This is a genomic window from Sphingomonas panacisoli (genome assembly GCF_007859635.1).
In the GTDB taxonomy this organism is placed as follows: Bacteria; Pseudomonadota; Alphaproteobacteria; order Sphingomonadales; family Sphingomonadaceae; genus Sphingomonas; species Sphingomonas panacisoli.
Genome location: NZ_CP042306.1, coordinates 1,225,435 through 2,122,906, shown reverse-complemented (window position 1 = coordinate 2,122,906; position 897,472 = coordinate 1,225,435). Strand labels below are relative to the sequence as shown.

At 65.2% G+C, this 897,472-nt stretch carries 887 protein-coding genes, 15 tRNA genes, 2 other RNA genes and 21 pseudogenes (2 of these 925 running past the window's edge); 463 read left to right on the top strand and 462 right to left on the bottom strand.

Annotated elements, in window-relative coordinates:
* The 5 genes from FPZ24_RS10765 to FPZ24_RS10745 form a co-directional block, all read right to left on the bottom strand.
* A protein-coding gene (locus FPZ24_RS10765; protein WP_146571866.1) for a hypothetical protein crosses the window boundary here: on the bottom strand, positions 1-620 show its 5' portion. It extends 313 nt beyond the left edge of the window; only the first 620 of its 933 coding nucleotides appear in the window; it begins with the start codon at positions 618-620; its stop codon lies off the left edge, out of view.
* A 30-nt stretch (positions 621-650) separates the two neighbouring features.
* Positions 651-1,427 carry a DUF2334 domain-containing protein gene (locus FPZ24_RS10760; RefSeq protein WP_146571863.1) on the bottom strand — a complete coding sequence of 259 codons (777 nt, stop codon included), beginning with the start codon at positions 1,425-1,427 and terminating at the stop codon, positions 651-653.
* A gap of 53 nt (positions 1,428-1,480) precedes the next feature.
* Complete coding sequence (locus FPZ24_RS10755; protein WP_146571861.1) at positions 1,481-3,805, bottom strand: TonB-dependent receptor; 2,325 nt, start codon at positions 3,803-3,805, stop codon at positions 1,481-1,483.
* The gene (locus tag FPZ24_RS10750) at positions 3,771-4,721 is read right to left on the bottom strand and encodes a FecR family protein (protein WP_146571860.1); all 951 of its coding nucleotides are present in this window, start codon (positions 4,719-4,721) and stop codon (positions 3,771-3,773) included. Before FPZ24_RS10750 ends, FPZ24_RS10755 begins: the two co-directional genes overlap by 35 nt.
* A gap of 74 nt (positions 4,722-4,795) precedes the next feature.
* Complete coding sequence (locus tag FPZ24_RS10745; protein WP_240047424.1) at positions 4,796-5,236, bottom strand: RNA polymerase sigma factor; 441 nt, start codon at positions 5,234-5,236, stop codon at positions 4,796-4,798.
* Between the two features lie 238 nt (positions 5,237-5,474).
* Here FPZ24_RS10745 and FPZ24_RS10740 point away from each other — a divergent pair, with 238 nt between their 5' ends.
* Positions 5,475-6,641 (top strand): glycosyltransferase, encoded by a 1,167-nt coding sequence (locus FPZ24_RS10740; protein ID WP_146574391.1) that lies wholly within the window; start codon positions 5,475-5,477, stop codon positions 6,639-6,641.
* A gap of 1 nt (position 6,642) precedes the next feature.
* Here the strand turns inward: FPZ24_RS10740 and FPZ24_RS10735 are convergent, their stop codons facing one another.
* A complete protein-coding gene (locus FPZ24_RS10735) occupies positions 6,643-6,933 on the bottom strand; it encodes a hypothetical protein (RefSeq protein ID WP_186728755.1) in 291 nt (96 codons plus the stop codon).
* A gap of 47 nt (positions 6,934-6,980) precedes the next feature.
* Here FPZ24_RS10735 and FPZ24_RS10730 point away from each other — a divergent pair, with 47 nt between their 5' ends.
* Positions 6,981-7,796: a hypothetical protein gene (locus FPZ24_RS10730; protein WP_146571854.1), complete on the top strand. Its 816-nt coding sequence runs from the start codon at positions 6,981-6,983 to the stop codon at positions 7,794-7,796.
* A 122-nt stretch (positions 7,797-7,918) separates the two neighbouring features.
* Here FPZ24_RS10730 and paoC read toward each other — a convergent pair whose 3' ends face one another.
* From paoC to paoA, 3 genes are read right to left on the bottom strand one after another with little or no spacing between them, the layout of a single operon-like run.
* Positions 7,919-10,129: an aldehyde oxidoreductase molybdenum-binding subunit PaoC gene (gene paoC / locus FPZ24_RS10725; protein ID WP_146571851.1), complete on the bottom strand. Its 2,211-nt coding sequence runs from the start codon at positions 10,127-10,129 to the stop codon at positions 7,919-7,921.
* Positions 10,126-11,073, bottom strand: coding sequence for an FAD binding domain-containing protein (locus FPZ24_RS10720; protein WP_146571849.1), 948 nt, complete (start codon positions 11,071-11,073; stop codon positions 10,126-10,128). The genes paoC and FPZ24_RS10720 overlap by 4 nt, the downstream gene beginning before the upstream one ends.
* Positions 11,070-11,708, bottom strand: coding sequence for an aldehyde dehydrogenase iron-sulfur subunit PaoA (gene paoA, locus FPZ24_RS10715; protein WP_146571847.1), 639 nt, complete (start codon positions 11,706-11,708; stop codon positions 11,070-11,072). The genes FPZ24_RS10720 and paoA overlap by 4 nt, the downstream gene beginning before the upstream one ends.
* Positions 11,709-11,828: 120 nt before the next feature.
* On the opposite strand from paoA, the gene FPZ24_RS10710 reads away from it, so the two are divergent.
* The 3 genes from FPZ24_RS10710 (at position 11,829) to FPZ24_RS10700 (ending at position 14,421) form a co-directional block, all read left to right on the top strand.
* Positions 11,829-12,755, top strand: coding sequence for an XdhC family protein (locus FPZ24_RS10710; protein ID WP_146574389.1), 927 nt, complete (start codon positions 11,829-11,831; stop codon positions 12,753-12,755).
* The gene (locus tag FPZ24_RS10705) at positions 12,752-13,297 is read left to right on the top strand and encodes a nucleotidyltransferase family protein (RefSeq protein ID WP_146571845.1); all 546 of its coding nucleotides are present in this window, start codon (positions 12,752-12,754) and stop codon (positions 13,295-13,297) included. The genes FPZ24_RS10710 and FPZ24_RS10705 overlap by 4 nt, the downstream gene beginning before the upstream one ends.
* A gap of 269 nt (positions 13,298-13,566) precedes the next feature.
* Positions 13,567-14,421, top strand: a complete 855-nt coding sequence (locus tag FPZ24_RS10700; protein ID WP_240047423.1) for a DUF4861 family protein — start codon at positions 13,567-13,569, stop codon at positions 14,419-14,421.
* 8 nt (positions 14,422-14,429) lie between these two features.
* Here FPZ24_RS10700 and FPZ24_RS10695 read toward each other — a convergent pair whose 3' ends face one another.
* The 4 genes from FPZ24_RS10695 to FPZ24_RS10680 form a co-directional block, all read right to left on the bottom strand.
* Positions 14,430-15,482: an alginate lyase family protein gene (locus tag FPZ24_RS10695; RefSeq protein ID WP_146571841.1), complete on the bottom strand. Its 1,053-nt coding sequence runs from the start codon at positions 15,480-15,482 to the stop codon at positions 14,430-14,432.
* Positions 15,479-16,522, bottom strand: a complete 1,044-nt coding sequence (locus FPZ24_RS10690) for a LacI family DNA-binding transcriptional regulator (RefSeq protein WP_146571839.1) — start codon at positions 16,520-16,522, stop codon at positions 15,479-15,481. The genes FPZ24_RS10695 and FPZ24_RS10690 overlap by 4 nt, the downstream gene beginning before the upstream one ends.
* Before the next feature lie 4 nt (positions 16,523-16,526).
* Positions 16,527-17,738 carry a D-mannonate dehydratase ManD gene (gene manD / locus FPZ24_RS10685; protein ID WP_146571838.1) on the bottom strand — a complete coding sequence of 404 codons (1,212 nt, stop codon included), beginning with the start codon at positions 17,736-17,738 and terminating at the stop codon, positions 16,527-16,529.
* Between the two features lie 82 nt (positions 17,739-17,820).
* Positions 17,821-20,928, bottom strand: coding sequence for a TonB-dependent receptor (locus FPZ24_RS10680; RefSeq protein ID WP_146571836.1), 3,108 nt, complete (start codon positions 20,926-20,928; stop codon positions 17,821-17,823).
* A gap of 253 nt (positions 20,929-21,181) precedes the next feature.
* Here FPZ24_RS10680 and FPZ24_RS10675 point away from each other — a divergent pair, with 253 nt between their 5' ends.
* The 10 genes from FPZ24_RS10675 (at position 21,182) to FPZ24_RS10630 (ending at position 38,914) form a co-directional block, all read left to right on the top strand.
* Positions 21,182-22,315, top strand: coding sequence for a glycoside hydrolase family 88/105 protein (locus FPZ24_RS10675; RefSeq protein WP_146571834.1), 1,134 nt, complete (start codon positions 21,182-21,184; stop codon positions 22,313-22,315).
* Complete coding sequence (locus FPZ24_RS10670; protein WP_146571832.1) at positions 22,312-24,177, top strand: hypothetical protein; 1,866 nt, start codon at positions 22,312-22,314, stop codon at positions 24,175-24,177. The genes FPZ24_RS10675 and FPZ24_RS10670 overlap by 4 nt, the downstream gene beginning before the upstream one ends.
* Positions 24,177-25,445, top strand: a complete 1,269-nt coding sequence (locus FPZ24_RS10665; RefSeq protein WP_146571830.1) for an alginate lyase family protein — start codon at positions 24,177-24,179, stop codon at positions 25,443-25,445. The genes FPZ24_RS10670 and FPZ24_RS10665 overlap by 1 nt, the downstream gene beginning before the upstream one ends.
* A gap of 20 nt (positions 25,446-25,465) precedes the next feature.
* Complete coding sequence (locus tag FPZ24_RS10660) at positions 25,466-26,212, top strand: FadR/GntR family transcriptional regulator (protein ID WP_240047422.1); 747 nt, start codon at positions 25,466-25,468, stop codon at positions 26,210-26,212.
* 89 nt (positions 26,213-26,301) lie between these two features.
* Positions 26,302-27,711 carry a glycoside hydrolase family 28 protein gene (locus FPZ24_RS10655; protein WP_146571827.1) on the top strand — a complete coding sequence of 470 codons (1,410 nt, stop codon included), beginning with the start codon at positions 26,302-26,304 and terminating at the stop codon, positions 27,709-27,711.
* A 124-nt stretch (positions 27,712-27,835) separates the two neighbouring features.
* Entirely contained in the window at positions 27,836-31,666 is a 3,831-nt protein-coding gene (locus FPZ24_RS10650) for a LamG-like jellyroll fold domain-containing protein (protein ID WP_146571825.1), read from the top strand.
* On the top strand, positions 31,663-32,790 hold the full coding sequence (locus tag FPZ24_RS10645; protein WP_146571823.1) for a YncE family protein: 1,128 nt from the start codon (positions 31,663-31,665) through the stop codon (positions 32,788-32,790). The genes FPZ24_RS10650 and FPZ24_RS10645 overlap by 4 nt, the downstream gene beginning before the upstream one ends.
* The gene (locus FPZ24_RS10640; RefSeq protein ID WP_146571821.1) at positions 32,787-34,313 is read left to right on the top strand and encodes a DUF885 family protein; all 1,527 of its coding nucleotides are present in this window, start codon (positions 32,787-32,789) and stop codon (positions 34,311-34,313) included. Before FPZ24_RS10645 ends, FPZ24_RS10640 begins: the two co-directional genes overlap by 4 nt.
* A gap of 44 nt (positions 34,314-34,357) precedes the next feature.
* The gene (locus FPZ24_RS10635; protein ID WP_186728753.1) at positions 34,358-37,258 is read left to right on the top strand and encodes a TonB-dependent receptor; all 2,901 of its coding nucleotides are present in this window, start codon (positions 34,358-34,360) and stop codon (positions 37,256-37,258) included.
* Positions 37,259-37,327: 69 nt separating this feature from the next.
* Positions 37,328-38,914: a pectate lyase gene (locus FPZ24_RS10630; protein ID WP_205012828.1), complete on the top strand. Its 1,587-nt coding sequence runs from the start codon at positions 37,328-37,330 to the stop codon at positions 38,912-38,914.
* 3 nt (positions 38,915-38,917) lie between these two features.
* Here FPZ24_RS10630 and FPZ24_RS10625 read toward each other — a convergent pair whose 3' ends face one another.
* The 7 genes from FPZ24_RS10625 to FPZ24_RS10595 form a co-directional block, all read right to left on the bottom strand.
* Positions 38,918-39,916: an alpha/beta hydrolase gene (locus FPZ24_RS10625; RefSeq protein ID WP_146571817.1), complete on the bottom strand. Its 999-nt coding sequence runs from the start codon at positions 39,914-39,916 to the stop codon at positions 38,918-38,920.
* Position 39,917: 1 nt separating this feature from the next.
* Positions 39,918-41,504: a carboxylesterase/lipase family protein gene (locus FPZ24_RS10620; protein WP_146571815.1), complete on the bottom strand. Its 1,587-nt coding sequence runs from the start codon at positions 41,502-41,504 to the stop codon at positions 39,918-39,920.
* Positions 41,491-42,498: a sugar kinase gene (locus tag FPZ24_RS10615; RefSeq protein ID WP_146574381.1), complete on the bottom strand. Its 1,008-nt coding sequence runs from the start codon at positions 42,496-42,498 to the stop codon at positions 41,491-41,493. Before FPZ24_RS10615 ends, FPZ24_RS10620 begins: the two co-directional genes overlap by 14 nt.
* Positions 42,498-43,253: a 2-dehydro-3-deoxy-D-gluconate 5-dehydrogenase KduD gene (kduD, locus tag FPZ24_RS10610; RefSeq protein WP_146571812.1), complete on the bottom strand. Its 756-nt coding sequence runs from the start codon at positions 43,251-43,253 to the stop codon at positions 42,498-42,500. The genes FPZ24_RS10615 and kduD overlap by 1 nt, the downstream gene beginning before the upstream one ends.
* On the bottom strand, positions 43,253-44,092 hold the full coding sequence (kduI, locus tag FPZ24_RS10605; protein WP_146571810.1) for a 5-dehydro-4-deoxy-D-glucuronate isomerase: 840 nt from the start codon (positions 44,090-44,092) through the stop codon (positions 43,253-43,255). The genes kduD and kduI overlap by 1 nt, the downstream gene beginning before the upstream one ends.
* 10 nt (positions 44,093-44,102) lie before the next feature.
* Positions 44,103-45,572 (bottom strand): glucuronate isomerase, encoded by a 1,470-nt coding sequence (gene uxaC, locus FPZ24_RS10600; protein ID WP_146571808.1) that lies wholly within the window; start codon positions 45,570-45,572, stop codon positions 44,103-44,105.
* A gap of 66 nt (positions 45,573-45,638) precedes the next feature.
* Positions 45,639-46,670, bottom strand: a complete 1,032-nt coding sequence (locus FPZ24_RS10595) for a LacI family DNA-binding transcriptional regulator (RefSeq protein ID WP_146571805.1) — start codon at positions 46,668-46,670, stop codon at positions 45,639-45,641.
* Between the two features lie 96 nt (positions 46,671-46,766).
* On the opposite strand from FPZ24_RS10595, the gene FPZ24_RS10590 reads away from it, so the two are divergent.
* The 7 genes from FPZ24_RS10590 to FPZ24_RS10560 all read left to right on the top strand — a co-directional run bounded on the left by FPZ24_RS10590 (position 46,767) and on the right by FPZ24_RS10560 (position 57,943).
* Positions 46,767-48,245 carry a UxaA family hydrolase gene (locus FPZ24_RS10590; protein ID WP_146571803.1) on the top strand — a complete coding sequence of 493 codons (1,479 nt, stop codon included), beginning with the start codon at positions 46,767-46,769 and terminating at the stop codon, positions 48,243-48,245.
* Positions 48,242-49,678 (top strand): mannitol dehydrogenase family protein, encoded by a 1,437-nt coding sequence (locus tag FPZ24_RS10585; protein WP_146571801.1) that lies wholly within the window; start codon positions 48,242-48,244, stop codon positions 49,676-49,678. The genes FPZ24_RS10590 and FPZ24_RS10585 overlap by 4 nt, the downstream gene beginning before the upstream one ends.
* 80 nt (positions 49,679-49,758) lie before the next feature.
* On the top strand, positions 49,759-50,553 hold the full coding sequence (locus tag FPZ24_RS10580; RefSeq protein WP_146571799.1) for a 2-keto-4-pentenoate hydratase: 795 nt from the start codon (positions 49,759-49,761) through the stop codon (positions 50,551-50,553).
* 24 nt (positions 50,554-50,577) lie between these two features.
* Positions 50,578-51,891: an MFS transporter gene (locus tag FPZ24_RS10575; protein ID WP_146571797.1), complete on the top strand. Its 1,314-nt coding sequence runs from the start codon at positions 50,578-50,580 to the stop codon at positions 51,889-51,891.
* A 354-nt stretch (positions 51,892-52,245) separates the two neighbouring features.
* The gene (locus FPZ24_RS10570; protein ID WP_146571795.1) at positions 52,246-53,640 is read left to right on the top strand and encodes a M20/M25/M40 family metallo-hydrolase; all 1,395 of its coding nucleotides are present in this window, start codon (positions 52,246-52,248) and stop codon (positions 53,638-53,640) included.
* Positions 53,640-55,253, top strand: a complete 1,614-nt coding sequence (locus FPZ24_RS10565; protein WP_146571793.1) for a tetratricopeptide repeat-containing sulfotransferase family protein — start codon at positions 53,640-53,642, stop codon at positions 55,251-55,253. Before FPZ24_RS10570 ends, FPZ24_RS10565 begins: the two co-directional genes overlap by 1 nt.
* A gap of 104 nt (positions 55,254-55,357) precedes the next feature.
* Complete coding sequence (locus FPZ24_RS10560; RefSeq protein ID WP_146571791.1) at positions 55,358-57,943, top strand: TonB-dependent receptor; 2,586 nt, start codon at positions 55,358-55,360, stop codon at positions 57,941-57,943.
* Between the two features lie 220 nt (positions 57,944-58,163).
* Here FPZ24_RS10560 and FPZ24_RS10555 read toward each other — a convergent pair whose 3' ends face one another.
* Genes FPZ24_RS10555 through FPZ24_RS10545 form a run of 3 tightly spaced genes read right to left on the bottom strand, consistent with a single transcriptional unit; the run spans position 58,164 to position 60,431 of the window.
* Positions 58,164-59,699 carry a tryptophan halogenase family protein gene (locus FPZ24_RS10555; protein WP_146571790.1) on the bottom strand — a complete coding sequence of 512 codons (1,536 nt, stop codon included), beginning with the start codon at positions 59,697-59,699 and terminating at the stop codon, positions 58,164-58,166.
* Between the two features lie 19 nt (positions 59,700-59,718).
* Complete coding sequence (locus FPZ24_RS10550) at positions 59,719-60,219, bottom strand: PIN domain-containing protein (RefSeq protein WP_240047421.1); 501 nt, start codon at positions 60,217-60,219, stop codon at positions 59,719-59,721.
* The gene (locus FPZ24_RS10545) at positions 60,198-60,431 is read right to left on the bottom strand and encodes a type II toxin-antitoxin system Phd/YefM family antitoxin (protein ID WP_146571788.1); all 234 of its coding nucleotides are present in this window, start codon (positions 60,429-60,431) and stop codon (positions 60,198-60,200) included. The genes FPZ24_RS10550 and FPZ24_RS10545 overlap by 22 nt, the downstream gene beginning before the upstream one ends.
* A 185-nt stretch (positions 60,432-60,616) precedes the next feature.
* On the opposite strand from FPZ24_RS10545, the gene FPZ24_RS10540 reads away from it, so the two are divergent.
* Genes FPZ24_RS10540 through FPZ24_RS10530 form a run of 3 tightly spaced genes read left to right on the top strand, consistent with a single transcriptional unit; the run spans position 60,617 to position 63,713 of the window.
* Complete coding sequence (locus FPZ24_RS10540; RefSeq protein ID WP_146571786.1) at positions 60,617-61,990, top strand: cation:proton antiporter; 1,374 nt, start codon at positions 60,617-60,619, stop codon at positions 61,988-61,990.
* 5 nt (positions 61,991-61,995) lie between these two features.
* Positions 61,996-63,210, top strand: coding sequence for an alginate export family protein (locus FPZ24_RS10535; protein WP_338061650.1), 1,215 nt, complete (start codon positions 61,996-61,998; stop codon positions 63,208-63,210).
* Between the two features lie 53 nt (positions 63,211-63,263).
* Positions 63,264-63,713: a VOC family protein gene (locus FPZ24_RS10530; protein ID WP_240047420.1), complete on the top strand. Its 450-nt coding sequence runs from the start codon at positions 63,264-63,266 to the stop codon at positions 63,711-63,713.
* 217 nt (positions 63,714-63,930) lie between these two features.
* Here the strand turns inward: FPZ24_RS10530 and FPZ24_RS10525 are convergent, their stop codons facing one another.
* The 3 genes from FPZ24_RS10525 to FPZ24_RS10515 form a co-directional block, all read right to left on the bottom strand.
* Positions 63,931-64,899, bottom strand: coding sequence for a phosphatase PAP2 family protein (locus tag FPZ24_RS10525; RefSeq protein WP_146571784.1), 969 nt, complete (start codon positions 64,897-64,899; stop codon positions 63,931-63,933).
* 396 nt (positions 64,900-65,295) lie between these two features.
* A complete protein-coding gene (locus FPZ24_RS10520) occupies positions 65,296-66,132 on the bottom strand; it encodes an alpha/beta hydrolase (RefSeq protein WP_146571782.1) in 837 nt (278 codons plus the stop codon).
* Positions 66,133-66,160: 28 nt separating this feature from the next.
* On the bottom strand, positions 66,161-67,540 hold the full coding sequence (locus tag FPZ24_RS10515; RefSeq protein WP_146571779.1) for an alpha/beta fold hydrolase: 1,380 nt from the start codon (positions 67,538-67,540) through the stop codon (positions 66,161-66,163).
* A gap of 107 nt (positions 67,541-67,647) precedes the next feature.
* Here FPZ24_RS10515 and FPZ24_RS10510 point away from each other — a divergent pair, with 107 nt between their 5' ends.
* Positions 67,648-68,553, top strand: a complete 906-nt coding sequence (locus FPZ24_RS10510) for a LysR family transcriptional regulator (RefSeq protein WP_186728751.1) — start codon at positions 67,648-67,650, stop codon at positions 68,551-68,553.
* Between the two features lie 108 nt (positions 68,554-68,661).
* Positions 68,662-70,572 (top strand): alpha/beta hydrolase family protein, encoded by a 1,911-nt coding sequence (locus FPZ24_RS10505; protein WP_186728749.1) that lies wholly within the window; start codon positions 68,662-68,664, stop codon positions 70,570-70,572.
* A gap of 123 nt (positions 70,573-70,695) precedes the next feature.
* On the opposite strand, the gene FPZ24_RS10500 is transcribed toward FPZ24_RS10505, so the two are convergent.
* A complete protein-coding gene (locus tag FPZ24_RS10500; RefSeq protein ID WP_186728747.1) occupies positions 70,696-71,130 on the bottom strand; it encodes an FKBP-type peptidyl-prolyl cis-trans isomerase in 435 nt (144 codons plus the stop codon).
* 329 nt (positions 71,131-71,459) lie between these two features.
* Between FPZ24_RS10500 and FPZ24_RS10495 the strand changes: the two genes are divergently transcribed.
* The 6 genes from FPZ24_RS10495 (at position 71,460) to FPZ24_RS10470 (ending at position 80,183) form a co-directional block, all read left to right on the top strand.
* Positions 71,460-72,527, top strand: a complete 1,068-nt coding sequence (locus tag FPZ24_RS10495) for an alpha/beta hydrolase fold domain-containing protein (protein ID WP_186728745.1) — start codon at positions 71,460-71,462, stop codon at positions 72,525-72,527.
* A 146-nt stretch (positions 72,528-72,673) separates the two neighbouring features.
* Entirely contained in the window at positions 72,674-75,043 is a 2,370-nt protein-coding gene (locus FPZ24_RS10490; RefSeq protein WP_186728743.1) for a TonB-dependent receptor, read from the top strand.
* Positions 75,044-75,135: 92 nt separating this feature from the next.
* Complete coding sequence (locus FPZ24_RS10485) at positions 75,136-76,158, top strand: substrate-binding domain-containing protein (RefSeq protein ID WP_146571766.1); 1,023 nt, start codon at positions 75,136-75,138, stop codon at positions 76,156-76,158.
* Between the two features lie 217 nt (positions 76,159-76,375).
* Complete coding sequence (gene treF / locus FPZ24_RS10480; protein ID WP_240047419.1) at positions 76,376-77,875, top strand: alpha,alpha-trehalase TreF; 1,500 nt, start codon at positions 76,376-76,378, stop codon at positions 77,873-77,875.
* Between the two features lie 2 nt (positions 77,876-77,877).
* Positions 77,878-78,906: an alpha/beta hydrolase gene (locus FPZ24_RS10475; RefSeq protein WP_186728741.1), complete on the top strand. Its 1,029-nt coding sequence runs from the start codon at positions 77,878-77,880 to the stop codon at positions 78,904-78,906.
* 5 nt (positions 78,907-78,911) lie between these two features.
* Positions 78,912-80,183, top strand: coding sequence for an MFS transporter (locus FPZ24_RS10470; protein ID WP_146571760.1), 1,272 nt, complete (start codon positions 78,912-78,914; stop codon positions 80,181-80,183).
* Here the strand turns inward: FPZ24_RS10470 and FPZ24_RS10465 are convergent.
* From FPZ24_RS10465 to FPZ24_RS10440, 7 genes and pseudogenes are all read right to left on the bottom strand, one after another.
* Entirely contained in the window at positions 80,180-81,130 is a 951-nt protein-coding gene (locus tag FPZ24_RS10465; RefSeq protein ID WP_146571758.1) for a Gfo/Idh/MocA family protein, read from the bottom strand. The genes FPZ24_RS10470 and FPZ24_RS10465 overlap by 4 nt on opposite strands.
* A 40-nt stretch (positions 81,131-81,170) precedes the next feature.
* Positions 81,171-82,223 carry an MBL fold metallo-hydrolase gene (locus FPZ24_RS10460; RefSeq protein ID WP_146571756.1) on the bottom strand — a complete coding sequence of 351 codons (1,053 nt, stop codon included), beginning with the start codon at positions 82,221-82,223 and terminating at the stop codon, positions 81,171-81,173.
* A 102-nt stretch (positions 82,224-82,325) separates the two neighbouring features.
* The gene (locus FPZ24_RS10455) at positions 82,326-83,699 is read right to left on the bottom strand and encodes an APC family permease (protein WP_186728739.1); all 1,374 of its coding nucleotides are present in this window, start codon (positions 83,697-83,699) and stop codon (positions 82,326-82,328) included.
* Between the two features lies 1 nt (position 83,700).
* The gene (locus tag FPZ24_RS17190; RefSeq protein ID WP_186728737.1) at positions 83,701-83,916 is read right to left on the bottom strand and encodes a hypothetical protein; all 216 of its coding nucleotides are present in this window, start codon (positions 83,914-83,916) and stop codon (positions 83,701-83,703) included.
* 62 nt (positions 83,917-83,978) lie between these two features.
* The gene (locus tag FPZ24_RS10450) at positions 83,979-84,320 is read right to left on the bottom strand and encodes a hypothetical protein (RefSeq protein WP_146571752.1); all 342 of its coding nucleotides are present in this window, start codon (positions 84,318-84,320) and stop codon (positions 83,979-83,981) included.
* A 71-nt stretch (positions 84,321-84,391) separates the two neighbouring features.
* Positions 84,392-84,493: pseudogene (locus FPZ24_RS17950) on the bottom strand (PEPxxWA-CTERM sorting domain-containing protein); the annotation flags it as partial.
* A 185-nt stretch (positions 84,494-84,678) separates the two neighbouring features.
* Positions 84,679-88,785 (bottom strand): beta strand repeat-containing protein, encoded by a 4,107-nt coding sequence (locus tag FPZ24_RS10440; RefSeq protein WP_186728735.1) that lies wholly within the window; start codon positions 88,783-88,785, stop codon positions 84,679-84,681.
* 247 nt (positions 88,786-89,032) lie between these two features.
* On the opposite strand from FPZ24_RS10440, the gene FPZ24_RS10435 reads away from it, so the two are divergent.
* From FPZ24_RS10435 to FPZ24_RS10395, 9 genes are all read left to right on the top strand, one after another.
* On the top strand, positions 89,033-90,139 hold the full coding sequence (locus FPZ24_RS10435) for a helix-turn-helix transcriptional regulator (protein ID WP_146571746.1): 1,107 nt from the start codon (positions 89,033-89,035) through the stop codon (positions 90,137-90,139).
* Positions 90,140-90,188: 49 nt separating this feature from the next.
* On the top strand, positions 90,189-91,409 hold the full coding sequence (locus FPZ24_RS10430; protein ID WP_146571744.1) for an NAD(P)/FAD-dependent oxidoreductase: 1,221 nt from the start codon (positions 90,189-90,191) through the stop codon (positions 91,407-91,409).
* Between the two features lie 131 nt (positions 91,410-91,540).
* Positions 91,541-93,064: a carboxylesterase/lipase family protein gene (locus FPZ24_RS10425; protein WP_186728733.1), complete on the top strand. Its 1,524-nt coding sequence runs from the start codon at positions 91,541-91,543 to the stop codon at positions 93,062-93,064.
* 29 nt (positions 93,065-93,093) lie between these two features.
* Positions 93,094-94,410, top strand: a complete 1,317-nt coding sequence (locus FPZ24_RS10420; protein WP_240047418.1) for a glycoside hydrolase family 1 protein — start codon at positions 93,094-93,096, stop codon at positions 94,408-94,410.
* The gene (locus FPZ24_RS10415; RefSeq protein ID WP_146571740.1) at positions 94,407-95,564 is read left to right on the top strand and encodes a DUF3089 domain-containing protein; all 1,158 of its coding nucleotides are present in this window, start codon (positions 94,407-94,409) and stop codon (positions 95,562-95,564) included. The genes FPZ24_RS10420 and FPZ24_RS10415 overlap by 4 nt, the downstream gene beginning before the upstream one ends.
* An 18-nt stretch (positions 95,565-95,582) precedes the next feature.
* Positions 95,583-95,843, top strand: coding sequence for a CBU_0592 family membrane protein (locus tag FPZ24_RS10410; RefSeq protein WP_146571738.1), 261 nt, complete (start codon positions 95,583-95,585; stop codon positions 95,841-95,843).
* A 4-nt stretch (positions 95,844-95,847) separates the two neighbouring features.
* Positions 95,848-96,417: a hypothetical protein gene (locus FPZ24_RS10405; protein WP_146571736.1), complete on the top strand. Its 570-nt coding sequence runs from the start codon at positions 95,848-95,850 to the stop codon at positions 96,415-96,417.
* A 4-nt stretch (positions 96,418-96,421) separates the two neighbouring features.
* The gene (locus tag FPZ24_RS10400; protein ID WP_146571734.1) at positions 96,422-96,766 is read left to right on the top strand and encodes an ArsC family reductase; all 345 of its coding nucleotides are present in this window, start codon (positions 96,422-96,424) and stop codon (positions 96,764-96,766) included.
* A 61-nt stretch (positions 96,767-96,827) separates the two neighbouring features.
* Positions 96,828-97,268 (top strand): hypothetical protein, encoded by a 441-nt coding sequence (locus FPZ24_RS10395; RefSeq protein WP_146571731.1) that lies wholly within the window; start codon positions 96,828-96,830, stop codon positions 97,266-97,268.
* A 13-nt stretch (positions 97,269-97,281) separates the two neighbouring features.
* Here the strand turns inward: FPZ24_RS10395 and FPZ24_RS10390 are convergent, their stop codons facing one another.
* Together FPZ24_RS10390 and FPZ24_RS10385 are read right to left on the bottom strand one after the other, a co-directional pair.
* Positions 97,282-97,503 (bottom strand): helix-turn-helix transcriptional regulator, encoded by a 222-nt coding sequence (locus FPZ24_RS10390; RefSeq protein ID WP_146571729.1) that lies wholly within the window; start codon positions 97,501-97,503, stop codon positions 97,282-97,284.
* Positions 97,504-97,507: 4 nt separating this feature from the next.
* Positions 97,508-97,930, bottom strand: a complete 423-nt coding sequence (locus FPZ24_RS10385; RefSeq protein WP_146571727.1) for a hypothetical protein — start codon at positions 97,928-97,930, stop codon at positions 97,508-97,510.
* 123 nt (positions 97,931-98,053) lie between these two features.
* On the opposite strand from FPZ24_RS10385, the gene panB reads away from it, so the two are divergent.
* The 5 genes from panB to FPZ24_RS10360 all read left to right on the top strand — a co-directional run bounded on the left by panB (position 98,054) and on the right by FPZ24_RS10360 (position 102,991).
* Positions 98,054-98,926 carry a 3-methyl-2-oxobutanoate hydroxymethyltransferase gene (gene panB / locus FPZ24_RS10380; protein ID WP_146571725.1) on the top strand — a complete coding sequence of 291 codons (873 nt, stop codon included), beginning with the start codon at positions 98,054-98,056 and terminating at the stop codon, positions 98,924-98,926.
* Between the two features lie 78 nt (positions 98,927-99,004).
* Positions 99,005-99,688, top strand: a complete 684-nt coding sequence (locus tag FPZ24_RS10375; protein WP_240047700.1) for a tetratricopeptide repeat protein — start codon at positions 99,005-99,007, stop codon at positions 99,686-99,688.
* Between the two features lie 4 nt (positions 99,689-99,692).
* Positions 99,693-101,021, top strand: coding sequence for an outer membrane protein assembly factor BamB family protein (locus FPZ24_RS10370; protein WP_146571721.1), 1,329 nt, complete (start codon positions 99,693-99,695; stop codon positions 101,019-101,021).
* A 62-nt stretch (positions 101,022-101,083) separates the two neighbouring features.
* Positions 101,084-102,451: a ribosome biogenesis GTPase Der gene (gene der, locus FPZ24_RS10365; RefSeq protein WP_146574370.1), complete on the top strand. Its 1,368-nt coding sequence runs from the start codon at positions 101,084-101,086 to the stop codon at positions 102,449-102,451.
* Positions 102,452-102,589: 138 nt separating this feature from the next.
* Positions 102,590-102,991, top strand: coding sequence for an Hpt domain-containing protein (locus tag FPZ24_RS10360; protein ID WP_146574368.1), 402 nt, complete (start codon positions 102,590-102,592; stop codon positions 102,989-102,991).
* 100 nt (positions 102,992-103,091) lie between these two features.
* Here the strand turns inward: FPZ24_RS10360 and bfr are convergent, their stop codons facing one another.
* The 5 genes from bfr to purL form a co-directional block, all read right to left on the bottom strand.
* On the bottom strand, positions 103,092-103,577 hold the full coding sequence (bfr, locus tag FPZ24_RS10355; RefSeq protein ID WP_146571718.1) for a bacterioferritin: 486 nt from the start codon (positions 103,575-103,577) through the stop codon (positions 103,092-103,094).
* Between the two features lie 104 nt (positions 103,578-103,681).
* On the bottom strand, positions 103,682-103,852 hold the full coding sequence (locus tag FPZ24_RS10350) for a (2Fe-2S)-binding protein (RefSeq protein WP_146571715.1): 171 nt from the start codon (positions 103,850-103,852) through the stop codon (positions 103,682-103,684).
* Between the two features lie 63 nt (positions 103,853-103,915).
* The gene (locus tag FPZ24_RS10345) at positions 103,916-105,172 is read right to left on the bottom strand and encodes a DUF418 domain-containing protein (RefSeq protein WP_146571713.1); all 1,257 of its coding nucleotides are present in this window, start codon (positions 105,170-105,172) and stop codon (positions 103,916-103,918) included.
* Entirely contained in the window at positions 105,169-105,609 is a 441-nt protein-coding gene (locus FPZ24_RS10340; protein WP_146571711.1) for a hypothetical protein, read from the bottom strand. The genes FPZ24_RS10345 and FPZ24_RS10340 overlap by 4 nt, the downstream gene beginning before the upstream one ends.
* A 71-nt stretch (positions 105,610-105,680) precedes the next feature.
* Positions 105,681-107,894 (bottom strand): phosphoribosylformylglycinamidine synthase subunit PurL, encoded by a 2,214-nt coding sequence (gene purL / locus FPZ24_RS10335; protein ID WP_146571709.1) that lies wholly within the window; start codon positions 107,892-107,894, stop codon positions 105,681-105,683.
* Between the two features lie 80 nt (positions 107,895-107,974).
* Between purL and FPZ24_RS10330 the strand changes: the two genes are divergently transcribed.
* Together FPZ24_RS10330 and FPZ24_RS10325 are read left to right on the top strand one after the other, a co-directional pair.
* Positions 107,975-108,727, top strand: a complete 753-nt coding sequence (locus FPZ24_RS10330) for a TonB family protein (RefSeq protein WP_146571707.1) — start codon at positions 107,975-107,977, stop codon at positions 108,725-108,727.
* Between the two features lie 60 nt (positions 108,728-108,787).
* Complete coding sequence (locus FPZ24_RS10325) at positions 108,788-109,441, top strand: hypothetical protein (RefSeq protein WP_146571705.1); 654 nt, start codon at positions 108,788-108,790, stop codon at positions 109,439-109,441.
* Positions 109,442-109,462: 21 nt separating this feature from the next.
* Here FPZ24_RS10325 and FPZ24_RS10320 read toward each other — a convergent pair whose 3' ends face one another.
* The 6 genes from FPZ24_RS10320 to aroQ form a co-directional block, all read right to left on the bottom strand.
* A complete protein-coding gene (locus FPZ24_RS10320; RefSeq protein WP_205012827.1) occupies positions 109,463-109,942 on the bottom strand; it encodes a rhodanese-like domain-containing protein in 480 nt (159 codons plus the stop codon).
* A gap of 63 nt (positions 109,943-110,005) precedes the next feature.
* Positions 110,006-110,341, bottom strand: a complete 336-nt coding sequence (gene arsC, locus FPZ24_RS10315; RefSeq protein WP_146571701.1) for an arsenate reductase (glutaredoxin) — start codon at positions 110,339-110,341, stop codon at positions 110,006-110,008.
* Positions 110,338-111,564 carry an MFS transporter gene (locus FPZ24_RS10310; RefSeq protein WP_146571699.1) on the bottom strand — a complete coding sequence of 409 codons (1,227 nt, stop codon included), beginning with the start codon at positions 111,562-111,564 and terminating at the stop codon, positions 110,338-110,340. The genes arsC and FPZ24_RS10310 overlap by 4 nt, the downstream gene beginning before the upstream one ends.
* A gap of 62 nt (positions 111,565-111,626) precedes the next feature.
* Positions 111,627-112,994, bottom strand: coding sequence for an acetyl-CoA carboxylase biotin carboxylase subunit (gene accC / locus FPZ24_RS10305; protein ID WP_146571697.1), 1,368 nt, complete (start codon positions 112,992-112,994; stop codon positions 111,627-111,629).
* A gap of 5 nt (positions 112,995-112,999) precedes the next feature.
* Positions 113,000-113,482 carry an acetyl-CoA carboxylase biotin carboxyl carrier protein gene (gene accB, locus FPZ24_RS10300; RefSeq protein ID WP_146571695.1) on the bottom strand — a complete coding sequence of 161 codons (483 nt, stop codon included), beginning with the start codon at positions 113,480-113,482 and terminating at the stop codon, positions 113,000-113,002.
* 43 nt (positions 113,483-113,525) lie between these two features.
* Positions 113,526-113,960, bottom strand: a complete 435-nt coding sequence (gene aroQ / locus FPZ24_RS10295; RefSeq protein WP_146571693.1) for a type II 3-dehydroquinate dehydratase — start codon at positions 113,958-113,960, stop codon at positions 113,526-113,528.
* Positions 113,961-114,014: 54 nt separating this feature from the next.
* On the opposite strand from aroQ, the gene thiS reads away from it, so the two are divergent.
* The 7 genes from thiS (at position 114,015) to FPZ24_RS10260 (ending at position 118,130) form a co-directional block, all read left to right on the top strand.
* Entirely contained in the window at positions 114,015-114,242 is a 228-nt protein-coding gene (gene thiS, locus FPZ24_RS10290; protein WP_420853356.1) for a sulfur carrier protein ThiS, read from the top strand.
* 4 nt (positions 114,243-114,246) lie between these two features.
* A complete protein-coding gene (locus tag FPZ24_RS10285; RefSeq protein WP_146571691.1) occupies positions 114,247-114,522 on the top strand; it encodes a hypothetical protein in 276 nt (91 codons plus the stop codon).
* 30 nt (positions 114,523-114,552) lie between these two features.
* A complete protein-coding gene (locus FPZ24_RS10280; RefSeq protein WP_146571689.1) occupies positions 114,553-115,347 on the top strand; it encodes a bifunctional sulfur carrier protein/thiazole synthase protein in 795 nt (264 codons plus the stop codon).
* A gap of 11 nt (positions 115,348-115,358) precedes the next feature.
* Entirely contained in the window at positions 115,359-116,144 is a 786-nt protein-coding gene (locus FPZ24_RS10275; RefSeq protein ID WP_146571687.1) for an alpha/beta hydrolase, read from the top strand.
* Positions 116,145-116,217: 73 nt separating this feature from the next.
* On the top strand, positions 116,218-116,400 hold the full coding sequence (locus tag FPZ24_RS10270) for a CsbD family protein (protein WP_146571685.1): 183 nt from the start codon (positions 116,218-116,220) through the stop codon (positions 116,398-116,400).
* 156 nt (positions 116,401-116,556) lie between these two features.
* Complete coding sequence (locus tag FPZ24_RS10265; protein WP_420853355.1) at positions 116,557-117,477, top strand: SMP-30/gluconolactonase/LRE family protein; 921 nt, start codon at positions 116,557-116,559, stop codon at positions 117,475-117,477.
* Positions 117,474-118,130: an HAD-IA family hydrolase gene (locus FPZ24_RS10260; protein WP_146571683.1), complete on the top strand. Its 657-nt coding sequence runs from the start codon at positions 117,474-117,476 to the stop codon at positions 118,128-118,130. The genes FPZ24_RS10265 and FPZ24_RS10260 overlap by 4 nt, the downstream gene beginning before the upstream one ends.
* Before the next feature lie 39 nt (positions 118,131-118,169).
* Here FPZ24_RS10260 and FPZ24_RS10255 read toward each other — a convergent pair whose 3' ends face one another.
* Positions 118,170-118,742: an outer membrane protein gene (locus tag FPZ24_RS10255; RefSeq protein WP_146571681.1), complete on the bottom strand. Its 573-nt coding sequence runs from the start codon at positions 118,740-118,742 to the stop codon at positions 118,170-118,172.
* A gap of 284 nt (positions 118,743-119,026) precedes the next feature.
* On the opposite strand from FPZ24_RS10255, the gene FPZ24_RS10250 reads away from it, so the two are divergent.
* From FPZ24_RS10250 to FPZ24_RS10230, 5 genes are read left to right on the top strand one after another with little or no spacing between them, the layout of a single operon-like run.
* Positions 119,027-119,737 (top strand): CoA transferase subunit A, encoded by a 711-nt coding sequence (locus FPZ24_RS10250; RefSeq protein WP_146571679.1) that lies wholly within the window; start codon positions 119,027-119,029, stop codon positions 119,735-119,737.
* Positions 119,734-120,837, top strand: a complete 1,104-nt coding sequence (locus tag FPZ24_RS10245; protein WP_240047417.1) for an HAD family acid phosphatase — start codon at positions 119,734-119,736, stop codon at positions 120,835-120,837. The genes FPZ24_RS10250 and FPZ24_RS10245 overlap by 4 nt, the downstream gene beginning before the upstream one ends.
* Positions 120,834-121,154, top strand: coding sequence for a DUF5076 domain-containing protein (locus FPZ24_RS10240; RefSeq protein ID WP_146571677.1), 321 nt, complete (start codon positions 120,834-120,836; stop codon positions 121,152-121,154). The genes FPZ24_RS10245 and FPZ24_RS10240 overlap by 4 nt, the downstream gene beginning before the upstream one ends.
* A complete protein-coding gene (locus tag FPZ24_RS10235; protein ID WP_146571675.1) occupies positions 121,154-121,801 on the top strand; it encodes a 3-oxoacid CoA-transferase subunit B in 648 nt (215 codons plus the stop codon). Before FPZ24_RS10240 ends, FPZ24_RS10235 begins: the two co-directional genes overlap by 1 nt.
* On the top strand, positions 121,801-122,691 hold the full coding sequence (locus FPZ24_RS10230; RefSeq protein ID WP_240047699.1) for an alpha/beta hydrolase: 891 nt from the start codon (positions 121,801-121,803) through the stop codon (positions 122,689-122,691). The genes FPZ24_RS10235 and FPZ24_RS10230 overlap by 1 nt, the downstream gene beginning before the upstream one ends.
* Positions 122,692-122,694: 3 nt before the next feature.
* Here the strand turns inward: FPZ24_RS10230 and purC are convergent, their stop codons facing one another.
* The 4 genes from purC to FPZ24_RS10210 form a co-directional block, all read right to left on the bottom strand.
* Positions 122,695-123,474, bottom strand: coding sequence for a phosphoribosylaminoimidazolesuccinocarboxamide synthase (purC, locus tag FPZ24_RS10225; RefSeq protein WP_146571673.1), 780 nt, complete (start codon positions 123,472-123,474; stop codon positions 122,695-122,697).
* Positions 123,475-123,572: 98 nt separating this feature from the next.
* Positions 123,573-124,466 carry a DUF4349 domain-containing protein gene (locus tag FPZ24_RS10220; protein WP_146571671.1) on the bottom strand — a complete coding sequence of 298 codons (894 nt, stop codon included), beginning with the start codon at positions 124,464-124,466 and terminating at the stop codon, positions 123,573-123,575.
* A gap of 67 nt (positions 124,467-124,533) precedes the next feature.
* Complete coding sequence (locus FPZ24_RS10215) at positions 124,534-125,415, bottom strand: alpha/beta hydrolase (protein ID WP_240047416.1); 882 nt, start codon at positions 125,413-125,415, stop codon at positions 124,534-124,536.
* A gap of 59 nt (positions 125,416-125,474) precedes the next feature.
* Positions 125,475-125,660, bottom strand: coding sequence for a hypothetical protein (locus tag FPZ24_RS10210; protein ID WP_146571669.1), 186 nt, complete (start codon positions 125,658-125,660; stop codon positions 125,475-125,477).
* Positions 125,661-125,777: 117 nt separating this feature from the next.
* Between FPZ24_RS10210 and gcvA the strand changes: the two genes are divergently transcribed.
* The 3 genes from gcvA to FPZ24_RS10195 all read left to right on the top strand — a co-directional run bounded on the left by gcvA (position 125,778) and on the right by FPZ24_RS10195 (position 130,729).
* The gene (gene gcvA, locus FPZ24_RS10205; protein ID WP_146571666.1) at positions 125,778-126,674 is read left to right on the top strand and encodes a transcriptional regulator GcvA; all 897 of its coding nucleotides are present in this window, start codon (positions 125,778-125,780) and stop codon (positions 126,672-126,674) included.
* Between the two features lie 32 nt (positions 126,675-126,706).
* Positions 126,707-128,956, top strand: coding sequence for a DNA topoisomerase IV subunit A (parC, locus tag FPZ24_RS10200; protein WP_146571664.1), 2,250 nt, complete (start codon positions 126,707-126,709; stop codon positions 128,954-128,956).
* An 81-nt stretch (positions 128,957-129,037) separates the two neighbouring features.
* Complete coding sequence (locus FPZ24_RS10195) at positions 129,038-130,729, top strand: putative bifunctional diguanylate cyclase/phosphodiesterase (protein ID WP_420853354.1); 1,692 nt, start codon at positions 129,038-129,040, stop codon at positions 130,727-130,729.
* Here the strand turns inward: FPZ24_RS10195 and FPZ24_RS10190 are convergent.
* From FPZ24_RS10190 to FPZ24_RS10175, 4 genes are read right to left on the bottom strand one after another with little or no spacing between them, the layout of a single operon-like run.
* Positions 130,699-131,904, bottom strand: coding sequence for a CCA tRNA nucleotidyltransferase (locus FPZ24_RS10190; protein WP_146571660.1), 1,206 nt, complete (start codon positions 131,902-131,904; stop codon positions 130,699-130,701). The two genes, FPZ24_RS10195 and FPZ24_RS10190, sit on opposite strands and share 31 nt — an antisense overlap.
* Positions 131,892-132,482: a CoA pyrophosphatase gene (locus FPZ24_RS10185; protein ID WP_146571658.1), complete on the bottom strand. Its 591-nt coding sequence runs from the start codon at positions 132,480-132,482 to the stop codon at positions 131,892-131,894. Before FPZ24_RS10185 ends, FPZ24_RS10190 begins: the two co-directional genes overlap by 13 nt.
* Positions 132,479-133,045 carry a DUF1285 domain-containing protein gene (locus FPZ24_RS10180; RefSeq protein WP_146571656.1) on the bottom strand — a complete coding sequence of 189 codons (567 nt, stop codon included), beginning with the start codon at positions 133,043-133,045 and terminating at the stop codon, positions 132,479-132,481. Before FPZ24_RS10180 ends, FPZ24_RS10185 begins: the two co-directional genes overlap by 4 nt.
* A 24-nt stretch (positions 133,046-133,069) precedes the next feature.
* Entirely contained in the window at positions 133,070-133,582 is a 513-nt protein-coding gene (locus tag FPZ24_RS10175) for a GNAT family N-acetyltransferase (protein WP_146571654.1), read from the bottom strand.
* A 114-nt stretch (positions 133,583-133,696) separates the two neighbouring features.
* Between FPZ24_RS10175 and FPZ24_RS10170 the strand changes: the two genes are divergently transcribed.
* The gene (locus FPZ24_RS10170) at positions 133,697-134,068 is read left to right on the top strand and encodes a dihydroneopterin aldolase (RefSeq protein WP_146571652.1); all 372 of its coding nucleotides are present in this window, start codon (positions 133,697-133,699) and stop codon (positions 134,066-134,068) included.
* On the opposite strand, the gene FPZ24_RS10165 is transcribed toward FPZ24_RS10170, so the two are convergent.
* Positions 134,065-135,153: a hypothetical protein gene (locus FPZ24_RS10165; protein ID WP_240047415.1), complete on the bottom strand. Its 1,089-nt coding sequence runs from the start codon at positions 135,151-135,153 to the stop codon at positions 134,065-134,067. The genes FPZ24_RS10170 and FPZ24_RS10165 overlap by 4 nt on opposite strands.
* Between FPZ24_RS10165 and FPZ24_RS10160 the strand changes: the two genes are divergently transcribed.
* The 4 genes from FPZ24_RS10160 (at position 135,116) to FPZ24_RS10145 (ending at position 137,690) form a co-directional block, all read left to right on the top strand.
* Positions 135,116-135,784: an energy transducer TonB gene (locus FPZ24_RS10160; RefSeq protein ID WP_146571650.1), complete on the top strand. Its 669-nt coding sequence runs from the start codon at positions 135,116-135,118 to the stop codon at positions 135,782-135,784. The two genes, FPZ24_RS10165 and FPZ24_RS10160, sit on opposite strands and share 38 nt — an antisense overlap.
* A 73-nt stretch (positions 135,785-135,857) precedes the next feature.
* Positions 135,858-136,664 (top strand): MotA/TolQ/ExbB proton channel family protein, encoded by an 807-nt coding sequence (locus tag FPZ24_RS10155; protein ID WP_146571648.1) that lies wholly within the window; start codon positions 135,858-135,860, stop codon positions 136,662-136,664.
* An 83-nt stretch (positions 136,665-136,747) separates the two neighbouring features.
* Positions 136,748-137,230 carry an ExbD/TolR family protein gene (locus FPZ24_RS10150; RefSeq protein ID WP_146571646.1) on the top strand — a complete coding sequence of 161 codons (483 nt, stop codon included), beginning with the start codon at positions 136,748-136,750 and terminating at the stop codon, positions 137,228-137,230.
* Positions 137,231-137,261: 31 nt separating this feature from the next.
* A complete protein-coding gene (locus FPZ24_RS10145) occupies positions 137,262-137,690 on the top strand; it encodes an ExbD/TolR family protein (RefSeq protein WP_146571644.1) in 429 nt (142 codons plus the stop codon).
* 173 nt (positions 137,691-137,863) lie between these two features.
* Here FPZ24_RS10145 and dcd read toward each other — a convergent pair whose 3' ends face one another.
* Positions 137,864-138,418, bottom strand: coding sequence for a dCTP deaminase (gene dcd / locus FPZ24_RS10140; RefSeq protein ID WP_146571642.1), 555 nt, complete (start codon positions 138,416-138,418; stop codon positions 137,864-137,866).
* Positions 138,419-138,512: 94 nt separating this feature from the next.
* Here dcd and FPZ24_RS10135 point away from each other — a divergent pair, with 94 nt between their 5' ends.
* Positions 138,513-139,202 (top strand): hypothetical protein, encoded by a 690-nt coding sequence (locus FPZ24_RS10135; protein ID WP_146574357.1) that lies wholly within the window; start codon positions 138,513-138,515, stop codon positions 139,200-139,202.
* Here the strand turns inward: FPZ24_RS10135 and FPZ24_RS10130 are convergent.
* Genes FPZ24_RS10130 through FPZ24_RS10120 form a run of 3 tightly spaced genes read right to left on the bottom strand, consistent with a single transcriptional unit; the run spans position 139,194 to position 140,785 of the window.
* Entirely contained in the window at positions 139,194-139,628 is a 435-nt protein-coding gene (locus FPZ24_RS10130; protein ID WP_146571640.1) for a cytidine deaminase, read from the bottom strand. The two genes, FPZ24_RS10135 and FPZ24_RS10130, sit on opposite strands and share 9 nt — an antisense overlap.
* On the bottom strand, positions 139,625-140,299 hold the full coding sequence (locus FPZ24_RS10125) for a GH25 family lysozyme (protein ID WP_146571638.1): 675 nt from the start codon (positions 140,297-140,299) through the stop codon (positions 139,625-139,627). The genes FPZ24_RS10130 and FPZ24_RS10125 overlap by 4 nt, the downstream gene beginning before the upstream one ends.
* Before the next feature lie 3 nt (positions 140,300-140,302).
* Positions 140,303-140,785: a UPF0262 family protein gene (locus tag FPZ24_RS10120; protein WP_146571636.1), complete on the bottom strand. Its 483-nt coding sequence runs from the start codon at positions 140,783-140,785 to the stop codon at positions 140,303-140,305.
* Between the two features lie 74 nt (positions 140,786-140,859).
* On the opposite strand from FPZ24_RS10120, the gene FPZ24_RS10115 reads away from it, so the two are divergent.
* Positions 140,860-142,368 (top strand): replicative DNA helicase, encoded by a 1,509-nt coding sequence (locus tag FPZ24_RS10115; protein WP_146571634.1) that lies wholly within the window; start codon positions 140,860-140,862, stop codon positions 142,366-142,368.
* A gap of 3 nt (positions 142,369-142,371) precedes the next feature.
* Here FPZ24_RS10115 and FPZ24_RS10110 read toward each other — a convergent pair whose 3' ends face one another.
* From FPZ24_RS10110 to FPZ24_RS10060, 11 genes are all read right to left on the bottom strand, one after another.
* The gene (locus FPZ24_RS10110; RefSeq protein WP_146571632.1) at positions 142,372-143,130 is read right to left on the bottom strand and encodes a phosphoadenylyl-sulfate reductase; all 759 of its coding nucleotides are present in this window, start codon (positions 143,128-143,130) and stop codon (positions 142,372-142,374) included.
* On the bottom strand, positions 143,123-143,569 hold the full coding sequence (locus FPZ24_RS10105) for a DUF934 domain-containing protein (RefSeq protein ID WP_146571630.1): 447 nt from the start codon (positions 143,567-143,569) through the stop codon (positions 143,123-143,125). Before FPZ24_RS10105 ends, FPZ24_RS10110 begins: the two co-directional genes overlap by 8 nt.
* Positions 143,562-145,196 carry a nitrite/sulfite reductase gene (locus FPZ24_RS10100; protein ID WP_146571628.1) on the bottom strand — a complete coding sequence of 545 codons (1,635 nt, stop codon included), beginning with the start codon at positions 145,194-145,196 and terminating at the stop codon, positions 143,562-143,564. The genes FPZ24_RS10105 and FPZ24_RS10100 overlap by 8 nt, the downstream gene beginning before the upstream one ends.
* Positions 145,196-145,492, bottom strand: coding sequence for a DUF2849 domain-containing protein (locus tag FPZ24_RS10095; protein WP_146571626.1), 297 nt, complete (start codon positions 145,490-145,492; stop codon positions 145,196-145,198). The genes FPZ24_RS10100 and FPZ24_RS10095 overlap by 1 nt, the downstream gene beginning before the upstream one ends.
* Complete coding sequence (gene cobA, locus FPZ24_RS10090) at positions 145,489-146,277, bottom strand: uroporphyrinogen-III C-methyltransferase (RefSeq protein ID WP_146571624.1); 789 nt, start codon at positions 146,275-146,277, stop codon at positions 145,489-145,491. The genes FPZ24_RS10095 and cobA overlap by 4 nt, the downstream gene beginning before the upstream one ends.
* A gap of 61 nt (positions 146,278-146,338) precedes the next feature.
* On the bottom strand, positions 146,339-146,536 hold the full coding sequence (locus tag FPZ24_RS10085; RefSeq protein WP_146571622.1) for a hypothetical protein: 198 nt from the start codon (positions 146,534-146,536) through the stop codon (positions 146,339-146,341).
* A gap of 71 nt (positions 146,537-146,607) precedes the next feature.
* Positions 146,608-147,318 (bottom strand): Bax inhibitor-1/YccA family protein, encoded by a 711-nt coding sequence (locus tag FPZ24_RS10080; RefSeq protein WP_146571620.1) that lies wholly within the window; start codon positions 147,316-147,318, stop codon positions 146,608-146,610.
* A 16-nt stretch (positions 147,319-147,334) separates the two neighbouring features.
* Entirely contained in the window at positions 147,335-147,544 is a 210-nt protein-coding gene (locus FPZ24_RS10075) for an HP1242/YdcH family protein (RefSeq protein ID WP_240047414.1), read from the bottom strand.
* Between the two features lie 245 nt (positions 147,545-147,789).
* The gene (locus tag FPZ24_RS10070; protein WP_186728728.1) at positions 147,790-148,293 is read right to left on the bottom strand and encodes a hypothetical protein; all 504 of its coding nucleotides are present in this window, start codon (positions 148,291-148,293) and stop codon (positions 147,790-147,792) included.
* Positions 148,293-149,714 carry a succinylglutamate-semialdehyde dehydrogenase gene (gene astD / locus FPZ24_RS10065; RefSeq protein ID WP_146571614.1) on the bottom strand — a complete coding sequence of 474 codons (1,422 nt, stop codon included), beginning with the start codon at positions 149,712-149,714 and terminating at the stop codon, positions 148,293-148,295. The genes FPZ24_RS10070 and astD overlap by 1 nt, the downstream gene beginning before the upstream one ends.
* Positions 149,715-149,726: 12 nt before the next feature.
* Positions 149,727-151,109 carry a protein adenylyltransferase SelO gene (locus FPZ24_RS10060; protein WP_146571612.1) on the bottom strand — a complete coding sequence of 461 codons (1,383 nt, stop codon included), beginning with the start codon at positions 151,107-151,109 and terminating at the stop codon, positions 149,727-149,729.
* Between the two features lie 37 nt (positions 151,110-151,146).
* Here FPZ24_RS10060 and FPZ24_RS10055 point away from each other — a divergent pair, with 37 nt between their 5' ends.
* The 4 genes from FPZ24_RS10055 to FPZ24_RS10040 all read left to right on the top strand — a co-directional run bounded on the left by FPZ24_RS10055 (position 151,147) and on the right by FPZ24_RS10040 (position 155,441).
* Positions 151,147-152,022 (top strand): alpha/beta fold hydrolase, encoded by an 876-nt coding sequence (locus FPZ24_RS10055; protein WP_146574355.1) that lies wholly within the window; start codon positions 151,147-151,149, stop codon positions 152,020-152,022.
* A 43-nt stretch (positions 152,023-152,065) separates the two neighbouring features.
* Positions 152,066-153,202, top strand: a complete 1,137-nt coding sequence (locus tag FPZ24_RS10050; RefSeq protein ID WP_240047413.1) for a glycosyltransferase — start codon at positions 152,066-152,068, stop codon at positions 153,200-153,202.
* 67 nt (positions 153,203-153,269) lie between these two features.
* Entirely contained in the window at positions 153,270-154,673 is a 1,404-nt protein-coding gene (locus FPZ24_RS10045; RefSeq protein ID WP_146571610.1) for an NAD(P)H-dependent flavin oxidoreductase, read from the top strand.
* A gap of 72 nt (positions 154,674-154,745) precedes the next feature.
* Positions 154,746-155,441 (top strand): glutamine amidotransferase, encoded by a 696-nt coding sequence (locus FPZ24_RS10040; RefSeq protein WP_146571608.1) that lies wholly within the window; start codon positions 154,746-154,748, stop codon positions 155,439-155,441.
* Here FPZ24_RS10040 and FPZ24_RS10035 read toward each other — a convergent pair.
* Complete coding sequence (locus tag FPZ24_RS10035) at positions 155,438-156,430, bottom strand: 2-hydroxyacid dehydrogenase (RefSeq protein WP_146574351.1); 993 nt, start codon at positions 156,428-156,430, stop codon at positions 155,438-155,440. The two genes, FPZ24_RS10040 and FPZ24_RS10035, sit on opposite strands and share 4 nt — an antisense overlap.
* 99 nt (positions 156,431-156,529) lie before the next feature.
* Between FPZ24_RS10035 and FPZ24_RS10030 the strand changes: the two genes are divergently transcribed.
* Together FPZ24_RS10030 and FPZ24_RS10025 are read left to right on the top strand one after the other, a co-directional pair.
* Positions 156,530-157,030 carry an SH3 domain-containing protein gene (locus FPZ24_RS10030; protein ID WP_146571606.1) on the top strand — a complete coding sequence of 167 codons (501 nt, stop codon included), beginning with the start codon at positions 156,530-156,532 and terminating at the stop codon, positions 157,028-157,030.
* Positions 157,030-157,485 (top strand): GNAT family N-acetyltransferase, encoded by a 456-nt coding sequence (locus tag FPZ24_RS10025; protein WP_146571603.1) that lies wholly within the window; start codon positions 157,030-157,032, stop codon positions 157,483-157,485. Before FPZ24_RS10030 ends, FPZ24_RS10025 begins: the two co-directional genes overlap by 1 nt.
* Here FPZ24_RS10025 and FPZ24_RS10020 read toward each other — a convergent pair.
* A complete protein-coding gene (locus tag FPZ24_RS10020) occupies positions 157,482-158,666 on the bottom strand; it encodes an acetyl-CoA C-acyltransferase (RefSeq protein WP_146571601.1) in 1,185 nt (394 codons plus the stop codon). The two genes, FPZ24_RS10025 and FPZ24_RS10020, sit on opposite strands and share 4 nt — an antisense overlap.
* A 173-nt stretch (positions 158,667-158,839) precedes the next feature.
* Here FPZ24_RS10020 and FPZ24_RS10015 point away from each other — a divergent pair, with 173 nt between their 5' ends.
* From FPZ24_RS10015 to FPZ24_RS09995, 5 genes are read left to right on the top strand one after another with little or no spacing between them, the layout of a single operon-like run.
* Entirely contained in the window at positions 158,840-159,094 is a 255-nt protein-coding gene (locus tag FPZ24_RS10015; protein WP_146571599.1) for a hypothetical protein, read from the top strand.
* The gene (locus FPZ24_RS10010) at positions 159,087-159,836 is read left to right on the top strand and encodes a prepilin peptidase (protein WP_146571597.1); all 750 of its coding nucleotides are present in this window, start codon (positions 159,087-159,089) and stop codon (positions 159,834-159,836) included. The genes FPZ24_RS10015 and FPZ24_RS10010 overlap by 8 nt, the downstream gene beginning before the upstream one ends.
* The gene (locus FPZ24_RS10005) at positions 159,833-160,300 is read left to right on the top strand and encodes a hypothetical protein (protein WP_240047412.1); all 468 of its coding nucleotides are present in this window, start codon (positions 159,833-159,835) and stop codon (positions 160,298-160,300) included. Before FPZ24_RS10010 ends, FPZ24_RS10005 begins: the two co-directional genes overlap by 4 nt.
* Before the next feature lie 5 nt (positions 160,301-160,305).
* Complete coding sequence (locus FPZ24_RS10000; RefSeq protein ID WP_420853353.1) at positions 160,306-161,715, top strand: coniferyl aldehyde dehydrogenase; 1,410 nt, start codon at positions 160,306-160,308, stop codon at positions 161,713-161,715.
* A 32-nt stretch (positions 161,716-161,747) separates the two neighbouring features.
* Positions 161,748-162,134: a hypothetical protein gene (locus FPZ24_RS09995; protein ID WP_146571593.1), complete on the top strand. Its 387-nt coding sequence runs from the start codon at positions 161,748-161,750 to the stop codon at positions 162,132-162,134.
* A gap of 19 nt (positions 162,135-162,153) precedes the next feature.
* Here the strand turns inward: FPZ24_RS09995 and FPZ24_RS09990 are convergent, their stop codons facing one another.
* Complete coding sequence (locus FPZ24_RS09990; protein WP_205012826.1) at positions 162,154-163,365, bottom strand: RNA polymerase sigma factor; 1,212 nt, start codon at positions 163,363-163,365, stop codon at positions 162,154-162,156.
* Positions 163,365-163,715 carry a YciI family protein gene (locus FPZ24_RS09985; protein ID WP_146571589.1) on the bottom strand — a complete coding sequence of 117 codons (351 nt, stop codon included), beginning with the start codon at positions 163,713-163,715 and terminating at the stop codon, positions 163,365-163,367. Before FPZ24_RS09985 ends, FPZ24_RS09990 begins: the two co-directional genes overlap by 1 nt.
* A 141-nt stretch (positions 163,716-163,856) precedes the next feature.
* Between FPZ24_RS09985 and FPZ24_RS09980 the strand changes: the two genes are divergently transcribed.
* Complete coding sequence (locus tag FPZ24_RS09980) at positions 163,857-164,288, top strand: hypothetical protein (RefSeq protein ID WP_146571587.1); 432 nt, start codon at positions 163,857-163,859, stop codon at positions 164,286-164,288.
* Here FPZ24_RS09980 and hmgA read toward each other — a convergent pair.
* Positions 164,285-165,568, bottom strand: a complete 1,284-nt coding sequence (gene hmgA, locus FPZ24_RS09975) for a homogentisate 1,2-dioxygenase (protein ID WP_146571585.1) — start codon at positions 165,566-165,568, stop codon at positions 164,285-164,287. The genes FPZ24_RS09980 and hmgA overlap by 4 nt on opposite strands.
* 108 nt (positions 165,569-165,676) lie before the next feature.
* Complete coding sequence (gene hppD / locus FPZ24_RS09970; RefSeq protein ID WP_146571583.1) at positions 165,677-166,738, bottom strand: 4-hydroxyphenylpyruvate dioxygenase; 1,062 nt, start codon at positions 166,736-166,738, stop codon at positions 165,677-165,679.
* Between the two features lie 127 nt (positions 166,739-166,865).
* Between hppD and FPZ24_RS09965 the strand changes: the two genes are divergently transcribed.
* The 4 genes from FPZ24_RS09965 to FPZ24_RS09950 all read left to right on the top strand — a co-directional run bounded on the left by FPZ24_RS09965 (position 166,866) and on the right by FPZ24_RS09950 (position 175,462).
* Positions 166,866-167,321, top strand: a complete 456-nt coding sequence (locus FPZ24_RS09965) for a MarR family winged helix-turn-helix transcriptional regulator (protein WP_186728726.1) — start codon at positions 166,866-166,868, stop codon at positions 167,319-167,321.
* Positions 167,322-167,453: 132 nt separating this feature from the next.
* A complete protein-coding gene (locus FPZ24_RS09960) occupies positions 167,454-169,589 on the top strand; it encodes a BamA/TamA family outer membrane protein (protein WP_146574347.1) in 2,136 nt (711 codons plus the stop codon).
* Positions 169,589-173,794, top strand: a complete 4,206-nt coding sequence (locus FPZ24_RS09955) for a translocation/assembly module TamB domain-containing protein (protein ID WP_146571579.1) — start codon at positions 169,589-169,591, stop codon at positions 173,792-173,794. The genes FPZ24_RS09960 and FPZ24_RS09955 overlap by 1 nt, the downstream gene beginning before the upstream one ends.
* 204 nt (positions 173,795-173,998) lie before the next feature.
* A complete protein-coding gene (locus FPZ24_RS09950; RefSeq protein ID WP_146571576.1) occupies positions 173,999-175,462 on the top strand; it encodes a flavin-containing monooxygenase in 1,464 nt (487 codons plus the stop codon).
* A gap of 81 nt (positions 175,463-175,543) precedes the next feature.
* Here FPZ24_RS09950 and rsmD read toward each other — a convergent pair whose 3' ends face one another.
* Both rsmD and FPZ24_RS09940 read right to left on the bottom strand, forming a co-directional pair.
* The gene (gene rsmD, locus FPZ24_RS09945; protein WP_146571574.1) at positions 175,544-176,080 is read right to left on the bottom strand and encodes a 16S rRNA (guanine(966)-N(2))-methyltransferase RsmD; all 537 of its coding nucleotides are present in this window, start codon (positions 176,078-176,080) and stop codon (positions 175,544-175,546) included.
* A 344-nt stretch (positions 176,081-176,424) separates the two neighbouring features.
* Positions 176,425-177,276: pseudogene (locus tag FPZ24_RS09940) on the bottom strand (pseudouridine synthase); the annotation flags it as partial.
* Between FPZ24_RS09940 and FPZ24_RS09935 the strand changes: the two are divergent.
* The 8 genes from FPZ24_RS09935 to FPZ24_RS09900 all read left to right on the top strand — a co-directional run bounded on the left by FPZ24_RS09935 (position 177,276) and on the right by FPZ24_RS09900 (position 184,852).
* Complete coding sequence (locus tag FPZ24_RS09935) at positions 177,276-177,716, top strand: response regulator (RefSeq protein WP_146571572.1); 441 nt, start codon at positions 177,276-177,278, stop codon at positions 177,714-177,716. The pseudogene FPZ24_RS09940 and the gene FPZ24_RS09935 overlap by 1 nt on opposite strands.
* Positions 177,717-177,839: 123 nt before the next feature.
* On the top strand, positions 177,840-179,327 hold the full coding sequence (gatB, locus tag FPZ24_RS09930; protein WP_146571570.1) for an Asp-tRNA(Asn)/Glu-tRNA(Gln) amidotransferase subunit GatB: 1,488 nt from the start codon (positions 177,840-177,842) through the stop codon (positions 179,325-179,327).
* A 108-nt stretch (positions 179,328-179,435) separates the two neighbouring features.
* Positions 179,436-180,089, top strand: coding sequence for a peptidylprolyl isomerase (locus FPZ24_RS09925; protein ID WP_146571568.1), 654 nt, complete (start codon positions 179,436-179,438; stop codon positions 180,087-180,089).
* Positions 180,090-180,179: 90 nt separating this feature from the next.
* Complete coding sequence (locus tag FPZ24_RS09920) at positions 180,180-180,785, top strand: hypothetical protein (protein ID WP_186728724.1); 606 nt, start codon at positions 180,180-180,182, stop codon at positions 180,783-180,785.
* Positions 180,782-181,873 (top strand): hypothetical protein, encoded by a 1,092-nt coding sequence (locus FPZ24_RS09915; RefSeq protein WP_240047409.1) that lies wholly within the window; start codon positions 180,782-180,784, stop codon positions 181,871-181,873. Before FPZ24_RS09920 ends, FPZ24_RS09915 begins: the two co-directional genes overlap by 4 nt.
* A gap of 172 nt (positions 181,874-182,045) precedes the next feature.
* Positions 182,046-182,130 (top strand) — tRNA-Leu (locus tag FPZ24_RS09910).
* A gap of 58 nt (positions 182,131-182,188) precedes the next feature.
* Positions 182,189-183,793 (top strand): trigger factor, encoded by a 1,605-nt coding sequence (gene tig / locus FPZ24_RS09905; RefSeq protein ID WP_146571566.1) that lies wholly within the window; start codon positions 182,189-182,191, stop codon positions 183,791-183,793.
* Positions 183,794-183,922: 129 nt separating this feature from the next.
* Positions 183,923-184,852 carry a glycosyltransferase family 2 protein gene (locus tag FPZ24_RS09900; protein ID WP_146571563.1) on the top strand — a complete coding sequence of 310 codons (930 nt, stop codon included), beginning with the start codon at positions 183,923-183,925 and terminating at the stop codon, positions 184,850-184,852.
* Here FPZ24_RS09900 and FPZ24_RS09895 read toward each other — a convergent pair.
* A complete protein-coding gene (locus FPZ24_RS09895; RefSeq protein ID WP_240047408.1) occupies positions 184,849-185,241 on the bottom strand; it encodes a DOPA 4,5-dioxygenase family protein in 393 nt (130 codons plus the stop codon). The genes FPZ24_RS09900 and FPZ24_RS09895 overlap by 4 nt on opposite strands.
* 83 nt (positions 185,242-185,324) lie before the next feature.
* Complete coding sequence (locus tag FPZ24_RS09890) at positions 185,325-186,356, bottom strand: SDR family oxidoreductase (RefSeq protein WP_146571559.1); 1,032 nt, start codon at positions 186,354-186,356, stop codon at positions 185,325-185,327.
* 278 nt (positions 186,357-186,634) lie between these two features.
* On the opposite strand from FPZ24_RS09890, the gene clpP reads away from it, so the two are divergent.
* The 5 genes from clpP to FPZ24_RS09865 all read left to right on the top strand — a co-directional run bounded on the left by clpP (position 186,635) and on the right by FPZ24_RS09865 (position 189,886).
* Positions 186,635-187,312, top strand: coding sequence for an ATP-dependent Clp endopeptidase proteolytic subunit ClpP (clpP, locus tag FPZ24_RS09885; RefSeq protein WP_146571557.1), 678 nt, complete (start codon positions 186,635-186,637; stop codon positions 187,310-187,312).
* A 113-nt stretch (positions 187,313-187,425) separates the two neighbouring features.
* Positions 187,426-188,691, top strand: a complete 1,266-nt coding sequence (clpX, locus tag FPZ24_RS09880) for an ATP-dependent Clp protease ATP-binding subunit ClpX (RefSeq protein WP_146571555.1) — start codon at positions 187,426-187,428, stop codon at positions 188,689-188,691.
* A gap of 23 nt (positions 188,692-188,714) precedes the next feature.
* On the top strand, positions 188,715-188,960 hold the full coding sequence (locus FPZ24_RS09875; protein ID WP_146571553.1) for a DUF1272 domain-containing protein: 246 nt from the start codon (positions 188,715-188,717) through the stop codon (positions 188,958-188,960).
* Positions 188,957-189,538, top strand: coding sequence for a GNAT family N-acetyltransferase (locus tag FPZ24_RS09870; RefSeq protein ID WP_338061648.1), 582 nt, complete (start codon positions 188,957-188,959; stop codon positions 189,536-189,538). Before FPZ24_RS09875 ends, FPZ24_RS09870 begins: the two co-directional genes overlap by 4 nt.
* 30 nt (positions 189,539-189,568) lie before the next feature.
* The gene (locus tag FPZ24_RS09865; RefSeq protein WP_146571551.1) at positions 189,569-189,886 is read left to right on the top strand and encodes a hypothetical protein; all 318 of its coding nucleotides are present in this window, start codon (positions 189,569-189,571) and stop codon (positions 189,884-189,886) included.
* Here the strand turns inward: FPZ24_RS09865 and FPZ24_RS09860 are convergent.
* Positions 189,883-190,488 (bottom strand): methyltransferase family protein, encoded by a 606-nt coding sequence (locus tag FPZ24_RS09860; protein ID WP_146571550.1) that lies wholly within the window; start codon positions 190,486-190,488, stop codon positions 189,883-189,885. The genes FPZ24_RS09865 and FPZ24_RS09860 overlap by 4 nt on opposite strands.
* 9 nt (positions 190,489-190,497) lie before the next feature.
* A complete protein-coding gene (locus tag FPZ24_RS09855; RefSeq protein WP_240047407.1) occupies positions 190,498-192,177 on the bottom strand; it encodes a M1 family metallopeptidase in 1,680 nt (559 codons plus the stop codon).
* Positions 192,178-192,289: 112 nt separating this feature from the next.
* Here FPZ24_RS09855 and lon point away from each other — a divergent pair, with 112 nt between their 5' ends.
* The 3 genes from lon to FPZ24_RS09840 all read left to right on the top strand — a co-directional run bounded on the left by lon (position 192,290) and on the right by FPZ24_RS09840 (position 195,240).
* Positions 192,290-194,683, top strand: a complete 2,394-nt coding sequence (gene lon / locus FPZ24_RS09850) for an endopeptidase La (RefSeq protein WP_146571545.1) — start codon at positions 192,290-192,292, stop codon at positions 194,681-194,683.
* A 156-nt stretch (positions 194,684-194,839) separates the two neighbouring features.
* Positions 194,840-195,112 carry an HU family DNA-binding protein gene (locus FPZ24_RS09845; RefSeq protein WP_146571543.1) on the top strand — a complete coding sequence of 91 codons (273 nt, stop codon included), beginning with the start codon at positions 194,840-194,842 and terminating at the stop codon, positions 195,110-195,112.
* Positions 195,113-195,165: 53 nt separating this feature from the next.
* Positions 195,166-195,240: transfer RNA gene (locus FPZ24_RS09840), tRNA-Val, on the top strand.
* Positions 195,241-195,546: 306 nt separating this feature from the next.
* Here the strand turns inward: FPZ24_RS09840 and FPZ24_RS09835 are convergent.
* Positions 195,547-198,174: a TonB-dependent receptor gene (locus FPZ24_RS09835; RefSeq protein WP_146571541.1), complete on the bottom strand. Its 2,628-nt coding sequence runs from the start codon at positions 198,172-198,174 to the stop codon at positions 195,547-195,549.
* A 209-nt stretch (positions 198,175-198,383) separates the two neighbouring features.
* On the bottom strand, positions 198,384-199,070 hold the full coding sequence (locus FPZ24_RS09830) for a prolyl hydroxylase family protein (RefSeq protein ID WP_146571539.1): 687 nt from the start codon (positions 199,068-199,070) through the stop codon (positions 198,384-198,386).
* Between the two features lie 176 nt (positions 199,071-199,246).
* On the opposite strand from FPZ24_RS09830, the gene FPZ24_RS09825 reads away from it, so the two are divergent.
* The 21 genes and pseudogenes from FPZ24_RS09825 to FPZ24_RS09725 all read left to right on the top strand — a co-directional run bounded on the left by FPZ24_RS09825 (position 199,247) and on the right by FPZ24_RS09725 (position 216,437).
* Positions 199,247-200,038, top strand: coding sequence for a type II secretion system protein N (locus FPZ24_RS09825; protein WP_338061647.1), 792 nt, complete (start codon positions 199,247-199,249; stop codon positions 200,036-200,038).
* Entirely contained in the window at positions 200,035-202,236 is a 2,202-nt protein-coding gene (gene gspD / locus FPZ24_RS09820; protein ID WP_146571535.1) for a type II secretion system secretin GspD, read from the top strand. Before FPZ24_RS09825 ends, gspD begins: the two co-directional genes overlap by 4 nt.
* On the top strand, positions 202,233-203,789 hold the full coding sequence (locus FPZ24_RS09815; RefSeq protein WP_146571533.1) for a GspE/PulE family protein: 1,557 nt from the start codon (positions 202,233-202,235) through the stop codon (positions 203,787-203,789). The genes gspD and FPZ24_RS09815 overlap by 4 nt, the downstream gene beginning before the upstream one ends.
* Entirely contained in the window at positions 203,782-205,008 is a 1,227-nt protein-coding gene (gene gspF, locus FPZ24_RS09810) for a type II secretion system inner membrane protein GspF (protein ID WP_146571531.1), read from the top strand. The genes FPZ24_RS09815 and gspF overlap by 8 nt, the downstream gene beginning before the upstream one ends.
* A 7-nt stretch (positions 205,009-205,015) precedes the next feature.
* Positions 205,016-205,462 (top strand): type II secretion system major pseudopilin GspG, encoded by a 447-nt coding sequence (gspG, locus tag FPZ24_RS09805; protein WP_146571529.1) that lies wholly within the window; start codon positions 205,016-205,018, stop codon positions 205,460-205,462.
* Position 205,463: 1 nt separating this feature from the next.
* Positions 205,464-205,937, top strand: coding sequence for a GspH/FimT family pseudopilin (locus FPZ24_RS09800; RefSeq protein ID WP_240047406.1), 474 nt, complete (start codon positions 205,464-205,466; stop codon positions 205,935-205,937).
* 64 nt (positions 205,938-206,001) lie between these two features.
* Complete coding sequence (locus tag FPZ24_RS09795) at positions 206,002-206,376, top strand: type II secretion system protein GspI (RefSeq protein ID WP_146571525.1); 375 nt, start codon at positions 206,002-206,004, stop codon at positions 206,374-206,376.
* Positions 206,373-206,984 (top strand): type II secretion system minor pseudopilin GspJ, encoded by a 612-nt coding sequence (gspJ, locus tag FPZ24_RS09790; RefSeq protein ID WP_146571523.1) that lies wholly within the window; start codon positions 206,373-206,375, stop codon positions 206,982-206,984. Before FPZ24_RS09795 ends, gspJ begins: the two co-directional genes overlap by 4 nt.
* Entirely contained in the window at positions 206,974-207,951 is a 978-nt protein-coding gene (gene gspK, locus FPZ24_RS09785) for a type II secretion system minor pseudopilin GspK (protein WP_146571521.1), read from the top strand. The genes gspJ and gspK overlap by 11 nt, the downstream gene beginning before the upstream one ends.
* Positions 207,948-209,048: a type II secretion system protein GspL gene (gspL, locus tag FPZ24_RS09780; RefSeq protein ID WP_146571519.1), complete on the top strand. Its 1,101-nt coding sequence runs from the start codon at positions 207,948-207,950 to the stop codon at positions 209,046-209,048. The genes gspK and gspL overlap by 4 nt, the downstream gene beginning before the upstream one ends.
* The gene (gspM, locus tag FPZ24_RS09775; protein ID WP_146571517.1) at positions 209,045-209,518 is read left to right on the top strand and encodes a type II secretion system protein GspM; all 474 of its coding nucleotides are present in this window, start codon (positions 209,045-209,047) and stop codon (positions 209,516-209,518) included. The genes gspL and gspM overlap by 4 nt, the downstream gene beginning before the upstream one ends.
* Positions 209,515-210,234, top strand: a complete 720-nt coding sequence (locus FPZ24_RS09770; RefSeq protein WP_240047405.1) for a type II secretion system protein N — start codon at positions 209,515-209,517, stop codon at positions 210,232-210,234. The genes gspM and FPZ24_RS09770 overlap by 4 nt, the downstream gene beginning before the upstream one ends.
* A gap of 47 nt (positions 210,235-210,281) precedes the next feature.
* Positions 210,282-210,358, top strand: a tRNA-His gene (locus tag FPZ24_RS09765).
* Between the two features lie 93 nt (positions 210,359-210,451).
* Positions 210,452-211,503 (top strand): annotated as a pseudogene (locus FPZ24_RS09760) (Leu/Phe/Val dehydrogenase).
* 203 nt (positions 211,504-211,706) lie between these two features.
* Positions 211,707-212,429: a heme ABC transporter permease CcmC gene (gene ccmC, locus FPZ24_RS09755; RefSeq protein ID WP_146571515.1), complete on the top strand. Its 723-nt coding sequence runs from the start codon at positions 211,707-211,709 to the stop codon at positions 212,427-212,429.
* Entirely contained in the window at positions 212,426-212,539 is a 114-nt protein-coding gene (gene ccmD / locus FPZ24_RS09750; protein ID WP_146571513.1) for a heme exporter protein CcmD, read from the top strand. Before ccmC ends, ccmD begins: the two co-directional genes overlap by 4 nt.
* Complete coding sequence (gene ccmE / locus FPZ24_RS09745) at positions 212,536-212,970, top strand: cytochrome c maturation protein CcmE (RefSeq protein ID WP_146571511.1); 435 nt, start codon at positions 212,536-212,538, stop codon at positions 212,968-212,970. The genes ccmD and ccmE overlap by 4 nt, the downstream gene beginning before the upstream one ends.
* A complete protein-coding gene (locus FPZ24_RS09740) occupies positions 212,967-214,892 on the top strand; it encodes a heme lyase CcmF/NrfE family subunit (RefSeq protein ID WP_146571509.1) in 1,926 nt (641 codons plus the stop codon). Before ccmE ends, FPZ24_RS09740 begins: the two co-directional genes overlap by 4 nt.
* The gene (locus FPZ24_RS09735; RefSeq protein ID WP_146571506.1) at positions 214,889-215,416 is read left to right on the top strand and encodes a redoxin family protein; all 528 of its coding nucleotides are present in this window, start codon (positions 214,889-214,891) and stop codon (positions 215,414-215,416) included. Before FPZ24_RS09740 ends, FPZ24_RS09735 begins: the two co-directional genes overlap by 4 nt.
* Complete coding sequence (locus FPZ24_RS09730; RefSeq protein WP_146571504.1) at positions 215,398-215,805, top strand: cytochrome c-type biogenesis protein; 408 nt, start codon at positions 215,398-215,400, stop codon at positions 215,803-215,805. The genes FPZ24_RS09735 and FPZ24_RS09730 overlap by 19 nt, the downstream gene beginning before the upstream one ends.
* Positions 215,721-216,437, top strand: a complete 717-nt coding sequence (locus tag FPZ24_RS09725; protein ID WP_186728717.1) for a tetratricopeptide repeat protein — start codon at positions 215,721-215,723, stop codon at positions 216,435-216,437. The genes FPZ24_RS09730 and FPZ24_RS09725 overlap by 85 nt, the downstream gene beginning before the upstream one ends.
* A 1-nt stretch (position 216,438) precedes the next feature.
* Here the strand turns inward: FPZ24_RS09725 and FPZ24_RS09720 are convergent, their stop codons facing one another.
* Together FPZ24_RS09720 and ald are read right to left on the bottom strand one after the other, a co-directional pair.
* Positions 216,439-216,738: a hypothetical protein gene (locus tag FPZ24_RS09720; RefSeq protein WP_146571500.1), complete on the bottom strand. Its 300-nt coding sequence runs from the start codon at positions 216,736-216,738 to the stop codon at positions 216,439-216,441.
* Positions 216,739-216,786: 48 nt separating this feature from the next.
* On the bottom strand, positions 216,787-217,893 hold the full coding sequence (ald, locus tag FPZ24_RS09715) for an alanine dehydrogenase (protein WP_146571498.1): 1,107 nt from the start codon (positions 217,891-217,893) through the stop codon (positions 216,787-216,789).
* Between the two features lie 125 nt (positions 217,894-218,018).
* On the opposite strand from ald, the gene FPZ24_RS09710 reads away from it, so the two are divergent.
* From FPZ24_RS09710 to FPZ24_RS09695, 4 genes are all read left to right on the top strand, one after another.
* On the top strand, positions 218,019-218,462 hold the full coding sequence (locus FPZ24_RS09710) for an Lrp/AsnC family transcriptional regulator (RefSeq protein ID WP_146571496.1): 444 nt from the start codon (positions 218,019-218,021) through the stop codon (positions 218,460-218,462).
* A gap of 106 nt (positions 218,463-218,568) precedes the next feature.
* The gene (locus FPZ24_RS09705) at positions 218,569-220,509 is read left to right on the top strand and encodes a potassium transporter Kup (protein WP_146571494.1); all 1,941 of its coding nucleotides are present in this window, start codon (positions 218,569-218,571) and stop codon (positions 220,507-220,509) included.
* On the top strand, positions 220,506-221,012 hold the full coding sequence (locus FPZ24_RS09700) for a 2'-5' RNA ligase family protein (RefSeq protein WP_146571492.1): 507 nt from the start codon (positions 220,506-220,508) through the stop codon (positions 221,010-221,012). The genes FPZ24_RS09705 and FPZ24_RS09700 overlap by 4 nt, the downstream gene beginning before the upstream one ends.
* Positions 221,013-221,058: 46 nt before the next feature.
* Positions 221,059-221,135 (top strand) — tRNA-Met (locus tag FPZ24_RS09695).
* A gap of 26 nt (positions 221,136-221,161) precedes the next feature.
* On the opposite strand, the gene FPZ24_RS09690 is transcribed toward FPZ24_RS09695, so the two are convergent.
* Positions 221,162-222,190 (bottom strand): HpcH/HpaI aldolase/citrate lyase family protein, encoded by a 1,029-nt coding sequence (locus tag FPZ24_RS09690; protein WP_338061646.1) that lies wholly within the window; start codon positions 222,188-222,190, stop codon positions 221,162-221,164.
* Between FPZ24_RS09690 and FPZ24_RS09685 the strand changes: the two are divergent.
* Positions 222,092-223,287 (top strand): annotated as a pseudogene (locus FPZ24_RS09685) (acetyl-CoA C-acyltransferase). The gene FPZ24_RS09690 and the pseudogene FPZ24_RS09685 overlap by 99 nt on opposite strands.
* A 1,042-nt stretch (positions 223,288-224,329) precedes the next feature.
* Positions 224,330-225,298: a thioredoxin-disulfide reductase gene (gene trxB / locus FPZ24_RS09680; RefSeq protein WP_146571490.1), complete on the top strand. Its 969-nt coding sequence runs from the start codon at positions 224,330-224,332 to the stop codon at positions 225,296-225,298.
* A 1-nt stretch (position 225,299) separates the two neighbouring features.
* On the opposite strand, the gene FPZ24_RS09675 is transcribed toward trxB, so the two are convergent.
* The 3 genes from FPZ24_RS09675 to FPZ24_RS09665 are packed head-to-tail and all read right to left on the bottom strand — an operon-like array spanning position 225,300 to position 227,013.
* Positions 225,300-226,064, bottom strand: coding sequence for a hydrolase 1, exosortase A system-associated (locus FPZ24_RS09675; protein ID WP_146571488.1), 765 nt, complete (start codon positions 226,062-226,064; stop codon positions 225,300-225,302).
* Positions 226,052-226,744, bottom strand: a complete 693-nt coding sequence (locus FPZ24_RS09670) for a hypothetical protein (protein WP_240047404.1) — start codon at positions 226,742-226,744, stop codon at positions 226,052-226,054. The genes FPZ24_RS09675 and FPZ24_RS09670 overlap by 13 nt, the downstream gene beginning before the upstream one ends.
* Positions 226,741-227,013 (bottom strand): acyl carrier protein, encoded by a 273-nt coding sequence (locus FPZ24_RS09665; RefSeq protein WP_146571486.1) that lies wholly within the window; start codon positions 227,011-227,013, stop codon positions 226,741-226,743. The genes FPZ24_RS09670 and FPZ24_RS09665 overlap by 4 nt, the downstream gene beginning before the upstream one ends.
* 79 nt (positions 227,014-227,092) lie before the next feature.
* Between FPZ24_RS09665 and FPZ24_RS09660 the strand changes: the two genes are divergently transcribed.
* From FPZ24_RS09660 to FPZ24_RS09605, 13 genes are all read left to right on the top strand, one after another.
* Positions 227,093-228,580, top strand: coding sequence for an AMP-binding protein (locus FPZ24_RS09660; RefSeq protein WP_146571484.1), 1,488 nt, complete (start codon positions 227,093-227,095; stop codon positions 228,578-228,580).
* Positions 228,577-229,776, top strand: a complete 1,200-nt coding sequence (locus tag FPZ24_RS09655; protein ID WP_146571482.1) for a pyridoxal-dependent decarboxylase, exosortase A system-associated — start codon at positions 228,577-228,579, stop codon at positions 229,774-229,776. Before FPZ24_RS09660 ends, FPZ24_RS09655 begins: the two co-directional genes overlap by 4 nt.
* A gap of 107 nt (positions 229,777-229,883) precedes the next feature.
* Positions 229,884-230,534, top strand: a complete 651-nt coding sequence (locus tag FPZ24_RS09650) for an XrtA/PEP-CTERM system exopolysaccharide export protein (protein ID WP_146571480.1) — start codon at positions 229,884-229,886, stop codon at positions 230,532-230,534.
* Between the two features lie 15 nt (positions 230,535-230,549).
* The gene (locus tag FPZ24_RS09645) at positions 230,550-231,644 is read left to right on the top strand and encodes a Wzz/FepE/Etk N-terminal domain-containing protein (RefSeq protein WP_338061645.1); all 1,095 of its coding nucleotides are present in this window, start codon (positions 230,550-230,552) and stop codon (positions 231,642-231,644) included.
* Positions 231,572-232,060, top strand: a complete 489-nt coding sequence (locus tag FPZ24_RS17835; RefSeq protein ID WP_338061644.1) for a GNVR domain-containing protein — start codon at positions 231,572-231,574, stop codon at positions 232,058-232,060. The genes FPZ24_RS09645 and FPZ24_RS17835 overlap by 73 nt, the downstream gene beginning before the upstream one ends.
* Complete coding sequence (locus tag FPZ24_RS09640) at positions 232,057-232,989, top strand: AAA family ATPase (protein WP_146571478.1); 933 nt, start codon at positions 232,057-232,059, stop codon at positions 232,987-232,989. The genes FPZ24_RS17835 and FPZ24_RS09640 overlap by 4 nt, the downstream gene beginning before the upstream one ends.
* Positions 232,986-234,602, top strand: coding sequence for a hypothetical protein (locus tag FPZ24_RS09635; RefSeq protein WP_146571476.1), 1,617 nt, complete (start codon positions 232,986-232,988; stop codon positions 234,600-234,602). Before FPZ24_RS09640 ends, FPZ24_RS09635 begins: the two co-directional genes overlap by 4 nt.
* A gap of 12 nt (positions 234,603-234,614) precedes the next feature.
* Positions 234,615-235,625, top strand: a complete 1,011-nt coding sequence (locus FPZ24_RS09630; protein ID WP_146571474.1) for an ExeA family protein — start codon at positions 234,615-234,617, stop codon at positions 235,623-235,625.
* A gap of 12 nt (positions 235,626-235,637) precedes the next feature.
* A complete protein-coding gene (locus FPZ24_RS09625) occupies positions 235,638-236,477 on the top strand; it encodes an XrtA system polysaccharide deacetylase (protein ID WP_146571472.1) in 840 nt (279 codons plus the stop codon).
* Positions 236,474-237,547: a FemAB family XrtA/PEP-CTERM system-associated protein gene (locus FPZ24_RS09620; protein WP_146571470.1), complete on the top strand. Its 1,074-nt coding sequence runs from the start codon at positions 236,474-236,476 to the stop codon at positions 237,545-237,547. Before FPZ24_RS09625 ends, FPZ24_RS09620 begins: the two co-directional genes overlap by 4 nt.
* A complete protein-coding gene (locus FPZ24_RS09615; protein ID WP_146571468.1) occupies positions 237,547-238,743 on the top strand; it encodes a TIGR03087 family PEP-CTERM/XrtA system glycosyltransferase in 1,197 nt (398 codons plus the stop codon). The genes FPZ24_RS09620 and FPZ24_RS09615 overlap by 1 nt, the downstream gene beginning before the upstream one ends.
* Complete coding sequence (gene xrtA / locus FPZ24_RS09610) at positions 238,740-240,266, top strand: exosortase A (protein ID WP_420853351.1); 1,527 nt, start codon at positions 238,740-238,742, stop codon at positions 240,264-240,266. The genes FPZ24_RS09615 and xrtA overlap by 4 nt, the downstream gene beginning before the upstream one ends.
* 96 nt (positions 240,267-240,362) lie before the next feature.
* Positions 240,363-242,243: an XrtA/PEP-CTERM system amidotransferase gene (locus FPZ24_RS09605; protein WP_146571466.1), complete on the top strand. Its 1,881-nt coding sequence runs from the start codon at positions 240,363-240,365 to the stop codon at positions 242,241-242,243.
* Here the strand turns inward: FPZ24_RS09605 and FPZ24_RS09600 are convergent.
* Together FPZ24_RS09600 and FPZ24_RS09595 are read right to left on the bottom strand one after the other, a co-directional pair.
* A complete protein-coding gene (locus tag FPZ24_RS09600; protein ID WP_146571464.1) occupies positions 242,240-242,425 on the bottom strand; it encodes a hypothetical protein in 186 nt (61 codons plus the stop codon). The genes FPZ24_RS09605 and FPZ24_RS09600 overlap by 4 nt on opposite strands.
* Positions 242,418-242,849: an MAPEG family protein gene (locus tag FPZ24_RS09595; RefSeq protein WP_146571462.1), complete on the bottom strand. Its 432-nt coding sequence runs from the start codon at positions 242,847-242,849 to the stop codon at positions 242,418-242,420. The genes FPZ24_RS09600 and FPZ24_RS09595 overlap by 8 nt, the downstream gene beginning before the upstream one ends.
* Positions 242,850-242,983: 134 nt before the next feature.
* Between FPZ24_RS09595 and FPZ24_RS09590 the strand changes: the two genes are divergently transcribed.
* Positions 242,984-243,748 (top strand): SDR family oxidoreductase, encoded by a 765-nt coding sequence (locus FPZ24_RS09590; RefSeq protein WP_146571460.1) that lies wholly within the window; start codon positions 242,984-242,986, stop codon positions 243,746-243,748.
* A gap of 150 nt (positions 243,749-243,898) precedes the next feature.
* Here FPZ24_RS09590 and FPZ24_RS09585 read toward each other — a convergent pair whose 3' ends face one another.
* Both FPZ24_RS09585 and FPZ24_RS09580 read right to left on the bottom strand, forming a co-directional pair.
* Positions 243,899-244,978: a 1,9-bis(guanidino)-5-aza-nonane synthase gene (locus FPZ24_RS09585; protein WP_146571458.1), complete on the bottom strand. Its 1,080-nt coding sequence runs from the start codon at positions 244,976-244,978 to the stop codon at positions 243,899-243,901.
* Positions 244,979-245,149: 171 nt separating this feature from the next.
* Entirely contained in the window at positions 245,150-246,367 is a 1,218-nt protein-coding gene (locus FPZ24_RS09580; RefSeq protein ID WP_146571456.1) for a type III PLP-dependent enzyme, read from the bottom strand.
* 141 nt (positions 246,368-246,508) lie between these two features.
* Here FPZ24_RS09580 and FPZ24_RS09575 point away from each other — a divergent pair, with 141 nt between their 5' ends.
* The 3 genes from FPZ24_RS09575 (at position 246,509) to FPZ24_RS09570 (ending at position 249,014) form a co-directional block, all read left to right on the top strand.
* A complete protein-coding gene (locus tag FPZ24_RS09575; RefSeq protein ID WP_186729209.1) occupies positions 246,509-247,516 on the top strand; it encodes a threonine ammonia-lyase in 1,008 nt (335 codons plus the stop codon).
* Positions 247,513-247,680: a hypothetical protein gene (locus FPZ24_RS17175; RefSeq protein ID WP_186728715.1), complete on the top strand. Its 168-nt coding sequence runs from the start codon at positions 247,513-247,515 to the stop codon at positions 247,678-247,680. The genes FPZ24_RS09575 and FPZ24_RS17175 overlap by 4 nt, the downstream gene beginning before the upstream one ends.
* A gap of 197 nt (positions 247,681-247,877) precedes the next feature.
* A complete protein-coding gene (locus tag FPZ24_RS09570; RefSeq protein ID WP_240047403.1) occupies positions 247,878-249,014 on the top strand; it encodes a serine hydrolase domain-containing protein in 1,137 nt (378 codons plus the stop codon).
* Positions 249,015-249,021: 7 nt separating this feature from the next.
* Here the strand turns inward: FPZ24_RS09570 and FPZ24_RS09565 are convergent, their stop codons facing one another.
* Together FPZ24_RS09565 and FPZ24_RS09560 are read right to left on the bottom strand one after the other, a co-directional pair.
* Positions 249,022-249,639: a hypothetical protein gene (locus tag FPZ24_RS09565; RefSeq protein WP_146571451.1), complete on the bottom strand. Its 618-nt coding sequence runs from the start codon at positions 249,637-249,639 to the stop codon at positions 249,022-249,024.
* A gap of 186 nt (positions 249,640-249,825) precedes the next feature.
* On the bottom strand, positions 249,826-250,482 hold the full coding sequence (locus tag FPZ24_RS09560; protein WP_146571449.1) for an alpha/beta hydrolase: 657 nt from the start codon (positions 250,480-250,482) through the stop codon (positions 249,826-249,828).
* 101 nt (positions 250,483-250,583) lie between these two features.
* Here FPZ24_RS09560 and FPZ24_RS09555 point away from each other — a divergent pair, with 101 nt between their 5' ends.
* The 8 genes from FPZ24_RS09555 (at position 250,584) to FPZ24_RS09525 (ending at position 255,961) form a co-directional block, all read left to right on the top strand.
* Positions 250,584-251,657: a cysteine desulfurase family protein gene (locus FPZ24_RS09555; protein ID WP_146571447.1), complete on the top strand. Its 1,074-nt coding sequence runs from the start codon at positions 250,584-250,586 to the stop codon at positions 251,655-251,657.
* On the top strand, positions 251,654-252,733 hold the full coding sequence (locus FPZ24_RS09550; RefSeq protein ID WP_146571444.1) for a cysteine desulfurase family protein: 1,080 nt from the start codon (positions 251,654-251,656) through the stop codon (positions 252,731-252,733). The genes FPZ24_RS09555 and FPZ24_RS09550 overlap by 4 nt, the downstream gene beginning before the upstream one ends.
* Positions 252,730-253,059, top strand: coding sequence for a 2Fe-2S iron-sulfur cluster-binding protein (locus tag FPZ24_RS09545; protein WP_146571442.1), 330 nt, complete (start codon positions 252,730-252,732; stop codon positions 253,057-253,059). The genes FPZ24_RS09550 and FPZ24_RS09545 overlap by 4 nt, the downstream gene beginning before the upstream one ends.
* A 90-nt stretch (positions 253,060-253,149) precedes the next feature.
* Positions 253,150-253,326: a hypothetical protein gene (locus FPZ24_RS17170; protein WP_186728713.1), complete on the top strand. Its 177-nt coding sequence runs from the start codon at positions 253,150-253,152 to the stop codon at positions 253,324-253,326.
* 44 nt (positions 253,327-253,370) lie between these two features.
* Positions 253,371-253,468, top strand: an RNA gene (ffs, locus tag FPZ24_RS09540) — signal recognition particle sRNA small type.
* Positions 253,469-253,626: 158 nt separating this feature from the next.
* Positions 253,627-253,965 carry a hypothetical protein gene (locus FPZ24_RS09535; protein WP_146571440.1) on the top strand — a complete coding sequence of 113 codons (339 nt, stop codon included), beginning with the start codon at positions 253,627-253,629 and terminating at the stop codon, positions 253,963-253,965.
* Positions 253,966-254,015: 50 nt separating this feature from the next.
* Positions 254,016-255,641 carry a DNA polymerase III subunit gamma/tau gene (locus FPZ24_RS09530; protein ID WP_146571438.1) on the top strand — a complete coding sequence of 542 codons (1,626 nt, stop codon included), beginning with the start codon at positions 254,016-254,018 and terminating at the stop codon, positions 255,639-255,641.
* A complete protein-coding gene (locus FPZ24_RS09525; protein ID WP_146571436.1) occupies positions 255,638-255,961 on the top strand; it encodes a YbaB/EbfC family nucleoid-associated protein in 324 nt (107 codons plus the stop codon). The genes FPZ24_RS09530 and FPZ24_RS09525 overlap by 4 nt, the downstream gene beginning before the upstream one ends.
* A gap of 6 nt (positions 255,962-255,967) precedes the next feature.
* On the opposite strand, the gene mtgA is transcribed toward FPZ24_RS09525, so the two are convergent.
* From mtgA to FPZ24_RS09500, 5 genes and pseudogenes are all read right to left on the bottom strand, one after another.
* Complete coding sequence (gene mtgA / locus FPZ24_RS09520) at positions 255,968-256,678, bottom strand: monofunctional biosynthetic peptidoglycan transglycosylase (RefSeq protein ID WP_146574335.1); 711 nt, start codon at positions 256,676-256,678, stop codon at positions 255,968-255,970.
* A gap of 147 nt (positions 256,679-256,825) precedes the next feature.
* Positions 256,826-257,974: pseudogene (locus FPZ24_RS09515) on the bottom strand (flavin monoamine oxidase family protein); the annotation flags it as partial.
* Positions 257,975-257,980: 6 nt separating this feature from the next.
* A complete protein-coding gene (locus FPZ24_RS09510) occupies positions 257,981-258,472 on the bottom strand; it encodes a hypothetical protein (protein ID WP_146571434.1) in 492 nt (163 codons plus the stop codon).
* A gap of 69 nt (positions 258,473-258,541) precedes the next feature.
* Positions 258,542-259,444 carry an RNA polymerase sigma factor RpoH gene (gene rpoH, locus FPZ24_RS09505; RefSeq protein ID WP_146571432.1) on the bottom strand — a complete coding sequence of 301 codons (903 nt, stop codon included), beginning with the start codon at positions 259,442-259,444 and terminating at the stop codon, positions 258,542-258,544.
* Positions 259,445-259,512: 68 nt separating this feature from the next.
* Positions 259,513-260,463: an RluA family pseudouridine synthase gene (locus tag FPZ24_RS09500; RefSeq protein ID WP_146571430.1), complete on the bottom strand. Its 951-nt coding sequence runs from the start codon at positions 260,461-260,463 to the stop codon at positions 259,513-259,515.
* A gap of 18 nt (positions 260,464-260,481) precedes the next feature.
* On the opposite strand from FPZ24_RS09500, the gene FPZ24_RS09495 reads away from it, so the two are divergent.
* The 9 genes from FPZ24_RS09495 (at position 260,482) to rnpB (ending at position 267,936) form a co-directional block, all read left to right on the top strand.
* Positions 260,482-260,868 (top strand): M67 family metallopeptidase, encoded by a 387-nt coding sequence (locus FPZ24_RS09495; protein WP_146571428.1) that lies wholly within the window; start codon positions 260,482-260,484, stop codon positions 260,866-260,868.
* Positions 260,869-261,008: 140 nt separating this feature from the next.
* A complete protein-coding gene (locus FPZ24_RS09490; RefSeq protein WP_146571426.1) occupies positions 261,009-261,665 on the top strand; it encodes a histidine phosphotransferase family protein in 657 nt (218 codons plus the stop codon).
* A gap of 57 nt (positions 261,666-261,722) precedes the next feature.
* Positions 261,723-264,029 (top strand): chemotaxis protein CheA, encoded by a 2,307-nt coding sequence (locus FPZ24_RS09485; protein ID WP_146571424.1) that lies wholly within the window; start codon positions 261,723-261,725, stop codon positions 264,027-264,029.
* The gene (locus FPZ24_RS09480; RefSeq protein WP_146571423.1) at positions 264,026-264,469 is read left to right on the top strand and encodes a chemotaxis protein CheW; all 444 of its coding nucleotides are present in this window, start codon (positions 264,026-264,028) and stop codon (positions 264,467-264,469) included. Before FPZ24_RS09485 ends, FPZ24_RS09480 begins: the two co-directional genes overlap by 4 nt.
* 107 nt (positions 264,470-264,576) lie before the next feature.
* Positions 264,577-264,942, top strand: coding sequence for a response regulator (locus tag FPZ24_RS09475; RefSeq protein ID WP_146571421.1), 366 nt, complete (start codon positions 264,577-264,579; stop codon positions 264,940-264,942).
* A gap of 20 nt (positions 264,943-264,962) precedes the next feature.
* Entirely contained in the window at positions 264,963-266,027 is a 1,065-nt protein-coding gene (locus FPZ24_RS09470) for a chemotaxis protein CheB (RefSeq protein ID WP_420853398.1), read from the top strand.
* Positions 266,021-266,839 (top strand): CheR family methyltransferase, encoded by an 819-nt coding sequence (locus FPZ24_RS09465; RefSeq protein WP_146571418.1) that lies wholly within the window; start codon positions 266,021-266,023, stop codon positions 266,837-266,839. The genes FPZ24_RS09470 and FPZ24_RS09465 overlap by 7 nt, the downstream gene beginning before the upstream one ends.
* Positions 266,840-266,932: 93 nt before the next feature.
* Positions 266,933-267,565, top strand: coding sequence for an N-acetylmuramoyl-L-alanine amidase (locus tag FPZ24_RS09460; protein WP_146574331.1), 633 nt, complete (start codon positions 266,933-266,935; stop codon positions 267,563-267,565).
* 11 nt (positions 267,566-267,576) lie between these two features.
* Positions 267,577-267,936, top strand: an RNA gene (gene rnpB, locus FPZ24_RS09455) — RNase P RNA component class A.
* A 124-nt stretch (positions 267,937-268,060) separates the two neighbouring features.
* Here the strand turns inward: rnpB and FPZ24_RS09450 are convergent.
* The 3 genes from FPZ24_RS09450 to FPZ24_RS09440 are packed head-to-tail and all read right to left on the bottom strand — an operon-like array spanning position 268,061 to position 271,176.
* The gene (locus FPZ24_RS09450) at positions 268,061-269,644 is read right to left on the bottom strand and encodes a DHA2 family efflux MFS transporter permease subunit (protein WP_146571416.1); all 1,584 of its coding nucleotides are present in this window, start codon (positions 269,642-269,644) and stop codon (positions 268,061-268,063) included.
* Positions 269,637-270,731, bottom strand: a complete 1,095-nt coding sequence (locus FPZ24_RS09445; protein ID WP_146571415.1) for an HlyD family secretion protein — start codon at positions 270,729-270,731, stop codon at positions 269,637-269,639. Before FPZ24_RS09445 ends, FPZ24_RS09450 begins: the two co-directional genes overlap by 8 nt.
* Positions 270,724-271,176, bottom strand: coding sequence for a MarR family winged helix-turn-helix transcriptional regulator (locus FPZ24_RS09440; protein WP_146571413.1), 453 nt, complete (start codon positions 271,174-271,176; stop codon positions 270,724-270,726). The genes FPZ24_RS09445 and FPZ24_RS09440 overlap by 8 nt, the downstream gene beginning before the upstream one ends.
* A gap of 68 nt (positions 271,177-271,244) precedes the next feature.
* Between FPZ24_RS09440 and FPZ24_RS09435 the strand changes: the two genes are divergently transcribed.
* Genes FPZ24_RS09435 through FPZ24_RS09420 form a run of 4 tightly spaced genes read left to right on the top strand, consistent with a single transcriptional unit; the run spans position 271,245 to position 275,001 of the window.
* Positions 271,245-271,688, top strand: a complete 444-nt coding sequence (locus FPZ24_RS09435; protein WP_146571411.1) for a GFA family protein — start codon at positions 271,245-271,247, stop codon at positions 271,686-271,688.
* Positions 271,669-272,430 (top strand): alpha/beta fold hydrolase, encoded by a 762-nt coding sequence (locus FPZ24_RS09430; protein ID WP_146571409.1) that lies wholly within the window; start codon positions 271,669-271,671, stop codon positions 272,428-272,430. Before FPZ24_RS09435 ends, FPZ24_RS09430 begins: the two co-directional genes overlap by 20 nt.
* 52 nt (positions 272,431-272,482) lie before the next feature.
* Positions 272,483-274,309: a M2 family metallopeptidase gene (locus FPZ24_RS09425; RefSeq protein ID WP_146571407.1), complete on the top strand. Its 1,827-nt coding sequence runs from the start codon at positions 272,483-272,485 to the stop codon at positions 274,307-274,309.
* Positions 274,309-275,001: an SIMPL domain-containing protein gene (locus FPZ24_RS09420; protein ID WP_186728711.1), complete on the top strand. Its 693-nt coding sequence runs from the start codon at positions 274,309-274,311 to the stop codon at positions 274,999-275,001. The genes FPZ24_RS09425 and FPZ24_RS09420 overlap by 1 nt, the downstream gene beginning before the upstream one ends.
* Before the next feature lie 35 nt (positions 275,002-275,036).
* On the opposite strand, the gene FPZ24_RS09415 is transcribed toward FPZ24_RS09420, so the two are convergent.
* The 4 genes from FPZ24_RS09415 to FPZ24_RS09400 form a co-directional block, all read right to left on the bottom strand.
* Positions 275,037-275,738, bottom strand: a complete 702-nt coding sequence (locus FPZ24_RS09415) for a hypothetical protein (protein ID WP_146571403.1) — start codon at positions 275,736-275,738, stop codon at positions 275,037-275,039.
* Between the two features lie 75 nt (positions 275,739-275,813).
* Positions 275,814-277,250: an AMP nucleosidase gene (locus FPZ24_RS09410; protein WP_146571400.1), complete on the bottom strand. Its 1,437-nt coding sequence runs from the start codon at positions 277,248-277,250 to the stop codon at positions 275,814-275,816.
* Positions 277,251-277,295: 45 nt separating this feature from the next.
* On the bottom strand, positions 277,296-277,742 hold the full coding sequence (locus FPZ24_RS09405; protein WP_146571398.1) for a hypothetical protein: 447 nt from the start codon (positions 277,740-277,742) through the stop codon (positions 277,296-277,298).
* Between the two features lie 100 nt (positions 277,743-277,842).
* Positions 277,843-278,325, bottom strand: coding sequence for a peroxiredoxin (locus FPZ24_RS09400; protein WP_146571396.1), 483 nt, complete (start codon positions 278,323-278,325; stop codon positions 277,843-277,845).
* 95 nt (positions 278,326-278,420) lie between these two features.
* On the opposite strand from FPZ24_RS09400, the gene FPZ24_RS09395 reads away from it, so the two are divergent.
* From FPZ24_RS09395 to ahcY, 3 genes are all read left to right on the top strand, one after another.
* Positions 278,421-278,981, top strand: coding sequence for a YqgE/AlgH family protein (locus tag FPZ24_RS09395; protein ID WP_146571394.1), 561 nt, complete (start codon positions 278,421-278,423; stop codon positions 278,979-278,981).
* Positions 278,978-279,661, top strand: coding sequence for a GNAT family N-acetyltransferase (locus tag FPZ24_RS09390; protein WP_146571392.1), 684 nt, complete (start codon positions 278,978-278,980; stop codon positions 279,659-279,661). Before FPZ24_RS09395 ends, FPZ24_RS09390 begins: the two co-directional genes overlap by 4 nt.
* Positions 279,662-279,744: 83 nt before the next feature.
* A complete protein-coding gene (gene ahcY / locus FPZ24_RS09385) occupies positions 279,745-281,151 on the top strand; it encodes an adenosylhomocysteinase (RefSeq protein ID WP_146571390.1) in 1,407 nt (468 codons plus the stop codon).
* Positions 281,152-281,230: 79 nt separating this feature from the next.
* Here ahcY and FPZ24_RS09380 read toward each other — a convergent pair whose 3' ends face one another.
* The 3 genes from FPZ24_RS09380 to FPZ24_RS09370 are packed head-to-tail and all read right to left on the bottom strand — an operon-like array spanning position 281,231 to position 284,432.
* Positions 281,231-281,956: a TadE/TadG family type IV pilus assembly protein gene (locus FPZ24_RS09380; protein WP_146571388.1), complete on the bottom strand. Its 726-nt coding sequence runs from the start codon at positions 281,954-281,956 to the stop codon at positions 281,231-281,233.
* On the bottom strand, positions 281,953-282,540 hold the full coding sequence (locus tag FPZ24_RS09375) for a TadE/TadG family type IV pilus assembly protein (RefSeq protein WP_240047401.1): 588 nt from the start codon (positions 282,538-282,540) through the stop codon (positions 281,953-281,955). The genes FPZ24_RS09380 and FPZ24_RS09375 overlap by 4 nt, the downstream gene beginning before the upstream one ends.
* Positions 282,537-284,432: a TadE/TadG family type IV pilus assembly protein gene (locus tag FPZ24_RS09370; protein ID WP_146571386.1), complete on the bottom strand. Its 1,896-nt coding sequence runs from the start codon at positions 284,430-284,432 to the stop codon at positions 282,537-282,539. The genes FPZ24_RS09375 and FPZ24_RS09370 overlap by 4 nt, the downstream gene beginning before the upstream one ends.
* A 91-nt stretch (positions 284,433-284,523) precedes the next feature.
* On the opposite strand from FPZ24_RS09370, the gene FPZ24_RS09365 reads away from it, so the two are divergent.
* The gene (locus tag FPZ24_RS09365; RefSeq protein WP_146571384.1) at positions 284,524-285,165 is read left to right on the top strand and encodes a squalene/phytoene synthase family protein; all 642 of its coding nucleotides are present in this window, start codon (positions 284,524-284,526) and stop codon (positions 285,163-285,165) included.
* 51 nt (positions 285,166-285,216) lie between these two features.
* Entirely contained in the window at positions 285,217-285,696 is a 480-nt protein-coding gene (locus FPZ24_RS09360; RefSeq protein ID WP_146571381.1) for an EF-hand domain-containing protein, read from the top strand.
* Here the strand turns inward: FPZ24_RS09360 and trmFO are convergent.
* From trmFO to argJ, 3 genes are read right to left on the bottom strand one after another with little or no spacing between them, the layout of a single operon-like run.
* Positions 285,693-287,003, bottom strand: a complete 1,311-nt coding sequence (gene trmFO, locus FPZ24_RS09355) for a methylenetetrahydrofolate--tRNA-(uracil(54)-C(5))-methyltransferase (FADH(2)-oxidizing) TrmFO (protein ID WP_146571379.1) — start codon at positions 287,001-287,003, stop codon at positions 285,693-285,695. The genes FPZ24_RS09360 and trmFO overlap by 4 nt on opposite strands.
* Positions 287,004-287,042: 39 nt before the next feature.
* On the bottom strand, positions 287,043-288,149 hold the full coding sequence (locus tag FPZ24_RS09350) for a hypothetical protein (RefSeq protein ID WP_146571377.1): 1,107 nt from the start codon (positions 288,147-288,149) through the stop codon (positions 287,043-287,045).
* 52 nt (positions 288,150-288,201) lie between these two features.
* Positions 288,202-289,428: a bifunctional glutamate N-acetyltransferase/amino-acid acetyltransferase ArgJ gene (gene argJ, locus FPZ24_RS09345; RefSeq protein ID WP_146571375.1), complete on the bottom strand. Its 1,227-nt coding sequence runs from the start codon at positions 289,426-289,428 to the stop codon at positions 288,202-288,204.
* A gap of 75 nt (positions 289,429-289,503) precedes the next feature.
* Here argJ and FPZ24_RS09340 point away from each other — a divergent pair, with 75 nt between their 5' ends.
* The 3 genes from FPZ24_RS09340 to secA all read left to right on the top strand — a co-directional run bounded on the left by FPZ24_RS09340 (position 289,504) and on the right by secA (position 293,288).
* Positions 289,504-290,130 (top strand): energy transducer TonB, encoded by a 627-nt coding sequence (locus FPZ24_RS09340; RefSeq protein ID WP_186728709.1) that lies wholly within the window; start codon positions 289,504-289,506, stop codon positions 290,128-290,130.
* Between the two features lie 61 nt (positions 290,131-290,191).
* Positions 290,192-290,446 carry a hypothetical protein gene (locus tag FPZ24_RS09335; RefSeq protein WP_146571370.1) on the top strand — a complete coding sequence of 85 codons (255 nt, stop codon included), beginning with the start codon at positions 290,192-290,194 and terminating at the stop codon, positions 290,444-290,446.
* A 100-nt stretch (positions 290,447-290,546) separates the two neighbouring features.
* The gene (gene secA, locus FPZ24_RS09330) at positions 290,547-293,288 is read left to right on the top strand and encodes a preprotein translocase subunit SecA (protein WP_146571368.1); all 2,742 of its coding nucleotides are present in this window, start codon (positions 290,547-290,549) and stop codon (positions 293,286-293,288) included.
* A 60-nt stretch (positions 293,289-293,348) separates the two neighbouring features.
* Here the strand turns inward: secA and FPZ24_RS09325 are convergent, their stop codons facing one another.
* The 4 genes from FPZ24_RS09325 to moaA form a co-directional block, all read right to left on the bottom strand.
* Positions 293,349-293,930 (bottom strand): CC0125/CC1285 family lipoprotein, encoded by a 582-nt coding sequence (locus tag FPZ24_RS09325; RefSeq protein ID WP_146571366.1) that lies wholly within the window; start codon positions 293,928-293,930, stop codon positions 293,349-293,351.
* A 130-nt stretch (positions 293,931-294,060) separates the two neighbouring features.
* Positions 294,061-294,135 (bottom strand) — tRNA-Asn (locus tag FPZ24_RS09320).
* Positions 294,136-294,188: 53 nt separating this feature from the next.
* Positions 294,189-294,959 carry an NAD kinase gene (locus tag FPZ24_RS09315; protein WP_146571364.1) on the bottom strand — a complete coding sequence of 257 codons (771 nt, stop codon included), beginning with the start codon at positions 294,957-294,959 and terminating at the stop codon, positions 294,189-294,191.
* Entirely contained in the window at positions 294,956-295,954 is a 999-nt protein-coding gene (gene moaA / locus FPZ24_RS09310) for a GTP 3',8-cyclase MoaA (protein WP_146571362.1), read from the bottom strand. The genes FPZ24_RS09315 and moaA overlap by 4 nt, the downstream gene beginning before the upstream one ends.
* Before the next feature lie 78 nt (positions 295,955-296,032).
* Here moaA and FPZ24_RS09305 point away from each other — a divergent pair, with 78 nt between their 5' ends.
* Both FPZ24_RS09305 and FPZ24_RS09300 read left to right on the top strand, forming a co-directional pair.
* A complete protein-coding gene (locus FPZ24_RS09305) occupies positions 296,033-296,842 on the top strand; it encodes an EAL domain-containing protein (RefSeq protein ID WP_146571359.1) in 810 nt (269 codons plus the stop codon).
* Positions 296,839-297,243, top strand: coding sequence for a hypothetical protein (locus tag FPZ24_RS09300; RefSeq protein ID WP_146571357.1), 405 nt, complete (start codon positions 296,839-296,841; stop codon positions 297,241-297,243). The genes FPZ24_RS09305 and FPZ24_RS09300 overlap by 4 nt, the downstream gene beginning before the upstream one ends.
* Here the strand turns inward: FPZ24_RS09300 and FPZ24_RS09295 are convergent.
* From FPZ24_RS09295 to FPZ24_RS09285, 3 genes are all read right to left on the bottom strand, one after another.
* Positions 297,240-297,752, bottom strand: coding sequence for a GAF domain-containing protein (locus FPZ24_RS09295; RefSeq protein ID WP_146571355.1), 513 nt, complete (start codon positions 297,750-297,752; stop codon positions 297,240-297,242). The two genes, FPZ24_RS09300 and FPZ24_RS09295, sit on opposite strands and share 4 nt — an antisense overlap.
* Before the next feature lie 75 nt (positions 297,753-297,827).
* On the bottom strand, positions 297,828-301,280 hold the full coding sequence (mfd, locus tag FPZ24_RS09290; protein ID WP_146571353.1) for a transcription-repair coupling factor: 3,453 nt from the start codon (positions 301,278-301,280) through the stop codon (positions 297,828-297,830).
* Positions 301,277-301,552, bottom strand: coding sequence for an FAD assembly factor SdhE (locus tag FPZ24_RS09285; RefSeq protein WP_146571351.1), 276 nt, complete (start codon positions 301,550-301,552; stop codon positions 301,277-301,279). The genes mfd and FPZ24_RS09285 overlap by 4 nt, the downstream gene beginning before the upstream one ends.
* A gap of 75 nt (positions 301,553-301,627) precedes the next feature.
* Between FPZ24_RS09285 and recG the strand changes: the two genes are divergently transcribed.
* A complete protein-coding gene (gene recG, locus FPZ24_RS09280; protein ID WP_146571349.1) occupies positions 301,628-303,679 on the top strand; it encodes an ATP-dependent DNA helicase RecG in 2,052 nt (683 codons plus the stop codon).
* On the opposite strand, the gene FPZ24_RS09275 is transcribed toward recG, so the two are convergent.
* The 5 genes and pseudogenes from FPZ24_RS09275 to serS form a co-directional block, all read right to left on the bottom strand.
* Positions 303,676-303,996, bottom strand: a complete 321-nt coding sequence (locus FPZ24_RS09275) for a PilZ domain-containing protein (protein ID WP_146571347.1) — start codon at positions 303,994-303,996, stop codon at positions 303,676-303,678. The genes recG and FPZ24_RS09275 overlap by 4 nt on opposite strands.
* A gap of 91 nt (positions 303,997-304,087) precedes the next feature.
* Positions 304,088-305,314: a tyrosine--tRNA ligase gene (gene tyrS, locus FPZ24_RS09270; RefSeq protein ID WP_146571345.1), complete on the bottom strand. Its 1,227-nt coding sequence runs from the start codon at positions 305,312-305,314 to the stop codon at positions 304,088-304,090.
* A 58-nt stretch (positions 305,315-305,372) separates the two neighbouring features.
* Positions 305,373-307,552, bottom strand: a pseudogene (locus FPZ24_RS09265) (penicillin acylase family protein).
* A 183-nt stretch (positions 307,553-307,735) separates the two neighbouring features.
* Positions 307,736-308,833: a M23 family metallopeptidase gene (locus FPZ24_RS09260; protein WP_186728707.1), complete on the bottom strand. Its 1,098-nt coding sequence runs from the start codon at positions 308,831-308,833 to the stop codon at positions 307,736-307,738.
* 60 nt (positions 308,834-308,893) lie between these two features.
* Positions 308,894-310,171 carry a serine--tRNA ligase gene (serS, locus tag FPZ24_RS09255; RefSeq protein ID WP_146571340.1) on the bottom strand — a complete coding sequence of 426 codons (1,278 nt, stop codon included), beginning with the start codon at positions 310,169-310,171 and terminating at the stop codon, positions 308,894-308,896.
* Positions 310,172-310,257: 86 nt separating this feature from the next.
* On the opposite strand from serS, the pseudogene FPZ24_RS09250 reads away from it, so the two are divergent.
* A pseudogene (locus FPZ24_RS09250) lies at positions 310,258-310,697 on the top strand (host attachment family protein).
* Here FPZ24_RS09250 and FPZ24_RS17165 read toward each other — a convergent pair.
* A complete protein-coding gene (locus FPZ24_RS17165) occupies positions 310,694-311,608 on the bottom strand; it encodes a hypothetical protein (protein WP_240047400.1) in 915 nt (304 codons plus the stop codon). The pseudogene FPZ24_RS09250 and the gene FPZ24_RS17165 overlap by 4 nt on opposite strands.
* Before the next feature lie 439 nt (positions 311,609-312,047).
* On the opposite strand from FPZ24_RS17165, the gene dksA reads away from it, so the two are divergent.
* The 4 genes from dksA to FPZ24_RS09215 all read left to right on the top strand — a co-directional run bounded on the left by dksA (position 312,048) and on the right by FPZ24_RS09215 (position 314,032).
* Positions 312,048-312,509, top strand: a complete 462-nt coding sequence (gene dksA / locus FPZ24_RS09235; protein ID WP_146571334.1) for an RNA polymerase-binding protein DksA — start codon at positions 312,048-312,050, stop codon at positions 312,507-312,509.
* Positions 312,510-312,595: 86 nt separating this feature from the next.
* The gene (locus FPZ24_RS09230) at positions 312,596-312,964 is read left to right on the top strand and encodes a PilZ domain-containing protein (protein WP_146571333.1); all 369 of its coding nucleotides are present in this window, start codon (positions 312,596-312,598) and stop codon (positions 312,962-312,964) included.
* A 340-nt stretch (positions 312,965-313,304) separates the two neighbouring features.
* Positions 313,305-313,502, top strand: coding sequence for a YdcH family protein (locus FPZ24_RS09220; protein ID WP_146574327.1), 198 nt, complete (start codon positions 313,305-313,307; stop codon positions 313,500-313,502).
* 107 nt (positions 313,503-313,609) lie between these two features.
* A complete protein-coding gene (locus FPZ24_RS09215; RefSeq protein ID WP_240047399.1) occupies positions 313,610-314,032 on the top strand; it encodes a DUF1465 family protein in 423 nt (140 codons plus the stop codon).
* Between the two features lie 82 nt (positions 314,033-314,114).
* On the opposite strand, the gene FPZ24_RS09210 is transcribed toward FPZ24_RS09215, so the two are convergent.
* Complete coding sequence (locus FPZ24_RS09210) at positions 314,115-315,068, bottom strand: NAD(P)H-dependent flavin oxidoreductase (RefSeq protein WP_146571329.1); 954 nt, start codon at positions 315,066-315,068, stop codon at positions 314,115-314,117.
* A gap of 150 nt (positions 315,069-315,218) precedes the next feature.
* On the opposite strand from FPZ24_RS09210, the gene FPZ24_RS09205 reads away from it, so the two are divergent.
* A complete protein-coding gene (locus FPZ24_RS09205; RefSeq protein ID WP_146571327.1) occupies positions 315,219-317,807 on the top strand; it encodes a M1 family metallopeptidase in 2,589 nt (862 codons plus the stop codon).
* Positions 317,808-317,847: 40 nt separating this feature from the next.
* Here FPZ24_RS09205 and FPZ24_RS09200 read toward each other — a convergent pair whose 3' ends face one another.
* The 13 genes and pseudogenes from FPZ24_RS09200 to FPZ24_RS17945 form a co-directional block, all read right to left on the bottom strand.
* Entirely contained in the window at positions 317,848-318,372 is a 525-nt protein-coding gene (locus tag FPZ24_RS09200) for a gamma carbonic anhydrase family protein (protein WP_146571325.1), read from the bottom strand.
* A gap of 115 nt (positions 318,373-318,487) precedes the next feature.
* Positions 318,488-319,780, bottom strand: a complete 1,293-nt coding sequence (locus FPZ24_RS09195; protein ID WP_146571322.1) for an acyl-CoA dehydrogenase family protein — start codon at positions 319,778-319,780, stop codon at positions 318,488-318,490.
* A gap of 80 nt (positions 319,781-319,860) precedes the next feature.
* Positions 319,861-320,604: a 3'(2'),5'-bisphosphate nucleotidase CysQ gene (locus FPZ24_RS09190; protein WP_146571320.1), complete on the bottom strand. Its 744-nt coding sequence runs from the start codon at positions 320,602-320,604 to the stop codon at positions 319,861-319,863.
* The gene (gene cysN / locus FPZ24_RS09185; RefSeq protein WP_146571318.1) at positions 320,601-322,517 is read right to left on the bottom strand and encodes a sulfate adenylyltransferase subunit CysN; all 1,917 of its coding nucleotides are present in this window, start codon (positions 322,515-322,517) and stop codon (positions 320,601-320,603) included. The genes FPZ24_RS09190 and cysN overlap by 4 nt, the downstream gene beginning before the upstream one ends.
* 122 nt (positions 322,518-322,639) lie before the next feature.
* Positions 322,640-323,566: a sulfate adenylyltransferase subunit CysD gene (gene cysD / locus FPZ24_RS09180; protein WP_240047398.1), complete on the bottom strand. Its 927-nt coding sequence runs from the start codon at positions 323,564-323,566 to the stop codon at positions 322,640-322,642.
* A gap of 151 nt (positions 323,567-323,717) precedes the next feature.
* Positions 323,718-325,280 carry a DUF4139 domain-containing protein gene (locus FPZ24_RS09175; RefSeq protein ID WP_146571314.1) on the bottom strand — a complete coding sequence of 521 codons (1,563 nt, stop codon included), beginning with the start codon at positions 325,278-325,280 and terminating at the stop codon, positions 323,718-323,720.
* Between the two features lie 9 nt (positions 325,281-325,289).
* Positions 325,290-326,783 (bottom strand): DUF4139 domain-containing protein, encoded by a 1,494-nt coding sequence (locus FPZ24_RS09170; protein WP_146571312.1) that lies wholly within the window; start codon positions 326,781-326,783, stop codon positions 325,290-325,292.
* Positions 326,784-326,920: 137 nt separating this feature from the next.
* Complete coding sequence (locus FPZ24_RS09165) at positions 326,921-328,126, bottom strand: DUF1996 domain-containing protein (protein WP_146571310.1); 1,206 nt, start codon at positions 328,124-328,126, stop codon at positions 326,921-326,923.
* A 31-nt stretch (positions 328,127-328,157) separates the two neighbouring features.
* Entirely contained in the window at positions 328,158-329,279 is a 1,122-nt protein-coding gene (locus FPZ24_RS09160) for an acyltransferase family protein (RefSeq protein WP_146571308.1), read from the bottom strand.
* Positions 329,279-330,277, bottom strand: coding sequence for a DUF1839 family protein (locus FPZ24_RS09155; RefSeq protein WP_186728704.1), 999 nt, complete (start codon positions 330,275-330,277; stop codon positions 329,279-329,281). The genes FPZ24_RS09160 and FPZ24_RS09155 overlap by 1 nt, the downstream gene beginning before the upstream one ends.
* Positions 330,268-331,191, bottom strand: a complete 924-nt coding sequence (locus FPZ24_RS09150) for an amino acid--[acyl-carrier-protein] ligase (RefSeq protein ID WP_146571304.1) — start codon at positions 331,189-331,191, stop codon at positions 330,268-330,270. Before FPZ24_RS09150 ends, FPZ24_RS09155 begins: the two co-directional genes overlap by 10 nt.
* A 1-nt stretch (position 331,192) precedes the next feature.
* Positions 331,193-332,092 carry an acyl-CoA dehydrogenase family protein gene (locus tag FPZ24_RS09145; protein WP_240047397.1) on the bottom strand — a complete coding sequence of 300 codons (900 nt, stop codon included), beginning with the start codon at positions 332,090-332,092 and terminating at the stop codon, positions 331,193-331,195.
* 21 nt (positions 332,093-332,113) lie between these two features.
* A pseudogene (locus FPZ24_RS17945) lies at positions 332,114-332,317 on the bottom strand (acyl-CoA dehydrogenase family protein); the annotation flags it as partial.
* Between FPZ24_RS17945 and FPZ24_RS17780 the strand changes: the two are divergent.
* The 4 genes from FPZ24_RS17780 (at position 332,261) to FPZ24_RS09130 (ending at position 337,243) form a co-directional block, all read left to right on the top strand.
* Positions 332,261-332,389: a hypothetical protein gene (locus FPZ24_RS17780; RefSeq protein ID WP_275669345.1), complete on the top strand. Its 129-nt coding sequence runs from the start codon at positions 332,261-332,263 to the stop codon at positions 332,387-332,389. The pseudogene FPZ24_RS17945 and the gene FPZ24_RS17780 sit on opposite strands and share 57 nt — an antisense overlap.
* A gap of 285 nt (positions 332,390-332,674) precedes the next feature.
* Positions 332,675-332,935, top strand: coding sequence for an acyl carrier protein (locus FPZ24_RS09140; RefSeq protein ID WP_146571300.1), 261 nt, complete (start codon positions 332,675-332,677; stop codon positions 332,933-332,935).
* Between the two features lie 4 nt (positions 332,936-332,939).
* Positions 332,940-335,492, top strand: a complete 2,553-nt coding sequence (locus FPZ24_RS09135; protein WP_146571298.1) for a glycoside hydrolase family 2 protein — start codon at positions 332,940-332,942, stop codon at positions 335,490-335,492.
* Entirely contained in the window at positions 335,489-337,243 is a 1,755-nt protein-coding gene (locus FPZ24_RS09130; protein WP_146571296.1) for a hypothetical protein, read from the top strand. Before FPZ24_RS09135 ends, FPZ24_RS09130 begins: the two co-directional genes overlap by 4 nt.
* Positions 337,244-337,292: 49 nt before the next feature.
* Here the strand turns inward: FPZ24_RS09130 and FPZ24_RS09125 are convergent.
* The 6 genes from FPZ24_RS09125 to FPZ24_RS09100 all read right to left on the bottom strand — a co-directional run bounded on the left by FPZ24_RS09125 (position 337,293) and on the right by FPZ24_RS09100 (position 343,120).
* Positions 337,293-337,368, bottom strand: a tRNA-Lys gene (locus FPZ24_RS09125).
* An 82-nt stretch (positions 337,369-337,450) separates the two neighbouring features.
* A complete protein-coding gene (gene rodA / locus FPZ24_RS09120; RefSeq protein WP_146571293.1) occupies positions 337,451-338,578 on the bottom strand; it encodes a rod shape-determining protein RodA in 1,128 nt (375 codons plus the stop codon).
* Positions 338,575-340,647, bottom strand: a complete 2,073-nt coding sequence (mrdA, locus tag FPZ24_RS09115; RefSeq protein ID WP_146571290.1) for a penicillin-binding protein 2 — start codon at positions 340,645-340,647, stop codon at positions 338,575-338,577. Before mrdA ends, rodA begins: the two co-directional genes overlap by 4 nt.
* Positions 340,644-341,156: a rod shape-determining protein MreD gene (gene mreD / locus FPZ24_RS09110; RefSeq protein WP_240047396.1), complete on the bottom strand. Its 513-nt coding sequence runs from the start codon at positions 341,154-341,156 to the stop codon at positions 340,644-340,646. Before mreD ends, mrdA begins: the two co-directional genes overlap by 4 nt.
* Positions 341,153-342,028 carry a rod shape-determining protein MreC gene (locus tag FPZ24_RS09105; protein WP_146571287.1) on the bottom strand — a complete coding sequence of 292 codons (876 nt, stop codon included), beginning with the start codon at positions 342,026-342,028 and terminating at the stop codon, positions 341,153-341,155. The genes mreD and FPZ24_RS09105 overlap by 4 nt, the downstream gene beginning before the upstream one ends.
* 48 nt (positions 342,029-342,076) lie before the next feature.
* Positions 342,077-343,120 carry a rod shape-determining protein gene (locus tag FPZ24_RS09100; protein ID WP_146571285.1) on the bottom strand — a complete coding sequence of 348 codons (1,044 nt, stop codon included), beginning with the start codon at positions 343,118-343,120 and terminating at the stop codon, positions 342,077-342,079.
* 142 nt (positions 343,121-343,262) lie between these two features.
* Between FPZ24_RS09100 and mutL the strand changes: the two genes are divergently transcribed.
* Both mutL and FPZ24_RS17775 read left to right on the top strand, forming a co-directional pair.
* Positions 343,263-345,053 carry a DNA mismatch repair endonuclease MutL gene (gene mutL, locus FPZ24_RS09095; protein WP_146571283.1) on the top strand — a complete coding sequence of 597 codons (1,791 nt, stop codon included), beginning with the start codon at positions 343,263-343,265 and terminating at the stop codon, positions 345,051-345,053.
* Positions 345,054-345,130: 77 nt separating this feature from the next.
* Positions 345,131-345,265 carry a hypothetical protein gene (locus tag FPZ24_RS17775; protein WP_275669344.1) on the top strand — a complete coding sequence of 45 codons (135 nt, stop codon included), beginning with the start codon at positions 345,131-345,133 and terminating at the stop codon, positions 345,263-345,265.
* A gap of 119 nt (positions 345,266-345,384) precedes the next feature.
* Here the strand turns inward: FPZ24_RS17775 and rplI are convergent, their stop codons facing one another.
* The 4 genes from rplI to FPZ24_RS09075 all read right to left on the bottom strand — a co-directional run bounded on the left by rplI (position 345,385) and on the right by FPZ24_RS09075 (position 347,557).
* A complete protein-coding gene (gene rplI, locus FPZ24_RS09090) occupies positions 345,385-346,005 on the bottom strand; it encodes a 50S ribosomal protein L9 (protein WP_146571281.1) in 621 nt (206 codons plus the stop codon).
* A 12-nt stretch (positions 346,006-346,017) separates the two neighbouring features.
* Positions 346,018-346,242 (bottom strand): 30S ribosomal protein S18, encoded by a 225-nt coding sequence (rpsR, locus tag FPZ24_RS09085; RefSeq protein WP_066583513.1) that lies wholly within the window; start codon positions 346,240-346,242, stop codon positions 346,018-346,020.
* 12 nt (positions 346,243-346,254) lie between these two features.
* Positions 346,255-346,653: a 30S ribosomal protein S6 gene (rpsF, locus tag FPZ24_RS09080; RefSeq protein WP_146571279.1), complete on the bottom strand. Its 399-nt coding sequence runs from the start codon at positions 346,651-346,653 to the stop codon at positions 346,255-346,257.
* A 121-nt stretch (positions 346,654-346,774) separates the two neighbouring features.
* A complete protein-coding gene (locus FPZ24_RS09075; RefSeq protein ID WP_146571277.1) occupies positions 346,775-347,557 on the bottom strand; it encodes an acid phosphatase in 783 nt (260 codons plus the stop codon).
* Between the two features lie 82 nt (positions 347,558-347,639).
* Here FPZ24_RS09075 and fabD point away from each other — a divergent pair, with 82 nt between their 5' ends.
* Entirely contained in the window at positions 347,640-348,575 is a 936-nt protein-coding gene (gene fabD, locus FPZ24_RS09070) for an ACP S-malonyltransferase (protein WP_146571275.1), read from the top strand.
* Positions 348,576-348,579: 4 nt separating this feature from the next.
* Here the strand turns inward: fabD and FPZ24_RS09065 are convergent, their stop codons facing one another.
* Positions 348,580-348,969: a hypothetical protein gene (locus FPZ24_RS09065; protein ID WP_146571273.1), complete on the bottom strand. Its 390-nt coding sequence runs from the start codon at positions 348,967-348,969 to the stop codon at positions 348,580-348,582.
* A gap of 25 nt (positions 348,970-348,994) precedes the next feature.
* A complete protein-coding gene (locus FPZ24_RS09060; protein ID WP_146571271.1) occupies positions 348,995-349,393 on the bottom strand; it encodes a hypothetical protein in 399 nt (132 codons plus the stop codon).
* Between the two features lie 83 nt (positions 349,394-349,476).
* On the opposite strand from FPZ24_RS09060, the gene fabG reads away from it, so the two are divergent.
* The 5 genes from fabG (at position 349,477) to mltG (ending at position 353,395) form a co-directional block, all read left to right on the top strand.
* The gene (gene fabG, locus FPZ24_RS09055) at positions 349,477-350,217 is read left to right on the top strand and encodes a 3-oxoacyl-[acyl-carrier-protein] reductase (RefSeq protein WP_146571268.1); all 741 of its coding nucleotides are present in this window, start codon (positions 349,477-349,479) and stop codon (positions 350,215-350,217) included.
* Positions 350,214-350,729: a hypothetical protein gene (locus tag FPZ24_RS09050; protein WP_146571266.1), complete on the top strand. Its 516-nt coding sequence runs from the start codon at positions 350,214-350,216 to the stop codon at positions 350,727-350,729. Before fabG ends, FPZ24_RS09050 begins: the two co-directional genes overlap by 4 nt.
* A 90-nt stretch (positions 350,730-350,819) precedes the next feature.
* The gene (locus FPZ24_RS09045; protein ID WP_146571264.1) at positions 350,820-351,056 is read left to right on the top strand and encodes an acyl carrier protein; all 237 of its coding nucleotides are present in this window, start codon (positions 350,820-350,822) and stop codon (positions 351,054-351,056) included.
* A 112-nt stretch (positions 351,057-351,168) separates the two neighbouring features.
* Positions 351,169-352,425 (top strand): beta-ketoacyl-ACP synthase II, encoded by a 1,257-nt coding sequence (fabF, locus tag FPZ24_RS09040; protein ID WP_146571262.1) that lies wholly within the window; start codon positions 351,169-351,171, stop codon positions 352,423-352,425.
* Between the two features lie 10 nt (positions 352,426-352,435).
* Positions 352,436-353,395, top strand: a complete 960-nt coding sequence (gene mltG / locus FPZ24_RS09035; RefSeq protein ID WP_146571260.1) for an endolytic transglycosylase MltG — start codon at positions 352,436-352,438, stop codon at positions 353,393-353,395.
* Here mltG and eda read toward each other — a convergent pair whose 3' ends face one another.
* The 8 genes from eda to FPZ24_RS08995 form a co-directional block, all read right to left on the bottom strand.
* Positions 353,396-354,001 (bottom strand): bifunctional 4-hydroxy-2-oxoglutarate aldolase/2-dehydro-3-deoxy-phosphogluconate aldolase, encoded by a 606-nt coding sequence (gene eda, locus FPZ24_RS09030; protein ID WP_146571258.1) that lies wholly within the window; start codon positions 353,999-354,001, stop codon positions 353,396-353,398.
* Positions 353,998-354,966 (bottom strand): glucokinase, encoded by a 969-nt coding sequence (gene glk, locus FPZ24_RS09025; protein ID WP_146571256.1) that lies wholly within the window; start codon positions 354,964-354,966, stop codon positions 353,998-354,000. Before glk ends, eda begins: the two co-directional genes overlap by 4 nt.
* A complete protein-coding gene (edd, locus tag FPZ24_RS09020) occupies positions 354,966-356,774 on the bottom strand; it encodes a phosphogluconate dehydratase (RefSeq protein WP_146571254.1) in 1,809 nt (602 codons plus the stop codon). Before edd ends, glk begins: the two co-directional genes overlap by 1 nt.
* A gap of 86 nt (positions 356,775-356,860) precedes the next feature.
* On the bottom strand, positions 356,861-357,574 hold the full coding sequence (pgl, locus tag FPZ24_RS09015) for a 6-phosphogluconolactonase (protein WP_146571251.1): 714 nt from the start codon (positions 357,572-357,574) through the stop codon (positions 356,861-356,863).
* Positions 357,575-357,672: 98 nt separating this feature from the next.
* Entirely contained in the window at positions 357,673-359,142 is a 1,470-nt protein-coding gene (zwf, locus tag FPZ24_RS09010) for a glucose-6-phosphate dehydrogenase (RefSeq protein WP_146571249.1), read from the bottom strand.
* Between the two features lie 13 nt (positions 359,143-359,155).
* On the bottom strand, positions 359,156-360,085 hold the full coding sequence (argC, locus tag FPZ24_RS09005; protein WP_146571247.1) for an N-acetyl-gamma-glutamyl-phosphate reductase: 930 nt from the start codon (positions 360,083-360,085) through the stop codon (positions 359,156-359,158).
* Positions 360,082-360,456, bottom strand: a complete 375-nt coding sequence (locus FPZ24_RS17160; protein ID WP_240047395.1) for an SH3 domain-containing protein — start codon at positions 360,454-360,456, stop codon at positions 360,082-360,084. Before FPZ24_RS17160 ends, argC begins: the two co-directional genes overlap by 4 nt.
* A complete protein-coding gene (locus FPZ24_RS08995; protein ID WP_146571243.1) occupies positions 360,392-360,712 on the bottom strand; it encodes a MarR family transcriptional regulator in 321 nt (106 codons plus the stop codon). Before FPZ24_RS08995 ends, FPZ24_RS17160 begins: the two co-directional genes overlap by 65 nt.
* 245 nt (positions 360,713-360,957) lie before the next feature.
* Between FPZ24_RS08995 and secG the strand changes: the two genes are divergently transcribed.
* The 3 genes from secG to FPZ24_RS17570 all read left to right on the top strand — a co-directional run bounded on the left by secG (position 360,958) and on the right by FPZ24_RS17570 (position 364,046).
* On the top strand, positions 360,958-361,383 hold the full coding sequence (gene secG, locus FPZ24_RS08990; RefSeq protein ID WP_146574322.1) for a preprotein translocase subunit SecG: 426 nt from the start codon (positions 360,958-360,960) through the stop codon (positions 361,381-361,383).
* A 96-nt stretch (positions 361,384-361,479) separates the two neighbouring features.
* Complete coding sequence (locus FPZ24_RS08985; protein WP_146571241.1) at positions 361,480-363,114, top strand: CTP synthase; 1,635 nt, start codon at positions 361,480-361,482, stop codon at positions 363,112-363,114.
* Positions 363,115-363,248: 134 nt separating this feature from the next.
* On the top strand, positions 363,249-364,046 hold the full coding sequence (locus FPZ24_RS17570; protein ID WP_240047393.1) for a PEPxxWA-CTERM sorting domain-containing protein: 798 nt from the start codon (positions 363,249-363,251) through the stop codon (positions 364,044-364,046).
* A gap of 68 nt (positions 364,047-364,114) precedes the next feature.
* On the opposite strand, the gene FPZ24_RS08975 is transcribed toward FPZ24_RS17570, so the two are convergent.
* Both FPZ24_RS08975 and FPZ24_RS08970 read right to left on the bottom strand, forming a co-directional pair.
* The gene (locus tag FPZ24_RS08975; RefSeq protein ID WP_146571239.1) at positions 364,115-364,606 is read right to left on the bottom strand and encodes a hypothetical protein; all 492 of its coding nucleotides are present in this window, start codon (positions 364,604-364,606) and stop codon (positions 364,115-364,117) included.
* Positions 364,607-364,749: 143 nt separating this feature from the next.
* Positions 364,750-365,220, bottom strand: a complete 471-nt coding sequence (locus tag FPZ24_RS08970) for an Hsp20 family protein (RefSeq protein WP_146571237.1) — start codon at positions 365,218-365,220, stop codon at positions 364,750-364,752.
* Positions 365,221-365,454: 234 nt separating this feature from the next.
* Here FPZ24_RS08970 and FPZ24_RS08965 point away from each other — a divergent pair, with 234 nt between their 5' ends.
* The 6 genes from FPZ24_RS08965 to FPZ24_RS08940 all read left to right on the top strand — a co-directional run bounded on the left by FPZ24_RS08965 (position 365,455) and on the right by FPZ24_RS08940 (position 375,957).
* Positions 365,455-367,839 carry a TonB-dependent receptor gene (locus FPZ24_RS08965; protein ID WP_146571235.1) on the top strand — a complete coding sequence of 795 codons (2,385 nt, stop codon included), beginning with the start codon at positions 365,455-365,457 and terminating at the stop codon, positions 367,837-367,839.
* 502 nt (positions 367,840-368,341) lie between these two features.
* On the top strand, positions 368,342-369,595 hold the full coding sequence (locus FPZ24_RS08960; RefSeq protein WP_146574318.1) for a lipoprotein-releasing ABC transporter permease subunit: 1,254 nt from the start codon (positions 368,342-368,344) through the stop codon (positions 369,593-369,595).
* The gene (locus tag FPZ24_RS08955; protein ID WP_146571233.1) at positions 369,588-370,262 is read left to right on the top strand and encodes an ABC transporter ATP-binding protein; all 675 of its coding nucleotides are present in this window, start codon (positions 369,588-369,590) and stop codon (positions 370,260-370,262) included. The genes FPZ24_RS08960 and FPZ24_RS08955 overlap by 8 nt, the downstream gene beginning before the upstream one ends.
* Before the next feature lie 12 nt (positions 370,263-370,274).
* A complete protein-coding gene (locus FPZ24_RS08950) occupies positions 370,275-370,751 on the top strand; it encodes a glutathione peroxidase (protein WP_146571231.1) in 477 nt (158 codons plus the stop codon).
* 73 nt (positions 370,752-370,824) lie between these two features.
* Positions 370,825-374,316 (top strand): DNA polymerase III subunit alpha, encoded by a 3,492-nt coding sequence (gene dnaE, locus FPZ24_RS08945; RefSeq protein ID WP_146571229.1) that lies wholly within the window; start codon positions 370,825-370,827, stop codon positions 374,314-374,316.
* Positions 374,317-374,358: 42 nt separating this feature from the next.
* Positions 374,359-375,957: a long-chain fatty acid--CoA ligase gene (locus FPZ24_RS08940; RefSeq protein WP_146571227.1), complete on the top strand. Its 1,599-nt coding sequence runs from the start codon at positions 374,359-374,361 to the stop codon at positions 375,955-375,957.
* Positions 375,958-376,009: 52 nt separating this feature from the next.
* On the opposite strand, the gene FPZ24_RS17155 is transcribed toward FPZ24_RS08940, so the two are convergent.
* Positions 376,010-376,159, bottom strand: a complete 150-nt coding sequence (locus tag FPZ24_RS17155) for a hypothetical protein (protein WP_186728700.1) — start codon at positions 376,157-376,159, stop codon at positions 376,010-376,012.
* A gap of 186 nt (positions 376,160-376,345) precedes the next feature.
* Here FPZ24_RS17155 and rutB point away from each other — a divergent pair, with 186 nt between their 5' ends.
* The 4 genes from rutB to rutA are packed head-to-tail and all read left to right on the top strand — an operon-like array spanning position 376,346 to position 379,321.
* Positions 376,346-377,077, top strand: a complete 732-nt coding sequence (rutB, locus tag FPZ24_RS08935; protein WP_146574316.1) for a pyrimidine utilization protein B — start codon at positions 376,346-376,348, stop codon at positions 377,075-377,077.
* Positions 377,078-377,081: 4 nt separating this feature from the next.
* A complete protein-coding gene (gene rutC / locus FPZ24_RS08930) occupies positions 377,082-377,465 on the top strand; it encodes a pyrimidine utilization protein C (RefSeq protein ID WP_146571225.1) in 384 nt (127 codons plus the stop codon).
* A complete protein-coding gene (gene rutD / locus FPZ24_RS08925; protein WP_146571223.1) occupies positions 377,458-378,252 on the top strand; it encodes a pyrimidine utilization protein D in 795 nt (264 codons plus the stop codon). The genes rutC and rutD overlap by 8 nt, the downstream gene beginning before the upstream one ends.
* 4 nt (positions 378,253-378,256) lie before the next feature.
* Positions 378,257-379,321: a pyrimidine utilization protein A gene (gene rutA, locus FPZ24_RS08920; RefSeq protein WP_146571221.1), complete on the top strand. Its 1,065-nt coding sequence runs from the start codon at positions 378,257-378,259 to the stop codon at positions 379,319-379,321.
* Between the two features lie 342 nt (positions 379,322-379,663).
* Here the strand turns inward: rutA and FPZ24_RS08915 are convergent, their stop codons facing one another.
* Positions 379,664-380,734, bottom strand: a complete 1,071-nt coding sequence (locus FPZ24_RS08915) for a PA0069 family radical SAM protein (RefSeq protein WP_146571219.1) — start codon at positions 380,732-380,734, stop codon at positions 379,664-379,666.
* Positions 380,735-380,786: 52 nt separating this feature from the next.
* On the opposite strand from FPZ24_RS08915, the gene FPZ24_RS08910 reads away from it, so the two are divergent.
* Positions 380,787-381,122: a VOC family protein gene (locus tag FPZ24_RS08910; protein ID WP_146571217.1), complete on the top strand. Its 336-nt coding sequence runs from the start codon at positions 380,787-380,789 to the stop codon at positions 381,120-381,122.
* Positions 381,123-381,206: 84 nt separating this feature from the next.
* On the opposite strand, the gene moaB is transcribed toward FPZ24_RS08910, so the two are convergent.
* The 3 genes from moaB to FPZ24_RS08895 form a co-directional block, all read right to left on the bottom strand.
* Positions 381,207-381,734, bottom strand: a complete 528-nt coding sequence (gene moaB, locus FPZ24_RS08905) for a molybdenum cofactor biosynthesis protein B (protein ID WP_146571215.1) — start codon at positions 381,732-381,734, stop codon at positions 381,207-381,209.
* A 107-nt stretch (positions 381,735-381,841) separates the two neighbouring features.
* Positions 381,842-383,551: a lytic transglycosylase domain-containing protein gene (locus tag FPZ24_RS08900; protein ID WP_338061642.1), complete on the bottom strand. Its 1,710-nt coding sequence runs from the start codon at positions 383,549-383,551 to the stop codon at positions 381,842-381,844.
* Positions 383,548-384,273 carry a uracil-DNA glycosylase gene (locus FPZ24_RS08895; RefSeq protein WP_146571213.1) on the bottom strand — a complete coding sequence of 242 codons (726 nt, stop codon included), beginning with the start codon at positions 384,271-384,273 and terminating at the stop codon, positions 383,548-383,550. Before FPZ24_RS08895 ends, FPZ24_RS08900 begins: the two co-directional genes overlap by 4 nt.
* Before the next feature lie 105 nt (positions 384,274-384,378).
* Here FPZ24_RS08895 and FPZ24_RS08890 point away from each other — a divergent pair, with 105 nt between their 5' ends.
* The 6 genes from FPZ24_RS08890 to FPZ24_RS08865 all read left to right on the top strand — a co-directional run bounded on the left by FPZ24_RS08890 (position 384,379) and on the right by FPZ24_RS08865 (position 391,658).
* Positions 384,379-386,037 carry an electron transfer flavoprotein-ubiquinone oxidoreductase gene (locus FPZ24_RS08890; RefSeq protein ID WP_146571211.1) on the top strand — a complete coding sequence of 553 codons (1,659 nt, stop codon included), beginning with the start codon at positions 384,379-384,381 and terminating at the stop codon, positions 386,035-386,037.
* Positions 386,038-386,112: 75 nt separating this feature from the next.
* Positions 386,113-386,919: a 4-(cytidine 5'-diphospho)-2-C-methyl-D-erythritol kinase gene (locus FPZ24_RS08885; protein WP_146571208.1), complete on the top strand. Its 807-nt coding sequence runs from the start codon at positions 386,113-386,115 to the stop codon at positions 386,917-386,919.
* Between the two features lie 45 nt (positions 386,920-386,964).
* Entirely contained in the window at positions 386,965-388,686 is a 1,722-nt protein-coding gene (ilvD, locus tag FPZ24_RS08880) for a dihydroxy-acid dehydratase (protein WP_146571206.1), read from the top strand.
* Positions 388,673-389,071 (top strand): hypothetical protein, encoded by a 399-nt coding sequence (locus FPZ24_RS08875; protein WP_146571204.1) that lies wholly within the window; start codon positions 388,673-388,675, stop codon positions 389,069-389,071. The genes ilvD and FPZ24_RS08875 overlap by 14 nt, the downstream gene beginning before the upstream one ends.
* Entirely contained in the window at positions 389,068-390,480 is a 1,413-nt protein-coding gene (locus FPZ24_RS08870) for an NAD(P)H-hydrate dehydratase (protein ID WP_146571202.1), read from the top strand. The genes FPZ24_RS08875 and FPZ24_RS08870 overlap by 4 nt, the downstream gene beginning before the upstream one ends.
* Positions 390,477-391,658, top strand: coding sequence for a class I SAM-dependent RNA methyltransferase (locus FPZ24_RS08865; RefSeq protein ID WP_146571200.1), 1,182 nt, complete (start codon positions 390,477-390,479; stop codon positions 391,656-391,658). The genes FPZ24_RS08870 and FPZ24_RS08865 overlap by 4 nt, the downstream gene beginning before the upstream one ends.
* A 9-nt stretch (positions 391,659-391,667) precedes the next feature.
* On the opposite strand, the gene truA is transcribed toward FPZ24_RS08865, so the two are convergent.
* On the bottom strand, positions 391,668-392,408 hold the full coding sequence (gene truA / locus FPZ24_RS08860; protein ID WP_146571198.1) for a tRNA pseudouridine(38-40) synthase TruA: 741 nt from the start codon (positions 392,406-392,408) through the stop codon (positions 391,668-391,670).
* Positions 392,405-393,367, bottom strand: coding sequence for a methionyl-tRNA formyltransferase (fmt, locus tag FPZ24_RS08855; protein WP_146571196.1), 963 nt, complete (start codon positions 393,365-393,367; stop codon positions 392,405-392,407). Before fmt ends, truA begins: the two co-directional genes overlap by 4 nt.
* A 53-nt stretch (positions 393,368-393,420) precedes the next feature.
* On the opposite strand from fmt, the gene recR reads away from it, so the two are divergent.
* The 3 genes from recR to FPZ24_RS08840 are packed head-to-tail and all read left to right on the top strand — an operon-like array spanning position 393,421 to position 394,933.
* On the top strand, positions 393,421-394,017 hold the full coding sequence (gene recR / locus FPZ24_RS08850; RefSeq protein WP_146571193.1) for a recombination mediator RecR: 597 nt from the start codon (positions 393,421-393,423) through the stop codon (positions 394,015-394,017).
* Positions 394,018-394,061: 44 nt separating this feature from the next.
* Positions 394,062-394,586: a peptide deformylase gene (def, locus tag FPZ24_RS08845; RefSeq protein ID WP_146571191.1), complete on the top strand. Its 525-nt coding sequence runs from the start codon at positions 394,062-394,064 to the stop codon at positions 394,584-394,586.
* Positions 394,587-394,642: 56 nt separating this feature from the next.
* A complete protein-coding gene (locus FPZ24_RS08840) occupies positions 394,643-394,933 on the top strand; it encodes a GIY-YIG nuclease family protein (protein WP_146571189.1) in 291 nt (96 codons plus the stop codon).
* A 40-nt stretch (positions 394,934-394,973) separates the two neighbouring features.
* On the opposite strand, the gene FPZ24_RS08835 is transcribed toward FPZ24_RS08840, so the two are convergent.
* Complete coding sequence (locus FPZ24_RS08835) at positions 394,974-396,635, bottom strand: formate--tetrahydrofolate ligase (RefSeq protein WP_146571187.1); 1,662 nt, start codon at positions 396,633-396,635, stop codon at positions 394,974-394,976.
* Positions 396,636-396,961: 326 nt separating this feature from the next.
* Between FPZ24_RS08835 and FPZ24_RS08830 the strand changes: the two genes are divergently transcribed.
* Both FPZ24_RS08830 and FPZ24_RS08825 read left to right on the top strand, forming a co-directional pair.
* The gene (locus FPZ24_RS08830) at positions 396,962-398,317 is read left to right on the top strand and encodes a DNA recombination protein RmuC (protein WP_146571185.1); all 1,356 of its coding nucleotides are present in this window, start codon (positions 396,962-396,964) and stop codon (positions 398,315-398,317) included.
* Between the two features lie 31 nt (positions 398,318-398,348).
* Positions 398,349-399,179 (top strand): tetratricopeptide repeat protein, encoded by an 831-nt coding sequence (locus FPZ24_RS08825; protein ID WP_186728698.1) that lies wholly within the window; start codon positions 398,349-398,351, stop codon positions 399,177-399,179.
* A 3-nt stretch (positions 399,180-399,182) separates the two neighbouring features.
* On the opposite strand, the gene FPZ24_RS08820 is transcribed toward FPZ24_RS08825, so the two are convergent.
* The 8 genes from FPZ24_RS08820 to FPZ24_RS08785 all read right to left on the bottom strand — a co-directional run bounded on the left by FPZ24_RS08820 (position 399,183) and on the right by FPZ24_RS08785 (position 404,516).
* Positions 399,183-399,983 carry a TrmH family RNA methyltransferase gene (locus FPZ24_RS08820; protein WP_146571181.1) on the bottom strand — a complete coding sequence of 267 codons (801 nt, stop codon included), beginning with the start codon at positions 399,981-399,983 and terminating at the stop codon, positions 399,183-399,185.
* An 18-nt stretch (positions 399,984-400,001) separates the two neighbouring features.
* The gene (locus FPZ24_RS08815; protein ID WP_146571179.1) at positions 400,002-400,199 is read right to left on the bottom strand and encodes a hypothetical protein; all 198 of its coding nucleotides are present in this window, start codon (positions 400,197-400,199) and stop codon (positions 400,002-400,004) included.
* 11 nt (positions 400,200-400,210) lie between these two features.
* Entirely contained in the window at positions 400,211-400,480 is a 270-nt protein-coding gene (locus FPZ24_RS08810) for an HPr family phosphocarrier protein (protein WP_146571178.1), read from the bottom strand.
* Entirely contained in the window at positions 400,480-400,887 is a 408-nt protein-coding gene (locus FPZ24_RS08805) for a PTS sugar transporter subunit IIA (protein WP_146571176.1), read from the bottom strand. Before FPZ24_RS08805 ends, FPZ24_RS08810 begins: the two co-directional genes overlap by 1 nt.
* A 10-nt stretch (positions 400,888-400,897) precedes the next feature.
* A complete protein-coding gene (gene rapZ / locus FPZ24_RS08800) occupies positions 400,898-401,818 on the bottom strand; it encodes an RNase adapter RapZ (protein WP_146571174.1) in 921 nt (306 codons plus the stop codon).
* A complete protein-coding gene (locus FPZ24_RS08795) occupies positions 401,815-402,192 on the bottom strand; it encodes an HPr kinase/phosphorylase (RefSeq protein WP_420853350.1) in 378 nt (125 codons plus the stop codon). The genes rapZ and FPZ24_RS08795 overlap by 4 nt, the downstream gene beginning before the upstream one ends.
* A gap of 70 nt (positions 402,193-402,262) precedes the next feature.
* Positions 402,263-403,843, bottom strand: coding sequence for a sensor histidine kinase (locus FPZ24_RS08790; RefSeq protein WP_146571170.1), 1,581 nt, complete (start codon positions 403,841-403,843; stop codon positions 402,263-402,265).
* Positions 403,812-404,516, bottom strand: a complete 705-nt coding sequence (locus FPZ24_RS08785; RefSeq protein WP_146571168.1) for a response regulator transcription factor — start codon at positions 404,514-404,516, stop codon at positions 403,812-403,814. Before FPZ24_RS08785 ends, FPZ24_RS08790 begins: the two co-directional genes overlap by 32 nt.
* A gap of 135 nt (positions 404,517-404,651) precedes the next feature.
* On the opposite strand from FPZ24_RS08785, the gene FPZ24_RS08780 reads away from it, so the two are divergent.
* From FPZ24_RS08780 to FPZ24_RS08770, 3 genes are read left to right on the top strand one after another with little or no spacing between them, the layout of a single operon-like run.
* Complete coding sequence (locus tag FPZ24_RS08780) at positions 404,652-406,271, top strand: phosphoenolpyruvate carboxykinase (RefSeq protein ID WP_240047392.1); 1,620 nt, start codon at positions 404,652-404,654, stop codon at positions 406,269-406,271.
* 42 nt (positions 406,272-406,313) lie between these two features.
* Positions 406,314-406,754: a hypothetical protein gene (locus FPZ24_RS08775; protein WP_146571164.1), complete on the top strand. Its 441-nt coding sequence runs from the start codon at positions 406,314-406,316 to the stop codon at positions 406,752-406,754.
* A gap of 60 nt (positions 406,755-406,814) precedes the next feature.
* Positions 406,815-407,144 (top strand): hypothetical protein, encoded by a 330-nt coding sequence (locus FPZ24_RS08770; RefSeq protein WP_146571162.1) that lies wholly within the window; start codon positions 406,815-406,817, stop codon positions 407,142-407,144.
* Here the strand turns inward: FPZ24_RS08770 and FPZ24_RS08765 are convergent.
* Together FPZ24_RS08765 and FPZ24_RS08760 are read right to left on the bottom strand one after the other, a co-directional pair.
* The gene (locus FPZ24_RS08765; RefSeq protein WP_146571159.1) at positions 407,141-407,593 is read right to left on the bottom strand and encodes an NfeD family protein; all 453 of its coding nucleotides are present in this window, start codon (positions 407,591-407,593) and stop codon (positions 407,141-407,143) included. The two genes, FPZ24_RS08770 and FPZ24_RS08765, sit on opposite strands and share 4 nt — an antisense overlap.
* Positions 407,590-408,552, bottom strand: a complete 963-nt coding sequence (locus FPZ24_RS08760) for an SPFH domain-containing protein (protein WP_146571157.1) — start codon at positions 408,550-408,552, stop codon at positions 407,590-407,592. The genes FPZ24_RS08765 and FPZ24_RS08760 overlap by 4 nt, the downstream gene beginning before the upstream one ends.
* Before the next feature lie 155 nt (positions 408,553-408,707).
* Between FPZ24_RS08760 and guaB the strand changes: the two genes are divergently transcribed.
* From guaB to FPZ24_RS08740, 4 genes are read left to right on the top strand one after another with little or no spacing between them, the layout of a single operon-like run.
* Positions 408,708-410,165, top strand: coding sequence for an IMP dehydrogenase (guaB, locus tag FPZ24_RS08755; RefSeq protein ID WP_146571155.1), 1,458 nt, complete (start codon positions 408,708-408,710; stop codon positions 410,163-410,165).
* Positions 410,162-410,767 carry a hypothetical protein gene (locus FPZ24_RS08750; protein WP_146571153.1) on the top strand — a complete coding sequence of 202 codons (606 nt, stop codon included), beginning with the start codon at positions 410,162-410,164 and terminating at the stop codon, positions 410,765-410,767. Before guaB ends, FPZ24_RS08750 begins: the two co-directional genes overlap by 4 nt.
* Positions 410,764-411,948, top strand: coding sequence for an RsmB/NOP family class I SAM-dependent RNA methyltransferase (locus tag FPZ24_RS08745; RefSeq protein WP_146571151.1), 1,185 nt, complete (start codon positions 410,764-410,766; stop codon positions 411,946-411,948). The genes FPZ24_RS08750 and FPZ24_RS08745 overlap by 4 nt, the downstream gene beginning before the upstream one ends.
* Before the next feature lie 34 nt (positions 411,949-411,982).
* A complete protein-coding gene (locus FPZ24_RS08740; protein WP_146571149.1) occupies positions 411,983-412,489 on the top strand; it encodes a tetratricopeptide repeat protein in 507 nt (168 codons plus the stop codon).
* On the opposite strand, the gene rsmA is transcribed toward FPZ24_RS08740, so the two are convergent.
* The 4 genes from rsmA to FPZ24_RS08720 form a co-directional block, all read right to left on the bottom strand.
* Entirely contained in the window at positions 412,482-413,303 is an 822-nt protein-coding gene (gene rsmA, locus FPZ24_RS08735; RefSeq protein WP_146571147.1) for a 16S rRNA (adenine(1518)-N(6)/adenine(1519)-N(6))-dimethyltransferase RsmA, read from the bottom strand. The genes FPZ24_RS08740 and rsmA overlap by 8 nt on opposite strands.
* Positions 413,300-414,307, bottom strand: a complete 1,008-nt coding sequence (pdxA, locus tag FPZ24_RS08730; protein ID WP_146571145.1) for a 4-hydroxythreonine-4-phosphate dehydrogenase PdxA — start codon at positions 414,305-414,307, stop codon at positions 413,300-413,302. Before pdxA ends, rsmA begins: the two co-directional genes overlap by 4 nt.
* A gap of 13 nt (positions 414,308-414,320) precedes the next feature.
* Positions 414,321-415,622, bottom strand: coding sequence for a peptidylprolyl isomerase (locus FPZ24_RS08725; RefSeq protein WP_146574312.1), 1,302 nt, complete (start codon positions 415,620-415,622; stop codon positions 414,321-414,323).
* A 132-nt stretch (positions 415,623-415,754) separates the two neighbouring features.
* Positions 415,755-417,959: an LPS-assembly protein LptD gene (locus FPZ24_RS08720; protein WP_146574310.1), complete on the bottom strand. Its 2,205-nt coding sequence runs from the start codon at positions 417,957-417,959 to the stop codon at positions 415,755-415,757.
* Between the two features lie 205 nt (positions 417,960-418,164).
* Here FPZ24_RS08720 and FPZ24_RS08715 point away from each other — a divergent pair, with 205 nt between their 5' ends.
* From FPZ24_RS08715 to ndk, 3 genes are all read left to right on the top strand, one after another.
* Positions 418,165-419,622, top strand: coding sequence for a leucyl aminopeptidase (locus tag FPZ24_RS08715; protein ID WP_146571143.1), 1,458 nt, complete (start codon positions 418,165-418,167; stop codon positions 419,620-419,622).
* A 13-nt stretch (positions 419,623-419,635) separates the two neighbouring features.
* Positions 419,636-420,076, top strand: a complete 441-nt coding sequence (locus FPZ24_RS08710; RefSeq protein WP_146574308.1) for a DNA polymerase III subunit chi — start codon at positions 419,636-419,638, stop codon at positions 420,074-420,076.
* Between the two features lie 78 nt (positions 420,077-420,154).
* The gene (ndk, locus tag FPZ24_RS08705) at positions 420,155-420,577 is read left to right on the top strand and encodes a nucleoside-diphosphate kinase (protein WP_146571140.1); all 423 of its coding nucleotides are present in this window, start codon (positions 420,155-420,157) and stop codon (positions 420,575-420,577) included.
* A 125-nt stretch (positions 420,578-420,702) separates the two neighbouring features.
* Here ndk and FPZ24_RS08700 read toward each other — a convergent pair whose 3' ends face one another.
* Genes FPZ24_RS08700 through purM form a run of 4 tightly spaced genes read right to left on the bottom strand, consistent with a single transcriptional unit; the run spans position 420,703 to position 423,353 of the window.
* The gene (locus FPZ24_RS08700) at positions 420,703-421,326 is read right to left on the bottom strand and encodes a hypothetical protein (RefSeq protein ID WP_146571138.1); all 624 of its coding nucleotides are present in this window, start codon (positions 421,324-421,326) and stop codon (positions 420,703-420,705) included.
* Complete coding sequence (locus tag FPZ24_RS08695; protein WP_240047671.1) at positions 421,323-421,652, bottom strand: MmcQ/YjbR family DNA-binding protein; 330 nt, start codon at positions 421,650-421,652, stop codon at positions 421,323-421,325. The genes FPZ24_RS08700 and FPZ24_RS08695 overlap by 4 nt, the downstream gene beginning before the upstream one ends.
* A 44-nt stretch (positions 421,653-421,696) precedes the next feature.
* A complete protein-coding gene (gene purN / locus FPZ24_RS08690; RefSeq protein ID WP_146571134.1) occupies positions 421,697-422,254 on the bottom strand; it encodes a phosphoribosylglycinamide formyltransferase in 558 nt (185 codons plus the stop codon).
* Positions 422,247-423,353, bottom strand: a complete 1,107-nt coding sequence (gene purM, locus FPZ24_RS08685) for a phosphoribosylformylglycinamidine cyclo-ligase (protein WP_146571132.1) — start codon at positions 423,351-423,353, stop codon at positions 422,247-422,249. Before purM ends, purN begins: the two co-directional genes overlap by 8 nt.
* A 64-nt stretch (positions 423,354-423,417) precedes the next feature.
* Between purM and FPZ24_RS08680 the strand changes: the two genes are divergently transcribed.
* From FPZ24_RS08680 to FPZ24_RS08665, 4 genes and pseudogenes are all read left to right on the top strand, one after another.
* Entirely contained in the window at positions 423,418-424,659 is a 1,242-nt protein-coding gene (locus tag FPZ24_RS08680; protein WP_146571130.1) for a heavy-metal-associated domain-containing protein, read from the top strand.
* On the top strand, positions 424,656-425,282 hold the full coding sequence (locus tag FPZ24_RS08675) for a P-loop NTPase family protein (RefSeq protein ID WP_146571128.1): 627 nt from the start codon (positions 424,656-424,658) through the stop codon (positions 425,280-425,282). The genes FPZ24_RS08680 and FPZ24_RS08675 overlap by 4 nt, the downstream gene beginning before the upstream one ends.
* Positions 425,279-427,450 carry an RNA degradosome polyphosphate kinase gene (locus FPZ24_RS08670; protein WP_146571126.1) on the top strand — a complete coding sequence of 724 codons (2,172 nt, stop codon included), beginning with the start codon at positions 425,279-425,281 and terminating at the stop codon, positions 427,448-427,450. The genes FPZ24_RS08675 and FPZ24_RS08670 overlap by 4 nt, the downstream gene beginning before the upstream one ends.
* Before the next feature lie 8 nt (positions 427,451-427,458).
* Positions 427,459-428,963: pseudogene (locus tag FPZ24_RS08665) on the top strand (Ppx/GppA phosphatase family protein).
* On the opposite strand, the gene FPZ24_RS08660 reads toward FPZ24_RS08665, so the two are convergent.
* Together FPZ24_RS08660 and rnd are read right to left on the bottom strand one after the other, a co-directional pair.
* The gene (locus FPZ24_RS08660; protein ID WP_186729160.1) at positions 428,960-429,238 is read right to left on the bottom strand and encodes an I78 family peptidase inhibitor; all 279 of its coding nucleotides are present in this window, start codon (positions 429,236-429,238) and stop codon (positions 428,960-428,962) included. The pseudogene FPZ24_RS08665 and the gene FPZ24_RS08660 sit on opposite strands and share 4 nt — an antisense overlap.
* Positions 429,235-430,413 carry a ribonuclease D gene (gene rnd / locus FPZ24_RS08655; protein ID WP_146571121.1) on the bottom strand — a complete coding sequence of 393 codons (1,179 nt, stop codon included), beginning with the start codon at positions 430,411-430,413 and terminating at the stop codon, positions 429,235-429,237. The genes FPZ24_RS08660 and rnd overlap by 4 nt, the downstream gene beginning before the upstream one ends.
* 104 nt (positions 430,414-430,517) lie before the next feature.
* Between rnd and aspS the strand changes: the two genes are divergently transcribed.
* Genes aspS through FPZ24_RS08635 form a run of 4 tightly spaced genes read left to right on the top strand, consistent with a single transcriptional unit; the run spans position 430,518 to position 434,467 of the window.
* Positions 430,518-432,353 carry an aspartate--tRNA ligase gene (gene aspS / locus FPZ24_RS08650; protein ID WP_146571119.1) on the top strand — a complete coding sequence of 612 codons (1,836 nt, stop codon included), beginning with the start codon at positions 430,518-430,520 and terminating at the stop codon, positions 432,351-432,353.
* A 34-nt stretch (positions 432,354-432,387) separates the two neighbouring features.
* A complete protein-coding gene (locus tag FPZ24_RS08645; protein WP_146571117.1) occupies positions 432,388-432,795 on the top strand; it encodes a hypothetical protein in 408 nt (135 codons plus the stop codon).
* 48 nt (positions 432,796-432,843) lie between these two features.
* Positions 432,844-433,110: a DUF6356 family protein gene (locus FPZ24_RS08640; RefSeq protein ID WP_146571115.1), complete on the top strand. Its 267-nt coding sequence runs from the start codon at positions 432,844-432,846 to the stop codon at positions 433,108-433,110.
* A 4-nt stretch (positions 433,111-433,114) separates the two neighbouring features.
* On the top strand, positions 433,115-434,467 hold the full coding sequence (locus tag FPZ24_RS08635; RefSeq protein ID WP_146571112.1) for an FAD/NAD(P)-binding protein: 1,353 nt from the start codon (positions 433,115-433,117) through the stop codon (positions 434,465-434,467).
* Between the two features lie 127 nt (positions 434,468-434,594).
* Here the strand turns inward: FPZ24_RS08635 and FPZ24_RS08630 are convergent, their stop codons facing one another.
* Positions 434,595-435,224, bottom strand: coding sequence for a carbonic anhydrase (locus tag FPZ24_RS08630; RefSeq protein WP_146571110.1), 630 nt, complete (start codon positions 435,222-435,224; stop codon positions 434,595-434,597).
* Between the two features lie 65 nt (positions 435,225-435,289).
* Between FPZ24_RS08630 and lipA the strand changes: the two genes are divergently transcribed.
* Together lipA and FPZ24_RS08620 are read left to right on the top strand one after the other, a co-directional pair.
* Positions 435,290-436,213, top strand: a complete 924-nt coding sequence (gene lipA / locus FPZ24_RS08625; protein ID WP_146571108.1) for a lipoyl synthase — start codon at positions 435,290-435,292, stop codon at positions 436,211-436,213.
* Entirely contained in the window at positions 436,197-436,673 is a 477-nt protein-coding gene (locus FPZ24_RS08620; RefSeq protein WP_146571106.1) for a type II toxin-antitoxin system RatA family toxin, read from the top strand. Before lipA ends, FPZ24_RS08620 begins: the two co-directional genes overlap by 17 nt.
* Here the strand turns inward: FPZ24_RS08620 and FPZ24_RS08615 are convergent.
* The 3 genes from FPZ24_RS08615 to FPZ24_RS08605 are packed head-to-tail and all read right to left on the bottom strand — an operon-like array spanning position 436,616 to position 438,810.
* The gene (locus FPZ24_RS08615) at positions 436,616-437,137 is read right to left on the bottom strand and encodes a CinA family protein (protein WP_146571104.1); all 522 of its coding nucleotides are present in this window, start codon (positions 437,135-437,137) and stop codon (positions 436,616-436,618) included. The two genes, FPZ24_RS08620 and FPZ24_RS08615, sit on opposite strands and share 58 nt — an antisense overlap.
* The gene (locus tag FPZ24_RS08610) at positions 437,134-437,670 is read right to left on the bottom strand and encodes a hypothetical protein (protein ID WP_146571102.1); all 537 of its coding nucleotides are present in this window, start codon (positions 437,668-437,670) and stop codon (positions 437,134-437,136) included. The genes FPZ24_RS08615 and FPZ24_RS08610 overlap by 4 nt, the downstream gene beginning before the upstream one ends.
* A gap of 9 nt (positions 437,671-437,679) precedes the next feature.
* Positions 437,680-438,810 (bottom strand): bifunctional 2-C-methyl-D-erythritol 4-phosphate cytidylyltransferase/2-C-methyl-D-erythritol 2,4-cyclodiphosphate synthase, encoded by a 1,131-nt coding sequence (locus FPZ24_RS08605; protein ID WP_146571100.1) that lies wholly within the window; start codon positions 438,808-438,810, stop codon positions 437,680-437,682.
* A gap of 78 nt (positions 438,811-438,888) precedes the next feature.
* Here FPZ24_RS08605 and dusB point away from each other — a divergent pair, with 78 nt between their 5' ends.
* From dusB to hflX, 7 genes are all read left to right on the top strand, one after another.
* On the top strand, positions 438,889-439,887 hold the full coding sequence (dusB, locus tag FPZ24_RS08600) for a tRNA dihydrouridine synthase DusB (RefSeq protein ID WP_146571098.1): 999 nt from the start codon (positions 438,889-438,891) through the stop codon (positions 439,885-439,887).
* The gene (locus tag FPZ24_RS08595) at positions 439,856-440,932 is read left to right on the top strand and encodes a two-component system sensor histidine kinase NtrB (RefSeq protein ID WP_146571096.1); all 1,077 of its coding nucleotides are present in this window, start codon (positions 439,856-439,858) and stop codon (positions 440,930-440,932) included. The genes dusB and FPZ24_RS08595 overlap by 32 nt, the downstream gene beginning before the upstream one ends.
* Positions 440,929-442,359, top strand: a complete 1,431-nt coding sequence (gene ntrC, locus FPZ24_RS08590; protein ID WP_146571094.1) for a nitrogen regulation protein NR(I) — start codon at positions 440,929-440,931, stop codon at positions 442,357-442,359. The genes FPZ24_RS08595 and ntrC overlap by 4 nt, the downstream gene beginning before the upstream one ends.
* 104 nt (positions 442,360-442,463) lie before the next feature.
* Complete coding sequence (locus tag FPZ24_RS08585; protein ID WP_146571092.1) at positions 442,464-444,653, top strand: sensor histidine kinase NtrY-like; 2,190 nt, start codon at positions 442,464-442,466, stop codon at positions 444,651-444,653.
* A complete protein-coding gene (gene ntrX / locus FPZ24_RS08580; protein WP_146571090.1) occupies positions 444,650-446,020 on the top strand; it encodes a nitrogen assimilation response regulator NtrX in 1,371 nt (456 codons plus the stop codon). Before FPZ24_RS08585 ends, ntrX begins: the two co-directional genes overlap by 4 nt.
* A gap of 129 nt (positions 446,021-446,149) precedes the next feature.
* Positions 446,150-446,641, top strand: coding sequence for an RNA chaperone Hfq (gene hfq, locus FPZ24_RS08575; protein WP_146571088.1), 492 nt, complete (start codon positions 446,150-446,152; stop codon positions 446,639-446,641).
* Positions 446,638-447,924, top strand: coding sequence for a GTPase HflX (gene hflX / locus FPZ24_RS08570; protein WP_146571086.1), 1,287 nt, complete (start codon positions 446,638-446,640; stop codon positions 447,922-447,924). Before hfq ends, hflX begins: the two co-directional genes overlap by 4 nt.
* Before the next feature lie 28 nt (positions 447,925-447,952).
* Here the strand turns inward: hflX and mazG are convergent, their stop codons facing one another.
* The 10 genes and pseudogenes from mazG to FPZ24_RS08520 form a co-directional block, all read right to left on the bottom strand.
* Positions 447,953-448,711: a nucleoside triphosphate pyrophosphohydrolase gene (mazG, locus tag FPZ24_RS08565; RefSeq protein ID WP_146571084.1), complete on the bottom strand. Its 759-nt coding sequence runs from the start codon at positions 448,709-448,711 to the stop codon at positions 447,953-447,955.
* A 60-nt stretch (positions 448,712-448,771) separates the two neighbouring features.
* On the bottom strand, positions 448,772-449,374 hold the full coding sequence (locus tag FPZ24_RS08560; protein ID WP_146571082.1) for a retropepsin-like aspartic protease family protein: 603 nt from the start codon (positions 449,372-449,374) through the stop codon (positions 448,772-448,774).
* A pseudogene (locus tag FPZ24_RS08555) lies at positions 449,371-450,140 on the bottom strand (MBL fold metallo-hydrolase). Before FPZ24_RS08555 ends, FPZ24_RS08560 begins: the two are co-directional and overlap by 4 nt.
* The gene (locus tag FPZ24_RS08550; RefSeq protein WP_146571080.1) at positions 450,137-450,916 is read right to left on the bottom strand and encodes a TatD family hydrolase; all 780 of its coding nucleotides are present in this window, start codon (positions 450,914-450,916) and stop codon (positions 450,137-450,139) included. The pseudogene FPZ24_RS08555 and the gene FPZ24_RS08550 overlap by 4 nt, the downstream one beginning before the upstream one ends.
* The gene (gene metG, locus FPZ24_RS08545; RefSeq protein WP_146571077.1) at positions 450,913-452,436 is read right to left on the bottom strand and encodes a methionine--tRNA ligase; all 1,524 of its coding nucleotides are present in this window, start codon (positions 452,434-452,436) and stop codon (positions 450,913-450,915) included. Before metG ends, FPZ24_RS08550 begins: the two co-directional genes overlap by 4 nt.
* 18 nt (positions 452,437-452,454) lie before the next feature.
* The gene (locus FPZ24_RS08540) at positions 452,455-453,417 is read right to left on the bottom strand and encodes a DNA polymerase III subunit delta' (protein WP_146571075.1); all 963 of its coding nucleotides are present in this window, start codon (positions 453,415-453,417) and stop codon (positions 452,455-452,457) included.
* On the bottom strand, positions 453,414-454,040 hold the full coding sequence (gene tmk / locus FPZ24_RS08535) for a dTMP kinase (protein WP_146571073.1): 627 nt from the start codon (positions 454,038-454,040) through the stop codon (positions 453,414-453,416). The genes FPZ24_RS08540 and tmk overlap by 4 nt, the downstream gene beginning before the upstream one ends.
* A gap of 2 nt (positions 454,041-454,042) precedes the next feature.
* Positions 454,043-455,206: a D-alanyl-D-alanine carboxypeptidase family protein gene (locus tag FPZ24_RS08530; protein WP_146571071.1), complete on the bottom strand. Its 1,164-nt coding sequence runs from the start codon at positions 455,204-455,206 to the stop codon at positions 454,043-454,045.
* Positions 455,207-455,236: 30 nt separating this feature from the next.
* A complete protein-coding gene (locus tag FPZ24_RS08525; protein WP_186729158.1) occupies positions 455,237-456,058 on the bottom strand; it encodes a septal ring lytic transglycosylase RlpA family protein in 822 nt (273 codons plus the stop codon).
* A gap of 1 nt (position 456,059) precedes the next feature.
* Positions 456,060-457,094: a lytic murein transglycosylase gene (locus FPZ24_RS08520; RefSeq protein WP_146571067.1), complete on the bottom strand. Its 1,035-nt coding sequence runs from the start codon at positions 457,092-457,094 to the stop codon at positions 456,060-456,062.
* A gap of 93 nt (positions 457,095-457,187) precedes the next feature.
* Between FPZ24_RS08520 and FPZ24_RS08515 the strand changes: the two genes are divergently transcribed.
* Positions 457,188-457,277: transfer RNA gene (locus FPZ24_RS08515), tRNA-Ser, on the top strand.
* Positions 457,278-457,516: 239 nt separating this feature from the next.
* The gene (locus FPZ24_RS08510) at positions 457,517-460,231 is read left to right on the top strand and encodes a putative bifunctional diguanylate cyclase/phosphodiesterase (protein WP_146571065.1); all 2,715 of its coding nucleotides are present in this window, start codon (positions 457,517-457,519) and stop codon (positions 460,229-460,231) included.
* A gap of 14 nt (positions 460,232-460,245) precedes the next feature.
* Here the strand turns inward: FPZ24_RS08510 and FPZ24_RS08505 are convergent, their stop codons facing one another.
* The 16 genes from FPZ24_RS08505 to FPZ24_RS08430 form a co-directional block, all read right to left on the bottom strand.
* A complete protein-coding gene (locus FPZ24_RS08505) occupies positions 460,246-460,581 on the bottom strand; it encodes a PilZ domain-containing protein (RefSeq protein ID WP_146571063.1) in 336 nt (111 codons plus the stop codon).
* Positions 460,582-460,685: 104 nt separating this feature from the next.
* The gene (gene rpmE / locus FPZ24_RS08500; protein WP_146571061.1) at positions 460,686-460,916 is read right to left on the bottom strand and encodes a 50S ribosomal protein L31; all 231 of its coding nucleotides are present in this window, start codon (positions 460,914-460,916) and stop codon (positions 460,686-460,688) included.
* 94 nt (positions 460,917-461,010) lie between these two features.
* Positions 461,011-461,433: a 3-hydroxyacyl-ACP dehydratase FabZ gene (fabZ, locus tag FPZ24_RS08495; RefSeq protein WP_240047695.1), complete on the bottom strand. Its 423-nt coding sequence runs from the start codon at positions 461,431-461,433 to the stop codon at positions 461,011-461,013.
* A 50-nt stretch (positions 461,434-461,483) separates the two neighbouring features.
* The gene (locus tag FPZ24_RS08490; protein ID WP_146571058.1) at positions 461,484-462,140 is read right to left on the bottom strand and encodes an OmpH/Skp family outer membrane protein; all 657 of its coding nucleotides are present in this window, start codon (positions 462,138-462,140) and stop codon (positions 461,484-461,486) included.
* On the bottom strand, positions 462,140-464,902 hold the full coding sequence (gene bamA, locus FPZ24_RS08485; RefSeq protein WP_146571057.1) for an outer membrane protein assembly factor BamA: 2,763 nt from the start codon (positions 464,900-464,902) through the stop codon (positions 462,140-462,142). Before bamA ends, FPZ24_RS08490 begins: the two co-directional genes overlap by 1 nt.
* A 336-nt stretch (positions 464,903-465,238) precedes the next feature.
* Positions 465,239-466,369, bottom strand: a complete 1,131-nt coding sequence (rseP, locus tag FPZ24_RS08480) for an RIP metalloprotease RseP (RefSeq protein ID WP_146571055.1) — start codon at positions 466,367-466,369, stop codon at positions 465,239-465,241.
* On the bottom strand, positions 466,369-467,526 hold the full coding sequence (locus FPZ24_RS08475; protein ID WP_146571053.1) for a 1-deoxy-D-xylulose-5-phosphate reductoisomerase: 1,158 nt from the start codon (positions 467,524-467,526) through the stop codon (positions 466,369-466,371). The genes rseP and FPZ24_RS08475 overlap by 1 nt, the downstream gene beginning before the upstream one ends.
* Positions 467,523-468,329, bottom strand: coding sequence for a phosphatidate cytidylyltransferase (locus FPZ24_RS08470; RefSeq protein ID WP_146571051.1), 807 nt, complete (start codon positions 468,327-468,329; stop codon positions 467,523-467,525). Before FPZ24_RS08470 ends, FPZ24_RS08475 begins: the two co-directional genes overlap by 4 nt.
* Positions 468,326-469,060 (bottom strand): isoprenyl transferase, encoded by a 735-nt coding sequence (locus FPZ24_RS08465; protein WP_146574304.1) that lies wholly within the window; start codon positions 469,058-469,060, stop codon positions 468,326-468,328. Before FPZ24_RS08465 ends, FPZ24_RS08470 begins: the two co-directional genes overlap by 4 nt.
* A gap of 5 nt (positions 469,061-469,065) precedes the next feature.
* On the bottom strand, positions 469,066-469,623 hold the full coding sequence (gene frr, locus FPZ24_RS08460) for a ribosome recycling factor (RefSeq protein ID WP_146571048.1): 558 nt from the start codon (positions 469,621-469,623) through the stop codon (positions 469,066-469,068).
* A 3-nt stretch (positions 469,624-469,626) separates the two neighbouring features.
* Positions 469,627-470,355 carry a UMP kinase gene (gene pyrH / locus FPZ24_RS08455; protein WP_146571047.1) on the bottom strand — a complete coding sequence of 243 codons (729 nt, stop codon included), beginning with the start codon at positions 470,353-470,355 and terminating at the stop codon, positions 469,627-469,629.
* Between the two features lie 65 nt (positions 470,356-470,420).
* Positions 470,421-472,226 carry a tetratricopeptide repeat-containing sulfotransferase family protein gene (locus FPZ24_RS08450; protein WP_146571044.1) on the bottom strand — a complete coding sequence of 602 codons (1,806 nt, stop codon included), beginning with the start codon at positions 472,224-472,226 and terminating at the stop codon, positions 470,421-470,423.
* Positions 472,227-472,351: 125 nt separating this feature from the next.
* Positions 472,352-473,284, bottom strand: coding sequence for a translation elongation factor Ts (tsf, locus tag FPZ24_RS08445; RefSeq protein WP_146571042.1), 933 nt, complete (start codon positions 473,282-473,284; stop codon positions 472,352-472,354).
* Between the two features lie 84 nt (positions 473,285-473,368).
* Positions 473,369-474,283, bottom strand: a complete 915-nt coding sequence (rpsB, locus tag FPZ24_RS08440) for a 30S ribosomal protein S2 (protein WP_146571040.1) — start codon at positions 474,281-474,283, stop codon at positions 473,369-473,371.
* A gap of 596 nt (positions 474,284-474,879) precedes the next feature.
* The gene (locus FPZ24_RS08435) at positions 474,880-475,698 is read right to left on the bottom strand and encodes a CDP-alcohol phosphatidyltransferase family protein (RefSeq protein ID WP_146571038.1); all 819 of its coding nucleotides are present in this window, start codon (positions 475,696-475,698) and stop codon (positions 474,880-474,882) included.
* Positions 475,695-476,414, bottom strand: coding sequence for a phosphatidylserine decarboxylase (locus tag FPZ24_RS08430; protein WP_146571036.1), 720 nt, complete (start codon positions 476,412-476,414; stop codon positions 475,695-475,697). The genes FPZ24_RS08435 and FPZ24_RS08430 overlap by 4 nt, the downstream gene beginning before the upstream one ends.
* A gap of 234 nt (positions 476,415-476,648) precedes the next feature.
* On the opposite strand from FPZ24_RS08430, the gene FPZ24_RS08425 reads away from it, so the two are divergent.
* Positions 476,649-477,869, top strand: a complete 1,221-nt coding sequence (locus tag FPZ24_RS08425; RefSeq protein WP_146571034.1) for an NADP-dependent isocitrate dehydrogenase — start codon at positions 476,649-476,651, stop codon at positions 477,867-477,869.
* 82 nt (positions 477,870-477,951) lie between these two features.
* Here FPZ24_RS08425 and FPZ24_RS08420 read toward each other — a convergent pair whose 3' ends face one another.
* Entirely contained in the window at positions 477,952-479,154 is a 1,203-nt protein-coding gene (locus FPZ24_RS08420; RefSeq protein WP_146571032.1) for an FAD-dependent oxidoreductase, read from the bottom strand.
* A 38-nt stretch (positions 479,155-479,192) separates the two neighbouring features.
* On the opposite strand from FPZ24_RS08420, the gene FPZ24_RS08415 reads away from it, so the two are divergent.
* Complete coding sequence (locus FPZ24_RS08415) at positions 479,193-480,950, top strand: cation:proton antiporter domain-containing protein (RefSeq protein ID WP_146571030.1); 1,758 nt, start codon at positions 479,193-479,195, stop codon at positions 480,948-480,950.
* On the opposite strand, the gene alaS is transcribed toward FPZ24_RS08415, so the two are convergent.
* Positions 480,947-483,607 carry an alanine--tRNA ligase gene (gene alaS, locus FPZ24_RS08410; RefSeq protein WP_146571028.1) on the bottom strand — a complete coding sequence of 887 codons (2,661 nt, stop codon included), beginning with the start codon at positions 483,605-483,607 and terminating at the stop codon, positions 480,947-480,949. The two genes, FPZ24_RS08415 and alaS, sit on opposite strands and share 4 nt — an antisense overlap.
* Positions 483,608-483,652: 45 nt before the next feature.
* A complete protein-coding gene (locus FPZ24_RS08405) occupies positions 483,653-484,918 on the bottom strand; it encodes a M24 family metallopeptidase (RefSeq protein WP_146571026.1) in 1,266 nt (421 codons plus the stop codon).
* A 74-nt stretch (positions 484,919-484,992) separates the two neighbouring features.
* Between FPZ24_RS08405 and FPZ24_RS08400 the strand changes: the two genes are divergently transcribed.
* Positions 484,993-486,303, top strand: a complete 1,311-nt coding sequence (locus FPZ24_RS08400; protein WP_146571024.1) for a dicarboxylate/amino acid:cation symporter — start codon at positions 484,993-484,995, stop codon at positions 486,301-486,303.
* A 2-nt stretch (positions 486,304-486,305) separates the two neighbouring features.
* On the opposite strand, the gene FPZ24_RS08395 is transcribed toward FPZ24_RS08400, so the two are convergent.
* From FPZ24_RS08395 to recA, 3 genes are all read right to left on the bottom strand, one after another.
* Positions 486,306-486,932, bottom strand: coding sequence for a glutathione S-transferase family protein (locus FPZ24_RS08395; RefSeq protein WP_146571022.1), 627 nt, complete (start codon positions 486,930-486,932; stop codon positions 486,306-486,308).
* Complete coding sequence (locus FPZ24_RS08390; protein WP_146571020.1) at positions 486,929-487,762, bottom strand: class I SAM-dependent methyltransferase; 834 nt, start codon at positions 487,760-487,762, stop codon at positions 486,929-486,931. The genes FPZ24_RS08395 and FPZ24_RS08390 overlap by 4 nt, the downstream gene beginning before the upstream one ends.
* Before the next feature lie 291 nt (positions 487,763-488,053).
* Positions 488,054-489,139 carry a recombinase RecA gene (gene recA, locus FPZ24_RS08385; protein WP_186729156.1) on the bottom strand — a complete coding sequence of 362 codons (1,086 nt, stop codon included), beginning with the start codon at positions 489,137-489,139 and terminating at the stop codon, positions 488,054-488,056.
* A gap of 182 nt (positions 489,140-489,321) precedes the next feature.
* Here recA and FPZ24_RS08380 point away from each other — a divergent pair, with 182 nt between their 5' ends.
* A complete protein-coding gene (locus FPZ24_RS08380; protein WP_146571018.1) occupies positions 489,322-490,338 on the top strand; it encodes an adenosine deaminase in 1,017 nt (338 codons plus the stop codon).
* The gene (locus FPZ24_RS08375; RefSeq protein WP_146571016.1) at positions 490,338-490,853 is read left to right on the top strand and encodes a phosphoribosyltransferase; all 516 of its coding nucleotides are present in this window, start codon (positions 490,338-490,340) and stop codon (positions 490,851-490,853) included. Before FPZ24_RS08380 ends, FPZ24_RS08375 begins: the two co-directional genes overlap by 1 nt.
* On the opposite strand, the gene FPZ24_RS08370 is transcribed toward FPZ24_RS08375, so the two are convergent.
* The 5 genes from FPZ24_RS08370 to dapA all read right to left on the bottom strand — a co-directional run bounded on the left by FPZ24_RS08370 (position 490,850) and on the right by dapA (position 497,270).
* Positions 490,850-491,194: a response regulator gene (locus FPZ24_RS08370; RefSeq protein ID WP_146571014.1), complete on the bottom strand. Its 345-nt coding sequence runs from the start codon at positions 491,192-491,194 to the stop codon at positions 490,850-490,852. The genes FPZ24_RS08375 and FPZ24_RS08370 overlap by 4 nt on opposite strands.
* Before the next feature lie 12 nt (positions 491,195-491,206).
* Positions 491,207-493,609 carry a hybrid sensor histidine kinase/response regulator gene (locus tag FPZ24_RS08365; RefSeq protein WP_146571012.1) on the bottom strand — a complete coding sequence of 801 codons (2,403 nt, stop codon included), beginning with the start codon at positions 493,607-493,609 and terminating at the stop codon, positions 491,207-491,209.
* Positions 493,610-493,737: 128 nt separating this feature from the next.
* Entirely contained in the window at positions 493,738-495,765 is a 2,028-nt protein-coding gene (locus FPZ24_RS08360) for a M13 family metallopeptidase (protein ID WP_146571010.1), read from the bottom strand.
* Positions 495,766-495,868: 103 nt separating this feature from the next.
* Positions 495,869-496,354, bottom strand: coding sequence for an SsrA-binding protein SmpB (gene smpB / locus FPZ24_RS08355; protein ID WP_146571008.1), 486 nt, complete (start codon positions 496,352-496,354; stop codon positions 495,869-495,871).
* Between the two features lie 31 nt (positions 496,355-496,385).
* Positions 496,386-497,270 (bottom strand): 4-hydroxy-tetrahydrodipicolinate synthase, encoded by an 885-nt coding sequence (dapA, locus tag FPZ24_RS08350; protein ID WP_146571005.1) that lies wholly within the window; start codon positions 497,268-497,270, stop codon positions 496,386-496,388.
* Positions 497,271-497,348: 78 nt separating this feature from the next.
* Between dapA and FPZ24_RS08345 the strand changes: the two genes are divergently transcribed.
* The 3 genes from FPZ24_RS08345 to FPZ24_RS08335 all read left to right on the top strand — a co-directional run bounded on the left by FPZ24_RS08345 (position 497,349) and on the right by FPZ24_RS08335 (position 500,282).
* Positions 497,349-499,331 (top strand): lytic transglycosylase domain-containing protein, encoded by a 1,983-nt coding sequence (locus tag FPZ24_RS08345; protein WP_146571003.1) that lies wholly within the window; start codon positions 497,349-497,351, stop codon positions 499,329-499,331.
* A 3-nt stretch (positions 499,332-499,334) separates the two neighbouring features.
* Positions 499,335-499,820, top strand: coding sequence for a transcription elongation factor GreB (gene greB / locus FPZ24_RS08340; RefSeq protein WP_146571001.1), 486 nt, complete (start codon positions 499,335-499,337; stop codon positions 499,818-499,820).
* 78 nt (positions 499,821-499,898) lie between these two features.
* Positions 499,899-500,282 (top strand): DoxX family protein, encoded by a 384-nt coding sequence (locus tag FPZ24_RS08335; RefSeq protein WP_146570999.1) that lies wholly within the window; start codon positions 499,899-499,901, stop codon positions 500,280-500,282.
* Here the strand turns inward: FPZ24_RS08335 and FPZ24_RS08330 are convergent.
* Positions 500,279-501,226, bottom strand: coding sequence for a DUF2268 domain-containing putative Zn-dependent protease (locus tag FPZ24_RS08330; protein WP_146570997.1), 948 nt, complete (start codon positions 501,224-501,226; stop codon positions 500,279-500,281). The genes FPZ24_RS08335 and FPZ24_RS08330 overlap by 4 nt on opposite strands.
* A gap of 202 nt (positions 501,227-501,428) precedes the next feature.
* Between FPZ24_RS08330 and FPZ24_RS08325 the strand changes: the two genes are divergently transcribed.
* Positions 501,429-501,761, top strand: a complete 333-nt coding sequence (locus FPZ24_RS08325) for an acylphosphatase (RefSeq protein WP_240047670.1) — start codon at positions 501,429-501,431, stop codon at positions 501,759-501,761.
* Here FPZ24_RS08325 and FPZ24_RS08320 read toward each other — a convergent pair.
* Positions 501,751-502,506, bottom strand: coding sequence for a class I SAM-dependent methyltransferase (locus tag FPZ24_RS08320; RefSeq protein ID WP_146570995.1), 756 nt, complete (start codon positions 502,504-502,506; stop codon positions 501,751-501,753). The genes FPZ24_RS08325 and FPZ24_RS08320 overlap by 11 nt on opposite strands.
* Positions 502,507-502,574: 68 nt before the next feature.
* Positions 502,575-504,248 carry an energy-dependent translational throttle protein EttA gene (gene ettA / locus FPZ24_RS08315; protein ID WP_146570993.1) on the bottom strand — a complete coding sequence of 558 codons (1,674 nt, stop codon included), beginning with the start codon at positions 504,246-504,248 and terminating at the stop codon, positions 502,575-502,577.
* 157 nt (positions 504,249-504,405) lie between these two features.
* Here ettA and FPZ24_RS08310 point away from each other — a divergent pair, with 157 nt between their 5' ends.
* On the top strand, positions 504,406-505,809 hold the full coding sequence (locus tag FPZ24_RS08310) for a M20/M25/M40 family metallo-hydrolase (protein WP_146570991.1): 1,404 nt from the start codon (positions 504,406-504,408) through the stop codon (positions 505,807-505,809).
* Positions 505,810-505,863: 54 nt separating this feature from the next.
* Positions 505,864-506,121 carry a hypothetical protein gene (locus FPZ24_RS08305; protein WP_240047669.1) on the top strand — a complete coding sequence of 86 codons (258 nt, stop codon included), beginning with the start codon at positions 505,864-505,866 and terminating at the stop codon, positions 506,119-506,121.
* Positions 506,122-506,243: 122 nt separating this feature from the next.
* Here FPZ24_RS08305 and FPZ24_RS08300 read toward each other — a convergent pair whose 3' ends face one another.
* The 8 genes from FPZ24_RS08300 to FPZ24_RS08275 form a co-directional block, all read right to left on the bottom strand.
* Entirely contained in the window at positions 506,244-507,089 is an 846-nt protein-coding gene (locus FPZ24_RS08300) for a tyrosine-type recombinase/integrase (RefSeq protein WP_186729154.1), read from the bottom strand.
* Positions 507,090-507,178: 89 nt separating this feature from the next.
* Positions 507,179-507,505 carry a helix-turn-helix domain-containing protein gene (locus tag FPZ24_RS17150; RefSeq protein ID WP_186729151.1) on the bottom strand — a complete coding sequence of 109 codons (327 nt, stop codon included), beginning with the start codon at positions 507,503-507,505 and terminating at the stop codon, positions 507,179-507,181.
* A gap of 127 nt (positions 507,506-507,632) precedes the next feature.
* Positions 507,633-508,067 carry a hypothetical protein gene (locus FPZ24_RS17145; protein WP_186729149.1) on the bottom strand — a complete coding sequence of 145 codons (435 nt, stop codon included), beginning with the start codon at positions 508,065-508,067 and terminating at the stop codon, positions 507,633-507,635.
* Positions 508,068-508,151: 84 nt separating this feature from the next.
* Positions 508,152-508,418, bottom strand: a complete 267-nt coding sequence (locus FPZ24_RS08295) for a hypothetical protein (RefSeq protein ID WP_146570973.1) — start codon at positions 508,416-508,418, stop codon at positions 508,152-508,154.
* Positions 508,419-508,458: 40 nt separating this feature from the next.
* Complete coding sequence (locus FPZ24_RS08290) at positions 508,459-508,770, bottom strand: hypothetical protein (protein WP_146570971.1); 312 nt, start codon at positions 508,768-508,770, stop codon at positions 508,459-508,461.
* A 649-nt stretch (positions 508,771-509,419) separates the two neighbouring features.
* A complete protein-coding gene (locus tag FPZ24_RS08285) occupies positions 509,420-509,728 on the bottom strand; it encodes a hypothetical protein (RefSeq protein WP_146570969.1) in 309 nt (102 codons plus the stop codon).
* A gap of 73 nt (positions 509,729-509,801) precedes the next feature.
* Positions 509,802-510,026, bottom strand: coding sequence for a hypothetical protein (locus FPZ24_RS08280; protein WP_146570967.1), 225 nt, complete (start codon positions 510,024-510,026; stop codon positions 509,802-509,804).
* Between the two features lie 88 nt (positions 510,027-510,114).
* Positions 510,115-510,789, bottom strand: a complete 675-nt coding sequence (locus FPZ24_RS08275) for an XRE family transcriptional regulator (protein ID WP_186729147.1) — start codon at positions 510,787-510,789, stop codon at positions 510,115-510,117.
* A 91-nt stretch (positions 510,790-510,880) separates the two neighbouring features.
* Here FPZ24_RS08275 and FPZ24_RS08270 point away from each other — a divergent pair, with 91 nt between their 5' ends.
* The 27 genes from FPZ24_RS08270 (at position 510,881) to FPZ24_RS08160 (ending at position 530,558) form a co-directional block, all read left to right on the top strand.
* Entirely contained in the window at positions 510,881-511,090 is a 210-nt protein-coding gene (locus tag FPZ24_RS08270; RefSeq protein ID WP_146570963.1) for a helix-turn-helix domain-containing protein, read from the top strand.
* Positions 511,087-511,413 (top strand): hypothetical protein, encoded by a 327-nt coding sequence (locus tag FPZ24_RS08265; protein ID WP_146570961.1) that lies wholly within the window; start codon positions 511,087-511,089, stop codon positions 511,411-511,413. Before FPZ24_RS08270 ends, FPZ24_RS08265 begins: the two co-directional genes overlap by 4 nt.
* Positions 511,414-511,592: 179 nt before the next feature.
* Positions 511,593-511,955 carry a hypothetical protein gene (locus FPZ24_RS08260; RefSeq protein WP_146570959.1) on the top strand — a complete coding sequence of 121 codons (363 nt, stop codon included), beginning with the start codon at positions 511,593-511,595 and terminating at the stop codon, positions 511,953-511,955.
* Positions 511,956-512,125: 170 nt separating this feature from the next.
* Positions 512,126-512,299 carry a hypothetical protein gene (locus tag FPZ24_RS17140; protein ID WP_186729145.1) on the top strand — a complete coding sequence of 58 codons (174 nt, stop codon included), beginning with the start codon at positions 512,126-512,128 and terminating at the stop codon, positions 512,297-512,299.
* Positions 512,300-512,794, top strand: a complete 495-nt coding sequence (locus tag FPZ24_RS08255; protein ID WP_146570957.1) for a hypothetical protein — start codon at positions 512,300-512,302, stop codon at positions 512,792-512,794.
* The gene (locus FPZ24_RS17135) at positions 512,791-512,964 is read left to right on the top strand and encodes a hypothetical protein (protein ID WP_186729143.1); all 174 of its coding nucleotides are present in this window, start codon (positions 512,791-512,793) and stop codon (positions 512,962-512,964) included. Before FPZ24_RS08255 ends, FPZ24_RS17135 begins: the two co-directional genes overlap by 4 nt.
* Positions 512,961-513,131 (top strand): hypothetical protein, encoded by a 171-nt coding sequence (locus tag FPZ24_RS17130; protein ID WP_186729141.1) that lies wholly within the window; start codon positions 512,961-512,963, stop codon positions 513,129-513,131. Before FPZ24_RS17135 ends, FPZ24_RS17130 begins: the two co-directional genes overlap by 4 nt.
* Positions 513,128-513,523 carry a VRR-NUC domain-containing protein gene (locus FPZ24_RS08250; RefSeq protein ID WP_146570955.1) on the top strand — a complete coding sequence of 132 codons (396 nt, stop codon included), beginning with the start codon at positions 513,128-513,130 and terminating at the stop codon, positions 513,521-513,523. Before FPZ24_RS17130 ends, FPZ24_RS08250 begins: the two co-directional genes overlap by 4 nt.
* Complete coding sequence (locus FPZ24_RS08245) at positions 513,520-513,972, top strand: hypothetical protein (RefSeq protein WP_146570953.1); 453 nt, start codon at positions 513,520-513,522, stop codon at positions 513,970-513,972. Before FPZ24_RS08250 ends, FPZ24_RS08245 begins: the two co-directional genes overlap by 4 nt.
* A complete protein-coding gene (locus FPZ24_RS08240; RefSeq protein ID WP_146570951.1) occupies positions 513,969-514,313 on the top strand; it encodes a hypothetical protein in 345 nt (114 codons plus the stop codon). The genes FPZ24_RS08245 and FPZ24_RS08240 overlap by 4 nt, the downstream gene beginning before the upstream one ends.
* A 22-nt stretch (positions 514,314-514,335) precedes the next feature.
* Positions 514,336-515,016, top strand: a complete 681-nt coding sequence (locus tag FPZ24_RS08235; RefSeq protein WP_146570949.1) for a hypothetical protein — start codon at positions 514,336-514,338, stop codon at positions 515,014-515,016.
* Positions 515,017-515,079: 63 nt separating this feature from the next.
* Positions 515,080-517,605, top strand: a complete 2,526-nt coding sequence (locus FPZ24_RS08230) for a phage/plasmid primase, P4 family (RefSeq protein ID WP_146570946.1) — start codon at positions 515,080-515,082, stop codon at positions 517,603-517,605.
* Between the two features lie 252 nt (positions 517,606-517,857).
* Positions 517,858-518,394 (top strand): hypothetical protein, encoded by a 537-nt coding sequence (locus FPZ24_RS08225; protein WP_146570944.1) that lies wholly within the window; start codon positions 517,858-517,860, stop codon positions 518,392-518,394.
* A 103-nt stretch (positions 518,395-518,497) separates the two neighbouring features.
* Entirely contained in the window at positions 518,498-518,719 is a 222-nt protein-coding gene (locus tag FPZ24_RS08220; RefSeq protein WP_146570942.1) for a hypothetical protein, read from the top strand.
* A complete protein-coding gene (locus FPZ24_RS08215; protein ID WP_146570940.1) occupies positions 518,712-519,167 on the top strand; it encodes a terminase small subunit-like protein in 456 nt (151 codons plus the stop codon). The genes FPZ24_RS08220 and FPZ24_RS08215 overlap by 8 nt, the downstream gene beginning before the upstream one ends.
* Positions 519,151-520,377 carry a PBSX family phage terminase large subunit gene (locus FPZ24_RS08210; protein WP_146570939.1) on the top strand — a complete coding sequence of 409 codons (1,227 nt, stop codon included), beginning with the start codon at positions 519,151-519,153 and terminating at the stop codon, positions 520,375-520,377. The genes FPZ24_RS08215 and FPZ24_RS08210 overlap by 17 nt, the downstream gene beginning before the upstream one ends.
* Before the next feature lie 55 nt (positions 520,378-520,432).
* Positions 520,433-522,676, top strand: a complete 2,244-nt coding sequence (locus tag FPZ24_RS08205) for a portal protein (protein WP_146570937.1) — start codon at positions 520,433-520,435, stop codon at positions 522,674-522,676.
* A 40-nt stretch (positions 522,677-522,716) separates the two neighbouring features.
* Complete coding sequence (locus tag FPZ24_RS17125; RefSeq protein WP_186729140.1) at positions 522,717-522,872, top strand: hypothetical protein; 156 nt, start codon at positions 522,717-522,719, stop codon at positions 522,870-522,872.
* Complete coding sequence (locus FPZ24_RS08200; protein ID WP_146570935.1) at positions 522,865-523,665, top strand: hypothetical protein; 801 nt, start codon at positions 522,865-522,867, stop codon at positions 523,663-523,665. Before FPZ24_RS17125 ends, FPZ24_RS08200 begins: the two co-directional genes overlap by 8 nt.
* A 291-nt stretch (positions 523,666-523,956) precedes the next feature.
* Positions 523,957-525,243 (top strand): P22 phage major capsid protein family protein, encoded by a 1,287-nt coding sequence (locus tag FPZ24_RS08195; RefSeq protein ID WP_146570933.1) that lies wholly within the window; start codon positions 523,957-523,959, stop codon positions 525,241-525,243.
* Between the two features lie 43 nt (positions 525,244-525,286).
* The gene (locus tag FPZ24_RS08190) at positions 525,287-525,736 is read left to right on the top strand and encodes a hypothetical protein (RefSeq protein WP_146570931.1); all 450 of its coding nucleotides are present in this window, start codon (positions 525,287-525,289) and stop codon (positions 525,734-525,736) included.
* Entirely contained in the window at positions 525,729-525,959 is a 231-nt protein-coding gene (locus FPZ24_RS08185) for a hypothetical protein (protein ID WP_146570929.1), read from the top strand. The genes FPZ24_RS08190 and FPZ24_RS08185 overlap by 8 nt, the downstream gene beginning before the upstream one ends.
* A complete protein-coding gene (locus FPZ24_RS08180) occupies positions 525,959-526,417 on the top strand; it encodes a hypothetical protein (RefSeq protein ID WP_146570927.1) in 459 nt (152 codons plus the stop codon). The genes FPZ24_RS08185 and FPZ24_RS08180 overlap by 1 nt, the downstream gene beginning before the upstream one ends.
* A 179-nt stretch (positions 526,418-526,596) precedes the next feature.
* Positions 526,597-526,863 carry a hypothetical protein gene (locus FPZ24_RS17325; protein WP_146570925.1) on the top strand — a complete coding sequence of 89 codons (267 nt, stop codon included), beginning with the start codon at positions 526,597-526,599 and terminating at the stop codon, positions 526,861-526,863.
* Complete coding sequence (locus FPZ24_RS08170) at positions 526,860-527,330, top strand: hypothetical protein (RefSeq protein WP_146570923.1); 471 nt, start codon at positions 526,860-526,862, stop codon at positions 527,328-527,330. The genes FPZ24_RS17325 and FPZ24_RS08170 overlap by 4 nt, the downstream gene beginning before the upstream one ends.
* A 70-nt stretch (positions 527,331-527,400) precedes the next feature.
* On the top strand, positions 527,401-529,110 hold the full coding sequence (locus FPZ24_RS08165; protein WP_146570922.1) for a hypothetical protein: 1,710 nt from the start codon (positions 527,401-527,403) through the stop codon (positions 529,108-529,110).
* Entirely contained in the window at positions 529,107-530,558 is a 1,452-nt protein-coding gene (locus FPZ24_RS08160) for a DUF1996 domain-containing protein (RefSeq protein ID WP_146570920.1), read from the top strand. Before FPZ24_RS08165 ends, FPZ24_RS08160 begins: the two co-directional genes overlap by 4 nt.
* Here FPZ24_RS08160 and FPZ24_RS17565 read toward each other — a convergent pair.
* Complete coding sequence (locus tag FPZ24_RS17565) at positions 530,521-531,129, bottom strand: PEPxxWA-CTERM sorting domain-containing protein (RefSeq protein WP_240047668.1); 609 nt, start codon at positions 531,127-531,129, stop codon at positions 530,521-530,523. The two genes, FPZ24_RS08160 and FPZ24_RS17565, sit on opposite strands and share 38 nt — an antisense overlap.
* Before the next feature lie 151 nt (positions 531,130-531,280).
* On the opposite strand from FPZ24_RS17565, the gene FPZ24_RS08150 reads away from it, so the two are divergent.
* The 10 genes from FPZ24_RS08150 (at position 531,281) to FPZ24_RS08105 (ending at position 542,060) form a co-directional block, all read left to right on the top strand.
* Positions 531,281-532,681, top strand: coding sequence for a packaged DNA stabilization protein (locus tag FPZ24_RS08150; RefSeq protein ID WP_146570918.1), 1,401 nt, complete (start codon positions 531,281-531,283; stop codon positions 532,679-532,681).
* Positions 532,678-533,157 (top strand): hypothetical protein, encoded by a 480-nt coding sequence (locus FPZ24_RS08145; RefSeq protein WP_146570916.1) that lies wholly within the window; start codon positions 532,678-532,680, stop codon positions 533,155-533,157. Before FPZ24_RS08150 ends, FPZ24_RS08145 begins: the two co-directional genes overlap by 4 nt.
* Before the next feature lie 88 nt (positions 533,158-533,245).
* Positions 533,246-533,716, top strand: coding sequence for a hypothetical protein (locus FPZ24_RS08140; protein ID WP_146570914.1), 471 nt, complete (start codon positions 533,246-533,248; stop codon positions 533,714-533,716).
* On the top strand, positions 533,716-534,444 hold the full coding sequence (locus FPZ24_RS08135) for a hypothetical protein (RefSeq protein ID WP_146570912.1): 729 nt from the start codon (positions 533,716-533,718) through the stop codon (positions 534,442-534,444). The genes FPZ24_RS08140 and FPZ24_RS08135 overlap by 1 nt, the downstream gene beginning before the upstream one ends.
* Positions 534,444-536,147, top strand: coding sequence for a hypothetical protein (locus FPZ24_RS08130; protein WP_146570910.1), 1,704 nt, complete (start codon positions 534,444-534,446; stop codon positions 536,145-536,147). Before FPZ24_RS08135 ends, FPZ24_RS08130 begins: the two co-directional genes overlap by 1 nt.
* Positions 536,147-537,274 (top strand): hypothetical protein, encoded by a 1,128-nt coding sequence (locus FPZ24_RS08125; protein ID WP_146570907.1) that lies wholly within the window; start codon positions 536,147-536,149, stop codon positions 537,272-537,274. The genes FPZ24_RS08130 and FPZ24_RS08125 overlap by 1 nt, the downstream gene beginning before the upstream one ends.
* On the top strand, positions 537,261-538,958 hold the full coding sequence (locus FPZ24_RS08120; protein ID WP_146570905.1) for a hypothetical protein: 1,698 nt from the start codon (positions 537,261-537,263) through the stop codon (positions 538,956-538,958). Before FPZ24_RS08125 ends, FPZ24_RS08120 begins: the two co-directional genes overlap by 14 nt.
* Complete coding sequence (locus FPZ24_RS08115; RefSeq protein WP_146570903.1) at positions 538,958-539,560, top strand: hypothetical protein; 603 nt, start codon at positions 538,958-538,960, stop codon at positions 539,558-539,560. Before FPZ24_RS08120 ends, FPZ24_RS08115 begins: the two co-directional genes overlap by 1 nt.
* Positions 539,557-540,000 carry a hypothetical protein gene (locus tag FPZ24_RS08110; protein ID WP_146570901.1) on the top strand — a complete coding sequence of 148 codons (444 nt, stop codon included), beginning with the start codon at positions 539,557-539,559 and terminating at the stop codon, positions 539,998-540,000. Before FPZ24_RS08115 ends, FPZ24_RS08110 begins: the two co-directional genes overlap by 4 nt.
* Positions 540,001-540,002: 2 nt before the next feature.
* On the top strand, positions 540,003-542,060 hold the full coding sequence (locus FPZ24_RS08105) for a right-handed parallel beta-helix repeat-containing protein (protein WP_146570899.1): 2,058 nt from the start codon (positions 540,003-540,005) through the stop codon (positions 542,058-542,060).
* 5 nt (positions 542,061-542,065) lie between these two features.
* Here the strand turns inward: FPZ24_RS08105 and FPZ24_RS08100 are convergent, their stop codons facing one another.
* Positions 542,066-542,662, bottom strand: coding sequence for an acyltransferase (locus tag FPZ24_RS08100; protein WP_146570897.1), 597 nt, complete (start codon positions 542,660-542,662; stop codon positions 542,066-542,068).
* A 47-nt stretch (positions 542,663-542,709) separates the two neighbouring features.
* On the opposite strand from FPZ24_RS08100, the gene FPZ24_RS08095 reads away from it, so the two are divergent.
* From FPZ24_RS08095 to FPZ24_RS08070, 6 genes are all read left to right on the top strand, one after another.
* Positions 542,710-543,174, top strand: a complete 465-nt coding sequence (locus FPZ24_RS08095) for a hypothetical protein (RefSeq protein ID WP_146570896.1) — start codon at positions 542,710-542,712, stop codon at positions 543,172-543,174.
* Positions 543,161-543,496 (top strand): hypothetical protein, encoded by a 336-nt coding sequence (locus FPZ24_RS08090; protein ID WP_146570894.1) that lies wholly within the window; start codon positions 543,161-543,163, stop codon positions 543,494-543,496. The genes FPZ24_RS08095 and FPZ24_RS08090 overlap by 14 nt, the downstream gene beginning before the upstream one ends.
* Positions 543,493-544,074: a hypothetical protein gene (locus tag FPZ24_RS08085; RefSeq protein ID WP_146570892.1), complete on the top strand. Its 582-nt coding sequence runs from the start codon at positions 543,493-543,495 to the stop codon at positions 544,072-544,074. Before FPZ24_RS08090 ends, FPZ24_RS08085 begins: the two co-directional genes overlap by 4 nt.
* A complete protein-coding gene (locus FPZ24_RS08080) occupies positions 544,071-544,388 on the top strand; it encodes a hypothetical protein (protein ID WP_146570890.1) in 318 nt (105 codons plus the stop codon). Before FPZ24_RS08085 ends, FPZ24_RS08080 begins: the two co-directional genes overlap by 4 nt.
* A complete protein-coding gene (locus FPZ24_RS08075; protein WP_146570888.1) occupies positions 544,385-544,705 on the top strand; it encodes a hypothetical protein in 321 nt (106 codons plus the stop codon). Before FPZ24_RS08080 ends, FPZ24_RS08075 begins: the two co-directional genes overlap by 4 nt.
* 209 nt (positions 544,706-544,914) lie before the next feature.
* The gene (locus FPZ24_RS08070) at positions 544,915-545,181 is read left to right on the top strand and encodes a hypothetical protein (RefSeq protein WP_146570886.1); all 267 of its coding nucleotides are present in this window, start codon (positions 544,915-544,917) and stop codon (positions 545,179-545,181) included.
* Here the strand turns inward: FPZ24_RS08070 and FPZ24_RS08065 are convergent.
* The 9 genes from FPZ24_RS08065 to FPZ24_RS08025 all read right to left on the bottom strand — a co-directional run bounded on the left by FPZ24_RS08065 (position 545,178) and on the right by FPZ24_RS08025 (position 549,228).
* Positions 545,178-545,396, bottom strand: coding sequence for a hypothetical protein (locus FPZ24_RS08065; protein ID WP_146570884.1), 219 nt, complete (start codon positions 545,394-545,396; stop codon positions 545,178-545,180). The genes FPZ24_RS08070 and FPZ24_RS08065 overlap by 4 nt on opposite strands.
* A gap of 54 nt (positions 545,397-545,450) precedes the next feature.
* Entirely contained in the window at positions 545,451-545,669 is a 219-nt protein-coding gene (locus FPZ24_RS08060; RefSeq protein WP_146570882.1) for a hypothetical protein, read from the bottom strand.
* A 36-nt stretch (positions 545,670-545,705) separates the two neighbouring features.
* Positions 545,706-546,077, bottom strand: coding sequence for a hypothetical protein (locus tag FPZ24_RS08055; protein WP_146570880.1), 372 nt, complete (start codon positions 546,075-546,077; stop codon positions 545,706-545,708).
* A complete protein-coding gene (locus FPZ24_RS08050) occupies positions 546,074-546,256 on the bottom strand; it encodes a hypothetical protein (protein WP_146570878.1) in 183 nt (60 codons plus the stop codon). Before FPZ24_RS08050 ends, FPZ24_RS08055 begins: the two co-directional genes overlap by 4 nt.
* The gene (locus FPZ24_RS08045) at positions 546,249-546,566 is read right to left on the bottom strand and encodes a hypothetical protein (protein WP_146570876.1); all 318 of its coding nucleotides are present in this window, start codon (positions 546,564-546,566) and stop codon (positions 546,249-546,251) included. Before FPZ24_RS08045 ends, FPZ24_RS08050 begins: the two co-directional genes overlap by 8 nt.
* Before the next feature lie 257 nt (positions 546,567-546,823).
* The gene (locus tag FPZ24_RS08040) at positions 546,824-547,348 is read right to left on the bottom strand and encodes a hypothetical protein (RefSeq protein ID WP_146570874.1); all 525 of its coding nucleotides are present in this window, start codon (positions 547,346-547,348) and stop codon (positions 546,824-546,826) included.
* Positions 547,341-548,270 (bottom strand): hypothetical protein, encoded by a 930-nt coding sequence (locus FPZ24_RS08035; protein ID WP_146570872.1) that lies wholly within the window; start codon positions 548,268-548,270, stop codon positions 547,341-547,343. The genes FPZ24_RS08040 and FPZ24_RS08035 overlap by 8 nt, the downstream gene beginning before the upstream one ends.
* The gene (locus tag FPZ24_RS08030; RefSeq protein ID WP_146570870.1) at positions 548,267-548,572 is read right to left on the bottom strand and encodes a hypothetical protein; all 306 of its coding nucleotides are present in this window, start codon (positions 548,570-548,572) and stop codon (positions 548,267-548,269) included. Before FPZ24_RS08030 ends, FPZ24_RS08035 begins: the two co-directional genes overlap by 4 nt.
* Positions 548,573-548,601: 29 nt before the next feature.
* Complete coding sequence (locus tag FPZ24_RS08025) at positions 548,602-549,228, bottom strand: hypothetical protein (RefSeq protein ID WP_240047667.1); 627 nt, start codon at positions 549,226-549,228, stop codon at positions 548,602-548,604.
* A gap of 665 nt (positions 549,229-549,893) precedes the next feature.
* Between FPZ24_RS08025 and FPZ24_RS08020 the strand changes: the two genes are divergently transcribed.
* Positions 549,894-549,970 (top strand) — tRNA-Pro (locus FPZ24_RS08020).
* A 24-nt stretch (positions 549,971-549,994) separates the two neighbouring features.
* Here FPZ24_RS08020 and FPZ24_RS08015 read toward each other — a convergent pair.
* From FPZ24_RS08015 to FPZ24_RS08005, 3 genes are all read right to left on the bottom strand, one after another.
* A tRNA-Ile gene (locus FPZ24_RS08015) sits at positions 549,995-550,071 on the bottom strand.
* A 37-nt stretch (positions 550,072-550,108) separates the two neighbouring features.
* The gene (locus FPZ24_RS08010; RefSeq protein ID WP_146570866.1) at positions 550,109-551,110 is read right to left on the bottom strand and encodes a polysaccharide deacetylase family protein; all 1,002 of its coding nucleotides are present in this window, start codon (positions 551,108-551,110) and stop codon (positions 550,109-550,111) included.
* Position 551,111: 1 nt separating this feature from the next.
* A complete protein-coding gene (locus tag FPZ24_RS08005; protein ID WP_240047666.1) occupies positions 551,112-552,797 on the bottom strand; it encodes a sensor histidine kinase in 1,686 nt (561 codons plus the stop codon).
* Between the two features lie 141 nt (positions 552,798-552,938).
* Here FPZ24_RS08005 and FPZ24_RS08000 point away from each other — a divergent pair, with 141 nt between their 5' ends.
* Positions 552,939-553,406, top strand: a complete 468-nt coding sequence (locus tag FPZ24_RS08000; protein ID WP_146570864.1) for an Lrp/AsnC family transcriptional regulator — start codon at positions 552,939-552,941, stop codon at positions 553,404-553,406.
* 44 nt (positions 553,407-553,450) lie between these two features.
* Here FPZ24_RS08000 and FPZ24_RS07995 read toward each other — a convergent pair whose 3' ends face one another.
* Positions 553,451-554,731, bottom strand: a complete 1,281-nt coding sequence (locus FPZ24_RS07995; RefSeq protein ID WP_146570862.1) for a tetratricopeptide repeat protein — start codon at positions 554,729-554,731, stop codon at positions 553,451-553,453.
* A gap of 219 nt (positions 554,732-554,950) precedes the next feature.
* On the opposite strand from FPZ24_RS07995, the gene gyrA reads away from it, so the two are divergent.
* Complete coding sequence (gene gyrA / locus FPZ24_RS07990; RefSeq protein ID WP_146570860.1) at positions 554,951-557,710, top strand: DNA gyrase subunit A; 2,760 nt, start codon at positions 554,951-554,953, stop codon at positions 557,708-557,710.
* 41 nt (positions 557,711-557,751) lie between these two features.
* Positions 557,752-558,054, top strand: coding sequence for a DUF952 domain-containing protein (locus tag FPZ24_RS07985; protein ID WP_146574296.1), 303 nt, complete (start codon positions 557,752-557,754; stop codon positions 558,052-558,054).
* Here FPZ24_RS07985 and FPZ24_RS07980 read toward each other — a convergent pair.
* Positions 558,044-558,475, bottom strand: coding sequence for a DUF488 domain-containing protein (locus FPZ24_RS07980; protein WP_146570858.1), 432 nt, complete (start codon positions 558,473-558,475; stop codon positions 558,044-558,046). The genes FPZ24_RS07985 and FPZ24_RS07980 overlap by 11 nt on opposite strands.
* Positions 558,450-559,133 carry a lysoplasmalogenase family protein gene (locus FPZ24_RS07975; RefSeq protein ID WP_240047665.1) on the bottom strand — a complete coding sequence of 228 codons (684 nt, stop codon included), beginning with the start codon at positions 559,131-559,133 and terminating at the stop codon, positions 558,450-558,452. The genes FPZ24_RS07980 and FPZ24_RS07975 overlap by 26 nt, the downstream gene beginning before the upstream one ends.
* 85 nt (positions 559,134-559,218) lie before the next feature.
* Here FPZ24_RS07975 and FPZ24_RS07970 point away from each other — a divergent pair, with 85 nt between their 5' ends.
* The 3 genes from FPZ24_RS07970 to FPZ24_RS07960 are packed head-to-tail and all read left to right on the top strand — an operon-like array spanning position 559,219 to position 561,310.
* Positions 559,219-559,770: a GbsR/MarR family transcriptional regulator gene (locus tag FPZ24_RS07970; RefSeq protein ID WP_146570856.1), complete on the top strand. Its 552-nt coding sequence runs from the start codon at positions 559,219-559,221 to the stop codon at positions 559,768-559,770.
* Positions 559,771-559,781: 11 nt separating this feature from the next.
* Positions 559,782-560,315, top strand: a complete 534-nt coding sequence (locus FPZ24_RS07965) for a hypothetical protein (protein ID WP_146570854.1) — start codon at positions 559,782-559,784, stop codon at positions 560,313-560,315.
* The gene (locus FPZ24_RS07960) at positions 560,312-561,310 is read left to right on the top strand and encodes an acyl-CoA desaturase (protein WP_146570852.1); all 999 of its coding nucleotides are present in this window, start codon (positions 560,312-560,314) and stop codon (positions 561,308-561,310) included. Before FPZ24_RS07965 ends, FPZ24_RS07960 begins: the two co-directional genes overlap by 4 nt.
* A gap of 9 nt (positions 561,311-561,319) precedes the next feature.
* Here FPZ24_RS07960 and trxA read toward each other — a convergent pair whose 3' ends face one another.
* From trxA to pdhA, 11 genes are read right to left on the bottom strand one after another with little or no spacing between them, the layout of a single operon-like run.
* Positions 561,320-561,643, bottom strand: coding sequence for a thioredoxin TrxA (trxA, locus tag FPZ24_RS07955; protein WP_146570850.1), 324 nt, complete (start codon positions 561,641-561,643; stop codon positions 561,320-561,322).
* 56 nt (positions 561,644-561,699) lie between these two features.
* On the bottom strand, positions 561,700-565,119 hold the full coding sequence (gene addA / locus FPZ24_RS07950; RefSeq protein ID WP_146570848.1) for a double-strand break repair helicase AddA: 3,420 nt from the start codon (positions 565,117-565,119) through the stop codon (positions 561,700-561,702).
* Positions 565,112-568,075, bottom strand: coding sequence for a double-strand break repair protein AddB (gene addB, locus FPZ24_RS07945; protein WP_146570846.1), 2,964 nt, complete (start codon positions 568,073-568,075; stop codon positions 565,112-565,114). Before addB ends, addA begins: the two co-directional genes overlap by 8 nt.
* On the bottom strand, positions 568,068-568,829 hold the full coding sequence (locus FPZ24_RS07940; protein ID WP_146570844.1) for a nucleotidyltransferase family protein: 762 nt from the start codon (positions 568,827-568,829) through the stop codon (positions 568,068-568,070). The genes addB and FPZ24_RS07940 overlap by 8 nt, the downstream gene beginning before the upstream one ends.
* On the bottom strand, positions 568,826-569,797 hold the full coding sequence (locus FPZ24_RS07935) for an aminoglycoside phosphotransferase family protein (RefSeq protein WP_186729197.1): 972 nt from the start codon (positions 569,795-569,797) through the stop codon (positions 568,826-568,828). Before FPZ24_RS07935 ends, FPZ24_RS07940 begins: the two co-directional genes overlap by 4 nt.
* Positions 569,794-570,234 carry a tRNA (adenosine(37)-N6)-threonylcarbamoyltransferase complex ATPase subunit type 1 TsaE gene (gene tsaE / locus FPZ24_RS07930; protein ID WP_146570840.1) on the bottom strand — a complete coding sequence of 147 codons (441 nt, stop codon included), beginning with the start codon at positions 570,232-570,234 and terminating at the stop codon, positions 569,794-569,796. Before tsaE ends, FPZ24_RS07935 begins: the two co-directional genes overlap by 4 nt.
* Positions 570,234-570,518 (bottom strand): CcdB family protein, encoded by a 285-nt coding sequence (locus FPZ24_RS07925; RefSeq protein WP_240047664.1) that lies wholly within the window; start codon positions 570,516-570,518, stop codon positions 570,234-570,236. Before FPZ24_RS07925 ends, tsaE begins: the two co-directional genes overlap by 1 nt.
* A 14-nt stretch (positions 570,519-570,532) precedes the next feature.
* Complete coding sequence (locus FPZ24_RS07920; RefSeq protein ID WP_338061678.1) at positions 570,533-570,814, bottom strand: type II toxin-antitoxin system CcdA family antitoxin; 282 nt, start codon at positions 570,812-570,814, stop codon at positions 570,533-570,535.
* Positions 570,815-570,831: 17 nt separating this feature from the next.
* The gene (locus FPZ24_RS07915) at positions 570,832-573,129 is read right to left on the bottom strand and encodes a sensor histidine kinase (protein WP_240047663.1); all 2,298 of its coding nucleotides are present in this window, start codon (positions 573,127-573,129) and stop codon (positions 570,832-570,834) included.
* Positions 573,130-573,180: 51 nt separating this feature from the next.
* On the bottom strand, positions 573,181-574,587 hold the full coding sequence (locus FPZ24_RS07910) for a pyruvate dehydrogenase complex E1 component subunit beta (protein WP_146570834.1): 1,407 nt from the start codon (positions 574,585-574,587) through the stop codon (positions 573,181-573,183).
* The gene (gene pdhA / locus FPZ24_RS07905; protein WP_146570832.1) at positions 574,587-575,636 is read right to left on the bottom strand and encodes a pyruvate dehydrogenase (acetyl-transferring) E1 component subunit alpha; all 1,050 of its coding nucleotides are present in this window, start codon (positions 575,634-575,636) and stop codon (positions 574,587-574,589) included. The genes FPZ24_RS07910 and pdhA overlap by 1 nt, the downstream gene beginning before the upstream one ends.
* Before the next feature lie 152 nt (positions 575,637-575,788).
* Between pdhA and FPZ24_RS07900 the strand changes: the two genes are divergently transcribed.
* From FPZ24_RS07900 to FPZ24_RS07890, 3 genes are all read left to right on the top strand, one after another.
* Positions 575,789-577,069: an MFS transporter gene (locus FPZ24_RS07900; RefSeq protein ID WP_146570830.1), complete on the top strand. Its 1,281-nt coding sequence runs from the start codon at positions 575,789-575,791 to the stop codon at positions 577,067-577,069.
* Positions 577,066-577,986: a cysteine synthase A gene (gene cysK / locus FPZ24_RS07895; RefSeq protein ID WP_146570828.1), complete on the top strand. Its 921-nt coding sequence runs from the start codon at positions 577,066-577,068 to the stop codon at positions 577,984-577,986. The genes FPZ24_RS07900 and cysK overlap by 4 nt, the downstream gene beginning before the upstream one ends.
* Positions 577,987-578,216: 230 nt before the next feature.
* A complete protein-coding gene (locus FPZ24_RS07890) occupies positions 578,217-579,629 on the top strand; it encodes a cell wall hydrolase (RefSeq protein WP_240047693.1) in 1,413 nt (470 codons plus the stop codon).
* Here FPZ24_RS07890 and FPZ24_RS07885 read toward each other — a convergent pair.
* The 4 genes from FPZ24_RS07885 to hisI are packed head-to-tail and all read right to left on the bottom strand — an operon-like array spanning position 579,538 to position 582,663.
* Positions 579,538-581,340 carry an acyl-CoA dehydrogenase C-terminal domain-containing protein gene (locus FPZ24_RS07885; RefSeq protein ID WP_146570826.1) on the bottom strand — a complete coding sequence of 601 codons (1,803 nt, stop codon included), beginning with the start codon at positions 581,338-581,340 and terminating at the stop codon, positions 579,538-579,540. The genes FPZ24_RS07890 and FPZ24_RS07885 overlap by 92 nt on opposite strands.
* 2 nt (positions 581,341-581,342) lie before the next feature.
* A complete protein-coding gene (locus tag FPZ24_RS07880; RefSeq protein WP_146570824.1) occupies positions 581,343-581,765 on the bottom strand; it encodes a MerR family transcriptional regulator in 423 nt (140 codons plus the stop codon).
* Between the two features lie 38 nt (positions 581,766-581,803).
* On the bottom strand, positions 581,804-582,304 hold the full coding sequence (locus FPZ24_RS07875; RefSeq protein WP_146570822.1) for a hypothetical protein: 501 nt from the start codon (positions 582,302-582,304) through the stop codon (positions 581,804-581,806).
* Positions 582,301-582,663, bottom strand: coding sequence for a phosphoribosyl-AMP cyclohydrolase (gene hisI, locus FPZ24_RS07870; protein WP_146570820.1), 363 nt, complete (start codon positions 582,661-582,663; stop codon positions 582,301-582,303). The genes FPZ24_RS07875 and hisI overlap by 4 nt, the downstream gene beginning before the upstream one ends.
* A 118-nt stretch (positions 582,664-582,781) precedes the next feature.
* On the opposite strand from hisI, the gene purF reads away from it, so the two are divergent.
* Positions 582,782-584,227, top strand: a complete 1,446-nt coding sequence (purF, locus tag FPZ24_RS07865; protein ID WP_146570818.1) for an amidophosphoribosyltransferase — start codon at positions 582,782-582,784, stop codon at positions 584,225-584,227.
* Positions 584,228-584,935 (top strand): SDR family NAD(P)-dependent oxidoreductase, encoded by a 708-nt coding sequence (locus FPZ24_RS07860; protein WP_146570816.1) that lies wholly within the window; start codon positions 584,228-584,230, stop codon positions 584,933-584,935.
* On the opposite strand, the gene FPZ24_RS07855 is transcribed toward FPZ24_RS07860, so the two are convergent.
* A complete protein-coding gene (locus tag FPZ24_RS07855; protein WP_146570814.1) occupies positions 584,936-586,156 on the bottom strand; it encodes an SAM-dependent methyltransferase in 1,221 nt (406 codons plus the stop codon).
* 66 nt (positions 586,157-586,222) lie between these two features.
* On the opposite strand from FPZ24_RS07855, the gene FPZ24_RS07850 reads away from it, so the two are divergent.
* Complete coding sequence (locus FPZ24_RS07850) at positions 586,223-586,468, top strand: hypothetical protein (RefSeq protein WP_146570812.1); 246 nt, start codon at positions 586,223-586,225, stop codon at positions 586,466-586,468.
* A 166-nt stretch (positions 586,469-586,634) separates the two neighbouring features.
* Here FPZ24_RS07850 and FPZ24_RS07845 read toward each other — a convergent pair whose 3' ends face one another.
* The 4 genes from FPZ24_RS07845 to FPZ24_RS07830 all read right to left on the bottom strand — a co-directional run bounded on the left by FPZ24_RS07845 (position 586,635) and on the right by FPZ24_RS07830 (position 591,973).
* Positions 586,635-587,984: a cryptochrome/photolyase family protein gene (locus FPZ24_RS07845; protein WP_146570810.1), complete on the bottom strand. Its 1,350-nt coding sequence runs from the start codon at positions 587,982-587,984 to the stop codon at positions 586,635-586,637.
* Between the two features lie 33 nt (positions 587,985-588,017).
* A complete protein-coding gene (locus tag FPZ24_RS07840; RefSeq protein ID WP_146570808.1) occupies positions 588,018-589,049 on the bottom strand; it encodes a 2-oxoacid:ferredoxin oxidoreductase subunit beta in 1,032 nt (343 codons plus the stop codon).
* Entirely contained in the window at positions 589,046-590,980 is a 1,935-nt protein-coding gene (locus FPZ24_RS07835; RefSeq protein ID WP_146570806.1) for a 2-oxoacid:acceptor oxidoreductase subunit alpha, read from the bottom strand. Before FPZ24_RS07835 ends, FPZ24_RS07840 begins: the two co-directional genes overlap by 4 nt.
* Before the next feature lie 69 nt (positions 590,981-591,049).
* A complete protein-coding gene (locus FPZ24_RS07830; RefSeq protein ID WP_146570804.1) occupies positions 591,050-591,973 on the bottom strand; it encodes a histone deacetylase family protein in 924 nt (307 codons plus the stop codon).
* Positions 591,974-592,011: 38 nt separating this feature from the next.
* Here FPZ24_RS07830 and FPZ24_RS07825 point away from each other — a divergent pair, with 38 nt between their 5' ends.
* The 8 genes from FPZ24_RS07825 to FPZ24_RS07790 all read left to right on the top strand — a co-directional run bounded on the left by FPZ24_RS07825 (position 592,012) and on the right by FPZ24_RS07790 (position 598,862).
* Positions 592,012-592,986 (top strand): alpha/beta hydrolase, encoded by a 975-nt coding sequence (locus FPZ24_RS07825; RefSeq protein WP_146570801.1) that lies wholly within the window; start codon positions 592,012-592,014, stop codon positions 592,984-592,986.
* Positions 592,983-593,468 (top strand): RNA pyrophosphohydrolase, encoded by a 486-nt coding sequence (locus FPZ24_RS07820; RefSeq protein ID WP_146570799.1) that lies wholly within the window; start codon positions 592,983-592,985, stop codon positions 593,466-593,468. Before FPZ24_RS07825 ends, FPZ24_RS07820 begins: the two co-directional genes overlap by 4 nt.
* A gap of 59 nt (positions 593,469-593,527) precedes the next feature.
* Positions 593,528-594,007, top strand: a complete 480-nt coding sequence (locus FPZ24_RS07815) for a surface-adhesin E family protein (protein ID WP_146570797.1) — start codon at positions 593,528-593,530, stop codon at positions 594,005-594,007.
* Between the two features lie 52 nt (positions 594,008-594,059).
* A complete protein-coding gene (locus FPZ24_RS07810) occupies positions 594,060-595,262 on the top strand; it encodes a hydrolase (protein WP_146570795.1) in 1,203 nt (400 codons plus the stop codon).
* Complete coding sequence (locus FPZ24_RS07805; RefSeq protein WP_146570793.1) at positions 595,259-596,275, top strand: arginine N-succinyltransferase; 1,017 nt, start codon at positions 595,259-595,261, stop codon at positions 596,273-596,275. The genes FPZ24_RS07810 and FPZ24_RS07805 overlap by 4 nt, the downstream gene beginning before the upstream one ends.
* Complete coding sequence (locus tag FPZ24_RS07800) at positions 596,275-597,528, top strand: N-succinylarginine dihydrolase (RefSeq protein WP_146574289.1); 1,254 nt, start codon at positions 596,275-596,277, stop codon at positions 597,526-597,528. Before FPZ24_RS07805 ends, FPZ24_RS07800 begins: the two co-directional genes overlap by 1 nt.
* Before the next feature lie 65 nt (positions 597,529-597,593).
* Positions 597,594-597,812, top strand: a complete 219-nt coding sequence (locus FPZ24_RS07795; RefSeq protein WP_146570791.1) for a hypothetical protein — start codon at positions 597,594-597,596, stop codon at positions 597,810-597,812.
* A 42-nt stretch (positions 597,813-597,854) separates the two neighbouring features.
* Positions 597,855-598,862 (top strand): cupin-like domain-containing protein, encoded by a 1,008-nt coding sequence (locus tag FPZ24_RS07790; protein ID WP_146570789.1) that lies wholly within the window; start codon positions 597,855-597,857, stop codon positions 598,860-598,862.
* A 1-nt stretch (position 598,863) separates the two neighbouring features.
* Here the strand turns inward: FPZ24_RS07790 and gatA are convergent, their stop codons facing one another.
* Together gatA and gatC are read right to left on the bottom strand one after the other, a co-directional pair.
* Positions 598,864-600,348: an Asp-tRNA(Asn)/Glu-tRNA(Gln) amidotransferase subunit GatA gene (gene gatA, locus FPZ24_RS07785; RefSeq protein WP_146570786.1), complete on the bottom strand. Its 1,485-nt coding sequence runs from the start codon at positions 600,346-600,348 to the stop codon at positions 598,864-598,866.
* Entirely contained in the window at positions 600,348-600,650 is a 303-nt protein-coding gene (gene gatC / locus FPZ24_RS07780) for an Asp-tRNA(Asn)/Glu-tRNA(Gln) amidotransferase subunit GatC (protein ID WP_146570784.1), read from the bottom strand. The genes gatA and gatC overlap by 1 nt, the downstream gene beginning before the upstream one ends.
* 65 nt (positions 600,651-600,715) lie before the next feature.
* On the opposite strand from gatC, the gene FPZ24_RS07775 reads away from it, so the two are divergent.
* Positions 600,716-601,843, top strand: a complete 1,128-nt coding sequence (locus tag FPZ24_RS07775; protein ID WP_146570782.1) for a DUF3089 domain-containing protein — start codon at positions 600,716-600,718, stop codon at positions 601,841-601,843.
* Positions 601,840-602,301 carry a Holliday junction resolvase RuvX gene (ruvX, locus tag FPZ24_RS07770; RefSeq protein WP_146570780.1) on the top strand — a complete coding sequence of 154 codons (462 nt, stop codon included), beginning with the start codon at positions 601,840-601,842 and terminating at the stop codon, positions 602,299-602,301. Before FPZ24_RS07775 ends, ruvX begins: the two co-directional genes overlap by 4 nt.
* A gap of 3 nt (positions 602,302-602,304) precedes the next feature.
* Here ruvX and FPZ24_RS07765 read toward each other — a convergent pair whose 3' ends face one another.
* On the bottom strand, positions 602,305-603,186 hold the full coding sequence (locus FPZ24_RS07765) for an AraC family transcriptional regulator (RefSeq protein WP_186729136.1): 882 nt from the start codon (positions 603,184-603,186) through the stop codon (positions 602,305-602,307).
* A 122-nt stretch (positions 603,187-603,308) separates the two neighbouring features.
* Here FPZ24_RS07765 and FPZ24_RS07760 point away from each other — a divergent pair, with 122 nt between their 5' ends.
* Both FPZ24_RS07760 and FPZ24_RS07755 read left to right on the top strand, forming a co-directional pair.
* Positions 603,309-604,295, top strand: a complete 987-nt coding sequence (locus FPZ24_RS07760; protein WP_146570776.1) for an aspartate carbamoyltransferase catalytic subunit — start codon at positions 603,309-603,311, stop codon at positions 604,293-604,295.
* On the top strand, positions 604,292-605,491 hold the full coding sequence (locus FPZ24_RS07755; RefSeq protein WP_146570774.1) for a dihydroorotase: 1,200 nt from the start codon (positions 604,292-604,294) through the stop codon (positions 605,489-605,491). Before FPZ24_RS07760 ends, FPZ24_RS07755 begins: the two co-directional genes overlap by 4 nt.
* Before the next feature lies 1 nt (position 605,492).
* On the opposite strand, the gene FPZ24_RS07750 is transcribed toward FPZ24_RS07755, so the two are convergent.
* From FPZ24_RS07750 to FPZ24_RS07740, 3 genes are read right to left on the bottom strand one after another with little or no spacing between them, the layout of a single operon-like run.
* Positions 605,493-606,809, bottom strand: a complete 1,317-nt coding sequence (locus tag FPZ24_RS07750) for an SPOR domain-containing protein (protein WP_146570772.1) — start codon at positions 606,807-606,809, stop codon at positions 605,493-605,495.
* A gap of 15 nt (positions 606,810-606,824) precedes the next feature.
* Complete coding sequence (locus FPZ24_RS07745) at positions 606,825-607,421, bottom strand: hypothetical protein (protein ID WP_420853395.1); 597 nt, start codon at positions 607,419-607,421, stop codon at positions 606,825-606,827.
* A gap of 10 nt (positions 607,422-607,431) precedes the next feature.
* Entirely contained in the window at positions 607,432-608,154 is a 723-nt protein-coding gene (locus FPZ24_RS07740) for a ParA family protein (protein WP_146570770.1), read from the bottom strand.
* A gap of 180 nt (positions 608,155-608,334) precedes the next feature.
* On the opposite strand from FPZ24_RS07740, the gene FPZ24_RS17830 reads away from it, so the two are divergent.
* Both FPZ24_RS17830 and FPZ24_RS17825 read left to right on the top strand, forming a co-directional pair.
* Positions 608,335-608,886 (top strand): tetratricopeptide repeat protein, encoded by a 552-nt coding sequence (locus tag FPZ24_RS17830; RefSeq protein WP_338061677.1) that lies wholly within the window; start codon positions 608,335-608,337, stop codon positions 608,884-608,886.
* 76 nt (positions 608,887-608,962) lie between these two features.
* The gene (locus tag FPZ24_RS17825; RefSeq protein ID WP_338061676.1) at positions 608,963-609,361 is read left to right on the top strand and encodes an SPOR domain-containing protein; all 399 of its coding nucleotides are present in this window, start codon (positions 608,963-608,965) and stop codon (positions 609,359-609,361) included.
* On the opposite strand, the gene serB is transcribed toward FPZ24_RS17825, so the two are convergent.
* A complete protein-coding gene (gene serB, locus FPZ24_RS07730) occupies positions 609,358-610,230 on the bottom strand; it encodes a phosphoserine phosphatase SerB (RefSeq protein ID WP_146570768.1) in 873 nt (290 codons plus the stop codon). The genes FPZ24_RS17825 and serB overlap by 4 nt on opposite strands.
* Here serB and miaA point away from each other — a divergent pair.
* From miaA to FPZ24_RS07700, 6 genes are all read left to right on the top strand, one after another.
* Entirely contained in the window at positions 610,223-611,173 is a 951-nt protein-coding gene (gene miaA / locus FPZ24_RS07725) for a tRNA (adenosine(37)-N6)-dimethylallyltransferase MiaA (protein WP_146570766.1), read from the top strand. The genes serB and miaA overlap by 8 nt on opposite strands.
* 246 nt (positions 611,174-611,419) lie before the next feature.
* A complete protein-coding gene (locus FPZ24_RS07720) occupies positions 611,420-613,171 on the top strand; it encodes an acetolactate synthase 3 large subunit (RefSeq protein WP_146570764.1) in 1,752 nt (583 codons plus the stop codon).
* Positions 613,171-613,686 (top strand): acetolactate synthase small subunit, encoded by a 516-nt coding sequence (gene ilvN / locus FPZ24_RS07715; protein ID WP_146570761.1) that lies wholly within the window; start codon positions 613,171-613,173, stop codon positions 613,684-613,686. The genes FPZ24_RS07720 and ilvN overlap by 1 nt, the downstream gene beginning before the upstream one ends.
* Before the next feature lie 50 nt (positions 613,687-613,736).
* On the top strand, positions 613,737-614,756 hold the full coding sequence (ilvC, locus tag FPZ24_RS07710; RefSeq protein WP_146570759.1) for a ketol-acid reductoisomerase: 1,020 nt from the start codon (positions 613,737-613,739) through the stop codon (positions 614,754-614,756).
* Positions 614,757-614,887: 131 nt separating this feature from the next.
* The gene (locus FPZ24_RS07705; RefSeq protein ID WP_146570756.1) at positions 614,888-615,517 is read left to right on the top strand and encodes a YceI family protein; all 630 of its coding nucleotides are present in this window, start codon (positions 614,888-614,890) and stop codon (positions 615,515-615,517) included.
* Positions 615,514-616,122, top strand: a complete 609-nt coding sequence (locus FPZ24_RS07700) for a TMEM175 family protein (protein WP_146570755.1) — start codon at positions 615,514-615,516, stop codon at positions 616,120-616,122. The genes FPZ24_RS07705 and FPZ24_RS07700 overlap by 4 nt, the downstream gene beginning before the upstream one ends.
* On the opposite strand, the gene FPZ24_RS07695 is transcribed toward FPZ24_RS07700, so the two are convergent.
* Positions 616,119-616,511 (bottom strand): BLUF domain-containing protein, encoded by a 393-nt coding sequence (locus tag FPZ24_RS07695; protein ID WP_146570753.1) that lies wholly within the window; start codon positions 616,509-616,511, stop codon positions 616,119-616,121. The genes FPZ24_RS07700 and FPZ24_RS07695 overlap by 4 nt on opposite strands.
* Positions 616,512-616,759: 248 nt before the next feature.
* On the opposite strand from FPZ24_RS07695, the gene leuA reads away from it, so the two are divergent.
* Positions 616,760-618,427, top strand: a complete 1,668-nt coding sequence (gene leuA / locus FPZ24_RS07690; RefSeq protein ID WP_146570751.1) for a 2-isopropylmalate synthase — start codon at positions 616,760-616,762, stop codon at positions 618,425-618,427.
* On the opposite strand, the gene FPZ24_RS07685 is transcribed toward leuA, so the two are convergent.
* The 4 genes from FPZ24_RS07685 to folE are packed head-to-tail and all read right to left on the bottom strand — an operon-like array spanning position 618,424 to position 620,876.
* Entirely contained in the window at positions 618,424-619,116 is a 693-nt protein-coding gene (locus tag FPZ24_RS07685) for a VC0807 family protein (protein WP_240047662.1), read from the bottom strand. The genes leuA and FPZ24_RS07685 overlap by 4 nt on opposite strands.
* On the bottom strand, positions 619,113-619,475 hold the full coding sequence (locus FPZ24_RS07680) for a dihydroneopterin aldolase (RefSeq protein ID WP_146570749.1): 363 nt from the start codon (positions 619,473-619,475) through the stop codon (positions 619,113-619,115). The genes FPZ24_RS07685 and FPZ24_RS07680 overlap by 4 nt, the downstream gene beginning before the upstream one ends.
* The gene (locus tag FPZ24_RS07675; RefSeq protein WP_146574284.1) at positions 619,468-620,238 is read right to left on the bottom strand and encodes an SDR family oxidoreductase; all 771 of its coding nucleotides are present in this window, start codon (positions 620,236-620,238) and stop codon (positions 619,468-619,470) included. Before FPZ24_RS07675 ends, FPZ24_RS07680 begins: the two co-directional genes overlap by 8 nt.
* A 2-nt stretch (positions 620,239-620,240) precedes the next feature.
* Complete coding sequence (folE, locus tag FPZ24_RS07670; protein ID WP_240047661.1) at positions 620,241-620,876, bottom strand: GTP cyclohydrolase I FolE; 636 nt, start codon at positions 620,874-620,876, stop codon at positions 620,241-620,243.
* A 230-nt stretch (positions 620,877-621,106) separates the two neighbouring features.
* On the opposite strand from folE, the gene FPZ24_RS07665 reads away from it, so the two are divergent.
* Positions 621,107-624,016, top strand: a complete 2,910-nt coding sequence (locus tag FPZ24_RS07665) for a TonB-dependent receptor (RefSeq protein ID WP_146570747.1) — start codon at positions 621,107-621,109, stop codon at positions 624,014-624,016.
* Between the two features lie 309 nt (positions 624,017-624,325).
* On the top strand, positions 624,326-626,911 hold the full coding sequence (locus tag FPZ24_RS07660) for a TonB-dependent receptor (RefSeq protein WP_146570745.1): 2,586 nt from the start codon (positions 624,326-624,328) through the stop codon (positions 626,909-626,911).
* A gap of 65 nt (positions 626,912-626,976) precedes the next feature.
* Here the strand turns inward: FPZ24_RS07660 and fghA are convergent, their stop codons facing one another.
* The 4 genes from fghA to FPZ24_RS07640 are packed head-to-tail and all read right to left on the bottom strand — an operon-like array spanning position 626,977 to position 629,679.
* A complete protein-coding gene (gene fghA, locus FPZ24_RS07655; RefSeq protein ID WP_146570743.1) occupies positions 626,977-627,807 on the bottom strand; it encodes an S-formylglutathione hydrolase in 831 nt (276 codons plus the stop codon).
* Complete coding sequence (locus tag FPZ24_RS07650) at positions 627,807-628,163, bottom strand: cupin domain-containing protein (RefSeq protein ID WP_146570741.1); 357 nt, start codon at positions 628,161-628,163, stop codon at positions 627,807-627,809. Before FPZ24_RS07650 ends, fghA begins: the two co-directional genes overlap by 1 nt.
* Entirely contained in the window at positions 628,160-628,540 is a 381-nt protein-coding gene (locus tag FPZ24_RS07645; RefSeq protein ID WP_146570739.1) for a VOC family protein, read from the bottom strand. Before FPZ24_RS07645 ends, FPZ24_RS07650 begins: the two co-directional genes overlap by 4 nt.
* A gap of 26 nt (positions 628,541-628,566) precedes the next feature.
* A complete protein-coding gene (locus FPZ24_RS07640; RefSeq protein ID WP_146570737.1) occupies positions 628,567-629,679 on the bottom strand; it encodes an S-(hydroxymethyl)glutathione dehydrogenase/class III alcohol dehydrogenase in 1,113 nt (370 codons plus the stop codon).
* Positions 629,680-629,873: 194 nt separating this feature from the next.
* Between FPZ24_RS07640 and FPZ24_RS07635 the strand changes: the two genes are divergently transcribed.
* On the top strand, positions 629,874-630,134 hold the full coding sequence (locus FPZ24_RS07635; RefSeq protein WP_146570735.1) for an SWIB/MDM2 domain-containing protein: 261 nt from the start codon (positions 629,874-629,876) through the stop codon (positions 630,132-630,134).
* 63 nt (positions 630,135-630,197) lie between these two features.
* On the opposite strand, the gene FPZ24_RS07630 is transcribed toward FPZ24_RS07635, so the two are convergent.
* The 6 genes from FPZ24_RS07630 to FPZ24_RS07605 form a co-directional block, all read right to left on the bottom strand.
* The gene (locus FPZ24_RS07630; protein WP_240047660.1) at positions 630,198-630,995 is read right to left on the bottom strand and encodes a type 1 glutamine amidotransferase domain-containing protein; all 798 of its coding nucleotides are present in this window, start codon (positions 630,993-630,995) and stop codon (positions 630,198-630,200) included.
* A gap of 82 nt (positions 630,996-631,077) precedes the next feature.
* Positions 631,078-631,154, bottom strand: a tRNA-Arg gene (locus tag FPZ24_RS07625).
* A 36-nt stretch (positions 631,155-631,190) separates the two neighbouring features.
* Positions 631,191-631,619 (bottom strand): DUF1178 family protein, encoded by a 429-nt coding sequence (locus FPZ24_RS07620; RefSeq protein ID WP_146570731.1) that lies wholly within the window; start codon positions 631,617-631,619, stop codon positions 631,191-631,193.
* Positions 631,616-632,437: a carbon-nitrogen hydrolase family protein gene (locus FPZ24_RS07615; protein WP_146570729.1), complete on the bottom strand. Its 822-nt coding sequence runs from the start codon at positions 632,435-632,437 to the stop codon at positions 631,616-631,618. Before FPZ24_RS07615 ends, FPZ24_RS07620 begins: the two co-directional genes overlap by 4 nt.
* Positions 632,434-632,691 (bottom strand): glutaredoxin 3, encoded by a 258-nt coding sequence (grxC, locus tag FPZ24_RS07610; RefSeq protein ID WP_146570727.1) that lies wholly within the window; start codon positions 632,689-632,691, stop codon positions 632,434-632,436. The genes FPZ24_RS07615 and grxC overlap by 4 nt, the downstream gene beginning before the upstream one ends.
* 32 nt (positions 632,692-632,723) lie before the next feature.
* Positions 632,724-633,446, bottom strand: coding sequence for a ComF family protein (locus tag FPZ24_RS07605; RefSeq protein WP_146570725.1), 723 nt, complete (start codon positions 633,444-633,446; stop codon positions 632,724-632,726).
* Between the two features lie 42 nt (positions 633,447-633,488).
* Here FPZ24_RS07605 and FPZ24_RS07600 point away from each other — a divergent pair, with 42 nt between their 5' ends.
* Positions 633,489-634,319 carry a class I SAM-dependent methyltransferase gene (locus FPZ24_RS07600; RefSeq protein ID WP_186729134.1) on the top strand — a complete coding sequence of 277 codons (831 nt, stop codon included), beginning with the start codon at positions 633,489-633,491 and terminating at the stop codon, positions 634,317-634,319.
* On the opposite strand, the gene FPZ24_RS07595 is transcribed toward FPZ24_RS07600, so the two are convergent.
* On the bottom strand, positions 634,302-634,688 hold the full coding sequence (locus FPZ24_RS07595; RefSeq protein WP_146574280.1) for a (deoxy)nucleoside triphosphate pyrophosphohydrolase: 387 nt from the start codon (positions 634,686-634,688) through the stop codon (positions 634,302-634,304). The genes FPZ24_RS07600 and FPZ24_RS07595 overlap by 18 nt on opposite strands.
* 95 nt (positions 634,689-634,783) lie before the next feature.
* Here FPZ24_RS07595 and FPZ24_RS07590 point away from each other — a divergent pair, with 95 nt between their 5' ends.
* Both FPZ24_RS07590 and FPZ24_RS07585 read left to right on the top strand, forming a co-directional pair.
* On the top strand, positions 634,784-634,960 hold the full coding sequence (locus FPZ24_RS07590) for a Flp family type IVb pilin (RefSeq protein WP_146570721.1): 177 nt from the start codon (positions 634,784-634,786) through the stop codon (positions 634,958-634,960).
* Between the two features lie 135 nt (positions 634,961-635,095).
* Positions 635,096-635,263, top strand: a complete 168-nt coding sequence (locus FPZ24_RS07585) for a Flp family type IVb pilin (protein ID WP_146570719.1) — start codon at positions 635,096-635,098, stop codon at positions 635,261-635,263.
* A 63-nt stretch (positions 635,264-635,326) separates the two neighbouring features.
* Here FPZ24_RS07585 and FPZ24_RS07580 read toward each other — a convergent pair whose 3' ends face one another.
* Genes FPZ24_RS07580 through FPZ24_RS17115 form a run of 4 tightly spaced genes read right to left on the bottom strand, consistent with a single transcriptional unit; the run spans position 635,327 to position 639,118 of the window.
* Positions 635,327-636,274 carry an acetyl-CoA carboxylase carboxyltransferase subunit alpha gene (locus tag FPZ24_RS07580; protein WP_146570717.1) on the bottom strand — a complete coding sequence of 316 codons (948 nt, stop codon included), beginning with the start codon at positions 636,272-636,274 and terminating at the stop codon, positions 635,327-635,329.
* A 9-nt stretch (positions 636,275-636,283) separates the two neighbouring features.
* A complete protein-coding gene (locus FPZ24_RS07575; RefSeq protein WP_240047692.1) occupies positions 636,284-637,144 on the bottom strand; it encodes a tyrosine-type recombinase/integrase in 861 nt (286 codons plus the stop codon).
* A gap of 50 nt (positions 637,145-637,194) precedes the next feature.
* Positions 637,195-639,000 carry a hypothetical protein gene (locus FPZ24_RS07570; RefSeq protein ID WP_146570713.1) on the bottom strand — a complete coding sequence of 602 codons (1,806 nt, stop codon included), beginning with the start codon at positions 638,998-639,000 and terminating at the stop codon, positions 637,195-637,197.
* On the bottom strand, positions 638,981-639,118 hold the full coding sequence (locus tag FPZ24_RS17115) for a hypothetical protein (RefSeq protein ID WP_186729129.1): 138 nt from the start codon (positions 639,116-639,118) through the stop codon (positions 638,981-638,983). The genes FPZ24_RS07570 and FPZ24_RS17115 overlap by 20 nt, the downstream gene beginning before the upstream one ends.
* A gap of 86 nt (positions 639,119-639,204) precedes the next feature.
* On the opposite strand from FPZ24_RS17115, the gene FPZ24_RS07565 reads away from it, so the two are divergent.
* Genes FPZ24_RS07565 through FPZ24_RS07555 form a run of 3 tightly spaced genes read left to right on the top strand, consistent with a single transcriptional unit; the run spans position 639,205 to position 641,617 of the window.
* Positions 639,205-639,744, top strand: a complete 540-nt coding sequence (locus tag FPZ24_RS07565) for a shikimate kinase (RefSeq protein WP_146570711.1) — start codon at positions 639,205-639,207, stop codon at positions 639,742-639,744.
* On the top strand, positions 639,741-640,841 hold the full coding sequence (aroB, locus tag FPZ24_RS07560; protein ID WP_146570709.1) for a 3-dehydroquinate synthase: 1,101 nt from the start codon (positions 639,741-639,743) through the stop codon (positions 640,839-640,841). Before FPZ24_RS07565 ends, aroB begins: the two co-directional genes overlap by 4 nt.
* Before the next feature lie 14 nt (positions 640,842-640,855).
* Complete coding sequence (locus tag FPZ24_RS07555) at positions 640,856-641,617, top strand: TonB family protein (RefSeq protein WP_205012872.1); 762 nt, start codon at positions 640,856-640,858, stop codon at positions 641,615-641,617.
* On the opposite strand, the gene FPZ24_RS07550 is transcribed toward FPZ24_RS07555, so the two are convergent.
* The 6 genes from FPZ24_RS07550 to FPZ24_RS07525 form a co-directional block, all read right to left on the bottom strand.
* Positions 641,614-641,910, bottom strand: a complete 297-nt coding sequence (locus FPZ24_RS07550) for a DUF423 domain-containing protein (protein WP_146574278.1) — start codon at positions 641,908-641,910, stop codon at positions 641,614-641,616. The genes FPZ24_RS07555 and FPZ24_RS07550 overlap by 4 nt on opposite strands.
* Before the next feature lie 35 nt (positions 641,911-641,945).
* A complete protein-coding gene (locus tag FPZ24_RS07545) occupies positions 641,946-643,775 on the bottom strand; it encodes a cation:proton antiporter domain-containing protein (protein ID WP_146570705.1) in 1,830 nt (609 codons plus the stop codon).
* Positions 643,775-644,209 carry an iron-sulfur cluster assembly scaffold protein gene (locus FPZ24_RS07540; RefSeq protein ID WP_146570702.1) on the bottom strand — a complete coding sequence of 145 codons (435 nt, stop codon included), beginning with the start codon at positions 644,207-644,209 and terminating at the stop codon, positions 643,775-643,777. The genes FPZ24_RS07545 and FPZ24_RS07540 overlap by 1 nt, the downstream gene beginning before the upstream one ends.
* A gap of 77 nt (positions 644,210-644,286) precedes the next feature.
* The gene (locus FPZ24_RS07535) at positions 644,287-644,925 is read right to left on the bottom strand and encodes a CvpA family protein (protein WP_146570700.1); all 639 of its coding nucleotides are present in this window, start codon (positions 644,923-644,925) and stop codon (positions 644,287-644,289) included.
* Positions 644,926-644,936: 11 nt separating this feature from the next.
* Positions 644,937-646,304, bottom strand: a complete 1,368-nt coding sequence (gene radA, locus FPZ24_RS07530; protein ID WP_146570698.1) for a DNA repair protein RadA — start codon at positions 646,302-646,304, stop codon at positions 644,937-644,939.
* A gap of 41 nt (positions 646,305-646,345) precedes the next feature.
* Positions 646,346-647,053: a glutathione S-transferase family protein gene (locus tag FPZ24_RS07525; RefSeq protein ID WP_146570696.1), complete on the bottom strand. Its 708-nt coding sequence runs from the start codon at positions 647,051-647,053 to the stop codon at positions 646,346-646,348.
* 67 nt (positions 647,054-647,120) lie between these two features.
* Here FPZ24_RS07525 and FPZ24_RS07520 point away from each other — a divergent pair, with 67 nt between their 5' ends.
* A complete protein-coding gene (locus tag FPZ24_RS07520; RefSeq protein ID WP_146570694.1) occupies positions 647,121-648,272 on the top strand; it encodes a glycosyltransferase family 4 protein in 1,152 nt (383 codons plus the stop codon).
* Here FPZ24_RS07520 and FPZ24_RS07515 read toward each other — a convergent pair.
* The 4 genes from FPZ24_RS07515 to FPZ24_RS07500 form a co-directional block, all read right to left on the bottom strand.
* Positions 648,269-648,808 carry a J domain-containing protein gene (locus FPZ24_RS07515; protein WP_146570692.1) on the bottom strand — a complete coding sequence of 180 codons (540 nt, stop codon included), beginning with the start codon at positions 648,806-648,808 and terminating at the stop codon, positions 648,269-648,271. The two genes, FPZ24_RS07520 and FPZ24_RS07515, sit on opposite strands and share 4 nt — an antisense overlap.
* 41 nt (positions 648,809-648,849) lie before the next feature.
* The gene (locus FPZ24_RS07510; RefSeq protein WP_146570690.1) at positions 648,850-649,287 is read right to left on the bottom strand and encodes a GFA family protein; all 438 of its coding nucleotides are present in this window, start codon (positions 649,285-649,287) and stop codon (positions 648,850-648,852) included.
* Entirely contained in the window at positions 649,284-649,928 is a 645-nt protein-coding gene (locus tag FPZ24_RS07505; protein WP_146570688.1) for a 2-hydroxychromene-2-carboxylate isomerase, read from the bottom strand. The genes FPZ24_RS07510 and FPZ24_RS07505 overlap by 4 nt, the downstream gene beginning before the upstream one ends.
* A gap of 162 nt (positions 649,929-650,090) precedes the next feature.
* Complete coding sequence (locus tag FPZ24_RS07500; RefSeq protein ID WP_146570687.1) at positions 650,091-651,119, bottom strand: aspartate-semialdehyde dehydrogenase; 1,029 nt, start codon at positions 651,117-651,119, stop codon at positions 650,091-650,093.
* Positions 651,120-651,225: 106 nt separating this feature from the next.
* Here FPZ24_RS07500 and FPZ24_RS07495 point away from each other — a divergent pair, with 106 nt between their 5' ends.
* Positions 651,226-652,440, top strand: a complete 1,215-nt coding sequence (locus tag FPZ24_RS07495; RefSeq protein ID WP_146570685.1) for a cysteine desulfurase-like protein — start codon at positions 651,226-651,228, stop codon at positions 652,438-652,440.
* On the opposite strand, the gene FPZ24_RS07490 is transcribed toward FPZ24_RS07495, so the two are convergent.
* The 3 genes from FPZ24_RS07490 to trmD form a co-directional block, all read right to left on the bottom strand.
* Positions 652,437-654,668, bottom strand: a complete 2,232-nt coding sequence (locus tag FPZ24_RS07490; RefSeq protein WP_146570683.1) for a S9 family peptidase — start codon at positions 654,666-654,668, stop codon at positions 652,437-652,439. The two genes, FPZ24_RS07495 and FPZ24_RS07490, sit on opposite strands and share 4 nt — an antisense overlap.
* A gap of 288 nt (positions 654,669-654,956) precedes the next feature.
* Positions 654,957-655,349 (bottom strand): 50S ribosomal protein L19, encoded by a 393-nt coding sequence (gene rplS, locus FPZ24_RS07485; protein WP_146570680.1) that lies wholly within the window; start codon positions 655,347-655,349, stop codon positions 654,957-654,959.
* A gap of 1 nt (position 655,350) precedes the next feature.
* Positions 655,351-656,076 (bottom strand): tRNA (guanosine(37)-N1)-methyltransferase TrmD, encoded by a 726-nt coding sequence (gene trmD, locus FPZ24_RS07480; RefSeq protein WP_146570679.1) that lies wholly within the window; start codon positions 656,074-656,076, stop codon positions 655,351-655,353.
* Between the two features lie 44 nt (positions 656,077-656,120).
* On the opposite strand from trmD, the gene FPZ24_RS07475 reads away from it, so the two are divergent.
* Positions 656,121-657,032: an NAD(P)/FAD-dependent oxidoreductase gene (locus FPZ24_RS07475; protein ID WP_186729126.1), complete on the top strand. Its 912-nt coding sequence runs from the start codon at positions 656,121-656,123 to the stop codon at positions 657,030-657,032.
* Here the strand turns inward: FPZ24_RS07475 and rimM are convergent.
* The 4 genes and pseudogenes from rimM to FPZ24_RS07455 all read right to left on the bottom strand — a co-directional run bounded on the left by rimM (position 657,022) and on the right by FPZ24_RS07455 (position 659,996).
* Positions 657,022-657,501: a ribosome maturation factor RimM gene (rimM, locus tag FPZ24_RS07470; RefSeq protein WP_146570677.1), complete on the bottom strand. Its 480-nt coding sequence runs from the start codon at positions 657,499-657,501 to the stop codon at positions 657,022-657,024. The two genes, FPZ24_RS07475 and rimM, sit on opposite strands and share 11 nt — an antisense overlap.
* Positions 657,502-657,683: 182 nt before the next feature.
* A pseudogene (gene rpsP / locus FPZ24_RS07465) lies at positions 657,684-658,124 on the bottom strand (30S ribosomal protein S16); the annotation flags it as partial.
* 32 nt (positions 658,125-658,156) lie between these two features.
* Positions 658,157-659,647 carry a signal recognition particle protein gene (gene ffh, locus FPZ24_RS07460; protein ID WP_146570674.1) on the bottom strand — a complete coding sequence of 497 codons (1,491 nt, stop codon included), beginning with the start codon at positions 659,645-659,647 and terminating at the stop codon, positions 658,157-658,159.
* A 157-nt stretch (positions 659,648-659,804) separates the two neighbouring features.
* Positions 659,805-659,996, bottom strand: a complete 192-nt coding sequence (locus FPZ24_RS07455; protein WP_146570672.1) for a ribosome modulation factor — start codon at positions 659,994-659,996, stop codon at positions 659,805-659,807.
* A 106-nt stretch (positions 659,997-660,102) separates the two neighbouring features.
* On the opposite strand from FPZ24_RS07455, the gene FPZ24_RS07450 reads away from it, so the two are divergent.
* On the top strand, positions 660,103-661,704 hold the full coding sequence (locus tag FPZ24_RS07450; protein ID WP_146570670.1) for a putative bifunctional diguanylate cyclase/phosphodiesterase: 1,602 nt from the start codon (positions 660,103-660,105) through the stop codon (positions 661,702-661,704).
* On the opposite strand, the gene FPZ24_RS07445 is transcribed toward FPZ24_RS07450, so the two are convergent.
* On the bottom strand, positions 661,679-662,257 hold the full coding sequence (locus FPZ24_RS07445) for a DUF924 family protein (protein WP_146570668.1): 579 nt from the start codon (positions 662,255-662,257) through the stop codon (positions 661,679-661,681). The genes FPZ24_RS07450 and FPZ24_RS07445 overlap by 26 nt on opposite strands.
* Between FPZ24_RS07445 and mtaB the strand changes: the two are divergent.
* The 4 genes and pseudogenes from mtaB (at position 662,256) to FPZ24_RS07425 (ending at position 665,774) form a co-directional block, all read left to right on the top strand.
* Positions 662,256-663,480 (top strand): annotated as a pseudogene (mtaB, locus tag FPZ24_RS07440) (tRNA (N(6)-L-threonylcarbamoyladenosine(37)-C(2))-methylthiotransferase MtaB). The gene FPZ24_RS07445 and the pseudogene mtaB sit on opposite strands and share 2 nt — an antisense overlap.
* Positions 663,477-664,412 carry a signal recognition particle-docking protein FtsY gene (ftsY, locus tag FPZ24_RS07435; protein ID WP_146570666.1) on the top strand — a complete coding sequence of 312 codons (936 nt, stop codon included), beginning with the start codon at positions 663,477-663,479 and terminating at the stop codon, positions 664,410-664,412. Before mtaB ends, ftsY begins: the two are co-directional and overlap by 4 nt.
* Positions 664,409-665,119, top strand: coding sequence for an inner membrane-spanning protein YciB (locus FPZ24_RS07430; protein WP_146570664.1), 711 nt, complete (start codon positions 664,409-664,411; stop codon positions 665,117-665,119). The genes ftsY and FPZ24_RS07430 overlap by 4 nt, the downstream gene beginning before the upstream one ends.
* A gap of 307 nt (positions 665,120-665,426) precedes the next feature.
* Positions 665,427-665,774 carry an endonuclease domain-containing protein gene (locus tag FPZ24_RS07425; RefSeq protein WP_146570662.1) on the top strand — a complete coding sequence of 116 codons (348 nt, stop codon included), beginning with the start codon at positions 665,427-665,429 and terminating at the stop codon, positions 665,772-665,774.
* Between the two features lie 123 nt (positions 665,775-665,897).
* Here FPZ24_RS07425 and FPZ24_RS07420 read toward each other — a convergent pair whose 3' ends face one another.
* The 3 genes from FPZ24_RS07420 to pspF all read right to left on the bottom strand — a co-directional run bounded on the left by FPZ24_RS07420 (position 665,898) and on the right by pspF (position 668,261).
* Positions 665,898-666,509 carry a superoxide dismutase gene (locus tag FPZ24_RS07420; protein WP_146570660.1) on the bottom strand — a complete coding sequence of 204 codons (612 nt, stop codon included), beginning with the start codon at positions 666,507-666,509 and terminating at the stop codon, positions 665,898-665,900.
* 168 nt (positions 666,510-666,677) lie between these two features.
* A complete protein-coding gene (locus tag FPZ24_RS07415) occupies positions 666,678-667,172 on the bottom strand; it encodes a hypothetical protein (RefSeq protein ID WP_146570657.1) in 495 nt (164 codons plus the stop codon).
* 72 nt (positions 667,173-667,244) lie between these two features.
* A complete protein-coding gene (gene pspF / locus FPZ24_RS07410; protein WP_146570655.1) occupies positions 667,245-668,261 on the bottom strand; it encodes a phage shock protein operon transcriptional activator in 1,017 nt (338 codons plus the stop codon).
* A gap of 170 nt (positions 668,262-668,431) precedes the next feature.
* Between pspF and FPZ24_RS17110 the strand changes: the two genes are divergently transcribed.
* The 11 genes from FPZ24_RS17110 (at position 668,432) to FPZ24_RS07365 (ending at position 672,074) form a co-directional block, all read left to right on the top strand.
* The gene (locus FPZ24_RS17110) at positions 668,432-668,578 is read left to right on the top strand and encodes a hypothetical protein (protein WP_186729124.1); all 147 of its coding nucleotides are present in this window, start codon (positions 668,432-668,434) and stop codon (positions 668,576-668,578) included.
* Positions 668,579-668,664: 86 nt separating this feature from the next.
* A complete protein-coding gene (pspA, locus tag FPZ24_RS07405) occupies positions 668,665-669,333 on the top strand; it encodes a phage shock protein PspA (RefSeq protein WP_146570653.1) in 669 nt (222 codons plus the stop codon).
* Between the two features lies 1 nt (position 669,334).
* The gene (pspB, locus tag FPZ24_RS07400; RefSeq protein WP_146570651.1) at positions 669,335-669,604 is read left to right on the top strand and encodes an envelope stress response membrane protein PspB; all 270 of its coding nucleotides are present in this window, start codon (positions 669,335-669,337) and stop codon (positions 669,602-669,604) included.
* 1 nt (position 669,605) lies between these two features.
* The gene (gene pspC, locus FPZ24_RS07395) at positions 669,606-669,983 is read left to right on the top strand and encodes an envelope stress response membrane protein PspC (RefSeq protein ID WP_146570649.1); all 378 of its coding nucleotides are present in this window, start codon (positions 669,606-669,608) and stop codon (positions 669,981-669,983) included.
* A 65-nt stretch (positions 669,984-670,048) separates the two neighbouring features.
* A complete protein-coding gene (locus FPZ24_RS07390) occupies positions 670,049-670,324 on the top strand; it encodes a hypothetical protein (RefSeq protein ID WP_146574274.1) in 276 nt (91 codons plus the stop codon).
* Positions 670,325-670,339: 15 nt separating this feature from the next.
* The gene (locus FPZ24_RS07385; protein ID WP_146570646.1) at positions 670,340-670,609 is read left to right on the top strand and encodes a hypothetical protein; all 270 of its coding nucleotides are present in this window, start codon (positions 670,340-670,342) and stop codon (positions 670,607-670,609) included.
* 10 nt (positions 670,610-670,619) lie between these two features.
* Positions 670,620-670,745, top strand: coding sequence for a hypothetical protein (locus FPZ24_RS17770; RefSeq protein ID WP_275669363.1), 126 nt, complete (start codon positions 670,620-670,622; stop codon positions 670,743-670,745).
* 26 nt (positions 670,746-670,771) lie between these two features.
* Positions 670,772-671,038, top strand: a complete 267-nt coding sequence (locus tag FPZ24_RS07380) for a hypothetical protein (RefSeq protein ID WP_146570644.1) — start codon at positions 670,772-670,774, stop codon at positions 671,036-671,038.
* A gap of 32 nt (positions 671,039-671,070) precedes the next feature.
* Positions 671,071-671,319, top strand: coding sequence for a hypothetical protein (locus FPZ24_RS07375; RefSeq protein WP_146570642.1), 249 nt, complete (start codon positions 671,071-671,073; stop codon positions 671,317-671,319).
* A gap of 107 nt (positions 671,320-671,426) precedes the next feature.
* The gene (locus FPZ24_RS07370; protein ID WP_146570640.1) at positions 671,427-671,834 is read left to right on the top strand and encodes a SufE family protein; all 408 of its coding nucleotides are present in this window, start codon (positions 671,427-671,429) and stop codon (positions 671,832-671,834) included.
* Positions 671,835-671,894: 60 nt separating this feature from the next.
* The gene (locus FPZ24_RS07365) at positions 671,895-672,074 is read left to right on the top strand and encodes a hypothetical protein (RefSeq protein ID WP_146570638.1); all 180 of its coding nucleotides are present in this window, start codon (positions 671,895-671,897) and stop codon (positions 672,072-672,074) included.
* Positions 672,075-672,078: 4 nt separating this feature from the next.
* Here the strand turns inward: FPZ24_RS07365 and FPZ24_RS07360 are convergent, their stop codons facing one another.
* Positions 672,079-672,399 carry a DUF2218 domain-containing protein gene (locus FPZ24_RS07360; protein WP_146570636.1) on the bottom strand — a complete coding sequence of 107 codons (321 nt, stop codon included), beginning with the start codon at positions 672,397-672,399 and terminating at the stop codon, positions 672,079-672,081.
* Between the two features lie 151 nt (positions 672,400-672,550).
* Positions 672,551-673,147 (bottom strand): PadR family transcriptional regulator, encoded by a 597-nt coding sequence (locus FPZ24_RS07355; RefSeq protein ID WP_420853393.1) that lies wholly within the window; start codon positions 673,145-673,147, stop codon positions 672,551-672,553.
* A 228-nt stretch (positions 673,148-673,375) separates the two neighbouring features.
* Between FPZ24_RS07355 and FPZ24_RS07350 the strand changes: the two genes are divergently transcribed.
* The 4 genes from FPZ24_RS07350 to FPZ24_RS07335 all read left to right on the top strand — a co-directional run bounded on the left by FPZ24_RS07350 (position 673,376) and on the right by FPZ24_RS07335 (position 675,981).
* Positions 673,376-674,692, top strand: coding sequence for a replication-associated recombination protein A (locus FPZ24_RS07350; RefSeq protein ID WP_146570634.1), 1,317 nt, complete (start codon positions 673,376-673,378; stop codon positions 674,690-674,692).
* Positions 674,685-675,038 carry an MmcQ/YjbR family DNA-binding protein gene (locus tag FPZ24_RS07345; protein WP_146570632.1) on the top strand — a complete coding sequence of 118 codons (354 nt, stop codon included), beginning with the start codon at positions 674,685-674,687 and terminating at the stop codon, positions 675,036-675,038. The genes FPZ24_RS07350 and FPZ24_RS07345 overlap by 8 nt, the downstream gene beginning before the upstream one ends.
* On the top strand, positions 675,022-675,888 hold the full coding sequence (locus tag FPZ24_RS07340) for a hypothetical protein (RefSeq protein WP_146570630.1): 867 nt from the start codon (positions 675,022-675,024) through the stop codon (positions 675,886-675,888). The genes FPZ24_RS07345 and FPZ24_RS07340 overlap by 17 nt, the downstream gene beginning before the upstream one ends.
* Before the next feature lie 17 nt (positions 675,889-675,905).
* A tRNA-Thr gene (locus tag FPZ24_RS07335) sits at positions 675,906-675,981 on the top strand.
* On the opposite strand, the gene FPZ24_RS07330 is transcribed toward FPZ24_RS07335, so the two are convergent.
* The gene (locus FPZ24_RS07330) at positions 675,982-676,344 is read right to left on the bottom strand and encodes a ribose-phosphate pyrophosphokinase (protein ID WP_146570628.1); all 363 of its coding nucleotides are present in this window, start codon (positions 676,342-676,344) and stop codon (positions 675,982-675,984) included. It abuts the tRNA gene before it with no gap.
* Positions 676,345-676,409: 65 nt separating this feature from the next.
* Here FPZ24_RS07330 and FPZ24_RS07325 point away from each other — a divergent pair, with 65 nt between their 5' ends.
* Genes FPZ24_RS07325 through pyrF form a run of 4 tightly spaced genes read left to right on the top strand, consistent with a single transcriptional unit; the run spans position 676,410 to position 680,429 of the window.
* The gene (locus tag FPZ24_RS07325) at positions 676,410-677,105 is read left to right on the top strand and encodes an endonuclease/exonuclease/phosphatase family protein (protein ID WP_146570626.1); all 696 of its coding nucleotides are present in this window, start codon (positions 676,410-676,412) and stop codon (positions 677,103-677,105) included.
* Between the two features lie 20 nt (positions 677,106-677,125).
* Positions 677,126-679,387 (top strand): patatin-like protein, encoded by a 2,262-nt coding sequence (locus tag FPZ24_RS07320; RefSeq protein ID WP_186729193.1) that lies wholly within the window; start codon positions 677,126-677,128, stop codon positions 679,385-679,387.
* A gap of 38 nt (positions 679,388-679,425) precedes the next feature.
* Positions 679,426-679,758, top strand: coding sequence for a hypothetical protein (locus FPZ24_RS07315; RefSeq protein WP_146570622.1), 333 nt, complete (start codon positions 679,426-679,428; stop codon positions 679,756-679,758).
* Positions 679,755-680,429 carry an orotidine-5'-phosphate decarboxylase gene (pyrF, locus tag FPZ24_RS07310; RefSeq protein ID WP_146570619.1) on the top strand — a complete coding sequence of 225 codons (675 nt, stop codon included), beginning with the start codon at positions 679,755-679,757 and terminating at the stop codon, positions 680,427-680,429. The genes FPZ24_RS07315 and pyrF overlap by 4 nt, the downstream gene beginning before the upstream one ends.
* Here pyrF and FPZ24_RS07305 read toward each other — a convergent pair.
* Positions 680,426-680,821 (bottom strand): hypothetical protein, encoded by a 396-nt coding sequence (locus tag FPZ24_RS07305; protein WP_146570617.1) that lies wholly within the window; start codon positions 680,819-680,821, stop codon positions 680,426-680,428. The genes pyrF and FPZ24_RS07305 overlap by 4 nt on opposite strands.
* A gap of 54 nt (positions 680,822-680,875) precedes the next feature.
* Between FPZ24_RS07305 and FPZ24_RS07300 the strand changes: the two genes are divergently transcribed.
* The 6 genes from FPZ24_RS07300 to FPZ24_RS07275 all read left to right on the top strand — a co-directional run bounded on the left by FPZ24_RS07300 (position 680,876) and on the right by FPZ24_RS07275 (position 686,322).
* The gene (locus tag FPZ24_RS07300; RefSeq protein ID WP_146570615.1) at positions 680,876-681,508 is read left to right on the top strand and encodes a phosphoribosylanthranilate isomerase; all 633 of its coding nucleotides are present in this window, start codon (positions 680,876-680,878) and stop codon (positions 681,506-681,508) included.
* Positions 681,505-682,716, top strand: coding sequence for a tryptophan synthase subunit beta (gene trpB / locus FPZ24_RS07295; RefSeq protein ID WP_146570613.1), 1,212 nt, complete (start codon positions 681,505-681,507; stop codon positions 682,714-682,716). Before FPZ24_RS07300 ends, trpB begins: the two co-directional genes overlap by 4 nt.
* A 127-nt stretch (positions 682,717-682,843) precedes the next feature.
* Positions 682,844-683,635, top strand: coding sequence for a tryptophan synthase subunit alpha (gene trpA, locus FPZ24_RS07290; protein WP_146570611.1), 792 nt, complete (start codon positions 682,844-682,846; stop codon positions 683,633-683,635).
* Positions 683,632-684,486 (top strand): acetyl-CoA carboxylase, carboxyltransferase subunit beta, encoded by an 855-nt coding sequence (gene accD / locus FPZ24_RS07285; protein WP_146570608.1) that lies wholly within the window; start codon positions 683,632-683,634, stop codon positions 684,484-684,486. Before trpA ends, accD begins: the two co-directional genes overlap by 4 nt.
* A gap of 10 nt (positions 684,487-684,496) precedes the next feature.
* The gene (locus FPZ24_RS07280) at positions 684,497-685,810 is read left to right on the top strand and encodes a bifunctional folylpolyglutamate synthase/dihydrofolate synthase (RefSeq protein ID WP_146570606.1); all 1,314 of its coding nucleotides are present in this window, start codon (positions 684,497-684,499) and stop codon (positions 685,808-685,810) included.
* 68 nt (positions 685,811-685,878) lie between these two features.
* Positions 685,879-686,322 (top strand): DUF6628 family protein, encoded by a 444-nt coding sequence (locus tag FPZ24_RS07275; protein WP_146570604.1) that lies wholly within the window; start codon positions 685,879-685,881, stop codon positions 686,320-686,322.
* Here FPZ24_RS07275 and FPZ24_RS07270 read toward each other — a convergent pair.
* Both FPZ24_RS07270 and FPZ24_RS07265 read right to left on the bottom strand, forming a co-directional pair.
* Positions 686,319-687,080 carry a tetratricopeptide repeat protein gene (locus tag FPZ24_RS07270; RefSeq protein WP_186729122.1) on the bottom strand — a complete coding sequence of 254 codons (762 nt, stop codon included), beginning with the start codon at positions 687,078-687,080 and terminating at the stop codon, positions 686,319-686,321. The genes FPZ24_RS07275 and FPZ24_RS07270 overlap by 4 nt on opposite strands.
* A complete protein-coding gene (locus FPZ24_RS07265) occupies positions 687,077-688,765 on the bottom strand; it encodes an AmpG family muropeptide MFS transporter (protein ID WP_240047658.1) in 1,689 nt (562 codons plus the stop codon). The genes FPZ24_RS07270 and FPZ24_RS07265 overlap by 4 nt, the downstream gene beginning before the upstream one ends.
* Positions 688,766-688,827: 62 nt before the next feature.
* Between FPZ24_RS07265 and FPZ24_RS07260 the strand changes: the two genes are divergently transcribed.
* On the top strand, positions 688,828-689,970 hold the full coding sequence (locus tag FPZ24_RS07260; RefSeq protein WP_146570600.1) for an aromatic ring-hydroxylating oxygenase subunit alpha: 1,143 nt from the start codon (positions 688,828-688,830) through the stop codon (positions 689,968-689,970).
* Positions 689,971-690,128: 158 nt separating this feature from the next.
* Here the strand turns inward: FPZ24_RS07260 and FPZ24_RS07255 are convergent, their stop codons facing one another.
* The 8 genes from FPZ24_RS07255 to FPZ24_RS07220 all read right to left on the bottom strand — a co-directional run bounded on the left by FPZ24_RS07255 (position 690,129) and on the right by FPZ24_RS07220 (position 697,305).
* A complete protein-coding gene (locus tag FPZ24_RS07255; protein ID WP_146570598.1) occupies positions 690,129-690,881 on the bottom strand; it encodes an HAD-IIB family hydrolase in 753 nt (250 codons plus the stop codon).
* Complete coding sequence (locus tag FPZ24_RS07250) at positions 690,878-691,687, bottom strand: HAD family hydrolase (protein WP_146570596.1); 810 nt, start codon at positions 691,685-691,687, stop codon at positions 690,878-690,880. Before FPZ24_RS07250 ends, FPZ24_RS07255 begins: the two co-directional genes overlap by 4 nt.
* Positions 691,684-692,670, bottom strand: coding sequence for a phosphogluconate dehydrogenase (NAD(+)-dependent, decarboxylating) (gnd, locus tag FPZ24_RS07245; RefSeq protein ID WP_146570594.1), 987 nt, complete (start codon positions 692,668-692,670; stop codon positions 691,684-691,686). The genes FPZ24_RS07250 and gnd overlap by 4 nt, the downstream gene beginning before the upstream one ends.
* A gap of 92 nt (positions 692,671-692,762) precedes the next feature.
* On the bottom strand, positions 692,763-693,875 hold the full coding sequence (gene tal / locus FPZ24_RS07240) for a transaldolase (RefSeq protein WP_146570592.1): 1,113 nt from the start codon (positions 693,873-693,875) through the stop codon (positions 692,763-692,765).
* Positions 693,875-695,959, bottom strand: coding sequence for a transketolase (tkt, locus tag FPZ24_RS07235; RefSeq protein ID WP_146570590.1), 2,085 nt, complete (start codon positions 695,957-695,959; stop codon positions 693,875-693,877). The genes tal and tkt overlap by 1 nt, the downstream gene beginning before the upstream one ends.
* A gap of 85 nt (positions 695,960-696,044) precedes the next feature.
* The gene (gene rpiA / locus FPZ24_RS07230; protein WP_146570588.1) at positions 696,045-696,728 is read right to left on the bottom strand and encodes a ribose-5-phosphate isomerase RpiA; all 684 of its coding nucleotides are present in this window, start codon (positions 696,726-696,728) and stop codon (positions 696,045-696,047) included.
* Between the two features lie 86 nt (positions 696,729-696,814).
* On the bottom strand, positions 696,815-697,012 hold the full coding sequence (locus tag FPZ24_RS07225) for a circumsporozoite protein (protein ID WP_146570586.1): 198 nt from the start codon (positions 697,010-697,012) through the stop codon (positions 696,815-696,817).
* Between the two features lie 216 nt (positions 697,013-697,228).
* A tRNA-Arg gene (locus FPZ24_RS07220) sits at positions 697,229-697,305 on the bottom strand.
* An 84-nt stretch (positions 697,306-697,389) separates the two neighbouring features.
* On the opposite strand from FPZ24_RS07220, the gene FPZ24_RS07215 reads away from it, so the two are divergent.
* Positions 697,390-697,884 carry a hypothetical protein gene (locus FPZ24_RS07215; RefSeq protein WP_146570583.1) on the top strand — a complete coding sequence of 165 codons (495 nt, stop codon included), beginning with the start codon at positions 697,390-697,392 and terminating at the stop codon, positions 697,882-697,884.
* Here FPZ24_RS07215 and FPZ24_RS07210 read toward each other — a convergent pair.
* From FPZ24_RS07210 to FPZ24_RS07145, 14 genes are all read right to left on the bottom strand, one after another.
* Positions 697,859-698,410, bottom strand: a complete 552-nt coding sequence (locus tag FPZ24_RS07210) for a GNAT family N-acetyltransferase (RefSeq protein WP_146570580.1) — start codon at positions 698,408-698,410, stop codon at positions 697,859-697,861. The two genes, FPZ24_RS07215 and FPZ24_RS07210, sit on opposite strands and share 26 nt — an antisense overlap.
* The gene (locus tag FPZ24_RS07205; protein ID WP_146570578.1) at positions 698,407-698,940 is read right to left on the bottom strand and encodes a GNAT family N-acetyltransferase; all 534 of its coding nucleotides are present in this window, start codon (positions 698,938-698,940) and stop codon (positions 698,407-698,409) included. Before FPZ24_RS07205 ends, FPZ24_RS07210 begins: the two co-directional genes overlap by 4 nt.
* Positions 698,937-699,467 carry a GNAT family N-acetyltransferase gene (locus tag FPZ24_RS07200; protein WP_186729120.1) on the bottom strand — a complete coding sequence of 177 codons (531 nt, stop codon included), beginning with the start codon at positions 699,465-699,467 and terminating at the stop codon, positions 698,937-698,939. Before FPZ24_RS07200 ends, FPZ24_RS07205 begins: the two co-directional genes overlap by 4 nt.
* Positions 699,464-700,453 carry a porphobilinogen synthase gene (gene hemB, locus FPZ24_RS07195; RefSeq protein WP_146570575.1) on the bottom strand — a complete coding sequence of 330 codons (990 nt, stop codon included), beginning with the start codon at positions 700,451-700,453 and terminating at the stop codon, positions 699,464-699,466. Before hemB ends, FPZ24_RS07200 begins: the two co-directional genes overlap by 4 nt.
* 18 nt (positions 700,454-700,471) lie before the next feature.
* Positions 700,472-701,959 (bottom strand): MATE family efflux transporter, encoded by a 1,488-nt coding sequence (locus tag FPZ24_RS07190; RefSeq protein WP_146570573.1) that lies wholly within the window; start codon positions 701,957-701,959, stop codon positions 700,472-700,474.
* 93 nt (positions 701,960-702,052) lie between these two features.
* Complete coding sequence (locus tag FPZ24_RS07185) at positions 702,053-702,547, bottom strand: hypothetical protein (protein ID WP_146570571.1); 495 nt, start codon at positions 702,545-702,547, stop codon at positions 702,053-702,055.
* Entirely contained in the window at positions 702,544-705,198 is a 2,655-nt protein-coding gene (locus tag FPZ24_RS07180; protein WP_146570568.1) for a valine--tRNA ligase, read from the bottom strand. The genes FPZ24_RS07185 and FPZ24_RS07180 overlap by 4 nt, the downstream gene beginning before the upstream one ends.
* A gap of 44 nt (positions 705,199-705,242) precedes the next feature.
* Positions 705,243-705,755 (bottom strand): CAP domain-containing protein, encoded by a 513-nt coding sequence (locus tag FPZ24_RS07175; RefSeq protein WP_146570566.1) that lies wholly within the window; start codon positions 705,753-705,755, stop codon positions 705,243-705,245.
* A gap of 62 nt (positions 705,756-705,817) precedes the next feature.
* Positions 705,818-706,426, bottom strand: a complete 609-nt coding sequence (locus tag FPZ24_RS07170) for a L,D-transpeptidase family protein (protein ID WP_146570564.1) — start codon at positions 706,424-706,426, stop codon at positions 705,818-705,820.
* A 5-nt stretch (positions 706,427-706,431) separates the two neighbouring features.
* Entirely contained in the window at positions 706,432-707,139 is a 708-nt protein-coding gene (locus FPZ24_RS07165) for a PEP-CTERM sorting domain-containing protein (RefSeq protein WP_146570561.1), read from the bottom strand.
* A 171-nt stretch (positions 707,140-707,310) separates the two neighbouring features.
* Complete coding sequence (locus FPZ24_RS07160; protein ID WP_146574268.1) at positions 707,311-709,359, bottom strand: S9 family peptidase; 2,049 nt, start codon at positions 709,357-709,359, stop codon at positions 707,311-707,313.
* Between the two features lie 111 nt (positions 709,360-709,470).
* A complete protein-coding gene (locus FPZ24_RS07155) occupies positions 709,471-710,007 on the bottom strand; it encodes a DUF2497 domain-containing protein (RefSeq protein WP_146570559.1) in 537 nt (178 codons plus the stop codon).
* Positions 710,008-710,082: 75 nt separating this feature from the next.
* Positions 710,083-711,591 carry a TolC family outer membrane protein gene (locus FPZ24_RS07150; protein WP_146570557.1) on the bottom strand — a complete coding sequence of 503 codons (1,509 nt, stop codon included), beginning with the start codon at positions 711,589-711,591 and terminating at the stop codon, positions 710,083-710,085.
* Between the two features lie 15 nt (positions 711,592-711,606).
* Complete coding sequence (locus tag FPZ24_RS07145; protein WP_146570555.1) at positions 711,607-712,275, bottom strand: protein-L-isoaspartate O-methyltransferase family protein; 669 nt, start codon at positions 712,273-712,275, stop codon at positions 711,607-711,609.
* Between the two features lie 177 nt (positions 712,276-712,452).
* Here FPZ24_RS07145 and FPZ24_RS07140 point away from each other — a divergent pair.
* Positions 712,453-712,526, top strand: a tRNA-Cys gene (locus tag FPZ24_RS07140).
* Between the two features lie 6 nt (positions 712,527-712,532).
* Here FPZ24_RS07140 and FPZ24_RS07135 read toward each other — a convergent pair.
* The 8 genes and pseudogenes from FPZ24_RS07135 to FPZ24_RS17560 form a co-directional block, all read right to left on the bottom strand.
* Positions 712,533-713,364 (bottom strand): annotated as a pseudogene (locus FPZ24_RS07135) (aldo/keto reductase).
* A gap of 95 nt (positions 713,365-713,459) precedes the next feature.
* Positions 713,460-713,846, bottom strand: coding sequence for a response regulator (locus FPZ24_RS07130; RefSeq protein WP_146570553.1), 387 nt, complete (start codon positions 713,844-713,846; stop codon positions 713,460-713,462).
* Positions 713,847-713,912: 66 nt separating this feature from the next.
* Entirely contained in the window at positions 713,913-716,342 is a 2,430-nt protein-coding gene (locus FPZ24_RS07125; RefSeq protein WP_146570551.1) for an ATP-binding protein, read from the bottom strand.
* Between the two features lie 57 nt (positions 716,343-716,399).
* Positions 716,400-717,614 carry an EAL domain-containing protein gene (locus FPZ24_RS17105; RefSeq protein ID WP_240047657.1) on the bottom strand — a complete coding sequence of 405 codons (1,215 nt, stop codon included), beginning with the start codon at positions 717,612-717,614 and terminating at the stop codon, positions 716,400-716,402.
* 589 nt (positions 717,615-718,203) lie between these two features.
* Entirely contained in the window at positions 718,204-719,679 is a 1,476-nt protein-coding gene (locus tag FPZ24_RS07115) for an efflux transporter outer membrane subunit (RefSeq protein WP_146570549.1), read from the bottom strand.
* Between the two features lies 1 nt (position 719,680).
* A complete protein-coding gene (locus FPZ24_RS07110) occupies positions 719,681-721,183 on the bottom strand; it encodes a DHA2 family efflux MFS transporter permease subunit (protein WP_146570547.1) in 1,503 nt (500 codons plus the stop codon).
* Positions 721,184-721,324: 141 nt separating this feature from the next.
* The gene (locus FPZ24_RS07105) at positions 721,325-722,455 is read right to left on the bottom strand and encodes an HlyD family secretion protein (RefSeq protein WP_240047656.1); all 1,131 of its coding nucleotides are present in this window, start codon (positions 722,453-722,455) and stop codon (positions 721,325-721,327) included.
* Positions 722,452-723,087, bottom strand: coding sequence for a CerR family C-terminal domain-containing protein (locus tag FPZ24_RS17560; protein ID WP_240047655.1), 636 nt, complete (start codon positions 723,085-723,087; stop codon positions 722,452-722,454). The genes FPZ24_RS07105 and FPZ24_RS17560 overlap by 4 nt, the downstream gene beginning before the upstream one ends.
* Positions 723,088-723,261: 174 nt before the next feature.
* Between FPZ24_RS17560 and FPZ24_RS07095 the strand changes: the two genes are divergently transcribed.
* A complete protein-coding gene (locus FPZ24_RS07095) occupies positions 723,262-723,627 on the top strand; it encodes a hypothetical protein (RefSeq protein ID WP_146570541.1) in 366 nt (121 codons plus the stop codon).
* Between the two features lie 8 nt (positions 723,628-723,635).
* Positions 723,636-723,917 (top strand): hypothetical protein, encoded by a 282-nt coding sequence (locus FPZ24_RS07090; RefSeq protein WP_146570539.1) that lies wholly within the window; start codon positions 723,636-723,638, stop codon positions 723,915-723,917.
* Between the two features lie 179 nt (positions 723,918-724,096).
* Here the strand turns inward: FPZ24_RS07090 and FPZ24_RS07085 are convergent, their stop codons facing one another.
* A complete protein-coding gene (locus FPZ24_RS07085) occupies positions 724,097-725,218 on the bottom strand; it encodes a hypothetical protein (RefSeq protein WP_146570537.1) in 1,122 nt (373 codons plus the stop codon).
* Between the two features lie 149 nt (positions 725,219-725,367).
* On the opposite strand from FPZ24_RS07085, the gene FPZ24_RS07080 reads away from it, so the two are divergent.
* The 3 genes from FPZ24_RS07080 (at position 725,368) to FPZ24_RS07070 (ending at position 729,353) form a co-directional block, all read left to right on the top strand.
* Positions 725,368-727,677, top strand: a complete 2,310-nt coding sequence (locus FPZ24_RS07080; RefSeq protein WP_476749627.1) for an ATP-dependent helicase — start codon at positions 725,368-725,370, stop codon at positions 727,675-727,677.
* Positions 727,678-727,682: 5 nt separating this feature from the next.
* Complete coding sequence (locus FPZ24_RS07075; protein WP_186729116.1) at positions 727,683-728,630, top strand: HipA domain-containing protein; 948 nt, start codon at positions 727,683-727,685, stop codon at positions 728,628-728,630.
* Positions 728,631-728,732: 102 nt separating this feature from the next.
* Positions 728,733-729,353, top strand: a complete 621-nt coding sequence (locus tag FPZ24_RS07070; RefSeq protein ID WP_146570533.1) for a hypothetical protein — start codon at positions 728,733-728,735, stop codon at positions 729,351-729,353.
* A 253-nt stretch (positions 729,354-729,606) separates the two neighbouring features.
* Here the strand turns inward: FPZ24_RS07070 and FPZ24_RS07065 are convergent, their stop codons facing one another.
* Entirely contained in the window at positions 729,607-729,978 is a 372-nt protein-coding gene (locus FPZ24_RS07065; RefSeq protein ID WP_146570531.1) for a GFA family protein, read from the bottom strand.
* 158 nt (positions 729,979-730,136) lie between these two features.
* Between FPZ24_RS07065 and FPZ24_RS07060 the strand changes: the two genes are divergently transcribed.
* On the top strand, positions 730,137-730,415 hold the full coding sequence (locus tag FPZ24_RS07060; RefSeq protein ID WP_146570529.1) for a hypothetical protein: 279 nt from the start codon (positions 730,137-730,139) through the stop codon (positions 730,413-730,415).
* On the opposite strand, the gene FPZ24_RS07055 is transcribed toward FPZ24_RS07060, so the two are convergent.
* The 4 genes from FPZ24_RS07055 to FPZ24_RS07040 all read right to left on the bottom strand — a co-directional run bounded on the left by FPZ24_RS07055 (position 730,412) and on the right by FPZ24_RS07040 (position 734,685).
* Positions 730,412-731,119: a phosphatase PAP2 family protein gene (locus tag FPZ24_RS07055; protein ID WP_146570527.1), complete on the bottom strand. Its 708-nt coding sequence runs from the start codon at positions 731,117-731,119 to the stop codon at positions 730,412-730,414. The two genes, FPZ24_RS07060 and FPZ24_RS07055, sit on opposite strands and share 4 nt — an antisense overlap.
* A gap of 34 nt (positions 731,120-731,153) precedes the next feature.
* Entirely contained in the window at positions 731,154-731,489 is a 336-nt protein-coding gene (locus FPZ24_RS07050; RefSeq protein ID WP_146570525.1) for a WYL domain-containing protein, read from the bottom strand.
* Positions 731,490-731,530: 41 nt separating this feature from the next.
* The gene (locus tag FPZ24_RS07045) at positions 731,531-732,208 is read right to left on the bottom strand and encodes a DUF4893 domain-containing protein (RefSeq protein ID WP_146570523.1); all 678 of its coding nucleotides are present in this window, start codon (positions 732,206-732,208) and stop codon (positions 731,531-731,533) included.
* Between the two features lie 143 nt (positions 732,209-732,351).
* The gene (locus tag FPZ24_RS07040) at positions 732,352-734,685 is read right to left on the bottom strand and encodes a GH92 family glycosyl hydrolase (RefSeq protein ID WP_146570521.1); all 2,334 of its coding nucleotides are present in this window, start codon (positions 734,683-734,685) and stop codon (positions 732,352-732,354) included.
* Positions 734,686-734,946: 261 nt separating this feature from the next.
* On the opposite strand from FPZ24_RS07040, the gene FPZ24_RS07035 reads away from it, so the two are divergent.
* Positions 734,947-736,440 carry a tryptophan halogenase family protein gene (locus FPZ24_RS07035; RefSeq protein ID WP_146570519.1) on the top strand — a complete coding sequence of 498 codons (1,494 nt, stop codon included), beginning with the start codon at positions 734,947-734,949 and terminating at the stop codon, positions 736,438-736,440.
* Positions 736,437-737,834, top strand: a complete 1,398-nt coding sequence (locus FPZ24_RS07030) for an MFS transporter (RefSeq protein ID WP_146570517.1) — start codon at positions 736,437-736,439, stop codon at positions 737,832-737,834. The genes FPZ24_RS07035 and FPZ24_RS07030 overlap by 4 nt, the downstream gene beginning before the upstream one ends.
* A gap of 80 nt (positions 737,835-737,914) precedes the next feature.
* Here the strand turns inward: FPZ24_RS07030 and FPZ24_RS07025 are convergent, their stop codons facing one another.
* From FPZ24_RS07025 to eno, 3 genes are all read right to left on the bottom strand, one after another.
* A complete protein-coding gene (locus FPZ24_RS07025) occupies positions 737,915-739,660 on the bottom strand; it encodes a DUF885 domain-containing protein (protein WP_146570515.1) in 1,746 nt (581 codons plus the stop codon).
* A 62-nt stretch (positions 739,661-739,722) separates the two neighbouring features.
* Positions 739,723-740,037 carry an FtsB family cell division protein gene (locus tag FPZ24_RS07020; RefSeq protein ID WP_146570513.1) on the bottom strand — a complete coding sequence of 105 codons (315 nt, stop codon included), beginning with the start codon at positions 740,035-740,037 and terminating at the stop codon, positions 739,723-739,725.
* A gap of 106 nt (positions 740,038-740,143) precedes the next feature.
* Positions 740,144-741,427 (bottom strand): phosphopyruvate hydratase, encoded by a 1,284-nt coding sequence (gene eno / locus FPZ24_RS07015; protein ID WP_146570511.1) that lies wholly within the window; start codon positions 741,425-741,427, stop codon positions 740,144-740,146.
* Positions 741,428-741,570: 143 nt separating this feature from the next.
* Between eno and FPZ24_RS07010 the strand changes: the two genes are divergently transcribed.
* Genes FPZ24_RS07010 through FPZ24_RS06990 form a run of 5 tightly spaced genes read left to right on the top strand, consistent with a single transcriptional unit; the run spans position 741,571 to position 743,457 of the window.
* Positions 741,571-742,023: a hypothetical protein gene (locus tag FPZ24_RS07010; protein ID WP_146570509.1), complete on the top strand. Its 453-nt coding sequence runs from the start codon at positions 741,571-741,573 to the stop codon at positions 742,021-742,023.
* Between the two features lie 17 nt (positions 742,024-742,040).
* A complete protein-coding gene (locus FPZ24_RS07005; RefSeq protein ID WP_186729114.1) occupies positions 742,041-742,400 on the top strand; it encodes a phage holin family protein in 360 nt (119 codons plus the stop codon).
* Positions 742,397-742,684, top strand: coding sequence for a DUF3618 domain-containing protein (locus FPZ24_RS07000; RefSeq protein WP_146570504.1), 288 nt, complete (start codon positions 742,397-742,399; stop codon positions 742,682-742,684). The genes FPZ24_RS07005 and FPZ24_RS07000 overlap by 4 nt, the downstream gene beginning before the upstream one ends.
* Positions 742,685-742,719: 35 nt before the next feature.
* The gene (locus FPZ24_RS06995) at positions 742,720-743,190 is read left to right on the top strand and encodes a hypothetical protein (protein ID WP_146570502.1); all 471 of its coding nucleotides are present in this window, start codon (positions 742,720-742,722) and stop codon (positions 743,188-743,190) included.
* A 36-nt stretch (positions 743,191-743,226) separates the two neighbouring features.
* Entirely contained in the window at positions 743,227-743,457 is a 231-nt protein-coding gene (locus tag FPZ24_RS06990; protein ID WP_146570500.1) for a DUF4170 domain-containing protein, read from the top strand.
* Here FPZ24_RS06990 and FPZ24_RS06985 read toward each other — a convergent pair.
* The 6 genes from FPZ24_RS06985 to carA all read right to left on the bottom strand — a co-directional run bounded on the left by FPZ24_RS06985 (position 743,454) and on the right by carA (position 750,109).
* A complete protein-coding gene (locus FPZ24_RS06985) occupies positions 743,454-744,044 on the bottom strand; it encodes a rhomboid family intramembrane serine protease (RefSeq protein ID WP_338061675.1) in 591 nt (196 codons plus the stop codon). The two genes, FPZ24_RS06990 and FPZ24_RS06985, sit on opposite strands and share 4 nt — an antisense overlap.
* Before the next feature lie 50 nt (positions 744,045-744,094).
* Positions 744,095-744,571 carry a transcription elongation factor GreA gene (gene greA / locus FPZ24_RS06980; protein ID WP_146570498.1) on the bottom strand — a complete coding sequence of 159 codons (477 nt, stop codon included), beginning with the start codon at positions 744,569-744,571 and terminating at the stop codon, positions 744,095-744,097.
* Positions 744,572-744,648: 77 nt separating this feature from the next.
* Positions 744,649-747,972, bottom strand: coding sequence for a carbamoyl-phosphate synthase large subunit (carB, locus tag FPZ24_RS06975; protein ID WP_146570496.1), 3,324 nt, complete (start codon positions 747,970-747,972; stop codon positions 744,649-744,651).
* A gap of 1 nt (position 747,973) precedes the next feature.
* The gene (locus FPZ24_RS06970) at positions 747,974-748,384 is read right to left on the bottom strand and encodes a ribonuclease E inhibitor RraB (protein WP_146570494.1); all 411 of its coding nucleotides are present in this window, start codon (positions 748,382-748,384) and stop codon (positions 747,974-747,976) included.
* Positions 748,385-748,484: 100 nt separating this feature from the next.
* The gene (locus FPZ24_RS06965; protein ID WP_146570492.1) at positions 748,485-748,946 is read right to left on the bottom strand and encodes a hypothetical protein; all 462 of its coding nucleotides are present in this window, start codon (positions 748,944-748,946) and stop codon (positions 748,485-748,487) included.
* Positions 748,943-750,109, bottom strand: a complete 1,167-nt coding sequence (gene carA, locus FPZ24_RS06960; protein ID WP_146570490.1) for a glutamine-hydrolyzing carbamoyl-phosphate synthase small subunit — start codon at positions 750,107-750,109, stop codon at positions 748,943-748,945. Before carA ends, FPZ24_RS06965 begins: the two co-directional genes overlap by 4 nt.
* A 105-nt stretch (positions 750,110-750,214) precedes the next feature.
* Here carA and FPZ24_RS06955 point away from each other — a divergent pair, with 105 nt between their 5' ends.
* The 4 genes and pseudogenes from FPZ24_RS06955 (at position 750,215) to rpoD (ending at position 755,035) form a co-directional block, all read left to right on the top strand.
* Positions 750,215-750,667, top strand: coding sequence for a GatB/YqeY domain-containing protein (locus FPZ24_RS06955; RefSeq protein WP_146570488.1), 453 nt, complete (start codon positions 750,215-750,217; stop codon positions 750,665-750,667).
* A gap of 45 nt (positions 750,668-750,712) precedes the next feature.
* A complete protein-coding gene (locus FPZ24_RS06950; protein ID WP_146570486.1) occupies positions 750,713-751,084 on the top strand; it encodes an endonuclease domain-containing protein in 372 nt (123 codons plus the stop codon).
* Between the two features lie 42 nt (positions 751,085-751,126).
* Positions 751,127-752,999: pseudogene (gene dnaG / locus FPZ24_RS06945) on the top strand (DNA primase).
* Positions 752,999-755,035, top strand: coding sequence for an RNA polymerase sigma factor RpoD (gene rpoD, locus FPZ24_RS06940; protein WP_146570484.1), 2,037 nt, complete (start codon positions 752,999-753,001; stop codon positions 755,033-755,035). Before dnaG ends, rpoD begins: the two are co-directional and overlap by 1 nt.
* Positions 755,036-755,179: 144 nt before the next feature.
* Here rpoD and FPZ24_RS17100 read toward each other — a convergent pair whose 3' ends face one another.
* The 5 genes and pseudogenes from FPZ24_RS17100 to FPZ24_RS17095 form a co-directional block, all read right to left on the bottom strand.
* Positions 755,180-756,406 (bottom strand): NF038122 family metalloprotease, encoded by a 1,227-nt coding sequence (locus tag FPZ24_RS17100; RefSeq protein WP_240047653.1) that lies wholly within the window; start codon positions 756,404-756,406, stop codon positions 755,180-755,182.
* A 219-nt stretch (positions 756,407-756,625) separates the two neighbouring features.
* Positions 756,626-756,736, bottom strand: a pseudogene (locus FPZ24_RS17940) (PEPxxWA-CTERM sorting domain-containing protein); the annotation flags it as partial.
* A gap of 132 nt (positions 756,737-756,868) precedes the next feature.
* A pseudogene (locus tag FPZ24_RS17555) lies at positions 756,869-757,882 on the bottom strand (NF038122 family metalloprotease); the annotation flags it as partial.
* Between the two features lie 219 nt (positions 757,883-758,101).
* Positions 758,102-758,407, bottom strand: a complete 306-nt coding sequence (locus FPZ24_RS06925; protein WP_146570482.1) for a hypothetical protein — start codon at positions 758,405-758,407, stop codon at positions 758,102-758,104.
* A 3-nt stretch (positions 758,408-758,410) separates the two neighbouring features.
* The gene (locus FPZ24_RS17095; RefSeq protein ID WP_186729112.1) at positions 758,411-758,839 is read right to left on the bottom strand and encodes a hypothetical protein; all 429 of its coding nucleotides are present in this window, start codon (positions 758,837-758,839) and stop codon (positions 758,411-758,413) included.
* Positions 758,840-758,864: 25 nt separating this feature from the next.
* On the opposite strand from FPZ24_RS17095, the gene FPZ24_RS06915 reads away from it, so the two are divergent.
* On the top strand, positions 758,865-759,533 hold the full coding sequence (locus FPZ24_RS06915; protein ID WP_186729110.1) for a sulfotransferase family protein: 669 nt from the start codon (positions 758,865-758,867) through the stop codon (positions 759,531-759,533).
* A gap of 64 nt (positions 759,534-759,597) precedes the next feature.
* On the opposite strand, the gene FPZ24_RS17550 is transcribed toward FPZ24_RS06915, so the two are convergent.
* Both FPZ24_RS17550 and FPZ24_RS06905 read right to left on the bottom strand, forming a co-directional pair.
* Positions 759,598-760,311 (bottom strand): PEPxxWA-CTERM sorting domain-containing protein, encoded by a 714-nt coding sequence (locus tag FPZ24_RS17550; protein ID WP_240047651.1) that lies wholly within the window; start codon positions 760,309-760,311, stop codon positions 759,598-759,600.
* 203 nt (positions 760,312-760,514) lie between these two features.
* Positions 760,515-762,203, bottom strand: a complete 1,689-nt coding sequence (locus FPZ24_RS06905; RefSeq protein ID WP_240047650.1) for a M20/M25/M40 family metallo-hydrolase — start codon at positions 762,201-762,203, stop codon at positions 760,515-760,517.
* A gap of 118 nt (positions 762,204-762,321) precedes the next feature.
* Between FPZ24_RS06905 and FPZ24_RS06900 the strand changes: the two genes are divergently transcribed.
* Together FPZ24_RS06900 and FPZ24_RS06895 are read left to right on the top strand one after the other, a co-directional pair.
* The gene (locus FPZ24_RS06900; protein ID WP_146570476.1) at positions 762,322-762,864 is read left to right on the top strand and encodes a hypothetical protein; all 543 of its coding nucleotides are present in this window, start codon (positions 762,322-762,324) and stop codon (positions 762,862-762,864) included.
* A gap of 117 nt (positions 762,865-762,981) precedes the next feature.
* Positions 762,982-763,647 (top strand): DUF6975 family protein, encoded by a 666-nt coding sequence (locus tag FPZ24_RS06895; RefSeq protein WP_146570474.1) that lies wholly within the window; start codon positions 762,982-762,984, stop codon positions 763,645-763,647.
* A gap of 7 nt (positions 763,648-763,654) precedes the next feature.
* Here the strand turns inward: FPZ24_RS06895 and FPZ24_RS06890 are convergent, their stop codons facing one another.
* Positions 763,655-764,785 (bottom strand): lipase family protein, encoded by a 1,131-nt coding sequence (locus tag FPZ24_RS06890; RefSeq protein ID WP_146570472.1) that lies wholly within the window; start codon positions 764,783-764,785, stop codon positions 763,655-763,657.
* 108 nt (positions 764,786-764,893) lie between these two features.
* Between FPZ24_RS06890 and FPZ24_RS06885 the strand changes: the two genes are divergently transcribed.
* The 4 genes and pseudogenes from FPZ24_RS06885 to FPZ24_RS06870 all read left to right on the top strand — a co-directional run bounded on the left by FPZ24_RS06885 (position 764,894) and on the right by FPZ24_RS06870 (position 768,452).
* Positions 764,894-765,748, top strand: coding sequence for an AAA family ATPase (locus FPZ24_RS06885; RefSeq protein ID WP_146574253.1), 855 nt, complete (start codon positions 764,894-764,896; stop codon positions 765,746-765,748).
* 73 nt (positions 765,749-765,821) lie between these two features.
* Complete coding sequence (locus FPZ24_RS06880; RefSeq protein WP_146570470.1) at positions 765,822-766,373, top strand: CHAP domain-containing protein; 552 nt, start codon at positions 765,822-765,824, stop codon at positions 766,371-766,373.
* Positions 766,374-766,411: 38 nt separating this feature from the next.
* On the top strand, positions 766,412-767,149 hold the full coding sequence (locus FPZ24_RS06875) for a class I SAM-dependent methyltransferase (protein WP_205012871.1): 738 nt from the start codon (positions 766,412-766,414) through the stop codon (positions 767,147-767,149).
* 123 nt (positions 767,150-767,272) lie between these two features.
* A pseudogene (locus FPZ24_RS06870) lies at positions 767,273-768,452 on the top strand (vWA domain-containing protein).
* A gap of 3 nt (positions 768,453-768,455) precedes the next feature.
* On the opposite strand, the gene FPZ24_RS17090 reads toward FPZ24_RS06870, so the two are convergent.
* The 4 genes from FPZ24_RS17090 to FPZ24_RS06855 form a co-directional block, all read right to left on the bottom strand.
* Positions 768,456-768,599 (bottom strand): hypothetical protein, encoded by a 144-nt coding sequence (locus FPZ24_RS17090; RefSeq protein ID WP_186729108.1) that lies wholly within the window; start codon positions 768,597-768,599, stop codon positions 768,456-768,458.
* Positions 768,600-768,724: 125 nt separating this feature from the next.
* Positions 768,725-769,639 (bottom strand): hypothetical protein, encoded by a 915-nt coding sequence (locus tag FPZ24_RS06865; RefSeq protein ID WP_146570468.1) that lies wholly within the window; start codon positions 769,637-769,639, stop codon positions 768,725-768,727.
* A 14-nt stretch (positions 769,640-769,653) separates the two neighbouring features.
* Positions 769,654-770,850, bottom strand: a complete 1,197-nt coding sequence (locus FPZ24_RS06860; RefSeq protein ID WP_146570466.1) for an exo-beta-N-acetylmuramidase NamZ family protein — start codon at positions 770,848-770,850, stop codon at positions 769,654-769,656.
* Positions 770,847-771,398 carry a DOMON-like domain-containing protein gene (locus tag FPZ24_RS06855; RefSeq protein WP_146570464.1) on the bottom strand — a complete coding sequence of 184 codons (552 nt, stop codon included), beginning with the start codon at positions 771,396-771,398 and terminating at the stop codon, positions 770,847-770,849. Before FPZ24_RS06855 ends, FPZ24_RS06860 begins: the two co-directional genes overlap by 4 nt.
* Positions 771,399-771,530: 132 nt before the next feature.
* On the opposite strand from FPZ24_RS06855, the gene rimO reads away from it, so the two are divergent.
* From rimO to FPZ24_RS06835, 4 genes are all read left to right on the top strand, one after another.
* Positions 771,531-772,862 (top strand): 30S ribosomal protein S12 methylthiotransferase RimO, encoded by a 1,332-nt coding sequence (gene rimO / locus FPZ24_RS06850; RefSeq protein WP_146570462.1) that lies wholly within the window; start codon positions 771,531-771,533, stop codon positions 772,860-772,862.
* 150 nt (positions 772,863-773,012) lie between these two features.
* On the top strand, positions 773,013-773,984 hold the full coding sequence (locus tag FPZ24_RS06845; RefSeq protein WP_146570460.1) for a hypothetical protein: 972 nt from the start codon (positions 773,013-773,015) through the stop codon (positions 773,982-773,984).
* Positions 773,985-774,030: 46 nt separating this feature from the next.
* Positions 774,031-775,455 (top strand): serine hydrolase domain-containing protein, encoded by a 1,425-nt coding sequence (locus tag FPZ24_RS06840; protein WP_146570458.1) that lies wholly within the window; start codon positions 774,031-774,033, stop codon positions 775,453-775,455.
* Positions 775,452-776,834, top strand: a complete 1,383-nt coding sequence (locus FPZ24_RS06835; RefSeq protein WP_146570456.1) for a leucyl aminopeptidase family protein — start codon at positions 775,452-775,454, stop codon at positions 776,832-776,834. Before FPZ24_RS06840 ends, FPZ24_RS06835 begins: the two co-directional genes overlap by 4 nt.
* Here the strand turns inward: FPZ24_RS06835 and FPZ24_RS06830 are convergent.
* Together FPZ24_RS06830 and tpiA are read right to left on the bottom strand one after the other, a co-directional pair.
* Positions 776,831-777,370 carry a cupin domain-containing protein gene (locus FPZ24_RS06830; RefSeq protein ID WP_146570454.1) on the bottom strand — a complete coding sequence of 180 codons (540 nt, stop codon included), beginning with the start codon at positions 777,368-777,370 and terminating at the stop codon, positions 776,831-776,833. The two genes, FPZ24_RS06835 and FPZ24_RS06830, sit on opposite strands and share 4 nt — an antisense overlap.
* A 2-nt stretch (positions 777,371-777,372) precedes the next feature.
* Positions 777,373-778,125, bottom strand: coding sequence for a triose-phosphate isomerase (gene tpiA, locus FPZ24_RS06825; protein WP_146570452.1), 753 nt, complete (start codon positions 778,123-778,125; stop codon positions 777,373-777,375).
* Between the two features lie 119 nt (positions 778,126-778,244).
* On the opposite strand from tpiA, the gene FPZ24_RS06820 reads away from it, so the two are divergent.
* Positions 778,245-780,227, top strand: coding sequence for a peptidylprolyl isomerase (locus FPZ24_RS06820; protein ID WP_186729106.1), 1,983 nt, complete (start codon positions 778,245-778,247; stop codon positions 780,225-780,227).
* 5 nt (positions 780,228-780,232) lie between these two features.
* Entirely contained in the window at positions 780,233-781,741 is a 1,509-nt protein-coding gene (locus FPZ24_RS06815; protein WP_146570448.1) for an anthranilate synthase component I family protein, read from the top strand.
* An 85-nt stretch (positions 781,742-781,826) separates the two neighbouring features.
* Here FPZ24_RS06815 and FPZ24_RS06810 read toward each other — a convergent pair whose 3' ends face one another.
* Positions 781,827-782,249, bottom strand: coding sequence for a hypothetical protein (locus tag FPZ24_RS06810; protein WP_146570446.1), 423 nt, complete (start codon positions 782,247-782,249; stop codon positions 781,827-781,829).
* Positions 782,250-782,395: 146 nt separating this feature from the next.
* On the opposite strand from FPZ24_RS06810, the gene FPZ24_RS06805 reads away from it, so the two are divergent.
* From FPZ24_RS06805 to moaC, 4 genes are read left to right on the top strand one after another with little or no spacing between them, the layout of a single operon-like run.
* Positions 782,396-782,980 (top strand): anthranilate synthase component II, encoded by a 585-nt coding sequence (locus FPZ24_RS06805; RefSeq protein ID WP_146570444.1) that lies wholly within the window; start codon positions 782,396-782,398, stop codon positions 782,978-782,980.
* Positions 782,977-783,972, top strand: coding sequence for an anthranilate phosphoribosyltransferase (trpD, locus tag FPZ24_RS06800; RefSeq protein ID WP_146570442.1), 996 nt, complete (start codon positions 782,977-782,979; stop codon positions 783,970-783,972). Before FPZ24_RS06805 ends, trpD begins: the two co-directional genes overlap by 4 nt.
* Positions 783,969-784,757 (top strand): indole-3-glycerol phosphate synthase TrpC, encoded by a 789-nt coding sequence (trpC, locus tag FPZ24_RS06795; RefSeq protein WP_146570440.1) that lies wholly within the window; start codon positions 783,969-783,971, stop codon positions 784,755-784,757. Before trpD ends, trpC begins: the two co-directional genes overlap by 4 nt.
* Entirely contained in the window at positions 784,750-785,220 is a 471-nt protein-coding gene (moaC, locus tag FPZ24_RS06790; RefSeq protein WP_146570438.1) for a cyclic pyranopterin monophosphate synthase MoaC, read from the top strand. Before trpC ends, moaC begins: the two co-directional genes overlap by 8 nt.
* A 68-nt stretch (positions 785,221-785,288) precedes the next feature.
* On the opposite strand, the gene FPZ24_RS06785 is transcribed toward moaC, so the two are convergent.
* Positions 785,289-785,684, bottom strand: coding sequence for a (R)-mandelonitrile lyase (locus tag FPZ24_RS06785; RefSeq protein ID WP_146570436.1), 396 nt, complete (start codon positions 785,682-785,684; stop codon positions 785,289-785,291).
* Positions 785,685-785,781: 97 nt separating this feature from the next.
* On the opposite strand from FPZ24_RS06785, the gene FPZ24_RS06780 reads away from it, so the two are divergent.
* The 3 genes from FPZ24_RS06780 to FPZ24_RS06770 are packed head-to-tail and all read left to right on the top strand — an operon-like array spanning position 785,782 to position 788,128.
* Entirely contained in the window at positions 785,782-786,969 is a 1,188-nt protein-coding gene (locus tag FPZ24_RS06780; RefSeq protein ID WP_146570434.1) for a molybdopterin molybdotransferase MoeA, read from the top strand.
* Positions 786,970-787,024: 55 nt separating this feature from the next.
* Complete coding sequence (gene lexA, locus FPZ24_RS06775; protein ID WP_146570432.1) at positions 787,025-787,705, top strand: transcriptional repressor LexA; 681 nt, start codon at positions 787,025-787,027, stop codon at positions 787,703-787,705.
* Positions 787,706-788,128, top strand: coding sequence for a PaaI family thioesterase (locus tag FPZ24_RS06770; protein WP_146570430.1), 423 nt, complete (start codon positions 787,706-787,708; stop codon positions 788,126-788,128).
* Here the strand turns inward: FPZ24_RS06770 and FPZ24_RS06765 are convergent.
* Complete coding sequence (locus tag FPZ24_RS06765; protein WP_146570428.1) at positions 788,042-790,285, bottom strand: ComEC/Rec2 family competence protein; 2,244 nt, start codon at positions 790,283-790,285, stop codon at positions 788,042-788,044. The genes FPZ24_RS06770 and FPZ24_RS06765 overlap by 87 nt on opposite strands.
* A 28-nt stretch (positions 790,286-790,313) precedes the next feature.
* Between FPZ24_RS06765 and gltX the strand changes: the two are divergent.
* The 3 genes and pseudogenes from gltX to FPZ24_RS06750 all read left to right on the top strand — a co-directional run bounded on the left by gltX (position 790,314) and on the right by FPZ24_RS06750 (position 793,229).
* Positions 790,314-791,743 (top strand): annotated as a pseudogene (gltX, locus tag FPZ24_RS06760) (glutamate--tRNA ligase).
* Positions 791,744-791,763: 20 nt separating this feature from the next.
* Positions 791,764-793,041, top strand: a complete 1,278-nt coding sequence (locus tag FPZ24_RS06755; RefSeq protein ID WP_146570425.1) for a citrate synthase — start codon at positions 791,764-791,766, stop codon at positions 793,039-793,041.
* Entirely contained in the window at positions 793,041-793,229 is a 189-nt protein-coding gene (locus FPZ24_RS06750) for a hypothetical protein (protein ID WP_146570423.1), read from the top strand. The genes FPZ24_RS06755 and FPZ24_RS06750 overlap by 1 nt, the downstream gene beginning before the upstream one ends.
* A gap of 169 nt (positions 793,230-793,398) precedes the next feature.
* Here FPZ24_RS06750 and FPZ24_RS06745 read toward each other — a convergent pair whose 3' ends face one another.
* Genes FPZ24_RS06745 through FPZ24_RS06730 form a run of 4 tightly spaced genes read right to left on the bottom strand, consistent with a single transcriptional unit; the run spans position 793,399 to position 797,351 of the window.
* Positions 793,399-794,751, bottom strand: coding sequence for a sensor histidine kinase (locus FPZ24_RS06745; RefSeq protein ID WP_146570421.1), 1,353 nt, complete (start codon positions 794,749-794,751; stop codon positions 793,399-793,401).
* The gene (locus FPZ24_RS06740; RefSeq protein ID WP_146570418.1) at positions 794,748-795,791 is read right to left on the bottom strand and encodes a DUF2336 domain-containing protein; all 1,044 of its coding nucleotides are present in this window, start codon (positions 795,789-795,791) and stop codon (positions 794,748-794,750) included. Before FPZ24_RS06740 ends, FPZ24_RS06745 begins: the two co-directional genes overlap by 4 nt.
* Before the next feature lie 50 nt (positions 795,792-795,841).
* On the bottom strand, positions 795,842-797,020 hold the full coding sequence (locus tag FPZ24_RS06735) for a hypothetical protein (protein WP_146570416.1): 1,179 nt from the start codon (positions 797,018-797,020) through the stop codon (positions 795,842-795,844).
* A 40-nt stretch (positions 797,021-797,060) separates the two neighbouring features.
* Entirely contained in the window at positions 797,061-797,351 is a 291-nt protein-coding gene (locus FPZ24_RS06730; RefSeq protein WP_146570414.1) for an Hpt domain-containing protein, read from the bottom strand.
* A gap of 82 nt (positions 797,352-797,433) precedes the next feature.
* Here FPZ24_RS06730 and FPZ24_RS06725 point away from each other — a divergent pair, with 82 nt between their 5' ends.
* Complete coding sequence (locus tag FPZ24_RS06725) at positions 797,434-799,260, top strand: hypothetical protein (protein ID WP_146570412.1); 1,827 nt, start codon at positions 797,434-797,436, stop codon at positions 799,258-799,260.
* On the opposite strand, the gene FPZ24_RS06720 is transcribed toward FPZ24_RS06725, so the two are convergent.
* From FPZ24_RS06720 to FPZ24_RS06575, 31 genes and pseudogenes are all read right to left on the bottom strand, one after another.
* Positions 799,257-799,526, bottom strand: a complete 270-nt coding sequence (locus tag FPZ24_RS06720) for a DUF1467 family protein (RefSeq protein ID WP_146570410.1) — start codon at positions 799,524-799,526, stop codon at positions 799,257-799,259. The genes FPZ24_RS06725 and FPZ24_RS06720 overlap by 4 nt on opposite strands.
* A gap of 1 nt (position 799,527) precedes the next feature.
* The gene (locus tag FPZ24_RS06715) at positions 799,528-801,168 is read right to left on the bottom strand and encodes a ribonuclease J (RefSeq protein ID WP_146574249.1); all 1,641 of its coding nucleotides are present in this window, start codon (positions 801,166-801,168) and stop codon (positions 799,528-799,530) included.
* A 98-nt stretch (positions 801,169-801,266) separates the two neighbouring features.
* The gene (locus tag FPZ24_RS06710; protein WP_146570408.1) at positions 801,267-802,043 is read right to left on the bottom strand and encodes a type III pantothenate kinase; all 777 of its coding nucleotides are present in this window, start codon (positions 802,041-802,043) and stop codon (positions 801,267-801,269) included.
* Between the two features lie 13 nt (positions 802,044-802,056).
* The gene (locus tag FPZ24_RS06705; protein ID WP_240047648.1) at positions 802,057-802,713 is read right to left on the bottom strand and encodes a biotin--[acetyl-CoA-carboxylase] ligase; all 657 of its coding nucleotides are present in this window, start codon (positions 802,711-802,713) and stop codon (positions 802,057-802,059) included.
* Between the two features lie 59 nt (positions 802,714-802,772).
* Positions 802,773-804,221 carry an NADH-quinone oxidoreductase subunit NuoN gene (nuoN, locus tag FPZ24_RS06700; protein ID WP_146570406.1) on the bottom strand — a complete coding sequence of 483 codons (1,449 nt, stop codon included), beginning with the start codon at positions 804,219-804,221 and terminating at the stop codon, positions 802,773-802,775.
* Positions 804,221-805,744 carry an NADH-quinone oxidoreductase subunit M gene (locus FPZ24_RS06695; RefSeq protein WP_146570404.1) on the bottom strand — a complete coding sequence of 508 codons (1,524 nt, stop codon included), beginning with the start codon at positions 805,742-805,744 and terminating at the stop codon, positions 804,221-804,223. Before FPZ24_RS06695 ends, nuoN begins: the two co-directional genes overlap by 1 nt.
* The gene (nuoL, locus tag FPZ24_RS06690) at positions 805,741-807,810 is read right to left on the bottom strand and encodes an NADH-quinone oxidoreductase subunit L (protein ID WP_146570402.1); all 2,070 of its coding nucleotides are present in this window, start codon (positions 807,808-807,810) and stop codon (positions 805,741-805,743) included. The genes FPZ24_RS06695 and nuoL overlap by 4 nt, the downstream gene beginning before the upstream one ends.
* Before the next feature lie 106 nt (positions 807,811-807,916).
* Positions 807,917-808,222 carry an NADH-quinone oxidoreductase subunit NuoK gene (gene nuoK, locus FPZ24_RS06685; RefSeq protein WP_146570401.1) on the bottom strand — a complete coding sequence of 102 codons (306 nt, stop codon included), beginning with the start codon at positions 808,220-808,222 and terminating at the stop codon, positions 807,917-807,919.
* Positions 808,219-808,834 (bottom strand): annotated as a pseudogene (locus FPZ24_RS06680) (NADH-quinone oxidoreductase subunit J). The gene nuoK and the pseudogene FPZ24_RS06680 overlap by 4 nt, the downstream one beginning before the upstream one ends.
* A gap of 33 nt (positions 808,835-808,867) precedes the next feature.
* Entirely contained in the window at positions 808,868-809,353 is a 486-nt protein-coding gene (gene nuoI / locus FPZ24_RS06675) for an NADH-quinone oxidoreductase subunit NuoI (protein ID WP_146570399.1), read from the bottom strand.
* Entirely contained in the window at positions 809,350-810,402 is a 1,053-nt protein-coding gene (gene nuoH / locus FPZ24_RS06670; protein WP_146570396.1) for an NADH-quinone oxidoreductase subunit NuoH, read from the bottom strand. The genes nuoI and nuoH overlap by 4 nt, the downstream gene beginning before the upstream one ends.
* Positions 810,399-812,417, bottom strand: coding sequence for an NADH-quinone oxidoreductase subunit NuoG (gene nuoG, locus FPZ24_RS06665; RefSeq protein ID WP_146570394.1), 2,019 nt, complete (start codon positions 812,415-812,417; stop codon positions 810,399-810,401). The genes nuoH and nuoG overlap by 4 nt, the downstream gene beginning before the upstream one ends.
* 9 nt (positions 812,418-812,426) lie before the next feature.
* Positions 812,427-813,032 carry a hypothetical protein gene (locus FPZ24_RS06660; RefSeq protein ID WP_146570392.1) on the bottom strand — a complete coding sequence of 202 codons (606 nt, stop codon included), beginning with the start codon at positions 813,030-813,032 and terminating at the stop codon, positions 812,427-812,429.
* Between the two features lie 43 nt (positions 813,033-813,075).
* A complete protein-coding gene (locus FPZ24_RS06655) occupies positions 813,076-813,744 on the bottom strand; it encodes a hypothetical protein (RefSeq protein WP_146570390.1) in 669 nt (222 codons plus the stop codon).
* The gene (gene nuoF / locus FPZ24_RS06650; RefSeq protein WP_146570388.1) at positions 813,741-815,045 is read right to left on the bottom strand and encodes an NADH-quinone oxidoreductase subunit NuoF; all 1,305 of its coding nucleotides are present in this window, start codon (positions 815,043-815,045) and stop codon (positions 813,741-813,743) included. The genes FPZ24_RS06655 and nuoF overlap by 4 nt, the downstream gene beginning before the upstream one ends.
* Entirely contained in the window at positions 815,045-815,203 is a 159-nt protein-coding gene (locus FPZ24_RS17085) for a hypothetical protein (protein ID WP_186729104.1), read from the bottom strand. The genes nuoF and FPZ24_RS17085 overlap by 1 nt, the downstream gene beginning before the upstream one ends.
* An 8-nt stretch (positions 815,204-815,211) precedes the next feature.
* On the bottom strand, positions 815,212-815,877 hold the full coding sequence (locus tag FPZ24_RS06645; RefSeq protein ID WP_146570385.1) for a complex I 24 kDa subunit family protein: 666 nt from the start codon (positions 815,875-815,877) through the stop codon (positions 815,212-815,214).
* Entirely contained in the window at positions 815,870-816,184 is a 315-nt protein-coding gene (locus FPZ24_RS06640) for a hypothetical protein (RefSeq protein WP_146570383.1), read from the bottom strand. The genes FPZ24_RS06645 and FPZ24_RS06640 overlap by 8 nt, the downstream gene beginning before the upstream one ends.
* On the bottom strand, positions 816,181-817,416 hold the full coding sequence (locus FPZ24_RS06635) for an NADH-quinone oxidoreductase subunit D (protein ID WP_146570381.1): 1,236 nt from the start codon (positions 817,414-817,416) through the stop codon (positions 816,181-816,183). Before FPZ24_RS06635 ends, FPZ24_RS06640 begins: the two co-directional genes overlap by 4 nt.
* Complete coding sequence (locus FPZ24_RS06630; RefSeq protein WP_146570378.1) at positions 817,409-818,314, bottom strand: NADH-quinone oxidoreductase subunit C; 906 nt, start codon at positions 818,312-818,314, stop codon at positions 817,409-817,411. The genes FPZ24_RS06635 and FPZ24_RS06630 overlap by 8 nt, the downstream gene beginning before the upstream one ends.
* Positions 818,311-818,835: a NuoB/complex I 20 kDa subunit family protein gene (locus tag FPZ24_RS06625; protein WP_146574245.1), complete on the bottom strand. Its 525-nt coding sequence runs from the start codon at positions 818,833-818,835 to the stop codon at positions 818,311-818,313. The genes FPZ24_RS06630 and FPZ24_RS06625 overlap by 4 nt, the downstream gene beginning before the upstream one ends.
* A 41-nt stretch (positions 818,836-818,876) precedes the next feature.
* Positions 818,877-819,251 carry an NADH-quinone oxidoreductase subunit A gene (locus tag FPZ24_RS06620; RefSeq protein WP_146570376.1) on the bottom strand — a complete coding sequence of 125 codons (375 nt, stop codon included), beginning with the start codon at positions 819,249-819,251 and terminating at the stop codon, positions 818,877-818,879.
* A 111-nt stretch (positions 819,252-819,362) separates the two neighbouring features.
* Entirely contained in the window at positions 819,363-820,286 is a 924-nt protein-coding gene (locus FPZ24_RS06615; RefSeq protein ID WP_186729103.1) for a diguanylate cyclase, read from the bottom strand.
* Complete coding sequence (locus tag FPZ24_RS06610) at positions 820,286-820,555, bottom strand: hypothetical protein (protein ID WP_146570372.1); 270 nt, start codon at positions 820,553-820,555, stop codon at positions 820,286-820,288. The genes FPZ24_RS06615 and FPZ24_RS06610 overlap by 1 nt, the downstream gene beginning before the upstream one ends.
* Before the next feature lie 52 nt (positions 820,556-820,607).
* A complete protein-coding gene (locus tag FPZ24_RS06605) occupies positions 820,608-821,843 on the bottom strand; it encodes an SMP-30/gluconolactonase/LRE family protein (RefSeq protein ID WP_146570370.1) in 1,236 nt (411 codons plus the stop codon).
* Between the two features lie 21 nt (positions 821,844-821,864).
* Positions 821,865-822,683, bottom strand: coding sequence for an inositol monophosphatase family protein (locus FPZ24_RS06600; protein WP_146570368.1), 819 nt, complete (start codon positions 822,681-822,683; stop codon positions 821,865-821,867).
* 142 nt (positions 822,684-822,825) lie between these two features.
* A complete protein-coding gene (gene efp / locus FPZ24_RS06595) occupies positions 822,826-823,389 on the bottom strand; it encodes an elongation factor P (RefSeq protein ID WP_146570366.1) in 564 nt (187 codons plus the stop codon).
* Between the two features lie 33 nt (positions 823,390-823,422).
* Entirely contained in the window at positions 823,423-824,133 is a 711-nt protein-coding gene (gene thiE, locus FPZ24_RS06590) for a thiamine phosphate synthase (RefSeq protein WP_146570364.1), read from the bottom strand.
* A gap of 358 nt (positions 824,134-824,491) precedes the next feature.
* The gene (locus FPZ24_RS17545; protein ID WP_240047647.1) at positions 824,492-825,043 is read right to left on the bottom strand and encodes a PEPxxWA-CTERM sorting domain-containing protein; all 552 of its coding nucleotides are present in this window, start codon (positions 825,041-825,043) and stop codon (positions 824,492-824,494) included.
* Positions 825,044-825,263: 220 nt separating this feature from the next.
* Positions 825,264-825,935, bottom strand: a complete 672-nt coding sequence (locus tag FPZ24_RS06580; protein ID WP_146570362.1) for an O-methyltransferase — start codon at positions 825,933-825,935, stop codon at positions 825,264-825,266.
* A complete protein-coding gene (locus FPZ24_RS06575) occupies positions 825,935-826,840 on the bottom strand; it encodes a fructose bisphosphate aldolase (RefSeq protein WP_146570360.1) in 906 nt (301 codons plus the stop codon). The genes FPZ24_RS06580 and FPZ24_RS06575 overlap by 1 nt, the downstream gene beginning before the upstream one ends.
* A gap of 139 nt (positions 826,841-826,979) precedes the next feature.
* Between FPZ24_RS06575 and FPZ24_RS06570 the strand changes: the two genes are divergently transcribed.
* Positions 826,980-827,465 carry a TlpA family protein disulfide reductase gene (locus FPZ24_RS06570; protein ID WP_146570358.1) on the top strand — a complete coding sequence of 162 codons (486 nt, stop codon included), beginning with the start codon at positions 826,980-826,982 and terminating at the stop codon, positions 827,463-827,465.
* On the opposite strand, the gene FPZ24_RS06565 is transcribed toward FPZ24_RS06570, so the two are convergent.
* Positions 827,452-828,645 carry a phosphoglycerate kinase gene (locus FPZ24_RS06565; RefSeq protein WP_146570356.1) on the bottom strand — a complete coding sequence of 398 codons (1,194 nt, stop codon included), beginning with the start codon at positions 828,643-828,645 and terminating at the stop codon, positions 827,452-827,454. The genes FPZ24_RS06570 and FPZ24_RS06565 overlap by 14 nt on opposite strands.
* Before the next feature lie 89 nt (positions 828,646-828,734).
* Positions 828,735-829,743 (bottom strand): annotated as a pseudogene (gene gap / locus FPZ24_RS06560) (type I glyceraldehyde-3-phosphate dehydrogenase).
* A 140-nt stretch (positions 829,744-829,883) separates the two neighbouring features.
* On the opposite strand from gap, the gene FPZ24_RS17080 reads away from it, so the two are divergent.
* The 4 genes from FPZ24_RS17080 (at position 829,884) to FPZ24_RS06545 (ending at position 831,461) form a co-directional block, all read left to right on the top strand.
* Positions 829,884-830,057 (top strand): hypothetical protein, encoded by a 174-nt coding sequence (locus tag FPZ24_RS17080; RefSeq protein ID WP_186729102.1) that lies wholly within the window; start codon positions 829,884-829,886, stop codon positions 830,055-830,057.
* Positions 830,050-830,355: a cell division protein ZapA gene (locus FPZ24_RS06555; protein WP_146570354.1), complete on the top strand. Its 306-nt coding sequence runs from the start codon at positions 830,050-830,052 to the stop codon at positions 830,353-830,355. Before FPZ24_RS17080 ends, FPZ24_RS06555 begins: the two co-directional genes overlap by 8 nt.
* Before the next feature lie 333 nt (positions 830,356-830,688).
* Positions 830,689-831,231, top strand: a complete 543-nt coding sequence (locus FPZ24_RS06550) for a 5-formyltetrahydrofolate cyclo-ligase (RefSeq protein ID WP_146570352.1) — start codon at positions 830,689-830,691, stop codon at positions 831,229-831,231.
* Positions 831,228-831,461, top strand: coding sequence for a DUF2842 domain-containing protein (locus tag FPZ24_RS06545; protein ID WP_240047646.1), 234 nt, complete (start codon positions 831,228-831,230; stop codon positions 831,459-831,461). Before FPZ24_RS06550 ends, FPZ24_RS06545 begins: the two co-directional genes overlap by 4 nt.
* Before the next feature lie 160 nt (positions 831,462-831,621).
* Here the strand turns inward: FPZ24_RS06545 and FPZ24_RS06540 are convergent.
* Together FPZ24_RS06540 and FPZ24_RS06535 are read right to left on the bottom strand one after the other, a co-directional pair.
* Positions 831,622-831,698 (bottom strand) — tRNA-Asp (locus FPZ24_RS06540).
* A 62-nt stretch (positions 831,699-831,760) separates the two neighbouring features.
* Positions 831,761-833,002, bottom strand: a complete 1,242-nt coding sequence (locus FPZ24_RS06535; protein WP_146570348.1) for an AI-2E family transporter — start codon at positions 833,000-833,002, stop codon at positions 831,761-831,763.
* Positions 833,003-833,055: 53 nt separating this feature from the next.
* Between FPZ24_RS06535 and glpK the strand changes: the two genes are divergently transcribed.
* Positions 833,056-834,522 (top strand): glycerol kinase GlpK, encoded by a 1,467-nt coding sequence (gene glpK, locus FPZ24_RS06530; RefSeq protein WP_146570346.1) that lies wholly within the window; start codon positions 833,056-833,058, stop codon positions 834,520-834,522.
* Between the two features lie 91 nt (positions 834,523-834,613).
* Here glpK and FPZ24_RS06525 read toward each other — a convergent pair whose 3' ends face one another.
* Together FPZ24_RS06525 and FPZ24_RS06520 are read right to left on the bottom strand one after the other, a co-directional pair.
* Positions 834,614-835,339: a Crp/Fnr family transcriptional regulator gene (locus FPZ24_RS06525; RefSeq protein WP_146570344.1), complete on the bottom strand. Its 726-nt coding sequence runs from the start codon at positions 835,337-835,339 to the stop codon at positions 834,614-834,616.
* Between the two features lie 45 nt (positions 835,340-835,384).
* Positions 835,385-835,897 (bottom strand): GNAT family N-acetyltransferase, encoded by a 513-nt coding sequence (locus FPZ24_RS06520; protein WP_186729101.1) that lies wholly within the window; start codon positions 835,895-835,897, stop codon positions 835,385-835,387.
* A 76-nt stretch (positions 835,898-835,973) separates the two neighbouring features.
* Here FPZ24_RS06520 and FPZ24_RS06515 point away from each other — a divergent pair, with 76 nt between their 5' ends.
* The gene (locus FPZ24_RS06515; protein WP_186729100.1) at positions 835,974-837,242 is read left to right on the top strand and encodes an MFS transporter; all 1,269 of its coding nucleotides are present in this window, start codon (positions 835,974-835,976) and stop codon (positions 837,240-837,242) included.
* Here the strand turns inward: FPZ24_RS06515 and FPZ24_RS17765 are convergent.
* Positions 837,239-837,373, bottom strand: coding sequence for a hypothetical protein (locus FPZ24_RS17765; protein ID WP_275669362.1), 135 nt, complete (start codon positions 837,371-837,373; stop codon positions 837,239-837,241). The genes FPZ24_RS06515 and FPZ24_RS17765 overlap by 4 nt on opposite strands.
* A 72-nt stretch (positions 837,374-837,445) precedes the next feature.
* Positions 837,446-839,149 (bottom strand): class I adenylate-forming enzyme family protein, encoded by a 1,704-nt coding sequence (locus FPZ24_RS06510; RefSeq protein WP_146574241.1) that lies wholly within the window; start codon positions 839,147-839,149, stop codon positions 837,446-837,448.
* A 167-nt stretch (positions 839,150-839,316) separates the two neighbouring features.
* Here FPZ24_RS06510 and FPZ24_RS06505 point away from each other — a divergent pair, with 167 nt between their 5' ends.
* From FPZ24_RS06505 to FPZ24_RS06480, 6 genes are all read left to right on the top strand, one after another.
* Entirely contained in the window at positions 839,317-840,537 is a 1,221-nt protein-coding gene (locus FPZ24_RS06505; RefSeq protein WP_146570340.1) for a serine hydrolase domain-containing protein, read from the top strand.
* A 94-nt stretch (positions 840,538-840,631) separates the two neighbouring features.
* Positions 840,632-842,656 (top strand): 3-hydroxyacyl-CoA dehydrogenase NAD-binding domain-containing protein, encoded by a 2,025-nt coding sequence (locus FPZ24_RS06500; RefSeq protein WP_146570338.1) that lies wholly within the window; start codon positions 840,632-840,634, stop codon positions 842,654-842,656.
* A complete protein-coding gene (locus FPZ24_RS06495; protein ID WP_146570336.1) occupies positions 842,656-844,047 on the top strand; it encodes an amidase family protein in 1,392 nt (463 codons plus the stop codon). Before FPZ24_RS06500 ends, FPZ24_RS06495 begins: the two co-directional genes overlap by 1 nt.
* Positions 844,044-845,228: an acyl-CoA dehydrogenase family protein gene (locus tag FPZ24_RS06490; RefSeq protein WP_146570334.1), complete on the top strand. Its 1,185-nt coding sequence runs from the start codon at positions 844,044-844,046 to the stop codon at positions 845,226-845,228. Before FPZ24_RS06495 ends, FPZ24_RS06490 begins: the two co-directional genes overlap by 4 nt.
* Positions 845,229-845,320: 92 nt before the next feature.
* Complete coding sequence (locus tag FPZ24_RS06485; RefSeq protein WP_146570332.1) at positions 845,321-846,448, top strand: acyl-CoA dehydrogenase family protein; 1,128 nt, start codon at positions 845,321-845,323, stop codon at positions 846,446-846,448.
* Positions 846,448-847,353: an acyl-CoA thioesterase gene (locus FPZ24_RS06480; protein WP_146570330.1), complete on the top strand. Its 906-nt coding sequence runs from the start codon at positions 846,448-846,450 to the stop codon at positions 847,351-847,353. The genes FPZ24_RS06485 and FPZ24_RS06480 overlap by 1 nt, the downstream gene beginning before the upstream one ends.
* Before the next feature lie 3 nt (positions 847,354-847,356).
* Here the strand turns inward: FPZ24_RS06480 and FPZ24_RS06475 are convergent, their stop codons facing one another.
* The 8 genes from FPZ24_RS06475 to FPZ24_RS06440 form a co-directional block, all read right to left on the bottom strand.
* Positions 847,357-847,602 (bottom strand): hypothetical protein, encoded by a 246-nt coding sequence (locus FPZ24_RS06475; RefSeq protein ID WP_146570328.1) that lies wholly within the window; start codon positions 847,600-847,602, stop codon positions 847,357-847,359.
* 144 nt (positions 847,603-847,746) lie between these two features.
* A complete protein-coding gene (locus tag FPZ24_RS06470; protein WP_146570326.1) occupies positions 847,747-848,862 on the bottom strand; it encodes an energy transducer TonB in 1,116 nt (371 codons plus the stop codon).
* A 42-nt stretch (positions 848,863-848,904) separates the two neighbouring features.
* On the bottom strand, positions 848,905-849,192 hold the full coding sequence (locus tag FPZ24_RS06465; RefSeq protein ID WP_240047645.1) for a putative quinol monooxygenase: 288 nt from the start codon (positions 849,190-849,192) through the stop codon (positions 848,905-848,907).
* An 11-nt stretch (positions 849,193-849,203) separates the two neighbouring features.
* Complete coding sequence (locus FPZ24_RS06460) at positions 849,204-850,001, bottom strand: SDR family NAD(P)-dependent oxidoreductase (protein WP_146570322.1); 798 nt, start codon at positions 849,999-850,001, stop codon at positions 849,204-849,206.
* Positions 850,002-850,098: 97 nt separating this feature from the next.
* Positions 850,099-850,863, bottom strand: coding sequence for an SDR family oxidoreductase (locus FPZ24_RS06455; protein ID WP_146570320.1), 765 nt, complete (start codon positions 850,861-850,863; stop codon positions 850,099-850,101).
* Positions 850,864-850,877: 14 nt separating this feature from the next.
* Complete coding sequence (locus FPZ24_RS06450) at positions 850,878-851,942, bottom strand: phosphotransferase family protein (RefSeq protein WP_146570318.1); 1,065 nt, start codon at positions 851,940-851,942, stop codon at positions 850,878-850,880.
* Positions 851,942-853,024: a Zn-dependent alcohol dehydrogenase gene (locus FPZ24_RS06445; protein WP_146570316.1), complete on the bottom strand. Its 1,083-nt coding sequence runs from the start codon at positions 853,022-853,024 to the stop codon at positions 851,942-851,944. Before FPZ24_RS06445 ends, FPZ24_RS06450 begins: the two co-directional genes overlap by 1 nt.
* Positions 853,025-853,107: 83 nt before the next feature.
* Complete coding sequence (locus FPZ24_RS06440; protein ID WP_146570313.1) at positions 853,108-854,391, bottom strand: acyl-CoA dehydrogenase family protein; 1,284 nt, start codon at positions 854,389-854,391, stop codon at positions 853,108-853,110.
* Positions 854,392-854,553: 162 nt separating this feature from the next.
* Here FPZ24_RS06440 and FPZ24_RS06435 point away from each other — a divergent pair, with 162 nt between their 5' ends.
* Positions 854,554-855,798, top strand: coding sequence for a TetR/AcrR family transcriptional regulator (locus FPZ24_RS06435; protein WP_146570312.1), 1,245 nt, complete (start codon positions 854,554-854,556; stop codon positions 855,796-855,798).
* On the opposite strand, the gene FPZ24_RS06430 is transcribed toward FPZ24_RS06435, so the two are convergent.
* The 5 genes from FPZ24_RS06430 to FPZ24_RS06410 form a co-directional block, all read right to left on the bottom strand.
* Positions 855,795-857,102: a spinster family MFS transporter gene (locus FPZ24_RS06430; protein WP_146570304.1), complete on the bottom strand. Its 1,308-nt coding sequence runs from the start codon at positions 857,100-857,102 to the stop codon at positions 855,795-855,797. The two genes, FPZ24_RS06435 and FPZ24_RS06430, sit on opposite strands and share 4 nt — an antisense overlap.
* Positions 857,103-857,190: 88 nt before the next feature.
* The gene (locus FPZ24_RS06425) at positions 857,191-860,226 is read right to left on the bottom strand and encodes a TonB-dependent receptor domain-containing protein (RefSeq protein ID WP_146570302.1); all 3,036 of its coding nucleotides are present in this window, start codon (positions 860,224-860,226) and stop codon (positions 857,191-857,193) included.
* A 219-nt stretch (positions 860,227-860,445) separates the two neighbouring features.
* Positions 860,446-861,519, bottom strand: a complete 1,074-nt coding sequence (locus FPZ24_RS06420) for an acyl-CoA dehydrogenase family protein (protein WP_146570297.1) — start codon at positions 861,517-861,519, stop codon at positions 860,446-860,448.
* Positions 861,520-861,619: 100 nt separating this feature from the next.
* Positions 861,620-862,828: an acyl-CoA dehydrogenase family protein gene (locus tag FPZ24_RS06415; RefSeq protein ID WP_146570296.1), complete on the bottom strand. Its 1,209-nt coding sequence runs from the start codon at positions 862,826-862,828 to the stop codon at positions 861,620-861,622.
* 86 nt (positions 862,829-862,914) lie between these two features.
* On the bottom strand, positions 862,915-864,444 hold the full coding sequence (locus FPZ24_RS06410; protein WP_240047644.1) for an MFS transporter: 1,530 nt from the start codon (positions 864,442-864,444) through the stop codon (positions 862,915-862,917).
* Between the two features lie 109 nt (positions 864,445-864,553).
* On the opposite strand from FPZ24_RS06410, the gene FPZ24_RS06405 reads away from it, so the two are divergent.
* The gene (locus FPZ24_RS06405; protein ID WP_146570295.1) at positions 864,554-865,261 is read left to right on the top strand and encodes a DNA alkylation repair protein; all 708 of its coding nucleotides are present in this window, start codon (positions 864,554-864,556) and stop codon (positions 865,259-865,261) included.
* Positions 865,262-865,530: 269 nt separating this feature from the next.
* Positions 865,531-866,757: a TCR/Tet family MFS transporter gene (locus FPZ24_RS06400; RefSeq protein WP_186729099.1), complete on the top strand. Its 1,227-nt coding sequence runs from the start codon at positions 865,531-865,533 to the stop codon at positions 866,755-866,757.
* 7 nt (positions 866,758-866,764) lie between these two features.
* On the opposite strand, the gene FPZ24_RS06395 is transcribed toward FPZ24_RS06400, so the two are convergent.
* Together FPZ24_RS06395 and FPZ24_RS06390 are read right to left on the bottom strand one after the other, a co-directional pair.
* Positions 866,765-867,562, bottom strand: coding sequence for an SDR family NAD(P)-dependent oxidoreductase (locus FPZ24_RS06395; protein WP_146570294.1), 798 nt, complete (start codon positions 867,560-867,562; stop codon positions 866,765-866,767).
* On the bottom strand, positions 867,559-868,173 hold the full coding sequence (locus tag FPZ24_RS06390; RefSeq protein WP_146570290.1) for a glutathione S-transferase family protein: 615 nt from the start codon (positions 868,171-868,173) through the stop codon (positions 867,559-867,561). Before FPZ24_RS06390 ends, FPZ24_RS06395 begins: the two co-directional genes overlap by 4 nt.
* A gap of 73 nt (positions 868,174-868,246) precedes the next feature.
* Here FPZ24_RS06390 and FPZ24_RS06385 point away from each other — a divergent pair, with 73 nt between their 5' ends.
* The 5 genes from FPZ24_RS06385 to FPZ24_RS06365 all read left to right on the top strand — a co-directional run bounded on the left by FPZ24_RS06385 (position 868,247) and on the right by FPZ24_RS06365 (position 873,467).
* The gene (locus FPZ24_RS06385) at positions 868,247-869,779 is read left to right on the top strand and encodes a class I adenylate-forming enzyme family protein (RefSeq protein ID WP_146570288.1); all 1,533 of its coding nucleotides are present in this window, start codon (positions 868,247-868,249) and stop codon (positions 869,777-869,779) included.
* 9 nt (positions 869,780-869,788) lie between these two features.
* The gene (locus FPZ24_RS06380) at positions 869,789-870,565 is read left to right on the top strand and encodes a thioesterase family protein (RefSeq protein WP_146570287.1); all 777 of its coding nucleotides are present in this window, start codon (positions 869,789-869,791) and stop codon (positions 870,563-870,565) included.
* Positions 870,566-870,773: 208 nt separating this feature from the next.
* Positions 870,774-871,298: an EF-hand domain-containing protein gene (locus FPZ24_RS06375; RefSeq protein ID WP_240047643.1), complete on the top strand. Its 525-nt coding sequence runs from the start codon at positions 870,774-870,776 to the stop codon at positions 871,296-871,298.
* A 91-nt stretch (positions 871,299-871,389) separates the two neighbouring features.
* Complete coding sequence (locus tag FPZ24_RS06370; RefSeq protein ID WP_146570286.1) at positions 871,390-872,109, top strand: response regulator; 720 nt, start codon at positions 871,390-871,392, stop codon at positions 872,107-872,109.
* Positions 872,110-872,138: 29 nt separating this feature from the next.
* Entirely contained in the window at positions 872,139-873,467 is a 1,329-nt protein-coding gene (locus FPZ24_RS06365; RefSeq protein ID WP_146570284.1) for a sensor histidine kinase, read from the top strand.
* Here FPZ24_RS06365 and FPZ24_RS06360 read toward each other — a convergent pair.
* Together FPZ24_RS06360 and FPZ24_RS06355 are read right to left on the bottom strand one after the other, a co-directional pair.
* Positions 873,451-874,962, bottom strand: a complete 1,512-nt coding sequence (locus FPZ24_RS06360) for an MFS transporter (protein WP_146570282.1) — start codon at positions 874,960-874,962, stop codon at positions 873,451-873,453. The two genes, FPZ24_RS06365 and FPZ24_RS06360, sit on opposite strands and share 17 nt — an antisense overlap.
* Complete coding sequence (locus tag FPZ24_RS06355; protein ID WP_240047690.1) at positions 874,962-875,990, bottom strand: LacI family DNA-binding transcriptional regulator; 1,029 nt, start codon at positions 875,988-875,990, stop codon at positions 874,962-874,964. Before FPZ24_RS06355 ends, FPZ24_RS06360 begins: the two co-directional genes overlap by 1 nt.
* 257 nt (positions 875,991-876,247) lie before the next feature.
* Here FPZ24_RS06355 and FPZ24_RS06350 point away from each other — a divergent pair, with 257 nt between their 5' ends.
* The 7 genes from FPZ24_RS06350 to FPZ24_RS06325 all read left to right on the top strand — a co-directional run bounded on the left by FPZ24_RS06350 (position 876,248) and on the right by FPZ24_RS06325 (position 887,503).
* Entirely contained in the window at positions 876,248-877,627 is a 1,380-nt protein-coding gene (locus FPZ24_RS06350; RefSeq protein WP_146570278.1) for an alpha-amylase family glycosyl hydrolase, read from the top strand.
* A 163-nt stretch (positions 877,628-877,790) separates the two neighbouring features.
* Entirely contained in the window at positions 877,791-880,469 is a 2,679-nt protein-coding gene (locus FPZ24_RS06345; protein ID WP_146570275.1) for a TonB-dependent receptor, read from the top strand.
* A 59-nt stretch (positions 880,470-880,528) separates the two neighbouring features.
* Positions 880,529-881,608 carry a tryptophan halogenase family protein gene (locus FPZ24_RS06340; RefSeq protein ID WP_275669361.1) on the top strand — a complete coding sequence of 360 codons (1,080 nt, stop codon included), beginning with the start codon at positions 880,529-880,531 and terminating at the stop codon, positions 881,606-881,608.
* The gene (locus tag FPZ24_RS17760; RefSeq protein ID WP_275669370.1) at positions 881,595-882,038 is read left to right on the top strand and encodes a tryptophan 7-halogenase; all 444 of its coding nucleotides are present in this window, start codon (positions 881,595-881,597) and stop codon (positions 882,036-882,038) included. Before FPZ24_RS06340 ends, FPZ24_RS17760 begins: the two co-directional genes overlap by 14 nt.
* On the top strand, positions 882,035-883,834 hold the full coding sequence (locus FPZ24_RS06335; protein WP_146570273.1) for an alpha-amylase family glycosyl hydrolase: 1,800 nt from the start codon (positions 882,035-882,037) through the stop codon (positions 883,832-883,834). Before FPZ24_RS17760 ends, FPZ24_RS06335 begins: the two co-directional genes overlap by 4 nt.
* Positions 883,831-885,453, top strand: a complete 1,623-nt coding sequence (locus FPZ24_RS06330; protein WP_240047642.1) for an alpha-glucosidase — start codon at positions 883,831-883,833, stop codon at positions 885,451-885,453. Before FPZ24_RS06335 ends, FPZ24_RS06330 begins: the two co-directional genes overlap by 4 nt.
* Positions 885,454-885,460: 7 nt before the next feature.
* Positions 885,461-887,503, top strand: a complete 2,043-nt coding sequence (locus FPZ24_RS06325) for a glycoside hydrolase family 97 protein (RefSeq protein ID WP_146570271.1) — start codon at positions 885,461-885,463, stop codon at positions 887,501-887,503.
* 73 nt (positions 887,504-887,576) lie between these two features.
* Here the strand turns inward: FPZ24_RS06325 and FPZ24_RS06320 are convergent.
* The 3 genes and pseudogenes from FPZ24_RS06320 to FPZ24_RS06310 form a co-directional block, all read right to left on the bottom strand.
* Positions 887,577-887,661, bottom strand: a tRNA-Leu gene (locus FPZ24_RS06320).
* Between the two features lie 57 nt (positions 887,662-887,718).
* Positions 887,719-888,234, bottom strand: a complete 516-nt coding sequence (locus FPZ24_RS06315; RefSeq protein ID WP_146570269.1) for a DUF805 domain-containing protein — start codon at positions 888,232-888,234, stop codon at positions 887,719-887,721.
* Between the two features lie 221 nt (positions 888,235-888,455).
* Positions 888,456-889,965 (bottom strand): annotated as a pseudogene (locus tag FPZ24_RS06310) (YifB family Mg chelatase-like AAA ATPase).
* 238 nt (positions 889,966-890,203) lie between these two features.
* Between FPZ24_RS06310 and rpmH the strand changes: the two are divergent.
* The 8 genes from rpmH to FPZ24_RS06275 all read left to right on the top strand — a co-directional run bounded on the left by rpmH (position 890,204) and on the right by FPZ24_RS06275 (position 896,030).
* Entirely contained in the window at positions 890,204-890,338 is a 135-nt protein-coding gene (gene rpmH, locus FPZ24_RS06305) for a 50S ribosomal protein L34 (protein ID WP_066589281.1), read from the top strand.
* A 56-nt stretch (positions 890,339-890,394) separates the two neighbouring features.
* Positions 890,395-890,661, top strand: a complete 267-nt coding sequence (rnpA, locus tag FPZ24_RS06300; protein ID WP_240047641.1) for a ribonuclease P protein component — start codon at positions 890,395-890,397, stop codon at positions 890,659-890,661.
* Positions 890,658-890,882: a membrane protein insertion efficiency factor YidD gene (gene yidD, locus FPZ24_RS06295; protein ID WP_240047640.1), complete on the top strand. Its 225-nt coding sequence runs from the start codon at positions 890,658-890,660 to the stop codon at positions 890,880-890,882. The genes rnpA and yidD overlap by 4 nt, the downstream gene beginning before the upstream one ends.
* A 23-nt stretch (positions 890,883-890,905) precedes the next feature.
* Positions 890,906-892,609, top strand: a complete 1,704-nt coding sequence (gene yidC, locus FPZ24_RS06290; RefSeq protein ID WP_146570267.1) for a membrane protein insertase YidC — start codon at positions 890,906-890,908, stop codon at positions 892,607-892,609.
* Between the two features lies 1 nt (position 892,610).
* A complete protein-coding gene (gene yihA, locus FPZ24_RS06285; protein ID WP_186729098.1) occupies positions 892,611-893,249 on the top strand; it encodes a ribosome biogenesis GTP-binding protein YihA/YsxC in 639 nt (212 codons plus the stop codon).
* A 28-nt stretch (positions 893,250-893,277) separates the two neighbouring features.
* Complete coding sequence (locus tag FPZ24_RS06280; protein WP_146570266.1) at positions 893,278-894,615, top strand: M28 family metallopeptidase; 1,338 nt, start codon at positions 893,278-893,280, stop codon at positions 894,613-894,615.
* Positions 894,616-894,695: 80 nt separating this feature from the next.
* Positions 894,696-894,848: a hypothetical protein gene (locus FPZ24_RS17075; protein ID WP_186729097.1), complete on the top strand. Its 153-nt coding sequence runs from the start codon at positions 894,696-894,698 to the stop codon at positions 894,846-894,848.
* A gap of 69 nt (positions 894,849-894,917) precedes the next feature.
* Positions 894,918-896,030, top strand: coding sequence for a zinc-binding dehydrogenase (locus tag FPZ24_RS06275; protein WP_146570263.1), 1,113 nt, complete (start codon positions 894,918-894,920; stop codon positions 896,028-896,030).
* A gap of 6 nt (positions 896,031-896,036) precedes the next feature.
* Here FPZ24_RS06275 and FPZ24_RS06270 read toward each other — a convergent pair whose 3' ends face one another.
* Positions 896,037-896,660 (bottom strand): SH3 domain-containing protein, encoded by a 624-nt coding sequence (locus FPZ24_RS06270; RefSeq protein WP_146570262.1) that lies wholly within the window; start codon positions 896,658-896,660, stop codon positions 896,037-896,039.
* A gap of 120 nt (positions 896,661-896,780) precedes the next feature.
* Between FPZ24_RS06270 and FPZ24_RS17755 the strand changes: the two genes are divergently transcribed.
* Positions 896,781-896,909, top strand: a complete 129-nt coding sequence (locus FPZ24_RS17755; protein ID WP_275669360.1) for a hypothetical protein — start codon at positions 896,781-896,783, stop codon at positions 896,907-896,909.
* A 66-nt stretch (positions 896,910-896,975) separates the two neighbouring features.
* Positions 896,976-897,472: the 5' portion of a glutathione S-transferase family protein gene (locus tag FPZ24_RS06265; protein ID WP_146570260.1), read on the top strand. Its footprint extends 169 nt past the window's final position; the window shows 497 of its 666 coding nt (coding positions 1-497); the start codon lies at positions 896,976-896,978; its stop codon lies off the right edge, out of view.

Sequence of the window (897,472 nt, the reverse complement as noted above, 5' to 3'; positions counted from 1 at the left end):
ATCCGCAGCGCCGGCGCGGACAGCGAGAACAGGCGGCGACGAAAGACGAACGGCAACAACGAGAAGATGACGATCACCGCGACGGAAAGCTGGAACGTCGTCGCCAGCGGACCGGTCATGAATCCGGCGAGGGTCGGCGCCATGACGATCATGAGGAAGAGGGTCGCTACGTTGCCGGCGATCGCCGACATCACCGACACGTCCTTGATCGCGCCGAACGGCGACCCGGTCAGGCCGGCGTGCTGCCGCGCCCAGAAGTAGAAATGCGCTTCTCCCGAATAGCCAAACACGATCTCGTTCGCGACTTGCTTTCGCAGCAACGGGACGATCCCCCCGATGGGCAGGCCCCACAGACGTCGATAGATGACCCAGTGCGACAGCGGGACGAGCGCATAGAAACAAAGGAACGCCGGCCAGAATAATGACACACCCGGCGCGATCGACATGATCTTGACGAAATCGACGCCCTGAACGCGGATCGCGACGGCGGCGAGGATCGCGAGCGATACGACGACGCCCCCCCAATTGCGGATGATGTTGCGGCCGGTCGAGGGCGCTATCAGCATCGCGCCGATGTCACGTGGCGAGCGGTTTATGGGAACGTCGAGAGACTGCAGCATGGGGACTTTCGCGAGAGGAACCGTTTGGGGTCAGGCGGCGGAGCGCGTATCGTCGACGAGATCGGCGTATCGACTGATCGCGCGATGACGGCGGAGCGTATCGAGCGTCCTCGATATGCTCCGCCGGACGCGATCCGACCCGACATCGCCAGGATGCACGGCCAGACGCATCACGCGCGGTCCGGGGATCGACCGCACGATCGCCGCCACCGCAAGCGACGACTTTTGACGCACCGGCGTTCGCGTCGCCCAGGTTATCACCGGCGACCGTGCCAGCGTCCGGCCGCTGCCGGCGTCCCATACGCGCCAATGATCCTCGACGATGCCGATATCGGCGCTCTGCAACGCGTCGATCGCGCCTGGGCCGTACAACCATGCCGGCGCGACGAATCCCGCGACGGGCTGGCCGATAATGTCCTCGATCAGCGTGCGACCCATTGCGATACGCGTGGCCGCTTCGACACCGCTCAATCCCAGGAACTCGCCTTCCCCGGCGGTCATGTGATTGGCCTTGAGCCGTTTTATCCAACCGTCATGCCGCGACGTGTCGCGATGTTCCGATCCGTGCAGGAACATCTCGATGCCGCGATCGGCCCATTCGCGAAGACGCGTGGCAAACGGCGTGCCACGGACGATCGGCGCCTCGCCCCAGAAATTGGGGACGACCAGCATTGCCGGCGTGCGTGCGCCATGGCGTTCGAGCTGCTCCTGCAACCGATCGATCGCGCCCTCGTGGCGCGGCGATACGTCGTGGATCGACACGATCAGGCGGCGGACTTGGGGATTTTGAGAGGAGGCTTGGACCATCGCCCTTACGACGGCGCGAAAGTCGGGGACCGCAGTCCGCTGGCGGCAAATTCCTAGAAGCGTTTCGACAGCGATACGCTGAACGTCCTTGGCCGCAAGGGCGTGTATTGACGGATCGAGCCGATCGAGAACGGATTGCCGAACGCGAACGTATCCGCGCGGCCATCGAGCACGTTGTCCACATCGAGCCGAATGACCAGGCCGTCGCGATCGGCGGCGACCCCGGCCCGGCCGACGACATAGCCGGGGATGCGTCGGTCGAGCCCGGCATCGAAGCTCAGGCGCGACGCGCCGGTCAGATTGGCGGCGATCTGCGGAGAGACACGCCATTCGCCGATGCTGAAGTCGCGGCGAATATAGATGCGCGCGGCGACATCGGGCACCACCGGCAGGCGGCGGTCGGTGGGAAGGTCGCTACCATCGACGCCGCGGGTCAGCCGCGGCCGTTGCCAAGTCGCGCCGGCCTTCAGCCGCCAGCTGCCCGGTTGCCAATCCGCCGATATCTCGCCGCCGATGTTCGCCGCGGTTCCCGCGTTGCGGGTGGCGATCAGCCCCGTGGGCTCGAGATAGTCCGACTGGATATCGTGCCAGCTCGACGCGAATACGCCGCCGTCGAGCGAGAGTCGGCCGCCGTCGAGGCGCAGTCGCGTACCCAGATCGATACTCGTCACCTGATCCGCATCGTAGCGGCCTGTCTTGAGGTTGGCCTGGTCGATCCCGCCGGGGCGCAGGGCCGTGCCGACGCGCAGATATACGACGCGGTTGGCGGCGAACTGGTAGGACAGGGATGCGCTGGGCGTGACTCCCGGCAGCGATTTGCTGCGAACCGCCTGGCTGATGTCTTCCGTCCGTTCATCGTCGGTGGTGGCGCGGAAGACACGGACGCCGGTCGCGAGGCGCAGGCGTGAAGAGAGGTCGAACGATCCGTCGGCGAACAAGGCCGCTTCGGTGACCTTGCGATGGAGTTCGAAGAAGGGCGCAGCCGGCTGTGTAGCGCTGGAAAGGATCCCCGAGGCGCGCGTCACCGCGGCCAGATAGGAAGCGCCGACCACCCACGAAAAACGCGCGTCTGACGACGACGACAATCGCACTTCCTGATCGAACACGCGATAGGCGCGCAGGTCCCGATACGTGGTGGGACCGGTCGTGCCGAGAGCGGCGGCCGACACGGTCGCATCGAACAAATCGTCCTGATCCTGCCATGTTAAGCTGGTCGCGGCGGTCAGCTGCAATGTGCCGATTGGCCCGGCGATCGTGCCTTGCGTCATCCGTACGCGACCGACTCGCGGCTCGCGGATCGGAACGCTGCGGGTCAAGTCGTCGGCGTCGCGATCGACATATTGGCTGTCCCGGGCGCTCACCGATTGGAACAGGCCGGTCAGATCGACGGTCCATCCGTCGGCGGGTGCGATCCGCAGCATCGCGCGGCCGCCATAGGTCAGCGATCGGTTGGCATTGCGTTTCCCGCTAGCGTCGTCGATCCAGCCGCCGTCGGCCGCCGCATAGGCGACGACGCGCGCGGCGATCCTGTCGCTTACCAGCGGCACGTTGACCATCGCTTCGCTGTCGCCGCCCAGGCCCCCGGCGGACACCGAGGAAAAGCCGAGACTACCCTCGCCGATGGCAACGCCAAGCACCGGCCGGTTGGTAACGATCCGAAACACCCCTCCCAACGCGCCAGTCCCGTAGAGCGGGCCTTGCGGTCCCTTAAGCACTTCGACTCGCGCGATATCGACTAGTCGCAAACCGGGGTCCGGCGCGTCGTAGGTCGTGCGGCCGTCATCGACCTGGATGCTCACCGTCGATTGGCTGAACCCATTGAACGGGCTGTCCGCGATGCCGCGAATGAACAGACGGTCGCGGCCCGGCGTCGTGTTGGTCAGCGTCAGCCCCTCGGTGCCGGTAGCGACGGCGCGGCTACCGGTTTCGACGCCGGGGCGGCCATTGTCGTCGGGTACATAGACTGCGACGGGTGCTGCGACCTTCGACAGGGCTTCCGATTGTTTGCGCGCCGTGATGACGATGTCAGGTCCTACGGCATCGTCGGGCTCCGGCGCGCTGACGGTGCGAGCAAGATGCTTGCGGCGGACGATGCGATACGTCAGCTCGCCCGCCCGAACGGCGCGCAGGTCGCTACCCCGCAGCATGCGGTCGAGTGCTTCGCGCGCCGACATGCGGCCACGGACCGCGGCCGATCGCTGGCGTGGGATAGGACCATCGGTCGCGACCGAGATGCCCGTTTGCGCTGTCAGCGTTGCCAGCGCATCGGCCAGGTCGATCGCGCCGATACTGACCTGATAGCTGGTATCGCGGGCTTCGGCAGTCTGCGGGCAAAGCGCGACGCTAGCGGCCAGCGCCGCCGTCAAGCCGTATCGCATCGCGTTCCGTTCGCTTCCGCAAGTTCGCCAGTTCTGCCAAGGCGTTGGTCATCGCATCGCCACTGCCCGTCGCGAGTACGCCCGAGAAGCGCCGCTTGGCAATGGCGGGATCGATCGTCACCGGGCTGCCCGTGAACCGCGCGATATCGGCGACGACGAGACCCAGCGGGACGTCGTCATAGGTCATTCGGCCGTTGCGCCATCCGCTCGACGGACGCGCGCCGAGCGGCGCCAGCGTCGGCGCGGACTGGGGATCGACTGCCGTAAGCACGTTCCCGGCGGACACTTCGACCTCGCCACCGGCGGTCAACGAGCGAACCGCGACCCGCCCCTGGGTGACCGCGACGCGCAACATCCCACCGCTTGTCGAGACATCGAAGCGCGTGCCGATATCGCGGATCGCATAGCCACCAGCGCGGATCTCGACCGATCGCGTCGGGTCGTGGCGAATGTCGAACGTCGCATTGCCTTCCATCGCGATCGGATCGCCCGTCTTGGCGGGTATGCGCAACACGCTGCCCGGCGCCATCGCGGCCGACGATCCGTCGGCGAGCTGGACGTCGCGACCTTGTCCTTGGGCGGTTCGATAGACGGTCAGTGGCGGCGTGGAACCGTTGGACAGGAAGAAGAGGCCAGCCACTGCCGCCGCAGCGACCGCCGATCCGGCCGTCGCCCATCGCGCGGATCTGCGCCAACGTGGTCTAGCAGACTGAATTTCCACAGATTGCGGGCGCCGAAGGATGGGGAGGGCCGCGTCGATCCGCGCGTCCAGCAAAGCGATGGCGTCGTACGCGGTGCGATGGCGCGGGTCTTCCTCCAGCCAGCGCGTGAACCCGTCCCAGTCCATCGCGTCGTCATGCTGCGCCGCGTGCCAGCGCGCCGCCGCTTCGTCGATGTCGTCCGGTTCCTCGTTCATACCACATCCCCCGGTGCGCCTGCCCCGGCGAGCCGTCGCTGTTGTCTGCTATGACGGTACGCCATCGCCATACCTCAGTCCGCCATCGCGCGACGCAGGTGCGCCATCGCGACCGCGATATGCTTTTCGACACCGCTCCGGGTAATGCCGAGCCTTGACGCGATCTCGGCGTGCGGCATCCCGTCGAGCTTGTGCAGTCGGAATACCGCGCCAGCCTTGGCCGGCAGCGCGGCGATGGCGGCGGATAGTTTGACCGCATCCTCTCGCGCCAGCATCGCGGCTTCGGCATTGGGCATGAAATCGACCGGCTCGGCGAAAGACGGATCGCGCTGGGTCGCGGCCCATTCGCCATCGCGCCGCTGTCGGGACGCGCGGGCGCGAACCGCATCGAGCGCGAGATTCTGGGCGGCGCGGTAGAGATAGGCCCGGGGATTGGCGATCGGACCGCTGTCACCCGCGCTGGCGCGGATCCACAATTCCTGTAGCGCGTCTTCCGCCTCCGATACGTCGCCCAAGCGCGCGATCAGAAAGCGGCGTAGCTCTCCGCGGAGTTCGGCATAGACGCCGGTCAGTCCGGAAAGCTGATCTGTAACGGCATCGAATCCCGACAGGTTTGAAGTGCGCCTGTGCCTCGACCCGTATGCCTGCGCAATAGGCCGGTACGTAGGATTTTCGCGAAAATGCTGCGGTTTTGCCCGGACGCTCCGTCGTCGCAGTAGAGCGAAAAATTGTCGCCGGATCGGGAAGACATCGATGAGAATAGTGGACGTCTGCGCTTTTTACACGCCGGCCGGCGGAGGAGTGAAAACCTATATCGATCGCAAGTTGGCGATCGCGCCGCGCTTGGGTCACGAAACCATCGTGATCGCGCCTGGCGCCACCGATTCGGTGATCGAACATCGACCGGGCGCGATCGTCGCCACGATCGCGTCGCCGCGTTTTCCGCTCGACCGCCGCTATCGTTATTTTGCCGACGAGGAGAAATTACACCGGACGTTGTCGATGTGGCGGCCCGACGTCGTCGAAGCTTCGTCTCCCTGGTCGAGCGCTTCGATGGTGGGCCGGTGGCAGGGCTCGGCCACGCGTGCGCTCGTCATGCATTGCGACCCGCTGTCGGCATATGCGTATCGCTGGTTCGGCGGCGTCGCGGGCATCGCGACGATCGATCGCGGGTTCGACCGCTTCTGGCGGCACTTGCGCCAGCTCGATGCGCAGTTCGACGCCGTGATCTGCGCGAGCGACCAGCTGACGCACCGGCTGCGACAAGGCGGCGTCCATGGCGCACGAACGGTGCGAATGGGGGTGCAGGATGGTTTGTTTTCGCCGACGCGTCGCGACCTCGCCGTGCGACGGCGAACGCTCGAACTTTGTGGGCTGCGCTCCAACGCGATGCTGATGTTGGGCGTCGGTCGATATTCACCTGAGAAGCGTTGGGCGATGGTTATCGAGGCGGCGATTTCGGCAAGTACCGTCAAGCCGATCGGATTGCTGCTCGTCGGCGAGGGACGGAGCCGGAGCGCGCTGATCGCTGCCGCTTCCGGTTCTCCACATGTCGTGGTGGGGGCAAAAATTCGCGACCGATCAATTCTCGCAACGATACTGGCGAGTAGCGATGTACTGATCCATGGTTGTGAAGCCGAAACTTTCTGCATGGTGGCAGCAGAGGCGCGTGCCAGTGGCCTGCCCGTCATAGTTCCGGACCGCGGCGGCGCTTCCGATCACGGTGATGGCGCGCCGAACCTGCGATATCGCGCTGCGAACGTGGGTGCTCTGCGTGATGCTATGATTACTTTCGCCGGACGCGCTGGCATGGAAAATAACTCTCGGGAAACTCTGCCGATCCGAACTATGGACGATCACTTTGCGGAACTTTTCCGCCTGTATTGCGCCGCTGCGGAGCCCGTGCGGCTTGCTGCCTGATCTACGTCGTCCCGAAAGGCGGATATTCATCGATATCGCCGACGAAGGTCGGTATAGATAGCCGTTCCTTTGTGGCGAGCAAATCAGCATCGCTGCGCGTCGTCGCTCGTGTCATACTTTGCATGTTACGACTTTTGCGCTTTCGATTGTCTAAACGATGAAGTGGAGATTCGTCGTGAAATGCCAGCCGTTCGATTGTGAATGATTCGGATCTCACGGTGTCCAAGGCAAGCGGCGTTGCCTTTTCAAGGCGGCGTTGCCTTGCAGAGCGAACAGTCTCGTCGATAGACATCATCACGCTTAAATTATAGCGATCGCGAAAGGTGGTTTGGGGGAAGCATGCCGTATCGTCGCGCTTGGCTGTTTATCGTTGCGCTGATCGCAGCGACCGTGTTCGCGTTCTGGCGCAGTTATTTCGGAATATTTGCCCGCGCCCCCGCTGGGTTTCATATTCACGGCCTCACCGCTTCGCTGTGGATGCTTCTACTTCTTGCGCAAAGTTGGACCGTAGATCGACGCCAATTCGTCGCGCATCGGATCTTGGGGCGGGCTACGTTTGTGGCCATCCCATTGTTTGGCGCTGGCGCGATGGGTGTCATTCACTCGATGGCCGCCAGCACAGTCGATGGGGATCCGTTCTACGCTTTGTGGGGTGCTCGTCTCGGCCTCTTGGATCTGCTCGCATTTGGCGCTGTGTTGTACGCGGCAGGCATGGCGCTTCGGCACCGTCGTAACGTGCGCCTACACGCCGCTTACATGTTATCGACTGCGTTGCCGCTGGTCAGCCCGGTATTAGGCCGCGTGATCAATCAGACCGTGCCAGGGCTCGTCATCCATGGTCCACAAGACTTTCCTGTGTTTGGACTAGGAGCGCAGCTGGCCAACCTTATCGCTGGCGGCATCGCGCTATGGTTATGGCGGTGGAATCGATCGGCTGGCCGTCCGTGGGCAGTCGCATTCGGTGTAGTGGTCGCTCAGATTGTGAGCTTCGAAACGCTGGCGACCGGTGACGTTTGGCACGGAGCGTTTGAGGCGATTGGCTCGCTACCCCTTACCGTTCCTCTGGCGCTCGGGTTCGGAGCGGGGGTAGTTACAGTGCTCATTGGTTGGAATGCCCAGGCGGGGCGAAGGGCGGCACAGCCGGCGACGGCTTGAGGCGAGGTCTGGCCCCATGCCCGTCAGACAGCGTGCGAAGAGACCTCGTCGTAAGGTCCGAAACGCACCCCATAGTCAGTCGCTCCACGGGCTTTATCGGGTTGCCGAAAGCGGTCGTTGTGTCAGGCAGTCGGAGGCAGATTGTCTAGGTATTTGTCCAGGGTGACCGGATAGTCGCGCACGCGCACGCCGGTCGCGTTGTAGACGGCATTGGCCACGGCCGCGCCGACCCCGCACAGCCCGAGTTCGCCGACGCCCTTCGCCTTCATAGGCGACGCGATCGAATCCTCCTCGTCGAGGAAGATCACCTCCTGGTGCGGAACGTCGGCATGGACCGGGACTTCGTAACCGGCGAGGTCGTGGTTGACGAAGAAGCCAAAGCGCTTGTCGACCGCGAGTTCCTCCATCAGCGCCGCGCCGAGCCCCATCGTCATCGCCCCGATCACCTGGCTGCGCGCTGCCTTTGGGTTGAGGATGCGCCCGGCGGCGCACACCGCCAGCATCCGCCGCACGCGGATTTCGCCGGTCGCCGCGTCGACGGCGGCCTCGACGAAATGGCCGGCGAAGGTCGATTGCTGGTATTTCTTGTCGAGGTCGCCGAACTCGATCGCGTCCTCGCCGGTCAACGGGCCGTCCTTCGACGCGTCGGTGAGGGGGACGCTGCGATTGCCCGCGCGGACCTTGCCGCCGGCGAAGGTGCAATCGGTCGTGTTGAACCCGAGCTTCTGCGCCACCGCTTCGCGAAGTTTGACGCACGCCGCATAGACGCCCGAGGTCGAGTTGGCCGCGCCGAACTGGCCGCCCGATCCGCACGCGACCGGGAAGTCGCTGTCGCCGAGCCGGACATCGACACGGTCGAGCGGCACGCCCATCGTCTCCGCCGCGGTCTGTGCGATGATCGTGTAACTGCCGGTGCCGATATCGGTCATGTCGGTCTCGACCGTCAGCCGCCCGTCGCGTTCCAGCCGCACCCGCGCCGCCGACTTGAACGGAATGTGGTTGCGGATCGCCGCCGCCATGCCGAGCCCGACCAGCCAGCGCCCGTCGCGCACGGTAGCCGGCTTGGCCTTGCGCTTGTTCCAGCCGAATTTGTCGGCGCCGAGTTCCAGGCACTTGGCGAACTGGCGCTGAGAAAAGGGGCGGGTCGGCTTTTCGGGATCGACCTGGGTGTCGTTCTTGATGCGGAAGTCGACGGGATCCATGCCGAGCTTTTCGGCCATTTCGTCCATCGCGATTTCCAGCGCCATCAGCCCGGGCGCCTCGCCCGGCGCGCGCATCGCATTGCCTTCGGGCAGGTCGAGGACCGCGAGCCGCATCGCGGTCATTCGGTTGGCGCCGGCATAGAGCAAGCGCGTCTGGCCGACCGCGGTCTCGGGCGATCCGTTGGGTAAGTCTCCCGACCAGCTTTCATGCCCGATCGCGGTGATCGTGCCGTCTTTTGTCGCGCCGATCCGGATTCGCTGGATCGTCGCCGGGCGGTGCGTCGTGTTGTTGAACATCATCGGCCGAGTCAGCGCGACCTTGACCGGTCTGCCCACAGCTTTCGCGCCCAAGGCCGCCAGGATCGCGTCGGCGCGGACGAACAACTTACCGCCGAACCCGCCACCGACATAGGGCGACACGATCCGCACCTGGTCCTTCTTGAGGCCGAGCGTCTTGGCGACGTCGCCGCGGCTCCATGCGATCATCTGGTTGGAGGTGTAGATCGTCAGCTTGTCGCCTTCCCATAGAGCGGTGCTGGCGTGCGGCTCCATCATCGCATGGCCGTGATCGGGCGTTGTATAGGTCGCGTCGAGAGTGACCGGCGCGCTCGCGAAGGCGCCCACGAAATCGCCGACCTTGGTCTCGGGATCGCCGTTGAACCCGCCGCCGGGAGCGAGTGGTGCCGTATCCTTCGCCGCGGCGAGATCGAACGCGCCCTTGTCGCGTGTATAATCGATGCGAACCAGGGCAGCGGCGGCGCGCGCCTGTTCGAACGTGTCGGCGACGACCAGAGCGACCGCCTGGTGATAATGTTCGATCGTCGGCCCGCCGAGCAGATGCGCGGTGTTGAAATTGCCCTTGTCGAGCTTGCCGGCGCTGTCGGCGGTGACGATCGCGCGCACGCCTGGCGCGGCCTTGGCGGCGGTGAGGTCGATCGACGCGATCCGGCCCTTGGCGATCGCCGATCCGACGACGAAGCCATAGGCGGGATTCGGAACGACATCGTGCCACTCGTACGCATAAGGCGCGGTGCCGGTGGTCTTGAGCGGGCCCTCGATCCGGTCGGTGGCGCGGCCGACGATCTTGAGCTGGTCGATCGGGTTGGTGGCGACGGGCGTATCGTATTTCATGCCTTTGCCTCCGCCAGCACGCTGCCGAGCGTTCGTTCGACAAGCGTGAGCTTGAACCTGTTATCCGCTGTCGGGCGCGCGCCGGCGAGCAACTCGCCCGCCACCGCTTTCGCGCCCCTCGGCAGCGCTGCTTCGGCCGCCTCGACGCGCCAGGGCCGAGGCGCGACGCCGCCCACCGCGACGCGGCCGCAGCCTTCCTTGCCGACCACCGCCGCGACCGACACCAGCGCGAAGGCGTAGGACGCGCGGTCGCGGACCTTGTGGTAGATGTGCGTACCGCCGATCGGCCGGGGCAGGGTCACCGCGGTGATCAGCTCGCCGCGCTCGAGCGCGGTTTCGACTTGCGGCGTATCGCCGGGCAACCGGTAGAAATCGGCGATCGCGATCTTGCGCGCGGTGCCATCGGCGCGGACCGTCTCGACGTCGGCGTCGAGCACGCGCATCGCCACCGCCATGTCGCTGGGATGCGTCGCAATGCACGCGTCGCTGGTGCCGATCACGCCGAGCTGGCGGCTGAACCCGCCGATCGCCGCACAGCCCGATCCCGGCGAACGTTTGTTGCACGCCTGGTTGGTGTCGTAGAAATACGGGCAGCGCGTGCGCTGGAGCAGATTGCCCGCAGTCGTCGCCTTGTTGCGCAATTGTCCCGACGCGCCCGCCAGCAGCGCGCGCGACAGCACGGCGTAATCGCGTCGCACGCGCGCATCGGCGGCGAGCGCGGTATTGCGGACCAGCGCGCCGATGCGGAGACCGCCATCAGGGGTCGCTTCGATCTTATCGAAGCTCAGGCCGTTGACGTCGATCAGATGCGTCGGCGCCTCGATCTGTAGCTTCATCAGGTCGAGCAGGTTGGTGCCGCCGGCGATGAACTTTGCGCCGGGAGTTGTCGCTGCCTTGGCTGCGGCGGCGGGGGAAGCGGCCCGCTCGTAGCTGAACGCCTTCATGCCGCCCCTCCCGCGACGTCGGCCATCGCCTCGGCGATGTTCGAATAGGCGCCGCAGCGACAGATATTGCCGCTCATCCGCTCGCGCATTTCCATGTTGGTCGCTTTGGGCGGCTCGGTCAGGCTGGCGGATACGTGGCTGGGAATGCCGCGCTTGATTTCGTCGAGCACCGCCACCGCCGAACAGATCTGGCCCGGCGTGCAATAGCCGCACTGATAGCCGTCGTGGCGGACGAACGCGGCCTGCATCGGGTGGAGCTTGCCGGGCGTGCCGAGCCCCTCGATCGTCGTGATTTTGTCGCCGTCGTGCATCACCGCGAGCGTCAAGCACGAATTGATCCGCACCCCATCGACCAGCACGGTGCACGCCCCGCACTGGCCGTGGTCGCAGCCCTTCTTGGTGCCTGTCAGGTCGAGATGCTCGCGCAACGCATCCAGCAGGGTCGTGCGCGTGTCGAGCGTTAGCGAGCGCGGTTTGCCGTTCACCGTGAACGACACTTTTTCGGTATGTACCGGTGGGGACATGTTCACCTTCGCTTCGGCAGGGTTCGCGACGACGGAAGTCGCCACGGTGACCGCGGCGGCGCCGGCCAGCATCTCGCGACGCGAGGGATGGGGATCGGTGGAAACGTCCATGGCGACGCGCTCCTTGTCCTGCCTGTTTCCATCAGCGTAGCAGCGTCACCGGCGCGCCACCAAGCCCTATCGATGAAAGCATCGCTGGCGGGTTCGTTCCACGCCGCTTATCGTTGGCTCATGCAGGATCATCACAGCGTTCTGGCGGCGTATCGGGAGTGGCGCGGGGGTCCGATGGCGCTGGCGACGGTGGTATCGACCTGGGGATCGGCGCCGCGCCCGCGCGGCAGCCACATGCTCGTCCATGGCGACGGGCGCTTCGCCGGGTCGGTGTCGGGCGGCTGCGTCGAGGGCGATGTGCTGGCGCTGGCGGGCGAGGTGATCGCGAGTGGTCGGTTCGAGCGGCGCAGCTACGGCGTGTCCGACGCGTCGGCGTTCGACGCCGGATTGCCGTGCGGCGGGACGATTGAGGTGATGGTGCAACCGGTCGCTACGGGCGGATTTGCGCCGGCCTTGCTCGACCAGATCGTCGCGGGTCGGGCGGAGGGACGGACGATCGCCATCGCGACCGATCTGGCGACGGGCGAAAGCACGGTCGCCGCGTCCGACGATGGCGACGCGTTCGTCAATCGCTACACGCCGCAGCGGCGGCTGTTCATCGTCGGCGCGGTGCAGATCGCGCAGAGCCTGGCGGCGATCGCGCGCAGCCTCGATATCGTGCCGGTGGTGATCGATCCGCGCGGACGCTTTCTGACCGAACAGCGCTTTCCCGACACCGCGCTCGACGATCGCTGGCCCGACGAGGCGATCACGGCGGGCAAGCCCGATATGGCGAGCGCGGTCGTCACTCTCAGCCACGATCCCAAGATCGACGACCCCGCGCTGATCGCCGCGCTGGCGCATCCCACCGGCTATGTCGCGGCGTTGGGGTCGCGGCGTAGCCATGCCGCGCGGCGCGAGCGGCTGGCGGCGGCGGGCGTCGCGGCGGCCGACCTCGACCGGATCGAGGGGCCGGCTGGAATCGATATTGGCGCGATCGGCGCGGCGGAGATCGCGCTGTCCGTGGCCGCCGGGATGGTCGCGGCGTGGCACCGCCAGGCCGCATGAGCGTCGCCGCCGTCCTGCTCGCCGCCGGCCTTTCGCGTCGGTTCGGCGACGAGGACAAGCTACAGATGCTACTCGATGGCATGCCGCTGGGGCTGCACGCGGCGCGGACGTTGTCGGCGTTGCCGCTCGATCACCGGATCGTCGTCACCCGACAAAACTCGCTCGACTGGCCGGACTTTACGAGGGTGATCAACTATCAGCCCGAAATCGGCATGGGGCATTCGCTCGCACTGGGCGTGCGGTCGGCCTGTCAGATGGGCGCGGACGCCGTACTTGTGGCACTGGCCGATATGCCATTCGTCCCTCTGGAACATTTCGCGGCTCTGTTGGCACGCCATCGTGGTGCCGCCAGCGTCATCGCATCCAGCAGCGGCACCCAGCGCATGCCGCCAGCATTGTTCGGGAGGGACTGGTTCGAGCGGCTAGAAAGTCTGACAGGAGACGCCGGCGCCAGGACGTTGTTGACCGATGCAGATACAGTCGCCGCCAAGGGTGCAGAATTGGTCGATATCGACAGCGCGGGCGACCTAACGGGTCGCTAGGCCGGCACAGTGTAACCCTCTCTGGTAGCTGGATGAGCCGCAAGAAGGACGGCAGTTATCGGCTACCCAATGCCTCAGCCGCAGATCGCGCGACCACCATGCTGCCGTTTTGCGCTATCGCCAAAAGTTGTATTACAACAATGCATCTGCTAGCCGCGAGCGACAGGTTCGTGGAGGCAGCGGTGAAGCGCATCAACCTAGTGACATTCTCGCTTCTGTTGGCCGCGATTGGCAGTCCAGTTCGTTCGCAAGACAGCGCCACGCCTGCCATGCCCGCTGTCGTGGATCCGCTACCCGCACCGGTCGGCGCCGCCCGCGCCCCGCGCGCGACCGTCGCGCTGGCGCCGTATCGGTTCGACGATCTGCTGTTCGAAAACGACCGCATCGCGCATCGCATTTACGGCCGTGCGCTCGAAAAGGAGCAACCGCCATCGTCGTCGGGCATCGACGTCTGGGGGAAGAACGTGCGCTGGCCGTTCATGGAGCGCCAGCTACACGGCGGCGACCAGCATCGCTATCATGGCGAAGGGCTCGATTTCTTCGAAGTCGGCACGTCGCGCGGCGGCGGCGGGCTCGGCATCTGGTATGACAACAAGCTCTGGGTATCGCGCAACTATCGCAGCTATCGCATCCTCAAGAACGGGCCGGACGTCGCGTCGTTCGACGTCAACTACGCGGCTTGGCCGGTCGATACGGCGCGGACGGTGACCGAGACGCGGCGCTTCACGCTGCCGGTGGGGATGAACTTCACCCGGATGGTCTCGACGATGACGTCGAGCCGCCCCGGCGAACTGATCGTCGGGATCGGCATCAACAAGCATGCCGTATCGCTTACCGACATCGGGACCTTAGTGACCGATCGCGCGCGCGGTCGGATGACGTGGTGGAGCGGCGAGGAGCCCGACAAGGGCGCGATGGGCGTCGCGGTCATGGTCGATCCCGCAGCGATCGTCGGGTTCACGCAGGATTTCGACAACTACCTGGTGCTGGTGCGCGTCACACCGGGCAAGCCGTTCGTCTATTATACCGGCGGGGCGTGGAGCAGAGGGCTCGATTTCCACACCAAGGCCGAATGGCAAGCCTATGTGAATGCACAACAGCCGGACTTCGACCCGCGCCGGTGACGCTTACTTCAATATAGCGTGAGCCAGGCGGCCGGCAGCCGCTTGGCGTTCGCGGCGAGCGTGTTGGCCAATGGCGCGAACCGCCGATCGAGCAGCCGCGCGGTCCAGAACGTGTCTAGAGCGGCCTCGGGCTTCCACGGATGCGGCGCGTATTCGTCCTGCCCCGCGGCAGCGCGGTCGCGGTCGAACTGGACCTTGGAATTGGCGAACTCGATATGCGTGCGCGTGCCGTTCGCGAACTGGGCGAGCCAATCGAGCGATTTCGGCAGGCTGGCCCCGCTCGGCGCGGCCCAGCTATACCAATCCTCGCCATGCGCGTTGGCGGCGAGCGCGGCCATCATCAGCGGTTCGAGATCGTAGGTGACGTAGTGCAACGCGTCGCGTTCCTCGAAATCGAAGGTCGAGCCGTCGGCGCGCAGGTTTGCCGCGATCTGGTTGCGATAGGCGGCACGCGCGCGATCGATCAGTGCGCGGTCGCCGGTCTCGAACGCCGCCATCGTCGCCAGCTTCACGCGGTGGCTCTGCCAGTTGGTGTTGGCATGGCCGAGCGCGGGCGAGTCCATCGCCTCGAGATACCCTGTCGCCATCCGTCGCCAGAACGCATCGATCCGCGCGCGCTGGTCGGCGGGCAGATCGGCACGGCTTAGGTCGTAGGCCATCATCAGCGTGTCGAACCCGGTCTCGTCGATCGGATTGAGCGACACCTCATAGATGCTCGCCCAGGCATCGAGATAGCGGCCGGCCTGGGCGAGGAATGCGCGGTCGCCGGTCAGTCGCCACGCCATCGCCAGGTCGAGCACGATCGGCTGGTCGCGCTTGGCGACCAGGCTGATCTCGCGAATGCCCTTGCCAGGCAGCGTCCCCTCCGTGTGGAGCCTGGGGATCGCGCCGGGCGGCCGCGTGAGGGCGGCGTGAGCGCGAGCGATGATGGCGCGACCGACATCGCTGCCCGCCTTACCGGCCGCGAAGCGCGGGCCGAGCACGGCATAATCGGACGCGGCGGATGCCTGGACGGGTGCCACCACGGCGACACTGGCGAACAAGGCTGTCGTCCATCTCATCGTGGCGTTCCCACCGATCCGCGGCGAATGAGCGTCGACAGGAAAAGCGACGGCTCGTCCGCGCCGTCTTGGCTGCGCTCGAACACCAGCTTCAGCGCCGCCGATCGCGCCATCGAGGCGATCGGCCAGCGCACCGTCGTGATCGGCGGCCACATATGCGCGGCGATCGGATTGTCGTCGAACCCGATCACCGACAGGTCGCCTGGCACGTCCAGTCCCTGCGCGCGGGCGGCGTGGATCGCGCCGGCGGCCATTTCGTCGTTGCACGAGAAAATCGCGGTCGGTCGCGGCTCGAGCGCGAACAGTCGCTCGGCGGCGGCGACACCCGAACCGAACAGATAATCGCCTTCCGCCACCCAGGACGACGGCAGCGCAATCCCGGCATCGCCCAACGCTTGTTCGAACCCCATCCGGCGTTCGCGCGCCGATCGGAAACCCTGCGGACCGGCGATCAGCGCGATGCGGCGATGGCCGAGCCCGATCAGATAGTCGGTCGCCGTACGCACGCCTTCGCGGTCGTTGGAGGCGACCATGCGGTCGGGCGTGTCGAGCGCGGTCGACCCCATCCGCACATAGCGGCAACCGGCCTCCTCGCAGAGCCGCGCGAGCATGTCGTTCTCGCTGATCGGCGGCATCAGTACGACGCCGAACAGCCGCTGGCGCTCGATGAAGTCGCGGAACTCGTCGAGCATCGTCGGTGATCCGCGATCGAGCGGGCGGACAATCATTTCGAACTCGGTGTCGCGCAGCGCTTCCAATATGCCCTGCTGGACGCTCATCACCGTCTGCGCGTTTGGGTTGTCGTGGACCAGCCCGATCAGGAAGTTGCGACCCAGGGCAAGCGCGCGCGCCTGGGGGTTAGGCGTGTAGCCCAACATCGCGATCACGCCTTCGACATGCTCGCGGGTCCGCGCTTTGAGCTGCGTCTCGCGGTTGATGACGCGGCTGACGGTCTTCTTCGACACGCCGGCCACGCGCGCAACGTCGTTGATCGTCAGATTGCCGCGGGATCGCGCCGGTACAGGGGAGGGACCGCCCATCGCGTCACCAGCTCCACATCGTACCGTCTTCGAGCCGGTTCACCGGCAGATACGCGCGCTTGTATTCGTGCTTCGCGGCGAGATCCTCGTCGATCTCGACGCCCAGCCCGATCGCATCGCCCGGATGCATCATGCCGTTTTCGAACGTGTAGGCGTGGGGGAAGACCTGATCGGTCAATTCGGTGTGCCGCATATATTCCTGCACGCCGAAATTGGGCACCGACAGCCCGAAGTGCAGCGCTGCCGCCATGCACACCGGCGACAGGTCGGTCGCGCCGTGGCACCCGGTGCGAACCTGGTACAGATCGGCGAAGCTCGCGATGCGGCGCAGATGCGTGATCCCGCCGGCGTGGACGACTGTCGTGCGGATATAATCGATCAACTGTTCCTCGATCAGCTGCTTGGCGTCCCAGATCGAGTTGAATACTTCGCCCACTGCGAGCGGGGTGGTGGTGTGCTGGCGGATCAAGCGGAAGCCGTCGGGGTTCTCCGCGGGCGTCGCGTCCTCCAGCCAGAACGGGCGAAACGGTTCGAGCTCGCGTCCCAGTCGCCCGGCCTCGATCGGGGTCAGCCGATGGTGCGCGTCGTGGAGAAGGTGGACATCCCAGCCCAGCGCCTCGCGTGCCGCTTCGAACAACGGCGGGACCGAGCGGAGATATTTCTCGGTCGACCACACATTTTCATGCGGAGTGTTGCCATTGGCGGGCTCGTAGAAATAGCGGTCGTTCGACACGCCATAGGTCGATGCCAGTCCTGGCACGCCCGACTGCAGGCGGATCGCCTTGTATCCTTCGGCCTGATAGCGCCGCGCCGCCTCGACCGTCTCCTCGATCGTCGTGCCGTTTGCATGGCCGTAGACCATCACGCCCTCGCGCGATGCGCCGCCGAGCAACTGGTAGAGCGGTAGCCCGGCGACCTTGGCCTTGATATCCCACAGCGCGGTATCGACCGCCGCGATCGCGCTCATCGTCACCGGCCCGCGCCGCCAGTACGCGCCCTTGTAGAGATACTGCCAGATGTCCTCGATGCGGTGCGCGTCGCGGCCGATCAGGCAGGGGATGACATGATCAGTCAGGTAGCTGACGACCGACAGTTCGCGGCCGTTGAGCGTCGCGTCGCCCAGGCCGTAGACGCCGTCGCTCGTTTCGATCTTCAGCGTGACGAAGTTCCGCCCCGGGCAGCTGACAATCACTTTAGCCCCGGTGATCCTGAGCATCAAATTCCCCTTATACCTTCAACCTGTCCGTCACCGGCCGGACGACGATCGTCGCTCGGCCCGCTTGAGAACGGACGACGCGTCAGAACGATGCCCGTATCGTCGCCTGGAACGTCCGGCCGTCATAGTCGATACGCCGCGGCAGCATTGGGTCGCTCTCATATTCCGACCGAGTCGCATCGGTAAGGTTGAATGCATCGACCGACAGCGAGATCCACTTCGTGATGTTGAGCGTCGCGGAGGCGTCGAGCTGGCTGCGTGCCTTCACGGAGCGCGCATCGCCCACGAAGCTGTTGCCCGCGGCGAGGTCGTATTTGCCGCGACGGTTGAACACCACGCGCACGCCGAACAGCTTGGTTTCGTAGAAGCCGATCAGGTTGATGTTGTGCTTCGACACGCTCGGCAACGTGACCTTGTTGCCGTTCACGTCGGTCCCCGAGATCGTCGTGTAGGAATAGTTGGCGGCGGCACCGAAATCCTTGAGGAAGCCAGGCAGGAAATCGAAATTCTGCTGGATCGAGAATTCCAGACCGCGGACCCGGATCGGCGACTGGTTGATGTTGCCCGTGACGAGCACTACCGCGGTTTCCTGCGCGCCGGCCGGATTGATGAACGTGCGCGTGGTGCGGCAGTTGGGACCGACGACCTGTAGAGCGCCCAGGCCGTAGTCGATGCCGTTGAAACGGCCGTCGGCCGGACACAGCACGTTCTTGTCGGTGATCGGCCCGATATAGCCCTTCACGTTCTTCTGGTAGGCGGCGATCGCGATGATGCTGCCCGATCGGTTATACCATTCGAGCGAGGCGTCGAACGACGTCGCGGTATAGGGCTTGAGCGACGGCGCGCCGAGCGTGACGGTGTAGGAGGGCGACACCGTCGGCACGACCGATGGCGGGACGGGAGCAACGGGTTCCTGCACGAAGGTGATCGGCGTCGTGTCGCGCGGCTGCGGCCGGACATAGGTTTTGTAATAGGCACCACGCAGCACCAGCTTGCTCGTCAGCTCGGCTTTGAACATCGCCGAGGGCAGCCAGTAATCGTAGGTGCGATTGAACGTGCGTGTCAGCAGGCTGTGGTTGATCGGCAGCGGCGCGTTGGCGTTGGTCGAGCTGCAATTGGCGCAATCGAGCGCGTTGACCTGATTCTTGGTCCGTTCGTAACGCAGGCCGACATTGCCGCTGATCCGTACACTACCGAGCTTGAAGTCGAAATTGCCCATGCCGTAGAGCGACAGGATCTTGTTTTCGTTGTTGAAATTGTTGTTGTAATAGTTCGGATCCCAGTAATTGTTGACCAGGCCATAGGGCGTCAGGAAAACGCCCAGCTTCGGGTCGAACGCGAACTGCGCGGGCAGGCCGTTGGGATTGCTCGTCGATCGCGGCGCGGTGTTGACCGGGGTGATCGCGGCCAGCACCTGGTTGACGTCGAGCGTCCGCCAATTCGCGCTGTAGCCCGGCGCCTTGCCGCCGAAAAAGTCGCTGGCGTAGGACAATTGCTGCGACATCGCCTGCGTGATGGCGCCGGTGTTCGCCCCCAATGCGGTGTTGCGCGAACCTGTTGAGAGGTAGTTGAGGCGTTCGTAGCGGAACCCGATCTGCAGGCTGGAAAGGAACGGGTTGCCCTCGAACCGGCGCGTCAGGTCGATCTGGAACGCGTCGAGCTGGTTCTCGCTCATGCCGTTGGTGCCGGTCGCGCCGAACCGGTCGCCCAGCGTGCCAGCCGCGGTACCAGGCAGTTGCGCGCCGTTCTGGGTCGCCGCGTTGGCGGGCGCGGGCAGTGGATAGCCGCCGACCGGGATGTGCGACGCGTTCGGCGTGTTCAGGACGGCGGTGTAGCCCGACAGATCGGTGCCGCCGGTATAGACCGACGTGGTGATGCCGTTCAGCCCCGCCGCGTTCAGGTTGCGATACGGGTTCTGGACGATGTCGAGCTCGATCTGGTTGGAGACGACCTTGGCGCGCGAATAGGTGCCCTGGACGTTCAGCCGCCAGACGTCATTGTCGAATTCCACTTTGGGCGTGATCGAATAGGTGCGCTGCTTGCCCGGCTCCGACCGGATCGAGTCGAACGTGTTGATGTTCTCCGCCGAGAAACTGTTGATGTACGCACGCTGGCCGCTCGGCGACGTCGCGAGATAGGGCGTGCCGATCTGGGTTAGGTGCGAAACCGCCGAGGTCGCGGTCAGTGCGGTGTTGGTGTTGTTGCCCGGCCCCGCGTCGATATAGCGGAGGAAATTCAGCGACTTGTCGAGATTGCGCTGGGTGTAGAACCCCGTCGCGCCGATCTTGAGCGTGGGTGTGGGCTTCCATTCGAAGCCGGTTGCGCCGGTGAACAGGTTGCCCGAATTGAAGCGGACGAGCTGGCGCGTCTGGCTGGGGTAATAGATGCCGCCGGGATATTGCGCGATCAGCGCGTCATAGACCGGGTTGGATCCCGGCACGGCTTGGTTGCCGACCTGGATCGAGCCGAGCTTGTTGTTCCAGCTGTTCACGGTGATCGAATCGCGGCGGAACTTCTCCTGCTTGTAGGCGAACACGCCGAACACCGCGAAATTGTCGCTCAGGCGCCCATTATAGCCGATCGTCGTCGCGGGCGTGCCGAGCTTGCCGAGCGTGTTGTATTCATACGAAACCTTGATGAAGCCGCCTTCCTTGCGCGACAAAGCGGGAGCGATGCGCAGGTCGATATTGCCCGACAGCCCGCCCGCCAGATCGGCCGCCGTCGGCGACTTGATGACCGTGATCGACGTGAAGATATCCGAGTTGAATGCGCCGAGCGGCGTCGAGCCGTTGAGGATCGGATCGGCGAAGCCCGCGCCGTTCAGCGTCGTGCGCGCGAACGTGCCGGGCAGGCCGCGCAGGCTGATCGTCGCGGCGCGGCCGTCGGCCTCGCGGTTGATCTGCACGCCGGGGATGCGCTGGATCGCTTCGCCGACGTTGAGATCGGGGAAGCGACCGAGACCGTCCGACGAAATCGAATCGGTGATCTGCGCGGAGTCGCGCTTGGTGCGCAGGGCGTCGGCATAGGATTGGCGGAAGCCGGAGATGACGATGTCGCTGTCGGGCACCGCAGGAGCCTCCGCGCTCGGCGTCGCATTCGTCTGCGGTGCCGGTGCGTCTTGCGCCCAGGCCGGTGCCGCGATCAGCAACGCGCCAATCGCTACGCCACTGCGCAATCCAACTTTCGTCATCAGGTGCCTCCCTAAATCGCCCGGCATTCGCTCGACTCTTGCGAGAGCGTTGCTACCGGTGTCAGTCCCAGCATCGCCGAGATCGGCCCGATGTCAACTCAAAATCGGCAAATTTGTAATACAGCTTTTGATTTTTTGGTTCTAAGCGTTGCAATTCGAGCTGTCAGAACGATAGCTTCACGCTGAATTGACATACAACTCGGCCTGATCGACAGTGATGCATTAGGACCGCGTGGCAAGGGAGAAGGCGTCGATGATCGCGTTGGGTCTACCGTTGATGATCGTCGCCGCGGCCGACGCGCGGGCCACGATGCCGCGTCCGGCGGATATCTTGGCGGCGACCAGACGCGTCGCGGATTGGCAGATCGCGCATCGCGACACGGTGGGCGTTCCGCTCGCGGGCCGCGCGAGCGCGCGCAATCCGCGCGATTGGCAGCAGGCGACGTTCTGGGTGGCGCTGACCGCGCTTGCCGACCGCGATCCACGCTACCGCAAGACCTTGCTGGATTTGGGGCAGGGGCAGCAATGGCGGCTCGGCGACCGGCCCTTCCACGCCGACGATCAACTGATCGGGCAAGCGTGGTTGTGGGCGTCGCGCAACGGCGCGGGGGACGCCGCGATCGCGCCGATGCGCGCCTATTTCGACAATCTGCTGGCGAACCCGCCGCGTAACGCGCTGGCTTTCGTCCCGAACGAAGCCGGCGGCGATCCGCCGTGCACGACGCGCTGGTGCTGGTGCGACGCGCTGTTCATGGCGCCGCCCACGATGCTCAAACTGGCCAAGGCGACCGGCGACGATCGCTACGCCCGGTTCGCGCACGCGGAGTTCGCGGCGACCAAGGCGTATCTGTTCGATCCATCCGAGCATCTGTTCTTCCGCGACAGTCGGTTCTTCGATCGGCGCGACGCGGCGGGGCGCAAGCTGTTCTGGAGCCGTGGCAACGGCTGGGTGATGGCGGGACTGGTGCGGATCATCGAGACGCTCGACCCGCGCGACCCCGAGCGCGCAGGCTACGTCGCCTTGTTCCGCGAAATGGCGGCGCGCTTGCTCACGCTGCAGCGGCCCAACGGTTACTGGGCGCCGTCGCTGCTCGACAACGGTCCCGATGCGTTGCCCGAGACGAGCGGTACGGGGTTCTTCGTCTACGCCTTTGCGCGCGGCGTCGATCTCGGTCTGCTCGATCGCAAGACCTATCTGCCTGCCGCGATCAAGGGCTGGTCCGCGCTCGGCCAGGCGATCCAGCCCGACGGCATGCTCGGCTGGGTGCAGCAGGTCAGCGATCGGCCGGACGTGGTGGCGCGTACCGACACTCAATTCTATGGCGCGGGCGCGTTCGTGCTGGCCGGCACCGCGCTCTACGACCTGACTAAAAAGAACTGGCGATGAAGCGCCTCGCCGTCGCGCTGACGGCGCTGCCGTTGCTCGCTTCGTTCTCCACTGGCGGCCGTGCCGAGCAATCCGCGACGGTCTATGCCAACGTCGCGCCGATGAACGACACGGTCGAGGGCCGCATCATGCCGCAGACCAACGCCTTGCTCGATCGTTTGCTGCGCGAGCGCCGCGCGATGACGCTGGGCGGGGTCAAGGTCTTCGAAAGCGGCGACAAGTTCCTGCCGGGCAAGATCGCCGCGATGATGGCGTATCGCCTGCTCGACACGAAGCGCGACGACCCGATGCTCGCGCAGCGGCTGACCGAGTTCGCCGACATTGCCGATCTGACCGTGGACGATCCGAACGAGAGCTGGGGCATCTATTACTACGCGTCCGCGCTCAACAAGCTGCGCGAAGCCGGGCTGTTCGACCGCGCGGTTCGCCCCGCGACGCTCGCCAAATTGCGCATCTCGCTCGACTGGCGACGGTTCGTGCGCGCCGATCTGACGCTGATCGATCTGCCCAACAACTATTACGGCGTCGCCTTCTCAATCGCGCGGTTACGCTATCTGCTGGGCTGGGAGGATGCGACGTCGAGCGACGCGCTACTCGCTCGCATGATCGACCATTACCGGCGCTATTCGGGACAATACGGGTTCGCCGACGAAACCGAGGGGAAGGGGCGGTTCGATCGGTACAGTGTGCTGCTGATCGGCGAGATCGCGCAGCGGCTGATCGAAACCGACATGAAGCCGACGCCCGACGTGTTGCGCTGGTTGCGGCGGTCGGTCGATGTGATGCTGCCGCGATTCAACGAAACCGGCGAAGGTTTCGAATATGGCCGCAGCATCGGGCCGTACGGCGAAACCTGTTTCCTCGAAGTCCTGACTGCGGCGGCGCGGTTCAAGGTGCTGACGCCGACCGAGCAGGACATGGCCTATGCCTTTTCGAGCCGGATCGCCGCGCGCTATGCCGATTTCTGGACCGATCCGGCGACGGGGTCGGTCGATATGTGGGACGACGGCCGCCGCACCGACACGTATCGCGGCAAGCATCGCATCTTCGGCGAAAATCTCAGCCTGGCGCGGCAATATCTCTACACCAACGCGATCTGGAACGGCCTGGGCTATCGCGACCGGCCGCCGGTAACGGCCGCCGACTACCGACGCTGGCTGGACGCGCTGCCACGATCGACCACCACGTGGTTCGCGCGCGGTACGTACGATCGCGCGCTGGTGACGGTACGCGATCGCGGCACGGTGATCGGCCTGCCGACGATCGACGGGGCGGAGGGGCAGCATATGCACAATCCCTATTTCCCGATCCCGTTTTCGCCCGGGCTGCTACAAGGTGCGGCCGATACGAGCTTTCCGCAGCTTGTGCCGCGTATCACGCTGACCGACGGCACGGTGCTGATGCCGCTTGCCTGGTTCAAGGACATCCGCGTGTCGCGAACCGGCGCGACGACGACGATAACGTGGCGACAGGATGCACTCGACCGGATGGGTGGCAACGATGCGGTCGACGATCGGCGGGTGTCGATCGTCACGCGCTACGTACTGTCGCCAGGGCGGATCGCGCGCAGCGACACGATCAGCGTCGCGTCCGGCACGGCGATCGACCATATCGATCTGGAATTCGCGACGTTTTCCACTGCGCCGCGCGCGGTCTCGGCTGGTGCGGTAACGTTCGGTGAGGGACGAGTGACGGGTTTCGCCGCGAATGGGCTAGGATCGTGCAATGCGGGGGAGGCGGGGCCGACGTATCGCGCACCGAACGCGGCGTTTCGCACGGCCGTCAAATGTCGCCGCGACGGCCTCGCAGCCGGCCGATCGCTGCGGATGGGGTGGACGATCGACTATCGAGCGACGCCCTGATGTTTCGGTGTGTCGCCTTTCTCGCGCTGGCAGTTTCGATACCGCTGTCGGCGGCTGCCCAAACCGCGCCGCTCGCGCGATTGTCGGCCGGTTCGCAAACTTGCCGCGGTGTGGACGGCTATGCGGCGGCGTTTGGCGGGCGCCGGACCTTCTTCCTCAAGCCGGGCGAACTGACAGCGATCAAGGCGTCGCTCGCGACCGATCCGACTCTAAAAGCCGCGTACGCCGTGCTGATCCGTCGTGCCGACGCGGCCCTGACGCATCGACCCGGATCGGTGATGGACAAGACCGTTCTGCCGCCGTCGAGCGATCGCCACGACTATCGCAGCATCGCGCCCTATTGGTGGCCCGACCCGGCCAAGCCCGACGGCTTGCCCTATGTCCGCCGCGACGGTGAGATCAATCCGCAGCGCGACACGTCGGCGTTCGACCGTACCGCGATCGGCCGCATGAGCGACGATATGACGACGCTGTCGTTGGCCTATTTTTATTCCGGCGACCGCCGCTATGCGGTGAAGGCGGCGACGCTTGTCCGCACCTGGTTTCTCGATCCCGCGACGGCGATGAACCCCAACGCCCGCTTCGCGCAGGGCGTGCCGGGGCGCGAGGACGGGCGGGCGGAGGGCGTGCTCGACACCAGCGCGTTTCAGCCCGTCATCGACGCCATCGGCCTGATCGCGCCGTCGCACGTGCTGACCCGCGACGAGGGACGGCGGCTGGAGCAATGGTTCGGCCGCTATATCGACTGGATGATGACGAGCCCGACCGGCCGCGCGGAGGACGCCGCGACCAACAATCACGGCATCTGGTTCGACGATCAGCTCGCATATTACGCTTTGTTCGCCCGGCGGCCGGAGATCGCGCGGGCGGTCGTCGAAGCGTTTCCCGCCAAGCGCATCGCGGTGCAGTTCGACCCGTCGGGCAAGCTCCCCGCCGAGCTGACCCGCACGCGCAGCCTGCATTATTCGATCTACGCGCTGACGCCCGCCTTTGACGTGGCGGAGATCGCCGGGTGCCTTGGGTACGATTTGTGGAACTATCGCGATGCGGCGGGGCGTGGGCTACGGTCGGCAACCGACTTCCTTGCGGCCTATCGCGGCAACGTCGCCGCATGGCCGTACAAGGAAATTCGTCCAGAACCGGACGAGGTCGACGCGCTGCTGACGCGCGCCAATTGGGCGTGGGGGCGGGCGACCTACCCGCACAACGCGCCGCCGCCCGCGCTCGCGTTGCAATACCGTGCGCAGCCACGGTCGAATTCCCGATAGGACAGACCGGCTTCGATGCTATGACGACCATGATGACCGCCGCCAGCAACAGCGCCAAACTCGCCGACCAGCTCGTCATCGACCTCGAACGTCGCGTGCTGTCGGGCGAATTGCCGCCGGGATCGCGCTTTCCGAGCGAGAAAGCGGTGGTCGACAGCACCGGCGTCAGCCGCACCGTCGTGCGCGAGGCGTTCGCGCGGATGTCGGCCAAGGGACTGCTCGTCTCGCGTCGCGGGTCGGGCGCCTATGTCGCCGAAAGCGCGCGCTATCAGGCGTTCCAGATCACCCCCGACGAACTGAGCGAGATCGACGACGTCCATCGCCTGTTCGAAATGCGCACGCCGCTGGAGGAAGAGATGGCGGGCCTCGCCGCGGCTCGCCGCGACGACGGGGATCTCGATGCCATGGACGCGGCGATCGCAGCGCTGATCGCGTCGGAGAATGTCGATGTCGCGGTCAACGCCGACACCGCCTTTCACGCCGCGATCGCCGGCGCGACGCGCAACGACTATTTCGTTCGCTTCACGGAATTCCTCGGCGTTCGGCTGGTGCCGCCGCGCACCGTGTACCTGCGCAACAGCGACGGGGTGCCGCGCGAGGAATATATCCGCGCCATCGCCGACGACCATGCCGCGATCTTCGCGGCGATCAGGAAACGCGATCCCGCCGCCGCCCGCAACGCCGCGCGTGCGCACATGTACAAGAGCATGGAGCGCCACGAACTGATCCGCGGTGCGTTCGAAGCGGAGGATCGCACCCAAATCTAAATTGGAGCCGTAGTCTTCGCGTTTTACGGGCGGGTTGATGACACCGGTTTCCGTCGATAGATTGCACGCCGTACAACGGGGAGGGTGCGATGCGGTTCGATCGGCGTGAAGTCATCGCCAGTGGCGCAGTCGCTCTCGCGGCAGTGCCGGTTCGCGCCAGCGCGCTCGGCGGCGATCCGTGGGATCAGGCAAGGAAGATCGTCTGGCGCATCCGGCCGCCGCGGATTCCCGGGCGGTCGGCCAAGGTTACCGACTACGGCGCGAAGGGCGACGGGACCACGCTCAACGGTCGCGCCTTCGCGACCGCCATTGCCGATCTGTCGGCGCGGGGCGGCGGTCGCCTGATCGTTGCAGGCGGTCGGTTTCTTACGGGGCCGATCGAACTTCAGTCGAATGTCGAACTTCACGTCGCTGCGGGCGCGACGATCGCCTTCAGCACCGACCCGGCGGATTTCCCGACCGTCCTCACGCGCTTCGAAGGCGTCGAGATGATGGGGCTCGCGCCGCTGATCTATGCGCACGGTAAGCGCAACATCGCGATTACCGGCGCCGGCACGCTCGACGGCCAGGCGAGCGATCGGCACTGGTGGTCGTGGAAAGGGCCGTGGAAAGGCACGGTCGATAACGGCTGGCGCGACGGCATGCCCGATCAACGCGCGGCGCGGCGGCGGCTGTTCGAGATGGCGGAAGCCAGGACGCCGGTCGAGAAACGCGTGTTCGGCGCCCAGGACCTGCTCCGCCCCGCCTTTATCGAGCCGTACCTGTGCGAGAACGTCCTGATCGAGGGCGTCAAATTACGCGGTGCGCCGTTCTGGCAAGTCCACCCGGTGCTGTCGCGCAACGTCATCGTGCGGAATCTCGACATTTTGGGGCATGGTCCGAACAACGACGGCTGCGATCCGGAATCGTGTACCGACGTGCTGATCGATAATGTCACCTTCGATACCGGCGACGATTGCATCGCGATCAAGTCCGGCCGCAACGAAGATGGTCGCCGCGTTGCGATGCCGAGCCGCAACTTCGTCATCCGCCATTGCCGGATGCGCGAGGGACATGGCGGAATCACGATCGGCAGCGAGATTTCGGGCGGCGTCAGCAACGTCTTCGCCGAACGTTGCACGATGGACAGCCCCAATCTGGACTATGCGATCCGCTTCAAAAACAACGCGATGCGCGGCGGTGTTCTCGAAGGTTTTCACTATCGCGACATCGCGGTCGGCGAGGTCAAGCAAGCGGTGATTGCGTGCGACTTCAATTATGAGGAAGGCGCAAAAGGGGGCTTCGTGCCGGTGTTGCGCGACGTGACGGTCGATCGGTTGACGGCGCGGCGATCGGTGATGGCGCTCGACTCGCAGGGGCTGCCCGGCGCGCCGATCGAGCGCGTGCGGTTGCGCGATTGCGATTTCGACGGGGTGACGACGCCGAGCAAAATCGCCTTCACCAACGGCCTCTCGCTCGACCGCGTCCACGTCAACGGGGCGCCAGTCGCAAAGTTGTGAATGATCGGAGTGACAGCGCTTGCGACAATTTATCCGATAGACACCGGTGTCATAACTCGCTTATGACTCGCGTTGGGTAGAGAAGCCGCATCAGGCTCCGTCCCGTGAGAGAGGGTGGCTGGCGATGCGAATCCGGGCGGCGATGTGGTTGGCGATGGCCGGCGGGGCGAGCGCGATGCTCGGTGGCGCGACGCTGGCGCAGGATCAAGGACCGCACCTCCTCTTCCACGTTTCGGCCGACAAGAACCTGACCGCGGAGACGGCGGGGGGTGACGCCATCCCGAACTTCCAGTCGAAGGTCGCGATCGTCCCCACCGGCAAGGCGGGCGGCGCGATCGAATGGCAGGATGACGGCTATGTCGCGTGGAAAGCGCCGGGCAATATCTATGCGCGGCGCGGGACGCTATCGTTCTTCTGGCGCTCGCGCACGCCCGTCGGCGCGGCGCCGTTCGTGCTGTTCCGCACCGGGTTCGCCGACCATAGCAGCTGGGACATGGCGTTCCTGCGGATCGACTGGAACGGCCACGGCTTCGACGCCTTCGTCACCGACAACAATCTGGCGCGCGAGCGTGTGTCGTTCCGCATGGCGACGCTGCCGTCGCCGACCGACTGGCATCACATCGCCTTCGCCTGGGACGAAGCGGTCGGCGTGCGGCTGTTCGTCGACGGCAAGGAAGTCGCGCGCAAGGACGGCAAGGCGGTGCTCGACGCCGGGCTCGATCAGTTCGGGCTCGCGGGCCGCATCATCTCGCCGCACCAGGTTCAGAGTCGCTACAGCTTTATGCGCGGCAGCGATGTCGATGAAATCCGCGTTTACGACCAGATGCTCGACGCCGGCGCCGTCGCCGCGCTTGCCAACAACAGCGCACCGACAGGCAGCGCGCCCGTCACGACCGCGTTTGAACGCACGGCGTTCCTGCATCGCTACGGCTTCGACGGCGCGTCGCCGCCGCTACTCACCGCCGACGCGACCACGATCCGCAAGGTCGAGTTCGCTGACGCCAAGGATCTGAAGGAATGGATGTGGAAGGGCGTCGACGGCATCGCCGAGACGACCTGGCCCGGTGTCTACAACCGCTCGCGCCTGCCTGGCCGCGACGATTATTTCGAGCTCCCCGACTGGAATACCTATGTCGAAGGCGGGAAGGCGTATGAGCTGACGGTGCCGCAGGGCGAGACGGTCAACCGCGTCGAAATCCGCGGGGCGGCCTACGGCGCGCTCGACTATGCGGCGGACGGCGGCACGTTCGGCCTGATCGCCAAGCGCCCGCAAGGCGTCGAGAAGTCGATCGCCGCATTCGGTGACAAGACCGGCGGCAGACTGCGCTTCACCAACGTCGCGCAGGAAACGCCGATCCAGGAGATCTGGGCGTACGACGTCAAGAACGGGGCCGAGCCGAAAGGAACGCTAAAACTCAGCTACACGATCAACAGCAAGACCGCGCCGAGCTTTGCGAACCTCGCGCCGCTCAACAGCTATATTGCCGGTCGCTTCCCCGCGAACGAGCGCGCGACCGTCGTCGCACTGCCGGCCAGCGCCGGTGCGGCGGCACCGGGGGCGGGAAGCGCGACCGATGCGGCCGGCGCAGTCCGTGACGGCGACGAGGCGCCGCTCGTCCACATCCTCATCCCGTCGGATTTCGGTGACGCCTTTCCGGGCAAGCCGCTGGCGCGCGCATGGAACTATACCTGGGCCAATACGCGCGACGGGCTCGACGGCATCGCGCTCGACATTCCCGCGCTGAAGGCGACGCCGAACAAAGACGGCGTGATCCCGCTCAACATCCGGATCAAGGATCCGATCTGGCCCGACCGCGACATGATCGACGTGACCGTGTCGGTGAAGCCGGGCGAGAAGCGCACCGTCTGGCTCGACCTGCGCGACCGCATCCTGACCAACGACCCGTTCTACATCACCGTCGCCAGCGCTGCGGCCGATTTCGGTGCGTCGAGCCTCGACGGCATGAATGTTCGGCTGGTGTTCAAAGACCGCGACGAAGCCAAAAAGGAGCATATCGCCGACCGCTTCAACCAAGTGAAGGACAATTGGGGCTTCCTGGTCGAGGAGCATACCGCGTCAGGGCGCGAGGCTTTGTTCCGCCGCGTGAAGGGCGACATCACCGACCTGCTCCGTGTCGATCCCGACAATCTGGAGGGGCGCCGTTACTGGGCCGACATCAGCTACGGCGCGAGCGGGATGCCTGCCTTCACCCAGCCGACGCCGCCCGCCGGCGTACCGCTCTGGGCGTTCCGTCAGCTCGAGGATCTGAGGCTCACCAGCCGCTTCGTGAACTGGTGGATCGACAATCGCCAAGTGCCGTACGGCGACTTCGGCGGCGGGATTTCGGACGATGTCGATCTGACCGAGCAATGGCCCGGTCTCGCGCTGATGGGGGTCGAACCCGACAAGATCAACGCATCGCTGCGCGCGCTGTCGGACGCGGTCTACACCAACGGCATGCGGACCAACGGTTTGGGGACGATCACCACCGACGAGCTCCATGCCTATGAGGAGGGGCTCAATTCGGACGGCGAGCGGCTGTACCTCAACTGGGGCGAACCCAAGGCGATCGAGCGGCTGATGGCGACGGTCAAGGCGCTGTCGGAAAAGATCATCCTGAAGAATGCTGCCGGCCACCTGCACTTCGCGACCAACTGGTATGGCGGCCGCACCGTCTATCGCGAGGGGCCGTGGGAATGGCAGAAGCCGTACAGCTTCACCGTCATGCACGCGCCGATCCTGATGGGCGTGTTCAACGGCAACCCGGTCGCGACCGGCCTCGTCACCGGCGTGATCGACGGCTGGATGGCGCACGGCCAACAGGGCCCCGACGGCAGCTGGACCTATCCCAACGAGATCAACTGGCGCACCGATGCCGAGCGTGTCGGCGACGGCGGCGGGTTGCCGACGCCGTATCAGTCGGCCTGGGCGGCGTATCGCTTCACCGGCGACGCCAAGTATCTGACCCCGATCCTCAGTCGCGCGGCGCGGACCGGGCTGGGATCGCTGAGCGATCTCAACGAGAATGTCGTGGCGGTCCTGGGCAAGCCCAATTGGGGCAAGGCGCTCGCCGGCACGAAAAGCGACTTCGGCCGTGTCGCCGGCTGGGACTCGACGGGCGACCGCAAGCTGCTGGAGGATCAGGCCGCCGGCGCGATCACGTACAAGACGCAGCGCATGTATATGTACACCGAAGGGCATTGGTGGACCGACCGCGTCGACATGCCCAACGATCTGCTCCAGCGGCAACGGCTCGGCGGGATCGCGCTAGTGCGCAACCAGACCTATCCGGGCAACACCGTCAGCTGGCGTTTCGCCAAACCGGGTGCGTCGGAGATGGTCGCGATCCTGGTGCCGGGCGCGACACCGGGGCATTTCAAGGTCGTCGCCTACAACACCAGCGACGTGCCGCAGCCGGCGACGATGTCGACCTGGAACGTGACCGCGGGCAAGTGGCGGATGACAGCGGGAACCAGTGGTTCGGGCGGCGATACGGCGGACGGTACGCCGATGGCCAGCGAGGTGACGCTCGAACGCAGCGGATCGGTCGAGGTCAGCTTCGCGCCGCACACGACGACGGTGCTGGAATTCACGCTGGAGACGCCGGGCCTGCCGACCGAACGCCGCGCCGATCTGGGGATCGGGACGGACGATGTGGCGATCGTCGGGCGCACGGCGTCGGTCACCGTTCACAGCCTCGGCGCGGTCGCGGCCGCGGGCGGGCGGGTCGAGTTGGTCGATGCGTCCGGCAAGGTGGCCGCGACCGCGAATCTCCCCACGCTCGCCGCGCCGCTCGATCTGCTGCCCAAGACGGCGATCGTGCGGCTGCCGCTACCGGCGGGTGCGGGCGCAGGGTGGCGGATCCGCGTGGCTCTGCCGGGTGGTACGCCCGAAGTGACGATGCTCAACAATGTCGTCGCGCTGCCACCCGCGACGGCGCGCCGGAATAAATGACCGTTAGGCGGGTCTGGCTGCTGCTCGGCGCGATTGCGATGCCCGCCCAGGCCGACATCGCGGTGTCGGCGAGCGATGGCAAGCAAGTGCTGGCCGATGGGCGGCAGGTCGTGCCGTCACCGCTCGGTGGCGACAACGTGTCGGTGATCGACTTCGGCAATGGCAAGCTGCGCGTGGTTGCGACGATCGCCGCGCCGGCCAGCCTGATCGGGCCGCCGCGCAGCGTCGCGATCACGCCCGACGGCGCCTATGCGATCGTGACGTGCGCGCGGAAGGTGCGCGCGGACGGCACGGATATCGAACCCGACGACCGCGTCTCGGTGATCGATCTCCGGTCGATGACGTTGGTTTCGTCGATCCGTGCCGGCGCCGGAGCGTCGGGTGTCGCGATCGATCCGGCCGGGCGGCGCGTGCTGATCGCCAACCGCGCGGCGGGGACGCTGTCGCTGTTGGCTTTCGAGAAGGGCCGCCTGTCGCCAGTCGCGACGATAGCGGTCGGTCCGGCGACATCGTCGCCCGCGCAACCATTGTTCTACGACAATGGCCGCAAGGCGCTCGTCACGCGCGACGGCGATCACCGGATCAGCATCGTCACGGTGACCGAGAGCGGCTTGAGTTTAGACGAGACGAGCCTCGCCGGAGGGTTGCGGCCCTACGCGATCGACGCCGCCGGCCCACGATATGCGGTGGTCGGCAATATCGGCGGCGGCGGGCGCAACGTCGATACGATCAGCCTGATCGATCTGGCCGGGGAAACATCCGCCGTCGTCGACACCGTCGCCGTCGGGCTGACGCCCGAAGGCGTGAAGATGTCCCCCGACGGCCGCTTCGTCGCGGTGATCGTGCACAATGGATCGAACCTGCCACGCGGGGCGCGGCTTTGGTCGGACCATGGCTTGCTGCAGATCTGGCGGATCGCGGGTGATCGGCTGGTCAAGGTCACCGAAGCGCGGATGGGCGGTTGGGGGCAGGGGGCGGTCTGGTCGAAGGACGGCCGCCAGATCCTCGCCCAGGCCGCGCTCGATCACCGTATTCAGAGCTTCGATTTCGACGGTGCGCGGTTGCGGCGCGGACCCGAACTCACGTTATCCGCCGCGCCCGCGGCGATTGCGGGGCGGCCATGATCCGGCGCCGGTCGTTTCTCGCAGGCGCGGCTGCGCTGGCGGTGATCCCCAATATCGCGGAGGCCGCAGACGGCGATGCCGCGTTGCGAGCGACGCTCGACAGCCTCGCCAAGCTCGATACGCCGACCGCAAAACTGGCGAAACTGCGCGGCGTGCGGGAAGCTGGTCTTTCGGCCGGCGCGAAGCTCGACCTCGAAACGGCGCGCGAAGGGCTGGTGATCGACGCGCGGATCGCCGCGATCATGCCCTACGGTCGGCTCGGACGATCGCCCTATTCGGTGACGCCGACTAGCGGTGCCTGGCGCGATCTCGGCGCGCCCGATGCTGCTGATCGCATCGCCACCGATACGGCCGCGATCAAACGCGAAGCGGCGGCGGGGATCGTGTTGCCGCCCGATGCGCTCGATCGGACCGTCGCCGGGATGCTGACCGTTACCGATCGGGCTCCTGCGCAAACATTATCGGCGCTCGCCGAACAAGCGCGTGTGCTCGTCGCGCTGGCGCCGCAAGCCGGCGATGTCGGCATGGGACGATTGTCGAACGGCGCTGCCTATTACGACTTGCTGATCGATCGCCAATTCGGCGGTCGCGACGCGGCAACGATTCACCGCCGGATCGAGAAATTGGCCAGCGAGACCGCCGTTGAAGCCGACGACCTGCTGCGGCGCTTTGGATATCAGGGGCGCAACACCGGCGAGCGATTCCGCGCCGCATTCCGCGACCCGCAATTCCTCTACTCCGACAATGCCGAGGGGCGCGACCGGGCCGTCGCCGGCATGAATGGCTGGCTCGCGCGAGCGAAAGGCCGTTTGCCCGGCCTGTTCGGGTCCTTGCCGCCCGAATGCGTGAACGTCGCGGCGCGGCGAATGACACCGGTGGAAGAATTGGCGAAAAAGGGCGGATATCGCGTCGTTCCCGGCCAAAACGGGACGCCAGGAAGCTATTTCGTCGATCTTTCGGACATTCGCCGCCGACCCGATTGGAGCCTGGCGAGCGTCGTTCATCACGAGTTGCTTCCCGGCCACATGGTCCAGATGCCGCTCGACGCGCGTGCGGAGCCGCATGCCTTACGCCTTGAATATACGGCAGGATTCCAGGAGGGCTGGGCGATCTACGCCGAGCAGTTGATGGCCCGGCAAGGCGCGTTCGACGGCAACGATCGCGCTCGGCTTGGCTTCCTCCACTGGATGTTGTTCCGGCTATGCAGATCGCTGATTGACACCGGTGTCCATAGTGCGCGATGGTCCCTGCAGGAAGCGCGGGAGACGCTTGAGAGGATGCAAGGCGAGCCGGCCTTTTTCGCGACGTTCGATCAGGACATCCAACGGGTGTGCCTGGAGCCGGCCACACGCGTCGGTGAAGCGCTGGCCTGGCTGGCGCTGGCGGATCGCTGCGGGCGCGGCGCGTCGGCGACGCTGCCGGCGCAACATCGCGCCGCGATCGGCGACGGTCGGCTGCGTCTCTCGGCGCTGGAACGGCGGCTCGGTCCGGCGAGGCCATGGAATTCGATCGATCGACAATAAGGGTCGGCGGGCAAACCGCCGGCCGCATCTTCAGGGAGGAAGACATGCGCAAGGGCTTCAAATTCGATCTTCGGCGGGGCGGGGCGTCGCTGGCTGTACTGGCGATCGCGGTGACCGCGAGTGCGGCGAACGCGCAGACCGCGCCGGCAGCCGATCCGGCCGCCCCAGCACCCGCAGCCGATGCGCCCCAGGACGACCAGAGCGGCGGCACCGACATCATCATCACGGGTTTCCGCGGCAGCCTGGCGCGCGCGCTCGATCAGAAGAAGTCGTCGGCGGTCGCGATCGACTCGATCCTGGCCGAGGACATCGGCAAGTTCCCCGACCTCAACCTGTCGGAATCGATCCAGCGTATCCCCGGTGTCGCGCTGTCGCGTGACGGCGGCGAGGGCCGGTCGATCTCGGTCCGCGGCCTCGGCCCACAATTTACGCGCGTCCGCATCAACAGCATGGAAGCGATCGCGACCGCCGGCGGATCGGACGCGTCGGGCGGCACCAATCGTGGCCGCGGCTTCGACTTCAACGTGTTCGCCGCCGACCTGTTCAACGCGATCACGGTGCAGAAGACGCCCGATGCGGCGACCGAGGAAGGGTCGCTCGGCGCGACGGTCGATCTGCGCACCGCGCGGCCGTTCGACTACAAGTCCGGCTTCACCGTCGCGGCATCGGCGCAGGGCAGCTACAACGACCTCGCCGAAAAATTCTCGCCGCGCGCCGCGCTGATGGTGTCGTGGTCGAACCAGGACGGGACGTTCGGTGTGCTCGTGTCGGGCGCCTACACGAAGCGCAAGCTGGTCGAGAGTGGGTTCTCGACCGTGCGCTGGACGACCAACACCGCCGGCGCCGCCCCGGGGTTCCAAAGTTATCTTGGCACGACCTGCGCTTATCCGGCAACGCCGGCGAATGCGCCATCGACGACGCAGGCGTGTATCGACGCGAACAATCTCTTCCACCCGCGTTTCCCGCGCTACGATTTCTATATCGACGACCAGCAGCGCATCGGCCTGACCGGGTCGATCCAGTGGAAGCCGACGCCGAGCACGACGGTCAGCATCGACGGCCTCTACGCCGATTTCAAGGCGACGCGTGAGGAGCGCTATCTGGAGGCCAACGGCTTCTCGGTAGCGGGTGCTTGCACCGCCGCGAACCGCGCGACGACCTGCGGGGTGGCCGATATCGACGTGCTGACCGCGACGGTAAACAACGGTGCGCTGATTGCAGGCACCTTCAACGACGTCGATCTGCGCGTCGAGAACCGCTTCGATCGGCTCGACACCAAGTTCAAGCAGCTGACGATCAACCTCGACCAGAAATTCGGCGACCGCTTCTCGATGAACTTCGTCGCCGGCCATTCGGAATCGAACCACCAGAATCCGATCCAGAATACGGTGACGTTCGACCTCTACAACGTCCAGGGTTACGGTTACGACTATACCAATCGCCAGCGCCCGACGTTCAACTTCGGCAACGCCAATCTGGCGAACGGCACCGGCTGGGTTTTGAGCCAGCTGCGCCTGCGTTCCGCTTCGGCGAAGAACACGTACGAGACCGGCGCGTTCAGCTTCAAATGGGACGTGACCGACGATTTCACGGTGTCGGGCGGTGCGGCGTACAAGGGCTATGGTTTCGCCGCGACTGACTTGCGGCGTAGCAACGGCACGACCGCGGCGCAGGATACCAACCTCGCCTGCTGCACGCTGCCCGCCGACCGCGATCTCAACCAGTTCGGCCAGATCGTGACGATCGAAGGCCAGACCTTCTTCGACTCCGATTATTTCAAGGCGGCGCAATATTTCGGGCTCGAGGATCCGACCGCGCGCGGTGGGACCTTCAAGCTCGGCATCGAGCCGGGGCTTGCCGGCAACGTCCAAGTCGCCGAGCATGACAAGAGCGGCTTCCTGCAGTTCGATTTCAAGCGCGACTTCGGCGCGTTCAATCTGCGCGGCAATGCCGGCGTGCGTTACGTCCAGACCTTCCAACGCTCCCAGGGTTATTCGTTCATCGGCACCGCGGCGGTGCCGCTGACGGTGTCGCGGACATATGACGACTGGCTGCCGTCGGCGAACCTGGTGTTCGAATTCTCGCCCAAGTTCCAGATCCGTCTCGCCGCGGCGCGCGTCATGGCGCGGCCCGATCTGACCAGCCTGGCGCCGTCGGCGACGGTGTCGGTATCGGGCGCAAACCGGTCGGTATCGGTCGGCAACCCCAACCTCGACCCGTTCCGCGCGACCACGCTCGATGCGGCCGCGGAGTGGTATTACATGCCGGGCGCGCTGTTCTCCGTCGCGCTGTTCCAGAAGAACATCGGCAGTTTCGTCCAGACCGTGCAGTCGTCGGGCGCGTTCAGCAACAACCCGTTCGGCCTGCCCGACAGCCTGGCGGTCGCCGCGTGCGGCAGCCTCGACCCGGGCATCTGCAACCCGTCGCTGACGAACTGGGTGTTTTCGGCACCGCGCAACACGCCGGGCGGAAAGCTGCGCGGGATCGAGATCAATTTCCAGCAGCCGTTCAAGTTCCTGCCGGGCTTCCTGGGTAATTTCGGCGTGCTGCTGAACTACACCCACGTCACGTCGAGCATCAAATATCTGAGTTCGACCGGCGCGGTGGTGAAGGTCGGCGACCTGACCGGCTTGTCGCGCGACAGCGCGAACGCGACGCTCTACTATGAAGACAAGGTGCTCAGCGCCCGCGTCTCCGCGGCCTATCGTTCGCGGTATCTGAGCGATGCGGTCGGTACCCAGGGCATCGACAGTCAGGGTTACAACCGTACAGTCAATATCGACGCCTCGGCGCAGATCACCGTGACCAAGTGGATGAAGCTGACGTTCGAAGGGATCAACCTGACCGACCAGTATCAGGACCAGTTCAACGACGGCCGCGACTTGTTGTCGGTCTATCACCATACCGGTCGCGAATTCCTGGCCGGCGTACGCTTCAACTTCTGATCGAGTCCTCAACCTGCCGGTGCGGGGCTAGTCCTCCGCACCGGCTTCTTTTGGCCGAGGAGAATGCGTGTGCGTCGATTGATGGCTTCGGTCGGGGCAGCGGCTCTGATGGTGTTCGCGGTCCCCGCCGCTCAGGCCGCGACGCGCGCCGACATCTTGGCGACGATGAAGCGCGCGTCGCAGTTCATGGTCGATAAGGCATCGGTGCGCGGCGGCTATGTCTGGTCGTACCTGCCCGATATGTCGCGGCGCTGGGGCGAGATGGAGGCGTATCCGACGATGGTCTGGGTGCAGCCGCCCGGAACCGGGACGATGGGCCACCTGTTCCTCGATGCCTATCACGCGACCAGGGACGAATATTATTACCGAGCCGCCGAGAAGGCCGCCGCCGCGTTGATAGCCGGGCAGCAGCCTGCCGGTGGATGGCACTATTTCATCGATTTCGGCGGCAAGGCGTCGATCGCCAAATGGTATGCGACAATCGGCAAAAACGCCTGGCGGCTCGAGGAATTCCAGCACTTCTGGGACAATGCGACGTTCGACGACGCCGGCACGTCGGAGGCGATGCAGTTCCTGTTGCGACTCTACGCCGAGAAGCGCGATGCCAGGTATCTGCCGGCGCTGCACAAATCGATCGATTTCGTGCTCAAGAGCCAATATCCGAACGGCGGCTGGCCGCAGCGTTATCCGGCGACCAAGTTTCCGTATATCGATCACGGCAAGCCGGATTATACGAGCTTCATCACGTTCAACGACGATGTCGCGGGCGAGAATATCCGCTTCCTGATCCAGGTCTGGCAAGTACTCGGCGACAAGCGCGTACTCGGCGCGATCGATCGCGCGATGGACATCTACGTCCGCACGCAACAGCCGGCGCCGCAGGCGGGCTGGGGGCTGCAATACACGCTCGATCTCAAGCCGACCGGCGCGCGGACCTATGAGCCGACAGCCATCGTCACGCACACGACCTACGCCAATATCGAGCAGCTGCTGGCCTTCTATCGCCTGACGGGCGACCCGAAGTTCCTGAAGCGCGTGCCGGAGGCGCTCGACTGGCTGGACTCGGTCAAGTCGCCGCCCGAGCTCAACAAGGATGGCAAGACCTATCCGACCTTCCTGGAGATCGGCACCAATCGGCCGCTCTACGTCCATCGCCGTGGGTCGAACGTCGTCAACGGCGAATATTATGTCGACGACAATCCGCAGAACACGCTGGGCCATTACAGCTCGTTCCGGCACCTCGACGTGCCCAAGCTGCGCCGCGCGTACGACGCGTTGAAGGCGATGCAGCCGGGCGAGGTGGCGAAGGATTCACCAGTCAAATCGACCGTGCGCCGGCCGCTCGACCGCTATTACCTGGCGGAAATGGGCGCGGGATCGGATCGCAATGCCGATCTGTCGGCGAACACCCCCGATGCGCTGGTCGGCTCGCTCAATTCGTCGGGTTGGTGGCCGACTCAGATCAGGATGACGAGCAACCGCTATACGCGCGACGGATCGAAGACGCCGACACCCGGCGACTATTCGACGACGCGCGTCGGCGATGCGACCGATACCTCGCCCTATCTCGATCCCAAGCCGGTGGTCGGCATTTCGACGGGCACGTATATCGCGCACATGGAAACGCTGATCGCGGCGCTGGCCGACGCGAAATAGGCGCTAGAACCAGCCCTTGGTCTTGGCCCAGGCGAGGAACAGATCGGGCCAGGCCGATGCCGGTTTACCGATCACGCCGTGCAGACCGAAGCCGTGGCCGCCCTGATCGAACATGTGCAGTTCGACCGGCACCTTCGCGGCGCGCAACGCCGCGTGCAGCATCAACGTATTGTCGGGCGGCACCGTCGCATCGTCCGCCGCGGCGCAGAGGAAGCAGGGCGGCGTGTCCGCCGCAATATTGCGGTCGGGCGAATGCGCGCGGATCGCCTCCGGCGTCGGATCGTCGCCGAGCAGGGCCTTGCGCGAACCGGCATGCGCGAGCGACTGCGCCATCGACACCACCGGATAGATCGGTGCGGCGATCATAGGCCGCGCCGACAGCTGGTCGGCGGCGTCGACCGGTTCGTACGTCTTGGTCGCAAACCGCGCGGCGAGGTCGGCACATAAATGCCCGCCCGCCGAAAAACCCATCGTCGCGACACGCGCCGGGTCGAGGCCGTATTTCCCGGCATTCGCGCGGACCAACCGCATCGCACGCTGCGCATCCTGTATTGGTACGTTGGCGCGATCGGCCCAGCCTTCGCCCGGCAGGCGATAGAACAGCACGAACACCGTAAAACCCTTGGCGGCGAGCAGCCGGGCGACTTCGTACCCCTCTTTGTCGATCGCCATGCGGATATACCCGCCGCCGGGGAAGGCAATGAGCGATGCGCCGTTGGGCTTGGCCGGCCGGAACACCGCGAGCCGCGGCACCGACACGCCGACCACCGCGCGGTCGTTGCGCGCCGGATCCTTGCTGCGCTCGTTCGAGATTTCGACGGGCAGCGTCGTCGGTCGTCCGGGCGGATCCTTGGGCCAGAGGTCGATCGTCTCGCTGGGTTCGGACAGGATGATCGGCAGTCCGCCAGTCTTGACCGTCGGCGGCGCGGTCTGCGCGGCTACCTTGCCGGCGATCGCCGCGCCGAGCGTGGCGAGCATCGCGGTCCGGCGGTCGATCGTCATCTCAGGTGCCGGGCTGGATGTAGGGGATGCGCGCGAACAGCTCGCGCTGCCACCGGCGCGGGTTGTTCTCGATGCGGCTGTTCGTGTCGAAGATCATCGTCGCACGCTTCGCCAGGTCGTATTTCGGCCACAGCGCCATGCCGGCATGGTTGGGATCGCCCGTCCGCGCGAACGCGACATAGCTGTCCTGCACCGCCTTCGACGCCGCGCGGGCATCCGCGCCGGTCCCGGTCTGCGATCCCGGTGCGTCGAGCGTGCCGAACGACAGCGGAATGTCCATCGTGTGCATCGCCCCGCGGCGGGGTTCGGTGCGCGAGGCGAAATCGACTTGGTAGACCCAGGCCGGCGCGTTCGCCTTGGCGCGCTCCTCCGCCTCGATCACTTGCCCGCGCCAGCTGCGCCCGGCGGTCGTCGCATCGTACATCACCTGTTCGGGCGTCCATTGCGGATAGCGCGCGCGATATTCGGCGACGACCCATTCGGGCAGCGCGTCGATCCGCAACTGCGGCGCCATGCGCTCGGCGATATTGTCCCAGGCCAGCCCTTGGATCGTGGGGCTGTCGAGCGGGATGAACGCGCCGGTTTCCTGCCTGCAATTGCCCAGGATCATCGGGATCGACAGCCCGATCGGATTGGCGTCGGGATAGAAGGGGTGGCGGACCAGCCACTTCATGTCGAGCACCGGCCCCATGTAGAGCGCGCCGCCCAGGATCGGGTCGGGCACCGACAGGCCATCGACCAATTTCTCGACCGGCATGGCGAGCAATTGGTCGAAGCCCGGATTGCCGATCTTGCCGAGATACGCCTTCGCGCGCGCCGTCGCGTTCAGCGGTCCCGACGCGGTGACTTGCTGCCCGCTCATCGTGATCGCGCGGCTGAACAGCCCTTTGGCGGCGGGCATGCCGGTCATCGTCGCGATCTTCGCGCCGCCGCCGGATTGCCCGAACACCATAACGCGGCTCGGGTCACCGCCGAATGCCGCGATGTTCTGCTGCACCCATTTGAGCGCGAGGATGATGTCGAGCTGGCCGTTATTGCCGCTATCGGCGAAGCGCGGATCGAGCCGCGCGAGATAGAGATAGCCGAACACGTTGAGGCGGTGGTTGATCGTCACCACCACCATGTCGCGCTCGGCCAGCTGGCTGCCGTTGTACAGCGCGCTGGAGCCCGTTCCCGACGAATAGGCGCCGCCATGGATGTAGAACATCACCGGCTTGGGCTTGTCGGTCTTGCCCGTCGTCCAGATGTTGAGGACCAGGCAATCCTCGTTCGCCGCGATGCCCGCCGCGTCGCCGGTATAGCCCTTGCCGGCCTGCGGGCTCGACGGACCCCATTGTACGGCGCGGATCGGCGCGATGGCACGTGGTTCGGGCGTCGGCGCACGGAACCGCTCGGCTCGGCCGTAGCGAATGCCGCGGAAGTTCATCACGCCGCTGCCGGAGCGCTCGCCGATGAAGGTGCCAGCGGGGCAGGCGATATGCGCCGCGCCACCCGCCGACTGCGCGCGGGCGATGCCGGGCGTGGCGAGCGCGAGACCCGCAAGCCCGCTGCCGATCAACGTGCGGCGATCGATCTCAGCGCCGGACATCCAGACCCCCTTCGAGAAATGCGTCGATGTCGGCTTGCCGGAACAGGCTGGCGTCGCCCGGCAGCGAATGTTTGAGCGCGGTCAGCGCGAGGCCGGTGCGTGCGGCGTCGTCGCTGCTGCCGCCCGAGCGTAGCGCGTGAAGCACGCCCGCCGCGAACGCATCGCCCGCGCCGATCCGGTCGACGATGCCGGCAAGGGTGATCTCCTCGCTCTGCGCATGCCCGTCGCGCGTATCGATCCGTGCGGACAGGCGATGACGGTCGGCATCCTCGACGTGCCGCGCGGTCGAGGCGATCGTCTGGAGCTTGGGAAACGCGGCGAAGGCGGCTTCGGCGGCCTCGCGGCGGCGATCCTCGCCGTCGCCGGAAAAGGGTTTGTCGAGCAGCAACGCGATGTCGCGATGGTTGCCGAACATAAGGTCGGCGTGCGCGACGATCTTCGACAGGATCTCGCGCGGGTTGCCGTCCCAGCGCTCCCACAATTTGCCGCGCCAATTGCCGTCGAACGACACCGCGATTCCACGCGCGGCGGCCGCTTCGGCGGCGGCGATTGCGGCTTGGGCGGAGACGGAGCCGAGCGCCGGGGTGATACCGGACAGGTGCAGGCGATCGACACCTTTCAACAGCGTATTCCAGTCCCACGCGTCGGCGGGCGCGTCGGCGAAGCTCGAATGCGCGCGGTCGTAGATTACTTCGGTCGCGCGCATGCCGGCGCCCGAGGTCACGAAATACAGTCCCATCCGGTCGCCACGCCGCTGGATGCCGGATGTGTCGATCCCGTGTCCGCGCAGGGTCGCGACGGCGCTGTCGCCCAGATCGTTGTCTGGTACTGCGCTTACAAATCCGACGTCATGCCCGAGCCGGGCGAGGGCGGTCGCGACATTCGCTTCCGCTCCCGCAACCCAGACATCGAACTTCGGCGTCTGCAGGATCAGCTCGCGCCCTGGCGGCGACAGGCGGAGCATGATCTCTCCAAAGGCGAGGAACTTGCCCATCAGCGTGCCAGCCATCCGCCGTCGACGGCGAGGATGTGCCCCTGCACATAATCCGCCGCCCCGCTGGCGAGGAACACCGCCGCGCCGCCCAGGTCGCTCGGATTGCCCCAATGCCCGGCCGGGATACGGTCGAGGATCGCCTTGTTGCGCACCTCGTCGGCCTGCAGCGCGGCGGTATTGTTGGTCGCGATATAGCCTGGCGCTATCGCATTGACGTTGACGCCCTTCGTCGCCCATTCGTTCGCGAGCAGCTTGGTCAGCCCGCCGATCCCGCTCTTCGATGCGGTGTAGCTCGGCACGCGGATTCCGCCTTGGAAGGTCAGCATCGACGCGATGTTGATGATCTTGCCGCCGCCATTCGCGATCATATGCTTCCCCGCCGCCTGGCACAGGAAGAACACCGATTTGAGGTTGGTATCGACGACCGCGTCCCAATCCTCCTCGGTGAAATCGACCGCGTCGGCGCGGCGGATGATGCCGGCATTGTTGACCAGGATGTCGAGGCCGCCGAGCTTTTCCACAGCTTCGTCCACGATTCTCTGCACAGGCTCGATCGTCGACAGGTCGGCGGAGACGATCTCTGCCCTGCGACCCAGCGCGCGAACTTTGGCAACCGTTTCCTCGGCCGGTGTTCGCCCGACGCACGCGACGTCCGCGCCCGCTTCGGCCAGCGCCAGCGCGATCGCCTGGCCGATGCCGGTATTGGCGCCGGTGACGACCGCGACCTTGCCGGTCAGATCGAACGGGTTCGGCATCAGGCGAGCTGGCAGATGTCGAGGACGTTCATGTCGGTATAGTCCTGGTTCTCGCCCGCCATCGCCCAGATAAAGGCATAGGCCTTGGTTCCGGCGCCCATATGGATCGACCAGGGCGGCGAGATCACGACTTCCTCGTTCGCCATCACGATGTGCCGCATCGCCTCGCCCTCGCCCATGAAGTGCATGACGCGGTCGTTCGGGCCGTCGAGTTCGAAATAGCAATAGATCTCGCTGCGGCGCTCGTGGATGTGCGGCGGCATGGTGTTCCAGACCGACCCCGGCTTGAGCACCGTCAGCCCCATGACGAGTTGTGCGCTGTCGCAAATGCCCGGGATCACGAGTTGATAGATCGTGCGCTCGTTCGATTCCTCCAGGCTGCCGCGTTCGAGCGCGTTGGCGTCGGCGATGCCGAGCTTGCGCGTCTTGAATCCTTTATGCGCCGGGCACGAGGCGAGGTAGAAACGGGCGCCGGCGCCGGAGAATTCGACGTCAGTCGCGCCCATCGTGACGTACAGGCAATCCTTGTTGCCGAGCTCGAAGCTCTCGCCATCGACCGTTACGGTGCCCGCCGACTTGCCGATGTTCACGACGGCAAGTTCGCGGCGTTCGAGGAAGGGGTGACCCGCGGCAGAGGGCGGCTCGGTCTGCGCGGGCAGCTTCACCGGGGCGGATCCGACCGCGACGCCGCCGATCACGAAGCGGTCGGCGTGCGTGTAGTTGAGCACGCACTCGCCCTCGCGGAACAGGCCCTGGATGAGGTACCGGTCGCGCAATTCCTCGTTGGAAACGCACTCCATCATGTCGGGGTGCGTGGCGTAATACGTACGGTCGAACATCAGGCTCTCCTTAGGCTGCCTTGGCAGCAAGCGTTTCACGTTTGCCAGCGTCCGCCGGCGGGTGGTCGTCGATCTTGTAGGCGCGGCGGACGAGGCCGCTGGTCAGTTCCTGCGCGAGTTCGGCCGCTTCCCAGTCTGCGAGGCGATGCTCGGCGACGAGGCGCGCGAGGAAGCCACAATCGATCCGCCGCGCGACGTCGTGCCGCGCCGGGATCGACAGGAACGCGCGCGTGTCGTCGTTGAAGCCCACCGTGTTGTAGAACCCGGCGGTCTCGGTGGTCATCTCGCGGAAGCGACGCATCCCTTCGGGGCTGTCGTGAAACCACCAGGACGGGCCGAGCTTGAGGCACGGATAATGCCCGGCGAGCGGTGCGAGTTCGCGGGCATAGGTGCTCTCGTCGAGCGTGAAGAGGATGATCGACAGGTCGCGTTCGTTGCCGAACCGGTCGAGCAGCGGCTTCAGCGCGTGGACGTAATCGGTCCGCGTGGGGATATCGGCGCCCTTGTCGCGGCCGTGGCTCGCGAACAGTCCGGCATTGTGGTTGCGACAACTGCCGGGATGGATCTGCATCACCATCCCGTCCTCGACGCTCATCGCCGCCATCTCGGTCAGCATCTGCGCGCGGAACAGTTCGGCGTCGGCCGGGGTCCAGGTGCCGGTGACGATCGTGGCGAACAGCCGCTCGGCTTCGTCGGGCGACAGGTTGGCGGTGGCAGCGGTCGGGTGGCCGTGATCGGTCGCGGTAGCCCCCGCCGCGCGGAAATCGGCGCGGCGCTTGCGGTGCGCGGCGAGGTAGCCGCGCCAGCTATAGACGTCTTCGCCGGTCAGGTCGGCGAACCTCGCCATCGCCGGCTTGAACGCCTCATGCTCGACGTCGATTACCCCGTCGGGACGATAGGTCGTGACCACGCGGCCCGCCCAGCCGGAGCGATGAATCGCGTGGTGGGGCGACAGATCGTCCTCCGCGCCCTCGGTCGTGGCGAGGAAATCGATCCTGAACCGGTCGAACAAAGCGCGGGGACGAAACGCATCGGTCGCCAATGCCGAACCGATCGCGTCGAAATACTGGTCGGCCGTCGATACTTCGAGCCGCACGCCCATCCCGAATACCTCGGCAAAGACGTGGTCCAGCCACATCCGCGACGGCGTGCCGCGGAACAGGTGATAATTGCTCGCAAACAGCCGCCATGCCGCACGTGGATCGGTCGCTGGCGCGCCCGCCTTCGATGGAATCGCCAGCGCGTCGAGCGCAACCCCTTGGCTGTAGAGCATGCGGTAGAGATAATGGTCGGGCGCCAGCAGCAGGCTGGTCGCATCGGTCCAGTTCGCATCGGTCGCGAACCAGGCAGGATCGGTGTGACCGTGCGGGCTGACGATCGGCAAATCGGCAACGGTCGCGTAGAGCTCGCGAGCGATCGCGCGGGTGCCGGGATCGGCGGGCAGCAGGCGATCGGGGTGCAGTTCGAGCGATTCGGCCATCTCTCACCCCTCCTTTCGCTTCTGCCGAATAAAGCTTTGGTAACCGGTGTCAGTCCGCGACGCAACCTACTCCGTCGGCGACGAGACCGATGCGCGGCGGATCAGGGTCGATCGGAACATCGACGGCTCCTCGACCGCGCCGTCGTCGTTGTCGGCAGTGGTCGAGATGATCTTGAGCGCCGCGGACCGCGCCATCGACGCGATCGGCCAGCGGACCGTCGTCAGTGGCGGCCAAATGTGGCTGGCGATCGCGGTGTCGTCGAACCCGATCACCGACAGGTCGCGCGGCACCTCGAGCCCACGCTGGCGCGCGACATGGATGACGCCGGCCGCCATCTCGTCGTTGCAGGCGAAGATCGCGGTCGGGCGCGGCATCAGGTCGAGCAAGCGTTCGGCAGCGATGATCCCCGATTCGAAGCGATAGGTGCCGTCCGCCGACAGGCTGCGCGGGAAGGCGATCCCGGCTTCCGACAAGGCGCGTTCGAACCCTTCGCGCCGCTCGCGCGCCGAGCGGAAACCGTGCGGCCCGGCGACGAAGCCGATCCGGCGATGGCCCTGTTCGATCAGATGATTGACCGCGGCGGTCACCGCCTGGCTGTCGTTAGACGTCACCATGTGCGCGGGATCGTCGAGTTGCGCCGATCCCATCCGGACGTAGCGGCAGCCGATCGAGGTGCAGAGCTTCGCCAGCGTGTCGTTCTCGCTGATCGGCGGCAGCAGGACGACGCCGAACAGCCGCTGGCGCTCGAGGAAATGGCGGACGTCGTCGAGCATCGTCGCCGACCCGCGATCGACCGGGCGCACGACCAGTTCGAACTCGGTGCCGTGCAGCGCTTCCAAAATGCCCTGCTGCGCGTTCAACACCATCTGCGCGTTGGGATTGTCGTGGACCAGACCGATCAGGAAATTGCGCCGTAACGCCAGCGCGCGTGCCTGGGGGTTGGGGATATAGCCGAGTTGGCCGATCACGTCCTCGACCCGCTTGCGCGTATCGTCGTTGAGCAGGGGCGATCGGTTGATCACGCGGCTGACGGTCTTCTTCGACACGCCCGCGATGCGCGCCACGTCGTTGATCGTCGGCTGGCCGGTCTTCTCCATGGCGGACAGGCATAGCGGCAGCTTTCGTGGGCGGCTAGCCTTGCGCGAAACGGCGGCCCGGTGCACGTATGCCACCGGTTACCATGAAAGCGGGAAATGGCGGTCAGCGCGATCCGGATCGATAGCCGCGACACGGTGGCGACCTTGCTTGCCGACGGACAGGCGGGCGATGTCGTGCGCGTCGATTGCGCGACGGCCACGCTCGTCGAGGATGTCGCCCGCGGACACAAGGTGGCGCTCGATGCGATCGCGACGGGCGATGCGGTGATCAAATACGGCCATCCGATCGGTCGGGCGACGCGCGCGATCGCGGCCGGTGCACATGTCCATTCGCACAATCTCGGGACGGCGCTGAGTGGGGCGCACGATTATTCGTACGATGCCGCAGTGCCAGCCGCGCTGCCGGCCAGCGATGCCACGTTCATGGGCTATCGGCGCGCGGATGGACGGGTGGGAACACGGAACGAGATCTGGGTCCTGCCGACGGTCGGTTGCGTCGCGCGGACAGCGGAGCGGATTGCGGCGGGCGCAGTGGCCGGGGTGGCGGGGCAGGTCGATGGTGTCCACGCCTTCGCCCATCCGTTCGGCTGTTCGCAACTTGGCGAGGATCTGGACGGGACGCGCGCGATCCTGGCGTCGCTCGCCTGCCATCCCAATGCCGGCGGGGTGCTGATCGTCGGATTGGGGTGCGAGAACAACCAGATCGCGCGGCTGGTCGAGACTATCCCCGAGGCGCGCCGGCCCGCAATCCGTACGCTCGCGACGCAACTCGCCGGGGATGAGGTCGCGGAGGGTATCGCGTTGGTCGAGGAACTCGCCGCGGCGGCGGTCTGCGAACGGGTCCCGGCGAGTCTCGCCGACCTGGTACTCGGCGTGAAATGCGGCGGATCGGACGGGCTGTCGGGGCTGACCGCCAACCCGCTAGTCGGCCGGATCAGTGATCGCGTCGCCGGGGCGGGCGGCCGCGTCGTTTTTACCGAAATCCCCGAACTGTTCGGCGCCGAACAAATGCTGATGAACCGCGCCGAAGACGCACGAATTTTCAACAAGATCGTCAAAGTCGTCAACGGCTTCAAAAACTACTTCCTGGATCATGGCGAGCCGGTGTCCGAAAATCCCTCCCCCGGCAACGTCGCCGGCGGCATCACGACGCTGGAGGAAAAGTCGCTCGGCGCGGTGCAGAAAGCGGGCCGTGCGCCGGTCGCGGACGTCATCGGCTACGGCAATCGCGTTGTCGGTCAAGGGCTTACCTTACTCGAAGCACCCGGCAACGACGCCGTCTCCTCGACCGCGCTGGCGGCGGCAGGCGCGACCGCGATCCTGTTCACGACAGGGCGCGGCACGCCGCTCGGCTTCCCCGTCCCGACCATCAAGATCGCCTCCAATACCGACCTCGCCACCCGCAAGCCGGCCTGGATCGATTTCGACGCCGGCACCGTCATCGACACCGGCTTTCTTGAGGCGGAAATGGCTTTGTTTGAACGGGTTATGGTGATCGCGTCGGGTGCCGAGACCGCCGCCGAACGCAACGGCGAGCGCGAAATCGCGATCTGGAAACGAGGCGTGACGCTGTGAAGCGGCTGTCGAGAGCGGTGCTCGGTTCGCTTCCCGCGGCGATCGATGCACCACGAGAGCGGGGTCCGATCACAACCGGCATCGTGCATTTCGGGGCGAGCGCTTTCCACCGCGCGCACCAGGCGGACTATATCGATCGTCTGCTCGACCGTGATCCGCGCTGGGGGATCGCTGCCGTGTCGCTCCGCACGAGAGGGACGGTCGATGCGCTCGCAGCGCAGGATGGCCTCTACACGCTCGCCATCCGTGATGTGGAGCCGTCGCTGCGCGTGATCGGCGCGCACACGCAGTTCCTCGGGCCGGACGATGCAGACGCGACACGAGCCTTGCTCGCGGCGCCAGAAACGCGACTGATCACCACGACGGTGACCGAGAAAGGCTATTGCATGGCCGCCGACGGGACGCTCGATTTCGGGCATCCCGATATCATCCACGACCTCGCCAGACCGGCTGTCCCAGCGAGCGTCATCGGCTGGATCGCCGCCGGCCTCACCGCGCGACGCAGGGCAGGGGGCACGCCGTTCGTCGTCATGCCGTGCGACAATCTTGCCAGCAACGGCGCCAAGGTACGCGCGGCGATCGCCGCCTTCGCTCGCGAGCTCGAGCCGGCATTGGCCGACTGGATCGATGACACCTTGCGCGTTCCCGCGACGATGGTCGATTCGATTACCCCGTCGTCCGACGACCGGCTCTTCGGCGATGTCGCGGGTGCCCTCGGCGTCGAAGACCGCGCCGCCGTCCAGCGCGAGCGGTTCGCGCAGTGGGTAATCGAGGATGTCGGCGACATCGGACCCGATCTTGCGATTGTCGGCGCGACGGTGACCGGTGACGTCGGGGGCTACGAACGCGCAAAGCTGCGCATCCTCAACGGCGCGCATTCGACGCTCGCATATGCCGGGCTGTTGCGCGGCCATACGACCGTCGCCGAGGCAATGCGCGATGGCGAACTCGCTGGGTTCGTCGATGCGATGATCCGGCAGGACATCATTCCAACGTTGCCGCCGGTTCCCGGCCTCGACCTGCACACTTATGCGGACGACGTACTACGGCGGTTCGCCAATCCGGCAATCGTGCATCGGCTCGACCAGATCGCGCAGGACGGATCGCAAAAGCTGCCTTACCGGCTTGGTGATACGCTGATCGTCAACCGACGTAAGGGCAGGATGCCGCTATATGTGGTTCGCGCGCTCGGGAGTTGGGTAGCATTTCTCGTGAAGCGCGCGCGCGATAACGTGGAGGTTGTCGATCCTTTATCCAATCGACTCAGATCGTTAGCATCCGACGCCGATCCGGCTGCGCTGGCATTGCGGCTGGCCGCGTCGGGTATCGGGATCCCAGGCGAAATGGCGAACGATGCAACCTTTGTGGACGCGCTAGGGGCTGCGTCGAGCGAGGCGTTGCAAGGTGCCGCGCTACCGGAAGTGGCCATCTGAGCCGCAGCGGGCTTGCCAATGACACCGGTTTCCCATACGCCGGTAACAACGCCGATCATGGCGACCGGAGGGGTTCGGCGGTGAAGCCAGACAGTGACGTCGACAACATCGCCCAGATTGCCCGATCGTTCGTCGATGCCCGCCGTACCGGGCGGGCGCTGCTGGATTATCCAGGCGAAATGCCAGCGGCGCTCGACGATGCTTATGCCGTGCAGGATGCAGCGATCGAACTGACCAGCGCCGAAGTCGCCGGCTGGAAGGTCGGCCGCATCAACCCGCCGATCGACGGCAGCGATCGCCTGGCTGGCCCGATCTTCGCCGATCAAGTGATGACGACAGACGGCTCGACGATCGCCATGCCGGTGTTCGCGGATGGTTTCGCCGCCGCCGAATCCGAATTCCTGTTGCGGATCGGTGCGACGCCGGATCGAGCGAAGACCAGCTACACGATCGACGAGGCACGCGATCTGATCGACGCCGTCCATATCGGAATCGAGATCGCGAGTTCGCCGTTCCCGGGCATCAATCAAAACGGGCCGGGCGTTACGATTTCCGATTTCGGCAACAATAACGGCCTCGTCGTCGGCGACGGCGTTGCGCACTGGCGCGAGATCGATTTCGATGCCTGGCCCGTTCAACTGGCGATCAACGGAGCCCTTGTCGGTGAAGCGACGACGGCGACAATGCTGGACGGTCCGTTTGGCGCGGCCCGCTTTCTGTTCGAACTGATGGCGGCGCGCGGCATCGCGTTGACGCCGGGGCAATGGATTTCGACCGGCGCCGTTACCGGGGTACACCCGGTTGCCGTCGGCGATCGCGTCGAAGCGACGTTCGATGGACGGATGACGATCGGGTGCACGATCACGGCCCGTTAAGAGGCCGAATAAGGGAGAGAGGATATGGCGACGACCGGAATCCCGGACGCCGGACAAGTCGAAACGCGCGTCGGGCGCTATCGCTGGGTGATCGTCGGGCTGCTATTTGCAGCGACCGCGATCAACTATGTCGATCGCCAGATGATCGGCGTGCTCAAGCCGACCATCTCGACCGAGCTCGGCTGGAACGAGACGACCTATGCCGACGTCGTGACGTGGTTCCAGATCGCCTATGCGATCGGCTATCTGAGCTTCGGCAAGATCATGGACATGGTCGGCGCTCGTATCGGCTTTTCGATCGCATTCGTTATCTGGACGATCGGGCATACTTTGTGCGGTTTCGTCCACAACGCCTTCCAGTTTTCCGCCGCGCGGTTCGTGCTGGGGATCGGCGAATCGGGCAACTTCCCCGCCGGCATCAAGGCGGTGAGCGAGTGGTTTCCCGCCAAGGAGCGCGCTCTAGCGACAGGGCTGTTCAACGCGGGTTCCAACGTCGGCGCGATCATCACGCCGTTGGTCGTGCCCGCCATCACACTCGCTTACGGCTGGCGCATGGCGTTCATCGTGACTGGCGTCATCAGTTTGCTGTGGCTGGTCGCCTGGATCGGCGTCTATCGCCGCCCGCGCGAGGAAAAGAAACTGTCGGCGGCTGAGCTCGCCTATATCGAAAGCGATCCGGCGGATGCGGGTGAGAAGATCGGCTGGCTCAAGCTGCTCCGCTATCGCGAGACTTGGGCCTTTGCTCTCGGCAAGTTCCTGATCGACCCGATCTGGTGGCTGTTCCTGTTCTGGACGCCGGATTTCCTGGCCAAGACATACAATCTCGACCTCAAGACCTTCGGGCCGCCGCTGGTTGCGATCTACCTGATCTCCGATATCGGCAGTATCGCCGGCGGCTGGTCGTCGTCGACGCTGATGAAGCGCGGGTACAGCGCCAATGCGGCGCGCAAGATCACGATGCTGATCTGCGCGTTTCTGGTCATGCCGATCTTCTTTGCGCAATATGCTGCGAGCGTATGGCTGGCGGTCGCGATCGTCGGTCTCGCTACGGCGGCACACCAGGCCTTTTCGGCCAACCTCTATACGATACCGTCGGACATGTTCCCGCGTGCCGCGGTCGGATCGGTGGTCGGGATCGGCGGGACGATCGGCGCGATCGGCGGCATCTTCATGTCGCAATTCACCGGCTACGTCCTGCAGCAGACGCATAGTTATACGCTGATCTTCGCAGTGGCAGGGTGCGTCTATCTGATCGCAGTGACGGTCGTACACTTGCTGAGCCCCCGCCTTGAGCGGATCGATTTGGCGGGGCGACCGGGCAAGGCCCTCGCGAGCTAGGATTGGGTTAAAATCGAACGCTTAAGCGAGAGACATATTTGCATTGGACTGACAGCACCGCCAGTCGGTCTAACAGATAAAGCTCCAGCAACGGGTCTCGCGGGAAGCCGCGCAAAACCGTGCGCTACTATCCTGTAACGGCGCTGATCAAGCTGATGATCTACGCGATTGCGGTGAGATCGAGGAGCTGGTTTCTGCCCTAAGGGACGCCGACCCACAGGGAGCGCTATTGGTTGCATCCTAGTGTCTAGCAATCGAGACGCCGTCGCGGTTCAAGATGCGCAGACAGTGCGGCACAACCTTGCGCGGGACGAATTGTTGTTCGACAAAGCTTCGTCGCAAAAAGGATCGCGTGTGAAAAATATCGGCTGGATCGTGGCCACCGGACTGGTGCTGGCCACCGTTGCATCGGCGCAGTCGGCGCTGCCGCATCCAACCGCCGACGCTCAGGCGCTCGATCTGGCAAAGCGGGCGATCGCGCTGCGCTCGGTCGCGGGTCCCGGCAACAAAACGCCAGAGGTCGCCGCGCTCTACAAGGCCGCGCTGGTCGCGGGCGGGTTCGCCGATCGCGATGTCGAGATCACTGCGGTGGGCGACACTGCCTATCTGATCGGCACATGGCCTGGGACCGACCCCAGGCTCAAGCCGCTGGTTATTTCCGGCCACATGGACGTCGTCGAGGCGAAGCCGTCCGATTGGCAGCGCGATCCTTTCGTGCCGGTGGTCGAGAATGGCTACCTGTACGGCCGGGGCGCGACCGATATGAAGCTCGATGGGTCGATCGCCATAGCGGCGCTGACCGAGTTGCGGCGCCAGGGCTACAAGCCGCGCCGGACGATCGTCATCGAGTTTTCCGGCGACGAAGAGACCGCGATGAAAACCTCGGCGATCATCGCCGAGAAGTTGAAGAATGCCGACCTCGTGCTCAACATCGATGGCGGCGGCGGGGTGCTCGACGAGAAGACCGGCAAGCCGGAATATTTCACCTGGCAGGGCGCCGAGAAGACCTATGCCGATTTCGAGATCACCATCACCAATCCAGGCGGCCATTCGTCGGCGCCGCGAATCGTCAACGCGATCGTGCAAATGTCGCGCGCGCTGGAACGGATCGGCGCGTATCGCTTCAAACCCGAACTGAGCCCGCTGACCCGCACCGCGTTGACGGCGGCGGCACCCTATGAGGAGGTGGCGATCGGCAAGGCGATGCTGGCGTTCGTCGCCAACCCTGCCGACCAACAGGCGATCGCGACTCTCGTCGGCAATCCGAGCACGGTCGGCCGGATCGGCACGACCTGCGTTCCCACGATGGTCAGCGGCGGCCACGCGCTCAACGCGCTGCCGCAAAAAGTCGTCGCCAATATCAATTGTCGTATTTTTCCCGGACATAAGCCGGCCGATATCATGGCCGAGTTGCAGCGCGCGGCCGCCGAGCCCGCCGCCTCGTTCAAGGACGTCACCGAAGGATCCGTGCCCAACGATGCCTCGCCGATGCGCGCCGATTTCATCGCGGCGGTCGAAAAGGCGATGCACAAAATCTATCCCGGCTTGCCGGTTTTCCCGAGCCAGGCATCGGGTGCGAGCGACAGCATGTGGTTCCGCTATCACAACGTCCCGAGCTATGGCGCCAGCCCGACGTTCCTGAAGGAATCGGACGATTTCAGCCACGGCCTCAACGAACGCACCCCGGTGATGAACATCGCGCCGGGGATCACCTATTACCTGTCGCTGTTCGCCGACTTGTCGAAATAATGGCCGGCGGGACGGACGGCGGATCGTGGATGGCGGCGACGGGCCGCTATCCGCCGCGGCTGGTCGAGGCGGCGCTGGCGCTGAACGACAATCGGCTGAGCGACGCCGAGCCTTTGCTCAAGCGGCATCTTCACGATGATCCGTTCGACGTCGCCGCGATACGGATGCTGGCGGAACTCGCCGGGCGGATCGGGCGGTATCGCGACGCCGAATCGCTGTTGCGCCGCGCGGTCGAACTGGCGCCCGGCTTCATCGCCGCACGCTCCAATCTGGCGCTCGTCCTCTACCGTCTCAACCGCCCGGCCGAGGCGATCGCCGAACTCGAGCAGGTCATCGCCGACGATCCCGACAATATCGGTCACGCTAATCTTCAGGCAGCGGCTTATGGGCGCATCGGCGAATTCGACGAAGCGATCGCCTTGTATGACCGTGTGCTCAAGGAAGCGCCGAACCAGCCGCGCGTCTGGATGAGTTATGGTCATATGCTGAAGACTGTCGGGCGGCAGGCGGATGGCATCGCGGCGTATCGCCGTGCGATTGAGCTTATGCCGGCGTTGGGCGAAGCATGGTGGAGCCTCGCCAATTTAAAGACGGTCCGCTTCGACGATGCCGATATCGCCGCGATGCAGGCCGCGCTGACCGCGCCAGGCATTTCCGACGAGGATCGTTTCCATCTCGATTTTGCGTTGGGCAAGGCATTCGAGGACCGGAAGCAGCCGGAGCCGGCGTTCGAACATTATGCGGCGGGGAATGCGCTCAGAAAGACCAAACAAGCCTATGACGCCGACGAAACCGAGCGGTTCGTCGATCGCAGCATCGCGCTGTTCTCGTCCGCTTTTTTCGCTGCGGGTGCGGATCTGGGGTGCCAAGCGCCGGACCCGATCTTCATTCTCGGCATGCCTCGCGCCGGCTCGACTCTGATCGAGCAGATCCTGGCCAGCCACAGCCAGGTCGAAGGCACCACCGAATTGCCCGACATCCCCGCTCTGGCGCGGCGCGAAACGAACTATCCCGATGCCGTGGGTCATTTCACCGCCGACAAGCTGGCGGCACTTGGCGAGGAGTATCTTCGGCGCGTGAAGATCCAGCGCCGCACGGACAGGCCGTTCTTCATCGACAAGCTGCCCAACAACTGGGCGCACCTGCCGCTGATCCACCTGATCCTGCCCAACGCGAAGATCATCGACGCGCGACGCCACCCGCTCGGCTGTTGCTTTTCCAACTTCAAACAGCATTTCGCGCGCGGCCAGGCGTTCAGCTACGACCTGGCCGACATGGGCCGATATTATCGCGATTACGTCCGGCTGATGGCGCATATCGATCGCGTGCTGCCGGGCCGCGTCCACCGCGTGATCTACGAGGATATGGTCGACGATCCGGAGCGTGAAACTCGCGCGCTGCTCGACTATTGCGGGCTGGAGTTCGAACCGGCCTGCCTGTCGTTCCACGAAACGGAGCGTGCCGTGCGAACTGCGAGTTCTGAACAGGTCCGCCAACCGATCTTCCGCGATGCGACCGAGGCGTGGAAGCCGTTTGCCGCCTGGCTCGGCCCGCTCGAGGCCGCGTTGGGTGACGTCTTGCTTGCTTATCCAGCGGTTCCTGCCGCGTTGTAAACGAGCAACGCCCAGACAAGATTGTTACGCGAGCGACATCTGCCGCTTGACGTATATTGCACGTGCGAACACGCTGAGCCCATAAAGATACAAGGGGTTCCGCGATGTCGACTTTCGTTCGCCGTACCGGTCTGACCAGCTTGCTCGCATCGGCCGCATTCGTCGCGGTTCCGGCGCTCGCCCAGGACGCGGCCCCTGCGCCCGCCCCAGATACCGCCGCTGCGGTCACCGACGACATCGTCATCACCGCGACCAAGCGATCGGAAAGCCTGCAGAACGTACCGATTTCCGTGTCGGTTCTCACAACCAAGAAACTCGACGACCTGAACATCGCCAATTTCGCGCAATATGCGCAGATGCTGCCCTCGGTGTCCTTCCAGGCGCTGGGCGGCACGCCGGGTACCAACGTCGTCTATATGCGCGGCGTGGCGTCGGGCGGTGACGGCAACCATTCGGGCACGCTGCCGTCGGTCGGCGTCTATCTGGACGAACAGCCGGTGACGACGATCGGCGGCAACCTCGACGTCCACATCTATGACGTGGCCCGGATCGAGAGCCTGTCGGGGCCGCAGGGCACGCTGTACGGCGCCTCGTCGGAAGCGGGGACGATCCGCATCATCACCAACAAGCCCGATCTGTCTGGCACCTACGGCCGCATCGACTTGGAAGGAAACAAGGTCAGCAAGGGCGGTTACGGCGGGAAGGTCGAGGGGATGATCAACATCCCCCTGTCGGCCACGATCGCGTTCCGTGGCGTCGGCTATTACGAACGCGACGCCGGCTACATCGACAACGTCCCGGGCACGCGCACATTCGACGTTTCCGCGGCGCTCGCGCCGCTGGCGGCGGGCTATACCGGAACGATCACCAACAGTGCTTTCGTCAAGAAGAACTATAACGACACCGAAATCGCCGGCGGTCGCGCCGCGCTGAAGATCGACCTGGACAGCAATTGGACCGTCACGCCGAGCTTCATGTACCAGGATACTCGCAGCCACGGGTCGTATGGCTATGACCAGCGAGTCGGCGACCTCAAGGTCCAGCATTTCTTCCCGGAATTTCGCCGCGACCGGTTCTGGCAGGCAGGGCTCACGATCGAAGGCAAGCTGGGCAATTGGGACCTGACCTATGCCGGCGCGTATCTCGACCGCAAGGACTATCAGTCCACCGACTATACCGATTATGCCGAGGCGTACGACAACCTCTATTCGTCGGTCGGCGGGATCGCCGGTTACTTCTATTACCAGAACGCCGCCGGCAACACGATTGACCCGCGACAGCGCGTGATCGGCAGCGATCACTTCAAGAAGATGAGCCAGGAATTCCGCGTCGCATCGCCGTCGACCGACCGGTTCCGCATCGTCGCCGGCGCCTTCTATCAGCGCCAGTCGAACTTCATCCACCAGGACTATCAGATCGCCGGGCTTGCGCCGTTGCTCTCGGTCAACGGTTCGCCGGGGACGCTGTGGCTGACCCAGCAGCGGCGCGTTGACAAGGATTATGCGATGTTCGGCGAAGCAAGCTTCGACGTCACGCCGACGCTTACCGTCACCGCGGGCGGACGCGCTTTCATCTACGACAATACGCTCATCGGCTTTTTCGGGTTCGGGCGTAACCCGGCGTTCGATCAGCTGAACGGCGGCCCGCCGCCCAATGCGGCGTATTCGACGCGAACGGGTGTCGCGGGCTGCTTCACGACCACGGGCGAACGCCTGCGCGCCGCGCAGTTGGCGGGGCAGACCAACACGACGCTGTTGCCCGCCGTCGTGGCCGGCAGCCCGTGCACCAACCTCGCCATCTATTCCGGCGGCAACTTGTTGCCCGTCAAGGCTAGCGGTGAGGGCGTTACCTATCGCTTCAACGTGTCGTGGAAACCGATATCGGGCGTGATGGCCTATGCCACATGGTCGCGCGGGTTCCGGCCGGGCGGGATCAACCGGCGCAACGACATCCCGCCCTACGCCGCCGACTTCCTGACCAATTACGAGGCGGGGGTGAAGACGACGTGGCTGGGCGGTAAGCTCCGGTTCAACGCCGCCGTCTATCGCCAGGATTGGAAGAAATTCCAGTTCGCTTTCCTCGGCGCGAACAGCTTCACCGAAATCCACAACGGTCCCGATGCGCGAATTTGGGGTGCGGAGTTCGACAGCTCGCTCACGCTGGGGCGGCTCAACCTGACAGCCTCGGGATCGTATACCGATGCCAAGACGACCAGGAACCTCTGCCTGTTCGACGATCCGAGCTTTACCTGCACGCTGCCGAGTTCGGATGGCGTGACGAACATGATCTCGGCACCCAAGGGTACCCGGCTGCCGATCACGCCGCAGGTCAAGCTCAACGGCTCCGCGCGCTATACCGTTCCGGTGGGTAACGCGAAGGTCTATGCCCAGGCGGTCGGTTCGTACCAGAGCTCGGCGGCGTCCGACATTCGCAGCGCCGTCTATGAAACGTTCACCGGCAATGTCATCAGCCCGGCGGCGCAGTTCGGCCGGCTGAAGGCGTTCGAGACCGCCGATTTCTCGATCGGAGCCGAGTTCGGCAAGTTCACGTTCGAAGTCTATCTGCAAAACGCCTTCGACGCGCGCGGCCAATTATCCCGCTTCGTCGCATGCGGCAGTTGCGGTCAGCGGCCGTATATCGTGCCGATCACGCCACAGACGGTAGGCGTGCGGTTGGGGGCGAAATTCTAGCGGGGGTGGGTTGGGGATAACCAACACAGATACATGATTACCCCCAATCGATTTGCGCTCTGCACGGCTATCGATCGAACGTCGATAAGAGATGACAATTTTAGAATGGCTTATGCCTGCTCGCGGGTACGAAGCGGCCAGTCCACTGTCAGCTTCGATCTAAAGCGAGAGCATGACATAGTTCGCCGGATATGAGGATGACTCCGCCGAAGGCTCGACCTTATCGCGCGGCGTTGATCTGCTCGACGAGTTCGCGATGCGATGGGAGTTCGTGGACGGCCTGATCACCGAAACCACGAATGCGTTCGAACAGCGTTCCCGAACCAGCGGAGCCGGTGCCCTTTGCGGACCCAAAGATCGGCTCTGTATGGAAATCCATGCCATAGAGGATGTATTGGTAGTTGAAGAAGGCGAACGTCTCGACATCGATCAAGAAGTCGAACCGGCTCGGCGGGCGGTGGCGCCAGCGGTCGAGCAAGGCCCGCAGCGCCTCGGGAGTCGATGCGGGGTCGGCATTGTCGCGCCAGAACGGCTCGATACGCCGGCTGAGGCAGTAATGCAGCTTCAGGAAATTGACGAGATTATCGTAGCGCGCGGTCATCAGCGCATTGAACCGGTCGGCCGGCGCATCGACCGGGCCGTTGAACGGAAACAGCTCGGCGATCATCGCCGCGGCCGCTTCGATCACGACGATGCCCGTCGATTCGAGCGGCTCGACGAACCCGCCCGCCATCCCGACCGCGACGCAATTGCCGACCCATTGTCGCGCGCGCCAGCCCGGCTCGAACGTGATCAGCCGCGCATCGGCGCCGCGGTCGCCGACGCCAGGGTACGCGGCGAGAATGGTGCGCGCGCGATCCTCGTCGAGGTGCGCGCTGGAAAAGACGCAGCCGATTCCGCGCTTGTCGCGCAGGCCGATGTCCCACAGCCACCCGCCTTCATGCGCGGCGGCAACGGTGTAGCTTGGTAAGGGCGCGTCGGCACAATCGTACGGCACGCGGCAGGCGAGCGCCCTGTCGGTGAAGAGGTAGCTTTTGGCCGATACGAACGGCTCGTCGAGCGCGCCACCGAGCAGTTCGGCGCGCAGACCGGTGCAGTCGATATAAAGGTCGGCGGTCGCGTCCCCGCTGCGCTTGAACGACAGACGGTCGATCGTGCCGTCCGCGCCGACCGCGGCGGCGACTAGTTCGTCCTCGACATGCCGCACGCCGAGTTCGCGCCCGCGCCGGGCGAGCATCGCCGCGAGCGCGGCGGCGTCGAAATGATAGGCATAATTGAGCGGTGCCGCGAACCCGCCATCGGCGGCGGTCTTTGGTCCGCGCTGCTGCTCCGACACGCGATGCTGGATCGTCACTGCTTCGGCGAAGGGCGGCCGCGTCGCCGGGTCGCTCGCAAGCCAGTGGGACACCAGGCTCTCGTCATGCGCATAGAGCGGCGCTTCGAACGGGTGGATGAAGTGCGCGTGCCGGCCGTCGTGCGGGTTGCGCAGCCAATCGTCGAAGCGAATGCCCTGCTTGAACGTCGCCGACGTTTCCCGGATGAAATCATATTCGTCGATGCCGAGGAATTGCAGCGTGGTGCGGATCGTCGGGAACGCGCCTTCGCCAACGCCGACGATGCCGATATCGGGCGATTCGACGAGCGTGATCGACAGCGACGGATGGCGCGCGAGGTCGAAGAACTTCGCGAGGTAGCAAGCCGTCAGCCAGCCGGCCGTACCGCCGCCCACGATCAGAATGCTGCGCCTGGGCACCATGATCGTGACCCTAACCGTCCTAGCTGCGCACGAACAGGTTCTTGATCCAGGCCGGCGCGGCCTGCGCGGCCTGCCGCCAATCTTCGATCTGGGTGGAGGGGACAAAGCCGGTCGGGTCGAACGTCTTGACCCTGCTCGCCTTGAACGCGCGCGGGCGGAGCGTGGCAAGCGTCAGACGGTGTTCGAGCGCTGTCGCCGCCAGAAGGCCATCGCGAGCCCCGCCGCGTTCAAGCTGCCCAGCACGACGCACCACCGCGGCATCGACCGGCAGCACACGCCCATCGAACGCGCGCGTTACGTGATCGTCGATCCATGTCCGCCATTGCGCACGATCCTGGCGTGTCGTTCGCGCCTGCTCCTCGAGTTCGTGCAACGTGATCGCCGAGATGAACAAGCTTTCGCGGGGCAACGCCGATGCCCATGCGGTCAGGCCGGGCTCCGCTACCCCGGCGCGGGCGTTGCGCAGGGCGAGGACGATGGATGTGTCGAGCAAGTGCATCAGCCGCCAGGCCCGCGCCACAGATCGCCGGTGGGGGGCGGATCGGCAAGCCCGGGCATGGCGAGCAAATCAATGATCGTGTCGCCTTCTCCCGACAGGCGGCGGAACGCTTCGATGCTCATCAGCACGTGCGTCGGACGCCCCCGATCGGTGACGAAGACTGGTTCGATTCGCGCCGTGCGCTTCGCGTGACTGACGTCCTGGTTGAACTCACGACTCGAAATCGCCCGCATTTTCCGCTCCCGCGAACGTCAATAACGTAGGTATGTACCTACAATATGGTACTGCCGCAACACAATCGACGACCAAGGCGAAAATGCGATCGATCCGTTGATTTTGCCATTGATAACGTTCCCAACAACTTTTCTGCTCCGACGAACGCGGCGCAACATGTGCGGAGCCGTAATAGGGGAGTGGCATGCAAGGCATTGTCGATAGTTTGATTTCCACTGTGACCGGGATCCTCTCACCGCACGGGCCGGCCGTCGCCGGTGCAGCGAAAAGCTATGCCCCGGGCGATTTCAGCGTCCATTTCTTCCTGCAACTCGCCGTGATCCTGCTGGCCTGTCGCGTCGTCGGCTGGGCCGGAAAGAAGTTTCTCGGCCAGCCGCAAGTCGTCGGTGAGATGATCGCCGGCGTGGTGTTGGGGCCGTCTTTGCTCGGCCTGTTCTTCCCGGATCTTCAGCTCGCGATATTCCCCAAGGAAACGCGCAACGTGCTGTATGCCGGCGCGCAGCTTGGGGTCGGCCTCTACATGTTCATGGTCGGACTGACGCTGCGCCTCGACCATTTCCAATCGAAGGCAAAGAGCGCCGGGGCGGTTTCCGCGGCCGGCATTGCGGCGCCTTTCCTGCTTGCCGCGCTTATTACGCCGTGGCTGCTCGGGATCGACGGACTGTTTACGCCAGGGATCAGTCAGGCCAATGCGATGCTGTTCATGGGCGCCTGCATCGCGCTGACGGCTTTCCCGATGCTCGCGCGGATCATCAACGAGCGCGGTCTGGCCAATTCGTCGCTCGGCACGCTGTCGCTGACGGCGGGCGCGTTCGATGATGCCACGTCGTGGTGCGTGCTCGCGATCGTACTCGCGACCTTCGGCGGCGGCTCCGGCGTCGCGATACTCGCGATCGGTGGGGCGGTGATCTACGCTGCGTTCATGCTCATCTGGGGCCGCAAGCTGCTCGCCCCGCTCGGCCGCATCGTCGAAGCGCAGGGGGAGATGAGCGTCACCATCCTGGCGATCACGATGATGCTGTTCTGCATGTCGGCATTCGTCATGGACGCGATAGGAATCCACGCCATTTTCGGCGGTTTCCTGCTCGGTGCGTGCATGCCGCGGGGCAAGTTCGTCGAGGAGCTGAAGCTGAAGGTTGAGCCGCTCGCGGTTGTCCTGCTGCTGCCGATGTTCTTCACCTATTCGGGGCTCAACACGCGGATGGACATGGTCAATTCGCCAGAGCTGCTGCTGATCGCGTTCGGCGTGCTGGCGGTGTCGATCCTCGCCAAGTTCGGTGCGTGCTGGGCGGCGGCGCGGCTGTCGGGCGAGGACAATCGCACCGCACTCGGCATCGGTGCGCTGATGAACTCGCGCGGGCTGATGGAACTGATCATCATCAACATCGGGCTGCAGAAGGGCATTATCGGCCCGACGCTGTTTTCGATGCTGGTGCTGATGGCGATCGTGACGACGATGATGGCGGGGCCGGTGTTCGAACTGGTCTACGGACGCAAGGCGCGCGCGTCGGGTGAGCTCGACCAGCTCGATGGCGCGCTGGCTGGCACCGCGGCGTAACCGCCATGTCGCAGATGACGCAGGTGGCAGCGCTAGCGCTGCTGGCAGCGGGGGTGTGCGCCGATGCCGCCGCGGCTCAGGACATCAAGCTCACGCCGCTGATCGATGCCCGGCTGCGCTACGAGCATGTCGATCAGGAGGGCGTCGCCGACCAAGCCGACGCTGTGACCATGCGAATGCGAACGGGCATCCAAGCTAAGGCCGGACCGCTCACGGCTTTGGTCGAGGCCGAAGCGACTTTGAAGATCGCGGGCGCGTTCAACAACGGCCTCAACGGCCGCCCACTGCCGGTCATCCCCGACCCGAACGATGTCGAAATCAACCGCGTGCAGTTCGGTTATGAAAAGGATGGCCTCGCGTTGATCGCGGGACGGCAAGTGCTCGAGCTGGGCGACCAGCGGTTCGTCGGCTCGGCCAATTGGCGGCAGAACCAACAGACCTTCGACGCCGTCCGTGCCAAATGGACTCACGGCAAGCTCAGCGTGGACGCCGCTTATTCGTGGGACGTTCGGACAGTGAACGGCATTGATGGCAAGGGTGCGCGCCCGCGATCCGTGTCCGGAAACAATTGGTTCGGACAGATCGGCTACGCGACGCCGATCGGCACGCTTGGCGCCTTCGCATATCTCGTCGATCAGAACCTGTCCGCACTATCGGGTTATCGCCTGTCGAACCAGACCTATGGGCTGCGCCTCACCGGCGTGCGCCAGATCGCGAAGGGGTGGAAGCTCGCTTATGTCGCGAGCATCGCGCGGCAAAGCGACTATGCCCGCAACCCGAACCGTTATGCGGCGACCTACTATCTCGGTGAAGCGACCCTGAGCGGTCCGATCGTGTCGGCGACCGCCGGATATGAAGTGCTCGGAGCCGATAGAGGCGTTGCCTTGACCAGCATCCAGACCCCGCTCGCCTCTTTCTTCAAGTTCCAGGGCTGGGCGAGCAAATTTACTACGACACCGCCCGACGGGCTCCGCGACCTGTACGGCACCATCGGGGGCAGCTGGAAGAGCAAGGGTATGATCACCGGCTACGGCGTCGCCGGGACCTATCACCGGTTCGCCAGCGATCGGTTGGTGCGATTGTACGGGGATGAGATTGACGCGATCGGGTTCTTGAAGTTCAACCGCTACACGTTGGCGGCGCGATTAGCGCGATACGTTGCAAAAGGCTTCGCCACCGACACAACCAAGGTATTTTTGACGCTCGATTGGGTAATGTAAGTCGCGGCAACCGAGATCGTTGGCGGCAGCTACGCGCCCTAGAGGAGAGAGCGATGACGAGAACTGGCATTTTCGTAGCCGCCGGACTTCTTTTGGTCGGTTTGTCGCCGATGGTGCTTCATGCCCAGGAAGTCGGTCGAATAACGGGCGTTGGAGGGGTGTTCGTCGTTAGCAAGGATCCAGCGGCCTTGACGAAATGGTACCAAGAGGTGCTTGGCATCAACATCGAGCCGTGGGGTGGTGCCCTTCTACGATACGACGCTCCGCTCCATCCGCCGGTGGTGGTTTGGTCCGCCATGCGCGAGAACAGCAGCGAGATCGCGCCTTCCAAGCGCGATTTCATGATCAATTTCGCGGTAGACGACCTTGATGCGTTCATCGCCAAGCTCGAAACCAAAGGTATCAAAGTCCTCAACCGGCAAGCGGATCCGACCGGCAAGTTCGCCTCGATCCTCGACCCAGATGGAACGAAAATCGAGCTTTGGCAGGCTCCCTCCAAGTAGCACGCGGCGGTGTCGGGTCCGCGGATATCATCTTGCGCGATTGAATGGTGGACCGTGGTTCTGAGCCGACCACGATGTGCGTCGAAGCGTTGATCACGCACTGCGAGTTTCGATCGGTCCTCGCCGATCGGATGCGGCTGTCGAGCGACCAGCTTCCAAATTCCTTCTTTACGAGTATGAAATGGTCAACGAATGCTGGTCAGCGCGTATTGGACAGTTACGATATGGGGCTGCCTTGCTCGGGCCAAGAATGGGTGGCGGGTCGGCACAATCCGTGGCGGGGCTTACCAGTGCGCCGCGTTGTTACGATCGTCAGCGCGGCGACCGCGACGCCGCCCAGCGCATCGACGAAATAATGACTGCCGATCAGGGGAATGGTCGGCAGCATCAGGACATCAAGCGCCACGAACCCCCAACCGAACCAGGACGCGCGACGGAAGCTCCAGGCGAGCAGCATAGCGCCGGCAGCATGGAACGACGGAAAAGTGATCAGCCCGCTGGCAGTCCTGCTCGCCAGCACGTGGATTGTACCGTCGCGGACATGCATGATGATCTCGGCGGGACGCCAGCCGGCATTGACGGTCAGTGCCGGAACCTGGCTCGGCGTGATACCATAATAGACATAGGGTGTGACGGCGGGCGCAATCGCGAAAATTGCGACGCACAAAACCAATGTCAGCATCCAGGCGTGAACGAACCGCCAGATAACGTCCTCACGTCGAGCGAGAGCCAGCGCCACGATCAACACGAACGGCTGCCACAACAGCGTCGAATAGATCGAGCACATTATCTGCGTGAGGCGCGGATGGTGCGCGAGCGAGAGTGCCAAATCGCGCCACGACACGGCGGGCAACAGGATACGATCCGCCGCCGCCAGCCAAGCATCGGCAAGCGGCATCGAGTCGCTGGCGCATAACAGGCTGAGACACGCGACGGTCATCCCCGACGCCAGGATCAACGCCATCGCCTCCAATGCCGTCGCCAGCCGGCCAATGCCCAATCGGCGCAGCGCAAACCCGAAGCCGATCGCAAACGCGATCACCATCGCCACCGTGTTGATGTCGCGGCCGTCATAGCTGAACCCGGTCACGGCGATGAGCACGACTATCGTGGCAACCTGCGCCGCCATCAACGCAAAGGCTGGCAGCGAGCGGACATCGATCGGCGAAAGCGTCGTGCGCGACAAATGAAATACTTCCGTAGCGCAGCGACAAAAGACACTGAATTTGGATATCGAGCCGACACCTGATCGGCCGCGACCGGGTGCCTGATGCGCCCTTGTCCTGCCAGCCTGCCCACAAAAGCCAGCGACCGCAATGACTTGGATCAAGGTTGAAACTTTGCTTGGGCGTTAGCTATTCGTCGGCTCACGTCGTCCGCTTCGCTCGCGCCGAACGTGGGCAATCGCATCGATGTGTTCGATCAGGAGTGTATTGCGCCGGTCACAACTGCGGTCTCGACACGAAGTTAGAGATCCATGGACGTCGTCCTGATGAGATGAGTGACATCGGATGCGCTCGACCGGTTGCAACCGGTCGAGCGCACCTTGTGTAAACGCGTGGCTCTAATCGAACCGTTGCCGTCAGACGCGACCCGCGATCCAGTTGCCGATGTCGTTCGAGACGCGGTCGCGATCCACGTCGTTGAGCAAGTCGTGATAAAAACCTTTGTAGAGGTTCAGCGTCTTGTCGCTGGAACCGGCGGCATCGAGAAACGCCTGGCTGCCCTCCGACTTGGTCGCGTGGTCGGCCGTCCCGTGCAGGATAAGGACGGGCAGCGTGATGCGTCCGAACTCTCGAGCCAACCGTTCGTCGGCGCGGGCGAGGGCAGCCATCGTCTGGATCGGCTGAACCTCGTCCTTCACCAGTGGATCTGCTTCGAGATGTGCCACCCAGGCGGGATCGCGCGAGAAGTCGCTCATCTTCAGCCGCACCGCGTGGACGTGCGGTACGATGTGACTGGCCCCTTTCAGCAATGCGAGCGCGACATCGGGGGCAAAGACCCGAAACGCGAAGCTTTCGCTGATCAATCCGGCGATGCGATCCGCGTGATCGAGCGCATAGGTGACCGCCGTCACGCCGCCGGCGCTGTGGCCGAGCAGGTAGACGGGGAGTTGGGGGTGCAGCGACCGAGCCAAGTCGATGGCCTGCGACAGGTCGGCGACATAATCGTCGATGCTCTCCACGTAGAAACGCTCGCCGTCGGATCGACCCCGTCCGCGAAGGTCGAGCGCGGTGATGGCGATCCCGCGCTGCGCGAAGACTTCCGCCGCCCGGGCGTAGTGGCCGCTATGAGCATTGAAGCCGTGGCAGATGACCAGGGAAGCGGCGGGCTGGCCCTCGGCGGGCCAGTGGCGGACGAAGAGGCGGCCGGCGGCACCGTCGAGCCACTGTTCCTGTGCGATGATCGGGTCGGTCATGAAAAGTCTCCTAAGGTTAAAAGATAGATTAGCGGGCGATGGGAACCGCGACGAACGCAGTGTCGCTGGGTCCCATGCCGGTAATGCGGACGACCGCGGCTTCGTCGCGCGTGAATGCGAAGTGGGGGAGCTTACCGGGCTCGGTGTATAGCCCGCCTGCGGTCAGCGCCTTGACGCGCGCGGTCGCCGGGTTGGAGCCGAAGCCGAAATACCATGTGCCCGAAATCACCGTCGCGAAGCGATTGTCGCGATGCGTGTGAGCGGCGATCGCCGTGTTGGCCGGCACGCGGATTTCTAGCACATAGGGGCCGGGCTTGGCGGGATCGCCATAGAGCAGGACGGTCTTGATCCCCGCGACACCCGACGTGCCGGTCCCCGCGCCAGCGGTCGTCATCGACTGCGTTTGGTCGAGCGACAGCGCGGTAGGGGCAAGCCCGTCCTTGGCCGGACTAGCCGGCTGGGCATCGAGAAACTCACGGATCGCCGCGACCGTCGCGACGGGCTGTTCCTCCATCAGCCAATGGCCGGCGCCGGCAATGACGCGCTCTTGAACGTCGATCGCGCCGGCTCTCGCGTCGATAGCCATCATCGGACCGAACGACTTCTCGCCGCCGATCGCGAGGACGGGCATGGTCAGTTTGCCGTGCGCGGCGAGCCAGGCACGATTATCGACAGCGTCCTGATCGAACGCGGCGAACTGAGCGAAGCCGGCATGCATGCGGCCCGGCGCGGCGTAGAGCGCGGCGTAATGTTCGCGCTCGGCTTCCGGAAAGTTGGCCGGATTGGCGGAGAATTCGTTCCAGAAGCGGTCGAGATAGATTCGCTCGCGACCGGCGACCAGGCGTTCCATGTCGGGCCCGCCGAAGCGGAAATGCCAGAGCAGCGGCGTCTTGAGGATTTCCTCCCACGGTCCGATGCCGGGAATCGGCGCGTCCATCAGGACGAGCTTGGTAACGCGGTCGGCGTTCCGGGCGGCGAGTGCATAGGCGACCATGTTGCCGATATCGTGGGCGACGACGTCGGCGCGCTTGATACCCAGCGCATCCATCACGCCGATGATGTCGGCGGCCTCGTTGGCCTTTTCGAAGCCCTTGTCGGCGCGCGCCGACAGTCCCATCCCGCGCAGGTCGGGAACGATGACGGTGTGGTTGCGGGCGAGCTCCGCGACCAGCGGACCCCACATGTCGCCAGTGTCGCCATAACCGTGAAGCAGCACGACTGCCGGACCCGAACCGGCGATGCGGACGTGAAGCACGGTGCCGTTCGTCGCGATCTCCTGCAGTCGGACGGCGCTGGCTGGAGCCGTCGTCGTGGCTTTGCCTGTGGCGGCCGGAGCGTCGAGGCCGACGAGGCTCGTGGTAAGGGCTGCCGCGATGGCGACCCGGCGCGTGAAGGATATGATTTTCATTGACCGTCTCCTGTTCGACGCTTGAGTGCGTTAGGCAAAAGCTAGACAGGAACACTCCGCCTGATTAGCCGTGACGTACGCGAAGCATTTATGAACTGGAATCAAAGATGGCCGGGCTGGATCGAGCGAGGGATTTGGCCGTGTTCGCCGCCGTTGCATCGACCGGAAGTTTTTCCGCCGCCGGGCGACAGCTCGATCTGACACCCTCCGGCGTCAGCCGCACGATCGACCGGATCGAAGCGCGACTGGGTGCACGTCTGCTGTTGCGTTCGACACGCGCGCTAACGTTGACGGCGGAGGGGCGGACCTATCTCGGGGGTGCGCGACGCATCCTTTCGGACATCGACGAGGTGGAACAAGCGATCGCCGATCAGGGCGCGCCGCGCGGCCGCGTCCGCGTGAGCGCGTCGGTGGCGCACGGACGTGTTTGCATAGTGCCGCTGCTCAAGGGGTTCATCGAGCGATATCCGGGCATCGTCATCGACGTGAACCTGTCGGACGAGAAGGTCGACATCGCCCAAGGGCAGGCGGATGTCGCGATCCGTTCAGGACCGCTTGCCGACAGTCAGTTGATGGCAAGGCGGCTGGGCGACAACGGCCGGACGATCGTGGCCTCGCCAAAATATGTTGCCGCCCATGGCGCACCGCAAAGCCCCGAAGACTTGGCAGAGCATAACTGCCTGAACTTCAATTTTCGTCGCGTCGAACCGGTCTGGCCGTTCCGCCGCGACGGCGCGAATTTCCAGATGTCGGTGAGAGGGTCGGTTGAGGCCAATAGTGGCGAGACGCTCCTCCAGCTTGCGCTAGACGGCGTCGGAATCGCGCGCCTCGGCAATTTCGGGCTTGGTCGCGCGATTGCCGAAGGCCGGCTGGTCCCGTTGTTGGAACCGTTCAATCCTGGCGATCGCGAAGTGTTTCAGGCCGTGTTCGTCGGCGGTGCCAACTTGCCAGCACGCATCCGCCTTCTCGTCGATTATCTGGCCGATCATTATGGTGAGCGTACGGCTGGCTGAAACCAGCCGGAGATCGCATTCGTGCGTTTGGTCCTGCTGCTTGCGATTGGGTACCGATCGCATAGGGTGCTGATCAGCAAGGGGGAAACGATGCTGGATAAGGGGAGGGTGGCCCTCGTCGCCGTTGTGCTGGCGACGATGGCCGGCGCACCGCGCGCTTTGGCGGAGGCGCCAGCTGCGAGCACCGTACCGACGGCCGAAGACTTCGGCGCGCTGCCGTCGTTGCTTGCCCCGGTCATTTCGCCGGATGGCAAACGGCTCGTCGCGCGAAGCCAGGTCGAGGGTAAGCCCCGCTTGATCCTGTTCGACCTGATCACCAACAAACAGGAACCGTATTCGATTGCGTTGCCCGACGGACACGATCTGTCGTCGTATCGCTGGGTCGGGAACGACAAACTGCTGATCACCCTCAGCTCCAGCGCCAGCTTGCTGGGCGTGCCGATCCGGTTCTCGCAGATGATCGTCTACGACATCGCGACGCGCAAAGTGGTTCCGGTCGTGACGGGTCATGGTTTCGGCACCGATCTGACATATGTCGATCCCGCCGGGAAATTCGTGTTGGTGACCGCGCAGAAAACGGTGTTCACCTATCCGTCCGTTTTCCGGTTCGACTTTTCGACGAACGAAGCGACCGAGATAGTCAAACCCAGGGAGCGCGTCTGGAGCTGGTTCGCCGATACGTCGGGCACGATCCGCACCGGTATCGCGTCGGACGGCAAGAAGTGGTGGATCTATTACCGTCACGACGACCGCGTCGATTTTAGCAAATCGACCGGTCGCACGATCCGGGACGACAACAATCAGATCGATACGATGGCCGTCACGCCTGACAGCGACCAGGGATATGCCGTCGCGACCGGGGCGAGCGGTCGATTTGGCCTCTATCGCTACGACTTCGTCGCCGATCGCCTGGGTGAGCTGGTCTACGAAAACCCCAAGGTCGATGTCACGGATTTCGACCTGACCAAAAGCGGGCAGCTCGAATCCGTCAGTTACACCGATGACCGCGCGCGCATCCGGTGGTTCGACCCGGAGCTGAAGGGGGTTGAGGCCAAGCTCGAGAAAGCGCTGCCCGGCATGAGCATCCAGATCATTTCGATGAGCGATGATCGGTCCAAGCTCGTCGTGTGGTCGACGTCGGCAAGCAATCCGGGCGTCTATTATCTCTACGATCGCAAGGTGGGGCGGATGATGGTCATCGCCGCGCCGTTCGACCAACTGATCGGCAAGCAATTGGCCGACATGGAATCGGTCAGTTATACGGCCCGGGACGGGCTGGATATCCCCGCCTATCTGACGCTGCCGCCGGGGCGTGCGGCGAAGGATTTGCCGCTCGTCATCATGCCGCACGGCGGTCCGTTCGCGCGCGACGAATGGAGCTTCGACGTCTGGGCGCAATTTCTCGCGAGTCGCGGCTATGTCGTGCTCCAGCCCAATTTCCGCGGATCGACCGGTTACCGTCGCCAGTTCGTCGAAAAGGGCAACGGGCAATGGGGCCGCGGCATGCAGGACGACATCGACGACGGCGTCAAATGGCTCGTCGCGCGCGGCCTGGTCGATGCCAAACGCGTCTGCATCATGGGCGCCTCGTTCGGCGGCTATGCGGCCGAATGGGCCGCCGTACGAAACCCCGACATCTACCGCTGCGCCATCAGCCTCGCCGGGGTGTCGGATATCGCCGCACAGTTGAAATACGACCGGAAGAGCTTCGTTGCCGCGCGATATTATCGCAACTGGCGCGATCGCGTGCAGGGCGGCAATAGTGTCGATCTGGACGCGATTTCGCCGGCCAAGCGCGCTGTCGACCTGAAGGTGCCCATCCTGATTGCGCATGGCGACGCGGATACGAACGTGCCGCCCATCCAGTCTAAAATGCTGGCGGACGCGCTGACCAAGCTGGGCCGTCCGCCGGAATATTACGTCTACAAAGGCGAAGGCCACGGCTTTTCCAAGCCGGAAGATCAGATCGATTTCCTCAAGAAGGTCGAAGCGTTTCTGACAAAGTACAATCCTGCCTGACGCGCTCGATCGCGGCCGCGATGATCTCCGGGATAATGGCGACAGCCGGGACGCTCGTTTCCACGACGCTCGCTGCCTCGAATCAGCCGCCGTGAAGGTTCGCTAGATCTGGCTAGGGCTTGCCTATTTCTGCGGCTCAGCATCGTTACCCGTCGCAGGGTTGGTCGCTTCGCCCATACGAATGGTGGTCATTTCCGCCGCCGTTTTGATGTCGATCAGCTCGACTTGGAACACCAGATCGGAATTGGCGGGGATCGGACCCGTAGCCGTCGCACCGTACCCCAACGATGCCGGAATGCAGAGGCGGATAATGCCGGTTCGTGCCGCCATCTGCATTCCCTGCGAAAACCCCGAGATGACCTTGTCGACGGGTAGCGCAGATTGCATGCCCTGGTCGAAGACCGCTCCGTTCGCGGCGAGGTAACCGATATAGTTGATCATCACGGTGTCGGTCGCGCCCGGCTTCGCGCCCGCTCCTTCGCGGAGGATTGTGTATCCGAGACCAGATTTGGTTCGGCTCGCGCACAGGCGCTGAGCGGCCGGGATGATCGGCGCCAACGGCAACGGTATAATCCTGGTGTTCGGTGCGGCCTGCCTCGAGGCAGGCGGCGGCATCCTGCCCTTACGAACCGTCGCTTCGGTCAGCGAAGGCTGGAGAACAAGCCCTGCCAGAAGGAAGCATTGTGTCGAGAGGCGCAAGGTGCGTAGCGGCGAGTTCATAACTGCCAATCGCAGGGCGCGCGTTATCGATCAAGCTATGGATAGGTCCCGACCTGCGCGACGCGATCGCGCGTTCAGAAAGACATGATGCATTGTTATCGATGTCATCGTGCGATATCGATGCGCAAGCCGTCACGAAGATCGGCCATATGAAACAGGAGAGAACGATGGGCGGCAGGCAGCTCAAGGCAAGCGTGGCGGTCATAGCAGCCGGGTTGGCGCTGGCGGTGACGGCGGCGCACGGTCAATCGGCCGCACCGACCACCGGCCCCATCACGGTGCCGAGCTTCGTCCTGCCCTATTCGACGTATAACGCGCCGGAGACCGTTGCGCTGTTCGACCGGATGCGGGCGTTGCCGCAATTGCCGCCGAACGCTTCGATCCCGGAAATGCGGGCTTATTACGACGTCCAGAATACCGACCGCGTGAAGCGCATGCGGGCGATGTACGACGTCAAGGTCACCGATATCACTATCGGCGGCGTACACGTGCAGCGCGTCTTGCCCAGCGCGGGGGTGGCCGCGGCCAATCGCGGGCGTGTGCTGGTCAATCTGCACGGCGGCGCGTTCATGTGGGGCGCGAACAGCGGTGCGCTGGCGGAGGCGATCCCGATCGCGGCCGTGGGCCGCATCGAAGTGCTGACGGTGGATTATCGGCTGGGACCGGAGAACCGCTTCCCGGCCGCGACCGAGGACGTGATCGCGGTCTACAAGGCGCTGCTCGGCAAGTACCCTGCGCGGGCGATCGGCATCTACGGATGCTCCGCCGGCGGCGGGCTGACCGCGCAGTCGGTCGCGTGGATGATCGACAAGAAAATTCCGGTGCCGGGCGCGATCGGGACGTTTTGCGCTTCGTTGGTCGATCTGGGCGGCGACTCGGCATATTTCGCGGCAGCCGCGACGGGACAAGTGCCTAGTCCGGCGACCATGCCCAAGCTGATCTCGATACCGTATTTTGCCGGTGCACGGGCCGACGATCCGATGGTCTTTCCAGGCCTGTCGCCCGCGATCGTGAAACGATTTCCGCCGACCTTGCTGATCAGCGGCACGCGCGATTTCGCGCTGAGTTCGGTGCTGCACAGCAATGAGTTGTTGCGCGCCGCCGGTGTCAAAACGGAGCTGCGGGTATGGGACGGCATGCCGCATGCATTCTTCGTCGATCCGGAAGCCGCCGAGTCGAAGCAAGCGTATCAGGCGATCGTCGATTTCTTCGCCGCCAATCTAGTCGCGAAATAGCCGCCTTACGTTAGAAAGTTCTCTTGGATGACATCGATATCAATTTTCTGTTGTTATCGATGTCATCGCGACGTAATGAAGGGCTCACGCCGCGTGTCAGGGGCGCAATAACAATCGCCGGTGCGCCGGCGTTCGGGAGAGGAACCATGTCGAATCGCACCGCCGCGCTGCTCGTTGCAGCTTCGCTGATGGCGATGACCGCCGCCACCAACGCGCATGCGCAAGAGGCGCCGGACCAGAGCACGACTGCGGTGTCGGCCGACACGGTTTCTCCCGACCAAGAGGGCGAAATCGTCGTCACCGCACGTCGCGTGTCGGAAAATCAGCAGAACGTTCCGATGTCGCTGACCGCAGTGAGCGGCACCGAACTGCGCGAGAAGGACGTGCAGACGGTTACCGATCTGCAGAAGCTGGTGCCGTCGCTGACGGTCAACACCGGCCTCAATCGCAACAACACCAGTTTCGCCATTCGTGGCCAGCGCGGCGGATCGCTGACCGCCGGTCTGGGCGGCGGTCCGTCGGTCGTGCCGTATTTCGCCGAAGCGCCGGTCTATGCGTCGGGTCCGGGCCTGTTTTTCGATCTGCAGAATATCCAGGTACTCAACGGACCCCAGGGGACGCTGTTCGGCCAGAACACGACCGGCGGTGCGATCCTGTTCGAACCGGCCCGCCCGACCAACGAGTTCGGCGGCTATATGATGGGGACGTACGGCAGCTATAACCGGCTCGACGTCGAAGGCGTGATCAACCTGCCGATCGTCGCCGACAAACTGTTGTTCCGCGCCGGCATTCAGCGTCAGACGCGTGAGGGTTTCAGCCATGATGTCACCAGCAAGCGCGACTACGATAATCGCGATTCGACCGTCTATCGCGCCAGCCTGATCGCGCGCCCGTTCAGCTGGCTGGAGAACTACACGGTCGGGTCGCTCTACGTATCGAACGAGCAGGGTCCCGCGGTCGTTTTGCTCGCCGCGAACTACAATCCCGCCAACCCGGCAGACCCGACCAAGCCGCCGCTCGGTGCGCTGGTCTATTCGGCGTTGCAAGCGCGCGCCGGGCTCGACGTTCGCCATGTCTCGCTCGATGCGCAGACGCGCGATCGCTTGCGCTCGAGTTCGATCAACAACCGCACGACGATCGACATCACGAGCAACCTGAAGCTGACGAATATTCTCAGCTACGCCCGGTATCAGACCGACAGCGCGCGCGACGATGACGGCACGCTCTTTCCGATCCAGAATTCGAACGGCGCCTATGTTCCGGGCTCGTGGAATTCCGACATCATCCAGTTCACCGAAGAATTGCGGCTGACGGGCAATTTCGGCCCCCTTAGCGTTCAGACCGGCGGCTATTACGACCGTACGTCGCCGGGCGGCGTCAATTCCTATACGCAGGAGTTGCAGACCGTCGCGACCACCAATCAGACCGACGCGGCCCTGCGCGGGAAATCCCGCGCGCTGTTCGGGCAGCTCGGTCTCGACGTCGGCAAGATCGTCCCGGCGCTCGACGGACTGAACCTGACCGCCGGCTATCGCTATACGTGGAACGATTTCGCGGTCAGCATCGATCTGCTCGTCTATCCGGGCGTGATCTCGTTCCCGCCGCCGTCGCCCAAGCCGGGCGATCTGTGTCAGCTGCCGTTCGGCGCGGTCTATCCCAATTGCCACCTGTCGGCCGCCGGCTCGACGTCGGGCGACTCCTTCGCGTTCGGCGCGGACTATAAGGTGACCGACAAGATCCTGCTCTTCGCCAACTACAAGAAGGGCTACAAGCCGGGCGGCATCAATCCGATCCTGATCGGTCTGGGTGGCACGGTCGACAGCATCGGCTTCCTGTTCCGGCCGGAAACGGTCAAGACGACCGAAGTCGGCATCAAGACCGAATGGCGCGCCGGCGGTGTCCGCGGACATTTCAACGCCACGGGCTACATCAACAAGTATAACGACATTCAGGCCAACGTGCCGTTGCTGATCGGCGCACTGACGACGGGCGGCACCGGCAATGCCGCGAAGGCGACGATCAAAGGCGTCGAGCTGGAAGGCGACATTCGCTTCGGGCGACTGTTCTCGATCAACGCCGGCTATGCCTATACCGATGCGAAATACGATCGCTACGTCCTGCCGACGACGCCGCCGACCGACCTGACCAATCTGCCGTTCGTTTACACGCCGAAAAACCAGTTCAACGTCAGCGGCGTCCTGACGCTGCCGGTGCCGGATTCGTATGGCGAGATCAAACTGAGCGCGAACTACGCCTGGAAGGGGCGGACCTATGTCGGCGATACCGACCCGACGCAGCCGTTCAGCTTCGTCGATCCGTACGGCCTGCTCGGCGCGCGGATCGATTGGAACAACTTCCTCAACAACGGTCATGTCGATCTGTCGGTGTTTGCCACCAACCTGACCAACAAGACCTATCGCACCAACGTGATCCAGCAATACAACGCCACGGGGTACAGTACGGCGATCTTCGGTGAGCCGCGGATGTACGGCGTGTCGCTCCGCGCGCGCTTCTAGCATGTGACGGCCGCCGGGCGCGTGTCCCATGACGCGCGGCCGGTCGTTCTGCGCGCACTTGGCGGCGGGACGGATTTGGCTAGAACCACCTCATGACGAAACGCGTATCGGCCAGTGAGCTCGCAGGGACGGGCCGCCGCATGACGATGGATGACCTGGCCGAACTGGCGGGTGTGTCCAAGATCACGGTGTCGCGCGCGTTGAAGGACAGCGCGCTGGTTCGCGCGCCGGTGCGCGAACAGATCCAGCAATTGGCTCGGACGCACGGTTATCGGCTTAACACCGCGGCGCGCAATCTGCGGCTGCGGCGTAATCATAGCGTCACGGTGGTCATCAACATGACCCCGACCGCCGACCGCACGATGTCCGACCCGATCTTCTTGGGGCTGGTCGGTGGACTGCTGCAATGCCTGACGGCGGCGAATTACCGATTGGTTCTAACGACCGCGGATCAGGTGTTGGCATCGGGCGACCATGATTCCGACGGCATCATCTTTCTGGGGCAGGGGACTGACGATACACTGCTCGGCCAGGTCAGCGAAATGGGCCTGCCGTTCGTCGTCTGGGGTGCGCGGCGGGCGACCGACGGCGACTGGATCACGATCGGCAGCGACAATCGTCGGGGCGGCGCGTTGATCGGACAGCATCTTGCGGCGCTGGGTCGTCGCGACGTGCTGTTTCTGGGCGACCAGGAACATCAGGAAGTCGCCGACCGGTTGACCGGCCTCGAGCAGGGCGGTGGCGCAACGATGCGCGTGACCGCGCGCGCCTGCGAGTTCGGGATGCTCGCCGGGCGCGCCGCCGTGGATGCGGCGATCGAGGGCGGCTGGCGCGGCGATGCGATCGTCGGCGCAAGCGACATGATCGCGCTCGGCGCGATGGATGCGTTGATCGCGCGGAATATCGCGATCCCCGATGACATGGTGGTGATCGGCTATGACGGCATTCCGGCAGCGGCGAACGCCGCCATCCCGCTGACGACGGTCCGGCAGGATTGGCAGCGCGCCGGCGAGTTGTTGGGGGAGACGATGCTCGCGTGGGTCGAGGGTACCCAACCTAACCCCGAAACGCTGCCCGTCGAACTGATCGTTCGAGCTTCCACGCAAGCCGACTGACGCTTTATCAGTTCGTTGGTATCGATATCATTATCGCTCTTGTTATCGATGTCATTCGCGAGTAGCTCTGTCCCGTCATTGGCGAGCCGCACTGGCTGGCCGATGCAGGAGGGGCCGGTACCTTGCGCGTGACGCCGTCGATGTTCCGTTTCAGCGTCATCGTGACTTGCCTCGGAGCGGCGGCGCGATGAATCGTCACGTCCCTGTTGCTAATTCCGTGCCGCCCGGACCCGACGAACTCTTCGGCGATCTGTTCGTCGCGGTACAGCAGCGGCGGTTGTTCGGCGACGGCAAGACCTTTCCCGACATGGAGCCGCGCCGCGCGCCGGCCGACATCATGGCGGCATGGGACGCGCAACGGCCGCAAGGCGACGATGAACTTCGCGCGTTCGTCGAACGGAATTTCGATCCGCCACCACCACCTCGGCTCGATCCACCCGATGATCAGGCAAGCATCGGCGACCATATCGCCGCGTTGTGGGACGATCTCGTCGTCACCGCGCAACCGGGTGGGCCATGGTCGTCCGCGCTTCCGCTGCCGTCGCCGTACGTCATCCCCGGCGGGCGGTTTCGCGAGATATATTACTGGGACAGCTACTTTACGATGCTGGGGCTGGCGATCGACGGGCGGGATGCGCTGGTCGAGTCGATGCTCGACAATTTCGTGTCCCTGATCGAGCGGTACGGACATATCCCCAACGGCACGCGGTCGTATTTCCTGTCGCGATCGCAGCCGCCGTTCCTCGCGCTGATGACGCAACTGTCACGCGATCCGGCGCCCGACGTGCATCGCCGCCGTCTCGCGGCACTACGCCGCGAACATGACTATTGGATGCAAGGCGAGAACCATCTCGCCGCACCGGGTGCGAGCGCGCATGTGGTCCGGCTGTCCGATGACGCCGTGCTCAATCGATATTGGGACGCGTCCGACACGCCGCGGCCCGAGGCGTATGCCGAGGACGTCGCGGTCGCCGCCGGTGCCGATCGTCCGACCGCCGATGTGTATCGTGACCTGCGCGCCGCTGCCGAAAGCGGCTGGGACTTCAGTTCGCGCTGGCTGCGCGATGCTGCAAGTCTGGCGACGATCGATACCTGCGCGATCGTGCCGGTCGATCTCAATTGCCTGCTGTATCTCAGTGAACGCCACATCGCCGAAGAAAGTGCGGCGTTGGGCGACGCGACGACGGCCGCCGACTATCGTCGACGCGCCGATCAGCGGGCGGCGGCAATCCTGCATTATTGCTGGATCGCGGAAGAGCGCCGGTTCGGCGATTGGCATTGGATCGAACGGCGGCCGACCGCCGGCGCGACCGCTGCCGGACTATATCCGCTGTTCGCCGGTATTGCGACGCCCGAACAAGCAGCGGACGTCGCGCGCACGGCCGAGCGCGATCTGCTCGCACCGGGCGGTCTGCGGACGACCACGGTCGAAACGGCGCAGCAATGGGATGCTCCGAACGGCTGGGCGCCGCTGCAATGGATCGCGGTCGCCGGGCTTCGGCGTTACGGACACGATGCGCTGGCGGACATGATCGCCGATCGATGGCTATCGACGGTCGAAGCGTTTTACGACCAGACCGGCGCGCTGTTCGAGAAATACGATATCGAACACGGCCGCCCGGCCAGCGGCGGCGAATACCCCAACCAGCAAGGGTTTGGCTGGACCAACGGCGTGGTGAAGGCGTTGCTGGCCGAGCGCGACAAACAGAGGAGATGACGATGGCCAAGGCTTGGATTCGGCGCGCGGCGCCGTTGTTGCCGATGATCGCGATGTCGAGCTACGCCGTGGCGCAATCGACCGCGCCGGCAGCGCCCATCCCCATGCCGACGCCGGCGCCGACGATGCAGCCTTTGCCGGCAACGCTGTCCGAACAGGCGCGCACCGCGATCACGACCGGCAGCACGGACAATCCGAACAAGATGCCGTCGCTCGCCGATCAACGTAAGTTCATCGACCAGTATCAACAAACCTTCGGCGCGCTCCAGCGCAAGAAATATGCTGTCGATATCAGCGAATCGACGATGGGTGGGGTCAAGGTCCGCCTCATCCGCAAGGCGGGCACGCCCGCCACGTCGAAGCGCGTTTTCTTGAACCTCCACGGCGGCGGGTTCGTCACCGATTCCGGTTCGCTGACGGAGAATATCCCGATCGCGGCGCTGACCGGCGTGCCCGTCGTGGCTGTCCTCTATCGCCAAGCGCCGGAAAGCCCGTTTCCCGCCCAGGCCGACGATGCGCTGGCGGTCTATCGCGAGTTGCTCAAGACGCATGCGGCGAAGGATATCGGCATTTACGGGACGTCGGCCGGGGCGATCTTGGGGCCGGAACTGCTGATGCGAATCCGCGCCGCGAAGCTACCGATGCCGAGCGTCCTCGGGGTATTTTCGGGTGACCTCGATCTGTCGCGGCGCGGCGATTCGATATTGGCGAACAAAAGCTACGAGATGCTGGCCGGGCTACTCAATGCGTTTTACTTGCCCAAAGGCCAGTCGGCGGCGGACCCCATGGTCTCGCCGATCCTGGGCGACCTGAAGGGCTTTCCGCCTACCATGTGCATGACCAGCTCGCGCGATGTCTTCGTGAGCTCTACGTCGAACTTCTGCCTCGCGCTCGAGGAAGCGGGGGTCGAGAACAAGCTCGTGTCGTTCGACGGCCTGCCGCATGCGTTCTGGGCATATATCGACGCGCCCGAATCCGATCGCGCCTTCAAGATACAGGCGCGATTCCTGCTCGGCCACCTCGGTAGATAAGGCGAATGGACCGCCGCCACCTCCCCATCGTCGGCGCGATCACGCTGACCTTCTTCCTGTTCGCGATCCTGATGAACAGCGTCGGGGCGGTGATCCTGCAGTCGGTGCTGACGTTTCAGGTGCCCAAGACCCAGGCGGCGTTGCTGGAGGGGTGCAAGGATCTGTCGGCGGCAGCGGCGTCGTTCGTCGTCGTGCTATTGCTCGCGCGGTTGGGCTATCGGCGTGGGACGGCGCTCGGATTGCTGGCGGTCGCGGCGGCGTGCTTCGCCGTACCGCTGGCGCCGGCTTTCTGGCTGCTCGAACTGCAATTCGTCGTGGTCGGCGCGGCGTTCGCGATCGCCAAGACGTCGGTCTACGTCATCGTCGGGCTGATCACCGAGAGCCGCAAGCAGCATGCCAGCATGACCTCTGCCCTGGAGGGCATGTTCATGATCGGGGTGCTGTCGAGCTATTGGCTGTTCAGCGCGTTCATCGATTCCGCCGATCCGGCGCGGCCGACTTGGCTCGGCGTCTATTGGGTGCTGGGCATTGCCTCGCTCTTGGTCGCCGCGGCGATCGCGTTCGCGCCGCTCGACGAGCGTCTGGCGGAAAACGATACGCAGAGCCTCGGCGAGCAATGGCTTGCGATGCCGCGATTGTTGGCGCGGCCGTTCGTCGTCGCGTTCATCGTCTGCGCGTTTATCGACGTGCTGGTCGAACAGAGCATCGGCAGTTGGTTGCCGACCTTCAACCGTGAAGTCATGAACTTGCCGGCGGCGCTGGCGGTGCAGCTTGCCAGCCTGTGGGCGACTGGTCTCGCGGTCGGTCGGCTTGGAGCAGGGCTGGTGCTGCGACGCGTACCGTGGGTGTGGACCACGGGCGTGGGCATGACGCTGTCGGTCGTCATTCTGGCGGTCGTCGTGCCCCTGACGCAACCGAGCGCAGCGGGGCTGCGCGCCGGCTGGTTCGACCTGCCGCCGGCGGCGTTCGCCGTGCCGGTGGTCGGCCTGTTGCTCGCGCCGATCTACCCTGCGCTGTGTTCGTCGGTGCTGAGCGGCCTGCCGCAAAACCGGCATGCGGCGATGACCGGGCTGATCCTGATTTCGTCGGCGCTGGGCGGGACGATCGGGTCGTTCATTACCGGGCATATCTTCGCGGCGTTGAGCGGGAAGGCGGCATTCCTCGCGATCCTGCCGCCGCTTGCTTTGCTGCTGGTCGCGACGATCGTGTTCGAGCGCATGCTGCGCCGCACGCCGCTCGCGTCGATCGAACCGCTGTCGCCGGACCTCGTCGCCTAGGTGTGCGCAGCCGCGCGGCAGGCGTCGATCACCACCATGTTGGCGATCGCATCGGCGCCACCGGTCCTGGGCGCCTCTTCGTTGCGAAACACGCGGATCACATGGTCGAGTTGCGCGTCGTAGGTCGAGCGAGCGTCGCCTGGCTCGACGATCGTCCCCGCCGCCGTTTCGAGTACCAGCCGGCCGCCCCGGTGTGGCGCAATGAACAGGTCGAGCGTCAGGCGACCCGAGTTTCCTTCAAGCCGGAGCACGCGATCGGTGCCGCCCAGCATCGAGCAATGGACGGTCGCAGGTATGCCGGCGAAGTCCAGCTGCGCCGTCAAGGTGGCATCGACGCCGTGGCGGAATACACCTCCAGCGCTACGTATGGTCGGCTCGACACGGAGCAGGGACCGCAGCGCGTGGACGCAATAACAGCCCAGATCCATCATCCCGCCGCCGCCCTGTGCCGCGTCCCAGCGTAGCTGACCCGGCTCGTCCGGGATCGCGGCGTCGAACGAGGCCGTGGCGTTCACGACGGTACCGATCGCGCCATCGGCGACGAGCGACAGCGCGCGCTGGAATTGCGGGTGGAAGAAATAATGAAAGGCCTCGATCACCGGCAGCCCGGCGGCGTCCGCCATCGCGACGATCGCCCGCGCGTCGGCCGCGTGCATCGCATAGGGCTTTTCGAGCAGCACGGGCTTGCCCGCGTCGAGAGCGAGCTTCACCGCCGCCCGATGCGCGACAGGCGGCAACGCGCAATAGACGAGGTCGACGTCGTCGCGCGCGACCAGTGCCGCATAGTCGGCGGCGACGGCTGGAATGCCGTGCTCGGCTGCGTAGGCGCTCGCACGGTCGGGATCGCGCGCCGCGACCGTCGATACCGTCACGTCGTCGCGCCCCGACGCGGGACGGATCACGGCGTCAGGTGCAATCGCCGATGCGCCGAGCAGACCGATTCTCATGCGCCGTCCCTTCCCGGTCCGGAGCCGGCACGCAACCCGATCACGGACGGCCGAACATCAGCTTTCGATAATTGTCGGTGGCGAACGGCAGCGCCTGGACCTGAGTGTTGTCGGTCATGTTGAGCTCGACCTGCTGATAGCCCTTCAGCACGTCCATATAAGCGCGGTCGAGCACCATCGTGCCGTGCCCGGGCAGCAGCACGTCCCACCGTGTCGTGTTGGGATAGAGCCCGTAGAAAGCGAGCTTCTTGAGCGACGTGAAATAAGCCTGCGCGTCGGCGAAGCTCGGCAAATTGGCACCCAGCCGATAATCGAACAGGATCGTGTCGCCGCCGAACAGGATATTCTTTCCGTCGATCGTCAGCCAATAACAGGTCGAACCCGGCGTGTGCCCGGGCGTGGCGATCGCGACGAAGGTCTTGTTGCCGAGTTTGAGTTCCTCACCGTCGTCCACCGGCCAATCGACCTTCAGCGTCGGATAAACGCCCTTCGTCAGCGCGGGGAATGCGTATTTTCCGGTGACGTATGTGCCTTTCTCGACGGCAGCGACGTCGGGGCGTCCGACCAGGATCTTGGCACCGAGTTTCTGGAATGCGGCGTCGGCCATCGAATGGTCGAAATGCGCGTGGGTGTTGATCACCCATTTGATCTGGCTGGGCGAGAAGCCGAGCTTCTCCACGTTTTTGAGGATCGCCGGCACGGTCATGGTCAGTCCGGGATCGACCAGTACCAGACCATCGGCGCCGGCATCGATCAGATAGACCAGATTGGGCTCGGCATTGACCAGATACACGTCGGTCATGATGCGTGCGGGGAGGGGAAGGGTGGCCGGGATCGGTGGCGTGTCGAGCTTGTAGCGTTGCAGGGTCGCGCCGATCTTGAAATCGTCCGGCCACGGCTCGGTGACCGGCAGCCGCTTGTCGAGTTCGCGCCGTTGCCAAGTATAGCGATCGTAGATGACCGTCTGGCCTTCCTCGGTCGTTTGGGTCGCGAGCGTGGGGATGTCGGTCGCGGGGGCGGCGATGCCGCTGGTCCCGGCCGTCAGCGTGGTGACGGCTAGCGCAGCCAGGAAAAGCGTTCGCGATCTGCGCATCGTGTCATCCTCTCGGTGTAATTATGCAGAAACAAAGATAAATGACATCGATAACAATCGCAATCGTTTTCGATAGGGCCTCGGATGCGTCGCCCGAGGATATCAGGATCTGCGTGTGTTTATGCGGGCCTGGATAGCGTGGCCGGCGTAGCAGGCGATCGCGATGACGCCGAAACAGATCAGTGCGATCCGGCCGTGGTCGTGGTCGAGCCAGTTGAGCGTGAAATAGCAGGCGAGCACGGCGAGGATCAGAAGAGGCGTCAGTGGGAATAGCGGTGCTCTGAATGTCCCGACGCCCGTCAATCGCCGCCACCGGCCGACGATCACCGCCAGCGTGACCGAAAGCGGGCTGAAGAGTTCCGCCGTGAGCAGCGTAAGCAGATTGCGTTGGCCGATGACCAGCATCGCCGCCGCGACCAGCGATAGCGCAAGCACCGCATAGACGGGCGATCCCGACTGCGGATGCAAGGCGGACAGCCGTACGTTTAGTCCGTGCGGCCAGATCTGATCGACGCCGGACGAGAAGAGGAAGCGGCTGAACGCGAGCATTCCCGCGATCAAATTGTTGAAGATGGCGAGGACGACGACTGTGAGCGCCACGGGCGCGACACGCGGGCCGAGCGCGGCGGCCAGGTACGTCCCGATCGGGCTGTCCGAGCCGAGCGTGGCTGGAAGGTCGCTCGCGCCCATCGACACCGCGAGCACTGCGCCCGCGACCAGCATGACGGTCACCACACCGGTGATGACGACGAGCTTGCCGATCGCTTGCGCGGGTCCCTTCATGTCCTCCGCGAAATACAGCGCGAGGCCCGCGCCCGAGCAGGCATAGGCGCCCGACAGGGTGGCGATCAGCATGGTTGCCACGGGCGTGGCCATCAGCCCGCCGGCCTTGTCGGGCAATACCGGCGTCAGCAGCACGTCGCCTACGCCGCGCGCGTGATCGAACACGCCGATCGCGACTAGCGCGCCGACCGCGACGAGTTCGATCATCAGCAGGATCGTGGCCACGCGCATGCTCGTCTTCAGCTTGGTGGCGGCGATGAGCGCAGCGGCTACGATCAGCACGAGCGCGATGATCGGCTTGGGCCAGGTCGGCGCATAGATGCCGATATAATTGGCCAGGCCGAGGGAAATGAACGCCAGCAGAGCGGGCGAGGTCACCAGCGTCAGGACGATGACCGCGAGCGCCCATCCGCGGCCGAGGATCGCATCGATGCCGGGGTAGATGCCGCCTGCGCGCGGATAGGCCGAGCCCAATTCCGCGTAGATCAGCGAGGCGAGCACCGCAACGGCACCGCCGATCAGCACCGCGAGTGCCGCGCCGGTCCCGGCGAGCTTGAGAATCTCCGACCCCGTCACGTAGACCGACGCCGCAGGCGATAGCGCCGATAGCGTCAGCCCGACGACCATCGCGCCGCTGAGAATGCGCGGCAATCGTCGATTAGCGCGGTCGTCGGCGGCCGCGCCCGGCTCCATATTATTGCTTGGCGTTGATCTGGACGCCGTTGGCGGCGAGCTGATCGACGATCTTCTGCGCGTTGGCGTTCCCGCCCTGCGCCAGCCGTTGCGTCCCGCGAGCCAGCGAATCGAGCTGCGCGTTGATGCGCTTGATCGTCTCGTCATTGCCGGCTTGCTGGCTGATCGCCTGCGACAATTTGCCGTTGGCTGCCCAGAGTTGAACGAGCTCACTCACCAGTAATATCGCCAGCGCTAGCTGCGTCAGGAGGAGCCCCCAACGACGGTCGGACAGCATGCTCATTTCGCATCCTTCTTGGCGTCACCGCTCTTGTCGTCGGTCTTGGCGGCGGAATCGGGCGCCTTGGCATTCGATTTGAAGGTGATGCCGTTTTCGGTCAACAATGCCTTGATCGCGGCGTCGTTATTGTCGGCCGCGGCGCTGGCCAGCATTCGGATCAGCGTAGAATTGACGTTGCCCGCCGCCTGCGCGCTCGCGAGCTTGGCCTGGCCGTCGGCGACCTGCTGTTGAAGGCTGCGGTTTTGGCTGGCGACCACGACGGTCATCACGACGAGGACAAGCACGAGCAATCCGCCGATCGCCGTCGTGCGGTCGAGCCAGTTCGGTGTTTCGGTGGACATGGAAGACCCCCCCTTCAAAATGCCACGACGCAGGGTAGGCATGTTGCGCCTACCCTGCGCAAGGGACTGCCTTACGCGGCGGTGCGCTGCGCGGTGCGCCGACGCATCGACCCGCCGATCAGGCCTAAGCCGAGGATCATCATCGTCCAGGTCGCGGGCTCGGGTACCGCGCCGGGATCGACCGGGCCGGTACCGGTCACCGTCGCGCGGACGGTGATGGTGATCGGCGTCAGCGCGAAGTCGTTGAGGCCCGCATACTGGCTGCGGCCGCTGAAGGTCAGCGTGTTGTTGTAGATACCCGCACCCAGCCCGGTATAGTTGAAGGTCAGCAGGTTGTTCGTGTCGGTGCTGCCCCCGGTCAGGCCCGAGAACGGCGTGTCCGCGAAGGTGTAGCCGGTGCTACCCGACGAGGCGAACAGGCCGGCCAGCATTTCCGAATAGGACTGGCCCAGATTGGCGTTGCGCACCCCGAGGTCGGTCGAGACCGATCCCGCCCCCGCGGCGAACGAGCCGAGGTCGAGGATGTAGTTCTGCGCCGATCCACTGAGCGTTCCCGTACCCGCAGCCTTGGTGATTTCCGCGATCGCCAGTTCGGTGACGGTGCCGACATAGTTGACTTGCTGCGCGGCGAGGGCGACCGGCGCGAGATCGGGGTCGGTCGAGGTGAAGTTGTGCCCAGGCGAACGTTGCCGACGTTGAGCGTGTTGCCGCTCAAGCCTGGTCCCGACAGATCCATCGTCGCGCTGGCGGCGAGGATCAGCCCGCTGCCGCTGACGTTGGAGTGCGCGACGAACGCATTGCCCGATCCGAAGTTCGCATTCTGATAGTCGCTGGTGACGGTGACGCTCCGGGCGCCCAGCGTCAGATTGCCGTTGTTGGTCAGAAACCCGGTGGTCGAGTCCGCTGCACCGCCCGAAATGTCGAGCGTCCCGCCGGCGTTCGAGCGCATCGTGCCGGTCGTGCCGGTGATGGTCCGCGTCGCCAGCGTCCCGCCGGCCGCCTCTACGGTGCCACTGTTGGTGATGTTGAACCCGATCGACCCGAACCCGGTCATCAGGCCGGTGTTGGTGCCGGCCGACGCCGTCGAGGTCAGCGCGCCGCCGCCGAGTTGGACGATGCCGTTATTGGTCAGGCTGCCCGACCCGCCGACGACGTTGAAGTCGCGACCGCCCAGGATGTTCAAGCGACCCGAGCGAGCAACCGTGGTCAGCGTGCTGTCGAGCGTCGTGTTCACGCCGGTGTTGAAGTTGGTGACGTTGAACACTGAATTCGCGCCGGACAGCGTGACGATGGTGTCGGTCGTCGCACCACCCGTGCCGATCGTCTCGATGCTGTTGGCTCCCGTGCCGCGCAACGACAGCGTGCTCGCCGCGCCGGTCGTCGATGAGACGTAGTTGCCCAGGCTGAGGACGTTGCCCGCCTGCAGGTTCGCTAGGTTGGCGTCGTTGTTCATCACGAACTGGCTGTCCGCGCCGATCGCGCCGATCGTACCGGTTGCGCTATTTTCGTAAAGGCCACCCTGGACCGACATCGTCTTGCCGTTGGCGGCCTGGATGGTGCCGGTGTTGAACAATCCGGCAATGCCGCTGGTGCCGAGCCCGCCGCTCACGCCGCCGCTGCCGCCGGCGACGTCGAGGTTCATCCCCGTGCCGGCATCGGCGGAAATCAGTCCGTTGTTGGTCAGGATGGAATTGTTGAATCCGATCTCGCCTGACCCCTGAACGGTCAGCCCCGACCCGAAGGTGAAGGCGCCGCCGAATTCGCCGATACGCGAATAGCCGGCCGAGCTGTCGAGGATGACGTTGCCGGTGCCGTTGATCGTCACGGCACCCGCACCCTCGGCGCGCAACCGCGTCGAGCCCGCCGTCGTCAGCGTGCCGTTGACCGTCAGCGTCCCGTTGATGAGGAGGTCGGAAGCGGCCCCCATCGTCAAGTTGCTGCCCGCGGTCAGCGTCGTGTTCTGCAGGAAGTATTGGCCCGACGCGTTGGTGATCAGACCGCCGGTGTTGGATGTCAGCGAACCGCCGATGATGCGCGCGTCGTTCTGCAGGATGACGGTGCCGTTGCCGACCGCCCGGATGATGCCCGTCGCATTGTCATAGTCGCCGCCGCCGATCGACAGCGTACCGCTGTTGGTCGCTTGCAGAATGGCCTTATTGATGAACGATACCGTGCCGTTGCCGCCGGCCGGATCGATCGCGAGCGTCGCGCCGGACACGTCCGCCGAGATCAACGCGCTGTTGGTGAAGCTCGCATTGTTGAATCCGATCTCGCCTTGGCCGTGGATCGTCAGGCCTGACGCGAGCGTGAAATTGCCGCCGAATTCGCCGATGCGCGAATAGGAGCCGGGCGCGCTGTTATCGAGGATGATGTCGCCGGTGCCGTTCAGCGTGACGGCGCCGGCGCTCTCGGCGCGCAGCCGCGTGCTGGCCGCCATCCGGAACGTGCCGTTGGTCGTCAGCGTGCCGTTGACGAGAACATCCGTGTTCGCGCCCATGACGAGGTTGCTGCCCGCCGCTAGTGTCGCGTTCTGCAGGAAGGACGTTCCGGCCGTTGTGATAGTGCCGCCCGTCGCCGTGCTCAGCGTGCCGCCGACAATGCGCGCGTCGTTGTTGATCTCGACCGTGCCGCCGTTGATCGCGCGCATGACGCCGGTTTGGTTGTCGTACAGGCCGCCGAGAATATGGACCGAGCTATTGTCGGCCAGAATCGTCCCGTTGTTGAGGAACCCGGCGTTGCCGCCCGCGCCCAGTCCGCCGCTGACGCCGCCATTGCCGCCGGCGCCGTCGATGTTCACGTTACTGCCCGCCGCGAAGGTGAACAAATTGTTGTTGGCGATCAGCGCGTTGTTGAAGCCGATCTCGCCCGATCCGGATACGTTCTGGTTCGATCCGAAGATGAAGGTCCCGCCGAACTCCCCGATCCGCGAGTAGACGCCGGGACCCGCATTCATCACGATATTGCCGGTGCCGTTGATCGTCACGACGCCGCCGCCTTCGGCACGCAGGCGCGTGCTCGCGCCCATGTTCAGCGTGCCGTTGTTGGTCAGGGTGCCGTTGATGATGATGTCGGAGTTCGCCCCCATGTTGAGCGGCGTTCCCGCGCTCAATGTCACGTTCTGCAGGAAGGACGTACCGCTGGTCGTGATGGTACCGCCCGTATTACCCGTCAGGGTCCCACCGATAATCCGTGCGTCATTGTTGATCAGCACGATGCCGCTGTTGGTCGCGCGAATGACGCCGGCATTATTGTCGTAGGCCCCACCGTCGAACCGCAGCGTGCCGCCGCCGGTCGCCTGCATGATTGCGGTGTTGACGAACGACGTGCTGCCGTTGTTGCCAGCGCTATCGACGACAAGCGTTCGTCCCGACGCATCCGCCGACACCAGCCCGTTGTTCGTGAAGCTCGCGTTGTTGAAGCCGAGCTCGCCGGCGCCGTGCACCGTCAGGCCTGCCGCGATCGTGAAGTTGCCGCCGAATTCGCCGATGCGCGCATAGCTGACCGAATTGTCGAGCAGAATGTCGCCCGTGCCGTTGAGCGTGACGTTCGCCGTCTCGGCGCGCAGACGCGTGGCCGCCGCCGTCGTCAGGGTGCCGTTGATCGTCAGCGCGCCGTTGACCAGGATATCCGAATTCGCGCCCATGACGAGGTTGCTGCCCGACATAACGGTCACGTTCTGCAGATAGGATGTGTTGCCGGGTGCGGTCGTCAGCATGCCGCCGGTGCTATTGCTGAGCGTCCCGCCGATGATGCGGGCGTCGTTGGCGATCGCGACGGTGCCGCCGTTGATCGCGCGGATGGTGCCCGCGCTGTTGTCGTAGCCGCCGCCGTCGAACCTGAGGATGCCGCCGCCGGTCGCTTGCATGATGCCGGTGTTGACGAACGACGTCGACCCATTGCCCCCGGCGGTATCGACGACCAATGTCGCGCCCGAAATGTCGGCCGACACCAATCCGGCGTTGCTGAACGTGCCTTGGCCGAACCCGAGTTCGCCCTGGCCGCGGATCGTCTGGCCCGACCCGAAGTTGAACGTGCCGCCGAACTCGCCGATGCGGGCATAGCCTCCGCTATTGTCGAGCGCGATCGTGCCGGTGCCGTCGATGTTGAGCGTGCCACCCGAGCGGAACCGCGCGTTTCCGCCGAAGGTGATCGTGCCGTTGTTCGTCAGCGTGCTGCCGACGATGAGGTCGGTCCCCGAAACGTTGAGCGTGTTGCCGCTGCCGAGCGTCAGCGTCGACGCCTGTCCGACCGCGCCGGTCAAGCTGACCGTGCCCCCCGCAATGGTGATGACCACGTCATCCGCGCCCGTGGGTACGACGCCGCAGCTCCAATTGCCGGTGGTCGCCCAGTTGCCGGCGGCGGTCAGCCAGCTGCACGTGGCTGCGTGGGCGGCGGATGGGAGTCCGGCCACCATGGCGAGACTGGTCGAAGCGAGAGCCAAACGGCGAAGCGCGAGCGAAGACATGAACTACCCCCTCATGAACCATACAATCGCCGATCGCCCCCACCGACTCGGGGGCGCACCGGCTCTCGAAGTTAACGATTGGTTAGGGTCGCTCGTCGGGGGCTCGCATCAGCCGTTTGTACTAAACGTACGATATTTTTTCGCTTTGCCCCAGATCGGGACAGGGCCTCCAGAGCATTCGCGGGATTGGCCGAACGATACCATTGCTATATATAAAGTTATCCTTGGGGGAGGGGCGACGCCGGACATGGGGCAAGCGGCCGAACTGATCGACCTGATCTACGATGCGCCGTTCACGCCCGGTGCGTGGAACGTCGCCATCGAGCAGCTGTGCGACGCGATCGGCGCCGAAACCGCGGTGACGACCGAACTCGATATCGTAACCGGAGAAGGTGCCGGCCAGCCGGTGCGGCAGGATCCGGCGGTGATGGAGGAATATCTTTCGCGCTGGGCGGCGGACAACCCGCTCGCGATCGTCGACGACCCGGTCCAGTATATGCGCGGCTGGCTGCCGACGATCGTGCGTGACGCCGAATGGATGGATCGCGACGAACTGCGCAAGACGCCCTATTTCAACGAATTCCTCGCCCGGCTCGGCGCCGAACAGAGTATGTTCCTACGGCTCGGGCTCGACGGCACGATGGTCTCGTCGATCAGCATCGCACGGCAGGAGGATCGGGGTGCGTTCAGCAAGGACGAGATCGCGATCGCGCGGCGATATCAACCGCATCTGGTGCGCGCCTCGGCGATTACGCGGCGGCTGCGCGTCGAACAGAATGCGCGCGACGATCTCGACGCGATGCTCGACACGACCGATCAGCGGCTGCTGTTCGTCGATCGCGCCGGACGTGTGCAGCGGATGACCGCGGCAGCGCGGCGATTCGTGTCGGAAGAGGGTGCGCTGGACATTACCGGCGGCCAGCTGCGAACCATGGACGCGGCGAGTGATGCCCACCTCCAGCGACTCTACGCGGCGGTGTTGGCGGGGAAGGAAATGCCGCCGGCGTTGACGCTGGGCCGTACCGGATCGACGCGGCGGTTTGCCGTCACGGTGTCGCCGGTCGGTGCGCGCAGCCGGGCGATGCTGAGCAGCGAACCGCTGATGCTGGTGTCGGTCAACGACGCACAACCGCCCGCACTGGGCGCGGAACTCGACGCGCGCGCGCGGTTCAATCTTACCGCTGCCGAAGGGCGACTGGCGACCGCGATCGCCGAGGGTCAGAGCCTACGCGAGGCCGCCGACCGGATCGGGGTGTCGGTTCATACCGTCCGTGCTCAGCTCAGCGCCGTCTTCGCCAAGACCGGCACGCGCCGTCAGGCCGACCTGGTCCGTTTGCTGCTCCACCGCTCCTGAGGCGTCCGACCTATCGCGACGGTTGTGATCGCGATACGAAAGGCCGGAGATGAGCAGTTTCGACGTCCTTATCGTTGGCGGCGGCCATGGCGGCGCGCAGGCGGCTATTGCGCTGCGTCAGGGCGGCTATAGCGGATCGATCGCGATCGTCGGCGACGAGCCCGATCCGCCGTACGAGCGGCCGCCGCTGTCGAAGGAGTATCTGTCGGGCGAAAAAGGTTCGACCGCATCCTGCCTGCGGCCGCTGGCGTTCTGGGTCGAGCGCGATGTGACGCTGCTGGCCGGGCGGCGAGTGGTGACGGTCGATCCTGCCGCGCATCGGGTAACGACGGCGTACGGCGGGGAAATCGGCTACGGCAAATTGATCTGGGCGGCGGGCGGCACGCCTCGGCGATTGGCCTGCGCCGGACACGATTTGACCGGCATCCACACCATGCGCAACCGCGCCGATGCCGATCGTATGATCGCCGAATTGCCCGACGTCCGGCGCGCCGTCGTGATCGGCGGCGGCTATATCGGGCTGGAAGCCGCGGCCGTGCTGACCAAGGCGGGGAAGGAGGTCGTACTGATCGAAGCGCTCGATCGCGTGCTGGCCCGGGTCGCCGGCGAACCGCTGTCCCGGTTCTTCGAAAGGGAGCACCGCGCGCACGGCGTCGATATCCGGCTCGGCGCGGCGGTCGATCGCATCGAAGGCGAGGGCGGCCACGTCACCGGTGTGCACCTGACCGACGGCGCGGTGATCGCGGCCGACATGGTTGTGGTCGGGATCGGTATCCTGCCGGAGGTCTCGTCCTTGGCCGACGCTGGCGCGGTGACCGGCAACGGCGTGGTCGTCGACGATGCGTGTCGCACCACGCTGCCCGACATCTACGCGATCGGCGACTGCGCTGCGCATCCCAACGGCTACGCCCAAGGCGCGGTCATCCGCCTCGAATCGGTGCAGAATGCGCACGACCAGGCAAGCGTCGTCGCGAAACAGATACTCGGCGAGGATGTGCGCTACGACGCGGTGCCGTGGTTCTGGTCGAACCAATACGACCTCAAGCTCCAGACCATCGGTCTGTCCACCGGCCACGACCAAACGGTGGTCCGCGGCGACCCGGTGACGCGCAAGTTCAGCGTCGTCTATCTGCGCGACGGGCGCGTCATCGCGTTCGACTGCGTCAACATGGTTCGCGATTACGTCCAGGGACGCCGACTGGTCGTCGAGGGCCTGTCCGTCGATCCTGCAAAACTCGCGGACCCCGAGGTCGTTTTGAAGGACCTTTGACGCGCGCATCCTGTTGCTGCGGCGGGCATTCGACTGCTTCAGATATTGACTAGCGAATGAATTAATATCTTAATGGCTCTGAACGGATCGCGGGCACTGCTCGACGAACCGCGCCAAGGGAGATGAGCCTGATGCAGTTACGTTCGTTGCTCGCGATGTCGGTCGCGCTTGCCGCTGTCATGCCGGCGGCGGCGAAGGGGCCGTCGGCTCAGGTCAAGATCGATACCGGCACGCTGGCGGGTGCGGCCGAAGGCAAGTTGCTGGTGTTCAAGGGCATTCCCTATGCCGCGCCGCCGGTCGGTCCGTTGCGCTGGAAAGCGCCGCAGCCCGCGCCGAAATGGACCGGCGTTCGCGACGCGAACAAATTCGGTTTCGCCTGCCCGCAGGACGACGCGCATACGGAACCCTGGGCGCAGGTCGGGCCCAAGAGCGAGGACTGCCTGTTCCTCAACGTCTGGCGCCCGGCCAAGCCTGGCAAATATCCCGTCATGCTGTGGATTCATGGCGGCGGCTTCACGTACGGTGCGGCGGGCGTGCCGCTGTACGACGGCACGGCGCTGGCGAACCGCGGCGCGGTGATCGTTACGATCAATTATCGCATGGGCCGGCTCGGCTTCTTCGCGCATCCCGGGCTGACCAAGGAAGACCCGAACGGACTGCTCGGCAATTACGGGATCATGGACCAGATCGCGGCGTTGCAATGGGTGAAGCGCAACATTGCGAACTTCGGCGGCGACGCTGGTAACGTCACGATCTTCGGCGAGTCGGCAGGGGCGGGGTCGGTGCAGATCCTGATGAGCTCGCCGGCGTCGCGCGGACTGTTCCAGAAAGCGATTTCAGAATCCGGCGCCGGCGGCAGCGTGCTGCCCCCGATCCGCGGCGGCGCGATCAATGCCGAGATGCTGGGCACGATGTGGACCAACAGCCTGGGCCTGAAGGATGCGACCGCCGACCAGCTCCGCGCGATCCCGCTCGCCGATGTCATCAAGAACGGCCGCTCGTTCCCGTTCATCGACGGCAAGGTCGTGACGCGCAGTCCGGGCGACCCGTTCTACCGCGGCGAGCAGATGAAGATCCCGCTGATGATCGGCGGCAATTCGAACGAATCGAGCCTGGGCGGCATGACCGAGCCGGCGGCGAAGGGTTTGTTGGGCGAGCAATTCGGTCCGTTGCTCGACGGCTATATCGCAATGACGGGCAAGCCGCGCGACAAGGCGGTGATCGATCTTGCCGAGGATGTCGGCTTCGTGCTGCCGTCGTTCGCGATTGCCGACAAGCAGGCGGCGGTGAATCCCAACACGTACGTCTATTATTTCGATCAGGTGCCGGTCGATCAGCGCGCCGGCGCTGCGGGAACCGATCATGGCGGCGAGGTCGAATATGTGTTCGGGACCAAGCCGGTCGAGCACGCTTGGGACGCGCGCGACGCCGAAGTGTCGAAGCTGATGGGCGATTACTGGGTCAACTTCGCGCGCACCGGCAACCCGAACGGTGGGGGTGCACCGAACTGGCCCGCGGTCACGTCCCTGCCGACGACGTATCTCTACGTCGGCCCGAAGACGCAGCCGCGTCGACTCACCCCGATCCAGGAGCAGGCGAAGGCGGCGACGATGGCCTTTTCGGTCAGCAAATGGGCGACGATCACGGTTCGCTGATCCGCAACTCCACGCGATAGGAAAAGCACATGATCATCACTCCGACACGCCGCCAGGTCGTCGCCGGCGCCGCAGGATTGCTCGCCACCGGCGCCGCCGGAGCGATGCCGCTTCCCGCCCGACGCCGTGCGCCCAAGGGATTCCTGTGGGGTACCGCGATTTCCGCGCACCAGAGCGAGGGGGGCAATACGAACTCCGACAGCTGGCTGCTCGAAACCAACACGCCGACCGCGTTCAAGGACCCGTCGGGCGATGCGTGCGACAGCTACAATCGGTACAAGGAAGACCTGGATATCGCCGCGAGCCTGGGTCTCAATTGCTATCGCTTCGGGATCGAATGGGCACGGATCGAGCCCGCGCCCGGCATGTTCTCCGAGGCTGCGCTCGACCATTACGTTCAGGTGCTGGAGGCGTGCCACGCGCGCAAGCTGCTGCCGATGGTTACCTTCAACCACTTCACCGTGCCGTTGTGGTTCGCAATGCGCGGCGGGTTCGAAGTGGCGGACGGGGCCGATCTGTTCGCGCGCTTCTGTGGGCGCGCGACCGAAAAGCTGGGACCGCTGATCGGCATGGCGACCACGTTCAACGAAGCCAACATTCTTGGCCTGCGCCGGGTCCTGCCGCGCTTCGCGAGCGACGCAGCGGCGGAGAACGCTCGCAATATGATTGCGGCGGCGCGGCGGCGGACCAATTCGCCGCAATTCTCCTCGATGCTGTTCGGCGATCCGGACAAGATCGACCCGGTCATGCTCGATGCCCATGCCAAGGGCTATGCCGCGATCAAGGCGGCGCGTTCCGATTTGCCGGTCGGCGTCACGTTGTCGATGCAGGAGATCCAGGGCGTCGGCCCGAACAACCGCGCCAAGGAAGCCGAAGCGACGATGTACGGCGGCTGGATCGACGCGGCGCGCAAGTCGGACTTTATCGGCGTCCAGACCTATTCGCGGCTGCGGATCGGCGACAAGGGGCTGCTGCCGCCCGACGGTAGCGTCCCGGTGACCGATATGGGCTACGAGAACTACCCGCACGCCATCGGCGCCTGTCTGCGCTACGCCGCCGAGCATGTCGGCAAGCCGGTTTATCTGACCGAAACCGGCATCGGCACGACTGACGATGCGGCGCGGGTGAAGTTCATCGAGGCGACGATCGCCGAGGTCGCGAAGTGCATCGACGACGGCATCGACGTGAAGGGTTACCTCTATTGGTCGCTGCTCGATAATTTCGAGTGGACGTCAGGCTATGCGAAGAAATTCGGCCTGGTCGAAGTCGATCGCACGACATTCAAGCGGACGTTGAAACCCAGCGCGCGCTATTTCGCCTCGCGCGTGAAGGCTAACCTGTTGTGAAGCCGAAGCGGCGCTGGTGGCGGATCGCGCTGAAGTCGCTCGCGGCGATCCTGGTCGTCTTGATCGTCGCCTTCTGGGCGATCGGCGGGTTTGATCTGATCGCGAGCATGCATGGTCCATCGACGCCGTTCGCCGAAGCGAAGGCGCCGCCAGCACCGGACTATGCCAAGCCCGCCGCGTGGCTGGCGTTTCCCGGGCGCAACGGGCTCGAGCGCTCGACCCCGCCGGGCATGACACCGATCGATGAGGCTCAGGCGCCGGTCGACGTCTTCTTCGTGCATCCGACCACGTTCAAGGGCAGCGCGGTGTGGAACGCGCCGTTCGATGCGGACGACAAGGCCGCGCCGCTCAACCCACCGGTGCTGCTCGACCAGGTCAGCGTGTTCAACGGATGCTGCCGAATGTACGCGCCGCGCTATCGCCAGGCGTCGCTCGCGGCGCTGAAGGAACCCAAGGCGATGGCGATCGCGTTCGACGATGTCGTCGCGGCGTTCCGTTACTACATCAAATATCTCAACAAGGGCCGCCCGTTCATCATCGCCTCGCACAGCCAGGGGACGTTCCATGCGATTCATCTGCTGCAACAGGAAATCCTTAGTACGCCGCTCAAGTCACATCTTGTCGCGGCGTATCTGATCGGCGGCTACACGCCCGATACGTTCGGCGAACTGGGGCTGCCGATTTGCGATAACGCGACGCAGACGGGATGCGTCGTGTCCTACAATACCAGCCAGACCGGACGCAGCGGCGCGCGGATGATTGTCGATGGCAAGAATTATTGGTGGCGCGGCACGTTCGTGACCAACGGCAAGCCCAATTCGATTTGCGTGAACCCGCTCAACTGGAAGCAACAGGGCGCGGCACCGGCGAGTGCCAATGCCGGCAGCCTGCCGTTCCCGGTCGCGCCATTCGGGACCACGGCCAAGCCGCTGCCCACGCTGGCTCGCAACCTGAGCGGCGCGGAATGCAAGAACAGTCTGCTCGAAATCGATGTGCCGTGGGGCGCGCCATCGGGCTTCACCGACAAGCTCAGCTGGATCTTCGGCAGCTATCACCTCAACGACTACGGCATCTTCTACGACGCCCTTCGCCGCAACGCGATCGATCGAGCGAAGGCATGGATCGCGGCTAACCCGCCTATCGCGCCGCGCTGAAGCCTCTAAAACGACTCGATGACTAGCGAACGGATCGTCATCGAAATCATCGGTTGGGGCGGCATGCTGCTGATCCTCGCCGCCTATGTCCTGTTGTCGACCGGACGGATCGACGGGCGGTCACGCGCCTATCAGTGGATGAACGTGGTCGGTGCGGCCTGCTTCATCGTCAACAGCGGCTATAACGGCGCGATTCCGTCGGCGACGCTGAATGTGGCGTGGGCGGGGATCGGCCTATACACGTTGTGGCGCGTGCGACGGCGCGCGGTCGAGGAGTAGGGATATGAAGATTTTCGCGACAGCCGCCGCCATCGCCTGCGCGATCGCGTTGCCGACCGTATTCCTGTCCGTCGCCGAAGCGGCGATGGTCAAGACTTTCCCGGTTACGCTGGTCGCGAACGGGCTAATCGTCGCGGGGCCGGGCGGACAGGCGCCGCAGACCGCGCGGTTCGGCATGGTGCGCGCGGCGGCCATCAAGATCGTGTCGGCGGGGCTCGGCGCGCCGACCAAGACCGGCGTCTATCCCGAATGTGGCAGCGGTCACGCGATCGGCTACGCCAAGTTTCGCGGCGGCATCGAACTGTCGTTCGTCGGCGGCGAGCTCGTCGGCTGGACGCTCGAAGATGGCGGGAGCCAGAATTACCGGATGGCCAATGGCGTCGGGATCGGCACCAACGTGACGACGCTCCAGCGATTGCTGCCCAAGGTGTTCGTCGATCCCGGCAACGAAGAAGGGGGCGGGCTCGGGCCGGGGTTCACGCTGGACGACGGTCCGAACGGCTGGCTCGACGGGAACAAGCCGACGTCCAAGGTCACGTCGATGTATTCCGGTGAAACCTGCATCGTGGAGTGAGTGCGTGCTGACCTTTTACGGGATCCCCAATTGCGACACCGTCAAGAAGGCGCGAGCGTGGCTTGATGCGCGCGGTACGAGCTACGCGTTTCACGATTACAAAAAGGCGGGCGTGGACGAGGCGTCGCTGCGGCGATGGGTCGGGGCGCTAGGGTGGGAAACGGTACTCAACCGTGCCGGCACGACGTTCCGCAAGTTGTCCGACGCCGACCGCGCCGATCTGGATGCGGGCAAGGCGATTACGCTGATGTTGGCACAGCCGTCGATGATCAAGCGGCCGATCCTGGAAGGCGACGGGGTCCTGCTCGCGGGGTTCAAGCCCGACGCTTGGGAAGCGGCGCTCGGCTAGGCTTGCCATCGCTTTGTCCCCGGCGCAGTCTCGCGTCATCAATCGCTTGGGGAGGGGTGACATGGCGACAGGCGTAAAACCACCGGCCTGGTTCTGGATCGTGGCGATCGTGCTCGTGCTGTGGGGCGCGATGGGGTGTTGGGCATGGTATATGCAGTTCACGCTGGGCGCAGCCGCCATGGGGCCAGTCGATGACTGGTCGCTCAAATATTATGCCGCGCTGCCGAGCTGGTACAACTACGTCTATGCCGTGTCGGTATTCGGCGGTCTGTTGGGCGCGCTGGCGCTGTTGTTGAAAGAACGGCGGGCCATCATCCTGTTCTGGATATCGCTGCTCGGGGTTATCGTCATGTTCGGCTACGCCTTCGCGGCGACCGATTTGATTGCGCACAAGGGCGCCGCGGCCACCGTGCCGTTCCCGGCCTTCATTGCGGCGGTGGCGATATTCCAGATCTGGTTCGCCGGGATGGCTGCGCGCAAGGGCTGGATCGGCGCGCGCTAGGCCGGGAGTGGGGTCACCCCTCCCACCGGAACACCTCGTCGAGCGGTTTGCCGAACACCTGCGCGATGCGGAACGCGGCTTCCAGCGTCGGGGAGTATTTCCCCGCCTCGATCGCGGCGACCGTCTGGCGCGTCAGGCCGATCCGCTCGCCGAGTTCGGCCTGCGTCATCTCGCCGGCCATGAAGCGCAGCAGGCGGATCTGATTGACCACGCGGCCGGGGGGCGGCTTGGCCATGTCCTCAGCTCCCGGTCCGATAGCCGATCGCCTTCGTCCCGAAGCGCACCGCTTCTCCCAGGATGAAAACGCCGATGAGCGCGAAGATGACGTTCACGCCGCGCAGACCCACATGCATCCACACGATCACCGCGACGATCGCGAGCAAGACGACGAAATAGGCGACCCCGCTCGCGCGCTGGCCGAGCATCCGGTCGCGCTCGTCGGGCGGCGCTGCGGCGTCGCCGGGCGCCATTAACGCGGCAATCGCCGCCGTTGCCGCCATCATCGCGGCCTGCGCGACGGTCGCGGCGATGAACAGCCAGAACAGCAGCATGTCGTGAGTCGCGCTGACCGTCAGCTTGTAAATCACCACCGCGAAGTAGCTGCCCCATACCAGCAGCGTCGTCACGAACGCGGCCCACACGATCTTTTCCCGGAACGCCACAATCGTCTCCATGTGATGTTTAACAAACGCAATGTTAAAAATATCATACATTTAGTCAAGAGTGTTTTGCACTTGATCCGCTGTGTGCTGGCACGCGCCGATGTCCGGCGTTACAGCGCCCCTATGTCCACGACCTTCACCATCGACACGTCGACCAGCCGCGCCAACCCAACCCCGGCGCCGATGAAGCGGCTGACCGTGCCGGCGATCCAGCGGCGCAAGGTCGAGGGGAAGACCGAAGAGCCGCTGGTGATGCTGACCGCCTATACCGTGCGGATGGCGCAGTTGCTCGACCCGCACTGCGACATCCTGCTGGTCGGCGATTCGCTGGGGCAGGTGGTTTATGGCCTGCCGTCGACCCTGCCGGTGACGCTCGACATGATGGTCGCGCATGGCGCCGCCGTGGTTCGGGGCAGTTATCACGCGGTCGTGGTCGTCGATATGCCGTTCGGCACCTATGAAGGCTCGCCCGAACAGGCGTTCGCCAGCGCAAGCCGGCTGCTGGCCGAAACGGGCTGCGCCGCGATCAAGATGGAAGGCGGCGCGGCGATGGCGCCGACGATCAAGTTCCTGACCGAGCGCGGTGTCCCCGTGATGGCGCATGTCGGCCTGACCCCGCAGGCGATCAATGCGCTGGGCGGCTATGGCGCGCGCGGACGGGGCCAAGAGGAAGAGGCGAAGATCGCGTCCGACGCCAAGGCGGTCGCTGACGCCGGCGCGTTCGCGGTCGTCGTCGAAGGCGTGGTCGAACCACTCGCGCGCAAGATCACCGAGACCAGCGACATTCCCGTCATCGGCATCGGCGCGTCGGCGGCGTGCGACGGCCAGGTGCTGGTGGCCGAGGATATGCTGGGTCTGTTCGAGCGGACGCCACGGTTCGTGAAGCGTTTCGACGATATGGCCGGGCGGATCAGCGATGCCGCATCGCGTTACGCGGCAGAAGTTCGCGCGCGTACTTTTCCCGGCGAAGAACAGGTCTATTTGCCGAAGCCCTAAGCCTCGTTGCGTTTCGGGCGTGCGCCGCTAAGGTCCGCCACCAAATTCCCACCACAATCGGAGCCTACCACCTTGGCCGTGCCGCCGAAAACCGATGAAGCTTTCCTGCGTGAGGTCGATGAGGAGTTGCGCCGCGACCAGATCGTCGGCGTGTGGACGAACCATGGCCGCTTGATCCTGGGCGCGATCGGCGCCGGATTGCTGATCTTCGCCGCGGTGCTGGGCTGGCGCTATTGGAGCAATAGCAAGGCCGAAGGGCAGGCGGTCAAGCTGCAGACCGCGCTCGATTCGATCGCCGCGAACAAGCCGGCCGAAGCGTCGGCGGCGCTGACCGACCTCGATACGTCGGGCGCGCCCGGCTACAGCGCGGTTGCTCGGATGACCGAGGCCAACCAGCTGTTCAATGCCGGCAAGACCAAGGAGGCCGCGGCCAAGTTCGCCGCGATTGCCGGCGATACCGCGCTCGGCAAGCCGGCTCGCGACTATGCGTTGATCCGCCAGACCAGCATCGAGTTCGACGGTCTCGCCCCGCAGATCATCATCGACCGGCTCAAGCCCTTGGCGGCCGCGGACTCGGCGTGGCTGGGTAGCGCCGGCGAGATGGTGGCGATGGCGTATCTGCGCCTCAACAAACCGAACGAGGCCCGCGCGATGTTCAAGAAGATCGCCGGGACCGAAACCGTGCCCGAATCGATCCGTCAACGTGCGGTTCAAGGGATGGATGCTGTGGACGTCGGCACGACCGACCAGAAGGGCAAGTAGAAGCATGGCGAGCAAGTTGCGTGTGCCGATCGCGGTGCTGGCGTTGACCGCACTGGCGGGTTGCGGCGTGTTCAAGGGCGGCGGGAAGAAGACCCCGACGGTCGGCGAGCGCATCCCGATCCTGGTGTCCGAGAGCGACGCGAAACTCGACCCGGCGATTGCAGGCCTGCAGGTCCTGTTGCCCAATCCCGAAGTCAACGGCGAGTGGGCGCAATCGGGCGGCAACGCGGCCAAGTCGATGGGGCATCTGGCGCTGGCCGGAACGGTATCGCGCGCCTGGGGCGTGACGATCTCGGCGGGATCGAACCGCTCGCGGTTGGCGAGCGCGCCAGTCATTGCGGGCGGCAAACTCTACGTGGTCGATATCGACGCGCAGCTCCACGCATATGATGCGGCCAACGGCTCGCCGCTATGGAACGTGCCGATCGCCAAGGGCGACGAGAACAAGCCGGCGCGGTTCGGCGGCGGCGCGAGCGTCGATAGCGGACGCGTGTACGCGACCGACGGGCTGGGCGATGTCGTCGCGTTCGATGCCGGGACCGGCGCCGAAGTGTGGCGCGTCAAGCCGGGCGGACCGCTGCGTGGTGCACCGACCGTGGACGGCGATCAGCTCTACGTCCTGAGCCAGGACAACCAGCTGTTCGCGCTGGCGACCGCCGATGGCGCGCAAAAGTGGAATTCGTCGGGCAGCCTGGAAACGCAGGGCGTGTTCGGCGTCGCGGCACCGGCCTCGGCGCGCAGCACGATCGTCGCCGGCTTCTCGTCGGGCGAACTCAACGCCTATCGCTACGAGAACGGCCGCACGTTGTGGGGCGACGCGCTGTCGCGGACAAGCATCACGACCAGCGTGTCGAGCCTGTCGGACATCGACGCCGATCCGGTCATCGACGGCAATCAGGTCTACGCGCTCGGCCAAGGCGGTCGCATGATCGCCGCCGACCTCGCCAGCGGGCAGCGCATCTGGGAACAGAATTTCGCAGGCATCTCGACGCCGTGGCTCGCGGGCGAGTGGATTTTCGTCGTGACCGACGAGAGCAAGGTCTATTGCCTGCAGCGTTCGACCGGCAAGGTGCGCTGGATCAGCCAGCTCCGCGCATTTAAGGTCGAAAAGAAGAAAAAGAAGAAGGATCCGCTGACTTGGTACGGCCCGGTGCTGGCCGGCAACCGGCTGGTGCTGACCAATTCGCTCGGCGAAGTGACGTTCCTGTCGCCCGCCGACGGCGCGATCGGTCAGGTGATCGACAACAAGGAAGGCTTCGGCCTCGGCCCCGTGGTCGCCAACAACGTGCTCTACACCCTCGATGTGCGGGGGCGCTTGACCGCGTACCGCTGAGGACCATCGCTCGCTGACGGGGGGGGCGTGACGTCGTGTCCCGTCCCCGCTACACGCGGCCGATGCCCTTACCCACCGTTGCCATTATCGGCCGACCCAATGTCGGCAAGTCGACGCTGTTCAATCGCCTCGTCGGCAAGAAGCTGGCGCTGGTCGACGACCAGCCCGGGGTGACGCGCGATCGGCGCGAAGGCGATGCGTCGCTGATCGGGCTCGACTTCCGCGTCATCGATACGGCGGGGTACGAAGACCTCGACGCCGCGACCTTGCCCGGCCGGATGCGTCAACAGACCGAAGCCGCGGTGGCGATGGCGGATGTCGCGTTGTTCCTGTTCGATTCCCGCGCCGGGATCGTCCCGCTCGACGAAGAGATTGCGCGGTGGCTCCGCGGGTCGGCGACGCCGGTGATCCTGATCGCCAACAAAGCCGAGGGCAAAGCGGGGGAAGCGGGCATCCTCGATTCGCTGTCGCTCGGCTTCGGCGATCCGGTACAGATCTCGGCCGAACACGGCGAGGGCATGGGCGACCTGTTCGAAGCGTTGTTGCCGCACATCCCCGAGCCAGTCGAAGAATTCGAGGCCGATGACGACAGCCCCGACGCGCCGCTCAAGCTCGCGATCGTCGGCCGGCCGAACGCGGGCAAATCGACGCTGATCAACCGCATGCTCGGCGAAGACCGCCTGATCACGGGGCCCGAAGCGGGCATCACCCGCGATTCGATCGCGGTCGATTGGGTATGGAACGACCCCAAGAGCGGCCCACGCGACGTCCGGCTGATCGACACCGCGGGCATGCGCAAGCGCGCCAAGGTGCAGGACAAATTGGAGAAACTGTCGGTCGCCGATGCATTGCGCGCGGTCGATTTCGCCGAGGTGGTCGTCCTGCTGCTCGACGCGACGCTGGGGCTGGAGGCGCAGGACCTGCGCATCGCCGATCGCGTGCTGGAGGAAGGCCGCGCGCTGATCATCGCGCTCAACAAATGGGACGTCGCCGAAAACGCTTCCTCGCTGTTCAACGGCGTCAAGAAAGCGCTCGAGGACGGCCTGAGCCAGGTTAAGGGCGTCACCGTCATCACCGTGTCAGCGGCGACGGGGAAGGGCGTCGATCAATTAATCGGCGCGGCGTTCGAGACGCGAGAGGCCTGGTCGCGCCGCGTCGGCACCGGCGAGCTGAACCGCTGGTTCGAACGCGCGATCGAAGCCAATCCGCCGCCCGCGCCCGGCGGCAAGCGCGTGAAGATGCGCTACGTCACCCAGGTCAAGACGCGCCCCCCCAGCTTCGTCATTTTCGGGACGCGCGTCGATCAATTGCCGGCAAGTTACGAACGCTATCTGGTCAATTCGATGCGGCGCGATCTGGGTTTCGGCGCGGTGCCGGTCAGGTTGACGTTCCGGGCGCCGAAGAACCCGTTCGACCGCGACAAGAAATGATGATCGCGGAAACGAAGTACCGACAAGCACTTAGATCGTAATTCCGGACCTTTCGTCAACGCATCGTTTACTCCCCTGCGTTACAACACCCGGTATGGGCAGTGCGAAGCACGGCACCGTTGGAGGTTGATGGTGACGATGGGCGGTGACCAGTTGATCGATTGGACCGCGTTTCAGGCGGCGCGAAGCGAGCTTGGCGCAGGGTTTGTGCGCATCCTGGGATATTTCCGTGAAGACGGCACCAAGTCGGTGGCGGCGATCGAGGACGCGATGCGCAACGGCAATGCCGCCGCGCTCGTCCTGCCGGCGCACACGCTGAAGGGCGAATCGCGCCAGTTCGGCGCGGAGCCGCTGTCGCACCTCGCCGAAGAGATCGAGCATATCGCGCGCCAGTGCGTGGAAACGCGCGACGCACCCGACCAAGCGCTGGAGCATGTCGTCAAACTGCGCCCCTGTTTCGAAGCGACGCTGACGATGCTCGAGCGGGAGGCCAATCCGCTGGTCGAGCGCCGTCCGCAATTTGGGCGCCGCGCGGGCTAAACGTCATTCCGGCGCGGCAAAGCCGCGCCGTCGGTCCTCGCTATGCGAGGCCGGCCGAGGCTGACCGCGCGACGCGGATTAGCGTGGCTAATCCACTCGGTCAGCCGTCCCCTTCTTCGGCCTTCGCGTTCAACTGAACGTAATTTTCGATGCCCATCCGCTCGATCATCTCGAACTGGCGTTCGAGCGTATCGACATGCTCTTCCTCGCTGTCGAGGATGCGGCGGAACAGGTCGCGGCTGACGTAATCGCGCACCTTTTCGCAATGCTCGATCGCATCGCGGAGCAGGGGCAGCGCCTCCATCTCGAGCTCGAGATCGGCCTTGAGCACTTCCTCGACCGTCTCGCCGATGCGCAACCGCCCGAGCAGCTGGAAGTTGGGCAGGCCGTCGAGGAACAGGATGCGCTCCGACAGCCAGTCGGCATGCTTCATCTCGTCGATCGATTCGTGGCGCTCGAACTCGGCGAGCTTCTTGACGCCCCAATGGTCGAACAACCGGTAGTGCAACCAATATTGGTTGATCGCGGTCAGCTCGTTCTTGAGCGCCGTGTTGAGGAATTCGATGACCTTGGGGTCGCCCTTCATGATGCCCGCCTATTGCTATGGATGGCGGACATCATAGAGCCGACCGCCGCATCGCGACAGTCCCAAAAATGGCGGATTTCTGCGGGTTTCAGCGGCTGCGAACGCTACGCAGCAGCACGTTCCTCGTCGATAATGGCTCGCGCGAACGGCACGCACTGACCGCATTTGGGCTGCATGCCCATCGCGCGATAGGCTTGGCACGCGGTCATCGATCCCGAGCGAGCGGCTTCGCGCACTTCGCGTTCACGGATCGCATTGCAGACGCATACCATCATGAGAACGATTATCCCTCTCGCCCGTTACGATGGAGTTAGCGTTAGTGAGAGTGATTCGCAAGACTATTGCGAGGCGTTTGCAATTTCTTGGCGGCGGCGGAAGGGTTGGAGCTTAAAGCGCGCCGCGCTGCGCCACAGCCATTCGAACGGCCCGTAGGCGAATCGGTCGAGCCAGGGTTCCGACCACGCGAGCATGACCGCCCACATCGCCGCGACGACGATCAGGCACTGCCAGCGCTGAAGATAGCCGTACCAGCCGAAGCCGTAGCCGTTGAAGAACAGCGTCAGCACGATGCTGGTGCCCAGATAGTTGGAGAACGCCATGCGCCCGGTCGCGGCGAGACGATCGGCGAGCCATGCGACCCGGCCGGACCGGACGAACAGGATGACCAGCGCGGCATAGCCGAGGCTAAGCAGCGGACGCAGCACGGTGAGTTGGATCGCCTCGGTCGCGGTCATTGTGAGCGGCGACCATCGCGTCGCGCTGAGCCAATCGACCAACGGGATATAGCACGTCCACAATACAGGTACGCTCGCCGCCGCCAGCCAATAGGCGCGGCGCGACCATGCGCCCGAGAAGAACCCCCAGCGAAACAGCGCCATGCCGATCAGCATCAGCGCCAGCGTATCGACGAACGCGATGCGGTTGATCACCGTCTGAAAGAAGATGGCGGTTTCCGTCCGCGATTTCAGTGCGTCGGCGTAGCTGCCGCGATATGCCGCGACTTCCTTTGCCGCGGCGTCGGGCGATGGCGCGGTCGCCCGTTCGAACGCGCGCCAATCGGCCGCCTGGGCATAATCCGCACCGCGCGCGGCGGCGACCCGGCCGCTGTCCAGATGATACCAGGCGCTAAGTCCGTCCGCCGCCTTGAGGCCGAGCAAAGCGATACCGATCAGCAACAAAACTCGCGGTTTCGCGCGCCAGCCAACGAACGCGATCATGCCGGTCAGCGCGTAGAGGACCAGGATGTCCCCGGCCCAGATCAGATAGGCGTGAACCATGCCGAAAACGATCAAGGTCGCCATCCGCGCGTAATGCACCCGTACCGGGCTTTCGTCGTTCGCGACCGCGCGCTCGGCGATCAACACAGTCGATGCGCCGAACATCATCGTGAACAGTCCGCGCATCTTGCCGTCGCCGACAGCGTAGGCGATCGCCCAGACCCACCAGTTCGCGCCGGTCGCTCCACCGTAATGGCTCGGGTCGATCTCGGCATAATCGGGCATCGCGAGCCCGTTGATGTTGAGCAGCAGGATGCCCATCACCGCGACTCCGCGCACTGCGTCGAGTGTCCGCAGGCGCGGCGCGGCGTCGGTCACTTCCGCGCGAACCACGCGATCGGCAGGCCGACCAGCACGATATGGCTGAAGAATTGCTCAGCAAGGCCCAGCGGCTTGAACGGATGGAAGCCGTACCGCATCGGCAGCACAACCAAGCTCATTATCGCCCACAGACCGATGCCGTACCCGATCCCCGCCATCACCCAACGCGTCTTGAGCACCGGCAGGCGATCCGCGACGATCACGAAGAACGCCACCATCACGGCCATGATCGCGAAGTGGATGCCGAGCCCGGCCAGCGCGATTTCCGACCCGCCCTTGACCGCGTCGTCGCCCAGCACCGCGCTTGCCAGGCCCTTGAGCATGTTAATCGGCTGCTTGCCGGCGATCAGTGTGTAGACCACCGCCGACAGGATATCGAGCGTGCCCGCGACCAACGTCGCCGTGACCACGCGGCGCGAAACCGACTGTCCCATAGTCCCTCCCTTGAGCGGCGCAGTTTCGCCACAGGTGGAACAACCTAAGCCGATCCTCGCAGCGGACAAGACTAGGCGATCGTGTCGCCCATCAGCGCGGGGAAGAATCCTTCGTGCGCGGCGCGCAGGTCGGTGAGCGGCACGCACCAATCGCCCTCGTCGAGTTCGAAGATCAGCCGGTCCTTGATCGTCCGCCCGATCGGATCGGCGGGGACGTCGGCCGCGGCCGCGTCCGCGAGGAATTCGGCGAGGTGGTCGTCGGGTACTGTCACTAGATACAGGCCTTGGTCCTCGCCGAAGAACGAGCCGGCGACGCCGAACGGCTGCGCTTCATTGATCATTGCACCAATGCCCGATGCCAGCGCCATTTCGGCGAGCGCGACAGCCATCCCGCCGTCGGACACGTCATGGCACGCGCTGATTGCGCCCTTGGCGATACAACTGCGGACGAAATCGCCGGTGCGGCGTTCGGCGCGCAGATCGACCGGGGGCGGCGGGCCTTCCTCGCGGCCGTGGATTTCGCGTAGCCATATCGACTGGCCGAGATGGCCGCTGCGTTCGCCGACCGCGATGATCGCGTCGCCGGTGTTCTTGAAGCCGATAGTGATGGATTTCGACCAGTCGTCGAGCAGCCCGACGCCGCCGATCGCGGGCGTGGGCAGGATCGCCGATCCGCCACCGGTCGCCTTGCTTTCGTTGTAGAGCGACACGTTGCCCGACACGATCGGGAAGTCGAGCGCGACGCACGCCTCACTCATCCCCTCCAGGCAACCGACGACCTGGCCCATGATTTCGGGCCGCTGCGGATTGGCGAAGTTGAGGCAATTGGTGACGGCGAGCGGCTTCGCACCGACTGCGGAGAGATTGCGCCAGGCCTCTGCAATCGCTTGCTTTCCGCCCTCGACGGGATCGGCGAAACAGTAACGCGGGGTGCAGTCAGTGGTGATCGCCAGGCCCTTTTGCGTGCCGTGGACGCGTACCACCGCGGCGTCGCCGCCGGGGCGCTGCACGGTGTCGGCGCCGACCTGCTGGTCGTATTGCTCCCAGATCCAGCGCCGGCTGGCAATGTCCGGCGAGCCCATCAGCTTGAGTAGATCGGCGGCGAGGTCGGCCGTTTCCGGCTCGTCGCTCAGCTCGGCCGGCTTGGGCGTCGGGACGTGCGGGCGATCGTAGAGCGGCGCTTCGTCGGCCAGCGGGGCGAGAGGGATATCGGCGACGACATTACCCTGCCATTTCAGAATCATGCGACCGGTATCGGTCACCGTGCCGATCACCGCGAAGTCGAGTTCCCATTTGCGGAAGATCGCTTCGGCAAACGCCTCGCGGCCAGGCTTCAGCACCATGAGCATGCGCTCCTGGCTCTCCGACAGCATCATTTCGTACGGCGTCATGCCGGTCTCGCGCTGCGGCACGTCGTCCATGATCAGTTCGATCCCGACGCCGCCCTTCGATGCCATCTCGACCGAGGAGGACGTGAGGCCGGCCGCGCCCATGTCCTGGATCGCGACGATCGCGTCGGACGCCATCAGTTCGAGGCATGCTTCGATCAGCAATTTCTCGGTGAACGGGTCGCCGACCTGGACGGTGGGGCGCTTTTCGTCGCTGTCCTCGCCGAAATCCGCCGACGCCATCGTCGCGCCGTGGATGCCGTCGCGCCCCGTCTTGGAGCCGACATAGACGATCGGATTGCCGACGCCCGACGCGGCCGAATAGAAGATCTTGTCGGTCTGCGCGACGCCGACGGTCATCGCATTGACCAGGATGTTGCCGTCATAGGCGCTGTGGAAATTCACTTCACCGCCGACGGTCGGCACGCCCACGCAGTTGCCGTAGCCGCCGATGCCGTGAACGACGCCCGCGATCAGGTGGCGCATCTTGGGGTGATCGGGCGATCCGAAACGCAGCGCGTTGAGATTCGCGACCGGCCGCGCGCCCATCGTGAACACGTCGCGCAGGATGCCGCCGACTCCGGTCGCGGCGCCCTGATAGGGTTCGATGTAGCTGGGGTGGTTATGCGACTCCATCTTGAAGATCGCCGCCTGGCCGTCGCCGATATCGATCACGCCGGCATTCTCACCCGGGCCGCAGATCACCCACGGCGCCGTCGTCGGCAGCTTTTTCAAATGGATACGGCTGGATTTGTAGGAGCAGTGTTCGGACCACATCACCGAAAAGATGCCGAGTTCCGTCAGGTTCGGCTCGCGCCCCATCGCGTGCAGGACGCGGTCATATTCCTCGGGGGACAAGCCGTGCTCGGCGACGATCTCGGGAGTGATTCCGCTCATGCCTCGCGCCCTTAGCGAGACGGGCGCGAAACGTCACGTGCTCAAGCTCCCATTCAGGCGAGTTATGCGTTTATGGCGCGATGGAAGGCTATCTCGGCAATACGGGTCGGTGGAAGGGTGCGGTCGGGGCGGTGCTCGTACAAGGCACGCTCTTGTGGCTGCTGATTGCCGGATTGGCGGTCAGCAACTCGCCGGTGCTGCGCGACAAGATCGCGTCGTTCGCCTTGGCACCTGATCAACCGACACCGCCGCCACCGCCGCCGCAACCGAAGAAGAACAGTTCGAAAGAAGGCGCGGCGTCGCCGGCCAACCTCCGCTCGACCGCGACCGAGGTCGTCGCGCCCAAACCGGTCCTGCCGCCCCCGCCGCAACCGATCGCGGCGGCGCCGATCGCGAACACCGGCGTTCAACCGACGCAGGGTGCGGCACCGGTCGAAGGGCCGGGATATGGCGCGGGCGGCGTCGGTAACGGCTTCGGCAGCGGCGGGGCTGGCGACGGCGACGGCGCGGGGGACGGTCGCGATACGCCGCCGCGGCGGGTCGGCGGGCGGATCAAACCGTCCGATCTGCCCGACGACCTCGCCTACAATCTTACGGCTGGGATCGATCTGGTTGTCGGCGTCAAATATGCGGTCGAGGAGGACGGGCGCGTCACCGATTGCCGGATCACGCGATCGAGCGGCAATGCAAGGCTCGACCGGCTGACCTGCGACTTGATCGAGCAGAAGTTCCGTTATCGCCCGGCGCTGGACGAGGATCGCAACCCGATCAAATCGTGGATCGTCGAAAACCACACATGGAACTTCGAGGATAGCGGTCCCAGGCGTCGGTGAGCGCGGAACTTCTTTTGAGAAACGATCGTTGTGCGGCCGTTCCAGTTCAGGAGGAGTATCATGCGTTCTACTCGATTGCTGGCCTGTGCCTCGGCGCTCGGCCTTATGCTCGCATCGACATCGGCAATGGCCGACGGCAAGATGGACCGTGCGCGCGCCGCCGTCGCCGAAGCGCGCGGTAAGGTCGATGCCGCGGCCCGCGCCGGGACCGGGCAGGTCGCGCCGCGCGCGCTGACCGATGCTCAGGCTTCGCTCCGTGCCGCCGAGGACGATCTGAAGGCCAGCCGGAAGGATCAGGCGATCGTCGATGCGCAGAACGCGTCGCGCCTCGCCGATCTCGCGCTCAACGAAACGCAGCGCGCGCAAGCGGACAAGGCAGCAGCGGATAAGGCAGCGGCCGACGCCCAGGCTGCCGACGCCGCGCGCGCCGCCAGCGATGCCGAAGCCCGCGCTCGCGCCGCTGAAGCCGACGCTCAGGCCGCGCGCAACGCCCCGCCGCCCGCCCCGGTGATCATCGCCGCGCCGCCCGCGCCGCCGCCCGCTCCGACACCGACCGAGACGACGGTGACGACCTCCACGACGACGCCGGTCCCGGCGACGCGTACGGTGGTGAAACGCGCGCCTGCCAAGCGCGTCGTGAAGCGGACGGTGGTTCGCAAGGCGCCTGCACCGGCTGCCAAGACGACTACGACGGTAACAACGAAAACCAACTAAGTCGGATGGGTCCGGGGCCGATCAGCTCCGGACCCAGCGCACGGCGGGATCGGCGAAATCGACTCGGTCCGCCAACTCCCACACTTGGGTGTAGCCATAGGCGTGGAGGTTGATGAACGTCTGTATGTTCAGCGATACCGGCGCCGACTTCAGCACGACCGGCCGCACGTTGTTCACGAAATTGTTGTTGCAGTAGATCAGCACCGGCCGCGAACGGTCGGGCAGCTTCTCGGCGAGCGCCTCCGCCGTGAAGTCGGTCAACGGCAAATTGATCGCGCCCGCAATATGTCCCGCGGCGAAGGCATCGGCTGAGCGCGCGTCGAGGATCACCGCTTTGCCGCTCGCCGCCATCGCCTGGAATTGCGCGAGCGATAGGCGGTGACGATCACGGATCGGCTGCAGATCGCGGGCGAGTTTCGCAAACGCCGGATAGTCGATCTGTGGGTTGGCCGGCGGCGTATCGGCCGCCAGCATTGCGCCGAGCAGCAGCAGGGGGGCCATGTACATTCTCCCATCGTTTCGCCGGAAGAATGAGCGTCTGCCGCTAAACCGGCGCTGAACGGGTCACAGGATCGTGCGGACCTTTTCCGGCGGTCGGCCGAGCACGACGCCTTTCGCCGTTTCGACTAAGGGGCGTTCGATCAGGATCGGGTCGGCGATCATCGCGTCCAGGATGGCGTCGTCACTCGCGACCTTGAGCGGCTTGGCGGCATCTTCGCCCGTGCGCAGCCCGTCGCGCGGGGTCAGCCCGGCGCGAGCGTACAACGCGGCAAGCTGGTCGCGGCTCGGCGGGTGGTGGAGGTAATCGACGACCTCGATATCGGCGCCCGCATCCTGCAGGATCGCCAACGCCTCGCGGGATTTCGAGCAGCGGGGATTATGCCAGATCGTCGCCTTCACGCCTTCGCCTCCGCCACGAAATCCACATCGCGCCGCTCGGGTCCGAGTAACGTCCAGATCACCAGCACGACCACGGTGATCCCCGCGACCAGCGCCAGCGCGAAGCCGTAATTTCCGCCATGCGCCTCCGCGATGCTCGCCTGGATCGGGCCGTTACGCGACGCGATCAGATTGCCGAGTTGATAGGCAAAACCGGGGAACAGCCCGCGCACCAGCGCCGGCGACAGTTCGTTCAGATGCACCGGCACGATGCCCCACGCGCCCTGCACCGCGACCTGGATCAGGAAAGCGCCCGCCGCGAGCATCAACGGTGTGGTGCTGAACGCCCAGAGCGGGATGATCGGCAGCGCGAGCAGCGAGGCGATGACGATCGCCCGCTTGCGACCGATCGTCTCCGACCATATCCCGAACCCGATCCCGCCGACGATCGCGCCGACATTGCCGATCATCGCCAGCAAGCCGACCGTGTGCGTGTCGAACTTGTGCTGTTCCTTGAGGAAGGTCGGATAGAGGTCCTGCGTGCCGTGGCTGAAGAAGTTGAAGCACGTCATCAGCACGACGAGGTAGAGCGCGATCTTCCAGTTCTCCGCCAGAACGGCGAGCGGATTGACCTGCGGCTTGTCGCGCCGCGCCTCGAACGCCGGGCTCTCGTCGACATGCATGCGGATCAGGAAGACGAGGATCGCGGGCGCGATACCGACCATGAACATGCCGCGCCAGCCGATCGTGTCGAACAGCAGGAAATAGACCAGGCTCGCCAGGAAATAGCCCGACGGATAGCCCGACTGGAGCAGTCCGGACACCGGGCCGCGCAATTTGGCCGGGATCGATTCCATCACCAGGCTCGCGCCGATCCCCCATTCGCCGCCCATGCAAAACCCGAACAGGGTGCGGATGACGAACAGACTGGTCAGGCTCCACGCGAACGCCGAGGCGAAGGAGAAGACCGAGAACAACAGGATCACGATCATCATGATCGGTCGTCGCCCGAACCGGTCCGCCAGCCACCCGAACGCGAACGCGCCGAACGGCCGCGCGGCGAGCGTCAGGAAAGTCGCCTCCGCCACCGTCTTCACGTCGGTGCCGTACTCCTTGGCGATCGCCGACAGCATGAACACGAGCAGGAAGAAATCGAACGCATCGAGCGTCCAGCCGAGATAGCTCGCCCAGATCGAATGGACCTGCTTGCGGTTGAGCCCCTTCAATTCGGTCGCCAGCGCCATCCAACTCTCCCGTCGACCGGGAGGGTTATGCGAAACGTGACAAGGGCGCTAGTCGGCGCGCGCTACGCGTCGCCGTCGCCTTCTTCCTGCCGCGCCAGCCACTCTTCGAGCCACTTGATCGTGTACTGGCCCTCGAGAAACTCCGGATCCTCGATCAGCGCGCGGTGGAGTGGGATCGTGGTCTTCATGCCCTCGACCACGAATTCCTCGAGCGCGCGACGGAGGCGACGGATCGCGCCGGCACGCGTCGTGCCGTAGACGATCAGCTTGGCGATCATCGAGTCGTAGTAAGGCGGCACGCGATAGCCGGCATAAAGTCCGCTATCGACGCGTACGTTCATGCCGCCGGGCGCGTGATACTGCTTCACCAGGCCGGGCGAGGGGGCGAAGGTGCGCGGGTCCTCGGCATTGATGCGGCATTCGATGGCGTGGCCGCGGAAATGCACGTCCTCCTGGCGCAACGTCAGGCCGTGACCTTCGGCGACGCGGATCTGTTCGCGGACGAGGTCGAGACCGGTGATCGCCTCGGTCACCGGATGCTCGACCTGCAGGCGCGTGTTCATCTCGATGAAGTAGAACTCGCCGTCTTCCCACAGGAACTCGATCGTTCCCGCGCCGCGATAGCCCATGTCGGCCATCGCCTTGGCGCAGACGCCGCCGATCCGCGCGCGTTCCTCGGCGGAGAGCACGGGCGAGGGAGCTTCCTCCAACACCTTCTGATGGCGCCGTTGTAGCGAACAATCGCGCTCGCCGAGGTGGATCGCGTTACCGTTGCCGTCACCGAACACCTGGATTTCGATGTGGCGCGGGTTGCCGAGATACTTTTCGAGATAGACGGTGGCGTCGCCGAACGCGGCTTTCGCCTCGCTACCGGCCTGCTGCATCTGCGTTTCGAGTTCCTGCGGATCGTACACGACCTTCATGCCGCGCCCGCCGCCGCCGGACGCGGCCTTGATGATCACCGGATAGCCGGCGGCCTCCGCGATCTTCTTGGCTTCCTCGACGTCCTCGATCGCGCCATCCGATCCCGGGACGAGCGGCAGGCCGAGCGCGCCCGCGGTGCGCTTCGCCTCGATCTTGTCGCCCATCGTGCGGATATGTTCGGGCTTGGGACCAACGAAGATGATCCCATGCGCCTCGATGATCTCGGCGAACTTGGCGTTCTCGCTCAGGAAGCCGTAGCCCGGGTGAATCGCGTCGGCATGGCTGATCTCAGCCGCCGAGATAATGTTCGGGATGTTGAGGTACGACTCGGTCGCTGGCGGCGGGCCGATGCAGATCGCTTCGTCGGCGAGGCGGACATGCATCGCGTCGGCGTCGGCGGTCGAATGCACCGCGACCGTCTTGATCCCCATTTCGTGGCAGGCGCGGTGAATGCGCAGCGCGATCTCGCCGCGATTGGCGATCAGGAGCTTCTTGATCTCGGGCAAGCGACTTACTCGACGACGACGAGCGGCTGGTCGAACTCGACCGGCTGGCCGCTACCGACCAGGATCGCGGCAACGGTGCCGGCGGCGGGCGCGGTGATCGGGTTCATGACCTTCATCGCCTCGATGATCAGCAGCGTATCGCCGGCGGCAACCTTTTGCCCGACCGCAATGAACGGCTTCGCTTCGGGATTGGGGGCGAGATAGGCAGTGCCGACCATCGGCGACTTCACGGCGTTGGCGGTGCTCGGCGCCGCGGCCGGTTCGGCGGCGGGAGCCGCGCCAGTAGCGGGAGCGGCCGCCGGTGCCGCGACGGGCGCGGGCGCGTACTGTACTGCCGCCGCGACTTGAGGCGCCTTGCGCGCGACTCGTACCTTGCGATCGGCGTCCTCGACCTCGATTTCGGTCAGGTTGGTATCGTCGAGCAACGCCGCGAGCTGGCGTACCAGTTCGACGTCGATCCGCATTGCCCCTTCTTTCTCGTCTGCCATGCAACCCTTCTTATCTGCCCCTTATGATGGGGCGAGCCGTCTGTCAGAGACTGGCGGCGGCTTCAAGCGCGAGCATATACGACAGCGCGCCGAACCCGGAAATAGTTCCGCGAGCGGCACGACCGACAAAGCTCGCGTGGCGGAAATCCTCGCGTGCCAGCGGGTTCGACAGATGCACCTCGATCACCGGTACATTGATCGCCTTGATCGCGTCGTACAGCGCGACCGATGTGTGCGTCAGCGCGCCCGCATTGAGCAGGATCGCCTTGACGCCCCAGCCTTGCGAGTCCTGCAGCCAATCGACCAGATGCCCTTCATGGTTCGATTGGCGGACATCGACCGCGACGCCCAATTCCTTGCCGCGCTCGGTCAGCCGGCCGGCAATGTCGTCCAGCGTGTCGGCGCCGTAGATTTCCGGCTCGCGCGTCCCCAGCATGTTGAGGTTCGGGCCGTTCAGCACCAGGATCGTTTCGGTCACCCTTGGCCTTTCGGTTGTGGCGCTTACGCTCGCGCCCCTATATCGCGATTTCTCATGAATACCATGCACACCGACGGCACCGTTTCGATCCGCGTCAATGGCGAGCACCGCCGCGTCGCCGCGGGGCTCAGCATCGCGCAATTGGCGGAGGAGCTTGGGCTGGTGCCGGAAAAGGTCGCGGTGGAGCGCAATCTGGAGATCGTGCCGCGATCGACGCTGGCGCAGGTCATGATCGAGGACGGCGACGAACTCGAGATCGTCCATTTCGTCGGCGGTGGGTGAGGCGATGGACGCGGGCGACATTGCGCTGATCGCGGTCGGCGTCTTGGGCACGATCGCCATCGTCTGCGCGGGCTTCATGCTCGACCGCCGGTCTCAGCGTATCAAATCGGAAAAAGGATGGCGTGCCTGGGCGATCCTGACGCGCGTGCGCAAGGAACTGTTCGATCGCCTGCACGGACCGCTCCGCCTGCAGGATCAACGCATCGAACCTCCGACCCAGAAGCGAAAACGCAAGCCCGCGACACCGCGCCGCAAAGGTTCTAGGAAGCCGACGCGCTGATTCACGACCGATCGTAAAGGCTGACCCGTAATGAATATCGCCACCCCCGTCGTCGCCGACGATAGCTGGACCGTCGCTGGTCGGACGTTCCGCTCGCGCCTGATCGTCGGGACCGGCAAGTATAAGGACTTCGCGCAGAACGCGGCAGCGGTCGAAGCGTCGGGGGCGGAGATCGTCACCGTCGCGGTGCGCCGCGTCAACGTTAGCGACCCCAAGGCGCCGATGCTTACCGATTTCATCGATCCGAAGAAGATCACCTATCTGCCCAACACCGCCGGTTGCTTCGATGCCGACAGTGCGGTGCGCACCTTACGGCTGGCACGCGAGGCGGGGGGCTGGGACTTGGTGAAACTGGAGGTGCTGGGCGAGGCGCGAACGCTTTATCCGGACATGCGCGAAACGCTGAAAGCCACCGAGACCCTGGTGAAAGACGGGTTCAAGCCGATGGTCTATTGCGTCGACGATCCGATCGCGGCGAAGCAGTTGGAAGAGGCGGGCGCGGTCGCGATCATGCCGCTCGGAGCGCCGATCGGGTCGGGGTTGGGTATCCAGAACCGCGTGACGATCCGCCTGATCGTGGAAGGCGCGAAGGTGCCGGTGCTGGTCGATGCGGGCGTCGGTACGGCGTCCGACGCGGGCGTGGCGATGGAGCTGGGCTGCGACGGCGTGCTGATGAACACCGCGATCGCCGAGGCCAAGGACCCGATCATGATGGCGCGCGCGATGAAACTCGCGGTCGAAAGTGGGCGTTTGGCGTATCTGGCCGGGAGGATGGGGCTGCGGCGCTATGCCGATCCATCCAGTCCGCTCGCCGGGTTGATCTGAAGGGAAACCGCATGCGCCGTTTCGTCATCGCCAGCGCGATTACCCTCGCGGCCTGCCATGCCGCGCCCAAGGTCGACAATAAGGATGCGTTGGCGAACGAAACCGCAGCCGCCAAAGTGCAAACGCCGCAGCCGGTCGAGTTGAAGGCGCCTGACGGCGTCACCGTCTATGGTACGTATTATCCCAACGCCGCGCCCCGGGCGCTGATCCTGCTGTTTCATCAGGCCGGATCGTCGTCGGGCGAATATGCCGACATCGCCCCGCGATTGCAGCGCGAGGGCTTCGCCGCGCTGGCGATCGATCAGCGCGTTGGCGGCAATCTGTACGGCGCCAATCGGACCATGGCCGCGGCGCAGGACAAGACCGACTATCTCGGCGCGCTTCCCGACCTCGAAGCCGCGCTGGCCTGGGCCAAGGCGAAGGACAAGCCGATCGTGCTGTGGGGATCGAGCTATTCGGCGAGCCTCGTCTTCCTGCTCGGCAACGCCGCCGATGCGAAGGGTAGCGTCAAAGCGATCATGGCGTTTTCTCCCGGCGAATATTTCAACGACAAGAAAATGGTCGAAGCCGCCGCCGCCAAGATTGCGGTGCCCGTGTTCGTCACCTCCGCCAACACGTTGGAAGAGGAGGGTGAAGCCAAAGCAATCGTATCGGCGACGACGTCGACCGACCGCCAGCTATATATTCCGCGCACCGGCATCCACGGATCTTCGACGCTGAACGCGACGAAGAACCCGGCAGGCGCGGACGAAAATTGGACCGCCGTTCTCGCGTTTCTGAAACGCGTTTTCCCCTGACGATCGGCGGGAACCGGGTGCCGGTCCGGTCGTTCTGATCCATACTAATTTCGCTTGGTATGGAGTAGGTACGATGGGTGAATTGACCGACAAAATCAAAGGCGCCGTCGATGAGACGGTCGGCAAGGCCAAGCAGGCGATCGGCGGCCATCAGGGCGACGCCGAACTGCACAACGAAGGTCTCGCACAGGAAGGCAAAGGCAAGGTCGAAAAGCTTGTCGGCAAGGTGAAGGGCGCGCTGGGCGACGACATCTAGTCGCCGTCTAGCTCGACGCCGTCATTGGGCTGATGAGGGGGGCTGTCTGGTACCGGACGGCCCCTTTTTCACGCCGCGCGGCGCACCAAACCCTCTTTTCTTTGACCCGACACCACGCGATAAGGTTCGAAGATACGGTACGGACGGGAGGGGCAAATGCCGGACATGGAAATCGTCGCAACGGGCCTGCGTTTTCCCGAAGGCCCGGTCGCGATGGCGGACGGCAGCGTCATCTTGGTCGAGATCGCGGCCGGTCGCATCACCCGTGTACTGCCCGACGGTACCAAACAGACCGTCGCGGAACCCGGCGGTGGTCCCAACGGCCTCGCCATCGGCCCGGACGGGAAGCTGTATTGCTGCAATAACGGCGGGTTCAACTATATCGACGCCAACGGCTATCTCGCGCCGCACGGCCAGGCCGACGATTATTCGGGTGGTCGGATCGAGCGTATCGACATCGATACCGGTGCGGTCAAGATCCTCTATAAGGATGGCGATTTCGGCTGCGTGCTGCGCGGTCCGAATGACATCGTGTTCGACGATGCCGGCGGATTCTGGTTCACGGATCACGGCAAGACGCGTCCGCGCGAGCGTGACGTCGTCGGGATTTTCTACGCGAAGACGGATGGCAGTCACCTCGAGGAAGTGATCTTCCCGAGCGAAAACCCCAACGGGGTCGGCCTGTCGCCGGATGGCAAGCGGCTCTATGCGGCGGAGACCTATACGTGCCGGCTGATGGCATTCAACGTGATCGCGCCCGGTAAGGTCGATGGCACGTCGGGTCCGGGCGGTCCCGGTATCCCGCTCTATCGACCCGCCGGCTACAAATTCTTCGATTCGCTGGGCATCGAGGAAAACGGCAACATCTGCGTCGCGACGATCGGCGAGTGTGGGATCAGCGTGATCTCGCCGGCCGGCGAGCTGGTCGAATTCGTGCCGACCGACGACATCTTCACCACCAACATCTGCTGGGGCGGGGCGGACATGATGGACGCGTACATCTGCCTGTCGGGCAGCGGACGGCTGGCCAAGATGCGCTGGCCGCGACCGGGGTTGAAACTGAATTACAACGGATGACCCGCGACACCGTCATTTTCGATTTTGGCGGGGTGATCACCTCGTCGCCGTTCGAGGCGTTCAACCGGCTGGAGGACGAGCGCGGCATCCCCCGCGACTTTATCCGCCGCGTCAACGCGCTCGAGCGCGACGGCAATGCCTGGGCGCGGTTCGAGCGGGCCGAGATCGACGCCGCGACCTTCGATGCGATCTTTGCCGATGAAGCGAAAGCGTTGGGACACGATCTGCGCGGAGAGGATGTCCTGGCGGTCCTGGCCGGCGACATCCGGCCGCGGATGGTGGCGGCGCTCGATTGGCTGAAAGACAACGGCTACCGGATCGGCTGCATCACCAACAACGTGCCGACGGGCAGCGGCGCCGGGATGGCGCGGACGGCGGATAAGGCGACGGCGATCACGGCGATCCTGGCCCGGTTCGACTGCGTGGTCGAAAGTTCGAAGGTCGGCATTCGCAAGCCGGACCCAGCGATCTACCACCTGGCATGCGAGCAGCTCGGCGTGGCGCCGGCGCAATGCGTTTATCTCGACGACCTCGGCATCAACTGCAAACCCGCCGCCGAGCTTGGGATGGCGGCGATCAAGGTGGCGAGCGGGGATCAAGCGCTGACCGATCTGGAAGCGGTGCTCGCGTTGCCCGCCGGAACGCTCGCCTGAAAAAAAGCCGCGCGAGTTTCCCCGCGCGGCCCTGAACGTTCAGAAGTGGAAGCCAAGCCCGACCACGCCCTGGTTGCGGCTATAGGAGCCCTCATAGTTCGAATAGCGATACTCGGCCTTGAGTGAGAGGCTTTTGCCGAGCTTCTGTTCGACACCGACGCCACCGCGCACGCCGTCGAGGACGTTGCTGCCACTGCCGGACGTGGCGGGGGTGGTCGTATTGTCGACGTAACTGCCGGTGAGGCGGTTGTTGGTGTAGCCGACCTTGGCATACAGCAACGTAGAGTCGCCGACCACGCGGCCGATCTTACCGCCGACATAGAGGTCGCGGTCTTGCTTGGAGCAGTAGCTGAAGATCGCGCTCCCGCCGCAGCCCTTACTCGACGAACCCGTCACTTCGCCTTCGACGCCAAATACGGTCTTGCCGCGTTGCACGTCATAGCCAAGCTGGCCGCCATAGATCACGCCCGTGGCGTTGTTGCCCGGTTCGCTGGTGAAATCGACGCCCGTGATCGCGGTGGCCGATGCACCCTCGAAGGGCTTGTCGCTGTCCTGAGCGAATGCCGGGGTGGCAAACGCGGACAGCAGTAGAGATGCGGCAAAAAGTCGCATGAGGGTTACTCCATTTCATGGTGGGGACCGCCGGCCAAGGGGATAGCCGGCATTTGGTCGTCGGTACGCATTGCTCCTCGCGAGCGGTTACACGACCGCAACAAGCCGCGGTCGAGCTGAGGTTTCGCCGCGATATTTGGCCGCTTTTGGGCCGATGCGATCAGCCCGCGCCTTGATTTTGCCGGACGTGCGGCGCGTTGGGCCGGTGCGGCCATTTGCGCCGGCGAGCGTCTTGCCCCGGCAAGCGCGCGCTTCTATTCGCTCTTCAAACCCAAGGAGTATCCATGGCCCGCAAGCTTTATTCCGACGCCGCATCGGCGCTCGACGGCCTGTTGTTCGACGGCATGACGATTTGCGCCGGCGGGTTCGGCCTGTGCGGCATTCCGGAGCGGCTGATCGATGCGATCCGCGATGCCGGCACGACGGGACTGACGATCGCCAGCAACAATGCCGGGATCGACGGCGAGGGGCTCGGTAAGCTGCTGCGGACGCGGCAGGTGAAGAAGATGATCTCGTCCTATGTCGGCGAGAACAAGGAGTTCGAACGGCAATATCTGTCGGGCGAACTGGAGGTCGAATTTTGTCCGCAGGGGACGCTGGCCGAGCGCTGCCGTGCGGGCGGGGCGGGCATCCCGGGTTTCTACACCAAGACCGGCGTCGGAACGCAGGTCGCCGACGGCAAAGAGGTCAAGAATTTCGACGGCGAGGACTACATCCTCGAACGCGGCATTCGCGCCGACCTGTCGATCATCAAGGGCTGGAAGGCCGATGAAAGCGGCAACCTGGTGTTCCGCAAGACCGCCCGCAATTTCAACCAGCCGATGGCGACCGCGGGCAGGATCTGCGTCGCCGAGGTCGAGGAGGTGGTGCCGGTCGGCAGCCTCGATCCCGATCAGATCCATCTGCCCGGCATCTACGTGAAGCGGATGATCGTCGGTGCGCCGTACGACAAGAAGATCGAATTCCGCACCGTGCGTGAGCGGGCCGCCGCGTGAAGCGAGCCTTACCGTATTTGTTGATCGGCGCGGTGCCGCTGTCGGGCTGTATCGGCGTGGCGGCGCTGCCGGTCGGCTATGCAGCGATCGCGGGCAAGAACAAGATCGCCGACAAACGTCGCGCGAAGAAGGCCGCGCGCGAAGAAGCGAAGCGTGCTCCCGTCAAGACTGCGGACGGGCAGGCAGTCGTGTTGACCAACATGACCGCGCTTCCGGCGCCCGACGGCAGCGTTGCTGCGCCCGCACCAGCGGCTCCGGCCGCAGGCAAGGTGCCGCCGGGGATGCAGTATCTCTACGGCTCGGGCGAGGCGGCGGCGCTGAGCTATCAGGCCTATCTGGGCGTGATCGATACGATCATCGCCAAGTCGAGCGACCGCGCGGTGGGCCAGGCGGTATTCTCGGTCGTGCTCGCACCCGGCGCGACGCTGGACGCTCCGAAGTTCGAAAGCTGCGACAAAAAACCGCTCGCGGTCGTACTCGACATCGACGAGACGGCTTTGCTTAACCTCGGTTACGAGGCCGACGACAGCCAACGCGGCGGACCGTACGACCAGTCCCGCTGGGAACGCTGGGAGAAGACCGGTGCCGGCGCGGTTGCCGCGACGCCGGGCATGATCGAACTCGCGCGCGTGTCCAAGGCGTCAGGCGTGACGCTGGTATTCAATTCCAATCGCATGGCGACGAATGCCAAGGAGACCGAAGCGGCATTGACCGGCGCGGGGCTGGGCCCGGTAGAGCATCTTAAAAATCTCTGGCTCCAGGGCGATGCCGGCACCGGCAGCGCGAAGGACCCGCGGCGCGCGGCGATCGCGGCGCAATATTGCGTGATCGCGATGGCGGGCGACCAACTCGGCGATTTCAGCGATCTGTTCAACGCGTCCGGTCTCGACCCGGTGGCGCGCCGCGGATTGGCGCAGGGCAGGGCGGTCAAGATGCTGTGGGGGCATGGTTGGTTCATCTTGCCTAACCCAGTCTACGGGTCGGGATTGAAGGGCGATCTCGACACCATATTCCCGCGTGACAAGCGCTGGACCGACCCGGGGCCAACGCCCGTAGCTCCCGTGTCCGCTCCAGCGCCTACGCCGACGGAAAAGAAATGACCGACAAACCGATCCCGATCGACCTCGTTCCGTTCGCCGAGATGCTCGACGGCGGGCGGGAATTCCTGCGCGCCTGGGCGAAAGAAGGCGGACCGGCCAGCTATTTCGTCAACCCGAAGGCGCTCGGCGCCGACCCGGCCTTGTTCGGCATCGCATTGGTCGATGCCGCACGCCACGCCGCCGCCGCGTGGGGCAAAGCGCTCGGCCATTCGCAGGACGAGATGCTCGCCCGCATCTGGGAAGGGTTCGACGCCGAGCGAACCGCCCCGACCAACGATCTGCCGCTCCCCGTAGCGGTTGCCAGAAAGGACGACTGATGCCCTGGACCCGCGACGACATGGCCGCGCGCGCCGCGAAGGAATTGCGCGACGGTTATTACGTGAACCTGGGCATCGGTATCCCGACGCTCGTCGCCAACCATATCCCGGCGGGCGTCGAGGTTACGCTGCAGTCGGAAAACGGCATGCTCGGGATCGGCCCGTTCCCCTTCGCGGGCGAGGAGGACCCCGACCTGATCAACGCCGGCAAGCAGACGATCAGCGAGCTGCCGCAATCGGTCTATTTCGGGTCGGAACAGAGCTTCGCGATGATCCGCGGCGGCCATATCGACCTGACCGTGCTCGGCGCGATGGAAGTCGCGGAAAATGGCGACATCGCCAACTGGATGATCCCCGGCAAGATGATCAAGGGCATGGGCGGCGCGATGGATTTGGTCGCGGGCGTCAAGAAGATCATCGTCGTGATGGAGCACACGTCGAAGAACGGCGACCCCAAGTTCATTCCGGCCTGCACCCTGCCGCTGACCGGCAAGAACGTGGTCGACATGATCATCACCGACCTCGCGGTGTTTCATCGCCCCGATCACAGTTCGCCGTTCCGGCTGATCGAGATTGCGCCGGGCGTGACGGCGGATGAGGTTGCGGCGAAGACGACCGCCAAATACGAAGCGCTGACGACGGCGTGATTCGGCGCTGGCTGATCGTCGGAATCGTCGGTCTGCTGGCAGGGTTGGGAATCATGGTCGCGACCGTTTCACCGCCCGGCTTGCTCAGCATCCTGGACGGTGTGATGGGCGGCGGTTGGGGCGCGAGCCGGCCGGGGAGCGACATTGCGTTCGGGACGACCGGTCAAACGCTCGACGTGTGGACGCCGTCGGCCAAAGCCACCGGGCCGCGACCGGTGCTGATCTTCTGGTATGGCGGCGGCTGGGTAAAGGGCGATCGTCGCGCTTATGCGTTCGCGGCGCGGGCCTATGCCAAAGCCGGGTTCATCGTGGTGATGCCCGATTATCGCAAGGTGCCGGCGATCCGCTTTCCCGCCATGCTTCAGGACGGCGCGCAGGCGGTCAAATGGACGCGCGATCACATCGCCGAATATGGTGGCGACCCGAGCCGCATCGCGATCGCCGGGCATTCGGCGGGCGCGTACACCGTCGCGATGCTGGCGCTCGACGAACGCTGGCTGCGGGCGGAGGGTGTCGATCCGGGGATCATCAAGGCGGTCGTCGGCCTGTCGGGGCCGTACAACTTCTACCCCTTCACCTCGAAGCGCGCGGTCGACGCGTTGGGCAACGCCGCCGATCCGAAAGCGACTCAGCCGATCACCTTCGCGCGCAGGGACGCGCCGCCGATGCTGCTCGTCACCTCGACCAAGGATACCGAGGTCAAACCGCACAACGCCTATGACCTGACCGCCCGGCTCAAGCAGCTCGGCGCGCCGGTGACGATGATCGACTATCCGGCCCTGAGCCACGAGGACGTCGCCATGGCGTTGTCCAAGCCGTTTCGCGGCAAGGCGCCGGTGCTCGCCGACAGCGTCGTTTTCCTCGACCGCGCGATGCCGGCGCGCCGCTGACGGTTACTTGCCGCGGTCGCGCCGGTGCTGTTCGAGGTCGAGCACGGCCGAATCCTCGCCTTCGGGCAGCAGGCCAAGCCGACGTGCGACCTCCTGATAGGCCTCCGCCTCACCCCCCAGGTCGCGGCGGAAGCGGTCCTTGTCGAGTTTCTCGTTGGTCTTGATGTCCCACAGGCGGCAGCAATCGGGGCTGATCTCGTCGGCCAAGATGATCCGGCCGTAATCATTGTCCCAGATACGCCCGAACTCGAGCTTGAAATCGACCAGGCGGATGCCGATTCCGGCGAACAGGCCGCACAGGAAATCGTTGATGCGGATCGCCAAGTCGGCGATGTCGTGCATCTCTTCCTGGCTGGCCCAGCCGAACGCGGCGATGTGTTCGTCGGTGATCATCGGGTCACCGAGTTCGTCCGACTTGTAGGCATATTCGATGATCGTGCGCGGGAGTTGCGTGCCTTCCTCGATCCCCAGGCGCTTCGACAGCGTACCGGCCGCGACATTGCGGACCATCACCTCGATCGGCACGATCTCAACCTGGCGAATGAGTTGTTCGCGCATGTTGAGACGGCGAATGAAGTGCGTCGGTACGCCGATCAGCCCGAGCAGGGTGAAGATGTGCTCCGAAATCCGGTTGTTGAGCACGCCCTTGCCGTTGATCGTGCCCTTTTTCTGGGCGTTGAACGCGGTCGCGTCGTCCTTGAAATACTGGATCAGCGTGCCGGGTTCGGGACCCTCGTAGAGGATCTTGGCCTTGCCCTCGTAGATCTGGCGGCGGCGTGCCATGGTCGGCGCATACCCTTTGAAATGATCGCCCCGGCAACGCTGGCGCGCGCCGGGGCGGAGAAGCTGTGGCCGTTACAGGAAAGCGCCACCACGTGCAATCAGGCCGGCGTCTCCGTTGCCTTTCGGCGCGGGCGGAAGCGGCGCCAGAGCAGGAACAGCGCGAGCACGATGACGCCGGGAGGCGCGAGCGCCGCCAGCACGGTCAGGACCACGCCGATCGTGACGCTGACCGAATTGACGAAGACGTTCCCCGCGCTGGTGATCGGCGCGCTGCCGTCGAAGCCTTGGACCGCGGGGCCGGACTGATAATCGAATTCCATGGGCGTGTTGGCGAGCGATTCCTGCTGATCGCTTGTATTGGTCTTGTTGTCGGCGAGTTGCGTTGCGATCGCCTGGCGTTGGTTCTGCAATTCGCTGCGTTCGTCGTCCTTCAGATCCTTGCGCGCGAGTTCGCGGTCGAGCCGCTGCAATTCCGCGGTCGCTTGCGCCTTCAACGCTTGGAGCTTGGCGATTTCCGCGCCGGCATCGGTGCCGGTGATCTCGGCATCGACCAATTTGCCCTGCGCGGCGGTGATCGCGTCGATCCCCTTCTTGCCGAACGCGCGGGCGAGGGCGGGGTCGAGCTTGAACAACAATACGCCTTCGTTGCTGTTCTCGCCGAGCACCCGGTACCGCATGCCGGTGATCCGGCACTTCGCGACGCCGAGCGCTTCGCACGCTTGAGCATGCGCCTCCTGCGCGGCGGCGAGTTTCTCGGCGGGCAGGCGGAATGCGTAGCGATAGGTGAAGGCGACGCCGGGTGCGGCGGTGACGTTGATGCCGGGCGCCGCGTCCTCGGCGGCGTAGCGCGATACCTCGGCAGAGGGTGCGGACGCGGCGGATTGCGACTGCGGTGCGCTGAAATTGTTATTGCCGTAGGAATTTTGGGATTTGGAACATCCGGCGAGAACAAGCGCCGTCGCACCAACCGTTGCCATCAACACGTACCGCATGGAAGCTCTCCCGTCCGATGATAATACACCATCTCATCGATAGGGTATTACGTCAAGACGAGCGTTTTCAGCGACGAAATGCTTTGGCGATGAGGCGTTTCGTCTCGGTCCAGGCGGCGGTACCGGGTGTGATGAGTTCGACATGGCCAGTGTTGGGGACGGTATGGAGCGTCGCTTCACCCTTGGCCTTGGCGATGTAATCTGTCGCGAGTCGGTAGGGGATGATCGCGTCTTCGCGACCGTTGACCAGGTCCTGCGGGACCCCGAGCGGAAACAGGCGTGGGACGGAAGTGTCGGCATAGCGTTCGGTGCGACCGTTACCGACCAGTTTTTGAACGACGTCGGTACCGCAGCCATTGTCCGGGCTGGCCGCCGTCGCTTCGAGATCGGGAAGACCGCCCAGGCTGATGACGCGCGCGATCGGTAGTGGATCGGGTGCGCGCAGCGCGCTGTTAGAGGGGAGCTTCGGCCGCGCGGCGAGCCACAGCGCAAGGTGGCCGCCTGCGCTATGTCCAACGGCGATGACCTGGCTCAAATCGAGCCGGTACTTTGCGGCGGTCGCGCGCAAGAGGTCTGCCGCCTTGGCGACATCCTGGAACGTCCCCGGATAGCCGCCGCCGGGCCGGTCGACGCCGCGATAATCGATATTCCAGACCGCATAGCCCGCCTTGCGCAGGTCGTCGGCCGCCCAGTTCATCAGCGTGCGGTCGGCGATGCTGGTCGTCCAGCAGCCGCCATGGACCATCAGCACGACGGGGAACGGGCCTAGGCCGGCGGGCAGCCAGAGATCGACCTTTTGATAGTCGTCCGGCCCATACGTGATCGTCGCTTGCGGCGAGGGGCGCGGGCGGCTGGTTAGATCGCCCCAGGTCATGGGCGTGAAAGGCGTGCTGGCGCTCGGCATGATCGCGAAAGACGCCAGCGCGGCGATGAAGGCAAGCCGGATCATCGCCGCACGATAGCAAGGGAGCGGGCCGACCGCGAGGGAGCGACGATCGGCCCGCTAGATCAGCGCGGGGTGCCGATCTTCACGTGGCGCCAATGCCGGCGCCACGGCGCGTCGAACTGCTGGCGAGTCAGCGCGTCGAACGTGTCGCCGACGATGCGGGCAACGTTGCCGGCCAGCTTATCGATGCCGGCGCTGAGGTGATGGCGGTTGGCGGCCCAGTCGCCGCTCAGGAAATCGTCACGCATGGTCAATTCCTTCTTCGGTCAGAGGGGTGTCGCTAGCCATTGCGATATGCGCGAAGCCGCCGACGGGCGCCAACAAATCGTTGGACATGATCGACAAGTACCGCTTATCAATGACGCATGCGCCGTTTGCCGCCCCTCGCCGCCGTTCGCGTGTTCGAAGCCGCCGCGCGCCATGAGAACTTCACGAGCGCCGCCAGTGAACTGGGCATGACCCAGGCGGCGGTCAGTTATCAGATCAAGTTATTGGAAGAGCGGCTTGGCGCGCCGCTGTTTCGCCGCGAAAAGCGTCGCGTGGTGCTCACCGACGCCGGCCGCCGCGCCGCACCGCAGATTACCCGGGCGTTCGACGCGATCGATCAGGCGTTCGGTGCGATCCGCGCGGATGACGAGGGTGTGCTGACGGTGTCCACGTCGAATACCTTCGCCAATACGTGGCTCGCCTGGCGGCTCGGCAGCTTCCAGATGCACCATCCGGAGATGGCGGTGCGGCTGTCGACCAGCGACGCGCTCGCGGACTTCATCACCGATGACGTCGATATCGCGATCCGTGCCGGGCTCGGCGGGTGGGAAGGCGCGCACGAGGAGTTGCTCGTCCCGATCGATTTCACGCCGATGTGCTCGCCGGGATTCATGCGGCGGCACGGCCCGCTTAGTCCTGCCGATCTGCTGCATGTGCCTCAGATCAGTCCGCATGATCCCTGGTGGCCGTTCTGGCTGCGCGAGGCGGGCGTCGATATCCCGGAAGGCCCCCCGCGCCCCGGCGTCCGGCTCGATAGCCAGGCGCATGAAGGGCACGCCGCGATGGCCGGGCAGGGGGTGGCGATGCTGACACCCTTCTTTTGGCGGAACGATCTGGCCGAAGGGCGGCTTGTGCGGCCGTTCGATCAAGTCTCGACGCGCGGCTATGCCTATTGGCTGGTGTATCCCGAAGCGCGGCGCGGCATCGCCAAGATCAAGAGGTTCCGCGAGTGGCTGCTGGCGGAGCTCGCGCGCGATTTGCCAAGCCCGGTCTAGCCTGTTCGCACAAACCGCATTAACCGCGCGCCATGGCTTCCGACATCACCGACCTGCCCGACAATCCGCCAATCGGCGTGCTCGACGCGCCGTTCGATAGCGCGCTCAGCGAACGCTATCTCGTCTACGCGCTATCGACGATCACCGCGCGGTCGCTGCCGGATGTCCGCGATGGACTGAAGCCGGTGCATCGCCGCCTGCTATGGGCAATGCGATTGCTGCGGATGGATCCGGCGGCGGCGTACAAGAAGTCGGCGCGTGTCGTCGGCGACGTGATCGGCAAGTATCATCCGCATGGCGACCAGTCGGTCTATGACGCGATGGTCCGCCTCGCGCAGGATTTCTCGCTCCGCTACCCGCTCGTCGATGGGCAGGGGAACTTCGGCAACATCGATGGCGATAACGCTGCGGCTTATCGTTATACCGAAGCCAGGCTGACGCAGGTCGCGATCGACCTGATGGACGGGCTCGACGAGGACGCGGTCGGTTTTCGTCCCACCTACAATGGCGAGGAACAGGAACCGGAGCTGATGCCCGGGCTGTTCCCCAATCTGCTCGCCAACGGCGCGGCGGGAATCGCGGTCGGCATGGCGACCAGCATTCCGCCGCACAACGCCGCCGAACTGCTCGACGCCGCCATCGCGCTGATCGACAACGGCCAGGCCAACGTACTCGACTATGTGAAGGGGCCCGATTTCCCGACCGCGGGGATCGTCGTCGATAGCCCGGCTGCGATCGCCGAAGCTTATGCCACCGGGCGCGGGTCCTTCCGGGTGCGCGCGCGAATGGAGAAGGTCGTCGAGAAGGGCGGCGGCTGGCACATCGTCGTTTCCGAAATTCCGTACGGCGTCGCGAAGGGCAAGCTGATCGAGGGCATCGCCGACCTGATCAACGACAAGAAGCTGCCCATCTTGGGCGACGTGCGCGACGAATCCGCCGAAGACCTGCGCATCGTCATCGAACCGCGCAGCCGCACCGTCGATGCCGACGACCTGATGCACAGCCTCTATCGGCTGTCCGACCTCGAAACGCGCGTGCCGCTGAACCTCAACGTGCTCGACGCCATGCGCACGCCGCGCGTGATGAGCCTGAGCGAAGCGTTGCAGGCGTGGGTCGATCATCATTTCGTCGTGCTGCGTCGCCGCTCGCAGCATCGGCTCGACAAGATCGCCGACCGGCTGGAACTGCTCGGCGGTTATCTGATCGCGTTCCTCAACCTCGACCGCGTGATCGAGATCATCCGCACCGAGGACGAACCGAAGCCGGTGATGATGGCCGAGTTCGGGCTGACCGACCGCCAGGCGGAGGCGATCCTGAACATGCGGCTGCGCAGCTTGCGCCGGCTCGAGGAAATGGAGATCCGCAAGGAACGCGACGCGCTGGAGAAAGAGCAAGGCGAACTCGAACTGCTGCTATCGAGCGATGCGCGGCAACGCACGCGGTTGAAGCGCGACCTCGGCAAGATCCGCGATCGCTACGGCCCGGAAACGGCGCTCGGCCGTCGCCGCACGATGATCGAGGAAGCGGCGCCGGCGCGCGACATCCCGCTAGAGGCGATGATCGAGCGTGAGCCGATCACCGTCATCCTGTCGCAGCGCGGCTGGATCCGCGCGATGAAGGGCCATGTCGAACTCGCCAGCGCCGACGCGATGAAGTTTAAGGAAGGCGATGGTCCGCGTTTTGCCTTCCATGCGCAGACTACCGACAAGCTGCTGCTTGCGGCGGAGACCGGGCGATTCTACACGCTCGCCGCCGACAAGCTTCCCGGCGGGCGCGGGTTCGGCGAGCCGGTGCGGCTGATGATCGACCTCGACGGTGAGGTGCCGATCACGGCTCTGTTCCGCGCGAGCGAAGCCGAGCGGTTGCTGGTCGCGGCGAGCGATGGGCGCGGATTCGTCCTCAAGGCCGCGGACGCGATCGCCGAGACCCGCAAGGGCAAGGCGGTCGTCAACCCGCGGCCCGGCGCGAAGCTCAAACTGGTCAAGCCGATCGGCGTCGAGGACGATTACGTCGCGGCGATCGGCGACAACCGCAAGATGCTGGTGTTCCCGCTCGCGGAAGTCGCCGAACTTGCAAAAGGGCAGGGGGTGCAGTTGCAGCGCTATCGCGATGGCGGACTGGCCGATGCGATCACGTTCAAGTTCGCGGACGGCCTGAGCTGGGCGATGGGCGGCGAGAGCGGACGGACGCGGACCGAAACCGATCTGCAGCCATGGCGGACCGCGCGCGGCGCCGCAGGCCGCATGCCGCCCACCGGATTCCCGCGCGACAACAGGTTTTAAGTGGCTGATTTCGTGACAAGCTTCAGGCGGCTTTAACTAATCGAAGCTAGTCAGCGGGGAATGCCGCTCGGATTCTCCCGTGTGAAGACCATCCCACGTGTTTCCGCCGAGCCGGTGGAAGGCGCGCTGTTGCCGAGCCAAATTCCCGGGATCGCGGCATCGATCGAATTGATACCGGTGGCATTGGCGCTGGTCGGCCCCGGCGACGGGGGCGTCGAGATTACCGCAGCGAACGGCGCATTTCGCCAGGCCGGGCTGGGCAATGCCGAGGGGGAAGCACCCCTGATCCAGCACCTCGGAGATCGCCTGGCTCAGTTCCTGACCAGCGATCGCGACCGCGAAGAGTTTTCCTGGGAGTTCGGCAGCGCCGTCGATTGCCGCCACTTCCGCGTCATGCTCGCGCGCCGTACATCCAAATCGAGCCACTGTTTCGTCACGCTGACCGATCATACCGGCGAGTTACGCACCGAGCGCAACTTGCGCCGCGAGATGATGACCGACAGCCTTACCGGGTTGCCCAACCGCGCCGCGTTCAGCGAATTGCTGGAAGAGCGCATCGCCGCCGGCGACGGTGCTGCGCGTTACGCCGTGCTGATCGTCGATCTCGATCGGTTCAGCCGCGTTAACGCGTGCATGGGGTCGATGGCCGGCGACGAGCTGCTGATCACCGTCGCGCGCCGGTTGAAGGGCGCGTTGCGGGCGGTCGATGCGCTGGCCCGGACGGGCGGTGACGAATTCGGTATCCTGCTGACCCTCGAAGCCGATGCGGCGGAGGCCGATCATGTCGCCAGCCGGATCGAGGCGGCGCTCGCTACGCCGTTCCGGATGTCGGACTTCGAAATCCGCGTCGCATGCTCGATCGGCGTCGCGTTCGGCAGCGACGAGATCGACGACGCCGAGGATTTGATCCGTCACGCCCAGTTCGCGGTGAAGCGGTCGAAGACGTCGGGCCACGCCGAACATTATCAGATGCGCGCGCTGGACGCCGCCCGCGCCGCGTTCGGGATCGAGACCGAACTGCGCCGCGCGATCGAGCAAGGCGCGCTGCGGCTGACCTATCAACCGATCTGCGATCTCGCTTCGGGTCGGGTCGTTGCGTTCGAATCGCTGGCGCGCTGGACCAGCGAAAGCGGTCACGAGCACTCACCGAACGACTTCATTCCTGTCGCAGAGGAATCAGGCCTTATCGTGCCGCTCGGCCGCTGGGCGCTCGACGAAGCGGCGAAGACGTTGCGGGCATGGGACGTTCGCGCCGGTGGCGGCTGCGGCGTCAAGTTCGCGGTCAATCTGTCGGCGATCCAGTTGCATCGCGACGACATCGCGCCGGCGGTCGAAAGCGCGCTGATGGCGCATCGATTGGCCGGAAGCCGCTTCACGCTCGAACTCACCGAAAGCGCGCTGGTCGCCGATCCGCAGCGCGTCGCCGACACGATGCACGCCCTGAAACAACTCGGCACGACGCTGGCGATGGACGATTTCGGGACCGGCTATTCGAACCTGGCCTATCTGCAGAAACTGCCCATCGACGTGCTCAAGATCGATCGCAGCTTCGTCACCGGCATGCTCGCCGACCGCGACAAGATAGCGATCGTTCGCGCGATCCTGAGCCTGGCGCAGGCGCTGGGGCTGGATACGACCGCGGAGGGCATCGAGACCAACGAACTCTCGCAGACGCTGACCGCGCTGGGCTGCACGTTCGGTCAGGGGTACGTCTACGCCAAGCCGCTCGAAGCCGACGCCGCCTACGACTTCCTGATGTCGGCCAACAGCTGAGCGACTTCATCGTCGGCGATCGCCGCGACGCGATCGGCATCGGGAAAACCTTCGGCGATCCAGCGGTCTTCGATCTTGTGCAGCGTGCGCGCGACGTCAGGGCCGGCGGTCAGGCCCTTGGCGACCAATTGGCCGCCCGACATCGGAAAGGTCGGGACGGTCCAGGCATCTATCTCCGCCAGCATGCGATCGACTGCACCCTCCGTAAGATCGGCTAGCAGGATCTGGTCGTGCGCTCCGACAGCGCCAAGGCGGTAGCGCAGTTCCTTCGCGTTCGCTGTTTTTAGCGGCTCGGCGGCGGTCAGCATGCGCTTGCGATCGGCATTCGACAACTTGAGCCGCGCCCCGACGGATTCGACCGTGTTCGTCGGCACCAACGACACCAACCGCAGCAAGGCATTATACAGTCTTTGCGTACGTTCTTCGCGGCGCACCGTTCTGACAAAGCGATCCAGATTGCCGATTTCAGGCAGGACCGGCGCGAAAATTCCGCGCTCCAGCATCAGGGCAACGACCTCGGGCGCGCGCGGCGCGACGAGCAGGCGGAGCAGTTCGTTGGCGATTCGCTCACGCGACAAGGCCATCAGGTCGTTGGCGCGATCGGTGCAGGCTTTCAGTCCATCCGGATCGGGTTCGTCGCCAAACCGCGCGAGGAAGCGGAAGAAGCGCAGGATGCGGAGGTGGTCCTCCGCGATTCGAGTCAGCGGATCGCCGATGAAGCGCACGCGCCGTGCTTCCAGGTCGGCGATGCCGTCGAAATAGTCGAACACGTCGCCGCTTACCGGATCGGCGTACAGTGCATTGATCGTGAAATCGCGACGCGCGGCGTCTTCGCGCCAGTCGTCGGTGAAGGCCACGGTCGCGTGCCGCCCGTCGGTTTCGAGATCGCGGCGAAGCGTCGTGACTTCGTACACCGCGTCGCTGGCGACGGCCGTGATCGTCCCGTGCTTAATGCCGGTGGGGACGGCCTTGATCCTCGCGGCCTCGAGCAGATCGACGACCGCATCCGGCGCGTGCGTCGTCGCCAGATCGATATCGGCGGTGTCGATTCCGAGCAGCGTGTCCCGTACGGCCCCGCCGACGATCCGCGCATTGCCCGGCCCGAGCGCATCGACCACGCGCTTCAAACCGGGATGGTCGCGCCACGCGGCGGCGGGCAGGATCACGCCACCCATCGCAGCCGCCGCGACAGATTGACCATCATCGCCGCCGTCGCACCCCAGATGCGGCGGTCGCGCCAGTTGATCTCGTAATAGGTGCGCGTGCGGCCCTGCCACTCGGCGCTCGCCTGGACCTGATTCGCGGGATCGAGCACGAAGGATAACGGGACCTCGAACACGTCGGCGACCTCGGCCTCGTTGGGGTGATAGTCCAGGTCTGGCGCGATCACGCCGATCACGGGCGTCACCGCATAGCCGGTGACGGTGAGATACAGGTCGGCCGCTCCGACCACTTCGACCGCGTCGCGGGGCAGGGCGATTTCTTCCTCGGCTTCGCGCAGCGCCGCGGCGGTGGCGTCCGCGTCTTCGGGATCGATCCGTCCGCCGGGGAAGGCGACCTGCCCGGCATGGCGGCGCATCGTGTCGGTGCGCTGCGTCAGGATGACCCCTGGCTCAGGCCGGTCGGTGATCGCGACGAGCACCGCCGCCGGCGCCGCTCCGTGGCTGAACGTTTCGGCGTTGTCGCCCGGCAACAGGACCGGCGCATGATCGTCCGCCATCAGTGCGGCGCGCAGCCGCTCCGCCAGCGTCATACCGCCGGTTCCAGCGGAAAGAACGCGCCGTCGCTCCACACGCCGGCGGGATCGTCGTCGCCGGACAAGGCTCGTTCGGCGATGTCGTAATAGACGCTCCGCACGACCAGCGCCTCAAGTCCGCCCCGCACATGGAGATAGGGGCGGGGGCCGTCGTCGGCCTGGACGAACCGCAACGGATGATCCGCGCCGGCGGTAACGAGATCGCCGGTATTGAGCCGAAACGCCAGCTTGGCGTCGCTACCATCGCCTTCCGTCTTCATCTCGACCGCGACGAACGGCGCGTCCTCCACCGCGATGTCGAGCTTTTCGACCGGCGTCACCAGCACGTAACCGCCGTCGGGCTCGCGGCGCAGGATGGTCGAGAACAGCCGCACCATTTCCTGCCGGCCGATCGGCGAGCCCATGTGGAACCACGTGCCGTCGCGCGCGATCCGCATGTCGCTGTCGCCGCAATGTGTCGGGTGCCATTTATCGACCGGCGGCAAGCGCTTCTCGCTCGCCAACCGCGCGATATCGGCGAGCGACAGGCTGGCGAGATCGGGCGGCGGCTCCATCGGCATGCCGAACCGCTAGGCTAGCGGGCGTTACGCCGCAACCGCGACGCGTGGACCGACCGTCCCGGCGATCGCAGGAACATCGCGGCCGCGCGCGAGCAGACGATGGCGTTCGACCGGGCCCGGCAAGCGCCAGCCGCCCGTCGCGTCAGCGCTGAAACCCCAGAAGCGGCTATAATAGTCCGGGTCGCCGACCAGCATCATTGCGCTGTCGAGATCGAGTTCGACCGCGGCGTCCAACGCCTGGTGCATCAACTCCTTGCCCAGCCCGCCACCCTGCCGCGATGGCTCGACGGCGACCGGACCGACCAGAACGAGAGCATGGGTGGCGCCGTAATCGCCAATGATCTGCACCGGCCAGCACTGGATCGTCCCGATCAATGCGCCGTTCTCGATCGCAGCGAAGCTCAGTTCCGCGACCGGCGCCACCCCTTCGCGAAGGCGATACGCCGTCTTCGAATGCCGGTCTCGCCCGAACGCGCGGTCCAGCAACGCCTCGACGGCGGCGGGATCGACGGTTGCGATCGGCACGAACTCCAGCACTTCGGTCTCCTCTGTCCAGGCGGGATACCCGGGGCGGGCGCGTTTAACGCCATGACGCCTGAACGCAAGGAGAAGGCTTGATCGCGAGCAGCGGGACGGGCAGGGGCGCGGGCGATGACCGACCGCCTGCAACTCCATGTCCGCGACCTCGAAGTGATGGTGCTGACCGGAATATATTCCGAAGAAACGCATCTGCCCCAGCCGCTCAAGATGTCGGTGACGGTCGATCTCGACCTGCCGGGCCGATTCGGCCCCGATTCGCCGCTGACCGAATCGAAGAACTATCTCGATCTGAAGCACGCCGCGACGACCGCGCTACCGGCCGGCGTGCATTTCAAGCTGGTCGAGGCAGTCGCCGAGCACATCTGCGAAACGTTGTTCCTGCAGGACAAGCGAGTCGCGCGGGTCGAGGTGGAGATCATCAAGCTGGCGATCGCCGAAGCCGGCGAATCGATCGGCATCACCTTGGTGCGCAACCGCCGCTAGCCGCGGCAGGCGCCCAAGCCGTTCTGCACAAACCGATAATCGTCACGCACCGCTGCCGCATCACCCGAATCGAGACCGGCCAGGACGTCGGCGGGCAATTCGGCGGGCAGGCCGCAAGCCAGGCGGTACCACAGAAAAGTGTCGCGCTGCGGCGGGGGCAGGGCATCATCGACCACTTCGCTGAGCGACACCGTCCAGGTGGGCGGTTGGTCCTGCTTGCGCATGATCGACAGCGAGATCGGATGACCGTTGGTCTTGAGGAAAATCTGGGTTTCGCCCTCGCCGGGCAGCGTCCCCGCCGCGTGGAAAGCATTGGCGATTCCCGTGATCGCGGGCGGCGAATCGGCGGCGGTGAAGTCGCTCGCGATTCGGCGCGTCGTCGCTTCGGTCGCGGGGCTCCAGATCAATTGCGCGTTGCTGGAAATCAGTTGGACCTGATCCGCGGCACTGGCCACCGGTCGGGCGAACAGCAGGACGCGCTGCTTCTTCAATTTGGGCGGGCTGCCGCGCAAATCCAGCTTGGCATCATAGAGATAGCCAATTCTAGGCGGTACGGCGCCAGGGCCGCGGATCAAGGCGACGACATCGACCGTCACATACAACCGGACGTAGCCGGCCGGGACGTTTCCTGCCTCCGGTCCCTTGATTTTTACTACGTCGCGAACGGTTCCGTCGATCACCATCGGCGCCCCGATCGCGAGATCGGCAAGGTTCGCATAGCGATACACGGGCGGCGGCACGGCTGTGGTGGCAGGGGCCGCAACGGCCATATCGGACAGCCCCGTCGCCAGGGCGAGCAGCGCAAAGATTCGCATCACGGGAACACTCGACATGCCGAAAGGGTTAGGCGAAGAGATCGTCTCGAAACAGAAATAATTATTCGTCAATGCGTTTGTTCGTTTGTTGCGTCCGACAAAGCGTTTGCGTCGTTCCGTACGTGGCGATAGGACTCGCGTTCTGCCCGATCCGGCGCTAGCCGACGGGTGCGCCGCATTTATCGTTAACGGCCGCACATCGTGGGTCGGGATGAGGGAGTTGGGTTTCTGAATGGCATATGCTGATCGTGATACTACCGGCAGCCGCATCACAGCGATCATCGTCTGTTCGCTGATCGTTGCGTTGTTCGGCTACGCGTTCGTGACCGGCCTGGCGTCGAGCATCGCCAAGAAGGTTACGGAAAAACTGAATACATTCGACGTTGCGCCGCCGCCGCCGCCGCCGCCGCCTGACAAGCCGCCGCCGCCGCCGCCCGACCAGCCGAATCTGCCGCCGCCGCCCACCGCGCCGCCGGTGTTCAACACGCCGGTCCCCGCGCCGGTGACGTTCCCGCCGCAGCCGCCGCAGCCGCCGACGTTGGCGCCGCCGCAGCCGCCGGCACCGCCGCAGCCGCCCGCGCCGCCGGCTCCGCCGCGCGTCGCGACGCCGGTGAAGCCAAAGGGATCGATCGGTAATTGGTTCCCGCAGGATTCGTATCCGGCGGCTGCCAAGCGCGCCGGTGCGCAGGGTCGTGTGTCGATCCGTATCGTCATCGGTACGAACGGGCGCGTGACGAACTGTCAGGTGACGGCATCGAGCGGAAACTCCGATCTCGACGATACGACCTGCCGGCTCGCTCTGCGTAACGGACGGTTTGACCCGGCGAAGGACGCCGCTGGCAATCCGATCGAATCGACCTACCCGATTCCCGGCATTCGTTGGGAACTGAAAGACGAGTGAGCCATCGCCGGGCGCGGGCCATCCGCGTCCGGCACATTACTGAATTGAAGACGATCTAAAGAGGAAGCATCGAATGAGCATCTCCATCCTTAATGCAGGCGCCGCGGGAGGCGCCGCCGAACAGTTCGGTCTGTTCAACGCCCTTCAGCAGGGTGCGCCGATTTCGTACATCGTGGCCGGCACGCTGACGATCATGCTGTTCTTCTCGCTCTACATCATGTTCACCAAGCTGTTCGAACAGCAGAAGATCATGAACCAGGCGAAGCGCGTCCGCGCCGGCTTCTGGAATTCGAACTCGCTGCGCGAAGGTGCCGCGAAGCTCGAGAAGAACACCGCCTACAAGCAGCTCGTCGACGACGGCCTCTCGGCGCAGGAACAGCATAGCCGCCTGACCGATCCGGTCGAAGCGCACGACTGGCTGCACGGTTCGCTGCGTCGTTCGGAAGACACGATCAATTCGCAGCTGGGCGGCGGTCTCGCCTTCCTCGCGACCGTCGGCGCGACCGCGCCGTTCATCGGTCTGTTCGGTACGGTTATCGGTATTTACCGCGCGCTGATCAAGATCGCGTCGGAAGGCCAGGCGTCGATCGACAAGGTCGCCGGCCCGGTCGGCGAGGCGCTGATCATGACCGCGTTTGGTCTGGTCGTCGCCGTCCCCGCGGTGCTTGCCTACAACTGGCTGCAGCGCCGCAACAAGTCGATCGCCGAAGACCTCAACGCCTTCTCGAACGACGTGCTCGGTTACCTCGCTTCGAACGGCGCGGTGCGTCCGACCACGGCGGCGCGCGCCAAGGCGGCCGCTCCGGCCACCACGGCGGCGAAGCCGGCGACCACCACTGCCGGCCAGACCGGCGGCGTGCCCGTCAAGCCGGGTTCGTGATGATCGGCGGGAGGGGTTTCTCCTCCCGCCCACACCCCTCGCCGATATGGCGGGGGGACATGAATTAAGGATAGGAAAGCTAAATGGCGTTCAGTTCCGGAGGTGGCTCCGACGACACTCCGATGTCGGACATTAACACCACGCCGTTGGTGGACGTGATGTTGGTGATGCTCATCATCTTCCTCATCGCTGTTCCCGTTATCGTGCAGAACATTAAGCTGAAGCTGCCCGACGTGAAGTACGATCCGACAACGACCAAGCCGGAGAACGTCTCGCTCTCGATCGTCGAGGACGACAAGGGCGCCTGCGCGGTCTATTGGGGCATGACTCGGATGGGCCACCAGGAGCTGTTCGACCGGGCCAGCAAGAAGATGAAGGCCGATATCGAACGGCTGCAGGCGGCCGGGCCGATCGACCCCGAGCAGATTCCCGAGGTGCACATTCGCGGCGACGTCAACGTGCCTTACAAGTGCGTCGGCGGTGCGATCTACACGATGCAGAGCGCGGGCTTCATCAAGGTCGGCTTCATTTCGCAGCCGCCGCCCAAGAGCCAGTCGGCTTCCTGACCGCCCCCGCGACATTACGGAGTTTTGAATCATGGCAATGAGTGGCGGCAGGGATGATGGCCAGCCGATGATGGATCTGAACATGACGCCGATGATCGACGTCCTGTTGGTGCTCCTCATCCTGTTCATCATGAGCATTCCAGCCCAGACACACGCGGTGAAGGTCGACCTGCCGGTCCAGTCCAAGTCGGCACCGCCGCCGGTCGAACCGCAGAAGAACAAGATCATCATCTACGCCGATGATCGGATGACCTGGAACGGCGCGGAAATCGCCAATGAAGATCAACTTGCGCAGTACCTCGAAGCGACCAAGCAGATCGTCCCCGAGCCCGAGCTTCACTTCCAGCCGTCGCCCGACGCGCGGTACGAGAAGGTCGATAAGGTGCTTGCCGTGATCAAACGGTCGGGCATCACCAAGCTTGGCTTCATCGGCAACGAATATTACGCCAACGAATTCTGACGCTTCCTCGTCGGATAGAGAGGGCGGCCGCGCGAGCGGTCGCCCTTTTTCGTTGGTTGAAACGATGTGTGGCGCTGAGGCGAATTCGCGTTGCCAGGCTTCACCGTCGCAAGGCTGGCCGCGATCAGGTCTGCGAGACGCGGATCAACGAGCGCTAATCTTCCGATCCGATCCTACAAACGCGGCAGCGTGACTCCCCGCTGGCCCATATATTTGCCGGCGCGGTCGGCATAGCTCGTCTCGCACGGTTCGTTCCCTTGGAGGAACAGGAACTGGCACGCGCCTTCGTTGGCGTAGATTTTCGCCGGGAGCGGGGTCGTGTTCGAGAATTCCAGCGTGACATGCCCCTCCCACTCGGGCTCGAGCGGCGTCACGTTCACGATGATCCCGCACCGCGCATAGGTCGATTTGCCGAGGCAGATCACCAGCACGTCGCGGGGTACGCGGAAATATTCGACTGTCCGCGCCAGCGCGAAGCTGTTGGGCGGGATGATGCAGCAATCGGTCTTGCGGTCGACGAAGCTGGTCGAGGAAAAATCCTTCGGGTCCACCACCGCGCTGTCGATGTTGGTGAATATCTTGAATTCGTCGGCCACGCGCGCGTCGTAACCGTAGGACGACAACCCGTAACTGATGCACCCTTCGCGCCGCTGCGCCTCGACGAACGGCTCGATCATGCCGCGCTCAAGCGCCTGCTCGCGGATCCAGCGGTCGGACAAGATCGACATTCACCACTCCCTGTTGCGTCCAAGCTTTCGCGGGAATGCATCGACGGAGCAAGACCCGCGTTGATGCGGCTGTGGATGGATCGGGAGAATGAGCATGCGGATCGACGGGGCGCGGGCGATGGGTGGCTATGCCGCAGTGATGACGCTGGCGACGATATGGCTGGCGCTGGGTGGCGTCGCACCCGCTACGGCGAGGTTCGATACGATCGACGTCCAGCGGATCAACGTGCGCGAACCCGACGGCACGCTACGTCTAGCGATTTCCAATCACGCGCGCATCCCCGGCCTGATCTATGGCGGCAGGGAATATCCCAATCCCAACCGCACCGACGCCGGGATGATCTTCTACAACGATCAGGGTGACGAGAATGGCGGGCTGGTGTTCGACGGCGGACTGAAGAACGGCAAGCCGACCAATGGCGGCAGCCTGACCTTCGATCGCTGGCGTCAGGATCAGACGTTGCAACTCGTTAGTACGGAGGACGGCGCGGACCGCCGTGTCGGCATGGTCGTCAACGATCGCCCCGACACCCCGCTCGATTTCGACGCGATGGATCGTTGGCGCGCGATGAAACCCGGACCGGAGCGCGACGCGCTGACCGCAAAGGCCGGGTTCGGCAATGCCCGCCGCGCATGGCTGGGCCGGACCGAAGACGGCACGGTGGCACTCGTCTTGAGCGATCCGCAGGGACGGCCGCGGCTGACGCTGGGTGTCGGGAAGGACGGCGAGCCTAGCGTCGAACTGCGCGACGCCGCCGGTAAGGTTACGCGGACGCTACGCTAAGCCGAGATTGGCAGGCCCGAAGGCGTAGGGAAGGAGATCGCTCAGCCGATATTGCTCGGTCGGTCCGCCGGTAAGCCCCGAACAATAGACGGCAAGATCGCGCTTGCCGCGCTGCGCCGCCTCGTTGAGCACCTGGCGGCACCTGCCGCAGGGAAGGATGGGCTCGATGCCGTCCTTGCCCGTCATGCCGCCGACGATTCCGACCGCGACGATGTCGGCAAGCCTCCCCGCCGCGCTTGCGGTCGCCGTCGCGACGGTCTCGGCGCAGAGCGATAGGCCGTAGCTCGCATTCTCGAAATTCGCACCGCCCATGATCGTCCCGTCGCTCATCAGCAGCGCCGCGCCGACCGAGAAGCCCGAATAGGGCGCATAGGCATTGGCTGCCGCCTCGCGCGCCGCCGCGATCAGTTGTTCGCCCTCACTCATTTCGCCACCACATCCCAATTGATCGGGCCGTTCACGCCGTCGATCCGACGCATATCGTTCGCGCGCCACATCCGCCATGGCCGTGCGGCATAATCGGGCGGGAAGAAATTCTGCGCGCTCCAGATCGGGCGATCGAGCGCTTCGGTCACGCGATACTGCGCCTCGAACGCGCGGCTGACCAGTAGGATCACCGGCCGCTCGCTGCGGCCTTCGACCATCACGATGAACAGGCGCAATTCCTCGATCACTACGTCGCGCGCCGGCCGCGTATCGCAGCCGGTACCGAAATCGATTGCGAGCGCCGGCGGCAGTGCGTCGTCGGCCTTGGGCACGGTCGTGTTGAAGTTGTTGGCCTGGTCGGCGGCAAGGCGGCACAGCGACCAGATGTGAATCGCGCCACGCCGCAATTCGGCGGCAGCGGCAGCGTGCCAGTTCTCCTCGAACCGTGCGTCGCGATCGCTGCCGCTCGTCGCGACGACATAGCCGAAATCCGCGCCTGCCGCCTTGACCGCATTCCAGTCGATCGCGCCGTTCGCCGCCGATACGTCGATGCCCTGGAACTGATAATTGGCGACGGTCGGCCGCCAGCTCTGCGCCAGTAGATACGTCGCCAGTGCGAAGGCGACCGCTATGACGACCAGCCCGCCCCACAACCAGACCCGCCGCGCCACCCGTCAGCCCCGGATGTGGAGCACGCAGATCAGCGTGAACAGCCGTCGCGCAGTGTTGAAATCGACCTCGATCTTTCCGCCCAGCCGTTCCTTGAGAAGCTCGGCCGCGTCGTTGTGGATGCCGCGCCGCGCCATATCGACCGTTTCGATCTGGGCGGGGCTCGCGTGGCGGATCGCGTCGTAATAGCTGTCGCAGATTGCGAAATAGTCCTTGATCGGCCGCCGCAGCGTGCCGAGCGACAGGATCAGCGTCTCCAGCTGCGACCCGTCCTCGCGCGACAGATCGAGCACCAGCCGCCCCTCTTCGACCCCGAGGTTGAGCAAATACGGCCCGGCATAATCGTCGGGATAATCGCGCTGCGGCTGGAAACTGTTGTCTTCGATCAGGTCGTAGATCGCGATGCGGCGTTCCTGCTCGACATCGGCGTTGCGCCACATGATCGTGCGCTCGTCGAGCTTGATCTCCTTGATGCGATGGTCGGCCACGGTTCGGCGCTTATCCCCATCCAATTGGATTATCCACAGTTGAGCGGATCGGCGAGGGGCGTAGAAGCGGGATCATGGCGACCGCGATTCATTCCCTGACGACGACCGAACCCCCCGTACTGCCCCAAAACGTGGAGGCGGAGGCGGCGTTGCTGGGCGCGATGATGATCGACAATCGCATTGCCGACGATACTGACAAGCTGACGGCGGACCATTTCTTCGAACCGCTGCACGGCCGAATCTTCGCCGCGATCAAGAGTTTGCGTGAGCACGACATGACCGCGACGCCGGTCACGTTGCGGCCGATGTTCGAGGCCGATCCGGCGATGAAGGAACTGGGCGGGCCGGGCTATCTGGCACGGCTGACCGGGTCGGGCGCGGGATTGATCGGCGCGCGGCAGTTCGCGCAGCAGATTTACGACCTCGCGATGCTGCGGACGCTTATTCAGGTCGGCCGCGACCTGGTCGACAAGGCGATGGACACCTCGAAGGAGGTCAATCCGCGCGGTCAGATCGAGGCCGCCGAGGAGGAGTTATTCAAGGTCGCGGCCGATGGGGGCAGCGAAACGTCGATAAAGACCTTCGCGCAGGCCAGCACCGCAGCGATCCAGATGGCCGATCGCGCGCTCAATTCGGGCGGCGGCGTGTCGGGCGTCACCACCGGACTATCCTCGGTCAACGCCAAGATGGGCGGCTTCCACCGTTCCGACCTGATCATCCTCGCTGGGCGCCCGGGCATGGGCAAGACCTCGCTCGCCACCAACATCGCGTTCAACGCGGCGCAGCGATACATGCAGGACGATATGGACGGCATCGATCCGAAGCAGCGGATCGGGGCCAAGGTCGCGTTCTTCAGCCTGGAAATGTCGGCCGATCAGCTGGCGACCCGCGTGCTGGCCGAACAGTCGCGGATTTCGAGCCAGGACCTGCGCATGGGCAAGATCAGCCAGTCGGAGATGGATCGGCTGGTGGTCACGTCGGGCGAACTACAAAACCTGCCCTTCGTGATCGACGACACCGCAGGCCTAACGATCGGCCAGCTCCACACCCGCATGCGGCGGCTGCAGCGACGACTTGGCGCCGACGGGATCGGCATGGTCGTGGTCGATTATCTCCAGTTGCTGGCCGGCAGCGGTTCGCGCGCGAGCGACAATCGCGTGCAGGAGATTTCGGAGATCAGCCGCGGACTCAAGACCTTGGCCAAGGATCTGAACGTCCCGGTGCTCGCGCTGTCGCAGCTCAGCCGTCAAGTCGAAAGCCGCGAGGACAAGCGTCCGCAGTTGAGCGACCTTCGCGAATCGGGGTCGATCGAGCAGGACGCCGACGTCGTGCTGTTCGTCTATCGCGAGGACTATTACGTCGCGGCCAAGGAGCCCAAGCGCCCGGTCGAAGGCGACGATGCCAAGGTGTTCGAGGACCACTCCAAATGGGCCGAGGAAATGAACCGCGTCTACGGCCTCGCAGAACTCATCGTCGCGAAGCAGCGCCATGGATCTACGGGCAAGGTGATCCTGAAATTCGAGCCGGAATACACGTTGTTCAGCGACTATGCCGGCGAATATTCGAGCCCTAGCTACGAATAGTGCTTAGAAGAACGGCTCTTCGCCCGGTTTTTCCGGCACGTGGATGCCGCATTCGGTCTTGTCCCAACCGCGCCAGCGACCTGCGCGCGGGTCTTCGCCGGGCTGTACTTTGGACGTGCAAGGTTGGCAGCCGATCGACGCGTAGCCATCCGCCTCGAGCGGATGACGGGGCAAATCGTGTTCGGCGAAATAGGCGTCGAGATCGGCCTTCATCCAGTCGCCGAGCGGGTTGACCTTCAGCCGCCCGTCCTCGACTTCGAACCGCGCGATGTTCTGACGGGTCTGCGACTGGAATGCCTTGCGGCCTGAAATCCAGCTGTCGAGCCCGGCCTTGGCGCGCTTGAGCGGCTCGACCTTGCGGATTTCGCAGCAGCCGTCGGGATCGTAGGACCAGCGCAATTGCTGGGCATCCTTGGCCGCAAGGACAACGGGGTCAGGGGTGATGGTGCGGCTGTCACTCAGCCCGAATATTGCCAGCAGCGTGTCCCGATAGGTCAGCGTCTCGGGAAACATCCGCAGCGTGTCGACGAACACCACCGGCGTCGCGGAGTTAGCGCGCGCGACGAGGTGGAGCAGCACCGCGCTTTCTGTGCCGAACGACGACACGACCGCCGTGTTGCCGAGAATGCCCTCGGCGAACAACGCCTTGAGCATGGTCAACGTATCGACTCCCGCGAACCGCGCGCTCAGGCGGTCGGCGTCGGCCTGGGTAAAGGCCGGCGTGGTGTCGATGACGTCGATCTTGCGCGCGGCACTAGCCATGCCGCAATTTCCACACCGGAACCGTGTGGTCGGCGGCGGTCTGGTAGCGATAGTCGTAGCGGTTCAGGCTGGCCTCCAGCACCGCGAGATCAATCGGCTTGTCGGGTGCGAACCCGTCGAAGCCGCAACGGCGCATATGGTCGATCTGGTCGACCAGCACGTCGCCGGTCGCACGCAACTCGCCCTCGTACCCCGCTTCGCGCAGGATCTGCGCCGACGAATAGCCGCGGCCGTCGCGGAAGCGCGGGAAATCGATTTCGATCAACGCGATATGCTCGAGATGCGGAAGCAGACGCCGTGCGTCCTCGCCGGCTTCGAGCCGAACCGCCGATGAATTGGCCTGGTCGAGGAACGCGTCGAGCGTGACGGCAGGCGCGTCGGCCGGCTCGTCGTCGCGGAAACGCAGATCGGCGGGGACCGCGATGCGAGCGTCACCCATAGATCGCCTCCTTGAACGGCTCGAACCCGACGCGGCGATAGGTGTCGAGGAAGCGTTCGCCCTCCTCGCGCACCGCGAGATATTTGTCGGTCACACGCTCGACCGCATCGACCACGCCGTCCTCGCTGAAACCGGGGCCGGTGATCTTGCCGAGGCTGGCATCCTCCGCGCCAGAACCGCCGAGCAGCAGCTGGTAGTTTTCGGTGCCTTTCTTATCGACGCCCAAAATGCCGATATGCCCGGCATGATGGTGGCCGCACGCGTTGATGCAGCCCGAAATCTTGAGCTTGAGTTCGCCCAGTTCGCGCTGGCGGCCGAGATCGGCGAAGCGCGTCGCGATCTTCTGCGCGACCGGGATCGAGCGCGCATTGGCCAAGCTGCAATAATCGAGCCCTGGACACGCGATGATGTCGCTGATCAGGTCGAGATTGGCGGTCGCAAGACCGTTCTCGTCGAGTATTTGCCATAGCGTATAGAGATCGGCCTTGCGGACATGCGGCAGGACGATGTTCTGCGCGTGGGTGACGCGCAGTTCGTCGAAGCTGTACTTCTCGCCGAGGTCGGCTATCAGCTCGATTTGCCCGGCGGTTGCGTCACCGGGGATACCGCCGACCGGCTTCAGGCTGATATTGACGATCGCATAGCCCGGCGCCTTGTGCGCCTTGACGTTCTGATCGACCCAGAGTGCGAAATCGGGATCGGTGCGGTCGATCTCGTCGGTCAGGCCTGTTTCGAACGGCGGCGGTTCGAAGAACGCGGCGATACGGTCGAACTCCTCGCGCGGCACGTTCGAACCATTAGCGAGAATATGCTGCCACTCAGCCTCGACCTGGCGGGTAAATTCCTCCTGGCCGAGTTCATGGACCAGGATCTTGATCCGTTGCTTGTGGATATTGTCGCGGCGCCCGTTGCGGTTCCACACGCGCAACGCGGCCTCGATGTACGAGAACAGATCGTCGGCGGGGAGGAACGGGCGGATCAACGGCGCGACGAACGGCGTGCGGCCCATGCCGCCACCGATATAGACTTCGAAACCGAGTTTGCCGGCGTCGTTCTTCACCAGCTTCAGCCCGATATCGTGCAGCCGGATCGCCGCGCGATCCTCGTCGGCCGCCGTCACTGCGATCTTGAACTTGCGCGGCAAGTAGCTGAATTCGGGATGGAACGTTGTCGCCTGTCGGATCAGCTCAGCCCAAGGGCGTGGATCGCATACTTCGTCCGCCGCGGCGCCAGCATATTGGTCCGACGACAGGTTGCGGATCGACTCTCCGCTGGTCTGGATCGCGTGCATCTCGACGCTGGCGAGGTCGGCCAGGATGTCGCCCGCTTCTTCCAGCTTGATCCAGTTGTACTGCAGGTTCTGCCGCGTCGTGAAATGGCCGTAGCCGCGATCGTACTTACGCGCGATGTGCCCGAGCATCCGCATCTGGCGACTGTCGAGCGTTCCGTACGGGATCGCCACGCGCAGCATGTACGCGTGTAGCTGGAGGTAGAGCCCGTTCTTGAGCCGTAGCGGCTTGAACTGGTCGTCGGTCAGCTGCCCGGCAAGGCGACGGCGCGCCTGGTCGCGAAACTCCTCGACGCGCGCATCGACGATCGCCTGGTCGTATTTGTCGTAGCGGTACATCAGATCACCCAATTGCCGGCGTTGGGATCGCTCGGTTTGAGCGTCAAATCGGGCCGCACCGTCGGGCCGAGCGCGCGGATACGGTCCTTGATGTGCGCGGGGCGCGGACCCTTGGGCGTCTCGGTCGCGTCGATGATCGTGCCGCCGTTGACACGGCACGCGCCGTCCTCGGCATGTAGGATCGCTTCGCCCTTGTCGCCGACATCGACGGCGTCCTCGACATGGCGCGACCAGCCGGAGCCGGTCCACCAGATCACATCGCCCGTGGGGAGGTCGTTGCCGGTCAGAATTTTCATGCCGCCGCCTCCGCCATCTTCGCCCAGCGTGCGAGCTTGTCCTCGGCGTCGCTGAGTTCGACAACCTCACCGACGACGATGATCGCCGGGCTGGCGACCTTTTCGCGCTCGACCATCGGGCCGAGATCGGCGAGCAGCGACTTGATCGCGCGGCTGCCGTCGAGCGTCCCGCGCTCGAGCACGGCGACCGGCATGTCGGGCGCGACGCCGTCGGCCATCAACTTGTCCGCAATATCGGCCGCGGTCGCGACGCCCATATAGATGACCAAGGTGCGGCCTTTGCCGGCGAGACCCGACCAATCCTGATCGGCGAGCCCCTTGCACTGACCGGCGACGAAGCTGACCGCCGACGAATGATCGCGATGGGTCAGGGGCAGCATCGCCTCCGCCGCGCAGCCGAGCGCCGCCGATACGCCGGGAATCACCTCGACCGGTAAGCCTGCCGCGCGTACCGCCTCGACCTCTTCGCCGCCGCGCCCGAAGATGAAAGGGTCGCCGCCCTTCAGTCGAACGACGATCGATCCGGTGCGGACGTGCGCCACGATCAGCGCGTTGATGCCTTCCTGCGGCACCGTATGCTTCGACCGCGACTTGGCGACCGAGATGCGATGCGCATCTGGCGGGGCGATGTCGAGCACACGCGGATCGATCAGCCCGTCATGGACGACGACATCGGCGCTCTTCAGCGCGTCAACGGCACGGATGGTGAGCAGGCCGGGGTCGCCGGGACCGGCGCCGACCAGGATGACGCGCCCTCGCGCCTGCGGATCGAGAATGCTTGCCATGATGCGGTGCGAAATGATCCCGCGTGCCGCCGGCGGCAACCGATGGATGCTTGTGCGTGGCCTAGCGAAACTTTCCCGGGTCGTTCGCCGCCGCGGTCAATTCGCGCGCGCGGCGGGCGAGGCGGATCGCTTCGTCGATCAGGTCGGCGGCGAACGCCGGGTCCTTCTTGCCGATCGCGATGTCGAGACAATTGCCGGCTTCGATATGAAGGCGGACGGCACGGGGCGGGGCGGTGATGGCGTCGAATTTGGTTTTCATGGTCTTCACGACCCGTGGAATGCCGCAACGCGCCCGGAGTTCCGGGGCGTTGCGACAGACCGTTTGGATCGTCACTCCTCGCGCTGGCCCATCAGGCCAAGCAGCAGCTGGAACATGTTGATCAGGTTCAGATACAGCGACAGCGCGCCCATGATCGCCATCTTGTCGAGCGCCTGATGTCCGCGATATTCGACGAATTCGCTCTTGAGACGCTGCGTGTCCCAGGCGGTCAGGCCCGCGAACACGACGACGCCGACAATCGACACCAGCATCTGCAGCATCGACGAGCCGAGGAAGAGGTTGACCAGGCTCACGCCGATCACCGCGATTAGCCCGACCATCAAGAACGAGCCGAGCCCAGTCAGGTCGCGCTTGGTGGTGTAGCCCCACAGGCTCAGCCCCGCGAACATCGCGGCCGCGGTGAAGAAGGCACTGGCGATGCTCGTCCCGGTATAGACCAGGAAGATGCTGGCCATCGACACGCCCATCACCGCCGCGAACGCGAAGAACGCGGTGCGCGCGCCGGCGGTCGTCATCCGGTCGATGCGGAAGCTGAAGAACATCACGAACGCCAGCGGCGCGAAGATCGCGACCCATTTGAGGGGCGTGCCAAAGATCAAGGCCGACAGCGGCGGCGTCGCCGCGACGGCGAGCGCGACCAGGCCGGTCAACGCGAGGCCGAGCCCCATGTTGCGGTAGATGCCGAGCATGTACGCCCGCAGATCGGTGTCGAACGCCTCGCTGGCCTGGGTCAGTCGCGAGAAGGGGGAAATGGTATTCATGTGTCTGGCTCCAAGGTCAGGCGATCGCCGGGCGACGACCGAGCGCGAGGCGCGCCACGCGTCGCATCTCGGCGGCGTCGGGAATGTGCCGGAACAGGCGATCCTTGATCGCTAGGCGGCGTTTTTTGAGGTCGCGCACGCGCAACGCGTCGGGCGCGATGCGCGCCAGTTCGCGGCGGATCTCGCGGTTGATGAGCTGGTGGGCGGCGATCAGCCGCTCGATCAAATTGGACATACAAGCCACTCCATCGATGGTTTATCGATCGAGGTTGCTTCGGTGGGGAGTTGGGGCGCCGGGAAATATGGCAACCGAACCTGCACCGAGTTCACCTCGATGCGGTCCGACATCACGTGGGCTTGTTCAGCCCTCGCCAGAGGGGCCCGGTCCGCAGATACTAAACTAGGGTAATTCTCGATGGTTGCAAGGGGTGGGCGCGCGGCGCGCTTCAGCAATCATTTGTCGCAAACGGACTAGAGCGCCGCCCCTGCATTGACCGCAACGGCGGCCGGCTCTCGGTCCAGCCACATAATCAGGGGTTCGTTGAAGAAGGGCTGGCAGCCGAGCGTTTCAGCCGAGACGATCAGCGTGTCCTTGTTCCATCCGACGGCGATCGATGGCGCTTTTCCAGGAAAAACGGCGCGCACCAGATAGGGTTTACGCTCCACACGGTCGTTCGGATCGCGTCCGAACGGCGTGTAAACCGCGGGAGGTTGCCCGAGATTCTCGACCGTCGCCAAGAAACCGGCCATCGCCTTCGCCTGGGTTATATCGAGCGCGACGGCGGATTTCCGTGTCAGCATCGCTATGGCGTCGGCGCGACGCTTGGGCTTGACCGAATAAATCAGACTGCCGGGAACGACCGTTTCGGGCCTGGGGCCGAATTTTGTCGTCCAGGACGCATAGGTCGGCGCATTGCAGCGATATTGGGCGATCGGCATCGGCTGCGCGAACGCGACCGCCAGCGCGACCAGCATCATTCGGGTTCGTACTCGCGCAGCCCGATCCCGATCGACGCCCGTGCCGCATCGGCCTCGTTCGACACGACCGGATAGGCGCAATAATCGGCGGCGTAGTACGCGCTGGGGCGGTGATTGCCCGACCAACCGATCCCACCGAACGGTGCGCCGGAACTGGCGCCGTTGGTCGGCTTGTTCCAGTTGACGATCCCGGCGCGGGCATTGGCCCAGAAGCGGTTGTAGAGATCGGGCGTCTGGGTGATCAGGCTGGCCGACAGGCCGTAGCGCGTGTTGTTCGCCTCGATCATCGCGGCGTCGAAATTATCGGCGCGGATGACTTGCAGGATCGGACCGAACAGTTCGAGGTCGGGGCGATCGTCGAGCGCGGTGACGTCGAGAATGCCCGGCGTCAGGAACGGCAGATCGGGTTGCGGGCGCTGGAGGTGGCGGATCGGCTTCGCGCCGCGCAGCACCAGGTCGAGGAAGCTTTCGCCGAGCATGTCGGCGGCTTCGTTATCGATCACCGGCCCCATGAACGGCGCAGGATTGTCGTGCGGGGCACCGACGATCAGGCGATCGACGATCTTGCCGAGTTCGCCCATCAGCGGCTCGTACAGCGCATCGTCGACGATCAGCCGCCGCGCGGCGGTGCACCGCTGCCCGGCGCTGGTGAACGCCGATTGCACGACGATAATCGCTGCAGCGTAGAGGTCGGGCGTGTCCCAGACGATGATCGGGTTGTTGCCGCCCATTTCGAGCGCGAGGATCTTTTCGGGGCTTTCGGCGAATTGGCGGTTGAGCGCGATGCCGGTGCGTGCCGAGCCAGTGAACAGCAACCCGTCGATATCGGCATGCGACGCCAGCGCCTTGCCTTCGGCCGGCCCGCCGATCAGTACGCGCGCGCAGCCTTCCGGCACGCCGGCCTCGCGCAGGCAATCGATCAGGAACGCGCCAGAAGCCGGGGTCTTCTCCGACGGTTTGAACACCACGGCATTGCCCGCGATCAGCGCCGGGACGATGTGGCCGTTGGGCAGATGCGCGGGAAAGTTATACGGCCCGAGCACCGCGAGCACGCCGTGCGGTTTGTGGCGCAGCGCCATGCGGCTGCCCATGGGGGATTCCATCCGCCGCTGGCCGGTGCGTTCGGAATAGGCCGATACCGAAATATCGACCTTGGCGACGACCGATTCGACTTCGGTCTTCGCTTCCCACAGCGGCTTGCCGGTTTCGCGCGCAATCAGGTCGGCGAAGGCCTCCGCGTGCTTGCGGACGACATTGGCGTAGCGGCGCAGCGTTTCGATGCGAAACGTGACGGGTTTGGCCGCCCATTCCGCCCAGCTGGCCCGCGCGATCGCGACTTCGGTGTCGGCGTCGCCGACCGCGCCGCGCCACAACTCGGCCCCGGTCGCTGGTTCGTGGGAGATGAGTTCGGCGGGCATCCGTTGCACGTCCTAGCGGGTTGCCGGGGCGGCGGCTAGCGCCGCGCCCATCTCGCGGATCGCGGCGACCTTGGCGTGGAGTGGCGCCCAATCGTCGCGTTCGGCGATGGCGGCCCAGATTGCTTCGACTTCGTCGATCAGCATCGAGCAGGGTTCGCCTGCCCAATATGGGTGCGCGCGATCCGCGCGAGGGGTGTAGGCAAGCAGGGCGGCGCGGGCATCGGCCCATTCGTCGCCATATGATTCGGGCAACGCGCGCCCGAACGCGTCGAAGAAGAACCGGTCGATCGGCGCCGCCGTGCCGCGCAGGGCGGGCTCGATCGTCTGGACGAGGTGGCGGTCGGTCTCGGGATCGCGCGGCACCAGACCCAGCCGCCACAGGATCGCATCACTGACCGCACGCTGGTAATGGTCACCGAACGTGTCGAGCACAGCGATCAGCGGCTCGGCGTCGCAGATCGGGCGTAGCGACACCGCGAGTTGCATCGCGTCCCAATGGATCGCTTCGGGCTGGCGACCGAACGCGTAGAGTCCGGCATGGTCGAAATAGGCGGCGGTGAAGGCCGGGTCCCAGGTCGGATTGAACCGCCATGGGCCGTAGTCGAAGCTCTCACCCGTCACGTTGATATTGTCCGAATTGAGCACGCCATGGACGAACCCGGCGGCCATGTAGCTCGCCGCGAGCCGAGCGGTGCGCTGAACGACGAGGTCGAGCAGACGGACCGGCGCATCGTCGCCCGGCTCCTCGTCGTACAAGTGGCGCAGGACGTAGGCCGTGAGCGCGCGCAGGCTCTCCTCGTCGCGGAAATAAGCGAGCCGCTGAAACATCCCGATGCGGATATGGCTGTAGCTCAGCCGCACCAGCACCGCGGATCGCGTTGGCGACGGCTCGTCGTTGCGGTCGAGCGCTTCGCCGGTTTCGATCAGCGAGAAGCTGCGCGAAGTGCGCACGCCGAGTGCTTCGAGCATCTCCGTCGCCAATATCTCGCGCATGCCGCCCTTCAGCGTCAGCCGACCGTCGCCGAATCGGCTGTACGGCGTTTGCCCCGACCCTTTTGTACCGAGGTCCATCAGTCGGCCGGCCTCGTCGCGCATTTGGGCGAACAGAAACCCGCGACCGTCGCCGATATCGGGATTGTACACCCGGAACTGATGGCCGTGGTAGCGCAGCGCGAGCGGCTGCTTCAGCGTGCCGGGAAGCGGGTGGAACCGCCCGAAATGCGCGATCCACGCCTCGTCGCTCAGCGAATCGAGCCCGACCTCCGCCGCCGCGCGATCGTTGCGGAACCGCAGGATCGTCTGCGGGAAATCCGCCGCCGTCACCGGATCGTAAAATGCGTCGCCCAACTCCAGGATCGTGTTTTCGGGTCGATATGCTTGCGGCGAGGGAGGCATGCGGCAATATGGCGGCGTCGCCCAACAGGACGCAACCATGCCGGCTTATGAAAATCGTTACTGGGAGTCCGACGACGAGGTGCGGCTGCACTATCGCGACTATCCGGGACGCGAAGACCGCCCGCCGATCCTGTGTCTGGCCGGGCTGACCCGAAACGCACGCGATTTCGAGGATGTGGCGGCGCGGCTCGCGGGGGACTGGCGGGTCATCGCGGTCAATTTCCGCGGCCGTGGGGGCAGCGGCGCGGCCAAGGATCCGATGACCTATGTCCCGACGACCTACGTCAAGGACGTCGAGGCGTTGCTGGCCGAGCTCGAGATCGACCGCTACGTCGCGTTCGGCACCTCGCTCGGCGGGATCGTGACGATGCTGCTCGCGGCGGCTGCGCCGGAAAAACTCGCCGGCGTCGTGCTCAACGATGTCGGGCCGGAGATCGAGGCGGCGGGGCTGGGGCGCATCCGTACCTATGTCGGCAAGTCCAACGTCTGGCCGACTTGGATGCACGCGGCGCGCGCAGTGCAGGAGGGGAATGCCGACGTCTATCCGAACTACGATGTCGAAGACTGGCTCGCTATGGCCAAGCGGCTCTATCGCCTGAACAGTTCGGGCCGAATCGTGCTCGATTACGACATGAAGATCGCCGAGCCGTTTCGCGTGCCGGGGAACGAGGCCGGGCCGGATATGTGGGCAGCGTTCGATGCGCTGAAGGCGGTGCCGACGCTGATCGTGCGTGGCGCGCGGTCGGACGTGCTGGGCGACGCGACGGCGACAAAGATGGCCGCGCGGCTCGACAATGCGGAACTCGTGACGGTGCCCGATGTCGGCCATACCCCGATGCTGACCGAGCCCGAAGCGGTCGCGGCGATCGACCGGCTGCTCGATCGTGTCGCGCGGGAACCGGTCAAGGCCTGACGGTCGCTTGATCGGCGGCGGCAAAGCTGGGTAGGGGCGTAGCGTGCCTCAACCCCTCAACATCCTGCACATGCATTCGTCGTTCGATCTGGGCGGCAAGGAAGCGCGTGCGGTGCGGCTGATGAACGCGTTCGGACCCGCTGCGCGGCATACGATCGTGTCGGGCATGCCCGATGCGCTGTCGGCGCGCGACGCGATCGCCAAGGGGATTGCCTACGAAATCGCGCAAAACCCGCCGCCGCTGACTGGCCGGCCGTCGGTGGCACGTTTCGAGGCGATCGCGAAGTACATGCGGCGCTTCGATCTGGTGCTCAGCTACAATTGGGGCGGGATCGACGCGGTGATGGCGAAGCGCGCCTTTCCGAAGGGAACGCCGCCGATCATCCACCACGAAGACGGCTTCAACGCCGACGAAGCGGTGCGGTTGAAGGCGCGGCGAACGGTCTATCGCCGCCTCGCCTTCGGCGCGGCCTACGCCGTGGTCGTGCCGTCCGTAACCCTCGAACATCTTGCGAAAACAGTATGGAAGATCGGTCCACCGCTCCTCCATCGTATCTCAAACGGGATCCAGACTTCGCTCTACGCGCGGCAGCCCGATTCCAGGGCGATACCGGGTTTCGAGCGCAAGCCGGGCGAGATCGTGGTCGGTGCGCTGGCCGGCTTGCGCGAGGTCAAGAATTTACCCGCGCTCGTACGTGCTGTTGCTGGATGCCCCAGCAAGATTCGTCTCGTGATCGTCGGCGAGGGGCCTGAGCGCGAAAAAATCCTGCGGACTGCAGCGAACATGGGGATGACCGACCAGCTCGTCATGCCCGGCTTCCTGCCCGATCCGCATCGGTACGTCGGGCTGTTCGACATCATGTCGCTGTCGTCGCTCAGCGAGCAATTTCCGATCTCGATCGTCGAGGGCATGGCCGCCGGCCTGCCGATCGCGGCGACCAATGCGGGTGACATGCTGCACATGGTATCGCGCGAGAATTGGCCGCTGATCGACGAGCATCGCAACGAAGTCGGCCTGCGCGACGTGATCCAGGCGGCGGCGGCCAATCCCGCGGGCCGCGCGGCGGTCGGCAAGGCCAATCGCGCCAAGGCCGTGGCCGAATATGACGAAAAGACAATGATTGCGGCCTACCGCGCGCTGTATGAGAAAGCGGTGGGTCGGACAGGTAGCTTAACCTAAGTTCGTATTTACTCGCACGGGCGCATCCAAGCGCTATAGCGGTGCGTTGTTGTTCCAGGAGACCGATGTGTTCAAGGGCTTGAAGCCTATCATCTACAATGGCCGCGAAGTCTGGCCGCTGGTGGAGGGCGGCAAGGGTGTCGCCGCGACCAACCACGCGTCGGCGGGGGCCTGGGCCGCGGCGGGCGGCATCGGTACGGTCAGCGCTGTCAACGCCGATAGCTACGATCCCGAAGGCAAGATCATCCCCCAGATCTACCGCGCGCTGACTCGGCGCGAGCGGCACGAGGAACTCGTCGAGTACGCGATCGAGGGCGCGGTCCAGCAGGTGAAGCGTGCGTTTGACATCGCCGGCGGCAAGGGCGCGATCAACATCAACGTGCTGTGGGAGATGGGCGGCGCGCAGCGCGTGCTGCACGGCGTGCTGGAGCGGACGAAGGGGCTGGTCGCGGGCGTGACGTGTGGCGCCGGGATGCCGTATAAATTGTCGGAGATCGCAGCCTCTTACAACGTAAACTACCTACCGATTGTCAGTTCTGGCCGTGCCTTCCGCGCGCTGTGGAAGCGCGCATATTCGAAGGCTGCGGAATGGCTCGCCGCGGTGGTCTATGAAGACCCCTGGCTCGCCGGCGGGCATAACGGCCTGTCGAACGCCGAAGACCCGCTCAAGCCGCAGGATCCCTATCCCCGCGTCAAGGAACTGCGCGAGACGATGCGCGAGGGCGGTATTTCGGACGACGTGCCGATCGTGATGGCGGGCGGCGTCTGGTATCTGCGCGATTGGAACGACTGGATCGACAATCCCGAACTCGGCGCGATCGCCTTCCAATACGGTACGCGCCCGCTGCTGACGCAGGAAAGCCCGATTCCGGAGGGCTGGAAGTCCAAGTTGATGGATATCGAGCCCGGCGAAGTGTTGCTTCACCGCTTCTCGCCGACCGGTTTCTACTCCAGCGCGGTGCGCAATCCGTTTCTGCGCTCGCTCGAAGCGCGGTCGGATCGCCAGATCGCGTTTTCCGCGCAGGAGGCGGGCGATCACACCTTCCAGCTCGATGTCGGCGTGAAGGGCAAGAATTTCTGGGTCACGCGCAACGACTTGCTGCGCGCCCGCGAATGGTTCGGTCAGGGCTTCACCGACGCGCTCAAGACGCCGGACAATACTCTGGTGTTCGTGACGCCCGACGAAAAGGCCATCATCCGCAAGGATCAGGCCGATTGCATGGGCTGCCTGAGCCAGTGCGCCTTCTCGTCGTGGAAGGACAGCGAGACCAATTCGACCGGGCGTCTGGCCGACCCGCGCAGTTTCTGCATCCAGAAGACGCTGCAGGATATTGCGCATGGCGGACCGACCGAAGAGAATCTGATGTTCGCCGGGCATGGCGCTTACAATTTCAAGAAGGATCCGTTCTATTCGAACGGCTTCGTGCCCACGGTGAAGCAATTGGTCGATCGGATTCTGACCGGCGATTGACCGCAGCATCGCTATCGCGCGGCCAAGACATGGTTAATTGCTCGGCAACCATGAGCCGTTAGCCTGGGCGATATGAAACGCGCGCTCGTCATCCGTCATGTCGATCACGAAGGCATCGCCGGGTATCGTGAGCCGATCGAGGCGGCCGGATACGACATCCACCGCGTCGCCGCGCACCATGCCGGATGCGCGAAACTCGATATCCTGTCGCCCGATCTCGTCGTCGTGATGGGCGGGCCGATGGGCGTGTACGATATCGATCACTATCCCTGGCTTAACGACGAGATTGCAGTGTTGCGACGCCGCCTTGCCGCCGACCGGCCGATCCTCGGCGTGTGTCTGGGCGGCCAGTTGATCGCGGCGGCGTTAGGTGCGCAGGTCCGCAAAGGCCCGGCGCGGGAGATCGGCTTCGCACCGCTGGCGCTGACCGAGGCCGGCAGCGCGAGTCCGTTGCGCCATTTGGCCGCGACCGAAATGCTCCACTGGCACGGCGATGGGTTCGATGTACCCGATGGCGCCGATCTGCTCGCGACCACGCCGCTCTATGCGCAGGCGTTCGCGCGGGGGCGCAACGTACTGGCGCTGCAATTCCATGCCGAGATGGGCGAGGATGAGCGGTTCGAACATTGGCTGGTCAACGACGCCGGCGACATCGCCGAGGTCGGCGAAACGCCCGACGCTCTGCGCGCCGCACACGATGCGAAAGGCCCAGCCGCCGTCGCGGCAGGCCGCGCGATGATCACCGAGTGGCTGGCGGGGTTGGCTTAGAGCCAGCCCTCGAGCACCTGGTCCGGCGGACGGTGGCCGTCGGCCCAATGTTGGATGTTGGAAATCACGCGCTCGCCGGTTGCAATCCGCGCTTCATAGGTCGCCGACCCCATGTGCGGCAGCAGTACGACGTTCGACAGGGCGAGCAGGCGCGGGTCGATCGCGGGCTCATGCTCGAAGACGTCGAGCCCCGCACCGGCCAGACGACCGCCCTCCAGCGCATCGATCAGCGCCGCTTCGTCGATCGCGGTCCCGCGCGAGGTGTTAATCAGATAGGCTTCGGGCTTGAGCAGAGCCAACCGCCGCGCATCGATCACATGCTCGGTCTGGTCGGTGTGCGGGGTGTGGATCGTCACAAAGTCCGATCCGCTCAACATCTCGTCGAGATCGTCGTGCCACGTCGCGCCCAACTCTGCCTCAAGCGGGTCCGGCAAGCGATGACGGTTGTGATAGTGGATCGTCAGGCCGAACGCCCGCGCCCGTGCCGCGACCGCCTGGCCGATCCGGCCCATCCCGACGATCCCCAGCGTCTTGCCGCCGATCCGGTGACCGAGCATCGCACCGGGACTCCAGCCGCGCCATTCGCCCGACCGCGCCAGCTTCTCGCCCTCGGCCAATCGCCGCGGCACCGACAGGATCAACGCCATCGTCATGTCCGCGGTGTCGTCGGTCAGCACGCCCGGCGTATTGGTGACCAAGATACCGCGCGCTCGCGCCGCCTTCAGGTCGATATGATCGACGCCGTTGCCGAAATTTGCGATCAGCTTCAGCCGGTCGCCCGCCGCCTCGATCAGATCCTCGTCGATCGCATCGGTCACGGTCGGCACGAGCACGTCGGCATCCGCCACCGCCGCGATCAACTCGTCACGCGACATCGCGATGTCGTCGCGGTTCAATTGCGTGTCGAACAGCTCGGCCATGCGGTCCATCACCGCATCGCTCAATTCGCGCGTCACGATCACCCGTGGTTTTCGTCTCGAATTGGGCATGTTCGACGGCTTGGCGCTGGTTTGGACGTAGGTCAATCGTTGCTGTGGGACAGTTCGGCGCGATAGAAGGCGACTCGATCGATCAACGAGGGATTTGCCATGCGCTACGCCAAGGCAGTGATGATGATGGCGGGCGTTGCGCTGGCGCTGCCGGCAGTGGCGGCCCTGGTTGAAAAGAAGCCGCCTTACTTCGCCTCGCTCCAGGCCAAGGAGGTGCGGATGCGCACCGGGCCGGGACGCAACTACCCGATCAGCTGGAAGTACGTCCGACCCGGGTTGCCGGTGAAGGTGATCGAGAATTTCCAGGAAAAGGGCGCCGGGGCGGCGTGGCGCAAGGTCGAGGATCCTGGCGGGACGCAGGGCTGGATGCAGGCCAATCTGGTCAGCGAAACGCGCACCGCGATGGTGATGGGCGACGTGGCCGAACTGCGCGACTCGCCGCGTTACGGCGGCAAGGTCAATTGGCGCGCGGCAGCCGGGGTTGTCGGGCGCGTCAGTAAGTGCGGCAACGGGTGGTGCTATCTCGACGTGATGGGCCGCGGCGGGTTCATCGAGATCAGCCACATCTGGGGCGTCGACGCGACTGAAACGATCGAATGATGCGAATCGAACGCGATGACCTGTCGCGGCCGGAAGTAGAGATGCTGGTCGAATATCACTTGCGGGAGATGCATGCGCATTCTCCGGCCTGCCACGTGTTCGCGCTTGATAGCTCCGGTCTCAGGCACGCGGATGTGACGGTATGGACGGTGTGGGATGACGCCGCCTTGCTCGGCATGGGCGCGATGAAACACCTCGACGACCAGCATGGCGAGCTGAAATCGATGCGGACCGCGCCGTCAGCTTTGCGGCGCGGCGTAGCGCGCGCGGTGCTCGATCACATGATTGGTGAGGGCAAGGCGCGAGGCTATCGGCGGCTCAGCCTGGAGACCGGCTGCACGGCGCCCTTCGAAGCGGCGCACGCGCTCTATCGCGCCGCCGGATTCGTCGAGACCGGCCCGTTCGCAGGCTATAGCGACACGGGTTTCAGCCGGTATTTCGCGCTCGACCTTTAGATCAATTCCACCGCGACCGCGGTCGCTTCGCCGCCGCCGATGCACAGCGACGCCAGCCCGCGCTTGAGGCCCCGCGTCTGGAGCGCCGAAATCAGCGTCGTCATGATCCGCGCGCCACTCGCGCCGATCGGATGACCGAGCGCCGTCGCGCCGCCATGGACGTTGATCTTGTCGTGCGGAATGCCGAGGTCGTGCATCGCGATCATCGCGACGACGGCGAACGCTTCGTTGACCTCGAACAGATCGACGTCGCCGACCGACCAGCCGGCCTTGTCGAGCGCCTTCTGCATCGCATTCACCGGAGCGGTGGTGAACAGCGCGGGCGCATGGGCGTGCGCGGCATGCGCGACGATCCGCGCTACCGGCGTTTTGCCCATCTTGTCGGCGACCGACTGGCGCGTCAGCACCAGCGCCGCCGCGCCGTCCGAGATCGACGAGGCGTTGGCGGCCGTAATCGTGCCGTCCTTCGAAAAAGCAGGGCGCAGCGTCGGGATTTTGGAAGGGTCGCCCTTGGTCGGCTGTTCATCGAGCGTGATCGTGTCGGTGCCCTTGCGGCCGACCACGTCGACGGGGACGATCTCGCGGTCGAACGCGCCCGACTTCTGCGCTTCCTGCGCGCGGGTCAGCGAGGCGATCGCGTAATCGTCCTGCGCCTGGCGCGTGAACTGATATTCCTGCGCGGTATCCTCGGCGAACGCGCCCATCAGCTTGCCGGGCTCGTACGCATCCTCGAGCCCGTCGAGATACATGTGGTCCTTCATGACGTCGTGTCCGATCCGCGCGCCGCCGCGGTGGCGCATCGACAGATACGGCGCGTTGGTCATGCTCTCCATACCGCCGATCACGAGCAGATCGACCGACCCGGCGGCGAGCGCTTCGGCGCCCATGATCGCAGCCTGCATGCCCGATCCGCACATCTTGTTGACCGTGGTCGCCTCGACATGATCGCCGAGGCCAGCGCCGATCGCCGCCTGGCGCGCGGGCGCCTGGCCGAGCCCGGCGGGGAGCACACAGCCCATATAGATGCGCTCGATCGTCTTCGGATCGACGCCCGCGCGCTCGACCGCGCCCTTGACCGCCGTCGCGCCGAGATGCGTCGCGGAGGCGCCGGTCAGCGAGCCTTGGAAGCTCCCCATCGGGGTGCGAGCGTAGGAGAGGATAACGATCGGATCGGCGGTCATGACAAGGCTCCGGAGTGGTTGCGCGCGATGTAGGGAGCCTCGCCTTTGGACGCAAACCCAGCCCGTCATGCCGGACTTGATCCGGCATCCCGCTTTTTCGGTCGGTCGAAGAAGCGGGACCTCGGATCAAGTCCGGGGTGACGAAGGAGGTGGGGAGGGCTAGGCCGTTCCTGATGGAAACCCTTACCACTGCGCTCAAATGGCTGGCATCGATCAGCGGTATCGTCGCGGCGCTGATGGTGTCGCTCGATTCGGGCCGGCGGGTGACGGGGTGGGGATTCGTGATCTTCGTCGGATCTTCGATCTGCTGGATCGCTGGTGCGGTGCTGGCAAAGGACGGCGCGTTGGGGACGCAGAATGCTGTGTTGTTCGGCATCAACCTGTTCGGCGTGTATCGCTATCTGATCCGCAAGAAGGCCGATGCCTGACTGGGTGTGGCCCGCTGGGCTGGGCGTGCTCGGCGCGATCGTCGGGAGTTTTCTTGCGACCCTGGTGATCCGTTGGCCGCAGGAGAGGTCGGTCGTCGGCGGGCGATCGGCGTGCGATGGGTGCGGGCGTACGTTGCGGGCGTGGGAGCTGGTGCCGCTCTTCAGCGCACTCGCGTCACGCGGCCGATGTCAAAGTTGCAGCGTGACGATCGATCCGCGGCATTGGCAAATCGAACTTGGTTGCGCGGCGCTCGGCGTGATCAGCGGGATCGCGGTTCCCGGGCCGATCGGCGTTGCGGGCGCGGTGCTCGGCTGGCTGTTGCTGGCGCTGGCGGCGCTCGACGTCGCGGAGTTCTGGCTACCCGACCGCCTCACGGGCGCCTTGGCGGCGATGGGACTCGTATCGATGTCGGTGGCGCCGCCCGCTTGGCCGGATCGCGTGATCGGAGGCGCGGCAGGCTTCTTATCGCTCTGGTTGATTGCCTTCGCCTATCGCCGCGTGCGGGGCCGCGAAGGACTGGGCGGCGGCGATCCCAAGCTGTTCGGTGCGATCGGATTGTGGGTCGGCTGGGCCATGCTGCCCTTCGTCCTCCTCCTCGCCTGCGTCATCGGACTGGCCGCGGTGCTCGCCTCGCGACTTCGCGGCCAAGCTGTCGCGGCGACCGATTGGGTGCCGTTCGGCGCGTTGATGGCGATCGCGGCTTACCCGGTATGGCTGGTCATGGTAGCGTCCGGCCTATGAAGATGCTTCCGCTCGCCCTGATCGTCCTCGCGCTGCCCGCGGCCGCCAAGGACAAGAAACCGCCGGCGCCCGCGCCGATCGTCGCCAGCGTCGATGGCCTCCCGATCGGCGTGGTGCCGAAGCAGGATCTACCCTCGAAAGGGTGTGCCGCTTATCTCTGGACGCGCGGGCCAAGCCAGGCGATGATCGCGATGGCGGTCGCCGATCCGGCGACGATCCGCCTGACGATCGACGGCAAGGTCCAGGATTTCGCGATGACCACGCAGAACGGCACCGGCGGCTACGGCTTCTCGCAGACCACCGAATATCGCGGCGGCGACGTGACCGCGACGCTGGAGATGACGATCGCGACCGAAACCGGCATGACCGGCGGCGCGCGGATCGGCGACGCGACGCTGCGGATCGACCGGCCCGGGCGAGACAGCGTTGTCGTCCCCGCCGGCGGCCTGATCGGGTGCGTATGATGGACATGCGGTCAACCCTCGACGCGCAGCGGGCCGCGTTTCAGGCCGAGCTCCCGGTGTCCGCCGCGACGCGCAAGGATCGCCTGAAGCGCGCCGCCGCGATGATCCGCGACCACGCAGATGCGTTCTGCGACGCGCTGTCGGAGGATTTCGGCCATCGTAGCCGCGAGCAGTCGATGGTCACCGACATCGCCGCGTCGATCGCGCCGATGAAGCACGCGATCAAGCATCTCGACAGATGGATGCGCCCCGAGCGACGCCCGGTGACGTTTCCGCTGGGTCTGCTCGGCGGTAAGGGGTGGATCGAGTACCAGCCGAAGGGCGTGGTCGGCGTGATCGCACCGTGGAATTTTCCGGTGCAACTCGTGATGGCGCCGATCGCCAATATCTTCGCGGCCGGCAATCGCGCGATGGTCAAGTCGAGCGAATTCACCGCGCGGACGGCGGCGTTGTTCGAGGAGGTCTGCCCGCAATACTTCGCCGCCGATGAGCTGGCATTCTTCTCGGGCGGGCCGGAGGTCGGCAAGGCCTTTGCCGAACTGCCGTTCGACCATCTGATCTTCACCGGTGCGACGGGGATTGGGAAACACATCCTGCACGCTGCGGCCGACAACCTGACGCCCGTGACGCTCGAACTCGGTGGCAAGTCACCGGTGATCGTCGGGAAAGGGGCCAACGTCCGCCAGGCGACCGAACGCGTCGCGCTCGGCAAGATGATGAACGCCGGCCAAATCTGCCTCGCGCCTGATTACATGCTGGTGCCAGACGATCAGGAGCAGGCGGTGGTCGATGGGCTGAAGGCCGCGGTATCGACCATGTATCCGACGCTGTTGGCGAACCCCGATTACACCTCGATCGTCAACGACCGGCACCATCAGCGCCTGCAGGACTGGCTGGCGGATGCCAAGGCCAAGGGCGCGACGATCGAGACCGTCAATCCGGCGAACGAGGATTTCGGCGCGAGCAACACGCGCAAGATGCCGCTGCATATCGTTCGCAACGCGACCGACGACATGACGGTGATGCAGGAGGAAATCTTCGGTCCGATCCTGCCGGTGCGCCGCTATTCCGGTGGCGTCGACACCGCGATCGCCGAGGTCAACCGCCGCGATCGTCCGCTCGGGCTGTACTATTTCGGCAACGACGACACCGAACGCCGCCGCGTACTAGACCGCACGATTTCGGGCGGCGTGACGCTGAACGACGTGATCTTCCACATCACCAACGAGGAACTGCCGTTCGGCGGCGTCGGTCCGTCCGGGATGGGCGCTTATCACGGGCATGACGGGTTCAAGACGTTCAGCCATGCCAAGGCGGTGTATCGCCAGCCGAAGATCAACGTCGCGAAACTCGCCGGGATCATGCCGCCTTATGGCAAGAGTACGACGGCGTCGGCCAAGCGGCAGATGAAGTGAGGTCGGGTTCGTTGGTTGGGCGGTGCAAGGCGGTGTTGGTATTGCTGTCGTTGGTTCTGTGGACCGGCGCAGCGGTGGCGCAAACCACGGTGCAGCAGTTTTTGTCGGGCAATCGCGAGGCATACGACGACCTTTCGCCTGGGGCGAAGCGAGAGGTTCGTCGGTTTGCGACCGATGTGTGGGTGCCGCTGATCAACGCTATCGTCAGGATGCAGGCGATGAAAGGCTGTATGCCCGAACGTGAAATGGGCCCCGAATATCGGCGCCTGCAGGCATCGCGCAAAGAGATCGAGGATCTATACCAGGTTCGCCGTCGTGAACTGGAGGCGTCGTTTTCGCCGCGCGACATAGCGACGTTCCAGCGGATTTTCATTCCCTTGGCGCCGCCGCAGCCTGTCTGTCCGCCGACACGGCGTTGATGCGAGATGAGATGGCGGGCTAGCGTCCGACCTCCGCCAACTTCGCCGCCAGCCAATTGCGTTCAGCATCGCCGGGACCGAGTGCCAACGCCGCGTCGTATGCCTCGCACGCGGCGTCGTAGAGACCCAATCGTGTGAGCAGATCGGCGCGGACCGCATGGTAGGGAAGGTAGGTCGCGAGGCCGCTATGGCTGAGCGCATCGACGTCTTCCAACGCTGCCGCCGGGCCGCGCATCTCGGCTAACGCGACGGCCCGGTTGAGCCGGGTCAGCGGATCGTCGCGATGTGCCAGCAATGCGTCGTAGAGGATCAGGATCGCGGGCCAGGGCGCGGGATCGTCCAGCGACGTCCGCAGGCACCATTCCGCATGGATCAGGGCCTGCAACGTTCGGGCGGTCAACGGACGGCCGAGCGCCGTGCGCAGATATCGCTGGGCATCGGCAATTAGCGCGGTGTCCCACAGCGCCGGGTCCTGTTCCGACAGAGGCACCATCGCGCCCATGTCATCGACGCGCGCGGGCCGGCGAGCCTCGGCGAACCGTACCATCGCCGCCAGTGCGTGAACTTCGGCCTCCTTTGGCAACATTGTAGCCAGCGTTGCGGTGACGACCCGCATCTCGGCCGCATACCCTGCGTGTAGCCCGGTCGCAGCGCCGTCGGCATGCGCGTGCGCATAGGCGACCTCGATCGTGGACAGCACCGCGTCGAGCCGCTCGGCCCAGTGGTCCGGACCGGGAATCTCGAACGGGACACCCGCCGCGGCAATCTTGCGTTTGGCGCGGGTCAGGCGCTGCAGCAGCGCCGGCTCGGCGATCAGGAAAGCGCGGGCGATCTCCTGCGCCGACAATCCGCACACCAGCCGTAGCGTAAGCGCTGCGCGCGCCTCCGGATGGATCGCCGGATGGCAGCAGACGAAGATCAACCGCAGCCGTTCGTCGGGAATATCGGGGCGCGCCGCCATCAATTCCTCCGCTGTCGGCTCGGGCTCCAGCGGCGGCAGCGCGGCGCCGTCGCGCACTGCCCGCCGCCGCAAGATGTCGAGTGCGGCGCGCTCCGCGACCCGGAAAAGCCATCCGGCCGGATTGTCGGGTTCGCCCTGCGCCCATGCCCCAACGGCGCGCGCGCAGGCTTCGGCGAACCCGTCCTCCGCCAAATCCAAGTCGCGAAACCGGGCCGCCAGCGCGGCGACGACGCGCGCGCCATGTGTGCGGACGGCCCGGTCGAGCGGCATCACCCGCCCATGATCGCCGGCCGTACCTCGACCGATCCGCCGAGCCGGATCGGGACGCGTTTGGCGAACGCTATCGCTTCGTCGAGGTCTTGCGCTTCGATCAAGTAAAAGCCGCCGAGCTGCTCGCGCGTTTCGGCGAAGGGGCCGTCATGGATCGTCTGGCTGCCGTCGGGCGCGGTGCGGACGGTCGTCGCGGTGGTGACCGACATCAGGCCGGATCCGGCGACCAGCTTGTCGCCCAGCTCGCCCGCCAGCGCATAATGCTTGGCGACGATCGCCTTGAGCTCGGGGCTGTCTTCCTTGCCGCCATAGCCGGCTTCGTCTTCGTAGATCAGGACCATGTATTGCATCGTGCTTCTCCCGCCGACCGCGCGATTGCGATCGTACTCGGGAGACGGGCAAGCACGAACGGATTCGACAGGGCGGCGAAATTTTTTTCAGACGGCTGGTGGTGCGGCCGGTATTACACTCCGGCGAATAGGGGGATTATCATGCCGGCGACGAGCACATGCCTGAACTCGCGATGCCGCACGAGCGTCGAGGGGACGATGGCCAAATGCCCGAATTGCGGCGGCGGGATGCGGACGCCACGTCGGGTGCGGATCGCTGGCGGGTTCCTGCTCGCGTGCGGCGCGTTCCTCGCCGGGATGATGGGGTGGCTCTACTACGCGCTGTCGCCGACGATGCTGCATCCCGGAACGCGAATCGGCGGCACGACTTTCAACGGCACCGCCGAACAGGCGCGGACGATCCTGATGCTGTTCGCGACGATCGCGGCGTTCGGCGCCGGATCGATGTTCTACGGCCTGTGGATGCTGTTCACGGGGCGGCGCAGCATCGCGCTGATGCTCGTCGTCCTCGCTCTTGCCGTCGCGATCGGCGGCATGTGCTGGTGGACGATGCAGGTGGTCCCCGAAACCTAGGGTAGCCGCGCCTTCGGAAAGCCCGACCACACCTCGTCATAATCCTCGTCGAGCGCGCTCGTCTCCAGCGCATAGTCGGTGCAGTGGAACACCCAGCGGCTTTCGATCATGAACGCCATCGTGCCATTGATCTTGTGCGGTTTGAGTTCGGCTTCGCTCGCGCCCTTCCAGCTGGCGACGTCGGGACCGTGGCCGCTCATCTGGTTGTGCAGCGACATCGCACCTGGGCGGAAGCCGTCCGCCTTGGCGTCGTACGCGCCGTAGAGCAGCCCCATGCACTCGCTCATCGTGTTGCGGTGGAACCAGGGCGGGCGGAACGTGTCCTCGGCGACCATCCAGCGCGGCGGGAAGATCACGAAATCGGCATTGGCGGTGCCGGGCACGTCGCTGGGCGAGGTGAGCACCGTAAAGATCGACGGATCGGGATGGTCGAAACTGATGCTGCCGATCGTGTTGAAGCGTGTCAGGTCGTAGCGATACGGCGCGTAGTTGCCGTGCCACGCGACCACGTCGAGGGGTGAGCGGCCGAGGTTGGTTGTCCACAGCGCGCCCTCGAACTTCTGGATCAGGTCGTAATCGCCCTCGACATCCTCGAACCAGGCAACCGGCGTCTCGAAATCGCGCGGGTTGGCCAGGCCGTTCGAGCCGATCGGGCCGAGATCGGGGAAGCGGAAGGGCTGGCCGTGGTTTTCGGCGACGTAACCGCGCGCCGGGCCGTCGGGCAGGGTGACGCGAAACCGCACGCCGCGCGGGATCACCGCGACCTGACCGGGCGCGATGTCGATCCGGCCGAGTTCGGTCAGTAGCGTGAGCCCGCCCTGTTCGGGCAGGATCAGCAGTTCGCCATCGGCCGAAGCGAAGACGCGGTTCTCCATGTCCTTGCTGGCGGCATAGACGTGCATCGCGACGCCCGCCTGGGTGCGCGGGCCGTCGCCGGCGACGACCATCGTCGTCAGGCTGTCGAGCCAGTCGGCCGCGGGCGCGTCGCTCAGCGGCTGCCAGCGCAGGCGGTTGGGGGCGAGCGGCTGCTTCGACAGGCCGGGCGCAAAACGCTTGGCGCCGTCGTAGCGGGCGAAGGCCGGATGCGCGGCGCTCGGGCGCAGGCGGTACATCCACGTCCGCCGGTTTTCATGGCGCGGGGCGGTGAATGCGGTGCCGCTGAGTTGTTCGGTATAAAGTCCGAACGCCGGCTTCTGCGGCGAATTTCGCCCGATTGGCAGGGCGCCCGCGACGGCTTCGGTCGCGAAGTGATTGCCGAAGCCGGTCATGTAATCGGTCATCTGCGCCTCAAATTTCGTCGCCCCGGCGCAGGCCGGGGCCGCTGCGTTTTTCGGCACGCGCTCGCCATCCACCCGGCGACCCCGGCCTGCGCCGGGGCGACGGCTTCGTTAAGCCTCGACCCCCGGCACGACGCCACGGCGGATCTGGTCGAGTTCGATGCTCTCGAACAGCGCCTTGAAATTCCCCTCGCCAAAGCCGTCATTGCCCTTGCGCTGGATGATCTCGAAGAAGATCGGCCCGACCATGTTGGCGGTGAAGATCTGCAGCAGCAACCCGCCGCCCGTCTCCGGCGCCCCGTCGATCAGGATCTTGCGCTTGCGCATTTCCGCCACGTCGTGGCCGTGGCCCGGCAGGCGCTGGTCGATCATGTCGAAATAGGTGTCCGGCGAATCCTGGAAGATAATGCCGTTGGCGCGCAACCGATCAACCGTTGCGAAGATATCGTCGGTGGTCAGCGCGATGTGCTGAATGCCTTCGCCCTTATAGTCCTTGATGAACTCTTCGATCTGCGAATGCTCGTCCTGACTCTCGTTCAGCGGAATCTTGATCTTGTCGTCGGGCGCGGTCATCGCCTTCGAAAACAGCCCAGTCGCCTGACCCTCGATGTCGAAGTAGCGGATCTGGCGGAAGTTGAAGATCCGCTCGTAATAATTCGCCCAATAATCCATCCGGCCGCGCCGCAAATTGTGCGTGAGGTGGTCGAGTATCTCGAGCCCGACCGAATTGTCGTCCACGCCCTTGCCGGTCGGGATAAAATCCGTACCCCACACATCGTCTTTCTTGTCGACGAGATAGAGATTGGCGCCGCCGATCCCCTCGATCGCCGGGATGTCGAGCTCGCCGGGGCCATTGCTGCCCGTCACCGCGACCGCGCCGCGTTCGACGGCGAGCTTCAGCGCCGCCTCGTCATCCTCGACGTTGAACGCCATCGCGTTGGCGCTCGGGCCGTGCGCGTTGCGGAAACCGGCGACCTGGCCGGCATCGTCCATGTTGAGCAGAAAGTTGATCTCTCCCTGCGCGTAGCGACGGACATTCTTCGACCGATGCGTACCGACATGCGTGAAGCCCAGCTTTTCGAACCAGTCGGCCATCGCCGCCGGATCGGGCGAAGTGAACTCGACGAACGCGAAGCCGTCGAGGCCCATCGGATTGTCGGTCGTGTCGGTCATGGTTGGCTCCGAAAGTGGTTTCAATTGAAACTATATCGCAACGTGCTGGCGTCGTCAAAGGTCAAACCGTCGTCGCCCGGACAAGTTCAGCATGACGGATGGGGGCGGGCGCGCTAGCGTCACGGATGTGACACAACTCAAGCTCGACACCTTCCTGCCATACCGCCTGTCGGTCGTGTCGAATCGTGTATCGGCGGCGATCGCGACGGCGTATGTCCGGCTGTTCGGGCTGAAAATTCCCGAATGGCGACTGATCGCGGTTATTGCGGAGGGGCAGCCGATCACGCAGCAGGCGGTCGGTGTGGCGACGCGGATGGACAAGGTGACGGTGAGCCGCGCGGCGCAGGCGCTGGCCGAGCGTGGACTGATCGCGCGCCAGCCCAATGCCGGCGACAAGCGGTCGCATCTGCTGTCGCTGACCGACACCGGGCGGGCGCTGTACGATCAGGTCGCGCCCAAGGCGCTGGAAATGGAAGCGGCGATCTTCCAGCAACTCGATCCGGAAGAACGCAAGACCCTGTCGGCGATGCTCGAGCGTATCGAAGCGGCGACTGCACGGGTCGCGCCCGAATCGGCCGAATGAACCTGGCGGGGAACAAAGCGTTGGCAGGGCAGGAAGGGGGGCGATACCACGATCCCCGGCAAAGGGGCTGTCGTGTCGCGTATCGTCAATCATTGCTGCTACGCGATCGCCGTCGGCGCGCTGGTACCGGGCATGGTACTCGCGCAAACGGCTACGACGCCGCAGACTGCGCCCGGGAGCCAGCAGGGCAAGCCGGTCCCGATCCCGACGCCGACCAGCGACCCCGAAGGCGACAAGCCGATCGTCAGCGACAAGGATTTCAACGCGGCGCTGCCCAAGCTGTCCGACGACATCAACGCGCCGCTCGAACCGATCCCGCAGGACGCGCCCTTCACCCCGCAGACCGCCGACAAGGCGCCCGACAGCACGACGCCGCCGCCCGCGCCGGTCGTCGAACCCGGCACGCTGCCGCCGCCGTCGGAGCCGCCGACGGAGCTCGCCCAGCCATTGCCGCCGCTCGACAGCTACAACACGGCGCCGGTCGTCGATGTCGCGGTGACCGACGACAAGAAGGGCGCGCAGGTTCGCTACGACACCGTCGTCAACGGGCTCGACGCGCTCAAGCTGGACGGCCAGTTCCGCACCTTCTCGGCGCTCAAGAAGGGCGGCGGCAAGGCCGCGAACATCCCGATGGTCACGGCCCGCGCCCGCGAGGACGAAGCGCTCGCGATCCGGCTGATGAAGAGCAAGGGCTATTACGACGCCAGCGCGGTGTCGGTGATCGAGAACGTCCCGAACGACCCAACCCGCGTCCGCGCGGTGATCAACGCGGTGCCGGGCAACCTCTACAAGCTCGGCGAGATCAAGGTCGACGCCTATCCCGTCGCGCCCAACGACCTGATCACCAAGAACCTGCCGCTGCGCACCGGCGATCCGATCGAGGCCGAGCGCATCCAGGGCGCGGAAGCCAATGTCAGCCTGCAGCTCGGCCAGACCGGTTATCCGTTCGCCCGGCTCGGCACGCGCGATATCCTGCTCGACGAGGCGAACTTCACGGGCGACTATACGCTGCCGATCGATACCGGACCGCGATCGAGTTTCGGCGACATCACCACGACCGGCAAGCTGGCGTTCGGCGCCGACCACATCCGCATCCTGCGCCGTTTCAAACCCGGCCAGCTGTACGACACGCGCGGCATCGACGATCTGCGCAAGGCGCTGGTTGCGACCGGGCTGTTCTCCACCGTCGCGGTCGAGCCGGTCGATACCGGCAAGGACGCGCCCGACGGCACCCGGATCGTCGATATCGCGGTCACCCAGCGCGTCGGCAAGACTCGATCGATTGCCGCGACCGGGGGCTACAGCACCGGCCAGGGGCTGCGCGCCGAGGCGACCTATACCGCGCGCAACGCTTTCCCGCCGGAGGGCGCGCTGATCTTCACGGCGGTCGGCGGTACGCAGGAGCAGGGGGCAGGGGCCACGTTCCGACGCTCCAACTGGCGCCAGCGCGACCGTACGCTGAGTTTCGGGCTGGCGGCAGGCCGCAACAACTACGACGCGTTCAACGCCGTGTCGCTATCGCTGATCGGCCGCGTCTCGTACGATTCCACGCCGATCTGGCAGAAGAAATTCACTTATCAATACGGCTTCGAACTGACCGGCACCAACGAAGACGTGTACGATTTCGGCCTCGGCAAGCGGAAGCGCGGGACGTATTTCATCGCCGCGCTGCCGTTGATGGGGCAGTTCGATCGATCGAAGAACAAGCGGACCCCCGATATGGGGCTGCTCGACCCGACGCAGGGCTATCGCATCAAACTGACGCTCAGCCCGGAAACGTCGGTGCGCGGCGCGGCGCGGCCCTATCTGCGCGCGATGGCGGAGGCGAGCGGCTATTATCCGGTGATGGATAGCCTGACGATCGCTGGGCGCGTCCGCGTCGGGTCGATTCAAGGAATCTCGCGCGACGACCTCGTGCCGTCGCGGCGTTACTATGGCGGCGGCGGCGGGTCGGTGCGCGGCTACGGCTATCAGCGGCTCGGGCCGTTCGACCCGAATGGCGATCCGGTCGGCGGGCGGTCCCTGAACGAGTTCGCGCTCGAGGCACGCTATCGCGTCGGTAATTTCGGGATCGTGCCGTTCGTCGATGCCGGCAATTCGTACGAATCGAGCATGCCGAAGTTCAACGATCTACGCTTCGGCGCGGGCATCGGCGGGCGCTTCTACACCAATTTCGGTCCCGTCCGGATCGACGTCGCCACCCCGCTCAATCGGCGCAAGGGCGATAGCCGGATCGCGCTGTACATCTCGATCGGCCAGGCGTTCTAATGGGCGAGGCGACCGTCCCCGAAGACATGCCGGAAACGACGATCGTCGTCCGGCGGCCGCTATGGCAGTCGATCGCGCGCTGGATCGCGATCGTGCTCGCCGGCATCGCGGCGCTGTTGGTGGCAGTCTATGTGCTGCTCGACACAGCGCCGGGACATCGCTTCATCGTGTCGCGTCTGGCTAACTACACGACCGAGACCGGTCTCAATATCAAGGTCGGGCGGATCAAGGGGTCGATCTACGGCCGGATGGAACTGGTCGATCTGCGCGTCAGCGATACCAAGAGCGTGTTCCTGACCGCGCCGTCGGCGGTGATCGACTGGCACCCATTCCAGTTCTTCTGGAACCATATCGACGTCGATTCGATGGAAGCGCCGCTGGTCACGATGACGCGGCCGGTGACGCTCAAGCCCGGCGATCCCAACGCGCCGCTATTGCCCGACATCGATATCGATATCGACCGATTGAAGGTCGGCCGGCTGGTGCTGGCGAAGGAGGTGACGGGGCAGGCGCATCTCGTTCGCATCGACGGCGCCGCGCACATCGCGGCGGGCCGCGCGCAACTCGTCGCCAATGCCGACGCGTTGAAGGGGCCGGGAATTGCGGGCGGCGATCGGTTGCGTCTGACGCTCGACGCGGTGCCGAAAGACAACCGGCTAGCGATCAAGGTGTCGCTCGACGCGCCCGGCGACGGCGTGGTCGCGGCGATGAGCGGGACGAAAGCCCCGCTGACCGTCCGTGTCGACGGCAAGGGCGACTGGAAGGCGTGGGCCGGCAAGGGACTGGCGACGCTCGGTGGGCAGGAACTGGCCAATCTCGATCTCGGCGCGGCGAACGGCACCTTCACGATCCGCGGGTTGACGCATCCCGGGCTCTACATGGCTGGCCCGGTCGAGCGGCTGACCGCGGGCGGGATGATGGTCGATATCACCTCCACGCTCGACAAGCGCAAGGCGACGACGCGGATGACGTTGACGTCGAGCGCGCTGGCGGTCGCGGCGAACGGCTTGATCGATCTGGGCGAGAACAAGTTCGGCAATTTCGTCGTCGATGCGCGGCTGCTGACGCCCGGCGCGATCCTGCCCAATCTGGCGGGCCGCGACGTGATGGCGCATCTGGCGCTCGACGGGCCGTTCGTGACCCCGACGGTCGGCTACAGCATCAGCGCGGCGGCGCTGTCGTTCAACGGAACGGGCGTCGAGGGGCTGAGCGCATCGGGCAAGGCGACGGTCGATGCCGAGCATGTCATGGTCCCGGTCAACGCCCGCGCGCGACGCGTGACGGGACTGAACGCGGCCGCCGGCGGCCTGCTGACCAATGTCAGCGCGGTCGGCGATTTCGCCTATTCGAACGGCAAGTTGCTGTCCGACAATCTCAAGATCAAATCCGACCGCATCGACGCCACCGCGATCGTCGTCGCCGACCTGCCGAGCGGGCGCTACACCGGCGCCTTGAAGGGGCGGGTCAACAACTACACGATCGACGGCATCGGCATCGTCGATCTGACCACCGACGCGAAACTGGTGACCGTCCCGTCGGGCGGGTTCGGGATCAAGGGCCATGTCGTCGCGCGGACCAAGCGCATCTTCAACAGCGGCGCGGCGGACTTCCTGGGCGGTAACGCATTGGTGTCGAGCGATGTCGGGTACGACACCAACGGCCGCATCACGTTCAACAACGTCAAGCTGACCGCGCCGCAATTCACGATCTACCGCGGCGGCGGTAGCTATGCGCCGAACGGGCAGATCTTGTTTGCGGGCGACGGCATGTCGAAGGCGTACGGCCCGGTCTCGGCGCGTGTTACCGGCACCGCGAGCGCCCCCGTCATCGTCATTCGCGCGCCGCGTCCGGGCGTCGGGGTCGGCTTGTCGGGCCTCGAAGCGACGATCCGGGGCAAAGGCGACGGATATGCGGTCGTGGCCAAGGGTGACACAAGCTACGGTCCGTTCGCTGCCAACGTCCTGATCCGCACGGGCAAGGTGCTGACGATCCAGGTCAACCAAGGCACGCAGTTCGCCGGCGTCAACCTGCTCGGCAACCTACAGCAAACGCCCGCCGGGCCGTTCGCCGGCCGGTTGCAGTTCGCCGGGTCTGGCGTCAACGGCGTCGCGACCTTGGCGGCCGAGGGCAAGGTCCAGCGCGCCGATTTCGACGCGCATGCTTATAACGCGCGCATCCCCGGGGCGGTCGATTTCACCATCGGCCGCGCGCTCGCGAAGGGGACGATCATCCTCTACCCGAGCGGCCCGCGCGTGCTCGCCGACGTCCAACTCGCCAACCTTCGCTACGGCGAAACTGTCCTGTCGGTCGCGCGCGCCAAGGTCGACTACGCCAACCAGACCGGCACGGTACAGGCGCTCGCCAACGGATCGAGCGGCGTGCCGTTCACGATGGGGCTGAGCGCGCAGCTGCAGCCCAAACTCTGGCTCGTCGCGCTGCAGGGCAAGGCGAACGGCATCGCGTTCCGTACGCCGCGCCCGGCGCGGATCGAGCCGCTGAACGGCGAATACAAGCTGCAACCCACGCAGATCGTGTTCGACAAGGGTACCGCGCGCATCGCCGGAAGCTATGGCAAGGGCGTCACGCTCCAGGCGCGGCTCGATAAGCTCGACCTGTCGGTCGCCAACGCATTGGTCCCAGGCCTCAACATCGACGGCGTCGCGACTGGCAGTGTGGATTATATCCAGCCGACCGGTGCCGAGGTGCCGAACATCGACACGCGCATGACGATTACCGGCTTCACCCGGTCGAGCGCGGAGATCGTATCGCAGCCGGTCGACATCACCTTCCTCGGCCGGCTGACCGCGGCGGGCGGCGATGCGCGCGCGCTGATCAAACGCGGCACGACGACGATCGGGCGGATGCAGGCCAATCTGGCGCCGCTGGGCGGTGGTGCGAGCTGGTCCGAGCGACTGATGTCGGCCCCGTTGACCGGCGGTGTGCGCTATAATGGGCCGGCGGGCGTGCTTTTCTCGCTGACGGGTCTCGCCAACCAGCAGGCCTCGGGCGGGATCGCCGTTGCGGCCGATTTCGGCGGCCGGCTCGGCGCGCCGCAACTCAACGGCATCCTGCGCGCCGACAATCTGACGTACATAAACACCGCATTCGGCACGAAGCTGACCAACGTGCAACTCGCCGGACGCTTCACCAACGATCGGCTGGAAATCACCAAGCTGGAGGCGAAGGCCGGGCAGGGCACGGTCAGCGCGAACGGCTGGATCGGTCTGTCGTCCGACGCCGGCTTCCCGCTCCAGCTCAACGCGACGCTGCAGAACGCGACGCTCGCCGACAGCGATTCGCTGGCGGGGACGGCGACCGGCACGCTGGCGGTGACCAACGGCAAGGGCGGCGGGCTGATCAAGGGTGACTTGCGCATCCCCAACGCGCGCTACGAATTCAACTATCAAGGCCAGGCCGAAGTACCCGAGCTCAAGGGTATCCGCCGCAAGTCCGACGCGCCGCGCCCGCACGGACCGCCCGCGCCCGAAAGCAACTTCAAGCTCGACGTCCGCATCCGCGCCGCCAACCAATTGTTCGTCAGCGGCATGGGGCTCGAATCCGAATGGAGCCTCGACATGCGGGTTGGCGGCACCTCGGCCCAACCGATCGTGTCGGGCAATGCGGAGATTGTGCGCGGCACCTACAGCTTTGCCGGCAAAAGGTTCGACATCAACCGCGGCAACATCCGTTTCAGCGGCAACGCCCTGTCCGACCCCGACATCGACATTTCGGCGACGACCGACACCAACGGCATCACCGCGGTGATCAACATCGGCGGCACCGGCCAGCGTCCGCAGATCACGTTCACCTCGACGCCGACGTTGCCGCAGGACGAAGTGCTCAGCCGCCTGCTGTTCGGGACCAATCCGGAAAATCTGTCTGCAGTCGAAGCGTTGCAGCTGGCCGCCGCGCTCAATTCGCTGCGCGGCAGTGGCGGCGGGCTCAACCCGCTCGGCAAGCTGCGCGGCGGGCTCGGGATCGATCGCCTGCGCATCCTCGGCGCAGACGAAGCGGGCGGGCGTGGCACGGCGCTCGCCGCGGGCAAGTACATCACGCGCAACATCTATATCGAGATCATCACCGACGCCCGCGGCTTCACCGCGACACAGCTGGAGATTTCGCTGACCAAGAGCCTGAGCGTGCTGTCGCAGATGAGCTCGTTCGGCGGATCGGGCGCGAGCGTGAAGTACCAGAAGAACTTCTGATCCCAACTAATCCTCCCCTGCCAGGGGGAGGTGTCAGCGTAGCTGACGGAGGGGTGGACGCACGACGTTAGCGGTTGTCGCCCGCTCCCTCCGTCGCCTTCGGCGCCACCTCCCCCAGGCAGGGGAGGATTACGATACTGACACTCATGTAAGTTGCCTTCCGCTTCCCGATCGAATAATCGGTACGGTGGAGAGGTGGCTGCCATGGAACATATCGACGTCCTGGTCGTGGGCGCGGGGATTTCGGGGATCGGCGCGGGCTATTACCTGCAAACGATGTGTCCCGATCGCAGTTACGCGATCCTCGAAGGGCGCGCGGCGCTCGGCGGCACCTGGGACCTGTTCCGCTATCCCGGCATCCGGTCGGATTCGGACATGTACACGCTCGGTTATGCGTTCAAGCCGTGGACCGAGGCGAAGGCGATCGCCGACGGGCCGAACATCCTGAACTATCTCCAGCGCACGGCTGCCGAATACGGCATCGACAAGCAGATCCGCTACAATCACCACGTCAAGAGCGCGGCCTGGTCGACCGACGAGGCATGCTGGACGGTCGAGGCCACCGGACCGGATGGGCCGGTCACGATGACCTGCAATTTCCTCTTCATGTGCTCGGGCTATTACAATTACGCCAAGGGCTATTCGCCCGAATTCGCCGGTGCGGAGGATTTCAAGGGGCGGATCGTCCACCCGCAATTCTGGCCGGCGGACCTGGACTATACCGACAAGAACGTCGTCGTGATCGGCAGCGGCGCGACCGCGGTGACGCTCGTGCCCGCGATGGCGCCGAAGACCAAGCATATCACCATGCTCCAGCGCTCGCCGACTTACATCGTCGCGCGGCCGGGCGAGGATGCGATGGCGAACTGGATGCGCGGCAAGCTGCCGAGCAAGATGGCCTATGGCATCACGCGCTGGCGCAACGTCCTGCTCGGCATGCTTTTCTTTAAAATGGCGCGCGGGAAGCCGGAAAAGACCAAAGAGCGGTTGCTCAACATGGTCCGCGAGGAATTGCCCGACGCCGATATCGAAACGCACTTCACCCCCCGCTACAATCCGTGGGATCAGCGCCTGTGCCTGGTCCCCGACGGCGACCTGTTCGCGTCGATCCGCGAAGGGAAGGCGGAGGTCGTCACCGACACGATCGACCGGTTCGTGCCGGAGGGGATAAAGCTCAATTCGGGCAAGACGCTTCCCGCCGACGTCATCGTCACCGCGACGGGGCTCGAACTGCAATTGCTCAGCGACGTGCAATTCTCCGTCGATGGCGTCGCCCAGGATTTGTCGCAGACGATCAACTATAAGGGCATGATGTATTCGGGCATCCCGAACATGGCCTCGTCATTCGGCTACACCAACGCGTCGTGGACGCTGAAAGCCGACCTGACCTGCGCCTATGTCTGCCGCTTGCTCAATACGATGAAGAAGCGCGGCCTGCGCCAGGCGACGCCGACCCCAACCGATGCCGTGGGCGAGGAGCCGTTCCTCGATTTCAGCTCGGGCTACGTCACGCGCGCGATGGACAAATTCCCCAAACAGGGCGCGCGCAAGCCGTGGAAGGTCCACCAGAACTACGCGCTCGATCTGATGGCGCTGAAGTTCGGGTCGGTGGACAACGAGATGGTGTTTTCGAACCCGGTGCCGGCGAAGGTGAAGGAAGCGGCGTAGGACTCGTCATCCCGGCGAAGGCCGGGATCGCCGGGTGATTGGGCAAGCCGCCAGCGGCGCCGGCCTTCGCCGGGGCGACGGTTAGGTCTGCCGCAGCAACGTCACCCGCGCCTTGCCGTAGATCTTGTCGGCGTCCACCTCGAACCCGGCAATCTCGACTGCTTCGTTGCGCTGCGTTTCGATACTGATCCAGGTCGCCGGGCCGATCCAGCCGAGCCGCGCGAGTCGGTCAAGCGCGACGACGCCCGCGCCGGTACCATACGGCGGGTCCATCATGATCACGTCGAGCGGCGCCGTGGCCGGCCCGAGCGCCATCACCGATTGCGCGCGGATATCCGCCTTCGCGCCGAGCTTCGCGACGTTCACGCGCAACGCATCGAGCGCGGCCTTGTCCTGCTCGACGAACAGGCAAGACCCGGCGCCGCGCGACAGCGCTTCCAGACCCAACGCGCCGGATCCGGCGAACAAGTCACCGACCGCCAGGCCTTCGAAACTGCCGATCCGGCTGACCAGCATCGAAAACAGCGCCTCGCGCGTGCGGTCTGCCGTCGGCCGCGTCGTATCCCCCTTCGGCGCGACGATCGCGCGCCCGCGCCATTGCCCGGCGATGATCCGCATTACTTGCGGCCGCGCGGGGGGCGCCCGCTCGGCTTGCCGCGACCACCCGCCGGGCCCTTGGCCGGGCCGGCAGGGCGGGCAGGAGCGTCGCCGCGATCCTCGCGGAAGTTGCGAGAACGTGACTTGCGGGCGGAATCGGACGTGCCGCCACGAACGGCAAGCGTACCGTCGGCACGCTGACGAGGTGCCTTGGCGGGCTTGGCCGCCGGCCGGGCCGGTCTGGCGGGCCGCGAGGTGGGCCGCTCGGGCTCGCGTTTGGGGGCAGCGGCGCGCGCCGCGACCGGCATCACGCCCTGGTCGCGCACCCGCGCCGGCTGCGGCAAATCCTTGCGCGTCGGGTTGGCGCGGAACGATTCGACGTCGTGCGGGCGCACTTCGCCCACCGCGCCGACCGGCAGGTCGCCCAGCACGAACGGTCCGTAGCGCGTGCGGATCAGCCGGCTGACCTTCAGCCCGAGATGTTCCAGCACGCGGCGCACTTCGCGGTTCTTGCCTTCGGTCAGGACCATTTCGATCCACACGTTCGCGCCCGTCCGCCGCTCCAGGTTGGCGTCAATCGACCCGTAGCGCACGCCCTCGATCTCGACGCCTTCGATCAGATCCTCGAGCTGCTGCTGCGTGACGTTGCCGTACGCCCGCGCACGATAGGCGCGTTCGACCCCCGTCGCGGGCAACTCCAGCTGCCGCTTCAGCCCGCCGTCGGTGGTCAGCAACAACAACCCCTCGGTATTGAGATCGAGCCGCCCCACCGGCACCACGCGCGGCAGCGTCTTGAGCAGGCGATCGTAGATCGTCGGCCGCCCGCCGGGATCGCGCTCGGTCACCAGCAATCCACTCGGCTTGTGATAGATGAACAGCCGCGCCGCGGTCGGCGCCGCGACCGGATTGCCGTCGACCGTCACGCCGTCCAGCGAGGTCAGGATCGTCGCCGGCGTCTCCAGCACCACGCCGTTCAGCGCCACGCGCCCCTCCGCGATCATCCGCTCGACCTCGCGCCGCGACGCGACGCCGGCACGAGCCAATAATTTTGCGATTCGCTGGTCTTCAGGCTTCTTGGCGTTGGGCATGGTCGCGCCAATATACCGTTTTGTCCGGGGTGGGCTTATTATTTGCACCCGGACTCGTTGCCGAGCGTTAAGCGACGGCAGCGTAACGACGCGCGGGCGAAACGATCCGCGGGCAAGGGATGACAGCAATGGTGTTCGGACGACGCAAAAGGACGATCACGCGGCTCCTGGTCTGCGAGGACGAGCCCCTCATCGCGTTCGACAACGAATATGCCCTGACCGAAGAAGGGTTCGAGGTCGTGGCGACGGTCGACAAGGTCGCCGACGCGATCGCCGTGCTCGATGCCAATGCCGACGTTCACCTGGTGCTCGCCGATGTCAGCCTGGCCGACGGCAACGGCATCGATCTCGCAAGACAGGCGCACGCGCGCGGCGTGCCAGTGATCTTCTGCACGGGCGATTGTCCCGAAGGGGGCAGAGCGTTCGCGCGCGGCTGCCTGGCCAAGCCGTATAGCCCAGCCGACCTGATCGACGCCATCGCCGCGGTCGACAGCCTGATCCAGGGTCGCGCTCGCCCACGCCGCCTGCCGCGTGGTTTTTCGCTGTTCGATCAGGAAGCCACGGCTTAACGGCTACTGTGCTCCGGCGAAGGCCGGAGCGTTGGCGGTTAGTGGTATCAGCCTCCTAGGCTCCGGCCTGCGCCGGAGCACGGGATGCTTGATGCGTCGGGACCGTCGCGTCTAATGGACCTCATGACCGACGTTCTGAGCAAAGCCGCCCCGTCCTCGTACCGCGTCCACGGCGCCACCGGCGAGTGGGAAGTGATCATCGGGCTGGAGGTCCACGCCCAGGTCACCTCGAACGCCAAACTCTTCTCCGGCGCCGCAACCGCGTTTGGCGCAGAGCCCAACACGCAAGTCTCGCTGGTCGACGCCGCGATGCCCGGCATGCTCCCCGTCCCCAACCGGGAATGCATCCGCCAGGCGGTGCGCACCGGCATGGCAATCGACGCGCACATCAACAAATGGTCGCGGTTCGACCGGAAAAATTACTTCTACGCCGATCTGCCGCAGGGTTATCAGATCAGTCAGCTCTACCATCCGCTGGTGGGCGAGGGATCCGTCGAGATCGAATTGGAGGGCGAGGAAAGCCCGACCAAGACGATCGGGGTCGAGCGCATCCATGTCGAGCAGGACGCCGGCAAGCTGATGCACGACCAGCATCCGACGCGGTCGTACGTCGATCTCAACCGCTCCGGCGTCGCGCTGATGGAGATCGTCAGCCGCCCAGACATGCGCTCGCCGGCGGAGGCCGGGGCGTACCTCACCAAGCTGCGCTCGATCCTGCGCTATGTCGGGTCGTGCGACGGCAACATGGACCAGGGCTCGATGCGCGCCGACGTCAACGTGTCGGTGCGCCGTCCGGGCGGCGATTTCGGGACGCGGACCGAGACCAAGAACGTCAACTCGATCCGCTTCGTCATGCAGGCGATCGAGCACGAGGCGTCGCGCCAGGTCGACGTGCTCGAAGGCGGCGGCAAGATCGTCCAGGAAACGCGGCTGTTCAATCCCGACACCGGCACGACGCGGTCGATGCGGTCGAAGGAGGATGCGCACGATTACCGTTACTTCCCCGATCCCGATCTGCTCCCGCTCGAACTCGACGATGCGTTCCTGGCGGAGTGCAAGGCGAGCTTGCCCGAACTGCCCGACGCCAAACGCGCGCGCTACGAAGGGCTGGGGATCACGCCGTATCAGGCGAACGTGCTGACCGCCGAGGTCGAGACCGCGCGCTGGTTCGACGCCTTGCTCGATCAGGGCGCGAAGCCGGTCGCGGCGGCCAACTGGGTGTCGTCGGAGTTGTTCGGCGCGCTCAACCGCATCGGCAAGGACATCGCCGAATCGCCGGTCGGGCCGGGCCAGGCTGCCGAGCTGCTGGCGCTGGTCGCCGACGGCACGCTATCGGGCAGCCTCGCCAAGCAGGTGTTCGAGGTGATGCTCGAAACCGGCGATGCGCCCGGCAAGATCGTCGAGGAACGTGGGCTCAAACAGACGTCGGACACCGGCGCGATCGAGGCGGTGATCGCCGACGTGCTGGCGAAGAACCCCGGCCAGCTCGAACAGTATCGCGGCGGCAAGGAAGCTTTGTTCGGTTTCTTCGTCGGCCAGACGATGAAAGCGATGCAGGGCAAGGCAAACCCCGCGGTGGTCAACGAACTGCTCAAGAAGGCGCTGGGCTGAACATCCTACCGTCACCCCGGCCTTGAGCCGGGGTCCCGCTTCTTGCTACGTCGGGGTCAAGCGGGACCCCGGCTCAAGGCCGGGGTGACGAGATGAGGAGGCAGTGAAATGCGGAAATTCATCGCGGTCTTGGGAGCGCTGGTAGCTGCGCCGCTCCTCGCCCAAACGACGCCCGCACCAGCGCCAGCGCCAGCCCCGACCCCATCGCCCGCAGCAACCCCCGCTGGCCCGCCGCTCCCGCGCGTCGCGATCGAAACCACGGCGGGCCGCTTCGTGGTCGAGGCCGACACAAAGCGCGCGCCGATCAGCTCGGGCAATTTCCTGCGCTATGTCGATCAGAAACGGCTCGACGGCATCACCTTCTATCGTGTGGTGAAGGTCGATACGCGCTTCGGCTTCGTCCAGTTCGGCACCAACGGCGACCCGGCCAAGACGCTGCCGCCGATCAAGCACGAGCCGACCACGCTGACCGGGATCCAACACCTCGACGGCACGCTGTCGACCCCGCGTCTCAGGCCCGGCACCGCGCGCGGCGACTTCACGATTATGCTGGGCGACCAGCGCCCGTCGATGGACGCCGACCCGTCCAAGCCCGGCGACAATGCCGGCTATGCCGCGTTCGGCCATGTCGTCGAGGGCATGGACGTCGTGCTCAAGATCTTCGACGCACCGGTGTCGAAGACGGGTTCGATCCGGGGGGCGTTCAAGGGTGAGGTACCGGTCGCGCCGGTCCGCATCGTGTCGGCGCGGCGGGTGAAGTAGTTCTAATCGTTAGCCTCTTGCTCGTGGCCGCGGGCGCGATACGCTGATCCCGCCGTCGCGGTGATTCGCGGCGGCCAAATAGGGGGTTGCATGAAAGTGTATCGATTTGCCGCGGTCGCGGCACCGTTGTTGTGCGCCACGCAGGCGCTGGCGCAGGGCGCGCCGACCTATATCGCCGACAGTGCGTCGCCGTTCGGCGCATCCACCGTCACCAACGCCGATGCGGCATCGGTCAAGATGCCCAAGCTCGACTACAAGTCGGACGGAACCGAAGCCGGGGATTTCGACAAATATTACACGTTCCGTCGGGCGGATACCGACTTCGCTACCGCCTACGCTGACATCGCCGAGTGCGACGGTTATGCGCGCGGCCTGCAAAGCGGGGTTACCTATCAGCAGGTCCCATACCCCTACGCCGCCACGCTGGCCGGTGCGGTGGGAGGCGCCATCGGCAACGCGATGGCGGTGGCGATCTTCGGCTCGGCCGAAAAGCGCCGGGCGCGACGCGTCAACATGCGGACGTGCATGAACTTCAAGGGGTATGCCCGTTACGGCCTGCCCAAGTCGCTGTGGGACGACTTCAACTTCGAGGAAGGGCTCGGCAGCGTGAACGAGGAAAAGCGTCATCGTTATCTGATGCAACAGGCGTTGGTCGCGTCGTCGGGCACGCTCCAGGGGAAGGATCTGGGCCTGTGATCAAGCCGCTGACTACAATATTCGCCGCGCTGCTTCTTGCCGCGCCGGCGTTTGCCAAGAACAAGGATGTCGTGTTCGTCACGACCACCACCATCAAGGACAAGCCGGGACCCGTCGCGATCTCGCCGTCCATGGCGTACGTCATGCTGCGCTCGAACGTCGCCGTGCCGCTCTATCTGATGAAGGTGCCGAGCGCCGAGGACCAGGCCAACTACGACAAGATGCGCGCCGACGCCTTGGTCAAGGCTCACGCCAAGTATCTGAAGAAACAGAAGGAATATGACAGCGCGGTCAAATACAACAAGAGCCTGTCGGAAGGCGCGCAGCGGCAGCCGCTGCCCGACAAGCCGGTCGAGCCCACCGAGGCCAATTTCGAGTTCACGCCGTTCCCGTTGCTTACCGGGGTGCCACTGGGTCCGTTGAACCGGTTCGCCAAGGCCGACGGCGGGCTATCGACCTACCTCCAGGAGCTGACGCCGGGCGAATATCGTATTTACGGTCCGCTATCGGTGATGCCGAACGGCGCGGCGATGGGCGGTTGCTATTGTATGGGCAGCGTCGCCTTCGTCGCCAAAGCGGGCGAAGTCGTCGATCTCGGGATGCTGGTCGCGCGGACGAACGTGAAACGGCCCGAGGGGGGATTCATCGGCGCCGTTCGCCGACGACGGTCCCATCCTGTCACCGGCAACGGCGGCGCTCGACGCACGGTTGTCATCGGCGAAAATCGTCCAGGCCAAGTTCCGCCCGATCGGCAAGTTGCCGAATTACTACGGCGTGAACATCGGCCGCATGCCGGCGATGCCGGGCGTCATGCGCTACGAGCGCGATCGCATCGTCGATCTGACGGGAGGGGCCAACTAACCGACTATTGCGCGTCGGCGTCCTGGTTGCGGGTCTCTCCGCGCTCAGCGTCGTCGTTATTCTCGGTCGCCTGCTCGATATCCTCGCGGTTCTTGTCCGCGGTTTCGGGCGTGCTGTCGGGGTGTTTGTTGGGATCGGCCATGGTCGTTCTCCTTAGCTGGGGTTCGCCGGCCCGGTCGGCTGTTCGCCGGGGGCGGGGATGTCGATGTCCGGGGTCGGTGGGCTGATTTCCGGCGGCGGACCGTCGGGGGTCAGCGGCTGGCTGGGCTGGGGCGGCAATTCGGGGGGCGGCTGGGTGGCCATGAATGGCTCCTTTCACCGTCATCAACGCAGTTGCGCGTGGCGGGTTGCTCCTGACCCGACACTTGCTATAGACGCCGCCGACCGGCGGTGTCCCAAGCGGGCGTGGCGGAACTGGTAGACGCGCTGGATTTAGGTTCCAGTATCGCAAGATGTGGGGGTTCGAGTCCCTTCGCCCGCACCAGTCCCCGTGACGAACGGGGGACGACACCGACCATCTTTTCTTACGATAAAGGCCGAAAATGAAGACTGTCGAGACGTTGAACGAGGGCCTCAAGCGCGCCTATGCGCTGACGATCACCGCCAAGGAAATCGACGCCAAGGTCGACGCCGAGGTCAAGAAGGTCGCGCCGCAGATCCGCATGCCGGGCTTTCGCCCGGGCAAGGTGCCGGCGAACCTGATCCGCAAGATGCACGGCCCGGCGCTGGCGCAGGACGCGCTGAACTCGGCGATCCAGGACGGCATCCAGAACCTGATCGCGAGCAACAAGCTGCGTCCCGCGATGCAGCCCTCGGTCAGCCTCGAAAACGAATATGAAGCCGGCAAGGACGCCGAGCTGAAGGTCGAGCTGGAAATCCTGCCCGACGTCCCGACCCCGGCGATCGACAAGCTCAAGCTCGAGCGTCTGACGGTCCCGGCCAACGACGACGCGGTTCAGGCGCAGCTCCAGAAGTTCGCCGACCAGCAGAAGTCGTGGAACGACACCAAGGACGGCTACAAGGCCAAGCAGGGCGACCTCGTCACGGTCGATTTCGTCGGCAAGACCGCCGACGGCGTCGCGTTCGACGGCGGCACCGGCACCGACATGGCGGTGGAAATCGGCGGTGGCCGCCTGATCCCCGGCTTCGAGGAGCAGGTCGTCGGCATGAAGGCGGGCGACGAGAAGCAGATCAAGGTCACCTTCCCGGACGATTACGGCGCCAAGGATTTGGCCGGAAAGCCCGCCACGTTCGATCTGACCGCCAAGTCGGTGCAGACCGCGGGCGAGACCAAGATCGACGACGCGCTGGCGACGTCGCTGGGCCTCAAGGACCTCGAGCAGCTCAAGGGCTTGCTCAAGGGCCAGGTCGAGCAGGAGCTCAACGGCCTCACGCGCACGCACATGAAGCGCAAGCTGCTCGATCAGCTCGCCGCGGGCCATGACTTCCCGGTTCCGCCGTCGATGGTCGAGGCCGAATTCGCGCAGATCTGGGAACAGCTGAAGCACGAAGCGACCCACGAGCCCGATCCCGAGGCCGCGCTCAAGGAAATGGAAGCGGAGAAGGGCGATTATCAGGCGATCGCCGAGCGCCGCGTGCGGCTCGGTCTGCTCCTGTCGGAAATCGGCCAGGCCAATGGCATCGAAGTCACCAGCCAGGAAATGAACCGCCTGATCGCGCAGGCCGCGCAGCAATACGGCCCGGAGGATCAGCAGCGCTTCGTCCAGTACATCCAGCAGGAGCCGATGGCCGCCGCCCAGCTGCGCGCCCCGCTCTATGAGGACAAGGTCGTCGATTTCCTGTTCGAGAAGGCCGACATCAAGGATCGCGAAGTGACGCGCGAGCAGCTTGAGGAAGCGATCGAGAGCGAGGACGGCTTCGCGACCGGCACGCATCATCACGACCACGACAACCACAAGCCCAAGGCGGCGAAGAAGACCGCGGCCAAGAAGACCGAGGCGAAGGCCGACGACGCCAAGCCGGCCAAGGCGAAGAAGGTCGAGAAGGCGGACGTCGAACCTGCCGCGCCCGACGCCAAGGCGAAGGCTGCCGAGCCGGTGAAGAAGGCCGCGACCAAGGCCGCCCCGGCCGCGAAGGCCGAACCCGCCAAGAAGCCCGCCGCGAAGAAGGCGCCGGCGAAGAAGTAAGCAGACCCGTCACCCCGGCCTTGTGCCGGGGTCCACGGTGCCGCAAACTATAGGTCAGGAAGCTCTTGCTTCTCGCTTGGCCGCCCGGTGGACCCCGGCACAAGGCCGGGGTGACGACGGGGGATGTGAGTGACGACCGAACCACGCATCGCAGTCCTGCTGCCCTGCTATAACGAGGAAGCCGCGATCGCGCAGACGGTCGCGGGGTTCCGCGCCGCGCTGCCCGGCGCCGTCATCTACGTCTACGATAACAATTCGACCGACCGCACCCTTGAGGTCGCGCAGAATGCGGGCGCGATCGTCCGCACCGAACGGATGCAGGGCAAGGGTAACGTCGTCCGCCGCATGTTCGCCGATATCGACGCCGACATCTACGTCATGGCCGACGGCGATGCGACCTACGATGCCGAGGCCGCGCCCGCGATGATCGCGCGGCTTGCCGACGAACAGCTCGACATGGTCGTCGGCACGCGCATCCACGAAGCCGCCGACGCGTATCGTCGCGGGCATGTGATGGGCAATCGCGCGATGACCGGGCTGCTCGCGGGGCTGTTCGGGCGCAGTTTCACCGACATTTTCTCCGGCTACCGCGTCTTCTCGCGCCGCTTCGTGAAGAGTTTCCCGGTGCTGTCGGGCGGGTTCGAGATCGAGACCGAGATCAGCGTCCATGCGCTCGAACTGCGCATGCCGGTCGGCGAGGTCGAAACGCGTTACTTCGCGCGACCCGAGGGGTCGGTATCGAAGCTCAGCACCTATAGCGACGGCTGGCGCATCGCGAAGACGATCGCGGTGCTCTACCGCATCGAGCGGCCGCTACTGTTCTTCGGCTGGATCGGTGCGCTGCTGGCGGCGCTCGCGGTGATCCTCGCGATCCCGCTGGTGGTCACGTACCTGCAGACCTCACTCGTCCCGCGCTTTCCGACGGCGATCCTGGCGACCGGGTTGATCATCCTGGCGGCATTGTGTTTCTTTGCGGGGCTGATCCTGGATACCGTGGTGCGGGGACGGCGCGAGATGCGGCGGCTGGCGTATTTGGCGCATAAGGCGCCTGGCGCCTAGAAATCGCTCTTCCCGAACCGCGCGACGCCCTGGTTCATCCCGGGCGGGTCGAGCACGGTGACGTCGAGGTCGAGCGGCTCCCCGATCCAGCGCGCGAGGCTGGTATGATCGGCGAGGTCGTCGTCGGTCAGCGGATGGATCAGCGCGCGCAAGCCGGTCGGCTCGATCGCTGCCGTAACCTCACCCCTCGCGCTCTCGGGAAAGTGGATTTCGAACTGCGGGATCGGGTGCGGGCCGACCGGGCGGTCGACCATGCTGCCGACGAACAGGATCGGCGCATCCGCGGCCATCCGCTCGAACTGCCCGCGCAACTCCTCCGCCACCGGACGCTCGCCAGCGTCGTAATAGACATGCGCGTGCCAAGGTGCGTTATCGTCGGTCACTAGCATCTCCTGTGCTCCGGCGAAGGCCGGAGCGTTGGCAACCATTCGCTGCGATTTCCAACGCTCCGGCCTGCGCCGGAGCACGACTATTAGGACGGCTGCACGATTCCCAACCGGATCAGACTCTCCCCGCTCGCGACGATCGATTCCTCGTTGGACCGGAACTTCCACCCCAGCAGGTCGCGCGCCTTGGCGTTGCTCGCTTCGCCCTTGATCCCCAGCCGCGGTACTGCCTCGCGCGCCAGCGGGTTGAAGATCGCGACCAGCTTGACCAGCCAATCGGGCAGTTCGCGGAACTTCGCCTTGGCCGCTTTTTCGCCCATGCCCGCGCGCAGGATGTCCGCCATGTCGGCCATCGACAACACGCCGCCGGCCGTCGCGAGGAAGCGCTGGCCCGCGGCGGCCGGGTCGGTCATCGCCTTGACCTGCATGCCCGCCACGTCGCGCACGTCGACCGCACCCAGATATAGCCGTGGTGCACCGGGCAATTTGCCCTCAAGCATCCGCTTCACCAGCTCGATCGAGGTCGACAGGTCGCCGTTGAGCGCCGGGCCGAAGATGCCGACCGGATTGACCACGGCCAGCTCCATCCCCTTGCCCTCGTCGGTCACGAACTCCCACGCCGATCGCTCGGCCAGCGTCTTGGATTTCATATAGGGCTGCACCGCCTCGCCGTTGACGTCGGTCCAGTCGGTCTCGTCATACGGTGTATCGCGATGACCGTGGCCACAGCCGACCGCCGCGAAGCTCGACGTCTGGACGACACGCTTCACGCCGGCGTCGCGCGCCGCGCGCAGAACGCGCAGCGTGCCATCGACCGCGGGGCGGATCAGCTCCATCTCGTCCTTGGGCTGCGCGATCGGGAAAGGGGACGCGACGTGCTGGACATAGTCGCAGCCCGCGACCGCCTCCGCCCAGCCGTCGTCCTTTTCCAGATCGGCGGCGAAAAAGCTCAATTTGTCGAGGTTGGTCGCGCCCGCCTTGGTCAGCGCCTCGCGCACCGCCGCTTCCTTGGACAGGTTGCGCACGGTCGTCCGCACCGTATGGCCTGCTTCCAGCAATTGCAGGATGACGTGTCCGCCGACGAACCCCGACCCACCGGTGACCAGCACTGTGCTCATGATCGCTCCCCTTCGCCGCCAATCTGGGCCGTTGCCCGCCGCCGCGCAAGATAACGCTGGCAATGTAGGATTTCGCCTGTCAGCGTTGCTTCGCATCTTCGTGCGTCCGGCGAAATCAGGGAGTTTTCGGGACGAGCGCAGCGGCGGCGGGAACGACGTCGCTAGTGTAAACTTCGTGTCAACTTAGCGCCGCCGTTCACCACGCCACCCCCTTGCGCCCCGCCAGCCGAGCGCCGATGTAGGGCTCAGCCAAGGGCATAAGGACCACGAGACTCCCCATGATCAATCCGTTCGACACCGGCAATTTCACGCCTCCGGGCTTTCAGATCGACCCCGTGACCGGCGGCCTGGTGCCGATCGTCATCGAACAGTCGAACCGCGGCGAGCGAAGCTTCGACATCTACTCGCGGCTGCTGCGCGAGCGGATCATCTTCGTCGTCGGCCCGGTCGAGGACCATATGGCCTCGCTGATCACCGCGCAGTTGCTCTTCCTCGAGTCCGAGAACCCGAAGAAGGACATCTTCATGTACATCAACTCGCCGGGCGGCGTCGTCACGGCGGGCATGGCTGTCCACGACACGATGCAATACATCCGCCCGCGCGTCGGCACGGTGTGCATCGGCCAGGCCGCCTCGATGGGCAGCTTCCTGCTGGCGGCCGGCGAGCCCGGCATGCGCGTCGCGCTCACTAACGCGCGGATCATGATCCACCAGCCGTCGGGCGGTGCGCAGGGCATGGCGTCGGACATCGAGATCCAGGCCAAGGAAATCCTGCGCATCCGGCATCGGATGAACACGCTGTATGCGAAATATACCGGCCAGCCGATCGAGGTGATCGAGAAGTCGATGGACCGCGACAACTTCCTCGAGGCCGAGGAAGCCAAGGCGTTCGGTCTGGTCGACGAGGTGTTCGACAAGCGTCCGGCGGTCGCGGACGACGCGTCGCCCACGGCGTGAGCCAAGCCAAATTGAGAACGTCGTAAACGTCTTATTTTGGTCATTGTGGTAATCGAGAGCGTCGGGTTACACTCCCGACGCTCAAGCCCCCATTGGGGCGAAGGAAAGTTTGAATGACGAAACTCAGCGGCGGCGATTCGAAAAGCACGCTCTATTGCTCGTTCTGCGGCAAGTCGCAGCACGAAGTGCGCAAGCTTATCGCCGGCCCGACCGTGTTCATCTGCGACGAGTGCGTCGAACTGTGCAACGACATCATCCGCGAGGAAACGAAGTCGGCGCTGGTCTCGAAGAAGGACGGCGGCGTGCCCACGCCGCAGGAAATCTGCGACGTTCTCGACGATTACGTGATCGGCCAGCGCCGTGCCAAGCGCGTGCTGTCGGTGGCGGTGCACAATCATTACAAGCGGCTCAACCATGGCGCGAAGGGTGCAGATGTCGAGCTCGCCAAGTCGAACATCCTGCTGGTCGGTCCGACCGGGTGCGGCAAGACGCTTCTCGCGCAGACGCTGGCGCGCATCCTCGACGTGCCGTTCACGATGGCCGACGCGACGACGCTGACCGAAGCGGGCTACGTCGGCGAGGACGTCGAGAACATCATCCTCAAGCTGCTCCAGGCGTCCGACTATAACGTCGAGCGGGCGCAGCGCGGGATCGTCTATATCGACGAAATCGACAAGATCAGCCGCAAGGCCGAGAATCCCTCGATCACGCGCGACGTGTCGGGTGAGGGCGTGCAACAGGCGCTGCTCAAGCTGATGGAAGGCACCACCGCGAGCGTTCCGCCGCAGGGCGGCCGCAAGCATCCGCAGCAGGAATTCCTGCAGGTCGACACGACCAACATCCTGTTCATCTGCGGCGGCGCTTTCAGTGGCCTCGAAAAGATCATCGGCGACCGCCTGCAGGGCAAGTCGATCGGCTTCGGCGCGCATGTCGCCGGGCCGGACGAACGCCGCACCGGCGAAACGCTGAAGTCGGTCGAGCCCGAGGATCTGCTGAAGTTCGGCCTGATCCCCGAATTCGTCGGCCGCCTGCCGGTGATCGCGACGCTTGAGGACCTCGACGAGACCGCGTTGGTCAAGATCCTGTCCGAACCGAAGAACGCGCTGGTCAAACAGTATCAGAAGCTGTTCGACATGGAGGAGGTCAAGCTCGGCTTCACCGACGACGCGTTGATCACGGTCGCCCGCAAGGGCATCGAGCGCAAGACCGGTGCACGCGGGTTGCGGTCGATCCTGGAGGGCATCCTGCTCGACACGATGTTCGACCTGCCCGGCATGGACGGCGTCGACGAGGTGATGATCGACAAGGACGTGGTCAACGGGACCAAGGATCCGATCCGCGTCTATGCCAAGAAGGAAAAGGCGGGCGACGCCGCCTGATCGGTCGGAAGCGGGGAGGGACGATGCTCGACCTGCGGCCCAATTGCGAATGCTGCGACCGGGATCTGCCGCCGGATAGCCAGGACGCGCGGATCTGCACGTTCGAGTGCACCTTCTGCGCGGACTGCGTGGACGGCGTGCTCGGCGGGGTCTGTCCGAACTGCGGCGGCAATTTCGTGCAACGGCCGATCCGTCCGAAGCATTTCCTCGAACGGCATCCGGCATCGACCCAGCGCATCCTGAAGGCCAAGGGCTGTCAGGCCGCGTGATCCGCGAGGCTACACCGGACGATCGCACCGCCGTCGCCGCGATGCTGGCGCGCGCGTTCGCGAACGACCCGGCGATGAGCTACATTTTCCCCGATCCGCGCGACCGGGCAAAGCGGCTGCCGCGGCTGTTCGCGTTGCTGTTCGATGCCGATGCACCAGGGCTGCGGCTCGTCACCGGCGACGCTCAGGCGGCGACCCTGTGGCAGCGGCCGGGGACACCGCAGGCGTCGACGATGGACTTGCTGCGCCAGGCCATCCCGCTGGTCGGCGCGCTGGGCTTCGCCCTCCCGCGCGCGATGCGCGTCGGCGATGCGCTGGATGCTCACGCTCCGCCCGAGCGGCACTGGTATCTCCACATCGCCGGCGTCGATCCGTCGCAACAGGGCAAGGGGCTGGGCGGCGCATCGATCCGCGACGGCCTGGCCCGCGCAGCCGCCGATGGCGTGCCCGCCTATCTGGAGACCGCGACCGAGAGCAACGTCGCGCTCTACCAGTCGCTGGGCTTTGCCGTGACGGGCGAATGGCACGTCCCCAAAGGCGGCCCCAAATTCTGGTCGATGCTGCGCGCCGCCGATTGACGGTTCGGCGACCGCGGATAAGCTGGCGAAATGCTGACGCTTCTCCTTCTCGCTTCGCTGGCGGTCACTGCCGACCAGGCTCAGGACCAGACCCCGACGCCCGCGCCGACCGCCACACCGGCACCCGCCATCGTCGGCGAATCCCGCGAAACCGCCTACAAGGTGAAGAGCGTCGCCGAGGAATATGCGATCATGCGCAAGCTAGGGCTGCGCGTCGACATGCAGTCCTTGGTCGAGGAAAAGGGACATCCTTACGACGTGTTGGAAGGGGTCGATCCCAATACCGGCGCGAAGCACACGGTCTGGTTCGACATCAAGAGCTTCTACGGGAAGGAATTCGGCTTCTAGAACAGTCCCGGCACGAAGCGCTTCACCCGCGCCGCATAATCGTCATACGCCGCGCCGAACTGGGTCCTTAGCAGGGCTTCCTCGCGCATGACCCGCATCCACGTGCCGATCACGTAGAGCGGCACCGCGACGATCAGGTTGCGCCAGTGTCCGAACGCGATCGCCATCGCGACCATGAACAGGCCGAGCGCGACATAGATCGGATTGCGGATGTGCTTGAACGGTCCGTTCTGGACAAGCACGTGGTCGCTTCGCGTCTGCGCGACCACCGCCCAATTTTTCCCCATCGCCCGCGACGACGCGTTGAACAGCCCGACCGCGCCGCCCATCAGCAGACCGACGACGACCGCCTCGACGATCGCCGCTCCCGACATGGGATCGAGCGCGACATGGACCGGGCCGAACCCCGCCGCGCCGATCCCGAGCCCCTGCACGACGATCCACAATCGCGTGATCGGCGCGCTTTGCGACAGCGGTGCCGCGGGCAGTCGCGCGACCCGGGCCCGGGCCGCCAGCAGCGCGATGAAGAATGCCAGGAAGCCGAGCATGATCACCGCCATGCCGGGTAGGCCGACGGGTTCGTTGGGGAAATAGTGCAGCATCCTGCTCTTCTACCGCGGTTTCGCCTGTCCTGCCTGATAATCCTCGACCGCTTTCGACCGACGCAGCACGCGTGCGTACGGATCGACCAGCACGCGCGCGTCGGCGGGCGCGTCGATCGTCGCGGTGCCGTCGGTCATCGCCACCTTCATGATTTTGTCGCCGATCATGACCTCGATCGGCATCGGGAAGGGGAGGTTGTCGGGCGTGAGCCACAACAGCGTCAGTTTGTCGCCGCTCCGCGCCTCGATCAGCTCGGGCAAAGCCGCGCGGCGGAGGTAGACATCGAAGAACCAGTCGTAATCTTTCCCCGTCACCTTCTTCACGAAGGCCTGATACTCACGCGTCGAGCCGTAACGCGGGGCGAAATTACCGGGCTTGGGATCGACCCGCCCATAAACCTCCAGCCGGGTCACGTCCCAGAAGTCCTTCTCGCCGATCAGCCAGCGCAGCGTGTGCAGGATCCACGCGCCCTTATTGTAGATGTCCTGGCCCGGCCCACCTTTGGCCGGCTCGTAGACCTCTTCCTCGGTCACCACGCGGTCGCGGACGATGGGAACGGCGTTGACGACCATGTTCCGCTTCTTGTCCATCATCGTCGCGTAGCGGGCATAGCCTTCGCGCCACAGGCCGTAGGCGGGCTGCATGTATTCGCCATAGCCTTCGTGCAGCCAGTAATCGTCCCAATTGGCGGCGGTCATCTGGTTGCCGAACCATTCGTGACCGAATTCGTGGTGGAACAGCCAGTCGAAGCCTTCGGGTGCCTTTCGATAGCCGTTGCCGTACGCGTTGATCGTCTGGTGCTCCATGCCGAGGTGCGGCGTTTCGACCACGCCGACCTTCTCGTCACCAAACGGATAGGGGCCGACATTGGCTTCGTAGAAATCGAGCGTCGGGGCGAATTCGGCGAACAGCATCTTCGCCCGCACTTCCTCGCCCGGCAGATACCAGTAGAACATCGGGATCGTATTGCCGAACCGGCTTTTGTAATTGCCTTCGATCACCTCATACGGCGCGATGGTCAGCGAGATCGCATAAGTGTTGGGGTGCTTGACCTCCCAGTTCCACCGCGTCCGGCCGTCGGGGAGCGTGTCCATTCCCTTGAACAGGCCGTTCGCCGGCGCCTTCAAGCCCTTCGGTACCGTAATGTGGAGCGCGACCTTGCCCGGTTCGCCCGTGGGATAGTCGAGGCAGGGCCAGAGGATGTCGCAGCCGGTACCTTCGGTCGTCGAGGCGATCCAGGGGCGGCCGTCTTTGGTCTTGGACCAGACCATGCCGTCGTCCCAAGGCGGGTTGACCGCGACGTGCGGCGTGCCGCCGAACGCCATGGTGGCCGTAACGCGCTCGCCGGCGGCGTACGTGCGGGGGAGCGTGATGGTCAGCCGTCCGTCGGGATTGGCGTAGGCACTCGCCGCCAACCGCTTGCCGTCGATCGTCACCGCGCCAGGGCCGAGATTGCGGTCGAGGTCGATCACCAACTTGTCGAGCGGCGCCTTGGCGGTGAAGCCCAGCACCGCTAGCCCCTTCACCTGCTGCGTGTCCGGCAGCACTTCGAACGACAGATCGGCGGTGTCGAACTGCAGTTTGGCCTGGTCGGGATCGATCGGCCCGCCCGATCGCTGGGTCTGAACGCTGAGCGCGGGCTCGCCCTTTTTGGGCAGGGTCGCCGCGCTGGCAGCCGCCGCCAGCACCGCGCTTATCCCCAACAACGCTATGCCGAAACGTCCCCGGCGATTGATGCTTCGCTCACCATTCCCATATAAAGGGTCAAATGCGTCCCGATCGGACGCCGTCGGAGTGTTCATGACCCAATCCTTCCCCGTATTGCCGCTGCGCGACATTGTCGTTTTTCCGCACATGATCGTGCCGCTGTTCGTCGGCCGCGACAAGTCGGTTGCCGCGCTGGAAACCGCGATGGCCGCCGACAAAGAGATTTTCCTCGTGGCGCAACTCGATCCCGGCCAGGACGATCCCGGTCGCGACGATCTGTACGACATGGGCGTCATCGCGACGATCCTGCAGCTGTTGAAGCTCCCCGACGGCACGGTTCGCGTGCTGGTCGAAGGGAAGTCGCGCGCCACACTGACGGAATTGACCGGTGTCGGCGACCATCTGACCGCCGATATCGAGCGGATCGACGAGGAGCCCGCCCAGGGCGTCGAGATCGCCGCGCTGATGCGCTCGGTGGTCGAGCAGTTCGAGAATTATTCCAAGCTCAACCGCAAGCTGCCCGCCGAAACCGCGGTGCAGATGAGCGAGATCGAGGAGGCGTCGCGCCTCGCCGACTCGATCGCGGGCAACATCGCGATCAAGGTCGCCGACAAACAGGCGCTATTGGTCGAACTCGACCAGTCGAAGCGGCTGGAAATGGTCTACGCGTTCATGGAAGGCGAGCTCGGCGTTCTACAAGTCGAGAAAAAGATTAAATCGCGCGTGAAGCGCCAAATGGAAAAAACCCAGCGCGAATATTATCTCAACGAACAGCTGAAAGCGATCCAGCGCGAACTCGGCAACGAGGGTGAGGAAGGCGATGGCGACGAAATCGCCGAGCTGACCCAGAAGATCGCGACGCTCAAGCTGTCGAAGGAAGCGCGGACCAAGGCGACCGCCGAGCTCAAGAAGCTCAAGACGATGGCGCCGATGTCGGCCGAAGCGACCGTCGTGCGCAACTATCTCGACGTGCTGCTCGGTCTGCCGTGGGGCAAGAAGTCGAAGCTGAAGAAAGATATCGCCGCGGCGCAGGCGGTGCTCGACGAGGACCATTACGCGCTTGAAAAGGTCAAGGACCGGATCGTCGAGTATCTCGCGGTGCAAGCGCGGACCAACAAGCTGAAGGGGCCGATCCTGTGCCTCGTCGGGCCTCCGGGCGTCGGCAAGACCTCTCTCGGCAAGTCGATCGCCAAGGCGACGGGGCGCGAGTTCATCCGCCAGTCGCTGGGCGGCGTGCGCGACGAGGCCGAAATCCGCGGCCATCGCCGCACCTATATCGGCTCGCTGCCGGGTAAGATCGTAACCAACCTGAAGAAGGCTGGTGCGTCGAACCCGCTGTTCCTGCTCGACGAGATCGACAAGCTCGGCCAGGATTTCCGCGGCGATCCGGCCTCGGCGTTGCTCGAGGTGCTCGACCCCGAACAGAACAACAAGTTCAACGATCACTATCTCGAGATCGACATCGACCTGTCGGACGTGATGTTCGTGACCACGGCGAACACGCTGAACCTGCCGCAGCCGTTGCTCGACCGCATGGAGATCATCCGGCTCGAGGGGTACACCGAGGACGAGAAGGTCGAGATCGCGGAGCGGCACCTGATCGCGAAGCAGGTCGAGGCGCACGGGCTGAAGGACGGCGAGTTCACGCTGACGAACGAGGGCCTGCGCGCGCTGATTCAGAAGTACACGCGTGAAGCCGGCGTCCGCACGCTCGAACGCGAGATCGCCAAGCTCGCCCGCAAGGCGTTGCGCCAGATCCTCGAGGGCAAGACCGAGAGCGTGACGATCACGCCCGACAACCTCCATGAGTTCGCCGGCGTGCAGAAGTATCGCCACGGCCTGTCGGAGACCGAGCATCAGATCGGCGCGGTCACCGGGCTCGCCTGGACCGAGGTCGGCGGCGAGTTGCTGACGATCGAAAGCGTGACGGTGCCGGGGAAGGGCGCGATCAAGCTAACGGGCAAGCTCGGCGACGTCATGAAGGAGTCGGCGGAAACGGCGATGAGCTTCATCAAGGCGCGCTCGCCGTCCTACGGCATCAAGCCGAGCCTGTTCGCGCGCAAGGACATCCACGTCCACTTGCCGGAAGGCGCGGTGCCCAAGGACGGGCCGTCGGCGGGGGTGGGCCTGGTGACGTCGATCGTCTCGACGCTGACCGGCGTGCCGGTGCGGCGCGAGGTGGCGATGACCGGCGAGGTCACGTTGCGGGGTCGCGTGCTGCCGATCGGCGGGCTGAAGGAAAAGCTGCTCGCGGCGTTGCGCGGCGGGATCGAAACCGTGCTGATCCCGAAGGAGAACGAGAAGGATCTCGCCGAGATTCCGGCCAACATCAAGGAAGGCCTGAAGATCGTGCCGGTCGAGCATGTCGACGAAGTCCTGCGGCTTGCGCTGACCGGGCCGCTCGAAGCGATCGACTGGACCGAGGCCGACGAGCTGGCGGCGCAACCGCCCGCGCCGATCGCACCCGCCGGCGAAATGCACCATTGATCCGATGACGTAACGATCCGCCGCAAATTCCCCGGACGGGATTGGATTTGCGGCGGAAACGTTTGACTCCCACAAGGGCAATCGCCTTACTGCGCCGTCCGCCGGTGCGGCGAGTCTCATTACCGACACAAACTCAAAACGGGGGTTTCGAGTCCCATGAACAAACAAGAGCTGATCGCTGCGGTTGCCGATACGGCGGGCCTCAGCAAAGGCGACGCATCGAAGGCGGTCGAAGCGGTGTTCGACGTGATCGGCGGCGCGCTGAAAAAGGGTGACGAAGTCCGCCTGGTCGGGTTCGGCACCTTCTCCGTGTCGAAGCGCAAGGCATCGACCGGCCGCAACCCGCGGACCGGCGAGCCGATGACGATCAAGGCATCGACTCAGCCGAAGTTCAAGGCCGGCAAGGGACTGAAGGACTCGGTCAACTAATCGGCTGGACAGGTGCGGCGCGCTCGCCTAGACGCGCCGCTCCCGAACGGATCGGGCGCGTAGCTCAGCGGTAGAGCACACCCTTCACACGGGTGGGGTCACAGGTTCAATCCCTGTCGCGCCCACCATCGCGCAGATGGTGAGACGGGCTAGCGAAGCTAGTCCGCCCAGCATCAAGCGCGGCCGGCGGCGCTGCAGGCGCCGTCCGACGACGCGGCTTTGCCGCGGCGCTACGACATCTCAAATATACTGCTGCTTGCGCGCGCCATCTCGCGCAGCGCCGCGGCAAAGCCGCGTCGTCGACCGGCGCTCTGCGCCGTCGGCCGTGCTAGCTGGCGTGCGAATTAGCTTTGTTAATCCGTCTCGCCAGCTGCGAAAAAAGGCGGCCACCTCTCGGTAGCCGCCTTTCCCCCTTTTGGTTCCGATCTGGGGGATCAGAACTTCGCGCTGAGCTCGAAACCCCAGGTCCGCGGCGGGTTGAGGTTGCCGTAGTCGCCCAGGATGCCGCCATAGTTGGTCGAAACCAGCGTGGTGCCGTTATAGTTGAGCACCGGCGACGAGTTCGCGGCCGAACGGCGATAGACGTAGGTGCGGTCGAACAGGTTGCGCACCCAGAACGCCAGGGTCACCTTGTTCGTGTCGCTCACCTTGACGTCGGTCAGTGCGACGCGGCCGTTGACGACGAAGCTCGGGTCGGTCTTGGTCGGTTCGAGCTGGAAACTGTACTGGCTGCTCGCATAGTTGGCGTCGAGGTGGAAGCGAACCTTCGTGTCGCCGCCCGCAATCGGCACCTCATAGTCGATCGAGCCCGACGCCGCGTTGTTCGGCGTGTAGACGATGTACAGCTGCTGCGGCAGCCCGCCGGTGATCGAGTTCACCGCCGACGGCGCCTTCCAGTAAGTATAGGCGTACGACGCCGTCAGCGTCAGCTCGGGGATCGGACGGATCGTCAGATCGGCTTCGACGCCGCGGATCTTGCTCTGGCCCGCATTCTGGGTCTGCTCGATATGCGCGCCGTTGGTCGGGCTGGTTGCGGTGGTATCGAACAAGTCGAAGTCGAACTGCGTGTTGCTGCGGTTCATGATGTATCCCGCCAGGTTCAGGCGAACCTTGCGATCCAGGAACTCCATCTTTGCGCCGACTTCGTACGACTTGACCGCTTCCGGACCGAACGAGTTGAAGCTCTGCGAACGGTCGTTGGCGCCGCCGGCGCGGAAGCCGGTCGCGTACTTGGCGTAGAGATGGATATCGTCCGACGCGTCGATCGCGATGTTCACCATCGGGTCGAAGCGGCTGATGCTGTTAGAGAAACGGAACGGCGCCGCGACACTGTTCACCGTCGCACTGAGCGGATTGATGTCCGCGCGGTTGTTCACCACGTAGAGCTGACCGCGACGCTTGTCCTTGGTCCAGCGCCCGCCGGCCGTGACGTGCAGCCAGTCCGCGCCTTCCGGCGTGTACGTCAGGTTGCCGAAGATAGAGTAGTTGTGGTCGAACGCCTCGCTGGCGCGGGTGATGAATTGGCAGCTGTTCGCGAATTGCGGAACGACCGCCGCCAGGTTGTTGGCGCACGACGCGTCATACTGCTGATAGCCCGAATTCGCGCCGGTGATCGTGCCCGGTCCGGGGATCGGGCTACGGATGGTGTAAGCCGAGCCGTCCGCGTTCCACAGGTTGCTCAGCGGGGTCGCGGCATATTCGGTCGCGCGTTCGGTATAATAGTACGCACCCACGACGTAGCTGAACCCGCCGGAGCTGCCGACCGCCTGAAATTCCTGGCTGAACTGGTGCTGGCGCAGGAACGACAGGCTGTAGCGGCTGAAGGTCGCGTTCGGTGCGAACGTGCTGCGGTTGGCGCCGCCCGAGTTATCCCACTGATCGGTCGAAACGCCGCGCCATGCGGTGATCGAGCGTAGTTCGAGCCAAGGGGCCGCAGTGTATTTCAGGTTGGCCGAGAAGCCGTGCGTGATGTCCACGCTGGGCTGCTGCGGCACGCCGATGTCGGCGACGGTCTGGCGACCTGTATGAACCTTCACCAACGGCGCGAGCGGGGCGACGCAGATGGGGCGACCGGCCGCTGCCTGGGCGGCGGTGATGGTGCCGCCGCACGCGATCGGCGTCGCGGCGCCCGTGCCCGGCACGAACAACGACGTACCGACCACGCCGGTCTGCGGATTGGTGTAGGTGCCGACGAGATACTTGTTCGGGTTGTAGCTCAGCAGCTGGCTGTACTGCGGCGTATTGTCGTCCTTCGCATAATCATACGCGAAGTCGGCGGTGAAGCCGGCGAACGGCTTCCAACGAGCGGCGGCGCGGCCGCCCTTGCGATCGTAATAGTTCCAGCCGGTCGAACCCGTCAGCGGATCCTTCACCGTCGCGTCCTGATGCTGGTACACCCCATCGAACTTGAACGAGAAGCCCATGAACTCGGGCAGGTTGATGTTGATGTTGGCGTTGCGGCTGCCGTAATTGCCGAGGCCGGCGGTCAGGTTGCCGCCCCATTCGCCCGTCGGCGCCTTGGTCACCAGCGACAGTGCGCCGCCTTCGGTGTTCCGGCCGAACAGGGTGCCCTGCGGACCCTTCAGCACTTCGATGCGCTCGATGTCGAACAGCGCTGCGTTGAGGCCCTGAGTCTTACCGAGAGCGACGCCGTCGATATAGACGCTGACGCCGCCGTCGCGGGCCGTCTGGTTCTGGTCGTAGGGAACGATACCGCGGATACCGATGGTCAGCGCGGACTGACGCGCTTCGAACGTCGCGATGCGCAGCGACGGCACGGTGCCGTCGGCGAGGTTGAACAGGCTCTGCACGTGGCGATCGGTCAGCGATTCGGTGCTGAGCACGCTGATCGAGATCGGCGTCTTCTGCAGGTTGGTCTGCACCTTCGTCGCGGTGACGACAATGTCGGCGAGGCCGGCGCCGGCATTATCATCGGGTGCGGGCTGATCCTGCGGCGCCGCTGCCGGAGCCGGGGCGGTCTGTGCGAGCGCGGGCGTGGCGGTCATCGCCAGCAAGGCGCCGCCAAGCAAAAGCTGCGCGCGAAGGCGTGAAGAAAGTTGCATGTTTTTCCGGTCCCCAGGTCCGGCGCGCTTTGCGTCGCCGATCGATCAAAATGCCGACGATCAGCCGCGAATCGGTTTCGCTGCGCGGCTTCGTCCCGGGTGCTCTAGGAACGGCGTGCGACGCTTCGGCGTCAATTGCGTGACGCTAACGTAACGCTTGGATGAAGGTTTGGAGACTCGTGTTACGGTTCCGTGACGGCCGCGCGCCGCTACGCTTCGCCGAACGCCCAGGGCCGTTCGCGAAACCATTTGGTTATCACGTACTTGACCCCGGCGCGCACCTTCATGCCCTGATGGATCGTGCTGGGGTTGGGCGAGCCGTCCGGGCGCAGGTTGTTCCATGACAATAATTTGCCGGTCTCGGGCTGGATCGTCTTGTCGATCGTCTTGAACCGCGTCGCGCCGCCGGCCTCGGGCTCGTTGAGATAGATCATCACCGTCCACGTCCGGTTGCCGGCGACCGAGCAATATTTGTGGAAGTCGATGCCTTGCGGCTCGAAATAGTCGGTATGGCCTTTGAACTCCTGGCCGATCGCGTAACGCTGTCCTTGGATCGGCTCGCCATGTGCAGGATCGAGCCCGATGAAGTCGATGATCCGTCGTTCGAGGTCGGCGACCACGGGAATTGCGGGGTCGAGATCGCACGTCTCGCTCGTCCGGAACGCCGCGTCGCCGTTATAGTCCGACACGGTCGAAGGACGACGTATGGCGTCGATCAGCGTGATCAGGTCCGCGCACAGATCGGGGGCGATGAAGCCGCGCTTCTGAAACAGCGTGAGCTTGGGGCTAGGCGTGCGCTGGACGCCCGAATGCGACAGAATGTGCGCGACAACGGGTTCGGACGGATGGCCCGAACCGAACCCTTTTGCTACAACAGGGGTAGTGGGGGTGGTCATCAATATTCTTCTGCCAAATAAATTTGGTAGTCGCCACACCGGCTTGAATCGCTAAACCGTGCCCATGCGACGCGCCCCCCGTCCTTATTTCCGCCGTGTCGCGCGCCTAGGCGAGATGTGTCATGCGGCTTAACCCCAGCCCGCGTTTGCGCGCACTCCTGCGTAGGTTTCCAGCGATGAACCTGTATTCGCTCGGCGAATTGCTGTTGCTCGGCGCGCTGGCGATCCAGTGCGCGCGGCTATTGTGGGCAATCGTGACGCCGGTCGGGCCGCTCGGCGACTGGCGCGTCGCGCAGCCGGGGGCGGGTTCGTCGGTCGCGATCCTGCGCGGGTTCGATCCCTTCTTCCGCGTGAGCGGTGCGCAGACGTCGGCATTGACAGTCACATCGCTGCAACTGACCCTGTTCGGCACCCGCATCGACGACGCGACCGGATTGAGCTCGGCGATCATCGCGGGCCCCGACGGCATCCAGAACAGCGTCGGCCTGGGCGAGGAGATCGTACCCGGCGTCCGGTTGAAGGCAGTCGCGTTCGATCACGTCACGATCGATCGCGGCGGCAAGGCCGAGGAATTGTACATCGATCAATCGGCTGGCGCCGTCCCCGCCGCAGCCGCGGCGGCACCGACGCCGGGCGCGCCGCCACCCTCCGCTCCCATGATGGGTGCGCCGGAAGCCGGACCGGGCGTCAACGCGTCGCAGCTGAAGTCCGACATCGGTTTCACGCCGCGGATCGACGGCGGCCGGATCACCGGCATGATGGTGCGATCGCAGGGGAACGGCGCCGCTTTCCGCGCAATCGGGCTCAAGGATGGCGACGTGGTCACCGCCGCGGGTGGCCGCGCGATCACCGGCCCGGGCGATCTCGATCGCGTTATTTCATCGTTAACCCCTGGCGCCAGTCTTTCGGTTACCGTGGAGCGAGGCACGCAGACGCTGGCCCTCGCCGTTACGATAAGAGGTCAATGAAAAAGCTTACCCTCGCCGCCGCGTTGATCGCGCTGACCATCGCCGAGCCGGTGCTCGCGCAGACGACGGTCAACGTGCGCGATGCCGACATCCGCGCCTATATCGCCGACGCCGCGCGCGTGACGGGGCGCACCTTCGTCATCGACAGCCGCGTGCAGGGCAAGGTGACCGTCGTCAGCGAACGCGCCCTGAGCCGTTCCGAATATTTCGAGCTGTTCCTATCGACTCTACGCGCCAACGGCTTCGTCGCGGTACCAACGACCAGCGGCGCGTTCCGTATCCAGCCGATCGACGGTGCCGCCGCGCAGCCCGGCCGCGTCGGATCGGCGGGGGCGAACCGCAACCAGTTCGTGACCGAGATCATCCGGCTGCGCTCGATCGACGCCGCGCAGGCGGTCGACAGCGTGCGCAGCCTGGTCAGCCCGCAAGGGTCGGTCAGCGCCAATCGCGGCAGCAACTCGATCGTCGTGGTCGATTTCGCCGACAACGTCCGCCGCGTGCGCGAAGTGTTGCGTCGGCTCGACATCGATGGTGCGGCGAGCCGGATCGTCGCGCTGCAGAACGCCAGCGCGAAGGAAATCGCGACCGCGCTGACGTCGCTGATCGGCGGCGGTGGGGCGGCGGGTGCGCCGGGTACGGGCAGTTCGAACGCCAGCGTCGTGGCGATCGAAAGCTCGAATGCCGTTGCGATCCGGGGTGACGCGAACACCGTTGCGCGCTTGGCGGCGATGGCGCAGGATCTCGACCGCAAGGCGCGGAGCGGGCAGGAAATCCGCGTCGTGTTCCTGGAGAATGCCGACGCGGCGCAATTGCTGCCGGTGCTGCAACAACTGGTCGGCCAGCCGGTGACGCAGCCGCCCGAAACGCAGGGCCTGAGCGCCGCGAACAACAGCATCGGCGGCAGTTCGACCAACGGATCGACCACGACGACGACCACCGCACCCGTCGCGGCGCCGGTCACGACGACCACCACGACGGGCAGCGGTACGCCCGCTATTACCGGCATCGGCGGCCGTAGTGCGTCGGTCATCACCCGGTTCGCCGGCGCCAATGCGATCGTGATCGCCGGGCCGGCCGAAGTGCAGCGCCAGCTCGCCGAGGTCATCGCCAAGCTCGATACGCGGCGCGAACAGGTGCTGGTCGAAGCGATCGTCGCCGAAGTCTCAGACACCACCGCCTCCAAGCTGGGCGCGCAATTCCTGCTCGGCAACATCACGGGCGGCGCGTTTGCGGCATCCACCTTCTCCAACTCCGCACCCAACATCCTGCAGATTGCCGGCGCGATCGGCGCGCGCAAGCTCGCGACGACGACGACCACGGTGAATGGGACCACCACGGTCACGACCACCAACAACGCCGTCAGCGACAGCCTCGCTCAATCGGCGATCAGCTCGATCCTGGGATCGCAGGGTGGCTTCGCCGGGTTCGGCGGGCGGATCGGCGACACGATCTTCGGCAGCATCATCAACGCGGTGAAGAGCGATACGACGTCCAACCTGCTCCAGTCGCCCTCGATCACCGTCATCGACAATACCGAGGCGCGCATCCTGGTCGGTCAGGAAGTGCCTGTGACGACCGGCCAGGCGCTATCGAACAATTTCGACAATACGTTCCGCACGACGCAGCGCGAGAACGTCGGTATCCAGCTCCAGGTGCGGCCGCAGGTCAATTCGAGCGGATCGGTCAAACTCTATCTGCGCCAGCAAGTCAGTTCCATTGCCGGTCCGGTCAGCAGCGACAATTCCGACCTGGTCTTCAACAAGCGCGAGATCGAGACCGTTCAGACCGTCGATGACGGCCAGATCGCCGTGATTGGCGGGCTACTGAGCGATGAGGAGCGGCGGACGATCGAGAAGATTCCGCTGCTCGGCGACATTCCGGTGATCGGCAATCTGTTCAAGTCGAAGGGTAAGTCGCGGACCAAGACCAACCTGATGGTCTTCATTCGCGCGACCATCCTCCGCACGCCGGAGGACATGCGGCGCGTGACCGAGCAGCGTTACGGCTATCTACGGCTGCAACAGGCCGGTCAGCGGCCGAACGAAGAGCCGTCGATCGACCAACTTGTGCGCGACTATATGGCGGCGACCCCGCCGATCCCGTCGGCGCCGATCCCGGGCAATATAGACGACCCGCGCATCGCGGTGCCGACGATGAGCGGCCCGACACCGACGACGAAGGGCGGCCGGAAAAAATGACCGTCATCCGCACCGGCGACTTGATCGCGGCGGATGACGCGCCGGTGCCGGAGCCGCTGACCTTGGCGCCGGCGCTGGTCGCGGTACCCTATCTATTCGCGCGCCGATTCGGCGTGGTGCTCGATCGCGACGGCGACAATCTGTCGGTCAGCATGCGCGACGGGGCGGACCCGAAGGTGCTGCTCGAACTGCGCCGCGCGCTGGGGCGGCCGTTTTCGGTACAAAGCGTCGCGGCGGATGCGTTCGACCGGTTGCTCGGCGATAGGTACGCGATGGACGGTCAGGCGACGGCGCTGGCGGCGGGGACGCTCGGGATCGGCGAACTCGACATGCTGGCGACCGACCTGCCGACCGCCGACGATCTTCTCGACACCGCCGACGACGCGCCCGCGATCCGACTGATCAACGGCATCATCGCCGACGCCGCGCGCAACGGCGTGTCGGACATCCATATCGAGCCGTACGAGACCGGTCTGGTCGTCCGCATGCGGATCGACGGGGTGCTGCGCGAGACGCTACGCATGCCACCGCACGTCGCGCCGGTGGTGGTCAGCCGCATCAAGGTGATGGCCCGCCTCGACATCGCCGAGCGGCGCATTCCGCAGGACGGGCGGATCGGGCTGACGCTGGGCGGGAAACTGCTCGACGTCCGCGTTTCGACCTTGCCGAGCCGTGCGGGCGAGCGGGTGGTGCTGCGTATCCTCGACAAGGACAATGCCGGGATCGATCTCGACGTGCTCGGGATGACGCCGACGACCAACAGGCTGCTCCGACACGCGCTGAGCGAGCCGAACGGCATCATCCTCGTCACCGGTCCGACCGGGTCGGGCAAGACCACGACGCTTTACGGCGCGCTCCGCCTGCTCAACGACGGCACGCGCAACATCCTGACGATCGAGGACCCGGTCGAATATGCGATCGAGGGCGTCAGTCAGACCCAGGTCAACCCGAAGGTCGGGCTGACCTTCGCAGCGGGCCTGCGCGCCATTCTGCGCCAGGATCCCGAGGTCGTGATGGTCGGCGAAATCCGCGACCGCGAGACGGCCGAAATCGCCGTGCAGGCGTCGCTGACCGGTCACCTCGTGCTATCGACAGTCCATACCAACGATGCGGTCGGCGCGATCACGCGGATGCGCGATATGAAGGTCGAACCGTTTCTGCTCGCCTCGACTCTGCGTGCGGTGATCGCACAGCGGCTGGTGCGGCGGCTGTGCGAGCATTGCCGAAAGGCCGAACCGGCATCGCCCTCGGTCGCGGCATTGCTGGGGATCGAGGTCGGCACGACCGTCTACGAACCAGCGGGATGCGAGCAATGTTCGCAGACGGGGTTCAAGGGGCGAGTCGGCGTGTTCGAAGCGGTGCGGATCGACGAGACCCTTCGGCGACTGATCAACGAAGGCGGCGACGAAACCGCGATCGCGCGTCACGCCTTTGCCAACGCGCCGAACCTCGCGGCGGCCGCCCGCCAACTGGTGCGCGACGGGTTGACCACGCCCGAGGAAGCCGTGCGCGTGTCGCGCAACGACATGGCCGAAATGCCGGACGATGGCTGACTTCGACTATATCGCGATCGATCCGCGCGGACACGAGAAGAAGGGGCATATCGCCGCGCCGTCGATCGACGATGCGCGGATCGCCCTCGACCGGCGCAAGATGTACGTTGTGCGGATCGAGCCGGGGGCGGGGGCGCCGCCCAAGTCGCGATCGCTGCTCACGCTGGAGATCGGCGGCATGCCGCGGATGAACGGCAAGGCGCTGACGCTGTTCACACGCCAGCTCGCCACGCTCAACCGCGTCGCCCCGCTCGAGGAATCGCTCCGCACGATCACGCGCCAGACCGAACAGGACGCCGTCCGCGCAGTGGTCGAGAACGTCCATGCCGGCGTGGTCGAGGGCCGCCGCCTGTCGGATGCCATGGCGCGCGAGCCGAAGAGCTTCCCGCCGCTCTATCGCGCGATGGTCGCGGCGGGCGAGAGTTCGGGGACGCTGCCGACGATCCTCGACCGGCTCGCCATCCTGCTCGAACGTCAGGCCGAAATCCGCGGCAAGGTGATCACCGCGCTCGCCTATCCCAGCGTGCTGGCGATCGTCGCGGTGCTGGTCGTGGCGGCGATGATGATCTTCGTCGTGCCGCAAGTGGTCGAGCAGTTCGACAATGTCGGCCAGCAATTGCCGTTCCTGACGCGCGCGGTGATGGGCGTGTCGTGGGTGATGGCGCATTATTGGTGGTTGGCGCTGATCGTCCTCGCGGGGCTCGGCTTCGCGTTCTGGCGAGGGATGAAGAACCCGGCATTCAAGCTGCGGTTCGACAGCTGGCTGTTACGTCTGCCGTTTCTCGGGCGGCTGATCCGCGATCTCCACGCGGCGCGGATGGCGCGGACGCTGGGCACGATGGTCGCCAGCCGTTTGCCGTTGCTCGACGGCCTGTCGCTGACCGCGAGCACGATCAACAACTTGCGCCTACGAGCGGCGACCGACGAGATCGTCGATGCGATCCGCGGCGGCGGCAGCCTGTCAACCGCGATGCGGCGGTCCGAAGTCTTCCCGCCGCTGCTGACGTATATGGCGGCATCCGGCGAAGCGGCGGGGCGGCTCGACGAAATGCTCGAACGCGCCGCTGACTATCTCGAGCGCGAGTTCGACCGCTTTACCGCGACCGCGCTGTCGCTGCTCGAGCCCATCATCATCGTCGTGATGGGCGGGATCGTCGCGACGATCGTGCTCTCCATCCTGCTGCCGATCCTGCAGCTCGAAACCCTTGCCGGACAATGAGGTCACTATGCGTATCCTGAACCCCGACCGACGCCGCGACGACGAAAAGGGCTTCACGCTCGTCGAACTGATGGTCGTGATCGTTATCCTCGGCCTGCTCGCGGCGATCGTCGTGATCAACGTCGTGCCGTTCGGCGACAAGGCGCGCGTGGTGAAGGCCAAGTCGGACATTTCGACGATCGAAAGCGCGCTCAATGCGTATCAACTGTCGATGGGCAGCTTCCCGTCGACCGCCGACGGGCTGCAATCGCTGGTCACGCCGCCGGCGAGCCTGAGCGACCCGTCGCAATATCAGAAGGGCGGCTACATCAAGAAGCTGGAGAAGGACCCCTGGGGCCGCGCGTATCTCTATGCCTCGCCCGGCCAGCACGGCGCGTTCGACGTCTGGAGCCTGGGCGCGGACGGCAAGGAAGGCGGGCAGGGCGCCGATGCCGATATCGGCAGCTGGCAATAGGGTGCGCGACCAGGGCTTCAGCGCTGACTGGCGTTATGCCCAACAGGGCTTCACGCTGATCGAACTCATGATCGTCATCGCGATCGTCGCGCTGGCGACCGCTGCCGTCGTGCTGGTGATTCCCGATCCGCGCGGACGCATCCGCGACGACGCCGAACGCTTCGCATCGCGAACCCGCGCGGCGCACGATGCCGCGATCGTGACGGCGCGGCCGGTCAGCGTATGGGTGACGCCGGGCGGTTACGGCTTCGATGAACGCGCTGGGGGACGCTGGGTCGCGCTGAGCGACAAGCTGCGTGTCGTGCAATGGACCAACGGCATCCAGGCGGTGTCGTCGGGGACGGGCGGACGCGATCGCGTGGTGTTCGACCCGACCGGCATGGCGGACCGTCCGCTCGCGGTCGAACTGCGCCGCGACGGGCAGTCGATGCGCGTATTCGTCGGGATAAACGGAGCGGTGCGGGTCGGTGGCTAAAAGCGCTCAACAGGGCTTCGAGTCTTTGCGGCGATCCGCCCAACAGGGCTTCACGCTTATCGAAATGATGGTTGCGTTGGCCGTGTTCAGCCTCGCCGCGTTGGCGCTGATTCGGCTCGAAGGCGCGAGCTTACGCGGCGCGGCGTCGGTCGATCGCTCGCTGCTGGCGGGCATCGTCGCGCGCAACGTCGCGGTCGAGGCGCTGACCGCGGCCAAGGCCCCGACGCTCGGCACGACGCAGGGTGACGAGATCAACGGGCGGCGCGCCTGGCGCTGGACGCGAACGGTATCCCCGGTCGGCGATGGCAACCGCGTGTACAAGATCGACGTGACGGTCGCGGACGTAGCGGGGACCGCGGGCAAACTCACCGCCCTGCGCGACACGCCGCCGCCGCCTCCCGCCCCGATGCCGTCGCCGACACCGAGCCCACGGCCATGAAGCGGCAGGGCTTTACCCTTGTCGAGATGATGATCGCGCTGCTGATCTTTTCGCTCCTCGCCGCGGCCGGCGTGTCGTTGTTGTCGTTCGGCGTGCGGGCACAGGTGGTCGCCGGCAAGAAGCTCGACGATGTCGCAGCGCTGTATCGGCTCGATGGCGTGTTGGTCGCCGACCTCGCGCAGGCCCTCCCGCGCACGGTGCGCGACGAAAGTGGGGCGTCGCGCCCGGCATTCGAAGGGAGCAATGGCGCATCGTTGCTTCGCGTGGTGCGGGGCGGCTGGGACAATGTCGATGGCGCAGCGCGGTCCAACCTGCAGAAAGTCGAATATGTGCTGAGCGAGAACGGCACGATCGACCGCATCGCCTATCCGATGCTCGACGGTGCCGCGCCGTTGCCGGCCGCGACGATGCTGACCAACGTATCGACGGCGTCGTTGCGCTACCGCCTCGCCGGCGCCTGGGCCGATCGCTGGCAGGCTAGCCCGGACGCCCCGCTGCCCGACGCGGTCGAACTGACGATCACGCGCACCGACGGCACGGTCTTTCGCGAACTGTTTCTGGTCGGTACGGGCAATAATATGCCGAAGCGGGTGGCCAATGCGGGGTGATCGCCCAAACGAACGCGGCGCGGCGTTGTTGACCGTGTTGCTGCTGGTCGCGATCGTCGGCGCGCTGGCGGCGGCGACGATGGAGAAGCTCAACCTGTCGACGCGTCAGGCGGTCAACGCCAAGGCGATGGAGCAGGCGCGGGGCTGGTCGCAGGCCGCGGCCGTGATGGCGCTGATCCGGATAGCGGCGGTTCGCAAGGCCGATTCGACCCGCGTGACCTTGGCCGGCAGATGGAGCGACCGGCCGTTCCCGCTGCCCATCCCGGACGGCGTCGCGACGGCGCGCGTCCATGACGGCGGCAATTGCTTCAACCTCAACAGCCTGGTCGTGCCGGTCGGGGTCGATACCTATGCCGCGCGCATGCCGGGCGTTCAGCAGTTCGCGCGGCTGATGCGATTGATCGGCGTGCCGGCCGGCGATTCGATCGCGGCGGCGGCGGCGGACTGGATCGACACCGACAGCACGCCGATCACCGGTGGTGCGGAGGACGCAGCATATAGCGGGCTGCAGCCGGCCTATCGCACCGCCAACACGCTGATGGCCGATCCTAGCGAATTGCGCGCGGTGACGGGCGTGACGGCGCAGATCTACGACAAGCTTCGTCCCTATATCTGCGCGCTCCCGACCACCGATCCCGCGACGATCAACGTCAATACGATCGAGCCCGAACGCGGCGCACTGATCGCGGCGATGGCGCCCGACACGCTCGGCGTCGAGGCGGTGCGGCAGGCGCTGCTTGCCCGGCCGCCGGCGGGCTGGGCGCAGGCGAGCGCGTTCTGGAGCATGGGATCGCTGTCGGGCCAGGGGGCGGGCGGCGCGATGTCGGGGACCGGCGTCACCACGCAATGGTTCGCCTTGATCACCGACGTGACGATCGGCAACGTGACGTTGCGTCAGACCGGATTGATCGACGCGCGACAGCCGGCGCCAGTGCTGGCGTCGCGGCAATGGGGCGAGGGGGCATGACCGACACGATCGCCCTCTTCCTGCCCGCGCGCGCCAAGCATGAATGGCGCTGGATCACGGTGCGCGACGGGGCGATCGCCAGCCGCGGCGATGGCTTGCCCGATCGCGATCTGCCGCCCGACAGTTCGGTCGTCGCGATCGCGCCCGCGGAGGCGGTGGCGCTGCATTGGGCCGATCTGCCCGACCGGTCGCTGGCGCAGGCGACGGCCGCGGCCCGATTGCTGGTCGCCGAAGCGAGCGTCACGCCGTTGGGCGATCTTCACGTCGCCGTTGGCCAGGAGGCCGGCCTGACCGAGCGCCCGGTCGGTGTCGTCGCGGCGGCGCAGATGAGCGATTGGCTGGCGATGCTGGCGGAAAGCGGGTTCGAGCCCGCCTCTGTCGTGCCGTCGCCGATGCTGCTGCCGCGTCCCGACGAAGGCTATGTGATCGGCGATCTGGGCGTCGATGGCCGCGTGGTGCGCGGCGCGGCGAGCGGTTTTGCCGACGAGGACGGGCTGACCGCGCTGATCGTCGGGGACGCGCCGGTCGCGATGCTCGACCGCGATGCGCTGGAGGATGCCATTGTGGCGGCGTTGGCCGACCCGCCGCTCGACCTGCGCCAGGGAGCGTTCGCGCTACGCAAGCGCGCTGCGATCGATTGGGTGCTCGTGCGGCGGCTGGCATGGCTGATCGTCGCGATCATGAGCGTCACGTTGCTGATCACGCTCGTGCAGATCGTCCGGTACAACGCATCGGCTTCGTCGCTCGAGGCGCAGGCCGACATGCTGGCGCGAGACGGTCTGGCGCGCGGCGAGACGGTCAACGATGCCGGGCAGCAATTGACCGATCGGCTCGCGCGGTTGCGCGGCGGCGGGGCGGGGTTCAGCCGGACGGCGGCGAGCGTGTCGTCGGCGGTGGCTGCGGTGCCGGGCGCGGAGATTACCGGGTTGTCGTTCGATTCCTCGGGCAAGTTGCGGGTATCGCTGGCGACGCAGACCCAGGGGCAGATCGTCGATGTCCAGAGCCGGCTCGCGGCCGCCGGCTTCAGCGCCGAGCCGAGCACCTTCACCAGTACCGCCGGCCGATTGACGGGCGTGCTGACGGTGGCGCCGTTATGATCGCGCGGTTCAGGACCTGGTTCGACGGGCGCAGTCGGCGCGAGAAGTGGATGATCCTGGTCATGCTCGCGCTGCTGGGCGTGACGCTGGTCTGGGTCCTTGTCCTGCCGATCGACGATGCGCTGTCGTCGGCGCGGCGGCGCAACGCCGATGCCGCGATCCGGCTGGCGCAGACTCGTGCGCAGGTGGAAGCGGTCAAGACGGTGCGGCGTGCGCGGCCGGAGGCGCCGACGACGCCGCTCGACGCGCTGGTCCGCGAATCGGCGTCGGCGGCCGGCTTCGCGCTCGATTCGGTCGCGGCGGATGGCGCGAAGCTGCGCGTCCATCTCAACTCGGCGCGCGGTGGGGCGTTGCTCGGCTGGCTCGGCGATCTGGAGGGGCAGGGCGTGATCGTCGATCAGCTCAACGTCACCGATGCCGGCAACCATAACGTCGCCGCGGATATCACGTTCAGGAAGATGGCGTCGTGATCGGCCTCAGAACGCGGCCCGCCGCATTGTTCGGCGGCATGATGCTGGTCGCCTTGATCGTGTTGTTTCCGATGCGGCTGGCGCTCGGCATTTTCGGGTTGTCGGGCGAAGGACTGAGCGCGCGCGAAGTGACCGGACCCGTATGGTGGGGCGGATTGAACGAAGCGCATTACGGTAACGTCGCGCTCGGTGACGTGAGCGCCGGCCTGTCGCCGATCCAGTTGTTCGTCGGTCGCGCGCGCGTCGATGTCGCTGGGCAGGAAGGCGCCGCGAATGCGAGCCTTACCGGTGCGGTGAGTTTCAGCCGCACCACCAGCGGGGTTGACGACGTGACCGCGACCGTCCCCGCCGGCGATGCCTTCGCGCCGGTGCCGATCACGTCGATCCAGCTCGAAGACGTCAGCGTCCGTTTCCGCGACGGCCGCTGCGAAAGCGCCGAGGGCAAGGTAACCGCGAGCATCGCCCCGACCATGCCGCAGCTTAACCTGCCCCCGACGCTGTCGGGAAATGCGCGGTGCGAGGGCGGCGCGCTGCTGATCCCGCTCGCCAGCCAGGCGCAGACCGAATCGATCGCGGTGACCATCGAGGAGGACGGCAAGTATCGCGCGCTGCTGACCGTGCGCCCGTCCGACCCTGCCGCCGGCGTCGCGCTGATGGCCGCCGGGTTCAGGCAGACCAACGCCGGATATCGCATGACGGTGAACGGCAATTTCTGATACCTTGACCACCCGTACCCCGGCCCGCTAGGGGCGAGCGCTTCGCGGCGACCGTAGTTCAATTGGTTAGAGCGCCGGCTTGTGATGCCGGAAGTTGCGGGTTCAAGTCCCGTCGGTCGCCCCATTTTCTCTGCAAAGATGCAAAGAGACTCGCGTTTGCCGCGCTAAAACAATATTACGCGCGTTCGTAATTTTCTTCGCTACCCCCGGAGCGACCATGACTTCAGTTTGGGACTTGTCCGATTTCGACGACCATGAGGGCGTCCACCTGTTCCGCGACCCTGCATCGGGACTGACCGCGGTCATCGCGGTGCATTCCACCGCACTCGGGCCGGCGGCGGGCGGCGTGCGCTTCTGGCATTATGCCGACGCGAACAAGGCGACTACCGACGCGCTGCGGCTGTCGCGCGGGATGAGCTACAAGAACGCCATGGCCGGCCTGCCGCTCGGTGGCGGCAAGGGCGTCGTGCTGGCGGCGAATCCCGGCGACAAGATTACCGATGCCCAGCTCGAAGCGTTCGGCGCCGCGGTCGAATCGCTCGGCGGCCGCTACGTGACGGCCGAGGATGTCGGCATGTCCGAAGCGAGCATGAAGGTGATCGCGACCAAGACGCGTCACGTGTCCGGCCTGCCGGTGGCGGCGGGCGGCGCGGGCGGCGATCCCGGGCCGTACACCGCGAGCGGCGTGTATCAGGGCGTCAAGGCTGCGGCGAAGCGCGGGCTCGGCGTCGATCGATGGCGGGCGTGCATGTCGCGATCCAGGGCGTCGGCAGTGTCGGCGGCGGGCTGGCCAAGCTGCTCGCCAAGGACGGCGCGAAGCTGACCCTGGCGGACGTCAATGCCGATCGCGCGAAAGCGTTGGCGGCCGAGCTCGGTGCCGATACGGTCGGCACCGACGAAATCCTGTCGCTTCAGGCCGACATCGTAAGCCCCAACGCGCTCGGCGCGATCCTGACCGAGCAGTCGATCGCGGCGCTCAATACGAAGGTGATCGCGGGCGGCGCCAACAACCAGCTCGAAACCAAGGAGGATGGTGCGCGGCTTCACGCCCGCGGCATCCTCTATGCACCCGACTATGTCATCAACGCGGGCGGCATCATCAATGTCGGTCTCGAATATCTCGGCCAGGGCGACCAGGCCGAGGTCGAGGCGCGCATCGCCAAGATCCCCGAGCGGCTGGTCGAAGTGTGGGACGAAAGCGACCGCACCGGCGCGCCGTCGTCCGACGTGGCGGATTCGATCGCGCGGCGGCTGATCGGGCGGGGCTGATCGCGCTAAGTTGACACCAGGTTGACACTAGCGCGCATGTTCGGCGCGATGGTGGACCGGACGCGTTTGGTCGCAATGTGCAGTGACCGACGATGAGAAAGAGCGAGTCGTGACGGTGTCACGCGAAATCCTACATTGGAAGGAAATTGTCGGCGCGCATCGGTGATGACGCCGCCTGAATCTTCGCCTATCCGCTTGTGATCGTGCCCAGCCTCCACGCCCTTGCCAATCCCGCGCGTTTCCTGCGGCTCGCCAAGCCGTTGACGCCGGCCTTGCTGTGGCCGGGGATCGCGCTGGTGCTGTTCGGGTGCTGGGCAGGGCTGACGCTGACGCCGCCCGATTATCTGCAGGGCGACAGCGTGCGCATCCTCTACATCCATGTGCCGACCGCGTGGCTCGGCATGGGCGGTTGGACCGGCATCGCGGTGTCGTCGATCGTCTATCTCGTGTGGCGGCATCCGTTGGCGCGGGTCGCGGCGCGGGCGATTGCCTTGCCGGGCGCATTGTTCGCGTTCCTGTGTCTGGCGACCGGATCGATCTGGGGGCGGCCGACGTGGGGCACCTGGTGGCAATGGGATGGGCGGCTGACGTCGATGCTGCTGCTCTTCTTCGTCTATCTCGCCTATATGGCGCTGGCCCGGGCTGATGCCGAGCAGGGCGGGGACGGGCGCGTGCCGGCAATCTATGGCGTCGCGGGCACCGTGCTGCTGCCGATCATCCGCTATTCGGTGGTGTGGTGGAACACGCTGCATCAGGGCGAGAGCATCGGGCTGACGAGTTCGACGATCGATCGTTCGATGCTGTGGCCGTTATGGTTCACGCTGGCCGGGTTCAGCCTCATCTTCGTTGGTGTCGTGCTGATGCGGATGCGGGCGATGCTGGCGCGCGAGAAGCGCGAGGCGCGGCTGCGCAGGATGGCGGCGTGAATCATTGGGCGTTCGTGATGGCGGCCTATGCGCTGACCCTGGCAGCTACCGCGGGCCTGGTGTTGGCCAGCTGGCGCGCGATGCGCGCGGCGGAGCGCGACGGCAAGTGAAGCCGAAACATCAACGAATGTGGCTCGCCGGACTGGCGGTTCTCGCGGTCGCGGGTGCGAGCGGGTTGGCGCTGTCGGCGCTCAAGGATCAAGCGGCGTTCTTCTACGCGCCGGGTGACGTAAAGAAGCAGGGGCTGCCGCTCGGGCGTGCGGTACGGCTCGGCGGGCTTGTGCAGGGTGGATCGATCCGGAAAGCGGCGGACGGCGTAACGATGCGCTTCGTCGTGACCGATGGCACCGCGACGACGCCGGTTACGTTCAAGGGCATCGCGCCCGATCTGTTCCGCGAAAATTCGGGCGTGGTTGCCGAAGGGCAGTTCCAGCCCGACGGCAGCTTCGTCGCGACCAATCTGCTCGCCAAGCATGACGAGAAATACCAGCCCCCCGAACTCGCGGGCAAGCTGCACGAAACCAAGTCGCTGAAGCAATGATCGCCGAAGCGGGGCTTGCCGCGCTGTGGCTGGCGGCGGCGATGGCGGGGTTGCAACTGCTGCTGGCGGCAAACGTCGTCTACAGCGCGCGCGAAGAGATGGTCCGTGCCATCCGTCCCGTCGCGATCGCGCAGGGTTTCCTCGTCGCGCTGGCGATGCTGTGCCTGATCCTGGTGTTCGCGAAGAGCGACATGTCGGTGAAGCTGGTGGTCGAGAACAGCCATTCGGCCAAGCCGATGCTCTACAAACTGGCGGGTGCGTGGGGGAACCATGAGGGCTCGATGCTGCTCTGGGTCACGATCCTGGGGATAGCGGGCGCGGCGGTCGCGGTGTTCGAGCGGCGGCTCGATCAGCGGACGCTAAGCGCTACGATCGGCGCGCAGGCGCTGATCGCGGTCGGGTTTTACGCGTTTCTGCTGATCGCCTCCAACCCGTTCGCGCGGGTGTTTCCGGCGCCGGCGGACGGCGAGGGCCTCAACCCGTTGCTGCAGGATCCCGGCTTGGCGTTCCATCCGCCGACTTTGTACATCGGCTATGTCGGCATTTCGGTCGCCTTCTCGTTCGCGGTCGGCGCACTGGTGACGCGCGAGGTCGGGCCGGCGTTCGCGCGGGCGATGCGGCCCTGGGTGCTGGGGGCGTGGGTGTTCCTCACGCTGGGCATCACCGCGGGCAGTTACTGGGCCTATTACGAGCTCGGTTGGGGCGGCTGGTGGTTCTGGGATCCGGTCGAGAATGCCAGCCTGATGCCGTGGCTGGCGGCGACCGCGTTGCTCCATTCGGTGAGCGTGCTGGCGACACGCGATGGGTTGCGGGCGTGGACGATCATGCTGGCGGTCGTTGCGTTCAGCATGAGCATGATCGGCACGTTCCTGGTGCGGTCGGGCATCCTGACCAGCGTGCATGCCTTCGCGGTCGATCCCGAACGCGGGGCGTTCATTCTGGCGCTGCTGGCGATCTATATCGGCGGGGCATTGGCGTTGTTCGCGATGCGGGTCGGGACGGTGCGGCAGGGGAACGTGTTCGCGCCGCTGAGCCGCGAGGGTGCGCTGGTCGTCAACAATCTGCTGCTGTCGGTTATCCTGGGGATCGTGCTGATCGGGACGCTGTACCCGATCGTCGCGGCCGGGTTCGGCGTGCATTTGTCGGTCGGCAAGCCGTTCTTCGACAAGACGACCGGCCCGATCGCGCTGGGCTTGGTCGTGTTCATGGCAGCGGGGCCGCTGCTGCGCTGGCGGCGCGACCAGGCGAACGCGCTGCTCAAGCGGATGACGTGGCCGGTCGCGGGGTTCGGCGTCGCGCTGATCGTGCTGGTGCCGTTTGCGTGGGGGATCGGCGTGCTGCCGCTCGCCGGCCTCGCGCTGGCGGCGGGGCTGGCAGTCGCGAGCATCGCGCCGCTGTGGGGGCGTAACCTGCGCCGCACGCCGCTGTTCACCTGGGGCATGGTGATCGCGCATCTCGGCATCGCGGTGAGCCTGGCCGGCATGGCGAGCGACAGTGCGTTCACCAAGGAAACCCTGGTCGTCGCCAGGATCGGCGAGCCGCATGCGGTCGGTCCGTATTGGGTGCGGCTGAAGGGATTGCGGCCGGTGATCGGCCCGAACTGGTCGGCAATCGCCGCGGACCTGAGCGTCACGCGCGGGGAGGGCGGCGCGCCGTTCATCCTGTCGCCGCAAGCGCGCTATTTCTCCGACCCGCCGACGAGCACCAACGAATCCGCCATTGCGACGCGGCTCGATGGGCAACTCTATACCGTACTCGGCCAACCCGACCCGAGCGGCGGGTATCAATTGCGGCTGTGGTGGAAGCCGTTCGTGACCTTCATCTGGCTGGGCGGAGCGATGGTCGCGCTGGGCGGGATGCTGTCGCTGATCGGGCGCGTTAGGCGCGGGCGGGTGCGCGTCGTCGAGGATTATTACGCATGAAGCGGGCGCTGCTCTGGCTGCCGCTGCTGCTGTTCGCGGGGCTGTTCGCGCTGGTCGGGTTCGGCCTGCTCAAGCCCGCCAATCGCACGGTGCGCTCGGCGTTGACCGACAAGCCGTTGCCCGACTTCACGCTGCCGGCCCTGCTGCCGGGCAAGCCGGGCGTCGCGAAGAACGGCTATGGTGGCGGTCAGCCGCGCTTGCTCAACGTGTTCGCGAGCTGGTGCCTGCCGTGCAAGGCCGAGGCGCCGCAATTGATGCGGCTGAAGGCGCTGGGGGTGCCGATCGACGCGGTCGCGACAAACGACACGGCCGACGGCATGCGCGATTTCCTCGCGACCTACGGCGACCCGTACCAGCGGATCGGCGACGACAAGGCGAGCAAGGTGCAGATCGCCCTGGGCTCATCCGGCGTACCCGAAACCTTCCTGATCGACGGGCGCGGGCGGATCGTGATGCAGCATGTCGGCGACATCCGCGCCGACGAGGTGGACGGCATCGTCGCGGCATGGCGGGCAGCGAAGTGAGGCGCGCGTTGATCGCCCTCGCGCTGATCGCCGCGCCGGCCTGGGCGCAGCAGTCATCGCTCGCCGACGTCCAACTGCGCGATCCCGCCAAGGAGGCACAGGCCAAGGCGCTGATGGCGACGATCCGCTGCGTCGAGTGTCAGGGCCAGTCGGTCGGCGACAGCGACGCCGCGATCGCCGGCAGCATGCGCAGCGTCATCCGCGAGCGCATCCAGGCGGGCGAGACGCCGGATCACGTCCGCGCGTGGCTGATCGAACGCTATGGCGACTACATCACCTACGACCCGCCGCTCGGCGCGATGACATGGCCGTTATGGCTCGCACCGGTCGTGCTGCTAATCGCGGGCGCGGCGATCGCGCGGTCGAGTTTTCGGAAGAAGGGGCGCTGATGGGCTGGGTGATGCTCGCGTTGATCGCCGCGACGGTGGCGGCGCTGCTCGTCGTGCTGCGCGTGCCGCGACTACTTTGGTCGCTGGTCGGGTCGTTCCTGATGCTCGGCGCGGCGGGCTATGCTTGGCAAGGCGAGCCGAAGCTGCGCGGCGAGCCGGTCGCGGCGGAACAGATCAAGCTACCGCCCGATCCGACCTATCTCGATCTGCGCAACAAGATGTTCGGCCGCTTCGGCGGTGAATCGATGTATTTCGGGATTTCGGACGTCGCGCTCGGCATGGGGAAGACCGAGTTTGCTGCGCGCGTGATCACCGGGGGCGTCGATTATGCGCCGAAGAACGCCGCTTTGTGGTCCGAACTGGGCAACGTCATCGCGCTGCACGACCACGGGTTGGTCTCGCCGGCGTCGCTGTTCGCGTACCAGCAGGCGATGCGCGTCGCGCCCGATCATCCGGGGCCGCCTTTCTTCCTCGGCTGGGCTTATGTCCGCACCGGACAGCTGGCGGCGGCGCGGCCCTATTGGGTGCGGGCGCTCGCGTTGTCGCCGCCCGGCACGGAGCATCGCGATGAGATCGCCAAACGTCTGGCGCTGCTCGATGATTACATTGCTCGAGCGAAAGCCTCGCGCTGACTTATTGGCCGTGATCGGCGGCGGCACCGCTTTCGCCGGTGTTGGGCGGGACCGACGACCCGGTGTCGGACAGTGGCGGAGGTGTTACACCCGACAGCGACGACGGCGTCGGTGGCGCCACGGGTGCCGGCTTGTCCGCTCCGGCGCGCACGTAGGTGACGCCGTTTACGACCACCGTGTCGGGAATCGCGTCGGCGGCGGTCGCATTGCCCGACATCGCCGTGCTCGAATTGCTTGCGCCGTCGAGTTTGCACGCGGTCAGCGCCAGCGGCACGGCGGCGATCAGGACGATCGATCTCATCGCTTTTCTCCTATTCGATGAGAGTTCTAACCGCCGCCGCCGCGCGGCTCAACCGTTCCACGCCTCGTATGGCAGATCGAGATCGTCGGCGACCGCCTTGAAGGTGATCTTGCCCTTGTAGACGTTCAGCCCAGCGGCGAGGTGCGGATCGGCCTTCATCGCGGCCTCGGCGCCCATGTTCGCCAGCTTGAGCGCAAACGGCAGCGTCGCGTTGTTGAGCGCGAACGCTGAGGTGCGGGCGACCGCGCCGGGCATATTGGCGACGCAATAGTGGATCACGCCGTCGACTTCGAAGACAGGGTCTTCGTGCGTGGTCGCGTGGCTGGTTTCGAAGCAGCCGCCCTGGTCGATCGCGATGTCGACCAGCACCGATCCGCGCGGCATCGTCTTGATCATCTCGCGCGTAACGAGCTTGGGGGCCGCCGCGCCGGGAACCAGCACCGCGCCGATCACCAGGCTGGCGCTCTTTACGGCTTCGGCGATCGCAGCCTTCGACGCGTATTCGGTCTTGATCTGCGACGAGAAGAACATGTCGAGTTCGGCCAGGCGGTCGTTCGAGATGTCGTAGATCGTCACATCGGCGCGCATGCCGACCGCCATCTGCGCGGCGTTGACGCCCGAAATACCGCCTCCGAGGATCGCGACCTTGGCCGGCGCCACGCCCGGCACGCCGCCGAGCAGTACGCCGCGGCCGCCCTGTTCCTTTTCGAGGTAGTGCGCGCCGACCTGGACCGACATGCGGCCGGCGACTTCGGACATCGGCTTCAGGAGCGGGAGCCCGCCCTTGCGGTCCGTCACCGTCTCATAGGCGATGCAGGTCGCGCCCGACTTCATCAGGCCTTCGGCCTGCGGCTTGTCGGCGGCGAGGTGGAGGTAGGTGAACAGCAAGTGATGAGGCTTCAGCATCGCGATCTCGACCTGCTGCGGCTCCTTGACCTTCACGATCATCTCGGCTTGGTCGAACACTTCCGCCGCGGTAGCGACGATGCGAGCGCCGGCGTCGATATAGGCCTGATCGTCGAAATCGATGCCCATGCCGGCCTTCGTCTCGACGATCAGCTCGTGCCCGGCGTGGGTCAGTTCGCGCACCGAAGCAGGGGTCAGGCCGACGCGATATTCGTGGTTCTTGATTTCCTTGGGGACACCGACTCGCATGTCACTCTCCTATTTGCGTTGTCGCGGGAATACAGCCAGAAGGGCGAGAGAGGTTCGCAAAATTATCCGCTGGTGAAGGCCTTGGCGGGAAATGATTGCGTCATTACTTTCGATAGTGAGAAAAAATGCTCGACCATCTCGATCGCAAGATTCTCGGCCATCTCGTCAGCAATTCCGATCTCACCAGCGCGGAGCTGGGCGAGAAGGTGGGTCTGTCGGGCAGCGCGGCGCATCGGCGCGTGGGGTCCTTGCGCGAGCGCGGCCTGATCGCGGGGTTCCGCGCGGTGCTGTCGCGCGAGGCGCGGGGCCATCCCAGCGTCGTCATGGTCAACGTGACGCTGCGCGATCAGCGCCAGGAAACGATGGCCGAATTCGAGAAGGAAATCGCGGAATGTCCGCAGGTGCGCGACTGTTTTCTGATGAGCGGCGAGGCCGACTATATGCTTCATGTCGAGGTGACGCGCGACGACAGTTTCGAGCGAATCCATCGCGAGACGCTGTCGCGGCTGCCGGGGGTGACCCGGCTCGCGTCGCATTTCGTCATCCGCGAAGTGATTCGCCGACCGTAACGATGCATCCAATGTCTCGTTGCGGGCGTTCTTCCGCAATGCTAACGCGCGGCCAACGAGAACAGGGGCGCATTCCGGTCAACATGACCTTCCGTTCGGTCGCGCGATGAGCGCGGCAACCCAGTCTGCATCCACCGAAACCAGCGGACGCGAAGATATCGCGCCCGTTGCGCATGCGCACGGGCATGGCAATGACGGCATCGTCAAGCTGGCGGTCGGCGCGATCGGTATCGTGTTCGGCGATATCGGCACCAGCCCGCTCTATGCCTTCCGCGAGACCTTTGCCGGGCACCACAAGCTGAGCCTGGACACCGCGCACATCATGGGCGTCACCAGCCTGATGTTCTGGTCGATGATGATCGTCGTGACGATCAAGTACGTCGCCATCATCATGCGTGCCGACAACAAGGGCGAGGGCGGCAGCCTGGCGCTGCTCGCGCTGATCTCGCGCACCGCGGGTAACAAGAGGTGGACCGCCGGGATCATCCTGCTCGGCGTGTTCGCGACTTCATTGTTTTATGGCGACTCGATGATCACCCCGGCGGTGTCGGTGCTGTCGGCGGTCGAGGGCCTCGCCGTCGCGCAGCCGGGCATGGGCCATTTCGTTCTGCCGATCGTGATCGGGATCCTGATCTTCCTGTTCTTCATCCAGAAGAGCGGAACCGCGAAGGTCGGTCTGTTCTTCGGGCCGATCATGCTGCTCTATTTTGGCGTGATCGCCACGTTGGGTGTCATCAGCATCAGCGCGACGCCGGGCGTATTGTGGGCGTTCTCGCCGCATTATGCGGTCGAATTCTTTCTGCTCGACCCACACCGCGCATTCCTGGCGTTGGGCTCGGTCGTGCTGGCGGTGACCGGCGCAGAAGCGCTCTACGCCGATATGGGGCATTTCGGGCGGCGGCCGATCGGGCTGTCGTGGCTGTTCTTCGTCCTACCCGCGCTGATCCTCAACTATATGGGCCAGGCCGCCTTGCTCACCCGTGCGGGTCAGCCGGCGCTGGAGAGCCCGTTCTACCTGCTCGCACCGGAATATCTCCAGCTTCCGCTCGTCCTGCTTGCGACCGCGGCGGCTTGCATCGCGTCGCAGGCGGTGATTTCCGGCGCGTTCTCGGTCACGCAACAGGCGATCCAGCTCGGGTTCGTGCCGCGGCTCCGCATCGAGCATACCAGCGCATCGACCGCGGGGCAGATCTACATCCCGTTGATCAACTGGATGCTGCTGACGATGGTCATCCTGCTGGTGCTGTTCTTCCGCACCTCGTCCAACCTCACGAGCGCCTACGGCATCGCGGTGACGGGGGCGATGACGATCGACACCTGCCTGTTGGGCGTGGTGCTGTTCCGGCTGTGGAAGTGGCCGAAATGGGCGGCGATCCCGCTGCTCGGCATCTTCTTCCTGGTCGACGGCGCCTATCTGGCGGCCAACATGACCAAGATCCCGGATGGCGGCTGGTTCCCGCTGTTGGTCGGGTTCATCGTCTTCACGATCCTGACGACCTGGGCGAAGGGACGTCAGCTGATGATGGCGCGGCTGCGCGAGGCGGCGATGCCGATCAAGGTCTTCATCCAGTCCGCCGCCAGCCACGCCAGCCGCGTACCGGGCACCGCGGTGTTCATGACCTCGAGCGCCGACGGCGTGCCGCACGCGCTGCTCCACAACCTCAAGCACAACAAGGTGCTGCACGAACGCATCATCCTGCTGACGGTGAAGATCGCCGACGTGCCGTACCATCCCCAGGGCGAGCGCATCTATCTGGACCATCTCGGCCACGGCTTTCACCGCGTGGTGATCAAATACGGCTTCATGGAAGAGGCAGACGTGCCGGCGGCGCTGAATCTGGTCACCGGGTGCGGCGACAAGTTCAAGATGATGGACACCAGCTTCTTCCTGGCGCGGCAGACGTTGCTGCCCTCGGCCAAGCCGGGAATGGCGATCTGGCGCGAAAAGCTGTTCGCCTGGATGCTTCGCAACGCAGAAAGCGCGATGGAATTTTTCCGCCTGCCGACCAATCGCGTGGTCGAGCTGGGGAGTCAGGTCGAGATTTGAGCGATCCAGCGCCGATCATCGTGACGGCGCTGTTCGGTCGCGAGGATCAGGGGTGGTTCGACCGACAGCGGCGGGCGCATTTCCCGCCCGAGCGCAATTTCCTGCAAGCGCATCTGACGATGTTCCACCATCTGCCGCCGTCGCTGGCGGGCGAGGTGCGGGAGCAACTGGCGGTGGCGGCGCGCGAGGGTAGGCCGGCGGCGCGGATTGCTGGCTTGGTGTCGCTGGGCCGCGGCGTTGCCTATCGGATCGACAGCGCGGAACTCGCGGAAGTACGTGCATCACTGGCCGACCGCTGGGCGCCGTTGCTGACCCCACAGGATGCGAGCGCCTGGCGACCGCACGTCACGATCCAGAACAAGGTCGAGCCTGCCGTGGCGAAGGCGTCGCTGGCCGAACTACAGGCCGATTTCCGCCCACGCACCGTGGAGATCGCCGGCTATGCGGCGTGGTGGTATCGCGGCGGGCCGTGGCAACCACTGTCGCGCTACATGTGCGCTTGACCCGGCGCGCCACCCGCTCCTATAGGCCCCGCTTCCAAAGCGGTTGGGCGGAGTAGCTCAGCTGGTTAGAGCACGGGAATCATAATCCTGGGGTCGGGGGTTCAAGTCCCTCCTCCGCTACCAAACCGGTAGCTTGCAACCGCTTTCCTTCACCGCTTCATCGTCAGCACCGCTTGCGCGCGTTTCAGGTGCGGCATGTCGAGCATCGCGCCGTTCAGGCCGACCGTGCCTGCGCCGGGATTGGCGGCGAAGGCGGCGACGATCGCTTCGGCGTGCGTTATCTCCTCGGACGAGGGCGAGAAGGCGGCGTTGATCAACGGCACCTGATCGGGATGGATCGCCAGCATGCCGCGAAATCCGGCGCGGCGAGCCTCGCGCGCCATCGTTTCCAAACCGGCGGCATCGCGGAAATCGCCGTGGATCGTCTCGATCGCGCTGACCCCGGCGGCGGCGGCGCCGGTCAGGCAAAGCGCGCGGAACATCTGGTAGGGGAAGTCGTACGCGCCGTCGTCGTTGCGGTTGCTCGTTGCGCCGAGCGCCGTCGCGCTGTCCTCCGCGCCCCAACTGAGTGCCACTAGGCGGGGGCATCCGGCATAATTGCCGACGTCGAACACCCCGGCCGCGGTCTCGGTCGCGAGCACGAAGATCGGAATGCTGCCGCGCGGCAGGCCGGCCGCCGTCTCTAGCGCTTCGAGATAGCGATTGAGCGCCTCCGCATCCGCGCGCGTCGCCTTTGGCAGCATGACGCCATCGGGCCGCGAGGCCACGATCGCCGCCAGGTCCGGCAATGCGTGGGGCGTGTCGAGCGGATTGACGCGTACCCAATGCGGCTGGCGACGGTGGGTGGTCCTGAGATGCTCGGCAACAGCCTTGCGCGCGTCGGGCTTGGCGCTCTCGGCGACGGCGTCCTCCAGATCGATGATGACGAGGTCGGCGGCGCTCAGGCCAGCCTTTTCCAGCTTGCGGGGGAGTCGCCGGGGGCGAACAGGAGCGAGCGGGCGGTCAGCGGTTCGGTCATGCGCGCAGTGTGGCCGAGCGGGCGGCGACGCGCTAGTGGTTCGCGAAAGAGGGAGAGCAGCATGCGCGAAGCCGTGATCGTTTCCACCGCCCGGACGGGCATCGGGAAGGCCGCGCGCGGCTATTTCAATGCGACCGAAGCGCCGGTGATGGGCGCCCACGTGATGAACGCGGCGGTCGAACGCGCGGGGATCGATCCGGCGCGGATCGACGACGTGTTCTACGGCGCGGGCAACGAATGGGGGACGCAGGGCTATAACGTCGCGCGCAACACGATCTTCGCGGCCGGCCTGCCGACCAGCGTGCCGGCGTTCACGCTCGATCGCAAATGTGGCTCCGGCCTGACCGCGATCGCGCTCGCGGCGCGCGGGATCATGTGCGACGAGCTCGACGTCGCGCTCGCCGGCGGCATGGAATCGATCACGCTGACGATGAAACAGGCCGGCAAGCCGTATCAGAACGCGTCGGTCATCGAGAAGAAGCCCTACGCCTACATGCCGATGATCGAGACCGCCGAGGTGGTCGCCGAGCGCTACAACATCAGCCGTGCCGCCCAGGACGAATTCGCCGCTATGAGCCAGCAACGCGCCTTCGACGGCTTGGCGAAGGGCGCGTTCGTCGAAGAGATCGCGCCGATCACGGTCGAGAAGGCGACCTTCGACAAGGAAGGCAATCAGACCGGTACGGAAGCGGTCACCGTCACGCAGGACGAAGGCATTCGCGGCGGGACGACGGCGGAGATCCTCTCCGGCCTGCGCACCGTGTTCAAGGACGGCCTGGTGATCAAGGAGGGCAAATCCATCACCGCAGGCAATGCCAGCCAGCTCTCCGACGGCGCGGCGGCGCAGATCCTGATGGAGCGCAAGGCGGCCGAAGCCGAGGGGAAGGACATCCTGGGCATCTATCGCGGGTTCCAGGTCGCCGGCTGCGAGCCCGACGAGATGGGCATCGGCCCGGTGTTCGCGATCCCCAAGTTGCTCAAGCGCGCCGGCCTCTCCGTCGCGGACATCGGGCTGTGGGAAATCAACGAGGCGTTCGCGTCGCAATGCCTCTATTGCCGCGACACGCTGGGGATCGATCCCGACCAGTTCAACGTCAACGGCGGCGCGATCGCGGTCGGCCATCCGTTCGGCATGACCGGCAGCCGCCTGGTTGGCCACGCACTGATCGAGGGACGCAAGCGCGGGGTGCGCTACGTTGTCGTATCGATGTGCACCGCGGGCGGCATGGGGGGGCGGGACTGTTCGAGATTCCGTGAGGCGCCGGCTAAGTTGACACCAGGGTGACACTAACCGCGTTGTCCGGCCGATGTCCGGAAGTTCTGCGTGGTATCGGATTCGATAGTGCAGGCAGACCTGGCCCCCGCGTTCCTGCGAAAGCAGGAACCCAGAGTTGTGTACCCATAGCTATCCTAGGCTCCTGCCTTCGCAGGAGCACGGAGATGAGGAGCGTCACGATATCAAAGAGCCGAAAACGGCTGTCAGGCGAAATCCTACATTGCAAGGATCGTCTGTCTTTGGATGGAAAGCGGACGTTACGCGCGCAGGACGATAGTCGCGTTAACTAGCCATGACGCGACTAATCGTCTGAGCGCCCACGCCGGCGCCGGATGAGCCAAATAAGGGCAACAGCGATCGCTACGCCCGCAACCAGACCGAAGACGCCACCGCCGCTATCGTAGAGGCTGCATAGCCCGACCTTGCACGCGTCGACCATGTTTTGCGCCTCCTACCCAGCCTCGTCGCGGCTCGTCTCCTTGCGCGACGATACCCGCGCTCCCTGTATCTCCACGACCAACCAGGCAAGCGCGACGACGTGGATTATGAACCACAGACCCAGGAAAGTGTAGAGTAACACCTGCATCCCTCAGGCGGCCGTTCAGCTCGCGACGGAGTGAACATGGCAGGCGTTTGGTTTGACTGCTCTGACTTAGATCAATGGTCGGCAGATCATTGTGAATAGCCTTGTAATTTATCAGTAAAAATCGCCCATTCACATACAAGTGCGTTCTTTATACTTGTACGCCTCCATCAGGCCTTTCGCAGCCGACTTCAGCGCGACTGGTCCGAAGATTGGGCGATCGCGTCGGTCGCGATCTCGCCTTCCGCTGCCCGTAACCAGCTTTCAAGCTCCATGTCATTGATCATTGCGACAACGTCGCACGCGTTACCGACGTCAGCTTTTGGGCCGCAAGCGGTCGTTGCCCCACCCCAAGCTTTTCCGTCCGACGCACATCTTGTTGTGGATAAGCGGCGCGCCACATTTGCACCGTCGGGCGCTTCGCCTTTAGGACTTCGCACATGACTACGCATACCACTCGCATGCTCATCCTCGGTTCCGGCCCTGCGGGCCTCAGCGCCGCGATCTATGGCGCGCGCGCCGGGCTCGCGCCGATCGTCGTGCAGGGCATCCAGCCCGGCGGGCAGCTGACCACGACCACCGACGTCGAGAATTATCCTGGCTTCCGCGAGGTGATCCAGGGTCCGTGGCTGATGCAGGAGATGCAGGCGCAGGCCGAACATGTCGGCACGCGGATGATGTGGGATACGATCGTCGAGGTCGATCTGACGCGGCGGCCGTTCCGGCTCGTCGGCGATGGCGGCGACGTCTACGAGGGCGATGTCTTGGTCATCGCGACGGGCGCGCAGGCCAAGTGGCTCGGGCTCGATAGCGAGGAAGCGCTGAAGGGCAAGGGCGTCAGCGCCTGCGCGACGTGCGACGGCTTCTTCTATCGCGGCAAGAAGGTCGCGGTGATCGGCGGCGGCAATACCGCGGTCGAGGAGGCGCTGTACCTTACCAACCACTCGCCGGACGTGACCTTGATCCATCGCCGCGATTCGTTGCGCGCGGAAAAGATCCTGCAGGAACGACTCCACGCCAACGACAAGATTTCGGTGCTGTGGAACAAGGAAGTCGAGAGTTTCGTCGATGGCGGCGGGACGGCGGGGCTGGTCGCGCTCGAGTTGCGCGATACGGTGACGGGCGACCTGTCGCGGCTCGATGTCGAGGGCGGGTTCGTCGCGATCGGGCACCACCCCGCGACCGAATTGTTTCGTGGCCACCTCGAGCTCGACGCGGACCACTACATCAAGGTCGAGACCGGATCGACTCGGACCAGCGTGCCGGGCGTGTTCGCGTGCGGCGACGTGATGGACAAAATCTATCGCCAGGCGGTGACCGCGGCGGGGACGGGGTGCATGGCGGCGCTGGATGCCGAGCGATTCCTCGCCGAGGCCGATTTCGAGAAGGTCGCCGAAGCAGCGGAGTAAGCTAGGCGAGCGCCTCGCGCAGTTGCGCCAGAAGCCAGGCGTCATCGCCCGGGCGCGCGAAGCTGTGGCTGTCGGTCGCGCATTCGCGCTTGTCGCCGCCGTGCGGCCACGCGCCGGCAAAGCGGATCGCGGTATTGTCGCGATTGGCGAGCAGGAAGACGTGGGGCGTGTCGCCAAGTGCCGCGGTCATCTGTTCGGCGATCGGATTGCCGGGTTGCGGTGACCCCTTGGAAGCTTTCCGTAAGCCACTGATAGCTTTGCCAATGTTGATGCCGCCGGTCGCCAGCCGCAGCCATTGTTTCGGGTCGCGCGCGCGATCGGCATAATGCGATCGGATCGCGTTGGCGGGCGGCAACCCGTCCTCCTCGTCGCCGACCCAGGGATTGGCCAGGACGAGCGACTCGATCCCGGCGGCGCGATGAAACAGCGCCAATGCCGTCGCTGCGTCGCAATTGCCGAAGCCGACGATGCGCTTCACGTTGGGCGCGACGGTGCGGAAGGCCTGCGCGGCAGCGGCGATGTCGGGGCCGCTTTCCGCGTAACCATAATTGGCGCCTTCCGAATCACCGATCCCGCGCCGATCGAATCGGAACACGGGAACGCCGCCCGCCGCCAACGTCGCCGCGATCAGCGCCATGCCGCGATGTGCGCCGCACCGTATCTCGTTGCCGCCGGAGACGATCAGGAGCCCAGTCGCACCGGCGGCATCGTCGAGTGTGCCGGCGAGCATGTCGCCCTCGCACGGGAACGAGATCAGCTCGCGCATCGATCGATCCAGTCGGCGATATCGTCGGCGAGCGACGCGGCGAGCGTGGGATCGTCGCCGGGTTCGCTGCGGCGCCACAAGGGCGCGCCCTCGACCTTATAGTCGGCTACCGCAGGGTCGGTATCCAGCCGCACGACACGCATGTTGCCCTCGCGCACGCAATCGGCCGCATTGAGGTCGCGCAACAGCGGGCGGCTGAGGCGATTGCCGGCGATCGTGACCGGGCCGCCTTCGTCGCTCCACGCGTCGAGGTCGATCTCGACCGGTTCGCCGGCGGCGTGGGCGGTGCGGAACAGTTCGCGGATCAACGCTTCGCCCTTGGCTGGCGCGAATTGCCAGCGGCTGACGACCGTGGCGTCGTGATCGACCAACGACCCGCCGCGTATCGCGACGCTGTGCACCGGCCGACCCGTTGTGGCGGCGCAGGCGGCAAATGCCGTCCTCCAGCCCGCCAGCATTGCGTGCTCTGTCGCGACCGGGCTGTCGTTCTGGCCCGGTAGGTCGGGCAACACCCCGCCGATGCCGAGGTCGGCAAGCTTGCGGAGCAGACCGACCGCGAACGTCCGCGTCCGATTGGCTTCCTCGAACAACGGCAGCGCGAGCACCACGACCGGGCCGCTGGCGGGGCCGAAGCGGACCATCGCCTCGCGCCCGCCGGCCCAGTCGTAATAATGGCTCACCCGTTCACCTTGCGCTCGACGAACCGGCGGAGCGCGCCGAACGTCTCGAGCATCTCGCCGTCGACCTCGTCATCCTCGATCAGAAAGCCGAGCCGGTCCTCGAGTTCGGTCAGCACGCCCGCCACCGCCATCGAATCGAGCTCCGGCAGCGCGCCGAACAGCGGCGTGTCGTCGTCGAATTTCGCAACGCGCGGCTCGCTCAGCGCGAGAACGTCCTTCAGGACGGCGCGGACGACGGTATCGACACGGGTTGCGTGGTGCTTGGTCATCGTGTCGGCGCGTTACCGGCTGGGGCGGGGGTTGGGAAGGGGCGCTTGGGGGACGCGCCCTGTGCGGCTATCAGGGGTCATGATCCCGCTCGATCCCGTTCCGCTGCCGATCGATCATCTGTCATTGCGTGGGGCGCCCGGCGACGCGGCTCTGGCGACGCGTGAGGGCGTGCTCGATTATGCCGGACTGGAAGCGGCGGTCGGCGCGCTGGCGGCGTGGTTGGCCGGGCAGGGGCTGGCGGCGGGGGACCGGGTGGCGACCTGGCTGCCGAAAACGTGGACGGCGTGCCTGATGCCGTTGGCGGCGGCGCGGGCGGGGCTCGTGCACGTACCGATAAATCCGTTGCTCAAGCATTTGCAGGTCGAGCACATCCTGGACGACAGCGGCGCGCGGCTGTTGTTCACGCAGCCCGCGCGCGCGGAGACGTTGCAGGCGGGCGATTGCCGGTTGGTGACGGACGAGCCGCCATTGGATGGCGTTGGTCTGCCGCCGTCGGATGCCGACCCCGATGCGCTGGCAGCGTTGCTCTACACGTCGGGATCGACCGGGCGGCCGAAGGGCGTGATGCTCAGCCACGCCAACCTGTGGCTCGGCGCGATCAGCGTGGCGCATTACCTCAAGCTCACGCCGCAAGACCGCGTGCTGGGCGTGCTGCCACTCAGTTTCGATTACGGACAGAACCAGCTTTTCTCGACCTGGGCGGCGGGCGCGTGCGTGGTGCCGTTCGACTATCTGCTGCCGCGCGACGTGTATCGGGCGATCGAACGGGAAGGGATCACGACGCTGGCTGGCGTGCCACCGCTATGGACGCAGTTGCTTGATATCGGTCCGCAAAATCATCCTACAAATACTCTGAGAAGATTGACTAATTCAGGCGGATCGCTGACGCGGCGATTGATCGACGGTCTGCACGATCGCTTTCCGGCGGCTGATATCTATCCGATGTACGGACTGACCGAAGCGTTTCGATCGACCTATCTCGATCCGGCACTGGTGGCGGATCATCCCGATTCGATCGGCCGCGCGATCCCCTTTGCCGAGATACTCGTCGTCCGCCCGGACGGCAGCGCCGCCGCGCCCGAGGAACCGGGCGAACTCGTGCATGCCGGGCCGCTGGTGGCGCAGGGCTATTGGGACGATCCGGAACGCACCGCGGCGCGGTTCCGTCCGGTACCTGCCTGGGCGAGGTCAGACGGTATGGCGGTCTGGTCCGGCGATACGGTGGTAACCGACGCCGGCGGTCTGCTTCGCTTCGTCGGGCGCGACGACGAGATGATCAAGTCGGCGGGCAATCGGATCAGCCCGACCGAGGTCGAGGATGCGGTCATGGCGGGCGGCGAGACGTCGGAAGCGGTGGCGGTCGGGATAGCCGACGAAAAGCTCGGACAGGCGATCGTGGTCGTCGCGAAGGGAGACGGGTCGGCGGAGGATCGGTTGCGCGACCGCTTGCGCCGCGAACTGCCGAACTTCATGCAGCCGGTACGCTATGTGTGGCGCAGCGAATTGCCGCGCAACGCCAACGGTAAGCTCGACCGCGCGGGGCTGAAAGGGGAAGTGACGTCATGAAGCCGATGGGCGCGATCCCCACCGCATTCCGCGACGTGCCGCTCACCATCGGTGGGCGGCCGGTGGATGAGTTCGCCGCGCAGACGCCGGTGTTCGTCTACGACTTCGACATCGTCGCCAGCCGCATCGCACGGTTCCGAGCGGCGTTTCCGGGTGTCGATCTGCATTATGCGGTGAAGGCCAACCCCTTCGCCCCGTTGCTCGCCGCGATGGCGCCGCTGGTCGACGGGTTCGACATCGCTTCCGGCGGCGAACTCGCGATGACCGAGGGCTTCGCCAATCCGCGCAGTTTCGCCGGGCCTGGGAAGCGCGATGTCGAGCTGGAGTCCGCGATCGGCGCGGGTGTCACGATCAACCTGGAGTCAGCGGGTGAGGCGGATCGCGCGCTGGCGATTGCCGGACGCCTCGGTATCGCGCCAAAGCTCGCCGTGCGCGTCAATCCCGAGTTCGAACTGCGCGGCTCGGGAATGCGGATGGGCGGGCGCGCGTCGCCGTTCGGGGTCGATGCCGATCAGGTGCCGGCGCTGATCAAGCGTATCCTCGATGCTGGGGCGGACTGGCGTGGGTTTCACATATTCGCGGGGTCGCAAGCACTTGATGTTCAGGCGATCATCGACAGCCAAGCGCACACGATTGATCTCGCCGCGCGACTGGCGAGCGACGTCGGCGCTTCACCGCCGCTTCTCAATCTGGGCGGCGGGTTTGGAATTCCGTATTTTCCCGGTGAGTTACCGGTCGATATTGAAGCAATCGGTAAAGTGTTGCTGCCCGGACTTGGCGCGTTGCCGGACACGCGGTTCGCGATCGAACTGGGTCGCTGGCTGGTCGGCGAAGCGGGGGTGTATCTGACCCGCGTCGTGGATCGCAAGCAAAGCCGGGGCGAGACCTTTCTGGTGTGCGACGGCGGGCTCAATCATCAACTCGCCGCCACCGGCAATCTCGGCACCGTCGTCCGCCGCAACTATCCGGTCGCGGTCGCGACCGCCGTGCCGAATGCCCCGACCGAAACCGTCACCGTCGTCGGCCCGCTCTGCACCCCGCTCGATCGCCTTGCCGATCAGGTCGAGCTGCCCGTCGCGCAACCGGGTGACGTCATCGCGGTGTTCATGGCCGGCGCGTACGGGCTTTCCGCCAGTCCCTGGGAGTTTCTCGGCCACCCGCGCCCGCTCGAGATATTGGCCGCGTCGGCCACATAATCCTAACGCTATCTTTACCCCCATCGGCCCATAGCCGCGCCTGAAAAGTCTGCGCAGCCGGCAAGTGACGTCACCGGCACTGTCAAGCGCAGGCACGGAGGCCGGTCATGCGTTTCATCAAGCTTTCCAGGGCTGCGGTCCTTGTCGGCGCCAGCGCGAGCGCGCTTACCGGCTGCGGCGGCAACGGCGCCCGGCCGAGCGGCACCTTGCCGCCCGCCGCGTTCGTCGCTTCGAAGGAGCAGCCCGGCGAAGAATATATCATCGGCCCGCTCGATCAGCTCAGCATCTTCGTGTGGCGCAATCCCGAACTGTCGGCGAAGGTCACGGTGCGGCCCGACGGGCGCATCACCACGCCTTTGGTCAGCGACATGCCGGCGGTGGGCAAGAGCCCGGCGATGCTCGCCGACGACATGAAGATCGCGCTGGGGACCTACATCAAGGACCCGATCGTCTCGGTCATCGTCGAAACCGCGCAGAGCACGTTCAGCCAGCAAATCCGCATCGTCGGCGCAACCGAGAAGCCGGCGTCGCTGCCGTATCGCGCGAACATGACCCTGCTCGACGCGATGATCGCGGTCGGCGGGCTCAACCAGTATGCCGCGGGCAACCGCGCGCGTCTGGTCCGCTACAACCGCGATACCGGCAAACAGCAGACCTACAACATCAAGATCGGCAAGCTGCTGAAGAGCGGTGATCCGACGGCAAACGTCCGGCTGGAGCCGGGCGACGTCATCATCATCCCCGAGTCGATGTTCTAAGGGGGGCGTCGACCGGTGAACGGCCTTTACGACGAAATTCGGATCGCGATGCATGCCGTCTGGCACCGCCGCTGGCTCGCGCTGGCGGTGGCCTGGGCGATCGCGATCCTGGGCTGGCTCGTCGTCAGCCAGTTGCCCAACCGCTACGAAGCGAAGGCGCGCGTCTTCGTGCAGATGTCGAGCGCGCTGCCCGCGGCGATCGGCATGACCGCGGCCGATCAGCAGAACGATGTCGATACGATCCGCCAGACGCTGACCAGCGCGCTGAACCTGGAAAAGGTCGTGCGCGGCACCGACTTGGCGAACACCGTATCGGGTCCGCAGGACATCGCCGATCGGGTCGCCGGCCTGCAGACATCGATCAAGATCGTCGCGCAGCAGAATAATCTCTTCGAAATCACCGCGTCGGCATCGAGCCCCAAGCTCGCCAAGCAGATCGTCGATAAACTCATCTCGATCTTCGTCGACCAGAATCTGTCCGACGACCGCACCGACACGCAGACGACGCTGCGCTTCCTCGACGGACAGGTCGACCAGATGCAGACGCGGCTGGCCGATGCCGATGCCAAGCGCAGGGCGTTCCAGACGCAGTATCTCGGCTCGCTGCCCGGGACGGGCACGCTGCAGGACCGCATGGCGGCGGCGCGCACGCAGATGGCGCAGATCGACAGCGACCTCGCCGGTGCGCAGACCAGCCTAGCGGCGATCAACGGCCAGATGGCGGGAACGCAGCCGAGCGTCGCGGGCGCCGGCGGCGTCGTCGGCGGACCGGCGCGCGCGCGGCTCGCGGCGATCGAGGGCCAACTCGCCGATGCGCGGGCCAAGGGTTACACCGAAAGCCATCCCGACGTGATCGCGCTGAAGAGCCAGCTCGCGGCAGCGCGCGAGCGGCGAACAGCGAGCCGATCGGCGCGGGTGGGGGCGGACAGCCCAACCCGATCTATCTGTCGCTCAAATCGATGCAGGCCGACAAGCAGGCAGCGGTCGCGGCGCTCAACGCGCGCAAGTCGCAGCTGCAGGGCGACATCAACGCGATCATGGCGAAGCTCAACGGCGATCCGGCGGTTGCGAGCGAGCAGAGCCAGATCGACCGCGACTACCAGGTGCTGAAAGACAAATACGACGCCTTGCTCGGCCAGCGCGAGACGATCCGCGTGCGCGCGCAGGCCCAGGCACAAACCGATGCGATCAAGTTCCGCACGATCGACCCGCCGGTGGCGCCGCGCAAGCCGACCGCACCCAACCGGCCGCTGCTGCTGACCGGCGTGCTGATCATGGCGATCGGCGGTGGCATCGCCGCGGCGTTCGCGATGGCGCAGCTCAAGGTCACCTTCGCGACGGCCGGGCGGCTGGAGAAAGCGACCGGCTTGCCGGTGATCGCATCGATTAGCGAACGTGTCTCGCGCGTCGACGCCGCGTTGCGAGCGCGCAAGTTCAAGCTGTTCGCGGGGGCGACGGCGGGGCTCGCGGTCGCGTTCGTCGGGCTGCTCGGCGTCGAAATGCTGATGCGGGGGCTCGCGGCATGAACAAGCCGATCATGAACAAGGGCGGGTCGCTGCTCGAACGCGCGGCCGAGGTCTACGACTTCTCGGCGCATTTCCGCGCGCCGGTAATCCCGGCCGACGATCTGCCGCCGGTGCCGCCGGTCGAGCCCGTCGAAACGATCGTGCCGTTGCGCGCCACGCCGACGCCCGTCGTACCGACAGCGCCGGTCGCGCATCGCGAGGCGGCGATCGATCGCGCGTTGCTCGTCGAAAACGGCTTGCTCGTGCCGGGCGCGCCGGTCGGCGTGCTCGCCGAGGAGTTCCGGCTGGCCAAGCGCCAGTTGCTGCTGACCGCGCGCCGGCTCGCCGCGACCGATCCGGCCAAGGCGCGGACGATGCTCGTCTGTTCGCCGAAGCCCGGCGACGGCAAGACCTATTGCGCGGTGAACCTCGCCATCTCGATGGCCGCGGAACGCGACCTGCGCGTGCTGCTGGTCGATGCCGATTTCGCCAAGCCGAGCGTGATGAGCCGGCTGGGTGTCGAAGACGGCCCCGGCCTGCTCGATGCGCTCGCTGATCCGTCGATCGATATCGAAAGCTGTGTCGTCGGCACCGATATCCCGAATCTCAGCCTGCTGCCGGCGGGCGCGGGATCGACATCCGACACCGAACTGATCGCCAGCGATCGCACGCCGGCGTTGATCGCGCGGCTGCTCGCCGCTGATCCGCAGCGCGTCGTGATTTTCGATTCACCGCCCGCACTCGCCGCGTCGCCCGCTTCGGTGTTGGCGCTGCATGTCGGACAGATCGCGCTCGTGGTGCGCGCCGACCGTACGATCGAGAGCGATATCCGCGACGCCGTGCACCGGCTCGAGGGCTGCGACGAGATCCAGCTTTTGTTGAACAGCGTTTCGTATGCGCCCGGGGGGGCGCGCTTCGGCAGTTATTACGGCCAGGGGGACGGCCAATGATCATCAGGATTACGGGGGCGGTCGCGATCGCGGCGCTGCTGGCGGCGACGCCGGCGGTGGCGCAGGATCGCGACGGGGGCAAGAAACGTCGCGTCAGCGTGGCGCCCTATATCGAGCTCGGCCAGGTACTGACCGCCGACGTGCAGTCGGGCGACGTTCTCACCTACACTTCGGCGGCCGCCGGCGTGGATGTCGGCATCGACACGCAGCGCGTGTCGGTCAATCTGAGCGCGCGGTACGAGCATCAATTCACCTACGATTCGCGGTCGAGCGATTCGGATATCGTCAGCGGCTTCGCCAATGCGCAGCTGCGCCTCGCGCGTGGACTGTCCATCGAGGCGGGCGGGATCGCGACGCGCACGCGCAACGACATTCGCGGGTTCGCGCCGAGCTTCTTCGGCAACGACAATCGCAACGTCAGCAGCGTTTATTCGGCCTATGTCGGGCCCAGCTTCGCGACCGGGCGCGGGCCGATCTTCGTCAACGGCGGCTACCGCTTCGCCTATACCAAAGTGACCGAGCCGGGCCCGACCGGCGTCGCGCCGGGAAGCCCCCGGCTCGATTATTTCGACGATTCGAAGCTGCACATGGCAACGCTGTCGACCGGGTTCAAATCGGGGACGGTGCTGCCGTTCGGCGTGACGCTGAGCGGCGGTTGGACGCGCGAGGATCAGGGTCAGCTCGGCGGCCGGTTCGAAGGACTATACGGCCGCGGCGATGTCGTCCTGCCGTTGTCCGGTACCTTCGCGGTCGAAGGCGGCGTCGGCTACGAAAAGATCACTTCGAGCGCGCGCGATCCGTTGCTCGATGCCGGCGGCGATCCGGTTCTCGACCGCAACGGCCGTTTCGTCACCGATCCCGCTTCGCCGCGCCGCATCGCGTATCGCACCGACGGCATCTATTGGGACGCGGGCGTCCTGTGGCGGCCAAGCCCGCGCACCTCGCTGGAGGCACGCGTCGGCCGGCGCTACGGGTCGTGGACCTATACCGGTTCGCTGAGCTATGCACCGACACCCAGCGTCGGTGTGCAGATCGGCGTGTACGATCAGGTCGAGACGTTCGGCAGCCAGCTTCAGCGTGGCCTGCGCGGCCTGCCCAAGGAATTCACCCAGACCCGCGATTTGCTGGCGCAACAATTCAGCGGTTGCACGTTCGGCACGACCGGCGGCGGCGCATCCGGCGCCTGCCTCAATTCGGTGTTTCAGTCGGTCTCGGAAGCGACCTATCGTTCGCGCGGGGTCGACGGCACGATCAGCCTGACGCGCGGCGGCACCCAGATCGGGCTCGGCGCGGGGTATGCCAACCGCAAATTCTACGCGCCGCAGACCCCGGGTATCGTCATCAACGGAATCACCGACGAAAGCTATTATGCCCAGCTATTCTATTCGACGCAGCTTGGCCCGCGCACGACGCTGAGCGGCGACGTGTTCGCCAATTACTACAATAGCGGCCTGGCACCGGGCATCCTGAGCATCGGCGCGACGGGATCGCTGTCGCAGAGCTTCGGGCGGCTCGGCACCAGCCTGTCGATCGGCGCCTACACGTTCAGCCAGGATGGGCAACAAGACCAGACGCAGGCGCAGGCGACGGTCGGCGCACGGTATCAGTTCTAAGGGTAAGCGACGATGCACGACGACCATTACGGATTGAGCGAACGCCCCTTCGCGCTGACGCCCGATCCGAAATTCTGGTTCGATACCGCCACGCACCGCAAGGCGATGGCGTATCTCGGCTATGGCCTGAGCCAGGGCGAGGGGTTCATCGTCATCACTGGCGATGTCGGTGCGGGCAAGACCACCCTGGTGGGTCATTTGATGGCCATGATCGACCGCGACCGGCTGCACGCGATCAAGCTGGTCTCGACGCAGATCGAGGCCGACGACCTGTTGCGGATCGTCGCGGGCGGGCTGGGCGTCGAAGCGGCTGGCCTGAGCAAGGCCCAGTTGTTGGTCGCGATCGAACGCGGGCTGCACGCCGTCGCGCGGAGCGGGCGTCGCACGCTGCTGATCGTCGATGAGGCGCAGGCGCTGCACGTCAACGCGCTCGAAGAATTGCGGATGCTGTCGAACTTCCAGGCGGGCGGACACGCTTTGCTGCAGATCGTCCTGCTGGGTCAGCCCGAGTTCCGCGCGGCGCTCAACGGGTCGGATCGGCTCGAACAACTGCGTCAGCGCGTGATCGCGGTCCATCACCTCGACCCAATGGGTCGCGAGGAAGTCGAGCCGTACGTCGCGCACCGCCTGTCGCTCGCCGGCTGGCGGGGCAATCCCGACTTCACGCCCGATGCGATCGAGGCGTTGTATCGCGGGTCGGACGGGGTGCCGCGCCGTCTCAACCAGCTTGCAGCGCGGGTGATGCTGCAGGGCGCGATCGAGCGGCTCGACGTGATCGACGGCAAGACGGTCGATCTGGTCGCTGCCGACATCAACGGCGACATGCCGGTCGTGGCTGCGCCCGCGGTGCAACCGCAGGCGGTTCCGCTTCCGATGAGCCAGCCGATTTCGATCGCGCCGGATCGCTTCGCCGCGATCGAGGCGCGGTTGGAGGAACAGGATGCGGCGCTGCGTCGCGTGCTCGCGCTGCTGGTCGACTGGGTCGAAAGCACCGACGTGATGCGCGGCGGGCGCGCGGCCTGAAGGAGCGATCCGATGCTGAACGGCCTGTCGGTCGACGTCGAGGAATGGTTCCAGGTCGGCGCGTTCGAACGCGTGATCAAGAAGGCCGACTGGGACCGGCTGGAAGGCCGCGTCGATTATAACACCGGCAAGGTACTCGACCTGTTCGCCGAAAGCGGCGTCAAAGCGACGTTCTTCACGCTTGGCTGGGTCGCGGCGCGGCATCCGAAGCTGCTTCGTCGCATCGTTGACGAAGGGCATGAGGTCGCGAGCCACGGCTGGGACCATGATCGCGTGTTCACGATGGACGCGACCGCGTTCCGCGACGACCTTGCGCGTGCGAAAGCGGCGCTGGAGGATGCGTCGGGGCAGAAGATCACCGGCTATCGCGCGCCGAGTTTCTCGATCGACCAGCGCACGCCCTGGGCGCACCAAGTGCTGGCGGACGAAGGCTATCGCTACTCGTCCAGCGTAGCGCCGATCGCGCACGACCATTATGGCTGGGCCGACGCCCCGAAGCGGGCATATCGGCCTGTTGCCGGATCGGACCTGATCGAACTGCCGATCAGCCTCGCCAGCATCGGCGTGCGGAAAATTGTGACGGGGGGCGGCTTCTTCCGATTGTTGCCGGGTGAAATAACCTATCGAGCGATTGCCCAGGCGAACCGCGAGAACCGGCCGGCGGTGTTCTACTTCCACCCTTGGGACATGGACCCGGGCCAGCCGCGCGTCGCGAACGCACCGCTGCGATCGAAGCTGCGCCACTATCCGCGGCTGGGAGCGATGGCGGGGAAGCTGCGGACGCTGGTCGCGAAACATCAATGGGGCCGGGTGGATGCGGTAATCGCGCAGGAAGCGGCGCGGCTGTCATGACGGTCCAACTTCCCACGCTCGTTGCGATCATGCCGGCGAATCTGAACGACGCCGGCGAACGCGCGCGGATCGACGACTACGTTCGCGCGCATCCCGACGCAACGCCGTTCCACCTGACCGGCTGGAACGTCGCTGTCGCGCGCGCCTGCGGCCAGACCGCGCATTGCCTGATAGCGCAGACCGCCAATGGCGAAATCCACGGCGTGCTGCCCTTGACCGAAATCCGATCGCCATTGTTCGGCAAAGCGCTCGTATCGACAGGGTTTGCCGTGGACGGCGGTATCCTGACACGCCGTGACGCGGTCGCCGACGCCCTGGCGGCATCCGCTTGGGCGCTGGCCGAAAAGCTTGGTTGCCCGAGCCTGGAATTGCGCGGTGGGCCGGCGCCGGGCGAGGGATGGATCGTCGATGAGACCACCTATCTCGGCTTTTCGCGCGATCTGGCGGCGGACGACGAAGCACAATTGCTCGCCATCCCGCGCAAGCAACGCGCCGAGGTGCGCAAATCGCTCGACAGCGATCTGCATGTCGCGATCGGCAATTGGCCGAACGATCTCGCGATGCACTACACGGTGTTTTCAGAGAGCGTCCGCAATCTCGGCACACCGGTGTTCCCCGCCAAGCTATTCCGCGAAGTGGCGAAGGAACTGGGCGACCACGCCGACATCGTCACGGTCTCGCACCGCGGCACCCCGCATGCGAGCGTGTTCAGCGTCTATCTCAACGGCACCGTCTATCCCTTCTGGGGCGGCGGCACGCGTGAGGCGCGGGCGCTGAAGGCGAACGACCGGCTCTATTACGAGCTGATGCGCCACGCGCGCGCCAACAAAGCCTGCACGCGCTACGACTTCGGGCGGTCGAAGGCGGGGACGGGCGTCGCTGCGTTCAAGAAGAATTGGGGGTTCGAAGGCGTGCCGCTGCGCTACGCCAAACGCGTCGCGCCCGGTGAGACGCCGCGCGAAATGAACCCGATGAGCCCGAAATACCGGCTGCAGGTCGCGGTGTGGAAGAAGCTCCCGCTGTGGCTCGCCAACACGATGGGGCCGGTGATCGCCAAAGGCCTGGGCTGATGGGTGACCTTCTGTTTCTGGCGCACCGGTCGCCGTTTCCGCCCGATCGCGGGGACAAGATCCGCGCGTATAACGTGCTCAAGTATTTGGCCGAGCGAAAGCGGGTACATCTGCTCGCGTTCGCGGATGACCGCCGCGATCTCGACGATGGCGGCTTGGCGTCGCTGACCGCTAGCCGGAAGGTCTTTTGGCGCGATAAGTCGCGGGTCGCCGCGACGCTCGAGGCAATGGCGCAGGGTAAGCCAGCATCGCTGACCGCGTTCGACAGCACGGCGATGCGTGAGGGCATTGCCGACATACTCACGCGCGAGACGATCGACACGATCTACGTATTTTCCGGTCAGATGGCGCAGTATGTCCCGGCCGACTTTGCCGGGCGCGTGATCATGGATTTCTGCGACATGGATTCGCTGAAGTTCGCCGACTACGCGAAGGACGCGCGCGGTCCGATGCGCTGGCTGATGGCGCGCGAAGCGGACAAGCTGCGGTCGTTCGAGCGCGCAACAGCAGACCGTGTCCATGCCAGTCTGTTCGTCAGCGCTGCGGAGGCGCACCTGTTCCGCACGATGACCGGCGCGAAGAACGTCCAGGTCATCGAGAACGGGATCGATACCGATTTCTTCGATCCTGAGGCAGCATTCAAGATCGTCGGCGAGCGGGGCCCGCTGATCGTGTTCACCGGCCAGATGGACTATCGCCCCAATGTCGAGGCGGCGGCATGGTTCGCGCGCGATATACTGCCCGTGATCCGCGTGGCGCATTCGACAACGCGGTTCGCGATCGTCGGGCGCAATCCGACCGACGCGGTACGCGCGCTGGCGAGCGATGCGGTGATCGTGACCGGCGAGGTCGCCGACGTGCGCGGCTGGCTGGCGGCCGCGACGTGCGTCGTCGCGCCGCTCAAGATCGCGCGCGGCATCCAGAACAAGGTGCTCGAAGCGATGGCTATGGCACGGCCGGTGGTCGCCAGCGAGCCCGCTGCCGAAGGAATCGACCATGACGGCACGATCCTGAGCGGGGCGAGGGTAGACGATATCGCGCGGGCGGTAACCGATTTGCTCGGTGACAAGCGCCGTGCCGAAGCGCTGGGCAGGAGCGCACGCGAGCAGGTCAAGCGGCGTTACGGCTGGGAGGCACGGCTGGCACCGCTCGGCGCACTGATCGGCAAAGCGGCCGCAGCGCGGAACGCGGCGTGACGAGCATTGCCCAAACCGCACCGAGCAGCTTTACGGTGGCGCCGGCATGGCGTCGGCCGCTGATTGCGCTCGGGCTGGTGGCGGCGATGCTGCTGCTCACGTTCCGCCGCGACGTCGGCGATCTCGCCGCGCTCTACTGGACCAACACGACGTTCGGGCATTGCCTGTTCATCGCGCCGGTGATCGGCTGGCTGGTGTGGATCAGGCGCGGCGAACTCGCCGAATTGACGCCGAAAAGCTGGGCGCCGGGGCTCGCATTGGTCGCGACAGGCGGGTTCGCCTGGCTGCTCGGCGATGCCGGGACGGTGTCGTTTGCGCGGCATCTCGGGCTGGTGATGATGCTGCAGGGCGCGGTGCTGACCTTGCTCGGACCGAACGTTGCGCGCGGTATGTTGTTTCCGCTCGCCTATGCGCTGTTCCTCGTGCCGTTCGGCGACTTCCTCGAGCCGCCGCTCCAGACGATTACGGTATGGATCACGATGCATCTCCTCCACCTCGTCGGCGTGCCGGCGACGGTGGACGGTGTGCTGATCACCGCGGGCGGCAAGTATTTCGAGGTGGCGGAGGCGTGTTCGGGGTCGAAGTTCGTGATCGCGATGGTCGCGTACGGCGTGCTGGTCGCGAACCTCTGTTACCGTACCTGGCCGCGCCGTCTTGGCTTCATGGCGATGGCGCTGGTCGTGCCGGTGCTGGCAAACGGCCTGCGCGCGTTCGGGACGATCTATGCCGCGGTGCTGACCAGCGTCGAGCAGGCGACGGGCTACGACCATATCGTGTTCGGCTGGGTGTTCTTCGGGCTGGTGATGGCGGCGGTCTTGGCGATCGGGTGGAAGTGGTTCGATCGTTCGCCCGACGCGCCGGCGTTCGATCCGGCGGCGTTGCAGCGGCCGATCCGCTGGCGACTCGATCTGCCGGTCGCGGCGCTGCTCGTGCTGGCGACCGCGCTGATCTTCCCCGGCTGGTCCGCCGCGATCGCGCACCGGGCGCAAGCGCTGCCCGCGCATATCGACCTACCTCCGGTACCCGGTTGGACCCGCGCCCCGGTCAGCGCGAAAGCGGCGTGGACCCCGAACTATCCGGGTGCCGACCACCAATTGTTCGGCCGCTATGTCGACGATCGGGGAAATGCGGTGGACATCGCCATCGCCGTCTATGGCAGCCAGCGCGAGGGCAAGGAGATTGTCGGGTTCGGCATCGGCGCGATCCAGCAGGACGATCGCTGGGTGAAGATCAAGGATCTGGATGCGCTGAACGGTGGCTCCGTCATGGCGATTACCGCGCCCGGGCCGGTGGAGCGCCAGGTCGCGACATGGTATCGCGTCGGTTCGGTCCTGACCTCCAACGAGAAAATCGTGAAGCTCGAAACCCTGAAGGCGAAACTGTTCGGCGGCCCGCAGCGGGCGGTGGCGATCCATCTTTCGGTGGAGGGCGACCGCGATCCGCGCGGCGCGATGACGAAGTTCCTGGCGGCGGTCGGCCCGCTCGATGTGCTGGCAGATCGCAGCGCCGGAATGACGAGATGACCTCTATACCGTTCGTGCTGAGCTTGTCGAAGCACGTGTACCAGACCACGCCCTTCGACACGCTCAGGGCGAACGGAGTATTGGGGGCATCTTCTAATGTGCGGTATCGCCGGGGTATATCACCCCGGAACACCCAAGCCGGTCGATCGCGCGCGCGTGTTGGCGATGGCCGACGCGCAGGCGCATCGCGGGCCGGACGGGGCGGGGGTGTGGACAGCGCCGGGCGTGGGGCTCAGCCACCGCCGTCTGGCGATCATCGATGTCGCGGGCAGCCCGCAGCCGATGCAGGATGGCGACCTGACGGTCACGTATAACGGCGAAATCTATAACTTCGCCGAAGTGCGCGGTCAGCTTCACGCGATGGGCGCGAAGTTCGTCACCGAGGGCGATACCGAGGTTCTGCTCCACGCCTGGCGCGCCTGGGGTCCGTCGATGCTGGAACGGCTGAACGGCATGTTCGCGTTCGCGCTGCACGATGCGGGGCGGCAATGCCTGTTCCTGGCGCGCGACAGGTTGGGGGTGAAGCCGCTCCATTATGTCGAGTTGAGCGACGGATCGATCGCCTTCGCGTCGGAGCTGAAGGGGTTGCTCGCCCACCCGCTGCTGCGGCGCGCGCCGGACCTGTCGGCGATCGAGGATTTCATGGGGCTGGGCTACGTCCCGGACGACACCTGCGTCGTGGCGGGCGTGAAGAAGCTGCCTGCCGCGCACTTCCTGCTGCTCGAGCGCGGTCGTGGGATTCCGCATCCGCAGCGCTGGTGGGACATGGATTTCACGCGGCGCGCGAGCGGATCGGTCAAGGATCTGGAAGCCGAACTGGTCGAGCGGATGCGCGCGGCAGTGCGCTTGCGGATGGTGTCCGACGTGCCGCTCGGTGCGTTTCTGTCGGGCGGGGTCGATAGCTCGGCGGTCGTCGCGCTGATGGCCGAGGCTTCGAAGGATGCGGTCAAGACCTGCACGATCGGTTTCCGCGAGACCGGGCATGACGAACGCGCTTATGCCGACGCGATCGCTGCGCGATATCATACCGACCATCGCGAGCGCGTCGTCGCGGCGGACGACTTTGCGTTGCTGGACCGGCTGACGACGGCGTTCGACGAGCCCTTCGCCGACGCGTCGGCGTTGGCGACGTATCGCGTGTGCGAACTGGCGCGCGAGCAAGTCACCGTGGCGCTGTCGGGCGACGGCGCCGACGAGGCCTTCGCCGGATACCGCCGCTACAAGTTCCAGGCAGCCGAGGAGCGGGTGAGGGGGATGCTCCCGCGCGGTCTGTCATCGACCGTGTTCGGGACGCTCGGACGGCTTTATCCCAAGGCCGATTGGGCGCCACGGCCGCTGCGCGCCAAGACGACGTTGCTCGCGCTCGCCGACGATGGCGCGACGGCGTACGCACGGTCGGTCGGGGTAACGACGCCGGCGCTCCGCCAGCACCTCTTCACCGCCGCCGCGTGGAGTCAGCTTGGGGGGCATCGCGCCGAGGACCGCTACATCGCGACGATGCGAGACGCGCCGGCGCGCGACGCGCTCGACCGCGCGCAATATGCCGATGTCCAGCATTGGCTGACTGGCGACATCCTGACCAAGGTCGATCGCACCAGCATGGCGGTCAGCCTGGAGGCGCGCGAGCCGCTGCTCGACTACAGACTGATGGAGTTCGCCGCCTCGCTGCCCGTGTCGATGCGGTTGCGCGGCGGACAGGGCAAATGGCTGATGAAGAAGGCAATGGAGCGGTATCTGCCGCGCGACATCCTTTATCGGCCCAAGATGGGGTTCGTGACGCCGATCAGCGCCTGGTTCCGCGGGGCGCTGGCCGATGAAGCCGCCGCGCTCGCCCGCTCCCAGCGGCTGCTGCAATGGTTCGATGGTCCTGCGATCGAAAAGCTCGCCGCCGACCACAAGGCTGGCCGTGCCGAACACGGCCGCACCTTGTGGCAAATGATGACTCTGGACCGAAGCCTAGCGCACCTTTTCGGCTAATGAAGCTTGGCGATCGACAGCCCGTCTTCCTTCGCTCGCGCCTTCACCGACTCCTCACTGCGGGTCAGCGCCTTGGCGATCGCCTTCAGCGCCATGCCCTTCTTGGCCAGCGTGTGGAGTTTCTGGATCTCGTCCTGGCGCCACGGTTGCTTGTGACGCTCGAACCCTTCGCCCTTAGCCATGAAAAACAGCCATCCCCGCGTGGAGCGTCAGCGCGACGAGGCAGAGCGTCGATAGCGCAAACAGCAGGAAGCGGATCGACACCTTGTTGACCGTCGCCTGCCAGATGCTGTGGACGATGCGTAAGCCCACGTAGGTCCAGGCGATCCACGCGTTCATGCCGTTCCCGGTGCCGCTGACCGCGATGATCAGGCATACCGCATAGAACAGCGTCGGCTGCTCCATCAGGTGGTTGTAATTGTGTGCTTTCCATTGCGTGCTGGCGGGCAGGATGCCGTCTGCGTCGGCGCCTTTGCCGCCGGTCAGCTTCGTGATGTCGATCCCGGCCGCCTTCATCGCCGGCAATCGAGTCACGACCAGCCAGACCAGCATCAGGATCGTCCAGGCAATCAGGACGACCATCGGTTTCAGGATTTCGCTGTGCATCAAAAATCTCCCCCGAGATGATGCCGCAACGCTGCATCAATCGGTTCGCGGATGCAACTAATCGGTTGCACGGTCTTTCGTACGCGCTTGGCTCACCTAAATCCCTTCCAGCACTTCGCGGCAGGAGCATTTCGATGAAAACGAACGGCAACACCATTCTCATCACCGGCGGCGGATCGGGCATCGGCGAGGCGCTGGCGCATCGCTTTCATGATGCCGGCAACACGGTGATCATCGCCGGGCGGCGGCAAGAAGCGCTCGATGCGGCGGCGGCGGGACGGTCGAACATGCACACGGTGACGCTCGACGTGGAAAGCGCGGAAGCGATCGAGGCGTTCGCCAAGGCAGTGGTCGCGGCGCACCCGACGCTCAACGTGTTGATCAACAATGCCGGGATCATGAAGTTCGAAACGCTGGAAACGAAGCGCGATCTTGCGGACGCCGAAGCGACGATCGTCACCAATCTGCTCGGCCCGATCCGGTTGACCGACGCGCTGATCGATCATTTGATCGCGCAGGCGGACGCCGCGATCGTCAACGTGACCTCGGGTCTCGCGTTCGTGCCGCGCGCCGACGCCTCGACCTATTGCGCGACCAAGGCGGCGATCCATTCGTATACCGTATCGCTGCGTGAGACGCTGACGGACAAGGTCGAAGTGATCGAATTGGTCCCGCCGGGCGTGCAGACCGACCTGACCCCGGGGCAAGTCGATCGCTCGGGCTACATGCCGCTCGCCGAATTCGCCGACGAGGTGATGGGGCTATTCGCGCAGGAGCCGACCCCGCGTGAAATCCTTGTGGAGCGGGTTAAGCCGTTCCGCACGGCCGAAGCCGAAGGGCGGTTCGACGCGATGGTCACGATGCTCGATCAGGTCGCTCGCGCGACGCGCACCGCGTAGGTAATACGAAAACGGCGCCCGATTTCCCGAGCGCCGTTGTCCCATTTCGAGGCCGTCACGGGAGTAAATCCCGTGACGTCGGACGCAGGCTTCGCCAGCGCCGGCCGGCCTTTCGACGTCTTGCAAATAGTTCGGCTATTTGCGTGCGGCTCAGGCGAACAGTTTCGCCCAGCCGCGCTTGGCGCGATCCTTCCAGTGGCCGCGGTGATAGGCGTCCGACGCCAGCAACGGCATGACCGACCCGGCTTCCGCGAACACCATCTGCTCGATGCCGGTGTTCACCTTGCCCCAGCTCGCCGCTTCCTGCAGCGTCGAGGACGAGCACGCGCCGTCGCGAACGTCGGCGACGGTGATCTGCACGGCATACTTGTGCACCGCGACGTCGTCGTGACCGAGGATTTCGGCGCACACGACGGTGTCCTGAATGAAATTCTTCGGCACGCCGCCGCCGATCATCAGCAGGCCGGTGGTGCCGGCCTCGATCTTGATCTGCGTCAGCTCGCGGAAATCGGCGATCGCGTCGAGCACCATGTACGGCTGACCGGCCTTGGCGCGGTCGACCTGATGCTTGACCAGCCCGAACCCGGCCGACGAGTCGACGAACGCCGGGCAGAAGATCGGCACGTCATGCTCGTAGGCGAGCTTGACCAGGCTGTTGTCCTTCTTGCCATGCTCGACCAAATACTTGCCCATCTCGCGGATGAACGCGCGGCTCGAATAGGGCTTGGCCTCCAGCGTCTCGGCGATCTCGAAGATCGTGTGATCGACGTTCTGGAGCGCTTCTTCGTCGATATAGGTGTCGTAGATGCGGTCGATATAGAGCGAGCGGAGCGTGTCATCGTCCGGGATTTCAAGCGCTTGATAGTGCTTGTGGCCAAGGCCTTCGAAGAAATCCATGTCGACGATGGTGGCGCCGGTCGCGACCACGACGTCGACCATGTTGTTGCGGATCAGCTCGGCGTAGAGATCCATGCAGCCGCCGGCCGAGGTCGAACCGGCAATGACCAGACACACCGTACAATCCTTGTCGGCGAGCATGTCGTTGTAGATCTTCGTCGCACGGCCGAGATCGCGGCTGGTGAAGCTCATGTCGGCCATCGCGTCGACGATCGGGCGCGCGTCGAAGCTGGTGATATCGATATGCTTGACCTGCTTCGACAGCAGTTCGGCCTTGCGGTTGGTCGTGTCCACCGGCTGCGCGGCGGCGGTCTTGATCAGGGTATCGGTCATGGGTCTTTCCATCTTCCTTGCCGGCGTCATTCAAAGGGGACGCGGAAACCCGAAACCAAACCGTCACCCCCCGCGAAAGCGGGGGCCCATCTCGTCGACGCGCGATATGTGGCGCCGGCAGGAGATGGGTCCCCGTTTTCGCGGGGATGACGGCCTTGTGAAGCGGTTCGTTTACAGCTTTACGACGTTCGAGGCGACCTCGCGGTCCGCCGCGACGTAAAGCGAGGCCATCGGTTCGTCCTCGACGATCACCGTTTCGTCCGATCCGAAGCCGTTGAACGCCGTCCGCATCGCCGATCCGTACGCGCCGAGCATCCCGATCTCGAGATAGTCGCCTGCGCGGATGTCCGCGGGGAGCATGAAGGGACCCTTCATGTAGTCGAGATCGTCGCAGGTCGGACCGTAGAAGCTGAACGGCATGTCCTTGGCGTGGCTGTCCGGCTCGCGGAGCAAAGACACCGGGAAGCGCCAGTCGATATGCGCGGCGTCGAACAGCGCGCCGTATGCGCCGTCGTTGATGTACAGTTCCTCGCCCCGGCGCTTTTCAACGCGGACGATGATCGAGCTGTATTCGGCACATAGCGCGCGGCCCGGCTCGGCCCACAATTCCGCCGAATAGCTGATCGGCAGCGATTCGAACGCGCGGTGGATCGTCTCGAAATACAGTTCGAGCGGCGGGGGCTCCATGCCCGGATAAGTCGACGGGAAGCCGCCGCCGACATCGACGACATCGACCGTCACCGCCGCTTCGACGATCGCCTGGCGGACGCGCTCCATCGCGTCGGCATAGGCCTGCGGCGTCATCGCCTGGCTGCCGACATGGAAGCAGATGCCGAGCGCGTCGGCGACCTGGCGGGCGCGGAACAGCAGTTCCTTCGATTCGCCCGGTGCCACGCCGAACTTCGACGCGAGGCTGAGCTTGGAATGCTCCGACGACACGCGCAGCCGCACGCACAGCGTCAGGTCGCTGGCGTTGCGGGTCGCGCGGACGATCTTGTCCAGTTCCTCGATCGAATCGAGGCTGAAGGTCTTCACGCCATGCTCGAAATAGGCCTGCGCGATCGCTTCCTCGGCCTTGACAGGATGCATGAAGCACAGGGTCGCCTGCGGCAGCGTGCGCCGCACCAGCCGCACCTCGTTCAGCGAGGCGACGTCGTAATGCGTGACGCCGCTATCCCACAGGATCTGCAGGAGGTCGGGCGAGGGGTTGGCTTTCACGGCATACATCGACCGGCCCGGAAACTTCTCCACAAAGAAGCGGGCGGCACGCGCGGCGGCGTGCGGACGAATGAGCGTGACCGGAGCAACCGGACGTCGGTCAAGAGCAATACCGCGGGCGGAATTGCCAGGGGCAGTCGCTAGCCCCAGCGCGTTATGATGCTGCTGCAATTCAAGGGACCTCCAAGTGGCTTGCGCCGTCGTTCACGAAATGCTGCCTTGCGGTTGGAAGTCCCATGGGGCAGCGGGAAGCGGGCATTTAGGGTCGGTGGCCCCTCACGTAAAGTGGTTTTTTGTGACAGGAGGCGAGCAGTGACGATCGTGCGACAGCCGACACGGGCCGGGGTGCGGGACGCCGCGGCGAAAATTGCCGCAATCCTGCCGCCGACTCCGCTTTTCACACATGAATTCAATGGCATAACGGTTTCTTTTAAAGCCGAGTCGCTGCAACCGATCGGCGCGTTCAAACTGCGCGGTGCATGGCATCGACTGACCGCGCTGGACGAGGATCAGCGGCGCAAGGGCGTCGTGGCGTTCTCTTCCGGGAATCACGCACAGGGGGTTGCCTGGGCAGCGAAGAGACTCGGCATGCCTGCGACGATCGTCATGCCCGCCGATGCGCCGCGGGCGAAGCGTGACGGGACTCTTGCGTTAGGGGCCGAGGTGGTGGCGTACGACCGCGCGGCAGGCGAAGACCGTATCCGCATCGCAAGCGAACTCGCCGAAGCGCGCGGCGCGACCCTGGTGCCGAGCTTCGACGATCCGTGGATCATCGAGGGGCAGGGATCGGTCGCGATCGAGGCGCGGCGACAGATGGAAGCGATGGGGCTGGGCGAGCCGAGCCACGTGGTCGTGCCATGCGGCGGCGGCGGCCTCGCGTCCGGCATCGCGCTCGGCCTGTCGGAGGCGCGGATCACGATCGTCGAGCCCGAGGGCTGGGACGACATGTGCCGCAGCCTGGAAGCGTCGTGGATCGAGCCGGTCGGTCCCAACCCGCCGCCGACCGCATGCGACGCGCTGCAGACCCCCGAAGTCTCGCCGCTGACGTTCGACGTGCTCGCCCGCCGCGACGCCAAAGGCGTGGCCGTCAGCGAAGCCGACGTGCGCGTTGCACAACGCTGGGCGGCGGCGACGTTGCATCTGGTAGTCGAACCGGGCGGCGCGGTAGCGCTGGCGGCGCTGCTTGCAGGGAAGGTCACGGCCGAACCAGGCATGCTGATCATCCTGTCGGGCGGTAACGTCGATATCGACGCTTATGCCAAGGCGATCGCGCCCGAACGCGCCGAAGCGCCCGCCATCCCGGCGCTCAGCGGCGCATGACAGGGCTGGAGCAGGCCGCCCCCGCGATCGCGATGATCGCGGCGTTCGTGCTGGCGTTCTTCGGGATCAGGCTGACGATGCGGCCGGACACGCGGCTGAAGGGCGTGTTGATGGTCGTGATGGCGCTGGTGCTGGTTGGAAACGTCGTGATCTGGACGCTGTAGCGCGACTTGCCATGCTACCGATGTGAACGTTATCAACGCGCCGACAGGAGGAGGCGCAGATGCAACGACGTGACGCGTTGGCGGCGATCGCCGGAGGACTGGCCGCGGCTACCATCAGCGGTGCAAACGCACGCGCAGCACCATCTGGAGCGTTTTCGCTAGATCGTGCCACGATCGATGCAACATTGCGTCAGTTCGTGACCGCCGGGCGCGCAGCCGGCGCGTCGGCGCTGGTCTGGCAAGGCGGCGCCGAACGCTATTTCGGCGCGGCGGGATTTGCCGACCGTGAAGCGAAGCGGCCGATGCAGCGCGATACGCTCGTTCAGATCTTCTCCATGACGAAGCCGGTCACCGGTGTCGCGCTGATGCAATTGTGGGAACAGGGGCGGTTCGGACTCGACGATCCGCTGGCGCGGTATCTGCCGGCGTTCGGCGCGGTGAAGGTACTCGCGGGGACGGGCAGCGACGGGAAACCGATTCTGCGCGCCCCGTCGCGTCCGATCGCGGTCCGCGACATCATGCGGCACACGGCGGGCTTTTCGTACGGCATGCGCGACACCGCCGCCGATGCAATCTTCCACGAGATAAACCCGCTCGCGTTGACGAATACCCTGGACGAGATGGGCGACAAGCTCGCGCGCGTGCCGTTGCTGTTCGATCCGGGGGAGGAGTGGAGCTACAGTACCGGCGTCGATGTGCAGGCCTTGCTGGTCGAGCATCTGACCGGGGAACCGTTCGAGCAACATGTCCGGCGCGCGATCCTCGACCCGCTCAAGATGACCGACACCGGCTGGACGCAGCCGGCCAGTCGCCTCCCACGCTTTGCCGCTAGCTATACGAAGGCTGACGGATCGCTCGCCCGCATCCCGGACGAAAAAGCCCGCGCGCTGAACTTCGGGCCGCGCCGGCTGACGATGGGCGGGGCGGGGCTGGCCTCGACGCTCGACGACTACATGCGGTTCGCGCGGATGCTGCTCGGTCGCGGCACGCTCGACGGCACGCGCATTCTCGCGCCGTCTACCGTCGACCTGATGGCGACCAACCAGCTCGACCCGCGCATTACGCGACGGTTCTTCTTGCCGGAAAAGGGCGCGGTCGGGTTCGGGTTAGATTTCGCCGTCCGCACCGCCCAGCCGCGCACGGCGACCGAAAATCGCGGTACGGTCGGCGAGTTCTTCTGGGACGGCGCAGAAACGACCCTGTTCTGGGTCGATCCCGCCAACGACATGGCGGTGGTGTTCTTCGTCCAGGTCACACCGTTCGACGGCACGCTTCACCACGACATCCGCGCGGCGGTGTACGGCGCCGACTACCTTGGCCCGGCGGGAGACTGAAGCCGCGTCAGCGGAAGCGCGGGACGAAGATGACCATCGGCGGCGATGGCGCGCGGTAGGTAAAGCCTGGCGTCAGCGCGCAATTGGTCGGCGCTTTACCATAGGCGGCCTTGTCGAGACACGCGGCGACCGACGCGATGTTCGTCATCAGTGCGATCCGCTCGATCCCGCGAACGCGCGCCGATGCGTCGCCACCGCTCGATTCGGCCGAGGTATCGATCTGGCGAGCGAAGATCGTCTGGCCGGTGTCGATCCGCGTCAGCCGCCAGCTCATGTGGACGGTCGCGCGGTTCTTGAACGAAATCTTGAACGGCGAATCGAGCCCCACCCATACCGGCGTCAGCCGGAAGCGTGCCTTGGCTGGATCGGTCGCAAGCATGCCGAGTTGGGCGAGCGTCTCGCTCAGCGCCGTCGCGAACTGGTCGCGCTTGGCCGATCCCATCTTCTGCGGCAGCGCATCCGCGCCGTCCAACACGATCGCGCCGGTCAGCACATGGTCGGTGGGCAACCGGCGCGGGCCGTCTGGGCCGAAGGGCAAACCGATCGGCGACAAGCCGACCGCGTCCTTGGCGGCGGCAGGGGTGGCAACGAGGGCGAGCGCTGCAAGAGCGGAAAAGCGAAGCATGACCGCCACTTAGCGGCGAACACGTGTCGCAAGCGTTCCTGGTCTTGCTGAACGGCGCGTTACGGAAAGCATCGTGGCAACGAGAAGCCGACAACGGCAAAGCCGCTGTCGTCGGTCGGCGCCATTGCGCCGCCGGCCGGCTCGACATCGCGACGCGATTAGCTGACGCTAATCGCTGCTCCCAACTCACCGAATCGGCGAGTTGGGGTCGAGCCGCATGTCCAGATACTTATCTACGCTGGCCATCAATTCGGGCGTTTCGTGCTCGAAGAAGTGGTTCGCCTTCGGGATCGTGTCGTGGTGGATCGTGATGTGGCGCTGGGTGCGCAGCTTGTCGACCAGCTTCTGGATGGCGACTGGCGTCGCGACTTCGTCATTCTCGCCCGCGATCAGGATGCCGCTCGCCGGACACGGCGCGAGGAAGGTGAAGTCGTAGAGGTTGGCCGGCGGCGCCACCGAGATGAAGCCGCGGATTTCGGGGCGGCGCATCAACAACTGCATGCCGATCCACGCGCCGAAGCTGACGCCGGCGATCCACGTGGTCGATGCTTCCGGGTGGAAGCTCTGCACCCAATCGAGCGCGCTCGCCGCGTCGGACAGTTCGCCGATACCGTTGTCGAACGTGCCCTGACTCTTGCCGACGCCACGGAAATTGAAGCGCAACGTCGCGAAGCCACGGCGCTGGAAGGTCTTGTAGAGCTCCATTACGATGCGGTTGTTCATCGTGCCCATCGCTTGCGGGTGCGGATGGAGGATCATCGCGACCGGCGCGCGGGGCTTGGGGCCGGGGTTGAAACGGCCTTCGAGACGGCCTTCGGGGCCGGGGAAAATGACTTCGGGCATAATATCCTGTCGCAGGAATAAAGGTGCCGCCGGTGTGGCGGGAAAGGTTGCGCGCTATATAGGCACCGGACGCCCCGACGCAATTGGAACGAATCGGACCTGTGACGACCCGCATCTATCTCGACCATGCCGCGACGACGCCGCTGCTGCCCGCGGCGCGCGATGCGATGGCGGACGGGTTCGCGCGTTGGGCCAATCCGTCGTCGCCGCATGCCGAGGGGCGCGGGGCGAAGGCGGCGCTGGAGGCAGCGCGCGGGCAGGTCGCGGCGGCCTATGGCTGGGCGGGCGAGGCGCTGTTCACGAGCGGGGCGAGCGAATCGCTCGCGATCGCGCTGACGCGGAGTGCGGTCGAGCGGCGGCTGGCGAGCGCGGTCGAACACGATGCAGTGCTGCGCGCGGCGTACGACATCGCGCTGGTGAAGGTCGGCGCGGACGGGCTGGTCGATGGCGATGCGCTCGACGACGCGATGGCGGGCGATGGCCGCGCAGTGGTCGCAATCCAGTGGGCGAACAGCGAGACCGGCGTGCGTCAGCCGATCATGGCGCTGGCCGAGCAGATACACGCCGCTGGACACTTGCTGCTGGTCGATGCCGCGCAGATGCCGGCGGGTGTGGATCGCGATGTCGCTCGGCATGCCGATTTCGTCGCGCTGTCGGCGCACAAGCGCGGCGGACCGATCGGGGTCGGTGCGCTGCTGGTGCGCGATCTTGCAACGCTCGACCCGACCGGGGGGCAGGAGCGGGGCTATCGGCCTGGGACGGAGAACATGCCCGCCATCCTGGGTTACGCCGCCGCTCTGGCCGAGCCGGAGGACGTCGCGCATTATGCCGAGCTGCGCCGCTATCTCGACGACGCTATGACGTCACTCGGCGGCGAACCCGTGCTTTCCGGCGCGTTGCGGCATCCGGCGATCGGCTCATACCGCTCGCCCGGCGTTGCAGCGACGACCCAATTGATACGCCTCGACATGGGCGGGATCGCCGTATCCGCCGGCAGCGCGTGCGCCAGCGGAAGCATGAAACCGAGCCATGTCCTGACCGCGATGGGGTGGGACCAGCAAGCGTCGCAGGAAGTCGTGCGGGTCAGTTTCGGACGATCGACGACCCAAGCCGATCTCGACGCGTTCCTTACGGTCTGGCGCGAGATCGCGGCGGGCCGGGCGCGCGCGGCGTGACATATCTCGATTACCAGGCGACCACCCCGCTCGCGCCCGAGGCGTTTGAGGCGATGCTGCCCTGGCTGCGCGACCAGCACGCCAACCCGCATTCGTCGCATCGCGCGGGCCGCGCGGCGAAGGCGGCGGTCGAGGTCGCGCGCGAGCAAGTCGCGGCACTGCTGCCCGATGGGGGCACAGTCAGCTTCACCAGCGGCGCGACCGAGGCGCTAAATTGGGCGATCAAGGGCGTGGGCGGACCCGTCGTGACGCTCGCTACCGAACATGCCGCGGTGCTCGATACGGTGGCCACAATCGCCGAATCGACGTTGTTGCCAGTCGGGCGCGATGGCCTGGTCGATCTCGAAGCGGCACGAGCAGCGATCGGGCCGGGGACGAGGCTGGTCGCGGCGATGCTCGTCAACAACGAGATCGGCGTGATCCAGCCGATCGCCGACCTCGCGGCGATGGCGCACGCTGCCGGGGCGCTGTTCCTGTGCGACGCGGTCCAGGGCTATGGGCGCGTGCCGATCCCCGATGGCTGCGACCTGATCGCACTGTCGGCGCACAAGGTTTACGGACCGAAGGGCATCGGTGCGTTGTGGATCCGTGACGGCGTCTCGCTCGCGCCGTTGCTGCATGGTGGGCATCAAGAGGCGGCAGGCCGTTCGGGCACGCTGTCGCCCGCGCTCTGTGCGGGGTTCGGCACGGCGGCGGCTTTGATGACGGCGCGTGCAGATGGGGACGCGCGACATGTGGATCGCCTCTGGGCGGTCGCGCTCGACACACTCGGCAAGGACTGGACCGTCAACGGATCGACCGAGCATCGCTATCGCGGCAACCTCAATATCCGGCGCGACGGGCTGGACGTCGCGCGGCTGATGTCCGACCTGCGCGATATCGCGTTCTCGGCCGGCTCGGCGTGTGCCAGCGGTTCGGGGCGGACGAGCCACGTCCTCCGCGCGATCGGGTTGAGCGACGCCGGGGCGAAGTCGAGCATCCGGTTGGGGGTCGGCCGCTACACCACCGAAGCGGAACTGATCGATGCGCTGACCCGGATCGGTGCCGCCGCTCGCGCGCAACGGGTCGCGGCATGACCCGCGTTACCTTCGTCGGGCGCGACGGCTCGAAGCGTGAAGTCGAATCGCGGCCAGGCGATCGCTTGCTCGACGTCGCGCAGAATGCCGGCGAGCCACTCGAGGGAACGTGCGAGGGGCAGATGGCCTGTTCGACCTGCCACGTGATCGTCGATGCCGCCGACTTCGCCAAATTGCCGCCTGCGGTCGAGGAGGAAGAGGACATGCTCGACCTCGCCGCTGGCGCGACGCGCTACAGCCGCCTCGCTTGCCAGATCTGGCTCGACGGCCTCGACGCGATCACCGTGCGCATCCCGTCCGAATCGCGGAACATGCAGGGGCGGTGACACTCTGATACAATTTATCGCGTTCGCGCGATGACCGCGCCGTGTTACGTCCTTGCGCACGCCGGGGGGCGAATGTGGAAGGAGAGACACATGAAATTCCTCGCTGTAATTGCCGCCACGATGCTGACCGCGTCGTCGCTGGTTCCCGCCGTCGCTGAAGCCGCGCCGCCGCGCCATCACGGCTGGAAAATGAAGAAGGTCTGCACCGTGAAGTGGAAGCACGGCCGCAAATGGCGCCAGTGCCGCAACGTGCGCGTCCGCTGGTAGTTCGCTGACCGCTTGAAAGCGCCGCTCGATCCCGCCATATGCGCCGCGGGAGTCGGGCGGACGTGGTCGTCGCCAACTTGGTCAGGGCCGGAAGGCAGCAGCCACAACGATTTCGCCGCGGGTCGTTCCGGCTCCCACCGCTCGATGCCAAGACGTAGCGAAGCTGCGGCGCGAACGGCAGCAAGCGCGGCCGGCAGCGCAAGGCGCTGTCCGACGACGCGGCTTGCCGCGGCGCATTTCGGAACTACAGTCCGACCCGAAACATTACGACACTGTCTCTGACCTAAAAGGAGCCCTGTCATGCGTCTTACCCCATTCATCGCGGCGATCGTCGCTTTCGCCGGCATCGCAAGCGCCGCACCGGCATCCGCCGCGACGATGACCAAACCGGTGCCGATCAGCGCGTCTGTCAACGCCGACCCCACCGCCGGCACGACCGTGGACCAATATCGCGACCGTCGCGGCTGGCGCGGCGACCGTGGGTGGCGGGGCGACCGGGGCTGGCGCGGCAATCGTGGCTGGCGGGGCAATCGCGGATATTATCGTCGCGGCTACGCCTATCGCCCGTATCGCTGGAACCGCGGTCGGACGGTGTGCCGCTATCGCTACGGGTATCGCCGCTGCTTCCGCACCTATTGAGCGCGGATAGCCCTTCGACATTGCGGCTCGCTGATCCTAGATAGGAGTCGATGTCCGACTCCTTCGACCTCGGCGAGCCGCCGCAGCCCAAAGACACTGCCTATCGCGTCCTCGCGCGCAAATATCGGCCGCAGAATTTCGATCAACTGATCGGCCAAGACGCGATGGTGCAAACGCTGGCCAACGCGATCCGGCGCGGGCGATTGGCGCACGCTTTCCTGCTGACCGGCGTGCGTGGGGTCGGCAAGACAAGCACCGCTCGCTTGGTCGCCAAAGCGCTCAACTGTATTGGTCCCGACGGGCAGGGCGGCCCTACGATCGATCCCTGCGGCGTGTGCGATCCCTGCGTATCGATCGCTGAGGGTCGTAACATCGACGTGATAGAGATGGACGCGGCGTCGCATACCGGCGTCGACGACATGCGCGCCGTGATCGACGCGGCGCGGCTCGCGGCATTCGGTGCCCGGTTCAAGATCTACATCATCGACGAAGTTCACATGCTGTCGAAGAACGCGTTCAATGCACTTCTGAAGACATTGGAAGAACCGCCTGAACATGTGAAGTTTCTGCTCGCGACGACGGAGGTACAGAAGGTGCCGGTGACGGTACTGTCCCGGTGCCAGCGGTTCGACCTGCGGCGGATCCCGGCGGACAAGCTGGCGGCGCATTTCGCGTATGTTTCGGAGCTTGAGGGCGCCGAAGCCGAACCCGAGGCGCTGGCCCTGATTGCGCGCGCGGCGGACGGATCGGCGCGTGATGGGCTGTCGATCCTCGACCAAGCGATCGCGCATGCCGGGATGGAAGGTGGCGGCGTGACCGCGCCGGCGGTGCGCACGATGCTCGGCCTGAGCGACCGCGCCGCGATCCGCGATCTTTTCGGGTTGCTGCTCGACAGCGACGCCCCCGGCGCGCTGGCAGCGTTGCGGACGCAATACGATCTCGGCGTCGATCCCCAATCGGTGCTGCGCGGGCTGCTGGAAACGGTCCATGCGGTGACGCTGGCGAAGCTCGGCGGCGATGCCGACCCGGCGCAGTCGGCCGAAGAGCGCGAGGCGTATCAGGGCTGGGCGCGCAGCTTGTCTTTTCCGGCGCTACACCGGCTGTGGCAGTTGCTGTTGAAGGGGCATGACGAGGTCGGGCGGGCGGCGCTGCCCATCGAAGCCGGTGAGATGGCATTGCTCAGGGTCGTCCATGCTTCCAGCCTGCCCGATCCTGGTGAACTTGCGCGGCAGATCGCGTCGGGCGCCCCGATCGCGGCAGCGCCGGCCGCGGGCGGCGCACCGGCATCTGCTGCCGCGCCGGTTGATGCGTTGCCCGCGACGTTCGAGGACATGGTCGGACTGATCCAGCGCAACGGCGGCGGGTCTTTATTGTCGCACCTCAACGCCAATGCGCGCCCGGTGCGCTATGCGCCGCCCGAATTGACCCTGAGCACGCAGCGGCCGTTGCCCGCCGATCTGCCGGCGCAATTGGCGGCGCGGCTGCAGGATCTGACCGGCGTCAAATGGAAGATCACGACCGAGGATGCCGCAGGGGAGGCGACCTTGTCCGAACGGCGCAAGGCCGCGGAAGAAGCTGAGCGGGCTGAAATCCTCGAAACCCCCATCGTCAAAGCCGCGTTCGAGGCCTTCCCCGACGCGGTGTTGGAAAACTGGAACAAGGAAGCGAGTGCGTGAAGAGTATCGAAGACATCATGGCGATGGCGCAGAACGTCCAGGCCGAATTGGCCAAGGCGCAGGACGGGCTCGACCAGATCGAGGTCGAAGGTGCGTCGGGCGGCGGGCTGGTGAAGGTCAAGGCGTCGGCGAAAGGCCGGATCATCGGCATTTCGATCGACGATTCGCTGATCGTGCCGGCGGACAAGCAGATGCTCGAGGATCTGATCGTCGCGGCGTTCAACGACGCGCGGGCGAAGGCTGATACGGCATCGAATACAGAGATGTCGAAGATGACGCAGGGCTTGCCGCTGCCGCCAGGGTTCAAATTGCCCTTCTGAGGGGCGTCACTTCAAACAGCTGTCCAGCCCACTCCCGCTGACGACCCCCACGTACCGCGCGATGGCGTTGCCGTGCCGCCGCACGAAGCCGGTCGGGTCGACGGCGTCGCGCTTCTTGGGCAGCGGCAGGACCGCCGCGATCCGCCCTGCTTCGGTCGCCGTCATCCGTGACGCATCGTGCCCGAAATAGCGGATCGACCCGGCATTCGCGCCGTAGGTGCCGATCCCCGTCTCGGCGACGTTGAGGTAGACCTCCATGATCCGCCTTTTGCCCCACAGGTTTTCGATCAGAAACGTGAAGTACGCTTCGAACGCCTTGCGCACGTAGCCGCCGCTCTGGATCAGGAAGACGTTCTTCGCGGTCTGCTGGCTGATCGTCGATCCACCCCGAATACGCCCGCCCTTCTGGTTGCGGCTGTAGGCGTTCTCGATCGCGCGGAAGTCGAAGCCGTTGTGTAGGCAAAAGCGCGAATCCTCGCCGGCAATCGCGGCGCGCGCCATGCGCGGGTCCATCTCGTCGAGCGACATCCACTTCTTGACGATGCCGTTGCCCGACACGCCGTCCGCCAGCATCGTGAAGGTGATCGGCGGGTTGATGAAGCGGTAGAGCCCGACCCAGACGACGCTGAGCACGACGAAGCCGAGCGCGCCCTTCCACAGCCACCCGAAAATACGGCGCGGCCACGAACGGCGGGGCTTGGCGGATTTGGCTGGCATCGGATCGGCAGAGGCTTCGGCGGTGGTGGTGGCAGGAGCCGCGGCGAGCGGCATCGTCGCCACTACGCGCGGACGGCGCTGCGCGGCAAGCACCTCTTCGGCGGCGGCGATGCCGGTCTCGTAAGCGCCATGCGCGGTCGAGAAGTCGCTCGCGTGGCAGGCTTCGCCCGCGAAGAAGAGGCGGTCGTCGTGCGCGGCCGCCAGAACGCTGCGTTGGCCCGCCTGGCCGACTTTGGCGTGCGAGTAACTGCCGCGAATGTATTTCTCCGCGCGCCACCGCGTACGGGCCAGCGGCTGGAGCCGTAGCCGCCACTCGTTGCCGAGCAGGCCTGCCAACTCACCGATCGCGAAATCGGCGGCGGCGCGGTCGTCCTGTCGCTCCATCGCCTCGGCGCAATCGCCGCCGAAAAATGCCTCGACCACTGGCTGGCCGAGCCAGCCGATCTGATAGCTGGCGGTATTCGACGAATGCGGGTTACCGATCAGGTGCGCGTTCTGCGGATAGTCGCCGCCCTTGATGCCGAGGAAAATCTTGTCGGCGAGCCCGAGCGGCAACGCCGCCGCCGCCAAGCGCTTGTCCTCGAGCGGTGGATCGAAGCGGAGGTCGCCATCGGCGATGATCGGCGTGGGCACCGCGATGATCACGCGATCCGCCTCGATAGTGCCGGCCGGCGTGGTGAGGCGGATGACGGCGTCGCGATGGTCGATCTGTGTCACCGGCGTATCGAGCTTGACCGGCAGCCGTTTACCGTACGCCGCGATCAGCGTGCCATAACCCTCGCGCAGCCGCCAATTGTCCTCGCCCGCCGCATTCTCGTACGCGGCCCAATCGTGCAGCGACACATCGGCCAGATTGGCGCCGTTGGCATACCCTGAGATCGCGTCGATCAGCGGGCGCCATGGCGAATTGGCGGGGATGAAGTCGCTCAACGGCCGATCGGGGCCGTGGACGAAACTCTCCGCGCGTTCATGCCATTGGCCATAAGCAGCTTCGAACGCCAGATGCTCGTCCTTGGAGAAGCCGAGGTCGCGCCATTGCCGGTTCCACCCGGCCGGCGTGCGATCGATCTGGAATCCGTCGGACAGCGCGATCCGCGTCCAGGGATTGCGATCGGCCGAATGAAGCCACGCACAACCAAGATCGAGCGTTTCACCGCGCACCTGCACGCTGTGGGCGCGACCGCCGAGCCGTCCGCTCGCTTCGAGCAGGAGCACATCGACGCGTGCCTCGTGCAGCCGTCGCGCGGCGGCGATCCCAGCCGCGCCTCCGCCGATGACGACGACGTCGTGTTTCATGCGCGGCTAGCGCGTGTCCGGGTCACGGATCGCGAGGAAGGCGAGCAACGCCGCGACCGCCAGCGCGCCCAGCGCGACCCAATAGCCGATCTGCCAATCGACCCGGATCACCGACGCGGCGACGTCGTCCATGTTCATCTCGCCGCCGCGTTTCGCCGCATCGGCCAGCCGCTGGGGCGTATATTGCTGAGCGCCCGCCCAGATCAGCGCGAGCGCGCCGAGCGAGGTCGCGACCACCACCGCCGCCATCCTCTTGCGCATCAGCGACAGGATCAGGCCGATCACGATCAGGCCGATCGCGACGACGAAGTAATAGTTGAGCTTGTCGGCATGCGCGGGCGCTTCGCTCGCCGCCTGCATCACGGGGCGTATGCGGCCCAGCACCAGTTCCCACCCGTTCGCTTCGGCGACCTTGGTGTTCGAACACGACACGGTCATCCACGGCAGCAGGAACGCCAGCAGCGCGATGGCTTTCGGTATCTTGACGTAACGCCACATGGTCGGTGCCCCCGTAATTGGATGGGGGAGGCTAGGCAGCGCGGCGGAACCTGTCCACCGCGCTGTTGCTCAGGCCGCGATCAGCCGCTTCTCGCCGGCGAGACGCATCATCACCTTCTGCAGCTTCTCGAACGCGCGCACCTCGATCTGGCGGACGCGTTCGCGGCTGACGCCATAGACCTGCGACAGTTCCTCGAGCGTCTTGGGGTCGTCGGTCAGGCGGCGCTCGGTCAGGATGTGGCGCTCGCGCTCGTTGAGGTCGTCCATCGCCTCCGTCAGCAGGCCGTGGCGGACGTCCGCCTCCTGCGTTTCGGCGACGACTTGGTCCTGCAGCGGGGCGTCGTCCTGCAGCCAATCCTGCCACTGACCTTCGCCATCCTCGCGCATCGAAACGTTGAGCGAGGTGTCGCCGCCCATCGCCATGCGGCGGTTCATCGATGTAACTTCGTCTTCGGTAACCCCTAGATCCTTGGCGATCTTGGCGAGATTTTCTTGGCTCAGATCGCCATCTTCGAACGCATCGAGCTTGGATTTCATGCGGCGCAGGTTGAAGAACAGCTTCTTCTGCGCGGCGGTCGTGCCCATCTTCACCAGGCTCCACGAGCGCAGGATGAATTCCTGGATCGACGCGCGGATCCACCACATGGCGTAGGTCGACAGTCGGAAGCCGCGATCGGCCTCGAACTTCTTCACGCCCTGCATCAGGCCGATATTGCCTTCGCTGATCAGCTCGCTGACCGGCAGGCCATAGCCGCGATAGCCCATCGCGATCTTCGCGACGAGGCGCAGGTGGCTAGTGACGAGCTGATGCGCGGCCTCGGTGTCGCCATGCTCTTCGAAGCGCTTGGCGAGCATATATTCCTGTTCGGGCGTCAGGACCGGGAAGCGCTTGATCTCGGCCAGATAGCGGTTGAGGCTCGCCTCGCCGCCGAGAGCAGGAATCGTCGCCGGGACGTTGCTGCGGTTTGCCATGATCTAATCTCCCTTTCCGTCAGCCGGAACGCCCCAGAAGAGGCGACGTTGCCGCGCTGCAACATGAATCAATGATTTAATGTATCGAACAGTTCCTGCATATCCGCAGGCATTTCGCTTTCGAACGACAAAGCGTTTCTTGTGATGGGATGGATGAACCCCAGAACCGCCGCGTGCAATGCCTGGCGGCGGAAATTCAGGGTTTCCAAAACCTTCCGATGAACCTGTTTTGTTCTACCATAAACCGGGTCGCCCAGCAAGGGGTGGCCGATCGACGCCATGTGCACGCGCACCTGATGCGTGCGGCCGGTCTCGAGCTTGCACTGAACCAGCGTGGCGTCCGAAAGTTGCGAGAGTTGCGACCAGTGCGTGACGGCGCGCTTGCCGGTCTGGACAATGGCGATCTTCTTGCGGTTCTGCGGGCTGCGCGCCAGCGGCGCATCGACGGTGCCGGCCTTGGTCGTCATCCGACCCAAGACGATCGCCTTGTAGCGGCGATCGATCGAGTGATCGGCGAATTGCTTTGCCAGCCCGACATGCGCGCGATCGGTCTTGGCGGCGACCATCAGGCCCGACGTATCCTTGTCGATACGGTGGACGATTCCCGGCCGTGCGACGCCGCCGATCCCCGACAGGCTGCCGCCGCAATGGTTGAGCAGCGCGTTGACCAACGTCCCGTCGAGATTGCCCGCGGCCGGATGGACGACGAGGCCCGCAGGCTTGTCGATGACGATCAGATGTTCGTCCTCGAACGCGACGACGAGTGGAATGTCCTGCGCTTCGTTATGCGCTGGCGTCGGGTCGGGCACCGCGACCGACAGCATTTCGCCCCCGACCGCCTTCTTGGCCGGATCGCGCAACAATGCGCCACTGCGATCGCTGACAGCGCCCGACGAGATCAATGCCTTCAGCCGCTCGCGCGACAAGGTCGGCACCGCGTCGGCCAACGCACGGTCGAGCCGCCAGCCGTTTGCGGCGGCGGAAACCTGCGCTTCGATGATGGAAACCCCCGAGACCATTCGTGTAGGGAAATGGGAATGTTGTTGGATATTTCAAGGGCTGCGTTGGATGCGATCCTGGCCGAGGCCGCGGCTAGCCCCGGCGTCGAGGTCTGCGGGCTGTTGTTGGGCGAGGGGTTGCGTGTCGATGAGGTGCGATCGTGTCGCAACGTCGCGGATGTTCCGGCCTCGCGCTTCGAAATCGATCCGCAGGCGCTGATCGCCGCCCACAAAGCCGCGCGCGAGGGCGGGCCGGCAGTGATCGGGCATTATCACTCGCATCCGAACGGCAAGACTGAACCGTCTGCGCGCGATGCCGCCGCGGCGCGGAGGGGGGAAGTTTGGATGATCGTGGCGCAGGGTGACGTAAAGGCGTGGTTGGCGGTTGATGACCAGGGTTTCGAGCGTCTTCAAATCCATCCGTGACCCCGGCCTTGAGCCGGGGTCCCGCTGCATCCCGACAGGGTTGAAGCGGGATGCCGGATCAAGTCCGGCATGACGAAAGGTTGCGGGTCGGGTAACGCTGCTCCAAGAAGCGCCTAACAAGAACCGAAAGAAACGCCCGCATGACCATCACACCGGTCGATTTCGCCAGTCTGCTCTGCTCGCGCCTGTGCCACGACTTGCTGTCGCCGGTGGGCGCGCTCAACAACGGGCTCGAATTGCTCGCCGACGAGCATGACCCGGAAATGCGGCAGCGCTGCCTCGACCTGCTCAACGAAAGCGCGCGGGCATCGGCGAACAAGTTGAAGTTCTTCCGCCTGGCGTTCGGCGCGGCGGGCGGGTTCGGCGACGCGGTCGATACCCGCGAGGCGCGGACCGCGATCGAGGGGCTGTTCGGCGAAGGCGGCAAGCTGACGATCGGCTGGATGATCGATGAGGGCGCTTTGCCCAAGCCGGCGGTCAAAGTGCTGCTCAACCTTGCGCTGATCGCGGGCGAAGCGCTGGTCCGCGGCGGGCAGCTCGACATCGGCGCCGAGCAGCAGGGGGACAAGGTCGAGATCGTCGTCCGCGCCGAAGGGCCGCGGCTCGTGCTCGACCAGGAATTGCGCTCGACCATGCTTGGCGATCTGGGCGAGGAAGGTGTGACCCCGCGTGGCGCGGCGGCCTATCTGGTCCATTCGTTGGTCGCGGCGGGCAACGGGACAGTCCAGATTTCCGAGCCGGACGCGCCTATCCTGCTGTTCGGCGTGACAATTCACGCAGGAAGCAACGCCGGGTAAACGTCTCCTTTACCGTTTCTCCGCCATGGTCAGCCCTAGCGCTACGCTCGGGGACCCATGGACGACCTGCTCCAGGAATTCATTGCCGAAACTCGCGAGACGCTCGAAGCGCTCTCGGGTGAGATCGTTGCGTGGGAGTCCGCGCCGGAGGATCGTGCGCGGCTCGATGCCATTTTCCGCTTCGTGCACACCGTCAAGGGAAGCTGCGGTTTCCTCGATCTGCCGCGCCTCGCACGATTGAGTCACGCCGCCGAGGACGTGCTCGCGGCGGTACGATCGGGCGAACGCAAGCCCGATGCGCCGCTCGTGACGGGCGTGCTCGCGATCGTCGATCGGATCGGGGAGATCGTCGAGGCGATCGATGCCGGCACCGCGCTCGACGATAGCGGCGAGGAATTGCTGATCGCGGCGCTCGACGGCAGTGCCGAAGTCGCGGCGCCGGTCGCGCAACAGGCACCGACCAACCAGCGCGTCGCAACCCGCAGCGTGCGCCTGTCGACCGAATTGCTCGACCGCATGATGAGCGGCATGTCCGACATGGTGCTGGCGCGCAACGAACTCGCGCGGCGGATGCGCGACCAGCAGGCCGACCCCGCGATCGAAGCGGCGCTCGACCGCTTGTCGCTGACCGTCGCCGAAATGCGCGACACCGTCACGCGGACGCGCATGCAGAAGGTCGACGCGCTGTTCTCCGCGCTGCCCCGCATGGTCCGCGATACCGCCGCCGAAGTCGGCAAATCGGTCCAACTCGTGATCGAGGGCGCCGACGTCGAACTCGATCGCGAAATGATCGAGATGATGCGCGACCCGCTGGTCCATATCATCCGCAATTCGATCGACCACGGCATCGAGACCGCCGACGAGCGCCGCGCCAAGGGCAAGCGCGAGGTCGGGCGACTGGTCGTCAGCGCGCGTCAGTCGGGCAACCAGATCATCATCGAGATCGCCGACGACGGGCGCGGGATCGACACCGATCGGCTGGTCCAGAAACTCACCGCGTCGGGGCAATCGCGCGGGCGCGACCTGTCGGCGCTCAACGAACGCGCCAAGCTCGACCTGATCTTCGAGCCGGGTCTGTCGACCAAGGACGAAGTCACCGCAATCTCCGGCCGCGGCGTCGGGATGGACGTGGTGCGCGCCAACATCGAACAGATCGGCGGGCGCATCGAACTGGTCAACGCGCTGGGCCGGGGCCTGCGCATCCTGATTCACGTGCCGCTGACGCTGTCGATCATTCCGGCGATCGTCATCGGCATTGCCGGCCAGCGCTTCGCCGTCACGCGTCAGGCGATCGAGGAGATCGTCCATGTCGGCGGCGACGCGATTCGCATCGATTTGCTCGGCGATACGGCGGCTGCGACGGTCCGCGATCGCCGTATGCCGCTGGTCGATCTCGGCGCGCTGCTGGGGCTGGCACCGGCCAAGCCTGCAGCGGCGGATATGCTGGCGATCATCAGCGCGAGCGGAGGCAGCTTTGCCGTCGCCGTCGATTCGGTGCTCGATCACGAAGAACTGGTCATCAAGCCCGCGTCGCCGGCGGTGATGGCGACCGGCATCTATGCCGGCCAGACCCTACCCGACAGCGGATCGCCGATGCTGCTGCTCGACTGCGCCGGGATCGCGGCGGAGGCCGGGATCAACTTCACGCGCGACGCAGTCGTTGAAGACGAGGAACCCGAAACAGCGGTCGCGCCGACCGTCGATGCGTTGCTGTTCGAGGATCTCGACGGCCGCCGCCGCGCAGTGCCGTTGGCGATCATCGATCGCGTCGAGACCGTGCCCGCCGATACCGCGCGGTTCAGCGGCGGACGGATGCGGTTGCTGGTCGACGGGCGGATCGTGCCGCTCGCCTCGCTCGGCGACATCGCCAAACGACCCGACCTCGCGGTGCTGCGCATCAAGGACGGCGACGCCGAGGTGGCTTATGCGATCGCCGAGCCGGTCGATATCGTCGCCGTGCCTGCCGACATCGTGCCGTCGGTCCAGGCTGGGCCGATTCTGGGCGTGGTTACGATCGACGACGAACAGATCGAGCTGATCGACCCGCAATGGCTCCTCGGCCCGGAAAGCGGCGATTCCATCCAGCCGGGTGCGCCATTGTGTCTCATCGATAGCGAGGGCGACGGCTGGATCGCGACGTTCCTGAAGCCCGTGCTCGAAGCCGCCGGCTATCGCGTCGCGACGAAGGCGGAAGCGGACGAGCAACCCATGGTCATCCTGACCACCGACGACAGCGGCCGTCGCGACGACCGTGTCGTGCGACTGAGCAACGATCGCCGCGATATCGGATCGACCGAGCGCGTCTATCGCTACGACCGAGCCGGCCTGCTGGCGGCGGTCGCCAAACGCGTGGAGGCGGCGTGAACGAGCAGCTTTTCCTGATTGCGCACATTGCCGGCCGCGGCGTGGCGATCGATTCGGCGCAGGTCGAATCGGTGGTAGATATCGGCCATGTCACGCCGACCCCGCGCGTTGCCCGGCACATTCGCGGTCTTGCCGCGCTCCGCAGCCGCGTGGTCACGGTGATCGACACGCATGCCGCGCTCGGCCTCCCGCCGATCGGCATCGCCGGATCGCGCGCGGTCATCACGGTGATCGACGGGCATCACTATGCGGTGCTGGTCGATTCGCTGGAGGACGTGGCCCCGTTCGAAGCGGCGCCGCTGCCGTCGGGCATTGCGCTCGACGCGGGCTGGCGTCGCGCCGGGTGCGGCGAGATCGAACGCGACGGCGAACCGATCCTGGCGATCGACCTGACCGCGCTGATCCACGGCCCGCAAAACGACGCCGTGACGGTCAATTGATTTCACCCGATCGCCCCCGGGGGGCGGATCGGGTGGGGCAATTAACTCGCTGATCATCACTTGCGGCTAAGTTCCTGAACAGGGCCAAGTAACGGGGTTTATCGGTCATGAAGACGTGTCTGGTTGTCGACGATTCGAAGGTGATCCGGAAGGTCGCCCGCCATATCCTCGAAACGCTCGATTTCGAGGTGAGCGAAGCCGCCGACGGCCGCGAGGCGCTCGACAGCTGCATGGCGGCGGTGCCCGACGTGATCCTGCTCGACTGGAACATGCCGGTGATGAGCGGCATGGATTTCCTTCGCGCGCTGCGCGACACCGCGCTCGCTAGCCGCCCAAAGGTGGTGTTCTGCACGACCGAGAACGGCATGGCCTATATCCGCGCCGCGATCGAAGCCGGCGCCGACGAATATGTCATGAAGCCGTTCGACCGCGAGACGCTCGAAAGTAAGCTCCAGATCGTCGGCATGGCCTGAGCCCAGCGCTCGAAGGCGGTATCGACACCGTGGCCAGCCCGGCTCCCGACAGCAATGAATTCGACGCGCCGCCGTCGGTCCTGATCGTCGACGATTCGGTCGTCGCGCGGGCCGTGATGGCGCGCGCGATCGACGGCGGTGGCGAATTCATCGTCGCCGGCGCGGTCGCCAACGCGGACGCCGCGCAGGATTTCCTGTCGCGCCACCGCGTCGATGTCATCATCCTCGATATCGAAATGCCCGGCATCGATGGGCTGACCGCGTTGCCCGATCTGATCGCGGCGGGGCAGGGTGCGCGCGTCCTGATCGTCTCGTCGGCCTGTGGCGACGGCGCGGCCACCACCGTGCAGGCCCTGGCGCTCGGCGCGGCCGATACGCTGGTCAAGCCGGAGGTGGGCGCGTTCGCCGGCCGGTTCGGCGAAGTGCTCAACCACAAGATTTCGCGACTGATCGACAATGACGAGATCGTCGTGCCGCGCACGCCGGCCGCCGCAGTCGCGCCGGGCGACGATTTCGATATCGTCGCGATCGGCGCGTCGACCGGTGGGATCCACGCGCTCAGCCTGTTGCTGCGCTCGCTACCGCTCGATTTCCGCCTGCCGATCCTGATCACGCAGCATCTGCCCGAATCGTTCATGCCCTATTTCGCGGCGCAAGTGGCGGTGCTCGCCAATCGGCCGTGCGAAGTCGCGGAAGACCATGCCCGCATTCGTCCCGGTCGCATCCTGATCGCACCGGGCCGCGCGCACATGCGCTGCGTATCGATGGGGGATGGCGCGGCGGTGCGGCTTTCGACCACGCCGGCGCCAAGCGGATGTTTGCCCTCCGTCGATCCGATGTTCGATTCGGTCGCGGCGACCTATGGCGATCGCGCGTTGGGCGTCGTGCTGAGCGGCATGGGCCGCGACGGCGCGTTGGGTGCGGCGAGCTTGGCCGCTGCCGGCGGCAGTATCGTCATCCAGGACCGCGCGTCTTCGGTGATCTGGGGCATGCCCGGTGCTGTAGCGGCGGGCGGTATCGCCGACGCGATCCTGCCTCCAGACGAGATCGGTCAACTTATTGCCCGCCGGCGCCGGCCATGCTGATCCCGCGTTCCGGCAACCCGACCGGCGAATTCGCCGCGCTGTTGGAGGCGCGAACCGGTCAGCAGATCGACGCGAATCGCCGCTGGCGGATCGAAACCGCGCTCAAGCCGTCGATGCGCGACACCGGCCACGAAAGCCTGGAGCAACTGGCGGCGGCGGTTCGGGCGGATCGCAACGGGTCGCTCGCGGATCGCGTGGTCGATGAACTGCTCAACCAGGAAAGCTCGTTCTTCCGCGACGCGGCGGTGTTCGATGCGGTCGCCGAGGCGATCGCTGCGGTGCCGACCACGCGGCGGGCGCGGATCTGGTCGGCGGGATGTTCGACGGGCCAGGAACCGCTCAGCCTCGCGATGATGTTCGCCGAGAAGATCGACGAAAACATGCCGGAGATCGTCGCGACCGACGTTTCCGACGCGGTGCTCAGCCGCGCAAAAGCGGGGCGTTATACGCAGTTCGAAATCCAGCGCGGGCTGCCGATCCGGCGCATGATGCAATGGTTCGACACGGTCGATGGCGAGTGGGTCGCGCATCCCGGCCTGACGCGCATGGTGTCGTTCCGTCGCATGAATCTGGTCGCAGATCCGCTGCCGATCGGTCGGTTCGACGTGATTCTGTGCCGGAACGTATTGCTCTATTTTTCGCTCGATCTGCGCCGCAAAGTATTGGCGCGGCTGGCGCAGGTGCTGCGGCCCGATGGCGTGCTGGTGCTCGGCGCCGGCGAAACGGTGATCGGTCAGACGGATGCCTTTCGTCCCAGCCCGCGGTTCCGCGGCCTCTACGAACCGGTTATCGCAACCGCCGCTGCCGCGTAGGTTTACTTTCCGCCGCGTTCGCCGCAATTCTCGAGTGTGAGCATCGTCGAGACACCGTCGCCCAATTTCAGCGAGCGGCAGCTGCCGGTCACGATGATCGTGCTGCACTATACCGGCATGCGGACCGCCGCCGACGCCATCGCGCGGCTGACCGATCCCAAGGCCGAAGTGTCGGCGCATTACCTGATCGACGAAGATGGCACGATCCACGCGTTGGTGGCAGAGGACAAGCGCGCCTGGCACGCCGGATCGTCGCACTGGCGCGGCATCACCGACATCAATTCGGCCTCGATCGGGATCGAGTTGGTCAATCCCGGTCACGAACACGGCTATCGCGATTTTCCCGACGCGCAGATCGACGCGCTGATCCCGCTGATGGAGGAGATCAAGCAGCGTCACGGCATCACGCGCGGCAATATCGTCGGCCATTCGGACGTCGCGCCGACCCGCAAGCAGGATCCCGGCGAGTTTTTCCCGTGGGGCAGACTCGCGCGGGTCCGCCTCGCGATGCCGCGACCGACCAAGAATCTGATCGATCCGCTATGGAGCGACGCCGGCTTCCTGCTGGCGCTCGAACGGTTCGGGTACGAGGTCACCGACGAGCTGGCCGCGGTCGTCGCGTTCCAGCGCCGCTTTCGCCCCGAACTGATCGACGGCGAGATCGATGGCGAGTGCCGCAGCCTGCTGCTCGCGCTGCTGCTTCCCAAACCGCAAGGCGACGAGTAAGGCCTTCCGCGCCAGAGGATCGGGCGGCCGCGGGTGCGCAAGCACGCGAGGAAAGTCCGGGCTCCGCGAAACGACGGTGGCGGGTAACGCCCGCCGGGGGTGACCCCAGGGAAAGTGCCACAGAGAGCAGGTCGCCGGGTTCGCCCGGTAAGAGTGAAAGGGTGCGGTAAGAGCGCACCGCGCGGCTGGTAACAGCGGCGGCAAGGCAAACCCCACCGGGAGCAAAACCGAATAGGGGCGGCATAGGGGCTTCGTTTCAGCTCGTCGCCCGGGTTGGTTGCTTGAGGCGGCGCGCGAGCGTCGTCCTAGAGGAATGGTCGCCCATCGCCGAAAGGCGTGGACAGAACCCGGCTTATAGATGCTCTGGCGCTTGTGCGCCGCGATTAGCGAAAGCTAATCGCGGTTGCGCGCCGCGCCGCACGAGCGGGGCCGGCCTCGCGCCAGCGAGGACCGACGGCATGCGATTTACTTTTACTCGCATGCCGCGCCCACCCGTCACTCGGCGTGCACGACCTCGATCTTCCCCTTGGGCCGCTGGATCAGCAGCAACAGCGGCAAAACGAACAACGTGATGCACGCCATCAAGTAGAAGTCGTCGATATAGGCGATCATCGCCGCCTGTTTGTTGATCATGCCGTCGACCATGCCCATGATCGCGTCAGACCCCATCCCGAACTGGTCGATCTGGCCGAGGTTGACGCCCGGCAACGTCTTCTCGGTGATATGCTGCGCCAAATCGGCGTGGCTCGTCTGGATGTTGCGCGCCAGGAACACCGTCACCATCGAAATGCCCGCTGATTGCCCGATCGACCGCATCAGGTTGAGCAGGCTGGACCCGTCGGTGCGATAACGCTGATCGAGCGTGGCGAAGGCCAGCGCGTTGAGCGGCATGAACACCAGCCCCATGCCGAGCCCCTGGATGAAGCCCGAACTGATGACGAACCAGCTGTCGATCTCCAGCGACCAGCCCGACATCATCTTGAGCGACCAGGCGAAAATGACCAGCCCGACCGCGATCATCCAGCGCGTGTCGATCCTGCTCATCAATCGCGCGCCCAGCGCCATCGTCACCAGCACGCCGACTCCGCGCGGGGCCATCATCATCCCCGTCTGGACCACCGAATAACCGAACAATTGCTGCAGCATCGACGGCAGCAGCGCCATGGGCGCCATCGTCGAAATGCCGATGATGATCATGAAGAACATGCCCATCACCAGATTGCGGTTCTTGAACAGGTGGCGGTCGAACAACGGCTTTTTCGCGGTCGTCAGGTGAATCAGAGCCACCCACAAAGCGGCGATGGCGATCAGCCCTTCGATGATGATTTCCCAGCTGCCGAACCAATCCTGTTCCTGGCCGCGATCGAGCATCAGCTGGAAGCTGGCGACCGCGATCCCGAGGAAGATGAACCCGGTGAAGTCGAAGTTGCGCGTCGCCTTAGGCCGCGACGGCAGCAGGAACCACAGGATCGCGAAGGTCAGCAGACCGACCGGCAGATTGACGTAGAAGCACCAGCGCCAGTTGAAATTGTCGGTCAGGTAGCCGCCGAGCACCGGGCCGAGGATAGGACCGACCATCACGCCCATGCCCCAGATCGACATCGCTTTCGCCTGATCCTCCGGCGCGCTGATGTCGATCATCGCGGTCTGCGAGAGCGGTCCGATAAAGGCGGCGAACACGCCCTGCAGGATGCGGAACGCGACCATTTCGCCGAGCGACAGGGCCGTGCCGCACAGCATCGACGCGATGATGAACCCGCCGACCGCGCCCAGGAACAGGTTGCGCGAGCCGAGGCGGTCGCTGAGCCAGCCGGTCGCGGGCAGCGCGATCGCGGTCGCGATGATGTAGCTGGTGAGGACCCAGGTGATCGTATCGGTCGTCGCGCCCAACGCCGTCGTCATGTGCGGCAGGGCGACATTGGCGATGGTCGTGTCGAGGATCTGCATGATCATCGCGCCCATCACGCCGACCATCAGCAGCCCGCGGTTCGACGTCTTGAGCAGCGGCGTACCCGGTACGGCAACGGCCGGGGCAGCGGGAGCGGCGCCACCCCGGGAAGGGGCGGCGGCGCTAGCCATTGGGCTTGGTATCGATGGACACGTCGCTCGACAGCCCGGCGATCAGCGCGCGATCGGTCTTGCAGGTGATCGCGATCCGCACGGGGACGCGTTGCGTCACCTTGACCCAGTTACCCGTCGCGTTCTGCGCCGGCAGGATCGACGAGGCCGATCCGGTCTCTGCGCCGATGCTCTGGACACGGCCGCACACCTTCACACCGGGATAGGCGTCGAACGTCAGTTCCGCCGGCTGGCCGACGCGCATGTTGGCGAGGTCGGTTTCCTTGAAGTTGGCGGTCACCCAGGGCGCCTGCGCGACCAGGCTGAGGGCAGGGACGCCCGAGGGGGTGATGTTGCCCACCTGAAGGCGATTGGTCTGGCTGATGATGCCGTCGCGCGGCGCGCGGACCACGGTGCGATTGAGGTTGAGGAGCGCCTTTTCACGTTCGGCCAGCGCCACCGCGACGGCCGCAGGCACGCCCGACCCGGCGACCCCGCTGCCTACTTGCACTTGCGCCTTGGCGACCGACGCTTGTGCGGTCGCGAGCCGTGCCCGGGCGGCGGCGACCTGCTGAGCGGCGGCGTCGAACGCAGCACGCGTCGTGAAACCCTGCTTCATCAGCGTCGCCTGACGATCGTAGGTCGCCTGGGCGAGCTTGATATCGGCATTGGCGCTGGCGACGTCGGCGTTGGCGCTGCCCGTATCGGTCGACATCGTCGCGACCTGCACGCGCGCCGTGGCGAGCGCGGCATCGGCCTGCGCCAGCGCGAGCTTATATGGCTCCTGGTCGATCACGAACAGGACGTCGCCGGCTTTGACGCGCTGGTTTTCCTTGACGTTGACCTGCACGATCCGACCCGACACGTCGGGGCTGATCGAGATCGTGTCCTGCTGAACATAGGCGTTGTCGGTCGATACGTAGCGGCCGCCGGTCAGGTAGAAATAGCCAGCGACCGCGGCGAGCAGCAGCGGCACGGCCGCCATCAGCCCGATGCGGCCCCAGCGGCGCTGCTTGGGGGCAGGGGCGGGCGCCTCGACGCTCTCGATGACGTTCGCCGCGGCGACGCGGTCGCCCTGGGGCGGGATTTTGGGATCTGCATCAGCCATTGGCGGCCTCGGTCGTACGGGAGGTGGGGAGCGCGATCAGGTTCGCGCGGATAAGGTCGAGCGCGCTGACCAGCGCGTCGCGAGATTGCTCGTCCATGCCCAGCAACATCTGGTCGAACAGGTCGTCGGCCAGCGCACGCAGATCGTCGAGGATCGGCTTCGACTTGTCGGTCAGGAACAACTGCCAGGCGCGACGATCGGCAGGATCGCGGCGGCGTTCGACAAGGGCGGACTCCTCGAGCCGGTCGATCATCCGACACAATGTAATCGGCTCGACTTCGAGCAGATCGGCCAACGCGCCCTGGTTGATGCCTTCGTTGCGGCTGAGAGTGGTGAGGGTGCGCCATTGCGCGCGCGTCGCGCCGACCTGACGCGCCCGCTCGTCGAAACGGCGGCGCATCAGGCGCGAAACATCGCTAATCAGGAATCCGAGAGAGTCGCTCATGACGGCGCATATAATAAGCCTACTTATATAATCTAGTCTTAATTCGAAACTTTTTTTGGGAGGCGGCGATGACCGAGACGATGACCGGCGGATGCCAATGCGGCCGCATCCGCTATGCGGTCGATGTCGATGATCAGGACGCCTATCTCTGCCATTGCCGGATGTGCCAACGCGCGACCGGTGGGTTTGCGGCGGCGCTGAAGCAGGTAGAACGCGCGGGCGTGCGGTGGGTGCACGAACCCGACCGCTATCGGTCGTCGCCGATCGCCGAGAGGGGGTTCTGCTCGGCCTGCGGCACGCCGCTGACCTACGAAGGCGACGGGTCGGACGGCATGGACCTGACCGTCGGCAGTTTCGACGACCCCTCGCGCTTCCATCCGGTCGACCATTCGGGCGTCGAAAGCCGTAACGACGCATGGATGGAGTTGCACGGTCTCCCCGAATATCGCACCGACGAAAATCCAACCATCACCGCAAAATGGATCGCCGCCTGTGGCAAGCTCCCCGATTGAACCGCAGTTTTTCGACAGCTTCGACGGCGAGCGGCTGGCGTGGCGGGAGATGGGCGAGGGGCGCGCGGTTGTCCTGATCCATGGCTATTTCTCCGACGCAGAAACGAACTGGATCCGCTACGGCCATGCAGCGGCGGTGGCCGCGCAGGGCTTTCGCGTGATCATGCCAGACTTGCGCGCGCACGGATCGAGCGCGAAGCCGCATGCCGCGTCGGCCTATCCGCCCGATGCGCTGGCCAAGGACGGCCACGCGCTGATCGCGCATCTCGGGCTTACCGACTACGATCTCGGCGGCTATTCGCTCGGCGCGCGGACGACGTGTCGGATGCTGGCGACCGGTGCGGCGCCGCGGCGGGTGATATTCTCCGGCATGGGGCTGGAAGGCCTGACCAATACCGACCGCCGCGCCGGGCATTTCCGCAATATCCTGACCAATTTGGGCCAGCATAAGCAGGGCAGTCCCGAATGGTTCGCCGAGGCGTTTCTGAAGACGACCAAGGGCGATCCGATCGCATTGCTCGGCATTATCGATACGTTCGTCAGCACGCCGCTCGCGGAAATCGAGCGGTTCGACGCGCCGAGCGTCTGCATCAACGGCGTAGACGACCACGATAACGGCAGCGCGGCGGCGCTCGCCGATGCGCTGCCCGACGCGCGCTATGTCGAGGTACCGGGCAACCACATGAGCGCGGTGATCAAGCCCGAACTCGGCCAGGCCATCGCCAGCTTCCTCGCCGCTTGACCGCCAACCGGCGGCGCATCAGTGTCGCGCCGGAATTTAGGGGAGTCGTGACATGATCCGTACCGCAGTGGCTTCGGGCCTTGCGCTGGCAACGGTCCTATCGGGCGCGATCGCGCTCGCCGGGACACCCGCCGAAAGCGCAGCCACCGCCGCCGATGCCGACAAGTTCGTCGCCGAAGCCGAAAAGACGCTGGCCGAGGCATCGGTGGATGGCAATCGCGTCGGCTGGATCAACGCCACCTACATCACCGACGACACCGACGCGCTGGCCGCACAAGTCGGGGCGCGGCTGACCTTGCTAGGTGTCAAATATGCCAGCGAAGCGGCTAAATATCAGAAGGTTGCGGGCCTGTCGCCCGACACCAAGCGCAAGCTCGACATCTTGCGCAACGGCGTATCGCTGCCCGCGCCGTCGCGCCCGGGTGCGGCCGATACGCTGTCGCAGATCGCGACCAAGCTCCAGTCCGATTACGGCAAGGGCAAGGGCATGCTCGACGGTAAGCCGATCAACGGCTCCGACATCGAAGCGGCGATGGGTTCGACCCGCGATCCGGCCAAGCTGCAGGAGATGTGGACGAGCTGGAACGACAATGTCGGTGCCTCGTCCAAGGCCGATTTCGCGCGAATGATCGACATTTCGAATGAAGGCGCGAAGGAACTCGGCTACCAGGACGTCGGTGCGATGTGGCGGTCGGGCTACGACATGACGCCCGAACAGTTCGCGGCGATGACCGACCGGCTGTGGAAGCAGGTCGAACCGCTCTACAAATCGCTCCACACTTACGTCCGCTGGAAGCTCAACGAGAAGTATGGCGATGCGGTCCAGCCCAAGACCGGGCCGATCCGCAGCGACTTGCTCGGCAATATGTGGGCGCAGGAATGGGGCAACATCTACGATATCGTCGCGCCGAAGGGCGTTGGCGATATCGGATACGATACGGCCGCGTTGCTGACCGCCAAGGGCTATGATCCGGTCAAGATGGTCAGGGCTGGGGAGGGCTTCTACTCGTCGCTGGGGTTTGCGCCGCTGCCCGATACGTTCTGGACGCGGTCGCAGATTACCAAGCCGGCCGATCGCGACGTCGTGTGCCACGCCTCGGCGTGGGACATCGACAACAAGACCGACTTGCGCATCAAGATGTGCACCAAGGTCAATGCCGACGATTTCGTGACGATCCACCACGAACTCGGGCATAATTATTACCAGCGCGCGTACATGAACCAGCCGTTCCTGTACGAAAACGGCGCCAATGACGGGTTCCATGAGGCGATCGGCGATTTCATCGCGCTGTCGATCACGCCCGACTATCTGGTGAAGATCGGCCTGCTCGACCAATCGCGCGTGCCAAGCGCCGACAAAGACACCGGCCTGCTGCTCCGCCAGGCGATGGACAAGGTCGCGTTCCTGCCGTTCGGGCTGATGGTCGATAAGTGGCGCTGGGGCGTGTACAGCGGCGCGATCAAGCCGGACAGTTATCAGAGCTCGTGGGACGCGCTCCGCCTGCAATATCAGGGGATCAAGCCGCCGGTCGCGCGCGATGGCACGCGGTTCGATGCCGGGGCGAAATACCACGTCGCCGCCAGCGTATCGTACGTCCGCTATTTCCTGGCGCGCGTGTTGCAGTTCCAATTCTACCAGGCGGCGTGCAAGCAGGCTGGGTGGACGGGGCCACTGCACCGCTGTTCCTTCTATGGAAACAAGCAGGTAGGCGCGAATCTTCAGAAGATGTTGGAGATGGGTCAATCGAAGCCGTGGCCCGACGCGCTCCAGGCGTTCACCGGCACGCGCGAGATTTCGGGCCAGGCGCTGGTCGACTATTTCGCGCCGCTGAAGAAATGGCTGGATCAACAGAATAAGGGGAAACCGAGCGGATGGTAATGGCACCTTTATGGCTGGCGCTCGCGCTGGCGGGGCCGGCGAACGCGCCGGTGACGGTAGAGGTCGTCGCGGTCGGGCACGTCGATACGCCCGCGACGAAGTTCGTGCTCGCGATCGAACTCACCGCGACGGGCGATAGCGACGACAAGGCGAAGGCGGCGGTCGCGAAGAAGAAGGCGGCGTTGCTGCAGCAACTGTCCGCGGCAGGCGTGACCTTGGTGCCCGAGGAACCGGGCGCGGTGAAGACCGCACCGGTCAAGCTCGAGTCGTTCGACACATCGAGCGACGGCAAGTCGGACGAAAAGCCGAGCGCCTCGGAAAGCTTTTCGGTCCAGGCGCCAACGCGTGCCGCGATCACGTCGGCGCAGGAGATCGTCGGCAAGACCGACGGCGCGAGCGCCGACCAGCCGCCGGCCAGCTCGATCAGCGATACGGCCGCCGCAAGCCGCGCCGCCAAACGCGACGCTATCGCCAAGGCCAAGCTCGACGCGCAGAATTACGCCGACTCGCTCGGTTATTCGACCGCGACGGTGGTCAGCGTCAGCGAGCGCGGCGATCTAGGGACGCTGTTCACCTTCGGCATGTCGATGGCGGCGCGTGGCCCCAAGAACATGTTCGAGCCATCGCGCGGCGACACCGTGCCCATCGACGTCGCGGTGACCGTGACGTTCCGCCTCGACGGCAAGAAATGATGTAGGGCGACGCCGGGACTGACCCCGGCGTCGTTTCAGTTACCGCCGCCGAACAGCCGCGCGAAGAAACCGCGTTTGCGGGGGGCGGGTTCGTGCTTTGCCGCCGCGGGCGTAGGGGCCGGGGCAGGAGCGGGGGCTGGCGCGGGCGTAGGAGCGGGAGCCGGCGTCGGTTCGGCCGCGACCGATATCGCCGGCGCGTCCGCCTTGGCTGCTACCTTGGGCGTAGCGGTAGCGGTCGGCTTGGCAGTGGCCTTCGGCTTGGCAGTGGCCTTCGGCTTCGCGGCGGCTTTCGGTTTGGCAGCGGCCTTGGGCTTCGCGGCCGCCTTCGGCTTCGCTACTGCCTTGGGCTTTGCCGCAGCCTTGGGAGCATCGGCCGTCTTCGCTGCCGCCGCAGGCTTCGCTTCGGCGGCAGTCTTCGGCTTTGCGGTGGCCTTCGGCTTGGCGGCCGTTTTCGGTTTTGCCGCAGGTTTCGGCGTAGCGGTCGTTTTCGGCGCCGTGGATTTGGCGGCAGCGGCGGGCTTCGCGACCGCCTTGGCCTTGGGAGCAGCCGTTGCCTTGGGCGCAGCCTTCGGCTTCGGCGTGGTCGCCGCGGCGGCGCCAGCGGCCTTCGCGACCGGCTTCGTCGCCGCCTTCGGCTTGGCCGGTGCCTTCGTCGCAGGCTTCGGCGTCGCGTCGGCTGCCGGCTTCGTCGCGGTCTTGGGCTTGGTCGTACCCGTCTTCTTCGGAGTGGTGGCCATCGCGGATTCCCTGTTTGCGTCCCGATTCTCAACGCATAACAGATCGTTCCGTTGCCGTGATCGCCCCTTACGCGCTCAGCGGAACGGCGGCTCGTTGAACGCGCGCAGCTTGCGGCTGTGGAGTTTGGCGCCCTCGAGCCGCAATTCCTCGCAGGTCTGGATGCCGATCTGCATGTGTTCGGCGATCGCGCGTTCGTAGAAGCGGTTGGCCTGACCGGGCAGCTTCAACTCCCCGTGCAGCGGCTTGTCCGAGACGCAGAGCAACGTCCCGTAGGGTACGCGGAAGCGATAGCCTTGGGCGGCGATCGTCGCCGACTCCATGTCGATGCCGACCGCGCGGCTGAGCGAGAAGCGCAGCGCCGATTGCGTGTAGCGCAGTTCCCAATTGCGATCGTCGGTGGTGACGATCGTCCCGGTGCGCAGGCGCCGCTTCAACTCCTCGCCCGACTGGCCGCTGATCTTTTCCGCCGCGCGGGCCATCGCGACCTGGACTTCGGCGATCGCCGGGACGGGAATTTCGGGCGGCAGGACATCGTCGAGCACGTGGTCGTCGCGGAGATAAGCGTGGGCGAGAACATAGTCGCCGATCCGCTGGCTCGGCCGCAAGCCGCCGCAATGCCCGATCATCAGCCATGCCTCGGGGCGCAATACCGCGAGGTGATCGCAGATCGTCTTCGCGTTCGACGGGCCTACGCCGATGTTCACCAGCGTTATGCCGGTGTGGTCGTCGGCCATCAGGTGATAGGCCGGCATCTGGTGCCGTCGCCACGCGCCGGTGTCCGCCATCGCCGCCTCGACGTCATCGCCCGCCCGCAGCAGTACGCCGCCAGCGCCGGACACCGCGGTGAAGCGCGACCCCTCGCCGAGCTGTCCGAACGCCCAGCGGACGAACTCGTCGACGTAGCGGTGATAGTTGGTGAACAGCACGTAGCGCTGCACATGCTCCGGCGGCGTGCCGGTGTAGTGCCGCAGCCGCGCCAGGCTGAAATCGGTGCGCAATCCGTCGAACAGCGCCAGCGGCCGCGCTTCGTTGGGCGTCGGCAGACCGTCGGCGATCTCGTCGCCGATATGCGCCAATTCGGTCGCCGGGAACCAGCGCGCAAGTTCGAGCGCCGACACTTCGTCCAGGCTCATCGCATGGCCGGGATCGAGCACGTACGGGAACGGGATTTCCTGGCGCCCCGGCACGGCCTCCACCGTGACGTCGTAATCCTCCATCAACAACGTGAGCTGATCGGTCAGATAGTCGGCGAAGATCGCCGGCTTGGTCACGCTGATGCGATAGTCGCCCGCCTCGCTCAGTCGCCCGAACGAGCGCAACGGGGCAGGGCGGTCGGCATCGCCGCGATAGGTCAGTCGGATCTCGGGATAGGCGAACGACCCGTCGCTCCGCGCGGCGGGATCGGGCGTGGTGCCATTGGAAAGGTAAGCGGTCAGGGCCTGTTGGAGGCGGTGGACCGAGGCGGTGTAGAGCCGATCGAGTTCGGCGACGATATCGGAAGCCTGCGTCATCTCCTGCGGCTAAAGCACAGGGATGACGCTGGCAAGTCGGGGGCGTTACGACTTCTTGGCAGGCACGGGCTTGCGCGCCGCAGGTTTGCGGGCGGCGGGCTTGCGCGCCGCGGGCTTGGCGGCCGCCGCCTTCGGCTTGGCCGCGGCCTTCGATTTCAGCTTGGTCGCGGCATAGGCGCCCCCGGCGATCGTCGCCGCCGCGCCGGCCGCGATGCCGGCTGCGACCTTGGGATTGTCCTTCGCCGCTTTCACGGCCTTGCTGGCGCCGTCGCTGATCGCGCCCTGCGCCTTGGTCAGCAGGACGCCGGCTTCCTTTTGCGCCTTGTCGAGCAGCTTGCCGCCCTCTTTTTGTGCGCGTTCTAGGAGAACGGTTGCCTCTTTCTGCGCGCGGGCTAGCAGCTTTTCGGCGTCGATCCAGTGCTTGCTGGCGGCGGGTTTCTTCGGTGCGGTCGCCGCCTTCACAGGGGCGGTCGGCTTTTTCGCATCGGGCATCTTACTATCTCCGACAGTGAAACGATTTACGGCCACGAGAACGCGAGGATTACACCAAGCGTTCCCGTAGCCGAGTCTTTTGTTTCGGATGCGCGACGAATCAGAGTTGGTCGAGCAGGTGTTCGGCGGAACTCACCTTGAACTCGCCGGGCCCTTCGACATTGAGTTCGGTCACGACGCCGTCATCGACGATCATCGAGTAACGCTGGCTGCGCTCGCCCATGCCGAACTTGCTGCCGTCCATCGTCAGCCCGACCGCCTTGGCGAAATCGCCGTTACCGTCGGCCAGCATCGTGACCTTGCCGGCCGCGTCGTTCGCCTTGCTCCAGGCGCCCATGACGAACGCGTCGTTGACCGACGTGAACGCGATTTCGTCGACGCCCTTCGCCTTCAACTCGTCGGCCTTGTCGAGGAAGCCGGGCAGGTGGCGCGCCGAGCAGGTCGGCGTGAACGCACCGGGAACCGCTACGAGCGCGACCTTGCGGCCGGCGAAGAACTCGTCGGAGCTGACCGCTTCGGGACCGGCCTCGGTCGCCTTGACGATGGTGGTCGAGGGCAATTTGTCGCCGACGGAAACGGTCATGTCGTGTTCTCCTTTGGTGTCGCAGCGCACTTGGCATTCCTGTCGGTAATTTCAAGCGGTGACGAACGGGTGACGGTGGGCCTAATGTGTTCGCCATGGAGTCGGCGCGTTTTCTGGTCGGACAGTTTTTGCTCGCGATGCCCGGGATCGGCGATCCGCGTTTCGAGCAAGCGGTGATCGCGATGTGCGGGCATGACGAAGAGGGCGCGATCGGTATCGGCATTGGTGCCGAGATCGACGGGCTGGGGCTGCACGACGTACTCGACCAGTTCGAGATCGAGCATGGCGCCGCACCCGACGCGCCGGTGCATTTCGGCGGCCCGGTCGATCCGCGGCGCGGGTTCGTGATCCATTCGACCGATTGGGGCGGGCAGGATACGATCGAGGTGGCGGGGCGCTGGTCGCTGTCGGGGACGGTCGACGTGCTGCGCGCGATCGCCGACGGGACGGGGCCGGAACGGTGGATCGTCGCATTGGGCTATGCCGGATGGGGCGCGGGGCAGCTGGACGGCGAGATGCTGCGCCACGGCTGGTTCAACGTCACGGCGGACGAAGGGCTGATCTACGACACCGCCGCCGACGATCGCTGGGGGGCGGGGTTCGCCAGCGCCGGGATCGACCCGCGCCTGCTCGCGCCGGAAACCGGGACGGCGTGAGCCATCCGCTCGATAGGCCGGTCTGGGGCGCGCTGAATAGCGGCTGGGCGCATGTGGCCGAGGGTGATGAGCGCGCCCTACGCGTGGATCGCGATCATGGCGTGTTCGGTGCCGCTGTGGATGGGTCCGAAGCGAGTCTGGAGACGCTCGCGTCCTTGGTCCCCGATAACGGCGAGCTGTGGCTGATCGAGCCCGAATCCTGGCCTGCGCCGCCCGGCACGCGCGTCGTTCGGACCGCGGAACTGGTGCAAATGACCTGCGATACGCCCTCGTCTGCCGCTGACTCGCCCTTCGAGATCGTCGATCTGACCGACGCCGATGCCCCCGAAATGCTCGCCTTGGCGACGCTCACGCGCCCCGGCCCCTATGTGCGGCACACCAATCGGCTGGGGCGCTTCGTCGGGGTGCGTGTGAATGGTACGCTGGTGGCGATGGCGGGCGAGCGGATGAAGCTGCCGGGGTGGAGCGAGATCAGCGCCGTCTGTACGCACCCCGACCATCGCGGACGGGGCTATGCGGCCGGCCTGATGCGCATCGTCGCGGCGCGCATGATCGCGCGTCAGGAAACGCCCTGGCTGACGTCCTACACCAGCAACGCCGGCGCGATTGCGCTGTACGATACGCTCGGCTTCCGGCGTCGGGCCGAGATGACCGTCACGGTGCTGGCGAAGGACATATAAAGAAATCTTTATATCCGTGTTGCAATCGCCGCGACGAGCCTGTAGGGCGCGCGACATCAATCAATTTGCCGGAGATTTTTGACGTGGCCACCGTGCTCGACCGTACGACCGATTATGTCGTCAAGGACATCAGCCTTTCCGATTTCGGCCGCGCCGAGATCAACATCGCCGAGACCGAGATGCCCGGCCTGATGGCGCTGCGCGACGAATTCGGCGCGTCGCAGCCGCTCAAGGGCGCGCGCATTACCGGTTCGCTGCACATGACGATCCAGACCGCGGTGCTGATCGAGACGCTGACCGCGCTCGGCGCGAAGGTGCGCTGGGCGACCTGCAACATCTATTCGACCCAGGACCATGCCGCCGCCGCGATCGCCGCGTCGGGCGTGCCGGTGTTCGCAATCAAGGGCGAGAGCCTGGCCGAATATTGGGACTATGTCGGCTCGATCTTCGATTGGGGTGACGAGACCTGCAACATGATCCTCGACGACGGCGGCGACGCGACCGCGTTCGCGCTGTGGGGCGCCAAGCTCGAGGCCGGCCATTCGTTCGCCGAGCCCGAGAACGAGGAAGAGGTCGAGATGCAGCGCGCGGTGAAGGAATTCATCGCTCGCAAGCCGGGCTACCTCACCGAGACCGTCAAGAACATCAAGGGCGTGTCGGAAGAGACCACCACCGGCGTCCACCGCCTGTATGCGATCGCCAAGAAGGGCGAGCTGCCGTTCCCGGCGATCAACGTCAACGACAGCGTGACCAAGTCGAAGTTCGACAACCTCTACGGCTGCAAGGAATCGCTCGTCGACGCAATCCGTCGCGGCACCGACGTGATGCTCGCCGGCAAGGTCGCTTGCGTCGCCGGCTTCGGTGATGTCGGCAAGGGTTCGGCGCAGTCGCTCCGCAATGGCGGTGCGCGCGTGATGGTGACCGAAGTCGATCCGATCTGCGCTCTGCAGGCCGCGATGGAAGGCTTCGAGGTCGTCACGATGGAAGAAGCGGTGACCCGCGCCGACATCTTCTGCACCGCGACCGGCAACGCCGACGTCATCACCGCCGAGCACATGAAGGCGATGAAGAATATGGCGATCGTCTGCAACATCGGTCACTTCGACAGCGAGATTCAGATCGCCGCGCTGTCGAACTACAAGTGGACCGAAGTGAAGCCGCAGGTCGACCTGGTCGAGTTCCCGGATGGCAAGCAGATCATCATCCTGTCGCGCGGCCGCCTGGTGAACCTGGGCAACGCGACCGGCCACCCGTCGTTCGTGATGTCGGCGTCGTTCACCAACCAGACGCTGGCGCAGATCGAACTGTGGACCAAGTCGGACGAGTATAAGAACGACGTCTACGTCCTGCCGAAGCACCTCGACGAGAAGGTCGCGGAGCTGCACCTCGAAAAGCTGGGCGTGAAGCTGACCAAGCTGTCGCAGAAGCAGGCGGACTATATCGGCGTACCGGTCGAAGGGCCGTTCAAGCCCGATCACTACCGCTACTGATCAGCGCAACACGCTAAAACGAAAAAGCCGCGTCCGGTCGCCCGGGCGCGGCTTTTTCGTGGCAGAAACGATCGCCCCGTCAGGACGGATAGAGGTTGCAGGTGGAACGCGGCGTCACCGGCGACGTCGTTGGATTGTAGATCTGCGTGAAGTCGCGGTTATCGCGGACGACGAACGACGCGATGTAATGGATCCGCGCCGCGCCGAAGAGCCATTGCCCGACGATCGGTTTGTAGTCGTAATTGACCTCGACGAACATCACGCCGCTCTTGGCCGGCGCGTTCACTTTCTGGCCGGGATCACCCATACCGGTCGGCGCGAGCGTTCCGGCATTGGCCGGCGTCGTATCGGTCCCGGCGGTGATCGTCGTCGTGCCGTAGCTCGAATCGTAGTTCGTGCCCGACTTCTTGCCGATGCAGCGCTGCCAGTGGATGCGTTGCGTCCCCTTGTCGTCGGTCTCTAGGCTCGACACGGTGATGCGACCATTGGTGGTCAAACCGATGCCGGTGCCCTGCATGCGCGCGGCCTGGAGCACGTCGTTCATGTCGACTTCGCGCAGCTGTTCGATCTGCGTCGAATCGATCACGCCGACGCGCGACGAGTTGTCGGCCAGCATCAGCGCAATCTGGCTGACCTTCAGATTGATCAACGCCAGGTTTGCGGATTCCAGGCCGTACAGGCCGATCATCAGCACCAACGGCATCGAAAAGGCGAATTCGAGCAAGGCCACGCCGCTATTGTTGCGCGCTAGCCGGCCCGGCGTCGCCCGCAGGCGACGTGGTGCGGGATTTGATGAAAGCGTCATGTGCAAATCTGCTTTGGCGTCACCACGGTCTGCGACGCATAGGGTTGGTTCTTGAGCAGCGTGCTCGCGCTGATCGTCTGGGTCGACGGCCAACCGAAGAGGCCCGCGACCGGGAATAACCGCGGATAGGTCACGGTCATGGTGTATAGCGTGACGTCGTTCGCGCCGCCCTGACCGTCGTCGCCGGGATCCTGATCCCATTGGCCGTTGCCGTTGATGTCGGTGTAGCACTCGCCCGGATTGCGAACGCCGTTGCTGTTGTTGTCGATGAACGGCTCGGGCTTGATCACACTGAACGAATCGTAATTCTTGCGCGTGACGACGAAGGTCGCGTTGGCCGCGATCTTCTTCACCATCGTCTTCACTTTGTTGTCGATATCGGTCGTGTTGTTCGCCGCGCCCTGGATCGTCGCATCGCGCCCGGCCTTTTGCAGCGCGCCGTTCAGGATCGACTGCGCGTAGATCTGATAGGCCAGATCGGACAGGCCCATCAGCAGCAGCATCATGACGGGCGCCACGATGCCGAACTCGATGGCGGTAACGCCGCGCGAATTGCGCGACAGCGAGCGAAGGGCGCGCCTCACTGCGAAATCCTCAACTGGGCGATTTGCTTTGCGATGTTCTGAAATGCGGCGTCGAGCGCGGCGCTGTCGTTCGCCTGGAACGCCTGGCCCGGCGTCGCGCAGGTCTTGAGCTGCGTGGTCAGCGTCTGGCCGAAGGCGACGACGAACACGGTAATACCGCGATTCTTCGCTGCAGTGCATTCTGCCAGGAAGCGGGCATTGTGATATGCTTCGTCATTGTCCTGGCCGCTGATCCGCTTGTCGTAATATTCGATGCCGTAAAGCTGATAGGCGGTCCAACTGCTGTTCATGTCGCCGTCGGTCATGAACACGATGTAGCGGTTGGGATCGTTGCGGTTGGGCCACGCGGCGGTATCGGCCTTGAACGGGCCGTTGGGCGACAGCATGCGCGTGCCCCAGATCATGCCCGCGTCGTGATACGTGAACCCGCCTGGGCGAAGGTCGCCGCTCGACGACACATAGGCCTCGACGTCCGAGCGATCCATTTCAGATAGTCGCTTGGCCGCCTTCGGACATTCGACCGAATCGCTGTTGTAATAGGCGGCAACCCAATAGCCGGCGTTGGTCGACATCGTGGTGGCCGAATAGTCGCTGCTCGCGCTCGTCGACGACGATCCGCCGCTGGTCCAGCTCGTGGTGTTGCCCCGCCAATAGCTGAGTTCGGGCATGGCCGGTTTCCACCGGGTGTCGTCCGATGTCGGCATCAAGTCGGGGTCGAGATCGGCCGGAAGGTTATCCTGGTCGAACGTCATCGCGCCGGACGACAACGGCCCGCGCTCCTCGATGCAGCCCTGCCACTTGACGGTATTGTTGAAGCGCGTCGGGTCGGAGACCGTGTTGAATCCCTTGATCTGCGACGTATCGAGCGACTTCTTGAGATACTTCCACGTTACCTTCACGTTCTCGGTCAGGACCGTGCAGGTGCCGCTATTGGAACTCGTCCAGCTCGTGGTCTTGCGGACGGCGGTGGCCGTCGCGCTGGTACCCGACCCGGACACATTGTAGCCGGTCGCCGGCGTGCGGACGACGCCGGTCGCGCACGATCCGCTGGCTACGTTGGTCGTGCTCTTCGAACTGGACGCATAGACGGAGTCGTTCGCCTCCGGCATCGGCTCGCGCGTATTGTAGGTCCAGGAATCGACTAGGTAGGACGGATCGACCGAATTGATCGCTTCGCCGACGTTCACCGACACGCTGTACGGAACGAAGCCGTAGCGGATGTGCGTCGTTGTGTCCGACGACGCCTTGACGGTGTCGTAGAAGTTCAACACGGCGCTGCGCACCGCGCTGATCTTCGAGCCCGACGAGGCTTCCGCCGTCGCATAGCCGGTCGTGCCGTTTTCGCGCGTATAGGCGTATTTGCCGCCGCCGCCCGTGCCGTCCGGCTTGGATCCCATCGACCCGGTCGTGTCGAGCACGAACATGATGTCGGTGTCCGGCACGTCGTAACGCGCCTGGCAGGCGACCGAGAGCGTGATGTCGGGCATGCCGAACATCTTCATGATCGTCATCGGAACGGGAACGCTGGCGGTGCCGCTGACCTGGTTGTCGCTCGTCTTCACCGGGGTGAAGGTGGCGGTGCCGGTGCGCATCCAGCCATCGTTGAAATTGTTCTTGAAGAATTGCTTCGCCGAACCCGTATCACTGGTGTCGAGCGCCGCACCGCTCGTGATGATCGACTTGCGCCCCGCCAGCACACCCGCGTCGCACGCCTGTTGCAGCCGGACCTTCACGACGTAGAGCCGCGCGGTGTCGAGGCCGGAGCCGATGATCGCGCAGATCGGAATCAGCGCGATCGCCATCATGGCAAGCGTGTTGCCGCCGACGTCGGAACGCAGCCGCCCCAACGTGGTCGGCGCCGTCCGCCGCTTGCGATCGAATGACCCGATCATGGTGCCCCACACTCCCGATTCAGTCCCACCTAGGTCGCCAAATGCCCCAGGAAGGGATAACCGCGTCTAAAGCGGAAAGGTTAATGTTACGGTGACGCCGATCGACGACCCGGAACGCGTGCTGGCGATGAGTTATGCACCGCGCGATCGGCGTGCCGGACTGGCCGCATTGTTTGCGCTCGACGCAACGCTGGGGCAGGTTTTGCGCACGACGCGCGAACCGATGGTCGGGCAGATGCGACTGGCGTGGTGGCGTGAGGCGTTGGTTCGGCTCGACAGCGCGCCGCCGCCGGCCGAGCCGGTGTTGCAGGCGTTGGCGCGGGACGTTTTGCCGCTTGGCCCGAGCGGTGAAGCACTAGCGGCGATGACCGACGGTTGGGAAGTGTTGCTCGGCGCGATCGATAATGGGTCGATCGCCGATCACGGGCGGCTACGCGGGGCCGTGCTGTTCGAGCAAGCGGGTATGCTTCTTCAAGCGCAAGTGGATCCGTTGGCCGATGCGGGGCAGGGATGGGCATTGGCTGATCTCGCTGCCCATCTTAGCGATCCCCAATTGGCTGCTCATGCTCGCGACGCGGCTGCTCCCTTGCTCGCGAAAGCTTCCGAGCATCGCTGGGGTCGGGCAGGGCATTCGCTGGGTGCGCTGACACATATCGCTCGCATGGACCTCGCCGGGCCGGCAACGCCGCGGCGCGTCGCGCGGCTCGCTTGGCACCGCATGACCGGGCGCTAGCCTTCCGTGGGATTCGCGTTAGGCTGCGTGCGATATCAGGAGGGCGGCACGATGTGGCGGTATCTGGCAGGGGCAGGCGCGGGTGCGCTGTTGGTGGCGGCGGGGATGATGCTCCAGGCGATGCGACCTGCCGGCGTAGCGCCGCTCGCCGCGATGCCGGCGGCGAGTGCCGCGACCGGCGACGGTCAGGCCGCCGATCCGGCCGTCCCCGAAGCGACCGCCAAGACGCGCGAGGAAAAGCGCTTCAACCGCTACGACAAGGATCGCAACGGCGCGATCACGCGCGACGAATATCTGGCGGCGCGCAAGAAAGCGTATGGCAAGCTCGACACCAATGGCGACGGTACGCTGTCGTTCGACGAATGGGCGGTGAAGGCGGAAACCAAGTTCGCCGCCGCCGACGCCGACAAGTCGGGCGCGATGAATGCCACGGAATTCGCCACGACCGCGGTGAAGCGAAAGGTGCGAGCCAAGACCAATTGCGCGGACAAGCCCGCGCCCGTCGATGAGGGTCGCGAAGAAGAGACTTAAGCCGCCATCCACGCCGCCAGCGCGGCGCGGGCACGGTCGGTATACATCTTCTTGCGGTCCGCTTTTTTGGTGCGCCCCGGGATCGGCGGCATCAGCCCGAAATTGACGTTCATCGGCTGATAGGTCTCCGCCTCGGCCGCGCCGGTGATATGGTGGAGGAGAGCACCGAGCGCCGTTTCGACCGGCGGCGGTGTCATGACGTCGCCGCGGAGTTCGGCAGCGGCGAACCGACCTGCGAGCAGTCCGACCGCAGCGCTTTCGACATAGCCCTCGCAGCCGGTGATCTGGCCGGCGAAACGGATGTTGGGCCGCGATTTCAGTCGGAGCGTCGGGTCGAGCAATTCGGGCGAGCGGATGAAGGTGTTGCGATGCAAACCGCCCAGTCGCGCGAATTCGGCATTCTCCAGCCCCGAGATCGTGCGGAACAGCCGAACCTGCTCGGCATGTTTCAGCTTGGTCTGGAATCCGACGATATTCCACAATGTCGCGCTCGCATTGTCCTGCCGCAACTGAACGCAGGCATAGGGCCAGCGCCCGGTGCGCGGATCGTCGAGCCCGACGCCCTTCATCGGTCCGAAGCGCAGCGTCTCCGGTCCGCGCTCCGCCATCACCTCGATCGGCATGCAGCCCTCGAAATAGGGCGTGTCCTTTTCCCAGTCGCGGAACTCGCCCTTTTCGCCGTCGATCAAGCCTTGGACAAAGGCGTGGTACTGATCCTTGTCGAGTGGGCAGTTGATGTAATCGTCACCGCCTTTATTCCAGCGCGCCTGGCGCCACGCGACGCTCATGTCGATGCTGTCGTGATGCACGATGGGCGCGATCGCATCGAAGAAGGCTAGGGCGTCGCTGCCGGTCGCCGCACCGATGCTGGCGGCCAGACCGGAGGCGGTAAGGGGACCGGTGGCGATGATCGCCGGTGTCTCAGGCAGGGCGTCGACCCGTTCGCGAACGATCTCGATATTGGGATGTGCCGCCAAGCGCGCGGTGACGCCGGCCGAAAAGCCGTCGCGATCCACCGCCAGTGCCGACCCGGCGGGCACTTTATGGCGGTCGCCTTCGGCCATGATGATCGAGCCGAACGTGCGCATCTCGGCGTGAAGCAGTCCGACCGCGTTATTCTCGGCATCGTCGGAGCGAAAACTGTTGGAGCAGACCAACTCTGCCAAGCCGTCGGTCTGGTGCGCGGGTGTCATGTCGCCGCTGCCGCGCATTTCGGACAGCTTCACGCGAATGCCGGCCTCGGCGAGCTGCCACGCGGCTTCGGACCCGGCCAGGCCGCCGCCGATGATATGGATGTCGTACGTCATTGCCGCCGCCCTTAGCGCGGGGCGGCGCGCTAGGCGAGGTCAGGCGACGGGACGGCTCGTCGCGAACGATAGATCGGTCCGGGGGAGTTGCGCGCGGAGGTGCGCGGGTAGCTGCGCGAGCAACAGCGCCCGTACTTCTCGCCAGTACGCGGCCAGCACGACGAGGAAACCGCCCGTCAGCATCGCGGTCATCGTCATCGTCGTCGATTGCAGCGCCCCCATCAACTGCGCGGTCGCGGGGACGACGTAGATCAGGCTCGACATCAGCAATGACCGCCGGTCGATGATCAAAGCGACGACACAAAAGAACGAGAAGAGGCACAACACCGCGATCGCGGCGCCGCCGGTCGCGGGCTGCGTCGCGAAGGCGTTGAGCCGCTCCCAACCGCTCGGTCCGCCGGTGACCCCCAGCAGAAGGCGGAAGCTTGCGCCTGCAACCTGGTAACCGGCCGCCCAATGCATCCAGAACGCGATATCCGCGCGGCGCGTTTCGCGGCGGACGTCCGACATGTCCCACCACATCGCGATGACGAACAACAGCAACCCGACGACCAGCAGCATGAAGCTGATCACCCCCGCCGATGCGTAGGGTACGGCCAAGCGGACGACGTTGATGCCCGCATTCACCGCTGCGACCGCCGCCGCCATGTAAGCGAACGGCAGCTTGAAGCGCAGCCAATAGACACCGCAGATCATCGCAGTGCCGAACGAAATGATGAGCCCACCAAGCGGCGAAATCGCGGCCCAGGCCACCGGCGATCCCAGCCAGGGACTCGAAGCGGGAAGCACGGTCGCGACGCCCATCAGCCCGCACAATGCGGCCACCACGAACGCGCCGAACAATACGAAGCTGGTCAAGGTCATGCGTCGCTGGCGGGTGAAATGTTCGGCGAATGCCCAGCTCGCCCCCAGGACGATCACGATCGCGACCGGCGGGATGAAAGCGAAGGCGAAGGCTACGCCGCCAAGCAGGAGCAGCAATCCGGCGGCGGTCATCACGTCGGCCAAGCCACCGACCAGGCCGAATCGCTCTTCGTCAGCAAGTGGGGTCTGGCGTTGCTCGGCGCTGAAATTGCGCAGCCTGTTGGCGACGTCGGGCGTGATTACCCCCGACTTCACCGCGGCCTCGAGTTCGACGCTGTCCATCCGCCCATCTGGCGGAAAGCCGGCGAAAAAATCGTTAAGCCGGGGTGGAAAATCAGCTCCGATAGTCGGCGTTGATCGAAATATAGCCGTGGGTGAGATCGCATGTCCAAACCGTCGCCCGGCCGTCGCCGAGGCCGAGATCGACGCCGATATCGATTTCCGCGCCCTTCAGATGCGCTGTGACCGGCGCTTCGTCATAGCCCTCGACCTCCAGCCCGTCCCGCGCGACTTGAGTCTCGCCGAAACGGATCGCGACCTTGTCCCGCTCGGCGGGTTCGCCGGCCTTGCCTATAGCCATCACGACGCGACCCCAATTGGCATCCTCTCCGGCAATCGCGGTCTTCACGAGCGGCGAGTTGGCGATGCTCATGCCGATGCGGTGCGCGCTCTCATCGCTTTCGGCGCCGGTTACGTCGATGCGGATGAACTTCGACGCGCCCTCGCCGTCGCGGACGACGAGATGCGCGAGTTGCAGACACAAATCGTCGAGCGCTGAGCGAAAAGCATCCGCGCCGGGTTCATCGTCGTCCGAAATGGTGGCGTTGCCCGCCGCGCCCGTCGCGAAGGCCAGGACGGTGTCGCTGGTCGATGTGTCGCTATCGACCGTGATGCACGAAAAGCTTTTGGTATTGGCCGCGGACAGCGCCGATTGCATCCACGCTGCATCGACTGCCGCATCGGTAAAGATGAAGCCGAGCATCGTCGCCATGTCGGGCATTATCATCCCCGACCCTTTGATGATGCCGACCAGTTCGACCGTCCGGTCGCCGATCACCGCGCGCGTCACCGCGACCTTGGCGAACGTGTCGGTCGTCATGATCGTCTCGGCGGCGGTGACCCAGTCGCACGGCTCGGCGGTGAAGGCGGCGGTCAGCCCTGCCTCGGCCTTGTCGAGCGGTAAGGGGACGCCGATCACACCGGTTGAGGCAACGAACACGTCCGACGGCTGGCAGCCGAGATGCTGCGCGACGCGCGCCGCCAGCCCCTCGACGGCATGGCGTCCGCGGTCGCCGGTAAACGCGTTCGAATTTCCGGCATTGACCACCAGCGCCCGTGCCCGGCCGAGCACGAGCGCGGCGCGACACCAATCGACTTCAGGTGACGCGCACTTGCTCTTGGTGAGCACGCCCGCGACCGTCGTGCCAGGGCTCAGCTCGACATAGGTCAAATCGCAGCGATCCCACGTCTTGTACCGCGCCCGCGCGACGCGGCGCGTGACCCCGGCAATCTCCGGAAGGGCGGGCAGCGAGGTCGGGGCGAGGGGCGAGCGGTCGGTCATGCGCGTACTCCATAAAGATCGCGAATGGTGACGCAATGCGCCGGATCGGTTAGCCCTCTACGACAGGAGGGCGTCGTGCATATTTCGATCGGTTCGGTCTCGACGGCGATAATGATCGCTGCCGGTTTCGTGGCACTGGCGGTACCGTCTGTTGCCATGGCCCAGGAAGCCACTGCATCTGCGCATCCGAAGGGAGATTTGGGTAGCTGGTTTCCGATGAACATCTATCCGCCGGAGGCCAAACGTAAGGGCGAACAAGGGCGGGTGGTCGCGGAACTCGCCGTCGATAAGTTCGGTAACGCGACGGCTTGCAAGATTGTCCAGAGCAGCGGGTCGATGTCTCTCGACGCGAGAACGTGCGAACTCGCTCTCGCCAATGCGCGGTTCGTGCCGGCGCTGGACACCAGCGGCAAACCGGTTGCTTCTACCTTCACCCTGCCGGGCGTGCGGTGGGTGCTGAATGATGTTTTCACGGTTGATCTGTCGACTGGCGGAACCTCATCGATCATCAGCAACTTCGAGATCGACGTTGATCCGCAGGGAAATGGCGTGGCCTGCCGCCCGGTCGGCGTCACCCAGGGTCTGGGCGGATGCGCTGATTTCAAGCCCGGCAAGCGCGTCACGGCGCCGCTCATCCGGAACAACAAGCCCGTCGCTGGAACGGTGACTATAATCACGACGATGCGGGTCGATCCAAAATAGTTAGACCTTTAACCCGTCCGCCCCTATGTCACGCCGCACTCGCAATCTGTGAAGCCGTCGCTTGAACCTGATCCTGCTCCTCTCTGCCTTGCTGTCCGCGCTGAGCGGCACGGGTGGCGTGCGTGCGCCGGTGACCCCGGCGGCGCTGAGCAGCAGCGTCGCGAGCGCGGTCAAGGCGACTGCCGTGAAGCGGCTTCAAGTCGCGGCGCGCCCGGCGCAAGTCTTTGGTGGGCCAGCGAAGAGCGTCGTTCCGACGGAGAGCGCGTTCGTACTCGCCGATCTGGTCCCCGCTTTTGCGAGCCGCCGGCGCGAATAAGCGCGGTTGTCCGGTGATGCGCCGGACTCCTTCACATCGCTGATTTTTTCCGTGCGGCGCCCGTGGTGCCGTGCGCACTCCATTCAACAGGAATATCATCATGCTCGGCGGACTCGCCAAATCCATTTTCGGGTCGTCTAACGACCGGTACGTCAAGTCGCTCGGCGGCATCGTCAACAAGATCAACGCGTTCGAGCCCAGTCTGAAGGCGATGGACGATGCGACGCTCGCCAACCAGACGGCGGCCTTCCGCGCCCGGTTGGCGAACGGCGAGAAGCTCGACGACATCTTGCCCGAGGCATTCGCGACGGTGCGTGAGGCGTCGGTCCGCGTGCTCGGCATGCGGCACTTCGACGTCCAGATGGTCGGCGGCATCGTGCTTCATCGCGGCGAAATCGCCGAGATGCGGACGGGCGAGGGCAAGACGCTGGTCGCGACGCTGGCGGTCTATCTGAATGCGCTCACGGAGAAGGGCGTCCACGTCATTACCGTCAACGACTATCTCGCGGCGCGCGACGCCGAGTGGATGGGACGGATCTACAAATTCCTCGGCATGACCGTCGGCGTCATCATCCCGAACCTGACCGATCACCAGCGCAAGGAAGCGTACGGGTCTGACATCACGTACGGCACGAACAACGAATTCGGCTTCGACTATCTACGCGACAACATGAAGTACGAGCGCGAGACGATGGTCCAGCGCGCGTTCTCGATGGCGATCGTCGACGAAGTCGATTCGGTGCTGATCGACGAAGCCCGCACGCCGCTGATCATTTCGGGCCCCACCGACGACAAGTCCGAGCTTTATAAGCAGGTCGACGCGATCGTGAAGCAGCTCGATGCCGATACGTACGAGAAGGATGAGAAGCAGAAGTCGATCATCCTGACGGAGGACGGCACCGAGACGGTCGAGCGTCTGCTCGAAGGCGCCGGGCTGCTTCAGGGCGACAATCTGTACGATTATGAGAACACGCAGGTGGTCCACCACCTGAATCAGTCGCTGCGCGCCAACATGATGTTCAAGCGCGACATCGATTACATCGTCAAGGACGGCAAGGTCATCATCATCGACGAGTTCACCGGCCGCATGATGGACGGCCGGCGCTGGTCGGACGGTCTGCACCAGGCGGTCGAGGCGAAGGAGGGCGTCGATATCGAGCCCGAGAACCAGACGATGGCCTCGATCACCTTCCAGAACTATTTCCGCATGTATCCGAAGCTGTCGGGCATGACCGGAACCGCGGCGACCGAAGCGGCCGAATTCTACGACATCTACAAGATGAACGTCGTGTCGATCCCGACCAATGTTGCCGTCAAGCGCGTCGACGAGGAAGACACGTTCTACAAGGATCTGAACGACAAGTTCCGTGGCATCGCCAAGACGATCAAGGAACATGCCGACAAGGGCCAGCCGATCCTGGTCGGCACGGTGTCGATCGAGAAGTCCGAAATGCTCTCCGAGTTCCTCAACGAGGAGAAGGTGGAGCACAAGGTGCTGAACGCCCGCTATCATGAGATGGAGGCGCACATCGTCGCGCAGGCGGGCCGCAAGGGCGCCGTGACCATCGCGACCAACATGGCGGGCCGCGGCACCGACATCCAGCTTGGCGGCAACTTGGACTTCCGCGTCGAGGACGAGCTCGCCGAGGTGCCGGAAGGACCTGATCGCGACAAGGCGATCGAGCGGATCAAGGAAGAGATCGCGCTGGAGAAGCAGGAAGTGCTGGCCGCCGGTGGCCTGTTCGTGCTCGGTACCGAGCGCCACGAAAGCCGCCGCATCGACAATCAGCTGCGCGGGCGGTCGGGGCGTCAGGGCGACCCGGGTCTGTCGCGCTTCTACCTGTCGCTCGATGATGATCTGCTGCGTATCTTCGGCCCGAACACCTTGTTCGCCAAGATGATGCGATCGAGCTTGGAGGACGGCGAGGCATTGCCGCCGTCGCGCTGGATGTCGAAGGCGATCGAGACCGCGCAGAAGAAGGTCGAGGCGCGCAACTACGACATCCGTAAACAGGTCGTCGAGTATGACGACGTGATGAACGATCAGCGCAAGGTCGTTTACGAACAACGCGCCGACATCATGGACGCCGACGCGGTCGGCGACGTCGTCGAGGATATGCGCGCGGAGACGGTCAATTCGATCGTCGGCGATTCGTGCCCGCCGGGATCCTATCCCGAACAGTGGGACGTCGAAGGCATGAAAGCCAAGGCGGCCGAGTTGCTCGGCATCACCCCGCCGGTCGATGATTGGCTCGGCGAGGAATCGGTCGATGTCGAAATGGTCGAGGAGCGCCTGCGCGAGGCCGCCGATGCGCTAGTGACGACCAAGAGCGCAGACATCGAAACGGATACCTGGACAAGCATCGAGAAGTCGATCCTGCTCCAGAACCTGGACCATCACTGGAAGGAGCACCTCGCGACGCTCGACGCGCTGCGTCAGGTCATCCACTTGCGTGCCTATGCGCAGAAGACGCCGATCAACGAATACAAGCAGGAAGCATTTGCGCTGTTCGAACGTATGCTTGCGTCGATCCGCGAGGACGTAACGCGGACGCTCGCGCACGCCGAGTTCCGCTTCCAGGGCGCGCCGGAGCTGCCGGAGCTCCCTGATTTCATCACGCAGCATTTCGACCCGTTCTCGGGCGAGGATGATACGCGCGACCTCGATGGCGGAGCGCTGGGCAACGTCACGACGACGCTGCCGCCGTTGTCGTACGTCCGGCCGGAAGAGCCCGATCTCGGCACCGATCCCAAGGAATGGGAAGGCAAAGTCAGCCGTAACGCGACCTGCCCATGCGGGTCGGGCCTGAAGTACAAACACTGCCACGGTCAGGTGGCGTAAAAAGCGAAAAGGCCGGGGATCGCTCCCCGGCCTTTTTCATTTCAGAAAGTGTTGCGCCGCTTACTTCGGCAGCACCACCGTCGGGCCGATGTTCGCCATCACCGACCGGGCGTCGAACGCGCGGACATTGCCGGCGGGCTTCGGACCCTTGCCCATCACGACCTCAGCGGTTGCTTCGTATTTTTCGACCGTGTTGATGTCGATGTCGCGATCGAAGAACGGGTCGCCCCAAAACGGATCCCAAGAACGCCAGCCGAACCCGCGGCCGTAATAGCGCCAGCGCGGGCCCCAGCCGCCATAGCCGAACCCATAACCGCTGCCGAAGCTCGGCGTCGCGTACGTCCGCTGCTTCTTGTCGGTGTCGCGGTCGGCCATCACGAAATAGTCGTAGCCCTGCTGCGTGGTCAGTTCCGCCGCGCGGAACAGCAGGTAGCGCTCGACCGTGTCACGGCTCGTCACCGTGTTGCCCGAGAAGCTCACCATGAAGCGGTTGGCCTCGATCTGCCGCTCGCTGAACCCTTCGCGGGAAAAGCCGCTGCCGGTCGCGGGGCGATACGTAGTTTCGGTCATGCAGCCGGCTATGGCCAGCGTGGAAGCCGCGATCAGGCCGAGGGCCGAGGCGCGGCGGAATGAAAACGCCATCACAAGTCTCCGTTCGCCGATAGTAATAAACGATCCATCCTATCGCGAATAGGTGGAACGCAGGATGAACGGGTTTTGCTCCGAAACCCTTCGGCGCAAAATTTGTCGCAGTTTGTCACTGAGATATCGCTGGCTCCCTGAGTAGGATTCGAACCTACGGCCGCTCGATTAACAGTCGAGAGCTCTACCGCTGAGCTATCAGGGAATAGCGTTGAGGGGCGCTCTATAAACGCCCGCCTTCGCGATGCAAGCCCCAAGCTACGATGCGAATTGTTCCATCGTAATGCGGTCGTCCAGCGCGTGTTCGGGGTCGAACAGCAGGGTGAGTTCGCGCGTGCGGTCGATCGCGATATCGACCTGCGCCACATCGCGCACTTCGCGCTGGTCGGCGACGGCGGAGACCGGCCGCTTGGCTGGCTCGAGCACTCGGAGTCCGATCCGCGCCTTTTCGGGCAGAATCGCCCCGCGCCAGCGTCGCGGGCGGAACGCGGAGATCGGCGTCAAGGCAACCATGCCCGACCCGAGCGGCAGGATCGGTCCGTTGGCGGACAGGTTGTACGCGGTCGATCCGGCGGGCGTCGCCGCAAGGATCCCGTCGCAGGCGAGTTCGGAGAGTACGACCCGGTCGTTGACGGTCACTTCCAGCTTCGCCGTCTGGCGGGTTTCGCGGAGCAGCGAGACTTCGTTGATCGCGGGCAGCACGAACGTCTCGCCGGCGACCGTTCGGGCCGTCATCTGCAGCGGTGTCACCTTGAACGGCTTGGTCCGATCGAGTCGCGCGTCGAGACCGTCGCTGCGCCAATCGTTCATCAGAAACCCGACCGTGCCGAGGTTCATGCCGAACACGGGGACCGGGTCGCCACGTCGTTCGAGCATCGCGTGAAGCGTTTGCAGCATGTAGCCGTCGCCGCCGAGCGCGACGATCAACTCAGCCTGCTCGACCGGCACCCAGTCATAGGCGGCGCGCAGCTCCCGTTTGGCGGCTTGGGCTTGGGTGGTCGGCGAGGCGACCAAGGCGCGCTTGGTCATCCGCCAGTCACGCTCATGTGTCGCGCGACGGCTGGCGCGGCGCCGGCGGCGATGCGGAAGTTGTGGCGGGCGGGTTTGATGGCGATCGCTTCGTCGATGGCGGCGTCAAGGCCCGCGACCCCGCCGCTGCGCAATGCTGCTTTCAGATCGACCCGATCGTCGTGTCCGAGGCACGAATAGAGGTGGCCTTCGGTGGTCAACCGCACGCGATTGCAGCCGTCGCAGAAATTTGCGGTGAGGGGGGAGATCAGTCCGAGCCGTGTTCGACTTGCGCCGACAAGCCAATATCGTGCGGGTCCGCCGCTTGAGTGCGTGTCGCGGGTCAGGTCGAATGTTTCGGACAACTCGGCGAAAACGTCGGTTAGCGGCAGAAAACGGTCGGTGCGGTCCTCGTCGATCGCCCCTAACGGCATCGTTTCGATCAGGCTCAGGTCGTGACCTTGCTCGACGCACCAGGCGAGCATCGGCGCGATCTCTTGGGCGTTGAGGCCTCTTAACGCGACCATGTTTATCTTGACCGCCAGCCCGACCGTCTTGGCAGCGGCTATGCCGTCGAGCACCCGGGCCACGTCGCCGTGGCGCGTGATGTAGCGGAACCGATCGGGATCGCGGCTGTCCAGGCTGACGTTGATGCGACGGACGCCGGCATCGTGCAGCGCCCCGGCATGGTCGGCCAGCCGCGTGCCATTGGTCGTCATCGTCAGTTCGTCGAGGCCATGTCCGATATGTCGGCCCAGCCGCCGGGCGAGATCGATCACATCGCGTCGAACCAGCGGCTCGCCACCGCTCAGCCGGATCTTCGTCACGCCGCGCGCGATGAAGCGTTCAGCGACGATCGCGATCTCCTCTAGTCCGAGCAACGCGCTCTTGGGCAGAAACGTCATCTGCTCGGCCATACAATAGCGGCAGCGCAAATCGCACCGATCGGTCACCGACACGCGCAGATAGCTGATCGTGCGGCCGTGACGATCGATCAGGGCGGGTTGGGACGCCATCGTGCGTCGAGAGCTAGGCGGTGCGGCGCGAACGCACAAGTGCTTGGCCCCGGAACGCGCGATGCGTAAGAACAGGCGATGCAGCGACCGGTGGGGCGACAAACCAACGAACAGGGCGCACCGCGCGGGCGGCGGCTTTCGGATCATTTGCCGCCGGCGCTGCGTGACGGCGAGATCATCGTGCTGTTCCAGCCGCAGGTGGCGATGGCCAGCGGCCAGATTGTCGGCACCGAAGCCCTGGTACGTTGGCGCCGTCCGGGCAAGGAAGAGGTTGGGGCCGAACGCTTGTTCGCCGCCGCCAAGCGAGCTGAACTGATCGCGGCGGTGTCCGACGAGATTCACGACGTCGCCCTCGCGCGTGCGGCGGCATGGCCCGTGGCGCTCCGGCACTTGCAACTGTCGATCAACGTCACCGCACGCGACCTCGCCAGGCCGGACTTTGCGACGGTCCTGATGGCGCGAATGGCGCAGCATGACTTTGCCGCATCGCGCCTGACGATCGAGATAACCGAGCACGACCTGATCGCCGATTTCGCCACTGCCAGCGCGGTGCTCGAGGTGCTACGCGATCATGGATGCCGGATTGCGCTGGACGATTTCGGCACGGGCTATTCGAGCCTTTCCTACCTCAAGGAGTTGCCCGTCGATGTGATCAAGCTCGACGCCCGGCTGTCGCAGGATATCGAAGGATCGGAGCGCGGGCAGGTGATCGTGAAAGGGATAATCGTGATCGCGCGCGCCTTGGGGCTGACGGTCGTGGTCGAGGGCGTCGAAACGACGCGTCAGCGCGATTTGCTCGCGGAAGCCGGCGCCGATATTTATCAGGGTTACCTGTGTGCGCCGCCGCTGACGAGCGAGGCGTTGGAAGCCCTGATCGCCGAACGATGACTGACCGCCGTAACGTGACGGGCGTCTGGTACGGACGGTGGAGCTCGCCCAACCCCTATGTTGCGCCGAACTCTTTCATCGCAACGTTGCAAGAACGGGCGTCACGCGTATCCGGGAGCGTCACCGAAGCCGACAGGCAAGATGGTACCATCTTGCGCTCGACCATCGACGGCGCGCGCGCCGGCGGACGAATCCAATTCATGAAGCAATATGACGGCGGCAGGCTGTCGCATACCGTCGCTTATGCGGGGACGATCAATGGGGCCGGCACCGAGATTTTAGGGACTTTCCAATTCAGCCGCTATGCGGGCGACTTCGTCATGACGCGCGAAACGTTTTCGGCCGACGAATTGAGCGAGGAACAGGCGACGGACCGCGAGGTCGAACTGACGCCGCGTTAAGACGCCAGCTTATCGCCCATCCGCTGGTCGGCGATTCGTTCGAGCTGCGCGCTGGCACCCTTCGCCAGCATATCGAGCAACGTCAGTGCATCCTCTTCGATCGGCGCGGTCGAGCGCCAATAGGCGCCGATCGCGGCGACGGGATTGCCGTGGCCGATCGGTGCCATCGCCATGCTCGCGACGAAGGTGGAGAGATACGCATTGTGTGGGACGCGCGGATCGAGGCGGATATCGGGGATGACGATCATTTCGCGCTCGACCATCGCGATGCCCGAAATGCACGTCTCGATCGGGAAACGCTGACCCGACCATAAGGGTGCGATCGCGTCTTCACCGACATAATGCACCAAATCGTCTTCTCGACGCACCACCGCGACGCCGTCCGATTGCAGGATCGCGCGCGCGCTGATCCGCAGGATTTCGAGGATGCCGTCAAGCGACGCGGCTTCGCTCAGCCGGTTCGTCGCCGCGCTCAGCAATCGCCACCGTTTGAACCGGACCGTCGTCATGGTGCCTCCCGAACGGTTGAATAACGCTGCGCGGGTAAACGAGCGCTTACGAACATCCTATTTCGGATCAGATACTTATGCGGCCGCTTTGGCCAGTCCTTTCGACAGTTGCAGCGCGCCGTTCAGCCGTGCCTGCGGGTCGCCCCACTCGCGCGCAATCACCAGCTTGCTGTCGGGGCGCAGCTTAGCCACGCCTTGCAACCGCGCGACATAGGCGAGCAGACCATCGACGTTGGGCGGCTTGTCGTCGTGGAAGCTGACCAACGCACCCTTCGGCCCGACATCGATCTTCGCTACGCACGCGCGCTTGGCGTTGAGCTTCACTTCGATGAGCTTGATCAGGTTCGCGGTCGCTTCGGGTAGCGGGCCGAAGCGGTCGATCAGCTCCGCAGCAAAGGCCTCGATGCCATCCTGCTCGTCGAGGTCGTTGAGGCGACGATACAGCCCCATGCGCAGGTCGAGGTCGGGGACATAGTCCTCCGGGATCATGATCGGCGCATCGACGGTGATCTGCGGACTGAAATCGCGCGGACGCGGCGCCATGCCGCCGGCCTTCGCCTCCATGATCGCCTCTTCGAGCATCGACTGATAGAGCTCGTAGCCGACCTCGCGGATATGCCCCGATTGCTCGTCGCCGAGCAGATTGCCCGCACCGCGAATGTCGAGATCGTAGCTAGCCAGCTGGAAACCCGCGCCGATCGTGTCGAGATCGCTCAACACCTTGAGCCGCTTGTCGGCGGTTTCGGTGATGATGCGGTTCGGCGGGGTCGTCATATAGGCATAGGCGCGCGTCTTCGACCGCCCGACGCGCCCGCGCAGCTGGTAGAGTTGGGCGAGCCCGAACATGTCGGCGCGATGCACGATCATCGTGTTGGCGCTCGGGATGTCGAGCCCGCTTTCGACGATGGTGGTCGAGACGAGCACTTCGAACTTCTTGTCGTAGAAGGCGGACATCCGCTCCTCGACCTCGCCGGCGCTCATCTGGCCGTGCGCGACGACGTAGCGGACCTCCGGCACCTGTTCGCGCAGGAACTGCTCGATGTCGGGCAGGTCCTTGATGCGGGGTGTTACGAAGAAGCTCTGCCCGCCGCGATAATGCTCGCGCAGCAACGCCTCGCGCAGCACGACCGGATCCCATGGCATGACGTAGGTGCGCACCGCGAGACGATCGACCGGCGGAGTCTGGATCACCGACAGTTCGCGGATGCCCGACATCGCCATCTGCAGCGTGCGCGGGATCGGTGTGGCTGTGAGCGTCAGGACATGGACGTCGGCGCGCAGCGTCTTGAGTCGCTCCTTATGCGTCACGCCGAACCGCTGCTCCTCGTCGACCACGACCAGCCCTAGCCGCTTGAATTCGATCTGTTTGGCCAGGATCGCGTGCGTCCCGACGACAAGATCGATCGTGCCGTCGGCCAGGCCTTCGCGGGTGGCCTTGGCTTCGGCGGTGCCGACCAGACGTGACAGCCGCCCGACCTTGATCGGGAAACCTTCGAACCGCGCGACGAAATTGTTGTAGTGCTGGCGCGCGAGCAGCGTGGTGGGGCAGACGATCGCGACTTGCTTGCCCGCCATCGCCGCGGCGAACGCGGCGCGCAATGCGACCTCGGTCTTGCCGAACCCGACATCGCCGACGACCAGCCGGTCCATCGGCTTGCCCGCCGACAGATCGCCCAGCACGTCGTCGATCGCACGATCCTGATCGTCGGTTTCCTCATAGGGGAAGCGATCGACGAATGCGGGGTAACCTGCCTCGTCGGGCGTGATGACATCGCCCGGGTGGAGCGCACGTTCGGCGGCGGTCGCGATCAGCTCGCCGGCGATCTCGCGGATGCGCTCCTTCATGCGGCTCTTGCGCCGCTGCCACGCCTCACCGCCGAGACGGTCGAGCGTGCCGGCCTCGTCGGAGCCGTATCGACTCAGGACTTCGAGATTTTCGACCGGGACGTACAGCTTGTCGCCGCCGGCATACGTCAGCGCGACGCAATCGTGCGGCGCCTTTTGGACCGGGATTTGGGTCAGCCCCTCGTAGCGACCGATACCATGATCGGCATGGACGACGAGGTCGCCGGGGGAGAGTGTCGCGAGTTCGGCGAGGAACGCGTCGGCCGATTTCTTGCGGCGGTTGCGGCGGACGAGACGGTCGCCGAGCATATCCTGCTCGGTCAGAAGCGCGATGCCGGGGGCGGTGAAACCATGGTCGAGCGGCAGGATGGTCAGCGCGACGCCGCGATCCGCCGCGCCGAGCGCTTCCTGCCAGGTATCGACCAGCACAGCGCCGGTCAGGTCGTGGTCGCGCAATAGCCCCGCGAGTCGCTCGCGAGATCCAGCGGAATAGCTGGCGAGGATCGGTTTCTTCTTGTCTTTGCGTAGCTTGTCGAGGTGATCGACCACGGCTTCGTAGATGTTGACGCCGCTCGACCGTTCAGGCGCGAAGTCGCGCGGGCCGTCAACGTCGAAATCGATGACGGTGGCGCTTTCGGGTTCGTGGAACGGTGTGGTCAGATGCGCTTTGGCCGCCTTGAGCCTTTCGCCCCACTCGCCGGGCGTCAGATACAGCGCGTCGGCGGGTAGCGGACGATAACTTCCGGGATCGCCCGACTGCGCCTTGACCCGATTGGCGTGGTAATCGGTCACCGCCTCGAAACGCTGTTCGGCCGCCGCTGTGACGCCTGCTTCGCATACGACTAACGCCTGATCGCCAAGATGGTCGAACAGCGTCTCCAGCCTATCCTCGAAAAGCGGGAGCCAATGCTCCATGCCGGCAAGACGCCGACCTTCGCTGATCGCTTGATAGAGCGGATCGCCGGTCGCGGTCGCGCCGAACGTCTCGCGGTAACGCGCGCGGAATCGCTTGATCGATTCCTCGTCGAGCAACGCCTCGGATGCCGGCAACAGCGTGAAGCCATCGACGCGCCCCGTCGTGCGCTGGTCGCTCGGGTCGAAGGTGCGCACACTCTCGATCTCGTCGCCGAAGAAATCGAGCCGCAGCGCCGTTTCCTCGCCGCTCGGGAATAAGTCGACCAGCCCGCCGCGCACCGCGAACTCGCCCTGGTCGTGGACGGTATCGGTGCGGACGTAGCCGTTGGCCGATAGCAACGCCGCCAGCTTGTCGCGCCCGATCCGTTCGCCCGGCGCCAGCCGCGCGACCAGTTGCCGCACGCGAAACGGCGTCAGTGCACGCTGCGTAGCGGCGTTCGCCGTGGTGACGAGGAGTTGCGGACCCTTGGGCTTGGCCTGGAGCCGGTGCAACGCTGCGAGCCGCTCGGCCATGATGCGCAATGTCGGGCTGGCGCGGTCATAGGGCAGGCAGTCCCACGCCGGATATGCGATCACTTCGATCTCGGGCGCGAAGAACTGGATCGTCGAGGCGACGCTGCGCATCTCGGCATCGTCGGGCGCGATCAGGACCGTCCGCGCCGGCGCGGCGCGCGCCAGGTCGGCCAGCAGCACCGGCAGGAATCCCGCCGGCACGCCGGCCAGCGTCAGCGGCTGGTTCGCCGAGAGAATTTTGCGCGGGTCGGTCATTCAGGTTTAGCGGCCACCGGGACGAAATCGAGCGCGCGCATGTCGGCCATCATCGGGCCTTCCCAACGCGCTGGGCAGGGCAGGGTGCCCATCGCCCAGGCCATGATATCGACGTCCTGTTCCTCCAGCAGCGCCTCGAACCAGTCGAGCCGGTCCGCGTCCCACAGGTCGCCATGGCGGTCGAAGAACCCGCCGATCATCAGATCGGCTTCCTTGGTGCCGCGGTGCCACGCGCGGAAGCGTAGGCGTTTCAGGCGAATGTCGCGGTCCATGGTGCTTCCAACGGCAATTGGCCGGCAGCGCTTTTCGGCGCAGTCGGCTGGGGCTAGTGTCCTTCGCAGATAGCTATGCGCCCCGACATCCTCAACCCGCTGTTTGCCGAAGTCACCGCGCTGAAGGGTGTGGGGCCGGGGCTGGCCAAGCCGCTCGACAAGTTGGGGCTTCACCGGGTCGTCGACGTTGCGTTCCATTTGCCGACTGGGTTCATCGACCGGGTGCCTCGCGACGAGCTCGACATGGCGGATGCCGGGCGGACGATCGCGATCACGTTGACCCCGGTCGATTACAAGATCAGCGCGAGCCAGCGCGGCCCGACGCGCGTGCACGCGATCGACGCGCGCGGCAACTATGTCAGCCTGATCTATTTCGGCGGATCGTCCGGCTGGGTGAAGAAATTGCTGCCGCTCAACGAGCCGAAGCGGGTGTCGGGCAAGCTCGAGATGTATGGGCAGGAGCTCCAGATCGTCCACCCAGATCTCGGCGATGGCGACGAGGGGTTTCGCGAGCGCGAGGCGATCTATCCGTTATCCGAGGGACTGACCTCGCGCCGGCTCGGCCAGTTCGTCCACGAAGCGATCGAGCGCGCGCCCGATTTGCCTGAATGGATCGAACCGGGGGTGAAGGCGAAGCACCAATGGCCCGCCTGGCGCGATGCCTTGGCGCGTGCCCATGCCGACCCATCTGACACAAAAGCGCGCGAACGGCTCGCCTATGACGAGCTGTTCGCCAACCAACTCGCCTTCATGTTGGTCCGCGCATCGTCGCGGGCGCGGCGAGGCAGGGCGCTGGCGGGCGACGGGCGGCTGCGCGACATGCTCAAGCTGCCCTACGCCCCGACCGGGGCCCAGGCGCGCACGATTCGCGAGATAGAGGGAGATCTGGCGCAAAGCGCGCCGATGTTGCGACTGCTGCAGGGCGATGTTGGGTCCGGCAAGACATTGGTCGCGACGATGGCGCTGCTGATCGCGGTGGAGGCGGGCGCGCAGGGGGCGTTCCTCGCGCCGACCGAGATTCTCGCGCGGCAGCATTTCGAGACGTTGCAACGCACGCTCGCGGGCCTGCCCGTCAACGTCGCCGTGCTGACCGGGCGCGACAAGGGAAGAGTGCGCGAATCGACGTTGATGGGCCTAGCCGACGGGTCGATCGACATCTTGATCGGTACGCATGCCATTTTCCAGGAAGCCGTCGGCTACAAGGACCTCGGCCTAGTCGTGGTCGATGAACAGCATCGCTTTGGCGTTGCGCAGCGTCTGCTACTGCAGGGCAAGGGGAGCGCACCGCACTTGCTGGCGATGACCGCCACGCCGATCCCCCGCACGCTGACGCTGGCGCAATATGGCGAGATGGACGTCAGCCGGCTCGACGAGATGCCGCCTGGCCGCCAGCCGATCCAGACCAACGTGGTGGGCGAAGATCGCCTGGCCGATGTCGTCGAGGGCATCGGCCGTCATCTCGACTCCGGCGGACAGGCCTATTGGGTCTGTCCTTTGGTCGAGGAATCGGAAAATTCCGATCTCGCCGCGGCCGAGGCGCGCGCGGCGGCGCTGCAATCGCGGTTCGGCAATCGGATCGGGTTGGTCCACGGGCGCATGAAGCCAGCCGAGAAGGACGCGGTGATGGCCTGCTTCGCCAGCGGCGAGTTGGGCGTGTTGGTCGCGACGACGGTAATCGAGGTCGGCGTCGATGTCCCTAATGCGACCCTTATCGTGATCGAACATGCGGACCGCTTCGGTCTCGCCCAGCTCCACCAATTGCGCGGGCGTGTGGGACGAGGAAGCGGACGGTCGATCTGCCTGCTGATCCGCGGCGAGGCTTTGAGCGAGACGTCGCGCGCACGGCTGGCGCTGATGAAGGACACCAACGACGGGTTCCGCATCGCCGAGGAGGATTTGCGGCTGCGTGGCGCGGGCGAGATGCTCGGTACACGGCAATCGGGCGAGCAGGGCTTCCGGATCGCGACGCCCGAGCAGCTGAGCGAGTTGCTGCCGATCGCCAATGACGATGCGCGGCTGCTGATCGATCGTGACGGCGGGCTCGACGGACCGCGCGGGCAAGCCGCCCGAACCGCGTTGTACCTGTTCGAGCGCGATGCCGGGGTTCAATTGCTTCGTTCGGGCTAGCGGATGCCCTTAAGTAGGGCAGCGAGTAGCTCGTAATAGTCCGCCATCCCGATCGGCCGGTCGAGCTCGCAGCCGATCCGTCCGCCGAGCGACCAGCGCACTTCCATTCCGATCACGCCCACGATGGGCAACGTGATTCGCATCCGTTCGCCGACCGGGCGATCCCCGGTGATACGCGCCATCAGGCCCTGCGCCGACATATTGACGACCTGCAACGATAGCGGCTGCGCGTCGGCGCCATAGGCGCGCGCACGGTAATCGACCTCGTCGCGCGGTACTTCGCGCTTCTCGGTATAGGCCAGTGCGGTCGCCCCCATAACGTGCGGTATTCCCTGTTCCGCATCGACGCTAGGGAATGCCGAATGAAGAGCTTGAAAAGGAACGTATTTAACGCGTCTTCACGATGTTTTAATTCGCGGTCAGCAGCCCATGATGCTTCTTGCCGGCCGACACGCGCACCGGATTTCCGCGCATCTCGATGGTGAGCGTTTCGTCCACCACTTTCTCGCCATCGACCCGCGCCCCGCCTCCCGCAATCAAGCGACGAGCCTCGCCCTTGGACGCGCAGAAGCTCAAGCCAATCAGGGCATCAACGATTCCGACCGATCCGGTGACCGCCAACGTCGGCAACGCATCCCCGCTAGCGCCTTCTTCGAAAGTCTTGCGCGCGGTCTCCGCGGCCAGCGCCGCCGCATCCGCGCCGCGACACATTGCCGTCGCTTCGTTGGCGAGAACGATCTTCGCCTGGTTGATCTCGGCGCCCTCGAGCTTTTCGAGCCGCGCGGTCTCGTCGAGCGGCAGATCGGTAAACAGCCGCAGGAACTTGCCGACATCGCGGTCGTCGGTGTTCCGCCAGAATTGCCAGTAATCATAATGCGGCAGCGCGTCTTCGTTGAGCCACACGGCACCCGACGCGGTCTTGCCCATCTTACCACCGTCCGCGGTCGTGATCAGCGGCGTCGTCACCGCGAATAGCTCGACACCGTCGGCGCGCCGCCCAAGGTCGATGCCGTTGACGATGTTCCCCCACTGGTCCGACCCGCCCATCTGCAGCCGTACGCCCAGGCGCCGCGACAGTTCGAGGAAATCGTAGCCCTGCAGGATCATGTAGTTGAATTCGAGGAACGACAAAGACTGTTCGCGGTCGAGCCGCAGCTTGACCGAATCGAACCCGAGCATGCGATTGACCGAGAAATACTGGCCGATGTCGCGCAGGAACGGCAGATATTCGAGCTTGTCGAGCCAATCGGCATTGTCGACCATCACTGCATCGGTCGGCCCGTCGCCAAACGTCAGAAACCGCTCGAACACGCGCTTGATCGAAGCGATATTCGACGCAATCGTCTCCTCCGTCATCAGCTTGCGCGCTTCGTCCTTGAAGCTCGGATCGCCGACCTTGCCGGTACCGCCGCCCATCAGCACGATGGGCTTGTGTCCGGTCTGCTGCATCCGCCGCAGCAGCATGATCTGGACGAGGCTGCCGACATGCAGCGACGGTGCGGTCGGATCGAAGCCGATATAGCCCGGCACGATCTGCTTCGCCGCCAACGCGTCGAGCCCCGTCGCGTCGGTCATCTGGTGAACATAGCCGCGCTCGTCGAGCAGGCGGAGCAGGTCGGACTGGTATGCGGTCATAGTGCGCGCGCCGGTAGCATGGCGCCGAAGCTTGCGAAAGTTCCGCTACGCGATCGGCTCAGGCCGGTCGGAGCGTCGTGCGGCTGGCCGCGTATTTGTCGATGGCGGCGCGGCCGAACGGCATTGGCTGCATCTTGCCTATCGCCCAAGGCTGGTATTGGTCGCGATAATGAGGTGAGCGTGGGTCGATCGACTGGCCAGGCAAGTTGAGCATCAGCGAATTGTCCCAATTGCCGACGTCGATCACTTGTAAGTAGCTTGCACCGCCGCCGACGCCCCAGCCCGGACCCGAACTGAGCCAACGCGCCATCACGGTATAGCCGTCGCCGCCCGATCCTTCTCCTTCGATCGGCGGAAAAGCGGCGGCGATGGCGGGGATTGCCGACAGCGGATGGCGGATCACGACTTGATGCAGCGCGCCGTAACGCCACGCCGCGGGGTCGGGGCCGAGCAGTTTATGCGCGGTCGTCCATGCGGACACGAATGCCGCGTCGAGCATCGCATCGCGCGCCGCCCGTGGGTCAGTACCAAGTCGCGCGTCCGGCTTTGCCAGCAAGTCGAGCATTACGGAGGGCGAGATGTCCTTGATCAGCGCCTTCGCGCGGTCGGGGACGATGGCGGCGAGCATGCGCTTGCCGAGATCGCGCCACGTCATTTCGAACAAGGCGGCGGCCGCGCTGTCTCGGTCGATCCGTGCGTCCCAGCCGCGCAACATCTCGACCGCCGGCCTGGCGGCGTCGGAAGGGCGGGTCGGCAGCAGCGCGAGGAACTGGCGCGCGGGCGTCGACAGCGTGTCGTGCTGGAGCGCGATGCTATCCGCCAGGCTGTGCCTGGGCTGGGTGGCGAGCACGTCGGCGATGCGGTTGTAGCGAAACGGCTCGCGGAACGAAAAGGCCGGAATGCGATCGCGCGGCCAATCGGGCGGCAGGTTGTTCTGGTTGGCCGACGCGAACCAGCCCCTGGCGGGATTGTACTCGCTGGGCAGCGCGGTGAAGTTGCGCATGCCCGCCCAGTCGTATCGCCCGTCTCCAGGTACCGGCAGCAGGCCGTCGCCCTTTTGCGGACCGGGACGAAGCCGATGACCTGCCAGCCGATATTCCCGTCGATGTCGGCATAATGGAAATTGGTCGGCGACGGATGCAGCGGGAACGCCTTGCGCAAACTCGTCCAGTCGGTCGCCAAGTTGATCGCGATCATGGCGAACGAGCCGTGTCCGCCCGGCTGCATCGATATCGCGCCGAGCGCGGTCGCGCGATGCCGTGCGGGATCGTGGGATATGACAGGTCCCTGGACCGAATAGCGCAGTTTTACGCTTTCGGCGGCTGTATCCTTGACGGTGATCGTCTCGTCGATTGCCTCGAACCGTTTCCACCCGCCGTCATGCCGATATTGTTCCGGATCGTCGGGGTTGAGCTCCAGAACGAATAGGTCGCCCTGATCGATATGGAAGTTGGTGCGGCCGAACGCGAAGCGATCGGTATGGCCTTGCATGATTCCCGGAAGACCGGGCGCGCCGCCGCCGATTACATTTAGGCCGGGCGCGGTCAGATGCGCGACATGTCGCGGGCCGAAACCGCCGATGCCGAGATGCGGATCGTTTGCCAGAATGGCGCGGCCAGTAGCGGTGCGCGACGGTGCGATCATCCAGGCATTGCTGCCGGCATTGGCCGCCGCTGCGTCGGGCTCCGGCCCGAACGGCAGCTTGCCGAGGGCGAGAACACCGAGGTCGGCTGCGCTTACCGCCGCAGTGTCGAGTCCATCCGGCACCCGCAGCGTCCACGCTGGCCGCAAAGCGCTGACGATGCCGTCGAGGTCCAGCAAGTCCAGCGCGGCAAGTTGCGCCCGGCGTATCTCGTCGCCAACATTGTCGGGCGAGGCATCGCGGATCAGCACAAGGTCTCGAACATCCCATTTCACCGGCGCGATCTTCAAGATCTGGTATTCGAGCGGCAGTTGCGCGGGATCGGCGAGTACCTCGTCGATGCGCGCGTTGATCCCGGCGACATAGGCTCGCGCGCACGCCAGCACGGTCGGCGGCGCGGCGCGTAGTTCGGCTTCCAGGTCGCCGCGATAGTGGAATAGCCGCGCGACCGCGTCATGCTTGGCGAAACGCGCGCCGAACGCTTCCGCGAGCCGGCCCATCTCGCGGCGGTGGGTAAGATCGATCTGGAACAGCCGGTCGCGCGCGACGACATAGCCTTGGCCGAAGAACGCGTCAGGGATCGATGACGCCCGCATATGCGGCGTGCCGAATATATCGTCGGTGATCTCGATTGGGGCGCTCAGTCCTCGAACCGACTGGCGTCGTGGGGGCAGCGATAGGCGGGGCCGGCGCACGGCATCCGCGAAAGCCGTCCCCGTCACGAGGGCGGCGGTCGAGCCAAGCAAGAACGAACGGCGATCGAACATGGGCATCACCCCCTAGCGTTTCGGCAATTCGCTCAACGGATCGACCGGCGCGCGACCTTTCCGCAACTCGAAATGCAGTTCCGGTCGATCCGCGAACCCGGTGGCACCGGACAGAGCGAGCGACTGGCCGCGCCTGACCGCCTGACCACGCTGGACGAGGATGCGGCTGGCATGGCCGTAGACGCTCGTCCAGCCGTCGCCGTGCTTGACCATCACCAGCCCGCCCAGTCCCGGCACGTCGGTCGCGGTGTAGATGACGACGCCGTTAGCCGCCGCCTTGATCGGCGTGCCGATCGGTATCGCGATATTGATGCCGTCGTTGCGCTCACCGCTCGCGCCCGCGCCGAAGCGCTTGACGACGTTACCGGTCGAGACAGGCCAGAAGAAGCTGCCGCTGAACGGTCCGGGTGTCGCGATCGGTGTTAAGGAGGCCAGCGGTCGACGAACGATGGTCGCCGCACGCGGGGCCTTGTTGCCCTCCGGGATAGCCGGCTCGCCGCCGCCGGTCGCGATGTCGCCCAGATCGATCTTGAACGCCGCGGCCCGCTCGGCGAGCGTTTGCGGGCGCGTGCCGCCGGGGATCAGGATGCGACGGCCCGCACGGAGCATGTACGGCTCGTCAAGGTCGTTGGCCGCGATGATATCGGCCCATTTCACGCCATAGGCGCGCGCGATCGCGATGCCCGACTGGCCGGGCCGGACGAGATGATACCGGCCGCCGGGGATCGTCAGCCGTTGACCGGGCCGGAGCGTGAACGGCGGGTCGAGGTCGTTGGCGTCGGCGATATTCTCCGCGCCCGCGCCGACGCGTTCGGCGACGCCGCGTAGCGTGTCGCCCGATTGGACGACGTAGGTGGAGCTGGTGATCGTCCGCGCGTCCGGCGTGACCGGCTGCGCGACCCAGGCCGGCGGCGCCGAGGGCGGGGCGGAGATGCGTTCGTCGGGTGGCTCGGGCTCGTCGCGATCCTGCGGAACATAGCGATCTTGCGGGTCGTAGCGGTCTTGCGGGGCTTCGCGTTCGGCCGGCGCGGCATAACCGGCTTGCGGCGGTTCATAATCCTGGCCGGCAGGAATGCAGCCGGCCAGCATCAGGATCAAAACTACCGACATCGTCGCTCGCATGCTCCGCCCCCAGCTAGCGAAGCATAACGCGAGCGAGACGGGAGGCAATCAGATCGCCGGCTCCAGCCGGTTGAGCCCGCGCAGATAGGGTTGCAGCGCGTCGGGGATCGCGACCGATCCGTCCTCCTGCTGATAATTTTCCAGGATCGCGACCATCATCCGGCCGACCACCAAACCGGAGCCATTGAGCGTGTGGACGAACGCCGGCTTGCCGTCCTCGCCGCGATAGCGCGCGTTCATGCGGCGCGCCTGGAAATCGGTGCAGGTCGAACAGCTCGAAATCTCGCGATAGCGGCCCTGGCCGGGCAGCCACACTTCGAGGTCGTAGGTTCGCGCGGCCGAGAAGCCCATGTCGCCGGTGCACAGTTTCATGCGACGGAACGGCAGGCCGAGCCGGGTCAGTACGTCCTCGGCGGCGGCCGTCATGCGCTCGTGCTCGGCTTCAGACTGATCGGGCGGGACGATCGAGACCATTTCCGCCTTTTCGAACTGATGCTGACGAATGAAGCCGCGCGTGTCGCGGCCCGCCGCGCCCGCTTCGGAGCGGAAACAGGGGGTAAGCGCGGTGAAGCGGAGCGGGAGTTCGTCGGCGCTCAGGATCTTTTCGCGGACGATGTTGGTCAGACTGACTTCGCTGGTCGGGATCAGCCAGCGGCCGTCGGTGGTCTGGAACAAATCCTCGGCGAATTTGGGAAGCTGGCCGGTGCCGAACATCGCCTCATCGCGGACCATCAGCGGCGGGACGACTTCCTCGTAACCATGGTCGCGGGTCAGCACGTCGAGCCCGAACTGGCCGAGCGCGCGGTTGAGCCGCGCCGCTGCGCCGCGAACGAGCGTGAAACGCGCACCGGCGAGTGCTGCCCCGGTCTCGAAATCGAGGCCGAGCGCCGGGCCGATTACATCGTGTTCCTTGATCGCGAAGGTGAAGGTGGGCTGGGTGCCGTGTGCGGCGACCAGTTCGTTGTCATCCTCGTCAGGTCCCTCGGGCACATCGGCGAGCGGCAGGTTTGGGATAGCGGCCAACGCTTCGTTGAGCGCGGCTTCCGTCGTGCGCTCTTCCTCTTCCAGTTCCGGCATCCGAGTCTTGAGCGTCGCGACCTCGGCCATCAGCGCCTGCGCGGTCGCTTCGTCCTTCGCCGCCTTGGCCGCGCCGATCGCCTTCGACGCCTCGTTGCGGCGCGTCTGGCCAGCCTGCAATTCGGTGATCACCGCGCGACGCTTTTCGTCGAGTGCCAGCAGGTCTGCCGCCATCGGCGACAGGCCGCGGCGCTGCAGGCCGGCGTCGAAAGCTTCGGGGTTTTCGCGGATCAAGCGGATGTCATGCATAGCGACGCGGCTATGGCGGCGCAGGGCAGGGTGCGCAACCCGGCGTGCGGTCGGCGCGTTCTCTTCGCAAACCACAGGAGAATGCCATGCAAGTCGCCCACAACACGCTCGTCGTCGTCGCCGATGGCCGCAAGGCGTTGTTCCTGCGCAACGAAGGCGACGCCGCGTATCCCAATCTGGTCGTCGAGCATGCCGAGGAGCGCGTGAACCCCGCCGACCGCGATCAGAAGACCGACGCGCCAGGGCGCGCCTCGGGCGGGATCGGCGGGCGTCAGAACACGATGGAGGAAGTCGATTTCCACCAGCAGGAGGAGGATCGCTTCGCTGCCGATGTCGGGGCGATGCTCAAGAGCCGCGCGCTGGCGGGCGAATTCGAATCGCTGATCATCGCTGCCCCCGCCAAGACGCTCGGCGAGTTACGCAAGCATTACCATGTCGAGGTCGAAAGAGAGTGGCCGGCGAAATCCCGAAGGATCTCACCGGCCACCCCCTGCCCGAAATCGAGAAGGCGCTTAGCGCCGCTTAGGCGGTAACGGTCGTCCGCTTGGCGAACCGCTTGCGGGCGACCAGCGCCGCGGCCGCGCCGCCGAACAGGAAGATCATCGGCGGAGCCGGGACCGGCGCTGGCGGGCCGCCCGACGAACCGGTCGAACCGCTGCTGCCGTGCCAGCCGCTCGAACCCCAGCTGCTCGACGAGCTCCAGCCCTTCGAGGACGATCCGTAGCTCGACGACGAGCTCGAGGTCGAACTGGAGCTGGCCGACGAGTTGGACGAGCTGGTGCTGCTCGACGACGTGCTCGACTGGCTCTGATCCTGGTTCTGGTTTTGGTTTTGGTTTTGGTTCTGCGACTGGTTGTTGTTGTTCGTCTGGTCGTTGTTATTGGTCTGGTTGTTCGTTTGATTGTTGTTGTTCGAATTGTTCGCGCTGTTGTCGTTGCTGTTGTTGTTGTTATTGTTGATATCGACATTGGAGCCGCCGGTCGAAGACGAGGTCGACGATCCGCCCGACGAGGTCGAACTGCTGGTCGATCCGCCGCTGCTCGATGAGGTCGACGACACGACGATCCCGCCGCCCGACGATCCGCCGCTGCCGCCGAAGAAGCCACCGGCGAAGAAACCACCACCGCCGAAGCCACCGCCCGAACCGCCGACGACGGCCGGGCCGCCACCGCCGGTCGAACCGGTGAAGGGCGGCGGGACGGGAAGCGGCGGGCCGCCGGCGACCGTCACCACGGCGGGCGGGCAGGCGGTCGTCGTCGTGGTCACAACCTTGCGAACGCGGGCGGCGCGCGCCGAAGCGGTGCGCGTGGTCCGGACGACGCGCTTCTTGTACGTCGTCTTGACGTAACCGGCGCGCGGGCTCGTGGTCTCCGACACCTTGACGGCGCCGCCCCCGACGATCGCGCCACCGCATGCGCAGGCGCAAAGTTTTGCCATGGCCATCCGAACAGACATCGCGTCACTCTCTTCGTTAACCGTGCCTGCCCCCTGACAAGACGGTGATCCTTCGTCGCAGCTGTTGAGCCGCTAAGGGCATAGTGCGAAACAAAACATTAAGTGCAACGACGTTAACCAAGAATAATCGCATCGGAGTTCGCTTAATTCGTCCAGCGGCGCTGTAGTTATAGTTAACGTTTCATTGTGATACGTGAAGACGCGCGCCAACGAGCCGCCATCTCCTTTCGTGACGATGAAAGCTCGGTTCACGAGGGGGAAAGCGGACCCTGGCTATGCCGTCCGTGCGTACGGCGGTGCCGATCGAAACGGCCCGTCGTCAATCGCTTGTGGAGCCGGTTCGGCATCGCTATAGGCCCGCCGCAAGGGGACGGCCTTGGACGGCGACACGAACGGCGCCAGGGCCAGTGGGAGAGCGGGGATGGCGACGGCTTTGAATCGCGTAGAGGATTCCAGTTTCGGGCTGCCGGCGAACGACGCCGACGACGGCTATCGGCCGAGCGCCGACGAAGAGTTCATGAACCCGCGCCAACAGGCGTATTTCCGCACCAAGCTGCTGCGCTGGAAAGAAGCCATCCTGGCGGAGGCTGTGACCACGCTGTCGCAACTTCAGGTCGAACCGCTGCGCGAAGCCGATCTGACCGACCGCGCGTCGAGCGAGACCGACTGGTCGATCGAACTGCGCACCCGCGATCGCCAGCGCAAGCTGATCTCCAAGATCGATGCGGCGCTGCGCCGGATCGAAGAAGGCGAATACGGTTATTGCGAAGTGACCGGCGAGCCGATTTCGCTCGGCCGGCTCGAGGCGCGGCCGATCGCGACGATGACGGTCGAGGCGCAGGAGCGTCACGAGCGGAATGAAAAGGTATCGCGCGAGGACTAAGGCTTTCGCAGCCTTAACCCTTTGGACAATATTTCGGGCTTATGCGTGCGCCAGCGAGACGTTTGTTTTCGTTTCGGGCAGGATGCATGAGCGACTCTACACCCAACACCTTTCCACCGATCAGCGTCGAGCCGGCCAAGCGCACGAAGGCGCGCGACAGCCTGTTCCTCGTGGCGGGCCTGCGGATCGACGGGCGCCCCGGTACGCTGCAGGTGCGCGTGCGCAACCTGTCGCCGGGCGGGCTGATGGCGGAATATCCGCATCCGGTCGAAATCGGCTGCGCGCTTGAGATCGAACTGCGGGGTATCGGTAAGGTGCTCGGCCAAGTCGCCTGGACCGCGGCAGGGAGGATCGGCATCGCGTTCGACAATCCGATCGATCCGCTGCAAGCCCGCAAGCCCGTCGTATCCGACAAGGCGCCGGCCAAGGATAAGCCGATCAAACCGATGTTCTGATGCGGTCGCCCCGGCCGCAACCGGGGCGCCGCACGGTATCGTGCGCTACAGCGCGGCGATCGCTTCCTTCACGCGCAACTTCTGCTTCTTCAGATCGGCGAGAATTCGCGATCGGGCGCCGGGCGATGGCTTTCCGCCACGATCTGCCGGTCCAGCACGCTGTGCTTCGTCTCGAGAGCTGAAAGATGCGAGTTGTGCATGGGAGCAACCTCCTTCGTTCAGTGGGGGAGCGAATAAAACACGAAAAGCGTTAAAAGTCGCCATCGATTTCGCTTGCGAATCGACGCGCCGCATCGTTTTGCCGATGATCGGAAAAATCGCGGTGGGGCAGGAAGATTCGATGGACGAAGCCCAGATCATTCAGCGTCTCGGTATGCTCCGGACCGAGCATCGCGATCTCGACTCCGCGATCGATGCGTTGCGGCTGATGGGGACCGGCGATCAGTTGCAGATCGCGCGGATGAAGAAGCGCAAGCTGGCGTTGCGGGACGAAATCACGCTGCTCGAGGACCAGCTGATCCCCGATATCATCGCCTGATCGAATTTGGGACGTGGTCGGCCATAAGCCCGCTTGCGGCGGCGGCCAATTCGCGCGACTTTGGCCGAATGGCAGCAACTGTCTCCAACGCGCGGGTCCACCGCAAGATGATCGACACTCTGTACGTCGATGCGATGCTGCTCGCCGACGAGGCGCGGGGGTATTTCGATCAGAGCGCACGGATCGAACGCGAGGCGCTCGATCCGCTCGGGCGTGTGACGTTTTCGTGCGAATCGCTGAAGGTAACGACGCGGCTGATGCACATCATCGCTTGGCTGTTGACCCAACGAGCGGTCGATTCGGGCGAACTGAGCCCGCGCGATGCGCTCGACCCGGCACGACGGTTGGGCGACGCGCCGGTAACCGACGACGCCGTGCTGGCACAGATGCCGATCGACGCACGAGCGCTGATCGCGGCCAGCATCGACCTCCACCGCCGCGTCGCGCGCCTCGACGATGCGCAGATCGATCCGGCGCCGTTGGACAGTCCGGTGCAGCACATGCAGGCACGATTGGCGATGGCGTTCTAGCCATTCAGTGCTCCTGCGAAAGCAGGAGCCTAGGATAGTTCGGGTGACGTCACCCTAAGCTCCTGCTTTCGCAGGAGCGCGGTTATGCAAGTAAGCGCGCCCGCGCCGCCTTATACTCCGCCTCGAGCCGATCGACCCGAACCGCGACGCTCTCCACCTTGTCGACCACGCCGATCCCCTGGCCCGATCCCCAAATGTCCTTCCATGCCTTGGCTTCGCGATTGCCGCCGAAATTCATCGTCGACAGGTCGCCCTCGGGCAGATGGTCCGGATCCATCCCCGCCGCGACGATCGACCCGCGCAGGTAATTGCCGTGCACCCCGGTGAAGAGGTTGGAGTAGACGATGTCCGCCGCCTTGCCTTCGACGATGCCCTGCTTGTAGCCCTCGACCGCGTTGGCTTCGTCGGTCGCGATGAAGGGCGAACCGATATAAGCAAGGTCGGCGCCCATCGCCTGCGCGGCCAGCACGGCACCGCCATTGGCGATCGATCCCGACAGCGCGAGCGGTCCGTCGAACCACTGGCGGATTTCCTGCGTGATCGCGAACGGCGACAGCCGTCCGGCATGCCCGCCGGCGCCGGCCGCGACCGCGATCAAGCCGTCGGCGCCTTTCTCGATCGCTTTCCGCGCAAAACGGTCGTCGATGATGTCGTGGAGCGTGATGCCGCCCCAGCCATGGACCGCGGTGTTGAGTTCCTCGCGCGCGCCGAGCGACGTGATGACGATCGGCACCTGCCATTTGGCGCAGGTCATCAAGTCGGCTTCGAGCCGATCGTTCGACTTGTGCACGATCTGGTTGACCGCGAATGGTGCCGCTGGCCGGTCGGGATTGTCGCGATTGTGCGCGGCCAATTCTTCGGTGATCCGGTGCAGCCATTCGTCGAGTTGTGCCTGCGGCCGGGCGTTGAGCGCCGGGAACGACCCCACGATTCCCGCCTTGCATTGCGCGATCACCAGATCGACGCCGGAGATGATGAAGAGCGGCGACCCGATCACGGGCAGGCGCAGGCGGTCGAACAGCGGCGGCAGGCTCATGGGGTGATTCATAGCGCAGCCGTAACCACAGAAAAGCCTTTTCGAAGTGACGGTACGGAATGCGTGGGTTACGCGAACGACTCGTTTGCCATTCGAGCGCGAGGCGTTATGGCGCGACAATACACTATGACACGAGGGGTGCCTTTCCCTATGAAGCTTTTCGCCGCCGCCGCCGCGTTGATGGTCACCACTGCCGCTCCGGCGCTCGCCGCCGCGCAGCTGGACCGAGATGTCCTGCCGGTCTCCTACGACATCACGATCAATCCCAACGCGCAGGCGATGACCTTCACCGGCAGCGAGACGATTGCGGTGAGCGTTCGCAAGGCAACGCGGACGATCACCCTCAACGCGGCCGACCTGGCGATCAGCAAGGCGACGGTCGATGGCAAGGCGGTGCCGTTCAAGCTGGACGACGCCAACCAGCGCGTCACGCTGACGCTGCCCGCCGCGGCGAAGGTCGGTATCCATTCGATCGCGTTCGCCTGGACCGGCAAGATCAACGAATCGGCCGCTGGCTTCTTCGCGATCGACTACACCAATGGCGACGGGTCGAAGTCGCGGATGCTCGCGACGCAGTTCGAAGCGCCGGACGCGCGCCGCTTCGCACCGATGTGGGACGAGCCGAGCTTCAAGGCGAAGTTCACGCTGCACGCCGTCGCGCCCAAGGGGCAGCTCGCTTTCTCGAACATGCCCGGCGTCGTCACGCGCCGTCCGGACGGCACGCAGCTATACAGTTTCCGCCAGTCGCCGGTGATGTCGAGCTACCTTCTGTTCCTTGGCATGGGCGACATGGAGCGCCGTACGGTGATGGCGGGCAAGACCGAGATCGGCATCATCACCCGCAAGGGCGTGTCGGAGCAGGGCGACTATGCGCTTGCCGAGGCAAAGCGTCTGCTGACCTATTACAACGACTATTTCGGCCAGCCGTACCCGCTGCCCAAGATGGACATGATCGCGGGGCCGGGCACCAGCCAGTTCTTCGGGGCGATGGAGAATTGGGGGGCGATCTTCTATTTCGAGCAAGAGCTGCTGTTCGACAAGAAACGCGCGACGGAGAGCAACAAGCAGCGCATTTTCACCGTCGTAGCGCACGAAATGGCGCACCAATGGTTCGGTGACCTCGTCACGATGAGCTGGTGGGACGATTTGTGGCTCAACGAGGGCTTTGCGTCTTGGATGGAGAACAAATCGTCCGGCGATTTGAACGCGAACTGGTTCGCGCGTGAATCCGCGGTGGCGTTCGACCGTGAGGTGGCGATGGGGGTCGATGCGACGGCGGCGACGCATCCGATCATCCGCCACGTCGAAACCGTCGATCAGATCGGCGAGGCATTCGACGAAGCGATTACCTACAAGAAGGGTCAGGCCGTTATCGGCATGATCGGATCGACGCTCGGGCCCGACGCGTTTCGCGCCGGCATCCGCAGCTACATGGCCAAGTACAAATACGGCAACACGCTGACCGATCAGCTCTGGGCCGAACTCGAAAAGGCATCGGGCAAGCCGGTTGCCGCGTTCGCGCACGATTTCACGCTGAAAAGCGGTGTGCCGATGATCACGGTGACCGGCGGGAAGTGCACGAACCTCGGCACGCTCGTCACGCTGGATCAGGGACGGTTCGGTCTCGACGCCGCGTCGAAGACGCCGCAGCAATGGCAAGTGCCGTTGCGGATCGCGACGATCGGTGGGGCAGTCGCGACGACGATCGTCAAAAGCGACAAGCCCTATTCGTTGACCGTTGCCGGATGTGGCCCGGTTGTCGTCAATTTGGGCAAGGGTAGCTACACGCGTGTCCGCTACGCCGCCGAACCGCATGCGGCGCTGATCGCCAACTATGCCAAGATGGATCTCGCCGATCGCGTCGGCATGCTCGGCGACGACTATGCGCTGGCGCTGAGCGGCGACCAGGACTTCGCGACGTACGCCGCAACGCTCGACGCGGTGCCGGCCGATGCCAGTCCGCTCGAATGGTCGGTGGTGTCGGGCCAACTCGGTGCGCTGTCCGGTTTCTATGCCGGCACGCCGCTCAGCGAGCGGATCAGGGCGCTGACGATCAAAAAGCTCGGGCCGGTGTTGGAGCGGATCGGATACGACGCGAAGGACAGCGACCCGCCGCTCGTCACCAACCTCCGCGAGGATCTCGTCGGACGGCTCGGGCGTGCGGGCGATCCCGAAGTGCTCAAGCGGGCGCGGGCCTATTTCGCCAAGCTCAAGACCGATTCGTCGGCGATACCGCCCGGGATCCGCGCGCCGATCCTCGGCACCTTCGCGGCGAACGTGACGCCTGCGGAGTGGGAGGATCTGCTCGCGCTGACCAAGGCGGAGACGAATCCGGTGGTGAAGAACGGCTATGTCCGCCTGCTCGGATCGGCGAAGGATCCTGCACTGGCGATGCGTGCGCTCGAACTGATCAAGACGGACATCCTGACCACGCAGCAAAAGCCGTTGATCCTGCGGGCGGTGGCCGGCGGACACCCCGACATGGCGTTCGATTTCGCGGTCGCCAACCGGGCGCTAGTCGATAGCCTGGTCGAGGCGAACTCGCGCGCGGCGTTCATTCCGAGCCTCGGTGCCGGCTCGAACGATCCGGCGATGCCGGGCAAGATTCAGGCCTATGCCGAAAAATATCAGGAAGAGGCGGCGCGCGGGGGTGCCAAGCGTACGATCGCGACGATCGCGGTTCGCAAAGCGATCGCGGACCGTCTGCGGCCTGGCGTGACGGCCTGGGCGGGGAACTGATCCTATCGTCACCCCGGCTGCGGTCGGGGTGACGGCCTGACTAGTCGATTCGCTTGAGACCCCTGGCGAAGCGGTGCGCATTCTCCACATAGTGCGCCGCCGACGCCTTCAGGAACGCGCGCTTGTCGGCGTCGAGCACCTTGATGCTTCGCGCCGGGCTGCCGACGATCAGGCTGCCCGGGTCGAAACTCTTGCCTTCGGTGACCAGCGCGCTCGCACCGATCACGCATTCGTCGCCGATCACCGCCTGGTTGAGCAAGGTTGCGCCCATCCCGACCAGCACGCGGTCGCCGATCGTGCAGCCGTGCAGGATCGCGTGGTGGCCGATCGTACACTCCACGCCGATCGTCAGCGGCACGCCGTAATCGGAATGCAGCATGCTGCCGTCCTGCACGTTGGTCCGGTCGCCGACGGTGATCAGCGACGTGTCGCCGCGGATCACGGTGCCGAACCACACGCCGACATCGTCCCCCAGCACGACCTCGCCGATCACGTGCGCGTCGGGCGCGACCCACACGCCCTTGCCGATGACCGGGACTTTTCCGTCGAGTTCGTAGATGGGCATCGAGGTCCTCCTTCGAGGCAATCTAAACCGTTCGCCCTGAGCTTGTCGAAGGGCGTGTTCGCTACACGCGCTTAGACAGGCTCAGCACGAACGAAGCAGGGATAGACTCGCCGGATTATTCCGCCGCGACCAGCTGCTCCATGTCGAACCGCGCCCGCGCCGCGTCGCGCAGATTGGGGATCGAATATTCGGGGAAGATCGGGTCGTTGACTCCGCGATAGGCGCGCAGATGCTGCTTCGCGACGGTTTCCTTGTGCACCTCGGTCGGGCCGTCGGCGATGCCCATCACGAACGCGCCGATCACTTGCCCCGCAAACGGCATCTCGTTCGACACGCCCAGCGCGCCATGGATGTGCAACGCCCGCGCGGCAATGTCGTGATAGACTTTGGGCATCAGCGCCTTGATCGCGGCGATGTCCTTTCGAACCTTCCGATAATCCTTGTATTTGTCGATCATCCACGCGGTCTTGAGCACGTAGAGCTTGAACTGCTCGAGCTCGATATAGCTGTCGGCGATGTGCATGCGCACCATCTGCTTGTCGGAGATCGTGCCCTCGCGCGTTTTGCGGCTGACCGCACGGCGGCACATCAGGTCGAGCGCTTTCTTGCAGGCGCCGACAGTGCGCATCGCGTGATGGATGCGCCCGCCGCCGAGCCGGGTCTGCGAGATGACGAACGCGCCGCCGCGCTCGCCGAGCAGGTGATCGGCAGGGATGCGGACGTCGGTGTAGCGCACATAGCCCTCGCTTCCGTCCTGGCCGCCCCAGACGCTGACGTTGCGCAAGATTTCGACGCCGGGCGTGTCTGTCGGGACGAGGAACATCGACGTGCGCTTATGCCGCTCCTCGGCATTTGGGTCAGTGACCGCCATGACGACGAGCAGATCGGACCATTTGGCGTTGGTCGAGAACCATTTCTCGCCATTGATCACCCATTCGTCGCCGTCGAGCTCGGCGCGCGTGACGAAGCCGGTCGGGTCGGACCCTCCTTGAGGCTCGGTCATGGAAAAGGCGCTGACGATCTCGTTGTTGAGCAGCGGCTTGAGGTAGCGTTCCTTCTGCTCGGGCGTGCCGTAATGCGCGATGATCTCCGCATTGCCGGTGTCGGGCGCCTGGCAGCCGAACACGCTGGGCGCGAAGCCCGCACGGCCAAGGATTTCGTTCATGAGTCCGAGCTTGACCTGGCCGTAGCCCTGGCCGCCAAGGTCGGGACCGAGATGACAGGCCCACAGGCCCTTGGCTTTGACCTGTTCCTGCAAGGGGCGGACGAGCGCGTTGCGCTTGGGGTTCTTCACATCGGCCGGGTGCAGGCCGAGGAAGGAGAGAGGCTCGACCTCGTCGCGGACGAAGCCGTCCATCCAGTCGAGCTTTTCCTGAAAGTCGGGGTCGGTTTCGAAATCCCATGCCATGTCGCGTCTCTCCTTCGGCTCTCGCCGTCAGCATAACGCAAATTCGGAAAATGCAAAAACTGCTAGGGAAAGTGCGGAGTTCAGCCGTTCCCTGTTGTCGAATTGACCAAGGCGCCGGTTACTGCACTGACCAGTTCCTTCCGGCAGATCAGCAAGTCGTGAACGTAGGTGTCGTCGCAATTGTAGATGAGCGGCGTCCCGTCGAGCCGCGCGCAATGCAGGCCGGCGGCGAGCGCCACGGCGACCGGCGCGGCGCTGTCCCACTCATGCTGTCCGCCCGAGTGAAGGTAGATGTCGGCAGTCCCGCGCACCACCGCCATCGCCTTCGCGCCCGCCGACCCCATCGGCACGAGGTCGGCGCCGATCGCTTCCGCCACCGCGACCGCTTCGGCGGCGGGTCGCGTGCGGCTGACCACCATGCGCGGCGGATGGTTGAGCGGGCCGAGGGCAGGGGCCGCGTCCGAGCGCAGCAGCAGGCCGGCATCGGGTAACGCGACAGCGCCGAGCACCGGTGCACCGTCGATGCACAACGCGACATGCACCGCCCAATCGTCGCGCGCCTCGCCATATTCGCGCGTCCCGTCGACCGGATCGATGATCCACACGCGCGACTTGGCCATGCGCGAACCGTCGCACTTGCGCTCTTCGGACAGCAGGCCGTCGTCGGGGCGTTCGGTGGTGATGGCGTGGCACAGGAGATCGTTCGCGGCGTGATCGCCCGCTTTGCCCAATGCCTTGGGCTCCCAATCCTGCGACGCGCGCACTTCCTGCAGCAGCTTGCCCGCCGCCTCGGCGATCTGCGCGGCGAAATCGCCGTCGCTCACAGGTCGGGGCTCCACACGCCCATGATGTGTTCGACGATACGCTCGGCGGCGGCCTCGGGGGTCTCTGCTGTGGTATCGACCCGAATGTCTGGACGCTCGGGGGCCTCGTAGGGACTGGAAATGCCGGTGAAGTTGGCGATCTCGCCGGTGCGCGCTTTTTTGTAGAGGCCCTTTACGTCGCGTGCCTCCGCAACCGCCAACGGCGTGTCGACGAAAATCTCGACGAAATCGCCCGCGGGCAGCATCGCGCGGACGAGTTCCCGCTCGGCGCGGAAGGGAGAGATGAACGCGGTCAGGACGATCAACCCGGCGTCGGTCATTAGCTTGGCGACTTCGCCGACGCGACGGATGTTCTCGATCCGATCGGCGTCGTTGAAGCCGAGATCCTTGTTCAGCCCATGACGGACGTTGTCGCCGTCGAGCAAATACGAATGCCGTCCAAGCGCGAACAGCTTCTTCTCGACCAGATTGGCGATGGTCGATTTGCCCGACCCCGACAGGCCGGTGAACCACAGCACCTTCGGCTCCTGGCCCTTTTGCTGCGCGTGCGCGGCGCGAGTCACATCGACAGACTGCCAGTGAACGTCGCGGGCGCGGCGCAGCGCGAAGTGCAGCATGCCGGCGGCGACCGTCGCGTTGGTTAGCTTGTCGATCAGGATGAAGCCGCCCAGCTCACGGCTGTCGGCATAGGGTTCGAACACGATCGGCTTGTCGGTGACGAGGTTGGCGACGCCGATCGCGTTGAGGTCGAGCGTCTTCGCGGCGACCTGCTCCAGCGTGTTGACGTTGACTTGATATTTGGGCGCGTGGACTTGCGCGGTGACGGTCTGCGTGCCGAGCTTCAGCCAGTAGCCGCGGCCGGGCAGCAGCGCGTCGTCCGCCATCCACACGATCGTCGCTTCGAACTGATCCGCGACTTGCGGCGAGGCGTCGGCGATCGCGATGACGTCGCCGCGCGAACAGTCGATCTCGTCGGCCAGCGTAAGCGTGACCGACTGGCCGGCGACCGCGATGTCGAGGTCGCCATCGAACGTCACGATCCGCGCGACGGTCGAGGTCTTGCCGGATGGCAGCACGCGGACCGCGTTGCCCGGCGCGATCGTCCCCGCTGCGATCGTCCCGGCGAACCCCCGGAAGTCTATATTGGGGCGGCTGACCCACTGCACCGCCATCCGGAACGGTTTCGCGCGGTCGGTATCGGCGTCGAGCTCGATCGTCTCGAGATGCTCGATCAGGCTGGGGCCAGCATACCAGGGTGTGTTGGAGGAGGGGGCGGTGACGTTGTCGCCCTTGAACCCCGAGATCGGGATCGGCGTGAACGCGGCGATGCCGATGCTCTTAGCAAACGCGGCGTAATCGGCGACGATCGCGTCGTAGATGGCCTGGTCGTAGCCGACCAAGTCCATCTTGTTCACCGCCAGCACGACGTGGCGGATGCCGATCAGGTGCGCGAGGTAGGAATGCCGCCGTGTCTGCGTCAGCACGCCCTTGCGCGCGTCGATCAGGATCACGGCGAGGTCGGCGGTCGATGCGCCGGTCACCATGTTGCGGGTGTATTGCTCGTGGCCCGGCGTATCGGCGACGATGAACTTGCGCTTTTCAGTCGCGAAGAAGCGATAGGCGACGTCGATCGTGATCCCTTGTTCGCGCTCGGCGGCGAGGCCATCGACCAGCAGCGCGAAATCGATCTCCTGCCCCTGCGTGCCGACGCGCTTGCTGTCCGCTTCCAGCGCGGCGAGCTGGTCGTCGAAGATCATCCTGCTGTCGTAGAGCAGCCGCCCGATCAGCGTGGACTTGCCGTCATCGACCGACCCGCACGTGATGAAGCGCAGCAGCGTCTTGCGCTGGTGCTGCGCGAGATACGCGTCGATATCCTGCGCGATCAGCGCGTCGGGGCGGAAACTAGTCGTCATCACTCATTCCGTCGCCCCGGCGTAGGCCGGGGCCGCTAGCGGTCGATAGGGCGCGAATGAGGCGCACGACCCCGGCCTGCGCCGGGGTTGACGCTTCGGAACGCTGCGCATTCCGTGGCGCGTCAAAAATAGCCCTCCTGCTTCTTCTTCTCCATCGACGCCGCCTGGTCGTGATCGATCGCGCGACCCTGACGCTCGCTCGTCGTCGTCAGCAGCATTTCCTGGATGATTGCGGGCAACGTCGCCGCCTCGCTCTCGACCGCGCCGGTCAGCGGGTAGCAGCCGAGCGTGCGGAAACGGATCGATCGTTCGACCGGCACCTCGCCGGGCGCGAGCTGGAAGCGTTCGTCGTCGACCATCAGCAACATACCGTCGCGCTCGACCGTCGGGCGCGGCGCGGCGAAATAGAGCGGGACGATCTCAATCCCTTCAAGATCGATATATTGCCAGATGTCGAGCTCGGTCCAATTCGACAGCGGGAAGACGCGGATGCTTTCGCCTTTGGCCTTCTTCGCGTTGTAGAGGTTCCACAGTTCGGGCCGTTGCGCCTTCGGGTCCCAGCGATGGCTGGCCGAGCGGAAGCTGAACACGCGCTCCTTGGCGCGGCTCTTCTCCTCGTCGCGCCGCGCCCCGCCAAACGCCGCGTCGAACCCGTATTGGTCGAGCGCCTGCTTCAAACCTTCGGTCTTCCACATGTCGGTATGCAGCCCGCCATGATCGAACGGATTGATCCCGCGCGCGGCGGCTTCCGGGTTCTGATGGACGAGCAATTCCATCCCGGCATCGCGCGCCGCCTTGTCGCGGAGCGCATACATCGCGCGGAATTTCCAGGTCGTATCGACGTGGAGCAACGGGAAGGGCGGGGGCGCCGGGTAGAACGCCTTCTTCGCCAGATGCAGCATCACCGCGCTGTCCTTGCCCACCGAATAGAGCATCACCGGACGCTCCGCCTCGGCCACGACCTCGCGCAGGATCTGGATACTCTCCGCCTCGAGCCGCTGCAGATGCGTGAGCGGCGCGTGGACGGCCGTATCGAAAGTCTGAGCCACGGCCCTGGTCGCCATCATCTTGCCCTTTGCGAGCGCGAACCTAGCCGCCCTCGCGGAAATTACACGCGGTTTTCGGGGCCTACATAGGGACAGGTGTCGGGCGTGCAGCCCAGCGTTTCTTTAGCGCGCGAAAGGCGGGATAGGCGAGCGGTCAGTTATCTTCCTCGTCTTGTTCGACGATCGTATAGCTCAGCTTCACCTTGCCGTTCGCGGGAATGCGGGTGGTCCATAATGGGCGGCTATCCTTGCGACCAAGCTTAGCGCTGGGTGAGCGCAACTTGTAATCGGCGGAAATGTCGAAGCTCGCTTCGTAATCGATCGGCCACGCATTGGCGTTGGTGACGGTCAGGTCGTAGCGGATCGTTTTGTCCTTTTCACGAACGGTATCGATGTCTGCATCGACCGCGCCGGGCTCGCCCATCGAGAATTCGATATCCTCCCCGATCGTCTTGTCGTCGATCGATGCTTCGCCGACCATCAAGGTACGTCCCTGGGCGTTGGCGAAGATCGCGGCCTTGCCCGCGGGCAGCGGCACGCCCAACCCATTCGCGGTGACGTTTTTACTCCGGAGCAGGAATTCGGTTTGTGCATAATCACCGTCGCCGCGGATGGTGCTGCGATAGATCGGAAGCAGTTTAATCTTGGGCTTGTTCAGCATGCCCACCTGCTTCTGTCCGTTCGATGCGACCGTGACGCGTCGCGGGAAGCGGTAGAGCTTGAGGTCGCCGAGTTGCTCGGCGCTCGCTGTTATCGCGATGGGCGACGACATTGCGCCGCGGCGCTGGATCAGGCTGCCGGTTATGACGATGTCCATGCTTTCCGACTCGATCATCGCGGATGGCAGCGCCGGCGGTGGCGGCGGTTCGGGCGAGCGATAGTCATAGTCCGGCATCGGCCAGCATTTGAGGCTGAGGTCCCCTGCGTCGGGCCCGAAGCTCGGCTGATCTTCGTTGCGGTTGGGTTTGCCGGCGACGACCTGCAGATCGGCGTCGGGAAAGTTCGTGACGTCGCTGGACGCCAACGTGATCCAGGCGAAAAGGTCGGCGCTCCGGCCATCAGGGCGCATGGTCACGACATAGTCCGCCTGCCAGTCGAAGCCGCCGGCGAGATAGGACAAGGTGAGCGTCAGCTTTTGCTCGCTCGCGCTATGCGTGCGGACCGATAGGGTAGGCCGTGCCGACAGTCCCGGCGGGATGCCGGCATAGATCAGCGTTTCGGGCATGCCAGAGCATCTGAGGTCGCCATAATCGCCCGAAAACTGCAGCACGGCGGCGCCTTCGGACGACGATCGTAACGTCGCCTGCAGATACTGGACCTTGCCGGTGCCCGGATCGGTCCGCCGCACCATGACGCGCCGGCCCAGCGCGCGGTCGAACAGCGAGCGCGGACTGAGCAGGTTGGCATCAAGGTTCTTCTCCTCGACCCCGTTGGGCAGGCCGGCGATCAGCGCGCTCTCCGGCAGGATGTTGCCCGCGACGCCCTCGAACCGGATGACCGCGTCGCCGGCAGGGATGGTGACGGCGCGCGTTTCCGTGACCAAAGCATAACCTTCAGGATCGTCGCGATCGACCGCGTCCTCGGGTCCGCGGTTCGGTGCGCGATAGAGCGTCACCGAGACGTGGTCGGGCCCGGCCGACGTGACGATCGTCTGCGCCGCCGCCGGGGGCGCAGCCGCGAATAGCGTCGCGAGGAACCAGACGACGAGCTTGCGCACGCGACTTGGTTACCAGCGCGTGTCGAAGTCGGCGGTCACAACGACGGTGCCGTTCGCCGGCACGTCCACTTTCCAAACGCGTTCGTCGCGCGAGCGTTGTTCGCCCTTGATGCTTTCGTTCGGCACGCGGACGTCCCAATCGCCCCACCACCACCAATCCTGTGCGAGCCCGCCCTGGATCAGCTCGACGGTCACCGGGTTGGGACGCGCGTTCGTCAGCGTGTACTTCATGCTGGTCCGCCAGAACGTCCGGCTTTCGTAGGTAACCGATTTCGAGACGGCGACCTCCCCCGGCTTGTCGCTGGTGAACGAGACGCGATACTCGATGCTACGCCGCCACAGCTCGCCGCTGATCGGTTCGCGCTTCACGAGCTCGGGTTTGACCTTGATGTCGAAGGCGCTGCCGGTTGGAATGTCGAGCATCGACCCCATCGGTGTATGGTCGATCTGGTTCTCGCCGATGAATTGCGGCTGGCCCTTGGAGTCGCGGATATAGACGCGAACCGCGCCCGCCGGCAGCGCGTCCCCGAGACCGCCCGCCTTCGAGCTCGAAAAGCTCAGGACCGACGTCGCGCTGATCGAATCTTTTGATTCCTGCAGCCAGTCGTTCCGGTACCGGTAGATCTTCTTCGCCGGCACATTACCCACCGACAGGAAGCTGACCTGCTTCTGCTGGTTGGGGGCGATCGTCAGCCGGCGATCGATCGGGTAGAGGTAGAAGTCGCCGAGCCGCTGGCGTTTGGAGGTTTCGGTGCCGGCGAGCGAGCCGGGCGCGAGCCCAGCGCTGCCGTTGCGCCCTTCGCCGGGCGCACCTGCCACCAGGACGGTCTCGGCATTGTCGAAGGCAACGTTGTTCGTGTTGCGCAGCGTCACCCAACCCTGGACATCGATCACGCCCTTCGTCTCGTCGAACAGCGCGACATAGTCGGCATTCCAGCCGAGACCGGTGGTCAGATAGCTGAGCGTACCCGCGCGCTTGCCGGCCGCGCCGCTATCGACCGATACCGAGAGGGTAGGGCGCGCGCGCAGGTTGGGCGGGATCGAATCGTACACCACGCGGACCGGCAGGCCGTCGTCGCGCAACACTTCGATATTGGTGCCGATCTGGAGCACCACGCCGCCATTGTTGGCGAGCACCTTGGCACGTTCGCGCGTCTCCACGCCGGTCGCGGGGTTGGTGCGGATGATCGTGATAGTCTGGCCCACCGCCTTCTGCAGCAGCGCCGCCGGACTGAGCAGATCGAAGTCGAAATTCTGTTCGATGATCGTCGAATCGGCGAGCGACAGCCGGACGGTTTCCGGACGGATGTTGTTGGCGACGTCGGGAAACTCGATGCGGTTCGGTCCCTTGATCAGCGCCAGGTTGCGCGTGTCCTGCACCAGCGCCTGGTTGTTGTTGTAAATCGTGACAGACACGTCGCCCTGTGCCGACGGCTGCGGCGCGGTCTGGGCGGCGGCGGCCGCCGGCGTCATCAAAAGCACCAGGATCGTACCAACGCGCATCGCTGCCTCCCTCTTGTCGCACAGGGAAGCTAACCGATTTCGCCGTGAGCGATAGGGGCAATCAAGGCTAATCGATTGTGATCGTGCTCGTTTGGGCAGGACGGTCTGGGCGCCTGCAATCCCGGAATACCAGGCCGCTATGGTCTTGCCGGGATGTCGGCGAGCGTTGTCGTCGTCGTCGGGCTATAGCCCGTCAATAATTTCAGCTGCTGACCGTTGCCGAGGTCACCGCCCGAACAGCTCAGCATCTTGTTGATGCAATTCGCGGTCCAGAGATCGATCACACTGTCGTCCCACGCGCCGAACCAATCGGCATGGATGGTCGAACCCGGTTCCATATCGGCCATGCCGGCCATGCGATCCGAGGCGAGGTACCAGTTCTTCGTGGTCGCGTCGGTAGAATACCAAACGCCGAGCTGGAATTCGGGAATGATATAGGGGTGCGTTTTCGGGCAGACGGCGTGTCCCTGGCCGTCCTGTACGCGGTACGCCATGTGGCTGCGATGGTCCGGGCTGTCGAGTTGCGTACCGTTCCAGCAATCGGGCGCCACCAGAACGGCACCGATGCGATCGCCGGTCGGGCAGCCGCGCAACGCCTCCGCGATCGTCGCGAAGTGACCGGTCGTGGCGCCGGGCCCGTCGCAATTCCACCAACGCTTGGTAGTGTCGGTCGGCGTGCTCGACGGGTCGAGCATGTTGTACCCGAAGACATAGCGCAGGCCACGTGGCAGCGGCAGGCAAGCCGTCGCGAACGTCGTGCAGCGCGCGTCGGTCACCGGATAGCGCTTGTAATAGACCGCCAGGCCATCGGGCATCACGACCTTGCCCGCGCCGTTCATCATCGCCGGGACCCAATAGGCCGAACGGTTGAGCATGTCGTTGCAACTGCTGTCGCCGGTCGTCCGCAGCGATTCATAGGTAGAACCGGCATCGGTCTTGGTGTTGCCGAAGAACGTATGGAGGTGCGATTTGCCCGGTTGCCCCGGATACACGATCGGATCGTCATAGGCGTTGTGCGACGGCGCGCACAAAAAGCGGAATGCTCCCACATCGTCGGGTGCCATCGATCCCGGCACGTCGCCGGTGCCCCATGACGGCTGCAGGTAATCCTGAAGGCTTAGGCCGGACGATACCTTTGCCAGTCCTTGCAACGACGGCGACGCGATACCCGCGGTCGTCGGCGCCGGGGTTGGAGCCGTTCCCGGATCGGACGTCGGACTGGGAGCCGGATCGATCGCCGCCGCGGTTACGTCGGTCGATGCGCCAAAGCCGCCACATGCCGACAAGGCGAAGGCGACGAGGAGGCAGGCATGGCGGCCTGATCGAATAGCGCGTCCCAGCATGTTAAAAAGTGTTGAAGGAAATGGTTAACATTTAGTTAAGTGTGGTGATCGGCGCTGTCTTCAGTACGGCCCGTCGAAACCATCGGAGCAGGGGCAGCTCTACTACGCGATGCCCGACCACCGCTAGGGCCGTTGCTGCAACCGCGAAGGGAACCGCCAACAAGGCTGAGGCGTTCGAATGCCGGCCGAACGCTGCAACCGGCGAGATCTCGAGTAGCAGGTCGATCACCAGAATATGCAGCAAATACAAAGTATAAGAACTGTCGCCGAGCCGTGCGAGCAGGTGCGTCACGGGTGCGCTGATCTGTCGTTCAAGGGTAAGCGCGCCCGCGACGAGAAGTGCTGAAAACGGGGCGAGGGCTAGCGTCAGAGGGAACCACTCTGGAGCGAACATTTCGCTCGCCACGAGCCCACCTCCGCCGACGATCAGCATGATATACCCCAAGAGTATGGGTACCGCGACGCGTCGGTAGATCAGGCCAAGTGCGCATCCGGCCAGGAATTCGAGCAGTAGCGCATTGGTCAAGATGGATAGGACCGGACCCTGGAGATGGAACACGGCACCCGCCACCGCGCTACTCGCGAAGAATGCGGTAAGGAGTGCGAGCCCGGTCCGGCGCCCGAGCGCTAAAGCAACGCCGAAGGCCAGATAGAAATAGACTTCGTACGTGAGCGTCCAGCCGGAGCCGATGATCATGGCGGCGAATGTCGGCAGGAGCAGGATCGCACCGACATAGTCTGACGACGACAGTGCATAGGGGGAGCCGAGGGCCCAGTGCGTCACGACATACACCGCCGCGAACAGCCAATATATCGGATAGATGCGAAAAAAGCGTCGTTCCAGGAACTGTCGCGGGCTCAGCGACCGGCCGCCTCTGAACGACGTGAAGACCATGACGAAGCCGCTGATGACGAAGAAGACATGGACGCCGCTGGCGCCCACCTGGAAGATGCGATCCTCAATGCCCGATCGATAGCCCGGCTGCACGGCGGCTAGATGCAGATGCGCGTGATAGACCGCCACGCCGAACGCCGCGAGGAACCGTAATATCTGAACAGACAGGAGGGTCCCGCGGTCATCGGAATCGGCAGCCAATATCGGCGGTGCCGAGGCCGCTCCATCGCTCGCCACCGACGCCGATAGTACCGGCATCACGCTTCGTCGGCGCCGGACCTGGCAAGTGCCGCGATGGTCCCGTCCATTGCGATCTGCCACGCCTCGGCCATTTCGTCGAAGCTCTCCGTCGCGTCGAGCGGCCGGCCGGAATTGACGGCGCGGGCGGATTTCAGCGTCAGCGTCTTCGCCAGGGTCGCGATACGTTCGAAAGCCTGTATGGCGTTCTCCGGAGCTTCGTCTGCCCATTGCCAGCGCAGGAATTCCGCCGCGAGCGCTGACGCGGCGCCGAGCTGGCGCAGTCCGGCGAAAGCCCATTTGTGATACTGGGCCAATCCTGCCTCCTGCAACGCGGGCAGGTCGGCGTCGAATCGCGATCGGAAGCGTTCGACCGGGTTGTCCGCCGGGCGCCAATTCAGTTGCTCGCCGAGGAGCCCACGCGACAGCGCGCGAAGTGTGGCGGTGTCGCGAACGACCGCGCGATCGATGCGGATCAGTTCGGCGTATGTCGGCAATATCGGCGCTTCACCGTCCAACCAGAACGTCCTGGCAAAGTCCTCGCCGTCCAACGTGAAATAGCCGGCGTTGTGGAAATAGCGAAGGCGCCGCGCCGCGATATCGACGTCGTTGATCACGATCGTCGTCTTGCCATGCTCCTCGCGATAGTCGGTGCCGGCCGTGTCCGGCAGCCACCACGAATCGACCTCCACGCTAACCAGCTTGCCCGCGCCGACATGTTCGAGCGCATGGTCCAACAACGGGCGCCAGAGCGTCAGTTCCTGAACGTCGATGCCGTAAAGCGTTCGCAGATCGGCCAGCGACGGCTTGAAGAATGTCCATTGATCGCCTTCGAAATCGAGCCCGAAGACGCATGGCAGCATCGCGTGCGGATCCATGCCTTGCGCGTGCAACAGCTCGATCCACAGATCGGCGTAGCAATTCGTCTCGGGCCAGATGCGGTCGGGCGCGTGCAGTCGATGCGCGTCGTGCGCGCCGGCGTCGAGGCCGTGCAGCGCGACGACGCGTGTCACGGCCACAGCAGCGCGCGGACCTCGGCCGGCCATGTTGCCGGATCGAAGCCGTGGGTCTTGATCAGCGCGAGCGTCACGCGTTCCAGACCGAAGCCGAGGCAGGCGGTGCTCGCCACCTCGCCATCCGACGTCTTGATGTCGAAGGTGGCGCTGAAATGATCCTGGTGCCAGTTGAACGAGCAGATCGCGGTCGGGTTATCCGCGGAAATCACCGGGCACAGGATTTCGAACTTCAGCCGCTGGTCCCGCTGACTGGCGGCCATCATTTTGCCGGCGCGGCCGAAGAAGGGGTCATTCGCGACGTCGCTCGCGACCGGTAGCTGGAGGGACTTCAGCAGCGACAGGCCGCGCTCGAGCCAGGCGTTGCGCCATGCCACGACCTGATCGACCGTCCCCACGCGGATGAACTCGCGCATGCGGAACGCCTGCAACCGGGTCGGCTCCGGCGAGGGCTCGTGGCGATAGACCCAGCCCGTCAGCGTCGCGAGGCGCCCGCCCGCAGGCAGCGTACCGGCAAATGTCGGATATACCGGGTAGCAGGCCGCCGGGGTCAGCATGGCCTCGGTCGGGTCGAGCCTGTCCTCCCAGCGCTCGCCCGCATGAACGCACTCGCTGAGCGCGCGCGCATCCTTTTCGCCACCGAAGAAACTGCTGATCGAACCGCACAGATGCGGAAAGTTGTCCATATAGCCGACCTTCTCGATCAGCGTGCGCGGGACGATCGGCGGAAACATCATCGGTTCGGCGCCGTCGTCCTTCGCGGTGCGCGAAACGAGATCGTTGAAACGCTCTAATATATCTTCGAACACCGCGCCCCGGCCGTAGCCCCCCTGTATTTCCGACGGGATGATCAGGCCATGCTCGACCAGCCCCTGATAGAAGCTGTCGATGTCGTAGGTCGGTCCGGTCGCGTCGGTCATCTCAGGCGTCCTTCAGGACGAGGAGCATGGATGCGCTTTTTTCGGCCAGACGCTCGTTGGAGATCATCAGCGCGGCGGAGAGGCTGTCGCGATAATGGCGGCCGACACTGAAGGGGGAATCGTTCTTGTATCCCATCACGCCGATCACCTGTAGCGCCTGGTGCACGATACGTGGGGCGGCCTCCGACGCCTGGATCTTCTGATTGTTCATCTTGAGCGCCCAGCCCATCGCCATCAGGGCGTCCCGATCGTCCGCGATCGCGTCGAACGCGGCCGCGCTCTGCAGCCAGTGATGATGCATCGCCTGCAGCTCGGCGGTCGCGAGCGCGAGGGTGCCGGCGGCAGGCGGCGTCACGCCGGGATTGCGACGCGCGGCGGCGCGAATGAAGGCAGCCGCGCGCGAGACCGCGTCGGCGGCGATCCCCCACCACAAAGCGGACCACAGGATGTGCGAGTAAGGCACCATTGTCTGCGCGGATGAATCGGCGAAGCTTCCGGGCACGATGCGCTCGATCGGCCCTTGCGCGGTCAACTGGCCGCCCGGGCTGCAGGTGCCCCGCATGCCCAGCGTATCCCATGCCGAGGTCGGGGTGAGTGTGTAGTCGCCCTTCTCAAGGTATACGAGGACTTGATCGCTCGCGGCCGCATCAGGCGCGCGCCGCGCCGTGACGAGCAAGGCGTCGGCATGCTGTCCGTAGGAGACGGTCGTCGCGGCCTTTTCCAGCGTGAAACGATCGCCGTCGCGCTGCACCGCGCAAATGCTGGAGCGCGTGTCGCCCGACGTGCCGACTTCAGACGTGACCGACGCGATCAGCGTCTGGTCGGCGACGATCCGCTTCAAAACGTCGACGAAGTATGGCGATTCCATGCCGTGACGAGCGATGCAGGCGACTTCGATCAAATGCATCGCCAGCACCATGCCGCTGGCCGAACAGCCGTGCGCCATCGCGGCGCATAGCTGAGCCTGCTGCACCATCGAGCAACCGTAGCCGCCGAACGAGGCCGGGACGGCCGCGGAAAGAACCTTCAACTCGCGCAGTGCCGCGACGGATTCGTGCGGGAACCGTGCTTGGGCATCGACGTCGTTCGCATGACGGGCCGCGACGTCGGTCGCGATCTTGCGCACCGCGGCGAGCAGTTCATCGAATTCCTGGCCTTGCATCACGAGAGCCCCGTCTTTCTCGATCAGAAGTTATAGTCCGCGCAGTTCAATTATTCCTAAAGGACAGCTCGAAAAGTTTACTTGGAGCGTGGCCGGCTTCCGATGATAGCGCGATTTCGTTCCCGGTGAGTATCCGCCACCATTTGGCGGAGCAGCATTGTACGGAACTGAAGGCTCGATTGAGCCCAGCGCGGACGCAACGGTAAATGGTCCGCTTTGGCGCCAATCTCTCCGCCGGGTTTAGAGTAAATGGAATTTCAACCTCTGCGCGTTACCTAACTTTTCAGTTTTCATTTCGCGGACTAAACGACGTTGCTCGCCATGCCCATCCCTCACGACAATTTCGACGCTCGCATTCGCGAGGTGCTCGTCAAGCACGGCCGCTTCCCGGTCGATGCGCTGTCGCCGAGCGGCAATGACGATCTGTACGAGGCCGGCATGACATCGCACGCCACGGTCAACGTGATGCTGGCGCTGGAAGGCGAGTTCGACGTCGAATTCCCGGACGAGATGCTCAATCGCAGCGTTTTCGTCAGCATCGCTTCGATCCGCGACGCCCTGGTCACCATCGGCGGGACCTGAGCGCATGATGGGGGGCCGTATTCTAGGCGTCTCTTCTCACCGTCGCGCACCCCTGGATGCGCGCTGGACGCTCTGCGAGACGCCGGCGGGCGCGATTGAAACGCCTGCCCAACTCGCCGATGTTCCCGCAACGGACTGGCTGCCGATCGATGCGCCCGATACCGTTGCCGGGGCGCTGCGGCGTGCCGGGCGGTGGTCGCTCGACGGGCCGCCCAAGTGGTTCGACGCCGGCGATTGGTGGTTCCGCGCTCACTTCGATTCAGCATCGTCGATGCCTTATTTGGCGTTCGGTGGATTGGCCGGCGAGTGCAGTATCTGGCTGAACGGTGTGCTCCTGTTGATCAGCGACAACATGCACGTCGCCCATGAATGCGCGGTACCGTCGCTGATCGACGGCGAGAACGAATTGCTGATGCGGTTCGCGTCGCTCGATGCATTCCTTGCGCATCGCCGCCCGCGGCCACGCTGGCGCGCGCCGATGGTCGAGCATCAACAACTTCGCTGGGCACGCGTCAGCCTGCTCGGGCACACGCCGGGCTGGTCGCCGCCGGCGCCGGCGATCGGACCCTGGCGTGCCATCGAATGGATCGACCGCACCAGCGTCGATGTATCGGCGGTGCGATTGCACAGTGAACTCGACGGCAGCGTCGGGCGGGTTAGTTTGAGCGTGGAACTTGCGCCGCTCGGTGAAGCCGGCCGTATCGAAACGGTCACGTTGCGGGTCAGCCGGAATGGCGTTTCTTACGAAGCAACGGCCGCGCAAGCCGACAACGACGCCACTTACGCCGTCTCGCTAACGATCCCCGAAGTCGCTCTGTGGTGGCCGCATACCCATGGGGAGCCGGCGCTGTACACTGCCGAACTCGTCGTCGAGTCCGCCGGAGGTGCGGATGCCGTGATCGTGGACCTCGGCAACGTCGGCTTCCGAACGTTGACCGTGGACACCGCCGACGGCGATTTCGCGCTTAGCGTCAATGGCGTTCCGATCTTCTGCCGCGGTGCGAACTGGACACCGCTCGACGTCGTCAGCCCGGCGGCGCTTCCCGAAGCGACCCGCGCGGCGCTTGCCCAAGTGCAGGCGGCTGGCCTCAACATGCTCCGCGTCAATGGCTGCATAGTCTATGAAGACGACGCCTTCTTCGCGGCTTGCGACGAACTCGGCCTGCTGGTCTGGCAGGATTTCATGTTCGCGAACATGGATTACCCCGCCGACGACGAGCACTTCGTGGCTTCGGTGCGGGAAGAGGCGCAGCAGCAACTCGCCCGCTGGCAAGCGCATCCTTCGCTCGCGGTGATCTGCGGCAACAGCGAAGCCGGGCAGCAGGCCGCGATGTGGGGCGCCCCGCGTGAGGCATGGTCGCAGCCGTTGTTCGACGAGGAGCTCGCCGAACTTGCCCAGCGCTATTGTCCGGGAGCCAAATACTGGCCCTCCAGCGCGCATGGTGGCGCGTTTCCACATCAAAACGACGCCGGCACGACCTCCTATTACGGCGTCGGCGCGTATCTGCGGCCGATGGAAGACGCGCGCCGTTCCGGTTTGCGCTTCGCAAGCGAGTGCCTCGCGATCGCGAACGTGCCGCAGCCGGCGACGATCGCCCGAATGCCGGGCGGTACCTCACTGCGCAGCCATCACCCCGGCTGGAAGGCCCGGACTCCGCGCGACCTCGGCGCTGGCTGGGATTTCGAGGACGTCCGGGACCATTATTTGCAGCAGCTCTACGGCGTCGATCCGGTCGAACTGCGCGGCACCGACTACGATCGCTATCTGCACCTCAGCCGCGCGGTCGGTGCCGAAGTGATCCAAGCGACCATGTCCGAGTGGCGACGCCCGGCGTCCGGCTGCCGCGGCGCACTGGTCTGGTTCCTGCGCGATCTGTGGGCGGGAGCGGGCTGGGGGCTGCTCGACGAGCGGGGCATGCCCAAGGCCGCGTTCCACGGCTTGCGCCGCGCATCCGCGCCGATCCATCTCTTCCTTACCGGCGAAGGCACGAACGGGCTCGCGCTGCACGTCGTCAACGACCCGGTCAAACCACTCGCGGCCAATGTCGAGGTCGCGCTGTACCGCGACGACGGCCTGCGCCTGCAATCCAGCGGCCGCGACATCGCGGTTCCGGCGCATGGCGGCGACAGCTGGGCGATCGGTGAATGGTTCGATAGCTTCATCGACGTATCGCGGGCTTACCGTTTCGGTCCCGCCGAACACGCCTTGGTATCCGCGACCCTGCGCGACGCGTCGGGCCGCACGCTGGACCGCGCTTTCTATTTTCCGGACGGCTTGTCAGCCCACCGCCGCCGCGATGTCGGTCTTGAAATCGCAGGAATCGAAAAGCGGCCGGATGGGAGCATCGCTCTCTCGGTCTCTGCCCGTACGGTTGCACAATCGGTGTATTTCGACGCCGACGGCTATGTGGCCGAGGATGAATATTTCCACTTGGCGCCCGGCGAAACGCGAGCAATCCTTCTGAATCGGTCACCCGACGATGTCAGGCCGACCGCACGCGTCAGCGTATCGGCGTTGAACGCCTGGACCGGCGCGACGATCGAGGTGCCGCGATGACCGACCCTCGGCGCCGCGGCCAAAACATTTGGATCGACACGGACAGCGGCTTCATCGGCGCAGCCTGGTATTGGCCGTTGCAGGTCCCGGCCGCCTCTACCGTCGTCGTGATCGTCCCTGGCATCGTTCATGAAGAGCGGACGATGAACGGTGGCCTTGTCGCGCTCGCCGAGTCGCTGGCCGATGCCGGACTGCCTGCCTTATTGATGGACCTGCACGGCTGTTCGCAGAGCGCCGGCCGTCTCGAGGACGCCGATATCGGTGCCTGCTGGAGCGCCGGTATCAAGGCGGCTGTCCATCACGCCCGGTGCAGTGGCGCCGCGCGTGTCATCGTCGTGGGCGTTCGCCTCGGCGTTCCGCTCGCGGTGGAGGCGCTCGTCGACGAGCCGCTCGCCGCGCTGATCGCTTGGGCACCGATCGTCAACGGGCGGCGCTACGTCCGCGAACTCAAGATGCTGCAGCGGACGACGGACGCCGATGCCGCGGCGGCGGGAACGATCGCGATCGGCGGCTTCAGCATCCCTGCTTCGGTGCTGGATCACATCTCCCATCTTGACCTGGGCGAGGTCGAGACGCCGGCAACATCTTTCGTAATGTCGCGCGAGACACTCGAAGGTCTCAACGCGCCCTGGTTGGCGCGCCTGAGCCAGCGCGGCATCATCGTGCAGGAACAGATATCGACCCAGATCCACCCCTGGCTGTTCAGCGCCACCGACCAGCCGACCATGCCGTATGAAGACATTCAAGCGCTTACCCGCTGGTGCCGTGTGCTGCACGACGAACAGGCTGTGAGTGGCGAGCCGGTCTTGCGACGGCCAATGCCGCGCCCCGTCATCGAGTTCGTCCATCAAGACGTCCTGGTGCGCGAAACGTTCGTGGAGATCGCCCCGAGCGGGCTGACCGGTGTTCTGAGCGAACCGGTGAACGCGGCCGGCGATCATCCCGTGCGCCTACTCGTATCGACCGTCGGTCCCGGCCGCACCTTCGCCGATTTTGCCCGCGACGAAGCGAGCCGCGGCAAGACGAGCCTGCGCTTCGACTTCGCCGGTTTCGGCACCAGCGGTCGCGGCGATGCGGCGCAGGGCGGCGAACTCTACACCGATAGCGGCGGTCACGACGTGTTGGCCGCCATCGAGCATTTGCGTGGGGCGGGATACAAGCAGATCTATTCACTCGGCTTTTGCGCCGGGGCCTGGTCGATGATGCAGGCGGATGTCGTGCCTGAGCTGCGCGCGATGGTGGCGATAAACGTCGCGCTCTACCGTCAGCCCGATCCGAAAACGCCAGATTCAGTAGAGCGAAAACGTCACCTTCTAGGGCAGATTACGCCCGCACTCGCGCGCAATCGACTGGTGCGGCGCGTCGCACCGCGGTTGGTGCGACTGCGCGGCAAACGTCACGAGCCTGTCGATTGGCTGGTCCGTATGTGCAACACCAACGTACGCATGCTGTTGGCGTATGCGGACCTCGACCTTGGCTTGGAATATTTGAACCGGCAAATGGACAAGGGCGTTCGCGAACAATTGGGCAGGCCGTTTACGCTGCAAACCTATGCCGGCCTCGGCCATCTCGCCGAAGGACCAACGGCGCGAGCGCGTTTATTCGGCGACATCACCGACTTTTTCGCCGACTTGGATCGCGAGGCGACGAGCAACCACGCGCCGCGTGCGAAAGCTTCTTTGGCGGCAAGGTCTCGCATCGCCGCACCTCCCCGCACGAAGACCGCCGGGGGGCGTAGTGTTCGATCGTGATTATATCGCGTCTGAAAGGGTGAACGCTAAGTTCAGTCACCAAAAAAGGTGGTGGACGCACTAGGGCTCGAACCTAGGACCCGCTGATTAAGAGTCAGCTGCTCTACCAACTGAGCTATGCGTCCATGCCGGAAAGGCGGTCCCCGTTCGGGGAGTGGGGCGGTTAGCATCGCCGCCGCGCTTTGCAAACACTTTTTGCGCCGAATTCTACCAGCGCGATTGCTTGCGGCTGCTGCGGTCGATCGACATCAGGATGCCGATGCACAACATGACCGTCATCTGCGACGATCCGCCATAGCTGATCAACGGCAGCGGGACGCCGACCACAGGCGCCAGGCCCATGACCATGGCCATGTTGATCGACACGTAAAAGAACAGGGTGGTCGCGAGCCCTGCCGCCGCCAGTCGCGCGAACCGGCCCTGTGCGCGCAACGCGACCCCCATCGCCCACCAGATGATCGCGAACCACGCCATGATCAGCAAAACGCCGCCGACCAACCCCCATTCTTCCATCATCGTCGCCAGCGCGAAGTCGGTCTGACCTTCGGGAAGGTAATCCAGGTGACTCTGCGATCCGTTGAGGAATCCCTTGCCCCAGATGCCGCCGGAGCCGATCGCGATCTTCGACTGGGTGATATGATAGCCGGTGCCGAGCGGATCGCTTTCCGGGTTGAGGAAGATGAGGATGCGGTTGCGCTGGTAATCGTGAAGCACGAAATTGAACGCGAGAGGGGCAGCAATCGCCGCCGCCAGACCGCCGCCCAGAAAAAGCCGTAACGGGATCCCGGCGAGGAACACCACGACGATCCCGCCCAGCGTGATCATCATCGCCGTGCCGAGGTCGGGCTGAAGCATCACGAGTGCCGCGGGCAGGCCGATCAGCACCAAGGCGGGCCAGATTGCGACGAACTTGCGCGTTTCGCTGGCGGGAAGCAGGTCGTAGAAGCGCGCCAGGGCGAGCACGATGAACGGCTTCATCAGCTCGGACGGCTGGAGCCGGATAAAGCCCAAATCGAGCCATCGCTGGCTGCCGCCCGCGACCTTGCCCAGCAATTCGACACCGATCAGGGCGACGCACAGGAGTGCGTAGCTGGGCAGGCTGATCATTCCCCAGAAATCCTCGCCCACGCGCGACATAACCATCGCTGCGGCCAGGAAGACCGAGAACAGCACGCCCTGCTTGAGCGCCCAGGGCTGCACGTGCCCATTGGCGGCCGAATACAGGACCAGCGCGTCGAACACGCCGATCGCGATCAGCAGCAGAATGACTTTCCACGGAAATTGCGCGAGCGGTTCGGGAATGAAGCCGCGCGTCGCCGATGAGCTCTGCTTCACTGATCGGCCTCGTGAGAGCCCTGTTCGGCAGGGAGGGCGGTGTTGGCGATCGCGGCGGCGGAGGAATTGGCGGCATCGGTCGCGGCCTCGACTGCGGGGGCATCGGTCGGCGCGGTCGCGTCGGTTTCGGTCTGCACGGCCTGGAGCGCGGAAATCTGGCTCTTGTACGCCGCTGTCTCGGCCGCGGCGCGGGTCGCGATGTCGCCACCCCAGGTCGGCTCGAGCTCGGCGAGCGAGGCCAGCGCCTTATCGCGGTCGAGCAGATAGGTAATGATGTCGCGCCCGATCCCCGGCGTATCCAGGTTGGTCACCGTGTGGCCGCCATGTTCCAGCACGATGCCGGCCGCGTATTTCGGATTTTCGACCGGTGCGAAGCAGACGAACAGCGCGTGGTCGCGCAGCTTGAACGGTAACGACGCGTTGCTCAGCACGCCGCTGCCGCGTTCAGCCATCGTGATGCGGCGGACCTGCGCGGTGCCGGTCTTGGCCGCGAGCGAAGCACCGGGGATGTTGAGCCGCGCGCGACCGCCGGTGCCGCCTTCGTTGACCACGGCGTACATCGCGTTGCGAATGGTCGCGAGGTGGTTGGGATCGATCGCCAGGGGATTGGCGATCGGCGCGGGGCCGTTCATCAGCAGGCGCGGCACGAGCGAACGCCCCGATGCGATCCGCGACGCCATCACGGCGAGCTGGAGCGGATTGGCCAGCACGTAACCTTGCCCGATCGACGCATTGAGCGAATCGGGGACGGTCCATTCCTGCTTATACTTCTTTAGCTTCCACGCACTGTCGGGGACGGTGCCGTAGCGTTGCGTCGAATAGGGCAGGTCGAATTTCTGCCCGAGCCCGAGCATGCGTGCGGTCGGCGCGACGTGATCGTATCCCAGCCGCCGAACCATCTCATAGAAGTAGATGTCGCAGCTCGCCATGATCGCGCGCTTGAGGTTGAGCGCACCGTGCCCGCGACGGGAATGGCAGTGGAAGATGCCGCTGCCGACGCGCAACGCGCCGGTGCAGACGACTGTTTCCTCCGCGCTGACGCCGTTGCTCAGCAGCGCGAGGCCGTTCATCGGCTTGACCGTCGACCCAGGCGGATAGAGCCCCTGCAGCACCTTGTTCATCAACGGCACGTGGTCGTTGTCCGACAGCATCTTCCATTCGAGATGACTGATGCCGTCGGAAAAGCTGTTGGGGTCGTAGGCCGGCATCGACACGAAGGCGAGGACGTCGCCGCTCGTCACATCGATGACCACCGCGGAGCCCGAATTGGTGCCGAGTCGGCGCGCAGCATATTCCTGCAGGCCCGCGTCGATCGTCAGGCGCTGGACCTTGCCGGCGACGTCGGGGCGCGTTTCGAGTTCGCGGACCAGCTTGCCGCGCGCCGTCACCTCGACTCGCTTGGCGCCGGGTTCGCCGCGCAGTTTCGGTTCGAGCGCGCGTTCCAGGCCGTCCTTGCCGATCTTGAACCCGGGGGTGATCAGCAAGGCGTCCTTGGTCTTTTGATACTGCTCGGCCGATGCCGCACCGACATAGCCGGTCAGATGCGCCACCGCCTGCGCCGCAGGGTAGTTTCGCGAATAGCCCGCCGTGGGGGCCACACCGGGCAATTCGGGCAGCCGCACCTGCACCGCCGCGAACAGGTCCGGAGTCAGCTTTTCGGCAACCTGCACGGGCTGGAACCCCGCCGCCCGCTTGATGTCGTTCTCGATCCGGCTGATCTGCTCGGGCGGCAGGCCGAGCAATTGCTGGAGCAGCTTGAGCACACGCGGCTGCTCGCTCTCGGGCAGCCGATCGCGGATGATGTCGACGCGGAAATCGGTGCGGTTGTTGGCGATCGCATGGCCGTAGCGATCGACGATCCACCCGCGCCGCGGCGGGATCATCGTCAGGTTGACGCGGTTGCTCTCCGACAAGAGCTTATAATGCTCGTTCTCCGCGACCGCGAGCCAGCCCATCCGCCCGGCGAGAGCGAGTGCGACCGCGCCCTGTATTCCGCCGACCATCATCGCCCGGCGAGAGAAACTGTAGCTTTGTGCCGCTGCGGTGGTCGGGCGCGGCGGGCGGCTCATGCCGATTGCCCGCGCCTGGTGTCCAGGCTCGCGACCAGCCGAGCGACGAGTGGGTAAAGCAACACCGCGGCAATCACCTGAAACAGCAACACCGTATCGACATGCGCCGCAAGAGGCGTCGCAAGCAAGCGCCCAGCGATCAGGCAGAACGCGATCGCGCCGGCCGCCAGCACCCAATCCTGCCAGAAATCGCGCGACACCAGCCGCCGGTCGAGAAGATCGACGATCAGGAAGGCGAGCGTCCAAAGCAGCATGGCGCTGCCCAACGGCTGGCCGCTGACCAGGTCATCGAAGAACCCGAAGGGCAGCGGACTCCAGATCCGTATCGTTTCCGGCCGTAGCATCCGCCACGCCAGCAGCGTCATGAGGCCGAGCGGCGGCAGGACCGGAAACGTGGCGACCAGTGGTAGGATCGTGATCAGCGAGCCGATCATCACGGAGGCGACCGGAATCGCCCACATCGCGACCGGGGACGGCTCCGGCGCGAAGGCGCCGCCTTGTTGCCTCACGGTTTCGTCTCGGCAGGAGCGGGCGCGGGCATGTTCACAAAGGCACGAAGCACCAGCGCGTAGTCGAGCGCGTCGGGCACGGCGAAAGGCTTGGCGAGCGCACCGTCGCGGCTGCGACTGACGACCGTGGCGACGGGGAGATTGGGGGGGAATATCCCGCCCGATCCCGACGTGACCAAGACATCGCCCGGGGCATATTCGGCATTGCCCAGCGCGATCGGCTTCACGTCGAGCAGACCGTCGCCGCGACCGGTCGCAAAGCCCGGCGCGCCGTCCTTGGTGCGGCGGACGGGAACGATGCTCTCGGGGTCGATCAGCAGCAGGATGCGCGCGGTATCGGGTCCCGCTTCCAGAATGCGACCGACCAGGCCGTCGGGCGCGCGCACGGGCATGCCGGCATGCACACCCTGGATCAGGCCGGCATAGAGTAGAGCATAGCGTCGCGTGCTGGTTGCCGACGAGCTGACGACGCGTGCGGTGGCGATCGTCTCTTCGCCAGGCTCGCGGACGCCGAGCAGCTTTTTCAAGCGAACGTTTTCGTAAGCGATAGCGCGCGCGCGGAGGAGTTGCTGTTTATCGACGGCGACTTGCTTTTGCAGCCGGGCATTCTCGGCATGCACGCCGAAGAAGCTGCCGATCCACGATGGAATGGACGCGATCCCATTCCATGCCGATCCCGCCGCCCAGCTGATCGGCGCGGTGATTTCGGCCGTGCCGGCGCGCAATGCCGAGAAAGCCGGCGGATTGAGCGTCGATAATGCCAGCAGGACAGCCCCTACCAGCGCCCCCGCGATCGCGATCACGTAGCCGATGAACAGACTATATTGCGCCCGCCGTGAGAAACCCGGGCGCCGGTTGCGTGGCGGCGCCATTCACTCCCCTCACTTCAAAGGCCGCAAAGGCCAGCCTTAGCAGGAAAATCAGGCGGTGTGCAGAACGCCGCGATACATCGGATCTTCGAGCGCGCGGCCCGTCCCCAACGCGACGCAGGTCAGCGGGTCCTCGGCGATCGTTACCGGCAGGCCGGTTTCGTCGCGCAACACCTCGTCGATGCCGTGCAGCAGTGCGCCGCCGCCGGTCAGGACGATACCCTGATCGACGATGTCGGCGGCCAGCTCCGGGGCGGTATTCTCGAGCGCGATGCGCACGCCCTCGACGATCGTGCCGACCGGTTCGGACAAAGCCTCGGCGATCTGACCCTGGTTGATCTGGATTTCCTTGGGCACGCCGTTCACCAAGTCGCGACCCTTGATGTGGATCGTGAGACCGATGCCGTCCGCGGGCGGCTTGGCGGTGCCGACTTCCTGCTTGATCCGCTCGGCGGTCGCTTCGCCGATCAGCAGGTTGTGGTTGCGGCGGACGTAGCTGACGATCGCTTCGTCCATCTTGTCGCCGCCGACGCGCACCGAGGTGGTGTAGGCGAGACCGCGCAGCGACAGCACCGCGACCTCGGTCGTGCCGCCGCCGATATCGACGACCATCGATCCGATCGGCTCGGTCACCGGCATGTCGGCGCCGATCGCGGCGGCCATGGGCTCCTCGATCAGCCACACTTGCGACGCGCCGGCATTCTGCGCGGCGTCGCGGATCGCGCGACGTTCGACGCTGGTCGAACCCGACGGCACGCAGATCACGATCTGGGGCCAGCGCATGAAGCGGCGCTGGCCGCCATGAACCTTGCGGATGAAGTGGCTGATCATCTGTTCCGCCACGTCGATGTCGGCGATGACGCCGTCGCGCAACGGGCGGATCGCCTGGATGCTGTCGGGGGTCTTGCCCATCATCAGCTTGGCGTCGTCGCCGACCGCCTTCACCTTCTTCACGCCGTTGATCGTTTCGACCGCAACCACCGACGGCTCGTTGAGCACGACGCCACGCCCGCGCAAATAGACGACGGTGTTGGCCGTCCCAAGATCGATCGCCATGTCGTGCGACATGAGCTTGAACAAACGCCCGAAGACCATAGTGAAAGCACCGCCCGAAAAGGTGCGCGAGTGAAGCGCGCGTCAGTTATTCTATTCCCCCGCCGCCAAAGCCGATTTCCGGGCTCCGGTGGGTCGGCATTAACGGTCGCGAGAGCGGGTCGCTTGGGCTAGAGTCATAATCATGTCAATACGGCGTCTCCCCGAACATCTGGTCAATCGTATCGCCGCCGGTGAAGTGGTCGAAAGACCCGCCAGCGCGTTGAAGGAACTGGTCGAAAACGCGATCGACGCAGGGGCGACGCGCGTAGCCGTTCGGCTGGCGAGCGGCGGGATCGATCTGATCGAGGTGATCGACGACGGCTGCGGCATGACGCCGGCGGACATGGCGCTGGCGCTCGAACGGCACGCGACGTCGAAACTGCCCGACGAGGAGATCGACCAGGTTACGACATTGGGGTTTCGCGGCGAAGCGTTGCCCTCGATCGCCAGCGTCGCGCGGTTGACGCTGGAAAGCCGGGTGCGCGGCAGCGACGGCTGGCGGCGGGTGGTCGACAACGGTGCGCTGGTGGAGGAAGGACCCGCCGCCTTGCCGCCCGGGACGCGCGTTCTGGTCGAGGGGCTGTTCGGCAAGGTGCCGGCGCGGCGTAAATTCCTGCGCACCCCGCGCGCCGAATATGGCGCAAGCCTCGACATCGTCCGGCGCCTAGCGATGGCGCGGCCCGACATCGCCTTTTCGGTCGAGCATGACGGCCGTCGCACACTGTCTACCAATGCTCCGGAGGATCGCCCGGCACGCGTCGCCGCGCTGACCGATCGTGCGCTGGCGGAAAACAGCGTCGGCGTCGATCTGGAACGGGAGGGCCTTCGACTGGGAGGCGTAGCTGGGCTGCCGACCTTCAATCGTGGCGTCGCCGATCACCAATATCTGTTCGTCAACGGACGACCGGTGAAGGACCGCCTGCTGATGGGCGCCATCCGCGGCGCCTATGCGGAGATGATCGCGCGCGACCGGCATCCGGTGGTGGCGCTGTTCCTCGACCTTCCTGCCGACCTAGTCGATGTCAACGTTCACCCCGCCAAGACCGAGGTGCGCTTCCGCGAACCGCAGATGATCCGGGGGCTGATCGTGAGCGGGCTACGACGCGCGCTCGATGAAGCGGGACATCGCAGCTTCCAGCGGCCGAACGAGGCGGCGCTCGCGGCGTGGCAGTCGGAGCCCCAAACTCGTCATCCCAGCGAAGACCGGGATCTCTGGCGGTATGCAGAGTCGCCGGCGGTCCCGGCCTTCGCCGGGACGACGGACAGAGTACTCGACCGACGCCCGACCTTTTCTTCTCCGCCACCGCTCGCCCGCGCCGAACCGGCTTATGCCCCGCCGCCGGATACTGTGCAGCACCCGTTGGGCGTCGCGCGCGGCCAAGTCGCCAAGACCTACATCGTCGCCGAGGCCGAGGATGGACTGGTGCTGGTCGATCAGCACGCCGCGCACGAGCGGCTCGTTCTCGAACGCATGCGCGCGGCGTTGGCCGGGGGCAGGGTAGCGAGCCAGGCGCTGCTGATCGCCGAGGTGATCGAACTCGACGAACCCGCCTGCGACCGGCTCGAAGCGCGCCTGTCCGAACTTGCCGAGTTCGGCCTCGACCTCGAACGTTTCGGCCCGCGCGCGATGCTGGTGCGCAGCGTCCCGGCGATGCTGGGGCAGGGCGACGTGACCGGCCTCGTCACCGACCTCGCCGACGAACTCGCCGCGTTCGACGAAGCGCTTAGCCTCAGGGAGCGGCTCGACCACGTCGCCGCGACGATGGCCTGTCACGGGTCGGTCCGCGCCGGTCGCGTGCTGTCGGTCACCGAAATGAACGCATTGCTTCGCGAAATGGAAGTGACCCCACATTCGCGCCAGTGCAATCACGGTCGCCCGACCTGGGTGAAACTGGCGCATGGCGATATCGAGAAGCTGTTCGGGCGAAAGTAACTCAGGCACGCCGAAGTCGTCGTTACGAAAAGTTCCCCGGTCCGAACAAAATCTATTTCGTTCATCCCCTGGAAACTTTGGCCGCACTGCGCATTTTAAGCGGCATGGGTCATCAAGACCTGATGGAATTCGATGTGAAAAGCGTCATGCCGGTCGTCTTCGCGCTTATCCCGCTCGCCGCCGTACTCGGGGCCTGCGTTTCGACGTTCTGATCTCCCCCGCTCAGGGCGTCGCGCCACCCTCTTTTCTCCCCCCGAAGAGGGTCGCAAACAGAAAGGGCCGCCCGGACATGATCCGGGCGGCCCTTTCTTTTTGACTATGAAGCAGCCGATCAGGCTTCCGAGTTTTCCTCGTCAGCCTCGCCCTCGGGGGCGTCGGCGACAACCTTGACCTCGGCGGTCGCGCCTGGCTCGGCGTTCGGATCGAAGTCCTCGATGAAGCCGGCTTCATCCTTTTCGAACATCGCCGCCATGACGTCGACGCCCGACGCCTGCATCTCGGCCTCCTCGGGCGAGCGCGCGACGTTGACCTTCACCGGCACCGCGACTTCGGGGTGAAGCTGAACCTTGACCTCGTACACGCCGATCGCCTTGATCGGCTTGGCAAGGACGACCTGGCTCTTGCCGACCTTGTGGCCGGCAGCCTCGAGCGCTTCGACCAGATCGCGGACCGCGACCGAGCCGTAGAGCTGGCCGGTGTTCGACGACTGGCGGATCAGCGTGACCGACGCGCCTTCATAGGTCTTCGCGTCCTTCTCGGCGTCCGAACGGCGCGACGCATTGTCGGCCTCGATCTTCGCGCGGTTGGCTTCGAAGACCTTGCGGTTCGCTTCGTTGGCGCGCAGCGCCTTCTTGTTCGGCAGAAGGAAGTTGCGGGCGAACCCGTCCTTGACCTTCACGACATCGCCGATGGCGCCGAGCTTCTCGACGCGTTCCAGCAGAATAACGTCCATTGCGGGCGCTCCTTACTTAACGAGGTAGGGCAGCAGGCCCAGATGACGGGCGCGCTTGATCGCCTGGGCGAGTTCGCGCTGCTTCTTTGCGCTCACCGAGGTGATGCGCGAGGGAACGATCTTGCCACGCTCGGAGACGAAGCCCTGGAGCAGCCGGACGTCCTTATAGTCGATCCGGGGCGCATCCTTCGCGGAGAAGGGGCAGCTCTTGCGGCGGCGGAAAAAGGGTCGTGCCATGTCTATCTATCCTTATTCGCCGTCGAAACCGCCGCGGGGACCGCGGTCGGGGCGGTCGCCCCGGTCACGACCGCGCTCGCGGTCGCGCTCACCCTTGCGCATCATCACGGTCGGGCCGTTCTCGTGCTCGTCGACCTTGACGGTCATGTAGCGGATGACGTCTTCGTTGATCTGCGTCTGGCGCTCCAGCTCGGCGACGACGGCGCCGGGCGCGTCGATTTCGAGCATCACGTAATGCGCCTTGCGGTTCTTCGCGATGCGATAGGCGAGGCTGCGAAGACCCCAGGTCTCGGTCTTGACGACCTTGCCCTTGTTGTCCTCGATGATCTTGGTGGCGGTTTCCGCCAGCGCGTCCACTTGCGCCTGTGCCAGGTCCTGGCGCGCAAGGAACACATGCTCGTAAAGAGCCATGCTTTCGTCTCACTGTTGGCCGATCGTTGACGCCGCACCATGCGGACGCCCCTCCGGCTTTCGTCTTTCCGTATGTTCGGAAGCGCGGGCCATTGGCGGATTTCGCCCGCAAAGGCAACCCCTAGAGGATGGGAATCGCTACCAGACTGGCCTCCGCATCGCATTTCTCGGGCTTGGGCGCTGACGGATCGGCGCGAAGAGCGGCCAGTTCGGCGCGGGCGGCGGCAAGATCGGCCTGGAACTCCGGCTGGCCGAGTTCGGCCGCGTATGTCCCCGACGCGGTGATCCGCCCCGCTTCGATCGCGCTATAATTGTGCACGCCGCAAACCACACGGCTTTCGCCATACGCACGGCCGCGCGAAAGGATCGCGGTGGCGCGGTCGGGCGCGAGGTTCGCGAGGATCAGCGCCCAGGTCCAGCCCCAGGTCGTGTGGCCCGATGGATAATCGTAGCTGCCCTTCAAGTCCTCGGGCGGCTGGCACGTCTTGCCCTCGTCGATCTGGAACGGACGCAACCGCTTGAAATATTCCTTGGCGGCGCGCGATTGGGCGTTGGCGGTGGATCCCGCCATCGTAATGAGCTTGACCAGCTTGGGCGCCTTGTTCGGATCGAGCTTGATGCCGAGCGAGCAACTGAACGCCTCGGCCATGGCGTTGACGCCGAGCGCGACGTCGCGCGTCGCGAGGTCGCCCCGCGGCGTGCCGAGCCAGTGGCGCGTATCCTTGAAGACGCGGCGGTCGTTTTCGTACCGCGCATCGCCCTTGAGCGGGGCAGGCGGCAGGATTCGCGTCATGTCCAGGCTGCCATCCGGCAGATAGCCGCGCGTCTGTTGCCCCATGACCAACGTCGGGATCGCGATAGCCGCTGCCAACACGCTCGCTGCGATGAAAACCGGTCTCGCCACGCTGATCCTTCTCCCAAATCCGCGCCTACCTTGCGCGGATCGGCGCACGTTTCTAGTGCCTTCTCGTCAAAAGGAGAGGTCGATGCGCGCGTTCATTTTCCCAGGGCAGGGCAGCCAGGCGGTCGGCATGGGCAAGGCATTGGCCGATGCCAGTCCGATCGCACGCGCGGTGTTCGAGGAGGTCGACGAGGCGCTCGGCCAGCATCTGTCGCGGCTGATGTTCGAAGGGCCGACGGACGAGCTCACGCTGACGGCCAATGCGCAGCCGGCCATTATGGCCAACGCGATCGCGACGCTGCGGGTGCTCGAGAAGGAAGGTGGCGTGCTGCTGGCCGACAAGGCCGATTACGTCGCAGGACACTCGCTCGGCGAGTACAGCGCTTTATGCGCCGCTGGAGCGCTCGACCTCCCAACCACCGCTTTGTTGCTACGTCATCGCGGCGAGGCGATGCAGGCGGCGGTGCCGGTTGGGCAGGGCGGCATGGCGGCGTTGCTCGGCGCCGATCTGGCGACTGCGCAGAAGATCGCCGACGCGGCCGCGCAGGGCGACGTCTGCACCGTCGCCAACGATAACGATCCGTCGCAGGTGGTGATCTCCGGTGCGAGGGCGGCGATCGATCGCGCGATCGAGATCGCCAAGGAATACGGAGCAAAGCGAGCGATCGCGCTCCCGGTGTCGGCGCCGTTTCACTGCCCGATGATGCAGCCCGCCGCCGACGCGATGGACGAGGCGTTGAGCGACGCGCGGATCGACACGCCGCTGGTGCCGGTCTTCGCCAACGTGACCGCCCAGCCGGTCAGCGACGTCGATACGATCCGCAAGCTGCTGGTTCAGCAAGTGACCGGCATGGTGCGCTGGCGCGAATCGGTGCTCAACATGGCGGATACCGGCGTTGAGCGGTTCGTCGAGTTCGGCGGCAAGGTGTTGGGGCCGATGGTCAAGCGCATCGCGCCCGATGTCGAGGCGATCAGCGTGGTGTCGATGGGCGATATCGAGGCATTGGCGAAGTCGCTCTAGGCGATCAGCCGTTGCTGCCTTCCTTCGCGGTGCGCGCCCCGAAATAGAAGCCGACGACCGAGCTGACCAGCGTCACGACGGGCCCGAAGATGATGTTGAGCAATCGGAGCAGCCGATCGGCATCGGCGGTCGAATCGGTCGCGATGGCGTTGTTGTAGGTCGACAGCACCGTACCGTCCGTGATGGCATTCGGCTTGGCCGGGTTCGGGCCGTTGACGATGAAGAGATCGACGAACGCCGCGAGGATCAGCGCGGCCAGGATCGCGATGAGAATATAGCTCACCCATTTGCGCGTCGCCGCGTCGCCCGATTCCACCGTGAAGGGCGCCGGCAACTGATTCGCCGGCAACGAGGGAGCACCAGCCTTGCTTTCCAGATCGAGATTCGTCGCCATCTCCGTTGCCCCCAAATCGGTCCCGTTAGATTTTCACGTCAAACAGATTGCCCTTCGCGTCGCGCAATTGGAGCGTGGCGCCCTCAGCGAGCTTGTCTTGCAGGAACTTCTGCGTGCCGATCGACCGGCGGAGTTCGTCGCCGGTGCTGGTGCCGTTCTTGGTCGATTGCGACCGCAGGAACTCCAGCGCGTCGGTCGGTAGCGCGACGGTGGTCGAAACCAGATTGGGATCGGCGCTCACGACTGCCGCCACCGCCGCGGCCGCCGCGGCGCGGTTGGTCTGTTCGCTTGTTGCAGGATCGACCGCCGCCGGCGGCTCGGCAACGGGCTGTTCCGCGGCGGGTGGAGCCGGCTCGACCGCGGGCGCCGGTGGCTCCGTCAGGGCCTCTGCGTCGTTCTCCCGTGCGTCAGGCGCGATTGCCATTGTCCATTCCCGTCGAATATGGGCGTTGATCATAAACGGGCAGAAATCGCGCAACACGAGTTGCCACCAAGTTGGAGCCAATAATGTTCGATCTGACAGGTATGACCGCGCTGGTAACCGGCGCTTCCGGAGGGATCGGATCGGCGATCGCGCAGGCGCTGGCGGAGCAGGGCGCGCGGCTTGCGGTATCTGGATCCAATGCCGAGAAGCTGGAAGGTTTTCGCGCATCGCTCGGCGGCGATCACGTCGCGCTGGCGTGCAATCTGTCGGATGGCGCTGCGGTCGATGCGCTGGTGCCGTCGGCGGTCGAAGCGCTGGGCGGCAAGCTCGACATCCTGGTCAACAATGCCGGCGTCACGCGCGACAATCTCGCCATGCGGATGAAGGACGAGGAATGGGACACGGTCATCCGCGTCAACCTGGAAGCCGCGTTCCGCCTGATCCGTGCCGCCGCCAAGCCGATGATGAAGGCGCGTTACGGCCGCGTCATCTCGATCACCAGCGTGGTCGGCGCGACCGGCAATCCCGGCCAGGCCAATTACGCCGCGTCGAAGGCGGGCTTGGTCGGCATGTCGAAGGCGTTGGCGCAGGAACTCGCGAGCCGTAACATCACGGTGAACTGCGTCGCGCCGGGTTTCATTCGGTCGGCGATGACCGATGTGTTGCCGGAAGCGCAGAAGACGGCGCTGCTGACCCGCATTCCCGCGGGCGACCTCGGCACGGGCGAGGATATCGGCGCGGCGGTCGTGTATCTCGCGTCGAAGGAAGCCGGCTACGTCACCGGACAGACGCTCCACGTCAACGGCGGGATGGCGATGCTGTGAGGGCGCTGTTGCTCGCCGCCGCGCTGTTCGCCCCCGGCTCCGCCTGGGCGGCGAGCGGGGATATCGGCTGCATCGAGGCCAAGCTCGGTCCGGACGCCATGCAGCGGATCGGCAACAATGTGGTCGCTGCTGCCGATAAGGGCGGCGACGCAGCGACTGCACTCGACGCCGATCGCGAAGCGTTGATCGCCGCACGCGACAATTGCCGCACCGCGAACAACTGGTCGCCCGACGCCGTGCAGGCTGCCGTGTCGTACACACAGGGCCGCGCAACCAAGCTCGGCGCCGAGTCGGCGATCAAGAGCGACGGGCTCGACGCGGCCAAACTCGCGGCCAGCTACGCCGCCTTGCCGGCCGGCGATCGCAAGAGCTTGGTCGCCAAGGCGTCGCCCGGCGCGGTCGGTGCCGTTACCGCTGCGGGCGCGAACGCGAAGCAGCGCCGCCACGTCCTGCTCTATTTCGCCGCGTTGGCCGCCATCGAATTCTATCCGGCGGACTTCGCAGCCGCCTGACGTCACCCCCTTGCGCGGGCACTAACCGCGTTCTACGTGCGTTCAGGAAACCCCGGGGCTGTGACCCCGACCAATAGAGGGAAGCGACGAATGAGCGATACTGCCGACCGGGTGAAGAAGATCGTGGTCGAGCATCTGGGCGTCGAAGCCGCATCGGTCACGCCCGAAGCGAGCTTCATCGACGATCTCGGTGCCGACAGCCTCGACATCGTCGAGCTGGTGATGGCGTTCGAGGAAGAGTTCGGGGTCGAAATTCCGGACGACGCCGCGGAGAAGATCACGACCGTCAACGACGCGATCACCTATATCGACGCGAACCAGGGCTGAGCCCGCTCCGTGGCTGACCGCCGCGGAATAGAGTAACGAGCGGCTCCCCGTCCCGGGTAACCCAGGGCGGGGGGGCCGTTTCGCTTTTGAAGACAACGATCTGGAGATTGGCATGCGCCGCGTAGTCGTAACCGGGCTGGGCCTGGTGACCCCCCTGGGCGCCGACGTCGAAACGACGTGGAAGAACATCCTCGCCGGCAAATCGGGCGCCGGGCAGATCACGCATTTCGACGCGAGCGACTATCCCTGCACGATCGCGTGCGAGGTGAAGCCGGCCGATCACGAATATGGCTTCGATCCAGGCAAGCGCGTCGACCATAAGGTCCAGCGCCAGGTCGACGACTTCATCATCTACGGCATCGATGCCGCGGGACAGGCGCTCGAAGATGCCGGCCTGACCGAGATGTCGGAAGCCGAACGCTATCGTGCCGGGTGTTCGATCGGATCGGGGATCGGTGGCTTGCCGGGCATCGAGAGCGAGTCGCTGGTGCTTGCCGAAAAGGGTCCGCGTCGCGTCAGCCCGCACTTCGTTCATGGTCGCCTGATCAACCTGATCACGGGCCAGGTGCAGATCAAATATGGGCTGATGGGTCCCAATCACGCGGTCGTCACCGCCTGTTCGACCGGCGCGCACTCGATCGGCGACGCCGCGCGGATGATCGCGATGGACGATGCCGACGTCATGCTGGCGGGCGGCGCCGAAGCGACGGTCTGCCCGATCGGCATCGCCGGCTTCGCCGCGGCGCGCGCGCTCAACACCAGCTTCAACGATCGTCCCGAACAAGCGAGCCGCCCCTACGACAGGGATCGCGAAGGCTTCGTGATGGGAGAGGGCGCGGGCGTGGTGGTGCTCGAGGAGTACGAGCATGCCAAGGCACGCGGCGCGAAGATCTATTGCGAAGTCGTCGGTTACGGTCTGTCGGGCGACGCCTATCACGTGACCGCACCGGAGCCGGAAGGGTCGGGCGCGTATCGGTCGATGGAAATGGCGCTAAAGCGGGCTGGGATGCAGCCGTCGGACATTGATTACATCAACGCGCACGGCACCTCGACGATGGCCGACCTGATCGAACTCGGCGCGGTGAAGCGGCTGTTCGGCGATGCGATTTCGGGCGTATCGATGAGCTCGACCAAATCGGCGATCGGGCATCTGCTCGGCGGCGCCGGCGCGGTCGAGGCGATCTTCTGCATCCTCGCGATCCGCGACCAGATCGTGCCGCCCACGCTTAACTTGGAAAATCCGTCGGAAGGCGCCGAAGGCGTCGATCTCGTCCCTCTCGTCGCGAAGAAGCGCGAGGTGAAGGCGGTGCTCAACAACAGCTTCGGCTTCGGCGGCACCAACGCCAGCCTGGTCATGAAGGCGATCTGAGGGTTCGACGATGCGCCGGCTTGGTTGTCTGACGATCCTCGTCCTGATCGCCTTCGCTGCATGGGCGATCCACGATTGGGGCGGAGCAGGTCCCGCGCCCAAGAACCTGAGCGTGACGATCAAGCCCGGCACCGGCCTGAGCGAGGCGGCCAAGCAGCTCGAGGCCGCGGGCGCGATCCGTTCGGCGAACCGTTTCGTGCTGTTCGCCAAGGTTCTGGGCGGCGGTGAAGGGATCAAGGCGGGCGAGTTCGGCATTCCGGCGCACCTCAGCCAAGCCGATATCCTCAAGGTTCTGCAAGGCGGCAAGACCCTTCAGCGCTTCGTGACGATCCCCGAAGGCATGCCGTCGATCATGGCGCAGGAACGCATCATGGCGGCGCCCGAGCTGAGCGGCGAGATCCCGCGGCCGGCGGAAGGGTCGCTGCTTCCCGACAGCTACAGCTATCAGCGTGGTGATACGCGGGCGTCGGTCGTGGCGCACATGCAGAAGGCGATGACCGATTATCTCGCCAAGGCCTGGGCCAAGCGCAAGCCGGGACTGATCGTCCATACGCCGCAGGAAGCGATCGTCCTCGCCTCTATCGTCGAAAAGGAAACCGCTGTGGCGAGCGAGCGGCGGATGGTCGCGGCGGTCTATTCGAACCGCCTGAAGCGCGGGATGATGCTCCAGGCCGATCCGACGATCATCTATCCCATCACCTACGGGAAGGCGCTCGGTCGTCGCATCCTGTTGTCCGAAAAGAACGCGAAGAACGATTACAACACCTACACGATGACCGGGTTGCCCAAGACCGCGATCGCCAATCCGGGTCGGGCGTCGATCGACGCTGTGCTCGATCCGGCGGACTCCAATGCACTCTATTTCGTGGCGGACGGCACCGGCGCCAGCGTGTTCGCCGACACGCTGGAACAGCACAACGCAAACGTGCAGAAATGGTATGCCATCCGCCGCGCGCGCGGCGAGATGTAGTTAGCGGCCCAGCGCGGCAGCGGCGCGCGCTTTCGCCTCCACCTCGGCGGGCGTGCCGCTGCAGACCCAGCTTCCCCCGACGCACAGCACCGGATCGAAGGCGAGCCATTCGGGCGCGTTCGCTTCGCTAACGCCGCCGGTCGGGCAGAACTTGCACTGATAGAACGGGGCGGCGAGGCTTTTGAGTGCCTTCAATCCGCCATTCGCTTCGGCGGGAAAGAACTTGAAATGGGTCAGGCCGAGATCGAGCCCGCGCATGATGTCGGCCGAATTGGCGATGCCGGGCAAATACGGCACGCCGCTCGCGATGATCGGTTCGGCGAGGCGCTCGGTCAGACCGGGCGAGACGATGAACTCGACCCCGGCATCCATCACTTGCTCGAACTGCTCGGTGTTCACCACCGTACCCGCGCCGACGATCGCGCCGGGGACTTGCTTCATCGCGCGGATCGCGTCCAGCGCGACCGGCGTGCGCATCGTCACTTCGAGCGCGGGCAGGCCGCCGGCGACCAGCGCCTCGGCGAGCGGCCTTGCGGTCGCCAGATCCTCGATCACGATTACCGGGATGACCGGCGCGGCGCGCATGATGGAAGCGATATCGTTCATTGAGCGTGTTCCTGCGCGAAGGCGGCCGCGGCACCGTAGAGGCCGGGCTGGGGATGGGTGATGAGCTTGACCGGGATGCCGGCCATCATCTGCTGGAAGCGCCCCTTGGCGGTGAAGCGTTCGGCGAAGCCCGAACGGGCGAAATGATCTTTCAGCTTGAGACCGAGCCCACCGGCGATCACGACGTCCTTCGCGCCTTGGCTCAGCGCTAGGTCGCCGGCGAAAGCGCCAAGCGCAAGCACGAAGCGGTCGAGCGCAGCGATCGCGAGGCTGTCCGACCCTTCGAATGCCATTCCCCAGATCGCCTTGTCGTCGAGATGGCGGACGGGCTTGTTCTCGATCTCCGCCAGCGTCTCGTAAATCGCGACGATCGCCGGCCCCGCGCAAACACGTTCGGCGGACACGCGGGTAAAGGTCTTGCGCAAGCGCGTGAGCATCGCATCCTCGAACGCGTCGAGCGGGGCGAAATCGACATGGCCGCCCTCGGTCGGCAGCACGTGATAGCCGTCGCTCGCGTGAAGCACGCCCGCAACGCCGAGCCCGGTTCCGGGACCGCAGATCGACGTGACGCCGGCGCGGGTCAGCGGTTTGTCGGGGCCGCAAATGTGGAGGAAATCCTCGTCGGGCAATTGTGCCACGGCATGCGCGATTGCGCCGAAATCATTGACGATGACGTAGGTGTCGGCGCCGAGCCGTTCGGGGATAAGGGCGGGGCGGATGATCCACGGATTGTTGGTCAGCTTGATGACGTCGCCACCAACCGGGGAGGCGACCGCGATGGCCGCTGCCTTGGGCAAAGGCCGCCCGATCCGCTCGCCGAAATCCTGCCATGCGGTCTGAAGCGACGCGTGCTCTGCGGTCTTCTGGGTGATTTCCTCGCCCAGCGACACGACCTTGCCGTTCGCTACGTCGGCGATGGCGAAGCGGGCATGCGTACCCCCGATATCGACCGCGACGACTTCCATTACATACTTGCTCCCGCAAAGATTGCCGATGCGCCCAGTTCCGCTTCGTCCGCCGCGCCGCGGAACAGGCCGAACAGTTCGCGGCCCATGCCTTCTGCCGGCGGCGGAGCTTGGGCCAGTTCCCGAGCTTCCCATTCGGCGGCATCGACCAGCGCTTCGAGCGTGCCGGCAACCGCATCTAGCCGGACAACATCGCCGTCGCGGACCTTGCCTAGCGGTCCACCGCCCAACACTTCGGGCGAGCAATGGATAGCCGCCGGCACCTTTCCCGACGCACCGGACATCCGGCCGTCGGTCACTAAGGCGACCTTGAACCCCTTGTTCTGCAGCACGCCGAGTGGGGGAGTCAGCTTGTGGAGTTCGGGCATGCCGTTGGCACGGGGGCCCTGGAAGCGCACCACGACCACGACGTCGCGGTCGAGGTCGCCCGCCTTGAACGCGGCCTGGACGTCGGCCTGGTCGTCGAACACCCGCGCGGGCGCTTCGATCACCCAGCGTTCGGGATCGACCGCCGACACCTTGATGCACGCGCGGCCGAGATTGCCGGCGAGGATGCGGAAACCGCCTTCGGGCGAGAAGGGGTCGGATGCGGGGCGCAGGATGGTCTCGTCGCCGCTCGCGCCGGGGTCCTCCCAGCGCAGGCCATCTCCCTCGACCACCGGCCGCTTGCCATAGTCCGCGAATTCGCCAGCGACGGTCATAATATCGCCGTGCAGCAACCCCGCGCCGAGCAGTTCGCGGATCACGAATGGCATGCCGCCGGCATCCTCGAAGCCGTTCACATCGGCCGATCCGTTGGGATAGACGCGCGCGACAAGCGGCACCGCGCGGCTGAGTGCGTCGAAATCCTCCCAGTCGATCGTGATCCCCGCCGCGCGGGCGATGGCCGGGAGGTGGATCAGGTGGTTGGTCGATCCGCCCGTCGCGAGCAGGCCGACCGCGGCGTTGACGATCGCCTTCTCGTCCACGCACCGCCCGAGCGGTCGGTAATCGTCGCCTTCCCACCCAATCGCTGCCAGCCGATGCGTCGCGGCGCGCGTCAGTTCCTGGCGCAGCTTCGTCCCAGGATTTGCGAACGCCGCGCCGGGGATGTGGAGACCCATCACTTCCATCATCATTTGGTTGGTGTTGGCGGTGCCGTAGAAGGTGCACGTGCCCTTGGAGTGATAGGCACCGATTTCGGCATCAAGTAGTTCATCTCGGCCGACTTTTCCTTCGGCGAACGCTTCGCGCACCGCGGCCTTGGCCTTGTTGGCAAGGCCGGTGCGCATCGGGCCGCCCGGAACGAGAATCATCGGTAAATGACCGAAACGGAGCGCTCCCATGAGCAATCCGGGTACGATCTTGTCGCAAATGCCAAGCAACGCCGCGCCCTCGAACATGCCGTGGCTCAGCGCGATCGCCGTGCTCAGCGCGATCGTGTCGCGGCTGAACAGCGACAGTTCCATGCCCGGATAGCCCTGCGTCACGCCGTCGCACATCGCGGGCACGCCGCCCGCGACTTGTGCCGTCGCGCCGGCCTCGCGGGCCCAGACCTTCATCTGTTCGGGGTAGCGGTAATAGACCGCGTGCGCCGACAGCATGTCGTTGTACGAGGTGACGATGCCGATATTCATGCCGCGATCGGCCTTCATGGCGTCGCGGTCCTCCTCGGTCCCGGCATAGCCGTGCGCCAAGTTGGCGCAGCCAAGCATCGGGCGCTTGAGCCCGGCATCGCGTTCGCGTGCGATCAGGTCGAGGTACGCGGAGCGGCGCTCGCGCGAGCGTTCGATGATGCGGTCGGTGACGGCGGAAACGGCGGGGTTCATCGTCTTTCCCTCATTTCCGGCCGCTTTGCGGCACGGCGGACCCCGGCACAAGGCCGGGGTGACGACTTAATACGTATGCGACGCGATCAGGGCGCCCAGTGGATATCGACCGGCAGCTCGGTATCGGCCAGCACGCGCCCGATCGGGTAAGTCGATCCCGCCCCCTGGCTGATCGCGTCCTCGATGACCTTCTTCTTCGCAGCGCCGGTCACCGCGATCATCACCGACGCCGACGAAACGATTGCGGCGCGACTGAGCGTGACGCGCGCCACCGGCGCTTCGGGGGGCAGCGGATCGGGCATGACACCCAGCGCGCGGCGCTCCTTGGGGCCGTTCAGCGCCTCATCGAAATCGGGGCCGGGAAAGATCGAGGCGGTATGTCCGTCGCCACCGACGCCGAGCAGGCACAGGTCGAGCGGCCAGTGCAGATCCTGCATCAGCGCATCCGCCGAACGCCCGGCCGCCTTGTAATCCGCGGTCGCGGTCGGGACGATCGGCATCACGCGCGCGCCCTTGGGCAGGAACGTCTTGGCCAGCGCCGTCACATTCGAAAGCGGGTCGCCCAGCGGCACGATGCGCTCGTCGCCCGGGATGATCGTCACGCGCTTCCAGTCGAGCTTGGCCTCGCTCAGGATCGCGTAGATGGGCAGGGGGGTCTTGCCCCCGGCGAGCGCGACGACCGCGGCCCCGCGCGCGTCGATCGCGCTTTCGATGATGAACTGGATGTCGCCGGCGACGGCCTCGGCCATCTCCTCGGCATCCTCATAGTCCCACCATTCGATTTCTTCGTTCACGGCCATGCTAACTTCCTATCGTCATCCCAGCGAACGCTGGGATCTCACGCCTCTACCGCGCCATCGCTCGAGATCCCCGCTTTCGCGGGGATGACGGGATTTGGCTAGTCGTCTTGCCAGGTCACGCCGTCGCGCTCGGTCAGCGCGATCGAGGTGGAGGGACCCCAGCTGCCCGACGCATAGGACTTGGGCTTCATATCGTTCGCGGCCCAGCCGGCGCGGATCGCGTCGGTCCAGGCCCATTGTGCCTCGACCTCATCGCGGCGCACGAACAGCGTCTGGTCGCCCTCGATCAAGTCGAGCAGCAAGCGCTCGTAAGCAATGCGGCGGCGCGTACCGGCGAATTCGGCGTCGAGGCTGAGGTTGAGCGGTACTTCGCGCAGGTGCACGCCGTCGCGGTCCAGGCCTGGCTCCTTCGCCATGATCAGCATCTGGATATATTCTTCGGGCTGCAGTCGGATGGTCAGCACGTTCGGCTGAAGCAGTCCGCCGCGGCCCGCGAACATCGAATGCGGGACCGGTTTGAACTGGATAGCAATTTCGCTGCGGCGGACGGCCATGCGCTTGCCGGTGCGCAGATAGAAGGGCACGCCCTGCCAGCGCCAATTGTCGATATTCGCCTTGATTGCGACGAACGTCTCGGTAACCGACGGCTTGCCGAGTTCGTCGAGATAGCCCTTGACGATCTGCCCATCAACGGCGCCGGGTCCGTATTGGCCGGTGACGGTGTTGTGCGGCACGTCCTCGGGCGCGATCTGGCGCAGGCAACGGAAAACCTTGGCCTTTTCGTCGCGGATCGCGTCCTTGTCGTAGCGCGCGGGCGGCTCCATCGCGATCAGCGCGAGCAATTGCAGCATATGGTTGGTGACCATGTCGCGCAAAGCGCCCGCACCGTCATAGTAACCGGCGCGCTCCTCCAAACCGACCGTTTCGGCGATCGTGATCTGGACGTTGTCGATCCCTTGCGCGTTCCACACCGGCTCGAAGAACGAATTGCCGAAGCGCAGCGCCAGGATGTTCTGGACCGTCTCCTTGCCCAGATAATGGTCGAACCGATAGATCCGGTCTTCGGGAAAGACCGAGGCGACGGCGTCGTTGATCTCGCGGCTGGAGGCCAGATCGTAGCCCAGCGGTTTCTCGAGCCCGATCCGAACATTGCCGTGCGTGAACCCGGCCTTGTCGAGGCCCTTGATGGTCGGTTCGAACAGGCTTGGCGCGGTCGAGAGGAAGATCGCCATACCCTTCGACGTATCGCCGAGCTCGTCGGAAATCCGCGTGAAGTGGTCCATCTTCGTGACGTCGAGCGTCTGGTAGTTCAGCCGCTTCAGGAAGGACGCGATCTTATCCTTTTCCTTGCGATCCGCGGGCAGGAACTTGTCGAGCGCCTCCTTCGCGAACTTGCGGAAGGCGTCGTCGCTCATCTCGCTGCGCGCCGCGCCGGTGATCGTCATGTCGGCGGGAAGCAGCCCGTCCTCGTCGAGCCCGTAGAGCGACGGCAGCAGCATGCGCTGCGCCAGATCGCCGGTCGCGCCGAACAGCAGCAATTTGTCGAGCGGCTGGCGCGTTCCGGGCATTCTGGACCTTTCCTTAGAGCGTCAGGCCGACGGTCGCATCGAACCCGGCCATGATGTTGAGATTCTGTACCGCCGCGCCCGCCGCACCCTTGCCGAGATTGTCGAGCGTCGCGATCAGCCGGGCCTGGCCGGTCGCATCGTTGCCGCAAACGCGCAAGGTAAGGCGATCGGTTCCCGCATCGTCCTCGATCCGGACGAATTTCACATCGCCGGACGCGATGCGGACGAGCGGCGAGCCTTTATAGGCGTCCGTAAGAACAGCTTCGACCTGCGCGAGCGTCGGCTTTCCGGGCAGCGCGTGGAGCGGCAACGGTACCTCCACGATCATCCCGCGATAGGTGTCGGCGACGCCCGGCTGGAAGATCGGTAGATGATCGATCCCGGCATGCCGGCGCATCTCGGCGATATGCTTGTGCGCGAGATCGAGGCCGTACGCGCGAGCGCGAGTGGGGGACTCGCCGCCCTCGAACTCGGCGATCATCGCCTTGCCGCCGCCCGAATAGCCCGACAGCGCGTTCACGCTGAGCGGCCAGCTCGTCGGGATGAGCCCAGCGCGTACCAGCGGCCGGACCAGCGCGAGGAAACCGGTCGGATAGCAGCCGGGGTTGGTAACGCGCGGTGCTGCGGCGATTACCGCCTGTTGGTCCGCTTCGAGTTCGGCAAAGCCATAGGTCCAGCCGTCGGCAACGCGGTGCGCGCTCGACGCATCGATCACGCGCGTCTTCGCAGACGAGATCATGCCCACCGCGTCCCGCGACGCATCGTCGGGCAAGCACAGGATGACGAAATCGGCGTCGTTCAGCGCCGCGCGCCGCGCCGCGTCATCCTTGCGGTGAGCATCGTCGAGCACAATCAGCGCGATATCATCGCGTCCGTCGAGCCGGTCGGCGATCTCCAGCCCGGTCGTGCCATGGCCGCCATCGATGAAAACGCCGATGGTCACTTGATCTGGTCCAGCGCGTCCCGGTCGACATAGCCGGCCAGCCGCCGGTCGGGCGAAACACCCCAGGCCACTTCGCGCAGCACTTCGAGGCATTCGAATATCTCGCCGGGCTGCAATTCGGCCAGCGTCTCGGAATCGGACGACGACTCAGCGTGCAGGATGGCGGTTCGCGTCACCGTGCAGGGCATCGGTGCGGCATAATGCGGGGCGAAGACGTATTCGGCCAGTCGGATATCGGCGAGATCGGGGCGAACGGCATTGTGGCGCGGATCGATCGCGACCGAATGGCCGGTTAGTGCGAAGCTCCTACGCGGTGGCGCGACGGGCGCGGGGTGCGTCGCTTTCTCCCACAAATTGTCCGAACTCTTCAAGAAAATCAGCCCCTTCGGTCGTCCGCGCGATGAAGATGTTACGCTTGTCGGTATCGTCGCGCTGGCGGCGCAGATAGCCGAGGCCGCCCAGCCTGTTCAAGGCACGCGTCACGACGGGCTTAGACACATTGAGCGCGCGCGCCAATCCGCGGACTGTATGCGGTCCGGGACTCAGATACACGACCATCAACAGGGCCATCTGGCGGTTAGTCAGGTCCGGCTCCCCCGACCGGACATAATCGACCAAGGTGTTCATCCACCGCGTTAGCGGCGGGGCGGTGAAAGTAGCGGCGATATTCATGGCCTCACTCATCGACTGCTCGGGGAAAAAGGGGCGGGATCGGTGCCGTAACAACGTGCGCCAACGCTGGTTGGTTTCAGTCTTGATACGAAATGTCGCGTAAACCTTCCGTTTGAACCACTATTCGTGGACAGGTTGATCGCGGGGGCCGGCTCGCCTATGTGCCCGCTTTCGCAATTTCAGGCGCTCATTCTTCCATGCTGTTCAGCTTTCTGCTCGTCGTTCACTTCCTGGTCGCGCTCGCGCTCGTCACGGTCATCCTGATGCAGCGATCGGAGGGCGGCGGACTGACCGGCGGCGGCAGCCCGGCGGGCCTGATGTCGGCACGCGGCGCGGCGGACTTCCTGACGCGCTCGACCGCGATCCTGGCGACGGCGTTCGTGATCCTGTCGATCGTGCTCGCCTTCTTGGCAGCGACGCGTCACGCGACGACGGTCGATACCTCGATCAACCGCGCGGCGCCGGCGGCGCCGGCCGCGCCGAACCAGCCGCTGCCCAATGGCGGCGCGTTCGGTGGCGATGCGGCGAATGCGGCGGCGGGCGTCGGCGGTAACGCCAACCTGAGCTTCCCGGGCGTCACCAACAGCGCGGCTCCCGCGGGCAATACGACCGCCCCCAAGAAGTAACGTTCGATTTTCGTACGCCGCGCCGGCATTTTTTGTCGGCGCGGTGGATCTGCGCGCTTGCCGTGCGTCCCCATTCCAAGCTAGGCGTTTTCTCCCATGGCGCGGTTTATTTTCATTACCGGCGGCGTGGTCTCCTCGCTTGGCAAGGGTCTGATGGCGGCATCGCTCGCCGCTCTTCTGCAAGCGCGCGGCTATCGCGTCCGCATCCGGAAGTTCGATCCCTATCTCAACGTCGATCCGGGCACGATGAGCCCGTATCAGCACGGCGAGGTCTACGTCACCGACGACGGCGCGGAGACCGACCTCGACCTCGGCCATTACGAGCGTTTCACCGGCGTCGCGGCGCGGCAGTCGGACAACGTCACGTCGGGCCGCATCTATCAGCAGATCATCCAGCGCGAGCGCCGTGGCGACTATCTGGGCGCGACCGTGCAGGTGATCCCGCACGTTACCGACGCCATCAAGGCGTTCGCGCTGGCCGAGACCGACGATCTCGACTTCGTGCTGTGCGAGATCGGCGGGACGGTCGGCGACATCGAATCGCTGCCGTTCATCGAGGCGATCCGCCAACTCAGGAATGATCTCGGCCGCGGCAATTCGGTCAGCATCCATGTGACACTCGTGCCGTACATCGCGGCGGCGGGTGAGTTGAAGACCAAGCCGACCCAGCATTCGGTGCGCGAACTGGCGGCGCTCGGCGTTCAGCCCGACGTGCTGGTCTGCCGCTGCGAGCAGCCTTTGCCGGCCGGCGAGCGCGCCAAGATCGCCTTGTTCTGCAACGTGCCGACCGACGCGGTCGTGCCGGCGCTCGATGCCAAGAGCATCTACGCCGTACCCGAGCAGTACCACCAGGAAGGGCTCGACGAGGCCGTCCTCAACGCGTTCGGGATCGAGCCGGGCGCCAAGCCCGATCTGTCGCGCTGGACCGACATCACCGATCGCCTGACCAATCCCGAGGGTGAGGTGACGGTCGGCGTCGTCGGCAAATATGTCGGGCTGCAGGACGCATACAAGTCGCTCAACGAAGCGCTGGTGCATGGCGGCATCGCCAATCGCGTGAAGGTCAACGTCCGCTGGATCGATGCGGAGGTGTTCGAGCATCCCGATAGCGACGTCGCCCAGCATCTCGAGCCGCTGCATGCGATCCTGGTCCCCGGGGCGTTCGGCGAGCGCGGGGCGGAGGGCAAGATCGCCTCGGTCAAGTTCGCGCGCGAACGCGGCGTACCCTATTTCGGCATCTGCTTTGGCATGCAGATGGCGTGCATCGAGGGCGCGCGGAATCTCGCCGGGATCGACAAGGCATCGTCGACCGAGTTCGGCCCGACCGAAGAGCCGGTTGTCGGCATCATCACCGAATGGATGACCGCCGAAGGCGTGCAGAAGCGCGAGGCGGGCGGCGATCTGGGCGGTACGATGCGGCTGGGCGCATACGAGGCAAAGCTCGACGGCAACAGCGTCGTGTCGTCCATCTATGGCGGCACCGACATTTCGGAGCGTCACCGGCACCGCTACGAGGTCAATACCGGGTATCGCGATGCGCTGGAGAAGGGCGGGCTGGTGTTCAGCGGCATGTCGCCCGACGGCATGCTTCCCGAAATCGTCGAGCGGCCCGATCACCCCTGGTTCGTCGGCGTCCAGTTCCATCCGGAACTGAAGAGCAAGCCGTTCGAGCCGCACCCGCTGTTCGCCAGCTTCATCGCAGCCGCGGTGAAGAAGAGCCGATTGGTCTGACCGTACCGGCCGCGTCCCGATGTTGCACAAACCATTGGCGACTCTACCCTATTCGGTGCGGTGAATAGGTCGTAAACAGCGACGTATCGAATCGCCGTCCCGTGGGGGGCTCGTTGGCGATGAGGGGGTTTGTAATGAAGTTTTCGTACCTTGCCGCTGCCCTGTTGGCGTTCGCTCTTCCGGCTACGGCCAACGCCGCCAACACCGTCACCTTCAACGGCGCTTGCAACAACGGCAGCGCGACGGCGACGCAGGCGAAGTGCACCGACGTCGCTGGCGTTGCCGGTGCGGTCACCATCCAGGGCACGAACGACGCGACGCTCAAGGTGATGATCACCGCGTGGCAGGCGAACCAGGCGACCGGCGGGCAGGACGCCAACAAGATCACCGCGGCCAACCTCGGCGCGTATAGCGGTGGGTTTGGCGTGACTGGGCTCGGCGACCTGAATGGCGGCAGCAACTATCATCAGATCGACAATGCCGGCGGTTACACCGATTTCATCATGCTGCAATTCAGCCGCGCGGTTCAGCTGACCTCGGCGACGCTGAACGTCTACGGCATCGGCAACAGCAGCGACAGCGACGCGGCCATCTACAACCTCGGCGCGCTCATCGGCCCGCAGCCGTCGTGGAACGGCGCGATCAACCTGAACGGCGCGACGAACGACACCAGCATCTGGACCGCGGCGGACGGCCAGGGCAGTCGCACGGCGATGCTCAACACGTCGTCCTTCTCGCAGGTCTGGCTCATTTCGGCCGCGCAGCTGCCGGCCAACGACCGCGACGACGGCTTCAAGCTCGGCCAGCTCGTCGTCAACGCCGCGCCGCAGGTGCCGGAGCCGGCGACCTGGGCGATGCTGATCATGGGCTTCGGCGCGATCGGCGCCAGCCTGCGCCGTCGTGCCGCTGCCACGACGGCAGCGCTCGCCTAACCAACCAAACGTACCGCGATCGATCGGCGTCGGTTTCACAAGGAACCGGCGCCGATGTCGTTTTGACCTTAGATTTCAGTCGGTGTCGGCGTGAACATGGATCGCGCGGCGATGACCGCGCCTAGTACGGCGACGGCATAAGTGATGCTATGCGGTGCGCTGTCGGGTACGTAATATTCGCCCGCGACGCCTTGGCTCCAATAGAGGCGGTGAAACGCGTAACCCAGGGCAACCAGCACGACGGTTTGCGTCGCGACGATCACCCAGCCGGTCTGCTTCGCTTGCGGCAGCGCGAACCAGTCACCGCCGTCCCGCTTGGGAGAACTCCATTCGCCCGCAACGCCGTAAGCGGACAAGCCGACGAAGATGCCGAACACGAACCACACGACATAGGTGAGGGGCGTGCTGAACAGCTCGAACGGGAGCACCTCGACGAATACCAGGAACAGCACGCCGGCAATGTCGCCCGCGATCAGGCAACCGATCAACACCAGCGCCGACTTGAGGATCACGTTGGCCATGCCCAGCGCACCTTGTTCGGGGTGGATGACACGCAGCACTGGCGACCGGCTTTTTCTTATGGGCGAAAGGTACGCGTAAATCCGACGGTGTAAATGCGCGCCAGCCACGAAAAAGGCGCCCGGACCGCGTGGCCCGGACGCCCTCTCGGCGCTTTCCAAGGGAGCGGGGAAGCGCCTGAGCGTTACGCCGCCTTGGTTTCGTCGGCGGTGTCGGTCTCGATCGCGGCCAGCGGGGCGCCGGTCTTGATCGCGATGCTCTTGGGCTTCATCGCTTCGGGCACTTCGCGGATCAGGTCGATCGTCAGCAGACCGTCGTTGAGCCGCGCGTCATCGACACGGATGAAATCGGCCAACTCGAAACGGCGCTCGAAGCTGCGCGTCGCAATGCCGAGGTGCAGGAACGCCGACTGGTCGCCGTCCTTGTCCTTCTTGCCCTTGACGGTCAGCAGGTTCTGCTGCGCGACGATCTCGACCTCGTCGCGGCGAAAGCCGGCGACCGCGAGCGTGATGCGATAGTGATCCTCGGCGGTGCGCTCGAGGTTGAACGGGGGATAATTGTCGCCGGACTGGCGCGCCGATGCTTCGAGCATGTCGAACAGGCGGTCGAAGCCGATCGTCGAGCGGCGATAGGGGGTGAGGTCGAACTGTCGCATTGGTAATCCTCCAAAAGAGCGATTGCACGTTCGCGCGACCCCATGCTGGGCATCGCGCCACCGCATATCTGGGGCGTTCCGTCGCCGGATCAAGAGGGCGGCGGGACGAGAAAACCCAATCTTTTCAATGACTGTAAAGTTCCGCTTGCGCGCGCCTGCAAACGATCTTGGCTTTTCTCCTAGCAACCGAGTGGGGATTTAACGGTTGTCGTAAAGATCAAAGGGGATTCGACGATGCTCGTTGCTCTGCCGCTCCTGCTCGCCGCCGCCGATCCACAGACCGCGGCCCCGCCGGTGCCGCCAGCGCCTGCCGAGGAGCCGCAAGCCGCACCCGATGCCGGCCAAGACATCGTCGTCACCGCACGCCGCCGCGAGGAGCGGCTGCAGGATGTGTCGATCGCGGTCGCCGTCCTCGACGAGAAGACGCTGACCGATACCGGCGCGTTCAACGTCAACCGCCTCCAGCAATTCCAGCCCGCGCTGCAATTCTATTCGAGTAATCCGCGCAATTCGTCGATCAACATCCGCGGCCTCGGCGCGCCGTTCGGGCTGACCAACGACGGGATCGAACAGGGCGTCGGCTTCTATCTCGACGGCGTCTATGTGGGGCGCGCCGGCGCCTCGACCTTCGATTTCGTCGATGTCGAGCGTGTCGAAGTGCTGCGCGGGCCGCAGGGAACGCTCTACGGCAAGAACACGACCGCGGGCGCGGTCAACATCACGACCAAGGCACCGAGCTTCACGCCCGAGGCCAAGATCGAGGTAAGCGGCGGCAATTACGACTTCCTGCAGATCAAGGGCACCGCATCGGCGCCGATCATCGACGACAAGCTCGCGGTCCGCGTGTCGGTGTCGCGGACCAGCCGCAAGGGGACGATCTACAACGTTGCCAGCGACGAATACCTCCATCGCCAGGACAATTTCAGCGCGCGGGGGCAATTGCTGTGGAAGGCCACGCCGAACCTCGACTTCCGCCTGTTCGCCGATTTCAACCTGCAGAACCCGCTATGCTGCGTGCAATATTATGCGCGGACGGGATCGACGCAGCGACCGCTCAACCGCCAATATGCGGCGCTCGCGGCCGCGCTGGGTTATGCACCGCCGAGCACCAACCCGTTCGACCGCGTGACCGACCTCGATGCCAGCATCAACTCGCGCCAGGAAATGGGCGGGCTGTCGCTGGTCGCCAATTGGGATGTCGGGCCGGCCACGATCACCTCGGTGAGCGCGTGGCGATACTGGAACTGGCTACCGGCCAACGACCGCGACTTCATCGGCCTGCCGATCACGACGATCTCGCAAAACCCGTCGCGTCAGAAGCAGGTGTCGCAGGAACTGCGCATCGCGTCGAACGGCAAGTCGCGGCTGCAATACACGTTCGGCGCGTTCTTCTTCAATCAGACGATCAACACCAACGGGTCGCAGGTGCAGGGGCCGGCCGCCAGCCGCTTCCTGATCGCGCCGTCGAACCCGAATTCGAACAATCCCGCGGTGCTGAACGGGCTGACGTCGACCAACACGATCAGCTTCGACAACACCAGCTTCGCCGTGTTCGGGAAGCTCAATTGGGAAGTGCTGCCCAAGCTGCATATCCAGCCGGGCCTGCGCGTGAACTACGACAAGAAAAGCGGGTCGTACGTCGCCGTCGTGACCACCGGCACTGGCAGTACGACGCTGAACGCCGATCAGCGTGCGGTGCTGGCGCCGCAAAGCTACGCGCCGCGGTTCAGCGACTGGAATGTCTCCGGCGACGTGACCTTGTCCTACGATTTCACGCCGGACGTCCACGCCTATGCGACCTACGCGCGCAGCTTCAAATCGGGCGGTATCAACCTGTCGGGCCTGCCGCTCGACGCCGCGAACAATCCGATCCTGAGCGCACAGACGGTCAAGCCGGAAAAGGTCGATCATTTCGAGGTCGGGCTGAAGACGCAGTTCCTCGATCGTCGTCTGACGGTCAACCTCGCCGGGTTTTGGACCGAGATCAAAGACTATCAGGCGACCGTCACCAACGGGCAGCTCGGCGTGATCCGCGGCTATCTCGCCAACGCGGCCGCCGTCCGGGTGCGCGGCGTCGAGTGGGACACGTCGTTCCGCGCCTCGGACCGTTTCCGCGTCTACTTCAACGGCGCCTTTACCGACGCCAAATACACCAACTTCAAGGATGCGCCGTGCCCGCCCGAATTGTCCGGGGGCACGACCGTCACCGGCAGTCAGGTACCGAGCGCGCCGGGGACACCCGGCGGCCTGAGCCCCGCCTTCTGCGACATATCGGGTCAGATCCTGCCCGGCATCTCCAAATGGTCGCTGTCGTACGGCGGCGAGTACAACATTCCGGTCGGGGGCGGCGAAGCCTATATCGGGTATGACGGCAGCTACCGGACCAAATTCTCGTCCAACCCGTCGCGATCGCTCTACACCGATATCTCCGGCTATTCGCTGTCCAACTTCCGGCTCGGGTTCCGCAAGGACAAGCTCAACGTCTTCGCCTGGGTCCGCAACGCGTTCGACCAGCATTATTTCGAACTGCTGAGCGTGCAGTCGGGGAGCACCGGGTTGATCGTGGGCCAGCCGGGCGATCCGCGAACGTTCGGCGGGACGGTGAGCATCGGTTTCTAGGCATCCCGCGCGCGGGACAAAGGGGGTGGGGGTCTTCTTCTACTGGAAGCTCGGAGAAGACCCTCATTGCCGTCATGTCGTCGCGCCGGTCGGCGAAGCCGCCGTCGCTCGGGCCGCGTCGCGGCCCGGCGGCCGGTTTTGGGCGATGCGCTTCGCGCAGCGCGGATTAGGCTTGCCTAATCCGCTTCGCCCAAATGCAAACGACCGGGTCGTTTCCGACCCGGTCGCCTGCGTGACGATTGCTCGTCAGCCCCCTTGAAGCTTTCGCCCGCGCGTCTTTTACAGACGGAGCTGAAAGCAATCCCCGAACCACGGCCTGTGACCTGCGTTTCGTACGATGCTTGCTAGGCGGCGAGTCCGAATTTGTCATCGCCAAACCGCGTCTCGCAAACCGATTGCGGCAAAGCTGTGATGATTCCGCCACAGCGTCGCCTTGGTTGCCAGCCACCCTCGCGCCTCCTAGAGCGTCGCTATCCGGGGGCGGACGAGTGAGGGCCTGTTGATACTCCTGTCGCGCTACGAACGGATGATTGCCGGGCGCTATCTGCTCCCCGGCAAGGGCGAGCGGTTCATCGCCCTGGTCGCCGCGTTCAGCCTGGGGGCCGTGATGATCGGCGTCTGGGCGCTGGTCATCGTGATGAGCGTGATGAACGGCTTTCGCGCGGAATTGTTCGACAAGATCGTCGGACTGAACGGGCACGCCGTGGTCCAGGGCTATAACGGCCAGCTACGCGACTGGCAGACGGTGCTCGCCATGACCAAGGCGACCCCCGGTGTCACCAGCGCGACGCCGCTGATCGAGCAACCGCTGATGGCGACCTTCAACGGTCGGGTGGAATTCATCCTGTTGCGCGGCCTAGCAGTCGACGATCTGCGCAAGAACAAGTCGATTGCGGACAACGTGCTGGTCGGCAAGCTTTCCAACGTCACGCCGGGCAGCAACCGGGTCGCGATCGGATCGCGGCTCGCCGAATCGCTCGGCGTGCAGATCGGCGACGAGATCACGATCTGGAACCCGGCTGGCCAGACGACTCCGATGGGCGTCGTCCCGCGGATGGTATCCTACACCGTTGGCGCAATCTTCGAGGTAGGCGTCTACGACTACGACAAGGCCTATGTGCTGATGCCGATGGAGGACGCGCAGACCTTGCTGCTGCTGCCGAGCGACACGGTCGGTATGATCGAGGTAAAGACAAGCGATCCCGACCAGGTCGGCGACATCCTGCGCCCGCTCGCCGCCAAGGTGCAGGGGCGCGCGGTGATCCGCGATTGGCGCGACATGAATTCCGAACTGTTCGAGGCACTCGGTGTCGAGAAGGTCGTGATGTTCGTGATCGGCTGCATCATCATCCTCGTCGCGGCCTTCAACATCGCGTCGTCGCTGATCATGTTGGTGCGCGCCAAGACGCGCGATATCGCGATCCTGCGGACGATGGGAGCGACGCGCGGGTCGCTGGTGCGTATCTTCATGACCGTGGGCGTGACGATCGGGCTGCTGGGCACGATTTCCGGTACCTTGCTCGGCTTCGGCACCCTGGCGATCCGCACGCAAATCCTCGGCTTGGTCGGGCGGATAACCGGCCAGAATCTGTGGGATCCGAAAATCCGGTTCCTGACCGAATTGCCTTCGCAGCCCAACCCGGTCGAGATCACGCTGATCGTCGTCGTCGCGCTGTTGCTGACGTTCCTCGCAACGCTCTACCCGGCGTTCAAGGCGGCGAGCACCGATCCGGTCCAGGTGCTGCGTTATGAGTGACGCCGTTCTTTCCACCGCCGGCCTGACCCGCTCGTTCAGCCAGGGTGGCGAAACGATAGAGGTGCTGCGCGGTGTCGATTTCTCGATCGGCGCCGGCGAGATCGTCGCGCTGCTCGGGCCGTCGGGGTCGGGCAAATCGACGTTGCTGCAGGCGGTCGGATTGCTCGAGGGCGGGTTCGGCGGGTCGATCCGCATCGGCGGGGTCGAAGTCGCGCAACAGGACGCCGCCGCGCGGACGACGACGCGCCGCGATCAGCTCGGATTCGTCTATCAGTTCCACCACCTGCTGCCCGATTTCACCGCGCTCGAAAACGTCGTGCTGCCGCAACTCGTCCACGGGGCCGAGCGAGCGGACGCTGATGCACGAGCCAACGAATTGCTGACGACGCTGGGGCTCGGTCATCGGCTGACGCACAAACCCAGCCAGCTCTCTGGCGGCGAGCAGCAACGCGTGGCGGTAGCGCGGGCGCTCGCCAATCGCCCCGCGCTGATCCTGGCCGACGAACCGACCGGCAACCTGGATGAGGGTACCGCCGATGTGGTGCTCGCCGAATTGCTCCGGCTCGTGCGCCAGGAAGGTTCGGCGGCGTTGATCGCGACGCATAACGAGCGCATCGCCGCGAAAATGGACCGCGTGGTGCGGCTGCACGACGGGCATTTGCAATAAGGGGAGGGACGCATGACCGCGATCACCGATTTTCACGTCAAGGCGGCAAACGGCAGCGACGCCGATCTGGGCGAGTTTGCGGGCAAGGTGTTGCTGGTCGTGAACGTCGCGTCGAAATGCGGCTTCACCCCGCAATATGAAGGGCTGGAGGCGCTGCATCGCCAATATGCCGACCGCGGGTTCGAGGTGCTGGGATTCCCCTGCAACCAGTTCGGCGCGCAGGAGCCGGGCAATGCCGAGGAGATCGCGACCTTCTGCTCGTTGACCTACGACGTGACGTTCCCGGTGTTCGGCAAGATCGACGTCAACGGCTCCAACGCTGATCCGCTCTACACCGAACTGAAGAAGCAGAAGGGCGGGCTGCTGTTCGACGCGATCAAGTGGAACTTCACCAAGTTCCTGGTCGGCAAGGACGGCCAGGTGGTCGAACGCTACGCGCCGACCACCAAGCCCGAGGATATCGCGGCGGACATCGAAAAGCTGCTCTGACGACGCGATAAAAGCTGTGGAAAGAACGGCGGCTCGCCTTTCAAACCGGCGGCCGACCGCCTAGCATCGGGGAATGCCCCATTCCGGCTTCGTGCCCTTACGAATCTTCTCGTGCTACACGATGCTCGACGGCGCGATCGAGCCCAAGGCGATCGCCAAGGCCGCGCGCTCGCTCGGGTTTCCGGCGGCGGCGCTGACCGACCGCAACGGGCTGTATGCGGCGATGCAATTCTCCGACGCGGCGATCGACGCCGGGGTGCAGCCGATCATCGGCGCGATGCTGGGCGTCGCGCGGCCCGACATGCCGGAGGGGTCCGCGGTCGCGATCGACTGGCTCGCGCTGTATGCGCAGGATCAGGCGGGTTACCTCAACCTGTGCAAGTTGGTCAGCGAAGCGCATCTCGGCCGCCCGGTCGAACAGGCGCCGCATGTCGATCTCGATACGCTGGCGGCCAGCGCCGAGGGGCTGATCGCGTTGACCGCGGGTGGAGAGGGCGCGGTCGCCCGGTTGTTCGCGGAGGATCAGCCGGACCGCGCACTGGCTTATGCCGATCGGCTGCAGGCGATCTTCGGCGACCGGCTCTATGTCGAGATTTCGCGTCGGCTCGATCCCGTGGAGGGCAAGGCCGAGGCCGAATTGCTCGACCTCGCTTATGCCCGCAACCTGCCGATCGTCGCGACCAACCCGTGCTGCTTCGCCGACCAGGACTTCGGCGAAGCGCATGATGCTATGCTGTGCATTGCTTCGTCGAGCTACATCGCCAGCGAAGACCGGCCGCGCAGTTCGCCCGACGCCTGGATGAAGCCGGTCAAGGACATGCGGACCCTATTCGCGGACTTGCCCGAAGCGATCGCCAACACGCTCGTCATCGCGCAACGCTGCGCGGTCGCGGCGCCCAAGCGCAAGCCGATCCTGCCGAGCCTCGCGGGTGACCGGGAAGCGGAGGCGGAAGCGCTGCGGACGTGGGCGCGGGAAGGGCTTCAACAGCGCATCGACCGTATCGCTGAGCTCGAGACGCGCGAGAGCGGCTGGGAGCAGGAATATCGCGACCGGCTGGAGTTCGAACTCGACGTCATCATCAGCATGGGCTTCCCCGGCTATTTCCTGATCGTCGCCGATTTCATCCAATGGGCGAAGTCGAATGACATTCCGGTCGGCCCTGGTCGCGGATCGGGCGCGGGCAGCGTCGTCGCCTGGTCGCTGACGATCACCGACCTCGATCCGATCAAGCTCGGTTTGCTGTTCGAGCGCTTCCTCAACCCGGAACGCGTGTCGATGCCCGACTTCGACATCGACTTCTGCGAAACGCGGCGTGGCGAAGTGATCCGCTACGTCCAGGAGAAATACGGCCGCGGGCAGGTCGCGCAGATCATCACCTTCGGGACGATGAAGGCGCGCGCGGTGCTCAAGGATACCGGGCGCGTGTTGCAGATGAGCTACGGTCAGGTCGATCGGCTGGCGAAGCTGGTGCCGAACCACCCGACCGATCCGTGGACGCTCGATCGCGCGCTCAACGGCGTCAGTGAACTCGCCAGCGAATATCGCGGCGACAAGGATGTGCGGCACCTGCTCGACCTCGCGATGAAGCTGGAGGGGCTGCCGCGTCACTCGTCCACCCACGCTGCCGGCGTTGTCATCGGCGACCGCCCGCTCGCCGAGCTCGTCCCGCTCTACCGCGATCCGCGCTCGGACATGCCGGTCACGCAGTTCGACATGAAATATGTCGAGGGCGCCGGGCTGGTGAAGTTCGACTTTCTAGGATTGAAAACGCTTTCGGTTCTGAAAAAAGCGGTCGAGTTGCTGGCGAAACGCGGCATCGCGCTCGATCTCGACGCGCTGACCTGGGACGACGAGGGCGTCTACAAGCTGCTCCAGAAGGGCGACACGGTCGGCGTGTTCCAGCTGGAATCGGAAGGGATGCGGCGCACGCTGTCGGCCGTCCGTCCCAGCAATTTCGGCGATATCATCGCGCTCGTCTCGCTCTACCGACCGGGTCCGATGGACAACATCCCGAGCTTCGGCCGCCGCAAGAACGGGCAGGAGCCGATCACCTATCCGCACCCGCTGCTCGAACCGATTCTGGCCGAAACGTATGGCATCTTCGTCTATCAGGAACAGGTAATGCAGGCCGCGCAGGTGCTGGCGGGCTATTCGCTCGGCGGCGCCGACTTGCTGCGTCGCGCGATGGGCAAGAAGATCAAGGCCGAGATGGACGCCCAACGCGAGCATTTCGTCGCGGGCTGCCTCGAAGCGAACGGCATCGACAAGGCCAAGGCGAACGAATTGTTCGACTTGATCGACAAGTTCGCCGGCTACGGGTTCAACAAGTCGCACGCCGCCGCCTATGCGCTGCTGGCATATCAGACGGCCTGGCTGAAGGCGCATCGCCCGCACGAATTCTTCGCCGCGTCGATGTGCTACGACCTGCATCTGACCGACAAGCTCGCGATCTTCGTCGACGACATGCGCCGGCTCGATGTCGCGGTGCTGCCGCCGGACGTGAACCACAGCGTGGCCGAGTTCGACGTGCAGCCGGTCGAGGGCGGCCTCGCCGTTCGCTATGCGCTCGCCGCGCTAAAGTCGGTCGGCGAGGGCGCGATGGAGCGGCTGGTCGAGGAGCGCGACGGCAAGGGCGCGTTCGACAGTCTGGACACGTTCGCGCACCGCGTCGATCCGCGGCTGCTCAACAAGCGCCAGCTCGAAACGCTCGCAGCGGCGGGCGCGTTCGACGGGATCGACCTCAATCGTGCGGGCATCTTCGCGTGCGCAGAAACGATTCTCGCCACCGCCGCGCGCGTCCATGACCAGAAGACCAGCGGGCAGGGCGGGCTGTTCGGCGAGAGCGAGGCGTCGGGTACGCACATCAAGCTGCCGCTGTCGGCGCGCTGGAGCCTCGCCGAGCGGATGGAGCAGGAGAAGGAAGCGTTCGGCTTCTATTTCTCCGCGCACCCGGTCGACCGCTTCGCCCAATTGGCCAAGCTGCACGGCGCGCGACGCTTCGCCGATCTGGGCGACATCCAAATCCCGGAAAACGGCCGCGCAGGCGCCGTCATGGCGGCGATGGTCGAGGAAGCGCGCTGGCGCACTTCCGCCAAGGGGCGCCGCTACATGATGGCGACGATGTCCGATCCGTCGGGCCAGTTCGTCGCCACCTGTTTCGACGATATCGTGGCCGGCGACCTGGAGGAAGCGGCGCGCAACGGCGGCTGTGGACTGCTGACGGTCGAACTCGATCGCCGCGCCGGCGAGGAAACCCCGCGCGTCACGATCAAGCGCATCCAACCGTTCGAGACATTGGCCAACACGACGCGCATGATGCTGGAGATCGCGATCGACGATGTCGTCGCGATCCCGACGATCGGCGCTCTCCTGTCGGAGGCCCGCGGCGCGCGCGGCGAAGCGCGATTGACGGTGGCCTTGTCCGATGGCCGCACCGCGACGTTGCTGCTCGGTCGCGACTTCCTGCTCGACGCCGAACTGGCCGACCGCATCGCGTCGCTGCCCGGCGTGACGCGCGCCGAGATCGCGATCGCCGCGCCGCAACGCCTTGCGCTCGTAGGCTAGGCGCGGAATACTGCACTCCAACGATATGAGTTGGAGAGCGTAATGACCTTGGGCGCGATGCAGGACTTCGAGTTGCGCGTGATGCGGTTGCTCGATCACGCGGCGCGCGAGCATGGGTCGCGGGAGTTGGTCAGCTATTGGGCGGACGGCCGCGAAACGCGCACCGATTGGGCGGGTACGCATCGCGATGCGCGTAAGCTCGCGCAGCGGTTGGTGAAATGGGGCGTCAAGCCGGGTGATCGCGTCGCGACGCTGGCGATGAACCATCACCATCACTTGACCGCCTGGTACGGCGCGATCGGGATGGGCGGCGTGGTCCACACGATCAATCCCCGGCTGTTCGACGAGCAGCTCGTCTACATCGCCAATCATGCGGAAGACCGCGTGCTGTTCTACGACAAGCAATTCCAGCCGATCGTCGATCGCCTGAAGTCGCAATGGACCAGCATCGAGCAGTATGTCACGTTCGACGATCTGGGGCCGGACGGGTTTCAGGCGCTACTCGATGCCGAGGACGGCGACTATGCGTGGCACGAAGGTCCGGAGCGCGATCCGTGCATGATCTGCTACACCAGCGGAACGACGGGCAATCCCAAGGGTGTCCAGTACGAACACCGTTCGACCGTGATCCATGCAATGGCGGAGGTCGCGCCGTGGGTGTTCAACCTCAGCTCGCGCGCGGTCGTGTTGCCGGTCGTGCCGTTGTTCCACGCGGCGGCCTGGGGCTTGCCGTTCGCGTGTGCGATGGCGGGGGCGAAGATCGTCTATTCGGCGACCAACGAAGCGAGCGTCATCTGCCGCCTGATGAACCAGGAAGGTGTCACGCATTCGGCCGGCGTGCCGACGGTTTGGCTCGCGATGTTCCAGCACATGGACGCGACCGGCGAGGTGCCTGAGCATCTCCAGCAAGTCACGATCGGCGGGTCGGCCGCGCCGCGCGCCATGATCGAGCGGATCATGGGCATGGGCGTGGTCGTCAAGCATCTGTGGGGCATGACCGAAACATCGCCGATCGGCACCGCGGGTACGCCGCCGCCGCATTGGGAGCAATTGAGCAAGGACGCGCAGCTGGATCTCGTCAGCAAGCAGGGCCAGATCCCGTTCGGGATCGAACTGCGCGTGCTCGACGACGACGACAATGTCCAACCGCGCGACGGGACGAGTTCCGGTCGACTCCAGGTGCGCGGACCATGGGTGGTAAAGCGGTACTTCAAGGCGGAGAAGGACGCGGTCGATGCCGACCAATGGTTCGACACCGGCGACGTCGCGGTGCTCCATCCGGACGGGACGATGCAGATCACCGACCGCGCGAAGGACGTCATCAAGTCGGGCGGCGAGTGGATCAGCTCGGTCGATCTGGAAAACGCCGCGGTCGGGTGTCCCGGCGTCCATGAGGCGGCGGCGATCGGCGTTTATCATCCCAAATGGGACGAGCGCCCGATCCTGCTGATCGTCCGCAAGCCTGGTAGCGACGTGACGCCGCAGGAGATTACCGCCCATCTCGCCAAACATGTCGCCAAATGGTGGTTGCCCGACGAAATCCTGTTCGTCGACGACCTACCGCACACCGCGACGGGCAAGATTCTGAAGACCGAGCTTCGGACGCGGTACAAGGACTATAAGTTGGTCAGCGCGGCCTGAAGGCGTGAAAGGGCGGGACGGGGCAGACCCACCCTTCCGTCAGTGAGGTCGATCAGCCTTCGCCGCCGTCCTCGTCTTCGTCGGCATCGTCGTCGTCCGACTCTTCGTCGGTTTCGTGCTGGTGCGTCGCGGCCGGCTGGCCGCTTTCGTCATGCTCGGCGTTTTCGATCTCTTCGTCGGGGGTGAGGGTCGGGTCGGCCATCGCGCTTCTCCATTATCGACCGCCGTCGATCGGCGGCTGGACGATCAAGGTGCGCAAGTCATGTGATGCTTTTGCGATGATCGCGTGATGCTTTGGCGACGCTCCGCGCGGTGTGGCCCAGGTGCGGAACAGTCCGTCGCACGCGCTTGCTTGCCTTTTGCGGCGCCGGGCGGCAGCTTCGGCGAAATGGACATGGTGACGACCGGCAGCGCCGGCGAGAATGGCGTGACGTTGGCGGCGCGGCCCGAGGCGCTTCGCCTCGCCCCGCACGAAACCGCGGTCGTCGTGATCGACATGCAAAACGCCTATGCGAGCGAAGGAGGATACGTCGATCTTGCCGGGTTCGACATTGCCGGCGCAGCAGGAACGATTGGCAAGATCGCGACCGTGCTGGACACGGCGCGGGCGGCCGGGGTCCAGATCGTCTACCTCCAGAACGGATGGGACCCGGACTATCAGGAAGCCGGCGGGCCGGGATCGCCCAACTGGCACAAGTCGAACGCGCTGAAGACGATGCGCGCCCGGCCCGAACTCGATGGGCAATTGCTCGCGCGGGGCGGGTGGGATTACGAACTGGTCGACGCGCTCAAGCCGCAGCCGGGTGACATCACGCTGCACAAGACGCGCTATTCCGCTTTCTTCAATTCGCAGCTCGACAGCACGTTGCGCGCGCGCGGCATCCGCAACATCGTGTTCGTCGGCATCGCCACCAACGTTTGCGTCGAGAGCACGCTGCGCGACGGCTTCCACCTCGAATATTTCGGCGTGATGCTGGAGGATGCGACGCATCATCTCGGCCCGCCCGCGATGCAGGATGCGACGGTCTACAACGTCGAGAAATTCTTCGGTTGGGTCAGCACCGTCGCGGACTTTTGCGGCTCATTCGGTCAACTTCCTCAATCAGATAGCAAGGACTGACGTCATGGCGTTCGAGCCCATCAACCCGCCGCAATTCCCGACCCCCATCGCGCCCTATTCGGCCGGCGCGAAGGCGGGCAACACCGTCTACGTCTCGGGCGTGCTGGCGCTGGGCGAGGGCGGGGCGGTGCTCCATGTCGGCGACGCGGCGGCGCAGACGCGGCACGTGCTCGAGGTGATCAAGACCACGCTCGAAGCCGCGGGCGCGACGATGGCCGATGTCGCGATGAACCATATCTTCCTCAAGGACCTGGCCGACTATGCCGCCTTCAACCAGGTCTATGCCGAATATTTTCCCGGCGCGAAGCCGGCGCGCTACTGCATCAAGTGCGAATTGGTGAAGCCAGATTGTCTGGTCGAGATCGCGTCGGTCGCGCACATTGGCTGAGGCCGGCGGCCTCTATTACGAAGAGCACGGGCGGCGCGATGCGCCGCCGCTGATCCTATCCTCGGGACTCGGCGGCTCGGCGAATTACTGGGCACCGAATATCCCCGCATTGGCAGAGCATTTCCGCGTCATTGCCTATGACCAGCGCGGCACAGGGCGTAGCGACCGCGCGCCGCTGGCGTCGCTGTCGGTCGAGGATATGGCTGCCGACGTCGTGCTTTTACTCGACGCGCTCGACATTTCGCGGGCCGATCTGGTCGGCCACGCGCTGGGCGGATTGATCGGACTTTCGCTGGCGTTGTCCGCGTCGGAGCGATTGGGCAGGCTCGTCGTGATCAACGGCTGGGGACGGTTGGAGAAACATACGGCCCGCTGTTTCGACGCGCGGCTGGCACTACTCCGCAACAGCGGCGTCGAAGCGTTCGTGCGCGCGCAGCCCATTTTTCTCTATCCCGCCAATTGGCTCACACTCGACGCCCCGCATCTCGAAGACGAGGAAGCGGCGTCGATCAGCCATTTTCCAGGCGTTGCGGTGGCGGAGCAGCGCATCGCCGCGGTTCGAGCCTTCGATGTTCAGGATCGGCTGGGTGAGATCGCACACCGCGTCTTCATCTATTCCGTCGGTGACGATGTGCTGGTGCCGTCGATCGCATCGGATCGATTGCTCGATCGTCTGCCGGACAACGGTTTTCCCGACAATTATATGGGCCAGTGGGGCGGCCATGCGTGCAACGTCACCGATCCCGACACCTTCAATCGCATCGTTCTCGATTTCCTCAGGAGCTAAGCCCATGCAAGTCGGCGTTTTCGTGCCCATCAACAACAACGGCTGGCTGATCAGCGAGAACGCGCCACAATACATGCCGTCGTTCGACCTCAACAAACAGATCGCGCAGTCGGCGGAGAAGCACGGGCTCGATTTCCTGCTGTCGATGATCAAGCTGCGCGGGTTCGGCGGGAGGACCGAATTCTGGGAGTACGGCCTGGAAAGCTTCACGCTGATGGCGGGGCTCGCCGCGGTGACCGAGAAGATCAAGATCTACGCGACCTGTCCGACGCTCGTCATCCCGCCTGCCTTCGCCGCGCGCATGTGCAACACGATCGATTCGATCAGCCACGGGCGCTTCGGCCTAAACCTGATCACCGGCTGGCAGCGGCCCGAATACAGCCAGATGGGATTGTGGCCCGGCGACGAGCATTTTCGCAATCGTTACCAGATGTTGGACGAATATGCTCGCATCCTGCGCGAGCTATGGGAGACCGGGCGGAGCGACTTCAAGGGCGAGTATTACCAGATGGACGACTGCCTCGTCCGGCCCAAGCCCGACGGCGACATGAAGATCATCTGTGCCGGGTCGTCGGACGAGGGGCTCGCCTTCTCGGCCAAGTGGGCGGACTATGCCTTCTGCCTCGGCAAGGGCGTCAACACGCCGACCGCGTTCGCATTCAACAACGAGCGGCTGGCCGAGGCGACGGCGAAAACCGGGCGCGACGTGTCGGTGTTCGTTCTCGTCATGATCATCGCCGCCGACACCGACGAGGAAGCGATGGCGCGGTGGAAGCACATCAACGCCGGGGTCGATCTCGACGCGATCGCCTGGCTCAAGGATCAGGGCGCCGCCGATAAGGTCAACGCCACCACCAACGTCCGCCAGCTCGCCGCACCCGAAGGAGCGGTCAACATCAACATGGGGACTCTGGTCGGCAGCTACGCGAGCATCGCGCGGATGCTCGACGAGATGGCCGAAGTGCCGAATACCGGTGGCGTGCTGCTGACGTTCGATGATTTCGTCCAGGGCGTCGAGGATTTCGGGACGAAGATTCAGCCGTTGATGAAGAGCCGGGCTGGGCGATAGGCGATGGCGCGTAGCGAACTACAGCCGCTAATCGATGCAATATCGGACGCTCGATCTATCTTGTCACAATACGCCAACGGCTGGTCCGACGATCGTTTGGGCGACATCGAGACGCGCCTACGCGATGGCGACGACACAGCGATTGTTGCTGCCCTATCCGAATCTACTGGCGGCATGGGATCGTTGAAAGATCGATGGATATGCCCCGAGAACGGGGATCCGATTTCAAGTGACGAAGTTTCAACCGTCAATGCGAAGCTCAATCACGCTGTTCGCACAATTGAAGAACGCGCCAGAATTATCGCGAACACGCGAAATATCGCTCTGATTCGTTATCTTGCTCTAGAACAACTCGCCCTGCGCCCCCCTCGGCGGTCTGAACAGATCCGTCCGCACCGCCAGCCGCTCCCGGTTCAGCCCGTGCTTGCGGATCGCGATTTGGAAGCGCGTACGGATCAGCTCCGCCCAGGGTCCTTGTCCCTTCATCCGCGTGAAGAAATCCGGATCGTTGTCGCGGCCGCCCCGCAGCGACTGGATGATCGCCATCACCTTGCCGGCGCGGTCGGGGAAATGTTCGTCGAGCCAGGCGCGGAACAGCGGCGCGACCTCGTGAGGAAGGCGAACGGGGAGGAAGTTGATCCCCCGTGCACCGCTTTCGGCCGCGCGCTCGACGATGTGCTCGATCTCATGGTCGGTGATCGCGGGAATGACCGGCGCGATCGACACGAATACCGGCACGCCGGCATCGGCCAGACGGCGCACCGCGGTCAGTCGGCGTTCCGGGTGTGGGGCTCGGGGCTCGACGGTCCGCGCGATCTTGGGGTCGAGCGAGGTGACCGACACTGCGACCGCCGCCAGCCCCTTTGCCGCCATGGGGCCGAGCAGGTCGATGTCTCGCACGACGCGGTCGGACTTGGTGGTGATGGTCAGCGGGTGGTCGGTTTCCGCCAGGACTTTGATGCACTCGCGCGTGATCTGCCAATGCGCCTCGATCGGCTGATACGGATCGGTATTGGTGCCGAACGCGATCGGACGGCAGACATAACCGCGTTTCGACAATTCCTCGCGCAACAGCACCGGCGCGTTAGGCTTCGCGAACAGCTTGCTCTCGAAATCCAGCCCCGGCGACAGATCGTGATAGGCGTGCGTCGGCCGCGCGAAGCAATAGATGCAGCCATGCTCGCACCCGCGATACGGATTGATCGAGCGGTCGAAGCCGATATCGGGGGACTGGTTACGCGTGATAATCGTACGCGGCGTTTCGACCGTCACGCTCGTCTTGAGCTTGGGCGGCGCGCCGTCGATATCCCCCAGCGCATCGAGCCAATCGCCATCGGCCAGCCGCTCGGGCAGGTTGAAGCGGCTGCTCTCGCGGTTGATCGTGGCGCCGCGGACGGGACGGGCTTTTGCCATTGCCACGATGTATCGCGTGCGATAGAACATAGCAAGAACATTGGAGACGGTGATGGCCAAGCTCAACTATGTCGAACTGCCCGTGCAAAGTACCGCGACGACCAAGGCGTTTTTCGCCGCGGCGTTCGGATGGGACTTCACCGATTTCGGCGACGACTATGCGGCAACGATGACGGGGCAGACCGATCTCGGCCTGAACGGCGACCGGTCGCAATGGACCGCGGCGCCGCTGGCGGTGATCCAGGTGGACGATCTCGAAGCGACCGAAGCCGCGGTGACCGGGGCAGGGGGTACGATCACCCAGCCGATCTTCGCGTTTCCGGGCGGGCGGCGATTCCATTTCCGCGATCCGAACGGGAATGAACTGGCGGCGATGCAGCCGGCATGATCGTCGCCCCGGCGAAGGCCGGGGCCGTTGCGTGATTCGCAGCGCGGCCAGCGATCCCGGCCTTCGCAGGGATGACGAATCTGCTCAACGCTCCGCCAGGCGCGGCATCAGATCGACGAAGTTGCAGGGGCGAAAGCGGCTGTCGAGCTGATCCTGGAGGATCATGTCCCAGCCGTCCTTCACCGCGCCGGTCGAGCCGGGGAGGGCGAAGATGTAGGTGCCGCCGGCGACGCAGGCGCAAGCGCGCGACTGGATCGTCGAGGTTCCGATCTTGGCGTAGCTCAGCCAGCGGAACGCCTCACCGAAGCCGGGAATCATCTTCTCGGCAACCGCCTCGACCGCCTCGGGCGTGACGTCGCGGCCGGTCACGCCGGTGCCGCCGGTGGTGATGACGACGTCGATGTCGGGGTCGGCGATCAAGTGCGCGAGGCGCTCCACGATCGCTTCGAGATCGTCACGCTCGATCGCGCGGTCGGCGAGGATGTGGCCGGCGGTGGTCAGGCGCTCGACGAGCGTGTCGCCCGATTTATCGTCAGCCGAGCTGCGCGTGTCGGAAATCGTCAGGACGGCGATGCGGACGGGAAGGAACGCGCGGGTTTGGTCGATGGGCATGGAGCCGGCCTAGGCCAAACCGTGCTCCTGCGAAAGCAGGAGCCCAGGGTTACGGGCGGCTCGCTTTTGGCTCTGGGTTCCTGCTTTCGCAGGAACACGGGAAAGGCTTATTTCGCCCCGGGAAACTTCGGCCACTTGCCCTGCGCCAGCGCTTCGCGGCTCGGCGATTTCAGGCGGCCGTCCTTGGCCTCGTACATCCAGTAATTGCGCATGACGGTCGTTACGTAACCGCGCGTTTCCCAGTACGGAATCGATTCGATGTAGAGCAACGGGTCGCCGCCATCCTTGACGATGGCGTTCCATTCGGTGACCGGCACCGGCCCGGCATTGTAGGCGGCCATCACCTTGATCAGCGATCCGTTAGCGAAGCTCTGCGTGCTGAGCCGTTCGAGCGTGCGCTGGCCGACCGCCATGTTGACCGACGGCATCGTCAGCGCGCCGCGATCGACGGTGATGCCGCGCTCGCGGGCGTAATCGACGGCGGCGGCGGGCATGATCTGCATCAAACCATAGGCACCGGCCGGGCTGATGACGTTGCGCTTGAACCGCGATTCCTGGAGTGCGTGGGCGTAGACTAGCGCTTTGTCGATCGTCCAACCGCCATCCGGCGTCCATTTCGGCGCCGGGAAGCGCGCAATCGTCGGCGCCTTGACCCCTTGCGGGCAATTGTTGCCGAGCCACATCAGCGTCTCGGGCAGGTCGAGCGTTTCGGTCAGGCGGACCAGCGAGGCATATTCGATCGACGGGCCGATCTTCGCCTGCTGCTTGAGCACGTCATCGGCCAGATCGGTCTCGCCAATCTCGACCAACGCCGCCGCGACGCGGACGTTCGGGCGGTTCTGCAGCTTGTCCCAATCCGCGAGCATCAGCTCGTCGGAAACGCGGGGCTGTTCCTTGATGCCGAGCTGCTGCCGCGCGAGCATGCCGTAGAACGTCTCGTCGAGCTGTGCCGCATTCTTCAGCCGCGCTTCGACGAGCTGCGGCTTCGCGCATTTCATGTCGGCGCGCGCCGCCCAGTAAAGCCCGGCCGCGCGCAGTTCGACGTCGCTGGCGCGCGCCGCAACCGACACGAAGGCCTGGCCGGCGGCGGTGCAGTCACCCTGGCGCCACGCGGCAAGCCCGCCGACCCACTGGCCCTGGACCGCCCAGTCGCCGTTGCCGATGCTCGCCTTGGCGGCCATCGCGCGGGCGTTCATGTCGTCGCCCTGCAGGAAATAGATCCACGCGACGCGCTGTTGCCATTCGGTCTGCGCGTCGGGGGTCAGGTTCGGGGTCGCTTCGAGCAGTGCCTGCGCCTCGGGACCCATGTCGCCCTTGATGAAGGGCTGCATCTTGAGCGCGAGTTCGGCGCTGGCGAGATCGTATTTAGTCGTCGCGGCCCGGCCGCGGGTAGAGGCGCCGTTGGCCCAGATCAGCTTCTGCGGGACGGGAAGGCCCGGCGTGACGACGCCGCGCGACATCAGGATCTTCGCGATCGCGGGCGCCTGCGGGAGTTCGGGCGCGTTGGCCAGGATCGCGAGCAACGGGTCGTTCTCGACCTTGGGCGATCCCTTGGCGAGATAGAGTTGCGCCGCCGCGATCGAATGGAGCGGGCCGGGCTTCATCGTGGTCAGCTGAATCTGCGCATCGACCCAGCGTTGTTCGCGGATCGCCTTGAATACGGCGCGGTAACCGTCGCGCTGACCGGAATCGAGTTGGGAGGGGATCCCGCGCGTCATCACCGCACCCGTCGGCGGATCGCCGGCGGCGAACGCCGGGCTCGCCACGACGGGCGTCAGCGCCAGCGCGGTGGCGGCGAACAGATACGCGATTTTCACTCCAGCCCCCCGATCAACACCCTGAGGTCCCTCCACGCATCCGCTTTCGCCGCAGGGCGCTCCAACAGGAAGCGCGGGTGAAAGCTCGCAACGACCTCACTTGTCCCCTTATCATGATGAACAGCGCGTAAACTTCCACGGGCATTGGCGACGTCCAACCCTGTGATCGCACGACTCGCCGCATTCCCGAGCGCGAGGACGCGTTTCGGCGCCGCGAGCGATAGGTGATGGCGGATCAAGGCTTCCATCTGCTGCCCGGCTTCGTCGGTGACCCGACCCGCCGGCGGACGCTTTACGGCGAGCGCGGTCAGGTAGATCGATTGCCGGTCGCGGCCGATCGCGGCGAGCATACGGTCGAACAACCGTCCGGCGCTGCCCGACAGCAACGCGCCGGCCGTGTCGTCCTCTCGATCGGGCATGTCGACGACGATCATTAGGCCGGTCGCGGCGTCGCCCTGGGTACCTAGCGCCTGACCCGGCCAGCCCGCCTCGGGCGTCCCCGGACCGACCCGCCATTCGACGAATTCGGCCAGCGTTTCGGGCAGCTTGAACGCCTCGACCGGCGCTTCGCGCACCGCGGCGGGCAGCTTGTCGGGCGCCGGCATCTTCGCCAGCCAGTCGCGCGGGTTGTCGTCGATCTCGCAATCAACCCCGGCGTCGCGCCACCATTCGAGCGCGCTGGCGACGCTCGCGCGCCAATCGTTATGCTGGTCGGCCCCCATATGTTGCCCATAGAGACGATAGTTGACGGCGGGGTCAATTCGTTGGCACCGCTTTCGGGGTTATTCCGTTGTCGTGACACGACAACCGGCGTTTGGAGACTGGGGATGAGCGAACGCGAATCGATGCCGTACGACGTGGTGATCGTCGGCGCTGGGCCGGCGGGACTGGCGGCGGCGATCCGGCTGAAGCAACTTGCGGCCGAAAAGGGCGGCGACATCGCGGTCTGCGTGCTCGAAAAGGGTTCCGAAGTCGGCGCGCACATCCTGTCCGGCGCGGTGATCGATCCCAAGTCGCTCGACGAGCTGATCCCCGACTGGCGCGACAAGGGCTGTCCGCTGGCGGAAGTGCCGGTCAACGATAACCAGCACTGGATCCTGACGAAGAAGAAGCGGTTTTCGATGCCGCATATCTTCACCCCCGGCTTCATGCACAACAAGGGCACGTACACCGGCAGCCTGGGTAATCTGTGCCGTTGGCTGGCGGGGCAGGCCGAGGAGTTGGGCGTCGAGATCTTCCCGGGCTTCGCGGCGGCGGAAATCCTCTACAATGACGACGGCAGCGTGAAGGGCGTCGCCACCGGCGACATGGGCGTCGCGCGCGACGGCAGTCACAAGGGCGATTACCAGCCTGGGCTCGAGCTCCACGCCAAATATACCTTCTTCTCGGAAGGCGCGCGCGGGCATCTGACGCGTCAGTTGGTCGATCGCTTCGACCTACGTGCGAACTGCGAGCCGCAGGTCTATGGCCTCGGCATCAAGGAATTGTGGGACATCAAGCCGGAGAACCACGCCGCCGGCCGCGTGATCCACTCGCAGGGCTGGCCGCTCAGCGAGAGCGGGTCGAACGGCGGCGGGTTCCTGTATCACCAGGCCAATGGGCAGGTCGCCTTGGGCTTCGTGACGTGGCTCAATTATTCTAACCCGTATCTTTCTCCGTTCCAGGAAATGCAGCGCTGGAAGACGCACCCGTCGATCGCCGCGATCCTGGAGGGCGGCAAGCGCGTTTCCTATGGCGCGCGCGCGATCAGCGACGGCGGGTATCAGTCGGTGCCGAAGCTGGTGATGCCGGGCGCCGCGCTGATCGGCGATACCGCGGGCTTCCTCAACGTGCCGCGGATCAAGGGCACGCACACCGCGATGAAATCGGGCATGATGGCGGCCGAGGCCGGCTATGACGCGGTCCATTCGCAGCGCCAGGGCGACGAACTGACCGCCTATACAGATGCTTACGACAACAGCTGGGTGAAGAAGGAGCTGTCGGTCGTCCGAAACGTCCTGCCGCTGGTCGAGAAGTTCGGCGAAGGATTCGGCACGGTGCTGGCCGGCATCAACATGTGGCTCGAATCGTTCGGCATCAAAATGCCTTTCACGATGAAGCATCATCCCGACCACAAGAGCCTGTGGCGCAAGGACATGGTCGCACCGATCGTTTATCCCAAGCCGGACGGCGTACTGACCTTCGACCGCCTATCCTCGGTGTTCCTGTCGAATACCAATCACGAGGAGGATCAGCCGGTCCACCTGACACTCAAGGACCCGAACATCCCGGTCGATTACGACCTGCCGATGTACGACGAGCCGGCACAGCGTTATTGCCCGGCCGGGGTCTACGAGATCGTCGGTCAGGAAGAGGGCGATCCGAAGTTCGTGATCAACGCCCAGAACTGCGTCCACTGCAAGACGTGCGACATCAAGGACCCGACGCAGAATATCGTGTGGGTGGTGCCGGAGGGAGGCGGGGGGCCCAACTATCCCAACATGTAACCGTTCCCCGGCGGAGGCCGGAGTCCAGCTTCGGGCCGGTCGCAACTGGACCCCGGCCTTCGCCGGGGCACAGCAATGATCACCGAACCCGCTCCCGCCAAGATCAACCTCGCGCTCCACGTCCGCGCGCGGCGGCCCGACGGCTATCACGAGATCGAGACGTTGTTCGCGTTCTGCCGCGATGGTGATGCGGTGACGATTACCGAGGCGGAGCAGGACAGTTTCGCTGTCAGCGGCCCCTTCGCGTCGGCGCTGTCCGGAGAAGGAAACAACCTCGTCATCGCGGCACGCGACGCGTTCGCCGCGACGTTCGGCCCATTGCCATCGCTCGCGATCACGCTCGATAAGCACCTTCCCGTCGCGTCGGGGATCGGCGGGGGCTCGGCCGATGCTGCGGCGACGCTGCGCGCTCTTGGACGACTTCAAGGCGTCGCGATCGACGATATGTTCGACGTTGCGCTGTCGCTCGGATCCGACGTGCCCGCCTGCCTGCTCAGCAGGAGCGCGATCGGCGGAGGGCGGGGCGAGAAGCTGACGCCGATCGACGGGCTGGCGGATACGCCGGTCCTACTGGTCAATCCGCGCGTTGCCGTGTCGACTGCGAAGGTTTTTGCCGGGTGGGATGGAGTCGATCGCGGTGCGCTCGGGGAGATTGCGGACAGCCGCAACGATCTCGAGCCTCCCGCCCGCCAACTTGCGCCGGCGATCGGTGCGGTGTTGTCCAAGCTGGCCGAGCAATCTGGCGTCACTTTGGCGCGCATGTCAGGTTCTGGCGCGACCTGTTTTGCGCTGTTCGACAACGCCGCCGCGCGGTGGGCCGCGCATGCCGCCATCGCCGCTATGCACCCCGATTGGTGGTATCTTGAATCGACCCTCGCGTAATAGTCTTGCGCAAAAGACCCGTCTCGCGACATAGGCGGTCGCGCTATGACCCAACGCTTCGACAAATCGACCCTGCCGAGCCGCTACGTCTCGGTCGGCCCGGAACGCGCCCCGCACCGCAGTTACTATTACGCGATGGGCCTCACCGAGGAGGATATCGCGCGCCCGTTCGTCGCGCTCGCCTCCGCGGGCAACGATAGCGCGCCGTGCAATACCCGCCTCGACGACCAAGCCGACGCCGCGCGCGAGGGCGTGATCGCCAACGGCGGCATGCCGCGCCGCTTCAACACGATCACGGTGACCGACGGCATCGCCATGGGCCATCAGGGGATGAAATCCTCGCTCGTCAGCCGCGAGGTCATCGCCGATTCGGTCGAACTGTCTGTGCGCGGCCATTGCTACGATGCGCTGGTCGGGTTCGCCGGGTGCGACAAATCGCTGCCCGGCATGATGATGGCGATGCTCCGCCTCAATATCCCGTCGATTTTCGTTTATGGCGGGTCGATCCTGCCCGGGCGGTTCCACGATAAGGACGTCACCGTCGTCGATGTGTTCGAAGTCGTGGGTAAATATGCCGCTGGGACGTGTCCGCTCAGCGAAGTCCATGCGCTCGAAAAGGTCGCGTGTCCCGGCCACGGCGCGTGCGGCGGTCAGTTTACCGCCAATACCATGGCATGCGTCGGCGAGGCGATCGGATTATCTTTGCCGAACAGCAATATGGCTCCGGCTCCTTACACCACGCGCGAGCAGATCGCGGTCGCTGCCGGGCATCAGGTGATGGATTTGCTGGAGCGCAACCTGCGCCCGCGCGACATCTGTACCCGCGCCGCCTTCGTCAACGCGGCGCGCGTGGTGGCGGCGACCGGCGGGTCGACCAACGCGGCACTGCACTTACCAGCAATGGCGAACGAAGCGGGGATCGAATTCGACCTGTTCGACGTCGCCGAGGCGTTCAAATCGACGCCGTACATCGCCGACCTCAAGCCCGGCGGACAGTATGTCGCAAAGGACATGTACGAGGCCGGCGGCGTCTACATGCTGATGAAGACGATGCTCGACAACGGCCTGCTCGACGGCTCGTGCATGACCGTCACCGGCAAGACGCTGGGCGAGAATATCGACGAAGTTACGTGGAATCCCAATCAGAAGGTCATCTATGACGTCAAGGCGCCGCTGAGCCCGACCGGCGGTGTCGTCGGCCTGCGCGGATCGCTCGCGCCCGATGGGGCGATCGTCAAGGTCGCCGGCATGCACCGCCTGCAGTTCGAAGGACCCGCCCGCTGTTTCGATTGCGAGGAGGATTGTTTCGCCGCGGTCGAGGCGCGATCGATCAACGAGGGCGAAGTGCTGGTCATTCGCTACGAAGGACCCAAGGGCGGCCCCGGCATGCGCGAGATGCTGTCGACCACCGCGGCGCTCTACGGCCTGGGCATGGGCGAGAAGGTCGCGTTGATCACCGATGGGCGTTTCTCGGGCGCGACGCGCGGCTTCTGCATCGGCCATGTCGGCCCCGAAGCCGCCGATGGCGGGCCGATCGCGCTGATCGAGGATGGCGATAGGATCCGCATCGATGCCGAGGCCGGAACGATCGATCTCGACGTTTCCGACGACGTGCTCACCCAGCGCCGCGCTGCTTGGCGACACCGCGTGAACGACTATCAATCGGGCGCGTTGTGGCGCTATGCCCGAAACGTCGGTCCCGCGTCGCAAGGCGCCGTCACCCATCCCGGGGCCGCGGCGGAGACGCACGTTTATGCGGATATCTAGCGCGGGCCTGCCGGCTCTGCTGCTGGCGGCATGCAGCCAGCAGTCGGCCGACCCCGGTGCGATGTCCAACGCGATCGATAACGCGCAAGCAGCTGCCGGCGGCGACGAGCGGATCGAGTGCGCCGCGGCGGCGGGCTCTACGGCGTTCGCGCGCGACTGCACCGTCGAGCGGACGCAATCGACCGAGGGCTTGATCCTCACCGTTCGCCGCCCCGACAACGGCTTCCACCGGCTCCTCGTCGTCACCGACGGCCGCGGCGTGATCGCCGCCGATGGTGCCGAAAGCGCCAAGGTCACGGTGATCGGCGACGGCCGGATCGAGGTCGCGATCGGCGGCGACCGCTATCGCCTGCCCGCGACGGTGAAAGCCAAGGACGGCAAGTGACTCCGATCGACGGCCAGCCGATCCTGACCGCCGCCCAAATGCGCGCGGCGGAAGACCGCGCGATCGCGGCGGGATCGAGCGTCGAAGAACTGATGGAGCGCGCAGGCGCCGGCGTTGCCGAAGCCGTTCGCCGCCTCGCCGCCGAATCGCCAGTGCTGATCCTGTGCGGACCGGGCAACAACGGCGGCGACGGCTATGTCGCGGCGCGGGTGTTGCGCAAGAATGGCGTCGAGGTGCGCGTCGCCGCCATGGGCGATCCAAAGACCGACGCGGCGCGGAAAGCGTGCGAAGGGTTGGGACTAGATGTCGAGCCTTTCGGCGTCGATCTGATCGATCGACAAAAACAGTCGCCGGTATTGGTCGATGCGATCTTCGGCACCGGCCTGTCGCGCGAGGTGGATGCCCGCGTGGCGGATACGTTGGGCTCGCTGGTGGCTTGTTCGCGCCTACCGATCGCGGTCGATCTGCCGAGTGGCGTCGATACCGACAGCGGCGCGGCGCTGTCACGCTCGCTGGGCCATTATCGGCTGACGCTTGCGCTGGGTGCGCTCAAACCTGCCCATGTGCTCGAGCCGGCTGCCCAGATCTGTGGCGCGGTCCGCGTGCTCGACATCGGGCTCCACGACCTCTTGAGCCCATACCGTGTGCTGGCCAAGCCCGACATCGGCCCGCCACCCGCCGACGCGCACAAATATTCGCGCGGGTTGGTGGCGGTGATCGGCGGCGACATGCCCGGCGCGAGTGCGCTGGCGGCGGAAGCGGCGATGCGGGCGGGGGCCGGCTATATCCTGCTGTTCAATGAGTCGGGGGCGGGAGACCCGCCGCATGCCTTGGTGCGTCAAAAATGGTCGCCCAGCGCGTTGCGCACGTCGCTCGACGGCAAGAAGGCGGCGGCGATCGTGGTGGGGCCGGGCCTGGGACGGGGGAAGGAGGCCGAGCGGAAGCTCGACACGGCGATCGAAACGGACATGCCGCTCGTGATCGACGGCGACGCGCTGCACTTGCTCGATGCCGATCGATTGAAGATGGTCGCCGGACGGCGGAGCGCCACGATTCTCACGCCCCATGCCGGCGAGTTCAAGGCGGTGTTCGGCGACTATAGCGGCAGCAAGATCGACGCTTCGCTTCGTGCGGCGGCCCGATCGGCCGCGACCGTGGTCTTCAAGGGGCCGGATACGGTCATCGCGACCGCGCACGGTGACGTCACCGTCGCGCCCGCCGGGAGCAGTTGGCTATCGACCGCCGGGACTGGCGACGTATTGGCGGGGGCGATTGGCGCCATGATTGCGGCGGGTGAGGCGCCGGACGCGGCGGTCTGGATGCATGGCGAAGCGGCGCGGCGCCTGGGCGGATCGTTCATCGCGGATGACCTCGCCCGCGAACTCTCCGCCGTAAGGGCATCGCTATGAAAGCCGACACGATCATGCGCGTCGTCGCACGGGGCGAGGGCGTTACCGCCGATGGCCGCTATGCCGCATTGGCGGCGCCTGGCGATACGCTGAACGCCGACGGGTCGGTAACGCCAGGCCCGCATCACCAGGCGCCGCCCTGCCGCCATTTTCCGATATGCGGCGGATGCCAGCTCCAGCACCTGGATGACGCCGCCTACGCACAGTTCGTCACAGATCGGATCGCGGCCGCATTGGCGGCGCATGATCTGGAGACCGATATCCGCGCGCCGATCCTGTCGCCGCCGCGCACCCGCCGCCGCGCGACGCTTCACGCCGAAGCCAAAGGCGGTCGCGTAAGTATCGGATTTACCGAGCAATCGAGCCACGCGCTGGTCGATATTCAGGAATGCCATGTCTTCGCGCCGGAATTGTTCGCGGTCGTGGCCCCGCTGCGCAAGTTGTTGGCGCGGTTGGGGATGAAGCGGCGTGCCGACATCCAGATGACTTCATGCGATCAAGGGGTGGACTTGCTGGTCGGAGCGCGAGCGGACGGGCTCGCGGCGGCGGAAGCGATCATCGCCTTCTGCCAGGCCAATGGCGTAGCGCGCTTCGCGATCGACGACGGCTTGGGACCGGAAACGCGCTGGGAACCCGAGCCGGTTACGGTAACCCTCGGCGGCGTTCCGGTGCCGTTCCCACACGGTGCGTTCCTGCAGGCGACCGCGGACGGCGAGGCGGCTTTGGTCTCAGCGGTGCGCGAGGCGGTAGGAGGCGCGGCGACTATCGCCGATCTTTTCGCCGGCCTGGGCACGTTCGCGCTGTCGCTTGGTGGCAAGGTCTATGCGGCGGAGGCGGCGCGCGACGCCATCCTGTCGCTCAAGAGCGCGGCGGGGCAGGCGGGGCGACAAGTCTTCGCCGATCATCGCGATCTCTATCGCCGACCGCTGACGGTCCAGGAGCTCGACCGCTTCGACGCGATCGTCCTCGATCCGCCGCGGGCGGGCGCGCGCGATCAGGCCGTGGCCTTGGCCTCGGCGCGGACGCCGGTCATCGCATATGTTTCGTGTAATCCCAGCAGCTTCGCGCGCGATGCTCTCGCATTGTGCGATGGCGGCTACGCACTCGATTGGGTCCAGCCGGTCGGGCAATTCCGCTGGTCGACGCATGTCGAACTGGCGGCACGATTCAGCCGTTAGCGCCAAGAACTACGGATAGTCGGCGCGCAGGAAATACAGCCCGTCGGGCGGCGCATTGAAGCCTAACGCCGCGCGATCCGCTGCATCGAGCGCCGCCTTGAGGTCGTCGCGTGTCCACTTCCCTTGCCCGACCAGCGCCAGGCACCCCACCATCGACCGCACCTGGTGATGGAGGAACGACCGCGCCGAGGCGAACACGCTGAGCCGATCGCCCGCCGCCACGACGTCGAGGCGGTCGAGCGTCTTCACGGGGCTGTCCGATTGACAGTGCGCCGACCGGAACGTCGTGAAGTCATGCCGCCCGACGAGTACTTGCGCCGCATCGTGCATCGCCGCGGCGTCGAGCTCCTGCGGCACCCGCCACGCCAGCCCGGCTTCCCATGTCAGCGGCGCGCGACGCGTGACGATCCGGTACTCGTAGTGCCGAGCCAGGCAGGAGAATCGCGCATGCCAGTCGTCGGCCACTTCCTCGCACGCCAGGATCGCAACCGGATCGGGCCGCAGGCGCGCGTTTAGCGCCTCCATCAGTCGAAACGGCGTGATCGCCCGCGCGACGTCGAGATGCGCGCGCATGCCGAGCCCATGCACCCCGGCGTCCGTACGACCGGCGGCGTGGACGGTGATCGTCTCGCCGGTGATTTCATTGGCGGCACGCTCGATCGCGGCTTGGACGCTCGGCCCGTGATCCTGCCGCTGCCAGCCCATGAACGGGCGGCCGTCATACTCCACCGTCAGTGCAAACCGAGTCACAGTTGGGTGCCGGGAGGCAGGGAAAACCCCCGCAACAGCTCATCTGACGTCATGACGCCGCGTCCCGCGCGCTGGACTAGGGTGGGGCGGATCGCGCCGGTGCCGCACGCGATGGTGAGGTCGTCGCCGACTACAATGCCGTCACCCCAGCGAAAGCTGGGGTCTCGGGCGATGAGCGATTCCCGCTGCTTCGCAAGATCCCAGCTTTCGCTGGGATGACGAATGGTGGCTGACAGGACGCGGATGCGTTCGCCGCCAACTTCGATATACGCGCCAGGCGGGTTGAACGCGCGGACCTGACGCTCGACCTGCTCCGCCGGCTGGGTGAAATCGAGCCGCGTCTCGGCCTTGTCGATCTTCTTCGCATAAGTGACGCCATCGTCGGGCTGCGGACGGGGCGGGAAGGCGGCCAAATCGCCGAGAACCTCGACCATCAATCGCGCGCCCATCTGCGCCAGTTCGTCGGTCAGTTCGCCAGCCGTCTTGCCGTCGATCCCCGTCCGCCCTTCGAACATCACCGGTCCGGTATCGAGCCCGGCCTCCATCCGCATGATGCCCACGCCCGTCTCGGCATCGCCGGCCAGGATCGCGCGCTGAATCGGTGCCGCACCGCGCCAGCGCGGCAACAAAGAACCGTGGACGTTGAAACAGCCATGTTTTGGCGCGTCGAGTACCGCTTGCGGCAAGATGAGCCCATAGGCGGCGACCACTGCGATATCGGTGTCGAGCGCGGCGAATTCGGCTTGCGCCTCGGCGTTGCGCAGGCTCGTCGGCGTCCTGACGGAAATGCCCAGCGCCTCCGCCCGCGCCTGCACCGGCGACGGCGTCAATTCGCGGCCGCGCCGTCCGCCAGGGCGCGGCGGCTGGCTGTACGCCGCCGCGACCTCATGACCTGCCGCGACCAAGGCGTCGAGCGTCGGGACGGCAAAGTCCGGCGTTCCCATGAAGACGATCCGCATGGCTCGCTCATCCCGCTTGGCAGGAGGCAGGGCAACCCCCTATCTGTGCCGTCATGGCATCGCAGGAAATAGAGGCGTTGACGCAGGCGCTCGCGCGGCTCCCGGGGCTCGGCCCGCGGTCGGCGCGGCGTGCGGTGCTGCATCTGCTCAAGAAGCGGGAAGGGGCTTTGGCGCCGCTCCTGTCGGCGCTGGAGGCGGTCGATCGCCGGCTCGCGACCTGTTCGGTGTGCGGGAACATCGACACCAGCGACCCTTGCAGCGTGTGCGCGGACCCGCGCCGCGACCAGCGGAGCCTCTGCGTGGTCGAAGAAGTCGCTGACCTGTGGGCGCTCGAACGCTCGCGACTGTTTCCGGGGCGGTATCACGTGCTGGGCGGGCGGCTGTCGGCGCTCGACGGCGTGCGGCCCGAGGATCTCGGTATCGCGCGGCTGGTGCAACGGGTCGAAGCGGGCGGGATCGACGAGGTCGTGCTGGCGATGAACGCGACGCTCGAGGGGCAGACGACGGCGCACTACATCGCCGAGCGGATCGAGCAATTCCCGGTGCGGCTGACCCAGCTCGCGCATGGCCTGCCGGTCGGTGGCGAGCTCGACTATCTCGACGAAGGCACGCTGGCCCAGGCGATGCGGGCGCGACGACCCGTCGCCTGATCGGTCCGCTTGACGGGGGGCGGGGGCTTTTCTAGCTGACCGCCATGACCGTTCTCAGCATCCTCGAAGTTCCCGATCCCGGCCTCCGCGTCGTCGCCAAGCCGGTCGTTACGATCGACGCCGCCGTCCGCGCGACGGTCGCCGACATGTTCGACACGATGTACGACGCGCGCGGCATCGGCCTCGCCGCGACACAAGTCGGGATCGAACAGCGCATCTTCGTCATGGATCTGCAGGAGCCGGAAGAGGAAGACGGCGAGCCAGTGCGCAAGCCGATGACCTTCATTAACCCGGAAATTCTATCGGTTAGCGAAGAAACCTCAACCTACAACGAAGGTTGCCTGTCGATCCCCGAGCAATATGCCGAGGTCGAGCGCCCCGCACGCTGTCGCGTGAAGTGGCAGGACGAAAACGGCAAGAGCCGCGAAGAGGAATTGGACGGCCTGATGGCGACGTGCGTTCAGCACGAGATCGACCATCTCAACGGCGTGCTGTTCACCGATCACATCAGCAAGCTGAAGCGCGACATGCTGATGAAGAAGCTGGCGAAGTTGCGGAAGGCGGCGTAACAATCGTCATGCCAGCGCAAGCTGGCATCTCAGGCCGCATCGCGTAACCTCGCGTCATGGCGAAGGGCGGCTGGGTCTATATCATGACGAACAAGCCGCGCGGCGTGCTTTACACAGGCGTGACCGCCGATCTCGCAGCGCGTGTCGATCAACATCGTCGCGGGGTGGGATCGGCTTTCTGCCGCCAGTACAATCTGGACAAGCTGGTGTTCGCCGAACCGAGCGACGATATCGAGCCGGCGATCGCTCGCGAGAAGGCGATCAAAGCGTGGAAACGCGAATGGAAAATCCAACTTATCGAAAGCATGAATCCGAATTGGGAGGACTTGTTCGACCGACTGGCCTAGCCGCCTGAGACCCCAGCGTTCGCTGGGGTGACGACTAAGGCTAGAACAACCCCTCGATCTCCCCGCTTGCGCCGATCCTGATTCCCTCCGCGGCCGGTACCCTGGGTAACCCCGGCATCGTCATGATCTCGCCGCAGATCGCGACCACGAACCCGGCGCCCGCCGCCAGCCGCACTTCGCGCACGGGCACGCTATGCCCGGTCGGTGCGCCCAACGCGGCGGGATCGGTCGAGAAGCTGTATTGCGTCTTGGCCATGCAGACGGGCAGGTGGCCGTATCCCGCATCCTCCCATCGTTTCAACTGCGCCAGGACGCTCGGCTCCGCGGTGGCGTGCTCGGCGCGGTAGATGCGCGTCGCGACGGTGTTGATCTTGTCGAACAGCGGGATATCGTCGTCGTAGAGCGGCGCGAATTGCGATGGCGCTTCCGCAAGTTCGACGACCACCTTCGCCAGACCCTCCGCGCCCTTGCCGCCGTCGGCGTGGTGGGTGCAGACGATCGCGTCGCAGCCATGCGCCTTGGCGATCGCGATCACCTCGGTCAGCTCGGCGCCGGTGTCGGTGGGGAAGCGGTTGATCGCGACGACCGCCGGCAGGCCGAACTGCCGGACGTTCTCGATATGCCGCGCCAGATTGACCCCGCCGCGTTTCACGGCCTCGACGTCTTCGGTACTGAGGTCCGCCTTTGCCACGCCGCCGTTCATCTTGAGCGCGCGCACCGTCGCGACGATCACCGCGGCCGACGGCTTCAAGTCGGCCTGGCGGCACTTGATGTCGAAGAACTTCTCTGCGCCCAGATCGGCGCCGAACCCCGCTTCGGTCACGACATAGTCGGCCAGCCCCAGCGCCGTCCGCGTCGCGATCACCGAATTGCAGCCGTGCGCGATATTGGCGAACGGCCCGCCATGGACGAGCGCCGGATTGCCCTCCAGCGTCTGTACCAGGTTCGGTTTGATCGCCTCCGCGAGCAATACCGCCATGGCGCCATCGGCCTTCAAGGCCTTGGCGGTGATCGGTTTTCTGTCGCGTGAATAGGCGACGACGATCCGCCCGAGCCGCGCCTCCAGATCCTCCAGATCGTCCGCCAGGCACAGGATCGCCATCACTTCGCTGGCCACGGTGATGTCGAATCCGCTCTCGCGCGGGAAGCCGTTGGCCGGCCCGCCGAGCGACTGGGCGATGTCGCGCAACGCCCGGTCGTTCATGTCGAGCACGCGCCGCCACACCACGCGCCGCACGTCGATGTCGAGCGCGTTGCCCCAATGGACATGGTTGTCGATCATCGCCGCGAGCAGATTGTGCGCACTGGTGATCGCATGGAAATCGCCGGTGAAGTGGAGGTTGATATCCTCCATCGGCACGACCTGCGCATAGCCGCCACCGGTTGCGCCGCCCTTGGTGCCGAAGCAGGGGCCGAGGCTCGGTTCGCGCAAGGCGATCATCGTCTTCTTGCCGATCCGGTTGAGCGCGTCGGCGAGCCCGACCGAGGTGGTCGATTTGCCCTCGCCGGCGGGGGTCGGGCTGATCGCGGTGACCAGGATCAGTTTGCCGAGGTCGCGCGGGACGGGGAGGTGCTCGCGAGTGAGCTTGGCCTTGAAGCGGCCATAGGGTTCGACCGCGTCGGCGGGTATCCCCGCTTTGTCGGCGATCGCCTGGATCGGTTGGAGCGTTGCGGCGCGCGAAATGTCGATGTCGGACAGCATACAACGACGTTAGCCGCATATGCCATCTGCCGTCACCCCGCCCTCGTGCCGGGGTGACCGTCGAAAATAGCATTGTCCTACATGACGTGTTCGATCTATGTTCCACGCATGGCACGTTCTTTTTTGTATATCACTGGACACAGCACGTCGCATTGGCGTGGCATCGCCGCCGCGTCGGCGATCCCTCGCGGACGCGACAGTGTGACCATGATGAGGCGTGTGCGGCGCGCAGGCGACGCGTCGTTGGCGCTTTGCGGCGGCTTTCCCGACGCTTTTGGCCAAAACGATCGTGCTGGTGTCAACGTTGTAACCTTGCGGGTGGCCGCGTGACTGCCGTGATTCTGGTCGGCGTCGTCGCCCTGATCCTCGGCGCCGCCTTGGGCTGGCTGCTCGCGTCGCGGCATGGCGTCGGCGAACTGGCGGCGGCGAAGGTGCATGCCGATCAGCACGATTTGACGCGCAAGCTGCTCGCCGAAGTGACCGACGAGCGCGACACGGCGATGCGCTCGCTCGATTCGCACCGCGCGGCGACGGCCGAGCGCGAGAAAGCGTTCGAGGCGCGAATGGTCGAACTCATGGCGGCGAAGGATGCGCTCGCCAGCCAGTTCGCCGAGGTCGGGCAAAAATTGCTCGACGACGCTCAGGCCAAGTTCCTCCAGCGTGCCGACGAGCGGTTCCGGCAATCGGAAACGACAAGTGGGCAGAATCTCAAGGCGTTGCTGCAGCCTGTTCACGAACGACTCGAACGATACGAACAGGGCGTCGCCAAGGTCGAAGCCGAGCGCCGCGATGCGTTCGGCGACTTGAAAGGCCAGATCGAATCGATGCGTGTCGGCAGCGAGTCGGTCCGCGCCGAAGCCTCCAAACTGGTCAACGCGCTCCGCAACGCCCCCAAGGCGCGCGGGCGCTGGGGCGAGCAGCAGTTGCGCAATGTCCTCGAAAGCTGCGGGCTGTCGGACGTCGCCGATTTCCAGGCCGAAGTGAGCGTCGCCGACGGCGAGGGTGGTCGGCTGCGCCCTGACGTCATCATCAACGTCCCCGGCGGCAAGCAATTGGTGATCGACGCCAAAGTCTCGCTCAACGACTATCAGGACGCGTTCGGCGCGATCGACGACGCCGAGCGCGCGCTCGGGCTGCAGCGCCACGCCGCGTCGATGCGCGCGCATGTCAACGCGCTCGGCGCCAAGGCGTATTGGAGCCAGTTCGACGACGCCCCCGATTACGTCATCATGTTCGTGCCGGGCGAACATTTCCTGTCCGCCGCGCTCGAACAGGACCCGTCGCTATGGGACTTCGCCTTCGATCGCCGCGTATTGCTGGCGACCCCGACCAATCTGATCGCGATCGCACGTACCGTCGCGGCGGTATGGCGGCAGGAGAGGCTGGCGGGCGAGGCGCGCCAGATCGCCGAACTGGGCAAGGAACTCTATGCGCGGCTCGCGGTGATGGGCGGTCATGTCGCCAAGCTCGGCCGCAACATCGGGCTGGCCAACGACGCCTATAACGCGTTCGTCGGCAGCCTGGAGACGCAGGTCCTGACGCAGGCCAAACGGTTCGAGGAATTCAACATCGACACCGCGGGCCGTTCGATCGAATCGCCGCCGATCGTCGAGCAGACGCCGCGTCCTTTGGTGAAGCTTGCGTCGGTCAGCGAGATAGCGGATCGTTCGGCGGAAGCGTGATTCGTCGGAGTAACGGACGATGAGTTTTGGGATGTTGAGGCGCGCAACGATCGTGATGGCGGCGATGGCCGTGGCGGCGCCGGTAATGGCGGGGCAGACGATCAGGCAACGCCCGCCGGGCAATCCGGTCGAACGCTCGGCACCCGACGACGAAGACGACGATACTGCGGTGAAATCGTCGCGCGCCGCGCCCAGCCGCGACTCCGATGACGACCGGCCCTCTGTCGCGGTGCGCAATCGCGGCACTCGCTCGCCCGCGTTCGACGCCAAATACGACGCCGGCATGGCCGCGATCCGCGCCAAGAATCCGGGTAAGGCGGTCGAACTCATGCGTCCCGTACTGGCCGATTTCGAACGCCAATATGCGGGTGAGAAGCGTGACATCTTCTGCGCGCTGACGCCCGAACAATCGTCCCGCTACCTCGCCGATGCGGCGAAGGCGAACCGCCCGGCATTGGCGGTCGATTCGGGCTGGTGCCGCGCGCAATATGTCACGGGATATGCGCTGATCGACCTCGACAAGCTGGCCGAAGCGCAGACCGCGTTCGAGCGGCTGGTCCGCTTCGCCCCACAAAATGCGCGCTATCTCAACGAGCTCGGCTACATCTTCATGAAGCAGAAGAAGTGGAAGGAGTCGCTCGACGCCTATCGCCGTGCGGAAGCCGCCGCCGATCTGACGCCCGATAGGGTCAAGGAAGAACGGTGTCTCGCGCTCAAGGGCGTCGGCTACGACCTGGTGGAACTCGGCGATCTTATCGCGGCGGCAGCGGCGTACCGCAAATGCCTGGCGATCAATCCCGACGACGAGGATTCGCCGCGCGAACTCAAATATATCGAGGATCAGCGCAAACTGACGGTGTGACCGTCATCCGCGCGATCGCGCGAGTACCTCGTACGCCATCACCGCGGTCGCGACGGCGGCGTTCAGGCTGTCGGCCTTGCCGAGCATCGGCAGCTTGACCAGCAGGTCGCATTCGGCCTCGTACGCCTCGGGCAATCCCTGCGCTTCATTGCCGGTCAGCAAAAACGTCGGAGAGGCATAAGCTGCATCGCGATAGCTCGATTCGGTCTGGAGACTGAGGCCGACCAGTTGCCCAGGCCCCGATCGAAGCCACGGCACGAACTCCTCCCAGCGCGCCTGCGCGATCGGCACGGTAAACAGCGCGCCCATGCTCGCCCGCACCGCTTCGACCGAAAACGGATCGACGCAATCGTCGATCAGGATCAGCCCGCCCGCACCGACCGCGTCGCCGGTGCGCAGGATCGTGCCGAGATTGCCCGGATCGCGCAGCCGCTCGGCGACCAGCCAGATCGGCGAGGCCCCGCGGTCGAGCTGGTCGAGCGGCGTGGTGAATTCGGGGAACACGCCGACCACCGCCTGGGCGTTGTCCTTGCCCGACAGCTTGGACAGGATGTCGTGATTGGTCTCGATCGCCTCGCCGCCATTGTTCTCGACCGTGTCGATCAGCGCGGCCGCCAGCGGATGCCGCGACCCTTCGGCGGTGAAGAATAGATAGTCCGGCAACCGCCCGGCCTCGCGCGCCTCGGTCAGGATGCGCAGCCCTTCGGCGAGGAACAGCCTTTCGGCGCGGCGATGCTTCTTGTCGCGCAGCGACCGGACGCGTTTGACGAGCGTATTGGAAAAGGCGGTGATCTGACGCGGCATGGACGAGCGCTTAGCGGCTCACGACACCGCGATCCACGCGATGTTGCTCCACGGCTGGACGTAGAACTCGCCATCATGCGCGCCCTGGACGACGACGCCGACCTCATCGACGGCGATGATCGCGCGTTCGTTCGGGATCTTCTGCCCGGCGGTGCAGATCCGCACCATCAGCACGTTGTTGTTGTTCGCCAACGCGTTGCGCAGGGCTTCGAGCATAGTTTGGACCCTTAGTCCTCGCCGAACTTGGCCTCGACCAGTTCGCACAGCGCGCCCACCGCGCCTTCCGCGCCGTCGCCCTCGGCGCTGATCGTGATCGTGTCGCCCATCGCCGCGCCGAGCATCATCAGGCCCATGATCGAGGTGCCGGTGACGCCGGAGCCGTCCTTCACCACCATGACCTCGACCGGCAGGCCCGAGGCGAGCGTCACGAACTTGGCGGAGGCGCGGGCGTGGAGGCCGCGTTTGTTGGTGATCTGGACGCTGCGGCTGACCTGCATCAGGCGGCGGCCTCGCCGAGCACTTCGGACGCGACCGATATGTATTTCCGTCCCGCCTCGCGCGCCGCGGCGACGGCATCGATGACCTTCATCGTCTTGCGCGCCGACGCCAGGCGGATCAGCATCGGCAGGTTGATCCCCGCGATCACTTCGACTCGCCCGCGCTCGAGCAGCGAGATGGCGAGGTTGGACGGCGTGCCGCCGAACAGGTCGGTCAACAGGATCACGCCTTTACCGATATCCACCTTGGCGATGGCGGCGGCGATGTCGGCGCGGCGCGCCTCCATGTCGTCCTCGGGACCGATCGCGATCGCCTCGACATGCTCCTGCGGGCCGACGACGTGCTCCATTGCGGTCACGAATTCGGACGCCAGACGTCCGTGCGTCACCAAAACCAGGCCGATCATGCTTGCCCTACTATCCCAAACTTGCTCGCGGCGCACCCTCAAGCGAGTCCTGTGGCGCCGCCCCCAAATCCCTGTGCGCAACCGTGGGCGAAAACCCGGCCTCGCGCAACCGCCCTGCGATGCGCTCCGCGACGTGGACCGAGCGATGTCTCCCTCCGGTACAGCCGAACGCGATCGTGACGTACGACTTGCCCTCGGCGCGGTAGCGCGGAAGCAGGAGGAGCAGCAGGTCCTCGATCTGCCTCATCGCCGCGTCATAAGCCGGATCGGCCGCGACATAGGCCGACACGTCGGCGTCGAGCCCCGTGCCGGGCCGCAATTGCTCGTCCCAATGCGGATTGCGCAGGAAACGCATGTCGAACATCAGGTCGGCGTTGCGCGGCACGCCCCGCGCGAAGCCGAACGACATGACCGCCAGCGTCGGTTCGCCGAGCCCTTCGCCGCTGAACGTCGCGCGCACCTGCTGCGCCAGTTCGTTGCTGCTGAGATCGGTCGTGTCGATCAACCGGTTCGCCCACCGCCGCAGTGGCGCGAGCAACTCGCGTTCGCGCGCGATACCGTCGCTGGCGGGCCGATCGAGCGCGAGCGGGTGGCGCCGACGCGTTTCCGAATAGCGCCGCTCTAGCTCGGCACCGCCGCAATCGAGGAACAGGGTGCCGATGTCGTAGGCGTGATCGTCGCGCAGCTTCTTGATCCGCTTGACGATGCGGTCGGGGTCGAAATCGCGGGTCCGCGCGTCGATGCCGAGCGCGAGCGGGCGGTGATCGTCCTCCGCGCCTTCCGCCGGCGGCGAGCTGAGCAAGCGATCAAGCAGGCGGAGTGGCAAATTGTCGACCGTCTCCCAGCCGAGATCCTCGAGCGTCTTGAGCACGGTCGACTTCCCCGCGCCCGACAGGCCGGTGACCAGCAGGATTTCGCGCGCGTCGTTCATACCTCGGCCCCCGCCAGATGCTCGATCGCCAACTCGACCTTGATCGGCGCCGATGCCGATCGCGCGTCGATCGCGACCTCGGGGATCGCGACGCCGGCGATGCTCCGCTTCTCGTCGCTCGGCGGCATGCGCTCCGGCGAGTCGGTCAGGCGGATGGCCAGCGCGACGCGTACCCCATCCCGATGCGCGATCGGAACGATCCCGATCCCGCGGACCTCGATCTGTCCGGCGATCGTATCCGGCGCGGACGCGATGAGCACGTCGCCGTCGCGAGCTAGCACCGTATAGTCGTCGCTGACCAGCACCGCGCCGCGGTCGATCAGCCGCAACGCCAGGTCGGACTTGCCCGCGCCCGATGGACCTTCGATCAACACCGCGCGGTCGCCGATCGCGACGCTCGTGGCGTGGAGCGTTTCGGACGAGGGCAGGGCGATGACATGCCTCCTATCGGCCCGGCGAAAGCGGCAGGCGGACGACGAACCGAGCGCCGCTCAACCGATCCTCGCGCGATTCCACGACGATCGTGCCCTGATGCCCTTCGACGATGGTCCGCGCAATGGCGAGGCCGAGGCCGGAATGCTTGCCGAACTCTTCGCTTTCGGGCCGGATCGACTGGAAGCGATCGAACACCGACTCGCGCGCTTCCTCGGGAACACCTGGTCCTTCGTCCTCGACCCGCACGACCAGCTCACGTCGTTCGACCGTCGCGCCGACGGTAATCAGGCCGTTGTCGGGAGAGAAGGACACGGCGTTTTCGAACAAATTCTCGAACACGCGCTCCAGCCGCGCGCCCTCCGCCATTACCGGGCGGCTGCCCTGGACCTGATTGTCGAAGCGGATCTGCACGCCGCGCTCGACCCCGCGCTCGCCGCGTTGCGCGATCAGGCCGGCGATCATCGCGGGCACATCGACCTCGTCGAACTTGGCGCGGCTCAGCTGTGCGTCGAGGCGCGAGGCCTCGGCGATATCGGTGATCAGCCGGTCGAGCCGATGCACATCGTCGCGCAGGATCGCCAGCAGTCGTTCGCGCAGTTCGGCGTCCTTGACCGATCCCAATCCTTCGAGCGCCGACCGCATCGAGGCGAGCGGGTTCTTCATTTCGTGCGCGACGTCCGCAGCGAACGCCTCTGTCGCGTCGATCCGGGCGCGCAGGGCCTGGCTCATGTCGCTCAACGCGCGCGCCAGGCTGCCGATCTCGTCGCGGCGCGAGGGCAGGCGGGGGACCACCACTTCGCGGGCGCGCCCGAGCCGGACGCGCACCGCTGCCCGGGCCAACCGACGCAACGGCCGCACGATTGTCCTCGCCAGGAACAGCGAGAGGAAGATCGACACGAGCGACACGATCCCCAGCACGATGCTGAGCCGCAGCCGTTCGCTGCGCACGGTCTGCGTGATGTCGCGCGCGTTGACCGTGGTCATGACGATCTCGCCATCGCCCAATGCCGCTGCGGCGGTGATGACCGGTGTACGATCGGGCGCGCGCCACACCGTCGCGGGGGCGCTCGCGGTCGTCCGCGCGGTGTGGACGTCGGGCCACTCGCTGCCCGCCGGCCGCTCACGGTAGAGCGGCGCGCGGGGCGAATTGACCACCGTGTCGATCATCGCGTCGAGGAACCGCGCGACTTGCTGGCGCCAATCCTGCGTCGTCGGGTCGATCAGTTGCACGTTGCGCAGCCCCATGGCGCGCGTGTCGCCGGCCAGCGCGCCGTCCGCCCGAAACAGGCGAATGCGCGTCCCCGTGTCGCGCGCCAGTTGCAGCGCCAGCGCCGCGCGATGATCGGCCGCGGAGGCGTTCATCGCCGCGGCGATCAACCGCGCTTCGCGGCTCGCCTGCGCGGTGCGGCTGTCGAGGATGCGGCTGCGATAGGAATCGAGGTAGAAGAACCCGCCCGCCAGCAGCGCCAATGCGAAGATATTAAGCGCCAGGATGCGCGTGGTGAGCGAGATGCGCCCGGACCACCTGAGAGAAAGATCGCGCCCCTCCTCGTCGGGGTCATTCCTCCGAAAAACGGTAGCCAGCGCCATAGAGCGTTTCGATTGCGTCGAAGTCGCCGTCGACCTCGCGGAACTTGCGGCGGACGCGCTTGATGTGGCTGTCGATCGTGCGGTCGTCGACATAGATGTCGTCCTGGTACGCGGCATCCATCAACTGGTTGCGCGTTTTGACCACGCCGGGGCGCTGGGCGAGCGCTTCCAGGATCAGGAACTCGGTGACGGTCAGCGTCACGTTGTCGCCGCTCCATGTAACCTTGTGCCGCGCCGGATCCATCTGCAGCCGTCCGCGCTCGATCAGCGTCTCGGCGACCGCTTCCTCGCCCGCACCGGCCTGCGCGACGTCGGTGCGGCGCAGGATCGCCCGAATGCGCGCGATCAGCAGGCGCTGGCTGAATGGCTTAGCGATGTAATCGTCCGCACCCATCGCGAGCCCCAGCGCTTCGTCGAGTTCGTCGTCCTTGCTGGTCAGGAAGATCACCGGAATATGGCTCTTTTCGCGCAGCCGCCGCAGCAGCTCCAGCCCGTCCATCCGCGGCATCTTCACGTCGAAGATCGCGAGATCGGGCGGGTTGTCGATCAGCGCCTTGAGCGCGGTCTCGCCGTCCGAATAGACGCGGGTCAGAAACCCCTCCGCCTGCAACGCGATCGACACGGAGGTCAGGATGTTGCGGTCGTCATCAACGAGCGCGATCGTAGCCGTCATGCCACACGAGGTAGAGGAAAGGGAGTTAACGCTCAATGCCCGGTTTGACGGTCCGTCGGGTGACGGATATGGGCGCGATCAGCGCCAATGCATACGAATGCATGGTTAAAAACAGAAACGTTTGAGGAAAACATCGTGAGTGAGCGCATCCCGGACGCCGGGCTCGAATCGCAGGGTATCGAAACCCGTGCCGACCTCCACTGGAATCTCGTCACCGCGCGGCTGGTCGATGCCGCGGTTTCCCGCAGCGAAGGCAAGTTGAGCGCCGACGGCCCGCTGGTCGTCGAGACTGGTCCGCATACCGGCCGCTCCGCGCAGGACAAGTTCATCGTCCGCGACGCCGAGACCGAGTCGACCGTGTGGTGGGGCAAGACCAACCGCGCGATGTCGCCGGAGCATTTTGCCGCACTGAAGGCCGATTTCATGGCCGCGCTGCGCGACAAGGAAGACCTGTACATCCAGGACCTGTTCGGCGGATCGCAGCCGGAAAACCGCGTCAACGTCCGCGTCGTGACCGAACTCGCCTGGCACAACCTGTTCATCCGCACGATGCTGGTCCGCCCCGAGGCGCACGAGCTGAAGGGGTTCGAGGCCGAGTACACGATCATCGACCTGCCGAGCTTCCGCGCCGATCCGGCGAAGCATGGCACGCGTACCGAAACGGTGATCGCGGTCAATTTTACCGAGAAGCTGATCCTGATCGGCGGCACGCGCTATGCCGGCGAGATGAAGAAGTCGGTGTTCGGCTTGCTCAACTATCTACTGCCGGTTGACGGCGTGATGCCGATGCATTGCTCCGCCAACATGGCGCATGACGGCAGCAATACTGCGGTGTTTTTCGGCCTGTCGGGCACCGGCAAGACGACGCTGTCGGCCGATGCCAGCCGCACCTTGATCGGCGACGACGAGCATGGCTGGTCGGACGAGGCGGTCTTCAATTTCGAAGGCGGTTGCTACGCCAAGATGATCCGGTTGTCGGCCGATGCCGAGCCGGAAATCTTCGCGACGACCAAGCGCTTCGGCACGGTGCTCGAGAATGTCGTGATGGATCCCGTCACCCGTCAGCTCGACCTCGACGACAATCGCCTCGCGGAGAATAGCCGCGGCGCCTATCCGATCGATTTCATCCCGAACACCTCGGCCGAGAATATGGGGCCGGTGCCGAACAACGTCATCTTCCTGACGGCCGATGCCTACGGTGTGCTCCCGCCGATCGCCAAGCTGACGCCGGATCAGGCGATGTATCACTTTCTGTCGGGCTACACCGCGCGCGTCGCGGGGACCGAGATCGGCGTGACCGAGCCCGAGGCGACATTCTCGACCTGCTTCGGCGCGCCCTTCATGCCGCGCCACCCGTCGATCTACGGCAACCTCCTCAAGGAACGGATCGCCAAGGGCGGCGTCGATTGCTGGCTGGTCAATACCGGCTGGTCGGGCGGCAAGGCGACGATGCCGGGAATCAAGCGCATGCCGATCAAGGCGACCCGCGCGTTGCTCAACGCCGCGCTCGACGGCAGTCTGAAGTCGGCGGAATTCCGCAAGGATCCGAACTTCGGCTTCATGGCCCCGGTCAGCGTGCCGGGCGTCGATCCGGCGATCCTCGATCCGCGCGAGGCCTGGTCGAACAAGGCCGAATACGATGCGACGGCGGCGACGCTGGTCGACCTATTCGTCGAGAATTTCGCCCAATTCGCGGATCAAGTCGACGAGGGAGTGCGACAATCCGCACCCCGCGCCGCCACCGCCTCAGCATAATTCGGCCCGATCATCGTCGGGCCTTCCCAGGAAAGCCCGACCATGACCGACCATGAGATCCGTTTCTTCGCCGATGACGCTGCCGTCCGCCACGTGGGGGAGGGACTGCTCACCCGCACCTTGCCCCGCGCCGAATGGACGCACGAGGCGCATCTCGCCTCGTGCCTATGGCTGCTCGTCGAGCGTCCCGACATAGATCCGGAGCGCGACCTGCGGGCAATCATCTCGGGCTACAACGAGTCGGTCGGCGGCGTGAACGACGAGACGCAGGGGTACCACCACACAATCACGATGGCGTATCTGTCGGCAGTCGGCGGTTTTCTGCAGCGCACCGACCCGGCGATGCCACTTGCCGACAAAGTCAACGCCTTGCTCGCCGCACCTGAGGGACGCCGAGACTGGCCGCTGACATCCTATTCGCGCGAACGATTGTTCTCGGTCGCCGCGCGGATGGACTATGTCGTGCCCGATCTGACTTCCTAGCGCCACGACGCCGCGCTAATCAGTAACGGCGCACCCCCGCGCAACGAAAAGGACTGCCCCATGTCGCTTCTCGACGGCATTCTCAGCCAAGTCACCTCGAACGTCGATATCAAGAACCTCGCGTCAAAGGTCGGCATTTCGCCCGAACAGGCCGAAGCGGCGGTCGCGGCGCTCGCCAAAGCGCATCCGCAAGAGGGCGACACCGTCGATACCGCCGCCGCCGCGACAGGGCTCGATTCGGGCATCCTCAGCCAGATCGTCGGTCATATCGGCGGCGAAGGGTCGCTGGGTCAGTTCGCCAGCATCTTCAACGGCGGCGGCGAGGGCGGCGGCATCATGGACAAGATCGGCGGCCTTGCCGGTGGTCTGTTCGGCGGCGGGAAAGCCTAGGCCAAAGGTTCCACCAGCAACACGCTCCCGGCCGCGCCCGTGATCCGCACGCGCGCGCCGGCGGGCATGTCTGGGCCGTTCGCGGTCCAGGCACCGTCGCCGACCTTCACGCGGCCCTCGCCGCCGACGATCGGCTCGCACACCTCGACCGTACGGCCGATCAGTTTGGCGGTGCGGTCGTTCATGCCCGGCACGCCGGCGGTCGATGGGCTGCGATGGTACCAGCGCCGACCGAGCATCACCGCGACGCCACTGAAAAGCGCGAACAGCAACGCCTGGGCGATCGGATGGAGGTCGGGGGCGATCAGCATCACGAACCCGGTGATCGCCGCGCCGACCGCTAAGAAGATCATGAAGAAGCCGGGTGCGATCACTTCCATGATCGCCAGCACAAGCGCCCCGGCAAGCCATAGCGACCACATACTGAAATCGATACCGAAGATCGTCATTGCGGGCTCCGCGTGCGCGGTACGGTGGTGCCGCCCGGTGCCCCGCCGTCACCGTTGCCCAGCGCGCTCTTGGCGAGTTCGCCGATCCCGCCGAGCGTGCCGATCAACTGCGTCGCTTCGACCGGGAACAGGATGGTCTTGGCGTTCGGCGAGGTGGCGAACTGGCTGACCGCTTCGACGTATTTCTGCGCGATGAAATAGTTGAGCGACTGACTGCTGCCGGCTTCGATCGCGTCCGACACCAGCTTCGTCGCGGTCGCTTCGGCCTGCGCCGAGCGTTCGCGTGCCTCGGCGTCGCGGAATGCCGCTTCCTTGCGGCCCTCGGCTTCGAGAATTTGCGACTGCTTCTGGCCTTCGGCGCGGTTGATGTCGTTCTGTCGTGCGCCTTCGGATTCGAGGATCGAGGCGCGCTTCTCGCGCTCGGCCTTCATCTGCCGCGTCATCGCGTTGACGATGTCGGCGGGCGGGCGGATGTCCTTCAGCTCGACGCGCGTGATCTTGACGCCCCAGGCCTCGGTCGCGTGATCGACCACCGCGAGCAGGCGCGCGTTGATCTCGTCGCGCTTCGACAGCGTCTCGTCGAGGTCCATCGAACCCATCACCGTGCGCAGGTTGGTCGTCGAAAGCTGCATGATCGCGACGTACAAGTCGCTGACTTCATACGCCGCCTTCGCCGCGTCGAGCACCTGGAAGAACACGACGCCGTCGACCGCGACCATCGCATTGTCCTTGGTGATGATCTCCTGGCCCGGAATGTCGAGCACTTGCTCCATCATGTTCACGCGCCGGCCGATCCGGTCGAAGAAGGGCACGATGATGGTCAGGCCGGGCTGTGCCGTGTTGGTATATTTGCCGAAGCGTTCGACGGTGTACTGATAGCCCTGTCGAACGACCTTCACGCTGCTGAGCAGGAAAACGAACGCCAGAAACAGAAGCAAGCCTGCGATAACGAGACCCATGTAATCCCCCACACGCTATGTGTCGCCGCCACTTTAGCAGAACCGCGGCGCCGTTATAGCGAAATGCGACGTTGCCGGCGGCGCGGACTGGCGCGCGTCACACGTCTTGATTACATGGCTCGCCAACCTTCGATTCGACAGATTGGCGCTTCCTCATGGACATCCGGCTTGGCCTGACTTTTGACGACGTTCTGCTGGTTCCGGCGGAGTCCGAAGTCCTGCCGAGCGACGCGCAGACCCAGACGCAGCTGACGCGTGACATTTCTCTCGCGATTCCCGTGATTTCGTCGGCGATGGACACGGTGACCGAAGCCGACATGGCGATCGTCATGGCGCAGCTGGGCGGGATCGGCGTGCTCCATCGCAATCTGTCGGTCGAGGAGCAGGTCGCGGCAGTGCGCGCGGTGAAACGCTACGAAAGCGGCATGGTCGTCAACCCGATCACGATCGCGCCCGATGCGACGCTGGGCGAGGCCCAGGCGCTGATGACCCGGCACCGTATCAGCGGCATTCCGGTGACCGAGAAGAATGGGCGGCTCGTCGGGATCCTAACAAACCGCGACGTCCGCTTTGCCGGAAACCCCAACCAGCCGGTCAGCGAATTAATGACGCGGGACAATCTCGCGACCGCATCGGTTGGGGTCGGGCACGAGCAGGCGCGGTCTTTGCTGCATCAGCGGCGGATCGAGAAGCTGCTGGTGGTCGACGACGATTATCGCTGCGTCGGGCTCATCACCGTCAAGGACATCGAAAAAGCGGTCAATTATCCCGATGCCACCAAGGATTCGACCGGACGTCTGCGCGTAGCGGCGGCGACGACGGTCGGCGACAAGGGGTTCGACCGTACCGAGGCGCTGGTCGATGCCGAAGTCGACTTGGTTGTGATCGACACCGCGCATGGCCACAATCGCGACGTCGCGCGCGCGGTGGAGCGGGTGAAGAAGTTGAGCAATTCGGTCCAGGTCATCGCCGGCAACATCGCCACCGCCGAAGCGGCCAGGGCGCTGATCGGCGCGGGGGCGGACGGGATCAAGGTGGGGATCGGTCCAGGATCGATCTGCACCACCCGCGTCGTCGCCGGCGTCGGGGTGCCGCAGCTGACGGCGGTGATCGATTGCGCCGAGAAAGCGGCCAAATCGAACGTGCCGGTGATCGCCGACGGCGGCATCCGCACCTCCGGCGACATGGCGAAGGCATTGGCCGCGGGCGCGTCGACCTGCATGATCGGCTCGCTGCTCGCGGGGACCGAGGAAGCGCCGGGCGAGACGTTCCTGTACCAGGGCCGCGCGTACAAATCGTATCGCGGCATGGGCAGCGTCGGCGCGATGGGTCGCGGGTCGGCGGATCGCTATTTTCAGGGCGACATCAAGGACCAGATGAAGCTGGTCCCCGAGGGCATCGAGGGTCAGGTCGCGTTCAAGGGGCCGGCCAAGGACGTCATTCACCAGCTCGTCGGCGGCATCCGCGCGGCGATGGGCTATACCGGATCGCGCACCATTCCCGACCTGCAGGCGCGCGCGCAGTTCGTGCAGATCACCGGCGCGGGCCTCAGCGAGAGCCATGTCCACGACGTGACGATCACGCGTGAGGCGCCGAACTACCCCACGCGATGACCGCGTTCGTTCGCTGGTCGGGTCTCGCGTTCTGCGTGGCGGCGGTGACGACGCTGGCGCTCAACGTGCTGGTGTCGCCGCATCTGCCCGAGGGCGCGTTTGCGGTCGTCGCGGCATCGCCGACCTATTTCCTTCGCCAGTGCATCGCGGCGGTGGTCGCGCTGTTGCTGGTGTTCGGCCTGGTGGGGCTTCAGATCAGCCGGTCAGGTAGCGGTGGTGCGTTCGGGACGCTCGCCTTCGTGCTGGCGCTCGTTGGTCAGATCACGTTGTTTTCGGTCGAATACGGCCAAGCCTTCACCGTCCACGACTACGCGCTCTACGCACCGAACGCGCTCAATGCCGCGATGGCCGATCCGCACCGGCCGCTCGCACTCGGCGCGCTCATCGCTATCGGCGTCTTCTTCATCGGCTGGCTGTTGCTGGCGATATCTTTGCTCGGGTCGCGACAGACACGATCGAGCGCGATCCTCATCATCGTCGGCTTGCCGCTCGCCTTCGCGACCAAAGGGCTGGGCGTTTACGGCGGCATGGTCGCAAGCCTGGTGACCGGCACAGGCTGGCTCTTGCTCGGCCTGCACATGATGCGGCAACGGGCTGCATGACGCCGGGGGCCCGCGTTCAGGCTGCGATCGAATTGCTCGATCGCATCATCGCCGCCGCACGCGAGAGCGGGGCGGCAGCGGACACGCTGATCGCGCGCTATTTCGCCGAGCGCCGTTATGCCGGATCGAAGGACCGCCGGGCCGTGCGCGAACTGGTCTATGCCGCGATCCGGCGCGCGGGCGAGGTGCCGGAAAGCGGCCGTGCGGCAATGGTCGGGCTCGCCCGCGACGACGCGACAATCGCCATCGGCTTCGACGGATCGGCACACGGCCCGGCGCCGATCGTCGGTGACGAACCGGCCGCAAAGGCGGGGACCGCGCCGGCGTGGATCGGCAAGCGTTTCAAAGCTTCGGATATCGATCCTGCCGAAGCTGCTGCCCTCGTCTCGCGTGCTCCGCTCGATTTACGGGTCAATCGCTTGAAGGGTCGCGACCCGCCTGCAGCATTGGGCGATCTCGGCCCGGAACCGATCGAAGGCCTGCCCGATGCGTTCCGCCTACCGTCGGGTACGGCGATCGAAGTGACCGACGCCTTTCGCGCCGGGCAAATCGAAGTGCAGGACGCGGGCAGCCAGATGGTAACGCTCGCCGCGCAGGCCGAGCCCGGGATGGCGGTGATCGACCTCTGCGCCGGGGCAGGAGGCAAGACGCTCGCACTCGCCGCGGCCATGGACAATCGCGGGGCGATCCTCGCCACCGATACCGACCGGGGGCGCCTGTCGCGGCTCGCGCCCCGCGCCGACCGTGCCGGTGTGTCGATCGTCGAGACTCGGCTACTCGATCCCAATCGAGAGGATGCTGCGCTCGCGGATTGGGCAGGCCGAGCGGACGTCGTGCTGATCGATGCGCCTTGTTCTGGGACCGGTACGTGGCGACGCAATCCCGAAGCGCGCTGGCGGCTCACGCCCGCGCGGATCGACCGGCTGGTTGCGACCCAGAAACGATTGCTCGACGTCGCTGCGCCCTTGGTCAAACCCGGCGGTGCGCTGGTCTATATCGTGTGTTCGCTGCTTGACGAGGAAGGGGCGGGGCAAGCCGTGCGATTCCTGGCCGATCATTCCCATTGGACCGCCGAACAGCCGATCCCGTTCGGTCGCGAGCGCGGCCCCGGCCGTCGTCTGACCCCGCTGCACGACGCGACCGACGGCTTTTTTGTCGCGCGCCTCATCCGCCCATGCTAGCCGCCTAGCCATTGTGCCCCGTCCGGAGACGATCATGCGCCTGTTACCCGCCGCGCTCGCCCTAGCTTTTGCGGCGCTGAGTGTTTCGACCTCGCTGAGCGCGCAGAAGATCGATGCGCCGGTCGATCCGCGATCGATGGCGTTGCTCGCGCAGGGACGCGCGGCGGCTGCGGCGGGCAATCTCGAGCAGGCGACCGACCTGATCGAAACCGCGCTGGCGGTCGATCCGCGCAACCGCGCGGCGTTCGTCGAACTCGCGGCGGTCGCGGAGCGTCAGCAGCTGCCGGGCAAGGCGATCCGGCTGTATCGCGAGGCGTTGCTGATCGAACCCAACGATCCCGCCGCGTTGCGCGGTCAGGGCGAGGCGTTGGTCGCCAAGGGCGCGATGGGTCCGGCGCGCGAAAACCTCGCGAAGATCAAGCAGCTGTGCGGCAAGAAGCCGTGTCCCGATGCCGTGTCGCTGACCGCGACGATCGCCAAGGGTCCGCCGCCGAGCGCAGAGCCGGCGACCAAGGTTCCCGAAGCGCCTGACGCTAAGTAAGCACGCGCGCCACCGCGACGAATTCGGCCACCGATAGCGTTTCCGCGCGCCGGGACGGGTCGATGCCGACCGTGTCGAGCGCTTCGATCGCGCCGGCCACGCTTTTCAGGCTCTGCCGCAGCATCTTGCGCCGCTGGCCGAATGCCGCCGCGGTGACTCGTTCGAGGATCGCAAAGCGCACACCATCGGGCGGGTCGGTCGGGACGATGTGGACCACCGCCGACATCACCTTCGGCGGTGGCGTGAACGCCGAGCGATGCACGTTCATCGCGATCCGCGCGGTCGATCGCCATTGGGCGAGCACCGACAAGCGCCCATAGGCATCGCTGCCCGGCGCGGCGACGATGCGATCGGCGACCTCGCGCTGGAACATCAGCGTCAGGCTTTGCCACCATGGCTGCCAGTCGGCCGATAGCCAGCGCACCAACAACGCGGTGCCGACATTGTAGGGCAGGTTCGCGACGATGTGCGGGCGGCCGGCGAACAGTACGGGCGCGTCGATCTCCAGCGCGTCGCCTTCGATCACCTCGAGCTTACCGGGATAGGCGGCCGCAAGTTCGGCAAGCGGTGGCATGCAACGCCGGTCACGCTCGATCGCGACGACTTTCGCGCCGGCAGCGAGAAGTGCGCGAGTCAGGCCGCCCGGGCCGGGGCCGACCTCCAGCACCTCGGCTTCCGCCAGATCGCCGGGAATCGCCGCGATCCGCCCAAGCAATTGCCCATCGAACAGAAAATTCTGACCCAACGCTTTCGACGCCGACAGGCCATGCCGCGCGATCACGTCGCGCAGCGGCGGCAGTTCGGGGGGCGTCACGCTGTGGCGAGCGCGTCGGCGCGGCGGCGCGCGGCGTCGGCGGCCAGCCGGATCGCGGCGATCATCGCGCCAGGCTCGGCGCGGTCCTGCCCGGCGATGCCGAATGCGGTACCGTGGTCGGGCGAGGTGCGGACGATCGGCAGGCCGAGCGTGATGTTGACGCCCTCGTCGAAATGCAGCGTCTTGAGCGGCACCAGCGCCTGGTCGTGATAGCAGCAGATCGCCGCGTCGTAGGTCGCCCGTGCGCGCGCATGGAACATCGTGTCGGCGGCGAGCGGCCCGACGGCATCGATGCCTTCGGCTTGCAACGCCTCGATCGCGGGGACGATGACGTCGATCTCCTCGCGCCCGATCGCACCTTGCTCGCCGGCATGGGGGTTGAGCCCAGCGAAGGCCAACCGCGGGCTGGCAATCCCGAAATCGCGGCCTAGCGCCCGCGCGGTCACGCGTGCTTTCGCGATTATCAGCGCGGGCGTCAGCAATTCGGGTACGCGAGCCAACGCCACGTGCGTCGTAACCGGTACGACGCGCAGAGTCGGCCCCGCCAGCATCATGACAGTCGCGCTCGCGGCGACGCCGACGCGCTCCGCCACGAATTCGGTCTGGCCCGGGTGCGTGAAGCCGATCTGGTACATCTGCGCCTTCGACACCGGCCCGGTGACCAATGCTGCAGCGGCGCCGGCGCTGGTCAGTCCGGTAGCAAGCTCGAGGGCGTGGAGCGCGCAACGCGCGCCTTCGAGCGTAGGGTGACCGGGATCGACATCGCTCGCGCATTCGACGGTCAGCACCGGCAGCGCGTCGCCGAACACCGCTGCCGCTTGGTCCGGGCCGCCGATCCGTTCGATCGGGCCGTCCCACACGCGCGCGATCGCCCGGCTATCACCCACCGCGAAGAACGGCGCGAGTTGCTCCTGCGCGCGTCGCGCCCAGGCCTTGGCGATAATCTCGGGGCCGATCCCCGCGGGGTCGCCCATCGCGACCGCCAGCGGAGAGGGGAGCGTCATGTCCAGGCCTCGATCAGCGATATTCGATGATCGCGTCGCGACGCAGGTCGCGCAGGATCTTGGCCGCGCGCAGGTTGACGCGCTGCTGTTCCATCTGACCCTGGATCTGGCCTGCGCTCGGCAGATTGCCCGCGGTGGCTTCGGTCACGCCGCACAGCACGAGCGAACTGATCCCTTCGCCGGGCGACCCGAACGGCGGCGTCGCCTGGCCCACCTGCATCTTCAGCACCATGTCCTGCAATTGCGGCGGCAAGTCGCGCACGGTCAGCTGGTCGTTATCGACGACCTCGGCACCGATATCGGCGGCCGCCTTGGCGACGCTGCCGCAGCCGCTGATGCTTTGCAGCGTCTTGGCGAACGCCGCGGCGCGTTGCTGCGTCTGTTCCTGCGTCGTACCGGCCGGGAAGGCGACCTTAATTTGCTTCAGGCTCAACCGAGCGCCGCGCGGGTCGGCGCCGAGGACGGTGCGCTTGTCCTGCAGATAGAGGATCGAAAAACCACCCGGCACCTCGATCGGCCCGGCCAGCTGGCCCACCTGCATCTCGGCGGCGGCCGCTGCCAATTCGGTCGGCAACGCGGCGGCGCGGACCCAGCCGAGTTCGCCGCCGTCCTTGGACGTGGTCGCTTCGGACATGGTGCGGGCATAATAATCGAACGGCGCCTTGCCGGTCTTCATGTCGTCCATCGCCTGGCGCAGCGACGCGGCGACGGCACCCAAGCGGTCCGGGGTCGCGGAGACGTAGATTTCGCGCAGATGGAATTCAGGGGTGCCCTTCGCCGCGTTCAGCGCGTCGAGCACCTTCTTCACCTCTTCGTCGCTGACGTTGATGCCCGGCTCGACGCGACGACGGAGATACCGCTGCCACGCCAGTTCGCCCTCGATCTGACGGCGGATCGATCGCGTCGACGATCCGACCGAGCGGAGATACGGCCCGAATTCCGCCGGCGTCTTGCCGAAGTTCGACGCGACCTTCGCAAATGCCTGGTCGAGCTCGGCCGAGGTGATCGTGATGTCCTCGGTCTTGGCCTGCTGGATCTGCAGCGCCTCGTCGATCAGCCCGCGCAGCACGGTCAGGCGCAGCTGGTCCTCTTCCTCGGGTTTCAGCTTGAACTGGTTCGCGGTGATGATCAGCGCCATCCGCTGATCGACGTCGGTACCGGTAATAACGGTACCGTTGACGATCGCGGTCGGCTTGCGGACGTTGGGGTCGAGCTTGCCGAAAATCTGCAAGTTGCTCGGGATGTTGAGGCCCGTGTCCGGCACCGTTGCATCAGGCACCGTCTGGGCGAGCGTGACGCCCGCCGCGACGAGCATGGTAGTTCCGGCAAGAGCGCGCACGATACGCGACGACGTCGAAAGAATTGTCACTTAGTCAAACACCCCATGAACACGCGAGGAACATCCGAAAATCCCCGCGCGCTTGCCCACTATCGGATGAACGGTTGCTTAGCGACCCAAGTTCTTGAAGGCCAGCGTCAACAGGAAGCTGTTGCCGCGCCTGGCGTCGCCGGTGGTCTGATAGTCGCGCCGCCAGGTCAGGCCGAGACGCAGACAGTCGTCTTCGTACTGCACGCCCAGGCGATGGCGCACGGGGTCGAACCCATCGGCCAATGAGGTAGGATCCTCTGCGCGGTCCGTCAGGTCGATCGTGGCGGAGCCGAACACCGACCAGAATTTCGCGAACGCCACGCGGCCGCCCACCCGGGCTTCCTCGCGATCGCGCAAATCCTCCAGCGTCGGCGCGATGTTACGGTTCAACCGCAAATAACCGAGCAGGATGTAGGTCTTCTTCGATCCGATCGTCGCGTCGATTTCGTTGCGGCGGATCGCCAGATTGTCCTTGTCGAGCCGGTAGCGGTGGACGAACGACACGAAGTCGCGGACGCGGACTTCGGTCCGGCCGACGATGTCCGACCAGCGATCCGTCAGGCCGGTGCCGTCGGGGAAGATTGTCGGCTTGCTCGACAGGCGGTAGCTCTCGCCGATCGTCGCGTTGATTGCGACGCCGGGCAGGTCGAGCGCGTAATCGACGCCGATCGTGAAGCGCGTCGAATCCTCCCAACGGTCGTAGCCGGGGAAGCGGTTGAGCGCGAAGAGGTTGGAATCTTCGAGATCGACCGCGCGCGCATCCTCGTTCGGCACCGACAGATTACCGGCGGGCGGCGAGGCGACGATCTGGAAACGGGGCGTAACGCGCTGGGTGCCGCCCATGAACGCGCCGACCAAGGGCCATTTCACGTCGAGCGCGAGCGCCGCGATGCCGCGCGTATGGATGCCGCTCCGCCCGCGATAGCTGGGAACGGTCGTCGCCAGCACGTCGTCGGCATTGTAGACGTCGCCGCGCGCATAGGCGGTGAGCGTAACTTCCTGGCCCCAGGGCGTGAGCCGCCGCAAGTCCCAGCGCGCGCTGGCGAACGCGCGCTGCGTGTCCTGGCCGGCGGTCCGCGTGATCCCGAGCGTGTTGAGCTGGAGCGCGACGCGACCGCCCAGGACGTCGTCGATCCGGCGGCGATAATCGATCTCGGGCAGCGCGACGGGCTGCAACCCCTGGCGATCGCCGAGCCGCAAGGTCTGCGTCGCCCAGCCGGTAATCCCCAGATAGCTGTTGAGGTCGATCCGTTCGACGCTGACCGTCGACCGCAGCCGGTCGTCGCTGGAAATGTCGTAACGGCGCAGGAAGGTGCGGTCGGTGGTGATCCGTAGCGACCCCGATATCGACCAATTGGGATCGAGCTGGAACCGGGCGATGGCATCGATATACCCGCGAAACGCGCTCTTGGTCGCGTTCGGCGTGACCGACAGGAAATCGGTTTTCGGCGACACCGTCGCATAGGCCGAAATCTTGTAGGCGCCTTTCGTCGTCAGCGTCTCGTACTGCGCCTGCGCCATCGGGGCGACACTGCTGTAGACATGTGGTGTCACCGTCAGCCCGCGATTGGGCGCGAGGCGAAAATAATACGGCACCGCGACTTCGAACCCGTTGGTGCGGCTATAGCGGATATCGGGGCTGAGGATGCCGCTGTCGGCGGCATCGCCAACCGGGTTGGACAGCTTGGGCAGCGGGATCGTCGCGAAGCCGAACAGATGGAAGCGCGCACCGGTGTAATAGATGCGCTCGCGATCGGGGCGATAGACGACCTTTACCGCCGTAATCTTCCACGAAGGATTTTTCGGACAGCCGCCCGAATCGGTCACCGCGCAGGGGGTGTAGGCCGCGGTGCGCAAGGTCACCACGCCGTCCTCGTCGCGGATGCCCTTGACCGCCGCCAGCCGCCCGCCCTGCTGGAGGACGACCAGCATGTTGTCGACGATGCCGTCCTTCAGCGAGTCGGTCAGGTCGATCTTGTCGCCATAGGCGACGTCGCCCTGCGGATTGGTGACCGCGATGTTACCGGTCGCGATGACCTTGCCCGTCTTGCGGTTCCAGACGACCTGATCGGCGCGCAGCTTGTTGCCCTGACGGTACATCCGCACGTCGCCGGTCGCGGTGACGATATCGGTGTCCTGGTCGTATTCGAGCGTACCCGAAGAGAATTGCACCTGGTCGGGATCGGTCGGCGGCGCGGTGCCGATCGGGGGCGGGGGCGTCGCCTCGCGATCCTGCAGGTCCTGCGCGCTCGCCGAACCAGTGGCGCCGAGCGCGAACAGCATCGCCGAGCCGGTCAGGAAAACGGAACGCGTGAAGTTCACCAAACACCCTTTTCGCGGCCACGTCCGTCCTGATCCGGCGTGGCCTGTCAACCGTATCGCATCGCCGTCGCTCAACCGCAATCGGCGCTTTGCCTGTGCGGCAATAGCGGCCTAGAGGGATGCGTCCAGCGCCGATTAGCGCACATTGATTGAGGTTTGCCTTACCATGAAGATCGTTTTCGCCCCGGTTCCGTCCACCACCGACGCGCTGATCCTGCCCGTCGCCAAGGGCGCGCTCGACGCGGCGATCGGTACGCACAAGGCCAAAACGACGCTCGCCGCCGCGGCTGCCGCCGCCAAGTTCGAGGGCGAAGCGGGGGGCGTGGTCGAGACGTTCGTCGGCGATGGCGATACGGTTCAGCGCACGCTGCTGGTCGGCGTGGGCGATAACTCTGACGCGGATTGGGAGAAGGCCGGCGGCGCGGTCACCGTGCGCTTGCTGACCAATGCCAAGAATGTCGCCGTCGATCTGTCGGGCGCCAAGCCGACGCCTGCCGCAACCTCGCGTTTTGCCGGCGCGATCGCGCAGCGCGGCTGGCGGATCGATACTTACCGTACGAAGCTGCCCGAAAAGCAGAAGCCGCAACTCGCCGCGGTGACGATCGCGGGCGCCCCGGAGGGGATCGACGGGGTCTGGAAGAACCAGGATGCGGTGACCGCCGGTCTCGACCTGACCCGTACGCTCGTGTCCGAACCGCCCAACATCGTCTATCCGGCCAGCTTCGTCGATCGCGTGAAGGCGTCGGTCGAGGGTCTCGACCTCGAGATCACCGTACTCGGCCCGAAGGAAATGGGCGACCTCGGCATGGGCGCGCTATTGGGTGTCGCGCAGGGATCGGCGAAGGAAGGCCGGCTGCTCGCGCTCAAGTGGAGCGGGAAGGGGAAGGGCGATCCCGACCTCGCGCTGGTCGGCAAGGGGGTCACGTTCGATACCGGCGGCATCAGCTTGAAACCCGGCGCCGGCATGGAAGACATGAAGTGGGACATGGGCGGCGCGGGCGCGGTGGTCGGCGCGATGAAAGCGCTCGCGACGCGCAAGGCGAAGGCCAACGTGATCGGCGTGTGCGGCTTGGTCGAAAACATGCCCGACGGCAATGCGATCCGTCCCGGCGATATCCTGACCAGCATGTCTGGCCAGACGATCGAAGTGCTCAACACCGACGCCGAAGGGCGGCTGGTGCTGTGCGACTGCGTGACCTGGGTGCAGCAGACCCACCGCCCGAAGACCATCGTCGATCTCGCGACGCTGACTGGTGCGATGATCATCGCGCTCGGCAATGAGCATGGCGGACTGTTTGCGAACGACGACGGCCTCGCCGACCAATTGCTCGCGGCCGGAAAGGCAACGGGTGATCTCCTGTGGCGTTTCCCGTTGTCGGATACCTATAACAAGCTGATCGACAGCCCGATCGCCGACATGAAGAATGTCGGTCCGCGCGGGGCCGGGTCGATCACCGCGGCGCAGTTCATCGGTCGCTTCGTCGATGCCGGGGTGAAGTGGGCGCATCTCGACATTGCCGGGATGGTCTGGGCCGACAAGGCGGGCACGACCTACGACAAGGGCGCGACAGGATACGGCGTGCGCCTGCTCGATCGCTTCGTCGCGGACAATTTCGAAGGCTGATGCCAAGGTGCCGATGCAGGTCGATTTCTACCATCTGACCGCCACCCCGCTCGAACGCGCGCTGCCCAGCATCGCGCAGCGGATCGTGGCGGGCGGTGGGCGGTTGCTGATCGTCAGCGGCGACGAGGGGCAGCGCGGGGCGATCGACCGGCTGCTGTGGAGCTATTCGCCCGAAAGTTTCCTGCCGCATGGCCAGGCGGGCGGCGATGACGACGCTAGCCAGCCGGTGCTGATCGCCGCCGATGTCGCCCCGGCCAACGAAGCCGCCAACATTGCCTTGATCGACGGCGAATGGCGCGATGCGGCGTTGGACTTTGAACGCGCGTTCCATTTCTTCGATGGCGACCGGATCCAGGAAGCGCGCGCCGCGTGGAAGGTGCTGGCGGATCGCGACGGAGTCGAGCGCCGCTATTGGAAACAGGATGATGCGGGCAAGTGGGAGCAGGCGGCTTAGGGTTGCGCCGTCAGCCTGCCACGACTAGAGGGCGCGCAGTTTTCCACAGCCTGCAACAAAGAGGAGCGAGCGACCGCCATGGCCGCCACACGCACGTTTTCGATCATCAAGCCCGATGCCACCCGCCGCAACATCACCGGTGCGGTCACCAAGATGCTGGAGGAAGCGGGTCTCCGCGTCGTCGCGTCGAAGCGCATCCACATGACCCGCGACCAGGCGGAGGGCTTCTATGCGGTCCACCGTGAACGTCCGTTCTTCGGCGAGCTGGTCGATTTCATGATCTCGGGCCCGGTCGTGGTCCAGGTGCTCGAGGGCGAGAACGCCATGCAGCGCAACCGTGACATCATGGGCGCGACCAACCCGGCGAACGCCGAGCCCGGCACGATCCGCAAGGAACTGGCCGAATCGATCGAGGCGAACACCGTGCACGGGTCGGACTCGGACGAGAATGCCGCGATCGAGATCGCGTATTTCTTCAAGCCCGAAGAAATCGTCGGCTGATTTCGTGGGCCGGAAAACCCGGTCCATTCTTCCTCCGTCACCCCGGCCTTGAGCCGGGGTCCCGCTTTTTGGCCATAGAAAAAGAAGCGGGATGCCGGATCAAGTCCGGCATGACGGGTTTTGAGTTACTGCTTGGCTTTCATCGCCCACAGCGTATCGATACGCTTCTGCGAGCCGCCGCGTTCGTGCAGGCGCATGCCGACGACCTTCAACGACCGTCCGCCGATCAGCCCGCCGCCCTTGGTCCGCCACACGATGTCGTACACGCCGGTGGTCGATCGCTGCTGATCGTCGTCCATGTAATTCACGGTGAGCAGAACGGGCAGCTTGCCCTCCTGATCGTCCGCCCCGCCATCGGTCGCCTTGAGCAGCGCGCTCTTGAACCAGCTTGCCGGAATCGTCTGGGTCGGGCTGGTCTGCGACGACACGCCGAGCGCGGTCGGGAACGTCACCGCGATGTCGCCGAGCGCGTGGCGGTCGTCGGGCGTGATCACCACGTCGTTGCCGCGCATCGAGCTCTTGACGACATACGTCGCGCGCTCGCTCGCCTCCGCTTTCTTCTCCGCCTGCTTGTCGGCCTCGTCGGCCTGACGATCGTGATACGTCAGCCATAGGCCGACCGCGGCGATGATCAGCCCGGCGACGGCGACGAACTCGCCCAGATTGATCCAACGGCGGCGCGTCGCGGCGGCTTCGGCCTTGGCGACGGCTTCGGTCGCGGCGACCTCGATCCTGCTGTCCTCGCTCATCGTCCACCGGCCTCCAGCAAGCGCCGTGGCGCGACCATTTCCCAGCTGATCGCTATGCGATCCTCGATCCGGTCCCAGTCGGTGGCGTCGCCGTTCAGTTCCATCCCGATCCAGCCCGACGGGCCGAGATAGGGCGGGACGTGGTAGAAATCGGGGTCCATCTCGACGAGCATCGCCTGCTCTTCGCGACCGCTCGTCTTCACCATCACCGCGGTGTGCCCGTCATTGTGATGGTTGTGCCAGACATAGGCGTAGACCTTGCCCTTCTCGATGAAGAAGGCGGGCGAGCCGTGCGAGAGTTTCTCGGCGGCCTCCGGGTAAGCCATGCAGATCGCGCGAACGCGGGCGAGGTCGGACTCGTAATCGGGACTCATCGTGCCGCGAAGTCTGCCAGAACGCGCGGGTAAAGGCGATGCTCTTCGGCGAGCACCCGGGCGGCAAGGGTTTCGGCATCGTCGCCGGGCTCAATCGGCACGGTCGTTTGGCCGAGCAGCTCGCCGGCGTCGAGTTCCTCGGTGACGATATGGACCGAGCACCCGGCTTCCAAATCGCCCGCGTCGATGGCGCGCTGGTGGGTGTCGAGCCCCTTATACTTGGGCAATAGAGAAGGGTGGATGTTGACGACCCGCCCGCGCCACGTCGCGACGAACTCGTCGGACAGCAGCCGCATATACCCGGCGAGCGCGACGATCTCCGCACCGGCTTCCCGCAACGCGCCAGTCACCGCCGCTTCATAGGCAGCCTTGCCGATCCCTTTTGGCGACAATGCGAAGGTCGGAATGCCATGCTCGCGCGCCCAGGCAAGGCCAGGCGCCGCAGGATTGTCCGACGCCACGACGACGACTTCGTACGCGTCGCTCGCCGCTTCGACGAGCGCCATCATGTTCGAACCGCGGCCCGAGATCAGAATACCGACGGATTTAGGCATTGTGCGTGGCGGACCAGTCGGCGCGGGCGCTCCAAGTTTCGGTCGAGCCGTAAACGGTGCAGCCCCGCTCGCCCGCGACGATCTCGCCGATCCGGAACGCGGTTTCGTCGGCTGCCTCGAGCGCGGCGACGACCGCATCGGCCTGATCCCCCGCCACGACCACCGCCATGCCGACGCCGCAATTGAACGTGCGCGCCATTTCCTCGGGCTCGATCGCGCCCTGCGCCTGCAGGAATGCCATCAGCCGAGTTTGCGGCCACGCATCGGCATGGATCCGGGCATGCGCGCCGTTAGGGAGTACGCGAGGAATATTCTCGAGCAAGCCACCACCGGTAACATGCGCGAGGCCCTTTATCCGTCCCCCCGCAATCAGCGGCATCAGGCTCTTCACATAGATACGCGTCGGCGCCATCAGCGCGTCGATCAGCAGCACGTCGCTATCGAACAGCGCCGGGCGGTCGAGCTTCCAGCCCTTGTCCGCCGCCAGTCGTCGAACGAGCGAATAGCCGTTCGAATGCACCCCCGACGACGCGAGTCCCAGCACGACGTCGCCCGCCGCGATATCTTTGCCTGTCAGTACACGATTACGCTCGACCGCGCCGACGCAGAACCCCGCGAGATCGTAATCGCCCGCCGCATACATGCCCGGCATCTCCGCCGTCTCGCCGCCGATCAGCGCGCAGCCGGCGATCCGGCACCCTTCGGCGATCCCCGCCACCACGCGCGTCGCGACATCGTTGTCCAGCTTCCCGGTCGCGTAATAATCGAGGAAGAATAGCGGCTCCGCGCCCTGCACGATCAGATCGTTGACGCACATCGCTACCAGATCGATCCCGACGCCGTCGTGCTGCCCGCTGTCGATCGCGAGCTTCAGCTTGGTGCCGACCCCGTCGTTCGCCGCGACCAGCAACGGATCGACGAACCCCGCCGCCTTCAGGTCGAAGAACCCGCCGAACCCGCCGAGATCGGCATCCGCGCCGGGTCGCCGCGTGGCTTTCGCCAACGGCCCGATCGCCCGGACCAGCGCGTTGCCGGCGGCGATCGATACCCCCGCATCGGCATAAGTGTAGGGGCTGTTGCGGCGGTCGGTGTCGCTCATGCGATGCCGCCTAGCGATATCGCGCTTGGATTTCCACGCTTGCTTCGCCAAAAGGGCGCCCGACATGCTCCGCGCCCGCTTATTCCATGCTTCCGCCATCGTCGCGGCTCTGGCGCTCGCCGGGGCAGCCGGGATGGTCGCGGCGCAATCGACCCCGACCGACACGATCGACACCAACGCGCCGGTCGACGCCTCGGGCAGCTATCAGATCGACGGCGTGATGGTCGACGTGACCGGGCCGAATGCCGAGGCCGCGCGCTACGCCGGGTGGCGCGTCGCCCAGCGCAAGGGCTATCAGATGCTCGCCAAGAAGATGGGCACCGCGGGCGGCGTGCCGTCGGACAGCGTGCTCGATTCGATGGTGACGGGTATCGTCATCGAGAACGAACAAATCGGCCCCAATCGCTACATCGCGAAACTGGGCGTGCTGTTCAGCCGGGGCAAGATCGGCGGAATGCTGGGCGTCGGCGGCGAGGGGACGCGGTCCCAGCCGATGGTCCTTGTGCCGATCCAGTGGTCGGGCGGGGCGGCGACGGCGTTCGAACAGAAGACGGCGTGGCAGGATGCCTGGGGACGCTTCCGCGCCGGCGACAGCGCGGTCGATTATGTCCGCCCGATCGGCGCCGGTCCCGATTCGCTGTTGCTCAACGAAGGCCAGATCGGTCGCCGCGACCGTGGCTGGTGGCGGAGCGTGCTCGATCAATATGCCGCATCCGATGTCCTGACGCCGGTGGTGACGCTGTCGCGGCAATGGCCCGGCGGTCCGGTGATCGGCGTGTTCGAGGCGCGGCACGGCGCCGACAATCATGTGCTCGCCCGCTTCACCTTGCGGGTAGAGAGCGAGGACGGCCTGACCGCGTTGCTCGACGCCGGGGTCAAGCGGATGGACACGATCTATCAGAACGCGTTGAAGGGCGGGGGCCTCGCCTACGATCCGAGTCTTGCGTACATCGCGCCGCCGATGCCGACGCCGACCGCGACTCCCGAGGCTACCGACACGCCCGGCGATACGATCGTCACGTCCGAAACGCCGACGGCGACTACGGGTACCGCGTCGATGACGATCCAGTTCGACACGCCGACCGCCGGTTCGGTGTCGTCGATCGAAGCGGCGGTGCGCGGCGTTCCCGGCGTGACCGGCGCATCGACCACCAGCATGGCGATCGGCGGCGTGTCGGTGATGCGGCTGAACTACAGCGGCGATCCCGAAGTGCTGCGCACCTCGCTCCAGTCGCGCGGGTTCCAGGTCGGACGCAACGGCACCACGCTCCGCATCCGCCGCGCGGAGCCAGCGCCGGGCGAATGAGCCAGCTCGGCCTGCCGCTGGCTTGGCCACCCGGTCCAGCCGACGACGAATTCCTGGTGACCGCGTCGAACAGTCACGCCTTCCACTTGCTCGAACGCTGGGCGACCTGGCCGGTGATGACCGCATTGCTGATCGGGCCGCGCAAGTCGGGACGCAGCGTGCTCGCGCGCGTGTTCGCCAGCCGTAGCGGTGGGACGTTCGTCGACGATGCCGATCGTCGCGCCGAAAAGGATCTGTTCCACGCCTGGAATGCGGCGCAGGCCGATCGCCGGCCGCAATTGTTCATCGCCGAAAGCGCACCGCCCGATTGGCGCATCGCGATTCCCGATCTGCGCTCGCGCCTCGCCGCTAGCCCGGTCGCGCGGATCGGTCCGCCCGACGACGCGCTGATGCGGTCGTTGCTCGAACGCCAGTTCCTGCGCCGGCATCTCGACGCGCGGCCGGACCTGATCGAATGGCTGATCGCCCGGCTCGACCGCAATTTCGTTGCGGTCGAGCGCGCGGTCGACGTCCTCGACCAGGACGTGCTCGAACACCGCAAGCGCTTGTCCATTCCGCGCGCACGGGCCACACTGGCGGCGGCGGGAATCATCGCCCTGCCTTCATCACAGGATGACCAATGACTCGGCCCGCGCATATCGCTCGTCTCGCCAACGACGACGAGGAGTTCGATCGCGCCGATAGCGGCGAACGTTACTTCAATCGCGAGCTGAGCTGGCTGGCGTTCAACCGCCGTGTGCTGGAGGAGGCGTGCAACGAAGCGCATCCGTTGCTCGAACGCGTGCGATTCCTGTCGATCTCCGGCGCCAACCTGGACGAATTCTTCATGGTCCGCGTCGCCGGGCTGATGGGGCAGCAGAAGCAGGAGGTCGAGCGCCGCTCCGCCGACGGCCTGACGACGCGCGAGCAGCTGACCGCGATCATCGCCGCCGCCGACGCGCTGGTCGAGGATCAGCGCTCGGTCTGGCGCGATTTGCGCCGCGATCTGGCCGAGGTCGGCATCCACGTGCTCGGATCGCGCCAGATCGACGAAGCGGTGAGCGCGGAGGACGCGGCCTGGCTGGAAACGCATTTCCGTGACCAGATCTTCCCGATCCTGACCCCGCAGGCGCTCGATCCCGCGCACCCGTTTCCGTTCATGCCGAACAAGGGGCTGGCGGTGATCTTCGACCTCGTCCGCGCGTCGGACGGCGAGGAGATTCGCGAGCTCGTGATGCTGCCCGCACCGATGGCGCGATTCGTGCGCTTGCCGGGCGAGCCGGCGCGGTACGTCGCGGTCGAATCGCTGGTGAAGCGCTTCTCTTCGATCATCTTCCCCGGCTACGCGGTCAGCGGCGCCGCCGAGTTCCGCGTGCTGCGCGACAGCGATATCGAGATCGAAGAGGATGCCGAGGACCTGGTCCGCTACTTCGCCAACGCGATCAAGCGGCGGCGGCGGGGCAGGGTGATCCGGCTCGAACTCGAATCGGGCATGCCCGAAGGACTGGGCGCCGTACTGCGCGACGAACTCGCGGGCGGCGACGCATTCGTCACCGAAAGCGGCGCGTTCCTGGGCATCCACGACCTCGAAGCGATCATCGACGAGAACCGCCCCGATCTGAAGTTCGTCCCTTTCGCGCCGCGTTTTCCGGAGCGCATCCGCGAATTCGGCGGCGACTGTTTCGCGGCGATTAAGGCCAAGGATATCGTCGTCCACCACCCCTACGAAACGTTCGAGGTGGTGATCGAATTCCTGAAACAAGCCGCCGCCGATCCGGATGTCGTCGCGATCAAGCAGACGCTCTATCGCGCCGGCAAGCAGTCCGCCGTGATCAACGCGCTCATCGCCGCGGCCGAATCGGGCAAGTCGGTGACGGCGGTCGTCGAACTCAAGGCGCGGTTCGACGAGGAGCAGAACCTCCTCTGGGCCTCGGCACTCGAACGCGCGGGCGTGCAGGTCGTCTACGGCTTCTTCGACTGGAAGACCCACGCCAAGGTCTCGATGGTCGTCCGGCGCGAGGCGGGCGAATACAAGACCTACTGCCACTTCGGCACGGGCAATTATCACCCCGTCACCGCGCGCATCTACACCGACCTCAGCTTCTTCACCGCCGATCCCGATATCGGCCGCGATGCCGCACAGATCTTCAACTACGTCACCGGTTATGTCGAGCCGACGCTGAAGTGCGTCGGCATCTCGCCGCGCGACTTGCGACCCAAGCTGACCGCATTGATCGACGCCGAGATCGCCAACGCCGATGCCGGCAAGCCCGCCGCGATCTGGGCCAAGATGAATTCTGTCGTCGACCCGGCGATTATCGAAAAGCTCTACGAAGCATCGAACGCGGGAGTCGAAATCGACCTGATCATCCGCGGCATCTGCTGTCTGCGCCCCGGCGTCCCCGGTATGTCGGAGAATATCCGCGTCAAGTCGGTGATCGGCCGCTTCCTCGAACACAGCCGCATTTGGTGCTTCGGCAACGGCAAGGCATTGCCCAATGACGGCGCGAAGATTTTCATCTCCTCGGCCGACTGGATGCCGCGCAATTTCGACCGACGCGTCGAATATATGCTGCCGATCCTCAACCCGACCGTGCACGACCAGATCCTCGATCAAGTCATGGTCGCGAATCTGATCGATACCGAACAGAGCTGGGTGCTCAATGCGGACGGCAGCTACGATCGTCTCGAACCCGGCACCAAGCCGTTCAATCTACACCGCTATTTCATGACCAATCCGTCGCTCAGCGGGCGCGGCGCGGCGCTGGAGGGCGGGGCGGTCCCGAAACTATCGCTGGCACGGCGGCGTTAGCGTTTCGCATGGCAACGCTCCTGTTCAACAAGCCCCGCGCCGACGCCGCGGCGGATGCGCCGCCGCGGACGGCGATCATCGATATCGGCTCGAACTCGATCCGTCTCGTCGTCTATCAAGGTCCGGCGCGGCTGCCCGCGACCCTGTTCAACGAAAAGGTCATGGCCGGGCTCGGCAAGGGGTTGGCGCAGAACGGCAAACTTGCGCCAGACGCGATCGCACTGGCGACCGAGACGCTGGAACGGTTCGCGGCCCTGGCGCATGAAATGGAAGTCACCTCGCTGCGCACGGTCGCCACCGCTGCCGTGCGCGACGCCCTAACGGCCGCGTCCTGCTGGACGCTGCGGCGCGGATAGGGTTGCCGGTCGAACTACTGACGGGCGAACAGGAAGCGATCGCCGCCGGGATGGGCGTGCTGTCCGCCATTCCCGACGCGGACGGGATCGTCGGCGACCTCGGCGGCGGCAGCTTGGAGCTGGTGCGCGTCAAGAAAGGCGAGATTCGCGACCGCGTGTCGTTCCCGCTCGGCGTGCTGCGCGTCGCGGCCTTGCGCGAAAAGGGCCGGGGCGCGATCGACCGCCGTGTCGCGAAACTACTCGATCAGGCCGGTTGGTCGGGGAAAGGTAAGGGATTGCCGCTCTATCTGGTCGGCGGCTCGTGGCGCAGCCTCGGGCGGCTCGACATGACGCTGAAACGCTATCCGTTACCCGTCATCCAGCAATATGCGATGTCGCCGGCGTCGATCGCGCGGCTGGTGCGCACGGTCAGCCATGTCGGCAAGGGGCGATTGAAGGACGTTCCCGGCATTTCCTCGCAGCGCGCGCCGATGCTCAACGATGCGGCGGCGTTGCTCGCGTCGCTGCTTCGACACCTCAAGAGCGAACGCACGATCGTGTCGAGCTTCGGGCTGCGCGAAGGATTGTTGTACGAGGCGCTCGATACCGAGACTCGGAAACAGGATCCGTTGATCGTGTCCGCGCGCGCCGACGGCCAGCGCCTGGGCCGCTTTCCCGAACATGGCGACTTGCTCGACCGGTGGATCGCGCCGTTGTTCGAGGATTCCGCCGCCATGGCGCGGCTGCGTCACGCCGCGTGCCTGTTGGCCGATGTCGGCTGGCACGCCAATCCAGAGTTCCGCGCCGAACGCGGTGTCGAGATCGCGCTGCACGGCAATTGGGTAGCGGTGGACGCGCGCGGGCGGGCGATCATCGCGCAAGCCTTGTGGACGTCGCTCGGTGGCGGATCGGGTACGCCGTCGGGGCTCGACCAGCTTGCCGCTCCGGCCGATCTCAAGCGCGCGATATTGTGGGGTCTCGCCATGCGTTTGGGCCAGCGTTTGTCTGGCGGCGTCGCCGGGCCGCTCGAGCGATCGACGCTGGGGGAGGACGGTACCGCACTGACGTTGCACCTCGCCGGCAACGACCTCGCGCTATATGGCGAGGCAGTACAAAAGCGTCATACGGCGCTGGCTGCGGCCTGTGACCGCCAACCGCTGTTGACGGGCGAACCCTAGCCGCAGGTAAAGCGCGTGATGATGCCGTCCGCATCGGTGTAGATATTGAGCCGATCCTCGCGATAATCCATCGTCACCGCTTGGCCAGGACGAATACCGCGACTGTCTTTGACACCGGCGCGCTTCATCGATTCGTGGATCAGGTCGACCGTCAATTTCTTGCCGACCAATGTGTCCAGCCGCGCGGTCGTGCACTTCTTATCGGATGTGTCGGCCAATGGCGGCTGCGGCGCGCACGCGACCAGACATAGGGCTGCGAGAGCGATTGCCTTCACGATGCCGTCTCCTCCGTCCGCGTCATCCGCAGCTTGCCGTTGACCACCGCGAAGGCCAACCGTCCTTCGACCAGATCGAGCGCTTCGTGGCCGAACTGGTCGTAGCGCCAGCCTTCGAGAATCGAGAGCCCGTCTCGCTGCCCGGCAGCCAGCGCCTCCAGCTCCTCCGACCGCGCGAGCAAGCGCGATGCGACGTCGATGTCGCGCGAACGGATCTTGAGCAGTAGCTTCAGCAAGTCCGCCACCAGCGCACCGTCCTTGCCGAGTCCGGGCTTACGGTCGTCGCGCGGCGGCATTTCGGCAGAGCCGAGCGGCTTGGCATCCTCGAGCGCCGCCATCAGCCGTCCGCCGATATCGTTGCCCGCCCAGGTCGCCGACAGCCCGCGGACACGCGCGAGGTCGCTCTGCTTCTTCGGCGGGTGGCTGGCGAGGTCGGCCAGCGTCTCGTCCTTGACGATGCGGCCGCGCGGCAGGTTCTTGCCCCGCGCTTCCATCTCGCGCCACCGCGCCAGCGACTTCAGTCGGCCCAGCACCTCGGGCTTGCGACCCGCGATGCGCACGCGTTTCCACGCCAGGTCGGGATCGTTGGCGTAGTTGGCGGGATCGGCGATCCGCTCCATTTCCTGATCGAGCCACGCGCCGCGCCCGGTCGTCTTCAATCGCGCGAGCATCTTGGGGAAAATCTTGGCGAGATGCGTGACGTCGCCGATCGCGTAATCGACCTGGCGCGTCTCGAGCGGCCGCCGCGCCCAGTCGGTGAACCGGGCGCCCTTGTCGACCTGAATGCCCAGCCAGCTATCGACCAGGTTCGAATACCCGATCTGTTCGCCTTGCCCCAGCGCCATCGCCGCGATCTGCGTGTCGAACAGCGGATGTGGCGTTTTCGCGGTTAGATTATAGATGATTTCAATGTCTTGTCCGCCAGCATGAAAGACCTTGAGCACGTCCTCGTTGTTCACCAACAGGTCGAGCAAGGGCTGCAGATCGATCCCCGGCAGCATCGGATCGATCGCCGCGGCCTCGTTCTCGTCGGCGATCTGGATCAGGCAAAGCTCCGGCCAGAACGTGCTCTCGCGCATGAATTCGGTGTCGACGCACACGAACGGAGATTGGGCGAGCCGCGTGCAGAGATTGGCGAGGGCGGCGCTGTCCTCGATCAGACCATGGATATGCATCTTGACCCCATAGCGAGGTGCGCGCGCTTGACAAAGGGCGGTGTGGCGACAAAGCGCATCGGCTTTCCGGCCCTGTGCCGTTTCCAACACACCGAGTAGAGATCATGCACGCCTATCGTTCGCACACTTGCGCCGCCCTGACCGCTGCAGAGGTCGGACAGGACGTCCGACTGTCGGGCTGGGTGCACCGCAAGCGCGACCATGGCGGCGTGCTGTTCGTCGATCTGCGCGACCATTACGGCATCACCCAGGTGGTGGCGGACAGCGACAGCCCGGCGCTGGCGATCCTCGAAGGGTTGCGCGCGGAATCGGTTATTACGATCGACGGCACGGTGAAGGCGCGCGCCGAGGGCACGGCAAACGCCAACCTCGCGACCGGCGAAATCGAAGTGTTCGCAAAGAGCGTCACGATCCAGTCGGCGGCGCAGGAATTGCCGCTGCCGGTGGCGGGCGAGGCAGATTATCCCGAGGATATCCGCCTGCGCTACCGCTTCCTCGATCTCCGTCGCGAGAAGCTCCACGCCAATATCGTGCTGCGCTCGAACGTCATTTCGAGCCTGCGCCGCCGCATGGTCGATCAGGGGTTCACCGAATTCCAGACGCCGATCCTGACCGCATCGAGCCCCGAGGGCGCACGCGACTATCTGGTCCCCAGCCGCGTCCATCCGGGCAAGTTCTACGCGCTTCCCCAGGCGCCGCAGATGTTCAAGCAGCTGCTGATGGTCGCCGGGTTCGACCGCTATTTCCAGATCGCGCCGTGCTTCCGCGATGAGGATGCGCGCGCCGACCGTTCGCCCGGCGAGTTCTATCAGCTTGATTTCGAGATGAGCTACGTCACGCAGGACGACGTGTTCGCGGCGATCGAGCCGGTGCTGCACGGCGTGTTCGAGGAATTCGCGAATTGGCAGGATAAGGGCCGCACCGTCAGCCCGCTGCCGTTCAAGCGCATCCCGTACCGGGAATCGATGCTCAAGTACGGATCCGACAAGCCCGATCTGCGCAACCCGATCCTGATCACCGACGTCTCCGAGCAGTTCAAGGGCTCGGGCTTCGGCCGCTTCGCGTCGATGGTGGAAGCGGGCGACGTCGTCCGCGCGCTGCCGGCGCCGAACACCGCCGAGAAATCGCGCAAATTCTTCGACGATATGAACAGCTGGGCGCAGGGCGAGGGCTTCCCCGGCCTCGGCTATGCGACGCAGAAGGACGGCGTGTTCGGCGGGCCGATCGCGAACAATCACGGGCAGGAGGGCATGAAGGCGATCGCCGACGCGCTCGGCCTCGGCCCGAACGACGGCATCTTCTTCGCGGCCGGCAAGGAAGGCCAAGCGGCCAAGCTCGCCGGTCTCGCCCGCACGCGTGTCGCCGAACAGCTCGAACTGATCGACGCGAACCGCTTCGAATTCTGCTGGATCGTCGATTTCCCGATGTTCGAATATGACGAGGACGCGAAGAAGGTCGATTTCAGCCACAACCCGTTCTCGATGCCGCAGGGCGAGCTGGAAGCGCTGAACACGAAAGACCCGCTCGATATCCTGGCGTATCAGTACGACATCGTCTGCAACGGCGTGGAGCTGTCGTCGGGCGCGATCCGGAACCACCGGCCCGAGATCATGTACAAGGCGTTCGAGATCGCGGGTTATACCCAAGCCGATGTCGACACCAACTTCGCCGGCATGATCAACGCGTTCAAGTTCGGCGCGCCCCCGCATGGTGGCTCTGCCCCCGGCGTCGACCGCATCGTCATGCTGCTGGCCGACGAGCCCAACATCCGCGAGGTAATCGTCTTCCCGATGACGCAGAAGGCCGAAGACCTGATGATGGGCGCGCCGAACTTCGCGACCAACAAGCAGTTGCGCGAGCTCAACATCCGCCTGGTCGAACAGGCCGGTGCGGCGAAGGCCGCGCCGATCGCCGAAGCCGTCGATCCCGCCGCGGGCTAACCGCGCGTTTACTCGGCGACGGTAAGAGGCGGGCATGTCGCTCGCCTCCGCCATCCGCCTCGGCCTGGTCAACGCCGTCGTTTCCATCCTGCTCTTCGGCGCGGTGCTGATGGGGCTGATCGTGCTGTTCGATCCGCGCGCCAATCCGCTGACCTGGCCGTTCCTGGCGACGACGATCGTCACGTTGGTCGGCCCGGGCATGCTGGTGATCGATCTCGTCGCCGCGGCGATCGCGTCGATGGCGAAGAAGTCGATATCGTCGGCGCATCTCGTCGCGCTGATCGTCGCGATCTGCCTGGCGCTCGGCTATCTCGGCGCCGGACGCGTCGCGATTATCCGCCCGGATATCATCGGCTTGATCCGCTGCGCGTTCGTCGCGGCGCTCGCGTTGCCGTGGCTGGTGGGCGCCGGCATCGTGAAGGTCGCGCGCAAGCCGGCCTGACGCTGGCGGCAGGTTCACTTCGGCGCCGCGCGGCGCTAGAACGCCGCCATGATCGACCGCTACTTCCTCAGCCACCCGCGCAGCGTGGGTGAGACCTATACCGAACACGCCGCGACCGCGTTCGGCTTCGGCATCCGCATGATGGGTGGCGGGATCGCCGCGATGATCCACGGCGTGTTTCCGTCGCTCTGCACGCGGACGGCTAGCAACACGGTCAAGACGCTCTACGGCCGGATGAAATCGCGCCAGCCCAATTTCGCCGAGCGACCGCCCGCCTTCACCGAACCCGATTGGCAGCTCGAATACGAGATCTGACGCGATGATTCGTCATGTCGCGATCATCGGGGCGGGGTTTTCCGGCACGCTCCAGGCGATCAACCTGCTGCGCCACGACGGCCCGCGCGCAACCCTGATCGAGCGCGCCGACGAGCCCGGCAAGGGACTGGCCTATGGCGCCGCCTATCCCGACCACGTCCTCAACGTTCGCGCGTCGAACATGAGCGCGCTGCCCGACGATCCGGGCCACTTCGTCCGCTGGCTGGCGGCGAACGGGCGCGAGGATGCCGGCGCGACGTTCGTTCAGCGCGTGACGTACGGGACCTATCTGCGCGACCAGCTGAACGAGGCGCTCGCCAAGTCGGGCGACCGGCTGACGGTGGTGAAGGCTGACGTCCGCGATGTGCAGCAGACGGGCGTGGGGGCAGCGGTCACGCTGACCGACGGCCGGACGATCGCGGCCGATACCGCCGTGCTCGCGGTCGGCAACCTGCCGCCGCACGATCCGCCCGGTTTCGGCGATTCGCTGTCGGCCGATCGTTACAAGAGCGACCCATGGGACCGCAGCGTGCCGCTGGGCTTAAGCGACGACGACACCGTGCTGTTGATCGGCACGGGCCTCACGATGGTCGACATCGCGCTGTTGCTCGAGTCGAGCGGGTTCAAGGGGCGGATCGTCGCGCTGTCGCGGCGTGGGCTGCTGCCGCACCGCCACGACGCGCCTGGCCCGATGCACGCCAAGCTGGCCGAGCGTCCGGTCGCGCCACCGTCCGAACTCGTGGCGATGGTGCGCGGGCGGGGCGAGGAGATCGGCTGGCGCAGCGCGGTCGACGAATTGCGCCCCTATACCCAGGCAATGTGGGCCAACGGCACCGATGCCGAACGCCAGCGCTTCCTGCGTCATTTGCGGCCATGGTGGGACGTCCACCGCCACCGCCTCGCGCCGCAGGTCGCCGATCGCCTCGCGGCAATGCAGGCGCGCGGGCAACTGGAGGTTGTCGCCGGCAAGACGATTGCCGCCGAGGAGGGGCCGGATGGCATCGCCGTGACATGGCGCCGCCGCGGCAGCGACTCACCGGAGACGTTGGTCGTGCAACGCATCATCAACTGCACCGGGCCGCAGGGCGACCTGACGCGCACGACCGAGCCGCTGCTCGCGACGTTGCAGCAGCGCGGCGTCGTGCGCGCCGATCCCGCGCGGCTGGGGCTCGATGTCGACGGCTGCGCGCGGACGATCGCGGCCAATGGCGAGCCCAACGAATGGCTCTATGCACTCGGTCCGATGACGCGCGGTGCGTTCTGGGAAATCGTCGCGGTCCCCGACATCCGCCAACAGACGTGGAACCTCGCGCGGCGCTTGTCGAACGCGCAGTGGGTTGGGGGCGAGGGGCTTTAATTTGCTGGAAATGTTGGATTTCGTCTGACAGGCCCAACGGATGCCAGCACGTTCGATCACAAGCCGCCAATACCGGCCCGCCCAAACCGACCGCGTTAGTGTAACCCTGGTGTCACCTTAGCGCCGCTCAGGCCGGTGCGAACTCGCCTGATTTGTCCATGATGTGCAGCACCCCGTCAGCGATCGCGAAGTACGCCCCGCGTAGCGCCAGCGTACCCGCCGCTTCGCGCTGGGCGACGAAGGGGAAAGTGCGGAGGTTCGCGATCGAGACGCGCACCGTTTCCATTTCCAGGGCGCGCGTGGCCTCGGGACCCGTGCCGTGTTCCGCAACGATCTGCGCGCGGGCGTCCTGCAGCATGTCGACCCAATGCGCGACGAATCCGCCTTCGCCCGGCGCCGCGCCGTCGAACACCCCGGTCAGCGACGCCTTCACGCCACCGCACGAGCCGTGGCCCATGACGACGATCTCCGGCACTTCGAGCTGCGTCACCGCGAACTCGACCGCGGCCGATACGCCGTGGCGCCCGCCGCCGGTCTCGAACGGCGGGACCAGGTTGGCGATGTTGCGCACGGTAAAGATTTCACCGGGTACGGTGTCGAAGATCTGAGCCGGATCGACTCGGCTGTCGGAGCAGGCGATGACCATCACTTGCGGGCTCTGGCCCTCGGTCAATTCCTCCCACCGGCTGCGGTGGCGGCGATACTCGCTGGTACGAAAGCGGCGATAGCCGTCGATCAGGTCGCTGAAATCGGTCATGGCGCGTCTCTGCCAAGGCGGAGAAGGGGTGGCAAGGGCGGCGCGGGATCGCTATCTGCGCGCTCATGAACGAGATTTCGCCTGTCGCCCGCGAGCCGCGCGTCCGCAAGCCCGATTGGATTCGCGTCAAGGCGCCGGGCGGCACTGCGTTCGCCGAAACGAAGGCGCTGATGCGCCGCCTCAACCTGGCGACGGTGTGCGAGGAAGCGGCGTGCCCGAACATCGGCGAGTGCTGGACGAAGAAGCACGCGACGGTGATGATCCTGGGCGACACCTGCACGCGGGCCTGCGCGTTCTGTAATGTGAAGACGGGGATGCCGCGCGCCGTCGATCCGCTCGAGCCCGAACATGTCGCGGTCGCCGCCGCCGAGCTGGGGCTGGAGCATATCGTGGTGACCTCGGTCGACCGCGACGATCTGCCCGATGGCGGCGCGAGCCAGTTCGTCAAGGTGATCGAGGCGTTGCGCCGCAACACGCCGAACACGACGATCGAGATCCTGACGCCCGATTTTCGCAACAAGGCGCAGGCCGCGGTCGAATCGATCGTCCAGGCGCGGCCGGACGTCTACAATCACAACCTCGAAACCGTGCCGCGTTTGTACCCGACGATCCGCCCGGGCGCGCGCTATTACGCATCTTTGCGCCTGCTGGAGAGCGTGAAGACGCACGACCCGTCAATCTTCACCAAGTCGGGCGTTATGCTCGGCCTCGGCGAAGAACGCCTCGAAGTGCATCAGGTCATGGACGACATGCGCTCCGCCGACGTCGATTTCCTGACGATGGGGCAGTATCTTCAGCCGACGCCGCGCCATACGAAGGTGATGGACTTCGTCAGCCCGCAGGCGTTCGACGCCTATGCCGCGATCGCGCGGGCGAAGGGTTTCCTGCTGGTCGCGAGTTCGCCGCTCACGCGGTCGAGCTATCACGCGGGTGACGATTTCGCGAAGATGAAGGCAGCGCGGGACGCGAAGATTGCCCAGGCACGCTGAGACTCGTCGGCTTCCCTACACGCCGGAGCAGATGTTCGATCTGGTGGCCGATGTCGGCCGTTATGCCGAATTTCTGCCTTGGGTCACGGCGGTGCGGATCCGGTCGAACGGTGCGACGGAGATGGTTGCGGACCTGATCGTCGGCTTCAAGGGGCTGCGCGAGACCTTCACGTCGAAAGTGCAGAAGACCCGGCCGGATACGATCCATGTCGACTATCTCGACGGTCCGCTCAAATACCTGACCAACGACTGGACGTTCCGCCCTGCGCCCGGCGGGTGCGAGGTCGACTTCGCGGTGGATTTCGCGTTCAAGAACAAGATGTTCGAGATGCTGGCCGGGCAGGTCTTCGGCCAAGCGCTACGCAAGATGATCGGCGCGTTCGAAGATCGCGCGGCGGCGCTCTATTCGCCGTCGAACTCGCGCGGCATCAACAGTTCGAGCGCGACGAGCGCGGCCTGAAGCCGCACCCCGCCGCGCCCAAGGTCACCGAAATCCTTGCGGTCGGCGATCACGTCGGACGGATCGGCATCGCGCTCGGCGCGGGCGAAGACGACCGTACCGACCGGCTTCTTGTCGCTCCCGCCGCCCGGCCCGGCAATGCCCGTAATCGCCACCGCGATATCGGCATGCGTCGCCTCCAGCGCGCCCTGCGCCATCGACCAGGCGGTCGCGATCGACACCGCGCCGAACGTGTCGAGCACGTCGTTGCTGACCTTGAGCAATTCGTGCTTCGACTCGTTCGAATAGGTCACGAGCCCGCCCAGCAAGACCTCGGACGACCCCGGTATTTCGGTGATCGCTGCCGCTACAAGACCACCCGTACAGCTCTCGGCGAGCGCGAAGCGGCGGCCGAGCGCACGGTTCGCCTCCACCACGCGGCGCGCGGCATCGACCAGCTCGGCGGGAAGGACGGTGTCGGTCACTTGGGTGCGGGCGGCATGGCAGCGGTAGCCGCCGGGCAGATCGCGAACGGCCCTTTACCACCCTTCGTCCCGCTCGCCGCTGCCAACGCAGCGAGTCCTGCGACGTTGGCGGGCGGTAACGGTGCGACCAGCGACACTGCGCGCTCGATCGTCAGGCAGTCCGCCGGTTTGAGCTTCTCCGATGCCATCGCGCCGACCATCGGTCCCATCATCGGCTTGAGCGCCGCCGGGTCCATGCCCTTCATGTCGGGGCCAGCCATCTTGCCGATCACCGGCAAGGCGGTCGCCCATGCGGCAGTGGCGGCGGCGTCGTAAGGCGCGACGAACGCCGCGAGCCCGCTGCGTAACGTGGCCGTTTCGGGCAACGACGGCGTGCACTTGGTCGCAACCGCGCGGATCGTATCGGGCGCTAACGCCAGGAATACGCTTTGCGCCTCGGCGTCGGTCAGGCACGGCTTCGTTTCGGCCGCTTGCGCGGTCGTCGCCGCCATGCCCATCCACAGCGCGATAGTCGCGCGCATCGTCTTGTTCATCGTACGCCCTTATACCCTAGTGGTCACGACAGCCTGCGCCGCAATCCCTTCGCCGCGCCCGGTAAAGCCCAGCCGCTCGGTCGTCGTCGCCTTGACGCTAATTTGATCGGGCGCAAGTCCCAACAGCGCCGCGATGCGATCCCGAATCGGTTCACGCCACGGCCCAATCTTGGGCGCCTCGCACATGATCGTCAGGTCGACGAAGTCGATCACACCGCCCTGCGCGGCCACCAGCGATGCCGCGTGCTGCAGAAACTGCCCCGATTCCGCGCCACGCCATTGCGGATCGCTGGGCGGGAAATGCGTTCCGATATCGCCCGCCGCGATCGTCCCGAGAACGGCGTCCGTGATCGCATGCAGCGCGACATCGGCGTCGCTATGCCCCGACAGCCCCTTGTCATGCGGAATCAGCACGCCGCCGAGCCACAATTCCTCGCCCTCGACCAGCCGATGAACGTCGAACCCCATCGCCGTCCGCACGCGCATGCTTGCCTCCAATCGTGCTTCGGCGAGCGCAAGGTCGCCGGGATAGGTGATCTTGTCGAGCAACGGATCGCCCACGACACTGACGACGTCGTACCCCGCGCGGCGCAGGATCTGCGCATCGTCGGTCGCCTCCTCGCCCTCAGGCCATGCCCGATGCGCAGCGAGGATCGCGGCGAAATCGAACGCTTGCGGCGTCTGGACGCGCGCCAGTGTCGATCGGTCGATAACATCGCCAATCCGAACACCGCCCCGTACTAGAGTGTCGGCAACGGGGAGGACCGGCACAGCGCCCCGCGCGTTGTCGAGCGCTTCGAGCAGACGGTCGACAATAGCTTTCGGTATGGTCGGTCGAGCCGCGTCATGGATCAAGACCCGCGCTGCACCACCGGTTGCCGCGATTGCTTCCAGGCCATTGCGCACGGACTCGCGACGTGTCTCGCCACCGGCAACGCTTGCGCCCATCACGGACGCCTCCTGGCTCGGCGCGACAACCGTCAGAACGGACTGGATCGCGGGATGACCAGCAAACGCGCGTCGCGCATGCTCGACCAGGGGTACGCGGCCAAGCAACTGAAACTGCTTGGGCACATCGCCGCCCGCGCGTTCGCCTTTGCCGGCGGCGACGATCAACGCGACGGTATCCGAACTTGCCATGCCGCGCGCCTAGCGAACCTGCGCAAACCTTGCCAGCGGCAACCCGATCCCTGTAGGCGCTGCCCGATTTTTAGGCACATGAGCAAACTCGCCCCCATCCAGGTCGGTCCGGTCCGGATCGAGACCCCCGTGATCCTCGCGCCGATGACAGGCGTGAGCGATTTGCCGTTCCGTCGCCTCGTGCGCCGCTTCGGTTCGGGGCTCAACGTTACCGAGATGATCGCCAGCCAGGCCGCGATCCGCGAAACGCGCCAGTCGATCCAGAAGGCGATGTGGGACGCGATCGAGGAGCCGGTGTCGATGCAACTCGTCGGCTGCACGCCCTACGAGATGGGCGAAGCGGCCAAGCTCGCCGAGGACAAGGGCGCGGCGATCGTCGACATCAACATGGGCTGCCCGGTCCGCAAGGTGACCAATGGCGATGCCGGGTCGGCGCTGATGCGGGACCTGAAGCTGGCGAGCGCGATCGTCGATGCGTGCGTGAAGGCGGTGAAAGTGCCCGTCACGCTCAAGATGCGGATGGGGTGGGATCTCGACAGCCTGAACGCTCCCGAGCTTGCGCACATTGCCGAGAGCCTGGGCTGCCAGATGGTTACCGTCCATGGCCGCACGCGCAACCAGATGTACAAAGGCGAGGCCGACTGGGCGTTTGTCCGCTCGGTCAAGGAAGCGGTGACGATCCCGGTTATCGTCAACGGCGACATTTGCTCGCCCGAGGACGCCGACACCGCGCTCGCGCAATCGGGTGCCGACGGCGTGATGATCGGGCGCGGGTCTTATGGGCGTCCCTGGTTGCTCAACCAGGTGATGGCACACCTGTCGTCGGGTCGGACGATCGACGATCCGACGATCGGCGAGCAATATGACGTGATTGCAGGGCATTATGACGAAATGCTCGCGCACTACGGCATCGAAGTCGGCGTCAACATGATGCGCAAGCATATCGGCTGGTACACAAAGGGTCTCGATGGTTCGGCGGCGTTCCGCAACACCGTCAACCAGGAAGCCGATCCCAACCGGGTCAAGGCGATGCTCGCCGAATTCTATGCCCCCTGGCGACACCGCGCTGCCGCTTGAGGCGCGGGATGCGCCGAGTTTCGCGGAACTGTTCGCGGGACTGCCGATCGCGATCCTGGTAATCGACCCGGCGGGACGCGTCGCCAGTGCCAATGGCGAATGCGAGGTGCTGCTCAATCTATCCGAACGTGCGATGCGGATGATGCCGTTGGACAGCGTGCTAAAGTCGCCGCCGAATGCCGGAGATGGCCGCGCGGTATCTGCGTTCGACATCGATATCGGCACCGATCGCACCGGCCGGCTGCGGGTGGATTATTACGACACAGCGATCGCCGACCGGCCCGGCTGGCGTGCGATCGCGCTGCATCCGTCGGGCGACTCGCGTCGTGTCGGGCAATCTGCCGAGCGGGGCGGCGCGCGCGCGGCGATCGGTGCGGCGGCGATGCTGGCGCACGAAATCAAGAACCCGCTGTCGGGTATTCGCGGCGCTGCGCAGTTGCTGGCAGGCGAGGGGGCGGGGGAGGAACTGACCTCGCTGATCACGACCGAGGTCGATCGCATCGCCGCGCTGATCGACAAGATGCAGGACTTCACCGATCGCCGGCCATTGACCACCGAGCCCGCAAATATCTACCCCTTGCTGGATCATGCCCGTCGTGTCGCGCAGACCGGCTTCGCGCGCCATGTCAGCATCGAGGAGAGCTTCGACCCTTCGCTGCCGCCGGTGTTGATCGACCGCGATGCGTTGCTGCAGATTTTGATCAACCTGTTGAAAAACGCCGCCGAAGCGCTCGATGACGTCAAGGCGCCGCGTATTCTGATCAGCACGGCGTACCGCCACGGGCTGGCGGTCGATGCGGGGCCCGGTCAGCCCCGTCGTCGCTTGCCGATCGAACTGTGCATTGCGGACAACGGACCCGGCGCACCCGCCGATATCGCCGATCACCTGTTCAATCCGTTCGTGTCGGGCAAGCCCGAAGGGCAGGGGCTTGGCCTCGCCTTGGTCGAGAAGCTGGTCCGCGACATGGGCGGCGTAGTGCAATATGCGCGCGAGGGGGCGCCCGAAATGACTGTGTTCCGTATCCTGCTGGCGAGGGGCGAATGAGCCGCACCGGCAACATTCTGGTCCTCGACGACGACGCGGCGATCCGCACCGTCGTGTCGCACGCGCTGCGGCGCGCGGGGCATAGCGTCACGGTCACGGCGAGCCTGGCGGAGTTCAATCGCGAACTGCGGATCAACATCCCCGATGTCGTGATCAGCGACGTGGTGCTGCCAGACGGCAATGGGCTCGACATGGTCGCCGGCCTGGCCGAGGCCTATCCGCAATTGCCGGTGATCGTCCTGTCGGCGCAGAACACGCTGACCACGGCGGTGCGCGCGACCGAGGTGGGCGCGTATGATTATCTGCCCAAGCCGTTCGATCTCGACGACCTGACCCGCGCGGTCGATGGCGCGCTCGCGAGGCGCGGGGCTGGCGAAAGCGATCCCGTCGATGCCGAGGACCGCGCGTTGCCGCTGATCGGGCGGTCGCCGGCGATGCAGGACGTCTATCGCGTCATCGCGCGTGTCATTTCCAACGACCTGACCGTGATGATCTCGGGCGAATCCGGCACCGGCAAGGAACTCGTCGCGCGCGCGATCCACGATCTCGGGCCGCGTCGGAATGCGCCGTTCCTGGCGATCAATATGGCCGCGATCCCGCGCGAATTGATCGAAGCGGAACTGTTCGGACACGAACGCGGTGCCTTCACCGGCGCGCAAGCCCGCACCGCCGGCCGCTTCGAACAGGCGGCCGGCGGGACATTGTTCCTCGACGAGATCGGCGACATGCCGGTCGAGGCGCAGACACGCCTGCTGCGCGTCCTGCAGTCGGGCGAGTTCACGACGGTCGGGGGTGCGCGAACGATCAAGGCCGACGTGCGGATTGTGGCGGCGACCAACCGCGACCTCGATTCGCTGGTCCAATCGGGCCATTTCCGCGAAGACTTGTTTTATCGTCTCAACGTCGTTCCCGTCGCGCTGCCGTCGTTGCGCGAGCGGCGTCAGGACATCGCGTTGCTCGCCCGGCACTTCCTCGATCGCGCGGCGGAGCAGGGTTTGCCGCGCAAACGCCTCGACGAAGCGGCGGTGCGTGCGCTCGAGACGTACGACTGGCCCGGCAACGTCCGCGAACTCGAAAACATTATGCGCCGCCTGGCCGTGTTGAGCCGCGACGAAGTGATCGGCGCGAGCGAGCTTAGCGTCATGTTGGGAACGCCGACCGGCGTATCCACGCCGAGCGATGTCAGTCTCGACGCGGCCGTCCGCGCGCGGATCGACCGGCTGGCCCGCGAAGACCCACGCGGGATCGACGACGGCACGCTCTACGAACGGATCATTTCCGAGGTGGAGCGGCCGCTGATCGAAGCGATGCTCGCGCGTCATGGCGGCAATCAACTGCGCGCCGCCCGCGCGATGGGGATCAATCGCAACACGTTGCGGAAGCGGCTTGATACGCTCGAAATCGACGTGGACGGTGCGGCAGAATGAGGCCTAAGCGCGACACTTAGCCTTAATTATGTGTTTTCTCGGCCACAAACGCGTTGTAATCCTGCAACGATGAATGGTGAGGCGACCACCGCCGAGACCCCCGCATCTGGGGCCGGCGCCTTCGGATCAATCCCGCGATCGAGCTCGGGCTGCTCGCGCTCGCCATTGGCGTTGCCATCGCCACCTATTTTATCGTCCGCGGCGGACAGGCGCCGCAACAGCTGCTGACGCCACCACTCGTCGCGAGCCTGTTGGTCGCCAACCTCGTTTGCTGTGGCAGCCTGATCGTGCTGTTCGGTCGCCGTATCGCGCGGCGCCGCTCGGTCATTTCCGACGCTCGCGGCCGCGCGCAGCTGCACGTCCGCCTCGTCGCGATCTTCTCGATCCTGGCCAGCGTGCCGACCATCCTGCTTGCGGTGATTGCGTCGGTCCTGTTCCAATACGGCGCCGAATTCTGGTCGTCGGGCCGCGTTCGCGACGTCATCGAGAACAGTAAGAACCTGGCCGAAGCGTCGTACAGCGAGCTGGTCAGCTATGTCGACAAAGAGAATGTCGCGATGGCCAGCGACATCAACCTGATGATCTTCACCAAGAAATGGGCGGTCGGCAGTCCGGATTTCCACGAAAACTACTTACGCGATGTCTATCAGCGCAGCCTGTCCAATTCGATCATCTTCTCGGTCGAGCCGGACGGGAAAATCCTGTTCCGCGATCGCGTCGTCAATTCGGATCAGTTCGAAGACAAGATCCTGCCGGAAGACGTGAAACGGGTCGCGGCCGGCCAGCCGGTGCGCGGCACCAACAGCCAACGCACTTATTCGCTGGCCGTCATCCCCGACACGAATCTGTTGCTGTATTCGACGCGCGAGGGCGGCGCGGCCGAGATGGCCAAGCGGCTCACTTTGGCCAACCGCACCGTGGCCGACTATAACGGGCTCCGCGCCAGGTCGCGCGCGATCCAGCTGCAGTTCAATGCTGCGCTGCTCGTCATATCGCTGCTGATCATCGCGATCGCCGTCTGGATCGCGCTTGTGGTCGCCGATCGGCTGGTGCGGCCGGTCAACCAATTGGTCGGCGCGGCGCGGCGCGTTGCGGACGGCGATCTTACCGCGCGCGTACCCGATCCGCGCGCCGAGGACGAAGTCGGTACACTCGCCCGCGCGTTCAACGCGATGACCAGTCGTCTCGCTGCCCAGACCGGCGCGCTCGAGAGCCGCCGCGCGCTTATCGAGGCGGTGATGTCGGGGGTCAGCGCCGGTGTCATTTCGGTCGGCGGCGACGGCGCGATCCGGCTGATCAACGCGTCGGCGGCGAACCTCCTCAAGCTCGAAGAAGAAACGGCGGTCGGGGCGCAACTCGACGACATTTCGCCCGACCTTGCCGAAATGCTTGCGGGCGACGCACGCGAGGGGATCGTGGAGCTCACCGCCGCTGGAGAGAAGCGCACGCTCGCGGTGCGCGTTACCGCCGACGATGACGGGCGCGTGCTGACCTTCGATGACATCACCCAGCAATTGCTCGACCAGCGCCGCGCCGCCTGGTCCGACGTCGCCCGCCGCATCGCGCACGAGATCAAGAACCCGCTGACCCCGATCCAACTCGCCGCCGAGCGACTCCAGCGTCGCTATGGCAAGGCGATCGAGGAAGGCGACACGATTTTCGGCCAGTTGACCGACACGATCGTCCGGCAGGTCGGCGATCTGCGCCGGATGGTCGACGAATTCTCGTCGTTCGCGCGCATGCCCAAGCCGGTATTCCATCAGGAATCCTTGATCGACCTGACGCGCCAGGCCCTGTTCCTGCACGAAGTCGCGCACCCGGCGATCCGCTTCTCGCTGTCGGCGCCCGACACGCTGCCGCTGGTGTGCGACCGTCGCCAGATCGGCCAGGCGCTGACCAATATTGTCAAGAACGCGGTCGAGGCGATCGAGGCGCGCGGCGAAGGATTGGCCGGCATGGTCGCGGTAACGCTGGCGCTCGGCGAACGCGACGCGACCGTCGAAGTCGCTGACGATGGCATCGGCCTACCCGTCGAGCGCGACCGCATCGTCGAGCCCTATATGACGACCCGCGCGCGCGGCACCGGCCTGGGCCTCGCGATCGTCAAGAAGATCATCGAGGAACATTGCGGCACCATCGCCTTCGCCGACCGGCCGGGCGGCGGCACCGTCGTCACGATCGTGTTCGATACCGCAGCGCTTCAGGCAATGCTCGAAGACGGCCCAGAACTGACAGAAACCAGCCAGGGCGAGGGCGCACTCGCCATGCTCACCAGAACCGGACAGAAACCATGAGCCTCGATATTCTCGTCGTCGACGACGAGCAGGACATTCGCGAACTCGTCGCGGGCGTGCTCCAGGACGAAGGGTACGAGACCCGCGCCGCCGGCGACAGCGATGCTGCGCTCGAGGCGATCGCGGTGCGGCGCCCCAGTCTGGTGCTGCTCGATGTGTGGCTGCAGGGCTCGCGGCTCGACGGGCTCGATCTGCTCGACGAGATCAAGCGGCGCGATCCGTCGATCCCGGTGCTCGTGATTTCCGGTCACGGCAATCTCGACACCGCGGTCGCCGCGATTCGTCGCGGGGCGGTCGATTTCATCGAAAAGCCGTTCAACGCCGACCGTCTGCTGCTGATGGTGGCGCGTGCGACCGAGACCGAGCGGTTGCGCCAGGAAGTCGCGTCGCTGCGCGCCTCGATCGGTCGCGACACCGACCTCACCGGCAATTCCGCCGCCATCAACACCGTCCGCGCCACGTTGAAGCGCGTCGCCGGCACCGGCAGCCGCGTGCTGATCATGGGCTCGGCCGGTGTCGGCAAGGAAGTCGCCGCGCGGCTGCTGCACAGCTGGAGCCAGCGCGCGCAGGGACCGTTCGTCATCGTCAGCGCGGCGCGGATGACCCCGGAGCGGGTCGAGGAGGAGCTGTTCGGCGTCGAGGAGAATGGCGATCTGGTCCGTACCGGCCTGCTCGAACAGGCGCACGGCGGCACGTTGTTCCTCGACGAGATCGCCGACATGCCGGTCGCGACGCAGGGCCGCATCCTGCGCGTGCTGACCGATCAGAGCTTCACGCGTGTCGGTGGCCAGCGGATGGTCAAGGTCGACGTCCGCGTGGTCTCCGCGACCGCGCGCGACTTGACCGAGGAAATCGCCGAAGGTCGATTCCGCGAGGACCTCTATTACCGCCTCAACGTCGTGCCCGTCACGATCCCACCGCTGACCGATCGCCGCGAGGACATTCCGTCGCTGGTCGAGCATTTCGTCGCGCATTATGCCAGCGAGCGCCGCGTCCCGACGCCCGAGGTCGCCGACGACGCGATGGTCGCGCTCCAGAGCTACGAATGGCCGGGCAATGTCCGCCAGCTCCGCAACGTCGTCGAACGCACCATCATCCTCGCCCCAGGCGACCGGATTGGCCGGATTGATGTGGATCTGCTTCCTGCGGAGGTTTTGGGCGGGAACGGCGACGGCGTCGGCGCGTCGGCGATGATGGGCGCCCCCTTGCGCGAAGCCCGCGAGACGTTCGAACGCGAGTATCTCCGCGTCCAGATCCGGCGCTTTTCGGGCAACATTTCGCGCACCGCGACCTTCATCGGCATGGAACGCTCCGCCTTGCACAGAAAGCTCAAGCTGCTCGGTATCACCGACAGCCGCGAAGACTGATTTTCCTGCGCTGGACGTAACGGCCGCGTCACCATACATTGGTAGCGCGGGCGCCGAACGGGCGCACGTGTTCGACGCCGGAAAACGGCGCCTAGCGGGGGAGGGCCCGCCAAGACCAAGGACCGAATAATGGCCGAAAAACAGACTTCGCTTCAGGACCTTTTCCTCAACGCGCTGCGCAAATCGAAGACCCCGGTGACGATGTTCCTCGTCAAGGGCGTCAAGCTGCAGGGCATCGTCACGTGGTTCGACAATTTCAGCGTGCTGCTGCGCCGCGACGGTCAGTCGCAGCTGATCTACAAGCATGCCATTTCGACCATCATGCCGTCGAACCCGATCGATATCGGCGCGATCGTCGATGCCGTGGGCGAAGCGCAGAAAAAGGCGCTTTTGCTCCAGGAAATCTTCCTGAACGCCGTTCGCAAGTCCGAGGACAGCGTGACGATGTTCCTGGTCAACGGCGTCATGCTCCAGGGACATATCGCGTCGTTCGACCTGTTCTGTATGCTGCTCGAACGCGAAGGCATGGCACAATTGGTCTACAAGCATGCCGTGTCGACCATTCAGCCGTCGCGTCCGCTGAATTTGGCCGAAGATTCAAGCGATTCGACCGAAGATTGACCACGGGATTCGAACGTGATCGCGACGACTTCGCCCGCGGGGCGAGGGCGATCGTCGTGCTGCCCGATCAGGGCAATGCCAGCCGCGATGCCGATGCCCGGCTCGCGGAGACGGCGGGGCTTGCGTTGGCGATCGGCGTCGAGGTGGTCGAGAAGATCGCTTTCCGTGTCCGCGCGCCCAAGCCCGCGACGCTGATCGGATCGGGGCAAGTCGAGCAGCTTGCCGCGCAGGTGCGAATGGAGGAAGCGGGGCTGGTTGTGATCGACGGCTCGCTGACGCCGGTCCAGCAACGCAACCTCGAAACCGCGCTCGAAGCCAAGGTAATCGACCGCACCGGGCTGATCCTGGAAATCTTCGGCGAGCGCGCCGCGACCGCGGAAGGGCGGCTGCAAGTCGAACTCGCGCATCTCGACTATCAGGCCGGCCGGCTGGTGCGGAGTTGGACTCACCTCGAACGCCAGCGCGGCGGCTTCGGCTTCCTCGGCGGCCCGGGCGAAACCCAGATCGAAGCCGACCGGCGCTTGATCCGCGACCGCATGGCGCGGCTCCGCAAGGAACTCGATCAGGTCAGCCGTACGCGTGGCCTCCACCGCGATCGCCGTCAGCGTGCACCGTGGCCGATCATTGCGCTCGTCGGCTACACCAACGCCGGAAAGTCCACGCTGTTCAATCGCCTGACCGGTGCTGACGTCATGGCGGAAGACCTGCTGTTCGCGACGCTCGATCCGACTCTCCGGCAGATTTCGTTGCCGGGAATCGACAAGGCGATCTTGTCGGACACCGTGGGATTCGTGTCCGAACTGCCGACGCAATTGGTCGCGGCGTTCAAGGCGACGCTCGAAGAGGTCGTGTCGGCCGACCTGCTGATCCATGTCCGCGACATCGCGCATCCGGATACCGAGGCGCAGCGGGCCGACGTCGAATCCGTGTTGGCCGAGATCGGCGTGTCGGAAACGACACCGCGGTTCGAGGCGTGGAACAAGCTCGATCTGCTCGACGACGACGCCCGCGCAGACGCGACGGCCGATGCGGCACGGCGCGACGATGTCGTGGCGCTATCCGCGATGACCGGGGAAGGGGTGGATGTCCTCGTTCGAGAAGTGGCGGCGAAGCTGACCGCGGGCCACCGGCGCTACACGATCCGGCTCGACGCCGGCGACGGTGCTGCGGCCGCCTGGCTGCATCAGCATGGTGAAGTGCTGGGCAGCGATACCCAGGGTGATACGGCGATCTACGACGTGCGCATGTCGCCCGCGGATTACGATCGCTTCGAGCAGCGATAAGGGAACAGAGCACGAACTGGGCGTTCTGTCAGGGCAGGGGCTTGGCCTTCGCGCGTACCCAAAGGTGTTCCTTGGCCTCGAGATCCAGCGCGGCGAAGGCGTCGCCGGCCTCGGTTTCCATGTGGCGGAATCGTCGTTCGAACTTGGCGTTGGCCGCGCGCAAGGCGACTTCGGGATCGACGCCGAGCTTACGCGACCAATTGACGACGGCGAACAGCAGGTCGCCGATTTCCTCCGCGCGATGCTCATCGTCGGTTGCCGCCTCGACCTCGGCGAGTTCCTCGTCGATCTTGGCTCGGGCGCCGTTTGGGTCGGGCCAGTCGAAGCCCGTTCGCGCCGCGCGCTTTTGGAGCTTTTCGGCGCGCAGCAACGCCGGCAGGCCGATTGCGACGCCGTCCAGCGCGCTGTCGGCACCCTTGGCACCGCGCTCGTCGGCCTTGATCTGCTCCCACAGATAATGGCCGCCTTCGGCCGCGTCGCCGAATATATGCGGGTGGCGGCGCTCCATCTTGTCGCAGATCGCCTCGACGACGTCGTTCAACGCGAAATCGCCGGCTTCCTCGGCCATGCGCGCGTGGAACACGACCTGAAGCAGCAAGTCGCCGAGTTCGTCCTTGAGGTCGGCCATGTCGGCGCGCTCGATCGCGTCGGCGACTTCATAGGCTTCCTCGATCGTATATGGCGCGATCGTCGCGAACGTTTGGACCGTGTCCCATTCGCAACCGCGATCGGGATCGCGTAACCGCGCCATGATCGCGACGAGGCGGTCGATTCCGGTGGCGTTCATCGAAGGGGGAGACCCCCTATCGCACCACATGTCAGATTGATAATATACATTATGTAAAATCTATTCCTGTGCGGGGGTGAGTATGAGTATCTTCCCCTCGACCCGCCAGGATTTGAGCTTGGACAGAAAACTCATCCCCAGCATGTTCTGATCGCCGAACGCTTCCGACACGACCGCCGGCGCATCGCGCGCCGTGATGCCGCCGACACGAAGTTCGCCAATCGATGCCGGCTGCGCCATGACCTGACCATTCGCCGTATCGAGCGGGATTTTGGGCTCTGTCGGATCAAGTGCGATTTTCGCGGCGGCCGCGGTATCCGCCGACAGACTGGTGAAACTCGCGCCGCTGTCGACCAGCAACACGCGTTCGGTGCCGTTGATCGTTGCGCGTGCATAGAAATGGCCGTCCTGCGCCATCTGGATACGCACTTCGTTGCCGACGACCGACTGATCGCGGCCGTAGAACAATTCGCGCGCGCCCGACACGAGCCACTCGTTGCGGTTGACCAACGCGACGATCGCCAGACCCGTCGCGAAGATACCGATCCACGCGAGCGCCATCACGGTGACGCGCCCCAGCGGCATGCGCCGCGCGAACAATGCAGACAGCGGCAGGATCAGCAGCAGCGCATAGAAGATCGCATTTCCCGTCTGATCGCTCATCGTCCGACCTCGATTTCCAGCCCGTCATAGCCGGGTTCGACGCTGGGGGCAGTTCGCTCAGCAAGTTCGCATAGTCCATCGACTGGTCGAGATGGGTCAATATCGTTCGCCCGGGCGCAAGGCTGGCGATCCAGGGCAATGCCTCTGCAAGATGGGGATGACTGGGGTGTGGATGGCGACGCAGGACATCGACGATCCAGACGTCGAGGCCTTGATATTGCATCTGCATATTGTCGGTCATAACATTGAAATCGGTAGCATAACCGATCGAAGCGCCGTCCGCGTCGAAGCGCAGACCGGCCGAGGTGATGTTGGCGTGCGGCTGATCGACGACGCTGATCGCGATGTCGCCGATCGTCAACCGATCGGGCAATTCCTCCAGCGCGACGGTCGGCGGATAGCCGTCCATGCCGGCGAACACGTACGCAAACCGGTCGCGTAGGATCGCCGCGGTCGTTGGTCGCGCAAAGCCGCGCACGGGCGCGCGCATCGCTTGATAGATCTGGCGCAGGTCGTCGATGCCGTGGGTGTGGTCGGCATGATCGTGGGTCCAGATTACCGCATCGACGCGATCGACGCCCGCCGCAAGCAGCTGCTCGCGCATGTCCGGCCCGGTATCGACCAGGATGCGCGTCGTCGCGGTCTCGACCAGGATCGACGCTCGCATCCGCCGGTTCTTTGGTTCGTCGGGATCGCACGTCCCCCAGTCATTGCCGATCCGCGGCACGCCCGACGACGTCCCGCAGCCGAGAACGCGAACCTTCATGCGACGGTTTTGTCGAACAGTGCGTGGAAGTTGGCGCGTGTCGTGTCGGCCAGCTGGTCGGCGTCCTCGCCGCGCAGTTGCGCCAGGAAGCGGCAGGTATCGGCAACGAATGCGGGTTCGCCCGTCTGGCCGCGGTTGGGAACCGGGGCGAGAAAGGGGGCGTCGGTTTCGATGAGGAGGCGATCGAGCGGCAGGCGGGCGGCGGTTTCCTGCAGATCCTTGGCGTTCTTGAATGTGACGATTCCCGAGATCGAGATATAAAGTCCCAAATCCAGCGCCTTGTCGGCGAAATCGCCGCTCGCCGTGAAGCAATGGATGACGCCGCGATAGCGTCCCTTCCCCATCTCGCCGCGCAGAATTTCGATCGTATCGTCCTCGGCGTCGCGCGTATGGACGACGATCGGCAGACCGGTTTCGCGGCAGGCGGCGATATGCGCACGAAAACTCGCACGCTGCCGCTCGCGATCGGAATGGTCGTAATAGTAATCCAGCCCCGACTCGCCGATCCCGACGACGCGCGGATGCGCGGCGCGCTCGACCAGCTTGGCGGTATCGACGTCGGGATGCTGGTCCGCCTCGTGCGGATGGATGCCTACAGTCGCCCACACGTCGGGCTCGCGCTCGGCCACGGCGATGACGTCGTTCCATTCGCGCTCGCGGGTCGAAATGTTGAGCATTACGACGACGCCGTTCGCTCGGGCGCGCGCCAGCACGTCGGCCTGCTGCTCGGCGAGGCCTTTGTAGTTCAGATGGCAGTGGCTGTCGGCGAGCCTCATGCCGCCTCCATCTCCAGCCGCGGAAACACGCCGCTCGGCGCCGGTAGTGGCGTTCCCGACGCGATCGGCCGGTTCAACGCGTCGAAGTTGCGGACATCGCCCCCCTGTCCGAGCAGATCGAGCAGCTTGTCGGCGCTTTCCGGGATCGCCCAGCGCGCCATGATCGCGATGCGGCGGACGGCTTCTGCGGCGTAATAGAGGATCGTGTCGGCGCGGGCCGGGTCGGTCTTGCGGACGCTCCATGGTGCCTGGTCGGCGAAATAGACGTTTGCATCGCGCGATGCAGCCCAGACCGCCTCCAACGCTGTGTGGAGCGCCAAGTCGGACATTGCCGACCGCATTTCCGCTTCGGCCGCGCGGACGCGCTCTACCAATTCCTCTTCGGCAGACGTCGCCTCGCCCGCTTCCGGCACCGCCGCGCCGTTCTTGGCGATGATCGACAGGCACCGTTGCGCCAGATTGCCGAGATTGTTGGCGAGGTCCGCATTGCACCGCGTCACGATGGCGTCCTCGGAATAGCTGCCGTCCTGCCCGAACGACACCTCGCGCAGCAGGAAGTAGCGCAGCGGATCGACGCCGAAGCGGTCGATCAGTTCGATCGGGTCGGTGACGTTGCCGACCGACTTCGACATTTTCTCCCCGCGATTGAGCAGGAAGCCGTGGCCGAACACCTGTTTGGGCAGCGCGATCTTCGCACTCATCAGGAAGGCAGGCCAGTAAACCGCATGAAATCGCACGATATCCTTGCCGATCAGGTGCAGATCGGCCGGCCAGTATTTGCCGAGCGACGTGGGATATCCCACACCCGTCAGATAATTGGTCAGCGCATCGACCCACACATACATGACGTGCCCGTCGCTGCCCGGCACCTTCACGCCCCAGTCGAAACTGGTGCGCGAAACCGACAGATCGCTCAGCCCACCCTCGACGAAGCGCAGGATCTCGTTGCGGCGGGCGTCGGGCTGGATGAACTCCGGATGCGCGGCGTAATGGTCGAGCAACGGCTGCTGATATTTCGACAGACGGAAAAACCACGTTTCCTCCGCGGTCCATTCGACGGGTGTGCCCTGGGGCGAGAGCTTGGCGCCCCCTTCCCCATCGACCAGTTCCTTTTCATCGTAGAACGCCTCGTCGCGGACCGAATACCAGCCCTCGTAGCGATCGAGATACAGGTCGCCGGCTGCCGCCATCGCCTCCCAGATCGCGCGACTCGCGGCGTGGTGATCCTCTTCGACGGTACGGATGAAACGATCGTAGGAGATGTTCAGACGATCATCCATCTCCCTGAAATAGCCCGACATCTCGTCGGCCAGCGCGCGCGTTTCGACGCCGCGGTCGCGCGCGGTCTGGACCATCTTCAGCCCGTGTTCGTCAGTGCCGGTCTGGAACCGAACGTCGCGCCCGGCCTGGCGATGGTACCGCGCGATCGCGTCGGCGGCGATCGCTTCATAGGCATGCCCGATATGCGGGCGGCCGTTGGGATAACTGATCGCGGTGGTGATGTAATAGGGGTCGGCCATGACCCTGCCCTAGCGCGGTCAGCGACGGTTCGCCAGCGAGGCGACGATCCCGCCCATTTCGAACACGGTGCCTTGTGCGTCGAGCGACAGGCCGAGCGCACTGGCGGCCAGATTGCGCGCCGCGTCATAGGCGTCGAGCGCGGCGCGGAGCGCTTCACCGGTGCGGTTACGAGCGTGATCGGCGATGAAACGCGGAGCGCGGTCGAGAAACGCCTCGTAGCGCGGCTGCGCGGCCTTGAGCGACAACGCGCTCGCCAGTTGCGCGCGGACGGCATTGGACGGATCGCCCTTCGCCAGTTCGCCCAGCGCCTTGTCGAGGCCTGCGACGTCGAGCCCCGCCATCGCTAGTGCCTGTGCGGGCGACCCCTGCCCCACGCCGACCAGCTCGTCGATCTCGCTCGGTTTCGCGCCCGCATCGCTCAACGCCGCGCACATATCGGCATCGTCGAGCGCGTCGAACCGTAGCAACCGGCACCGCGAACGGATCGTCGGCAACAGGCGCCCCGGTGCGTGACTGACCAGCAGGAAAACCGTGCCGGGCGGCGGCTCCTCGAGATTCTTGAGCAGCGCATTGGCGCCGTTGCGTTCGAGATCGTCGGCCGAATCGATCAGCACGACGCGGCGGTCCGAATATGTCGGCTTGACCCCCAGGAACGGCTCGAGCGCGCGGACCTGTGCGACGGTGATGCTCCGTGCGAGGCCCTGGTCGGGCTTCTTGTCGTCCTTGGGCAAGCGTTCGAGCTTGCGAAAATCGGGATGCGCGCCGGCGTCGATCAGATGCTGCGTGCGGTCGTCGGCCGGCATCGAGAAGTCGTCAGGTTGCCCGACGCCGGCCAGCACGCGCCGCGCCGCCAGCATCGCGAAGCTTGCCTTACCGACCCCTTCGGGCCCTGCGAACAGCCAGGCATGATGAAGCGATCCGCCGTCCAACGCGGCAGCAAAAGCCTGCTTTGCCAATGCATTACCATAGAGTGACGTCATGGCAGCAGATCGGCGAGCTCGGCCTCCAGCGCAGCGGCGACGGTGTCGGCATCGCCACTCGCATCGATCAGCCGCACGCGATCCGGCTCGGCCGTGGCGAAGCGACGAAAGGCCTCGGCGACGTCTTCGTGAAATGCCCGCTCGCGCGCGGCGAAGCGATCGGCACCCGCGCCGTCGCGCGAGGACGCGCGTTCGGCGCCGAGCTCCGGCGGTACTTCCAGCACGAGGGTGCGATCGGGCAGCAAGCCCCGCGATCCGAAGCCGTGCAGCGCCAGCACCGCGGCGTCATCGATTCCGCCTGCCACGCCCTGGTAAGCGCGCGACGAATCGACGTAACGGTCGGAGATCACCCACGTACCGGCACCGATCGCCGGCTGGATCACCTTTTCGACATGGTCCGCGCGCGCGGCCGCGAACAGCAACGCCTCCGTATGTGCGCTCCAGCGGTTGACCGCGCCCTGCATGAGCAAGTCGCGGATCGCTTCCGCCCCGTCGCTGCCGCCCGGTTCGCGCGTCACGATCACCTCGATCCCACGCGCGCGCAACGCATCGGCGAGGCGGCGGACCTGGGTCGATTTGCCCGCGCCCTCGCCGCCCTCGATCGACAGGAAGCGGCCGCGCATACTTAGCCGCCGAACAGCTGCATCAGCCCGGCCCAGGCACGGCCGAAGAAGCCGGCCTGGCCGACATCGTTCGCCGCGACGAGCGGGAAGCGCTGATCGGTCATGCCCGGCGTCTTGACGATCAGGTCGGCGACATGGTCGCCCGCCTTGATCGGCGCCTTGAGCGGGCCGTCATACACCACGCTCGCGGTCATATTGGGGCTGCTGCCCGACGGCACCGTCACGGCGAGGTTGTCGGCGGCGACCAGCCCGACCGTGCTCGACGATCCCAGCTGGACATCGGCCTTGGCGACTTCCTTGCCCTTCGACACGATCGGCTTGGCGCTCCACGCACCGAAGCCCCAGTTCATGAACTTGATCGATTCTTCCTTGCGGCCGTTGAAGCTGTCGAGGCCGGCGATCACCATGATCAGCCGCCGTCCGTTCTGCATCGCTGAGCCGGTGAAGCTGTAGCCGGCCTCTTCGGTATGCCCGGTCTTCAGGCCGTCGGCGCCGTTGACGTTGCCGAGCAGCGGGTCGCGGTTGGCCTGGTCGATGTCCTTGCCCGCGCCCAGCGTCTTGCCCCAGGTGAAGCTGGGGAGCGCGTAGTAGCGCTTGTAGAGATCCGGGAAGTCGCGGATCGTCGCCGCCGCCAGCGTCGCCAGATCGCGCGCGGTGACATAGGTGGCGCCGTTGTCGGGCCAACCGTTCGAGGTGCCGAAATGGCTGTTGGTCAGGCCGAGCTTCTTCGCGGCGTCGTTCATCCGGTCGGTGAAGGCCTGTTCGGTCCCCGAAATCCCTTCGGCCATCACGACGCAGGCGTCGTTGCCCGACAGCGTGACGATACCCTTCAGGAGGTTATCGACACTGACATTCTCGTTGACCGATAGGAACATGGTCGAGCCCGCCTGCGGACCGTGCCATTTTTTCCAGGTCTCCGGTCGCACGGTGAATTGTTTGTCGGCGCTCAGCTCGCCCTTCTTGATCAGGTCGAACACGACATAGACCGTCATCATCTTCGCCAGCGACGCGGGCGGCATGCGGCGATCGGCGTCCTTCGAATACAGCACCGCGTTCGACGACAGATCGACCATGTAGGCGACCGGGGCCGGCGTGTTGAATTCGGGGTTGGCGACGGCGGGGGTGGTCAGCGCGACGAGGGCGGCGAAGGCGGCAATCTTTTTCATGAAGCAACGGTCCGTACAGTAAGCGGCAATTCAGTCCTCGCGGACGACACGAGCATCGCCATAGCCCCGCGCGGCGGCCGCGTCACGCGCTCGTAGGGCCGATTTCGCATCGGGAAACGGCCCGGTGCGGACGCGCCACAGCTTGGCGAACGGTGTCGCGGTACCGCCGAGGCTGCGTGCGACAGTCTCGGCGCGGTCGCGGGTGCTGAACGCGGCGACCTGGACGTAATAGCCGCCTTTGACGGTCGCGGGTGGTCGGGTGGGAGCGGGGGCGGATCGAACCGGGGCGACGGCTGGCCTCGGCGGTGGAACATCTGGAGTCGGCGGCTTGGTGCGGACGGTCGCCACCGGATCCGCGCGCCCGGTCAGCCTGGCGCGCAGCCCGGCAAGCAACGCGGGCGGCGTGTCGAGGATCGGCGATGCGGCTTGGCCGTTCTTCAGCGCGTTCCGATCGACCGCCGTCGGATTGACCCGGCGGACGCGCACGGCCTTGCGGCTGACCACGCCGATCGCGCGTGCGGCCGCCTGCGACAGATCGATCAGCAGACCCGGCGTGAACGGTCCGCGATCGTTGATCTGAACGAGCACCGTGCGGCCGGTCTCGAGCGAGGTCACCTCGACATACGATCCGATCGGCAGCGTGCGATGCGCGGCGGTGAAGGCCTGCGGGTCGAACGGCGCGCCGGAGGCGGTGCGATTGCCCGCCAGTTCGTTGCCGTACCACGTCGCATAGCCGACCTCGTCGTACCGGTCGGGCGAGCGATCCGAGGTCGCTTGCGGGCCGTCCGATGATGGTGGGCCGTCCTGCGCCGATGCCGGGACGGCCAGCACCAGCCCGGCGAGCAGGAGCAACCTAGCGTTCGACGGCATCGGCGAGCAGCCCCACGCTCAACGCGTAGAAATTCGAGCAATTGTAATCGAGGATCACGCGGTAATTGCCGGTCAGCAGGTAAGCGGTCGCGCCGGGTCCGTCGGGCTCGATCATCGTCGCCTGGACTTCGTCGGCGGGCCACGGCTTGCCTTGCGACAACACGCCTAGCGCACGCCATTCGCGGATCGATCGCCACGCGCTCTGTCGGGCGAACACGCGCGGGCAGCGCGGCGAGATCAGGCGGTTGGTCACGCTGCTGCGGTCGATCCCCGCCGGCAACGACACCGCCAGCCCCCAGGGTTGCCCGCGCCGCCACCCGGCATTGTAGAAATAATTGCCGATCGACGCGAGCGTATCGGCGTCGCTGTTCCAGATATCCGCGCGCCCGTCGCCGTCGCCGTCGCGCGCGAGGCGGAGGTACACCGAGGGCAGGAATTGCGGCCCGCCCATCGCGCCGGCCCAGCTGCCGATCAGCTGGCTGCGTGCGACGCCGCGATCGACCATCTTCATCATCGCGATCAGTTCGGGCTCGAACAGCGTTCGACGACGGCCTTCGTAAGCGAGCGTCGCGATCGATCGCGGCAAATCGAAATTGCCCATCACGCGGCCGTAATTGGTCTCGTGGCCCCAGATCGCGACCATGATCGATTCGGGTACGCCGGTCTGCGTTTCGATCCGCGCGAGATGGCCGCGTTCGGCGAGATATTTGGTCCGCCCCTGCGTGATGCGCGCGGCGTCGACATGGCTGCGCAGATACGGCGCGAACGGCGTGATAGTATTCGTGGTCGGGTTGGCGGGATTGCCGCCCGGCTGACTACGATCGAGATCGACGACCCGCTGGTTGTAGGTCAGCCCCGCCAGCACCTGATCAGCCGTCGCCGGCCGCACGCCCTGCGCGATGGCGCGGCCGCGGACATCCTGCAGATAGGATTGAAATCCCGCCTCGTCCTGCGCCGTCGCCGCGCCGGCAAAGGCCGTGGCCGCCAGCAAAATCCCGATCAGTCCCCGCTTGAGCATGACGCGACCGTGCCACAGCTTTCGACCAACGGGAATCCCCGTCGTCGCACCGCTTGCACAAATCGCCGCCCTTCCCCAAAGCGCTCGCAGCGCGGAGAGGTGGCCGAGTGGTTTAAGGCAGCGGTCTTGAAAACCGCCGTGGGTGGAAGCCCACCGTGGGTTCGAATCCCACCCTCTCCGCCACCGCGCATTGTAAACCGATTTAGCCAAGCTAATCGATCTCACACGAGCGTGGCCGGCGTCGCGCCAGCGACGACCGTCGACGCGGAATTCACTTCCGCGTCGCGCTTCAAATGCCTTGATTTACATCAGCACGTTTCTCCGCAGAAATTCACCGCGTTTTAAGTGCCGAGTTCTACCTATCTGCTTCTAAACAACCGGCCCTTTTGTTGGGGAACAAGCGGTCGGTAGCGGGGTGCGGCATGCGTAAGACTCGATTTGCGGCGATCAGCGAACCATCCGCACGGGTCCGCGATCTCGGCTACCTCGACATCTTCCTGTTTGATCTGCGCCCCGCGCGCCAGTCCGACGACGAGCGCATCGCCAACGAGCGCATCCGCGGCTTGTCGAATACCGGTCCCTACCTTCTCGCCTCGCACCTGATCTGCGCGATCGTCCTGGCGATCCACGCTTTCCGTTCGGGCAGCGACAATCCGCTCGCGGTCGTGCTGCCGCTGGCCGGCGTCGTCGTGCTGGCCGCGCTATCGACCCTGCTCAACCGCCGCCGCACCAAAGCGATGCGACCGCACCAGGTCGTTCGGCTGTGGGGCGCGTTCACGGTCGCCATCGGTCTGTTATGGGCGATCGTCATCGCGGTCGGCCTGCCGACGCAGGCCGTGTCACCGATCATCCTCGCGTCGCTGCTCGGCGCGTTCTGCCTAACCATCGCTGCCTTCATCTCCGTCCCCAGCCTCTTGCTCGTCAGCTATGCCGCGGCGGTCGGGTCGTTCGTCCTGTTCTCGACTGATTTGCAGATCCTGGGCCTACTCGTCGCGTTCGGCGGCTGCTTGTTCTTCGCCAGCATCTTCAGCGCGCGCGGCGCAATGATCGCCGCGGGCCGCCAGCTCGCCAATGAATACCAGGCGCAGAAAGCCGCGCGGTTCGTCGCCGAGTTCGAGCAGAGCGGCCGCGGCTGGTTCTGGGAAACCGACGCCGACGGCGCGCTGACGTACGTTTCGACCCAGCTCGCCGACGATCTGAAGCGCGCGGCGAGCGAGCTGACCGGCACGCAATTCGTCGATCTTCTCGGCATGGACGTCGGCAGCCGCGCCGACGACAGCGAGTGCACGCTCGGCTTCTATCTCTCGGCGCGCGTTCCGTTCGCCGACGTTACGGTGAAGGCGAAGGCGTCGGACGACATCTGGTGGTCGCTGTCGGGCACCGCGCATTTCGACGATTACGGCCGCTTCATCGGCTTCAGCGGGATCGGCACCGATCTGACCGAACAGCGCCTGGCGGAGGCGGAGATCAACCGGCTCGCGCGATACGATGCTCTGACCGGCCTTCCCAACCGCACGTTGATGCGCGCGACTCTGGAGGACGCGCTGGGCAGCATCGAGAAGCAGAAGAAGGGCGCGGCGCTCTATCTCATCGACCTCGATCGCTTCAAGAACGTCAACGATACGCTCGGCCACCCGATCGGCGACGCGCTGCTCAAGCAAGTTGCGGGGCGCCTGACCGCCGTCATCGGCAAGGATGGGCAGGTCGGCCGGATCGGCGGCGACGAGTTCCAGGCGGTCTTCCCGTCGATCGATTCGGAGCAATATCTTGGGACGTTGGCGCAGCGACTGATCGAACAGGTTTCGCAGCCCTATCAGATCGACGGCAACAACATCACGATCGGCGCGTCCGTCGGGGTCGCGATCGCGCGCAGCCAATATCAGTGCGCCGACGCGCTGATCCGCGACGCCGATCTCGCGCTCTACGCCGCGAAGGATGACGGGCGTGGCACGTTCAAGCTGTTCTCGCCCGACATGCACAGCGATGCGCAGGAGAAACAGGGCCTGGAACAGGAACTGCGCGGCGCGATCCAGCGCGGCGAGCTGAAGCTGGTCTATCAGCCGGTGGTCAACACGGTGACCGAGGAAGTCGTCGCGTTCGAAGCGTTGGCGCGTTGGGTTCGCTCGAACGGTCAATCGGTGCCGACGGAGCAGTTCATCGCGCTGGCCGAGGAATGCGGGCTGATCATCGCGATCGGCGAATGGGTGTTGCGGACCGCCGCCACCGAAGCCGCGCAATGGCCGGCGCAGGTGCGCATCGCGGTCAACATCTCGCCGACGCAGTTCGCCAGCCCGACCCTGGTCGCGACCGTGATGAACGTGCTCGCCGCGACCGAACTCGATCCCAACCGGCTCGAACTCGAAATCACCGAAGGCGTATTCCTGTCGGACGAAGCGAATGTCGATGAGACGTTCCGCCGCCTGAAGTCCGCCGGCGTTCGCCTGGCGCTCGACGATTTCGGCACCGGTTATTCGTCGCTCGGCTATCTGAAACGCGCGCCGCTCAACAAAATCAAGATCGACCAGTCGTTCGTCCGCGGCGCGGCCGCGACCGGCAGCACCAGCGAAGCGATCCTCCGCTCGATCATCTCGCTCGCGCAGAGCCTGAAGATGGATACGACGGCGGAAGGCGTCGAGACGCACGACGACCTCAACCTGATCCGCGAACTCGGTTGCTCGCAGGTCCAGGGCTACATCTTCGGCAAGCCGATGGAGGTCGCTGACGCGCGCACCCTCGCCTGCTCGGTCGAAGCGGTCGCCGCCAAGGGATATGAGAATGCCCGCGCGCCGCGTTACAGCCTGATCCGCACCGCCAATGCGCAGTGGAACGGCATGACCTTCACCGTCCGCATCCGCAACATCGCGGTGGGCGGTGCCTTGCTCGAATCGACGCGCGATCTACCCGATGGGGCGCAGATCCAGCTCGATATCCCGGGCTGCTCGGTGATCGGCGCCGATGTGCGCTGGTCGCGGGAAGGCAAGATCGGGGTGCGGTTCGAACGGCCGTTCAACTTGCGCGATCTCGGCCCGGTGCAGCGCGCGCCGGCGAACGATTCTTCCGCACCACAAGCTGCGACGCCGGGCCGCCTGACCCCCGCCGATCTCAATCGATCGACGGCGATGCCGAAGCGCGGGTGACGAAATCGGTGGGCTCAGGCCCGACCGACCTCGACCAGAATGTCGTATTGATAGTCTGCCAGCGGTTCGTGGAATTGGCAGCCGGCGTGGAAATCGTCCGCCCAGCGCACGGTCGCTGCCACCGCGCCGATGCCCGGTAGCGTCAGCCAGATCATCGAATCCTTGCGCAGCGCCGAATAGCTGCTGATCCGCGCGCCATCGCGCGACAGATCCGTGATGCGGCAAAGCGTACGATCGAGCCCGCCTCGTCCCAGCTTGGCGTCGAGCGACACCGGTGCGCGCTGGTTCCGCCGCTTCGCGATCAAAGCGGGTTCGAATTCGGCGCGGATATCGGTCTGCAAAGCGTCCATGGCGGAAATGCTAGGCCGACGATGCCTAACAGCGCGTTAAGCACAAACGACAACGCCGCGCTCCCCGTGGGGAACGCGGCGTCGGAGCCGGTCGCCGAAGCGACTTACTTCTTGCCGAGGTTGAGCCCGCCGAAACGCTTGTTGAAGCGCGCAACCTGACCACCCGCGTCCAGCATCTGGCCGCGACCGCCGGTCCAGGCCGGGTGCGACAACGGATCGATTTCGAGCGTCATCGTGTCGCCTTCCTTGCCCCAGGTGGAGCGCGTCTCGTACACGGTGCCGTCGGTCATCTGGACCTTGATCATGTGGTAGTCGGGGTGCGTATCGGCTTTCACAACGAATTCCTTGAATAGAGCCGCCGGTTTCCGACCGGCAGCGAAGGCGCGGCCCCTAACAGCGCGCGCCTCGATAATCAACCTCGTGGCAGGATTACTCGCTCGGCGGGTCCGCGATCATCGCGGTGAACTCGCATTCGGTGGCGACTTCGCCGTTCAGCGTCGCCTTGCCGGCGAACTTGCACACGCGGCTGCGCTTCTGAACGAATTCGACCTCGAGCTTGAGCAGAACGCCGGGCTCGACGGGCTTGCGGAACTTCACGCCGTCGATCGACATGAAATAAACCAGCTTGCCCGACCCGGCGAGCCCGAGGCTTTCGACCGCGAGCACGCCCGCCGCCTGCGCCAGGGCTTCGACCTGGAGAACGCCGGGCATGATCGGTCTTCCGGGGAAATGCCCCTGGAAGAATTCCTCGTTCATGCTCACCGCCTTGATGGCGGTGATGCGCTGGTCGATCACGAGTTCTTCGACCCGATCGACCAGCAGCATCGGATATCGATGCGGCAGCGCCGCCATCACCCGCTTGATGTCAAGCGGGCCAATGGACGTCGTTGCCGCGTCGTCGCTCACCGGCCGGGCTTCTTGCCGCCAGCGGCAGGTGCCGGGGTCGACGTCGCGGGAGCCGGAGCGGCGCCAGCGGCCGGCGCGGCGCCAGGCTGGCCACCGGGCTGCCACGTCGCAGGCGGAATCGCGTTCGCGGTCGGCACCAGCTTGTCGAGCTCGGCGGTGATCGCGGCGGTGATGTTGCCCGTCTGGTTCGCCCAGACGACGGCGTCAGGCTTGACGATCAGCGTCAGGTTACGCGCGGTGATGACGGCCTGGACCGCCGCATTGAGCTTCGACGAGACCTGTTCGAACACATAGGCCTGCGCGCGAGCGACCGGCGCCTGCGCGGTGTTCAGCTGCTGCTGCTTGGCGACGACGGTGGCCCAGGTCGGGCTGGCCTGCGCGGCGCGCAGTTCGTTGTCGTCGATCTGGCTGTCCTTGTTGGTATCGAACGGCGCGAGCAGTGCCTGCAGCTCCTTCTGATACCCTTCGACCTGCGTGATCTGCGTCTGGTAGGTCGTCTTGATCGTGGCGGCCGCGGCAGTGAACGCCTTGGTCTTGACCACGGCGCCGTCGAAGTCGGCGGTCGCGACGGACTGGGCCTGCGCCGGCGAACCCGCCAGGGCAGCCGTCAGCGCGATCGCGCCGAGCCCGAGATATTTGAGATTGGTCTTCATCAGAATTGAGTCCCTACGTTGAAAGTAACAAGTTTGGTGTCGTCGCCCTTCTGGTGGAGCAATGCTTTGGCGATATCGATACGGAGCGGCCCGAACGGCGAGTTCCAGTTGACCCCGAACCCGATCGACAAACGCGGCTTCGGCGAATCGCCCAGGAAGCGCTCGAGGAACGGCGAGACTGTGCTGACCTGCGCGGAGTTCGGCGTGACGCCGTTACAGGCGCCAGTGCTATCAGGCAGCCCCGCCGGACACGTCGTGACCTGGCCCAGGCCGTTGGGATCGGTGTACGTATATAGCGGCCGGCCGCTGCTATCGGTGATCGGCGTGATGAGCGGATCGACGATCGTCTTGCCCGTGGTCGGATCGACGTGCGTCGGGAAGGTCGCCGTCGGCAAGGGGCGCTTGATCCCGAACACCGCGCCGACATCCATGAAGATCGACGGCCGCAAACCGAGTTCGCGCGCGCCGCCCGACAGCGGCGGTTCGATCTCGAAGCGGACGAGATAATAAGCGCGGCCGCCCAAAGCGTCGTCGATGATCTGCTGCTTGTCCGGCTGCAGGATCTGGTTGCCCTGGTCGTCCTGGATGTAATTGATACGCTGGACGCGCGGGCCGACGCCGCGAATGTCGAAGCCGCGGATCTGCGGTTCGCCGAGGTAGAAGCGGTCGGTGATGCGTACCGGATCGATGCCCGGACCCTTGCTTTTCTCGAGCGCCTTGATGTAGCCGGCCTCGCCGTTGACCGAGAAGATGAACCCCTTGCCGAGGTTCCAGTATTTGGACCCTTCGAACCGCGTGCGGATGTAGCGGACATCCCCGCCGAGACCCGCAAAATCCTGGCTAAACACCAGACGCTGACCGGCGGTCGGCCGCAATCCGCCATTGAGGCTGTTGTAGACGAGCGAATAGCCCAGCGCCGAGGTCACGCGATTGCCGATCGCCTCGCAGAGATACCGTCCGGCGACGACGATGTTGCAGGTATCCGGCGTACCGTCGCCGTTGGTGTCCTTGAAATAGGTGTTCTTGTCGAGGCCGACTTGGTCGAACGTCAGCCCATAGCGCGCCGACAGCGACCAATATTCGGTCAGCGGAATACCGACACGCGCCTGGAAACCGGTCGACACCTGCGAATAGGTGGTCTGCCGCTGGTCGCCCAGATAATTGAACGAGTTGTAGTCGCGCCGGAAGACGTCGACGCCCAGCGCGATGTTCTTGTCGAACAGATACGGCTCGGTGAAACCGAGCTGGATCGATTTCGAATAGACCGAATAATCGACGTTCGCGCGCAGTTCCTGGCCCTTGCCGCGGAAATTGCGCTGCGTGATGCCGGCCTGGATGATGAAGCGTTCGAGGCTCGAATAGCCCGCCGACAGCGACAGTTCGCCGGTCGCTTTTTCCTCAACGTTCGCGTTCAGGATCACGCGATCGGGCGCCGAGCCTTGCTCGTTCTTGATCTCGAACTTGTCCTGGAAGAAGCCCAGGCTGTTGATGCGATCCTGCGAGCGCTTGATCGAGAAGCTGTTGAACGCGTCGCCTTCCGACATACGGATCTCGCGGCGAACCACCTTGTCCTGCGTGTTGCGGTTGCCGGTGACTTCGATCCGCTCGACATACGTCCGCTTGGCTTCGGCGATGTGGAAATTGACCGACATCACCAGATTGTCGCCGTCGCGCTGATAGTCCGGGCTGACGTCGGTGAAGGCGTAGCCGAACAGACCGGCGGTCTCGTTCAGCGAGGTGACCGAATCCTCGACCTTCTTCGCGTCGAACCACGCGCCCTTCTTCACCGGCAGCGTCGCCGCCAGCTTGTTGTTGTCGAAATCGCGAATGTCGCTGTCGACCGTGACGTCGCCGAACTTATAGCGCGGACCTTCCTCCACCACGTACGTGATGATGAAGTCCTTCTTGTCCGGCGTCAGTTCGGCGACCGCCGAGGTGACGCGGAAATCGGCATAGCCCTGGGTCAGGTAGAACTGGCGCAGCTTCTGCTGGTCGTATGCCAGACGATCCTGGTCGTAGGACGTGTTCGACGAGAAGAAGCGCGTGATGCTCGCCTGCTTCGTCACCATCTGCTCGCGCAGCTTGGCGTCGGAAAAGACGGTATTGCCGAGGATGTTGATCGCGCGGACCTTCGACTTCGGACCCTCGCTGATCTCGAACACGATATCGACGCGGTTCTGGTCCAGGCTGACCATCTTCGGTTCGATCCGCGCGGCGAAACGGCCCTGGCGGCGATACAGTTCGATGATCCGCGCGACGTCCTGGCGCACCGCGGTGCGCGTGAAAATCTGACGCGGGGCGAGTTTGATTTCCTTGGTGATCTTGTCCGATTTCAGCGTGCTGTTCCCTTCGAGTAGCACGCGGTTGATGATCGGATTTTCACGGATGCGGATCGTGATGTCGCCCGTCTCGACGCCCGCGATCGACACATCGGCGAACAGATCGCTGGCGAGCAGGTCACGCAGCGCCTGGTCGAGCGTTTCGTTGCTGTAGGCCTGACCCGTGCGGAGCTTGGTATAGCTCAGCACCGTCTCGGGCTCGATACGCTGAGATCCCTCGACGCGAAGCGACTTGATCACGCGTTGCGGTGCGGGCGCGACGGCGGCGGGCGCCGACGTCGCCTGGGGAGCGGCAGCCGCCGGTGCGGCGGGCTTCGGGGCGGTCTGCGCGGCCGCCAGCGGAACGCCAGACAGCATCGTCCCCGCGAGCAAAGTCGCGGCGGCGCGCGTCCCGAACGTCGTAACCTTGATAAGCTTCACCATTCCACCCCAGCAGGAGACATGTGCCGTCGCGTAAAATCGGGCGCGCCCGCCCTGCCCTAGGGCCCAAACTCAGTTAGAACAAGGTCGTGACGGAGCCGATTTTGGTTCCAGGCAAGGAGCCGACGAGAGATCGATGCTGGAGGCATCGTGATCGAGGAGCGACGATGTCCTGGGGCCAAAATCGGCCCGCCGCGCGAGGTTGCCCATGGAAAACCGCCGAACATCGTCGCTCGCTTGCGCGTAGCTTTGGCTACGCGCCTGCGCTGCGCTTCTCGTCGGCGGTTTTCCATGGGCAATCACGATCCTTGTTCCAACTGAGTTTGGGCCCTGCCCGGGTCAGCCGATCAACCCGGCGAGATGCTGCCACACGCCGATCGCACCCAGATCGTTGAACGTCACGACCAGGAACAGCAGCATGATCGCCGCCAATCCGCCGCGGAACGCCCATTCCTGGATCTGCGGCGTGACCGGGCGCCGGCGTATCGCCTCGATCGCGTAGAACAGCAAATGGCCTCCATCCAGCATGGGAACTGGCAAGAGGTTGATGAACCCCAAGTTAATCGAGATCATCACGGCCAGATTGACGAACGCCAGCCAGCCCAGGCTGAGTTGCTCGCCCGAAAATTTCGCCATGCGGACGACGCCGGACATCTCCTTGACGGAGCGTTGTCCGGTGACGAGTTGGCCCAGCACTTCGCCGGTCATCGCCACCGTGTCCCACAAATCGCGCAACGCGATACCCGGTGCCTCGAGCACGCCGACCGGAGCGATCGCCACGCGCGCCGGTCCGACGCCGAGCAAGCCGACATCCGCCTTGTTGCCGAATTTGTCGGTGCGATGATCGGTGCCGATCACGACGTCCTGCGACATCGCGCGTCCGCCGCGGTCGAAATCGACCGTTACCTTCTCCCCCGCGCGGATCGCGATGAAGCGGACCATGTCGTCGAACGTCGCGACCGGCCTTCCGCCCAACGCCGTAATACGGTCGCCGCGCTGCAAACCGGCCGTTGCCGCGGCACTTTTCGGGGAGACGGAGCCGATCTCGGTCGTCGTGACGACTTGGCCGTAGGCGAGCAGGAAACCGGCGATGAGGATGAAGGCGAGCAGGAAATTCGCGAACGGCCCCGCGAGCACGACCAATGCGCGCTGCCAGACCGGCTTCGACTGGAAGGTCTTGGCCCGCTCCTCCGGCGGCAGCGCCAGCCAATCGGGATCGCTCAGCCCGGCGGGGCTCATGTCACCGGCAAACCGGACGTAACCGCCAAGCGGCAATAGGCTGAGCTTCCACCGCGTGCCGCGCTTGTCGGTCCAGCCCGCAATCTCGCGCCCGAACCCGATCGAAAAGACGTCCGCCTTGATGCCGCACCAGCGTCCGACGAAGTAATGGCCAAGTTCGTGAATGAAAACGAGCGGTCCCAGCATCAGCAGGAACGCGGCGATCGTTAGCAGGAAACCGGGACTCTGCATTAATTCACGCAATCCTCAACTCGCTCACCCGCCATGGTACGCGCTTCGGCATCAATAGCCAGTACGTCGTCCAGCGTCTGCGGCGCCGGCGGGTCGTAGCGATCGAGCGTATCGGCGACGATTGCGGCAATTTCGAGGAAGCCGATCTTGCGGTCGAGAAACGCCGCCACGGCCACTTCGTTGGCCGCATTGAGGATCGCGGGACGCGCCCCACCCGCGTCGAGCGCGCGCCGCGCCAGTCCCAAAGCGGGAAAGCGCGTTACGTCGGGTGCTTCGAAGTCGAGCCGGCCGATCGCGACCAGATCGAGCGGCGCCATCGGGGTCGCCATGCGGTCGGGCCACGCCAGGCAATGCGCGATCGGCACGCGCATGTCGGGCGGGCCGAGCTGCGCCAGGGTCGAGCCGTCGGTATATTCGACCATCGAATGGATGACCGATTGCGGATGGACGACGATTTCGATCCGATCGGGATCGATCGGGAACAGCCGCGCCGCCTCGATCAGTTCGAGGCCCTTGTTCATCAGCGTGGCCGAATCGACCGAAATCTTGGCGCCCATCGACCAGTTCGGGTGCGCGACCGCCTGTTCGGGCGTGACGCTGCGCATTCGCTCGGTGGACCAGTCGCGGAACGGGCCGCCGCTCGCGGTGAGCACGATGCGGCGTACGCGGTCGGCCTGATCGGGGGCGAAGCATTGGAAGATCGCGTTGTGCTCGGAATCGGCGGGCAGCAAGGTCGCGCCGCTCGCTTTGGCCGCGGCGAGGATTACGTCGCCGGCCGACACCAAAGGTTCCTTGTTGGCGAGGACGACGGTGCCGCCCTGTTCGATCGCCGCCATGACTGGGCTGAGCCCCGCACAGCCGACGATCGCCGCCATCGTCAGGTCGGCACCGCTCCGCGCGGCGTCGCAGACTGCCTGAGCCCCGCCCGCCGCACCGATATTGGTGCCGCGCAACGCGTCGCGCAACGCCGGCAGGCAGCTTTCGTCCGCCACGACCGCGAGTTCGGCGTTCGTCCGGATGGCGGCGGCCGCCAAGCCTTCGACATCGCAATTCGCGGTCAGCGCCTTGACCCGGAAATCGCCGGGCGCGCGCTCGACCAGGTCGAGCGTCGACGTGCCGACCGATCCGGTCGCCCCCAGGATCGTGACGGTCTTCACAGCAGGCCGATCAGCTTCGGCAGCACGACCACGAGCAAGGCCGCGGCCGGCGCCACCGGCACGACGCCGTCGAGGCGGTCGAGCACGCCGCCATGGCCGGGGAACAACGTACCGCTATCCTTCGCGCCCGCGCGCCGCTTCAGCCAGCTTTCGAACAGGTCGCCGCATTGGGCAAGCATCGCGAGGAACGGCGTTGCGACGACCGCGGTCCAGCCAAGCCCGTAGAAATGATGCATCGCCAGCGCGAACAGGCTCGCCGCGACCATGCCGCCGATCAACCCTGCCCAGGTCTTATTGGGGCTGACCGCAGGCGCCAGCTTCGGACCGCCGATCAGTCGCCCGGCGAAATATGCGCCGATGTCGCACGCCCACACCAGCGCCAGCGTCCACAACGTGTAGACCAGCCCGATGTCCTTCTGCTGCCGGATCAGCAGCAGCGACAGGATCGGCACCGCGACATAGACCACGCCCCAGGCCAGCCACGCGCGCCGCGTCGTCGCCCCGACGAAGAAGAACGCCGCGCCGATCAGTCCGACCGCGATAAACCCGGGCCCTGCCCCGATGGGCGCCATGATCGCCAGCGGTACGACCAGGGCATAGAGCCCCAGGCGCTTGTGGCCCGGCGCCGCTGCGACGAGATCGGCCCATTCGGCCATCATCACCATGCCCAGCGCCACCGCGAGCAGCCAGAACAGCAGCCCGCCGAACACGATCGCCAGCAAGGCGACCGCGATCAGACCCAAAGCGGTAACGAGGCGGACGACCAGTTCGGGCGGCCGCTTGGGCGCGGAAGTGTCGCTCACAGGCCTCCGAAACGTCGCTGACGCCGCCCGAACGCGGCGATCGCCTCCGCCAACGTCTCAGCGTTGAAATCGGGCCATAACGTGTCGACGAACAGCAATTCGGCATACGCCGCCTGCCACAACAGAAAGTTCGACAGGCGCTGTTCGCCCGAGGTGCGGATCAGCAGGTCGAGCGGCGGCAGATCGTGCGTTTCGAGCAAGCCGTCGATCGCATCGGCATCGATCGCCTCGACCGCCATCTCACCGTCGCGCGCGCGCCGCGCCAGTTCCTGCGCCGCGCGGGCCAGTTCGGCCTGCGATCCGTAATTGAGCGCGATTACCAGCAGCGGCCCGGTATTGCTGCCCGTCCGCGCCATCGCATCGTCGATCAACGCGACCGTATCGGTAGAGAAGCGGCGATAATCGCCGATTACGCGCAACCGCACGTTCTCGCTGACCAGTTCGGCCAGATCACTCTTGATGAAATGGCGCAGCAAACCCATCAGGTCGCCGACTTCCTCCTCGGGCCGCCGCCAATTCTCCGACGAGAAAGCGTAGAGCGTCAGCGCCTCGATCCCCATCGCACGCGCAGCGCGGGTGACCTTGCGGACCGCCTCGACCCCCATCTTGTGTCCGGCGAGACGCGGCAAGTGGCGCTTCTTCGCCCAACGCCCGTTGCCGTCCATGATGATCGCGACGTGGCGCGGCAACGTGGCCGCCGCCACGGCATGCGCCGTGTCGCTGGCGGCCATGGGCTTCACTGGCCCAGGATTTCCTTTTCCTTGGCCGAAGCCGCGGCGTCGATGTCGGCGATCGTGCTGTCGGTGACCTTCTGCACCTCGGTCTCGTGACGCTTGCGTTCGTCTTCCGAATAGACGCCCTTCTTCTCGTCGGTCTTCAGGCTGTCCATCCCGTCGCGGCGCACGTTGCGCGCGGCGATGCGGGCCTTTTCGGCGTATTGTCCGGCGAGCTTAGCCAGTTCCTTGCGGCGCTCCTCGGTTAGATCCGGGATCGGCAGGCGCAGCGTGTTGCCGTCGTTGATCGGATTGAGCCCCAGCCCCGCCGAGCGGATCGCCTTTTCGACCGGTCCGACGTTCGACTTGTCCCACACCTGCACCGACAGCATCCGCGGTTCCGGCACGGAGACCGTCGCGACCTGGTTGAGCGGCATGTGGCTGCCATAGACCTCGACCGTCACCGGATCGAGCAGCGCGGTCGACGCGCGGCCGGTGCGCAGGCCCGCCAGATCGTGCTTCAACGCCTCGACGCTACCCGCCATGCGGCGTTCGAGATCGGCCTTGTCATACGCCGCCATCGGTCATCCTTCCTTTTGTACGACCGTCGATACGCCTTCGCCGCGCAGGACCGAGGCGAGATTGCCCGGTTCGCGGATGTTGAAGACGACGATCGGAATATTGTTGTCGCGGCACAAGGCGATGGCGCTGGCGTCCATCACCTTCAGATTGTCTGCGAGGACCGTGTCGTAACTCACGGTTTCGTAGCGCTTCGCCGTCGGGTCCTTTTTCGGGTCGGCGTTGTAGACGCCGTCGACCGAGGTTCCCTTGAACAGCGCATCGCACTTCATTTCGGCCGCACGCAACGCAGCGCCGCTGTCGGTGGTAAAGAACGGCGAGCCGACGCCCGCCGCGAACACCACGACCCGCCCCTTTTCCAGGTGGCGTTCGGCGCGGCGGCGGATGAACGGTTCGCACACGCTCGACATCGGGATCGCCGACTGGACGCGCGTTTCGACGCCGATCTGCTCGAGCGCGTTCTGCACCGCCAGCGCGTTCATCACCGTCGCGAGCATACCCATGTAATCGGCGGTCGCGCGCTCGATGCCCTTCGCAGCAGCGGAGATACCGCGGAAGATGTTGCCGCCGCCGACGACGACGCAGAGTTCATGCCCGGCCGCTTGCGCATCCTTGATCTCGCCCGCGACGCGTGCCGTGACCGACGGATCGATCGCGAGCCCGCTTTCGCCGTCGCCCATCAGGACCTCGCCCGACAGTTTCAGGAGGATGCGTTTATAGGCTGGCACAGTCATCGATTCTCGCGGCGGAAAGGAGGCGGCGCGGACCTTAGGGGCGCGGGCGCGCGATGGGAAGGGCGTTACGGCGCCGCTGGGTAGCGCGCAAGCACCTCGCCGAGCGCTTCCTTCATCGGCCCCAGCCATGCCTCATAGTGCCGCCAATGGTCGACACCCTCGGTGTAGATCGGCCGGCGCACCTGTTCCGCGCTCGGCGTGGCGACCGCGCGCAAACTGGTGTGAAAATCGAGGCAGGCCGGATCGAACGGCACGCCGACGAAGTCGAGCATCCGCCGCAATTCGGCCTCCGGATCGGCGACGAGCTGTTCGTAGATCACGCGATGCACGAAGCCCGGCAGACGGTCGTCCCACAGCTGCATCATCCGGACATAGTCGGCGTAGAAGCGGCCGATATGGTCGATCGACGTGCTGAAGCTCAGGCCGCGCGGGAAATATTGCTTGAACACCGAAAAACCGCAGCCGAGCGGGTGACGGCGGACGTCGATGATCCTGGCATTGGGCAGGATCAGGCGGATCAGCCCGACATTCATGAAATTCATCGGCAATTTGTCGATGAAATACGGCCGGTCGGTCTGTCGCCAATGAGCCGCGCGGCGGAGATATTCCGCGCCGAGGCCGGCAAGCTGGTCGCTCGACAATTGCGCGAGATTGTCCGGATAGGGCGACCGCGCGGGATCGCGGTCAGCGCCCAGCATGCGCGCGATGCGCGGCAGTTCGGGCAATTCCAGCGTCCCTTCGATCGCCGGATGGCTTGCGAGCATCTGTTCGACCAGCGTCGAGCCCGACCGCGGCATACCGAGGATGAAGATCGGATCGGGCGCCGGATCGCCGCTCACCGCGCGCGCGTCGAGGAATTCGGACGTGAAGAAGGTGGTGCAGCGCTTCTCGAACGTCGCCAGCGCATCTGGATCGTGCGGTGCGTGGGCGAGCTGCATCGCGTTCCCGTCGCTGTAATGCGCGAAGGAGGCGGCATGGTCGGCACGCTCCTCCAGCGCCGAACCCAGCGCGAATTCCAGGCAGACGCGATCGGTCCCTGCAGGCGTCGGCTTCGCCAGTTCCGCCTGCATCGTCGCGATATCGGCATCGTCGAACCGGAACGATTTCAGGTTCGCGAGCCCCCACCAGCTCTCGCCCGTGCTCGGCGCCAGCGTCACGCTGCGGCGAAATGCGGCGATCGCGACGGGAATATCGCCGATCGTCTTCGACACGTTGCCCAGCGTCATCCACACCAGCGGCTGGTTGGGATCGTCGGCCAGCATCGCGTGATACGCCGCCGCCGCACCGGCATGATCGCCCAGCAGATCGAGCGTGGCGGCGCGGAGGTTGCAATAGCCGTGATGCACTGGATTGGCCGAGATCAGCCGGTCGAATTCCGCCAGCGCCTCGGGCAAATCACGATTGTCGTAGAAGATGCGCGCAAGTTGGGCGCGCGCGGGCTCGAACTCGGGCGCGATCTCCAGCGCATGGTTGAGGAAGCGCTTTGCATCGACGAGATTGCCGGCCCGCGTCGCGAGTTCCGCCAGCAGACAGATCGCCGCGATATCGGTCGGGACCTCTTTCAGCCGCGCGCGGATCAGGCCTTCCGCCGTCGCGAGCTTGTCCTGTTCGATCGCGGCGGCGGCGTCGGACAGCGGCGGCTTCGCCATCGCCAGCCGCGCGGCGCGATCGTGCGCGGCCGAGGATTTCGCGACGTCCCCCGCCTCGCGCAACGCCATGCCCAGCGAGCGCCAGGCTCCTTCGGCATTCGGTTGCAACGCCACCGCGCGCTCGAGCGCGGCGGCCGCATCGCGCCAGCGCTTCGCATCGACATGGCCTTGCGCGGCGGCGATCTCGGCATGGAAACGGGCGGCGGCGTCGGTATCGGTCATCGCGCGATCAAGCCGGGCGACGGTGCGGTGTCAATCGGCCCTAACCACGTTTGCGAGCACCGGAATCGAAAAGGGCCGCGTCTCGCGACACGGCCCTTCCCGGTTCTATCGCTGGCGACAGCCGTTTATGCGGGCTGCTTGACGCCCGAGGCGGCGGCGACTTCGGCGGCGAAGTCGCTCTCTTCCTTCTCGATGCCTTCGCCGAGCTGGAAGCGGACATAGTCCTTCAGCACGATCGGCGAACCCGCTTCCTTGGCGGCGTTGGCCACCACGGTCGCGATCGGCGTCTTGCCGTCCATCACGAACAACTGGCTGACCAGCGCGTTTTCCTTGCGATACTTGGCGATGCCGCCCTCGACCATCTTGGCGATGATGTCGGCCGGCTTGCCGCTCTCGGCCGCCTTTTCGGTCGCGATCGCGCGCTCGCGCTCGATCAGGTCCTGGTCGAGCCCGCTCTCGTCGAGCGCCAGCGGGAAGGCTGCCGCGATGTGCATCGCGATCTGCTTGCCGAGCGCGTTGAGCGTGTCGGTCGGCGCTTCGCTCTCGAGCGCGACCAGCACGCCGATCTTGCCGAGGCCCGGCGCCTGCGCGTTGTGGACGTACGGCACGACCGCGCCCTGCGAAACTTCGAGCCGCTTGGCGCGACGCAGGTTCTGGTTCTCGCCGATCGTGGCGATGTTGTTGGTCAGCGTTTCCTCGACGGTCTTCTCACCGAGCGAAGCGGCCTTGATCGTAGCGATATCGTCGCCCAGTTCGAGCGCGACCGAGGTCACGTCACGGACGAAGGTCTGGAACTGGTCGTTCTTCGCGACGAAGTCGGTTTCCGAGTTCACCTCAACCGCGGCGCCCGTGGTGCCGTTGACTTCGACGCCGACCAGACCCTCGGCCGCGGTGCGGCTCGACTTCTTGGCGGCGGCGGCCAAGCCCTTGGTGCGCAGCCAGTCCATCGCGGCGTCGAGATCGCCGTTGGTCTCGTTCAGCGCCTTCTTGCAATCCATCATGCCCGCGCCGCTCTTCTCGCGCAGGTCCTTGACCATCGCTGCCGTGATATCGGCCATCTCAAATTCCTCTAGGTTGAACACGAACGCGGCGGGACAGAGCCGTTGTCGCCCTGCCCCGCCGATGTTTCATTTCGACGACGCTCAGGCGTCGAGCTGGCGCTCGGCCTCGGCGGCCATTTCGGCCTGCTGCGCTTCGTCGGCGACGACCGGCTCGGCGTTCAGCGCTTCCTCGGCAACCGCTTCCGGCTCGGCCTTGGCGGCCTTGGCCTTCTTCGGTGCGGGGGCTTCCTCGGCAGCCGGTTCGACGGTCAACGCTTCCTCGACGGGCGCTTCGACCTGCGCGCCGAGATCGACGCCGGCCGATGCCTGGCGCTCCTGGCCACCACGGGTCGCGGCGATCGCGATCGCTTCGCAATACAGGCGGATGGCGCGCGCGGCGTCGTCGTTCGCCGGCACCGGGAACGCAATACCGTCCGGCGAGACGTTCGAATCGAGGATCGCGACGACCGGGATACCCAGCGTGTTGGCTTCCTTGATCGCCAGCTCTTCCTTGTTGGCGTCGATCACGAACATCACGTCGGGCACGCCGCCCATGTCGCGGATGCCGCCGAGCGACAGTTCGAGCTTGTCGCGCTCACGCGTCAGCTGCAGGACTTCCTTCTTGGTCAGGCCCATGGTGTCGCCCGACAGCTGCTCTTCGAGCGTCTTGAGGCGCTTGATCGAGTTGGAGATCGTCTTCCAGTTGGTGAGCATGCCGCCCAGCCAGCGGTGGTTGACGAAATGCTGGCCCGAACGGCGCGCGGCGTCCGCGATCGGATCCTGCGCCTGGCGCTTGGTGCCGACGAACAGCACCTTGCCGCCGGCGGCGACCGACGAGCTGACGAATTCGAGCGCGCGCGCGAACAGCGGCACGGTCTGCGACAGATCCAGAATGTGGACGCCGTTGCGGTCGCCAAAGATGTAGGGTTTCATCTTCGGGTTCCAGCGGTGGGTCTGGTGTCCGAAGTGCGCACCAGTCTCGATGAGCTGCTGCATGGTGACGACGGGTGCCGCCATAGGGATAACTCCTTCCGGTTGAGCCTCTGGGAAGCGGATGACGCGAACGAGCGAGCTCGCCGGCGCACCGGTTTATGTTGCTTCCCATGCGGGTTGAGGGCGCGCCGTTAGTCCAATGATATCGGGAAGGCAAGCCCCGGAGACGATATGCGCGTCGGATCGGTGGGAAGTTATCCACAATAGCGGAAGGTTGCTCGTTTCGTCGCGATGACGGGGCAATTTATCGTTACACTATCGTGACGTTATGGCGTCGGTTCGGATTCGCAACGGGCAAATCGGCCGTTTATTCCCGCTATGTTCTCATTTTCCGCTTGACGGCTGGAACATCAACAGAACATACAGCGATCATTAACAGGACGGGAACCTTTGGAATCGACGAACCGTTGGTTCCAGATCGGATCTAAGTCCGAATAAAAGGGAAGTCGCGATGATCGCCATTCTGACGTTCGCAGGTGCTCTGGGTGCTGCCGGGTTCGCTATCTACGCGACGGTCGCCCCCTCGCTGTCGAAAATCCAGGCCTCGTTGGCCGGTCAGGGCGGCGTATCGACCTTGCCCCCGCTTCCCGTTCGCCGCGCGTCGACCTTGCGGGTATCGGTCAGGCCGGCGGCGCAACCGACATATTGGCGCGCAGCCGCCTGACGCGCGCATATCCCGCGATACTGAACGGAATCGTCGCCAGATAGACGGCGCAGATCACGACCAGAGTCGGCCACGGCGCGGAGATCAGCGCCGCGCCGATCCCCACGATCACCACCAGCGCTTCGAACCGGATGCGGCGGCGCAAGCGCATCGACGACCAGCTGAGCGTCGCGACGCTCGACACCATCAGGACCGCCATAAACGCGACCCAGGGCGCGACGAGCCAGGGCGAGCGGAACAGCGGATCGTCGGTAATGAACCACAGATACATCGGCAGCATCGCGCCGATCGCCCCGGCCGGCGCCGGAATGCCGGTGAAATAGCCCGCCGCCTTGCGCGGCTGATCGGTCGCATCGATCGCCGCGTTGAACCGCGCGAGGCGAAGCGCGCAGAACACCGCGAAGAGCAGCGCGCACGCCCAGCCGAACTTCGGCGAATTCGTCAATGACCACAGATACAGGATCAGTGCGGGGGCAACCCCGAATGAAATCGCGTCGCTCAGCGAATCGAGCTCGGCTCCGAACCGGCTGGTGCCGCGGAGCAACCGCGCGACTTGCCCGTCGACCCCGTCCAGCGCGCTCGCGACCAGGATCATGATCACCGCCAATTGCCACTGGCTGGTGTCGTTCGAGACCGGTCCACCCGCCGCTGCAATCGCGAACCGCACGCCGGTCAGCCCCGAACACAAGGCTAGCGCCGTTAGCGCGTTGGGCGTGATCGTACGGAGCGGCAGCCCCTGCGGCTGACGCCGGCGCAACGGGCCGGGTGGCCTCACTGCGTGATCCCGCTCATCGCCTCACCGCCGATCTTGCCCAGCACCGTCTCGCCCGCGATCGCACGCTGGCCGAGCACCACTTGCGGCACGGTGTCGGCCGGCAGGAACACATCGACGCGGCTGCCGAAGCGGATCAGGCCGACGCGCTGGCCGACCGCGAGCATGTCGCCTTCCTTAACGAATGCCACGATCCGTCGCGCGACGAGGCCCGCAATCTGGGTGAAGCCGATCAGCCGCCCGTCCTTCCCTTCGACGACGATATGCTGACGCTCGTTCTCCTCGCTGGCCTTGTCGAGGTCGGCGTTCAGGAACTTGCCCGAGATATAGACGACCTGGCGGATCGTCCCGGCGATCGGCGTGCGGTTCACGTGCACGTCGAACACGCTCATGAAGATCGACACGCGGATCAGTGGCGTCGTCCCCAGGATCGCGAGTTCGGGCGGCGGCATGACCGGCTGGATCATCGTGATCAGCCCGTCGGCGGGTGCTACGACCAGCCCGTCGTTCTTCGGCGTAACGCGGATCGGATCGCGGAAGAAGGCCGCGACGCCCAGCGCAAGAAACGCGAGCGGCCAGAACAGCACGTTCCAGATGAGCAGGCTGAGCACCGCCGCGACTGCGACGATGATGACGTAACGTCGCCCTTCCGGATGCATGGCGGGAAAGTGCCATTTCACCGTGGGCTGTGCCGTTTCCGGCGGATCGATCGAAGGCATTGGCCCCGTCTAACCGCCTTATGCGGGTAAGACAACGTGACGCTTTCCTACACGGCATCGCTTGCGCTACATTCCCTCGGTTACGTTCTGACATTGCCGGCTTTTCGGCAAGGGGCGCGCCGGTCTGAACACACCGCGTTAGTGTCAACTTGGTGTCAACTTAGGCCACGCGCTTGACCCCCCTCCCCGCTTCCTCTTAGAGCCGCCCGCAAACCTCCCAATCAGGAAATGAGCATGGCCAAGATCAAGGTGAAGACGCCCGTCGTGGAGATCGACGGCGACGAAATGACGCGGATCATCTGGGAATGGATCCGCGAGCGCCTGATCAAGCCGTATCTCGACATCGACCTCGATTATTACGACCTGGGCATCGAACATCGCGACGCGACCGACGATCAGGTGACGATCGACGCCGCCCACGCGACGCAGAAGTACGGCGTCGCGGTGAAGTGCGCGACGATCACCCCCGACGAAGCGCGCGTCGAGGAATTCGGCCTGAAGGCCATGTGGAAGTCGCCCAACGGCACGATCCGCAACATCCTGGGCGGCACGATCTTCCGCGAACCGATCGTCATTTCGAACGTGCCGCGCCTGATCCCCGGCTGGACAAAGCCGATCGTCGTCGGCCGCCACGCCTTCGGCGACCAGTATCGTGCGACCGATTTCCGCGTCCCCGGCCCCGGCAAGCTGACGATCAGCTGGGTCGGCACCAACGGCGAGAAGATCGAAAAGGACGTGTTCGACTTCCCGTCGTCGGGCGTCGCCATGGCGATGTACAATCTCGACGATTCGATCCGCGACTTCGCACGGGCGTCGATGCATTACGGCCTCAACCTCGGCTGGCCGGTCTATCTGTCCACCAAGAACACCATCCTCAAGGCCTATGACGGCCGCTTCAAGGACCTGTTCCAGGAAGTGTTCGACGCCGAGTTCGCCGACAAGTTCAAGGCCGCGAACATCGTCTACGAACACCGCCTGATCGACGACATGGTCGCCTCGGCGCTCAAGTGGAGCGGCGAGTTCGTCTGGGCCTGCAAGAACTACGACGGCGACGTCCAGTCGGATCAGGTCGCGCAGGGCTTCGGCTCGCTCGGGCTGATGACCTCGGTCCTGCTCTCGCCCGACGGCAAGACGGTCGAGGCGGAAGCCGCGCACGGCACCGTCACGCGCCACTATCGCCAGCATCAGCAGGGCAAGGCGACCTCTACCAACCCGATCGCGTCGATCTTCGCCTGGACCGGCGGCCTCAAATATCGCGGCAAGTTCGACGACACGCCCGACGTGACGCGCTTCGCCGAGGAACTGGAGAAGGTCTGCATCGAGACCGTGGAAAGCGGCAAGATGACCAAGGACCTCGCGCTGTTGATCGGCCCCGATCAGGCGTGGATGACCACCGAACAGTTCTTCGAGGCGATCCGCGAGAACCTCGAAACCAAGATGGCGAATTGGGCCTGATCACCCGTCACCCCAGCGAAAGCTGGGGTCTCGTGCCGTATCGTGCCATCGCCTGAGATCCCAGCGTTCGCTGGGATGACGGTTATGAAAGAGCTTCCGGCGACCGGACATGCTCCGGCCGGAAGCCCATGCCGATCACCCGTGCCGGGATGCGGCGTAGCAGCGGGATGCGGTCGAGCAGCTTGGCGACGAGCGGCGGGCCGTCGAGCGGTGTCGTGCTCGCCAGCAACGGCGCGATGATCGCGTCCTGCGCCAGCTTCTGCATCCCTTGGGTCAGCTTGACCGCCCGGATGCGACGGTCGTGGACCTGGTGCAGCAGCGGGTCGGGATCCTCTCCCGCCACCATCGGCGCCGCGAGCAGGTTCGCCGCCGCTACCGCGTCCTGCACCGCCAGGTTGATCCCGACCCCGCCGATCGGCGACATCGCGTGCGCCGCATCGCCGATCACCAGCAGGCCCGGTCGGTTCCAATTCTCGAGCCGATCGACCGTTACCGTCAGCAACTTGACGTCGTCCCAGCTACCGACGCCCTGATCGACCGTCGCGGTCTCGGGGCCGATCTTGCGGACGCGATCGCGAAAGGCGTCCAATCCTTCCGCCCTGATCCTCTCCGCCCCGCCCTTCGGAAACACGAACGCGCATTGATAATAGTCGCCGCGATCGATCATCACGAACAGCGTACCGGTATCGAACACGCCCATCGTTTCGTTGTCGGGACGGGCGGCCTTGGGAATGCGGAACCAGAACACGTCCATCGGCGCGCCGATCACCGTCGCGGACAGCCCGGCGCGATGCCGCGAATCGCGCCCGTCGCAGGCGATCGTCAGCCGCGCGCGAATCTCTTCCCCGTTCGCTGTCCGGACGCCGGCGACACGCCCACTTTCTTCGATCAGGCTCGCTCCTTCGCAACTCTGGCGCAGCGTGAAGGTCGGGTAACGCCGCGCCGCATCCGCCACGAAATCGAGGAAATCCCATTGCGGCATCAACGCGACGTACGGCGCCGGCACATGGAGATGCGTCATATCCACGATGCGCATGTCGCGCCCTGCGATCCGCGCGCTCAGCCGGTGCAGCTTCTGGTGCGGTCGCTTGAGGAGTTCGTCGAGCAGCCCCAACTCGCTGAAGATACGCAACGTCGACGGATGCACCGTGTCGCCGCGGAAATCGCGCAGGAAATCCTTGTGCTTTTCCAGCACGACGGTGCGCAACCCGGCGCGCGCGAACAGCAATCCGGCGACCATCCCGGCCGGCCCGCCGCCGATTATACAGATGTCGGTGTCACTCATGGCCTGACAAATGCCTCCCGGCCTGCTTTGATGCGATCATGGCAATGGGTTTAGATAACACAGGTTTCAGCGACGCGCTGGTGATCCTCGGCGCGGCGGGCATCGTGATCCCGGCGTTCGCGCGTTTCAAGGTCAGTCCGGTGATCGGCTTCATCCTCGTCGGGATGCTGGTCGGACCCGCCGGGCTGGGCACGTTGGTGAAGCAGCAGCCCTGGCTCTACCACTTCACGATCACCGACCCGCACTCGATCGAGCCGTTCGCCGAGTTCGGGATCACCCTGCTGCTGTTTTCGATCGGGTTAGAGCTGTCGCTCAAGCGGCTATGGGGCATGCGCAGCGCGGTATTCGGCGTCGGCGCGGCGGAACTGTTCGGGTGCGCAGCGGTAATCGGCGGCGCGTTGCTGGTCGGGGGCAATAGCTGGACGGCGGGGCTTGGCCTGGGTCTCGCCCTCGCCTTGTCGTCGACCGCCCTGGTCCTGCCGATCGCCGGGACCGAAAGCCCGGTGGGGCGTAGCGCATTCGCGATGCTGCTGTTCGAGGATCTGGCGCTGGTGCCGATCATCTTTGTGCTCGCGGCACTCGGTGGCGGTGCGGCGAGCGGGGTGTTCAACACCCTGCTTTGGGGCGCGGTCAGCATCGCCGCGATCTTCCTGGTCGGCCGCTTCGTCCTGCCGCGGCTATTCGCGCAGGCCGCGCGCACCAAGAGCCCCGAACTGTTCCTCGCCATCTCGCTGCTGGTGGTGATCGTCGCCAGTCTAGCGACGTCGGCGGCCGGCCTGTCGCCGATCGTCGGCGCGCTGCTCGCCGGTCTGCTGATCGCCGAAACCGAATATCACAGCGAAGTCGAAGTCATCACCGCGCCGTTCAAGGGGCTTGCGCTCGGCGTGTTCCTGATCACCGTCGGCATGAGCCTGAACCTCGAAACGTTGCTCGCCAACTGGACCGACTTCGTACTGGCACTCGCCGGCGTGGTCGCGGCTAAATCGCTGGTGACGTTCCTGCTGCTGCGACTGTCGGGCGCGCGGAGCGGCACGGCGGCGGAAACCAGCCTGTTAATGTCGAGCCCGTCCGAAACCACCTTGATCGTGCTCGGCACCGCAGCATCGGCGGGACTGATAGCGGCGGGCGACGCGGCGTTCTGGCAGACGGTGACCGCACTCGGATTGACGATCACCCCAGCACTCGCCGAAATCGGCCGCGTCGTCGCTCGCCGGATCGAAGCGCGCGAAGGCGTCGGCGCGGACCTCCAGATCGACGACGAAGGCCCCGGCACCGTGGTGATCGGCTTCGGCCGCGTCGGGAAGATGGTGGCCGACATGCTCAAAGAGCATGGCCAGCCTTATCTGGCCGTCGAGGCGGATATCGACGCCGCCAAGATCGCCCGGCGCGACGGCTATTCGGTCGTGTTCGGCGATGTCGCGCGCAGCGAGCTGGTCGACCGCCTCAACCTCGGCCGCGCCAAGGCGCTCGTGCTGACGATGGACGACCCGGTGCTGACCGTCCGCCTCACCAAACGCGTGCGCGGATGGGTGCCAGGGCTCACGATCGTCGCCCGCGCGCGCGATGCTGCCCACGCCGCCGAGCTGTACAAAGCCGGCGTCACCGATGCGGTACCCGAAACGCTCGAAAGCTCGCTGCAACTGTCCGAAGCCGTATTGGTCGACCTCGGCGTCGCAATGGGGCCCGTGATCGCTTCCATTCACGAAAAGCGCGACGAATTGCGCAAGGAAATCAAGGAGGCCGCCGACATGACTCGCGAGCCGCGACTCAAAAGAGCGCGCCGCAGCGAAGCTTAGCCGGCCAACGCCGCCTTCACCACCGCGACCGCGTCGTCACCCTTGGTACCGTCCGGCCCGCCGCCCTGCGCCATGTCGGGGCGGCCGCCGCCGCCCTGGCCGCCGAGCGCCACGACCGCCTGTTTGAGCAGATCGACCGCATTGAGCCGTGCGGTCAGATCGTCGGTCACGCCGACCGCGACCGACGCGCGGCCGTCGTTGACCGCGACGATCATCGCGACGCCCGACCCGATCCGCTGCTTGGCCTCATCGACCGCGCCGCGCAGGCCTTTCGGGTCGAGCCCATCGACCACCTGGCCGACGAAATTGACGCCGCCGACCTGTTCGGGTCCGGCCGGTGCGGCACCGCCGCCGCCGCCAAGCGCGAGCGCTTTCTTCGCCTCGGCAAGTTCGCGTTCGAGCCGGCGGCGGTCCTCGACCAGTTGCGCGACGCGGGCCGGCACCTCGTCGGGCGACGACTTCAGCGCCGCGGCAGCTTCACGCAGCTTCTCGTCGCGGCTGGCGAGGTAGGTGCGCGCCGCTTCGCCGGTCAGCGCTTCGACGCGTCGCACGCCCGACGACACCGCGCCTTCGCTCACGACCTTGAACAGCCCAATATCGCCGGTCGCGTTGACATGCGTGCCGCCGCACAGTTCGAGGCTGTAGATCTTCTGCCCCCCATTTTCGTCATTGGCACGCCCCATCGACACGACGCGGACCTCGTCGCCGTATTTCTCGCCGAACAGCGCCATCGCGCCCTCGGCGATCGCCTCGTCGGGCGTCATCAGCCGCGTCGACACTGCGTCGTTCTGACGGATATAGGCGTTCACGTCGGCTTCGACCGCCGCCAGCGCGTCGGCCTCGACCGCCACCGGTTGCGAGAAGTCGAAGCGCAGCCGGTCGGGCGCGACCAGCGATCCCTTCTGCGCGACATGTGTGCCGAGCCGCTCGCGCAGCGCCGCGTGCAATAGGTGCGTAGCGGAGTGGTTGGCCCGGATCGCGTTGCGGCGCTCGCCATCGACCACGAGGTGCACGGCGTCGCCGACCGCGATCTCGCCGCTTTCGATCTTGGTCCGGTGCGCCCAAACGCGCCCGAGATGCTTGGCCGTGTCGAACACGCGGCCCTTGAAGCCCTTGTCGGTCGTCGCGATCCCGGCGTCGCCGACCTGGCCGCCGCTTTCGGCATAGAACGGGGTCTGGTTGAGCACGATATCGACCTCGTCGCCCGCACTCGCGCGATCGACCCGGGCGCCGCCCTTGACCAGCGCGACGACCTCACCCTCGCCTTGCTCCGACGTGTAGCCCGTAAACTCCGTCCCGCCCTTTTCCTCGGCGAGGTCGAACCACAGTTCGTCCGAGCCCTTGTCGCCCGACCCCTTCCATGCGGCACGCGCGGCCCGCTTTTGTTCGGCCATCGCGGCGTCGAACGCTTCGCGATCCACCTGCAAGCCCTGCGCGCGCAAGGCGTCCTCAGTCAGGTCGTACGGGAAGCCGTACGTGTCGTAGAGCTTGAACGCGGTCTCGCCCGACAGCGTCGTGCCGGCGGCCATGCCCGCAGTCGCCTCGTCGAGCAGCTTGAGCCCCTTGTCGAGCGTCTTGCGGAACTGCGTTTCTTCCTGCTGCAGCGTCGCTTCGATCAGCGGCTGCGCGCGGACGAGTTCGGGATAGGCCGCACCCATCTCCGCGACCAATGCCGGCACCAGCCGGTGCATCAACGGGTCTTTCGCCCCCAGCAGATGCGCATGCCGCATCGCGCGACGCATGATCCGGCGGAGCACATAGCCGCGTCCCTCATTCGCGGGCAGCACGCCGTCCGCCACCAGAAAACCCGAGGTACGCAGATGGTCGGCGATCACGCGATGGCTCGCCTGGTTGTCGCCGGTCGTCGCGGTGTGCGTCAGCGCGCCCGATGCGGCGATCAGCGCCTTGAACGTGTCGGTGTCATAATTGTCGTGGACGCCCTGCATCACCGCGGCGATGCGTTCGAGCCCCATGCCGGTGTCGATCGACGGCTTGGGCAGGCCACCGATGATCTCGTCGTTTTCCTGCAGAAACTGCATGAAGACCAGGTTCCATATCTCGACGAAGCGATCGCCGTCCTCGTCGGGGCTGCCCGGAGGTCCGCCGGGAATGTGATCGCCATGGTCGAAGAATATCTCGGAACACGGCCCGCACGGTCCGTCCGATCCCATCGCCCAGAAATTGTCCTTGGTCGCGATGCGGATGATGCGCTCGTCGGGCAGGCCGGCGATCTTCTTCCACAGGTCGTACGCGTCGTCGTCGGTATGATAGACGGTGACGGTCAGGCGATCCTTCGCGATCCCCCATTCCTTCGTCAGCAGATTCCATGCGAGCGTAATCGCACGGTCCTTGAAATAATCGCCGAACGAGAAATTGCCGAGCATTTCGAAGAACGTATGGTGCCGCGCCGTATAGCCTACATTGTCGAGGTCGTTATGCTTGCCGCCCGCCCGCACGCACTTCTGGCCCGACGTCGCGGTGGAATAAGGCCGCGTTTCCAGGCCGATGAAAACGTTCTTGAACGGCACCATTCCGGCGTTGACGAACATCAGGGTCGGGTCGTTCTGCGGCACCAGCGGCGCCGACGGGACGACGCTGTGCCCCTCCTTGCCGAAATAATCGAGGAAGCCGCGGCGGATGTCGTTGGTCGATGTCATGCACGGCGACTTAGGCAACGCCGCGCGCCTTGCCAAGCGAGCGTGTCAGCCGAACGGCTGGTCGATCGACGGTGGCGGGGTGCTGAACCATTTCGGGCCGGTATCGGTCATGTGGAAGCAATCCTCCAGCCGCACGCCGAACTTGCCGGGAATGTAGATGCCGGGCTCGTTCGAAAAGCACATGCCGGGTGCGAGCCTGGTCGTTTCGCCGCGCACTAGATTGACCGGTTCGTGCCCGTCTAGCCCGATGCCATGTCCCGTGCGGTGCGAACAGCCGGGCAGCTTGTACCCCGGCCCGTAGCCGAACCCTTCGTAGAGTTTGCGCACGGCGTCATCGACGCTGCCGGCCGGAACGCCAAGCTTCGCCGCCGCGAGCGCGGTCTGCTGCCCTTGGTGCGCCTGATCCCACACCATCCGCTGTTCCTTGCTCGCGCTGCCGAGCACGAAGGTGCGCGACACGTCGGACTGATAGCCCTGCACCGTGCAGCCGCAATCCATCAGCACGATCTCGCCATCGGCCACGCGATGCACCGCCTGCGTACCGTGCGGATAGGCGGCCGCCTCCCCGATCAGGATCAGACTGAATTCGGGATCGCCGCCGAGCTTCCCCGTCGCGGCGTTCATCAGCGCGCCGATGTCGCGCCCCGTCATGCCCTTTTCGATTCGCGGATAGGTCCAGCGATACGCCGCGATCGTGATATCGGTCGCCAACTGCATCAGCGCGAGCTCGGTCGGCGTCTTGATCATCCGGCAGCCGCGCACGACGGGGTTCCCCGACACGATCTTGGCGCCCGGGAGCGCACGCGCGAGCATGTCCGGGATGAAGAAACGGACGGTTTCCTCGATCGCGACTGGTCTGGCGGCGAGCTTTCGGTCGCGCAGGAAACCGGCGACGACCTTGAGCGGATCCTCGTCCTCCTGCCAGACGCGCACCTCGGCCGGGATCGCGAGCGTTTCGCGCATCCGCGGTTCTTCGAAAAAGGGCGACACGATGCACGGTTCGCCCTCGGCGGGCAGCACCGCGAGCATCGCGCGTTCGCTGCGGCCCCAGCGGATGCCGGTGAAATAGATCAGGCTCGACCCCGGCTCGATCAGTACCGCGCCGATCCCGTTCGCCTTCATCAGCGTCTGCGCCTTCGCCAGCCGGCGCGCGCGTTCGTCGGGACCGATCGGCGTCACGCCCGACGTCATGTCCTTCAACGCGGACAGATCGGGCTCGGCGGCACGCGCGGCGGCCGAGACGACCAAGGGCGCGACGGCGGCCGCGGCGAGGACGGCGCGGCGAGCGGGCGAAAAGCGGGGATCGGGCATGGTGGCGACGATACGGCGCTTGACCCGGCGGCGACAATCCCCTTCCCTATCGGCCGAATTCGGGGAGAGCGATTTTGGCGAAGCGGCTGACGACCTACATTCTGATCGGGCTGGTGCTCGGCATCGTGGTCGGCTGGGCGATCAACGCGCGATTCGATGCCGGCACTCCGGCGTCGGCCGACCTGCTCAAGCATATTGCCAGTTACATCTCGATCATCACGACAATCTTTCTTCAGCTCATCAAGATGATCATCGCGCCGTTGGTGTTCTCGACGCTAGTCGTGGGCATCGCTCACATGGGCGATACCGGTGCACTGGGCCGTGTGGGCTTGAAATCGCTCTTATGGTTCATCGGCGCCAGCCTGATGTCGCTCACGCTGGGACTCGCCTTGGTCCACCTGCTCCAGCCTGGAGTCGGGCTAAATCTGCCCATGCCACCGGCCGCCGCTGCGGCTGATACTATCGGGCTCGACAAAGCCGGGTTCGATCCGACGAAGTTCGTCAAACATATCTTCCCGGCTTCGATCATCGACGTCATGGCTACCAACGAGATCCTGCCGATCGTCATCTTCTCCTGCTTCTTCGGCGTTGCGATCACCGCGGTCGGCGACAAGGCCAAGCCGATCGTCCGCGCGATGGAAGGCGTCGTGGCGGTCATGTTGCAGATCACCGACTATGTGATGCGGTTCGCGCCGTTCGCAGTGTTCGCCGCGATGGCCGCGGCCCTGGTCGAACACGGTCCCCGCGTGATCGGCAAGCTCGCTTACTTCATGGGTAGCGTCTATGTCGGGCTCGGCACATTGTGGCTGTTGCTCATTGGTTTGGCTTTCCTGGTCATCGGCCGACGCGTTGTGCGATTGCTGCGGTTTGTCCGCGACCCCGCGCTCCTCGCCTTCTCCACCGCGTCCTCCGAAGCAGCGCTACCGCGGACGCTGGAAGCGCTCGAACGGTTCGGCGTGCCGCCACGGATTGCCAGCTTCGTGCTGCCGCTCGGCTATTCGTTCAATCTCGACGGATCGATGATGTACATGACGTTCGCGTCGCTGTTCATCGCCCAGGCCTATAACATCCCCATGTCGATCGGCGCGCAGGTCGGCATGTTGCTGATGCTGATGGTGACGTCGAAGGGCATTGCGGGCGTACCGCGCGCCAGCCTCGTGGTGATCGCAGCGAACCTCGACATGTTCCATCTGCCGGGCGCAGGGCTATTGCTGGTGCTGGCGGTCGACAATTTCCTCGACATGGGGCGGTCGGCTACCAACGTCCTGGGCAATGCGATCGCCGCCAGCGTCGTGGCGAAGTGGGAAGGCGTGTTGGGGCCGGAACAGGCGCCCGATTTCACACCGCTTCCCGCACCCGGTCACGGGTTGGACGGCAAGGACTAACCTCAGGCGTAGGCGTAGGGTCCGCCCTTCGCCAGCGCCGCCTGATAGGCCGGGCGCGCGTGGACCTTCTCGACCCAGGCGATCGTCGCCGGACGCGAGCCGTCGAGCCCGGCGCGACTCATCGCGGCTTCGAGCGGGAAGCTCATCATGATGTCGGCGGCGGTCAGCTCGTCGCCGGCGAACCAAGGGCGGCTGGCGAGTTCGCTTTCGACATATTCGAGATGGAGGTCGATCATCGGCTGGATGCGCTTGGCGGCGCTCTTGCCGAACATCGGGATGCGATTGACGACGAGCAGCACGAGCAGCGGCGGCATCATCGATCCTTCGGCATAGTGCAGGAACTGGCGGTAACGCAGGACGTCGTCGCGATGCGCAGGCGCGCCGAGCTTGCCGTCGGCCTTTTCGACCAGATACTCGCAGATCGCGCCGGTCTCGACGATCATCCGGCCGTCATCCTCGAGCACCGGCGACTTGCCGAGCGGATGCACCTTGCGCAGCGTGAACGGCGCCAGCATCGTCTTGGGATCGCGCTGATAATGCCTGATCTCGTACGGCAGGCCGAGTTCCTCAAGCATCCACAGGACGCGTTGCGAGCGCGAATTGTTGAGATGGTGGACGATCAGCGTCATTGCGGGTCTCCGTTGGTGGCGGTCCAGATCCACGCCGCGGCAGGAAAGGTCACGGCATCGCCGGTCAGGTTACGGGCGAGCAATTCCTTGAGGCGTTCGAACAGCTCGGGCCGGCGGTCCGCCGGTTGCTCGGCGATCGACCGCGCGACAGGACCGATCCGCCGGCAGAAGTCGGCGGCGTCGGCCACGGGGTCCTCGCCCTGTCCCGCGACGTAGGTGTAGTCGATCGGATCGGCGGCGACGTTCGTCCAGCCGCTATCGGTCAGCAGGTCGGTGACGAAGGTGCGGTCGGCGAACGCGAACGGCCCCGGCACGTAGCCCGAGGGCTGCGGCGCGGGAGCACCGACCAACGCGTCGCTCAGCAACGCCCAAACGTTCGCGCCGCGGTCACGGAAACAGGAAAAGACCAGCGTTGCGCCAGGCCGCGATGCCGCTCTGATCGTCGTGAAAGCTGCTACCGGATTAGGGTAGAACATCACGCCGTGGCGCGACACGAGGAGATCGGGGGCAACGTCCGATCGAAGCATTCCCGTATCGGCCATTTTGAATTGAAGGTTCGCTATGCCTTGTCCGCGTTGCTGCGCCACCGCGACTAGGCCGGGAGAAATGTCCAACCCTGTTACGGCTAGGTCGGGCCTGGCGATGGCCAGCGCCATCGATGTCGCGCCGGCTCCGCAGCCCAGATCGACGGCGCGCCCGCTCGCGGGCGCCACTGCGAGAATGGCGGCGTTCAGGTGATCCGACAGACCGTCGAAACTGCGATCGGTGCGGCGCCATTCGTCGGCCCAGACGTCGCCGGTACGGCCGGTCCATTCATCGGTCGAGAACATCCCGTCTCCCCCTACCCAACCTGCCAATCGCTCGTCGCGCCAGTCTGGGCGGCGATTGGTCAACGCGCACGCAGAGATACGCTACTCGACGATGGCACAGCGCAGACCAGCTTAGAAGCCATCACCCCAAATATGAAAGGCCCGCCGACGCGGGCGGGCCTTTCCGGGAATTGCGGCGGACGGGGGTCGCCGCGGGGGGGGGGTTAAGCGTTAACGTCGATCAAGCGCTTTGGTTGCATTGCAGCATTGTGACAGCGCGTTTTTTCGATAAGCGCCTGATCGACCCGCGAATTAAATGTCGTCTTCTTCCGACGGGCCGGCCATCATCTCTTCGGCGACGGCATCGGTACGCGTGCGGATCGCCTTTTCCAGGCGGTCGGCCATCTCGGGATTTTCCTTTAGGAAAACCTTGGCGTTCTCGCGGCCCTGACCGATGCGGACGCTGTCGTAGCTGAACCAGGCGCCCGATTTCTCGACCAGGCCGGCCTTCACTCCGAGGTCGAGCACTTCGCCGATCTTCGAGATGCCTTCGCCGTACATGATGTCGAATTCGACCTGCTTGAACGGCGGGGCGACCTTGTTCTTGACGACCTTCACGCGGGTCGAATTGCCGACCACGTCGTCGCGATCCTTGATCGCGCCGGTGCGGCGGATGTCGAGACGGACCGAGGCGTAAAATTTGAGCGCATTGCCGCCGGTCGTGGTTTCCGGATTGCCGTACATCACGCCGATCTTCATGCGCAGCTGGTTAATGAAGATCACCATGCAACGCGAGCGACTGATCGAGCCGGTCAGCTTGCGCAGCGACTGCGACATCAGGCGGGCCTGCAAGCCGACATGGCTGTCGCCCATCTCGCCTTCGATTTCCGCACGCGGCACCAGCGCGGCGACCGAATCGACCACCAGCACGTCGATCGCATTCGACCGGACCAGCGTATCGACGATCTCAAGCGCCTGCTCGCCAGTATCGGGCTGTGACACGATCAGTTCGTCGATATCGACCCCGAGCTTCTTGGCGTAGACCGGGTCGAGCGCGTGTTCGGCATCGACGAACGCCGCGGTGCCACCGTTCTTCTGCGCTTCGGCGATGACGTGGAGTGCCAGCGTCGTCTTGCCCGAACTTTCCGGACCATAGACCTCGATCACGCGGCCGCGCGGCAGACCACCGACGCCGAGTGCGATGTCGAGCCCTAGGCTGCCGGTCGAGATCGCCTCGACCTGCATCGTTTCCTTGGAGCCCAGCTTCATCGCCGACCCCTTGCCAAACGCGCGATCGATCTGCGCCAGCGCGGCTTCGAGCGCCTTGGCGCGTTCACCCGAACTCTTGTCGTTGCTCAATGCCATGGGATTGTCGATGACCTTCAAAGATGCCGCCATTGGAGCCTCCACCGCCTAGTGCGAACCACGTCCGCGTCAATGCTGTTGGAGGGCGTGTATCGCGTTTGTTCCGGTAGAACAATAGTGGAACGAAAATATTTTCCTCTTTTGTTCTCGTTGGCCGATCACCAGATACGAGAAGTGCTCTTGCCCCTGCTCCCGCGCCGGGCGATTGTCGCCCGATGACCGACTTCGCGACCTTCATTACCGGCCTGCCCAAAGCGGAGCTCCACCTCCATATCGAGGGCAGCCTGGAGCCCGAACTGATGTTCGCGCTGGCCGCCCGCAACGATGTGGCGATCCCGTTCAAGACGGTCGACGAGGTCCGTGCCGCCTATTCCTTTTCGAACCTGCAGGATTTCCTCGACATCTATTACGCCGGCGCGTCGGTGCTGATCACCGAAGCCGATTTCCGCGACATGGCGATTGCCTATTTCGATCGCGCGGCAGCCGACGGCGTGGTGCATGCCGAGATCTTTTTCGATCCGCAAACGCATACCGATCGCGGGATCGCGTTCGACACGGTGATGCGCGGGTTGCTGGCCGGCATGGCCGAGGCCGAGGCGAAGCATGGGCTGACATCGAAGCTGATCCTGTGCTTTCTGCGTCATTTGAGCGAAGAGGCGGCGTTCGAGACGCTCGCGATGGCGGAGCCGTGGCTCGATCGGATCACGGGCGTGGGCCTGGATTCGTCGGAGGTCGGGCATCCACCGGAGAAGTTCGCCCGCGTGTTCGCGGCGGCGCGGGCCAAGGGCCTCAAGCTCGTCGCGCATGCCGGCGAGGAAGGGCCGCCGGCGTACGTGCTCCAAGCGCTCGATATCCTCGGCATCGACCGGCTCGACCATGGCAATCGCAGCCTGGAGGACCCCGTCCTGACCGCGCGGCTGGCGCGCACGGGAATGACGCTGACCGTCTGCCCCCTATCGAACGTGAAGCTCTGCAACGTCGCGTCGATCGACGAGCATCCGATCGACCGGATGCTGCGCGAAGGGCTGCGCGCGACGATCAATTCTGACGATCCCGCCTATTTCGGCGGGTATATCGGCGAGAATTACCGCGCGGCGGCGATCGCGCGCGGGCTCGGCAAGCCGGAACTCGCGACGCTGGCGCGCAATTCGTTCCTGGGATCGTTCCTGAGCGACGACGAGGTCGCGGCGCACTTGGTGCGGCTCGACGCCTATGTGGAGGAGAACGCCTGATGCCGATCTTCACGCTGATCGCGCACGACGCGTTCGTCGAGCAAGTCCATGTCCTCGCCGCCGAGCTCGCGAATAGCGACTGGACGCCGAGCTTTATCATCGGGATCGGCCGCGGCGGGCTCGCGCCGGCGGTGTATCTCAGCCACGCGACGGGGTTGCCGATGCTGTCGGTCGATCATTCGTCGAATGTCGAGGATTTCTCCGACGCGCCACTGATCCGGCTGGCGGCGCGGACGCGCGACGGCGAGCGGCTGCTGTTCGTCGACGACATTAACGATACCGGCGCGACGATCGGCAAGCTGCGCGCTGCGCTGGCGACCGCGGGTGCGGCGCGCGACCATGTGCGGTTCGCGACTCTGCTCGACAACAAACGATCCGCGGAACAGGTCGAGTATCGCGCCGAGGTCATCGACCGCAACGAGCGCAAGGACTGGTTCGTCTTTCCCTGGGAAGCGGTCGCGCCGCAGACGTCGCTCGATGCCGATGCGGCGGCGGTGCCGGAGCGGATCGCCTAGCCCAGCGCGGCGAGCGCCTTCTCCACGCCGTCCATCGTATAGGGCTTGGTCAGTCGCGGGCGTTCCTGGTGCCCGTCGGTCACCTCGTCCCCGCCGCTCGACAGCACGAACGGAATGCCTTCCGCCGCCAGCGCGTCGGCGACGGGCCAGCTTTTCTCGCCGCCCGAGAGGTTGATGTCGAGGATCGCCGCATCCGGCTTTTCGTCGGCGATCGTCGCCAGCGCCGACTGCACGGTATCGCACGTGCCGACGCAATGCTTGCCGAGCGCGTCGAGGAAGTCCTCGAGCATCATTGCGATCAGCGGTTCGTCCTCGACGATCAGTATGCGGTGGATCGGCATCGGCGCGCTTTGTCAGTCGTTTGCCGCCGCGGCAAGCACGTCGCGGGCGGCTTCGGCGAGTTGCTGTACCGAAAAGGGCTTGGGCAGGAAGGAAACATTGTCGAGATCGATGGACTTGCGCAATTGCTCCTCGGCATAGCCCGACATGAACAGGATCGGCAGGTCGGGATAGCGTTCACGCGCGTGGCGGACCATCGTCGGGCCATCCATCGTCGGCATCACGACGTCGGAGATGAGCAGATCGGGCCGGTCGCTGGTCGCGAGCAATTCCAGCGCCGCCTCACCATGTTCGGCGGTCAGGACCGTATAGCCCTGCCGCGTCAGCGCGCGTTCGGCGACGACGCGGACCATGTCCTCGTCCTCGACCAGCAGGATCGTGCCGGTCCCCCATAGGTCGGCGGGCTTGTCGCGCGGTTCGACGCGCTTGGTCGCGGTCGGCGTGCCGGCGGTGTGGACCGGCAGATAGATCGAGAAGGTCGCCCCCCGACCCGGCCGGCTGTCGGCGAAGATATAGCCGCCCGATTGCTTGACGATGCCGTAGACAGTCGAGAGGCCGAGACCGGTCCCCTTCCCCACTTCCTTGGTGGTGAAGAACGGCTCGAAGATCTTGCCGACGATGTCGGGCGGGATGCCGGTGCCGGTGTCGGCGATTTCGAGCAGCGAATAATCGGCGACGGGCAGGATATCGTTGCCCAGCTTGCGGACCTCGGCGGCGGTCACCGCGCGGCATGTGATGGTCAGCGTTCCGCCGCTGCCTTCGTTCGACAGCATCGCGTCGCGCGCGTTGACCGCGAGGTTGACAACGACCTGTTCGAGCTGTCCCGGATCGGCGCGGACCGGGCCCAGGTTGCGGCCGTGATGGACTTCGAGCTTTACCGTTTCGCCCATCAAGCGCTTCAGCAGCTGCGACACCTCGGAGATCACATCGGGCAGCTGCAGAACCTGCGGCCGCAACGTCTGCTGGCGCGAGAAGGCCAGCAATTGTCGCGTCAGGCTGGCGGCGCGGTTCGAGTTCGCCTTGACCTGCTGAATGTCGTCATAATCGCTGTCGCCTGGCGAATGGCGCATCAGCATCAGGTCGCAATGGCCGATGATCGCGGTCAGGATATTGTTGAAATCGTGCGCGACGCCACCCGCGAGCTGACCAACCGCCTGCATCTTGGTCGCCTGCGCCACCTCGCGCTTTAGCCGCGTTTCCTCGCCATTGTCTTTGAGGCTGAGCAGCACCGCGGCATCGCCCAACCCGCGCGCACCGGCGATCGTCAGCGCGACCGGTTCGTCCGGATGATCCTTCAACCGGATCGCCATATCGGCCGAATGCGTCGCGCCGTTCGCGAACTTGCGCACCGCGTCGGCGACGGCGGCCTTGTCTTCGCGGACGACCAGATCGCCGGGATAGAGCGGCGGCTGGTTCGGATCGACCAACGCGGCGCGTACGAACGAATCGTTCATCTGGATGAAGCGCCCGTCGCGATCGACCAGCGCCAATCCGACCGGCAGCAAGGATATCAGGCTTTTGACGTGCGCCGCGGCGCTGGCGCCGATCGCCGGCTGGCCGCTTTCCTCCTCGTCGAGCAACGCGACCAGGATCGGCGCATCGTCGCCTTCGAGGAAGGGGATTTGCAGGATGCGCAGCGGCGTGCCCTTCCCGCCTTCGCGCTCGAACCGGACCTGCCCTTTGTCGTCGGCGGTCAGGAAGCGTGCGAAGTCGCGGCCGACGACGACGCTCTCCTCATGCCCCATCGACCGTTCGCGCAGCACGCGATTGGCGGCGAGAAGCTTGCCGTCGGGTGCGATCAATGCGGCCATGATTCCGGCGGCGGCGAGGCGATCCCCGGTCGATCCCGCGATCAGCGACTGGACGTTGGCGGCGATATCGAGCCCAGCAGCGTCGTGGAAACGCCATACGAGCATATCGTCGCCCTCGCCCGCGCGATCGACCGCGACCGCCATCGGTCGTCCGCGCGCCACCAGCCGATCGATCTGCGCCGATCCGTCGCGCCACGCGGTCCGTCCGGCACTGGCAAGATCGGCTGTGCCGGCGCCGTCTAGCGGCAAACCCGGCGGTGTCGGATAGCCGCCGAACCGCGCGCGATAGGTTTCGTTGGCGCAGATCAGCTTGCCCGCGCGATCGGTCACCGCCAGCGCGTCGCTGCTTGCCGCGGCCAGGGTGCGTGCGACGCTCCAATCCACATCGGCCGGCGCTTCGGCTGCCGCCGCGGGCGAGAAGCGATGCCAGACGAACGCCGTGGCGACGACCAGCAGCATCGCCGCGGCAAACCCGCCGGCAATCTCGAGACTGCGCAATACCAGCAGCGCGATCAGCGCCGCCGACATTCCGCATAAGGCAGCGACGATCAGCGCCTGGCGCTGACCCGCAGTCGGGGATGAAAAGGTGGCGGGGCGAGAGGCCATCGCGGTCCCTTGTGGCGGGGTCAGCGGGCAGGTCAAGCCGGACCTGTTTCTCGCATCGCCAAGAAGAAAGGGCGCCGTCGACGGGCGACCCCATCGACGGCGCCGTCATCCCCGCTCGGGGAGCTCGGTTACCAGATCCGCACGCGCTGTTCCGGCGGCAGATACATCTTCTGACCCGGCTGCGCTTTGAACGCCGCGTACCAGGGATCCATGTTCCGCACGATCCAGCTGCGCTGAACCGACGGCGCGTGAGGGTCGATCAGCAAACGCTGGATCAGATTGGCCTCGCGATAGCTGCGCCGCCACACCTGCGCCCAGCCGAGATAGAAGCGCTGGTCGCCGGTATAGCCGCCGATCATCGGCGCTGGCTTGCCGCCCAGCGAATTGTGGTAGGCGTCGTACGACGCGCTTAGCCCCGCCAGATCGGCGCTATTCTCGCCGAGCGTAAGCGCGCCCTTCACGAACTTGCCCGGCAACGGCTCGTATTTGTCGTATTCGGCGACCAGATCGGCGCTGCGCTTCTTGAACGCCGCGACGTCCGCTTCGGTCCACCATTGCGTCAGTTTGCCGTTCTTGTCGTATTTCGACCCCTGATCGTCGAAATGATGGCTCATTTCGTGGCCGATGACGGCGCCCATGCCGCCGTAATTAACGGCGGGATCGGCATTGGGATCGAAGAATGGCGGCTGCATGATCGCCGCCGGGAAGGTGATCGCGACGAGGCGCGGATTAGCCTGCGCGTTGACCGTCATCGGGGTCAGGCCCCATTCCCAGCGCCGCACCGGCTGGCCGATCTTGCTGCGATTGTCGTCGAACGACCATTGATTGGCGCGAAGCTCGTTGCCGAACGCGTCGCCCTTGACGATCTCCAGCGCGGCATAATCGTGCCATTGCGACGGATAGCCGATCCGCGGCGTGAAAGCGGCGAGTTTCGCATGCGCCTTGGCCTTGGTCTCGGGCGTCATCCAGTCGAGCTTTTCGATCCGTACGTTCATTGCGGCGATGATGTTTTTCACCATCGTATCGGCAGCCGCCTTGGTCGCCGGCGGGAAGTATTTGGCGACATAGACCTTGCTGACGTCGTCGGTCAGCGCGCCATTCGTGAAGGTCACCGCACGCTTCCAGCGCTCGCGCTGCTGCGGCGTCCCCGACAGCACGGTTCCGAACATGGCGAAATTCTCGGCGTCGAACGCTTGCGGCAGAACGTCCGCGAATCCATCCAACGACCCGACGATCAACTGATCCTTCAACACGCGGTCGGGTGCCTTCGCGATCAGGGCGGCAATTCCGGTGATCGCACTGGGCTGCGCGACGACCAGCGTATCGGTCCGGTACCCGGCCGCCTTGAACATCGCGGCAAAGTCGAAGCCCGGCGCCTTTTGCTGCAGCTCCGTAACGGTCATCTTGTTGTAGGTCGCGTCAGCGTCGCGGCTCTGAATGTTGGTCCAGCTGACCTTGGCGATCTCGGTCTCGAATTCGACCAGCGCCGCCGCGCGCGCGTCGACGTCGCTTTCGCCCGCCAGGGTCAACATTTTGGCGACGTGCGCACGATAGGCGGTCTTCGCGGCGGCAAGCTTGGGATCGTCGCTCAGATAATAGTCGCGGTCAGGCAAGCTGAGCCCCGACTGAAACATGGTGAGCGTGTACGCATTCGGATCCTTCGCATCCTGTCCTACGAACGGCGCGAACGGCGTCCCCACGCCGTTGCGTGTCGCCTCGGCGACGAGTGCGGCGTAGTCGGCCTTCGTCGATCCCTCGATCTTCGCGAGCCAGGGCTTAATCGGCGCGAGGCCCTTGGCTTCGATCCCGGCCGTGTCGAGATAAGTCGAATAGGCGCGGCCGATCTTCGAATTGGCGTCGGTAGCGGCCGCGTCGAGCAGACCATGCGTGCGCTGGTCCGACAGGTCCTGTAGACCTTCGAACGCGCCGAAGCTGGACTTGTCGGCCGGGATCGGCGTCCGCTTGGTCCAGCCGCCATTGGCGAACTCATAGAAATCGTCGCCGGGCGCGACGCTCTTGTCCATGCCCGTTTCATCGAAGCCGAACGTCCCGAACGCGGGCTTGGCCTTGGTCGTGGCGGCGGTCGAGGCGGTCTGAACGATAGCGACGCTGCCGAGGGCAGTGGCGGCGAGCAGGGCGAACGTGAAAGGCTTCATGGAACGGGCGATCCCCTTGGAGAGAGGGGCGTGTTTTACGCCGGTGATACGCCTAGTCAATCGCCGGGAATCGCGCGGATTCCACAGCGTTGACGTCAAACCGTCAGCCGCGTTCGCGCATGATCCGGCCCGCTTCCTTCTTCCAGTCGCGTTCCTTGATATGCTCGCGCTTGTCGTGCGCCTTGCGGCCCTTCGCCAGCGCCAGTTCCAGCTTCGCGCGCCCTTGCGAATTGAAATAGATCATCAGCGGGACGAGCGTCATGCCCTCGCGCGCGACCGCTCCGTGAAGCTTGTTGATCTCGCGCTCGTGCATCAGCAGCTTGCGCGGCCGCTTGGGCTCGTGATTGAAGCGATTGCCGTGACTGAATTCGGGAATGTTCGAGTTGATCAGCCACACGCCGCCGTCCGGCGACACCTCCGCGTAACTCTCCGCGATCGACCCCTCGCCGAACCGCAGCGACTTCACCTCGGTCCCGGTCAGCGCGATGCCGGCCTCGAACGTCTGGTCGATCGAATAGTCGAAGCGCGCGCGCCGGTTCTCGGCGACGATCTTCTTCTTGTCGAAGGTGGCAGGCTTGGGACGCGACATGGGAGGCGGGGATGTAGAGACGTAGCGGCGGTTACGCCACCCCTGCCCCCGCCATCGCCGCATCGACCGCAGCGCGGCTCGCGTCGCCGGCGGGCGTCATCGGCAGGCGAAGGTGGAGCGGCCAATCCGGCTTGACCTTGCCGAGCGCGTATTTGACCGGCCCCGGCGAGGCGTCGGTGAACATTGCGACATGCAAGGGGTAGAGCCGATCGTGCAGGCTGCGTGCCTTGACGATGTCGCCCGCCGCCCAGGCCGCCTGGAAGTCAGCGCACAGTCGCGGCGCGACGTTGGCGGTGACCGAGATGCACCCCACCCCGCCCATCGCATTGAACGCCAGCGCGGTTTCGTCGTTGCCGGAGAGTTGGACGAAGTCGTCGCCGCAGCCGAGCCGCTGTTCGGTCACGCGACCGAGACTGCCGGTCGCGTCCTTCACACCGATGAACACGTCGGGGAACGCCGCGACGATCCGCGCCATCGTCGCGGGCTGGATGTCGGTGACGGTGCGGCCGGGGACGTTGTAGAGCACGATCGGCAGCGAGGTTTGCTGCGCGATCGCCTCGAAATGGCGGAAGATGCCTTCCTGGCTCGGGCGGTTGTAATAAGGCGGCACCATCAAGGCGGCGTCGGCGCCGGCCACTTTCGCTGCGTTGACGTTGTCGATCGCGACCCGCGTATCGTTCGATCCCGCCCCCGCCAGGATCGGCACGCGACCCCGCGCCTGGTCGACGCAGACGCGCACCACGTCGAAATGCTCCTGGAACGTCAGCGTCGCCGCTTCGCCGGTGGTCCCGACCGGTACCAAGCCCGCCGACCCCTCGGCGATCTGCCATTCGACCAGCGCGCGAAACGCGTCCTCGACGAAGCTGCCGTCCGCCGCGAACGGCGTGACCAGCGCCGGGATCGATCCCGAAAACATGCCTAAAAGCTCCTTATCCGCGCCGAATTCGCGGTTTATTCACCTGACAGATAGAGGGCTGCGCTATATGCTGTCCATATGATCGCGCCGTGGATCAAGACCGCCCTTGCCGCCACCGCTTTGTCGGGGATGGCCGCGACCGGCTATGCGTTTCAGGACCAGTTCGACTGGGCGAAAGCGCGGCTCGCCGGGACCAGCGGCGATCCGACCGCGAATGCGGCGCTGTCGGCGGCGATCACCGAGTGGCGCTCGCTGAGCCAGATCAACAACGCACCGTTCGACAGCTACGCGCGCTTCATGCTCGCGCATCCGGGCTGGCCAGGCGAGACGGGGATGCGCCGCAATGCCGAAGCGGCGCTGGCCCAGGGTAATTTCTCGGCATCCACCGCCGCCGCCTTCTTCCGTCGCTTCCCGCCGCAGAACGCGACCGCCTGGGTCCGCTTCGCGCAGGCGCTCAACGGTCTCGGCGCGCGCGACGAGGCGAAAAGCGCCGCGCGCAACGGCTGGACGAGCGGGGCACTGTCCACCGCCGACGAATCGTTCGTGCTGACGACCTTCCCCGATGCGCTGACCGTGGTCGATCACGACGCGCGGATGGACCAGTTGTTGTGGACCGGCCAGACGACCGCCGCCTCGCGCGAGATCCTGCTGACCAGCATCGCAAAGCGTCCATTGTTCCAGGCGCGGCTCGACCTGCGCACCGGCGCGCCCGGCGCGGGCGGTGCCGATGCGATCGGCGCGGGCGACCCGGGCTATCTCGCCGACAAGGTGATCTGGCTGAACAATTCCGGCGCAGCGGCGTCGGCGCGGGCGCTGCTCGCGCGCCCGCACATGTTCACCGCGCGACCGCTCGACGTCGATCGCTGGTACGATCTGCTGCTCAAGAATGCGCGCGCAGCCCTGGCGGCGGGTGACGCGACCACCGCCTACGCGATCGCGAGCCAGGTCGACGACGCCTATCCCGCCGGCACCGACGTATCGTTGCGCCCGTTCGGTGAGCGCGATCCCTATACCGATCTCGTGTGGCTCGCCGGACAGACCGCGATGAAGCGGCTCGGTCGCCCCGCCGATGCCGCACCGATGTTCGTCCGCTATACCGGCGGCTCGCGATCGACCGCGCTCAAGTCGAAGGGTTTCTACTGGGCCGGTCGCGCCGCCGAAGCCGCCGGCCGATCGTTGGACGCGCAGACCTATCTCGGCCGCGCCTCGACCTATCGCGATCAATTCTACGGGCAGTTGGCGACGGAGCGGCTCGGTCTCGCGATGGTACCGCCGACCGACGCGATCGTGCGACCGGTCGATGCGGCCGTCCGCGCCGCCTTCTACCAGAGCGAAGTCGTCCGCGCCGCGCAGTTCCTCGGCACGATCGGCGCGCACGAGGATCAATCGGCCTTCATCCGCCAGATCGCCAACAACGCCAGCAGCGAAGCCGACCATGTCCTCGCCGCCGAACTCGCGCGGACGCTCAGCCGCCCCGACCTCGCGGTGATGGTCGGGCGCAGTGCGCTGCTGAATGGGGTCAGCGACTATACGCTGACCGGCTTCCCGACGGTCAATATCCCCGCGACCGCGACCGGTAGCTGGAGCATCGCGCACGGCATCATGCGCCAGGAATCGCAGTTCGACCGCGCGCTGATCAGTCGCGCCGGCGCGCGCGGCGTGATGCAACTGATGCCGGGCACCGGCCGCGAGCAGGCCGGCAAGCTCGGTCTGGCGTGGGATTCGGGGATGCTGTTGAGCAGCACCGATTACAACATCCAGCTCGGTACCGCTTATTTCGCGCGACTCTACGCGATCTACGGCAGCTACCCGTTGGCGATCGCGGCCTACAATGCCGGCGGCGGCAACGTGAACAAGTGGCTCACAGCGAACGGCGACCCCCGCAGCGGCACGGTCGATTGGGTCGATTGGATCGAGGCGATCCCGTTCGACGAGACCAAGCGGTACGTTCAGCACGTGCTGGAGAATGCGGTGGTCTATGACCTGATCAACCCGCAGCGCGCGACGTCGACCGGCAATGCGCGGCTGAGTTGGTATCTCGGCAACAAGCGTCCGGGCTGAGCCATTTCCGAGCATCCGAACTACATCACGCCCGCCGGGTTTGCGGCGCTGCGCGCCGAATACGACCAATTGTTCGGCGACGAGCGGCCGAAGCTGGTCGAGGTGATCTCTTGGGCAGCGGGCAACGGCGACCGGTCGGAGAATGGCGACTATATCTATGGCCGCCAGCGGCTGCGCCAGATCGACCGGCGACTGGGTTGGTTGGCGAAGCGGATGAAGGCCGCCAAGGTGATCGATCCCGCCGCCGCCCCCGACCGTAGCCGCGTCTTCTTCGGCGCGACCGTCACGATCGCCGACGAAGACGACAAGAACCGCACGATGACGCTGGTCGGCGACGACGAGGCCGATGCCGGCAAAGGTCGCGTCGGTTGGGGCTCTCCGCTCGCCCGTGCGTTGCGCGGCAGCGCAATCGGCGATCTGCGTCGCGTGACGTTGCCGGCCGGCGAGAAGGAATATGAGGTGATGGCGATCACCTATCCCGACGCGTAACGGAGCGTTTCCGTTCGTTGGATGGTTGTTCGACCGCGCCCGCCTTAGATCAGTGAGCGTAACAACCAGGAGGTCGCATTGCCCATTCCCGCCAGTTGGTCGCCGAATTTGCTGTCGCTGCTGCGCATCGTCGCCGGGCTCGGCTTCCTGCAGCACGGCGTGTCGAAATATTTCGGCATCCCGCCCTTTCCGATGCCGCTCAACCCATTACTCTACACCGCGGGCGCGATCGAGCTGGTCGGCGGTACGTTGCTGGTGATCGGCCTGTTCACGCGCCCTGCCGCGTTCGTTCTGTCGGGCATGTCGGCCGCCGCCTATTTCATCGCGCACGCACCGAAGAGCTTTTTCCCCGCGGTCAACATGGGCGAAGCAGCGATGCTGTACTGCTTCATCTTCCTGTACATCGCCGCGGCCGGCGCCGGGCCATGGAGCGTGGACGCGATGCGGAACAAGGCCGCCTAGGCGCACTCGCCCGCTTCGGCGATCATCGCGGTCAATTCGCGGTCGATCTCGGCGCGGGCGGCGGTGTGATCCATCTTGTCGATCTCGGCCAAGCTATGGCGCTTGCCGACCCGCTGCATCAACCGATAGCCGATGTAGTACCCCCAACGTTTGGGGAAGGTCTGCTCGCCACCGCCGCCGAAGAAGTAGCTCGCGTAAGTGGCCTGATCGCCCTTATCGAGGTCGCCGCGCAGCATGCACAAGGCGAGCTTCCACTGCGCGTCGACGGCTGGCCGAATGGGTTTGGGCAGATCGAGCATCAGCGTGTGATCGTCGCCGCCCGGGTTCATCACCGCCGTCGCATAGACTGCCCCGCCCTCTTGCCACAGCGAACACCAGACCGTCGTGTCGGGCTCGCAATCCTTGAACCATTGCCCGTTTTCGACGTGATAGAGCTCATGGTCGAGGAACGGCCCGATCGTCCCGTCGGTATGGATCTTGGCGATCACGTCCGCGCCGAAGATCATGTAGGTCTTACCGTCGAGCGTCCGCGTGCCGCCGTCCATCCGCCCGAGCGAATGGACGAACCACACTGGCAGCACCGGCTTGAACCCCGGGAATTGCGCCCGGAAATGGCGAAGGCCAGCGGCGTAGGCGATCGGGAACTGGCGCTCCACCTTCTCATAGTCCGCCCGGATCGCGTCAAAGCCGTCGAGCGACACTGCGACACTTCGCTCGAACTGAGCGTCGGCCTGACCGGACGAGGGCTCGTAGAAGCCAGGGAACAGCTTGCCGAAACGCTGGCGGAACAGCGCGACTCGCTCCTTCTCCGGCATGCCCTTGGTTGCATCGTGAAACTTGGCGAAGTCGCGAGTCAGCGATTTGTAGGGAGCGGGCACGGTGCGCGCGCTGCCGGACGCATGGAGCAACAGCACTGCCGCTATTGCTATCATCGTACGCTTCATGCTGCCCTCCGCGTGTTATATGCAAATAATACACACTGGAACAAGCGGCGCAATCTTCCGTCCGCATCGCCCTGAAAAGCGGTGATGTTTCCGTTACAACCTTTCGGTTCGGCGCGCTTCCCGCTCCGCTCCCGGCGAACCGCTCCGCTAGTGCGCCGAACGGTCGGCGGGTCCGCTTCGGCCCGAGCGGAACGGTGATAGCGTGCATGACGACGAGCGGGATAAACTTGCCGCCGCGTTGAAGGGGTCAGAATATATGGGCGTGATGCAGCGGGTCGTTGTGTCGGGTAAGGTCCACCAGGTCGGCTTTCGCGACTATGCCATCCGCAAGGCGCAGTTGTTGGGGGTCACCGGCTGGGTGCGCAACCGCCAGGACGGAACGGTCGAAATCATGGCATCCGGGGAGGATGAGGCGGTCGCGGCGTTGGTCGAGGCCGTCCGCGAAGGCCCGCCGCTCGCGCGGGTCGACCATGTCGAAGCCTATGTCGAGGCGGGCCAGCCGGTGAAAGGATTCACCAAGCGGTTTACCGCTTGATCGGGCCACCCGGCTTCACGAACTTCAGGGCGTATTGGTCGGTCTGACCCTGCACCTTCTTGTCGAAGATCGGCAGCGTGTGGTCGTCGCTCGGTCGCCGCAGAAAGGTGCCTTCATCGACCAGCTTGAAGCCGACCGACGTCACTTCCTTGATCACCAGCGCCTTTTCGATGCGGTGGAGCTTCTCGATTCCCGCCGTGTCGGTACCCGGCGGGGCTTCGTGGTCGAGGACGAAGAACACGCCGCCCGGCTTCAGCGCGTTGAACACGCCGCGGTCGAACGCGACCGTATCGACCACGCCGTATTTGGCGATCTTGAGGTCGTGATAGTTCTGCGTCACCCAGGCGAGGTCGAGCGGCTGCGGAAAACGCACCGTCCCGAACGCCGCCGCCTCGATCGACACGTTGCCCTTGGTCGCGTCGATCACGGCCTTGTCCGACTTTGGATCGTCCCAGCGCAGATTCTCCATGCCGTAGACATGCCCCTTCGGGCCGACGACATCGCTCAGCATGCGCGTGAAATAGCCGCCGCCCGGATAGAATTCGCCGACGATCATGCCGGGCTTCACCCCGGCAAAAGCCATCGTCTCGGCCGGCTTGCGATTGACGTCGGTCGCGCGGTCGGCGTCGGGCCGTGAGGTGTCCGCGACAGCGGCTGCGACGTAATCCGGCACCGCCGCATAGACCATTGCGGCAGGAACGACCGCCGCCGCGACCGAAAAAAGCGCAACCGACAAGCGAACCATGATGCCCTCCATGCTGTGTTAGGAGAGCATCACGGTTCGATCACGCTGTCAAAGCCAATCTTGCGAAACTACCGCGTCAGCTTCTTGTACGCCAACGCGGTCGGACGGTCCGCGGCATCGCCCAGGCGGCGACGCTTGTCCTCTTCGTAGCTCTCGAAATTCCCCTCGAACCACTCGACGTGCGAATTGCCCTCGAACGCCAGGATGTGCGTGCACAGGCGGTCGAGGAAGAAGCGGTCGTGGCTGATGACCACGGCGCAGCCGGCGAAATTCTCGATCGCTTCCTCGAGCGCCCCGAGCGTTTCGACGTCGAGATCGTTGGTCGGTTCGTCGAGCAGCAACACGTTGCCGCCGCGCTTGAGCATCTTGGCGATATTGACTCGGTTGCGTTCGCCGCCCGAGAGCTTCCCGACATTCTTCTGCTGGTCGGCGCCCTTGAAGTTGAACGCGCCCACATATGCCCGCGTCGAGGCGTCGTGGCCGTTGACCTTCATGTAATCGAGCCCGTCGGAGATTTCCTCCCAGACGTTCTTCGACGGGTCGAGGTGATCGCGGCTCTGATCGACATAGCCGAGATGGACCGTGGTGCCCTTTTCGATCGTCCCGCTGTCGGGCGTCTCGGCGCCGGTGATCAGCTTGAACAAGGTCGATTTACCCGCGCCGTTGGGCCCGATCACGCCGACGATGCCGCCGGCGGGTAGCGTGAACGACAAGTTTTCGAACAAGAGCTTGTCGCCGTACGCCTTGGACAGGTTTTCGACCTCGATCACCTTACCGCCCAGACGCTCCGGCACCTGGATGACGATCTGCGCCTTGCCGGGGGTACGGTTCTTCTGCTGTTCGACCAGTTGCTCGAACTTGGCGATACGCGCCTTCGACTTGGTCTGGCGCGCCTTGGCACCCTGTCGGATCCACTCGAGCTCGTCCTTGATCGCCTTGGCGCGGCCCGATTCCTCGCGCTCCTCCTGTTCGAGGCGCTTCGACTTCTTCTCGAGATAGGTCGAGTAATTACCCTCGTACGGGAAATACTTGCCGCGATCGATTTCGAGGATCCAGCCGACGACGTTGTCGAGGAAATAGCGGTCGTGGGTGATCATCAACACCGCGCCGGCATATTCCTTCAGGTGATTTTCAAGCCATTCGACGCTTTCGGCGTCGAGGTGGTTGGTCGGTTCGTCGAGCAACAGGATCGACGGCTTCTGGATCAGCAGGCGCGTCAGCGCGACGCGGCGCTTTTCGCCACCCGACAGGTTCTGGACGGGACTGTCGCCCGGCGGGCAGCGCAACGCCTCCATCGCCAGTTCGAGCTGACTGTCGAGGCTCCAGCCGTCGACCGCGTCGATCTTCGTCTGGAGATCGCCCATTTCGGCACCGAGCGCATCGAAATCCGCATCGGGCTCGGCCATCAGCATCCCGATCTCGTTGAACCGCGCGACCAGGTCGGCGGTCTCGCGTGCGCCATCCTTGACGTTCTCCAGCACCGACTTGGTCGGATCGAGCTCGGGCTCCTGCTCGAGATAGCCGACCGTGATGTTCTCGCCCGGCCAGGCCTCGCCCGTGAAATCCTTGTCCACGCCGGCCATGATCTTCATCAGCGTCGATTTGCCGGCGCCGTTCGGGCCGACGATGCCGATCTTGGCACCCTGATAGAACTGAATGTTGATGTTGCTCAGCACCGGCTTGGGCGCGCCGGGGAAGGTCTTGGTCATGTCCTTCATGACAAAAGCGTATTGGGCGGCCACGTAGGGTCTCCGGTTTGAAATATTGGATGTCGGAAAAGTTGACCGCCAGATAGCGATTGGGCGATGCGTTGGGAAGAGGCGCGCACGACCGGCGAAAGGGCTTTTCGACGGCGTCCTAGGGTTCTAAGCCACCGCCTCCATCCCCAGGGAGAACTATATGCGGATCGCCCCTCTCGCGCTTGCTGGTATCGCCGTCCTCGCCGTTCCCGCCATCGCGCAGCGTGCGTTGCCCACCGCGTCGGTCAAGGTCGATCCAGCAGTCGCCAAGGCGCGCGATGCTGCGCTGAAGGACGATGTCGCCTGGGATATCGTCGAGGGGCTGACGACCGAAGTCGGCCAGCGCCTCGCGGCGACCGAGGCGGAGGCCCGCGCGCGGGCCTGGGCGGTGGTCAAGCTGAAGGCGCTCGGGTTCAAGAACGTCCATATCGAAACCTATACGATGCCAGTCTGGGTACGCGGCGTGGAAACGGCCGAGATCGTCGGACCCTATCCGCAGAAGCTGACACTCGCCGCCCTCGGCCGTTCGGGCGCGACCCCGCCCGAAGGGATCACCGCACCTGTCGTCTATTTCCCGACGTTCAACGATTTGCTCGCCGCACCGGACGGCAGCCTGACGGGCAAGATCGCGTTCGTGTCGAACCAGATGAAGGCGACGCAGGACGGCAGCGGGTACGGCGCGTTCGGCGCGGCGCGCTTCATCGGCGCGAACGTCGCCGCCAAGAAGGGCGCGGCCGCGATCCTGATCCGCTCGATCGGCAGCGACAAGGGCCGCTGGCCGCACACCGGCGGGACCAATTTCGCGCCGGGCGTGACGCCCATCCCGGCGGCCGCATTGTCGGTGGCCGATGCCGAACAACTCGAACGTATCTTCAAGCGGACCGACAAGGTGTCGATCAAACTCGTGCTCACGCCCAAGACATTGCCTGATGCCGAATCGGGCAACGTCGTCGCCGAAGTGCCGGGGACTGATCCCAACGCCGGCGTCATCGTCGTCGGCGGACATCTCGACAGCTGGGACCTCGGTACCGGTGCGATCGACGACGGCGCCGGCGTCGCGATCACGACCGCGGCGGCCAAGCGCTTGCTCGACGGGCCGCGTCCTCGCCGGACGATCCGCGTTGTCTGGTTCGGCGCGGAGGAACCCGGCGGTTTCGGCGGTCAGGCCTATGCCAAGGCGCACGCGACCGAGAAGTTCGCTATGGCCGCCGAATCGGATTTCGGCGCCGACAATATCTGGCGCTTCTCGGTCAATTTCCCCGACAGCGCGAAAGCGGTGGGCGACCGGCTCGGCGCGGCGCTCGGCCCGCTGGGTATCGTGCGTAGCCGCGAAAAGGCCGGCGACGGCACCGATGTCGGCCCGCTGTTCGCACTTGGCACGTCGGCGGTCGATCTCAACCAGAGCGGCCTGCGCTATTTCGATTGGCACCACACGCCGGAGGATACGCTCGACAAGATCGACCTCGATCAATTGCGCCAGAATGTCGCCGCGTGGACTGCGATGCTTTGGGTCGTCGCCAACGCGCCCGAGGATTGGGACAAGGTGACGCCGAAGGGCAGTTGATCACAGCCCCGCCGCCCGCTTAGTCTTTCGACCGAGTTCAACAGGAGAAGCCCGATGAAGAAGATCGCTATCGCCTTGACCGCCACCGCGTTGGTTTCGCTCGCGGCGTGCAACAAGCCGGCCCCCACGGTCGAAAATGCCGCCAATGCGCTGGAAGCGAACTTGTCCGACCAGGCCGCGGCGCTCGACAACGAAGCCAATGTCGGCGCCAACGACGCCGCCGCCAATGCCGTCAACAGCGCGACCGCCACCTACAATACCAGCGTCGACAACATCCGCGCCGAAGCCGAGGCCGCGAAGAACACGCATTGATCTTAAGGGCGGCGGGCAATCGGCCTTGCCGCCCCCCGTTTTGCTCCCTAGAGCGCCTGTCTCGCGTCGGGGAGTGGCGCAGTCCGGTAGCGCGCCTGCTTTGGGAGCAGAAAAGCTAATCGTCATTTTTGGCTGTTTCCTGCGGGTTTGAGCGCAACCACCGTTGCGGGTTCGGGAATAGTTCGGGACTCGCCTGCAATCATCGCCTCCCGCACGGTTTCCTCATGCGTGTGGAAGTACCGCTTGGTCGTGCGAATGTCGGAGTGGCCGGCGAGGACGTAAGCCGCCTCGATCTTGCCAGTCCGCGACAGGCTGGTGTGCCGATTGCTGTGGAAGTTGTAGCCCTCGATCCCCGCGTCTTTCAGCGCCTTCTTCCACTTGCGCTCCCAGCCTTGACGGCTGAATGGATAGCGCAGGCCCTTCACGCGCTTCGGTCGGTCCTTGCGAGGCGGTGCATCGCGCTCGCATTCGTACGTGAATACCTGGGGCGAAGCCTTGGGCTGGTTGGCGATCAGGGCAGCAAGACGCGGCGTCAGCGGGAACGTGTGCGGCTTCTGTCCCTTCGCCCAGACCGTCGCGCGATTATTCACCAGATCTACGTCCGACCACCGCAGCGTGACGATCTCCGACCGACGCTGCCCCGATAGCAGGGCAAATTCCACCAACGGCTTGAGGCTATCGGGGAGATGCTGGAACAGCCTCACCTCTTCCTCATGCGACAGAACGCGAGTTTTCGGCGCGGCTTCCTTGAGCTTGGCCTCTTTCCAGACGAGCCGAGGCGTGTCGAACCCCCTCGCCTCGCACCAATTCACGACGCGGCGGAGCAAGGCTGTCTCGCGATTGACGCTGGCATTGCTCACGCTGGCACGACGGCGCGCGATATAGCGATCGACCGCGGCCAAGGTCAGGTCGCCGACCGGCATTTGAGGGCCGAGCCCCTGCGCCAAGTTTACGAGCTGGTATTTCACCGTGTACCAACTCCGCAGGAATTGGCCCTTGGTTTCGTACCATTGGTCACAGGCGGCGACGATTGCGATGTTCGGCTTCGTGTCATCGCCTAGCGCTGCCTTCCGCCGGATTTCGGACTGATACCGCTCCGCGTCGCGTTTTGCCGCGCAGCCAGTGCTTCCGTGATAGCGAGCACCTTTGAACCGGAAGTCGTAGTGCCAGAAATTGCTTTTGGCCGGTCTGTAGAGGGACATGGCGGTTCGTCCTGGCGCAGTCGGGCTTCGAGGTATTCGTCGCAATCTTCGGCGCGATAGGCAATAAGGCGATCGGTGAGAGCAATGTAGCGGATCAATCCCCTGCGCTTCAGGTCGCGTAGGGTCCGTGCGGACACCATCAGGCGCGCCGCCGCTTCGTCGGGTTTCAGCAGCGCCGTCACCGCGCCCTCTCTACCCGACGTACGGGCTGGTCGATGCGATCGAGGACGAGGTGTCCGGGACGAGGATTGGTACGCTCGACCGTTACCCGCTGATAGCCACGGCTGGCTAGGTAGTCGGTGTAGGCTTTCATAAACGGCCTTTCTGGGCGCATCCCTGCGGGACCGCGCTCTCGTGAACGGAGCCGCCTTGCGTCTCCGCCCTACGGGCTTCGATCGCTTGCGCTAGGGCCTCACGAAACCGCTCGCCCCGCCCCGTGATCCAATAGCCGCTTCCGCATGTCTGACCCTCTTCGGTCATCAGCGTGCCAATCTCGGCAAACCCCAGCGTCCTAAGCGCGCGATGGACCTCCTTGACCCTCGCTTCCGGAACGCCAATGTCGCCCGAAATATAGCGCGCCGATTGCACGAACTCCCCATCGCCTAGGGCCTCTAAAACCAAGGCCGCATCCGGCGGGAAGTCGCAAAGCCCGACCAGTATCGCGCTAGGGATTGAAGCCGGAACGGGCGAGACGGGAACCGGCTCGATCGGCGTAGCCGACGAAAGCCCGGTGCCGTCAGGCAAGCGCCCACTATCCTCCGTCACGATCCTACCCCTTCTGATTCTATGGATGGAGAAGAGGTGCGAGCGAGAGCGGCGGTGAAACGATCAGCCATAAAGCGCCTCGGCCATGTCGCCACACAGCGGGACCGAACGGCTGTCGTGGGCGGGGTACGGGTAGTGTTCGTGCTTGGTGACATCCACGTCGAACAGATGCCGCAGCACGACCGCGCCGCCCAAATTGGCTTGCTCGTGCGTAATGCCCAGATTGTCCATCAGCGGCATAGCGATGTTGGCGTGGAGCGCCTGAGCGTACTCTGGGTCAGCGTGAAGCAGGCTCTTCATTGCGTCGAACTGGTGAACCTTGTCAGTCATTTCACATCTCCAGGTTGGTCATCTGCTGTGGATAGATTGGTCATGATTTGCCTGCCGGGGTTTGGGCGGCGTGCGGATACCAGATCGGGCGCATGTTCAGACGGGCGCGCAATCGGTCCATGAAGGTTGCAGGCCTCGTCGTGAGGACGACCTCGACACGACGGTGCATGTACGGAACTAGAAAAGATGGAACTCCCGTATTGCGAGCAGCCCAACGCTTCGCGGATTCTGCTGTTTTGAATATCTTGCCGTCTTGGTCGTCTTTTCCTGACTTAAACCATCCGACCCTTGTAAAGGTAGACAGCCAATAGATGTCGGCTTTCCATGCCGGGACCTGTTCGCCCTTCATCATATCAAGATTTCCTTATGTCTTGATCGGGCGCGAGCGCTTCAAAGGCCGCCAAGGAATTTGCTGCGGCCTCAGCTACGTCGCGCGCCTGCTCGCCTTTGAAGCAGAACAATGGCTCTCGGTTGCGATATGCGAACCAGCGACCATCGTGTGTCCCAAGCGTGAATTGCGGTTCGATTGTCGGAATTGCGGGGAAAGCCCCCTGCGCCTGACCGTCACCCGAATGGGTGGAGACAGGAACTGGCTCCGGGAGCGCAGCGACTAGGGCAGGTTCCGACGCTTCAGCGTCGGCGCTCGAACTACTCGGGCCTTCCTCGCTATGGGGTGGGGAGATCATGCCTTTTCACGGGGCGGCTTGTTGGGCCGCCCCGCTCCCTGCAAAGCTGCAAATATCTTCCGGCGCGCGAACCAGGCCGTGCCGAGAGCGCCCCCAACAGCAGCAGCAAGTCCTCCTGCTAGGATGGTGTAAGCGATACCGGTGGCGAGAGGTCCCCACATCACGGACGCCTCCAAGCCAACGTGATCCCGAAGAACGCTCCGAGCAGGACACCGAAGAAGTACGCGCCCTGCCCCGCCGGCCCGAGCGCAAAGGCAACGGGTGAGGCAATGATCGGCAACAGTGCGCCCAGAACGCGGAGCGGGAGAGGCGCACTCATTCCGCAGCATCCAGAAACCCGGCCGCAAAGCGACGGTCGCTGTCGGCGCGCATCTCATGCTCACAATCCCGAGCAAGGTCGTACACCGCATCAAGACCGGTCATTGCGTGTACGGAATTGAGAAACACGATCCCGTCATGCGTAGCGAGGAAGTCAGCCGGTGCCGCGCTTTCCGCGATACGAGCGCAGACCTTGGCAAGCGCCGCAGCGTTCGCGCGAATGTTCGCATCCTCGCGGGCTTTTCGCTCGATCGATGCGACGATCGGGCTGGCCGTTATTGTTTCCGAGTAGAGGGCGGTTGCCATCAATGGTCTCCGGTGAACTGGTGTCATCCTCGCTGCGGGCGTGGGGGAGCGCCCGCAGTCCGGGGAAACCAGTTCAGGCCGTGCGCCAGACGCGAACGCCGTCGCCCTCGACTGCCGACTTGAAATTGAACTTGAGGCCAGCGCGCAGGGCCGTACCCTTCACAGTGCCGAGGCCACTGGTGCGCTTCACGCCCGGAATGAAAACGCTGTCGCCGATTTCCATGCTCTCGACGGGGACGCGCGGACGCTGCGGCTTCGCAACCGCGACCGGCATCGGGATATTGCGTTCAATTTTCATGATCATCTCCACCGGCGTCATGCCGATGCAGATGGGTCTATATTCCTAGATGCATATCGTCAAGCAGGAAAATGCATAGCGGAATATTTTAGTGGCGGCGGATCGATCCGACGATGCGCCCGACGATATATAAATCCGCGGCATCCACTTCCTGATCGGGCACATCAGGATTGTCGCTGATGACCATGACACGATCCTTGCCGATCGCTTTCAGCCGCTTCACTGCGCCGACGCCAAAGAGCGACATTGCCCAGATGCGATCCTGCAAATTCATAACTCGCTGCCCGAGGTCGAGGATCAGGTCATCATGGTCGCCGATCGTATTGCCCATAGAATCGCCGACCCCGCTCACGATGCGCAGCATGCTCGGCGATGATGGGGTCAGGCGGCGGAGGAAGCTGATGTCGAGTTCGACTGCCTCACCTTCTATATAGTCTTCGTCCACGTTGGTGCCGGGGCCGAGCGCGTAGCGGAGGTCCATGCGCATTACCGCCGCAGTCTCGCCGGAATCGATCGTGCGCGCGATCGGCTGATCCGACGCTTCGCCTGGCGGCGCCCACGGCGACGTCATAAAGGAGTGTGGCGACACGTCGGCGATATGGGCCATCGCCGCCAGCGGCGCGGTGCCGGGCGTGGATTTCCCGCCCTCCCACTTGGACACGTTCGCTTGCTCGGTTTCGATGCGATCCGCGAACGCCGACTGCTTCAGGCCAAGATGCACGCGCAGCCGCCGCACGTTCTCTGCTAGAATCGCGTTCGCCATGCGTGGCGCATAACCTTGCGCGCGAGGCAGCACCAATTCCTGAACGCATAATCCGTTTGACGCTATATGCATTTAGGCATATATCCGCGCCATGCAGGACGTTCGCACCATCCGCCGGGAACTCGGCGTCACCCAGAACGAGCTGGCGGGGCTGCTCGGCCTGAACCAATCCACCATCTCCCGGCTCGAAGGCGGGGCGCTGGCAGTGGACGAGCGCACCGTGCTCGCGCTGGAAGCCTTGCGCGCTCGCAAAGCCGCTGAGCGCGAGCCCCCCACCGAAACACAGGCGCACGCAGCATGACCGCCCGTCATCACAAGCCAGCCTCAGCCGACGGTGATCGGGAAAGTCGCGTCGATGAGGCCAGCGCCGCCGGACTGCCGATTGAGAGCTTGCAGCAAGAGCAAGGTGCGTCCGGCAGCTTCGTTGAACCGCCACTGGCAATTGGTGATCGTGTTGCCGACGAGAACGGGGACCTGACCTCCGTCGTAATCGAAAACAACGTTATCGAATACGCAGTCGCGGAAGATTGCCCCGTCAAGGCGCACGTTCTGATTACGGAATTTCTGCCCGACGGTTTCCATATCTCAGGCAACACATTTCTCGCCTTCGAGTCAATCGCATGAAACCCCGCGCCCCCTCCCTTGTGCGCGGCACCCGTCAGCCGGCCTTCCCCTCTCCGACCGGCTGGCGGGCAACCTTTGAAGCGCTCCGCATCCTTGGACTCATGGTTCTGGGTATGTGTGTGGCTGCTGCGATCGGCGTCCCCTTCATCCCCGACAATCTCAACTGAAAGGAACTGACCATGGATACGGAATACGCAGCTATGCAAGCTGGTCTGGCAATGGACCGAGGCTACGCCTCGAACGCAGTCGGTGGCAGCATCGTCGGTGCCGCGTCGAAGCAATCTGTGCTGAACTCCAAGCCGCGCCTTGCTGCGCTGGCCGACAACATGTCCGGCCTCAACGAGCGCGCTGCGGTTATGTTGCAGAACATCTGCGCCGCTGCTGATCGCATCATCGGCACCCGTCCGGAAAACCCGGAAGCTGCCGGTCGCGACCGCCTTGCCGCCGATAGCGCGATTGGGTCGCTCGAAGCCAGCACCGAAACGCTCGCTGCCACGCTCGGGCGCATTCACGACCAGATCAGTCGCTTCAACGGACTCTGACAGTTGGTAGCCGTCCCGACATTGGGGTTCGACCGCGCCGGCGGTCCTAACAACGGCCTTCCTGCGCGCGAGCGTCAAGGGGGTGGGGCGGCGTCGCGTGGTGCAGACGCGCGGCGAGTATGTACCCCCAAGGTAGGCAACGGCGCAATTCATTCCGCGAGGGCCTTGGCATGACCACCGCCGCAATCTTCGCTGGTGGCATTCTCACTGGCGTCCTGACCGTCCTGTTCCTGCTGTTCATCGGCCTGCGGTGGTCGGGCGATCGTGCTGACGATCTGCGCGACGAGCACGCCGAGCAACTCGGGATCGGAGCGGACAACTTCATTCATGGAAAGGGGCAATAGGTGGCTCAGGACGGTAATGTTGTGCCCAAAGTGGAGCCTCGTACCGAAGAGGATTTCCGCAATACGTGGCTTCAGGCGCTGAGCCGCCTTTGCAAAGATCACACTGATGCAAAGGTCGCGTTGTGGCTCGGTATCGGCATCGATCACCTTCGAAAGAACGTGAAGAGCGGCATCAGTCTGCCCACTGCCGACAAGATTTGGAACCTTCTGGCATACGACGCCAGCGCCCACGACGAATTGGACAAGGCGTTCGGCGTCAAGAATGTCCCTGAGAACGCTCTTTGCAGCACCGACCCGCTGACCCGCGACATGATCGCGCTCGCCAATGAGACCGCGCAGGACGAAGACCCCGCGAGCCCTGGCGGCATTGTCACGACCGATCACGAACTGCTTAAGAAGGACGAGGCACGGCTGCGCCGTGTGCATCGTACGCTGACGAGCTGGCTCAATCGCATTGAACAGCTTCGAGCGCCTCGCTTGCGAGAAGTCGCATGACCCGCGCTGCCGGCCACGCCACCCATCACGCCAACAGCCGCTTTGCACCGGCGGTCGATCCGTTCGAATCCGACCGCGCGCGGCGTCACGACGCCGAGCAAGGCAGCCGCCTGCTGCTGGAGCGGATCGAGGCGTTGGTTGCGCGGCGGGCTCGGGAGCTGGGGGCATGAAGGCCGAGCGCGTCCACTCCGACCGCATCGCGCGTGCCTTGGAAAAGCAGGCGATGATCGACGATGCCGTAGCACTGGCGCCGCGTATCGCCGCGGTCGCTAAGCGTCACGGCTACGCTCCTTCGACGATCGCGCGGATCGCCGTTGCCCGGACAGCATCGCTATGACCCCCCTCTTCCACATCGACCCGCCTTCGGTCGCCGATGCTGGCGACGAGTTGAGTATCCAGGTCGGCATCCGCAAAGCGCTCAAGGCGCGCGCTCCAACAGTGGCGTTTGTCGCGGTGCCCAATGGCGCGCAGCGCACAGCGTGGGCGAGCATCAAGGCTAAGCAGGAAGGGCTGGCGTCCGGCTTCCCCGACGCGATCGTTTTGTGGTCGGGTGGCTATGCGTTCCCCGAGATCAAGAACCGGACGGGTACTTTATCTGAGCAACAGCATGTCTGGCTGAATTACCTCACCAAGGGCGATCATCCCTGTGGCGTCTTTCGGTCGGTCGCGACCTGCCTTCGCTGGCTGGCTGGGCTCGGGGCTCCGATCGATTTGGAAGGCTTGGCATGACCGACGCATTTGCCAGCTACGGCGAAGCCGCCGCTCCCATCTTCACCGACCCCAGGGCTAACCGCCGCAAGAAGGACCCGAGCGCGCTCGACCTGAAAATGGAAGAGAAAGGCCGACTGCTCAAGGCGTACAAAGCCATGCGCCGCAAGCTACGGATTGAAATCCTAGCCGAAGAGCCGCGTCTCCTGAACCTGATGCGCTACCTGCGGAGCGTCGGGCCTGACGATGGTGATGAGTTGCTGGCGGCTATCGGCGCTTGCGACTGGCTGATGACGGCACCGCAGAACGTCCGCGCTTTCGCGCTGGAGCGCATCCGTCGTCGCGAAGACAAGATCAAGCTGATGATGGGCGAGCGGCCGCTGGACGACCCGCTGCCGCCGGAACTGGGCGGACGCACGACAGTGTTTTTCGAAGCGCAGAAGCTGCTGCGAAAAGGCGGTGTCCTGTGACCGATCCATTCGCGGCATATGGCGTCAAGGCCACCTCTCGCGCGCCAGATCGTCTCGTGGGCGCCATGAAGACCCGCGACGTAGCGCGCGATCGATATTCGTTGGTCGTAGCCGAGTTGCGGGCCGTCACTACCAAGGCCGCGCTTGATGCCTGCCTTGAGGCACACCGCAGCACCATTCTGCAAATCCACAGTGAATTGGAATTTCTCTGGCGCGGGGACGGCAACGACTTCCTCGGGCTGGAACGCGAGATCGAGCACGCCACCGCGCGTGTCGATGCCGGCCTGGATTTCCCGCGGTGGGAGCCACGCCAACAACAGACCAGCGACCTGCTGATCTGACCCAAAAGAAGGAAAAGGACCAATGAACGAAGTAAGCACCATCAACCAGGGCACAGCGCTCGCGGCGCCCGGCGGCTATGATCCATATGCCGCATACGGCGCCGAGGCCGCGCAGGGCGGCAATTTCCTGAAGTTCTCCAAGGGCGAATGGCTGCTCGGCCAGAACGACGACGAGATCGCACTCGGTCGCCGCCTCGCCGCCAACATGGACGAACTCAGCATCGGCTGGATTCGCTGGGCCGACAGCAAGCCGGTGGAGCGTCGCCTCGGTCTGCTCGCCCAGGGCTACAAGCCCGAAACGCGCGACCAGCTCGGCTACGACGACCAGGACGCCTGGGAACTCGACAAGGAAGGTCGGCCGAAAGACCCCTGGAACTTCACCAACGAGCTGCCGCTCGCCGATCCCGATGACGGCGAACAAATGACGTTCAGCGCTTCCAGCAAGGGCGGCATCGGCTGCATCGGCAATCTGTGCAAGGCATTCGCCAGGGCGCCGGAGCGCGCGCAGGGTTTGATCCCGGTGCTCGAACTCGGTCGCGACAGCTACAAGCACGCCGAATACGGCAAGACCTATGTGCCTGTCCTGACGATCGCGGACTGGGTCGAGAATGGCTCTGTTCCGATCCCCGCTGCCGATGGTGGCGACGAAGATGAGCCGGCACCCGCCGCGAAGGCGAGCGCCGGCTCGAAGACCCGCTTCTAAACAAGTCTCCGTCCCTGGCGCTGTTGGAAGCGGCGCCAGGGACACAACACTGGAAAACCAGCCTTGCGCGATCAGGACTACACTGCTGCTGCTGACTTTTTGAAGCGGTTCTTCACCGAGACGCTTCATAACGTCGAGCTGCGCGCGTGCGCCAATGAGCGAACGGGTGGTGCGCGCTCCGTGTTCAGTCGTCAGGAAAACGACATCCTTGGCTTCTGTCGCGCGAACGACAAGCCAGGCTGGGGCACCTATTTCGGTGTCTGCACGCGCGGCAAGGAACGCGACGACGGGTCAGCCGCAAACGCCATGGAATGCCCCGCGCTATGGGTCGATATCGACTGCGCGGCACAAGGTATTGCCGGCGACCATGCAATCCAAGTTCTCCAGTTCCTGCCCCTGCCGCCCTCAATCATCGTCAATTCTGGCGGTGGGCTTCACGCCTACTGGTTGCTGGAAGACAAGACAGATGTCAGCGAAGCGTCGGCCACGCGAACCGTCGTTGTCCAGGCGCTCAAGGCTCTGGTCCACATTCTCGCCGGTGACCCGAAGTGCGCCGACATTGCGCGTATCATGCGGCTGCCGGGGACGTTCAATTCCAAGGCCAAGACAGTCGCATTGTACGATGGCGAACCGGCATTATGCGAAGTCGTCGAGGATAGCGGCCGCGTTTACGATCTGGATGCGTTGATCGAATGGCTGTCCGAACAGCGCGTCATGCTCCGCGGCCAGATCGAAGCGCCGCGTCCGGTAAGGGCGGACGATCCTTTCCTGAGCTACGCCAAGGAAGCTGGCTACGAGCCCGCCATCGATATCGATGCCGAACTCGCTGCCATGGCGCACGGCGCGCCGGGTCGTAATTCAATCCATGAAACGCAAATCCGTGTCGCCTATTCGATGATCGCGCGCGGCTATGACGACGACGAGATTGTCGATCGCATCCTCGCCGCGACAGAAGCCGCGGCTCCCAGCGACCAGCGCTGGAACTGGACGGCGGAAGAAACGGCCATCAGGCGCGATCTCGCCAAGGCGCGGCCCAAACAAGCTGCTGCGCCGCGTGCCGCGCCGATGATCGGCAATACGGCGTTAAAGCTCGTGCACGACGCCGATGTCGTTCCCGCCCCCAAGCCGAAGCCCGACGATCGGCAAACGCAGATCGTGACGGTCGGCAAGGCGGTCATCGCTGTTTGGAACGAGCGCTACGGCCCGATCATGCACACGGCCGGCACGACATACGTGTACGAAGGCGGCATCTGGCTGCCCTGGAATGACCCGCTGGCGCAGCGCCTGCGCGCGATGATCCAGGAGGCGTGTCAGAGCCTGTCGATCAACCCGACGACCTCGATCCTGAACGCCGCCAAGGCCTATATCATGGATCGCCCGGAATTGCGGCGCGACGAGGTCGCCTTCGACGATCACGGACTGTTGATCGCGGAAGACGCGGCATTGGACCTGAGGACGCTCCAGGTCTTGCCCCACAGCCCCGAGCACTATGCGTTGTTCAAGGTCGCGGCGCGGGTCAACGGCTCGCAGGCGTGTCCAACGTGGAAAGCCTTCCTGAACGACGCCTTTGCCGATCGGAGCGCGGCGTCTGAGATCATCGCGACGTTGCAGGAATGGTTCGGCGCCTCGGTCGCCGTGATCCGCAGCCGACCGCTGCTCAAGGGTCTGCTCGTCCATGGCCCCAGCCGCTCGGGCAAGACACAGGTTAGCCAAGTCGCACGAGGCATCCTGGGGCTCAAGCATATCTGCAATGCCAGGATGCGCGATCTGGAAGGCCGGTTCGGCCTCGAACCGCTGATCGGCAAGCGCGGCTGGATTGCCGACGACGCGATCGGCGCAAAGGAATATCTCGACGCCGAGACCTACAAGGTCGTCGTCACCGGCGAAACCACGAGCGCCCAGATGAAAGGCGGCAAGAACATCGAGGTCAGCTTCGGCTTTCCGGTGATGCTGACCGCCAACAACCTGCCACGCGTCAACGACAAGTCGGACGCTACCTACAATCGCTCCCTGATCCTCCCCATGACCGTCGTCAGGCCGGAGGATGCCCCGGAGCCGATCGGCTACCAGAGCCTCGCGGCCAAGGTCATCGCCGAAGAGCTGACCGGCGTGTTGTGGTGGGCCATAGCAGGGCGCCAGAGGCTCGAAGCGCGCGGTCGGTTCGATCCACCCGCCGCGATGTCCGATGCCGGCCGCAGCTTCCAGGATTCGAACGATCCGATCGGGTCGTGGATACGCCAGTGCGTCGAACCCAGCCGCGATACCAAGGTCGCGCGCAAGGACCTCAGCACGTCGTTCAACGGCTGGTGGGAAATGGAAAGCGACGACGGCAAGCCGTTCTCCAGCAACTCGGTGACACGCATGATCGGCGAACGCTTCCCCGGTCTCGCCGACCTCAAGCTCAGCGGTGAACGCCTGTTCGGTGGGATCAGGCTCAACGAAGAAGGCCTGTTCGCCTGGGAGAGCCGCGTCAAAGGCGCCGGTTTCGACAAGAAACCCGCCTTTTCGTCAGCACGGGAAGAGGTCAACCGCCATTGGGAAGGAAATGCCCCGAAAAAGGAGGGAAATCGTGGTAAAACAGTATTTTAGGTCCGGGGCACTTTTATGGGGCACTTTGCGTCCAGAGGGGCACTTCTGGGGCAGTGTGCGATTTTGGCAGGGCTTATTTTGTGCCCCGCGATCTTCGATTGCCCCGCAATCTGCCCCACGATTTTGTGTAACGATTGCAGCGACATGGCCCCTGATTGGGGGCATTAGGGCACTTTTTTATATAACTGATAAAAGTATAAAAAAGACGGAAAAAAGAGATATCCTATATGGGGGGGATACGCGCGCGCGAGAATGCCCCCTGCCATCGTCGGCGAGAGCGGCGGGCGGGCGATTGGCGGTGCGGCTGTGAGCGCCCCCGATCATCGCGTCGTCGCCGCGGCCCTGGCGGAGGTTGCGCCGGCCGAGACCGCTTTCCGTAGTCGTTGGCGCTTGGGGACGCTGCGTCGCGTCGATGCCGACCTCTACGATCGCGTCTGCGAGCAGATCGATCTCTACAACACGGCGCTGATCACCGGTACGGCCGTAGAGGTTCAGGACCAGGCCGCAGCCATGGTACGCGGCTGGCGCGCGGCTGTGGCGGCACTGGAGAGCCCGCTGTTGCCGGATGACGCTTACCTGGTCGGTGTCGATTACAATACCGGCACGCGCGTCGTCGTCGTCGAGCAGGCGGGTTCGGTCGGCCGTGTGCAAGCGCTCAAGGGCGAGCGTGTCGTCATCGTCACGCCCGACGAGGTCGCGCGGATGGTTGCCGGCATGGCGATCGTCGCCGAGGCCAAGCAGTTTTTCCCAGACGCTGAGCTGCTGTCCGTCGAGGCCGCTACCCAATGACCCCACCCCCACCCATCAAGCAGGAGGAGCGGTAATGGAGCACATACCAGCCGGTAACGCTGCCGTGATCCACCTAGCTGAGGCATTGGGGCGTCATCGTGCCTTGACCGATACCGAAAGCCTGATCCTCGAACGCGCCATCAACCGCCAGCCTAACCCCACCCGTCGCTGGACACGCGAAGAGGACAAGCTGCTGCTCAAGCACTGCGGGCGTCGGGTGCAGGCTCGAACTACCGCTGCCGCATTGGCGAACCAGCTTGGACGATCACCGGGCGCTGTACGGACACGGCTGTACGAATTGAGGAAGGCGAAGAAGAATGCCTAAGACGTTCACTGACGGCGAACGGGCTGCCATCATTCCCGTGGTCCTGAAAGGGTTGAGCGCAGGCACGCCCCTGACCGTGATTTGCGCGGGCGAAGGCATGCCGTGTGATGACACGGTGCGCAGGTGGGCTGATGATGACGCAGAGCTTGCGCGGGACATCGCGCGTGCGCGTGAGGCGGGATGGGATGCAATTGCCTTGGAAGCAAAACAGATCATTGATGCCGAGCCGGAACGCGTCATCACGACATCGGGTGAGGATAGAACTGAAAGCCGCATCGATAGTGCTGCGGTTCAGTGGGCTAAGAACCGCGTCGAGCTTCGCCTAAAGCTTCTCGCGAAGTGGGACCCGAAGCGCTACGGAGATCGACAGTTGATCGGCTCCGACCCCGAGAACCCGCTGCCGAAGGGCTTCACGATCAACCTGGTGAAGCGTGACCAAGCAGGTTGATCTTCCAGAGTATGCGGGTGATCTGTGGCTGCCGTTCCGGCATCTGGCATGGCATGGTGGTCGTGGCCCCGGCAAGACACGCACCGTCGCCACGGGGCTGATCCTGCAATCGATGGAGCGCCATGAGCGGGTATTGTGCGGGCGCGAGACGCAACGCTCGATCCGTGACTCATCGAAGCGTGTTCTGGACGATGAGATTGACCGGCTTGATGTCAGATCCGTGTTCACGAGCACCGAGACCGAAATCAGGGGTCCAAATGATAGCCTGTTTCTGTTCACCGGCCTCAAGGGCAACGCAGTTGGCGTGAAGTCGATCGAGGGCGTCACAACCTTCTGGGGCGATGAAGCGCAGGCGTTCAGCCAAGGCAGTATCGATACGGTCGTGCCGACGATCCGTGGCCCCGGCTCAAGACTGATTTGGACGTGGAACCCGGACCTGCCCACTGACCCAATCGACAAAATGTTTCGCAGTGAGGACGGGCCTCCCCCGAACAGCATCGTACGCGAGGTGAATTACCCCGACAATCCGTGGTTTCCCGAAGAGCTGCGGATTGAGATGGAATACACGCGCGGGCGTGACATCGATAAATACAACCACGTCTGGCTTGGCCAGTACCGCCAGAACAGCGAAGCGCGCATCTTCAAGAACTGGCGCATTGATGAGTTCGAAAGCCCGGTCAACGCCGAGTACCGACAGGGCGCCGACTTCGGCTTCAGCATCGACCCGTCGTGCCTTGTCCGGTGCTGGATCGACGGCACGCAGCTATACGTCGATCACGAAGCATGGGGGCTTCAGGTCGAGATCAACAACCTGCCCCAGCTATTCATGGGCGTCCCCGACAGCGAGAAATGGTGGACGACGGCCGACAGTTCGCGGCCGGAAACGATCAGCTATCTGCGCAATCATGGCTTTCCCCGGATACGCCCCGCGATCAAGGGCGCGCGCTCAGTCGAGGAAGGCGTCGAGTTCCTGAAGTCGTTCGATATCGTCGTGCATCCCCGCTGCGAGCATCTGATCCAGGAACTGACGCACTACAGCTACAAGCTGGACCCGTTGACCGGCGACGTGCTGCCGGTGATCGAGGACAAGGACAACCATCTGATCGACGCGCTGCGCTATGCGTGCGAAGGAGCGCGTCGGGTGAAAGCGAACAAGCCACCGATCGCGGCCACCATCCCCTCCAACCGTACGGCATGGGCGAAACGTTAGTCTGACACTAAACTGACAGCGCCCTAAACCTGATCGCGCGTATGTAGTCGGGCGCATGTCCGACGCGCCCACCCCTGAAAGCGATATCGAGGAAGGCGGCGCCGAGGCGGACAGCAAGCGCCTCCAAGACGTGTGGGAAACGGCGCTCACCGAGTTCGATGCTGTCTCGACCCCGCTTGCCGTTCAGCAGCTACGCGCCGAGAGTCTTGAGGATCGCGCCTTTACCGTTCGCACCGGTGCGATGTGGGAAGGCCCATGGGGCGACAACGCCGAGAACAGCCCGCGTCCCGAGATCGACAAGATCACGAAGACCAAGGACAAAATCCTAGACGACTGGAACAAGAACCGTGTCGTCGTTGACTTCGTGCCGGCGAACGACGCGGCCGATGAGATGACCGCCGAGACGCTCGACGGTCTCTATCGTGCCGACTGCTACCACTACAACGCCAGCCAGGCGCGCGATAACGCAGTGCGGGAGGCTGTCGGCGGCGGGTTCGGGGCGTATCGTCTTTCGACCGATTACGAGGACCCCAGCGACCCCGACAACGAGCACCAGCGCGTCATTCCCGGCATCATGATCCCCGACGCCGATCAGTCGGTGTATTTCTACGGGGGCGTGTCGCAGGACGGATCTGACGCCGAGAGCGCGTTCATCATCACGCGCGACCTTATCCAGATCGCCAAGGCGAAATGGGGCGAGGACAACCTGAACCCTTGGCCGTCGAACCAGTGGAAGTACCAATGGGACTGGTACACCACCGACACGGCCTGCATCGCCGAGTATTACAAGAAAGAGGTCGTTGACGCCGACCGCATCATCCTCACGAATCCGCTGACCGATGAGGTTGAGCGGTATTTCGAGGACGAGATCACGGCCGAGGCCTTGTCTGAAAAGAAGGCGACCGGCTGGAAGCGCCGCACCCGCAAGAACAAGCGCACCCGCGTCCACAAATACATCCTGAACGGCACGAAGGTGCTCAAGGACTGCGGGTATATCGCGGGCGAGAACATCCCGATCGTCCCGGTCTATGGCAACACCGAGTTTGTCGATGGCGTGCGTTATTGGTGGGGCTACACCCGCAAGCGCAAGGACCGCAATCGCATCCTGAACACGGCTGTCGGCAATTATGTCGAGACGGCCAGCCTTGCCCCGTATGACGTACCAATCGTCGCGCCAGAACAGATGACGGACGAGATTGCCGCAGACTGGGCAAACGCAAATATCGATCGCAAGCCGTTCCTGTATCTCCTGCCCCTGCGCAATGAGGACGGCTCGATCGCCTCCACCCAGATCGGCACACGCAAGGCTCCGGAAGTCAGCGCTGCCACGGCACAGTTACTCCAGCTCGTCATCGCGGAGGCTGCGGACGATGCGCAGGATGTCGAAGAAGTAAGGGCCAATACCTCGTACGAGGCCATGGACCTTGCAGCCGAGCGTGTAGATGCGAGGTCGGCCATCTACATCGATAACGCTTGCCTCGCCGTCCAGCGAGAGGGGGTGATCTACGAATCGATGGCCCGGGCCGTCTATTTCGAGGACGGCCGCAAGGTCGAGACCCGCACCGAGGAAGGCCAGGACGGCACGGCGACGCTAATGCAGCCGGTGACGTCGGACAACGGCGCATACGGTGTTCGCAACGACCTGAGCAAAGGTACGTACAAGTGCGTCGCCACGGTCCAGCAGGCGACAGCAACGGTCCAGCAGCGCGAGTTCAATCAGTGCGTCGCGATGGCGGAGGCCGCTGCAAAGGCCGGCGACCAAGAGTTGGCGCAGGTTTACATCCTCCGCGCGGCAACCGCGATGCGCGGATCTACGAAAGACGTGGCCGATTGGGCGCGCAAGAAGTTGCTCGGCATGGGCATCGGCACGCCGACCAAGGAAGAGGCTGCGGAACTGGCGCGCGCCGCTCAGGAGCAGGGCCAGCCGTCCGCCGCTGAACAGGCATTGCAGGCGCAGACCGCCGAGAGCGCGTCGAAGGTACAACTCAATCAAGCCAAGACGCAGGAGAGTGCGGCGTCGGCAGCGCTCAAGCTCGCCCAGGCAGAAGCCGTGGGAGGCCCAGAAGCCGCTCCCGACGTGCCAAGTGGGCTCGATCACCCCGCACACCCGAACAACGTCGTGGATGCGACGGAGAAGATCGCCAGCGCCCGCCTGAAGGACGCGCAAGCCCGCAAGATCGACCACGAAATAGGTCATCAGCGCATCAAGCTGGGCAGCGAACTGACCGACGCTGAACACCAGCGCGAAATGGACCGTCGTGCGGCCGATCGCGACGACCGAGCAAACGACGCAGCATAACCCGACCGCCGGGGTTTCGGGCGAGTGAAGGAGAAAGCAAGTGGACGAGCACAATATCCGCGCGACTGCTCTGGCAAGTGCGATTGATCTAGCCGAGATTGTATCCCGCACCCGCGACATCATCGCCTCCGATGTGGTCGAGGCAGCTAAGAAATTTGAGCAGTTCCTCGTCGGGGAGGAAAAGTCCAATGGCTGACGAACAAGACGACGAACTGTTGCTGACCGACGTTGCCGAAGAGGGCGACGAACAGGAAGCGCCCGAAACACCCGACGCCGAAGAGTTCGTGCTCGAACTTGAGGGCGAGGAAGCCGGCGACGAACCGCCGCTGGTCAAGAAGCTGCGCCAGGAAATCCGCGACCGCGACCGCAAGCTGTCCGAATACGCGAAGCCGGCTGCACCGATCGAGGTCGGCCCCAAGCCCACGCTTGAATCATGCGAGTATGATGAGGACAAGTTCGAGGCGGCGCTCGACGCGTGGAAGGAAACCAAGCGCGCATCGGAGAGCCAGGCCGAAGAGCAGAAAAAGCGGCAGGACGCCCAGCAGCGCGAATTTCAGGACCTGCAGGTCAAGTATCAGGCCTCGCGCGCTTCACTCCCGATCAAGCAGGAAGAGTTCGACGCTGCCGACGCCGCTGTCCGCGCTGCATTGCCCGAACAGGTCATTATGGGCCTCGCCAAGTACGTCGATAACCCTGCCAAGGTCGTCGCCGCGCTCGGGCGTTATCCAGCGCAGTTGAGCAAGATCGCCGACGAGCCCGACATGCTCAAGCAGATATTCATGCTTCGGGACTTGGAGAAGAACGTGAAGACCAGCACCCGCACGCCCCCACCCCCGCCCGAGCGCGACACGATCCTGCGGGGATCGGCGCCGATCGCCAAGAAGGAAGGCGATCCGGTTGGCGACAAGCTGCTGGAGAAGGCGCTCAAGTCGGGCAACATGACCGAATACAATCGGCATCGCAAAACGCTTCGAGCTAAAGCCGCCTGATGTCTTACCCTCGCGGCAGTTTCGAGCACATGCTTCTAGCTTGCCGCGAGGCGGTGTTGCGCGGCCAACCGATAGAGCACGTTGCGGCAAATGTCGGCGCGCCAGCCTCGTATATCCAGCCCTATTTCGACGATGCAATGAGGCTTGTGCCTAAAAATCAGGCAGCCGCTTGACGCGCTCCGCGCGTTAGCGTAAAAGCCCGACCAGCACAACCGGCGCCTCCTGCCGTGAATGGAGTGACCGTGCGATCTGAGGCCGTGGCCTCTCGCTCAGTCATTTCAGGAGGCCGCTTTGGCTAACGCATTCTCGAAAAATACCCTCGTTGATTTCAACGATCTGGTCGAAGGTTTCGAGGACAACCTCGTCATCTCGAAGACCTTCCGCAACCTCGCCGAAGACGGCCAGGCACTGGAGCGCGCTTTCAACACGGTATGGGTTCCCCAGCCGTACATCGCGCAGTCGTTCACCGGCATCAACCAGACCTCGAACTTCGCGCGTACCTACACGCAGCTTTCGGTCCCGGTGACGCTGTCGTACAGCCACTCGGTTCCATTCACGTTCGGCCCGCTCGAACTGCGTGATCCGCTCCAGCAGCGCCGCGTCATGAAGGCCGCTCTCCAGCGCCTGGCGTCGGACATCAACGTCGATTGCTCGAACCTCGCAGCGTTGCAGGGCTCGATCGTCAGCAAGCGCACGACCGCAGCGTCGGGCTTCGATGACGTGGCGGCTCTCGACACGGCGATGAACCGCATGGGCATCTCCATGGCCGATCGCAAGGCGCTCTATTCGTCGGGCGATTACAACTCGATGGCGTCTGACCTTCAGAAGGCGTCGCGTTCGTTCGGCAACAAGAAGTCGGACACGGCGTACGAGAAGGCCTATGTCGGCGACATTGCCGGGTTCGAGACGTACAAGCTCGACTATGGCTATACGCTGACCGCCGCGACGGCGACGGGTGTGACCATCACCAACACCCTGCCGCTGTTCTATACGCCGGTTTCGACCACGCTCTCGACCGATGGCCTGAGCCGCACCAACAACGACAACCGCTTCCAGACGGTGTCGCTGGGCGTGACGGGCGCCGGCGTGAAGGCGGGCGACGCGTTCACGATCGCCGGCGTGTTCGAGGTCAACCACATCACCAAGCAATCGACCGGTGTGCTGAAGACCTTCCGCATCATCTCGCAGTCGTCGGGTTCGGCGGGTGCGGCCGGTAACTACGTTATCTCGCCTCCGATCATAGCCGGCACCGGCGCGACCGATCCGGAACTCCAGTACAAGAACGTGTCCAACGCTCCGACGAACGGCGCGGTCATCACGTTCCTCAACACCGTCACCACGACCGCCAACCCGTTCTGGCAGGACGACGCGATGGTCATCATGCCGGCCAAGTACGAGCCCGATCCCAATTCGGGCATGGCGGTGACGAGCCTGACGACCGACAGCGGCATTACGATCGTGATGGCCAAGCAGGCGCAGATCGGCACGCTCGACACGCTGTACCGCCTCGACGCCTATTACGGCCTCGCGGATTTGCAGCCGGAAATGTCGGGCATCCAGCTCTTCAACCAGACCTGATCTCAGCCGCCCTGAGAGACTGACCCCTTTTGGAGTGAATGAGATGACCGACAAGATTTCCGACATCAAGACCGACGTGACACTTCCCGATCTCGCCAAGGCCGACGTGGTCAAGGCGAAGAAGGAAGGCGCGCTCGACGCAATCCGCGACAGTGCGGCCCGCCAGTTCGCGCAGACCGATGGCAACCCGGTGGTGGAAGACCCCAATCCGGGCATCCAGCAGACCAACGACGCGACGCATCTGGAATATCTCCTGGAGATGGACCCGAAAGCGCTCAAGGCGGCGTTGCAGGGCAAGGACGACCAGGGCTTGACGCTCAAGCAGGGCACGATCGCCTCGCTGCTTGAAATGGAGCGTTCGGGCCACAACCGCACCGACGTCGTGGAAGCCCTGTGCGACGTTCTCAACATCAAGTCGCCGTACGAGGTCACCGACGCCGGCCCAGCTTACACGAACGACGTCAGCCGTTCGGTGCTGAAGCCGCGTGGATGAGTTCGAATATCCACGCGCTCTTTATCGGGACGGTGGCACCGAACTGATCTGGGGCAAGCCGGTTGAAACGCTCGTCGTGTCGTCGCGCGGGGAAGAGGTGGAGGCACTGGCCAAGGGTTGGCGCCTCCACCCGCTGACCGACGATGAAGGCGAAGTCCTGACCGTCTCCGAGATCGAAAGCCCCCGTCGCGGGAGACCGCCCAAGGTGAGGGTTGAGGAATAATGGCTGCGCTCAGTTACCACTTCGGAACTCGCGGTTATCTCGGGTTCAACACCTATATCACCGGGCCTGACGGGATCAGTCGCGGCGGGGTTATCCCTGCGTTCTCTCTGGTCGATTCCAACGGCGTCAATGCCGGCGCCGGGACGTCGGCCAGCCCGACCGTCACGCAAAGCCAAGGCACGGGATCGTTTGCGACTAGCCAGGCCGCATCGTCCATTTCTCCCGCCGCTGCTCTTTCGGTTGTCGCTGCTCGCGCTGGGCGTCAGGCGGTCACGTTCACGAACATTACCGGCACGCAGCCTGTGTATTTCACGGCGAACGCGGCGACCACTGGCGTTACGACCGGGTTTTTCCTGGCCGGAACGGCCGGCGCTTCGGTGACGATTGCCACATCTGCGCAAATCTTTGCCACTTCCCCCACGGCAGCACAGACCCTCGGCGTACTGGAAACCTTCTAGTGGCCGAGGATGGCGTCTCCTATCCTCCGCCTGATCTCAGCGGGTTGCAGGCGAGTATCCCCCAACCTGCCAGCTCGACGCCGCCGGGCGTTGCGGATGCTAGCGTAGCGGGGTCTGCTACTCCCTACGCCCGCGCCGACCACACTCACGCCAGCAAAGCCCGGAAGCAGATTGTTATCATGCCGAGCGCGGCGACGACGTATGCGTGGACTTATCCCACGGCGTTCGGGTCTGGCGTCGTGCCGATTGTCAGCGCCATCGTTCAAGTTCCGAACGGTAATACCGATCTGTTCAACGTCCAAGTTATGGGAACGCCGACCAACACCGGCTGCGTGTTCCAGATCAACCGCGTCTCGGCAGGCTTGCTCAGCCTCTTGCTCGGCGCGCTATCGATCAATCCAACACCCGTTGCGGCAACGCTCCACATGCTGGCGCTTGAGCCGTGAGCGTCCTTCCCCTCTACGGCACCCCTCCCAAGCGGGACATCATCCAGCGCGCCTACGGCTATTGCGGACAGGCGAGCTACGAGTTCGAGCTAAGCCCGGAAGAAGAAGTGGCGGCGCTTAGGGCGATGAACGACCAGCTCGCGCCGTTCGCGGGCGTCTGCGGCTACAACATGCCGCAAGAGGGCGACGGCAGCGCCATGGACGACAGCGGCATAAACCGCACGGATGTTCTCGGCGTGTCGTACTTCGTGGCGCAATTATTGGCTCCGACGATCGGCAAGCAACTGATGGGCTCGAAGCCCGCCATCGCCGCGAAGGATCGCTTTCTCGCCAAGTATCAGTCTATCCCCTGCATGGAGTTCGGCCGTGGCACTATTCGTGGTTCTGGCAATCGTCGCTGGGCTGGTTGGGGCAGTCCTTTTTTCCCGTCCGGGGTGGATGCTGCGATACTCCCGCAGTTCCTGTAACGCCGACCCCTTCGGCATCACCGGGCGGTTTCGTGTTCACGAGCCCGCCAATGCTGATTGTTGATCCGTGATGGCCAATATCGGCGACGGATACACGATCGTCTCGGGTACGGGAACCGGCGGCACCCTGGGCGCTTTCCGGATGTACAAGGACGGGGTCGATTACGCACCGGCGGTGGCGGGTCATCACACCTGGGATGTCGCCGGATCGTTTTTCCTGCGCCAGTTCGACAGCACCGGGAATGTCCACGCCGACAGCGGCACGGTGGTTGTTTCCAGTGCCGTTGCGCTACAGACGCTAACGCTGTCGGGCGCGCTTCAGATTGGCGTCGCGACGAGCGGCAGCATTATCGGTGCCTCTGCCGGTTCCACGATCGTCGGCAATATCCCCGGTATCACCGTCAACAGCGGCGCGCGTACCTACAGCGGTACGCCGACTGGCAGCGCCGGCGTGATTTCCAATGGGCTTGTCGAGACACTGGCTGGGGCGGTCGGCTCGCCAAAAAGCAGTGCTATTTCCGTAATGGCGGCAGCGCCGGGGATCACGGCTCCTGTCATTTCGCAAACTTCCTCAGCAGGAGTGAACCCGCTTCTATGGACGACGGCGGAGAATGCCACGTTCTTCCCCGGGTTCTTCTGGAATGTTCAGACGGCGACCGGCGCCAATACGACAGTCGCCCAAGCCAATCTCTTGGCTGGTACAACGACTGCCAACATCATTCAGCAAATCGAGCCAGGCGACCTCGCAGGGAACGTGGTGACCTTCGCCGGCCTGACCACTACCTCTACGCCGGGGCCGATTGCGCTGCGCGAGCGGGTCGGCAGCGACGACGGCATGGGCGGCTACATCTGGGGGCCTTACTCCAACGTTATCGCCGACACGATCGTTGCCCAAGCTAATCCGTTTACTTTCACGGACGTTACCAACGCCACTCAATCGACGGTCTACACGTCGAATACGATTACCATCTCCGGCTTGGGCGTTGGCAATACGAACGCTTATTCGGTCAGCGGCGGCACCGTATCGAAAAATGGCGGCTCGTTCACTTCGTCCAGCGGGACGGTCGTTGATGGTGATACGCTTGCTGTTCGTGTTACTTCGTCCGCCAGCTTGGCAACGGCCGTCAATGTCACGCTGACTGTCGGCACGTACGCGGACACTTATACGGTCACGACCGTCGCAGTGGTAGCGCCAGCAATCTATCGGTCGAGCGCCGCGACCAACAACAACGCGACGCCGTTCAGTGGCCTCACAACTATTTCTGGTCTGCGCCATATCGTGATGATCGAGGCCTCGAACGCCTTGGCTCTCCCAGGCGCGGTTTCGCTCGACGGCAACGCGATGACGATGCGCGGCGCCGGGACTATCGCGAGCAATAAGTCGATCAGCATTTGGGATGTCGTGATCGCCAGCGGTGGCACAGGCAAATCGCTGGCTGTGACCATGACGACCACGGCGGACACGGCCTATGCGATGTGGACCATGGCGAGTTCGGCTGTCTACGTCACGCAGCAGGTCAAGGCCTACGGCTATACCTCCGATCCGCAGACGACCGCCTCGGTCACTATCCCCTCGGGCGGTGCAGTGCTGGTGGGCTGCATCAGCGAAAGCGGCGGCGCGAGCATCACGCCGAACGCCGGAACGACCGAAGAAGCGGAGTTCACCGAGGCCACCGCCAATTATCGCCATTGGTACGGGCAGCTAACCGCAACCGGAACGCCGAGCGTCAGCGGCCTCAATTTCGCCGGTTCGGCGATGCTAGCAGCGAGTTACGGATGATGTTCAAGAAGCTAATTCTGCTCGCTTCCCTGATGCTGGCTGTCCCGGCTTGGGGGCAAACCCTCACGCCGCAACCGGACGTCGGGACGTATATCGACACGCCTGCGACCTACGAAACGGACGGCTCGACCCCTAACCGCGTTGGTGACGGCAGTAACGACAAGGGCGGGACGGCCCCGGCTTTCACCACTTTCCCGGAAGTGTCCGACCCCACCGACCGTTCGTTGGCGCAATGGTCAACGGACGGCTGGGTGGTGAACGACAGTTCGGTCTGCCTGACCAATACGACGACCTGTCCCGAGAAAAAATTTCGCATCCGGATCAACTCAGCGAAAATCCTCTACGACGATCCGATCCGCTTCTATGGGCAACCCGGCGTCAGTCATTGCCACGAGTTCTTCGGCAATATTCGGGTAAATGCGTTCTCGACACCGCTAAGCCTACGGTACGCCCCGGCATCCACGGCAGCGGGCGGCATCGCGTGGTCCACGGGCTATTGGGAGCCGTGCTGGGTCAAGACGATCTCGGCCAAGAAGTACGCAATGCCAGCGGTCGGCAACGCGGTCTATTACACGCGCAACGGCACCAGTCCGATGAAGGACGACCTCCAGCCGCTTCATCAAAAGCTTCGGTTCATCTTCGGCACCAATTCCGACGATCCCATGGACTGCAAGTTCAAGAATGAGCTTGATGTTGCCAACGGTGGAGCCGGCACAACCTGCACTGTTCGTGCGGGGCGCTATAGCTACCTGGGCAACGGGTTCCTCGGCTATCAATGCTCCAACTACGCCGGCAACGTCATTCGTGCCCTCAAGACCGGGCTGACCGCGGCCCCCGGTTTCACGCTTGCGGATGGTTCGGACCCTTGGGAAGGGCGCTGCGTCGATGGGGACACGATATATGCCGAAGCGCACGCTCCACTGTGCTGGGATGGGAAGAACATCAGCTCACCCGGTGGTTACTGGCACCTTCGCCAAGAGGTGCAGGACAACTATGTCGGCGGCACCACCTGCCCCAAGGGCTGGTATAAAATCCCCGATCTACAGATCAAATCCGCACACCAGACGCGCGGTTTTGCCGATTATTCAACATGGAAGCTTGATAGCGACGCGATGTTCGCTGCGAAGTGCACAGCGCTAGGTCAGACCTGCCCCACGACGATCCCAGGCTGGTCGTTTCACGCAGACTGGATGAACGGGATCGCGCTTAATATCCGGAACCAGGTGCTGTCGTTCTGCCTCGGGATCGGAAGCAACGTCCCTCATCAGTGCGACGTTGCGACCGGTGGCGCTACAATTTCTGCCAGCACCGCGCTTACGTCAGGCAATGCACCTGACGGGTCGCGTATGCCTCAAGTGCAGAGCCCGACGATCGACAGCAACAATGCTGCCAACCTGAAATTGGTCGAGACTACGCGGACAAGCACGCATGATATGAAGGGGATGTAGCGCGGCGGAGCAATCCCCCGATCGCGCCAAACCCGACGATCATCATGGCCCACGTCGCGGGTTCGGGAACTGGCGAATTAGCTGGTGCGTCGAGCCGTACGATGTCGAACGTCACATCGGTCGTTGAATAGGTGTAAGGATTACCCGGCGTAGTCTGGACGACCATCTGGACGAAATTGAAGGCGACGGGGGAGCCTATCAGCGCCCCGCCTATCGCGACGAACCACGATGACGGCGCCGGCTGGATGTAATAGTTACCGCCAGCATCGACATCGATTTGCGTTCCGAAGATGAGCGTGTCGCTCGCCCGATCATAGGCATATTCGACGCCGTATGGCAGATTGAACGAGTTCACGGTCAGCCCATTTGTCGTCGGGTCCGTATTGCCCGACAAGTCGATGTGAAGAAGCGCATCGAACGTCACCGGGCTTACCGGCGGCGGGACATTCAAAGACGGGTCATAGGATTGCCGGAAGTTCGTGGCGGTGAATTTGACGCTGTAGTCAGCCGCCCACGAAGGCACGGAAAGGCAAGCGGCGCCGATCGCCGCGACAAGCATCGCGAATCGCATAGTTAATCCCCTCTGAAGGCGCGAAGCTGCGAAAAAAGCTGGCAATTGTCGAGAGGGAGAATGATCCGTCGTGGGACAGTATCAGGGCCGTATAATCTGACACTTTCCCTCAATTACGGCCGGGGCTGGGCGCGGCTATACCTTGCGCCAAATGCCCCAAATCCCGCTCCTGTCCGGCATTCGTACAAGCCAGCGGGCGGATTTCGTTCAGACCTACCCGGTGAACCTCGATCCGGTCTCGCTCGATCAGGGCATCTCCAAGGGCTATCTCCGCTCCACTGCCGGCGCGACGACGTTCGGCACTGGCCCCGGCATCGGACGTGGCGGCATCGTGTTCAACGACGCCCTGCACCGCGTCATGGGAACGAAGCTGGTCAAGATCGACGGCAGCGGCAACGGCAACGTGACGGTGCTGGGCGATGTCGGCGGCAGTGGGCAATGTTCATTCGCGCTAGGGTTCGGCCGGCTCGCGATACGCTCCAGCACGAATTATTGGTATTGGGACGGCGCGACGCTCGTTCAGGTCACCGACCCCGACCTCGGTCAATGCATCGATCTGGCGTGGCTCAACGGGCAGTATTTCTCGACTGACGGCACGTACGTCATCGCGACCGACATCAACGATCCGACAAGCGTCAATCCGGTCCGCTACGGCTCGGCGGAGAGCGACCCCGACAAGGTGACGGGCCTACTCCCCCTGCGCGGGGAAATGTACGTGTTCGGCAAGTCCTCGATCGAGGTGCAGAATTACGTCGGCGGGTCGAATTTCCCGCTCCAGTCCAACCCCGGCGCGACTATCCCCATCGGCTGCGTCGGCCCGCTCGCCAAGATACTGTTCGCCGAGAGCTTTGCTTTTGTCGGCGCGGCGCGCAACGACGGGTTGGCGGTGTGGATCGCCTCGGGCGGCGGGGCAACCAAGATCAGCACGCGCTCGATCGACGATCTCTTGGCGGCTGAGGTCAACCCGGCCGGCATTCAACTGGAGCGTCGCGTTTCCAGAGACGAGCAAAAGCTGATCGTGCATCTCTCCGACCGTTCGGTGGCGTTCTACCGCAATGCCACGGAAAAATCTGGCGTCCCGGTGTGGCAGGAACTTCGGTCGGGCCGTCAAATGGACAAGCCGTATCGGCTTAGAAATGCCGTTTACGTGGACGGCCAGTGGATCTGCGAAGACCTCGAAAGCAACAAGCTCGGCTTACTGGACGAGGCGACAGGCGAGCAGTTCGGCGAGGCTGTCGGGTGGAGCTTCCAGACTGAGTTCGCGTACAATCAGGCAAACGGCTTTATCGTTCATGGTCTGGAATTGGTCGGCCTCCCCGGTCGTGGTCAGACTGGCGATGCTTCCGCGTTCATGTCCTATTCGAAGGACGGGCAAGTCTGGTCGCAGGAACGCGCCGTCAGTCTGGGACAACCCAACCAGCGTCAGAAGCGCGTCCAGTGGCGCCCGCACAGCCGCATGGGCAACTATGCTGGGTTCAGGTTCCGTGGTGATAGCTCGGCGCTTGCGGGATGGGCTGCACTGGAGGCCACGGTCGAGCCGCTGGCGGTATGACTACCCAGCTCAACCGCGCCGACATCGAAGCTTGGTGCGCCAATGCTCCAGAGGGCTATCGGGCGAAGATCATTCGCTTCGTCGAAGAGCTGTTCGTTACTGCCACGAATGCCGCCAACGATGCATCCGGGGCCGTTGCATCGACCGGTGCAATCCAGGACGCAACGGTAATCACGCTTTCGCCCAATGCTGCGTTCAACAACGAGCGCGTGCTGATCGAAGGATCGGGGATTACCTTCACGGACGGCGGCAACACGCTAACCATCTCGGCGGGCGGCGACATCACGACCGTTGGCGGATTCGCGCTCGTCTTCAACCTTCCCAGCGACTCCACGCTAAACCTGCGCGCGACCGGTACCATACCGTCGTCATCGGACGGGCCTTACGCCGATGACACCGCAGCGGCAGCGGCAGGAATTCAGGTAAACGAATGGTACGCCAAGACCGACGGCACTGTCGTGTGGCGACAAGTCTAGCCCTTTACAAGTGCCCAAAAAACAGGCAGACGGGGCGCATCTGCTGATTGAAGGCCTGCGCAGGGGTCATCCGTTCCGTTGAGGACGCATGACTATCCGTCGCGAGACCGAACCCGGCCTGATCAACAAAATCGCCAATCACCCTTCGGTGTGGCCGCATATCGCGCGCCACGGCGAGCCGATCGATTTCTCTAGCGCCTTCCCTTCCACCCGATCCGGTGTCGTCGTCCTGACCAACGGCGAAGACGCCGCTATGGTGTTCGAGCAGACTGCGCACCGCTTCTGGCAGGTCTGCACGATGTTCGAGGACACGTGCCGTGGAGAGCGCGCTCTCGAAACCGGCAAGGAAATGCGCGACTACATGCGCCCCTATGCTGATGTCGTGCATGGCGTCGTTCCCGACACCCTGCCCCATGCCAAGCGGTTCTACGAAAAGCTCGGCGGTGTCCGCATTCCCGACATCGAAGTAGGCGGCGAGAAGGTCCAGGCGATCAACGTCAATGGCGAATGGCTCGTCGCCCAACCCGGCGAAGAGATGTACGCCATGAGGCTCAACTGATGGCGACGGCGGCAATCTCGGCCGGCGCGTCGATCCTCAGCGGTATTCTCGGCGGCAAGGGCGCGAAGAAGGCTGCACAGGCACAAGCCGCGGCGATCCAGGCCGGTGTCGATGAACAGCGGCGCCAGTTCGACACGACACAAACCAACATGGCGCCGTACCTTCAGGCGGGAACGGGCGCGCTCAACGGTCAAGGCGGCTTGCTCGACCTGCTGGGCATGAATGGCAACGACGCACAGGGCGCGGCTATCGCGGCTTTGAAAGCGTCCCCGCAGTTCACCTCGCAGTACGATACCGGTCTCGACGCTATCAACCAGAGCGCGGCGGCGACCGGCGGCTTGCGTGGCGGCAATACGGCACTAGCCCAAAGCAACTTCGGCGCGGGTCTGTTGAACACCGTTCTCGGCCAGCAGATCGGCAATGTCGGCGGGTTGGTTCAGCTTGGCTCCGGCACAGCGAACAGCCTCGGCCAACTCGGGCAGAACAACGCGAACAGCATTTCGCAGCTCTTGAGCAACAAGGGCGGCGCGCAGGCGGCCGGTATTCTGGGGCAGACCAACGCCACGACGGGCATGATCCGCGATCTCGGAAGCATTTTCGGCTCGTCAGGTGGTGTCGGTGGCAACCTCTTCGGCGGTGGCGCCAGCTTCGGCTCCAATCCCCTCGGCGCAAATTTCAACTCCAGTGATCCGTACGGGATCATCTCGGCAATGCAGCGCCGCTTCTAATGTCGTGGGAAGACCTTCTCCCCCGCCCCGGTCAAGGCAGCGGCGTCCCCGAGGCTGTTCTCGGCGGAATGCAGGCGCGATCGGCGATCGACCAGAATAACGCCCAGACGCAGCTTATCGGTGCGCAGGTCCAGAAGCTGAACGACCAGCAGACGCAAGAGCGCCAATATCAATATGACGTCGCGCAATACCTCAAGAACCCGACGCCCGAAGCGACGTTGGCGATGTTCAGCAAATACCCCGAGCAGGCGAACGCGCTCAGCAAGGGCTATGCGGTCAAGGACGAGGCCGCGCGCAACTCCGACATCGGCTATTTCGGCAGCCTCTATAGCGCGCTCGACAAGGGCAACACGCCGATTGCGCTTTCGACACTCCGCCAGCGCCGGGATGCCGATCAGCGCGCAGGTCTCGATACGACGCTGGATGACGACTGGATTGCGGCTCTTGAAGGTGGTGACACGACCGCCTCGGCGACGATCAAGGGTGCCGTGCTCGCCAATCTCGCGGCAGCGGCCGGTCGCGACAAGTTCGCGCAGAACTTCGGTGCTGTCGGCGGCAGCCGTGAACTGAAGTCGGCGAACGCTGGCGATTGGGTGTACGACCAGCAGGGCAACGTCGTTTTCAAGGTTCCGCAGGCTGATCAGTACAAGTCGGTCGGCCAAGGCGATACGCTGGTTAAAATCCCTGGCGAAGGCGGCGCACCCACTGGAGGCGCAGGTCAGTATGTGGGCGGTTGGACGCCCCGCGCTCGCAATGGCGGCGACAACGCCGATAACGTGGTCGATAACAAGATTTCTGGCATGGCGACTGCCCTTGGCGTCGGCCCCGACGAGAGCCTAGCCGGGAAATCGCCCTTGGACATCGCCAAGGCGCTGACTCTCAGTGAGGGCGGACCCGGCTCACTTGCCGATCGCAACAACAATCCCGGCAATCTGACCGACCCGAAGACCGGGCAATTCCGCAAGTTCCCGACCAAGGAAGCGGGGCTTGCCGCTGCCGCTGCGCAGGTCGCGCGCAATCTCAAGCGCGGACAGACAACGATACGCTCCATGGTCGAGGGGCTTCCGGTCGGTGGCTCGTCTCAATCGGGCGGCGCGACGGTCGTTGCGACCGGACAGCCCAAGGCGAAAGACGCGCCGAACGGCTACCAGTGGAGCGCTGACGGTGCCAAGCTGGAGCCCATCCCCGGTGGGCCTGCCGACAAAGGCGCCGCAACTGCCGCGTTGAAACCTTGGCCGTCGAAACAACTGGAAGCGCGGGTCACCAATGACGCGTCGATCCAGAACATCGACAACGCGATGCGGCTGCTCGATCCGAAAAACAACAGCCCCGAAGCGAAAGCCGCGCGGGCAGCAGTTGGGCCATTTACCGGCGCTCTGGGCGATCAATTCACGCATTGGAACGATCCCGGCGGCGACAACTTCCGCGCGTTGGTCGGCCAGATCGGCGGCGTCATCATCAAGGACATCTCCGGCGCTGCCGTTTCGGCGACCGAAGATGCGCGCCTCGCCAAATGGGTGCCGAAGGTCAACGATCCGCCCGCCACAATCGCCGCCAAGCTGCGCAATCTGCGTCGCGAGATCGAGCAGCGAAACTTGGTCATGGACCGCGTAGCGCGTGATCAGGGCTACCGTCCGTTTGGTGGGTCCGCGCCCGCTGCCCCTGCTTCTGGCGGCTGGGGCAAGGCGACGCGGGTCAAATAATGGCGAAGTACCGCATCCAGGCTCCTGACGGCCAAACGTACGAGATCGAAGGCCCCGAAGGCGCGACCGACGATCAGGTGCGCGCCGAAGTTCTGCGCCAGCATCCCGCCGCGGCGAACGCAGCTTCTGCCAATGCGCAGGACGTGGACGGGGCAGCACCCCTCGATGCGCCTGCCCCGCAACAGCCAGCCGCCCCCACGCTCAATCGTGGTCCCGCGCCGCAAGCTCAACCCGGCGTTACCGACCCCGGCCTACTGCCGGCAGAGACGGAAGCGCGCGACGGGTTCGACGGCAAAAGCGGCCCGAACCTCCAGCTCACGCCCGAAGAGTCGGACCATCTTCTGCATATCCTGTCGAGCGACCCCATCGACAAAGCGGCGGCGAATGCCCGCGCCTACGTCCGTGCGCGCGGATACGACTTCCAGGACAATTTTGACACCGTGATCGACCAGCGCCGCAAGGGTCAGGGCGTCGCCGGCAACATGGCTTATGGCAAGCCGGGGTCGCTCGGTCAGGATCAGGGTTACGGTGGCTCGGGCAGTGATCGAGCGTTTCTGGAGGGCGCGGGCGACGCTGCGACGTTGGGCGGGGCTGGCAAAGTCCTGGCGGCACTCGACGCTACCTCGACCTCGCTTGGCCTCGGCGGAAACGGTAGCGACAAGCAGGACTGGCTGAAAAACTATTACGGCGCGCTCGATCAATACGAAGGGCAGCGCGAGGCTGATCGGGGCGAAAATCCCGGCATGTACGTAACGGGCGCTTTGGCCGGTGGCGCCGTTCTGCCAACAGGCATCGGCACGGCAGCCGAGCGCGCAGGGTACGAGGCAGGCGCCAACGCGCTTCGCAGTGGCGCGACGCGAGAAGAGGCCCGCATTCTTGCAAACATCGCAGCGCGTCGTTGCCGCGACCGGGCGTGCGGCAGGCGAAGGCGCTGCCTACGGTGGCGGGACGGGTGTTATCAGCGCGGATACACCGCAAGATGCACTGGCGGGCGGACTGTCCGGTGCGGCACTTGGGGGCGCGCTCGGCGCTGCGACCGTAGGGCTCGGCGGTCGCTTCGTTCGACCCTCTACGGGGGCACGCGGCGCACCTATGACAGACGGTCAGGCCGTAATGGCTGCGGCTGATCGTTTGGGTATCGATCCGCTTCCGGCAGATGTCGGTGGCCCCACCACTCGTCGCGCAACATCGGCGATGGCGCAGACCATGATCGGCGGCAAACCGATCATTGACGCCTCCACGCGGATGATGGATCAGTCCCAGGCGGCTCGCGATCGTGTTGCAGCGGAAATCGGCACGGCACTGCGCCCCGAAGCGGCTGGCGAACGCGCGCGCGCGGGTGCGAACGACTTTATCGCCACCTCCCGTACACAGAAGAACGGGCTCTACGATCTGGCCGAGCGTGCGGCGGGCGACACGCGCGTCCCACCCACGCAAGCCCTAGCCGAGCTTGACCGCAACATCGCCGAACTCCGCGATGTGCCTGGCGGTGCCGAGCCATTGGCGCGGTTGCAGACGCTACGCGACGAACTCGCGCGTGGCGATGTGAGCGTGGCTGGCATGAAGAAGATGCGCACCGTCCTGCGCGAACAGTTCATGCGTGACGGTCTGCGCGGCAGCGATACCGAGCGACGCATCGGCATGGTCATGGATGCGGCTGCCAATGACGTAACCAACGGCCTCAACGCTGCGGGCCGTGGAAATGCCGCGCGCCTCTACGCCAATGCGGATCGTTTCGCACGCGAGCGTATCCAGACGATCGATAACGTTCTGACCCCGATCATTGGCAAGGATGGGACCAAGAGCGGCGAGGCGATCGTCAAGTCACTGATGGGCGATTTACAGGGAAATAACGGCCGCGCCGTTCGGTTTCTCAACACCCTGCCCAACGACGAAGCTAACGACGTTCGGGCAAGCGTGATCGGCGGATTGGGTCGCGCGACCAACGGCACGCAGAATGCCGAAGGCGACGCTTTCTCGCTTGCCAAATTCCTGACGAACTACAACGAGATCGGCGAGAACGCGAAGCGCGCTTATTTCGGTCCCGAGGCCCGCGCTGCCCTCAACGACCTAGCCCGCATCGCGGACGGCGCGAAGGAAGCGGCCAAGTACGCCAACCGCTCGAACACGGGCGGCTCGGTGGCAAATCTTGCCACTGGCGCAACCGGGTTGCTCGGCCTTCCTGTTCTGGCGAAGGTGCTGGTCGGACAATACGCCGCTGGTCGGCTACTGGCATCGCCGCGCGTCGCCCGGTGGCTTGCACGCGCCCCGCGTACCTCGCTCTCGACGCCTGCTTACGTCGAACGGCTCAGCCGTATCGCACGTGCGGAGCCGACAATCGCCAATGAGGTTTTGGGCCTACAGGCAAGGCTGCGGGATGCATTCACCGTGCCGCCCATGCGCGCAGCCGCAGACGAAAGCGGAGACGGCCCCAGCGTAGTCAACGGGAGCGCTGCTCAGGACCAATCCCAATACGAAGGCCCTGACCCAGCCGCTGCGAACGATGGCGCGCCCGTAACTCCGGTCACGCCGGGGAATATTGATCTCAACACGCGGCCCGTCGTGCGCAACAAAGATGGGTCGATTTCGACGGTCAGGTCGATGTCGTTCGGTACGCCTCAGGGCGAAGTCTTGGTGCCGACTGTTTCCGATGATGGGCGCATCATGTCTGACCGAGAGGCGATCGACAACTATTATCGCACCGGCCGGATGCTCGGCGTTTTCCGCACGCCCGACCAAGCAACGACATACGCCAAGTGGCTGCACACGCAGCAAGAGCGGCAATACCGCCAATACGAGAGTGCGCGCTAATGCAGCAGGTCCGCAACATCTTCCCGCTGTTCCTGGACGCCCGTGGAGACCTTCTCGACGGGGGCAATATCTTCGTGGGCGAAGCTGGCGCTGATCCGCAGGTCAATCCGATCACGGTCTATGCCGACCAGGCATTGACGACGCCCCTGTCCCAGCCAATCCGCACGGTCGGCGGGTTCGCGGTCAACGAAAACGCCAACCCGACTTTCATGTTCGTCGCACAAAGCGACTATTGCCAGCGCGTTACCGACAGCAGCGGCTCGCTCGTCGCCTATGCACCGTCCACGTTTGTTGACAGCGACTCCTTCCAGCCGCGCAGCACCGCGCTAGACGCGCTGGTCAACAACGGCACGCCGACCGACTACGGGCTCTCGCTCCTGCGCTTGGGCAATTACTCGCAGTTCAAGGCCGCGAACAGCATTCCCGATTATCTCGCGCTGACGGGTGGAACGATGTCGGGTCAGACTACGCATCAAGGCGCGGGCGTCGAGCCGTATTGGAGCGACCCCGCCATGATCAGCGGGAAGATGTATTACACCGATGCGGCCGGGGCAGACCCCACGACGGCGGTTGGCGAAATCTGGTTCAAGGGCGTGGCATGATCACGCTCCGCACCCCTTCCGGTCTCAAAGAGGTCGCACCCTATGTCCGCACGGCGACGGGGCTGAAGCAGGTCGGCGAAGTGTGGCTACGCACCGCAGCGGGCCTCAAGAAGGTATTCTCCTCGTTCGGCGGCGATACCGGCCTGACCGCGACGCCCAACGCCGTTTACGGCTCGACCAACAGTCACGCCTTTCAGCGCATCGGCACCGGGCAAACCACGATCACCATTGCCGGTGGTGGTGGGTTCGACAGCATCGGATGGGCCTTCGACGATACGGGATGGGACGTCATCACGCCGGGGTCCCTGACGACAGGCTTTCGCTCTCCGCCTGTCGGGCCGGGCGACACGGCCCTCACCACAATCACGTGCACGGTAACGAAGGGCGGTATCCCCGCCACGGTCGAGCTGACCGCCGAATGCTCTAACTACGGAAGCTAAAAATGGCGCGCTATCAGGGAGTAGAGACTGATCTGAACGGGGCGATCGTCCCCGGCGCGAAGATTTACGTCTATCAGTTCGATGGTCAGACGCTGGCCGCGCTCACCGACGATTATGGCGGCACGCTGCCGAACCCCGTCATCTCGGATTCCCTTGGCGGCTATTATTTTAACGTCATCTCGCAAGGGCTTTACTACCTCAAGCACCAGTATTCTGGCCGGTACGAGCTGTTCGAAATCACGGCTGTCGGTGAGCTGATCGCGGCGGTAAATTCCTCACCTGCCAATGCGGGTAAATTCATTGCGCTGGATGCAGATGGCGCACCCACGTACGCGTCCGGAACCGGCGCCGATGCTGCTCTGCGCACCGATCTGGCAGCACCCGGGGGCTCGGCGCTTTCGGGCTTTCTGCAAGCCGGTACGGGGGCTGTCGCTGAAAGCCTGCAAACCTGGTCCCGGCGCGTTGGTATCTGGCCCGAACAGTTCGGCGCGCGCGTCGGCGGCTTCGATGATGCTCGCCTGGTAAAGGCAATCGCCGAGATCAACGCGCACGGTGGCAACCGCGACCTGTACCTAGCGGACGACTTCACGCTTTCGACGGGCGACATTTTGGCACTCACGAACGCGAGCAATGTTCGCATTCACGGACCGGGACGCCTAATTCTTGATGGTGGCGCTGCTGACGAGGGCAGCATCCTAAACCTGATCGGCACCTGCGATAACATCATTTTGAGCGGCACCCGGTTTTCGGGACCCGGCCGCACTGACTCGGCCGCGAAACAGTACGGCTTCCACAACAATTCGGGTCAGACCCTAAGCAAAATCTGGGTCGATAGCTGTGCGTTTGAAAACCTGAACCTTGCGATCAGCATCGGCACCGAAAGCGCCGGGTCGGTGACCAATGCGATATTCACCAGAAATATCATCAAGCATATGACTGGCACTCTTGGTGGCCAAGGCTACGGCATCAACTGTGTCGGCATTACCGACGCGATCATTGCCTATAACCAGATCGAATACGCCGAACGACACAGCATCTATGTCTCACGGTTGAAGGACACCGCCGGCACCTACGGCGGAGTGTTGGTGGACGGCAATATCATCCGAAACCACCGTCAGACCGTGAACGGCCTCGTCACACGCCCCGCGATCTTCATGGGCCGTGGTTACGGTGGCAAGATCAGCAATAACTTCATCGCAGATTATTGGGACGGCGCGATCGGCGTGGGTCAGGACACCGGCGGCGGCGGTGCGCCGGTTCGTCAGTGTGGTGATATCGAGATCAGCGATAACACGCTTGTTGGCCGTAGGAATGCGATAGCGTCGATCCAGATTGCCGAGCCCCTTGTGCCGACGACCGCGCGGATCGATCGGATCGACGTCAAGCGCAACAAGCTGTTCGTGGATCTGGCCGTCGCGACCGCGCAGTACGAGATCGAGGTCTATAACGGATCGAACATCAATCTCAGCGACAACAATTTCTACCTGGCCAACGTTGCCAACGGCACGGAGCGCCTGATTGCAGTAGGCACGATTGCGGGCGCTGGCGATGTCGCGAACGTCTACGTTGAGCGTAACAAGGTGGCTGGTACGGCTGCTGGAACCCCAAGCCTCGTCAATTTCGCCACGGTCTATCTGCCTTCCGCTATGGCGACCGGCACGGCGAAAATCGTTGTTCGCGCGAACGACAACGACACCGGGTTTACGTCGCTGAACGTCGAGTACGCAGCGACGCGCACGAACCCGAACATTGTCGATCAAGTGCCGGGACAGCTTCTCACCGGGGTTTACACGGCTGGTTCAACCACGCCATCCGTCGCTGGCGGGATCGAGCGCTTCGTCATCACCAACGCGTCGGCCACGACGATCACTAACTTCCTTGGCGGTGTGGACGGTCAGCAGATCATGCTTACGTTCACGGACAGCAACACGACGCTTCAGTACAACACGAACCTGCGCCTTCCGTCCGCGTCAAACATCGTTGGAGCGCTTCGGCGGACGGTCGTGCTGGTCAAGTCGAGCGGCGTCTGGATGCCTGTTTCGGACATCACGGGAAGCTGACGATGCTATCCCGCAACCTCAGCCAGTGCTGTCCCCTCCATAGCGGCTTCAAGCACCAGCAACCCGCGCGAGCGCTCGGCAACCCGGCGCGCGGGGGAGCCCGCGTATATCGTCCACTCAGGAACGCGGTGACTGACGAGAGAAAGGGCGCCTACGGCCGCACCATCGCCGATCACGACGCCCGGAAGGATTACCGACCCCGAGCCGACGATCACGTGCCTGCCCAACCGGCAGGGCGCGACGCGCACGTTCGTAAATTCCTCGGGAACGGTCGGGTTCGTCATGTGTCGGCCGCTATAGTCGTCGCTCGCCGAGTAGATGCGGACACCCTGCGAAAGGCCGGAGAAATCCGCCATCGTAATCCCGCCGCGACCCGACAGGTGGCAACCACCTCCGATATGCACGTGCCGGCCGATCTCGACGGGGCCTGTCGCGATAATATGGCAACCAGCATCTATGCGGGAATGGTCGCCGATCGTGACGTTTTCCGGCGAGACGATCACGCAATCCTTGGACACCTGAACGCCGTCACCGACGTGCGCAAAGCCAAATTCGCGGAGTTCCTCGGAGCAGTAAAACCCCGGCAAAAAGGGATTATGCATTCTCGGAATCTGAACGACATAGCCCCTCAAGTCCAGAGGAAAGCGGCGTGATACTGGCCCGCCTTCCTCTATTCCGTCACCCGGATCGCCAGCCCGAGTTGATTATCTCGGTTGTCGTGCTGTGCTGGGGCCTCAGCGCGTTCATCGACAGCTTCCTGACCGTGGCGCGTCACGCCATGGCCGGGCCGTTCTTTCAACCCCTGCTGGCGACGGGAATCGACCAGCGCGGATGGGGCGTGTTCGCGATCGTCGTCGGGATCGTGCGCCTTGCGTGCCTGTGGATCAACGGCTCCAGGCCGAAGGGCTCGACGGTGTTTCGCGCGATCGGTGCGGGCTGTTCAGGCGTGCTGTGGCTCGGGTTCCTGCTTGGCGCGCTCCAGTTGCCGTGGATGACCGGCGCATTGTTCACTTACGGGGGGTTTCTGGCGTTCGACTTACTTTCTGTTCTCCGTGCGTCGCGCGAAATCGCGGCAGCGTTCAAGCGCGGGACCCCGGCCAATGGAATCGGCTGATGGCTGGATCGCCATACTCAAGCTTCTTGGGGGCGCGCTTGGGATCATCATGCTTGGTCTCGCCGGGTATCTCAGTGGCCGCAAACGGGTCGCGGACGGCGGCCAAGCTGAAACCGCCGACATGCACGTCGTCGCCGCGTCGTTCACCGACAAGCGGCTGCTGGAGGAACTCATCTCGATCCTCGGCTGCGTCAACGAGACGGTCGGCAGCAGCGCCGAGATTACGGGCGAGCTGGTTGAATTGCTCAAGGCCGATGCGCAGCGCCGACATGATGAACAGGTGGTGCGCCAAGCGCTCAGAGAGCGGGGAATATTAGAATGACCTTCGATCCCACCAAATTCTTCGCCACCCTGCGTATCAAGCTGGGTCGGCTGTCCCAGCTACAGGTGAACGGCTTCAATGCCGTCCTGAAAGCGTGCGAGGGCGCTCCGCTGTCCTACGCTGCCTACATGCTGGCGACCGCCTGGCATGAGACGGGCGCGACCATGCAGCCGGTTCGAGAAAGCCCGAACGCCAGCGAGGCGTGGCGCAAGAAGAACCTTCGCTACTGGCCGCACTATGGGCGCGGGTATGTGCAGGTGACGTGGCCAAAGAATTACGCGTGGCTCGATGCCGAAGCCGCGGCCTCTGGCCTCACGCAACCCGGCGACATTCTCGCGAACCTCGATCTGGCGATGCGCCCCGACATTGCCGCGCTCGCGCTCCGCAAGGGCATGGAAGAAGGCCGCTACGACGCCCAAGGCAAGAAGATGTCGCAGCGGCTCCCTGCGCAAGGGGCGGCGTCGATCACGCAGTACATCAACGCCCGTTACCTGGTGAACGTGCAGGACCGCGCGGCGATGGTCGCGGGATACGCCAAGATCTTCGAAAACGCTCTTCTTGATGGGGGATGGAAATGACCGATCTAAATCCAGACGTACCCGACAAGCCGATCGAGGTTCCCGTCACACCTACGGCCGCGCAGGTCGGCACCGGCACGCGTGACGTTCTGCTGCTCGTCGCCGCCCTGCCCGCCCTCGTCGCGGTGCTCGGCAAGCACAGCATGGTCGATACCGTGAACTGGCTCGGCAGCGAACCCGGCCTTGCGTTCGTCGGTCTCGTCATTGCGATCGGCACGCCAGCTTGGCGCCAGTGGAAAGCGCGCCGGCAGCACGCGAACGAGCTCAAGATGGCAAAGAGCGCGAGCGACAACGTGGCGGTAGTGAAATCGTGACCCGCTCCCTCGTCATCAAGGTCCTCGTCGGCGCGACCATCGCCTGCCTCGTCCTCGCGATCGTCAGCATGACAATGTGCAGCCGGAATCAGGCGGGCAAATCGGTCGTAAAGGCCAGTGCCACGAACGATGCCGCCAAGGACGCCGCGGCCGACCAGCGCCGCACTGACGACGCCACGATACTCTCGAACCAACAGGACAGAACCGATGCGATCAATGCCGCACCGAAGGGCGAGACTGGCCCTGCTAGTCGCGCTCTCAATTGCCAGCGCTGGATGCGGGCCCACCCTGGTAAGGCTAAGCCCGCCGCCTGCTGATCTGGTTTACGAACCTAAGCCGGTCATGCCGGAAGCGTCGATCACCGACGACACGGCAGCCGCGCAGTATTCGAGCGACGTTGAGGCATGGGGGGAGCGTGGCTGGGCGGCGAATGCGCGCCTCTGCCGCTGGGCCGCGGCAAACAAGCTGACGAACGTGGTATGCCCTAAGCCCTAGCCGAATCGTCTCTCGCCGCCCACGATAGGGCGTGACGCCGCGCGAACGAACCTTGGTAGCCCTTGCCCTCGCGACGCTGGAAGACGCCCAGCTAGAAGCCAAGCGCGGCCCCGTACAGACGAACGCCGTCAGGCTTGCCCTCCGCACCCTCTTGCCCCACGTTGCCCAGAGATGGCCGCTAGAGCAGTTCTGGGACGGCGCTGGCGGGGATAACGAGATCGGCCGCGGTCAATCGCTGACGGCATCGCTCAACGGCATCGTATTGCAGTTGAAGGCGAAAGGGTGGCGGGAGGATTAGCCACCAAACAATGCTCGCTCCAACCGGAGCATCTCGCGAGTCTGTATCAGCAGCATCGACAGTTGCTCGCCGAGCCGGCGTTCCGTGACATCCACCATCGGAGCGCGGCCCACGCCTTCCAGATAGCGACTGCCGCGCATCCCCAAGATGGTTTGCAGGATTTGATCGCGATTGGCGCGGACTTTGAGCAGGCGGCGGTAAGCGTGTTCGAACATGACAATCTCCTTTTAAGCATAGAGATTATAGGCCGATTCGCTCGCCGGTTGAATTCACGGCCGCCAAGGCTCCCGCGCGCCCAACTCCCGCTCGTCGATCCGGAAGTGCATCGCCAGCGCCAGGCGATCGTCCTCGTCCAGGCGCTTCGGTGTCCCGCGCTCGATGAACTGCTGCACGTAGGCTGGATTGCGGCCGATCAGCCGGGAGAGCGAGGAAAGCGATTCGCCGCGGTCTGCGGCTAGGCGGGCGAGGGTCTGGCGTGAGTCGGGCATGGGCGCACGTCACCCGCCCAAATCCAACATTGCAAGCTACCCCTCGCCATCTACGGCATCGGGTACGGCGGAAATCATTGCGGACCAGAGCGAGCGTAGATCGTCCCAATCGGCTTCCGGCCCTTCGATTTGCCAATCAACAGCGCGCAACATCGCCTCACTCGGCTCTCGCGGCACTACCACATGGTCGGCCGGTATCGTTGAGGCTCGCCGCATTCTGACGATTGTATTGGCTAGTCCAGCCGCCACCAGAGCCTCCCGCCGCAGAAATGCCGCTAAGTCGTCGGGCGTAGCGCTATCGATGTAGCCCTCAAGCTGGTTGGCGCACTCATACAGGTCGCGGTCCGGCCAATCGACTTCGCCCGCCTCTTCGGCCAGCATGTCTGGGCGCTCTGCTTCTTGGGTCATGCCTTGCCCACTTGGTTCCGCATCTCGGCACGCACAGCATCTCGCTCGGCATCAAGCGCCGCTTTCTGGGCGGCTTCCAGATCCTGCTGCGCGCGCTTTACGGATTCTCGCGCCGCTAAGACTTTTTCCATCTCTGCGTCGGCGATTTGCCGCAGTCGCCCTGCTTCTTGGCTATTCATGGGAGGGGCTTTCGGGTTGGGTGGCGCGGGATCGGGCTAAGCTGCCGCGAACGGCGTCGTATGGCGTTCCGACGTTTTCTTTCTGGGCGAGCCAAACGGCGCGGCGCGCGTCGTCTAGCGTCATAACCGATTTCACTGTGACTTCTCCGGTGCTATAAGCGTCCGGGTCCGCCCAGAAGCCGTCAGCCTGCAGCGGGACCCACAGCGCGCCGTTCTTGCAGGTCCAACGCATTTCGGGCTGATAGCCGCCTTCAACCGGCTGCACGCGATACAAGTCCGCCAGCTCTACCAGATGATTGCCGTCAGTCATCGGTCACTTCCCTCTTGGTTGCCGAGATTGGTGTAGGGGGTGTCGTCGGGTGGGGTGCGAAGGCTTGGCGTGCGGACAATCCGGTTCACCCGGTTTCCAGTGATTGTGCTTGGTTGGGTTAACGAGGGCAGCACGAACCACTGCATTGACCAGCGAGGTGAATTCGTCCGGCGTCAGGTCGGAAAGCCGTGCGTCGCGGTCAATCTTGCAAGCCTCAATTCCAAATGCGACAAACGGGTCGCGCCCAACATCCTCCGTCACTTTCCTCCCTCCCCAGTAGGCGGTTCAGGCTTATGCATCCAAGCAGTCGGCGAGATTTTATGCCCGCCGTTGCAGCCGAAAGTCATCCAGCCATCGCGCCGGTATTGCATGGCCTCAACGACTGTCTGTTCGCCGTGAAGCTCGCAAGCGACGAGCACCCATTTTTCGTAGAGCGCGCGATGCATTGGAAGCCATGCCGCCTCTTGTCCGTTTTTCTCGCCGGCAAGCACCGACAGGATGAACGGCAAATCCACCCCGCCAGTCCCGCGAGCAAAGCCGCCAGCAATGTCAGGGAAGTGCGGTTTCAGCGCTTCGAGAATATCGAAGATCGCGCTGAGGGCGGCTGTCGCAGCGTTTTGCTCGGCTAGGGTTTGGCGCGCCTGTTCTTCGGGTGGTAACTTCAACGTCATGTCATAATTTCCACTCATGATTGTGAGAATACCGGCCACGGCGAATATCCCAATTGCCGCGATAGCTGAGCCGATCGCCAGTAGAGGGTGTTCGGGGATGAGATCACTCATTGACGCCTCCCTCCCCTGTATCGATAGAGTCTCGGATAGCGGCGGCTCGAAGACGAGCGACGCGACACTCTGCGGCCATGAACGCAACGTGCGTTTCGAACCCGGTGTTGTTGACGATCTCTTGAAGCCAATCGATCGCTTCCTTGATCGCCGCCTCTCGTCCGTTATCCACTACTCCTGTTACGCTATGGGAGAGGGCGCGGATCGGCGTGTACGCGACGATGTCGGACCCCATGTAGTCGGCACCGTCACGCTGCGGAATGCGCCAGTTTAGGCGGTCAGCACCGATGCCCAAACCGACAATGCCGCTTCGAAAGCGGACCGGGCCGTAGTCCCAGTCTTCAGGAGCACTTTCGCCGCCAGCCCATGACTTCATGCCAGCCGGGACACCCTCCCCCGATATGGCTGTGGATGCGCTTTCGAGGGCGGCGAGAGCAGGGTGAGCCAATATCTTGTCGGCGCGTAGGCGGAAGTCGGTGCGTTCGGCAGGCAATTCGGTGAACGCGCACGATGCCAGTCTGATTTGCCCATCTGCCCACAGCGCGGCCGCCAATAGCTCCCGCAGTCCATTCGTTGGGGACATGGCTGGAGAGGTGAGAGCGGCTTTCAGGGCGTCGCGAGCACGGGTGCGAATCTCGCGGATGCCGTCAGCATACCAGCGTTCGCGACTGTCGGCAGGATTGGCCTCGCCGGAGAGCGTGTCCTGCGCGTAAATCTCGATGCCGAGCAGCGCATCACGCAATATGCCCCGCCCTTGCGGTGGATTGGGATTGGCGACGACGGCGAGCCAAGCCTCTGCACCAGCGATAATGCCCTCAAATTCATGGGCGCAAAGGCGGTTCGCATTGAACTCGGCGAGTGCGCGTTTCGCCGATGTGATGTAGTCGGGGAGCCGCTCCACCAACTCGTTAGGCTCAATCATTGGCTCTGTTCCTGTAGATGAGAGCGGAGGGCTGCTGCGTCGCGCTCCGCGTAATCTTCGTCGCGAACCTTGCGGCCCGTAATCATGCCATCGATCCATGCGATGGCGGTCGCCAGATTGCGTTGCACCTCGATGTTCGGGGTCGCCCAATCCCACCGATCTCCGACAGGCTGGTCCGCCTCCAGCTTATCGAGGTCGCGACGCCATCGGTCACGCATCGCACGAAGCTGGCGGCGGCTTTGCTGTTTGGATGGCCCCTTCGCGATCACTTCCAACTCTTCGGACGGTGTGGGCGTGGACATAACGCTCCTTGAGGATGTGAGGGTCGGGTTCATGCTGCCAACCGGGCCGGCTGGGCGCTGCGGGCAATGCTCAGCAGCAGATCGCGGAAGGGCGCCGGCGTGGCGTTCCTGATGCGGGTTTTGTGCTTCCCGCCGACCATCGCGACGACACCGATGCGCCTGGCCTTCTCATAGCCGTAGCGATCGAGCATCCATTGCGGGATACGCTGTTCGCCGCGCGACCAGTCCAGTTCGGGAAACTCGACGCCGACCGCGTAGAGCCAGGTGGGCTTGCGGCTGTCGTGGCCGTAGTTCCCTTGCTCGACGTAGCAGGGACGCCCGCCGAACTCGTCTGGCGCAGTCCAGCCGGCGCCTCGCTTCGGGATCGGCAGGCCGAAATGCGCCCAGGCGCGACTGTCAGCCGGATGTTCGATCACGCCGCCAAAGGCGCGCACACTCGACAGCGCGGCCTCGAAGCAGCCGCCGTCGTCGCCAAGCTTGAACTGATGCGGCTTGCGCGTGCTGCCGTGCCAGAACCGCCCCCATCGCTGACACGGAGGGTGTGCCACCACAGGATGCGGGCCGGCGTACGTCCTGGCATCGCGATAGGCCGGCCACGGATCAACCGCGGGCAGATCGAAATAGACGCCGCCGCTTTCGACATACAGCGCCGCCACCCTGCCTACCCCAACCGGGCGACATTCCTCCCTGAGAACGGGCCGCGTCATTGGGCGTCTCCCCTTTCAGGGACCGCGCTTTCGCCCTGCGGGTCGAGCCCTTCGGTCTCGCCGCTACGCGCTTCAATCGCTGACGCGGGCAAAATGCGGGTCCAGAACGGCGGATGCGAGTGATCGGCCATTCGCCAGGCCGGGCGGCCTATGCGATCAGTTACCGCCCAATACCCGCTTGGCCGCAGCCGAGTGGGAAACCAGCCAGCAAGTTTGGCGCGCGAGGAGCCTGCCCGGTACATGCCGTCCAAGTGAGGCCAATAGGCAAGCACCCACTCGTTCGTCGCAGGCGTACATGGCTTGCCGGTCGGATGAATTACAATGTTCACTTGGCCTCCCCGCGATAGGGATTGAAGCCCGACAGGGCCGAGACTTCAGGCTCGGCGCGAAGCGCGAAAGCCCGGGCCGGAACGGCATCGCCAGCGCTGGTTCGACACCTTTCAAAAGGCGCAACCGTCGTGCGGGAGGGGGTGGGAGAGAACGCGTGGCGAACATCCTCCGGGGATAATCCGGGACTCTTGACGCCCGTTCCTGCCGTGTTCCGCCGCTCATTGCCGCGAAACCGATTGCGGGTTGCCAGTGCGCAAGGGCCTCCCCTAAGGGAAAACCGGCGTCGGGGAGTGGCGCAGTCCGGTAGCGCGCCTGCTTTGGGAGCAGGATGTCGCAGGTTCGAATCCTGTCTCCCCGACCATTTCTCACAAGCGATCGAGGCGGTTGGTGGGCCCGGCAGGACTTGAACCCGCAACCTAGCCGTTATGAGCGGCCAGCTCTAACCAGTTGAGCTACAGGCCCACCCTATCGTCGCCGTAGCGGACTTCATCGCGAACGATCAACCCGCCGCGTCGATCAGTTCCGCCAGCCCGCATGGCCGCACGCCGAGACGGTCGAGTTCCGCCAGAACCCGGTCCCACCACGCCCAGAACGTCGCGAGGTCGCCGTCGTCGCGCACGTAAGGCGTGTGGCCGGGCGTCAGCGAGGGTGAATGGAAGGCGAAGTTGAGGACGCGCACCCCCTCGCCCACCGCGACGCGGATCGCTTCCAGCGCCTCGGCGATCGGGATGCCTTCGGGGGTCAGCGGGATGCGTTGCAGCAATCCCGTGCGCGCGAGCAGGCCGCGGCCTTTCGGTACGCGACCGGCGGCTCGATACAATCCTTTGCCCACACCCCGCGCCAGACCGGTGAACACCGTGGTCGAGGGCAGTTCGATCAAGCTGCCGATCCGGAATGCGTGATTGCCGAATGCCGAGAAATCAGGTCCGCCCTCGTGGGCATAGTCGAATCCCGGCCGCATCGAGCTGTCCAGGCGATATCCCCGCTCGGCAAGCAGCTCGAACGTCGCAGGCCCGATTCCGTAGCGGCCCGCGCGATACGCGGTCGGGCGTGTCCCGAATGCCGCCGCGATCGCATCGGTCAGCGCATCGATCTTCGCCGCCTCCTGGTCGCGCGGCAGATTGCCGACAAAACTGTTACGTGGGCTCAATTCCTCATCGAACGGCGGCGTGACCCAGGGGTGGAGTTGCGCACCCGCGACGCTGCCGCCGGTCAGCAACGGTGCGATCAGATCGATCGCGCGCGCATCGGTCGCTACGGGATCGTCGATCATCAACGCTAGCGGCACGCCCGCCGCCGCGAACCGCGCGTGTGCGCCCGGCAAAGCGGCGACTGCCTCCACCGAGCGATTGTCGCGCGACAAGGGCCGGGCCCAGTCGAACTCCTCCTCGACATCGACGAACACGACGAACCGCGTGCCGAAATCGGCGGGCCACGCGATCAGGTCAGCGGGCGCGGGCTGGCGCGGACGGAAACCGGCCGGTAGGGACTCGCGCGTCACGTCAGTTGGAAGAAAGCTGCCCCACGTCGTGATCCAACGCCGCCGGCAGGCGCAATGTCAAGCAATCCTCGCCGATCGCCAGGCCGCCGCCCAGTTCGACCGCCAGCCGCCGCGCGAGCCGCAACGCGAAACCGGCGCCGAGCAATATGGCGCCCTCCCCCTGGTCCTCGCTGTCCAGCGCGAACAACGCATCGCCGGGTAGCGCGGCGAACGCGCGTGGCCGATCGATAGCGAGCGCCATGGTGTCGCCCTCCTGCATCGCGCGGACCGTCAGCCGTTCGCCGGCTGTGCTCGCGGAGATCACCAGGCTCAACAGCCGATTGACGATGCGCGTCACCGCGATCTCGTCTCCCGCGACACCCAGCCCGGCCGGCCCGCGATCCAGATCGACCACCGCCCCACGCAACCGCATCAACGGCTCGAGATCGGCGGCGGCGCGCGACAACATCGGCGCGATCGCAATGACGCCGGGCCGCAGCATCAACGCGTTCTGGTCGAGCCGCGCGGCGGTGTCGACGTCCTCGATCGCATCGAGCAATTCGCGCGTATTTCCGCGGATCGCCGCGGCGCGCTCGCGATAGACGTCCGGCGCGGGGCCGAGCACCTGCGCTTCGATCATTTCGGCGAAACCTGAAATGGCGTTGGTCGGCGTGCGCAGTTCGTGGACCAACGCGCGGAACGCCTCGGCCGCCGGGCGCGCGCCGCGAACGGGTTCGGCGCGCTCGTCCATCCGCGGGCGCCGCGCTACACCGCGATAGCCCGTGAAACGCCCGTTGATCGTGTCGAACGCCGGCGTGGCCGACACCTGCCAATCGCCCGAGGCCGCGGACTGACCGGCGACGACGAGCCGGGCGTTGGCGATCGGAGCGCGGCGACGAAACGCGCCGCTGACCACCCCATCGACGCGGACCGGCCCCGCCCCTAGCATCATGCCGATCAGCGGCTCGCGCGGTACGCCGTCGACCCAGCGGATCGTCCCGCTCGCGTCGGTTTCGAAACAGAAATGCTCGGCCGGGATCGCCGGTGCGTCGTCGAGCTTGCGCGGGGGCGTGTTGAGATCGCCATGATCGCGCTGATAGGCATCGAGCCGTGCGACGAGTTCGGCGATGGCGAACGGACCGGTCGGATCGACCGGCGCCGGATCATTGGCTGCTACCGGAGCGACCGGCGCCAGGGTCACGAGTTCGAGTTCGAGTTCGACCGACACATCGACGCGCGTATCGGGCTGGGGCAATGCGAAATCGGCGGCGCCGTAACTGTCGAGCGCACGAACCGCGCGCGCCGGCAGATCACGCCGGTGCCGCAGCAGCGATCGCGACGCCGCGGGCAGCTCGGGAATCATCGCCAGCCAATCGTCGGCGTCGAGGATCGCGGTCGACAGAACAGGCGCGGCGATCGACGGTTCGTCCTCACCGAACAGCCGAACCAACGCGGCTGGCGGCGCTGCGAAGGCGACGCTGCGCGCGCTCGCCGATCGCACCGGCGCCGGCACCATCGCCCGAATCGACCGCAATCGCGTTACCGCTTCCGCAACATCCGCCGCACGGCCGCGCCCGACCAGATCGGTCAGTTGGCGCCACGCCGACTGCGCGCCGAACGGCGTCGCCATATCGGCGCCCAAGACCGTGTCGAGGCTGTCGTCGAAGCGCAAAACCAGAACCCCCATGAACGACGCGATGGAACGCATCGTAATGAAACCTTAACCCTGTCGCCGCGCGCATCAACGCCTCATTTTGGCGCGTCGCAATGTGGGACGATTGCGTATTTCAGCAATTTTATTATAGCCTGGGTCACCGCAGCACGTCGAAAAATTCCGGAAAGTGACAACATGGCGTTGGATCGAATCGATCGGCAGATTTTGGCCCTCCTTCAGGCGGACGGTCGCATGACCAATGTCGATCTCGCCGATCGAGTCGGGCTGACGGCGCCACCGTGTCTGCGCCGCGTCCGCGCGCTGGAGGAAGCCGGCGCGATCCAGGGATATCATGCCGAACTCGACGCCGCGGCGCTGGGTTATCCGATCACCGTGTTCGCGATGGTCAGCCTGCGGAGCCAGGCCGAACGCGACCTTGCCGCGTTCGAAACGCATGTCGCGACGATCCCCGAAATCCGCGAATGCCACATGCTCAATGGCGAGATCGACTTCATTCTGAAGATCGTCGCGAGCGACTTGCGCGCGTTTCAGGACATCCTGACCACGCACCTGACACCTGCCCCCAACGTCGCCAGCGTGAAAACCTCGCTGACGATCCGCACGTCGAAGCACCAGCCAGGCATTCCCGTCGGGGAGGAATAAAAAGGGCGGCCATCGCTGATCGCCCTCTTCGATGTCGCAGGCGATTACGCCGTCGGCGGATGGTCGAGATAGATCATCCAGAACGCCGCGATGTCGTTGCGCGGCGCGCCGGTAACGGCAGTGAACGCGGTTTTCGCCCCGGCCTTGTCTCCTGACAGCGCCAGCGCGATGCCGAGGTGCGTATTGACCTCGTCATTGTTGACGCCGCCCTTGGTCAGTGCCTGGCGATACAGCACCACCGCCTTGGCGTAATTGCCGCGGCCGAGATACGCGTCGCCGGTCTGTGCCGATAGCGGGCCGGTCGGCGCAGCGCCCGCCTTGCGCTCAAGCGCGTCGAACGATCCCTCGGCGGCGATCTGCGCGGTCGAATCGGTCGCGAGCGCCTTGATCGCCGAACTCGGGTTCGCCGGGATCTTCCCGTTCGCCTTGCCCTCGTCGATCACGGCCTTCGCTTCGTCGGGCAGGCCGATATCGCCGGAAGCCTGGGCATATTCCTCGTAATAGCTCTGATCGGCCAGGGCTTTGGTCACGCGCATCAGCCGGAACAGATCGACGCGTTGCCGCTTGTCGAGCTTCGCCAGCGGCTTGTTGGTGAAGGCGTAGAAGCCGATCGCGTTACGCCACGTCTCCGGCGTCGGATACGCGGTGACCCAGCGCTGCAGCCACTTCATCGTATCGGCGCGCAGACCCGCCGTATTCGACTGCGAAATGGCGTATTTGTAGAAATCCTCGGTCTGGGGTTTTCCGCTGGCGTAGAGCGCGTCCATATCGGCCATGCCGCCTGCCGCGTTGCCGCCCTGCACCTTCGCCTTGGCGAGGTAGAGCTGCAGGTTCGCCTGGGTCGAACCGTGCGTCTGCGCGGCGGTGAACAACTGCGTGGCGAGCGCCCAGTTCTTCTGGTCGTACGCGATCGTCGCGCGGCTATATTCGAACTGCGGGCGCATATCGGCGGGGGTCGCCGGATTGGCGATCATCGCGTCGAGCGGTGCGATCATCGGCGTCGGATCGAACGCGCCGTTCGTGCCGGTCGAGGCGTCGGCGATCTTCTGCGACACCAGGGCGTAGCGCAGGAAGTTGGCGTAATATTTCTCGTCGTCGGTCTTGGCGGCCGTCTCGACCTCGACGATGGCGGCTTCCGCACCGGCCCAATCCTTCGCGGCGAACGCCGCCTTGGCCTTCTGGATTCCGGCGCCGACGGCGGCGCTGACCTGGGGGCCCTTGGGTGCTTCTTCCTTTTTCTTGGCAGCCGATGGCGTCGCGATCGTCACGCCGGCCAGTCCGGTCACCAGCGCCGCGGTCAGCACGGCGGTCGAAATCCTCTTCATCGAAACTCTCCTCATGGGCGCCCCAGCCCTTCGACACCGCTCTAATCAGCGTCAGCGGGACGTTCAAGGCGCGTCGGCGGCGCGATTGGCCGATCCGGGCTGAATGCGGATTGAATGGCGCGAATTTCCTCGCGCGCGTACGCGCGTACGCGTGACATCGGTTGCGCGGACGGCTAGGGTCGTCACCGAACTGCAACGTCACCTGAAAGCACCAGAGATTTGACCGACGAGACCATCCTCGCCGACCCTTCGGACATTACCCCCATCTCGATCGTCGACGAGATGAAGACGAGTTACCTCGACTATGCGATGAGCGTGATCGTCGCCCGTGCGCTGCCCGACGTGCGCGACGGGTTGAAACCGGTCCATCGTCGCATCCTGTTCTCCGCGCAGGAGAGCGGGTTTTACTACAACCGTCCCTACCGCAAATCGGCCCGCATCGTCGGCGACGTGATCGGTAAATATCACCCCCACGGCGACACCGCGATCTATGACGCGTTGGCGCGCATGACCCAGGATTGGTCGATGCGGCTGCCGCTGATCGACGGCCAGGGCAATTTCGGCTCGATGGACCCCGATCCGCCCGCCGCGATGCGCTACACCGAAGCGCGCCTGGCCAAGCCCGCCAGCTTCCTGATGGAGGATCTCGACAAGGACACGGTCGATTTCGTCCCGAACTATGACGGGTCGGAGAACGAGCCGTCGGTCCTCCCTGCCCGCTTCCCCAACCTGCTGGTCAACGGCGCCGGCGGCATCGCGGTCGGCATGGCGACCAACATCCCGCCGCATAACCTAGGCGAAGTGATCGACGCGTGCTTCGCGTACATGAACAATGGCGCGATCACGACCGAGGAACTGATGGAGATCGTGCCGGGGCCCGACTTCCCCACCGGCGCGATTATCCTCGGCCGTTCGGGCGCGCGGTCGGCGTATGAGAGCGGGCGCGGGTCGATCATCCTGCGCTCGCGCTACGAGATCGAGGAAGGCCGCGGCGACAAACGCTCGATCGTCCTCACCGAAATCCCGTTCCAGCAGGGCAAGAACGCGCTGGTCGAGAAGATCGCCGAGGCCGCGAAGGACAAGCGGATCGAGGGGATCAGCGACGTCCGCGACGAATCGAATCGCGCGGGGGTGCGCGTCGTCATCGAGCTGAAGCGCGACGCGACGCCCGAAGTTGTGCTCAACCAATTGTGGCGGCACACCCCCGCGCAGGGGTCGTTCCCCGCCAACATGCTGGCGATTCGCGGCGGCCGGCCGGAACTGCTCAACCTGCGCGACTTCATCCAGGCGTTCATCCAGTTCCGTGAGCAGGTCATCACCCGCCGCTCGAAATTCGAGTTGGCGAAGGCCCGCGATCGCGCGCACCTGTTGCTCGGCCTGGTCATCGCGGTCACAAACCTCGATGAGGTCGTCCGCATCATCCGCGGCTCGGCGAGCCCGGTCGAGGCGCGCAACGCCCTCCTCATGCGCGAATGGCCGATCGGTGAGATCGCGCAGTATATCAAGCTGGTCGAAGCGGTCGAAACGGAGATCACCGGCGACACCTATCGCCTGTCCGATCTACAGGTCCGCGCGATCCTCGACCTCCGCCTCCACCGCCTGACCGGGCTCGGTCGCGACGAAATCGGCGGCGAGTTGCAGGAACTGGCGTCGTCGATCGCCGAACTGCTCGAAATCCTCGCCAACCGCGCGCGGCTGTACGAAGTGCTGCGCGAGGAACTGCTCGAGGTCCGCGAGCAATTCGCGACGCCGCGCCGCACCGAGATCGCCAACGCCGCTGACGGCATCGAAGACGAAGACCTGATCGAGCGCGAGGAGATGGTCGTCACGGTCACGGTGCAGGGTTATATCAAGCGCACCAGCCTCGACACGTTCCGCGCGCAGGGCCGCGGCGGCAAGGGCCGCTCCGGCATGGCGACCAAGGACGAGGATGCGGTCACCGAATTGTTCGTGACCAGCACCCATACGCCGGTGCTGTTCTTCTCCACGCTCGGCCGCGTCTATCGGATGAAGGTGTGGCGCTTGCCCGAAGGCGGCGCCAACACGCGCGGGCGGCCGATGATCAACCTGCTGCCGCTGGCCGAAGGCGAGACGATCTCGACAGTGTTGCCGTTGCCCGAGGACGAGGCGGAGTGGGGCAAGCTCCACGTCATGTTCGCGACCGCCAAGGGATCGGTGCGCCGCAACTCGATGGACGCGTTCACGAACGTCCCGTCGAACGGCAAGATCGCGATGAAGTTCGAGGGCGAGGACGAGGACGACCGCCTGATCGGCGTCGCCTTGCTTGAGGAAGGCGACGACGTCCTGCTCGCGACTCGTGCGGGCAAGGCGATCCGCTTTGCCGGCGACGAAGTACGCGAGTTCCAGAGCCGCAATTCGACCGGCGTGCGCGGGATGCGGCTGGGCAAGGACGATGAGGTCATCTCGCTGTCGATCCTCCACAAGGTCGGGGTCAGGGACCAGGACGAGCGCGACGATTATCTGCGTCACGCCCCGTGGAAGGCCGACAAGGACACGCAGCCGACGATGAGTCAGGCGCGGTTCGAGGAGCTGGTCGCCAAGGAACAATTCATCCTGACTGTCTGCGCCAACGGTTACGGCAAGCTGTCCTCGGCCTATGAATATCGCCGGACCGGTCGTGGTGGCCAGGGCATCACCAATATCGACAATATCAAGCGCAACGGTCTCGTCGTCGCCAGCTTCCCGGCGACGAAGGGGCATCAGTTGATGCTGGTCACCGACCAGGCCAAGCTGATCCGCATGTCGCTCGGCGACCTGCGTGTCATCGGTCGCGGTTCGGCGGGCGTGCGGCTGTTCAATGTCGCCGATGACGAGCATGTCGTCTCCGCCGCGCGGATCGAAGAGACCGAAGGCGATGCCGAGGCGGACCTGACCACACCGGAAGACCGCGCGATCGCACCGGAAACCGGTGCCGACACGGCGGACGACAGCGCAGCGGGGCCGGAGGGCGGCGAGTGAGCCGTCCGACGACGGCCTATAAGGTACTGACCGACGATGAGATGCGCGCCCTCGAAGCGGATCGCTTCGAGGGCGCGCCGATCGACCGGGCGGATGGGTACATCCATCTGTCGACCACCGCGCAGCTGACCGAAACCGTCGATAAGCATTTCGCCGGCCAGGACGATCTGTGGGTCGCGGCGATCGACCTCGACGCGCTCGGCGGCGCGGTGAAGTGGGAGGAATCGCGCGGCGGCCAGCTCTTCCCGCACATCTACGGGCGAATGCCGTTGGAAGTCGTGATCGCCTACAGCCCGCTGGAACGCCGCGAAGACGGCACGGTGAAGCTGCCGATCACGGGATGAGATCGACGACCTCAGCGCCCTCGCCTTCCTCGCGCAGCAACATGGTGCGATGGCAATATTGCGGGTCGCGTTCGAAGCAAAGCAGCGCCGATTTCTTGTCGGCCGCCAGCGCGCGCATCTTCGCCGCTTCGGCTTGTGCTTCGGGCAGGTTCAGCTGGCCGGCATAGACGGTCTCCATCGTTCGCCAATCGCCCTTTTTCGCGGCGTCACGGCCCGGCTTGGGCGTGCCGAGCGCTTTCAGATGGACGTAGTCGATCCCGGCATCCTTCAACGTCGCCGCGAGCGAATTCTTCGAAAAGCCCGGCCGGCGCGACAGCGGCAGCGCGCGGACGTCGATGACTTGCTCCACGCCCGCCGCCTTCAGGGCAGCGAGAAACGCCTCCATCGTCGTGCCTTCATAGCCGATGGTGAAGATCGTCATTGTCTTTCCAGCGCAGGATGGTGGTGACGGCGCCCCAGGCGACCAGCGACTGGCCCAGGAAGTAGAGCGGCCAGATCAACATACCGGGCAGCGGCGACGTCGCGAGCGGCCCGATCTTCGCGAAGATCAGCAAGTCCGACGCCGCGAACATCACCGCGCCGAGTCCGACGCGGTAGCGCGGGAAACTGCTCGCCCATGCGCTCCCCGCCATCGCCCCCAATCCGAGGGCGTAGACCGCGACCAGCGGCTGGCGCGTCAACAGGAAAGCGATCACCGGAATGCCGATCGCCAGCACGACGGCGAGCATCGTCTGGCTGCCCGACCGCGCTAAACGACGGTGGCGCAGATATAGCGTGGCCGCGGCGAGATGGCCGGCCAGGAACGCCCCGCCGCCGATCGCCTGGCTACGCTCAAGCAGCACGTCTCCCAGTGCGCCGAACACCATGACGACAGTGATCAGCCACCCATCGCCATTGCGCGCATTCATCGCCGCCCACAACGCGAGCAACGCGACACAAGCGCCCTTCCAAGCCACCCATGCGATACCTTCATCGACATGGGTGCGACCGATCCAGAAGCTCACGCCGGCGAGCAGCGCGGCGGCGAGGATCAGAGGGTAACGGGGTGCGGTCGGCGTCATCAGCGCAGGTTGGTCCATCGACTTGGCCGCCGCAACCCCCGATCGGTCCTGCTTGACTCTGCATCGTGCAACAGTTATTTCTGGAATTACAGAAAGAGACGATATGACCGTGATCGATCACCCCGACGCCAAGGCTTTCATCCTTCATTGGGGAGAGATGGGGACGCATTGGGGGGTCAATCGGTCGGTCGCGCAAGTCCACGCTCTGCTCTACCTCTCCGACCGCCCGCTCGACGCCGACACGATCGTCACCGCGCTCGGCTTGGCCCGCTCCAACGTGTCGACCGCGCTCAAGGAATTGCAGGCGTACATGATCGTGCGCCGCGTGCATGTCGAAGGCGATCGCCGCGACCATTTCGTCGCGGAGACCGACCTGTGGGAAATGCTGATGCGCATCTCCGCCGAGCGCAAACGCCGCGAGGTCGATCCGACGATCGCGCTGCTCGCCGAACTGTCCGAACGTCTCGGTGCCGACAAGACTGCCCCCGCGCATGTCCGCGAGCGGATCGGCCGGATGTACGAGTTCATCTGGACGCTGTCGTCCTGGTACGATCAGGTCCGCGTCCTGCCCAAACCGACCCTCGTCGCGCTAATGAAGCTCGGGAGTAAAGTCGCCAAGCTGATCCCCGGCCGCAAATCCAAATCGAAGGATTGAGGGCCGGTACGATGACCCACCCCGCCCTCTTGTCGCCTGCGGCGATGCAGATCGTCGATTGGCTGGGGGAGGTCGGGCCACGCTGGGGATTACCGGCCGACGCCTGCCGCGTTCATGCGTGCCTCTTCCTGATCGATCGTCCTGCTGCCGAGCCCGAGATCGGCGAAGCGCTCAGGCTGACCTCCGATCGAACGCGGGAAGCTCTCGATTGGTTGAGGTCTCAAGGCCAAGCCGAACGGCAGGTCGGCGGCTGGCGGACGGGCACGGACCCCTGGCTGTTGATGCTGAAATCGCTCGAAACGCGGCGCGCACAAGAGCTCGCCGCCGCGCGACCCGTGATCGACCGCTGGCAGCGCGAGGGCGGCACCGACAACACCGTCGTGCGGCGCCAGGCAGGTCAACTGTTTGCGTTGGTGGAAGACATCGCCGCGATCGACGCGGGGAGCCGATTCATCTCGGCCACGACCGCGCGTCGGCTGATCGGGCTCGGCGGTCGCACGGCCCGCTTTCTTGACAGGACAATCGGCACAAGGACGAAGAGATGAGCGAAGCAGGCGGTGCGGCCAATGGCGCGTTCAAGGTCAATTCGCTGACCGGGCTCGACAAGGCCGATGCGGTCGTGGGGACGGTGCGATGGGACGCCGCGCGATCGATCTGGAACATGACCATGCTCGGCGCGGCGCTGATCTTAGGACCGCTAACGTTCAGCTGGAGCGCGTTCGCGGTATTCCTGGTGACAGCGGGCGTAAGTTTGTGCGCCGGCCACTCGGTCGGTTTTCATCGTCGGCTGATCCATCGCAGCTTCGACTGCCCGAAATGGCTGGAACGCGTCCTGGTCTGGTTCGGGACGGCTGTGGGCATGGGCGGGCCGATCTGGACCATCCGCCTGCACGACAGTCGTGACTGGGCGCAGCGTCAGCCGGATTGCCACTGGTTTCTGCGTCACGCCAAGCCGCTACTGGTCGACGGGTTCTATTACCTCAACTTCCGGCTCGAGCTGGCAGCACCGCCCGGCTTCGATCCCGGCCCCGGTATCGCGGACGATCGCTTTTACCGCTTCCTCGACCGCTACTGGATGTGGCAGCAACTCCCGATCGCGATCATCCTTTACGCGATCGGCGGCTGGCCGTGGGTAATCTGGGGCATCTGCGTGCGCGTCGCCGCCTGCACCACGATGCACTGGTTCATTTCCCATTTCGCCCACACGCGGGGGCCACAGGACTGGACAGTGGATGGCGCCGTGATCCAGGCATACAACGTGCCGCTACTGGCGATCCCGACGATGGGCGAAAGCTGGCACAGCAACCACCACGCCTTTCCGGCCTCGGCACGGCACGGACTCTACCCCGGCCAGATCGACCTCGGCTACCGTTTCATCCAATTGCTAGAGCTGCTAAGTCTAGCGCGCAACGTCAACATACCAGCGCACTTGCCGCCGCGACCAGGGATCACACCGCTCACCGCGCGCGCCCTCAGCGTCGCTGCGCCCGGCCAAAGCGAGCTTTCACATCGCCAGGCCGGGACAGACGATCAGGGTTGATAGCCGGTCTTACGCGAGCTCGCCCTCGAGCCACGCCTTGATCCGGCCCTTGGGCTCGGCGCCGACCTTGGTCGCGGCGGGCGCGCCGCCCTTGAACAGGATCATCGTCGGGATCCCGCGCACGCCATACTTGGCCGGCGCATCGGGATGATCGTCGATGTTGAGCTTCGCGATCGTCACTTGGTCGCCCAGTTCGTCAGCAATCTCTTCCAGGCTCGGACCGATCATCTTGCACGGGCCGCACCATTCGGCCCAGAAATCGACCAGCACCGGCTTGTCGGCATTGAGCACGTCGTTCTGAAAGCTGTCGTCGGTAATCGCCACGGTACCCATCGGGGAATCTCCTTCGCGGCTGAATGTAGTATCGGCGGTCGCGTTGCTCAACGACCTTACGCCAAGCTTTGCTCCGTCGTGGCCAAGCGCGGCTTGTGCGCGCCGAGCAAGTCCGGCGGCAGGTCGAACAGGCGCGGGCTGGCCGTGTAGAGCAACGCCGCCTCGATCGCGCGACCGGGAAAGATCACCCGCAGCGCCTCGGCATAAGCGGACATCTGGCGCAGGTGGAATTCCGGCACCTCTTCGAGCGACAACGGCACGCGGCGGCCGGTCTTGAAATCGACCACGCGGACGCGATCCGGCTCGACTAGCAAGCGATCGACGGTGCCGGCGATGACGTGACCGCTACGCAGCACCGCGGAGATCGGCGCTTCGCCCAGCGAGTCGGGGCCGAACAGCGCCGCATGGGCGGGATCGGCAATGATGTTGCAAACGGTCGCGGTCATGTCCGCTCGGACTTCGGAATCGGTGATGCCGCCCACCGTGGCCAGCCATCTGTCGGCGGCGACCGTGCGTACATCCGGCGCGACCGCCGGCAAGCGCTCGAACAGCGCGTGGATCAACCGCCCGCGCTCGGCGGCGGTGCGCATCGCCGGCGTCGGCGGCGGATCGGGTACGTCGTCCTCGCCGATCGACGACGGGGCGAGCGGCCGGGGCGGACGCGCCTCCTGCGGCGCTGGTTGGCGCGCCCATGTCGGGAGATCGACGCGTGCGACGGCGGTCTCCGCCCTGGATGAGAGCGCGGCCGGAAGCTGTGGCTCGACACCCGCGAACGATCGCCGCGCCGTCGCCGTTTCGCCAGCCCCGAGCGTCGTCAACGCGGCGTCGGCAACGGCATACCAGCTATTGTCCGACGGCACGCCATTGGCGCGTGGGCCGAGCGCCCCGGCAATCTCCAACCGTTCCTCCGCCCGCGTCGCGGCGACGTAGAACAGCCGCCAATGCTCGGCGAGTTCGCGCCGGTCAGCCTCGTCGATCGCCTCCGCCAGCAGGCCCGATCGCTGATCCTTCTTGGGCCGGAAGATCGGCAATTTTACGCTCTCCGCCACTTCCCATTCCATCGTCGATCGCGGCCGCGATTCGGGATCGGCGGTGGCATCGGCCAGGATCACGAGCGGCGCCTGCAATCCCTTGGCGCCATGCGCGGTCATGACGCGCACGGCATCGAGCGGCGCCGAGGGATCGCGCACGATCTCGACATCGCCGCGATCGAACCAGTCGAGGAAGCGTTGCAGCGACGGGATCGCGACGCGTTCGAACTCGAGTGCAGCGTTGAGCAATTCGTCGATCGGATCGCGCGCTTCTTGCCCGAGTCGCCGAAGCAACTTTCGCCGTCCATCGAGGGTGCCGGTCAGCAGTTCCTCGAGGAACACATAGGGCGTCGTGAAGTCCGCTCGCCGCAGCATCGCGTTGAGCGGATCGAGCCGTTCGGGCGGTTGCGTCGCCTGAAGGTGCTGCCACAACCCACCGCGTCGCTTCATCGCGGCGTACATCAGCTCGTCCTGGCTCCACCCGATCAACGGCGAAACCAGCAAACTGGCGAGCGCGAGATCGTCGCGCGGTTGCAGCACGAAGCGAATCGCGGCGAGCAGGTCCTGTACCGCGAGCGGCGCCGTAAGCCGCAGCCGATCGACCCCCGCCACCGGCACGCCCTCGGCGTAAAGCCGCGCGACGATCAGGGACGCGAGCTCGCCGCGCCGCTTGACCAATATCATCACGTCCTCGGGCCGCAGCGGCCGCCCCTTGCTCTCCAGCATGACGCCGTCGTCGATCCACGCCCTCACCTGTCGCGCGATCCGCATGGCGTGCGTGCGGACGGCATCGGCGACCCAGCCCTCCTCGCCTTCGTCGTCGCCCTGATCGGCGAGTGTGGGCGACCAAAGATTGACTTGGCCGGCGCCGGCGACCTTGCTGGCGTGCTTCTCCAGGTTGACGGCGCCGAGGCCAGGCTCGGGCAGCACCCCGATCGCCGCATCGACGAACTCCAGGATCGGCGCGGTCGAGCGAAACGAGGCGGTCAGCGACAGTTGCTCGAACGGAATCGGATCGACTTCGGGCAGGTCGCTCGCGACCTCCGCACGCTGGCGGAACGATTGCTCGGCGGCGCTAAAGAAGATCGGGTCGGTGCCCTGGAACCCGAAAATCGCCTGCTTGTGGTCGCCGACGGTGAACAAGGTCCGCACCTTGCGGTCCTTCGCGCCCGCGCCCGCGAAGAAATCTTCCACCACCGCGTTGACGATCTGCCACTGCTTGAGATTGGTGTCTTGTGCTTCGTCGATCAGGACATGGTCGGTCGCCTGGTCGAGCTTGTAGCGCACCCAATCGCCCATGCCGGGCTGTCCCAGCAGTTCCACGGTCGCACGGATCAAATCGTCGAAATCGACCGCGCCGGCGCGGCGCTTCGCAGCGCGATACGCCTCGGCATAGTCGCGTCCGACGACCAGTCCCTGCGCGAGCAAGTCGGCATAAGCAGCACGCGTCCGTAGCGCGAGCAACGCGGCGCATTCGTCGTAGAACGCCGTCGCGGTCGGCGGGTAGTCGGGATCCTGCGGTGCCTGCCCTTTGACGAACGACCGGATATCGCCGTCGGCCTTGGCCCAGACGCGGTGCAGCGTTTCCAGCCCGGCCACGCGCTCGACCGGCGACAGTTCGAGCCAGTCGCGGACCAGGCCGGCGCGCTCCAGTCCGCCCTTTGTGCCCCAAGCTAGATTGAAGTCATGAACGACACGCAACCCTTCCTCGTCGATCGCCGCGCAGCCTTGCGCGATCTCGTCCTCGATATCACCGGTCGGTAAGTCGAGCGCGCGGCGGATGAACGGTTGTACGCCCTCGCCCGACGGCAGTGCATTCAGCGCATCAGGCGCCTTGGCGCAGGCCTGAAGGAAACCTTCCGCCCCACCCTCACCCAGCGCCTTGCTCAGCGCACCGATCGCCGCGGTCGGCCCGACACGGCCCTCGCGCTCCGCGTCGACCAGCATTCCGGCGAGCGCTTCGTGCGCCAATTGCGCTTCCTCGCGCGCCTCCAGCGGACGGAACCCCGGGACAAGCCCGGCCTCGACCGGAAACGCCGCGAGCAGCGACTGGCAGAAGCCATGGATCGTCTGGATGCAGATCCCGCCGCCCGGCGCGTCGAGCACCTTGGCGAATAGAGTACGCGCGAGCGCGATCTGCGACGGACTGCCCTTCTCGCCCAGCGCCTGCAGGTCGCTGAAGAGGTCGGTCTCTTTCATCCGCACCCACGCCGCCAGCCGCGCGTTGATCCGCCCGGCCATCTCCGCGGCCCCAGTTTTGGTGAAGGTTAGGCACAGGATCGCGCCGGGATCGGTGCCGCCCAGCAGCAGTCGATAGACGCGCGCCGCCAGCACCTGAGTCTTGCCCGTCCCCGCCGACGCCGCCAACCAGACATGGGTGCGCGGATCGCTCGCCCGCGCCTGTTCCGCGACCAACGGCGGGAGGTTGCCCGCGAGCTTACTCACGGCCGTACCATTCGTCGCGGCGCATCAGCTGATCGTAGTCGGCGTAATTGTCGTATTCGGGGCGCAGCTTGGCGGTGAACGGCTCGGCGCCGGTCAGCCATTTGCCCGCCGCTTTCTCGAAATTGCGCGTGGCGCGGGCGACGAATTCGTCGGCGGGGATTGGATCGCGCTTCTTCGGATCGCACGGACTCTCGACATAGCCGAACCCACCGGTGCGGTAATTGCGCGCGAGCGACCAATATTCGAACCCGGTCGCGGTGCCGGTAACGCCGGCGAATTTGCCGCGTTCGGCAATCAGCCCGAGCAGGCCGAGCTGCAGGCTGAACCCCTCGCGCACCGCGGCGATGCTCGGCGGCTGGCCGGTTTTGTAGTCGACCACGATCAGGCTGCCGTCGTCGTGCCGGTCGATCCGGTCAAAGCGACCGTTGAGTTCGACCCCGAACAGGTCGAGCACCCCGCGCCCTTCGACCGCCAGGATATGCCGCTCGCCACTGCGAGACCCGACCTCGCTCGCGACCCAATCGATCGCCTCGCGCAAGCGCGGACCCCACAGCGCGCGGATCATCGGATGGGTGCGCGGATCGTTTAGCAACTTCTCGACGCGCGGTCGGAGCGCGTCCGGCGCGGCACCATCCTGTTCGAACCAGTCCTGCAGGATCGCGTGGACCTGATTGCCGCGCCATGCCGGGCTGGGGTCGGCATCGACCGGGTCGATCGGCGATACCTTGAGAACCTTGCGCGCGTAGAAAGCGAAGGGGTCGGCCTTGAGCGTATCGACCTCGGTCACCGAAATGCGGTGCGGGCGATCCACGGTTTCAGGGCTCGGCGCGGGGCGATCAGCGGGGATGTGTTCCCCGGGATCGTCGAGCGCGATCGCCCAATCAGCCAGATCGGGCGCATAGTCGAACCGCTCTCCCGCCAACGCCTCAAGCCGTAGCCAGAACCGTGACGCCAGAGTCGGCGAACGCCCGTCGCGCCGCGCGCGGGTGATCAACACTTGCGGTGCGCCGAGCGCGTTGGCGAAATCGTGCGCGGCGACGCCGACATTGCGCTCCAACCCCGGCAAGCCGAGTTCGGCACGGATGCGCGGCGCGAGCCACGGATCGGGTTGCGCGATCGCCGGCCACGTGCCTTCGTTGAGCCCACCGAGGATCATCAGGTCGGCTGTCTGCAGCCGCGCCTCGATCAAGCCGTAGATCGCGAGTCGCGGATGCCCGCCCTGCGGCGGCCGTACTGCGATTTCCTCCATCAGTGTGCGGAGTAGCGGCGCGACGCTGGCGGGATCGGCGGTCGGCGGGCCATTAGCCGCTTCGACTTCCAGATCCGCCAGTAATTCCGCCGCCGCGCGACCAGCCGGACCCGCCCACAGCATATCGCCGCACAACGCCTGCGCCGTTTCGCGCAACGCTGCGATCATCGCCGCCAAGGGCTGCTCACCGCCGCCGAAACACTTTTCGATCGGTTCGAGTAGTGAACGGATATCGGGCCAGATCAGCAACGCCGCGGCGCGGATATCGGCCTCGCGCTCGTCACCCTCCCGAAGATGCGCGTCGACTCCGTTGAGACCGGGCGCCGGGCGCGGCCCCCGCAGCGCCCGATCCAGTGCCCGCACGCCATCGAGCCATAAGGTGCGCGGCGGGCCGTTCTGCACCAGCGGATGCTTGAGCAACGCGAGCAACGCCTGCGGTGCGAAATCCTGCGCCGCGGCTTCCGCCAATACGGTCAGCAACGTGCCCGGCGCGCGCGTCGCCAGCGGGCGGCCGGCGGTGTCGTCGATCGCTATGTCCCAGCGTGCGCAATGCGCCGCGACGCGTTCGGCCAACGCGCGGTCGGGCGTGACCAGCGCCGCCGTCCGGCCCGGCGTCTCCAGCGCCTCACGAAGCGTCAACGCGATCGCCTGGGCCTCGTCCGCCACCGTCGCCAGTTCGACCGCGCGGATTCCCGCCAACCGCCGCCGATCGGCGTCGAGCGTCGTCCACTTGCCCGTAAAATCGGCCGGCGCCAGCGCGTTGGCGATCGCTCGTCCGCGCGCCAGCGACGCATCATGGTCCGACCCCGCCGGCCATTGCCGCACCTCGCCCCGCCCTGCGCCGATCCGGTCGAGCAGCAGCTTCAGCTGGAACTGCGGATGCGTTTCGACCGATCGCGTGCGAGAGCCCGTATCGGGGTCGGGCTTGTGCGGTCCGAGCGCATCCCACTCCTCCTCGGGCATTTCGAGCGCGAGATCCTGGAAGATCACCGTGCCATTGGCCAGTCCGGCCACGCACCGCAGCAGGGCAGCGACCGCCGGAGCCGGATCGCTGATGCCGGCCGCACAAACGAACCCCGACGGCGGCGCATCCTTCCACCGCGCCGCCAGCCGCCGCAGCATCCGCGCACGGCGATCCGCTGCGTCGATCGCGCCGATCCGGGCCAGTTCGGCCGGCCACCGCTCGATCACCAGCTCGAACATTTCGCGCGCGCGATCCCAATGCTCGGACAACGCCTCGGTCAGCTCGATCGCGCGGAGTTTTCGTGGATCGACCTCTTCGACCAGCAATTGATCGAGCGTCCGCGCCAGCGCTCCGGCCAGCCGCACCGCTTCGTCCGCCGTCACCGGATCGCCCGCCCGCCGGCGCGCTTCCCCGACCAGCCGCGCCAGGATCATCCGCCGGGCCAGCGGATCGACCGCGGGCGGCAGCGGCGTGTCCCCATCGGCCGGATCGAGCATCGCCCCCGCCGCCTCGTCGAGCGACGGATCGCCGATCGTCACCAATCGCGGCAGCAACAGCCCGCCGCCGCTCGCACGCACAAACGCATCCTGCACCGCGCGCCGGCCGCGATTGTTGGGGAGCAGCACGATCCCGCGCGCCAGCCGCAGCGGATCGTCGCCGTATCGCTTCATCAATCCCGCGACGAGCGAGTCCGCGAACGCGCGCTGCGCAGGGATTGTGTAGAGCGCGAGGCGCTCAAGCATCGATCAGCAGAGCCTCGGTCCTGGCGATGGCGGGCGGCGATCCGACATCGAACCACAATCCCTGATGCACGAAGGCGTAGGCTCGTCCCGCCTCGATCGCGCGCTCCCAGAACACCATCGTCGAGAACGGCCCCTCCGGCCAGTCGCGGATGACGCGCGGCGACAGGATTTGGACGCCGGTATAGACGAACGGCGCGACGCGGCCCGGCTTGCGGCGACCGGTGATCTTGCCTTGCGGGTCGAGGTGAAAGTCGCCGCGCCCGGGATGGTTGTGCGCGCGGGCATAGGGGACCACCAGCAGCAGCGCGTCCATCTCGGCATCGTCCCAGCGCGCCGCCAGCAGCTTGATCGAATCGGCCGGCCCGTCGATCCACAGATTGTCGGCATTGACGCACAGGAACGGCTGGTCGCCGATCATCTCGCGCGCTTTCACCAGGCCGCCGCCGGTTTCCATCAACCGATCACGCTCGTCGGACACGATGATGTCGATGTCCTTCACGTGCGCCTTCAGATGAGCTTCGAGCGCGTCGGCGAGATAGTGCACATTGACCACCGCGCGTTTGATGCCCGCGGCACGCAACCGGTCGAACACATGGTCGAGCAAAGCCTTGCCCGCGACCGGGATCAACGGCTTCGGTCGCGTCGCGGTCAGCGGGCGCATGCGCTTTCCGAGTCCCGCCGCCATCACCATTGCGGTCTCCGGCACCGCGCCGCCGGGGTCGGGACGGATCGCCAGCGTGCGCTTCTGCTTCATGCGCCGGCAATCTCCATCGGGTCGCCGCGTTTGTCGGGCGGGATGTTGGTGTCGAACCACGCCTTGACCGGCGCGAGCGCCGGATGCCGCAGGTCGGCATTGAGATAGCGCCACACGCGCGGGCAGAGAGCCGGGTAGCGCGGTTTGCCGTCGCGCTGCCACAGCCGAGTGAAGATGCCGACGATCTTCGCGTTCCGCTGCGCGCCGAGCACGTGATAGGCCGCATCGAAATCGTCGCCGACGCCGGTGATACGCCGATAGCGGTCGAGCATCGCCGCCTCGATCGCCGGCTCGACATCGCGTCGCGCGTCCTGCAGCAAAGACACGAGGTCGTAGGCTGGATGCCCCGCCGCCGCGTCCTGGAAATCGAGCAGCCCGAGCGCCTCGGTCCCGCCGATCAGCATCAGGTTTTCGGCGTGATAATCGCGCAGCACCGTCACCGGCTCGGGCGCGAGCGCAGTTTCGAACACCGCATCCCACGCCGCGTGATATTCATCCATGCTGACGTCGAGCCCGACCGCGGGGCAATACCATTCGACCAGCAGATCGGCCTCGCGGTGAAGTTCTTTGCGATCGTACGGCTTCCACGGCCCGGCCGGTTCGTCGCGCAGGCGGATCAGGATATCGACCGCCGCCTCGTACAGCCGCAACAGGGATTCGGGGGCGGCATCGACCGTCTCGCGCATTCGCGCGTCGCCGAAGTCCTCGAGCAGCACAAGACCCTGCGTCAGATCGGTGCCGATAATCGCCGGTGCCGGAAAGCCGCGCGTCGTCAGCCATTGCGCGACATCGATGAATGGCCGAGGATCCTCGTGCGGCGGCGGCGCATCCATCAGGATCGCGCTGCGGCCATGGTCGGCCACGCGGAAATAGCGCCGGAACGACGCATCGCCCGCGAGCGGCAGAACGTCGGCATCGCCCCATCCTAACCCTGCAAGGAAAGCGGCGGCGCCCGCCGGCGGATTCATGTCAGGGGCCATCGCCCCTCCCATGCCGCGGGGACCTGAACTGTCAAGACGCGACCGCCATCCGGTGCGAAGTCCAGGCTCAACGCCAGCGCCTCCGGCCAACGCCCGGGTGCGCGTTCGGGCCATTCGATGAGCAGGACGGAATCAGCCTGCGCTTCGTCGAGGCCGAGTTCGTCGATCTCCTGCGGTTCGTCGATCCGATAGAGATCCACATGCATCACCGGGATCCGGGTCTCGGGCGGCGCATATGGCTGGACGATCGCAAAGGTTGGGGACGGCGCTTCCTCGGCCAACCCCAACGCCGCGAGCAACCCGCGCGCGATACTCGTCTTGCCCGCGCCAAGCGGACCCGAGAGCGTGATGACGTCGCCGGGATGGACGGCGGCCGCCAAATGACGACCGAAACTCTCGGTCGCCGCGGGACTCGCGAGCCGCATTAATACCCAGTGATCAACATATCGAGGGCGGCGATCACCACATCATGCTGTTCGACAAGCGACCTGATGCGCTCGCCGATCATCCGGCGTGGAATCGTCGCAGCGCCTTGAGTCGCCATGACCCGGTGCTCGCCGTCGATGTCGAATACCGGATTCAGCCTCGATATGGCGCGCGGCAGGTCGGCAACGGGCAACAACGGCACGACGAACCGGGTGTCGAGATCTGAAAGAACGTCCGATTGGCAATCGAGCAGCAGTTCATCGCTGTCCTTGAGACGGAACACGTCCAAACGCGCCATCAGAAATGACGAAAACGCTCAAGGGGCAAGCCGTTCTCTTCGACATATTTGTTCCAATCCTCGAACGCTTCACGGTTTTCTTCTCTGAAACGGCGCTCGCGCTCCGCCTTCACCTCGCGCGCAACACCTTCTTCGCTGGCGCGCGAAACGTTGATGCCGAGTTCCTTCGCCTCTTCCACCAATTTGGCGTCAAGGGAGACATTTGTGGGCCGGCGGAACGGTGAGCGATTTTCACGAAGAGACGGCATCTCGCACTCCTTATGCGCAAACAATATGCGCATGACCCGCGTCTTGCAATCTATCGCGGCAGCTCGACGGTGATCAGCGTCCCCGCTCCAGGCTCCGACAGTAACTGGATCGTCCCGCCATGCGCCTCGGCGAATTGCTTGGCGAGCGGCAGGCCGAGGCCGAGGGCGCGGCTGTCGTCCTGGACGGCGGGTTCGGCGAAGGGGTCGAACGCGCGCGCGACCGCGGCCTCGTCCATGCCGGCGCCGTCGTCCGACACCACGATCCGCGCGCGTTTCTCGTCGCCGTCGGTGTGGAGCAGCACGCGTCCTTTCTCCCCGACTCCGGCGACTGCGTGGCGCAGCAAATGCTCGGTCATCTCACGCAGCTTCTTGGGGTCGCCTTTGACCATGCCGGTCGACGGCGCGACCTCGATCGCGAAGTCGATCGATTTGCGCTTGGCGGCCGGCGCGACCGATTCGGCGGCGGCCGCGGCGAGGGTTTCGAGATCGACGTCCTGCAGTTCGATCTCGCGCTCGCTTTCGGCCAAGTCGAGCACGTCGTCGACCAATGCGGCCAACCGCGCGGTGGATTCGAGGATCGCATCGACATAGCCGTCGGCCTGTTTGGGCAATTTCCCGGCATAGCCCTCGCCCATCATTTCCGCGAACCCCTGAATCGAGGTCAGCGGCGTGCGCAGTTCGTAACTCATGTTGGCGACGAACGCGGTCTTGATGCGGTCGGCGGCTTCGAGCGCTTCGTTGCGATCGCGCAGCGCCTGTTCGGCGCGCCGACTGTCGGAGATGTCGAGCATCGTGAACAGCGCGTTGCCGTCGGGCAGCGGCACGCCGGCAAACTCGTAGTGACGCCCATCGGCGAACGCGACGCGGCCGCCGCGCTGCGTTCGGCCGACCGCTGCCGAGCGCACCAGTTCGGCGATCACGCTTGCCCGGCTCGGGCTGGCAAGCATTGCGGACCGCTCGCCGACCAGCGCGTCGATGCGCGGGTGGGTCGCCAGAAATTCTTCGTCGAACCCCCAGATCTGGCGAAAGCGGTTGTTCCAGATCTGCAATCGTCCGTCGCCGGCGAACACACCGATCGCTTCGAACAGATTGTCGAACGTCGCGGTGCGCACGCGCAGCAACGTGTCGCGCGCGCTGGCGAGTTGGACCTGTTCGGTGCGATCCTCGAAGATCAGCAGGAGCCCGCCGTCGGGCAACGGATGTCCGACCACGCGCAAGTGCGATCCGCCCGACAGCGTCCAGCTTTCCTCGATCGTGCCCGTCGCCGCCAGGAACCAGTCGCGTCGCTCGGCCTTCCAGCCGGGGAAGTCGCGCACTTCGGGCAAACGCTTGGCCTCGCGCATGCGTTCGAGCACGCGGTCGAATTCGGGGCGGTCGGCCAGCCATTCGCCGCGCATCGCGAACATGCGGATGAACGGTTCGTTGCAGAAGGTCAGCGTGCGGTCGGCGGCGAATTGCGCGACGCCTGCGGACAAGCGATCCAGCATGGCGCGCTGTGCATCGGCGAAGCGCTTGATCCCGCCGCGCGCCTGTTCGAGCTCCTCGATATCGATGGCGAATCCCGCGACACCGCCCGGAGGCGTCGGCAGCGGCACGTCGTGGATCCGCAGCATCTTGCGCGCACCCTCGATCGTCGCGGGCGCGTTGGCGATCGACGGCCGGTCGGTGTCGCGTGCACGACCGGCATTGGCGAGCGGCCCGCCGACGCCCGACCCCTCGATCAACTCGATCCCGCGCCCCACGACGTCGCGCGCATCCCGCCCCTCGACCGCGCGGACATAGGCCGAATTGACCATCGCCAGACGGAGGTCGGGGCCGCGATACCACATCGGTAGCGGCGCCGCTTCGATCAGCCCCTTGAGCGCGCCGAAGGCATCGGTCAGCTGCGCGGTCTGGCCGAGCAGTTCGCCGATCCGCGCCTGGCTTTCGGTCGCGTCGAAGAACCACACGACCACGCCGCCTGCCGCGCGTTGCCCCTGCACGGTCAGCGTACGCGACGATCCCTGCGGCCGGATCGCCAGCGCGAACGGCTCGCCCGCTTTCTGCGCCGCGGTGACGGCGTCGTTGAGCGTCACCGCATCCTCGCTCGTCAGCCCGGCTCCCGGCGTTACCATATCGGCGAGAAAACGCGGCGGCGGCGACAGGCCGATCCAATCCGCCAGCCGGTCGGGCAGTTCGAGCCGACCGTCAGGATGCACGACCATCGCCAGCGCCGGGGCCGACCCCAGCAATGCCGAGAGCTTGTCGTTGTCCGCCGCGGTCGCGCCCGCCGCGGCTTTGGCGCGCAGGCCGGCATAGAGCACCCAGCACGCGCCGACGATCGCCAGCGCAAGTGCCGCTCCAACCAACCCTAGCGCGCTCGTGGTCAGCGCCGCCTCCTTATCCGAACTCTGTTCGGATCAGCGGTAGCACACCTTCTTGACGGTGCTCACCACCTTGTCCGCGGAAAGCAGCGCGAGTTTCTCAAGGTTCGCCGCATATGGCAGCGGCACGTCCTCGTCGGTGACGCGCAGTACCGGCGCGTCGAGATCGTCGAACCCGTCCTCCATCACGAACGCCGCGACTTCCGAAGCGATCGAGCAGGTCGGCCAACCTTCCTCGGCGACGACGATACGGTTGGTCTTGGCGAGCGACTTCAGCACCGTCGCCTTGTCGAGCGGGCGCAGGGTGCGCAGATCGATGACTTCGGCCTCGATCCCTTCCTTGGCCAGTTCGTCCGCAGCCTCCAGACTGACCCCGACGCCGATCGAATAGCTGACGATCGTGACGTCCTTGCCCTCGCGCATGATCCGCGCCTTGCCGATCGGCAGGACGTAATCGTCGAGCGCCGGCACGTCGAAGCTGCGGCCATAGAGCAGTTCGTTTTCGAGGAAGACGACCGGGTCCTCGGTGCGGATCGCGGCCTTCATCAGGCCCTTGGCGTCCGCAGCGTCATAAGGCGCGATCACGATCAGGCCGGGGACGCTGGCATACCAGGGACCGTAATTCTGCGAATGCTGAGCGCCGACCCGGCTCGCGGCGCCGTTGGGACCGCGGAACACGATCGGGCAGCGCATCTGGCCGCCCGACATGTAGTTGGTCTTGGCCGCCGAATTGATGATGTGGTCGATCGCCTGCATCGCGAAGTTGAACGTCATGAACTCGACGATCGGGCGGAGACCACCCATCGCCGCGCCCGTGCCGACACCGGCAAAGCCATATTCGGTGATCGGCGTGTCGATCACGCGCTTCTCGCCGAATTCGTCGAGCAGGCCCTGCGTCACCTTATAGGCGCCCTGATATTGCGCGACCTCTTCGCCCATCACGAAGACGCGCGGGTCCTTGCGCATCTCCTCCGCCATCGCGTCGCGCAGCGCCTCGCGGACGGTCGTCTTGACCATCTCGGTCCCAGCCGGGATCGCCGGGTCGGCGACTTCGGCGTCGTGCTTGGCGGCTTCGAACATCTGCCGCGCACCGGTCTCCACTTTGTGCGGCTCGGGCGTGCCGCTCTCGGCGGCCTGTTCCTTGACCTCGGGTTCCTCGGCCTTCTCGACCTTGGCGGGCGCCGGCGCGGAGGCGTCCTCACCCTCGGCGGCCAGCACCGCGATGATCGCGCCGACCTTCACGTTATCGGTACCCTCGGCCACGACGATCTGGGCGATCGTGCCTTCGTCGACCGCTTCGAACTCCATCGTCGCCTTATCGGTTTCGATCTCGGCCATGATGTCGCCGGACTTGACCGTGTCGCCTTCCTTGACGAGCCACTTGGCGAGCGTGCCCTCTTCCATCGTGGGCGACAGCGCCGGCATCTTGATCTCGATCGGCATCAGTACGACTCCACCAGCACGTCGGTATACAGCTCGCCGGGTTCCGGCTCGGGCGTCTGTTCGGCGAAGTCAGCCGCTTCGTTGACCTGCTTGCGGATTTCCTGCTCGACGGCCTTCAGTTCGTCTTCCTTGACGCCCATCTCCTCGAGCAACTTTTTGGCATGCTCGATCGGGTCGGACTTGTCGCGGACCGCCTGCACCTCGTCCCGGCTGCGATATTTGGCGGGGTCGGACATCGAGTGACCGCGATAGCGATAGGTCTTCATCTCGAGGATCAGCGGTCCCTTGCCCGCGCGCACCCACGCAAGCGCTTCCTCGGCGGCGCCGCGGCACGCCAGCACATCCATGCCGTCGACCTGGATGCCGGGGATGCGGAACGACTCACCACGGCGGTAAAGCTGGTCCTCGGACGAGGCGCGGTTGACGCTGGTGCCCATCGCATACTGGTTGTTCTCGATCACGTAGATAATCGGCAGCTTCCACAGCTCGGCCATGTTGAACGATTCGTAGACCTGGCCCTGGTTCGACGCGCCGTCGCCGAAATAAGCGAGGCAGACGCCGCCATCTTCGCTGTACTTGTGATTGAATGCCAGGCCGGTGCCCAGCGATACCTGCGCGCCGACGATACCGTGCCCGCCGTAGAACTTCTTCTCGGTCGAGAACATGTGCATCGACCCGCCCTTGCCCTTCGAAATGCCGGCGGCGCGGCCGGTCAGCTCGGCCATGATGACCTTGGGGTCGATGCCATAGGCCAGCATGTGGCCGTGATCGCGATAGCCGGTGATCACCGAGTCCTTCTCGCCGTCGAGCGCCGACTGCAGCCCAACCGCGACCGCTTCCTGGCCGATATACAGGTGGCAGAACCCGCCGATGAAGCCGAGCCCGTACAGCTGGCCGGCCTTTTCCTCGAACCGGCGGATCAGCAGCATCTGCTTGTAGAAATCGAGCAGTTCGGCCTTCGACGCCTTGTACGGTTGCGGCTCGTCGGGTCGCTCGCGGTTGGGGGTCGCCGGCGGCGCGGATGCTTTTTTGGCGGGAGCTTTGGCCAAGGGGAAACCTCGTTTCCGTAAGGGGAGATGGCGCGCCTATAGGCCGGGAGCGCGGCGGGTTTCAATCTTGCGCTGCGGCATAGGCGATCAATTCCCCCGCGAAGCTTTGCCATGGTTGCCCAAAGCGACGTCCACCGCCTAAGGCAGCCGTAATGCTCCCCGCCGACCACCCCTTACGCATCGCCAATTTCCGCGCGTATTGGGTGTCGCGCTTCCTCGGCACGATCGCGGTCAGTGCGCAGGGCATGGTGATCGGCTGGCAAGTCTACGGCCTCGCCCGCCAGACCATGGACATCAAGCAAGCCGCGTTCATGCTCGGCATGATCGGGCTGGTGCAATTCGTGCCGCTGTTCGTGCTGACCCCGGTGGTGGGGCTAGCCGCCGATACGTTCGATCGCCGCTGGATCGTGCGGATCACGACCACGGTGCTTGCCTTGAACGCGATGCTGCTCGGGTTTCTGACCAGTGCCGGCGCGCTCGGCCTGCCCGCGCTGTTTGCCGCGGCCGCAGTCGTCGGCGTCGTTCGCGCGTTCTCCGGCCCGGCGTATGGCGCGCTCGCGCCGAACCTCGTGCCGCGCGAGAGCTTACCGACCGCGATCGCGGTATCGTCGATCGCCTGGCAGACCGGGACCATCGCCGGCCCAAGCCTGGGCGGCGTGCTCTACGCGCTGCATCCCGATTTCGCGTACGGCACGATCGCGGCGATGCTGCTGGTCGCGCTCGGCACGATCTTCCTGATCGGCAAGGTGCCGCAGCCGCCCGCGCAAAAGGACCGCCACCCGTTGCAGCGGATCGCCGACGGCTTTGCCTATGTGCGCGACAACCGGCTGGTGCTGGCGGCGATCACGCTCGACCTGTTCGTGGTGCTGCTGGCCGGGGCGACGGCGCTGCTGCCGGTCTATGCCCGCGACATCCTGCACGTCGGCGCGAGCGGGCTCGGTCTGCTCGCCGCCGGCATGGGGATCGGTGCGTCGGCGGGGTCGATCTGGTTCTCGATCCGGCCGATGAAGTCGAACGTCGGGGTCAAGATGCTGATCGCGGTGCTGATCTTCGCCGGCGCGATTTTGACCTTCGGCTTCTCGACCTGGTTCCCCTTGAGCGTGGCGGCGCTGGCCGTCGCGGGCGCGGCGGACATGGTGTCGGTCTATGTCCGCTCGTCGCTGATTCAGCTCCACACCCCCGATTCGATGCGCGGCCGCGTCGGCGCCGTCAGCCAGCTGACGATTTCAGCCTCCAACGAACTCGGCGAGGCGGAAACCGGGCTGATGGCGTCGCTGCTCGGTCCTGTCGGCGCGGTGGCCTTCGGCGGCATCGCCGCGATCGTCATCACGCTGGCCTGGTCGCGCCTGTTCCCCGAACTCAGACTTGCAAAGACCTTCGACCCACCCGAAATCGTCGATCTCACGCCGGACAAAGGAGTCACGCAGCCATGAAGGCCAACACCATCCTGGAAACGATCGGCAACACCCCGCACATTCGTGTGTCGAAGCTGTTCCCCGATGCCGAAGTGTGGATCAAGTCCGAGCGGTCCAACCCCGGCGGGTCGATCAAGGACCGTATCGCGCTGGCGATGGTGGAAGCGGCCGAGCGCGACGGCAAGCTCAAGCCCGGCGGTACGATCATCGAGCCGACCAGCGGCAATACGGGCGTCGGCCTGGCGATGGTCGCCGCGGTCAAGGGTTACAAGCTGATCCTGGTCATGCCGGAGAGCATGTCGATCGAACGCCGCCGGCTGATGCTGGCCTATGGCGCGACGTTCGACCTGACACCGCGCGAAAAGGGTATGAAGGGCGCGATCGAGCGTGCACTCGAACTGATCGAGGCGACGCCCAATTCCTGGATGCCGCAACAGTTCGAAAATCCTGCGAACATCGACGTGCATCATCGTACGACGGCGCAGGAAATCCTGAAGGACTTCGCCGATTCGCCGATCGACGTGCTGATCACCGGCGTCGGTACCGGCGGGCACATCACCGGCGTCGCGGAGACGCTGAAGAAGAGCTGGCCGAACTTGAAGGTGTTCGCGGTCGAGCCCGAGCTGTCACCCGTCATTTCGGGCGGCCAGCCCGGTCCGCACCCGATTCAGGGTATCGGCGCCGGGTTTATTCCCGCCAACCTACATACCCAGGCGCTCGACGGGGTGATCAAGGTCGATGCCGGCGTTGCCAAGGACATGGCGCGCCGCGCCGCGACCGAGGAAGGCATGCTGGTCGGGATCAGTTCTGGCGCGACGCTCGCCGCGATCCTGCAAAAACTGCCCGATCTGCCGGACGGCGCGCGCGTGCTGGGCTTCAATTACGATACCGGCGAACGCTATTTGTCGGTGCCGGACTTCCTACCCGAAAGCTGACCTGAGATCGTCACCCCAGCGAAAGCTGGGGTCTCAGCCGATTGCGCAATCGCATGAGATCCCAGCTTTCGCTGGGATGACGGATCGTTTTACGGTTGGAACGGTTTTTGGCATCACGCGTCCGTTGCGCTAAGGGCGCGTGCGCGCGTTGCTGCGCCCTTCCCAGACAGGCTGTTCCGTGACCGATTCGACGTCCTCCCCCTCCGTTTGCCTTGCGCGCCGTGCTGGCGATGCTCGCGATCGTGCTGGTCGTGGGGCCGCTGCTGGTCGTCCGCTTCGCGCCACACGCCAGGCCGGTACCGAAAGTCAGGGTCGCGCAACGGATCGTGCCGAAGACCGAACTGCCACCGGTCGAACCCGTCGAGCTGCAGGCCGTCACGCCGGAGGACGCAAAGGCGTTCAACGACACCGTCCCCTTCTCGACCGCGCCCAACCCGCCGGCGCGGCCGTTCGTCTTTTCGGGCGACAGCAATGCGCGCGCCCGTGCGATCGACTGCTTGGCGGTCGGCGTGCTCTACGAAGCCGGCGACGACACCGATGGCGAACGCGCGGTGGCGCAGGTCATCCTCAACCGCGTCCGCCATCCCGCTTTTCCCAAATCGGTGTGCGGCGTGGTCTTCCAGGGCTCCGAGCGCTCAACCGGGTGCCAATTCTCGTTCGCGTGCGACGGCGCAATGAGCCGCTGGCGCCCCAACCCCGCCGCCTGGACTCGCGCACGCGCCGTGGCCGTCGCAGCGCTCAACGGGTCGGTCTACGGGGCGGTCGGCTACGCGACGCACTACCATACCGACTGGGTCGTGCCGTATTGGAGCGCGAGCCTCGACAAGGTGACCGCGGTCAAGACGCACCTGTTTTTCCGCTGGACCGGCTGGTGGGGGACGCCCGCGGCGTTCGTGCGGTCGGTGTCGGGCTTCGAGCCCGGCATCGCCGCGCTCGACGGCTTCTCGGCGGCGCATAGCGGCGCGGCGGCGGTCAACGCCGAGGTCAATCCCGCCGAAATCGACGCCGCGACGCTGAACGACGGCAGCGAAGGACCGGGCGCGACCTCGATCGATCCGAACAGCTTCCTCGTCACGCTCGATCCGAACGCGTCGGCCGATTCTGTTCCCGCAAGTCGCCGCCAAGGCCTGCGGCACGCGCGACTATTGCAAGCTGATGGCGTGGACCGACAAAGCACGGACGCCCAAAGCGCTGCCGCTCGGTCAGGCGCAGATTTCGACGATGGCGTTCAGCTATCTGCGCGACAAGGCGCGGAGCTACGAGAAGGCGCTGTGGAATTGCGGCCAGTTCAAGCGCGCGTCGAAGGGCGAATGCATGAAGCTGCAGGTTCTCGGAACGCCGGCGGCGAACTTGCCGCCGACCGGGACGAAGCCGGCAGCGACCGCGTCCGCCACGCCGAGCACGACGCCGCCTGCGGTTACCTTCTCGCTCAAACCCGGTGCGCCGGACGGCCTCGGTGGTGTGCGGCGCAAGGAGCCGCCCAAGCCGGTCGCGACGCCGACGCCGGCAAGGCCGTGAAATTCCCCTCCCTTCCAGGGAGGGGAGCTTCAACTACGCAGCCGCGAACATCTCCGGCGGCAACGCCATCATCGCTTCCGCCCCGCCCTCGATCTTGCGCCGCAACGCACCCGCATCGGGCATGATACGTTCGGCGAAATAACGCGCCGTGGTCAGCTTGGCGTCGAGGAACGCGGCGTCGCCCTCGCCCGCCGCCTTCATCCGCGCCGCGGCCTCGGCCATGCGCAGCCACATCAGCCCGACCCCGACGATCCCCATCAGGTGCATGTAGCTGTGCGCGCCCGCCCCGACATTGTTCGGGTTGGTCATGCCGTTCGCCATGAACCACATCGTCGCCGCCTGGAGCTCGCCATTGGCCTTTTCCAGCGCGGCCGCGAATCCCGCGGTCGCCTCATTCTGTTTCGCCGCCGCGACTTCCTCCGCCACGACCTTGAACAGCAATTGAACCGCGCGGCCGCCATTCTGCGCGAGCTTGCGCCCGACCAGGTCCATCGCCTGCACGCCGTTGGTGCCTTCGTAGATCATCGCGATCCGGGCATCGCGGACGTACTGCTCCATCCCCCATTCGGCGATGTAGCCGTGTCCGCCATAGACTTGTTGCGCCTCGGTCGCGATCTCGTAGCCCTTGTCGGTGCCGTACCCCTTGATCACCGGGGTCAACAGCCCGACCAGGTCGGCGGCATGCTCGCGCTCTTCCTCCGTCGCGGCGGCATGTTCGAGATCGACCTGAAGCGCGCCCCACAGGCACAGCGCGCGCAGCCCTTCGGTCAGCGCCTTGGCGTTCATCAGCATGCGGCGCACGTCGGGGTGGACGAACAAAGTATCGGCCTTTTCCTGCGGCTCGGCCGGGCCGGTCAGCGCGCGACCTTGGCGGCGGTCGTGCGCGTATTGCACCGCGTTCTGGAACGCCGTCTCCGCCACGCCGAGCCCCTGCAGCCCCACGCCCAACCGCGCGGCGTTCATCATGATGAACATCGCGGCGAGGCCCTTCATCTCCTCGCCGACCAGCCAGCCGGTCGCGCCGTCATAGTTCATCACGCAGGTCGAATTGCCGTGAATGCCCATCTTGTGTTCGATCGACCCGCACTGGACGGCATTGCGCGCGCCCAGCGAGCCGTCGTCGTTGACGAGGATCTTCGGCACCACGAACAGCGAAATGCCCTTCGAACTGTCGGGCGCGCCGGGCGTCTTGGCCAACACGAGGTGGATGATGTTGCTCGTCAGGTCGTGCTCGCCCGCCGAGATGAAGATCTTGGTCCCGGTGATCGCGTACGACCCGTCGGCCTGCGGCTCCGCCTTGGTGCGGATCAGGCCGAGGTCGGTGCCGCATTGCGGCTCGGTCAGATTCATCGTCCCACCCCACTCGCCCGACACCATCTTGGGGACGTATTTCTGCTGCTGCTCGGGCGATCCCTTGACCAATAGCGAAGCGACCGCGCCGTGGGTCAGCCCGGGATACATCGCGAACGCCATGTTCGAAGAGATCATGTACTCCTGGAACGCGGTCGAGATGACATGCGGCATCTCCTGGCCGCCGAACGCTTCCGGCGCGCTGAGCGTGCCCCAACCCGATTCGACGAACTTGGCGTACGCTTCCTTGAATCCCTTCGGCGTCGTCACGCTGCCGTCGTCGTTCCGCGTGCAGCCTTCCTGGTCGCCGGAATGGTTCAGCGGGAACAGCACTTCGGCGACGAACCGGCCGCCTTCCTCCAGCACCGCATCGACCGTGTCGGGCGTCGCGTTCGCGAATCCGGGCAGGTTGGCGTAGCGCTCCAGCCCCAGCACATGGTCGAGCACGAAGCGCGTGTCGCGCACCGGAGGCGTGTATTGCGGCATGATCAGTCCTTATCGTTGTCGCGCGCGGCTTCGAGCAGCGCGGTAAATTCGGTCAGTTCGGCGATCGCGGCGTCGATATCGTGCTTCTGCGCCATCAGCGCGTCGATCTTGGTGTGGCAGCGATCGATCGTGCGCTGGCGCTGCGTGCGGCGGCCGTCGCCAATATCGTACAGGTCGATCAACTCGCGAATGTCGGTCAGCGAGAAGCCCACGCGCTTGCCGCGCAATATCCAGGCGAGCCGCGCACGGTCGCGATGCGAATAGACGCGCTGCGTGCCGCGGCGTTCGGGGGCGATCAGCCCTTCGTCCTCGTAGAAACGAAGCGCGCGCGCGGTGACGCCGAATTCGCACGACAGATCGGAGATCGAAAAGCTCTCCTGATCGGGGAGCGGCTCGATCGCGGCGTTGGACGGGACCCACGGCATGGCGACGACGCTACGCTCGCTTTACGTTTACGTCAACGCTACTTGCCGCTGTCGCAGAGCATCCGGCCGCGGCCGTCGCGGAGCGCGGCGGCTTCGGATGGGGAATCGCTCAACCGCTCGACGTTCAACCCCGCCAGCGATGCGCGTTTGGAACATGCCTTTTGGCAAGCCTCGGGGAGCGCGCCAGGCACCGCGATACGATCGCCGTCGAACTTCGCGTCGAAGCTACAGCCCGGCGCGCTGCTCAGTTCGACATGGAGCGTTTCCCCCGTCCGCGTCGCCTCGCCCGACCCGCTGCAGAAATAGTCGTTCCCATAATCGACATAGACGCCGACCCGATACGCCGTCGCGCTCGGTACGATGCAGATCTTGTCGCGGTCGCGCGCGTAGAGCCCGGTCGGGTCGGTGCCGGCGGGATCGGAGATGATCCCCGCCTCGATCGCCGCCGCTTCCAGGCCGGAGGGGGTTGGTCGCGCATCGGGCGCCGATTGCCCTTGGCAGCCGCCGAGCAGCAGCAGGACGGCTAGTGCGCGCTTCACGCGACAGATTCCAACGCGTCGCCAGTAATCCGCCGATAGAAGCACGACCGCTCGCCGGTATGGCACGCCGGCCCGGCGGCATCGACGATCAGCCACACCGCATCCTGGTCGCAATCGATCCGCACCTCGCGCACGCGCATCGTGTTGCCCGACGTCGCGCCCTTTCGCCACAATTCGCCCCGGCTGCGCGACCAGAACACCGCCTCGCCGCTATCGACTGTGGCGCGCAATGCCTCGGCGTTCATGTGCGCGACCATCAGGACCGCGCCCGAATCGCCATCGGTGACCACTGCGGTGATCAACCCCTCGGCACTCCATTTAGGATCGAGCGCCAGCCCTGTTTCGCGCGAGTCGGTCATGGTCCCTCCCTAGCCGCCCGCACCGGCGCGACAAAATGCGCGATGCGATGATGACAAATGCGCGACAAAGCTGATCCGCGTCACTATATGGCCTCGGCCCACGGCTCCTGGACCCCACATGCTGACGACCAATCCGTTCGAGGACGACAAGCTCCGCGAGGAATGCGGCATATTCGGCGTGTCCGGTGCGGATGGCGCGTCGGCGCTCGTCGCGCTCGGTCTGCACGCGCTTCAGCACCGCGGCCAGGAAGCGGCCGGTGTCACCAGCTGGGACGGCGCGCATTTCCACAGTCACCGCGCGATGGGCCATGTCGCGGGTAATTTCGACCGCGAAGAAGTGATGGGTGCGCTGCGTGGCCAGGTCGCCTGCGGTCATGTCCGCTACTCGACCACCGGCGAGACGGCGTTGCGCAACGTCCAGCCGCTTTATGCCGAACTCGCGACCGGCGGGTTCGCGGTCGCGCATAACGGCAATATTTCCAACGCGATGTTCCTGCGCGACGATCTGGTCGCGCGCGGCGCGATCTTCCAATCGACCAGCGATACGGAGGTGATTCTCCATCTCGTCGCGACCAGCAGCTATCGCGACCCGCTCGACAAGTTCATCGACGCATTACGCCGGGTCGAGGGCGCCTATTCGCTGATCGTGATGACCCCGAACGCGATGGTCGCCTGCCGCGATCCGCTGGGCATCCGCCCGTTGGTGATGGGCCGCCTCGACGATGCCTACATTTTTGCGTCCGAGACGGTCGCACTCGATGTCGTCGGCGCGGAATATGTCCGCTCGATCGAGCCGGGCGAGCTCGTCATCGTCGAAAACGGCAAGCTCCGCTCGCTCCGCCCGTTCGGCGAGACGCGCGCGCGTCCGTGCATCTTCGAATGGGTCTATTTCTCGCGCCCCGACTCGATTGCAGGCGACCAATCGGTCTATTCGGTGCGGAAAGCGATCGGCGCGCAACTCGCGATCGAATCGCCGGTCGAGGCCGACCTCGTCATCCCGGTCCCCGATTCGGGCGTGCCCGCCGCACTCGGCTACGCCCAGCAATCGGGCATTCCGTTCGAACTCGGCATCATCCGCTCGCATTATGTCGGGCGCACCTTCATCCAGCCCGGCGACCAGATCCGACGGCTCGGCGTCAAACTGAAGCACAACGCCAATCGCGCGCTGATCGAGGGCAAATCGATCATCCTGGTCGACGATTCGATCGTCCGCGGCACCACCAGCCTCAAAATCGTCGAGATGATGCGCGAAGCTGGCGCCCGCGAGGTCCACATGCGCATCGCCAGCCCGCCGACGACCAATAGCTGCTTCTACGGTGTCGATACGCCCGAGCGCGAGAAGCTGCTCGCGTCGCGCTTCAGCGTCGAGGGCATGACCGACTTCATCCATGCCGACAGCCTGGCGTTCGTCAGCATCGACGGGCTCTACAAGGCGCTCGGCGAGGCCGGCCGAAACGACATGGCGCCGCGCTATTGCGACGCCTGTTTCACCGGGGATTACCCCACCCGCCTGACCGATCACGACGCGATCGACCAATTGGCCCTCCACGAAGCCGCGGAATAAATGACCAAGAAATTCGAAGGACAACTCGCGCTGGTGACCGGCGCGAGCCGCGGCATTGGTGCCGCGACAGCCAAAGCGCTGGCGGCCGAGGGCGCGCACGTCATCCTGACCGCGCGGACCGCGGGCGCGCTCGAGGAAGTCGAGGAAGCTATACACGCCGCCGGCGGCACCGCGACGATCGCGCCGCTGGACCTGACCGAAAGCGACAGCATCGCACGGCTGGCGACGGCGGTGAGCGAACGCTGGGGCGCACTCGACATTCTGGTGCTCAACGCCGCGACGCTCGGCTCGCTATCGGCGGTCCCGGCGATCGACCCAGGCGAATTCGCGCGCGTGATGACGCTCAACGTGTCTGCGCAGGCAGCCATGATCGCCGCGTTCGACCCGGCCTTGCGCAAGTCCGACCACGCCCGCGTGATCGCGATGACCTCCAGCGTCGGTCGCCAGCCGCGCGCCTATTGGGGCGCGTACGGCGCGTCGAAAGCGGCGATGGAGACGCTGGTGCTGGCCTATGGCGAAGAAGTCGAAGCCGTCAGCAATATCCGCGTCGCGGTGATCGATCCCGGCGCGACCCGCACCAAGATGCGCGAACGCGCCTATCCCGGCGAGGACCCAACCAAGGTCAAACCGCCCGAGGACGTCGCCGCGCGGATCGTCGCGCTGATCGCCGACGACTTCGAATCGGGCCATGTCGAGCGGGTCGGCTGATCAACCCGCCTTCACCAACGTGACCTGCGCGACGTCGATCGCGCCGCCGCGGAAGCCGCCCTCGCAATACATCAAATAGTAGCGCCACAGCCCGATAAACCGGCGATCGAACCGCGGCGGCAAGCTCCCGGCAGCGACGACGGCGTCGAACGCCGCGCGCCAGCGTTGCAGCGTCTCGGCATAGTCGCGCCCGAAGCCATGCCGGTCCTGCCATGTCAGGCCAACGCGCTCGGCGATGGCGCGGAAGCGGCTTTCCGACAGTAGCATGCCGCCCGGAAAGACGTAGCGCTGGATGAAATCGACGTTGCTCGCATAGTCTTCGTAGATCGCGTCGTCGATGGAAATGTACTGGATCGCGGCGCGCCCGCCGGGCTTCAGCGCGCGAGCGATCGTCGTGAGATAGTCGCGCCAATATTCCGCGCCGACCGCTTCGACCATCTCGATGCTGGCGACGCCATCATACGTCCCGGTCACGTCGCGATAGTCGGTCAGCGTGATCTCGCCCGCCAGGTCTTGGCGCGCCAACCGCTCCGCCGCATAGGCCTTCTGCTCGCCCGACAGTGTGATGCCATGGACTTTCGCGCCAGCCCGCGCCGCGGTTTCGGCGAAGGAACCCCAGCCGCAGCCGATCTCGAGGATGCGATCGCCCGGCCCGCACCCGGTGCGATCGAAAATCGCCTGGAGCTTGGCATTCTGGGCATCCTCGAGCGATTGGTCGGGCGCGGCGAACAGCGCGCTCGAATAAGTCATGCTCGGGTCGAGCCAAAGCTCGTAGAATTCGTTGCCCAGGTCGTAATGCTCGACGATGTTGCGCTTGGCACCCGCCCTGTCGTTGTGCCGCGCGCGATGCCATTGCCGACGCAGCCAGCGCCCCAGGCCCTGCGCCCGCGCCGCTCGCGCCAGCGTATGGCGGTTGAGCGTGAACAGCTCGAACAGCGCGACCGGGTCGGGGCTCTCCCATTCGCCGGCCGCCCACGCTTCGTACCATCCGGCAGAACCCCCGGTCGCCAGCCGCCATAGCGACCGCCACGAATGCAGGATGACGATCGCTTCCGGGCCCGCTACGCGACCACCGACCCGCCGCGGCACGTCGCCGGGCAACGACGCCGTTATCGCGCCGGCCGCGATCCCTCGATCGATCCGCGCGAGCACACGGCGCCCGATCCACGCGAACGGCCCGCCCGTGCCGCGCCGCCCCTGTATTTGCACCCGCGCGTCCATCCCACGCTCCATGCACAGGCGAGAAAATGCTTTCAATGTAGGATTTCGCATGATCCACACTGCCGGATGACCCAGCAGCCCAGCCGTGCGCGGTGGACGCCCGCCAAACAGCGTCTATTCCTCAAAATCCTGTTCGACACCGGCAGCGTCGCGCGCGCCGCACAAGCGGCCGGCATGTCGCGGTCGAGCGCCCACCGGCTGCGCCGGCGACTGGCGGATACGCCGTTCGATCATGCCTGGAACAACGTGCTCGCCGAGCACCAGCGGCGTTTGGCCGATCCGTTCGACCGCGCTGCGAAGGCGGCGCGTTGATGGTGTCTTATTGCAGCATCGGCGGCGCGTCGCGGGACACCGACCGGCGCGGCATCGTCGCGCAAGTGGCGCAGGCCAGTCGCGTCGCGGTGGCATCGCGGTCGTCTCGCCGGGGCAATGGCGCCAAACGGCCGTCCGAATGTAACCCATGTAACCTTAACTGGGCTCAGCGCACCTTGCGCCCCGCCGCCAGCGCTCGCTCGCGCGCTTCGCGGTGGCCGATGATCTTGTCGGGATAGCCGTCGGGCCGATGTTCCGGATCGTGGATCTGCTCGTCGGGCAAGTCACGCAATTCGGGCACCCATTCGCGGATATAATCCCCCGCGTCGAACTTCTCCGACTGGACCAACGGCGCCATGATGCGGCCCCACATGTTCGCGTCGATCCCGGTCCCGGCGACCCACTGCCAGTTGACGCTGTTGTTGCCGTAATCGGCATCGACCAGCGTGTCCCAGAACCACTTCTCACCCTCGCGCCAGTCGATCAGCAGGTGCTTGATCAGGAAGCTCGCGGCGATCATCCGGACGCGGTTGTGCATCCACCCGCTCCCCCAGAGCTGGCGCATCCCGGCATCGACGATGGGGTAGCCGGTGCGCCCTTGCTGCCAGGCACGGAGATCGGCTTTGGACGTGCGCCACGGCAAGTCATCGAACCGCTCGCGGCCGTTCTTCGAGGCGTAGTCGGGCAGTTGCAGGATGACGTTCTGCGCATAATCGCGCCACGCCAGTTCCTTCAGGAACACATCGGCTCGCTTGTCGGCCAGCCGATGCCAGACATAGCCGGGCGAAACCTCGCCGAAATGAAGGTGCGGCGACAGGCGCGAACTGCCTTCGACCGACGGCAGATTGCGGCGCTCGTCATAATCCGCGACCTCATCGACGAAATCGTCCACGCGGTCGTGCGCGCCGCCCTCGCCCGGCGTCCATTCCTTGCCGAAGCCGGTCGCCCAATCGGGCTTGGTCGGCAGCAGGTCCCAATCGGCCAGCTTGTCGCTCCCGGGCCATTTACCCGGCGCATGAATGTCGCGCGGTCGGTTGAGCGAGTGCCGCGGCGGCATCACCTCGTTCAGCGCGCGCCAGAACGGCGTGTAGATCTTGTAGGGCTGGCCACCGCCCGTCACTACGGACCCCGGCGGCGCGAGGTAATTGCCGTCATGGCACTGCAGATCGAGCCGCTTCGCCACCGCCCGCTCGGCGTTGCGCCACCACGGCTCGTAGTGGCGGATGGCATGGACGGTACCCGCGCCGACCTCTTCCGCGACCTTGGCCAGTTCCTCGTCGCATTTCCCGCGCCGCAGGATCAGCCGCGATCCCTTCTCCCGCAGATCCCTGTCGAGGCTGTCGAGGCTGTGATGCAACCACCACCGCGACGCCGCCCCCATCTTACGATGCTTCGGCGTGTCGTCGTCGAGGACGTAGACCGGCACCACCGGCCCGTCATGCACCGCCGCCGCCAGCGCCGGCTGGTCGGCCAGCCGCAGATCCTGCCGCAGCCAGAGGATGACGGGATCGCTCACCCCCGCACTACGACCAGCGCGCCTTGCCGTTCCCTATTCGACGCGCGGTTGCTTATCGACCTGCCAGGTCTGGCCCTGGCTCAGCAGCTTCTGCAGGTCGGGCTTCTTGCCCTCGGCCGCCGCCTTGTTCTGCGCGACCACCGCGCTGTCGAAGGTCGGGGCGGGATCGTCGTACAGCACGCCGAGCGCCATCGGGAATGCACCGAACGGCATTTCGACCAGCATGTGCGCGAGGCCGCGATTGGTCTGATCGTGCACCGCGACATGTGCTGCCTGCCAGTCGCCATCGACGACATCGACCACCTTCAGCACCAGCCGGTCGGTGTCCATCGTCAGCCCTTTGGTACCACCTGCGAACAGCAGAGGCTGGCCATGCTCGACCCACATCTGGTTGCCCGAATTGGCCTTGTCGGTGAACGCCGCGAACACGTCGTCATTGTAGACGATGCAGTTCTGGAAGATCTCGACGAACGCCGCGCCCTGGTGCGCGTATGCCGCCTTCAGCACCATCGGCAGGTTCTTGTGTACGTCGATCCCGCGCGCGACGAACCGCGCGCCCGATCCCAGCGCGAACGCACAGGGCGTCGCCGGACGATCGACCGAGCCGAACGGCGTCGAGGGACTGCGCGTCCCGACGCGCGACGTCGGCGAATATTGCCCCTTGGTCAGGCCGTAGATCTCGTTGTTGAACAGCAGCACCTGGCAATTCAGGTTCCGCCGCAGCAAGTGCATCGTATGGTTGCCGCCGATCGACAGCGCATCGCCGTCGCCGGTGATGATCCACACGTCGAGCTCCGGATTGGCCAGCTTGACCCCCGTCGCCACCGCCGGCGCACGGCCGTGGATGGTATGGAAGCCGTAGGTCTCCATGTAATACGGAAAGCGCGACGAACAGCCGATACCGCTGACGAACACGGTATTTTCCGGCCGTGCGCCGATTTCCGGCATGGTGCGCTGCACCGCCTTCAGGATCGCATAGTCGCCGCAACCGGGACACCAGCGTACTTCCTGGTCGGTCTCCCAATCCTTGGGCAGCGACTTTGCGGGCGGGGTCATGTCGTTCATGGGTTCACTGCCTTGATCGAGGGCAATTCGGTGTTGTCGGCGGGGACTTCACCGCCGCCACCGCCGTCGAGCATCGCCGCGATCGCGGCTTCGATCTCGACGATGCGGAACGGCTGGCCCGACACCTTGTTGAGCGGCTTGGCATCGACGAGGTACTGGTCGCGCAGCACGGTCTTGAGCTGGCCGGTGTTCATCTCCGGCACCAGCACCTTGTCAAAGCCCTTGAGCAACGCGCCAAGGTTCGCCGGCAGCGGCCAGATGTGCCTGATGTGGATGTGGCTGACGTCGAGCCCCTTGCGCCGCGCACGCCGCACCGCCTGGTGGATGGGCCCGAAGGTCGAACCCCAACCAACGACCGCCAGCTTGCCGCGCTCATTACCGAGTTCGACCGTTTGGTCGGGCACCTTGATCCCCGCGACCTTCGCCTGACGCGTGTCGGTCATCGCCTGGTGATTAGCCGGGGAGTAGTCGATGTTGCCCGTTCCCTGCGCCTTCTCGATCCCGCCGATCCGGTGGAGCAGACCAGGCGTGCCGGGCTTCACCCAGGGCCGCGCGAGCTTGTTGTCGCGGGCATAAGGTTTGAATCCGTCGCTCGGCACCTCGGTCGTGAACTTGACCGGGAACGGCGCATAGGCGTTGACCTCCGGCACCTTCCAGGGCTCTGCGGCGTTGGCGATATAGCCGTCGGTCAGCAGCATCACCGGCGTCATGTATTCGGTTGCGATGCGGCACGCCTCGATCGCCACTTCAAAACAATCGGCAGCCGATCGCGCGGCGATCACCGGCATAGGCGCATCGCCGTTACGGCCATAGACCGCCTGATAGAGGTCGGACTGCTCGGTCTTCGTCGGCAGGCCGGTCGACGGGCCGCCGCGCTGCGAATTGACTACCACCAGCGGCAGTTCCGTCATGATCGCGAGCCCGATCGCTTCGCCCTTCAGCGCGATGCCCGGCCCCGACGACGAGGTGACGCCGAGTTGCCCTGCATAGGACGCACCGATCGCCGAGGCGACCGCGGCGATCTCGTCCTCCGCCTGGAAGGTGGTGACGCCGAACTCCTTCAGACGCGACAGGTGATGCAAGATCGCCGATGCCGGCGTGATCGGATAGCCGCCGAAGAACATCGGCAGATCGGCGAGTTGCGCGCCTGCGACCAGCCCCATCGAGATCGCCTCGGCGCCGGTCACCGTCCGATACAGGCCAGGCTCAGCCGGTGCGGCGGCGACATGGTGCTGGGTCAGCGGGCCGGAAATCTCCGCCGTTTCGCCATAAGCGTGCCCGGCGTTGATCGCGGCGATGTTCGCCTCGGCCAGCGTCGGGTTCTTCGCGAACTTTGCCTTCAGCCAATCGATCAGCGGCTGGCGATCACGGTCGAACATCCAGAGCGCCAACCCCAGCGTCCACATATTCTTGCAGCGCAGCGCTTCCTTGTTGCCGAGCCCAAACGGCTTCACCGCGTCGAGCGTCAACTGCGAGATGTTGAACGCCAGCACCTGCCATTTCGCCAGGCTACCGTCGTCGATCGGATTGGCGTCGTACTTCGCCTTAGCCAGGTTGCGCTCGGTGAACTCGCCGCTGTCGGCGATGATCAGCCCGCCTAGCTTGAGCGCATCGACGTTGGTCTTGAGCGCGGCCGGGTTCATCGCGACCAGCACGTCGAGCTCGTCGCCCGCCGTCTCGATCGCGGTCGAGCCGAAATTGATCTGGAAGGCGGAGACGCCGAACAGCGTACCGAGCGGCGCACGGATCTCCGCCGGGAAATCGGGGAAGGTCGCCAGGTCGTTGCCCGCCAGCGCGGTGGACAGCGTGAACTGCCCACCGGTCAACTGCATCCCATCGCCGGAATCCCCGGCAAAGCGGACGACGATCGATTCTGCGGGTGGATTGGCCGACGCCTCCGTGGGCGTCACTTCGTGGGCGGCGGTCGCCATGTCAGCACTGTTCCTGCGTCATGTCGGGCTTCTCTATGCGCGGAGCCCCTGGCGACCAACGTAGATCGGTTACGCCTGTGTGCAAACCGTTCTTTGCCACCCGTCGGCGAACGCCTGTCCCAAGGTGAGGATCGCGGCGACGTGACGGCGGGCGATCGCGAGGACGTCGTCGCCGTACCCGCCACCGACCGTGCTTGCGAGCGGGATGCGGCGATCGATCGCGAGGCGGGCGACGAGGCGCTCGCGGCGGGCCAGACCGTCGTCGGTCAGCTTGAGCCTACCCAGCCGATCACCCTCGAATGGATCGATCCCGGCCTGATAGAGGATCATGTCGGGCTGCTCGCCGTCGAGCACCGGCGCCAGCGTCGCCTTGAGCGTGTCGAGATACTCGTCGTCTCCCACCCCATCGACCAGCGGCACGTCGAGTGTCGACCGCGCTTTGCGCGCCGGGAAGTTCTTCGCCGCGTGGATCGAATAAGTCGCGATGCCCGGCCGTCCCGCCGTCAACGCCGCGGTACCGTCGCCTTGATGCACATCGCAATCGACGATCAGCACGCGACGCCCCTCTTCCGCCAGCCGGATCGCGGCGATGGCGAGGTCGTTGAACACGCAATAGCCCGCGCCGGTATCCGCCAGCGCATGATGACTCCCGCCAGCACTGTTCGCCGCATAGCCGCGCTCCAGCGCCAGCTTGGCCGCGAGGTATGTCCCGCCCGGCACGATCTGCGCGCGCCGTGCGACCGTCGCGTTGACCGGAAAGCCGATCCGCCGTTCCTTCTCGCGGGGAACGCGGGCCTCGATCACCTCGGCGACATATTCCGGATCGTGCGCCGCCTCGATCCACTCGCGGGCCATCGCCTCGGGCTCGAACCATGCGATCGCACCGCCTGCCGCGCGCAACAGATCGCGGATCGCGCCGTTCTTGTTCCACTGATAGCCCGACCGCGGCTGGCCGGGCGCGACATAATCCGGGTGATGGACGACCGCGATCATCGGTTTTACTTACGAACTGAATTCTGGAGAGGATAGCCATGACCGACCCCTTCGTCCGCCCCGATGCCCGCCAGTTCCTCGATTTCCTCGCATCGATGCCGGGGCCGAAGATGCACGAAATGGACGCCCCGTCCGCGCGCGCAGTCTATACGATGATGAAGGACGTCGCCGATCCGCCGATCGGCGAACTCGGCACGATGCTCGACCTCGCCATTCCCGGCCCCGATGGCGACATCCCGGCCCGCCTATTCGATCCGCGCGCCACTCGCGAGCCGGGGCCTGCCGTCGTTTTCTTCCACGGCGGCGGTTTCGTGATCGGCGACCTCGACAGTCACGCGAGCTTCACCGCCGAGATGGCGCGCGTATTGGACCTGCCGGTGGTCGCGGTCGACTATCGCCTCGCCCCCGAAGCGAAATGGCCCGCCGCGCCGGACGATTGCGAAGCGGCGGCGCGCTGGGTCGCGGGCAGTCCGGCCGAGATCGGCCGGTCGGTCACGTCGTTGATCCTTGTCGGCGACAGCGCGGGCGGCAATCTCGCGATCGTCACCGCGGCCGCCTTGCGCGATGCACCCGCCGCCGTGCCGGTGATCGCCCAACTGTCCTTCTATCCTGCAACCGACTCCAGCCGCGAATATCCGAGCTATAGCCAGTTCGCCGACGGCTATCTGCTGACAAAGGAGAGCATGGACTGGTTCATGGCCGCGTACGGCGCCGAGAACGAGCATATCCGCACATCGCCGTTGCTCGGCAATCTCGAGGACATGCCGCCCGCTGTGGTGGTGACCGGCAGCCTCGACCCGATCCGCGACCAGGGGCGCGCCTATGCCGCAGCGTTAGCCACCGCCGGGGTGCCGGTCGTGTTTCGCGAAGCGAAGGGCAACATCCACGGTTTCATCACCTTGCGAAAAGCAATCCCGTCGAGCGTCGGCGACGTGATGGGTGCGCTCGCCGCACTCAAGGATATCATCGTCGAAGCCGAGGGCGATCGTGTCATGGCCCAAGCTGCCGAATGACCGACAAGAACGACCTGCCCTATCGTCCCTGCGCCGGGGTGATGCTGCTCAATGCCGATGGCCTCGCCTTTGCGGGGCAGCGTCTCGATACGACGATGGAAGCGTGGCAGATGCCCCAGGGCGGGATCGACCCAGGCGAAGAAGCCGGCGAGGCTGCGATCCGTGAATTGGGCGAGGAAATCGGCGTCGGCCCGGAGCACGTCGAGTTGATCGCCGAGGCTCCAGGCGAATTCTTCTACGACTTGCCCGACGATCTGATCGGCAAGGTATGGAAGGGCAAATGGCGTGGGCAGCGGCAGAAATGGTTCCTCTACCGCTTCCTCGGCGACGACACCGACATCGACCTCGCGACGCCGCACCCCGAATTCATGTCGTGGCGCTGGGTCGATCCGCACGAACTGCCCGGCTTGATCGTACCGTTCAAACGCAAGCTCTACGAAGACGTGATCGCCGCATTTTCGGGACATCTGACCCGCGCCTGACGCTTGCAAAGGTCGGCGCGGCTCTGCACGATGTGCCAAGCAAGTAAGGGGAGTATCGCATGCTTAAGTGGGTAGCGCTCGCGGCCATGGTCTGGTCGATGCCAGCATCAGCGAAGAACTGGTTCCTGGTGGCGACGTCGGAATCGAAGACGACCGCCTATTTCATCGACCGCGACAGCATCGTGAACACGGGCGGTTCGCTGCGTCGCGTGACCGCGTGGAGCGTGCATTCGACCGACGACACCGACGGCACCGCATCGCGCGAGCTGGTGCTCGAATTCGACTGCTCGACCCCGCGCTACCGGTTCCTGCACCTGACCGGCTACAGCGCCAGCCTGACCGTGCTCGCCGACGATGTCGGATCGGGCAAATGGCGCGACGTCGGCGGCGGGTCGCTTGACGATTCGGCGCGCCAGTTCGCCTGTTCGGGCGGAACCAAGCCCAGCAGCGCGAAGAGTTACGGTGCCAGCAATCCGTTCAACGCGGGCCGCGTTGCGCTGAGCGCTGGATCGTCGTCGAGTGGCGCCAATAAACACTGACGATCGTTTCGCGGGGGTTCACCCCGCGACCGGACCGGCCTAGACGGCGGGGATGAAAGTCCCCGCCGTTTCCGCGCTGCTCGACCGGATCGCCGCCGAGCCGATGCTCGACCACACGCGCGCCTGGGCAGCGATCAACAGCGGGACGCGTAACCTCGACGGGCTGAGGATGATGGCGGGGGCACTGGCCGATGCCTTCTCCGTTCTGCCCGGCGAACTGTCGCTGATCGACCCGGCTCCTGCCGAGAGCGTTTCCACCGATGGCACGGTCAGCGCGATCGAACATGGTCGCCACCTTGTCCTGCGCGTCCGCCCTGATGCGGCGACGCGGATGCTGTTTACGGGCCATATGGATACGGTCTACCCGATCGATCACGCGTTTCAGGACCAGCGTTTCCTCGACGACAACACGCTGAACGGGCCCGGGGTGGCCGACATGAAGGGCGGTCTCGCGCTGCTGCTCGCCGCGCTGAAAGCGGTCGAGACATCGCCGTTGGCGGGCCGGATCGGCTACGACGTGATGATCAATTCGGACGAAGAGACCGGGTCCTTCTCGTCCGCCGCGCTGATCGCTGACCTCGCGCGTGGCAAGGTAGCCGCCCTCACCTACGAACCCGCGCTCGCCGACGGTACCCTAGCTGGCGCGCGCGGCGGGACGGGCAATTTCTCGATCGTCGTGCACGGCAAGAGCGCCCATGCCGGACGCAATCCCGACGACGGCCGCAACGCGATCGTGGCGGCGTCCGATCTTGCCGTCCGGCTGTTCTCGGCGAAGCAGGAGGGGCTGGCGGTCAACCCGGCGCGGATCGAGGGTGGCGGGCCGAACAACGTCGTCCCGGACCTCGCCATCCTGCGCGTCAATTTCCGCCCCGCCTCGCCCGAAGCGATCGATACTGCCCAGGCCGCGATCGACTGGGCCATCGCCGAGGTTGCCGCCGACCGCAACGTGCAGATCGACTTGCACGGCAGCTTCAACCGCCCACCCAAGCCGATCGACGACGGCGCGGCGACGCTGTTCGCGCTGGTCAAGGACAGCGGCGCGGACCTCGGCCTCGATATCGGGTGGAAAGCGACCGGCGGGGTGTGCGACGGCAACAATATCGCGGCCGCCGGCGTGCCGGTGGTGGACACGATGGGCGCGCGTGGCGGGGCGATTCATTCGACCGACGAGTTCCTGTTGGTCGACTCGCTCGTCGAACGCGCGGCATTATCGGCGCTGACGGTGTTGAAGATCGCCGAAAAGGGGGGATTGTGAGCTTTCGTATTCGTGCCGCGAGCGACGGCGACCTCGACCATCTCTACGAAATGGCGAAGCTGACCGGCGGCGGATTCACCAACCTGCCCGCCGATCGCCGCGCTTTGCGGAAACGGCTCGGCGTCAGCAGCGCAGCGTTTTCGCGAGACGAGGAAACGCTCGGCGACGACGTGTTCGTGTTGATGCTGGAAAACGTCGCGACTGGCGAAGTCCGCGGGACGTGCCAGATGTTCAGCCAAGTCGGCACCAACCACCCCTTCTATTCCTACCGCATCGCGACCCTGACGCAGCAGAGCGAGGAACTCGGCCGCACCTTCCGCGCCGAAATGCTCAGCCTGACCACCGACCTGGAAGGATCGAGCGAGGTCGGCGGTCTATTCCTCCATCCGGGCGAGCGCGCCGGCGGGCTCGGCATGCTGCTCGCGCGCAGCCGCTATCTGTTCATCGCGATGCACCGTCAGCGCTTCGCCGACCGCATCCTGGCGGAGCTGCGCGGGATCATCGACGAAGCGGGCGGGTCGCCGTTCTGGGACGGCTTGGCCGGGCGGTTCTTCGGAATGAATTTCCAGGACGCCGACCGCTTCAACGCGACCCACGGCCACCAGTTCATCGCCGATCTGTTCCCCAAGCACCCGATCTACGTCGCGATGCTGACCGAGAGCGCACGCAGCGTCATCGGCCTCCCCCACCCTTCCGGTCGCGCCGCGATGCGCATGCTCGAAAGCGAGGGGTTCGCGTTCGAGAAGTATATCGACATTTTCGACGGGGGGCCGACGATGACGGCCCACACCGACCGCGTGAAGAGCATCGCAGATTCGCAAGTGGCGACGGTCGTGGCGGTCGATGACGACGGCGGGGAGCGCGTACTGGCCGCAACCGGGCATCTTGCCGGCTTCCGCTGCGCCTTCGCCCAGATGCGCGAAGCGGGTGGCGGCGTAGTCGTAGATCGCACCGCCGCGACAGCGCTCGGCGTCCGCGAGGGCGACCAGGTCACCTATATCGGCCGCGCGTGATGGTCGTCGAAATCAACTTCGACGGAATCGTCGGGCCGAGCCACAATTATGCCGGATTGAGCCCGGGAAACCTGGCCGCCACGTCGAATGCCGGCATGACGTCACGGCCGCGCGAAGCGGCACTGGAGGGCGTGGCGAAGATGCGCGCCAACCTCGCATTGGGGCTGACGCAAGGTATCCTCCTGCCCCACGATCGCCCCGACGACAGCTGGTTGGCGAGTCTGGCGATCGATTATGCCGATGCCCCGACGCATCTGAAGGCGCAGGCGCTGTCCGCGTCGCCGATGTGGGCGGCGAACGCGGCGACCGTCTCGCCTGCCCCAGACGCCGGGGACGGCCGTTGCCACCTCACTGTCGCCAACCTCGTGACGATGGCGCACCGCAGCCACGAATGGCCCGAGACGCTGGCACAACTCCGCCTCGCGTTCGCCGATCCGGCATTCGCGGTACACGAACCCGTCCCCGCCCCGTTCGGCGACGAGGGCGCGGCTAACCACATGCGCCTCGCCGAGCATCATGGCGCGCCGGGCGTCGAAGTCTTCGTCTATGGCGAGAGCGGCGGTCCCTTTCCCGCCCGGCAACGCCGCGAATCATCCGAAGCCGTCGCCCGCGCGCATCGCCTCGCCCTGAATCACACGATCTTCGCCCAGCAATCGGTCGCTGCGATCGCCGCCGGCGCGTTTCACAACGACGTCGTCGCGGTTGCCAACGAACGCGTGCTGTTCGCGCACGAGCAGGCGTTCGAGAACAAGGCGCGGCTCTACGCCGACATCACTCGCATCGCGCCCTGGGCCGAGATCGTCGAGATTCCCGCGAGCCGTGTAAGCCTCACCGACGCGATCTCGTCCTACCTATTCAACGCGCAACTCGTGACGCTGCCGGACGGCACGATGGCCCTGATCGTCCCAGGCGAGACGCGCGACAATGGTGCCGTCTGGGCCTGGCTGCAGGAGATGCTCGCCGGCAACGGCCCGATCCGCCGAGTCGAGGTGGTCGATGTCCGCCAGTCGATGCGCAACGGCGGCGGTCCGGCATGCCTGCGCCTGCGCGTAGTCGCCGATCCCACGACGGTCGATCCCCGCTTCCTGGTCGACGATGCCAAGCTCGACCGCATCGCCGCGGTTATCGAGGCACATTGGCCGGAGGAAATCGCGATCGACCGGATCGGCGACCCTGCGCTGATCGCCCGCATCCGCGCCGCGCGCGAAGCGCTGCTCGACGCGCTCGAAATCGTCGGGTTAACTTACAAATAACCACGTCCGTTAACGCGGAACGACGCGTTTCCGCCATTGGCACGAGTCATGCGTAAATCGCGGACATGTGGACCAAATTCGCCCGACTGTTCGTCATCAAGACCAAGTTCGAAGCGTTTCTGATTATCTATGGCCTCGGCCTCGGCGCGGTCGAGCGCGGCGTCCACTACCTCCAGCAATATCCCGGCTATGGCGGCTGGATGCTCTTCGCGGTCTGCCCGGTCGCGGTGTTCATGGCGGGCGCGCGGATTTTGGATTCGATCGAGCGCAGCCGCGCCGATTGAACCTCGCTTGACTTGATCGCGGCGAAAGCGGACCGCGAGCTCATGCAGCCGGTTGCCGAACGCCCGCTTCCCGATGCCGCCGCCTTCGCCGCGATCAGCGACGCGGGCGAGCCGGTGGTCATGCGCGGGCTGGTCGCGGATTGGCCGGTCGTCGTCAGTGCGCAGCGGGGAGAACTCGCCAACTATCTCACCGCGATGGCGAACGACGTTCAGCTCGCAATGGTACGCTCGCCCGCCAGCGAGGAAGGTCGGTTGCACTACTCGGCGGCGGTCGATCGGCCAAATTTCAACCGCGAACCGGCATCGATCGCCGACTTTTTCGCCGCGCTCGACCAACAGGCGGACGCCCCCGCGCCCGACCGACTGGCGATTCAGGGCGTCGCCGCTGAGCAAATTCTGCCGGGCTTCGCCGCTGCCAACCCGATGCCGCTCCTGCCGCCGGACGTCGAGCCACGTTTATGGCTGGGCACGGCGGCGATCGTCGCGACGCATCACGATCAGGTCGAGAACATCGCCTGCGTCGCGGCCGGCCGCCGCCGCTTTACGCTGTTCCCGCCGGAGCAGGTCGCCAACCTGTACATGGGGCCGTTCCACCTCACCCCGGCCGGCACCGCGGTCAGCATGGCGCATGTGACGCAGCCCGATCTCGATCGCTTCCCGGGGTTTGCCGACGCGCTCGCCGACGCGCAGACCGTCGAACTCGAGCCCGGCGATGCGATCTACATCCCGTATGGCTGGTATCATCACGTAGAGGCGCTCTCGCCGCTGAACCTGCTGGTCAACTATTGGTGGAATCCGGCGCGCCGCGATGTCGGGTCGCCCTGGGATGCGCTGATGCACGGCATGATCGCGTTGCGCCAGCTACCGCCCGCTCAACGGCGGTCGTGGCGCGCGATGTTCGACCATTACGTCTTCAAGAGCGATGTCGATCCCGCTGCGCATCTGCCGGAGGCTGCGCGCGGTATCCTCGGCGCGGAATCGCCGGCGGATCTGGCGATGATGCGTCAGTCGATCATCGCCGCCCTGCAAAAAACGCAGGGGTCGCGCTAGCCTACCACCACACCTCAGGCCGTGCCGTAAATCCGGCCCGCTCCTCGATCGCCAGGCACGCGTTCAGTACGCCCTGCTCGTCCAGCGCCTTGCCGATCACCTGCAGCCCCAGCGGCAAGCCGTCCTTGTCGAGCCCGCCCGGCACCGACATCGCCGGTAGCCCGGCAAGGCTAGACGGCACCGTGAAGACATCGTTGAGGTACATCGCGATCGGATCGGCCGACTTCTCGCCCAGCGCGAACGCGGCCGAAGGTGCGGTCGGGGTCAGGAGCAGGTCGCACGACTTCCACGCCTCGTCGAAATCGCGAGCGATCAGCGCACGGACCTTCGAAGCTTGTGTGAAGTACGCGTCGTAAAATCCTGCCGACAGGACGTAAGTGCCGATCAGGATGCGGCGCTTCACCTCGGCACCAAAGCCTTCGGCCCGGGTCGCGGCATACATATCCTGCAAGTTCGCCCCCTCGGGCAGGTCACGCAGTCCGTACCGTACGCCGTCATAGCGCGCGAGATTGGACGACGCCTCCGCCGGCGCGATGATGTAATAGGCCGGCAGCGCGTATTTGGTGTGCGGCAACGACACCTCGACCACCTCGGCGCCGGCGTCCTTGACCCATTGAATGCCCTGCTGCCACAGCGCCTCGATCTCGGCCGGCATATTATCGACGCGATATTCCTTGGGGATACCGATCCGCTTGCCGGCCAGGCTGGCGTTCAGGCCCGCTTCCCACCTGGGTACGTCGAGCTGGAGGCTGGTCGCATCCTTCGCGTCGAACCCGGCCATCGCCTCGAGCATGATCGCGCAGTCGCGCACATCACGCGCCATCGGCCCAGCCTGATCGAGGCTGGACGAAAACGCCACCACTCCCCAGCGCGAGCAACGCCCATAGGTAGGCTTGATGCCAGAAATGCCGGTGAACGCCGCCGGCTGACGGATCGAACCGCCAGTGTCGGTGCCAGTCGCCGCCGGGCACAGCCGCGCCGCGATCGCCGCCGAGCTGCCCCCCGACGAGCCGCCGGGCGCGAGCGGCGCGTTGCCGCCGTCTCTGCGCCGCCACGGGCTGATGACGTTACCGAAATACGAGGTCTCGTTCGACGATCCCATTGCGAACTGGTCCATGTTGAGCTTGCCCAACATGCCCGCGCCCGCATCCCACAGATTCTGCGAGACGGTCGATCCGTACTCAGGCTTGAACCCTTCGAGGATATGGCTCGCCGCCGTCGAGGCCACGCCCTTCGTGCAGAACAGGTCCTTCATCCCGATCGGCACACCGGCGAGCGGCTTGAGCTCGTCACCCTTGGCGCGCGCGTCGTCGGTGGCTTTGGCGGCGGCGAGTGCGTGCTCGGGAGTCTCGACCAGGAACGTGTTCAGCGTCTTCGCCTTGGCGACCTGCGCATTGAACGCCTCGGCTACGTCGGTCGCGGAGAAGGTGCCGGCGCGTACGCCGTCGCGGATGGCGGCCACGCCGAGATCAGTGATGTCGGCCACTATTCGATCACCTTCGGCACGGTGAAGAAGCCATGCTCGGCCTGCGGAGCGTTCGCCAGGACCGCCGCGCGCTTGCCGCCGGCGGTCAGCGGGTCGGCATCGACCACGTCGTCGCGCAGGCGCAAATGATTGGGGATAACCGCGGTCATCGGCGCGATGCCCGACGTGTCGACCTCGCCCAACTGCTCGATCCAGCCCATAATATTATCGAGTTCGGGCGCGATCTTCGCGACCTCCTCGTCGGTGATCGCGATACGAGCAAGGCTCGCGATCTTCTTTACGGTTGCGGCGTCTACGGACATGCAGGCGCGGCTAAAGGCCGAGCGCCGAGATTGCAACCGTTCTGGCTATCGGGCAACGGCGCTGCATGGCTCGCAAATTCCTCTACGCCGTCATCATCCTGATCGTGCTGTTCACGATCGGCGCCGGCTTGCTCTATTATTTCCAGAAGGAATTGATGAAGCTGGCGCTGGTACCGGGCGAGAGCTTTGCCGGTGGCCCCGCGACGCCGGCGCAGCGCTACAAGAATGCCGATATGTGGTTCGCGCGGCCCGACATTCCGGGCAATCCTGCCTTGTGGACGCCCGCGAACTTCAAGCCGGGCGACAAGCGTCCCGCGGCGGTTTTCTTCATCCATCCTACCTCGTACATCGACCGCGCGCACTGGAACGCACCGCTCGACGACCCGCGGGCCAACCAATATGCGCGCGTGTTTCTCAAGGGTCAGGCTTCCGCGTTCAACGAGATCGGCGATGTTTGGGCGCCGCGTTATCGACAAGCGACGTTCGGTGCGTTCCTCACCAGCCAGGCGGACGCCGAGAAGGCGCTCGATTTCGCGTACAGGGACGTGCTCGCAGCGTTCGACGAATTTCTGGCGGAAGTGGGGCCTGATCGGCCGATCGTGCTCGCGGGACATAGTCAGGGCGCGCTGCACCTCGAGCGACTGTTGCGGGAGCGCGTCGCGGGCAAGCCGCTCGCGAACCGGATCGTCGCGGCGTACGTCGTCGGCTGGCCGATATCGAAGACCGCCGATCTGCCGGTGCTCGGCTTGCCCGAATGCACCGCCGCCGATCAGGCTGGCTGCATCCTGTCGTGGCAAAGCTACGCCGAACCCGCCGATCCGTCGCAGGTGCTCGATGTCTATGATGCGACGACCGGGTTCGACGGCCAGCCGCGCAAGGACACGGCAATGGTCTGCACGAACCCGATCACCGGCACGGCGAATGGTACGGCCGAAGCGAAGGACAACCTGGGGACGTTGGTGCCGACCAAGGCGCTCGACACCGCGATGCTCGCAATACCTGGCGTGCCGGCGGCGTGCACCGGGCGCGGGCTGCTGTCGATCGGAACGCCGATCGATCTGGGCGGTTACGTGTTGCCGGGCAACAACTATCACGTGTTCGATTATTCGCTGTTCTGGGCGAACGTCCGCCGCGACGTGATGCGGCGGTATCAGGCGAAGTGGGGCGCAACCCCCGCGCCTGCCGGAAAATGATCACCGAGGATCGAGGAACCTATCGCGCAGCCTTGCCGGAAGGCGGTCGGCTGCTGGGGCTCGATGTCGGGACCAAGACGATCGGTACGGCGCTATGTGACGCCGGATGGAGTTTCGCGAGCCCGGCCGAGCTGATCCGCCGCACGAAGTTCACGGCCGATAAGGCGCAACTGATCGCGATGATCGGCGGCCAGGCGGTCAAGGGGCTCGTCGTCGGCCTCCCACTCAACCTCGACGGCAGCGACAGTCCGCGCACGCAATCGACGCGAGCGTTCGCGCGCAACCTGACCGACCTGGCCCTGCCGATCCTGCTGTGGGACGAACGTTGGTCGACCCAAGCGGTGGAGCGCCAGATGATCGCCGAGGACCTGTCGCGCGCCAAACGGGCCGAACGGGTCGATAAACTCGCCGCGAGTTACATCCTGCAGGGGGCGATCGACGCGCTGGTTGGCGTGTAGCAACTATTTTCGGGGGATGTGGAGACCCTGCACCGGCGCGCCGAGGAGCGCATTACGCTGTTCCGCCGCCCGGCGCATGACTTCGCGGGGGGTACCGAAATACGTCATCGGCGTCATGCCCATGTACGCCTTGAAGTCGCGGTTGAAGTGCGCCTGATCGTAATATTGCGAATCGATGAGCTGGCCGAGCGGCTGATCGAGCGCGTCGCGGACCTTCGCGAGCGTGCGCAGGAAGCGCTGGCGTCGCAGTAGGCGCACTGGCGAGAAACCGAACACCGTGCGGCACACGCGGTGCAGCGTGCGTTGCTCCATCTCGACTGCCTCGGCGAGTTCCGCGACCTGATCTGCTTTGCCGTCGAGCAGTGCCTGTTGAACCTTCGCGACGGCATCGTGATACCGGCTCGGTTCGGGCCTACGCGCCATTAGCAGGGCGTCGAGGATCGCCACCATCGCCGCATCGTCCTGCGCCGCGGCCAGGGTCTGGCGGAGCGCCTCGCCCGGGGTGCCGAGCTCGTCGCCGAGCGGCAGGATAGCATTCGCGGCCTTCGACGCGTCGCTGCCGATCAGGCTCAACCAGCCGATCGGCGTCAGCCCGATGCCGATCGTCAGACCTCCTCGGCTGTCGAACCGGCGCGTACGGTCGGTCGGGCCGAAAATGACGGCGGGTGCCGGCGGCGGCGTCATGTCGTGGCCGTCGGGGCTGCCGAACCGCATGTCGCCGACCAGCAGAAAGCGGATGTTGCCCCATTCGGGATGCGTGAAATCGGCCAGAGGCCCAGGCGCATCGACGACGTAATAGGATGTGACCAGCGACCGCAACAGCGGCGCCGGCAGGTAAAAACGGACGTCGGGCGCGGCGCGCCCGGGTGCGACCCGATCTGACATTGATTCCCCCGCTGACTGCTTTGTCCAAAAAACGTCACGAAGGGAACCCATCGAATCCTAATCTAGATTAGGTACTGGCGTGCCTTGCGCGCGAGGCTCGCTCGGTTTAGGCGACGGCTTTAATGCAATCGTCCGATCATCGCCCCGCCGCCCTCATTTCGGGCGGCGCCGTCTTCCCGCACGGGCACCTGACCGGAATCGACGGTCTTCAACCGCACGAGATCGCGTTCCTGCTCGACGAAGCCGAGCAATGGATCGAGGCCAATCGCAATCGCGCCAAACCCGACAAGCGGCTCGCAGGCCTGACGCTGATCAATGCGTTCTTTGAGAACTCTACGCGCACATTGCTGTCGTTCGAGATCGCGGGGAAGCGGCTTGGTGCGGACGTCGTCAACATGGCGGTCGCGCAATCGAGCGTGAAGAAGGGCGAGACGCTGATCGACACCGCGCAGACGCTGAACGCAATGCGCGCCGACATGATCGTCATCCGTCATGCGAGTTCGGGCGCGGTGCGGTTGATTGCGGACAAGGTCGATTGCCCGGTGCTCAACGCCGGCGACGGCAGCCATGAGCATCCCACGCAAGCCCTGCTCGACGCACTGACGATCCGGCGGCGGCGCGGGTCGATCGCGGGCCAGCGCGTGGTTATCTGCGGCGATATCCTGCACAGTCGCGTCGCGCGATCCAACATCCTGGCGCTGACCGCGCTGGCCGCGGAGGTTCGCGTGGTTGCGCCGGCGACGCTCATGCCCGCCGCCATCGAGCGGATGGGCGTGACGCCCTACGCCGATTTCGACGCTGCGCTCGACGGCGCCGACGTTGTGATGATGCTGCGCCTGCAGAACGAGCGGATGTCGGGAGCGTTCATTCCGTCCACACGCGAATTCCATCTTCGCTACGGGCTGACGACCGAGCGGCTCGAACGTGCCAAGCCTGGCGCGCTCGTGATGCATCCCGGCCCGATGAACCGCGGGGTCGAGATCGATTCGAATGTCGCCGACGGTGTGCAATCGGCCATCACCGAGCAGGTCGAAATGGGCGTTGCGGTGCGCATGGCATGCCTCGATGTGCTGACACGACGCGCGCGCGGCGTGGAGGGGTGGGCATGACCGACCTCAGCTTCGTCAACGCGCGCATCGTGCGACCCGACGGTGCGGAGCCGGGCGAACTTCACGTCCGTGACGGGACGATCGTCGGCTCCCCTGCCCCGAACGCGACGACAATCGATTGTAGAGGCAAGACGCTGGCGCCCGGCATTGTCGATCTCGGCGTGTTCGCCATCGACCGCGCAGCGTTCCGCGCGGGTGGAATCGTGCGGGTCGGGCTGATGCCCGATCAATCGCCGGTGCTCGACGACCCGGGCATCGTTCAGCGTGCGTCTCTGGTCGGCAAGCCGCGCCTGTGGATCCACCCGATCGCCGCCGCGACCAAAGGACTGGCCGGGATCGATCTTGCCGAAATGGCGATCATGAAGGGAGCCGGCGCGAAAGCCGTGTCGACCGGCCGGCGCTGGATCGCGGACTCCGGGGTGATGCGGAAAGTGCTGGCCTATGCCCGCGACCTCGATCTGGCCGTGATCACGCATGCCGAGGATGGCGGACTGACCGACGGCAAGGTTGCGACCGAGGGTGAGACCGCGACCCGACTCGGTCTGCCCGCTGCGCCTGCGATTGCCGAGGCGCTCGCGGTCGCGCGCGATGTCGCCTTGGCCGAGGAAACCGGCGCGCGGCTGCACGTTCGTCAGGTCACGACCGCAGCGGGCTTCGCTCTTATCCGCGCCGCCAAACGACGTGGCGCGCGCGTGACCTGCGGGATCACCCCTGCCCATCTCCTGCTGTCCGACAATGCGATGAGCGATTTCCGCACCTTCGCGCACCTGTCGCCGCCGTTGCGCGACGAGAGCGACCGTCAGGCCGCACTGGCAGCGGTCAGGGACGGCACCGTCGACGTGCTGTGTTCGGGACACGACCCGCGCGGGCCGGAGGAAAAGCGCCTGCCCTTCGCGGATGCCGCGGCCGGCGCGTCGGGGGCGGAGACGTTGCTTGCGCTATCGCTATCGCTCGACCTGCCGATCGAGCGGCTGTTCGCGCTTCTTGCGGCCAACCCCGCCAGGATCCTCGGTGTGGAAACCGGCTCGCTGGCGCCCGGCATGTCGGCCGATCTGCTGTTGCTCGACGAAACCGCACCGTGGCAGATCAAGGGCGAGGCCATGACGGCAAGAGCCGGCAACACGCCATTCGACGGGTTGCCGGCTCAAGGAAAAGTGCTCCGCCTGTGGAAGGGCGGCGCGGAGATTTTGGCTTAGTTTACTTCTTCGTCCAGGCCGCGGCGGTGTCGCCCGCGGTCGCGCGCACGAAGCACTTGCCGCCCTTGGCGCGATAGTTCGAGCACAGGCGCTTGGCGCCCGCTTCGTCGAAGCCACCGACCGATAGACGGTAATAGGTCTTGCCCGCCACCGTGATCGGCATGCCTTGCGGCGCATAGCCCGAAAAATTGCGTGAAGCCCGTGCCCAGCCATCGCGAGCGACGCCCGCGCTGTCATAGGCGCCGAGCTGGACAACGAAGTTGCCCTTCCCGACGACAGGCTTCACGCCGACCTTGGAAGCGCCCGGGGTGGTGGTTGCGACCAGGGGTTTGACGAAATTCTTGGATTTGACCGGCGATGACGCGACGACCGGCTTGACCGGCGCCGTCACCACGGCCTTGATCGGCAGCGGCTGCACGACTTCGGCCCGCGCACCGAACACGACGCCGGATACCGAAGGCTTCGGTGCGACCATCGGATCAACGACGGTGGCAGGAGCAGGAGCGGCGACAAAGGCAGCGGCCGGCGCACCGGTGACCGGGGTCGGCGCGACGGCGGCGACGGCGACGACCGGAGTCGCGGCGTTGAGCGCCAGCGCGATCGGCTGGCCGGGATCGGACACCGGGCTCACGCCCAGCAGCGATGCGACCTGATCGGCGCGACCGGTGGGACGCGCGAACGCGGCCCATTCTTCGATCCGCTTGTCGGTTTCGGTCGGCGACAGGTCCATACCGGCAACGACCTTGGCATCCTGCCAACGGCCGCCCAGTGCGAGGCTGAGCGCGAGATTTTGACGCAGCTTCGAATCGGCGCCCGGCTGACGCGCCATCGGCAGCATCAGATCGACCGCCGAGCCGGGATCGCCCGCCAGCGCCATCGCCAGACCACGGTCGCTGACCGAGATCGAACCCGAATTGCTGTCGAGCGTACGGCGCGCACCCTGCCAATCGCCCTCGGCGATCTGCGCGAGCGCGAGGTTGAGCGCGACCTTGCCGTCACCCGGCGCCAGGCCGAGCGAATCGGTGAGCGCGGTGCTGGCCGAACTGAAGCGGCCGGCGATCAGATACGCCTGACCCAGCAAGGCGCGATATTCGGCCGACTGCGGCTGTTCGCCCACGGCTAGCTCTGCGTAGCGTACCGCGTCGTCGGCGTTCCGCTTGGCGATCGCCCTCGACGCTTTCGATGCGTCGTCGCGGGCCGCCGCGGCAAGCTGTGCCGCCGTGCGTTCGCCGGCAGCTGCGACACCCTGAACCAGGCCGCCGACCGCGACGCACAGCGCCAGTGCTGAAAGGCTCGCGTTCAAACCGATGGTCTTCATCTCAAAAGCCCCCAATCAACCCTTGGCCCGAACCGGAACCTGGCGCGCCAGGTCGTCGACTTCGGGAACAGATTCGAGAAACGCGTCGAGCGCTTCGGTCACCAATTGCTGCGCCGACCGGCCACTAAGCGCACTCGCGAGGCGCAGGCGGAGGTGGCGGTCTTCGTCGAGGCGGAGCGTGAACGCCGCCTTGGCCTTGTGCCGAGTCTCGCGCGCCAGCCGATTGGCGGTCGCGACCGACACCGGACGGCGGACGATCGACACCACTTCGGCGGGCACCGGCGGCGTCGGCGCATCGATCGCGACCTGATGATCGTCGATCGGAGCCTCGATGACCGGGGCTTCGAGTTCTTCCTTCAGCTGGCGGCGCTGCGCCAGGACCGGCGGCACGCCCTCGGGCGGCGCGACGATCTCGTTCTCGTGGATCGGATGGACGTCGGCCTCAGGCTCGATCATCTGACCCATGTCGTTCCAGCCGAGGTCTTCCAGGCCGCCCGCCAGCGACGAATAGCCGCCAGTGAAGCCCTGCGGACGCATGGCCGGCTTCGCCTGACCCTTGCGCGCCAACAGGCCCGAGGACAGCGAGGCAAAAGGCTTGGGTTCGCTCATCATCGCGACCCCCTCAGCCCAGCACGCGACGGCCGAAGCCACCGCCCGCCGCGGGACGCTGCATGCCGAAGGTCGACGGCACGCTGGTCGGCGCGGCGAAGACGGTGCGGCGGAAATTCTTTTCGAGACGATCGGCGATATAGCTCCACAGCTCGACGACTTCGGCCGCCGAACGGCCCTTGGGGTCGACTTCCATGACCGTGCGGCCGTCGATCATCGACGCCGCGAAATCGGTGCGGTGGTGGATCGTGATCGGCGCGACGGTGCCGTGCTGCGACAGCGCGACCGCGGCTTCCGACGTGATCTTTGCCTTGGGTGTCGCGGCGTTGACGACGAAGATCAGCGGCTTGCCGGCGCGTTCGCATAGATCGACCGTGGCGCCGACGGCGCGCAGGTCATGCGGCGACGGACGCGTCGGGATGACGATCAGCTCGGCGACCTGGATGACGCTCTGAATCGCCATCGTGATGGCCGGCGGCGTGTCGATCACCGCCATCTTGAAGCCCTGCTGACGCAGCACCTCGAGATCGGCGGCGAGCCGCGCAACCGTGGTCTGGGCAAACGCCGGATATTCGTCCGTGCGCTCGTTCCACCAGTCGGACAACGACCCCTGTGGGTCGATATCGATCAGCACGACGGGTCCGGCGCCGGCGAGCTGTGCCTGCACCGCAAGGTGCCCAGACAGCGTCGTCTTGCCCGATCCGCCCTTCTGCGATGCCATCGCGAGAACGCGCATTGATCCTGTAACTCCCCGCTATTCAACGGTTGAGTGCCATGCCGGGACCTAAGAACCGGTTAACGCGTGCGTTATGAAATGACGGGGGTGCTGCCACATCCTGAACGAAATCTTTGCCATTCGCCCGATAGAGAGCATTATGAAGCCCATCAGGGTGATGCTGTGCGGGGACGCGTAACCATGCGAATGCTGATCGGCGCTGCGGCGCTTTCCCTTTTCATCGCGGGCGCGCCGGCGCTGGCCGATACCAAGGCGGGGGTCGATGCCTGGAACCGCGGCGACTATGTCACCGCCGTCGCGGAATGGCGCAAAGGCGCGATCGCGGGCGATCCCGACGCGCAGTTCAATCTCGCCATGGCCTATAAGCTGGGCCGCGGCGTGCCGGTCGATCTGCCGATGGCGGAAAGCTGGTACCGCAAGGCGGCGCTGCAGGGGCATCCGCAGGCGGAGGACAATTACGGTCTCGCGCTGTTCCAGGATGGCAAGCGCGACGAAGCGCTGCCGTGGCTCGAAAAGGCGGTGGCGCGGGGCGAGCCGCGCGCGCAACTCGTGCTCGGCACGATGCTGTTCAACGGCGACAGCGTGCCGCGCGATTGGGTGCGCGCCTATGCGCTGATGGTGCGTGCGTCGGCGGCTGGGCTGCCGCAGGCATCGCAGACGCTGGCCGACATGGACAACATACGTTCCCAACGATCAGCGCCAGCAAGGCATCACGCTCGCGCGACAATATGAGCAGCAGGTCGGGCGGCCGAGCTACGGCGACGAGCTGGCCGGCAACTATTCCGGTACCGCGAGGCCGAGCGTCGGCGTGGTCGACGTGCCGCCGAGCGCCGCCGGCGCGCCCTATCCGCAGCCGGGCAAACCGCCCAAGCCGGCCAAAGCGAGGCCGCCGGTCGTCGTCGCGGGCCCGCCCGCCACTATCTACGTCCCGCGCCCGATCGCCGCGCCGCCGGCTCCGCCCCAGCCTGCACCGAAACCGGCGCCTGTCGTCGCTGCGGGCGGCTGGCGCGTGCAGCTCGGCGCATTCGGCGACCCTAACAACGCGCACAAATTGTGGAGCGAGGTCGGCGGGCGTTTTGCTGGTCGCCAAGCGAGCTTCGTGAAGGTCGGCGCGCTGACGAAGGTCCTGGTCGGACCGTATCGGTCGAAGGCCGAAGCGACGAGCGCGTGCGGCACGGTCAAACCGTGCGTCCCGGTCGCGCCTTAAGCCGTCACCCAGTCCTTTCGCGCATACCCCTGCGCGAACAACAAGGCCGACAGATCGCCATGATCGATGCGCGCGCCGGCCGCTTGGGCGACGACCGGCTTCGCGTGATACGCCACGCCTAGCCCGGCCTGCGTAATCATCGCGAGATCGTTGGCGCCATCGCCGACCGCTAGAGTTTCCTCGCGCATCAGCCTCAGGTCCAGCATCGCTTCCGACAGCGTCGCCAGCTTCGTCGCAGAATCGACGATCGGCTTGGTCACCGTGCCGGTCAGCTTGCCGTCCGTGACCTCGAGGACATTGGCGATCGCGCGATCGAACCCGATCTCGCGCGCGACCGGCTCGGCGAAGCGGGTGAAGCCGCCCGACACCAAGATCGCGGTCGCGCCGTTTGCGCGCATCGTGCGGACGAGTTCGCGCGCGCCGGACGTAATCTCGACACGCTCGGCGAGGCAGCGGTCGATCACGCCCTCGTCCATGCCCCTGAGCAACGCCACGCGTGCGTCGAGCGCCTCGCCGAAATCCATCTCCCCACGCATCGCCGCTTCGGTGACCAACGCGACCTCGGCCTTGATCCCGGCATAGTCGGCGAGTTCGTCGATGCATTCGACGGTGATCATCGTCGAATCCATATCCGCGACGATCAGTTTCTTGCGGCGATGCTCGGCGGACTGAACGACCACGTCATAGCCATGACCCTCCAACGCGGTCCGCGCAGCCACCATATCGCGGCCGAACTGCAGGTCGCACGCTTCGCCAGCTTCGAGCCACACCGTCGCGACCGGCAGGCAACCTGCCGCGTCGAGCCGGTCATACGCGGCGGACACCTCGCCCTCCGGCAGGTGCGCGGCTATCAAGGTCGCGATGAACAAGAATGGCCTCCCGAAAGTCGCGCTCATCGCAGGGCCGACCGCGAGCGGCAAGTCCGCGATCGCGCTGATGCTAGCCGAACGGCACGGTGGGACGATCATCAACGCCGACAGCGCGCAGGTCTATCGCGACCTGCGGATCGTCACTGCGCGCCCATCGACGGTAGAGGAAGCGCGCGCGCCGCATCGGCTGTTCGGGCATGTCGATGCCGCCGACACCGGCTATTCCGCGGCGCGTTGGGCCAGCGAAGCGCGCGAGGCGATCGACGAGGCGATCGCGGCGAACATCTTGCCGATACTGGTTGGCGGGACCGGGCTCTATATGCGTACGCTGATCGACGGCATCGCGCCGGTGCCGGCGATCGACCCGACGATCCGCGCCGAAATACGCGCGATGCCGACCCCCGACGCCTATGCCGAGCTTCAGGCCGCAGACCCCGCGCAAGCTGCCAAGCTCAACGCCACCGATACCACACGGATCGCCCGCGCGCTCGAAGTCGTTCGCTCGACCGGCCGCTCGATCGCATCGTGGCGCGAACAACGCGTCGGCGGGATCGGCGGCCGCGTCGATCTGGCCCCGCTGATCCTGTTGCCGCCCCGCGAATGGCTCAACGAGCGGATCGACCGGCGCTTCGCCGCGATGGTCGACGAGGGCGCGATGACCGAGGTCGCGGCGTTGGTCGCGCGCGAGGACGTGCCGCTCGATGCACCGATCCGCCGCGCGATCGGCCTGCCAGAACTGGCGGCTGCGTCGCTTGGCGCGATCACGGTCAGCGAGGCGATCGAGCGCGCCAGTCTTGCCACCCGCCAATACGCCAAGCGGCAATATACGTGGTTTCGCAACCAGCCACCTGCCGACTGGAAGCGGGCGGACGGCGTTCCCGATCCGGCGTTGCTAACCGAGCGCTTGGCAATCGGAGCACCGTCTGATAGCCAAATGGTATGACCGCGACGTCGCCCTGCCTGATCCAGCCTGTCGGCCTGGCAGTGGCGTGCGCGCTTTCGACCCGGATCGTACTTATTATTCCCTGACCCGCCGTCCGGAGAGCCGACTGCCCAAGCCGTCCGTCTCCGGGCGGCTTTTTTATTGCATCGCGCATATCCCGCGACCAAATTTGAAAGATAATTACGTTATTTGCGGTTGACGGATAATTTTAGTTTTTCTACGCCGCAGCGCACAAAAGGTGATTTGATGGTCCAGGAACGTTCAGGGGCAGACATATTGATCGAGGCGCTGTGCGATCTCGGGGTTGAGGTCGTGTTCGGCTATCCCGGCGGCGCGGTGCTTCCGATCTATGACGCGATCTTCAAGCAGAAGCGCATCCGCCACATCCTCGTGCGGCACGAACAAGCCGCGACGCACGCGGCGGAAGGCTATGCGCGCTCCACCGGCAAGCCCGGCGTCGTGCTCGTCACCTCCGGCCCGGGTGCGACCAATGCCGTCACCGGGATCACCGACGCGCTGATGGATTCGATTCCGATGGTCGTCATCACCGGTCAGGTCCCGACGGCGCTGATCGGCACCGACGCGTTTCAGGAGGCCGATACGGTCGGCATCACGCGACACTGCACCAAGCACAACTACCTGGTGAAGGACCCGGCGAAGCTCGGCGCGACGATCCATGAGGCGTTCCATATCGCCACCTCGGGACGTCCTGGGCCGGTCGTCGTGGACATCCCCAAGGATGTCCAGGTCGCGACCGCCAAATACATCAAGCCCGGCCCGATCCAGCACAAGACCTATCGCCCGCAGGTGAAGGCCGACCCGGCACTGATCGAGCAAGTCGTCGACATGCTTGCCGCCGCCGAGCGGCCGATCCTCTATACCGGTGGCGGGATCATCAATTCGGGTCCGGGCGCATCACAATTGCTGCGCGAACTGGCGAAGATCACCGGCGCGCCGGTCACCTCGACGCTGATGGGTCTCGGCGCTTTCCCCGCGTCCAACGAACAATGGCTCGGCATGCTCGGCATGCACGGGACTTACGAAGCAAATTGGGCGATGAATCAGGCCGATCTGATCGTCGCGCTCGGCGCGCGGTTCGACGACCGCGTGACGGGCCGTCTCGACGCCTTCGCGCCGAACGCGCGCAAGGTCCATGTTGATATAGACCGCTCCAGCATCAACAAGACGGTGCGGATCGACGTCGCGGTGGTCGCCGATGTCGGCCACGCGCTGGAGGATATGGTCCGCATCTGGAAAGCGCGCCAGCATCCCAAGCCCGACACCGCCGAGTGGTGGCGCCGCATCCAGGGCTGGCGCACGGTGAAGTCGCTCGACTTCCCCGAAAGCGATCCGAAGGCGATCATGCCGCAACGCGCGATCCGCGCGCTGTGGGAGGCGACACATGCCAAGTCGCCGATCATCACCACCGAAGTGGGCCAGCACCAGATGTGGGCCGCGCAGCATTTCGGGTTCGAGGCACCGAACAAATGGCTGACCTCGGGCGGGCTCGGCACGATGGGCTACGGCCTGCCCGCCGCGATCGGCGCGCAACTCGGCAACCCGAATGCGCTCGTCATCGACATCGCCGGTGAAGCGTCGATCCAGATGAACATCCAGGAACTGGCGACGGCGACGCAATATCGACTGCCGGTCAAGGTGTTCATCCTCAACAACGAATATATGGGCATGGTCCGCCAATGGCAGGAACTGACCTATGAGAGTCGCTATTCGTCGAGCTACAGCGACGCGCTGCCCGATTTCGTGAAGCTCGCCGAAGCGTACGGCTGGAAAGGTATCCGGATCGAAGAGCGCGGCGAGCTCGATGCCGGCATCGCCGACATGCTTGCGTATGACGGCCCAGTGATGGTCGATTGCCGCGTCGCGCAGCTCGCCAATTGCTTCCCGATGATCCCGTCGGGCGCGGCGCATACGGACATGATCCTCCAGGCCAACGAAGTCTCCGGCACGATGGATGACGAAGCGAAGGCTTTGGTCTGATGCATATCAGGGAAGAAGCGACCGAGCGTCACACGCTGGCGGTGATCGTCGACAACGAGCCGGGCATCCTGGCGCGGATCGCCGGGCTGTTCACCGCGCGTGGCTACAATATCGAGAGCCTGACGGTGAGCGAGATCACCGAGGACAAATCGGTCAGCCGCATCACGATCGTCACCTCGGCCAGCCCGCACGTGCTCGAACAGATCGTCGCGCAGCTCGACCGGCTCGTGCCGGTGCACAAGGTCAGCGATCTCACCACGGAGGGCGCGCATGTCGAGCGTGAGCTGGCGCTGGTAAAGGTCGCGGGGACCGGCGATCACCGGATCGAAGCGCTGCGGCTCGCCGACGTGTACCGCGCGCGGGTGGTGGATGCGACGACGTCGAGCTTCGTGTTCGAAGTCACCGGCGGGACCGAGAAGATTGACAAGTTTGTCGAACTTATGCGCGAAGTCGGCCTGATCGAGGTCGCCCGCACCGGCATCGTCGCCATTTCGCGGGGCAAGGAAGCCGCGTAATCATCGCCCGCGCGAAGCGGGACCACCGACCAAAAAAGGGACCAAGGAACATGCGTGTCTATTACGATCGCGATGCCGATCTGAACTTGATCACCGACAAGAAGATCGTCGTGCTCGGCTACGGCTCGCAAGGCCATGCGCACGCGCAGAATTTGCGCGACAGCGGGGTCAAGGACGTCGCGATCGCGCTGCGCGAGGGTTCCGCGACGGCGAAGAAGGCAGAGGCCGCCGGCTTCAAGGTGATGAACAACAAGGATGCGGCGAAATGGGCCGACATCCTGATGATTCTAGCGCCCGACGAGCACCAGGCCGCGATCTGGGAGAACGACCTGAAGGGCAACATGAAACCCGGCAGCGCGATCGCCTTCGCGCACGGCCTCAATGTCCATTTCGGGCTGATCGAGCCGCCCGCCGATATCGACGTCATCATGATCGCACCCAAGGGCCCCGGCCACACCGTTCGCAGCGAGTACGCCCGCGGCGGCGGCGTCCCGTGCCTGATCGCGGTGCACCAGGACGCGAGCGGCAACGCGCACGACGTGGCGCTGGCCTACGCCTCCGGCGTCGGTGGCGGCCGCAGCGGTATCATAGAAACCAATTTCCGCGAGGAATGCGAGACCGACCTGTTCGGCGAGCAGGCCGTGCTGTGCGGCGGCATCACCCACCTCATCCAGGCCGGGTTCGAGACTCTGACCGAAGCCGGCTACGCCCCCGAAATGGCGTATTTCGAGTGCCTTCACGAAACCAAGCTGATCGTCGATCTGCTCTACGAAGGCGGCATCGCCAACATGCGCTATTCGATCAGCAACACGGCCGAATATGGCGACATAACCACCGGCCCGCGGATCATCACCGACGAGACCAAGGCCGAGATGAAGCGCGTGCTTGCCGACATCCAGTCGGGGCGGTTCGTCAAGAACTTCGTCCTCGACAATCGCGCGGGACAGCCCGAGCTCAAAGCCGCGCGCAAGGCCGCCGCCGCGCACCCGATCGAGAAGGTCGGCAGCGAGTTGCGCGCGATGATGCCGTGGATCGGCGCGAACAAGCTGGTGGATAAGGAGCGCAATTAATCGTCACCCCGGCGAAGGCCGGGGTCTCAGGCGATGGCGGGATGAGAGGCGCCTGAGATCCCCGCTTTCGCGGGGATGACGGATAGTGGCGCGGGCGCTAAGTTCTCGCAGTTCCAATCCACTGGAGATGGATGATGCGCCGCTTAGCTCCCCTCGCCTTCCTCACCGCCGCCGCCCTCGCTGCTCCCGTTGTCGCGCAGATGACGATGCCGACCGAAGCGCCGGGCAGGCTCGATCCCAAGCGGGTAGTCGCTGGAACCTACAAGTTCGATCCGGATCACACCCAGATCGTCTTCACCGTCAACCGCCTCGGCTTCACCGAATTCAACGGGATGTTCGCCAATCCGACGGGTACCGTGACGCTCGATTCCAAAAATCCCGCCGCGGCGAAGGTCGAAGCCACGATCCCGATCGCCAAGGTGCGGACCACGTCGCCCGAGCTCGATATGGCGTTGCAAAAGGCCGATTTCTTCGACGCCGCGCAATTCCCGACCGCCACCTTCGTCTCGACCAAAGTCAGCGTCGCCGGCACCACCGCGACGATCACAGGCAACCTGACGCTGCACGGCGTGACCAAGCCGGTCACGCTGAAGGCACGCTTCATCGGCGCGGGCAACGAGTTCTGGGGCGACAAGAAGCTGGCGTTCGGGTTCGCCGCGACCACGACGATCATGCGTAGCCAATTCGGGCTGACCAACAGCATTCCGCTCGTCTCCGACAAGGTGGACCTGGTGATCAATGCCGGGATGGAGGCACAATGAGCGACGATGCGACGACCGAAGGCCATCCCGGCGTCGGCCGGGTCGAAGCGTTTTCCGACGGCGTCATCGCGATCATCATCACCATCATGGTGCTGGAACTGAAGGCGCCCGAGGAAGCGGGCGTCGAGCATCTGTGGCGGCTCTGGCCGACGTTCGTCGCCTATGCGCTCAGCTTCGCCTATGTCGGCATCTATTGGGTCAACCACCACCGGTTGTTCGGCCATGCTCGGCAAGTGACCAACGGGTTGGTATGGTTCAACCTGGTGCTGCTGTTCGCGCTGTCGCTGATCCCATTCTCGACCGCGTATCTCGGCACGCAGCATTTCAGCCGCGATGCGACGCTGGTGTACCTCGCGTCGATGCTATTCCCCGGCCTGGCCTACGTCCCGTTGCAGAAAGTCATCACCGCGACCGGATCGCAAAGTTCGGTCGCGCAAACCTATCACCGCCAGACGACCCGCAAAGGGATCGTCGCGGTCGCGATCTACCTGCTCGGCATGCCGCTCAGCTTCGTATCGCCTTGGCTCGGGATCGGCTGCGCGTTGCTCGTCGCGTTCCTGTGGTTCCTGCCGAAAAGCCCAATCGACGGGATGTTCGGGGATTAAGCGGGCATCAGCGCGCGGAAATGATCGACCGTTTCTTTCGACACGCCGGCCAACAATACACGTAGCCGCTCGTCGAAAGCATCGATGCTTTCGCGCCGATCACGATATGCCATCGTCCAGCCGCCGAACTCGCGCCAAGGTATCTGGCGGTCGCTTAGAATCCTGATGCCGCGATGCCGGCGATCGGCCTCGAGCCGATCGAGCAATTCCTCGATACTTTCCTCGTGTCCCTCGATCACTTGAAGGAAGGAATCGTCCTCGCAATAAAGCAGGCCCGTAATCCCCTCGATACCGTTGCGCGCGATGGCATCCTGGACGATCCCGGGAATATCATCGGCCGCCCGGCCGCTGGGCGTGGTGGTGGTGCTGCGATAAACGACTTGTCGCATCTTGCTCTCCTAACGCGACAGCAATGTTGCCGCAACCGCTGGGCAATGTCGTTGCGGTGGATCAGTCTGCGAACGGGCTGGACTTCCTTAACCATCTCGGGTTAGGCAGCCGTCAGATGACGACGCCGCTCGGCCTTCTCCTGCGACTTACGCGCCCTTAGGCGCGGCTCATCCCTCGCGTGCCGGCGACGGCGCGCACCGCGCCTAAGGGCCTGACCCTCCCCGCCTCTACCAAGACGAGAAGAGCCATGCTGCGCGATCCATCGACCAAATACCGCCCGTTCCCGACCATCGACCTGCCCGACCGGCAATGGCCAAGCCGCGCCATTTCGAAAGCGCCGCGTTGGTTATCGACCGACATGCGCGACGGCAATCAGGCGCTGATCGATCCGATGGATGCGGAGAAGAAGACGCGCTTCTTCGACCTGATCGTCCGCACCGGCATCAAGGAGATCGAGGTCGGCTTCCCGGCAAGCGGCGCGACCGATTTCGATTACATCCAGAACCTCGTGCGATCGGGTCGCGTGCCCGACGATGTGACGGTCCAAGTGCTGACGCAATCGCGCCGCGACCTGATCGAAACAACTTTTGCCAGCTTACGGGGCGCGCCCAAGGCGATCGTCCACCTCTACAACGCCGTCTCGCCGGCATGGCGCAAGATCGTGTTCGGCATGTCGAAGGACGAGATCCGGCAAATCGCGATAGACGGCGCCAAAATCCTGCGTGACTGCGCCGCGGCCCAGCCCGGCACCGACTGGCGGTTCGAATATTCGCCGGAGACCTTCTCCACCGCCGAGGTCGATTTCTCGGTCGAGGTCTGCGCGGCGGTGATGGACGTGCTGCGGCCGACGCCCGACAAGCCAATCATCTTCAACCTGCCCGCCACGGTCGAGTGCGCGACGCCCAACGTCTATGCCGACCAGATCGAATATTTCGGGCGGCATATTCCCAACCGCGACGCCGTCGTGATCAGCCTGCACACGCACAACGATCGCGGCACCGGCGTCGCGGCGGCGGAATTGGGACTGATGGCGGGCGCCGACCGGGTCGAGGGCTGCCTGCTCGGCAACGGCGAGCGCACCGGCAATTGCGACCTGGTGACGGTCGCGCTCAACATGTACACGCAAGGCGTCGATCCGCAGCTCGACTTCTCGGACCTGGACGGCCTGATCAAGACCGTCGAATATTGCACCAACCTGCCCGTCCACCCGCGTCACGCTTATGCCGGCGAGTTGGTCTACACCTCGTTCTCGGGCTCGCATCAGGATGCGATCAAGAAGGGTTTCGCCGCCCGCGAGCGGCAGAACGACGACTTCTGGGAAATCCCCTATCTCCCCATCGACCCCGCCGATCTCGGCCGCAGCTACGAGGCGGTGATCCGGGTCAACTCGCAAAGCGGCAAGGGCGGCGTCGCCTGGATCCTCGAACAGGACAAGGGGCTGCGCCTGCCCAAGCGGCTCCAGGCCGACTTCTCGCGCCACGTCCAGGGCCTGGCCGACCAGACCAGCCGCGAGCTCGACGCCGACGACATCTGGCGGCTGTTCGAGCGGACCTATCTGTCGGGCGATTGGGACCGGCTGAAGCTGCAAGCCTATGACGAAACCCGCGCACCCAACGGCGACCGCATCTTCGCGGGGAGCATCGCCGAGGGTGGTTCGGTCAAGTCGGTCAGCGGACGCGGCAACGGGCTGATCTCCAGCGTGCTGGCGGGCATTCGCGACGGCTTCGGCATCGAACTCGAGGTGGTCGATTATGTCGAACACGCGATCGGTCACGGTACCGACGTGCAAGCGGCGGCGTATGTAGAATGCCGTACGGTCGAGGGCGTGACGGTGTGGGGCGTGGGCATAGACGAGGACGTGGCCACCGCCAGCGTGCGCGCCGTGCTCTCGGCCGCAAACCGGGTCGGCAGCTAGGGCGCGGCCGCAGCCGCCTCGGCCGCACGCCGCGCTTCGCCACGGCGTTTCTGACGCCGACCATACCAGAACGACCACAGGCCGAGCGCACCCATCGTCCCGTAGCCGAGGATCGGGTTAACGATCAGATATTCGCGCACGCTGATCGTCATGACCAGCACGACGCCGATGGCCACGTCGATGATCAGCCCCAGACCCCAAACGAGCGTCATGACCATCATCGTCCGCCGAAATCCGGCGTGGACCTGTAGTGCGGCGAACTGATCCGCCTCGTCCTTCGATCGACGCAGCATCGATGCGCGCGCGAGTTCGTAGATCAGGGGACGTCCGATCAATGCCGAGCCCAGGAAAACCAGCCCGATCACGCCGGTCACCAGCTTTTCGCGAAGCTGTAGGAACTTGACGCCCCCGCCGCCCACCATCGCCAGCAACGACAGCACGATGCCGGCGAGTACGAGAATCGATACGGCATCGACCCGGCGATGCCGCGCGAACTCGACCAGGCTCCACAGGATCGGCGGCACCGACGACGCGATCAGCGCGCGGACTTCGCCGAACGGTGCTTCCGCGTAGCTGTAGATCGCATAGGGCAGAATGAAATTGACCAGCGCCTCGATCAGGATGGTCTTTCCCTGGCTGCGCAGGAATGCGAGCGCCTTCGCCATCGGGCCGGCTGGACCGTCGGTCATTGGCCACGCCTACGAACGACTTCGCAGCCGATTTGCGCATCGGGATAGATGTCAGGCTTGGTAGAGCGCACAGTCACTTCGACCACGCGTGGATCGGCGAGGCACAGCGCCGCAATCCGATCGCAGAGCACTTCCTGCAGCATGACATGCCCGCTTACCGCGATCGCATGGATGCCCTCGCGCACGCGGTCGTAATCGACCACCGCATCGATGCGATCTTCGGGCGGCGCGGGATAGGCGCAGGTCATTGCCACCGACACCAGCACGCGCTGCGGCCCGGCCAACTCTTCGGCGTGGATGCCGAGTCCCATCCGCACTTCAAGCGTATCGAGCCTTATCGTATACGTCGCCTCAGCCATCGCGGCGCCCCGAGGTGGAGAACATCACGTCGCCGTCGCGCTTGAGGAAGCGCTGGCCGTTGTCGACGAATACATTGTGTCCAGTGATCCCCGACGTGATCAGCAGATATTCCACCGTGCGCGCGATCTCCTCGATCGGCACCGGGCGGCGCAGCAGGTTCTCGCTAGCGACCGCCTTGAACTCCGCCTCGGTCTGATCGCCGCTCGGCAACGTCAGGCCGGGCGACACCGCATTGACCCGCACGCGGGGTGCCAGCGACTGCGCGAGCATCGTCGTCGCCCCCTCGAGCGCGATCTTGGTGCACGTATAGCTGAAGAAATCAGGGTTGAGATTGGCGACCTTCTGATCGAGCAGGTTGACTACCGCGCCGTCGTCGAGCCCATCCTGCTTCGCCAATTCGCACGCCAGGGCGACCGGCGCCGATAGGTTCGTCGTCATCAGGTTCGCGAGCAGCGCCGGATCGAAATCCGGCGGCCGGTCGAATTCAAACACCGACGCGCAATTGACCAGTCCGTCGATCGTCCCGTGCATCGCCTCACGCGCCGCGCGAAAGATCGCCACCGGATCGGCGAGATCGCCCGCCACCGTCGCGATCCGCTCGCCATGTGGATCAAGTTCGAACGCCAGTGCCGCCGCATCGTCGTCGCGCGGCTGGTGATGGTGGATCACGACGCGATGCCCCGCCCCCGCAAGCACGCGAACGATCGCCGCGCCGATCCGCCGCGACCCGCCGGTAACGAGAACGGTACGCGTCACGCCCAGAGTCACGCGCGACCCTGCATATCCATCAGCGCCAGGATTTCGCGCCGACTGCGCTCGTCCTCGCGGAACACGCCCATCATGCGGCTGGTCACCATGCCGACCCCCGGCGTGCGAACACCGCGCGCGGTCATGCACGCATGCGTCGCCTCGATCACCACCGCGACGCCTTGCGGCTTGAGATTGTCCCAGATGCAATCGGCGACCTCGGCGGTCAGCCGTTCCTGCACCTGCAGCCGCCGCGCGAAGCCGTGCAGCACGCGGGCCAGCTTCGAAATACCAACGACATGGTTCTTGGGCAGATACGCGATGTGCGCGCGGCCGATAATCGGCGCCATGTGATGTTCGCAATGCGACTGGAACGGAATGTCCTTGAGCAGGACGATGTCGTCATAGCCGCCGACTTCTTCGAATACACGCGACAGATGCCGCGCGGGGTCGTCCTCATAGCCCGCGCAATATTCCTTCCATGCCCGTGCGACGCGCAGGGGCGTATCGAGCAATCCTTCACGCGCCGGATCGTCCCCCGCCCAACGGATCAGCGTCTTGACCGCGTCCGCCACATCGTCGGGTACCGGGATCTTGGGCGACGAGGCGACCAGATCGCCGTCGTTCAAATCGTCTTCATGATCCTCGCTCAACTTCGCTCGATCCTTTTCTTACGCTCTGCCATGATCTTGGCGCCGTTTTGTTGCGCCCAAACTGAGCCACGCGACTGTTTCTTTTCAGCAACAACCGCAGGGACGCTTGGCCATTCGAGCCTCTAGACCATTGACGGCGCAAGTTTAAGCCTCCTAGATTTGGAATGTTCGGTATGAACAATTGCGCCAATCGACAAAGATCGGGGGCGTACGGGATGAGGGGATGTCACATGAAGAAGTTCGAGCTTCTCGCTGCGACGGCTATTGCGCTGATCGCTGCCACGCCGGCCGTGGCGCAAACCACGCCGCCGCAAGACCAGCCAGCCACCACCGCCAGCACCACGCCGCAGGATGACAGCACTCAGATCGGCGACATCGTCATCACCGCCCAGCGCCAGTCGGAAAGCCTGCAGAGTGTGCCGATCGCGGTGTCGGCGTTCAGCGCCGAGTCGCTGAAGGAGCAGCAGATCAACACGACTAGCGATCTGCAATTGACGCTGCCGAACATCACCTTCACCAAATCCAACTTCACGTCGTCATCGTCGTTCAACATTCGCGGCATCGGCGACTTGTGCGTCGGCGTGACCTGCGACGCGGCGACTGCGATCCACGTCAACGACGTCCCCGTGATCGCTTCGCCGATCTTCCAGAACGAATATTTCGACCTGGAGCGCGTCGAAGTCCTGCGCGGCCCGCAGGGTACGCTGTTCGGCCGCAACGCGACCGGCGGCGTGATCAACTTCATCACCGCCAAACCCGATCTATCGGGTATCGGCGCGTCGGGCGACATTGAATACGGCAATTACAACAGCTTCCGCGTCAAGGGTATGCTCAACCTGCCGCTCGGCGACATCCTCGGCGTCCGCGTCGCGGGTTATTACCTTAAACGCGACGGCTTCACGAAGAACCTGTTCACGAATTCGCAGATCGACGGCCGCGACCAATACGACATCCGCGCGTCGATCCGCTTCCAGCCGACCGCGAACACCACACTCGACATCGTCGGCCATTATTTCAAAGAAAATGACGACCGCTCGCGCATTCAGAAACAGCTTTGCCATCGCGATCCGACCGGCGTGCTCGGCTGTCTGCCCGATCGCCTCGGCACGGATACGCTGAACGGCAACGCCAGCTTCGCGGCGACGCTGACCTCGACCGAATTCCTGCGTATCGCCTATGCCGGAACGCCGCTCGCGGCGGTGGGTCCGACTTTCGCGCTGGGCAGCGTGTATGGCGCGGATACCTATTCCAACTTCACCAATCCGACCGACGTCCGCACGGTCAACATCGACTCGCTGCCGCGGTTCAAGACCGACGAAAAACAGGTGCTGGTCAATTTCGTCCAGGATTTCGGCAACATCACGCTGAAGCTCGACGGCGGCTACACGACGGGGTCGACCGATTCCACGGTCGACTATAACCTCGCGATCGAGAACAATTACGCCACCAATGTCGGCCTCAATACCTTCAACGCCGTCGCCGGCAGCGGCGCACTTGGGGCCGGGTTCCTCGCCGCGCGCAATGCACTACTACCCGGGGGTAGCACCGCCAGCGTTTGCCAGTCGCTGGCCGAACCGACGGGCACCGGCGTCTTCGGCGGCCATTCGATCTGCGCGCCGCGCAGTCTCGACTTCGACCGCTCGACCGGCTCCGCCAGCCAATATTACGGCGAAGGTATCCTGAGCAGCAAGTTCGACGGCCCGTTCAACTTCCTGGTCGGCGCGGGGTACCTGCGCTACCACCTGACCGAGAACAGCTATTACGTGAACTCGTTCGCGCTCGATTACGCATCGGTGCTGTTCGGTGGTGGCGCGGGGTATTCGGCAACGCCGTTCTACCGCAACAATACCGACGATTACACGTTGAAATCGTACGGTATTTTCGGTGAAGCCTACATCAATTTCAACGACAGGCTCAAGCTGACGTTGGGTGCGCGGTACAACCATGACGACAAGCATGTGGAAGCGCGCACGACGTTGCTGACCGGACAAGTCGTTCCGTTCACCACGACCAACGTCTACACGTCGCCTGCGTTCGCCAATTTCGACGCGGACCCATCGCGCACCGGCGTACAGCCGCTGGCGATCAACGACGTGTCGTTCAGCCGACTGACGGGACGCGCGGTGCTCGACTGGAAGATCACCGACCGTAACCTGCTCTATCTGTCCTACTCGCGCGGATACAAGTCGGGCGGCATCAACCCGCCGCTGACGCCGGTATTCGCGGTGCCGGTCGGATTTAATCCGGAAACCGTCAACGCGTTCGAAATCGGATCGAAGAACACGTTCCTCGACGGGACGCTGCGCCTCAACGTCACCGGCTTCTACTATCAGTACAAGCAGTTGCAGCTCAGCCGCATCGTCGCGCGGACGTCGGTCAACGACAACGTCGATGCCGACGTTTACGGCGTCGAAGCGGAAGCCATCATCAAGCCGTCGCGCGCCCTGCTGGTCAACTTGAACGCCAGCTACCTGCATACCAAGGTCACGACCGACAAATTCCTGGCCAATACCCAGGATCCGTCGGGCGGCCGCGCCGACGCGGTGATCATCAAGGATCTGCAGAACGGTAACAATTGCGCGGTGGTGTCTAACGCCGGCGTCGCCGCGCAATCGAATGGCTTCGTGACCGCCGTCAATGCAGGCCTGGGCCTGCGTGCACCGACCGCGATCCCCGGTACCAACACGACGGGCGCGTTCAGCCTGTGCGCGGTATTGACGGCGAATGCGACGGCGGCATCGGGCGTGTCGGTCCTGCCTGAAGGTGTCACGACCAACATCAAGGGCAACGACCTGCCGCAATCGCCGCACTACAAATTCTCGGCCGGTGTCCAGTATACGGCGGAGTTCGGCGGCGGCTGGAGCCTCGTCCCGCGCGTCGACCTGACTTATACGGGCGGCTATTACGGCAGCATCTTCAACAAGAATATCAACCGTATCCAGGGCTACGAAGTCATCAACGCCCAGATCCAGTTGAACGCGCCGAACGATCGTTTCTACGTGCGCGGGTTCATTCAGAACGCGACCAACAACAACGCGATCACCGGCCTGTACGTCACAGACCAGTCGTCGGGCTTGTTCACCAATGCCTTCACGTTGGAACCGCGGCGCTACGGCATCGCGGCCGGGTTCAAGTTCTGACCGCGGGGCCGCGTCAGCGGCCCCCGACCTCAATCGACCCAAAACGGGCCTCGGAAATTTTTTCCGGGGCCCGTTTTTCATGCGCACCGCGCGCGCGACACTTTGACGTTACGGAAAGGCGGATTTGTTCGCGGCCCGAATGCGGGCGAGTGCGGCTCCCGAGCGACACTTCTCCGAAAAACGCGGGTTTACGCCTCAGTCCTGCCATTGACGCTAAATATTTAGGCCTCATAGGCTCGCAGGCCTTAGGCAGAAACCACGCAAACCGGCGAAAAGACCGGGAGCATTTGTAGAGGGGTTATTGTTTCCGTGAAAAAGTTCGAGCTTCTCGCCGCTTCGGCGATCGCCCTGATTGCCGCGGTGCCGGCGACCGCGCAGACTGCTCCGGCCGCACCCGCGCCCGCCGCCGCAGCCGACGTCCAGGACGACACCGCCGGCCCCGACAACGACATCGTCATTACCGCGACCAAGCGCGCGACCACGCTGCAGGACACGCCGATCTCGGTGTCGGTGACCACCTCTGAATCGATCGAGCGCGCCCAGGTCCGCGACTTGCTCGACCTCCAGACGCTGGTTCCCTCGCTCAAGGTCGGCCAGCTGCAAAGCTCGGCCAACACCAACTTCATCATCCGCGGCTTCGGTAACGGCGCCAACAATATCGGCATCGAACCGTCGGTCGCCGTGTTCATCGACGGCGTGTACCGCTCGCGCTCGTCGGCGCAGATTTCCGATCTGCCCAACATCCAGCGCGTCGAAGTGCTGCGCGGCCCGCAATCGACCCTGTTCGGCAAGAACGCGTCGGCCGGCGTGATCAGCATCGTCACCGAAGTGCCGAAGTTCGAATTCGGCGGCAGCGCGGAGGCGAGCTACGGCAACTACAACGCCGTCGTTCTGAAGGGCGACATCACGGGCCCGATCACCAAGACCGTCGCGTTCAGCCTGGCCGGTAACTACAACCGCCGCGACGGCTACGCGAACTACGTGAACCTCGGCATCAAGGGGAACAATCGCAACCGGTACGGTTTCCGCGGGCAGTTGCTGTTCGAACCGAGCTCGGACTTCAAGATCCGCCTGATCGGCGACTATGACCGCATCAACGAAATCTGCTGCACCGTCGCCAATTTGTTCGACGGCCCGACCGGTGCCGCGGTGCGTGGCGTGGGTGGCCAGGTCAATTCGAACCAGCGCTTCTCGTACGACAGCTACGCCAACTTCCCCTCGGTCACGAAGATCGACAATTACGGCTTCTCCGGCCAGATCGACTATTCGGTGACGCCGCAACTGGCGCTGACGAGCATCAGTTCGTATCGCCGGGTGAAGACCTACACCAACGCGGACTCCGACTTCACCAGTGCCGACCTGATCGGGTCGAACGCGCTGACGACGAAGGTCGACACCTACACTCAGGAACTCCGCCTCGCGTCGAGCTTCGATGGTCCGATCAATTTCCTGATCGGCGGCTTCTACTTCAAGGAAGACATCAAGAGCGACGGCCAGCTGACGTTTGGCAACAATTTCAAGGCCTATGCCAACCTGCTGACCCGCAGCGCCGCGTTCCCGACCGGCGCGTACAGCGCGCTTGAGCCGACGCTCCGCGCGTTGCTCGGCCTGCCCGCTTCGACCCCGGCGACCGCGTTCGGCGCGGCGGGCCAGGGCCGCTTCGAGCATTACAAATATGGCGACGAAGCCTATTCGATCTTCGGCCAGGTCGATCTGAAGCCGGTTGAGGGGCTGACCTTCACCGCCGGGTTCAACTACACCAACGACCGCAAGAAGGTGTCGACCAACGACTCCAGCACCGACACCTTCTCCGCCCTCGACCTCGTCCAGGCCGGCTTCAACTACGGCGTGACGCCAGTCGCGTTCGGCGGTCTGGGTCTGACCCCGGCACAGGCGACGGTGTTCGCGTCCAACCGCGGCACCGGCGGCAATCCGTTCCTGGCGCTGCAGCCGCTGCAGTTCCTGCCGCCGTTCCTCAACTTCCCGAATGCGGTGGAAAGCGGCAAGACGCATGACGACAATCTGTCGTACACGCTGCGCGCTGCGTACAAGTTCAACCGGAACGTGAACGTCTACGCAAGCTACGCGACGGGCTTCAAGGCATCGTCGTTCAACCTGTCGTACGACAGCCGCCCGTTCGCGACCGACTTCATCCCGGGCTCGCCGATCCAGAGCCCGGCCGCGTCGCCGATCCGCACCGCGGGTCTCGCGCTCGCCAACCTGACCGCGGGCACGCGCTATGCGGGTCCGGAAAAGGCGCAGGTCTACGAAGTCGGCCTGAAGGGTAACTTCGAAGGGTTCGGCATCAATGTCGCGCTGTTCAAGCAGATCCTGAAGGGCTTCCAGAGCAACGTGTTCCAGGGCACCGGCTTCGTGCTCGCCAACGCCGAGCAGCAGTCGACCAAGGGCGCCGAAATCGACGCGACGATGTCGCCGACCAAGAACCTGACCTTTACCGCGTCGCTGACCTATCTCGACCCGGTGTATGACAAGTTCACCGGCGGTTCGTCGTTTAATCCGGCGACCAACACCGTGGTCCCGACCAACCTGACCGGCGCCACGCCGTCGGGCATTTCGAAATACTCGATCGCGGTCGGCGGCACGTACACGGTGCCGTTCGGCAACGACAAGGCGGTCATCCTCCACGTCGATTACGCGCACGACAGCGCGTTCAAGATCGCGCAGGGCCTGCCGTACAAGGCGTCGCCGGAATCGCTCAACGCGTCGGTATCGTTGCAGGTGCTGAAGGGTCTCGAACTCAGCGTCTGGGGCCGCAACCTGACCGAGCCGAAGTACAACCCGGTCATCTTCCCGGGCGTCGCGCAGAGCGGCACGCTGTCGGCTTATCCGAGCCCGCCGCGTACCTATGGCGTCGATGCGCGGTTCAAGTTCTGATCGCGGGCGGCTCTTCGGCCGCCCCAGAAAGAAAAGCCCCGGCGACCCAGTCGCCGGGGCTTTTTCTATGCCAGTCGTTCGGCGTGCCAGGCGACGTGATCGGGCATGAACGTCGAGATGAAATAATAGCTGTGGTCGTAGCCCGGCTGCATCCGTAGCGTCAGATCGATCCCGGCAGTGCGGCACGCGTCGGACAGCAGTTCCGGCTTCAATTGATCACTGAGGAACTGGTCCGCATCCCCTTGATCGACCAGGATTTCGGGGACGCGCGCGCCGTCCTCGATCAGCGCGCAGGCGTCGTATTTTCGCCATGTCGTTCGGTCTTGGCCGAGATACCCGGTCAACGCCTTCTCGCCCCACGGGCAATGCAGCGGCGACACGATCGGCGCGAAAGCCGACACGCTTCTGAACCGGTCGGGATTGCGCAAGCCGATCGTCAGCGCGCCATGCCCGCCCATCGAATGCCCGGTAATCCCCTGCCGCGCCATATCGGCCGGGAACTCGGCGGCGACCAAAGCGGGCAATTCGTCCTCGATATACGATCGCATCCGGAAATTGGCCGACCACGGCGCCTCGGTCGCATCGACGTAGAAACCCGCGCCCTTGCCGAAATCATACGTCGCATCGTCGGGCACATCGTCGCCGCGCGGCGAGGTATCGGGCGCAATAAGGATGATCCCATGCTCCGCACACGCCGCGCGAAACTCGCCCTTCTCCATGACATTGGCATGCGTGCAGGTCAGGCCCGACAGAAACCACAGCACCGGCAAGCGCGCGCCCGGCTCATGGTCGGGCACGAACGCCGCGAAGGTCATGCTCGTGCCGGTCGCCGCGGAATCGTGGCGGTACACGCCCTGCACGCCGCCATGCGCTTTGTTGACGCTGACGGTTTCCATCAAGCGGCGACCACCGGGCGTTGCGGCGATCCTTCGCCGAGATTGTGGGTGCCGCCCGGCTCGATGTTGATCATTCGTACCTCGCCATGCCGCGCGACCGGACGATGCTCGACACCGCGCGGCACGACGTAAAGCTCACCCGGCCCGAGCGTAACGGTACGATCGCGCAGTTCGATGTCGAGGACGCCGTCGATCACCAGAAAGAAATCGTCGGTATCGTCATGCGTGTGCCAGACGAACTCGCCCTCGACCTTCACGACGCGCACGTCGTTGCCGTTGTAGCTGGCGACCAGGCGCGGCGCCCAATGGTCGGAGAACGTGGCGAATTTCTCCGCCAGGTTCACCGCCTCGCTCATGCCGGCATGCGGTGCAGCGCGCAGAGCTTGTTGCCGTCGGGATCCCGCAGATAGGCGAGATATAGGCTCACGCCGCCGCCGCTGCGCACACCGGGGGGATCCTCGATCGCGGTACCGCCATTGTCCATGCCCGCCTGATGCCAGGCGTCCGCTTGCTCCGGCGACATCGCGAAGCCGATCGTGCAGCCGTTGCCGTGCGTCGCGGGCTGGCCGTCGATCGGGGGCGTCACCATGAAAATGCTGCCGTTGTGCATGTACATCAGCCGGCCTTTGTCGTCCTGGCGCCCGGGCTGGCCGCCCATCGCCGCGAACGTCGCGTCGTAGAACTTCTTGCTGCGATCGACGTCGTTCGATCCGACCATCATGTGACTGTACATCGTTCCCTCTCCCTCTCTCTGTCCGTTCAGTAGACGACGACGCTGCGGATGCTCTCGCCCGCGTGCATCAGGTCGAAGCCCTTGTTGATTTCCTCGAGCGACAAGACGTGCGTGATCATCGGGTCGATCGCGATCTTGCCGTTCATATACCAATCGACGATCTTGGGCACGTCGGTGCGGCCCTTCGCGCCGCCGAATGCGGTACCGCGCCAGTTGCGCCCGGTGACGAGCTGGAACGGCCGTGTCGCGATCTCCTTGCCGGCTTCGGCGACCCCGATGATGATGCTGGTACCCCAGCCGCGATGACACGCCTCAAGCGCGGTCCGCATCACCTCGGTATTGCCGGTCGCGTCGAAGGTGTAGTCCGCCCCGCCATCGGTCAGGTCGAGGATCTTGGCGATCGTCTCCTCGCGGGAGAGGCCTTTCGAATTGAGGAAGTCGGTCATACCGAACTTGCGGCCCCATTCCTCGCGGTCGGGGTTGATATCGACGCCGATGATCTTGCCCGCGCCGACCATCTTCGCGCCCTGGATGACGTTCAGGCCGATCCCGCCGAGCCCGAACACCACGACATTGTCGCCTGCCTGCACCTTGGCGGTGTTGACCACGGCCCCGACCCCGGTGGTGACCCCGCAGCCGATGTAGCAGCTGGTCTGGAACGGCGCGTCCTCGCGAATCTTCGCGACCGCGATTTCGGGCAGCACGGTGAAGTTCGAGAAGGTCGAACACCCCATGTAATGGAATATCGGCTGGCCCTTGTACGAAAAACGGCTGGTCCCGTCGGGCATCAACCCCTTGCCCTGCGTAGCGCGGATCGCGGTGCACAGGTTGGTCTTGCCCGACAGGCACGACTTACACTGACGGCACTCCGGCGTGTAGAGCGGGATGACGTGATCGCCGGGCGTTACGCTGGTCACGCCGGCGCCCACCTCGCGTACGATCCCGGCGCCTTCATGCCCCAAGATCGAAGGGAAAATCCCTTCGGAATCAAGGCCATCGAGCGTGTAGGCGTCGGTGTGGCAAATGCCCGTCGCCATGATCTCGACGAGTACTTCCCCCGCCTTCGGCCCTTCGAGATCGACCTCGACGATTTCGAGCGGTTTCTTGGCTTCGAAAGCAACGGCGGCGCGGGTTTTCATGGGCTCTCCGATGGTCTGATGCCCGGCTTCTAGGCTTTCGGACCCACGAGGCAATCCAATCGCGGCCGTTCTCGACAGAAATCGTGCATCCTAAGGCGTGACAAGCGCAAAAAGGCGGCGCAGAAGGAGGCGCGCTCGATAAGAGGCGTACGATTCTAGGCCCCTAGTCGGCCAAACGAATAGGAAGGAATGCAATGGCTACTGCACCCAAGACCGGCGGCATCCACGCCCCCGTCACCCCCTCGCCCGAGCTCGCCGCCGTCGTCGGTTCCGACGCGCTGCCGCGCAGCCAGGTGATCAGCAAGGTGTGGGACCACATCAAGAAGAACAACCTGCAGAACCCGGCCAACAAGCGCGAAATCCTGGCCGACGACAAGCTGAAGAAGGTCTTCGGCAAGGACAAGGTGACGATGTTCGAAATGAACAAGCACATCGCCAAGCACGTCAAGGCGTAAGCTGGTTCCTTCTACTGAAAGGGCGTCGCGGGAGACCGCGGCGCCCTTTTTGCGTCGGAGGGCTCAGGCGGGAAGTATCTCGGCGAATTGGCGGGCGAAGGTGTGCGCGTCGCCGGGCCAGCGCGCGGACAGGTAAGTGCCGTCGCGGACCACCCAGGCGGGGCGCTCGTCGCGGAGGGAATCGCGGGATAGGCCGCTCGTCTTGCGGCTGTGATCGGCAGCGTCCGGCGCGACGTCGATGAAGTCGGCGGGGTCGGCCAGCGCGCGCGTCACCTCCTGCTGGACCGACATATAGCCTTCTGGCTGGTGCGGGCCGTCCGGATAGGTGCGGTAGTAATCCGGGTCCCAGCGACGCGTAAGGCGCGCGATCTTGCTCGCCGATCCTTCGAGCCGCCAGGTCAGCGCGGTGGTCTTGCGGCCGTAGAGCACCGACTGGCCGGTGGCAGCCTGGCTGCGCGCCGCCAGCAATACGCCGTGGCAGATCGCCGCGACCGGTTTGTCCGCAGCGAAGAAGGCCGCCACCAGCGCTTGCAGCGTCGGGCTCTCGAGATACTCCCGCATCCCGCGCGCGCGGTGACCGCCCGGCAGCAATAGCCCGTCGAAATCGGCTTCGGCGGCAGCCTCCCACCGGATCGGCGCGAGGAACGCCGGATCGATGATCATCGCGCGATACGCCGCTCGCGCATCGCCATTGGCACGCAGCATCAGCCCGACGGCCGCCAGATGCTTCAAAAGCGGCACCCTGCCCCACCAATCGAGCCCGACGCCGGTCAGCATGATGTCGTCGCCCTCGCCTGGCCGCCCATCCGGCGTCGCGAACGTCACGCGATGACCGTGCGCGGTCAGCACGCGCCAGCTCACCGCCACCTCGCTCGGATCGAAATCGCGCGACGGGATCGGGATCAGGACATGAGCGATCGCACGACATCCTCATCTGAAAATATGGTGGTCCCGGAGGGACTCGAACCCCCGACGCCCACTTTAGGAAAGTGGCGCTCTATCCGGCTGAGCTACGGAACCACGCGGGCGAACAGGTAGCTGTGCGGCCGCGAAGGGTCAATTACACGCGTCGGGCGGGATGACGGGCAGAGGCAGCGGCGCGACGGCGACGCCGTCCTCGACCAGCGCCTTGGCCTCGGCGATTGTCGCCTGACCGTGGATCGGCGCGTGATCCTCAGTCCCTTCGTGCATGGCGCGCGCTCGGCCGGCAAACGATGCGCCGACCCATTCGGAGCCTTCGAGCGCCTTGGACTGCGCCGCCGCGAGCGCGGCCATCGCGGCCTTCATCGCGGCGGGCGTGACGTCCATCTGGCGATTGGTCTTGGTCCCGACCGCCGGCGCCATCACCGCTTTGTCGATCGAGCGGTCGCCGCAGATCGGGCAATCCACCAGACCGCGCGCCTGCTGATCGGCATAATCGTCGGACGAGCCGAACCACGCTTCGAACACATGGCCCGCGCCGCATTTGAGGTCGAAGACGATCATCGCCGCTCGACGCTCGGGATGGCGCGACGGTGCCGCAAGGCGGGGATTCGCTCGCGGACGTCGGCCTGTCGGGCGGGGTCTATCCCGGCGAAGCCCAGCCCCGGCGCCTCCCCCATGTCGAGCAGCACCTCGCCCCACGGATCGATCACCAGCGAATGGCCGAAGGTCGCGCGGCCGTCCGCATGCACGCCGGTCTGCGCGGCCGCGACGACGAACGCCGCGCCCTCGATCGCTCGAGCGCGCAAAAGGACATGCCAATGCGCGGAGCCGGTCGGGCGCGTGAACGCTGCCGGGACAGCGAGGATCGTCGCGCCAGCATCGGTCAGGGCGCGGTAGAGGTCGGGGAAACGCAGATCGTAGCAAATCGACACGCCCAGTGCGCCAGCGGGCGTATCGACGACCACGGCGCCCTCGCCCGCCGTATAGCTCGCCGATTCGCGCCAGCTTTCGCCGGTCGGCAGATCGACGTCGAACAAATGAAGCTTGTCGTAGCGCGCCCGGATCGCACCGCTATCGTCGATCACGAACCCGCGATTGGCGAGCTTCCCATCCTCGCGCCGGATCAGCAGCGAGCCGAGATGGACCCACAGCGCGTGCTTCGCAGCAGCCGCGCGGACTGCCGCCAGCACTGCGTCATCGTCTTCCGCATGGATATTCGCCGCGGCTCGCGCGCGATCGCGATCGACCAGCCCCGATACTTCCGGCGTGAACAGCATCACCGCGCCATCGGCCTTGGCGTCGGCAACCGCCTGAACGATTGTCGCGGCATTGGCGGTGGGGTCGATCCCGCCGGTCATCTGAAACAACGCGATCCTCATGCCGCCAGGAGCGGATCGAGCCCCCCGCGCGCGTCGAGCGCCGCCAGATCGTCCGACCCACCGATATGCTTTCCGTCGATAAACACTTGCGGCATCGTCATCCGGCCACCCGAGCGCTCGACCATCTCGGCCTTTTTCGGACCGCCCATCGTCACGTCATATTCGACCGGCTCGACGCCCTTCGACGCGAGCAGCTTCATCGCCCGCACGCAATACGGACACCACGCCTTGGTGTAGATTTCGACCTTCGCCATGCGCCAAAACGTGGAGAGCGGGGTCGCTATTGTCAATCGATCGCCTCGCCGATGACGCGCGCCCAGCAAAGGATCGTGACTTTCTTCGCACCCACACCAAGCAGCGCGCGCGTACAGGCGTCGGCGGTCGCACCGCTTGTATAGACGTCGTCAACCAGCACGACGTGGCGACCTTTCACGCGTTCGGCGCCGGTGACCATGAAGGCTGCGCGCACCGCCAAGCGGCGCTGGTGCGGGTTCATGCCCCGCAACGCCGGCGTTCGGCGCGAGCGCGCGAGAACAAACGGATCGCTACCGACGCCCGACCCTCGGGCGAGCTTGTCGGCAATCAACGCCGCCTGGTTGAATCCTCTGCCCCATAGCCGCCAGCGATGGAGCGGGACCGGTACCAGCACGTCCGCGTCGGCCGGCAGATGCCGCGCCATCAGCCGCGCCGCCGTCGTCGCGAAGGCCAGCCGCCCACCATATTTCAGCCGTAGTGCGAGCGTTCGGGCGACGGGGCCATAAGCCACGGCTGCGCGTGCACCGCTATGATGCGGCGCGCCTGCCAGGCACGCAGCGCACTGTGCGTCGTCGCCGCGATCGATCGCGAACGGCATATTGCAGGTCGCGCACCAGGGCGGCCCGATGAACTCGAGCGAGGCCCAGCAATCGACGCAGAAGCGGTGGTCGCCGCGCACCACCGCGCCACATCCCGGGCAGCGCGGTGGCAGCGCCAACGCAATCGTATCGCCGAGCAGATCGCGAAACCCCATGCGGTCTTGTCGCGCGCGCGGGGCGGCACAAGCGGAGCAGCGATGGATTCTCCCGAAATTTTCGACCGCGCGGCCCGCCGCCGCCGCCGTGACCGTGCCGCGCCGTCCTATGCCGCGCACGATTTCCTGCGGGCGGCGATGCTCGAAGGAATCGACGAACGGCTGGCGAGCGTGAAGCGCGAATTTCGCGACGTGCTCGATCTCGGCTGTTTCGACGGATCGTTCGCACCGCCGCCGGACGCTGCAGTAACGAGGATCGACGCGGGCGCGGTATTCGCCAAGCAAGTCGGCGGCACACAGGCAGACGAGGACAGGCTGCCCCTCGAGCCGGAAAGTTTCGATCTCGTGGTGTCGGCGGGCGTGCTCGACAGCGTCAACGACGTGCCCGGCGCGCTCGCGCAAATCCGCCGCGCGCTGCGGCCGGACGGTCTGTTCCTCGGCGCGTTCGTCGGCGGGCAATCGTTGAGCCAGGCCCGCGCCGCGTTCCGTGAAGCCGAGGCCGATCGTCCCGCGGCGCGCTTCCACCCGATGATCGACGTGCGATCGGCCGGCGATTTGCTGGTCCGCGCCGGCTTCGCGCTCCCCGTCGCCGACGGCGAGACGCTGACCGTCCGCTACCCCGATCTGTTCGGCCTGATCGCCGATCTGCGCGGCATGGCAGCGGGCAATGTGCTGCGCGACCGCGTGCCACTCACACGCCGCGCGCTGGCAGCCGCCGCCCAAGCCTTCGCCGACCGCGCCGACCCCGACGGGCGAGTCGCGGAACGGTTCGATCTCATTTTCCTGACCGGCTGGGCGCCGTCGCCCGACCAACCCAAGCCCGCCAAACGCGGTAGCGCGACCGCGTCGCTCGCCTCAGCACTCCGCCGCTAACGCTGCCGCCAGCGGCCCGTCGGCCGGAGGCATGTCGAGCGCGGTCAAATCGCCGGCCGCCACCCAGCGTATTTCCGCTGCGTCGAGCGCGCGAGGCTCGCCACGCCACGACCGGCAGCGATAGAGCAGCAAGACCAGATGCCGCTCGCCCAGCGATTCGCTGAATGCCACTGGGTCGAGCGCGTCCGGATCGATTTCGACGCCCAGCTCCTCGCGCAATTCGCGCACCAGCGCTGCCTTGGGCGCCTCGCCCGGTTCGACCTTGCCGCCCGGAAATTCCCACAACCCCGCATGCTGTTTTCCCGCGGGCCGTCGCGCCATCAGCACGCGTCCCTCAGCATCGATCAGTGCCGCCGCGACCACCAGCATCAGCATTTAGGTCCAACCTCCTGCCCTGTTTGCTTTTCGTTAACGGTCCCCGCGTACCCCTCGACATAGATTGGGGAGCCGTACGCGGCAAAAAAATGATGATGCACTTGCTTCGCCGTCTGGCCGAGTGCCGGAAAGCCGCGACCGCCGTCGAGTACGGTCTGATTCTCGCGCTGATCGTGCTGACGATGTTCGGCGCGCTGCAACTGACCGCGGGCGCGACGATCGATTTGTGGAACAACGTTTCCACCAAGGTCCAGAATGCGCGTTAAGTGCCGGGCCGGCCACATATTTCCGGGCTTTAAGTTTTTATCAACCTGACAGCCCTAGTGATTCGTTCTGCTGGTTCGGGGGCATTCCTGGTCCAGCCGGGTGACTGAAGTACTTCCACCTTTTGGAGACCGGACATGAAGACCATTCGCAAGATTTTCACGAACAAGAAGGGTGCCACCGCCATCGAGTACGGCCTGATCGCCGCTCTCATTGCCGTCGCCGCGATCGCCGCGATGCAGGGCCTGGGCAACCAGCTGAAGACGACCTTCGGCAACGTGTCGTCGAACATGAAGGCTTCGTAAGCTCACGCTTACAGCTTGAAAGAAGGGCGGCGGAACTTCGGTTCCGCCGCCTTTTTTTGTGCCCTACAGCCGCCCCATCGCGAGGAACTTGTCACGACGGTCGCGCTTGAGTTGATCCGGCGACAGATTGTGCAGGCCGTTCAACGCACCCTCCATCGCATCGCCGAGCGCGCCGATCGCTTCCTCGGGGTCGCGATGCGCGCCGCCGAGCGGTTCCTTCACGATCGTGTCGATAACGCCGAGCCCTTTCAGGTCCTGCGCGGTGATTTTCATCGCATCCGCCGCCTCTGCGGCCTTGTCGGCGGTGCGCCACAGGATCGAGGCGCTGCCTTCGGGCGAGATCACCGAATAGACGGCGTGTTCGAACATCAGCACGCGATTGCCCGCCGCCAGCGCGATCGCGCCACCCGAGCCGCCCTCTCCCACAACGGCCGCGATCATCGGCACCTTGAGCTTCAGGCACGCTTCGGTCGATCGTGCGATCGCTTCGGCCTGACCGCGCTCTTCAGCCTGCACGCCCGGAAACGCGCCCGACGTATCGACCAGCGTCAGCACCGGTAACCCGAAGCGATCGGCCAGCTCCATCAAGCGGATCGCCTTGCGATATCCTTCCGGCTTGCCCATCCCGAAATTGTGTTTGAGCCGACTCGCCGTGTCGTCGCCCTTTTCATGGCCGATCACCATCACGCGCTTGCCGCGGAACGTCGCGAAGCCGCCCAGGATCGCCTGGTCGTCGGCAAATGCGCGGTCGCCGGCCAGCGGCATGAAGTTTTCGAACAGGCCGGCCACGTAATTCTTGAAATGCGGCCGCTCGGGATGTCGCGCGACCTGCGTCTTCTGCCACGGCGTCAGTTTGGCGTAGGTCGACTTGAGCAGCGCGTCGGATTTGGCCTGTAGCCGGGTGACGTCGCTGTCGATGTTGATCGCGCCGTCGGCGGCGGTGTCGCGAAGCTCGTCGATCCGCCCCTGCAAATCGGCGATCGGCTTCTCGAAATCCAGAAATGTGGCCATGCGCGCGGGTTAGGCGCGGCGCTTCACCTCGTCAACGAGCGGGTGGCGGGTATTGACCAATTCGACCAGCCGCTTGCTGTCGACATGCGTGTAGATTTCGGTGGTGGCGATGTCGGCATGACCGAGCATCGCCTGGAGCGCGCGCAGATCGGCGCCACCCTCCAGCAGATGCGTCGCGAAGGCGTGGCGCAGGACGTGCGGGCTGACGCGGTCCGGCGGGATGCCGGCGTCGGCGGCGAGCGCCTTGATCAGTTGATAGAGGCGGACGCGCGACAGATGCGACTTGCCCGACGGGAACAGCCAGGGCCGGTCGGTCGCGACGTGCGCGCGCCACGCAGCCACCGCCGCTCGCGCGCGATCGGAAATCGGTGCCAGCCGCTCGCGACCGCCCTTCCCTCTCAGGATAATATAGGGTCTGTCGGGCTGAATCGCGTTGCGCGGGAGCGACACCAACTCCGTCGCGCGGAGACCCGAGCCGTAGAGCAGCTCGACGAGCGCCGCGAGGCGAAGGTCATTGGGATCGGGCGGCGTGCGTGCCTGCCGCTCAGTGATCGCGACGAACAAGCGATCGACGTCGTGATGGCTCAGCACCTTGGGAAGCGCCCGCCGCGCGCCGGGCTTCGGCAAAGCGGCGCCTGGATCGTCGGTGCGATGCCCTTCGTCGGCGACAAAGGCGAAGAATCGCCGCAACGCTGCCGATTTCCGTGCGACCGTCGATCGAGACAGATCGCTCCAACCGTCACCAAGCCTCGCGAGTGCTGCTGGCGTCGCTATTGCCAGCGCGCCATCGAGCGCCGCCGATGCGAGCCGCAAATCGCTGGCATAGGCGGCAAGCGTGTTCTTCGCCGCGCCCGCTTCGGCGGCCAGCATTTCGAGAAAGCGCTCGATCAGCGCGCGGTCGTCGAGCGATACGTTTGCGGTCACACTCGCGTCACGGCTTCCGCCGCGACCATCCGCGCCCAGCCGCCCAGGCCGACGACGCGCAACGCATTGACGATGTGGAACACCGCTTGCGGCGACACGCCGCGCCAGTCCGTGGTCTGCATCCCGACCGCGCTCAGCACCAGTACCTCGCCGGGACGCCCCTCGGCGGCGGCGCGATCTATCTTGCGGGTCCAGCTGTTTTCCGCAGTGACATCGACGCCACTGCTTTGCGCGGCGGCATTATCGATGCGACCGAGCCCGGCCAATCCCGCGGCGAACATCTTCTGCTTCTCCGCGCTCACCGAAAACGCGCTGACGTCGCCGGCCGCATAGCGCGCATTGCTGGTCGGGTCCGCAAGCGCGATCAACGCCCAGCCGAGACTCCCACGTGCGACGGTGTTGCGCCAGCGCAGCGCCGATCCGTCCATCCCGGCACTGATCATCGAGGCGAGCAGGTCGTCGCTGCCGTCGGTCGCTGCCGCGACGGGGACGCGCGCGGCGGCTCGCGCCGTCAGCACGAGCCGGCCGTAATGCGCCGGCTCGGTCGCGTCGGCGCTTTTCCACAGCCCGCGCAGCGCATCCAGGCGGCCGTCGCGGCTCGACGCCGTATAGGCGGTCGCCAGATCGTTCGCGATCGCGTTGGCCGGCGTGTTGGTGTCGTCCCCGGCATCGACCAGCCCGTAAAGGTCGACCAGAGCAGCGTTCGACAACACGCCCTGCGCTGCGGCCAGTTCGGCGTAATGCGCGCGCTTATAGGCGACGAGCTGCGGCGACAGCACCTGCCAATATTTCATCTGCAGGCCGGTATTGTCGAACAAAGTATCGGGGATGTCCTCGCCCGCCGCCGTCGCGAGGCCGAAACGCCAGCTGTTGAGGTTCGAGACGCTCGACCATTCGATCGTTACGTCCATCTTGTTCGCGCCCTTGCCCGCGACCTTCTGCGCCAGGAGCAGATCGACGCCCGTGGCGACCCGCGACGCCTGCTGCATCAGCGGCTTGGCCTGGCCCGGCGAGGACGAGAGGCTGGCGCACATCGCGCGGCCCAGCACCCAGGCGGGCTCGTCCGAAATCTTCACCGCATTGGTCACCAACGGACACATCGCGCCGACATCGCCGGTCGCGAGCGCGGCCTGCATCGCCACCTGATAGAGTTTCGGCGTGTAATTGTCCGGATCGACCGACTGAACGATCGCGCGGCCCATCACCGATTCGCCCATCCGCAACAGCAAGAAGGCGCGTTCCGCGGCGAAATCCGCCCCGTTGACGTTGCGCGGCGTCGCGAGCGGCTGGGTCAGCAAGCGGCGCAGCGCGATCGACACCCAACGCGACGCGATCGGCGCCTGCGTGTTGCGCATCAACGCTTCGATATACTGCCCGTCGGCTTTGCCGAAGGCGGCCGGGTTCGTGACACCGTCGGCGGGATCGACCCCGACCAGGTCGAGCGAACGCTGCGACGATTCGGGCAGAGCGTAGTGAACCGATCCGAACGCGGGGCCGATCGGCAAGCCCGTGACCGGGTCGGTGGGAACCGCCGTCGGTGTCGGTGAAGCAGCAGGAGGCGGCGGCGTACCGGGAACCGCCGCGATCGGCGGCGCGCCGACCGGTGCGGTCGTCGTAACGGGCGCAGCGGACTGAGCCGGCGCGGGCGCGGCACGCGTCGGCGCAGGCCGCGGTGCGGTCGCCGGCGGCTGATCGAACCCCGGCGGCAGGATCGATTCGGGCTTCTGCTGCGCGATCGCCGCCCCGCCGATGGCGAGCAGTGCGACCGCGGAAACGCCGAGCTTAGCCCTGGAGATTGCCAAGCGACACGCCCTTTTCGATGCGGGTCTGCGGCTTTTCGTGCGCCCGCGTCGATAGGAGGACGATCCCCCCGACCAGCACCACCACCACCGCAATCAGCACCATCATCATCCGCGACATGCGATACATACTCTCGTTCGAACAACCGGCCCGCTCCGCACGACGCTTGTGCCGGGGCGTTCCGTGCGCTGTATAGCGCCAACGCCATGTTGCAAAGCGCCCCCTCTCCTCAAGTGTGGACCGGCAAGCCGATCGTGCTCGTCGGATTGATGGGCGTGGGCAAATCGACCGTGGGCCGGCGGCTGGCGACGCGCCTCGGCGTGCCGTTCGTCGATGCCGATCACGAGATCGAGACGGCCGCGGGCATGACCGTGGGGGAGATCTTCGAAAAATTCGGCGAGCCGTATTTCCGCGACGGCGAACGGCGCGTCATCGCGCGGTTGATCGACGGCAGCCCGCGCGTCGTCGCGACCGGCGGGGGCGCGTTCATCAACGACGAGACGCGCGCACTGATCCTCGGTCAAGCGATCGCGATCTGGCTCGACGCGCCGATCCACGTCCTCGCCGATCGCGTCCGTCGCCGGGATACGCGTCCGCTGCTGCGCGACAAGGATCCGTTCGTCGTGCTGAAGGACTTGGCGGCGGTGCGCAATCCGATCTACGCGCAGGCGCCGATCCACATCCCCAGCGACCAGGCGCCACACGAATCGGCGGTCGCCGCCATCCTGAGAGCGCTCGAACTATGACAATCGTGCCGGTCGCACTGGGCCGCCGAAGCTATGACGTGGTGATCGAGCGTGGGTTGCTCGGCCGCGCGGCGGAACGGCTGGCGCCGCTCGCGCGGGGACGGTCGATGGCGATCGTCAGCGACGCCAATGTCACACCGCATCTCGCGACGCTTCAGGCCACGCTCGCCGCCGCCGGAATCGCGAGCGAGGCGATCGTGTTGCCCGCCGGGGAAGGCACCAAGAGCTGGGCGCAACTGGAAACGCTGACCGACCGTCTGCTCGCACATGGCGTGGAGCGCGGCGATCATGTCGTGGCACTCGGCGGCGGGGTGATCGGCGACCTCGTCGGCTTCGCCTGTTCGGTCGTGAAGCGCGGTTGCGGCTTCGTGCAAATACCGACGACCTTGCTCGCGCAGGTCGATAGCTCGGTCGGCGGCAAAACGGCGATCAACACGCGCGCCGGCAAGAACCTGATCGGCGCATTTCACCAGCCGGCCTCGGTGCTGATCGATCCCGACGTCCTCGATACACTGCCAGCGCGCGAACAGCGCGCCGGCTATGCGGAGGTCGTGAAATACGGCCTGATCGACGACTCCGCCTTTTTCGAATGGTGCGAGGCGAACGGCGCAAAGCTGCTGGCGGGCGATCCGGCGGCGCGCGAATACGCCATCGCGCATTCGGTAGAGGCGAAAGCACGGATCGTCGCGGAAGACGAGCGCGAGACCACCGGCAAGCGCGCGCTGCTCAATCTCGGCCATACCTTCGGCCATGCGCTCGAAGCCGAAGCAGGATTTTCCGACAAATTGCTCCACGGCGAAGCGGTCGCGGCCGGCATGGCGCTGGCGTTCGCCTATTCGGCACGGCGCGGGCTGTGCGACCGCCAGGATGCCGAGCGCGTCGCAGCCCATCTTCGGGCGGTCGGCTTACCCGATAGCGTCGCGGCGGCCGGCATCCGCGCGAGTGGCATAGTGCTGGTCAATCACATGCGCCACGACAAGAAAATGGACGCCGGCACCCTGCCCTTCCTGCTCGCGCGCGGGATCGGGAAGACGTTCGTCGATCATTCGGTCGATCTAACGGACGTTGCGGCGTTTCTGGATGAGGAGCGGACATGATCGGATGGATGACGATGGCGCTCTCCGCCGCGACGGCGCCTGCACCGCTGGCGCCTGCGGGTAAGTGGGTGGTCGATTATCAGAAGGACATGTGCATCGCGTCGCGCGCCTTCGGCACTACCGACAATTCGACGCTGTTCGGGATCAAGCCGTCGATTTCCATGGATGGCGACGACCACATCCTGTTTTTCGTCGTACCCAAATCGAGCGGCAACGAGGTCCGGCGCGGGCAAGCCGTGATCACGTTGCAGCCGTCCGGGCAGCAGTTGAAGATCGCCTATGTCAGCGCGGTGCCCAAGGGAACCAATGTTCGCGGTTACGAAGTCTATGCCAACGCGGAATTCGCCGCCCAACTGGCGCAAGCGACCGCCGTCAGCATGAAAGCCGGCAGCGATCAGCTCTCATTCGCAACCGGCAAGGTGGAACCAGTCCTCAATGCCCTGAAGGCCTGTAACGAAAGCCTGCTGCGGTCGTGGGGCATCGATCCGGCCGCTCGGGCATCGACGCCGCCCGGGGTTTCGGTCGCGAAATGGTTTCCGCAGGACAGCTATCCGGCCGAGGCAAAAAGACGTGGCGCGCAAGGGCGGTCCGTCATCGTCGTGACGGTTTCCGCAGCAGGACGTCCGACCGCTTGCCGCGTCATCCTGAAGGCCGATCCGGACCTCGACGCCACCACCTGCCGGTTGGCGATGCGTAACGGTCAATTCGAAGCGGTGGAGGGCAAGTCCGATCGCTATGCGGTCTACGCCGTGCGATGGGAGCTGTGGGACGTCTAACGATAGCGCGACGCGGACCAGGCTAGCCAGAGCCAGCCGACGATCATCGCTACCCCGCCGATCGGCGTGATCGCCCCGACCGGCCGCGGCGCGCCCAGTGCCAAGGCATAGAGCGATATCGCGAACAACGCGCCGCCGGCCACGAACAACGCCGCCGGCCCCCGCGCATCCATTCGGACGGCAACGAGCGTCGCGACGGCGTGAATCATCTGATACTGTCCACCGGTCTTGAGCAAGTCGGCGACATCCTTAGGCGCCCAATGCGCGCCGAACGCCCCGGCGGCGATCGCCATCGCGCCCGACAACGCGGCTAGGACGGCGATCCACCTCACGGCTCCTGCCCCCGGCCCAGTTCCTCAGCCGTTTCCGGCTCGACCGTCGTGGCTGCAGGCGCGTGACGGGACGTCGCCGCGCCGAGTTCCTTGCGCTCGTCGGCGGTGATGATGCGGTCGCGGGCGGCCCGCAAGTCGCCGGCTTCATATTGCGCGCGGAGCCGTTCCTTGTCGCGGGCGCGGTACATGTCCTCCGCGCGGTTGATCTGGTCGCCATCGACATCGATCGCCTCGAGCGCCAGCCGACCCATCTTGACCGCCGATTCCATCACTTCGCGCACGACGCCCGACACTGCCGAACCCTTGAGCTTGATCAGGCCGCGACGATCATAGGTCCGCGCGAAGATCGCCGCATGCGGAAACGCCTCGTGCACGCCCTCGATCAGATCGGGGTCGAGCTGGTCGCCGTCCATGCAGAACAGGATCAGTTCGGCATCGTGCGCGCCGGCTTGGCGCAGCAAGTCCATGCGCGTGCCGTCGCCGTAATAGACCTTGGCGCCGAACTCGCCGGCGACGTCGATCATCTCAATATCGGTGTCGATCAGCGTCACCGGCACACCGGCCGCGATCAGCATCTGCGCAACGGTCTGGCCGAACCGCCCGTAACCGACGATCAGCGCATTGGCGCCGTCCGCCTTGGGTCCCTCGCGCTCGCCAGTGACGATCGGCGCCTCGCGGAACTTCGCGGTCACCATCATCAGGAACGGCGTCGTCGCCATCGACAGCGTGATGACCGCGCTGAAGATACTGACCGCCTGGCCGTCGATCAGCATCGCGCGCTGCGCCTGCGCGAACAGCACGAAACCGAACTCGCCGCCTTGGCTGAGCAGCAATCCAAGCGCGAGCGCACCGCGCCAGTTCATCTTGAACAGCAACCCGATGCCCATCACGATCGCCGCCTTCACCGCGATCAGCGCGAGCGCCATGCCGATGACGAGAAACGGCCGTTCGGCGATGACGTACAGGTTGAGCATCATTCCGACGGCGAGGAAGAACAGCCCGAGCAGGATCGATCGGAACGGCTCGACATCGGCCTCCAGCTCGTGGCGATACGGCGAATCGGCGAGCATCACGCCCGCGACGAATGCGCCCAGTGCGGTCGACAGGTGGAGAAATTCCATCAACGCCGCCGCCGCGATGACGGTGAACAGCGCCGCGAACACGAACATCTCACGCTCGCCGAGATTGCCGATCACGCGGAACAGCGGACGGAGTAGGTACCGCCCGACCAGGATCAATCCGACGATCGCCAGCACGGTGTAGATCGCCAATTGCCAACCCGGCGGCCCACCCTTGTCGGCGGGATTGCGCGACAGGATCGTGACCAGCGTGATCAGCGGGATGATCGACAGGTCCTGGAACAACAGGATCGCGAACGCGCGTTCGCCGAACGGCGTGCGCAGGCGCCCCGCCGATTGAAGCATCGGCAGCACCTGCGCGGTCGAGGACAAGGCAAGCGGCAAGCCAAGCACCAGCGCCGCCGCCCAGGTCGTGTTGCCGACCCAATGCACGATCGCCGATACCGCCAGTCCACAGGCAAGTACCTGCAGCGCGCCGAGCGCGAAGATGTCCTGCTTCATCTTCCACAACCGGCTCGGGTTGAGCTCGAGCCCGACGATGAAGAGGAGCAGCGTGATGCCGAGTTCCGCGACGCCGATCTTACCCTCCGCGTCGCCGACGAGGTGCAGCGCTTGAGGGCCGATCAGCGCGCCGGCAACGAGGAAGCCGAGGGTCGCGCCGAGCCCGAGCCGGCGAAACAGGATGACGAACACCAGCCCGGTGCCGAGCATCACCACCCCGTCGCGGAGCATCGATACGCCTTCCATCAGCGGGCGGCCGCTTGGGCAGCGGCTTGGGCAGCGGCGTCGGCACCAGCCTCGAACGCGAGCCGGATCGACGGATGCCGCGCGGAGACCGTCAACGCCGGCGTAAAGATATCGAGATCGGGCCAATCGGGCGCCGACCCCTCGCCCGCCAGCCACGCGGTGAGTTGGTCGCGCGCGGTCGCGAGCTCTCCCGGCGTCCTGCCGATCGCATGCGCCGCGAACAGCGACGACGACGCCTGCCCCAACGCGCAGGCACGGACGACCATCCCGATGGCGGCAACACGTCCTTCGGAGAGATCGATATCGACCGTCACTCGGCTCCCGCAAATCGGCGAACGCTTTTCCGACGAACCCATCGGATCGGTCAGCCGCTCGTGGTGCGGGATCGACGCCGCCAGCCGCAGGATATCGGTGTTGTAGAGCGGCGCGTTCATTTCGGGGATGTAGGCGAGTGAAGCAGAAAGCGCGACCCCTACTCAACCGTCACCCTGAACTTGTTTCAGCATGACGATTATCGAGAAGAATGCGGTTTCGATTTGGCCGGCTTCTTCGCTCTGGTCGGCGTCGGGCTCGGCTTGGGTTCGGGTTCGGGTGCGGTGTCGTTTTCGACCGCATCGCTCGCATTGCCGTCGCTCCCGAACATCGCCTGTCCGGTCCGCCGCTTGCCGATCACGTCCGCCACGTACGCGCTGGTCGCGTTGAGCAACGGGTAGGTCCGCGCCTTGGTCAGCCAATCCGGCCGCTGCTTCGGCCCGCCGCCCGCAGTGTCGGTGACGAGGACGACCAGCAGGAACGCCAGGCTGGCGAGGATCAGGCCCTTGAGCGCCCCGAACCCGAATCCCATCGCGCGATCGAGCGGCCCGAGGATCGACGACCGCGTCCGCTTGCCGATCGACTGCGCCAGCATCCGTCCGCCAAACCATGCCGCGCCCGCGATCAGCGCGAAGGCGAGCACCGCCGCGCCGGTCGATGTCGCCACGATCCCGGTCAGCGCTTGCGTCACCGGCGCGTGGACCAGCTTCAGCGCGAACACCACGATCACCCAGGCGAACAGCGACAGCACTTCGTGCACGAACCCGCGCAGCCAGCCGAATGCGGCCGCCGCACCGACGCCGAGCAGGACCAGGATGTCGAGCGTGTGCAGACCCATGATCGGGAGAGCTAACCGCGCCCCAGCATATGGTCAACGAGCGCGCCCAACGTCTTGAATCCGCTGACCCGCATCCCGTCGCTTTTGGTCGCCGAGGGGCCGAGCGCGTGCTCGAATCCCAGCTTGGCGGCTTCCTTCAGCCGGAGTGGCGCGTGCGCGACGGGCCGCACTTCGCCCGACAGCGCGATTTCGCCGAACGCGACCGCGTCCGCAGGCACCGGCCGCTCGCTGAGCGCGGAGATCAGCGCCGCCGCCACCGCCAGGTCCGCCGCCGGGTCCTGCACGCGATAGCCGCCGGCGATGTTGAGATAGACTTCGCAGGTCGAGAAACTGAGCCCACAGCGCGCCTCCAGCACCGCGAGGATCATCGCCAGCCGCCCGCTGTCCCAGCCGACCACCGCACGCCGTGGCGTCGCGCCCGACGCCAGCCGCACGACCAGCGCCTGCACTTCGACCAGCACCGGCCGCGTGCCCTCCAGCGCGGGAAATACCGTTGCACCGGTCATGCCTTCCTCGCGATGCGTCAGGAACAGCGCCGACGGGTTGGCGACCTCGCTCAGCCCGCCCGTTTCCATCGAGAACACGCCGATCTCGTCGGTGCCCCCGAAGCGGTTCTTGATCGCGCGGAGGATGCGGTACTGATGGCTGCGTTCACCCTCGAAGCTCAGCACGGTATCGACCATATGCTCGAGCACGCGCGGTCCCGCGATGCTGCCGTCCTTGGTCACGTGTCCGACTAGCACCAGCGCCGATCCACGCTCCTTCGCGAAGCGGATCAGTTCCTGCGCCGACGCGCGGACCTGGCTCACGGTCCCTGGCGCACCCTCGATCAAGTCGGAATGCATCGTCTGGATCGAATCGATGACAAGCAGCGCTGGCGGTTGTCCCTGGCCCAGCGTCGTCAGGATGTCGCGTGTCGATGTCGCCGCGGCGAGTTCGACAGGCGCATCGCCCAGCCCCAACCGCCGCGCGCGCAACCGTACCTGGTCGGCCGCTTCCTCACCCGACACATAGACGACGCGCTGCCCACGCCGTGCGAGTTCGGCCGCAGCCTGCAGCAGCAGGGTCGATTTCCCGATCCCCGGATCGCCGCCGATCAGCGTCGCGGAGGCCTCGACGAACCCGCCCCCCATCGCGCGGTCGAGCTCAGCGATTCCCGTCGCCATCCGCTCCGGCAACGCGACCTCGGCATCCAGCCCAATCAACGCGATCGCACGGCCGCCGGACTGTAGGTTATGCTTGGCCTGGAACGGCGTGACGTTCCCGCCGACTTCCTCGATCAGCGTATTCCACTCGCTGCAATCGACGCACTGTCCCTGCCACCGCGACGCGACCGAGCCGCACGATTGGCAGACGTAGCGCTTCTGGGGTTTGGCCATGACGGCCCCTTAGATGAAAGGGAACGTTATGGGAACAAAAATCAACTCGGCCGCGCCGGAATCGTCAGCCCCTTGGCCACCGCGGGCCGCGCCAGCCCGCGCTCGAGCCATGCAGCGACGTTCGTGAAATCGTCGAACCCGACGATGTCGCGCGCCTCATAGAACGTGATCAAGTTACGGACCCAACCCAACGTCGCGATGTCGGCGATCGTGTATTGATCGCCCATGATCCATCGACGTTCGTCCAGCCTGGAATCGAGTACGCCGAGCAATCGCTTGCTCTCATCGACGTACCGATCGCGCGGGCGCTTGTCCTCATAGTCCTTGCCCGCGAACTTGTTGAAGAACCCGAGCTGGCCGAACATCGGGCCCAAGCCGCCCATCTGCCACATCAGCCACGCAATCGTTTCCCAACGCTCGACCGGGTCGCTCGGGATGAACTTCCCGGTCTTGTCGGCGAGGTAGAGCAGGATCGCACCGCTCTCGAACAGACCGATCGGCTCTCCGCCGGGGCCGTCCGGATCGACGATCGCCGGAATCTTCCCGTTGGGATTGAGGCTGAGGAATTCGGGCGACTTCTGATCGTTCTTGGCGAAATCGACCAGATGTACCTCGTAGGGCAGCCCGGTCTCCTCGAGCATGATCGACACTTTCACGCCGTTGGGCGTGGGCAGGCCGTAATATTGCAGCACGTTCGGGTCCGCTGCGGGCCATTTGCCGGTGATCGGGAAGCGCGAAAGGTCGGCCATCGTCCATCTCCATGTTCTGGTCGCGGCCTAGATAGGCAAGCCGGTTTCATCCCGCTATGGGCGGCGGATGGAACCTAGCGATCTTCGCGTCGCGCTATTCTCGGGCAACTACAATTATGTCCGCGACGGCGCGAACCAGGCTCTCAACAAGCTTGTCGGCCACCTGCTGTCGCGTGGGGTGACGGTTCGCGTCTATTCGCCGACCACCGACACCCCGGCCTTTCCGCCGACCGGAGATCTGGTGAGTGTGCCGTCGGTGCCGATGCCGGGCGGGCGCGACGAGTTCAAGCTCGCGCGCGGGCTCACATCGGCGGCGCGGCGCGACCTGGAAGCGTTTGCGCCCAATATCGTTCATCTGTCGGCGCCGGACATTCTCGGCCATCGCGCGCTGACCTGGGCCCGGCGGAACAACATCGCCTCGTTCATTTCGATGCACACGCGGTTCGAGACTTACCCGCCTTATTATCATATCGGGTTCACCGTCCCGCTGCTGATCAAGATGCTGACGCGGTTCTACAACCGCGCCGACCAGATCGTCGTACCGGCCCCGTCGTCGGGCGAATTGCTGCGCGGCTGGGGCGTGACCAAGCCGATCGGCATCTGGTCGCGCGGGGTCGATCACAATCGCTTCAAACCCGAAGCGCGCAGCTTCGAATGGCGCCGTTCGCTGGGGATCGCCGACGACGAAGTGGCGGTCGGTTTCCTCGGCCGGCTCGTGCTCGAAAAGGGCCTCGATATCTTCGCCGACGTGATGAACGAGCTGACGCGCCGTGGCGTGCCGCATCGGGTGATGGTGATCGGCGAAGGTCCCGCGCGCGACTGGTTCGCGGAGCGTGTGCCGGAAGCGGCCTTCACAGGGTTCCAGAGTGGCGACGATCTGGGCCGCGCGGTCGCGTCGATGGACGTGTTCTTCAATCCCAGCGTGACAGAGACGTTCGGCAACGTGACTGCGGAGGCGATGGCTGCTGGCGTGCCGGTGGTGGCCGCCCGCGCAACCGGCGCGGTCGATCTGGTCGAGGACGGCGTAACCGGCTTCCTGGTCCCGCCGCGCGACGTCGGCGCCTATGCCGACGCGATCCAGCGGTTGGTTCAGGACAACGATCTGCGTCGTAACGCCGGGCAGGCGGGGCATGACGCAGCCAAGGTCTACGAATGGGATCCGGTCAACGAAGCGGTACTGACCGCGTATCTCGATTTGATGGCACGGCGCGGCCGTTAGCCCGCCGGCTTCCACGTCCGTTCTTCCTCGGCGACGCGCAACACGTCGTACGCCGCCTGGATCGCCTGGAATTTCTTCGCCGCTTCGGCATCGCCGGGGCGCAGGTCCGGATGGTTTTCTTTGGCCATCTTGCGCCACGCGGAACGCACGTCGTCGAAGCTGCAATCGGGATCGAGATCGAACAGTTCGAGCGCGCGCATTTCGTCGCGCGATCGACTGCCGTCGCCGGGGCCCGCCCAGGCATTGTGCTTCGATTGCGCGTAGCCGTTCGCTGTGCGCGTTTCCGCAGCCTCGCGCTCGGCGGCTTCCTCCGCGGTCAGCCCTTCGAAGTAGTTCCAGCCGCGATTATATTCGGCGGCATGCTCCTGGCAGAAATACCAGCGTTCCGGGCTGTTGGGCGATTTCGGCGCCGGGCAGTCGCCCTTTTCGCTACAGCCGTGCCGATCGCATAGCCGCACCTTGGTCGCCTCGCGCGACGAGCCATAGCCGCCCCAGCGGGGAAAGCCCCAATTGTCGGATCGTGTCGCGCGCGCCATGGTGGCGCACTTAGGGGCGTAAGGCGCGGAATGCCACCCCGTCAGCGGGTCAGGATCGCCGTGAATTCCGCGATCGGAGCATTCTCCTCGAACGCCGGCACATCATTGGGCAGTACGACCCAGGGCTGCTTGCTCTTCGTCCAGATATGCGCGCGCGGCGTCAGGGTGCGGTTATGATCGAGCGTTCCCGCCCGCACGGTGACGATCCCCGGCCGACTGCTGTTCGAATTCCACAACCGGTTGTGGCAGACGCCGCACGCGCGCTGGTGCGACTGCGCGCCGCTCGGTGTCGTCAGCGTGAATTCGATGACCGGGCCGGTCGCGCTGATCGCGTTTTCGCGCACGACCGCCTGTTCGCTGAACGCGCTGCCCGACCAACGCTGGCAATCGGTGCAGTGGCAGCAATAGATCGCGTCGATGTGGTCGGCCGCGATGGCGTAACGCGTCGCGCCGCATCGACATCCGCCTTCGATTGTCATCCGCGCTTCTCCAACCCGGCCTGCTCCATCCGCCATAGCGCCAGGTCGATGCGATCCTGACCGAAGAAAGGTTCTCCCTGGAAAACGAGCGTCGGCACGCCCCAATGCCCGGCCGCCTCCAGCGCCGTCTGGTTCGCGGCGACCTCGGCGTCGATCGCCTGTGCATCGGCTTCCGCGTCGGCGTCGAGTTCCGTCATATCGAGCCCGGCCCGCGCTGCCGCCCCGGCGAGATGATCGCCTTCATGCCAACCGGCCGTGCCGCCCCAGATCAGCTGGGCAACTTCATCCGCAAAGGCGAAGCCCCTGCCCCGCCGCGCCGCGACCTGACCGGTGCGGACCAGACGGTAGATGTACGGCTGCTCGTCGGCGATCTGCCGAGTCATGACGTTCTGCACGATCGGGTCGGGCCGCGGCGGTGCAAAGGGGATTCCTGCATGCTGCGCCACACGCATGACGTCGCGGATCGTGTATCCCAGCCAGTTGGGGTGGTTGCGCTCGAAGAAATCGGGCTGGCGGATCGCGAGCGGATAGACTGGCTTGAGGTCGATCGTGAGGTCGTAGTCGCGCTGGATCGCCCGCCAGCGCGGCAGCGCGAGATACGAATAGGGGCTGCGGAACGAGAAATAGAGATCGGCCCGCATCACTCAAATCCTCCCCATCGCAGATGGAGGGGAACCAAGGCGCGAAGCGGCTTGGTGGAGGGGCCGCAGCCGCGCAGCGGCGAGGATAGCCTTCCCCAATTCCCCTCCACCATTTGCCATGCAAATGGTCCCCCTCCCCGAGCAAACTCGGGGAGGAATAACTTAGGCCGCTTTCTGCAAGTGGCGCCGTCCGAGCAACTCCGCGATCTGCACCGCATTCAGCGCCGCGCCCTTGCGGAGATTGTCGCTGACGCACCATAGGCTCAGACCGTTGTCGACCGTCGGATCTTCGCGCACGCGACTGACGAAAGTGGCATATTCGCCGACGCATTCGACCGGGGTGACGTAGCCGCCATCCTCGTGCTTATCGACCAGCATCACCCCCGGCGCCTCGCGCAAGATGCGCTTGGCCTCGGCGGCGCTGATCTCGTCCTCGAATTCGATATTGATCGCTTCGGAATGGCCGACGAACACCGGCACGCGCACGCACGTCGCGGTGACCTTGATCTTGGGATCGAGGATCTTCTTGGTCTCGACCACCATTTTCCACTCTTCCTTGGTCGACCCGTCGTCGAGGAAGCTGTCGATATGCGGAATCACGTTGAACGCGATCTGCTTGGTGAATTTGTGCGGTGTGGCGGAATTGCCGACGAAGATGTCGCGCGATTGTTCGAACAGCTCATCCATCCCCACTTTGCCCGCGCCCGACACCGACTGATAGGTGGCGACGACGACGCGCTTGATCGTCGCGGCGTCGTGCAGCGGCTTCAACGCGACGACCATCTGCGCAGTCGAGCAGTTCGGGTTGGCGATGATGTTCTTCGCGCGATAGCCCTCTATCGCTTCCGGGTTCACCTCGGGCACGATCAGCGGCACGTCGGGGTCCATGCGGTACAGCGACGAATTGTCGATCACCGTGCAGCCCGCGGCGGCAAAGCGAGGGGCGTGGATTTTGGTTGCCTCGGACCCGATGGCGAACAACGCGATGTCCCAGCCCTCAGGATCGAAATGCTCGATGTTCTGAATCTTGAGCTGTTTGCCGGTCTCGCCGTAATCGACCATATCGCCCGTCGAACGCGACGACGCGACGACCGCGATCTCGTCGGCCGGGAACTCGCGTTCCGCCAGGATATTGAGCATCTCGCGCCCGACATTGCCGGTCGCGCCCGCGACCACCACCCGGTAACCCATCACATCGTTCCTTAATCGCCCGCCTCGCCCGGCGGCGCTTGCTACTTAGGCCCCAGACGCCAGAATGGAAGCGCGCTTTTCTTGGGACGCAGCGAAGGACAGATTGATGCCAGACTTCCCGATCGATGCGGTGCGCGCGCGTTTCCCTGCTCTGAAGCGCGGCACGGTATTCTTCGACGCTCCAGGTGGGACGCAGGCGTGCGACGCCGCGATCGCAGCGATGACGCGGCATTTGACCGATGGCACCGCCAATGCAGGCGGGCCGTTCGCGACCTCGATCGAGACCGATCAGGTGTCGGCGGAAGCGCATGCCGCGATTGCCGACCTGCTCGGCGCACAGCCGGATGACATCGCGTTCGGGCCGAACACGACCTCGCTGACCTTCGCCGTATCGCGGGCGTTGTCGCGAGAATGGCAGGCGGGCGACGAACTGATCGTCACGCGGCTGGACCATGACGCAAATGTCGCGCCGTGGCTGCAGGTTGCCGAGGACCGTGGGATGACGGTGCGCTGGCTCGATTTCGATCCGGCGACGGGGCGCTGGTCGCTCGACGATCTGGCGGCATTGCTCGGCCCGAAGACGAAACTGGTCGCCCTTGGCGCCGCGAGCAACGCGCTCGGCACGCTCAACCCGATCGCCGAAGCCTGTGCGCTGGTCCGGGAACGCAGCAGCGCCCTCACCTATATCGACGCCGTCCAGTCGGTGCCGCACGTTGTCACCGACGTCGTCGCGCTCGGCTGCGACTTCCTGGCGTGTTCACCGTACAAATTCTTCGGGCCGCACCAGGGCGTGCTGTGGATGCGCCCCGGGCTCGCACCTAACGCCTACAAGGTCAGCCCGGCCGGCAACGACGCCGCGCACCGCTTCGAGACCGGCACGCCGTCGTTCGAGGGTCAGGCCGGGGTGCTTGGCACGATCGACTATCTCGAATGGCTCGGCGAACAGGTCGATCCCGCCGCCAACAGCCGGCGCGCGCGCTTGGTCGCGGCGATGTCCGCAGCGACCGCCTACGAACGCACGATCGGAGAGCGTCTGCTCGCGGGCTTCGCGACGATCCCCGGCCTCAAACTATGGGGACCGCCAACGATGGAAGGACGCGTCCCGACCTTCTCGTTCACGCTCGACGGCCACGACCCACACGCCATCGCCCAACACCTCGCCGACCGTGGGATCTTCGCCTGGGCTGGCCATTTCTACGCGGTTGAGGTCATCGCCCGCTTGGACCTGACCGACGCGGGCGGACTGCTCCGCGTCGGTCTGTGCCACTACGCCACGATCGAAGAGATCGACCGCCTGATCGCCGCCCTTCGAGAGCTCTAGCGCTTGTTCTTCACCTTGCGGTCGAAGAAATCCAGAATCGTGCCCCACGCATGGGCATTCCTGACCGCGGCGTGGGTCTTGCCCGGGTAGAACATCATTTCGAACGGGCGATTGGCGGCCTGCAACTTTGCAGCGAACGCCGTCGAGTTTTCGAACACGACATTGTCGTCCGACATGCCATGCATCAGCAACAACGGATCGCTGATCTTGGTCGCATCGGCCATCGCGTTCGACGTCAGGTAGGTTTTCGGATCGGTCTTCGGGTTGCCCAGGTATCGCTCGGTGTAATGGGTGTCGTACAATTCCCACTTCGTGACCGGCGCGCCGGCAACCCCTGCCGCGTAGACCCCTGGATTGGCTTCGAGCATCTTGAGCGTCATGTACCCGCCATACGACCAGCCATAGATGCCGATCCGATCGGGATCGACGTACGACTGCGTCTTCAGCCACTTCGCGCCGGCTAGCTGATCCTCCACTTCCACGCTGCCCATCGCGCGATACAGATGGTCCTCGAACGCCTTACCCCGATTGTTGACGCCGCGGTTATCGACGCGGAAAAAGATGTATCCTTGGTCGGCGATATAGCCGTTGAGCGGATCGCCCCATTCGCGCGTCACCGCCTGCCCCGTGCCCGGGCCGCCATAATGCCAGTAAAAGACAGGGTAACGCTTGCCGGGTTCCAGCTTGGGCGTGATCATTTCGTAGTAGAGCGTCGTTCCGTCGCTCGCCTTGAAGCTCCCGAACGTCCGCTGCTTTTTCTGGGCGAGATACGGATAGAAGGGATGCCCCGGCTTCACCGCATTCTCGTTGATCCACGCGATCCGCTTGCCCGTCGGGTCGGCAAGATAGGTCTGCGGCGGTTGGTCGGGGTTGGATCGCGTCACGATCACGCGCGTCGCCGCATCGTCCATCACCGCGCCGCCATTCCACCAGCCATTTTCGGTCAGCCGCGTGATCTGGTTGGGCTTGGCGATATCGACGGCATAGAGTTGCCGCTCGAGGAAATCGTCCTTGTTACCGACGAAGTAGACTCGCCCGCGGGTCTGATCGACGCCGACCAGCTTGGTGACGACCCACGGTCCTTTGGTCAGCTGGGTCCACTTACCCTTGGCGAAGCGATAGAGATGGCCGAACCCGTCACGCTCCGACCACCAAATCAGACTGCCGTCGTTCAATGACCGGTAATTGTCGGTCAGGTTGATCCAGCTCTTCGGTGCCGCTTTCTCGCTGAACCAGGTCTTGGTCTTTCCCGTCGCCGGATCGACCGCGAGCATATCGAGCTGCGTCTGTTCGCGGTTTTCGCGCTGGACCAACAGGGTCTTGCCGTCGGGCGTCCATTCGACCCGCGCGATATAGATGTCGGGATCGTTCCCCAGATCGGCCTTCACCTGCGCGCCGGTGACCGGATCGATCACGTACATCACCACCGTTGCGTTGGGCGTACCCGCCGCCGGATAGCGCTGGTTGTACACCTTGGTCCCGTCCGCGCCGATCGCCGCACGCGTGACGATGCCGACCGGGGCTTCGTCGAACCGTTCGACCGCTACCAGACGATCGTTGGGCGACCACCAATAGCCGGTGCGGCGGTGGATTTCCTCCTGCGCCACGAATTCCGCCTCGCCCCAGTGCACCGTGCCCGCGCCGTCGCTGGTCAGCGCCTTGGCGGCGCCGCCGCCGAGCGGCTGAACATAAAGATTCTGGTCGCGAACGAAACTGACATACCCGCCGGCCGGGCTGATCACCGGATTGAGTTCGCCGCCCGGCGAATTGGTCAACCGGGTGACCTTGCCGTCGAGCGTCGCGAGGTAGAGGTCGCCGTCGAGCGGTACGAGAATCGACTTGCCGTCGGGTGCCCAGTCATAGGCGACGATACCGATCTTGCCCGTTAGCGAGCGGTCGCGCTCGCGCTGCATCTTTTCGGCTTCGGACAGGTCGGCGCCACTACCCACCTTCTTGGAATCGACGAGCATCCGCTCCTTGCCGGTCGCGGTGTCGAGTGCCCACAGGTCGAACCGGTTCTTCTCGTCCGGCCGCGGTTTCAGCAGGGTCACCAATTTGCCGTCAGGCGACAGCTTCATCGATTGCGGCTGGGGCCCCGCGAGATCGGGACTGGCGAAGATGCGTTCCAGTGTCAGCGCTTGTGCGCCATCATCAGCGGCCATCGCCGCCCCACCCATAACAATGACAGGCGCGACCACCGCCGCCAACCCGATCAGCCATGCCCGCATATCCCTTGCAACTCCCTTGTCGCCCGGCGACCCGCGAGCGTTGGTGCCTTATTGCGATAGGACGCCGCGCGGTAAAGTGCTTCCAATGTAGGATTCCGTCTGTCAGCGTGCCCCCTGCTCTTTGACATGGCTGCAGCTACTCGAAACGGTTTGTCGCATTTGGCGCCGCGCATCCCGTGACCTTTGTGACTTTCCATTTGAAGATGTCTTGAACCGCGTGGAATTCGCGCACGAAAAAGGGCGCCGGATCGCTCCGACGCCCTTTCGAAAACCATCAGGCCTGCGCGCCTATTCGGCGGCGGCTTCACCCTTGGCCGGACGCGTGTCGCGGCGCTCGGCGATGCGCGCCGACTTGCCGGTGCGGCCACGCAGGTAATAGAGCTTGGCGCGACGCACGGCGCCCTTGCGGACGACTTCGATGCTGTCGATGTTCGGCGAATAAAGCGGGAAGACGCGCTCGACGCCCTCGCCGAACGAAATCTTGCGGACGGTGAAGTTGCTGCCCATGCCCTTGTTCGAGCGCGCGATGCACACGCCTTCGTAGTTCTGGACGCGGGTGCGCTCGCCTTCGACGACCTTCACGCCGACCTTCAGCGTGTCGCCGGGGCGGAATTCGGGAATCTTCTTCGATTCGTTGAACTTGGCGATGTTCTCGGCTTCGATCTGTTGGATGACGTTCATGTCATTCGTCCTTCTTCTGCCGCGCGCCAGAGGGAGGCTGGACCCGAGCGCCCTCATGGCGCTCCCAAAGATCCGGTCTCCGTAACCGTGTATCGATCTCGGCCTGGGTCTTACGCCAAGCCGCTATCTTCGCATGATCCCCCGATCGCAGCACTTCGGGGATCGTGCGCCCTTCCCATTCGACAGGTCGGGTATAGTGCGGATATTCGAGCAGCCCCGTTTCGAAGCTCTCGTCCTCACCGCTGGAAGGCGCGCCCATTACGCCGGGAAGCAGCCGAATGCAAGCGTCTAGCAGCACCAGCGCGCCCATCTCGCCGCCGGACAGGATATAGTCGCCGATCGACACTTCTTCGACGTTGCGCCCGTCGAAGATCCGCTCGTCGAATCCCTCGAACCGGCCGCACAGGACAATCGCCCCAGGGCCAGCCGAGATCTCACGAATTCGCTGCTGTGTCAGCGGCTTGCCGCGCGGGGTCATGGCAAGGATCGGGCGGCCGTCCGCTACGCTGTCGATCGCGGCGGCGAGGACATCGGCACGGAGTACCATCCCTGCCCCGCCCCCGGCCGGCGTGTCATCGACGGTGCGATGCCTGTCAATAGCGAAGTCGCGGATGTTGACCGCGTCGAGCGACCACTTGCCTGCGCCGAGCGCCCGCCCCGCCAGCGACGCGCCGAGCGGGCCGGGAAACATCTCCGGATAGAGCGTCAGGACGGTCGCGGCGAACATCCGCGCTCCTTCCGCGTTGGAAAGGGAAATGGCAAGGTGACGGGATGGAGATCGACGACTGTATCATCGTGGGCGCGGGTCCGGCGGGCCTGACCGCAGCGATCTACCTCGCGCGGTTCCATCTCCGCATCCGCCTGTTCGACAATGGATCGAGCCGCGCCGCGCTGATCCCGCGCACCAACAATCACGCGGGATATCCCAACGGCATTCCCGGTACCGAGCTACTCCTGTTGATGCGTCGCCAGGCCGAACGCTTCGGCGCCGTGCGCGAGGAGGTGCATGTCGATGCGATTACGCCAACACCGGATGGCTTTGTCGTGCGCGTCGGTGATCGGCAAGTGCAGGCCCGAACCGTCCTGCTCGCGACCGGGGTGGTCAACAACAGGCCCGACATCTCGCGCGACCTCCACGACGCGGCGCTGGCCAAGGGCCTGATCCGTTACTGCCCGATCTGCGACGGCTATGAGGTGACCGACAAGCGTATCGGCGTGATCGGCACCGGCGACCACGGCATGCGCGAGGCGCTGTTCCTGCGCGGCTATTCGCAGGACGTGACCTTGATCGCGCCAGGCCCGGCGCACGATCTCGACGATGCCTGCCGGGCCGAACTCGACGCTGCCGGGATCGAGCATCTCGACGGTCCCTGCACGCCGATCACCGTCAATGCCGATACGATTTGCGTCGATACCGCGAAGGGGGCGCGGACCTTCGACACGATCTACCCGGCGCTGGGTTCGGTGATCCGCTCCGAACTCGCGGTCGCGGCGGGTGCGCGGGCGACGGAAGACGGCTGCCTAGAGGTCGACGACCACCAGCGTACTTCGGTTCCCGGCCTGTTCGCGGCGGGCGATGTCGTGAAGGGGCTCGATCAGATCAGCCACGCGATGGGCGAAGCGGGCGTTGCCGCAACGACAATTCGCAATCTGCTCGCCGAGCAGGCGCCGCTCAGGCGGTAGCGTAGTCGGCGGTCACCACCAGCCGCTCGGCATCCCATTCGGGTACCGCTTCCGGCCGCATCGGGACCATGAAGCGCTTGCCGTCCGGCCGCTCGATCTCGATCACGTCGCCCGCGCCGAAATTCTCGATCAGAACGACGCGGCCTAGCGCCTCACCGGCGTCGGACACGGCTGCGAGTCCGATCAGGTCGGCATGGTAATATTCGCCGTCCGCCAGTGGCGGCAGCGCGGTGCGGGGTACGGTGAGTTCGGTGCCGCGCAGCGCCTCGGCGGCGTTTCGGTCGGCGATCTCGGCGAAGCGCGCGATAGCGCCTTGCGGGGTCGGGCGCAGCGACTTGAGCGTCAGCGCACCGCCGTTGAAGCTCTTGAACGGCTTGAGGTCGTCGGCAAACACCTTCAGCCGGACCTCCCCCGTCACGCCGTGCGCGCCGATGACGGCAGCGAGCGTGACGGGGGTATCCTGTGGCATCAGCCCTCGGCCGGAGCCTGAGCGCTCTCGCCCTCGGGAGCAGCAGCGTCGTCGCCGGCGTCGCTGTCGGGGGTCGCCTCGTTGACGTCAACGGCCGGGGTTTCCTCGGCCACCGCTTCGGCCACGGCTTCGGCTTCCGGCGTGGGCTCTTCGGTCGCGGCTTCGACTTCGGCAGCAACGACCGCTTCGGTTTCGGCGTTCGAGCCCTCGGCGGGTGCTTCCTCGGCAGTCACTTCGGGCTCGGGAGCCGGCGCGTTCTTCGCCTCCTCAGCGGCAGCCGCGGCCGCAGCGGCCTTCTCGGCACGCTCTTCGGCGCGCTCGGTGGCCTTCTCGCCCGGCTTCGCCTTGTTCGGGTTGTTACGCGCAGCGCGCTCACGGACGCCGGCGGCGTCGAGGAAGCGAGCGACACGGTCGGTCGGCTGCGCGCCGACGCTCAGCCAATGCTTGGCGCGATCGGTGTCGATCTGGACGCGCTGGTCGTTGTCCTTCGCGAGAAGCGGGTTGTAGTTGCCGATCTTCTCGATGAACTTGCCGTCACGCGGGCTGCGCGCGTCGGCAACGACGATCCGGTAGTACGGGCGCTTCTTGGAGCCGCCACGCGAAAGACGAATGCTGATAGCCATTTTAGTTCTACTTCCTTCTTAGATACTTGGAGTTATTTCTTTTTGACGTTCATGAAATTCTGAAAACCGGGAGGCATCTTGGTTCCCGTGCCGGGCAGACCCGGCAGCCCGCCCATCCGGTTCATCGCATCGCCCATGTCGGGCCCGCCCATCGCGTTGCCGAGACCGCCCATGCCGCCCTTGCCGAGCATCGCCATCATGCCCTTCAGGCCGCCCATCTTCTTGATGCGCTTCATCGCGGTCGCCATTTCCTGATGCATCTTCATTAGCTTGTTGACGTCTTGCACCGTAGTGCCGGAGCCTTTGGCGACGCGGATCTTGCGCTTGGCGTTCATCAATTCGGGCTTGGCGCGCTCCTTCGGCGTCATCGAGGTGATGATCGCGTCCATGCGCAGCAGCACCTTGTCACCGCCGGCCTGATCGACCGCGGCCTGCGCCTTCTTCATGCCGGGGATCATCCCCGCCAGTGCGCCGACACCGCCCATCTTGCGCATCTGCTGGAGCTGCGAGCGGAGGTCGTTGAGGTCGAACTGACCCTTCTCCATCCGCCGCGCCATGCGCTCGGCGTCTTCCTGCTGGATAGTTTCGGCGGCGCGCTCGACCAGCGACACGACGTCGCCCATGCCGAGAATGCGACCGGCGATGCGGCTGGGGTGAAAACCCTCCAGCGCGTCGAGCTTTTCGCCGGTGCCGGCGAACTTGATCGGCTTGCCGGTGACCGCGCGCATCGACAGCGCCGCCCCACCACGCGCATCGCCGTCCATGCGGGTCAGCACCACGCCAGTGAGCGGCACCTGTTCGGAGAAGCTGGTCGCGACGTTGACCGCGTCCTGACCGGTCAGGCTGTCGACGACGAGTAGGATTTCCTGAGGCTTCGCGATGTCGGCGACCGCCTTCATCTCGTCCATCAGCGCCTGGTCGACGTGCAGACGGCCGGCAGTGTCGAGCATCAGGACGTCATAGCCCTGCAGCTTCGCCGCCTGGATCGCGCGGCGGGCGATGTCGACCGGCTGTTGACCCGCCACGATCGGCAGCGTCGCAACCTCGGTCTGCTCGCCGAGCACCGCCAACTGTTCCTGCGCGTTCGGGCGATTGACGTCGAGCGACGCCATCAGCACCTTCTTGCGGTCGCGACCGCCCGCTCCGCCCGACAGCCGCTTGGCGATCTTGGCGGTGGTGGTCGTCTTACCGGAACCCTGCAGACCGACCATCATCACGACGGCCGGTGGCGTCACGCCGAGATTGAGCTCGCTTTCGTCCGCGCCGAGCATCTCAACCAGCGCGTCGTTGACGATCTTGACGACCTGCTGGCCCGGCGTGACCGAGCGCAGCACGTTCTGACCGACCGCCTGTTCGGTGACTTTCTCGACGAAATCGCGCGCGACCGGCAGCGCGACGTCCGCCTCAAGCAGCGCGATCCGCACTTCGCGCATCGCCCCGCGCACGTCCGCCTCGGTCAGCGCGCCACGGCCACGCAACCGGTCGAACACACCGCCAAGACGATCGCTCAGGCTGTCGAACATTCAAAAACTCCTCTGCCGATCCTCGAAACGCAAAATACGCCGGCGGACGAAACCTCGTCGGCCGGCGTCACCCAGATGGGCGCACTATCTCGCGTTCGCAAAGGGAACGGTCGGCTGGGTCCTAGACGATCGCCCGCGCCGACGCAACCCGATGCCCTTACTGGGCAGCTTCCCGGGCTTTCACGCCGGCCTGCCAGCCTTCCTGCCACGCCGTCATGAAGCCGCCCTTCTTGAACGGATTCATCGTCTGCGGCTTGCCCTTTTTGCCGACGGTATAGCCGTCGCTCCATGCTTTTTCCTGCGGATTCGCCATATAATCTCCGTACTTTTGCCCGCCATAGAGCGCCATCTCGCAATCGCAAAACCATCGTGCGCTTTAACGGCTTCTTGACCCTGGAATGCGATCAGGGTGCCGGACCCGACCGTCCACACGGTCGTCTGGTGAGGGATGTTGCATGAGCGAACCGGCCACGGCCCGGCGTGATTTGTTGGGTGGCGCGATCACGGTCGCCGCGATCATCATGTTCGTCGGCACGGGGAGTGCCGCGCTGTCGATGATCGTGACCAACTATCTGGCGGGCAAAGGCGGTAACGACCAGACGCTGATCATCGCGCTGCTGCTCAACGTCGCGCTGATCCTGTTCGGCTGGCGCCGTCACCGCGAGCTCACCCGCCAAGTGCTGGAACGCGCCGCGGCTGAGGAGCGCGCGACATTGCTCGCGTCGAAGGATCCGCTGACCGGCTATCTTAACCGCCGCAGCTTGGCCGAGGAAGGCGCCGCGATGATGCTGCGCGCCGAACGCCGCAACAAGGCGGTGGCGCTGATGATGCTGGACCTCGACCATTTCAAGACGGTCAACGACATGCACGGCCACAGCGTCGGCGATTCGCTGTTGCGCGCGGTCGCCGAGGAAATCGCCGTGGTGCTGCCCGAATCTGCACTGCTCGCGCGGTTTGGGGGCGACGAATTCGCCTGCACGATGCTGTTCGATCCCGGCAATCCCGACAGCGTCGAGCGCATCGTCGAACGCCTGGTGTCGCGCATGAGCCAGCCATTCCATATCGACGGCCTGCACCTCAGCATCACTGCCTCGATCGGGATCGCGCGCAGCGACGCCAATTGCCCATCGATCGACGCGTTGCTCCGCGCCGCCGACATCGCGCTCTACGCCGCCAAGAATGCCGGCCGGAACCGCCACGCGTGGTTCGACGTGTCGATGGAGCGCGAACTGCAGGCCCGCAACGAGATGGAAGGATCGCTCCGCGCCGCCATCCCGCGCGGCGAGATCGTCCCCTATTTCGACCAGCAGATCGACATGACCACCGGTCGTCTGGTCGGGTTCGAGGTATTGGCGCGCTGGGAACATCCGCAGCGCGGCCTGGTCGAGGCCGAGCATTTCGTATCGATCGCCGAGGAAACCGGCATGATCGCCGACCTGTCGATGACGGTCATGCGTCAGGCGTTCGCTGCGGCGCGCGACTGGCACCCCGACCTGACGCTCGCGGTCAACGTGTCGCCATGGCAGCTCAAGGATGCGTGGCTGGCGCAAAAGATCATCAAGCTGTTGACCGAAACCGGCTTCCCGCCGAGCCGCCTCGAAGTCGAGATCACCGAGAGCGCATTGTTCGAGAACATGGCGCTGGCGCAGTCGATCATCGGCAGCCTGAAGAACCAGGGGATAAAGCTGGCGCTCGACGATTTCGGGACGGGCTATTCGAGCCTCGCGCACCTGCGCGCGCTGCCGTTCGACCGGATCAAGATCGACAAGAGCTTCGTCATGTCGATCAACCAGAACCCGGAAAGCGCCGCGATCGTCAACGCGATCACCCGGCTGGGCGAAAGCCTTAACCTGTCGATCACCGCGGAGGGAATCGAGGACAAGGCGGCCGAGGAACGGCTGCGGTCGCTCGGCTGCGCGCGTGGTCAGGGCTATTGCTTCGGCCGCCCGCGGTCTGCGGCGGATGCGCGGCGGCTGCTCGAGGAGCGGCGACTGCTCGTGACGACGCGGTTCGACGAGGTCGAAGAGCCCGTTACCAGCCGGCGCCTGGCTGGCTGAGATAGTCTTCTTCCTCGGGCGTCGATGCACGCCCGAGTGCGGCATTGCGCGACGGGAAGCGGCCGAAGCGGTCGATCACGGCCTTGTGGGCATGCGCGTAGCGTAACGTCTCCGCGTCGCCGAGATCGGTGAACAGCCGCACGCTCTCGCGCTGATCGTCCATCCGTTCGGAATGTTCGAACGGCAAATAGACGAACTGTCGCTCCAGCCCGGTCATTCCCAGGTCCCAACCCTTGGCGACGGCCTCCTTGGCTAACCGAAGCGCCAGTTTGTCGGCTTCGAACGCGCGCAGCGTGTCGCGATGCATGTTGCGGGAGAATTGGTCGAGCAGGATGATCGCGCCGAGCAGGTCCACCGGATCGTCGGTCCAGCCCTTCGCGTCACTCGCCAACACCGCGTCGCGTAGCGCCCCGAACCGCTCGCGGATCTCGGCATCGAGTTCTTCGTCCTTGGCGAACCGCTTCTCCGTCGGTGTCTCGTCCAGCCAGAAGTGCAGCACCTCTCTCGCCTTGTCGTGGACTTGGCTCGCACTCACCTCTAGATCACCCGCCATGTCGTCTCTTTCGCAGCCCGAGGTCATCAGCCTGGGGTGCCGTCTCAACATCGCCGAGAGCGAAACGATCCGCGCTTTGCTCGGCGACCGCGACGTCGTCGTGGTGAACAGTTGCGCGGTGACCAACACCGCCGTCAAGCAGACCCGCGCCGCGATCCGCAAGGCGCGCCGCGCGCGGCCCAGCGCGATGCTGGCGGTGACCGGCTGCGCGGCGCAAATCGATCCGGCGAGCTTCGCCGCGATGCCCGAAGTCGATCGCGTGATCGGCAACAGCGACAAGTTGCTGCCCGAAGCGTGGGCCGCATCCGACGCACTGATCGTCCGCGACATGGCGCGCGTGACCGAGATCGCGCCGCACCTCGCGGTCGCGCTCGACCAGTCGCGCGCGTTCGTCGAGGTGCAGAATGGGTGCGACCATCGCTGCACCTTCTGCGCGATCCCGTTCGGGCGTGGGCCGAGCCGGTCGGCGCCTGCGGGCGCGGTGATCGAGGCGATCGAGCGCGTCCTGGCGGCGGGCAAGAACGAGGTCGTGCTGACCGGGGTCGATCTGACCAGCTATGGCGCCGATCTGCCCGGCCAGCCGACGCTCGGCAGCCTGGTCGAGCGCATCCTGTCGCGCACTACCCTGCCCCGCCTTCGCCTGTCGTCGATCGACGCGCCGGAGATCGACGATCGCCTGTTCGCGCTGCTGACCGAGGAAGCGCGGGTGATGCCGCACCTCCATCTGTCGCTGCAGGCGGGCGACGACATGATCCTCAAGCGGATGAAGCGCCGACACGCCCGCGCCGACGCGGTGCGCCTGGTCGAGCGACTCAAGACCGCGCGGCCGGATATCGCGATCGGCGCCGACCTGATCGCCGGTTTCCCGACCGAGGACGAAGCGATGGCCGCCAACAGCCTCGCGCTGATCGGCGATTGCGACATCGTCCACGCGCACATCTTCCCCTACTCGCCCCGCGCTGGCACTCCCCGCCGCGCGGATGCCGCAGGTCGATCCGACGGTTAGTCGCGAGCGCGCCGCCCGGCTCCGCGAGGCGGCCGCGCGGCGCAAGGCGGCGTGGATGCGTTCGCTAATCGGCACCACGCAACATGTCCTGGTCGAAGCCCCCGGCGACCGCGGCCACACCGCCAACTTCGCCGACATCCGGCTCGACCGTATTCACGCCGTAGGTGACATCGTTCCCGTGACCATCACGCCCGCCAATCTGAGCATACCCGCATGAGCACCTCCCCCTCCTGGCACCAGCGTCTGCTCGGTGGTTTCAAGCGGACGTCTGATCGGCTGGTCGGTAACCTCGCGGGGCTTGGGACCGCGCGGCTCGACGACGATACGCTCGACGAGATCGAGGAAGCACTGATCGCGTCCGACCTCGGACCCCAGACCGCCGCCCGCATCCGTGCCCGGCTCGCCGAGGGCAGTTTCGAGCGCGATATGGAGGAGCTCGGCATCCGGCTGGTCGTCGCCGAAGAGATCGAGAAGACGCTCGCCAAAGTCGCCAAGCCGCTCGAGATCGAAGCTTTCCCGCGGCCCCAAGTTCTGCTCGTCATCGGCGTCAACGGATCGGGCAAGACCACGACGATCGCCAAGCTCGCCCACCTGCTGCAGGAACAGGATTACGGCGTGATGCTCGCCGCGGGCGACACGTTCCGCGCCGCGGCGATCGGACAGTTGCAGACGTGGGCCGACCGTGTCGGCGTCGAACTGGTCAAGGGCCCCGAAGGCGGCGACGCTGCGGGAATCGTCTTCGAAGCGGTCAAGCGCGCGACCGACAAGGGCATCGACGCGCTGATCGTCGACACTGCCGGCCGCTTGCAGAACAAGCGCGAACTGATGGACGAACTGGCGAAGATCCGCCGCGTGCTCGGCCGCATCAACCCCGCCTCCCCGCACGACGTCGTGCTCGTGCTCGACGCGACGACCGGCCAGAACGCACTCAGCCAGATCGAGGTGTTCAAGGAAGTCGCCGGGGTCACCGGGCTCGTCATGACCAAGCTCGACGGCACCGCGCGCGGCGGCGTGTTGGTCGCGGCGGCGGAGAAATACGGGCTGCCGATCCACGCGATCGGCGTCGGCGAGAAGATCGACGACCTCCGCCCGTTCGACCCGAAAGAGGTTGCGCGGATCATCGCCGGGGTCGAGGAACTGCTGAAATGACCAAGACCAAAGAGAATGCCGGGCTGCGGCTTGCGATCGACTATGCCCCGTTGCTGGTGTTCGTCGCGATCACCTTCTTCGCGCCCAGCATGCCGTTGAGGAGCATCGTCGCGACCGTCACCAACGGGCTCGACACGATGGAAGCAGCCAAGGCGCTGGTCATCGCGCGCGTGATCGTCGCGACGACGGCATTCATGCTCGCGACCGTGATCGCGATGATCGTGTCGCAGATCAGGCTCGGGTCGATTTCCCCGATGCTGTGGATTTCGGGCGTGCTGGTCGTCGTGTTCGGCGGGCTGACGGTCTATTTCCACGACCCGAGCTTCATCAAGATGAAGCCGACCTTCGTCTACCTGCTGTTCTCCGGCACGCTCGGGTTCGGGCTGCTGACCGGGCGGCCGTTGCTCGAACAATTGCTCGGCACCGCCTATCCGGGGTTGAGCGCCGAGGGCTGGCGCAAGGTGACGCGCAATTGGGCGTTGTTCTTCCTGTTCATGGCCGCGCTCAACGAGGTCGTGTGGCGCCTGACTGCGCCCAATGCCGGCGATCCGATCACGTTCTGGGCGGGGTTCAAGCTGTGGGGCGCAATCCCGCTGACGATGCTGTTCGCGTTCGCCAACGTGCCGATGATGCTGAAGCACGGCCTGATGGCGGAGACGGGCAACGACGCCGCCGACGCCGCGATCGGCGAATTGCCGCCGGAATAGGCGCTAAGTTGACACCAGGGTGACACTAGCGCGGTGTCGCCGGCGGGCCGTGTCCTGCGAAATAGGAACCCAGATAGAGCAGTGGACGCGGCACCGGCCTCCTGCTTTCGCAGGAGCACGATGGCAGAGGCGTTGCGATGTCAAAGAGCCCGGCAAGGCTGACCCACGAAATCCAACATTGCAAGCTTCGCGACTGCTGAACTGTCGGTAGTCGTTTGCACACTATCATCCTCCCCCGCCAGGGGGAGGTGGCGCCGAAGGCGACGGAGGGGGAGGAAGCGATGCGCCTCAATGGATCGGAAGGCGGATGACGCAACGCGAAACGTCTGCGCAAGCAAATGACCCCACCGGAATCGGCCTGTGGCTGGCACTCCGCCGCAACGAAGCCGGTCTGCGGTTTCGCAAGCAACATAACGCGGGCAACTATGTTCTCGATTTCTATTGCGCGCCGGCGAGGCTGGCGATCGAGATCGATGGCGAAGCGCACAACCGGGGCGACCGGCCCGAGCGAGATGAACTGCGCGATCGATGGCTCGCTGCGCAGGGCGTCCGAGTACTGCGCTATCCGGCGACGGACGTGCTATCGAACCTTGATGGGGTCGTGCGCCAGATCATCATTGTCGCACTGGAGCGGCAAGACAGATGCGAGGGCTGACCGCTTCCTCCCCCTCCGTCAGGCTTCGCCTGCCACCTCCCCCTGGCGGGGGAGGATCGTGACGAATGCCGACGAGAAAAAGGCCCCGGCAATCGCCGAGGCCCTTCGTACCTGGTGCCGAACTCAGCCCACCGCGGCGTCGTACCGCCGCCCGGCCTCGTCCCAGTTCACCACGTCCCACCATGCCTTGAGGTAGCCCGGCCGGTCGTTGCGATAGGTCAGGTAATAAGCGTGTTCCCACACGTCGTTGCCCAGGACCGGGGTGCCCTTGTCCTTGGCGTCGTCCATCAGCGGGTTGTCCTGGTTCGGAGTCGAGGTGACCTTCAGCGCGCCCGACGCATCGGTGATGACCCACGCCCAGCCCGACCCGAACTGGCCGGCGCCCTTGCCGTTGAAATCTTCCTTGAGCTTGTCGAGCCCGCCATAGGCGTCGATCGCGTCCTTCAGCTTGCCAGACGGTTGCGTCGAGCCGGCCGGCGCCATGATCTTCCAGAAGAAATCGTGGTTCCAATAGCCGCCGCCATTGTTGCGCACGAGCGGCGGCAGCGACGAGATCATGCCGAGGATGTCTTCGATCGACTTGCCTTCCAGCTTGGGATCGGCGGCGACGCCTTCGTTGAGCTTGGCGGTGTAGGCCGCGTGGTGCTTGTCGTGGTGGAACTTCATCGTCTCTTCGTTGATGGTCGGTTCCAGCGCGTCATAGGCGTACGGCAACGGGGGGAGTTCGAAAGCCATCGGGCTTCTCCTTCATGGGGCTATGGTCGGGGTTCGCAGGGGCAAACGCCGGTCCTCGCCAAATGGGTCCGCCGGGGTCGTTGCGCAAGCGATTCCATCGCATGCCGATACAAAAAGGGCGCCGCGTGGACGATCCACGCGACGCCCCTTCGTCCCCCGGAAAAAAGCTCAGCCGACGCCGAGCGAACACGCCTCCAGTCCGACGAGCGCGTCGGACAGCGAATCCAGTTTAAGGCTTTCTACGACATCGTCGCCGTCCATGATCCCCAGCAGACGGTTCTTGCCCATGTCCGCCAGGAACGTCTTGCCGCTGACCGCGAACTTGTAGCCGGAGCCGAGATCGGGGAACTTCACGCCCTTGAAGTTCACCGTGCCCCACCCCTTGTCGATCTTCTCGCCGTTTACGAAGTACAGCTGGAACTTGTAGCTGGCGCCGTCGACGACGCCCTTCAGCTGGCCGTCGATCACCGAGACGCGCGCGGTGTCTTCCTTCGGATAATAGGCGATGCGCAGGATGGTGTCGCCGGCATAGGAGCGCAGCAGCGCGCAATTGTCGTCGTTCTTGTAGAGATCCCAGCCGCCGTCATATTTCTTGACCGGACCATCGGACGCCATGGGCATCGCCATCGCCATGCTCAGCGCCGCCGCCAAACTCAACATCATCCCCGTTACCCCACCCGTGTTATTCTGCCCGATCAATGCAATAGCCGCCGCGCGGCGTATTGGATATTTCGGTCACCCGCCGGGAAGCAGGTCGTGCCGCCGAAGAGCATGGCGGAGCTGGTCGTAGCTCAGCCCGAGGGCGTCGGCGGTGTGCCGCTGGTTGAAGCGGTTGGCGGCGAGCGCCTTGGCCAGCACGTCGCGTTCGAACCGTGCCACGCGGGATTTGAAGTCGGCGGGTTCGGCTTCGGTCGGCCCTGCGGAGGGCGCCGCGGGCATCGCGGGCGCCGGTACAGGCTGCGCGCTTGTCGCGGCGCCGGGGCGGTGCGGCGACTGGAACGGATCGAACTCGATCAGTGCGATCGGGCCGGGCTGCTCCCAGCGATAGACAGCGCGTTCGACGACGTTGCGCAACTCGCGGACGTTGCCGGGCCATTGATAGTCGATCAGCGCGTCGATCGCCTCGGGCGAGAAACCCTCCCAGTCGCGCTCCATTTCCGCCGCCATGCGCCGCCCGAAATGATCGGCGAGCACGCCGACATCGCCCGGTCGCGCGCGCAAGGGAGGCAGCGTCACCACCTCGAAGCTCAATCGGTCGAGCAAATCCGCGCGGAACTGGTTCTTCTCGACCTTCTCCGGCAAATGTTCGTTGGTGGCCGCGACGATGCGCACATCGACCCGGACCGGATGCGAGGCGCCGATCCGCGTGACCTCGCCATATTCGGTCGCGCGCAGCAGCCGTTCCTGCGCCGCCATCGACAGCGTACCGAGCTCGTCGAGGAACAAGGTGCCGCCATCGGCCTCCTCGAACCGCCCCGCCCGAGCCTTGGTCGCGCCGGTAAAGGCGCCCGCTTCGTGTCCGAACAGTTCGGCCTCGATCAACGTCTCCGGCAGTGCGGCGCAGTTCATGACGATCAGCGGCTGGTCCCAGCGCGGGCTGAGGCGGTGGAGGCGCTCGGCAACCAGCTCCTTGCCCGTCCCGCGCTCCCCGATCACGAGCACCGGACGGTCGAGCGCGGCCGCGCGGCTGGCGCGTTCGAGCGCGTCCAGGAACGCGCCGGATTGGCCGATGACGTGCGTCGTACGCTCCATCCCTAAGACTTGGCGTATTTTGCCAACCGTTGGCAAGCGGAATGCGCCAAGTCGAGTGACGTCTCGTTCGAAAACCGCAGTTTTCCGCCGTTTTTCGCAATTGGCACGGTAGCTGCAATTACTCCAGCAACGCCAATCGAGGCGCACCGAAATTCTAGGGAGCTAGTACAATGAACAACTTTTCGAACGGTCTGGGCCGCACTTTCGTGGTGGTCGTCAGCACGCTGGTTTGCGGTTCGTCGCTGATGATGGCGGCGCTCGGCCCGGCAGTCGCCCAGGCTCAACCGACCCAGGTCGCCGCCGCCCCCCGGGCGTAACGGCCACTGCCGGGCGGGTTTCCCCCTTGCTGCCCGCCCCGGCAACCCCACCGAGTAAAGCGTAAATTCCGAGGAGTAACTTCAACATGGGCATTTTTTCGCGAACCCGCGACATCATCGCCGCCAACTTCACCGACCTTCTCGATAAGGCGGAAGATCCGGCGAAGATGATCCGCATGATCATCCTGGAGATGGAAGAAACGCTGGTCGAGGTTCGCGCCTCCGCCGCGCGCACCATCGCCGACCAGAAGGAGATGCGGCGTCACATGAGCAAGCTCGCCCAGCTCGAGGAAAGCTGGACCGAGAAAGCCGAACTGGCGCTGTCGAAGGATCGCGAGGACCTGGCCAAGGCCGCGTTGGTCGAGCGCCAGAAGGCGACCGACATGATCGCCGAGCTGACCAGCCAGGTCACCGTTCTCGACGACGCGCTGCGCGGGTCCGAGGAAGACATCGCCAAGCTGCAGAAGAAGCTGAGCGAGGCGCGCAACCGCCAGAGCTCGATCGCGACCCGGCTGGAAAGCGCCAACAACCGCTTCAAGCTGCGCGAGGTCTATTCGGCCAGCCGCACGCAGGACGCCTTCTCGCGCTTCGACATTCTCGAACGTCATGTCGACCTCGCCGAGGGTCGCGCCGAGGCCGCCGGCCTGGGTGCCGAGCCCAAGACGCTGGAAGAAGAGATGGCCGAGCTGAAGGCGTCCGAGAAGGTCGATGCCGAGCTCGCCGCGCTCAAGGCCCGCATGAAGAAGGGGTCGTAAGATGGACGAGTTTCTGCTGCCCGTCATGATCGTCGGGATGCTGTTCATCGGCCTGCCCTGGCTGATCTTCCACTACGTCACGAAATGGAAGCAAGCACCGAAGATCACGAACGAGGACGAGAAGCTGCTCGACGAGCTCTACTCGCTCGCTCGCCGCCTCGAAGATCGCGTTTCGACGGTCGAACGCATCGTTGCCGCCGACCACCCCGATTGGAAGACGAGCATGCCGCTCGCCGCCGATCCCACCGACTTTACCACCCGGAGGAACTGAGATGTCCGCCAGCCGTACCAAATTCTACCTCGACAAGCAGAACAAGAAGTTCCTCGGGGTGTGCGCAGGGATCGCCGACTATACCGGCATCGATGTGACGATGGTTCGCGTCGGCACCGTGGTCCTGGCGCTGATCACCTCGGGCTGGGTCATCCCCGCCTACTTCATCACCGCCTGGGTCGCCCCCTGCAAGCCGCACGGCCTGTACGAAGACGCCGAGGATGCGAAGTTCTGGCAGGGCGTGCGCACCAATCCGTCGCGCTCGACCGCCGAGGTCCGCTCCAAGTTCCGCGATCTCGACCGCCGGCTCGCCGACATCGAGACCCTCTACACCAGCCGCAACAGCCGGCTGGCCGACGAAATCGACAGCCTGCGCTGAGCCGCGGCTGACAAGGGAGAAAGACAGTGCACGACGGTCAACTCTTCGTCCTGGCGATCATCGCGATGGGCATCTTCGGTGGGATTATCAAGATGTCGATCCGGGCCAAGCACGGCCTGCCGCTCGAGGATCGCTCCAGCCGCCGCAACCGCTTCCGCGGTGGCAACGACGGCAGCGACATCGAGGCACAGCGCAAGATCGAACTGTTGTCGAGCGAGAATGAGCGCCTGACCGGCCAGATCGGCCGCCTCGAGGAACGGCTGCGGGTACTCGAACGGATCGCCACCGATCCCGCCGAGCGCGTCAGCCGCGAAATCGAAGACCTCCGCACCCGCGACTGAAGGAAGGATTAGACCATGAGCCCCCTTATCATTCCGATCCTGGGCATCAGCTGCGGCCTGCTCGCGATCTTCGGCGGCGTCTACGTCAAGCCCTGGTTCGCCTACCGCCAGCGCCAGCTGGAACTCCAGGCCGACAAGGTCGCCGAAAAAGCCGCGCAGTACGCGGCGCAGACCGAACGGCTCGAACAACGGATGCGGGTACTCGAACGCATCGTCACCGATCGCGGCATCGACGTCGCGGAAGAAATCGAAAAGCTGCGCGACGAACCCGCGCCGCTGAACTGAGGAAAATACGATGGGACTGATTATCTTCACCGTCATCATCGCGATCCCTACGGGCATCGCGGTGTGGCTGACCGAACGGGTCGATCGCCCCCGCCGCCGCGCGATGCGCGACGCGCAGATCCAACCCGCCGAATAACGACTTCGAGCCAAGGGACCCTCCCCATGAACCCCTTCGAAATGGTCATCGCGATCGTCGCCATCGTCACCATCGGCGGGATCATCCGCGCCAGGATGGGCGTCGGCCGCGACAACCAGGGTAACGAATTCAGCCTGCGCAATGACGCGGCGGCGGCCGAGAACCGCCAACTGCGCGAGGACATTCGCGGGCTGAAGGAACGGATCGCCGTTCTGGAACGCGTGATCACCGACACCAACACCAGCAGCACCCTCGACCGCGAGATCGAGAAGCTGCGCGACACCGACCGCTGACGCGGCCGCCCTTTCAAATGGAGACGTCTGTCATGACCGACCCCAATTTGTACTTCGCAATGGCGGGCGCGAGCCTGGCCGGACTCGGCATGGTCTGCATGGCCGCGCTCGCCGGCTGGCGAGGCTGGCTGGCGCTCAAGGAACGCGAACTGCACGCGTTCGGCGAGCATGCCCAGGCCGACGGCCCGAGCCTGCCCAACGCCAGCGCCCGGATCGAGATCGCGGACCTCAAGGAACGCATCCGCAAGCTCGAAGCGATCGCGTCGGGGGTGGATCTCTAAGCTCCGTCATGCCAGCGCAAGCTGGCATCTCGGGCCGCAGGTTCACTCGCCCGAGACCCCAGCTTTCGCTGGGGTGACGGGAATGGAAGATACGCTATAGCGCCGCCATGCGCGACTTCGCCGACCTACAAGACGAATACGAATTCCTCGACGCCGACGACCGCTATCGATTGCTGATCGACCTGGGCCGCAGCCTCGAGGACATGCCGGAACCGCTCAAGACCGACGCCACTCTGGTCCGTGGCTGTTCCGCCTCGGTCTGGGTCTATCCCACCCGCCGCGATGACGGCACGCTCCACTTTCTCGCCGACAGCAACGCGGCGATCACGAAGGGCATCATCGCGCTGGTGCTGACGGCGGTGCAGGGCCGTCGGCCCGCCGACATCCTGGCGACCGATATCGACGCCGCGCTGGCGCCGTTCGACCTCCGCAACCAGCTCAGTTCGAACCGCACGCAGGGCATCCCCAACATGATCGCGTTGATCCGCGCGACGGCGGAGCGCTACGCCGCCTGAGCGTTAACGCCAAAAAGAGGTTCGCCGGACTAGGCAAATCGCCAGTCCTGGAGATCAACCGTGCAACTCGTTCCCATCCATTCGCGCGGCGGCGACTATTTGGTCGCGCTGCAGAACATCGCCTATCTGCGCAACGACGAAAACGGCCAGACCAAGATCGGCATGGTTGGCGGCGACTCGTTGCTCGTGGTCGGCAAGATGGAAGAGATCGCGGCAATCATCGCGCAGCATTCGGCCTGATCGCTCAAACCGGTTGCCAATCGAACGTCAGCGGCGCCTCGCGGAAGGCGAAGCGGTCGAGATGGCGCGCCACCGCGCCTTTCAGCGCGTCGAGCTGACCTTCGGCACTCGCGTCGATCCGCACGTCGAGCGCGTCGGCGACCGCATCGAACGTGACCAGCGCGTCGCCCGGCCAGTCCGCGCCGCGCGCATCTTTCGGAAAAGCCACGGTGCCGTGATCGGCGGTGAATTCAACGGTCAGGTTGTGCTGCCAGTGCTTGCATAGCTGCTGGAGATATTTGCTCGCACTCGCGGTCGGCACCTTGGCGATCGAGGAAATGGTCATGGGGTTCCTTCAAATCCCTCTGCCATGGGGAGAGGGCAGGAGCCGCTCGTAGAGCGGCGGGAGGGTGAGGGTCGAGAGTGGATCGCACGCTACCCTCACCCCGCGGCGCTTACGCGCCTTGCCCCTCTCCCAATGGGAGAGGGATTGATGCTTACAGCCGCTCGATCTTCTGCGCGGCTTCGTCGATCAGGCCGACGACCTGGTGCAGCACATCGTCATCGACGTCGCCCGAACGCAGCCGATTGACCAACACCTCGCGAAGGTTGCCCATCGCGCGGCGGACCGAGGTGGAATCGGTCTTCTGCCGCTCCTCGCCGAGCGACGTCAGGCGCGCGATCAACGTATCGACCAGCTCCTTATTGGCGTCGAGTTCGGCGGTGCCGGCGTCGGTGATCGCGAACGCCTTCTTCGCGCCCTCGCTCTGCTGCTGCGCGATGAAGCCCATGTCGTCGAGCATGGTCAGCGTCGGATAGACGACGCCGGGGCTCGGGGCATAGGCGCCGCCGGTCAGGCCCTCGATCTCGCGGATCAGGTCGTAGCCGTGGCGGGGTTCGTCGGCGATCAGCTTGAGTAGCACGAGCCGCAGCTCGCCGCCGTCGAACATGCGTCGCGAGCGACCCTCGCCGCGCCCGCCGCGCTCACCGCGACCGCCCCAATGGCGGGCATGGTGACCCCAGCCGCCGCGCATCGCTTCACGCATGCCGGGGTGGCAGCCGTGGCGCCCCCGGTTTTCGAAATAATAGAACATTCGTGGAAATCCTTTCTGTATCACGATGGCTCTAAGATATATCGCAGCTCGATTGCGTCAAGATATATCTTATAAAGTTTTTGAGATCAGCTTTGCTCTATATATTCGTCACCCCGGCCTTGAGCCGGGGTCCCGCTAACTGCTGGTGGCCGGAAAAGCGGGACCCCGGCTCAAGGCCGGGGTGATGTGGGGGTGGGATTTCCCTGACCGAACGCCTATCTTCCCTACATGGCCGACCTCTTCGCCGGTTTCGAACCCGAAGCCGCTCCCGACACGATCCATGAGAACGCCCCGCTCGCCGACAAATTGCGCCCGCAGAAGCTGGCGGACGTCGTCGGCCAGGAGCACCTCACCGGCCCTGACGGCGCGATCGGGCGAATGGTCGCGGCGGGCCGGCTGTCGTCGATGATCCTGTGGGGCCCGCCCGGCACCGGCAAGACGACGATCGCGCGGCTGCTCGCCGATGCGGTGGGGTTGCGCTTCGTCGCGATCAGCGCGGTGTTTTCGGGTGTCGCCGACCTCAAGAAGGCGTTCGCCGAGGCACGCGAGCACGCGCGCGTCGGCAAGCGGACGTTGCTGTTCGTGGACGAGATCCACCGCTTCAACCGCGCGCAGCAGGACGGCTTCCTACCCTATGTCGAGGACGGCACGGTCACCTTGGTCGGCGCGACCACCGAGAACCCCAGCTTCGAACTCAACGCCGCTGTGCTCAGCCGCGCGCAGGTGCTGATCCTCCACCGGCTGGGCCATGCCGCCTTGTCCAAATTGCTCGACCGCGCCGAGGAATTGGAAGGCCGCCCTCTCCCCCTCACCCCCGAAGCCCGCGACGCGATGGTCGCGAGCGCCGATGGCGACGGGCGTTTCCTGCTCAACCAGGTCGAGACCTTGTTTTCGGTCGACCTGCCCGAACCGCTCGACCCCGCCGGGCTCGGCGCGTTCCTGCAGCGCCGCGTCGCCGTCTACGACAAGGATCGCGAGGGGCATTACAACCTGATCAGCGCCTTGCACAAAGCGGTGCGCGGCAGCGATCCGCAGGCGGCGCTCTATTACCTCGCACGGATGCTGACCGCGGGCGAGGAGCCGCTCTACGTGTTGCGCCGGCTGGTGCGGATGGCGGTCGAGGATATCGGCCTCGCCGACCCGAACGCACTGGTCCAATGCATCGCCGCCAAGGACACCTACGATTTCCTCGGCTCGCCGGAGGGTGAGCTCGCGCTGGTCCAGGCGTGCCTGTACCTCGCGACCGCGCCCAAATCGGTGTCGAGCTACAAGGCGATGGGCGCGGCATGGAAATCGGCGAAGGAAACCGGCTCGCTGATGCCGCCGCAGAACATCCTGAACGCGCCGACCAAGCTGATGAAGGATATCGGCTACGGCAAGGGCTATACCTACGATCCCGATACCGAGCATGGCTTTTCGGGCGACAATTACTGGCCCGAGGAAATGGCGCCGCAGACGTTCTACACGCCGACCGATCGCGGATTCGAGAAGCGCATCCGAGAGCGGTTGGAGTATTGGGACGGGTTGAGGAAGCGCGATGGCTGATACGATCGACAGCTGGGATCAGGTCGTCGTGTTCGCGCTGACCCTGCCCGACACGTACATGGAAAGCTTCTACGGTACGCCGTGCCCGAAGGTGAACAAGAAGGCGTTCGTCTCTCCCGGCCGCGAGCCCGACAGCTTCCACGTGCCGAGCCCGCATCACGAGAAGGAATTGCTGCTCGAAACCGACCCCGACACCTTCTGGCAAACGAAGCATTACGAAAGCTGGCCGGGGCTGTTGGTACGGTATGGATCGAGCGATCCCGACCGGGTTCGGAACGTCATCAAGCGCGCGTGGTGGGACAAGGCGTCGAAGGCGCAGCGGGCGGCGTTTGGCGAGCGGCCCTGACCATTTCCGGACGTTCGCCGCGATCGACTGGTCGGGCGCGAAGGGCAGCCGGCACAGGGGTATCGCGCTGGCGGTGTGCGAGGAAGGCGACGCCGCGCCGACGCTGATCGATCCGCCGGGTGGCGTTTGGTCGCGGACAGAGATCCTAGAATGGCTGCTGGCCCATCGCGCAGAACCGATGCTGGTCGGGTTCGACATGAGTTTCTGCGCGCCGTTCATCGAGCGCGGCGCGTTTCTGCCCGGCGAGAGCACGCAGACGGACGCAAAATCGTTCTGGGCCTATGTCGACGCCAACAGCCCGGACGAGGACCTGGGCGCGGCATCGTTCCTCGACAATCGGCGCGGCACGCATTTCTACCTCGGTGCAGCGGACGGCGAGAAAGCCAAATTCCTCCATTTCCGCCGCGCCGAGGCGATCCACAACGCTGCAGGGTTCGGCAAGGCGACAACGGTCTACGACGCGATCGGCGCGGCACAGGTCGCAAAAGCGAGCTTCGCCGGCATGCGCCTGCTCCACCATCTCGACGGCCGCGTGCCGGTCTGGCCGTTCGATCCGGCGCCGGCGTCGGGCATGACGATCGTCGAAATCTACACCGCGATCGCCGCGCGGGCGGCGGGGTTGCGCAAGGGCTTGAGCAAGCTGCGTACCCCCGAGGCCCTCGACGAAGCACTGGCCGCGTTGCACACGCGCCCACACACCCCGCTCGCGAGATATGACGACCATTCGACCGATGCCATCCTCGCGTCGGCATGGATGCGCGCCAATGCTGGACGGCCCGAATTGTGGGCTCCCGCGCAATTGACACCCGAAATCGCCCGAACCGAGGGCTGGACCTTCGGCGTCGCCTGACGCATTGGGACCGCCGTGCCGGTTTAGCTCAGCTGGTAGAGCAGCGGTTTTGTAAACCGAAGGTCGCGGGTTCGATTCCTGCAACCGGCACCATCACCGATCCGCCCAATAATCGAACGCGACCTGCTGCTGCTCGCGTACCAGCTTCGCGGCACGCGGCCCGGTCCACGGTCCATCATAGCCCAGCACGAACGCCCGCGCGCCGCCCCACCAGCCCTGCCCCGGCAAGCGATCCGACTCCCGCACGACCAGCACCGCCAGTTCGGGTTCGCCCGCCACGATCGCCGCTTCGTCGATAATATCGAGCGTCTTGCACATCGCGCGCATCTTGGGACGCGTGAAACGATGCCCCAGCGCGCCGAGTAGTTCGGAATAGCTCATCGCCCGTCCCTCGCGCGCCGCTTCCACCAGCAGAGCGCGCACGCGGGCGACGTCGGCGATCGATGAGTCGGTCATTGCCCGCCCCCAATACGCGGCTTACACGCAACCCGCACCATGCCGAGGACGTTACGCACGCTCACATGATCAAGGTCGCGAGCTATAACATCCGCAAGGGGATCGGGACCGACCGCATTCGCAGTCCCGATCGCATCCTCCAGGTGCTCCGCGAGATCGATGCCGACGTGATCGCGCTGCAGGAGGCCGATCGCCGGTTCGGGCGACGCGCGGCGATCCTAGCGCCACATCACCTCGAAGATCATTCGCCGTGGAAGGCGGTGCCGTTCGGCAAGCGCGAGCATTCAAGCGGATGGCACGGCAATGTGCTGCTGGTGCGCAAGGATTCCACGATTACCGACTGCGAGGCGATCCACCTGCCTACGCTTGAGCCGCGCGGCGCGGTGATGGCCGACCTGCGCGTCAACGGCGAACGCGTGCGGATCGTCGGGATGCACCTCGATTTGTCCGGATTGATGCGGCGGCGCCAGGCCGATGCGATTATCGCGCATCTCGACGCCAGCACGGACCGATTGCCGACGGTGATGATGGGCGACCTCAACGAATGGACCCGGCATTCGGGGTGCCTGAAAGACTTCGCCAAGCGCTTCACGATCGCGGCGACAGGGCCGAGCTTTCACGCGCGGCGGCCGGTCGGGCGGCTCGACCGGATCATGGCCTCGCCCGAGCTCAAGATCGCCGACTGCGGCGTGCACCACTCGCCCGCATCGCGCACCGCGTCCGACCATCTGCCGATCTGGGCCAGGATCGAATCCGCGTGAGGCGGGAGAAGGAACTGCGCATGGCGCTGGTCTGCTACGGCGGGATCAGCCTGGCGGTGTACATGCACGGCATCACCAAGGAGATCTGGCGTCTGGCGCGGGCGTCGCGCGCGTTCCACGCCGACGACCCGCCGGCGCTGCACCCGATCGAACGCGTCTATCACGATCTGCTGGGCGAGATCGCGGAGGAAGCCGATCTGCGGCTGCGTGTCCTGCCCGACATCATCGCGGGGGCCAGTGCGGGCGGGATCAACGGCGTGTTCCTGTCGCAGGCGATCGCGACCGGGCAGAGCCTGGAACCGCTGACAAAGCTATGGCTCGATTCCGCCGATATCGAGGCACTGATCGATCCCAACCAGGCGCCGCGCCATATCTGGACCAAGCAATGGGCGCTGCCGATCGCGTGGATGGCGCAGAAGCGCGGCGCGGCGCGGATCGACGAACTGGTCGAGGCGGGCGCGCGGGCCGAGGTGAAGGCGAAGCTCGCGCATTTCGTCCGCTCGCGCTGGTTCGAGCCGCCGTTCGGGGGCGAGCGCTTCGTCAATTTGATCATCGACGCGCTGGAGGCGATGCACGCGGCTGGCGGCGACGGGCGGTTGCTCCCCAACGGCCAGCCGCTCGACCTGTTCGTCACCGTCACCGATTTCCGCGGCCATCCCGAACGGCTCGAACTGCACTCGCCCGCTGAAGTGGTCGAGACCGAGCATCGCCTGATCATTCCGTTCAGCGACCACGGCACCGGCGCGTTCGCCGATCCGGCCGAACTGACCTTCGCCGCGCGGGCTACGTCGAGCTTTCCGGGGGCGTTCCCGCCCTTCTCGGTCGGGGAACTCGACCGCGTACTCGAGCAACGCAGCCTGTCCTGGCCGAATCGCAGCGCGTTCCTCGAACGCGCGCTGCCGCGCCAGCATGCGGTCAACGCGGTCGAGAGTGCGGTGCTGATCGACGGCTCGGTGCTGGTCAATGCGCCGTTCCGCCCGGCGATGGATGCCTTGCGCGAACGCCCAGCCAAGCGCGAGGTCGATCGGCGCTTCATCTATATCGACCCCTCGCCCGGCGCGAGCTTCCAGTTCGGCGCGACGGCGGCGACGACGCCCGGCTTCTTCCAGACGATCATCGGCGCGATCTCCGAAATCCCCCGCCAGCAACCGATTCGCGACAATCTGGAGGCGATCCGCGAGCGGAGCGAACGCATCGACCGCATGCGCGCGATCACGCGGTCGATCCGACCCGAGGTCGAGTCACAGATCGAATCGCTGTTCGGCTACACGCTGTTCCTCGATTCCCCCACGCCCGCGCGGCTCGGCGCATGGCGGGCCAAGGCGCAGAACGCGGCAGCCGCCAAATCGGGCTTCGGCTATGCCGCCTATGGTCACCTCAAGGTCGCGGGCGTAGTCGATCTGATCGCGAACCTGCTCCATTCGGTCGGCGGCGAGCTCGCGCCCGAACGGCTGCACCGCATCCGCCACGCCGTGGAGGGCGCGATCCAGGCGATGGACGGCGGGCTGACCTTCGCGGGCAAGGCGAGCCCATCGGCGATCCTGTTCCTGCGCTCGTTCGACCTCGGCTTCCGCATCCGCCGGTTGCGGCTGGTCGCTCGGCGGCTGGCCGAGCTGGAGGACGAACTGAGCGAGGCGGAACTCGCCGCGGCACGCGAGGCGATCTACGACGCGCTCGCCGGCTACCTGGAGGCCAAACGCACCGACGCGCATGCCAAGCTGCGTCGTACCGTCCGATCGATGCGCAACGACGCCGAACCGCTGCTCGAAGCGCTTGCCGACTCGCTCAACCTGCGCGGGCTCGACGACGAGACCGACATCAAGATGGCCGCCGCGTTCGAGGGCATGACCAAGAGCGTCAAGCGCCCGCTCCTCCTCGCCTATCTCGGCTTCCCGTTCTTCGACGTCGCGACCCTGCCCCTGCTCCAGGGCGAAGGGCTCGACGAGTTCGACCCGATCAAAGTCGACCGCATTTCGCCGGAAGATGCCGGCGCGATCCGTCGGGGCGGTGCCGAGGCGACGCTGAAGGGTATCCAATTCAACGATTTCGGCGCGTTCTTCAGCCGTGCCTATCGCGAGAACGATTATCTGTGGGGCCGCCTCCACGGCGCCGAGCGGATGATCGACATCGTCGTCTCCGCGCTGCCGCCACGCGCGCGGATGAAGCCGGGCCGGGTCGCGGCGATCAAGCGCCAGGCCTTCCATGCGATTTTGGACGAGGAGGAAGAGCGGCTGACCGCCGTGCCCGGACTGATCGAGGCGTTGCGCAAGGAAGTGGGCTGAGGCTGGCCAAACGCTCCCCACCCCGCTAGCCTCCCCGCATGCAATTCCTCAAGATCCTGCTGTGGGTTCTGCTGGCGTTCGTCGCGGCGATCTTCACCTTCGGCAACTGGACGTGGGTCACGATCAATCTGTGGGGCGGGCTGGTCGCGGAGGTGAACCTGCCGTTCCTGATGCTGTTGACGTTCCTGGCCGGTTGGTTGCCGACCTATCTCTACCTCCGCACGCAGCGCTGGCGCCTGGCGCAGCGGCTCAACACCGCCGAGCGCGTGATCGCCGACCTGAAGCCAACGCCGGTGATCCTCGCAGCCGATCCGGTGCCGACGCCTGTCACGCCGCCCGTACCTCTCCCGCCGGCCGACAAGCTGCTATGACCAGCCGCATCTTCGTCGCGCTCGACACGCCGGACATCGACCGGGCCAAGGCGATCGCCAATCGCGTCCGCCACCATGTCGGCGGGATCAAGCTGGGCCTCGAATTCTTCATGGCAAACGGGCGGCACGGCGTGCAGGAAATGCACGATCTCGGCCTGCCGATCTTCCTCGACCTCAAGCTCCACGACATCCCCAACACCGTCGGCAAGGCAGTGCAGGCGCTGCGCGGGCTCGACCCGGCGGTGCTGACCGTCCACGGCGCCGGCGGCCGCGCGATGCTGGAGGATGCCAAGGCGGCCGCGCCGCTCGGCACCAAGGTGGTCGCGGTGACGATGCTGACCAGCTTGGACGAGAACGATCTGCGCACGACTGGTATCGAGGGATCGGCGCATGATCAGGTGCTGCGCTTGACCGATCTCGCGATGGACGCCGGGCTCGACGGCATCGTCTGTTCGGGCGACGAGGTCGCCGCCGCGCACAAGCACTGGCCGAAGGGCTTCTTCGTCGTTCCCGGCGTACGCCCGGCGAACGGCCATATCGGCGACCAGAAGCGCGTGGTGACGCCGCGCGCCGCGCTCGATGCGGGGGCGTCGATCCTGGTAGTCGGCCGCCCGATTACCGGCGCGGACGATCCCGACCTTGCCGCACGCGAAATCGGCGCGACGCTCTAGGCGACGTTGAACCGGTACCAGGCGAGCGCCAGCGCTACCATCAATTGCACGCCAAGCGGCGCGAAGGCGAGCACGCTCAACTGCGCGATCAGGACGATGACAGCGACCTTGGCCTTGGTGCCGCGACGCCAGCCCGCCGGTGCGATCGGGAAAATCGACCGGCTCCAATATTTGTAGCAGGCAGCGAAGAACGTCACGTTCAGCGTCAGGAAGACGGCCACGTCGGCCATATCCTTCGACAGACCCGCGTCGACATAAAAGCCGGTCAGGAAATGCGTCGCGATGATGCCGATCGCGAACATCGCGATGATCCGCCACGCGATCAGCCCTTCGATCGCCCACCGCTCGACCTTGTTCAATTCGTATCGGTCGCTGGTCAGCCGGTACCGCATCGTGTCCCCTTGGCCCTTTGCCGTGGCGCCGGCATCGGGTAGCGCGCTGGTCCTATGGTTTCGGTTAAGATTTGCGGGCTCAGCACCCCCGAAACGCTCGACGCCGCGATCGCCGGCGGGGCGAGCCATGTCGGATTCGTGTTCTATCCGCCCTCTCCCCGCGCCGTGTCGTTCGACGCGGTGCGCGGGCTGACCGCGCGCGTGCCCGCGCGGATCGCGAAGGTCGGGGTGTTCGTCGATCCGTGCAACGCGCTGATCGATCAAGCGATCGAAAGCGGCGCGCTCGACGCAATCCAACTGCACAACGTGACGCCGGGACGCGCCGCCGCGCTGAAGGAGTATAGTCGGCGCGAGGTGTGGGCCGCGGTCGCGGTCAAGACGCGCGCCGACCTCGACACCGCTTCTAACTATCGGCAAGCGGCCGACAAAATTCTCTATGACGCCAAGACGCCAGACGGTGCCTTGCCCGGCGGCATGGGGGTGCGGTTCGATTGGGGGCTGCTCGACGGGTTCCAGCATCCGCTGCCCTGGGCGCTATCGGGCGGCCTGAGCGCCGATAACGTCGCCGAGGCGGTACGACGCACCGGCGCGACGCTGGTCGACGTCTCCACCGGGGTCGAGTCCGCGCCTGGCGTCAAGGATGTGGACAAGATCGCGGCGTTCCTTCAGGCGGTTGGGCAGCTATGACCGCCCCCAATTCCTATCGCGCCCAGCCAGACGAGCGCGGGCATTTCGGCCAGTTCGGCGGCCGCTACGTCGCCGAGACGCTGATGCCGCTGATCCTCGACCTTGAACGCGAATATCGCGCGGCGAAGGCCGATCCGGCGTTCCAGGCGCAGTTCGACGATCTGATGGCGAACTATGTCGGCCGCCCCAGCCCGCTCTATTTCGCCGAGCGGCTGACCCGGCACTACGGCGGCGCCAAAATCTATTTCAAGCGCGAGGAGTTGAACCACACCGGCGCGCACAAGATCAACAATTGCATCGGCCAGATCCTGCTCGCGATGCGGATGGGCAAGACGCGGATCATCGCCGAAACCGGCGCGGGCCAGCATGGCGTCGCCACCGCCACGGTCGCGGCGCGCTTCGGCCTGCCGTGCACGATCTTCATGGGCGCGAAGGACGTCGAGCGGCAGAAGCCCAACGTATTCCGGATGAAATTGCTGGGCGCGGAAGTTCAGCCGGTAACGTCGGGCGCGCAGACGCTGAAGGACGCAATGAACGAGGCGCTGCGCGATTGGGTCGCGAACGTCCACGACACTTTCTATATTATAGGCACGGCAGCTGGTCCGCATCCCTATCCCGAACTCGTCCGCGACTTCCAAAGCGTGATAGGAACCGAGACCAGGGCACAGATTTTGAAAGCGGAAGGCCGCCTGCCCGACCTGCTGATCGCGGCGGTCGGCGGCGGGTCGAACGCGATCGGCATGTTCCACCCGTTCCTCGACGATGCCGACGTGAAGATGGTCGGCGTCGAGGCGGCGGGCCACGGCATCGACACCGGCCAGCATGCCGCCAGCCTGACCGGCGGCGCGCCCGGCATCCTGCACGGCAACAAGACCTATCTGCTGCAGGATGAGGACGGTCAGATCACCGAGGCGCATTCGATCTCAGCGGGGCTCGACTATCCGGGGATCGGGCCGGAGCATAGCTGGCTGCACGAGAGTGGTCGGGTCGATTACGTGCCGATCACCGACCAGCAAGCGCTCGACGCGTTCCAACTGTGCTGCAAGCTCGAAGGCATCATCCCCGCGCTCGAAAGCTCGCATGCGCTAGCAGCTTTGGAGACCAAGGCGCGGGAAATGAACGGCGATCAGATTATCGTCGTCAACGTGTCCGGCCGCGGCGACAAGGACATCTTCACCGTCGCCGAGGCGTTGGGCGTGGCGATATGAGGAGCGCTTACCCGCCGTCATCCCGGCCTTGTGCCGGGATCCACCGCGCAGCAAGTGCTGGACAAGAGGCTTGCGGCGTATCGATTGCGGCCCGGTGGACCCCGGCACAAGGCCGGGGTGACGAAGAATGAATAGGCTTGAGCGAGCCTTCGCCAAAGGCCAACCGGCGCTCGTTTGCTTCGTCACTGCCGGCGACGGGCCGACCCCCGCGATCCTCGACGCGCTGGTCGAGGGCGGGGCGGACGTGATCGAGCTCGGCATGCCGTTCACCGATCCGATGGCCGATGGCCCCGCGATCCAGCAGGCGAATCTGCGTAGCCTCGGCGCTGGCACGACGACCGCCGACATCCTGCGCATCGCCCGCGACTTCCGAGCGCGCCATGCCGACGTGCCGCTCGTCCTGATGGGCTATGCCAACCCCATGACGCGGCGTGGGCCGGACTGGTTCGCCGCCGCCGCACGCGACGCTGGCGTGGACGGCGTGATCTGCGTCGATGTTCCCGCCGAGGAGGATGACAGCCTCGGCACCGCCCTCCGAGCATGCGACGTCGCCAATATCCGCCTCGCTACCCCCACCACTGATGCCGCGCGTCTGCCGCAGGTGCTCGAAGGCGCGAGCGGGTTCCTCTACTACGTCTCGGTCGCCGGAATCACCGGCAAGCAGCAGGCCGCGCAAGCCTCGATCGAGGATGCCGTCGCGCGCCTGAAAGCCTCGACCGACCTGCCCGTCGCAGTCGGCTTCGGCGTTCGCACGCCCGACCAAGCCGCCGCGATCGCGCGCGTCGCCGACGGCGTCGTGGTCGGCTCGGCGATCGTCGAACTGATCGGCGAGCATGGCGAGGATGCGCCGCGCCACGTTCGCGCCTATATCGAAACCCTGTCGAGCGCCGTGCGCGCCGCGAGGAAGGAATCCGTATGAGTTGGCTGACCAACGTCCGCAACGCGCTGTCCTACGTCATCCCGAAGAAGGAGAGCCCCGACAACCTCTGGCACAAGTGCAAGGGGTGTGGGCAGATGGTGTTCGCCAAGGAGTTGGAAGACAATCTCAGCGTCTGTCCGAATTGCGGGCATCACGAACGGATCGGCCCGACCGAGCGGTTCGCGCAATTGTTCGACGAGGACTACGACCTGGTCGATGCGCCGCGCGTACCCGAGGACCCCCTGAAGTTCCGCGACCAGAAAAGGTACGTCGATCGCATCAAGGCCGCGCGCGCCGCGACCGGCGAGAGCGACGCGCTGATCAACGCGATCGGCACGATCGACGGTCGCACCGCCGTCGTCGGCGTCCAGGACTTCGCGTTCATGGGCGGATCGATGGGCCTGGCGGTGGGCGAGGCGTTCGTGCGCGGGGTCGAGGCGGCGATCGACCGCAAGGCGCCCTACGTCATCTTCACCGCGGCGGGCGGCGCACGGATGCAGGAAGGTATCCTGTCGCTGATGCAGATGCCGCGCGCGACCGTAGCGATCGAGATGCTCCACGACGCCGGGCTGCCCTATATCGTCGTCCTGACCGACCCAACCACCGGCGGCGTCACCGCAAGCTATGCGATGCTGGGCGACATCCAGATCGCCGAGCCGGGTGCCTTGATCGGGTTCGCCGGTCAGCGCGTGATCGAACAGACGATCCGCGAGAAGTTGCCGGAAGGATTCCAACGCGCCGAATATCTGCTCGACCACGGCATGCTCGATATGGTCGTCGAACGGGCCGAGCTGAAGACGACGCTGGCGAACGTCATCGGTTACCTCTGCGACCGGCGTAAAGCCGCGTAACTGCACTCACGTGGCCGACCACGCCCGCTCGACCGATCCCGCCGTCCAGGCGCAGCTCGATCGGCTTTGGGCGTTGTCGCCCGGGGCGGACATCTTGGGGCTGGAGCGGATCTCCGAACTGCTCGCACGGATCGGCAATCCGCACTTGCACTTGCCGCCGGTGCTGCACGTCGCCGGCACCAACGGCAAGGGATCGACCTGCGCCTTCCTACGCGCCGCGATCGAGGCGGCGGGCTATACGACGCACGTTTATTCGAGCCCGCATCTCGTGCGCTTCAACGAGCGGATCCGGCTGAACGGTAGCCTTATCGATGATGCCGAGCTCGCGCCGTTGCTCGCGGAAGTGCTCGATGCCGGCGGTGATATCGGCGCGAGCTTCTTCGAGGTGACGACGGCGGCCGCATTCCTTGCTTTCTCGCGCACGCCCGCGGACGCGTGCATCGTCGAGGTCGGGCTCGGCGGGCGACTCGACGCGACCAACGTCATCGCCGACCCGATCGTCACCGGGATCGCGCAGCTCGGGATCGATCACGAGCGCTTTCTCGGCAGCGATCCGGAAGGCATCGCCGCGGAGAAAGCCGGCATCGCCAAACCGCACGTGCCGCTGGTGACAATGCGCTACCCGCCGAAGATCGAGGCGCGGATCGCCGCCGTCGCGCGAACGGCAGGTGCGCCGGTCGCGGCGGAGGGCGGGCATTGGTTCTGGGCAGCGGAGGCCGACCACGTCACCTATCGCGACACCGCAGGCAAGGTGACCACGCCGCTGCCCCGCCTCGTCGGGCCGCATCAGCCGGGCAACCTCGCGCTTGCCATCGCGATGCTGCGGCACCAGCGAGCGCTGACGATCCCGCCCGTCGCTTATGCCGCGGCGGCCGAGGGGGCGACTTGGCCGGCGCGGATGCAGCGGCTGGGCGACGGGCCGCTGACTCGCTTGCTGCCGGCTGGTAGCGAGGTTTGGCTGGACGGCGGGCATAACCCGGCGGCGGGGACAGCGATTGCAGCCGCGCTGGGATCGCAGCATCAGGAAGGCTGGCATTTGATCGTCGGTATGCTGTCGAACAAGGACCCGCGCGGTCTGCTGGCGCCGATCGCGCCGCTTGCCGAGCAGCTGATCGCGGTTCCCGTGCCGCATCACGAGCATCACGCGCCCACCGACCTCGCGGCGATCGCCAAGAGCCTCGGCATGTCGGCACGCACCGCCGCCACCGTGCCCAACGCGCTTCGGCACCTGGCGAAGAGCGATGCGTCGCGCCGCGTCCTGATCCTCGGATCGCTCTATCTCGCCGGTGAAGTGCTCGCCGCCAACGACGAACTGCCGACCTGATCCATTATTGCGATTGACTATCAATAGCGAAATCCGGAGACTGGCGATCCAACGACGGAGTCGCCGCTTTGACCACGCTTCCTGCCCCCTCGCCGGCCCCCAATCCCACGACGCTGCCGCATCCGTTGCCGGAGGCTACGGGCGACCGCCTGCTCCTCCTCGCGATCCGGCGGATGGGCGCGCACGGCCTGGCGGACGCGCATGTCGCGCAGACGTTCGTCGTCGCTTTCGGCAGCGGATTTCGTCGCCCGCTGGTGCTGGCGCGCGCGTTCATGGCCGAACTCGCGGCCACCGCCACGACGACGATCGCGATCGCGCCATGCTGCTGCGCGCGCATGACCTGGGCGGAGGCGGCGTTACTCACCGCGATCGGCCATGCCGAGCGCCGCCCCGATGCCGCCCGCTTGCTGCTCGCCGACGTGATGGCCGAACGCCGCGCGGACGCGATCGTCGCCAGCGCGGCCGCGCTGTCCGCCGCGTTTGCCGATTTGGGGCTGCCGATCGGCGGCTAGCCCGCGCGCAGTTCCTTGAGCTTGTCGGTCGCCCAGCGATACATCTCGGCATCCGCCCGCCGCTGGTGGCTGTCGAGCCGCTTCATCCGGTCCTCGACTTCCTCGAGCACGCCCTGCGCCTCGCGCTTGCGCCCCATCTCCAGCAGCAGCGCGGCATAGCGGCACCGCGCCTCCTCGCCCGGCATGCGGGTCACGATGTCGCGATAGATGTCGAACGCCTCGTCCTGCCGCCCGACATGATCGTATAGCCGCGCGCGGAGCAGGTTCAGCTTGTCGCGCTCGCTCTGTCCGCTCGGTTCCTTGATGCCCTCGACCGTGGTCAGCGCCTCATCGACCTGATCCGCCTCGAACAAGGCGTTGGCCAGCTTGGTCTCGGTGCGCGGATCGGGCAGCGGCTGCGCGGCCAGCGCCTCGCGATAGTAAGGGATCGCCTCATCCGGCCGCTTCACCGCCGCCAGCGCATCGGCCAGCCGGATGCGGTTCGCGACCGTGTCCGCCAGCCCCAGCGCATCGCGCGCCAGCCGGACCTCGCGCTCGGGATCGATCGCCTTCGCCGCCTGCGCCTTCATCGTGCGGACGTGACGGTTGCCCTGCATCCCCGGCATTACCTCGATGATGAAATAGGCGATGCAGCCGACCACCGGGAACAGCACGATCGGCCAGATCCAGATCTGGTTGCGGCCCATCTTGATGCAATGGACCACGCACGCGACCTGGCACAGGATCGGGATGCCGTAGATCAGCAGCAGCATGATCATGCAGGCTTGCCGGTGTGTCCCGGTTCCTCGGCGCGCGCGACATAAGACGACCGCCACCATTCGAGCAGCACGAACGCGATCGCGATGACGCCGGCCAGCGACAGCCAGCGGAACACGTCGCCATAGCCGTAGATCGGGATCGCCTCACCCACCGGTGCGCGCATCAGCGCCCCGACCAGGAAGGTCATCGACGACAGCACCGAATATTGGACCGCGGCGAACTTCTTGCTGACCACGCCCGACACGAACGCGACAAGTGCCGCGCCCGCGATGCCGGTCGAGATGTTCTCGTAGCAGATCGCCAGCAGCAGCCGCGCCATGCGCAGGTCGCCGCCGAACGTCTGCACCAACAGGTCGAGCCGCGTCGTGTGGAGCACCATGTCGATATAGGGCGATCCGTCGGCGAGATCGGCGAAGACGAAATTGCCAAAGATCGGCAGGATCGCGCCGATCAATACGGTCGGGAACCGTCCGATCTTGATGAACAGGAAACCGCCGACGCTGACCCCGACGATCGACATGATGATGCCGAAGATCTTCGAGGCGAACGCGACCTCGTCCTTCGAATAATGCATGAAATCGAGATAGAACGGGTACGCGAACGACGCCCACACGTTGTAGCACAGCGCATAGGTCAGGATCAGGCCGATGATCAGCAGCACGCCCCAGCGCAACCGCTCGGTCAGATCGGCGAGTGGCGCGATCAACGCGCCGTACAGGTGGTTCGCGGCGGTGCGCGCGCCCGAGCGGACGGTGTCCTCGACGGTCTGCACCCCCTGCCCGCGCGCCTTCATGCGGTTGACGACCGCCGCGACGATCAACGGCACGAACACGGTCGCGACGATGATGACGACGCCCCAGGTCTTGAGGAAATCGCCCGCCGACGGTCGGACGCCCCCGGGCGGGACGTCGGCCAGCATGCTGATCATGAACATCACCAGCGTGACGATCGCCCAGGTCCAGCTGGCGCCGACGATCATCAGCGCGATCGCGCGGACGCGGGGGGTGACTTCGCCGGGCTGGGCCAGTACACTGATCGGCGTACTCGGCGGACGCTCGGTATCGGGCGCCCCGAGTCCGAGCACCAGCGTCACAACCATTAGCCCGGCCATCACCAGATACACGGTCGGCCACGACATCCGCGCCGCCAGATACAGCGCCACCGCGCCGCCGACGATCGACGCGGTGCGCGAGCCGAGCTGATACACCGCCGACAGCAATTCGACCGGCGCCTCCTCGTCGGCGACGTCGATCCGCCAACCGTCGATCGCGATATCCTGCGTCGCCGACGCCAACGCACCGAAGAACGCGAATAGAGCGAACCGCGCGATATGCACCGTGGGGTCGGTCGCAACGATCGCGACGAGGCTGGCGATCATGATCACTTGGCACAAGACGATCCAGCTCTTGCGCCGCCCCAGCGCGCCAATGCCGGGCAGTTGCACGCGATCGACGAGCGGCGACCACAGGAACTTGAACGCGTAGGTCAGCCCGATCCACGACAGCACCCCGATCGTCGCCAGCTTGATCCCGACTTCGCCTAACCACGCGGTCAGCGTGCCGACGAGCAACGCGACCGGTAGGCCCGACGAGAACCCGAACACCAGCATCGACGCCGATTTTCGCGTGCGGAGCGCCGCCGCGAACACCTTCAGGCCTTTCGGTCGTGCCGACGCTTCGCTCATTCAGGCTTGCTCCCCTTATCGTTACGGCAGACACTAGCCGCAAATACGGGGAGAGGAAGCCCATGAACGTGGCGGCCAAGATCGCTCCGACGCCGGGACAACTCGCGCTGGCGAAACAACTGGCGGAGGGCGGCGCGCGGCGCGAGCCGACGATCACGCGCATCGACGCGGCGGCCTATACCGATCCGGCGCGCTACGCGGCCGAGCGCGAGCGATTGTTCGGGCGACGCCCGCTCGTGATCGCGCCGTCAGCGCTGCTGCCCGAACCCGGCATGGCGGTGCCGCATGACGGCTATGGCAAGCCATTGCTCGTCACGCGCGATCGCGAGGGTGTGGCGCACGTGTTCCTCAACGTCTGCCAGCATCGCGGCACGCGGCTGGTCGAAGGTGGCGAGATGGTCTGCGCGAGCAAGCTGGTCTGCCCCTATCATGCCTGGACCTACGGCCTGGACGGCAAGCTGCTCGCGCTGCCGCGCACCGACGCCTTTCCCGGGCTCGACAAGGCGGCGCTCGGCCTGAAGCGTCTGCCGACGCGCGAGGCCGGCGGGCTGATCTGGTTCGCGTTCGACGAGAGCGCCGACTTCGCGGAACCCGATACGCTCGGCCACGATTTCGACGCGTTCGACCTGGCGGGGCAGCATCTGTTCAAGCGACGCACGCACGACGTCGCGGCGAACTGGAAGTTGATCATGGACGCGTTCCTGGAAAGCTATCACGTCCAGCGCCTTCACGCCGCGACGATCGGCCCGTTCTTCAAGGACGGCGTGGCATCAGGCGACCTCATCGGATCGCACCAACGCTCCGCTGTGGGGCGCGACGTAGAAGCGATCGAATGCGCGGCGGAGGATTGGCCGACCTTGCGCCGTGCGATCACATACACCTACCAGATGTTCCCCGCGACGATCCTGATCGTCAGCCCCGATTACATGAACCTGATGACGCTGATGCCGCGCGCGGTCGACCGCGTACTGGTCGAGGATTTCATGCTGATCCCGGAGCCGCCCGCCACCGACAAGGCGCTGACGCATTGGGAAAAGAGCTGGAATCTGCTCGATGGCGGCGTGTTCGGCGCGGAGGATTTCCGCGCGGCGGCGCTGGGCCAGGAAGGGCTGATGTCGGGCGCGATCGATCGGCTGACGCTGGGCGGGCTGGAAGGCGGGATCAAGGTGTTCCACGACGCTGCGGAAGCGGCGTTAATAGGCTGAATCCTCCCTATCGAAGATGGGGAGGTGGCAGCGCGCACAGCGCTGACGGAGGGGCCGCAGCCGCATCGCGGCGAGGACGGCGCCACGTTCGCTTCGCTCACGCCCCTCCACCATTTGCTTCGCAAATGGTCCCCCTCCCCGAGCAAGCTCAGGGAGGATTATTTCCCCTTCAACACCAGGACGATCGTCTCGATGACCCGGCGCGTATCCTCGATCGAATCGACCTTGATCGTGTCGAGCCCCATTTCCTTCGCCGGATAGTCGTTCCCGCCCGGAAAGATCGCGTCGCCCAGGAACAGCACTTCGTCCGCGGTAACGCCAGCCTCGGGCAGCAACTTGCGCAAGCCATATTGCTTGTCGACGCCCTTGCGGGTCACGTCGATCGAGGTCGAGCCACCGATATTGATCGACAGATCGGGCAGCATCGTCCTGAGCCGGGCCTGTAGCTTCTTCCGCTTGGCGTGGTCGGGATCCCACTTGTCCTTTTCCTCGAGCGGCGCCTGCTGGCCCAGCGCGGAAAAGGTTACCTGGCTGCCGCGGTCCTCGACGCGATCGCCCCAGGTCTTGCCTTGGTCGAGCCCCTCCTCCGCCATCGCCTTGTCGAACGCGTCGATGATGTGTTTGCGCTCGTCCGCGCTGAACAACTCGGCGTAGATCGCTTTCCATTCGCCGTCGATGAACCGGTACAGCTTGGTCCCCGTCGTCGGCTGAATGAACAGGTTTGAAAGGTTCGCGCGGTCGATCATCCGCCCGACCACCTGCTTCTCGAACTGCGGCCAGTCGCCGCCCGAGATGATATCTACCTTGCAAACATCGAGCAGGTCGGCGAGCGCGTTCGCCATACGGTCGTCGAGCGGCTGCTTCGACAGCGCCAGGGTGCCGTCGAGGTCGAACGCGATCAGTTTCTTCATGCTGTCACCTTCGGGAGGACGAACGCGTCGATCGCATGCGCGACGCCGTCCTCTTCGTTGCTGCTGGAAACCTCGTCGGCCTTGGCCTTCACCGCGTCGGGCGCCTGGCCCATCACGACCGAGAAACCGGCGCGGTCGAACATCGGGACGTCGTTCTCCATGTCGCCGAACACCGCGACGTCGGCCATGTCGATGCCGAGCATTTTCGCGAGCGCCGCGACGCCGTCGCCTTTGTTCGCGGTGATACCGGTGACGTCGAGATAGTAGGTCTGGCTCTGCGCGATCGTCGCCGCGCTGCCGAACTTCGCCTTCGCCTTTTCGGCGAGCCCCTTGAGGAGAGCCGCGTCGTCGCTGACGATCGTCAGCTTGTCGACGCGGTCGTAGAGGTCGGTGAACTCGTCGCGGAGCACCGGGCTTTGCGCGGAGGCGACGCGTTCATGCTCGACATGCACGCCCTGATCGCTCGTCGCGTACCACCGTTGGTCGGCGAATACCCACGTATCGACCGGCGCGTCGCCGATGATCGCGAACACGCCCTCCACCACCGCGCGCTCGACATGGCATGCCGACAGGACCGCGCCATCGGGGCGGAAGATGATCCCGCCATTCACCGCCGCCAGCGGGATATCGATGCCGAGCGGCTTGATCAGCGGGATCATGCCGGACATCGGCCGCGCGCTGATCAGCGTGAACGGCACGCCCGCCTCGCGCAGCCGCTTGACCGCCGCGATCACTTGCGGACTGAGCGACTTGTCCTTCCGAACCAGCGTGCCGTCGACGTCCGACACGACCAGCCGAATGCTCACTGCGGCATCTCGACATGCCCGCCAAACCCGAACCGCATCGCCGACAGCAACTTGTCGCCATAGGTGTGCTCGACGCGGCTGCGATAGCGCGAGAACAAAGCCGCGGTCAGGACGTACGCGGGAACCGCCTCTTCCATTGCCGCCTCGACGGTCCAGTGTCCTTCGCCCGAATCCGCAACCCGCCCGGTGAATTGGGCAAGATCCATGTCCTTGGCGAGCTGTTGTGCGCACAAATCGAGCAACCAGGACGAGATTACGCTGCCGCGCCGCCACACCTCGGCGATGTCGGTCAGGTTCAGGTCGTAGCGCTCGTCCTCGGGCAGGCTCTCCGAATTCTTGCCCTTCAGCACGTCGAAACCCTCGGCATAGGCCTGCATCAGGCCGTATTCGATGCCGTTGTGCACCATCTTCACGAAATGCCCCGCCCCCGCGGCGCCGGCGTGGATATAGCCCTTCTCCGCGCGCGGGTCCTCGCCCTCCTGCTCCATCCGGTTCGGCGTGCGCGGGATCGTGCCGAGCCCTGGCGCCAGTGCCTCCAGGATCGGGTCGAGCGTCTTCACGACGTCGGCCTCGCCGCCGACCATCATGCAATAGCCGCGCTCGAGGCCCCATACGCCGCCCGACGTGCCGACATCGACGTAGTGAATCTGCTTTTTCGCCAGATGCTTGGCGCGCTTTATATCGTCCTTGTAGAAGGTATTGCCGCCATCGATGATGATGTCGCCGGCGGCGCACATACCCGCCAGCGTCTCGATCGTGCTGTCGGTCGGATCGCCTGCGGGAAGCATCACCCAGAAGATCGCCTGGCCATCGAGCTTGGCCTTCATGTCGTCGAGCGAATTGACCCCGATCGCGCCTTCGCCGGCCAGCGCTTTCACCGTCTCGGGCGAGCGGTCGTAGACCACCGTCTCGTGCCCGTTGCGCATCAACCGCCGCGCGATGTTCCCACCCATCCGGCCGAGGCCGATGATCCCGATTTTCATGTAGTCAGACCTTCACCCGTTCGTGCTGAGCTTGTCGAAGCACGGTGAGACAACGCCCTTCGACAAGCTCAGGGCGAACGGACGGGACTGAGTTAAGTTGCTTCTGCCGGATGCTTGGCCGCGATCGACGCGAGCAATTCGTCGAACGCCTTGGAGAAGGACGCGACGCCCTCCTCGACCAGCGTGTCGGTCACGCCGTTCAGATCGAGGCCGAGCCGTTCGGTCTCCGCCAGAACGTGCTTCGCGCCATCCACGTCCTGCGTCAGCGTTTCCGCCGCGGTGCCGTGGTCGCGATACGCGTCCATCGTCTTGGGCGGCACGGTGTTGACCGTGTCCTTGCCGATCAGCGTGTCGAGGTAGAGCACGTCGGAATAGGCCGCATTCTTGGTACCCGTCGACGCCCAGAGTAGCCGCTGCGGCATCGCGCCCTTGGCGGCCAGCGCCTGCCAACGGTCGGATTTGATGAAGTCGAGATACCATTGATACGCGAGCTTCGCGTTGGCGATCGCGACCTTGCCGGCCAGCGGCTTGGCCGCGTCGCCACCCTTGCCCTCGTCGATCGCATCATCGATCTTGGTATCGATACGCGACACGAAGAAGCTCGCAACCGATGCGATCTTGTCGATCGCTTCGCCCCGCGCTGCGCGCTTTTCGAGACCCTCGACGAACGCCAGCGCGACGGCCTTGTACGCCTCGATCCCGAACAGCAATGTCACGTTGACGTTGATGCCCTTGTCGATCGACGTCGCGATCGCCGGAACGCCCGCCGGCGTGCCGGGAATCTTGATCATCAGGTTCGGCCGATCGACCGTCCACCACAGCCGCTCGGCCTCCGCCGCGGTCTCGTCGGTGTCGTTCGCCAGATAGGGCGACACCTCCATGCTCACATAGCCGTCTTTCGCGTCGAGCCGGTCGTACACCGGGCGCAGCGTGTCGGCAGCTTCCTGAATATCGCGGATCGCGAGATGCTCGTAGCGCGCCATCGCCGACGCGTCGGGGTTGGCGCGATCGAATTTGGCGAGCTCGTCGTCATAGGCGTCGCCCTCGCCCATCGCCTTCTGGAAGATCGAGGGGTTGCTGGTGACGCCGGTAATACCGTCCTCGTCGACCAGTTTCTTCAGCCCGCCCTCGGCGAGCAGCTTGCGATCGATAAAGTCGAGCCACACCGCCTGGCCGAGTTTCTCGAGTTCGTTGAGGCGTCCCATCACTTTGTCTCCAGCAACGATTTGGCGGTCTTCACGACATTATCGACGGTGAACCCGAACTTTTCCTGCAGCTTGGCGATTGGCGCCGACGCCCCGAAGGTCGCCATGCTGATCGCCTTGCCGTCGAGCCCGATATAGCGGTCCCAGCCGATCTCGCTTCCCATCTCGATCGAAACACGCGCGCTAACTGCCTTGGGCAGCACGCTTTCCTTATATGCGTCGGATTGCTTCTCGTACCGGAACCAGCTGGGCATCGATACGACCCGCACAGCGACGCCTTCGCCTTTGAGCTGCTCGTACGCTTGAATGGCCAACCCGACTTCGGAGCCGGTCGCGATCAGGATCAGTTCGGGATCGTCGCTGTCAGCAAGCACATACGCGCCCTTTTCGAGCCCGTCGGCGCTGGCATATTTCGACCGGTCGAGCGTCGGCAGGGCCTGGCGCGACAGGACGAGCGCGTGCGGGTGGCCGCTATCTTTCATGACCGCTTTCCACGCCGCCGCCGCCTCGTTCGCGTCGCAGGGCCGGATCGTATCCATTCCCGGCGTCGCGCGCAGCATGGCGAGGTGCTCGATCGGCTGATGCGTCGGGCCGTCCTCCCCCACGCCGATCGAATCGTGCGTGAATACCCATACCGCGCCGATTTCCATCAGCGACGACAGCCGCACCGGCGGGCGCATATAGTCGAGGAACACGAAGAAGGTGGAGCCGTATCCGCGCAGATGCGACAGCGTCATGCCGTTCACCACCGCACCCATGCCGTGCTCGCGCACGCCGAAATGGAAGTTGCAGCCATCGTAGCTGCCCGGCTCGAACGACGACGCACCCTTGATGTCGGTCTTGGTCGAGGGCGCGAGATCGGCCGAGCCGCCGATCAGCCACGGCACGTGCGGCACGATCGCGTTGAGCACCTTGCCGGCGGCATCGCGGCTCGCGAGCCCCTTGGCGTCGGCTTCGAATACCGGAATGTCGGCGTCCCAGCCGTCGGGCAACGTGTCCGACAGCATCGCGTCGAGTTCCTTGCTCAGATCGGGATGCGCGGTGCGATAACTCGCGAGCGTCGCCTCCCACGCCTCGCGCGCCGGACGGCCGCGATCAGCGACGCAACCATTGAAATGCTCTACAACGCCGTCGGGAACGTAGAAGCTCTTGTCCTCGGGCCAGCCATAAGCGCGCTTGGTCTCCGCGATCACCGCTTCGCCCATCGCGTCGCTGTGCGCCTTCGACGTGCCGGCAATCGGGCTGCCGTAACCGATGATCGAATGGACAATGATCAGCGTCGGCCGGTCGTCGGTCTTGCGGAACGCTGCGAACGCCTGGGCCAGAGCGTCGCAATCGTTGGCGTCGTCGACGTGGATGACGTTCCAGCCATAGCCCTCGAAGCGCTTGCCGACATCTTCGTCGAAGGTCAGGCTGGTCTTGCCCTCGATCGTGATGTGATTGCTGTCGTAGATCCAGCACAGGTTCGACAGGCGCAGATGCCCCGCGAGGCTCGCCGCTTCCTGGCTGACGCCCTCCATCAAATCGCCGTCGCCCGCCAGCGCGTAGACGTCGTGATCGAACAATGTGTGGTCGGGCTTATTGTAGCGCGCGGCGAGCCAGCGCTCGGCGATCGCCATGCCCACGGAATTGCCGCAACCCTGGCCCAGCGGGCCCGTCGTGGTCTCGACCCCGGTGGTGTGGCGGTATTCGGGATGCCCGGGCGTCTTTGACCCGATCTGGCGGAAATCTTCGATGTCCTGCAGGCTGACCGCTTCCTTGCCGGTCTTCCTGCCGTTGCGATCGATTTCCTCGACGCCGGCCAGATGCAGCAACGAATAGAGCAACATCGACGCATGTCCGACCGACAGCACGAAGCGGTCGCGGTTGGGCCAGTCGGGCTTGGACGGATCGTAGCGCAGGAATTGCGACCACAACGTATAGCCCACCGGTGCCATCGCCATCGGCGTGCCGGGGTGGCCGGAATTGGCTTTCTGCACCGCGTCCATCGACAGCGTGCGGATCGTATCGATCGTCAGGCGCTCGATCGATCCGTCCTCTTTCAGATGATCGACGTCGCGGGTGGTGGTTTCGGTATCGGACATGGTAGCTCCCGCTTCGCCTGCATAACGCCGTCATGGCGCGGAGGTTGCGGCCCCTATATGGCGCGTCGCCGGACGGTTCCAGCCGTCACACGCCCGCACGTTCCATTTTCGTAACGATGCCGTCGGCGGCGATGTACGCGGCGGCGATCTCCGTCAGGAACAGGCCGTGGCCTAGCGCGCCGGGGATCGCCTGGAGGTCGATCGCGAGTCGTGCGGGGTCGGCAATGGGGCCGAAATGGCAGTCGAGGATCAGATTGCCCTGATTGGTGCGGAATTCCTTGCCCGCGACGGTCATCCGCAAGACCGGGTCGGCGCCCAGCGCCGTGGTGCGGACGGCGACGAAACTGCGCGCGAACGGCAGTATTTCGACCGGCACCGGCGCGGTGCCGAGCGTCGCAACACGCTTCGTGCCGTCGGCGATCGCGACCATGCGCCGCGCCGCACTGGCCAGGATCTTCTCGCGGAGCATCGCCCCGCCCCCGCCCTTGATCGCGCGGAATTGCGGATCGATCTCATCGACGCCGTCGATCACCAAGTCGAGCTCGGTCTGATCGGCAAACCGAGCGATCGGGATGCCAGCGGCGCGCGCCGCGTTGGTCGTTCGCTGCGAGGTCGAAAAGAACGTTGCGGACGGCCACTCCGCCAACCTTCGCCCGACTGCGGCGATGGCGAACGCGACCGTCGAGCCGCTGCCTAGACCGACACGCATGCCGTCGGCGATTTCCGCTACCGCCGCTTCGGCCGCGAGCTTCTTGTCGTCGTCCTGCATCGCCAATGCGGTACCAGAAAAGCAAAGGGCCGCGCCACCCGTGGGTGCCGCGGCCCGCTAATCGTCAGCGCCGAAGCGCCGTCGGATCAGTTTGCGTTGGCGACGTTGTCGGCCGGAACGGTGTCGTTCAGCACGGTCGCGTTGTCGTCGACCGACAGGTTGGTGTCGTCGATGTTGGTGATGGTGTCGTTGCTGACGGTCGTGTTGTCGACCTTCGGGCCACCGCAAGCGGCGAGGCCGAGAACGGCCGGCGCGATCAGCGACAGAATAACGAGCTTCTTCATATACTTCACTCCGTGGCTTCCGGTTCGGCACCCCCGCTCTGCACCATGCGTCGCGACACCGATCCGTGTGCCGCGGAGCGCTATGCCGTAATCCCCATCCTTTTGATAGGATAAAATGCACGCTTTGCCGCATTTTCGCCCAAATTGGGCAGCCGCGTCATGTTCCCGACGCAAAACAAAAGCCCCGCCGGTCGGTGTGACCGGCGGGGCTTTCATTGGCGCGCCCGGAACGATTCGAACGTCCGACCCTCAGATTCGTAGTCTGATGCTCTATCCAGCTGAGCTACGGGCGCGCATTGGAGGGCGTCCCTTAGAGAGGTCGTTCGGGGAGCGCAAGTGCGTTGCGTGCCGCTGTGTCGCCGCCTAGATCGGACGTCATGAAACGTTCCGCCGTGCTTCCGCTCATCCTGCTTGCCGCCGGTTGCGCGCAGTCGACCGACAAATATCCGTCGCTGGCGCTACGCCCGATCGAATCGCGATCGGAAGCGGAAACGGTGGCGCCGGTACCGGAAGCGACGCCCGACGCCGCGCTTGACGCGCAACTGGCGACGATGCGGAGCAAGCTGGCGCAGATCGACGCCGACTTCGTAGCTACAGCGGCGAAGGCCGATGCAGCGGCCAAGGCGCGCGGGGCACAGGCCACCGGTAGCGACCAGTGGCTAGCCGCGCAAAGTTTGCTCGCCGAGCTCGAAGGCTTGCGCGGCGACACGCTGGGGATGGTCACCGACTTCGAGAAACTGATCACCGACCGCGGCGAGGCGAACCAGCCGCCCTACCCCGCGCTCGACGAATTGCGGGCCAAGGCGCAGGCCCAAGTGGATGGCGAAATCGAAAAGATCGCAGCGATCAAGGCGCAACTGGGCGAGAAATAGGCCGCACGATGCGGTAGAGAATGTGTCGCTTAAGCGGGCTGTCGTCCGAAATCGCCGGATGATCGAAACCCGCGCCGTGATCGCGCTGCATCCCTAGCCGTTCCATCAGTCCCCAGCTTTGAGTGTTGGCAAGGACGGTCATCGCCGCCACCTGCGGCGTTGAGGTATTTCCCCAAGCCCAGTCCAAGCTCGCCACCGCCGCCTCTCGTGCATAGCCGTGCCCCCATGCGTCGCGCCGCAGCCGCCAGCCGATTTCCAATTCGCCGGCGATCGGGGTCCCTTCGGGGCCGGGCTTGATACCGCAAAAGCCCAGAAAGGCGCCGTCGGCCTTTCGCTCGAGAGCCCAGAAACAATAGCCCTGGTCGGCGAGCAACGCATTCATCCGGTCGCGCACCGATTCCGCGTCCGCACGCGTCATCGGGGGCCCGAGGTAGCGCATCACCTCCGCGTCGTTGCCCATCGCAAGGAACGGCGCGACGTCGTCATCGCGCCAGCCGCGCAGGATCAGCCGCTCAGTTTCGATCACGGCCGATCGATCGTGTAGACGATCATCCGCCCCGTCGGATCGCCGACTTCGTACAGCGGATGGTCGAAATCGAGCTCCTCGCGTCGCTCCATGCCGAGCCGCAGCATCAGACCCCAGGACCTGCTGTTCGCGGCATTGGTCCAAGCGGCGATCCGCGGCCGGTCGGTATTGGCCCAACCCCAGGCGACGCTCGCCTCGGCCGCCTCGCACGCGATGCCCTGGCCCCAATAGGGTTGCGCGATACGCCACCCGATCTCGAGCTCGTCCGATACGCCGGTGTCGGGATAACCGCTCAACCGCACCCCACACACGCCCGCCATTACGCCATCGGCCTTATGATCGACCGCCCACATCGTGTGGCCGTCGCGTTCCTGCGACGCCATCAGCCGGTCGACCAGCGCATCGATATCGGCACGCGGACGGACGCCGCCGAAATGCTCCATCATCGGCGGCGTATTGATGATGTCGTTGAACGGCGCCTTGTCGTCCTCGCGCCACGGGCGAAGGATGAGGCGGTCGGTCTCGATCATTGCGGCCGATCCATCGTATAGACGATCAAATTATCATCGGGGCAGCTGCCGTCGGGGTCGCGGCAGTCGAGATCGACGCGCCGCGTCATGCCGAGGCGCTCCATCAGCCCCCATGACCGCGTATTGCCGGCGGTAGTCCAAGCGGCGAGGAACGGCGTGTCGATATTGGCCCAGCCCCAGTTGATCGCCGCCTTGGCCGCCTCGTGCGCCAGCCCCGTGCCCCAATGCGCCTCGGCGATCCGCCAGCCGAGTTCGCGCATTCCCTCTACCGGCAAGCCGGGATAGTCATGCGCTACCCGGATGCCGACACTGCCGACGATCTCCCCGCTATGCAGTTCGACGGCCCAAAAACTGTGCCCGTTGCGAGCCTGATCGTCGATGCGCTTGTCGAACAGCCGATCGATCCCGGCCCGATCCTTCACGCCACCGAAATCGGCCATCATCGCGGGCGTGTTGATGATCGCCGCGAATGCGCCGCGATCATCCTCGCGCCAGGGGCGGAGGATCAGCCTTGCGGTCTCGATCATTTGGCCAACAACTTCGCCGCGTGGAGCGCGTGATACGTCAGCACACCCGAACATCCCGCGCGTTTGAACGCCATCAGCGTTTCCAGCACCACCGCATCGCGTTCCGCTGCGCCGGCTGCGACCGCCGCCTCAATCATCGCATACTCGCCCGACACCTGGTACGCGAACACCGGTACCTGGAACTCCGATTTCACGCGCAGGATGATGTCGAGATAGGGCAAGCCCGGCTTGACCATCACGCTGTCGGCGCCCTCTTCGAGGTCGAGCGCGACTTCGCGTAGTGCTTCCTCGGCATTGGCCGAGTCCATCTGATAGGTCTTCTTGTCACCCTTCAGCAGCCCGCGTGAGCCGACCGCGTCGCGGAACGGACCGTAAAAGCCGCTGGCGTATTTCGCGGCGTACGACATGATCTGGACGTTGACGTGTCCCTCGGCCTCCAGCGCGTCGCGGATCAGCCCGACCCGGCCATCCATCATGTCGCTCGGCGCGATGATGTCCGCCCCCGCCGCAGCCTGGTTGAGCGCCTGGCCGACCAGCACTTCCGCCGTCTCGTCGTTGAGCACATAGCCGCCCTCGTCGAGCAGTCCGTCATGCCCGTGGCTGGTGTAGGGATCGAGCGCAACGTCGGTCAGCACGCCGACCTCCGGCACCGCGTCCTTGAGTGCCCGGATCGCCCGGCACATCAGATTGTCGGGGTTGAGCGCTTCCTCGCCGCCTTCGCTGCGGCGATCGGCCTGGGTGTTGGGGAACAGCGCGACGCACGGAATGCCGAGATCGCGCGCTTCCTTCGCCCGGGCGACGATGCCATCGACCGACCAGCGCGACACGCCGGGCAGGCTGGCGATCGGTTCCTCGACCCCCTCCCCCTCGGCGATGAATAGCGGCCAGATCAGGTCAGCGGGGGTCAGCACGGTTTCGGCGTGCATCCGCCGGCTCCAGGCCGAAGCGCGGGTGCGGCGGAGGCGAAGCGCGGGGTATTGGCTCATGCAGCGCCAAATGCCCCCTCACCCCGTCGGGTGCAAGCGCCCCGCGGGTTCGCCGTCGGCATGGGTGTGCTCTTCCGGTTCGCTCGGATGCTCGGGCGGGACGACCAGCACTTGTTCGCGCCACCGTCCATAGCGATAATAGAGCGCCGCCAGTGTGAGCGACACGATCGACCCCAGCGGAAACGCCCACCACAGCGCATCGGCCCCGAGCCACTTCTGCCCCTCGATCGCGAAGCCCAGGCGGATGGGATAGAAAGCGATCGCCAGAATGACGAGCGGCGGCACCGTCGCGCCGTTCGCGCGGACGGTGGAAAACAATACCATCGTCGCGCCGAACATCACGAAGGTCCAGGACGAGATCAACTGAATGTGGCGCGCGATCGGGATCGCCGGACTCTCCGCGCCGACGAACAGCGCCATGATCGGGCGGTCGAACAGGATGATCGCCGTGATCACGACCAGCACGATGATGGTGTTGTAGATCAGCCCCGACCGCGTGATCGCGCCGACGCGGTCCCACTTACCCGCGCCGATATTCTGCGCCGCCATGCTCGACACCGCGACTCCAATCGCCATCGCGGGCATCTGGATATAGGTCCAGAGCTGCTGCGACACGGCGTAGGCCGCGGCGGTATCCACGCCGAGCCGGTTGACCAGCCCCATCATGGTCAGTCCTGCCGTCGACATGACCAGCATCTGGGCGCCCATCGGCAGACCCTTGGCCAGGATCGTTTTCACCAGCGCGCCTTCGGGGATCAGGTAGCGCACCTCCGCCCCGCGCAGCCGGATCGGCAAGTCGCGCGCGTAGACGTAGATCAGCAGCCCCGCCGACGACACGATCCCCGCGAGCAACGTCGCGGTCGCCGACCCCGCGATGCCCATCTTCGGGAACGGCCCGATCCCGTCGATCAGTAGCGGGTTGAAGGTGCTGTCGATCACCACCGACAGCGCCATGAACCAGAGCGGCGTCAGCGAATCGCCGGTTCCCCGCAGGCTCATCTGGATCAGCACGCCGAGCATCGAGAACGGCAGACCGAGGAAGATCACGCGCAGATAGTCGCGCGCCATGTTCTGCGCCTCGCCGGGTGTCGCGAGCAGCCGCAGGATCTGTGGCGAGAACAGCCACCCGATCACGGCGATCACCACCGCGCCGCCGACCACCAGTCCGACCGCCGATCCGAACGCGCGCCGCGCACCTTCGATATCGCCCCGCCCAACCGACTGCCCGATCAGGATCGTCGCCGCCATGCCGAACCCGAACACGGCGCTGAACATCAGGAACATGATGATGTTGGCATTGCTCGTCGCAGCGAGCGCGCCCTCGCCCAGGAAGCGCCCGACCCAGATCGAGTTGATCGAGCCGTTGAGCGACTGCAGGATGTTCGACGCGAGCGTCGGCAGCGCAAACGCGAGCAGGGTTGAGCCGATCGGACCGACGGTCAGGTCGCGCCGATTACCGCGATGCTGGGGATTGGAAGAGGTCGGCGCGTCCATCACTTCGTCCATGGCAGACGAACGGCGACGAAAACAGGGCCCGTCCTTATAATCTCGAAGCGGACCGTTCCGCCGGACATCGGTGGCCTGAGTGCGTACCTACCGTCACACCGTGCCGGCGAAGCACGTTTCCGCCCAAATGCGACGATCGTCATCGGTGCGACTTGAGCGCAGATATTGCGTCCAAGCCATGGATTCCGCCGCGACGATCCCCATTTCCCACACGCAGAAGGTCGGCCGGACGCCCGATGCGGGATAGGCCGCGTCGAACGGTGCAAAGCCGCTCATCCCGGCATCGCGATAGTATACGGCTTCCCACAATTCGTTCGCGCCGCGCCACACCGACAGCAGCAGGAAATAGAAGCTGTCGCCGCAGCGATGCAGAATGACGAAGCCCAGATCGTCGCCGAGCCCGAGCCTCTCGTCGGCTTGGGCTTTGCGGAGGAAATCTTGAGCATCCCGGGCTACGGCGTCGGTAACCCGCCGATCGTCCGGGGCGAGCACATACCATTTCAGCCGAGCGGCGCCGAGATCGAGGACGCCACCCGGCACCGCCTCCTTGGAGATGTGGCGATAATCCGGGCCGACCGCGCTCGTCATCCCAGCCGCGCCAGTGCCGCCGACAGCCGCTCCGCCTCGGCCGATTTCTCGGCGTGATCGGCGCGGGCCTTGTCCACCGCTTCGGGCTTGGCACGCTCGACGAAGCTGGCGTTGTTGAGGCGTCCCGCAAGGCTGTCCCGCTCCTTCGCGGCGGCGTCGATCGCTTTGGTCAGGCGCGTGCGCTCCGCAGCTAGGTCGATCACGCCTTCGAGCGGGAGCACGAACGTCGCCTCATCGACCACGACTTGCGCCGCGCCGCCGGTGAAGTCGCCTTCGGCGCGATCGATACGCGCCATGCGGGCAATGGCGGGTGCCAGTCGCTCATAGCGCGCCAGCGTGTCGGCCGACGCGTCACGCAGATGCACCGCCAATCGCGCGCCCGGCGGCACGTTGAGCTCGGTGCGGCTCGATCGCACTTCGCTCACCAACCTGATCAACCAGTCGATCTCCTTGCCCGCGCCCGGGTCCATCGCGCGCGCATCGGCGATCGGCCATTTCGCGACGATCAAATCGTAGTCGCGCTGCCCAAGTTTCGACCACAATTCCTCGGTCACGAACGGCATGAACGGGTGGAGCATCACCAGAATCTGGTCGAGCACCCAGCCCGCGACCGCCTTGGTCTCGTCGTCGATCGTGCCCTTGATCAGCTCGAGATACCAGTCGCAGAACCGGCTCCACGCGAACTGGTAGATCGCATTAGCAGCACCGTCGAAGCGATAGTCCGCCAGCGCGAGGTCGACCGCCTGCACCGTCTGGATCGTCTCGCCGATGATCCATTTGTTGACTGCCAGCGTCGACGCCGGGGCCTCCAGCGTCTTCGACGCACCGATCCCGTTCGACTGGCAGAAGCGCGCGGCGTTCCACAGCTTGGTCGCGAAGTTGCGATAGCCCTCGACCCGCTTCTCATCCATCTTGATGTCGCGGCCCTGGCTCTCCATCGCCGCCATGAAGAAGCGCAGCGCGTCGGCGCCGTAGCGGTCGATCAGCCCGAGCGGGTTGACGACATTGCCCTTCGACTTGGACATCTTCTGCCCGTCGGCGGCGCGCACCAGGCCGTGCAGGTAGAGCGTGCGGAACGGCACGTCCTGCATGAAGTGCATCCCCTGCATCATCATCCGCGCGTCCCAGAAGAACAGGATGTCGAAGCCCGAAATCAGCACGTCGTTGGGGTAGCGGCCATGGAGTTTGGGGTCTGTGTTCTCGGGCCAGCCCATCGTCGCGAACGGCCACAGCGCGGACGAAAACCAGGTATCGAGGACGTCGGGGTCCTGCGTCAGCGCGACGCCCTCTCCCGCCTGCGCCTGAGCCTCTTCCTCTGTCAGCGCGGCGTAGATCGAGCCGTCCTCGGCGAACCACGCCGGAATCCGGTGCCCCCACCACAATTGCCGGCTCACGCACCACGGCTGGATGTTCTCCATCCAGTTGAAGAACGTCTTCTCCCAGCTCTTCGGCACGATCTTGATCGCGCCCGATTGCACCGCCTCGATCGGCCGCTTTGCCAGCGTCTCGGCATCGACATACCATTGGTCGGTCAGCCACGGCTCGATCACGTCGCCCGAACGGTCGCCATAGGGGGTCTGGATCGTACGCGGTTCGGCGTCATGCTCGACGCCTTCCTTGTCGATGAACGGCACGAGGAAGCCATCGGCCTTCAATTTCTCGACCACCAGCTTGCGCGCCCAGAAGCGATCCACGCCGAGCAGATCGTTAGGGATCAGCCCGTCGCTCGTCTGCGTCACCTGCGCCTTGGCGTCGAGCATGTTGAGCATCTCGCCCGCCTTCATGCCGGCGCGCTTGCCCACCTCGAAATCGTTGAAGTCGTGTCCCGGCGTGATCTTCACCGCGCCGGTGCCCAGCGTCGGATCGGCATGCTCGTCGGCGACGATCGGGATCAGCCGCCCGGTGATCGGCAGCTTGATCTGCTTGCCCAGCATCGCCTTGTAGCGCTCGTCATCGGGATGCACCGCGACCGCCATGTCGGCGAGCATCGTCTCCGGCCGCGTCGTCGCGACGGTGATCGATCCCGACCCGTCCGCCAACGGATAACGGATCTGCCAGAAGCTGCCCTTGACCTCCTTGGTCTCCACCTCGAGGTCCGAAATCGCGGTACCCAGCCCAGGGTCCCAGTTCACCAGCCGCTTGTCGCGATAGATCAGGCCCTGATTGTAGAGATCGACGAACACCTTGAGGACGGCCTTCGAAAAGCCCTCGTCCATCGTGAAGCGCTCGTTCGCCCAATCCATCGAGCAGCCGAGCCGGCGGAGCTGTTGCGTGATCTCGCCGCCGCTCTCTTCCTTCCATTGCCACACCTTCGCGACGAACTCGTCGCGGGTGAAGTCGGTGCGCTTCTGCTGCTTTTCGCCGAGCTGGCGTTCCACGACCATCTGCGTCGCGATGCCGGCGTGATCGGTGCCGACCACCCACAAGGCATCCTTGCCTTTCAGCCGCGCGTGCCGGACCAGCACGTCCTGCAACGTATTGTCGAGCGCGTGCCCGATATGCAGCGAGCCCGTGACGTTGGGCGGTGGATTGACGATCGTCCACGGCTCCGCCCCCGGGCGATCGGGACGGAACTGGCCGCTCGTTTCCCAATGCGCGTACCAGCGCGTTTCGATTTCGGTTGGGTCGAAGGTTTTAGGCAACTCGCTCATGGACAGGGCCTGTAGCCACTCTGTCCGATAAGCGGAAGGCGGTCCTAGAAAGGCGTCTCGCCGATATAATTGCCGGCGTCGCTATAGCGGCACACCAGCACGTCCTCTTCCGCGCCCGTCGCCATCGCGCAGCCGACGCGGCCGGTGTCGCGCCACATCAGCTGGGTATAGTGGCCGACATCTTCCATCCGGCCGGTCGTGCTGTTGTCGGGGAAACGGCCCGGTTTGTAATAGCGCTTCTCGCGCACCCAGCCGTCGACCATCGCCTCGGCCGAATAATAGCCTCTGGTACCGGCCCACAGATTCTCGCCCTCGGGCTGGCGCGCGTTTTCGGGGGCGTGTTTGAACTGGCCGGTCGTCGCGAGATAGGTCGCCCACTTCGCGGCATCGGCGGCCAGCGTCGGATCCCATGTCAGCGGCGCGATACCCAACGTCGCGCGCTCGCGGTTATGCGCGGCCAGGACGCGGTCGTCGAAATTGGCCGTCAGGCTCGCCGTGCCGAGCAATAGCGGCGATGCCAGTAGCGTGCTGCAGACCAGGATAAGATGTCGCGCCATGGCGACGGATGTACCGACCGGCAATAACTTGCCGGTTTCCGGCAATGGTTGGGGATGATCAACTACGTTCCCGCCGATACGATCGCGACAAGGTCGCCACGCTTGACCTGCGCGTACAGCAACCGTGCGAATTCCAGCGGCACGCCGATGCAACCATGCGTCGCGGAGCCGAACCGCACGTTGCTGGCGTGGATCGCGACGCCGTCGTTGGTCAGCCGCAACATGTACGGCATTTCGGCATCGTACAGGTTGGAACTGTGCTGTTCGGCCATGTCGAGGATCGGGAAGACGCCGGTCGGGGTCGGCTTGCCGTCGGTGCCATAGAGGATCACCGCCGAACCGATCTCCTGATCCGACCGGAACACCGACAGCGTTTGCCGCGCGAGGTCGATGCGTATCCAGACCGGACCCGGCTTCACGCCGTCGTCGTTCCAGACGAAATCGCCGAACTTCATCTTGGTGCGCACGTTGAGCAGGCTCTCGACGGTGCGGCGATCGCCGTTGGGCAAGGTTAAGACGGGCCGCTTTCCTGCAGGGTAGCGCACGCGCGCCCGATCCGGGACCGGCTTGGACGCGGCGGGCAGCGGCCGCGGCGAGTCCGACTGCGTCCAGAACACCAGCGCGACCGCGACCAGCACGATCGGCGAAGCGAACCTGGCGAAGGCCGGCATCCTGATTACTGAAGGACTAGTCCGTTAGAGCGACGCGCTGAGCGGCCGCGCAGGCCAAAACCGATCGCGAAGAAGCCGATCATCAGGCTCGCCCAGGTCGCCGGTTCGGGTACGGCGCTGCCACCGCCAGGCGTATCGCCGCCGACGTTGCCGCCGCCACCGCCGCCACCGCCGGAGCTTCCACCACCGCCGGAGCTTCCACCGCCGCCACCGGTACCACCGCCGCCACCGCCGCCGATGATCACCGGAATGCCGCCGCCACCGGTCGGGCCTGTCCAGGCAACGGCGGGTACCGCCGGATCGGTGACCGTCGAATCGCCGACCGGCAACACCGTCGGCGCGGCCGTCGGGATTAAATCGTTGTCGAACAGGACGTCAGGCACGTTAGCGACCGCGGGTTGTCCGGCGGTCGGCCGAGTCCGCCCCTTGCCAAGTACGCGCTCCTTCGGTCCGAATTCGTCCTTGAGCGACGCGACGCGCCGCGCCTTGGTCTGGGTCAGCGCACCGGGCGCGCGCGCGCCGGGCGACCGCACGTCGAGCATCTGATTCAGCGCATCGACGCCGCCGGCCGCGGCGAGTTTCGCGATTTCCGAAGGGCCGGCGGCAACCGCCGTGGTCGGCGTCTGGGCCACAGAAAAACCGAGCACCACTGCGGCCAGAAGTGCCGCGGAAACCATACCGGTTCGGCCGTTTACTAGATCGTCAGCATTCATGATCGGATCCAGTTACGCAAAACAGATGTCATCCCTAACGCTTGCTTTACGTTAAACACAACGTCGAGGCCCAAAGATGGTTTCTTTTTGTCAACGACCGTTGCAGAGCAGCAACGTCTCGTTTCGACACAAGTTAACGCTGCGGTAATCAGTCCGCAGCCCATGAAACCGTCAGTTGGCGGAAGACTTGCCCGTCCATTTTCCGAGCCAGCCGAGCACCTCGCGATACCATTGCCGGCTCTCCTTCGGCGCGAGCACCCAGTGACTTCCACCGGGGAACACGACGAGCCGCGACGGAACTTCGCGGCGCTGCAGCGCAGTGAAGGCGGCGATCCCCTGCGTGTAGGGGATACGGAAATCGCCCTCGCTGGTGATGACGAGCTGCGGCGTCTTCCACTTGTCGACGAAATTTACCGGGTTCCATTTCTCGAACGCGGCCGGGTCCTGGAAATACGCTTTTCCGCCATGCTCCCATTCGTCGAACCACAACTCCTCGGTTTCGTACGCCATCGCGCGCGCATCGAATACGCCGTCATGCTGGACGATGCACTTGAAGCGATCGGGCCACTGCCCTTCGATCCAGTTCATCATGTAGCCGCCGTACGACGCGCCGAGCGCGCAGGCGTTGTTGCCGTCGATCCAGCTGAACTTGGTCGTGGCGGCGTCGAAGCCCTTCTTCAGGTCCTCGAGCGGCCAGCCACCCCAATTGTTGCGGATGTCGTCGCTGAATTTCTGGCCGTAACCGGTCGAGCCGTGGAAATCGATCGCCACCAATGCGTAGCCGGCGCCCGCGAACACCGCCGGGTTCCAGCGATACGACCAGCTATTGTTGCTCGATCCTTGCGGCCCGCCATGGACCATGAAGGCCATCGGGATTTTTGCGTCCGCAGCGAGGCCTGCCGGTTTCACCGCATAGCCCCACACCGTGTCGTTATTCGCGCCGGTAAAGCTGAACCGCGTCACGGTCGGCATGTCGATGCCCGCCAGCTTGCCGGCGTTGACGCTGGTGAGGCGCGTCGTCTTCTTGCCGGCCAGCCAGTAGAAATCGTCGGGCGCGGTCAGCGAGTTCATCGCGAATAGGATGCCCTTGGCCGTCGGCACGACGGCGGAGACGTTGCCTTCCTTTGTCAGTCGCGAAACCTTGCCGGTCAGCGACACCGACCAGATCGGGTTTTCCTGCGTATCCTCGGCGGTGACGTAGATCGTCTTCGAATCGGTGCTCCAGGCAATCGAGCCGACAGAGCTATCCCAGCTTTCGGTCAGCGCGGTGACCTTGCCCGTCGCGAGATCGCGCAGCATCAGAACCTGGCGATCGGCTTCGTAGCCGGGCCGCTTCATCGCGAACCACGCGAGGTACTTGCCGTCGGGCGACGCGGTCGGAAGGTTGTCCATCCCGTCATTCGCATCGGTCAGGTTGGTCGGCGCGGCCGATCCGTCGGCGGGCGCTGAGAAGATATCGAGGTTGGTCGATAGCGATTCGATGCGTCCCGCCTCGCGCAGCGCGAAGTACACGGTCTTGCCGTCGGCCGACCACGACACTTCCTCGCCGCCGCCGAACGGCTTGGACGGGCTGTCGCCGACCAGTGCGCCCTCGATCGCCGTGCCGTAGCCGGTCGCCTTGCCGCCCGCCATCGGCAGCACGAACAGCTGCGAGCGCGTGCCGTCGCCCCAGACATTCCAGTGCCGAACGAACAGTTGGTCGTAGGTGCGGCCGTTGCCGGCGTCGTCGGCCTTCTTGACCATCGCCGGTTCGCTGGTCGACGCGCCGGGCAAGCGATCGGCCCAGATCAGCAGCTTGTCCTCGGTCGGCGCAACCTTGAACCCGCCGAGCCCGCCCTTCAAGTCGGTGACGCGCGTCGGTGCGCCGCCGGCGATCGCGACCGCCCAGACATTGTCCTCGCCACCTTGGTCGGACTGGAACCACACGGTCTTGCCGTCGGCGGAGAATTGAGGCGACGTCTCGTTGGCCACCGGATCGGCTGCGAGTTTCTCCGGCTTGGCGCCCTTCGTGGTCAGGTCGAGCCGCCACAGATCGAACCGGCCCTTGTCCTTGGCGATGTCGGTCTCGCGCTGCTGCCACACCAGCCAATGCCCGTCAGGCGACACCGCCGGCGCCGACACGCGACTGAGCATCGTCACGTCTTCGATCGTGAGCTGACGCGCGGTAGCGGGAACGGCGACGATGGCGAGCGCGGCGCTCGCGAGCAGGAAATGCTTCATGCCGCGACAATTGCCGCACAATCGTAGCGCGGGCAACCATTCAGCGCCCAAAAACACCGCGTCGCCTCGGCTGAGACTGGCCTCTCAATCAATGCCGTACGGCGGAAAGACTTACCGCCCGCCGGTGATCCGCGCGATTTCCTTGGCGACCATCGATTCGACCAAGTCGGGCAGGTTCCGGTCGAGCCAGTCGCTCAACATCGGGCGCAGCATCTCGCGGACCAGTCCTTCGAGCGTATCCGCCCCGGCCGTGTCGGGCTTCACCACCAGCCGCGATAGATTGTCGAGCGGCGCGCGGCTCGCTTCGGCGGTCTGCGGCGACACGATCGTCTCCGGGGCCGGCGCGGCTTGCGGCGCGGCGATCGGTGCGGGCGCAGCAACGGGTGCGGCGGCCACCGGCGGCGACATCGGCATCGGCGCGGGCGCGACCATCGGCTCGACCGCGACGGGCTCGGGAGCGATCGGTTCGGCGACAGGCTGCGGCGCCGCCGGCGGCTCGGGCGCCTGCTCGCTCAGTTCGAGAACGTCGTCATCCTCGACGAAATCGTCGACCGGCGGTGGCACCGGGCGCCGGCGCGCGCGAATCGGTGCGCCGTTCTCGGCGTCCTCGGCGATGATCCGTTTGATGGAGGCAAGGATGTCCTCCATCGACGGTTCTGCGCTTACATCCCCCATATGCAGCCTGCTTCCCTGTCGTGCCGAAAGGCCACGCGAACCGCGTGGTTAATTCGTCTTCGGCACGTTTGCGGGAGTATCGGGCGCCGTGTCAACCGGCGCGTTCAATTGCGGGTCGAGCGGACGGCCCTGCGACGAGTCCTGCGCGGGCGTACTGCGCGTGCTGGTGCCGGTCGGCTTGTACTCGGGCTTGCCGCCGAAATCGCTCCAGCTGCCCTTGACCTTGTTGTAGTTGGTCAGCGGGTCGTACAGCGCCCCGCCTTCCAGCCCCAGGTCGCGCGCTTCGGCCTGACCCATCGCGGCAAGCAAAGCGAAGCCAGCGACATAGGCGTCGCGCTGCGCCGTCACGAGCGTCACCTGGCTGTTGAGCAATTCCTGCTCGGCGTTCAGGATATCGAGGATCGTGCGATTACCGACGCTGTTCTCGGCGCGGACACCCTCGAGGCTCAATTTGTTGGCTTCGACCGCGCGTTGCGCCGACGCGATCACTTCGAGCGACGATTTCCAGATTGCATAGGCCGATCGCGTCTGGGCGATCACCGCGCGTTCGGTGTCGGTAACCGTCTCCAGCGCCTGCGCCCGGCGTTCCTGCGCCTGGCGGAGCTGCGCCGCGGGCAAGCCACCCTGGAACAGCGGTAGCGTGAACTGCAGCCCGACAGTCCCCGCGCTGCCGGTCTGGCCGGGCTTGGGCCCCGTAGTAGCGCCGAGCGACCCGAGATAGTTGGAGTAGTTGCCGCCGATGACCCCCGATACGGTCGGCAATCGGCCAGCGCGCGCGGCGCTGACGTCGTACTTGCTCGCATCGCCCGCGCGTACCGCCGCGAGCAGATTCGGGTTGTTCTTGAGCGCCATGTCGACCGCCGCGTCGGGCGACGCCGGCAGGTTCGGCAAAGCGGGCGGATCCTCGAGCACGCCCGGCGGCGTCCCGACGAAGCGGATATAGCTCTCCTTGCTCGAAATCAGGCGGGCCATCGCGGTCTCGAGTTGGCTGCGCGCGATCGCGAGCCGCGCTTCGGACTGCGCGACGTCGGTGCGGGTCAGGTCGCCGACCTGGAACCGGTCCTTGGCGGCCTGGAGGTTTACCTCCAGCACCTTCACGTTTTCCTTGTTGAGCCCGACGATCGCTTCGTCGCGGATCACGTCCATGTATGCGCCGACCGTGCCGACGAAGAGGTCGGATTCGCTACCACGCAACTGATCGCGCGCAGCGTCGGAACGGATTTCCGCGCCCTTGACCGAATTCGCCACACGCCCACCGCGGTACAGCGGGACGGTCAGCTGGGTATTGCCCTGGAGCAGCCGATCAGGCGACGCCAGCGAGTTCGAGCTGTTCAGCGCGTTCTCGGTATAGGCGCCGTTGACGCTGACGTTGGGGCGACCCGCCGACTTGGCGATCGGCACGTTCTCGTCGGTCGCGCGCACGTCGGCGCGCGCCGCGGCGAGGCCGGGATTGGAATTGTACGCCTTGACCAGCGCTTCACGCAGCGTGTCGGCGGCGGCGGGACCCGCCACCACACCGAGCATCGCCACGCCAGCGAGCAGAACCGAAACGCGCATCAAATCCCCACTTCGTTAGAACGCAAAGCCGCGCGGCGCGGCAAAACCGGGCAACGCGACGCAATCGATATCGGCGAAGGCACGCAGCCCGAACCCGCCCTTGATCGCGCGGCCGGTAGCGAGGCGACGCACGCCGCGCTCGACGATGCCGGCAACGACCCGGCCGCCGGGCGCGACCTGGCTGACCAGGCTCTCCGGCACTTGCTCGACGCAACCGTCGATCACCAGCACGTCATAGGGTGCGCCCTTGGCATGGCCCTTTTCCAGCGGCCCTTCGACCAACGTAACGTTCGCCAGCCCATCCAGCGCGGCCGTGGCATGCGTGGCGAGATCGTGATCGCTCTCGACCGCCACCACTGACGCGACCAGCCGGCCCAGCACCGCGGCGGTATAGCCGCCCGCCGCGCCGATCAGCAGAACCTTGTCGGTCGGCAGCAGATACGCCTCGGTCAGCAGCTTGCCCGTCGCGATCGGCACGTTGAGGAACCGGCCGTTGCCGATCGCCACCGCGGTGTCGCGATACGCGAGCCGGCGCACATCCTCGGGCACGAACTTCTCGCGCGGGACGATCGCCATCGCGGTCACCACGCGCGGATCGTTGACCGCGTTGGTGCGCAACTGGCTCTGCACCATGGCGTGGCGCATTGCCTCGAAACTGGTGATGTCCGCCGCCGGATCGCTCATAGCCCGCCCATTCGCATAACTGTTTTACTTATGCAACACACTTCGTGCTGCGGCTTTCCTATATGGTGCGGCGCGGCGCACGCCAAGCGAAGACCGATCTAAATTGCGATCGATCGGCCAAGCGGTGGTTGACTTGGGCGGGAGGCTTGCGCAAAGCCCCGCGCCTTGCCGCATCGGGGCCCGATGGCGGAGTGGTGACGCAGAGGACTGCAAATCCTTGCACCCGGGTTCGATTCCCGGTCGGGCCTCCAGCGACGTCAGGGCAGCTTTTCGCCCATCGCCGCCTGCAGCACACCATACCATTCGGTGCGGGTCCAGCTGACCTTGTAGGCGTTCGCCGCGTCCCGGATGCGCTCCGCCCGCTGACTGCCGACGATCGGGATCACCCGCGCGGGGTGCGCCATTACCCAGGCATACGTCGCTGCGGCAACCGACACGCCCGTTGCGTCGGCCTTGGCCGCCAGCAATGCTGCGGCATCGCCCTCCCCCTTCAGCCAGGCGCCCACCGCCGAGCGGCGACCAGGCCAGCACGGCATGGTCGCGCACCATCGCCGCATCCAGCGTTCCGTCCCACAGCGGCGCCGTATGAAGCGGCGAGAATTCGGGCTGCGTGCTCGCGATCGGGATCGTCAGAAAATGTTCGAGCGCGGCAACCTGCGCCGGCGTGAAGTTCGACACACCGATCGCCCGCGTCTTGCCGCTTGCGACGAGCTTTTCGAGGGTGGCCGCGAGTTCCTGTGGATGCTCCAGCAGATCGGGGCGATGGATTTGCCAAAGGTCGACATGATCGACGCCGAGCCGTCGCAACGACGCGTCGATCGCGTTCTCCAAATAGCCCGGGCTCGAATCGTACGGCACACCGGGAACGATCCCGCCTTTGGTCGCTAGCACGATCCGCTCGCGCAGCCCCGGCGCATCGGCGAGCACGCGGCCGAACAGCGATTCGGCGCCGCCGAATTCGCCCTGCCCATAGATATCCGCCGTATCGAACAGCGTGATCCCCGCCTCCAGCGCAGCCTCGGCCAGCGCGCGGGCGTCGGCGACGTCGCCCGACAGCCGCCACATGCCCCAGGCGATCGGCGACACCATGATCCCGCTCCGGCCGAGCGGACGCGATTCGGAAGAAAGTTGCTGCTGCATGCCGGCGCCTATCGCACGCCCATGTCGCGCTGTGGAGCGGGCAGTTAGAGGATCATGTCCCCGTCACCACCGGCAAGGATGCGGCCCATCGCCTCGAACAGCGCGTCCATCGCGACCGGCTTGAACAGCACTTCGTCGGCGCCCGCCGCCAGGCAGCGTTCGCGCAGGTCGAGCGCGGTGTCAGCGGTGACGACGATGATGGGCAGCTTCGCCTTGGCATCGGTGCGCGCGCGAATCTGCTGGATCGCGGTGATCCCGTCCATGCCCGGCATGCGCAGGTCAATCAGCGCCATGTCGAAATCGGTCTCGTCGATCAGCTTCAGGCCGATCTCGCCGCTCTCGGCCTCGGTCATCGCGGCACCGGCGACATTCAACATGTCGCCGACCACGCGCCGGTTCATCGGGTCGTCCTCGATGAAAATCACGTTCATCAGCGAGCGTCCTGGCAGGCAACGCAGGAAGAGGTTTCAGACAGCATCACCTGATCCCCTATCACCCTAAGCCGCACGACTATCAATATCATCTTGATAAGTTGCCGTAACGATTTCCTTTACCAGCGCGGCGCCGGCGATCGGTTTGGCGATCAACTGATCGACCCCGGCCGCCGCGAATCGAGCGCGGTCGTCATCGTTCGGATTGGTCCACAACAACGACAGCGGCACCCCGGCCAACGCACGAACGCCGTCGATGGCGTCTCCGTCCATCGCAATCGTCAGTTCATCAGTGAGCACGCGATCGATCCCGCCCTCCGCGATCGCCGCCGCCGCGTCCGTGATCGATCCGGCGATCCTTATCGCGGGGACGCGCGGCGTGAACAACGTCTTCAGCATCGCGCGACTGATCGGATTCTTGTCGACGATCAACAGCGCCGCCCCGCCCTCTTCGGCTTCGACCGGTACTTCTTCGGCGACGCGAACCAGCGGCACCGCGAAGGTGAAAGTCGATCCCTGTCCTTCGACGCTTTCCACCGTCACGTCGCCGCCCATCGCGTGCGCGATGTTGCGGCAGATCGCGAGGCCTAGCCCGGTGCCGCCGAACTGGCGCGTGGTGCCGGCATCGGCCTGGCGGAACGATTCGAAGATCAGGTCGAGCTTTTCGGTCGGGACGCCAATCCCCGTGTCGCGCACCACGATCGCAACTTGCTCGCCATCGGCGCCGGCGATCACCGTCGATGAGACGTGGATCGACCCGGTCTGCGTGAACTTGAGCGCGTTGGACAAAAGGTTGAACGCCACCTGGCGCAGGCGCGCGGGATCGCTTTCGATGCGGCTGGGCGCGGCGCTGACGTCGAGGTCGAACGTCAGACCCTTGGCTCGCGCCTGGTCTTCCCACATCCGCGACACGTCGCGCAGCATCGCGGGCAAATCGACCGGCGCTTTTTCGACGGTCAAATTACCCGTCTCCATCTTGGCGACGTCGAGGATGTCGTCGACCAAAGCGCGCATCGACACACCCGCGCCGTGCACGACGTTGATGCGATCGCGCGTCCCCGCGTCGAGCTTCTGGTCGGCCAGCATCACCTGCGTCATGCCGAGGATGCCGTTGAGCGGCGTGCGGATTTCGTGGCTGGTCGTCGCCAGGAATTCGGTCTTGGCGGCCAACGCCTTGCCCAACGCGACGTTGGTCGACGCGAGATCGACGTTGGCGGCGCGGACCTGATCGCGGCTCTTGCGGATCGTGACCAAGCCGAACCCCAACATGCCGATGATGACCGCGGCGGTAATGCCCGACCCGACGAAGATCCAGAACTGCGTCAACGCCTTGGCGCGTTCATATTCGGCCGCGCGCTTCGCCTGATCGCCTTGCAGCTTGGCGATCTTCAGGTCCTGATTGGCCGAATCGAATCGCGCGCCCATCAGCGCGGTGTTGGCCGACGCCGCGACCTTGCTGCTATTGTCGTCGAGCTGCTTCAGCGCTTCGAGGTGGACCAAGGCGCGGTCGGACTGGCCGAGCTTCTTGTAGATGTCGAACGCGGTCTTGTGCGCCTGCCACCAGGTCATCGTCGGTTCGGTCACTTTCTCGTCGGCGAAGGCGCGTTCGATCTGCGCGCGCGCTTGATCGAGATTACCCCGCTGCAACGACGCCTGCGCCGCGACCGACCAGAACAACGCGGTCGATCCCGCGCTGTCGCGGTCGCGCGGGAGGCGGAACCCTTCGGCGACGGTCTGGTCGGCGGCGGCGAGCTTGCCGGCGCGCAACTGAGTCCAGGCAAGGTTGCGCAGGATCTGTGCCTGCAGCACCGTGCTGTCGAGATCGCGCGCCAGCTTCAGCGCCGCGCGGAAGTCGGCCTCCGCCGCGGGATAGCGCTCCAGTTCCTTGAGCATGTCGCCGCGATTGTTGTACATCGCGACCAGCAGTTGCGGGTCGCCGCGATAGATATCGAGCGCCTGGTTGTACTTCTTCAGCGCCGATTCGTAGTCGGTCGCGTCCTGATACAAGGCGGCAATCCCGAGCAGGGCGATGGCCTCGCTGCGGGTATCGTTGATCGTGCGGTAGATTTCGAACGCGGCCTGATAGTCCGACAGCGCCGCCGCGATCTTGCCCGCGGTCGCGTGATAGCCACCGCGGGACCGCAGCACGTCGCCTTTCAGCTTGGTCGCCGGCAATTCCTTAAGCGTCGCATACGCCGCCTCGATCAGCGGGCCCGCGGCGCCGGGATCGTTCAGCCGCAGATGCGCCTCGCCCTCGAGCCATTGCGTCGTCGCGATCTCGACCGCGCGATCGGGGCCGGTATCGGCGGTGGCGATCTTGCGCGCGGTCTGCGCCTTGCCGATCGCCTGATTGGGATCGGTCATCATGCTGGCGCGAGCGTCGGCGACCGCGGCTTCGAAGCTAGCGGTCCGTGCGGTCTGCGCGGCAACAGGCGCGGCGCCGGCGAGCACGGCACAGAGCATGACGATCAGCAGATGAAGGCGCCGGACGGTCATCGTGCGCGCACCATGCCCATGTGGTGTTAAAACGACGCTAAGCTTGATCGCCGGAAATCAGGCGACGCGGCGAAAAGCACCGGCACGGAAGGTCGCGCGCGCGGAATCGACGAGCGCCGCGTCCTTATGATCGCGCATATATTGGCGGAACGCCTCGATCTCGACCGGGCGGCTGATCAGATACCCCTGGATCATGTCGCAGCCCATCACGCTCAGCAGGGCGAGCGCGGCGGGGGTTTCGACGCCCTCGGCCGTGACTTCCATTTCCAGCGCATGCGCGAGGTCGATGGTGGATCGCACGATCAGCGGGTCGCGGTTGCTGCTGGTCAGCTGCAGCACGAACATCTTGTCGATCTTGAGCTCGCGCGCAGGAAGCTGCTTCAGATATGCCAGGCTCGACAGGCCGGCGCCATAATCGTCGATCGCGATCGCGATGCCGTGGTCGGCAAAGATGTTGAGGTTGGCGATCGCACTGACGGGATCGCGGATCACCGACGTTTCGGTGATCTCAAACCCGAGCGGCACGTCGGTCGCGCTGACGATCTCGCAGGCGCGCTTCACGAACTTCGCGTTGCTCAGCAGCTGGCCGGATATGTTGATGAAGACGGTGATGTCGCGGCCGTCGGCGCGCAGCAATTGCTGATCGGCGATGACTTGCTCGATCGTCCACAATGTCATGCGATCGATGTCGCGCGTGGCTTCGGCGAGCGGGATGAAATCGTTCGGCAGGATCAGGCCGCGCGTCGGGTGGCGCCACCGCAGCAATGCCTCCGCGCTCGCCACTTGCTGGCGACGGACGTTCACTTTGGGCTGGTATTGCAGGAACAGTTCGCCGCGATCGACCGCGCCCGACAGATCCCGCTTCAACACCATCGCATCGACCATCGGGTCGATCAGCGACAGGTCGCGAACCACTGGAGCGTGGTCGTTGCGCGACTGCACCATCGCGTCCTCGACCTCCTCGGCCAAGCGGATTTCATCGACCGAACCCGGCGGCGCCGCGGCAACGCCGATGGCGAGATCTAGCGTGTGTTGCTCTCCGTCGAGATCGAACGGCTCCGCGACCATCGTTGCCAGGGTCTTCGCGAACAGGTGCAGATCGACCGAATTGCCCAGATAGGTTTCGACCTCGATCGTCCAGCGCCCCACCACCGCGACGGCGGCGTCGGGAATCAATTCGGCGATGCGATCGGCGATGTCGAATGCGACTTCGTTCGAGCGCGCAACGCCGAGCAAGCGGCGGAGTGCGGCCTGGTTGGTCAGTTGCAACAAAGCCTGGGCGATCCACGGCTTAGCGACCGATGCTTCGATCGCCTGTGGTTGACGCCGGCTTCGAACGCGTCGCGCAAGGCCGCCGCTCGGCCGGGACGACCGGTCTTCGGCGGGACTCTTCGGTGTGCGAACGCGCGACATGGCTCAGGCGATAGCGTCTCCGCCTGAAGGAACTCTTAAACGCCGCGGCAACCACCGCCCGATGCGACGAAAGTATGATCGTAACGGCTGCGAGACCGTTTGCTTTTTGGTTAAATTTCAATTAACAAAAGCTCGTGCCCGGGGTGGGCGCACAAGGAGTGAAGCAATGCTCGCGTTTATCGTAGCGCTTATCCACGGCGATCTTATTCGCCCCTGGTAAAAGCGATTTAGACGGCCCGCTTTCTACCGGATTCCCTCGTTTTCCAACGAGATACCGGTAGAGGCGGGTCGTTCTTTATCCAGTGCAGATCGATCGCTCGAACAGCAGTATTGCTGACCGAAAATCCTTTGAAATTAACTATTTGTTAACCTTTCCGAATCGGGCCTTTGGCTCGATCCGAATGGTTAGGCGCGCGTTTACCATTGCGCTTCTGCCGCCCATTCTGGGTCAGCCAGTGTCCTTGTCCGACCAGCCGCCGCCGATCGCCTTGAACAACGCGACGCTCATCTGGCGAAGCTGCGCGTCGCTCGCCGTCAGACTCTCTCGCGCGCGCAGGACATCGACTTGCGTGTTGATGACGGTGTCCTGCGCGACCAATCCCGACTGATAGCGCGCCAGATCCGCCGCGGCCGAGCGATCGGCATCGGCCAGCGCTTGCCGCAGCAATGCGTTGCGCCGCCGCTCGGCATCGATCCGCGTCAGCGCGTCTTCGACGTCACGCAGGCCTTGCAACACCGCGGTGCGATACGCCTGGTACGCTTGCTCGCGCTGTTCCTTGCGGACGCCCACGGTCGCCTTGCGCTTGCCCCAATCGAGCAGCGGGAAACTCGCGGCGCCGGTTCCCGTCAGCTGCAGGCTGTCGCCGGTGAATAAGGTCGCGAGCGAGGTGGAAATCAGCTGCGCGATCCCGGTCAGACTGAACTTGGGATAGAGGTCCGCGACAGCGACGCCGATGTCGGCGGTCGATGCCGCCAGATTGCGCTCGGCCGCGCGGATGTCCGGACGACGGCGCAGCAGATCGCTCGGCAGCCCGGCAGGGATCGTCGGCGTCACGGCGAGCGCCGGCAGCGGCCCCGACAGCTCGCCGAGCAACGCTTCCGGATTCTGTCCAAGCAGCACGCCGAGCGCATGCTTGCGAACCTCCAGATCGGCCTTGAGCGGCTCGATCCGCGCGCGCGTCGCGGTGATGTTGCCGTTCTGGCGCGTCACGTCGATACCGGGGACCAGGCCGACCTTGGCGATGTTGCCGGCAATCTGCAGCGCCCTGCCCTGGCGTTCGATCTCACTGTCGAGCACCGCGATCTGATCGAGGTCGAGCCGCAGCGCGAAATAGGCGTCGGCGACTTCGGCCGCGAGCATCACCGCGGCATCGCGCCGGTTCCATTCGGCTGCCTCGGTCCGCGCCAGCGCCGCTTCCACGCCGCGCCGCCCGCCGCCGAAAACATCGATTTCCCAGCTCGCGTCGAACCCGACCGCGAAGGTCTTGATGCTGTCACCCGGCAGCGCGACGCCGCCCGCGGTACCGCCGCCCTGCCCGCCGCCACCGCCCGAAAACGCGCGCGCGAGCGAGGAGAAACCGGCATTCTTGCTGAACTTGACGTCGGTCGCGTTGGCGGTCGCATCGACCGTCGGCTTGTATTGCGCGCGCGCCTGGATCTCGCCGAGCCGCGCCTGGCGCACGCGGCTGGCGGCGGCCGCCATGTCGGGATTGTCCTTCAACGCGCGGTCGATCAGGCCGGTCAGCGTCGGGTCGCCGAACGCTTCCCACCAGCGCGCCGGGTCGATCGCCTGACCCGGCGGGACGGCGCTTTGCACACCCGCATACGTCGCCGGCACCGCGAGATCGGGCTTGGTATAGTTCGGGCCGACGGTGCAGGCGGTGACCGCCAGCATCGAGACGATCAGGATCGGTTTCTTCAACATATCAATGTCCCATTCCGCCGCCGCCGCCACCGGGATTCTTGCCCGACCGCATCAGGAAGACGCACGGCGTCAGCACCAGGATCAACAGCATCAGCGTACGAAACACGTCGAGGAAGCTGAGCATCGCGACTTGCCGCATCATCTGCTGGAACAGCACCGCCTGCGGCAGCACGTTCGGGTCGCCGACCCCGGCGAGCGCGCCCTTCGCTTGCGCCAGCCATTGGTTGTAATTCGGGTCGAGCGGATTGAGCTTTTCGACCATCGTCGATTGCCGCCGCTGCATCGCGTGCGCCAGCATCGATTGCGACAGCGAAATCCCGATCGACCCGCCCAGATTGCGCGCGACGTTGAGCATGCTCGACGCCTGGTTGGTGCTTTCGCGCGGCAGGCCCTGATACGCGACGGCGTTGATCGGCACGAACAGGAACGGCAGCGCCATCGCCTGATACAGCCGCCCCATCGCCGCATCGGCAAAGCTGATATCGGCGGAGAAATGGGTCATGTTCCACAGCGCCGCAGCCTGGACGAACAGTGCCCCGCCGAGCAGGATCCGCGCATCGACGACGCCGACCAGCCGTCCGGCGAACGGCACCGCCACCAATGTCGCGATCCCGCCCAATGTCAGTGCCAGCCCGGCGTCGAACGAGCTGTACCCCATCACTTGCTGCAGCATCTGCGGGATCAGTTGCGTGGTGCCGTAGAGAATGAGGCCGGTGATCGCCATCACCATCAGCACCGCGACGAAATTGCGGTTCTTGAACAGCTTGACGTCGATCACGGGATGCTTGTGCTGCGATTCCCAGAAACCGAGCACGACCAGCGACACGAAGGATATTGCCGCGGTCGCGCAGATGAACCCGCTCGAAAACCAATCCTCGCGCTCGCCGCGGTCGAGCGTCAGTTCGAAGAAGCCCAGACCCAGCGCGACCAGCAGCACGCCAATATAGTCGATCCGCAAGCCGCCCTTGATCCGATCGGCGCGATCCTTCTTCACTTGCTTGGGCTCATCGACGAACAGATCGGCGAGAAAGAACGCGACGATTCCGATCGGTACGTTGATCAGGAACACCCAGTGCCAGCTCGCCGTCTCGGTGATCCACCCGCCAAGCGTCGGGCCGAGCACCGGTCCGACGACGACGACGATCGCGAACGCGGCGATCGACATGCCGCGTTTTTCGGGCGGGAACGTGTCGATCAGCATCGATTGCTCGACGGGCGCCAGACCCCCGCCGCCTATCCCCTGAAAGACGCGGGCGATCACCAACGTCGTCAGGTTCGGCGCGATCCCGCACACGAACGAGGAGATCGTGAACAAGGCGATTGAGATCAGGAAATACCGCTTCCGCCCGATCGCGTCGGACAGCCAGCCCGAAATCGGAATGACGATGGCGTTGGCGACCAGATAGCTGGTCAGCACCCACGTCGCCTGGTCGATCGTGACCGACAGGCCGCCGGCGATATGGTCGAGGCTGACGTTCGCGATCGAGGTGTCGAGCACCTCCATGAAGGTCGGCAGCGAGATGATGCCGACGATCAGCCAGGGATTGTACGGCCCCGCGGCGGAACGGCTATCGTCCCACGCCTCCCCCCGCCGCTTTTCGCGGGTGCGGGCTTACCCTCGGCGCCTTGTGCGGCGCTCGCCATCTCAGCGGACCTTGACCGTCGGGACGACCGACATGCCGGGGCCGATCGGATAGTTGCGCGGATCCGGATAGTCCTTGCCGATCAGGAAGGTGATCCGCACCGGCACGCGCTGCACGACCTTGACGAAGTTGCCCGTCGCGTTCTGCGGCGGCAGGATCGAGAAGGCCTGGCCGGCACCGCGCTGTATCGAATCCACGCGACCGCGAAACTCCACGTCGGGGAAGGCATCGACCTTGATCGTCACTTCCTGTCCCAGCCGCATGTCCTTGAGCTGTGTTTCCTTGAAATTGGCAGTGATCCACATCGCATCGGGAACGATCGCCATCACTTGCGTGCCCGGCGCGACGTACGACCCGACGTTGATCGAGCGGTTGACCACTTGCCCCGACACCGGCGCGGTCAGGCGCAGGTCGTTGAGCGTGATGCGCGCCTGATCGGCCTGTGCGCGGCGAGCCTTGATCAGCGCGCCAGCAGCGTCGGCGGCCTTGCGCGCGACCGCGATCTGGGCGTCGGCGCTCGACACCTGGCGGCGGGCGGCGGCGGCCTGCCCGGCGGTCGATCGCGCATTGGCGCGCGCCTGATCGAGCTGGGTGGACGCAACCGCCGAGCGATCGATCCGCGCAAGGCTTTCGTAGCGCGCCAGATCCTGCGCCGCCTTGGTCGCCGCGGCGATCGGCGCGAGCGCCTGCGATTGCGTCTGATCGCGCGTCGCGACCGCGGCGGCGATCTGCGCTTGCGCCTGGCTGTATTGCGCCGTCGCCTGGTCGATCCCGGCCTGCGCCTCAGCGAGTTGCGCTTGCGGGCCGCTCGGCTTGATGACGGCGAGCAACTGCCCCGCCTTGACGTGGCGATTGTCGAGATCTGCGACCTCGATCAGCGTCCCGGACACTTCGGGCGCGATCCGCACGATGTGCGCGTCGACGAACGCGTCATCGGTCGATTCGAACTGGCGCGAGTGGAGGTAATAGAGCGTCCCGCCGATCACCAGCACCGCGACCACGGCGATCGTGATGATCCAGAACATCGGCTTGCGGAAGATCGGCGTCTTGTTCTCGCCGTTCTCTGACTCGTCCTTTTCGGGGACGTCGTCCCGATCGGTGTCGGTCGCGTCGGCGGGCTTGTCCTCGCTCATATCTGCTCCTGTCGCTCGGCGATCATCCGGTCGAGGATGGCGTCGATATTGGCCACGACCCGCGCGGCATATTCGTCGATAATCTCTTCGCTCAGCGTCTCGCGCTCGAGCATCTTGCGGCACATCGCGCGCGCCGCCTTCATCACCAACACCTGGCCGAACAGCGAAATAGCCGCGAGCCGCGCCGCTTGCCGGTCCTGCCCGCCGGTGGCGACGCAGATCAACTCGACCAGCACTTGCCCGGTCTGGCCCATCGGTCCGGCATAGATGCGCTCGAACGCCTCGGTCGGATTGAGCTGCTCGCGCATGATGAACAGCGCCCATGAATTGCTCTGCGGCTGCTGCAAGCGTTTCAGAAACACGCGCATGATGTCGGCGATCGCGCCGCGCGCCGCGACGGGATCACCGGACGCGGCAACCTGTTCGAACGCGCTCACTTCGTGGCCGCCGCCCATCTGTTTGGCGACCTCGTCGGCGGCGGCGAGGTACAGCCCCTCCTTGCCGCCGTAATGATAGGTGATCGACGACATCGCGGTGTTCGCCGCTGCGGCGATCTCACGCGTACTGACACCCTCCAACCCATGCTGGCCGAATTGCTCGATGGCGATGTCGAGGAGTCGCTGCTGAACCACGCGCCGCCAATTAGTTCGTTCGAACGAACAAACAACCCCAAATCTGTACGGCGGGTGAATAAATCGACAACGATGCGACGCGACGGAGGTTCCGCAGCCGGGCGAAGTTGCCGAAATCTTCATTTCTCGCCGTTAAATTTGCCCGGAGTAAGCGTGCGTTTCGCGAGGGTTGGAATGAAAAAGAACGATCGCCAGTTCATGGTCATCCTGGGTCTCGTCATCGCGACGGGTCTGGTGATGGGCCTGATCGCGTTCCGCATGACCGCGGGCGGCTCGGCAGCCGCGGCGACGGCCGCCGTCAAGCCGATCGGTGGCGACCCCAACGCCCCCAAGCCGTCGGCCGCCGACGAAGCGAGCGCGCAGGACGGATCGTCCGGATCGACGGAATCGCAAGCGAGCGACCAGGTCGTGTCGAAGGACGGCGAAGCTACCGACGTAGCGACGCCGGAGCCTGCGGCCCCGCCTCCTCCCCCGCCCCCTGTCGCGACGGTCGAGGAGCCCAGCGACTACGCGCAGCCGTCCGGCGAAACGCAGTCCTAAAGCCCGTCATGCGCATCGGGACGATCCGCGGCGTGATCGCCGCCGCCATGCTCGTCGCGTCATGCGTGCCGGCCGATCAGCCCAAGCCGGCCGCCTCGCCGACCTCCGCCGCGATCGCCATCGCCCCGCGCGCGACACCATCGGCGAACGTCGTTTCCCTGCCGATCCCCGAGCCAAACGCGAAACCCAATCCCGCGCCGCAGCGGCGCACGGCACCCCGCCCCGTGGCGAAACATCCGCAGCTGCCAGACCCCGATCCGGAAACCGTCACGATCACCAATTCGTGGTGACGCGCGGCTGCGACAATTTGAAACAATTGCGACATTGATCGGCGACAAACGTCGCCTATCTAGGCTGCGTCGCGGCAATCCTCCCCTTGCTTGCCGCGATCGTGGATCGGCCCTCCCCCTGTTGCCGATCCCCCGAACTACGGGGCGGTCCATCCGGGCCGCCCCGTTTTTTCTGCGCGTCAGGCGGGCGGCAGGGTGCCGGTCCGCTTCATCTTCAGCGCGGTCAGTATCTGATCGTCCTTCAGCGGCGTTTTCTGACCGGCTTCGTGGCCGAACATGCCGTGTGCCAGGTTCAGCATGTCGGCGTCGTCGGACAGGTCGAGCACCGACGTCGCGGTCAGCGACGACGCCCATTTGGTCCAGCCCTTGACGTACGACTGGGCGGCGGGGTCGCTGGCCGACGCGACGCCGGCGTAGCGCCGCGCGAGGTCCTGCAGTTCGACTTTGCCTTGCTCGCCATAGCCATAGCGCCCGGTCATCAAATAGTGCCACGCGCCCACGCCATGTTCCGGCGTCACGTAGATCGACGTCACATTCTCGGCATGATCCGGCGCGGTGACGCCGACGAACCCGGGGAAGACACGCTGCCAGCCCGTCACGTTTAACGCGCCGGGATTGTTGGTGCGGATCGACCGGCGCTGCTTCAGGTCGTACGGGTCCTTGCTGAAGAACCCGCCGGTCAATGACCGGTAATTGGGTACAGCGTGCGTTTCGGCCGCGCCCGCAGCCGACGCGGATCCGGCGGCTTCCGCCGACAGCGCGGTCGGGGCGCCGTCCATTCCCTCATACCAGACGGCGATCGAACTCGCCTGCTTCAGCCAATGGTCGGGACCCGTTTCCTGGATCGCGTCGTGCTGTTGCGTCCAGCCGCCGAGCGAGCAGTGGATGATCTTGGTCACCCGAGCGATGCCGGTCTTGGTGGGGTCGATCTCGGTGATGATCCCGATATGCCCGTCATGCCTCTTGCCGTCCGCACCGCGATAGTCGGGATAGACCAGGAACGCGCCGACGACAGGCTCGACCTTGTGGAAATAGCCGGTGCCGGTCAGCCCGTCGGCATGGATCGCCGTGGTCTCGAACCAGCCGCCGTTGATCTTCTTGTACAGCGGATGATCGACCATTCGCGATTCCGGCGGATTGGATGCAAAACGGATGCACCAATAGACGAACCCGCTGCAATCGAGCTCGCCATGATCGGGAAAGCTGGTGGCCGCGAAATGCGGCATGTGGCCGGGGCTTTTGTAGACCGTATGCTTGCCCAGCCCCGAACTCGCGCGCGCCAGTACCGTCGTGACGTCCATGTCCACCCCCTCGTCGTTGCCGCGCGAGGATGCGGACGAGCCCATTGCGAGGCAAAGCGAGATCGGACCGATCCGGAGAGGTCGGTGCGCGGCCGCAAGCGGCGGATGCCGGGTTGCCCGCGCCGCCCTCGTTCCCTACCTGTTCACGCGTGACTCAGCCTGTAAGCTTGCCCGACGATCCCCCGTACCTCCGCGGCCTCAACCCGCCGCAGCGTGAGGCCGTGCTGACCACCGAAGGCCCGGTCCTGGTCCTTGCCGGCGCGGGCACGGGCAAGACCGCCGCGCTCACGGCCCGCCTCGGCCATCTGCTCTACACCCGCAAGGCGTGGCCGTCGGAGATCCTGTCGGTCACCTTCACCAACAAGGCCGCGCGCGAGATGCGGCATCGCGTCGGCGCGCTGGTCGGCGACGTCGTCGAGGGGATGCCGTGGCTAGGCACGTTCCACGCGATCGGCGCGAAGATGCTGCGCCGCCATGCCGAACTCGTCGGGCTGCACCCCAATTTCACGATCCTCGACACCGACGACCAGCTGCGCTTGCTGAAGCAGCTCGTCCTCGCCGCCGATCTCGACGAAAAACGCTGGCCTGCGCGCCAGCTCGGCGGGCTCATCGACGAATGGAAGAACAAGGGCCTCGTCCCCGCCGACATCCAGGCGGGCGAGAGCGAGCGCTACGCCAACGGCCGCGGCGGCGAGCTCTACGCCATGTATCAGGCGCGGCTGAAGGCGCTCAACGCCTGCGACTTCGGCGACCTTTTGCTCCACATGCTGACCATCCTGCGCGGCCACCGCGAAGTGCTCGCCGACTATCAGCGGCGCTTCAAATACATCATGGTCGATGAGTATCAGGACACCAACAGCGTCCAGTATCTCTGGCTCCGGCTGCTCGCACAGGAGCGCAAAAACCTGTGCTGCGTCGGCGACGACGACCAGTCGATCTATTCGTGGCGCGGCGCGCAGGTCGAAAACATCCTGAAGTTCGAAAAGGACTTTCCGGGCGCGAAGGTCATCCGGCTCGAACAGAATTACCGCTCCACCCCGCACATCCTCGCCGCCGCGTCGGGCGTCATCGCCAACAATAGCGGCCGGCTAGGCAAGGAACTCTGGACCGAACTCGACGCCGGCGAGAAGGTGAAGGTGCTCGGCGTGTGGGACGGCCCCGAAGAAGCGCGCCGCGTCGGCGACGAGATCGAGGCGGCGCAGCGTAACGGCACCAATCTGGACGATGTCGCGATCCTGGTCCGCGCGCAGCACCAGACCCGAGAGTTCGAAGACCGCTTCATCGCGATCGGCCTGCCCTATCGCATCGTCGGAGGCTTCCGCTTCTACGAGCGCGCCGAAATCCGCGACGCGCTCGCGTATCTCCGCGTCGTCGCCCAGCCCGCCGACGACCTCGCCTTCGAACGCATCGTCAATACGCCGAAGCGCGGCCTGGGCGACAAGGCGCTGGCGAAGGTCCACCAGCTCGCCCGTGCCGAAGGCGTGCCGCTGACCAGCGCCGCCGCGCGCATCCTCGACACCGACGAACTCACGCCCCAGGCGCGCCGCGCGCTCGGCAACCTCGTCGGCGACCTCGCCCGCTGGCGGCAAATGGCGCAGGAACTCCCCCACCCCGACCTCGCGCGCCAGATCCTCGACGAAAGCGGCTACACCGCGATGTGGCAGGCGGAGAAATCGGCCGAGGCCGCCGGACGCCTCGAAAACCTCACCGAACTCGTCCGCGCGATGGAGGAATACGAAAATCTCGGCGCGTTCCTCGAACACGTCTCCCTCGTGATGGACAATGACGCCGCGGCCGACGAGGCCAAGGTCACGATCATGACGATCCACGCCGCCAAGGGTCTGGAATACGACACCGTGTTCCTGGTCGGGTGGGAGGAAGGGCTGTTCCCCTCGCAACGCTCGCTCGACGAAGGCGGGCTCGCCAGCCTTGAGGAGGAACGCCGCCTGGCCTATGTCGCGATCACCCGCGCGCGGCGCCGCGCGACGATCATCCACGCCGCCAACCGCCGCATCTACGGCCAGTGGACGTCGAGCATCCCCAGCCGCTTCGTCGCCGAACTACCCGACGCGCATATCGACAGCGAGAGCAGCATGGCGGGCGGCGAAAGCCTGTGGCGCGCCAATTGGAGCGAACGCGCCGACCCCTTCGCGGACGTCGCGCGCGGGACGGGCCGCGGCCCGGGCTGGCAGCGCGCGGCGGGGGTCGACTTCGCGAAGCCCGGCGGCAGCTTCACCAGTCGCACCTTCACGCGGGAGCCAGCGCGGGTGGTTGAAGCCCGCGCGAGCGCGGTCAGCCTGGGCAACAAAGGTAGGTCCGATGTGGCGATAGGGATGCGCGTGTTCCACCAGAAGTTCGGCTACGGCACGATCGAGGAGATCGAAGGCAACAAGCTGGAGATCGAATTCGAACAGGCCGGGCGGAAGCGGGTGATGGATAGCTTTGTGACGGTGGGGTGAGGGCGTTGGGAATTCTCCCAGATCAAGAGTTTATTTTTGACGTTGCCGATTGGCAACGTGACGAAAATTACGAAATATATCCAATCGGTAGCCGTCCAAAGGAGCTTTTGATTGCTCCTGATCCGTCGCCAAGTCCGCTGATCCGGTCTGGGCATCATTATCTGTTTAAGCGGTCATCACACAATTACCCCAACCAGTATTGGGCGGAAATACTCGCCTATCGAATAGGTTTAGCGGCGAAGGTTCCAGTTCCTCCAGCTCACGCGGCCGTGGATTCTTCGACCGATCAACGTGGCGCGTTGATCGAGTGGTTTTACGACATGAACCAAACCGTCGGGACCGATCGCTTCGTGCACGGCGTAGAATATATGAAGAGAATAATCCCGGACTTCGATGTTAAAACGGGTAGTCAGCACAACCTTCGAACGGTCTTGGCGTTCTTGAATGCCGTTCGTGCCCGCCGTTCGATGCCTTCGCCAATTCTGTATTGGGCTAGGACTTTTGCTTTCGACGCATTGATAGGAAACACCGATCGCCATCAAGAAAACTGGGGGCTACTTTGGAGCAATAGTGGCACTGTCCCTCGAGTCCGTTTTTCCCCCGCTTTCGATAACGGAACCAGTTTAGGTCATGAGATTACCGAGGCAGCATTGCCAAAGTTCGAAGACGATGTGCATTTAGCTAGATATGTGAGTCGCGGACGGCATCACATGAAGTGGACTTTAAGCGATGGGCGGCTTGGCCATTTCGAAATGCTGCATCGGCTGCTCGAGTCACATCCTTCTGCCCGTCGCGCGGTGAGGATGGTTGCGAATGCGGGTTGGGAATCTATCGCTGAGGAAATCAATGGCGTTACGCAACTTGCCCGAACAATCGACATGACGCAAGAGCGTTCATCTTTTGTTCTTGCATTGACGAAATATAGACACCATCTGTTGCAGGAACTCCGATAACCGATGCAACAGATTCGACGACTTTCAGAGCCTCTAAGGCTCCTTCTTGCGTGGCAGTCCTCACGTAAGGGTTCCTCTCGCCGTCGATGGGAAATCGGAGAATTGCGCCGATCGTCGGCGGCTTCGGACTCAGAAGTTACGTTTCGCTATTTCTCAGATGATGCGCTTGCTGGAGCGAGGGATGAAGGATTTGTTGGTTATCCAGCTTTTGCTTTGCGTGCTGGCGAATGGTCTAATGATGTCCTGGAAACGTTTATGCGGAGGCTACCTCCGCGCAAGCGCTCTGACTTTCCACGCTATTTAGAAACACTTCGTATCGACCCAGCGGCCAAGTTTACCGATTTTGCTCTCCTCGGCGCTTCCGAGGCAAAGCTGCCCAGCGATGGTTTCTCCATCATTGATCCGCTTGATGATACAGACGACGATCGCGAAATGGTAATCGAAGCATCAGGGTATCGGCATTTAGCGGGATGTCCGCTTGTCTCTGCCGGTGAAGTGGTGTCGTTTGAACTTGATCCTGAGAACCCAAAGGATCCCGAGGCGGTTGCGATTCGAACTGGTTGTGAGCTTGTTGGCTGGGTCAATCGACTGCAAACGCGTGCTTTCCGACAGTGGTTAGCCGATGATCGATTGTCCGCGGTCGTAGATAGGCTGAACGGTACAGTCGAAGCACCGCGACTTTATGTCTTTGTGTCGGTGTCAAAGGCTTCGTCGAAAAAGTGACGGAATTGGGCGAGATCAAACTTCCAATGTAGGATTTCCTCTGATCTACCCTGGTCGATGCGCGACCAGTCCCCTCCCCATACGCCAGCCGCCCTCACCCCCGACGACGATCCGCTGATCTTCGCCCCCGTCCCCGGCCGTGCGCGGCATGACGGCTGGACGCCCGACCGGCATTACGCCTTCAAGCAGGAGAGACCAGCCCCGCAAAACCACGTCGCTAGTGTCAACCTGGTGTCAACTTAGCGGCCCCGCCTCACCACAAATGCTTCCCATCCACCACCGTCACCGGCCAGTCCGCCGCCTCGAAATCGTCGATCAGCCGCGCGTTGATCGCGATGCGGCGGGTCTTGCCGTCCCACAATCCGTCCTGCTGGAAATCCGGGCTATTCGCGCCGATGTCGCAGCCGCAGGCCGAACAGAAGTGATTGGCGACCAGCTTCGAATTCCAGCGATACACCGCGTCGCTGTCGGCTTGGGGGAATTTGACCCTGTCCGGCTTGTAGTAGGCGTAAAGGTGGCCGCGCTTGCTGCAGAACGAGCAGGTGCAGCGGGTCAGTTTCTCTGGCAGCTCGCCGTCGATCTCAAACGTGTTGCGCCCGCAATGGCATCGGCCGGTCAGCGTCATGCGCGGTCTCCTTCGCCTGTGGCTACGCGCGAGGGCGCGGATCGGTTGCTTGCGCGGTCGCGACCTGTACCTTGCCCGACGCCGGCGTTCAGGAACCATGCGCGCGGCGGGTCGTATGACTGGCATCGCCCCATGACGGGGTTCGAGAGGATGTATCCATGAAACGCCTATTGATCGCTGCCGGGATGGCCGCTCTGTTGCTCGGCGCGGCGCCCGCCGTCGCTTCCCCGCAGGCGCGCGACCAGGTAACCGGCGGCTATGGCCAGGGCTATCGCGACGATGCCCGGGTCGAGCGCCGCGACTGGTCCCGCAAGGTGGTCCGCACGCAGGAGCGGCGTCGCGATTGGGATCGCCGCCGGCACTGGAACGACAACCGACGCTCGTGCCGGAACGAGCGCCGGCACCATCGCTGGGTGCGCGTCTGCGGTAGGCGCTAAGGCGTAGGGCGCGGCGCTGCCTGGGACGTGCGGTGAAGCCAGCGGTTCGCGGCGAACACCGACAGCGCCCAGGCGGTGCCGAAGCTCCACCCGCCCAGCACGTCGCTCGGCCAGTGCACGCCGAGATACACGCGACTGCACCCGATCAGCACGACGAGCAGCGCGCCGAACCCGACGATCGCGATCCGCGCGGACCAGCTTTTCGCGCCCTCGGCCAGCATCAATGCCAGGGTCAGGTACAGCGCGGCGGACACCAGGCTGTGGCCGCTCGGGAAGCTCGCATTGTTGACCTGGACGAGGTGCGGGACGAGCGCCGGGCGCGGGCGGCCGATCGCGTATTTCAGGCTGTTGCTGATCAGGCTTGCGCCGATCAGCGACACCGCAATCCACGCCGCTTCGGCGCGCTGGCGGCGGTAGAGCAGCCAGATCAGCCCGGATATGCCGAACAGCCACATCAAGGTCGGCCCGCCGAGCGCCGAGATGTCCACCGCCGATTGCTGGAGCCAGGCCGGCCCGATCGGCCGCTGGAGATCGCCCGGCACGCGCAGTCCGAGCAACAGGCGCTGGTCGATCGCCCACCCCTCGCCCTCGAGCAACTCGTCGGCAAGGTACGCCCCGAGCCCGACGAGCGAGGCGACGAACAGCCCTAGCGCCGGCCACAGCCACGGGCGCACGATCCTGGGTTGGGGATTGTCCTCGGTCACTGCGGCGACCTTGGCACAATGGGTGCCGGTGAGGCTAGCGCTCGATCATCATCAGCGGCTGCGCGACGAACCGCTCGTCGGCGGGGTCCCACAGTTCGCTGGTCTGGAACGGCCGGTCGGTGATCGCGATGTCACCCAGCCCGTCGAGCTTGAACACGCCCATTTTGTATTCCTTGGGCACCGCACTGCCGCGCTCCAGCGTGACGCCGCCGACATGCAACGCGTCGTTCTTCATGAACAGCACGTGCGGCGCGAGCACGATATCCTGCAGATTGTAGGTGGCCGTGACGCAGTGCTTGGTCACGATCGCCTGCAGGATCGTCGGCGTCGCACCGGTCGGCATCGGCTCGGCCTTTTCGGTCAGGTACATGAAGTTGATATAGCATTCATGTTGCGGTGCAGCAATAGTCGTTACGCGCTCGGCGCCACGACCGGTCCCGCGCCCGGCACCTTTGGCGGGATCGGGACGAGTTCGTAGATGTCGAGTACGTCGCCACCGCTGCCGTGCGGCACGACCATCCGCCAGCGGAACGGTGCGACGCGCTCGATCACCGCGGCGATGTCGCGGGAGGGGTCGTCTCCATAAGGCGGCGCGGTCCCGGCCGCGGTGGCGCGATTGGTGCCCAAGAACACCTGACGCATGTCGGTGTCCGCGAACAGCCATCCGCCGGGCAGTGCGGTACCAGTCTGCTTGGTAAACGTCCGCTTCTCGCCTTCGTCCGTGATGTAGCAGAAATCGGGTTTGAACGAGACGTAGCCACGCTGGCCGCCCAGCCGGATAAGGCGGCACAAGTAATTGCCTGGTGACAATTCGGGCAGCGTCAATGCTCCGGCCGGTTCCAACAGTGCGCCTTCCGCCGTCACCTTGCCGCGCAGCCGCGCTGGAATCTGCCCCAGCGCCTGCTTCCACAGCCCGGGCAGCGCGTCGATCCGCGCGCGGTCGGTCGCCGATGCCGTCGCGCGCCATCCGGTTAGAACGGGTTCCACCGGCGCAGGATCGGAAACGGCCGCGACTGGCTTAACCGGCACGCTCGCGCACCCGCCCAGCAGCGTCATCAACAGCGCAAACGTACCCAACGCGCGGCGCATCCAGCCCTCCAGTCGCTTTCGAAAACCGTCATTTCAACGTGTTAACGAAAGATGAGCGGAGACGGTTAACAAATGGTTAATTTGCTGCGAGCGCTAAGCGGTTCGGCGCACGCCGCCCACGCTCCGTCGCTCCATCCACCGTCTCAATATCCACTCATCGAATACGGTCGCGAGGCCAGGTTCGTTCCCCAGGATTTGTTCGGCGTCGCGCTCATCGTGAAGCGAAGCTCGCCGCCGCGCTCGATCTCGTCATGCGTGAGGTAAACGCGGTCGAGCGGTTTGCCGTTCAGGGCGACCGCGCCGACATATTTGTTGGCGTCGCTCATGCCGTTCGCAACGATCGTGAAGCGCTTGCCGTTGGGCAGTTTGATCGTCGCGCGATCGACGAACGGCCGGCCGATGACATATTGCCCGCTGCCCGGCGCGACGGGGTAGAAGCCGAGCGACGTGAACACCAGCCACGCCGACATCTGGCCGATATCGTCGTTGCCCGACAGCCCCTGCGGCGTGTCGTTATACTGGCTATCGACGATCTGCTTGAGCCGCGCCTGCGTCCGCCATGGTGCGCCGGCGAACGCGTAGAGATAGGCGACGTGGTGGCTCGGTTCGTTGCCATGGATGTACTGGCCGATAAGCCCAGCGATATCCTCCGACTTCGAATAATCGAGCTTCGACGTGTCGAAATCGAACATCGCATCGAGCTTCGCCACGGTCGCCGCGTCGCCACCGAGCAGTTTGATCAGCCCACCCTGGTCGTGCGGCATGAACCACGAATATTGCCAAGCATTCCCCTCGGTATAGTCGGACCCGTAATTGATCGCGGTCGGATCGAACGGAACGCGGAAACTGCCGTCGGCCTTGCGCGCGCGCAGCCAGCCGGTCTTGGCGTCGAAGGAGTTACGCCAATAAGCCGCGCGCTTCTCGAACGTCGCGGCGACGTCCAGCCGCCCCATCTTCCGCGCCATCCGCGCGATCGTCCAGTCGTCATAAGCGTATTCGACCGTCTTCGACGCTGCCTCCGGCTCCCGATCGATCGGGACATAGCCGAGCGTCATATAGTCGCCGAGCCCGCCGTAAGGCGCATAGGTCGCACTCGCGACCATCGCGTCGAGCGCCTTGTTTGCGTCGAAACCCTTCATGCCCTTCAAATACGCGTCGGCGATGACGGGAACGGCGTGATAGCCGATCATCGTCCATGTCTCCTGCCCTTGGAACTGCCAGACCGGGAGGATCCCGTATGGGCTCGCTTCGCGGCTGGCGATTAGGGAGCGGACGACGTCGCTGGTGGTCGATGGCGGCTGGACGATCGTCAACAAGGGGTGTTCGGCGCGGAACGTGTCCCACAGCGAAAAGGTCGAACGGAAGGTGAAGCCGTCGGCCTTGTGGATCTGATCGTCGGGGCCGCGATAGCGCCCATCGGCGTCCGACAGCACGCTCGGCGCCATCAACGCGTGATAGAGCGCTGTGTAGACGGTACGCTCTGTTTTCGCGTCGGCCTGAACGTCGAGCACCGACAGCGCCGTCTCCCAGGTGGACTCGGTCTTCGCCCGGATCGCGTCGAAATTGCCCGGCTCGCTGGACAGGTTGGCGATCGCGCCGTCCTCGTCCACCGTCGAGATACCGACCTTGACCTCGAGCGGCGCGTCGAGCCGCCCGAAATCGAGCCGCGCGACCAGCGCCCTGCCTTTCAATTCGGCGATGTCGCTGCCCGATCGGCCCGGTCCTTTGAACCCCTTGTACGGCACGTCGGTCTCGGTGTTGCGGAAGTCGTGGCCAAGCAGCGGTCGCGAGAAGCGCATCGCGAAAAACAGCTTGCGCCCCGGCGCCCAGCCGCGCGTCTCGCGCCCGCCGGTCAGCGTGCCGTCGGCCCGCAACCGGATCGACGACCACGATACCTTGCCGGGATAGTTATAGAGGCTGGTGCGCAGGTCGAACACGAGATGTGCCGGCTTGTCCCTGCCGAACGTGTAGCGTTGCACCCCGATCCGCGTCCCCGCCGTCATCTCGGCGCGCACGCCGGGATCGGTCAGCGTGACCGCGTAATAGCCCGCGCTCGCAATCTCGCTGCTATGGCTGAACCGTGATCGGTATCCGCTGCCCGCCTTGGCCGCGTCACCCGGTTCGAGCGGCACCGCGTCGCCCGCGACGGGCATCATCAGGAAATCCCCGAGATCGGAATGCCCCGCGCCCGAAAAGTGGGTCATCGAGAAACCCTGGATCGTCGGGTCCTCGTACCGATAGCCGGCGGCATGCGGATAGCATTTGCGGATAACGCACTCGGCATCGGTGTCGGGCGACAGCTGCACCATGCCGAACGGCGCGACGGCGCCGGGGAAGGTGTGTCCCTCCCCGCCCGTTCCGATGAACGGGTCGACCGCCTTCATCGGCGTTAAAACCGCTGCGTCGGCGATCGGCGACAGGATCAGCCCCAATCCGGCAAGGATTGCGGGCAGGCGGCGCAGGGTCTGGCTCAGCATCCCCGCATCAAAGCATGACGGCCGTCTTTGTCCAAGACGGCCGATGCACAGATCAATGCCAGAAGATCAGCAGCAGGATGATGATCGGCAGTGGAATGCCCAGCAGCCACAACAAGATGCCCTTACCCATGATCGCGCCCTTTCCGATTTGGTTTCGCTGGCGACACAACCGGCAAAGACGGCAACGCGTTCCGAAAATTGATATTGATGCGGATCAACCTGCGACATTGCGCGGGCGGGGGAAATCGGCATGACGGCGCAATGAGCGAGACTCCGCGCAGCATCGTGATCCTCGGCGGCGGCACCGCCGGGTGGATGGCGGCGAACCTGATCGCGCATCATCTCGGCCTCGAAGCCAGCGTTACCGTGGTCGAATCGCCGGAGATCGGAATCATCGGCGTCGGCGAGGGCTCGACCCCGCAATTGAAGGCGTTCTTCGACACGCTCGACATTGCCGAAGCCGATTGGATGCCGCGGTGTAACGCGACCTACAAGACCGGGATCGGGTTTCGCGACTGGTCCGAAGCGCCGGGGTTCGACGCCTATTTCCACCCCTTTCCTACCGACCTCGACGGCTTCACCGCGCCGGCCTTCTTCGCGAACGCCTATGCGCGGCGCCACGGCGCGGACGTGTGGGCGCATCCCGATCGTTTTTTCCTGCCGACGGCGCTCGCCGCCCGCCGCCTGGCACCGATCGTACCCGATCATTTCCCGTTCCAGATCGGGTACGGCTATCATTTCGACGCCCACCTGGTTGGTGCGTTCCTGCGCGATCATGCGATAGGGCTGGGCGTCCGTCACTTGCAGCATCGCATCGTCGATGTTGCCGTCGCGGACGGTAACGTCAGCCATCTCGTCGCTCAGAACGACATCACCATACCGGGCGACTTCTTCATCGACTGTAGCGGGTTTCGCTCGGTCATCGCCCAGGGCGCACTCGGCGCTAAGTTCCTGCCGTTCGCGGCCAATCTGTTCAACGACGCCGCGGTGGTCATGCCGACCCCGCGCGACCCCAACGGCACCAACTGCCAGACGATCTCGACCGCGATGCAGAACGGCTGGGTCTGGGATATCCCGCTGACCAACCGCACCGGCAACGGCTATGTCTATGCCAGCGGCTATTGCTCTGCCGACGAGGCGGAGACCGAGTTGCGAGCGCATCTCGGCTTGCTCGATTCGCCTGTCGAGGCGCGCCACCTCAAGATGAAGGTTGGCCGGATCGCCGAAAGCTGGACCGGCAACTGCCTGGCGCTAGGATTGTCGCAAGGGTTCATCGAACCGCTCGAAGCCACCGCGCTCCATGTCGTACAGGCAACCGTCGAAGGGTTTTTCCGGGCGTGGCGCGACGGCGGGTTCACGCCACGACATCGCGACGCCTTCAACCGCGCGATTGCCGCCCGTTACGAAGGGATTCGCGACTACATCGTCTGTCACTATCGGATGAACCGGCGCACCGACACGGCCTATTGGCGTGACAATGCCACGCATGACGAGCTGTCGGATTCGCTAAAGGCGATCATCACGTGCTGGTTCACCGGCCGCGATCTGGAGGAGGAAATCGCGCGGCAGGATATCGCGCATTATTACGCGCCGGCATCATGGCATTGCCTGCTCGCCGGCTACGGCCAGTTCCCCGGGCGACTGTCCGCCGACGCGCCCGCGCCGCCGACCGACATGGCGGCGATCGACGATTTCATTACCCGTTGCGCGCTCAACTTCCCATCGCACGACGCAGCCCTGGAGGCGCTACGGTGACCGACGGCCTCCCCCTGCCCCGCCGCTACGGCGCGATCGGCGCGCTGTGTTGCGGCACGGCGCTGATCATCATCGACGGCGGCATCGCCAACGTCGCGCTGCCCAGCATCGCGCGCGACCTGCACGTCGAATCGAGCGCGGTGGTGTCGATCGTCACGGTCTATCAGCTTATGCTCGTGATGCTGCTCCTGCCCTTCGCTGGGCTCGGCGAGCGGATCGGGCTCAAGCGGATGTATCAGGTCGGTCAGACGATCTTCACCGTCGCAACCCTATTGTGCTTCTTCGCCAAGAGCCTGCCGTTCCTGCTTATCGTCCGCGCGGCGCAGGCGATCGGTGCCGCGGGCGCGCTCAGCGTATCGTCGGCGCTGATCCGATCGACCTATCCGTCCAGCCAGCTCGGCCGCGGGCTCGGGATCAATTCGGTGATCGTGTCGAGCTCGGCCGCCGCCGCGCCGACGATCGGCGGGCTGGTGCTGGCGGTGGCGCCCTGGCCCTGGGTGTTCGCCTGCGCCATCCCGTTCGCGTTGCTCAGTCTGCTTCTGGGCCGCGCGCTCCCCGATCCCAAGCCGCAGCACGCGCATTTCGACGTGCTCGGCGCAGTGATGTGCGCGGCGATGTTCGGGCTGGTCATCGGCGGCGCCGAGAGCGCAGTGCACGGCAACAGCCCGGTCGTCTCCGCCGCGATCGTGCTGACCGGGACGTTGGTCGGCTACTATTTCGTCAAGCGCGAGAAAGGCGACGCCAACCCGATCCTCCCGCTCGATCTGCTCGCCCGGCCCGTCATCGCGCTGTCGGTGGTCGGCGCCTATACCGCGTTCATCGCATCGATGACCCTGCTGCTATCGACGCCGTTCCGACTGACACAGGAGTTCGGATTCAGCGCGGCAATGGTCGGCGCGGCGATCGCACCGTGGCCGCTGACCAACATGATCGTCGCGCCGCTGGCCGGGTGGTTATCGGATCGTATCCCGGCGGGCCTGCTCGGCGGCATCGGCATGTGCATCAGCATCACCGCACTGCTGCTGATCGCGTTCCTGCCCGCACACCCGGGCTATTTCGACATCGCCTGGCGCATGGCGCTGTGCGGATCGGGATTCGGCACCTTCCTGCCGCCCAACGCCCGCCTGATCATCGGCAGCGCCCCGCGCGAACGCGCAGCGGCGGCGGGAGGGCTGATCTCGACGGTGCGCCTGACGGGTCAGACGACGGGGGCAACCGTCGTCGCACTACTGCTCGCGCTCGGCATCGGCGCGGGACGCGTCCCCCCGCTCGTCTCGGTCGGCCTGGCGGTCGTCGCCGGCCTTTGCAGTCTGTCGCGCCTCCGCCCCTCGATCCGCAACCCGCAACGGACCGAGGTGCAGGACGAAGTGCCCACCCTGAAGACCACGCGCTGATACCCCATCCGTTCGTGCTGAGCTTGTCGAAGCACGTGTTCTAGTCACGCCCTACGACAAGCTCAGGGCGAACGGTGGAGTCAGAATACGGCCTTCGCGTCGCCCCCCATCATCGCCGCGCGGACCAGCGGGATCGGCGGGCCGCCGAACGACAGGAACTGGTCGTGGAAGTCCTTCCACGCTTTTCGCCCGCCACGCGTCGCGATCCAATCGTCGCGCAACTTGCGGATCATCAGCTTGCCCATCGTGTAGTTGAGGTAGGCCGGGTCATAGGTCCCGCGCGCCGCTTGCTGGTCGGCGTTTCCTTCGTCCTGATAGCATTGCTCGCGGAACATCTTGAACGAGTCCGCCTGCGTCATGCCGCGCGCGTGCATCCCGATCGCCGACAGGAAACGACAATCGCGTAGCAACGCGTTGCTGATCTGACCGATATGCGTTTCGGGATCGCCGTTGTTGAGCCCGGCATCCCACATCATCTCCTCGGCATAATGCGCCCAGCCTTCGGCGAAGGCGTACCCGACGAACAGCTGGCCGAAGAGCGACGGCGAGCGGTTGGCGTGGAGGAACTGGACGAAATGCCCCGGCATCACCTCGTGGACCGAGGTGAACAGCAGGTCCATCTTGCCGGGCACGAAGCCGAGCTGCTTCTCCTTCGACCAGCTCGGGTCCGGCGGCGAGATGTAATAGACCGACGGGATGCCCTTATCGAACGGTCCGGGCGGATCGATATAGGCCGAGTTCTGCCGGTTGTAGGGCGGGCTCTCCTCGACCAGCGCCTGTTCCGTGCCGGGGACCGAGACGATATTGTTCGCCACCACGAACGCCTTGAGCATCGGGATCTGTCGCCGCGCTTCCGCGACGGGGTCGTTCCCCGCGGGCTTGTTGGCGCTCATCTTGGCGACGCACGCCTCGATCGTCTTGCCCTTGGCGTATTTGTCGCACGCTTCCTTCAACGCGTCCTGGTTCTTCTTTAGGTCGGCGCGACCCGCCGCCTCGAGCTGGTCGAGCGGCGTATCGACGCCCTCGGTCTCGAGCACCATGCGTTGGAACTTGTCGGCGCCGAGCGCGAAGTCCTGCGTCGCCGACCCCTTCTGACCGTCGAGCCACGTCGCGAGATCGCTCATCGCCTTCGACGCCGCGGTGGACGCGTCGGCGAAGTCCTTCTGCATCGCCTTGTCCTTGACCCCGGCGAACGCCTTCTTCGCATCGCCGGTGTAATAATCAGCGAAGCCCTTGAACCCCGCGACACCGTATTTGATGAAGCTCGCCGGCATCGGCATCTTCAAGTTGGTGCGAATGTTCGCGGCGGCCGACGGCACTTGGCGCAGGAACTTGATGATCGCGGTCATCCGCGTCTTCGCGTCGGCATAGTTGCGCGCGATATAGACGTTGGGGTCGAGCCCACCGCCGACATAGTAAGCCGGGTTGTGGTGCGGCTGGTCGGCATCCTCCAGCCAGAACAGTTTCCCGCGCGCGACCTGGATCAGGTAATCGCGCTCGAACGCGTCCTGCTTCGCCATCTTGGTTTTGTCATACGCCTGCGCATCGGCGATCGCCTTGCGGAAGAAATCGGCCTGCGCCTTCAGTCCGGACGGGCTCCAGTCGGGGATGCCGCCGTCGTAATCGTGCTTGCCTTCGTAGACGGCGAAAGCGGGGTCGAGCTTGAACACGCCGTCGACAAAGGCATCGCGGAATTGCGCCCAGGGCTTCGTCGTCGTGGTGGTCGTCGTCTTGTTGGTCGCCGTCGTCGTGTTGTTCGTACTGGTCGACACATTGCACGCGGTCAGCGCCACGCAGGCGACCGCACTCAACAACTTAACCTTCATCAGTCTCTCCGCGAATTTTCTGGCAAGCGTGCTGCCAGATTGCGCGGGCGAGCGCCAGAGCGCTACTTGAGAGGAACGACGACTTCGTTGGGATTGACGACGTTCAGCTGCTTGCGCGTGAGTTCGTCGGCCATGTCCGGATCGACCTTTTTCGGGTCGAGCAACTGCACGCGATTGGCGATCTCCGCCTGCTGCCGCTTCAGCGCGACGAGGTGCTGCTGCTGGCGCTCCAGCATGCGTTGATAGTCGCCATAGGCCAGCGCGCCGTTCGATCCGACCACGGCATAGGTACCGAAGAACGCCATGATCGCCAGCGCGAGCGCCGGGAATGCGGCGCGGCGGAAAACCGAGCGGAACGTGGTGGGACGGCGCGTCATCGTACCGTCATCTCTCGCTCAACCGGACTCGCTGGGCAAGCCAAAATTAACCATGATTCGCCGACTTGAGTCGAATGCGCGCCGAAGCGAATCGGCGGCGCGGAACTTACCGCGCCGACCGCAACACGCCCCGCCCCGCATAGACCGCGACGTCGCCCAATTCCTCTTCGATCCGGATCAGCTGATTGTACTTCGCCAACCGGTCGGAGCGCGCGAGCGAACCGGTCTTGATCTGCCCGCAATTGGTCGCGACCGCGAGGTCGGCGATCGTCGCATCCTCGGTTTCGCCTGAGCGGTGCGACATCACAGCTGTGTAGCTCGAGCGCTGCGCCATCGAGACGGCGGCCAGCGTTTCGGTCAGCGTGCCGATCTGGTTGACCTTGATCAGGATCGAATTGCCCAGCCCCTGCTCGATCCCATCGGCCAAGCGCTTGGGATTAGTCACGAACAGATCGTCGCCGACCAATTGAACCTTGTCGCCGACCAGGTCGGTCAGCGCCTTCCAGCCCTCGAAATCGTCCTCGGCCATACCGTCCTCGATCGAGAAGATCGGATATTTGGCGACGAGATCGCCATAATAGGCCGCCATTTCGTGCGGGCTCAAAATCTTGTTTTCGGCCGAGATGTTGTACTTGCCGTCCTTGAAGAACTCGGTCGAGGCCGGATCGAGCGCGAGCATCACGTCGTCGCCGGGCTTGTATCCCGCCTTCTCGATCGCGCGCATAATGAAGTCGAGCGCGTCGGTGGTGTTGGCGACATCGGGCGCGAAGCCGCCCTCGTCGCCCACGCCCGTCGACAGGCCTGCGTCGTGGAGCATCTTCTTCAGCGTATGGAAGATCTCCGAACCGTAGCGCACCGCCTCGAACAGCGAGTCCGCACCGACCGGCACGATCATGAACTCCTGGAAGTCGATCGGATTGTCGGCATGTTCGCCGCCGTTGATGATGTTCATCATCGGCACCGGCAGTACGTGCGCGTTGACCCCGCCGACGTAGCGATAGAGCGGCAGGCCCCGCGCGTCCGCCGCGGCTTTTGCGGTTGCGAGGCTCACGCCCAGGATCGCGTTCGCCCCCAGTCGCGCCTTGTTCGGCGTGCCGTCGAGCGCGATCATCGCATTGTCGACATCCGCCTGATCCTCGGCATCGAAGCCAAGGACCGCGTCGGCGATCTCGCCGTTCACCGCGTCGACCGCCTTCTGCACGCCCTTGCCCGACCAGCGGGTCTTGTCGCCGTCGCGCAGTTCGACCGCCTCGTGCGCGCCGGTCGAGGCACCCGACGGCACCGCCGCACGACCGAAGCTGCCGTCCTCCAGCATCACTTCGACCTCGACCGTCGGATTGCCGCGGCTGTCGATGATCTGGCGGGCGTGCATGTCGATGATTGCGGTCATGGAACGGTCTTCCTAGATTGGGGGAAGCAAGGGTGTCGCGGCGGCGCTCTATCGGGTTCGCTTGGTCCGGGCAATTCGCTTGGACGACGGAACCGGTGAAAGCCGCCTTGGTTGTTTGACCAGTTGGAGTAAGGAACACGATCATGGCCGATACCGCACCGAACGAAACCATTGTCGACAACGATACCGGCGCCACAGCGAAGGACGCCAAGGCGAGCGTCCAGTCGTTGAAGGACAATGTCATCAAGTTCGCCAACGACGCCGGCGACAAGGCGAAGGCCGCGGCCGAGGACGGCAAGACCCGCGCTGGCGGCGCGCTCGACGAACTGGCGGCGATGCTGCACGATGCGGCCGGCACGGTCGATGAGAAGGTCGGCGATCAATACGGGCAATATGCTCGCTCGGCCGCCGACGCGGTCGCCAATTTCTCCAAGTCGCTCCAATCGAAGCAGGTCGACGACCTGATCGACGAAGCGCGCGAGTTCGTGAAGAAAAGCCCCGCGGTCGCGATCGGCACCGCCGCGGCGATCGGCTTCGTGCTGGCGCGGCTGGTCAAGGCTGGGCTCGACGAGCCCGCCGGCGACAAGAAAGCCTGAGGGCTCGGACCCGCTGCGTGGAGGAGGAGCAGCCGCCCCAACAGGAAAGCATCCCAGCGTTGGTCAGCCGGCTGATCGACGATGGCGAGGAATTCGTCAGGGCGGAACTGAAACTCTACCGCGCGCGGTTGTTCTCGCGGATCGACGGCGCGCGCAACGCGATCATTCTGGCGGTGGTCGCGTTGTCGCTGGCCCAGGCCGTCATCGTCGCGGCCTTGGTCGGGTTGCTGATCGTCTTGCGGCCACTGTTGGGGCCGGGTGGCGCGACCGGGGTGGTCGTCGCGGGTGGATTGGCGCTCGCGGGCCTGCTGGCGTGGCTCGGCTGGCGGCAATTGCTCAAGGCGACCGAGATCAAGGACAAGGACGATCGGCCATGAGTCTGATCGAGGACGAACTTGCCAAGGCCGAAGCGCAATCGGCGGAAAGCCGGCAGCAACTGGCGAGCACGGTCGTCGCGCTGCAATCGCGGCTTAAGCCGAGCGCACTTGCCCGTGACGCGATCGAGGAATTGAAGGAAGTCGGCGGCGAGATCGCCCAGGCCGGCGTCGACACGATCAAGCGCCATCCCGTCACCACAACCGGCGTGATCGCGGCGGTGACGGCGTTCTTCGCCCGAAAACCGCTGAACCGATTGCTGCACCGGCAACCGCGCGACGACTGACGAGTTCAAAGCATTCCAGAGTAGAGGACCGACCAATGCCCGACACCGCCGACACCGCCGTCAAGAAGCCCAGCGGCCGTATGGAAGCCGCGATGACGACGGCGCGCGGCGCCGCCAATGACGCGCTCCACGAAACGCGCAAGGCGGCGCAACGCGTCGGCAAGGCGGCGGAAGCCAATCCGCTGGCGGTGGTCGCGGGCGGGATCGCGATCGGTCTGGCGGCGGGTGTGCTGCTGCCCCGCACGAAACGCGAGACGGCGTTGCTCGGCCCGGTCGGCAAGCGGATCAACAGCGCCGCCGCCGGTGCCGCCGAGGCGGCCAAGGACGCGGCCAAGGCCGAACTCGGCGCGTTCCCGCTGAGCAAGCAGGCGGCACGCGCGCAGGTCAGCAAACTGCTTGACCAGGTCGGCGCAGCGATGTCGGCTGGCGGCGAAGCTGCACTGGCGGCACGCGAGGAAGCGCCGGCGCCTAAGCCCGTTAAAAGGACGCGGCGAAAGGCCGATTAACCTTTACTTGGCGTCCTTGCGCGATATGGGGCCGCCATGAGCAAGCTCCATCTCGTGTTCGGCGGCCGCGTCAAGGATCCGCAGACCCTCGATTTCGATGAATCGACGATCGAAACCGTCGGTATCTTTCCCGACTTCGCCAGCGCCGAGAAAGCGTGGCGGGCCGCGGCGCAGCGTACTGTCGACGATGCCGAAATGAAGTTCGTGGTGGTCCACCTCCACCGCCTGCTCGAGCCAGATCCCGATCTGCAGGGCGGCGCCGACTAAGCCTTGCGGTAGCGCCAGAGCAGGATCGGGCGGGTCAGGATCAGCCCGGCCAGAAACCCGCCGATATGCGCGCCGACCGCGACCGGCTGCGGGCTCAGCATCGCCAGGTTGATCAGCAGATTGATGATCGTCCACGCCGCGCCGAGCCACAGCGCGTGGAGGAAGCTGGCCGACAACGGCCCGACTGCGCGCACGCGATTGCGGCCGTACAGCAAGGCATAGGCGGCGATGATCGCGGCGATCGCACCGCTGGCACCGATCGTCGGCACTGTCGATAAGGGGTTCTGCACCCACTGCCCTGCGGCGGCGGCATAGGCGCCGACCAGATACAGGATCAGGACGCCGACCGACCCCAGCGCGCGCTCGGTCTCGCGTCCGCAATAGACCAGCATGCCCAGGTTGAAGAGCAGGTGGAGCACGCTTCCGTGCAGCAACGTGCACGTCAATGGCGTCAGCCACGCGGGTATTGCGGGGCCGGCCCAGGCGACCGCCTGATTGGGAACGAGCGCCGGGATAAACCCGCCGACCAAAGCAGCGGCCTGGCTGCTGCCCATCAGACCGACCACCGTCGACACGATGAACGTCACCGCGGCGAGGGCGTAAGTCGCGGGCGCGTCGCGCCAGGTTGGCTGGTCGGTCAGATGAACTCGATCTTGCTGACGAGATAGTAACGGTCGCCTGCGGGCACCGACACTTCGACCTCTTCGTCGACCTTACGGCCGATCAGCGCGCGTCCGATCGGCGAATTGTAGCTGATCCGGCCGGTCTTTGCGTTCGCCTCGGTCTCGCCGACGATCTGATACTTGGTCGGCTTGTCGTCTTCGTCGAGCAACGTCACCGTCGCGCCGAACACGACCTTGTCGCCCGACAGTTCCTTGGGATCGATGATCTGGGCGCGGCTCAATTTGCCCTCGATGTCGGCAATCGTCGCCTCGTTCTGGCCCTGCTGCTCCTTGGCGGCGTGATATTCGGCGTTTTCCGACAGATCGCCGTGCGCGCGGGCTTCCTCGATCGCATCGACGATCAGCGGGCGCTCCTCTTTCAAGCGACGCAGATCTGCCGTGAGCTTTTCATAGCCCTCTTGCAGCATCGGCATCTTCTCGACGGTCGCCATACCCCTATTCCCTCGTCAAATCGTCTTCCCCAAGCGACCCTGTCGAGCCGCCCGCACCTTGTTTCTCTATGTGGGGATCAATTGTGCGAGTGCGAATGATAAGACTGGAGCGGCCGAACTTCAAGAGAGCGTGTCGAAAGGCCGACGATCGCGCGTGCCGCTTCGACACTGGCCGGGGCGGTGGTGAAGTACGGGATCTTCTGGCCGAGCGCCGCGACGCGGATCGGTTTGGAGTCCTTCAACGACTGCCAGCCCTCGGTGGTGTTGAAGATCATGTCGATCCCGCCATCGACCACGCGATCGACAATGTGCGGGCGGCCCTGCGCGACCTTGTTGACGCGTTCGACCGCGACGCCATGCTCGCTCAGATAGTCCGCCGTGCCGCCCGTGGCGACGATGGTGAAGCCGAAATCGGCGAGCGCGCGCACGCCCGGCAGGATCACCGGCTTGTCGCTGTCCTTGACGCTGACGAACACCGTCCCGCTTTCAGGCAAGACCGTTCCTGCCCCCAACTCGGCCTTGCCGAACGCGGCAGTGAAGTCCTGATCGATCCCCATGACTTCGCCGGTGGATTTCATCTCGGGCGACAGCACCGGGTCGATGCCCGGGAAGCGGTTGAACGGGAAGACGGCTTCCTTGACCGCGAAATAGGGGATGTCGCGGTCGATTTTCGGCAGGTTCGCCAGTTTTTCGCCGGCCATCACGCGGCTGGCGATTTTGGCGATGGGCGCGCCGATCGCCTTGGCCACGAACGGCACGGTACGGCTAGCGCGTGGATTGACCTCGATCAGGTAGACCTTGCCGTCCTTTACCGCGAACTGGATGTTCATGAGGCCGACGACGTCGAGTGCGCGGGCGAGCGCATCGGTCTGGCGCTCGATCTCGGCGACGATGTCGGCGGGCAACGAGTAAGGCGGGATCGAGCACGCGCTGTCGCCCGAATGAACGCCCGCTTCCTCGATATGCTGGAGCACGCCGGCGACCACGACATCGGTGCCGTCACAGATCGCGTCGACATCGACCTCGATCGCGTCGCGTAGATACTGGTCGATCAAAACCGGTGATTCACCAGACACTTGCACCGCGGTCTGGATATATTCTTCCAGCTGCGGCCGCCCATCGACGATCTCCATCGCGCGCCCGCCCAGCACGTAGCTCGGGCGCATCAACACGGGATAGCTGATCCGCTCGGCGACCGCGACGGCCTCCTCCCCACTGCGGGCGATGCCGTTGGCGGGCTGGAGCAAGCCTAGCTTGTTGATCAGCGCCGCGAACCGTTCGCGATCCTCGGCCAGATCGATCGCGTCGGGGCTGGTGCCGAGGATCGGAATGCCGGCCTTCTCCAGCGCGCGCGCCAAGTTGAGCGGGGTCTGCCCACCGAACTGGACGATCACGCCGACCAGTTCGCCCGCCGATTGCTCGACGTGCAGGATTTCGAGCACGTCCTCAGCAGTCAGCGGCTCGAAATACAGCCGGTCGGACGTGTCGTAATCGGTCGACACCGTCTCCGGGTTGCAATTGACCATGATCGTCTCGAACCCGGCGTCGGCCAGCGCGAAACAGGCGTGGCAGCAGCAATAGTCGAACTCGATCCCCTGCCCGATCCGGTTCGGCCCGCCGCCCAGGATGACGATCTTGCGCCGGGTCGAGGGCATCGCCTCGTTCTCGGGCTCACCGAAGCTGGGCGCCTCGTAGGTCGAATACATATACGGCGTCCTGGCGTCGAATTCCGCCGCGCAGGTGTCGATGCGCTTGAACACCGGACGTACGCCGAGTTTGTGGCGCAGCGCGCGCACTTCGTCTTCGTTGACGCCGCCGACCATCGCCTTGACCGCTTCATGGATCAGCCCGCCGCGCGCCTGATAGCGGTCGCGCAGCCCCGCCGAGGTTAGCGCGAGGAAACCAAGCCGCTTGTCCGAAAAGCCCATCGCCTTGAGCCGCCGCAAGCCCGCCGCGTCCTGCGGCAGGCCGTTTTCCAGCACTTCGTTCTCCGCCGCCACGATCTCCGCGATGCGCTCCAGGAACCACGGATCGTATTTCGCGATCGCGTGGACCTCGGCGACGGTGAAGCCCTCGCGCAGCGCCTGCGCCGCCACCAGCAACCGATCGGGCGTCGGCAGCGCCAGCGCCGCCTCGATCTCGTCGCGCGGCGCACCGACCAGCGCATCGACGATGTTGAACCCGCTTAAGCCCGTCTCGAGGCCCCGCAGCGCCTTCTGCATCGACTCATGGATGTTGCGGCCGATCGCCATCACCTCCCCGACCGACTTCATCGCGGTGCCGAGCAACGGCTCCGCGCCCTTGAACTTCTCGAACGCAAACCGGGGTATCTTGGTGACGACATAATCGATCGTCGGCTCGAAGCTCGCGGGCGTCGCGCCGGTGATGTCGTTCTCGATCTCGTCGAGCGTGTAGCCGACCGCCAGCTTGGCCGCGACCTTGGCGATCGGGAAGCCCGTCGCCTTCGACGCCAGCGCCGACGATCGCGACACGCGCGGGTTCATCTCGATCACGATCAGGCGGCCGTCCTTCGGGTTGACCGCGAACTGGACGTTCGACCCGCCCGTCTCCACGCCGATCTCGCGCAGCACCGCGATGCTCGCGTTGCGCATGATCTGATATTCCTTGTCGGTCAGCGTCAGCGCCGGTGCGACGGTGATCGAATCGCCCGTATGGACGCCCATCGGATCGACATTCTCGATCGAGCAAATGATGATGGCGTTGTCGTTGCGGTCCCGCACGACCTCCATCTCATATTCCTTCCAGCCGAGCAGCGATTCCTCGATCAGCACTTCGGTGGTCGGCGACAGGTCGAGCCCCGAGCGGACGATCGTCAAGAATTCATCGCGGTTGTACGCGATCCCGCCGCCCGATCCGCCCATCGTGAAGCTCGGCCGGATGATCGCCGGCAGCCCGACCTTGTCCAGCCCCTCCAGCGCCTCTGCCTCGGTATGCGCGATCGCCGAGCGCGCGCTTTCCAGCCCGATCCGGTCCATCGCGTCGCGGAACTTCAGCCGGTCCTCGGCCTTGTCGATCGCCTCCGCATCGGCGCCGATCATCGTCACGCCGAACTTCGCCAGCGTGCCGTCGCGGAACAGCGCCAGCGCGGTGTTGAGCGCGGTCTGCCCGCCCATCGTGGGGAGCACCGCGTCGGGCCGCTCCTTCTCGATGATCTTGGCGACGACCGCGGGGGTGATCGGCTCGACATAGGTCGCGTCGGCCAGCTCGGGATCGGTCATGATCGTCGCCGGGTTCGAATTGACCAGGACGATGCGATAGCCCTCTTCCTTCAGCGCCTTGATCGCCTGCGTGCCCGAATAATCGAACTCGCACGCCTGGCCGATGACGATGGGACCTGCGCCGATGACGAGGATCGAGGAAATGTCGGTGCGTTTGGGCATATCAGTTATCTTGTCCGGTGTGATCAGCGGCCACGTCAGCATCCCAACCATCGTAGATAAGTTCGAATTCACCAGCAGTTTGCATCATGACCGGGACAACGCGTCGAACCCAACCTTCACCAACTGCAACTTGCTCGCTCACAACCAGTCGACCACTTCCCATCTCGTCCGAAGAATAGCCCAAGCTTTCTAAGAGCCTAGACGCACGATCGAGGTCACGATCGTTGCCCAAGAACAAGTGCGTCACCATGCGCTTCCTAGTGAGATCAATGCTTCCAACGCGCATTCGAGAGAGCAGAGCGTCGCTAGCTGAAATCATCTCCGATGTTTCTTCGTCAAATTCTTCAACGTCTCCTCGAGAAAGCGCGCTCGGGCCATGCACACGCCGGCGAACCCACTTAAAGAAACCCATTATGCCATCATCCCCACAAACCGCTCGAACAGATGGAAGCTGTCCTGCGGCCATAGGCTCGCTTCGGAATAGTGTTGCACGCTGAACGCGTTGCGGTCGGTCATTGCCCATTCCCCACCGGCTCGATCGCATCGCTCAACGGCCCGCTCACGTTCAGCGACGGATCCTCGATCACCCGCACGGTCATGCCGTGGCACGCGTCCCCGCCGCGCCTGGCGGCGGGCGCGACGGCCTTGGCGTTGGGATCGCTCGGCAAGCCGTAGCGCACCACCAGCGCATCGACGTTCCACGACAGCCGCACCCAGCGTTCGGCCTGCAGCCCGGTGAGCGTCGCCGCGGTGCAATCCGCGCCCGCGCCGGTCACCTTCACCGCATAATAGATCGGCTCCACGCTGCCGCCGGGCCGTTCGAGGTGCGCGGTGCGCTTGCCGTCGGGCGACTTGGTGTCGAGGAACACGTGCGGCCCCGGCGCCATCACGTCGATCACGCCGGTCAGCATCAGCCCGAGCGCCACCACGACGGCAACCGACAGGATGATCAGGAGATTTCGGCCACGCCTCACGCCCGCAGACCCGCCACGAACTTTTCGAACAAGTAGAAGCTATCCTGCGGCCCCGGGCTCGCTTCGGGGTGGTATTGCACGCTGAACGCGGGTGCGTCGGTCAGTTCGAGCCCCGCGTTCGATCCGTCGAACAGCGACACGTGCGTCTCGCGCGCATTGGCGGGCAAGCTGTCGCGTTCGACCGCGAAGCCGTGGTTCATGCTAGTGATCTCGACCGCACCGTCCGAAAGGCGCTTGACCGGATGGTTGGCGCCGCGATGGCCCTGGAACATCTTGGTCGTGCGCGCGCCGACCGCGAGGCCGAGCAATTGGTGGCCGAGGCAGATGCCGAACAGCGGCTTGCCCGTCTCCAGCAACTGCCGGATCACCGGCACCGCATAGTCGCCGGTCGCGGCGGGATCGCCCGGGCCGTTCGACAGGAAGATGCCGTCGGGGTTCAGCGCCATGACCTGATCGAAGGTCGCGGTCGCGGGGACGACGCTGACCTTGGCGCCGGCCTGCACCAGGTTGCGGTAGATGTTGCGCTTGGCGCCGTAATCGATCGCGACGACGTGGGGGCGGTCGCTCTCCGCGCCCTCTCCACCATAGCCGAACCCGAGCCGCCAGACGCCGCCTTCCCAGCCGTAATCGGCCTCGGTCGTGACCGCGATCGCCAGGTCCATGCCTTCCAGCCCCGGCCACGCCCGCGCCATGTCGAGCAGCAAGGGAATGTCGAACTGCCCGTCCGCCGCATGCGCGATCACGCCGTTGGGCGCGCCGCCGGTGCGCATCCGCCTGGTCAGCGCGCGCGTGTCGATCCCCGACAGCCCGATCCGCGCGTGACGCTTCATCCAGTCGTCGAGCCGCTCGACGCTGCGGAAGTTGGACGGCGCGGTCACGTCCTCGCGCACGATCATGCCCAGCGCATGCGGCAAGTCCGCCTCCACATCGTCGGCATTCGCGCCGACATTGCCGATATGCGGAAAGGTGAAGGTGATGATCTGGCCCGCGAACGACGGGTCGGTCATGATCTCCTGATAGCCGGTGATCGCGGTGTGGAAGCACACCTCGCCGACCGCCTGCCCCTCCGCACCGAATCCGCGGCCCCACACCACCTCCCCACTCGCTAATACGAGAACGCCCGTGGCTCCGTCAGGCGCGCGAAAAGTCGTGGCGTCGGCCATGATGCGGCGGGCACTCCGTTGGTTTGGACAGCGATGTCGCTAAGTCGCGGGAGCTAGACCCCCACCCCCCTCGCGTCAACCGGTTGCCGTCGCTATGTGGGGGAAATGATCAGAGACGACATCAAAGCCGCCCAGATCGCCGCCATGAAGGCCGGCGACAAGGATTCCCGCAACGCGATCAGCCTGATCCAATCGGCGATCAAGAATCGCGACATCGAGGAACGGACCAAGGCGCAGCCGACCGACGACGACACGCTGGTGGTCGAGGTGTTGCAGAAAATGGTCAAGCAGCGCCGCGAATCGATCGAGATGTTCCGCAAGGGTGACCGCGAGGAACTGGCCAAGGCCGAAGAGGCGGAGGTCGCGGTGATCGAACGTTTTTTGCCTCAGCAAATGAACGAAGCGGAGACCGCCGCGGCGATCGAGGCGATCAAGGCGGAACTCGGCGCGAGCGGCATGAAGGACATGGGCCGCGTGATGGCCGAACTGAAGGCGCGGCACGCGAGCAGCCTCGACATGAGCAAGGCCAGCGCGGCGGTGAAGGCGGCGTTGAGCTAAGCGCAAAAACTCCCCTCCCGCGAGCGGGAGGGGCTGGGGGAGGGCATGGAACTCACGAACCGCGCACGCGAGCTACGGAACAATCCGACGGACGCGGAAGCCAAGCTCTGGCAAGCGCTGAGTGCGCGGAAGGTAGCGGGCGCTCGCTTCAATCGTCAGGTCAAGATCGAGCCGTTCATCTGTGACTTCGTGGCGCGAACACCTAAGCTGATCGTCGAGATCGACGGCGGCCAACATGCTTTGCAGACTGAGCGAGACTCCTCACGAACGTCCCATCTCGAGAGCAAGGGTTATCGCGTCATTCGCTTCTGGAACAACGAGGTGCTGGGCCACTTGGACGGCGTTGTCGCTGAAATCGAACGCGCGCTTGCGGAACTCCCCTCCCCTAACCCCTCCCGCAAGCGGGAGGGGAATTGATAAGCGCCGCTGCTTCCGCCATAGCCATGCTATAATGCGCGGGTGAGTCTCACCCCCGCCTTTCTCGACGAACTCCGCGCGCGGACGCTGTTGTCCGCGCTGATCGGCAAGACCGTCAAGCTCACCAAGGCGGGGCGCGAGTTCAAGGGCTGTTGCCCGTTCCACAACGAAAAGACGCCGAGCTTCTACGTCAACGACGACAAGGCGTTCTATCACTGCTTCGGCTGCTCGGCGCATGGCGACGCGATCCGCTGGATGACCGAGCAGCGCGGCCTGCCCTTCATCGATGCGGTAAAGGAACTCGCCCAGGCGGCCGGGATGGAAATGCCCGCGCAGGACCGCCAGGCGGTCGAACGCGCCGAGCGCGCCAAGGGGCTGCACGACGTGATGCAGGCCGCCGCCGACTGGTTCGAGGCGCAACTCGGTGGGCTGGACGGCGGCGAAGCGCGCGCTTTGTTGGAGCGGCGCAAGATTTCGGATGCGACGCGGCGTGCCTTCAACTTCGGCTATGCCCCGGATTCGCGCGGCAAGCTGCGCACCGCACTGGGCGATTTCGGTGACGCGTTGCTCATCGAGGCCGGCCTGCTGATCAAGGTCGAGGACAAAGAACCATACGATCGGTTCCGCGGACGCCTGATGATCCCGATCCGCGATCCGCGCGGGCGGGTGATCGCGTTCGGCGGCCGGATCATCGGCGACGGTGAGCCCAAATATCTCAACTCGCCGGACACACCGCTCTTCGACAAGGGGCGCACGCTCTACAATCTCGACAAGGCGGCGCCGGCCAGCCGCAAGACCGACCGGCTGATCGTGGTCGAAGGTTATATGGACGTCATCGCGCTCGCCCAGGCCGGGTTCAGCGATGTGGTAGCGCCCAACGGCACCGCCGTGACCGAGGCGCAACTCGAACGGATGTGGCGCATGGCCGATGTGCCGGTGATCTGCTTGGACGGCGATGCGGCGGGACAGAAGGCGGCGATCCGGGCGGCGCATCGTGCGCTGCCGGGGCTGGCGCCGGGCCGCAGCCTGAGCTTCTTGACCCTCCCCGACGGTCAGGACCCGGACGATCTCGTCCGCACGCGCGGCTCATCCGCGTTCGAGGCTCTGCTCGACAAGCCCGAGCCGTTGGTCGACTTGCTGTGGCGCCACGAATACGCCGCCGAACCGCTCGACACGCCCGAACAGCGCGCGGGCCTGAAACGCCGCCTCGCCGATCACGCCAACACGATCGCAGACCCGAACGTCCGCCACGAATATCTCGCCGAGTATCGCCGCCGCGTCGATGATCTCTTCGCCAAGCCGCCGCGCGACTTCACCCCTCGCACTTTCACCCCGCGCCGCCCGGGCGCGAAGTGGACGGCTCCTACCCCGCCGGCGACGGCGCAGGCGAAGGCCGTGCGCGCCGCCGGGATCGACCGCGTCCTCGCCAAGGCGGTGCTCGCCGGGCTGATCCGCCACCCCGCCGAAATCGCGCGCCATATGGAGGTGCTCGGCAGTCTCAAGATGGTCGATGGCGCGCTCGGACGCCTGTTCGAAGCGGTGGTCGATCTCGCGCTGGAAGACCGGGCGCTTGATAGCCAGCGCCTCGTCACCATATTGGCGACATCCGGACTGGGTCAGATCACCGACGAACTCCTCCGGCCCGACCGAACGCCTTATTCCTTCACGCTGGCGGCTTCCGATGCGAAGCGAGCCAGCGCCGATCTGGATGAGGCGATCGCGATCCCTGGTGGCGCGGCCCGAGGTGGATGCGGCGCTGGCGGAGGCGACGGCGGAACTGGAAACGAAGACATCCGACGCGGCGTTCGCTCGGCAAATGGAACTGCTGAAAGAACAACGCGCTTTGGAAGAGCGGCTTGCAAATCTGATCCAGGCTAATAACGACGCGGACGAATTCGAGATTGAGGGCGATTGATGGCGAAGAATAACGGCGGCGAAGGCGACGAAACCCTGGAAATGGGCGACGCTCCGCTGATCGACCTGAACGATGCGAACATCAAGAAGGTGATCGCGCGCGCCAAAAAGCGCGGGTACATAACGTACGATCAACTCAACGATGCTTTGCCGCAGGGCGAGATGTCTTCGGACCAGATCGAGGACATCAGCGCGGCCTTGTCCGAAATGGGCATCAACATCGTCGAGAACGAAGAAGCCGGCGAGGAAGGCGACGAGCAGCAAAAGGACGACGACGACGATATCGATCCGGTCGATTCGTCGGAGGAAAACGCTCCAGCGCTCGAGACCAAGAAGAAGGAAACGGTCGACCGCACCGACGACCCGGTGCGCATGTACCTGCGCGAGATGGGCGCGGTGGAATTGCTCAGCCGCGAGGGCGAGATCGCCATCGCCAAGCGGATCGAGGCCGGGCGCGACACGATGATCCTCGGCCTCTGCGAAAGCCCCATCACGTTCAACGCGATCATCGATTGGTCAACCGCGCTCAACGAAGGCACGATGCAGCTGCGCGAGATCCTCGATCTCGACGCGATGCTGTCCAAGGGTCCGTCGGCCGAGCAGGTCGAAGGCGCCGAGGACGACGATTCGGGCGAGATCAGCGAGAAGACTGCCGGCGCCAGCTTCAAGGAAGAAGAGGACGTCAAGGAAGAGGTCTCGGCCGACGAGGACGAGGACGACATGACCGAGCGTCGTGCACCCCGCATCTCCGACGACGAGGAAGAGGACAACACGCTCAGCCTCGCGCAGATGGAGGAGCAGCTCAAGCCGATGGCGCTCGAGCGGTTCGCCAACATCACGTCGATCTACAAGAAATTCTCCAAGATGCAGGCGACGCGCCTGGATCAGATGAGCGCGGGCGGCGAATTGTCGGCAGGCGATGAGCGCAAGTATCAGAAGCTGCGCGAGGAACTCACCGCCGAAGTCGAGAGCGTCCAATTCCACCAGGCGAAGATCGAATATCTCGTCGACCAGCTCTACAGCTTCAACCGGCGCCTGACGGCGCTGGGCGGGCAGATGCTGCGCCTGGCGGAGCGCCACAAGGTCAGCCGTGCCGACTTCCTCAACCGCTATGTCGGGCACGAGCTCGACGAGCATTGGCTGCCGACGGTCGCGAGCGTGGATAAGAAGTGGGCGGCGTTCGCGGGCGGTGAAGTTGCCGCGGTCGATCGCATCCGCACCGAAATCAGCGAGATCAGCCAGCAGACAGGCATGGCGCTCGGCGAGTTCCGCCGGATCGTCAACATGGTCCAGAAGGGCGAGCGCGAGGCGCGGATCGCCAAGAAGGAAATGGTCGAGGCGAACCTGCGCCTCGTCATCTCGATTGCTAAAAAATATACGAACCGCGGCCTGCAATTCCTTGATCTCATTCAGGAAGGTAACATCGGCCTGATGAAGGCGGTCGACAAGTTCGAGTATCGCCGCGGGTACAAGTTCAGCACATATGCGACGTGGTGGATTCGCCAGGCGATCACGCGCTCGATTGCCGACCAGGCGCGCACGATCCGTATTCCGGTCCACATGATCGAGACGATCAACAAGCTGGTCCGCACCAGCCGCCAGTTCCTCCACGAACAGGGCCGCGAGCCCACGCCCGAGGAAATGGCCGAGCGCCTGTCGATGCCGCTCGAAAAGGTCCGCAAGGTGATGAAGATCGCCAAGGAACCGATTAGCCTCGAAACGCCGATCGGCGACGAGGAGGATTCGCACCTCGGCGACTTCATCGAGGACAAGAATGCGGTGATCCCGGTCGATGCAGCGATCCAGGCGAACCTGAAGGAAACCGTCACGCGCGTGCTGGCGAGTCTGACCCCGCGCGAGGAACGCGTGCTGCGCATGCGCTTCGGGATCGGGATGAATACCGACCACACGCTGGAGGAAGTCGGCCAGCAGTTCTCGGTGACCCGCGAACGTATCCGTCAGATCGAAGCGAAGGCGCTGCGTAAGCTCAAGCACCCGAGCCGGTCGCGGAAGATGCGGTCGTTCCTAGACCAATAAACGCTTGGCTACCCGCTGAATCGAAAAGCCGCCGGTCGCTGGACCGGCGGCTTTTCGTTTGCGTCGGTACGACGGCCCGGCCTCGCATAGAAAAAGGGCCGCCGGTCTTGCGACCGACGCCCCTCTTCAAGCCTAGGCTAAGCCTTACGCGAAGCGAACGCGCGTGGTGACCTTGCGGCTGCGGCGCATTGCGCTGCCGACCAGGCCGAACCCGACGATCATCATCGCCCAGGTCGTCGGCTCCGGCACCGGCGCCAGCGCGCGGTAGATCGACGCCGTCGAGGTGGTGCCGTAGGTCAGCGCGTTGGTGCTGAGGTTCCAGCCCATCGCGTCGTACGCCGCGAGGTCGAGACCCGTGATGTACCCGGTCTGGCCGAAGCAGAAGGTCGGGTCCATGATGCCGTTGCCGATCTGGCAACCGGCGGTGTCACGCCAGTGCGACGCCTGCTGCTTGTCGGTGCCGTTGTAGCGGCCGTTCGAGAAGGTGTTCCCGAACAGAGCGGTCTGGCCGCCGTCGATCGAGAAGTACTTGTCGCCGTTGACCGACAGATCGAGCGACGGGCCGTTACCCGGCGCGACGTTGGTCGGATCGTTGCTGTACCGGAACATGTCGAGCGACGAGTAGATCGTTGTGTCGTTCAGGCTGATGCCGGCCGTACCCGCTGCCGGGCTGGGACCTGCGCCGTTGACGCCGTAGACATCGAGGTAATCGACACCCGACACGAAACCGAGCGCATGGCCGATTTCATGGATGGCGACGCCGATGAAGTCGAACGTGTTGGCGGTGATGCCGTCGGTCGGATCGAAGTCGAAGTTGAAGTTCGTGCTGAACTGCACCTTGCCGTCGATCGAGTTCGCGTTCACGCCCGAAGCCGTGCCGCCGATCGCCTTGATCACCGACGAGTTCAGATACAGCGTCTTGCTGCTGATCGTCGCTGCGTTGTCGTAGCGCACGGTGCTGAGGTCATCGGCAGTACCGTTGTTGGTCAGGCCGTTGGTGATGAAGCTGGCGCCACCGTTGGTCAGCGTCGGCAGAACGATGTTCTGATCGATCACCGAACCGCTCTTGGTCGCGTTTACCCGGCTTTCCCACGTCGCGACGCTATAATCGGCGCGCGTGCTGGCAGTCGAACCGATGACGTTCGTGGCGAGCGCAGCCGTGCCGACCTGCAGGTTGATGACGGTGTTATTCGTCAGGATCGAGCTCCAATAGGCCGCTGCGATCTGGAAACCGGTACGAAATTGCTGCTGCTGCTGCGCAGTGCCGGCGAAACCAATGTCGATCAGATTGATGGTCGTCTGGGCGTCGACCGGGACCGCGGCGAGCGCGGTAGCGGCAGCGCCGCATGCGAGTAACATTTTCATACGCATGATAAAATCCCCCAAAAGGCCCTGTCACGACTTATGCCGTTAACAATCTGTTAATCTTTTGAAAGCCCCTTCAAGTCAACGCGTTATCGCGCCCCTTTAGGAAAAATTCGGTCGATTGTGTCCTTTGATGGGACACGAGCGGAAAGTTGCCAAAAGCTCCAAAAAAAGGCCGCCGGTCGTTTGACCGACGGCCCTTTCGCTCGCGCGGGTGAGACGGATTTAGGCGAAGCTGACGCGCGTGGAGGCGACCTTGCGACTCCGGCGCATCGCACCGCCCATCAAGCCGAACCCGACGATCATCATCGCCCAAGTCGTCGGTTCCGGCACCGGCGTGGTGGCGAACTGACGATAGATCTGCGCGGTGTTCATCAGATAGTTCGACCCGCGCGAGTTGACCGCAATGTTCCACCCGATCGCATCGAAGGCGGCCAGGTCGAGGGCCGTAACTTCGCCCCGCTGCGCGTAGCAGAAGGTGGGGTCCATGATGCCGAGCTGCGGACCGCAGGCGTTGACGCCGCTGGCGTCCTTCCAGTGCGATGCCTGGTCGCCGTCGCCGTTATAGCTGCCGGTCGCGAACAGCGCGTTGCCGCCCCACTGCGTCAAGCCGCCATCGGTCGAGAAGTACGACGCGGTGCCGATCGACAGATCGAGCACCGGACCGTTGCCGGGGACCTGATTGTGCGGATCGTTGCTGTAACGGAACATGTCCAGCGCCGAGAAGACTGACGTCTGGTTGAAGTTGATCGTGTTGCCGAGCGCGACGTTACCCTGACCCGGAGCGGCGAAATAATCGAGATAGTCGACGCCCGACACGAACCCCAGCGCGTGGCCGATTTCGTGGATGGCGACGCCGATGAAGTCCATCTGCCCGGCCGTCAGGCCGTCGCTCGGATTGAAGTCAAAGCTGAAATTGGTGCTGAACTGGACACTGCCGTCGAGTTGCTGCGTGTTGGTCGGGTCGTAGGACGCCGTGCCGCCGATCGCCTTCACGTTGGCGGTGTTGAGGTACAGCGTGTTGTTGTTGGTCGCGTTGATGCCGTTCGTCTGGTTGTCGTAGCGATAGGTCGTCGAGTCGATGCCCTTATTGCCCTGGTTAGGGCCGTTGGTGACGAAGGCAGCCGCACCGTTGGTCAGGGTCGGCAGGACGATGCCGGTATCGACGGCGGAGTTGCTCTTGGTCGCGTTGACGCCCGCTTCCCAGGCGGCGACGGAATAGTCCATTCCCGAGCTACCGGTCGAACCGATGATGTTCGGACCAAGCGCGGCGGAACCAACACCCAGCCGGATCGTGACGTTGTTGGTGAGGACCGAACTCCAATACGCGGCCGCGATCGCGAAGCCCTGGCGGAACTGCGCCTGCTGCGCCGCCGTGCCGGCGAAACCCTGGTCGACGAGAATGATGTCGGCGGCGTTCGCTTGCGTGGTGGTGATCGCACCAAAGGCGACGCCCAGGCACAGTAACTTGCGTAATTTCATGATCGGAAACCCCCTTAGGCAGCCGTTCTCGGTAGCCGGCTGTCCCTGCATTAACCGATTATTAACGCTCCGAGTCAACCGCGCGCGGCATGGCGATAAGTCATATTTCCTGTCTCAATCTGACACAGAGAAAAAGCGGTCGGCATGCAATCCAGGATTGCGCTAGGCAGGGTCATGCGACCCGCGACCCCTACCCCACTGCCTGCCGCGACGATGGCGCTACTTGCCGACCTCAAGGCCGCGCTCGGCCGCCAGGATCGTGCCGCCACGAACCGCGCCGTCGCACGGTTGCTGGACGCGCGCGCCCCGCTCGGCCCGCAATGGCAGCGGCTGTCGCAGTTGATGCAGGTGAGCGGCGAGTTGACGCTCGCGCATCGCGCGATCGACGCGTTCGTGGCTGCGTCGGGCGGCAATCCGCGGGCGGCGCTGGCGAAGGTCGTCCTGCTGGACGAAACCGGCCAGCGGCTCGAAGCGGACAAGCTGATGAAGACGCTGCCGGCGGATGTGCCGGACCGCGGCGGCCATGCGCTAATGTTGGGCAACACCGCCATGGTGCAGGGCCAAGTCGATGCCGCGCAGCGTTACTTCACGACGGCGCTCGACCATCGCCCGGGATGGGGTGCGGCGTGGCTGTCGCTCGGCACATCGATCAAACTTGCCGACGACCCGCTGGGCGATCGGCTGGTCGCCGAAGGACCGGCGGCCGCCAAGCTGGCGCCCGCCGATCACGCCCGGTATCTGTACGCGCTGGGCAAGTATCGCGCCGACCGCGGCGAAAGCGACGCGGCGTTCCAAGCCTTCGCGCAGGGCGCCGCGTTGCTCCGCGACATGACCCCCTATGGCGCCGCCGGCGACGCCGCCAAGGCGGAAGAGGCGAAGAACGGTTTTCCGGCGGGGTTCATCAGAATCGCTGAACGAACAGGTCGGCATCGACACCAGCCGCCCGATCTTCGTCACCGGCCTGCCGCGCTCAGGAACGACGTTGGTCGAACATATCCTCGCCAGTCACAGCGCGGTGGCGGACGGCGGCGAGCTCAACATCGTCCAGCATATCGCGGTCGCGGCGGGCGGCGTATCGGGCGCCGATATCGAGCGCTACGTCGCCGGCGGCGGCACGATGGACGCGCTGGCCGAACTCTATCTGCACTTGCTCGCCGAACGGATGGGTCCGACCGGCCGCATCGTCGACAAGACGATCGACGCGAGCCGCTGCCTCGGCCTGATCGCCAGCGCGCTGCCAGACGCGCCGTTGATCTGGATGCAGCGCGATCCGCTCGATTGCGCGTGGTCGTGCTTCCGCACCTTCTTCATCCATGGCGTCGCGTGGAGCTACGACCTCGCCGATATCGCGCGCCATTTCATGCTGGAGGACGGTTTGCGGGCGTTCTGGGAGGATCGGCTGGGCGAGCGGCTGCTGGTCGTGCCTTATGCTGAGTTGGTCGAAGCGCCGGACGTATGGACGCGACGAATCCTCGACCATTGCGGACTTGCCGAAGAGGCCGCAGCATTCGCGCCGCACCAGACCGACCGCGTCGTCGCGACCGCCAGCGCGCTGCAGGTCCGCCGCCCGATCAACCGCGACGGCCTGAACGTCGCGGCGCCCTACCGATCGCATCTCCAGCCGTTCATCGACGCCTACCGCCCGGCCTGACCGCAAAAAGCCGCAGCGGTCGCCCGCTGCGGCTCATCACCGGCGCCCGCGGGCACCACCCCTTTTAGGCGGCGACAACCGCCATCTCGCGACGGCGACGGCGCAGCGATGCGCCGGTCAGGCCGAAGCCGACGATCATCATCGCCCAGGTGGCGGGCTCGGGCACGGCCACCACGTCGAGCGAGACGTTGTCGAAATATTGCGATGCCACGCCGCGGCCCGGTGCGAACAACCGGGTCGATTGCAGCGAAATGGTGTGCGTCCCGGCGCTCAGCCCAGTGCTGAAGCCTAGCGTGCTGCGCAGCGTCGCCGGCCCCGCATCCACCCCGCCGAAATCGTGGCTGTCGATCACCACGCCGTCGAGCAGGACGCTGACCACGCCGAGCCCGAGCGCGCCGCTCGTGCGCGTATAGAGCGCGGCGATGTCGGCGCTGAACGTCGCCATGCCGGCGACCGTCGTGAAGGTCTGGAATATGCCGCCGCCTTCGGCCGGACCCGAACCGTACGGTCCGTTGACCTTGCCGGCGTTGAGGAACAGTGCGTTCGAATTCCCCGCACCCGTCGTGTTGAACATGACGACCGACGCGGTCTGCGGCGCCGGCGCGCCGGGCGTGCTGGGCAGTTCGGCGATCGTGCCGTTGGCGGTGGTGTAGGCCGTCCAACCGGTCAGGCCGTTTTCGAAATTGCCGTTGGTCAGGACCGGGCCAGCATGGGCGACCCCGATGGCGGATAGGCCGAGCACGACGGTGCACGACAGCTTGGCGACACTCTTGAGCATGAAAATTCCCCGTTTAGCAGGCGAGCGGATGCGATCGCCGGGCAACGATGGCCCGGCGCTCGGCACGATGGATGACTGGATACGCTACCGACGACCGTTGCCGCGGATCGTCACGAGTTCGACTATCGGCGCCGTGTGACTCATTGATGATATTTTAACGACGTTTCGGCGCGCCGCCCCGCGCCGTTCCAGTTCGGGACGAGTCAGTGATCGGTGCTGTATGCCGCGACGCTCGGGGCGATCGGGTCGAGCAGGACCCAGAGCGCGATGCCGAGGGCGAGCGCCAGCAGCACCACACTCAGGAAATTCGCGCGGCGACGGTCGATCTCCGGCACCAGCGGGAGGATCAGCACCGTGCCGATCGCCAACGGCACCGCGGCGATCATCGGCGTCTTCGGTCCGACCGCCTGGAGCAGGAAGAACCCGAAACCGAGCATGTAGCCCACCCCGAGCATCGCCGCGGCGACGACGGCTACCGTGCCGATCGCTGACGAATGGCGCTTCACCGCCATCGCCAGCCCGCCCAGCATCAGCGGCACGGCGACTGGATAGGCTGCGGTCGGTGCGGTGGCTTGCAGGAATAGGCCGAGCAGCAGCAGCGGGGCTGCCGCGCCTGCGACACCGGCTTCGTACGTCGGCAACCAGCGGCGGAACAGGACGAGGCTCGCGAGGCACACCAGTAATGCTTGCAGCTCGAGCCGGGGAATCGCGGCGAGTCGGTCGTAATAATTGGTCTGGCCGCCCGCGCCGGACACGAGATTGACGAGGTACAACCCCAGGCCCGCGACGATCGTCAGCGCGAGCAAGCTCCCCGCTCCGCGCGCGACCTCGCCCATCGTGCCCCGCCGCCAGGCCGCGGCAGCATACCCCACGGCGCCGAGCCCGAGGATCAGCCAGCCGATCGCGGGCGCATAGCTGACGAACGTCAGCCCGAACGCATCGAAGAACACGCTGTCCGCCGCCTTGCCCGGCAGCGTCGGCGCCGCCAGCAGGCCACGCGTGAGGTCGAGCACTTGCCGACCCATGTCCTGCAACGCGCCCTGGTCGAGCGCGTCGGGGGTCGCCAGCGGCGAATGATACAGTCCCGGCCGCCCGATAAACGCGAAGTTGAACCCCGGCACGCCGAGTTTCTTGGCCACGGTGTAATCGGTCGAATTCGGCAGCTTCTTGTAGATGAACACGCTGAGCGACGTCCCCACCGGCCGCGCGACGCTCCGCCCGAACAGCGCCATCATCGCGCCGTTGTCGCTCCCGGTTTCGAACATTGACGCGCGCCCGCCGCCGCCACGCGTCTCAAGGTTGACGATCACGCCGACCCGGGTACGACGCGGATCGCCGGCGAAGAACGCCTTGGCGCCTTCCAGTCCCAATTCCTCGCCGTCGGTCAACAGCACGATCAGATCGCGCGCCGGCTGGCCCTGCGCCTTGATCGCGCGGACCGTCTCCAGGATCGACGCGACGCCCGCCCCGTCGTCGGCCGCGCCGGGCGATCCCCACACGCTGTCGTGATGCGCCATCAGCAGCACCGCGGGCAACGTCCGGTCGCGACCCGGCAGCACGGCGACGATGTTGGTGAGCGGCGGCGTTACGGTCGATTTGCTCCAATCGGCGAGCCGCTTGGCCGCCAGCGCGCTCATCGCCGCGGTCGGCATATCGACGGTCATCCCCATCGAGCGCAACCGCGCGGAAAGATACGCGCGCACCGATGCATCCTCCGCGCTGCCGGTCGGATGCGGCGCGCGCGCGATGGAACGGATATCGGCCATCGCCCGTCCGGCGGAGAAGACGTCGGCTGGCGCATTGCCGTCCGCTGGTGCCGGCGGCGTCGTCGATACGACCGCCAAGATGACCGCGCCGACGATCGCCACCAGCAAAGCCAACCAGTTGCGCATCGTGTCACTCCCCCAAAGATCGCGCGACGCTAATCGGCGCGGCGCCATCGGGCAACAAACGTCTCCGCTTCGGTCGCAAGACCTTGCCGCAAGCATCGCGAGTGCCGATCAGGCGCGCATGGACGAGCACCCCGCCCCCACCGGCCGCGACGATGTGACGACCGCGTCCGATCTGGTCCGCCGGTTCCGGATGTGGAGCGACCGGGCGGAAAGCCAGCCCGTCTATATCTCGCATCGCGGCCGCCCGCGATTGGTGCTCGCGTCGGTGGAGATGATCGAGACGCTGTACAGACCACGCGACAGCGATGGCGATGATCGAGCATCGCTCGACGAGACATTCGTCCTGTCACGCGGCGCCGCCGTCGCGCGGATCGATCGCTACGGCTTTCTCGACGGCCCGCACACCGCGCTCGCGGCGCTGACCGGGATCGGCGTGTCGATGCTGTCCAGTCTTCGTTTCGTGACGTTGTTCTCGATCCAGTCGCGTAGCGCGGTCACCGATTTGATTGCTGCGGTCAGCGAAGATGGCGAACCGCGCTCTGCCACCGCCGGGCTGCTGACCGAAGCAGGCGATCCGCGCCAAGTGACGGTCGCCCTAGCCCCGCGCCGCCGTACAACCGGAATCGACGGTGTCGTCGCGCTGATCCTGGCGACGAACTGACCCATCCTGGCACGACCCGTTGCGACATGCTTAAGCCCGCATAAACCGGGTCTTTACGCGCTTCGGTATATTCCTCTGCCCCAGACTGCTGTGAACTCATTGGGTGTTTGGGGAATTATGCCAATCGAAACCGTCCCGTTCGATCGCCAAAGCGGCAGTTGGAGCGTCCTTGCCGCGCTGGCCGACGCCGATGGCAGCGCGCGTCACCCCTTCGTCCAGGCGATGAGCGCGCGGTCGGCATCGACTCGCGACTTGGCGGATGCGATCCATCTGCTGTGCGCGCTGCACGGACGGCACCCAGGCGTGATCGATCATGCGCTGACGCATGGCCCCAGCCTCGCCGCCGAATCGTGGCTCGAGGAAGCAGCGAGCGCTTTTGCCGAGGAGCGTGCGTTGCTCGCGCGGCTGACCGCCGCCGCCGGCCCCATCCCCTCGACCCCTGGCCAGGCCGAATCCGAAGCCGCGGTCACGCACCAGATCCATGCGCTCGACATGCTCGCCCAGTCCGACCGCGCCGGCTGTGCGGTGGGCGCGGCGATCGCGCTGATCCTCGACTGGAACGCCATTCGTCACGTGCTCAACGCCGCCGCCAACCGCGCCGGCCTGACGCCGCCCGTCCCGGTGCTGCCGATCGAGGCCGACACCGCGACCTTGGCCGCCACGCTCGCCACCGAAGCGTCGGTGGAGCGGGCGATGAGCTTCGGCGCGCAGCAATTGCTCGCCCAGCACCGCGCGCTGTGGGACCTGGCCGAAGCGCGCAAGTCGGCCCGCGACCGGCACTGAGCCGGGGCTAGAACGACCCGCAGTTGGTCCGCGGTCGCTCCCCGGCGAACCGCGCATCGATCCAGTCCAGGAACGTCGTCGCCTCGGTCCGCGCGACGGTGGCGTGCTCGCCGCCCTTGACCGATAGGAATCGGATCGACTTGCCGAGCGCGCAAGCACGCATTGCGAAGTCACGCACCACCGCGGGCGCGACGATCACGTCGCCGGTCCCCGTCGCGATGAACGCCGGGACCGCGATCGCCGCCGCCGACGGGTTGTTGTCGCGCATCAGCTTGCCCCACGGCGCCTTGGTGCTGATATCGAGATTTCGGATCGCACGCTGCACCGTCAGGATACCCAAAATCGTGCCTAGTTTCGGCTTGGTATTCGCCTGAACGCAATTGTTGTCTGCCAGGCGCAGCATCACGTTCTGGGTCGATTTCTTTCCGAAGGTCGTCATCGGCGCGCCGTAATACCGCGACCAACTCGCGGCGGCATAGGACGTCAGCAAGGCCCGCACCTGCGCGTTGCTGCCCTCCTTGAAATTGCGCGGCAGGTCGGTCGGCGGCACGACGGCGGCGATCCCGACCAGTTGAAGATCCGGCGCATAACGTTGCCAGATCTGCCCGGTCCACAGCGCCGCATGGCCGCCCTGCGATTCGCCGAACAGCGCAAACCGCGTGCCCGCCGCGGCGTCGGGTATACCCCGCGCCGCGCGCACGCCGTCGAGCACGGATCGTCCTTCGCTGACGCCCACCAGCACCGGATGTACGCCGTCCGACCCCAGGCCCGGATAATCGGGCGCGACCACGACATAGCCGCGTGCGATCGCATCGTTCAGCGCGGGGATGACGGTGAAGTTGCCGTCGCCGATCGACGGCGCGCAGCGCGACGCGATCCCGATCAAGCCGTGGGTCCAGGCGATGACGCGGCGCGGCCCCGCGCTGGCCGGGGCGTTGGGCGCGATTACCATGCCGCTGACCTCGATCGGCCGGTTGCGCTCGTCGGTCGTCCAGTAGCGGACGCGCCACGCCTTCATCGTCGGCGGCGCGCTTACCACCGGCTCGGCGGCGATCAGCGTGCCGGCGCGTTGCGCCGCGGAGGGTTGGGAGAACGTCGCCGCCAACAGAACCGCCAGCATCCTTAGGACAATGCGCATGATATCGCTCCTCTAGCCCTCAAACCTCTGTAGCAAGTTGCACTTGCGCCCGCCACACGCGCTGCCCTACCCAAACCCGACATTCGAAAAAGTCGAGGAACAAGCATGATTCGCTTCGCCGGCACCGAGAGCTATGTCGCGACCGACGACCTGAAAGTCGCCGTCAACGCCGCGGTGACGTTGCGCCGGCCGCTACTGGTCAAGGGCGAACCCGGCACCGGCAAGACCGTGCTGGCCTACGAAATCGCCAAGGCGGTAAACGCGCCGCTGATCGAATGGAACGTCAAGTCGACCACCAAGGCGCAGCAGGGCCTGTACGAGTATGACGCCGTCGCGCGCCTCCGCGACGGCCAGCTCGGCGACGAGCGCGTCCACGATATCTCGAACTATATTCGTAAGGGTAAGCTCTGGGAGGCGTTCACCGCGCCGCAGGTCCCCGTCCTGCTGATCGACGAGATCGACAAGGCGGATATCGAGTTCCCCAACGACTTGCTCCAGGAACTCGATCGCATGGAATTCCATGTCTACGAGACCAAGGAGACCGTCCGCGCCGCCGAGCGGCCGATCGTCGTCATCACCTCGAACAACGAGAAGGAATTGCCCGACGCGTTCCTGCGCCGCTGTTTCTTCCACTACATCAAGTTTCCCGACAGGGACACGATGCAAGCCATTGTCGACGTTCACTTTCCTGGCATTCAGAAGATCCTGGTCAGCAAGGCGATGGACATCTTCTACGACGTCCGCGACGTGCCGGGCCTGAAAAAGAAGCCGTCGACTAGCGAGTTGCTCGACTGGCTGAAGCTGCTCCTCCATGAGGACATGCCGCTCGACGTCCTCCAGAACCGCGACCCGACAAAGGCGATCCCGCCGCTCCACGGTGCGCTGCTCAAGAACGAGCAGGACGTGATGCTGTTCGAACGCCTCGCCTTCATGGCGAAGCGTCAGCAGAGCGGCCCGCGCTGATCCAGGGCATCGGCGGCAAGTCGCCGCGCAAATAAACCTTTCGTTAACCACGCCGCCTTAGGCTCGGCGGGTCATGCGGGGCGGGACGATCTTTTGCGGCGCGATCGCGGCGATGCTGGCCGGGGCGATGAGCCTGCCGGCGCAGGCCGAGTCGCTGCTCGACTATGTCGGCCAGTGCGTACCGTTCGCCCGCGCCGCCTCCGGTATTCAGATTTTCGGCGACGCCTGGACATGGTGGGACCAGGCCGAGGGCCGCTATCAACGCGGTGACACGCCCAAGGTCGGCGCAGTCATGGCGTTCGCCAAGCAATCGCGCCTGCCGCTCGGCCATGTCGCGGTCGTCAGCCGGATCGTCGATGGCCGCGTGTTGATGCTGACCCACGCCAACTGGTCGCGGCAGAACGGCGAGCGCGGCCATGCCGAGCAGGACGTCACCGTCTACGATGTCAGCGACGATAACGATTGGAGCGAAGTGCGCGTCTGGTATCGCGACAGCGACGGCCTCGGCAGCACCACCTATCGCGTCAACGGCTTCATCTATCCCGATCGCAAGACCAAGGCGGCGCGCGAACTGACGGGCAAGCAACCTGACTATGTCGGCGCGTTGATCGACGCCTATCGCTGATCGTCGCATCCCGCGCTAAAAGCGGCGCGGGAGTGGTCATGGCCCAGGAAAATTACGGACAGGACGCGCCGACCGTGGTGCGCAACCTCGCGATCATCGGCGGCGCCATCCTGCTTGGCGCCTGGACGACCGGTACGGGCGGGCTGTGGTTTCGCCAGCTACCGGCCTGGGTATTGGCGCTGCGGCCGACGTTGGTCGCGACCGGCTGGGTGCTGGTGGCGATGGCCGCGTGGATGGTGGTGTCGAGTCGCTGGCTCAAGCCGCAGGTCCTCAAATCTTTGCTCGATCAGCATGCCTGGCGCGGCGATGAGGCGGTGCTCGATATCGGGTGTGGCCGCGGGTTGGTCGCGATCGCCGCGGCCCGGCGCGCACCCCACGGCTACGTCACCGGGATCGATCTGTGGCAGGAGGTCGATCTCGCCGGCAACAGTCCCGCGGCGATTCACGCCAACGCCGTCGCGGCGGGCGTCGCGGATCGGCTGACGGTCGATACCGGCGACGCCCGCGCCCTTCCCTATCCCGACGCGAGCTTCGACGTCGTCGCCTCGATGACCGCGATCCACAACATCCCCGATGCCGCCGGCCGCACCACCGCGATCGCCGAGGCATGGCGCGTGACCCGGCCGGGCGGGCAGATCCTGATCTACGACATCCGCCACGCCCGCGCTTATGCCGCACAGCTGAAAACGCTCGGCGCGGTCGATATCCGGATGAGCTTGCCGATTCTGCTGTGGGGCGTACTCGGCTGGCGTTTCGCTGCGACCAAACCGGCGTGACGCGGCATTTTCCTACAGCGACCTAATCTGCCATAGGCGGTCATCGGCCAACTTTGACGGGCCGCCATGGGGTCGCAAACGATCGCGCTTAGTGTAAACTTCGTGTCAACTTAGGGCCTCGCGATGTTCTTCAACTTCCTCGACGAACTCCGCGCCGCCGGCATCCCGGCTAGCCTGAAAGAGCATCTCATCCTGCTCGAGGCGCTCGACAAGGATGTCATCAGCCGCACGCCGGAGGATTTCTACTACCTGTCGCGCGCGGTGTACGTGAAGGACGAGGGGCTGCTCGATCGCTTCGACCAGGTCTTCGCCAAGGTATTTCGCGGCATCGCGACGACGTTCGGCACCGCGCCCGCCGACATTCCCGCCGACTGGCTCAAGTCGGTCGCGGAAAAATACCTGACCCCCGAGGAGATGGAGGCGATCAAGTCGCTCGGTTCGTGGGACGAGATCATGGAGACGCTCAAGAAGCGGCTCGAAGAACAGGAAAAGCGCCACCAGGGCGGCAACAAGTGGATCGGCACCGGCGGCACGTCGCCCTACGGCAATGACGGCTACAATCCCGAAGGCGTGCAGATCGGCGGCGAATCGAAGCACGGCAAGGCGATCAAGGTCTGGGACCAGCGCGAGTTCAAGAATCTCGACAGCACGCGCGAGCTCGGCACGCGCAACATCAAGATCGCGCTCCGCCGCTTGCGTCGATCTCGCGCGCGAAGGGTCGGCCGACGAGCTCGATCTCGACGCGACGATCGAGGGTACCGCGCGCCAGGGCTGGCTCGACATCCATATGCGGCCCGAACGGCACAATGCGGTCAAGCTGCTGCTATTTTTGGATGTGGGCGGGTCGATGGACCCGTGGGTCAAGCTCTGCGAGGAACTCTTCTCGGCGGCGACCAGCGAGTTCAAGAACCTCGAATTCTTCTATTTCCACAATTGCCCGTACGAGGGCGTGTGGAAGGACAATCGCCGCCGCTTCGCCGAACGCACGCCGATGTGGGACGTACTCCACAAGTTCGGGCACGATTATAAGTTGGTGATCGTCGGCGACGGATCGATGAGCCCCTATGAGATCACCCACCCCGGCGGGTCGGTGGAGCATTTCAACGAGGAATCGGGCGCGGTGTGGATGCACCGGCTGACGACGACCTACCCCGCCGCGATCTGGCTAAACCCGATCAAGGAAGAGCAATGGGGCTATTCGCAGTCGATCAAGATAATGCGCGAACTGATGAATGACCGCATGTACCCGCTGACCTTGGCGGGACTGGACGACGCGATGCGCGAACTGACGCGCAAGCGATAAGGGTCAGGCGCAGAGTTGCGCGAGTTTCGCTTCGAACTTGGCAGCCAAGGCAAGCCGGCGCTCGCGCGCCTCGACGGTCAACGCGGTGCGCGCGGCGACCTGCTCCTGCGCCAGACGACGCGCGTAAAAACGAATATCCGATTCCATTGGGGCTGTCCCCGCCCTTGCGATTCCCGATGGCTAATTCATGTCAATCGCAGCGGGAAATGCACCCGCTTTGGGACTAACCGACAGACTCACGCGGCAAAGCGTTGGTTTGATTCGGATTTTGCCTATTTCCCGTCGGCAATCCGCCGCGCGATCGCGTTCCGCTCGGTCACGGCCGCGCGTCGCCCGTCGGTCGAATAGAGCGCTTTGAGGTAAGCGGCATCGGAGTCCGTCAGCGCCCGCGGTGGTGTCCCCGCTCCGTCGAGTACCGTCAGGATCGTCTCGATCGGGCCACCCGGCGCCGGCGGTCGGGTATGCCCCAGCCCGCGCATCGCGGCGTAATCGGCGATCTGGCGCAACGACAGACCGACGATCGCCGGCCTGTCGATCACGACGAACGACGCCTCAATGTCCTGCCGATTCGGACGCGCCACGATCGAACTGGACTGCACCCGGAGCGACGGCGCGTCGATTTCGGCCTGCGAACGTGTCGTACCACCGTTCTCGAGAGCGGATCGCCCCTGGGGCAAAATGCTGGTGAACGCGTCCGACATTCGCGGCGAACTGAGCATTTCGCCGCTCTCGTTGCGCAGCGACGTGATGCTCCAGGCGCGCGCGGGACCGGGCGTGGTCAGCACCTTGATATCGCTCGAGCTCAGGCCGGTGAGCCAGTCGGGACGAGCCTTCGCCATATCCTTGACCAGATCGCTGCCGTTGACCGCGATCGCGACGATGAAATTGGCCGTGCACGGCGTCTTCTTGGCGATCGCAATGCCGGCTGCCGCAGCGACTTCCCTGATGCGCGCTTCGACGATCGCGACATGCTCTGGTGGCAGGCCGCCGATCACGGCGACGCAGACCGGTTGATGATATCGAGCGAGTTGACCGTCGGTGGACCTTGAAATGTTGGTGACGAAGGTGGCGGCTTCCTTGCGCGCCTTTTCGCGCTGAGCCCGAACGACGATGTCATCTTGCGGCTTCGCATCCTGTGCGACCGCGAGACCAGGAACCAACAGCAACACGGACAGGAGCAGGCGCATGTTAGTCCCCTCTATCAATACAGCAGGTGCGGTCGGCGCTCCTGCTCCCAGGCCAATTCGTCGTCCCGGGTCGGCGCGTCCAGGTCGTCCGGCAGCGCGGCCATATCGTCTACCCAGGCACGGAGGGCCGGCCCACCGTTGATAACGTCAATCGCGAGCTTATCAAATTCGTATTCATAGGGAAAATCGCGCCACAGGTCGTAGTCCGGATTGAGCGAACGGATCGCCTTGAACCCCAACGCCTGGAGCCGCCACGGCTGGAACGCTTCGTGGTCGTACGCTCCGCCCTCAGCGTGGATGAACACGCCGTGGCAGAGTTGTCCCGCATGCTTGTGAAACGTTGGCTGAAACCAGATGTCGCGCAGCGTGCAGCCGTTCAGCCATTGCGGCGCGATCCGGTGCATCTCGGCGATCACTGCCTTGGCATCGATATCCGGCGCCCCGAACAATTCGAGCGGGCGGGTCGTGCCGCGGCCTTCGCTCAGGGTCGAGCCTTCGAGCATTACGGTGCCGGCGTACGCGCGCGCCATGTTGACGTTCGCGGCGTTGGGGCTCGGGTTGATCCATACGCGGTCGGGCGGCCAGCCATAGCCGGGCGCGGCGTCGGGCGCCCAGCCTTCCATCGCGATCACGCGATACTCGACGTCGAGCTTGAAATGATCGATGAACCAATGGCCCATCTCGCCCAGCGTCATGCCATGCCGCATCGGCATCGGCCCCGCGCCGACGAAGCTTTCCCAGCCCGGCAGCAAGGTCAGCCCCTCGACCGGCCGCCCCGCCGGATTGGGGCGGTCGAGCACCCATACCGACTTGCCATGCTCCGCCGCGGCCTCGAGCACGTAGAGCAAGGTCGTCACGAAGGTGTAGATCCGGCACCCGACGTCCTGCAGATCGATCAGGATCGTGTCGAACGTCCCCATCGACTGCCCGCTCGGCCGCCGCACCTCGCCGTACAGGCTGAACACCGGGATGTTGTAAGTCGGATCGGTATAATCCGGCGACTCCATCATATTGTCCTGGAGATCGCCGCGCACGCCGTGCTGCGGCCCGAACATCGCCGACACATTGAGCCCCGCCGCGACCAGCGCGTCGAGCGAGTGCGTCAGGTCGGCGGTGACCGACGCCGGATGCGCGAGCAACGCAACGCGCTTGTGCTCAAGGGGCTTGCGCAGGTCAGGCTCGGCGAGGAGCCGGTCGATACCGAATTTCATGAGGCCGCAGGTGCCGGGAGGCTGGCGGTAAAGCAATCCGCATTGTGGAAATCCGGAACTTCGATCGCGTGTGCCAACGCCCAGAACGACTTGGTGCCATCGGTTTCCTCGATGACCGCGGTCAGATTCATCTTTGCGTTGAGCGACGCGAGCGAGGACAGGTCCAATTCGGCGGCAAGCCAGAACCAACCCGGCGTGTCAGGCGTGATCTCGATCTCCGGATCGAAGGCGAGGTCCACATTGTGCATACCGGAACGATAGCCATCGAAACCGTAAGCGGCCCAGCGGAACGACGGAGATAAGTTGAACTCGATATAGTCGCTGCCGCCGTCAGGCATGACGAACACTTCGCAGCAGGTCGTCTTCCACAATTCGTCGGCGCGTGCCGGTTCGAGCATTGGGGGCAATAACAGCGAGCCGTCATGGGCGATGCGGAATTCGACGAAATATTCGCTTTGCCGTCCATTCACGGGATCGAGTCGAACCGACACGGCTGTAACACCCTCTGGCGGCGCGTCGGGATGCGGGATCAGCGAATAGTCGGCCACTTGGCGCCTCCCCGGCGAAGGCCGGGGCCCAGTTGCGACCGGCTCGTTGTTGGACGCCGGCCTTCGCCGGGGAAGCGATAAAAGGCAAGCGCTGGAAAATTCCTGCAAGTGTCGCTATGTGCGCCGCTCCCCATGGCTACTGTACTCCCCTCCCCTCCCCGCGTGGGCATGGTTTCGCTCGGCTGTCCCAAGAACCTGGTCGACAGCGAGCGCATCCTGACCAAGCTGCGTTCCGACGGCTATCAGATGTCGCCCGATTATGCCGGCGCCGACGTCGTGCTGGTCAATACGTGCGGCTTTCTCGATTCAGCGAAGGAGGAATCGCTGGAAGCGATCGGCGAGGCGCTGTCCGAAAACGGTCGCGTCATTGTGACCGGCTGCATGGGCAAGGAAGCCGAGACGATCCGCGCGCGCTTCCCGAAGGTGCTCGCGATTACCGGCGCGCACGAATACGAACAGGTCGTCGGCGCGGTGCATGACGCAGCACCGATGCCGCCCAACGCGTTCCTCAACCTGGTGCCGGAAAGCGGGCTGAAGCTCACGCCGCGCCACTACAGCTATCTGAAGATTTCGGAGGGCTGCAACCACCGCTGCGCGTTCTGCATCATCCCGTCCTTGCGCGGCGATTTGGTGTCGCGCCGCCCCGACGCGATCCTGCGCGAAGCCGAGAAACTGGTCGAGGCAGGCACGAAGGAACTGCTGGTCATCAGTCAGGACACATCGGCATACGGCGTCGATATCAAGCATTTCCCGCGCATGTGGCACGGACAGGAAGTCCGCGCGCACATGACCGATCTCGCCCGCGAGCTGGGTAAAATCGCGCCATGGGTGCGGCTGCACTACGTCTACCCGTATCCGCACGTTGATCAGGTCATCCCGCTGATGGCCGAGGGGCTGGTCCTCCCGTATCTCGACATCCCGTTTCAGCACGCCAGCCGCAATGTGCTGAAGCTGATGCGCCGCCCCGCCAACGAGGCGAAGGTGCTGGAACGCGTCCACAAATGGCGCGAGATCAGCCCCGACATCGCGATCCGATCGACCTTTGTCGTCGGCTTCCCCGGCGAGACCGAGGAGGATTTCCAGTATCTGCTCGACTGGCTCGACGAAGCGCAGCTCGACCGCGTCGGTGCATTCCGCTTCGAGCCCGTCGAGGGTGCGGCGGCAAACGCGCTACCCGACCATGTGCCCGAAGAGGTCAAGGAAGAGCGTTACGCCCGAATCATGGAAAAGACCGCCGCGATCAGCGCCGCGAAGCTCGCCGCCAAGGTCGGCCGCACGCTGCCCGTGATCATCGACGCGGTGGACGCGGACGGCGGCGCCACCGGCCGCAGCCAAGCCGACGCGCCCGAGATCGACGGTGAGGTCTTCCTGCGCGACGCCGGGCATCTCAAGGTCGGCGACATCACGCCGGTGCTGATCGAAGAGGCCGACGACCACGATTTGTATGGTGTGCCGGCGGCCTAGCCCTCTAGTGCTCCTGCGAAAGCAGGAGCCCAGAGCCACGGGCGATGTATCCAGTTACCCTGGGTTCCTGCTTTCGCAGGAACACGAATGTCCCATAGCCGGACTCGACTTGCTTTGGCCTTGAGACCCCGCTGATTTACACCGGAGCCGATGACTAAGGCGTTGTTGATCCTGTTGAGCCTGCTCACGGCGAGCGCCGCAGTCGCCCAGCAGCGGATCGTCACGCCGGTCGATCCGCTGACGATGGGAACCGATGACTTCGCCCGCCTTGCCGACCCTGCGCTGTGGGACGGGCTGACGGTCACCCGCATCGAGTTCCGCGACGATCGCGCATTCTGGCGGCTCTACCGCATCGACAATGCGCGCAAGCCCGACGGCCCGCTCTGGTTCGTGCCGCACGACAACGAGAACGCCGCGTTTCAGGCCGCGATCTACGCCGTGCGCGCCTATGGCGGTCAGGTCATCGCGGTCGAGGAAGCACGGTCGGTCGATGGGCCCGACAGCCGAATGAATGGCGACGTCGCGTTCGGCAAACCGATCGATCCCAACCGCAACTTCCGCGACGAAAGCCCGGCCTACGCCAGCGAGATCTTGGCGGGACTCGGCCAGCCGCCGCGCCTGATCGTCGCGCTCCATACCAACGAGCCGGGCTACGACGCTGCGTCATCGACCTGCGGACCGCCGCCACCGGCCTATACCGGCAAAGGCGAAATCTCGGTCCTGTTGTGCAGCGACCTCTACATGCCGCGCCGGTCATTCTATGGCGACTGGCCGTTCGACGACACCGACAGCGTCGCGATCGTATCCTATCCCGGCAGCGGCGGTCCCGGCGACGGCTTCTGCGTGCACGGGCTGGCCGACGCCGACATGAACATCATGCTCGAACGCGTGATGACCAGCGACGGATCGCTGTCCAACTTCGCGCTGTTCCACAGGCTGCCATATGTGAACCTGGAGACGCAGGATCGCGGCGTCACGCCCCAGGGCCTCGGCGACGCGCGGAGCCGGTTGCTGGCGATGATCGGGACGGTGATGGATCGCTGCGCCCCGATCGATGGTCTGTCCCTACGCCCGCCCCGCCTGGCCGAACCGATCCGCCCGACCAGGCGCAAGCGCCGCTGATTTAGGGGGCTAGCGCACCGCGTTTGCGTGATTATGGTGCGCGGGCATGAAACCACGCCATTTGCTCACGCTACCGCTCGCCCTGATCGCAACGCCGGTTTTGGCGCAGGATCTCACGCCCACCGAATCCGCTCAGGTGGACACGATCGTCGCCGACGCGCTCGCCGGATCGGGGGTACCGTCCGCGTCGGTCGCGATCGTGCGTGGCGGGAAGATCGTTTTCGCCAAGGCATACGGCAAACAGTCCGAGACGATGACGACGGCGAGCGCCGACCGGCCGTATCAGATCGCCTCCATCTCCAAGCAATTCACCGCCGCCGCGCTGCTGATGCTGGAGGACGAGGGCAAGTTGAGCCTCGACGATACGGTGTCGAAATGGGTGCCGGGCATCTCCGGCGGCGACAAGATCAAGCTGCGCCAACTGCTGTCGCACACGTCCGGCCTGCAGGATTACTGGCCGCAGGATTACAGCTTCGCTGCGATGGCCAAGCCGACCACGCCGCAGGGCATCGTCGATCGCTGGGCGAAGAAGCCGCTCGATTTCGATCCGGGTGCGCAGTGGCAATATTCGAACACGGGCTATGTCGTCGCCGGGCTGGTCGCAGAGAAAGCGGCGGGCAAGCCGCTGCTCGCCTATCTCCAGGAAAAGGTGTTCAAGCCGCTCGGCATGACCGCGATCGACCAGGACAAGGCGATCGGGAAGAAATATCCGCAAGGGTATAAGCGCAACGCGCTCGGCCCGGTGCGCGTCGCGGAACCCGCGGCGGCCGGCTGGCTGTTCGCGGCCGGCGAGCTGTCGATGTCGGCGAGCGACCTTGCCAAATGGGACATCGCACGGATGAACCGGACGCTGCTGCCCGCCGACGACTGGCAGGAGCAGGAAACGCCGGTCAAGCTGACCGACGGCAAGAACAGCAATTACGGGCTTGGCGTATCGATCGGCACCAATGACGGCCGCAAGGTAATCGAACATAGCGGCGAAGCGGTCGGGTTTCTGTCCGAAAACGTCGTATTTCCCGATGATAAGGCGGCAGTGGTCGTGCTGGTCAACGGCGACTTCTCGGACGCATACACCAGCATCACCGGTAAGATCGCGAAGCTGATTCTGCCGCCCGCAACGGCCGCTGCGGCGCCCGCGAACGACGAAACGGCCTATACGGCACGCGCGCGGACGGTGTTCGACCAAGTGCGCGCCGGCACGATCGACCGATCGGCGATGACCGACGATCTGATCTATTACTTCAACCCGACCGTCACCGGCGACTATCGCGAAAGCCTGACCAAGCTCGGCGATCCGACCAGCTTTGCACTGCGGCGACCGGCGCGGCTGCGCGGCGGGTTCGTCAACCGCAACTACCTCGTCACCTACCCCGACGGCCGCAAGCTGTCGGTGGTGACCTATGCCGAACCCGCGGCCAGCAACGGCGCGCCGGGCCGGTACGAGCAGTTCATGGTGATGCCCGCCGAATGACCGACTTCGCCGCATTGCTGCAAGCCGACCGCGGCCAGTCGGCGCGGACGATCGAGGTCGTTCATCCGGACGTCTATACCGATTGGCTGAAGGGTCAGCCGAAGCGGATTCGCGCGCTGCTCGATGCGCAGAAGGTGACGGGCAAGGCCGGCAACAAGGCGATCCTGCCGGGCGACGGGGATGACTGGTCGGCGCTACTGGTCTGCGACGAGGACCTGTCGTCGCCTTGGCGCATCGCGTCGCAGCCGGGGTTCCTGCCCGAGGGTGCGTACCGGCTGAAATCGGGCGAGGTCGGCGCGGCGGGACTCGGCTGGCTGCTCGCGCAATACCGGTTCGAGCGCTACGTGAAGCCCGACAAGGACGGCGGTCCGCGCGTCCTACTGACCAACGACCCGGCGAGCATCGACGAGACCGTACGCCTGGCGCAGGCGACCGCGTTGGTCCGCGATCTGGTCAATACCGGATCGTCCGACATGGGGCCGGCCGAACTCGAGGCCGAAGCGGAGAAGCTCGCCAAACGGCACGACGCCAAGCTGACCGTAACGCGCGGCGACGCGCTGACCAAGGGCTATCCGATGATCGACGCGGTCGGCCGCGCCGCCGCCAAGCATCGTAGCCCGCGCCTGATCGAACTCGAATGGGGCAACCCCAAGCATCCGCGCGTCGCGGTGATCGGCAAGGGCGTGTGTTTCGATAGCGGCGGGCTCGACATCAAGCCGGCGAGCGGCATGCGGCTGATGAAGAAGGATATGGGCGGTGCAGCGCATGCGCTGGCGCTCGCGAGCCTGGTCATGGGCGCGCGGCTGAAGGTGCGGCTGCACCTGCTGATCCCCGCGGTCGAGAATGCGATTTCCGCCGATGCCTTCCGCCCCGGCGACGTGCTGGCGACGCGCAAAGGGCTGACGGTCGAGAACACCAACACCGACGCCGAAGGCCGCCTGGTACTCGGCGACGCGTTGACCAAAGCAGGCGAGGACAAGCCCGAGCTCGTCATCGACTATGCCACGCTGACCGGCGCGGCCCGCGTCGCGCTCGGTCCGGACTTGCCGGCGACCTTCGTCAACGACGAAACGTTGGCCGGCGACCTGCTCTCGGTCGGAACGGCGGTCTACGATCCCTTATGGCGCCTGCCGCTGTGGGACGGCTATGACGACTATCTCAAGTCCGACATCGCCGACCTGATCAACGCGCCCGACAACGGCTATGCGGGCGCCGTCACCGCCGCCCTGTTCCTCCGCCGCTTCGCACCGGAAGGCGTACCCTGGGCGCACCTCGATACGTTCGCCTGGCGTCCGACCGCGAAGAACGGCCGGCCCAAGGGCGGCGAGGCGTACGGACTGAGAGCGGCGTGGGCGATGCTGAAGAGGCGGTACGTCTAGCGCTTCGCCGCGATCAGCACGAACACGATCCGACACGGCGTGGCGCTCCGGTTCTCCCAGCTATGCGCGGTGCCGCGCTGGATCAGGATATCGCCGGCACGCAGCGTCGTTTCGTCGCGATCCATCACCGCGACCACTTCGCCCTGCAGCACGATCGCATAGTCGATCGTGTCAGTGGTGTGCATGCCCGCGCTGCGATCGTTGCCTTCCTGATGCCGCGCGTCGGGATACAGCGCGTCGAACACCGCCTTGACCATCGCGGCACGCTGTTCGGGTGTGGCGTCCCCGATCGGCGGCATGTCGATGACGCGAATCACGGTGCCGTGTTCCGGCGGCAAGACGCCACGATGCTCGAAAATGTCGTCGGGTGCGGCGATGTCGCTCGGCGCGGCGTGCGTCCGCCAGATATTGCTGCTGCGATAGACCGATCCGGGCAGGACGAACTCTGCCGGACTAGGGCCGTCCTCGGCGATATAGGATTGCCCTTCCGTGTCGATAGCGGTCAGGACGCGGCGCGGCGGCGGCAGCAGATCCATCCTTAGTCTCCCAACCCCGCCGCCGCCTCGATGATCGGCACGAACTTGGCGGCGGTCAGGCTCGCGCCGCCGACCAGCGCGCCATCGACGTCGTCGAGGGCCAGGATCTCCGCCGCATTCGTCCCCGTCACCGACCCGCCGTAGAGGATTCGCATATCGAGCGCGGTGTCGCCGACCATCTGGCGCAGCTTGGCGCGGGCAATGGCGTGCATCGCGGCGATCTCGTCCATCGTCGGCGTGCGGCCCGTGCCGATCGCCCAGCGCGGTTCGTAGGCGAGCGTCAGCCAGTCGGCGTGCGCGTCGTCGGGCAGCGACTTTTCGATCTGCGCCTGCACCACGCGCTCGGCCCGGCCGGCGTCACGCTCGGCCTCGAGTTCGCCGACGCACAGGATCACCGCGAGACCGTGGCGGTGCGCGGCCGCCGATTTCATGAACGCGTCGTGGCTGGTTTCGTGCTGGTCCCCGCGGCGTTCGCTATGCCCGACGATCGTGAAGATCGCGCCGGCTTCCTTGACCATCCCGGCGGAGATGCAGCCGGTATGCGCGCCGCTATCGGCCTCATGCACGTCCTCCGCACCGATCGCGAGACCAGGGACCAGTTGCGCGGCGGGCGCAATCAGGGTCGCCGGTACGGCCACCGCGACATCGACCTGCGGCGCCGCAAGCGCGGCGGTCCGAATGCCGTCGAGTTCGCCCAGCGTCGCCAGACTGCCGTTCATCTTCCAATTGCCCGCGATCAGCTTGCGGCGTGCCATAGATCCTCCCGTTTGCGGCCCCTGCGATAGCGCGTGGGCGGGGACAGGCAACCCGCTTGATGCGTGCGCGCCCTACCCCTAAAGCGAGCGCTTCATCTCGTTCCATTCGATCGGCACCCATGCTCAGTATCTTTCGCGGCTTTCTGAATTCGAAGGTCGGACTCATCATCACCTTCGTCGTGCTGGGCGTGATCGCGCTCGCATTCGGATTGGGCGACGTGACGGGGCTGCGCTCGAACGCGACGAGCGGCGGGCCGGCCGGCACGACCCTGGTCACGATCGGCAAGGAAAACCTGAACGCCAACCAGGTTCGGGCCGACACCGAACGGATGGTCGGCATGTACCGTCAGCAATATCCGCAGCTGACGATGGAGGAATTCATCACCAAGGGCGGGTTCGACCAGCCGTTCGAAAACCGCATCAACTCGACCGCGCTGGAACAATACGGGCTTAGCCAGGGCATGCGGATCGGTCGCGCGCTGGCGGACACAGAGATTACTTCGCAGCCGCAGTTCAAGGGCCTCGACGGCAAGTTCGATCGTGACCGGTACAAGCAGTTTCTGGCGGAGCAACGGCTGAGCGATAGCGACCTGCACAACGAACTCGCGCGCAACATGATGGCGCAGTTGTTGATCAGCCCGCTGATGTCGCAATCGCTCGGCCGGCCGCTCGCGCCGGTGTCGGTCGCGACGCCCTACGCGTCGATGCTGCTCGAAAAGCGTACCGGCACCGTCGCCTTCATCGACACCAAGAAGATCCCGGTCGGCGCCCCGGTCACCGACGCCGAAGCCGCCGGCTATTACCAGGCGAATATCGCGCGCTACACCGTGCCGGAACGCCGCTCGGTCCGCTATGCCACCGTGTCGGTCGCCGATCTGCGCGCCAAGTCGGCGCCCAGCGATGCCGAGATTGCCAAGGCCTATCAGGATGGCGCTGCCCAGTTCGCGCCGACCGAGAACCGCTCGATCCGTCAAGTCGTGTTGCTCGACCAGAAGAGCGCCGATGCGCTGGCCGCGAAGGTCCGCGCCGGCACCGCGATCGAGGCCGCGGCCAAGGCGGTTGGGCTCGACGCCGGTCTGCTCGCCGACCAGTCGAAAACGGCTTATGCCGCGCAGACGTCGCCCGCGATCGCGAACCAAGTGTTCACCGCCGCCGGAGGCGCGGTGATCGGGCCGGTCAAGACCTCTCTCGGCTGGGCGGTGATCCGCCTCGAAAAGATCACGAAGGTGCCGGGCAAGACGCTCGACCAGGCCAAGCCCGATCTGGTCAAGACGCTGACCGAGCAGAAGACGATGCTGGCCGCGACCGCGCTGCGCCAGCAGATCGGCGACGCGATCTCCAACAGTTCGACGATCGACGAGATCGCGAAGAAGCTGGGCCTGACGATCCAGTCGTCGCCCGCGCTCGACCAGCGCGGCAACGATCCCGACGCCCCGACGCCGCCCCCGGCCCAGCCCGATCCCGTGCGGATGGCGCTGGCCGCGGTCGCGTTCCAGTCCGAGCCCGAAGACGCGCCGCAGCTCGCGCCGATCGACAAGGAAGGCGGCTTCGCGCTCGTCAAGCTAGACAAGGTGATCGCCGCCGCACCGCGTCCGCTCGCGACGGTTGCCGAGGAAGTGAAGAAGAACTTCATCGTCGATCGCCAGCTGCGCGACGCGCGCACCGCCGCGACGGGCGTGATGAACAAGGTCAACAAGGGCATGAAGCTGGCGCAGGCGCTGGCCGAAACCGGGCTGAAGCTCGACGCGACCAAGCCGATGGCGGCCAATCGCGGACAGCTGTTCACGTCGAAGCCAGCCCCGCCGATCATCCTGATGTTCGCGATCCCGCAAGGCACCGCGAAGATGATCGAAGCGCCGTACAAGGGCGGCTATTTCGTCGTCGTCACCGACACGGTGCAGCGCGGCGACGCGCGCGGCAACAACGATCTGATCAACAAGATGCGGAGCGACCTGGGCGCGACGGCGGGCGACGAATACGGCCAGCAATTCGTGCGTGCGGTCCGCAACCAGGTCGGCGTGAAGCGCAACGACGCGGCGATCAACGCCCTGCGCGCCAGCTTGCTCGGCCAGGGCCAGGGCGACTCGCCCGACGGGCAGTAATCGACATGGTCGAAGGGGCCGCAGCGGCACGAGAAGCGCTCGCGGCCGGTCGGCCAGCCCTGGTATGGCGGCGGCAAGTCGCCGACACAGAAACGCCGGTCGCCGCCGCGCTGAAGCTGATCGAGCCCGAACGCGGCGACTTTCTGCTCGAATCGGTCGAAGGCGGCGCGGTGCGCGGGCGGCACAGCCTGTTGGGCTTGGCGCCGGACCTGGTGTTTCGCGCGAAGGGTGAGCGGGCGGAAATCAATCGACACTGGCTGACCAATCGTTCGGCGTTCGAGGATGCCGGCCAAGCCACGTTGCCCGCGTTCCGCGACCTCGTGGCGTCGTGCCGGATGGATGTCGTTCCGACAGAATTGCCGCGCGCGCTTGCCTGCCTGGTCGGCTATTTCGGATACGAGACGGTCGGGCTGGTCGAGACGCTACCGCGTCCCGACAGCGATGGCCTCGGCCTGCCGGATATGATCTTCGTACGGCCGACCGTGGTGCTGATCTTCGACCGGCTCGCCGACCAACTGTTCCTTGTCGCCCCGCTCTGGACGGATTCGGGCCTCGCGCCCGACAAGGCGGTTGAACTCGCGGAAGAACGGATCGATGCGGTGGCGGCGCGGCTGGCGAGCGCCCCTGCCCCTGCCCCGCGCGCCGACGACTTGCTCGACCCCGCGCTGAGCCCGGTACTGCCCGCGGGCGCGTACCGGTCGATGGTGCTCAAGGCGAAGGACTATATCGCGGCCGGCGACATCTTTCAGGTCGTCCTGGCGCAACGTTTCACCGCGCCGTTCGCGCTGCCGCCGATCGAGCTCTACCGCGCGTTGCGACGGATCAACCCCTCGCCATTTCTCTATTTTCTCGATCTGCCCGACTTCGCGCTGTCGGGATCGAGCCCCGAAATCCTCGTGCGCGTCCGCGACGGCGAAGTCACGATACGGCCGATCGCCGGCACACGGCCGCGCGGCAAGACCGCGAGCGAAGACGAAGAGAATCGCGCCTCGCTGCTCGCCGATCCCAAGGAACGCGCCGAGCATCTGATGCTGCTCGACCTCGGGCGCAACGACGCCGGGCGCGTCGGCACACCGGGATCGGTCAAGGTGACCGACAGCTACACCGTCGAGATGTACAGCCACGTCATGCACATCGTATCGAACGTCGTGGCCCAGCTAGACCCCGCCAAGGACGCGCTCGATGCGTTGTTCGCGGGCTTCCCGGCCGGCACCGTCTCCGGCGCGCCCAAGGTCCGCGCCTGCGAGATCATCGCCGAACTCGAACCCGAAGCGCGCGGCGCTTATGCCGGCGGGGTGGGCTATTTTTCACCGGACGGATCGATGGATTCGTGCATCGTGCTGCGCACCGCGATCGTGAAAGACGGCGTCATGCACGTGCAGGCGGGGGCCGGTATCGTCGCCGATTCTACCCCCGAATACGAACAGCGCGAATGCGAGGCGAAGGCCGGCGCGCTGCTTGCCGCCGCCCGCGAAGCCGTCGCGCGCGCACAAGACGCGCGGTTCGGGCAATAGTCCAAACCGTCGCCCCAGCGAAAGCTGGGGTCTCAGGCGATCAGCAACTGCACGAGATCCCAGCTTTCGCTGGATGACGATCAATTCACTGCGCCGGCTGGTTCGGATCCTCGTTGGTTCCCCGAGCGCGCTTGTCGGCCTTGAACGCGCGCGCCGCCGCGCGCGCACAGCCGGTCTGCCCGCCCGTACCGACCGGCGAGCACGTATCCGGCAGCCCGGCCGCTTCACGGCTGGTCTGCTCGTCGGTCGCGAGCCGCGTGGTCCAGGCCTGGTTCTTCGACGGGATCGGCCCGCTGTCGCGCAGTTCCTTGGGGATGCGATAGGGATTGTCGACGCGATTGCAGACGACGATCTCGTCCGCCGTCGATTCGGGGCATTTTTCGGTCGCACTGACCGTCACCGACTTGATCCGCTTGGGCGGTTGGCCGGATTCGGCCTGCTTATCTTGCGCGATGGCGGTCGCGGGAAGCGCGAGCAGGGTCAGAGCGGCGAAAGCGGTACGGAACATCGGGTGCGACCTTTTAGTGAATGCCATCAACGCCCCCGAGATAGGATCGATCCCGTATCAATCCAGCGCTCGAGCGGCTTAAACACGGCGAAACGAAGGCGTGCTGTCGATTGTCGTCGCGGGCGAGACCCGCTAGCGGGACCGCGATGATCCTGGTTATCGACAATTACGACAGTTTCACCTGGAACCTGGTCCATTATCTGATGGAGCTGGGTCAGGAGGTGCGGGTCGAGCGCAACGACGCGCTGACCGCGGGCGACGCGCTGGCGAGCAATGCCGAAGCGTTCCTGATCTCGCCAGGACCGTGCACCCCCAATGAGGCGGGGATCAGCCTCGATCTGGTCGCGGCCTGCGCGGACGCGGGCAAGCCGTTGCTAGGCGTGTGCCTGGGCCACCAATCGATCGGCCAGCATTTCGGCGGACGCGTCGTGCGCGGCGGGCTGATGCACGGCAAGACCTCGGCGATCACGCATGACGGCACCGGCCTGTTCGCGGATATCCCGTCACCGTTCCGCGCGACGCGCTATCACTCGCTGGTGGTCGACGACATTCCGGGCGAATTGCTCGTCAACGCGGCCGCCGACGATGGTTTCGTCATGGGTTTCCGCCACCGCGACTTGCCGATCCACGGCGTGCAGTTCCATCCGGAAAGCATCGCGACCGAACATGGCCACGCGATGCTGGCGAACTTCCTGACAATCGCCGGTCTGACGCCCAAGGCGCTGGCATGAGCAGTTTCGCTCCGCTGCCCGATCCCTCGACGCCGCTATCGCGCGAGTCCGCGGCGTTGGCGTTCGCCGACATTCTCGACGCCAGGACCAGCGAGGACGCGATCGCCGACTTCCTCATCGCGCTCAGCGACCGCGGCGAGACCAGCATCGAGATCGCGGAGGCCGCCCGCGCGCTGCGCGATCGCCTGATCCCGATCGACGCCCCCGCCGGCGCGATCGACGTGTGCGGCACCGGCGGCGACGGGCATCACACGCTCAACGTCTCGACCGCCGTGTCGCTCGTGGTTGCCGCCAGCGGCGTCCCCGTCGCCAAGCACGGCAACCGCGCCGCGTCGAGCAAGGCGGGCGCCGCCGACACGCTCGAAGCGCTGGGGCTCAACATGGAACGCGCCGGGTCGATGGCGCAGGCGACGCTCGCCGACCTCGGCATCTGTTTCCTGTTCGCCGCCAACCACCACCCGGCGATGAAGCGCATCACCCCGATCCGCCGACGCATCGGCAAGCGCACGATCTTCAACTTGATGGGTCCGCTTGCGAGCCCAGCGCATGTCACCCGCCAGTTGATCGGCATTGCGCGGCCCGACTACGCGCAAACCTATGCCGAGGCTTTAGGGTCCTTGGGCACCGAAGCCGGGCTCATCGTGTCGGGCGAGGAAGGCCTGGACGAGGTGTCCGGCGCCGGCCCGACGATCGCGATCAGCGTCGGCCAGCTTTCAATGCCCGTGCGTATTGCTCCCGAGGATGCCGGTCTGCCCCGCCACCCGATCGCCGCGATCCATGGTGGCGATCCCGCCTACAACGCCGCCGCACTCCGCCGACTGTTGCAAGGCGAGCATGGCGCGTATCGCGACGCCGTCCTGATCAACGCCGCTGCCGCGCTGATGGTGGCGGGTCACGCCGACAGCCTGACGGAGGGCGCCGAGGAAGCCGCCGAGACGATCGACAAGGGCCTTGCCAACACGCTGCTCGATTGCTGGATCGCCTACACATGACCGACATCCTGCAACGCATCATCGAGACCAAGCGCGCCGAAGTCGCCGCCAAGAAGGCTACCACGTCGCTCGCCAGCCTGGAGGCGATGATCGCGCGTCGCGACAGCCCGCGCGGGTTCAAGGCGGCGCTCGACAAGAAGGCGAAGACCGGCCCCGCTCTGATCGCCGAGATCAAGAAGGCGAGCCCGTCCAAGGGCGTGATTCGCGAGGATTTCGATCCGCCCGCACATGCCCGGGCCTATCAACGCGGCGGTGCGACGTGCCTCTCGGTCCTGACCGACGAACAGTATTTCCAGGGCGACGATTCCTATCTCGCGCTCGTCCATGACACCGTGCCGCTACCGATCATCCGCAAGGACTTCATGATCGACCCCTGGCAGGTCCACGAAAGCCGCGCGCTCGGCGCCGATGCGATCCTGATCATCGTCGCCGCGCTCGACGACATGCGGATGGCGGACATCGAAGCCGCGGCGATCGACTGCAAGCTCGACGTGCTGGTCGAGGTGCACGACGAACGTGAAATGGAGCGCGCGTTGAAGCTCAAATCGCGGCTGATCGGCGTCAACAACCGCGACCTGCGCGATTTCTCGGTAAGTTTCGACCGCACCTACGAACTCGTCGGCAAAGCCCCCGCGGAATGCACGTTCGTGGCGGAGAGCGGGCTTACCGGCCGCGCCGATCTGGATGCGATGCGCGAGAAGGGGATCGACTGCTTCCTGGTCGGCGAAGCGCTGATGCGCGCCGACGACGTGGAAGCGGCGACGCGGGCATTGCTCGGTGGCTGACCTCACCCATCTCGACGAAGCAGGCGCCGCGCGAATGGTCGATGTCTCCGCCAAGCCCGACACGCCGCGGCGCGCGGTGGCCGAGGGCCGCATTGCGATGTCGGCCGAAGCTACTGCCGCGATCCGCGACGGCGCGGTGGCGAAGGGCGACGTGCTCGCCGTCGCGCGCGTCGCCGGGATCATGGCGGCGAAGCGCACAGGCGACCTGATACCGCTCTGTCATCCCCTGCCGATCACCAGCGTCGCCGTGGACCTCATCACGGACGACATCGGCGTCACCGCCACCGCAACCGTCACCACGACGGGCAAGACCGGCGTCGAGATGGAGGCGATGACCGCCGTGTCGGTTGCGCTGCTGACGATCTACGACATGGCCAAGGCGATCGACAAAGGCATGACGATCGGCGACGTGCGGCTGCTGGAGAAAAGCGGCGGCAAATCGGGGTACTGGACCGCGCCCTAGCCGGACATTCCGTCGTTACACGCGATGTGCGAAAGTATCGCAAGCCTCGCCCGCGACGCGTGACGCGACTACCCGCCATATTGTTCGTCGGTCACCTTTTCCAGCCAATCCACGACCTTGCCGTCGAGCGCCTCGGCGATCGCGATATGCGTCATCGCCGTGGAGGCGGTTGCGCCGTGCCAATGCTTTTCGCCGGGCGCGAACCAGATGATGTCGCCCGGCCGGATTTCCTCGCGCGCTCCCCCTTCGCGCTGCGCCCAACCCAGCCCGGCCGTCACGATCAGCGTTTGGCCCAATGGATGCGTATGCCACGCCGTCCGTGCTCCTGGTTCGAATGTCACCGTCGCACCGCCAACCCGCGCAGGAGCTTCGGTCTTGAACGGCGCATCGAGCCGGACCGTGCCGGTGAAATAGTCGGCCGGCCCCGGGGCCGATGGCTGCGATCCGCTGCGCTTGATATCCACGATGTCCTCCCGATCGGTTGCAGTCCAACGCCTTGGACACCAGTACGATCCGCAAGGGGACTGTAACAATGCGGCGGGTTCGTGCCATGGTCCCAACATGAGTTCGCTCCTCCCCGTCGCCGACGCGCAGGTACGGCTGTTCGCAATGGCGCCGCGCGTTGCGGCGGAGACGGTGCCGCTCCCGCAAGCGGCCGGACGATGGCTGGCCGAGCCCGTCGTTGCACGCCGCTCCCAACCCGCAGCCGACTTGTCGTCGATGGACGGTTACGCGATCCGCTTCGCCGACCTGCCCGGGCCCTGGCGCGTGGCCGGCGAGAGCGCGGCGGGGCGGCCGTTTTTCGGGCCGGTCGGTCCAGGCGAAGCGGCGCGCGTGTTCACCGGCGCGACGATGCCTGCGGGAACGGACAGCGTGCTTGTGCAGGAGGAGGCTTCGCGCAACGGCGACACATTGATACTCGCCGGCCAAGGCCCACCACGGCTCGGCATGAGCGTCCGGCGCCAGGGTCTAGATTTCACCGCGGGCGATACGCTGATCGCCGCCGGCGAACGGCTGACCCCGGCGCGGATCGCGCTGGCGGCGACAGGTGGCCATGGCGAGCTCGTCGTCAACCGGCGGTTGCGCGTGGCGATCCTGGCGACCGGCGACGAGTTGATCGCGCCGGGCGCGATGTCGGACGATCCGCTTGCCCTGCCCGAAGGCAACAGCACGATGCTCGCGGCGATGCTCGCCGATCTGCCCGTCGATGTGACGCTGCTCGGCATCGTCCCTGACGAGCTCGACGCGCTCAAGACTGCCTTCTCCCGCGCGAAGGCCGACATCATCGTGACCACCGGCGGCGCATCGGTCGGGGATCACGACCTCGTCCGGCCCGCCCTCGAAGCCGTCGGCGGCGTCATCGATTTCTGGCGGATCGCGATCCGGCCGGGCAAGCCGATGCTCGCGGGAGCGCTCGGCGACGCGGTCGTGCTCGGCTTGCCGGGCAATCCGGTATCGGCGTTCGTCACCGCGACCCTGTTCCTCCGCCCGTTGATCGCGGCGATGGCGGGTACGGCCGATCCGCTACCCAAAACGATCACCGCGACGCTCGCCGAGCCCCTGCCGGCCAACGATCACCGTCAGGATTATCTCCGTGCCACGACATGCGACGGACGCGTCGCCATGGCGCCGATCCAGGACAGTTCGATGCTTGCCACCCTCGCCCGCGCCGACTGCCTGATCGTCCGTTCGCCGCATGCGCCGCCCGCGCAAATCGGCGACGACGTGGAGATCGTTACGCTCGCTTGACTTGGTTCGGAATGTTCCATATTGGTTCCGCGTCTGTTCTGGACGGAGGAACATCATGCTCACGAAGAAGCAGCACGAACTCATCTGCTTCATCAACGACCGGCTTGCCGATACCGGGGTGTCGCCGTCGTTCGAGGAAATGAAGGAAGCGCTCGACCTCAAGTCGAAATCGGGCGTGCATCGCCTGATCTCCGCATTGGAGGAGCGACAGTTCCTGCGTCGCCTGCCCAACCGCGCGCGCGCGCTCGAAGTGCTCAAGATGCCCGAGCGTGCCGAGGCCAAGCGGCCCGCTGCGACCACGGCGACGCTGCCGAAGGGTAACAATTACCGTCCGATGCCCGAACCGGCCAACGACGTGATCGAAATCCCGCTGCACGGCCGCATCGCCGCCGGTGTCCCGATCGAAGCATTCGAAGGATCGTCGATGCTTGCGGTCCCCGCGGCCTTGCTCGGCAATGGCGAACATTACGCGCTCGAAGTGTCGGGCGATTCGATGGTCGAGGCCGGTATTCTCGACGGCGACTATGCGTTGATCCGCCGCACCGAGACCGCGCGCGACGGCGAGATCGTCGTAGCGCTGATCGAGGATAGCGAAGCGACGCTCAAATATTTCCGCCGCGAGGGCGCGATGGTCCGGCTCGACCCGGCCAACCGGGCATACGATCCGCAGCGTTACGCTCCGGCGCAAGTCCGCGTGCAGGGACGCCTGGCGGGGTTGCTGCGGCGCTACGACTAAGTGTCGAGCGTCTTCGATCGTTTTCCGAAACCGCCTTGTGCGGAGACGCTAGGCTGGGAGCTGCTGGCGGCCGATCCGGCGACCGGTGCCGTGCGGATCGCGTTCGAGGCTAGGCCCGCTTTCTGCAATCCCGGTGGCAACATCCAGGGCGGTTTCGTCGCGGCGATGCTCGACGACACGCTGGGGCCGGCAGTCTTGGTGAAGACCGATGGCGCTGCTTATTGCGCGACGATCGACCTGTCGGTGCGGTTCCTGGCGCCGGCCAAGCCCGGACGGCTGATCGGCGACGGCCGCATCGTCCAGCTCGGTAAGACGATCGCGTTTCTCGAAGGTGAGTTACGGGACGACAGTGGCCGCATCGTTGCGACCGCTACCGCGTCCGCGCGCGTCGTTCCCACCGCCGGGCTCGCGCGAACCTCCTGACCGCGCCGTCATCCACGGATGGCGGTCGTCAGTCGAGCGGACGGTGACGACCCGCCCACTCGACAGCGCGATCGCGACGCCGCCGGTCTTGCGCAATGTCGGCGCGTCGAGCTTGAGCCAAGTCGGCGTGCAGGTGCGCGGCAAGCGGCGATCGCTGACGACGATATCGGCCGATCGGCAGGCGTCGGCGAGTTGCTCGATCGGGAGTTGGTAGAGGCTGCGCGTCGCGAGGATGCGGAAGGAGCGGCCGCCCGACACGATCGTCGCCAGACACGCATCGCGGCTGCACGACGCGAACGGCTGTTCGGACAGCAGCAGCGCCTCGCCGTCGACGCCGGCATTTTCCGCCATCGTGTCGCGGGCATAGTCGCCGGCCTTGTCGCGCAGCATCGCGATGCGCCCGTCCGGCGTGCGCACCGCTAGATGCTGGCCGTCGCCCGAGACGAGCAGGTCCGGCGCGGGCGTCATCAGCGCCCAGACCGCCCCCACCGCGAACGGTGCCAGTCCGATAAACCGCGCGCGCATTCGCAGCAACGCGACGACCAAACCGCCCGCGACCATCAATCCATACGCGCCGCCCGGCATCGCCGGCAGCATCGCGAGCGACCCCGGCGCGCCCGCCGCGATGCGCGCGATCCACAGCAGCAGCGCGAGCGCTTTGCCCGTCACCCACCAGAACGGCGCGCCCAGCCCGACCGCGTCGAACGCCAGCGCTAAGGCCTCGGCCGGCATGATCACGAACGTGGTCAGCGGGATCGCGACGATATTGGCGAACGCGCCGTACAGCCCGCTCTTGTGGAAATGGTAGAGCGCGATCGGCGCCAGCGCGGCCTCGACCATCACGCCGGTCAGCAACAGCGACCCGACCTCGCGCCCGACCTTGCGCCACCACGCCTCGTCGCGCTTCATGAACCAGGCTTTCACCCGTGGATGCTCGTGCAGCGCGACGATCGTGGCGACGGCGGCAAAGCTCAGCTGGAAGCTCGGGCCCATCAGCGCCTCGGGCCACAGGAGCAGCACGACGAACGCGCCCGCCGCGACCAGCCGGAGCGTGATCGCCTCGCGTCCCATCGCCAGCGCCGCCATTACCAGGAGGGCCGCAATGCACGACCGCGCGGTCGGCACCTGTCCACCGGTCAGCAGCGTATAGCCGATCGCGGCGAGCGCGCCGACGCCTGCCGCGATCACCGGGATACGCGTGCGAAGCGCGAGCCACGGCCACAAGGCGAGCAGCCGCGTGACCGCCCAGATCGTCGCCGCGACGACGGCGGTGATGTGCAATCCGCTGACCGACAGCAGATGCGCGAGCCCCGAACGACGCATCGCATCGGAGTCCGCCTCGCCGATCGCGCCCTCGTCGCCCGCCGCCAGCGCGGCCGCGATCCCACCCGCGCTGCCGGCGACCTGCGCTTCGATGTGCGCGGCGAGGCGCGCGCGTAGTCCGTTCGACTGGGTCCCGGGCGTCACCACCGTCACCGGTGCGATTCCTTTCCCCGTCGCGCCGAGCCGATCGAACCAGGCGACGCGGCGGAAATCATACGCGCCGGGTACCGTAGCCTCGTTGGGCGGCATGAGACGGGCTTGCAGCTTGATGATAACGTCAGGCCCGAGCCCCGTCGGCGCATCGGTTTGGGCAAGGTTGACCCGGATCCTCGGCGGCAACGCTACCGGCGGACGCCCCTCGCCACTCTTTGCGCCATCCTCCACCGACAGGGGCGCCAATCGCAGCCGCACCAATTCCCGCGCCGGCAATGGCTCGACACTCTCGACCCGCGCGGTCATTGTCACGATCGCCGGCCACGTCAGCACCGGCGCCGCGACCGAATTCGCGCGCCACCACGCCAGCCCGATCCCCAGCGCGGCAACCGCCGCGCCGATCGCGACCGCCCTCCCCGCCCGACCATGCCGCCCCACCGCTGTCGCCGCCAACGCCAGCGCCGCGAGACAGCACATCGACGCAATCCACTGCGCCGGGTCGGACAGCACGAACCACGCCGCGATCCCTCCACCCAATGCGACCGGTAGCCACAACGGCAACTGATCCCGCTCCGCCTCCAGCCACAGCTCGAGTGCGCCGCGCGCACGCCGACCCCTTGCGGCCTGCGTTTGAAGCCACAAGTTACGCGTGCTAGGAGCCCCCTCGGCGATCGTCGCCATATGTCACTCAGCTTGGGAGCACGCGCGGTTGAGCGCAAGTTCTGATCCCGGATCGCCCGCGGGCGCATCCGCCACGCCAGTCGTCACCCGGTTCGCGCCTTCGCCGACCGGCTATCTTCATATCGGCGGCGCCCGCACCGCGCTGTTCAACCTGCTCTACGCGCGCCACCATGGCGGGAAGTTCCTGCTGCGGATCGAGGATACCGATCGCGCGCGGTCGACCCAGCCGGCGATCGAGGCGATCCTCGACGGGATGCGCTGGCTCGATCTCGAGTGGGACGGCGACGAGATCTACCAATTCTCCCGCGCGGATCGTCATGCCGCAGTGGCGCGCGAGATGGTCGAAAAGGGGGCGGCCTATCGCTGCTACCTGACCCAGGACGAACTCGCCCAGATGCGCGCCGAAGCGGAGGCGGCGAAGAAGCCGCTGCGCATCCGCTCGCCGTGGCGAGACAAGACCCCGAACGAAGAGGGCAAGCCCTTCGTCATCCGCCTCAAGGCCCCGACCGAGGGCGCGACGACGATCCACGATCGCGTCCAGGGCGAGGTCACGGTGCAGAATGCCGAGATCGACGATCTCGTGCTTCTCCGCTCCGACGGCACGCCGACCTATATGCTCGCGGTGGTGGTGGACGATCACGACATGGGCGTGACCCACGTCATTCGCGGCGACGATCACCTCAACAATGCGTTCCGCCAATTGCCGATCTACCGCGCGATGGGCTGGCCGGAGCCGGTTTACGCGCACATCCCGCTGATCCACGGATCGGACGGGGCGAAACTCTCGAAGCGACACGGCGCGTTAGGGGTCGATGCCTATCGCGACGAGATGGGACTGCTGCCCGAAGCGGTCGACAATTATCTGCTCCGGCTCGGCTGGGGGCATGGCGACGATGAGATCATCAGCCGCAATCAGGCGATCGAATGGTTCGATTTGTCGGGCGTCGGCAAATCACCAAGCCGGTTCGATCTGAAGAAGCTCGAGAACCTGAACGGTCATTATATTCGGGAGGCCGACGATGCTCGGCTGGCCGATCTGGTCGCCGCGCGACTGCCGCACGCGATCGACGACTCGCAGCGTGATCTGCTGCGCCGCACCATGCCCTTTCTGAAGGCTCGTGCGGCCAATCTGAATGAGCTGGCGGACGGCAGCGCGTTCCTTTTGCCGTCCGGCCACTGGCGATCGACGCCGACGCGGCACCGTTGCTGGAGGGCGATGCCCGCGCCCTTCTTTCGCACCTGCACACGGCGCTTGACGCCGCCGAAAGCTGGGATACGGAGACATTAGAAGAAGCGGTCCGGCGGGTTGCCGAGGACGCCGGGGTCAAGCTGGGCCAGGTCGCACAGCCGCTACGCGCGGCGCTGACCGGCAAGCGCACCTCCCCCGGCATCTTCGACGTGCTCGCCGTGCTCGGCCGCGATGAAAGCCTGGGCCGCATCGCCGACCGGATGGCGTAAGGATTCGAAGGGAAGTTACGATGACCGACAACGCCTCCATCAAGCTCGGCAATCACGATTATGCGGTGATGTCGGGCACGGTCGGTCCCGACGTGATCGACATCCGCAAGCTCTATGCCGACACCGGCATGTTCACCTACGATCCGGGCTTCACCTCGACCGCATCGTGCGAAAGCGCGCTGACCTACATCGACGGCGACGAAGGCGTGCTGCTCCATCGCGGCTATCCGATCGGCCAGCTGGCGGAAGAATCGAGCTTCATGGAGGTCAGCTACCTGCTGCTCAACGGCGAATTGCCGTCGGCGAAGGAGCTTCACGACTTCACGCACACGATCACGCGCCACACGATGCTGCACGAACAGCTCGCGACCTTCTATCGCGGGTTCCGGCGTGACGCGCACCCGATGGCGGTGATGTGCGGCGTGGTCGGCGCGCTGAGCGCGTTCTACCACGATTCGACCGACATCAACGATCCGCACCAGCGGATGATCGCGTCGCACCGCCTGATCGCGAAGATGCCGACGATCGCTGCGATGGCGTACAAATATGCCGCCGGTCAGCCGTTCCTCTATCCGGACAACTCGCTGAGCTACACCGGCAACTTCCTGCGCATGACGTTCGGCGTGCCGGCCGAGCCGTACGAAGTGAACCCGGTCGTCGAAAAGGCGCTCGACCGCATCTTCATCCTCCACGCCGATCACGAGCAGAACGCGTCGACCTCGACCGTGCGCTTGGCGGGCTCGTCGGGCGCCAACCCTTTCGCGTGCATCGCGGCGGGTATCGCGTGTCTGTGGGGTCCGGCGCATGGCGGCGCGAACGAAGCCGCGCTCAACATGCTGCGCGAAATCGGCACGCCCGATCGCATCCCGGAATTCATCGCCCGCGCCAAGGACAAGAACGATCCGTTCCGCCTGATGGGCTTCGGCCATCGCGTCTACAAGAATTACGATCCCCGTGCGACCGTGATGCAACAGACCGTGCGCGAAGTGTTCGACGCGCTGAAGGTCAACGATCCGGTGTTCGACGTCGCGCTGCAGCTCGAGCATATGGCGCTGAACGACCCGTATTTCATCGACAAGAAGCTGTTCCCGAACGTCGATTTCTATTCGGGCGTGATCCTGTCGGCGATCGGGTTCCCGACCACGATGTTCACCGCGTTGTTCGCGCTCGCGCGCACGGTCGGCTGGGTCGCGCAGTGGAACGAGATGATCAGCGATCCTGCGCAGAAGATCGGCCGCCCGCGCCAGTTGTACACCGGCCCGACCCAGCGCGATTACGTGCCGCTGGACAAACGCTGATGCGTTTCCTCCTGAGCGTCCTGGGCAGCCTGGCGATCCTGATGGGCGCGCTGTGGGTCGGCCAGGGCCTCGGGCTGATCCATTGGCCGGCGTCGAGTTTCATGGTCGATCAGCGGATTTGGGCGGTGTGGGGCATTCTGCTCGCGGCCGCAGGCGTCCTGCTGAACTGGTGGGCGCGGCGGCGGTAAATATCTCTACCAATGTAGGATTTCGCGTGACAGACTGCCGTCATGCCCGCCCGCATCGCCTCGATTGCTCGTCGCCCCTCCGCTGAATGCCGGTCGGCAGCATGGCGTTATGCGGCGCAGTTCAAAACATCGTCGCTAGTGTCAACTTGGTGTCAACTTTGCCCGTTTTTCAGGCAGCGGCGGCCGGCAGGCTCAGCATGAAGCGAGCCCCCTCGCCTGGTGCCGAATCGACGGTCAGGTCGCCGCCCATCGCGCGCGCCAGCCGGCGGGCGATATACAGACCCAGTCCGCTGCCGCCCGGCTCGCTGGGATCGACGCGCTCGAACTTCTCGAAGATGCGTTCCTGGTCCTCCGCCGCGATGCCCTTGCCCTGGTCGGCCACGATGATCACCGCGGCGTGGCGGTCGCGATGCGTGCGCACCCACACCATCCCGCCGTCGGGCGAATAGCGCACCGCATTGCCGATCAGATTGACCAGAATCTGCAGCACGCGCTTGAATTCGCCGGTCGCGGGGGCGCTATCGTCGTCCTGTGGCCGATCGACGCGCACGCCGCGCTCGCTCGCGCGGACGCTCAGCAAGCCTGCGGCGCGGCGGCCGATATCGGCGAGGTCGATCGGCTCGGCCGCAGCCATGAAGTCGGGCCGCTCGATCGCCTGGAGATCGACGAGATCCTCGACCAGCGCCATCAGATGCCGGCCCGCGCTCGCGATATCCGCGGCGTAATCGACATAATCCTGGCGGATCGGCCCGTCGGTCTGGGCATTGATGCTGTCGGCATTGGCGATGATCCGGCCGAGCGGCTGGCGGAGCGCGCGTTGCAGGCGCTCACCGAACGCCTCGGTCAGCGCTTCGGGATCGAAATCGGCCGGCGCCGGCGTAGCCGTCACTGCGCGCGCCGCCCCGACATAGCCGGCGAACTTGCCCGCCGTATCGAGCCGCGGCCTGGCCGACAGCATGACGCTAGCGCCGGTCGCGCGGATCGTCGCGGGTTGATCGTCGAACGGTCCGTGCGCGAGCAGGACCGCGAACATCGGCATCGTGCCTTGCGCGTCGGGCCGCGGCGTCATCAGCGCGTCGAGCGGCTGGCCGAGCAGGCCATTGGGATCGATCCCCTGGCTCGCCGCCTCGACACCGATCGCCGTCAGGTGGAGCGTCGCGTCGGTCTCCCACGACCAATCGGCATCGCGCAGCAACAGGTCGCGCTCGCGCCGCGCCGCGTCGACCGGCGGCGTCCACGGCGCCTTGATCCGCCAGCCGCTGATCGCAAGCTTGACGCCCTGGTCCTGCGGCTCGGCGCGGACCCACAATTCGACTTCGTCGGGGCCGTCCGCCGCGAGGACGTGGCGCGACACGGTGACCCCCAGCCGTTGCGCGAGATGCGCCAGCACCGCGACTTGCGGCACCGCGAACGGCTGACCGAGCGCGCCCCCGGCACGCGTGTTGAGTTCGTCGAGCGGACCGCCCGCTTCGATCAGACGCCCGTCGCGATCGACCAGCCCATGGACCGCCACCTCGCTCATCGCGCGGCCGCCAAGGCGGCAATCGCCGCACGGAGATCGGCCGGCAGCGCGAGCGACGACAGGGCCGCGCGTGCGTCGGCTGGGCTGACGGCCACGATCGCGTCGAGCTGGTCGGCGAACGCATCGACGTCATTGCTCAGCGCGAGACCGATCCGCGCGATCGTCGCACGATCGAGATCGATCGCCCGCAACGCGAGCCAGAGCGGATCGCCACCCGCGACGACGAGTTGCCGCGCAACCGCGAAATCCATGCGGAGGGCAAAGGCCAGCAGCGCCACGAACAGCGATAGATTGCGGTCGCCGAGCGCGTGGGTCAGCAGCGCGGGCAACTCGGCCGGCTGCGGATCGATCGTGGTCGCAAGACGCACCGCCGCCGTCTCGGCTCGGTCGCTTTCGTCATGCCCACCGAGCGCATGCAGCCCGGCATCGGCCATGACCCGACCCGCATCGCCATCGGCAAGCTGTTCGAGGATCGCCGCCGCGACCCACCAGACCAGCCGGTGGTGCAATTCCGCGGGGAGTTCGGTGTGGCTCAGGCGCCCGGTGTCGAGGAAACCGCGGCGGCGCCCTTCCGTCGCCATCAGCGTCAGCGCGGCATTGGCAACCTGGCCGTCGCCGCTCGCGGTCAGCCGGGCGAGCAGGCTCGGCGCACCGGCATCGTCAGGTGCCGCCGTCGTCAGCGCATCGGCAAGCAAATCGAGCCGGGTCCGCGCGATCAGTTCGCGCATCAGGCCGGGATCGCGCAACAGCCCGGCACCGGTCAGCCGGTCGAGCACCGCCACCCCTTCGCCCGCCGCCGCCAGCGACCGCGCCGCACGCCGCCGCAAATCGCCTTCGACCGCCGCTACCATCGCGGCCAGCGTGACCGTCAGCGTCGCGCGGGTGCGGTCGTCGAGCCGCGCGTCTTCGGGTAGGAAGAAATCGTCGATCGTCTGCGCCAATCCGCGATCGGCGCGGCTCAGCGCGGCCGCCGCGCGCGCGAGCAGCCGACTGGCGCCGTTGCGGTCGCCGTCCCCAATGTCGCGTTCGTCGGTCGACATGGGGAAAGCTAATAGGCGGCACGTCGTTAAATTGCGGTTAGTCAGAAAGTTCAGGTGCCGATCCTGCTCCGCAGCCGCTCGATGGCGTGCGCCAACGTCGCCACCGCATATCCCGCCACCGCCGCCAGCCCGATCAACGGCTGCCCAGCGATCGCCGCCGGCAACAGGATCAACGGATAGGCCGCAGGCGTCGCCCACCACAGCTGGCGCTGCGCCGATCCGGCCGCGCGCTCGGCCAGCGCACCCGCGACCACAGCGCCGAGCGCGAGTAACGGCGCCGTCGCTGTACCCGCGTCGAGCCCCGTCTTACGTCCCAGTAGCAGCGTGGCCGCCCCGACCGTCACCGGAATCGCCCACCTTACCGTGGCGATCAGCCTTCGCTCGTCGCGCAGCCACGCCAGCACATCCGCCAACGCGAACAACGCCACCGCAGCCACGACGACCGCCAATCCCGGCGCGGGCCACCCCAGCACCAACGCCGCCAAGCCACCGATCCCGGCAACGATACCCGTCGCCGCGAGCATCAGTGCCGGCACGCCGCGCGCGACGAGCGGCGGCAGGGCGATCTTGGCGAGCGGGGCAATCAGGAAACGATCGACCCAGTTCGTCCGCTTGCCGAGCGCCGCGATCAACGCCGCCCGCCCCTTCGTCACCAGTGCCTGCAAATCGCGCTGGATGCCGTGTCCGTCGCGCACCGCCGCTTCGGGGAGCGCCAGTTGCGCCGCGCCGCGCTGCGCCACCACGCGGAGCAGCGACGAGGCGAAATCGTAGTCGCTCGGCAGCTTGGCGACGTCGGCGATGCGTTGCGGGTCGATCGTCGCGACCCCGGCCCACATCACGCCCGGTCCGATCCGCTCGAGCCCTTCAGCTTCCGGCGAGACCAGCAACGTATCGCCCTCCCGATCGCGCATCGCCTCGACCACGCCCCCTGTCGTGACCAGCCCGTCCGCCAGCCAGATGACACGCGCTAAGGGATGCAGTTTGGCGATCGCCTCGGCTGGCCCGCGCACCGTATCGACCGCGACGCCGCGGCGTCCCATCCGATTCACCGCGCCCAGCAATTCCGGGGTCAGCCGCGACACGACGACGACCATCTGCGAGGCGCCGGCGGCGATCAGCAACCGCGCCTGGAATTCGATCAGCGTGACCCCGCCAATCGGCAACGTCGCCGCGAGCGTGTCGTGGCGATCGGAAGCATCAGCAGTCGCGAATAGCAGCCCCGCAAGCATGACGGGGCTGTTACGGGGTGAAATGGCTTAACGCAAAGGGTTAGAGCCTGCCCACCGCACGGCGCAGCTTGCGCACCATTTCGGCATCGTGCGGCGTTTCCGCCGCTTCGGATGCCAGCGCCATCAGCCGGACCGCGCCGAAGCTCGCCGCCAATCCCTTGAGCCGCGCGGCGCCGAGCGCCCAGCCGGCGGCGTCGGTGGCCGCCTCGATGCTCGCGATCGCACGTTCCGCGCTATCGACGAATGCGACACGCAGTTCCGCAATCAGCGTCGGTTCGTTGCCAAGGGCGGCCGCCAAAGTGGCGTCGATTGCTCCGGGATCATAAGCCATGACGTTCTCGTATCACGCCGGGCTTTAACGGATCGTTGCGTAATCGCTTTGATCCGCGCCTATTTATGGTAAACAAAACGTCATGAGCGGGGGTTCAACCATCGTCGATCTGCGCGTGAGCGATGTGGATTTCGGCGTTTCGCCGGCGGCCGAGTCCGCCGATCGCGCAGTCGTGACACCGGTCGATGACGCCGAGCCGCTCGAGCTGGAGCAGTATGCCGAGCCGATCGACGAGCCCGGCCCGGCGCTCGAACTCGACGAATATGAAGTGCCGTCGAGCATCGCGGGCAAGGTGTGGGGAACGGTCCTCATCCTGCTCGCGCTCGGCTGGATCGGCTTTTTCGGTTATTTCGCCGCGCCGATCTTCTTGGCCGTGCCGCAGCCCCTAGCGATCAGTATCACGTCGACGCTCGGCCTGATCACGATGCCGCTGATCCTGCTCGGCGTCGTGTGGTTGATCGCGCGCCGGTCGAGCAAAGCGGAAGCGCGCCGTTTCAACGCGACGGCGCTGTCGATGCGGGTCGAGGCCGAGCATCTGCAGAACGTCATCGCCGCTATGACGAACACGATCGAGGCCAACCGCCTCGCGCTCGGCGACCAGATCACGTCGATGATGGCGGCGGCGAGCGGCATGGCCGAACAGATCGCCAACGCGCACGACCAGGCCGCTGCACTCGACGCCGCGGCGCGCACCGCCGAGGACAAACTCAACGTCCTGCTCGCGACCCTGCCCAAGGCGCATGCCGATACAGATTCCCTGGCGGCGAAGATCGAAGCGACCGGTCTGACCGCCAGCGAACGCGCCGCGGCGCTCGACGCACAGATCGTGGCGCTGACCGAGCGGGGCAAGGAAGCCGACGCGTTGACCAGCGGCGCCGCCGAGCGGCTTGCCGCCAACATCGCGCGGATGGAAGCCACCAGCGAAACCGCCGGTGCGCGGCTCGAAAGTGTCACGGCGACGATGTCCGAAACCGTCGATGGCTTGCTCGACCGCACCGCCAGCGCGGTGGACGAAGCCCGCAAGGGCATCACGACGCAGGGTGACGCGATGCTGGCGATGCTCTCCGCCAACCAGGCCTCGCTCGACCGCACCGCGACCGACAGCGCCAGCGCCCTTGCGGATCGCATCGCCGAAATCGAAGCCGTCGTGAACCGCGTGTCGGAAGTGCTGAACAACGGCCAGGCACAGGTCGATGCCCTCACGCAATCGATCCAGGACAGCCATGGCAGCGCCGAGCGCTTCGCCGGCGAGGCCGCACCGCAATTGCTCGACAGTCTGATGCGGATTCGCGACACCGCCAACGCCGCGGCAGATCACGCGCGCGAAGCGATTGAGCGGATCGTGCCCGACGCCGGCACCGCAATCGAAGCGGCGGGCAAGGAAGCGCTCGAAAAGAGCCTCGCCGCGATTGCCGATGCACAAACCGCCGCCGCCGCGTCGGCTACCGAAGCGTCGGACAAGCTCAACGAACAGATGCGCGCGATCGCGGATGCGTCGGGACATATCGAGGCGCGACTGGCCGATACCAGCGACGCGGACGGCTTTGCCCGGCGCGTATCGCTGCTGATCGAATCGCTGCAATCCGCCGCGATCGACCTGTCGGCGATCTACGCCGCCGACGTGCCCGATAAATCATGGGCGGCCTACCTGCGCGGCGATCGCGGGGCGTTCAGCCGTCGGGCGGTCAAGCTGGTCGGGCCCGGCGAACTGCGCGCCATCGCGCAGGCCTACGAGAACGACTATACGATGCGCGATCACATCAATCGCTACATCCACGATTTCGAAGCGATGCTGCGCGCCGTGTTGGCGCAGCGCGACAGCGCGCCGATCGGCGTGACGTTGCTGTCGTCGGATATGGGTAAGCTCTACGTCGCGCTCGCCCAAGCGATCGAGCGGCTACGGACCTAGTCGAGGCGCCCGAAGAAATCGAGCATCTTGGGCGTGATCCAGCCGAACTCGTAATTCGCCACGAATAGTGCCCACAGGACCGTCGCGACGATCGTCACGCGGATCGCGATGCGCCGGACGTTGAATTCATGCGGCGCACTTTCGGCCTGGCCGGGGACGTACTCTCCTCCCGCCTCATGCGTCGTGCGAACGCCAAAGGGCAAAACGAGGAACACCGAAAACGCCCAGAACAGGAAGTAAATCGCGAGCAGCGACGTCCAGCGCACGTCAGGCCTCGATCACCAGCACGTCGACGACGGGCTTCTTCCCGGTCCATTTGGTCGCGACGCGCCGTACCGCGAGTCGGAGCGTTTCGCGTAGGTCGGCTAGGTCGCCCTTGTGCTTGCGCACGGCCTCGGCAGCGGCGTCACTCGCTTCATCGAGAAAGCCGTCCTTGTCCTCTTCGACCGGGACGCCTTGCAAGCGTACCTCGGGACTGCCGACGAGGCGATAATTGCCGTCGATCGCCACCGCGACCGACATCTGGCCGAAACTCGCCAGACGCCGGCGCTCGTTCATCGTCGCGCCGTCGGCGGGCAGGATCACATCGCCGTCGAGCATCAACCGCCCGACCGGGGCATGGCCGATCTTTTCCGGCTCGCCCGGCGCCAGGCGGACGATATCGCCGTCGTTCTGGACGAGCGCCCGTGGAATGCTTTTCGACAGGCCAAACCGCGCCTGCTCCATCATATGGCGCATCTCACCATGGACCGGGATCAGCAGTTCGGGACGGATCCAGCGATACATCGCTTCCAGCTCCGGACGGCCAGGGTGACCGGAGACGTGAACATGCTCCTGCCGTTCGGTGACCATCTCAACGCCTTTGGCGGCGAGCTGGTTCTGGATGCGTCCGATCGCGAGTTCGTTGCCCGGGATCTGCTTCGACGAGAAGATGACGGTGTCGCCCGCACTGAGCTTGATCGGATGCGTGCCCTCGGCGATGCGGCCGAGCGCGGCGCGCGGTTCGCCCTGGCCACCCGTCGCGACGATCAGTACGTCGCGGCCGGGCATCGCCATCGCCGTATCGGGATCGACCGGATCGGGGAAGTTCTTGAGATAGCCCGTACTCCGCGCCACCGTCAGGATGCGGTCGAGCGAGCGACCGGTGACGCAAATCTTGCGTCCGGTCTTCTTTGCTACCTCACCCAGCGTCTGCAGCCGCGCAGCGTTGGACGCGAAGGTCGTGACGACCACCCGTCCCTTTGCCTTGCCGACCGCCTCGATCAAACCGTCGCGCACGCTCGCTTCCGAGCCGGACGGCTCCGGATTGAACACATTGGTAGAGTCGCAAACCAAGGCGAGCACGCCTTCGTCACCGATCGCCGACAACTGTTCGGGGGTGGAGGGTTTTCCGAGGACGGCGGGGCTGTCGTCAAGCTTCCAGTCGCCAGTATGGAATACTTTGCCGAACTTGGTGTCGATCAGGAGCGCGCTGGCCTCGGGAATCGAGTGCGCGAGGGGCACGAAGGTCACGCCGAACGGCGCCAAATCGACACGTTCGCCCGGCTTGATGACGTTGAGCTTCACGCGGTTGGCGATGCCTTCCTCTTCCAGTTTCCCGCGGATCAGCCCGGCGGTGAACTTGGTCGCATAGAGCGGCACGCCGAGATCGTCGGCGAGGTACGGCAAGGCGCCGATATGATCCTCATGCCCATGCGTCAGCACGATGCCGACGAGGTTTTCGGCCTGTTCCTCGATGAATTGCAAATCGGGCAGGATCAGATCGATGCCGGGATAGGCGGGGTCGGCGAAGGTCACGCCCATGTCGACCATCAGCCATTTGCCCTGACAGCCATAGAGATTGACGTTCATGCCAATCTCGCCCGACCCGCCGAGCGCGACAAAAAGTAGTTCGTTGTTCGGTGTCAATTCAACTTCCATTCCGTCATCCCGGCGAAGGCCGGGATCACCTTGTTTTGATAGGTCGCGCTTGCCGCCAGCGGCCCCGGCCTTCGCCGGGGCGACGGCTAGGCGTGGGCGCGTTCCCACATCATCGCGAGTCCCTGAATCGTCAGATCTGGCTCGATCGAATCGAATATGGGGGTGTTCTTCTCGAAAAGAACCGCCAGCCCGCCGGTCGTGATCACGGTTACCGGACGGCCCACCTCGGCCTTCATCCGCGCGACCAGCCCCTCGATCATGGCGATATAGCCCCAATAGATGCCGATCTGCATCTGGCTGACCGTGTCGCGGCCGATCACGGTCGGATCGGTCGGCGCCTCGATCGCGATGCGCGGTAGCTTTGCGGCGGCGGCGACCAAAGCGTCGAGCGACAGGTTGATCCCCGGCGCGATGATCCCGCCCTTGTACGCGCCGCGATAATCGATCCAATCGACCGTCGTCGCGGTGCCGAAATCGATCACGATCAGGTCGCCTTCGTGCAGCGCGTGCGCCGCGATCGCGTTGACCGCGCGATCGGCGCCGAGGCTCTGCGGCTCCTGTACGTCGATCGCCATGCCCCATTCGGCGCCCTTCTGGCCGGCGATCAGTGGCGTCTGGTCAAAATACTTGGCAGACAGCCATTCGAGATTGTGCGTCGCGCGCGGCACGACGGTCGAGATGATGACGCCCGTGACGTCGGACCGCTGATATCCTTCGAGGCTGAGCAATTGGCTGAGCCACACCGCATATTCGTCCGCCGTCCGACGCGGATCGGTGGCGATGCGCCAGCGACCTTTGACTTCGCGCCCGTCGAGCAGCGCGAAAACGACATTGGTGTTGCCGGCATCGATCGCGAGCAGCATTGGTTTTGCCTCGTTAGAGCAGGAACACGTCGCCGGCGTGAATGACACGCCGCGTGCCGTCCGCCAAGCGAAGGATGAGAGCGCCTTCGGCATCCAGTCCCTCGAAGAGACCGTCGACGGTCGATCCGTCGGGCAAGCGCGCGGTGAGCGGCGTGCCGGCCGGATGCGCGCAGGCAACCCAGCGGCGGCGGACGACGTCGATCCCTTCGCCGCGCCAACGCTCGACCCAGCGCGCAAACGCTTCGGCGAGCGTTTCGATGAAATCTGCCGGATCTATCGCGACGTTGTGCGCGGCCAAGCTGGTCGCAACGCGATCGGTATCGGTCGGATGATGCGCCAGATTGACGCCGACGCCGATCACCACCGCGCTCCCGGCGCGCTCCAACAGCACGCCCGACAGCTTGGCGCCGTCGATCAGCAGGTCGTTGGGCCATTTGAGCGTCGCCTTGCCGGGCAGATATGCGCCGACCGCTTCCTCCAGCGCCACCGCCACCACAAGCGCCAGCGTCGCAGGGGGCGGATCGCTGGGACGAACACGAACGATCGTCGAGGCGTACAAATTACCCGGCGGCGATACCCACGCCCTGCCCTGCCGCCCGCGGCCTTCGGTCTGGCGCTCGGCGCGTAGCCACACGCCCTCCTCCAGCCCGGTCGCGGCAAGCGCGATCATGTCGGCATTGGTCGATCCGGTCTCGGCGACCGTGCGGATACGTGCGTCGAATCTGGGGCTCAGAACAGCGCCTTCGCGGCCGCCGCCGACCACACGCCCAACGGGCGCAACGCAAGCCAGCCGACCGGCGAGATGAACAAGGCGAGCACCGCCATCACCGCATATTCGACCGCGCTGTCCCGGCTACGCTGGAACGCCGGCGCCGGAGCGTCGAAATACATCACCTTGATCAGACGGAGGTAATAGAAGGCGCCGATCACCGACCCGACGAAGCCTGCCACCGCGAACGGCAGCAGCCCGGCCTGCACCGCCGCGTTGAACACCGCCAACTTCGCGAAGAAGCCGAGCAACGGCGGGATGCCGGCGAGCGAGAACATGAAGATGATCATCGCCGCGGCCAGTCCCGGCTGCGTTTCCGACAGGCCCGACAGGCTGTCGATGCTCTCGACCGCGTTTCCATTGGCGTCGCGCATCTGGAGCACGACCAGGAACGCGCCGACCGTCATCGCGATGTAGATGGCGAGGTACAGCAGCACCGACGCGACACCCGCGGGTGTCCCGGCGGCAAGACCCACCAGCATGAAGCCGACATTGCTGATCGACGAATAAGCGAGCAGCCGCTTGACGTTGTTCTGCCCGATCGCCGCGACCGATCCGAAGATGATCGACGCCAGGCTGGCGAAGAACACGATCTGGCGCCACTCGGCGACCGCCGGGCCCATCGCCTCGATCGCGACGCGCACACCCAGCGCCACCGCCGCGACCTTGGGGGCAGAGGCAAAGAACGTCGTCACCGGGGTCGGCGCGCCTTCGTAGACGTCGGGTGTCCACATGTGGAACGGCACCGCCGACATCTTGAACGCGAGACCGGCGAAGACGAATACCAGACCGAAGGTCAGCCCGAGCGACTTGCTGGCGCCATAGGCCGACGCGATGCCGGTGAAGAGCGTCGTGCCGCTGAAGCCATACACCAGACTGATGCCGTAAAGCAGGATGCCCGACGCCAGCGCGCCGAGGACGAAATACTTCAGGCCCGCTTCCGCCGATCGCTGATCGCGGCGCATGAAGCTGGCGAGCACATAGGCGGCCAAGCTGTTGAGCTCGAGCCCAACGTAGAGCGTCAGCATGTCGCCAGCCGACACCATCATCCCCATGCCCGCCGAGGCGAGCAGGATCAGGACTGGATATTCGGGGTGCAGCGCGTCACCGTCGCCATGCGCGAAGAAGCGCGGCGCGACGAGAATCGACACCGCCGCGGCAGCATAGATCAGCACCTTGGCGAATGCGGCGAAGGCGTCGGCGCGGTAGAGACCGCCGAAGACTTCACCGGCATAAGAAGCCGGGCCGGCGAGCGCGATTCCGGCGCCGATCAGCACCGCGACCGCGGTCCAGCTGACCATCTTGGTCGAGCGTTGCCCGCCCCATGCGGCGACCAGCATCAGCGCCAGCGAGCCGATCGACAGGACGAGTTCGGGCATCGTCGCCTGGAGGGAGGTGTTCCAGTCCATCACTTCGCCTCCGCCGTCTTGGCGGGGATCGCCTTGCCCGGCGTCGGGGCGGCATCGCCCTTCGGCTCGGCGCGGTCGATCCGGTCGAGCAGGATCTTCACGTCGCCGCGCATCGGCGCGAGGAAGCTTTCTGGGTAGATGCCCATCCACAGCACCGCCGCGGCGATCGGCGCGAGCAGCCAGATTTCACGGGCGTTGAGGTCGGGCATCGCGCGGACGTCGTCCTTTGTCAGGTCTCCGAACACGACGCGGCGATAGAGATACAGCATGTAGGCGGCGCCCAGGATGATGCCGGTGGTGCACAGCAAGGTGATCGTGGTCGATACCTTGTACGTGCCGGCCAGGCTCAGGAATTCGCCGACGAAGTTGCTCGTCCCCGGCAAGCCGACCGACGCCATCGTGAATAGCATGAACAGGGTCGCATAACGCGGCATGTTGATCGCTAGCCCGCCGTAACGGTCGATCTCACGCGTATGCAGCCGATCATAGATCACGCCGACGCACAGGAACAACGCCCCCGACACCAGGCCGTGGCCCAGCATCACCATCATGCCGCCTTCGATGCCCTGTCGATTGAAGCAGAACAGGCCGATCGTCACGATCGCCATGTGCGCGACCGACGAATAGGCGATCAGCTTCTTCATGTCGGACTGCACGAGCGCGACAAGGCTGGTGTAAATCACCGCCACCGCGGACAGGCCGAACACCAGCCAGACGAGGCTCGACGAGGCTTCGGGGAACATCGGCACCGAGAAGCGCAGGAAGCCGTAACCGCCGAGCTTCAGCAGCACGCCGGCCAGGATCACCGACCCGGCGGTCGGTGCCTGGACGTGCGCGTCGGGCAGCCAGGTATGGACCGGCCACATCGGCATCTTCACCGCGAACGATGCGAAGAACGCCAGCCACAGCCACGTCTGCGCATGGACCGGGAAGTCGTGGTTGAGGAGCGTCGGGATGTACGTCGTCCCCGCCTCGTTCACCATCCACAGCATCGCGACCAGCATCAGCAGCGAGCCGAGCAGGGTGTAGAGGAAGAACTTGTAGCTCGCGTAGATCCGGTTCGCGCCGCCCCAGATGCCGATGATCAGGAACATCGGGATCAGGCCGCCTTCGAAGAAGATGTAGAACAGGAACAGGTCCTGCGCGGCGAAGGTACCGATCATCAGCACTTCGGTCAGCAGGAACGCGGCCATGTACTCGGGCACGCGCTTCTCGATCGAGGTCCAGCTCGCGCCGATGCAGATCGGCATCAGGAACACCGACAGTTCAATGAGCAGCAGCGCGAAGCCGTCGATGCCGAGCGACCAGTTGAACACGCCGGGCACCAGCGCGACATTCTCGACGAACTGCCATTGCGGCCCGCCGATCTGGAACTGGCTCCACAGCACGGCGCCCAGCGCCAGGTCGATCAAGGTCGCTGCCAGCGCGAGCCAGCGCGCATTGTTCGCGCTGACAAAAAGGCACGCGACGGCCGCAATCGCCGGCACCGCCAGCATCAGGCTCAGGATCGGGAAGCCGCTCATCGCGCGATCGCCCAGGTAACCGCGGCGGTCAGGCCGATCAGCATGACGAAGGCATAGGTGTAGACATATCCCGATTGCAGGCGGCCCGCGACGCGGCTGCCGAACGCGACGACCCAGGCCGAGCCGTTGGGACCGAAGCGATCGATCGTCCCCTCGTCGCCCGCCTTCCAGAACAAGCGTCCGAACGCGAACGCCGGGCGGACGAACAGCAGGTTATAGAGCTCGTCGAAATACCATTTGTGGAATACGAAATCGTAGATGACGTAGAACGTCTTCGTGAAGCGCGCCGGAATGTCGGTCCGCCAGATATACGCCATCCACGCACCGGCGAAACCGAGCAGCATCACGATCGTCGCCGACAGCTTCACCAGTTCCGGCACCTCGTGCGAGGCGTGATAAAGATGCTCGTTGAACGCGATCGCGCCGCGCCAATAGGTCTCGCCCGCGGTCGGATCGACGAACGCGCCGTGGAACACGAAACCCGCGAACACCGCCCCAATGCTGAGCAGGATCAGCGGGATCAGCATCGACAGCGGGCTTTCGTGCGGATGATAGGCCCCGGTGCCGGTCGGCAGATGCGCCGCGTCCGGCGCGCGCTCATCCTCGTGCGCACTCGTGCTCGCGGTCGATCCCGCTTCGCTGTCGTGATGGTCATGCCCATGACCATGCGCATCGTGCAGCGCGTGCTGGATATGCTCCGACTGCGCCCAGCGCGGCTTGCCCCAGAACGTCAGGAACATCAGGCGCCACGAATAGAAGCTGGTCAGCAACGCCGCGAGCACGCCGACGACGAACGCGCCGGAACCGCGGCCGGAAGCGAAGGCCAGTTCGAGGATCGCGTCCTTCGAATAGAAACCGGCGAACCCGAATACGCCCGCAATCCCGACGCCGGTGATCGCCAAGGTGCCGAGCAGCATCGCCCAGAACGTGATCGGGATCTCTTTCCGCAGGCCGCCGTAGAACCGCATGTCCTGCTCGTGGTGCATCGCATGGATCACCGAGCCGGCGCCGAGGAACAGCAACGCTTTGAAGAAAGCGTGCGTGAACAGGTGGAACATCGCCGCGCCGTACGCGCCGCTGCCCGCCGCGAAGAACATGTAGCCGAGCTGCGAACAGGTCGAATAGGCGATCACACGTTTGATGTCGTTCTGGCAGGTGCCGATCGTCGCGGCGAACAGGCACGTCGCGGCCCCGATCGTCACGACGAAGTTCAGCGCGACCTCGCTCGTCTCGAACATCGGCGACAGGCGGCACACCATAAACACACCCGCGGTCACCATCGTCGCGGCGTGGATCAGCGCGGAGACCGGCGTCGGGCCCTCCATCGCGTCGGGCAACCAGGTGTGCAGGCCGAGCTGCGCCGACTTGCCCATCGCGCCGACGAACAGGCACAGGCACAACACCGTCATCGTGTCGAAACGGTGACCGAGGAAGCCGATCGTCGATCCGGCCATGTGCGGCGCGTTCGCCAGGATTTCGGGGATCGAGACGGTGCCGAACACCAGGAACGTCCCGAAAATGCCGAGCATGAAGCCGAGGTCGCCGACACGGTTGACGACGAACGCCTTGATCGCGGCGGCATTGGCACTCGGTTTCTTGAACCAGAAGCCGATCAGCAGATAGCTGGCGAGCCCGACGCCCTCCCAGCCGAAGAACATCTGGACCAGGTTGTTGGCCGTCACCAGCATCAGCATCGCGAAGGTGAAGAGCGAGAGATAGGCGAAGAAGCGCGGCTGATCCGGGTCCTCGTCCATGTACCCCCAGCTGTAGAGGTGGACGAGCGCCGAGACGCTGGTGATCACTACCAGCATTACCGCGGTCAGCGCGTCGGCGCGTAGCGCCCAAGCGACGTCGAGGTCGCCCGATTTCATCCAGGTAAACACCTGTTGGACCGAATACGGATCGCCGCCGCTCAGATAGTGTATGAAGATCGGCCAACTGAGCGCGCACGAAACGAACAGCGCAGCCGTCGTGACGGCCTTTGCCGGCACGTTGCCGATGGCGCGGTTGCCGAGGCCAGCGACGATCGCCGCCAACAACGGCAGGAAGACGATGAGCTGGATCATGACGCGATGCCCGTCACCCCAGCGAAAGCTGGGGTCTCTGGCAACGGCGCGACGAAAGCGCCGCAAAAGATGCCAGCTTGCGCTGGCATGACGGAATTAGTCACGCTCACCCTTTCATCCGGCTGGGATCGTCGACCGAAATCGTCCCCCGGCCGCGAAAATAGATGACCAGGATGGCGAGCCCGATCGCCGCCTCGCCCGCCGCGACGGTCAGCACGAACATCGCGAACACCTGCCCCACCAGGTCGTGCAGATAGGCCGAAAACGCCACGAGGTTCAGGTTCACCGCGAGCAGGATCAGTTCGATCGCCATCAGCATGATGATCAAATTCTTGCGGTTGGCGATCAGCCCCATCACGCCCATCGCGAACAGGATCGCCGCCACCACCAGATAATGCGTCAGCCCGATCACAGCTCCACCCCCTGGCCGACCGGCGGCTGCATGGTTGCGCGTCGCGTCCTGCGGGCGGCGCGAGACCTGGCGGCTGATCTTCTGACCCTTTACGCCGCCGCGCGCGCGGTGGGTAAGGACGATCGCGCCGATCATCGCGACGAGCAGGACGAGCCCGGCGCCTTCGAAAACAAAGAGATACCGCGAATAGAGTAGATGCCCGATCGCCTGAATATTGGGCATCGCGTCCGGCGTCGGCGCGATGCGCTGGTCGAGCTGGAGGTTGCCGACCTTCACCGCGCCCACGGCATAGGCGATGATCTCGAGCGACAGTGCCACCGCAAACGCCAGACCGATCGCCGCGTAGCGCACGAACCCGGCGCGCATCGTCGCGAAATCGACGTCGAGCATCATGACCACGAACAGGAACAGCACGGCGACCGCGCCGACATAGACGATCACCAACAGCATCGCGATGAACTCGGCGCCGCATAGCAGCATCAGGCCTGCCGCGTTGAAGAACGCCATGATCAGCCACAGCACGCTATGCACCGGATTGCGCGACGTGATCGTGCAAAATCCGGACGCCAGCACCATCGCGGCGAACAGGTAGAAGGCAATGACCTGGATCACGGAATCAGGGGTCCCCGGGAAGTTGGAGCGCGATTAACGGTAGGGTGCATCGGCGGCAAGGTTCGCGGCGATCGCGCGTTCCCAGCGGTCGCCATTGTCGAGCAGCTTCGCCTTGTCGTAGATCAATTCCTCGCGCGTTTCGGTCGAAAATTCGAAGTTCGGCCCCTCGACGATCGCATCGACCGGGCACGCTTCCTGGCACAGGCCGCAATAGATGCACTTCGTCATGTCGATGTCGTAACGCGTCGTGCGGCGGCTGCCGTCGTCGCGCGGCTCGGCCTCGATCGTGATCGCCAGCGCCGGGCACACCGCCTCGCACAGCTTGCACGCGATGCAGCGCTCCTCGCCGTTGGGATAGCGGCGCAACGCATGCTCGCCGCGGAAGCGGGGCGAGATCGGATTCTTCTCGAACGGATAGTTGATGGTCGCCTTGGGCTTGAAGAAATAGCGCAAGGTCAGCCAGTGGGCTTTGATGAACTCCCACAGCGTGAACGACTTGATGAGTTGACCGACGGTCATGACGGAATTCCTACGCGCATCCACATCAGGTAGCCGGACACGACAAACACGAAGATCAGCGACAGCGGCAGGAAGATCTTCCAGCCCAACCGCATCAGCTGGTCGTAGCGATAGCGTGGGACGGTCGCCTTCACCCAGCTGAACAGGAAGAAGAAGAACAGGATCTTGGCGAACAGCCAGATGATCCCCGGCACCGCATACATCCACCCGACGTTGAGCGGCGGCAGGTAGCCGCCCCAGAACAGCACCGCGTTGAGCGCGCACATCAGGATGACGTTGGCATATTCGCCGAGCCAGTAGAGCGCGAAGCTCATCGACGAATATTCGGTCTGGTAGCCCGCGACGAGCTCGCTTTCCGCTTCGGTCAGGTCGAACGGCGCGCGTTGCGTTTCGGCCAGCGACGAGATGAAGAACACCACCGCCATCGGGAACAGCAAAGGATTGATGAAATTGCCGTTGATCCAGCCCCAGGCATAGCCGCGCTGCGCCTCGACGATGGTCGAAAGGTTGAAGCTCCCCGCCCACAGCACGACCGAGATCAGCACAAAGCCGATCGACACTTCGTAGCTGACCATCTGCGCCGCGGCCCGCAGCGCCGAGTAGAACGGATATTTGGAGTTCGACGCCCAGCCGGCGATGATGATGCCGTACACGCCGAGGCTCGACGCCGCGAGCACGTAGAGCAGCCCGACATTGATGTTCGCAAGCACCACACCCGCCTGGAACGGCACCACGGCCCACACGATCAGCGCAACGGTGAAGGTGATGATCGGCGCGATCAGGAACAGGCCCTTGTTCGCGGCCGAAGGGATGATCGTTTCCTGGAGGAAGACTTTCAAGCCGTCCGCGAACGATTGCAGCAGGCCGAGCGGCCCGACGACGTTCGGCCCGCGCCGCAACGCCATCGCCGCCCAGATCTTGCGATCGGCATAGATGATCATCGCCACCGCCAGCATCAGCGGCAACGCGATGACCAGGATGTCGATGATCGTGGCGATGAACCACGCCCAGCCATAGTCGAGGCCGAGATAGGTGAACCAGGAGGTCATTCCGCGGCCTCCGCGAACGACTGGCCGTGGATCAACTCCGCCGAGCATTGCTGCATCGTCGGGCTGGCGCGGCAGATCGCGTTGGTCAGGTAGAAATCCTGGATCGGATAGCCGGTGATCGTCCCCTCCGCCTTCGCGTCGAGCTTGGGCGGATTCCAGTCATATTTGGCGAGCCCGAGTTGGCCGAGCGCCGGGGCGTCGAGCGCCATTTGCGCGCGAAGTTCCTCCAGGCTGTCGAACGGCAGCGTCACCTTCAGCGTTTCGCTGAGCGCGCGGAGGATCGTCCAATCCTCACGCGCGTCGCCCGGCGGGAACACGGCGCGCTCGCCACGCTGCACGCGGCCCTCGAGGTTGACATAGGTGCCCGATTTCTCGGCATAGCTCGCGCCTGGCAGCACGACGTCGGCCGCCGCTGCGCCCTTGTCGCCGTGATGGCCGACATAGACCTTGAAGCTCTTGGTCAGCTTGGTGAAATCGACCTCATCGGCGCCCATCAGGAACACGAGCTTCGGCGCCGCGGCATAGATGTCGGCGATCCCGCCCGGCTGGCCCGCACCCAGCATGAGTCCGCCCATCCGGCTGGCCGAGAAATGCAGGACGTTGAAGCCGTTCCACGCCGTCCCGTCCTCGAGCGTGCGGATCAGCTTGAACGTATCGGCGAACTTGAGCGCCGCCCCGTGCGCACGCTTCACCGCGAGCCCACCGACGATCACCATCGGTGCCTTGGCGTTCTTGAACGCCTCCGCCGCCGCCTTAGGCAGCTTGCCGATCAGCGACAGATCGTCACCCAGCCATTCTGTCTTGTAGGTCAGGTCGGTTTCCGGCCCGATTGCAAAGACTTTCGCGCCTTTCTTGATCACCTTTCTGATCCGCGTATTGACCAGCGGCGCTTCCCAGCGAACGTTGCTGCCAACCAGCAAGATCGCGTCGGCGCGCTCGACGCCGGCGATCGTCGTATTGAAATTGACCGCGGCCAGGTTCGACACGTCATAGTCCGCACCGGTCTGGCGCCCCTCGATCAGCGAACCGCCCATCGCCTTGACCAGCGCCTTGGCCGCGAAGATCGTCTCGCAATCGACGATATCGCCGTGCACCGCCGCGACGCTCTTGCCCGCCTTCACCGCCGCGATCGCCGCGAACGCTTCGTCCCAGCTTGCCGCTACCAGTTTGCCGTTCTTGCGCACGTACGGCCGGTCGAGCCGCCGCCGCACGAGGCCATCGACCGCGTGGCGCGTCTTGTCGCTCGCCCACTCTTCGTTGACGTCGTCATTGACGCGAGGCAACGCGCGCAGCACCTGGCGCCCGCGGCTGTCGAGCCGGATGTTGGTGCCGACCGCGTCCATCACGTCGATCGACAGCGTCTTCTTCAGCTCCCACGGCCGCGCCTCGAACGCATAGGGCTTCGACGTCAACGCGCCGACCGGACACAGATCCACGACATTGCCCGACAATTCGCTCGTCACCGCGCTTTCGAGATAGGACGTGATTTGCATGTCCTCGCCGCGATAGATCGCGCCGATCTCCTCCACGCCCGCGACTTCCTCGGCGAACCGGATGCAACGCGTGCACTGGATGCACCGAGTCATGACGGTCTTGACGATCGGCCCCATATATTTCTCGGTCACCGCGCGCTTGTTCTCGGTGTAGCGCGAATTGCCGCGGCCGTACGCGACCGACTGGTCCTGCAAGTCGCACTCGCCGCCCTGGTCGCAGATCGGGCAGTCGAGCGGATGGTTGATCAGCAGGAATTCCATCACGCCCTCGCGGGCGTTCTTGACCATCGGCGTATTGGTGAAGATTTCCTGCCCGTCGCCGGCCGGCAACGCGCACGACGCCTGCGGCTTGGGCGGCCCTGGCTTCACCTCGACCAGGCACATCCGGCAATTGCCGGCGATCGACAGCCGTTCGTGGTAACAGAAGCGCGGAATCTCCTTCCCAGCCGCCTCGCACGCCTGGAGCACCGTGGCGCCGGCGGGGACATCGACTTCGATCCCGTCTACTTTGAGTTTAGGCATTATAGTCTGCTACTTAGCCATCATGTGATACAGCGGCTCGGCGACGATCAACCGCAGATCGGCGCGCTTCACCTTGAAATTCTGACCCGGCGCGATGCAATCGTTGAGCGTCGGCGCAAGTGCGGCGATCGCGGCCGTTTCCTCATCGCTTTTGCGCGACGATTGGGCGAGCCGCACCGCCGCGCCGGGCGCGACCGCGACCACGCAATCGCCAAACTGACGCATCGACGCCGATCCCGCATCGTAATCGGTGCCGGCCGTCTTTCCCGCCACCGCCAGCTTCCAACCGTCGCGGGCCGGCGACGCGGCGTCGAACTGCTTGCCGCCGAAGCGCGACCTCAGCGCAGCGTCGGCGATCTCCGCCCGTTCGCGCCAGGCGATCTGGCCGGCCATGACCTTGTTGTCGTTGCACCCGCCGTAATAGACCATGATCCGGTCCCCGGCTTTGCGCTCCTCGGGCGAGCCCGGCAGCGTGTTCAGCAGCGTGCGAACGTCCTTGATGTCGTTATCGACCACGCATTCGGCGATCGCGGCGCGATCGACTTCTTTTTCGGCATGCACCGGCAGCGCCGTCGCAGCGCCGAGCAATCCAGCAATCGTCAGCAAGTACCTCATTCGGCAGCCTCCTGTGGATGCGCTGGGGCATTCCTTCCAGACATCACTTCGCCCCCAGAGCCTTGGTTTTGTCGATTTGCGCGACCGTACGCTTGTACACGGCCTCAGCCAGAGTTGCCTGCAAACCCCAACGCGAAAGACGCATTTCCTGCTTGGGCGGCAGACAATCGGCGAGTGCGCTCGCAAGCCCCGCCAGCGCCTTGTTCTCTTCCGGCGTCGCCGCACTAGCCATCACGAAATCGCGCGTCGCAGTAGGCGCAAGCTTGGCCACGCAGCCGCCGAACATCGTCGATGGGGCAGCGTCTACCTCTTCGCCCGGCTGTCCGCTCGCGGGAGTCACGGCGGCGCGCATCGTCTGCGAAAGATAGCTGAAATCGTGGATGTACATCGCGCGATAGACCGCGCCGCGCAACAAGGCCGGCGACATCTTCAACTGGCCGGCAAAAAGGCAGTCGTTGGTCGTCAGCTTCATCAGCGCGCGCTCGACCGCCGCGTCGTCGGGCAACGCCAATGCGCGGCGCGTGCTGCCGAAATTCTGGATCATCACGCAATAGCCGTATTGGTTCAGCATTTCGCGCGACTGATCGACCTCCGACAGCGGACGCGACGGTGGTACGGCCGCGTTGGGCGTCGGCAAATTATACTGCCCGCTCGCCGGCAACACCCAGCAAGCGGCGACTAGCGCCAGCGCCAGGGGCCGCCCCATCGTCATTCGGCAGCCTCCTGCATCGGGGATAGATCGCCACCCGCGCGCTCGGCGATGCGCCGCTCGATTTCGGGACGGAAATGGCGGATCAGGCCCTGGATCGGCCACGCGGCGGCATCACCCAATGCGCAGATCGTGTGGCCTTCGACCTGCTTCGTCACGTTGAACAGGGTATCGATTTCGGAAATGTCGGCATCGCCGGTGCGCAGCCGCTCCATCACCCGCCACATCCAGCCAGTACCTTCGCGGCACGGCGTGCACTGGCCGCAGCTTTCGTGCTTGTAGAAGTACGAGATGCGGCTGATCGCGCGGACGATGTCGGTGGACTTGTCCATGACGATAACCGCCGCGGTGCCGAGACCCGAGCCCAGCGCCTTGAGCCCGTCGAAATCCATCGGGCAGTCCATGATCTGCGCCGCCGGGACCAGCGGCACCGACGATCCGCCCGGGATCACCGCGAGCAGATTGTCCCACCCGCCGCGAATGCCGCCGCAATGTTCCTCGATCAGCTGGCGGAACGGGATCGACATAGCTTCCTCGACCACGCACGGCTTGTTCACATGCCCGCTGATCTGGAAGAGCTTGGTGCCCTTGTTGTTCTCCGCGCCAAAGCTCGCGAACCATTCGGGACCACGCCGCAGGATGGTCGGGGCGACGGCGATGCTCTCGACGTTGTTGACCGTGGTCGGACAGCCATAAAGGCCCGCGCCCGCCGGGAATGGCGGCTTGAGGCGCGGCTGACCCTTCTTGCCCTCCAGGCTTTCGAGCATCGCGGTTTCTTCGCCGCAGATATACGCGCCCGCGCCGCGGTGGCAGAACACGTCGAAGTCATAACCCGATCCGCAAGCATTCTTGCCGATCAACCCGGCGTCATATGCCTCGGCAATCGCGGCGAAGAGGGTTTCCGCCTCGCGGATATACTCGCCACGGATGTAGATGTACGCCGCCCGCGCGCGCATCGCGAAGCCGGCGACCAGCGCACCCTCGATCAGCTTGTGCGGATCGTGGCGGATGATCTCGCGGTCCTTGCACGATCCGGGTTCGGATTCGTCGGCGTTGATGACTAGGAAGTTGGGCCGGTCGGGCCGCGGTTCCTTGGGCATGAAGCCCCATTTCGTGCCGGTCGGGAACCCTGCCCCGCCGCGCCCGCGCAGGCCCGACGCCTTGATGCGGTCGATGATCGTGTCGGCGCCGATCTCCAGCAGTTTCTTGGTGTTATCCCAATCACCACGCTTCTTCGCGGCCGCCAGACCCCAGGGCTGGAAGCCATAAACGTTGGTAAAAATGCGATCCTTGTCAGCGAGCATCAGCGCCGCCCTCCCATCGCACCACGCAGGAAGTAGAAGGCGACCAGCACGATCCCGACCGCCAACACGATACCGATCAGCGCGAAGGCGATCTTGAGGACGACCCCCAGCACCACCAGCGCGCCGATGATCACGAACACCGCGAGAATGGGGTTCATCCCGCGCATCACCATTGCCCCCGGTAGTCGTGGTTCTCGGTCGCCATTTCCTTCAGGCTGGTCGGCCCACCCTCAGGACAGCTCGCGCGGCGGCCGATGGTCGATCCGGCGGCGGGCGTCTCGCCCCGCGCCAGCGCCTCGAGCACCGCGATCGTGCGGTCGTAATCGAGGTCTTCGTAATTATCGTCGTTGATCTGGACCATCGGCGCGTTGGCGCACACGCCCAGGCACTCGACCTCGGTCAGCGTGAACAGGCCATCAGGCGTCGTCCGCCCCTTGACCAGCCCGTGGTTCTTGCACGCCGCCAGCACATCGTCGCTGCCCGCCAGCATGCACGGCGTCGTGCCGCAGACCTGGACGTGATAGCGACCGACCGGCGCCATGTTGAACATCGTGTAGAAGGTCGCGACCTCGTAGACGCGCATGTACGGCACGCCGATCGCCCGCGCGACGAACTCGATCACCGGGACCGGCAGCCAGCCCTGCGTGTTGGTTTCCGCCCCGACCTGGCGCTGGGCGAGATCGAGCAGCGGGATCGACGCCGATTGCTCGCGGCCCGGCGGATAGCGGCCGATCACTTCCTTCGCCTTGGCGGCGTTCGCGTCGGTCCACGCGAAATCACCCCAGCGCGCGCGGACTTCGGCTTCGTCGGGGATTTGAGGGGCTTCAGCCATTGTTATTCTCGTGAGTTTGGCTGCCAGATTGCCAGAACGCGTCCCAAAACCCTCGGCCGATCATGTAAACAATGAATAGCCCCGCCGTGACGTATAGGACCGTGTCAAAATTCGACTGGAAATAGCTGTCGACGGTGGAACCCCTCGCAAACAGGTGAACGGCGAATGCAGACAGCGCGATGGCAGCTAAGATCGCCAGAAAATAAAACAGCCCGACGATCTTCGAAGATGCGAAAGAACCGCCCTTGTCAAACCGGTCGCCGAGTTTGTCTCCAGCATCATAAAGAGTGTGCCACGGCGTCTTCACCGGTCGCACTCCCCGAACACGATGTCGAGCGCGCCCAGGATGGCGGTTGTGTCGGCGAGCATGTGGCCCTTCGACATGAAGTCCATCGCCTGGAGGTGGCTGAACGCGGTCGGGCGGATCTTGCAGCGGTACGGCTTGTTGCTGCCGTCGGCGACCAGATAGACGCCGAACTCGCCCTTGGGGCTTTCGGTCGCGACATACACGTCGCCCGCGGGGACGTGATAGCCCTCGGTATAGAGCTTGAAGTGATGGATCAGCGCTTCCATCGACTGCTTCATCTCGGCGCGCTTGGGCGGGACGACCTTGCGGTCGTCGCTCGCGATCGGGCCGGCGGGCATCTCCGACAGACACTGCTTCATGATGCGGACCGACTGGCGGACTTCCTCGACGCGGACCATGAAGCGGTCGTAGCAGTCGCCGCGCGTGCCGACCGGCACGTCGAAGTCCATCTTCGCATAGGCGTCGTACGGCTGCGACTTGCGCAGATCCCACGGAATGCCCGAGCCGCGGATCATCGGGCCGGAGAACCCCCAACGTACCGCGTCCTCGCGGCTCACGACGGCGATATCGACATTGCGCTGCTTGAAGATGCGGTTGTCGGCGACCAGGCTGATCGCGTCCTCGAACAATCGCGGCACGCGCGTGTCGAGCCAGTCGGCAATGTCGGTCAACAGCTTGAGCGGCACGTCCTGATGCACGCCGCCAGGCCGGAAATAGTTCGAGTGCATCCGCGCGCCCGACGCGCGTTCGAAGAAGTTGAGGCAATCCTCGCGCAGTTCGAACATCCACAGGTTCGGCGTCATCGCGCCGACGTCCATGACGTGGCTACCGAGGTTGAGCATGTGATTCGAAATGCGCGTCAATTCGGCGAAGAAGACGCGGAGATATTGCGCACGGATCGGCACTTCGAGATCGAGCAGCTTTTCGACCGCGAGCACGAAGCTGTGCTCCATGCACAGCGGCGAGCAGTAATCGAGCCGGTCGAAATACGGCAGCGCCTGCGCGTAGGTCTTGTACTCGATCAGCTTTTCGGTGCCGCGATGGAGCAGCCCCACATGCGGGTCGACGCGCTCGACGATCTCGCCGTCGAGCTCCATCACGAGACGCAGAACGCCGTGCGCGGCGGGATGCTGCGGCCCGAAATTGATCGTGTAGTTCTGGATCTGTACGTCGCCGGTGGTCGGATCCTCGGCGTCGGTCCGGTCGAGCTGCTTGTCGATATAATCAGCCATTCTTCGGCTCCGGCTTCTTGCGCGCGCGGGCCGGCTTGGCGGGCTCGGTGGCGGTCGCGGCATCGGGCTTTACGCGCGGCTTCGCGGCGACTTTGCGTTGCTTGGGCGCTGCACCGGCTTCGGGCGCGGCGGCAACCTCCGCCTTCTTCACCGGCGGCTTGCGCGCGGGCTTGGGCTTTGCGTCAGGCTCGGCCTTCCCTGCCCCGGTCTGCGCCGACGTTTCGGTTGCCTTGGGCGTTGGGGGCGGCGGTGCGGGAGGCGTTGGCGGCGGCGGCGCCGCGGCCGGCGCCTTCTCGTCGCCCGGCAGGACGTATTCCGCGCCTTCCCACGGCGACATAAAGTCGAACGTACGGAAATCCTGCGCCAGCTTCACCGGCTCGTACGCGACGCGCTTGGTCTCTTCCGAATAGCGCAACTCGACATAGCCGGTCAGCGGGAAGTCCTTGCGCTGCGGATGCCCGACAAAGCCATAGTCGGTCAGGATGCGGCGTAGGTCCGGGTTCCCCTCGAACAGCACGCCGTACATGTCGTACACTTCGCGCTCGAGCCAGCCCGCGACCGGCCAGATCCCCGTCACCGACGGCACCGGCTTGATCTCGTCGGCCTGGACATGGACGCGGATACGGTGATTGCGGGTCAGCGAGAGCAGGCAATAGACCACTTCAAACCGGTCCGGCCGCTCCGGGTAATCGACCCCGGCGATCTCCATCAGCTGCTGATATTCGAGCCCCGGCGTGTCGCGCAGCAGGATCATCGTCTCGACGAGGCTTTCGCGGTCGATCGTGAACGACACTTCGTACGCGGCTTCGAGGCTCGACAGCACGCGCTTGCCGAGCGTCTTCTCGGCCGCGTCGATCACACCGTCATTGGGGGTATAGGCGGGCGCGGACGACTTCACCGCTCGATCGTTCCCGACCGGCGAATCTTCCGCTGCAACTGCATGATGCCGTAGAGCAATGCCTCGGCGGTCGGCGGACAGCCGGGAACGTAGATATCGACCGGCACGATCCGGTCGCAGCCGCGCACGACGCTGTAGCTGTAATGGTAATAGCCGCCGCCATTAGCGCAGCTGCCCATCGAGATGACGTATTTGGGCTCCGACATCTGGTCGTAGACCTTGCGCAGCGCCGGCGCCATCTTGTTGCAGAGCGTGCCGGCGACGATCATCACGTCCGACTGACGCGGCGATGCGCGCGGCGCGGCGCCGAAGCGTTCGAGATCGTGGCGCGGCATGTTGACGTGAATCATTTCCACCGCGCAGCACGCCAGGCCGAATGTCATCCACCACAGTGAGCCCGTACGCGCCCACTGGAACAGCTCCTCGGTCGAGGTGACCAGGAAACCCTTGTCGGTCAGCTCGCCGTTCAGGCCGTCGAAGAACGCCTGATCGGGCTGGATCGCGCCGGCGCCGGTGTTCATCGGCAGCTCGACGGGGCCGGAATGCGGGGTGATCAGATTGCTCATTCCCAATCCAACGCTCCCTTCTTCCATGCGTAGACAAGGCCCAACGCCAGTTCGGCGATGAAGATCATCATCGACCCCCACGCCACCCAGCCGAGCTCGAACACGCTGACCGCCCAGGGATAGATGAACGCCGCTTCGAGATCGAAGATGATGAACAGGATCGCGACGAGGTAGAACCGCACGTCGAACTGACTGCGCGGATCCTCGAACGCGGGGAAGCCGCACTCATATTCGCTGAGCTTTTCCGGGTTCGGCTTGTGCGCGCCGGTGAACCGCGCGGCGATCATCGGCAGGAACACGAAGGCGGAACTCAGGGCGAGCGCGACCCCCAGGAACAGGAGGATCGGCAGATATTGCGATAGGTCGACCAAAGGCTTTCTCTCGCGAGTGCGAAGCGTTGCGGTCCCTCTAGGACGGCACCCCAAAACGGGCAAGGGCGAGAGGCGTGAGAATGACTCGCAATTAGCGCGCGTTGCGCGTGGTCAGGCGGCGCTGGCGACGGGCCGGATCGTACCCAGTTCGTAGCGGTTCCGGCCGCCGAGTTTCGCCTGATAGAGCGCGGCATCGGCGGCGATGGTCAGTTCGTGCATCGACCGGCCGAGCGCCGGCTCCATCGCCGCAACGCCAAGGCTGATCGTGATCTTCTCTGGAAGCGCGTACGCCGGGTCGGCGCTGCACTTGGCGACCATCACGCGGACGCGCTCGGCGATCGATGCGGCACCGGCCAGATCGACGCCGGGCAGGATCAGCATGAACTCCTCCCCGCCCTGTCGCGCGGCGAGATCGATGGGTACGCGGATGCCCTGTTCGAGCATCGCGGCGACCGCCTGCAGCGCGCGGTCGCCCTCGTCATGGCCGTGCGTGTCGTTGAACCGCTTGAACCGATCGACGTCGATCGCGACCACCGCCAGCGACCCGCCGCTCCGCATCGCCCGCGTCCACTCGTCAGCGAGCCGCATGTCGCGCGAGCGGCGATTGGCGAGCCCGGTCAGCGGATCGGTGCGGCTGACGCGTTCGAGCGCGTCGCAGGCCTGTTCGAGTTCGCGACCCCGTTCGCCGAGTGAATCCACCAACGCCTGGTTCGCCGTGGCGAGACTGAACGCACGCGTGATCTGGTTGCCGAGCCGGCGGCTGATCGCGGACATCGACACCGCCAGCGCCAATCCCGCCCCTGCCAGCACCGCATGCCCCGGTCGGCCCGAGATGGCGAGCCCGAACGCCGCCGACAACGACACCGGGATCGCGAAGATCACATAGACCGGCCAATACGCGACGTTGGCGATCGTCATACTGATCGCGGCGAGCGTGATGCAGACGACGAACATGACTTGGTTGTCGGTGCCGACCGCCAGCATCCAGCCGACCGCGCCGCTCCAAAGGATCGCCGACAAGCCGGCGAACAGCATCAGCAGTCGCGCCACCGAGCGCGCGGGGACGGGATCGAGTTTCCCCTATGAAATCCTACCGCGGCACCGGTCCGGGCGGCGCACAACACGACGGTCGTGGCGAGCCAGGCGAACAACCCGCCCGAGCGCTCCGGGGTCCAGAAATACATCGCCATCAGCGCCGAACCGAGCAGGTCCATCGCGATCGTCGGCAGCGCCAGCGCATAGACCGCGTTGACCCGCGCTCTGAGCAGGGCGTCGTCGATCGTTCGATGCGTACCGTCGGACATAGTCCGCGCGTAGGCCCGTCATCGTTAAGGGCGCGTTATGCTCGCGAGAAGGTCAGCGGAGCCGAAGTGCGCGGATCGGGGTCGGCCGTGCCGGTTTGTCGGCCGCGGCGACCCCGCCATCGCCATAGCGGTCCCATTGCGGATCGGCGACGTAGAGCAACCGGTTCCCGACCACGACGCAGAGCGACGGCTCGCCCCAGGCCGGATTGCCGCGCTCCAGCACGTCAAGCCGCTCGACGCGATCGCCCGTCTTGGACAGATGGAGCCGTAGGATCCGGACCGGGCCGACGCCGTTCTGAATCGCGATCAGGTCGCCGTTATAGCCGACCAGCGCGTCGATACCGTCGAGCATCATCGTCTCGTCGCCGAGGATCCGGGTGATGCGCCCAGTGGACCGCTCGACCGCCGCCAGCCCGTAACGATAATCGGCGACGTAGAGCCATTTCTGATCCCGCGACAGCACCATCCCCTGGCTGCTGAAAAAGCGCCCGGGCGCGATGAACGTTTCGAGCTGCGCACATCCCGGCCGGCACCGATAGATTCCGCCCTTCAGACCATCGGACGCATACACCGTACCGTCCGCCGCCACCGCGATATCGCCCAAGGTCGCGTTCGATCCGGCCGGTGCGAGAATAGTGGCAGGCTTGGCCGAACCACGCACATCGACCGCAAGCAACCCGGTGAAGGTCGCGACGTTCCTGGGCGTCTGCTCGATCGAGGCCGACGCGATCCACAATTTCCCCCGCACAGGGTCATACGCCCCGCCGAACAAGCTGCCGAAGTCCCCCGCCGCCGCGACCGTTGCGCCGTTGGGCGGCGTCAGCGCAAGCAACTGGCGATCGACCACGGTCGCCGCATAGAGCCTCTTCGCGCGGCTATCCCACATCAGTCCTTCGATCAGGCGATGCGATTCGGGCACCGTCGTGAAGAGCGTGCTGGCCCCGGTCGGCGCGATATTGGCATCGAACCGCGGTGACAGCGCCGCCATCGCGTCTGCGCCGATGAAGGCCCCCACCCGTGTCCGCGACCCCTGCGACAGACTGGCGCCCATCGCGGCGAGCCGGCGCGCCGCGTCGAGCGCCCCCGCCTTGTCGCCGCCCTCCATCGCCGCCCCAAGCCGGCGACGCTGCAAATTCGAGCTGTTGGGGAACAGCGCCGCCGCGGCGTCTATCTGCTGCGCACTGCCGAGCGCGATCTCGGTCCCCGGCCACGCGGTCGATGCGGGTTGGACCGGCAGTTCCGCAAAGGCCGAACTCGCGGCGAGAAACAATCCAATCGTCAATCCCACCCGCATATCGTGAACCTCCGCTCACATATTACGTATCGAACTACCGACCAGTTTGTGAAGCTTAGAATGCAGGGCGTCGTTTGCTGCGAGATATTCGTTTCGTTCTATCGGCCGGTCCCCGCCGCGGAAGTCGGTGACGAAGCCGCCCGCTTCCTTGACCAGCAATATCCCCGCCGCGACGTCCCACGGCTGCAGGTTCGCTTCCCAATAACCGTCGAAGCGGCCCGCCGCGACCCAGGCGAGGTCGAGCGACGCCGCGCCAAGCCGACGGATACCCGCCACTTCCGGAGCGATCGCACCGAAAATCCGGCTCCACTGCGCGAAATCGCCATGGCCGAGGAACGGGATGCCGGTGGCGATCAGGCTGTCCGCCAAATCGCGCCGCGCCGACACGCGCAGCCGCGCGTCCTGCAGCCAGGCGCCCTTGCCCTTCTCCGCCCAGAAGCTCTCGTCGGTCATCGGCTGATAGACCAAAGCCGTCGTCACTTCGCGCTTGCCCGACGCCAGCGGTTCCTCGACCGCGATCGATATCGCGAAGTGCGGGATGCCGTGGAGGAAGTTGCTGGTCCCATCGAGCGGGTCGACGATGAAACGCGGCTTGTTCGGATCGCCGGGCAGTTCCCCGCCCTCTTCCGCCAGGATCGCCCAGTCGGGGCGGGCGTGGCGCAGTTCCTCGACGAGCGTCTGTTCGGCGCGCTTGTCGGCCATCGACACGAAATCGGCCGGCCCCTTGCGGCTGACCTGCAAGTGCTGGACTTCGTTGAAGTCACGCCGCAACCGCGGCGCCGCCTTGCGCGCGGCGCGTTCGATGACGGTGAAAAGGCCTGAATGACTGGGCATCAAAACAACTCCCCCCTCCCTTTCAGGGAGGGGACGGGGGTGGGTGGCGTCCTGGGGTTATGGATGGGTCGGTCGAGCCGGACGCCGTACCGCGATCCGTCCACCCACCCCCAGCCCCTCCCTTACAGGGAGGGGAGTAACATCAATCGGCTCGCCTCACATAGGTCTGCTCGTACACATCGACAACGATCCGCGTCCCCGCGCCGATATGCGGCGGGACCATCACGCGCACGCCATTCTCCAGGATCGCCGGCTTGTAGCTCGACGACGCGGTCTGGCCCTTCACCACCGCGTCGGCCTCGACGATCAGCGCCTCGATCTGGTCGGGCAGCTGGACAGAGATCGGGCGCTCCTCCCAGAGCTCCATCACGACATCCATGCCGTCCTGCAGAAACGCCGCGGCGTCGCCCAATATGTCGGCGTCGAGCGTGATCTGCTCGTACGTGTTCTTGTCCATGAACGTCAGCGTGTCGCCGTCGCGGAACAGGAACTGGAAATCGACCGTGTCGAGCCGCACCTTCTCCAGGCTTTCCGCCGAGCGGAACCGGACGTTGTTCTTGCGCCCGTCGATCAGGTTCTTCATCTCGACCTGCATATAGGCGCCGCCCTTGCCGGGCTGCGTGTGCTGGATTTTCACCGCGCGCCAGATGCCGCCTTCATATTCCAGGATGTTGCCGGGACGAATCTCGACCGCGTTGATCTTCATTGTGCTGCCTGTGGAAATAGGAAAGCGCGGCCTTTAGCCAGCGCTGCCCGATCCGGCAAGCACGGCCCCGAACGCGGCGACCGCCGCCGCCTCGTCCCCGCCCCATACGGCGTGCGACACCGCGAGGAAATCGGCGCCCGCGGCGACCAATGGTGCGGCGTTTGCAGGCGTGATCCCGCCGATCGCGACGCTGGGCAGCTCGAACAACGTCGACCACCAGCTCAGAATGACGGGATCGGGCCGGTGCTCGGTCGTCTTGGTCGTGGTCGGATAGAAGGCGCCGAACGCGACATAGTCGGCGCCGGCATCGCCCGCCTCCATCGCGAGATGGCGGCTGGCATGACACGTGACGCCGATCTGCACATCGGGGCCGAGCGCCACGCGCGCCTCGCGCGGATCGCCGTCGTCCTGGCCCAGATGCACGCCGTCCGCGCCGAGCCGTTTGGCGAGCGACACGCTGTCGTTGACGATGAACGCGACCTCGCGGTCGGCGCAGATCCGCTGAAGCGGTTCGGCGAGCCGCGCCGCCTCGTGCTGGTCCACATCCTTCACGCGGAACTGGAACGCCGCGACCGGCCCGCCATCGAGCGCGCGCGCCAGGCGATCGGCGAACCCGCCGGTCACGTCGAGCGGCGAGATCAGATAGAGCTGGCACGCCGGCCGCCGTATGTCGCGCGTGAACCCCGCGGCGAAATTGGGGTCGAGCGGGCCGAGCGGGCCGAGCGGGTCTTCGTCGAAATCCATCGCCCGCCTGTAGCGTTTTTCGCCGGAGTGTCGAATGCGGCGTGGGGCTAAATCGGCTTAAGTTGACACCAGGGTGACACTAGCGGCGTCGCCCGCCGGCCCCCCGTACTCCTGCGAGCAGGAGCTCAGGATAGCGCGGGCAGTGCTGTCCCTAAGGCTCCTGCTTTCGCAGGAGCACGATGGCGGGAGCGTCACGATATCAAAGAGCCCGGCAAGGCTGTCAGGCGAAATCCTACATTGCAAGCCTGTCGGCTATTGGGTGGAAAGCAGCCATCCTTGTGCTGCGAACCGCTCCGCTTAACAACAAAAGGGCGCCGATCTTACGACCGACGCCCCGATTTACCGAAGTCGAGAAAGCTTAGGCGTAGCGCACCGTGGTCGCCACCTTCGAGCGACGCCGCAGCGCTCCACCGACCGCGCCGAAGCCCACCAGCATCATTGCCCAAGTCGCAGGCTCGGGCACCGCGCCGGTCGCGCGCGAGACGGTGAAGGTCGACACGGTGTTGTTCGTGCTGCCGGCGGTGCTGCCGGTCGACGGATACGTCGCGATATACAGCGCATAGCTGTTCGCGCCCGTCGAGTAGAGATTGTAAAGCAGATTGTTGCCGACGATGCCGAAACCAACGCCATTACCGGTCAGATAAGGCGCCGTCGAAGAGAACACATTGTCGATTTTGTCATTGACGGAATCGACCACCGTGCCGGGCGCATAAAGCTGATCGATGGTTGCGCCGTTGTACTGGCCGCTGATGCCAGTGATCGTCGAACCGGTGACGGTGAAAGTCCCGCTGGCCGAAATGGGCGTGCTCGTGGGCGTGCTACCGGTGAACGAGAAGTTGTAGCTTTGCGCCAACGCCGGAACCGCAACAAGTGCGGTGGACGCGGCAGCAAGTGCGATGAGTGTCTTCATGACGTTAGTCCCCTGTTAAGCGTACTGCGTCGAACCTGTGACACGGGCAGCCAATTTTACAAATCGACCAATGACTTGATGTGAATCATGTCCGTGTCAGATCGGGACACGCGACTAAATCCAGCTCGGTAATCCACACCTGAACTGCGTTCGGCTTGGCGCGCTCTTGCGGGCCGTGGGCGTCGTCCTCGGTTAGGCCGCTGTTGGGTCGAAAGCAGTCTTAGCCAACGACCGCCAGCAGAAACCCGTCCCACTTCTTCACCCCGACCGTCTGCACCGCCGTCGCGGTCAGCCGCGGGTGTGCCGCAACCGCCTCGAACAGTGCCCGCGTGCCCTGGATCCGCTCGTCCGCGCTGTCGGCGTCGAGCACCCCGCCTTCGCGTACCACGTTGTCCACCACGATCGTCGTACCCGGCCGCGACAAGCGGATCGCGTGGTCGATATAGGCCGCGTTGTTCTGCTTGTCGGCGTCGATGAACACGAAGTCGAACGGGCCGGTCAGCGTCGCGAGCGTGTCGAGCGCAGCGCCTTGGAGCACCGTCACTCGGTCGGCGAGCCCGGCGGCGGCGATGTTCTCGCGCGCCACGCTCGCATTGTGATCGACGAGTTCGAGCGACACCAGTTCGCCGTCCTCCGGCAACGCGCGCGCCAGCCAGATCGTCGAATAGCCACCGAGCGTCCCGACCTCCAGGATGCGCTTCGCCCCGGCCATTCGCGCCATCAGGTGAAGCAATTTGCCCTGCACCGGCGCGACCGCGATGTCGTCCAGCCCGCGCGCGGCGCTGTTCGCCACCGCGGCGTCGAGCGCGGCGTCGGCGGGCAGCAGATGCTGCTCGATATAATGATCGACCGCGGCCCAGCCCGCGTCCTGGGGCTGCGTCCGCTCGACCATCAGGCGGCGTCCGCGCTCTTGACGGTCGATGCCGCGTAGATTTCGTCGATCGCCTCGGCCAGCGCGGCATCGAACTCGGCATCGGTCATCTGGAACCGCAGATCCTCGAGCAAGGCGCGGCTGAAGCTCGCGATCATACCCTTGTTCTTCGCCAGTTCGGCGCACGCGTCGTGGCGATTATACCCGCCCGACAGCGCCACGACTTTCAATACGCGGGGGTGCGCGACCAACGCGTCATACTGGCCGGCGTGCGCGGGCAGCGACAGCTTGAGCATCACCTTGGCGTCGCCCGACATCGCGTCGAGGGCCTTGTGCAGTTCGTCGGTCAGGATTTCGTCGCACTGCGCGCGTTCGGCGCTCTTGATGTTGGTTTCGGGCTCGAGGATCGGGACAAGGCCGTGACTGAGGACCTGCTGGCCCACCTCAAACTGCTGCTTGACGATCGCGGCGATGCCTTCGCGGTTGGCGAAGTTGATCACCGACCGCTCCTTGGTCCCGAACATGCCGAGCTTCGCGGCGCGCGCGAGCAGAGCGTCGAGCTCGGGCATCGGCTTCATCATCTGGACGCCGTTGACTTCGTCCTGCAGGCCCTTGTCGATCTTGATGAACGGCACGACGCCGCGGTCGTGGAGCACGGTCGGCGTCGGTTTTCCGTCGATCTCGCTGTCCATCGTCCGCTCGAACAGGATCGCTGCGACCACCTTGCCGCTGCCGAACGCCGGGGCGGTAATGATCCGCGCGCGCATCGCCTGGATCAGCGCATACATCTCGGTATCGTTCGAGTACGCATCCGCCTCGATGCCGTAGCCCTTCAGCGCCTTGGGCGTCGATCCGCCCGATTGGTCGAGCGCGGCGATGAAGCCGTGTCCGGCGGCGATCTTGGCGGTCATGTCGGCGGTGTTCATTGGGTCCCCCACGATGATTTTTTATCTATGGCGCGGCTGATAGAGACGGGCGCGGTCATCCGCAACCGCGGGAAAAACGCGCGATTGACCCGCGACGGGCCCCTTGCCACACTCGCCAAGGGCAGAAGAACGGGGCGTCATGTATCGACGAGCGATCAAGGCGATAGTGACCGGCTTTGCGCTTCTGATGGCGGCGCAGGCGGGATCGGCGACGTCCAGCGCCGACATCATCGACCGCTTTCGCTTCACCCTGGCCGACGGCACCAACCTGACCACCGCGAACCTGCGCGGGCGCGTGGTCATGGTCAATTTCTGGGCGACGTGGTGCGTGCCGTGCCGCACCGAATTGCCGCTGCTCAACCGTTATTATCGCGCGCATCGGGCCGAGGGGCTGGTGATCATCGGGGTCGCCGCCGATCCCGGCGCGGGCGGGCGCGGACAATGGCTGTCGCCGACCATTTCCTATCCGCAGGCCGCGCATGTCGGCGGACCCGATTATCGACTGATGTGGGTGCCGATGACCTATGTGATCGGCCGCGACGGCAAACTGGTCTACGCCAAGTCGGGCGTGTTCGATCAGGACAAGCTCGACACGATCGTCGGGCCGCTACTCAAGAAGCGCTGAGCGCCTTCACCCCGGGCAACTCCTTGCCCTCCATCCATTCGAGGAACGCGCCGCCGGCGGTCGAGATGAAGGTCATGTCGCCGGCCACGCCGGCCTGATTGACCGCCGCGACGGTGTCGCCGCCGCCCGCGACCGACACCAAGGAGCCGTCGCGGGTCAGCGCGGCGACGGTCTTGGCCAGGCTCATCGTCGCGACGTCGAACGGCGGCGTCTCGAACGCGCCGAGCGGGCCGTTCCACACCAGCGTGCGGCAATTCTTGAGCACGTCGCCCAGCGCCTCGGTCGCGGCAGGACCGATGTCGAGGATCATCTCGTCGGGCGCGACTTCATGGACGTTGACGGTGCGCGTCGCGGGGTTGGGCTTGAACTCGGTCGCCACGACGACGTCGTAAGGCAAGTGGATCGTGCAGCCGGCGCGGTCGGCGGCGTCGAAGATTTCTTCCGCGGTACCGGTCAAATCGTGTTCGGCGAGTGACTTGCCGACATTCACCCCGCGCGCGGCGAGAAACGTGTTGGCCATCCCGCCGCCGATGATCAGGTGATCGACCTTGTCGACCAAGTGGCGCAGCACGTCGAGCTTGGACGACACCTTGGCCCCGCCGACCACCGCCGCGACGGGATGCTCGGGCGCGCCGAGCGCCTTGTCGAGGGCGTCGAGTTCGGCTTCCATCTGGCGACCCGCGAACGCCGGGAGCGTGCGCGCGAGGCCCTCGGTCGAAGCATGCGCGCGGTGCGCGGCGGAGAAGGCGTCGTTGACGTAGAGGTCGCCGAGTGCGGCAAACATCGCAACAACTTCCGGGTCGTTCTTCTCTTCGCCTGCGAAGAAACGCGTATTTTCCAAGACCGCGAGATCGCCGTCCTTCAACATCGCGATCGCCTCGCTGGCACCGTCGCTGTCGATGAAGCGCACCGGTCGGCCGAGCACCTGTTCGAACGGCTTGGTGACGATCGCCAAGCTCATCTCGGGGTTACGCTGCCCCTTGGGCCGCCCGAAATGCGCGAGCACAACGACCTTCGCGCCCTTGTCGGCGAGTTCGGCGACCGTCGGCACCGCGGCGCGCAACCGCGTGTCGTCGGTCACCGCGCCGTCGGCCATCGGGACGTTCAAATCCTCGCGCACCAGCACGCGCTTGCCGGCGATGTCGCCCATGTCGTCGAGCGTTTTGAAAGTGCGCGGCATCAGTCCCTCCGTCATCCCAGCGAACGCTGGGATCTCAGGCAGTAATTCCTCTCACGAGATGCCAGCTTTCGCTGGCATGACGGTCGAGATCAAATCAGCGCCGCCATCGCCTTGGCGGTGTCGACCATGCGGTTCGAGAAGCCCCATTCGTTGTCGTACCAACTGACGACGCGGACCAGCTTGCCGTCCATCACCGCGGTCTCCAGGCTGTCGACGGTCGACGAGGCGGGATCGCCCTGCAGATCGATCGAAACCAGCGGCTCGTCGGTATAAGCCAGCACGCCCTTGAGCGGCCCGCTGTCCGCGGCCGCCTTGAGCGCGGCGTTGACCTCGTCCTTCGTGACGTCGCGCGACGGCGTGAAGGTCAGGTCGATCAGCGACACGTCGGGGGTCGGCACGCGGATCGCCGAGCCGTCCAGCTTGCCCTTCAGTTCGGGCAGCACTTCGGCCACCGCGCGCGCGGCACCGGTGGTGGTCGGGATCATCGACATGCCCGCAGCGCGCGCGGCGCATATCGCCATGGATCTGGTCGAGTATCTTCTGGTCGTTGGTATAGGCATGGACCGTGGTCATCAGCCCGCGCTCGATTCCGAACGCCTCGTGCAGCACCTTGGCGACCGGCGCCAGGCAATTGGTCGTGCACGATGCGTTCGACACGATCGTGTGGCCGGCCTCCAGCTTGTCGTGGTTGACGCCGAACACGACAGTCAGATCGACGCCCTTGGCCGGCGCCGAGATCAGCACCTTCTTGGCGCCGGCATCGATATGCTTCTGCGCGCTTTCGCGGTCGGTGAAGAAGCCGGTGCATTCGAGCACCAGATCGACGCCCAATTCCTTGTGCGGCAGGTTCGCCGGATCGCGCTCGGCGGTGACACGGATGTGCTTGCCGTCGACGACCAGATTCTGGCCTTCGTGATGGACGTCGCCGTCCCACTTGCCGTGGATCGAGTCGCGCTTGAAGAGGAAGGCGTTGGATTTGGCGTCGCCCAGATCGTTGATCGCGACGAGCTCCAGCCCCGTGTCCTTCTGCGCCAGCATCGCGCGCGCCACCAGCCGCCCGATCCGCCCGAACCCGTTGATCGCAACCTTCACCGCCATGAGTATCGCTCCTCCAGAAGCCGGCGCGCGCATGGGGCCAGCAGTCGCGGGTCCCTGTGGGGATCGCACTGCGATGCGTCAACCGTTAGCCGGGCCGAATCGATCTTGTCGCGCCCCCTGCCCGTGCTATTCCCTTAACCATGGCAGACGTTTCCCCGACCGACCGCATCGACGCCGCGCTCGCCCGGATCGAGCGCGCGGTGCAAACGCGCGAGCGATCGACTACCGACCTGAAACAGCGCCACGACGCCTTGCGCGCGCGGGTCGGCGAAGCGATCGCCGCGCTCGACTCGTTGGGAGCGAAGAATGGCTGAAGTCACGCTGACGATCGGCGACCGCCGCCACAACGTCACCTGCCGCGACGGGGAGGAAGCGCAATTGCGCCGGCTGGGAGACATGCTCGACCAGCGCTGGCCGTCCGCCAACCGCGCGTCGGGTGGGCTCAATGCCGAACGTACGATGCTGCTCGTCGCGCTGATGCTCGCCGACAGCCTCGATGCGGCCGAGAATCGGCCGTCGGGCGATGGCCCCAGCCCGGCCTTCCTCAATCGGCTCGCCGATCGGCTCGAAGGGATTGCCGACGCCCTTGAGAAACCGGCCGCGAGCGCCTAAATCCATGCATGGCGGGCACTGCCCGGTACGAGCCTTTATTATCCCTGAGGCTATTCATCATCCATGGGGGCTGTCCCTGCCCGGATCCTGGTCCGACGTATATGGCCCCCACCTGACGTACCGTGCGTCAGAGGATAACCCGGCCAACGGCCAAGGCGGTCCCGCCACCCGCGCCGCGCGCAGACATTTAGCTGCGCTAAATGCCAGACGCGCCAGCGCGGCCGGCGAGGCAAGGCCTCGTCCGACGACTTGGGCTTTGCCCAAGTCAGCCTGTCCTGAGCGCCTGCCTTGGCAGGCAGTCGAAGGGCGGCTTCGCCGCGGCGCGCTGCTCCGATGATCGACAAACCCGCCCTCCGCGCCCACATCCGCGCCACCCGCGACGCCTTCGTCGCAAGCAATCCGCCGCCAATCACGGTCCCCGACGCCTTCCGCGCCCGCCTCTCCCACGGCCTGACCGTCACCTCCTACGTCCCGATGGGCAGCGAAGCCGACCCATCCCCGCTCGCCCGTACCGCGACCGAGGCCGGCTGCGTCCTCGCCCTTCCCCACGTCACCGTCCGCAGCGAGCCGATGCGTTTCCTCGCGTGGGAAACCGAAGCCGCACTCGAAGCCGGCCCGTTCGGGCTCAGCCAGCCCGCCGCCGACGCGATCGAGCTGCGCCCCGACATCATCCTGACCCCGATGCTCGCGTTCGACGCCAAGCTCGACCGGCTGGGCCAGGGCGCCGGCTATTACGATCGCGCCTTCGCACGCTTTCCAGACGCGTGGCGCGTCGGCGTGGCGTGGAGCGTCCAGCAGGTGGATGGTTTGCCCGTGGAACCGTGGGACATGACGCTCCACGCGATCGTGACCGAACGAGGATGGATGACGAGATGACCCCGAACGACCCTGGCGCCCCGCGCTGGCAGAAACCGATCGGCGTCCTCGCGATCCTCGCGCTGATCGCGATCTGGTGCGTCGGTGTCGCCAGCCTGTCGCCCTGGGTCGGACAATGGCACCCGCTGGTGCAATTGGTGTTTTATGTCACGGCGGGGGTCGCGTGGCTGTGGCTGCTGCCGATCAAGCGGATGTTGCGCTGGATGGAAACGGGACGATGGAAGGTATAGCGCCGCGGCGAAGCCCGTTGCAGGTAAACGATGCCCCGCATCGTTTAGGCCATGCCGGGGACATGGCCGACCTGCAACGCGTCGGTCGGAAACTGCGTTCCGCCGGCCGAGCTTGCGCGTCTTGGAAATAGCTTCCGCTATTGCCATGCGCGCTGCGCTATGGCGCGAGTGACGGGGCTCGAACCCGCGACCTCCGGCGTGACAGGCCGGCGCTCTAACCAACTGAGCTACACCCGCTTGGAAAGCGTGAGGCGCGGCCACTAAGCGAGCGGCCCTACCCTGTCAACAACCGTTCCCGACTAATTGCGACGAAGGCTGAATCGCGGTTTCGGACGCTCTCGCACCAAGGTGCCGCGCTCGAACAGGAAGCCCGCGATATCCGGCTTGCCCGCCGCGCCGACCACGGTCTGGATGATGATCAGCAACGGCACCGCTAGCAGCGCGCCGGGCGTGCCCCACACCCAGCTCCAGAAGCTCAGCGAGATCAGGATCATCACCGGATTGATCGTCAGTCGATGCCCGACGATCAGCGGCGTCACGACGTTTGCCTCGAGCAGATGGCATCCGATCATGATGAACGCGGGAAACAGCGCGTACCAGATGTCGTCGAACGTCATCAGCCCGCCGATCGCGAGCAGCAACGCGGCGACGATGGGCCCGAAATACGGCACGTAGTTGAGCAAGGCGACGATGCCGCCCCACATCGCCGGATAGGGCATCCCGATCGCCCACAACGCCGTCCCGACGATCGCGCCGAGCACGACATTGATCATCGTGATCGTACCGAGATAGGCGGAGACGTCGTCGACCACGTCCTGGATCACCCGGGCGGTCGCCATCGCGCCACCGAAGCTCTGGCGGCTGGTGATCGTGTTGCGCCGCGTACGGCTCCAGCCGGCGAGGAAGAAGAAGACGACGAGCACGCCGAAGAAGACCTGGACGATCGCTGCCGGCGCCGACGTCGCGGCGAGTTCGAGCAACGATCCCGGCGGCGCGACCGCGGCGGTGGGTGCCGCCTTGACCGGCTGCGCGTTGGCGAGGTGCGTGATCGTGCGGTTGAGATACTTTTCGAGCGTCTGGTAAAGGTCGAGCAGCGGCGCCAGGTTGGTCTGGATACGGTCGATCCGTTCCGGCAGCTTGCGGAAGAACTCGATCGCCGGGACGATGATCGCCGCCAGCGCGACGTTGGCGAGCGCGAGGAAGCTGATCACGCAAATCAGCGACGCCAGCCACGACGGCAAGCGGCGGCGCTCGAGCCATTCGAGGATCGGGATCAGCGCGATCGCGATGACCAGCGAGATGGTGACGGGAAGGAAGAACTCCGCCCCCGCCTTCAACGCGAACGGCAGGCCGAGCAACAAGGCGACGCCTGCGATCAGCGTCAGGCCCGCGAGTAACCGGTCGCGGCGGTCGTCGATCGGCGCGGCCGCCTCATCGATCGGATCGTCGGCCGCCGGCTCGGGCGCCAGCGCGACGGTCGCGGCCCCGCCCAGCGATGCGCTGACCGCTGCACTCAGACCAGGTTCTTCGACGCCTTCCATGCCCCCGTCGTAGCGGCATTCCATCACAATGTAATCCCGGCTAGCCTTTCGCGATGAGTGAAACTTTACTGGTGATCGACGAAGGGACGACATCGACCCGCGCGATGCTGTTCGCGGCCGATGGGAAATGCATCGGGTCGCAGGCGGCCGAGCTGACTCAGCACTATCCAGCGCCCGGCCTGGTCGAGCATGACGCCGCCGAGATTTGGGACCGTACGTTCGACTGCACGAAGGCGATGGTCGAGAAAGCCGGCGGGGCGGACAAGATTGCGGCGATCGGCATCACCAACCAGCGCGAAACGATCGTGTTCTGGGACAAGACTACCGGCGAGCCGCTGACGCCCGCGATCGTCTGGCAGGACCGGCGCACTGCGCAGATGTGCCGCGACCTCAAGGCGGCGGGGCACGAACCGACCGTCCAGGCGCGGACCGGGTTGCTGCTCGATCCGTATTTCTCGGGCTCGAAGATAGGCTGGGCGATGGCGAATTGGCCGCAGCTCAAGGAAGCCGGCGATCGGCTGGCGGTCGGCACGATCGATTCGTGGCTGGTGTTCAAGCTGACCGGCGGACTTCACGTCACCGACGCGACCAACGCCAGCCGCACCGCGCTGATGGCGATCGGCAGCGGGCATTGGGACGACGGACTGATCGACTTGTTCGACGCCCCGCGCGCCGCCCTGCCCGAGATCGTCGATTGTGCGGGGAAATATGGCGAGACGACATTGTTCGGCGCGCCGATCCCGATCTGCGGCATGGCCGGGGATCAGCAGGCCGCGACGATCGGGCAAGCCTGTCTCGATCCCGGCGACACCAAGGCGACGTTCGGCACCGGCGCGTTCGTCCTGACGCAATATGGCGCGAAACAGCCGACGTCGAAGAACCGCCTGCTCGCGACGATCGCGTGGCAACTCGGCGGGCGCCGCGCCTATGCGTTGGAAGGATCGGTGTTCGTCGCCGGCAGCCTGATCCAGTGGCTCCGCGATTCGCTGAAGCTGATCGCAACGGCGCAGGACACCGAGGGGTTGGCGCGGTCGGTCGCGGACAATGCCGGCGTCTATCTCGTCCCCGCGCTGTCGGGGCTCGGCGCGCCTTGGTGGGAGGCGGAAGCGCGCGGCAGCATTTCGGGGCTGTCCTTCACCGCGACCCGCGCGCACGTCGTCCGCGCGGCGCTGGAGGCGATGGCGCATCAGGCGCACGATCTGAAGACCGCCTTCGCGGCCGACGGCGCCGACTGGAAGACGCTCAGGATCGACGGCGGGATGGTCGCGAACGACTGGATGGCGCAGGACCTGGCCGACATGCTCGACCTTGCCGTCGAGCGACCCGCTTTCGCCGAGACGACCGCGTTGGGCGCGGCGATGCTGGCCGGAGTCGGCTGTGGGCTGTTCAAGGATCTGCAGGCCGCCTCGGCAATGCGCGGCGAGATCGCGACGTTCGAGCCCGATATGATGGACGACACGCGGCAGACACGACTGAATGGTTGGGAAAACGCCGTGAAGTCGGTCGTCGCTTCCGCCTGATCGACCCCGTGCTCCTGCGAAAGCAGGAGCCTAAGGGCAGCGAAATAGCACATCACCCTGGGCTCCTGCCTGCGCAGGAGCACGAAGAAACTCAGGGCGTCCGGACCCCGTCGTCGAAATAGAGGTAGTCGGGCGAAAATTCGCCCGTGTGCGCCAGCCGATCGAAGTCCATTACCGTGACGATCCGGTCCGACACCTCGACCATCCCCGCCTCCCTCAGCACCCGTAGCGTACGGTTGACGTGGACCGAAGTCAGCGCGCACGCCTCCCCCAGATCCTGCTGCGTCAGTGGCCAGGCGAAGGTACCGTTCTCGACCAGCCCCACCGCGTCGAGCCGCGCATAGGTCTCGCACAGCATGTGCGCGACGCGGCCGACCGCGTCGAGTCGGCCGAGCCGGAAAATCCACTCGCGATGCAGCGCCGCGTCGAGCAGGGTCGAGAACCACAGAACACGGCCAAGATGCGGCATGCGTTCGATCAGGGCGGTCAGCTTGTCGTGTGGCGCATAGGCGACCTGGCATTCGCTGATGGTGGCGACGTCGTGATCGAGCCGCTGCAGCGGATAGCCGTGCAGATCGACGAAATCCCCCGGCGTCTGCACGCTGACGAGCTGCCGGTGACCGTCCGCGCCGTCCATGTAGCGGCACATGAAGCCGGAGATCAGAAACGTGCTGCGATTCACCACATCGCCACGGCTGGTCACCACCTTGCGCTTGGGCAGCGTGACGGGCGCGGTCAGAATTTCGTCCAGGCCCGACTTTTCTTCGTCGCTCAACTCGCGGCGACGGCGGTTCTTGAGGAAGTTATCGCTGAGCATGCGGATACTTTAGGTCCGCAACCGGCCGAATGACATTGATTTTTATCAAGGTGCGTCACGACCATCGAGTATCAATTGCAGGAACACCAGATCGAGCCAGCGCCCGAACTTTTCGGCGACCTGGGGGATGCGCCCGACCTCGCGAAAACCGAGTGCCTGATGCAGGGCGAGCGACACGTGGTTTTCGGCGGCGATCCCCGCCATCATCGCATGCTTGCCCGCCGCCTGCGCTCGATCGATCAGCGCCGCCAGCAGCGCCCGCCCGATCCCTTCGCGGTGCCGCGCCGGATCGACATAGATCGAATGTTCGACGGTGAAGCGATACCCGTCCCAAGCGCGAAACTCGCCGAACGACGCGAACCCCGCGATCGCACCGTCGATCTCGGCGATCAGCACCGGGAAGCCGTCGGCGCGCCGCTGCGCCAACCACGCTTCGCGGCCCGCCAGATCGGACAGCCGTGTGTCGAAGATCGCGGTCGTCTCCGCCACGGCATAATTGTACATCGGCAGGATTCCCGCGGCGTCGGCGGGCACGGCGTCGCGGATCGTCAGCGTCATGGCGGCGGACGTAGCCGCATTGACTTGGCTCGAAAAGGCGTCGCTACGTCGTCGATCGGCATCCGGGGGGAGTGCGATGACGGAAGAGCGAGCGGCCCGGACAATCACGCGCAGCCAGGTGGTCGGCGTGTCGCTGGGCAATGCGCTCGAATTCTACGATTTCCTCGTCTTCAGCTTCTTCGCGGTCCAAATCGGGCAATGCTTCTTCCCGGCGACCAATCCGCAATCGAGCCTGCTGCTCGCCCTCGCGACATTCGGTGCGGGGTTCCTGACCCGACCGCTCGGCGCGTTCGTAATCGGGAGCCTGGGTGACCGGCTCGGGCGACGGCCGATGATGCTGCTCTCGTTCGGCATGATCGGACTGTCCACGCTCGGCGTGGCGATCACGCCCTCCTACGCCGCGATCGGGCTGGCGGCACCGATCGCCGTCATCCTGTTCCGCCTGGTGCAGGGCTTCGCATTGGGCGGCGAGGTCGGGACCAGTACCGCCTTTCTCGCCGAAGCCGCACCGACGGAGAAGCGCGGCTGGTACATTTCGATGCAATTCGTCGGCCAAGGCGCCGCCACGCTGTTGGCCGGCGCGATCGGTGTCTTGCTGGCCGCCGTGATGGACGACACGGCGCTGTCGAGTTGGGGGTGGCGGATCGCGATGGCGATCGGCGCAGCGACCGTACCGGTCGGCTTGGCCTTGCGCCGGACGTTGCCGGAAACGCTGCACGAAACGGTGTCCGCTGCGGTGGCGCCGCCGATGAGAAGCTACGCCACGGTCGCGATGTTCGGCTTCGTCGCGATGCTCTCGGCGACGATCGGAACTTACGTCCTCAATTATATGACGACGTTCGCGAAAGCGACGCTGGGCATGCCGTCGGGCGTGGCGCTGGGTGCGACGATCGCGGTCGGGCTGGGCAACGTGATCGGCTCGGCGCTTGGCGGGTGGTTTTCGGACACACACGGACGGCGGCCGTGGATGATCTGGCCGATGCTGGCGCTGGCGATCGGCACCCTGCCTGCTTTCTGGTGGCTGGTCGGCGAACCCAAGGCGAGCACCTTGTACGCGGTCAGTTTCGGGCTGCGCGTGCTCCTGTCGATCGCCGCAGTCAGCGCGTTCATCGCGGTGACCGAAGCGCTACCGATGCGCGTACGTTCGGGCGCGGTGGCGATCGTCTATGCGCTGGCGATTTCGATCTTCGGCGGATCGACTCAATTCGTCATCGCCTGGCTGACCGGCGTCACCGGCAATCCGCTGTCGCCGGCATGGTATATGTTCGGGGCGACATTGCTCGGCTTGGTGGCGATGGCCTTCGCCCGCGAAACCGCGCCGGCGAAGGCCCCTGCCTCGCCCTAAAACGGCAGAGCGTGGAAGTATTTGAGCACGCCGAGCACGGCAATCAGGATCGCGATGGCGATGATAACGTTCGCCACGTTGAAGCTGCTGCGCTCGACGACGGTACGCTCGTCGGTGTTGATATCGGCCATAGGTACATCCTCCGTTCCGGCCCCTCAACGAAAACGCGCTGAGCCGGTTCCGGACAAAGGATGGTTACCGCGCTAGGCGGCTTGCTCCCCGCGGTCGGCGAACAGGCTTTTCAGGTCTTTTTTCAGGATCTTGCCGTTGGCGTTGCGCGGTAGCGTTTCGTGGACGAAGCGCACCGCGACCGGCGCCTTGAACGCCGCCAACCGCTCGCGCACCCAGGCTTGCAGTTCGCCCTCGCTCGCGGTCATGCCCGGCGCGAGGTGGACCACCGCCGCCGGCTCCTCGCCCAGCGTGCGATGCGGGATGCCGATGATCGCGCAGTCGGTCACTGCGGGATGCTCGTAAAGCGCGTTCTCCACCTCGGACGAATAGATGTTCTCGCCGCCACGGATCACCATGTCCTTGGCGCGATCGACGATATAGACGAAGCCTTCCTCGTCGAGGCGCGCGAGATCGCCGGTCCTAACCCAGCCGTCGACGAACGTTTCCGCCGACGCTTCGGGCTTGTTCCAATATTCCTTCACGATCATCGGCCCGCGCGCCCATAGCTCGCCGACCTCGCCGATCGGCAGCACGGTGACGCCGTCGTCGGCGCGGATTTCGAGATCGGCGACCGCGACCGGGGGCCCGGCGCTGGTCGGGCGATTGAGATAATCTTCCGACGAATGGCTGGTGACCGTGGCCATCGTCTCAGTCATGCCCCAGCCGTTCGACGGCAGCGCGCCGAACTCCTCGAAGATCTTCTTGACCAGTTCGGGCGCGGAAGGCGCGCCGCCATAGCCGATCGCTTCGATCGAGGAGAGGTCGTAGTTCGCCCGGTCGGGATGTTCGAGCAGCTGCCACGCGATCGTCGGCACGCCGCCGGTGAAGTGAACCTTCTCGCGCTGGATGATCTCCATCGCCTGGACCGGCTCCCACTTGCGCATGAAGATCATCGTACTGCCGCCCGCCATCGTTCCCATCAGCCCGGCCGAGCAGGCGGTGACGTGGAACATCGGGATCACGGTCAGCGTGGTGCGCGGGGTCGGATCGGGGATCGCCTCGCCGCGGCGCAGGAAGCTGCGCGCCGCCGCGAATCCCGCCGACATGATGTTGGTCATCAGATTACGGTGGGTGCCGAGCGCGCCCTTCGGATTGCCGGTGGTGCCGCTGGTATAGAAGATCGTCGCATCGTCATCGCTGTCGATCTCGACGCGCGGGCGGTCGGTGTCGGGCAACGTGCCCCAGATCGCCGGCGTACCGATGATGTCCTCAAGCGCCTGCGTTCCCGCGATCGGCGCGGGCGAGCGCGCGACGATCAATTGCTCGACGCCGGTCAGCGCCAGCAGATGGTCGGCGATCCGCGCATAGCGCTCGGCATCGACGATCAGCACCTTCGCCCCCGAATCCCGGATGCCGTATTCCAGCTCGGCGCCGGTCCACCACGCGTTGAGCGGCACCGCGATCGCGCCGATCGTCGTGATCGCGAAGAACACGACCGGCCATTCGGGCAGGTTGCGCATCGCGAACGCGACGCGGTCGCCCTTCCCCACGCCCATATCCTGCAGCGCGCGCGCCAGCGTCGCGGCGCCGCGATAGTTTTGTTCGAACGTCACCCGCTCGTCGTCGAGCATCGTAAACGTACGGTCGCCATGCGTGCGCGACAGGTCGAACAATTGGCCCAGGTCGTGCGGCGCGTTCTTCCACACTCTGGTCGGCACGCCGCGGATCGTCACCGTCTCCATTTCGAACTTCGATCCCGGCGCAGTCAGGGCCTCGCTCGCGTCCTTGAGCGACATCTTGGGCCAGGCCGGGTCCAGCGTGATTACGGGTTCGGTCGACACATGCTCTCCGTCTATCTGTTCGGCGGTTTGCCGCCGCTCGATTTCCGGTAACGTTAGAGTTGATTCGCGCGCCGCTCAAGGCAATAGAGAGTCGTAATTAGAAACGAGGGTATGGAAGAGCGATGTTGATGAAAGCGCCCGAAAAGCATGGCTGCGACGCCACGCGGCTCAATCGGATCGACACCTTCCTGAAGGATCGGTACCTCGATTCGGGCAAGCTCGCCAATGCCCAGTTGCTGGTCGCGCGCGACGGCGAAATCGTCCATCTGTCGAGCCAAGGCGCGGCGCGCGAAGGCGGCAAGGCGCTCGACGAAGGGTCTTTGTTCCGCATCGCCAGCATGACCAAGCCGATCACGTCGATCGCCTTCATGATGTTGGTCGAAGAAGGACTCGTCGCGGTCGACACCCCGGTCCATCACGTGCTGCCCGAATTCAACGGGCTCGGCGTGTTCGAGGCCGGTGGCGGGCGCGTGCCGTTCCAAACCAAGCCGACCGCGCAGCCGATGCGAATGGTCGATCTGCTCCGTCACACGTCAGGCCTGACCTATGGCTTCCAAAATCGCACCAACGTCGATGCGCAATACCGCCACGAGAAGATGGACGATTGGCACGCCGGGCACGATCTCGACGCATGGATCGGCAAGCTCGCCCAGATACCGCTCGAATTCTCGCCGGGTGATGCATGGAATTATTCGGTGTCGACCGATGTGCTCGGCGCGGTGATCCAGCGCGTGTCGGGGATGACGCTCGACGAGTTCTTCCGCATGCGCATCTTCGAGCCGCTCAAAATGGTGGATACCGGTTTTAGCGTCCCGGCGGGCCAGATCGACCGGCTGACCGACTGCTACACCTTCGTGCCGGGCAAGGGCCGGATCATGTACGATCGCGGCGCGGAGAGCGGATGGGCGAAGACACCACCCTTCCTGTCGGGCGGCGGCGGGCTGGTATCGACCGCGCTCGACTATAACCGCTTCTGTCAGATGTGCCTGAACGGCGGCGAACTCGACGGTGTGCGGCTGGTCGGCCGCAAGACGATCGAGCTGATGACGATCAACCACCTGCCCGGGAATTCGGACCTCGCCACCATGTCGCGCTCGCTATTCAGCGAGGCAGCCCTGGCGGGGACCGGGTTCGGGCTCGGTTTCGCGGTGATGAAGGACCTCGCGCCCGGCATGGTACAGGGATCGGTCGGCGAATATTATTGGGGCGGGATGTTTTCGACCGCGTTCTTCATCGACCCGGTCGAGAAGCTCAGCATGGTGTTCATGACGCAGATGAGCCCCTCGAACACCTATCCGATCCGGCGCGAGCTGAAGACGCTGATCTACAGCGCCCTAACCTAACCGTGCTCCTGCGAAAGCAGGAGCCCAGAGTCACATGGGCCGTCGCTTGAGGCCCTGGGCTCCTGCTTTCGCAGGAGCACAACAGGAGAGAATGATGACCAGCCCGATCCGCACCGAACGCCATGACGACGTGCTCGTCATCGTCTCGAACAATCCGCCGGTCAACGCGCTCGGCGCGGCGGTGCGATCTGGGCTGGAAGCGGGGATCAAGGAAGGCGTCGCCGACGCCAGCATCAAGGCGATGGTGATCCGCTGCGACGGGCGCACGTTCTTCGCCGGCGCCGACATCACCGAATTCGGCAAGCCGATGCAGGGACCGGGTCTGGGCACCGTCATCGACATGATCGAGGCATCGGACAAGCCGGTGGTCGCCGCGATCCACGGCACTGCGCTGGGCGGCGGGTGCGAGGTGACGCTGGGCTGTCACTATCGCGTCGCGGTCCCGTCGGCGAAGATCGGCACGCCCGAGGTCAAGCTCGGGCTGCTCCCCGGCGCGGGCGGCACGCAGCGCATCCCGCGCATCGCCGGCGTGAAGCTCGCGCTGCAAATGACCGCGACCGGTGACCCAATCTCGGCCAAGGCGGCGCACGAGGCAGGGCTGATCGACAGGATCGTCGGCGAGGACAGCCTGGAGGCCGACGCGATCGCCTTCGCCCGCGAAGTCGCGGACACGCGCCCCCTGCCCCGCGCGTCGGAAAAGACCGCGGCCGCCGATCCCGCCGCGGTCGAGGAATTCAAGAAGGCCAACGCCCGCAAGTTCCGCGGCTTCGACGCGCCGGCGGCCAACATTCGCTGCGTCGAGGCGTCCACGACCGGCACCTTCGCCGACGGCATCGCGATCGAACGCGACGAATTCATGAAGCTGATGATGGGCACGCAATCCGCCGCCCAACGCTACATGTTCTTCGCCGAACGTCAGGCCGCCAAGGTCGACGACATCCCCGCCGACACCCAACTGCGCAAGATCGCCAAGGTCGGCGTGGTCGGCGCCGGCACGATGGGCGGCGGGATCAGCATGAACTTCCTGAGCGCCGGCATCCCGGTGACGATCGTCGAGACCGCACAGGAAGCGCTCGACCGCGGCGTCGGCGTCATCCGCAAGAATTACGAGAATTCCGCCAAGAAAGGCCGCTTCACCCAGGAAAAGGTCGAGGCGATGATGGGGATCCTGATCCCGACGCTCGACCTGAACGACCTCGCCGATTGCGACCTCATCATCGAGGCGATCTACGAGAATATGGACGTCAAGAAGGAGCTGTTCGGCAAGCTCGACGGCATCGCCAAGCAAGGCGCGATCCTGGCGTCCAACACGTCCTATCTCAACGTCAACGAAATGGCCGACGTTACCAGCCGCCCGGGCGACGTGATCGGCATGCACTTCTTCTCGCCGGCCAACGTCATGAAACTGCTGGAGGTCGTCCGCGGCGCCAAGACCGCGCCCGACGTGCTGGCGACGGTGATGGCGCTGGCCAAGCCGATCGGCAAGGTCGCGGTCGTCTCGGGCGTGTGTCCCGGCTTCATCGGCAACCGCATGCTGTCGCAGCGCGGCGGCCCGGCCAACACGATGCTGATGCAGGGCGTCCCGCCCGAGCGGATCGACAAGGCGCTGACCGATTTCGGCATGCCGATGGGCGTGTACCAGATGAGCGACCTCGCGGGCGTCGATATCGGCTGGCACCGCGACCCCAACCGGATCGAGACGATCCGCGACGCACTCGCCGCCAAGGGTCGCTGGGGGCAGAAGACCAAGAAGGGCTGGTACGATTACGACGAGAACCGCAATCCGTCGCCCTCGCCCGAAGTCGCCGAGATCATCGAGGAGTTCCGGTCGAAGTCGAACCAGGCGCGGCGCGACTATACCGACGACGAGATCATCGGCGCGTTGCTCTACCCGATGGTCAACGAGGGCGCGAAGATCCTCGACGAAGGCATGGCGCAGCGCGCGTCGGACATCGATGTCGTGTGGATCTACGGCTATGGCTGGCCGGTCTATCGCGGCGGGCCGATGTTCTGGGCGAACACCGTCGGGTTGGACAAGGTCGTCGCAGGGCTGGAGAAGAACGGTGTGCCGGTCGCGCCGCTACTGAAGCGCAAGGCCGAAGCCGGGGAGAAATTCTGATGGTAGTGTCCGTCGCCCCGGCGCAGGCCGGGGCCGCTGGAGGATCGAGCAACACGGCGGTCCCGGCCTTCGCCGGGACGACGGATAAATCCGCGATCGAAACCGCCGCGGCGATCCGTGCGGGCGAAACCACCGCCTTGCTCGAATGCGAGGCGGCGATCGCGCGGATCGAGGCGCGCGACGGGCCGATCAACGCGGTCGTGGTGCGCGATTTCGACCGTGCGCGGCATCAGGCGCGCGAGGCCGACAAGCGGCTGGCCGCGGGCGAGACCGCGCCGCTGCTCGGCGTGCCGATGACGGTCAAGGAAAGCTTCGACGTCGCGGGACTGCCGACGACTTGGGGGCTGGAGGCGGCGCGCGATTTCGTGCCGCAGGACGATGCGGTCGCGGTCAAGCGGTTGAAGGCGGCGGGCGCGGTGATCCTGGGCAAGACCAACGTCCCGCCGCTGCTCGCCGACCTGCAATCGAACAACCCTGTCTACGGCCGCACCAACAACCCGCATCACCCCGGCCGCGTCGCCGGCGGGTCGTCGGGCGGATCGGCGGCAGCGCTGGCGTCGGGCATGGTACCGCTGGAAATGGGCAGCGATATCGGCGGGTCGATCCGCGTGCCGGCCGCCTTTAACGGCGTGTGGGGCCACAAGCCGACCTTCGCCGCGCTGAGCCGGGTCGGGCATCACTTCCCCGGCACCGACGGCGCGCCGGGCGAATTGTCGGTGATCGGACCGCTGGCGCGCAATCCCGACGATCTGGCGCTCGCGCTCGATATCCTCGCCGACCATCCGCTGGCGCAGTCCGACAATCGCCCGGCGAGCGGCTATCACGTGCTGGTCCTCAACAGCCATCCCAACGCGACGGTCGCCGCGCCGATCGCCGACGCGCTCGACCGGTTGGCGGACGCGCTCCATGATCTCGGCATGGCGGTCGATCGCACCAGCGACCTGATCCCCGATCTCGACGCCCAGCAGCGCAACTACATGAAAATGCTCAACATCACGATCGCGCGGGGCGTGCCGCAGGACGGATCGGCGCCGACGACGTTGATCGAATGGTTCGACCTGCGCGACGAACAGGCGCGCAACAAGCGGGCGTGGAACGCGCTGTTCAAGAGTTACGACGCGGTGATCGCGCCGACACTCGGCGTCACCGCGTTCGCGCATGACGATACGCCGCTGATTCAGCGAACGCTCGACATCAACGGCGACGCCACCCCGTTCGGACTGCAGTTCGCTTTCCCCGGCCTCGCGACCTTCCCCATGCTGCCCGCGACGAGCTTCCCGATCGGAACCGACCCGGACGGCCTGCCGATCGGCGTCCAGGCGATCGCCGATACCCTGAAAGACCACACCGCCATCGCCGTCGCACGGCTGGCGCACGGAGTAATGCAATGACCGACCTCGACACCTTCCGCGCCGACACGCGCACCTGGCTGGAGGCGAATTGCCCCGCCGAGATGCGCGAGCCAGTGCGCAGCGACAAGGACGCCGTGTGGGGCGGCCGCGATCAGTCGATGCTGACACCGGCGCAGAAGGAATGGATGGACAAGATGGGCGCGCGCGGCTGGACCGTGCCCGACTGGCCGAAGGAATATGGCGGCGGCGGACTGTCGCCGGCCGAGACCAAGATCCTGCGCGAAGAAATGCAGCGAATTCGGGCGCGCAACCCACTCAATTCGTTCGGTATTTCGATGCTCGGCCCGGCGCTGCTGAAGTACGGCACCGAGGAACAGAAGCTCGACCATCTGCCCAAGATCGCACGCGGCGAAATCCGCTGGTGCCAGGGTTATTCGGAGCCGGGCGCGGGGTCGGACCTCGCGGGCCTGCAGACTTCGGCCGAGGACAAGGGCGACCATTATCTCGTCAACGGGCAGAAGGTGTGGACCAGCTACGCCAACTATGCCGACTGGATCTTCTGCCTCGTCCGCACCGACAAGTCGGTCAAGCAGGCGGGGATCAGCTTCGTGCTGTTCGACATGGCCTCCGAAGGCGTCTCGACCAAGCCGATCCTGCTGATTTCCGGCTATTCGCCGTTCTGCGAAACCTTCTTCGACAATGTGAAGGTTCCCAAGGAAAACCTTGTTTACGAAGAGAATAAGGGTTGGGACGTCGCCAAATATCTGCTCGGCCATGAGCGTGAGATGATCAGCGGCATGGGGCTCGGCTCGGCGGGCGGCAATCCGCTGCTCGACGGCGCGAAGAAGACGATCGGGACCGCCGACGACGGCACGCTCGCCGACCCGCTGCTCCGCGCGCAGATCGCGCTGTTCGAGGTACGGGCAAAGGCGTTCAACGCCATGTCGGAGAAGTTCATCGACGACCTCAAAGCCGGCAAGGCGCACCCCGCCCAGCCGTCGATGATGAAATATTACGGCACCGAACTGAACAAGTCGCGCCACGAACTGATGATGGCGGCAGGCGGTTCGGACGCCCTGGAGTGGGAAAGCGAGCGCTCGACCAACGGCGCCGGCCCGCGCGCGTGGCTGCGCACCAAGGCGAACTCGATCGAGGGCGGGACCAGCGAGGTGCAGCTCAACATCATTTCGAAGCGGATCCTGGAATTGCCGGACAAATGACCGTCGCCCCGGCGCAGGCCGGGGCCGCTGCGTGATCGCAGCATCCACACAACCCAGCGGCCCCGGCCTTCGCCGGGGCGACGGAGTAAAGAATGCCCCTCTACATCAACGAAGATCAGACGATGCTCCGCGACACGGCGCGCGACTTCATCGCCGATTCCGCGCCCGTCAAACACATGCGTGCGCTGCGTGACGCGAACGACCAGACCGGGTTCAGCCGCGATCTGTGGAAATCGTTCGCGGAGATGGGCTTCACCGGCATCCTGATCGGCGAGGATCAGGGCGGACTCGGGCTCGGCCATGTCGAGGCGGGCGTCGTGCTCGAGGAAATCGGCCGCAACCTGTCGCCCTCCCCTTTTCTCGCGACGGCGGTCGCGGCGGTCGAGGCGCTGAAGGGCACCGCGCAGGCCACGAAATACTTCTCCGGCATCGTCGCGGGCGAGACCGTTGCAGCGCTGGCGATCGACGAGCAGGCCAAGTTCCGCGATTCGGTCGCGCTGAAGGCAGAGCGCTCGGGCAACGGGTTCAAGCTGACCGGCAAGAAGCAGTTCGTCAGCCACGGCCACGTCGCCGACCTGATCATCGTCGCCGCGCGCACCGCAGGATCGGCCGACGATGAGAACGGCGTGACGTTGTTCGCGGTCGATAAGGGCGCCGCCGGCCTGTCCGCCGAAGCCGAGCGCCTTGCCGACTCCTCGCTAGCCGCGCGCCTCGAGTTCGACGGCGTGGAGGTCACCGCCGACGCCGTGATCGGCGAGGTCGATGCCGGTCGCGATCCGCTCAACCGCCTGCTACGCGCCGGCCGAACGGGCGCGTCCGCCGAATTACTCGGCGTCGGCGGCGGCGCGATGGACATGACGGTCGAGTATCTCAAGCAGCGCAAGCAGTTCGGCGTGCTGATCGGCACCTTCCAGGCGCTCCAGCACCGCGCCGCGCATCTCTATTCGGAGATGGAAGTCGCCCGCGCCGCCACGCTCCGTGCTGCGCAGATGCTCGATACGGGGTCCGACCGCGCCGACGAAGCCGTGTCGGTCGCCAAGGCGCAAGCCGGGCTCGCGACGATGTTGGCGGTGCAGGAGGGCGTGCAGATGTTCGGCGGGATCGGCATGACCGACGAATTCGACATCGGTTTCTACATGAAGCGCCAGCGCGTTCTCGCCGAGATGTTCGGCGATGCGAACTTCCATGCCGACAAGATCGCGCGTAACGCCGGTTATTGATGGCTGAAGACGAATATCGCCCGCTGCATACGCCCGAGGAACTGGTCTCGGGACTTGTGACCTTGCTCGACGTCGAGGAACTCGACACCGATCTCTATCGCGGCATGAAGCTGCCCGGCGGACGCGGACGTGTGTTCGGCGGCCAGGTAATCGGCCAAGCGCTGCAAGCTGCGCAACGATCTGCCGAGGGCAAGGACGCGCATTCGCTCCACGCTTACTTCATGCGCGCCGGCGATGACGCATTGCCGATCGTCTATCGCGTGGTGCGCGATTTCGACGGTAAGAGCTTCGCGACGCGTCGCGTGATCGCGACGCAGAACGGCCAACCGATCCTCAACATGGCGGCGAGTTTCCAGGTCGCCGAGGACGGACTGCACCATCAGGACGCCTTCCCCGCCGACATTCCGCCGCCCGAAGAGCTGAAATCCGAAAGCGAATTGCGCGTCGAAGCGTCGCAGCACATGCCCGAGGAGCATCGCAAACGCTTCCTCAACTGGAAAAGCCCGATCGACGTCCGGCCTTTACACCCGCGCAACTGGTTCTCACCGACCAAGCGCGATCCGGTGACCTATAGCTGGATCAAAGCGCTCGCACCGCTGGGCGACGACACCGCGATGCATCGCGCGATCCTGGCCTATGCCAGCGACATGGGCCTTATGGCGACAAGCATGATGCCGCACGGCGTCAATTGGATGACGCCGGGGATGCAGACCGCCAGCCTCGACCACGCCATGTGGTTCCACGAGGACTTCCGCGCGGACGAGTGGCTGCTTTACGCGATGGACAGCCCGTGGGCGGGGCACGGCCGGGGCATGAACCGGGGCAGCATCTTCACGCGCGACGGCCGACTGGTCGCCAGCGTCGCGCAGGAAGGGTTGATCAGGAAGCGCGAGCCCCGCGCCTGAGCTTTACCGACTCTTCGATTTGTTGTCGTCGCTGACTGCGATGATCACGCCACCCGCGACGATCCCGAGTGCCAACACCGCCGGAATGATCGCGCTACCGGCCAGCTTGTTCGACTTCCCGCTCGGGCTCGACGCACGCACCGATTTCGCTACGGAGAGCGACGAAGCCGGGTTGGCCGGCGCGGCCAAGGCCGGTGTCGCGGTCATCGCCAGTGCCGCTGCGGCGACGGACAGGTTCTTGAAACGCATTACTAACTCCTTGAAATCTTGAGCGTCGGTCGCGCGTCAACGGCGCGCGGCCGGCATCGTTCCACGCGACACGACGAACGACGACGCGAACCGACGAACGATGTGGCGGCTACGACGAACGGTGCGTCGAGGGCGAAATGCGTGTTAGTCGGCGGGGGCCTCCGCGCCTCCGGGCGAGGTCATGACGTAGCGCACGCGCTCGACGCACCCGACATAGCCCTGGTTCGACGGCGCGAGCCGCGCGGCGGCGACGACGTTGATCGCCGTCGTGCCGAAGTCGGCCGCCGGTTCGGCCGCCAGCACGCGAACGTTGCCCGTCGCTCCCCAGGGCGCCGCATCAAAGGCGACGATCGCCCAGCCTTCGATCCCCCGCTTCCGATAATTGTCGGGATATTGCAGCACCGGTTTGACCGCCCAGTCCAGTTCGACGGGACACGTCGCGCTCTCGGGTCGGAAGCCCTGTTTATCGGGCGAATCAGGCGCGGGGCGTGGCGTAGCGCTCTTCCAATAGGGATAAAGGCACCCGGAACGCTTCCCGCCCGCGAACCGCGACTTCGCCACGGCAGCGCGCGCGGCCGCGTCGAGTCCGCCATCGTGCGTGCCGGTCAGCGTGTGAACGGCGACGGGTTTGCCCGCCGCATCGATATCGAACTGCACCATGCTCCATTGCAGGCGCCCGACGCTGCCCTTCAGCGTGCGGAAATCGGGATAGCCGCGCAGCAGCGGCTCGAGCGGCTTGTCGAAACAGTCGGAACCGGTCGGCTTGATGCGCTCGATCGCCTCTCGCGATGGCCGTGCATCGATCGTCGCCGCAATCAGGTCGGGTACGGCAGCGGCGGCGATCGGCGACCTTGTCGCGACGTAGTGCGCCTGACACTGGCGGTGCGGCGCCCCGGCCGCGAAATTGCTGGCGGCCAGCGCCGGTGCCAGATCGTCGGCGTTCGGCACATAACTCTGTTCGCTACGACGAATATCGACCGGCCGCCCCGCATCGTCGATCGCGAAATCGAGCGTCACGCGCAAGGGGGCGCCCTGCTGCATCCAGCCGAACGCAGGCCGGGGCAGCATCACGGCGGCGTCGGGCAGGTCGGTACCCGCACAGTCCATACCCTCGACTTGCCAGCCGATCAGCCCCTGCGCACCGGGCAGAGGCGGGGCCGGCGGGATCGGCGCGGGATAACGCTCGACCGGCTTACGCTGGGCGACGACGACAGTAGGGAGGACTGCGGCCGCTACGGCCAGAATAGCGAGCGTTTTCATGGCGATGATCGTGCATCGCGCAGGCAGACCCGGCAAGCGGAATCAGATCGGCTGGCCGTCGTCGCTTTCGTACAGCTGGAGATCGCGGTCGGTGATGCCGATCGCGCCGAACTGCGCGCGCCATTCGGCCATGTGCGGCGTCCTGAAATGCGCGTCGAGCGCGGCGCGGTCGCGCCAGCGTTCGCTGATATGGATGATACGCGGGTCGAGCACGTCCTGGGCGTAATTGTAGGCGAGGCACCCGTCCTCCGCGCGGCTGGCGGCCAGCATCGCGGCCATCGCCGGGCGCGCTACTTCCAGCGCGCCCTCGGGAATACGCATGGTCCCCATGATGAGCTGCATCAGACCGCAGTCCGGCCATATTCCTGTTTGGTCACGGGGTGGCTCGACGACAGCCCGCCATCGACCGCGATAGCTTGGCCGTTGACGTAGCTCGCGGCGTCGCTGGCGAGGAAGGCGGCGACTTCAGCGAGCTCTTCGGGCTGCGCACCGCGGCGCAGCGGGTTGAGGCGGCCGACGCGGTCCATCTTCCCGGCCTCGCGCGCGTAATCAAAGGTCGGCTTGGTCATGCCGGTCTCGGTAAGGCCAGGGCAGATCGCGTTGACGCGGACGTTCGAACCGGAGAGCTGCTGCGCGGACGTCTTGGCGAGATTGATGACCCCCGCCTTCGACGCCGAATAAGCCGGCGACCCCGCGCCCGAGCGGATGCCCGCCACGCTGGCGGTCAGCACGATCGCGCCGCCGCCGCGCTCGGCGATCTTCGGCGCGGCGTGCTTGATCGCCAGGTACGGGCCGACCAGGTTCACGCGCAGCACTTCGGTGATGAGCGCGACGTCGGTGTCGAAGATGTTCGCCATCCCGCCCGAAATCCCGGCATTGGCGAAGATGATGTCGAGCCCGCCGAAGCTTTCCACCGCGAGGTCGACCGTGCGGATCACGTCCTCCTCCAGCCCAGCGTCCATCTGGATCGCGACCGCGGTGCCGCCGGCATCGGTGATCAGCTTGGCGGTCGCATCGGCACCGTCAGTCTTGTCGGCGACCACGACCTTCCCGCCCTCACGCGCGAACAGCAGAGCAGTGGCGCGGCCGATACCGGAACCTGCGCCAGTGACGATGATCGACTTGTCCTTGAAGCGCATCCGCCAACTCCCAATCCGTCATCCCAGCGAAAGCTGGGATCTCATGCAATATTCCCTCGCCAGAGACCCCAGCGTTCGCTGGGGTGACGGCAATGGGCTAAATCGTCACGCCCCCATCCATCACGATCGTCTGCCCGGTGGTGAACGCCGCCGCCTTCGACGCCAGGAACACCACGCCGCCGGCGATATCCTCCGGCTCGCCGATCCGGCGTAGCGGGACCGACCGGCTGGCGGCTTCCTGCCGCTTGGGATCGTCCACCAGCACCTTGGCGAAATCGGTACGGACTAGCCCTGGGGCGATGCAGTTCACGCGAACGTTATCCGGCCCGAATTCGTGCGCGAGGTTGCGCGCGAGTTGCATGTCGGCCGCCTTGGAGATCGCATAGGCGCCGATCACGGGCGTCCCGCGCAGGCCCCCGATCGAGGAGATAATGATGATCGACCCGTCTCGGCGCGCGCGCATCTCCGGCGCGACCATCGTGATCAGCCAGTGGTTCGACACGATATTGTTGTCGAGAATCTTGCGGAACTGCTCGTCGCTAATCCCCTCCTGCGGGCCGTAATACGGGTTCGACGCGGCGTTGCAGACGAGCACATCGATCTGCCCGAACGCCGCGCGAGTCTCGTCGACCAGGTTCTGAAGCGCTTCTTTGCTCGATATGTTCGCCGCGACCGCGATCGCGGTGCCGTCACCATATTTGCCGTTGATATCGGCTGCGACTGCGTTGCACGCATCCTGCTTGCGGCTGGAGATGACAACTTTCGCGCCATGCTCCGCCATTTCGTAGGCGGTCGCCTTGCCGATCCCCTTCGACGAGCCGGTGATGACCGCGACCTTGCCGGTCAGATCGAATAGCGACATTGCCCTCTCCTTCTTCAGGCGCCCGCCTTTTGTGCGAAGTCCCACGCCGCGTCGGCCAGCCGGTACACGCCCGCCGCCGACTTCTCGGCCTGCGCCGACGACGCGGTACCCTCGACGATGCGTTTCTTGATGCCTTGGACGATCCCGGTCAGGCGGAACAAATTATAAGCGAAATACCAGTTGAGGTCGGGCAGCCCGTCGCGCCCGGTCGCGGCGCAGTATCGCGCAACCATGTCGTCGATCGTCGGGATGCCGCTGTCGCCGCCCGCCACGCCCATCACGCCGGAGCGACCTTCGGGCTTGGTCACCCAGCTCATCAGGAAATAGCTGAAATCCGCCAGCGGATCGCCGAGCGTCGACAGTTCCCAGTCGAGCAGCGCGATCACGCGGTTCTCGGTCTTGTGGAACATCATGTTGTCGATGCGATAATCGCCGTGGACGACCGACGTCCGCGTTTGTTCGGGCAGCGTCCGCGGCAGATATTCGATCAGGCTCTCGACCGCCGGCATGTGTTCGGTTTCGGCGAGCTTGTACTGCTTGGTCCAGCGCGCGACCTGGCGCTCGAAATAATTGCCCGGCTTGCCATAATCGCCGAGCCCGGCCGCGACGTAATCAGTGTTGTGGAGCGCGGCGAGCGTGTCGCACATCGCGTTGTAGATGCCGGTGCGCTCGTCGGGCGCGTAGTCGGGCAGCGTCCCGTCCCACAGGTTGCGGCCGTCGGCGAACCCCATGACGTAGAAGTCGGTGCCGATCACCGCCGGATCGGTGCACAGGCCATAGGGCCGCGCGACCGGAAAACCGGTCGGGTAAAGTCCCGCGATCACCTTATACTCGCGGTCGACCGCGTGCGCGGAGGGCAACAGGTTGCCGAACGGCTTGCGGCGCAGGACGTACTCGCCCGACGCGGCGGTCAGCTTGTAGGTCGGGTTCGACTGCCCTCCCGCGAACTTGGTGTAGCTCAACGGCCCCGCGAACCCCGCGACATTCCCTTCCATCCACGCCGTCAGCTTGGCGAGGTCGAGCGCGTTCTTCTCGTCGACCGCGATCGTCTTGGGAGCGTCGTCGGGGTGCGCGGCCATCAGCTGAACTCGATCACGCTGCGCGCGGCGTCGCCTTTGCGCAACTCGTCGAACGCGTGGTTGATCTTCTCGAGCGGCATGCGTTCGGCGATGATCGTGTCGAGATCGAGCAGCCCGCGCAGGTAGAAATCGACCAGCCGTGGGATATCGACCGGGAAGCGGTTGCCGCCCATCAACCCGCCCTGCAGCTTCTTCGACCCCAACAGGTCGAGCGCCGACAGACCAACCTTGCTGCCGAGCGGCATCATGCCCAGGATCGTCGCTGTGCCGCCACGCCTGAGCACCTTGACCGCGGTGTCGGCCGACGCCTCGCGCCCGACCGCTTCGATTGCGTGATGCACGCCGCCTTTGGTCAGTTCGACCACTTCGGGGACGGTGCTCTCGGCGGTCGCGTCGAATGTGTGGGTTGCGCCGAGCTTTTCGGCCAATGCGCGCTTCTCGGGCACCGGATCGAGCGCAATGATTTTGCCCGCGCCGGCGATCTTCGCTGCATTCACCGCAGCCAGCCCGATCCCGCCGCACCCGACGACGCACACCGTCTCGCCCGGTGTCACCGGGCTGGCGTTGAACACCGCCCCCGCCCCCGTCGTCACCGCGCATCCGAGCAGCGCGGCGCGATCGAGCGGCATGTCGGGATCGACGCGCACGCAGGCATGCTCGTGGACCAGCATCATCTCGGCATAGGCCGACAGGTTGAGCATCTGGTGGACCGGCTCGCCATTCATCGACAGGCGCGGCGCCGCACCCTGCTGACGGCGGACCTCGGCCGAAATGCATAGCGACATGCGGCCCGACACGCAGAATTCGCAATGCCCGCAAAAGGCGGAGAGACACGTCACCACCGCGTCGCCCACCTTGACCGTGCGCACCTCGTCGCCGACCGCTTCGACGATGCCCGCCGCTTCGTGGCCTGGGATCGCGGGCAGCGGCGTCGGATAGGCGCCGTCGACGAAATGTAGGTCCGACCGGCACACCCCGCACGCGACGGTGCGGATCAGCACCTCGTGCGGGCCGGGCTTGGCGACATCGACATCACAGATTTCGAGCGGCTTCTTCGCTTCGAACAGTACGGCTGCCTTCACTTACCTCTCCGTCGCCCCGGCGCAGGCCGGGGCCGCTATGTGATTTTACCCAGCGGCCCCGGCCTTACGCCGGGGCGACGGGTCTAGCGCGAAACCCCGATATCTCCGCTCGACGCGACATCGACTTTGTAGTCGCCGTACTTGCCGAATTCGTTGCGGGCGATCGCGCGGTTGTGCACCTCGTCCGGCCCGTCGGCGAAGCGCAGCGTGCGCATCGCGGCCCATTGATGCGCCAGCGGGAAGTCGTCCGACACGCCGCCGCCGCCATGCGCCTGGATCGCGTCGTCGAGGATCTGCAGCGCCATGTTGGGCGCCTGCACCTTGATCATCGCGATTTCGAGTTGCGCCGACTTGTTGCCGGCCTTGTCCATCATGTCGGCAGCCTTCAGGCAGAGCAACCGCGTCATCTCGATGTCGATGCGGGCGCGTGCGATGCGCTGTTCCCAGATCGAATGGTCGGCGATCCGCTTGCCAAACGCGACGCGCGACAGCAGCCGCTTGGCCATCGCCTCGATCGCCGTCTCGGCGGTGCCGATCGTGCGCATGCAATGGTGGATGCGGCCCGGCCCGAGGCGCCCCTGTGCGATCTCGAACCCGCGCCCTTCGCCGAGCAGGATGTTCTCGACCGGCACGCGGACATTCTCGAGCAGCACCTGGCCGTGGCCGTGCGGCGCATGGTCGTAACCATAGACCGACAGCATCCGCTCGATCTTCACGCCCGGCGCGTCCATCGGCACGAGGATCTGGCTCTGCTGCTGGTGCCGCTTGTTGTCGGGGTTGGTCTTGCCCATCACGATCGCGACCGCGCAGCGCGGGTCGCCGACGCCCGACGACCACCATTTGCGGCCGTTGATGACGTAATGGTCGCCGTCGCGGACCATGCTGGTTTCGATGTTGGTCGCGTCCGACGAAGCGACGGCAGGCTCGGTCATCAAAAACGCCGAACGGATTTCACCGTTCATCAGCGGCTTCAGCCACTTTTCTTTCTGCTCGCGCGTACCGTAGCGATGAAACACCTCCATATTGCCGGTGTCGGGGGCCGAGCAATTGAAGCATTCGGACGCCCAGCCGATCTTCCCCATCTCCTCCGCGCACAGGGCGTATTCGAGGTTGGTGAGCTGCGTGCCTTCGAATTCGAAACTGTCGTCGACATGCGTCTGGCCCGAATGCGGCGGCATGAAGAAATTCCACAGCCCCTGCGCCTTGGCGATAGCCTTCACCTCCTCGATCACCGGGATGACTTTCCAGCGATCGCCCTGATGCGACTGCTCGTGATACAGGTGGTTGCGGGGCGCGATTTCCTTGTCGATGAACGCCTTCACCCGATCGCGGAAATAGGTCTCGCGTTCGCTCAATGTGAAGTCCATCGCATCGCTCTCCTTTGGCTATCCGGTAATCGGCTAGACCATACCGCGTTTTCGGTAAAGCCGTTGAATGCGATATGCGGCACCGACAAAAAGATTCGAAAAGTGGCAATTCCGTTACGGAAAACCGCTGGTTATGCGGGACGAAGCTGATAAGCTTCGACGATGGGGCAAAGCGATACTGTAGAACTGGACGAAGCGACCGGGACCAAGCGTTTTAGGGCGAAGCGCAACGCGATCCTGGCGGCGGCATCCGAGGCGATCAACGAACAAAGCGCGAAGGGCATGACTTTCGCCGATGTTGCGCGGCGGGTCGGGCTCAACACGACCAGCGTCACTTATTACTTCAAACGCAAGGAAGATCTGGCGCAGGCGTGTTTCGAACACACGCTGTTGACGCTCGGCGACATGCTCGACGAGGCGCAGGCGGAGGCGACGCCCGAAGCGCGCGTCGCCAAATATCTGTCGCTCAACATGGCGCGGTTCGCGCGCATCCGCGAAAATGATGAGCGCGCGCTCGCCGGGCTGAGCGACTTGCGCGCGATGGAGGAGCCGATGCTCGGCCGCCTGATGGCCGGCTGGCGCGACATCTTCCGCCGCACGCGCGCGTTATGGGGCGATCCCGACGACCGGCGGCAGAAGGATTTGAACGGCGCGCGGGCGCATGTTCTGCTCGAAGAGACGTTCTGGATCCCAGCATGGATCAATCGCTACGATCTCGACCAGTTCGATCGCGTCGAGGCGCGGCTGATGGACATGTTCCGTCACGGTATCGCACCCAAGGGCGCGACCTGGTCGCCGGCGATGCTCGACATCGAGCATGAAGAAGCCGAGCCGGGGCGCGAGGCGTTCCTGCGCGCGGCGACGCGGCTGATCAACGAACTCGGCTATCGCGGCGCGTCGGTCCAGCGGATCGCGTCGGAGCTCAACGTCACCAAGGGCAGTTTCTATCACCACCTCGATGCCAAGGACGATTTGGTCATCGAATGCTACAAGCGCAGCTTCGACACGATCATCGAGACGCAGCAGGCCGGCGAGAACGAAGGCGGCGATTGGTGGCACAAGCTGTCGAGCGTCATCGCGACCTTGCTCGACGTGCAATTCTCGGTGCGCGGGCCGCTATTGCGTACGACCGCGCTGACCGGGCTGCCGCGTCAGGTCCGGAGCGCGATGATCGACCGCTCGAACCGCATTGCACGCCGCTATGCCGGGATGCTGTCCGACGGCGCCGCCGAAGGGTCGATCCGCGCGGTCGATGCGCTGATCGTCAGCCAGTCGCTGATGGCGCTGCAGAACGCCGCGTTCGACATGCGTAAATGGGCGAGCAGCATGCCGCGCGAACGCGCCGTGGCGATGTATGCCTCCACGCTGGCGTTCGGCATGTTCGACGATCGCGCGGCGCGGGACTAAATTGTCGCCTGCCGCTCCGCCCACTTCCGCTTCAACAGCACCCCTGCCCGCCAGTAATGGAAGATCGCCCACGGGGTGATCGCGGCGAAGGTGAACATCGCGTAGCGCAGGGATTCGGTGCCGTAGGTCGGCTTCAGCGCGTCGCTGATCGCGCCCACCGCCATCGGCCCGATCCCCAGCCCGATCATGTTGTTGATCAACAGCATGATCGCCGCCCAGGTCGCGCGTAGCCGTACCGGCGCTTCGGACTGAATCAATGCGAAGGTGACGCCGAGATAGGCTGTCGAGAAGAAGATCGCGACGAAATACGCGCCGACCGCCAGCTGGGTGGTCGACGCCAGGCAGTAGGTGATCGTGAACGGCAATGCGCAGGTCTTGAGCACCGCGACCATTGTCGATTGGGCGTAAAGACCGCGCTCGCGCGTCAGCCGATCGGCGAGTTTGCCGCTGGCGATCGCCGCGATGCCCAGGATCACCGCCGCCGCCGGCGCGATCTTCAACGCGATGTCCAGCTTGGTGAACGCGAACGACCGCATCAGATATGCCGGCCCGAACGCGGTGTGACCGTAACCGATCATCGACGTCAGCGTGAACCCGGCGATCAGATGGAGCGCCGCGCGGTTGCTGAACAAGGTCGCGAACCCGTCGGCCAGCGTCGGCTTGGTGTCTTCCATCGCGACTTGCGCGTCGGACAGCCCGCGCTTGGGCTCCGGTACGACCAGCCAGATGATCAGCGCGAGCAGCAACCCCGGCAGGCCGATCACGTACATCGCGACGCGCCAGCCATATTTGGTGGCCACCACGCCGCCGATGATCGTCCCGAATGCCGCGCCCAGCCCGACGCCGAGCGAATAGATCGACAGCGCCGACGCGCGCTTTTCGGGAGGATAGAGATCGGCGATGATCGAATGGCTGGGCGGGCTCGACCCCGCCTCGCCGATGCCGACGCCGATCCGCGCGCCGAGCAGTTGCCAGAAATTCGTCGCGAGGCCGCCCGCGGCGGTGAACGCGCTCCAGATCGCCAGCGCGATCGCGATGATCCGCACGCGATTGCTGCGATCGGCGAGCCACGCAACCGGAATACCCAGCCCGGCATAGAAGATCGCGAACGCCAGCCCGCCCAGCATCCCCATCTGCGCGTCGCTCAAGTGCAGATCGCGGATGATATCTTCGTTGAGGATCGCGAGGATCTGGCGGTCCATGTAGCTGAAAAAATACGCGAGCGTCAGCAACAGCAGCGTCAGCGCGCGGCGCTGGGCGACGAAGGTCGCCTGAACTTCGGGGAGGCTTGTCGGGGAGGACACGGGGCGACCTTTTTACTCTGGTACAAAAATAACGACCCCGCCGCGCCAATGGGGCGCGACGGGGCCGGACGAAATCAATCGGACAAGGTCAGAACTTCACCGAGGCACCGACCTTGAACTGCCGTCCCAGCGGATTGCCGATGAACGGTTCGTAATTGTAGTCTTCACGCGCAAACGGTGGATCCTTGTCGAAGATGTTGATCACCGTCGCGGTCAGCGTGATGTTCGCCGGCAGCTTGATCTGCAGGTTGAAATCGGCGGTCACGAAATTGCCGATGTCCGCGCCTGCGTAATACGCCGTGCCCGCCGCCGACAGCGACGTGTCGAGCGCGAACGGCCCGGTCTTCGTGTCGAAGCGCTGATCGTGCAGCCCGTCGGTGTAATAGACCGTCACGCGCGCATCGACCGGCCCGCCGCCCAGGTCGAGGAACGCCTGACCCTTCCATTGCGGCAACGGGTAGAGCGTCGACTGATAGTTGAGCAGCCCGACCCCGTCGAACGAGCTCGCCACCTGCACGCCCGCCACCGAGATCGCGCTGATCCGGTTGCTGATCGTGTAGGTCGCATCGACGCCGATGCCGAAGCGCAGGTTCGAGTTAAGGAACTGGCTCGACCGATATTCGGCGCTGAAGTCGATGCCCGAATTGGTCTGCGACGCGCCGTTCTGGAGGAACGTGTTGACGCGCGCCACGTTCGCGACGGTCGTCGCGGCCGTGCAGGCCCCGGTGCTGAAGGTGAACCGCGCCGCGAGCGTCGGATTGGCCGCGCAGGTGTTGGCGGCACCGGCCGGGAACAACGTCGCCACCATCGCCGCCAGCGGATCGCTGACGATCGCGTCCGTCAGGTCATAGCGGAAATAATCGACGCTGGCGTGGAAGCCGCCGAACTTGAGCAGGATGCCGCCCGAATAGTTCTTCGATTTTTCGGGTTTCAGGTTCGGGTTGCCGTTGACGTCGACCGGGGTGAAGGTCGATCCGATCAGCTGCAGCGCGGTGACGAAACCGTTCGAGATGTTGGCCAAAGTCGGTGCACGGAACGTGGTGCCGAAGCCGCCGCGTAGCGCGAGCCAGTCGGTGACCTGCCACCGTGCGCGGACTTGCGGGTCGAACGTGTGGCCCACGCCCCCGCCATAATCTTCATATCGCGCGGCAAGCTGCAGGTTGAACGTGTCGAACACCGGCAATTGCGCTTCGGCGAACAGCGCGTAGACGCCGCCCCTCAGGTACGAATTGCGCCCGGTTCCCAGGAACGCGTACGCTCCGTTTGCCGCCGCCGGACCCAGTGCGGTGGGCGAACACGCCGCCGGGTTGGTATTGCCGGTGATCGGTGTGTCGCGGCACGGATTGGACTGGATGTTGCTGTTGTTGCCGTAGGTCGTGCTGAACTTGTTGTAGCGATACTGCGCGCCGATACCGACCTGGATATCGCCACCGGGCAGCTTGATGCCCGAACTGCCGGACAGCGACGCATCCGCGACGAACAGCTGCGATTCGACCTGCGTCGTCCCCTTCACGAAGAACCAGTCGGTCAATTCCTTGGTATTCGCCGGTCCGGTACCGAGCGGGTTGGTCGTGCCGTTGACGGCGCCGGCCGATACCGCCGTGCTGAACGGATTGAGCCACAAACAGCCGTTGGCGCCCGGCGTTGTGCCCGTGCAATTGGGTCCGCCGAACCCGCGAAGCGCGAGCTGGACGCGGTCACCGAACGAGTCATAGCCGTCGGTGTAGCGATAATAATCGTGATACGTCCCCGACACGCTCCAGTCGAACGTCCCCAACTTGCCGCTGAGTTCGGCGGTCAGGCGCGTGGATTCGGACTTGCGCATGCCGCGCGCCGACCCCTTTTCCATCAGGTCGCCCAACGTGCTGGGGTTACCGCCGGCGATGTACGGGCGGAACAGCAGCAGCGGGAATACCGCGCCGGTCGCAATGGCGCCCGCACCGGTGAACAAGGCCGGATAGGCCGCCTTGTACGAAATGAAGCCCGGGTTGGTCGCAGGTACGTAGAAGCCCGCCGTCTGCGGCGCCACGCTGGCCGCCGTTGCATAGGGATAGGGATTGACGCCCCCGAGCGAAGCAAGGGACGGCAACTGCGTCAGGATATAGGACGGCGACGTGAGATAATGCGGGACCGTGCTTCGTCCGTAGAGCGCCGTGACCTCGAACTTGATCGTGTTCGTCAGATCGGCCTCGACATCGACAAAGGCCGTACCACGCTTTTCCAGGTCGACCAGATTATCGAACGAAGAATATTGCGTGTAGCAGCGGCTGTTGGCGCCGACGAAACCGCCCAAGGTCGCGCATCCTGCGTCCGGCGTCAGCGCGCTGTAGGCGGTATTGCGGCCGGCGGCGCCGGGCCCGACGAGGAGATAGGATGCCGGATTGCCGCCGCCGGTCCAGCCGCCCTGCGGGTTCACCGCATAAGGCTGCACCGCAAAACTGCGGTCGCGCGTCGACAATTCGCCGCGCTTCGAGAAGCTGACCGCCGCGAGGAAGCGCCAATTGTCACCGACATGGCCGAAGCTCAACGACCCGTCGATATCGCCATCGGCACCGCGCACGAATTTGTAGCTGCCCGCCGCGCGGAAGCCTTCCTGGTCGGTGCGGGTGATGAAGTTCACCACGCCGGCGATCGCGTCCGAACCGTACGTCGCCGCGGCGCCGTCCTTCAGCACTTCGATCCGGCCGATCGCGGCCGCGGGGATCAGGTTGATGTCGACGGCGGGAACGCCGTTACCGGCGGTCACCAGGCGGCGGTTGTTGAGCAGAACCAGCGTACGCTGCGGGCTGAGGCCGCGAAGGTTGGCAGTGGCGATGCCTTCCGCGCCCTGCGAGCGGCTATCGAACTGGTTGGCGTCGCCGAGTACGGCGCTTGAGGTCGGCAATGCCTTGAGCAATTCGACCGCCGACGGGGAGCCCTGCTTTTCGAGGTCGGCGGATCCGATCACGTTGACCGGCAGCGCGGCATCCTCGGGCGTTCCCTTGATGATCGAGCCGGTGATGACGATGTCCTTGCCGGCATCGGCCGTGTCGGCGTCGGGCGCGGTCTGCGCCATGGCCGGCGATGCCGCCGCGATCGCCATTACCGATATCGCGCACGCGCAGAGCAACCTTGTCTTGGTCATGTACCTCTCCCCATCGGGTCAATGCGCTTGCCGGCACCATACCCAGAACTCGAATAGGCACGTAAGATGACGTTACGTCAAGCGTTCTTCGCGTTGCATTTCGCTACGTACGCCTTGGTGTGACGAAAATGTCATCGGCTCATATTCCCGAAGCGCACCAAACCCGATCCCGGAATCCGGGCAGCGGGACTGTCGTATCGGGAGCTACCGAAAGGTGCGTCAGTAGCCGTTGAGCGTGGCGAACCGGTCGCGCAGCGCGGCGGTGTTGCCCCACATCGCCTCGAGCACGCGCATCCGCTTCAGGTAGAAGCCGGCGTCATATTCGTCGGTCATGCCGATGCCGCCGTGCAGCTGGACCATCTCGCGGCTCATCAGATGCCCGACCTCGTTGGCTTTCACCTTGGCGAGGATCGCGGCCTGACGCGTATCGCCGCCACTGTCGATCGCGGCGAGCCCCGCCTCGACCGCCGAGCGCATCAGTTCGATGTCGCTGTACAGGTTCGCCATGCGATGCTGCAGCGCCTGGAACGTCGCAAGCACCTGGCCGAACTGGACGCGCTGCTTGAGGTAGGCGAGCGTCGTCTCGAACGCTTGCCCCGCCATGCCGAGCATCTCCGCCGCCGCCAACACGCGCGCGCGGTCGAGCACCTTGCCGAGCAGGTCGTCGCCACCGCCCGCCAGTTTGTCGGCATCGGCACTGTCGAAGCTCACCTCGGCATGGCTACGGAAATCGGTGAGATGGCGCCGCGAGCGTGAGACGCCCGCCGCGTCCCCCGCGACGAGATAAAGGCCGTCGGCCGCCGCGACCACGAACAGACCGGCGCTGTCGCCTTCGGCGACGAACGCCTTGGCCCCGCTCAGCTTGCCGCCCGACACGCTGGCCTTGATCGCGTCGGGATCGTGGCGCGGCCCCTCATCGACGGCGAGCGTCGCGACGATCTCGCCGCTGGCGATGCCGGGCAGCCACTTCTGCTTCTGCTCGTCGCTGCCGCCGAGCGCGATCGCCGATGCCGCCAGCGCCGACGCCGCGAGTGGGCTCGCGGTCACGGTCTTGCCGAGTTCCTCGATCACCAGGCCGAGGCTCAGCCAGCCGAAATCGGACCCGCCATAGGCTTCGGGGACGACGATCCCCGACCAGCCCATTTGCGCCATCTCGCCGTAGACCGAAGCGTCGAACCCCGCGCCATCATCGGCGTCGCGCACCTTGCGCCACGCATTCACGGGGCTTTCGTTCGACGTCCAATCGCGCGCCATGTCGCGGAGCATCGTCTGTTCTTCGCTGAGTACGGCCATCTTGTTTCTCTTTCGTCGCCCCGGCGGAGGCCGGGGCCGCTAAGTTGCGAACGGCTGACCTTGCGGCCAGCGGCCCCGGCATGCGCCGGGGCGACGGTTGCTACTGGTGATCCAGCATCCCCAAAATCCGCTTGGCGATGATGTTGTTCTGCACCTCGGTCGAGCCGCCATAGATCGTCGTCGCCTTGCCGAAGAGCCAGGCGCGGACGTTGTTGAGCTCTTCCTGCGAGTATCCCTCACCTTCCCAGCCGAGCCCCTGCAGCCCCTCGATCTCGATGATCAGTTCCGACCGTTCCTGGCCCAGCTTGGTGCCGATCGTCTTGAGGATCGACGACACTTCGCTGACCCCGCCCGCGGCCTTCGATTCCGCCATCACGCGCATCGCGGTGAGTTGGAACGCGCGCCAGTCCATTTCCCACTTCGCGATCCGCGCGCGCAGGTCGCGGTCGGCGATCTTGCCGTCCTCTTCGCCGACGAATTTCTTGGCGAGATCGGCGAGGCTCGGCCCCGACATCTGCAGCCGCGATCCGCCGCCCGACAGGTTGGTGCGCTCATGCTGGAGCAGGCGCTTGCCGATCGTCCAGCCCTGCCCTTCCTGGCCGACCAGATTCTCCTTCGGCACCTTCACGTCGGTGAAGAACGTCTCGCAGAACGGCGACATGCCGCTGATCATCTTGATCGGCTTCACCTCGACGCCGGGCGCGGTCATGTCGATCAGCAGGAAGCTGATGCCCTTATGCTTGTCCGATTTGTCGGTGCGCACCAGGCAGAAGCATTTGTCGGCCCATTGCCCGCCCGAGGTCCAGGTCTTCTGGCCGTTGACGACATAATGGTCGCCGGCGTCGGCCGCGAAGGTCTGGAGGTTGGCGAGGTCGGACCCGGCGTTCGGCTCCGAATAGCCCTGGCACCAGCGGACTTCGCCCATCGTGATGCCGGGGATGTGCTCGCGTTTCTGCTCCTCGGAGCCGTATTCGAGCAAGGTCGGGCCGAACATCATCACGCCCATGCCGCCGATCGGGTTCCACGCCCCGACCCGCGCCATCTCGTCGGCCAGCACGCGCGCCTCGGCCTTGCTCAGGCCGCCGCCGCCATATTCCTTGGGCCAGGTCGGCGTACCCCAGCCACGCTCGCCCATCGCCTTGCGCCACGCGGTCATTTCCGGCGTCTCGCGGGTCGGCCCCTCGACGCTGGCGAGCGCGTTGCCCTTGCCCTTCAGCGACGGCGGGAAGTTCGCCTCCAGGAAGCTGCGCACCTCGGCGCGGAAATCGTCGAGCGCACTGCCCGCCTGCGGTTCGGCCAAAGTCGCCATCGTCACTCTCCCGTCGCGCCATCCGAGTCAGCGCGCTCTCGATATTTTGAAATTGCGGTACGTTACCGCCCGCGTCAATCCCGTGTTTAGCGCATCGGCCCGCCCAGCGGCAGGTTCACTTGCTCCCGCGAGACCGCTTCGGCCTCGCGGGCGCGCAGAATGTCGAGATTGTCCTGATGTTTCTGCCGCGAGATGGGATAGAAGCACAGGATCAGCGCGCCGACCGTCCACAGCCCCATGGAGGCCGGGATGTAGTGAAGCATCAGGCTGCGAACCATCTCGTCGGTGACCGTGCCCGGCGCCGGCTTGGCGGGAAAATGCGACAGCGTCAGGATGACCCCGGTCGCCAGAATCCCAACTGCGGTCGAGCATTGCTGCATGAAGCTGGATGCCGCGAAGAACGTCCCCGAATCGCGCCGACCGGTGCGCACGGCGCTGTCTTCGACGACATCGGCGATCATCGCCGATGTGTTGATCAGCGAGATCGCGACCATCGCGCCATAGGTGACGTCGATGAACAGCAAGGTCGGCAACAGCCGCGGATCCCCGGGCAGCAGGAACCAGCCGTTGAGCGACAGTACCAACGGCGTCAGCCCCCAGGCGACGCCCAGGATCGCGAACACCATGGCGCTGGTCCGCTTGCCGAACCGGTTCGCGGCGATGGGCGCGAGCGGCCACGCGACGACCGCCGCCGCCACCCCGCCCAGGGTCAGGATCGACAGTTGGCCGGCGCCGAACTTCCAGAGATAGGTCCCGAAGAAGATGTTGATCCCGCTGTACAGGCCGATCGCGCTGTATTTGAACACGCCAAACCCGAAGATCGCGAGGAACGCGCGGTTGCTGAACGATCCCAGCATCTCGCGGACATGCGACAGCAACCCGCCGCCGCTGACCGTGAAGCTTTGCCGCAGCATGGGAATGCGGCTGTGGGTGCCGATCGCGGAGATCAGGATGACCGCGATCATGACCGCCGCCGCCGTCAGCACGAACGGCGGATAGGCGGCCGGGTTGAGCTGACCGGTCCGCGGGAAGGTCGGCGTCGCCCTGAAGAACGTCGCCAGCGCGACCGCGCTGAAGCCATAGGCGCCGACATAGCCGAACATGTAGCGCAGCGAGAACAGCCGCGAGCGCTCGCGATAATCGTCGGTCAATTCGGGCACCATCGCGTTTCCGGCAATCTCGAAGGCGCTGAGCGACGTACGCGTCAGCGCCGCCGTGGCGAATACCCAGAGACCGAGCATGAAGTTGCTGAGACCGCTCGGCGGAAACCAGGCAAGCGTGAAGAACAAAGCGACGGGAATGACCGAGCCGTACATGAACGGGTGCCGCCGCCCCCAGCGGCTCTTCGTTACATCCGACCAGCGCCCGATCAACGGATCGGCGACGGCGTCGACCACCAGCGTCAGCGCGATCGCGACCGACACGACGCCGGCGGGAATGCCGACGACCTGATTGTAGTAGAAGATCAGGAAGGTATTGAAGACCGCGCCCTTCAGTCCGGCGGCGACCGCGCCGATGCCGTAACTTATCCGCGTGCCGAGCCCGATCGGCGGCAGTTCCATTGCCTGCTCGCTCCGCGCGACGGGAACCGCATCGTTCGACGCCATCGTAGCCATCCTGCTCTCCTGCGCGCCGTCTCTGCGGCCATCGATTTCGAAACTGCGGTATGTTTTGAGCGAGGTCAAGGCACTTCCGTTACGGAACGAAGCCCGATAGGCTGATGCGATGACCGCAAAGTCGCTCCGCCACCGCGTTCGCCAGGCCCTGGAAGCCGTAGCGGAACCTGTACGCGCGCCGGCGATGCAGGCCTATATGAAGTCGGCCATGCCGTATCTCGGCGTGTCGAGCGTGCCGCGTCGCACGGCGCTCAAAACGGTGTTCGGCGGGCTCGATTGGGCCGACAGTGCGGCGTGGCAGAACGACGTATTGGCATTGTGGCGCGATGCCGAATTTCGCGAGGAACGCTACGCCGCGATCGAACTGTGCGCGGTAAAGGCGGCACGCCCGTTCCAGCGCATCGATGCGCTGCCGATGTATGAAGAGATGATCGTTTCCGGCGCATGGTGGGACTATGTCGACGAGATTGCTGGGCATCGGCTGTGGGTGCTGCTGCAGAACGATCGCGCGGCGATGACGAAACGCATGCTCGACTGGTCGACCGACGACGATATGTGGAAACGCCGCAGTTCGATCATCTGTCAGCTACCCGCCAAGGGCGCGACGGAACTCGACCTACTTTATCGTTGTATCGAACCGTCGATCGGCTCGACCGAATTCTTCCTGCGCAAGGCGATCGGCTGGGCGCTGCGCCAATATGCCTGGACCGACCCGGACGAGGTGGCGCGCTACGTCGCCGCGAACGAAGGCCGGCTGAGCGGGCTCAGCAAGCGCGAGGCGCTCAAGAATGGCGGCAAGCGGAGGATTGCCAAATAACCCTCTGTCATCCCCGCGAAAGCGGGGACCCATCTCCTGCGGCATCCACCATACCCAGGGCGTAATTTATGGCAGTGGTGAGAGATGGGCCCCCGCTTTCGCGGGGGTGACGGCTTGGTCGGTGGGCTAGCGACACTTTATGCTGTCCTACAGCCCACATCCTGTGACACATTCGTCTCGGATCGGCCGATCGGCACGCAATTGGCCGCAGTTCGCAGCGCACGTCCTGTGTCTTTCGTGACCTTCGGGCGATTTGGCGGGGGAGCAAGATGACATTCGAAAATCGCGCGATACCGATCGCGCTGGCCGCGGTGCTGATCGACACGATCGGATTCGGCATCATCATGCCGATCTTCCCGCAGCTAATCACGCAGCTCGGCCATATCGACCTGGAACAGGCGACGCGCGTCGCGGGCTACATGCTCGTCGTCTTTTCGGTGATGCAGTTCTTTGCCGGGCCGGTGCTCGGCAACCTCTCCGACCGGTTCGGGCGGCGCCCGATTCTGATGACGTCGATGCTGTGTTTCGGGATCGACTATGCGCTGATGGCGTGGGCGCCGACGTTGGCCTGGCTGTTCCTCGGACGCGCGATCGCGGGTACGGCGGGCGCGGTCTACGGCCCCGCCGGATCGGTGATTGCCGACGTGACACCGCCCGAAAAGCGCGGTGCGGCGTTCGGCTTGATCGGGTTCGCGTTCGGCGTGGGGTTCATCCTGGGTCCGGCGATCGGCGGCGTACTCGCGCAGTTCGGGTCGCGCGCGCCGTTCATGGCGGCGGCGGCCCTCGCGCTGATCAACGCGGTGACGATGTATTTCCTGATGCCAGAAACGCTCAAGCCGGAAAATCGCCGTGAATTCCACCTCCGCGACGCGCACGTCATCGGCGCGTTCCGGCCGCTGTTCCATGCCGGCAACGCCGCGCCACTGCTGCTCGCGTGGTTCCTCTGGCAGCTCGGTCATATGGTCTATCCGGCGACCTGGTCGTTCTGGGCGGCGATCAAGTTCGGCTGGGACGCCAAGGCGATCGGCTGGAGCCTCGCCTTCGTCGGCGTGATCATGGCGTGCGTGCAGGGCGGGCTGACCGGGCCGGTGATCAAGCGCTTCGGCGAGCGCAAGGCGATCGTGTTCGGGATGATCTCAGCGGCGACCGCTTTCTATCTGTTCGCTTTCGCGACCGCGGGGTGGCAGGCGTACGTACTGATGGCGATCAGCGCATTCCAGGGGTTCGTTTTCCCCTCGTTCAACGGCCTGCTGTCGCGGATGGTCGACGCCAAGCACCAGGGTGCGTTGCAGGGCGGGATCGGCAGCATGGGGAGCGTGTCGTCGATCCTCGGGCCGTTGCTGTTGACTCAGGCGCTGGCGAGCGGGGTCGATCACGGCTTTGCTGGCGCGAACTTCCTGCTCGCGGCGGTGCTGGCGACTGCGGCACTGGCGATCGTGGTGTGGAAGGTGCTCGATCGAGTGCCCGGCAAACCGACGTCGCCAGTGTCACCCTAGTGTCAACTTAGCCCTCTTTTCCCGGCCGCCGGGTCAGCGCCATGTCGAGATGCCCGCCGGCATCGATTGTCGTCGTCTCGCCGGTGATCGACCGCGACAGGGGATCGAGCAGATGGACGATCGGCCCGGCGATCTCGTCCGGCCCGGTCGCGAACCCCATCGGCACGCGGCTCGCGATGTTCTGGTTGAGCTTCTCGAACCCCTCCGCGCCCAGCCGTTTTTCGAACCAGCCGGTGCCGACATAGCCCGGCGCGACGGCGTTGACCCGGATCTTGGGCGCCAGCACGCGCGCTAAGCTCTTGGTCATGGTGATCAGCGCGCCCTTCGACGCGGCGTAGGCAACCGACGACCCCATGCCGAACAGCCCGGCGACGCTGGCGACGTTGACCACGGCGGAGGCATCCTGCTCCCGCATCGCCGGGGCGCAGGCACGAACCATCTGGAACGCCGCGATCGTGTTGAGGCGGTAGATGTCGACGAAGTCCTCGGCGTCGAGTGCGTCGAGATCCTCGTGGTTGGCGAACTTGGTGCGCCCGGCATTGTTGACCAGGAAATCGATCCGCCCGAACGCGTCGATCGCCGCCTGCGCCAGCCCCTTACACGCCGCATCTTCGACGATGTCAGCCTGAATGGCGATCGACCCGTTCCCCGCGGCCGCCGCGACCGCTTCCGCGTCGTCCTTGCTCGACGCATAGTTGACCACGCACCGAACCCCACGCTCGGCGAGCATGCGCACGACGCTCGCGCCGATCCCCGTCCCGCCGCCGGTGACGATTGCGACCCGTCCGTCGAAGCCCGCACTCATGCCTGCGCACTCGGCCGGGCGGAGACACGCTCGTGCCATGCCTTCAAATGCGGCACGTCGCCGGGCATCTCGACCCCGATGAACTTGGCGAAATCGATCGTCGTCAGCAGGATGATATCGGCCATCGAATACGCCTCCCCTGCCAGGAACGCCCGGTCGGCCAATACGGTATCGAACTCGCGCATCACCGCATCGATCCGCGGCCGATTGCTCTCGCCGAATTCGGTATATTGATGCGGCACGACGCGCGCGGTCAGCGGGTGGGTATGGACCCAGACATTGGCGATCGGCGTCATCAACCGCAATTCGGTGCGCCGGATCATCTGGTCGACCTCCGCCGCGTCGCGCGGCGTCGCGCCGAACATCGGCGTCTCGGGATGCAGATGTTCGAGGTAGCGGCAGATCGACACGCTCTCGGTGATCACGCTACCGTCGTCGAGTTGCAGGCACGGCGTCTGCCCCATCGGGTTGACCGCCAGATATTCCGGCGCCTTATGCTCGCGCTTGAAGATCTCGACCTGTTGGGTCGGCAGCTCGATCCCCTTCTCGGCGGCGAAGATGCGGACGCGGCGCGGATTGGGTGCCGGATTTCCGGTATTGTAGAACAGCATCTCTCACCCCTCGATTCCGTTTTTCGAATTTCGCGTATGGTATTTGCCGATGCCTTCGCTTAGCGCAAGGCACATGAGCGCCGCCGATCTTCTCACCAGCGATTTCGCCGTCCTGCCCGACATCCTGCGCGCTCACGCCGCGGAACAGCCCGACAAGATCGCGGTCGCGGATGCGGTCTCGACGCTATCCTATGCCGAACTCGACGCGCTGATGGATCGCATCGCGGCGGCCCTGCAGCGCGACGGCGTTAGGCAGGGTCAGTCGGTGGCGATCGTTGCCTCCGCCTCGGTCGAATATGCCGCCGTCTTCATGGGCACGCTCCGAGCGGGATGCGTCGCAGCCCCGCTCGCGCCCTCGTCCACGCCCGAATCGCTCGCGGCGATGATCGCGGATTGCGGCGCGCCGATCGTCTTCGTCGATGGCGAGAATGCCGCGGCAATCGCCGGCCAAGATATCGCGGCGAAGCAGGTCCGGCTCGACACGGAGGAATTTCGCGACTGGCTCGCGCCGGAGGGCGCTAAGCCCGTGCCGGTGACGATCGGGCCGGAGGACGGCTTCAACATCATCTACTCCTCCGGCACGACCGGCACGCCCAAGGGAATCGTCCAGTCGCACCGCATGCGCTGGTCGCACATCGGACGCAATTCGGCGGGCGGGTATGGCGATGCGGTGACGATGAACTCGACCCCGCTCTATTCGAACACGACCCTGGTCAGCTTCCTGCCGACGCTGGCATGGGGCGGGACGTCGGTGCTGATGAAGAAGTTCGACGCGCGCGGTTTCCTCGCACTCGCCGAGCAGCACCGCGCGACGCACGCCATGCTGGTGCCGGTGCAGTATCAGCGCCTCATGGCGGTGCCCGACTTCGACAGCTTCGATTTGTCGAGCTTCGTCATGAAGACCTCGACCAGTGCCCCCTTCTCGGCCGCGCTGAAGGCCGACATCGTCGCGCGCTGGCCCGGCCGACTAGTCGAATTCTACGGCATGACCGAAGGCGGCGCATCGACCGGGCTCGACTGCACGGCGTTTCCCGACAAGCTCCACACCGTCGGCCAGCCCTTTCCAGGCCACGACATGCGGCTGATCGACGACGACGGCAACGAAGTGCCGCAGGGCGAAACCGGCGAGGTCGTTGGGCGCTCGCCGGCGATGATGACGGGCTATCACGGCCGCCAGCAAGCGACCGCCGACGCCGAATGGTACGACAAGCAGGGCAATCGCTACATCCGCCATGGCGACATCGGCCGGTTCGACGAGGACGGCTTCCTGATCCTGATGGACCGCAAGAAGGACCTGATCATCTCGGGCGGGTTCAACATCTATCCGGTCGATCTGGAAGCGGTGTTGAAGCAGCATCCCGCCGTGCAGGAATGCACCGTGATCGGCGTGCCGTCGGAGGCATGGGGCGAGACGCCGGTCGGATTCTACGTGCCGAACACCGGAATCGATGCCGGCGCCGACGAGATCATGGCGTGGACCAACGCCCAGCTCGGCAAGACGCAGCGACTGTCGGCGCTGCACGCGATCGACGAACTGCCGCGCAGCGCGATCGGAAAGGTATTGAAGCGCGAGTTGCGCGACCGGCTGGCCGCCGAAGCGACATAAGGGGGACGCATGCCGGGACTGAAGGCGATCATCGACGCGCTGGAGCCGATCGACGGCGGCTGGCGGGGGAGCATTCCCGATACTTGGCTGCAGGGGCGCACGAGCTATGGCGGACTGTCCGCCGCGCTGGCGCTGCATGTCGCGCAACGATCGGATGAGGATCTGCCGCCGCTTCGCTCGGCTTTGGTCGCGTTCATCGGGCCGCTGTCGGGCGAGATCACGATCCGCGCCACGCGCCTGCGTCGCGGCCGCAACGCCGCGTTCATTCAGGCCGACGTCGAGAGCGATGCCGGCCTCGGGCTGCGCGCGACGTTCGTGTTCATGGGGACGGTCGAGTCGAAGGTGACGTACGAAGTCGGCAACGCGCCCGACTTCGCTTGTCCCACGCCCGACGACACCACGTTCAAGGGTGAGAACTCCGCGTTCTTCATCCAGAACTTCGAGCTGCTCGATCGCCGCGATGCGACGGTCGGCCCGACCGAATGGCTGCGCTGGGTCCGGTTGCAGGAACGCGACGGCCTCGACCCGATGGTGGAGTTGGTCGCGATCGCCGACTGCCTTCCGCCCGCCGCGCTGAAGTTGGTCGGCGGTCCTGCGCCGGTCAGCTCGATGACCTGGCAGCTCAACGTTCTCGGTCCCCAGCCGCGCACCACGGATGGCTGGTGGCTGCTGCGGGCGAATGCCGATTATGCCAAGGATGGCAGTTCGAGCCAGGAAATGGCGATCTGGAACGCCGACGGGCAGCCGATCGCAGAGCAGATGCAGAGCGTGGCTATTTTTGCCTGAGCCTGCCGTGGCGAACCCGCGTCGTTGGACGGATTACTGCGCATCCGCCGGCCGGGTTCGGCGCCGGGCGGGAAATAGCGGGGCTATTCGCTGCGCCGAGCCGCGACAATTTACGACAATTTCGTCGTGGACTGACACGCCTGCGTGACGAAGGGTGGCGATAAGCACAGGCGTTAGGGAAACATCCCGCCCCTGTTGAGGATCCGTCATGAATCGCACTGCCCTCGCCGCTATCCTGGCCACCGCCGGCTTCGTCGCCGTGGCCGCCGGCCCGCTTTCCGCCCAAACCGCTCCCATGCCTGCACCGCAGGACAATGCCGACCGCACCATCACGCGCGACGAGGCGATGGCGCAGGCCGATGCCCGCTTCGACCGGATGGATGTCAATAAGGACGGCAAGCTCGACGCGACGGAAATGACGATGCGCCGCCAGCCCGCGACGGCGTCGGGTGCAACGCCGCCGGCCGCCGCCGATGGCGCCGCGACACCCCCCGCGCCGGGCAGCCGGATGATGGCGCGGCTGGACACCAACGGCGACGGCACGATCGATCGCGCCGAATTCCGCGCGCAAGCCGCACGCCGGTTCGACCGAATGGACGCCAACAAGGATGGCAAACTCGATCCCGCGGAGCGCCAGGCAGCGCGCGACGCGATGGGTATGCGCCGGGGCGGCGCGGGTGGCGATACGCCTCCGCCGCCGGCCGACGCGCCGAAACCAGATGCCGGGCAATAATCCCCATTTGTCCCGGCTGCCGGGCGGGCGCCCCTCCTCGCCCGCCCGGCATTGCCTTTCCCCCGACGCGACGATCGCCTAGCAAATCCCGATGAGTGGTCTTCCCCACATCCTGCTGGTCGATGACGAGCGCTCGATCCGCGAGCCGCTTGCGCAATATCTGACCAAGCAAGGCTTTCGCGTGACGCAGGCCGGCGACGCCGAGGGCGCGCGGGCGCGGATGGCGGCCTATGCGATCGACCTCGTGATCCTCGACATCATGATGCCGGGCGAGGATGGGTTGAGTCTCTGCCGCCACATCCGCGCGTCGGGCGACATCCCTGTGATCCTGCTGACCGCCAAGAGCGAGGAAACCGACCGCATCGTCGGGCTCGAAATGGGCGCGGACGATTATGTCGTGAAGCCGTTCTCCCCGCGCGAACTCGCGACCCGCGCGAAGGTCATCCTGCGCCGCGCCGCCGCCGGAGGTAGCCGCCAGCATGCACCGGAAAGCGGTTCCTACGCGTTCGGCGGCTGGGTACTGAAAACCGGCGAGCGCGCATTGGTCGACCGCGAGGGTGTGTCGGTGCCGCTGTCGACCGGCGAGTACAACCTGCTCCTCGCTCTTGCGTTGCGGCCGCGTCAGGTACTGACCCGCGACCAGCTGCTCGACCTGACCCAGGGTCGCGAAGCGATGGCGTTCGACCGCGCGATCGACAACCAGGTCAGCCGGCTCCGCCGCAAGATCGAACCCGATCCCAAGAATCCCGAACTGATCAAGACGGTATGGGGCGGCGGCTATACGCTCGCCGCCGAGGTTACCCGTCTTTGAGGCTCTGGCCGCGCAATTTGCCGGGACAGATGGCCGTGCTGGTCGCGCTCGCGCTATTCGTGGCGCAGGCGATCAACTTCGGCCTGACTCTGCACGATCGCCAGGCTTTCCGGCTAGAGCAGGTGGTCGGGCCGACCGCATCGCGACTGATCGATGCGGCGCAGGGCCAGCGCAATCGCGATATCTCCGCCACCGAGCCGAGCGACGGTTCGCCCTGGGACCGATTCCGCTCCAGGCCTTGGCCGACCAACCCGATCGAAAATGGACTCCGGCGCCGCGCCGATGTCGAGGAAGGTTTGCGTCAGAGGCTGATCGAAGCAGGCCTCCCGATCGGACAGGTCGTGACCGGCATCCGCCCGATCCGTGCCGACGATCCTCGGCTGAAGCGCATGTCGCATTATCGTGAGCAACGCTTCCGCGCCGCGGAGGGCGAGTTGCTGATCGCGATCGAGCAGCCCGGCGCGGGCTGGTGGACGACCAGCGTACCCTGGCAGGATTCCGATTGGCCGATCGTATCGCGACTGATCGGCCAGACGCTGGTCCTGTACGTCATCGTGCTTCTGCCGGTGCTGTGGGCGGCGCGGCGGATCGCGCGACCGTTGCGCATGCTGACCACGGCTGCCGAGGGCTTCCACCCTGCCGATAAGCAAGGCCCCATCGAGGAAAGCGGACCGCACGACGTCCGAACGCTGATCGCTGCGTTTAATCAGTTGCGAACGCGGGTGATGGCAATGCTCGACGAAAAGGACCGCATGCTCGGCGCGATCGGACACGATTTGCGTACCCCGCTGGCTGCATTGCGGGTGCGGATCGAGTCCGTCGAGGATGACGACGACCGTACCAAGATGGCCGACACGATCGACGAGATGAACGGCACGCTCGACGACATCTTGTCCCTCGCGCGGCTGGGGCGGCCGAGCGAGCCGCTGACCGAGGTCGACGTCGCGGCTTTGGTCGATGCGGTGGTCGAGGACTTCCGCGATCTCGGCAAGCCGGTGAGTTACGAGGAGGCGGCGCGGTTGCCGATGCGGCTGCGGCCGTCATTGATCCGCCGCGCGGTGCGCAACCTCATCGAGAATGCGGTGAAATATGGCGGCAGCGCCGACGTGTCGCTCACTGCGACCGCGCATGCCGTACGGATCACCGTCGCCGACAAGGGTCCCGGCATCCCGCCCGAGCGGGTGGGCGAAGTGTTCGAGGCGTTCACGCGGCTCGAGGGGTCGCGCAACAAGGAGACCGGCGGGATCGGCCTCGGCCTTGCCCTCGCCCGCGCGATCGTGCGCGAGGCAGGCGGCGATATCGACCTGGCGAACCGCCCCGAAGGCGGGCTCGCCGCGACGATCACGCTGCCGCGTTAGGTTCGCTCCGCACCAGCAACATCGCCGCCGCCGCCATCGTCATCACGACGGCTGCACACGCCATCGTCCAGATCGGCTCCGTGGGAAACCAGGCATGAATGACGGCACCCATCACCGTCGCCACGACAAGTTGCGGCAGCACGATAAAGAAGTTGAAGATGCCCATGTAAATCCCGAACTTTTGCGGCGGGAGGACGCTGGCGAGGATGACATAAGGCATAGTCAGGATGGACGCCCATGTCAGACCGATCCCGACCATTGGCAGCAAGAGCGTCTGTTGATTGCGGATCACCAGCAACGAGGCAAAGCTGGCCGCGCCGATCAAAAGACAGATCATGTGTGTGCGCGGTGCGCCAATCCGCCTAGCCAGCACCGGCAGAACGAACGCCGCGAGCGCGGCCACGCCGTTATAGACCGAGAACAGTACGCCGACCCAATCGGCGCCATCATTATAGGCCTTCGCCGCCGCGTCCGTGGAATGGAATACGTATTGGGCGACGACCGGGGTGGTGTAGATCCACAGAACGAAAAGGGCGAGCCAGGAAAAGAACTGCGCCAGCGCCAGCCGCCACATCTGGCCGGGCATCCGCACGAGATCGCTCATGATCTGTACAAGCGCATTTTCTAATCGCGCACGGATCATACCGGACGCCGCGAGCATCAAGACGCCACCGCCGATGAACAGGCCGCCGAGTACGTAAAGGTCGCGTTCCAAAGACCAGCGGTAAATCGTGCCAGTAAGAAGTGCGCCGAGAAAAATCAAAACCACGCCTGCGGTTGTCAGGATCTTGGGCAGCGACGCGTCGGAAAACGACGATGCATGATATTGGGCTTGCGCATCGCCGAACGCCTGCATCTGCTCGGGCGGATATTCGCGGGTCGTCAGCACCGTCCACAGCACCGCGCCGAAGATCGCGACCGCGCCGAGATAGAAGGAATAGCGTACCGAATCCGGGATGCCGCCGGCTGCCGCGACGTTGCTGACCCCCAGCTTCGCCATCGCGAACGGCGCGAGGCTGCCGACCACCGCGCCGGCGCCGATGAAGGCCGTCTGGAAAGCGTAGCCCGCGGTGCGCTGCGACGGCGCGACCATGTCGCCGACGAAAGCGCGGAACGGCTCCATCGACACGTTGATCGATGCGTCGAGCATCCACAGCAACAGCGCCGCCGCGATCAGCACGCTGGCGTTGGGCATGCCCAACAGCGCCAACGCGGCAAGTATCGCCCCTGCGAGGAAATATGGCCGCCGCCGTCCGAACCGTCCCCACGTCCGGTCGCTGAAATGTCCGATGATCGGCTGAACTAGCAGCCCCGTCACCGGCCCCGCGATCCACAGCAACGCCAGGCTGCCGACATCGCTGCCGAGCGACTGGAAAATCCGACTGACGTTCGCATTCTGCAGCCCGAACGCGATCTGGATGCCGAAGAATCCGAACGAGATATTCCACAACCCGCGCCAGCTCTGTCGCGGCTTTTCCGACGTCATCGCGTCCATCACTTCGCCTCGGCAGTCGAGCGGCGCACGATCAGCCGCGGGGGCAGCATCACCGCTTCGGTAGGCTGTGCACGGATGCGGCGGAGCAAGGTGTCGACCAGCATCTCGCCCGCCTTGGCGTAATCCTGCGCGATCGTGGTCAACGGCGGGTGCGACAGGCTGGCGGCGGGGATGTCGTCGAACCCGACCACCGACACGTCGCGTGGCACGTTGAAGCCTGCCTCTTCCAGCGCGCGCATCGCGCCGATCGCGATCAGGTCGCTGGCGGCGAAGATCGCATCGAATGCAATGTCGCGCCCGATCAGTTTCTGCGCGGCTTCGTAGCCCGACGCTTCGGTCGTGATTGCATCGACTTGCAGGCCGAGATCGGGGTCGATCCCCGCCTCGCTCATCGCGGCGCATGCGCCGCGATAGCGTTCGCGGAGTTCTGGCGAATGGCTCGACACTTGCCCCAGGAAAGCGATGCGTCGGCGGCCGAGCCCGATCAGATGCCCCGCCGCGTCGCGCCCGCCGCGGAAATTGTCGCACCCGATCGTCGTCCCCGGCTGGCCCGGTTGAACCGATCCCCAGCGCACGAAATGCGTCCCCTGCGCTTCCAGCTGTTCGATCCGCGCGTGATAGGTTTCGTAGTCGCCATACCCGAGCAGGATGATGCCGTCCGCCTTGTGGCTGTCCTCGTAATCGACGTGCCAGTTCGACGAGAGTTGCTGGAACGAGGTCAGCAGATCGTATCCGCGGAGCGAACAGGTCCGTGCGATCGAACCCAACATCGACAGGAAGAATGGGTTGATCAGCGAATCGTCCGGTGTCGGATCCTCGAAAAACAACAGCGCCAGCGTGTTGGTATGGCGGCTGCGCAGCGACGATGCGTTCTTGTCGACCTTGTAATTGAGTTGCGCCGCGATCGCCTCGATGCGCTTGCGCGTCGCTTCGCTGACGGTCGGGTCGCCGCGGAGCGCGCGCGAGACGGTCGGCTGCGACACGCCGGCGCGCTGCGCGATATCGAATGAAGTCGGCTTGTCGGTCAGCACCGCGCGACGATTCCTCCCGCTCCCGGTCGTCGGACGCGGCCGGTTTGGCGCGAGTGTAGCGGCGCGACTGGCGGCGCGATAGGTCCCGCGCGCGTAATCGGTATCGGACAAGCTCCCCTCCCGCCCGCCCTCTTTTGATGGAGCGGTATCGCCGATGCTAAGCGAGCGTCGCGCCGCCCGATACGCCGCCGCATACGTATTCGCGGCGCGCGTGCGGATTGGCATGGCACAAGGGCAAAAAACGGGAGGACAGGATGCTGAAACCGATCGCGCTGGCGCTGCTCGCGAGCCTGATGACCGCGCCCGCTCTCGCTGCGACCAAAGCCGCCGATCCTTACACGCCCAGGCCCTACGTCACGCTGAAGCATCCCGCCTGGTCGAAGGACGCGGTGCTGTACCAGCTCAATACCCGCCAGTTCACGCGCGAGGGCACGTTCAAGGCGGCCGAAGCGCAACTGCCGCGGCTCAAGGCGCTCGGCATCGACATCATCTGGCTGATGCCGATCAACCCGATCGGCGTGGAAAACCGCAAGGGAACGCTGGGCAGTCCCTATTCGGTGAAGGATTATTACGGCGTGAACCCGGAGTTCGGGACGCTCGCCGACCTCAAGTCGTTCGTCGCGGCCGCGCACAGACAGGGCATGCACGTCATCCTCGACTGGGTCGCTAACCACACGGCGTGGGACAACCCGATCCACAAGCTCCACCCCGATTGGTACGAACACGACTGGAAGGGCGCGAACCGGCCGACGCCGTGGTGGGACTGGTCGGACATCATCGATCTCGATTATTCGAAGCCCGCCTTACGCCGCTACATGACCGACGCGATGAAATATTGGGTGCGCGCCGCCGATATCGACGGTTTCCGCTGCGACGTCGCCGGCTACGTCCCGCTCGATTTTTGGGAGAATGCCCGCGCCGAGCTCGACCGGATCAAGCCGGTCTTCATGCTCGCCGAATTCGACCAGCGCGACGTCCATCGCAAGGCGTTCGACGCCAGCTATGCGTGGAAATGGAATAACGCGATGGCCGATATCGCGGTCGGGAAGGCCGATGTCGGCGCGCTGTTCGGCTATTATTCGGAAACCGAAAGCGCCTGGCCCGACGCCGCGATGCGCATGACCTATACCGAGAACCACGACCAGAATGCGTGGGAAGGCACCGAATTCGAACGCTTCGGCAAGGCGCTGCCCAACGCAATCGTCCTGTCCTTCGTCGGAGAAGGCATTCCGCTGATCTATAACGGTCAGGAAGCGGGTAATCCGAAACGCCTGAAGTTCTTTGAACGCGACCCGATCGAATGGCGTGATCACCCGAATAACGATCTGTTCAAGCGCCTGATCGCCTTCCGCAAGGCACATCCGGCGCTGTGGAACGCGCCGTGGGGCGCCGCGATGACTCCGGTGGTCAATACCGCGCCGACCAAGGTGCTGTCGTTCGTCCGCGCCAAGAACGGCGACAAGGTGTTCGCGCTGTTCAACCTGTCCGGCGACACGCAGACGATAAGCTTCACCGACGGCCCGAGCGACGGCAGCTACGTGGACTTCGCCGACAGTACGCCGCAGACGATCACGCGATCGTCCAGCGTAAAGCTAGCGCCGTGGAGCTACCGCATTCTCGCCGCACCGCGCTAATTACTACCGATGCATGCGTGCAACACTCCGCAATGCATAGTTTCGAATACGTATGCGGCCGCCTTGGCCGCTTATCGCCCCCATTTTAAGCGCAACAAATCTGCAACGCGCCGTGTGGGCGCGCGCCGAAGCCAAAGATGGCCGGTCGCAAGGGGAGGAATTGATGACTGGTTTCCGTAACAATCGCCGCAACGGCCTTGCGCTGCACGTGAGCGCCCTCGCGCTGGCCGGCGCCCTCGCGACGGTGGCCTCGCCGGCCCTGGCGCAGGACGCCCCTGCCCCCGCTCCGGCCGATCAGGCGACCGACGACACCGGCCCCGACATTGTCGTCAGCGGTTTCCGCGCGGCTCTCGCCAGCGCGACCGCGAAGAAGAAGAATTCCGAACAGGTCGTCGAATCCGTTTCGGCGGAAGACATCGGCAAGCTGCCCGACAACGGCATCGGTGAATCGATCGCTCGCCTTCCCGGCATTTCGTCGCAGCGCAACGCCGGTCGCGCGAACATTATCTCGATCCGCGGTTTCGGCCCGGACTTCTCGACCACGACGTTGAACGGCCGTCAGCAGACCACGACGAACGACAGCCGCGCGGTCGAATTCGACCAATATCCGTCGGAAATCCTCGCCGGCGTCGATGTCTACAAGACCGCCGCAGCCGACAAGACGTCCGGCGGCCTGGTCGGCACCATCGACCTGCGCACCATGCGCCCGCTCGAAGTCGGCAAGCGCATCATCGCGGTCGGCGTGCGCGGCACCTATGTCGATCAGAAGCTCGATCCGAATTCGAGCGACAAGGGCTTCCGCGCGTTCGCGACCTATGTCGATACGTTCGCGGATGGCAACGCAGGTATCGCGCTGTCGGCGGCCTATACCGACGAACCGTACCAGACCCGCGACTTCAACGCCTGGGGCTTCGGCGGCTATCCCGGTGGCGCGCAGGGCATGAACGGCATCAAGACCTGGGTCGAAACCGACAAGCTGAAGCGCTTCGGCATCAACGGCACGTTCCAGGCCCGCGCCGGCAACAACGTCACGATCACGATGGACGCGTTCTATTCGCGCTTCACCGACAAGATCGATCAGCGCGGCTTCGAAATGCCGTTCAACTGCGGCGGCGGTTGCGGCCACGATGCGATTTCGAACGTGACCGCCTCGAATGGCTTGGTCACGTCGGCGACGATCGCCGGCACGCCGATCATCGAAAACTACGCCAACGACCGCAAGGCCGACCAATATTCGCTCGCCGGCAACCTGGCGTGGAAGAATGACGGCTGGTCGGCGATGATCGACGCGAGCTGGTCGCGAACCGACCGCACCGACGATTCGCTACAGACGACCGCCGGCCTCGGCCGCGCGCTGCCGGCCGCGACCGCGGTGGTATCGTACACCGCGACGCCGAAGGGCCCGCAATTCACCAGCAATTATAACGGCGCCAGCAGCGCGCTGGTGCTGACCGACGTCGAAGGCTGGAGCGGCTCGCCGGTTCAGGCCGGTTACGACAATTTCCGCCGCACGAGCGACGATCTGTTCGAAGCCCGGGCAGAGATCGAGCGCGAGATCGGCGGGTTCGTCAAGTCGATCAAGGCCGGCGCAGACTTCACGAAGCGCACCAAGACGCTCAGCGCGCAGGAAGGCTATCTGAGCCCGCCGGGCGGCGCGAACACGGCGGCGATCCCGTCCAACCTGCGCCTCGAGCCCGTGACGCTCGACCGCGGTCTCGGTCCGCTTGTATCCTTCGATCCGCGCGCGCTCGTCCCCGCCGGCGTGCTGGTCTACACGGCCAACACCTTCGGCGCGAGCAAAGGCTACAATATCGGCGAAGACGTCTGGACGCCCTATGCGATGGCGACGCTCGACGCAGACCTCGGTTCGTCGAAGCTGACCGGCAATATCGGTGTTCAGGGTGTTTACACCCGGGTGACGTCGAGCGGACAGGCCTTCCCGACGGTCAAGGACGACTATTGGATGGTCCTGCCGAGCCTGAACCTCAACCTGCGCACCGCCAGCGACTTCGTCATCCGCTTTGCGGCGTCGAAGGAAATGATGCGGCCGCGCCTGCCCGACCTGAACAACGTCATCAGCTACGGCATCGATCGCACCCGGAGCCCGATCGTCTTTTCGGGCAGCGGCGGCAATCCGACGCTGCGGCCGTACCGCGCGACCGCGTTCGATCTGAACTTCGAAAAGTATTTCGGGTCGAAGGGCTATCTGGCGATCCAGTTATTCTACAAGAACATCGACAACTACATCGCCAACGGCTTCACGGCGAACTTCGACTATTCCGGCTTCCCGCCGGTGCCGGGCAATCCGCAGCCGGCAACGCCGATCGGTATCCTGTTCGCCAACGTCAACACCAAGGGCGGGCATATGGACGGCGTCGAAGTCGCCGGCACGTTGCCGTTCGACGTCTTCTCCAACGCTTTGTCGGGCTTCGGCCTGACCGGCGGCGCCGGTTACACCGAAACCAAGGTCAAGGATTTCAACGGCAATCCGTCGGTCATTCCGGGCTATTCGAAGTGGGTCGCCAGCGCGACGTTGTTCTTCGAAAAGTACGGCTTCAGCCTGCGCGGCAGCATGCGCTACCGTTCGTCGTACCTGGGCGACTTCTCGCTCTACAGCGGCGGTCTCGATCGCCAGACGGTGCTGGGCGAGACGATCTACGACGCGCAGATCGGCTACGACTTCTCGTCGGGGTCGCTCAAGGGTCTGTCGCTCTACGTGTCGGGCCAGAACCTGACCGACACGCGGTCGGCGACGCTGGGCATCGTCACCCAGCCGCTCTCCTACCTGAAATATCAGAGCTATGGCCGCCGAATCGTGGCGGGTGCGACCTTCAAGTTCTGATGACACGAACAGCCTCGCCGGGTAGCTCCGGCGAGGCGGATCGTTGGTAAAGGCAGGACATGAGTGAACGAACGCCCCTCGACATCGTCATTGCGGGCGGCGGGACGGCTGGGTGGACGGCCGCCGCGACGCTGGCGCGGTTCCTCGGCAACTACGCCACGATCACGCTGGTCGAATCCGACGCGATCGGCACGGTGGGTGTCGGCGAAGCGACGATCCCGCAGATCCACAATCTGATCGTCGGGCTCGGCCTCGACCAGGCCGAGTTTCTCCGCGCCACCAACGCGACCTTCAAGCTCGGGATCGGGTTCAACGATTGGCTGCGTCCCGGCCACTCCTATTTCCACAGCTTCGGCCAGGTCGGGCGCGGCGTCGGGCTCATCCCGTTCCGCCAGCTTTGGTTGCGCGCGCGCGGCTTGGGCCAAGCGGGCGATTACGGCGACTACAGCTTGAATGTCGCCGCGGCCCGGCTCGGCCGCTTCGCGATTAGCGAGGACGGCGCGACGGATCTTGCTTACGCCTACCACTTCGACGCGACTTTGTTCGCGCAGATGCTGCGGCGCTATTCGGAAGATCGCGGCGTGCGCAGGGTCGAGGGGCTGATCGAAAGCGTCGAACGCGACGCGGACACCGGCGACATAAGGGCGCTGAAGCTCGACGGCGATCGGCGCGTCGCGGGTACGCTGTTCATCGATTGCACCGGTTTTCGCAGCCTGTTGCTCGGCGATGCGCTCGGCGTGTCGTTCATCGACTGGCGCCGCTATCTGCCCTGCAACACCGCTCTCGCCGTGCCGAGCGAGAATCCTTCCGCCCTCCGCCCGTTCACGCAATCGACCGCGCGGCCGGCCGGATGGCAATGGCGCATCCCGCTCCAGCATCGCACCGGCAACGGCCACGTCTTCTGCTCCGAATTCATGTCGGTCGACGAAGCAAGCGCGCTACTCCTCGCCAACGTCGAAGGCACACCGCTCGCCGATCCGCGCCCGGTGCGGTTCGTCAGCGGGCACCGCGAGCAATTCTGGTCGCACAATTGCGTCGCGCTGGGCCTAGCCGCGGGGTTCATGGAGCCGCTCAGAATCGACCAGCATCCACCTCGTCCAATCCGGGATCGGACGCTTGCTCAACGTGGTGGCCGGTGACCTATCCGACGTCACCACCGCGCGTGACACGTTCAACCGCCTCTCGACGATCGAGTGGCAGCGCGTACGCGACTTCATCGTGCTGCACTATGTCGCCAACGAGCGTATCGGCGAGCCGTTCTGGGATCATTGTCGCGGCATGGAATTGCCCGCGACGCTCGCCGAAAAGATCGCGCTGTTCCGCGAAGGCGGCGCGTTTATGCGCGAGGAGGACGAACTGTTCCTCGACGACAGTTGGGGTCAGGTGATGATCGGCCAGGGGATCATGCCGCGCGGCTGGTCGCCGCTTGCCGACAACGTCAAGGCGGCCGATCTCGGTCCTTTCCTCGATACGATCGCCAAGGCATGCCGCGTGAAAGCTGAAACGCTGCCCGAGCATCGCGATTTCGTCGCGGCGATGACCGGCCAATCACTGGAGAAAAACGCATGATCCGCCGCGGGTTGATCGCCGCCCTGCTGGCCTCGTCGCTCGTGCAGCCGGCGGTGTCGGCTCCTGCCCCCGCCGCGTCGTATCGCGACCGCCTGCCCGAGGACGAGGTTATCTATTTCGTCCTCCCCGATCGGTTCGAAAATGGCGATCCGAAGAACGATCTCGGCGGACTGAAAGGCGGCCGGCTGACCACCGGCTTCGATCCGGCCGCCAAGGGATTCTATCACGGCGGCGACCTTAAAGGGCTGATCAAGCGGCTCGACTATATCCAGGCACTCGGCGCGACGGCGCTATGGGTCGGGCCGATCTTCAAGAACAAGGCCGTCCAGGGTCCGCTCGGCGACGAGAGCGCCGGCTATCACGGCTACTGGATCACCGACTTCACGCAAGTCGATCCGCATTTCGGCACCAATGCGGACTTCAAGGCGCTGGTCGATGCGGCGCATGCTCGCGGGATGAAGGTCTATATGGACATCATCGCCAACCACACGGCCGACGTGATCAAGTATCGCGAGTGCGTCGCCGATAAGCCGTGCGCGTATCGCACCCGCGCCGATTATCCGTACACACGGCGCGGCGGGATCGGCGGACCGGCGATCAACCCGGCGTTTCTGGGCGACAATTACGACAAGCTGACCGATCCGACCTGGGCCTACACGCCGTACCTCCCCAAGGGCGAGGAGAAGGTGAAGGTCCCGGCCTGGCTCAACGATCCCATCTATTATCACAACCGGGGCGACTCGACCTTTTCGACCGAGGACTCGCAACTCGGCGACTTCTCCGGCCTCGACGATCTGATGACCGAGAACCCGCGCGTGATTGCGGGGATGATCGACATCTACGGTAAGTGGATCGACGATTTCGGCGTCGACGGCTTTCGCATCGACACCGCGCAGCATGTCGATGCCAAGTTCTGGCAGGCGTTCGTCCCGGCGATGCTGGCGCGAGCGAAAGCGAAGGGCATTCCGAACTTCCACATCTTCGGCGAAGTGTTCACCGATCAGCTCGACCCCGCGCGCCTCGCCGAGCACACCCGCGTCGATAAGCTGCCCGCCGTCCTCGACTTCGCTTTCGCGCGCGCGGTGATCGACACGGTCGGCGGGACGGCGCCGACCAACGAGCTGTTCCGGCTGTTCTTCGCCGATCCGATCTACGAAAACGGCGAAGCGGGCGCCCGCACCCTCCCCACCTTCCTCGGCAATCACGACGCCGGTCGGTTCGCGATGTTCGTCAAGAAAGGCTTCCCGAACGCGAGCGACGACGAACTGCTCAAACGCGTAATGCTCGGCCATGCGATGCTGCTGACACTGCGTGGCGTGCCGACGATCTACTATGGCGACGAACAGGGCTTCCTGAGCAAGGGTGGCGATCAGCTCGCGCGCGAGGACATGTTCGGCAGCAAGGTCGCGCTTTATAACGAAGAGACCTTGCTCGGCACGACCAAGACGACGGCGACGCCGAGCTTCGGCACCGATAATCCGATCTTCCGGCTGATCGCTGAGCTGTCGCGCATCCGGACGAGCCATCGCGCACTGACCCGCGGACGGCAGGAACTGCGTGCCTGGGGCGACAAGCCGGGATTGTTCGCCGTGTCGCGGTTCGATCCGGATACGGGCAAGGAAGTGCTGATCGCATTCAACACCTCGACCGCGCCGATCTCCGCGAATGTGCTGGTCGATCAGGCATCGACGGCGTTCGCGCCGCTCCACGGTAAGTGTGCAACCGCCGCCAGCGCACCGGGCAGCGTCAAGGTCGATCTCGGCCCGCTCGATTTCATCATCTGCGAGGCCAAGTGAACGAAGTGTCCCGTCTGACCGCGCTCGACGCGACTACGCGCGAATGGTGGCGCGGTGCGGTGATCTACCAGATCTACCCGCGCAGCTTCGCCGATTCGAACGGTGACGGGATCGGCGATCTGCCCGGCATCACCGCGCATCTCGATCATGTCGCGAGCCTAGGCGTCGACGGCATCTGGCTGTCGCCCTTCTTCACCTCGCCGATGCTGGATTTCGGGTATGACGTCGCCGACTATTGCGACGTCGATCCGATCTTCGGCACGCTCGCCGATTTCGACGCGCTGATCGCCCGCGCGCACGAACTCGGGCTCAAAGTGTTGATCGATCAGGTCTATTCGCATTCGAGCGATCGGCATCCCTGGTTCCTCGAAAGCCGCGCCGACCGCGCCAATCCGAAGGCCGACTGGTACGTCTGGGCCGACGCCAAGCCCGATGGATCGCCGCCCAACAACTGGCAGTCGGTATTCGGCGGCCCCGCCTGGACCTGGGATGCGCGGCGTTGCCAATATTACATGCACAATTTCCTGCCGGAACAGCCGCAGCTCCATGTGCACAATCCCGCGGTGCAGGACGCGCTGCTAGCCACCGCCAAATTCTGGTTCGACCGCGGCGTCGACGGGTTCCGCATCGATGCGATCAACTTCGCGATGCACAACCCGGCGCTGACCGACAATCCGCCCGCGCCGCCGGGGCCGCGAACGCGGTCGTTCGATTTCCAGCTGCACGTCCACAATCAGAGCCAGCCCGAACTGCCGCTATTCCTCGAACGGCTGCGCGCGCTGGCCGATCGCTACGGCGCGACGTTCACGGTGGCGGAAGTGGGCGGCGCACATCCCGAGGCGGAGATGCACGCCTTCACGGAAGGCAATCGCAGACTCAATTCGGCGTACGGCTTCAACTTTCTTTACGCCGACAAGCTGACCCCCGGCCTCGTCCGCGATGCGCTCGCGCAATGGCCGCAGACGCCCGGCGCCGGCTGGCCGAGCTGGGCATTCGAGAATCACGACGCTCCGCGGGCGATTTCCCGCTGGGTCGCGCCCGAGCATCGCGCGGCCTTCGCGCGGCTTAAGCTGCTGCTGCTGATGTGCCTGCGCGGCAATCTGTTCCTGTACCAAGGCGAGGAGCTCGGGCTCACGCAGGTCGATATCCCGTTCGACGCGCTGCAGGATCCGGAGGCAATCGCCAACTGGCCACTGACCTTGTCGCGCGACGGCGCGCGGACGCCGATGCCGTGGCAAGGCAATCCCAACGACCATGCCGGTTTCTCGACCGCGACGCCGTGGCTGCCGATCGGCGAGGACCACCTCGCGCTCGCGGTCGACCGGCAAAATGGCGATCCCGCTTCGTTGCTCAACCTGACGCGTCGTCTGATCGCATTTCGGCACGCCAGCGAAGCGCTGATGACGGGCGACGTAACGATCCTGGCGGCAACCGACAGCTTGCTCGCGTTCGAGCGGACGGCCGGTGCGGAGCGCTTACTCTGCGTGTTCAACCTGGCGTTCGAGCCGGCCGATTGGGCGCCCGCCGAACCGAGCCAGTGGCGCGCGGTGCAAACCGTCGGCGCGGTGGATGGTTGGCGGGTCGGCGGTTATGCGGGAATGATCGCGACGCGGGTTTGAGGAGACGATGATGCGGTTGGTGACATTGCTGGCCGCGTTGTTCTCGCTGTTGTTGGCCCTGCCCGCGCTGGCGCAATCGCCAAGCGCAACGGTCGAATCGCCGGACAAGGCACTGAGCGTATCCGTCGCGATCGGGCCGGAGGCGCGCGCCAACTACACGGTGTCGCGGAACGGCAAGCCGGTCATCGCGCCGTCGCTGCTCGGCTTCCAGTTCACCGACGGCCCGCAATTCGCCCGCGACCTCGAAATCACCAACGTCACGCGCTCCAGTTTCGATGAAAGCTGGACACAGCCTTGGGGCGAATGGCGGACGATCCGCAATCATTACAATGAGATGCGGGTCCGCCTTCGCGAGGTGAACCGGCTGCACCGCATCATCGACGTCGTGTTCCGCGTGTACGACAACGGCGTCGGCTTTCGCTACGAATTTCCCGACCAACCCAACCTCAAGACCGCAAACATCGCCGAGGAACTGACGCAGTTCTCGATCGCCGAGCCTGCCACGGCATGGTGGTGTCCCGCGTTCGAATCGAACCGCGAGGAACAGCTCTACAACAAGACCCCGATCGCCGAGATCGGCACCGCGCAGACGCCGCTGACGCTTAAGACCGCAAGTGGGCTTTACGTCGCGATCCACGAAGCGGCGTTGGTCGATTATTCGGGGATGAATGTCGCCAAGGTGCAGGGCGGGCTGCTGAAGGCGGTCCTGACACCGTCGTCGAGCGGCCCCAAGGTCAGCCGCGCCGCGCCGTTTCCGACGCCGTGGCGCGTGCTGTTGATCTCTCCCGACGCGCCCGGGCTCTACATGGCCAATTCGCTGATCCTCAACCTCAACGAACCGAACAAGCTGGGCGACGTATCCTGGGTCAAGCCGATGAAATATGTCGGCATCTGGTGGGGCATGCACCTCGACCAGCAAAGCTGGGCATCGGGGCCGAAGCACGGCGCGACCACCGCAAATGTCATGAAAATGATCGATTTCGCCGCGGCCAACGGGTTCAAGGGCGTGCTGGTCGAAGGGTGGAACGTCGGCTGGGACGGCGACTGGTTCGCCGATGGCCGAACCTTCAGCTTCACTAAGCCCTATCCCGACTACGACATCGAGAAACTGACCGCTTACGCCAGGTCGAAGGGCGTCGTGATCATCGGCCATAACGAGACGTCGGCCAACATCGCACATTATGAAGACGAGATGCGCGGGGCGTTCGATCTCTACCAGAAGCTCGGCATCACCGCCGTGAAGACCGGTTACGTCGCCGATGCGGGCGGCGTTCAATGGCGCGCGCCCGACGGCAGCATCCGGTTCGAATGGCATGAGGGTCAGGTAATGGCGCGCCACCATCTGCCGGTGGTCACCGAAGCCGCCAAGCGCCGCATCGCGATCGACGCGCATGAGCCGATCAAGGATACGGGCCTGCGCCGTACCTATCCCAATTGGGTCAGCCGCGAGGGTCAGCGCGGCATGGAATACAATGCCTGGGGCGTGCCCAAGAACCCGCCCAATTGGGAAAGCGAACTGGTCTTTACGCGGATGCTCGGGGGGCCGTTCGACTTCACCCCCGGCGTGCTGAGCCTGAAGGGGCGCGGCGACACCGACATCCTCTCGACGATCGCCAAGCAACTCGCCCTCTACGTCGTGATCTACTCGCCGATCCAGATGGCCGCCGACCTGCCGGAGAACTATGCGAAATATCCGGCCGCGTTCCAGTTCATCAAGGATGTTGCGGTCGACTGGGACGATACGCGCGTCCTCAACGGCGAGATCGGAGAATACGTCACGATCGCGCGTAAGGCGAAGGGGTCGAACGACTGGTTCTTGGGATCGGTCGGCGACGACACCGCGCGTTCGTTCGACGTCAGCCTCGACTTCCTGTCATCCGGCGAGGCCTACACTGCGCAAATCTATCGCGACGGCGACGATGCCGATTATCGCACCGACAAACGCCATTCGATCGTGATCGAGACGCGCAAGGTGAAGAAGGGCGATGTGCTGAAGATCGCGCTCGCGCCGGGTGGCGGACAGGCGATCAGGTTCAAGGCTGGTCGCTAGGGTTCGACCCGCCGCCCCGATCGGGAGCGTCAAAGCCGCAAATGTCCCCCAGACATTCGCGAGTCTTTGTCGCTGGTGCGGGCGGTGGGAATCGAACCCACACTCCTTGCGGAACCGGATTTTGAGTCCGGCGCGTCTACCAGTTCCACCACGCCCGCAGCCGAACGGCGGCTTGCCTAGACGAGCGATTTCGTCCGGGCAAGCCGCATCGGTGATCAGGCGAAAGTATCGCTCAGATTGGCGGCGCCGCCCATCGGATCGGCACCATATTTGTTCGGACCGACCGTGCCCGGCAGGCAATAGAAGACCAGCAGCACGATGGCGCAGATCATGCCGATCAGCATCAGCACGCCGGCCAGGCCGGCCATCGCCAGCGAACCCGACAGCATGCCCATCACCAGCATGACGAGCCCGACGAGATAGGGGCCGGCCGGCAGCAGGATCCACCAGCCGCTACGATCGGTGTCGTGCAGCCGCCGGACGCCGACCGCGATCGACGGCACCAGCGTGCCGAGCGACCAGATCCCGCCGAGCACGCCGACGCTCGACATCGCCGCCATGCCGCCGGGCGTCACGCTCGTCGAACTGGTCTTGAGGCCCAGCATGCCGTCGATCAGCCCAAGCACGAAGCCGACGATGACCGTGAACAGCACCCACATCCAGAATTCCATGCGGCGCGAGCGACCACTGAATTCGGCATACCGCTTCAGCGGCAACAGCATCCAATCCATTCTATTTCTCCCCGTTTTGATCTCGGTGCCGGCACTCCTCTCCGACTACCAGCAAGCCACGGTCGCGATGCACGATCCGATCGGCCGTCATGATTCAACCCTGGGTGCGTCCCCCATTTGCAGCGTTGTCGTCAGGTCCATGCTGCCTGCTTCCCCCGAGTCGCGCCGGCAGCCTATTCCTTCGCGGCGGGATTACAACTCCGGGCGGACGGTCGAGTGTCTCAGTTGGTCGGGGCGCGGCGGCGATAGCTCAGCGCCTCGGCGACATGGACTCGACCGACATCGTCCGATCCGGCCAGATCGGCGATCGTCCGGGCGACGCGCAGGATGCGGGTGTAGCCCCGCGCCGACAGCCGCATCGCCTCCGATGCCTGTGCCAGCAACGTGCGTCCGGCATCGTCGGGTGTCGCGACCGCTTCGAGCAGATCGCCGTCGATTTCGGTATTGGTTCGTGCTGCGTGATCTGCGTAGCGCGCCGTCTGGATCGCCCGCGCCGCGGCGACGCGCGCGGCGACCTCGGCCGACCCTTCGGTCGGTGGGGGCAGGACGAGGTCGGCGGCGCTCACCGCTTGCACCTCGACGTGGAGATCGATGCGGTCGAGCAGCGGTCCGGAGACCTTGGCCTGATAGTCCGCCGCGCATTTGGGCGCTCGCGCACACGCCAGGCTCGCATCGCCGAGATGCCCGCAACGGCACGGGTTCATCGCCGCGACCAATTGTACCCGCGCCGGGAACGTAACGTGCGCGTTGGCGCGGGCGACGCTGACGGTGCCGGTCTCGAGCGGCTGGCGCAGCGAATCGAGGACGGCGCGCTGGAATTCGGGGAGTTCGTCGAGGAACAGCACGCCAAGATGCGCGAGGCTGACTTCGCCGGGCCGTACCCGCAATCCACCGCCGACCAGGGCTGCCATCGACGCCGAATGATGCGGCGCGCGATACGGCCGAGTCCGCGTGATGCGCCCACCTTCCAAGGTACCGGCGACCGACTGCACCATCGACGCCTCCAACGCCTCGGCAGCATCGAGCGGCGGCAGGATGCCGGGCAGGCACGACGCCATCAGCGATTTGCCCGCGCCCGGCGGCCCGACCATCAGCAAATTGTGGGCGCCGGCCGCCGCGATCTCCAGCGCGCGCTTGGCCGTTTCCTGCCCTTTGACTTGCTTGAGGTCGGGGCCTAGCCCCGGTTCATCGGCGACGCCCGGCGATGGCGCGCCAAGCAACTGGTTGCCCTTCAGATGGTTGAGCAACGACAGCAGGTCTCCGGCGGCAACCACTTGAATCGATCCCGCCCAGGCCGCCTCCGCCCCCCTGCGCCGCGGGGCAAACCAGCCCCTTCCCCTCCTCCGACGCATGGAGTGCTGCGAGCAAAACGCCTGGCGACGACGCGATCCGGCCGTCGAGACCCAACTCCCCCACCACGACGAACTCGCTCAGCGTCTCGGCATCGACCACGCCCATCGCGCCCAGCAGCGCCAGCGCGATCGGTAGGTCGAAATGCGTGCCTTCCTTGGGCAGATCGGCGGGTGACAGATTGACGACGATCCGCTTCGGTGGGAGCGACAGGCCCATTGCGGCGATCGCGCCCCTCACCCGCTCGCGGCTTTCCGCGACCGCCTTGTCCGCCAGTCCGACGACGGTGAAGTTGGGTAGCCCCGCGATCAGGCTGCACTGGACTTCGACCCCGCGCGCTTCCAGTCCCAGATACGCGACCGTCGATACCAAAGTCGTCATTGCACCCCCGCTTGATACGTCTCGTATCATCTTGAGCGGAGTTTGGAACAGGGATCAGCATCGCGTGGCAGAATGGGACTAGCGTCTTGCACGACTGACACACCGCCCCCACATGCGCCGCCGATGGAGCAAGCCAGCCTCTTCGCGTTGACTTATCGCGCGACCTCGCTTAAGCGCGCCCCCAGCAAGGCCGCCTGCGTGGCGGCCCTTTTCTATTCTGACGATCAGGGAATGAGCGATGAAGCGGACTTTTCAGCCGAGCAACCTGGTGCGGGCGCGCCGGCACGGCTTCCGCGCGCGGATGGCGACCGTGGGCGGTCGCAACGTGATCCGTGCCCGCCGCAACCGCGGCCGCAAGAAGCTGTCGGCCTAATTACCCTCACAAAACGCCGCGATTTTCTCGCGGCGAATTCGGGTAAGCGCGCACCGATGCCGGGTTTCGTCCTGCTGGTGAAGGCGCGCGGCGACGGCGATCCCGCGATGCGGATCGGCTATACGGTGACCAAGAAGATCGGCAACGCCATGGTGCGCAATCGCATCAAGCGGCGTTTTCGCGCGCTTGCGCGTGAGATTTTGCCCCAGAGCGGTGTCGCCGGCGCCGACCACGTCCTGATCGGCCGGTCGGACGGTCTTACCCGCGATTTCGCGCAGTTGAGGGCCGACCTCACCAAGGCATTGGCGAAAGTCGTCCGGTGATCGGCCGATTCTTCACCTGGCTGCTCGTCGGCATCGTCCGATTGTGGCAGATCGGCCCCTCCGCGATCCTGCCGCCGACGTGCCGCTATCAGCCGTCATGTTCGGCCTATGCAATCACCGCGCTTCGCCGCTATGGCCCGCTCAAGGGCGGGTGGCTGGCGATCAAGCGGATCGCACGGTGCCAACCCTGGGGCGGACACGGCCCCGATCCCGTTCCCTGATTTATCGATAAGGTCGCCCACGCGTGAAGAACGACAATCGCAATTTCATCACCTTCGCGATCATCGCGGCGCTGATCCTGTTCGGTTGGCCGGTGATCGCCAACAAGCTGTTCCCGCCTGCCAACCCGCCGGTGACCAAGATCGAGGGCGGCAAGACCAAGGTAGTGCCGAACACCACCGCCCCCTCCCCCACGACGCCAGCCAGGGTCCGCGACCTGAAGGCTGTGCTGGGCGAGAGCGCCGGTCAGCGCGTCGCGATCGACACGCCGACGTTGAAGGGATCGATCAACCTGAAGGGCGCGCGGATCGATGACCTGGTGCTGACCCAGTACAAGGAAACGATCGCCAAGGATTCGCCGCCGATCCGCTTGCTGTCGCCTGCAGGAACGACTGACGCCTATTACGCCCAGTTCGGATGGCAGGATAACGGCCTGAAGCCGCCCAGCGCCGACACGGTGTGGACGGCGAACGGCACGCTGCTCGCGCCGGGCAAGCCGGTGACGCTGACGGCGGCCAACGCGCAGGGGCAGCGCTTCGCGATCGAGCTGAGCGTTGACGATCAATATATGTTCACGATCCGCCAAACGGTGTTGAACGCCGCCGGCACTGCGGTCGATGTCGCGCCCGCCGGGATCGTCAGCCGCGCAACGCCGTCGAAGGACGTCGACAGCTGGACGATCCAGATCGGCCCGATGTCGGTGCATGACAGCAAGGCCGATTACGACCTCAACTATAACAAGGTCGCGGAATCCAAGCCGTTCACGACGACCGGCGGCTGGCTCGGCTTCACCGACAAATACTGGCTGACCGCGCTCGTCCCCGACCAGGCATCGACCTTCGCCGGGGAATTCACCGCGCCGACGGGCAACGGCTATGCCGCCGACTATGCGCGCGCCAAGACGTCGCTCGCGCCGGGCAAGGCGCTGACCCAGACCAGCCGCTTCTTCGCAGGGTCGAAGGAAGTGCGCATCCTCGACGGCTATCAGGACAACGCCGGCATTGCGTTGTTCGGCAAGGCACTCGACTGGGGCTGGTTCGAAGTCATCGAAAAGCCGATCTTCTACTATCTCCACTGGCTGTTCCGCATGATCGGCAATTTCGGCGTCGCGATCATGCTGCTGACCGTCACGATCCGCGGCCTGATCTTCCCGATCGCACAGCGCCAGTTCGCCTCGATGGCGTCGATGCGCGCGATCCAGCCGAAGATGAAGGCGCTGCAGGAACGCTACAAGGACGACAAGCAGCGCCAGCAGCAGGAGATCATGAAGCTGTACAAGGAGGAGAAGGTCAATCCGCTCGCGGGCTGCCTCCCCACCCTGATCCAGATTCCGATCATGTATTCGCTGTACAAGGTGCTGATGCTGACGATCGAAATGCGGCACCAGCCGTTCGTCGCCTGGATCAAGGATCTGTCGGCGCCCGACCCGCTGACTCCGATCAACCTGTTCGGCATCCTCGATTTCGTGCCGCCGCATTTCATCGCGATCGGCGTGGTACCGATCCTGCTCGGCATTTCGATGTGGCTGCAGTTCCGCATGAACCCGGCCCCGATGGACGAGGCGCAGAAGCAAGTCTTTGCGCTGATGCCGTGGGTGCTGATGTTCGTGATGGCGCCGTTCGCGGTCGGCCTGCAGGTGTACTGGATCACCAGCAACCTGCTGACCGTGTTGCAGCAGAAGGTGCTCTACGCGCGGCATCCGGCGCTCAAACAGCCGGTGGTTAAGTAGAGTGAGCATTTTCGACGAGGACGCGATCGAGGCGGCGCGCAAGACGTTCGCCGGGCCGATCGCGTTCCTTAAATCCGCGCCGGCACTGCAACATCTGCCCGGCGCCGATGTGCCGGAGGTGGCGTTCGCCGGCCGGTCGAACGTCGGCAAGTCGTCGCTGCTTAACGCGCTGACCAATCGCAACAGCCTGGCGCGCACCTCGAACACGCCGGGGCGGACGCAGGAACTCAACTTCTTCGACGTCGGCGAGCCGTTGGCGTTTCGGCTGGTCGATATGCCGGGTTATGGCTTCGCCAAGGCCCCCAAGGACGTCGTCAAAAAGTGGCGGTTCCTGGTCAACGACTTCCTGCGCGGGCGCGATGTGCTCAAGCGAACGCTGGTGCTGATCGATGCACGGCACGGGCTGAAGGACGTCGATCGCGAGATCATGGAAATGCTCGACAAGGCGGCGGTCAGCTATCGCCTGGTCCTGACCAAGGCCGACAAGATCAAGCCGACCGAACTCGACAAGGTCGTCGCCGCGACCGCAGAGGAAGCGCGCAAGCGCCCCGCCGCGCATCCCGACATCATTGCCACGTCGAGCGAAACCGGGCTCGGTATCGCCGAGCTGCGCGCCGCCGTAATCGAGGCGATCGGCTAAACGAACGCACATTGAGGGGGATGGATCGATGAGAAGAATCGCGACGATCGCAGCGATCGCGCTGACGTTGGTCCCGCTCACTCCCGCCACATCGCGCGACCGCGACGCGCCCGTGATCAGCGCCGCCTCGGTCCGCACCGAACTCGAATTGCTCGCCGGCCCTGCGCTACGCGGACGCGGCAGCGCGACACCCGATGAAGCGATCGCCGCGGGCTATGTCGCGGCGCTGTTCCGCGATGCCGGGCTGCGCACCGCACCGGGGATGGATTCCTATCTCCAGACCGCGCCGATCGTCCGACGCACCGTCGCTGCCGATCCGACGCTGACGATCGGCGGCACCGCAATACCGGGCGTGACGGTGTTGCGCTCCGGTGGTGGCCAAATCAGTGGCACGGCCGCAATCCTGCGCGATCCCGCCGGCGCGATTCCGCAGGCCGATGTCGTTGTGTACACCGGTCCGGCGGACCAATTCACCCGCGTGTATCGCGCCGTGCGCGGCAAGGCCAAATTGTTGCTGACGACAGAAACGCAGGAAGATCGCGACTATCGCAAGCAGACGGGTGTGCGTCCTCGGCTACGCGTCGCGCTGAAGGGCGTCGATTCCCGCCCCGATGTCACGGTAGCGGCGCTTTCGGCCGACGCGCTCGGCCGCGTCCGTGACGGCGATGCTGTGATGCTCGACATCCCCGTCGTCACGACCGACGGCGTCACGACCAACGCGATCGGTTACCTGCCCGGTACCGATCCCAAGGCCGGCGTAATCCTGGTCAGCGCACACCTCGACCACCTCGGGGTGCGGAACGGCAAGGTGATGCCCGGCGCGAACGACGATGCGTCCGGAACCGTCGCCGTGATCGAACTGGCGCGCGCGTTCGCGGCGATGGGGCCGTCGAAGCGCGGCGTGCTGTTCGTCGCGTACGGCAGCGAGGAACTCGGTGGGCTCGGATCGACCTGGTTCGGCCTGCATCCGCCCATTCCGCTCGAGCGGATCGTCGCCAATATCGAGCTCGAGATGATCGGGCAGCAGGACGCCAAGCTGCCCAAGGGGTCGCTGATGATGACCGGGGCCGAACGATCCGACCTGTTCGCAATGCTGCGCGCGAACGGTGCGCTGGTCGCGCCCGACCCCTATCCTGAAGAGCATTATTTCGAACGTTCCGACAATTACTCGCTCGCGCTGAAGGGGATAGTCGCGCACACACTGTCGGGCTGGGTCGGACCGACTTACCACCAGCCGACGGATACGGTGGACAGCCTCGACCTCGACTACATGACCGCCGCGATCAATTCTCTCGTCCGGCCAATCCGCATGCTCGCCGACGCGGGCTATACGCCGCGATGGAAATCGGGCGGGCGGCCGCAATGAAGGCGGTCGTTTACCTTTCGGCAACCAGAGTCGTTTAAGTTTATACCCTTGGGGCACACGTATGTGCGGGGTTTCGTGACATGAAGTTTTTCATCCTGTTCGGGCTGGTCGCCTCGGTGATCGGCGATTTGCTGTTGAACAACGGCGAATATACCCGCGCGTTCGGCCACCATCTCACCGCGTTCGGCGATGCGATCCGCAACAGCAGCGCCTCTTTGTGGGGTACCAACTAAGCTACATTGCTCCGGCAGCATCGGCTCGCTAGATCGGTTGCAACAAGCAATCGATCTGGGAGAGCGACGATGACGATACCGGCCAAGGCGCGCGAACTGCGTTCGCTGATCACCGACGGCAAGCTCGAGCTGTCGATCCAGGACGTCGATGTTTCGGCGCCCGGTGCCGGCGAAGTCGTGGTCCGCATCGAAGCCGCGCCGATCAATCCCTCCGACCAACCGCTCCTGCTCGGTCCCGCCGATCTCTCGACGCTGGCAAGCGACGGCGGCACGACGACCGCCGCGATACCCGAGGCAATGGCCAGCATGGTCGCCGCGCGGAACGGCAAGTCGCTCGCCGCTGGCAACGAAGGCGCCGGCATCGTGGTCGCGGCGGGCGACGGCGCCGAACATCTGATCGGCAAGACCGTCGCGGTGCTCGGTGGTGCGATGTACACGCAGTATCGCAAGGTGCCGCTGTCCGCGCTGCTGGAATATGGCGAGGGCGTCACCCCGGCACAGGGCGCCTCAGCATTCGTCAATCCGCTGACCGCGCTCGGCATGGTCGAGACGATGAAAATGGAGGGGCATACCGCGCTCGTCCATACCGCCGCGGCGTCGAACCTGGGCCAGATGCTCAACAAGGTCTGCATCGCCGACGGCGTCGATCTGGTGAACATCGTCCGCAACGATGAACAGGCCAAGATCCTGACCGATATCGGCGCGAAGTATGTGGTCGATTCGTCCTCGCCCGATTTCCGTGCGCACCTGACCGATGTGCTGTTCGAAACCGGCGCGACGATCGCGTTCGACGCGGTCGGCGGCGGGCCGCTCGCGGGGCATATCCTGGGTGCGATGGAAGCGGCGCTGGTCAAGAAGACGCCGCCCGCTGGTGGCTATGGTTCGCCGGTGCACAAGCAGGTCTACATCTACGGCCGGCTCGACTTATCCCCGACCACGCTCGCGCCGAACATGGGCTTTGCCTGGGGTGTCGGCGGATTCCTGCTGACGCCGTTCCTGATGAAGGCAGGCCCGGAGGTTATCGCCCGGCTGCGCAAGCGGGTCGCCGACGAGATCCTGACGACCTTCGCGAGCGGCTACACGTCCGAAATCTCGCTCGACCAGGCGATCCAGCCCGACACGATCCGCGGCTGGCAGCGCAAGGCGACGGGCGAGAAATATCTGATCAACCCGACTCTCTAGGACCGATCAGTCGCCGGCGATGAACGCCGTCATCAGCCACTTGCCGCCGCGCTTGTCGAACAGCGCGCGGTAGCTGTAGCCGCTCCACAGGAAATCGTTGGCGACATAGCCGGCGGTACCGTCCTCGAACGTCACCTTGGTCCAGTCCTTTGCTTCGTCGCCGATCGTCACGCTCTCCCAGTCGGCGGTACGGACCACCTTGGCGGTCTTGGACGGTGCCTCGCGGATGTTCACGCGTTCGCCGTTGATCAACGCGATGTCGGCGAGTTCGCCGCTCGGACCGTTCTGATACCAATAGGGTGCGCTCGCCTCGCCGTCCTTCAGCGAGCACCCCCGCGCCAGCATGCGGCCGAGTTCTTCCCACAGGCCCGACGTCGCCGGAGCGGCGAGCTTCCACTCCTTGGCGAACCCCGCTCGACCATGCGGATCACCGAAGCTCCATTCGATATCGGGCGCGACGACCGCCAGCAGCGCCTTGGCGTCCTTGCGCTTGACGATATCCGCCAGCGACGTCCGGAACGCCACGAACGACGCATCCGCGACACAATCGTCGCGCGGCGGATATTGCTTGGCGGCGGCGGGCGAGGCCGCGAGCGACGTGGCGAGCAAAAGGCCGGTGATCGTCTTCATGCTGACGATGCATCATGACACGGCGCTCAAGTCAATCGAACGACCATGCGTGTCGGATTTGACCAAGCCAAGCGTTTGAAATTCTGTCATCATGCCTTCGCATATTGGGGGGGAACCGTCATGGACAAGAACCCGAACGAGCAGGCCGACCAGCGCAGCGAGAAGGATCGGCGGCAGGATAGCGATCCCGATTATGGGGGTCCCGAACGCCGCGTGAAGGACCGGCGCAAGGACAAGCCGGCCAAATAAGCCGCCGCTATCCGACCGCGCGACACGCCGGTTGCCCGCCGGCGCGATGATCTTTACCCCGCGGGCATGCTCAAGCTCATCATCGGCAATAAAGCCTATTCGTCCTGGTCGCTGCGCGGCTGGCTCGCGTGCAAGCAGTCGGAGTTGCCGTTCGAGGAAGTCGTCGTGCCGCTCTACGACGACGATTGGGACAAGCGCCGCCAGGGCGACGAGTTCGCCCCGTCATCGGGAAAGGTGCCGATCCTGTGGGACGGCGACGTCGTCGTGTGGGACAGCCTAGCGATCATCGATTTCCTCAACGAACGCACCGGCAACGCCAAATTCTGGCCGACCGACGAAGCCGCACGCGCGATGGCACGATCGATGGCGGCGGAGATGCATTCCGGCTTCCAGAACCTGCGCGCCAAGCACACGATGAACATCCGCCAGGTCTATCCGGCGCAAAAGCCCGACGACGACGTGCTGGAGGAATTGACCCGACTGATGGAGATCTGGGCGCAGGCGCGCGCGCGGTTCGCGGGCGACGGCGATTTCCTGTTCGGCGATTTCGGCGCGGTCGACAT

Bases quoted from the DNA above. Each gene is read 5' to 3' on its own strand.
- FPZ24_RS10760 (WP_146571863.1), bottom strand. From the start codon at position 1,427: ATGGTCCAAGCCTCCTCTCAAAATCCCCAAGTCCGCCGCCTGATCGTG.
- FPZ24_RS10755 (WP_146571861.1), bottom strand. From the start codon at position 3,805: ATGCGATACGGCTTGACGGCGGCGCTGGCCGCTAGCGTCGCGCTTTGC.
- FPZ24_RS10750 (WP_146571860.1), bottom strand. From the start codon at position 4,721: ATGAACGAGGAACCGGACGACATCGACGAAGCGGCGGCGCGCTGGCAC.
- FPZ24_RS10740 (WP_146574391.1), top strand. From the start codon at position 5,475: ATGAGAATAGTGGACGTCTGCGCTTTTTACACGCCGGCCGGCGGAGGA.
- FPZ24_RS10735 (WP_186728755.1), bottom strand. From the start codon at position 6,933: ATGTCTATCGACGAGACTGTTCGCTCTGCAAGGCAACGCCGCCTTGAA.
- FPZ24_RS10730 (WP_146571854.1), top strand. From the start codon at position 6,981: ATGCCGTATCGTCGCGCTTGGCTGTTTATCGTTGCGCTGATCGCAGCG.
- paoC (WP_146571851.1), bottom strand. From the start codon at position 10,129: ATGAAATACGATACGCCCGTCGCCACCAACCCGATCGACCAGCTCAAG.
- FPZ24_RS10720 (WP_146571849.1), bottom strand. From the start codon at position 11,073: ATGAAGGCGTTCAGCTACGAGCGGGCCGCTTCCCCCGCCGCCGCAGCC.
- paoA (WP_146571847.1), bottom strand. From the start codon at position 11,708: ATGGACGTTTCCACCGATCCCCATCCCTCGCGTCGCGAGATGCTGGCC.
- FPZ24_RS10710 (WP_146574389.1), top strand. From the start codon at position 11,829: ATGCAGGATCATCACAGCGTTCTGGCGGCGTATCGGGAGTGGCGCGGG.
- FPZ24_RS10705 (WP_146571845.1), top strand. From the start codon at position 12,752: ATGAGCGTCGCCGCCGTCCTGCTCGCCGCCGGCCTTTCGCGTCGGTTC.
- FPZ24_RS10700 (WP_240047423.1), top strand. From the start codon at position 13,567: ATGCCCGCTGTCGTGGATCCGCTACCCGCACCGGTCGGCGCCGCCCGC.
- FPZ24_RS10695 (WP_146571841.1), bottom strand. From the start codon at position 15,482: ATGAGATGGACGACAGCCTTGTTCGCCAGTGTCGCCGTGGTGGCACCC.
- FPZ24_RS10690 (WP_146571839.1), bottom strand. From the start codon at position 16,522: ATGGGCGGTCCCTCCCCTGTACCGGCGCGATCCCGCGGCAATCTGACG.
- manD (WP_146571838.1), bottom strand. From the start codon at position 17,738: ATGCTCAGGATCACCGGGGCTAAAGTGATTGTCAGCTGCCCGGGGCGG.
- FPZ24_RS10680 (WP_146571836.1), bottom strand. From the start codon at position 20,928: ATGACGAAAGTTGGATTGCGCAGTGGCGTAGCGATTGGCGCGTTGCTG.
- FPZ24_RS10675 (WP_146571834.1), top strand. From the start codon at position 21,182: ATGATCGCGTTGGGTCTACCGTTGATGATCGTCGCCGCGGCCGACGCG.
- FPZ24_RS10670 (WP_146571832.1), top strand. From the start codon at position 22,312: ATGAAGCGCCTCGCCGTCGCGCTGACGGCGCTGCCGTTGCTCGCTTCG.
- FPZ24_RS10665 (WP_146571830.1), top strand. From the start codon at position 24,177: ATGTTTCGGTGTGTCGCCTTTCTCGCGCTGGCAGTTTCGATACCGCTG.
- FPZ24_RS10660 (WP_240047422.1), top strand. From the start codon at position 25,466: ATGACGACCATGATGACCGCCGCCAGCAACAGCGCCAAACTCGCCGAC.
- FPZ24_RS10655 (WP_146571827.1), top strand. From the start codon at position 26,302: ATGCGGTTCGATCGGCGTGAAGTCATCGCCAGTGGCGCAGTCGCTCTC.
- FPZ24_RS10650 (WP_146571825.1), top strand. From the start codon at position 27,836: ATGCGAATCCGGGCGGCGATGTGGTTGGCGATGGCCGGCGGGGCGAGC.
- FPZ24_RS10645 (WP_146571823.1), top strand. From the start codon at position 31,663: ATGACCGTTAGGCGGGTCTGGCTGCTGCTCGGCGCGATTGCGATGCCC.
- FPZ24_RS10640 (WP_146571821.1), top strand. From the start codon at position 32,787: ATGATCCGGCGCCGGTCGTTTCTCGCAGGCGCGGCTGCGCTGGCGGTG.
- FPZ24_RS10635 (WP_186728753.1), top strand. From the start codon at position 34,358: ATGCGCAAGGGCTTCAAATTCGATCTTCGGCGGGGCGGGGCGTCGCTG.
- FPZ24_RS10625 (WP_146571817.1), bottom strand. From the start codon at position 39,916: ATGACGATCGACCGCCGGACCGCGATGCTCGCCACGCTCGGCGCGGCG.
- FPZ24_RS10620 (WP_146571815.1), bottom strand. From the start codon at position 41,504: ATGTCCGGCGCTGAGATCGATCGCCGCACGTTGATCGGCAGCGGGCTT.
- FPZ24_RS10615 (WP_146574381.1), bottom strand. From the start codon at position 42,498: ATGGGCAAGTTCCTCGCCTTTGGAGAGATCATGCTCCGCCTGTCGCCG.
- kduD (WP_146571812.1), bottom strand. From the start codon at position 43,253: ATGCCGAACCCGTTCGATCTGACCGGCAAGGTCGCGGTCGTCACCGGC.
- kduI (WP_146571810.1), bottom strand. From the start codon at position 44,092: ATGTTCGACCGTACGTATTACGCCACGCACCCCGACATGATGGAGTGC.
- uxaC (WP_146571808.1), bottom strand. From the start codon at position 45,572: ATGGCCGAATCGCTCGAACTGCACCCCGATCGCCTGCTGCCCGCCGAT.
- FPZ24_RS10595 (WP_146571805.1), bottom strand. From the start codon at position 46,670: ATGGAGAAGACCGGCCAGCCGACGATCAACGACGTGGCGCGCATCGCG.
- FPZ24_RS10590 (WP_146571803.1), top strand. From the start codon at position 46,767: ATGGCGGTCAGCGCGATCCGGATCGATAGCCGCGACACGGTGGCGACC.
- FPZ24_RS10575 (WP_146571797.1), top strand. From the start codon at position 50,578: ATGGCGACGACCGGAATCCCGGACGCCGGACAAGTCGAAACGCGCGTC.
- FPZ24_RS10565 (WP_146571793.1), top strand. From the start codon at position 53,640: ATGGCCGGCGGGACGGACGGCGGATCGTGGATGGCGGCGACGGGCCGC.
- FPZ24_RS10560 (WP_146571791.1), top strand. From the start codon at position 55,358: ATGTCGACTTTCGTTCGCCGTACCGGTCTGACCAGCTTGCTCGCATCG.
- FPZ24_RS10555 (WP_146571790.1), bottom strand. From the start codon at position 59,699: ATGGTGCCCAGGCGCAGCATTCTGATCGTGGGCGGCGGTACGGCCGGC.
- FPZ24_RS10545 (WP_146571788.1), bottom strand. From the start codon at position 60,431: ATGCGGGCGATTTCGAGTCGTGAGTTCAACCAGGACGTCAGTCACGCG.
- FPZ24_RS10540 (WP_146571786.1), top strand. From the start codon at position 60,617: ATGCAAGGCATTGTCGATAGTTTGATTTCCACTGTGACCGGGATCCTC.
- FPZ24_RS10535 (WP_338061650.1), top strand. From the start codon at position 61,996: ATGTCGCAGATGACGCAGGTGGCAGCGCTAGCGCTGCTGGCAGCGGGG.
- FPZ24_RS10530 (WP_240047420.1), top strand. From the start codon at position 63,264: ATGACGAGAACTGGCATTTTCGTAGCCGCCGGACTTCTTTTGGTCGGT.
- FPZ24_RS10520 (WP_146571782.1), bottom strand. From the start codon at position 66,132: ATGACCGACCCGATCATCGCACAGGAACAGTGGCTCGACGGTGCCGCC.
- FPZ24_RS10515 (WP_146571779.1), bottom strand. From the start codon at position 67,540: ATGAAAATCATATCCTTCACGCGCCGGGTCGCCATCGCGGCAGCCCTT.
- FPZ24_RS10510 (WP_186728751.1), top strand. From the start codon at position 67,648: ATGGCCGGGCTGGATCGAGCGAGGGATTTGGCCGTGTTCGCCGCCGTT.
- FPZ24_RS10495 (WP_186728745.1), top strand. From the start codon at position 71,460: ATGGGCGGCAGGCAGCTCAAGGCAAGCGTGGCGGTCATAGCAGCCGGG.
- FPZ24_RS10490 (WP_186728743.1), top strand. From the start codon at position 72,674: ATGTCGAATCGCACCGCCGCGCTGCTCGTTGCAGCTTCGCTGATGGCG.
- FPZ24_RS10485 (WP_146571766.1), top strand. From the start codon at position 75,136: ATGACGAAACGCGTATCGGCCAGTGAGCTCGCAGGGACGGGCCGCCGC.
- FPZ24_RS10475 (WP_186728741.1), top strand. From the start codon at position 77,878: ATGGCCAAGGCTTGGATTCGGCGCGCGGCGCCGTTGTTGCCGATGATC.
- FPZ24_RS10470 (WP_146571760.1), top strand. From the start codon at position 78,912: ATGGACCGCCGCCACCTCCCCATCGTCGGCGCGATCACGCTGACCTTC.
- FPZ24_RS10465 (WP_146571758.1), bottom strand. From the start codon at position 81,130: ATGAGAATCGGTCTGCTCGGCGCATCGGCGATTGCACCTGACGCCGTG.
- FPZ24_RS10460 (WP_146571756.1), bottom strand. From the start codon at position 82,223: ATGCGCAGATCGCGAACGCTTTTCCTGGCTGCGCTAGCCGTCACCACG.
- FPZ24_RS10455 (WP_186728739.1), bottom strand. From the start codon at position 83,699: ATGGAGCCGGGCGCGGCCGCCGACGACCGCGCTAATCGACGATTGCCG.
- FPZ24_RS10450 (WP_146571752.1), bottom strand. From the start codon at position 84,320: ATGTCCACCGAAACACCGAACTGGCTCGACCGCACGACGGCGATCGGC.
- FPZ24_RS10440 (WP_186728735.1), bottom strand. From the start codon at position 88,785: ATGTCTTCGCTCGCGCTTCGCCGTTTGGCTCTCGCTTCGACCAGTCTC.
- FPZ24_RS10435 (WP_146571746.1), top strand. From the start codon at position 89,033: ATGGGGCAAGCGGCCGAACTGATCGACCTGATCTACGATGCGCCGTTC.
- FPZ24_RS10430 (WP_146571744.1), top strand. From the start codon at position 90,189: ATGAGCAGTTTCGACGTCCTTATCGTTGGCGGCGGCCATGGCGGCGCG.
- FPZ24_RS10425 (WP_186728733.1), top strand. From the start codon at position 91,541: ATGCAGTTACGTTCGTTGCTCGCGATGTCGGTCGCGCTTGCCGCTGTC.
- FPZ24_RS10420 (WP_240047418.1), top strand. From the start codon at position 93,094: ATGATCATCACTCCGACACGCCGCCAGGTCGTCGCCGGCGCCGCAGGA.
- FPZ24_RS10410 (WP_146571738.1), top strand. From the start codon at position 95,583: ATGACTAGCGAACGGATCGTCATCGAAATCATCGGTTGGGGCGGCATG.
- FPZ24_RS10405 (WP_146571736.1), top strand. From the start codon at position 95,848: ATGAAGATTTTCGCGACAGCCGCCGCCATCGCCTGCGCGATCGCGTTG.
- FPZ24_RS10395 (WP_146571731.1), top strand. From the start codon at position 96,828: ATGGCGACAGGCGTAAAACCACCGGCCTGGTTCTGGATCGTGGCGATC.
- FPZ24_RS10390 (WP_146571729.1), bottom strand. From the start codon at position 97,503: ATGGCCAAGCCGCCCCCCGGCCGCGTGGTCAATCAGATCCGCCTGCTG.
- panB (WP_146571725.1), top strand. From the start codon at position 98,054: ATGTCCACGACCTTCACCATCGACACGTCGACCAGCCGCGCCAACCCA.
- FPZ24_RS10370 (WP_146571721.1), top strand. From the start codon at position 99,693: ATGGCGAGCAAGTTGCGTGTGCCGATCGCGGTGCTGGCGTTGACCGCA.
- der (WP_146574370.1), top strand. From the start codon at position 101,084: ATGCCCTTACCCACCGTTGCCATTATCGGCCGACCCAATGTCGGCAAG.
- FPZ24_RS10360 (WP_146574368.1), top strand. From the start codon at position 102,590: ATGGGCGGTGACCAGTTGATCGATTGGACCGCGTTTCAGGCGGCGCGA.
- bfr (WP_146571718.1), bottom strand. From the start codon at position 103,577: ATGAAGGGCGACCCCAAGGTCATCGAATTCCTCAACACGGCGCTCAAG.
- FPZ24_RS10350 (WP_146571715.1), bottom strand. From the start codon at position 103,852: ATGATGGTATGCGTCTGCAATGCGATCCGTGAACGCGAAGTGCGCGAA.
- FPZ24_RS10340 (WP_146571711.1), bottom strand. From the start codon at position 105,609: ATGGGACAGTCGGTTTCGCGCCGCGTGGTCACGGCGACGTTGGTCGCG.
- purL (WP_146571709.1), bottom strand. From the start codon at position 107,894: ATGAGCGGAATCACTCCCGAGATCGTCGCCGAGCACGGCTTGTCCCCC.
- FPZ24_RS10330 (WP_146571707.1), top strand. From the start codon at position 107,975: ATGGAAGGCTATCTCGGCAATACGGGTCGGTGGAAGGGTGCGGTCGGG.
- FPZ24_RS10325 (WP_146571705.1), top strand. From the start codon at position 108,788: ATGCGTTCTACTCGATTGCTGGCCTGTGCCTCGGCGCTCGGCCTTATG.
- FPZ24_RS10320 (WP_205012827.1), bottom strand. From the start codon at position 109,942: ATGGCCCCCCTGCTGCTGCTCGGCGCAATGCTGGCGGCCGATACGCCG.
- FPZ24_RS10310 (WP_146571699.1), bottom strand. From the start codon at position 111,564: ATGGCGCTGGCGACCGAATTGAAGGGGCTCAACCGCAAGCAGGTCCAT.
- accB (WP_146571695.1), bottom strand. From the start codon at position 113,482: ATGGCAGACGAGAAAGAAGGGGCAATGCGGATCGACGTCGAACTGGTA.
- thiS (WP_420853356.1), top strand. From the start codon at position 114,015: ATGAATACCATGCACACCGACGGCACCGTTTCGATCCGCGTCAATGGC.
- FPZ24_RS10285 (WP_146571691.1), top strand. From the start codon at position 114,247: ATGGACGCGGGCGACATTGCGCTGATCGCGGTCGGCGTCTTGGGCACG.
- FPZ24_RS10280 (WP_146571689.1), top strand. From the start codon at position 114,553: ATGAATATCGCCACCCCCGTCGTCGCCGACGATAGCTGGACCGTCGCT.
- FPZ24_RS10275 (WP_146571687.1), top strand. From the start codon at position 115,359: ATGCGCCGTTTCGTCATCGCCAGCGCGATTACCCTCGCGGCCTGCCAT.
- FPZ24_RS10270 (WP_146571685.1), top strand. From the start codon at position 116,218: ATGGGTGAATTGACCGACAAAATCAAAGGCGCCGTCGATGAGACGGTC.
- FPZ24_RS10265 (WP_420853355.1), top strand. From the start codon at position 116,557: ATGCCGGACATGGAAATCGTCGCAACGGGCCTGCGTTTTCCCGAAGGC.
- FPZ24_RS10260 (WP_146571683.1), top strand. From the start codon at position 117,474: ATGACCCGCGACACCGTCATTTTCGATTTTGGCGGGGTGATCACCTCG.
- FPZ24_RS10255 (WP_146571681.1), bottom strand. From the start codon at position 118,742: ATGCGACTTTTTGCCGCATCTCTACTGCTGTCCGCGTTTGCCACCCCG.
- FPZ24_RS10250 (WP_146571679.1), top strand. From the start codon at position 119,027: ATGGCCCGCAAGCTTTATTCCGACGCCGCATCGGCGCTCGACGGCCTG.
- FPZ24_RS10240 (WP_146571677.1), top strand. From the start codon at position 120,834: ATGACCGACAAACCGATCCCGATCGACCTCGTTCCGTTCGCCGAGATG.
- FPZ24_RS10235 (WP_146571675.1), top strand. From the start codon at position 121,154: ATGCCCTGGACCCGCGACGACATGGCCGCGCGCGCCGCGAAGGAATTG.
- purC (WP_146571673.1), bottom strand. From the start codon at position 123,474: ATGGCACGCCGCCGCCAGATCTACGAGGGCAAGGCCAAGATCCTCTAC.
- FPZ24_RS10220 (WP_146571671.1), bottom strand. From the start codon at position 124,466: ATGCGGTACGTGTTGATGGCAACGGTTGGTGCGACGGCGCTTGTTCTC.
- FPZ24_RS10215 (WP_240047416.1), bottom strand. From the start codon at position 125,415: ATGATCCGGCTTGCCTTCATCGCCGCGCTGGCGTCTTTCGCGATCATG.
- FPZ24_RS10210 (WP_146571669.1), bottom strand. From the start codon at position 125,660: ATGCGTGACGATTTCCTGAGCGGCGACTGGGCCGCCAACCGCCATCAC.
- gcvA (WP_146571666.1), top strand. From the start codon at position 125,778: ATGCGCCGTTTGCCGCCCCTCGCCGCCGTTCGCGTGTTCGAAGCCGCC.
- parC (WP_146571664.1), top strand. From the start codon at position 126,707: ATGGCTTCCGACATCACCGACCTGCCCGACAATCCGCCAATCGGCGTG.
- FPZ24_RS10190 (WP_146571660.1), bottom strand. From the start codon at position 131,904: ATGGGTGGCGTGATCCTGCCCGCCGCCGCGTGGCGCGACCATCCCGGT.
- FPZ24_RS10185 (WP_146571658.1), bottom strand. From the start codon at position 132,482: ATGACGCTGGCGGAGCGGCTGCGCGCCGCACTGATGGCGGACGATCAT.
- FPZ24_RS10180 (WP_146571656.1), bottom strand. From the start codon at position 133,045: ATGCCGATGGAGCCGCCGCCCGATCTCGCCAGCCTGTCGCTCGCCGAT.
- FPZ24_RS10170 (WP_146571652.1), top strand. From the start codon at position 133,697: ATGACCGACCGCCTGCAACTCCATGTCCGCGACCTCGAAGTGATGGTG.
- FPZ24_RS10160 (WP_146571650.1), top strand. From the start codon at position 135,116: ATGGCATATGCTGATCGTGATACTACCGGCAGCCGCATCACAGCGATC.
- FPZ24_RS10165 (WP_240047415.1), bottom strand. From the start codon at position 135,153: ATGCGGCTGCCGGTAGTATCACGATCAGCATATGCCATTCAGAAACCC.
- FPZ24_RS10155 (WP_146571648.1), top strand. From the start codon at position 135,858: ATGAGCATCTCCATCCTTAATGCAGGCGCCGCGGGAGGCGCCGCCGAA.
- FPZ24_RS10150 (WP_146571646.1), top strand. From the start codon at position 136,748: ATGGCGTTCAGTTCCGGAGGTGGCTCCGACGACACTCCGATGTCGGAC.
- FPZ24_RS10145 (WP_146571644.1), top strand. From the start codon at position 137,262: ATGGCAATGAGTGGCGGCAGGGATGATGGCCAGCCGATGATGGATCTG.
- dcd (WP_146571642.1), bottom strand. From the start codon at position 138,418: ATGTCGATCTTGTCCGACCGCTGGATCCGCGAGCAGGCGCTTGAGCGC.
- FPZ24_RS10135 (WP_146574357.1), top strand. From the start codon at position 138,513: ATGCGGATCGACGGGGCGCGGGCGATGGGTGGCTATGCCGCAGTGATG.
- FPZ24_RS10130 (WP_146571640.1), bottom strand. From the start codon at position 139,628: ATGAGTGAGGGCGAACAACTGATCGCGGCGGCGCGCGAGGCGGCAGCC.
- FPZ24_RS10115 (WP_146571634.1), top strand. From the start codon at position 140,860: ATGGCGACCGCGATTCATTCCCTGACGACGACCGAACCCCCCGTACTG.
- FPZ24_RS10110 (WP_146571632.1), bottom strand. From the start codon at position 143,130: ATGGCTAGTGCCGCGCGCAAGATCGACGTCATCGACACCACGCCGGCC.
- FPZ24_RS10105 (WP_146571630.1), bottom strand. From the start codon at position 143,569: ATGGGTGACGCTCGCATCGCGGTCCCCGCCGATCTGCGTTTCCGCGAC.
- FPZ24_RS10100 (WP_146571628.1), bottom strand. From the start codon at position 145,196: ATGTACCGCTACGACAAATACGACCAGGCGATCGTCGATGCGCGCGTC.
- FPZ24_RS10095 (WP_146571626.1), bottom strand. From the start codon at position 145,492: ATGAAAATTCTGACCGGCAACGACCTCCCCACGGGCGATGTGATCTGG.
- cobA (WP_146571624.1), bottom strand. From the start codon at position 146,277: ATGGCAAGCATTCTCGATCCGCAGGCGCGAGGGCGCGTCATCCTGGTC.
- FPZ24_RS10085 (WP_146571622.1), bottom strand. From the start codon at position 146,536: ATGAAAACCAAATTCGACGCCATCACCGCCCCGCCCCGTGCCGTCCGC.
- FPZ24_RS10080 (WP_146571620.1), bottom strand. From the start codon at position 147,318: ATGAATACCATTTCCCCCTTCTCGCGACTGACCCAGGCCAGCGAGGCG.
- FPZ24_RS10070 (WP_186728728.1), bottom strand. From the start codon at position 148,293: ATGCTGGTCGCGCTGGCGGTCGCGTTCGCGCAGCCGATGCCGATCGCC.
- astD (WP_146571614.1), bottom strand. From the start codon at position 149,714: ATGCCCGCCGAACTCATCTCCCACGAACCAGCGACCGGGGCCGAGTTG.
- FPZ24_RS10060 (WP_146571612.1), bottom strand. From the start codon at position 151,109: ATGCCTCCCTCGCCGCAAGCATATCGACCCGAAAACACGATCCTGGAG.
- FPZ24_RS10055 (WP_146574355.1), top strand. From the start codon at position 151,147: ATGCCGGCTTATGAAAATCGTTACTGGGAGTCCGACGACGAGGTGCGG.
- FPZ24_RS10040 (WP_146571608.1), top strand. From the start codon at position 154,746: ATGAAACGCGCGCTCGTCATCCGTCATGTCGATCACGAAGGCATCGCC.
- FPZ24_RS10035 (WP_146574351.1), bottom strand. From the start codon at position 156,430: ATGCCCAATTCGAGACGAAAACCACGGGTGATCGTGACGCGCGAATTG.
- FPZ24_RS10030 (WP_146571606.1), top strand. From the start codon at position 156,530: ATGCGCTACGCCAAGGCAGTGATGATGATGGCGGGCGTTGCGCTGGCG.
- FPZ24_RS10025 (WP_146571603.1), top strand. From the start codon at position 157,030: ATGCGAATCGAACGCGATGACCTGTCGCGGCCGGAAGTAGAGATGCTG.
- FPZ24_RS10020 (WP_146571601.1), bottom strand. From the start codon at position 158,666: ATGACCGCCGATCCGATCGTTATCCTCTCCTACGCTCGCACCCCGATG.
- FPZ24_RS10015 (WP_146571599.1), top strand. From the start codon at position 158,840: ATGGAAACCCTTACCACTGCGCTCAAATGGCTGGCATCGATCAGCGGT.
- FPZ24_RS10010 (WP_146571597.1), top strand. From the start codon at position 159,087: ATGCCTGACTGGGTGTGGCCCGCTGGGCTGGGCGTGCTCGGCGCGATC.
- FPZ24_RS10005 (WP_240047412.1), top strand. From the start codon at position 159,833: ATGAAGATGCTTCCGCTCGCCCTGATCGTCCTCGCGCTGCCCGCGGCC.
- FPZ24_RS10000 (WP_420853353.1), top strand. From the start codon at position 160,306: ATGCGGTCAACCCTCGACGCGCAGCGGGCCGCGTTTCAGGCCGAGCTC.
- FPZ24_RS09990 (WP_205012826.1), bottom strand. From the start codon at position 163,365: ATGCCGCTCGACCGGGCCGTCCGCACACATGGCGCGCGCGTCGTCGCC.
- FPZ24_RS09985 (WP_146571589.1), bottom strand. From the start codon at position 163,715: ATGCAATACATGGTCCTGATCTACGAAGACGAAGCCGGCTATGGCGGC.
- FPZ24_RS09980 (WP_146571587.1), top strand. From the start codon at position 163,857: ATGCCGGCGACGAGCACATGCCTGAACTCGCGATGCCGCACGAGCGTC.
- hmgA (WP_146571585.1), bottom strand. From the start codon at position 165,568: ATGACCGATTACATGACCGGCTTCGGCAATCACTTCGCGACCGAAGCC.
- hppD (WP_146571583.1), bottom strand. From the start codon at position 166,738: ATGACCGACACGACCGACAATCCGATGGGCCTCGACGGCTTCGCGTTC.
- FPZ24_RS09960 (WP_146574347.1), top strand. From the start codon at position 167,454: ATGGTACTCGCGCAAACGGCTACGACGCCGCAGACTGCGCCCGGGAGC.
- FPZ24_RS09955 (WP_146571579.1), top strand. From the start codon at position 169,589: ATGGGCGAGGCGACCGTCCCCGAAGACATGCCGGAAACGACGATCGTC.
- FPZ24_RS09950 (WP_146571576.1), top strand. From the start codon at position 173,999: ATGGAACATATCGACGTCCTGGTCGTGGGCGCGGGGATTTCGGGGATC.
- rsmD (WP_146571574.1), bottom strand. From the start codon at position 176,080: ATGCGGATCATCGCCGGGCAATGGCGCGGGCGCGCGATCGTCGCGCCG.
- FPZ24_RS09935 (WP_146571572.1), top strand. From the start codon at position 177,276: ATGGTGTTCGGACGACGCAAAAGGACGATCACGCGGCTCCTGGTCTGC.
- gatB (WP_146571570.1), top strand. From the start codon at position 177,840: ATGACCGACGTTCTGAGCAAAGCCGCCCCGTCCTCGTACCGCGTCCAC.
- FPZ24_RS09925 (WP_146571568.1), top strand. From the start codon at position 179,436: ATGCGGAAATTCATCGCGGTCTTGGGAGCGCTGGTAGCTGCGCCGCTC.
- FPZ24_RS09920 (WP_186728724.1), top strand. From the start codon at position 180,180: ATGAAAGTGTATCGATTTGCCGCGGTCGCGGCACCGTTGTTGTGCGCC.
- tig (WP_146571566.1), top strand. From the start codon at position 182,189: ATGAAGACTGTCGAGACGTTGAACGAGGGCCTCAAGCGCGCCTATGCG.
- FPZ24_RS09895 (WP_240047408.1), bottom strand. From the start codon at position 185,241: ATGCTAGTGACCGACGATAACGCACCTTGGCACGCGCATGTCTATTAC.
- FPZ24_RS09890 (WP_146571559.1), bottom strand. From the start codon at position 186,356: ATGAGCACAGTGCTGGTCACCGGTGGGTCGGGGTTCGTCGGCGGACAC.
- clpP (WP_146571557.1), top strand. From the start codon at position 186,635: ATGATCAATCCGTTCGACACCGGCAATTTCACGCCTCCGGGCTTTCAG.
- clpX (WP_146571555.1), top strand. From the start codon at position 187,426: ATGACGAAACTCAGCGGCGGCGATTCGAAAAGCACGCTCTATTGCTCG.
- FPZ24_RS09875 (WP_146571553.1), top strand. From the start codon at position 188,715: ATGCTCGACCTGCGGCCCAATTGCGAATGCTGCGACCGGGATCTGCCG.
- FPZ24_RS09865 (WP_146571551.1), top strand. From the start codon at position 189,569: ATGCTGACGCTTCTCCTTCTCGCTTCGCTGGCGGTCACTGCCGACCAG.
- FPZ24_RS09860 (WP_146571550.1), bottom strand. From the start codon at position 190,488: ATGCTGCACTATTTCCCCAACGAACCCGTCGGCCTACCCGGCATGGCG.
- lon (WP_146571545.1), top strand. From the start codon at position 192,290: ATGACCCAATCCTTCCCCGTATTGCCGCTGCGCGACATTGTCGTTTTT.
- FPZ24_RS09845 (WP_146571543.1), top strand. From the start codon at position 194,840: ATGAACAAACAAGAGCTGATCGCTGCGGTTGCCGATACGGCGGGCCTC.
- FPZ24_RS09835 (WP_146571541.1), bottom strand. From the start codon at position 198,174: ATGCAACTTTCTTCACGCCTTCGCGCGCAGCTTTTGCTTGGCGGCGCC.
- FPZ24_RS09830 (WP_146571539.1), bottom strand. From the start codon at position 199,070: ATGACCACCCCCACTACCCCTGTTGTAGCAAAAGGGTTCGGTTCGGGC.
- FPZ24_RS09825 (WP_338061647.1), top strand. From the start codon at position 199,247: ATGAACCTGTATTCGCTCGGCGAATTGCTGTTGCTCGGCGCGCTGGCG.
- gspD (WP_146571535.1), top strand. From the start codon at position 200,035: ATGAAAAAGCTTACCCTCGCCGCCGCGTTGATCGCGCTGACCATCGCC.
- FPZ24_RS09815 (WP_146571533.1), top strand. From the start codon at position 202,233: ATGACCGTCATCCGCACCGGCGACTTGATCGCGGCGGATGACGCGCCG.
- gspF (WP_146571531.1), top strand. From the start codon at position 203,782: ATGGCTGACTTCGACTATATCGCGATCGATCCGCGCGGACACGAGAAG.
- gspG (WP_146571529.1), top strand. From the start codon at position 205,016: ATGCGTATCCTGAACCCCGACCGACGCCGCGACGACGAAAAGGGCTTC.
- FPZ24_RS09795 (WP_146571525.1), top strand. From the start codon at position 206,002: ATGATGGTTGCGTTGGCCGTGTTCAGCCTCGCCGCGTTGGCGCTGATT.
- gspJ (WP_146571523.1), top strand. From the start codon at position 206,373: ATGAAGCGGCAGGGCTTTACCCTTGTCGAGATGATGATCGCGCTGCTG.
- gspK (WP_146571521.1), top strand. From the start codon at position 206,974: ATGCGGGGTGATCGCCCAAACGAACGCGGCGCGGCGTTGTTGACCGTG.
- gspL (WP_146571519.1), top strand. From the start codon at position 207,948: ATGACCGACACGATCGCCCTCTTCCTGCCCGCGCGCGCCAAGCATGAA.
- gspM (WP_146571517.1), top strand. From the start codon at position 209,045: ATGATCGCGCGGTTCAGGACCTGGTTCGACGGGCGCAGTCGGCGCGAG.
- FPZ24_RS09740 (WP_146571509.1), top strand. From the start codon at position 212,967: ATGATCGCCGAAGCGGGGCTTGCCGCGCTGTGGCTGGCGGCGGCGATG.
- FPZ24_RS09735 (WP_146571506.1), top strand. From the start codon at position 214,889: ATGAAGCGGGCGCTGCTCTGGCTGCCGCTGCTGCTGTTCGCGGGGCTG.
- FPZ24_RS09730 (WP_146571504.1), top strand. From the start codon at position 215,398: ATGGCGGGCAGCGAAGTGAGGCGCGCGTTGATCGCCCTCGCGCTGATC.
- FPZ24_RS09725 (WP_186728717.1), top strand. From the start codon at position 215,721: ATGGCCGTTATGGCTCGCACCGGTCGTGCTGCTAATCGCGGGCGCGGC.
- FPZ24_RS09720 (WP_146571500.1), bottom strand. From the start codon at position 216,738: ATGAGATCGATCGTCCTGATCGCCGCCGTGCCGCTGGCGCTGACCGCG.
- ald (WP_146571498.1), bottom strand. From the start codon at position 217,893: ATGCGAGTCGGTGTCCCCAAGGAAATCAAGAACCACGAATATCGCGTC.
- FPZ24_RS09710 (WP_146571496.1), top strand. From the start codon at position 218,019: ATGCTCGACCATCTCGATCGCAAGATTCTCGGCCATCTCGTCAGCAAT.
- FPZ24_RS09705 (WP_146571494.1), top strand. From the start codon at position 218,569: ATGAGCGCGGCAACCCAGTCTGCATCCACCGAAACCAGCGGACGCGAA.
- trxB (WP_146571490.1), top strand. From the start codon at position 224,330: ATGACTACGCATACCACTCGCATGCTCATCCTCGGTTCCGGCCCTGCG.
- FPZ24_RS09675 (WP_146571488.1), bottom strand. From the start codon at position 226,064: ATGCGCGAGCTGATCTCGTTCCCGTGCGAGGGCGACATGCTCGCCGGC.
- FPZ24_RS09665 (WP_146571486.1), bottom strand. From the start codon at position 227,013: ATGACCAAGCACCACGCAACCCGTGTCGATACCGTCGTCCGCGCCGTC.
- FPZ24_RS09660 (WP_146571484.1), top strand. From the start codon at position 227,093: ATGATCCCGCTCGATCCCGTTCCGCTGCCGATCGATCATCTGTCATTG.
- FPZ24_RS09655 (WP_146571482.1), top strand. From the start codon at position 228,577: ATGAAGCCGATGGGCGCGATCCCCACCGCATTCCGCGACGTGCCGCTC.
- FPZ24_RS09650 (WP_146571480.1), top strand. From the start codon at position 229,884: ATGCGTTTCATCAAGCTTTCCAGGGCTGCGGTCCTTGTCGGCGCCAGC.
- FPZ24_RS17835 (WP_338061644.1), top strand. From the start codon at position 231,572: ATGGCGAAGCTCAACGGCGATCCGGCGGTTGCGAGCGAGCAGAGCCAG.
- FPZ24_RS09640 (WP_146571478.1), top strand. From the start codon at position 232,057: ATGAACAAGCCGATCATGAACAAGGGCGGGTCGCTGCTCGAACGCGCG.
- FPZ24_RS09635 (WP_146571476.1), top strand. From the start codon at position 232,986: ATGATCATCAGGATTACGGGGGCGGTCGCGATCGCGGCGCTGCTGGCG.
- FPZ24_RS09630 (WP_146571474.1), top strand. From the start codon at position 234,615: ATGCACGACGACCATTACGGATTGAGCGAACGCCCCTTCGCGCTGACG.
- FPZ24_RS09625 (WP_146571472.1), top strand. From the start codon at position 235,638: ATGCTGAACGGCCTGTCGGTCGACGTCGAGGAATGGTTCCAGGTCGGC.
- FPZ24_RS09620 (WP_146571470.1), top strand. From the start codon at position 236,474: ATGACGGTCCAACTTCCCACGCTCGTTGCGATCATGCCGGCGAATCTG.
- FPZ24_RS09615 (WP_146571468.1), top strand. From the start codon at position 237,547: ATGGGTGACCTTCTGTTTCTGGCGCACCGGTCGCCGTTTCCGCCCGAT.
- FPZ24_RS09605 (WP_146571466.1), top strand. From the start codon at position 240,363: ATGTGCGGTATCGCCGGGGTATATCACCCCGGAACACCCAAGCCGGTC.
- FPZ24_RS09600 (WP_146571464.1), bottom strand. From the start codon at position 242,425: ATGGCTAAGGGCGAAGGGTTCGAGCGTCACAAGCAACCGTGGCGCCAG.
- FPZ24_RS09595 (WP_146571462.1), bottom strand. From the start codon at position 242,849: ATGCACAGCGAAATCCTGAAACCGATGGTCGTCCTGATTGCCTGGACG.
- FPZ24_RS09590 (WP_146571460.1), top strand. From the start codon at position 242,984: ATGAAAACGAACGGCAACACCATTCTCATCACCGGCGGCGGATCGGGC.
- FPZ24_RS09585 (WP_146571458.1), bottom strand. From the start codon at position 244,978: ATGACCGATACCCTGATCAAGACCGCCGCCGCGCAGCCGGTGGACACG.
- FPZ24_RS17175 (WP_186728715.1), top strand. From the start codon at position 247,513: ATGACAGGGCTGGAGCAGGCCGCCCCCGCGATCGCGATGATCGCGGCG.
- FPZ24_RS09565 (WP_146571451.1), bottom strand. From the start codon at position 249,639: ATGCTTCGCTTTTCCGCTCTTGCAGCGCTCGCCCTCGTTGCCACCCCT.
- FPZ24_RS09560 (WP_146571449.1), bottom strand. From the start codon at position 250,482: ATGCCCGAAGTCATTTTCCCCGGCCCCGAAGGCCGTCTCGAAGGCCGT.
- FPZ24_RS09545 (WP_146571442.1), top strand. From the start codon at position 252,730: ATGACCCGCGTTACCTTCGTCGGGCGCGACGGCTCGAAGCGTGAAGTC.
- FPZ24_RS17170 (WP_186728713.1), top strand. From the start codon at position 253,150: ATGAAATTCCTCGCTGTAATTGCCGCCACGATGCTGACCGCGTCGTCG.
- FPZ24_RS09535 (WP_146571440.1), top strand. From the start codon at position 253,627: ATGCGTCTTACCCCATTCATCGCGGCGATCGTCGCTTTCGCCGGCATC.
- FPZ24_RS09530 (WP_146571438.1), top strand. From the start codon at position 254,016: ATGTCCGACTCCTTCGACCTCGGCGAGCCGCCGCAGCCCAAAGACACT.
- mtgA (WP_146574335.1), bottom strand. From the start codon at position 256,678: ATGCCAGCCAAATCCGCCAAGCCCCGCCGTTCGTGGCCGCGCCGTATT.
- FPZ24_RS09510 (WP_146571434.1), bottom strand. From the start codon at position 258,472: ATGTGGCGTTACGTCAAGATACCGAAAGCCATCGCGCTGCTGGCGTTC.
- rpoH (WP_146571432.1), bottom strand. From the start codon at position 259,444: ATGGCAAACCGCAGCAACGTCCCGGCGACGATTCCTGCTCTCGGCGGC.
- FPZ24_RS09500 (WP_146571430.1), bottom strand. From the start codon at position 260,463: ATGGTCTCGGGGGTTTCCATCATCGAAGCGCAGGTTTCCGCCGCCGCA.
- FPZ24_RS09495 (WP_146571428.1), top strand. From the start codon at position 260,482: ATGTTGTTGGATATTTCAAGGGCTGCGTTGGATGCGATCCTGGCCGAG.
- FPZ24_RS09490 (WP_146571426.1), top strand. From the start codon at position 261,009: ATGACCATCACACCGGTCGATTTCGCCAGTCTGCTCTGCTCGCGCCTG.
- FPZ24_RS09485 (WP_146571424.1), top strand. From the start codon at position 261,723: ATGGACGACCTGCTCCAGGAATTCATTGCCGAAACTCGCGAGACGCTC.
- FPZ24_RS09475 (WP_146571421.1), top strand. From the start codon at position 264,577: ATGAAGACGTGTCTGGTTGTCGACGATTCGAAGGTGATCCGGAAGGTC.
- FPZ24_RS09465 (WP_146571418.1), top strand. From the start codon at position 266,021: ATGCTGATCCCGCGTTCCGGCAACCCGACCGGCGAATTCGCCGCGCTG.
- FPZ24_RS09460 (WP_146574331.1), top strand. From the start codon at position 266,933: ATGATCGTGCTGCACTATACCGGCATGCGGACCGCCGCCGACGCCATC.
- FPZ24_RS09450 (WP_146571416.1), bottom strand. From the start codon at position 269,644: ATGGCTAGCGCCGCCGCCCCTTCCCGGGGTGGCGCCGCTCCCGCTGCC.
- FPZ24_RS09445 (WP_146571415.1), bottom strand. From the start codon at position 270,731: ATGGCTGATGCAGATCCCAAAATCCCGCCCCAGGGCGACCGCGTCGCC.
- FPZ24_RS09440 (WP_146571413.1), bottom strand. From the start codon at position 271,176: ATGAGCGACTCTCTCGGATTCCTGATTAGCGATGTTTCGCGCCTGATG.
- FPZ24_RS09435 (WP_146571411.1), top strand. From the start codon at position 271,245: ATGACCGAGACGATGACCGGCGGATGCCAATGCGGCCGCATCCGCTAT.
- FPZ24_RS09425 (WP_146571407.1), top strand. From the start codon at position 272,483: ATGATCCGTACCGCAGTGGCTTCGGGCCTTGCGCTGGCAACGGTCCTA.
- FPZ24_RS09420 (WP_186728711.1), top strand. From the start codon at position 274,309: ATGGCACCTTTATGGCTGGCGCTCGCGCTGGCGGGGCCGGCGAACGCG.
- FPZ24_RS09415 (WP_146571403.1), bottom strand. From the start codon at position 275,738: ATGGCCACCACTCCGAAGAAGACGGGTACGACCAAGCCCAAGACCGCG.
- FPZ24_RS09410 (WP_146571400.1), bottom strand. From the start codon at position 277,250: ATGACGCAGGCTTCCGATATCGTCGCCGAACTCGATCGGCTCTACACC.
- FPZ24_RS09405 (WP_146571398.1), bottom strand. From the start codon at position 277,742: ATGCCCGATGCGAAAAAGCCGACCGCCCCTGTGAAGGCGGCGACCGCA.
- FPZ24_RS09400 (WP_146571396.1), bottom strand. From the start codon at position 278,325: ATGACCGTTTCCGTCGGCGACAAATTGCCCTCGACCACCATCGTCAAG.
- FPZ24_RS09395 (WP_146571394.1), top strand. From the start codon at position 278,421: ATGGAGTCGGCGCGTTTTCTGGTCGGACAGTTTTTGCTCGCGATGCCC.
- FPZ24_RS09380 (WP_146571388.1), bottom strand. From the start codon at position 281,956: ATGACGCTTTCATCAAATCCCGCACCACGTCGCCTGCGGGCGACGCCG.
- FPZ24_RS09370 (WP_146571386.1), bottom strand. From the start codon at position 284,432: ATGATCGGGTCATTCGATCGCAAGCGGCGGACGGCGCCGACCACGTTG.
- FPZ24_RS09360 (WP_146571381.1), top strand. From the start codon at position 285,217: ATGTGGCGGTATCTGGCAGGGGCAGGCGCGGGTGCGCTGTTGGTGGCG.
- trmFO (WP_146571379.1), bottom strand. From the start codon at position 287,003: ATGACGTACGACATCCATATCATCGGCGGCGGCCTGGCCGGGTCCGAA.
- FPZ24_RS09350 (WP_146571377.1), bottom strand. From the start codon at position 288,149: ATGGACAGCGTCGAACTCGAGGCCGCGGTGAAGTCGGGGGTAATCACG.
- argJ (WP_146571375.1), bottom strand. From the start codon at position 289,428: ATGACCGACCGCTCGCCCCTCGCCCCGACCTCGCTGCCCGCCCTTCCG.
- secA (WP_146571368.1), top strand. From the start codon at position 290,547: ATGCTCGGCGGACTCGCCAAATCCATTTTCGGGTCGTCTAACGACCGG.
- FPZ24_RS09325 (WP_146571366.1), bottom strand. From the start codon at position 293,930: ATGGCGTTTTCATTCCGCCGCGCCTCGGCCCTCGGCCTGATCGCGGCT.
- FPZ24_RS09315 (WP_146571364.1), bottom strand. From the start codon at position 294,959: ATGACCAAGCGCGCCTTGGTCGCCTCGCCGACCACCCAAGCCCAAGCC.
- moaA (WP_146571362.1), bottom strand. From the start codon at position 295,954: ATGGCGTCCCAACCCGCCCTGATCGATCGTCACGGCCGCACGATCAGC.
- FPZ24_RS09305 (WP_146571359.1), top strand. From the start codon at position 296,033: ATGCAGCGACCGGTGGGGCGACAAACCAACGAACAGGGCGCACCGCGC.
- FPZ24_RS09300 (WP_146571357.1), top strand. From the start codon at position 296,839: ATGACTGACCGCCGTAACGTGACGGGCGTCTGGTACGGACGGTGGAGC.
- FPZ24_RS09295 (WP_146571355.1), bottom strand. From the start codon at position 297,752: ATGACGACGGTCCGGTTCAAACGGTGGCGATTGCTGAGCGCGGCGACG.
- mfd (WP_146571353.1), bottom strand. From the start codon at position 301,280: ATGACCGACCCGCGCAAAATTCTCTCGGCGAACCAGCCGCTGACGCTG.
- FPZ24_RS09285 (WP_146571351.1), bottom strand. From the start codon at position 301,552: ATGGACCGCGACATTCGCCTGAAACGCCTACGCTTCCGCGCGTGGCAC.
- recG (WP_146571349.1), top strand. From the start codon at position 301,628: ATGCGCCCCGACATCCTCAACCCGCTGTTTGCCGAAGTCACCGCGCTG.
- FPZ24_RS09275 (WP_146571347.1), bottom strand. From the start codon at position 303,996: ATGGGGGCGACCGCACTGGCCTATACCGAGAAGCGCGAAGTACCGCGC.
- tyrS (WP_146571345.1), bottom strand. From the start codon at position 305,314: ATGACCGCATACCAGTCCGACCTGCTCCGCCTGCTCGACGAGCGCGGC.
- FPZ24_RS09260 (WP_186728707.1), bottom strand. From the start codon at position 308,833: ATGTCGGTAGTTTTGATCCTGATGCTGGCCGGCTGCATTCCTGCCGGC.
- serS (WP_146571340.1), bottom strand. From the start codon at position 310,171: ATGCATGACATCCGCTTGATCCGCGAAAACCCCGAAGCTTTCGACGCC.
- FPZ24_RS17165 (WP_240047400.1), bottom strand. From the start codon at position 311,608: ATGGCAAAACTTTGCGCCTGCGCATGCGGTGGCGCGATCGTCGGGGGC.
- dksA (WP_146571334.1), top strand. From the start codon at position 312,048: ATGGCGACGGCTTTGAATCGCGTAGAGGATTCCAGTTTCGGGCTGCCG.
- FPZ24_RS09230 (WP_146571333.1), top strand. From the start codon at position 312,596: ATGAGCGACTCTACACCCAACACCTTTCCACCGATCAGCGTCGAGCCG.
- FPZ24_RS09220 (WP_146574327.1), top strand. From the start codon at position 313,305: ATGGACGAAGCCCAGATCATTCAGCGTCTCGGTATGCTCCGGACCGAG.
- FPZ24_RS09215 (WP_240047399.1), top strand. From the start codon at position 313,610: ATGATCGACACTCTGTACGTCGATGCGATGCTGCTCGCCGACGAGGCG.
- FPZ24_RS09210 (WP_146571329.1), bottom strand. From the start codon at position 315,068: ATGAGCCTGCCGCCGCTGTTCGACCGCCTGCGCCTGCCCGTGATCGGG.
- FPZ24_RS09205 (WP_146571327.1), top strand. From the start codon at position 315,219: ATGAAGCTTTTCGCCGCCGCCGCCGCGTTGATGGTCACCACTGCCGCT.
- FPZ24_RS09200 (WP_146571325.1), bottom strand. From the start codon at position 318,372: ATGCCCATCTACGAACTCGACGGAAAAGTCCCGGTCATCGGCAAGGGC.
- FPZ24_RS09195 (WP_146571322.1), bottom strand. From the start codon at position 319,780: ATGGCATGGGATTTCGAAACCGACCCCGACTTTCAGGAAAAGCTCGAC.
- cysN (WP_146571318.1), bottom strand. From the start codon at position 322,517: ATGACGACTAGTTTCCGCCCCGACGCGCTGATCGCGCAGGATATCGAC.
- FPZ24_RS09170 (WP_146571312.1), bottom strand. From the start codon at position 326,783: ATGCGCGTTGGTACGATCCTGGTGCTTTTGATGACGCCGGCGGCCGCC.
- FPZ24_RS09165 (WP_146571310.1), bottom strand. From the start codon at position 328,126: ATGCTGGGACGCGCTATTCGATCAGGCCGCCATGCCTGCCTCCTCGTC.
- FPZ24_RS09160 (WP_146571308.1), bottom strand. From the start codon at position 329,279: ATGCCGGTACTATCGGCGTCGGTGGCGAGCGATGGAGCGGCCTCGGCA.
- FPZ24_RS09150 (WP_146571304.1), bottom strand. From the start codon at position 331,191: ATGACCGACGCGACCGGACCGACCTACGACATCGACAGCTTCTATCAG.
- FPZ24_RS09140 (WP_146571300.1), top strand. From the start codon at position 332,675: ATGCCCATCCCTCACGACAATTTCGACGCTCGCATTCGCGAGGTGCTC.
- FPZ24_RS09135 (WP_146571298.1), top strand. From the start codon at position 332,940: ATGATGGGGGGCCGTATTCTAGGCGTCTCTTCTCACCGTCGCGCACCC.
- FPZ24_RS09130 (WP_146571296.1), top strand. From the start codon at position 335,489: ATGACCGACCCTCGGCGCCGCGGCCAAAACATTTGGATCGACACGGAC.
- mrdA (WP_146571290.1), bottom strand. From the start codon at position 340,647: ATGAGCCGCCCGCCGCGCCCGACCACCGCAGCGGCACAAAGCTACAGT.
- FPZ24_RS09105 (WP_146571287.1), bottom strand. From the start codon at position 342,028: ATGGCGCCGCCACGCAACCGGCGCCCGGGTTTCTCACGGCGGGCGCAA.
- FPZ24_RS09100 (WP_146571285.1), bottom strand. From the start codon at position 343,120: ATGGTCTTCGGGCGTTTGTTCAAGCTCATGTCGCACGACATGGCGATC.
- mutL (WP_146571283.1), top strand. From the start codon at position 343,263: ATGTCAATACGGCGTCTCCCCGAACATCTGGTCAATCGTATCGCCGCC.
- rplI (WP_146571281.1), bottom strand. From the start codon at position 346,005: ATGGACGTTATTCTGCTGGAACGCGTCGAGAAGCTCGGCGCCATCGGC.
- rpsR (WP_066583513.1), bottom strand. From the start codon at position 346,242: ATGGCACGACCCTTTTTCCGCCGCCGCAAGAGCTGCCCCTTCTCCGCG.
- rpsF (WP_146571279.1), bottom strand. From the start codon at position 346,653: ATGGCTCTTTACGAGCATGTGTTCCTTGCGCGCCAGGACCTGGCACAG.
- fabD (WP_146571275.1), top strand. From the start codon at position 347,640: ATGCGCGCGTTCATTTTCCCAGGGCAGGGCAGCCAGGCGGTCGGCATG.
- FPZ24_RS09065 (WP_146571273.1), bottom strand. From the start codon at position 348,969: ATGGCGACGAATCTCGATCTGGAAAGCAAGGCTGGTGCTCCCTCGTTG.
- FPZ24_RS09060 (WP_146571271.1), bottom strand. From the start codon at position 349,393: ATGGCAATCGCGCCTGACGCACGGGAGAACGACGCAGAGGCCCTGACG.
- fabG (WP_146571268.1), top strand. From the start codon at position 349,477: ATGTTCGATCTGACAGGTATGACCGCGCTGGTAACCGGCGCTTCCGGA.
- FPZ24_RS09045 (WP_146571264.1), top strand. From the start codon at position 350,820: ATGAGCGATACTGCCGACCGGGTGAAGAAGATCGTGGTCGAGCATCTG.
- fabF (WP_146571262.1), top strand. From the start codon at position 351,169: ATGCGCCGCGTAGTCGTAACCGGGCTGGGCCTGGTGACCCCCCTGGGC.
- mltG (WP_146571260.1), top strand. From the start codon at position 352,436: ATGCGCCGGCTTGGTTGTCTGACGATCCTCGTCCTGATCGCCTTCGCT.
- eda (WP_146571258.1), bottom strand. From the start codon at position 354,001: ATGAACGATATCGCTTCCATCATGCGCGCCGCGCCGGTCATCCCGGTA.
- glk (WP_146571256.1), bottom strand. From the start codon at position 354,966: ATGGAAGTCGTCGCGGTCGATATCGGGGGTACGCATGCCCGCTTCGCC.
- edd (WP_146571254.1), bottom strand. From the start codon at position 356,774: ATGAACCCCGCCGTTTCCGCCGTCACCGACCGCATCATCGAACGCTCG.
- pgl (WP_146571251.1), bottom strand. From the start codon at position 357,574: ATGGCCGTGAACGAAGAAATCGAATGGTGGGACTATGAGGATGCCGAG.
- zwf (WP_146571249.1), bottom strand. From the start codon at position 359,142: ATGCCCGGAACGCGCCAGCCGCTCGACAAATTGCTGCTGTTCGGCGCG.
- FPZ24_RS08995 (WP_146571243.1), bottom strand. From the start codon at position 360,712: ATGAACACCTTGGTCGATTATGTCCGGTCGGGGGAGCCGGACCTGACT.
- FPZ24_RS08985 (WP_146571241.1), top strand. From the start codon at position 361,480: ATGGCGCGGTTTATTTTCATTACCGGCGGCGTGGTCTCCTCGCTTGGC.
- FPZ24_RS17570 (WP_240047393.1), top strand. From the start codon at position 363,249: ATGAAGTTTTCGTACCTTGCCGCTGCCCTGTTGGCGTTCGCTCTTCCG.
- FPZ24_RS08970 (WP_146571237.1), bottom strand. From the start codon at position 365,220: ATGCGACAGTTCGACCTCACCCCCTATCGCCGCTCGACGATCGGCTTC.
- FPZ24_RS08965 (WP_146571235.1), top strand. From the start codon at position 365,455: ATGCTCGTTGCTCTGCCGCTCCTGCTCGCCGCCGCCGATCCACAGACC.
- FPZ24_RS08955 (WP_146571233.1), top strand. From the start codon at position 369,588: ATGAGTGACGCCGTTCTTTCCACCGCCGGCCTGACCCGCTCGTTCAGC.
- FPZ24_RS08950 (WP_146571231.1), top strand. From the start codon at position 370,275: ATGACCGCGATCACCGATTTTCACGTCAAGGCGGCAAACGGCAGCGAC.
- dnaE (WP_146571229.1), top strand. From the start codon at position 370,825: ATGCCCCATTCCGGCTTCGTGCCCTTACGAATCTTCTCGTGCTACACG.
- FPZ24_RS08940 (WP_146571227.1), top strand. From the start codon at position 374,359: ATGACCTTGGGCGCGATGCAGGACTTCGAGTTGCGCGTGATGCGGTTG.
- FPZ24_RS17155 (WP_186728700.1), bottom strand. From the start codon at position 376,159: ATGGCCGACCCGACCCTCACCCCCGACGAAGAGATCGAAAACGCCGAG.
- rutB (WP_146574316.1), top strand. From the start codon at position 376,346: ATGGACATGGTGACGACCGGCAGCGCCGGCGAGAATGGCGTGACGTTG.
- rutC (WP_146571225.1), top strand. From the start codon at position 377,082: ATGGCGTTCGAGCCCATCAACCCGCCGCAATTCCCGACCCCCATCGCG.
- rutA (WP_146571221.1), top strand. From the start codon at position 378,257: ATGCAAGTCGGCGTTTTCGTGCCCATCAACAACAACGGCTGGCTGATC.
- FPZ24_RS08915 (WP_146571219.1), bottom strand. From the start codon at position 380,734: ATGGCAAAAGCCCGTCCCGTCCGCGGCGCCACGATCAACCGCGAGAGC.
- FPZ24_RS08910 (WP_146571217.1), top strand. From the start codon at position 380,787: ATGGCCAAGCTCAACTATGTCGAACTGCCCGTGCAAAGTACCGCGACG.
- moaB (WP_146571215.1), bottom strand. From the start codon at position 381,734: ATGCCCATCGACCAAACCCGCGCGTTCCTTCCCGTCCGCATCGCCGTC.
- FPZ24_RS08895 (WP_146571213.1), bottom strand. From the start codon at position 384,273: ATGGGGGCCGACCAGCATAACGATTGGCGCGCGAGCGTCGCCAGCGCG.
- FPZ24_RS08890 (WP_146571211.1), top strand. From the start codon at position 384,379: ATGAGCGAACGCGAATCGATGCCGTACGACGTGGTGATCGTCGGCGCT.
- FPZ24_RS08885 (WP_146571208.1), top strand. From the start codon at position 386,113: ATGATCACCGAACCCGCTCCCGCCAAGATCAACCTCGCGCTCCACGTC.
- ilvD (WP_146571206.1), top strand. From the start codon at position 386,965: ATGACCCAACGCTTCGACAAATCGACCCTGCCGAGCCGCTACGTCTCG.
- FPZ24_RS08875 (WP_146571204.1), top strand. From the start codon at position 388,673: ATGCGGATATCTAGCGCGGGCCTGCCGGCTCTGCTGCTGGCGGCATGC.
- FPZ24_RS08865 (WP_146571200.1), top strand. From the start codon at position 390,477: ATGAAAGCCGACACGATCATGCGCGTCGTCGCACGGGGCGAGGGCGTT.
- fmt (WP_146571196.1), bottom strand. From the start codon at position 393,367: ATGCGGATCGTCTTCATGGGAACGCCGGACTTTGCCGTCCCGACGCTC.
- recR (WP_146571193.1), top strand. From the start codon at position 393,421: ATGGCATCGCAGGAAATAGAGGCGTTGACGCAGGCGCTCGCGCGGCTC.
- def (WP_146571191.1), top strand. From the start codon at position 394,062: ATGACCGTTCTCAGCATCCTCGAAGTTCCCGATCCCGGCCTCCGCGTC.
- FPZ24_RS08840 (WP_146571189.1), top strand. From the start codon at position 394,643: ATGGCGAAGGGCGGCTGGGTCTATATCATGACGAACAAGCCGCGCGGC.
- FPZ24_RS08835 (WP_146571187.1), bottom strand. From the start codon at position 396,635: ATGCTGTCCGACATCGACATTTCGCGCGCCGCAACGCTCCAACCGATC.
- FPZ24_RS08825 (WP_186728698.1), top strand. From the start codon at position 398,349: ATGTTGAGGCGCGCAACGATCGTGATGGCGGCGATGGCCGTGGCGGCG.
- FPZ24_RS08820 (WP_146571181.1), bottom strand. From the start codon at position 399,983: ATGCCGCGTCAGATCACCGCCTTTTCCAATACGCTCGTCAAACGCGTC.
- FPZ24_RS08815 (WP_146571179.1), bottom strand. From the start codon at position 400,199: ATGCTCGAAGCCCTGCGCAACGCGTTGGCGAACAACAACAACGTGCTG.
- FPZ24_RS08810 (WP_146571178.1), bottom strand. From the start codon at position 400,480: ATGCAGGTCAGCCGCAGCGTCCAGATCACCAACAAACGCGGCCTCCAC.
- FPZ24_RS08805 (WP_146571176.1), bottom strand. From the start codon at position 400,887: ATGATCGGCCTGGTTTTGGTGACGCACGGACGTCTGGCGTCCGAATTC.
- rapZ (WP_146571174.1), bottom strand. From the start codon at position 401,818: ATGAACGACGCGCGCGAAATCCTGCTGGTCACCGGCCTGTCGGGCGCG.
- FPZ24_RS08790 (WP_146571170.1), bottom strand. From the start codon at position 403,843: ATGGCGCTGGCTACCGTTTTTCGGAGGAATGACCCCGACGAGGAGGGG.
- FPZ24_RS08785 (WP_146571168.1), bottom strand. From the start codon at position 404,516: ATGACGGCTACGATCGCGCTCGTTGATGACGACCGCAACATCCTGACC.
- FPZ24_RS08775 (WP_146571164.1), top strand. From the start codon at position 406,314: ATGACCGACCATGAGATCCGTTTCTTCGCCGATGACGCTGCCGTCCGC.
- FPZ24_RS08770 (WP_146571162.1), top strand. From the start codon at position 406,815: ATGTCGCTTCTCGACGGCATTCTCAGCCAAGTCACCTCGAACGTCGAT.
- FPZ24_RS08765 (WP_146571159.1), bottom strand. From the start codon at position 407,593: ATGACGATCTTCGGTATCGATTTCAGTATGTGGTCGCTATGGCTTGCC.
- FPZ24_RS08760 (WP_146571157.1), bottom strand. From the start codon at position 408,552: ATGGGTCTCGTTATCGCAGGCTTGCTTCTGTTTCTGGCGTTCGTTTTC.
- guaB (WP_146571155.1), top strand. From the start codon at position 408,708: ATGGACATCCGGCTTGGCCTGACTTTTGACGACGTTCTGCTGGTTCCG.
- FPZ24_RS08750 (WP_146571153.1), top strand. From the start codon at position 410,162: ATGACCGCGTTCGTTCGCTGGTCGGGTCTCGCGTTCTGCGTGGCGGCG.
- FPZ24_RS08745 (WP_146571151.1), top strand. From the start codon at position 410,764: ATGACGCCGGGGGCCCGCGTTCAGGCTGCGATCGAATTGCTCGATCGC.
- FPZ24_RS08740 (WP_146571149.1), top strand. From the start codon at position 411,983: ATGCGCCTGTTACCCGCCGCGCTCGCCCTAGCTTTTGCGGCGCTGAGT.
- pdxA (WP_146571145.1), bottom strand. From the start codon at position 414,307: ATGACGCTCCCCTCTCCGCTGGCGGTCGCGATGGGCGACCCCGCGGGG.
- FPZ24_RS08725 (WP_146574312.1), bottom strand. From the start codon at position 415,622: ATGCTCGTCGCGGCGGGCGTCACGCTCGCCCAGACGGTGCCTGATGCA.
- FPZ24_RS08720 (WP_146574310.1), bottom strand. From the start codon at position 417,959: ATGCTGTTCGCGCTCGGCGCCACTGGTTCGGCGAGCGCGCAGGACCTG.
- FPZ24_RS08715 (WP_146571143.1), top strand. From the start codon at position 418,165: ATGAAGATCGTTTTCGCCCCGGTTCCGTCCACCACCGACGCGCTGATC.
- FPZ24_RS08710 (WP_146574308.1), top strand. From the start codon at position 419,636: ATGCAGGTCGATTTCTACCATCTGACCGCCACCCCGCTCGAACGCGCG.
- ndk (WP_146571140.1), top strand. From the start codon at position 420,155: ATGGCCGCCACACGCACGTTTTCGATCATCAAGCCCGATGCCACCCGC.
- FPZ24_RS08700 (WP_146571138.1), bottom strand. From the start codon at position 421,326: ATGAGCGAGGACAGCAGGATCGAGGTCGCCGCGACCGAAGCCGTCGCC.
- FPZ24_RS08695 (WP_240047671.1), bottom strand. From the start codon at position 421,652: ATGGCTTACCCGGAGGCCGCCGAGAAACTCTCGCACGGCTCGCCCGCC.
- purN (WP_146571134.1), bottom strand. From the start codon at position 422,254: ATGCCTAAATCCGTCGGTATTCTGATCTCGGGCCGCGGTTCGAACATG.
- purM (WP_146571132.1), bottom strand. From the start codon at position 423,353: ATGAGCGACACCGACCGCCGCAACAGCCCCTACACTTATGCCGATGCG.
- FPZ24_RS08680 (WP_146571130.1), top strand. From the start codon at position 423,418: ATGCTCCGCGCCCGCTTATTCCATGCTTCCGCCATCGTCGCGGCTCTG.
- FPZ24_RS08675 (WP_146571128.1), top strand. From the start codon at position 424,656: ATGAGCCAGCTCGGCCTGCCGCTGGCTTGGCCACCCGGTCCAGCCGAC.
- FPZ24_RS08670 (WP_146571126.1), top strand. From the start codon at position 425,279: ATGACTCGGCCCGCGCATATCGCTCGTCTCGCCAACGACGACGAGGAG.
- rnd (WP_146571121.1), bottom strand. From the start codon at position 430,413: ATGCATATCCATGGTCTGATCGAGGACAGCGCCGCCCTCGCCAATCTC.
- aspS (WP_146571119.1), top strand. From the start codon at position 430,518: ATGCACGCCTATCGTTCGCACACTTGCGCCGCCCTGACCGCTGCAGAG.
- FPZ24_RS08645 (WP_146571117.1), top strand. From the start codon at position 432,388: ATGTCGCTCGCCTCCGCCATCCGCCTCGGCCTGGTCAACGCCGTCGTT.
- FPZ24_RS08640 (WP_146571115.1), top strand. From the start codon at position 432,844: ATGATCGACCGCTACTTCCTCAGCCACCCGCGCAGCGTGGGTGAGACC.
- FPZ24_RS08635 (WP_146571112.1), top strand. From the start codon at position 433,115: ATGATTCGTCATGTCGCGATCATCGGGGCGGGGTTTTCCGGCACGCTC.
- FPZ24_RS08630 (WP_146571110.1), bottom strand. From the start codon at position 435,224: ATGACCGATTTCAGCGACCTGATCGACGGCTATCGCCGCTTTCGTACC.
- lipA (WP_146571108.1), top strand. From the start codon at position 435,290: ATGAACGAGATTTCGCCTGTCGCCCGCGAGCCGCGCGTCCGCAAGCCC.
- FPZ24_RS08610 (WP_146571102.1), bottom strand. From the start codon at position 437,670: ATGAACAAGACGATGCGCGCGACTATCGCGCTGTGGATGGGCATGGCG.
- FPZ24_RS08605 (WP_146571100.1), bottom strand. From the start codon at position 438,810: ATGGCAAGTTCGGATACCGTCGCGTTGATCGTCGCCGCCGGCAAAGGC.
- dusB (WP_146571098.1), top strand. From the start codon at position 438,889: ATGAGCAAACTCGCCCCCATCCAGGTCGGTCCGGTCCGGATCGAGACC.
- FPZ24_RS08595 (WP_146571096.1), top strand. From the start codon at position 439,856: ATGCCCCCTGGCGACACCGCGCTGCCGCTTGAGGCGCGGGATGCGCCG.
- ntrC (WP_146571094.1), top strand. From the start codon at position 440,929: ATGAGCCGCACCGGCAACATTCTGGTCCTCGACGACGACGCGGCGATC.
- ntrX (WP_146571090.1), top strand. From the start codon at position 444,650: ATGAGCCTCGATATTCTCGTCGTCGACGACGAGCAGGACATTCGCGAA.
- hfq (WP_146571088.1), top strand. From the start codon at position 446,150: ATGGCCGAAAAACAGACTTCGCTTCAGGACCTTTTCCTCAACGCGCTG.
- mazG (WP_146571084.1), bottom strand. From the start codon at position 448,711: ATGAACGCCACCGGAATCGACCGCCTCGTCGCGATCATGGCGCGGTTA.
- FPZ24_RS08560 (WP_146571082.1), bottom strand. From the start codon at position 449,374: ATGAGCGATCAGACGGGAAATGCGATCTTCTATGCGCTGCTGCTGATC.
- FPZ24_RS08550 (WP_146571080.1), bottom strand. From the start codon at position 450,916: ATGAGGCTCGCCGACAGCCACTGCCATCTGAACTACAAAGGCCTCGCC.
- metG (WP_146571077.1), bottom strand. From the start codon at position 452,436: ATGGCCGACCCCTATTACATCACCACCGCGATCAGTTATCCCAACGGC.
- FPZ24_RS08540 (WP_146571075.1), bottom strand. From the start codon at position 453,417: ATGACGTCACTCTATGGTAATGCATTGGCAAAGCAGGCTTTTGCTGCC.
- tmk (WP_146571073.1), bottom strand. From the start codon at position 454,040: ATGCGCGGCCGCTTCCTGTCGATCGAGGGCGGCGAGGGCGCGGGCAAA.
- FPZ24_RS08530 (WP_146571071.1), bottom strand. From the start codon at position 455,206: ATGAAAAAGATTGCCGCCTTCGCCGCCCTCGTCGCGCTGACCACCCCC.
- FPZ24_RS08520 (WP_146571067.1), bottom strand. From the start codon at position 457,094: ATGCTCAAGCGGGGACTGATCGGGATTTTGCTGGCGGCCACGGCCTTT.
- FPZ24_RS08510 (WP_146571065.1), top strand. From the start codon at position 457,517: ATGCGTAAGACTCGATTTGCGGCGATCAGCGAACCATCCGCACGGGTC.
- FPZ24_RS08505 (WP_146571063.1), bottom strand. From the start codon at position 460,581: ATGGACGCTTTGCAGACCGATATCCGCGCCGAATTCGAACCCGCTTTG.
- fabZ (WP_240047695.1), bottom strand. From the start codon at position 461,433: ATGGCGGCGCTGCCGCATCGATATCCGATGCTGCTGGTCGATCGGGTC.
- FPZ24_RS08490 (WP_146571058.1), bottom strand. From the start codon at position 462,140: ATGAAGACCAATCTCAAATATCTCGGGCTCGGCGCGATCGCGCTGACG.
- bamA (WP_146571057.1), bottom strand. From the start codon at position 464,902: ATGGTGAAGCTTATCAAGGTTACGACGTTCGGGACGCGCGCCGCCGCG.
- rseP (WP_146571055.1), bottom strand. From the start codon at position 466,369: ATGCAGAGTCCCGGTTTCCTGCTAACGATCGCCGCGTTCCTGCTGATG.
- FPZ24_RS08465 (WP_146574304.1), bottom strand. From the start codon at position 469,060: ATGGCCGCCAGCGACACGGCGCATGCCGTGGCGGCGGCCACGTTGCCG.
- frr (WP_146571048.1), bottom strand. From the start codon at position 469,623: ATGGCGGCGTATGACAAGGCCGATCTCGAACGCCGCATGGCGGGTAGC.
- pyrH (WP_146571047.1), bottom strand. From the start codon at position 470,355: ATGACTGTGCCAGCCTATAAACGCATCCTCCTGAAACTGTCGGGCGAG.
- FPZ24_RS08450 (WP_146571044.1), bottom strand. From the start codon at position 472,226: ATGACCGATACCGACGCCGCCGCCCGTTTCCATGCCGAGATCGCCGCC.
- tsf (WP_146571042.1), bottom strand. From the start codon at position 473,284: ATGGCCGATATCACGGCAGCGATGGTCAAGGACCTGCGCGAGAAGAGC.
- rpsB (WP_146571040.1), bottom strand. From the start codon at position 474,283: ATGGCGGCACCCGTCGTCACCATGCAGCAGCTCATCGAGACTGGTGCG.
- FPZ24_RS08430 (WP_146571036.1), bottom strand. From the start codon at position 476,414: ATGCCTTCGATCGATCCGCCGGAAACGGCACAGCCCACGGTGAAATGG.
- FPZ24_RS08425 (WP_146571034.1), top strand. From the start codon at position 476,649: ATGGCCAAGATCAAGGTGAAGACGCCCGTCGTGGAGATCGACGGCGAC.
- FPZ24_RS08420 (WP_146571032.1), bottom strand. From the start codon at position 479,154: ATGAGTGACACCGACATCTGTATAATCGGCGGCGGGCCGGCCGGGATG.
- FPZ24_RS08415 (WP_146571030.1), top strand. From the start codon at position 479,193: ATGGCAATGGGTTTAGATAACACAGGTTTCAGCGACGCGCTGGTGATC.
- alaS (WP_146571028.1), bottom strand. From the start codon at position 483,607: ATGACATCGACCAACGACATCCGCCGCGGCTTCCTCGATTATTTCGGC.
- FPZ24_RS08405 (WP_146571026.1), bottom strand. From the start codon at position 484,918: ATGCCCGATCCCCGCTTTTCGCCCGCTCGCCGCGCCGTCCTCGCCGCG.
- FPZ24_RS08395 (WP_146571022.1), bottom strand. From the start codon at position 486,932: ATGACGCTGATCGTCCACCATCTCAACAATTCGCGCTCGCAACGCGTC.
- FPZ24_RS08390 (WP_146571020.1), bottom strand. From the start codon at position 487,762: ATGTTCTCGACCGATGAATGGACCGGCCGTACCGGCGACGTCTGGGCC.
- recA (WP_186729156.1), bottom strand. From the start codon at position 489,139: ATGGCGGCATCTTTGAAGGTCATCGACAATCCCATGGCATTGAGCAAC.
- FPZ24_RS08380 (WP_146571018.1), top strand. From the start codon at position 489,322: ATGACCGACTTCGCGACCTTCATTACCGGCCTGCCCAAAGCGGAGCTC.
- FPZ24_RS08375 (WP_146571016.1), top strand. From the start codon at position 490,338: ATGCCGATCTTCACGCTGATCGCGCACGACGCGTTCGTCGAGCAAGTC.
- FPZ24_RS08370 (WP_146571014.1), bottom strand. From the start codon at position 491,194: ATGCCGATCCACCGCATACTGATCGTCGAGGACGAACCGCTGATCGCA.
- FPZ24_RS08365 (WP_146571012.1), bottom strand. From the start codon at position 493,609: ATGGCCTCTCGCCCCGCCACCTTTTCATCCCCGACTGCGGGTCAGCGC.
- FPZ24_RS08360 (WP_146571010.1), bottom strand. From the start codon at position 495,765: ATGAAGCCTTTCACGTTCGCCCTGCTCGCCGCCACTGCCCTCGGCAGC.
- smpB (WP_146571008.1), bottom strand. From the start codon at position 496,354: ATGTCGCGTCCCAAGCCTGCCACCTTCGACAAGAAGAAGATCGTCGCC.
- dapA (WP_146571005.1), bottom strand. From the start codon at position 497,270: ATGTTTTCGGGATCGATCCCGGCGCTGGTCACGCCGTTCGCGGCGGAC.
- FPZ24_RS08345 (WP_146571003.1), top strand. From the start codon at position 497,349: ATGATCGCGCCGTGGATCAAGACCGCCCTTGCCGCCACCGCTTTGTCG.
- FPZ24_RS08330 (WP_146570997.1), bottom strand. From the start codon at position 501,226: ATGAAGCGTACGATGATAGCAATAGCGGCAGTGCTGTTGCTCCATGCG.
- FPZ24_RS08320 (WP_146570995.1), bottom strand. From the start codon at position 502,506: ATGGTTCGCTTGTCGGTTGCGCTTTTTTCGGTCGCGGCGGCGGTCGTT.
- FPZ24_RS08310 (WP_146570991.1), top strand. From the start codon at position 504,406: ATGCGGATCGCCCCTCTCGCGCTTGCTGGTATCGCCGTCCTCGCCGTT.
- FPZ24_RS08305 (WP_240047669.1), top strand. From the start codon at position 505,864: ATGAAGAAGATCGCTATCGCCTTGACCGCCACCGCGTTGGTTTCGCTC.
- FPZ24_RS08295 (WP_146570973.1), bottom strand. From the start codon at position 508,418: ATGACTGACAAGGTTCACCAGTTCGACGCAATGAAGAGCCTGCTTCAC.
- FPZ24_RS08290 (WP_146570971.1), bottom strand. From the start codon at position 508,770: ATGATGAAGGGCGAACAGGTCCCGGCATGGAAAGCCGACATCTATTGG.
- FPZ24_RS08285 (WP_146570969.1), bottom strand. From the start codon at position 509,728: ATGGCAACCGCCCTCTACTCGGAAACAATAACGGCCAGCCCGATCGTC.
- FPZ24_RS08280 (WP_146570967.1), bottom strand. From the start codon at position 510,026: ATGAAAATTGAACGCAATATCCCGATGCCGGTCGCGGTTGCGAAGCCG.
- FPZ24_RS08275 (WP_186729147.1), bottom strand. From the start codon at position 510,789: ATGGCGAACGCGATTCTAGCAGAGAACGTGCGGCGGCTGCGCGTGCAT.
- FPZ24_RS08270 (WP_146570963.1), top strand. From the start codon at position 510,881: ATGCAGGACGTTCGCACCATCCGCCGGGAACTCGGCGTCACCCAGAAC.
- FPZ24_RS08265 (WP_146570961.1), top strand. From the start codon at position 511,087: ATGACCGCCCGTCATCACAAGCCAGCCTCAGCCGACGGTGATCGGGAA.
- FPZ24_RS08260 (WP_146570959.1), top strand. From the start codon at position 511,593: ATGGATACGGAATACGCAGCTATGCAAGCTGGTCTGGCAATGGACCGA.
- FPZ24_RS17140 (WP_186729145.1), top strand. From the start codon at position 512,126: ATGACCACCGCCGCAATCTTCGCTGGTGGCATTCTCACTGGCGTCCTG.
- FPZ24_RS17135 (WP_186729143.1), top strand. From the start codon at position 512,791: ATGACCCGCGCTGCCGGCCACGCCACCCATCACGCCAACAGCCGCTTT.
- FPZ24_RS17130 (WP_186729141.1), top strand. From the start codon at position 512,961: ATGAAGGCCGAGCGCGTCCACTCCGACCGCATCGCGCGTGCCTTGGAA.
- FPZ24_RS08250 (WP_146570955.1), top strand. From the start codon at position 513,128: ATGACCCCCCTCTTCCACATCGACCCGCCTTCGGTCGCCGATGCTGGC.
- FPZ24_RS08245 (WP_146570953.1), top strand. From the start codon at position 513,520: ATGACCGACGCATTTGCCAGCTACGGCGAAGCCGCCGCTCCCATCTTC.
- FPZ24_RS08235 (WP_146570949.1), top strand. From the start codon at position 514,336: ATGAACGAAGTAAGCACCATCAACCAGGGCACAGCGCTCGCGGCGCCC.
- FPZ24_RS08225 (WP_146570944.1), top strand. From the start codon at position 517,858: ATGCCCCCTGCCATCGTCGGCGAGAGCGGCGGGCGGGCGATTGGCGGT.
- FPZ24_RS08215 (WP_146570940.1), top strand. From the start codon at position 518,712: ATGCCTAAGACGTTCACTGACGGCGAACGGGCTGCCATCATTCCCGTG.
- FPZ24_RS08205 (WP_146570937.1), top strand. From the start codon at position 520,433: ATGTCCGACGCGCCCACCCCTGAAAGCGATATCGAGGAAGGCGGCGCC.
- FPZ24_RS08200 (WP_146570935.1), top strand. From the start codon at position 522,865: ATGGCTGACGAACAAGACGACGAACTGTTGCTGACCGACGTTGCCGAA.
- FPZ24_RS08190 (WP_146570931.1), top strand. From the start codon at position 525,287: ATGACCGACAAGATTTCCGACATCAAGACCGACGTGACACTTCCCGAT.
- FPZ24_RS08180 (WP_146570927.1), top strand. From the start codon at position 525,959: ATGGCTGCGCTCAGTTACCACTTCGGAACTCGCGGTTATCTCGGGTTC.
- FPZ24_RS17325 (WP_146570925.1), top strand. From the start codon at position 526,597: ATGCCGAGCGCGGCGACGACGTATGCGTGGACTTATCCCACGGCGTTC.
- FPZ24_RS08165 (WP_146570922.1), top strand. From the start codon at position 527,401: ATGGCCAATATCGGCGACGGATACACGATCGTCTCGGGTACGGGAACC.
- FPZ24_RS08160 (WP_146570920.1), top strand. From the start codon at position 529,107: ATGATGTTCAAGAAGCTAATTCTGCTCGCTTCCCTGATGCTGGCTGTC.
- FPZ24_RS17565 (WP_240047668.1), bottom strand. From the start codon at position 531,129: ATGCGATTCGCGATGCTTGTCGCGGCGATCGGCGCCGCTTGCCTTTCC.
- FPZ24_RS08150 (WP_146570918.1), top strand. From the start codon at position 531,281: ATGCCCCAAATCCCGCTCCTGTCCGGCATTCGTACAAGCCAGCGGGCG.
- FPZ24_RS08145 (WP_146570916.1), top strand. From the start codon at position 532,678: ATGACTACCCAGCTCAACCGCGCCGACATCGAAGCTTGGTGCGCCAAT.
- FPZ24_RS08140 (WP_146570914.1), top strand. From the start codon at position 533,246: ATGACTATCCGTCGCGAGACCGAACCCGGCCTGATCAACAAAATCGCC.
- FPZ24_RS08135 (WP_146570912.1), top strand. From the start codon at position 533,716: ATGGCGACGGCGGCAATCTCGGCCGGCGCGTCGATCCTCAGCGGTATT.
- FPZ24_RS08130 (WP_146570910.1), top strand. From the start codon at position 534,444: ATGTCGTGGGAAGACCTTCTCCCCCGCCCCGGTCAAGGCAGCGGCGTC.
- FPZ24_RS08125 (WP_146570907.1), top strand. From the start codon at position 536,147: ATGGCGAAGTACCGCATCCAGGCTCCTGACGGCCAAACGTACGAGATC.
- FPZ24_RS08120 (WP_146570905.1), top strand. From the start codon at position 537,261: ATGGCTGCGGCTGATCGTTTGGGTATCGATCCGCTTCCGGCAGATGTC.
- FPZ24_RS08115 (WP_146570903.1), top strand. From the start codon at position 538,958: ATGCAGCAGGTCCGCAACATCTTCCCGCTGTTCCTGGACGCCCGTGGA.
- FPZ24_RS08110 (WP_146570901.1), top strand. From the start codon at position 539,557: ATGATCACGCTCCGCACCCCTTCCGGTCTCAAAGAGGTCGCACCCTAT.
- FPZ24_RS08105 (WP_146570899.1), top strand. From the start codon at position 540,003: ATGGCGCGCTATCAGGGAGTAGAGACTGATCTGAACGGGGCGATCGTC.
- FPZ24_RS08100 (WP_146570897.1), bottom strand. From the start codon at position 542,662: ATGCATAATCCCTTTTTGCCGGGGTTTTACTGCTCCGAGGAACTCCGC.
- FPZ24_RS08090 (WP_146570894.1), top strand. From the start codon at position 543,161: ATGGAATCGGCTGATGGCTGGATCGCCATACTCAAGCTTCTTGGGGGC.
- FPZ24_RS08085 (WP_146570892.1), top strand. From the start codon at position 543,493: ATGACCTTCGATCCCACCAAATTCTTCGCCACCCTGCGTATCAAGCTG.
- FPZ24_RS08080 (WP_146570890.1), top strand. From the start codon at position 544,071: ATGACCGATCTAAATCCAGACGTACCCGACAAGCCGATCGAGGTTCCC.
- FPZ24_RS08065 (WP_146570884.1), bottom strand. From the start codon at position 545,396: ATGTTCGAACACGCTTACCGCCGCCTGCTCAAAGTCCGCGCCAATCGC.
- FPZ24_RS08060 (WP_146570882.1), bottom strand. From the start codon at position 545,669: ATGCCCGACTCACGCCAGACCCTCGCCCGCCTAGCCGCAGACCGCGGC.
- FPZ24_RS08055 (WP_146570880.1), bottom strand. From the start codon at position 546,077: ATGACCCAAGAAGCAGAGCGCCCAGACATGCTGGCCGAAGAGGCGGGC.
- FPZ24_RS08050 (WP_146570878.1), bottom strand. From the start codon at position 546,256: ATGAATAGCCAAGAAGCAGGGCGACTGCGGCAAATCGCCGACGCAGAG.
- FPZ24_RS08045 (WP_146570876.1), bottom strand. From the start codon at position 546,566: ATGACTGACGGCAATCATCTGGTAGAGCTGGCGGACTTGTATCGCGTG.
- FPZ24_RS08040 (WP_146570874.1), bottom strand. From the start codon at position 547,348: ATGAGTGATCTCATCCCCGAACACCCTCTACTGGCGATCGGCTCAGCT.
- FPZ24_RS08035 (WP_146570872.1), bottom strand. From the start codon at position 548,270: ATGATTGAGCCTAACGAGTTGGTGGAGCGGCTCCCCGACTACATCACA.
- FPZ24_RS08030 (WP_146570870.1), bottom strand. From the start codon at position 548,572: ATGTCCACGCCCACACCGTCCGAAGAGTTGGAAGTGATCGCGAAGGGG.
- FPZ24_RS08005 (WP_240047666.1), bottom strand. From the start codon at position 552,797: ATGCGTTCCATCGCGTCGTTCATGGGGGTTCTGGTTTTGCGCTTCGAC.
- FPZ24_RS08000 (WP_146570864.1), top strand. From the start codon at position 552,939: ATGGCGTTGGATCGAATCGATCGGCAGATTTTGGCCCTCCTTCAGGCG.
- FPZ24_RS07995 (WP_146570862.1), bottom strand. From the start codon at position 554,731: ATGAAGAGGATTTCGACCGCCGTGCTGACCGCGGCGCTGGTGACCGGA.
- FPZ24_RS07985 (WP_146574296.1), top strand. From the start codon at position 557,752: ATGCGCGCCCTCGAAGCGGATCGCTTCGAGGGCGCGCCGATCGACCGG.
- FPZ24_RS07980 (WP_146570858.1), bottom strand. From the start codon at position 558,475: ATGACGATCTTCACCATCGGCTATGAAGGCACGACGATGGAGGCGTTT.
- FPZ24_RS07975 (WP_240047665.1), bottom strand. From the start codon at position 559,133: ATGGACCAACCTGCGCTGATGACGCCGACCGCACCCCGTTACCCTCTG.
- FPZ24_RS07970 (WP_146570856.1), top strand. From the start codon at position 559,219: ATGACCGTGATCGATCACCCCGACGCCAAGGCTTTCATCCTTCATTGG.
- FPZ24_RS07965 (WP_146570854.1), top strand. From the start codon at position 559,782: ATGACCCACCCCGCCCTCTTGTCGCCTGCGGCGATGCAGATCGTCGAT.
- FPZ24_RS07960 (WP_146570852.1), top strand. From the start codon at position 560,312: ATGAGCGAAGCAGGCGGTGCGGCCAATGGCGCGTTCAAGGTCAATTCG.
- trxA (WP_146570850.1), bottom strand. From the start codon at position 561,643: ATGGGTACCGTGGCGATTACCGACGACAGCTTTCAGAACGACGTGCTC.
- addB (WP_146570846.1), bottom strand. From the start codon at position 568,075: ATGCTTGAGCGCCTCGCGCTCTACACAATCCCTGCGCAGCGCGCGTTC.
- FPZ24_RS07940 (WP_146570844.1), bottom strand. From the start codon at position 568,829: ATGAAGCAGAAGCGCACGCTGGCGATCCGTCCCGACCCCGGCGGCGCG.
- FPZ24_RS07935 (WP_186729197.1), bottom strand. From the start codon at position 569,797: ATGAATCCGCCGGCGGGCGCCGCCGCTTTCCTTGCAGGGTTAGGATGG.
- tsaE (WP_146570840.1), bottom strand. From the start codon at position 570,234: ATGCGGCTCGCGAGTCCCGCGGCGACCGAGAGTTTCGGTCGTCATTTG.
- FPZ24_RS07920 (WP_338061678.1), bottom strand. From the start codon at position 570,814: ATGCGCATATTGTTTGCGCATAAGGAGTGCGAGATGCCGTCTCTTCGT.
- FPZ24_RS07910 (WP_146570834.1), bottom strand. From the start codon at position 574,587: ATGCCGATCGAGATCAAGATGCCGGCGCTGTCGCCCACGATGGAAGAG.
- FPZ24_RS07900 (WP_146570830.1), top strand. From the start codon at position 575,789: ATGCTCCCCGCCGACCACCCCTTACGCATCGCCAATTTCCGCGCGTAT.
- cysK (WP_146570828.1), top strand. From the start codon at position 577,066: ATGAAGGCCAACACCATCCTGGAAACGATCGGCAACACCCCGCACATT.
- FPZ24_RS07890 (WP_240047693.1), top strand. From the start codon at position 578,217: ATGCTCGCGATCGTGCTGGTCGTGGGGCCGCTGCTGGTCGTCCGCTTC.
- FPZ24_RS07885 (WP_146570826.1), bottom strand. From the start codon at position 581,340: ATGCCGCAATACACGCCTCCGGTGCGCGACACGCGCTTCGTGCTCGAC.
- FPZ24_RS07880 (WP_146570824.1), bottom strand. From the start codon at position 581,765: ATGCCGTGGGTCCCGTCCAACGCCGCGATCGAGCCGCTCCCCGATCAG.
- hisI (WP_146570820.1), bottom strand. From the start codon at position 582,663: ATGACCGACTCGCGCGAAACAGGGCTGGCGCTCGATCCTAAATGGAGT.
- purF (WP_146570818.1), top strand. From the start codon at position 582,782: ATGCTGACGACCAATCCGTTCGAGGACGACAAGCTCCGCGAGGAATGC.
- FPZ24_RS07860 (WP_146570816.1), top strand. From the start codon at position 584,228: ATGACCAAGAAATTCGAAGGACAACTCGCGCTGGTGACCGGCGCGAGC.
- FPZ24_RS07855 (WP_146570814.1), bottom strand. From the start codon at position 586,156: ATGGACGCGCGGGTGCAAATACAGGGGCGGCGCGGCACGGGCGGGCCG.
- FPZ24_RS07850 (WP_146570812.1), top strand. From the start codon at position 586,223: ATGACCCAGCAGCCCAGCCGTGCGCGGTGGACGCCCGCCAAACAGCGT.
- FPZ24_RS07840 (WP_146570808.1), bottom strand. From the start codon at position 589,049: ATGAACGACATGACCCCGCCCGCAAAGTCGCTGCCCAAGGATTGGGAG.
- FPZ24_RS07835 (WP_146570806.1), bottom strand. From the start codon at position 590,980: ATGGCGACCGCCGCCCACGAAGTGACGCCCACGGAGGCGTCGGCCAAT.
- FPZ24_RS07830 (WP_146570804.1), bottom strand. From the start codon at position 591,973: ATGATCGCGGTCGTCCATCACCCGGATTATGTCGCGCCCGGCCAGCCG.
- FPZ24_RS07825 (WP_146570801.1), top strand. From the start codon at position 592,012: ATGACCGACCCCTTCGTCCGCCCCGATGCCCGCCAGTTCCTCGATTTC.
- FPZ24_RS07820 (WP_146570799.1), top strand. From the start codon at position 592,983: ATGACCGACAAGAACGACCTGCCCTATCGTCCCTGCGCCGGGGTGATG.
- FPZ24_RS07815 (WP_146570797.1), top strand. From the start codon at position 593,528: ATGCTTAAGTGGGTAGCGCTCGCGGCCATGGTCTGGTCGATGCCAGCA.
- FPZ24_RS07810 (WP_146570795.1), top strand. From the start codon at position 594,060: ATGAAAGTCCCCGCCGTTTCCGCGCTGCTCGACCGGATCGCCGCCGAG.
- FPZ24_RS07800 (WP_146574289.1), top strand. From the start codon at position 596,275: ATGGTCGTCGAAATCAACTTCGACGGAATCGTCGGGCCGAGCCACAAT.
- FPZ24_RS07795 (WP_146570791.1), top strand. From the start codon at position 597,594: ATGTGGACCAAATTCGCCCGACTGTTCGTCATCAAGACCAAGTTCGAA.
- FPZ24_RS07790 (WP_146570789.1), top strand. From the start codon at position 597,855: ATGCAGCCGGTTGCCGAACGCCCGCTTCCCGATGCCGCCGCCTTCGCC.
- gatC (WP_146570784.1), bottom strand. From the start codon at position 600,650: ATGTCCGTAGACGCCGCAACCGTAAAGAAGATCGCGAGCCTTGCTCGT.
- FPZ24_RS07775 (WP_146570782.1), top strand. From the start codon at position 600,716: ATGGCTCGCAAATTCCTCTACGCCGTCATCATCCTGATCGTGCTGTTC.
- ruvX (WP_146570780.1), top strand. From the start codon at position 601,840: ATGATCACCGAGGATCGAGGAACCTATCGCGCAGCCTTGCCGGAAGGC.
- FPZ24_RS07765 (WP_186729136.1), bottom strand. From the start codon at position 603,186: ATGTCAGATCGGGTCGCACCCGGGCGCGCCGCGCCCGACGTCCGTTTT.
- FPZ24_RS07760 (WP_146570776.1), top strand. From the start codon at position 603,309: ATGCAATCGTCCGATCATCGCCCCGCCGCCCTCATTTCGGGCGGCGCC.
- FPZ24_RS07755 (WP_146570774.1), top strand. From the start codon at position 604,292: ATGACCGACCTCAGCTTCGTCAACGCGCGCATCGTGCGACCCGACGGT.
- FPZ24_RS07750 (WP_146570772.1), bottom strand. From the start codon at position 606,809: ATGAAGACCATCGGTTTGAACGCGAGCCTTTCAGCACTGGCGCTGTGC.
- FPZ24_RS07745 (WP_420853395.1), bottom strand. From the start codon at position 607,421: ATGATGAGCGAACCCAAGCCTTTTGCCTCGCTGTCCTCGGGCCTGTTG.
- FPZ24_RS07740 (WP_146570770.1), bottom strand. From the start codon at position 608,154: ATGCGCGTTCTCGCGATGGCATCGCAGAAGGGCGGATCGGGCAAGACG.
- FPZ24_RS17830 (WP_338061677.1), top strand. From the start codon at position 608,335: ATGCGAATGCTGATCGGCGCTGCGGCGCTTTCCCTTTTCATCGCGGGC.
- miaA (WP_146570766.1), top strand. From the start codon at position 610,223: ATGAACAAGAATGGCCTCCCGAAAGTCGCGCTCATCGCAGGGCCGACC.
- FPZ24_RS07720 (WP_146570764.1), top strand. From the start codon at position 611,420: ATGGTCCAGGAACGTTCAGGGGCAGACATATTGATCGAGGCGCTGTGC.
- ilvN (WP_146570761.1), top strand. From the start codon at position 613,171: ATGCATATCAGGGAAGAAGCGACCGAGCGTCACACGCTGGCGGTGATC.
- ilvC (WP_146570759.1), top strand. From the start codon at position 613,737: ATGCGTGTCTATTACGATCGCGATGCCGATCTGAACTTGATCACCGAC.
- FPZ24_RS07705 (WP_146570756.1), top strand. From the start codon at position 614,888: ATGATGCGCCGCTTAGCTCCCCTCGCCTTCCTCACCGCCGCCGCCCTC.
- FPZ24_RS07700 (WP_146570755.1), top strand. From the start codon at position 615,514: ATGAGCGACGATGCGACGACCGAAGGCCATCCCGGCGTCGGCCGGGTC.
- FPZ24_RS07695 (WP_146570753.1), bottom strand. From the start codon at position 616,511: ATGCGACAAGTCGTTTATCGCAGCACCACCACCACGCCCAGCGGCCGG.
- leuA (WP_146570751.1), top strand. From the start codon at position 616,760: ATGCTGCGCGATCCATCGACCAAATACCGCCCGTTCCCGACCATCGAC.
- FPZ24_RS07685 (WP_240047662.1), bottom strand. From the start codon at position 619,116: ATGACCGACGGTCCAGCCGGCCCGATGGCGAAGGCGCTCGCATTCCTG.
- FPZ24_RS07680 (WP_146570749.1), bottom strand. From the start codon at position 619,475: ATGGCTGAGGCGACGTATACGATAAGGCTCGATACGCTTGAAGTGCGG.
- FPZ24_RS07665 (WP_146570747.1), top strand. From the start codon at position 621,107: ATGAAGAAGTTCGAGCTTCTCGCTGCGACGGCTATTGCGCTGATCGCT.
- fghA (WP_146570743.1), bottom strand. From the start codon at position 627,807: ATGGAAACCGTCAGCGTCAACAAAGCGCATGGCGGCGTGCAGGGCGTG.
- FPZ24_RS07650 (WP_146570741.1), bottom strand. From the start codon at position 628,163: ATGAGCGAGGCGGTGAACCTGGCGGAGAAATTCGCCACGTTCTCCGAC.
- FPZ24_RS07645 (WP_146570739.1), bottom strand. From the start codon at position 628,540: ATGTACAGTCACATGATGGTCGGATCGAACGACGTCGATCGCAGCAAG.
- FPZ24_RS07640 (WP_146570737.1), bottom strand. From the start codon at position 629,679: ATGAAAACCCGCGCCGCCGTTGCTTTCGAAGCCAAGAAACCGCTCGAA.
- FPZ24_RS07635 (WP_146570735.1), top strand. From the start codon at position 629,874: ATGGCTACTGCACCCAAGACCGGCGGCATCCACGCCCCCGTCACCCCC.
- FPZ24_RS07620 (WP_146570731.1), bottom strand. From the start codon at position 631,619: ATGATCGTCTTCGACCTCAAATGCGGCGCGGGCCATGTGTTCGAAGCG.
- FPZ24_RS07615 (WP_146570729.1), bottom strand. From the start codon at position 632,437: ATGAGGATCGCGTTGTTTCAGATGACCGGCGGGATCGACCCCACCGCC.
- grxC (WP_146570727.1), bottom strand. From the start codon at position 632,691: ATGGCGAAGGTCGAAATCTACACCAAGGCGTGGTGTCCGTATTGCGTG.
- FPZ24_RS07605 (WP_146570725.1), bottom strand. From the start codon at position 633,446: ATGGGGTTTCGCGATCTGCTCGGCGATACGATTGCGTTGGCGCTGCCA.
- FPZ24_RS07600 (WP_186729134.1), top strand. From the start codon at position 633,489: ATGGATTCTCCCGAAATTTTCGACCGCGCGGCCCGCCGCCGCCGCCGT.
- FPZ24_RS07595 (WP_146574280.1), bottom strand. From the start codon at position 634,688: ATGCTGGTGGTCGCGGCGGCACTGATCGATGCTGAGGGACGCGTGCTG.
- FPZ24_RS07590 (WP_146570721.1), top strand. From the start codon at position 634,784: ATGATGATGCACTTGCTTCGCCGTCTGGCCGAGTGCCGGAAAGCCGCG.
- FPZ24_RS07585 (WP_146570719.1), top strand. From the start codon at position 635,096: ATGAAGACCATTCGCAAGATTTTCACGAACAAGAAGGGTGCCACCGCC.
- FPZ24_RS07580 (WP_146570717.1), bottom strand. From the start codon at position 636,274: ATGGCCACATTTCTGGATTTCGAGAAGCCGATCGCCGATTTGCAGGGG.
- FPZ24_RS07575 (WP_240047692.1), bottom strand. From the start codon at position 637,144: ATGCTGGCCGCCGAAGCGGGCGCGGCGAAGAACACGCTTGCCGCCTAT.
- FPZ24_RS17115 (WP_186729129.1), bottom strand. From the start codon at position 639,118: ATGTCGCGGATGATGATGGTGCTGATTGCGGTGGTGGTGGTGCTGGTC.
- FPZ24_RS07565 (WP_146570711.1), top strand. From the start codon at position 639,205: ATGTTGCAAAGCGCCCCCTCTCCTCAAGTGTGGACCGGCAAGCCGATC.
- aroB (WP_146570709.1), top strand. From the start codon at position 639,741: ATGACAATCGTGCCGGTCGCACTGGGCCGCCGAAGCTATGACGTGGTG.
- FPZ24_RS07555 (WP_205012872.1), top strand. From the start codon at position 640,856: ATGGCGCTCTCCGCCGCGACGGCGCCTGCACCGCTGGCGCCTGCGGGT.
- FPZ24_RS07550 (WP_146574278.1), bottom strand. From the start codon at position 641,910: ATGGCGATCGCCGCCGGGGCGTTCGGCGCGCATTGGGCGCCTAAGGAT.
- FPZ24_RS07545 (WP_146570705.1), bottom strand. From the start codon at position 643,775: ATGGAAGGCGTATCGATGCTCCGCGACGGGGTGGTGATGCTCGGCACC.
- FPZ24_RS07540 (WP_146570702.1), bottom strand. From the start codon at position 644,209: ATGAACGCGCCGCTCTACAACACCGATATCCTGCGGCTGGCGGCGTCG.
- FPZ24_RS07535 (WP_146570700.1), bottom strand. From the start codon at position 644,925: ATGGGTCTGCACACGCTCGACATCCTGGTCCTGCTCGGCGTCGGTGCG.
- radA (WP_146570698.1), bottom strand. From the start codon at position 646,304: ATGGCCAAACCCCAGAAGCGCTACGTCTGCCAATCGTGCGGCTCGGTC.
- FPZ24_RS07525 (WP_146570696.1), bottom strand. From the start codon at position 647,053: ATGGCCGACCTTTCGCGCTTCCCGATCACCGGCAAATGGCCCGCAGCG.
- FPZ24_RS07520 (WP_146570694.1), top strand. From the start codon at position 647,121: ATGGAACCTAGCGATCTTCGCGTCGCGCTATTCTCGGGCAACTACAAT.
- FPZ24_RS07515 (WP_146570692.1), bottom strand. From the start codon at position 648,808: ATGGCGCGCGCGACACGATCCGACAATTGGGGCTTTCCCCGCTGGGGC.
- FPZ24_RS07510 (WP_146570690.1), bottom strand. From the start codon at position 649,287: ATGACAATCGAAGGCGGATGTCGATGCGGCGCGACGCGTTACGCCATC.
- FPZ24_RS07505 (WP_146570688.1), bottom strand. From the start codon at position 649,928: ATGCGGGCCGATCTCTATTTCTCGTTCCGCAGCCCCTATTCGTATCTC.
- FPZ24_RS07500 (WP_146570687.1), bottom strand. From the start codon at position 651,119: ATGGGTTACCGGGTGGTGGTCGCGGGCGCGACCGGCAATGTCGGGCGC.
- FPZ24_RS07495 (WP_146570685.1), top strand. From the start codon at position 651,226: ATGCCAGACTTCCCGATCGATGCGGTGCGCGCGCGTTTCCCTGCTCTG.
- FPZ24_RS07490 (WP_146570683.1), bottom strand. From the start codon at position 654,668: ATGCGGGCATGGCTGATCGGGTTGGCGGCGGTGGTCGCGCCTGTCATT.
- rplS (WP_146570680.1), bottom strand. From the start codon at position 655,349: ATGAACGTCATCCAACAGATCGAAGCCGAGAACATCGCCAAGTTCAAC.
- trmD (WP_146570679.1), bottom strand. From the start codon at position 656,076: ATGTTCGCCGCGACCGTCCTGACGCTCTATCCGGAGATGTTTCCCGGC.
- FPZ24_RS07475 (WP_186729126.1), top strand. From the start codon at position 656,121: ATGGAGATCGACGACTGTATCATCGTGGGCGCGGGTCCGGCGGGCCTG.
- rimM (WP_146570677.1), bottom strand. From the start codon at position 657,501: ATGCCACAGGATACCCCCGTCACGCTCGCTGCCGTCATCGGCGCGCAC.
- ffh (WP_146570674.1), bottom strand. From the start codon at position 659,647: ATGTTCGACAGCCTGAGCGATCGTCTTGGCGGTGTGTTCGACCGGTTG.
- FPZ24_RS07455 (WP_146570672.1), bottom strand. From the start codon at position 659,996: ATGGCGCTCTATGGCGGGCAAAAGTACGGAGATTATATGGCGAATCCG.
- FPZ24_RS07450 (WP_146570670.1), top strand. From the start codon at position 660,103: ATGAGCGAACCGGCCACGGCCCGGCGTGATTTGTTGGGTGGCGCGATC.
- FPZ24_RS07445 (WP_146570668.1), bottom strand. From the start codon at position 662,257: ATGGCGGGTGATCTAGAGGTGAGTGCGAGCCAAGTCCACGACAAGGCG.
- ftsY (WP_146570666.1), top strand. From the start codon at position 663,477: ATGAGCACCTCCCCCTCCTGGCACCAGCGTCTGCTCGGTGGTTTCAAG.
- FPZ24_RS07430 (WP_146570664.1), top strand. From the start codon at position 664,409: ATGACCAAGACCAAAGAGAATGCCGGGCTGCGGCTTGCGATCGACTAT.
- FPZ24_RS07425 (WP_146570662.1), top strand. From the start codon at position 665,427: ATGACGCAACGCGAAACGTCTGCGCAAGCAAATGACCCCACCGGAATC.
- FPZ24_RS07420 (WP_146570660.1), bottom strand. From the start codon at position 666,509: ATGGCTTTCGAACTCCCCCCGTTGCCGTACGCCTATGACGCGCTGGAA.
- FPZ24_RS07415 (WP_146570657.1), bottom strand. From the start codon at position 667,172: ATGATGTTGAGTTTGGCGGCGGCGCTGAGCATGGCGATGGCGATGCCC.
- pspF (WP_146570655.1), bottom strand. From the start codon at position 668,261: ATGGAGCGTACGACGCACGTCATCGGCCAATCCGGCGCGTTCCTGGAC.
- FPZ24_RS17110 (WP_186729124.1), top strand. From the start codon at position 668,432: ATGAACAACTTTTCGAACGGTCTGGGCCGCACTTTCGTGGTGGTCGTC.
- pspA (WP_146570653.1), top strand. From the start codon at position 668,665: ATGGGCATTTTTTCGCGAACCCGCGACATCATCGCCGCCAACTTCACC.
- pspB (WP_146570651.1), top strand. From the start codon at position 669,335: ATGGACGAGTTTCTGCTGCCCGTCATGATCGTCGGGATGCTGTTCATC.
- pspC (WP_146570649.1), top strand. From the start codon at position 669,606: ATGTCCGCCAGCCGTACCAAATTCTACCTCGACAAGCAGAACAAGAAG.
- FPZ24_RS07390 (WP_146574274.1), top strand. From the start codon at position 670,049: ATGGGCATCTTCGGTGGGATTATCAAGATGTCGATCCGGGCCAAGCAC.
- FPZ24_RS07385 (WP_146570646.1), top strand. From the start codon at position 670,340: ATGAGCCCCCTTATCATTCCGATCCTGGGCATCAGCTGCGGCCTGCTC.
- FPZ24_RS17770 (WP_275669363.1), top strand. From the start codon at position 670,620: ATGGGACTGATTATCTTCACCGTCATCATCGCGATCCCTACGGGCATC.
- FPZ24_RS07380 (WP_146570644.1), top strand. From the start codon at position 670,772: ATGAACCCCTTCGAAATGGTCATCGCGATCGTCGCCATCGTCACCATC.
- FPZ24_RS07375 (WP_146570642.1), top strand. From the start codon at position 671,071: ATGACCGACCCCAATTTGTACTTCGCAATGGCGGGCGCGAGCCTGGCC.
- FPZ24_RS07370 (WP_146570640.1), top strand. From the start codon at position 671,427: ATGCGCGACTTCGCCGACCTACAAGACGAATACGAATTCCTCGACGCC.
- FPZ24_RS07360 (WP_146570636.1), bottom strand. From the start codon at position 672,399: ATGACCATTTCCTCGATCGCCAAGGTGCCGACCGCGAGTGCGAGCAAA.
- FPZ24_RS07355 (WP_420853393.1), bottom strand. From the start codon at position 673,147: ATGTTCTATTATTTCGAAAACCGGGGGCGCCACGGCTGCCACCCCGGC.
- FPZ24_RS07350 (WP_146570634.1), top strand. From the start codon at position 673,376: ATGGCCGACCTCTTCGCCGGTTTCGAACCCGAAGCCGCTCCCGACACG.
- FPZ24_RS07345 (WP_146570632.1), top strand. From the start codon at position 674,685: ATGGCTGATACGATCGACAGCTGGGATCAGGTCGTCGTGTTCGCGCTG.
- FPZ24_RS07330 (WP_146570628.1), bottom strand. From the start codon at position 676,344: ATGACCGACTCATCGATCGCCGACGTCGCCCGCGTGCGCGCTCTGCTG.
- FPZ24_RS07325 (WP_146570626.1), top strand. From the start codon at position 676,410: ATGATCAAGGTCGCGAGCTATAACATCCGCAAGGGGATCGGGACCGAC.
- FPZ24_RS07320 (WP_186729193.1), top strand. From the start codon at position 677,126: ATGGCGCTGGTCTGCTACGGCGGGATCAGCCTGGCGGTGTACATGCAC.
- FPZ24_RS07315 (WP_146570622.1), top strand. From the start codon at position 679,426: ATGCAATTCCTCAAGATCCTGCTGTGGGTTCTGCTGGCGTTCGTCGCG.
- pyrF (WP_146570619.1), top strand. From the start codon at position 679,755: ATGACCAGCCGCATCTTCGTCGCGCTCGACACGCCGGACATCGACCGG.
- FPZ24_RS07305 (WP_146570617.1), bottom strand. From the start codon at position 680,821: ATGCGGTACCGGCTGACCAGCGACCGATACGAATTGAACAAGGTCGAG.
- FPZ24_RS07300 (WP_146570615.1), top strand. From the start codon at position 680,876: ATGGTTTCGGTTAAGATTTGCGGGCTCAGCACCCCCGAAACGCTCGAC.
- trpB (WP_146570613.1), top strand. From the start codon at position 681,505: ATGACCGCCCCCAATTCCTATCGCGCCCAGCCAGACGAGCGCGGGCAT.
- trpA (WP_146570611.1), top strand. From the start codon at position 682,844: ATGAATAGGCTTGAGCGAGCCTTCGCCAAAGGCCAACCGGCGCTCGTT.
- accD (WP_146570608.1), top strand. From the start codon at position 683,632: ATGAGTTGGCTGACCAACGTCCGCAACGCGCTGTCCTACGTCATCCCG.
- FPZ24_RS07270 (WP_186729122.1), bottom strand. From the start codon at position 687,080: ATGATCATGCTGCTGCTGATCTACGGCATCCCGATCCTGTGCCAGGTC.
- FPZ24_RS07265 (WP_240047658.1), bottom strand. From the start codon at position 688,765: ATGAGCGAAGCGTCGGCACGACCGAAAGGCCTGAAGGTGTTCGCGGCG.
- FPZ24_RS07260 (WP_146570600.1), top strand. From the start codon at position 688,828: ATGAACGTGGCGGCCAAGATCGCTCCGACGCCGGGACAACTCGCGCTG.
- FPZ24_RS07255 (WP_146570598.1), bottom strand. From the start codon at position 690,881: ATGAAGAAACTGATCGCGTTCGACCTCGACGGCACCCTGGCGCTGTCG.
- gnd (WP_146570594.1), bottom strand. From the start codon at position 692,670: ATGAAAATCGGGATCATCGGCCTCGGCCGGATGGGTGGGAACATCGCG.
- tal (WP_146570592.1), bottom strand. From the start codon at position 693,875: ATGGGACGCCTCAACGAACTCGAGAAACTCGGCCAGGCGGTGTGGCTC.
- tkt (WP_146570590.1), bottom strand. From the start codon at position 695,959: ATGTCCGATACCGAAACCACCACCCGCGACGTCGATCATCTGAAAGAG.
- rpiA (WP_146570588.1), bottom strand. From the start codon at position 696,728: ATGCAGGACGACGACAAGAAGCTCGCGGCCGAAGCGGCGGTAGCGGAA.
- FPZ24_RS07225 (WP_146570586.1), bottom strand. From the start codon at position 697,012: ATGAAGAAGCTCGTTATTCTGTCGCTGATCGCGCCGGCCGTTCTCGGC.
- FPZ24_RS07215 (WP_146570583.1), top strand. From the start codon at position 697,390: ATGAAACGTTCCGCCGTGCTTCCGCTCATCCTGCTTGCCGCCGGTTGC.
- FPZ24_RS07205 (WP_146570578.1), bottom strand. From the start codon at position 698,940: ATGATCGAGACCGACCGCCTCATCCTTCGCCCGTGGCGCGAGGACGAC.
- FPZ24_RS07200 (WP_186729120.1), bottom strand. From the start codon at position 699,467: ATGATCGAGACCGCAAGGCTGATCCTCCGCCCCTGGCGCGAGGATGAT.
- hemB (WP_146570575.1), bottom strand. From the start codon at position 700,453: ATGAGCCAATACCCCGCGCTTCGCCTCCGCCGCACCCGCGCTTCGGCC.
- FPZ24_RS07190 (WP_146570573.1), bottom strand. From the start codon at position 701,959: ATGGACGAAGTGATGGACGCGCCGACCTCTTCCAATCCCCAGCATCGC.
- FPZ24_RS07185 (WP_146570571.1), bottom strand. From the start codon at position 702,547: ATGACGAGCGCGGTCGGCCCGGATTATCGCCACATCTCCAAGGAGGCG.
- FPZ24_RS07180 (WP_146570568.1), bottom strand. From the start codon at position 705,198: ATGAGCGAGTTGCCTAAAACCTTCGACCCAACCGAAATCGAAACGCGC.
- FPZ24_RS07175 (WP_146570566.1), bottom strand. From the start codon at position 705,755: ATGGCGCGACATCTTATCCTGGTCTGCAGCACGCTACTGGCATCGCCG.
- FPZ24_RS07170 (WP_146570564.1), bottom strand. From the start codon at position 706,426: ATGCCGGCCTTCGCCAGGTTCGCTTCGCCGATCGTGCTGGTCGCGGTC.
- FPZ24_RS07165 (WP_146570561.1), bottom strand. From the start codon at position 707,139: ATGAATGCTGACGATCTAGTAAACGGCCGAACCGGTATGGTTTCCGCG.
- FPZ24_RS07160 (WP_146574268.1), bottom strand. From the start codon at position 709,359: ATGAAGCATTTCCTGCTCGCGAGCGCCGCGCTCGCCATCGTCGCCGTT.
- FPZ24_RS07155 (WP_146570559.1), bottom strand. From the start codon at position 710,007: ATGGAGGACATCCTTGCCTCCATCAAACGGATCATCGCCGAGGACGCC.
- FPZ24_RS07150 (WP_146570557.1), bottom strand. From the start codon at position 711,591: ATGCGCGTTTCGGTTCTGCTCGCTGGCGTGGCGATGCTCGGTGTGGTG.
- FPZ24_RS07145 (WP_146570555.1), bottom strand. From the start codon at position 712,275: ATGAGCGATCCGGCGGCGGACATCACCAGTTTCGAGGCAATGCGCCAC.
- FPZ24_RS07130 (WP_146570553.1), bottom strand. From the start codon at position 713,846: ATGAACGTGATTTTCATCGAGGACGACCCGATGAACCGGCGCGTGGTC.
- FPZ24_RS07125 (WP_146570551.1), bottom strand. From the start codon at position 716,342: ATGACCGTCCGGCGCCTTCATCTGCTGATCGTCATGCTCTGTGCCGTG.
- FPZ24_RS07115 (WP_146570549.1), bottom strand. From the start codon at position 719,679: ATGTTGAAGAAACCGATCCTGATCGTCTCGATGCTGGCGGTCACCGCC.
- FPZ24_RS07110 (WP_146570547.1), bottom strand. From the start codon at position 721,183: ATGGAGGTGCTCGACACCTCGATCGCGAACGTCAGCCTCGACCATATC.
- FPZ24_RS07105 (WP_240047656.1), bottom strand. From the start codon at position 722,455: ATGAGCGAGGACAAGCCCGCCGACGCGACCGACACCGATCGGGACGAC.
- FPZ24_RS07095 (WP_146570541.1), top strand. From the start codon at position 723,262: ATGAAAAAGAACGATCGCCAGTTCATGGTCATCCTGGGTCTCGTCATC.
- FPZ24_RS07090 (WP_146570539.1), top strand. From the start codon at position 723,636: ATGCGCATCGGGACGATCCGCGGCGTGATCGCCGCCGCCATGCTCGTC.
- FPZ24_RS07085 (WP_146570537.1), bottom strand. From the start codon at position 725,218: ATGGACGTCACGACGGTACTGGCGCGCGCGAGTTCGGGGCTGGGCAAG.
- FPZ24_RS07065 (WP_146570531.1), bottom strand. From the start codon at position 729,978: ATGACGCTGACCGGCCGATGCCATTGCGGGCGCAACACGTTTGAGATC.
- FPZ24_RS07060 (WP_146570529.1), top strand. From the start codon at position 730,137: ATGAAACGCCTATTGATCGCTGCCGGGATGGCCGCTCTGTTGCTCGGC.
- FPZ24_RS07050 (WP_146570525.1), bottom strand. From the start codon at position 731,489: ATGTACCTGACCGAAAAGGCCGAGCCGATGCCGACCGGTGCGACGCCG.
- FPZ24_RS07045 (WP_146570523.1), bottom strand. From the start codon at position 732,208: ATGCGCCGCGCGTTGGGTACGTTTGCGCTGTTGATGACGCTGCTGGGC.
- FPZ24_RS07040 (WP_146570521.1), bottom strand. From the start codon at position 734,685: ATGCTGAGCCAGACCCTGCGCCGCCTGCCCGCAATCCTTGCCGGATTG.
- FPZ24_RS07035 (WP_146570519.1), top strand. From the start codon at position 734,947: ATGAGCGAGACTCCGCGCAGCATCGTGATCCTCGGCGGCGGCACCGCC.
- FPZ24_RS07025 (WP_146570515.1), bottom strand. From the start codon at position 739,660: ATGAAGGTTAAGTTGTTGAGTGCGGTCGCCTGCGTGGCGCTGACCGCG.
- FPZ24_RS07020 (WP_146570513.1), bottom strand. From the start codon at position 740,037: ATGACGCGCCGTCCCACCACGTTCCGCTCGGTTTTCCGCCGCGCCGCA.
- eno (WP_146570511.1), bottom strand. From the start codon at position 741,427: ATGACCGCAATCATCGACATGCACGCCCGCCAGATCATCGACAGCCGC.
- FPZ24_RS07010 (WP_146570509.1), top strand. From the start codon at position 741,571: ATGGCCGATACCGCACCGAACGAAACCATTGTCGACAACGATACCGGC.
- FPZ24_RS07000 (WP_146570504.1), top strand. From the start codon at position 742,397: ATGAGTCTGATCGAGGACGAACTTGCCAAGGCCGAAGCGCAATCGGCG.
- FPZ24_RS06995 (WP_146570502.1), top strand. From the start codon at position 742,720: ATGCCCGACACCGCCGACACCGCCGTCAAGAAGCCCAGCGGCCGTATG.
- FPZ24_RS06990 (WP_146570500.1), top strand. From the start codon at position 743,227: ATGAGCAAGCTCCATCTCGTGTTCGGCGGCCGCGTCAAGGATCCGCAG.
- greA (WP_146570498.1), bottom strand. From the start codon at position 744,571: ATGGCGACCGTCGAGAAGATGCCGATGCTGCAAGAGGGCTATGAAAAG.
- carB (WP_146570496.1), bottom strand. From the start codon at position 747,972: ATGCCCAAACGCACCGACATTTCCTCGATCCTCGTCATCGGCGCAGGT.
- FPZ24_RS06970 (WP_146570494.1), bottom strand. From the start codon at position 748,384: ATGGGTTTCTTTAAGTGGGTTCGCCGGCGTGTGCATGGCCCGAGCGCG.
- carA (WP_146570490.1), bottom strand. From the start codon at position 750,109: ATGGCCGACGCCACGACTTTTCGCGCGCCTGACGGAGCCACGGGCGTT.
- FPZ24_RS06955 (WP_146570488.1), top strand. From the start codon at position 750,215: ATGATCAGAGACGACATCAAAGCCGCCCAGATCGCCGCCATGAAGGCC.
- FPZ24_RS06950 (WP_146570486.1), top strand. From the start codon at position 750,713: ATGGAACTCACGAACCGCGCACGCGAGCTACGGAACAATCCGACGGAC.
- rpoD (WP_146570484.1), top strand. From the start codon at position 752,999: ATGGCGAAGAATAACGGCGGCGAAGGCGACGAAACCCTGGAAATGGGC.
- FPZ24_RS17100 (WP_240047653.1), bottom strand. From the start codon at position 756,406: ATGCGTATGAAAATGTTACTCGCATGCGGCGCTGCCGCTACCGCGCTC.
- FPZ24_RS06925 (WP_146570482.1), bottom strand. From the start codon at position 758,407: ATGGCCGCCGCGGTCCGGCACATCCGCCGGCAGCGTCTTCATCAGCTT.
- FPZ24_RS17550 (WP_240047651.1), bottom strand. From the start codon at position 760,311: ATGCTCAAGAGTGTCGCCAAGCTGTCGTGCACCGTCGTGCTCGGCCTA.
- FPZ24_RS06905 (WP_240047650.1), bottom strand. From the start codon at position 762,203: ATGCGCAACTGGTTGGCTTTGCTGGTGGCGATCGTCGGCGCGGTCATC.
- FPZ24_RS06900 (WP_146570476.1), top strand. From the start codon at position 762,322: ATGGACGAGCACCCCGCCCCCACCGGCCGCGACGATGTGACGACCGCG.
- FPZ24_RS06895 (WP_146570474.1), top strand. From the start codon at position 762,982: ATGCCAATCGAAACCGTCCCGTTCGATCGCCAAAGCGGCAGTTGGAGC.
- FPZ24_RS06890 (WP_146570472.1), bottom strand. From the start codon at position 764,785: ATGCGCATTGTCCTAAGGATGCTGGCGGTTCTGTTGGCGGCGACGTTC.
- FPZ24_RS06880 (WP_146570470.1), top strand. From the start codon at position 765,822: ATGCGGGGCGGGACGATCTTTTGCGGCGCGATCGCGGCGATGCTGGCC.
- FPZ24_RS06875 (WP_205012871.1), top strand. From the start codon at position 766,412: ATGGCCCAGGAAAATTACGGACAGGACGCGCCGACCGTGGTGCGCAAC.
- FPZ24_RS17090 (WP_186729108.1), bottom strand. From the start codon at position 768,599: ATGGAATCGGATATTCGTTTTTACGCGCGTCGTCTGGCGCAGGAGCAG.
- FPZ24_RS06865 (WP_146570468.1), bottom strand. From the start codon at position 769,639: ATGCGCCTGCTCCTGTCCGTGTTGCTGTTGGTTCCTGGTCTCGCGGTC.
- FPZ24_RS06860 (WP_146570466.1), bottom strand. From the start codon at position 770,850: ATGAAATTCGGTATCGACCGGCTCCTCGCCGAGCCTGACCTGCGCAAG.
- rimO (WP_146570462.1), top strand. From the start codon at position 771,531: ATGGCTACTGTACTCCCCTCCCCTCCCCGCGTGGGCATGGTTTCGCTC.
- FPZ24_RS06845 (WP_146570460.1), top strand. From the start codon at position 773,013: ATGACTAAGGCGTTGTTGATCCTGTTGAGCCTGCTCACGGCGAGCGCC.
- FPZ24_RS06840 (WP_146570458.1), top strand. From the start codon at position 774,031: ATGAAACCACGCCATTTGCTCACGCTACCGCTCGCCCTGATCGCAACG.
- FPZ24_RS06835 (WP_146570456.1), top strand. From the start codon at position 775,452: ATGACCGACTTCGCCGCATTGCTGCAAGCCGACCGCGGCCAGTCGGCG.
- FPZ24_RS06830 (WP_146570454.1), bottom strand. From the start codon at position 777,370: ATGGATCTGCTGCCGCCGCCGCGCCGCGTCCTGACCGCTATCGACACG.
- tpiA (WP_146570452.1), bottom strand. From the start codon at position 778,125: ATGGCACGCCGCAAGCTGATCGCGGGCAATTGGAAGATGAACGGCAGT.
- FPZ24_RS06820 (WP_186729106.1), top strand. From the start codon at position 778,245: ATGCTCAGTATCTTTCGCGGCTTTCTGAATTCGAAGGTCGGACTCATC.
- FPZ24_RS06815 (WP_146570448.1), top strand. From the start codon at position 780,233: ATGGTCGAAGGGGCCGCAGCGGCACGAGAAGCGCTCGCGGCCGGTCGG.
- FPZ24_RS06810 (WP_146570446.1), bottom strand. From the start codon at position 782,249: ATGTTCCGTACCGCTTTCGCCGCTCTGACCCTGCTCGCGCTTCCCGCG.
- FPZ24_RS06805 (WP_146570444.1), top strand. From the start codon at position 782,396: ATGATCCTGGTTATCGACAATTACGACAGTTTCACCTGGAACCTGGTC.
- trpD (WP_146570442.1), top strand. From the start codon at position 782,977: ATGAGCAGTTTCGCTCCGCTGCCCGATCCCTCGACGCCGCTATCGCGC.
- trpC (WP_146570440.1), top strand. From the start codon at position 783,969: ATGACCGACATCCTGCAACGCATCATCGAGACCAAGCGCGCCGAAGTC.
- FPZ24_RS06780 (WP_146570434.1), top strand. From the start codon at position 785,782: ATGAGTTCGCTCCTCCCCGTCGCCGACGCGCAGGTACGGCTGTTCGCA.
- lexA (WP_146570432.1), top strand. From the start codon at position 787,025: ATGCTCACGAAGAAGCAGCACGAACTCATCTGCTTCATCAACGACCGG.
- FPZ24_RS06765 (WP_146570428.1), bottom strand. From the start codon at position 790,285: ATGGCGACGATCGCCGAGGGGGCTCCTAGCACGCGTAACTTGTGGCTT.
- FPZ24_RS06755 (WP_146570425.1), top strand. From the start codon at position 791,764: ATGACCGACAACGCCTCCATCAAGCTCGGCAATCACGATTATGCGGTG.
- FPZ24_RS06750 (WP_146570423.1), top strand. From the start codon at position 793,041: ATGCGTTTCCTCCTGAGCGTCCTGGGCAGCCTGGCGATCCTGATGGGC.
- FPZ24_RS06745 (WP_146570421.1), bottom strand. From the start codon at position 794,751: ATGAGCGAGGTGGCGGTCCATGGGCTGGTCGATCGCGACGGGCGTCTG.
- FPZ24_RS06740 (WP_146570418.1), bottom strand. From the start codon at position 795,791: ATGTCGACCGACGAACGCGACATTGGGGACGGCGACCGCAACGGCGCC.
- FPZ24_RS06735 (WP_146570416.1), bottom strand. From the start codon at position 797,020: ATGCTTGCGGGGCTGCTATTCGCGACTGCTGATGCTTCCGATCGCCAC.
- FPZ24_RS06730 (WP_146570414.1), bottom strand. From the start codon at position 797,351: ATGGCTTATGATCCCGGAGCAATCGACGCCACTTTGGCGGCCGCCCTT.
- FPZ24_RS06725 (WP_146570412.1), top strand. From the start codon at position 797,434: ATGAGCGGGGGTTCAACCATCGTCGATCTGCGCGTGAGCGATGTGGAT.
- FPZ24_RS06710 (WP_146570408.1), bottom strand. From the start codon at position 802,043: ATGCTGCTCGCGATCGATGCCGGCAACACCAATGTCGTTTTCGCGCTG.
- FPZ24_RS06705 (WP_240047648.1), bottom strand. From the start codon at position 802,713: ATGATCGCGCTTGCCGCGACCGGGCTGGAGGAGGGCGTGTGGCTACGC.
- nuoN (WP_146570406.1), bottom strand. From the start codon at position 804,221: ATGGACTGGAACACCTCCCTCCAGGCGACGATGCCCGAACTCGTCCTG.
- FPZ24_RS06695 (WP_146570404.1), bottom strand. From the start codon at position 805,744: ATGAGCGGCTTCCCGATCCTGAGCCTGATGCTGGCGGTGCCGGCGATT.
- nuoL (WP_146570402.1), bottom strand. From the start codon at position 807,810: ATGATCCAGCTCATCGTCTTCCTGCCGTTGTTGGCGGCGATCGTCGCT.
- nuoI (WP_146570399.1), bottom strand. From the start codon at position 809,353: ATGACCGTCGGTCAACTCATCAAGTCGTTCACGCTGTGGGAGTTCATC.
- nuoH (WP_146570396.1), bottom strand. From the start codon at position 810,402: ATGACCTCCTGGTTCACCTATCTCGGCCTCGACTATGGCTGGGCGTGG.
- nuoG (WP_146570394.1), bottom strand. From the start codon at position 812,417: ATGCCTAAACTCAAAGTAGACGGGATCGAAGTCGATGTCCCCGCCGGC.
- FPZ24_RS06660 (WP_146570392.1), bottom strand. From the start codon at position 813,032: ATGAGGTACTTGCTGACGATTGCTGGATTGCTCGGCGCTGCGACGGCG.
- FPZ24_RS06655 (WP_146570390.1), bottom strand. From the start codon at position 813,744: ATGACGATGGGGCGGCCCCTGGCGCTGGCGCTAGTCGCCGCTTGCTGG.
- nuoF (WP_146570388.1), bottom strand. From the start codon at position 815,045: ATGCTCGCTGACAAGGATCGCATTTTTACCAACGTTTATGGCTTCCAG.
- FPZ24_RS17085 (WP_186729104.1), bottom strand. From the start codon at position 815,203: ATGAACCCCATTCTCGCGGTGTTCGTGATCATCGGCGCGCTGGTGGTG.
- FPZ24_RS06645 (WP_146570385.1), bottom strand. From the start codon at position 815,877: ATGGCTGAAGCCCCTCAAATCCCCGACGAAGCCGAAGTCCGCGCGCGC.
- FPZ24_RS06635 (WP_146570381.1), bottom strand. From the start codon at position 817,416: ATGGCTGATTATATCGACAAGCAGCTCGACCGGACCGACGCCGAGGAT.
- FPZ24_RS06625 (WP_146574245.1), bottom strand. From the start codon at position 818,835: ATGAACACCGGCGCCGGCGCGATCCAGCCCGATCAGGCGTTCTTCGAC.
- FPZ24_RS06615 (WP_186729103.1), bottom strand. From the start codon at position 820,286: ATGCTGTTCGCCGGCTTGTCGGCGATCCTTTGGAGCGGCGCGGTCGGC.
- FPZ24_RS06610 (WP_146570372.1), bottom strand. From the start codon at position 820,555: ATGTCCGACGGTACGCATCGAACGATCGACGACGCCCTGCTCAGAGCG.
- FPZ24_RS06600 (WP_146570368.1), bottom strand. From the start codon at position 822,683: ATGCCCAGTCATTCAGGCCTTTTCACCGTCATCGAACGCGCCGCGCGC.
- efp (WP_146570366.1), bottom strand. From the start codon at position 823,389: ATGAAGATCAACGCGGTCGAGATTCGTCCCGGCAACATCCTGGAATAT.
- thiE (WP_146570364.1), bottom strand. From the start codon at position 824,133: ATGGATTTCGACGAAGACCCGCTCGGCCCGCTCGGCCCGCTCGACCCC.
- FPZ24_RS17545 (WP_240047647.1), bottom strand. From the start codon at position 825,043: ATGAAGACACTCATCGCACTTGCTGCCGCGTCCACCGCACTTGTTGCG.
- FPZ24_RS06580 (WP_146570362.1), bottom strand. From the start codon at position 825,935: ATGGTCGAGCGGACGCAGCCCCAGGACGCGGGCTGGGCCGCGGTCGAT.
- FPZ24_RS06575 (WP_146570360.1), bottom strand. From the start codon at position 826,840: ATGAACACCGCCGACATGACCGCCAAGATCGCCGCCGGACACGGCTTC.
- FPZ24_RS06570 (WP_146570358.1), top strand. From the start codon at position 826,980: ATGTATCGACGAGCGATCAAGGCGATAGTGACCGGCTTTGCGCTTCTG.
- FPZ24_RS06565 (WP_146570356.1), bottom strand. From the start codon at position 828,645: ATGCCGCGCACTTTCAAAACGCTCGACGACATGGGCGACATCGCCGGC.
- FPZ24_RS17080 (WP_186729102.1), top strand. From the start codon at position 829,884: ATGGCAGACGTTTCCCCGACCGACCGCATCGACGCCGCGCTCGCCCGG.
- FPZ24_RS06555 (WP_146570354.1), top strand. From the start codon at position 830,050: ATGGCTGAAGTCACGCTGACGATCGGCGACCGCCGCCACAACGTCACC.
- FPZ24_RS06550 (WP_146570352.1), top strand. From the start codon at position 830,689: ATGATCGACAAACCCGCCCTCCGCGCCCACATCCGCGCCACCCGCGAC.
- FPZ24_RS06545 (WP_240047646.1), top strand. From the start codon at position 831,228: ATGACCCCGAACGACCCTGGCGCCCCGCGCTGGCAGAAACCGATCGGC.
- FPZ24_RS06535 (WP_146570348.1), bottom strand. From the start codon at position 833,002: ATGGAAGGCGTCGAAGAACCTGGTCTGAGTGCAGCGGTCAGCGCATCG.
- glpK (WP_146570346.1), top strand. From the start codon at position 833,056: ATGAGTGAAACTTTACTGGTGATCGACGAAGGGACGACATCGACCCGC.
- FPZ24_RS06525 (WP_146570344.1), bottom strand. From the start codon at position 835,339: ATGCTCAGCGATAACTTCCTCAAGAACCGCCGTCGCCGCGAGTTGAGC.
- FPZ24_RS06520 (WP_186729101.1), bottom strand. From the start codon at position 835,897: ATGACGCTGACGATCCGCGACGCCGTGCCCGCCGACGCCGCGGGAATC.
- FPZ24_RS06515 (WP_186729100.1), top strand. From the start codon at position 835,974: ATGACGGAAGAGCGAGCGGCCCGGACAATCACGCGCAGCCAGGTGGTC.
- FPZ24_RS17765 (WP_275669362.1), bottom strand. From the start codon at position 837,373: ATGGCCGATATCAACACCGACGAGCGTACCGTCGTCGAGCGCAGCAGC.
- FPZ24_RS06510 (WP_146574241.1), bottom strand. From the start codon at position 839,149: ATGTCGCTCAAGGACGCGAGCGAGGCCCTGACTGCGCCGGGATCGAAG.
- FPZ24_RS06505 (WP_146570340.1), top strand. From the start codon at position 839,317: ATGTTGATGAAAGCGCCCGAAAAGCATGGCTGCGACGCCACGCGGCTC.
- FPZ24_RS06500 (WP_146570338.1), top strand. From the start codon at position 840,632: ATGACCAGCCCGATCCGCACCGAACGCCATGACGACGTGCTCGTCATC.
- FPZ24_RS06495 (WP_146570336.1), top strand. From the start codon at position 842,656: ATGGTAGTGTCCGTCGCCCCGGCGCAGGCCGGGGCCGCTGGAGGATCG.
- FPZ24_RS06490 (WP_146570334.1), top strand. From the start codon at position 844,044: ATGACCGACCTCGACACCTTCCGCGCCGACACGCGCACCTGGCTGGAG.
- FPZ24_RS06485 (WP_146570332.1), top strand. From the start codon at position 845,321: ATGCCCCTCTACATCAACGAAGATCAGACGATGCTCCGCGACACGGCG.
- FPZ24_RS06480 (WP_146570330.1), top strand. From the start codon at position 846,448: ATGGCTGAAGACGAATATCGCCCGCTGCATACGCCCGAGGAACTGGTC.
- FPZ24_RS06475 (WP_146570328.1), bottom strand. From the start codon at position 847,602: ATGCGTTTCAAGAACCTGTCCGTCGCCGCAGCGGCACTGGCGATGACC.
- FPZ24_RS06470 (WP_146570326.1), bottom strand. From the start codon at position 848,862: ATGAAAACGCTCGCTATTCTGGCCGTAGCGGCCGCAGTCCTCCCTACT.
- FPZ24_RS06465 (WP_240047645.1), bottom strand. From the start codon at position 849,192: ATGGGGACCATGCGTATTCCCGAGGGCGCGCTGGAAGTAGCGCGCCCG.
- FPZ24_RS06460 (WP_146570322.1), bottom strand. From the start codon at position 850,001: ATGCGCTTCAAGGACAAGTCGATCATCGTCACTGGCGCAGGTTCCGGT.
- FPZ24_RS06455 (WP_146570320.1), bottom strand. From the start codon at position 850,863: ATGTCGCTATTCGATCTGACCGGCAAGGTCGCGGTCATCACCGGCTCG.
- FPZ24_RS06450 (WP_146570318.1), bottom strand. From the start codon at position 851,942: ATGGCCGCGCACCCCGACGACGCTCCCAAGACGATCGCGGTCGACGAG.
- FPZ24_RS06440 (WP_146570313.1), bottom strand. From the start codon at position 854,391: ATGGACTTCACATTGAGCGAACGCGAGACCTATTTCCGCGATCGGGTG.
- FPZ24_RS06435 (WP_146570312.1), top strand. From the start codon at position 854,554: ATGGGGCAAAGCGATACTGTAGAACTGGACGAAGCGACCGGGACCAAG.
- FPZ24_RS06425 (WP_146570302.1), bottom strand. From the start codon at position 860,226: ATGACCAAGACAAGGTTGCTCTGCGCGTGCGCGATATCGGTAATGGCG.
- FPZ24_RS06420 (WP_146570297.1), bottom strand. From the start codon at position 861,519: ATGGCCGTACTCAGCGAAGAACAGACGATGCTCCGCGACATGGCGCGC.
- FPZ24_RS06415 (WP_146570296.1), bottom strand. From the start codon at position 862,828: ATGGCGACTTTGGCCGAACCGCAGGCGGGCAGTGCGCTCGACGATTTC.
- FPZ24_RS06410 (WP_240047644.1), bottom strand. From the start codon at position 864,444: ATGGCTACGATGGCGTCGAACGATGCGGTTCCCGTCGCGCGGAGCGAG.
- FPZ24_RS06405 (WP_146570295.1), top strand. From the start codon at position 864,554: ATGACCGCAAAGTCGCTCCGCCACCGCGTTCGCCAGGCCCTGGAAGCC.
- FPZ24_RS06400 (WP_186729099.1), top strand. From the start codon at position 865,531: ATGACATTCGAAAATCGCGCGATACCGATCGCGCTGGCCGCGGTGCTG.
- FPZ24_RS06395 (WP_146570294.1), bottom strand. From the start codon at position 867,562: ATGAGTGCGGGCTTCGACGGACGGGTCGCAATCGTCACCGGCGGCGGG.
- FPZ24_RS06390 (WP_146570290.1), bottom strand. From the start codon at position 868,173: ATGCTGTTCTACAATACCGGAAATCCGGCACCCAATCCGCGCCGCGTC.
- FPZ24_RS06385 (WP_146570288.1), top strand. From the start codon at position 868,247: ATGAGCGCCGCCGATCTTCTCACCAGCGATTTCGCCGTCCTGCCCGAC.
- FPZ24_RS06380 (WP_146570287.1), top strand. From the start codon at position 869,789: ATGCCGGGACTGAAGGCGATCATCGACGCGCTGGAGCCGATCGACGGC.
- FPZ24_RS06375 (WP_240047643.1), top strand. From the start codon at position 870,774: ATGAATCGCACTGCCCTCGCCGCTATCCTGGCCACCGCCGGCTTCGTC.
- FPZ24_RS06370 (WP_146570286.1), top strand. From the start codon at position 871,390: ATGAGTGGTCTTCCCCACATCCTGCTGGTCGATGACGAGCGCTCGATC.
- FPZ24_RS06365 (WP_146570284.1), top strand. From the start codon at position 872,139: ATGGCCGTGCTGGTCGCGCTCGCGCTATTCGTGGCGCAGGCGATCAAC.
- FPZ24_RS06360 (WP_146570282.1), bottom strand. From the start codon at position 874,962: ATGGACGCGATGACGTCGGAAAAGCCGCGACAGAGCTGGCGCGGGTTG.
- FPZ24_RS06350 (WP_146570278.1), top strand. From the start codon at position 876,248: ATGCTGAAACCGATCGCGCTGGCGCTGCTCGCGAGCCTGATGACCGCG.
- FPZ24_RS06345 (WP_146570275.1), top strand. From the start codon at position 877,791: ATGACTGGTTTCCGTAACAATCGCCGCAACGGCCTTGCGCTGCACGTG.
- FPZ24_RS06340 (WP_275669361.1), top strand. From the start codon at position 880,529: ATGAGTGAACGAACGCCCCTCGACATCGTCATTGCGGGCGGCGGGACG.
- FPZ24_RS06335 (WP_146570273.1), top strand. From the start codon at position 882,035: ATGATCCGCCGCGGGTTGATCGCCGCCCTGCTGGCCTCGTCGCTCGTG.
- FPZ24_RS06325 (WP_146570271.1), top strand. From the start codon at position 885,461: ATGATGCGGTTGGTGACATTGCTGGCCGCGTTGTTCTCGCTGTTGTTG.
- FPZ24_RS06315 (WP_146570269.1), bottom strand. From the start codon at position 888,234: ATGGATTGGATGCTGTTGCCGCTGAAGCGGTATGCCGAATTCAGTGGT.
- rpmH (WP_066589281.1), top strand. From the start codon at position 890,204: ATGAAGCGGACTTTTCAGCCGAGCAACCTGGTGCGGGCGCGCCGGCAC.
- rnpA (WP_240047641.1), top strand. From the start codon at position 890,395: ATGCCGGGTTTCGTCCTGCTGGTGAAGGCGCGCGGCGACGGCGATCCC.
- FPZ24_RS06280 (WP_146570266.1), top strand. From the start codon at position 893,278: ATGAGAAGAATCGCGACGATCGCAGCGATCGCGCTGACGTTGGTCCCG.
- FPZ24_RS17075 (WP_186729097.1), top strand. From the start codon at position 894,696: ATGAAGTTTTTCATCCTGTTCGGGCTGGTCGCCTCGGTGATCGGCGAT.
- FPZ24_RS06275 (WP_146570263.1), top strand. From the start codon at position 894,918: ATGACGATACCGGCCAAGGCGCGCGAACTGCGTTCGCTGATCACCGAC.
- FPZ24_RS06270 (WP_146570262.1), bottom strand. From the start codon at position 896,660: ATGAAGACGATCACCGGCCTTTTGCTCGCCACGTCGCTCGCGGCCTCG.
- FPZ24_RS17755 (WP_275669360.1), top strand. From the start codon at position 896,781: ATGGACAAGAACCCGAACGAGCAGGCCGACCAGCGCAGCGAGAAGGAT.